General features: G+C 35.6%; 559 protein-coding genes, 3 tRNA genes, 2 rRNA genes, 1 pseudogene and 1 riboswitch (2 of these 566 running past the window's edge). Of the genes and pseudogenes, 329 read left to right on the top strand and 236 right to left on the bottom strand.

The features are described from left to right. Window positions 1-128, bottom strand: the start of a protein-coding gene (locus J0383_RS19500) for a hypothetical protein (RefSeq protein WP_207295630.1). It extends 853 nt beyond the left edge of the window; the window shows 128 of its 981 coding nt (coding positions 1-128); its start codon is at window positions 126-128; its stop codon lies beyond the left edge, outside the window. Window positions 129-840: 712 nt separating this feature from the next. Here J0383_RS19500 and J0383_RS19505 point away from each other — a divergent pair. Then, entirely contained in the window at window positions 841-1,986 is a 1,146-nt protein-coding gene (locus tag J0383_RS19505; RefSeq protein ID WP_207295631.1) for a Gfo/Idh/MocA family protein, read from the top strand. Window positions 1,987-2,366: 380 nt separating this feature from the next. Here the strand turns inward: J0383_RS19505 and J0383_RS19510 are convergent, their stop codons facing one another. The 5 genes from J0383_RS19510 to J0383_RS19530 all read right to left on the bottom strand — a co-directional run bounded on the left by J0383_RS19510 (window position 2,367) and on the right by J0383_RS19530 (window position 8,634). Beyond that, window positions 2,367-2,681, bottom strand: coding sequence for a hypothetical protein (locus tag J0383_RS19510; protein ID WP_207295632.1), 315 nt, complete (start codon window positions 2,679-2,681; stop codon window positions 2,367-2,369). A 48-nt stretch (window positions 2,682-2,729) separates the two neighbouring features. Beyond that, complete coding sequence (gene ligD, locus J0383_RS19515) at window positions 2,730-4,778, bottom strand: DNA ligase D (protein WP_207295633.1); 2,049 nt, start codon at window positions 4,776-4,778, stop codon at window positions 2,730-2,732. A 143-nt stretch (window positions 4,779-4,921) separates the two neighbouring features. After that, a complete protein-coding gene (locus J0383_RS19520) occupies window positions 4,922-5,101 on the bottom strand; it encodes a DUF3606 domain-containing protein (protein ID WP_207295634.1) in 180 nt (59 codons plus the stop codon). 33 nt (window positions 5,102-5,134) lie between these two features. Next, the gene (locus J0383_RS19525; protein WP_207295635.1) at window positions 5,135-5,434 is read right to left on the bottom strand and encodes a hypothetical protein; all 300 of its coding nucleotides are present in this window, start codon (window positions 5,432-5,434) and stop codon (window positions 5,135-5,137) included. Window positions 5,435-5,895: 461 nt separating this feature from the next. Beyond that, entirely contained in the window at window positions 5,896-8,634 is a 2,739-nt protein-coding gene (locus tag J0383_RS19530; protein WP_207295636.1) for an ATP-binding protein, read from the bottom strand. Between the two features lie 857 nt (window positions 8,635-9,491). On the opposite strand from J0383_RS19530, the gene J0383_RS19535 reads away from it, so the two are divergent. Then, window positions 9,492-10,001, top strand: coding sequence for a response regulator (locus J0383_RS19535; protein ID WP_207295637.1), 510 nt, complete (start codon window positions 9,492-9,494; stop codon window positions 9,999-10,001). An 85-nt stretch (window positions 10,002-10,086) separates the two neighbouring features. Here J0383_RS19535 and J0383_RS19540 read toward each other — a convergent pair whose 3' ends face one another. Continuing rightward, window positions 10,087-12,078, bottom strand: a complete 1,992-nt coding sequence (locus tag J0383_RS19540) for a PAS domain-containing sensor histidine kinase (RefSeq protein WP_207295638.1) — start codon at window positions 12,076-12,078, stop codon at window positions 10,087-10,089. 512 nt (window positions 12,079-12,590) lie between these two features. On the opposite strand from J0383_RS19540, the gene J0383_RS19545 reads away from it, so the two are divergent. Continuing rightward, the gene (locus J0383_RS19545) at window positions 12,591-13,061 is read left to right on the top strand and encodes a response regulator (protein WP_207295639.1); all 471 of its coding nucleotides are present in this window, start codon (window positions 12,591-12,593) and stop codon (window positions 13,059-13,061) included. Between the two features lie 165 nt (window positions 13,062-13,226). Here the strand turns inward: J0383_RS19545 and J0383_RS19550 are convergent, their stop codons facing one another. Then, window positions 13,227-13,421: a hypothetical protein gene (locus J0383_RS19550; protein WP_207295640.1), complete on the bottom strand. Its 195-nt coding sequence runs from the start codon at window positions 13,419-13,421 to the stop codon at window positions 13,227-13,229. Window positions 13,422-13,516: 95 nt separating this feature from the next. Here J0383_RS19550 and J0383_RS19555 point away from each other — a divergent pair, with 95 nt between their 5' ends. The 6 genes from J0383_RS19555 to J0383_RS19580 all read left to right on the top strand — a co-directional run bounded on the left by J0383_RS19555 (window position 13,517) and on the right by J0383_RS19580 (window position 20,733). Continuing rightward, window positions 13,517-13,894, top strand: a complete 378-nt coding sequence (locus tag J0383_RS19555; RefSeq protein WP_207295641.1) for a response regulator — start codon at window positions 13,517-13,519, stop codon at window positions 13,892-13,894. A gap of 432 nt (window positions 13,895-14,326) precedes the next feature. Continuing rightward, the gene (locus J0383_RS19560) at window positions 14,327-14,599 is read left to right on the top strand and encodes a VOC family protein (protein WP_207295642.1); all 273 of its coding nucleotides are present in this window, start codon (window positions 14,327-14,329) and stop codon (window positions 14,597-14,599) included. A gap of 1,056 nt (window positions 14,600-15,655) precedes the next feature. Then, window positions 15,656-16,111, top strand: coding sequence for a response regulator (locus J0383_RS19565; protein ID WP_207295643.1), 456 nt, complete (start codon window positions 15,656-15,658; stop codon window positions 16,109-16,111). 87 nt (window positions 16,112-16,198) lie between these two features. Further along, the gene (locus J0383_RS19570) at window positions 16,199-18,466 is read left to right on the top strand and encodes an ATP-binding protein (RefSeq protein ID WP_207295644.1); all 2,268 of its coding nucleotides are present in this window, start codon (window positions 16,199-16,201) and stop codon (window positions 18,464-18,466) included. 1,043 nt (window positions 18,467-19,509) lie between these two features. After that, the gene (locus J0383_RS19575; RefSeq protein WP_207295645.1) at window positions 19,510-19,956 is read left to right on the top strand and encodes a hypothetical protein; all 447 of its coding nucleotides are present in this window, start codon (window positions 19,510-19,512) and stop codon (window positions 19,954-19,956) included. Window positions 19,957-20,259: 303 nt separating this feature from the next. Then, window positions 20,260-20,733 (top strand): response regulator, encoded by a 474-nt coding sequence (locus J0383_RS19580; RefSeq protein ID WP_207295646.1) that lies wholly within the window; start codon window positions 20,260-20,262, stop codon window positions 20,731-20,733. Between the two features lie 346 nt (window positions 20,734-21,079). On the opposite strand, the gene J0383_RS19585 is transcribed toward J0383_RS19580, so the two are convergent. The 7 genes from J0383_RS19585 to J0383_RS19615 form a co-directional block, all read right to left on the bottom strand. Then, window positions 21,080-21,541 carry a response regulator gene (locus J0383_RS19585; protein WP_207295647.1) on the bottom strand — a complete coding sequence of 154 codons (462 nt, stop codon included), beginning with the start codon at window positions 21,539-21,541 and terminating at the stop codon, window positions 21,080-21,082. 167 nt (window positions 21,542-21,708) lie between these two features. Then, window positions 21,709-22,017 (bottom strand): DUF1214 domain-containing protein, encoded by a 309-nt coding sequence (locus tag J0383_RS23850; RefSeq protein ID WP_207298731.1) that lies wholly within the window; start codon window positions 22,015-22,017, stop codon window positions 21,709-21,711. 457 nt (window positions 22,018-22,474) lie between these two features. Then, window positions 22,475-22,723, bottom strand: a complete 249-nt coding sequence (locus J0383_RS19595; protein WP_207295648.1) for a hypothetical protein — start codon at window positions 22,721-22,723, stop codon at window positions 22,475-22,477. 35 nt (window positions 22,724-22,758) lie between these two features. Next, a complete protein-coding gene (gene lpxD, locus J0383_RS19600; protein WP_207295649.1) occupies window positions 22,759-23,742 on the bottom strand; it encodes a UDP-3-O-(3-hydroxymyristoyl)glucosamine N-acyltransferase in 984 nt (327 codons plus the stop codon). A gap of 327 nt (window positions 23,743-24,069) precedes the next feature. Beyond that, on the bottom strand, window positions 24,070-24,375 hold the full coding sequence (locus tag J0383_RS19605; RefSeq protein ID WP_207295650.1) for an RNA recognition motif domain-containing protein: 306 nt from the start codon (window positions 24,373-24,375) through the stop codon (window positions 24,070-24,072). A gap of 331 nt (window positions 24,376-24,706) precedes the next feature. Then, window positions 24,707-25,126, bottom strand: coding sequence for a response regulator (locus J0383_RS19610; protein ID WP_207295651.1), 420 nt, complete (start codon window positions 25,124-25,126; stop codon window positions 24,707-24,709). Window positions 25,127-25,600: 474 nt separating this feature from the next. Further along, on the bottom strand, window positions 25,601-25,993 hold the full coding sequence (locus tag J0383_RS19615) for a single-stranded DNA-binding protein (protein ID WP_207295652.1): 393 nt from the start codon (window positions 25,991-25,993) through the stop codon (window positions 25,601-25,603). Between the two features lie 260 nt (window positions 25,994-26,253). Between J0383_RS19615 and J0383_RS23855 the strand changes: the two genes are divergently transcribed. Genes J0383_RS23855 through xseB form a run of 3 tightly spaced genes read left to right on the top strand, consistent with a single transcriptional unit; the run spans window position 26,254 to window position 27,924 of the window. Beyond that, window positions 26,254-27,078, top strand: a complete 825-nt coding sequence (locus J0383_RS23855) for an exodeoxyribonuclease VII large subunit (RefSeq protein ID WP_394369529.1) — start codon at window positions 26,254-26,256, stop codon at window positions 27,076-27,078. Continuing rightward, window positions 27,039-27,737: an exodeoxyribonuclease VII large subunit gene (locus J0383_RS23860; RefSeq protein WP_394369555.1), complete on the top strand. Its 699-nt coding sequence runs from the start codon at window positions 27,039-27,041 to the stop codon at window positions 27,735-27,737. The genes J0383_RS23855 and J0383_RS23860 overlap by 40 nt, the downstream gene beginning before the upstream one ends. Beyond that, window positions 27,712-27,924, top strand: a complete 213-nt coding sequence (xseB, locus tag J0383_RS19625) for an exodeoxyribonuclease VII small subunit (protein ID WP_317196715.1) — start codon at window positions 27,712-27,714, stop codon at window positions 27,922-27,924. Before J0383_RS23860 ends, xseB begins: the two co-directional genes overlap by 26 nt. 12 nt (window positions 27,925-27,936) lie before the next feature. Here xseB and J0383_RS19630 read toward each other — a convergent pair whose 3' ends face one another. Further along, window positions 27,937-30,267: an ATP-dependent helicase gene (locus tag J0383_RS19630; RefSeq protein ID WP_207295653.1), complete on the bottom strand. Its 2,331-nt coding sequence runs from the start codon at window positions 30,265-30,267 to the stop codon at window positions 27,937-27,939. A gap of 219 nt (window positions 30,268-30,486) precedes the next feature. On the opposite strand from J0383_RS19630, the gene J0383_RS19635 reads away from it, so the two are divergent. Then, window positions 30,487-31,230 (top strand): transporter, encoded by a 744-nt coding sequence (locus J0383_RS19635; protein WP_207295654.1) that lies wholly within the window; start codon window positions 30,487-30,489, stop codon window positions 31,228-31,230. A 6-nt stretch (window positions 31,231-31,236) separates the two neighbouring features. Here J0383_RS19635 and J0383_RS19640 read toward each other — a convergent pair whose 3' ends face one another. Genes J0383_RS19640 through dinB form a run of 3 tightly spaced genes read right to left on the bottom strand, consistent with a single transcriptional unit; the run spans window position 31,237 to window position 36,153 of the window. After that, window positions 31,237-31,914, bottom strand: a complete 678-nt coding sequence (locus J0383_RS19640) for an alpha-ketoglutarate-dependent dioxygenase AlkB family protein (protein WP_317196716.1) — start codon at window positions 31,912-31,914, stop codon at window positions 31,237-31,239. Then, window positions 31,911-34,967: a DNA polymerase III subunit alpha gene (locus tag J0383_RS19645; RefSeq protein WP_207295655.1), complete on the bottom strand. Its 3,057-nt coding sequence runs from the start codon at window positions 34,965-34,967 to the stop codon at window positions 31,911-31,913. The genes J0383_RS19640 and J0383_RS19645 overlap by 4 nt, the downstream gene beginning before the upstream one ends. 4 nt (window positions 34,968-34,971) lie before the next feature. After that, window positions 34,972-36,153, bottom strand: a complete 1,182-nt coding sequence (gene dinB / locus J0383_RS19650; RefSeq protein ID WP_207298734.1) for a DNA polymerase IV — start codon at window positions 36,151-36,153, stop codon at window positions 34,972-34,974. A gap of 428 nt (window positions 36,154-36,581) precedes the next feature. Between dinB and J0383_RS19655 the strand changes: the two genes are divergently transcribed. Beyond that, the gene (locus J0383_RS19655) at window positions 36,582-37,031 is read left to right on the top strand and encodes a response regulator (RefSeq protein WP_207295656.1); all 450 of its coding nucleotides are present in this window, start codon (window positions 36,582-36,584) and stop codon (window positions 37,029-37,031) included. Window positions 37,032-37,515: 484 nt separating this feature from the next. On the opposite strand, the gene J0383_RS23865 is transcribed toward J0383_RS19655, so the two are convergent. The 3 genes from J0383_RS23865 to J0383_RS19665 form a co-directional block, all read right to left on the bottom strand. Beyond that, complete coding sequence (locus tag J0383_RS23865) at window positions 37,516-37,599, bottom strand: hypothetical protein (RefSeq protein WP_394369556.1); 84 nt, start codon at window positions 37,597-37,599, stop codon at window positions 37,516-37,518. A gap of 13 nt (window positions 37,600-37,612) precedes the next feature. Next, complete coding sequence (locus J0383_RS23775; protein WP_262898895.1) at window positions 37,613-37,747, bottom strand: DUF6965 family protein; 135 nt, start codon at window positions 37,745-37,747, stop codon at window positions 37,613-37,615. Between the two features lie 243 nt (window positions 37,748-37,990). Further along, window positions 37,991-38,572, bottom strand: a complete 582-nt coding sequence (locus J0383_RS19665) for a hypothetical protein (protein WP_207295657.1) — start codon at window positions 38,570-38,572, stop codon at window positions 37,991-37,993. 759 nt (window positions 38,573-39,331) lie between these two features. Here J0383_RS19665 and J0383_RS19670 point away from each other — a divergent pair. The 8 genes from J0383_RS19670 (at window position 39,332) to J0383_RS19705 (ending at window position 57,856) form a co-directional block, all read left to right on the top strand. Then, a complete protein-coding gene (locus J0383_RS19670; protein WP_207295658.1) occupies window positions 39,332-40,123 on the top strand; it encodes a hypothetical protein in 792 nt (263 codons plus the stop codon). 7 nt (window positions 40,124-40,130) lie between these two features. Further along, window positions 40,131-40,862 carry a hypothetical protein gene (locus tag J0383_RS23730; RefSeq protein WP_239023108.1) on the top strand — a complete coding sequence of 244 codons (732 nt, stop codon included), beginning with the start codon at window positions 40,131-40,133 and terminating at the stop codon, window positions 40,860-40,862. 235 nt (window positions 40,863-41,097) lie between these two features. Beyond that, window positions 41,098-43,875, top strand: coding sequence for an RHS repeat domain-containing protein (locus J0383_RS19680; protein ID WP_207295659.1), 2,778 nt, complete (start codon window positions 41,098-41,100; stop codon window positions 43,873-43,875). Between the two features lie 11 nt (window positions 43,876-43,886). Beyond that, window positions 43,887-48,170, top strand: coding sequence for a DUF6443 domain-containing protein (locus tag J0383_RS19685; RefSeq protein ID WP_207295660.1), 4,284 nt, complete (start codon window positions 43,887-43,889; stop codon window positions 48,168-48,170). 27 nt (window positions 48,171-48,197) lie between these two features. Then, complete coding sequence (locus tag J0383_RS19690) at window positions 48,198-48,632, top strand: hypothetical protein (RefSeq protein ID WP_207295661.1); 435 nt, start codon at window positions 48,198-48,200, stop codon at window positions 48,630-48,632. Between the two features lie 334 nt (window positions 48,633-48,966). After that, a complete protein-coding gene (locus J0383_RS19695; protein WP_207295662.1) occupies window positions 48,967-52,425 on the top strand; it encodes a SpvB/TcaC N-terminal domain-containing protein in 3,459 nt (1,152 codons plus the stop codon). Window positions 52,426-52,439: 14 nt separating this feature from the next. Then, the gene (locus J0383_RS19700; protein WP_239023109.1) at window positions 52,440-56,651 is read left to right on the top strand and encodes a DUF6443 domain-containing protein; all 4,212 of its coding nucleotides are present in this window, start codon (window positions 52,440-52,442) and stop codon (window positions 56,649-56,651) included. A gap of 528 nt (window positions 56,652-57,179) precedes the next feature. Further along, window positions 57,180-57,856 (top strand): IS1 family transposase gene (locus J0383_RS19705; RefSeq protein WP_449536195.1). Its coding sequence is split into 2 segments (ribosomal slippage): window positions 57,180-57,303 and window positions 57,303-57,856, totalling 678 coding nucleotides; the frame shifts between segments, so codons are not numbered across the junction. Between the two features lie 754 nt (window positions 57,857-58,610). Here J0383_RS19705 and J0383_RS19710 read toward each other — a convergent pair. From J0383_RS19710 to J0383_RS19750, 9 genes are all read right to left on the bottom strand, one after another. Continuing rightward, entirely contained in the window at window positions 58,611-58,913 is a 303-nt protein-coding gene (locus tag J0383_RS19710; protein ID WP_207295663.1) for a hypothetical protein, read from the bottom strand. 340 nt (window positions 58,914-59,253) lie between these two features. Next, window positions 59,254-60,957: a response regulator receiver domain gene (locus J0383_RS19715; protein WP_207295664.1), complete on the bottom strand. Its 1,704-nt coding sequence runs from the start codon at window positions 60,955-60,957 to the stop codon at window positions 59,254-59,256. After that, the gene (locus J0383_RS19720; protein ID WP_207295665.1) at window positions 60,950-63,910 is read right to left on the bottom strand and encodes an ATP-binding protein; all 2,961 of its coding nucleotides are present in this window, start codon (window positions 63,908-63,910) and stop codon (window positions 60,950-60,952) included. The genes J0383_RS19715 and J0383_RS19720 overlap by 8 nt, the downstream gene beginning before the upstream one ends. Next, the gene (locus J0383_RS19725) at window positions 63,888-64,991 is read right to left on the bottom strand and encodes a DNA cytosine methyltransferase (RefSeq protein ID WP_207295666.1); all 1,104 of its coding nucleotides are present in this window, start codon (window positions 64,989-64,991) and stop codon (window positions 63,888-63,890) included. The genes J0383_RS19720 and J0383_RS19725 overlap by 23 nt, the downstream gene beginning before the upstream one ends. 241 nt (window positions 64,992-65,232) lie before the next feature. After that, window positions 65,233-68,064, bottom strand: a complete 2,832-nt coding sequence (locus tag J0383_RS19730) for a PIN domain-containing protein (RefSeq protein WP_207295667.1) — start codon at window positions 68,062-68,064, stop codon at window positions 65,233-65,235. Between the two features lie 91 nt (window positions 68,065-68,155). After that, the gene (locus tag J0383_RS19735; RefSeq protein WP_207295668.1) at window positions 68,156-70,684 is read right to left on the bottom strand and encodes a UvrD-helicase domain-containing protein; all 2,529 of its coding nucleotides are present in this window, start codon (window positions 70,682-70,684) and stop codon (window positions 68,156-68,158) included. Between the two features lie 659 nt (window positions 70,685-71,343). After that, window positions 71,344-73,332 (bottom strand): conjugal transfer protein MobC, encoded by a 1,989-nt coding sequence (gene mobC, locus J0383_RS19740; protein WP_207295669.1) that lies wholly within the window; start codon window positions 73,330-73,332, stop codon window positions 71,344-71,346. Window positions 73,333-73,350: 18 nt separating this feature from the next. Continuing rightward, window positions 73,351-74,601: a relaxase/mobilization nuclease domain-containing protein gene (locus J0383_RS19745; protein ID WP_207295670.1), complete on the bottom strand. Its 1,251-nt coding sequence runs from the start codon at window positions 74,599-74,601 to the stop codon at window positions 73,351-73,353. Then, complete coding sequence (locus tag J0383_RS19750; RefSeq protein WP_207295671.1) at window positions 74,586-74,978, bottom strand: plasmid mobilization protein; 393 nt, start codon at window positions 74,976-74,978, stop codon at window positions 74,586-74,588. Before J0383_RS19750 ends, J0383_RS19745 begins: the two co-directional genes overlap by 16 nt. Before the next feature lie 400 nt (window positions 74,979-75,378). Between J0383_RS19750 and J0383_RS19755 the strand changes: the two genes are divergently transcribed. The 3 genes from J0383_RS19755 to J0383_RS19765 all read left to right on the top strand — a co-directional run bounded on the left by J0383_RS19755 (window position 75,379) and on the right by J0383_RS19765 (window position 77,753). Next, a complete protein-coding gene (locus tag J0383_RS19755; protein ID WP_207295672.1) occupies window positions 75,379-75,669 on the top strand; it encodes a hypothetical protein in 291 nt (96 codons plus the stop codon). 215 nt (window positions 75,670-75,884) lie between these two features. Next, complete coding sequence (locus J0383_RS19760; RefSeq protein ID WP_207295673.1) at window positions 75,885-77,399, top strand: MauE/DoxX family redox-associated membrane protein; 1,515 nt, start codon at window positions 75,885-75,887, stop codon at window positions 77,397-77,399. An 87-nt stretch (window positions 77,400-77,486) separates the two neighbouring features. Next, on the top strand, window positions 77,487-77,753 hold the full coding sequence (locus tag J0383_RS19765) for a DUF6520 family protein (RefSeq protein ID WP_207295674.1): 267 nt from the start codon (window positions 77,487-77,489) through the stop codon (window positions 77,751-77,753). Between the two features lie 79 nt (window positions 77,754-77,832). Here J0383_RS19765 and J0383_RS19770 read toward each other — a convergent pair whose 3' ends face one another. From J0383_RS19770 to J0383_RS19780, 3 genes are all read right to left on the bottom strand, one after another. Next, window positions 77,833-80,367, bottom strand: coding sequence for a S9 family peptidase (locus J0383_RS19770; protein ID WP_207295675.1), 2,535 nt, complete (start codon window positions 80,365-80,367; stop codon window positions 77,833-77,835). Window positions 80,368-80,431: 64 nt separating this feature from the next. Further along, complete coding sequence (locus tag J0383_RS19775) at window positions 80,432-81,826, bottom strand: RagB/SusD family nutrient uptake outer membrane protein (RefSeq protein WP_207295676.1); 1,395 nt, start codon at window positions 81,824-81,826, stop codon at window positions 80,432-80,434. A 16-nt stretch (window positions 81,827-81,842) separates the two neighbouring features. Further along, the gene (locus J0383_RS19780) at window positions 81,843-84,875 is read right to left on the bottom strand and encodes a SusC/RagA family TonB-linked outer membrane protein (protein ID WP_207295677.1); all 3,033 of its coding nucleotides are present in this window, start codon (window positions 84,873-84,875) and stop codon (window positions 81,843-81,845) included. Window positions 84,876-85,387: 512 nt separating this feature from the next. Between J0383_RS19780 and J0383_RS19785 the strand changes: the two genes are divergently transcribed. Beyond that, a complete protein-coding gene (locus tag J0383_RS19785) occupies window positions 85,388-85,717 on the top strand; it encodes a hypothetical protein (RefSeq protein ID WP_207295678.1) in 330 nt (109 codons plus the stop codon). Between the two features lie 20 nt (window positions 85,718-85,737). Here the strand turns inward: J0383_RS19785 and J0383_RS19790 are convergent, their stop codons facing one another. Beyond that, the gene (locus J0383_RS19790) at window positions 85,738-85,914 is read right to left on the bottom strand and encodes a histone H1 (protein WP_207295679.1); all 177 of its coding nucleotides are present in this window, start codon (window positions 85,912-85,914) and stop codon (window positions 85,738-85,740) included. 76 nt (window positions 85,915-85,990) lie between these two features. Next, entirely contained in the window at window positions 85,991-87,664 is a 1,674-nt protein-coding gene (locus J0383_RS19795; protein ID WP_207295680.1) for a helix-turn-helix domain-containing protein, read from the bottom strand. A 331-nt stretch (window positions 87,665-87,995) separates the two neighbouring features. Here J0383_RS19795 and J0383_RS19800 point away from each other — a divergent pair, with 331 nt between their 5' ends. From J0383_RS19800 to J0383_RS19895, 20 genes are all read left to right on the top strand, one after another. Beyond that, a complete protein-coding gene (locus J0383_RS19800; RefSeq protein ID WP_207295681.1) occupies window positions 87,996-88,601 on the top strand; it encodes a hypothetical protein in 606 nt (201 codons plus the stop codon). A gap of 142 nt (window positions 88,602-88,743) precedes the next feature. Continuing rightward, window positions 88,744-88,908 (top strand): hypothetical protein, encoded by a 165-nt coding sequence (locus tag J0383_RS19805; RefSeq protein ID WP_207295682.1) that lies wholly within the window; start codon window positions 88,744-88,746, stop codon window positions 88,906-88,908. A gap of 26 nt (window positions 88,909-88,934) precedes the next feature. Next, entirely contained in the window at window positions 88,935-89,804 is an 870-nt protein-coding gene (locus tag J0383_RS19810) for a helix-turn-helix domain-containing protein (RefSeq protein WP_207295683.1), read from the top strand. 56 nt (window positions 89,805-89,860) lie between these two features. Beyond that, on the top strand, window positions 89,861-91,054 hold the full coding sequence (locus J0383_RS19815) for a hypothetical protein (RefSeq protein WP_207295684.1): 1,194 nt from the start codon (window positions 89,861-89,863) through the stop codon (window positions 91,052-91,054). A 196-nt stretch (window positions 91,055-91,250) separates the two neighbouring features. Continuing rightward, window positions 91,251-91,712, top strand: a complete 462-nt coding sequence (locus tag J0383_RS19820; RefSeq protein WP_207295685.1) for a hypothetical protein — start codon at window positions 91,251-91,253, stop codon at window positions 91,710-91,712. Window positions 91,713-91,838: 126 nt separating this feature from the next. Further along, window positions 91,839-92,174, top strand: coding sequence for a DUF4134 domain-containing protein (locus J0383_RS19825; protein ID WP_207295686.1), 336 nt, complete (start codon window positions 91,839-91,841; stop codon window positions 92,172-92,174). 16 nt (window positions 92,175-92,190) lie between these two features. Beyond that, window positions 92,191-92,505 (top strand): DUF4133 domain-containing protein, encoded by a 315-nt coding sequence (locus J0383_RS19830; protein WP_207295687.1) that lies wholly within the window; start codon window positions 92,191-92,193, stop codon window positions 92,503-92,505. Between the two features lie 24 nt (window positions 92,506-92,529). After that, window positions 92,530-93,129, top strand: a complete 600-nt coding sequence (locus tag J0383_RS19835) for a DNA cytosine methyltransferase (protein ID WP_207295688.1) — start codon at window positions 92,530-92,532, stop codon at window positions 93,127-93,129. A gap of 46 nt (window positions 93,130-93,175) precedes the next feature. Further along, window positions 93,176-95,644, top strand: a complete 2,469-nt coding sequence (locus J0383_RS19840; RefSeq protein ID WP_449536196.1) for a TraG family conjugative transposon ATPase — start codon at window positions 93,176-93,178, stop codon at window positions 95,642-95,644. Window positions 95,645-95,659: 15 nt separating this feature from the next. Then, window positions 95,660-96,343 (top strand): conjugal transfer protein TraI, encoded by a 684-nt coding sequence (locus J0383_RS19845; RefSeq protein ID WP_207298737.1) that lies wholly within the window; start codon window positions 95,660-95,662, stop codon window positions 96,341-96,343. Window positions 96,344-96,356: 13 nt separating this feature from the next. Then, window positions 96,357-96,971, top strand: a complete 615-nt coding sequence (locus J0383_RS19850; RefSeq protein WP_207295689.1) for a hypothetical protein — start codon at window positions 96,357-96,359, stop codon at window positions 96,969-96,971. Window positions 96,972-96,982: 11 nt separating this feature from the next. After that, the gene (locus J0383_RS19855) at window positions 96,983-97,618 is read left to right on the top strand and encodes a TerB family tellurite resistance protein (RefSeq protein ID WP_207295690.1); all 636 of its coding nucleotides are present in this window, start codon (window positions 96,983-96,985) and stop codon (window positions 97,616-97,618) included. Window positions 97,619-97,621: 3 nt separating this feature from the next. Further along, window positions 97,622-98,833: a conjugative transposon protein TraJ gene (traJ, locus tag J0383_RS19860; RefSeq protein ID WP_207295691.1), complete on the top strand. Its 1,212-nt coding sequence runs from the start codon at window positions 97,622-97,624 to the stop codon at window positions 98,831-98,833. Window positions 98,834-98,856: 23 nt separating this feature from the next. Further along, the gene (gene traK / locus J0383_RS19865; protein WP_239023111.1) at window positions 98,857-99,465 is read left to right on the top strand and encodes a conjugative transposon protein TraK; all 609 of its coding nucleotides are present in this window, start codon (window positions 98,857-98,859) and stop codon (window positions 99,463-99,465) included. Window positions 99,466-99,471: 6 nt separating this feature from the next. Beyond that, on the top strand, window positions 99,472-99,723 hold the full coding sequence (locus J0383_RS19870) for a hypothetical protein (protein WP_207295693.1): 252 nt from the start codon (window positions 99,472-99,474) through the stop codon (window positions 99,721-99,723). 4 nt (window positions 99,724-99,727) lie between these two features. After that, a complete protein-coding gene (gene traM, locus J0383_RS19875) occupies window positions 99,728-101,017 on the top strand; it encodes a conjugative transposon protein TraM (protein ID WP_207295694.1) in 1,290 nt (429 codons plus the stop codon). An 11-nt stretch (window positions 101,018-101,028) separates the two neighbouring features. Further along, the gene (gene traN / locus J0383_RS19880; RefSeq protein ID WP_207295695.1) at window positions 101,029-101,868 is read left to right on the top strand and encodes a conjugative transposon protein TraN; all 840 of its coding nucleotides are present in this window, start codon (window positions 101,029-101,031) and stop codon (window positions 101,866-101,868) included. A 31-nt stretch (window positions 101,869-101,899) separates the two neighbouring features. Continuing rightward, a complete protein-coding gene (locus J0383_RS19885) occupies window positions 101,900-103,051 on the top strand; it encodes a hypothetical protein (protein WP_207295696.1) in 1,152 nt (383 codons plus the stop codon). Window positions 103,052-103,055: 4 nt separating this feature from the next. Further along, window positions 103,056-103,358 carry a hypothetical protein gene (locus J0383_RS19890; RefSeq protein WP_207295697.1) on the top strand — a complete coding sequence of 101 codons (303 nt, stop codon included), beginning with the start codon at window positions 103,056-103,058 and terminating at the stop codon, window positions 103,356-103,358. A gap of 34 nt (window positions 103,359-103,392) precedes the next feature. Continuing rightward, window positions 103,393-103,671, top strand: a complete 279-nt coding sequence (locus tag J0383_RS19895) for a DNA-binding protein (RefSeq protein ID WP_207295698.1) — start codon at window positions 103,393-103,395, stop codon at window positions 103,669-103,671. A 340-nt stretch (window positions 103,672-104,011) separates the two neighbouring features. Here the strand turns inward: J0383_RS19895 and J0383_RS19900 are convergent, their stop codons facing one another. The 6 genes and pseudogenes from J0383_RS19900 to J0383_RS19925 all read right to left on the bottom strand — a co-directional run bounded on the left by J0383_RS19900 (window position 104,012) and on the right by J0383_RS19925 (window position 108,530). Continuing rightward, window positions 104,012-105,319, bottom strand: a complete 1,308-nt coding sequence (locus J0383_RS19900; protein ID WP_207295699.1) for a site-specific integrase — start codon at window positions 105,317-105,319, stop codon at window positions 104,012-104,014. Between the two features lie 291 nt (window positions 105,320-105,610). Then, window positions 105,611-105,691, bottom strand: a tRNA-Tyr gene (locus J0383_RS19905). Between the two features lie 380 nt (window positions 105,692-106,071). Next, window positions 106,072-106,410 (bottom strand): annotated as a pseudogene (locus tag J0383_RS19910) (TlpA family protein disulfide reductase); the annotation flags it as partial. A 66-nt stretch (window positions 106,411-106,476) separates the two neighbouring features. Next, the gene (locus tag J0383_RS19915; protein ID WP_207295700.1) at window positions 106,477-107,238 is read right to left on the bottom strand and encodes a DUF4369 domain-containing protein; all 762 of its coding nucleotides are present in this window, start codon (window positions 107,236-107,238) and stop codon (window positions 106,477-106,479) included. Between the two features lie 259 nt (window positions 107,239-107,497). Beyond that, window positions 107,498-107,938: a KTSC domain-containing protein gene (locus J0383_RS19920; protein WP_207295701.1), complete on the bottom strand. Its 441-nt coding sequence runs from the start codon at window positions 107,936-107,938 to the stop codon at window positions 107,498-107,500. Window positions 107,939-108,284: 346 nt separating this feature from the next. After that, window positions 108,285-108,530: a hypothetical protein gene (locus J0383_RS19925; protein WP_207295702.1), complete on the bottom strand. Its 246-nt coding sequence runs from the start codon at window positions 108,528-108,530 to the stop codon at window positions 108,285-108,287. An 84-nt stretch (window positions 108,531-108,614) separates the two neighbouring features. Between J0383_RS19925 and J0383_RS19930 the strand changes: the two genes are divergently transcribed. The 9 genes from J0383_RS19930 (at window position 108,615) to J0383_RS19970 (ending at window position 116,864) form a co-directional block, all read left to right on the top strand. Continuing rightward, window positions 108,615-109,169 carry a hypothetical protein gene (locus tag J0383_RS19930; RefSeq protein WP_207295703.1) on the top strand — a complete coding sequence of 185 codons (555 nt, stop codon included), beginning with the start codon at window positions 108,615-108,617 and terminating at the stop codon, window positions 109,167-109,169. Beyond that, complete coding sequence (locus tag J0383_RS19935) at window positions 109,156-109,302, top strand: hypothetical protein (RefSeq protein WP_008467810.1); 147 nt, start codon at window positions 109,156-109,158, stop codon at window positions 109,300-109,302. The genes J0383_RS19930 and J0383_RS19935 overlap by 14 nt, the downstream gene beginning before the upstream one ends. Window positions 109,303-109,387: 85 nt before the next feature. Then, window positions 109,388-109,621, top strand: coding sequence for a hypothetical protein (locus J0383_RS19940; RefSeq protein WP_207295704.1), 234 nt, complete (start codon window positions 109,388-109,390; stop codon window positions 109,619-109,621). Continuing rightward, window positions 109,593-109,991 (top strand): YchJ family protein, encoded by a 399-nt coding sequence (locus J0383_RS19945; protein WP_239023112.1) that lies wholly within the window; start codon window positions 109,593-109,595, stop codon window positions 109,989-109,991. Before J0383_RS19940 ends, J0383_RS19945 begins: the two co-directional genes overlap by 29 nt. A gap of 106 nt (window positions 109,992-110,097) precedes the next feature. Beyond that, the gene (locus J0383_RS19950) at window positions 110,098-111,216 is read left to right on the top strand and encodes a vWA domain-containing protein (protein ID WP_207295705.1); all 1,119 of its coding nucleotides are present in this window, start codon (window positions 110,098-110,100) and stop codon (window positions 111,214-111,216) included. A gap of 150 nt (window positions 111,217-111,366) precedes the next feature. After that, window positions 111,367-112,830 carry a magnesium chelatase gene (locus tag J0383_RS19955; RefSeq protein WP_207295706.1) on the top strand — a complete coding sequence of 488 codons (1,464 nt, stop codon included), beginning with the start codon at window positions 111,367-111,369 and terminating at the stop codon, window positions 112,828-112,830. Window positions 112,831-112,931: 101 nt separating this feature from the next. After that, on the top strand, window positions 112,932-113,783 hold the full coding sequence (locus tag J0383_RS19960) for a DMT family transporter (RefSeq protein WP_207295707.1): 852 nt from the start codon (window positions 112,932-112,934) through the stop codon (window positions 113,781-113,783). A gap of 448 nt (window positions 113,784-114,231) precedes the next feature. Continuing rightward, window positions 114,232-115,518, top strand: a complete 1,287-nt coding sequence (locus tag J0383_RS19965) for a Glu/Leu/Phe/Val family dehydrogenase (RefSeq protein WP_239023113.1) — start codon at window positions 114,232-114,234, stop codon at window positions 115,516-115,518. Between the two features lie 122 nt (window positions 115,519-115,640). Then, window positions 115,641-116,864 (top strand): sterol desaturase family protein, encoded by a 1,224-nt coding sequence (locus J0383_RS19970; protein WP_207295708.1) that lies wholly within the window; start codon window positions 115,641-115,643, stop codon window positions 116,862-116,864. 121 nt (window positions 116,865-116,985) lie between these two features. On the opposite strand, the gene J0383_RS19975 is transcribed toward J0383_RS19970, so the two are convergent. Then, window positions 116,986-118,584 carry a DUF6377 domain-containing protein gene (locus tag J0383_RS19975; RefSeq protein ID WP_207295709.1) on the bottom strand — a complete coding sequence of 533 codons (1,599 nt, stop codon included), beginning with the start codon at window positions 118,582-118,584 and terminating at the stop codon, window positions 116,986-116,988. 473 nt (window positions 118,585-119,057) lie between these two features. On the opposite strand from J0383_RS19975, the gene J0383_RS19980 reads away from it, so the two are divergent. The 6 genes from J0383_RS19980 to J0383_RS20005 all read left to right on the top strand — a co-directional run bounded on the left by J0383_RS19980 (window position 119,058) and on the right by J0383_RS20005 (window position 128,793). Next, the gene (locus J0383_RS19980; RefSeq protein WP_207295710.1) at window positions 119,058-119,579 is read left to right on the top strand and encodes a DUF5004 domain-containing protein; all 522 of its coding nucleotides are present in this window, start codon (window positions 119,058-119,060) and stop codon (window positions 119,577-119,579) included. A gap of 7 nt (window positions 119,580-119,586) precedes the next feature. After that, window positions 119,587-120,669, top strand: a complete 1,083-nt coding sequence (locus J0383_RS19985; RefSeq protein WP_207295711.1) for a hypothetical protein — start codon at window positions 119,587-119,589, stop codon at window positions 120,667-120,669. A 28-nt stretch (window positions 120,670-120,697) separates the two neighbouring features. Then, window positions 120,698-123,697, top strand: coding sequence for a SusC/RagA family TonB-linked outer membrane protein (locus J0383_RS19990; RefSeq protein WP_207295712.1), 3,000 nt, complete (start codon window positions 120,698-120,700; stop codon window positions 123,695-123,697). A gap of 24 nt (window positions 123,698-123,721) precedes the next feature. After that, entirely contained in the window at window positions 123,722-125,227 is a 1,506-nt protein-coding gene (locus tag J0383_RS19995) for a RagB/SusD family nutrient uptake outer membrane protein (RefSeq protein WP_207295713.1), read from the top strand. 276 nt (window positions 125,228-125,503) lie between these two features. Next, a complete protein-coding gene (locus J0383_RS20000; protein ID WP_207295714.1) occupies window positions 125,504-126,748 on the top strand; it encodes a glycoside hydrolase family 71/99-like protein in 1,245 nt (414 codons plus the stop codon). A 26-nt stretch (window positions 126,749-126,774) separates the two neighbouring features. Further along, a complete protein-coding gene (locus J0383_RS20005; RefSeq protein ID WP_207295715.1) occupies window positions 126,775-128,793 on the top strand; it encodes a glycoside hydrolase family 97 protein in 2,019 nt (672 codons plus the stop codon). A gap of 383 nt (window positions 128,794-129,176) precedes the next feature. On the opposite strand, the gene J0383_RS20010 is transcribed toward J0383_RS20005, so the two are convergent. Then, entirely contained in the window at window positions 129,177-130,091 is a 915-nt protein-coding gene (locus tag J0383_RS20010) for a hypothetical protein (RefSeq protein WP_207295716.1), read from the bottom strand. 220 nt (window positions 130,092-130,311) lie between these two features. Between J0383_RS20010 and J0383_RS20015 the strand changes: the two genes are divergently transcribed. Beyond that, window positions 130,312-131,472, top strand: a complete 1,161-nt coding sequence (locus tag J0383_RS20015; protein WP_207295717.1) for a hypothetical protein — start codon at window positions 130,312-130,314, stop codon at window positions 131,470-131,472. A gap of 86 nt (window positions 131,473-131,558) precedes the next feature. Here the strand turns inward: J0383_RS20015 and J0383_RS20020 are convergent, their stop codons facing one another. Then, window positions 131,559-131,993 carry a DUF6526 family protein gene (locus J0383_RS20020; protein WP_207295718.1) on the bottom strand — a complete coding sequence of 145 codons (435 nt, stop codon included), beginning with the start codon at window positions 131,991-131,993 and terminating at the stop codon, window positions 131,559-131,561. Window positions 131,994-132,293: 300 nt separating this feature from the next. Next, the gene (locus J0383_RS20025; RefSeq protein WP_207295719.1) at window positions 132,294-132,779 is read right to left on the bottom strand and encodes a DNA-deoxyinosine glycosylase; all 486 of its coding nucleotides are present in this window, start codon (window positions 132,777-132,779) and stop codon (window positions 132,294-132,296) included. Window positions 132,780-132,965: 186 nt separating this feature from the next. Between J0383_RS20025 and J0383_RS20030 the strand changes: the two genes are divergently transcribed. Continuing rightward, a complete protein-coding gene (locus J0383_RS20030; RefSeq protein ID WP_207295720.1) occupies window positions 132,966-133,988 on the top strand; it encodes a helix-turn-helix domain-containing protein in 1,023 nt (340 codons plus the stop codon). A gap of 147 nt (window positions 133,989-134,135) precedes the next feature. Then, window positions 134,136-135,089, top strand: coding sequence for a bifunctional helix-turn-helix transcriptional regulator/GNAT family N-acetyltransferase (locus tag J0383_RS20035; RefSeq protein ID WP_207295721.1), 954 nt, complete (start codon window positions 134,136-134,138; stop codon window positions 135,087-135,089). Between the two features lie 86 nt (window positions 135,090-135,175). Here the strand turns inward: J0383_RS20035 and J0383_RS20040 are convergent, their stop codons facing one another. The 8 genes from J0383_RS20040 to J0383_RS20075 all read right to left on the bottom strand — a co-directional run bounded on the left by J0383_RS20040 (window position 135,176) and on the right by J0383_RS20075 (window position 145,730). Next, window positions 135,176-136,375, bottom strand: a complete 1,200-nt coding sequence (locus tag J0383_RS20040) for an NAD(P)/FAD-dependent oxidoreductase (RefSeq protein WP_207295722.1) — start codon at window positions 136,373-136,375, stop codon at window positions 135,176-135,178. Next, window positions 136,372-136,863 carry a low affinity iron permease family protein gene (locus J0383_RS20045; RefSeq protein WP_207295723.1) on the bottom strand — a complete coding sequence of 164 codons (492 nt, stop codon included), beginning with the start codon at window positions 136,861-136,863 and terminating at the stop codon, window positions 136,372-136,374. Before J0383_RS20045 ends, J0383_RS20040 begins: the two co-directional genes overlap by 4 nt. Before the next feature lie 11 nt (window positions 136,864-136,874). After that, complete coding sequence (locus J0383_RS20050; protein WP_207295724.1) at window positions 136,875-139,691, bottom strand: AsmA family protein; 2,817 nt, start codon at window positions 139,689-139,691, stop codon at window positions 136,875-136,877. 13 nt (window positions 139,692-139,704) lie between these two features. Then, window positions 139,705-140,565, bottom strand: a complete 861-nt coding sequence (locus J0383_RS20055; RefSeq protein ID WP_207295725.1) for an MlaD family protein — start codon at window positions 140,563-140,565, stop codon at window positions 139,705-139,707. A 29-nt stretch (window positions 140,566-140,594) separates the two neighbouring features. After that, window positions 140,595-141,371, bottom strand: a complete 777-nt coding sequence (locus tag J0383_RS20060) for an ABC transporter ATP-binding protein (RefSeq protein ID WP_207295726.1) — start codon at window positions 141,369-141,371, stop codon at window positions 140,595-140,597. Window position 141,372: 1 nt separating this feature from the next. Next, window positions 141,373-142,131 carry an MlaE family ABC transporter permease gene (locus tag J0383_RS20065; protein WP_207295727.1) on the bottom strand — a complete coding sequence of 253 codons (759 nt, stop codon included), beginning with the start codon at window positions 142,129-142,131 and terminating at the stop codon, window positions 141,373-141,375. A 265-nt stretch (window positions 142,132-142,396) separates the two neighbouring features. Next, on the bottom strand, window positions 142,397-144,667 hold the full coding sequence (locus tag J0383_RS20070) for a glycosyltransferase (RefSeq protein ID WP_207295728.1): 2,271 nt from the start codon (window positions 144,665-144,667) through the stop codon (window positions 142,397-142,399). Then, a complete protein-coding gene (locus J0383_RS20075; RefSeq protein WP_207295729.1) occupies window positions 144,648-145,730 on the bottom strand; it encodes a glycoside hydrolase family 130 protein in 1,083 nt (360 codons plus the stop codon). Before J0383_RS20075 ends, J0383_RS20070 begins: the two co-directional genes overlap by 20 nt. Window positions 145,731-146,001: 271 nt before the next feature. On the opposite strand from J0383_RS20075, the gene J0383_RS20080 reads away from it, so the two are divergent. Beyond that, window positions 146,002-146,163 (top strand): DUF1328 domain-containing protein, encoded by a 162-nt coding sequence (locus J0383_RS20080; RefSeq protein WP_071638579.1) that lies wholly within the window; start codon window positions 146,002-146,004, stop codon window positions 146,161-146,163. Between the two features lie 83 nt (window positions 146,164-146,246). Here the strand turns inward: J0383_RS20080 and J0383_RS20085 are convergent, their stop codons facing one another. From J0383_RS20085 to J0383_RS20140, 13 genes are all read right to left on the bottom strand, one after another. Continuing rightward, complete coding sequence (locus J0383_RS20085; protein ID WP_207295730.1) at window positions 146,247-146,729, bottom strand: DUF1440 domain-containing protein; 483 nt, start codon at window positions 146,727-146,729, stop codon at window positions 146,247-146,249. 6 nt (window positions 146,730-146,735) lie between these two features. Beyond that, the gene (locus J0383_RS23735; RefSeq protein ID WP_239023114.1) at window positions 146,736-146,990 is read right to left on the bottom strand and encodes a DinB family protein; all 255 of its coding nucleotides are present in this window, start codon (window positions 146,988-146,990) and stop codon (window positions 146,736-146,738) included. Between the two features lie 38 nt (window positions 146,991-147,028). Further along, a complete protein-coding gene (locus tag J0383_RS23740) occupies window positions 147,029-147,244 on the bottom strand; it encodes a hypothetical protein (RefSeq protein ID WP_239023115.1) in 216 nt (71 codons plus the stop codon). Window positions 147,245-147,263: 19 nt separating this feature from the next. Beyond that, on the bottom strand, window positions 147,264-147,638 hold the full coding sequence (locus tag J0383_RS20095; RefSeq protein WP_207295731.1) for a VOC family protein: 375 nt from the start codon (window positions 147,636-147,638) through the stop codon (window positions 147,264-147,266). 75 nt (window positions 147,639-147,713) lie between these two features. After that, window positions 147,714-147,923, bottom strand: coding sequence for a hypothetical protein (locus J0383_RS20100; protein WP_207295732.1), 210 nt, complete (start codon window positions 147,921-147,923; stop codon window positions 147,714-147,716). A 13-nt stretch (window positions 147,924-147,936) separates the two neighbouring features. Further along, a complete protein-coding gene (locus tag J0383_RS20105; protein ID WP_207295733.1) occupies window positions 147,937-148,317 on the bottom strand; it encodes a DoxX family protein in 381 nt (126 codons plus the stop codon). Between the two features lie 314 nt (window positions 148,318-148,631). After that, the gene (locus tag J0383_RS20110) at window positions 148,632-149,360 is read right to left on the bottom strand and encodes a GNAT family N-acetyltransferase (RefSeq protein ID WP_207295734.1); all 729 of its coding nucleotides are present in this window, start codon (window positions 149,358-149,360) and stop codon (window positions 148,632-148,634) included. Between the two features lie 73 nt (window positions 149,361-149,433). Next, on the bottom strand, window positions 149,434-150,039 hold the full coding sequence (locus J0383_RS20115) for a Crp/Fnr family transcriptional regulator (RefSeq protein ID WP_207295735.1): 606 nt from the start codon (window positions 150,037-150,039) through the stop codon (window positions 149,434-149,436). 385 nt (window positions 150,040-150,424) lie between these two features. After that, the gene (locus tag J0383_RS20120; protein WP_207295736.1) at window positions 150,425-151,843 is read right to left on the bottom strand and encodes a TolC family protein; all 1,419 of its coding nucleotides are present in this window, start codon (window positions 151,841-151,843) and stop codon (window positions 150,425-150,427) included. Between the two features lie 307 nt (window positions 151,844-152,150). Continuing rightward, the gene (locus tag J0383_RS20125; protein ID WP_207295737.1) at window positions 152,151-155,315 is read right to left on the bottom strand and encodes an efflux RND transporter permease subunit; all 3,165 of its coding nucleotides are present in this window, start codon (window positions 155,313-155,315) and stop codon (window positions 152,151-152,153) included. A 12-nt stretch (window positions 155,316-155,327) separates the two neighbouring features. Then, window positions 155,328-156,545 carry an efflux RND transporter periplasmic adaptor subunit gene (locus J0383_RS20130; RefSeq protein WP_207298740.1) on the bottom strand — a complete coding sequence of 406 codons (1,218 nt, stop codon included), beginning with the start codon at window positions 156,543-156,545 and terminating at the stop codon, window positions 155,328-155,330. Window positions 156,546-156,791: 246 nt separating this feature from the next. Next, on the bottom strand, window positions 156,792-157,385 hold the full coding sequence (locus J0383_RS20135; RefSeq protein WP_207295738.1) for a TetR/AcrR family transcriptional regulator: 594 nt from the start codon (window positions 157,383-157,385) through the stop codon (window positions 156,792-156,794). Window positions 157,386-157,843: 458 nt separating this feature from the next. After that, a complete protein-coding gene (locus J0383_RS20140; RefSeq protein ID WP_207295739.1) occupies window positions 157,844-158,767 on the bottom strand; it encodes an SMP-30/gluconolactonase/LRE family protein in 924 nt (307 codons plus the stop codon). A gap of 397 nt (window positions 158,768-159,164) precedes the next feature. Between J0383_RS20140 and J0383_RS20145 the strand changes: the two genes are divergently transcribed. From J0383_RS20145 to J0383_RS20155, 3 genes are read left to right on the top strand one after another with little or no spacing between them, the layout of a single operon-like run. After that, window positions 159,165-159,344, top strand: a complete 180-nt coding sequence (locus J0383_RS20145) for a type II toxin-antitoxin system HicA family toxin (RefSeq protein ID WP_207295740.1) — start codon at window positions 159,165-159,167, stop codon at window positions 159,342-159,344. An 18-nt stretch (window positions 159,345-159,362) separates the two neighbouring features. Further along, window positions 159,363-159,758 (top strand): type II toxin-antitoxin system HicB family antitoxin, encoded by a 396-nt coding sequence (locus tag J0383_RS20150; RefSeq protein ID WP_207295741.1) that lies wholly within the window; start codon window positions 159,363-159,365, stop codon window positions 159,756-159,758. Between the two features lie 59 nt (window positions 159,759-159,817). Further along, window positions 159,818-160,255, top strand: a complete 438-nt coding sequence (locus J0383_RS20155) for a cupin domain-containing protein (protein ID WP_207295742.1) — start codon at window positions 159,818-159,820, stop codon at window positions 160,253-160,255. 147 nt (window positions 160,256-160,402) lie between these two features. On the opposite strand, the gene J0383_RS20160 is transcribed toward J0383_RS20155, so the two are convergent. The 8 genes from J0383_RS20160 to J0383_RS20195 all read right to left on the bottom strand — a co-directional run bounded on the left by J0383_RS20160 (window position 160,403) and on the right by J0383_RS20195 (window position 170,250). After that, entirely contained in the window at window positions 160,403-160,747 is a 345-nt protein-coding gene (locus tag J0383_RS20160; RefSeq protein WP_207295743.1) for a cupin domain-containing protein, read from the bottom strand. Between the two features lie 178 nt (window positions 160,748-160,925). Then, entirely contained in the window at window positions 160,926-161,348 is a 423-nt protein-coding gene (locus tag J0383_RS20165; protein ID WP_207295744.1) for a DoxX family membrane protein, read from the bottom strand. Between the two features lie 249 nt (window positions 161,349-161,597). Next, a complete protein-coding gene (locus J0383_RS20170; RefSeq protein ID WP_207295745.1) occupies window positions 161,598-162,392 on the bottom strand; it encodes an AraC family transcriptional regulator in 795 nt (264 codons plus the stop codon). Window positions 162,393-162,581: 189 nt separating this feature from the next. Next, complete coding sequence (locus J0383_RS20175; RefSeq protein WP_207295746.1) at window positions 162,582-165,683, bottom strand: efflux RND transporter permease subunit; 3,102 nt, start codon at window positions 165,681-165,683, stop codon at window positions 162,582-162,584. A 33-nt stretch (window positions 165,684-165,716) separates the two neighbouring features. Next, a complete protein-coding gene (locus J0383_RS20180; RefSeq protein ID WP_207295747.1) occupies window positions 165,717-166,805 on the bottom strand; it encodes an efflux RND transporter periplasmic adaptor subunit in 1,089 nt (362 codons plus the stop codon). 32 nt (window positions 166,806-166,837) lie between these two features. Continuing rightward, window positions 166,838-168,076 carry a TolC family protein gene (locus tag J0383_RS20185; protein WP_207295748.1) on the bottom strand — a complete coding sequence of 413 codons (1,239 nt, stop codon included), beginning with the start codon at window positions 168,074-168,076 and terminating at the stop codon, window positions 166,838-166,840. 144 nt (window positions 168,077-168,220) lie between these two features. Beyond that, complete coding sequence (locus J0383_RS20190) at window positions 168,221-169,576, bottom strand: sensor histidine kinase (protein ID WP_207295749.1); 1,356 nt, start codon at window positions 169,574-169,576, stop codon at window positions 168,221-168,223. A 2-nt stretch (window positions 169,577-169,578) separates the two neighbouring features. After that, complete coding sequence (locus tag J0383_RS20195) at window positions 169,579-170,250, bottom strand: response regulator transcription factor (RefSeq protein ID WP_207295750.1); 672 nt, start codon at window positions 170,248-170,250, stop codon at window positions 169,579-169,581. Between the two features lie 734 nt (window positions 170,251-170,984). On the opposite strand from J0383_RS20195, the gene J0383_RS20200 reads away from it, so the two are divergent. Then, complete coding sequence (locus J0383_RS20200; RefSeq protein WP_207295751.1) at window positions 170,985-171,533, top strand: type 1 glutamine amidotransferase domain-containing protein; 549 nt, start codon at window positions 170,985-170,987, stop codon at window positions 171,531-171,533. A 78-nt stretch (window positions 171,534-171,611) separates the two neighbouring features. Here the strand turns inward: J0383_RS20200 and J0383_RS20205 are convergent, their stop codons facing one another. Continuing rightward, window positions 171,612-172,028 (bottom strand): hypothetical protein, encoded by a 417-nt coding sequence (locus tag J0383_RS20205; protein WP_207295752.1) that lies wholly within the window; start codon window positions 172,026-172,028, stop codon window positions 171,612-171,614. Window positions 172,029-172,182: 154 nt separating this feature from the next. Next, the gene (locus J0383_RS20210) at window positions 172,183-172,500 is read right to left on the bottom strand and encodes a GIY-YIG nuclease family protein (RefSeq protein WP_207295753.1); all 318 of its coding nucleotides are present in this window, start codon (window positions 172,498-172,500) and stop codon (window positions 172,183-172,185) included. 385 nt (window positions 172,501-172,885) lie between these two features. Between J0383_RS20210 and J0383_RS20215 the strand changes: the two genes are divergently transcribed. After that, entirely contained in the window at window positions 172,886-173,119 is a 234-nt protein-coding gene (locus J0383_RS20215; protein WP_207295754.1) for a hypothetical protein, read from the top strand. Window positions 173,120-173,215: 96 nt separating this feature from the next. Here J0383_RS20215 and J0383_RS20220 read toward each other — a convergent pair whose 3' ends face one another. The 6 genes from J0383_RS20220 to J0383_RS20245 all read right to left on the bottom strand — a co-directional run bounded on the left by J0383_RS20220 (window position 173,216) and on the right by J0383_RS20245 (window position 181,677). Then, window positions 173,216-173,635: a DUF4359 domain-containing protein gene (locus J0383_RS20220; RefSeq protein ID WP_207295755.1), complete on the bottom strand. Its 420-nt coding sequence runs from the start codon at window positions 173,633-173,635 to the stop codon at window positions 173,216-173,218. Between the two features lie 77 nt (window positions 173,636-173,712). Then, window positions 173,713-173,880 carry a hypothetical protein gene (locus tag J0383_RS20225; RefSeq protein WP_172426711.1) on the bottom strand — a complete coding sequence of 56 codons (168 nt, stop codon included), beginning with the start codon at window positions 173,878-173,880 and terminating at the stop codon, window positions 173,713-173,715. Between the two features lie 301 nt (window positions 173,881-174,181). After that, entirely contained in the window at window positions 174,182-175,444 is a 1,263-nt protein-coding gene (locus J0383_RS20230; RefSeq protein WP_207295756.1) for a DUF6161 domain-containing protein, read from the bottom strand. Window positions 175,445-175,669: 225 nt separating this feature from the next. Next, the gene (locus J0383_RS20235) at window positions 175,670-176,755 is read right to left on the bottom strand and encodes an efflux RND transporter periplasmic adaptor subunit (RefSeq protein WP_207295757.1); all 1,086 of its coding nucleotides are present in this window, start codon (window positions 176,753-176,755) and stop codon (window positions 175,670-175,672) included. Between the two features lie 233 nt (window positions 176,756-176,988). Beyond that, a complete protein-coding gene (locus tag J0383_RS20240; RefSeq protein ID WP_207295758.1) occupies window positions 176,989-180,279 on the bottom strand; it encodes an efflux RND transporter permease subunit in 3,291 nt (1,096 codons plus the stop codon). A gap of 12 nt (window positions 180,280-180,291) precedes the next feature. Then, on the bottom strand, window positions 180,292-181,677 hold the full coding sequence (locus J0383_RS20245; protein WP_207295759.1) for a TolC family protein: 1,386 nt from the start codon (window positions 181,675-181,677) through the stop codon (window positions 180,292-180,294). Between the two features lie 162 nt (window positions 181,678-181,839). On the opposite strand from J0383_RS20245, the gene J0383_RS20250 reads away from it, so the two are divergent. From J0383_RS20250 to J0383_RS20265, 4 genes are all read left to right on the top strand, one after another. Continuing rightward, the gene (locus tag J0383_RS20250) at window positions 181,840-182,886 is read left to right on the top strand and encodes a sensor histidine kinase (RefSeq protein WP_207295760.1); all 1,047 of its coding nucleotides are present in this window, start codon (window positions 181,840-181,842) and stop codon (window positions 182,884-182,886) included. Continuing rightward, complete coding sequence (locus tag J0383_RS20255) at window positions 182,873-183,574, top strand: LytR/AlgR family response regulator transcription factor (protein ID WP_207295761.1); 702 nt, start codon at window positions 182,873-182,875, stop codon at window positions 183,572-183,574. The genes J0383_RS20250 and J0383_RS20255 overlap by 14 nt, the downstream gene beginning before the upstream one ends. A gap of 91 nt (window positions 183,575-183,665) precedes the next feature. Further along, complete coding sequence (locus tag J0383_RS20260; protein WP_207295762.1) at window positions 183,666-184,124, top strand: hypothetical protein; 459 nt, start codon at window positions 183,666-183,668, stop codon at window positions 184,122-184,124. A 90-nt stretch (window positions 184,125-184,214) separates the two neighbouring features. Next, the gene (locus J0383_RS20265; RefSeq protein ID WP_207295763.1) at window positions 184,215-184,691 is read left to right on the top strand and encodes a hypothetical protein; all 477 of its coding nucleotides are present in this window, start codon (window positions 184,215-184,217) and stop codon (window positions 184,689-184,691) included. A 171-nt stretch (window positions 184,692-184,862) separates the two neighbouring features. Here J0383_RS20265 and J0383_RS20270 read toward each other — a convergent pair whose 3' ends face one another. The 6 genes from J0383_RS20270 to J0383_RS20295 form a co-directional block, all read right to left on the bottom strand. Continuing rightward, window positions 184,863-185,627, bottom strand: coding sequence for an SDR family oxidoreductase (locus J0383_RS20270; protein ID WP_207295764.1), 765 nt, complete (start codon window positions 185,625-185,627; stop codon window positions 184,863-184,865). Between the two features lie 270 nt (window positions 185,628-185,897). After that, window positions 185,898-186,620, bottom strand: a complete 723-nt coding sequence (locus tag J0383_RS20275) for an SDR family oxidoreductase (RefSeq protein ID WP_207295765.1) — start codon at window positions 186,618-186,620, stop codon at window positions 185,898-185,900. 327 nt (window positions 186,621-186,947) lie between these two features. Beyond that, window positions 186,948-187,871 carry a helix-turn-helix domain-containing protein gene (locus J0383_RS20280; RefSeq protein ID WP_207295766.1) on the bottom strand — a complete coding sequence of 308 codons (924 nt, stop codon included), beginning with the start codon at window positions 187,869-187,871 and terminating at the stop codon, window positions 186,948-186,950. Window positions 187,872-188,150: 279 nt separating this feature from the next. Continuing rightward, window positions 188,151-188,717: a 2'-5' RNA ligase family protein gene (locus tag J0383_RS20285; RefSeq protein WP_207295767.1), complete on the bottom strand. Its 567-nt coding sequence runs from the start codon at window positions 188,715-188,717 to the stop codon at window positions 188,151-188,153. Between the two features lie 21 nt (window positions 188,718-188,738). Then, the gene (locus J0383_RS20290) at window positions 188,739-189,053 is read right to left on the bottom strand and encodes a hypothetical protein (protein WP_207295768.1); all 315 of its coding nucleotides are present in this window, start codon (window positions 189,051-189,053) and stop codon (window positions 188,739-188,741) included. Between the two features lie 400 nt (window positions 189,054-189,453). Further along, a complete protein-coding gene (locus tag J0383_RS20295; RefSeq protein ID WP_207295769.1) occupies window positions 189,454-190,479 on the bottom strand; it encodes a helix-turn-helix domain-containing protein in 1,026 nt (341 codons plus the stop codon). 107 nt (window positions 190,480-190,586) lie between these two features. On the opposite strand from J0383_RS20295, the gene J0383_RS20300 reads away from it, so the two are divergent. The 3 genes from J0383_RS20300 (at window position 190,587) to J0383_RS20310 (ending at window position 195,690) form a co-directional block, all read left to right on the top strand. Further along, entirely contained in the window at window positions 190,587-192,971 is a 2,385-nt protein-coding gene (locus J0383_RS20300; protein WP_207295770.1) for a TonB-dependent receptor, read from the top strand. A 27-nt stretch (window positions 192,972-192,998) separates the two neighbouring features. Beyond that, complete coding sequence (locus J0383_RS20305; protein ID WP_207295771.1) at window positions 192,999-194,225, top strand: DUF4374 domain-containing protein; 1,227 nt, start codon at window positions 192,999-193,001, stop codon at window positions 194,223-194,225. Between the two features lie 73 nt (window positions 194,226-194,298). Continuing rightward, window positions 194,299-195,690 carry a PepSY-associated TM helix domain-containing protein gene (locus tag J0383_RS20310; protein WP_207295772.1) on the top strand — a complete coding sequence of 464 codons (1,392 nt, stop codon included), beginning with the start codon at window positions 194,299-194,301 and terminating at the stop codon, window positions 195,688-195,690. Between the two features lie 83 nt (window positions 195,691-195,773). Here the strand turns inward: J0383_RS20310 and J0383_RS20315 are convergent, their stop codons facing one another. Continuing rightward, complete coding sequence (locus tag J0383_RS20315; RefSeq protein WP_207295773.1) at window positions 195,774-196,712, bottom strand: alpha/beta hydrolase; 939 nt, start codon at window positions 196,710-196,712, stop codon at window positions 195,774-195,776. Window positions 196,713-197,119: 407 nt separating this feature from the next. On the opposite strand from J0383_RS20315, the gene J0383_RS20320 reads away from it, so the two are divergent. From J0383_RS20320 to J0383_RS20355, 8 genes are all read left to right on the top strand, one after another. Then, on the top strand, window positions 197,120-198,589 hold the full coding sequence (locus J0383_RS20320) for an MFS transporter (RefSeq protein ID WP_207295774.1): 1,470 nt from the start codon (window positions 197,120-197,122) through the stop codon (window positions 198,587-198,589). Between the two features lie 94 nt (window positions 198,590-198,683). Beyond that, on the top strand, window positions 198,684-199,523 hold the full coding sequence (kduI, locus tag J0383_RS20325) for a 5-dehydro-4-deoxy-D-glucuronate isomerase (RefSeq protein ID WP_207295775.1): 840 nt from the start codon (window positions 198,684-198,686) through the stop codon (window positions 199,521-199,523). 4 nt (window positions 199,524-199,527) lie between these two features. Continuing rightward, a complete protein-coding gene (locus J0383_RS20330; RefSeq protein WP_207295776.1) occupies window positions 199,528-200,319 on the top strand; it encodes a gluconate 5-dehydrogenase in 792 nt (263 codons plus the stop codon). A gap of 24 nt (window positions 200,320-200,343) precedes the next feature. Next, on the top strand, window positions 200,344-201,744 hold the full coding sequence (gene uxaC / locus J0383_RS20335) for a glucuronate isomerase (protein WP_207295777.1): 1,401 nt from the start codon (window positions 200,344-200,346) through the stop codon (window positions 201,742-201,744). 176 nt (window positions 201,745-201,920) lie between these two features. Then, window positions 201,921-202,943 (top strand): sugar kinase, encoded by a 1,023-nt coding sequence (locus J0383_RS20340; protein ID WP_207295778.1) that lies wholly within the window; start codon window positions 201,921-201,923, stop codon window positions 202,941-202,943. A gap of 12 nt (window positions 202,944-202,955) precedes the next feature. Further along, window positions 202,956-203,624, top strand: coding sequence for a bifunctional 4-hydroxy-2-oxoglutarate aldolase/2-dehydro-3-deoxy-phosphogluconate aldolase (locus J0383_RS20345; protein ID WP_207295779.1), 669 nt, complete (start codon window positions 202,956-202,958; stop codon window positions 203,622-203,624). 214 nt (window positions 203,625-203,838) lie between these two features. Beyond that, window positions 203,839-205,287, top strand: a complete 1,449-nt coding sequence (locus J0383_RS20350; protein WP_207295780.1) for a tagaturonate reductase — start codon at window positions 203,839-203,841, stop codon at window positions 205,285-205,287. Between the two features lie 33 nt (window positions 205,288-205,320). Beyond that, window positions 205,321-206,943, top strand: coding sequence for a UxaA family hydrolase (locus tag J0383_RS20355; RefSeq protein ID WP_207295781.1), 1,623 nt, complete (start codon window positions 205,321-205,323; stop codon window positions 206,941-206,943). Between the two features lie 376 nt (window positions 206,944-207,319). Here J0383_RS20355 and J0383_RS20360 read toward each other — a convergent pair whose 3' ends face one another. Further along, window positions 207,320-208,348, bottom strand: a complete 1,029-nt coding sequence (locus J0383_RS20360; protein ID WP_207295782.1) for a LacI family DNA-binding transcriptional regulator — start codon at window positions 208,346-208,348, stop codon at window positions 207,320-207,322. Window positions 208,349-208,638: 290 nt separating this feature from the next. Between J0383_RS20360 and J0383_RS20365 the strand changes: the two genes are divergently transcribed. The 16 genes from J0383_RS20365 (at window position 208,639) to J0383_RS20440 (ending at window position 230,494) form a co-directional block, all read left to right on the top strand. Continuing rightward, a complete protein-coding gene (locus J0383_RS20365; protein WP_207295783.1) occupies window positions 208,639-210,066 on the top strand; it encodes a glycoside hydrolase family 28 protein in 1,428 nt (475 codons plus the stop codon). 50 nt (window positions 210,067-210,116) lie between these two features. After that, complete coding sequence (locus tag J0383_RS20370) at window positions 210,117-213,218, top strand: SusC/RagA family TonB-linked outer membrane protein (RefSeq protein ID WP_207295784.1); 3,102 nt, start codon at window positions 210,117-210,119, stop codon at window positions 213,216-213,218. A 12-nt stretch (window positions 213,219-213,230) separates the two neighbouring features. Then, the gene (locus J0383_RS20375; protein WP_207295785.1) at window positions 213,231-214,904 is read left to right on the top strand and encodes a RagB/SusD family nutrient uptake outer membrane protein; all 1,674 of its coding nucleotides are present in this window, start codon (window positions 213,231-213,233) and stop codon (window positions 214,902-214,904) included. Between the two features lie 100 nt (window positions 214,905-215,004). Further along, window positions 215,005-215,940, top strand: coding sequence for an alpha/beta hydrolase (locus J0383_RS20380; protein WP_207295786.1), 936 nt, complete (start codon window positions 215,005-215,007; stop codon window positions 215,938-215,940). Window positions 215,941-215,951: 11 nt separating this feature from the next. Continuing rightward, a complete protein-coding gene (locus J0383_RS20385) occupies window positions 215,952-216,917 on the top strand; it encodes a DUF4861 family protein (RefSeq protein ID WP_207295787.1) in 966 nt (321 codons plus the stop codon). Continuing rightward, the gene (locus J0383_RS20390; protein ID WP_207295788.1) at window positions 216,917-218,143 is read left to right on the top strand and encodes a glycoside hydrolase family 88/105 protein; all 1,227 of its coding nucleotides are present in this window, start codon (window positions 216,917-216,919) and stop codon (window positions 218,141-218,143) included. Before J0383_RS20385 ends, J0383_RS20390 begins: the two co-directional genes overlap by 1 nt. Window positions 218,144-218,165: 22 nt before the next feature. Further along, on the top strand, window positions 218,166-219,386 hold the full coding sequence (locus tag J0383_RS20395) for a glycoside hydrolase family 88/105 protein (protein ID WP_207295789.1): 1,221 nt from the start codon (window positions 218,166-218,168) through the stop codon (window positions 219,384-219,386). Window positions 219,387-219,454: 68 nt separating this feature from the next. After that, a complete protein-coding gene (locus tag J0383_RS20400) occupies window positions 219,455-221,053 on the top strand; it encodes a glycoside hydrolase family 43 protein (RefSeq protein WP_207295790.1) in 1,599 nt (532 codons plus the stop codon). 160 nt (window positions 221,054-221,213) lie between these two features. Next, window positions 221,214-223,214 carry a pectate lyase gene (pelA, locus tag J0383_RS20405; RefSeq protein ID WP_207295791.1) on the top strand — a complete coding sequence of 667 codons (2,001 nt, stop codon included), beginning with the start codon at window positions 221,214-221,216 and terminating at the stop codon, window positions 223,212-223,214. Between the two features lie 8 nt (window positions 223,215-223,222). Next, window positions 223,223-224,581: a glycoside hydrolase family 28 protein gene (locus J0383_RS20410; protein ID WP_207295792.1), complete on the top strand. Its 1,359-nt coding sequence runs from the start codon at window positions 223,223-223,225 to the stop codon at window positions 224,579-224,581. Between the two features lie 30 nt (window positions 224,582-224,611). After that, window positions 224,612-225,358, top strand: a complete 747-nt coding sequence (locus J0383_RS20415; RefSeq protein ID WP_207295793.1) for a rhamnogalacturonan acetylesterase — start codon at window positions 224,612-224,614, stop codon at window positions 225,356-225,358. Window positions 225,359-226,156: 798 nt separating this feature from the next. Continuing rightward, window positions 226,157-226,402: a hypothetical protein gene (locus J0383_RS20420; protein WP_207295794.1), complete on the top strand. Its 246-nt coding sequence runs from the start codon at window positions 226,157-226,159 to the stop codon at window positions 226,400-226,402. Window positions 226,403-226,472: 70 nt separating this feature from the next. Continuing rightward, window positions 226,473-226,817, top strand: a complete 345-nt coding sequence (locus J0383_RS20425; protein ID WP_207295795.1) for a hypothetical protein — start codon at window positions 226,473-226,475, stop codon at window positions 226,815-226,817. 130 nt (window positions 226,818-226,947) lie between these two features. Next, window positions 226,948-228,240, top strand: coding sequence for a DUF4861 domain-containing protein (locus tag J0383_RS20430; RefSeq protein WP_207295796.1), 1,293 nt, complete (start codon window positions 226,948-226,950; stop codon window positions 228,238-228,240). 398 nt (window positions 228,241-228,638) lie between these two features. Then, window positions 228,639-228,815, top strand: coding sequence for a histone H1 (locus J0383_RS20435; RefSeq protein WP_012026201.1), 177 nt, complete (start codon window positions 228,639-228,641; stop codon window positions 228,813-228,815). A 182-nt stretch (window positions 228,816-228,997) separates the two neighbouring features. Continuing rightward, window positions 228,998-230,494, top strand: a complete 1,497-nt coding sequence (locus J0383_RS20440) for a serine hydrolase (protein WP_207295797.1) — start codon at window positions 228,998-229,000, stop codon at window positions 230,492-230,494. Window positions 230,495-230,510: 16 nt separating this feature from the next. On the opposite strand, the gene J0383_RS20445 is transcribed toward J0383_RS20440, so the two are convergent. The 8 genes from J0383_RS20445 to J0383_RS20480 all read right to left on the bottom strand — a co-directional run bounded on the left by J0383_RS20445 (window position 230,511) and on the right by J0383_RS20480 (window position 237,413). Then, on the bottom strand, window positions 230,511-230,951 hold the full coding sequence (locus tag J0383_RS20445) for a hypothetical protein (RefSeq protein ID WP_207295798.1): 441 nt from the start codon (window positions 230,949-230,951) through the stop codon (window positions 230,511-230,513). Between the two features lie 97 nt (window positions 230,952-231,048). Further along, complete coding sequence (locus tag J0383_RS20450; RefSeq protein ID WP_239023116.1) at window positions 231,049-231,606, bottom strand: YceI family protein; 558 nt, start codon at window positions 231,604-231,606, stop codon at window positions 231,049-231,051. A 5-nt stretch (window positions 231,607-231,611) separates the two neighbouring features. Next, complete coding sequence (locus J0383_RS20455) at window positions 231,612-232,004, bottom strand: c-type cytochrome (protein ID WP_207295800.1); 393 nt, start codon at window positions 232,002-232,004, stop codon at window positions 231,612-231,614. A gap of 22 nt (window positions 232,005-232,026) precedes the next feature. Continuing rightward, entirely contained in the window at window positions 232,027-232,869 is an 843-nt protein-coding gene (locus J0383_RS20460) for a DUF5777 family beta-barrel protein (protein WP_207295801.1), read from the bottom strand. A 6-nt stretch (window positions 232,870-232,875) separates the two neighbouring features. Then, a complete protein-coding gene (locus J0383_RS20465; RefSeq protein ID WP_207295802.1) occupies window positions 232,876-233,280 on the bottom strand; it encodes an OB-fold protein in 405 nt (134 codons plus the stop codon). A 132-nt stretch (window positions 233,281-233,412) separates the two neighbouring features. Further along, on the bottom strand, window positions 233,413-235,863 hold the full coding sequence (locus J0383_RS20470; RefSeq protein ID WP_239023117.1) for a TonB-dependent receptor: 2,451 nt from the start codon (window positions 235,861-235,863) through the stop codon (window positions 233,413-233,415). Between the two features lie 84 nt (window positions 235,864-235,947). Further along, on the bottom strand, window positions 235,948-236,847 hold the full coding sequence (locus J0383_RS20475) for a FecR family protein (protein ID WP_207295804.1): 900 nt from the start codon (window positions 236,845-236,847) through the stop codon (window positions 235,948-235,950). Window positions 236,848-236,897: 50 nt separating this feature from the next. Then, window positions 236,898-237,413 (bottom strand): RNA polymerase sigma factor, encoded by a 516-nt coding sequence (locus tag J0383_RS20480; protein WP_207295805.1) that lies wholly within the window; start codon window positions 237,411-237,413, stop codon window positions 236,898-236,900. Between the two features lie 222 nt (window positions 237,414-237,635). Here J0383_RS20480 and J0383_RS20485 point away from each other — a divergent pair, with 222 nt between their 5' ends. Beyond that, window positions 237,636-238,637: a hypothetical protein gene (locus J0383_RS20485; RefSeq protein ID WP_239023118.1), complete on the top strand. Its 1,002-nt coding sequence runs from the start codon at window positions 237,636-237,638 to the stop codon at window positions 238,635-238,637. Window positions 238,638-238,748: 111 nt separating this feature from the next. Here J0383_RS20485 and J0383_RS20490 read toward each other — a convergent pair whose 3' ends face one another. The 3 genes from J0383_RS20490 to J0383_RS20500 all read right to left on the bottom strand — a co-directional run bounded on the left by J0383_RS20490 (window position 238,749) and on the right by J0383_RS20500 (window position 243,500). Continuing rightward, window positions 238,749-239,867 carry a PepSY-associated TM helix domain-containing protein gene (locus tag J0383_RS20490; RefSeq protein ID WP_239023119.1) on the bottom strand — a complete coding sequence of 373 codons (1,119 nt, stop codon included), beginning with the start codon at window positions 239,865-239,867 and terminating at the stop codon, window positions 238,749-238,751. A 37-nt stretch (window positions 239,868-239,904) separates the two neighbouring features. Beyond that, a complete protein-coding gene (locus J0383_RS20495) occupies window positions 239,905-242,286 on the bottom strand; it encodes a TonB-dependent receptor (RefSeq protein WP_207295807.1) in 2,382 nt (793 codons plus the stop codon). A gap of 173 nt (window positions 242,287-242,459) precedes the next feature. Further along, window positions 242,460-243,500, bottom strand: coding sequence for a GntR family transcriptional regulator (locus tag J0383_RS20500; protein ID WP_207295808.1), 1,041 nt, complete (start codon window positions 243,498-243,500; stop codon window positions 242,460-242,462). Between the two features lie 396 nt (window positions 243,501-243,896). Between J0383_RS20500 and rhaT the strand changes: the two genes are divergently transcribed. The 19 genes from rhaT (at window position 243,897) to J0383_RS20595 (ending at window position 276,411) form a co-directional block, all read left to right on the top strand. Beyond that, window positions 243,897-244,946 (top strand): L-rhamnose/proton symporter RhaT, encoded by a 1,050-nt coding sequence (gene rhaT, locus J0383_RS20505; protein ID WP_207295809.1) that lies wholly within the window; start codon window positions 243,897-243,899, stop codon window positions 244,944-244,946. 48 nt (window positions 244,947-244,994) lie between these two features. Continuing rightward, complete coding sequence (locus tag J0383_RS20510) at window positions 244,995-247,112, top strand: bifunctional aldolase/short-chain dehydrogenase (RefSeq protein ID WP_239023120.1); 2,118 nt, start codon at window positions 244,995-244,997, stop codon at window positions 247,110-247,112. 198 nt (window positions 247,113-247,310) lie between these two features. Next, window positions 247,311-248,585: a TIM barrel protein gene (locus tag J0383_RS20515; protein WP_207295811.1), complete on the top strand. Its 1,275-nt coding sequence runs from the start codon at window positions 247,311-247,313 to the stop codon at window positions 248,583-248,585. 206 nt (window positions 248,586-248,791) lie between these two features. Further along, the gene (locus tag J0383_RS20520; RefSeq protein WP_207295812.1) at window positions 248,792-250,153 is read left to right on the top strand and encodes an FGGY-family carbohydrate kinase; all 1,362 of its coding nucleotides are present in this window, start codon (window positions 248,792-248,794) and stop codon (window positions 250,151-250,153) included. Between the two features lie 241 nt (window positions 250,154-250,394). Beyond that, window positions 250,395-251,135 carry a (Fe-S)-binding protein gene (locus tag J0383_RS20525; RefSeq protein WP_207295813.1) on the top strand — a complete coding sequence of 247 codons (741 nt, stop codon included), beginning with the start codon at window positions 250,395-250,397 and terminating at the stop codon, window positions 251,133-251,135. 175 nt (window positions 251,136-251,310) lie between these two features. Then, a complete protein-coding gene (locus J0383_RS20530) occupies window positions 251,311-252,714 on the top strand; it encodes a lactate utilization protein B (protein WP_207295814.1) in 1,404 nt (467 codons plus the stop codon). Then, a complete protein-coding gene (locus tag J0383_RS20535; protein WP_207295815.1) occupies window positions 252,704-253,291 on the top strand; it encodes a LutC/YkgG family protein in 588 nt (195 codons plus the stop codon). The genes J0383_RS20530 and J0383_RS20535 overlap by 11 nt, the downstream gene beginning before the upstream one ends. Before the next feature lie 393 nt (window positions 253,292-253,684). Continuing rightward, a complete protein-coding gene (locus tag J0383_RS20540; protein WP_207295816.1) occupies window positions 253,685-254,584 on the top strand; it encodes a carbohydrate kinase family protein in 900 nt (299 codons plus the stop codon). A 211-nt stretch (window positions 254,585-254,795) separates the two neighbouring features. Continuing rightward, window positions 254,796-258,839 carry a two-component regulator propeller domain-containing protein gene (locus tag J0383_RS20545; RefSeq protein WP_207295817.1) on the top strand — a complete coding sequence of 1,348 codons (4,044 nt, stop codon included), beginning with the start codon at window positions 254,796-254,798 and terminating at the stop codon, window positions 258,837-258,839. 786 nt (window positions 258,840-259,625) lie between these two features. Beyond that, window positions 259,626-261,023, top strand: coding sequence for a hypothetical protein (locus tag J0383_RS20550; RefSeq protein WP_207295818.1), 1,398 nt, complete (start codon window positions 259,626-259,628; stop codon window positions 261,021-261,023). A 44-nt stretch (window positions 261,024-261,067) separates the two neighbouring features. Then, window positions 261,068-264,100, top strand: coding sequence for a SusC/RagA family TonB-linked outer membrane protein (locus J0383_RS20555; RefSeq protein ID WP_207295819.1), 3,033 nt, complete (start codon window positions 261,068-261,070; stop codon window positions 264,098-264,100). An 11-nt stretch (window positions 264,101-264,111) separates the two neighbouring features. Next, on the top strand, window positions 264,112-265,713 hold the full coding sequence (locus J0383_RS20560; RefSeq protein WP_207295820.1) for a RagB/SusD family nutrient uptake outer membrane protein: 1,602 nt from the start codon (window positions 264,112-264,114) through the stop codon (window positions 265,711-265,713). 1 nt (window position 265,714) lies between these two features. Continuing rightward, window positions 265,715-267,349 carry a glycoside hydrolase gene (locus tag J0383_RS20565; RefSeq protein ID WP_207295821.1) on the top strand — a complete coding sequence of 545 codons (1,635 nt, stop codon included), beginning with the start codon at window positions 265,715-265,717 and terminating at the stop codon, window positions 267,347-267,349. A gap of 117 nt (window positions 267,350-267,466) precedes the next feature. Beyond that, window positions 267,467-269,053 (top strand): glycoside hydrolase, encoded by a 1,587-nt coding sequence (locus tag J0383_RS20570; protein WP_207295822.1) that lies wholly within the window; start codon window positions 267,467-267,469, stop codon window positions 269,051-269,053. 143 nt (window positions 269,054-269,196) lie between these two features. Further along, window positions 269,197-271,620, top strand: coding sequence for a sugar-binding domain-containing protein (locus tag J0383_RS20575; RefSeq protein WP_207295823.1), 2,424 nt, complete (start codon window positions 269,197-269,199; stop codon window positions 271,618-271,620). A 112-nt stretch (window positions 271,621-271,732) separates the two neighbouring features. Continuing rightward, the gene (locus tag J0383_RS20580; protein WP_207295824.1) at window positions 271,733-273,103 is read left to right on the top strand and encodes a glycoside hydrolase family 27 protein; all 1,371 of its coding nucleotides are present in this window, start codon (window positions 271,733-271,735) and stop codon (window positions 273,101-273,103) included. Beyond that, window positions 273,104-275,038 (top strand): family 43 glycosylhydrolase, encoded by a 1,935-nt coding sequence (locus J0383_RS20585; protein ID WP_207295825.1) that lies wholly within the window; start codon window positions 273,104-273,106, stop codon window positions 275,036-275,038. 346 nt (window positions 275,039-275,384) lie between these two features. Continuing rightward, window positions 275,385-275,798: a hypothetical protein gene (locus tag J0383_RS20590; protein WP_207295826.1), complete on the top strand. Its 414-nt coding sequence runs from the start codon at window positions 275,385-275,387 to the stop codon at window positions 275,796-275,798. Window positions 275,799-276,021: 223 nt separating this feature from the next. Continuing rightward, window positions 276,022-276,411 (top strand): helix-turn-helix transcriptional regulator, encoded by a 390-nt coding sequence (locus J0383_RS20595; RefSeq protein WP_207295827.1) that lies wholly within the window; start codon window positions 276,022-276,024, stop codon window positions 276,409-276,411. Between the two features lie 52 nt (window positions 276,412-276,463). On the opposite strand, the gene J0383_RS20600 is transcribed toward J0383_RS20595, so the two are convergent. Then, window positions 276,464-276,796 (bottom strand): YegP family protein, encoded by a 333-nt coding sequence (locus J0383_RS20600; protein WP_207295828.1) that lies wholly within the window; start codon window positions 276,794-276,796, stop codon window positions 276,464-276,466. Window positions 276,797-276,975: 179 nt separating this feature from the next. On the opposite strand from J0383_RS20600, the gene J0383_RS20605 reads away from it, so the two are divergent. From J0383_RS20605 to J0383_RS20615, 3 genes are all read left to right on the top strand, one after another. Then, window positions 276,976-277,437 (top strand): copper resistance protein NlpE, encoded by a 462-nt coding sequence (locus J0383_RS20605; protein WP_207295829.1) that lies wholly within the window; start codon window positions 276,976-276,978, stop codon window positions 277,435-277,437. A gap of 143 nt (window positions 277,438-277,580) precedes the next feature. Further along, on the top strand, window positions 277,581-278,705 hold the full coding sequence (locus J0383_RS20610; RefSeq protein ID WP_207295830.1) for an XdhC family protein: 1,125 nt from the start codon (window positions 277,581-277,583) through the stop codon (window positions 278,703-278,705). Then, entirely contained in the window at window positions 278,683-279,306 is a 624-nt protein-coding gene (locus J0383_RS20615) for a nucleotidyltransferase family protein (RefSeq protein WP_207295831.1), read from the top strand. Before J0383_RS20610 ends, J0383_RS20615 begins: the two co-directional genes overlap by 23 nt. A gap of 384 nt (window positions 279,307-279,690) precedes the next feature. On the opposite strand, the gene J0383_RS20620 is transcribed toward J0383_RS20615, so the two are convergent. Continuing rightward, a complete protein-coding gene (locus tag J0383_RS20620) occupies window positions 279,691-280,821 on the bottom strand; it encodes a cysteine desulfurase family protein (protein WP_207295832.1) in 1,131 nt (376 codons plus the stop codon). A 356-nt stretch (window positions 280,822-281,177) separates the two neighbouring features. On the opposite strand from J0383_RS20620, the gene J0383_RS20625 reads away from it, so the two are divergent. The 4 genes from J0383_RS20625 to J0383_RS20640 are packed head-to-tail and all read left to right on the top strand — an operon-like array spanning window position 281,178 to window position 285,662. Next, complete coding sequence (locus J0383_RS20625; protein WP_207295833.1) at window positions 281,178-281,816, top strand: 2Fe-2S iron-sulfur cluster-binding protein; 639 nt, start codon at window positions 281,178-281,180, stop codon at window positions 281,814-281,816. Continuing rightward, window positions 281,813-282,793, top strand: a complete 981-nt coding sequence (locus tag J0383_RS20630) for an FAD binding domain-containing protein (RefSeq protein ID WP_207295834.1) — start codon at window positions 281,813-281,815, stop codon at window positions 282,791-282,793. Before J0383_RS20625 ends, J0383_RS20630 begins: the two co-directional genes overlap by 4 nt. Before the next feature lie 7 nt (window positions 282,794-282,800). After that, window positions 282,801-285,005, top strand: coding sequence for a xanthine dehydrogenase family protein molybdopterin-binding subunit (locus tag J0383_RS20635; RefSeq protein ID WP_207295835.1), 2,205 nt, complete (start codon window positions 282,801-282,803; stop codon window positions 285,003-285,005). A 15-nt stretch (window positions 285,006-285,020) separates the two neighbouring features. Then, window positions 285,021-285,662, top strand: a complete 642-nt coding sequence (locus J0383_RS20640; RefSeq protein WP_207295836.1) for a hypothetical protein — start codon at window positions 285,021-285,023, stop codon at window positions 285,660-285,662. 351 nt (window positions 285,663-286,013) lie between these two features. Here the strand turns inward: J0383_RS20640 and J0383_RS20645 are convergent, their stop codons facing one another. The 12 genes from J0383_RS20645 to J0383_RS20695 all read right to left on the bottom strand — a co-directional run bounded on the left by J0383_RS20645 (window position 286,014) and on the right by J0383_RS20695 (window position 306,884). Next, window positions 286,014-286,577, bottom strand: a complete 564-nt coding sequence (locus J0383_RS20645; RefSeq protein WP_207295837.1) for a DUF2911 domain-containing protein — start codon at window positions 286,575-286,577, stop codon at window positions 286,014-286,016. Between the two features lie 189 nt (window positions 286,578-286,766). Continuing rightward, on the bottom strand, window positions 286,767-288,566 hold the full coding sequence (locus tag J0383_RS20650; protein ID WP_207295838.1) for a glycoside hydrolase family 2 protein: 1,800 nt from the start codon (window positions 288,564-288,566) through the stop codon (window positions 286,767-286,769). 180 nt (window positions 288,567-288,746) lie between these two features. Further along, on the bottom strand, window positions 288,747-291,071 hold the full coding sequence (locus J0383_RS20655; protein WP_239023121.1) for a glycoside hydrolase family 2 protein: 2,325 nt from the start codon (window positions 291,069-291,071) through the stop codon (window positions 288,747-288,749). A gap of 152 nt (window positions 291,072-291,223) precedes the next feature. Next, window positions 291,224-292,417 carry a glycoside hydrolase family 88 protein gene (locus J0383_RS20660; RefSeq protein ID WP_207295840.1) on the bottom strand — a complete coding sequence of 398 codons (1,194 nt, stop codon included), beginning with the start codon at window positions 292,415-292,417 and terminating at the stop codon, window positions 291,224-291,226. 338 nt (window positions 292,418-292,755) lie between these two features. Then, complete coding sequence (locus tag J0383_RS20665) at window positions 292,756-294,276, bottom strand: RagB/SusD family nutrient uptake outer membrane protein (RefSeq protein ID WP_207295841.1); 1,521 nt, start codon at window positions 294,274-294,276, stop codon at window positions 292,756-292,758. Between the two features lie 207 nt (window positions 294,277-294,483). After that, on the bottom strand, window positions 294,484-297,486 hold the full coding sequence (locus tag J0383_RS20670; RefSeq protein WP_207295842.1) for a SusC/RagA family TonB-linked outer membrane protein: 3,003 nt from the start codon (window positions 297,484-297,486) through the stop codon (window positions 294,484-294,486). Window positions 297,487-297,770: 284 nt separating this feature from the next. Further along, a complete protein-coding gene (locus J0383_RS20675) occupies window positions 297,771-301,865 on the bottom strand; it encodes a two-component regulator propeller domain-containing protein (protein WP_207295843.1) in 4,095 nt (1,364 codons plus the stop codon). Window positions 301,866-302,032: 167 nt separating this feature from the next. After that, window positions 302,033-303,661: a hypothetical protein gene (locus tag J0383_RS20680; protein ID WP_207295844.1), complete on the bottom strand. Its 1,629-nt coding sequence runs from the start codon at window positions 303,659-303,661 to the stop codon at window positions 302,033-302,035. Window positions 303,662-303,731: 70 nt separating this feature from the next. Next, complete coding sequence (locus J0383_RS23780) at window positions 303,732-303,866, bottom strand: hypothetical protein (protein WP_262898896.1); 135 nt, start codon at window positions 303,864-303,866, stop codon at window positions 303,732-303,734. Between the two features lie 306 nt (window positions 303,867-304,172). Next, a complete protein-coding gene (gene uxuA / locus J0383_RS20685) occupies window positions 304,173-305,357 on the bottom strand; it encodes a mannonate dehydratase (RefSeq protein WP_207295845.1) in 1,185 nt (394 codons plus the stop codon). 113 nt (window positions 305,358-305,470) lie between these two features. After that, window positions 305,471-306,283 (bottom strand): SDR family oxidoreductase, encoded by an 813-nt coding sequence (locus J0383_RS20690; RefSeq protein WP_207295846.1) that lies wholly within the window; start codon window positions 306,281-306,283, stop codon window positions 305,471-305,473. Between the two features lie 151 nt (window positions 306,284-306,434). Beyond that, window positions 306,435-306,884, bottom strand: a complete 450-nt coding sequence (locus tag J0383_RS20695; RefSeq protein ID WP_207295847.1) for a YhcH/YjgK/YiaL family protein — start codon at window positions 306,882-306,884, stop codon at window positions 306,435-306,437. A 235-nt stretch (window positions 306,885-307,119) separates the two neighbouring features. Here J0383_RS20695 and J0383_RS20700 point away from each other — a divergent pair, with 235 nt between their 5' ends. Beyond that, a complete protein-coding gene (locus J0383_RS20700; RefSeq protein WP_239023122.1) occupies window positions 307,120-308,118 on the top strand; it encodes a substrate-binding domain-containing protein in 999 nt (332 codons plus the stop codon). Between the two features lie 193 nt (window positions 308,119-308,311). On the opposite strand, the gene J0383_RS20705 is transcribed toward J0383_RS20700, so the two are convergent. After that, window positions 308,312-309,475 carry a DUF4861 family protein gene (locus J0383_RS20705; RefSeq protein WP_207295848.1) on the bottom strand — a complete coding sequence of 388 codons (1,164 nt, stop codon included), beginning with the start codon at window positions 309,473-309,475 and terminating at the stop codon, window positions 308,312-308,314. Window positions 309,476-309,648: 173 nt separating this feature from the next. Here J0383_RS20705 and J0383_RS20710 point away from each other — a divergent pair, with 173 nt between their 5' ends. Both J0383_RS20710 and J0383_RS20715 read left to right on the top strand, forming a co-directional pair. Then, window positions 309,649-310,113 (top strand): NUDIX domain-containing protein, encoded by a 465-nt coding sequence (locus tag J0383_RS20710; protein ID WP_207295849.1) that lies wholly within the window; start codon window positions 309,649-309,651, stop codon window positions 310,111-310,113. Between the two features lie 90 nt (window positions 310,114-310,203). Next, window positions 310,204-310,842: an HAD family hydrolase gene (locus J0383_RS20715; RefSeq protein ID WP_207295850.1), complete on the top strand. Its 639-nt coding sequence runs from the start codon at window positions 310,204-310,206 to the stop codon at window positions 310,840-310,842. Between the two features lie 59 nt (window positions 310,843-310,901). Here J0383_RS20715 and J0383_RS20720 read toward each other — a convergent pair whose 3' ends face one another. Beyond that, window positions 310,902-311,717 carry an alpha/beta fold hydrolase gene (locus tag J0383_RS20720; protein ID WP_207295851.1) on the bottom strand — a complete coding sequence of 272 codons (816 nt, stop codon included), beginning with the start codon at window positions 311,715-311,717 and terminating at the stop codon, window positions 310,902-310,904. Window positions 311,718-312,174: 457 nt separating this feature from the next. Here J0383_RS20720 and J0383_RS20725 point away from each other — a divergent pair, with 457 nt between their 5' ends. The 6 genes from J0383_RS20725 (at window position 312,175) to J0383_RS20750 (ending at window position 329,599) form a co-directional block, all read left to right on the top strand. Further along, a complete protein-coding gene (locus J0383_RS20725; protein WP_207295852.1) occupies window positions 312,175-315,105 on the top strand; it encodes a triple tyrosine motif-containing protein in 2,931 nt (976 codons plus the stop codon). Window positions 315,106-315,324: 219 nt separating this feature from the next. Beyond that, complete coding sequence (locus J0383_RS20730; protein ID WP_207295853.1) at window positions 315,325-319,275, top strand: family 16 glycosylhydrolase; 3,951 nt, start codon at window positions 315,325-315,327, stop codon at window positions 319,273-319,275. A gap of 171 nt (window positions 319,276-319,446) precedes the next feature. Then, entirely contained in the window at window positions 319,447-322,101 is a 2,655-nt protein-coding gene (locus J0383_RS20735) for a beta-1,3-glucanase family protein (RefSeq protein WP_207295854.1), read from the top strand. A 257-nt stretch (window positions 322,102-322,358) separates the two neighbouring features. Then, complete coding sequence (locus tag J0383_RS20740) at window positions 322,359-323,996, top strand: glycosyl hydrolase family 18 protein (protein ID WP_207295855.1); 1,638 nt, start codon at window positions 322,359-322,361, stop codon at window positions 323,994-323,996. Window positions 323,997-324,212: 216 nt separating this feature from the next. After that, the gene (locus J0383_RS23745) at window positions 324,213-327,068 is read left to right on the top strand and encodes an RICIN domain-containing protein (RefSeq protein ID WP_239023123.1); all 2,856 of its coding nucleotides are present in this window, start codon (window positions 324,213-324,215) and stop codon (window positions 327,066-327,068) included. Between the two features lie 599 nt (window positions 327,069-327,667). Beyond that, window positions 327,668-329,599 carry a metallophosphoesterase family protein gene (locus tag J0383_RS20750; RefSeq protein WP_207295856.1) on the top strand — a complete coding sequence of 644 codons (1,932 nt, stop codon included), beginning with the start codon at window positions 327,668-327,670 and terminating at the stop codon, window positions 329,597-329,599. A gap of 226 nt (window positions 329,600-329,825) precedes the next feature. On the opposite strand, the gene J0383_RS20755 is transcribed toward J0383_RS20750, so the two are convergent. Continuing rightward, entirely contained in the window at window positions 329,826-330,884 is a 1,059-nt protein-coding gene (locus J0383_RS20755) for a phosphatidylinositol-specific phospholipase C1-like protein (protein WP_207295857.1), read from the bottom strand. A gap of 265 nt (window positions 330,885-331,149) precedes the next feature. On the opposite strand from J0383_RS20755, the gene J0383_RS20760 reads away from it, so the two are divergent. The 5 genes from J0383_RS20760 (at window position 331,150) to J0383_RS20780 (ending at window position 338,447) form a co-directional block, all read left to right on the top strand. After that, window positions 331,150-331,674 (top strand): RNA polymerase sigma-70 factor, encoded by a 525-nt coding sequence (locus J0383_RS20760; RefSeq protein ID WP_207295858.1) that lies wholly within the window; start codon window positions 331,150-331,152, stop codon window positions 331,672-331,674. 83 nt (window positions 331,675-331,757) lie between these two features. Beyond that, the gene (locus J0383_RS20765; protein WP_207295859.1) at window positions 331,758-332,681 is read left to right on the top strand and encodes a FecR family protein; all 924 of its coding nucleotides are present in this window, start codon (window positions 331,758-331,760) and stop codon (window positions 332,679-332,681) included. A gap of 70 nt (window positions 332,682-332,751) precedes the next feature. After that, complete coding sequence (locus J0383_RS20770; protein ID WP_207295860.1) at window positions 332,752-336,036, top strand: SusC/RagA family TonB-linked outer membrane protein; 3,285 nt, start codon at window positions 332,752-332,754, stop codon at window positions 336,034-336,036. Window positions 336,037-336,041: 5 nt separating this feature from the next. Beyond that, the gene (locus J0383_RS20775) at window positions 336,042-337,802 is read left to right on the top strand and encodes a RagB/SusD family nutrient uptake outer membrane protein (RefSeq protein WP_207295861.1); all 1,761 of its coding nucleotides are present in this window, start codon (window positions 336,042-336,044) and stop codon (window positions 337,800-337,802) included. 270 nt (window positions 337,803-338,072) lie between these two features. Then, window positions 338,073-338,447 carry a SpoIIAA family protein gene (locus tag J0383_RS20780; protein WP_207295862.1) on the top strand — a complete coding sequence of 125 codons (375 nt, stop codon included), beginning with the start codon at window positions 338,073-338,075 and terminating at the stop codon, window positions 338,445-338,447. 187 nt (window positions 338,448-338,634) lie between these two features. Here the strand turns inward: J0383_RS20780 and J0383_RS20785 are convergent, their stop codons facing one another. Genes J0383_RS20785 through J0383_RS20795 form a run of 3 tightly spaced genes read right to left on the bottom strand, consistent with a single transcriptional unit; the run spans window position 338,635 to window position 339,807 of the window. Then, entirely contained in the window at window positions 338,635-338,856 is a 222-nt protein-coding gene (locus tag J0383_RS20785) for a PrgI family protein (RefSeq protein WP_207295863.1), read from the bottom strand. A gap of 13 nt (window positions 338,857-338,869) precedes the next feature. Then, on the bottom strand, window positions 338,870-339,292 hold the full coding sequence (locus J0383_RS20790) for a hypothetical protein (RefSeq protein WP_207295864.1): 423 nt from the start codon (window positions 339,290-339,292) through the stop codon (window positions 338,870-338,872). A 20-nt stretch (window positions 339,293-339,312) separates the two neighbouring features. Beyond that, on the bottom strand, window positions 339,313-339,807 hold the full coding sequence (locus J0383_RS20795) for a hypothetical protein (RefSeq protein ID WP_207295865.1): 495 nt from the start codon (window positions 339,805-339,807) through the stop codon (window positions 339,313-339,315). A 245-nt stretch (window positions 339,808-340,052) separates the two neighbouring features. Here J0383_RS20795 and J0383_RS20800 point away from each other — a divergent pair, with 245 nt between their 5' ends. Together J0383_RS20800 and J0383_RS20805 are read left to right on the top strand one after the other, a co-directional pair. After that, a complete protein-coding gene (locus J0383_RS20800; protein ID WP_207295866.1) occupies window positions 340,053-340,529 on the top strand; it encodes a CinA family protein in 477 nt (158 codons plus the stop codon). 371 nt (window positions 340,530-340,900) lie between these two features. Further along, a complete protein-coding gene (locus tag J0383_RS20805; RefSeq protein WP_207295867.1) occupies window positions 340,901-341,809 on the top strand; it encodes a hypothetical protein in 909 nt (302 codons plus the stop codon). A gap of 39 nt (window positions 341,810-341,848) precedes the next feature. Here J0383_RS20805 and J0383_RS20810 read toward each other — a convergent pair whose 3' ends face one another. Further along, window positions 341,849-342,766 (bottom strand): DsbA family protein, encoded by a 918-nt coding sequence (locus J0383_RS20810; RefSeq protein ID WP_207295868.1) that lies wholly within the window; start codon window positions 342,764-342,766, stop codon window positions 341,849-341,851. Window positions 342,767-342,925: 159 nt separating this feature from the next. Here J0383_RS20810 and J0383_RS20815 point away from each other — a divergent pair, with 159 nt between their 5' ends. The 7 genes from J0383_RS20815 to J0383_RS20845 all read left to right on the top strand — a co-directional run bounded on the left by J0383_RS20815 (window position 342,926) and on the right by J0383_RS20845 (window position 347,627). Continuing rightward, window positions 342,926-343,243, top strand: a complete 318-nt coding sequence (locus J0383_RS20815; RefSeq protein ID WP_207295869.1) for a winged helix-turn-helix transcriptional regulator — start codon at window positions 342,926-342,928, stop codon at window positions 343,241-343,243. A 268-nt stretch (window positions 343,244-343,511) separates the two neighbouring features. Next, window positions 343,512-344,213, top strand: a complete 702-nt coding sequence (locus J0383_RS20820) for an SMI1/KNR4 family protein (protein ID WP_207295870.1) — start codon at window positions 343,512-343,514, stop codon at window positions 344,211-344,213. 21 nt (window positions 344,214-344,234) lie between these two features. Then, entirely contained in the window at window positions 344,235-344,741 is a 507-nt protein-coding gene (locus tag J0383_RS20825; protein WP_207295871.1) for an SMI1/KNR4 family protein, read from the top strand. Window positions 344,742-344,892: 151 nt separating this feature from the next. After that, window positions 344,893-345,615 (top strand): DUF1963 domain-containing protein, encoded by a 723-nt coding sequence (locus tag J0383_RS20830; RefSeq protein WP_207295872.1) that lies wholly within the window; start codon window positions 344,893-344,895, stop codon window positions 345,613-345,615. A gap of 9 nt (window positions 345,616-345,624) precedes the next feature. Beyond that, on the top strand, window positions 345,625-346,140 hold the full coding sequence (locus J0383_RS20835; protein ID WP_207295873.1) for a hypothetical protein: 516 nt from the start codon (window positions 345,625-345,627) through the stop codon (window positions 346,138-346,140). Between the two features lie 392 nt (window positions 346,141-346,532). Then, window positions 346,533-347,009 carry a TlpA family protein disulfide reductase gene (locus J0383_RS20840; RefSeq protein ID WP_207295874.1) on the top strand — a complete coding sequence of 159 codons (477 nt, stop codon included), beginning with the start codon at window positions 346,533-346,535 and terminating at the stop codon, window positions 347,007-347,009. Between the two features lie 3 nt (window positions 347,010-347,012). Next, complete coding sequence (locus tag J0383_RS20845) at window positions 347,013-347,627, top strand: thioredoxin family protein (protein WP_207295875.1); 615 nt, start codon at window positions 347,013-347,015, stop codon at window positions 347,625-347,627. A 43-nt stretch (window positions 347,628-347,670) separates the two neighbouring features. Here the strand turns inward: J0383_RS20845 and J0383_RS20850 are convergent, their stop codons facing one another. From J0383_RS20850 to J0383_RS20860, 3 genes are read right to left on the bottom strand one after another with little or no spacing between them, the layout of a single operon-like run. Next, window positions 347,671-347,964, bottom strand: coding sequence for a DUF3861 domain-containing protein (locus tag J0383_RS20850; protein ID WP_207295876.1), 294 nt, complete (start codon window positions 347,962-347,964; stop codon window positions 347,671-347,673). 17 nt (window positions 347,965-347,981) lie between these two features. Beyond that, window positions 347,982-348,713 carry a LytR/AlgR family response regulator transcription factor gene (locus J0383_RS20855; protein ID WP_207295877.1) on the bottom strand — a complete coding sequence of 244 codons (732 nt, stop codon included), beginning with the start codon at window positions 348,711-348,713 and terminating at the stop codon, window positions 347,982-347,984. Next, window positions 348,713-349,756, bottom strand: coding sequence for a sensor histidine kinase (locus tag J0383_RS20860; RefSeq protein WP_207295878.1), 1,044 nt, complete (start codon window positions 349,754-349,756; stop codon window positions 348,713-348,715). The genes J0383_RS20855 and J0383_RS20860 overlap by 1 nt, the downstream gene beginning before the upstream one ends. Before the next feature lie 267 nt (window positions 349,757-350,023). Here J0383_RS20860 and J0383_RS20865 point away from each other — a divergent pair, with 267 nt between their 5' ends. The 4 genes from J0383_RS20865 to J0383_RS23820 all read left to right on the top strand — a co-directional run bounded on the left by J0383_RS20865 (window position 350,024) and on the right by J0383_RS23820 (window position 356,657). Further along, window positions 350,024-351,178, top strand: coding sequence for an efflux RND transporter periplasmic adaptor subunit (locus tag J0383_RS20865; protein ID WP_207295879.1), 1,155 nt, complete (start codon window positions 350,024-350,026; stop codon window positions 351,176-351,178). Between the two features lie 5 nt (window positions 351,179-351,183). Then, window positions 351,184-354,351, top strand: coding sequence for an efflux RND transporter permease subunit (locus J0383_RS20870; protein WP_207295880.1), 3,168 nt, complete (start codon window positions 351,184-351,186; stop codon window positions 354,349-354,351). 18 nt (window positions 354,352-354,369) lie between these two features. Beyond that, window positions 354,370-355,776: an efflux transporter outer membrane subunit gene (locus tag J0383_RS20875; RefSeq protein WP_207295881.1), complete on the top strand. Its 1,407-nt coding sequence runs from the start codon at window positions 354,370-354,372 to the stop codon at window positions 355,774-355,776. A 626-nt stretch (window positions 355,777-356,402) separates the two neighbouring features. Next, the gene (locus J0383_RS23820) at window positions 356,403-356,657 is read left to right on the top strand and encodes a hypothetical protein (protein ID WP_317196717.1); all 255 of its coding nucleotides are present in this window, start codon (window positions 356,403-356,405) and stop codon (window positions 356,655-356,657) included. A 113-nt stretch (window positions 356,658-356,770) separates the two neighbouring features. On the opposite strand, the gene fucP is transcribed toward J0383_RS23820, so the two are convergent. Beyond that, window positions 356,771-358,069: an L-fucose:H+ symporter permease gene (gene fucP / locus J0383_RS20885; RefSeq protein ID WP_207295882.1), complete on the bottom strand. Its 1,299-nt coding sequence runs from the start codon at window positions 358,067-358,069 to the stop codon at window positions 356,771-356,773. Window positions 358,070-358,194: 125 nt separating this feature from the next. Further along, window positions 358,195-359,262: a Gfo/Idh/MocA family protein gene (locus J0383_RS20890; protein ID WP_207295883.1), complete on the bottom strand. Its 1,068-nt coding sequence runs from the start codon at window positions 359,260-359,262 to the stop codon at window positions 358,195-358,197. Window positions 359,263-359,666: 404 nt separating this feature from the next. Between J0383_RS20890 and J0383_RS20895 the strand changes: the two genes are divergently transcribed. The 5 genes from J0383_RS20895 (at window position 359,667) to J0383_RS20915 (ending at window position 364,401) form a co-directional block, all read left to right on the top strand. Then, window positions 359,667-360,431, top strand: coding sequence for an SDR family NAD(P)-dependent oxidoreductase (locus J0383_RS20895; RefSeq protein ID WP_207295884.1), 765 nt, complete (start codon window positions 359,667-359,669; stop codon window positions 360,429-360,431). Window positions 360,432-360,610: 179 nt separating this feature from the next. Further along, entirely contained in the window at window positions 360,611-361,465 is an 855-nt protein-coding gene (locus tag J0383_RS20900) for a fumarylacetoacetate hydrolase family protein (protein ID WP_207295885.1), read from the top strand. Between the two features lie 106 nt (window positions 361,466-361,571). Continuing rightward, a complete protein-coding gene (locus tag J0383_RS20905; RefSeq protein WP_207295886.1) occupies window positions 361,572-362,585 on the top strand; it encodes a zinc-binding alcohol dehydrogenase family protein in 1,014 nt (337 codons plus the stop codon). 176 nt (window positions 362,586-362,761) lie between these two features. After that, window positions 362,762-363,559 (top strand): SDR family oxidoreductase, encoded by a 798-nt coding sequence (locus tag J0383_RS20910; RefSeq protein ID WP_207295887.1) that lies wholly within the window; start codon window positions 362,762-362,764, stop codon window positions 363,557-363,559. A 5-nt stretch (window positions 363,560-363,564) separates the two neighbouring features. Beyond that, window positions 363,565-364,401, top strand: a complete 837-nt coding sequence (locus J0383_RS20915; RefSeq protein ID WP_207295888.1) for an amidohydrolase family protein — start codon at window positions 363,565-363,567, stop codon at window positions 364,399-364,401. Between the two features lie 204 nt (window positions 364,402-364,605). Here J0383_RS20915 and pelA (J0383_RS20920) read toward each other — a convergent pair whose 3' ends face one another. Both pelA (J0383_RS20920) and J0383_RS20925 read right to left on the bottom strand, forming a co-directional pair. Beyond that, entirely contained in the window at window positions 364,606-365,790 is a 1,185-nt protein-coding gene (pelA, locus tag J0383_RS20920; protein ID WP_207295889.1) for a pectate lyase, read from the bottom strand. Window positions 365,791-365,804: 14 nt separating this feature from the next. Then, the gene (locus tag J0383_RS20925) at window positions 365,805-367,475 is read right to left on the bottom strand and encodes a glycoside hydrolase family 28 protein (RefSeq protein ID WP_207295890.1); all 1,671 of its coding nucleotides are present in this window, start codon (window positions 367,473-367,475) and stop codon (window positions 365,805-365,807) included. Between the two features lie 419 nt (window positions 367,476-367,894). On the opposite strand from J0383_RS20925, the gene J0383_RS20930 reads away from it, so the two are divergent. The 3 genes from J0383_RS20930 to J0383_RS20940 all read left to right on the top strand — a co-directional run bounded on the left by J0383_RS20930 (window position 367,895) and on the right by J0383_RS20940 (window position 373,201). Then, window positions 367,895-370,405, top strand: a complete 2,511-nt coding sequence (locus tag J0383_RS20930; protein ID WP_207295891.1) for a right-handed parallel beta-helix repeat-containing protein — start codon at window positions 367,895-367,897, stop codon at window positions 370,403-370,405. A gap of 154 nt (window positions 370,406-370,559) precedes the next feature. Then, complete coding sequence (locus tag J0383_RS20935) at window positions 370,560-371,624, top strand: Gfo/Idh/MocA family protein (RefSeq protein WP_207295892.1); 1,065 nt, start codon at window positions 370,560-370,562, stop codon at window positions 371,622-371,624. Then, complete coding sequence (locus J0383_RS20940; RefSeq protein WP_207295893.1) at window positions 371,621-373,201, top strand: sodium:solute symporter; 1,581 nt, start codon at window positions 371,621-371,623, stop codon at window positions 373,199-373,201. Before J0383_RS20935 ends, J0383_RS20940 begins: the two co-directional genes overlap by 4 nt. Before the next feature lie 474 nt (window positions 373,202-373,675). On the opposite strand, the gene J0383_RS20945 is transcribed toward J0383_RS20940, so the two are convergent. Together J0383_RS20945 and J0383_RS20950 are read right to left on the bottom strand one after the other, a co-directional pair. Next, window positions 373,676-375,046: a phosphatidylserine decarboxylase family protein gene (locus tag J0383_RS20945; protein ID WP_207295894.1), complete on the bottom strand. Its 1,371-nt coding sequence runs from the start codon at window positions 375,044-375,046 to the stop codon at window positions 373,676-373,678. Window positions 375,047-375,539: 493 nt separating this feature from the next. After that, window positions 375,540-376,754: an MFS transporter gene (locus J0383_RS20950; RefSeq protein ID WP_207295895.1), complete on the bottom strand. Its 1,215-nt coding sequence runs from the start codon at window positions 376,752-376,754 to the stop codon at window positions 375,540-375,542. A gap of 100 nt (window positions 376,755-376,854) precedes the next feature. Between J0383_RS20950 and J0383_RS20955 the strand changes: the two genes are divergently transcribed. The 26 genes from J0383_RS20955 to J0383_RS21080 all read left to right on the top strand — a co-directional run bounded on the left by J0383_RS20955 (window position 376,855) and on the right by J0383_RS21080 (window position 432,464). Beyond that, complete coding sequence (locus J0383_RS20955; protein ID WP_207295896.1) at window positions 376,855-377,673, top strand: AraC family transcriptional regulator; 819 nt, start codon at window positions 376,855-376,857, stop codon at window positions 377,671-377,673. A gap of 462 nt (window positions 377,674-378,135) precedes the next feature. After that, window positions 378,136-380,322 (top strand): alpha-L-rhamnosidase-related protein, encoded by a 2,187-nt coding sequence (locus J0383_RS20960; RefSeq protein WP_207295897.1) that lies wholly within the window; start codon window positions 378,136-378,138, stop codon window positions 380,320-380,322. Window positions 380,323-380,465: 143 nt separating this feature from the next. Continuing rightward, window positions 380,466-382,142: a glycoside hydrolase family protein gene (locus J0383_RS20965; RefSeq protein WP_207295898.1), complete on the top strand. Its 1,677-nt coding sequence runs from the start codon at window positions 380,466-380,468 to the stop codon at window positions 382,140-382,142. 217 nt (window positions 382,143-382,359) lie between these two features. Continuing rightward, window positions 382,360-383,484 carry a glycoside hydrolase family protein gene (locus J0383_RS20970; RefSeq protein WP_207295899.1) on the top strand — a complete coding sequence of 375 codons (1,125 nt, stop codon included), beginning with the start codon at window positions 382,360-382,362 and terminating at the stop codon, window positions 383,482-383,484. A gap of 125 nt (window positions 383,485-383,609) precedes the next feature. Further along, on the top strand, window positions 383,610-386,960 hold the full coding sequence (locus tag J0383_RS20975; protein ID WP_239023124.1) for a glycoside hydrolase family 2 TIM barrel-domain containing protein: 3,351 nt from the start codon (window positions 383,610-383,612) through the stop codon (window positions 386,958-386,960). A 322-nt stretch (window positions 386,961-387,282) separates the two neighbouring features. Continuing rightward, entirely contained in the window at window positions 387,283-390,669 is a 3,387-nt protein-coding gene (locus J0383_RS20980; RefSeq protein WP_207295900.1) for a glycosyl hydrolase, read from the top strand. Window positions 390,670-390,781: 112 nt separating this feature from the next. Further along, window positions 390,782-392,206 (top strand): sialate O-acetylesterase, encoded by a 1,425-nt coding sequence (locus J0383_RS20985; protein WP_207295901.1) that lies wholly within the window; start codon window positions 390,782-390,784, stop codon window positions 392,204-392,206. Window positions 392,207-392,350: 144 nt separating this feature from the next. Beyond that, window positions 392,351-394,681 carry a DUF5703 domain-containing protein gene (locus J0383_RS20990; RefSeq protein WP_239023125.1) on the top strand — a complete coding sequence of 777 codons (2,331 nt, stop codon included), beginning with the start codon at window positions 392,351-392,353 and terminating at the stop codon, window positions 394,679-394,681. After that, a complete protein-coding gene (locus J0383_RS20995; RefSeq protein ID WP_207295902.1) occupies window positions 394,678-397,128 on the top strand; it encodes a pectate lyase family protein in 2,451 nt (816 codons plus the stop codon). The genes J0383_RS20990 and J0383_RS20995 overlap by 4 nt, the downstream gene beginning before the upstream one ends. A gap of 131 nt (window positions 397,129-397,259) precedes the next feature. After that, window positions 397,260-399,281, top strand: coding sequence for an aceric acid hydrolase (locus J0383_RS21000; protein WP_207295903.1), 2,022 nt, complete (start codon window positions 397,260-397,262; stop codon window positions 399,279-399,281). 148 nt (window positions 399,282-399,429) lie between these two features. Further along, the gene (locus tag J0383_RS21005) at window positions 399,430-400,410 is read left to right on the top strand and encodes a pectinesterase family protein (RefSeq protein WP_207295904.1); all 981 of its coding nucleotides are present in this window, start codon (window positions 399,430-399,432) and stop codon (window positions 400,408-400,410) included. A 657-nt stretch (window positions 400,411-401,067) separates the two neighbouring features. Next, the gene (locus tag J0383_RS21010) at window positions 401,068-404,442 is read left to right on the top strand and encodes a SusC/RagA family TonB-linked outer membrane protein (RefSeq protein WP_207295905.1); all 3,375 of its coding nucleotides are present in this window, start codon (window positions 401,068-401,070) and stop codon (window positions 404,440-404,442) included. An 18-nt stretch (window positions 404,443-404,460) separates the two neighbouring features. Next, on the top strand, window positions 404,461-406,437 hold the full coding sequence (locus J0383_RS21015; protein WP_207295906.1) for a RagB/SusD family nutrient uptake outer membrane protein: 1,977 nt from the start codon (window positions 404,461-404,463) through the stop codon (window positions 406,435-406,437). A gap of 108 nt (window positions 406,438-406,545) precedes the next feature. Beyond that, window positions 406,546-408,258 (top strand): polysaccharide lyase, encoded by a 1,713-nt coding sequence (locus J0383_RS21020; protein WP_207295907.1) that lies wholly within the window; start codon window positions 406,546-406,548, stop codon window positions 408,256-408,258. A 170-nt stretch (window positions 408,259-408,428) separates the two neighbouring features. After that, on the top strand, window positions 408,429-409,118 hold the full coding sequence (locus J0383_RS21025) for a DUF3826 domain-containing protein (RefSeq protein ID WP_207295908.1): 690 nt from the start codon (window positions 408,429-408,431) through the stop codon (window positions 409,116-409,118). A gap of 49 nt (window positions 409,119-409,167) precedes the next feature. Next, a complete protein-coding gene (locus tag J0383_RS21030; RefSeq protein WP_207295909.1) occupies window positions 409,168-410,874 on the top strand; it encodes a polysaccharide lyase in 1,707 nt (568 codons plus the stop codon). A 124-nt stretch (window positions 410,875-410,998) separates the two neighbouring features. Then, window positions 410,999-414,151 (top strand): DUF6298 domain-containing protein, encoded by a 3,153-nt coding sequence (locus tag J0383_RS21035; protein ID WP_239023126.1) that lies wholly within the window; start codon window positions 410,999-411,001, stop codon window positions 414,149-414,151. A gap of 239 nt (window positions 414,152-414,390) precedes the next feature. Further along, window positions 414,391-415,797: a glycoside hydrolase family 140 protein gene (locus J0383_RS21040; protein WP_207295910.1), complete on the top strand. Its 1,407-nt coding sequence runs from the start codon at window positions 414,391-414,393 to the stop codon at window positions 415,795-415,797. Window positions 415,798-416,133: 336 nt separating this feature from the next. Further along, window positions 416,134-417,702 carry a glycoside hydrolase family 28 protein gene (locus tag J0383_RS21045; RefSeq protein ID WP_207295911.1) on the top strand — a complete coding sequence of 523 codons (1,569 nt, stop codon included), beginning with the start codon at window positions 416,134-416,136 and terminating at the stop codon, window positions 417,700-417,702. A 101-nt stretch (window positions 417,703-417,803) separates the two neighbouring features. Further along, window positions 417,804-418,721 (top strand): glycoside hydrolase family 43 protein, encoded by a 918-nt coding sequence (locus J0383_RS21050; protein ID WP_207295912.1) that lies wholly within the window; start codon window positions 417,804-417,806, stop codon window positions 418,719-418,721. A 72-nt stretch (window positions 418,722-418,793) separates the two neighbouring features. Next, window positions 418,794-420,659 (top strand): sialidase/neuraminidase family protein, encoded by a 1,866-nt coding sequence (locus J0383_RS21055; protein WP_207295913.1) that lies wholly within the window; start codon window positions 418,794-418,796, stop codon window positions 420,657-420,659. A gap of 185 nt (window positions 420,660-420,844) precedes the next feature. Continuing rightward, complete coding sequence (locus J0383_RS21060; protein WP_207295914.1) at window positions 420,845-423,625, top strand: glycoside hydrolase family 78 protein; 2,781 nt, start codon at window positions 420,845-420,847, stop codon at window positions 423,623-423,625. A gap of 200 nt (window positions 423,626-423,825) precedes the next feature. Next, window positions 423,826-425,244: an acetylxylan esterase gene (locus tag J0383_RS21065; protein ID WP_207295915.1), complete on the top strand. Its 1,419-nt coding sequence runs from the start codon at window positions 423,826-423,828 to the stop codon at window positions 425,242-425,244. A 189-nt stretch (window positions 425,245-425,433) separates the two neighbouring features. Then, window positions 425,434-427,884: a glycoside hydrolase family 95 protein gene (locus J0383_RS21070; RefSeq protein WP_207295916.1), complete on the top strand. Its 2,451-nt coding sequence runs from the start codon at window positions 425,434-425,436 to the stop codon at window positions 427,882-427,884. A gap of 101 nt (window positions 427,885-427,985) precedes the next feature. Then, window positions 427,986-429,551, top strand: a complete 1,566-nt coding sequence (locus J0383_RS21075; RefSeq protein ID WP_207295917.1) for an MGH1-like glycoside hydrolase domain-containing protein — start codon at window positions 427,986-427,988, stop codon at window positions 429,549-429,551. A 162-nt stretch (window positions 429,552-429,713) separates the two neighbouring features. Then, entirely contained in the window at window positions 429,714-432,464 is a 2,751-nt protein-coding gene (locus tag J0383_RS21080; RefSeq protein WP_207295918.1) for a glycoside hydrolase family 78 protein, read from the top strand. A 42-nt stretch (window positions 432,465-432,506) separates the two neighbouring features. On the opposite strand, the gene J0383_RS21085 is transcribed toward J0383_RS21080, so the two are convergent. Then, a complete protein-coding gene (locus J0383_RS21085) occupies window positions 432,507-432,983 on the bottom strand; it encodes a hypothetical protein (RefSeq protein ID WP_207295919.1) in 477 nt (158 codons plus the stop codon). Window positions 432,984-433,356: 373 nt separating this feature from the next. On the opposite strand from J0383_RS21085, the gene J0383_RS21090 reads away from it, so the two are divergent. From J0383_RS21090 to J0383_RS21115, 6 genes are all read left to right on the top strand, one after another. Then, the gene (locus tag J0383_RS21090; RefSeq protein WP_207295920.1) at window positions 433,357-434,502 is read left to right on the top strand and encodes a sialidase family protein; all 1,146 of its coding nucleotides are present in this window, start codon (window positions 433,357-433,359) and stop codon (window positions 434,500-434,502) included. 209 nt (window positions 434,503-434,711) lie between these two features. After that, a complete protein-coding gene (locus J0383_RS21095; protein WP_207295921.1) occupies window positions 434,712-435,596 on the top strand; it encodes a sugar phosphate isomerase/epimerase family protein in 885 nt (294 codons plus the stop codon). A 153-nt stretch (window positions 435,597-435,749) separates the two neighbouring features. After that, on the top strand, window positions 435,750-438,479 hold the full coding sequence (locus tag J0383_RS21100) for an alpha-d-galacturonidase (RefSeq protein WP_207295922.1): 2,730 nt from the start codon (window positions 435,750-435,752) through the stop codon (window positions 438,477-438,479). 429 nt (window positions 438,480-438,908) lie between these two features. Beyond that, on the top strand, window positions 438,909-442,424 hold the full coding sequence (locus J0383_RS21105) for a malectin domain-containing carbohydrate-binding protein (RefSeq protein WP_207295923.1): 3,516 nt from the start codon (window positions 438,909-438,911) through the stop codon (window positions 442,422-442,424). Window positions 442,425-442,697: 273 nt separating this feature from the next. Next, window positions 442,698-445,097: a sugar-binding domain-containing protein gene (locus J0383_RS21110; protein ID WP_207295924.1), complete on the top strand. Its 2,400-nt coding sequence runs from the start codon at window positions 442,698-442,700 to the stop codon at window positions 445,095-445,097. A gap of 232 nt (window positions 445,098-445,329) precedes the next feature. Further along, window positions 445,330-446,541 (top strand): DUF4272 domain-containing protein, encoded by a 1,212-nt coding sequence (locus J0383_RS21115; RefSeq protein ID WP_207295925.1) that lies wholly within the window; start codon window positions 445,330-445,332, stop codon window positions 446,539-446,541. A gap of 169 nt (window positions 446,542-446,710) precedes the next feature. Here J0383_RS21115 and J0383_RS21120 read toward each other — a convergent pair whose 3' ends face one another. The 4 genes from J0383_RS21120 to J0383_RS21135 form a co-directional block, all read right to left on the bottom strand. Continuing rightward, window positions 446,711-447,688 carry an FAD:protein FMN transferase gene (locus J0383_RS21120; protein ID WP_207295926.1) on the bottom strand — a complete coding sequence of 326 codons (978 nt, stop codon included), beginning with the start codon at window positions 447,686-447,688 and terminating at the stop codon, window positions 446,711-446,713. Between the two features lie 69 nt (window positions 447,689-447,757). Next, window positions 447,758-449,941 carry a PepSY domain-containing protein gene (locus tag J0383_RS21125; protein ID WP_207295927.1) on the bottom strand — a complete coding sequence of 728 codons (2,184 nt, stop codon included), beginning with the start codon at window positions 449,939-449,941 and terminating at the stop codon, window positions 447,758-447,760. 27 nt (window positions 449,942-449,968) lie between these two features. After that, window positions 449,969-450,454, bottom strand: a complete 486-nt coding sequence (locus tag J0383_RS21130; RefSeq protein WP_207295928.1) for a DUF2271 domain-containing protein — start codon at window positions 450,452-450,454, stop codon at window positions 449,969-449,971. A gap of 135 nt (window positions 450,455-450,589) precedes the next feature. Continuing rightward, window positions 450,590-452,080 carry an ankyrin repeat domain-containing protein gene (locus J0383_RS21135; protein WP_207295929.1) on the bottom strand — a complete coding sequence of 497 codons (1,491 nt, stop codon included), beginning with the start codon at window positions 452,078-452,080 and terminating at the stop codon, window positions 450,590-450,592. Between the two features lie 764 nt (window positions 452,081-452,844). On the opposite strand from J0383_RS21135, the gene J0383_RS21140 reads away from it, so the two are divergent. From J0383_RS21140 to J0383_RS21150, 3 genes are all read left to right on the top strand, one after another. Continuing rightward, window positions 452,845-453,819, top strand: a complete 975-nt coding sequence (locus J0383_RS21140) for a ribonucleotide-diphosphate reductase subunit beta (protein WP_207295930.1) — start codon at window positions 452,845-452,847, stop codon at window positions 453,817-453,819. A 17-nt stretch (window positions 453,820-453,836) separates the two neighbouring features. Beyond that, window positions 453,837-455,531 carry a ribonucleoside-diphosphate reductase subunit alpha gene (locus J0383_RS21145; RefSeq protein ID WP_207295931.1) on the top strand — a complete coding sequence of 565 codons (1,695 nt, stop codon included), beginning with the start codon at window positions 453,837-453,839 and terminating at the stop codon, window positions 455,529-455,531. A gap of 63 nt (window positions 455,532-455,594) precedes the next feature. Continuing rightward, window positions 455,595-455,906 carry a hypothetical protein gene (locus J0383_RS21150; protein ID WP_207295932.1) on the top strand — a complete coding sequence of 104 codons (312 nt, stop codon included), beginning with the start codon at window positions 455,595-455,597 and terminating at the stop codon, window positions 455,904-455,906. 15 nt (window positions 455,907-455,921) lie between these two features. Here the strand turns inward: J0383_RS21150 and J0383_RS21155 are convergent, their stop codons facing one another. Both J0383_RS21155 and ribB read right to left on the bottom strand, forming a co-directional pair. Continuing rightward, window positions 455,922-456,497, bottom strand: a complete 576-nt coding sequence (locus tag J0383_RS21155) for a Crp/Fnr family transcriptional regulator (protein ID WP_207295933.1) — start codon at window positions 456,495-456,497, stop codon at window positions 455,922-455,924. Beyond that, window positions 456,498-457,160 (bottom strand): 3,4-dihydroxy-2-butanone-4-phosphate synthase, encoded by a 663-nt coding sequence (gene ribB, locus J0383_RS21160; protein ID WP_207295934.1) that lies wholly within the window; start codon window positions 457,158-457,160, stop codon window positions 456,498-456,500. A gap of 188 nt (window positions 457,161-457,348) precedes the next feature. Between ribB and J0383_RS21165 the strand changes: the two genes are divergently transcribed. Beyond that, the gene (locus tag J0383_RS21165) at window positions 457,349-458,950 is read left to right on the top strand and encodes a Na+/H+ antiporter (RefSeq protein WP_207295935.1); all 1,602 of its coding nucleotides are present in this window, start codon (window positions 457,349-457,351) and stop codon (window positions 458,948-458,950) included. Between the two features lie 4 nt (window positions 458,951-458,954). On the opposite strand, the gene J0383_RS21170 is transcribed toward J0383_RS21165, so the two are convergent. Together J0383_RS21170 and J0383_RS21175 are read right to left on the bottom strand one after the other, a co-directional pair. Next, window positions 458,955-459,713, bottom strand: coding sequence for an SDR family oxidoreductase (locus tag J0383_RS21170; RefSeq protein WP_207295936.1), 759 nt, complete (start codon window positions 459,711-459,713; stop codon window positions 458,955-458,957). Between the two features lie 23 nt (window positions 459,714-459,736). Then, entirely contained in the window at window positions 459,737-461,317 is a 1,581-nt protein-coding gene (locus J0383_RS21175) for an FAD-dependent oxidoreductase (RefSeq protein ID WP_207295937.1), read from the bottom strand. Between the two features lie 195 nt (window positions 461,318-461,512). On the opposite strand from J0383_RS21175, the gene J0383_RS21180 reads away from it, so the two are divergent. Continuing rightward, the gene (locus tag J0383_RS21180; protein ID WP_207295938.1) at window positions 461,513-461,866 is read left to right on the top strand and encodes a hypothetical protein; all 354 of its coding nucleotides are present in this window, start codon (window positions 461,513-461,515) and stop codon (window positions 461,864-461,866) included. Between the two features lie 157 nt (window positions 461,867-462,023). Here the strand turns inward: J0383_RS21180 and J0383_RS21185 are convergent, their stop codons facing one another. Further along, window positions 462,024-462,680 (bottom strand): DUF6766 family protein, encoded by a 657-nt coding sequence (locus J0383_RS21185; RefSeq protein WP_207295939.1) that lies wholly within the window; start codon window positions 462,678-462,680, stop codon window positions 462,024-462,026. 230 nt (window positions 462,681-462,910) lie between these two features. Here J0383_RS21185 and J0383_RS21190 point away from each other — a divergent pair, with 230 nt between their 5' ends. Then, window positions 462,911-463,120, top strand: a complete 210-nt coding sequence (locus tag J0383_RS21190) for a hypothetical protein (protein WP_207295940.1) — start codon at window positions 462,911-462,913, stop codon at window positions 463,118-463,120. Between the two features lie 72 nt (window positions 463,121-463,192). Here J0383_RS21190 and J0383_RS21195 read toward each other — a convergent pair whose 3' ends face one another. From J0383_RS21195 to J0383_RS21235, 9 genes are all read right to left on the bottom strand, one after another. Further along, complete coding sequence (locus J0383_RS21195) at window positions 463,193-464,029, bottom strand: outer membrane beta-barrel protein (protein ID WP_207295941.1); 837 nt, start codon at window positions 464,027-464,029, stop codon at window positions 463,193-463,195. A gap of 57 nt (window positions 464,030-464,086) precedes the next feature. Next, entirely contained in the window at window positions 464,087-472,588 is an 8,502-nt protein-coding gene (locus J0383_RS21200) for a T9SS type A sorting domain-containing protein (RefSeq protein ID WP_207295942.1), read from the bottom strand. A 16-nt stretch (window positions 472,589-472,604) separates the two neighbouring features. Next, a complete protein-coding gene (locus J0383_RS21205) occupies window positions 472,605-473,543 on the bottom strand; it encodes a formyltransferase family protein (protein WP_207295943.1) in 939 nt (312 codons plus the stop codon). Further along, the gene (locus J0383_RS21210) at window positions 473,540-474,670 is read right to left on the bottom strand and encodes an ABC transporter substrate-binding protein (protein ID WP_207295944.1); all 1,131 of its coding nucleotides are present in this window, start codon (window positions 474,668-474,670) and stop codon (window positions 473,540-473,542) included. Before J0383_RS21210 ends, J0383_RS21205 begins: the two co-directional genes overlap by 4 nt. A 60-nt stretch (window positions 474,671-474,730) precedes the next feature. Beyond that, complete coding sequence (locus J0383_RS21215) at window positions 474,731-475,270, bottom strand: phage tail protein (RefSeq protein WP_207295945.1); 540 nt, start codon at window positions 475,268-475,270, stop codon at window positions 474,731-474,733. A 13-nt stretch (window positions 475,271-475,283) separates the two neighbouring features. Continuing rightward, complete coding sequence (locus J0383_RS21220) at window positions 475,284-475,823, bottom strand: phage tail protein (RefSeq protein ID WP_207295946.1); 540 nt, start codon at window positions 475,821-475,823, stop codon at window positions 475,284-475,286. Window positions 475,824-475,864: 41 nt separating this feature from the next. Further along, window positions 475,865-476,407, bottom strand: coding sequence for a phage tail protein (locus tag J0383_RS21225; RefSeq protein ID WP_207295947.1), 543 nt, complete (start codon window positions 476,405-476,407; stop codon window positions 475,865-475,867). 525 nt (window positions 476,408-476,932) lie between these two features. After that, window positions 476,933-477,178 (bottom strand): hypothetical protein, encoded by a 246-nt coding sequence (locus tag J0383_RS21230; RefSeq protein WP_207295948.1) that lies wholly within the window; start codon window positions 477,176-477,178, stop codon window positions 476,933-476,935. A 309-nt stretch (window positions 477,179-477,487) separates the two neighbouring features. Further along, a complete protein-coding gene (locus J0383_RS21235) occupies window positions 477,488-477,835 on the bottom strand; it encodes a winged helix-turn-helix transcriptional regulator (protein WP_207295949.1) in 348 nt (115 codons plus the stop codon). 166 nt (window positions 477,836-478,001) lie between these two features. On the opposite strand from J0383_RS21235, the gene J0383_RS21240 reads away from it, so the two are divergent. The 3 genes from J0383_RS21240 (at window position 478,002) to J0383_RS21250 (ending at window position 480,254) form a co-directional block, all read left to right on the top strand. Further along, entirely contained in the window at window positions 478,002-478,493 is a 492-nt protein-coding gene (locus tag J0383_RS21240; RefSeq protein ID WP_207295950.1) for a GNAT family N-acetyltransferase, read from the top strand. 2 nt (window positions 478,494-478,495) lie between these two features. Beyond that, window positions 478,496-478,978 carry a MarR family winged helix-turn-helix transcriptional regulator gene (locus tag J0383_RS21245; RefSeq protein ID WP_207295951.1) on the top strand — a complete coding sequence of 161 codons (483 nt, stop codon included), beginning with the start codon at window positions 478,496-478,498 and terminating at the stop codon, window positions 478,976-478,978. 307 nt (window positions 478,979-479,285) lie between these two features. Beyond that, window positions 479,286-480,254 carry a hydrogen peroxide-inducible genes activator gene (locus J0383_RS21250; protein ID WP_207295952.1) on the top strand — a complete coding sequence of 323 codons (969 nt, stop codon included), beginning with the start codon at window positions 479,286-479,288 and terminating at the stop codon, window positions 480,252-480,254. A 114-nt stretch (window positions 480,255-480,368) separates the two neighbouring features. Here the strand turns inward: J0383_RS21250 and J0383_RS21255 are convergent, their stop codons facing one another. Both J0383_RS21255 and J0383_RS21260 read right to left on the bottom strand, forming a co-directional pair. Beyond that, on the bottom strand, window positions 480,369-481,148 hold the full coding sequence (locus tag J0383_RS21255; protein WP_207295953.1) for an alpha/beta hydrolase: 780 nt from the start codon (window positions 481,146-481,148) through the stop codon (window positions 480,369-480,371). Window positions 481,149-481,246: 98 nt separating this feature from the next. Further along, entirely contained in the window at window positions 481,247-481,663 is a 417-nt protein-coding gene (locus J0383_RS21260) for an OsmC family protein (protein ID WP_207295954.1), read from the bottom strand. A gap of 370 nt (window positions 481,664-482,033) precedes the next feature. On the opposite strand from J0383_RS21260, the gene J0383_RS21265 reads away from it, so the two are divergent. After that, window positions 482,034-484,484 carry a hypothetical protein gene (locus J0383_RS21265; RefSeq protein ID WP_239023128.1) on the top strand — a complete coding sequence of 817 codons (2,451 nt, stop codon included), beginning with the start codon at window positions 482,034-482,036 and terminating at the stop codon, window positions 484,482-484,484. 81 nt (window positions 484,485-484,565) lie between these two features. Here the strand turns inward: J0383_RS21265 and J0383_RS21270 are convergent, their stop codons facing one another. From J0383_RS21270 to J0383_RS21285, 4 genes are all read right to left on the bottom strand, one after another. Then, a complete protein-coding gene (locus J0383_RS21270) occupies window positions 484,566-485,564 on the bottom strand; it encodes a DUF4407 domain-containing protein (protein WP_207295956.1) in 999 nt (332 codons plus the stop codon). Window positions 485,565-485,566: 2 nt separating this feature from the next. Further along, window positions 485,567-486,145, bottom strand: coding sequence for a hypothetical protein (locus J0383_RS21275; RefSeq protein ID WP_207295957.1), 579 nt, complete (start codon window positions 486,143-486,145; stop codon window positions 485,567-485,569). A gap of 11 nt (window positions 486,146-486,156) precedes the next feature. After that, window positions 486,157-486,546, bottom strand: a complete 390-nt coding sequence (locus tag J0383_RS21280; RefSeq protein WP_207295958.1) for an HNH endonuclease — start codon at window positions 486,544-486,546, stop codon at window positions 486,157-486,159. Between the two features lie 266 nt (window positions 486,547-486,812). Then, window positions 486,813-487,169 carry a hypothetical protein gene (locus J0383_RS21285; RefSeq protein WP_394369530.1) on the bottom strand — a complete coding sequence of 119 codons (357 nt, stop codon included), beginning with the start codon at window positions 487,167-487,169 and terminating at the stop codon, window positions 486,813-486,815. Window positions 487,170-487,497: 328 nt separating this feature from the next. Here J0383_RS21285 and J0383_RS21290 point away from each other — a divergent pair, with 328 nt between their 5' ends. The 7 genes from J0383_RS21290 (at window position 487,498) to J0383_RS21320 (ending at window position 493,857) form a co-directional block, all read left to right on the top strand. Further along, complete coding sequence (locus J0383_RS21290) at window positions 487,498-488,241, top strand: SDR family NAD(P)-dependent oxidoreductase (RefSeq protein WP_207295959.1); 744 nt, start codon at window positions 487,498-487,500, stop codon at window positions 488,239-488,241. A 353-nt stretch (window positions 488,242-488,594) separates the two neighbouring features. Further along, window positions 488,595-489,008 (top strand): cupin domain-containing protein, encoded by a 414-nt coding sequence (locus tag J0383_RS21295; RefSeq protein WP_207295960.1) that lies wholly within the window; start codon window positions 488,595-488,597, stop codon window positions 489,006-489,008. Between the two features lie 283 nt (window positions 489,009-489,291). Continuing rightward, the gene (locus J0383_RS21300; RefSeq protein ID WP_207295961.1) at window positions 489,292-490,311 is read left to right on the top strand and encodes an alpha/beta fold hydrolase; all 1,020 of its coding nucleotides are present in this window, start codon (window positions 489,292-489,294) and stop codon (window positions 490,309-490,311) included. A 155-nt stretch (window positions 490,312-490,466) separates the two neighbouring features. Further along, a complete protein-coding gene (locus tag J0383_RS21305; RefSeq protein ID WP_207295962.1) occupies window positions 490,467-490,877 on the top strand; it encodes an organic hydroperoxide resistance protein in 411 nt (136 codons plus the stop codon). A gap of 91 nt (window positions 490,878-490,968) precedes the next feature. Beyond that, window positions 490,969-491,703 (top strand): DUF1223 domain-containing protein, encoded by a 735-nt coding sequence (locus tag J0383_RS21310; RefSeq protein WP_207295963.1) that lies wholly within the window; start codon window positions 490,969-490,971, stop codon window positions 491,701-491,703. Between the two features lie 389 nt (window positions 491,704-492,092). Beyond that, a complete protein-coding gene (locus tag J0383_RS21315) occupies window positions 492,093-493,109 on the top strand; it encodes a sensor histidine kinase (RefSeq protein ID WP_207295964.1) in 1,017 nt (338 codons plus the stop codon). Then, the gene (locus J0383_RS21320) at window positions 493,090-493,857 is read left to right on the top strand and encodes a LytR/AlgR family response regulator transcription factor (RefSeq protein WP_207295965.1); all 768 of its coding nucleotides are present in this window, start codon (window positions 493,090-493,092) and stop codon (window positions 493,855-493,857) included. Before J0383_RS21315 ends, J0383_RS21320 begins: the two co-directional genes overlap by 20 nt. A gap of 169 nt (window positions 493,858-494,026) precedes the next feature. On the opposite strand, the gene J0383_RS21325 is transcribed toward J0383_RS21320, so the two are convergent. Further along, window positions 494,027-494,428, bottom strand: a complete 402-nt coding sequence (locus J0383_RS21325) for a DoxX family protein (RefSeq protein WP_207295966.1) — start codon at window positions 494,426-494,428, stop codon at window positions 494,027-494,029. A gap of 163 nt (window positions 494,429-494,591) precedes the next feature. Between J0383_RS21325 and J0383_RS21330 the strand changes: the two genes are divergently transcribed. The 8 genes from J0383_RS21330 (at window position 494,592) to J0383_RS21365 (ending at window position 501,694) form a co-directional block, all read left to right on the top strand. Beyond that, entirely contained in the window at window positions 494,592-495,164 is a 573-nt protein-coding gene (locus J0383_RS21330; RefSeq protein WP_207295967.1) for a Crp/Fnr family transcriptional regulator, read from the top strand. 312 nt (window positions 495,165-495,476) lie between these two features. Then, complete coding sequence (locus J0383_RS21335; RefSeq protein WP_207295968.1) at window positions 495,477-496,031, top strand: YceI family protein; 555 nt, start codon at window positions 495,477-495,479, stop codon at window positions 496,029-496,031. A gap of 4 nt (window positions 496,032-496,035) precedes the next feature. Continuing rightward, window positions 496,036-496,254 carry a tautomerase family protein gene (locus J0383_RS21340; RefSeq protein WP_207295969.1) on the top strand — a complete coding sequence of 73 codons (219 nt, stop codon included), beginning with the start codon at window positions 496,036-496,038 and terminating at the stop codon, window positions 496,252-496,254. Window positions 496,255-496,260: 6 nt separating this feature from the next. Beyond that, window positions 496,261-496,995, top strand: coding sequence for an SDR family NAD(P)-dependent oxidoreductase (locus J0383_RS21345; RefSeq protein WP_207295970.1), 735 nt, complete (start codon window positions 496,261-496,263; stop codon window positions 496,993-496,995). 71 nt (window positions 496,996-497,066) lie between these two features. After that, window positions 497,067-497,447, top strand: coding sequence for a nuclear transport factor 2 family protein (locus J0383_RS21350; protein ID WP_239023129.1), 381 nt, complete (start codon window positions 497,067-497,069; stop codon window positions 497,445-497,447). Window positions 497,448-497,459: 12 nt separating this feature from the next. Then, window positions 497,460-498,545, top strand: coding sequence for an NAD(P)H-dependent flavin oxidoreductase (locus J0383_RS21355; protein ID WP_207295972.1), 1,086 nt, complete (start codon window positions 497,460-497,462; stop codon window positions 498,543-498,545). A 287-nt stretch (window positions 498,546-498,832) separates the two neighbouring features. Then, window positions 498,833-498,933, top strand: a riboswitch (SAM riboswitch). A gap of 241 nt (window positions 498,934-499,174) precedes the next feature. Beyond that, on the top strand, window positions 499,175-500,164 hold the full coding sequence (locus J0383_RS21360) for a TlpA disulfide reductase family protein (protein WP_207295973.1): 990 nt from the start codon (window positions 499,175-499,177) through the stop codon (window positions 500,162-500,164). A gap of 57 nt (window positions 500,165-500,221) precedes the next feature. Beyond that, window positions 500,222-501,694: an aminotransferase class V-fold PLP-dependent enzyme gene (locus J0383_RS21365; RefSeq protein ID WP_207295974.1), complete on the top strand. Its 1,473-nt coding sequence runs from the start codon at window positions 500,222-500,224 to the stop codon at window positions 501,692-501,694. Window positions 501,695-501,801: 107 nt separating this feature from the next. Here J0383_RS21365 and J0383_RS21370 read toward each other — a convergent pair whose 3' ends face one another. Both J0383_RS21370 and J0383_RS21375 read right to left on the bottom strand, forming a co-directional pair. Continuing rightward, complete coding sequence (locus tag J0383_RS21370) at window positions 501,802-503,724, bottom strand: RICIN domain-containing protein (protein WP_207295975.1); 1,923 nt, start codon at window positions 503,722-503,724, stop codon at window positions 501,802-501,804. Between the two features lie 253 nt (window positions 503,725-503,977). Then, window positions 503,978-504,355, bottom strand: coding sequence for a winged helix-turn-helix transcriptional regulator (locus tag J0383_RS21375; protein WP_207295976.1), 378 nt, complete (start codon window positions 504,353-504,355; stop codon window positions 503,978-503,980). Window positions 504,356-504,447: 92 nt separating this feature from the next. Here J0383_RS21375 and J0383_RS21380 point away from each other — a divergent pair, with 92 nt between their 5' ends. The 6 genes from J0383_RS21380 to J0383_RS21405 all read left to right on the top strand — a co-directional run bounded on the left by J0383_RS21380 (window position 504,448) and on the right by J0383_RS21405 (window position 509,596). Beyond that, a complete protein-coding gene (locus J0383_RS21380; RefSeq protein ID WP_207295977.1) occupies window positions 504,448-505,446 on the top strand; it encodes an NADP-dependent oxidoreductase in 999 nt (332 codons plus the stop codon). Continuing rightward, entirely contained in the window at window positions 505,443-505,913 is a 471-nt protein-coding gene (locus J0383_RS21385) for a cupin domain-containing protein (protein WP_207295978.1), read from the top strand. The genes J0383_RS21380 and J0383_RS21385 overlap by 4 nt, the downstream gene beginning before the upstream one ends. A 276-nt stretch (window positions 505,914-506,189) precedes the next feature. After that, window positions 506,190-507,221, top strand: a complete 1,032-nt coding sequence (metN, locus tag J0383_RS21390; protein ID WP_207295979.1) for a methionine ABC transporter ATP-binding protein MetN — start codon at window positions 506,190-506,192, stop codon at window positions 507,219-507,221. Then, a complete protein-coding gene (locus tag J0383_RS21395) occupies window positions 507,214-507,867 on the top strand; it encodes a methionine ABC transporter permease MetI (RefSeq protein WP_207295980.1) in 654 nt (217 codons plus the stop codon). The genes metN and J0383_RS21395 overlap by 8 nt, the downstream gene beginning before the upstream one ends. Before the next feature lie 40 nt (window positions 507,868-507,907). After that, a complete protein-coding gene (metQ, locus tag J0383_RS21400; protein WP_207295981.1) occupies window positions 507,908-508,720 on the top strand; it encodes a methionine ABC transporter substrate-binding lipoprotein MetQ in 813 nt (270 codons plus the stop codon). A gap of 276 nt (window positions 508,721-508,996) precedes the next feature. Further along, a complete protein-coding gene (locus J0383_RS21405; RefSeq protein WP_207295982.1) occupies window positions 508,997-509,596 on the top strand; it encodes a murein L,D-transpeptidase catalytic domain-containing protein in 600 nt (199 codons plus the stop codon). A gap of 184 nt (window positions 509,597-509,780) precedes the next feature. On the opposite strand, the gene J0383_RS21410 is transcribed toward J0383_RS21405, so the two are convergent. Genes J0383_RS21410 through J0383_RS21425 form a run of 4 tightly spaced genes read right to left on the bottom strand, consistent with a single transcriptional unit; the run spans window position 509,781 to window position 511,758 of the window. After that, window positions 509,781-510,329, bottom strand: a complete 549-nt coding sequence (locus tag J0383_RS21410; RefSeq protein WP_207295983.1) for a hypothetical protein — start codon at window positions 510,327-510,329, stop codon at window positions 509,781-509,783. A 17-nt stretch (window positions 510,330-510,346) separates the two neighbouring features. Next, the gene (locus J0383_RS21415) at window positions 510,347-510,859 is read right to left on the bottom strand and encodes a hypothetical protein (protein ID WP_207295984.1); all 513 of its coding nucleotides are present in this window, start codon (window positions 510,857-510,859) and stop codon (window positions 510,347-510,349) included. Then, complete coding sequence (locus tag J0383_RS21420) at window positions 510,856-511,260, bottom strand: hypothetical protein (protein ID WP_207295985.1); 405 nt, start codon at window positions 511,258-511,260, stop codon at window positions 510,856-510,858. The genes J0383_RS21415 and J0383_RS21420 overlap by 4 nt, the downstream gene beginning before the upstream one ends. Window positions 511,261-511,302: 42 nt before the next feature. Continuing rightward, a complete protein-coding gene (locus J0383_RS21425) occupies window positions 511,303-511,758 on the bottom strand; it encodes a hypothetical protein (protein ID WP_207295986.1) in 456 nt (151 codons plus the stop codon). Window positions 511,759-512,005: 247 nt separating this feature from the next. Here J0383_RS21425 and J0383_RS21430 point away from each other — a divergent pair, with 247 nt between their 5' ends. The 8 genes from J0383_RS21430 to J0383_RS21465 all read left to right on the top strand — a co-directional run bounded on the left by J0383_RS21430 (window position 512,006) and on the right by J0383_RS21465 (window position 519,916). Next, window positions 512,006-514,018 (top strand): sensor histidine kinase, encoded by a 2,013-nt coding sequence (locus tag J0383_RS21430; protein ID WP_207295987.1) that lies wholly within the window; start codon window positions 512,006-512,008, stop codon window positions 514,016-514,018. Beyond that, window positions 514,015-514,758, top strand: coding sequence for a LytR/AlgR family response regulator transcription factor (locus tag J0383_RS21435; RefSeq protein ID WP_207295988.1), 744 nt, complete (start codon window positions 514,015-514,017; stop codon window positions 514,756-514,758). The genes J0383_RS21430 and J0383_RS21435 overlap by 4 nt, the downstream gene beginning before the upstream one ends. Window positions 514,759-514,888: 130 nt before the next feature. After that, window positions 514,889-515,218 (top strand): DUF4870 domain-containing protein, encoded by a 330-nt coding sequence (locus tag J0383_RS21440; protein WP_207295989.1) that lies wholly within the window; start codon window positions 514,889-514,891, stop codon window positions 515,216-515,218. A 415-nt stretch (window positions 515,219-515,633) separates the two neighbouring features. Then, the gene (locus tag J0383_RS21445) at window positions 515,634-516,476 is read left to right on the top strand and encodes an STAS domain-containing protein (RefSeq protein ID WP_207295990.1); all 843 of its coding nucleotides are present in this window, start codon (window positions 515,634-515,636) and stop codon (window positions 516,474-516,476) included. A gap of 13 nt (window positions 516,477-516,489) precedes the next feature. After that, entirely contained in the window at window positions 516,490-516,888 is a 399-nt protein-coding gene (locus J0383_RS21450; protein WP_207295991.1) for an STAS domain-containing protein, read from the top strand. Continuing rightward, a complete protein-coding gene (locus J0383_RS21455; RefSeq protein WP_207295992.1) occupies window positions 516,869-517,285 on the top strand; it encodes an anti-sigma regulatory factor in 417 nt (138 codons plus the stop codon). The genes J0383_RS21450 and J0383_RS21455 overlap by 20 nt, the downstream gene beginning before the upstream one ends. Further along, on the top strand, window positions 517,278-518,291 hold the full coding sequence (locus J0383_RS21460; RefSeq protein ID WP_207295993.1) for an ATP-binding protein: 1,014 nt from the start codon (window positions 517,278-517,280) through the stop codon (window positions 518,289-518,291). The genes J0383_RS21455 and J0383_RS21460 overlap by 8 nt, the downstream gene beginning before the upstream one ends. Window positions 518,292-518,296: 5 nt before the next feature. Continuing rightward, complete coding sequence (locus J0383_RS21465; protein WP_207295994.1) at window positions 518,297-519,916, top strand: PAS domain-containing sensor histidine kinase; 1,620 nt, start codon at window positions 518,297-518,299, stop codon at window positions 519,914-519,916. A gap of 52 nt (window positions 519,917-519,968) precedes the next feature. Here J0383_RS21465 and J0383_RS21470 read toward each other — a convergent pair whose 3' ends face one another. Both J0383_RS21470 and J0383_RS21475 read right to left on the bottom strand, forming a co-directional pair. Then, window positions 519,969-520,775, bottom strand: coding sequence for an SDR family NAD(P)-dependent oxidoreductase (locus J0383_RS21470; protein WP_207295995.1), 807 nt, complete (start codon window positions 520,773-520,775; stop codon window positions 519,969-519,971). A gap of 69 nt (window positions 520,776-520,844) precedes the next feature. After that, window positions 520,845-521,432, bottom strand: coding sequence for a TetR/AcrR family transcriptional regulator (locus J0383_RS21475; RefSeq protein WP_207295996.1), 588 nt, complete (start codon window positions 521,430-521,432; stop codon window positions 520,845-520,847). A 355-nt stretch (window positions 521,433-521,787) separates the two neighbouring features. Here J0383_RS21475 and J0383_RS21480 point away from each other — a divergent pair, with 355 nt between their 5' ends. Together J0383_RS21480 and J0383_RS21485 are read left to right on the top strand one after the other, a co-directional pair. Next, complete coding sequence (locus tag J0383_RS21480) at window positions 521,788-528,753, top strand: leucine-rich repeat domain-containing protein (protein WP_207295997.1); 6,966 nt, start codon at window positions 521,788-521,790, stop codon at window positions 528,751-528,753. A gap of 34 nt (window positions 528,754-528,787) precedes the next feature. Further along, window positions 528,788-537,040 carry a T9SS type A sorting domain-containing protein gene (locus J0383_RS21485; protein ID WP_239023142.1) on the top strand — a complete coding sequence of 2,751 codons (8,253 nt, stop codon included), beginning with the start codon at window positions 528,788-528,790 and terminating at the stop codon, window positions 537,038-537,040. A gap of 71 nt (window positions 537,041-537,111) precedes the next feature. Here the strand turns inward: J0383_RS21485 and J0383_RS21490 are convergent, their stop codons facing one another. From J0383_RS21490 to J0383_RS21515, 6 genes are all read right to left on the bottom strand, one after another. Continuing rightward, window positions 537,112-537,558, bottom strand: a complete 447-nt coding sequence (locus J0383_RS21490) for a CopD family protein (protein ID WP_207295999.1) — start codon at window positions 537,556-537,558, stop codon at window positions 537,112-537,114. 197 nt (window positions 537,559-537,755) lie between these two features. Beyond that, the gene (gene nadB, locus J0383_RS21495) at window positions 537,756-539,264 is read right to left on the bottom strand and encodes an L-aspartate oxidase (protein WP_207296000.1); all 1,509 of its coding nucleotides are present in this window, start codon (window positions 539,262-539,264) and stop codon (window positions 537,756-537,758) included. Between the two features lie 27 nt (window positions 539,265-539,291). Next, window positions 539,292-540,224 carry a quinolinate synthase NadA gene (gene nadA / locus J0383_RS21500; protein WP_207298747.1) on the bottom strand — a complete coding sequence of 311 codons (933 nt, stop codon included), beginning with the start codon at window positions 540,222-540,224 and terminating at the stop codon, window positions 539,292-539,294. A 303-nt stretch (window positions 540,225-540,527) separates the two neighbouring features. Further along, complete coding sequence (locus J0383_RS21505; RefSeq protein WP_207296001.1) at window positions 540,528-541,766, bottom strand: MFS transporter; 1,239 nt, start codon at window positions 541,764-541,766, stop codon at window positions 540,528-540,530. A gap of 3 nt (window positions 541,767-541,769) precedes the next feature. Then, a complete protein-coding gene (locus tag J0383_RS21510) occupies window positions 541,770-541,982 on the bottom strand; it encodes a hypothetical protein (protein WP_207296002.1) in 213 nt (70 codons plus the stop codon). Window positions 541,983-541,993: 11 nt separating this feature from the next. Next, a complete protein-coding gene (locus tag J0383_RS21515) occupies window positions 541,994-542,587 on the bottom strand; it encodes a TetR/AcrR family transcriptional regulator (protein ID WP_207296003.1) in 594 nt (197 codons plus the stop codon). A gap of 189 nt (window positions 542,588-542,776) precedes the next feature. On the opposite strand from J0383_RS21515, the gene J0383_RS21520 reads away from it, so the two are divergent. The 5 genes from J0383_RS21520 (at window position 542,777) to J0383_RS21540 (ending at window position 548,315) form a co-directional block, all read left to right on the top strand. Further along, window positions 542,777-543,178: a DoxX family protein gene (locus tag J0383_RS21520; protein ID WP_207296004.1), complete on the top strand. Its 402-nt coding sequence runs from the start codon at window positions 542,777-542,779 to the stop codon at window positions 543,176-543,178. 286 nt (window positions 543,179-543,464) lie between these two features. After that, entirely contained in the window at window positions 543,465-543,800 is a 336-nt protein-coding gene (locus tag J0383_RS21525) for a hypothetical protein (protein WP_239023144.1), read from the top strand. Window positions 543,801-543,902: 102 nt separating this feature from the next. Next, window positions 543,903-545,558, top strand: a complete 1,656-nt coding sequence (locus tag J0383_RS21530; RefSeq protein WP_207296006.1) for a peptidase domain-containing ABC transporter — start codon at window positions 543,903-543,905, stop codon at window positions 545,556-545,558. 2 nt (window positions 545,559-545,560) lie between these two features. Then, complete coding sequence (locus tag J0383_RS21535) at window positions 545,561-546,916, top strand: HlyD family secretion protein (protein WP_207296007.1); 1,356 nt, start codon at window positions 545,561-545,563, stop codon at window positions 546,914-546,916. Further along, a complete protein-coding gene (locus tag J0383_RS21540) occupies window positions 546,897-548,315 on the top strand; it encodes a TolC family protein (protein ID WP_207296008.1) in 1,419 nt (472 codons plus the stop codon). The genes J0383_RS21535 and J0383_RS21540 overlap by 20 nt, the downstream gene beginning before the upstream one ends. A 92-nt stretch (window positions 548,316-548,407) precedes the next feature. Here the strand turns inward: J0383_RS21540 and J0383_RS21545 are convergent, their stop codons facing one another. Beyond that, window positions 548,408-549,283 carry an NmrA family NAD(P)-binding protein gene (locus J0383_RS21545; RefSeq protein WP_207296009.1) on the bottom strand — a complete coding sequence of 292 codons (876 nt, stop codon included), beginning with the start codon at window positions 549,281-549,283 and terminating at the stop codon, window positions 548,408-548,410. 78 nt (window positions 549,284-549,361) lie between these two features. On the opposite strand from J0383_RS21545, the gene J0383_RS21550 reads away from it, so the two are divergent. From J0383_RS21550 to J0383_RS21565, 4 genes are all read left to right on the top strand, one after another. Next, window positions 549,362-549,724, top strand: a complete 363-nt coding sequence (locus J0383_RS21550; protein ID WP_207296010.1) for a winged helix-turn-helix transcriptional regulator — start codon at window positions 549,362-549,364, stop codon at window positions 549,722-549,724. Window positions 549,725-550,015: 291 nt separating this feature from the next. Beyond that, on the top strand, window positions 550,016-550,300 hold the full coding sequence (locus tag J0383_RS21555) for a hypothetical protein (RefSeq protein WP_207296011.1): 285 nt from the start codon (window positions 550,016-550,018) through the stop codon (window positions 550,298-550,300). 79 nt (window positions 550,301-550,379) lie between these two features. Further along, on the top strand, window positions 550,380-554,759 hold the full coding sequence (locus J0383_RS21560) for a CusA/CzcA family heavy metal efflux RND transporter (RefSeq protein WP_207296012.1): 4,380 nt from the start codon (window positions 550,380-550,382) through the stop codon (window positions 554,757-554,759). 4 nt (window positions 554,760-554,763) lie between these two features. Then, on the top strand, window positions 554,764-555,897 hold the full coding sequence (locus J0383_RS21565) for an efflux RND transporter periplasmic adaptor subunit (protein ID WP_207296013.1): 1,134 nt from the start codon (window positions 554,764-554,766) through the stop codon (window positions 555,895-555,897). Window positions 555,898-556,059: 162 nt separating this feature from the next. Here J0383_RS21565 and J0383_RS21570 read toward each other — a convergent pair whose 3' ends face one another. The 7 genes from J0383_RS21570 to J0383_RS21600 form a co-directional block, all read right to left on the bottom strand. Next, entirely contained in the window at window positions 556,060-556,833 is a 774-nt protein-coding gene (locus J0383_RS21570) for a phosphatase PAP2 family protein (protein ID WP_207296014.1), read from the bottom strand. 98 nt (window positions 556,834-556,931) lie between these two features. Then, complete coding sequence (locus J0383_RS21575) at window positions 556,932-559,358, bottom strand: TonB-dependent receptor domain-containing protein (protein ID WP_239023146.1); 2,427 nt, start codon at window positions 559,356-559,358, stop codon at window positions 556,932-556,934. 62 nt (window positions 559,359-559,420) lie between these two features. After that, window positions 559,421-560,689, bottom strand: coding sequence for a sensor histidine kinase (locus J0383_RS21580; protein ID WP_207296015.1), 1,269 nt, complete (start codon window positions 560,687-560,689; stop codon window positions 559,421-559,423). Beyond that, window positions 560,679-561,356, bottom strand: a complete 678-nt coding sequence (locus J0383_RS21585; RefSeq protein ID WP_207296016.1) for a response regulator transcription factor — start codon at window positions 561,354-561,356, stop codon at window positions 560,679-560,681. The genes J0383_RS21580 and J0383_RS21585 overlap by 11 nt, the downstream gene beginning before the upstream one ends. Before the next feature lie 116 nt (window positions 561,357-561,472). Beyond that, window positions 561,473-562,129 carry an alpha/beta hydrolase gene (locus tag J0383_RS21590; protein WP_239023148.1) on the bottom strand — a complete coding sequence of 219 codons (657 nt, stop codon included), beginning with the start codon at window positions 562,127-562,129 and terminating at the stop codon, window positions 561,473-561,475. 71 nt (window positions 562,130-562,200) lie between these two features. Further along, entirely contained in the window at window positions 562,201-563,091 is an 891-nt protein-coding gene (gene ygiD, locus J0383_RS21595; RefSeq protein WP_207296018.1) for a 4,5-DOPA-extradiol-dioxygenase, read from the bottom strand. A gap of 84 nt (window positions 563,092-563,175) precedes the next feature. After that, window positions 563,176-564,006, bottom strand: coding sequence for a helix-turn-helix domain-containing protein (locus J0383_RS21600; protein WP_207296019.1), 831 nt, complete (start codon window positions 564,004-564,006; stop codon window positions 563,176-563,178). A gap of 514 nt (window positions 564,007-564,520) precedes the next feature. On the opposite strand from J0383_RS21600, the gene J0383_RS21605 reads away from it, so the two are divergent. Then, window positions 564,521-565,612, top strand: coding sequence for a hypothetical protein (locus tag J0383_RS21605; RefSeq protein ID WP_207296020.1), 1,092 nt, complete (start codon window positions 564,521-564,523; stop codon window positions 565,610-565,612). Between the two features lie 50 nt (window positions 565,613-565,662). Further along, complete coding sequence (locus J0383_RS21610) at window positions 565,663-566,709, top strand: beta-ketoacyl-ACP synthase III (protein ID WP_207296021.1); 1,047 nt, start codon at window positions 565,663-565,665, stop codon at window positions 566,707-566,709. An 87-nt stretch (window positions 566,710-566,796) separates the two neighbouring features. Here J0383_RS21610 and J0383_RS21615 read toward each other — a convergent pair whose 3' ends face one another. The 7 genes from J0383_RS21615 to J0383_RS21645 form a co-directional block, all read right to left on the bottom strand. Beyond that, a complete protein-coding gene (locus J0383_RS21615; RefSeq protein WP_207296022.1) occupies window positions 566,797-569,079 on the bottom strand; it encodes a cation:proton antiporter domain-containing protein in 2,283 nt (760 codons plus the stop codon). A 575-nt stretch (window positions 569,080-569,654) separates the two neighbouring features. After that, entirely contained in the window at window positions 569,655-570,377 is a 723-nt protein-coding gene (locus J0383_RS21620) for a YqjF family protein (RefSeq protein ID WP_207296023.1), read from the bottom strand. Next, a complete protein-coding gene (locus J0383_RS21625) occupies window positions 570,374-570,772 on the bottom strand; it encodes a YidH family protein (protein WP_207296024.1) in 399 nt (132 codons plus the stop codon). Before J0383_RS21625 ends, J0383_RS21620 begins: the two co-directional genes overlap by 4 nt. Before the next feature lie 187 nt (window positions 570,773-570,959). After that, entirely contained in the window at window positions 570,960-573,101 is a 2,142-nt protein-coding gene (locus J0383_RS21630; RefSeq protein ID WP_207296025.1) for a catalase, read from the bottom strand. Window positions 573,102-573,274: 173 nt separating this feature from the next. Next, window positions 573,275-574,186 carry a phytanoyl-CoA dioxygenase family protein gene (locus J0383_RS21635; RefSeq protein ID WP_207296026.1) on the bottom strand — a complete coding sequence of 304 codons (912 nt, stop codon included), beginning with the start codon at window positions 574,184-574,186 and terminating at the stop codon, window positions 573,275-573,277. A gap of 133 nt (window positions 574,187-574,319) precedes the next feature. Beyond that, window positions 574,320-576,743, bottom strand: a complete 2,424-nt coding sequence (locus J0383_RS21640; RefSeq protein ID WP_207296027.1) for an ABC transporter permease — start codon at window positions 576,741-576,743, stop codon at window positions 574,320-574,322. Window positions 576,744-576,747: 4 nt separating this feature from the next. Continuing rightward, the gene (locus J0383_RS21645; RefSeq protein WP_207296028.1) at window positions 576,748-577,458 is read right to left on the bottom strand and encodes an ABC transporter ATP-binding protein; all 711 of its coding nucleotides are present in this window, start codon (window positions 577,456-577,458) and stop codon (window positions 576,748-576,750) included. 287 nt (window positions 577,459-577,745) lie between these two features. Between J0383_RS21645 and J0383_RS21650 the strand changes: the two genes are divergently transcribed. The 9 genes from J0383_RS21650 (at window position 577,746) to J0383_RS21690 (ending at window position 588,157) form a co-directional block, all read left to right on the top strand. Then, window positions 577,746-579,095, top strand: coding sequence for a sigma-54-dependent transcriptional regulator (locus J0383_RS21650; RefSeq protein WP_207296029.1), 1,350 nt, complete (start codon window positions 577,746-577,748; stop codon window positions 579,093-579,095). 1 nt (window position 579,096) lies between these two features. After that, window positions 579,097-580,431, top strand: a complete 1,335-nt coding sequence (locus J0383_RS21655; protein WP_207296030.1) for a sensor histidine kinase — start codon at window positions 579,097-579,099, stop codon at window positions 580,429-580,431. A 71-nt stretch (window positions 580,432-580,502) separates the two neighbouring features. After that, on the top strand, window positions 580,503-581,153 hold the full coding sequence (locus tag J0383_RS21660; protein WP_207296031.1) for a carbohydrate-binding protein: 651 nt from the start codon (window positions 580,503-580,505) through the stop codon (window positions 581,151-581,153). An 84-nt stretch (window positions 581,154-581,237) separates the two neighbouring features. Continuing rightward, window positions 581,238-581,831, top strand: a complete 594-nt coding sequence (locus J0383_RS21665; RefSeq protein ID WP_207296032.1) for a Crp/Fnr family transcriptional regulator — start codon at window positions 581,238-581,240, stop codon at window positions 581,829-581,831. Window positions 581,832-581,905: 74 nt separating this feature from the next. After that, entirely contained in the window at window positions 581,906-582,601 is a 696-nt protein-coding gene (locus J0383_RS21670) for a CPBP family intramembrane glutamic endopeptidase (RefSeq protein WP_207296033.1), read from the top strand. A gap of 151 nt (window positions 582,602-582,752) precedes the next feature. Further along, complete coding sequence (locus tag J0383_RS21675; RefSeq protein WP_207296034.1) at window positions 582,753-583,520, top strand: methyltransferase domain-containing protein; 768 nt, start codon at window positions 582,753-582,755, stop codon at window positions 583,518-583,520. A 181-nt stretch (window positions 583,521-583,701) separates the two neighbouring features. Next, on the top strand, window positions 583,702-584,130 hold the full coding sequence (locus tag J0383_RS21680; protein ID WP_207296035.1) for a hypothetical protein: 429 nt from the start codon (window positions 583,702-583,704) through the stop codon (window positions 584,128-584,130). Between the two features lie 176 nt (window positions 584,131-584,306). After that, complete coding sequence (locus J0383_RS21685) at window positions 584,307-586,487, top strand: HAD-IIB family hydrolase (protein ID WP_207296036.1); 2,181 nt, start codon at window positions 584,307-584,309, stop codon at window positions 586,485-586,487. A gap of 155 nt (window positions 586,488-586,642) precedes the next feature. Further along, window positions 586,643-588,157 (top strand): glycoside hydrolase family protein, encoded by a 1,515-nt coding sequence (locus tag J0383_RS21690; protein ID WP_207296037.1) that lies wholly within the window; start codon window positions 586,643-586,645, stop codon window positions 588,155-588,157. Between the two features lie 38 nt (window positions 588,158-588,195). On the opposite strand, the gene J0383_RS21695 is transcribed toward J0383_RS21690, so the two are convergent. Beyond that, window positions 588,196-589,152: an alpha/beta fold hydrolase gene (locus J0383_RS21695; RefSeq protein ID WP_207296038.1), complete on the bottom strand. Its 957-nt coding sequence runs from the start codon at window positions 589,150-589,152 to the stop codon at window positions 588,196-588,198. Between the two features lie 248 nt (window positions 589,153-589,400). On the opposite strand from J0383_RS21695, the gene J0383_RS21700 reads away from it, so the two are divergent. The 9 genes from J0383_RS21700 (at window position 589,401) to J0383_RS21740 (ending at window position 601,399) form a co-directional block, all read left to right on the top strand. Beyond that, the gene (locus tag J0383_RS21700) at window positions 589,401-589,952 is read left to right on the top strand and encodes a TetR/AcrR family transcriptional regulator (RefSeq protein WP_207296039.1); all 552 of its coding nucleotides are present in this window, start codon (window positions 589,401-589,403) and stop codon (window positions 589,950-589,952) included. Window positions 589,953-589,970: 18 nt separating this feature from the next. Continuing rightward, a complete protein-coding gene (gene fabF, locus J0383_RS21705; protein WP_207296040.1) occupies window positions 589,971-591,218 on the top strand; it encodes a beta-ketoacyl-ACP synthase II in 1,248 nt (415 codons plus the stop codon). Window positions 591,219-591,405: 187 nt separating this feature from the next. After that, a complete protein-coding gene (locus J0383_RS21710; RefSeq protein WP_207296041.1) occupies window positions 591,406-592,002 on the top strand; it encodes an RNA polymerase sigma factor in 597 nt (198 codons plus the stop codon). Between the two features lie 240 nt (window positions 592,003-592,242). Continuing rightward, window positions 592,243-593,088: a FecR family protein gene (locus J0383_RS21715; protein ID WP_207296042.1), complete on the top strand. Its 846-nt coding sequence runs from the start codon at window positions 592,243-592,245 to the stop codon at window positions 593,086-593,088. Window positions 593,089-593,171: 83 nt separating this feature from the next. Next, window positions 593,172-596,399, top strand: a complete 3,228-nt coding sequence (locus J0383_RS21720) for a TonB-dependent receptor (protein ID WP_207296043.1) — start codon at window positions 593,172-593,174, stop codon at window positions 596,397-596,399. A gap of 483 nt (window positions 596,400-596,882) precedes the next feature. After that, entirely contained in the window at window positions 596,883-598,184 is a 1,302-nt protein-coding gene (locus tag J0383_RS21725; protein ID WP_207296044.1) for a hypothetical protein, read from the top strand. A gap of 173 nt (window positions 598,185-598,357) precedes the next feature. Beyond that, complete coding sequence (locus J0383_RS21730; protein ID WP_207296045.1) at window positions 598,358-599,203, top strand: T9SS type A sorting domain-containing protein; 846 nt, start codon at window positions 598,358-598,360, stop codon at window positions 599,201-599,203. A gap of 54 nt (window positions 599,204-599,257) precedes the next feature. Then, entirely contained in the window at window positions 599,258-600,034 is a 777-nt protein-coding gene (locus J0383_RS21735) for a hypothetical protein (protein WP_207296046.1), read from the top strand. Continuing rightward, the gene (locus J0383_RS21740; RefSeq protein WP_207296047.1) at window positions 600,035-601,399 is read left to right on the top strand and encodes a S41 family peptidase; all 1,365 of its coding nucleotides are present in this window, start codon (window positions 600,035-600,037) and stop codon (window positions 601,397-601,399) included. It begins immediately after the preceding gene. An 87-nt stretch (window positions 601,400-601,486) separates the two neighbouring features. On the opposite strand, the gene J0383_RS21745 is transcribed toward J0383_RS21740, so the two are convergent. The 4 genes from J0383_RS21745 to J0383_RS21760 all read right to left on the bottom strand — a co-directional run bounded on the left by J0383_RS21745 (window position 601,487) and on the right by J0383_RS21760 (window position 607,996). Further along, complete coding sequence (locus tag J0383_RS21745) at window positions 601,487-604,702, bottom strand: TonB-dependent receptor (protein WP_207296048.1); 3,216 nt, start codon at window positions 604,700-604,702, stop codon at window positions 601,487-601,489. 311 nt (window positions 604,703-605,013) lie between these two features. Beyond that, complete coding sequence (locus J0383_RS21750; RefSeq protein ID WP_207296049.1) at window positions 605,014-606,378, bottom strand: sensor histidine kinase; 1,365 nt, start codon at window positions 606,376-606,378, stop codon at window positions 605,014-605,016. Beyond that, the gene (locus J0383_RS21755) at window positions 606,362-607,060 is read right to left on the bottom strand and encodes a response regulator transcription factor (protein WP_207296050.1); all 699 of its coding nucleotides are present in this window, start codon (window positions 607,058-607,060) and stop codon (window positions 606,362-606,364) included. Before J0383_RS21755 ends, J0383_RS21750 begins: the two co-directional genes overlap by 17 nt. A gap of 18 nt (window positions 607,061-607,078) precedes the next feature. Beyond that, window positions 607,079-607,996, bottom strand: coding sequence for a bestrophin family protein (locus J0383_RS21760; RefSeq protein WP_207296051.1), 918 nt, complete (start codon window positions 607,994-607,996; stop codon window positions 607,079-607,081). 134 nt (window positions 607,997-608,130) lie between these two features. Between J0383_RS21760 and J0383_RS21765 the strand changes: the two genes are divergently transcribed. Then, window positions 608,131-609,039: a YybH family protein gene (locus J0383_RS21765; protein WP_207296052.1), complete on the top strand. Its 909-nt coding sequence runs from the start codon at window positions 608,131-608,133 to the stop codon at window positions 609,037-609,039. A gap of 57 nt (window positions 609,040-609,096) precedes the next feature. Here the strand turns inward: J0383_RS21765 and J0383_RS21770 are convergent, their stop codons facing one another. Then, the gene (locus tag J0383_RS21770) at window positions 609,097-609,879 is read right to left on the bottom strand and encodes a polysaccharide deacetylase family protein (RefSeq protein ID WP_207296053.1); all 783 of its coding nucleotides are present in this window, start codon (window positions 609,877-609,879) and stop codon (window positions 609,097-609,099) included. Window positions 609,880-610,068: 189 nt separating this feature from the next. On the opposite strand from J0383_RS21770, the gene mprF reads away from it, so the two are divergent. The 5 genes from mprF to J0383_RS21795 all read left to right on the top strand — a co-directional run bounded on the left by mprF (window position 610,069) and on the right by J0383_RS21795 (window position 617,444). Beyond that, window positions 610,069-612,696, top strand: a complete 2,628-nt coding sequence (mprF, locus tag J0383_RS21775) for a bifunctional lysylphosphatidylglycerol flippase/synthetase MprF (RefSeq protein WP_207296054.1) — start codon at window positions 610,069-610,071, stop codon at window positions 612,694-612,696. A 39-nt stretch (window positions 612,697-612,735) separates the two neighbouring features. Next, window positions 612,736-613,359, top strand: coding sequence for a DUF998 domain-containing protein (locus J0383_RS21780; RefSeq protein ID WP_207296055.1), 624 nt, complete (start codon window positions 612,736-612,738; stop codon window positions 613,357-613,359). Window position 613,360: 1 nt separating this feature from the next. Next, on the top strand, window positions 613,361-614,791 hold the full coding sequence (locus J0383_RS21785; RefSeq protein ID WP_207296056.1) for an AcvB/VirJ family lysyl-phosphatidylglycerol hydrolase: 1,431 nt from the start codon (window positions 613,361-613,363) through the stop codon (window positions 614,789-614,791). A 25-nt stretch (window positions 614,792-614,816) separates the two neighbouring features. Next, the gene (locus J0383_RS21790) at window positions 614,817-616,007 is read left to right on the top strand and encodes a DUF4932 domain-containing protein (protein ID WP_207296057.1); all 1,191 of its coding nucleotides are present in this window, start codon (window positions 614,817-614,819) and stop codon (window positions 616,005-616,007) included. A 345-nt stretch (window positions 616,008-616,352) separates the two neighbouring features. Next, window positions 616,353-617,444: a sensor histidine kinase gene (locus tag J0383_RS21795; RefSeq protein WP_207296058.1), complete on the top strand. Its 1,092-nt coding sequence runs from the start codon at window positions 616,353-616,355 to the stop codon at window positions 617,442-617,444. On the opposite strand, the gene J0383_RS21800 is transcribed toward J0383_RS21795, so the two are convergent. The 9 genes from J0383_RS21800 to J0383_RS21840 all read right to left on the bottom strand — a co-directional run bounded on the left by J0383_RS21800 (window position 617,416) and on the right by J0383_RS21840 (window position 624,170). After that, window positions 617,416-617,934, bottom strand: a complete 519-nt coding sequence (locus J0383_RS21800; RefSeq protein WP_207296059.1) for a 4'-phosphopantetheinyl transferase superfamily protein — start codon at window positions 617,932-617,934, stop codon at window positions 617,416-617,418. The genes J0383_RS21795 and J0383_RS21800 overlap by 29 nt on opposite strands. Next, window positions 617,931-618,185 (bottom strand): acyl carrier protein, encoded by a 255-nt coding sequence (locus J0383_RS21805; RefSeq protein ID WP_207296060.1) that lies wholly within the window; start codon window positions 618,183-618,185, stop codon window positions 617,931-617,933. The genes J0383_RS21800 and J0383_RS21805 overlap by 4 nt, the downstream gene beginning before the upstream one ends. Window position 618,186: 1 nt before the next feature. Further along, window positions 618,187-619,455: a beta-ketoacyl-[acyl-carrier-protein] synthase family protein gene (locus J0383_RS21810; RefSeq protein WP_207296061.1), complete on the bottom strand. Its 1,269-nt coding sequence runs from the start codon at window positions 619,453-619,455 to the stop codon at window positions 618,187-618,189. Next, the gene (locus J0383_RS21815) at window positions 619,452-619,889 is read right to left on the bottom strand and encodes a 3-hydroxyacyl-ACP dehydratase FabZ family protein (RefSeq protein WP_207296062.1); all 438 of its coding nucleotides are present in this window, start codon (window positions 619,887-619,889) and stop codon (window positions 619,452-619,454) included. Before J0383_RS21815 ends, J0383_RS21810 begins: the two co-directional genes overlap by 4 nt. 10 nt (window positions 619,890-619,899) lie before the next feature. After that, the gene (locus J0383_RS21820; protein ID WP_207296063.1) at window positions 619,900-620,952 is read right to left on the bottom strand and encodes a type III polyketide synthase; all 1,053 of its coding nucleotides are present in this window, start codon (window positions 620,950-620,952) and stop codon (window positions 619,900-619,902) included. After that, window positions 620,949-621,662 carry a methyltransferase domain-containing protein gene (locus J0383_RS21825; protein ID WP_207296064.1) on the bottom strand — a complete coding sequence of 238 codons (714 nt, stop codon included), beginning with the start codon at window positions 621,660-621,662 and terminating at the stop codon, window positions 620,949-620,951. The genes J0383_RS21820 and J0383_RS21825 overlap by 4 nt, the downstream gene beginning before the upstream one ends. Further along, window positions 621,662-622,789 carry an NAD(P)/FAD-dependent oxidoreductase gene (locus J0383_RS21830; RefSeq protein ID WP_207296065.1) on the bottom strand — a complete coding sequence of 376 codons (1,128 nt, stop codon included), beginning with the start codon at window positions 622,787-622,789 and terminating at the stop codon, window positions 621,662-621,664. Before J0383_RS21830 ends, J0383_RS21825 begins: the two co-directional genes overlap by 1 nt. Before the next feature lie 148 nt (window positions 622,790-622,937). Continuing rightward, window positions 622,938-623,297: a hypothetical protein gene (locus J0383_RS21835; RefSeq protein ID WP_207296066.1), complete on the bottom strand. Its 360-nt coding sequence runs from the start codon at window positions 623,295-623,297 to the stop codon at window positions 622,938-622,940. A gap of 93 nt (window positions 623,298-623,390) precedes the next feature. Next, the gene (locus J0383_RS21840) at window positions 623,391-624,170 is read right to left on the bottom strand and encodes a hypothetical protein (RefSeq protein WP_207296067.1); all 780 of its coding nucleotides are present in this window, start codon (window positions 624,168-624,170) and stop codon (window positions 623,391-623,393) included. A gap of 220 nt (window positions 624,171-624,390) precedes the next feature. Here J0383_RS21840 and J0383_RS21845 point away from each other — a divergent pair, with 220 nt between their 5' ends. Both J0383_RS21845 and J0383_RS21850 read left to right on the top strand, forming a co-directional pair. Next, window positions 624,391-624,651, top strand: coding sequence for a hypothetical protein (locus J0383_RS21845; protein ID WP_207296068.1), 261 nt, complete (start codon window positions 624,391-624,393; stop codon window positions 624,649-624,651). Between the two features lie 227 nt (window positions 624,652-624,878). Next, a complete protein-coding gene (locus tag J0383_RS21850) occupies window positions 624,879-625,835 on the top strand; it encodes an aldo/keto reductase (protein ID WP_207296069.1) in 957 nt (318 codons plus the stop codon). Between the two features lie 95 nt (window positions 625,836-625,930). Here J0383_RS21850 and J0383_RS21855 read toward each other — a convergent pair whose 3' ends face one another. After that, entirely contained in the window at window positions 625,931-627,220 is a 1,290-nt protein-coding gene (locus J0383_RS21855) for a hypothetical protein (RefSeq protein WP_207296070.1), read from the bottom strand. Between the two features lie 477 nt (window positions 627,221-627,697). Here J0383_RS21855 and J0383_RS21860 point away from each other — a divergent pair, with 477 nt between their 5' ends. Continuing rightward, window positions 627,698-628,612 (top strand): glycoside hydrolase family 16 protein, encoded by a 915-nt coding sequence (locus J0383_RS21860; protein WP_207296071.1) that lies wholly within the window; start codon window positions 627,698-627,700, stop codon window positions 628,610-628,612. Between the two features lie 82 nt (window positions 628,613-628,694). Here the strand turns inward: J0383_RS21860 and J0383_RS21865 are convergent, their stop codons facing one another. The 6 genes from J0383_RS21865 to bglX all read right to left on the bottom strand — a co-directional run bounded on the left by J0383_RS21865 (window position 628,695) and on the right by bglX (window position 643,232). Continuing rightward, entirely contained in the window at window positions 628,695-630,086 is a 1,392-nt protein-coding gene (locus J0383_RS21865) for an endo-1,4-beta-xylanase (protein WP_207296072.1), read from the bottom strand. Between the two features lie 120 nt (window positions 630,087-630,206). Continuing rightward, a complete protein-coding gene (locus J0383_RS21870; protein WP_207296073.1) occupies window positions 630,207-631,310 on the bottom strand; it encodes a hypothetical protein in 1,104 nt (367 codons plus the stop codon). A 7-nt stretch (window positions 631,311-631,317) separates the two neighbouring features. Then, window positions 631,318-632,841, bottom strand: a complete 1,524-nt coding sequence (locus tag J0383_RS21875) for a RagB/SusD family nutrient uptake outer membrane protein (RefSeq protein ID WP_207296074.1) — start codon at window positions 632,839-632,841, stop codon at window positions 631,318-631,320. A 55-nt stretch (window positions 632,842-632,896) separates the two neighbouring features. Beyond that, window positions 632,897-636,001 (bottom strand): SusC/RagA family TonB-linked outer membrane protein, encoded by a 3,105-nt coding sequence (locus J0383_RS21880; RefSeq protein ID WP_207296075.1) that lies wholly within the window; start codon window positions 635,999-636,001, stop codon window positions 632,897-632,899. A gap of 450 nt (window positions 636,002-636,451) precedes the next feature. Next, window positions 636,452-640,606, bottom strand: coding sequence for a hybrid sensor histidine kinase/response regulator transcription factor (locus tag J0383_RS21885; protein ID WP_207296076.1), 4,155 nt, complete (start codon window positions 640,604-640,606; stop codon window positions 636,452-636,454). A 343-nt stretch (window positions 640,607-640,949) separates the two neighbouring features. Further along, window positions 640,950-643,232, bottom strand: coding sequence for a beta-glucosidase BglX (gene bglX, locus J0383_RS21890; protein WP_207296077.1), 2,283 nt, complete (start codon window positions 643,230-643,232; stop codon window positions 640,950-640,952). A gap of 311 nt (window positions 643,233-643,543) precedes the next feature. On the opposite strand from bglX, the gene J0383_RS21895 reads away from it, so the two are divergent. The 21 genes from J0383_RS21895 (at window position 643,544) to J0383_RS21995 (ending at window position 680,506) form a co-directional block, all read left to right on the top strand. Then, complete coding sequence (locus J0383_RS21895; protein WP_207296078.1) at window positions 643,544-643,789, top strand: hypothetical protein; 246 nt, start codon at window positions 643,544-643,546, stop codon at window positions 643,787-643,789. A gap of 227 nt (window positions 643,790-644,016) precedes the next feature. After that, window positions 644,017-644,418, top strand: a complete 402-nt coding sequence (locus J0383_RS21900; protein ID WP_207296079.1) for a hypothetical protein — start codon at window positions 644,017-644,019, stop codon at window positions 644,416-644,418. 418 nt (window positions 644,419-644,836) lie between these two features. Further along, window positions 644,837-646,972 carry an alpha-N-acetylglucosaminidase gene (locus tag J0383_RS21905; protein ID WP_239023155.1) on the top strand — a complete coding sequence of 712 codons (2,136 nt, stop codon included), beginning with the start codon at window positions 644,837-644,839 and terminating at the stop codon, window positions 646,970-646,972. Between the two features lie 274 nt (window positions 646,973-647,246). Next, window positions 647,247-650,258, top strand: coding sequence for a SusC/RagA family TonB-linked outer membrane protein (locus J0383_RS21910; protein WP_207296081.1), 3,012 nt, complete (start codon window positions 647,247-647,249; stop codon window positions 650,256-650,258). Between the two features lie 19 nt (window positions 650,259-650,277). Further along, window positions 650,278-651,891 (top strand): RagB/SusD family nutrient uptake outer membrane protein, encoded by a 1,614-nt coding sequence (locus J0383_RS21915; protein WP_207296082.1) that lies wholly within the window; start codon window positions 650,278-650,280, stop codon window positions 651,889-651,891. A gap of 327 nt (window positions 651,892-652,218) precedes the next feature. Next, a complete protein-coding gene (locus J0383_RS21920; protein ID WP_207296083.1) occupies window positions 652,219-654,531 on the top strand; it encodes a GH92 family glycosyl hydrolase in 2,313 nt (770 codons plus the stop codon). Between the two features lie 17 nt (window positions 654,532-654,548). Continuing rightward, window positions 654,549-656,822, top strand: a complete 2,274-nt coding sequence (locus J0383_RS21925; RefSeq protein WP_207296084.1) for a GH92 family glycosyl hydrolase — start codon at window positions 654,549-654,551, stop codon at window positions 656,820-656,822. Window positions 656,823-656,837: 15 nt separating this feature from the next. Continuing rightward, complete coding sequence (locus J0383_RS21930) at window positions 656,838-657,398, top strand: hypothetical protein (protein WP_207296085.1); 561 nt, start codon at window positions 656,838-656,840, stop codon at window positions 657,396-657,398. A gap of 215 nt (window positions 657,399-657,613) precedes the next feature. Continuing rightward, the gene (locus tag J0383_RS21935) at window positions 657,614-659,449 is read left to right on the top strand and encodes a metallophosphoesterase family protein (protein WP_207296086.1); all 1,836 of its coding nucleotides are present in this window, start codon (window positions 657,614-657,616) and stop codon (window positions 659,447-659,449) included. A 53-nt stretch (window positions 659,450-659,502) separates the two neighbouring features. After that, window positions 659,503-663,534, top strand: coding sequence for a hybrid sensor histidine kinase/response regulator transcription factor (locus J0383_RS21940; RefSeq protein WP_207296087.1), 4,032 nt, complete (start codon window positions 659,503-659,505; stop codon window positions 663,532-663,534). A 500-nt stretch (window positions 663,535-664,034) separates the two neighbouring features. Continuing rightward, window positions 664,035-664,916 (top strand): inositol oxygenase, encoded by an 882-nt coding sequence (locus J0383_RS21945; protein ID WP_207296088.1) that lies wholly within the window; start codon window positions 664,035-664,037, stop codon window positions 664,914-664,916. Between the two features lie 180 nt (window positions 664,917-665,096). Beyond that, a complete protein-coding gene (locus J0383_RS21950) occupies window positions 665,097-668,234 on the top strand; it encodes a glycoside hydrolase family 2 TIM barrel-domain containing protein (RefSeq protein ID WP_207296089.1) in 3,138 nt (1,045 codons plus the stop codon). Window positions 668,235-668,343: 109 nt separating this feature from the next. Further along, window positions 668,344-669,486: an acyltransferase family protein gene (locus J0383_RS21955; protein ID WP_207296090.1), complete on the top strand. Its 1,143-nt coding sequence runs from the start codon at window positions 668,344-668,346 to the stop codon at window positions 669,484-669,486. 55 nt (window positions 669,487-669,541) lie between these two features. Then, window positions 669,542-671,179 carry a sodium/sugar symporter gene (locus J0383_RS21960; RefSeq protein WP_207296091.1) on the top strand — a complete coding sequence of 546 codons (1,638 nt, stop codon included), beginning with the start codon at window positions 669,542-669,544 and terminating at the stop codon, window positions 671,177-671,179. A 199-nt stretch (window positions 671,180-671,378) separates the two neighbouring features. Next, the gene (locus J0383_RS21965; protein ID WP_207296092.1) at window positions 671,379-672,908 is read left to right on the top strand and encodes a glycoside hydrolase family 28 protein; all 1,530 of its coding nucleotides are present in this window, start codon (window positions 671,379-671,381) and stop codon (window positions 672,906-672,908) included. A gap of 179 nt (window positions 672,909-673,087) precedes the next feature. After that, window positions 673,088-674,527, top strand: coding sequence for a glycoside hydrolase family 28 protein (locus J0383_RS21970; protein ID WP_207296093.1), 1,440 nt, complete (start codon window positions 673,088-673,090; stop codon window positions 674,525-674,527). Window positions 674,528-674,542: 15 nt separating this feature from the next. Continuing rightward, window positions 674,543-676,522 carry an alpha-L-arabinofuranosidase C-terminal domain-containing protein gene (locus J0383_RS21975; protein WP_207296094.1) on the top strand — a complete coding sequence of 660 codons (1,980 nt, stop codon included), beginning with the start codon at window positions 674,543-674,545 and terminating at the stop codon, window positions 676,520-676,522. A 261-nt stretch (window positions 676,523-676,783) separates the two neighbouring features. Beyond that, on the top strand, window positions 676,784-677,392 hold the full coding sequence (locus J0383_RS21980; RefSeq protein ID WP_207296095.1) for a Crp/Fnr family transcriptional regulator: 609 nt from the start codon (window positions 676,784-676,786) through the stop codon (window positions 677,390-677,392). Between the two features lie 224 nt (window positions 677,393-677,616). Further along, window positions 677,617-677,979 (top strand): helix-turn-helix transcriptional regulator, encoded by a 363-nt coding sequence (locus J0383_RS21985; protein ID WP_207296096.1) that lies wholly within the window; start codon window positions 677,617-677,619, stop codon window positions 677,977-677,979. Window positions 677,980-678,232: 253 nt separating this feature from the next. Beyond that, entirely contained in the window at window positions 678,233-679,741 is a 1,509-nt protein-coding gene (locus tag J0383_RS21990; RefSeq protein ID WP_207296097.1) for a sensor histidine kinase, read from the top strand. Window positions 679,742-679,900: 159 nt separating this feature from the next. Then, complete coding sequence (locus tag J0383_RS21995; protein WP_207296098.1) at window positions 679,901-680,506, top strand: murein L,D-transpeptidase catalytic domain-containing protein; 606 nt, start codon at window positions 679,901-679,903, stop codon at window positions 680,504-680,506. 392 nt (window positions 680,507-680,898) lie between these two features. Here the strand turns inward: J0383_RS21995 and J0383_RS22000 are convergent, their stop codons facing one another. Both J0383_RS22000 and J0383_RS22005 read right to left on the bottom strand, forming a co-directional pair. Then, window positions 680,899-681,411, bottom strand: coding sequence for a hypothetical protein (locus J0383_RS22000; RefSeq protein ID WP_207296099.1), 513 nt, complete (start codon window positions 681,409-681,411; stop codon window positions 680,899-680,901). 174 nt (window positions 681,412-681,585) lie between these two features. After that, window positions 681,586-682,461, bottom strand: a complete 876-nt coding sequence (locus tag J0383_RS22005; RefSeq protein WP_207296100.1) for a helix-turn-helix domain-containing protein — start codon at window positions 682,459-682,461, stop codon at window positions 681,586-681,588. A 228-nt stretch (window positions 682,462-682,689) separates the two neighbouring features. Between J0383_RS22005 and J0383_RS22010 the strand changes: the two genes are divergently transcribed. Both J0383_RS22010 and J0383_RS22015 read left to right on the top strand, forming a co-directional pair. Then, on the top strand, window positions 682,690-684,339 hold the full coding sequence (locus tag J0383_RS22010) for an alpha-L-fucosidase (protein ID WP_207296101.1): 1,650 nt from the start codon (window positions 682,690-682,692) through the stop codon (window positions 684,337-684,339). Window positions 684,340-684,355: 16 nt separating this feature from the next. Further along, entirely contained in the window at window positions 684,356-684,691 is a 336-nt protein-coding gene (locus tag J0383_RS22015; protein WP_207296102.1) for an L-rhamnose mutarotase, read from the top strand. A 34-nt stretch (window positions 684,692-684,725) separates the two neighbouring features. On the opposite strand, the gene J0383_RS22020 is transcribed toward J0383_RS22015, so the two are convergent. Then, on the bottom strand, window positions 684,726-685,313 hold the full coding sequence (locus J0383_RS22020; protein WP_207296103.1) for an NAD(P)-binding domain-containing protein: 588 nt from the start codon (window positions 685,311-685,313) through the stop codon (window positions 684,726-684,728). A 344-nt stretch (window positions 685,314-685,657) separates the two neighbouring features. On the opposite strand from J0383_RS22020, the gene J0383_RS22025 reads away from it, so the two are divergent. From J0383_RS22025 to hemA, 5 genes are all read left to right on the top strand, one after another. Continuing rightward, a complete protein-coding gene (locus tag J0383_RS22025; RefSeq protein ID WP_207296104.1) occupies window positions 685,658-686,110 on the top strand; it encodes an Hsp20/alpha crystallin family protein in 453 nt (150 codons plus the stop codon). Between the two features lie 108 nt (window positions 686,111-686,218). Continuing rightward, window positions 686,219-687,328, top strand: a complete 1,110-nt coding sequence (locus tag J0383_RS22030) for a cation:proton antiporter (protein WP_239023361.1) — start codon at window positions 686,219-686,221, stop codon at window positions 687,326-687,328. A gap of 292 nt (window positions 687,329-687,620) precedes the next feature. Beyond that, window positions 687,621-688,055 (top strand): hypothetical protein, encoded by a 435-nt coding sequence (locus J0383_RS22035; protein WP_207296106.1) that lies wholly within the window; start codon window positions 687,621-687,623, stop codon window positions 688,053-688,055. Between the two features lie 17 nt (window positions 688,056-688,072). Next, window positions 688,073-688,666 carry a globin family protein gene (locus J0383_RS22040; RefSeq protein WP_207296107.1) on the top strand — a complete coding sequence of 198 codons (594 nt, stop codon included), beginning with the start codon at window positions 688,073-688,075 and terminating at the stop codon, window positions 688,664-688,666. Between the two features lie 257 nt (window positions 688,667-688,923). Then, entirely contained in the window at window positions 688,924-690,216 is a 1,293-nt protein-coding gene (gene hemA, locus J0383_RS22045; RefSeq protein WP_207296108.1) for a glutamyl-tRNA reductase, read from the top strand. A gap of 598 nt (window positions 690,217-690,814) precedes the next feature. On the opposite strand, the gene J0383_RS22050 is transcribed toward hemA, so the two are convergent. After that, window positions 690,815-691,987: a chromate transporter gene (locus tag J0383_RS22050; RefSeq protein ID WP_239023157.1), complete on the bottom strand. Its 1,173-nt coding sequence runs from the start codon at window positions 691,985-691,987 to the stop codon at window positions 690,815-690,817. 217 nt (window positions 691,988-692,204) lie between these two features. On the opposite strand from J0383_RS22050, the gene J0383_RS22055 reads away from it, so the two are divergent. The 5 genes from J0383_RS22055 to J0383_RS22075 all read left to right on the top strand — a co-directional run bounded on the left by J0383_RS22055 (window position 692,205) and on the right by J0383_RS22075 (window position 695,182). Then, window positions 692,205-693,020 carry a helix-turn-helix domain-containing protein gene (locus J0383_RS22055; RefSeq protein ID WP_207296109.1) on the top strand — a complete coding sequence of 272 codons (816 nt, stop codon included), beginning with the start codon at window positions 692,205-692,207 and terminating at the stop codon, window positions 693,018-693,020. Between the two features lie 70 nt (window positions 693,021-693,090). Beyond that, complete coding sequence (locus J0383_RS22060; RefSeq protein WP_207296110.1) at window positions 693,091-693,681, top strand: NAD(P)H-dependent oxidoreductase; 591 nt, start codon at window positions 693,091-693,093, stop codon at window positions 693,679-693,681. Then, the gene (locus J0383_RS22065) at window positions 693,678-694,283 is read left to right on the top strand and encodes a DUF2652 domain-containing protein (protein WP_207296111.1); all 606 of its coding nucleotides are present in this window, start codon (window positions 693,678-693,680) and stop codon (window positions 694,281-694,283) included. The genes J0383_RS22060 and J0383_RS22065 overlap by 4 nt, the downstream gene beginning before the upstream one ends. Before the next feature lie 150 nt (window positions 694,284-694,433). Then, a complete protein-coding gene (locus J0383_RS22070) occupies window positions 694,434-694,604 on the top strand; it encodes a hypothetical protein (RefSeq protein ID WP_207296112.1) in 171 nt (56 codons plus the stop codon). 65 nt (window positions 694,605-694,669) lie between these two features. Beyond that, complete coding sequence (locus tag J0383_RS22075; protein WP_207296113.1) at window positions 694,670-695,182, top strand: PRC-barrel domain-containing protein; 513 nt, start codon at window positions 694,670-694,672, stop codon at window positions 695,180-695,182. A 229-nt stretch (window positions 695,183-695,411) separates the two neighbouring features. On the opposite strand, the gene J0383_RS22080 is transcribed toward J0383_RS22075, so the two are convergent. The 10 genes from J0383_RS22080 to J0383_RS22125 form a co-directional block, all read right to left on the bottom strand. Next, a complete protein-coding gene (locus J0383_RS22080; RefSeq protein WP_207296114.1) occupies window positions 695,412-698,207 on the bottom strand; it encodes a M16 family metallopeptidase in 2,796 nt (931 codons plus the stop codon). Between the two features lie 230 nt (window positions 698,208-698,437). Next, window positions 698,438-701,035, bottom strand: a complete 2,598-nt coding sequence (locus tag J0383_RS22085; protein WP_207296115.1) for an alpha/beta hydrolase family protein — start codon at window positions 701,033-701,035, stop codon at window positions 698,438-698,440. A gap of 24 nt (window positions 701,036-701,059) precedes the next feature. After that, window positions 701,060-703,033 carry a TlpA family protein disulfide reductase gene (locus tag J0383_RS22090; RefSeq protein WP_207296116.1) on the bottom strand — a complete coding sequence of 658 codons (1,974 nt, stop codon included), beginning with the start codon at window positions 703,031-703,033 and terminating at the stop codon, window positions 701,060-701,062. Window positions 703,034-703,043: 10 nt separating this feature from the next. Next, window positions 703,044-704,399: a RagB/SusD family nutrient uptake outer membrane protein gene (locus J0383_RS22095; protein ID WP_207296117.1), complete on the bottom strand. Its 1,356-nt coding sequence runs from the start codon at window positions 704,397-704,399 to the stop codon at window positions 703,044-703,046. A gap of 17 nt (window positions 704,400-704,416) precedes the next feature. Beyond that, entirely contained in the window at window positions 704,417-707,977 is a 3,561-nt protein-coding gene (locus tag J0383_RS22100; RefSeq protein WP_207296118.1) for a SusC/RagA family TonB-linked outer membrane protein, read from the bottom strand. A gap of 172 nt (window positions 707,978-708,149) precedes the next feature. Beyond that, window positions 708,150-709,211 (bottom strand): FecR family protein, encoded by a 1,062-nt coding sequence (locus tag J0383_RS22105; protein ID WP_207296119.1) that lies wholly within the window; start codon window positions 709,209-709,211, stop codon window positions 708,150-708,152. Between the two features lie 78 nt (window positions 709,212-709,289). After that, complete coding sequence (locus J0383_RS22110) at window positions 709,290-709,835, bottom strand: RNA polymerase sigma factor (RefSeq protein ID WP_207296120.1); 546 nt, start codon at window positions 709,833-709,835, stop codon at window positions 709,290-709,292. Window positions 709,836-710,112: 277 nt separating this feature from the next. Next, the gene (locus tag J0383_RS22115) at window positions 710,113-711,972 is read right to left on the bottom strand and encodes a glycoside hydrolase family 97 protein (RefSeq protein ID WP_207296121.1); all 1,860 of its coding nucleotides are present in this window, start codon (window positions 711,970-711,972) and stop codon (window positions 710,113-710,115) included. A gap of 385 nt (window positions 711,973-712,357) precedes the next feature. Then, the gene (locus J0383_RS22120; RefSeq protein ID WP_207296122.1) at window positions 712,358-713,194 is read right to left on the bottom strand and encodes a T9SS sorting signal type C domain-containing protein; all 837 of its coding nucleotides are present in this window, start codon (window positions 713,192-713,194) and stop codon (window positions 712,358-712,360) included. Window positions 713,195-713,683: 489 nt separating this feature from the next. Continuing rightward, complete coding sequence (locus J0383_RS22125; RefSeq protein ID WP_207296123.1) at window positions 713,684-715,672, bottom strand: GAF domain-containing hybrid sensor histidine kinase/response regulator; 1,989 nt, start codon at window positions 715,670-715,672, stop codon at window positions 713,684-713,686. Window positions 715,673-715,787: 115 nt separating this feature from the next. Here J0383_RS22125 and J0383_RS22130 point away from each other — a divergent pair, with 115 nt between their 5' ends. Both J0383_RS22130 and J0383_RS22135 read left to right on the top strand, forming a co-directional pair. Next, the gene (locus tag J0383_RS22130) at window positions 715,788-716,495 is read left to right on the top strand and encodes a glycoside hydrolase domain-containing protein (RefSeq protein ID WP_207296124.1); all 708 of its coding nucleotides are present in this window, start codon (window positions 715,788-715,790) and stop codon (window positions 716,493-716,495) included. Between the two features lie 146 nt (window positions 716,496-716,641). Further along, complete coding sequence (locus J0383_RS22135; RefSeq protein ID WP_207296125.1) at window positions 716,642-717,322, top strand: 3-keto-disaccharide hydrolase; 681 nt, start codon at window positions 716,642-716,644, stop codon at window positions 717,320-717,322. 74 nt (window positions 717,323-717,396) lie between these two features. Here J0383_RS22135 and mnmE read toward each other — a convergent pair whose 3' ends face one another. Further along, a complete protein-coding gene (gene mnmE, locus J0383_RS22140) occupies window positions 717,397-718,797 on the bottom strand; it encodes a tRNA uridine-5-carboxymethylaminomethyl(34) synthesis GTPase MnmE (RefSeq protein ID WP_207296126.1) in 1,401 nt (466 codons plus the stop codon). A 174-nt stretch (window positions 718,798-718,971) separates the two neighbouring features. On the opposite strand from mnmE, the gene J0383_RS22145 reads away from it, so the two are divergent. The 10 genes from J0383_RS22145 to J0383_RS22190 all read left to right on the top strand — a co-directional run bounded on the left by J0383_RS22145 (window position 718,972) and on the right by J0383_RS22190 (window position 737,712). Then, a complete protein-coding gene (locus J0383_RS22145) occupies window positions 718,972-719,805 on the top strand; it encodes a universal stress protein (protein ID WP_207296127.1) in 834 nt (277 codons plus the stop codon). Window positions 719,806-719,874: 69 nt separating this feature from the next. Beyond that, a complete protein-coding gene (locus J0383_RS22150) occupies window positions 719,875-721,647 on the top strand; it encodes a MutS-related protein (RefSeq protein WP_207296128.1) in 1,773 nt (590 codons plus the stop codon). A gap of 397 nt (window positions 721,648-722,044) precedes the next feature. Beyond that, a complete protein-coding gene (locus J0383_RS22155; RefSeq protein ID WP_207296129.1) occupies window positions 722,045-723,055 on the top strand; it encodes a LacI family DNA-binding transcriptional regulator in 1,011 nt (336 codons plus the stop codon). Window positions 723,056-723,368: 313 nt separating this feature from the next. Next, window positions 723,369-726,461, top strand: coding sequence for a SusC/RagA family TonB-linked outer membrane protein (locus tag J0383_RS22160; protein ID WP_239023164.1), 3,093 nt, complete (start codon window positions 723,369-723,371; stop codon window positions 726,459-726,461). An 11-nt stretch (window positions 726,462-726,472) separates the two neighbouring features. Beyond that, the gene (locus J0383_RS22165) at window positions 726,473-727,987 is read left to right on the top strand and encodes a SusD/RagB family nutrient-binding outer membrane lipoprotein (protein WP_207296131.1); all 1,515 of its coding nucleotides are present in this window, start codon (window positions 726,473-726,475) and stop codon (window positions 727,985-727,987) included. A 499-nt stretch (window positions 727,988-728,486) separates the two neighbouring features. Then, the gene (locus tag J0383_RS22170; RefSeq protein ID WP_239023171.1) at window positions 728,487-730,412 is read left to right on the top strand and encodes a beta-mannosidase; all 1,926 of its coding nucleotides are present in this window, start codon (window positions 728,487-728,489) and stop codon (window positions 730,410-730,412) included. A gap of 231 nt (window positions 730,413-730,643) precedes the next feature. Continuing rightward, window positions 730,644-732,920, top strand: coding sequence for a GH92 family glycosyl hydrolase (locus J0383_RS22175; RefSeq protein WP_207296133.1), 2,277 nt, complete (start codon window positions 730,644-730,646; stop codon window positions 732,918-732,920). A 120-nt stretch (window positions 732,921-733,040) separates the two neighbouring features. Further along, window positions 733,041-735,320, top strand: a complete 2,280-nt coding sequence (locus J0383_RS22180; protein ID WP_207296134.1) for a GH92 family glycosyl hydrolase — start codon at window positions 733,041-733,043, stop codon at window positions 735,318-735,320. 6 nt (window positions 735,321-735,326) lie between these two features. Next, the gene (locus J0383_RS22185) at window positions 735,327-736,790 is read left to right on the top strand and encodes a glycoside hydrolase family 125 protein (protein ID WP_207296135.1); all 1,464 of its coding nucleotides are present in this window, start codon (window positions 735,327-735,329) and stop codon (window positions 736,788-736,790) included. Window positions 736,791-736,812: 22 nt separating this feature from the next. Further along, window positions 736,813-737,712, top strand: coding sequence for an ROK family protein (locus J0383_RS22190; protein ID WP_207296136.1), 900 nt, complete (start codon window positions 736,813-736,815; stop codon window positions 737,710-737,712). 54 nt (window positions 737,713-737,766) lie between these two features. Here J0383_RS22190 and J0383_RS22195 read toward each other — a convergent pair whose 3' ends face one another. From J0383_RS22195 to J0383_RS22220, 6 genes are all read right to left on the bottom strand, one after another. Next, window positions 737,767-738,396 carry a DsbA family oxidoreductase gene (locus tag J0383_RS22195; RefSeq protein ID WP_207296137.1) on the bottom strand — a complete coding sequence of 210 codons (630 nt, stop codon included), beginning with the start codon at window positions 738,394-738,396 and terminating at the stop codon, window positions 737,767-737,769. A gap of 328 nt (window positions 738,397-738,724) precedes the next feature. After that, window positions 738,725-739,843 carry a DNA polymerase III subunit beta gene (gene dnaN, locus J0383_RS22200; RefSeq protein ID WP_207296138.1) on the bottom strand — a complete coding sequence of 373 codons (1,119 nt, stop codon included), beginning with the start codon at window positions 739,841-739,843 and terminating at the stop codon, window positions 738,725-738,727. A 106-nt stretch (window positions 739,844-739,949) separates the two neighbouring features. Then, the gene (gene gldG, locus J0383_RS22205) at window positions 739,950-741,635 is read right to left on the bottom strand and encodes a gliding motility-associated ABC transporter substrate-binding protein GldG (protein ID WP_207296139.1); all 1,686 of its coding nucleotides are present in this window, start codon (window positions 741,633-741,635) and stop codon (window positions 739,950-739,952) included. Continuing rightward, window positions 741,635-742,360, bottom strand: a complete 726-nt coding sequence (gldF, locus tag J0383_RS22210) for a gliding motility-associated ABC transporter permease subunit GldF (RefSeq protein WP_207296140.1) — start codon at window positions 742,358-742,360, stop codon at window positions 741,635-741,637. Before gldF ends, gldG begins: the two co-directional genes overlap by 1 nt. A 154-nt stretch (window positions 742,361-742,514) precedes the next feature. Beyond that, entirely contained in the window at window positions 742,515-742,811 is a 297-nt protein-coding gene (locus tag J0383_RS22215) for a putative quinol monooxygenase (RefSeq protein ID WP_207296141.1), read from the bottom strand. 180 nt (window positions 742,812-742,991) lie between these two features. Further along, the gene (locus J0383_RS22220; RefSeq protein WP_207296142.1) at window positions 742,992-743,819 is read right to left on the bottom strand and encodes an SAM hydrolase/SAM-dependent halogenase family protein; all 828 of its coding nucleotides are present in this window, start codon (window positions 743,817-743,819) and stop codon (window positions 742,992-742,994) included. 297 nt (window positions 743,820-744,116) lie between these two features. On the opposite strand from J0383_RS22220, the gene J0383_RS22225 reads away from it, so the two are divergent. From J0383_RS22225 to J0383_RS22245, 5 genes are all read left to right on the top strand, one after another. Then, the gene (locus tag J0383_RS22225) at window positions 744,117-745,067 is read left to right on the top strand and encodes a PhoH family protein (protein WP_207296143.1); all 951 of its coding nucleotides are present in this window, start codon (window positions 744,117-744,119) and stop codon (window positions 745,065-745,067) included. 283 nt (window positions 745,068-745,350) lie between these two features. Continuing rightward, a complete protein-coding gene (locus tag J0383_RS22230) occupies window positions 745,351-746,181 on the top strand; it encodes a Cof-type HAD-IIB family hydrolase (protein ID WP_207296144.1) in 831 nt (276 codons plus the stop codon). Window positions 746,182-746,321: 140 nt separating this feature from the next. Then, window positions 746,322-747,275 (top strand): phosphoribosylaminoimidazolesuccinocarboxamide synthase, encoded by a 954-nt coding sequence (locus J0383_RS22235; protein ID WP_207296145.1) that lies wholly within the window; start codon window positions 746,322-746,324, stop codon window positions 747,273-747,275. A gap of 32 nt (window positions 747,276-747,307) precedes the next feature. Continuing rightward, window positions 747,308-748,441, top strand: a complete 1,134-nt coding sequence (locus J0383_RS22240; protein WP_207296146.1) for a glycoside hydrolase family 26 protein — start codon at window positions 747,308-747,310, stop codon at window positions 748,439-748,441. A 454-nt stretch (window positions 748,442-748,895) separates the two neighbouring features. Further along, entirely contained in the window at window positions 748,896-749,276 is a 381-nt protein-coding gene (locus tag J0383_RS22245) for an ankyrin repeat domain-containing protein (protein WP_207296147.1), read from the top strand. Between the two features lie 170 nt (window positions 749,277-749,446). Here J0383_RS22245 and J0383_RS22250 read toward each other — a convergent pair whose 3' ends face one another. From J0383_RS22250 to J0383_RS22275, 6 genes are all read right to left on the bottom strand, one after another. Beyond that, entirely contained in the window at window positions 749,447-752,545 is a 3,099-nt protein-coding gene (locus J0383_RS22250) for an efflux RND transporter permease subunit (protein WP_207296148.1), read from the bottom strand. Window positions 752,546-752,548: 3 nt separating this feature from the next. After that, window positions 752,549-753,637: an efflux RND transporter periplasmic adaptor subunit gene (locus tag J0383_RS22255; RefSeq protein WP_207296149.1), complete on the bottom strand. Its 1,089-nt coding sequence runs from the start codon at window positions 753,635-753,637 to the stop codon at window positions 752,549-752,551. A 12-nt stretch (window positions 753,638-753,649) separates the two neighbouring features. Further along, on the bottom strand, window positions 753,650-754,897 hold the full coding sequence (locus J0383_RS22260) for a TolC family protein (RefSeq protein ID WP_207296150.1): 1,248 nt from the start codon (window positions 754,895-754,897) through the stop codon (window positions 753,650-753,652). Window positions 754,898-754,986: 89 nt separating this feature from the next. Beyond that, the gene (locus J0383_RS22265; RefSeq protein ID WP_207296151.1) at window positions 754,987-756,345 is read right to left on the bottom strand and encodes a sensor histidine kinase; all 1,359 of its coding nucleotides are present in this window, start codon (window positions 756,343-756,345) and stop codon (window positions 754,987-754,989) included. Next, window positions 756,342-757,022 (bottom strand): response regulator transcription factor, encoded by a 681-nt coding sequence (locus J0383_RS22270; RefSeq protein WP_207296152.1) that lies wholly within the window; start codon window positions 757,020-757,022, stop codon window positions 756,342-756,344. Before J0383_RS22270 ends, J0383_RS22265 begins: the two co-directional genes overlap by 4 nt. 61 nt (window positions 757,023-757,083) lie before the next feature. Beyond that, window positions 757,084-758,172: a M42 family metallopeptidase gene (locus tag J0383_RS22275; RefSeq protein WP_207296153.1), complete on the bottom strand. Its 1,089-nt coding sequence runs from the start codon at window positions 758,170-758,172 to the stop codon at window positions 757,084-757,086. An 81-nt stretch (window positions 758,173-758,253) separates the two neighbouring features. Here J0383_RS22275 and J0383_RS22280 point away from each other — a divergent pair, with 81 nt between their 5' ends. The 5 genes from J0383_RS22280 to J0383_RS22300 all read left to right on the top strand — a co-directional run. Further along, window positions 758,254-758,937 carry a DUF4294 domain-containing protein gene (locus J0383_RS22280; protein ID WP_207296154.1) on the top strand — a complete coding sequence of 228 codons (684 nt, stop codon included), beginning with the start codon at window positions 758,254-758,256 and terminating at the stop codon, window positions 758,935-758,937. Window positions 758,938-759,902: 965 nt separating this feature from the next. Then, window positions 759,903-761,416: ribosomal RNA gene (locus J0383_RS22285) — 16S ribosomal RNA — on the top strand. A gap of 126 nt (window positions 761,417-761,542) precedes the next feature. After that, window positions 761,543-761,616, top strand: a tRNA-Ile gene (locus J0383_RS22290). A gap of 144 nt (window positions 761,617-761,760) precedes the next feature. Beyond that, window positions 761,761-761,834, top strand: a tRNA-Ala gene (locus J0383_RS22295). A 136-nt stretch (window positions 761,835-761,970) separates the two neighbouring features. After that, window positions 761,971-761,986: ribosomal RNA gene (locus tag J0383_RS22300) — 23S ribosomal RNA — on the top strand (it continues 2,869 nt past the right edge of the window). Together the 16S and 23S rRNA genes with 2 tRNA genes alongside form the textbook arrangement of a ribosomal RNA operon.

The raw sequence follows: 761,986 nt of genomic DNA on the forward strand, positions 1-761,986 counted from the left end.
TACGTCTCACAGGCAAGAGCTGCTTTTGCGCTGTAGGATTGGGTCTGGGCAGGAGCAGAAACGGAAAAAAGGAGAAATAACAATGCAGCTCTCAGATGACGAAGTGCTGTAAATGGCTGAAAAGACATAAGTTGATTCTTTGGGGGTGTTAATCTGTTTATTTCATCTGCAAATCTTATAAAGCTTCTTTAACTCTGCTTATATCATTTATCTCCAGCATTATATAATTCACACTGTAAGGCTTCTAGCTGGGAATCTGTAATTTTTGCCCATGGTTTCCAGTCCACTTCCAAGGGCGGCGGCACAGCATCAAGATTAAAGACAGTGGTAAATCAGGTTAGGAATGCTTCGTCAATCTGGTTAAAAGTTTAAAGCCGGATTTAATTGAAATTCAGTAACTAAGGTAAGAAATCATGTAACGTAATGATTGTTAAAGGTACTAATTTCAATATTCAGTTTTGCATACTGCAAATTTGATTTCCTTAAATCCTTCTGCTATGATTTCTATTACTACCCATCGCATTACTCTGCATATCAACGACAGGTACTGCTCAATATATGTTAAGCCTCCGCTGTCATTTGTGGATGTGCTTCGGGAAAAGTTGGATCCCGCCTGAACGAAAAAAGCTGCGGCCATGGACAATGAGGTGGCTGCGCTGTGCTGGCCGACGGGAAAATAATTTTGAGCTGCCCGACATTAGGTGTAATGAAAACGGGACAGCAATCACTGCCTGCAACACAACTGGGAAAAGTATTACGGATCTTTCCATTCATTTTGACAAACTGCTATAAAGAGAGTTTCATTCATAATAACAGATAAAAAGACTAATAAGCTGCCATATGGAAAAATATAAAATAGGAATAATAGGTTATGGTGGTTTTGGAAAATTCCTGCACCACTGGTGGAATCAGTTAGAGAACGTAACAGTTCAAGCCGTGGCAGATTCAGGACAGCATCACCAGCATGTTGAGAACTGCCGGGTATACCACAATTATAAAGAACTTTTGGAAGATCGGGAAATTGATATTGTCAGTATCGTACCCCCCCCGGAGCTTCATGCCGGGATGGCCTGCGAGGCAATGCTGGCGGGCAAACATGTACTGCTGGAAAAACCTGCCGCTACCAGCAGGGAAGACGCCGAACGAATTCTGGAGGTACAGAAACAGACCGGCAGAAGCATTACCGTAGATCATATGATCCGCTACAATCCGATTATCAGAGCGTTTATGAAAATTGGCGGGAGCGGCGCCCTTGGAGAGCTCCGCCATGCTGTAGTAAACAACTATGCACAGGATGAATCCCTGCCGGCAGAACACTGGTTTTGGGATGAAACTGTGTCAGGCGGCATAATGGTAGAACACGGAGTGCATTTTTTTGATATTATAAACGCTCTGGGAAGACAGCATTATAAGGACGTGAAGGGTGCTTGGCAGTTTCGAAATGATAAGCAGCGCGACCGGGTTGCCGCGCTTGTAACTTATGATCAGGGACTTACGGCAAGTTATTATCATGCTTTTTCAGGCCCCGGCTTTTTCGAGCAGACTACTATTTTACTTGCTTACGACCTGGCGCGTATTGAGATTGAAGGCTGGATGCCTATGAAAGGAAAACTTCATGCCGTAACAGAAAGTAAAAATGCAGAAGCTTTTAAAAGCATTCCTGGATGGAAAGAAACAAAAAGGGAATCCCTTGCAGACGCAGGAGATGATTCAAGACCCGAGGGGTGGGGAGAGGGTTCGGAAGGGCCGGCATCGGATCAAAATACTATAACGGCCGGAGGAACTCAATACGAAGCGGATCAGGTTATTCATGGAACTTTTGAAATACAGCAGACAAAAGGAGAGGTATATGGAAAATGCGTGCAGGAAATACTGCTTGACCTGATTGAGAACATTGAAGATAAAAACCATAAACCTTCCATTACCATCCATGACGCTGTTGAAGCCCTTGAGATAGCACTGCTGGCTTCCAGTGCGACAGCTTAAAAGGATAAAATATACGGGCTGTTCCTAATCATGGGCAGCCTCCAAGGATTCGGGGGTATTGGCTGACAGGGAACTTTATAAGCTGCAGCGGACTAATCTGTCTTTCGGGAGATCCAATCGCCGTACATTCTAATCTTTTGTATTTGATTATTTAATGCCGGCAAGGATTTCTAGTGCCGCAGCTGCCATAAAGCTGAATAAAGGGTAGTTAACTGTGAGAATGGCCTGCTGGTGGTAGAGAAAATACCAGCAGGCATCATAAAAATTATTACAGGCTTAGAATTTCTGGTCCATCCGGCATTCACATCCGTTTATAAGATATTGGGTGATAAAGTAAATCCCCGATAACATAAAAACAAATAAACGGCAGTATTGTACTGCTAATATTCAAGGTGATTCAAAATAAATCCTTCCAGTTCCTTGTCGACCATAGGATCACTCTTCTCGGAGGTGCGTATTTTGCTGTACAGGGTTATGGAGTTATCGTTTAGAAATACCTTCATATTGTCCAGGCATGTAAGAAAATCGTATCCTGAATCCTGCCACATCGGTGCTCCGCTGGCCGAGAGATCCATAAGGGAAATGCTGTATTTACGCAGCTGGCTGGTGGTTCTGCCCTCTTTTATAGTAATTTTGATTTCAAAATCATTGTCCTGGTCTTTAAATGACCCGGTAAGAAAGTATGCTGTGTTCATAATAAATGTTTTTTACAGCCTTAACAGTTGAATCAGGAAGGCCGCGGGTTAATAAAATATGCTCTGCGCTTTGGCCACCGCTTTCTTCATATTGATTCCTTTTTGCAGCGAACCCTTAAAAATATCACCCTCAGCCCTCATGCGGGCGATAGAATTCTCGATCGTAAAATCTTTTATCGCAAGACCTTTTTTTACTTCTTCCCAATGCAGGGGCATTGAAACAGTTGCGCCGCTTTTCGGACGCAGCGAATAGGGGCATGCGATGGTTGCTCCCGGTCTGTTCTGAAGGAAGTCCAGATACATCTTTCCTCCGCGGTTCTTGATCTGCCGCTCAAGACTCGTGAAATCTTCCAATTGTGAATGGACGATAGATACGATCATTTTTCCGAACATCTGGGATTGGTCGTAGCTGTATTTTGCGCCTAGGGGAATGTAGATGTGTATCCCGGTTGACCCCGATGTTTTTACATATCCGGTGATTTGCAGCGCGTCGAGCACATTTTTCACTTCGCCGGCAGCCTGGATCACCTGCTCAAATGTATTTCTGTCCGGATCAAGGTCAATCACGCAGTAATCGGGATTATCAGGATGCTGAATACGGCTGAACCAAGGGTTCATTTCGATACAGCCAAGGGATGCCATGTACAAAAGCGTTTTCTCATCCCCGCCGACAAGGAATTCCTTGCTTTCACCGTCACTGGTCGTGTATGGGAATGTCTTTGCCCACTCTGGCGCTTTCCCTTTGACGTCTTTCTGGTAAAAACTTTTTCCGTGGATGCCTCCCGGGAAGCGGTTCAGCGATAAAGGACGGTCCTTGAGGTAGGGCAGGATAAATTCGGCGGCCTGATAATAGTAGTTGAACATATCGCGTTTGGTAAACCCGTCCTCGGGCCAATAGATTTTGCTTAGGTGGCTGAAGGTAAGGTTATGCCCTTTTATTTTCTTGGTCTGTGTTTCCTCTGAGGGATTCAGCAGTGTCCGGCGTGCAGATTTCTCAGGTGGGGTAAGGGGCGGGGAAGGCGTGTTGTTATGCGCCCCTTTCTTTTCTCTGACAAGTAACTCGGAGGATTCCTCTTTCTCCAGCACTACGTCTGAAGCTTTTTTATCGGAGCGCATCCCCTCAAAGGAAGGATGGCGGAAAACCCCGTCCGAAGTGATCTCGGCGTAGGAGACCTCGCATACCAGGACAGGCTTGAGCCAGACAGCCTGCGCATGGGGCGGATCGGGGCGGAAGCGCGAGGGCTTGTTAATGTCAGGCTCATTTTCAAAAGGCACCGTTTTGGTTATAAGGGGCGTGAACTGGTCCATCATTTCGCGCTGCATCTTGTCGGTGAAGCCTGTTCCCACTTTGCCGGTGTATAGCAGCGTCCCGTTTTGATAAACGCCCAAAAGCAGTGAGCTGAACAGTTTTGAGGATGTGTCGTTCTTGGTGTAGCCGGCAATTACCACTTCCTGTCTCTTCTTTGCTTTGATTTTAAGCCACTGCTTGCTGCGGCTGTCGGGAATATACAGCGAATCTTTTCTTTTAGCCATAATTCCTTCAAGGCCCATTTTGGAGGCCGTCTCAAAAAAGTCCAGACCGCCGTCGAAGGTCTGGCTAAGACGGATCCTGTCGTCGTGAGTCGGAAGCATCTGCTTTAGAATAAGCTGGCGGTCAGAAAGCTCGAGTTCCATCAGATTGATGCCGTTGTACCATAGTATATCGAAGATGTAGAAAACCAGATGGCCATCCGCTTCGCTGCGCCAGTTCTGCAGCGCGCTGAAATCAGCTTTTCCATCTTCTTTTATGACAAGGATCTCCCCATCGAGCACTGCATTGTTTTTCCATTGCTGCAGCGCTGAGGTTAGCGGATAATATTTGTCGGTAAACGATTTGTTGTTACGTGAGGCCAGACTGACATTGCCGCTGCTGATATAAGCAATGCAGCGGTAGCCGTCCCATTTAATTTCGTAGCTCCACAGCGGGTCGTCAAAGGGCGCATTGACAAGGGAGGCCAGCATCGGTTTGATGCCTGAAGGCATGCTTCCGGTCTTACCTGTCTTCAGGAATGCCTTTGGGGTGTGCCCGCTGTTTGTCATATCTTTTTTCTTTGCCATTTCCTTTATGTATTAAATAGATAAAAATTGAAAGCGGAGGATGGGTACAGTTCAGTGTGCCGGTACAAAAGAATGTGCGGCAAAAATCCCCATTACATATTATTAATTGTTTGCTGGGGATTTAGTTTAGAATATATATTGTGCTATTTGGAGCCGAGAGCCTGTGCAACAGCATCAGCAGAATTTCCTGCCTTGTCTACTGCTTTTTGCAGCTCTTCCCTGCTGACCTTGAACTTTTCGGTCCAATATGCTACCTCGTGGTCTTCATTCATATTAATGCGTGACCTGTCCTGGACCCCTTTTTTATTTAAATCGTCGCTCATGATAATCTGCTTTAAAATTAATACGTTTTGTGATCAGCTGTTAGCAGCTGCACTGCCGGTGCTTCCTGCACCCCCTGAGTTGTCGTTTCCTGAATTTTCATTACGCTTTGGACTTGTTCCATCCTCGTCGTTTGGATCTATACCGCCCCAGCCTCCTGTATTTTCATTTTGGATCGGACGGTCATTATCCTTGCCATTCAGCATCTGGTGGTACGGGCACTTCTGAAGTTGTTCTTCACTGAAATTATTTATGTTTTCCATGATTGAAATATTTATGATTAAGCAGCTTAAAATTAAGCCGATGTCTGGAATAATACTTACAGGACTAAGCACAGAGTTTATTAAATTATCATGCGCCGGGAATCTCAAACCGTTTTTTTCCTGATGCTGCAGTGTATCCCGAATGCATGTCAGGACGGTTAGGGCGGAATATCAGCCGCTATTTAACATCTGTTCTGCTGTAACTTATAAATAATGGTTTCATTTTATAATCTGCAGCATGATTGGCTGGCATTAAAGGATATTTTGTCTGCGGAGTGTGTAATTTTATGGGAAATCTTCTATAGACTAATTAATAATCAAACTAAAACATTATGAAAGCAAAATTAAAAGGGTTATCATTTTGTGCCTCTTTTCAAGTCTGCTGTCTGCGCAGAAAGAATCCTCCAAGCGGCTTTAAAGACGATATTAAACTGGATATCTGTGATTGAAAAGGAGACTAGCGGGTATTTTTAGGAGCTAAGGCCCCGAAGGATTCACCAAATGTTTTAATTATATTGTATGATGATACTGGCTTAGCTGCCTGGTGCAGGAATGGTAAAGCAGAATTTTGCTCCCTCACCCTGCCTGCTTTCAACCCATATGCTCCCCCCATGCTGACGCACTATGCCGGCACTTATGAACAAACCAAGTCCTATTCCTGAGAAACCTGCTGCATCTGAGCTTCGGAAAAAGGGCTCAAAGAGATGGTGCTGAACCTGTTCATCTATGCCGATTCCAAAGTCCTGTACACATATCCTCACTTCTTTTGTAAGCGATGCCAGATGTACAATGACTTTTTCGGCTTCTGGTGAATATTTAACGGCATTGGTGATGAGATTGATTAAAACCTGCCTGATACGTTCCTCATCCGCAAATATTCGTATATCCGGCTCGAGTTCCATTCTTATGCTGTGGCTTCCTGCGATACGCTGTATGTTTTCTATAGTATCAATAAGTAATTGATTCAAATCAAATTCTTCTTTTTTTAACGGTAGTCTGCCTTCTGTAACCAAAGAACTGTCAAGCAGGGCATATATCAAAGAGGTAAGCCTGTCTATCTGAATGTCCATCTTCCTCATCAGGCCGGCACTCTGCAGATCACCATTTTCCACAAACTGATCTTCAAGGATTTCCGCATAGGACTTAATACTGGTCACCGGTGTCCGCAGCTCATGGCTGGCAATGCTGATAAACTGCTCCTTCTGCTGTTCTAACAGTTTACGGTGGGTGATATCAAACATCACCCCGACTATTCTTGCCGACCTGTCTTGTTCCCAGGTGACGGTTCTGCCATAGCCGCTCATCCAGCGTATCTTTCCATCAGGGCGGATTATTCGAAAGGCTTCTGCATGGTATTGTCCGGTGTACTGAAAGGCCTGCATTAATTGGTTTTTTACCATTTCCAAATCATCAGCATAGACAAATTGAAGGAAATAATCGGCAGGCTTCAGCAGCTGGTCAGGCTGCAGTCCCAAAAGTAAATAGTGCTGCTCATTCCAAAGAATTTGATCGTCTTTAACGTTCCAGTCCCAAGTGCCCATTTTAGCACTGTCCAGTGCTATTCGATATCGTTCCTCAGCAATACGCAATGATTCATCCGCCTCTGCTCTTTCTAAGGCGGCCCATGTACGTTCGGCAGCTTCTTCTACCAGCCGTATTTCGTTATTTTTCCATCTGCGGGCCTGCGAACTAACTGCGGCCATAGACCAAAGCGGCTTCTCACTGCCCCTGCGTACTGTTGCCGCTATCATGGCACGCATACCTAATTTGCCGCTGTTCTTAATTTCATCTTTTGAGAGGCCCTGCCGCTCGAGTTCATCCTCAATCACCAAAGTTTCGCCGGAAACGGCTTTAAACGCCTCTGGGTAATCAGATAAAACGAAATGATCGGGCAGCGGCGCAACGGTATCATTTCCAAGCTGATAGTTCAGGTAGGCACGGTTTTCATCAAGGCAGTAGGAAGTAATGTAACTGCGGTCCAGCTGCATATGGTCAATCAGTAATTGAAGTGCCCGGTTAGCGACCGCGCCGGCCGTTATTTCTGTCCGCAGGCTGTCTGACAGCTTTAAAAGGAACTCCTGGTCCAGTTCCCTCTGTTTCCGGTCTGTAATGTCATCATAAACCGCAGCAATGAAAGGACTGCCGCTATCCCCAACACGGGAAAGATAACAGGTATACCACCGGCCTAATTGCTGCACTTTATATTCAGTGCGGATAGGTTCGCCGGTGTAATAGACTTGTTCCAGCATTTCATGCCATGCCGGTTCAAGATCGGGCACAAGCTCGCTCATACGTCTGTTGGTGGGGTTCTTGATGCCGGTCATCCGTATAAACGATGGGTTATCATCCCTATGCCAATAATCCACGATCTTACCATCGTCGTTAAAGATCAATTCCAGCAGACTGAATCCTTCATCTATGGAATTGAAAAGCATACGGTATTTTTCTTCTGTCCGCTGCGTAATTTCATCCTTGAGCCTGAGTATTTCTGCTTCGGCATGTTTCCTCTGGGTGACGTCTGCAGCTGAAGCCACCAGACCATCTCCCAGCTTGGCTGCCAAAAGATGGAACCAATAGTTGCTGCCTTTAAGTTTTAGCTCTACTTCAGTATCGAGGCTGGCACCGGTTTCTACGACCTGGCAGTACTTTTCAAATACTAAAGAGTCTCTTATTCCAGGATATGCCTCGGAGCAGCGCTGGCCGGTCCGGTCGTCCAGTGCATGTTCACGAGCTTTCTGGTTTTCGAGCTGGAGTTCAAAATCTATAATTCTTCCTGTGCTGTCCCGCACTGCTTTGTGGTAAGAAATGGGATTGATAATGACATCAAATACGGTCTGAACCAGCTCTTTGGCAGCATTGGCCTCAGTTATGTCTTTCGTGGTTGTGGCCACACCGTCCCCCTGCTTAACCGTAGACTGGAGAAACCAGCCGTCAAACTGCTCATGAACGTAATGCCTTACGCTTTGATCGGCATCGCCTGTTTCCACTACCTTTTTAAATGTTTCGAAAATGCCTTCTTTCACGACACCGGGATTCAGAGCCAGCAGGCTTTTACCAATGACATTGCCGTAGAATTCTTCAGAAGTTTTGTTGTTCAGTATCCAGATAAAATCAATAATCTCATGCTTTTCATTACGTACGGCCTTGAATACCTGTATCATATCCAGACTGCTGTCAATAGTTGCCTGCAGCAGTTCAAGAAGCTCATTATTATTCAGATTTTGCTCGTATTTACCTCCAGCTGGGGTTTGGGAAAATGTGTTCTCTGCCATAGTATATTGTTTATAAGGCCTGCATACGAAAAAGCTTTCCAATGAAAACGTCCGCCCAGGATCATCTGCTGTACGGAGCCCTGGCTTGGCGGAAATTATGATATTGGTTTACTTGATCCTGCCTGCCCCAGCAGCATTGAACAGGAAATAATAAGGGGGCTGGTTTTAATGAATGTAATTTCGAAAGTCCAATAGGCCATCAGTATAACAGCAAAAGGTGGAAACAATTTACGCTTTTTTTTTAGAATTGTAGTATTATTATGTAATAAAAAGATTAATCTACATTTTAAAAAATGGTATCTTTTAATATACAGATAGCTATATTAGTGCCTCCCACAGACAGAATTGAATTTAAAAGCATCAAGAAAATACAGATATAAAGGATTAAAATTTAAAAATAAAGGCTTAAATATACTCTAATCTCCACTAGATAAGTATTGATTTTTATAAAGCAGCAGTTATTTAAAATTTACTGTGCCTGATTCTAACGCGAAAGTCAGTACACTGTGCTTTCTTAGAAAACTGGGCTTAAAATCTCGTTCATAATTTGCAGTGTTTATTTCGGTTAATGAAACATGGTCTGCCGCACATGCTATAGTGCAGGGAAAGGATGCAGATAGATCCTTATGGAGGTCTTGGAATTTTAGGTCTCTTTTGTGCCGGATTTTTCTACGCCATCCATAAAAGGATTTTTAAAATCTTTACAAAGAAAATGTCAGTACTGGGACTTGGAATCTGTTCTTTTATGCACAGGCACGGTCGATATAATGCAGACATTCTAATTCTTAATAAATATTGGGCATAAGCATTATTGTATTCATTTATATGCTACTTTTGAAACAGCAATACCCTTCAAGATGATGAATTCTAAAAACTCAGCAGAGTCCGCTAAAGGATTAAATGAAATCGAGCCGGTAAAAATTATATTGGCTGATGATGACAAAGATGATCAGGAATTATTCAAGGATGCCCTTGACGCAGCGGACATTCCTTCCGATGTTACTGCCGTGGACAACGGCCAGCAGCTCCTTGACAGATTAAAGGATGATGCAGAACCAAATCCTGATATGGTTTTCATTGATGTAAATATGCCGGTTAAAGGCGGCAGACAGGCGCTGAATGAGATAAGGAGTGATGAGAAGCTGAAGGATATCCCAGCGGTTATGCTTTCCACTTCAGGCCATCCGCAGGATATTGAGGATGCATTGAGCCATGGGGCAGACCTTTACATACAGAAGCCAAATTCTTTTACCGGCTTTGTTTTATTGCTGAAAAAAGTATTCTCCCTTCATTGGGCAAAAACGCTGACGAATCCACTTAAAGATTTTTTTTTCCTTTCGGAAAATAATATTTCAAAAAAGGATTAAATATCGTCACTTGCATTGGCTATGGAAGGCTGCCGGGAAACAGTACCGCATTTGTCTGCCTCTGTACTGCCTGCCCAGGAAATTGTCAATTGTGTTTTGGCAGGTACACGTTAAATACCGCGCCGTTTTCACTGCTTTGGCCTGCATCAATCTCACCGTGGTGGTTCTGCACGATTTTCCTGCACATGGCCAGTCCTATTCCTGTGCCCGCAAACTCGCTTTTGCTATGCAGCTTCTGGAATATGTTGAAAATTTTCTCTGTATCTTCAGGCTTCATGCCGATGCCGTTATCAGTGAACTGGATTTTATAGTAGGACAGCCGCTCGTTCAGATGCACGGAGCGGATCTCTTGGACAGATGCTATAGTGCAGTTTATATGGATTTTGGGCTGCAGATCGGGGCGTATGAATTTCAGGGCGTTTCCAATCAGGTTAAAAAAGAGCTGTGACATCTGCAGGGGAATGCCTTCAATGACTGGAAGCTCCTTCCACGTAACTTCCGCACCTGTGCGTTCGATCAGCACATCATAATCTTCCAGCGCCTCCCGGGCAGTATCCTCAAGGTTTACCGGCTCAAACGCTGTCCCATTTTTAGGAAGGGCGGAATAGGCGAGCAGGTCCCGGATGAGTCTGCTCATGCGTGCTGCCGCATCTGTGATTTTGTCTATATAAGCCTGTGATTTTTCGTCAAGGTTCCCTCTTATTCTGTCCTGCAGCAGTTCCATAAAGGTGCTGATTTTGCGGAGCGGTTCCTGCAGATCATGTGAGGCGATATAGGCAAACTGTCCGAGCTCCTTATTGGAATGGGTCAATTGAAGGTTGGTCTGTTCAAGTTCCTCATTTATTGCCCGTAATTCCTCCATTGCGGCCTGGATCTCCGCGGTACGCTGCTGCAGCTGGTTTTCCAGTTCCATCTGCAGTTCCATCTGGATGGTGATGTCCTGCGCTGTCCCGTTCATGCGTACCGGCCTGCCCTCGGGGTCAAAAACAGTTTTTCCCTGGGCATGCAGGATTCGTTTCTTTCCTGTGCCAGGATGAATTACCGTGTAGGTTTCGTCATATAACCCGCCGGACTCAGGGTTCAGTGCCCATGCGACCGCTTCTGCTACTCGTCCGCGGTCATCTTCGGATATGATAGGTATAACTTCATTATAGTCCCTGGCGGCAGGGTCATAACCAAACCATTCTATCAGGCGGTCGGAATAGACAAGGCCGTTTGATGCGGCATCGATGCTCCAAGTTCCCAGCTGGGCCAGCTCGACTGCGCCTCTCATACTCTGCTCGGCTTCCTGCAGTCTGCTGCGGGCTGCCACTTCTTCTGTTACATCGATTGCCGTGCATATAACGCCATAAATTTCCCCTTTGGTATCATATAATGGCTTGTAGGTATAATCATAGTAGCCGTAATAGGGAGAACCATTTTTGACAAACATGATACGCGCGGCGTTTTCGGTATGGATTTCTCCCGTTCCCAGCACATTGCTGTAGGCCTGGAACAGATACGTCTCCCGGAGCTCCGGAACAGCTTCCATTATGGGCCTTCCGATAATGGAATCGCCGCGTCCGAATATTTCAAGCATTTTCTCATTGGCTTCCTTCAATACCATTTTGGCTCCCGTATACACTAATTTTGCGACAGGTGAATTGTAAAAAACGGTACGCGCAAATTTTTCATTTTCCTCAGCCTTCCGCCTTTGTACAACCTGAAGGGTAGTGTCCATTACCCAGATGGCAACTTTTTGCACCTTCCCCGTGCTGTCTTTAAGGGGATTGTAGACAAAAGAAATGTAGATGGTTTCTTCCCTTCCGTTCTTGATCCGTCTGCGCTCGGACTCATCGGCTCGGTAGGGCAGCCCGCTGGCCACCACCTCTGCCATTGCGGATTCGTAGGAGTGCCGCACCTCAGGGAATGTATCCCAGTAAAAATTGCCAAGGATGACATCGCGGGATCTGCCTGCAAGTGCGATAAAGCTGTCATTTACGATTTCAGCCACAAGGGTCTGGGCATTCAGGACGCAGATGCCAACCGGCGCATTCATCACTAAATGGTAAAGTTCCTGTTGGTTTTCGACATTCATAAAATTATAATTGGATAAAGGCGGGCAGTTTTTCCTCTTAATAATGCCTCAGGCATTATAAGAATTTGTGCGACAGCGTCTAAATTAGTTAGATAGTGGGTTAAAGATATACATTCAGAAGCAGCTTTTGCAATAATGTATATAGAAATAAGCATATAATACAAAATTCACCAATTAGAGCAGTATGCTTTTACATAATTTTTAATTTTTATTACAAGATTTAATGACTGCATACAATTCTTGGCAAGATGTCTTTTTAATTTAATAATACCGCAGAGAAAGTTATAGTAAGGACAGCATTCAATTAGTTATCTTGCTGGATGAGCGGTGTTAAAGTATTTTTTTGTAGTACTTTTAAAAAAAAAAAAATAGCCCTATATTTGCTTTTTACCAGCCGATCCACGGATATAATTCGATCGTTTATGGATTTACAAAGGACTATATTAATTTTTTTAGTATAACTCTCTGCAGATTTACAGCGCTTGTCTTGCACTGCACTAAATTTGAAAGTTATGTTAGAAAAGCACAATTCCACTAAAATTATTTACCATGCTGATGACGATGAGGATGACAGAATGCTCTTCACCGATGCCGTCGATGAACTGGCTCTTCCGGTCAGGGTCCAGCAGGCATCCGACGGGCAGCAGCTTCTGGATATCCTTTTGCGAAATACGGAGCGGCTCCCCGATATTGTATTTCTGGATATCAATATGCCCTTCAGAAACGGCTTTGAATGCCTTGAGGAAATCAGGAGGGGAAAAGTGCCATTAAGGGAAGTAAAGGTGGTCATGCTCTCCACCAGCGGCAGCCCGGAGAATATAGCCCGCGCTTTTGAGCTCGGCGCCGACCTATATGCGGTGAAGCCCAGCAGTTATCAGGGGCTTAAAGAGCTGCTCTCTGAGATACTGGGGGTAGGGAAAAAGCAGGACCGCGAAATAAAAAGCGGCCATAAGGTCTATTCCAGCCCGACCTGGCTTTTGTGATTTTTAATGTTCTTGTGGGACGATAATGATGATTTTTCTGTAGTCTGCAGGCGGGCAGAGTTATGCAGGATCTGATTGATGCTGTGTTGTGAATTGCCGCCGTAATCTGACCTGAGTGGCCATTACCTTAAGGTGGTTTCCTGTCTGTTTTTTTAAGTTTGAAAATTATTTTAGCCTTAATTTTATATCTACGTTTATTTTTTGAGAGCTTTTTCCGCTATACGCTTCAATCTTCTGCGCCGAACCCGGCGCTGAAGGATTTCCGCTGCTATCGGGGCTAAAAAGGCCGAAATGATACTTATTGAAAACGATCCACAGTGCCGCAGTCGCTGTATAGTCTGTTTTTCTTCCTGCAGCCATTTTTTTTGGTAAGATAATTTTAACATGGCTTTTAAAATCCAGCTGCCCAATAGATTCGTATATCTGGCTGATAAGAATCTAGGAGAACAGTGGCAATGGAAATACTTTTAATTGATGATGATCAGGATGATGTGGAAATATTCATCGATGCACTTGACCAAGTGGGGGAGAACTTTATGATTTGCTCATCCGTAGATTCAATTTCAGCCCTCCACCAGCTTTCATTCTCCAATAAGCTTCCCGATGTTATTTTTTTGGATATAAATATGCCGCGAATGGACGGATATGAATTTATAAAAGAAGTAAAAAACATTGAACGTCTGAAGGATCTCGATATTATTTTGATTTCAAATCCTCCCGAGGAGCTTGTAATTCCTAAAATCAGCCATTATCAAAAGGTGCGTTATCTGGCCAAACCTGCATCCTATGACAGTTTGAAGAATTCTTTAAGCCGGCTTTTGGACCAGTCATAGAACAGTGCGGTTTTGATTTTGCTCACGAAGTGTACAAACAGCGCTTGTCAGCCGTTTATTTTATCCTTATGGTATCGCGATAGCCATTTTTCCATTCTCTAGAGCAGTTGGATTTCCTGCGGGTCGCCCGTTGGGTTCGAAAGCCCGGTTATGGTTCTTGAGTAATGGAATTTTTTGTCCTCAAATAGGCATGTGAACCGAGGCAGTTCATTATGGGAGACCAGCCAACTCCCTGTTTTTTCTTTTTTATCTCAAACTTCTTCATATCTCTTGCACTGTCAATGCTGCATTTCGTCTTTAAATTTATTCCTGTTTAAAAAACTTTAGATCCCAATGGCCTGCCTGCGCCAACATATTTGCAATAAAAGCCAATTTGTTAGTGCTCTTTGTTAATGATAGGGATATTTGCATTTTAATTCTAAATAAATTTTTATGTCAGCCAGTAATGAAAAGATTAAAAAAGTGCCGGACGGATACACATCTGTGACGCCATGGTTAATAACAAGGGATACTGAAAAGATGATATCATTTTTGCAGATGGTCTTTGATTCTTCAGAAATTCCAAACAGCAGAATCAAAAGTGAAGATGGGAAGATAATCCATGTCGTGGTAAAAACAGGGGACCGGCGGGGTTCGTCTGGAGGTTCTGTCCCAAATGATTTAGTTAATTACCATATACTTTTCAGGCAACCGCCGGCCGCCTAAGGACTCCCTTTTTTAGGGAGTTTTTTCGTTTGGTACAAGCATTCTGGATCTGCTAACTAAAATTGGAGTAAAAGTCAAGGTGTAATTTCTGCATCCATAACTTCTATAAAATTCATTATTAGTAGTAAAAAAATCTTAAAATTCCTTCTCTTTTGTGTGCGAATCTATCGTGATTCAGCAAAATTAAGAAAAAACTTCAACTAAATACAATTTCCTAATTTGGCAGAAGTGGCAGAAAACCTGAGAATAGAATTTAAGTGCCTTGTCCCGGGATAACTTTAGGGTAATTTGGTTATAGCCAACGCAGTTATCCACATTCATAAAGAGGTGGTGTGTTAGGTTATCCATAGTCTGTTCAGGTATGTACTGCTGGAATATATGTTCTTCCTTAATCCTTTAAATATTAATTCAAACTCTATTTTTCTGTGTTCTAGAATCTTGCGATAATCTTGTTCCAGCTCAGGCAAATCTTTAAAACTTTCAAGAAAGCTGATAAAGATAAACCGGTATTGAAGGCCTGTAAATATTCCAGCTGAAATTATAAAGACTGCCTTACCGCGTACAATTCTTATTTGGCAGTATATTAATTTAGCGATCTGGAGAAGTATCTAAAAAAATGATCAAAGTAATGATTAGTCATAGAAATTACAAACCATGAAGTCCAACTTAATAGTAAAAATAGATTTTTTTCTTCTGAAATTTACAAGCCGGTTTTACATTTGAGATATTTATCACTGACCGATTATTTAAATTATATAATATAAAGCATGTAATACGTAAAACAGCAGGCTTAAAAAATGTATAATTTTGTGTGTGTTTACAAATTATCTTTGGCATGCTCGTTAACATTAATTAATTAGCATTGAAAAGTGCTTTATTATAGCCATACTTGGCTTTGCTGGCTCGTAAACACACTTACTAAATAGCAAACGGATTAAATTTGTTTACTTATATACAAGTTGAAATGTAATATTTGGTATATTTTGAAAAGTAATTTGCAAATATTAATGAATCTTTTTGATCGTATGGAAAAGGTTTGGCGCAATATATATAGTTATGAATAAAAAAATAATTTTACTGGTGGACGATGACTATGATGATTTGGAATTTTTCAAGTGGGCTATGGCAGGAACAGAAGAAACTTTTTCACTTAAATTTGTTGACAGCGGTGATGCTGCACTTCGTCTGCTTTCCGGCTTGGAGCAACTGCCGGATTTAATACTGCTGGATGCGGGTATGCCGAAAATGAATGGCTGGGAATTATTAAAGCAGATCAAAATGGATCATAGATTTACCAAAGTGCCTATCATTATGATGGCAACTTCCTCTCGAAGGCAGGGGATCGAACAGGCCAAACTACTGGGCGCTAAGGCATACATAATCAAGCCTTCTGACTTTCAAGAGTTGAAATCAATAATGAATCAGCTTTGCATCGGTATACAGACTAATCTTGATAATACAATTGCGAGTCTGCGCTGTAACCTTCCAGAGAATATTTACAATTTTAATTAGTCTTTAATTAAAAATGAATATTTTATAAGACCGAGTGTAAATCTTCCTGCTTAAAAACAGCCACTCACAAAATTTTAATTCCAAATAATGAATATTAAAGATATAGTTAACCGAGATCTGGTAACATTAACCAATTGCGATCAGGAGCCCATACATATTCCCGGGAAGATACAGCCCCACGGTTTTTTGCTGGGACTCACCAATAGCTGGACAATAGACTATTGCACAGATAATATTTCCTTTTTCATTAATTTAAGCCACATCGAGGCTCTGGGTAATAAATTTGAATCTGTTTTTGGGAGCAGGGCGCAGGAACTGCTTTTCAATTATATAAATTCGGATACGGTACAAGACGTATTTCCTCTTGAAATAGAGCTGCTGGATAAAAAATTTCAGGTCAATGTCCACAAAAGTCATGATATATATGTTCTCGAAGCTGAACCTCAGTTTGACAGACAAATTCTGGGGGACGTTTATACCCAGACCATTCAGTTTGTAACCCAGATGAACAGCACCAAATCATTGAAAGATCTATGTGCTCTGGTCGCAGAAGGCACCCGTGAAATAACAGGCTATGACCGTGTTATGATTTATCGCTTTGACGAGCAGTATAACGGGGAGGTATATGCAGAAAGCTGCAGAAAAGACCTTGAGCCGTTTTTTGGACTGCATTATCCTCATACAGATATTCCGGTTCAGGCCAGGGAATTGTACATAAGGAACCAGATGAGATTAATTGTTGATATTAATTATGAGGCTGTTCCTATTTTTACTGTAGACGACAAATTAGATAAAAACCTTGATTTAAGCCTGTCCGTTTTAAGAAGTACATCTCCCATCCATGTACAGTATCTTAAAAACATGGGGGTTGGTGCCACACTTACGATTTCTCTTCTTCATCATGGCCGTCTATGGGGACTGATTGCCTGCCATCATTATTCAAAAAAAAATATCTCACCTGCAGTAAGGCTGGCGGCTAAACTGCAGGGGCAGTTTATTACTTCCCAGATAGATATAAGGGAGTCCAATGACGAAAATCTTGATGCAAGGAAAACCATTGAGGCTTTGGAGCATATAACAGCGATTGATCTGCCTTTGGCAGAGAACTCACTTGAAACTGTTATTGAGCTTCCCGAATTGCTTGCTCTCTGCAATGCTGCAGGTGTTTCGATCCTATTCAGAAATAAAATCTACAAAAATGGACTAACGCCAGAAGATCACCATATTGTTGCTTTTGCGGCGCTGGTTGAACAAAGGAAGTCCGATGATTTTTATGTAACAAGAAATGTAGGTGACCAGTTTCCTGAACTGGAAAACTCTCCTGATTTTGCAGGAGCGATTTATCATTCGCTTGGAGGGTCAAATCATATTATTTGGTATAGACCCGAAACTATCTCCGAAATCAACTGGGCAGGTGATCCCGAAAAAAGCATAGTTAAGGACCAACACGGTCTGCATCCTCGAAATTCATTTAACAGCTGGAAACAGATTGTCAAAGGCCACAGTAGTATCTGGAAAAAGTACGAACTGAATTCAGCGGCAAAATTTGCGCACTCCCTTCATAAGAATTTGATCATGATATTGTTAAGTGAAGAGGAAGAAAAATACAGGCGTCAAAGCGAGGTTTTGCGAGAGACTAATTCTGAACTGGAAAATATAAACTGGATCAGCACGCATGATCTGCAGGAGCCTCTGAGAAAAATACAGATGATTACCTCAAAGCTGCTTGCTGACAAACGATTATCATCTTCAGACCCTGAGATTGATTCGCTTGAACGCGTTTCAAAATCTGCAACAAGAATGCGAGAGCTGCTTCAGGATATTTTGAAATACACCCGTATTAAAAATACAAGGGAGGCTGCCGAAAAAATAGATCTTAATTTAATTTTTGAATCTGCAGCAGAGGAATGCAGCGAGCTGATAGAGCAAAAAAATGCCGTTATCCACTGCGAGCAGCTTCCGGAAGTCAGTGCTATAGGTTTTTTAATGAAGCAGTTATTTTTAAATATCATCCAAAATTCATTAAAGTATGCGTCGCTGGACCGCTCGCCAGTCATAACAATTACAGCTTCTCAGGAGCCTGTGATAATAAAAGATCGTTTCAATGTATATTGCCACTGGGTTAAATTTTCAGATAATGGAATAGGTTTTGACCAAATGTACTCAGAATCCATATTTAAAGTGTTCACAAGACTTCATAATCAGCAGGAATACAGCGGTTCGGGAATCGGTCTGGCATTATGTAAAAAAATAATGCAGTCACTGGGAGGCAGCATTTCGGCCGAAGGAGCAGTGGGTGAAGGCGCGTCCATTACCATTTATTTCCCATGTGATCCTGATGATACTCTAATTTAACACTTGATGGATAAACAGGGATGTGTTGATCAAAATTAATATAGAGATAAAGTTGTAAAATTCTCTCGTTGAATGATTAAATGATCTTTGAAATTAGTCTCTGGCTTTCTGGGGAAATTTTTGCAAAAATCAATTTTTAAAAGAATAAGCATTTCCAAGAGATTGCAGAATTGTCCGGAAATCAGACATGTATTGGGATAGGTCAGTTTTCAGAGGAATACAAGATAAAAAATAGAATTTTTGTTCCCATGATTGTTTGTATTAACATTTCTTATCGATTGCCGCTATGATAATTACAGTAGCGGCTCATATCTTAAATTTATGAACTTTTAAGATGTTCGGAGTATTAATGTTTCGAACTTAGATGTTTAAGAAGTTCTAATTCGGTGTTTTAGTTAATTTCTAATATTTAAGTGTGATGATTTTGCAGCCAATTCATATTACCATTAATACAAAATAATATTTTACCAACATCTGGTATACAGTTTCGAACCTAAGCTTGTACGGATTTTATTTTACTGCATTTCTGCTTTTTAAAATGCGATGTGCCACAAATCTGCCATTAAAATTGAGCAGTTTTCAAGATGATAAAATAAATTTCTAATTAATAAGTTTGTTGAAAAACTGGAATGTAAACAGGGAGTAATGTGTTGATTTTTAACTGATTAAATATTTTTTTTTTAGATCCGAAAACTTTTGAGATCTAATAGTAGACAAATCTTTAATTTAGTAGTCTTTTTACTCCTTATTTTGCAGATTTATTTGTACCTTTTTTGTGTCATTGTTTTGTAATGTACCGTTATATATAGGTTTGTTACTTTGTTTAACTGCGCAGAATAAATGCGTACTTCTTGCATAGCTTTGAATTGTTATAAGATAAATATTTTATGATCGATTTTATAAATTATAAAAACACAGTATTATGAACAGATCAATTACATTTATGGAAAAGCTATCCGCTGGATATTCACTTGCTGACCTTGGATACGTGATAAGGGAAGACAGCAGGACTATCAAATAAAAAGCGTGAGATTGGAAAAGCAATGGACGGATCAATTGACAGAAGCTTAAATGCACATAGGCTTTTTTCTGAAGGAAAAATTGATTATGATGATTATTTTATGATAAAAGAAAACTGTAAAGCTTATTTGAAAAAATATGCTTCGGAATTGCGTGAGCTGGCCTTAAATGCAGGGTCAGGGATTTATGCAAAGAATGCAGGTGATAGTATATTCCATCGCTTAGCAGAGGTCTACGAGCTGTCAGATGTATTAGTGAAACAAAGAATTGCGAGGCTGTTTTTTCCTGAAAAAGTAATTGCTGACGCAAATATTTTCAATATGCTTCCAGAATTTATAAAAAAAATATTCGGGTTAGAATCACTTAAAGATAGCCCAATGAAAGATCGGGATTTTAATGAGGAGATGATAAATAATTTTCTAAATGAGATTGCATTGTTAGCCTTTGAGCAGCAGTTGAAAACAAATTAAGAGAATGTATATAATGAGGAGAACAAAATATTTGATTTAAATTGGAAGCCGTAAAATTTGGCAGAAATGGCGTCAAATCAGTGTTTGATTCTTTTGAACGTAAATTCGTACTAGTAAATTACATAATTCCCATTTTTAGCATGGAAATTGTCAAACTATTTTACTTTTAATTTTTTCGTAATTATGATAGAACTATCTTTAAACATTATTAACCGGATAACGAATGTAATTCCATTTTTTAAAAATTTACAAAGGATTATAGAAATATAAGCGGCTGCGGATTCTTAGATTATAGTTTTATGTTTGCCTGACAAACTAAATATAATGCACGAGCCTGAAAATTCCAAAAAGGTTGTATGTATTGCTGACCATGATGAGGACGACCGAATGCTGCTCCATGAGGCATTACTTAGCCTAAATCAGCCATGTGAGATTCTAGAGATCAGCACAAGAGACCAGCTTACAGACCAGTTATCTAAATTGTCTGATATTTTTCCTGATTTTATTTTTCTTAATACCGGTATGACTGGCATAGAGATGGTTCATTGCATTGAAACGATCAGGAAGGAAACCGGATCAGGCATGAAAGCAAAGATCATTATTTATTCCACTGACAGCGATAGGTCCAGCATCGAAAAAGCATTTGAACTGGGAGCAGATTTTTATGCTGTCAAGCCGAGTAATTATAAAGATCTTAAAAAGCTTGCAGGAACTGTAATAGAAATGGAATGGGAGACTTCTGAGGAAGAAAGCAGGATATTTCACATTGGATTTTAATATTTAGGCATGCTGTCTTATTTCTATCGCACACACGCTTTTTTCAGTCTTCTAATGTTATATTATGCTTGGCTTTATAGACGATTTTGAATATCGGCAGAAAATTTGCAGGAAGATAGATGCACGGAAGAAAATTATGCGGCAACATTCTTCATAAAATTTTGACTGGCAGATTTTGCGTAAATCTGTCTTGGCTTTTGTGGCGTAAATGTTTAAAATCCATTATTATTTTGTGATGAATAAATTCGACTTTTCTTGGATTAATGAAAAAATTGGATAGCACACAGTATGATACTTGGAGTGCCTAATTAATTTTCCGCCATTTTTTAGTGACCCAAAGGAGTCTTTATATCTTGACGTGAAAATTTTCAAAAGCTGGCTGGAGATTATCGGACTGCGACACTAAAGATAATGCTTTTTTTATAAGAATAGGAAGATGGCTGTATACAACTGGTTTTGTGATAAAATAATTTGCCCCAAGGGAATACATTTTTTCGATATCCGCAGTATTGCTGCTGGTGCTGAAAACAATAATGATATGCTTTTTTAAGGCATCCGAATTTCTGATTTTTATAAGACATTCCTCTCCAGACATAATAGGCATATTAAGATCTAGGAAGACCAGCTCTGATTTAGGAGTTTGGGGATTTTCAAGAAGACTGATCAATTTGGCTCCATCATGCATAATGGAGAGTTTCATATCAGGAAATTGGTCCCTGACTGCTTCGGCAAAAAAGTCGCAGTCATCGATATCGTCGTCTGCCAGCAAAATGTGATTAAATAACCTTTGGGTCATATTTTTTTGCATTAATTCAACATAAATCAAATGTACGGCTTTTCAAGTCAATTGCAAAATACGGATTTACTGGAGCAGTGCATATTTCTAACTGCATAAAACCGTATTTCGCGGAAATGCAACAGCTATAGGAAAATAGGATTTAATTTCTTACATAATTCCCATGTTTGACATGGGAATTATGTAAGTTTTGTTAAATTATAAATTTTTGAGAGTAGTCTGCTATAAAAAAGGATAGTAATAAAAATACTTACTCCAAATATCGTTAATGACATCAGGCTTTGGACCATAAATTCGGGTAACAAACATGAATTTTTCATTTTTTGAGTGGGAAGCCAATTGCTTTCTTTATCCTTTCCCAGTGAGGTACTCTGTAGGTAGATAATCAAATCCCCGTTGGCTTCATATTTCAGCCCTTTGGTTTTATTAATGATAGAGTATCGGTCAATTGTATTTGGAACCATAAAACGTTCTGGGGGCTTATACATTGTAATGCTCCAGAAATATTTTGCTTCAGAAGGTTCTTTTTGGATATAGATCCTATTTTATGTTAAGGAGAGCTCATCTTTTTTGGCATTGCATCTTACCGTGGTATACAAGCCGGGGGTACAAGCCGGGGGCGGTCATCTTAGTAGTTTTTTATCAGTGTTTCAGCTGAAGACTTCTATATCATAGTTTATTATGCATGATTGTAAATGCTATCTAGCGGTATAATCAATACTAAAGAATTGCAGATATATTTATATCATCTTTAAGATAATAATATATTTTATTTCGGATCTTCCTTCTCTTTTGGGATGATTTTTTACATTTTTTTGATTTAATGCTGCGCTGCAGTTCAAAAACTAATATATCATTTGCAAGAATGGATATGCCCAGAGAGTTTGTAGCTCAGTGCCCCAGACATCAACTACGCCGGCAGTTCATACAGGCAGTATGCCGTATCTAGTTCTTTCCCGGAGCAGATCGTATTTTTGGTTCTTTGGGCAGTATTTTCTGGTGGCTTTCTTTGACCGTGCGGCTTTCAGAGGCCATAGATGTGAAATGCCCATGTTCATCCACGTAGATAATCATGCTCTGAAAGCCTTTGCCTTTGAGGTTGTTTGTTTTTCTTTCCAGCTTCCTGAGTGCTTTCTGCTTTTTGAGAACAGCTTTTTTCTTGTTATTTTCTTTTTTAAAAAATGAGTCGGCCATATTTGACTTCAGTATTAAATTAAACAATTGAATTACTATTTTTTTTCTTTGATCGATGCCCAGTGTTTCAAAGTAACAGTAGCTTTAAGAGCAGGATATCCTAATACGGTATCACCTGCGCAGACATCGGAGATCACTCCCGATCCTCCGCCGACGGTAGCTCCGTCTCCAATTGTGACATGGTCCTTAATGCTGCTTCCCCCTCCGATGACCACTCCTCTGCCAAGTTTCACAGAACCTGCAAGTCCGCTGTTTCCTGCGATGATGCAGTGTTCGCCTACAATGCAGTTATGCCCGATCTGTACCAGATTATCGATTTTACAGCTGTTTCCAATAACAGTTGAAGCGAATTTTGCGCGGTCTATGCAGACTGCTGCACCGATTTCTACATCATCACCGATAACAACATTTCCGATATGGGGGACCTTTACGAGTCCTTCAACAGGACACTTCACAAAACCAAACCCGTCGGCACCGATAACAGCATTGGAATGTATGATTGTCCTTAGGCCGATGCGACAGTTTTCACGTATGACAGTCCCAGGCCATATAACAGTTCCAGAACCAATAAAACAGCCGTCAAGCACGGTAACGTTAGGATAAATAGTGACATTATGTTCCAGTATGCATCCTGCGCCTACGTATACGCCGGCTCCTATTTTTGTTTGACTGCCTATTTCAGCGGACTTATGAATTACTGCAGAGTGATGGATGTTGTTTTCAAACCTAACAGCCACAGGCCTGAAAAGTTCAAGCACTCGGCACATAGCCAGCTCAACACTGTCTACTTTGATCAGTGCCCTGCCGGGGCCGGGGTCTAGTACGCTGTTCTTATCCACAACAGCAACAAGAGCTTTGGATTTCGGCCAAAGCCTTTCAAATTTTTTGTTTCCTAGAAAAGTAATCTGATATGGCTGGGCGGTTTCAGGGCTCCCCGCAGAGGATACCATTGCCGACGTTTTGCCGTCAGTTATGCCATGAAGATGTGTGCAGATCTCATGTACTGAAAATTTTTTCATGTAAATATGATTATTATGTATGGCAGTATGTTAAATTTATAATTTAGGTGGCAACCGCCATACAATTGATGATTATAAAAAAGCAGCAGCAGTTGTACCTGATGCCTTTCGCAGGTAGGTTTTCAGCTCTGATTTTAAAAAAAAGATAATTCCTGTTATAAAAAAAAGGTAAAGTTTAATTCTATGCCTGCTAGAAGCATTATGATTTATTGGTTTCAGATTAGTGTCTGAAGCAAAGAAATTTATTATAGTAATAACGAGCCATTATGCATCAGCTCTATGTAGATTTGGCCGCTGGTCTGATCAGAGCATTGCCAGAGACAGCAGCTATCTTCTTCTGTCCTTAGAGTAATTTGATGCGCCTCTGCTGGGGCTGTAGTCCAAAACATCAGGCTTAGGTCGGGCTTCGTTTACCACTACAGTCTGGCTGTCCAGTTTGGAGTTGTTCAGCCCTTTTATTGCTTTTTCAGCATCAGATTGGTCAGGCATTTCAACAAAACCGAAGCATTTTGAGCGGCCTGTAAACGGATCCATAATTATTTTTACAGAGGTTACTGTTCCATAAGATGCGAAAGCGTCGCGCACCTGATCCTCCGAGGTTGCAAACCCCAGTTTTGCTACAAAGATATTCATAATGTAAAATGTTTTAAAAATTAAGGCGGCTGTATGCCTAAACTGAAGAGTAAGGGAGGACAAATTTTACAAGATGGACAGATCTGCTTATCAGAGTGAGCATTGGCAGAATACCAATTACAGCAAAGATAGCATTATATATTTTATCGCAGGCATGTTATTAAAAAAAGTTTGGTAAAAAAAAACTGAAAATCAATAATTTAATTCTGTGATCCTAAGTTTTACGATGTATTTACTTTAATCTTTACAACTGTATTACGTTATTATCCGCTTTATGAATAAACCAATTTTTTGCCTCCGTCATTATTTTTCCATACTTATAGTGGTTGCTTTAAAAGATTATGTCTTTTTTTAGAACTGATTTTATTGCTTCCAAAAGTTCATGCTGCTTAAAAGGTTTAGGCACATAGCCGTTCATGCCGGCATCCAGGCATCGGTGCAGTTCTCCTGCCAGGGAATGTGCAGTCATGGCGATAATAGGGATAGGGTTATTCATTTCTTTTCTTATATATTTAGTCGTCTTGTAGCCATCCTGAATAGGCATCTGCAGATCCATAAGCATCAGGTCATATTCTCCGTGCGCTAGCATTTCTATGCCCTGGCTTCCGTTTTCGGCTATATCTATTTTAAATCCGAATCCTTCAATTACGTTCTGTGCCAGTTTCTGGTTGAGGTAGTTGTCCTCACAAAGCAGTATGCTGAGCCTGCCAAGATCATTGAAGAGTTTCGCTTCAGGCGGGCTGGTTTCCAAGACTGCTTTTTTATAAGATAATGTGAAGTAAAAATACGTTTGATGCCAGTTTAATCGTTAAATACAAAATTCCAATAATAACGGCACGAATCATTATCTGGTGTTTCTTATAGTCGAAGACCGAAAAATATTGATAATTGAAAATTATTACATAAAAAATGGTTAGTACAGCCAGAAAATTATTCAGTGAAAGGAGAAAATCCCTATTGTCAGTAAAGATCATAACCAATTGCATAAAAGCACTGATTGTTAAGATTCCATACAACAAAAACAAATTGAGTACTAAGTTCTCTGTAAAATTTTGTCTGCTTTTTTTAAAAAGTAAATAACTGGCTAAAGCCATAGTGGGTGATGCTTTTAAGTATTATCCCATTAAAGGCATCGCTTACACGATACCCGCTGTAATTTGATTTTTTTAAGGCTTCCATGATATAGTATTTAGGCGTGTATACAATTTTAAATGGCTTGAATGGTCTAGAACGGCAGGTCGTCAGGGTCGTTTGATGCCTGCTGTTTTTTGGGAGCTTTTGCAGGCACAGGCTTAGTATCATCAGCGCGGGCAAATACGAGTATCTTGATGTCCGAGGTATGAAAGGTCAATGAACCGTGCGCCTGCGAGTCATTTCCGATATAGACATTCATCCCGATGCGCCCGAAAAGCTGCACGAGTGTTCCTTTTTTGAGCCACTGCGCCAATCCTGCGCTGAGCCAGTAGGAGCAGTCGATATAGGTTACAATCTTTTTTACCTCCGTGCTTCCTTTGGGTCTGTAGCTGTCATTGACCGCAATGGAGAAGTTTACCACCTCACGGTTTTCCTTTACCTTAAAAATTGAGGCATCCTTTACAATTCTTCCTGTGATTTCCATGATTCTGATTTTTAGATGAATACTTGTTACCATTTCTTTTCCCATGCCCCGCACTAAAATTTTTCAAAAGAAAAAACGGGAAAAAAGAAAGCAGAAGAACAGTGTCCGATACCGAGCCGGAGTGCTATAAGTCCCGAAGGGCGGCGGAGCCGTTATGCGCATGCAGGGGAGGGCGGGCACTACTTTGGCTGCCCTTTTAACCCGTTTTGAATTGAAAAGTTCTTCCCCTGATTTTTATGCATTTGAGATTCCGATGCAGAATGGCTACCTTAGCAGTCAGCAAAAAACAGGCAGCAGGCTTTAAAAGGATGGAACCCCAGCAGTATATCAGACTCTCACAGCTCAACGACCAGATCCATGACGCGATCCATTCGCGCTTCAGGGGAGAGACGTATTGGGTGGTGGCTGATATCACCAGCCATTCCTTCAAGGCCGACAAAAAGATCCATTACTTCGAGCTGGTGGAGAAAGCGGAAAAGAACAGCGCCATAACGGCCAAGATCATGGGAAAGGCATGGGGAGAGGGAGCGGTGCACCTGTCGGACTTCGAGAAGAAGACCGGACAGCGCTTCACCAACAACCTGCATGTGCTGGTAAAGGTCAGCGTGGATTATCATCCGCTGTATGGGCTGTCAGTAAACGTGCTGGATATCGATGTGAATTTCACGCTCGGGGTCCTGGAGCAGCAGCGCAATGCCACCCTAGCACGGCTTGTGGCGGAAAACGATTTTATCATCAAAACGGCGGAAGGGTATTCCACGCTCAACAGCCGCCTGAAGCTGCCCCTTGCCATACAGCGGGTGGCTGTGATATCGGCAAGCAATTCTGCCGGGAATGAGGACTTCCGGCATACCCTTGAGCATAATAATTTCGGGTATGCTTTCCAGATTGACGACTATCATACCATAGTGCAGGGGGACAACAACGCCAGACTGTTCCTAAACAAGCTTATTGAAGTGTTCAATACAGGAATTCCCTATGACGCCGTTGTCATCACAAGGGCGGAGGCGCGCAGTCGGACTTCCTTATTTTCGACAACTATCAGATCGGACGGGCGGTTGCCAAGTTTCCCATTCCAATTATAACGGGCATCGGACACCAGAAGAATGTGAGCATCACCGATATGATGGCCCATACCCATACCAAGACCCCGACCAAGGCGGCAGAGTTCATCATTGCCCATAACCGCAGTTTTGAAACGGGTCTGCTGTCGCTGCAGCAGCATATCGTAATCAAATCCCAGCAGCTTCTGCTGCGTCATTCCAAAGCGCTTGAAGAGCAGAAGCGGACTATTTCAAGAAATGCAAGGGAGCTTCTCTCCCTCTACAGGCAGCAGCTGGCCACAGCCAATCAGAGCATTGCATCGGACGCGAAAGACATCCTGCACGGGCATCAGAAAAAGCTTTCGCTGAAAGCCCAGATGGCCACGCAGGGATCAAACAGTCTCTTGCGCCGCAAGAGAAGCGATATCGATTATCTGGCCGAAAACCTAAAGCGCTTTACGTCAGGCTATCTGAAAGGCAGGACGCTTCATCTGGAGCATATGGATAAAAGCATAAAACTGATGTCCCCGCAGCATATCCTAAAGAAGGGATATGCGATCGTAAAAGCGAATGGCAAGATTGCAGGGACTGCCGAGAATATAAAAATAGGAGAGGATATTGAGGTGATCCTCCACGATACCCTGCTTAAAAGCACCGTTAAAGAAAAAATACAATATGATGGAAGAGACACTGACGTATGAATCGGCATGGAATGAGCTTTCTGCCATTTCAAAGGAAATTGAAAACGAGACCATTTCGGTGGACGAGCTTGCCTCCAAAGTAAAAAGGGCATCGGAGCTCATTGCCTTCTGCCAGGGCAGGCTCAAGGCTGCCGAGACAGAAGTGAGCAGGATTATAGACGGTATGGAGAACCAAAAAGAAGGATAAAGATCTGTTCTTTTATTCAGGCCATTTTCCATCTATAAAATCATTTTTGCCAGAGGAATGGTCCGGGTTTTCATCTTCGAAAATATCAGAGGGCGTATTTGAATGTAGAGATTCTGCAAAAGGATCGGGAGCTGATTTCAGGCCTTCATGAATATTCAGGAATTCAGAAGGAGAGACGGAGTTTTCTTCAGAATCTGATGCGGGCTCCAGAAAGCGGAATGCAAAATCTATGGGCTTTTCCCTGTCCATTTCAAAAAAGTGCACGATGTACTGGTTTTTCTCCCTGTCCACAGCCTGGACCTTTCCTTTGTTCCATACGGGATGCATCACCAGATCGCCTGCTTTGAAAGCGGTGTCTGAACTGCCTGACAAGGATGCAGCAGTTGCCTGGGAAGCCTGAAGGATTTCAGGGGACAGCTTTCCTTTGCGCACATAAAATTCCTCCTTGATCTCAAAGAGGAACCTTGAAGGGTATTTGTTCAGGCCGGTGGTGAAGTTGAAGCCTTCCGAGTCGGTCATGTAGAACCGCTTCTCGGCGCGCGTGACCGCGACATACATTAGTCTTCTTTCCTCTTCGATGGCCCGCTTTCTCCGTTCCTTGATCGATAGCGCGCTCGGCAGCACCCCTTCGGTGAAACCGCACAGGAATACATATGGGAATTCCAGGCCTTTGGAGATGTGGATGGTCATCAGGCGCACCTTGTCCTGATTTTCGGTATCCTTGTCCATATCGGTGTAAAGCGCTATTTCCTGCAGGTATTCCACAATGTTGACCGGTCCGTTGTTCTCTTTTTCCAGAAGCATCATCGAGCTTACCAGCTCCTTGATGTTCTCAAGCCTGTCGTCATCGCCGTCCTTGCGGTAGAGTTCAGAAAGCCCGCTTTTATCGAGTATGATCTTCACCAGGTCTGAGATCGAATTGCTTTGGGCATCTATTTTCAGATCTGCCACCAGAGAAAGGAAATCAGCAGCGCCTTTTTTGTTCAGTTCTTTGTCTTCTATATTGTTCTGCAAAGCCTGAAGCAGCGAAAGATTCTGTTCATTGGCCAGAAGGCTCAGCTTTTCCAGAAACTTCTTTCCAAGCCCCCTTGCCGGATGGTTGAACATGCGCAGGAAGGAGAAGTTGTCCCCCTGCACGATAAGCCTTAGAAAAGAGAGCACATCCTTGATTTCCCTGCGCTCAAAGAAACGCACCCCTCCAAAAATGGCGTAGGGGATGTTTTCCTTGATCAGGGCCTGCTCTATATTTCTTGAGAGATGGTTGGAGCGGTATAAAATGGTAATATCCGAATAGGCGGCGTTTTCCGTTTTCAGGATTTCCTTTATTTCGGAAGCCACCCAGAGGGTCTCCTCAAAATCATTCTTGCCGTGGAAATGCACCACTTCTACGCCTTCGGGATTGTCGGTCACCATATCCTTGTCCACCCTGACGGTGTTGTTTTTGATAATGTGGTTGCCGACCTTCAGGATATTGGGCGTCGAGCGGTAGTTCTGGTTCATGATGATGGTCTTCGTACCTGGAAACATCTGGTCGAATTCTACCAGATATTCGGGTTTTGCCCCCCGCCACTCGTAGATGGTCTGGTCGGGATCGCCTACCAGAAAAAGGTTCTGGTGTACGCGTGAGAGCATTTCCACCAGATGGAACTGGTTGTCGGAGCTGTCCTGCGCCTCATCCACCTGTATGTAGTGCAGCATTTGCTGCCACTTTAAAAGCACATCGGGATTGCTGTCGAGGATGAAAGCTGTAAAATGGATCAGATCGTCAAAGTCCAGCGCATAGTTGCGCTTCTGCTTGTCGAGGTACTTTTGATATACCTGGCTGGAAAGCGAATCCTTTTGATCGGGAGTAAAACTTTTGTTCTCCAGCATATAGGCCAGATAGTCCGAGGTGCTCTTCTGTTTGGATATGAATCGCAGCACCTGTTTGAAGGTCAGGTTTTTGGAATTGATGTCCAGTTCGGTGAACACCTCCCTTAGTATGGTTTTCTGGTCCTCGGCATCCAGTATGATAAAATTCTTAGGATAGTGGATTTTGTTGATCTCCTCGCGCAGGAAGCGCACGCAGAATCCATGATAGGTGGTGATAAAACTCACATCATACAGATCCCCGATCAGCGCCTTGACGCGTTTTTTCATTTCCTGCGCGGCCTTGTTGGTGAAGGTCACGCAGAGGATATTGGAAGAGTTGATGCCCAGCCTGTCTACAATGTAGGCAAACCGGGAGGTAAGCGCCTTTGTTTTTCCGGAGCCTGCGCCGGCAATGACACGCACATAGCCTTCGGTAGTCTTGACTGCCTGAAGCTGGTTGGGATTTAGATTTTCTAATATTGGATCACTCATGTTTAAATATTTAGGGCGGAGCGCCTGGGCTGATCAGGGTTCAGGATCCCAGATCATGGACCCTATTGCAGAACAATTCTGCCTGCCGTGGCAGATGCAAATTTAGGCAATAAATCGCAAGGGAGCATTGTCTTATAATTATGTAAGGCGGCTTGCTGATGATATAAGCTCAATCGGATTTTGTTATCGAGATTTGCTGTTCAAATTTAAATGCAGTTTATGAAAAATATAGTATGTCTTTTTTTCCTGCTGCTGGCATGCTTCTGCGGCACAGCTCAGCAGAACATACAGACCGACCGTCCTGACCAGACAGAGAATACGGCGCTGGTGCCCAAAGGAAGATTCCAGTTTGAGAGCGGTGTCAAGCACGAGCAGGCTTCTTCGGATGAACTGGAGGTTGAGCTGCCGGAATTCCTGGCCAGATACGGACTCTCCAAAAGAGTCGAGCTCCGCCTGCAGGGCCAGTTTATGTATGAAAAGGCCGATCGGGAAACTTTTGGCCTGCATGAGCTTCATGCCGGTGCCAAGATTAAAATCCTTTCTGAAAAGAACGGATTTCCAGCGGTGTCCCTGATGGGCCAGCTGCAGATCCCCGGCATTGAGGCCGGCTCATTCCAGACACATCATGCTGCGCCCGAAGTGCGGGTGCTGCTGCGTAATACCCTTTCTAAAAAAGTGGACCTTGGATATAATGCAGGGGTGAGATGGGATGCCAATACAATGCAGGCATCCTACAGCTACACGTTTTCGCCCAATATCAAGCTTTCTGACCAGCTGCATGCCTTTGTGGAAAGCTTTGGTGATTTCCCGGTCTCGCGCCATGGGCACCAGTGGGCTGACGGCGGTATGGCACTGCGTCTGGGAAGCGATCTGCAGCTTGATTTTTCACTGGGAATGGAGCTTACCAAAACAGAAGGGTATCATCATTTTTTTGAATCCGTGGGCGTTTCATTCCGTATCTAATGCGTTTTATGCTCCTTTTACCTGACGGAATGTAAGATTGATCCGTGGAAGCACGGCCCTTGCAGTCTTGGGCACCTGGTGTTCCCAAAAGGTATTGGTGCTTCCCGCCATCAGCAGGAAGGTCCCGTGATGCAGGGGAATCTCTATCGGCGCAATGTGTTTCAGGGTCTTATGGCGTAGACGGAACAGGCGGGTTTCCCCGAAGGTAACCGAAGCAATGTTCATGTTCTTATTGCTCGAAGAAGTTTTATCGCTGTGCCATCCTACGCCGTCGGTGCCGTCCCTATAGAGGTTCAGCAGCACGGCATTGAAATTTATCCGCGTCTCATCCTCCACACGCTCTCTGATCTGGAGCAGTTCCAATGGCCAGCGGGGATTGGATTTCAGCTCAGGCCTGCTGCTGTCGCCATACCAGGAGATCATGCGCGGAGCGGTAACCACCTTGTCATACATCGGCATTTCATATTCCCTCCACTGCGTGCCATGGTATAGCACATTGTAATAATGGTCGGACTCGGGTTTGCTGAAAAAATTATCAATCAGCAGCAGGTCGGCATCGGGGACGTCAAAAATTCTTCTGCCGCCGCTGCCCGATGAAAAAATTTCTGTGTCATCAAAAAGCATCATCTTCTTTTTTTTTAGTTCATACTCTGGCTGGGGCGTAAAGCCGAACCAGCCTGTCAATTACTCATTTTAAGCCTTGGAATATTGATTTCATGTTCCTGGGGATAGGGCGCTCGCTGGGTCATGCTCACATCTTCGCGTATTTTCTGCTGCGCCCTGTATTTCCAGTCGTTCTCATGTTCATAGCGCGGATCAGGTATAAAAGGCATTTTAGCCATCTTTGTGACGGTGATGGTCGGGAAATGGTAATCCACCTCTACACTGCCCAGCAGCAGGTAGCAGCCTCCTCCCTGAAAAGGGTATTTCGCGAGGCTGTCGGTAAAATGTGCCGTATCAAAAAGTTCGCCCTGGGCATCTATCCAGGTGCCGAAATACATAGCTCCCATTTTTGTGGGCACATGCTTTCGGGAGATCAGATAGGCCAGCATCCGGACCTGCTTCTTATGATGGCCCAAAAGGTCTTTTGCCATTACATTTCCCCTGAAAGGGGTCTGAAGCAGATCAAAAGGGGAGCAGGAGACAGGAAAGCCCAGAAGCTCGATCTCATCAAAGGCATCCTCAAAAGCAGAGCGTTCGAGCTCAGGCAGTACAAATTCCTTGACCGGCTCCTCGAGCAGCATGGGGGCACGGTTCTGTGGCCTGAAGTCCACCAGGATAAGGCGGGCGATGACCAGCAGCTGGTTTTTTGTTTTGCCGGTGAAATGGAATGCGCCGATGAAAATCAGGATCTGTATGTCCTCTATGCCAATGGGCACCCGGTTGATAAAATCCTCAAGCGACCTGTAAAGCCCGTTTTTTTCGCGTTCCTGCTGGATCAGAAGGGCTGTTTTGGATTCCAGTCCCTGCAGGTGCATGAAACCCAGATAGACATCAGAACCATAGAGCGTGGTTTCAAATTCGCTTTTATTCACGCAGGGGGTGTGCACTGCCGCGCCTGACATCCTCGCCTCGTGCACATAGACTTCAGTACGGTAGAAACCTCCCTGATTGTTTATAACGGCCACCATAAATTCAATGGGGTAGTGCACTTTAAGATAAAGGCTCTGGTAGCTTTCCACTGCATAGGAGGCTGAGTGCGCCTTACAGAACGAATAGCCTGCAAAGGACTCTATCTGGCGGTATATTTCCGTGCTCAGCGCCAAGGGGTGCCCCTGGGCGGCACAGGACGCAAAGAAGTTGTCTTTTACCTTCTGCAGTGCCGCCTTGGAACGCCCCTTTCCCGACATGGCACGGCGCAGGATATCGCCGTCTGCCGCTGAGAGCCCTCCATAGTGCTGGGCGATTTTGATCACATCCTCCTGATAGACCATAATGCCGTAGGTATCACCGAGCTGCTGCTCGAACACCGGATGGAAATATTCAAACCTGTCGGGATGATTATGCCTGAAGATGTACTCCTTCATCATTCCGGACTGTGCCACTCCGGGGCGTATGATGGAGGAAGCGGCCACGAGGGTCTTGTAATTGTCGCATTTCAGGCGGCGCAGCAGACCGCGCATGGCGGGGCTTTCGATATAAAAACATCCTATGGTTTTTCCCATCGAGAGAAAGCTGTTGCAGCTTTCCTGATCTTTTGAAATGGCGGTATCACGGATGTTGAGCCGTATGCCGCGGTTCTTCTCAATGAGCTTTACGCTGTCATCGATATGCCCGATCCCGCGCTGGCTCAGGATGTCGAATTTTTCAAGCCCGATATCTTCGGCCGTATGCATGTCGAAAAGTACTATGGGGAATCCCTTCGGGGGCATCTCCAGCACAGAATAGTTGGTGATCGGCTCCTCAGAAATCAGTATGCCGCAGGAGTGCATGCTTCTCTGGTTGGGATATTTCTCGAGCATCATCCCATACTGCTGCACTTCGCGGACCACTTCATTGGATGGGTGCAGGGCCATAGGGTTTTTCGCCAGCGCATCGAGCTCTTCTTTTGGAAGACCGAAGACCTTGCCGACCTCGCGGAAGATAGAGCGGTATTTAAATTCCACATTGGTGCCGCAGAATGCAACATGGTCACAGCCGTAGCGTGAAAAGATATATTCCAGGATCACGTCCCTTTCCTTCCAGCTCCAGTCGATATCAAAATCAGGAGGACTTTTGCGGTTGAGGTTCAAAAAACGCTCAAAGTAGAGATCCAGCTCCAAAGGGCAGATGTCGGTGATCCCAAGGCAGTAGGCAATGATGCTGTTGGCGCCGCTGCCGCGGCCAATATGCAGAAACCCATGGGAATTGCTGAACCGTATAATATCCCATGTAATTAGAAAGTAGCCGCTGAATCCCAGCTGGTCGATTACCTTGAGCTCCCGCAGCATTCTAGATTCTGCCTCTGTATTATGGTCCCCGTAGCGCCATTCCAGTCCCTGCCGGGCCAGTGTGGTGAGAAGCTGCAAGTCGTCCTTTCTGCTGCTGGTATAGAATTTCTTATTTTTCGGCGTTTTGAAATCGAATTCAAAACGGCACTCTGTAATGATCTTTTCTGTATTGGAGATGATCTGCGGATATCCGTCATAACATTTGAGGATCCTGTCCAGACCAACCATGACTTCTGTCTGCCTGCAGTAATCCGCCTCGGATAGGCGTGAAAAAACAACATTCAGGTCTATCGCCCGCAGGATCTTGTGCAGCCTGTATTCGGTTCTGGTGCGGAAGGTTACCGGCTGGAGCACCACCATTTTGTCTATTCTGTTCTTCCAGCCCGAGCTGGCCAGCACAGGGCGCTGTTCGGGGCGTATGCCTATAAATTCATGCTCTTTCAGAACAGCCGGCACATTTTCTAAAGGATAGATGACAAAGACATTTTCAAAATCGGGGGCAGCTGAAGGAAGTTCTGTTCCTTCAAAATTATGGCGGGTCAGAAAACGGTTCATTTCGGCAAGGCCTGCTGCATTTTTGGCCAGCCCGATATAACGAAGTTTGTGCCCTGAGCGGAATTCCATTCCTGCAATGGGCTTGATCCCCGCAGCCTGGCAGCCTTTTACAAAATCGTAAATCCCTGTCACGGTGTTGATATCCGTGAGTGCCATAGCGGTGAGACCCAAAGCGGCGGCTTTGGATATCAAGTCCTCAAGCGGTATGGTGCCATAACGCAGGGAGTGGAAAGAATGGCAGTTGAGATACATGTTTTTATTTTCTGCGTTTTAAAATTTCGTCCTTGCTGTTGGGTTTAAAAGAAGCGCCGGCGCATCGCATCACTGCGTCAAACCCGTAACGGTTTTTCATGCGGTCCATAGCCTGGTAGAGCGCAAGCATTTCTTCGGTGTCATTGAAAAGGTCGATCTGGCAGGTTCCCCGCACCAGTCCGCTGAAACGCACGCCGATCAGGCGAAGCCTCATTCTGCGCTGGTAGAGCTTTTCGAAAAGATCCGCTGCAGTTTTTGCCAGTATATGGTCAGCTGAGGTATACTGGACCCTGCACTGTTTGGTTTCCGTATCAAAATTAGCATACCGGATCTTGACGGTCACTGTAGAAGTGAGCCACTGTTCGCAGCGAAGCTGGTAGGAAAGTTTCTCGACCATGCCTTGGATAACCCTTCCAAGATTGTCGATGTCGATGGTATCCTGGGAAAAGGTATGTTCGGTGGAAATCGACTTTCTTTCGGTGTAAGGCTCTACCGGACTGGTGTCAATACCATTGGCTTTTTTCCAGAGTTCGATCCCGTTCTGGCCGATCATGCGCTGCAGCGCTTCGGCAGGCATTTCAGAGAGGGTTTTGATGGTGCGGATGCCGATGCGCGAGAGCAGCTGGAAGGTCTTATCGCCCACCATAGGTATTTTGCGGACCGAGAGCGGATTTAAAAAAGACTGCACCAGATGTTCGGGGATTTCAAGGTTATGCTTCTGTTTACCTTCCCCGGTGCCGATTTTAGACACCGTTTTGTTGACCGAAAGGGCAAAGGTGAGGGGAAGGCCTGTTTCCTTTGTGATGCGCTGTGCGAGTTCATTGGTCCATTTATAGCTTCCGTAGAACTTGTCCATCCCGGTAATGTCCAGGTAAAACTCGTCTATGGATGCTTTCTCCACTACAGGCGCCTTTTCCTGGATTATTTCGGTCACCTCATGTGAGAGCCTTGAATAGAGTTCCATATCTCCCTTCATGACTTTTGCCTGGGGACAGAGCCTGAGCGCCATCTGGATCGGCATGGCCGAGCGCACCCCGAAACGCCGCGCCTCATACGAGCAGGAGGCCACAACACCTCTTTCCCCTCCGCCGATAATAAGAGGTATGCCGTCAAGCCCAGAATTGGCAAGCCTTTCGCAGGATACGAAAAACGTGTTCATGTCGATGTGTACAATAGCCCGGTTCATAATCTTAATCATTTTATACACATCAAAATTAGTACAGATGATAACATTTTTAAAAAATAAAATGTTCTAAATAGTAACAAAAATTAAACCCCCTTATTTTAAAGGGGTCTAAAAAGCGGATTTTAGTGCCAATTATCCTTTATTCAGAAATTACAGCGGCATAAGACATCCCAAAAAAAAATAGAATCTTAGTGCTGATTCCTGTTTTTTATTGCAATTTTTTCAGCGGATTATGTTAACGGCTTTCAAATTTTTAGTTAATTCTATGTTTTACAGTGTTTTATTTAAAATGAATACGTATTTTTGTATTCCAGTAACCGCTCCACGAATATAATTCGATCGTTTATCGATTCACATAGGTTTATTTATGATAAACGTCTGATTATCCTTAGATTATTGTCTTCTGTTAGTGTTCTAAACTATACGTCATGACAGCACCTAAAAGCCCTCAGAAGTTTATATATATAGCAGATGATGATGAAGACGATCGAATGCTCTTCCTCGATGCCCTGATGGAATTGGACCATCCTGCTTCCGTTAAAGAGGCTCAGGACGGGCAGGAACTTATCAATGCCCTTTATGATTCCATAAAACAGCTTCCTGAAATTATTTTTCTGGATATCAATATGCCGGGTAAGAGCGGTTTTGACTGTCTAAAAGAAATACGCACCTCCCAGCAGGATTTCAAGCATATCAGAGTGGTTATGTTCTCTACCAGCAGGAACCAGGCCAATATCGATCTGTCCTACGAACTCGGCGCTGATTTTTATGCCGTAAAGCCCAGCAGCTTCCAAGGCCTGAAGGACATGCTTAAAAGAATATTTGAAATCGACTGGAACAGCGTTCCGAAAAACCAGCATGAATTTCTGCTCTGTTAGGCAGACCATAGTATTACACCTAACTTAATGCCTGTTTTTAAACTGCCGGAAATGGTTTGTTTCGGAGAGGATATGCAATTCATGGATGTCCGGTATTTATTAATATTTTTTGAATCAATTGAAGCAGAAACAAACAGCTGTTGAGCCTGCGTTCTTATCTGAATTCTTGATATTGAAACGCCATTGGGAGAGGTCTCAATAAAATTCAAATTATGATAAAGCGGAAGATTAAACTGTAAACGTTTTTTCCGCATGGCCTGTAATTTTGCCCTAGTTTAAAAATTAAAGAGTGTTTAAATGAAAACGAAAAAAAAGAAAAAAATAAATACAATAGAGAAGGCGCAGGATTCCATAAAAATAAAAAGCATGATCATCAATGCCATGGTTTTTTCAATACTTTCTTTTATAGCGGTCCTTCTTATCACTGAAATTGCCTAAACATTTTTGCGCTGCGGGCAGTGAAACAGCATCTATAAAAAGGATCTTATGCTTCCATTTTCTGTTCCTCTGGAGCGGTGCGCTTAACAAGCAGATAAAAATCCCTGAGATGCCACCAGGCAGGGCACATTTCCAAGGGACCGTTAAAGGTCCTGATCCCTGTATAGCAGCTTTTTAAAAAAAAGCTGGGAATCTGTAATTTTTGCCCATGGTTTCCACTCCACTTCCAAGGGCGGCGGCACAGCATCAAAATATCGTTTAATTTCTTCTGGATTCATAGGACAAAATTAACCAAATAATTTATGTCTGTCAAGAGCTAAAAGCTTATGAATACTGCAATACAGGCACTTTCTGGGCTGTGGTTTCTTCACTTGGCTGAGTGTCATTGAATTGACGCTTCAGCTAATATAAAATCTTTTAAATGGCTTATTAACGGTACAGATTACAGGGGGTAAATCAGATTAAGCGTGGATATGTACAGATTTGATAAGAAAGTTCGCGGAATCAGATAAACAGGGTGTTCAGGATTTCCGGTTTATGATCTGCGTAATGATCTGCCGGATCTGGTCATAATAGCTTTTATAAACCTGCATTTTTTTAGAAACATCATTATGTTCGTTCGAATAGGCTTCATAAAGATCAGGATAATTATTGATATGTTCAAATAAGTCTGTAAAATCCTGATGTGTATGGTTAATAATTTTTTGTATGATTATTTCAAGTTCATCACAATTTTCAATGTAAAGGCTCAGCTGGTAAATGTTTTTACAATAGTCCCCGATAAGTAAACTGTATCGGGCATGCAGGGAATTACTGACTTTAATTTCCTCATGATATCTTTCCAGACTAGATTCTTGGTCTTTAACTTTAGGCTCAATATTTGACAGCTGGTAATAATATTCCATTGTTATTCCTGATTTTATATACCCTGTCTGATTTAATAAAAGCATATATGCCAGTCTGCGTTCTTCAGCTATCAGATCGAATTTTAATTTTTTTAAATCGCTCTTGTCTTTCAGCCGATTTGAAACAAACTGCGACAGAATTACAGCCCCGGCACCGGTACAGGTGGAAATGAAAGATAGTATTAAAGCTCCCGTCATAGCGTATCGTTTGTCGTTTTTTTACTGAATTTTGATTTATATGTTTATGTTATCAGCTTTAAAATGTCTACTTATTATTTTGATTATATTTTTATAAAAGTATAAAAAGTGCTGAATTTATTTTCATCCCGACCCTTTAAAACTTATTAAATTAAGTCTAATTCTAAGTTCTGCTCCCGATAACGCTCTTTTAGAATTACAGCAAATACAGCATATGCAAATTTGAGCGGCTCAGCAACAAGAAATGAATCTCCAGAAATAAAAAATACAAAATGAGGAATCCCGTAAAAAAGTGATAAAAATCTTTCGTTTATTTACCATTTAAATTATGTAATCGATTACGTCAGGCTGCTGGGAAATTATTAACCCGAGTGATAAATGTTTTTACATAACTAGATTATCATTGATGAAGCAGAGCCAAAAGATTAAGCCACATTACTTCAAGAAATAGAGGAACTACTTTTACTATGATTTAAAAAAAAGAAGTAGAATCATAAAAAAAACATTCAGCAATGAAAAAAAATAAATAGATAGCATTTCTCTTACTATTCTGGCAGAAATGAATATGCTTTTGTTAAAAAAGGCAGAGGAACTCACACTTTATCTGATCCAGCAGGAGGAAGTGAACCAAGTACAGACTAACGAAATTACTACCCTGAAAAACGAGAATGCAGCTCTGAAATTAATGCAGCAGAGAATAGCAGACTTAGAAAATCAGTTAAAAAAATAATCGTTTCACACTAAATATTTACAGCTAAAATGAATCAGATACTACTTTATGCATTCCTTTTTTTTTCTAATGTCATCTGTTATTCGCAGGATCTGTTCAGCGGCGGATCCAATAGCTGGATATTCCATACACCTGATGATGGAAGAACCACCCTGCATATTGCGCCTCTAATTGACAATGTTTACAACTTTGGTTATCAGACCATGTTTGATAATACTGGAAATGTCGTGTTCAGCGGCAGTATAGGTATTGGCAGCACTCAGCTGACTTCCCAGCTCTCAATTGGAATTAATCATGGGATTAAACTCTCGGTCGGGAATTCTGGATGGGCCAATCCAAATATAATAGTCACAGGTTATAATTATGATGTTGGGGATTATACGGACATCAAAGTTGCCGGTCATGCTGTAAATAATGCAAATATAAGAATCACGCAGTACGGTAATGTTGGAATTGGTACAATTACCCCGGCTAACAAACTAGATGTAAACGGAACGATTCACTCCAAGGAAGTGAAAGTAGACATGAACGGCTGGTCTGACTTTGTATTTAAAAAAGAATATAATCTGCCGACACTTGATCAGATTGAAAGGCATATAGCTGAAAAAGGCCATCTTGAAAATATTCCAAGTGAAGAAGAAGTTTTAAAAAACGGAATTAATGTGGGAGAAATGAATGCGAAACTGCTGCAGAAAATAGAGGAGCTGACTCTGTATATGATTGAAATGAAAAAAGAGAATGAGCAGATGAAGAAAGAAAATAAAAGGATAACAGACAAACAGACAGATTTGGAAAAACAAATTAAACACCTTACAAAATAAATATAATATGAGGAAATACTATTTACTGCTGGTGCTTTTGGCAGTACAATTAAATTTTGCGCAGAACACATTTCCCGGGACAGGGAATGTTGGTATTGGAACTTTAAGCCCCGTGAGCAGTCTCGATGTTAATGGAAACATCCAGATATCTAATTCTGTAATTCCAATGGGACTGATGACCGAATTGGGAGGTACAGCAACTCCTTTACTGAATATGAGTTTAAATTTCAGGGAGTACAATAAGAACAACATTTATATTGGAGGGGGCTTCAGGATTGATTCACGGGAAGACATGCCGCTTTTCCAATGGTTAAGAAGAAGGCCTAATATGGATAGTGAGGATGTATTTATGTCCATTGAAAAAGACGGAAATGTGGGTATCGGTGTCCTGCATTCAAACAATAAACTTGATGTGAACGGTACCATACATTCCAAAGAAGTAAAAGTAGATATGACAGGATGGTCTGATTTTGTTTTCAAAAAGGATTATAAGCTCCCGACACTTGAACAGGTTGAAAAACATATTGTGGAAAATGGGCATTTAGAGAATATCCCCAATACAGCGGAGGTGTTGGAAAACGGGATTAATCTAGGAGAAATGAATACGAAACTGCTGCAGAAAATTGAGGAGCTGACTCTTTATATTATTCAACAGAATAAAAAAATCAATGCGCTGGGGACCGAAAATAATCTTTTATCGGAAAGGCTTTCTAAAGTCGAGCTGCAGTTAAATAAATAATGTACGGGTTTTAATGTTATTGCATTATCAAGTATGAAGTGAAAACATGCAGATTTTAGTTGATGTAATGCCGCCCTATGCATAATCGTAAAATACGGGATATTTAAATTGAAAAATTTATTACACTTATCTTTTGCATATGCTTATAACTTTTAATACTTGTATCTGCGGATACAATCTTTGATTCATACGATTCTTTAACCAATAATTCTTCCTTATTAATACAAATATTTATATGAAATTTATTACCTACTGCTGGTGCTTGACGGGTTTAATTATCAATGCGCAAAATACTAACATTTTCCCCGCGAGCCCTAATGCTTCTGCACTAATGGAATATGTAAATCTACCGGTCAGTCTCGATACAGGAGTGCCTACAATCAATTATACTCTTCTGTCAATTAAGAATAATGATATTGAGGTCCCTGTAACAGTATCTTATCATGCAGCAGGCATAAAAGTCAATGAAGTGCCCAGCTGGCTGGGAACAGGCTGGACTTTAAATGCAGGTGGCAGCATTTCACGTGTTATTGCAGGGCTGGCTGACGATAGTGATAACGGTTTTATAGGGGTAAATCAAAAAGGCAGACTCGTAAACCAAGCCTGGGATGCAGTTTATATAAGGAGTGCCAATAATAAAGTTTTAGATACTGAGCCGGATATTTTCTACTTTAATTTTTTAGACTTTCAGGGTAAATTTGTATTTAATGCCGATGGTGACATAGTGCTGCTGCCTCATCAGGAATTAAAAATTTTGCCTCCTTTTGGTCCTAAAAAAATAGATAATTACTGGACAATAATTGATGGCGAAGGAAACAAATATAAATTTGGAACCACTGCAGGTTCGATTGAAAAAATCGGGACTACTACTACATTTAATACAGGAGGAAATATAGATACTGTAACTTCTGCGCCTAGAATATCTTCATGGTATCTCTGTGAAATAGAAAGCGCAGCAGGAGATAAGATTACTTTTGAATATAAAAATGGCAGTTCTTATTCATTCGAGAGTAAATCAGAATCAAGGACAATGAAGTATTTTCCGGGAACTCCCATTATAAATTCTGTCCAATTTATAACCCAGACCAATACGGTTACCAATCCGGTATATCTGGATAAAATACTTTCTGCAAATGGATCTGTAAAATTTAATTCACTGTCGCTCCGTGAGGATCTGCTTAACAGTTACAAGATTGATAATATCCAGTTAGTAAATAAAAACGGTGCTGTTGTGAGAAAAATCAATTTTAACCATAGCTACTTTTTGTCTTCAGGATGTACTCTGCCAGAATGTAAACGTCTAAAATTAGACGGGATTTCCCAGGAATCATCCCAGATAACTCAGCAGCTTTATCAGTTCCAGTATAATCAAGATGTGCTGCTGCCGAGCAGAATGTCGCCGCAGATTGATCATTGGGGGTATTACAATCAAAATGGTGAAACTATTTTTAATACTGGAAACACAACTAACAGGGCTCCAAATTTTCTTGGAACCAAAGCCAATATACTCCAGAAAATAATCTATCCTACCGGAGGAAGTGTTTCTTTTGATTTTGAATTGAATGATTTTGATGCTGCGGGGACAAACTCACCAACGGGCGGGCTGAGAATCAGCAGTATTACTGAAAATTTTAAGTATGGCACTCCATTATCCAGACAGTACATCTATAGAAAAGGAAATTCATCAGCCAGCAGCGGCACGAGTTATACAAATCCAAAATATACTTCAGAAGGGGTAGTCATCAGTGATGACGCAACCCATAACTGGAGTCTTTACAAGATGTCATCACATTCCTTACGACAGCTCTTTGATCTTAATGGTTCAAATGTAAAATACGGTGAAGTAAAAGTAAGATATCCAGATAACAGTTCTGAAAGTAATTTTTTTACCAGCTTTTCAACTAATCCCGATATACGAAACCAGGCTGATTACAGGCGTTACAGAACAGACATTAATAATCTGTATAGTGTTCTGAATATTGATCCCTTTGAAGAACCTTTTTCACCTCCTTCAGTAAATAATTTTAACGAAAGAGGCTTTCTAACCAAGAAAATTTATAAAAATAGTCTCGATAATATTGTGTATACACTTGAGAATACATACAAAAAAATAAATCCGGCCAATCAATATGTGTCTTATGGATTTTCCATTTCACAATTTGCTTCGAACAGCAGCGGTACTGAACAGGTCTTTAATATTGGGAAATATGCTTTAAAAAATGATATTTATGTACTCGATAAAACAAAAGAAGTGAAATATGATCTCAATAATTTAACAGCTGGTACTGAAATCACTACAGAATACAGCTACTCAACAGAGTTCCCAACTTTAAAAACAGCGGAAGTGATGACTAATAGTGATGGTAAAAAGCATAAAAATGTATACCAATATTCTTTTGACTTATTAACTGAAAACGGTATGGCTGTATTAAAGCAGAAAAATAATATAATACATCCTGTAACGGAAAGCAGACTGGTAGACGAAACAGAGATTTATACTAAAAAAGTTTACTTCGATACTGGCGCAGGTTATATAAACAATGGAGGAATGCCTCTAATTAAAGAAGTAAAAGAGAATAAAGCCGGAGATAAAAATAATAACTTTATTTTTGAAAAGTACGACGCTGTAGGCCGTCTGCTGCAGTTTAAGCAGGCAGACAATGTATCGGTATCTGTTATCTGGGGATATAACAATGAATATCCAATTGCAAAACTCGAGAATATTGCCTACGATGAAATTCCGGCTGATCTTATTTTACTGCTCAAGACAAAATCGAATGGTTTTATTCAAAGTGAATTAATGGATGCCTTTGTAAGTTTGAGAAACAGCAGTGCTCTGAATAAAGGGCAGATAACCACTTATACGTATGCTCCTCTGATAGGTGTCACTTCAATAACAGATCCAAAAAGCTATACTACATATTATGAGTACGATGAGTTTAACCGCTTAAAGAATTCTAAAGATGCGGCAGGCAATATCATTACAGAGACGAAATACAATTACAAACAATAAATTTTTGAGATATGAAAAAATATTTACTAATGCTGTTTTTATCTTATGTTTATTGTTTTGGTTCTGAATCCCATAGTACAAATTCAACCCATGCCAATGCGCGTAATATACCGGGGCAGTATCCGGATTATTACCAAGAGATACCGTCCCGTAATTTAGTAGCCAGTAACGACCCCGGAGACAGTGCTTATGGCTATATCGAAATTTCGAATAATTATTTAACGGTTAATTTTGAATCAGTCTGGAGCTCAAAACAATCGTATGTTACAGGTATTGTGGCATCAATTAATACTGCGCTGCCTGACATTTTTTTAGGTCCTATCTACAGCGGCGGGCAGGAAACAGGATTCTATGCTAAAATCCAAGAAAATAATTTAGTGGTATATTCACTTACTCCGAATTATTCTTATTTCAATAGATTTAACCTTGGGTTCAGCATAGATCTAAATTGCATGAAAAACTGGTATTTTGATGGTGACGGCGACGGATTTGGCAGCCCGGCTTCAAATCCTGTAACGGACTGTTATCAGCCATATTCTAATTTTGTAGCCAATAATCTGGATTGCGATGACCAAAATGCAGCTGTAAAAGGCGCAAAAAGCTGGTATCTGGATGCAGATAATGACGGGTACGGTGATCCTGCCCAGGGACCTGTGGTTCAGTGTGATAAACCTGCAGATAATTATGTGGACAATAATCTGGATCTGTGTCCTTTTGAATATGGACTTTCAGCAGATGGATGTCCAAATGGGACATTTTACATAAATGAAAATTACACACGCACCATTTCTCCGGCGATACCTGTCTCTACACTTGCGGGGCTTGCCGCTGGTAATAAAGTGGATGAGATAATATACTATGATGGTCTGGGAAGACAGATGCAGAAAATAAATGTTGGGGCCGGGGGTAATGGAGAAGATATAGTAACTCCGTTTGAATATGACCTGTATGGAAAACAGACTAAGGAGTATCTTGCGTATGGCAAGACCACAAACGGAGGGATTTACATGACGAATGCCCTTGAGAGCGTTCAGGCATTTTATAATACTGCCAAGTATGATAACGCCACGAATCCTTACAATGAAAAGCAGTTTGAAATTTCGCCATTAAACAGGGTGTTTAAACAAGCATCAGCCGGAGATCCATGGAAGTTAGGCTCTGGACATGAAATCAAATTTGACTACCAGACTAATAGTGCCTCAGAAGTTAAACTATTTTATGCGGTTTCTTCATGGAATGCCGGGCAGAACATTTATGATATTTCGTTATCCCTATCACCAAATGAGTATTACGCTGCAGGAGATTTATATAAAACAGTTACCAAAAATGAAAACTGGACTGCTGGTAAAAATAATACAACAGAAGAATTTAAAGATAAAAAGGGACGGGTGGTGCTGAAAAGGACTTATTCTGATTATAAGGATGCCGGCGGTACTATTATTTCTTCACAAAGGGTTCATGACACTTATTATGTATATGATATTTATGGGAATCTATCTTATGTAATACCCCCAAAGGCAGTAGATCTGCTGGGCAGCGGTACTTTTCTGGAAGCAGATATAACTTCTATGGCAGCCGTTGCTGCGGCAGATCCATTACATCTCAAAGCGGGCAGATCAATTACCTTGAAGGCAGATCCAAATGATCCATCTAAAGGATTTCATGCGCCGGCGGGCACCACTTTTTCAGCAGTGATTGATAACAGCACCCAGACTGTTTTAGATAATCTGTGTTACCAGTACAAACATGACTCGCGTAACCGTATAGTAGAAAAGAAGATGCCCGGAAAGCAGTGGGAGTTTATTATTTATGACAAACTTGATCGTGTGATCTTAACACAGGATGGTAATTTAAGAATTCAGAATAAATGGCTTTTTACAAAATATGATGCTTTTGAACGTATCGTGTATACAGGTGAATATACCAATTTAATCAGCAGAACTGCTTTACAGCTGCAGGCAGACAATAGTTCTGTTATATATGAAACCAGGTCGCCGAGCAATACTGTAAATAATACAATTCTATATTACAGTAACATTGCTTTTCCAAGTAACGGTATCGATCTGATGACTATAAACTACTATGATGACTATAATTTTGACATTGATGGCGGCACTGCAGAAAATGTAGGTATTGTAACGCCAAGCACTCTGGTAAAATCCTTAAATACAGGAAGTAAAATACGTGTTTTGGGGAAACCGGACTGGACTACCAATGTGCTCTATTATGATAATAAAGGAAGGGTTATTTATACTTATAGTAAGAACAATTTCCTCGGTATAGTAAATAAAGTTAAGAGCGATCTCGATTTTGTAGGGAGACCAACCCAGACCCTAACTGAGCATACTAAAGGGGGAACGACAATTACTATTGCCGATGTATTTACATATGACCCGGCTGGAAGACTTAAAAAACAAAGCCAGTCGGTAAACGGCGCGGCTGCGGAAATTATCTGTGAAAATTTTTATGATAATACAGGGCAGTTAGTTACTAAATCAGTCGGAGGAAAAAATAATCAGACACGATACCAGGATATTGACTATTCTTACAATATACGCGGATGGCTGAAAGGCATAAATGATTCTGATACAGGCAATAGTGACATCATATTTGGAACAGCAGATCTGTTTGGCTTTAAGATTAATTACAATAATCCAACTGACGTTACAAAAGCGCTTTATAATGGGAATATAAGCCAGACATTCTGGAAAGTGCAGAGTCAGAATATGGGTCTTAAAAACTATACTTACACCTATGATGCCCTAAATAGATTAACAAATGCTGTATCACAGGACAGCGGCCGGTACAACGAAAGTTTAACGTACGATGTCAACGGGAATATAATGAGTCTGGTTCGAAACGGTTATAAGGATGCTGATGCATTGCAGGGGGGAGTTATGGATAATCTAACATACAGTTATGATAACGGCAATAGACTGCTCAGTGTAAGTGATAGTTCCGGAAGTACTGAAGGTTTTAAAAACGGTATAAACAGCGGAGATGATTATACTTATGACACCAATGGAAATATAAAAACCGATGCCAATAAGGGTATTACAGCTTTTACTTATAATCATTTAAATCTTCCTGTGGACATTACTTTTTCTCAAGGAAGTATCCATTACGACTATGATGCTTTGGGAACAAAATTGAAAAAAACAGTCAATGACAACGGGATTATCACCGCAAAGGAATATGTTTTCGGTTTTCAATACGAAAAGAGGGGTAACGGAGTAAATGAATTAAAATTTTTTCCGCATAAAGAAGGTTATGTAAAGAATACGAATGGAAATTATAGTTATATTTATCAGTATAAAGATCATCTGGGTAATGTACGTCTGAGTTATGAAAATATCAGTCAGACACTTACGCCTTCACTGCATATAGTGGAAGAAAATAACTATTATCCTTTTGGTTTGAAACAAAAAATACAGGGAGAAGTAATCAACCAGACTGTTTATAAGTATAAATATAATGGAAAGGAGCTGCAGGATGAATTATATCTAAATGTTTATGATTATGGTGCGAGGAATTATGACCCTGCAATTGGACGATGGCTGAATATTGACCCGCTATCCGAGAAAATGCGAAGACACAGTCCTTATAATTATGCATTTGATAACCCTGTCCGGTATAATGATCCGGATGGAATGGAACCTAAAGATGATTACAGGCTTTTAAAAAATGGGAAGCTAGAATTAATAAAACCAACTGGAGATAATTTTGATAGAGTTTATAATCTAGATAAAAGCAAAAATATAAAGGTTGATAAAGGAGTAATTAATAAAAAATTAATAAGTTCAAATGTTTCAATTTTCATTTCTACCAATCCTGAGAAAGCAGAAAACGCATACAAATTCTTTGCAATGAACTCGGATGTAGAATGGCAGTTTAATATTTTTAAGGGTAAAAGTACTGTTGCTACAATAGCTAGTTCTCATACGGAGGGAACGGTAGAAAATAGAGCTGATCTAACTTATAGAGTTTTAAAAAATCCCAATATGAGATTATTATATAACTCTCATTCGCATCCTGGAGAATATAATTTTGATACTACGTGGCCGGCCTATCCTTCCGGATATACTAGTGATTTAAAGTACAGTCCAGAGTCAGGAGATGTAGATCATTTTTTTATTTCTAAAAATCCGTTTTATAAAGATAGAGTTCCTTCAACATTCAATATTTTTGTGCCTAAAAGACCAGACATAGAGTTGAATTTTAATGATAATGCTGTATATAGGACAATTCCTGATGTTAAACCAAGCTCTATGCAAAATGTACCTTTTAAAGGTTGATTTAAATAAACTCTAATTTTTAATAACATGAAAAATATAATTGCTTTATCTTTTATGATTTTAATATTAATTTGTTCTTGTAATAAAGTAAATAACGATTATAATATCAGCATAAAAAATACAGATCTAAAAAATAAAATTTTACAGTTTAATGAAGATGCAAAACATTACACACGAAAAAATACTAGTAATACAGTTTCTGTAGCCTTTTGGAGAGATAATGATGAAATTCGTATAGGTTTGTATTCTTCAAAAAAGCTAAAAGATCAGGATTATTTAGGAAAAACCAATTTAAATAAAATAGTTGTCTATTTTTATTCTAATGATGAATCTACTTATAAAGATATAATTGATATTGAATTTAGTGCAAAACAAATTAAAAACACGAAAGATCTTTCAGATGTGTATACTTGTTTTTATGTATTAAAGAATGGAAAGTTAGAGCTGATATCTAATAAATAATTTACCGGTAGTGTTTCAAAGTTGGTGATATGAGTCCGAAAACCATTCATCTATAAATGGTTTTTCTTTTCAGTTTTTTCAGAATTTAAAAAGAAAGCTGTATTCTAAATGTGATTAATATTACAAAATGCATGTTATTATTTTTGTTCAGCAAATGTTAATATTTAATGATGTAAACTAAAATTATTTTGCAATATTTGCTCCGCCAAAAACAAATATCTTAATAATTTAACAGCATAATTTTTATGTAAGTCTTCTCGTATTCTTTTAGTTACAAATCCTTTGTAAGGAACAGCCAAAAACCAATTCATATCACATAACCTAAATTTTTATTTTGAAAAAAACTATTCTCGCCCTTACATGGGCTGTGCTTCTTTGTATCATTACCGCAGTAAAAGCGCAGGATGCGGGTAATGACCCTAGTAAATTTTTACCAAACATCACTCCACCTTCTCCGGAAGCTTTTAAATTTTCAATGTACGGAAACACACCAATTGGTATGTTTACAGGTACTCCAAATATCAGTCTGCCATTATTTACCTATAAAACAACAAATCTGAGCGTTGCTTACAGCTTAAGTTATGCTTCAAGCGGATTAAAAGTAGATGAAATAAATACGAAAACAGGGTTAGGCTGGAATCTTATAGGCGGTGGTGTTATTACGCGTATTGTCCGTAATCTGGAAGATGATTATTTTGATGATTTTGCAATGAAACATCTTGATATAACAACGGTATCGGAAAATGAAATGAAAAATATGTACTTCTATCTTTTTGGAGAGAATCAGGGAAAAGACAGCCAGCGGGATATCTTTATTTTTAATTTTCCGGGAGGCTCTGGGAAATTTTATTTTGATGACAATAATAAAGTTATTTTTCTTGAAAAAACTGATTTAAGAGTTGAATTAATTCCTACTGCAGGAGGAGAGATTTATACTTTTGTAATTACAGCTGCAGACGGAGTTAAATATTATTTTCAGGAAACGGAGCAGACAATGCTGAATACTTATGGAGCCGGCCACAGTGATCCTTCTGTAAAAACAACTGCCTGGTATATGAATAAAATAATACATCCTAAAGGAGATGAAATTTATTTTACCTATAACAATATTACAGAAAATTACACACAGGCAGAAAGCCAGCAGGCTTCAAAGGCTTATCCAATCTGGCAGACCTGTGCATCTGGACAAGGCTATACCAAAGGAATTACTTTTGGACCGGTCTATTCGCATAATGCTAGAATTATTGGAAAAACAATAAGCGGCATAAGCAGCAATAACCCTGCTTCAGGAAGTGCCAGTTTTACTTATGAGGATAAAATACCAGCAGGTACTGATCCTGCTGATGTTATTAAAACTATTACATTAAAAAATAAAGCTCTGGCAGTAATTGAAAAAATTGATTTTGATTATTTAGTTACTACAAACAAGAGGATTTTTTTAAACGGTTTTAATTTTATTGAACCTGCCAATAAATATTCTTTTACATATATAAACCCGGCAGAGTTTCCTGTACGATTATCTAAAAGCCAGGACCACTGGGGGTATTTTAATGGTGCAAACAATATTTTACTGCTTCCTAGAATAGAAGGATCAGGCTTCGAAAACTTTGCTTTTAACGACGCTGATAGAGAAATTAATGAAGCTAAAGTGCAGACAGGTCTTTTAAATAAAATAGTATATCCAACAAAAGGTTATACTGAATTAGAGTATGCTTCAAATGACTACTATGGAACTAAAAAAGTTATGCCGGCAGCTGTAAATCCGGTAATGACATTAGAGAATAATATAGAGCAGAGACATACGACGGCAATAGTTAATTTTAAAGCAGATTTCTCTTATACGGCGAAATTTACAGGAGAAACTTATTTTGCTAACTGTGATCCTTCCAATGATACCGGAGGAAATCATCATAAAGGTACAGTGGCCGTTTTTTGTATTGAAGATAATGTGTATGTCCCTATTTATGAGTACAGTTCTGCCTATTCTCAGCAGGTTACTCCCGGGGTTACCTCATTAGTTTTAAATAATGATCCTACAATACCGTATTATTTTAACGTTGTGCAAAATAAAAATTATAGAGTCACTTTAACCAACGATTACAATTGTATACACAGCAGGGTAAATCTACAATATTACACAGGCACACCCCAGATTGTAAATGCAAATTTATTAACCGGAGGATGCAGAGTAAAATCAACTAAGGACTACTCTTTAAATAATCCAGTCCCAGTTACTAAAAAATATTATTATGCAAAATTTGATAACCTGAATATGTCTTCAGGAGATAATTTTCAGGTTCCTTATTATATAAACTATAGTGATCATGTAAGTTCAGCAGGTGTTAATAATAACAGCTGCATAGTTACGGATGCTGTTTTAAACTCAAGCAGTGTTTCCTCTTTATTTGAAATGGGATCTAATGTCTATTATAAATATGTTACTGTGAGTAATGGGGATGCTTTTGATAATGGCTTTGAAGAAAATGAATTTATGATAAATAAAGATTATCGTGAACAGATTTATTTAGGAGACAGGGAGTTTAGAAATGTTCCATGGAGTAATTTAGGGTGGAACAACGGAAAATTATTAAAAACAAAAGTTTTTGAAAAACAAGGCAGTTTTTATATTCTTAGAAAAGAAACTATAAATACATACCTAAAAGACACTAATAACCCGGCATTAATCAATTTTGCAATTTATAATCCTGCTCCAGGAGTGTTTATTAATAATGTTGGAAATGATCAATGCAATTGTTCAGCAAATAATATATCAAAATCATATCCGGTTAAATATTGTTCAGTACCGCATTTTCATCAAAAAGATGTTAATGGCAATTGCACAGCAAGCGGGGCGAATAATGTTTCCTACAATATTCCAAATCCATGTTTCGGAAAAACAGCGGGAACAACAATAGGTATTCCAACAATAGCCCATCTGGATATTATGCCTTATAAGTATATCTCTTATTTTGTTTATTTATCAAATACTACAACAAATGAATATGATAAAAACGGTGCAAATCCTTTTTCTACTGCAGTAAATTATAACTACGCCGGGACAAACCACTTTCAGTTAACATCCCAGTCGAGTACTAATTCAACCACGGGTTCAGCAGGAGAAATTACAGAAACTAAATACCTTTATGCGCCGGATGCACAATTGGCCAATCTTCCCTTTATTACCAGTCTGAAAGCTGCCAACATGGTAGGAATTCCTCTTAATACCCAAATTTATAAAGGAGCTACAAAAATTTCAGAGCAGACTACTATTTATGAAATGAGCGGCTCCACATATAATTTATTACTTCCTAAAAACATTTATGCCGCTAAGTTTCCGAATGTTTTGACCAATATTACGACTCCGCCAGTAGGTCAGTTAGAAAAGAAAATAACGTTTGACCAATATGATGCTAAGGGTAATATCATACAATATACTCAGGAAAACGGAATAAGCGTAAGTTTTATCTGGGGGTATGATAAAACACTGCCAATTGCAAAAATTGAAAATGCGACTCTGGCACAAATTGCTTCAGCCTTAGGAATTACGACTGGAACTTTAGATACGTATTCTGAAGCTAATATGACGGCGTTAAATGGTTTAAGGAGCAATGCTTCACTTGTAAATTGTATAATAACGACTTTTACACACTTACCATTAATAGGAATTAGTACCCTAACAGATTCCAAAGGAGATGTGATGACCTACAGTTATGATGCTTATAACAGATTGCAGACTGTAAAAGACAGAAATGGAAACATTTTGTCTGAAAACCAATACCACTACAAAAACTAACACCTTAAAGCAAAATGAAAAACAGATTATTATATATTATATTTCTCCAGCTGTCTGCTTTTTGGGGTTATGCACAGCAGATAGATTCTCTTAAAACCCAGCCCATCCAAACTCCCGCGGCGGCGGCAGTCGACCCGGGTGGTGAAGATCCGACAGGATATCAATGGAACCGTGATTTTGATAAAGATGGTTACGGAGATCCTGCCGTTTATGTTTTCAGCCAGACCAAACCAAATGGATATGTTTCCAATCAGCAGGATTTAGATGATACAAATCCTAATATTACATACATTCCGCCGCAGTATTTTTATAGAGATGCAGATGGCGATACGTATGGAAATCCAGGCGTAAGTGTTTATTATAGTGTTAAACCGGCGGGTTATGTTACCAATAATTCAGATTATGATGATACGACAGCCAATATAACTAATATTGCACCTCAGACTTTTTATAAGGATAACGATAATGATACCTTTGGAAATTCGGCAGGAGGAACGGTTTTCTATAGTGTAAAACCAGCAGGATATGCCAATAATAATTTGGATTGTAATGATGCTGATGCTGCATTAAATCCTAATACAAAATGGTACTTAGACAATGATCTGGATACTCTTGGCGACCCGCTTACATTTGTAACGCAATGTTTAAAACCAACAGGTAACTATGTAAGGAATAATACAGATAACTGTCCTTTGGTCTTTGGTACAAGTACAGATTGTGCAAGTTTAGCAGCTCCATCTCAGGATCAAAATTATGTTATTACTAAAACTTACAAACAGCCTTCCCAGACGGTTTATACTACTCTGGATGCTAACAAAGCCAAAGTAGATATTACTTATTTTGATGGATTAGGAAGGCCTGTTCAAAAAAATGCAAGCCAGCAGTCGAATACCGGAAAAGACATTATTACTCCTATTGAGTACGATATTTATGGAAGACAGATAAAAGAATACCTGCCGTATAAGTCAGAAGGTTATAATATGGCTTTTGAAACTGCGGCGGTTAATAATTTAACGTCATATTATGGTACTCCAAATTCTACGAAAAATGGAAACCCGGCTTTAGAAGCGACAAATTACCCGTATAGTGAAAAATCGTTAGAAAATTCTCCTTTAAGTAGAGCAGTAAAACAGGCTGCTCCCGGAAATGATTGGAGATTGGGTTTAGGTCACGAAATAAAAATGGATTATTTGACTAATGCGGCTAGTGATGTAAAAAGTTTTAATGCCATTACAACCTGGAATAGTACATTAGGATTGTATGATATATCTTTAGGAAATGCAGCAGCAAATGTTTTTTATGATGCCAGCCAGCTTACAAAAACAGTTACTTATGATGAGAATACTACTGCAGCTCCAACAGAATTAAACGGAGCAGCTGTAGAGTTTAAAAATAAATTAGGGCAGGTTATCCTAAAAAGGACATATGGAAAAGTAGGAACAGGAATAACTAATGAAAAACATGACACTTATTATGTGTATGACCAGTACGGAAACCTTACCTATGTAATTCCTCCAAAAGCTGACGCTGCACTTACTACAACAATCCTAAACGATTTATGCTATCAGTACAAATATGATTATCGTAACCGACTTGTTGAGAAAAAACTGCCGGGAAAGCAGTGGGAGTTTATCGTTTATGATAAACTAGACAGAGCAGTAGCTGCTGGACCTGCAAATTCACCATTTAGCGATTTAACCTCTACAGGATGGGCAGTAACTAAATACGATGCCTTCAATCGTGCAATTCTTACAGCATGGATGCCGGGTACAGTTACAACTGCCGATAGAAAAACGTGGCAGGATGCCCAGAATGCAGTTACGGCAAATCCTAGTGAAACTAAAATTGCTGCGGCAACAAATACGGCTGTAAATGGCGTGGCTTTTCGTTACAGTAATACTGTATGGCCAACATCTGGATATCATGTACTAACGGTTAATTATTATGACGATTATAATTTTCCTAATGCGCCAACAATTCCAGCCTCTGTGGAATCACAGCCGGTATATTACAATACAACTGTAAAACCAAAAGGACTTGCTACAGGTTCCTGGGTACGTGTTTTAGAAACCAGTACTTTGTATAAAAATGAGTCCTCATACATATTATATGACGCAAAGACGAGACCTATTCGTAACTATCTTCAAAACCATTTAGGAGGATATACCTATACAGATAGTAATCTTGATCCTTTTTCAGGAGAACTGCAGTACAGCATCACCAGACATAAACGATTAAGCACTGATGCAGAACTGACCACTAAAGATGTTTTCACCTACTCTGCCCAGGACCGTTTACTTACTCAGACCCATCAGATAAATGGAGGCACTGTTGAATTAATTGCGGCTAATACTTATGATGAATTAGGGCAGCTGGTTTCTAAAAAAGTAGGAAACACAGCCGCAGCACCAGCCCAGAAAGTGGATTACACCTATAACATCCGCGGATGGCTGGCAGCCGTAAACGATATAAACGCGCTTTCTAAAACCGGAGACCCGAAAGATTTATTTGCTTTTAAGATCAATTACAATACTACGGCTACAGCAGGAGTTAGTGCTTTATATAATGGAAATATTTCAGAAACGTATTGGACAAGCAGCAACTCTGAAACCATAATAAGAGGTTACGGATATGCATATGATAATTTAAATCGTTTAAGAACCGGTATTTTTAAACAGAATGGAACTATCAATAATTACTACGACGAAACCCTGACTTACGACAAAAACGGAAACATTATGACTCTGGTACGTAATGGAGATGCGGCATCTATCAAACAAATTGATAATTTAGTTTACAGCTACGGTTCTGGTAATAGTTTAAACCAGCTTACAAAAGTAGCCGATAACGCGACAACTTACAAAGCAGGCGGTTTTGTAGACAGTGCAGCCAATACCATAGATGATTACAGCTACGATGCTAACGGCAATGTAACCAAAGATAATAACAAGAATATCACAGCCATTGCCTACAATCATTTAAACCTGCCAGCCAAAATTACTTTTGCCACAACAGGAAACATTGTATATCTTTACAATGCAGCAGGGCAGAAAGTGCAGAAAATTGTAACGGTTACTTCGCCGGCAAGTATTACAACCACTGATTATCTGGGAGGTTACCAGTATGATAATAGTTCATTGAAATTTTTCCCAACTGCTGAGGGTTACGTTGAACCTGTTTCTGGGGCCTATAAATATATTTACCAGTACAAAGATCATCTCGGCAATGTGCGTTTAAGCTATGACAAAACACTTGCAATTAAAGAAGAAAGTAATTTCTATCCTTTCGGGCTGAAACAGGAAGGATATAATACGGTTAAAACCGGTGTTGAGAATAAGTATAAGTACAACGGAAAAGAACTCCAAGACGAGTTGGGACTTAACATGTATGACTATGGAGCACGTAATTACGATCCATCATTAGGACGATGGATGAATATAGACCCTTTAGGAGAGAAGTACTTTAAATCTAGTCCATACGTATATGTAGCAAATTCACCTATTGTGGCATTTGACCCAGATGGTCAAAAGATTCTATTTGTTAATGGTCATTATAATGGTTTGGTAGGTTGGTTAATTGGTTCTAGCTCTGGTGGTGAAAGCTACTGGGATAAAGGCTTTGCAAAAGCGGCTCAGAATTTCTTCGGAGATTATTCAAAAGTTACTGATGCCAACTATATCAATGGTTCTTCAATGTTTGGAGGTGATTCCAGCGGATCAGATAGAGAACAAGATGGATATGACTATGCAGAAAAAAATTATAGTACACTTGTTGAAGGCTTGGGTAAAGACGAAGCATTTGAGCTGGTTACTCACAGCGAAGGTGGTGCTTACGGAGCAGGAATAGCGAGATATCTTATGTTAAGAGGACATACGGTAAAAACAATTGTTCATCTTTCTACAGATGAAGCTGATGAATTTGATACACCCTTCGGGCCTGATACTTATCAGTTGAGTTACAGTGGAGATTGGGTCACAGGAAATAAAGAAATTGATAACGTTAGTGTTTTTGCTATAGTTGACAAATTTAAATCAAAATCAGATAAATTTCAATATGCACACGGTTCAACCAAAAGTTCTTCAGTTTTCAAAGAATTAAAAGCATTGCTAAAAGCCATAAAAGACCATAAAGGTATTTCTGGATTTAGAGCTTACGAAACTAAAAATGGTGTTAAATTTGAAGTGATTCGAAACTATACGGAAGAAGAGGAACAAGAAGAAAAATAAAACATATGAAAAATACCTTTTTTAAAATATCGCACGCAATTATTCTAATTTTTGGAATAATATCATTGTATTTTACTACACATTTTTGGATTGGTAGTAAAGAACAATACAATCAATTAAAAAACGAATCGTTTTTATTATTATTTCTTAATAGATTTATGCTAAATACGATAGTTGTGTGTTTCTTTTTAGTTATTTTATTTTTATTTAGTAAAGTATTGGGCAGAAATATGCGTATAGGATTGTCTCTCAAGAGAATTATGAAACTTGAAAGTATTATATTATTTTCTACATCAATAATTTTTATTTTATTTAAAATTCTATTTGAAGATAATTAAATTTCTATGAAGTAACTCGATAGTGTATAAGATTGGTACTGTATCTAATTGGGATAATGTACCAAATGTGTTGGTGTTTAATTATTGTTCTAACATTTACAGAAAATCAGATATTTATAGTAATATAGCATAAAAATCAAGACAGCCTTCGGGCTGTTTTTTTATTTTATAATTACTTAAATCGTAAAAAATGGAGTCAAACCAGATTACGTGTTACAGATGTGTTGATGCTATTCGAAAGATGATAAAATATGGAAAGACAAAGTCTGGTAATCAAAGATATATTTGCAGAGCATGCGGGAAAACTAGAGTTGAAATTATGCATATCTGTCTTATAAAGCAGATATAAATCAGCATATTATCCAATTAACTAAAGAAGGATTGGGAATAAGAAGCACGGCAAGAATATTGAAAATATCAACGACAATGTTGTTAAAGAGAATCGTTTTTATCACCCGAAATATTACTAAACCAGTTATCAGCAGAGGCAAGACTTATGAAGTCGATGAGCTGTGCACTTATATAAGATACAAGAAAAATTATATCTGGCTGGTTTATGCATTGGAAAAGAATTCTAAAACAGTTGTGAGTTTTAATGTTGGAAAACGAACCAATAAAACGCTTAACCGTGTTCTGGAAACTTTAAAATTATCAGAAACTAAAAAGATATTTACAGACAGATTAAAAAACTACAAGTATTTGATTAATGAGAAAATGCATTCTGTAAAGCGTTTTGGAACTAATCATATTGAAAGAAAGAATCTGACACTCAGAACACATCTTAAAAGATTAAATCGACGCACAATCTGCTTCAGTAAAAATTTAGTAATATTTACTGCTGTTTTGAAGATTTACTTTTGGATTTGAGATTTAATGCGCGATAATTAATTTCGTTTTTTAAATTTTACTTTTGACGGAGAAGGAAGTTAACACTTATTTATATGATTAGATACTACTAAAGTCAGTTATATATTTTTAAAAACAAGAGTTTCTAATAATATTTCGTATACAGATTCGAACCTAAAGCTGTCAAGCCTTGATTTTGCTGGTTTTTCATTTTTTGAAATGGCGATGTGCACCGATTCTGCCACAAAACTTAAAGCGTCTATTTTCAAGATAGATCTTATTTTTGGCAACTTTGTAAGGGATGAAGAGGTTCCGCTTTGAATTTTTAAAAAAGCTACTAAATACTAGGCTTAAATTATTAAGTAAGAATAGGAACAAAAAAAAAGTGTACATCAAAAATTGATGCATTTATGAGTAATAAATACAGTCGTATATATATTATAAACACGCAGGAATTCTAAAATCTATTTTCGTATTTCCTGCGTACAATCTAATTGTAAGATATGCTTATTTGGAGCATTTTGAAAGGTTCATTTTTACATTTCGAATAACTATTGACGAAATAGAGTTGTCGTCAGATTAATTAAATAAATGCTTTTATTGTGATATTTGGAGAGAATTTTTTAGAACAGTTAAGGTGTGAATACGCATGCAAAGCCTAATAAATAAAAGAGAACTTTTATCTATTCTAGCACTACGCTCCCTGTTTGCATATTCATGTATTCGTGACTTTCGGCAAGGAGAGATTAACTTCGTTTGATGATGAGTAGTTACCTTATTGATCTTTGGTTTCCTTTTGTAATGATGGCAATGGTATAATTTTGTCTATACCAGATTCTAGCAACATCTCTTCCATCATAACTTCATAAATATCGATGTCTTCCTTTTCACAGACATCAAAACATTGAGTCATAAGTTCATTTCTGAGGGCTGCATCATCGTTGCTGTACGAGGGCTTGCCGGTAGAGATGTTTATGTAATCATTGAAGTCATCATCTGGGTGAAAACTCAATCCTTCCGCTGTGAGCTGTTTTGCATACTGCTTGACATCTTCTATTGTAAGAATTTTTTCTATCACGATATTTGTATTTTAGTTTGTATAAATTTAAAAAGTAAGTCTGAAAAATCGGGCTTTATTAAATTGGAATCTTTAGCAAAATTAATGAAAAATCTAATTCGCAGATGAGATTCTGGAATTGATTTTTCCAGAATATTTTTTTATAGGTTGTCTTCATTTGTAAACGAGTAATAGGGGCTAAGCTGATAGTAAGGTGATCCAGCAGTTAGCCTTCCGGTCTATTTTTTTAGTCATGTGCCGTAGAATTACTTGTTTTAATTTACAACAAATTAAAAAGGCTTTACACAGGAATCTCTGTATAAAGCTGTATTTTTTGTGTGGCTGAGAGTGGGATTTTAAATTATTGAATTTTAGCAAAATCTACTCCAACTCTTGATGGATGCCCAAAGGCATGATTAGCTATTCTCTGTGTATAATCATCTCTTAATGTTGATACATACTCTATTTCAAAATAATTTAGATCGTGATTTCTTCCTTGGTTAGTAATTTTATTAGTTATATCCCAAATTCTTAATTTACTATCTAGGATTTTATTATCTTCAACATTATACACTTTAGGCTTAATAAAGAAAGGTTTATAAAGAAATTTTTTATATGCTTCATTTTCAATTTTAAGTAGCTCTAATTCTTTTCTGTCTTTAAAATCTTCATCAGATTCCTCTTTGTTTTGTTTGATTTTTGGCTTTTTTATAATTTCTTTATCTCCCCATAAGACAACTTTACCATTTGGTAAGAAACTTAAGAAAGCAGTATCACCTAAACGTAAAGCAGTTTCAAGATCATCAAACTCTTCACCCTTTGCAAAATAAAAATTAGAATCTATTTTATTTGGGTAGAGACAATCACATAAAGCAGTTATGCATAAATAATAATCTTTGCCACTACCTTTAAAAATATCACCAAAGTTTAAATTTGGAACATCACTAGGATGTAAGCTTTTAACTTTTACAGAATTATAAAATACATTAAGATTAAATAATGCTTCATGTGTTGGTTCCTTATTAGCTAATTCGTTTGTTCTAGAATCTAAAAAATCAGTTTTTAAAAGTGATAGTTTTGCGGTTCGAAGTTTTAAAGTTGCTTGTTCTAATAAGAGCTTTTTTATTATTGTACCAAATGCTTTATCATCCTTTAAATGATTTCGGAATTGAAATAGTGCTTCGGTAGATGATTTTAGAATAGAATTATCAATAAAACTTTCATTATCATTAAAAACAGATTGCATTTCTAATCCTAACAACTGAAAGAAACTTCCTTCGTTTTTAATGACTATTTCAGATATTCTTTTTACTAATTTTCCATAATCTGCATCATCTGTAAAATCCTTTTTCAAGGTTAGTACAAAAGTATTATTTATCATAAAGGAATTCTCGCCTGTATTTAAAACTTCATATTTATCAGATTGGTTATCAGTGATAAAAAACTTGTCTACTTCTAAAGAGATATAAATTAATCGTACTAAATATAATATCGATTTGTCTTTAAGTTCATCAATAGGAAACGTTTCACTATTAATTTCATTTTCTTCCGAAAAATTTAAAATTTCTTCTTCATTTTTATTAATTATATTTTGCAAATCTTGCGATTCAAAATGTGAATAAGCGTCTTTTATAGATTCAAATTGTTCTCTAGATAGACCTGAAAAGTATGTGTCTAAAAATAAAGGTACATCTGCAAAATTTTGTGAATTTGAATATACGCAGCAAAAATTAATATTAGGCGAACTAACTGCCTTATGCAAAAGGTTTAATGAATACTCTAGACCCGATACACCATCCAATTCCCAATCCAATAAAATTAAATCTTTCCCTTTAAATAGATATTCGATAGTTTTAGGTTCATCAATATTAGACTTTACAAATCTGTGTACAGTCAAGTTTTTCCCGTTTGTCTTAAAGGTATTATATAAATCTTTAGAAAGTTTCTCTTCTGCAAAGGCCTCCAGATCTGATGTTTCAGAATAAAATTCCTTCGCTTTTTCATCAATAAATACAGCATTATTAATTGATGCATCTAAAATTTCAAATGCTTTTTCACTATACATTATTACTAGATAATTGGTTAATAACGAAGCAAGCTCCGTTTAATGAATTTAGTTTTTTGTTGTTAGTTGCGTAAATATCGAGCCCAGCTTCATTTAAACTTTGTTTAGATAAATAAAGGCCAATTCCTCTACCATTTGGGCGTTGTGTATAAAACAAGTCAAATATTTTATCTAGTCGATAGTCTGGTATTTTCTCACCTGAATTAGCTATGATGATTTCATTTGAATCAATTAAATAATCTAACTTAATAATCCTTTCTTCTTTATTACGCATCCAATAAACAGCATTATTTATGATGTTAATAAAAATTGTGTGAATTACAGGCTCTTTTATCTTAATTATATGATTTTTAAATGAGTCAGAAACTTCAAACTTAATATTGTATTCTTCTATTTGATTTTCAAAAAACTCTAATAAATATTTAAAAACAACATTGCAAGAAATATCTTTTGTTACTGCACCAGAAATTCTGTACAAAGGAGATAGTAATGCGTATTTATCTTCTAATTGCTTAAAGTTCTTTTCTAAATAATTAAACTCTTTTATACAACTTACTATCTCGTTGTTATTTAACACATTGATCTGGTTGTTTATCTTAGCATAAAGTTGATTAAATTCATGATCAATAATTTCAACTGCTATTCCCAATTGAGCTGTATCACGAGTTTGTTCCCATTGATACTTCATTTGATCATATTGAGCTTTGTACGCACCTTGAACTTGTTCTTCATCAATATCGAATGATAAACGGTTGATATGTTCTACCAAAGGAAATAAAGTTCCTTGTGCTTGGTTTAACAATGAAGAATACAAATCTTGAATTTTATCTGTGTGTAATGAGACTTGATCTTTTGAAATAATATTATTAACTATTTCGTCTTTATTTTCTGATAAATTTTTTATGAGATTACGAGAACGTTCCTTATACTCCTTAAGTAAACTATCAGCTTTTGATTCTAAAGTCTGTCTATTGGCATTTAGTTCTTTTTCTAAAGATGATATGTAGGAATTATATTTTTTCGTAAAATCAATTTTTAAATCTCTAATCTCTAATTTATCTTGAGCTTTCCGATTAAGTAATTCTCTCTTAGGAGCAACAACCTCAAAATAATTATTTAGGCGATTTTCAAATTTATACAGTCTTTCTTTTTGAGTTTCTGTTGGTTTATATCTCTTCGGAACTTTTGGTAATATTCCCTTAAATTCAATATCTAATATTTGAAGTTCGTCAAGAATTGATTCAATCTCTGAATAGGTTACATTCAGATTATCTAATTTAGCATCAAGTTCATTTAATAAATTTTCGTACTTAGATTGATGCTCTTCCAATTTCTTTGGATACTCATTAAGTGATTTTGTAAAAGCAATTTTTTCTTTACGATCTCTTTCTTTATCAGCTTTAAGAGCTTCATGCTCATCATTTAATTGCTTCTTTTTATTCAAAAATAATGACTCTTTTGCTTCGGTAGCAAAGTAATCTTGAGCTAAAGTGACAAAAAAGCTAATTGCATCATTTGTGAAAGCACGATATTGTGCATTATTAATCAATCCTTCTCTACTGGATTTATCCTTTAAAAATTCGTTACGGTCTCTCGTTATATCTAAATAGCCATACATCCTTCTGTATGAAAAATAATACGTACCAGCTCTCCTAGAACGTCTCTCTTCAAATCTTAAAAAGTCAGCTGTTTCTCTACCGTAAGGTAGAACTCTAAATTCATCTCTAAAGATATAAAGCCCTCCAAATTCTTCCACTTTATCTTTTATTGATTTGAATTGACTTTCAGTTAGAGATGAAGATTTTTCTTCTCCTTGAGAGTATCCTAATTCAATTGGAATTTCTCCATAAAAACTTCTTTTATCTTTTTTGCGAGAGCTTGTATATACATAATCTATAACTTCATCATAGATCCTAATTTTACCATTGAATGACCCATACCCATCAAATATTCCTTTAATGTATACATCTGCTAAATCAAAATCATCTTTAGTAAAGAAATTACCCCTAGAATTCAATAAATCAAAAGTCTCATCTTTTATATTTATTAAAAAAGAGTTTTTCACTTTAGATTCTTCTCCTTTAAAGGGGTTAGTAAATCCAGTTAAACTTGATATTACAAATTTTCTATCTTCAAGACCATCTATATCTTTTTCAGATAAATCAAGAATCTGATCTATAGGGTTATATGTTAAAAAGAGCGTACCTGTTTTATATTTAGCCTTTTCGAAATGGTCGATGAAATTCTTAATTAGAATTTTATTTAAATCACACTGTAATACTGACTCAATAATTTCATCTTTTAATATCAGTTGTTGATTATCCCATTTTGAAACAAAGGCCTTATCGGAACTAGTTATATCATCTAATTCACCATTTGAATTAATGTAGTAATTTTTATATTTTTCATCAGTAAAATTTTTAAGAAACTCGCGTTTTAAAAAAATTAAATCATCCCCTAAATTTTCTAAATTTTCTACTGTTTTAGTCGGTATTACTATATCACTAATAAATAGATTGAAATTTTCAAGAAGTCTCCAATCGAAAAAAACTAATTCATAATTATAACCTATTTTTTTGCTAATCATAAACATAGGATTACCAACATAGGCAATCGAAAGACGACCAATACCTTTTTCCCCAGCTTTGATGCGTGGTTGTTTCCAAAGAGTATCTTCAGACTCGATATCTAATTCTGCTCTAGACTTAGAATCTGTGCCCAACACTAACCATTTATCTAAAATATCAGAATTTGACATGCCTTTTCCATCATCAGAGATTATAAAATAATCATTTTCTAATCCTTGATATCCCTTTTTAAATAATTCTGCTTTTAGATTATCTGCGTAAGCATCATAACCATTTTTCCATAACTCAGTTATGGCTGTCGGTAAATCTGCTATTTGACCTTTACCTAATAAATCAACAGCTCTAGCCTTGGTTCTGAATTGCATCTTTATGATTTTGGATTATAGCTTTTCCTAAAGCTGTTGCATATTTTGGAGGTACAGCATTACCAATCATTCTTGCTAAATTGGCTATACTTGTACCTTTAAATTTGTATGTTTTAGGGAATGACTGTAAAACAGCCCCTTCTCTAATTGATAATGCTCTATCTTCCTCTGGATGAACAAAACGACCATTGGATACGCTGAAAAATTTTGTTGTAATTGTTGGTGATGGTCTATTCCACCATAATCTTCCAAATGTGTCTTTGAAAGCATTATCCTTACCTTCAAAGCACTTCAATTGTAATTCTGGATCATTAGCAAATCCCAACCTATTTCCTCCGTCTTTTTCTACCTTTTTTAATCGTCGTTTATTTATATCACTTATACTAGGTACTGAATGCAAAAAATCTGAATTATCTTTATGACCATCCGAAATTTCTGGAAATCCATTTTCAGGCCCTAAAACATCTTTTACAACTGCCTTTTTTCCATCCAGCTTAAGCGGTTTAATCTCGTTTTCTGATAATCTTGTTGCAATTAAGGTAAATCGTTTACGACTTTGTGGTACACCAAAATCATTTACATTATGGATTTTAAAATGAGGATTATTATATCCATTGCATTTTAGCCATTCTATAAATTCATTTAATCCACTTTCATCTTTTCTTCTCAATACTCCTGGGACGTTTTCAACGACAACATATCCAGGTCTAAGATATTTCACAAACCTTGAGAACTCAATTAATAAATTTTTTGATTTAGAAGATTTAGTTCTGTCTGTATTGATGATACTCCAAAACTGGCAAGGACTACAACCAATAAGCACTAAATCATCATCACTTTTGTTTAACGATAACTTTTTTTGTAAATCTTCTTCTTTCAGTTCAAAAACATCTGCGTGAATGAATTTAGCATCTTTAATATTTGCTTCGTACGTATCTTGACAATTCTTATCAAAGTCAATACCAGCAAGAATTTTTATTCCCGAATCTTGCATACCAAAACTCATTCCTCCACCAGAACAAAAAAAATCAATTGCTTTTAGGTTATGTGTATTTAATTGTATGTTACTATCTTTTATCATGATTTAGTTTAATTTGATTTACATCATTTAAGACTATAATAATCATATTTTTAAATGTATCAAATTGCCTGTTTATGTTGAGCGCAAAAATATACAAAAAAATAATAGATTTTACGGGGGTTAATAGGATATTTCATTGCATTTTTTTTCATTGTATGTTTTATTGGATAAGTATATGACTCGTTGTTTTTGGCTGAAATTATCAAGTATAATTTGCTTAGTTTACTATTTAATGTAAATACTAATCCTTATTCCAAGTTTTACGGACGAAAATATTTAAATAATCGTGCTCAAGATTGGAATCGAAGTTCGTCTTAAGTAAATCTTCAAGTTTAGCCTTTACTTTATTACTTCCTGCTATTTTTCTGTAGTAAAACTTGGTTGTATATTCACCTATCCAAGAAGGATTAAAGGTATCATAATCAAATTTGTCAATATCAATTAGCCAGTTATAATAGTCCCCTAAATTTTTAATTTCAAGAAATTTTTCGTTATTTAGATCAATATCTAGTTTAAAACACATGTTCAGTAAATTTCCCACTTCTGTAAAACGAGTGTCCGCTTCTCCGGACATGGCTGCCCTGAAGGAAATCTGGGAATTTTTAGGAATTGCATCTTCTATAGCGAGATTTAGTAAATCATCAGTTAATTCAACTATATCAAAGATGACCGCCAGGTGCAGTAGTTGGAATTCAAAGTTAAGTTGTAATGACTCTTTTATCTTTTTAGTAATTATACCTTTATAATCAACGCTGTCTAATATTGAATATAGGTGTACAGCGATAATAGAAGAATGATATTCCCTACATTTTGTACATTCTTCAAAAGATATATTTATGATCTGTGAAAATTCGCCTTCAGAGAATTTAATTTTTTTCTTGTGCAGATTAATGCAATCGGCAATGGACTCAATGAAATTATAGTTGTGATATTTTGGATTTAGAAGACAATTCTTTAAGAATATTTCCAGAAGCCTTATGTCAATGTCTTTTCCACACCTGTACAGATATATGTTTACAAATTTTATATTTGTTTCGCGAAGGACTTCTTCATCCTTAAGAAAGGAGAATAATTTTTTAGCAAATGAATTGATATAGTCGAAGTCAAACTCAGAGATAGAAACTAAAGTCAGAATGTTATTGAAAATGCTGCTGTAGTGATTCCAAAAGGCGGTATTGGCTTTTTCGCCTATTTCTATGAAAGTTTCCTTTAAGTCTATGTTTTTATTGAAGAAGTTATCAATTAACTCAATGAATGAGTCATCATTATAAAAAGATGACTGACTGTATTTAATTTTCTTGATTTTATAGCGTCGGAAAAATTTATTAATCTGATCTGGCTCTCCATAAATGAGCATAAGTTTAATGGTCCAATCGTCAAATTGTTTTAGTCTGCTGGTGTTGTTAATCTTTTCATTAATTGCGTGGGAAGCAAATAATCCTTCAAGAAAGACATGGAAAATTTCCTTGTATTCATTAAACCTGTCATAAATAATACCGTTATCGCGTATAAATGAGTTAAAAATTGCAAATTCAGATAAGAGCTCGCCAATATAATTATTTGAGGAATAACCTCCATTTAATTGACTGTAATAGGTATCAACTATTTTAGAGGTTAAAGTCTGAATCTTATTTTTGGATTGAGTGTAAAAGGCAGTACTGTTTAGAAAATTAAGAATCTTACTGTTTTCTTTAGTTTCATAAAATCCGACTAAATAGGGCAGATTGATTTCTTTAAGTTCCTTGACAAGATCATGTTTCGCATTTTCTCCGTAATAAGAATTTCTAATAAAGATTGACAACTTATGTAAATTAAATTGCAGCAGAAAAGATCTCGTATTATATTTAGCAGCCTCGGACTTTTTTAAGGCAATACTGTAAAGTTCTACAGATTTTAAATAATTACCGATTTTGTACTGAAGAAAAGCTAACGTTAAGATGTCATCTAAGTCATTTGGATCATATTGTTCAATTGTGGTGAAACAATTTACGAAAAGAAACTTTTCGAAACTGCATTTTGGACAGCTACATGCTTTTTTTTCATTATAATCAATTCGGATTCCTTCCCTAGTCTGCAGATTACTGACTTTAAAAATTTCGTTCTGTGTAAGTCCGGTTAGTACTTTTTTTAATTTTGTCTCGTAATCAATTACTTTTTCAAAAAAAGTATTATCTATAATTTCAATTTCTCCGTTATCAGCTATATTAAAAGATTTCATAAAATCAAATATTGCCAAGTTTTCGGTATACAAAGTGAACACGTTATAACTAGAATAGGAATATTTACTGTTTTTAAACGGGTAGTGATTAACAAAAATCTCAATGGGGACAAACATAATTTCTTTATGAACAGCTGTAAGATAGTCGTAAAGCTGGTCTAGAATAGCTTTGGTTCGGTCTATAAATATAACGTCATTTGCAGGCTGCTCATTTTCTGTTTCCGATGACAACACCATAGGCAGGTCCTTTTTCAATTGATTAATTGCTCTTCCAATATCTGAATAGTATTCTATCTTGGCAGTTGGGTAGTGCTCAATAATATCCGAATGAATCTCTATTTCCAAATTTGACGGATTGCCAAAATCACCTTTGTTGGCTGAGATAAAAATAAATCCTTCTTCTGATCCTTCAAAATGCTTTAATGCAGAATATATTATATAAGCGTCTTTAGTGCTTTCTATTTTGTTATGAAAAGGCGCCTTACGATCTATCGTTCTGTCACTGATGTAAGCTTTAGTTTCATTGTCTACAGTTACCATTATCGCTTCGCTGATTAGTTTGTCGATAGAAGATATCTGATTTTCTACATTTTCAATTTTTGGTTTTAAATGGGGAAGGGAAATATTCTCTTTTTTACTTACCTCAATGACGTGCTTGTACTTGGTAGCCGCAGAATCAGAAAACTTCTTTCTCTGTAGTTCCTTATGCTTACTCCACTCGTCGATTATTACTTTGTTACAAATAATATTGATGTAATTATTATCTTTCCAAAACTCCAGATGAGGCAAAAGTTTGTTATCATATTCATCAAGTAAGTCTACCCAGCTGCATGTGTCAATTAAAATATTCTTCATTGGATTTCGGGTTTAAATAATTTTTTATTTAATAGAGGTTTCAATATGTATCAGAATCAATTAAAAAAAGTTTAAATTCCACTCTGGCAAATTACTGAAGATTTATGGTAGAGCTGCATTTTGGATAGTTTGTACATCCTAGAAATTCGCCAAATTTTCCGTTTCTTTTTACCATAAATCCACTCTCACATTGTGGGCATAGAAGATCATCATCAAGTATCTCCAGATTCTTATACGTTTGATTGCACTGTGGGAAATGTGAACACCCCAAGAATTGGGAACGGGTCGCAGCGTTTGTCCGAATCATCAGTTTTCCGGTTTGGCAATAGGGACAGTTTGTGGTATTGATTTTGCCATCATGGGAGGTCAGCAGATAATTATGTTCCTTTAACAGCTCCTCTCCAAATACTGAAGCTTCAGAAGGAATAAGTAGGATCGCTTCGTTTTTTGTCCGTGTCAGCGCGACATAAAAAAGTCTTCTTTCCTCGGCAAACTGGTACTCTTCCTGGTCGCTGAGAAGCAACGATACAATGGGATCATCGGTCATTTTATTGGGGAAGCCTAATAGGTTGTTTCTCAGGTTAACGATAATGACATTATCGGCTTCCATACCTTTGGATTTATGAACGGTCATGAACTGGATGTCTATGTATTCAAAACCTGTAACTTGCAGCTTTCCGCTGGCTTCAAAGTATTTTATCCTACTATGTGGGGTCAGCCTTATAAGATCGTCTATATCAAAACTGTGCCTGCCCAGTACCAGGATGGATTTGTTTCCATACCTATCGACTAAGTATTGCAGTTCTTTTATGAAAGTATCCTGAACCTTCTCGGGTGTGAAGTGAACAAATTTAACCGGATCGTTCAGATTTTCTTTTTTGGATTTGGGTTTTTTGGTAATTTGTTTTGGATTCTTCTGTACAAATTTTGAGGTGATATCTATTACAGACTGAGAATTTCTGTACGTCTGCTCGATAAGCAGCTGTTCATTTTTGCCCACATGCCTGCTGAAATTACTAAATAAGGAAATATCACTTCCTGCAAATCGATAAATGGACTGCCAGTCATCCCCAACACAGATAAGTCGTGCACCTGAGAGGTCCCTTATCTGGCTAATGAGGTTAAATCTGGAATAGGAAATATCCTGATACTCGTCTATGATAATGTATTTATAACTGTAAGCTGGTTTTTTGGTTATAACAGTATCAGCCGCTTTATTGATCATATCATTAAAATCAATCTCATTGCTGTTTTGCAAAGTCCTGTCGTATTTCTCAAGAATGGGGAGTATGAATTCTAGGAATGTAAGCTGACGCTCGTATATAAAATTGTTCTGAGTTTTGCTTCTTTCTGAAAATAACTCTGTAAGCGAGTTTGAATCAAGACGTCTTGATTTGCTGAGATTGATAAAGCTTTCAATCAACTTTACAATTTCCTTACCGAAATTTTTACCGTCCTGTGATACAATTTCATAAATTTCACTGGTATCGCGGGGTTTCAATATAACGTTGTTCTCCAATAGAATCTGTTCAAGTTTTTCGAGTAAAACATGATCACGGTTGTAATATGAGTATGTCTCAAGAAGGGTTGTTTTGTGGGTTTTGTGCCTTTCCCTTTTAAGCTTCATCTCCTCAACGTATTTCTGTTCAAAAAATGGCGTCAGCCAACCGGCCTGATTATTTTCATCCACTCCGAAATGCTCCAGATAAAGGTCATACTCACTCAGGTAGAAGTCAGGGCAGTAGAGAATTTCCCCGTGGGGATATGCCTTTTCATATTGATATTCGATCCCGTTTAGATAGAGAAAATTAGCAATGATGAGCTCTTCCACACTTTTCACCCTTTCGCCCTGCATGGAATTGAGATTTGCTTTTTCCACTTTATTTAAGGGCTCGCACTGCGCTTTCAGTGTCTGGAAATCGATACCTTTTTCTGTGTCGATCTTCTCTCCCAGCGAATTGGAAGAGTCCAGTTTATCTGGAATGTTCATATAGCAGGCTACATACTGGACATATGCTTGCATGGCTTGTGGCTGGTCAAAGATATCCTCCTGCAGATATTCTTTGATTACCCTTCCCAGCGTATTTTCATTTGTAAGTGCTGGTTTCTGGGTAAAGTGTTCTTTGATGATATCGTAACCGAGTTTGTGGAAGGTTACAGCCTCAAGGCCTGGTACGATTTTCAGCAGTCTCTCATTTAATTCTGCAACAGTTTTTTTTGTAAAAGAGAGTAATAGGATATCATTCGGAGAAATGTTTTTCTGCTCGGTCAGGTACTGCACTTTGCCCAAAATTGTCAAAGTTTTGCCCGAACCTGCACCAGCTATTATCAGATTAGAGTATTCGTCGGTTATAACAGCGGTTCTTTGTTGTTCGTCGAGTTTTTTCCCTTCTATATTGTCGAAATATTGAAGCAGTTGTTCTTTCTTTGTTTTTACATAATTCTGGTTATATCTGACAGTAAAAGAGTCAAACTCGCTGTAGAGTTCATTAAACTCCTTTACGAGATTTTCTTTTTTATAAAAAGCAGTTCTATTTTTAAAGAATTTCCCGACTGCTGAATATTCTGCTTTGATTCGATCGCGCTCTACCCAGGTCAGGTAATCATCCAAGTTTTTCATATGACTAAGAAATTCTCCAGCCAGTTTAAGATTACTTAAATAATCGGAATGCTGATATTTTTTCTTATTTAAGAAATGGTTCCAGATTAACGATGTGAGCAAAAGTATAATTAAGCTGATACTAATAGTGGAAATCATACTCGCAGCTTGCTTTTTTACCTTAAATAGGTATGTTTTACATTCAATTTTTCTTTAGCGATTTCGGTTTTGTACATGCCGAATTTTTACTGCCAAGATAAAAAAATCCTACAAAAAATAAAATTTATAATAAGGGAAAATCAGCAGTTTATTCATTATATAAAATAACTGTGTCTCATAGCAAATTTTGCAGTCGCGGATACAATGGTTCCGTTTTGAATTATTAAGAACCTATTAAATAAGGGGTTTTATATGTTATTTAAGAGCATGCGGAGAAAAAAGTGTACCTCGAAATTTTAACGAATTTCTTTGTATAAAGATAGGTTAAGTAGGACTTAAAAAGCAAATATCGACCTTAAAATTCCTGAAATTTGGAAATTCAAATTGATATTTTTCTTTTAATTGAGTTTTTGAAACTTCCTTAAAAGAACTCTTAATTGGTACTTTTTAAGTAATTATAATTGTATTGACTTCATTCTCTCGTAAGGGTTTGATTTCTTGCTTTATCAAGAATCTTAAGGTCACTTTTCTTTTTTGAGAAGCAGTGCGGAAAGCAACGGATTTTTAATTATCCTTTCCATTTCACTGTGGATTATTTCCTGAATCTCAATTTTAATCTGCAGATAATTTTTCTGGACGATGACATTATCAATTGTCCGAATGACTGGAATCTCCTTATAATTATCCGTCTCTTTTTTTATTTTTTCATGGTCGTTGATGATCTCGCAGTGAAAGGTTTTAAGCTCAATGCGGCAGTCAGGGTTATCGGCTGTCATGCCAACAAATTCCCCTGAACTCAACGTAGAAATCTTGGATGGCGGCACTGCGGATTCCAGCTGTCGAGAACGACTGATGGAGGTGTCGCTGCTGTTTATAGAGAGGCTTTCGCGGTCCTGCATTATTTTTCCGAAACGCTCTGAGAGCTGTTTTGCAGTATCACCGTTTACCTGTCCGCTGATGATATTTCCGACTATATTAATGATCACATCAGCCTGCTCGCGGCCGTAGTCTTTGCGAAGCTGGCTGAAGTCCTGGATCCCCAGACAGGTGCTCACTTTGTTGCTTCTTGCCGTTGCAATCAGACTGTCAATATTATTGAGATAGATAGTGGGGAACTCGTCAAAAATGAGACTGCTTTTAAGCTTTCCCTTCTGGTTTACCTGTTTGATAAGACGGCTGACAAAAAGGGAAAGGACTGCCCCGTATGTCTGTATTTTCTGCGGATTGTTCCCCATTGAAACAATTTTTGTATCAGATGGATTATTAATGTCAAGGGTAAAATCACTGCCCGAGAGCACGTAGTAAAGCTGGGGAGAAGAGAGTTTCGCCAGCGAGATTTTAGCCGACGCGATCTGACCCTCCAGCTGGTCGACTGCCTCATTTAGGAATGCGCTGACAAAGGGATTGATAAGCACTTCGATCTCTTTTTCAGTTCTCAAAAGCGTGAAAAGGCTTTCGTAATCTGCCTGAATCATTTCAATGACATGGGGCAGGGTGCAGAACTCGCCATCGTTGTATTTCCGCAGGTACCAGATGACGGCCGTCAGGAAATTTATAGGGGATTCCACAAAGAAATCGCCCTGTTTTTTAATCCACTCCCGGTTGAGTCCCATAAGGATTGTACGGGCAGATTCAGCAGCATCGGTAATGTCTGTCATTGCTGCAGGATCAAGAGGATTACAACGATGGGTTCTGGAGAGGTCGTCAAAATTTATGATATAAAATTTGGGTTCCACGGTATAAAGATGACGGAATTTCAGCCAGGCATTGTAGGCGATAACGGTTAGGTCGTCGAACTTGAAATCATAGATGAACATAGAAAAGCCCTTGGCAATATGCTGGGTAATTATATGGCGGATTACAAAGTATGATTTTCCCGAACCTGGCGTACCTGGAACCAGAATGCCTCGGAAGGGATTTATAATGTTAATCCAGCTGCTGCGCACTTTGTCCTTGAGGTGATAACGAGCGGGAAGGTTAACGGAATATTCGTTTTCGATAAGCCTTTCCTCCTGAGGAAAAGTTTCGTTTTCCTTATTAAAAATATCTGCCGAACTAAGCTTTCTGCGGATTATGCGGGAGAGCAGGGTGCCTCCGGAAAGTGTCGTCAGATAGCCCAAAGAACACAGTGAGATATATAGTACGGAGTACACCTCAGGATCCAAAAAGATTAGAACAGCCAGATAGGATCCAAAGTAGAGCAGAAGGCCCATTGATATATAATTAAAAGCAGTTCTAAAACGGAGTTTTTCATCTTTTCTTCCTCTGGCACCCATAAGGGAAATAACCAAGAGTCCAAGTGCAAAAAGCTTTGATTTATGAAAGCTGTCCATAAGCCCCGTACGATAAATATTCTCCATTATCCTGCAGGCAAAATCCGGAGCGAGATTCCAATGCCTGAAGGAATTAAAGCAGTAATAATAAAAATGGATGAGCAGTACTGCGATGCTCATTAGTCTAGTCATATCTAAAATTTTTCTTAGCGCTTGTTCATTTTCTCCTGTCTGCATGCTGATGATTTTTATGTGTTAATTACTATCTGACTGTCCTTTTCTCCTTCTTTTTTTCTGCTTGTTTTTAAGCTCTCTGGGAATGTAATCTGACGACGTTCCGGCGTAAAGCACTTCATCAATTATCCGCTGTACTTCCCCTGCGGAAATAAAAGAGCCGTGCTTCTGAGCGGTACCATTAGGAATTGTATACTGCTTCTCAGAATGGGACGAATTGCCCAGACGTTGCAAGAGCCCTTTGGCTGCATATTCTGAGCCAAGACTGCTTCCGTTGAAAACGCATCTGGTGTTATGATCTATATAGGTCATGCCGTATGTTAGTCCCTGTTCATTTTTTCTGACAACTGCCGTAATGCCCTGGTTCGCCAGCCGCGTTTCAAGCTGCGAGAGCGTAATGTTTGGGTATTTTAACAGCAGTAGATCCACCGCATTTCGTGTTCTTTTCATGTTTTTCATGCGAGAAGTTTTGGAGGCGGCAAAATTAATTTCGAGCTGAGAAAGGGTGGGTTTAGAATAAAAACTGCTGGCCTTTATGGGAACCCCGACGGTCTTTTTATTCTCATCCAGAATCTGGTATATCAGTCCTCTATTCTGAAACATTTTTGAATTTTCCTTTCCCCTTTCTGCTTTGACGTTATACAGATTCAATACTGCGTTGAGCTCGCCCAGCGTTGTGTATTTGTAGTGCGGGATGACTGCATTTAGTACACTGCTAATGGCTCTCTTGGAATCTATTGCCCCATATTTTATTTTTTCCGCATCTATGGCATTAATAAGCGCTGGACTCTGTTTTTTTCTCGAGTCCGCCCGAACCAGATTAAAAGAAATCTCCAATTCTTTGCGAGCAGTTTCAGACTGGTTTCTTCCAAGATTGTGCATGTTAATCCTGGATCCGTCTGCCTGCACATTTATGGATGCGATATGAAGGTGTGGATGTCCCGCATCGTGGTGCTGGTAGACCAGATAAGGCTGCGCGCCGAATCCAATTTTCTCCATATAAGAAGAGGCGATCTGCATGAGTTTTTCTTTGGATAAATCCTTGTCTGAACGGTCAAAATTCAGCGAAATGTGCACTGCGCTGCGCTTGACATTTTCATTGAGCTGGAGCTGTTTTAGAAATACACCGAGCTTAAAATATTCTGACATTTTTTCAATATCGATGGGATAATTTCCCTCGCCGATGCACACAGCTGCACCCTGGGAAACTTTATTCTCATTATAGATGAGGATACCTCTTATCGAGTGTCCTGTGTTTATGACTGCAACCATTTTTGAGCGAGATTTTCAATTTGTTTTTTTATTTCTTCAACCAGCGAAAAATATTTTTTTCTATCAGATTCAAAAGACAAGATCCAGACTCTTAAATCGGAAATTTCAAAAAGGGTATGGAGTTTTTTAACGCTCTGATTAAAATTATTTCCAAAGAAATTAAGCTGTGTTCTGAGCTGGATAAGCTCATGCAGCAGATTATCCAGCGACTCATTTCTGTACTTCAGAGCAATAGGTATTCTCAGCAGATTTCTGCGCACGAAATCACTTCGTTTGCGGCATACTGAAGCTTTAAAATTTCTGTCTATCTGCTCGAATTCTTCTTTGGTTAGCCGGATGTGCAGCCATCTGTTTCTGCCATTGTTTTTTTCTTCCATGATCTTTTCTTTTTCATTGTTTCAATTTCATTCAATCTTAAAGTTTCACTGCCAGCGAGTTCCGAGCAGAGGGGCAGCAAGATTTTTGGTTGTGATACAACCAGACATCTTGCTGACTGCTAAAAACCGCAGTCCGTAAGCTTCTAAAATGCTTTTTTCAGCTTTAGAAATCAGTCAAGTAGAAGCTGTCATCCCTATTAAATTTTAAAGAAAACCGATTCCAGAATCTATTTTAAAAATCTAAATGCACCAATTGAAGTGGTATTAGGGATTTACCTGAGAGCTAAATTAGAAAAGGCCTTCAAGCCCTGCAATCCTCCCCAAATTTTGAGTAGGGTAAAAAGGCATAATCCTTTTTAATTTTACACTGAGTGAAGTATTAATTTTTAAATGATGAAGTATGATAACAGCAAATGATGCCGCCAAGGTTTTTGATACTGTTTTGAGTATCCCTGGCATGAATGAGATGGTGAAAATGGATCTAAAAATTTCACGAAAAAATGTACTGCTTTTAAGCCATCTGATACAGGACGGACTGAAGATAAGGGAAGGGTCATCGGTACTCCTAGAGAGCATAAGCGAGCAGGGAAAGACAGAACTGGAAGGGATCTCACAAGAGTGTCTTCAGAAAGCGGGACTTATAGAACTGCATGAAAAACTTGCAGGAATCAGCGCTTCTGTAAAAGGCTGATTCCAAAAACAATTACTATGATTTAATGCCTGTGCTATTCTTACAAAGTTCAGGCATTTTTTTTATTCAATCGAATATGTAAAATTGCTTGATTTTCAAAGATTTTGGCTTGATTTTTAAAGGATTTGAATGAAAAATCTGATTTACATTTGCATGGATGAATACTGATAGTATCAAGAAAATAGAAATTATTAAAGTATTAAAACAGAAAGATCATGACCTTAAGCGACCGTACTAAATATTACATTGCAGAAACTATCTGCCTGCTCTACATCCTACTGTTCATTTATGCCTCTGCTAGCAAACTTATGGATTTCCAACACTTCAGAATCCAGCTCGGGCAGTCGCCTCTGCTTAGTGCCTTTGCTGAGCAAATCGCTGTTATTGTCCCTGTATCTGAAATTATTATCTGCGTTCTGCTTTTATTTCCTAGATATAAAGCCTCAGGTCTTTTCGCAGCTTATGGATTAATGGTCATGTTTACAGCCTATATTTTTATAATACTTAACTACACTGCTTTTGTGCCCTGCTCTTGTGGCGGCGTTCTGGAAAAACTTGGTTGGCAGTCACATCTTGTATTTAATTTATTCTTTGTTTTTCTCGCTGTTTTGGGAATCATCCTTTATAAAAACAGTGGCACGCAGAAATTTCATGCGGTAAATAATAAAAAATTAACAGCATTATTTTCAGCTATCACAATCAGCAGTATCAGTGTAGTTGTTGTGATGTTTATATTTTCTGAAAAGATTATACATTATCATAATAGATTGACGAGACGTTTTCCGCAGACCCCTATTGAAAAGGTAAATGGGAAAGATTTAAAACTGAATTCTTTTTATATAGCTGGAGCAGACAGCTTCCATATTTTTCTCGGTAATAGTACAGCACCGCTTCTGATAACAACTCTTAATACTCATCTAACTATTACTGGGCAAAAAATGATAGAATTAAACCGCAAGAATTTGCCGTTTCGGGGTATTAGACTTTCTGTTCGGTCTCCTTATTTTTTTGCTGCAGATGGCAGTGTCCCATGTGTTTTCAGAGGCAGAATTGAGAATTGGAAAGCGGAACTTGCATATAAGGGTGGAGAATATTTTACCACGACTCAAGCATTGGATTCTGTATCGGTAGCAGTGGTTGCCAACAATTCCAGAACAGGCGATAATGTGTTAGGAATTATTAACGTGGGAGAAAAGAAGAATACGATTTTAAATCCGTCGATATTACAGAAGCAGTTCGACGGCGTATTTGATACTGACGGTCATCTGCTTTACAGCAGCGGACTAGATAAAATTGTATATCTCTATTATTACAGAAACCAATTTACAATAGCCGACAAAGGTTTAAAAATTATTGGAAGAGGAACCACTATCGATACTATCAGCAGAGCCAAACTAAATATTGCAAAAGATAAAAAGCATCAGCAGCGTAAGTTTTCCACTCCGCCTCTATATGTAAATAAAAACAGTGCTGTCTATAAGAATTTGTTATTTGTAAATTCAGCAATACCAGGCAGGTTTGAAGAGGATAGGATCTGGGAGGAGGCAAGTATTATTGACGTGTATAATTTGAATGATAAGAGCTACCTGCTGAGTTTCTGCATCTATCATCTAAATGGCAGAAAAATGAAAAGTTTTATTGTACAAAATGATAACTTATATGTCCTTATTGGAACACAGATTATACGCTATAAAATAGGGACGAAAATAACATCAAAATATACGAAATAAAGAGTATTAATCTATTGGCCAAGTAGCAGGGGTTTGATCGAAAACCTGTAAAAAAGAGTAGATCATTAACCGTAAAATTATATTATTATGAAAGCAAATGTTTTTAAAATCGGTCTGCCGATGGCAGTTGTGGCTTTTGGACTTGCTAGTGCTGCAGGCACAAGCTCGACTAAGGAAAGTTCAAAAGTTTTTGCACAGAATGGGTATGAGCACATCAGCGTTAACAATGCCTGTAACATACCTAAAGCATTTTGTGATGAACAAGGTGATGAGGCATGTACTGCTCCCGACACGGGAAATCAGCTTTATTCGCAGCCATCAAATTGTGTATTACCTTTAAAGAGAAGTGAGTAGTAAGGTGCTATTCTATGAGAAGGATGCCTCCATCGTTTAAATTCGGTGGAGGCATTTTTAATTTATTTAGAAAAGAAACTTAGTTATAATATGTGCCAAACCACTCTTTTTTCTTTTCTCCTTTCAGGTAATAATCAAACCATTCCATTATACGTATATTCAAATCTTGAGCATTCTTTTTGTTTTCCAGAGTATGTTCTTCCTCGGGATAAACAAGCAGTATGTGCTCTTTATTCAGACGCCTTAGAGCCAGATAAAATTCCAAACTGTTTTGCATATTAACATGACGGTCTTCGGCTCCAGCCCAGCTTAGTAAAGGGCTATTAACGTTTGATGCTAACAGTACAGGAGAATTATTTAAATAGCTCTTCATGTCTTCAAAAAGGGATTTTCCAATTCGAATCTGGTGGTCTTCAGCACGAAAGAAATCAGGTCTTCGAAACAGAGGGCCTACATATAAATATGAACTGATCAGATCAGTCCACGCTGCGCCTGAAACTGCGGCTGCAAACCTATCGGTTTGAGTAATTATTAGATCAGTTTCATACCCGCCGAAAGAGTGGCCGATAAGCCCCACCTTAGTTGCATTCACATAACCTTTTGCCACTGCGGCATCCACGGCAGCCAGCACACTGTTGGTTACTGATTTTTTTAAATTTCCAAATTCATAATTAATATCTGGAAACAAGACAAAATAGCCATTAGCAGTATAATTATTGACGTTAAAACCAGTATTGGAAATCATTGAAGGATTTATATAATCATTCAAATAACTGAATTGTCTTTCATATATGTGTACAACCATCGGATATTTCTTGTCTGCTTTAAAATCAGCAGGATAGAAAAGAATTCCCTTTGTTTTAATGCCATCGGAAATGTACTCAATTTTCTCATTTCTGCTCCAGTAGAAATACTTCTGTTGAGGATTGCTCTGCATTATTTCAGTAGCCTTGTCTTTATAAAGCATCAGCTTAGGAGAAGATTCGAAGCTTTCAGAGACATACATGTAAATACTTTTATCCTGAGCTTTTTTAACTAGACTGATCTTATTATTGCCCCAGACCATTTCCTTAATTCCAGAATTGATGTTCCACCAGCTCAGGCCAGTAGCACCAGTTTCTTTATTCACTGTTTCCAGGAGGAAACCTACTTTTAAATCCAGTGTGTAAGTGCCCGATACAGTTTTATCAAACAACAGATTAGGATTAAAGGAATTAATCCTAAAAGTCTTTTGGATTTCTCTTCCATTGGTTAATCTCTTTTTCTTTTTTCCGTCAAGCGAGATTTTCCACAAATCGTATCTGTCATATAGTATAATTTCACCATCGCTAGTCCAACCGCCTATGCCGTAAGGCTTGTCTTCCGAGGGACTGTTATTATCCTCTGCAAAAAAGGAATTAGGCAGGTTAAGGGTAATGCAGATATGGCTGTCATTCTTAATGCTGTATATCCACCATTGTCCACTTTTAGCGTAGCATAGATAAGCACCGTCTGGAGATCCGAAAGGTTTTGCATCGGCTGTATGGTTATTCACAATTGGATTGCGAGTGCCGCTATTAAGGTCAAGAATATATAGGTCATAAGGGCAGAACTGTCTACTCTGCGGCTCGTAAGCAATTGGATCATAGATAAAGGCATAATTATAGTCACTGCTAATAAATCCAGCTGAAAATGTGCTATCTGTAATAAGCTGTACTTTGTTTTCCTGAATATTCCATAATGCCATTTTATCGGACATTTTTGGGTTGCCAAAATACTTGCGGTAGTCGAACAAAAGCTTGTCTCTTGTGTTCCAAATCTCAACATCTTTCGGATCTATACTTTTTAAAGTGTCATCGGAAAATTTAAGCCTTACAAGTACTTTTGTTCCGCTTTTCGCATGCGCTGCATTACCGAGCGGCGAATCAGTTATCTGCATGCCTTTTGGAAAACCATTACTTTTGGAATTAAGAATGCTGAGTTTATCTTTGCTAATGCTGTAATAATAAAACTTCGATCCTTGACCAATATCTCCCATAAAAGAAATTGCATCTGCCTCCCAGTAAAGCTTTTTTAACGGTGTACTTTGGTTAGCTGCTAGTATTTTTATGTCGATGGGGTCTTTAAAAAGAATCAATTCTGTACCATAATGATTGTTGTTAGAGACATTAAAAACAACGCCCTTCTGGTCCGGATCATAACAATAGCTGGTTATGTCTTTCCTTTGATAGACTACTTTGCCAGTTAAAGTTCGAATTTCAAGGAACTGCTTGTTATCATTACTATTTCTAAGTACTACACTATATCTATTATTTTTTGAAAAATCAAAACTAACGACATTAGCAATTTTATCGGCAGTTGCAGTGTGTAGATTCTGCAGATAAAGTGTATCTTGTGAAATACATCCGAATTGTAGCTCGGCATTAAATTTACCTGTTCTACAATTGGCAAATTTTTGCTTTTGGCCTCCAGCGATCTTCTGCAGGACAAGTGTATCGCTGTCTGTATATTTATAATTCAGACGGTAGCTTGCCCAGTTGCCATTGTTTGAAATCTTATCAGGATACAATTTGCTCCATTGTTTGTAATCAGCGGGTGTCAGCATTCTTTTTTGGCCAGCCTGCCCTAATAACATAGGGCAGGTTACTAACCAAAAAATGAAACAGGTAAACCTAGAAAAAGTATTGGCGGATATAAATTTAATTGCCTTCATTTTGGGGAAGCAGATTTGGATTTAACAATAATTCAGATTCTGGAATCGGGAACAATCTATCTGATGTATTCCATTGATTTTTAAATTGCTGGAGAACCTTATCGAGTCTGCCAGTTCTTTTAAGATCAAAAAAGCGGTGTCCAAATTCCGTAAATAATTCTAGTCGTCTTTCCGTGTAGACTGCTTTAAGGATGTCTTCAGAGTTTAAAGCGGAAGTGTTGCCAAGTCCTGCGAGGTTTCTGGTTTTATTAAGGTCTTCTTTTGCACCGATCAGATCTCCTGTATGCGCCCGTGCTTCAGCTCTGATAAGGTACTGTTCGGCAAGTCTTAGCACAATGGAATATTCTAAAGATGTGCTTCCCGTACTTGACTGGTTTTTATATTTATAGGGATGATACCAAGTGGAGCCGCCATTTGAAACTGCCTTGAGCCATTGTGCTTTTCGTAGATCGCCTATGGTGAAGGAATTAAAAAGATCTTGAGAAACTGCAGTTAATGCGGGAGGTCCCTGCTGAAAAATAAACGAACTTCCTTCATATGTGTTGGTACCTGCTGTTGCTGGCATGAACTGCCAGATTGTAGATTGGCTCTGCTTTTCAAAAAGCGTATTTATTGACTGCGGCCAAACATACAAATCACTCTGATTTAGAACGGCTGATGAGGCGTCTGCAGCTTCCTGCCACAATTCCATGTAAAGGCAGACACGGGAAAGAACCGCTTTTGCCGCAAATTTGTTAGGTCTTGACCTGTCACTTCCAGTATATTGCTTTGGAAGAAGATCAACAGCTTGTTCTAGATCACCCTTAATCTTTTGGTAAGCCTGGCTCTCCTGCATTCTTGAGACGGTGCTGTTATCCTTATAATCCGTTGATGTTATGTATGGAATTGGACCAAACGTATTCAGAAGGTAGAAATGAATCAAGCCCCTAACGAAAATTGCCTCTCCAAGAAGCTGATCTTTATCTGCCTTCGCAAACGTTGCTGAGGCTTTTATTCCCTCAATAACTGAATTGGCAGCGTAAATCTGGCTGTAGCTGCTATTCCATAATTCTAATAGTGCGGTATCAGTCTGCATTAATGAATTATTGTAGAAGTTTGCCTGAACTGCTGCGGCGTTCCCATAAAAACTGAGCTCGTCAGCATACAAGCCAAGCTGCACCGTTAAGCCAGTAGGGTAGCCGGTCAGGAATCCTTTATCGCGCATCTTCGAATAGATATCCACCATGGCGGCATTGGCAGTGGATTTATCCGCGAAAACTGCCGTAGATGTTAGTTGTGAAGAAGGCAAATCCACATCGGTAAATCCGGAGCATGCCGAGAATAGATTGGTTAAAGCAAGAACAAGAAGCCGTGCTTTTATACTTAATTTTATATTTTTCATAATAAGAAGCTTTTAATTAAAAAGTCAATTGTATACTGCTTGTATAAATTTTTAAAGGAGGGAGGTAGCCAGAAGTTTTAAACTCGGGGTCAATTCCCTTGTACTTGGTGAATGTCAATACATTCTGGCCTTGAAGACTTAGTCTGCAGATAATTTTCTTCGTCCAGGATCTTGGAAGCTCGTAGGTCAGGGAAATATTCTTGAGACGTATGTAGGAAGCATCTACAATTGAAGCGTCACTCTGCAGATATCTTAGATAAGCCTGCTGCTTTGCTGAGTTTGACACGCTGTAACCCTGATAGGGCCCTAAATCTCCTTCACTTTGCCAGTGCTGGGCAACTCCTGCAGACTGGTTATTCATTGTTCCCGGCATTGGCTGTCCATAGTTTTCACTGTAATTCTGCTGTTTTGAAAAATGAAAAAGAAAATCCAGTTCCAAATTGTGAAATCGTATATGGTTCTGCAGACCTCCGTAATATTTGGGATTTAGATTTTTTGTAGTCTGCCGGTCTTGATTTGCCGTAAATACACCATCTCCGTTTACATCTTCAAACTGATAAATGCCGGTAGCAGGATTAAGGCCTGTATAATGGTAAGTTTTAACTATATTTAAAGGTTCTCCGATTACATACCTGTTTTTATAAGTTGAGACCTCCAATCCTGGAAAAGAAATAAGTTCGTTTTTAATGCTGGTAAGATTAAAACTGGTGGTCCAATTGAAACTGCTGTTTGTTATATTTTGAGTTTTAAGGGTAAATTCTATTCCTTTATTTTGTACCACGGCATCCAGATTTGCCTGAATAGAACTGAAACCTGTTGTGCCTGGAAGAGGTATCCCTACCAGTTGGTTAGATGAATGGTTTTGGAACCATGCAAGACCAGTAAAAATTCTGTCTTGCAGAAATCCTGCTTCAATCGCCATTTCCATTTTTCTGTTTGTCTCCCAGCCGAAATCAGCATTAAATAATCTGCTGGGCTGCATTCCGGAAATTCCCTGATATTTGGTGCCTGAAGTGCTGTAGGTATCCATAAATTGATAATCGCCTATCTGATCATTACCTGTTGTGCCATAGCTTGCTCGTAATTTTCCATAACTTAAGAAAGGAAAATTGGCGTTCATCCATCTGCTTTCGCTGAATATCCATGCTGCTCCCACAGCCCCGAAATCTGCAAATTGCCTTCCGGGTCCAAAACGGCTTGAGCCATCTCTTCTTGCTGTGAGATTTAAAATATATTGGCCTGCCAAATTAAGATTTACTCTCGCGAACAAGGCCTGATACTTATACAGCGTTTCGTCACTGTTTAAGACAATATTGGAAGATGCGGATGCAGGGTTGCTGATTAAGTTGTTACTAGTGAATCCTCGAGACTGCGTAATGAACTGATCCCCATTCTGCTGCTGGAAAGTTGTACCTGCCAGAACATCAAATGCAATTTTATCTAGTTTTTTTGTCCATGATAATTTTGGCTCAACTATCCAAGAATTGCGGTTTACAATATTAGAAATGGCCAGTGATGATTCGGTTCCTAGCCCATACGAGGGATTGTATATAGTTGATGGCTGCAGGTTTATCTGTTTTTGATCCAGATTTGTGTAACCTAAGCTTGCGCTAGCTGAAAAGCCGGCTCCAAGTTCATAAGAAAGTATAGCATTTGAAAGCAGATCAAAAGTATTGCCCTTAGTCTGTCCATTTAAGATAGCAACAGGATTTTGAAAGGTATTGTTCTCCCAGTTGAGATTTCCTGACTGATCATACAGCGACGGCGCATTAGGGGAAAGCTGAATTGCTGTCTGTGTAAGGTCCACAAGAGGCATCGAGCTGGACTGCGCAGAGTATACCGCTGAGAAATTCAGATGAAATCTTTCGTCTTCTGATTCATGATTTATATTTGCCCTTCCGCTGGCTTTGACATAATTAAAGTTGCCGGGAAATACGGTGGTCTCTTTAGAGTAGTTTCCGCTAAGAAGAAACTGCGTGTGTTGCGATTCTCCCGAAATAGTAGTCTGCAGATTAGTATATTCGGCAGTCCCTCCAATTAGTTCTTTCTGCCAGTCAGTTTCTCGATTCTGATCCCATGTGCCGTTGATATCATATGCATTTGCAGGATATTGGGTTATTCCGTCATTGGCAAAGGCTTCTTTACGCATGGCAATATAACGTGGTGTATCAAGCACTTTTTTAAAACCTGTAACCCTGCCCAGACCATTGGAATAATCTACGGAGACAGATGTTTTGCCTGACTTGCTTTTTTTGGTTGTAATAAGCACTACGCCATTTGCTCCTCTGGAACCGTATATAGCAGTTGCATCAGCATCTTTCAGAACTTCGATTGATGCTACATCGGACGGGTTGATGCTGTTTAGAGGACTGTTTTGTGCCGGCATATTTGCGGAAGTATAGCTGCTGCCTATGCCTTGTGAAGAATATGGCACACCATCTATTATGTAAAGAGGACTGTTTCCGTCGCTTCTTAAACTGTTTAGCCCGCGTATTTCTATGTAAAATCCACTTCCAGGCATTCCTGTATTCTGCACTATATTAACACCTGCCATGCGGCCCTGCATGGTGGCTAATACATTGGTTACTGGTTGGTTTTCAATATCTTTGGAGGTAATTCGGGCAATGCTCCCCGTTCGGTCTTTTTCCTTTACGGAATAATAACCAGCATTTACCCGAACCTCCTGCAGAGTTGTGGTATCATATTCCAGCTTAATGTCAATTTTAATCTGGTTATTTACTGGAATAAATTTAGTTTTGAAACCAATAAAAGACACTATTAATGTGTCGCTAGAGGAAGCTTGAAGCGAATAATGGCCATTGTAGTCTGTGATTGCGGCCATATTGTTATTGCCTTTAAGGATGATTGCCACTCCGGGCAGAGGAGAAGCTCCATCACTTACAATCCCCTGAACCTGATGGCTCTGGTAATAAAGCGTTTTGGAATTTCGAAAGTTTCTGGAATGAACGGTGGAAAAAGACAGCAGAATGCCAGCAAAAAATAGGCAATAAAGAGCTCTTCCATCCTTAAAAAATGAAAAATAATTCATAATATTGGGATTGGTTAGTTAAATGGATATTTGATTAGCTAAGGTCCTCTGCTCTAGTTTGGTCGCTGCAGCTGAGGGCCATTTTTATGTATTAAGTAAACGGCTTAATAAGCATAATAGAATTGACTGCTCTTTTTACAAATAAAATATTTTTACATTAAGGTTTAAATTTAATGCGAGACTGAATAAAAAGCAGTGGCTAAGAAATGATGAGGTTATACTTGTGTTCCTAAAAAGGAGGCGTGGGTTTAAACTCAGCTTATCGCTCTCTGGGTACTGGTATACCGCACGCGCAATAAGTGAGCCCACGCCATTTGGCGTGAGCATTTACACTTATCTTCCTGCGCGTATTAAAATTACCAGTTTTAGAGAGCAGGTTCAAAGCGAACGCTTCATATTATATTATTTGAAGTATCGCAAATATATGTATTTGATAACAAATATAGAATATTATTTTGAATTGCACACTATAGTGTGCAGAAAAAATATAATTATTCAATTCTTTTGTCTTGATGGCTTTGAAAAATGAAAATAATAAACAGTTAATAAAACCAAAGAAAACCAAAGTTTTTCTAGTGGATCAACACGTTTGTAATTTTATAAAAGAAGAATGGATGATAGATATTGATTCATTTAGAGAATGGGCCCGACAACATAACGTCCATGAATCAATAGCCAGAAAAATTAATCAAATTGAAGGTTATAAAATTCCAGTATCAACATTAAAAATTATTTGCTTTTATAGACAAATTTCTTTGGCAGATTTTTTTACTCTTGTTGAAAGTAAATATGGGGATGCTGAAGACAAATTTTATTATATAGAAAAAAAGAAAGATATTTAAAATATCTTTCTTTTTCTATTTTATTTTTTTGATTCCTCAATAGAAACTTTTCTAAACTCTTTTAAAAGTTTTTCAATTTCTAACGATGATTTTCTTGCTCTCGCTCCAGCAGCTTTAACTCCTTTTTCAGCTACAGCTTCAGATTCTGTTTTAAACGTTTCGATTTCAGCGTTGATTTTTGCAATTAGGTCTTTCATTATACAATTTTTTAAATTAAGTAAGCAAAAGTAAAATTTTGCCTTAAATGAAAACGGTATTGGTAATAAAATATTCTCACGAATTCTCTTTCTTCAATTCCTTAAGGAAATAACTGACTGAAATTCCTGTTCTGGAGCTGAATGCATTGGTGAATCGGGGAGTGGAAGTAAAACCAGCTTCCTCCGCCAGGGAGCCAATGGAGTAATTTCTATGCAAGCTTGAGTTTCGCAGCAGCTCCACGAGATAATCAATTTTTAGGTCATTGATATAATCGGCAAAACGCTTGCCGCTGCGATGGTATATCACTTTTGAGAGGTATTTGCTGTTTGTATTAAACCGTACAGTTAAAGTGGCTAGTGTTGCCTCTTTGTGCAGGAATTTTTTATCCCTTTCAAATTTTTCAAGGTGTCTTATTATCTGCTGTACAGTCTCCTGCGAAATGTCGGTTATTTCGAATTTATCGGGTGTCTGTTTCTGTATGCTGTTTTTATCGTTTTTTTCCAGAAGCAGATCAAATTTGATCTTATTGCGCTTTTTGGTTTCAAAGTGGTTATAGGTCCCGTAAATAACAGCGGAGAACAGAACGACAACCACGCTGATCAAAATAACGTCGTAATATTTCTCTTTTACAAGCTGCTGCTGTATTTTTTCTTTTTCCAGCAGAATTTCCTTAGTATCATACTGCTTATGGATTTTTCCCACCAGATACGTATTGGAATCTGTTAATACAGAGTCAGCTTTTAAAAGCTGGTCTATGTAATAAAGCTGGGATTTCAGATTATTCTCCTTCTTGTAATATTTAAGCATTAATTCAAAAACTTCCTTTAAATCCGGGCGGATGTATCCTTTCTCAATAAAAGCCTTTTCAACCTTTTTAAAGTAGGGAATTGCTTTTGTAGGAAGCTGAAGTTTCCAATAGCTTTTTCCTATATAAAAATTTGCAATGGATATGTTGGCAAATTCTGTGATGCTGTTCAGCTGGGGTATAACCTCCTGAAGCATTTTTATGGAGGTATGATAATTATTTAGGAAGAACTGGTTGATTCCTTCCGAGTGTTTAAAAAACAATTCCATTTCCGGAATTTTCAGCCGCTCACATTCTGCAAGTCCCAACGCATTAGTCTGCGAACATCTGCTGTAATCGCCAGCTTTATTATAGCAGGCACTTAATGAATGCAGTGAATTCAAATAAGGGCGAGCCTGATTTTTTTTAAAATATTCAAGGCAGTCAGTAAAGAGTGAAATGGCCTCATCATAAAAGCCGAGATAATATTTAATCTGCGCAATATGATATTTGGTTTTGTAGATCAGATAATCATTTTCAGTTTTGGAAATGCTTTCGTTTGCCTTAATGTAATAGTCATATGCTTTCACATAATTTTTTTGGCTGTAATAGACGATCCCTTTCGATAGATTAGCTGACCCGATTAGTTCATCGCTTTTTGATTTTTCAGCTGCGATCACCATGCTGTCAGCATATTTCAAACGCAGATTCATTGGAGACTGATGCAGTATGTTTTGGTATGCATTAACGGTCTCTTCATAATTCTTTTCCTGTCTTGCTTTCTTTAAATAGGCAAATAAATAAGGAGCTGCTTTCAGGCTGTCATTTTTGTATTCATAAATCCTATCATCCAGATAAGTATATGTTTTAAATACAAGAGAATCGGGAACTGATTTTGAAATCTTCTGCGCATTTAATGACTTGACTAAAAATAAAAACAGCAATACAGGTAATGTACATTTCATAATACATGGAAACTTTAAGTTTACGCCCTGGAAAAAAGCATAAACAGATTAATATTTAAAAATGCGGAAACGATCTGTGAGAAGCATTCAAAAATACTGTAAATATTTGAAAAACAGTGTAATAATGTAGGAAAAATACTTTATCGATTTCATGGAAATCAGTAGTGGATTTTCCGAAAACCCGCACATATGTCCTTGATTAATGTTTTTTTGCGCTCTAGATTTGCTCTGAATTCAACAGCAAAGATTCAGTAAAGCACTGAGCAAAAGTTCTGCTGGCCCGGGCAAAATGGACTGAGATAATTCTCAATTAACCAAACCATTTTGCATTATGAAAAATTTATTATTAACTGGTTTAATTATTTTCTTAGGTTCATGTTCAAATGATGACTTTGACAATTCCGATTCAAGTGCGGTTTCGAAAGAAACAAATAAAAAAGAGAGAAGTTCAGATTTAAAAAAAGGAACTTCTTCAGAGGACAACTTTGGGGAAGTGCGGGCGGGAAATTATATACTTCTGATACCTGCCCGTATTAAAGGCAGAGTAATGTCAGTGCTCAGAGATCAGGTTTTCAGCGGTGCATTAAAGATTTCTGAAAAAAACAATCCTGATTTAGATACGATTTCTTCTGATGGGGATCCTGTCGGCACCTTACTCATCATCGCTGATGAAAGCGCACTTGGATCATCTTTGAAACTTGATGTCAAGGGATATATTGTCAATCTCGGAAATCTGCGTGGACAGCAGTACCACATTGTTGATGATTTTATAATCCAATACGAGATTTCCAAACGCCAAGATTCAACACTTCTAACAAATGAGAAAGAAACAATCCTGTCCATTTCTTCTATTTCGGAAGCAGTTTTATTTAGTGAAAAGGCTAGAAAGGATAGGGACTGGGAGACTTCTACAACCAGTAAGCGCAACGGAAATTGAATTTTTTAGTGAGGGCAGTGCATCTAAATAATGCACTGCTTTAGCAAAAGGCATTTAAAAAAAAATCCTATGAATTATGAAAAAGCGGGCTCTGTTTTATATTTTATTATTCTTCTTCAATCTTTTGAGCCTTTATTTTATAATGAAGCTTTTTGCCGCCGATCAGATTGTGAGCTATGTCTTAAACGAAGACTATAATACTGAGAGTCCGCGATTAACAGCGTATGTTTTATACATCTGCTGCCTGTCAAATCTGTATTTCCAGTTTCTGATGTGGATGGAATATTTCTTCAAGGATGAAATCTAAAAGCAGATCTTCATAAAAGACAAAAAATGATTAGAGAAATCTTAAATACAGAAATTAAAAGCATTGAAAATGACGGGATCGATGTCCTGCTGCTTACAGAGTACAAAGTGAAAAATGTGCTGGAGGTTCCATTTTCCATTTCGAATTTTTCAGTGCTTTTAATCAAAAATGGCAAAATGAATATCAGATTTCGTGACGAGGCCAATATATTGAAACGCAGAGATTTATTGCTGATTCCATATAATTCAATCTGCACCAAACTTGAGGTGACGCCTAACATCCAGCTTTATCTTATAAGGACAAATTTCGATTTTGCCTTTAATAACTGTTATGAGAAAGAGCTTTTGGATGCATTCAGTTTTTTAATGCTGAAATCTGACCGAAAGATTGGCCTTCAAGAAGAGGATTTTAAAGTTTTATCGGTAATTTATAAATTAATGAACGCGCTGCAATGCGGCAATGAAAGGCCGGAGATTATTAGTAAGCTGCGCCGGATATGCTTTAATCTGTTTATACACGAACTCAAGTTTATACATTCCAAATATAAACCGGAGCTTGATCTTGACTTTTCAAGAAGGGAAAGCATTGTAATCCATTTCCTGACTTTGCTTTCAATACACTTCAGAACACAGCACCACGTACAGTTTTATGCGGGTGCATTATTTATTACTCCAGGACATCTGAACAAGATGGTTAAAGAGAGCACGGGAAAAACTGCCAAATCTTTTATAATTGAAGCTCTTGTCAACGTTTCGAAAAATCTTCTTACTGATTCCAACTATACTGTGGCTGCTATTGCCGATGAACTAGAATTCAGCAGCCCTGAAAACTTTGGCGTATTTTTTAAAAGACATACCGGTTTGCTGCCAACAGAATTTCGCTCCACTAAAAAGTAAGCGGCCTTAACCGCTCCTTATTCTGCCAAAGATTGTTTAATTAAAACGATAAGACGATGATTAAAATGTATCCTTTGGAATGGTTCGATTCGCTAATTATAAATTCATTTGATGCAGGAAGTTCCTCAATAAGCGTATCAGAAAGCGAGCTGGAAATTTTGAATGAAAGAATGGTGAGTGAATCAAAAAAAATTAAAATTCATATTAAAAACTCTTTTTTTGAGCTCAAAAGCAAAAGGCAGATCAGGCTTCTTATAAGAAAGTACCATTCTTCATTGGTTTTTTTAATAGATAGGGTAATAGAGATAAGAAAGAAAGAGCAATTCAATTCGATGCAGTTAAATGAAATATTTGATTTGATTGTCACGTCCCTTGACGACCTGCTGTCATTTGTCGAGGTCAGATATTCTGCATTTATCAGTCTTGACCAAAGAGTGCCGAACAGCTATTTTTTGGTATGGAAAAAGGAAACGCTTACCGTCTTAAAGAGACTGATTAAAATAAAAGAAAATACAGAACATGAAGATGCTGGATTGGAATTTGTTGCAGATCTTCTCGCTGCGCCGCTGCATAACTCCAAAAACACAAAATGTACCTACCGCCAGATTTTGTATTACAGAGAGATAATCACTGAACTGGAAAAATTCAGGCATGCAATTTCTGAAAAAGAATGTATTTCAGATCTTGATCTTATGCTTATTAGAATGAATTTCAACTCCAGAGAATATGCTGAGAAACTGGTCGCTAAAATTGGCGGCTATTTGGAAGGCTTTGAAAATTTATCGGAAAGGCTTGAAAAACTGCTTTATATCTGCAGCAGACTGTCCAAAGTAAACCCTGACTTAAAATTAACCTTTAGTCCCTCACAGCAGAATCTGATTTCATTTTTGGAATACTGGTTTTCCAGCGAAGCCCGATATCTCGAAAAGAAGGCCGCAATTGAAATGCAGGAGCAGACGACCAATTATGCCGGCAGTGAATTTGTAGAGAAGGCAGACCATAAGCTGGAGTGCATGCTTTCGGGGGATCAGATAGCTCTGATCCTTAGAGCAACAGACGAAGCGAGAATTATAAAAGCAAAGTCGATGAATTACATTTTTAAAAGCATTGTGCCTTATCTTTCCACCCCTGTCAGAAGAAATCTTTCTTATAAATCGATAAGGGCAAAATCGTATAATCCCGAAGATCGGGATAAAGAACTTGCCATTGAAAGCCTTGAGAAAATAATCAGCAAGATAAAAACGTACTAGTCTTTATTTGAAAAGCAGTCGAAATGCCTTTAAAATCAAGCATTTTGAAAGGGAACAAAAAAGGCTCTAGAAAGTTGTGCTTGTAGAAAGTTTATACTTATCGTTCCTTTGGACTGTAGAATAAATCCCATCAGCTCTTAACTGATGGCGGTTTTCATAGAGGAGGATAAAATGTTGAACGATAAAATGAGGAGCTATGTTTACAAATATTTCATGGGGCAGTTATCTGACCGCGGCTGGTATTGCTATAATTTTCTGGTATCTAGTAATCTTATTTAAATTTCACAGCGGTGATTTAAAAAAAATCTTATCAGGTGAAAAGAAACTGCAAATACCATTTCTTAAAAAAACTTCTAAAAATATAAAGGAAATAAAATCAATATCCGATTCATTTCCCAAATCATTTGATCCGCTGCAAGATGCAGAAAAACTTTCCCAGCGGATTAAAGATGCCGCTAAAGAATGTTCTGAAAAGAATTTATCAAAACAGCAGTTTGAAAACTACTTAAGAATGCTTCTTGAAGAATATCCTTTTGTCAAAATTTCTGCTCTCAAAGAAAACATTAACCAGCTGATGGTTTCCGAGTCCCAACTACATCCCAATCTTGTTTTAAGTCTGAGCGAAGCAGACAGCCTGTGGGAAGGATCGGTATTTTAAAAATTCAGAAGAGGAATATTCCCCGTTCTCTCTGGTGCGGTATGGCTTTATGTGACAAGGAAAATAGAGTTGCAATGGCGGTATTCCTCTTTTTTTGCTAAAGAATAACTTTAAAAATGATTTGTGATGAAAAAATGCAGATGGAAATTAAAAAGTCTTCTTAGACGATTTAGAGCTATGGGATCGTCGCTGCTGATGATTTTGCTCAGTAATGTTATTTATGGTCAGGACGGTGTGGCGGGAATTAATGAAGCCAACCAGAAAGTGAGAAGCTACTTTGATGCCGGCACCGAACTGATGTACGCAGTAGGAGCGATCCTCGGGCTGATAGGTGCTGTAAAAGTCTACCAGAAATGGAATGCCGGCGATCCCGATACCGGAAAAGTCGCTGCTGCCTGGTTTGGAAGCTGTGTGTTTCTGGTGGTCGTTGCTACGGTAATTAAGTCCTTTTTCGGCGTTTAAACGATAGATACTAGAAATGAGCAGCAGTGTTTATTCGATCAATAAAGGTATCAATCAGAGCATTGAATTTAAGGGACTTAAAGCACAGTACATCTGGTATTTGAGCGGAGGTGTTGTCGGTCTTATGATTCTGTTTGCTGTTTTGTACATAATTGGAATTCCTTCCCTGATATGCATTGCCTTTATTGGAGCTGCAGGAGCTTTTCTTGTTTTTAAAGTGTACAGAATGAGCAATACTTATGGCGAGCACGGCATGATGAAAGCTTTGGCTGGCAGGAAAGTACCTAAACATGTAAAGGTGTACAGCAGAAGTATTTTTGTTAAGTTATAGCTATAGAACGTTAATTGTGGATTTGTGAAAGTTCTAAACTTATATGCTGGAATAGGAGGCAATAGGAAAGATTGGAAAGGTGTTTCAGTTACAGCCGTAGAGCTTGATCCTGTACTGGCGGCAATTTATTCGGCAAGGTTTCCAGAAGACAATGTTATCGTTGCAGATGCGCATCAGTTTCTTTTGGAAAATTACAAGGATTTCGACTTTATCTGGTCGTCTCCTCCATGCCAATCGCATTCCTCTTTCAGGCAGAACATCTGCGTGAGGTTCCGGGGCACTTCTGCTGTATATCCTGACATGAGGCTTTATCAGGAAATACTATTTCTTCATCATAATGCTTCCTGTTTTTGGACAGTTGAGAATGTGAAGCCCTATTACAAACCCTTGATTGAGCCAAATGCTGTCCTGCACCGCCATCTTTTCTGGTCGAATTTTGATATTCCTCCTGCTGATATTGCTGCTGACATTAAAATAAGGTATGCACAGATACCGGACCTTGAAGAAGCACTTGGTTTCAGCTTAAAAGAATTTAGGATAAAAAACAAAAGGCAGATTCTGCGCAACTGCGTAAATCCGAGGCTTGGCCTTCATATTCTTAGATCGGCTGGAGTCTTAAAATAAAGATGGAAAGTTTCCTAGATAGGACTTAATTAGAAAAATGTAAAGTATGAAGACGATGGAGGGAATACTGCCTATAATGGCAGTGGAGCATGATTACATATTGTCAAAACAAGGCGATGTAACTATAGTTTTTAAGACAGAACTGCCTGAGATCTTTACAATGTCGGATCAGGAATATGAAGCTTTCCACCAGTCTTGGATAAAGGCCATAAAGGTACTGCCGAAGTTCTGTGTTTTTCATAAGCAGGACTGGTTTTTGGAAAGTATGCATAAGGCAGATTTTTCAAGGGAGGACAGCAGCTTTCTGGCCAAAAGCAGTGAGCGTTTCTTCAATGAAAGACCTTTTCTGGATCACAGCTGCTATATTATGCTGACCAAGAAACCGGCGGGAAGAAGGAATTCAACCTCATTGTATTCTAATCTGCTGCGAAGCTCCATAGTTCCAGAAGAAACTTTAAGGCCGCAGCTATTGCATGATTTTGCAGATGCCTGCGGGCAGTTTAAAAGGATTTTGGAAGACAGCGGATTTATAAAACTGGTGCGCCTCAAAAATGATTCGCTTAGAAGCGGGAGCAGAAAAATTGGGCTGGTGGAAAAGTACTGTTTTTTATCAGAGAAGGAAGAATCATTTATTTTTAATGATATACAATTTGATGAAGGACTTGCAGTAGGGGATAAGTACTGCCAGCTCTTTACGCTTGGTGATGCAGCTGATCTGCCGGGACTCTGCGGATCAAGAATAAATTATGACCGCTATTCGACCGATAAGACAAAATTCAGCGTTGGTTTTGCTTCAACGCTCGGCCAGCTCTTGTCCTGCAATCATATCTACAACCAGTATATCTTCATTGAGGATGCGCAGAAAATCATCCAAAAGCTTGAAGGCAAGCGATTGAGGCTGCAGTCGCTCTCGGCATACAGCAGGCAGAATATGATTGCCAGAGATGCCACTAATGATTTCCTTAACGAAGCAGTATCACAGCAGAGGCTTCCGGTCAAAGCGCATTTTAATGTGCTGGCCTGGAGTACGGACAAGGAAGAACTGAAAGAGATTAAGAATAAGGTATCATCAGCTCTTGCCCAGATGGATGCTGCTGCGAAGCAGGAAACCGTCGGGGCTCCACAGATTTACTGGGCAGGAATTCCAGGAAATGCAGCGGACTTTCCAATGAATGACACCTTTGACACCTTTACGGAACATGCGGTATGCTTTCTGAATATGGAAACTGGCTACAGATCTTCTCTGAGTCCCTGCGGTATTAGACTTGGAGACCGATTAACTGGAAAACCGGTTCATGTGGATATCAGCGATGAGCCCGTAAAAATGGGCATCTGCACCAACCGAAATAAGTTTATACTCGGGCCATCAGGGAGCGGGAAATCATTTTTCACCAATCATATGGTAAGGAGCTATTACGAGCAGGGAACCCATATAGTGCTGGTGGACGTGGGGCACAGCTATAAGGGGCTCTGCGATATGGTCAAAGGGTATTATTTCACATACGATGAAAAAAATCCTATCCGTTTCAATCCTTTTTATATTTCTGAGGGAGACAGTCTGGATACAGAGAAAAAAGAAAGCATTAAAACGCTGCTTCTGGCACTCTGGAAAAAAGACGACGAAACCTTTAACAGGAGCGAGTATGTAGCGCTCTCCAATGCCCTGCAGATTTACTATGAGAAGTTGGATATAAATGCAGAAATTTTTCCCTGTTTTAACAGTTTCTATGATTTCCTAAAAGAAGATTTTATCTCGATTTTGGAAAGAGATAAGGTAAAGGAAAAGGACTTTGACGTGAACAATTTTCTGTATGTCCTTCGGCCTTATTACAAGGGAGGCGAATTTGATTATCTGCTGAACGCCACGGAAAATCTGGATCTTCTGAAAGAGCGTTTTATTGTCTTCGAGCTTGATAATATCAAAGACCACCCGATTCTTTTTCCTGTTGTGACCATCATCATTATGGAAGTCTTTATAAATAAGATGCGCAAGCTTAAAGGTGTCAGAAAAATGATACTTATTGAGGAAGCATGGAAAGCACTGATGAAGGAGGGTTTTGCAAATTACATAAAATATCTTTTTAAGACCGTGCGCAAGTTCTTTGGCGAAGCGATAGTGGTCACGCAGGAAGTTGAGGATATTATTTCCTCGCCTGTTGTAAAGCAGGCGATCATCAACAACAGCGACTGCAAAATTCTGCTGGACCAGAGCAAATACCAAAATAAGTTCGGCCAGATTCAGGAACTGCTGGGACTCACTGATAAAGAAAAGGCATTGGTTTTATCAGTAAACAAAGCAAATGATCCCGCTAGGAAATACAAAGAAGTGTTTATCTCTTTAGGAGGGATGCTTTCCAAGGTATATCGCACGGAAGTTTCTCTCGAGGAATATCTGGCGTATACGACGGAGGAAAGCGAGAAAGTGAAAATGAATGCCTATGCACAGAAGTTTGGCGGGGATATAAAGAAGGGTATAACCGCGATGGCTCAGGATATGAAAAATGGAATTAAATGAAAAATGAAAGGAATAATGAAAAAGAAATTAATTATCAGTCTGGTCTGCCTTCTTTTGGTAAGCACTCCAGCAAGACCTGCTGAAAAAGCAGCGGTTCTGCCAATACTCGAGATTGTAAAAACAGTAACCAAAAAAGTAATCAAAGCAATCGATCTGAGAATCCAGAGACTGCAGAACAAGACAATCTGGCTTCAGAATGCCCAGAAGCAGGTGGAAAATGTGCTGTCCAAATTAAAACTTGATGAAATATCGGACTGGACCCAGAAGCAGAAAGACCTTTACAAAGGATATTATGAAGAGCTGGCAAAAGTAAAGTCAATTATCACCTACTATCAGAGAATAAAAGAGATTATAAAAAAGCAGACACAGCTTGTTCAGGAATATGAAAGAGCCTGGAATCTTTTCAAGCAGGATACCCATTTTAAAAACAGCGAAATCCAGTATATGGAGCAGGTCTACACTGGAATACTGGAGAAAAGCGTGAAGAATATCGACCAGATTTTTTTGATCCTGGATTCTTTCGCCACACAGATGAGCGATCTCAAACGGCTTGAGATCATCAATAAGGCGGCCGATGAGATAGATGCGAACTATGATGACGTTAAGATGTTTAACCAGCAGAACATACTGTTGAGCCTGCAGAGGGCAAAAACGGAAGCAGATGTAAACCGTGTGAAACAATTTTACGGAATTCCCTAATCTACTTAAAATCATGAAAAAGATTGCTGTAATACTAATAACGCTATGTGTTTTTAACCATAGCATGAACGGGCAGGCAAAGCAGAGGAAGGAACTGATCCTTCAGATAGCGGCGCTTCAGGTCTATATCGATTATGCAAAGAAAGGATATTCGGCGGTATCAAAGGGGCTCAATTTCATCGGTGATGCCAGAAAAGGAGAACTGAACCTGCACAGTGATTATTTCACCTCGCTTTTAAAGATAAATCCAAAGGTTAGGAACTATTACAAAACAGCGGAGATTATATCCATGCAGTTTAAAATAATGAAACTCTGCCAAAAGACTGTGGCTGATCTAAAAACGGCAGATCTGTTTCATGGAAGCGAGCTTGATTATATAAACAGGTCATTTGGAAGGCTGCTGCAGAACTGCAGCCAGACTCTCGACCAGCTTTTGGCCATCACCACTGATGCAGAGCTGGAACTGAAAGATGACCAGAGGCTTGAGCGCATTAATGAACTGCACAAAACTATGCAGGAGGATTATAATTTCTGCCTTTTTTTCAGCAGCGAAGCCAGACTTCTGTCGGTTTCAAAAACCGCCGATAAGAAGGATTCTAAAGGATTAAATGAATTGTACGGATTATAAATTTTGCAATGATGAAAAAGATAGTATTGTTTTTGGCAGTTGTCTGCCTATTTCTGACCCCATATAAATCAAAAGCGCAGTCAGCAGAAATTCAGCAGCTTATTTTGAATATCGAAAAGCTCTCACAGTTCAAGAAAATTCTCAGTGATATGAAAAAGGGTTATGAGGTGCTTTCAGGCGGATATAAAACGGTTAAAGAGATGACTGAAGGAAATTTCAGTCTTCATAAAACTTTTCTGGATGCACTCATGCAGGTAAGCCCGGCTGTGAAAAATTACAAAAGGGTGGGAGATATAGTGGATTATCAGATTTCAATAGTCAAAGAAAGCCGTAGCGGAATGAACCGGTTTATAAAAAGCGAGAATTTCAGCGGAGATGAAATGCATTATTTTGAAAAAGTTTACACAAACCTGCTTAATCAAAGCCTGCGCAATCTTGACGAACTTACTATGGCTATTACTGCAGATAAGCTCAGAATGTCAGATGACGAGAGACTGGAGGCTGTAGATGAAATATACGGGCAGATGCAGGATAAACTGCTTTTTCTTAGAAACTTTAATACCACGTCAAACATTCTGGCTCTTCAGAGATTAAAAGAGAAAAATGATGTTTATGTCTCAAAGAGTTTTCAGGAATTTAAAGATTAGAGTATGAAATACCTATTAAACAAAAAAGCAATTTGTGTGATGCTTATCATATTACTGCTTCCTTGCAGAATAATAGCACAGGGACTAGGGGATGAGATGAATAGTCTTCATGGGGTCTTAGACCAGCTTTACGATGAAATGATGCCGTTGTGCAGCAACCTTATCGCAGTCGGGCAGGGAATAGCCGGTTTTGGAACTATATGGTATATCTCTTCACGTGTGTGGAGGCATATAGCAAGCGCCGAGCCGATTGATTTTTATCCGCTCTTCCGTCCCTTTGTAATAGGATTCTGCGTTATGATTTTTCCTTCGGTGCTGGCTCTTATAAATGGAGTTATGAAACCAACTGTTACAGCTACTGGTGCTATGGTAACGGGCTCTAACAATGCAGTTGCCGTACTGCTTAAAGAGAAGGAAAAAGCAATCAAAGAAACCAATCCATGGAAGATGTATGTGGGTGCAGCTGGAACGGGTGATCGTGACAGATGGTACAAGTATACGCATGACGGCGCTGATCCATCGGATGAGAGCATGCTGGCAGGCATAGGCAATGACGTGAAATTTGCCATGGAAAAAGCTTCTTACAGCTTTCGGAATTCGGTCAAGGAATGGCTGAGCGAGGTGCTGAGAGTTTTGTTTGAAGCCGCGGCCTTATGCATTGACACCCTTCGGACATTTCAGCTGGTGGTGCTTTCCATTCTAGGACCGCTGGTATTTGGAATAGCGGTCTTTGACGGTTTCCAGCACACGCTGACTGTCTGGCTTGCCCGATATATCAATATTTACCTGTGGCTTCCCGTTGCCAATATTTTCGGCAGCATAATCGGCAAAATTCAGGAGCTTATGCTTAAACTGGACCTTTCGCAGATGCAGGCAACAGGTGACACTTTTTTCAGCAGGACCGATATGTCCTATTTGATTTTTATGATAATTGGAATCATTGGATACTTTACAGTCCCATCTGTTGCAAATTATATAGTTCACGCAGGCGGAGGAGGGGCTCTGGGCCATAAAGTGACAAGCATGTTTGGCAATTCAGCCAATACTGTTGTGAGGTCTTCCTCAAATGCAGTTGGGATGGCCGCAGATGCAATGGGAGATGCGGATCGGAGAATGACCGGCAGCATGGCTGCAACTGCAGGAAGCAGTCCCTATTTCCAAGAAAAAGGAAATTATATGAATGATAGGCTTAAAGGAAATTCCAAACAGACTTAAAACAGCGTCTCATGTTTACGAAAATGAAGAACATAGATACCGCTTTCAGGTATGTAAGAGGTTTCACAATGCTTGTAATTGCAGGCTGCATCATAATAAGCTGCTATGCTGTCTATAAAAGTTTTCAGACAGTAAGCCTCATGCAGGATAAGGTATATATTCTGGCAAACGGCAAAGCGCTGGAGGCTTACGCTTCGGAAAGAAAAGACAATATTCCTGTGGAAGCCAGAGATCATGTAAAGACATTTCACAAGTTTTTCTTTACCCTTGATCCTGATGACAAGGTCATAAAAACCAATATCACAAAAGCCCTTTATCTGGCAGATGACAGTGCCAAACGCATTTACGACGATCTGAAAGAAAACAATTTTTATTCCGGCATCATATCGGGGAATATAAGCCAGACCATTCAGATTGACAGCGTGAGCATTGATATCCGTGAGTATCCCTACCGCTTTAGATGTTACGCACGGCAGAGTATTATCCGTACTACCAGCATTATGAAAAGAAGCCTTCTTACCGAAGGTTCGCTCCGCAATGTCTCAAGAAGCGACAATAATCCGCACGGTTTTCTTATTGAGCGATTCAATACTGTTGAAAATAAGGATATCTCGGCTGAAACCAGAAAATAAAAATTTATGAAAGCCTTATTTAAAAAACAGACTGAGCCTTTTGTATATAACAAGTATTATCTGCTGGTGCAGAAAAGATGGGCAGAAAGAATGAAGAGAGCCACGGATGGGCTTTCTAAAACAAAACTGATCTGGGGACTTCTTTTCTTTACGGTCGTGGCATCGGGTTATTTGATCTATAACCTGTACAGGACCTTTTATAAAGAAGCCGTGATCCCAGCAGCTTCAAAGACTAAGATATTTAACTTAAAAAACTAAAATTATGCAAGAGAAAATAGTATCTCAAAAGGAATCTAAGAAGAGAAAGATGCTTTTAATGCTGCCGCTTATAACATTTCCGTTTTTGACATTCCTATTCTATTCCTTAGGCGGAGGAAGAGTGGAAGCTAAAACAGCGGAGAGCGGTGAAAAGAAGGGATTTAATTTTAATCTGCCCCTGCCTAAATTTAAAGAAGACTCGGCACTTGACAAGATGAGCTATTATGATCAGGCAGCAGTTGATTCGATAAAACTGCAGGAGCAGATAAAAAAAGATCCCAACTATTCTGATAATAAAGCCTCGGAAGAGAAAGCAGATTTTTTTACCGCTGACGGTTTTGAGTCCCGCATGCTTCCAAAAAATAAATCGGCTTTTAATTCGCAGTCATTTCAGGACCGCAATGAACAGAAAGTTTATGAGAAGCTAAGGGCTCTTGAAAAAGTAATCAGCCAGCCTGCGGTGACGAGTTACGGTCAGGACATGAGGGAATTTGAGAATTACGGCACTTCTCGGGGTGAATCGGAAGAAATCAGAAAGCTCGAAGGGCTTATGTCAGCCATGAGCTCACCGCAGGAAGCAGATCCGGAACTTCAGCAGTTAGGCGTCATGCTCGAAAATATTTTGGATATACAGCATCCGCAGCGCGTGCAGGAAAGGCTTAAGCAGACATCTGACAGAAAAAAAGGGAAAATATATTCAGTACTAAAAAAAGCAGCAGAGAATAACATAAGCTCACTCCAGCGCAATGCCGTTTCGCAGTCCTTATTGAAAACAAATGCATTTTATTCTCTTGACGAAGCGCAGCCTGCTGAAGATATACAGAATTCTATTGAAGCAGTTGTGCATCAGACGCAGACCATTGTCAATGGGTCAGTGGTTAAATTAAGGCTTACGAACGATATTTTCCTGCAGGGAACGATTATACCCAGAAATACATTTCTATATGGGATGGCGGCTTTGAAAGGAGAGAGGCTGGAGGTAAAAATCACAAACATCCAGTACAATAATTCGATATTTCCCGTCGAACTGGCTGTATATGATATTGACGGCATCGACGGCATCTATATTCCCGGAGCGATCAGCAGGGATGTTGCAAAAGCATCAGCCGACCGATCTATTCAGACTTTGGGACTTAACGGTATATCGGATTCATGGGGAGCGCAGGCAGCAGGTATGGGGATAGAAGCTGCCAAAAGTCTTATGAGCAAAAAGGTAAAACTTATAAAAGTAGTTGTGAAAGCAGGTTATCGTGTGCTGCTGTATGATGAAAAACAAAAGAATTTAAAACCCTAAAAGAGTGAAAAATGAAAAGAGCGGATTATTTGTTTTTTTTAATAAGCTGGATGCTGATTTGCGTTTCAGTTTATCCTCAGCCAACCGGAAAAGGAAATATCTTTTACGAAGACCAGTATTCGAATCTGCAGATCGGCTTCTCCAAAACCACAAGCATTGTTTTCCCTTATGCAATCAAGAGCATTGATAAAGGGAGCACAGATGTGCTGGTGCAGAAAGCAAAAGGAGTAGAGAATATACTTCTTGTAAAGGCAGCCACGCAGAACTTTTTCCAAACTAATCTAACAGTTATAACTTCTGACTCACGATTATATGTGTTTGTGCTGAATTATGATGAGGGCTGCCCAGACTTAAATATTATGGCAGAAAACGGAACTGCTGTTAATAAAGATGTTCTGTTTTCACTTGAGAACGAGAATCAGAAAAAAATTGAGGAGGGAGCCATGCTTGCTTTATCAAAAAAGAAAAAAGTTAGCGGAGTTAAACGTTCAAAGTTTCAGATCAGTCTACAAGTCAGTGGTATTTTTATAAGTCAAGATATTTTGTATTTCAGGATAGTATTTGAGAATAAATCGAAAATAAACTATGACATCGACCAGTTGCGTTTTTTTATAAGAGACCAGAAAAAATCAAAGCGGACGGCCTCACAGGAAATTGAAATTGTGCCGCTATACACAACTTCGACTTCTCAGGTGATACCCGATAAGTCTCAGGTTGTAAAAGTATATGTCCTTGACAAATTTACCATTCCTGAGAAAAAATACTTCACAATTGAGATCATTGAAAAGAACGGCGGAAGACACTTGAATCTTGATATTAAAAATCTGACAGATAAAATGCTATCAATGTAGCTCGGGTTTAAAACATATATATAGCAGTAAAATGACAATCGACTTAAATGACAGTGAAATGATGTTGGGTTACACCCAGGAAATGGCTTATCTCGGATACACGTATGTTGCCTTTAATATTGATCATATTAATAATAGTAATACGCTTGAGTTTTTTCGTGGTTCGCAGGACGCAGAAGAATATTGTATTGCAATGACTAATGATGCAGAATACTTTGTGACACTGCCTGTAAATTCGCTGATAATTGACTTAAATGCGCTTATGAATAGCGGAATTGACCTTTCTTCTAATGAGGCGATTGAGATAACTGGTTTTGCCAGGGACGAAAGACAAAGGAAAGAATTTGTAGAAAATAATTTAAATGAAAACGCAATGAATGAGAAAAATTTAGAATACCTGAAAGACCAGTTAAAATATACTGGGTTTGGAGAAACGTTCGATGCTGAACTGCGAGAGAACATAATGAAGGGAGATAAGGATTTTAAAATCATGCACACCGGCATTATGAACAATGGTCTGCCAAATAAGGATACCTTAACTGTAGAATTAAATTTCAAAAGGTCTGAGCAGACAGATATGTACTTTTTTAATTCCTATCACGTCAATCTTCAGAAAGAAGAAAACAAACCTGGTCTGGAACAGACTTTTTACATCAACAAAGACGGCTCCAGCATTACAATGAAAGAGGCTTATAATCTGATGGAAGGCAGATCTGTCAATAAAGATCTTAAAAATAAAGAAGGAGAGAGCTATAATTGCTGGCTGAAGATCGACTTTAAACAATCTGACAATGGTAATTTTAAGCTAAACCAATACCATCATAACTACGGGTATGATTTGGAAGCAAGTCTGGCAAAACATTCAATCAAAGAGCTCAATACTCCGCAGTATAAAGAAGACCTTTTGAATTCCCTTAAAAAAGGAAATCTTCAGTCAGCGACCTTCGTAGTTAGCGGTGTCGAAAGCAAAATGTATGTGGAGGCAAATCCCCAATTTAAGACTGTCAATGTTTATGATGCAAATCTTCAGAGAATCAACCATAGAGAGAGCAAGGAAGAGAAGAAGGCTGAATCTCAAAAAGAATCAGTTTCTAAAGATCACAAACAGAGTCCAGATTCAGATGAAGGGGATTCAGGGAAGAAAGATAATAAAGTAAAGAAAAGAAAATCTCCTTCACTTTAAAATTATGGAAACTTTAAAGCCTTTATCGGATTTTTTCACCGCAATAAAGAATGATTATCGGATCAGTCCAATGCATATTGCCATTTATGCGGCTTTACTGCAGTTCAGATCCGTTAAGGGCTTTATTAATCCAATTTTTGTATTCAGCTCGGAGATTATTGTTATTGCCAAAGTTTCCTCTGCAAATACATATCATAAATGTATCCAAGAGCTTCACCAATATGGATACTTAAAATATAAACCATCCTTTAAGAAAACACGAGGGAGTGAAATATATTTTTTGTTTTCAGCCGATGCGGACATCTAAAGGTTCTGCTAGTAATAACTTTTATACTTAAAGGATGAATGAATTTGTGACCAAGGAAGACTTAAAAGAGTTTGGTCTTCTTCTGCTTGATAAAATACAAGCCGTATTTAAAGATAAGGATTCTGGAGGGAAAGAAAATTTGGAACCAGAGTGGATAAGAAGCAAGTCTGTGAGAAAACTGCTTGATATTTCAGCAGGTTCTGTACAGAATCTTAGGATAAGCCAAAAAGTCCGTTTCAAAAAAGTGTTTGGCTCGTATTACTACAATAAGGAAGATCTTCAAAAACTATTTGATGATGAAACAAAACAATAGATTAAAAGAAAGAAACATTATGGATTACATCTCATTGTATATTGATGATCCGCAACTGAACGTCTGGCATTTGTCGATCTTAATAGCAATATTAGGATTGGGGTACAGGCAGGGGCAGAGGAGAAGGATTAAAGTAAGCCGCAGCAAGATTATGGAGCTGTCACATGTGAATACGCTGCCCACTTATCATAAGTATTTTAAACAGCTCCAGGATTTAGGATACATAAAGTACACCCCATCTTATCATCCGGGCTATAAGAGCGAAGTTAAACTATATAGAAAGAGGCTATCTCAAAATTTGAGATAGCCTCTTTTCTGTTGAATATATTTAAATTATTGATCAAGAAGAAATGTTATATTTCTGTTTGATAGCTTGTATTTCTTTTTCCAGTCTTGTGAGAACCGCAAGGTCTGGTTTAGATATTTTGGACTCATTCTTGTTTAGCTTTTTATTCAGAATGGACATTTCACGTCCAATAGTCGCCTGCTCTGTGATAGCGTATGCTTCGGTCTGTTTTACTGATGCATGGCCGAGCAGTTCTTTAACTACGTTTATAGGAACGTTGTTATTGAGGGTTACTGTGCTTCCGAAAGTCCTGCGGGCCATATGTGTGTTGAGCGTAAAAGGAAAACCGCACAATACAGCAATTTCTTTCAGGTACTCATTCATTTTCTGGTTGGATGAAACAGGAAGCACGGTTCCACGCTGCATACATAGGGGGTGCTCTTTATATTTTTCAACTATTTTCAGTGCGTGGGGAAGAAGAGGAACATTAAATGATGAGTTTGTTTTCTGCCTTTCAGACATTATCCATAGATTTCCATCAATGCCTTCTTTGATATCCGTTTTCTTTAATTGGTATGCGTCGATATAAGCAAGTCCTGTGTAGCATTGGAATACAAATACATCCCTTACGACATTAAGCCTGTCGGTTGTGAAATAATGGCTCTCAAGTTCATACAATTCCTGTGCGGTGAGTGGTTTTTTTACCAGTTTTGTTTTACGTCCCTTAAAGTTCCTGAATGGATCCTTGGAAATTATTTCCCTATCGATGGCGCGGATTACAATCTTTTTGAAATTTGCAATATACTTGAGGGTGGTGTTGTTGCTGCAGTCGCGTACAGTTCTAAGGTAAAATTCAAAGTCCTTTACAAACTCAAGGTTCAAATCCGCAAATTCAACATCATCCTTTTTAAGCTTGAACTTTATAAATGCAGTCAAATGGTTTTTGGTAATGGTAAACCGGTCAAGGGTGCCTTTCGCATAGCCTTTTCCAAGAAGCGCCTCCATTTCATCATTATGCTTCTGGAATTCTTCAAGAACCTTAATCTTTGGGGCTGTCCTTCCCAGGATCTCGTCCATAATTTTCTCAGCGGTTATGGTTTTGCCGCTGTACATCATTTCGGTTTTGATTTCATTGATTTTTAAAGTCAGCGAATCCAAAAAGAAGTTCAGCGACTTAGCATCTTCCTTTGAGCCGACCGCTCTTTCGAACCTTTGATCCCATCGCGTATTATCCCATCTTCTCTTAGTTGAACTTTCCCTGCGGATGCCGTCAACTGTTATTCTGAAATACACAATCCATTCTCTGCTTTCTATTCTGGGTCTTTTTAAAAAGAATCCCAAACCAAAACTGCTTTCCAACATAATCCTACTTTTTAAATTAATAAATGTAGAATAATATCACTGCCAAATCAAGTCGTTAATCTCGTTAACCCCTGTAATATAAGGGATTCTTGCTGTTTCTGGTGCACTTTTCTGTGCGCCGGAAAGTGCACCGATTTTGCACCTTTAATTTTGTGTGGATTTATAAATATTGAAAATAGGCTTAAAACGAAAAAAACCTGCAAATCCTTGAATTTGCAGGTCTTCAGACATTTTTTTCGGCTTTTTGAAAAGATTGAAAACTTTAAATTTTCAGGTTTTTCGGCCTTTCCGTGGGGAGAGCAGGATTCGAACCTGCGAAGTTTTCACAGCAGATTTACAGTCTGCCCTCGTTGGCCGCTTGAGTATCTCCCCGAATCTCTAGCGTTGTGCTTTGTTGTTCTAAGCGGTTGCAAAGATAGGAAGGTTTTCTACATTTCCAAACAAAAAAATCACATAATTTAAAGTTATTTTAAAGTTGTTTTTTAATTGGCTGGAATTGAATAAAGTAAAAAACACATAAAAAAATATTTTTTTTAATTTATTTTAAAAGTAGGATTTTTTGTACAGCTATTTTATGGTTTTTACTTTGGATTTACCATTTAATAAAGTTGCCAGTCATTACTTTTGTTGATGTTTTACCGTAATTTGGTTAATTGAATACGCCGAATTTTGAAATTCTATTTCTAAGTCTGGGTAGTTATAAAACAAAAAAATCTCCCGAAGGAGATTTTTTACTATTTAAAGCGCTAGTATTATTTTTTAAGTAATTCTAAGATTTTTGCTCTTAGTTCTGAACCTCTTAAATCCTGAGCAACCACTTTTCCTGATGCATCAAGTATAAAAGTAGCGGGAATTGATTCAACATTATATTGCTTTGCAATTGGTTCATCCCAAAATTTTAAATTTGAAACGTGTGTCCAAGTTAAACCATCAGCTGCAATAGCTTCTTTCCAATGCTCAGCATCTTTATCTAAAGATACTCCAACAATATTTAACCCTTTAGAATGTAATTCTTTATAAAGAGCCACAACATTTGGATTTTCTTTTCTACATGGTCCGCACCATGAAGCCCAGAAATCAACGATAGTTACTTTGCCTAAACTTTCTTTAAGCGAAACAACTTTTCCTTGCGGGTTAGGAGCCGAAAAATCTGCTCTTCATTTAGCGCTGCCAACAGGAGCTGCTGACGCACCAACTGCAGGCATTTTAGCTTGACCTAATCTAGTTTTGATTTCTTTACCAGGAGTAGTGTTTTTTAAAGACTCGTCTAATGAGTTGAAAATACTCTCAGATTTTTTAATATCTGCACTTGGATCATTAATCATACCCTGAACAATTAATACAGAGATAAATGATTTTGGGTGAGTTTCAGCGTAAGCTAAATATTTCTTTTTGCTGTTAGCTTGAACTTCAGTTTGAATTTCCATATATTGTTTCATCAAGCTGTTGATAGTTGCTGTATCTTGAGCTTGTTGAGCTTGCTGCATTTTTTGAGTATTCTTTTTCTGGAAATCAATTAAACTTTTTTGAGTTTTTGTCATATCCTCATTGAATTTCACATACTCATCATTGCTGTAAGTTCCAGAAATTTTAGATTTATGAATACTGTCTTTGTCAACTTCGATATTGATTTCTCCAGTTTCAAGGATAAAAGGGATTGGTCCGTTAGCACCTTGAAGGAGTAATGTGTGGAAAGCTGGTTCTGTAACTTTTCCTTTTATTTCAAATTTTCCATTTTCAACTTTTACAGTATCAAGAGCAACTGTCATTCTTGTAGCAGGATCTTGACCTTGAAGGATAATTGTTTTTCCATTTTCAATTCCTTTTGCAGTACCTGTAATAAGGTATTCTCCGTCTTTAACTTTGCTGCATGAAATGATAGCTGCAGAAGCTGTAAGTAAAAAAAGTATTTTTTTCATTATAAAAAATTAATTAGTTAATTGATTTGTGCAACAAAAGTATCTAAAATTATATAACATAAGGAATTTTGTAACCTAAAATTTTGTTATAGTTTTTTGTGATCTAAATGTCCTAAAATCAAGGTGTTTGCTGCTTTTATTTAATTAAAAACTAGTATTTGGTTTTTGTTTACAATACTTATAAGGCGTTTTTCTAACCGTAAGACATAAAAAAAGCACTCTGTAAGAAGAGTGCTTTTTGGAATATTTTAGAACAAAATTATTCTTGATTTGTTTTCTTTCTCCATGTGAAAGAATTCAAAATGTGTCTTTTTGCAAATCTCGCAGGAGAATCAGCATTTACCATTTTTACGTAAGTTGCTTTTGGTACACTGATGTATTCGTAAACACTTCCGTTAGAAAAGTCAATAATTAAACGACCTTCTACAAATTTAAAATCTGTTATAGAACAAGTTGAGATTGTTTCTGTGTATTCAGGTAAATTAAGTTTGATGGTATCAGGGTGGATACTTACTAAAAAGTGGTAAGCTTCAATGATTGTTTTACTTTTTTCTTCTGCTTCTTTTAAACCAGCGTCATCTCCTACAAATTTATCTGGATGAGATTCTTTCATCGCATTACGATAAATTGTTTTTAAATCTTTTAATTCAGCAGTTTTGTCTACGTTTAGTAACTTGCGGTATTCAACTATTTTTTTCATAAATAAAAGGTAACTACTTGTCTATTAGTTTGAAATCGTTCTTTTTTAGTTCAAATCGACAAATTTTTTGCAAAGGTACACTTTTTTTTAACTTTTTAGTTTTGATGCAAAAAATATTAAGGAAAGTTACTTTAATTAAATGTTAACTTGTTTTTACCGCAAAGCACGCAAAGTTTTTTATCTGAGAATCATTAAAATGAAAAGTTCACAAAGCTTAATTTAGAAAGCTTTGCGAACTTAATATTTAAATATGCTTTAACTCCTGGTTAAAAAACTCAGCGTGCTTTACGGTTACAACAAACGTCTAACAAACTTGAAACAAACAAAACTTAAAACCTGAAACAAATTATTCAGGCTTATGATTTGCTTTATCAAAGTTTCTCGATTTTTTAGGATATTGTTTGAAGCTGATATCGCTTGGATTTTCGATTACAGATTTAATTGTAACCCAGTCACCAACTTGAAAATTTGCCTGCACCATTTTATAGTCTAAAAGATATTCTCCGCAGAAATAATTGTTGTTTTCATCTTTTTCTATAATACCCGTAAAAACTCCCTTTTGCGGCATTTTTTGTTCTGAATCTTTAGACATGACTTTCATTTTTAAATTAAAAGTACAAAGTTAATCATTTTAGGTTTGTTTAGTGTGTTCGCGCTAATCTGAGTATATTTGCATATGCAGAAAAATTTTAAACCACATCCTAATTCTTTTAAAAATACATTTTGTGCTTTTCATGAAGTACTTCTGGACCGAGTAGCGGGTTTAAAGAAACAATTTGAGAGTAAAGCGGGGAGTACCTATTATTATACAGACGAAGGAATGTATCGTGTTTCGAATCATTGGGGGAGATTAGCCAATAGTAAATGGCGTTTAATTGCGCTTGAGCCTGAAACCCAATCAAAAATAAAGATTGGTTTTGCAAAATGGGAAGAATTTTATCCAGATAATGCCGATGAGAAACTCTATTACATTGATGCCGATTTCGAAAAAAACACCGCCAATTATCAGCATAAAAAAAATCCAGATTATGACGGAAAAGCAATTTTAAGAACCAGTTTTGAAACCACAAAACGATTAAAACAAGTACGAAATCTGCAGCAGCTTACTTCATGGGCAAAACATTTTGATTATGATGATATTGATGATTTGCGAAAACAGATTATTAATGAATTGATTTTCACCGAAAAGAGTTTAGAAGAAATTAAAAGAGAAATATATGGGACGCAATAACGAAAAAAACATCAAAAAACACAACGATAAATTGCACAAAGCCCAGGCCAAAGCAAAACAAGCGGAAATTGCACGCAAAGAAAAATTAAAAGAAATCGTAAAGAAATTCAACGAAAGTAAAAACGAAGAGTAAATAGTAGTTTCAAGTTTCAGGTTTCACGTTCCAAGTTAACCTGAAACCTGAAACCTGAAACTTGAAACCTGAAACAAAAAAAAACATGAATAGTAAATTTGAAGAATTAAAACCAAGAGTGCAGGAAATCATTGATTTGATTGCTGCCAAAAACGACAGAGAAGCAAACAATAAACTGCTGGAAGTAAGCGAAACATTAGATGAAATGATTGATTTTGCTGAAGAAGATGAAGAAGTGAGAGAAATAAGCCGTTATCAGGTTTTGTTAAATCAGCTTCACGTTAAAATTAATGGAGAAGAGCCAGTTGATGGAGAGTAAAAAATGCTTCTGTGATACCGGATTGCTTTTTGAAGATTGCTGCGGATTATATCTTCAGAATAATCAAAAAGCCCCAACTGCTTTGGTTTTAATGCGCTCTCGATATTCAGCGTATGCGACTCATAATGGCGATTATCTTTTAGAAACCACACATATTTCTGAAAGAAAATATTATTCTAAAGCCGAGATTTTGAAATGGGCAACAGCTAATACCTGGCAGAAACTCGAAATTTTAAGTTTTACTGAAAATACAGTCGAGTTCAAAGCGTATTTTTTAGATTCAAATCAAAAACCGCAGGTTCATTATGAATTTTCTACCTTTAAATTTGAAAATGATGCATGGTATTATGTTGACGGAAAGTTTGAATAATTAATAGAGCTAACAGTGTTAGCGGCCGGTTTTGGTTAAATATTTTAACTAAAAATTAATAAACGATTCGTTTTTCATAATTCCAAAAAGATGTAATTTTAAAATTATGAAAAACGAATTTAAAAAAGGATTTTATTTTAAGTCGTACGAAGCCCCGTTTCAGTCTCCGTTTGAAAAACTATTTGGCATTTTCAAAGAGCTGATCACCCATACTTCGGGGGATTTTGATGAAGCGATCAATTGGCTTCGCGAGTTAGATAAAGAATACAAACTCACCGACGAGAACTACACAATCGATGATTTTATCGAAGATTTAAAAAAGAAAGGATACATAAAAGACGAAGTCAAACCCGATGGTTCAAACGGTTTAGGAATTACCGCTAAAACAGAACGTGCGATTCGACAACAAGCTTTAGATCAGATTTTTGGAAATTTAAAACGTTCTGGAAACGGAAATCACAAAACCAAACATGCCGGAAATGGCGACGAACATACCGGAGAATTTCGTGAATTTAATTTTGGTGATGGTTTAGAACGTATCGCTTTAACCGAAAGTTTACGAAATGCTCAGATCAATAATGGTGTTGAAAGTTTCATGCTTACCGAAAATGATTTGGTGGTTGAAGAAACGCAGCATAAAGCCCAAATGAGTACCGTTTTGATGATCGACATCAGTCATAGTATGATTTTATATGGCGAAGACCGAATTACACCAGCCAAAAAAGTAGCAATGGCTTTAGCGGAATTAATAACAACTCGTTATCCAAAAGATACACTTGATATTTTAGTCTTCGGAAACGATGCCTGGACAATTCCTATAAAAGATTTACCGTATTTGCAAGTTGGACCTTATCATACCAATACAGTTGCTGGATTACAGCTGGCAATGGATATTTTGCGTCGAAAACGTAATACCAACAAACAGATTTTTATGATTACCGATGGTAAACCAAGTTGTGTCCGTGAGCGTGATGGTTCTTATTATATGAATAGTAACGGACTTGACGAATACATTGTCGATAAATGTTACACACAGGCACAGCAGGCTAGAAAACTGCATATTCCGATTACGACATTCATGATTGCCAGAGATCCTTATTTGCAGCGATTTGTAAATCATTTTACAGAAGCCAATCAAGGAAAAGCATTTTATACAGGATTAAAAGGTCTTGGTGAAATGATTTTTGAAGATTATGAAACAAATAGGAAGAAGAGAGTTCGTTAAAGTGGTCAGTTATCAGTCGCAGTATTCAGTTTTTACTGTGCGCAATCTATATCATAGAGATGCACTGCAGTGCGTCTACACAAAGTGATGACACAAAATTGTCAATCAACATCAACATCAAAAACAATTCAAATTATATATTTCAATAAAATGGAAATAAACAATATAAAAACATTAGGGCAGTTAAAAGCTGCAGGATATAAAAGCATAAGTATAAAAGACGAATTACGAAATAATCTTCGTGAGAAAATTAAAACGGGAAAGCCTGTTTTTGAAGGCGTTCACGGTTTTGAAAATACAGTAATTCCAGAATTAGAACGTGCGATTCTTTCTCGTCACAACATTAATTTATTAGGATTGCGCGGACAAGCAAAAACTCGTTTGGCGCGTAAAATGATAGAATTATTAGATGAATACATTCCGTTTGTAACAGGTTCAGAAATTAATGATGATCCGTTGAAACCAATTTCACGTTTTGCTAAAGACATTATTGAAGAAAAAGGCGATGATACTCCAATTTCATGGTTACACAGAAGCGAACGTTTCTTCGAAAAACTGGCCACTCCAGACGTTACAGTTGCGGATTTAATTGGAGATGTTGACCCAATAAAAGCGGCGAATTTAAAATTATCGTATGCAGATGATCGTGTTATTCACTTCGGAATGATTCCACGAGCAAACAGATGTATCTTCGTAATCAACGAATTACCAGATTTACAAGCGAGAATTCAAGTAGCATTGTTTAATATTTTACAGGAAGGCGATATACAAATTCGTGGTTTTAAATTAAGAATGCCATTAGATATGCAGTTTGTTTTCACAGCAAATCCAGAAGATTATACCAACAGAGGAAGTATTGTAACACCTTTAAAAGATAGAATTGGTTCGCAAATTCTAACCCATTATCCTGAAACAGTTGCCATTGCAAGAACGATTACCGAGCAGGAAGCAAAACTAGATCAGAATCAAAGTGATGTAGTATATGTTCCAGGTTTGGCGAGAGATATTTTAGAACAAATTAGTTTTGAAGCGCGTGACAGCGAATACATTGATAATAAAAGCGGTGTAAGTGCCAGAATGAGTATTACGGCTTTTGAAAATTTAATCAGCACTGCTGAACGCCGAGCTTTAAAATCAGGAGCCGATAAAACGAATCTGCGTTTGTCTGATTTTATGGGAATTATTCCAGCCATTACCGGAAAAGTAGAATTAGTTTATGAAGGAGAACAGGAGGGAGCAGCCGTTGTGGCACAACATTTAATTGGCTCTGCCATTAGAACTTTATTCCCTAATTATTTTCCTAAAATTGAAAAATTAGAAAAACAGGGAGAGAAAACACCTTACTCAGATTTGATTGAATGGTTTTTTGCAGAAAGCGGTTTTGAATTATTAGACGATGCTTCAGATACTGAGTATCAGAGTATTTTAGACGAAGTAACACCTCTTGATGCTCTGATAAAAAAATACCAGCCTGAATTGGATAAAAAAGACCAATATTTTGTAAAAGAATTTATTTTATGGGCTTTAGTCGAATACAATAAACTAAGCAAAGATCGTTTTGCAACTGGGCACCAGTTTAAGGATATGTACGGAAGTTATATCAGCAAACTTTAAAGATTTTTCTTTAGAATTTAATCTGGTCTAGCCGGTTTTTTAAAACTGGCTGGGCCTTTTCAATTTAGAATAATTTACTTTTACCTTCCAAAATATAAATTATGTTGTTTCTTATTTTAAGTGTATTGTGCAGTGTAACTGTAGGTGTAATTTTCAAGATTACCCGTAAGTATAATTCCAATCCTATTCAAATTGTTGCGTTTAATTATGTTACTGCCATTCTACTTTGTTATTTCACATTCAAGCCTGATTTAAATGAAGTTCATGCAGATGCTCCTTGGAATATTTATATCGCAATTGGAGTTTTATTGCCCATATTATTTTTAATACTGGCCGCTTCCATCAAACATATGGGAATCGTAAAAACCGATGCTGCCCAGCGATTGTCATTATTTATTCCAATACTGGCTGCTTGGCTTGTTTTTAAAGAAGAATTCAATACTTATAAAGTAATCGGGCTGATTATAGGTTTTACAGCACTCTTATTTATTTTAAGAAAAAAGACCAGCAACGAAGAAAATAAATGGATATATCCAGCGGCAGTTTTATTGGGTTTTGGAATCATTGATATTCTTTTTAAACAAATCGCCCTTTATACCACATTGCCGTATACAACCTCTCTATTTATCGTTTTTGATATTTCACTAGCTGTTGCTCTTTTTATTGTAGTTTATGATGTGGCCTTTAAAAAAGTAAAATTAGACTATAAAAACCTGCTGTTTGGAGCTTTAGTTGGAATTTTTAATTTTGGGAATATTCTGTTTTATTTAAAAGCACACAAAGCATTTTCTGAGAATCCATCAACTGTTTTTGCAGGAATGAATATGGGAGTTATTATTTTAGGAAGCCTTGTCGGTCTTCTTTTCTTTAAAGAAAAACTCTCCAAAACTAATTTAATAGGACTTATTTTAGCACTAATTTCAATTATTTTTATTGTTAGATCACAATTTTAATGCATTTAATACATTTGTAAAACGTTAATTTACAGTTGTTTTTTGAATTAAATAAATTTTTTTGAAAATAAACTCGACTAATTCTATAGAATTTATAAATTAATTTTTATAAATTTGTCACAACAATGAAAAACTATAGTCTAAATATCATCCCGTTTATGTGCAGTTTGACGATGTGCTGCATGTCGACCCGTGCGATGAAATGGCGTTAATAGAGAAAGTACTTGTTAGTTATTTTTTTTTTTTAGCCTTTCATGCACCAATGAAAGGCTTTTTTTTAAAACCATTTTAAAATCGATATAAAAATGAGATCAAATAGAAACATACAAAGTAAGATGCAGTGCTGTCTAATGAAGATTCCGTGTTGCATGTGTTGTTGCCGTTGATTATTGAGAGAACATTTTTAGAACCCAAATCTATAAACCAAAATTTTAAAAGATAAAAAACTATGAGTGCAGAAATTATAAAGCAAAATCCGTTTCAATCTATGATTGATCGTTTTAATATAGCAGCCGATATTCTTAATTTAGAAGAATCAATCAGACAAAAGCTGCAGCGACCAGAAAAACAAATTGTGGTCAATTTTTCTATTACTTTAGATAACGGAACCGAAAAAAACTTCGAAGGATATCGTGTTATTCACAATACAGCTTTAGGACCATCAAAAGGCGGGATTCGATATGATAATTCCGTGAATCTGGATGAAGTAAAAGCTCTTGCTGCCTGGATGACCTGGAAATCAGCTGTAACCGGAATTCCGTTTGGTGGCGCAAAAGGTGGTATTATATGCGATCCGAGAACACTCTCTAAAACGGAATTAGAAAGAATTACAAGAGCCTATACAAAAGCTTTAGCTGATATTTTTGGTCCTGAAAAAGATGTTCCAGCTCCAGATATGGGAACCGGTCCAGATGAAATGGGCTGGCTGATGGATGAATTTTCATTAGTTCATGGGAAAACCATTCACGCGGTAGTGACTGGAAAACATTTGCATTCTGGAGGTTCATTGGGTAGAGTAGAAGCAACAGGAAGAGGAGTGAGCATAATCAGTCTATTAGCTTTAGAAAAATTAAAAATCAGACCGGCACGCTCTACAGCTGCCATTCAAGGATTTGGAAATGTAGGACTTCATTCGGCTTTATTTTTATATGAAAAAGGAGTGAAAATTGTAGCAGTAAGTGATGTTTCTGAAGCATTCTACAATCCTGATGGAATCAATATTCCCGAATTGATTTTGTATTACAATTTGAATAACAAAACCATTAAAGGATATCCCAATTCAGTTGCTATTAAACACGATGAGCTGCTTTTTTTAGAAGTCGATCTGCTTATTCCTGCAGCCAAGGAAGATGTGATTACACAGAAAAATGCGAATGATATTCGCGCTAGAATCATTGTAGAAGCGGCAAATGGGCCAGTTTCTTCTGATGCAGATAAAATTCTACATGAAAAGAATGTTTTAGTGGTACCAGATATTTTAGCGAATGCGGGAGGTGTAACCGTTTCGTATTTTGAATGGCTTCAGAATTCGTTGTTAGAATCTTGGAGAATTCACCAGATTAACAAACGTCTGGAAGACATTTTGGAGAAAGGTTTCGAAACCGTATTTAGAACTGCCGCGAAATACAGCGTAACGCCAAGAATTGCGGCTTACATTATTGCCCTGAAAAAAGTTTCCGAAACACAATCCGTTAAAGAAGTGGCTTTAGAAGCCGAAAAGTTTAAACAGAATTAATAATTATATATCCTCAATCAAGATGATTTTCATTGGTCATAAAAGGTGTTTATGCATTCTTTTTTGGCTGATGAAAATGTCTTTTTTAAACACTGTCAATTAATATAAAGTAATCTTTAAAAATGAAAAACATTAATTTTCTAGCCTTTGCAATGCCCGCTTTCTTTCTTTTTCTATTTCTGGAATACAAGCTGGCCCAACGAAAAAAGAGACCTGAAATTTTTAATTATGAAAGCTCTGTTTCTAATATCAGTATTGGAATAGCAGAGCGATTGATTAACTTGTTTATCGCTGCAAGTTTTTATCAATTGTATTATTTGATTTATGATGACTACCGAATTTTCGATATTCCGAGTGGTGTTTTGGTTTGGATTGCCTTGATTCTCGCCACAGATTTTGTCTGGTATTGGTATCATAGATTAGGGCATGAAGTCAATTTTTTCTGGGCGGCACATATTGTGCATCATCACAGTGAAGAATTTAATTTTACGGCCGCAGCCAGAATTACTACTTTTCAAGCCATAATCCGAACGGGATTTTGGTGTGTCTTACCTCTTGTTGGTTTTCATCCTTCAATGGTTATTACCATGCTTATTGTTCACGGTGCCTATTCGTTTTTCACTCATACACAAATCATCGGCAGAATTAAATGGCTCGAATATGTCTTTGTAACGCCTTCTGTTCATGGTGTTCATCATGCTTCTGATGAAAAATATCTCGATAAAAACTATGGAGATATGTTTACATTTTGGGATCGCCTTTTTGGAACTTTTCAAGCAGAAGAAGAAAAACCAAAATATGGATTGACACATCCGTTAAAAACGTACAGTTTCCTTTGGCAGCATTTTCATTACTATTTTGAAATTTACGAATTATGGAAACGTTCAAAAGGTTTTAAAGCCAGATGGAAAGCTGTTTTTGGAAGTCCTGCCGATATGGATCAGGATATTCGCCCCATTCTAGAAAAACGTTTCCTTCAAGATAAAAGTAATCCGCATCAAAGACTCCGTTTTCGAAATTACCTTTACATACAATTGGGAATCTCTACTTTACTGCTTACTGTTTTTACCTATTATTTTGATGCATTGAATGCGTTTGATAAAATTTTTGTACTCTGCTTAATCATTATTACATTAATTAATTGTGGCGCTATTTTAGAACAACGAAAATGGATTTATTATCTGGAATACGCACGTTTGTATATGATTGCGATTTTTTTCCTGTATGAAGAAAATCTAATTATGTTCTTCTTTATTCCGTTAGCAGTAATGATTTTTGCAGAACAATTATTCTCATTAAGTAGATATTATCAAAATATGATTTTACAATTAGAGAGATCAGAATGATATTTTAATATTCAAATCGTTTTTTTTTCTGCAAGGTTTCCAAAACATTGTAGGTCTTTCATTTAGTATTTTTACAAAAATATACCTGCAAGGTTTCCAAAACCTTGCAGGAATTGGGTAATTATATGGTTTTAATCGCCATAATTTTTTCTTCAAAAGTATCTTTATAATCGGATTTGCTTTTAATTCTCGTTTTATAGGTGTAGATGGTAGCTACAGAAAGTTCTAGAAATTCTGCCATTTGACTGCTGTCCTGAATTCCTAATCGATATAAAGCGAAAATGCGAAGTTCAGTATTTAAAAGTTCGCCTTTCTTAACTATAGATTTATGATCGTTGGGAAATAAATTATTAAAATCCGTTACAAAAGTGGGAAACAATTTAAGGAAGATCTCATCAAATTGATGGAACAGGTTTTCTCTTTCTTCTTTTACATTATAACGTTTCAAACTCGCAATCACTTCATCGGTTTTTTTGGTAATTATTTTATGAAGTGTGCTTTTCTGAATATGGTCAATTTTATTAATAAAAGCCGAAGTAGCTTTAATAAAATACGTAATATATTCTTCTTTAATCGCATTGGCTTCACTCAGACTTACATTCATTTCCTGTAACTGCGCATAAGAGGAAGCCATTATTTTTCTGGCTTTATTTCTTTCCTTCAATTGCTTGAAAATAATAATCGAGAACAAAATGATTATCAAAGTCAAGATTGTCAGTAAAATGATGATTTTTTCCAGTTTGTCATTCTTCTCTTTTACATTATTCAGCTGTGCTTTTTCGATAATCGGAAGTATGGATGAAATTTCGATTTTGCGATGTCTGGCGTTGTAAAAAGTAGCATCATCCATTGCAATATTAATGTATTCATTTGCTTTGTCGAGATAGCCCATTTTAAAAAGCTCATTTGCCAGATTACGAAGCGCTACGGTTTCTTTAGTCGCATTTTTCACATCGGCAATTGCCGCCAAAGCCAAATAATGAATCGCTTTTTTGGTGTAACCTCTTTCCGAATAAATATAACCCAGACTCGAAGTTGCGATTCCGTAATAATCAGGCGGCAGATTGTAATTGTTAATCCAATAACTAAAAGCGAATTCAGCGCCGCGCCAGTCTTGTTGTTTAAGACGTTTTAAACTTTCGGCAGCCCAATATTCATTGGTATTTGTTCCAATTAATTCTAAAGCTTTTTTTAAGAAATGATTTCCCTGCTGTACATAATGAATATTAAAACGCTGGTCACGATTGTAATCGGCTAAATCATAATAAGCGCGGGCTTTAATGTTGTAGTATTCAAATTTGTTTTTTAGATCCAGCTTTTGATCATCAATAACATCTAATGTATCAATGGCTTCTTTAAAAAGTCCGGAAGAAAGAAGCACAAAACCCTCTTTGATTCGGCTTTTAGATAAATACTTGGGATCTTTTAAAACTTTGGCTTTGATTTTCGATTGTTCTAAATAATAATAGGCCGAATCGTATTTGAAAGATTTATATTCTTCAAACAGCGACATATAAGTATGATACAATTCTTCATTATTTTGACTAACGGTATATTTTGAAACATTTTTCTTTAAAGTTTCAATTTTGCGATATTTCTGTTTTAAGTAAACTTCTTTTTTGAGCAGTACATTATCTAATTCTTCAAGAATCGGATTGGTCTCTTTCGCAGTTAGAGAAAAACCCGCAATTAAAAAATATAGAACAAATATTTTTTGCATGGTTTCGATTTGGTTTTAAGGTAAGATAGTTATGGTTTTGAGTTAATTCGTCTAAATTAAAAATTAATTTAAAAACTAATGGTCAGCAGTTTTTGAAATCAGGAATTTACTTTTGAGAATAGTAATAAAAGCATTTTATAAGGCTGTAAAAGGCTGTTATTTGTTAAAAGTACTTTAATATTTTGCAATTATACAATAAAAAGCAATTATATATATGTATACCGAAAAAATATTCACATAAAATTACCATATTGTCATATTTACCATTATTTTACAGGCTGTTTTAGTCTAAACATGACCTTGATTTTTTTAAATACAAAAATATTTTAAAATATTGATTTGTAATAATTTATGTTTTAAAACGGGTCGATTATATCTTGATTTTTCACAGACATTTTTTTTTAGAATTATTTAAGAGATAGTTTCGTATCGTCCTTTTGATAGGATGGAAAACTAACAAAAACCAAAAATTTATGAGAAGTAAAAGTTATTATTGGTTAGCTCTTTTTATGTGTTTTTTTGCAGTTAGCTGCGACAATACAGAAGATGGAAGCTACGTAGATCCCATTACAATTTATGAGAAAGTAAATGGTAACTGGGGACTAACAAATTTGAAAATGGTTGACGAATTTGCGAAGGCAAATAAGATCGAACCAAGCGAAGAAAACCTGAGTATGTATTTCAACTACGAGGATTTTAAAATCCAATTTAATGTAGATGAAAAAAACAAACCTACTAGTTATGAAGTATCAGGAAATGTACCTCCTTTATTTGCTCCAAAAGGATACTGGCAGTTAAGCTCAGATTTTCAGCAGACCAATGCAAATCCTGTAAAAATCTACTTGTACAGCGATGCACAGAAAACTCAAAAAACAGACGAACTTAGAGTAACATCAGTTCCTGGAAAGAATGGCGAAATGGAATTCCAATTATCGCATGCTTCAGGCGGAACAACGTTTGTGACTTATGTATTTAAATTAAATGCTATTAACTAAAAGTAATATGAAAAAATTTCTATATACAATTTTACTTGCCCTTTTGATGGCTCCAACTTTTACTAAGGCACAAGAGAACGCAGGAGCTGTAGGGCCAATGTCATCATTTCCGGTCGTGTACAAATATGATGAGCAGGTTACGTGGTATTTTGACCTTTCGGGAACCACCTTTTTAGAAAACGAAGATTTATACATTTGGATTTGGTCTCCATCTGAACCAGATGCAGGAAACTGGGAAAACTCTTCAAACTTTGCAAAATTAAGTTACGTGGGTAATAAAGTGTGGAGTTTTACTTTAACTCCAACCGTTTATTTTTCTAAAACTCCGGCTGAAATTGCAGCAAGTGCAGGATTTTGGTTTCGTTTGAAAAACAAAAACGGATCAAAACAAAGTGATGTGGCCAATATGCCGTACACTGATTTTACAACTTTCTACACGGCAAATGAATTAATCAGAGCCTATCCAACTAAACCAACATTAGACAAAGGGGTCAGCATTTTGTTTAATGCCAATTTAGCTCCAGGGTTTGCAGGCGCGACAAGCGTTCACATGCATAGCGGATTAAACAATTGGGATATCAAACAAGAATATCAGTCTTGGTTGCCAGATATTGTTGAAAAAACAAAACTGAAAGATTTAGGAAACGGCTTTTATAAAATGGATTTAGTTCCGAAAGATTACTACAATGCTCCAGAGGGTTACGTTATGGAAAATTTAGTTTTCCTTATGGTAAAAGATGACTGGGCAGGAACTATTCCAGATCAGGTTTTATATGCAGGCGCTTACGAACCGCCGCCAGCACCAATTTTTGGATATTTTCCTTTACAAATCAGCCAGAAAGATTTCTTGGGAATGTATAGAAAAAACAATGAGCCAGGTGTAAATAAACTAATCTACACGATCACTGCCGGTGCTAAAACTATTACTGGTGAATTCTCAGGAGGTACAGCAGAGATAAAAGGATTTGTCAATTTAGTTTCAGAACTAAAGGATTCTCCAGCTTTAAGTGAAATTCATATTGTGGTAAAAGACAACAAAGACAAAACAATTTCGGATACCACAATTCCGCTTAAAACTTTAGACAAATAATTCACTATCAAATTTAAACATCATTCTAATGAATAGTAAAAATAAAAGAATAGTCCTGCATCAAATGTGGACTACTAAATCGCTCGTATTCATGATTTTCATGCTTTTTATTTCGGCAGGAATGTTTGCGCAGGGAAAAAAGCTTGTAACAGGTACAGTTTATGACAATACTGGCACTGTACTTCCGGGAGCTTCGATTATCGAAACTGGAACGCGAAATGCTACTACAACCGATTTTGACGGTAAATTTACATTGGAGGTAGCCGTAGGAGGTACAATCGAAGTTTCATTCATCGGATCAACCACTCAAAAAATACAAATCACATCATCAACCACAAAACTAGATGTTAACCTTAAAAATGATGGATATCAATTAAATGAGGTCCAAGTGGTTTCTGTGGGATATGGAACTCAGAAAAAATCTGATTTAACAGGTTCAATTTCAACTGTTACGGCAGATAATTTAGTAAAAGGAACGATTTCTTCGACAGAACAGGTTTTACAAGGAAAAGTAGCCGGATTAAACATTATTCGCCCTTCAGGAGATCCTGCGGCGGGTGCTACTATTCGTTTACGTGGAGGAACTTCATTAACAGCAAGCAATAGTCCGCTTATTGTAGTTGACGGAATTGCGGGTGTTGATATCAATGTGGTACAACCTTCGGATATTAAATCGGTTGACGTTCTTAAAGATGCTTCTGCAACTGCAATCTACGGATCAAGAGGAGCAAACGGAGTTATCATCATTACCACAAAATCAGGAACTAAAGGCGTTTCTGTAGTATACAACGGTCAGTCAAGTGTGGGATATGTTGCTGATAATCTTGATTTATTATCGGCAAACCAATGGAGAGGATATGTTCGTCAGACAGGAAATATGGATGCAGTTGATTTTGGCGGCAACACCAACTGGCAGAAAGCAATCGAACAGACTGCAATTTCTCAGTCACATACTTTAAGTATCAATTCAGGAAAAGCAGATAGCGGTTTTAGAACTTCTATTTCATACTTAAACAATGAAGGCGTTATTAAAAAATCAGGTTTAGAAAGAATCAGCGGAAACATCAACGCTTACCAATATTTAGGCGATAATAAAGATGTAAAATTTGATATGGGATTATTTGCCAATATCGACAAATGGAATCCAATTGATTACAGAATTTTTGAACGTGCTTATAACTTAAACCCAACAATTCCGGTTTATGACGCAAACGGAAATTTCACGAACGTAAACTTTACACTTTACGAAAATCCGGTTGAAATTTTAACCAACAGAACAGTCGATAATGAAAGACACAGGCTTTTAGGTTATTTCAAAACAGAAGTTAAATTCTTAAATGATTTTCAAGCAGTGGCTAACATTTCGTTAGAACATAATGCAGTAAAAGGCGGAACTTACAAACCAACTTACGCGATTATGGAAGGACGTTCTGAGTCTGGATATGCACAAAGAACATATGCTGAATATACAAATGCACAAGGAGAACTTTACGTAAATTACAATAAAGTAATCGACAAACACAATATTAGCGCTCTTGCGGGTTATTCTTATCTTGAAAATATCTACGAAGGTTTTGGCGCACAGCGTTCTGGTTTCGTAACAGATGCTTTTGGATACAACAATTTAGGAGCGGGTTATAATTATCGTTTAGGTGACGTGTATTCATACAAAGGAAAATCAAATTTGGTTTCTTTTTATGCACGTGCTAACTACAACTACGATGGGAAATATTTGCTTACAGCTACTGTAAGAAGAGATGGTTCAAGCCGTTTTGGAGAAAACAATAAATGGGGAACTTTCCCATCTGCTTCTGTAGCTTGGAAAATTTCTAACGAAGACTTCATGAGCTCTACAAAAAACTGGTTGGGATCATTAAAATTAAGAGCAGGTTATGGAGTTACTGGTAACCAAGATGGAATTGGCGAGTACAAATCGCTTTCTATTTTAGGAGTTGGAAACGATAGTTACTACGATCCAGTTACAGGAACATGGAGTTTAGCATATTCTCCAAAACAAAACCCAAATCCTGATTTGAAATGGGAATCAACAAGACAATTAAACATTGGAGTAGATTTCAGTTTATTTGACAGAATTACAGGTTCATTCGAGTGGTACCAAAAAAACACTCACGATTTATTATACACTTACGAAGTGCCTCAGCCTCCGTACTTAGTAGGAACTATGCTGGCAAACGTTGGAGAAATGTCTAACAAAGGAGTTGAACTTACTTTAAATGCTGATATCGTAAGAGGAGATAAATTTACATGGAATGCTAATGTAACGCTTGGACACAACGTTCAGAAAATCGAGAAATTATCAAACCCAACGTATAAAACAGATGTTATTTACAGCGGTTCATTACACGGTTTAGCAGGTATGTCTGGACAATATTCTCAGATTATTGCGGAAGGATATCCAGTTGGAACATTCTGGGGATTCAGAAATGCAGGACTTGATGCCGATGGAAAAATCCAGTACTACAATGCTGCAGGAGATATTGTTGCAGAAAGCGCTTTAGTTGATGCTGATAAAACAGCTTTAGGAAACATTCAGCCAGATTTGACTTTAGGTATCGGGATGAACTTTACCTACAAAAATTTTGATCTTGGAGTTTCAGGTTATGGAATGTTCGGACAAAAAGCTTTAAATGCTACCAACATGATGCTGAACGATCCAAACAGGCTTCCAACTTACAATGTTCCAGACAGATTCCTAAACAGTGGTATTACATCGGCTCCAAAATATTCTGATTACTGGATTGAAGATGCGTCATTCTTTAGATTACAAACCGTTTCAGTTGGGTATACTTTACCATTGAATATGAAAAAATCAAAACTAAGAATGTACATCATGGGAGAAAATCTTGCCGTATTTACAAAATACAAAGGAGTAGATCCAGAGATTGGTTTAAATGCACAAGATGGTGCTGACCAAACAGGATTAGCAGCGCCAGGTATCGATAAGTACAACAATTATCCTAGACCAACTACAATTTCTGTGGGATTAAATTTCACTTTGAATAACTAAGCGATTAACTCAAAAATATAAAAAATGAAAATCAAAATATTAGGAGCATTAGTAGTAAGTATGCTTTTTACGATATCATGTACCGATCTAAGTGAAGACTTATATGATAGAGTAGAAGATGGAAATTTTGGAAATACGCCAAAAGAAGTTGATGCATTGGTAGGAGGAGCGTATTCATCTTTAAGAGGTTTCGCTGACGGAATATCAAATAACTATCCAACCTGTGAGTTTGTATTCTTTTTGAATGAAACCGTTTCTGATGAAGCTACGATTCCAACAAGAGGAACCAACTGGTACGATGGCGGACAATATCAAGATGCACAAAAACATACTTGGAAAGCAGACAACCGTTTGATTCTTTCGGCATGGCGTTATAACTATACCGGAATTGCAAAAATCAACTCTATCATTTATCAAATCGATAAATCATCGTTGACAGATGCTGCAAAAGCACCCATTTATGCTGAATTAAAAGCATTAAGAGCGTATTACTATTACAACCTGTTGGATGCTTTTGGTAACGTGCCAATTGTTGTAAATTTTGAAGATACTTCACTGCCTTCAAATTCTACAAGAAAACAAGTGTATGATTTTGTTGAAAAAGAATTATTAGATGCTATTCCGCACTTAACATCAAATGTGGTGTATTCTAAAATGACAAAAAATGTAGCGTATGCTCTTTTAGCAAGATTATATCTGAATTCAGAAGCTTTTATTGGAACAGCACGTTGGCAGGATTGTATCGATATGTGCCAGAAAATTTCTGGATATACTTTAACACCAGATTTCTTTACCAATTTTTCAACTCAAAATGAAAAATCTCCAGAGATTATTTTTGCGATTCCTTACGATTCAAAGGCAGGGACAGTTGGAAACTACATGAACTCAATGTCTTGCCATTATCTGCACAGATTAACAATGTCAGTTTCAGGAACAGATTATCCATGGAGTGCAAACGGAATGTGTGCACAGCCGGGAGTTTATTCTGCTTTTGCTGATACCGACAAAAGAAAGAAATGTATGGTAGCCGGAGATCAAATCAACATGGCAACTGGACAAGTAATTATCATGGACAACGGAGAACCACTTACCTATACAGAAGATGTAACAAGCGTTGCTAACGCAAAAGACAATGAAGGTGTACGTTTAGGAAAATACGAAATGAAGGCCGGAGAAACATGGGAGCGTGACCACGATTTAGTAGTAATTCGTTATGCTGAAATTTTAATGATGCAGGCAGAATGTTACGTGCGTTTAGGTTCTCCAGATTTGGCAAAACCTTTTGTACAGCAAATCACAACACGAGCAGGAGCAGAAATGCCAGCAGTAATCGACCTGCATTTTATCGATCAGGAGTTACTTAGAGAATTTGCTTTTGAAGGAAGAAGAAGAACAGACAACATTCGTTTTGGAACATTCTTCCAGCCATGGTGGGAAAAAGGAACAACGCCTGCTTACAGAGCAATTTTTCCAATACCAAGTACAGTTTTAACAACAAACAAAAATTTAATACAAAATCCTGGGTATTAAATTACAGAATGTCAGTCTTCCATGTTGGTTAGTCGTGGAAGGCTGACATGTTTTTAAACATATTAATTAGCAAAACAGGATTTATAAGAGATGTATTTAACACATAGAAACATAGATTTTTTATGTGCAAAATTAGGATGAAGAAAGAAGCTCATTTCTCGTACATAGCTATGTTCGCTGATGCAAAGAAATACCTTTTCCTAAGTTTCAAAAGCTATGTTTCTATGTGTTTAAATTTTTAAAGCATTAATTATAAAATAAATAGAACCCTCAATTATGAAAAGATATATCACATTATTGTTTTTTGGAATAATGAACATTTTACTCGTTTCTAGCTGCAGCAGTGATGATAAAGGTTCAGATGAACCAGTAAAACCCGAAGTGGTCGAGCCGGTTGCGATTGAAAAAACAAACAGCACCAAAATTTACGTTCATTATATGCCTTGGTTTGAAACCAACGAAAGTTCAGCCGATAAAAAATGGGGATACCACTGGACAATGGCAAATAAAAATCCAAACAATATAGGCGCAAACAATCAAAGAGAAATTGCGGCTTATTATTATCCAATGATTGGGCCTTACCATTCTGGAGATAAAAGTGTGATTGAGAATCATTTATTATTGATGAAGTATTCAGGAATTGACGGCGTTTTGATCGACTGGTACGGGACTTACGATGTCAACGACTACCGAATGGTAAAAGAAAATACAGAACAGCTTATTGCTATGCTCGATAAAGTGGGTTTAGAATATGCCATAGTTTACGAAGATCGTGTAACAACTAATGTGGTAAATGTCGGAAAAGCAATTTCAGTAACCAGCGCAGCCAAAACGGATTTAGCCTATTTAGAGAAAAATTGTTTCAGTGATGCCAATTACATCAAAGTAAATGGAAAACCATTATTGCTGAATTTTGGTCCAATTGTATTGCAAACGCCTGCCGAATGGACAAACGTTTTCAATACTTTAACCACAAAACCTACTTTTTTAACTCTTTGGGGCGAATCTTCAGACGCTGGTGTAAATGCATCAGGAGAATATGCATGGGTTTACAAAGACAATAGCTTTTTGACTAATTTTTATACCAATACCAAACCAAACCTTTCGGTTGCAATGGGAAGCGCTTATCCTGGTTTTAAAGATTTTTATGCCGAAGGTGGAGGCGGAGCAGCGATTGGATGGACAATTGATCATAAAAACGGAGCTACACTTGATGAAACACTTCAAATGGCTAAAAATGCCAATGTGAACTATTTACAATTAATCACTTGGAATGACTTTGGAGAAGGAACCATGATCGAGCCAACAGTAGAATTTGGATACACATTCATAGAAAAAATAAAAACATTTGCCGGAGTAAAAAACACCGAATCCGTTTTTCTTGAAATCAGTAAAATGTACAACCTGCGTGTTCAAAAGAAAGGCAATGCCGATACCCAGAAAAAACTGGATCAGGCTTTTAATTATTTTGTTTCAATGCAGCCTGCAAAAGCAAAACAGTTAATAAATGAAATTAAATAAGCGCTGTAATTAATACAATTTAAATAATGAGAAACATACGATATAGATACTGTTTATTGGCTTTGGCTTCGGTGATGCTATTTGCCTGCAGTACTAAAAAAACATACAAAATCAGTTCGCCTGGAAAAGTAGCCGAATTAATTTTTGAATTAACGCCGTCAGGTCAGCCTCAGTACAGTTTTTCTTCAAATGGAAAATCAGTTATAGAACCTTCTTTAATGGGATTTGAGTTTCAGGAAATCCAAAAAATGACAGACGGTTTTGAAGTGGTTTCCACCGAAGAAAAATCAGCCGATGAAACTTGGGAACAACCTTGGGGAGAATTCAAAAAAGTTCGCGACCATCACAATGAACTTATTGTACATTTGAAAGAATCGAAAGGTGAAGAGCGTCTGGTAGATATTATTTTCAGAGTTTTTGATGACGGTTTAGGATTCCGCTACGAGTTCCCAAAACAGCCTAACTTAGGAAAAGTAAAAATTTCAAATGAAGTAACACAATTCACTTTTAAAGATAATAACGATGTGTGGTGGATTCCGGTGCACCGCGAAAACAGTTATTACGAAAGTGAATATCGTAAAACACCAATCAGCAAAACCGATACGATTAACACACCAGCCACATTTGAAACAAAAAATAAACTGTATGTAGCGATTCACGAAGCCAATTTAACTGATTTTGCTTCGATGACACTTTTAAAAACAAGTGACAAACAATACAAAAGTGATCTTGTGCCGTGGGCTGATGGTGTAAAAGTATATGCAGAAACGCCATTTAAAACGCCTTGGAGAACAATTGTAGTGGGTAAAAATCCAGGAGAAGTGGCGACTTCTACGATTATGCTGAATCTAAACGAACCATCAAAAATTGAAGACCTTTCTTGGATTACACCTTCAAAATACATTGGAATCTGGTGGGGAATGCACTTAGAAAAATTCACATGGGGACAAGGGCCAAAACACGGAGCAACGACTAAAAATACCAAAGAGTACATTGACTTTGCTGCAAAAAATAATTTCGACGGCGTATTGGTAGAAGGATGGAACGAAGGCTGGGATGGTGACTGGACAGCAGATGGTTCTGCATTTAGTTTCGTAAAAGCATATCCAGATTTTAATTTGGAAGAAATCACCAAATATGCTGCTATGAAAAATGTTCGTTTAATTGGACATCACGAAACCGCTGGAGCTTCAAAACATTATGAAAGCCAGTTAGAAGATGCATTTAAATTGTACCAGAAAATGGGCGTGAATTCGGTTAAAACAGGTTATGTAAACAAATATCTGGATAAAAAAGAATGGCACGACAGCCAGTATGGAGCACGTCATTACCGAAAAGTGATCGAAACAGCTGCGAAATATCATATTATGATCGACAACCACGAACCGATGAAAGGGACAGGTTTGCAGCGTACCTACCCGAACTTTATGTCTCAAGAAGGCGGACGAGGTCAGGAATACAATGCATGGTCTGTAGATGGAGGAAATACACCAGAGCATTTAACTACTTTACCGTTTACAAGAATGCTTTCTGGGCCTTTTGATTACACGCCGGGGAATTTCAATTTTGATTACAAAACACCATCTGGAGCGAGAGTACAAACAACATTAGCAAATCAATTAGCATTGTATGTTATTATTTTCAGTCCGTTGCAAATGGCTTCCGATTTACCTGAAAATTATGAAGGTAAACCTGAATTCCAATTCATTAAGGATGTTCCTTGTACTTGGTCAGATACAAAAGTTTTGGATTCAAAAATTGGAGAATATACAACCATTGTCCGTAAAGAATGGGACGAGAAAAATTGGTACTTAGGTTCTATTACCAATAGAAATGCCAGAGATTTAAAAGTAACACTTTCTTTCCTTGACGCAGGAAAAGAATACGAAGCCGAAATCTATGCAGATGGAGCAGGGGCGAATTACAAAACCAATCCGTATCCAGTTACTATCTCTAAGCAAAAAGTAACTAACAAAAGCGAATTGAATATTAAATTGGCAGCTGGAGGAGGAACAGCCATAAAATTTACTCCAATTGAAAAATAATAGTTTGAGTTAAGTTTAAGTGTAAAACGCGACAGGTTTTAAATCTGTCGCGTTTTTTGTATCTGCCTCAGTTGTTTTTAGGGTTAGATTCTACATTTATATTTCGCTCCGCTGGAGCTTATTTTCTTTGGGTAATTGTATTCTATAAATATATCGCCCTTCTAGGGCTTTTTGTTGAATTAATGATCGTTTAAAATATTCATTAAAGTTTTTAACTTTTTAATAGATAGTAAAATACAACATCATTATAAAAACTAATGCTGCGTAGCAGTCTAATATCTATAGAAGAAATAGTATCAAACTAATAAGCTCCATAGGAGCGACACATATTTAATAACACATTTTGGAATTTGAAATTTAAAAATCTTGGAATTTCCAAAACCTTAATGTCTGTACAATTTCACATGATTCCCAAATGTATAGGCCGCACTAATGGTTGGACCATTATATCCCCATTTTAGGAAACCGTTTAAACGATCTTCAACAGCATCAATTTTAAAATTTAAACCCGTATAGCCAGCAGTCAGACTGAAATTTTCGTGCACATTGTACAGAAGAGAAAGATTGTAACTGACAATTCGGCCGTCAATGTTATCAATTTGAAGCGCCAGATAATTAGCATTGGCATACAACCCAAAACGTTTTCCTAAAACAAATTCGCCCCAAATACCAACGTCGGGTAGAGGAGCTGTAAAAGCAAAATTATCTCTCACTTCAGCTTGTGCCTGATTCGCTTCAACACGCAAACCTAAATCAGCAAAAAGTACGTGGGCTCCAATAAGCAATCCTGCTTCGTATTTTGGTTTTGAGAGAATAGCATATCCGTAAGCTACTCTCGCAATTTGCACATCGAAAAAAGCAGAAACACGTGTATTTATATTGTACGTATTATCTCCAAATGTAATTTCTTTCTGCAAAGTTTTAGATGAATTTCGATTCAATACAAAATATTCTGCACCTAGGCGTGACCTTCTGGAAATACGCCAGTCAAAAGTTCCAAGAAAAGAAGTGCTTGATTTAGAAAAACCCAAATCATCTTCCAGATCAATTTCTGTTCCTTGTTGCCCATTATTTCTACCGACTTGAATCTGAGTATTATTTACCGGAAAAAAAGCACCAGCTGTGACTTTAAATCTCCTAGCATGCCACGGCAGATCATCTGCATCATTATTCAGTAGTTTTCGATCATCATTATTTGTAGAGATTAAAGTATTTTCGGGATTAATTTCAGCGGTGGTCTGTGCTTTTGCCGAAAAGAGAGTAAGTGGAATTATCAATAAATAAACTAATTTTTTCATGAGATTGATGGTTTAGGTTATTGTTGAATAAGCAGAATAAAGTTAGTCAAAAAAATCTTTCAAATTTGTTTTGTGGATTTATTATTTTGATTATCAGTTTACTATGTTTTTTGATTTGTTTTGAAAAACGATCTAAAGTTTGTCTTTTGCCAATATCAATCACTTTTCGGATTGCTATTCATGTCTAAAATCGATATATTTGAAATAAACTCTGAAAAATATGACTAAAAATTTGAAACAATACTTCGTAAAATCATTTGTCGTTCTTGCCATAATACATTTAGCTTATTTTCTATACGGCTATTTTACATTTGAAGGAATTAAGAAAATAGATATTTATTCTGAATTTTACAGATTCAAATTTTACGATGATGTTTCGATTTCGCACTTTTTTGTAAGCGGTTTGTTTTTACTTTTCTTTTTGATTTTTTTGCTGAAAAATCATTCGAAACAACGCTATTCGTTTGCGAAAGTGCTACAAATTGGCGGTTTACTCTTGCTGGTTTCGTTTTTTACATTTACATTTTTTATTAGCTTTAGTTTTGGACAAAATGCAAAACTAAAAAGTGAACTGTCTGAAAAAGAATATAATGCCGATAAAGAACTGCTAAATACGCTTAATCCATTTTTATATGGTTCGACCTCATTCAGTTCTGAAAAACTCTTTAATTACGAGAACATCTTGTATCCAAGACCGTATCCGGTTATTAAAGAAGAAAAACAAGAATTATTGTTTCATGATCAATTTAGTACTCAAACCAGTTATTACAGCATCGATACTTTAAAAGTCCTGACTGAAACTTATAATAAAGTTTCAGAAAAAACCGATTCAATTCTGGATTTTGTGGGACTTGATAAAAATATTCTGAAAGACCGAATCATCAAAAAGAGTATTCTAAAAGACAGCACTCAGATTATCTTTAAAGGTGCTGAGGTTCATCCAGAATACGATGAAGATATTTGTATTTTTCTGATGAATAAATCGCTATATAAACCGGTTCATGGCGATTCAATTAATAAGCAGCAATTTACAGCTGCCGTACATCGATATAAACTTCTTTATAAATACAAAAAAGATTCTTTGGAACATCAGTTTCAAAAACTAGATACTTTATTGAAGAAGTTTAATATCGAAACGAATATTGTTCCGAAACAGTTGGCAGCTTCCGTTTTTCAGAATAAAAAAAATAAAGATGTTTTTTCCATTTATCTCCCTAATAGTTTTGACCGAAAAGCGTTAAATGAAAAACTCCAAACATTGGAACGTTATTTTTACGAACCCAATTTCCTTCATCCGTCTATTATGCCGATATTTTTTGCCGTAATATTCTCTGTTTGGCTGGTGTTGTTTTTACTATATATGATATTCAATAGAAAATAAAGTTTGAAAAATTTGAATATAAAAAAATCCAAATTCCAAGTTTAAAATTGGAATTTGGATTTTCTTTTTTTTGTAATTTAAAAGTTTTAAACCCTATTGTAATCAGCTCTCCAGTGCACGATTGCTTTTTTGATCGCATCGCCGCTGAGGTTGTTCTTTACCGCATCTTCAATTAACGGAAGAATCTCATTGTCTGGAGCGAAGCGAAGGGCAAAAATTTGAGCATCGGTTAATTTATGTTCAAATTCTTCTAGACGTTTTCCAGTTAACGTAAAATAACGATAACGAAGTTCTAGGCGAACAATTCGGTTTTGAAGAATTAAAGCATAATGCTGGCGAAGCATGAGTGCCAAGAAGAAAAAAAATACAAAAATAACGCTTATAAAAGACCAGATAAGCGTTTCGTCTGTTGTATAGGCAAAATAAATGCTTCCTGCTAAAAACAATGTCAGAAGCGGATAATACACAAAATGGTGCGGGGTGTAAAATCGGATATGGTTGTAATACGTTTGGATTTTCATGATTTGGAGGGAATTATAAATTTGAATTAAAGGTAAAAAAGAAAGCTACCCTAAATGAATAGAATAGCTTTTTTCTCAAAAATAAACTAACATAACCAATGTTCTCTTTATAATCTAAACTTGTCACAGTTTGTCTTAGTAATAATCAATAATGAAGAAAAAGCCTCAATTGCATCATTCATCTAAATGGCTTTGATTTCTTGATTGTAAAATTACTCAGCGATACGAAATTTCGTGTTATATTTTAAACTTCAAATGTTATATTATTTCAATATTTGTTATTTTTTTCAAGTAAACGAATTAGTACAATGAGCGAATGATTTTCCATTCTTCTAATTTTGATTGATACGTTTTGCTGGCATTTGCAGGACTTGTAGAGGGTAAAGTAATCAAATTATACTCTTTTTGTAAATGAACATATTTTTTAAAGAAAGCAGCCGCCTTTTGTCCGTTGAATAAAATCGTTTTAATATTAGGATGGTTTTTAAGGAACGTTTCAAAATCGTTGGCAATTTCATTTTTGATGGCACTGTCCAGACTTCCCACACGATCACAATATTGAAGCACATCCCATAAGGCAACATTATTTTTTAGCAGAAGTTTTTTTCTAATTTCATAATCAGTTGAAAAGTCTTCATTAAAAATGGTAAATAAAAATTTCCAGAAGTTATTCTGGCAGTGTCCATAATATTGATTGAGTTCTAATGATTTTGTTCCAGGCATTGTTCCTAAAATCAGGATATTAGAATTAGGTGAGCTGATAGGAGAAAAGGAAAAGCTTTTCATTTTATTGAATTAAGAAATAATTTGTTTGAGTTAAAATAATCATTAATTAGTAATTATAAAACAATTGCCGAAAATTATATAACATTTTTGGTCTGTCTTTGGGCGAACTTTGGAGTCAGCTTTTCAAGCCAATACAACGGCTTATTTAAGAGTTTATTTAAAATTACCAATTTAAATTTAGACGACATGAAAATAGTTACCTTACATACAGACAAAATTCAAAATCTTTTTAGAGAATTGAGTACTAACTTCGGCGGAAAAGTAACTTGTGACGTTGACGAATATACACTCGAAGTTAACAACAATTTAGTTAAAGGCTCTATTATGGGAGCTTCTTTCAACGATAATATTTCATATGTGCAGTTTGATATGACATTTTCGGCTGATATTCGAATGGATATCACAAACGGAAAATCGGCACCAATTTATTTTGCATATTGTTCAAAAGGTAATTTGTCGCATAGTTTTGGTGTTGCGGCAGAAGTCAGAAAATTAAAGACATTCCAGACTGCAATTGTAACTTCAAAATCAGCGAAGGAAAATAATTTGTTTTTTGAAAAAGATAAAAAGACAAAATTTACTTTAATTATTGTGGGAAGCCAGCCAGAAGTAAATCAGGCAAATTCACTAAACCAAATGGTAAGGGATACTTTTTTTCAAGAAAATCCTGAAGAAGAATTCTTTTATGCAGGGTCGTACAATTTGAAAATAGGAGAAAAAATAGAACAGCTTAATGCTGTAAATCAAACCGGAATTGTTAGAAATCTTTTAAAAGAAGGTATTCTAAGAATTATTCTGGCAATGGAAATCCAACAGCATTCAGATGATTTAAAAGCTTTTTCAAAAGAAACCAACTGCTTGTCTTTAAAAGAAATGGAAGAAATCAAAGAACTTTCAGAAGCTATAAAAGCAAATCCGGAAGAACCATTTACAATTAAATCATTAAGCAAAAAATCAGGTTTATCTCCAAATAAACTTCAAGAAGGTTTTAAAATGATTCATGATAGAACGGTAAATGATTACATTACCCATATGCGCGTTTTAAAAGCCGAAATCCTTATTAGAACTTCAGATTTAAATATTTCTGAAATCGTGTATTGCATTGGATTTACGAGCAGAAGTTATTTTTCTAAAATTTTCAAACAAAAATTCAACTGCAGTCCTAAAGAATACAAGTTTAATTTAAATCCGTTAGCTATTACAGCATAATATATAGTTGCAAAGGTTCAAAGATGCAAAAGTTATAGAGGTTTAACTACTTTGCATCTTTGAAGCCTTTGAACCTTTGTCTCAAAATATTTTGCAAAAAAGATTTTTTTTATACATTTGCATAACTAGTTATATAATTAATTATTTATGGAGTTTTTTGATAAAGTGGGGAAAGCGGCTTTGGGGAGCCGTTTGCGTTTGATGACAGCTGTTGTTACCGATGATGCTGCTAAAATATACGAGTTGTATGGTGTGGATTTTATGCCGAAGTGGTTTCCTGTATTTTATACGCTGGCAGAAGAAAGAGAAATTACCATTACCGAAATTGCAAACGAAATTGGACATTCGCAGCCATCTGTGAGTAAAATTATTCAAGAAATGACCGTTGCAGGATTGGTGCAGGAAAGTTTAAAAACAGATGATAAACGTAAAAATAACGTTGTTTTATCAGAAAAGGGACTTTTGATATGGAAGAATGTTCAGCTGCAATTACAAGATGTTGACAAAGCAATTGAAGGGATTATTTCGGAAGCGAAACACAATTTATGGGCGGCGCTTGAAGAATGGGATTTTTTACTGCAGCAAAAATCATTGCTAAAAAGAGTAAACGAACAGAAAAAACAGCGAGAAAGCCAGAAGGTAGAAATTGTAGAATATAAACCTGAATATCACGAAGCTTTTAGATCGTTAAATGTCGAATGGATTTCTACTTATTTTGAAATGGAAGAAGCCGACTATAAAGCGCTTGATAATCCTGATGAATACATCCTAAATAAAGGTGGAAAAATTTTTGTGGCTTTGTACCAAAATGAACCTGTTGGTGTTTGTGCCTTGATAAAAATGAACAATCCTGAATACGATTATGAAATGGCTAAAATGGCGGTTTCGCCAAAAGCACAGGGCAAAAGTATCGGCTGGCTTTTAGGACAGGCAATTGTTAATTCGGCGAGAGAATTAGGGGCCAAGAAAATTTATTTAGAAAGCAATACAATCTTAAAACCTGCTATAAACTTATATTACAAATTAGGCTTTGAGAAAGTCTATGGTTTGGAAACTCCGTACAAGAGATGTAATATTCAGATGGAGTTGGTTGTTTCTTAAAAAAGGTTCTAAGGTTCTGAGATACTAAGATTCTGAGTTTTTTTCTTAGTATCTCAGAACCTTAGAATCTTAGCATCTTTAAAAAATCACCTTCCGAAGCGGTAATATTCCAAATCCAAATTCTTTTTATTATTAATGGAATCTAAAATCGAATTGATTCCCATAACGCTGAAAGTGATTCCGTTTCCTCCAAAGCCTAGAATGTAATGTTCATTTTTCTTAGGATTTGGTTTTCCGAAATAGGGAAGTCCGTCTTTGGTTTCGCCGAAAGTTCCTGCCCAGGAATAATCCAGTTTGAAATTAAAATCAGGAAAACGTCTCTTAAACTGACGCATCAAAAAACTTTCTTTCTTCGGAATTAATTTATCTCGTTTATTAGTATCTCTAAAATCTTCGTCGCCGCCTCCCATAATAATTCGGTTGTCGGCAGTTGTGCGGTAATAAAAGTAAGGAGAAGAAGTATCCCAGATAATGGCATTTTTTAAGATTTCGGGTATTTCCTCAAGAGATTCTGAGGCAACAGCATAGGTGCTTTTTAAATCAACTACTTTTTCTTCCAGTGTTTCTGTGCTTTCGTAACCACTGCAATGTATGATATGATTTGCCGTAATTGTAAATTTATTTTCGGTGTGAGCAACAGATTTTCCTTTTTGTGTTTGAATAGAAGTCACATTTGTTCTATCAAAAATAAGCATGCCTTTTTCCTGACAGTATTTAAGGATATCATTTGCCAGTCTAAACGGATCCATAACAGCGGCCGTTTTCGATTCTATGGCAGCAATGGCTTTTAAACCTAGCTTTTCGAGATCGTACTTATTCATCCAGCTTACGTCAAAATCATGCTGTTTTCTAGCTTTAAATTCATTTTTTAAAAACGGAATATCTTTTTTATAGGAAGTAAAATAAATGCTTTTTTTAAATTCAAACCCACAATTGCTTTTTACTTCATCAATAATCTGGCGGATATCGAATATTGCTTTTTTTCCGTTTCGGAAACTGTCTACAGCACATCTTTCACCTCTCAGTTTAATTAATTCGTGCAGTGGTACATCGACTTCGTATTGAAGTAAAGCAGTACTTGCAGCAGTACTTCCGTTACATACGTCGCGACGATCAACCAGTACCACTTTTTTTCCTTCATTAATTAATTTATAGGCAGCCAAAGCCCCGGTAATACCGCCTCCGATTATTAATATTTCGGTATCGACATTAGAGTCTATAGAGGGATAGCTAATATTCATGGCGCTGATTAATGGCCAGAATGTTTCTGTAGAGCGTAGTTTCATTTTTCAGTTTTAGTTCGTGTAGTACGATGTTTAGTTCGGTTTTTATCTTTATACTCATGCTGAGAGTGTGCCTCGGCAATCGAGTGGGAGGTTCGAATACTTTCGTCTTTTTTGGCGAGTTCGCTTAAACGATGGTAATATTTCTGAATGATAATCATTTCTTCTTCAGTCATATTTTCAATATCAACCAGACTGTTGCTGGAGCGTTCATTTGAAGCGACTAATTCGTTTAATTTTAACTGAATTGCCAATGAATCTTTATTCTGTGCTTTTTGAATCAGGAAAACCATTAAAAACGTGATAATAGTGGTTCCAGTATTAATTACTAATTGCCAGGTTTCTGAATAATTGAATAAAGGACCCGAAATTGCCCATCCAACGACAAGTAAAAATGCTCCGATAAATGCCGGTGTGCTTCCGGCAGCTTTACAAACCTTTGTTGCGAATTTTTCAAATGCACTGCCCCCATTTTGTGTTTTCTTTTTCATAGCATTGTAAATTAAGATTTGCGTTTGCTCACTTTTTCCTTTTTAACTACTTTATTATTTTTTTCATCGTAAACTGAACCCATTATTTTCTGGCCGGTTTTACTGAATATTTTGATTTTTGGATCTTGATGTGTTCCCGTTACTACGATTGGAAAACCAACAATTCCGAAAGGAGGAAGTCCTAATCGAACTCTCATATCCAAAAGTCCATCAAAACTCGTGGTTCCTTTTATGGTAGGTCTAAAACTTGCTACGCTGAAGGTAAAAGGTTCAACATGAATAAGATTGTTGTCAATATTTGATTTGATTTCAATTCCTTTCATGTTAGGATCATCTAAACCTTTTTGTCCTGTTTTAGAGCTTAAACCTTCAAATAATTTTAATCCTTTGATTTTTACATCACGAAGATTAATCGTTCCGCCTCCTTCAAGCGATTCGTAGATAGGACCCATATTTCCGTTTAAATCCCCTTTGATATTATAATCGACCGAAATGATTCCTTGTGCTTTTTCGGCAGCGGTTACCATGTCATGAAACATTGGAATTTCTTTATAAGCGCGCTGTACGCTGAAATCTTTAGCGGTAAAATGTGCATCAAAATGTGCTGTTGTAGGCGATTCATCTTTATAAGAAGCATTAATTCCTAAAATACAGTCAATAATGTTTAAAGTGGTATTTTCTAAATAAAAACCGCCTTTTGCGATTCCCACTTTTCCCGAAAGTTTGTTTAGAGCAAGTCCGTTGTATTCGACTTTGTCAGCATTTGCGGTAAGCGAAACATTTAAGTTTTTTGGTATCATGACCACACCGCTCATTTTTGGATGATCTTCTTTGGCGTATTCGACTTCAATTTTTCGGTCTTTGTTTTCGCCTTTTTCCAAAGCCATAAACTCATCTACATTAATGAGTTTGGATTTCATATTGAAATTCCCGCTCAGCGTTCCGTGCGATTCGAGAAAATAATTAATGGTATTTAAAAGATATCCATTGATGTCGAAATCAGATTTTCCGTAAGTAGCATTGAATTTTTCAAACCACATTTTTTCATTTTGAAAACGGAAATTTCCCTGCTTAATGAAAAAAGGTTTCGGAAATAATTCTGATGTTGCTTTTATATTTTTGAGCAGAATTGTTCCGCGATTGTCTAATTTATTGTATTGTCCGTTTGTAGCATAGCTTTGTTTGCCTTTGAGTGAAAGATCGGCTTTGGCATACCCCGTTACATCAAGTCCTTTTTGTGAAAACACTTGATAGATTCGGCCAACATTTAATTCGCCTTTTATTTTGGCATTATAAGCTAGATCACTAAAATCAGATAAGGCTGCATTTACATATACTGGATTTCCTTCAAAAGTGAAAGAAGCTGGTGCGACAGCTACAATTAAATCTTCGTAAGTTCCGGCTTTGTTAAGCGCATTGGCTACAAAGGTGATATTGGTAATTGGGTTTGGATAATATTTGGTTTTCAGCCAGCCGTTTCGCAATGAAATACCGCCGATTGTTTTAGGAAATAGTTTCTTTGAAGTGCTGAAAAGTCCTTTTGCTTTAATATCAGTTTTTAAAATTCCTTTTACATCTACAGTATTTAAGCCTAGTGCAGCATCAACTACAGCAAGATCGAGAGCGCCTTTTACGCTGGCATCCAGATTCATTTCGCTAAGACCTTTGCTTCGTAAATAGGCATTGAAATAATCTTTTTCGCCAACTTTAAAACGGAGCGTTCTTAGGTTAATCATTAACTGCTCTGTGTCGAGTGAAGGCAGCAGGGCATTTAAATCCATTTGGAAATCGGTTAGAGGAACAGGAGCATCTTTATAATTTACGGCTCCGTCGCCAATTTTTAAATTGAAGGCTAAATTTGGTTTTAGTTTTTTGGCCACATTGTAATCTCCTCTAAAAGAAAGTACGAGATCACTTCGTCCCGAAACTTCCGTTTTATCCAGCCAGGTTAAATATTCCGGAGGCATAACGGATAATAAATCTTTTACGGTTGTGTTTTCGGAAGCGGCTTTGATATTGATTTTATAACCATCTCGTAAAATCGTAAATAAACCAGTAAAAGTTAAAGGCAGTTTGTTGATCTGTAATTCATTTTTTTGAAGAATAAACGAAAGCGCATGAGTATTAATTCGGGTAATTAAATCGGCGTGAACTTGTTTTTTTCGAAGATAAGCGGTTCTGTTGTAATAGAAATCAAGTGTGTCTATTTTTGCATCGGTATTGAGGTCAAAAATGTCTTCGCTTAAATTTCCTTTTCCGATGTAATTAAAACCTTTGGCATCGACCAAAATTTTAGCCGAACGATCATTGTATTTTACATGACAGTTTTCTAAATCGATTCTTTCCAATTTAATGGCAGTTCCTTCTTCGGGTGCATTGGGATCTTTTTTTTCTTTTCGGTCTTCTGGTGCAACATAAATGTTGTAATTGGCCTGACCTTTTTCGTTGACCATTACATTGATTAAGGCATCAGAAACATATAATTTATTGATTTTAACTTCATTGTCAAAAATCAGTCGTTTGAGGTTAATCCCAAATGCAACTTGATCTGCCCGCAGCAATGTATCGTTTCCAAAAGGTGCCGAACCTGTAAGCGATAGATCGTCAAGTGAAACGGTCAAAGAAGGAAAATGGGTAAAGAACGAAAGCTTTGATTTTGAAAATTCCATTTTCGTGTCGAGCCTCTCATTTGCTATTTTTTTTACTTCAGAAGCAATTTTTCCGGGGAATAGTAATGGAAGCACAAAAAGTAATAACAGGATTCCTGCTATTACTATTCCTGTCCATTTAAGGATTTTCAGGCTTATATTTTTAAATGAGGCTTTCATGGCGTATATCTTTTTATTGTTTCTTTTCAGACTCCTTCTGCTGTTTTTCTAGCTTCTCTTTTTCCTGCTTTTCTTTTTCTTCTTTAGCTTTCTGCTCTTTCTCAAGTCTTTCCTTTTCTTCTTTGGCTTGCTTTTCTTTTTCTTTCTCAGCCTCTTTTTGCTGTTCTTCTTTTTTCTCTTTTATTTCCTTCTGCTTTTTTGCTTTTTCCTTCTCTTTTTTCTTGAAGTACCCTCTAAGCAGGAAATTACTTTTTGCAGCTTCCATATTTTCGCTGAAACCTTTTGTACCGCTTTCTAAGTTAGTTAAGGTATTAGAAACACTGTTTGCCATTTTATCATCGCGTACCAATCTTGCCAATGCGCCGTTTCCATTGTTCATACTGTGGCTGAAAATGGCAATTTCATCAGAAATAACCCCAATATTATCCACGCTTTTCTTAACGCTTTTCATAATATCGTTCATTTCTATTCCATCAATTGAGGCTATGGCGCCATTGTCTTCAACGACTTTTGTCGATTTTACTCCCGGCGTGATTGTAAGCACTTTGTCGCCCATTAAACCATCAGATCCAATGCTGGCACGGGCATCTGTTTTAATGAATTTGCGTACTTCATCTTTTATGACCATTGAAACCACTACCGAAGAATCGTTTATCAATCGGATGGCTTCGACGGTACCAATATTGATTCCTGAAAAACGAACATTGTTTCCCACTTCCAGTCCGCTTACAGTTTTAAATTTTGAGTTAATGTGGAATGTCGAGCCAAATAGGTTTTTTTGTTTTCCGATAAAGTAAATGGCCATTATAAAAAGTAATAGCCCAACTGATACAAACATTCCTAATTTCCAGGTATATCCAGATTCTTTTTCCATGATTTCTACTATTTTATTTTGCTTTGCTTTTATTCAAAAAATGAACGAACCCATTCGTCTTCGTCTTTCTCCAGTTCTTCATAAGTTCCTTCCGCATGAATGGCTCCGTCTTTTAAAACCATAATGCGGTCAGCCGTCATTTTGGCGCAGGCCATATCGTGTGTAATGATTATAGATGATGTTTTTTGTTTGTGTTTAATGTCCAGAATCAACTGGCTGATTTCTCTTGATGTAATAGTGTCAAGTCCTGTTGTAGGCTCATCGTATAAAATAATTTCGGGTTTTAGGATTAATGTTCTCGCAAGACCAATTCGCTTACGCATTCCTCCAGAAAGTTCTGATGGCATTTTATCGATAGCTTCTTCTAAACCTACATTTTCAAGTGCTTCTTTAACTTCTTTTTCAACTTCTTCGGCATTTAAATCTCTTCTGTGGGCTTTTAGTGTAAAGGCTAGATTTTCTCGAACCGACATCGAATCATATAAGGCAGCGCTTTGAAATAAGAATCCTATTTTGACTCTGATTTTATTCAGCTCATTTTTATCAAGATTGAGTACATTTTCATCAAATACTTTTATCTCGCCTTTGTCTGGTTCTATTAAGCCAACAATACATTTTATGGTAACCGATTTTCCTGAACCTGAGCGCCCTAAAATGACTAAATCTTCGCCTCTGTTTACGGTTAGATTAACGCCTTTTAAAATAGCATTATCGCCAAAAGTTTTGTGCAGATCTTTGATTTCAATAATCGGCTTTTGATTTTTTTCTTTTGGTTTTGACTCGGTATTTTTCTTTTCCTTTATCATTTTAAAAAAATAAATCGGTTATCTGTACGGCTACCATATCAATAATAAATATGCTTAAAGAGGCTGTAACTACGGCAGAGTTTGCAGCGCGTCCAACACTTTCAGTTCCATTCGAAGCGGTAAATCCTTTATAACAGCCAATCATTCCAATGAAATAGCCAAAAAAGAAGGTTTTTATCGTAGCAGGAATTACATCTAGAAATTCCAATGACTGAATAATTTGATTGAGATATCGATAGAAGTTGACATCTCCATGAATGTTAATTCCCATATAACCGCCTACAATGCCAATTGCATCTGCGAAAAACACTAAAATGGGAACCATTAAGGTACAAGCCAGAATTCTGGTTACGACTAAATAATTATAAGGATTTATAGCCGAAACTTCCATGGCATCAATCTGTTCGGTTACTTTCATTGAACCTAATTCGGCACCAATTCCAGACGAAATTTTTCCGGCACAGATCAAAGCTGTAATTACGGGAGCAATTTCTCTAATTAATGAAAGTGCTACCATTCCAGGAAGCCAGCTTTCGGCACCAAATTTTACCAGAGTTGGTCGTGATTGTAAGGTCAAAACCAATCCCATAATAAAACCAGTTATGGCTACGAGCGGAAGGGATTTGTAACCAATGATATAACATTGTTTCAAAAACTCTTTTGCCTCATAAGGAGGAATAAAAACCTCCTTAAAAAACCGCTTTGCAAACATAGTTGCATCACCAATTTGTGTGAATGTATTTTTTAAGCTGAGAATCAAAATGTTTTTATTTTAGGTTGTGAAATAGATTTGTAATCAATACTTTAACAATTTTTTCCTGTTTTGGAATTATATATGAAAGTTACCTTAATACTTGTTAAAAAGTTTTACAAAACTTTTGAGGATGCTTATATAATTTTCATTTGAAGGCAATAATTACGAGGGATTCGCGTTATGTCACATGCAAAAACAAAAAATCCCTTTCATTGAGAAAGGGATTTTCTGGGTTGTAATAGAATTTTGGTCAGCTTTTTTTTGAATTCTATTATGAGTTTATAGCGACACCACTTCGGGTTTTAACTAAGGGAATAACTTTAGACTCTGATAAAGCGAAATTTTCCATTAATAATCTGGCGGTCAAATAACAAACTGTTGATTCTGCACCTTGATTTAAATTTACATTTTCTTTTTCAAGCCCGTCATAACCACCTCCGCTCACCGGATTGTACATAATCTGGTTTAAATGGTTTTTACCTAAAAACCAATTAAAGGCAATTTTCATTTTCTTTCTATATTCAGGAGTTTTAAATGCGTTATAGAAAGCATTTAAAGTTTGAATCGTATACGTAACATCTATTGGCTGTTCTCCATATTCTGCTGGTTGTGCATCTTTATGATACCAGCTTTGGTTTGAAATGGCTTTAAAGTTGCCATCAACAAATGTTTTTGATAGTAAGAAATCCAGTGAATCTAATGCCACTTTTTTATACACTGGTTTGTTGGTGATTAAATAAGCATAAAGCATAGATTCTGGTAAAATTCCGTTTCCATACGTTAAATAATTTTCAAACCATTGCCAGTCTTCTGTAGCAGTGTCTTCGTAGTTAGCCAATAATTTTGCGTTTAGTTTATTGATAATCGCTGCAACGTATAAATTTGGAATTGTGCTGTGGTACAAATACAGACCTTTTGTTGCAAAACCAATTGAACGCGGCGATTGAATATTTTCTGCCCATTTCAAAGAATCTAATAAGCATTTTGATGCTTTTTTCGAAATATTATCAGGAAGGATATCTGAGTTTGCAACCACAGTTCCTAAAGCCCAGATAGCTCTAGCATTTGAATCTTCTAAATTAACTTCGGCATTTTGTTCAATGTGTTCACGATTTTCCTGATCGACATAATTGATGAAATCACCTTTTGGTCTTTGACATCTTTCGATGAAATCCAGATAAATCAAAATGTATGGAAGATCGTCTTTATCACGCGTTAATTTGTAATGCATACAGAATGCAATTAAAGCACGTGCATTATCATCTAATGTGTATCCTGATTCCAGATCTGGAATTGAAATTTTGCTGAATTGAATAATTCCAAGATCAGTAGTTAATTTTTTGATGTGGCGTAATTGTATATCCGGATATGTATATTTAATTTCAGGCGTGTTTTCCATTAATTTTTTATAGGTATTCATGTGGGTTAATCCCGCATTTTCCCAAGATGAGGCTCTCATTTTAGATAAGGCGTTAATAGCCATTTCATATCGTAGATTTTCATCAGAAATTAATTGTAAAGCTGCTTCTGCAAATTGATCTACATTTCCAATATCTACTAAAATACCGCAGTCTGAAGTCAATACTTCTTTAGTGTGTGGAATTTTTGATGCTACCATCGGACAAGCACAACTCATAGCATAAGCAAAAGTGCCGCTTACTGCCTGATTTGGATCTTTTGATGTAAACATGTAGATATCAGTTGCTTTTAGGTAATCTAAAAGTTCTTCTGTTTCTAAATATTGATTAATGAAACGTACATTGTTTTGTAGATGTAACTCCTCAACAATTGCTTCTAGTTTATCACGATAAGCATCGACACCATCAATAATTAAATTTGGGTGGGTTCTGCCAATGATTAAGTATAATACATTTGGTTCTTTTTCGACAATTTTTGCCAATGCATGAAGCCCGGTTTCAATGTTTTTACCTTCGCCCAAAAGTCCGAAAGTGGATAATACAATTCGATCTTGAATACCGTATTTTGCTTTTGCATCTTCTGGTTTTTCGTAAATTACAATATGAGTTCCGTGTGGCACAGTTGTAATTACTTCATCTTGAATTTCGTAATCTCTCATCAAAATTTCTTTTGACTGATTTGTCATTACAAAAACCGAATTACTGTAGCTTAAAAGCAATTGTACAAACGTTTTTAATTCGTTATTTGGGTTTGGGATGACACTGTGGAATGTATAAGTTACCGGCTTTTTAATAGTATTTAAAAAGTCAAGCAGATGATCTCCATAATTCCCGCTAAATAAACCAAATTCATGCTGAATATGAACCAGTTTTACGTTTTCATCTTTATTGATTTCTTCCGCAACCTGTGCATATTCTTCTCGGTTTTTGGTATTTAAAATATACGCTTGTGTTTTATTTTCTTTTGGTTTGTCTACCAATTCGCAAATTTCACAAGTTATAGATTTACCAAAAACATCAGTAATACCTTTTATAGTGTCCTGCGTATAAGTTGCAATGCCGCATTGAGTTGGAGGAAAAGTAGAAAGAAAAACTATTTTCGATTTATTTGATATCGTCTTCATGGGGATTCTGTTTTATTTCAGTTAATAAGTCGTTAAGGTTCAAAGAAGCCACCGCAATCTTATCATCGGCGGCACCGTAATAAATATATAATTGGTCATCAAAAATGGCTGTTCCTGTTGGGAACACAACATAATTTACATAACCGTGTCTTTCGTAATGTTCGGCTGGAGTAATAATTGGTTTTTTTAATCTTGCAATTACTTTAGAAGGATCATTAAGATCTAATAAAGCGGCGCAGGCATGATAAACTAAACCTTTTTCACGTCGTTCTGCAGCATGATAAATAATCAGCCAGCCATCTGCAGTTTCTATTGGCGGAGCTCCAGGACCAATATGACTTGTTTCATGATCGTATTTGGGCTCCATAATGATATAATCTGGCAGATTTTTCATGTACTCTTTCCAGAAATCAACCGTTAATTCACTTTTCTTTTCAAATGAAACAATTTGAATAGAAGGGAATAGTCGATGCAGCGCTACAAATTTTCCGTTAATTTTCTTCGGAAAAAGAACTACATTTTTATCCCAGACAAATAAATTCTCTTTTATGGTTTCGGTTAGAGGATAATTTCTTTCGGTATTAAAAGCCAGAATTTTTGCAACACTCGGATTTTGCAAATGTTTACGAATCAGATTGGTAAATTCATGCAAAATAAATTTCGGAGTAATAATGCCTTTCTTTTTAAATTTTTTCAAATCTTTCGATACAGCTAAAGCACCGCACGCATTGATACCATCATACGTAACATAGGTCAAATAAAAAGTATCGTCTATTTTAGTAATCCTTGGATCTTCAACACCATGAATTTCATAAATATATTCAGGTATAAAAATTGGTTCCGGGCTGCGTTCTACTAAAGTTTTTGGTCCTTCAAATCTGCAGTATCCAATAGTTGAAAAATTTCCTCTTTTAGCGGCTCTGTAAAACATATGCACCGTATTTCCATCCTGATAAACAGCAGGATTTAGTACGCCTAATTCTTCGAAACTTCGATCTGATTTTTCTAAAATTACTCCGTGTTTTATTGCTGTAATGTTTTCCTGAGTAGTGGCTAATTCCATATGGCTTGTAAATTTTGTCTAAAATTACTTTCATAATCAAGCGAGAATTAATCCAATCGATCAAAAAATTAACTCTAAAGCTTCTGGATGGGAATTGTATAACGTTAAAATTAGAATTCTAAAAACCTTAACTAAAAAATGTTATTTGTAATTGATTGGGATAAAAAACAGTGTTTTTGAGTTAAAGTTATCTGTATACAAATTAGAACTTTGAGATACAAACAAGTCAGACTTTTAAAAAAGTCATATTTCTAACTTAAAATTTAATATTATGTTACGTTGGACAGTCACTTTTATAATTTTGGCTATAGTAGCCGGAATTTTTGGTTTTGGAGGAATTGCCGCTGGAGCCGCTAGTATCGCAAAAATCTTATTCTTTATATTTTTGGTTTTATTTATTATCTCATTAATAAGCGGAAGATCGAGAGTTTAGATTGTAGTAGTTATACAAATAAAAGAAAGCGAAATCAGTATACATCTTGATTTCGCTTTTTTATTTAGATTCAGGTTTGAAACTTAAATATTTTTGAGTTGTTCTTGTCTGATGTAAAATTTCTTGGTTATAAAAGCAATTGGAAAACCTATACAGACTATTAAAATAAAAACCGAAAGAAGTAATTGAAAATCAAATTGTTTTGGAGGAAGTTTAGGAAAAGCAATTGGCAGAACGACCAAATTCATAACAAGCCACACAAAAATGCCGTAAATGACTGCTGAAATAAATACGTGTTTTTTCAGAAAAGAGAAGTACGGATATAGTTTTAAATAAATAAAAGCAAAGATTAAAGCTATTATATAATGAAACAATAATCCGTAAAAAGCCATTTTTGGACCACCTTCATAAGCTTCTTGTCTAAAAACGGCACTTGCAATTGACTGAAGAATTTTTACTGCCGATGTTTGTTTTAATAAAACCGAATAAACCAAAACTGCTGCCAGAATATCGAGTGTTCCAGCTGTTAAACCTGATAATAAAATAGTTTCGAATTTTGATTTCATAAACGATTATAATTTGGTGATGTATTGAAAAATACTATTCAATTGATTCGTATGCCTTTGTGTATGTATGAGTGCAAAACTAATCCATTCGTAAATAGTGAATTTTTCAAATCCAGGTAATTGAAAATTAAGCGGAATCAAAGTTAGATCATATTTTTCTGCAGAATCTAATAATTCAGATTCTATTTTCAACAATTTTGAATTCAGTTTTTCTTTATCGTACTCTTTTTTTTCAGGAATCAAGAAAACAGGAGAGTCCATTTTTATGCTGAAGTTTAAAAATAAGCCTTCAATATCTTTTACTTTTCATCTGGTTTTCTAGTTGATTTTTCTGTTTCGCCTGCAAATAGTTCAGGATAGCCAGAACAGGCAAGAATAATATGCTGTGTAACCTGACCTGCAGTCCAGCTTCCATGATACGGAACTAAATTTAACTCGTTTTCAGAAAATTTAGAAAGTATGGTATGTAATTTTCGAAATGTGTCAACAATATTTTTTTGGATTTCAGCTTTCATATCATTGATTTTAAGTTTTTTATTTTACAGAAGTAATCCACCAGACATTGCCAAACGGATCTGTAACGCCGCAAGTTCTGCCATAATCTTGATCGCTTAAACCCATTAGCGAACTGGCTCCGTTTTCGATCGCTTTTTGATACGTTTCATCAGCATTGGGTACATATACAAACAAATTTGCGGTTTGTTTTGCCCAGTCGGTTATTTCATCGGTTATCATTATAGTGCTTCCATTTAAAGTAACCTCGGCATGCATGATACTTCCGTCTGTACGCAGCGATTTGGTATTAGTTTCAGTTGCGCCAAAAACCTTTTTGGTAAAATCGATAAATTTTGATGCACCTTGTAAAATCAAATAAGGCATTATGGTTTGATGTTCTGCTGGTATATTCATTTTCAGTGATTTAAAATTAGTATTCTAAAATTACAATTTTATTTTTAAAAATTTGTAAATCAATAAATTATGATTTTATAAAAGCACTTCGCAATGATAACCATGCGAATTTAAAAGCTCAATAATAGTAGTATTGCAGATGGATGAAGCATGAACACGCAGAATTTTGTCGCAGTCTTCGAGATCGAAGTTAATCGAACTATTTGGGAAATGTTCAAGAAGCATTTCAATGATCATTTTACATTGCCATTCTTCTTGAACATTTGTTTTAAAAACTTCAATCATAAAGTTTTGTTTTTTAGAGCGCTATATTTTTATAACGCTGTATTTTATGATAGGTTACATACGATACAATTAAAATGGCAAATACGATTAAAGGGAAGAAACCTTGAAAATCAATTCCGTCTACTGCAAAATGACTTATTGAAGCAAAAATAAAATCGAAAGCAAATCCGGCATAAGCCCATTCTTTAATGCGTGCAGGTACTTGTGGGATAATTAAAGCTAAAACGCCCAGAATTTTAAATACGACTAAAGCATTTCCAAAATATTCCGGATATCCCAAATGCTTGATTCCTTCTTTTGCTAATTCAGTTTGAGAAGTTAAAGCCGGCATCACGCCTTCAAATAAAAAAATAAGGATTGTAGTAGTCCAGAAAATAATTTTCGTTGTTTTCATTGGGTATTTGTTTAAAAGGTTATTAGTTAATGTATTACAAATCTAATAATGTTTTCCTTTACTGAAATACACATTTACGACTATTTTAGGGGCATTTGGGACAATTGTTGGTTGTTGGTTGGTTGGTTGGTTGGTTGGTTGTGATGAATTACCTTCTTGCTAAAGTAATCACAACAGTTTGTCTTCCTGAGCGAAGTCGAAGGAAACGTTCGGTGATGACACACTGCACTGATTCAGCATGCGATCCTTCGACTTCGCTCAGAAGGACATAAAATGAGGATAATTGGAATTTGGAATTTAAAAATTGAAATTTATTACAAAAAGTAATTCTTAATTAAAAACAAATCTTCAAAACCCAACCTTGTATAAATGTTTTTTCCTAGCGGAGAAGCTTGTAATTGTGCATAATTGCAATCAGCATCAATGGCTTCGTTGATGGCAAACTTCATGATTTCTTCGGCGAAACCTCTTTTACGCATTTCAGGAATTACACCAACGCCATGAATTCCCATAACATTTCCCGTTTGAAAAAGGTTGAGAGTTCCTATTGGTTTTTCGTCGTAATGAACCAGATAAAATTTAGTGTTTTCGTAATTATGGACGATTGTTTCTTTACTGATTACGTAGTTAAAAGATAACGGATAAATATCAGACCACGTTATGGCATCTTCTTCATTTAAAACTCTTTTAAAAGAAAGAATATTTCGAAGAACAAATCTTTCTTCCAGTTTTAAAGCCATTGCAACAAGTTGATTTCGTATTTCAAACCCATTTTTTTCAAATATTTCATTGGAATTGCTTCCAAAAATATCCCAATACGGAATTACCAAACCTGGATTTTGTTCTATAATTTCAAGAATCTGCGGCAGATTTTCTTCTGTAATATCTTCTCCGAACCATAATCTATTCGGCCAGCCTGAATTTTTTATCTGGCTGAATTGAAAAGGATCATTTTTATGATACGAAAGGAGAGGTGCAGCGGCAGTTCTCCAAAGTGTGGTGAGATTGTCAATATTGTCTTTTATAAGATCTGTATTTTTCATTTTTTCGGAATAGATTTTAAATCTAACGCAAAGATAAAATGAGCTTCCTGAAAAAACCTTTACATATGTTGATTTACAAATCTTTTTCCAAACTTTTTCTGATTCGGCTTAATTGTGTAGGAGTAATGCCTAAATGCGATGCAATATGCAGTAACGGAACACGATCTGCAATGTCTGGATGTTTCCTTAAAAGTGTGACATATCTTTCAGTTGCATTCTGCATAACCAGCGCAACTTCTCTTTGCTCTTTTTCTATAATCCAATGCCTTTCTAAATGAGCGATATAGAAGTTTTTGAGGTCGTCATTTTCGTTAATAGCTTGAATATATTTTTTGTAATTTATGTTGATTACAATAGAATCTTCTAAAGCTTCAATAGTAAAATTGGAAGGTGTCTGAAGCATTAATGAAACCTTCGAACCAGCTAAATAATTTTCGAGAAAAAGGTTTTTGTTATAGAAATTACCTTCTTCATCTGTTATAAATGCTCGTAAAACTCCTTTTGCAATAAAATGAACATTTTTAGCAATTTCTCCATTTTGTAATAATGTTTCTCCTTTTTTAAGCGTTTGAAAACTGGTGATGTTTTCGATTAGTTTCCATGAATTTTCAGAAATAGGATAATAACTTTCAATAGTTTGTTTTAGATTGCTGAGATAGGTTTCTTTATTGAAAGTCATTTGTTTTGAGGTTTTGCCACGAAGGCGCTAAGGCGCAAAGTTTTTTTCCAAAAATAAAGAAATAAGCATAAAGTTTGTCATTTCGAGCAACGAGAAATCGCACACAAAAAATTACAAAGATTTGTCCTCCTGAGCGAAGTCGAAGGACATACAAAGTAAAAAGTACTGTATGGATTTAGCATGCGATCTTTCGACTCCGCTCAGGAAGACATAAAATGAGAATGAATTTGCTTAATCTGTAATCTCGATAACTATCGGGAGCGAGAGAAATTAAAATAAACTTTGAGCCTTAGTGCCTTATTGCAAAAAAAACGCCATGAAACCAAAAGGTCTCACAGCGTTTTCATCTCAAAAAATAAATAATTAACGGGTAACGGGTATTATATTATTTCCAACCTCCGCCTAGAGCGCGGTACAAATCTGTATTGGCTGTTAGTTGCTGTCTTTTTAAGTCAGCAAGTTCTAATTCGCTTTGTAAAAGATTCGCTTGAGCAGTTAAAACTTCAAGATATTCTGCTAATCCGTTTTTGAATAACAAGTTCGAGTTTTTAATTGCTTGCTGTAATGTTTTTACTTTTTCTTTTAAGAACGTTTCTTGCTGCTGTAGTTTTTCTACTTTTACTAAAGCATCAGAAACTTCGCTTACAGCCACTAAAACAGTTTGTCTAAAAGCTAAAACCGCTTTTTCTCTTTCCGCGACAGCGATATTATACTGCGTTCTCACTCTTTTGTTGTTTAAGATTGGTTGTGTTAAACCACCTGCAACAGTTCCGAATAGAGAAGCTGGAATATTGAACCAGCTGCTCGTTTCGAAAGAGTTCAAACCGCCTTGAGCCGTAATTCTAAGAGCTGGGTATAAATCCGCTTTTGTGATACCGACATTGGCGTTGGCTACTTTAAGAGCTAATTCAGCACTTTTTACGTCTGGTCTTCTGCTTACTAATGAAGACGGAATTCCAATGGCTGGATTGCTTTTAATTTCTATTGAATTTAAAAGAACGGTTCTTTGTTTTGAATTCGGAAATGAACCGGTTAAAACACTTAAAGCATTTTCCTGAATAGCAATATTTTGTTCCAATAACGGAATCAATTGCTCTGAGTTTAATTTTTGTGCTTCAGACTGCTGAATTGCTAAAGTGGTTACCTGACCAGCATCATATTTCAATTTGATAATATTCGTTGTGCTGTCATTTAATTTTAGGTTTTGCTGTGCAATTTTCAGCTGAGCGTCCAGCATCAAAAGATTGTAATAACCTCTTGAAACATTCGCTACAATATTCGTCTGCAATGCTTTTTTAACTTCTGCAGATTGAAGATATCCTGCGTAAGCTCCTTTCTTTTGGTTTCTGATCTTTCCCCAAATATCAGCCTCCCAAGAAAGTGAAGCTCCAGCAGAATAATCATCAATATGTTTAGCACCTAAAGCCTGATTCAAGTTCATTCCTGTAAAACTATTGTCAGAAGGATTGCTTGTATTAGCATTTACAAATAAATTAACCTGAGGAACATTTCCCCATTTCGATTGTGTAAATCTGTACTGCGCAATTTCGATGTTTTTTTGTGCAATAAGCAGATCATTATTTCGGGCAACCGCGCTGTCGATTAACGTAACAATATCTTTTTCTGTAAAGAAGTTTTTCCACTCGATATCGGCAATACTGGTTGTATCACTCGAAACCGATGCATTCCTGAAATTTTCAGGAAATGCATCTTTTGGAGTTTCAATATCCTTTGAAACTTTACAGGATATTAAAGTCGTGATCAGAATGGCGAAGGTCACGAATTTGGTTATATAATTTTTCATTGTCTTTTTATTAGATTTCTGTACCCATTGACTTTGGGTGTAATTTTTTTTCAACCCATAGAAACATAGTTTTTTGAAGATTTAAAAAAGGTGTTTCACTAATTTTAATGCACATAGTTATATGTGGAAACTAGTTTCTTCTCTCTTTTTTAGGCATATGATTCTATGTCTCTATGTGTTAAAATATATTTTTAAATCTCTGTACAAATATCTTTTTTGGTTTCAAGATCCTTCGTGATTCTGTATGATATATATCCGATGCCAAATAAGATGGCAACAAGGATTGTCGTTATATAGTTTTCCATATTTATTTTTCTTCGTTGTGAATGACAGCGATTGGTTTACCACTGAATTTTTCTTGTAAATATTGGAATACGATGAACAATACAGGAATAATAAATAATCCTAAAATTACTCCTGAAATCATTCCACCCGCAGCTCCAATACTGATTGAGTGATTTCCCTGCGCCGATGGTCCTTTGGCACTCATCATGGGTACTAAACCAACGATAAAGGCTAGAGACGTCATGATAATTGGTCGCAGACGTAATTTGGCAGCATCTATTGAAGCTCTTACTAATGCCATACCTGATTTTCGTTTTTGTACCGCAAACTCCACAATCAAAATGGCATTTTTGGCCAGAAGTCCAATCAGCATGACAAGGGCAACTTGTACATAAATGTTGTTTTCGATTCCTGTGAAACCAATGGCAACAAATACTCCAAAAATACCTGCAGGGATTGATAAGATTACAGCTAAAGGCAGGATATAGCTCTCATACTGTGCAGCAAGTAAGAAATAAACAAATATTAAACACAGTAAGAAAATTGTCGCTGACTGCCCTCCAGAAGAAATCTCCTCACGAGTTTGGCCCGAGAATTCAAACCCGTAACCTGCAGGTAATTGTTGTGCTGCTACTTCTTCAATTGCTTTAATGGCATCTCCAGAACTAAATCCAGGTTTCGGAATGGCATTAATAGAAATTGAATTAAATAAATTATATCTAGAAGCGGTTTCAGAACCATAAATACGAGTTAGTTTCACTAAAGTATTTATCGGCACCATTTCGCCAGTTTTATTTTTCACGAATACACGGTCAATTGCTGTTGGATCTGCTCTGTCGGCAATATCGGCTTGAACAACCACACGATAATATTTACCAAATCGGTTGAAGTCTGATGCCTGCGCGCTACCAAAATAAGCCTGCATCGTTTGTAAAATGTCTTTTACATTTACACCTAACTGATTCGCTTTTTCGTCGTTTACTTCTAATTGTAACTGAGGATAATCAGCTTTGAAAGAAGTAAAGGCAACTGCAATTTCTGGACGTTTCATAAGCTCTCCAATGAAGTTTTGAGAAATACCACTGAATTTATCCAGTTTTCCTCCCGTTTTATCCTGAAGAACTAAATCTAAAGCCTCAACGTTACTAAATCCAGGAACAGTTGGGAAACTGAATACGAAGAAACTTCCGCCTGAAATAGAGCCTAGTTTACCACGAACCTGATTCATGATTTCGTCAATATTTTTAACTTCTCCACGTTCTTCGTTTGGTTTCAGCAATACGAAAACTACCGCAGAAGATGGACTTGTTGAATTTGTCAATAAGTTGAAACCAGAAATCGCTGTTACAAATCGTGAAGCATCTAAACCTCTTAATGTATTTTCAGCCTCAGTCATTACTTTTTGAGTTCCGTCTAGAGATGTTCCTGATGGTGTATTAACCGCAATGGCAATAAATCCTTGATCTTCTGTTGGAATAAATCCTGCAGGAGTTGTTTTTACTAATAAAACTGTTGCTACAGTAATTAAAGCCAATCCGCCTAAACTCAACCATTTTTTTCTGATTAAGAATTTTATTCCGCCAACATAACGATTTGTTAGTGATTCAAAACTGCTGTTGAAAGCGGTAAAGAATTTTTCTTTAAATCCTTTTTTCTCATGAGATGCATTTGTATCATGCGCTCCATGATTGTCTTTTAAGAACAAAGCCGCAAGAGCTGGACTCAAAGTCAAGGCATTAACAGCCGAAATTACAATTGCAATTGCCATCGTAAAGGCAAACTGACGATAGAAAACTCCCGTAGAACCTTCCATAAAACCAACCGGCAGGAATACAGCAGCCATTACCAGCGTAATCGAGATAATAGCACCCGTTATTTCGTGCATTGCTTCATGCGTGGCGATTTTTGGAGACAAATGTTTGTGCTCCATTTTCGCATGCACGGCCTCGACTACCACAATCGCGTCATCTACCACAATACCAATCGCCAGAATTAATGCGAAAAGTGTTAGAAGGTTTATCGAGAATCCGAATAACTGCATGAAGAAGAACGTTCCTAAAATTGCTACAGGTACAGCAATAGCCGGAATTAATGTTGATCTAAAATCTTGCAGGAAGATAAATACCACGATGAAAACTAATATAAAAGCTTCCAGTAAGGTATGTTCAACCTGTTCGATTGATTGGTCTAAAGATACTTTTGTACTATAGAATATATTGTGTTTAATACCTGTTGGAAAATCTTTAGAAGCTTTTTCCATCATTTTATTAATCGCAATCTGAATATCATTTGAGTTTGATCCAGCTAACTGAATTACCCCAATTACAATTCCTTTTTTACCATTTAAACGAGTTAAACTGTTGTATGAATAAGCACCCAATTCAACTCTCGCTACATCTTTTAAGCGAAGTACTGAACCATCTGCATTAGAACGTATAGCAATATTTTCATAATCTTCAGGTTTAGTAAGTTTACCTTTGTATTTAATTACGTATTCAAAAACTTCTTTACTTCTTTCACCAAATTTACCTGGTGCAGCTTCCAAACTTTTGTCCTGAATGGCAGCCATTACTTCATTTGGTGTTACTTTGTAAGTTGACATTTGTGTTGGATTCAGCCAAACACGCATAGAGTAATCTTTTACACCACCAAAAATACTGGCAGAACCCACTCCAGGAATACGTTTTAATTCTGGAATAATATTAATCTGCGCATAGTTAGCCACAAAAGTCTGATCGTATTTTGCTTCATCATCAGTGTACATACCAATCGCCATGATGAAACTGTTTTGCTGTTTCGCCGTGATAATACCTTGTTGTACAACCTCTGCTGGCAATTGACTTGTTGCTTGTGCAACTCGGTTTTGTACGTTTACTGCAGCTTGATCCGCATCTGTTCCTAGTTTGAAGAAAACAGTAATGGCCAAACTACCATCGTTACTCGCGGTAGAACTCATGTAAGTCATGTTTTCTACACCATTTATAGATTCTTCTAGAGAAGGAGCCACAGAACGTAAAACCGTTTCTGCATTCGCTCCAGGATATACCGCCGTTACCAAAACCGATGGAGGCGCAATATCAGGAAACTGTTGTAAAGGCAGTTTAGTTAAACCCAGCACACCTAGAATCACCAGCAAAATGGAGATTACAGTTGCCAGTACTGGTCTTTGTATAAATATTTTGAACATTATTTCTTTTGATTATTTTTTGTTAGTTACTTCGGCAACTTTAGTTGATTTTTCAGGCTGAATCGCTTGTCCGTCCTGAAGTTTGTCAATACCGCTTAATACGATTTGATCACCAGATTTTACGCCGTCTTTAATTAAATAATTCGTACCGCTTTTCCCTACGACAGTAATTGGCATTTTAGTTACTTTGTTGTCTTTTCCAACGGTGAAAACAAATACCTTATCTTGCATTTCAACAGTAGCAGCCTGCGGAACCAAAATGGCATCATTGTGGTTTAATCCTAAACGAATCCTTCCTGTGTTTCCAGAACGTAAAACTCCGTTTGCATTTGGGAAAGTTGCTCTAATCGTAATAGCTCCTGTAGTTTTATCAAACTGACCGTCAACCATATCGATTTTTCCTGTTTTTGGATAAGCACTGTTATCAGCCAGAATCAAAGTAACTGGAGGTAATTTTTTGATTTTATCCCCTAATGAACTTCCCGCATATTGCTCTTTAAAGTTGATGAAATCAGTTTCACCTAAAGAGAAATAAGCAAATACTTCATGTACATCAGAAAGAGTAGTAAGAGGTTCAACATCAGTTGCAGAAACTAAACTTCCTTGTTTTTTAGGTAATCTTCCAATGTAGCCACTTACTGGTGCAGTTACGTTAGTATATCCTAAATTAATTTTTGCAGAACCTACCATTGCTTTTGCCTGTTCAATATTTGCAGCAGCAATTTTTTGAGTTGCTTTAGCCGTTTTTAACTGATAATCAGAAACTACTTTGTTCTGAACTAGCGGAGTCAATTTATCAACTTCTAAGTTGGCGTTGATTAAAGCCGCTTCGGCTGCATGAAGACTTGCTAAAGCATTGTTTAACTGCTCGCGAAACGGACGCTCATTGATTTTAAATAACGTTTGTCCTTTATTTACGTAAGCACCTTCGTCAACAAAAATTCTGTCAAGGTTACCGCTTACCTGTGGTCGAATTTCAACGTCAACAGTTCCTTGTATAGAAGCAGGATATTCAGAGTCAGTGATTGTGTTTGCACTTGTAATAGCTAACACTGGTAAAACCGGTGGTGGTGGAGCAGTAGGAGCCTGATTTTTATCGGCACAGCTGCTTAACACTAGTGCCAGAATAAAACTGGTTATAATTACATTTTTCATTTTCATAGTGGTTTTAATTGGTTGAACATTTTCTCGGATTAAATTCTTTTGTATTGTGGCATTCTCGGGATTCATATTTAATTGAATTAAATTTTCTAACATTGTTAAGTAAATGAGCACAAACTTCTATACTTTTATCATTTTAAGTTCTCTTTTTAAATCGGTATTAAATTATCTAACGTTGTTAAGTAAAAGTCCAAAAAAAGAGTTTTATTACCTCATTAAATTTTCTAACAGTGTTAAGTTAAGGTTATAAAAAAAAGGATTTTATATTATCCAATTAAATAATTTTACACCGTTAAGTAAAAATTGAAAAAAATATTATTGTATTGATTTGATGATACCCCCAATGGCATCTTTTAAAATTTGAGCATTAATTGTTTCTAAAATATCACTTTTATTAATGATGTTGATGGCGATTAAACCATGAATAACAGAAAAGAAAGTGAAGTACTTTTGTTTTATGATATCTTGACTCGGATTGCTGTCTTTCATTACATCAGCAATTACCTGAGTGAATAATTTGTAAGGTCCCTCTTGAGCTGAACATCGCTGTGCGCAGCAAGTCATTTGAACACCAAACATCAACTGATACATTTCAGTATTAGTAAAAGCGAAGTCCCAATAAGTCATCCACATGGCTTCTAATTGATCTTCGGGTTTTTCAAACTTATCAATTGCAGTTTGCAATTCTTTAGTCAGCTTGATAAAACCTTTGCCAGTCAGTTCTTCCAAAATTGCTTCTTTATTCGAGAAATATTCATAAATAATAGGAGCGGTATATTCGATTCTGTCGGCAATTTTACGCATACTCAAACCATTCCAGCCTTCGTCTTTCACGATATCATAAGCAGCGCCAAGAATATTATTTCTTGTCTCTTCTTTTTGTCTTAAAATTCGATCTTTACTAGCCATTATATTCGAGTATTAAATTGTTTAACACTGTTAGGCAAATGTATGGCGGTTTTTTGAATTTCAAAATATTTTTATCATAATATTTTCTTATCGTACAATAAGTAATATTAAAAATGCTAGTGAAGTGTTGATTTTACTAGACTTTTAATTTCTAAAATATTTTTTAGGAGCAGAACATTTTTCGTTTTAAAGACGTTTTGTCCCGCTCTACACTATATCTTTTGTATTGAACCCCAACACAAAAGGATGCCGTTTCGATCGGGGCTAGGCGAGAACGAATCATTTTCATAATTTTTCTATAGAAAGACAAAAAAAATCCATGTTCAACTGGACTGAAAGTCCAGCTCTACAATATTCGTAGAGCCAGGGGCTCTTTTTTGTATCAGATGGCAAGAAAAATTCCGAAGAAATGTCTCATATTGTAGGGCTGGACTTCAGTCCAGTTAAAAATATATCGATTATTTCATTCCCCGAATGTTCATTTCTAATGTATAAACACTTTTACTGGCTGTAATAAATAATGTTTTGAATTTTTTTCCTCTAAAACAAACATTAGCGGTCCATGGCTCAGGAACATCAATGTGGGCTATTTTTTCTCCTTGCGGATTGAATATGGTAACTCCCTTTCCTGTTAAATAAATGTTTCCCGACTCGTCTATTGTCATTCCATCTGAACCTAATTCAGTAAACAGCGTTTTTTTGCCTAAAGAACCATTACTTTCGATGGTATAAGAATAGGTTTTATTTGCTTCTATATCAGCTACGTACAATGTTTTTCCATCCGAAGTTCCAATAATGCCATTAGGTTTTACAAGATCATTATCAACGTTGATAACTTTGGACTTATCTGGAGATAAATAGTAAACGCATTCTTTCTCTATTTCTTTAGAAGTATGTGTCCAGTAGTCCCTTTGGTAAAAAGGATCTGTAAAATAGATACCGCCTTTTGGGTCAACCCAAAGATCATTGGGACCATTCAGCCTTTTTCCTTCGAAATTATTTAGTATTACCGTATAATTTTTGTTTTGGTCTATTTTCCAAAGTTCGTTTTTTTCATCGGCGCAGGCCAAAAGATTGCCTTTGTGATCAAAATACAAACCGTTAGCTCTTCCTGCATTTTCCATAAAAACAGAAACTTCGCCATTAACCGACCATTTCATGATTCTATTATTAGGCTGATCCGTAAAATAAATATTTCCTTTCTTATCTGAAGCAGGTCCTTCTGTAAAACTGAATTGATCGGATAGTTTTGTGAGAAGGGCGCCTTTTGCTATTAAGTCATGACTTTTTTCTTTTGATGTCTGAGCGTATATAAAATTTGTAAAAGTTAAAGTAATAACAAATAAAAGGTGTGCTTTTATTTTAAGTTGGAATGCATTCATGATAAAAAGTTTTAAAAGTTGCTTTTGAAGCGGTTTTAAAAGTAGTTTTTATTTCTGATATTCTGCAAAGCCTGGTTCAAATTTGCTCGTAGTTGAAGTTTTTTTAGGAGAATAATTTTAAAATATTTTTCTGGAGCAGAACATTTTTTGTTTTCAAAGTATGCCGTTTTCCCGACAGCTACTGGGAGAGCTAGGTGAGAAAGTATATTTTTCAGAAGAACTTTGTCAAAGTGTTATGGCAAAAAATTTTCTAGGAACGAAATCTGAATAATATTTACTCAGCAAAAGTTTTAAAAAAATAAGTTTTTTCTTATATAATTTAAATTCGAATATTTATTTTTGTTTATTAAAAAATGTAAAAGATAGTATTTTTACTATCTTTGTAAAGTCGTTAAAAATGAAATCAAGAGAATTTATTAGAGAAGCACTAAGAAACGGCTGGGTGTTTTTGAGGCAAGGCAAAGGAAGTCATGAAATTTATGAAAAAGATGGTAAGCAAGTTGTAATTCCTAACCATGGATCAAAAGAATTAGGAAAGGGCTTAGAACAAAAATTGAGAAAACAAATGGGACTTTAATCCTCAGATATAAATATTATGAAAACAATTAGAATTGCAATTGAAAGAAACGAAGATGGATTTTGGGGATACGCTGAAAATGAAGAAGCAATTGTTGGAGGTGGGGAAACAGTGCAAGAATGTAAGCAAGATGTTTTGGATTGCATTGAAACTTTAAGAGAACTTGATTCGTCAAATAGACCATCCTTTTTGAATAGTGAATATGAACTGATTTATAAGTTTGATGTTGCAAGTTTGCTAAGCTATTACAAAGGTATATTTACAAATTCTGCGTTAGAAAGAATTACAGGAATTAATCAGAAACAAATACAACATTATGCAACTGGACATCGAACCCCTAAGGCTGAACAACGTATGAAAATAGAAAATGCATTGCATAATTTAGGGAAAGAACTTTTAGCAGTTGAGTTGTAAAAGCAAAACTAGTATAAAACAACTTGTGTTCAATTTTTTCGTAACATTACAATAAAAAAATGAACACACTAACGACCCTAAAAACCACAATCGCTCTTTTGCTTTTCCAACAAACAGCCTTCGCACAGGAAACCAAAAAAGAAGTAACATCACCACAATACACTATCGAAAACTGTGTGAATCACTTTGAAATAGACAAAGCCACCAAAACCAAAGTAGGCTATCAATATTGGTTTGCCGATAAAAACTTTACTCAAGAAAACACTTTAAAAATGAGTATTGTAGAACCAGGGAAATCGACGCACGCGCCACACCATCATCCCGAAGAAGAATTTTTTTATATTCTAGAAGGTTCGGCTTCTTTTTTTCTAGATGGTAAAACAGTTGTGGTTGGACCAAATACCAGTTTATATTGCCCGCCAAATGCAGAACACGAAATAAGCAATGCGGGAAATACTGATTTGAAATATTTGGTTATAAAGAAGGATTTGAGATAAATATGCTGTAGTAATTTTAAAGATTTCAATTATTTGAATTGCCTCCTGCTTTAGCTGGAAGTTATTAATTGGTAAAATAAAAAGGCTTTAGCCCAAAAATATATTTGGCTAAAGCCTCAAAGGAGTTTCTTGTAGACTGATTAGTTTTTACTTCAAAATCACTACCTCTTCCGGTACAACAAACAATAGCGTACAACCCGTTTTTGAAAACACGGAATGTATACTTTCAGGAGGCATGTATAAATAATCGCCTGCTTTCAGTTCGTCTTTTGCAGATCGGACTTCGCCTTCCAAGACAAAAATTTCTTCTCCGCTGGGATGGATATGATTTGGATACGAAGCGCCAGCTTCAAATTTTAATAAAAAAGTTTTAGGTCTGTTGGCGGCTTCGTCAAAGCGTAATACTTTATAAAAAATACCTTCTGTATTTACACCTTCTTCAATAAGAGGTTTCCAGTTTACTTCGCTTGTTTTTGCAATTTGTTTTTCCATTGTAATTGATTTTTAATTGTTTAATGCGTTGTGTATATTTATTTTTTACATAGAAGTATAGTTTTTCGAAGATTTAAAAAGGCGTTTCACTAATTCAAATGCACATAGTTTAGCTATGTGTGGAAACTTGTTTCTTTAGCTATCTTTTTTTAATCCGAAAAACTATGTCTTTATGTCTTTAATTTTTTAAAAGAATTTCGTCCAGACTCCATTGGTATTTTTCGACAGTTGATAAAAGAAAAGCGCCCATTGAAAAGACAAATACCGAATAATCTAAAGGATCTTTTACACCAAAAGAATAGGTCATTGCTAAGGCAAAAAATAAGGTTAAAACAGATGTGGCAATTGATGACAATCTTGTTTTGTAGCCAAAGAGAAGTAGCAAACCCAAAAGTGATTCGGATATTGTGGCTGTAATGGCTATTGCGGGAATGCAACTTTTTGGTGCGAAAGAATTGACTTTTTCGGCGTAAGCCAAGAAATTTTCCCAGCCTGAAGATTGACTTCCCCAAAATCCCAACCGACTTGAAACAGCAGAAATAAATCCGCTGGCTAATGCAATACGTAAAAGAAAAATGGCAGAATCCTGATATCTTTTCATGACTAAATGATTAGTAATTATTATGATACAAAGATCTCGCAAGAACGTTTGCTAAGAAATAGAGAATCTTGGAAAAAGCATGTAATTATAATTTTTTAAACATAAAGAAGCATAAAGTAAAAGTTTAAAAAAACGAGTTTTACTTCTTTAAGTAAACCTAGTGCTAATGTGTTGAGAAACTAGTTTCTATTTCATTAACTTTTAATAAGTTTAAAATAGAAAACTATGTCTCTATGTGTTTAAAAACATTTAGGCACTAACAATTTTCTCCCTGAAAGATTTTGGAGAAACTTGAGCGTGTTTTTTGAAGAAGTTTGAAAAATAGAAAGGATCATTAAAACCCAAAGTATAGGCAACTTCTTTTACAGATAATTTTTCATAGGTCAACAGTCGCTTTGCTTCGGAAACAATTAATCCGAAGATGATGTTTTGGGCGGTTTTATTGCAGTGCAGTTTCGAAAGTTCGTTGAGTTTGGCTTCGGTGGTACCAATCAAACCAGCAATTTCATTTACCGAAAGATTCTTTTCAAAGTTTTTTATTACCGTTTCCAGAAATTGAAGAAATAAAGCATCGGGTTTGTAGATCTCGTCTCCACGATTTATTTTGGTTCGGTTGATTTCAATTAAAATCAACTCAATTCGGCTGTGAATAGAAATTAAATATTGATACGGTTGTAGATTTATTTCGTTTGTAATTTCTTCAAGCTGACGAACCACAATTTCGGGCTGATCGACTTTGATCATTTCATTCATCGCAAAATGGCAGAATAAACCATTGTGGAAAATCAGTTCCATGTCGCTGTCGTCTTTACAGAAAAAAGCATAGGTAAATTCGAGAACAAAACCAGAAGCATTTTCAATATCTTTAAAATAATGAATCTGCCCAGAAGTAATCGTGATAACAGAATTTTCGGTTAATGTAAATTCATTTTCATCAATAGAAATCGTAGTTTTTCCCGAAGTGCAAAATACCAGAACATACTTTAGAACACGTCTTGGAATTTTTAAATCTTCTGCCTGACTAAATGCTTTTATTTCAATCATTTTGTTTTTGATTTTACCAAATGTAATATTTATTTTTTGAACCATATAAGTTCATGTAAGCTGTTGATAGTTTTTATGAATTGCCTCCAGCAAAAGCAGGAAGCAATTGTTTTTTTATAATCAAAAAAAACACCTCCAAACTTTTAAAAAGTTCAAAGGTGCTTTCAGAATAAATAATAACAATTAAAATTATGAATAGGTACTTATATCTTTTTTGCGGTAAACCAGATAGAAAACTTGCGGTAAAACTGTTAAGGAAAGAATCATACAGGTTATTAATCCTCCTACGATCATAATGGCTAGGGGTTTTTGAACTTCAGAACCCATTCCTGTTGATAAAGCCGCTGGTAATAATCCTAAAGATCCCATTAAGGCAATCATGACAATTGGACGAATACGACTGTAAATTCCGTGCGAAATGGCATCTCTTAAATGCATTCCGGCGCGCATATTTTCTTTGATCATTCCGATGAGTACAATACTGTCAATCGCGCTGACACCAAAAAGAATGATAAATCCAATTCCAGCCGAAATTCCGAAAACGGTTCCTGTTGCCCAAAGTGACAAGAATCCGCCAATAAAGGCATACGGCATTGCGCTTACAGCAATCATGGTATCTTTGAAATTACCAAAGTTGAAATACAGGAGACATAAAATAAGGATAAGTACAACAGGAACAATCATTGCCAATTGTTTGGAAGCTCTTTCTTTACTTTCAAATTCGCCCGCCCATTTCATGACATTTTCTTTAGGAAGTTTCACTTCGGCAGCTACTTTTTTCTGTGCTTCTTCGATGGTGCTTCCTAAGTCTCGTCCTTCAATACTAAATCCTACAGCAATGTAACGGCTGTTTCCTTCACGGTAAATAAATGTTGGCCCTGTTTTATATTCTACGGTTGCAATTTCTTTTAAGGGCACTTTTTTACCATTCATGGTCGGAATCAAAATTCCTTCGATTTTTTCTTTAGAATCACGATATTCTTTTTCAAAACGCAGGGTAATGTCAAATATCTTTTCGTCGTCGTAGAATTTGGTAGCAGCTTGTCCGCCAATCGTCATTCTGATAACGGCCTGAGCATCGGCAGTAGTAACGGCATAACGTGCCATTTTTTCATCGTCAAGCTGAATTCTTAATTCTGGCAATCCAATATTTTTATAGACATTGATATCTTCAATTCCTTTTACATCTTTAATCGAATTTGCGACTTTTGCGGCCATTTCTTCCATTTGGAAAAGATCGCTTCCGAAAATCTTAATCGCCAGCGGACTTTTAACTCCTGCTACATATTCTTCCACATTATCCTGTATTGGCTGGCTGAAACCAAATGCAATTCCTGGATATACATCGAGTACTTTTTTGATTTCTGCAATCAATTCTTCCTTACTGATGTCGTGTTTCCATTCGTCTTTATGTTTTAATTCTATATGGAATTCGATATTAAAAAATCCAGTTGGGTCAGTTCCGTCATTTGGTCTTCCGGTTTGCGAAAGCACAAATTTTACTTCTTCAAACTTCCTGATTTTGGCTTTCATTTCTTTTGTCAATCGCACCGATTCATCCAAATTAATACTATTCGGAAGTGTAGCTCTTACGTAAATGGCTCCTTCATTCAGCTTCGGAATAAATTCTGAGCCGTAAAATGCAAATCTTACACAACAAACGGCTAATAAAGCTAGAAAAGAATAAATCGTTATTTTTCGATGTTTGGTGCTCCATTTAAAAAGGTTGTACAAATTGGTTCTAAAGAAACGTGAAATCATGTTTTCTTTTTCGACAATATTTTTCGTAAGCATCACTTTACACATGGCAGGCACGTAAGTAAGTGATAAAATCAGTGAACCTAGTAAGGCGTACCCCAAAGTAAAGGCTAGGGGAGAGAACATCTTTCCTTCTACTTTTGTGAAAGAGAAAATTGGCATTAGCGCCACAATCAAAATAATAAGGGCAAAGAAAATATAAGTTGCCACGCTTCCTACACTTTTCTTGATTAATCCCATTTTACTCATGGCGTTAAAACGTTCCATTCCCACTTTATGGGCTTTCTTTTCGAGCGAAACAAAAACTTGTTCGACAATTACCAGCGTACCTTCGAGCAGTAATCCAAAATCTAACGCTCCCATAGAAATCAAATTCGCAGGCAGTCCCTGAATTCGCAGCATGATAATCGCAAACAAAAACGAAAGCGGGATCACAGTTGCTACAATCAGCGAAGTTCGCCAGTTGTAAAGGAAAATAAACACGATTAACGAAACCAATAAAATACCTTCAACAAGATTTTTGGTTACTGTTTTTACGGTTGTATTAACCAATTCGGTACGGTCGATAAATGGCACTATTTTAACATTGTCTGGAAGTACTCTTTCATTTAGTTCATTCAAACGTTCTTTTAATCTGCCAATTACTTCACCTGGATTTTCTCCGCGAAGCATGACTACAATTCCTTCCACAACATCGTCATTTCCGTCTAGACCAACTTGTCCTAATCTTGGTTTTGCTGAAATGGAAACTTCAGCTACATGCTTTACTAAAACAGGAGCTCCGCCTTTTGTTTCAATTAAAATATTACCAATATCTTCAACTTTATTAATTAAACCAACTCCTCGAACCACGTACGCTTGATCGCCTCGTTTGATGACATCTCCGCCTACGTTGATATTACTTTTTGAAACAGCTTCATAAACGTCTAATGCCGATAAATTGTAATTTTCGAGTTCGGTTGGATTGATTTTGATTTCGAACATTTTTTCTTCTCCACCAAAACTTACTACATCGGCAACGCCCGGAACAGCAACCAATTCTCTTTCGATAACCCAATCCTGAATGGCTTTGATTTCTTTAATTGGCAGATCACTTTTAATGACATATCTAAAAATTTCGCCCGTTGCTCCAGACGGCGGATCGATTTCAACATCGGCTCCTTCTGGAAGATCCAATCCGTTTAATCGGTTTGAAGCGTATTGCTGTGCGTAAAAATCTTCGACTCCATCATCAAATAAAACGGTTACAACGGATAATCCGAAAAGAGAAATAGAACGAACTTCTGCCTTTTTCGGAATTGTATTCATTTGTTTGGAAATAGGAAGCGTGATGAATTTTTCGACTTCTTCGGCACTTCTTCCCGGCCATTGTGTAATAATTCGGGCTCTTGTATTCGTTACATCAGGAAATGCTTCTATGGGTGTGTGAATGTAACTCACAATTCCTGCTACCAGTAAAATGGCTGTGAAAAAGAATATAATTAGTGAGTTTTTTAAGGAGAAAGCAACCAGACCTTGTACAAATTTTTTCATGTTTTGTATTGTATTTATCCGTTTTAAGGATGCTTAGTTTTTTAATCTTTCGTGAATCAGAAGCTGGTTTTTAGTAATCACCATTTCGCCTTCTTTTACGCCTTTATCAAAATAAAGCCAAGTGTTGTTTTTTAAGACTGGATTTATTTCTCTGGTTTCGATTGTACAATCGTTTTTATAGATTAAGATATAATCACGGTTATTATCGAAAATGGCGGCTTTTGCAGGAACAGCTGCCAATGCTTCACCACCTGTACTTTTATCGATTGTAATATCGGCGGTCATTCCCGGTTTTAGTTTCAGATTGCGGTTATCCATAACAATTCGTGCTTTTAGAACATGTTCGTCGGCATCAAAAACTTTTGCCATCATATTGATTTTTCCTTTGAAAATTTCTCCCGGATAAGCAGGTGTTGTAACGTCAACAGCCATATTTTCGCTGATGTTTTTCAGATTGCTTGTATAAACATTTACCAAAATCCAGATTTCTTTTAAATCAGAAATGGTAAATAGCGAATTCGTTTCATCTGTAACCTGCATTCCGGGACTGATGTTTTTATCTACGATATACCCTTCTGTTGGTGCTTTGATTTGAAAAACAGATCTGTCGCTGCTTGCGCTGAACATCGCTAAATTGGCTCTTACATTTCCTAAAGAAGCTTTTAAAACATCTAATTCGCTTTGTGCCTGCAGTAAATCTTTTTGAGAAGCAATTCCATCCTCAAACATTGATTTTGTTGATTGCAGCTGGCGCTGGGCTACCGTAATCTGCGATTGCAATGATCTGCTTTCTGACTGCATACTGTTCAATTCTGTACTTTTAATTTCTGCCAGCACTTGTCCTTTTTTTACATAATCGCCTAACGAGAATGTAGTTTTGGTAATGATACCTTGAACAAGACTGTTAAACTGAACTACATGATCGCCATTGTAAGTAATGTTTCCCGTAAGATTGATCGATTCGCTCACAGAACGTTTTTGAACAGTTTCGATTGTTATTTTTTCTTTTAATTCTTTATCGATGCAGAATTTTTCATCCTGTGCTTTTTTAACTTCTTCTTTCTTGCCACATCCGTAAACGAGCAGTAACCCAAGTATCGGGAGTAAAATAAATTTCTTCATTATGTATGTTATTATTTTTTAGATAATTTGGTTTAATTGATTTCTTCACCCGCTATGTAACGGAGTTCTTCAAGGTCATTGTTGAGGTCTTTTTTAGAGTTTAACAAAATGGTTTTGTTGTCCAGATACGCATCAACAAGATCAAGATATTCGAGCATGCTTGTGTTTTTTTGCATGAAATTTTTTCGATAAGCTTCTAATAGTTTATCCAAATCACCTTCATAACTGGCATCAACGTTATCATAAAGTTTTTTGGTAACCAGTAAATCCTGATACGCTTGTAAAACTTCTGTTTGTATGGTCAGCGTTTTTTCATCTGTAGCTAATTTACCTTGCTCAATAGCGAGTTTTGCGACTTTTATATTTCCTTTATTTCTATTAAAAAACGGCAGATCCAATGAAAAACCAATACCCACAAAATCATTCATCAAACTTGCTCCACGGTCGTAACTTAAGCCAAGCGTAACATCTGGAGTTCGTACTGCTTTTTCGTATTTGTATTTAATGTCGTTGTAGTCATTTCCAAGTTTGAGCACTTTCATATCTGGACGATTTTCTACAGCCGATGCCATTAGATTTCCAAGATTGATATCGTCGATATTTTTATTTTCGGGAACAAAACCTTCATCTGTAAGTTTGATATAATTTGTTGGCGGAAGATTCATTAAAACTTTAAGTTCTTGCTGCAACGAATTATTTGCTTTCTGCAAATCGCTGATTTCTTTTAAAAATTGAAGCTCAGATGCTTTTAGCCTAATGTATTCGGCTTTGCCAATATTACCTTGTGCAACCTGATTGCCATAGGCTTTAATCAAGGTTTGCATAGACGAAAGCTGTTTTTTATAAATGGCTTCTTGAGCTTGTGTGTATTGCAGTTCAGTCAGGTTGTTTCTAAACTCAATTTTGAGATTTCGCAAAAAAGTTTTGAAATATTCTTTGGCAATATCAACGCCCACTTTTTCCATGGCGATCATTTTTTTTCGTTTTCCCGCAGTCTGAACTAATTGTTCCAGTTCAGCATTAACTTGCTGCGTTCTTCCGTAATTTCCCCATAACGGCGGCAGTTGCTGTGCAGTGGCATTGCTCCAAAGATTGATTTCGCCAACAGTTAGCGTAGGATTCGGCCATAATTTTGCCTGAATAACCTGCGCGTCGGCAATATCAATGTTTAGTTTTTCTGAAATAATAGAAATATTTTTTTCCAGAAATATAGCTTCGGCTTTTTTTCTAGACAAGACAATTGTATCATTTAAAGTAGCATTTTGTGCCATACTTTTGAATGATACAATTAAAAATAAGGTTAAAAATATACGTTTCAAATTAAGTAGATTTAATAAGTTGCAAAGCTATTTGCTGCATATTAAGTCCTAATTTGATCTCTGTTAGAAACCAGTAAGAGTTAGATTAGAAAACGATTAGAGTTTCGGGAAAACCAGTGTTACCGTGGTTCCAGCGCCTTTTTTGGATGTAATGGTAAACTCGATATTATTTTGTTTGAAAATTACATTGGCTAAAGTCAAACCAATGCCGCTTCCTTTAATATCGCTTACATTTTTACCTCTGTAAAAGGTTTGTTTGATGAATTGAAGATCGTCTTCGCTGATGCCTTTTCCTTGATCTTCAACCACAATTTTTAACTGCTGATTTTGTTCTAATAAGCTGATTTTTATAGGATTTCCTTCTGAATATTTAACCGCATTTTCGATGATATTAAATAATGCAATTTTGATTTCGTTTGAATTTCCTTGTATCGAAAGCAATTTGTCATTGCCAACTTCTAACGCAATTTGGATTTGCCCTTTTAAATGATAACTGGCAGACAATTGATCGTTAATGTCCCAAACCAATTCGTCGACTCTAAAAATTTCGTTGAGTTCCATATTGTCGCGAAGACCCGAAAGCATCATTAAAGTATTCATCGTGTCTTCGATTTGATAAACGTTTTCTAACACTTTCTGAGACATTTCTTTATACTCGGCGCTGGTTCTGTCTTTTTGGGCAAAAACTTCAAGGTTTCCAGAAATGGCAGTTAAAGGCGTTTTGAACTCATGCGAAACATAATTGATGAAGTTTTTCTGAATGATAAAAGTATCCGAAAGTCTTTTCAGCAGATTGTTATACGTTTCAATCAATTCCTGAACATCGTCTTTGGTATTCGGAGAAACAATTTGTTTGTCTAACGACGAAGCCTGAATCTCATTAACCTGATTGATAATATTTTTGATCGGACTGTAAGCCAAATTAGAAAGTACTCGGCTGACCAAATAAATACTGACTAATCCCGAAATTAAAACCAAAATCATGATGATCAATAATCGATCGGTCATGGTTTTGAAATCGGTGTCATTTTTTTTAACGAAAACCACAAAATCTCCTTGATTGTCATGGTAATAACTTCCGAAATAAAAATGATGTTTGGATTTAAAACTTAGTTTTCTGTTTTTTCTAATATAATCCAGCCGAGTTTTATTGATATTGTTGTCTAAAGTTTTATCTCCGTAGACAATCTGGTTCTCTTTATTGTAAACGCGAGTTACAATTTCAAGTGAATTTTCACGGAATTGCTGTCCGATAATTAAATGCTGGTTTTCTGGAAGTTCGTCTTTTTCTAAATAGAAAATACCTGTCAGTAAACAGGTTTTCTGCAATTCGTTATACACGATTTTTTCGGAATAACTGTAGAAAGAAAAATACGTGATCAGCGAAGCAATGACAAACACAACACTGAATGTCAAAGAAGAAATTAAAGTAAAGCGATTACGGATTTTCATAATTATTCTTTTAGCATGTAACCGATTCCTTTTATGGTGTGAATGAACTTATGATTGTGTTCGATTTTGTTTCTTAAATACGAAATATACACATCGACAACATTAGTGTTATTGTCATAATTAATTCCCCAAACTGCTGTTAGAATCTGAGTTCGAGACATGACTTTATTTCGGTTTTCTAATAGATACAAAAGCAGTTTGTATTCTCTTGGTGAAAGATCGATCAGTTCGTTATTTTCGGTGACTTTATGCTCGTCCGGATTGATCGTTAAAGTTCCGCAGGTGTATAAAGTTTCGGGTTCGTTGTAATTGAATTTAGTTCTTCGCGTAAGTGCATTTACTCTCGAAATCAGTTCTTTAAAATGAAAAGGTTTTACAAGATAATCATCGGCACCAGAATCTAGTGCGGTAACTTTATCATCGGTATTACTCAAGGCGCTGAGCATTAAAATAGGCGTATGAATCTTTTTAAAACGCATTAATTTCGTCAGCTGAATACCATCGATTCCCGGAAGCATAATATCCATCAGGATAATATCCCAAGTGTTTTCCTGAACAAGGTCGCGCGCCATTTCGCCCGTTTCGGCAAGATGCACGGTAAAGTTGTTTTCTTCTAAACCTTTTATAATAAATTCGCTGATGCGTTTATCATCTTCAATGAGTAAAACATTCATAAATGGTAAAATATTATTGATTTTTGATTAAAATGGGGTGTTTTTAATCACAAGACGCTTTTGAAAGAGTAACAAAAATAGCATTTATTTTTTGAACCATATAAGTTCAGGTAAGTAATTGAAGGTTTTTCTTATGTCTTTTGAATTATTGCAGATTAAATGATTCGATCCTATGGATCTTTTTTTTTCGGGATTCTTAGACCCGGGATTAAAATCCCGAGTTACAAAATAAATTGAGCCAATGGCTCTTTAAAAATTCCGTTAGGAATGAAAAATATTGTAGCAACGGATTTTAATCTGTTGAGAAAATAATGGATATAAAAAATTAGTTCCGTAGGAACGATACATATTACCAAAATATATTTCAACAATTAAAAATTCCGGAGGAATGAAAATATTTATAGATTCATAAAATGCACTGTACCAAAAGATCCAGCGGAGCGACATATTGTAGATAAGATTTCACCCCGCTGGGGCTCTTTTGAAATGGGAAGATTTTTTTCTATAAATATTTCGTCCCGCTGGGACTTTTTCTTGAACTTTCTTCCTATAAAATAATAATCCCAACCAACCCCAATCTTACATAATTCTCGTTTAATTTTTAATAAAAAACTGCTATTCAATTAATTAACTTTTATTAAAGAAAGCTTTAACATCGTCTGTTTTCGCTGGCTGTTAGAAATAGCTAATTTTAGGTAAATCAAAATTAATAACGTTTAAAAAAAATTAAAATCATGAAAAAGAATATAGCCATATTAGCCACAAACGGTTTTGAAGAATCAGAATTAGCATCTCCAAAAGCCTATCTGGAAGAGCAAGGTTGGAATGCCGATATCGTTAGTTTGAAATCAGGAACGATCAAAGCTTGGAAAGACGGAAATTGGAGCAACGAATATAATGTTGACGTAGTTTTAGATGAGGCAAATGAAGCCGATTACGATGCTTTGGTTCTGCCGGGTGGAGTTATAAATCCGGATTCATTAAGAAGAGAAGAAGCAGCAGTAAATTTTGTACGTTCGTTTTTTGAAAGTAAAAAGCCAGTAGCGGCAATTTGTCACGGACCTCAAATTCTGGTAGATGCCGATGTTTTGGAAGGTCGAAAAGTAACTTCGTTTTTCTCTGTTAAAAACGATTTGAAAAACGCTGGAGCACAATGGGAAGACTCAGAAGTTGTTGTAGACAATGGATTAGTAACCAGCCGAAACCCTAATGATTTGCCTGCTTTTAATAAAAAAATGGTGGAAGAAATTAAAGAAGGTATACACGAGCGTCAGAGAGTCTAAAAGACTTTTTTAGATTTATCACTTTGCAAAAATGCAAGATCAATTTTGGTCTTGCATTTTGTTGTTGTAGAATATTGATTAATCAAAATATTCAATTAATTTCTCATCCTCAAAAACGATATGATCTGTTATATGAAATACTTCTTTTATCCAAGGGTGTTGTAGTGCATCTTTTCTATCTAAGATTTTTCCAAGTAGAGCATTCTGCCAAGGAGATTCTTCTTTGTCCATTAAACCTATTTGGTATTCGTTATTATCGTTAAGCCAAATTCTGAACGGAAAAGAAAATCTATTTTTAGGTTCTTCGTCCGTTCCCCAATCACCAATGCTGATTATTCCGAGAGCATATTTATAATCATGACCTTTTGTGAATTTTAAATAATAAATAGCAAATGCATTTTCATCCTTATAAACAAATCGAGTTAGTTTAATGGTTTCATTATTACAGCATTCACAAATTTCTACAATTGGTTCCTCGAATTCTATTCTTATCATTTGAAATATTTAATAGCTTTTTCAAAAGTATTCATTTTCAATTATGATTTGTAATTTTTAAAGTAAATAGGAATTTATATTGCGTTTTCCACAATTTTGTCATTTAGAGGAACGAGAAATCACACGCGTTAATCGACAAAGAATTGAAAAAAACTCATTCAAAATGAAAATTAAGAAATTCAAAAGTTTCATTAAAACCTCTTATCAATTCAATCTTTTTATCTCTTCGCCATTTCTTCAATTCTTTTTCTCGTGCGATTGCTTCTTGTATCCATGTGAATTTTTCATAATAAACTAAAAACTGAATATTATATTTTGCTGCAAAACTGCTAATATTTAAATCTATATTTTCTTTATGCTGTGCAAGTCTTTTTCTTAAGTTATTAGTAACTCCGATATAAAAAGAAGTGCGATGTTCATTTGTTATAATGTAGACGTAATAAGTATGATAGCCAAGTTGAGGATTTAACATTTTTATTTTTTTTGTACGAATATACATATTTTAAATCTAGTTTGTCATTTCGACCGAAGGGAGAAATCACACTCGTTGATCGACAAAGATTGGCGACATTCTTTGCGGAGTTTCTAGTGTGATTTCTCCTCCGTCGAAATGACAAAAATGCGATAAATACATCCCAAAATATAGATTTAGTATATTTGTTAAAGAACATAAAGTAGTTGTAAGAAAAAGAATATAAAATAAAGAATTTTCCTATATTTGTAGTTCTTAAATCTTCACATTAAGAACACATCAAATTTGCCCTTGTGCTATGTAGTAAAGCTCCCAAAGGACTTTGACGCCGTGAAGAAGCGTAAGACTGCTAAGGCACGAGGGTTTTTCTTAAATTCTTCACTTAATGAAAACAGAAACCCTTTCCAAAGAAGCCGAAAAAAGGCTGATTGATTTTTTTAACCATATTATCGATCCCGACGATATGGCTAAAATATTAAGACAAGTAAACTGCATTTTAGCGCTCGCCGTAATGCGACAACACGAAACTCTCCAAATTGGACTAACAAATTTCGAAGACAATTATTATTGGGTCAATGAATTGGCGGAGATTTTGAATCCTTATTTGAGTGAGGAGTAAGGTTTATAAAATGGAAAAACCTCGATTTTGAATGAATCGAGGTTTTATTTTTAGATATAATTTTGCGGGCACGGATTGCAAATCCGCGCTATCGGGTTATTCTATAGCCATTGAGTCTACACTGACAGCCATAGTATCAACTGCTTCTGAAGTATTTTTATAGCTGTTTATTTCATCATTATTAAATGCTTTATTTACTTTTTCAGAAATAAAAACATTTCCAAATAGACCATATCCAATACTTTTGCTTTTGCCTTGCCATGTAATTTTAGTAATTGAAAATAGTATATAATTGTCTCTAGCTACAGAATTCTCAATTAACTTTTCTGCCAAAGAACTTCCAAACAAAATTCCTAATTTTTCCATATCAGAGCCATTTTCTGAGATAGAATTCTGAACAACTTGATTTATTACTGATTTTACAGCTTGTTTATGTTCTTCACTACTTGGGTTAGTTAAAACTGCTGTCAAAATGATAACAGCAAAAACTATAAGTATAATATTCCATTTTTTCATAATATTTTTATTTGGTTTTTCATTTTCCAGTAAATAAGACTTCCATTTCTGGAAGTCTTAAAATAAACAATAAGCTGTTAAGCATATCGGATTAATTTCCATGTTACAGCTTTGTTGTTGTAAGGAGGAAATTGATTACCTTTAGCTAAAGGTATGGTTGTTGATGGAGACGATTGTGCCTCCCACACTCCTGATTCCGGACATGTTTCACCAGTTTTGCGAGTTGTCCCTAATGGTAGCGCCATAATTTAAAATAATTAAGGTTAATAATTAGTAAACTTAAAACCAATCATTATCTAATTATTACGGAAAACCTTCTTTTGATTATTTTTATAATATAATTTAATTATTTGTCGTTTCTGACTTCAAGTTAGGTGGCCGTGTTAGCAAGAAGAAAACAGTGACTAAAGTTTATAAATTTAAAAACCTCGATTTTTTGGAATCGAGATTTTAGTTTTTAGTGATATAATGTGTTCATTACTTTGCGTGCACGGATTACAAATCCACGCTATCGGCTTAAATCTGCCAACGTTTAAATAATAACTTTTAACTTTTAATTTTATCAAATATGCCAGGCATAGTTGGATTTCCGTCATCTTTTAACATTCCAGTATCTGCTCGGCAAAATAGAGATTGTAAAACCAAGCTTCTATCTTCCTGTGTAATTGTACTATCCTTTATTAAAGATAAATAAAAAACAGTAAGTTTTTCTCTTTCTTCAGCATCTCTAGCTAGATGAAAACTAGAAAACATTGCTTTTTTTACAGCTTGAATTCCAAAAAAGAGAAAAGAAATGAATGTTACAAAAATAATTGACCATCTTATAGCTCGAACAGGTTCTTTTGAAAAAATACTTTCTAACATATCTTCAGGTGTGAGCCATAACAAAAGGAAAAGCATAGTTGCACCTACTATCACTAGAGTAATTAGCCATCGCATAAATTTATGTCCTTCAATATTTAATTCAGTAGCTCTCTGTTTCCAATATTCAGCGGGAACTTGAAATTTCATTTGTTCACGATAAGTTTGTTCTAATTCTATTTTAGTAGCTAAAGATTTTTTTAACAGCCTTTTTGCAGCTTTTTCACTTGTACTAATTTCAGTTTTTACTTTATCAGTCCATTCAGAAAAGTTTTTTGAAAAAGTTTCATTCCATTCTATTGTAATATTTTTCAAATTCTCTATTTCATCTTCAGATTTTTGTTTTGAATTATTAAATAGCTCTTCAAAATTTTCTCTATCATCATTATTATCTTGTTGGTATTTATTCCTAATTGTCGAAAAAGATATTTCTTCACTTTCTTTCAATGAAAGGATATCTAAATCTGCAATTTCAAAATTTGTAGAGGCTATTAATCCCTTTAAATAATTTTTGTTTACTATATTGTTTGACTGAATGTTTTCAGTAAAGCCATCAAAAGCACCATTGAAAAGTTCAGGATATTTATTATTAAGATTTGTTAAAAAAATAACTTTAGGTGAGTTGGCTAGCAAAATTGTATTCTTTGCGGTATTTAAAATTTTATTTATTTCTCTATTTACTTCTATAGGATTAACAAATTTCTTTAGGACTACATTTTCTATTGTAAGTAATAATTTGGAGAAGAAATTTGTAGAATCTTTAAAATAATTATTGAAGTTGAAATTATTCCAATTTTCATTTTGTTCCTCAACAAATTTATGAAGTCCTATTAAATCGTATGTCCCTTCAAAATTTTCTTTAGGAATTTTAATAGTATAAACTTGATCACGAATTATATTGTCATCAGATAAACTTTTATATTCTTTTTTAAAATCTGAATGTTTCATTTAAAAGTAAGTATGATTTTGATTGTCAAAATATTATTTATTTTTATTATTTCAAAAATATCAATTTAGCAATCTCAACAACCACGTATTTTTACCTGAAATTATTAAACAAAAAAAAACAGTCCCTCCAAAAAAGAGGAACTGTCCTAAGGCAAATTTTAGATTTGCACTCCGAAGAATGCGTACAGTAATTGGTAATCTACTAAAAAGAAGACTAAACGCAGGTTATTCGTTTATGACATCGCCTTCCTTAGTTTCTTCGCTGGCGATTTTTACCAGTTTATCTTGAGGGTTTAAATCTCCGAAAATTTCGATTTTATCTTCGATTTCTCTTCCTTTTTTAATGTCAACTCTTGTGGCTTTGTGGTTTACTACTTTTACCACATACAAACCTTCAGCAGAATTCACCACTGCCGATTTTGGTACTACAAATGTGCTGTCTTTCGCGTTAAGCGGTAATAAAACTTCGGCAACCATTCCAGGTAATAAATTTCCTTTAGTATTGTGAACATCCATTTCGACTCTTTCAGAACGTAGTTTTAAATCTAAAGCTCCCGACATTCTGGTAATTTTAGCGGTAAAAGTTTCTGGCAATGATTTTACATTAAAACTCATTTCGTCTCCTGCATGCAAATATCCCGTGTATAATTCTGGAACAGAAACCGCCAAACGCAATTTAGATTGCTCTTGAATCGTTAACAAAGGCAAATCTGAACCTTTTCCTTGCGGGCCAACAAATGTTCCTAAATTGACATTTCTAGCTGCTACAACACCATCAAAAGGAGCACGGATTTCTAAGTATCCTCTCATGATCGAGATTTCTTTGTGAGCCGCAATGGCAGCTTGGTATTGTGCGTAATCAGAATTCTTTTTTCCGCTTGCCATTTCCAAATCGTTTTTAGAAATCGTTCCTTCAACTTTGCTGGTTTCGTACAAACGGTTGTAGGTGCTTTTGCTCGTTGCGTAAATCGCTTCCATAGATTTCAATCTAGATTCGGCAGCCGCTAATTGTGAACTGATTTCAGGCGCTTCTAAAATAATCAAAAGCTGTCCTTTTTTTACTTTAGAACCAATATCAACTTTTAAAGTTTTTACGAAACTGCTCACTTTCGCATACAAATCAACTTGTTGAAAACCGGTTAATTCAGCTGGTAAACGTAATTCTGTCGTTAGTTTTTCTTTCGATAAAAGAAAAGTTTCAACTTTAGGTTCGATTTCTGCTTTCGCAGTTTCTTCTTTTTTCTTTTCGCAGCTGCTTAATACAACTAACGCTGTAAATAATAATGCGATTGATTTTATATTATTTTTCATTTTTTGGTTTTATATAATGAATATGTTTTAAGCTTTTGGATTAATTATTTTAACACATAGAATCATAGCTCTTCTTTACGAATAAAGGCGTTTCACTTTTTTAAACAAACATAGCTATGAATGAAAACTAGTTTTTCTTTTATCTTTTTATTTAAAACAAAAATCTATGTTTCTATATGTTAAAAAAAATTACACTCAACAAGTTATGACTTTCGACTTTCGACTTTCCAACTTTATGACTTTCCAACTTTAGACTTACTTATTGATGCAATGTAATGGATGCTTTCTTCGTCTTCAGGATCTAAAGAAACTGATTGTGTCGTTGTTTTTTCTTGTGCCCATGCAAATATCTGCGGCAAGATCAATAATACGGCAAAAGTAGAAAATAATAATCCCCCGATAACCGCTCTTCCTAACGGAGAAACCTGATCGCCTCCTTCGCCGTGTCCGATTGCCATTGGCAGCATACCCATAATCATCGCAACCGAAGTCATGATAATTGGACGAAGACGCAGCGCAGCCGCTTCACGAGCCGATTCTATGGCATTTCCATTTTTTTTGCGCAACTGCTCGGCATTGGTTACCAAAAGTACGGCGTTGGCAATAGAAACCCCAACCGACATAATGATTCCCATGTATGATTGTAAGTTCAGTGTTGAACCTGTTAAAGTCAGCATTAATAATGATCCTAAAACTACGGCAGGAACTGTCGTTAAGATTACTAACGAAACTTTGAACGATTGGAAATTAGCGGCCAACATTAAGAAGATTACGAAAACGGCAACCAATAATCCTGTTTGTAAACTGCTTAATGTTTCTGTCAATACAGTACTTAGTCCAATTGGCGTGATAAACAAACCACGAGGCAACTCGCCAAGCGAACTAATGGTTTTGCTTACATCTTTTGATGCCGTACCTAAATCGGTTTGGTAGATGTTGGCAGTAACGGTAATGTATGGCATGGCCCCTAAATTGTCATTTTCACCACTTACAAAGCCCGGTGTAATTTTTGCAACGTCGCTTAAAACGGGACGAAGCGAATTTTTCAATACTGGAATTTCTCCAATATCCGTTTTGCTTTTCATTTTGTTTAAAGGTACTTGAACCTGAACAGAATACGATAATCCTGCTTTTTCATCAACCCAGTTATTTTTTTCGGTATAACGAGAAGATGAGGTAGAAGCAACCAGCGAACGAGAAATATCATTCATATCCACTCCTAATTCGGCAGCACGCGTTCTGTCGATATCAATATTCATTGCTGGATAGTGAATTGGCTGACCAATTTGTACGTCTCTGAAATAGGATATCGCTTTTAGTTTGTCAACAATCTGCGTAGCGTATAATTCATTTTTCTTTTTGTCTTTTCCAGCAACACGAATCTCGATTGGAGTAGGAGAACCTTGGCTCAACACTTTATCAGTTAATTCGATTGGCTCAAAAGAAAGTTTAGTATCTGGCAGTACTTTTTTAATTCTTGCTCTAAACTCATCTTTAAATTCATCCATATCTGCCTCATAGTCTTTCAAACTCACTTGGAAAACCGCTTCGTGAGAACCCGCCATGAATAAATAAATCGGGTTGATCGAGAATAGAGAAGGGTGTTGCCCGACATATACAGAAGAAATTCCGATATGCTCTTTTCCAACCATTTTTTCCAATTCTTTTAAAACAACTCTGGCTTGTTCTTCGGTTCTTTCCAAACGCGTTCCATCAGCTGCACGCATTCTCAACTGGAACTGACTTGAATTGGTTCTCGGGAAAACATCTTTTCCAATAAAACTAATAAACAAAACTGCTAGAATTATCGAACCTGTTAAATAAATAATAGTCGTTGCTTTTTTATGAACAAACAAACGATCTAAAAGTCGCATGAAACGATTTCTGAATTTTTCGAAACCAGATACTTTTCCATCATTGTTGAAATCTTCTCTTTCAACCATATCCTTTTTCTGGCCAATTAAATCTTGTTCAGATTCTGGTGTTAATCCGCAGGCGTTAAATTCAGCTTCGTCGTCTGTAATTTCTGGAGTGTGTTCGTGTTTGTCGTGTCCTTTCATCATCCAGTTCGCCATTACAGGTACAAAAGTCTGAGATAATAAGAATGAAATCACCATTGAGAAACCAATTGCTAAAGCCAGAGGAAGGAACAATGCTCCCGGAATACCAACCATGGTAAATGCTGGCGCAAATACGGCTAGAATACAAAGTAAGATCAATAATTTAGGCAAAGCAATTTCCTGACAGGCATCCCAAATGGCGAGTGCTTTTGGTTTTCCCATGTCGAGATGCTGGTGAATATTTTCGATGGTTACGGTACTTTCGTCCACCAAAATACCAATCGCAAGAGCCAATCCTGATAAAGACATTAAGTTGATCGTTTGTCCGAATAATTTCAGAAATAAAACCCCAGAAATAATCGAAATCGGAATTGTCATAATTACGATTAATGCTGCACGACGGTCACCTAAGAATAACAATACCATTAATCCCGTTAAAACCGCACCAATGATTCCTTCTGTAATCAAACTTTTTACGGAGTTGATTACATAAACCGACTGGTCAAATTCATAAGATAATTTTACATCTTCAGGAAGTGTGCTTTGAATTTTAGGCAATTCTGATTTTAATTTCTGAACGACATCCCAAGTCGAAGCGTCTCCCGCTTTTGCGATACTGATGTAAACCGAACGTTTTCCGTTTACTAAAGCATAACCTGCAGTGATATCGGCACCGTCTTTTACCGTTGCCACATCACCTAATTTTAAGTTTTGAACACCGCCTTTAAATAACGGAATCTGCTCAAAATCTTTAACTTCTTTAATAGTGTTATTAGTTGGTGTGATATAGTTTTTATCGCCCATACGCACGTTTCCTGACGGCGCTGTCTGGTTGTTCAAACGAATGGCTTCAACAATCTGATCTGGCGTCATATTGTGCGAACGCAATAAATCTGGATCTACGTTCACCTCAATTGTTCTTGGACTTCCTCCAAAAGGTGCTGGAGACAATAAACCCGGAATAGATGTAAAAGAAGCACGAACATACACGTTGGCTAAATCCTGTAATTCGTTGTTGGATCTGATTTTACTGCTCAAAACCAATTGTCCGATTGGAAGTGAAGAAGCATCAAAACGAATGATAAACGGTGGCTGTGTTCCTGGAGGGAAAACCGCTTGGATTCTATTTGAAAGCGCACTTAACTCGGCTGCAGCCTGAGCCATGTTGGTTCCTTCATAATAGGTTAATTTCATAATCATTAACCCCTGAATATTTTTAGTTTCTACTGATTTTATACCGTTCGAGAAAGGTAAAACGTTTATGTAGTTTTTGGCAAAATAAGCTTCCATCTGGTCTGGCGTATAACCTCCAAACGGGTGCGCGATATAGATAACCGGCAAATTCATTTTTGGTAAAATATCTACCTTAATGTCTTTGATGGCACCAATTCCGAAGAAAAATAGACCCGCAACCAATACTAAAATGGAAATGGGTTTGCGGAGTGCAAAACGTATTAAATTCATTAGGATTTATAATTAAAATTCATTTATAAATAAGTCAAAATTTCCTGTTGCAGCGACTTTCAATAAGTACGACTGCCACACATTATTATTGACAATATCGCGATCGATTTCAGCACGATTTAAAACATACATCGTTTGTGTTAAATCAGTTAAATCAGTTAAACCGTTTTTGTATAAGGTTGATTTTTGAAGATATGCTTTTTTAGCAGCTTCAACCTGAATGGGCGCTTCGGCATAGTTTTCCAAAGTAATTCTGATTTTATCTTCAGCAAAATTCAACTGTGATTTCAATTCTCTGTCTGCCTGATTGTATTCTTCCTGAATGGCTTGAGAAACAAATTTCTGAGCGCTTACTTGTTTGCTTGAACGAAATGGTGTGGTTATATTCCACGTAATTCCAACTCCAATTAAGTAATTGGTACGATTTGGATTTACGCCATCCCAATAATTTCTCGTAAAAGCATTTTGATTGGTTGCATACGACGAATCAAATCCTGAAGCTCTGGTTTGTAAAACTCCAAAAGCAGTCATCGTTGGATAATAAAATCTCTTATACAATTTAACCTGCTGGTTGCTGTAATCGATTCGGGTTTTATACAATTGTAATAAAGGGTGAAGACTGTCTGTTGCAGTTTCTTTTGTTACCAATTCTTTTGGAATCTGCGTTACAAAAAGAGTATCAGCAACAAAATCCTGAGGCGCAACTCCCATTAAATCGACTAATTTGTTGTTTTGCTCCTTAACGAAGTTTTTAGCAAGATTTAAAGCAATTTTGGCTTTAGAAACTTCTGCAGTTGCCAAAGTAGAATCGACTCCTGCCAATAATCCGTTTTTAACTCTCGCAGCAGCAGTCTTTTTGAAAACTTCTGCGCGATCTAAGTTCTTTTGCTGTGAAATCAGTAATCTTTGGCTGGCTAACAAGTTTAAATAAGCAGCCGAAATTTTGATTTCCTGCTGAAATTTTTCCTGTTGTAAATCTTTTTCTTTAGCCTGAACATCAATTTTAGATAAATTGATTTTTTCTTTCGTTTTTCCAAAAGTGAAAAAATCCCAGTTCATATTGACTAAGTAAAGCGCGCCAAAAGCCGAATTCCAGTTTTGTTCTGGAAGCGGTAACCCGGAAGAAGCAACTCCGAGACCTCCAAAACCATACAATGGCCCGTTTTGTCCGTTTACAGTTCCGTAATCCTGTTGTGCCGATAAATTAAGATTTGGCAGGTAATCACGGCGAGACTGTTTTAAAGTCTCCTTTGATGCATTGGTGTAATTGTTTTTTGCTTTGATAGAACCGTAATTCTCAAGCCCGGTTTTTATTGCTTCTTTTAAAGACAGGGTTTGAGAATAACTGGCTGAGGCAAAAATCAAGAAAAATAAAATGGTAATTTTTTTGAAGTACATAAACTCAAGTGTGAAATTATGCGACAAATTTATTTCTCTTATGCTGATTAAAGTCAGGTTTAGTGATGTACTGCACTAATAAATGACCAATTCAATTGGTCATTTATTGGAAAAAATAATTAAATATTTGTCCGTACTTTGTACTCTATTTAAGTTTTAAAAATGAGCATAAAATTCGATAACATATTGGATAACAAATGGTGGCAGGAAATTGCCGTCGTCGCGTTTTCCTTTACCATATATACCTTGAAAAACGACTGGATGTTATTTAGTTCCTTAACATCTGTGTTAATGGGGATTTTCTTTTACTGCATTCTTTACATGCACGCCCAGTTTAATCGTTTCTTCCTTTTTCCCATATTATTTAAAACCCGCCGTCCTTTTACGTACCTTCTTTTAACGCTTTTTGGTGTTCTTGTTTTCTCGATAGTTTTATATGAGATTACGATGCTGGATATGTTTAAAAATCTATATTTTTACCAAAACTCACATCAACGGAGTTATTTGTACCAGCTGGCGAGCGTTTTAGGAACTTTGGTTTGTATTCTGAGTCCGATAATTGTTTTTAAATTTTACAGAATTCACAGAAAACGTACCGAAGAAGCATTGCTGTTCAATCAAATGCAGTTGAATTCTTTGAAGGGACAATTGAACCCGCATTTTTTATTCAATACCTTTAATACACTATACGGAATAAGTCTTGAATTTCCTGATAGAACGCCGGATTTAATTATGAAAGTTTCGCAGTTAATGCGTTATCAATTAGAAAGTAACAGCAAACAATGTGTATCTTTAGAAGATGAATTAGAATTCATTAACAGTTATGTACAGCTTGAAAAAGAACGTGTTGGATATCGCTGTGATATTACATTCGATTATAGAGTAGACAACGAAAATTCATATAAGATTTCGCCCATGCTTTTAATTGCTTTTATTGAAAATGCTTTTAAACACGGAACCTGTGCTATTGAAAAATGTTTTGTCCAGATTTTTATAACGGTAGAAGATGGTCTTCTTCACCTTCATGTGGTGAATTCAATTCCGAAGAAAACAGATGTGGTTTCGACTAAAATTGGTTTGAAAAACACGATTGAAAGACTGAATTTGATTTTTGGAAAGAATTATAATCTGGATATTCAGGATAATAAAAATACTTATATTGTCGATTTGAAATTGCAATTGAAAAGATTTGCCAATGAAAGATCCTAAGAAATGCATCATTGTAGACGATGAACCTGCTGCGCATTACGTTTTAGCCAATTATATAAAACAGAATCCGCAGTTAGAATTGGTTTTTCAGGGCTATAACGGCATTGAGGCAATGAATTATCTTCGAGAAAATCCAGTCGATTTAATGTTTCTCGATATTAATATGCCAGAGATTTCGGGGATGGAATTGCTTAAAATTCTTCCAACGCATCCCAAAACAATTTTGACTACGGCATATTCTGAATTTGCTCTCGAAAGTTATGATTATGGAGTGATTGATTATCTTCTGAAACCTATTTATTTCCCGAGGTTTTTGAAAGCAATCGATCGTTTTTTTTCTACAGAACAGGTGAAGAGCCGCGAAGAAGAAGAAATTGTTGTGAATACAGTAAGCGTAAAAGTAGATGGTTATTTTATTGAAATTGAACTTAATCAGCTTTTGTTTGCACAGAGTTTTGGAAACTACGTAAAACTGCATACCACAAAACGAACTTATCTCGCATCGATCACCACAACCGAACTTGAAAAATGTCTTCCAGAGAAGAATTTTATGCGTATTCATAAATCGTACATCGTAGCTTTGGATAAAATTGAAGCCACGGAAAAAGATTTTGTGGTCATTAAAAATGAAAAATTACCTATTGGAATAACCTACAAGAGGGAATTGACCGATAGACTAAAAAAGTAATATTATTTTTATCAAAATTTATTTGGAAATTATTTTAAAAGTAATAATTTTAGTACGATGTTTTTTGGTTGTTTAATTTAATAGTCAAATCATGAAAAACGTATTTTTAGCAGTAGTTCTATTGTATACCAGCTTTTTAATTGGGCAAAATACAGAGGTTACACCACCTGAAATAGTGAAGATGAAGTTTGAGAAAGAATACCCAGGAAAGGTTCCTGTCTGGTCATTGAAATATGTAGGAGATGATGATGATGAAATTCGGTACGAGGCGAAATACAACACCGATAAGAATACAAAAGCATTGGCGGTTTATGATAATCTGGGAGTTTTAAAAGCATACGAACTTCAGATTCCATTAAGTCAATTGCCAGCTAAGGCACAGAGTTATTTAAAGAAAAACTATGCAGCAAAAGCCATAAAAGAAATTGCAGTGGTAGTAGATGATAAAAACCAAACTACTTACGAAGTAGGAGTCGAAAAAAACTCCAAATTCTATGATGTAGTTTTTGATAAAAATGGTGGTTTTGATGTTAGCATTGAGAAGGATTAACAAATTTGATTTTTCTTAAAATTAAAACTAACACTTGTAAAGTAATATTTTTATTACATATTTTTGTGGTTTACTAATTAAAACATAACCATGAAAAACGTTCTTTTATTTACACTTTTAGTATACAGTAGTTTTATAATGAGTCAGGCAGGAATTATAGTACCGCCTGAAAAAGTAAGATCGGCTTTTGAAAAAAAATATCCTAAAAAAACAGCTGTTTGGTCAATTGAATACGGCAATAAAGATGACGATGTTAGATTTGAAGCCAAATTTGATACAGATGCGCAAAAAAAAGGATATGCACAATTTGATCAAAAAGGAAATTTCAAATTTTTTAAAGAACAGATTTCAGCAGTTAAATTACCAAACAATGCTATTCTTTATTTAAATAAAAATTATCCAATAAAAGCAAAATCAAAAATTGAAACTGCGGCAAGAAATGTCTTTTTTGTAACTGATGCGCTGAAAACATTAGTTTATGAAGTTACGGTAAGAAAAGAGATGAAAAATTATAAAGTCATCTTTGATACAGAAGGGAACTATATTAATAGAGTTCAAATTAATTAAGAATACTTACTAATTCAATTATATTTAAAACGACAAACCCGATAAGTTTTTAAGCTTATCGGGTTTTGTTTTTAGTTTCAGTTCAAGCTAAAGTTAAACTAACACACATTTCTAAAGTTGTTAGGTGTAATTTGGAATTTGGAATTTAAAATTTGATTTTTTTAAAACTAATTATAAATTCATTCCACCAGAAACTTCGATTCTTTGAGCGTTTACCCATCTTGCATCTTCTGTACATAAGAAGGCAACTACACCGCCAATATCGTCAGGAAGACCCACACGGCCTAAAGCTGTAATCGATGCCAGCATTTTGTTTAATTGCTCATTATCGCGAACTACACCACCTCCAAAATCTGTCTCGATTGCGCCAGGTGCCACCACATTTGCTTTAATGCCGCGTGCTCCTAATTCTTTTGCCTGATATTTTGTTAAAGTTTCTATAGCACCTTTCATAGATGCATAAGCAACATAACCTGGAGTAGAAAATCTCGCCAAGCCTGTTGATATATTTACAATTCCGCCGCCGTCGTTCATAACGCTTAATGCTTTTTGAGTTAAGAAAAAGGGTCCTTTAAACTGAATGTTTGTCAATAGATCGAATTCTTCTTCTGTAGTTCCTTCAAATGAATTGTGAATCCCGATTCCAGCGTTGTTTACTATGAAATCGAATTTATCTGTTTTAAAAGTATTTTTTAAAACTGCTTTTACTTCTTCGAAAAAAGCATCAAAAGTTCCTGAATTTCCAACATTCAATTGTATCGAAGCTGCTTTTTGACCCAGACTTTCAATTTCTGAAACTACAGCGTCAGCTTCATCTTTTTGACTATTGTATGTAATAATTACATCAAGTCCTTTTTTTGCAATTGCAATTGCCATATTTTTTCCTAAACCTCTGCTCCCTCCAGTAACCAGAGCGATTTTTGTATTTACTGCCATATTTTTAATTTTTAATTGTGAATTTTTAATTGTGAATTGTTTGTCAGTCTGAGCGAAGTCGAAGACCCTTTACGTTACGAATATCCTTCGACTTCGCTCAGGAAGACAATCGTTGTTTTTTGTAGAAAATTTTTAACACATAGAAACATAGAATTTATTACGTTGAAAAGAGTAAAGAAATAAACTCGTTTCTAACACATAGCTATGTGTATTTAAATAAGTGAAACGCCTTTTTTAAGTTTCTAAATCTATGTTTCTATGTGTTTAAATTTATGGATGCATTGCATTAAAATGATTTCTTAAATCTTCTGCGCTTGCATTTAATCTAGTTTCGCTTGTTCCGAAAGTCAGTTCTTGTTTTCCTTCTTTCAATTGTTCGAAAATAGCTTCGATAAAACTGCTTACACTTGGATGTGCATCATGAAGTCCGATTCCTCCTAAATCAGTGTTTAAAGCCGGTGGGATAATTTCAACTACTTCAATGTTTTTTTCTTTTAATAAATGACGAAGTGAAAGCGTAAACGAACGGAAAAATGCTTTTGTAGCCGAATAAACCGGAACTTTTGCAAAAGGGGAAAATGCTAACCCAGAAGTGGTATTCATTACCGTTTTAAGTGATGGCAGCTGAATAAATAATGAAGTTAAATGCAAAGGAGCTTCAATATTGGTAGTGAGCTCATTTTTCATGTTTTCATAAAAATCAGTATCTGTTATTGTCATCCAGTTCTGAATTCCAGCATTGTTTACTAATACATTTAAATCAGGATGATTTTCTTTAATCCATTCATAAAGTGCAACGCGTTCTGCTTCTATAGACAAATCGCATGCTTTTGTAATAACCGTAGGGAATTTAGCTTTCACTTCTTCTAAAAGAGAAGCTCTTCTTCCGCAGATAATTACCGTATTGTTTTCCTGAATAAATCGTTCCGCAAGTCCAAGTCCGATACCGCTTGCACCGCCTGTTATTAAAATTTTGTTGTTTGATAAATCCATTTTTTCGATCTTTTAATTTGATGATACAAAGTTAGAGACGAAGCAGTGCTGGCGAATTGTAAATATCAAACCGATGTTTGCGAAATTCAAATCACATCAATTTAAATTGTAAAAATCAAATTCCAAATTCAAAATTCAAAAAAAGTAATAGTAAAATCCCAAATTGCAATTTCTCATTTTATGTTTTCCTGAGCGAAGTTGAAGGACACGCACTGTATGATCTAGCATGCAATCTTTCGACTTCGCTCAGGAGGACAAGCTTTGTGTGAGTTCTCTAAGAAAATCTACAATCTAAGGATCTACAATCTAAAATCTGCAATTTTAAAATTATGAACGGAAAGCAAGTGGCGTATACGAGGTTTGTTTTTTAAAGAAGTTTGAGAAATGCGCTAGTTCTTCAAAACCAAGAGAATAGGCGATTTCAGAAATATTCCAGTCAGTCTGCTTCAATAATATTTTGGCTTCGTTTGTTAAACGTGAACTAATTAATTCGGTGGTGGTTTTTCCGGTGTTTTCCTTTAAAACCTTATTTAAATGATTGACATGCACTGATAATCGTTCAGCGAAATCTTTTGCGGTTCTTAATTCTAAACGCTGACGCGGCGATTCAATTGGAAATTGTCTTTCTAATAATTCAGCAAACAAAGAAGAAACTCTTGCAGCCGAATTGTGCTTTGAATATAAAGCGGTTATAGGCTGTAATTTCTGTCCGAAGTGGATTAACTCAGCCACGTAATTTCGGATTAAATCATACTTATAAATATAATCGGAGTTGATTTCTTTTTGTATTTTATTGAAAATCAAAGCAACTTCTTCTACTTCTTCATCAGATAATTGAAAAATTGGATATCCGTCTGAAGCAAAAATAGGAAGTTCATCCAGATCGATTCCGCTTTTTGTTTTAGATAAAAATTCACTGGTAAAAACGCAGAACTGTCCGCCTTGATTAGTGTCTTGAGGCAGATAGTTATACGGAATTTTCGGCGTTGCAAATAACAATCCCTGTTTTTCGATTTCGATTACTTTATCAGCATATTCTGCTTTGTTGTGGCCTCGAATCAAACTTATTTTATAATAGGCTCTTCGGTCGTAAGGCATTCCAGGTTTGTCTTTAAGGCGTTCTAAAAGTTCTTTTATGTCAAAAACATTGAAATGTCCAATCTCTTTCTGAATGTCATTTGGAAGAAGAGAATTGGGTTCAACAGTTGAGCCTTCGGTGATGTCTTTGTAAAATGAATCTAAAGATTTCATAGTGTAGTGAATTGTAAAATTCAAATATACGAAAAAAATGAAGAATGGTTTTTGTTTGTTTAAAGTTTCAGGTTTCAAGTTGGGTTTAACCGCAAAGTTCGCTAAGAATTACGCGAAGCACGCAAAAGTTTTTATTGATGTGGATTGGCTCGCAAAGACGCGAAGTCGCTAAGTTTTTTTATTCGCATTTTTTGTCATTTCTCATTCCGAAATGATAAAAAAATCTACTAAATCTTTGCAAACTTTGCGTTACTCTTGCGTCTTTGCGGTTAAAAAAAATCAAAACAAACTTCCCTGCACAAATTCAGGTTCAGGATTGCTTCCAAATTCAATTGAATCAATTACAAAAAACTGTTTTTTAATGGGATCAAATTCTCTTATAACAATTTCGTTGCATAGAAAATCAATATTAATTGTAGTGAAAAGCTGTGATGCGATCTTTAGATTTTCTGGAGTTAATCGTCTTCCAATTGACATATGCGGATCGTCGCTTTTTTTGAGTTTTAAAGATTTCAGGGTTTCATGAATCTTTTTCATTATAGGTATTAGATTGTTTTTAGATTCTTCGTTTGGAGCAATAAAAAAAGCTCCAGCATTGTCGTAAGAACCAAAATGATCTAAATATACTTGAGAAGGCGTAAAGGTGTCGCAGATTTTAATTAGCTTTTTCTTAATAGAATCAAATTGAGAATCGTCAATTTGGAATTCACAAATCGTAATATGTGCTTCAGAATTGCAGCTGTTGTACCAATTTTTATGAACTTTACTTTTCAAAAGATCTTTCATTTCTTTGACAGTATCCACAACTGGTTTCGAATAGAATACTACAGAATAGGTTTTTTCCATTTTTAAGCTTTTAAAACAAATTTAAAGCTTTCCTTTTAAATGCAATCTGTGCAGGATTTCAGATTTTAGTAAACCGCTTCCTCCGCCAAAATGTTCGATTACTTCTACATTGGGCTGTTGTTTTAAGCAGAAAGAAGTAAATTCTTTTTCAACCTGATCTTCAATAGCTGAACTTAAAAGAACAACATCAATTTTATGGTTCAAAAAATATTCCTGAGCTTCTTTTTCGTTGCTGAAAGCGACCGCGTTCCATTCGTCATAAGCATTGACGAGGCGTAATAGAATCGCTAATATTTCCTCGTTTTTTCCAAGTAGTAAGAATTGTAACATTTCCATTTTTTAAGATTCTAAGTTTATATGAATATTAAAATTTTGAGTTTTCTGTTTTGTACAAATTTAGAAGTTAAGTTTGACTCCATAACTTAATGTAGGACAATAAAATAAAATTTCAAGAAAAAAAATCAGAAAAATTTTAGCAAAATGTGGGAAACCGTAAAGAAATGTCAAAAACAGATTTTAGATTTGTATTTAGGAAACCGGAGATCATTTACCTTTTTCGCTTGTTTTCCAAAACGTTTCTTTGTTTTACTGTTTTTTTAGAAGAAACAATTTTTTTAATTAATAAAGTTTGACATATAGATTGTGGGGATCTTTGTATAATTTGCAACTTATACAAAATGTCTAACCTTTACGGGTTTTTAGGTCTGGTTTTTTAACTATATCTAAAAACCCTTTTTTATCCAAAAACAAGCATTCCCGTAATCCATAAATGTATAATTTCCCAGTTGATCTTGAATTTCTGCGGAGATGATCCATAATAATTTTTAAAAGCCGCCGAAAAATGTGAAACATCTTTATACCCGCATTTGTACGCTACTTCACTTACCGTTGCCATTTTATCTTTGAATAATTCTTTGGCATATTCCATGCGAAGTTTAATGATATAGCTCTTGACAGTAGTTCCAAAACAACTTTTAAATCCTTTTTTTAGTTTAAATTCGTTTAAAGAAATCATTCTTGAAAGTTCGGTAAGAGTAGGGGCGTGTACATAATCTTTCTCGAGAATTAGTTTGGCCTCCTGCAGTTTGTTGTATTCATCTTCATCGACAATTTCTTTCTTTTTAGACTGCATTATAATCGCCTCGAGCTGATGAATAAGAAGTTCTCTGATTTTGGTTTCGATATACATTTTTTTTAATGCTCCTTTTCGGCTGCAGTTTTTTATTTCAGATATAATCCATTGAATTGAAGGTGTAAACGGAATGTATTTAGAAGTTAAAAAACTTGATTTTTTAAATAGAATATTTTTTGAAAATTTCTCGTGAAGTTTCCAGTCTTCATTGATAATATTGTTGTAGAATTCTTTGGAGAAAATGATTATCAGGTAATTGACTTGTTCAAATGCAGGGATTTTATAAGTGGCTTTAAATTTTGTCGAATAAAAAATATTATGTGTATTTTCTTTTAAATACTTTTCGGTTTCAAGTTCATCGATGTTGGTTTCAATGTTATTGCAGCTTACAAAATCCATCACGACACATTCTTTATTTATTTCGAATTCCTCTATCTGCGGTTTCGAAAAGTACATTTGAGTATCAATAAGAGCCATTCCGTCAGTTTTTAGAATACGAATTTTAACTTCATCTGATTCGGTAAGGTTAATATTTTCTTCTTTTAAAGCGCTTTTAGGATCATAATGATCGTTTATTTCAATATTGATAATAGGTTTTTCGTAGGCTGAAAGTGTCGATTTGATTCTCAAAATATAATCCGTTTTTACAAAATAATAATCCGTTTTTCCCTAACTTTTTTGAGTCAGTTGATGGTACTTTTGCGTCAAAGTTATTTATAATTAGTCTAATTAAACATATGTCAGCTCATAAAATTTTATTTTTTATTTTATTTTTCGCCTTTTCGTTCTTTGTAAAAGCCCAGCAAAATCAAGGTTTCACAGTAAGTGGACAAGTTTCTGAAAAATCAGGTCAAATAATTCCGTATGCTACAGTTATGGTAGAAAAAACTGACTTAAGTATGATTTCAGATGAAAATGGAAAGTTCGTTTTTAAGAATGTGAAGCCGGGAAAGTACACTTTAAAAATTACAGCGGTTGGTTTTTCAAACCTTAAAAAAAATATTGAAGTTTCATCAAAAGATGTAAACGCATCGTTTCAGTTAGAAAACGAATTAAACGAACTGCAAAGCGTTACGGTTTTAGGACGTTCTGCTACCGACAAAGTAAACAAACAAGCGTATAATGTTACAGCCATCGACGCTAAAAAGCTGCATAATTCGACTTTAGATCTTGCACATGCCCTTGATCGCGTTTCGGGAGTTCGTGTTCGTGAATCAGGAGGTGTGGGATCAAGATCGGAACTTGCGATAAATGGTTTTTCGGGAAATCAGATTAAAGTTTTTATTGATGGAGTTCCTATGGATAATTTCGGTTCTTCTTTCCAAATGAATAATATTCCAATCAATCTTGCAGATCGTGTAGAAGTTTACAAAGGTGTGGTTCCAGTTTGGCTTGGAGGTGATGCACTTGGCGGTGCCGTAAATATTGTAACGAATAGCAAACCCAGAACCTATGTAGATGCTTCTTATTCTTTTGGATCTTTTAATACGCATCGTTCGGCAGTAAATGCAGGATATACAGCCAAAAGCGGATTTACTACAGAAGTCAATCTTTTTCAAAATTACTCCGATAATAATTATTGGGTAAACGTTGAAACTGCGGATTTAAATACAGGAAAATATTTTCCGAATGCGCGCGTGAGACGATTTCATGATAAATATCGAAATGAAACAGCTATTGTAAACATTGGTGTTACAGGAAAAAAATACGCCGATAAATTATTATTTGGAATTACGGTTGGTGAAAATAAAGCTGATATTCAAACGGGTGCAAGAATGGTAACTGTGTTTGGTGATCGTTATACACGAGGAAATATAATCATGCCCACGGTTAAATATCAGGTAAAAGATTTGTTTACCAAAGGTTTGAATGTAAATATTTCTGGAAATTTTAATCTTGGAGAAGAACAGACAGTCGACACCGTTTATAGAAAATACAACTGGTTTGGCGATTACAAACAATATGAAGGTGCAGGTGCCGAAAGCAGTCGTACGCTGCAGAAACTTCGTAACAATAATGGTATTGCTATAGCCAATGTTACCTATAGTTTGGGCGAAAGACATTCTTTTATGCTGAATAATACCTTCAATACTTTTGATCGTAAAAGCAGTGATGAACTTTATCCGCAGTCTTTAGTTTACCAACAGCCTCAAAAATCACAAAATAATATAACTGCCTTAGGTTATAAATTCGATTATAATGAAAAATGGAGCACTTCACTTTTTATTAAAAATTATTATCTGATGCGAGAATATACCAGAAGTTATAATCCATCTGGAAATGCAGGAGATATTGCCTATCAAAAGTATAATGAAGATCAATCTTTGCAAGGATACGGAGGTGCAACCAGTTACTATTTAAGACCAAATTTACAAGTAAAAGCTTCTTTTGAAAAAACATTCCGACTTCCAACTCCAACGGAACTTTTTGGAAATCCAAATGATAATGTGGAAGGAAATGTAAGCCTTAACCCAGAAACCAGTAATAATATAAATGCGGGTGTAAGTTATCAAACCAGTTTTAATACTGTAAATGCTTTGGCTTTTGATTTGAATTTTATGTATCGTGATGCTTCAGATTTTATCAGAACCACTTTTAATAATAATCAAAATAAAACAGTTACGCTGAATCAGGATAGTGTAAACAATTACGGTTTTGATGGTGAAATCAGGTATTCCTATAAAAGCAGATTTACTGTGGGTTTAAATATGACGTATCAAAACTTACGCAATATGACCAAATACGAACCAGAGCAGAATTATGTCTCATATTATTATAAAGACAGAATGCCGAATATTCCTTTTTTATATGGAAATGCCGATGCCACAGTTTTTTTTAATGATGTATTTAAAAAAGGAAACAATCTATCAGTTGGTTACAATTTGTTGTATGTGCACGCTTATTATCTGTATTGGCCAAGCCAAGGAGCTAGTAAATTGGATATTCCAGAACAATTTAATCATGATTTAAACGCGGTTTACACATTTGCAGATGGTAAATATAATATTGCTCTTGAATGCAAAAACTTATTAGATAATAAGTTATACGACAACTTTTCATTGCAGAAACCAAGTCGTGCTTTCTACATAAAACTGAGATACTTCTTTACGAAATCAAAATAAATTTTTAATAATTCAAACCATAATACCATGAAAAAAAATAGCACATTAGCGTTATTTGCGGCTTTTATAGCTTTTACAACATTTTCCTGCAGCAGCGATGACAAATCCGAAGAGAACACGGGCGGAAGCGATACAGGAAAAACAAAATATATCATTACGGCTACAACTGGCGCAACCGGAGTGGCAGATTATCTATTAACGGCAGATGATGTTTCTACAGGATCAATTACGACTGTTGGAAACGGTATCGAACAAGATGGAACCTATCGTTATTATATTACAGCCGAAAATAACTTTTTCAGTTTGCTTTACGGACAAGGAAATCCAGGAGCTGTAACAACTTACAACTTAAATGCTTCAGGAAACTTAGTTAAGAAATCAAACTTTCAAGCCGAAACTGTTCACGTTTTCGCAGCTGTAAACAGTGATATTTTAACTGTTAAAGTACCAAGAAGCGGAGCTTCTATTGCTTCAATGTATAAAATTGATGCTAAAGAATCTCTTATTAAAGGTGAAGCACAGCAAGATACTAAAGTATTGGCAGGAAACGGAGAAAGAGCTTTCTTTACTTGGGCAACTCAAGTTGGTGATAAAGTATACATGCCGTACATGAGCATTAAAGGTGATGGAGTTGATAACTTCGGAACGGTAAATCCAGACAGTACTTGGGTTGCTGTTTACAATTATCCAGAGCTTAAATTACAAAAAGTAATCAAAGATAACCGTACCAGTTATTTAGGAGCTTACTTTACAAAAGGTTTGTTTCAGGATGAAAATGGAGATGCTTATGGATTTTCTGGAGCGATTGCAACAAGCAATTCAGTTTTGGTTTCTAAAAAACCTTCTGCCGTAGTGAGAATCAAAAAAGGAACTACAGAATTCGATCAATCGTATTTCTTTAATGTGGAAGAAAAATCAGGTGGATACAAAATCTCATCTACAAGCTACATTTCAAATGGTAAATTTTTATTGTTAATGTATGGAAACGCTGGAAAAAACAACGGTGCAGTTAAATTGGCTGTAGTTGATGTGTATAACCAGACATTTAAATGGGCGACAAACGTTCCTGAAACCTTGACTTCTGCGACAAGCCGTTACAATATTACGTCTGAAGATGGCAATTCTGCTATTATCGGAATCAATACTCCTGAAGGAAACTGGATTTACACGGTTAATGGTACAACTGGAGCCGCTACAAGAGGTATGAAAGTTGAAGGCGGCCAGATTACTGCTATCCAGAAATTGAAATATTAATTTTTTTTTACCGTAAGTCTCTTTCTTAGGGGAGACTTACGGTTTTTTATTGATCCTATTTATCTATCTGAATATGTTTTCTTCTTCAAAATCAAAACCAAATAATAAGAAAAAAAGTAAAAAGTCGCTTTTTAAGCGCATCATGGCCTGGCTGCATTTATGGCTGGGATTGGCATCTGGAATTATTGTAGTTATTGTCAGCCTTACAGGTTGCATTTATGTTTTTGAAAACGAAATAAAAGATTTTATTGAAGATTGGCGTTTTGTAAAACCTCAAGAAAAAGCTTTTTTGCTTCCTTCACAATTGGTTACCATCGCCGATAAGAAAATGAAAGACAAAAAAGCAGCAAGCGTAACTTTTGGTGGAAAAGACGAAGCTGCTATTGTAGGTTATTTTGTTGAGAAAAAAGAAGAAAGCGGAAAAGGTGAGGATAAAAGAGGCGAACATAAACGGGAAGAAAAGAAAAAAGATTTAGCTCAAAATGCTAAAAAAGAAAAAGGTAAAGAAAAACCGAAAAGCAGAAGAAAAGGAACTTTTATAAGCGTTTATATGAATCCGTACACAGGAGAAATCCTAAACGTTAAGTCTTTTTCAAGAGGTGAATCACCTGATTTTTTTAGATGGATATTAAACGGACACCGCGCTTTATGGCTTCCGTATGAAATTGGACGACCAATTGTAGGAGTAGCCGTTTTAATTTTCGTAGTGCTTTTAATTTCAGGTATTGTGCTGTGGTGGCCTACCAAATGGATTAAATCAATTATCGATAAAAGCTTTAAAATTAAATGGAATGCTAGTTTTAAACGTGTCAATTATGATATGCATAATGTGTTGGGCTTTTACAGCTGTATTTTCCTGTTCTTTATTGCAGTTACTGGTTTAGTATGGAGTTTTGGCTGGTGGAGTAAATCCTTATACTGGGTAACATCTGGTGGAAAACCTTTGGTTGAAAACCGTGAATCTCCAAAATCGGATACCACAAATATTAAAGCTTTTAATATTTCTACAGCTGATAAAGTGCTGCTGAAAATGCGAAAAGAAAACCCTCAGGCCTCTGGAATTTTAATTTCAATTCCAGCAAAACCGGCAGATCCTATTGGTGCTTTTGTTTACAAACAAAAAAATACCTATTACAATATGGATCGTTATAGTTTTGATCAGCAGACTTTAAAGGAAATTTCCATAAAAACACCTTTTTCAGGAAAATATATAGAAGCCAATATTCCAGACAAAATCCGAAGAATGAATTATGACATTCACGTAGGAAGCATATTAGGACTCACAGGAAAAATTATTGCTTTTTTGGCCAGTTTGATTTCGGCTAGTTTACCTATTACAGGATTTATAATTTGGTGGGGAAAGCAAAAATTTGGTAAAAAAGCACCAGCATCAAAACCAAAAATAGCAAGTAAAGCAGTTCCAGCTGCGAAACTAAAAAATACAGCAAGCGAAGTAATCGCTTAAAGAGCATGAAATTGGTTTTTTAATTTCTCTTTGTTTTTTTTGATCAAAAGGCAAAACTTATTTAAGTTTTGCCTTTTGTGTTTTTAATTCAATTGATTCGCTTTCAGCCAATTTTCAAGCTGTTTTGGCCAGAATTTACTCGTATCGTTTGTTCCTAAACCAAACCCGTGTCCGCCTTTTTCATAAATGTGCATTTCTGCTGAAACACCATTTTTCTTCAATGCCAGATAGTAATTAATACTATTTTCAGGAATAACTACTGTATCATCTGTGGCATGAATTAAAAATGCAGGAGGAGTTTTGGCATTGACTTTCTTTTCGTTCGAAAAAGAATCAATCAATTCCTGCGAAGGACTTTCTCCTAATAAATTAATCTGCGAGCCCTTATGTGTAATTTCGTTTTCCATTGAGATTACCGGATAAATCAAAACTGAAAAATCTGGACGGGCACTAACTTTAAAAGCTGATTCATAGACTTTATCATCATAATGTGTCGACAAAGTAGAAGCTAAATGTCCGCCTGCAGAAAAACCCATAATTCCAATTTTATTGGAATTGATGTTCCATTTTGCAGCATTCTGCCTTACATAACGAATTGCTTCTTGGGCATCCTGCAATGGCCCGACATTTTTATTCTTCATAATCAAATCACTTGGCAGACGATATTTTAATACAAAAGCAGGAATTCCAAGAGTATTAAACCATTCTGCTATTTTGGTTCCTTCTTTGTCAATTGCCAAATGCGAATAACCTCCGCCGGGAAGAATAACTACTGCGGTTTGATTAGGTTTGGTAACAGCTGGAAAAAAGGCCGTTAAAGTAGGAACCGAAACCAAACTCGTGCTTTGTACTTTTCCGTCTTTAGATTCTTCTTTTTCCTTGTAATTTGATGCTTTAATCTCGTCTGGAATTGTATTCCAAAGCGGAATTACCTGATTTTGGGCATGAGTATATAATACTCCTGTGAAAAGCAGAAAAAACAATGAGATTCTTCTTAACGATAATGTTGCTGTATTTTTCAATTTAATAGATAATTATTTGTTATACAATTGTTTACTGCTTTGTTGCGTAAAATGTAACCGCTTTTCTGCACAATAGGATTGAATGCAAAAAGAGTCCTTAAACGCACGGAAACAGGACGATTTTACCCCTAAAAAAGGATAAAATTCACCTATTAGCTTTTAACAAATATATTGTTTAATGTGTAATTTTGAGTTCTTTTTTTTGAGCAATATGTTTATTTAAAGACTTAAAATAATTTTTTATACAATTTATTTGGAATATAAAGATTAAAAACTATATTTGTGCAATCGATTACATTATTGTCGCTTTGTTACTATAAAATGTTGATTTTAATCTCTTTAAAATAGATTTTTTTACTGCGAATTAATTTTTCGAAACTTTATATAACTATCTAATAACCACTACTATGAATCAAACAGATGCTGCAACAGCCAATCAGACCATTAAATCTGCAGGACGATATCGCTGGAGTATATGTGCATTGTTATTTTTTGCAACCACAATTAATTATTTAGACCGACAAGTTCTTTCATTGACATGGAGTGATTTTATAGCACCTGAATTTCATTGGACAAATAATAATTATGGTAATATTACAGCTTTATTCTCAATATTTTATGCTGTTTCTTTGTTACTGGCAGGAAGATTTGTAGACTGGATGGATACAAAAAAAGGATTTCTTTGGGCAATTGGAGTTTGGTCTATAGGAGCTTGTCTACACGCATTTTGTGGAATCGCAACTTCTGGAATCATTACAGGAAACTGGTTCGTAGGTTTTCATGGTTCTAAAGAAATAATCAGTACAATAAACGATACAGCCTTGGTAATTAATGTGAGTGTCGCTCTTTTTATTTTTGCACGTTTCGTTTTAGCAGTTGGAGAAGCGGGAAACTTCCCTGCAGCAATTAAAACAACAGCCGAATATTTTCCTAAAAAAGACAGAGCTTTTGCAACCAGTATTTTTAATGCTGGAGCAACAGTTGGAGCTTTGGCGGCGCCAGTTACCATTCCGTTTATTGCTAAATCTTTTGGATGGGAAATGTCATTCATTATCATTGGAGCTTTAGGATTTATATGGATGGGATTCTGGATTTTTATGTACGACAAACCAGAAAGACATTCAAAAGTAACGGCTGAAGAATTAGCTTATATCCAACAAGATGATGCAGTTGATCCTAAAATTAGTGAACTTACTTTAGAAGCAACTTCAAAAGTGTCTTTGGTGGAATGTTTTAAATACAAACAAACTTGGGCATTTGCTTTTGGTAAATTTATGACTGATGGTGTATGGTGGTTCTTTTTATTTTGGACGCCTGCTTATTTAAGTTCAGTTTACGGAATGGACTCTACAGAAGCAGCTCTGCCGTTGTTTGTCTTATACATGATTACATTATTGTCAATTATTGGTGGATGGCTGCCAACGTATTTCGTAGAGAAAAAAGGAATGAACCCTTATGAAGGAAGAATGAGAGCTATGCTGATTTTTGCTTTTTTTCCTTTATTAGCTTTGATTGCACAACCATTAGGTTACATTAGTTACTGGGTTCCTGTAATCATTATCGGAATTGCGGGAGCGGCTCACCAGTCTTGGTCGGCAAATATTTTTACAACAGTAGGCGATATGTTTCCTAAAAAAGCAATTGCAACAATTACTGGAATTGGAGGTTTAGCAGGAGGTGTTGGATCAACTTTAATTAACAAAGGTTCAGGAGTTTTATTTGATTACGCTAAAGAAACTGAAATGGTTTTTATGGGTTTTAAAGGAATTGAAGCTGGATATTTCATTATTTTCTCTATCTGTGCGGTTTGTTATTTAACAGGCTGGATTGTAATGAAATCATTAGTTCCAAAATACAGCCCAATTACGGATCTATAGATTTGTTCTAATTAAAAGATTTTTTGAATTTAAATTATGCTATTTGAATATAAAAAATTAATTTTGTGCAATCGATTACATTAAATAAAAAATTATGACAAAATATAGTTCAAGATACGCCTCTAGCCCTGAAGCTGTAAAAAAATATGATACACAGCAGTTACGAGAAGAATTCTTAATTGATGACTTAATGCAGGAAGATGAAATCGTATTGGTTTACTCGCATTACGATCGATACATTGCGGGTTCTGCAGTTCCTGTAAAAGGCGATTTGGCTTTGGAAACTATTGATCCGCTAAAAGCACCATATTTTTTAGAAAGAAGAGAATTAGGAATTATAAATGTTGGCGGAAGTGGTTCTGTTGTTGTTGAAGGTACAACTTATGAATTAGGTTTTAAAGATGCTTTGTATATCGGAGCTGGAAATAAAGAAGTGGTTTTTAAAAGCGATGACAGTAATAACCCAGCTAAATTTTATTTGAATTCTGCACCAGCTCACACAACTTACCCAACTAAAAAAGTAAGTTTAGCTGAAGCTAATAAATTACAGTTGGGAACAATGGAAACAGCGAATCACCGAACTGTAAACCAGATGATTATTGGAAGCGTAGTGACAACCTGCCAATTGCAAATGGGAATGACAGAATTAAAACCCGGAAGTGTTTGGAATACCATGCCGGCACACGTTCACGATCGCAGAATGGAAGTTTATTTCTATTTGGATATTCCGCAAGATCAGGCAGTTTGCCACTTTATGGGGCAACCACAAGAAACAAGACATATTTGGATGAACAATCATCAAGCAGTGATTTCTCCGCCTTGGTCTATTCACTCAGGTTCAGGAACTAGTAACTATACTTTTATCTGGGGAATGGCTGGTGAAAACCTAGATTACGGAGATATGGATGTTTGTAAAATCACTGATTTAAGATAAGAAAATGACAAACTTATTCGACATAAAAGGAAAAATTGCCCTTATTACAGGAAGCACGCACGGACTAGGAATGGCAATGGCTAAAGGATTAGGTCAGGCGGGTGCAACGATTGTGGTAAACGGAAATTCTTCTCAAGAAAAAATTGATAATGCTGTAGCAGAATTAAAAAGCGAAGGTATTACTGCAGTTGGTTACAAATTTAATGTAACGGAAGAACAAGAAGTAAAAACAGCGATTCAGAAAATTGAAACCGAAGTTGGACCTATCGATATCCTAATCAATAATGCTGGAATTATCAAAAGAATTCCGCTTTTAGATATGGAAGTTTCAGATTTCAGAGAAGTAGTTGATATTGATTTAGTAAGTCCATTTATTGTTTCCAAGCATGTTGCAAAAGGAATGATCCAAAGAAGACAAGGTAAAATAATCAACATTTGTTCTATGATGAGCGAATTGGGTCGAAACACCGTTTCTGCTTATGCTGCTGCAAAAGGAGGTTTAAAAATGCTGACCAAAAACATGGCAACAGAGTGGGCAAAATACAATGTTCAGATCAACGGAATTGGACCTGGATATTTTGCAACAGAACAAACAAAACCAATTAGAGTTGACGGACATCCGTTTAACGATTTTATTATAAGCAGAACACCTGCAGCCAAATGGGGAGATCCAAATGATTTAGCAGGAGCAGCAATATTTTTATCATCAAAAGCGAGTGATTTTGTAAACGGTCACATTTTATATGTTGACGGCGGAATTCTTGCTACAATCGGAAAACCTTCAAACGAAGAATAATTTTCATATTATATTTTAAAAACTATGAGCCAGACATTTATACACGATAATTTTTTATTAGAAAATAAATATGCTGAAGAATTGTACCACAATTACTCAAAAAATCAGCCTATTATTGACTACCATAATCACTTAAATCCTCAGTTTATTGCCGAAGATAAAATCTTCGACAACATAACAAATGTCTGGATAAACGGTGACCACTACAAATGGCGTGCTATGCGTACCTTAGGGATCAACGAGCAGTTCGTAACCGGAAATGGATCGGATAAAGATAAATTCTTAAACTGGGCAAAAACGGTTCCGTATACTATGCGTAATCCTTTGTATCACTGGACTCACTTAGAATTAGCGCGTTATTTTGATATTTATGATTTACTGAATGAAAAATCAGCAGAAAAAATCTATATCGAAACCTCTGAGAAAGTAAATTCTCAAGCGTACAGCACGCAAAACCTTCTTAAAAAAGTAAATGCTGAATTAGTTTGTACTACTGAAGATCCAATTGATTCTTTAGAATTTCACCAAAAATTCGCAAACAACTCAACTGGAATCAAGATGAGTACGGCTTTCAGACCTGATAAAGCCATCTTAATTGCTAATGATGGTTATAATGCATATCTGGACACATTAGGGGATGTGTCCGGAGTTGCAATTAATACGTATGCTGATTTGCAGTCTGCTTTAAGAAAAAGAATTGAATTCTTTAATGCAAACGGTTGTAAATTAAGCGATCACGGTTTAAATCAGATTGATTTTGAAAACTTTACAGAAAGTGAAGTAAATGCTATTTTCAAAAAGAAAAGAGAAAACGGCGAATTGTCTCCAGAAGAAGTTTTAAAATTCCACAGTGCCATTTTGGTTTTCTTGTCAGAAACGTATCATGAATTTGGATGGGTACAGCAGTTTCACTTAGGTGCATTGCGTAACAATAATGCTCGTATGCACAGAATTTTAGGCCCAGATACAGGATGGGATTCTATTGGAGATTATCCACAGGCACAAAAATTATCGGCTTTCTTAAACGCTTTAGACAGTAAAGATAAATTGACTAAAACCATTATTTACAACTTAAATCCAGCCGATAACGAAGTTATGGCCACTATGATTGGAAATTTCAACGACGGAAGTGTTCGCGGAAAAGTACAATTTGGATCAGGGTGGTGGTTCTTAGATCAAAAAGACGGAATGACAAAACAATTGAATGCGCTTTCAAACATGGGATTAATCAGCTGTTTTGTGGGAATGTTGACTGATTCAAGAAGTTTCTTGTCATTTCCGAGACACGAATATTTCAGAAGAATTTTATGTAATCTTTTGGGAGACGAGATCAAAAGAGGAGAACTTCCAAACGATATGGAATGGATTGGAAAATTAGTTTCAGACATCTCATACAATAACGCAAAAGAGTATTTCAAATTCTAATTTTTTCAACCATTAAGATATTAAGAAAATTAAGTTTTTGGGTTTAAATAGTTACTTAATAATAGAAAGATAATTAAGCGGGGATGCTTAATAAACTTAACTTTTACTCACAAAGAAAACATAAAGTAAAGCTTAATTTTCTTAATGTCTTAATGGTAAAATTAAAAATAAAAAAAATGAGTAAAGTAGTTGCATTTGGAGAAATCATGCTGCGTTTATCGACAGAAAGACATTTACGTTTTTCGCAATCTACAGCATTTGGTGCTACATACGGAGGCGGAGAATTTAATGTATGCGTGTCACTGGCAAATTACGGTTTAAACGCTGAATTTGTAACAAGATTACCTCAAAACGAAATTGGTTTATCGGCATTGAAAGAAATGCGAAAAATGAATGTCGAATGTAAAAATATAGTATACGGAGGCGAGCGTTTAGGAATTTATTTTCTTGAAACCGGAGCTGGAACACGCGGCAGTAATGTAGTGTACGATCGTGCGCATAGTGCGATGGCAACTATTGAAAAAGGCCAAATTGACTGGGAAAAAGTCCTGGAAGGAGCCGAGTGGTTTCACTGGAGCGGAATTACTCCGGCAATTTCTCAAACCGCAGCTGAAGCCTGTTTGGAAGCCATTAAAGTCGCTCATAAATTAGGAATTAAAATATCATGCGATTTAAATTACAGATCAAAACTTTGGCAGTATGGTAAAACTCCAAGTGAGGTTATGCCAGAGATGTTAAAATACAGTAATGTGATTTTAGGAGATATCGATACAGCTTATTTTATGCTGGGAATCCCGAAAGTAAATCCGAATTATCAGGATGAAAAAACACTTCCGGTTTTATATGAAAAACTGTTTGAGTTAATTCCAAATTTAAAAATTGCAGCGACTACGCTTCGTTATTCAGTAAGTGCCTCTCACCAAAGAATTGGCGGCGTTTTGTTTGATGGAAAAACACTTTATCAAGCAGCGGTAAAAGAAGTTACTCCAGTAGTTGATCGAGTAGGAAGTGGAGATGCTTTTATGGGCGGATTAATTTACGGATTGTTAGAATATCAAAATAATAACCAGAGAGCTTTAGATTTTGCAGTAGCGGCTTGTTGTTTAAAACACACTATTGCAGGGGATTATAATCTGGTTACTTTAAAAGAAGTTGAAAATATGATTGATGGCGATGGTTCTGCATTGGTATCAAGATAATTTAATAAAAACATGGCAAAATATTCAAGAATAGAAGTAGCACAGACAATGAAAGATAATGGAATGGTTCCGTTGTTTTTTCATTCTGATATTGAATTAAGTAAGAAGGTTTTAAAAGCGTGCTATGACGGAGGTTCCAGATTAATGGAATTTACAAGCAGAGGTGACTTTGCACACGAAGTTTTCGCTGCTTTAAACAAATATGCTCTGGCTGAATTGCCGGGAATGATTTTAGGTGTTGGTTCTGTTACAGATGCGGCATCGGCTTCATTATACATGAGTTTAGGAGCAAATTTTATCGTAACTCCAGTTTTTAGAGAAGATATTGCAATTGCCTGCAACCGTCGTAAAGTATTGTGGTCACCAGGCTGTGGAACTTTATCTGAAATTGCAAGAGCAGAAGAATTAGGATGCGAAATTGTAAAATTATTCCCTGCTGACACTTATGGACCAGAATTTATTAAAGCCATAAAAGGACCTTGCCCGTGGACAAACATTATGCCTACTGGCGGTGTTTACCCAACAGAAGAAAGTTTAAGTTCATGGCTGAATGCTGGAGCGACCTGCGTTGGTTTGGGTTCACAGTTAATTTCAAAAGATATATTAGAAAATAAAGATTTCAATGGCCTAACTGCTAAAGTAAGTCAGGTTTTGGATATCATAAAAAATATAAGAAAATAAATAAGGAGTAATCATGCCAATTCCTTATTTAGATGCGTTTTTTTTAGATTTTAGAGATTGTAATTGAACATTACGCTTGCGGAGCAGATTTTGTCACTCCTCACAGCAAACTTTGTCCTTATACAGGTGTAATGTTTCATTTACAATGTATCCGAATTAATAAAAGATAATAAGGGAAAGAAGTGGTTATTTAAAACACTTTAATCAAGAAATAATGGAAAAAATAAACAGATCAAATTCAGAGTTTTCAAACAAACTTCCTATAAAAATTGTCCAATTTGGAGAAGGAAACTTCTTAAGAGCCTTTGTTGAATATGCCATCCAAAAATTAAATCAAAAAGCTTATTTTAATGCTGGAATTGCGGTGGTTCAGCCTATCGATAAAGGTTTGGTGAACATGATTAATGCGCAAGACGGATTGTATACTCTTTTTATGAAAGGAGTAAAAAAAGGAGAAGAAATTCAGGAAAAAGAATTAATAACGAATATTGTTAAAGCTGTTGATCCATACGCTTCTTTCCAAGAATATTTAGCTTTGGCTAAAGAAGAAGAATTAGCTTTTATTATTTCAAATACAACAGAAGCAGGTATTGAATACATTGCTTCAGATACAGTAACAATGCAGCCTCCGGTTTCATTTCCGGCAAAATTAACCGTACTTTTATACGAGAGATTTAAGCACTTTAAAGGCGCTTCAGATAAAGGATTAACCATCATTCCATGTGAATTAATCAATTATAACTCAGATACTTTAAAAGAAGTTATTTTGAAATACTGTGTAGACTGGAAATTGGAACAAGAATTTGTTTCGTGGTTGTTAAATGACTGTTCTTTCCATAATACATTGGTTGACAGAATTGTTCCTGGATATCCAAAAGATCAAATCGAAGAATACAACAGACAGTTAGAATATAAAGATGATTTAATCGTAAGTGCCGAAACGTTCTTTTTATGGGTAATTGAAGGTGATGATGAATTGAAAGCAAAACTTCCGTTTCACAAAACTGATTTAGATGTTAAAATCGTTGAAGATATGCAGCCATATCGTACACGTAAAGTAAGAATCTTAAACGGAGCACATACCGCAATGGTGCCGTTTTCATTGCTTTATGGAAACGAAACTGTAAAAGAAACTGTTGATAATCCGTTTACGGGAGAATTTATCAATAAAGCGGTTTTTGAAGAAATCAACGAAACTTTAAACATGGACAAAGAAGAACTGGCAAGTTTCTCTGAAGAAATTTTAGACCGTTTCAGAAATCCATTTATCAAACATTTATTATCATCGATCGCTTTAAATTCAATTTCTAAATTTAAAGTTCGTGTATTGCCAAGTTTAACAGGATATGTTGATGTTCATGGTAAACTTCCCGTTCACTTAACTTTCGCTTTCGCAGCCTTGATCCGTTTTTACAAAGGAACTTGGAACGGACAAGCTTTACCAGTCAACGACAGCGAAGATATTGTAACATTCTTTGATGGTTTATGGAAATCAGATGACTATGAAAAAATCGCCAGACTTACTTTGCAAAACAAAAATTTCTGGGATGAAGATTTAACGGAAATTCCTTCGTTAACAAAAGCAATTACAATTGCTTTAGAAGAAATTGATGCAAACGGTGTTGAAGCTGGTTTTGCTAAGTTTCAGGAAAGAATAAAATAAAAAAGATAAAAAAACAAAGAACAAAGGTTGATTATGGCAGCGCAGAAAAAATTAATAAAAGTACATCCAACGGATAATGTTGCGGTGGCTTTGGTAAACCTTACAGCAGGCGAGGTAATTGATTTCGAAGGAGAGTCAGTTACAATTGAGTCTGATGTAAAAATGAAACATAAGATTGCGATGGTTCCTTTTAATATAGGAGACAGAATCATTATGTATGGTGTTTTGGTTGGAAAAGCAAGCGCCAGAATTGAAAGAGGTGGACTTCTTTCTACAGAAAATGTAAAACACGAAAGTGATAAAGTTACTGGCAAAACAGAAACTATTGGCTGGACGGCTCCAAATGTAGACAAGTGGAAAGACAGAACATGGCAGGGATATCATAGAGAAGACGGACAGGTAGGAACAGAAAACGTTTGGCTATTCTTCCCATTAGTTTTCTGTGAAAACAGAAATATCGAAATCCTAAAAGATATTTTTGAGAAAGAATTAATGAAACCAAAAGAGAACGATTACCAGTTATTGCTTCGTTCTTTGGTAAAATCAGAAACTGGAGGAGCAGGAAATGAAGCAGCATCAAATGATGCTAATTTATTCAACAATATTGAAGTAAAATTCATTACACATCAAGGTGGTTGTGGAGGTATTCGTCAGGATTCTCATAGTTTGGCTAAATTATTAGCGGGTTATGTAAACAATCCAAATGTTGCGGGAGCAACTGTGTTAAGTTTAGGATGCCAAAATCTTCAAATTTCGATTTTCAAAGATGCTCTTAATGCGATTAATCCAAACAGTAAAAAGCCTGTTTTGATTTACGATCAGCAATCTATAGGAACTATCGAAACAATGCTTAGCAGTGTTGTAAAAGATACTTTTGAAGCGATTAAAAAAGCAAACGAAATTAAGAGAGAACCAGCTCCATTATCTAAATTAAGAATTGGTTTAGAGTGCGGTGGATCTGATGGATTCTCTGGTATTTCGGCAAACCCAACATTGGGAGTAACTTCAGATTTATTGGCTGCTTTAGGAGGAACAACTATTCTTTCTGAGTTCCCTGAATTATGTGGAGTAGAGCAGGAATTAGTAAACCGTTGCGTAGAAGACGAAAGCGGAAAACGTTTCTTGGATTTAATGCAATGGTATGAAAAAACAGTTGTAGACGCTGGTTCGGGATTTGATATGAATCCATCTCCGGGTAACATTAAAGACGGTTTGATTACAGATGCAATGAAATCTGCAGGAGCTGCTAAAAAAGGAGGAACATCTCCAATTACAGGAGTTTTTGATTATGGAGAATACATTACAAAACCTGGTTTAACTTTGCTTTGTACGCCAGGAAACGACGTTGAATGTACAACAGCAATGGTGGGATCAGGAGCAAATATGGTATTGTTTACAACAGGTTTAGGAACGCCAACAGGAAATCCAATTGCACCGGTAGTTAAGATTTCATCTAACACACAATTAGCGAATAAAATGTCAGATATCATCGATATTGATACTGGTGGAATTATCACTGGGGAAAAATCGATTGAAGAAATGGCAGATGAAATGCTGGAATTTATTATTGATGTAGCAAGTGGTACGATCAAAACAAAAGCAGCGCTTTTAAATCAAAACGATTTTATTCCTTGGAAAAGAGGAGTTTCACTTTAATTTTTTTAGGTTCAAAGTTGCAAAGAGACAAAGCAACAAAGGTTTATATGAAGAGACGCACATTTGTGCGTCTTTTTTTTTGAACCATATAAGTGATATAAGTTCATTTTTTAGTTATAAAGTTGCAAAGAGACAAAGGTCTATATAGAAGACGCGCTGTTTTGCGCCTCTTGTTTTTGAGAAAGCTTCGAAGAAGCGAAATATTTATAGGTTGCAGAAAAATATGTCGCTCCGCTGGAGCTTTATGTTGAACCCTAATCTTTTGCTATAAATATTTCGCTTCTCCGAAGCTTGCATAAAAAAAAAGCCCATTCTAAAATGAGCTTATATGACTTATATGGTTTAATAAAAACGGTTTTAAAATACTTTTTTTTGGCTAGAAATTGGTTCTCGATGATGATTTACGGATATGTAATTCAGGTGCAAGAACGACCTTTTTCTCTATTTTAATCGTATCTGTTTTGTCTACTTGTTCAAGGAAAACACGAGCAGACATTTTTCCCATTTCAAGCGGTGACTGGTCTACAGAAGTGATTGATAATTCCATGAATTTGGTAAAAGGCTCATTACTGAAGCCAGCGACACAAAACTCATTCGGAATGCTGATATTTCTTTCTTTCAATTCCTGAATTGCGCCTAACGCAGCAAAATCACTAGATGAAAATATAGCATCTGGCGGCGTTTCTAACTGCAGTAGTTTATCTACAGCTTCTTTTCCAGCTTCTACGCTACTTTTAGTACGAATTACATATTCTTCTTTAAATTCAATTCCGTGGTCTAAAAGAGCCTGTTTGTATCCTAAAAACCTGTTTTTGAAGATTTCCAGCGACTGGTCTCCTGAGAAATGCGCGATATGTCGGCAGCCCTCATTAATTAAATGTTTGGTTGTTAAATAACCTCCTCTAAAATCATTTATAGTTACCGAGCTTACACCATCAATGTGTTTACTTCTATCAAAGAAAATAAGCGGTACATTTTTTTGTAATACATTTTGGAATGCTCCGTCATTTTCGTCGGTTACATCGGTTACAGACATAAGAATGCCGTCAACCTGTGCATCGATTAAAGTATATAAGTTTTCATTTTCTCTTTTCTTGCTCTCATGAGTCTGACAGATAATCACCTGATAACCATGAGGATGAAGTTCTTCTTCGATTCCTCTGATGACTGAAGCAAAAAAATTGCTGTCAATACGAGGAACGATCACTCCAATATTGTTACTACGACCGCTTTTTAATGCTAAAGCAAGTTTATTCTGCTTGTAGTTCATTGAGGCAGCGGTTTTAATAACCAATTCACGAGTACTCTCTTTGATCTTCGGATTGTTATTCAACGCTCTGGAAACAGTAGCTGCAGTGATATTTAGTTTTTCCGCAATATCATAAATGGTTACTTTTTCGCTCATTAAAAACGGTTTTACAAGTTAAATTCTTTGACAAAAATACATTTTTTTAATATAATCTAACATTTAATGTTATCGATTACCATAATTAAAAACTACATCGATTTAGATTTTACAATGATAATAAATTACAATAATTTTTGCATTAAATGTAATTATAATTCTTAATAAAAATTAAAAATACAATTTATTTCTAAATAAATTTGGTTGGTTAGAACATATTTTCTACTTTCGTGTAATCGATTACATAATTATTTATGTTTTCACCATGTTAAATCAGAAATTCAATTCTAATGAATCCAGATAAGGTTACAGCGTTTAAATCTATTGTTTCTGCTTGTGTAATGGTTGTTTTAACTATATCGTGCTCAAAAAAAACTACATCTGTTTCAGAATCTGATCCGTGGCGAAGAATGGAATTCATCATAAAAAACCTTCCAAAAACAAATTTTCAGGATAAAACATACAATATAGATGATTTTGGAGCGGTCGCTGATGGGAAAACATTAAACACTCAGGCATTCCAAAAAGCAATTCAAACCTGTGCATCAAATGGCGGAGGAAAAGTACTTGTCCCAAATGGAAAATATTTAACTGGGGCTATTCATTTAGAAAGTAACGTCAATCTTCATTTAGAAGATCAGGCTGAAATTCTTTTCAGTTTAAATCCGAAAGATTATCCAATTGTTCATACTTCTTGGGAGGGCACTGAAGTCATGAATTATTCTCCTTTGATTTATGCCAAAAATAAAACCAATGTTGCCATAACCGGAAAAGGAACTTTAAACGGTCAGGCCGACAACACCAATTGGTGGATTTGGTCTGGAGGAAAAAATTATGGCTGGAAAAAAGGAATTCCTTCCCAGAATGATCCACAGAATCGTGAAGTTTTGGTAGATATGGCTGAAAGAGGGACTCCAGTAAACGAAAGAGTTTTTGGTGAAGGAAGGTATTTGCGTCCTAATTTTATTGAATTTTTTGAATGCAATACTGTTTTGGTAAAAGACATAACAGTAATTAATGCTCCGTTTTGGATTCTACATCCAATAAAAACCAATAACATGATTATTGATGAAGTTACTGTAAACAGCCACGGACCAAACAATGATGGCTGTGATCCTGAATATTCTCAAAATATTATCATTAGAAACTGCACGTTCAATACTGGTGATGATTGTATAGCTATTAAAGCAGGACGTGATGCAGACGGAAGACGAGTAGCGATTTCAAGCAAAAATATTATTGTCCAAAACTGCAAAATGATTGATGGTCATGGCGGAGTGGTAATTGGAAGCGAAATTTCGGCAGGAGTAAACAATGTTTTTGTAGAAAACTGTGTAATGGACAGTCCAAATCTAGATCGCGCCATTCGTATTAAAACCAATTCAAAAAGGGGAGGAATTATCGAGGACGTTTTTGTAAGAAACCTTGAAGTAGGAACTGTAAAAGAATGTGTACTCAAACTTAATATGTTCTACAATGTTTACGGATCTCAAACGGGAAATTTTATTCCAACTATCAGAAACATACATCTTGAAAATGTAAATGTTAAAAACGGTGGTAAATACAGTATTTGGGCAGAAGGTTACGAGCAATCGCCAGTAGAAAATATAACACTAACGAATGTAAAAATAGAAAAAGTAGACTCCATCTACTTATTGAAAAATGTAAAGAATTTAAAATTTAATAATACCTATATCAATGGAAATAAAGTAAAATAGAAACTATAACTAATAATTTAACCAAACCACTTAAACCACTTAAACCACTTATGAAGATTAAACAACAATTAAAGAAAGTAAAATACAGTCTTGTATTTTTATTTTTTCTGAATTTTCTGCTGGGCCAGACTGCGAATGCTCAGTCTACCGCAATTGAAGGGAAAATTACAGATGCTACAGGATTATCACTGCCAGGGGTAAACATTCTGGAAAAGGGAACTCAAAATGGAACTTCAACTGATTTTGAGGGAAGTTTTAAAATTAATGTAACCAATAACAAAGCTGTTTTAGTAATCAGTTATTTGGGTTTTCAGACACAAGAAATAAGCGTTGCCGGAAAAACAAAAATTAATGTAAGTCTTGCCGAACAATCCAATTCACTAAACGAAGTAGTAGTGGTAGGATATGGTTCTGTAAAGAAAACCGATCTTACAGGTTCTGTAAGTACTATTAGTGCTGCAACAATTACAGAAAGAAATACCACCAGCGCACTCGAAGCAATTCAAGGAAGCACTCCCGGGGTTCAGATTTCGGCAAGTTCTGGTCGTGCAGGAGACGGATATAAAGTAGTAATTAGAGGAAATAACTCATTAGTAGGATCATCTCCATTATATGTGGTGGATGGCGTTCCTGTTGATAATATTGACTTTCTTAATCCACAGGATATTTCAAGAATGGATGTTTTAAAAGACGCTTCTTCAGCTGCTATATACGGTTCTCGTGGAGCAAGCGGTGTTATTATCGTAACCACAAAAAGCGGTGCCAATGTAAAATCAGGAATCAATGTAACTTTTGATTCTTCTTACGGAACAAAAACGGCAGCCAGAATGCCTAAAATGATGAGCGGAGAAGAATGGTGGAAATTTCATCAAGTGGCTTATATGAGTGCTACTCCAGCCACGCAAACCCCAGCGCAGCTTGCCGCTTTAGCAGGAAATCAAAGTCCGTTATTAGTGGCAAGAGCCAACAACGGTTATAGTTTTGACTGGGCAGATGCCGTTCTTAAACCTGGTATGACGCAGAACAACTATTTAAATGTTACAGGGCGTTCAGATTCTGGATTGAGTTATAACTTAGGATTTGGTGTTCAAAGTGACGAAGGACTTATCGACAATGATTCTACGGATAAATATTCTTTCAAACTCGGATTAAACCATAAAATCAACGACAAATTTACTACAGGAGCCAATATTACTGTTGCACGTGTAAATACACAATTTGGTAGTGATTTAGCGATGCAGGATGCCTTTAGATTAAGCCCGCTTATGTCGCCTTGGGCAATTGATGCTGACGGTAATGAAAAAGTTGGAACATTATTTTTCCTTCCTGGAAAATTAACTTATCCAAATGGTGCGTGGGCGATTAATAAAACAAGTACCGTAAATCCTTTAATGGAAATCGCAAATTCATCGCAAACAGAAAAAACATGGCAGACTGTTGGAAACGTCTTCTTTCAATATCAGCCTTTAAAATGGCTTTCATTCAAAACAACATTTGCAGGAGGTATTGAAAACACCGTTACAAGTGCTTCCTATACTGCACAAACCAATGCGGGTGTTACTTTAAACGGTAAAAACTCAGCATCAATTAAAAACTTCAATAACTTTAATTATACTTGGGATAACCAAATTGATTTAAAACATACTTTTAAAGAAGTCCACGATTTCAGTGTTTTATTATTGCAGAGTTTGTATTCAAATGTTGATGAAACTTCTTATTTGTATTCTAACAATCAGCCTTTTGATGTAGGATCGAATAATATGGGATCAGGAGTTCAAACAAGTTACAACATCAGTTCAGGATATCAAAAGAATACTTTAAGCTCTTATGCCGTTCGTTTAAATTATACTTTTAAAGACAAATACTTATTAACGGCTTCAACACGTTGGGACGGTTCGTCAGTATTATCAGCAGGAAATAAATGGCAGAGTTTTCCATCTGTAGCTTTAGGCTGGAAAATCAGTAAAGAATCTTTCTTGGCAAGCAGTTCTGTAGTTTCAGACTTAAAACTTCGTGCGAGTTTGGGGTATACAGGAAACGACAACGTTGCGCCTTACACTTCTCAGGCGTTGTTAAACCAGCAGACTTTTTATGCAAACGGAGCAAATGTGGTTTCGGGCTGGCAGTCTGAAAATTTAGCCAACCAAAATTTAACATGGGAAAAAACAAGAGAGTTAAACTTTGGTCTTGATTACGGATTTTTAAATAACAGAATTACAGGTAGTGTTGATGTTTACGACAGATTATCGGATAAATTAATTTACAAACAACAGTTACCAGCAGAAACTGGTTGGAAAAATACGTATGCCAATGTAGGTTCAGTGAGCAACAAAGGAGTTGAAGTATTATTAACCACCAAAAATATTAAAGGTGAAAAAGTAAATTGGGAAACTACTTTTACCTTCACTAAAAACGTGAACCGTTTAGAGTCAATTTACAATCAAGATAAGGTAAGTGATATCGGAAATAAATTGATTTTAGGAGCCGAGTTAAACCCAAATTACAACTACGTTTATGATGGTGTTTGGCAGGAAAGTGAAGCAGCGCAGGCAGCTTCTTACGGAATGGCTCCAGGACAGGCAAGACCAAAAGATTTAAACGGAGATGGTAAATTCAATCAAGACGATAGAACTGTAATAGGAAATGCAAATCCTGATTGGCAGGGAAGTTTGTATTCTAAATTAACCGTTGGCAGCTTTGATTTTAATTTCTCAGTTCTTACCAGCCAAGGGCAGACAGTTTTGAGTACATTTCACCAAAACTTTGCCGATGTAAGCGATAGAGGACGTCAGAAATTAGCAATGGATTATTTTATTCCAACAAACGGCGCGGGGATTGCAGCCAATGCCAACAATACAAACCCAAGACCAGGACCTGTAGCAACGGGTGCAGGAGCATATTGGACTTCTTTATTTGGGTATTACAGAGACGTTTCTTACGTGAAAATTAAAAATATATCTTTAGGATACACCTTGAACTCTGAATTATTGAAAAGACTTAAAATCAGTAATTTAAGAATTTATGTAAATGTTTTAGACCCATTTGTATTTACAGATTTTGATGGATATGACCCTGAATGGGCTGGTGCTGCTTTTGGTGTAAATCGTCCGGCATCAGTAACGACGCAGTTGGGATTAAGTGTTAAATTTTAATAAAGGTATAAAATGAAAAAGTTCATTATAGTATTAGGAATCATTGTGGGAACTTTAAGTTCTTGCAGCAATTACATTGAAGAGGAAAGTTTATCAAACGTTCCTGCAGATGGAACTTACAAAACAGCATCAGGTTTTCAATTGCTTGTCAATACAAACTATGCTTGGTTAAAAGGAATTTATGGAGGAAATCCATGGCTTTTTGAAGCGGGAACCGATATGTATGCCGAAGGAAGAACTCCAGAACCTGCAGGTTTGAGTCAGTATACCCTTTTAATTCCATCTTCAACAAATGTCGAAGACTTATACAATTCGTGCTATCAGCTGATTCAATCAGTCAATAAAACCGTTTATTATTCAGCAATTACTGAGCAAACAGCTAATTTGAACACATTGGTAGGAGAGGCAAGATTTTTAAGAGCAAATGCCTATTTTCTATTAGTTCAAACATACGGTGGTGTGCCCATTGTAAACGAAAATATTACAAGCCCAGTTTTATCATTCACCAGAAATACAGCCGAAGAAGTGTATACGCAAATTATTGCAGATTTGGATTTTGCTTTAGCAAATGTGGGAACGACAGCTTACAATACTTCTGGAAAAGTAAACAAAAGAGCAGTAAATGATTTACTGGCAAAAGTATATTTAACACGTGGTTATGAAACATTTGGCAAAGCCGATGATTTTGCAAAAGCAGCCGCTTACGCAGATGCTGCAATTGGCGGACAAGGATTAAATCTTGCTTTTGACCAATTATTCAAACCTGGAAATGATTTAAATGCAGAAACGATTTTCTCAGTTCAGTATGATAAAGCTTCCACAAGTACAGATCCAACAAAGTTAGGGAATAACCAATTTTACTATTTTAGTTCTTATTTAGGAGGAGCCGAAACAGGAGCGCCTTTAAGAAGTTACAATTTATGTCCAACCGATTATGCTTTAGGCTTATATGAAAAAGGAGATAAAAGATGGGATGCCACTTTTATGACAGAAATCCTAGAAGGTCCTGAAACCACAAACGGAGTTACTAAAAATGTTTTATACTATCCGTATTACAGAAGCACAAATCCTGCTTCGTTAAAAGTGAGACATTTTTATGAGCCAAAATGGTTTACGCCAGCAGATAAAGCAGCTTGGATGACTGCAAATGCTTCAAGATTATCATCAACTTTTGTGTATCATCCTTGGGGAGAATATTCTGCAGCTCATTCGTTAATTCAAAACTTAGACTGTTATACAATTCCAGTTAAGAAATTTGACGATCCAGATCCTACAACGCCATCAAGCACAGGTCCCGTAAGCACAAGAGACATTATCATTTCAAGACTAGGAGAAACGTATTTAATCGCAGCTGAAGCGTATTTAAAAGCAGGACAGCCATCAACTGGACTTGATCGTTTAAATGAAGTAAGAAGAAGAGCCGGAGTAGTAAATGCAACAGCAAGTGAGTTCAACATTGATTATATTTTAGATGAAAGAGGAAGAGAATTATTAGGAGAATACAAAAGATGGTTTGATTTAAAACGTACCGGAACACTTGTAGCAAGAGCTTCGGCACACAATTATAAAATTAAGGCAGCCAATTTTGTTGGAGTTGGCGGTCAGTTGAAAATATTAAGACCAATACCACAAACGGCATTGGATTTAAACCAAAACAAAGATTTTCCTCAAAATCCAGGTTATTAGTAATTTGATTAAATTTTGAGAAATTGTTTTTTTGAAGCAGAAAGAAGGAGTTTGGCAAAAAGCCGAACTCCTTTCTTAACTAAAAACTAAATTGAATTTAATGCGAAAAATAGTATTGATTTTAGTATTGCTCACCAGTGTTTTACAAGCACAGGTAACTTACCGTGTAGACACTTCATATACTGTGAAAAGCACATATACGAAATTGATCAAAAAGTATCCGTTTATAACGATTCCTGTTATTACTGAAAATAAAAATGTTGAACAAATATTAAATGTTCCGTATTTCGAAGAAAAACAAAGAACCTTACATCTCGATGCATTTGTAAACAATGCAAAAAAGAAAAATCCTGTTGTGGTTATGATTCATGGCGGAGGCTGGAGATCAGGAAACAAAGACCAAATGAATGCAATGGCACAAGAAATTGCGGGAAAAGGTTTTTCATGTTTCACAATCGAATACCGATTATCGCTTGAAGCAAAATATCCGTATGGAGTTTACGATGTTAAGAATGCTATTAAGTTTATAAAAGATAATGCAAAGAAATTCAAAGTAGATCCAGACAAAATTGCGGTTTTAGGCTGTTCTTCGGGAGGTCAAATGGCAGCTTTGATTGGTACTACAAACGGAAAATCCAATTTTGAAAATCCTTCTTATAAAAGTAGTTCTTCTTCAAAAGTAAATGCGATTATTAATGTAGACGGCGTTTTGGCTTTCAGACATCCCGAATCTTCAGAAGGAGAAATGGCAGCATTCTGGTTAGGAGGTTCTTATGAAGAAAGTACTGAAAACTGGAAAAATGCTTCGGCTTTAAATAATACTGACGGCAATACACCGCCAACATTATTCATCAACAGCAGTATTCCGAGATTTCATGCAGGAAGAGACGATATGATTGCAATTTTAAATCAGCATAAAATTTACAGTGAGGTTCATACATTGGAAAATTCACCTCATTCTTTCTGGTTTTTTCAGCCTTGGTTTAGTCAAACGGTTGATTTTACAGTCAATTTTTTAAACAAGATATTCAAATAATTACCATAAAAATGAAAACAAAAATTACAGTTGCAGCCTTATTTTTAGCAGGTTTAACCTCTATAAATGCTCAGAAATACGATATTAAAACCGCAAAAACATACGCTGAAATTTCGGCAAAAACAGATGGACATTGGGAAGGAAGAAAATACAAAGGCGGAACCGTTTTTAAAAATGTAGACCGCTTAAAATTAGCACCGGAACATACGGATCATTCTTTTGATATTCGTTATGAAGGTCCGGGCTGGGAAAATAACAGAATTGGTTACCGCTTGTATTTAGATTGGAGAAATGCGATTGATATTTTTGGTAAAAAAACATCAGAAAACATTCTTCCTATAGTAGGACAAGATGGTTTTGATTCCTACCATGAAATGAGTGATTGGGGAGCCGATATTTTAAAAGCTGGAAAAGGAATTGGAATTGGTTCAATTGATCGTTATTTAAACAATGAGAAACTGCATTTCCGCGAAGTAGATTCAACTATTGCTACAGTTGCCAATAAAACAAACGAATCTATTGTAAAAGTGAATTACTATGGATGGAAAACTGCTTCTGACAAAATTGATTTTACATCGATATTGACTATTAAGCCAAATCAGCTTTACACAAAACATACTATTCAAGCTTCAAAAGAAATTAAGGGAATCTGTACGGGGATGGTAAAACAAAAAAATACTGAACTGCTTAAAAAAGAAAGCAAAAACAAAAAATGGGCTTATTTAGCAACTTACGGCGTACAGTCTTTAGTTCCAGACAAATTAGGAATGGCTATTTTCTATGAAGTAAATGCAATCGAAAGTATCGCCGACACTGATTTGGATTATCTTTTAGTTTTCAAACCTAGTACAAAAGCAAGTTCTTTTTATTTATTAGGAGCGTGGGAACAAGAGAAAAATGGAATTAAATCGCAAGAAGAATTCGTGAAATATCTGGATGCTCAATTAGAAATTTTGAACAAAAAAGGCAAAATGTAATGTTTTTAAAATCTGTTTTCATAAAAATCAATTTTTCCAAAACAGCTCTTGGTTTGTTTTTGTTTATCAGTAGTTTGTCATTGGCGCAAAATAAAGATAATGCAGAAAAAAATGCAATTCCTGCTCATGCAAAATGGTCGGAGAAAACCGCTTTAACTATTTTAAACAAATATCCAAAAGCGTGGCAGATTGACGGAACTGAGAAACCCAAATGGGATTATAAAATGAGTTTGACTTTGTCTGCTTTTGAGAAATTATATCAGCAAACCAAAGACAAAAAATACCTCAATTACATTAAAGAATATGCAGATGAATTGATCGACAGTAACGGAAACATACTAAAATACGATATCAACGAATACAATATCGATTATGTAAATCCTGGGAAACTGCTGTTCAATTTGTATGAAATAACAAAAGACAAACGTTATCAGACCGTAATTGAGCAATTAAGAAAACAGATTGCAAGTCAGCCGAGAACGCCAAGCGGTGGTTTTTGGCACAAACAAATTTATCCCAATCAAATGTGGATTGATGGTTTGTACATGGCAGAACCTTTTTATACGCAATACACAGTTACGTATGAAAATGGAAAAAGTTTAGATGATATTGCCAAACAATTTGAATTAGCACACGATCATTTAAAGGATTCCAAAACAGGTTTACTGTATCATGCTTGGGATGAGTCAAAAGAAATTGGCTGGGCAAATCGTGAAACAGGAACATCGCCAACAATCTGGAGTAGAGGAATTGGCTGGTACATGATGGCATTGGTGGAAACATTGGATTATTTTCCAAAGAATCATCCCAAACAAAAAGAACTAATAGGATTTTTGAATGAAATTGCACAGAATGCAGTTAAAGCCCAAAGTTCTTCGGGATTATGGTATCAGGTTACTGATAAACCAGAACTACAGGGAAATTTTCTAGAGTCCTCAGGATCAGCAATGATAATCTATGGATTGGCAAAAGGAGTAAACAAAGGATATCTGCCATCATCTTATAAAAAAACAGCACAAAAATCTTTTGATGCCTTTATTAAAGAATTTGTGAAAACGAATGAAAATAATGAAATTACCATTTCAAATGTTTCATCAAATGTTGGTTTAGGTGGAAAACCTTTCCGAGATGGTACAAATGAATATTATGCCAAAAGCAAAACGAAAGATAACAGTTCTCCCGCATTAGCAGCCTTTTTATTAAGTGCCATAGAATTAAAAAAATAGTAGAATTTAAATATATTTTGAAATGAAAAGTAGAAGGAAACAAAGTTTTATGTCGGTTTTATTAGTGTGCGCGCTGGCTTTATCAGGATGTAAAGCAATCTCGCAGGAACCGGCAAAAAAGGGAATCGTGATTTCTAAAGACATGAAATGGTCAGATAAAATGGCTTTGACTTTAATGAAACGCCATCCAGAAAGTTACATGCTGGATGATGCTAAAAAGCCAAAATGGGATTATGTTCATGCCTTGGTTTTACATTCAATTGAGGAATTATACAAGAAAAATCCAGATCCAAGATACAAAGCCTACATAAGAGGTTATGTAGATGAATTGGTGCAGGCTGACGGATCGATTAAAACATACGAATTCGATAAATACAACATCGACTTAGTAGTACCGGGACGTTTGTTATTTGATATTTATGCCGAAACGAAAGATGATAAATATTTAAAAGCAATGCAGTTAGTTCGCAAGCAGTTAGCAGAACAACCACGTACAGCAAGCGGAGGATTCTGGCACAAACAAATTTATCCAAACCAAATGTGGTTAGACGGTTTATATATGGGAGAACCATTCTACGCCCAATACACACTGACATTCGAAAATGGAAAAAGCTTTGATGATATCGCCAAACAGTTTGAATTAATTCAGCTTCACGCTACAGATCCCAAAACAGGATTATTGTATCATGGCTGGGATGAAAGCAAAGAAATGCCTTGGGCCAATAAAGAAACAGGAAACTCTCCAAACTTTTGGTCAAGAGCATTAGGCTGGTATGTGATGGCATTGGTTGATGTTTTAGATTATTTTCCAAAAGAGCACCCCAAAAGACCTAAACTGATTAAATACTTAAACAATGCTTCTGCCGCATTAGCTAAATATCAGGACAAAACTGGATTATGGTATCAGGTAACAGATAAAGCAGGTGGAAAAGACAACTATTTAGAAGCTTCAGGATCGGCCATGTTTGCTTATGCTTTTGCAAAAGGAGCAAATAAAGGATATCTGCCTTCTAAATATAAAAAACTAGCCAACAAAGCTTTTGATGGATTGACTAAAATTTTAATCAAAAAAGTTGATGAAGATGGCGGTATTACTCTAACAAACTGCTGTCAGGTGGCAGGTTTAGGAGGAAATCCATATCGTGACGGTTCTTACGAATATTACGTAAACGAAAGAAAAAAAGACAACGATCCTAAAGCAACGGGACCTTTTATTTTAGCCGCTTTAGAATTGAACAGATAAGATTTTATGGAGTGAAATCCTGACTCTTAAAACTTGTCAGGCTTCACTAAAATCCAAATACTTTTAAAATGAAAAATATAAAAATCATCCTTTTTCTCCTTTCCATTTTCTCAGTACAGAAAAATACCGCACAAGTCTGGACACCTGATAATGGAGACGGAACTTATACAAATCCTATCATTCACGCCGATTATTCAGATCCTGATGTGGTTAGGGTTGGTGACGATTTTTATATGACAGCATCTTCTTTTAACTGTATTCCCGGATTACCAATTTTGCATTCTAAAGACTTGGTAAACTGGAAAATTATAAGTTATGCGCTGCCAAAACAGCCTCCTTTTGAAACGTACAACAAAGTACAGCACGGAAATGGTGTTTGGGCACCAAGCATTACTTTTCATAACAATGAATATTATATTTATTATCCCGATCCTGATTTTGGAATTTATATGATTAAATCCCAAAAAGCCGAAGGACCGTGGTCAGAACCTTTATTAGTGAAATCCGGAACGGGATTAATCGATCCAAGTCCGCTTTGGGATGATGATGGAAAAGCATATCTCGCACATGCCTTTGCCGGAAGCCGTGCGCAGATTAAAAGTTTATTAGTTGTCTGCACGATGAATCCCGAAGGAACAATTGCCAACAATGATGAAGTTATGGTTATTGACGGACATGATGGCGAAGGCACTATTGAAGGACCTAAATTCTACAAACGAAATAACTACTATTACATTTTTGCTCCTGCTGGCGGCGTTTCAACAGGCTGGCAAACTATTTTAAGATCAAAAAATGTATTTGGTCCTTACGAAAAGAAAAAAGTATTAGAACAGGGGTCAACCAAAATAAACGGTCCGCACCAAGGAGCTTGGGTACAAACACAAACTGGAGAAGATTGGTTTATTCATTTTCAGGATAAAGGTGCGTACGGAAGAATTGTGCATTTACAACCAATGAAATGGGAAAAAGATTGGCCGGTAATGGGACAGGATTTTGACAAAAATGGAATTGGAGAACCTGTTACCACATTCAAAAAACCGAATGTTGGTAAAAAATACCCAATTGAAAATCCGGCAACGTCAGATGAATTTAACGAATCAAAGCTTGGACTTCAATGGCAATGGCAAGCCAATTCGCAGATTAATTGGGGATTTCCAACAAGTATGGGATATCTGAATTTATTTTGTGTAAATACGATTTCCGACAGTAAAAAAATCTTTGAAGCTCCGAACCTGCTCTTGCAGAAATTTCCAGCTGAGGAATTTACCGTTACGACTAAATTGACTTTCAATACGCGACTAAATGGAGAAAGTACAGGTTTAATAATCATGGGATTAGATTATAGTTATTTGTTTCTGAAAAATGACAACGGAAAATTATACTTAAACCAGAAAACAGGAACTTTCAATAAAACCGTTTCAGAGACAGAAACAAAACCGATTTTGATTTCAAATACTACTATTTACTTGAGGGTAAAAGTAAAAAAAGGAGGAATCTGCAGTTTCTTTTATAGTTTAGACGATAAAAATTATCAGCCAATTGGAAATGATTTTACTTCGGTTGAAGGAAAATGGATCGGCGCCAAAATGGGACTTTTCGCTTTAAGCGAAAAAGTAACCAATGACTCCGGAAATGTAGCAGTTGATTGGTTTAGAGTGACGAAATAGGTAAAAGTTATGAGTTATGAATTATGAGTTAAAAATTAAAAATTAAAAGTTATCAATGTTGAGGATTGAATAATATTATGATGAAAACATTTAATCCAAACTCATAACTCATAACTCATAACTCATAACCTCTAACCTAACTTCCAAAAAAACATTAAAAATGATTCTATTAAAAAAAGCAGCCTTAATTGTGATAGTGTTTTCGAGTACTGTACTTCAGGCTCAAAACACCTATAAAAGATGGTCAGATATTATTCGTAAAAACGATGCATCTTGGTTTGCTTCAGATGAAGCTAAAAAGATAGCTGAAAATGTACTTTTATATCAAAGAGATATTGGAGGATGGCCTAAAAACATTCCCATGCAGGATGAACTTTCTGCTTCGCAAAAAAATAAACTTCTAGCAGAAAAGAAAACCGCAGCAGAAACCACGACAGACAATGGCGCTACTACTCAGGAAATGTTATTCATGTCCAGAATGTATGCTCAAGTAAAAGACGAACGTTACAAAGATTCTTTTTTAAAAGGATTGAGTTATCTTTTAGAAGCACAATATCCAAATGGAGGATGGCCGCAGTTTTATCCGCTTAAAAAAGGCTATTATACCCATATTACTTATAATGATGATTCGATGACTCGCATTTTGAATGTATTGAAAGAAATCAGTGAAGAAACGGATTTTTATAGCATCAAACCATCAAAAGAAATTGTAGCAAAAACCAAAACGGCCTTTGATAAAGGAATCGACTGTATTTTAAAAACACAATACAAACAAAATGGAGTTTTAACAGGTTGGTGTGCTCAACACGATGAGGTTACATTGCTGCCTGCAAAAGCACGTGCATACGAACTTCCTTCGCTTAGCGGAAAAGAATCCGCAGGAATTGTGATGCTTTTAATGTCAATCGAAAAACCATCACCCGAAATTATAACGGCAGTAAAAAGTGCCTATGCTTGGTTTGAAAAAACTAAAATTACCAATATTAAAGAAGAACCCATTCTAAATGATAAAGGGAAAACCGTCGACAAAAGGATCATTACAGTACAAAATGGATCTCCGGTTTGGGCAAGGTTTATGGAACTCGACACCAACGAACCTTTTTTTTCAGATCGTGACGGAGTTAAGAAAAAATCTTTAAATGATATAGGAAGCGAACGTCGAAATGGCTACGCTTGGTATACAGATGATCCGTTGGATGTATTGAAAAAATATCCAGCTTGGGCCGTAAAAAATGGTACAAAAGTATCAGAAAGTGATAAAAAGGCTGTCGATTATATTACTGTTGCACAAGACGGTTCGGGAGATTTTACAAAAATTCAGGATGCCATATATGCTTCTCCAGCTTTTCCGTATGAAAAAGTAACCATATATGTGAAAAACGGAACTTACAACGAAAAAGTCCGAATCCCAGAATGGAATACGAATGTTATTTTATTAGGCGAAAGCAAAGAAAAAACAATCATCACTTTTGACGATAATTTCTCTAAAATCAGTTTAGGCAGAAACAGCACATTTTATACTTATACCCTTTTGGTAGAAGCAAATGATGTCACAGTCTCTAACCTGACCATTAAAAATGCTTCGGGCGATCGCGGACAGGGGATTGCTTTATCAGTTACAGCCAATCGTGTAAAAGTTGTGAATTGTAACTTGTTAGGAAACCAAGATACTTTATATCTGTCAGGACAAAATGCCAAACAATATTTCAAAGACTGTTATATTGAAGGTACAACCGATTTTATTTTTGGAGGAGCAACAGCGTTATTCGAAAATTGCGAAATTCACAGTATTAAAAGTTCATACATAACCGCAGCTTCAACACCGCAGGGAACAGAATTTGGATTTGTTTTTAAGAACTGTAAACTAACAGCAGATCCATCAGCAAATGCAGTATATTTAGGAAGACCTTGGCGTATTTATGCTAAAACAGTATTTCTAAACTGTGAAATAGGAAAACAAATAAAACTGGAAGGCTGGGAAAATTGGTCAAAACCAGAAGCTGAAAAGAATGCTTTTTACGCTGAATACAATTGCAGTGGAGAAGGATTTCAACCTACAAAAAGAGTATCATGGTCACACCAGTTAAAGAAATCCGAAGCTGAAAAATATACTGCAGAAACTATTTTAAAAGACACAATACCTAATTGGTATTCAAAATAAACTAGATTATGAATACAAAGTTTTTTCTTTTTCTATGGATGATTTCTTGTACTGCTTTTGCACAAAATTCAGAATTTCCAGTATCGAAAGTAGATTCAATTGTAAAGCGAATTCAATTGCCCGTTTTTCCTTCTTATCAAATCAATATCAGTAAACTGGGAGCAAAGGGAGATTCTGTTAGTAATAACAAAGCCATTTTTGATAAAGCAATGGCTTTGTGCAAAAAGAATAACGGCGGAACGATCATTGTTCCTAAAGGAATTTACAAAATAAACGGTCCTATTCATTTTGTGAGCAATGTAAAACTAAAACTTGAAAAAGGAGCTAGAATTAAATTTAGTGACAACCCTAAAGATTATCTTCCAATGGTTTTAACAAGTTGGGAAGGGACCATGCTTTACAATTACAGTCCCTTGATTTATGCTTATGACTGCACTAATATTGCCATTACTGGAGAAGGAACAATTGATGGAGCAGGAGGAAACATTTGGAAAAGTTTTAAAGCAAAAGAAACTGAGGGAAAAAATCGTAGCCGAGATATGAATCATAACAATGTACCTTTAAAAGACAGAAAGTTTGGGGAAGGTTATTTCCTGCGTCCACAAATGATTCAGTTTTTTAATTGTAAAAATATAGTAGTTGAAGGCGTCCGGATTGAAAATTCGCCATTCTGGTGTCTGCATCTTTTAAAATCTCAAAGCATTACAATTAAAGGTATAAGTTATAAATCTCTTAATCATAATAATGACGGAATCGATCCAGAGTATGCAAAAGATGTTTTAATCGAAAACGTAAATTTCGATAACGGAGATGATAATGTAGCCATAAAAGCAGGAAGAGATCATGAAGGAAGAGCCAATACTGCTACTCCAAGTGAAAATATTATTATTAGAAACTGCAATTTCAAAGGACTGCATGGAGTTGTGATTGGCAGCGAAATGTCGGCAGGCGTGCAGAACGTTTTTGTTGAAAACTGTAAAACAAATGGTTATTTGAAAAGAGGAATTTACCTAAAAACTAATGCAGACCGAGGCGGTTATATCAAGAATGTCTTTGTTAGAAATATTAAATTGGATGAGGTTGAAGATTGCTTATACATTACAGCCAATTATCACGGAGAAGGAAACGGATACCAATCGGACATTTCGAATATACATTTTGCATCTATAAGCTGTAACAAAGCCTCTGAATCGGGAATTGTAATTCAAGGATTTCCAGATAAAAAAATCAAAAACATTACTTTAAAAAATATTGAAATCAAGGAAGCTAAAAATGCCCTGTCAAATGAAAATGCGGATAATGTATTAATGACAGATGTTTTTATCGGTAAAAGGGCAGGAGTTCCTACAGCGGTTTCTAAGAATTAACAATGTTTAAAAGTTTAAAATAGGACAATAATGAAAAAATACATTTTACTTTTCACCCTGCTGGCATTAAACTGTTTTGCACAAAAAACAACTTTGTATTGTATTGGCGATTCAACAATGGCGAATAAAAAAGATCCTGAAAAGAATCCAGAACATGGATGGGCACAAGTTTTACAACCATTCTTTACAGATAATATAGTGGTTGTAAATAAAGCTGTAAATGGAAGAAGTACCAAAAGCTTTATAAACGAAAACCGTTGGGATTCTATTTATAAAAAACTAAAAAAAGGAGATTATGTTTTTATTGAATTCGGACATAACGATGAAAAAATCGAAGACCCTAGCCGTTATACTAATCCGCATACAGCATACCGATACAATTTAATTCGTTTTGTAAATGAAAGTAGAGAAAAAGGCGCAATTCCTATTTTGCTGACTTCTATTGCCAGACGAAATTTCAATGAAAAAGGAGTTTTGATTCCCACACATGGCGATTATCCATTAGAAACCCGTTTAGTAGCACAAGAATATAAAGTACCTTTTATTGATTTAGAATATTATACAGAACAACTGGAACAATCTTATGGTCCAGATAAATCGAAAGAATTGCATTTACACTTTAAGGCTGGAGAAAATCCGTATTACGATAAAGACAAAGCCGATGATACACATCTTTCTTTAAAAGGAGCAACAGAAATTGCACAAATTGTAATCAACCAATTGAAGAGCCTGAATGATTCTTCCTTAGATAAATTAAGAAAAAACATAAGATTTTAGTCTTAAAATACAATTTTTAAAACTTTTAGAGGCACTATCGTAGTAATACAAATAAGATCTTTGCAGAAGAAATTTTGATTTGACTATTTAATTGATTTTAAAATGGTCTTTTCGTTTTCTTGATAAAGATTTAGGTTTATTAGTAAAAGAGAGAACAATTGTTCTCTCTTTTTTTTTGACATATAATCAGAATATAAGTTTTTATGTCTTATTGTAATACTTTAATAACTTTTAGGGGATGTCTTGGTGTTTTATATATACGATTTTTGTCAATGAATCTTTATAGTAATAATGTTCGGGGCTTTATTACTGGTTTTTCAAATTCCATCAAATTTTTTTGAAACTGAAAAGAGAGAACTTAGTTCTCTCTTTTTTATTTTATAAAATTCAACTGCACATAAGATATTTTTTAAATAATTTATTAGCTGGTTCGTATTTTAATTCTTTCCAGTCTTAAATAAAAGATCCAAATTTCTCTGGATAACACCTCTAAACCCCATAATTTGTACGTATACAGATGTTTTAAATGGTAATTATTATCAATTATTAAACGGTTGCACTAATAATTTCATCAAAATCATTTTTTAAAATAATGTCTTAAGTTATTAGTTTAAAAACTTTTTAGGGCAAAAAAAATAAGATAACCGCAAGAACTTTGCACTGTGAAGTTAAGGATAAGTAAGTTGTTTTAAAAAGAGCTTTAATACATTGATTTACAATTAGAATGTATGGCTTGATTTTGTTGAAAACGAGATTTGTTTATTCTTAAAAATAACTAAATAATTAATAATAAATATTATGAAGAATAGATTACTTCCTTTATTTTTAGTTTTAGGTGCTTATTCTGCCTACTCACAGGTTGGAGTAGGGAAGTTGGATCCGAATCCATCTTCGCAATTAGAAGTTTTTGCTGAGGATAGAGGTATTTTAATTCCAAGAGTAAAGTTGAAAAATTCAACGGATAAAACTACAGTTATCAATGGAAGCAGTGGTTATGAAAACAGTTTAATGGTTTTTAATACTGAGCTTATAGCTCGACAATAAAGGCGTTTTTCTGAAAATGTTTAAAAGAAAATTTAAAAATGAATTTGAATTTTCAGAAGATTCTTTTTTGTTGAAAGATGAAGAAAAAGCAAAAGAATTTGATCATTCAATATTTGTGGTGTATGATAAATCGGAATTAATTGATTTTCTGAAATTAGATTATAAAGGACGTAATTTTTTATTATGTCTCTTTGACAAACAATTACAAGTTAAGCTTTCGATATTTGATGAAATCAAGAATTTTAATTTAATCGATGCATCAAAAACTAGAGCGGAAGTTTTTAAAGATTTAAAATTATACTTTAAGAAAAAAACAGATTCGGCAACGAAGTTTCCGGATATGAACTTTTTGAATTTTAAAAATAAAGAAATGCCAGATGATGATTTTCAAAAGGCTTTATTTTTTATGATTTGATTTAATTGATTAGTTAGAAAACGGATAATAGTATTATCCGTTTTTTTTGTTTTCTAACAAAATTTCCTGCCAGAGTTTTTCCGTTTCGATTAAATCAGTAAATTGAACTTAAAATGAAAATAATAGAATAATGAAAAGTAAAATTAGACATTATGTTCCTCTTGCAATCTCTATATTTACCTTTGCAGGCTGCTATGCACAGAAAAAATCAAATGGAAATACTATTGTTTTAAAAAATAGTTCTGCAATTGAATTATCTCAGAAATCGGTTTCTATCAAACGAAATCAGCTTTCTTTAAAAAATGATTCAGGTAAATATCCCATTTTAATCAATAAAAAAGACACAATTCCTGCTCAGGTTAACGATCTGGACGGAGATGGAAAATGGGACGAACTTTTTTTAGTAACTGATTTTGCTCCAAATGAAACTAAAACCGCGGTATTAAGCTGGTCAGATAAAGAGCCTAAATTTACAATTAGGACCAGTGTACGTTTTGGAAAAAGAGAAGGTAAAAATCTTCCTGTGCATCCTGATACGCAGGAAATACTGTTAGCGAATCAGGTTCATAAAAAATTAGGCTATCAAAAATACCAAACTGATGGACCAAGCTGGGAAAATGATAAAGTTGGCTTTAGGCATTATCTTGATGGAAGAAATTGTAAAGATGTTTTCGGGAAAAAAATACCTGGAATCACACCAGAGGATGTCGGTATAAATAGTAATGGCGCTGTAGAAGATAATTATCATGTAATGCACGAGTGGGGAAGAGATATATTTCCTGTTGGAAGTTCTGCTGGATTAGGCGGTTTTGCATTACTAACGGCAGACAATAAAATAAACAGGTTGGGAATTTTGGCTAATGATACCATAAATAATATCGAAAAAACAACTTTTAAAATTGTAAGCGAAGGTCCGGTCAATTCTGTTTTACATTATGAATATGAAAACTGGCTGGTATCGGGAAATAAATATCAGGCAAACGAAACCGCTTCTATATGGCCGGGAATGTATGGTTATAAAAATACGGTTTCGGTAAATGGTTTAAAGAATGATGATACACTCCTTATTACACTTTCAAATATTAACAATCAAAATCCATTGCAGGTAATCGATTCTGGCGATTTCGTATGTTTTATTCAGCACGATAAATTAACGTATGAACGTCAGTGGATTTTAGGTACAGCCGTAATTATTCCGAAAAAAGATTATAAAGGATATATAGAAGCTCCAAAAACCGGTCAGCTGACTGATTCTTATTTGATAAAAATGAAAGTCAAAAATAATCAAGAAGTAAACTATTATCCAATTGCTGGCTGGGAGCTAAGCGCTGATCCCGGTTTTAAAGATTCGGCTTATTTTACGACTTATGTAACAAATTTAGCAAAGCAATTATCCGCTAAAATTAAAGTTGAAGTGAAATAATACTGATTTAGAAAAACAAATATTGATAAAAGCGTAATAAATGATAGGGAATTTGGGTGCGCTGCGGGTAAATAAATAATGAATCGAGTAATTTTTCCGCACATTCTCAATAGGGTAAAAGTTTTTTTAAGCCAAAATCCTATGTTTTGATAAAAAATAAAACGTTAAAATAAAATTTTTTAGGTCACTTTTGAAGTGCTTCAATCAAAGGTTAAGAAAATATTTTGATAGTAAATGTCTGAATAATAACTTGTTGTAAAGAGGCTGTTTTTGAAATATGCTAATGTAATTTTAAAGTTAATTTTTCTCTTAAAAAACATTGACAATTTTTAACAGCAAATATGTTGTAACTACCAATCAAACTTCTATTTTTGCGCCTTAATTTAATAATTATAAGCATGAAAGATCTATTAGTAAAAATCAACGCCGAAATTGAAACATTCAAGGCAGAAGCTGAATCTTTAACTGAAAAAGGTATTAAAGCTGCAGGACCAAGAGCACGTAAAGCTACTTTAGAAATCGAAAAACTTTTAAAAGAGTTCAGAAAAGTTTCTATCGAAGAATCAAAAAAATAATACAATTAAACCTCGTCCAACTGACGAGGTTTTTTTTTGCTCTGTATTTTTGTATTTCCATCAAATTACATAAGATGAAAAACCAGCAGTAGGAGAAAATTAATAAATTAGGGATAAGGCTAATTTCGTTCAATTTTATATAAAAAGATGCGGGTAATTTTGTTCTATAAACAACATTAATTATGATAAAATTATTCTTTTTGATTGTATGGACATTTAGCAGCTTTTCGAATGTATTTGCTCAGGAAAAATCTGTCCGTATCGATAGTCTGCTCCAGTCAGCTGTTCAGCGTGGTATGTTTAACGGAGTACTATTGGCTGCTCAAGATGGCAGAATTATGTATGAAAAGGCTTTTGGTTATGCTGATTTTGGGCAAAAAAAAGCTAATACCATAGAAACTGGTTTTGAATTGGCTTCGGTTTCAAAAGTATTTACGGCAGTTGCTATTCTTCAGTTGAAAGACAAAGGAAAGTTAAAGTTTGATGATCCTTTTAGTTTGTATTATCCTGATTTTCCATACAAAACAGTTACAATACGTCAGCTGCTTTCGCATACTTCGGGCATTTCAGATCAGGATATTGAAAATCAAAAAGCAGAAATTCCTTTTAAAGATACGTACACCAATCAGGAACTGGTAACATTTTTATCCCAACACACTTTTAAATTTAAATTATCGCCAAATGAGAAATGGTGGTACAGCAACACTGGATATGCTTTATTGGCGGCACTAGTTGAAAAGTTATCAGGAAAAACGTTTGATGTTTACCTTCAAAAAGAAATCTTTAAGAAAGCGGGAATGAAACATACTTATCTTAAATCGGATTTTTTGAATACTAAACCGAATTTCCCAGAAACTTCTAATTACGATTATCCTAAACGCTATATCTCGGAACGAGAGAAAATGGAAGGCAGTAAAAGTTATTATCATACTGCCAGTTATGGCGCCAGCAATGTAGTAAGTACAGTACATGATTTATTATTATTCGATAATGCGCTATACAATACTACATTGGTGAACCAAAGTACACTGAAAGAAGCATATCAATCTACAATATTGAAGAATGGTGAAAAGAATTATGTCTGGATCAATATTGGAGGAATGGGAAAGGCATATGATGGTTTGGGCTGGTTTTTGTTTGATGATGAATCTGCTGGAAAAACAGTGTGGCATACGGGTGGAATGCCCGGTTGTGTTACGATATTACTTCGGAATGTAGTAAAGAAACAAACCGTTGTATTACTGGATAATGTAAACAGCGAAGGAGTGTATTTAACCGCTTTTAACACACTAAATATTTTAAATAATCAGCCGCTTCTGCCAGTGCGTAAATCTTTTTCAAAAGCGTATGGAAAAATACTCATGAAAGATGGGGATGAAGCTGCAGATTTATTTTTGATTGAAAATCGTACTCGTAAAAATCTGTATTCAATTTCTGAAAACGACCTGAATAATTTAGGTTATGATTTTCTTTCAGATAAATTGTATTCACAAGCTTTGAAGGTATTTAAAACCAATATTGTACTTTTTCCTGAAAGTGATAATACCTACAACAGTTATGGAGAAGCATTATATAAAATAGGAAAAAAGGACGAAGCCCTGCAAATGTTTAGGAAATCTTTGGAAATAAATCCTGAAAATGAGGACTCAATAAAGGCAATTGAAGATTTTACCAAATAAAAATATCAAGTTATTTTTAATATAAAAATTTCAAATTCCAATTGATATTGTGATTCATTGACGAAGGACGAGAATTAAAGTGCTGCAGAATTTTTTTTGGGGTAACAATAACTTCTTTTTGAATCTGGTCAAACCATTGTATTTCTTTGGTTACTTCGGCACAGCATTCATTTTTTGCATTAAAAAAAGAACTTTTGATTTTGATTTTATCATCAATTTGACAGTGCTTCATTTCAATTAAAAATGACTCGGTAAACATAAGGTTTTTATAGCAGATGAATTCATTATTTTCTTCTACAAAGCCCAAATGTAAAGCATTTAATTTCTCTTTTGAAATACCATTATTAAATAAAAAGTGGTACCATAATTTAAGCGTGTAGGAAGTATAAGCGATGGTTTCCATTACCATACTATCATTTACATCTTCGCCTGTAACGGTGTAATTTTTGCAGATCATTTTTGAATTCAGTTTAGGTTAGTAATAAAAAGAGGCCGGCTAAGTATGAAACCGGCCTCATAATAAATGTCCAATGAATTTCTTAATCAGAAGACATTTATTTAGTCAGTAAAAAGTTGTAATCGATTTTGACTTTGTCAGCAATTTTCTTTCTCACTAAACTTGGTATTTCAATACCGTAATCTTCAGGTTTTGCTTCAAATGAACCAATCATATTCACGCCTCCATTTGCAGCTTTTGAAATTTTTACCGTTACGGTTACAGGTTTTGTTTTTCCGTGAATCGTCAAGTCGCCTTTTAAGGTGAAGTTTTTTGGTGTATTTGAGATTTTAGAAATGTCAAAATCTTCAATTTTGCCTTTTAAGGTTGCTTTCGAAAACTTTTCAGATTCCATGTAATTTTCATTGAAATGCTCTTCCATCAAAGCGACTTTAAAGCGAAATCCTTTTATAAGCACCAGCGAAGCAAAATCTCCAGTTGACTGCTCTAATACGGCCGATACACTTTTGTTTTCTGCAGCCACTTCTTCATAAGAAGGCATCGAAGCCTGAAATTTAATACTGCCTGTTTTAGTTATTAGTTTTTGTGCCGAAACATTGGTATTTATACTCAAAAACACAAGCAGTATTAAATAGATGATATATGACTTTTTCATATTGATTAATTTTCTTTTAGTCCGTCTGTATTCCATTTTACAATTACGTCAATATTTGCTTGAGACATTCTCCCGCCTTGCGGCATAATACCTTGTTGTCCATTCTGCAGCTGAATTCTAGTAAGTAAACCCGCTGTTTCTACGGCTGCTTTTACTTCGGCATAAGTAGTTAAAGGTCTAAAAGCAGCTGTTCTTCCAGCTTGATGGCATGATACACAATTAGAAGTAATAATTGCTTTTACATTTTTATCATAGGTAACTGCAGTTGCTGGTTCTGAAGGATTTCCGGTTCCAGGATTTCCGGGATTAGTTGGTGTCTCGATATCTTGATACGTGTCAGAATCGCTGCAGCTTGCAAATACAGCCATTAAAATAGAAAGTGCTAATACTTTTTTCATAGTTTGTTTTTTTATTGGTTAATTAAAATACTCGATATAAGTTAAATCCGAAGAAGAAATCTCCTTTGCCCCAGTCGCCCGCTGCATTTGTTACATATCCGCTTTCGTTCATAGCCTGCGAATTGGTAAATATCAGCTGAAATACGTGTCCGCCCGTTTCAATATCAAGACCTACAGATAATGGGTTTTTGTAAAAATCTGGTTTGTCAAAATTGTGCATGTATTCTAAGTTGACAGATAATCGTTTGGTGATTTTATAGCGTCCGCCGCCTCCAAAAGAAAACTGATTATCTCTTTCAATATCAGGATTGTAAAGGTTTTTATGAATGAATGACGGCACTAACTCGAATGAAAGTTTTTCAGTGAATTTTCTAGAGATTAATAACTGTTGTACATAGGTTAAGCGATGTTTAAATTCTAAACCTGGATATTGATCTTTTTCTAAAAAAGAATTAATATCTGCAACGCTGTACCCAACAATGTCTACAGGAAAATGATCGTCCTGCCTTGCCAAACGGTATTTCAAACCAGTTTCATACATTTTATTTAGAGTATGTCGTGAAAGACTCACAGAAAGCCAGTCCGTTACACCATAAATTCCACCCAATTTTGTAGTGGCATTATCAAGACCAAAAAAACTGTCAAAACCATCTTTTACAGTTCCAAAGCGGTGTGAGACTACAAAATAAAATTCTTTTTTGGCAGCCATTTTTGTCGATTGTAAGGTTACGATTTGTAAAGCTTTAAAAGCTGTTACCGGTGTTTTTCCGTCTACCTGTGTAGAATCAAGGCTGTTTAATAAATCATCCTGCGAATAAGCCATAGAAGCCAGGAAAAGGCATAGAGGCACTAGAAATTTCTTCATAAATAGTTAATTATTTGGTTTGTTAATCGTGCATTGATCTAGTTTAATTTCTTGAAACAGTTCGTCGTAACCAATGCATTTGCCTTTAACGACTGCATTAGTGTTTAATAAATTATGTTTTAGTTTTTGATTGAAAAGACAGAAAACACTGCTTTGGAGTATGATAACAGAATCTGTTTCTTTAGTTACAGTTCCTTTTATTTCGATAGTTTTATTGAGGTACTGTAAATCTGCTTTTTTAGGATCAGAATTATAATCATCAATCAATTGTGAGGCGGTGATGCTTATCTCTGGATTTTCTGATTCTATATTACGTGCTTCCTTAAATAGAAAGCCGTAATAAAAATAAATACCACCAGCGACAATTATCAGCAGGGCTGTCATTAATAAGGCTGTTTTTTTTCTTTTCATTTCTATTCTTTTTGATAGGGTTTAATAGTAAAACAGCTTTGATGCAGATTACCCTACCAAAGAATTGTGATTTTGTAAAAAAAAAGATAAAAAAGTAAAGAAAGGATTGTTATGTCCTTTGTTATTAAGGAGTTATAATGAAACCCTAAAGCTCATATTTGGAGTTCTCTGCAGGGCAAAAGTTTCAACTTCTTCTATAGAATTCGTCAGTGAGCTAATTCGGTAGTATTCGCCGATTTCGTTTTTTCGGTTTAAAATATTCAGAATTGAGATTCCTATTTTGTATTGAATGCCTTTAACACTTTCCCATTTATAAGTCGAAGAAAGATTAACCTGTGAAAAGACATGTAAATTGGTGTTGTTTGGTTTGTGATACACTAGTACAGGATCTGAAAAATCAATTTGAGAAACGTCTGGAGAAGTTATTGGTTTACCCGAAGTCCATTTGGTTCCTAATGCAATTTTGAAATTGTTTTTCTCATACATTACCGCCCACGAAACCGTGTGGATTAATTCAAAATTGTTTGGAAATCGTTGAAATTCATAATTAGGAAAATCGTAATTATTATTGTTGAACGTATAACTAAACCAAGTTAGAAAATGATTCATTTTTTTCTGAACCAAGATTTCCGTTCCCAGAACTTCATAATCTCCTGTGGTGCGTACAAATTCCAATTGGTTTTGAAATCCCTGACTAGAAGTTGTAATTCCGTTTACTCTTTTATAAAAGTTTTCAATATCCAGCAGCCAGTCATTTTTCTTATAAAATAAACTTAAAGACAATTGTTTGCTTCTTTGAATAGGAATTGAAGTATTGTTAGCTATAATCCAGCGCCTTTTTTCAATTCCGAAATAATCTTTCTGTAAATCAATTATCTGCTGTGAATTTTGGCTTTTAAGTTCGCCTAAAAGTTCAAAATGAAGGTTTTTGTTAATACCGTAATTGAATTGAATTCGCGGCTCAATAATAAACTTTTTAAAGTTTTCGATGTAATTCAATCGTGTGCCAGCTTTGAAATAAATCCTGCTGATGGTATCATTGTATTTTCCTTCAACAATAACAGCGTGGGTTCTTAAAACATCTTTTACTTTGCGGAAAAAATCAGGATTGCTGACACGCTCTAGATTCGTAACGCCAATTTCATTAAACTGATAACCATCGTTTAAACTGAATTTAGAATTAAGAATATGCTGGTTTTCTAAATTAATTCCGTTGTTGTTAACCGTGTTTTCTTGAATAACAAGCTGGTTTCCAATGCTGGTTCTTTGATTTCCCAGTAGTTCGTATGCGGAATTGTAAATGTTGATTTTTGTGGTATTAAAACTATTCCAGTTTCTTTTCCATGATAAATTACCGCCATAATTCTGCTGGCGTAAAGTATTGTTTTCAGATCGGTATATGTCGTATGCCGTTGCACTCTGGAAAACTTCCAGATTGTCCTGAATCGTTATTAAATCAAGAATTATTTGATCTTTGTCGCCAATTTTTTGAGCGTATTTAAAAGTCGCATCATAAAAACCAAACTGTTTGTCGCTTTGATAATCGACATTTTGATTTTGTGCAAAATCAGTGATTGTAGTGTTTTGGAACACTTTATTGAAATATTCTTTATAAGTAGGAGTTTCTACAAAATCTGTAATAGATTTACGTGCCGAGATTTCGATAAAACTCTTTTTGGAAAGATTGTATTTTCCATAAACATCGGCGTTAATCATATTTATTCCGGCACCAAAACTGTTTTTTTCGGTTGTTTCTGGAGTAGAAGAAATGTCAACTACGCTCGATACGCTTTCGCCGAAAAAAGCCGAACTTCCATTTTTGTAAATTGAAATAGTATGCGCTAAATTGGGATTAAAAACCGAGATTAAACCAAAGAAATGTCCAGTTTGGAACATTCGGATTCCGTTCCATAAAAATAGATTTTGATCGTGCGTGCCTCCGCGGACATTAATGCTCGAAACACTTTCGTCAATACTGTTTACGCCGGGAATCTGCTGCATTGCCTGAAGTGCATCAGGCTCGATAAGTCCGGGAAGGATTCCGAATTTTTTCGGTTTAATTTCAAATGAACCGTCTGTGTTTTTAGAAATACCCGAAGCAAGAATAGCACTGGCTTTGATTTCTTTTAGTTCTGTAATTTCAGGTTCTAGTACAATCTGAAAACAATTTTTAGGATCAGAATTATCAGCAGAAACTCTTTTAGATAGAAATCCAATGTGGCTCACTAAAAGCGTATTTGTATTCGTTTTGATACATTCAAAATATCCATTGTAATCCGTTTTAACCTGCGCTTTGTTGTTTAAACTTATATTGGCATTTTCAATAGGTTTTTTATCTGTGGCAGAAAAAACATATCCGCAGATTTTTTGAGTTAACTCTTTATTTTTATGAATATTGATGAATTTGTTGTCAATATTTTCAAATGACAAATTGGTGCTTTGGGTGAGATACTCCAATTTCTGATCTAACGAAAGTGACCTCTTTGGCGGCATTAACTGCAATCCAGCAATGTTTTCTTCAAGATAATTAAAGCTAACCTGATGCTGCTGTTCAATATCAATTATAATTTTATTCAAAGACACAGCTTTTCCTTTGTCCTGACCCAATAAATTGAGGACATAGAAAAAGAGGCAAAACAAAAAATGATATTGTTTGGGGAGCAACATTTATTTTTCGTCAATAATTATTTTATTTTTTGAAACTTTTTGAACTTTTACGTCATATGTCGTACTGATAATCTGCAAAGCAGTTTCCAGATTTTTCGCAGGTAATTTTCCTGTAAATAATGACGTCGTATCTTTTGCATTTAATTCGATACTGATATTGTATTGTCTTTCCACTTCGTCTAAAATAGTTCTGATATTCTCTTTATAAAAAGATATTCGATTTTCTATCCATTCTGGTTTTACTGAAGTGATGGTCATTTTAAGTTCTTTTCCATTTTCAAAACTCACACCTTGACCATGAGTCAGCAGAATTTGCTGGTTTGCATAATTTACTTTTACACGTCCTTCGTAACACACAACATCAAACCTGTTTTTTCTGGCTTTTACATTAAATTGTGTTCCTAAAACGGACACCTTACCAAGTTTTGTTTGTACTTCAAAACGTCTTCCTTTGGCCACTCTAAAATACGCTTCTCCTTGAAGTTCGAGATATCGGTGAGTGTCCCAATTCCATTTTTTGTATTGTATTTCAGAACCGGAATTTAATACTACTTCTGAATGATCTGGTAATGAAAAAGAGGTTCTTTCGCCTAAAGCAGCCGTTTCTGTTTCATGTACAGTCATTTTAAAAGCAAGCGTAATTCCTAGAGCGATAACAAAAATTGCTGCCGCACGGAAAAGCCACGTTTTGTATATCGGAATTACTTTTGGAGTTTCTTTTTTCTGTTTTAGAATAGAAGAAAGCATTGCATCTTCATCTGAATCATCTATCATTAAATGATCGGTATATTTTTTTATTTTCTGATATTTTTCAAAGTCGGGACTGGCTTCAAATGCAGCTAATTCGTCCTGAGACAAATCGTTGTTAAGCCATTTGGCCAATAAGTGATTCTTTTTCATTGTACCGGTATTATGTTATTAAAACAGTCAGGATTAAATTTACCCTACTTTTATAAATCAATTTCTTTACGTAAGCTTAACAAAGCCAAATGAATGCGTTTTTCGACTGCTTTTACGCTGATATTTAAATCTGCCGCTATCTCGCTGTACTTTTTTCCATCAATACGATGCATTAAAAAAGCAATACGCTGTTTTTCGTTTAAGTTTTCTATTGCCTTTAAAAGTTTGGCTTGAAACTGCTTTTCTTCCAGAAGATATTCAGGATTCTGATTGGTTTTGTCTAAGCCAGTGAAATCTTTTTCATATTTCAAAACTACTTTTTGATGCGCAATTTCATTGAGACTGCTGTTATTGGCAATTGTGTACACGTATGATTTTGCTTTTTCAAGCGGCACAGTAGAACAGTTCTGCCAAAGTTTTAAAAAAGCTTCCTGCGCAATATCTTCCGCCTTTTCCAGATTACCAAATTTGTAAAAAAGGAAATTGCGGAGCGCTTTTATATGACCTTTAAAAAAGGACGAAAAAATAATTTCGTCGCAAGTGTTTGATTGGGGGTTATTTGGCATTTAGATTTTACAATTTGTAAGATGCAAAAGTATTTGTTTTTAGTTTAAGTAGGGTAAAAGTAATCATGATTGTTTTATTAGAACATAAAATGTTGTTTTTCATGTGATTATTAAGTAGAAAAAATGAAATCAAATCTTTTCAAACCCAATTTATTAAAAAGCAGTTTCTTGAATTTTTATTACCTTTGTAAAAATAAAAGTATGCTGTCTCTAAAAAAATATTTGTCACCAATAATTTTGCTTTTTTTATTGTCCTGCCAGAACGGAATCGACGAGCAGGATTCTAGCAATCAGAGCACAGTGACCAAAAATTCGCCTTTAACGACCTATTTGCAAAGAGTCGCAATGGTTCCAACGGTGCAGGATAATATGATAGACGGATCGACGTATTGTACTATAAAATTCCCATATACTGTAACCGTAAACAATGAAGTAATTGCCATTAATTCAGCAGCTGATTACCAAAAAGTAGTTGATAATATCAATGCGAGTAATACTGACGATGATATTGTGAAAATAACTTTTCCGGTTACAATGGTGTATTATAATTACATTCAGAAATTAATACCTAATCAGTCTGATTTTAATGATTTAATTGCCTACTGGAATCTTTATCCCGACCTTTTATCTAAAATCAACGGACTCAATATTAATTATCCTATTACAATCAACATTTACAATAGTGCTAATCAAATCGCGAGTTCGGCATCGATTATAAGTGATCAGGCTTTTTTTAATTTTATAAAAAACCTAAACGAAAGCCAATATATTTCTTTACAATACCCGATTTCAATAGTAGATTATAATTATCAAACAAAATTAATTTCGAGCAATTTAGATTTCGAAAATGCTATTAAATACGCCATTGACAATTGTCCGGAAAATAATATTGCAACTCTTAATTTTGCATCAACGATTGTAAACGGAACTTGGAAAATTCCCTATTTTTTTGACGATTCAGATAAAACATCTTTGTTTAGCGGATATTCATTTGTATTTAATAATGATATGTCTGTTGTCGCAACGAAAGACGGAACCACCGAGACAGGCCAGTGGCAGACAACAACCCAATATGGCGTACAGGAATTAAAATTAAACTTTAGTTCTGCATTACTCAGTAAATTAAATAACAACAGCTGGAAATTATTTGAATTCAATAACTCACAGATTCGATTACGAAATGTAGCCACTAATAATACTGATTATCTTTATTTTGAAAAGTAATAGTTAGAAGAATGATATAAAAAAAGGATGAACTTATGTTCATCCTTTTTTATTCTGTGAAAATTGAAAGCTTGTCTTTTGTAAATCTTCGTCAAAAAATATATTTTCATTTTACGCCTTAACCTTCTTTGGTTTTGATTTCTTTTTTCCTTTTTTCCACCAAATAATAAATCCCGTTATAGGAAGAGATGCACTAATTAAACTAACCAAACTCCAGATTATTTTTCCGGCAAGACCAAAGAAAACTCCTGTGTGCAGATCGTGGTTGCTGGCTTCATACACATCGGCAGCATTATTGTCTTTGTAAAGTTTAGTTCGAAGCATTTGCCCCGTTTTCCCGTCGAAGAAAATTGTATTTTGGTTTCTAGCCCAATTGTTAGGGTAGGTCATACGCAATCGAAGTTCGCCCGTTTTTCTAATTGAAAATGAAACCGAAGTCGCTCCGGGATATTTAGAATTCGCATTTTCATAAATAGCATTGTACCGAACAGGAATCGTAGTTGAATCGATTTTTTGATTCGAAATTACTTCATCACCTTTTCGAAGTTTACTTCCCGTTACTAAACTGACCGTTTTTTTAACCGTATCATATTTAAAATAGGTTCCTGAAAAAGCAATCAATAATAAAAAAATCGATGCATAAAAACCTAAAACCTGATGCAAATCGAAATTAACTCTTTTAAAAGAACCGCTCCATTTTATTTTCAAAGATTGTTTGATCAGTCGCCTTTGATTTGGAAACCATAAAATGAGTCCAGTAAGGAGCATGATGATAAAAATCACAACCGACCATCCTTGTATAAATTCCCCAAAATCGCCTAACAATAAATTGCGGTGTATTTCTAAAACGGTATTCAGCCAGTCGGAGCCTTGTTCTTTAATCAGAGTTCCATCGTAAGGATTAAAATAGTACGTTTTTTTCTTTTTGGTAGAAATCTCAACTGCCGCATTTGGTTCTTCACGGTTTATTTTTAGAGCCGTAATTTTCTTTTTAGGTTCAAGATGTTCGTAATTTTCAAGTATCGTTTTTAATCCTATAAAAGGCTTCTGCTGAACGGGAACGTGTAAATATTCTTGATGTGAAAAATCACGGATTTCTTCTTCAAAAACATACAGAAATCCAGTAATGCTCACTATAAAAACAATGAGGCCCGATGCTAAACCGAGCCACAAATGTATTTGTCTGATAGTATTTTTAAAACCTTTGGTCATAATTGTAATAAAGTCCAAATGTAGAGAATATCATTGGAAATGATAAACACAGATATTAGAATTTAAAAGTAATATTTCCTGTTACTCTCGTTGGATTTTGCGCTGCTAAACGATACGACCAATATTTTTCATTCGTAAGATTGTCTACTTTTAATCCTAATCTGTATTTTGGTCTGTCGTAGAAAACAGAAGCATCTAGAACAGTATATTCAGGAATACTAAATTTGAAATCAGCAGTATTGGTTTGATAGTAACGGCTTCCATAAATTCCTCCAATACCAAATCCCAGACCAGATGCAGCACCTTCCGTTAAACGGTAACTTGCCCAAAGATTGGCAGTTGTTGGTGAACCCGCAGTTGTTGGTCGTAATCCGTTTGTGCTTGGACTTGCTTTAGTAAGTCTACTGTCATTATACGTATAACCCGCTACAATGTTTAATCCGCGAATTGGGTTTGCAATAAACTCTGCTTCAAAACCTTTACTTAACTGTGTTCCATCCTGAATTTGAAAGTTTACGTGATCAGGATCTTCACGAGTAACATTCGTAACTTGAATATCATAGTAACTAAAAGTAGCACTGATTTTGCTGAAATCAAATTTTAATCCTCCTTCTAACTGATTGGCTTGGTTTGGTTTAAAAGTATTTCCGTTAAAATCAGAACCACCCACGTTATTAAATCCGTTCATGTAATTTCCAAAAACAGATACTTTTTCCTTTACGATTTGGTAAACCGCTCCAAATCGAGGAGAAAATGCTGTTTGATTGTAATTTCCAGTAGTAAGATTGGTACTTGGGTAATAAGCTCCTTTATTGATATAACGATCTGCTCTAAGACCAGCCATTACGATTAATTTTTCCGTAACATTTAATACGTCAGATACATAAGCGCTATAGGTTCTTTCGTTATTAGAAACAAAATTTGAGTAAGTAGCGGCAGCAAATAATGGTTTTATTTTCTCAAGAGTAAAGTTGTTATAAGCCGCTCCTGGTTCTCTATAATTGATAGCTGGCATGTTTACCGATGCATCGTTACGAGTTGCACGAAGACTATAGAAATCAAAACCGGCAACAACTCGGTTACGAAGATTTCCAATTTTAAAATCACCATTAAAATTCTGTTGAATATCAGTTCCGTAATAAGGATAATCTTGGTTGGTAACTTGTTGTCTTAGTGTTTCATTACTTAATGCAGTCAATTGTACTACATATCCTTCCGACGATGATCTTGTACGCGAAATAACGGTTTGCGACGTCCATTCATCTGACATTTTATATTTCAACTGAGCAAATATGTTGTATTGCTGACTCGTGTAATTCACTGTATTATTGGCAAATGAAAGTTTATAAGGAATTTGCATTTCTTCAATACTATGTGCTGTAGCATCTGCTTTTGTATACGGCGCTAATCTTGTCGGAGAAGTTCCTTTTGAAGCACTAAATTCAGCATCGATAAGTAAAGTCAATCTTTCGTTTACCTGATATGAAAAACTTGGCGCTATAAAAAAGCTTTTGTTGAATCCAGCATCTTGAAAACTTCTTTCGCTGTGTAAAGCTGTGTTGATTCTAAAAAGAGCTGTTTTTTCTTCGTTAAGCGGTGTATTGATATCAGCGGTAAAACGATTCAAATCCCAATCTCCAGCAGAATAGGAAACTTCACCTTTAAAGAAATCAAAAGGCTTTTTGGTAACTCGGTTAAACAATCCTCCAAAAGAAGAAATCGTACTTCCAAACAAAGTGGCCGATGGCCCTTTAATAACCTCAATACGTTCTAAGTTAGACGGATCGATAGTAGTATAAGTAAAACTTCCAACTCCGTTTCGTACCAATTGAGGCGTTGCAAAACCTCTAGAAATGTTGGTTGTTCTGCCTTGGTTTCGAACTTCTGCAATACCAGCTCCGGGAACGTTTTTAAAAGCACTGTTATAATCGGTGATCACTTGTTCCTTCATAAGTTCTTTACTTACAATGGTATAAACCTGAGGATTTTCCATGTTTTTTAGTTTCATTTTCGAAACCTCTTCACTTTCTTTTTTGGCAAAACGATTTCCTCCAGAACTCACAATTACTTCTTCTAATTTTTGCGAAGTATACGTTAGTTCAAAATCAAGTTTTGCATCTGTATTGTTTTGATCTACTAAAACAGTAGCAGGAGAAGCATCGTATCCGTTTAATTTAATTTCAACTAAATACGTTCCAAAAGGAATATTTCTTAGCTGGTAGGAACCATCAGAATCAGTTGTGGTAGTTTTATTTAATTCTGAAATTTTAATGGTGGCACCTTGTAAAGAATTTCCGTCTTTCAAAATAGCGTGACCCGAAATTGTTCCCACTGTTGATTGAGAAAAAGCTGTTTCTGAACCTAAGAAGATTGCCAGAAAAGCAAGAAACACATGTAGTAAAATATTGTTACTAAGTGTTTTAAAAATTGTTTTCATATAAAATCTGTAATTTATTCTTATTTAGACTGATTACAAATATATTAAATGAGACAAACTTCTAAGAGTAAGATTAAAATTTTCTTAAAAAATAATTAAAATGTTAACATAGAGATTTGTGCCAAATTTCAAAGCTGATATTTGGATAATGAATAGGGAAGTGTGTATAGATTTTAAATCGAATTTCGATCAATAAAATTAAACGGAACTTTTACCTGTCCTTTTTCTTTGTTTAAGATCATTCGGGCGGCGGTTTCTCCCATTACATTAAAATCAGTTGACATAACGGTAATGCCTAAAAGCTCTTTTAAAGGCGTATCATTATAAGAGATCACACCAATTTCTTTTCCTAAAACAAACTCTTCATCTCGAATCTGTTTCATTAAATTTACCAGATCAGATTCTTCGATTGTAATAAATAAATCACCTTTCTTCAGAATCATATCGTCATACACTTCACTCAAAATCTCAAAATTGATTTCGTGTTCAACGCAGAATTTTCTAAAACCATGTAAAATTCTTCTCGGATACGGATAAACGGCTTTATCCGGATATACCAAAATTAAACGTTTGTATTTTGTTATTTTAGAAAGTCCTTCTTTTAGAGCATTATAAATATCATTTTCGAAATCCTGATAAATTTTGATGACATCATCACCAGTTCCTAATTTGATATTGTCTAAAACAACCAGCTTTTCCTGCGGGATCTTTTTAATCGCATTTACAACTTCATCTGTAAAACTTAAATGCTTTAATTCGTCGGTTTTAAAGTGGGTTGTAATCACATAATAATCGTAAGCGCCTTCAAACTTATCTAAGATATTCAGAAATAAAGTTTCGTCGCAGTGGTAAATTTGAAGATCAGTATGAGCATTTGCGCCAAGAGTATCAATAAATGAGCTGTAGGTTTTCATTTTATACGAACTCAATTTATTGGTCAAAAACAAAATATTGACTTTCGATTCTAATTTTGTTCTCGTTATATAATAGCCTTTTCCTCTAATAGAAGAGATAATTTTTCGCTCTTTTAAAATATTATAGGCTTTTTCAACGGTATCGCGTGACATGTAAAACTCCTCACTGAAACTGTTTATAGAGGGAATTTTTTGGTTGATTTTTAAATTTCCGTTAGCAATATTCTGCAAAATCGAGTCTACAATCTGCTTGTATTTTGGAACTCTCGAATCCTCATCTATTTTAATTAACTTAATCATGCTTGTAATTTCCAAATCAGTTCCATTTTTTTTAAATGAATGCCGATTTTTTTTAATTATAATTTAATGAAAAGCAACCTAAAAAACTGCTTATGTATTGATTTTACTACTTTCCTTACAAAATGCTAAATTAAAATCAAACTTTATTTTATTTTCAAGCAGTTATCTTAATTTGAGACTTATTTGCGGATATAATAATTACGAAATCGATTGCTAAAATAGCGTATTTAAATTTATTTTTCCAATATAATCCAATTGTTCTTTATAATAAGTATGCACTTTTAACATAATTAACCGGAATTATAAAGGATAGTACAGGACAGTTTTGTTTTTAACATTACATTATTTTACAAAACCAAATTAACTATCACAATTAACCAAAAACAAAATTATTAAATGGAGTCATTATTAGGAATCATTTTTCATTCTATCGGAGGATTCTCTTCAGGTAGTTTTTATATGCCTTTCAAAAAAGTTAAAAATTGGGCATGGGAAAGTTACTGGCTCGTAGGTGGATTTTTCTCATGGTTAATTGTACCGCCCATTGCCGCTTACTTAACGATTCCTAATTTTACAGAAATTATCGCTTCAGCTTCACCTTCCATTAAAGCTTTTACATTTTCAATGGGCTTAATATGGGGAATCGGTGGATTAACATATGGTCTTGGCGTTCGTTATTTAGGAATGTCGTTAGGAAACTCCATTATTTTAGGATTCTGCTCTGCATTTGGAGCATTAGTTCCTTCTATTTACTACGATTTATATCCAACATCAGGAAAAGTATCTTTTACCGATATGCTCGGAAATTCTGGCGGACAACTGGTTTTATTAGGAGTTGCAGTTTGCTTATTGGGAATTGCCATTTCAGGAAAAGCAGGAATGCTGAAAGAAAAAGACTTTGCCGTGGGACATGAAGATAAAGACAAAGATTTCAGCCTCGTAAAAGGTTTAATCATTGCAGTTGTTTCGGGGATTTTAAGTTCATTCTTCAATTACGGAATCGAAGCAGGAAAACCAATGGCAGAACAAGCTGTAATTAACGGCTCAAATCCTTTGTTTCAGAATAATGTAACTTATATTGTGTTGCTTTGGGGAGGTTTAACAACCAACTTTATCTGGTGTATTTACCTAAACTTCAAAAACAAAACAATCGGTGATTATACCAATAAATCAACACCGATTACCAAAAATATCCTGTTTTCAGCTTTGGCCGGAACAATGTGGTTCCTGCAGTTTTTCTTCTACGGAATGGGAGAAAGCAAATTAGGAAACGGAGCCAGCTCATGGATTCTGCACATGGCCACGATTATTTTAACCGCAAACTTCTGGGGCTTTTATCTAAAAGAATGGAAAGGCGTTTCAAAGAAAACCTTCAATACTTTCCTTTTAGGAATCGGATTAATTATGCTCTCAATTGTTCTAGTCGGAATTGGAAATTCACTGTAAATATTAACCAACTATATGATAACAACGTCGAATATAAATACAAAAAATATGAATTTTAAGCATGTAAGCTATCTTTGGGATGACGATAAAGCCGAAGCATTAGCCGGAGATGAAGTAGCGCTTTTCATTTATCGTTCAAACCTTTTAGGAGCTGATTTAAGGCTTACTAACTATGGAGGAGGAAATACTTCTGTAAAAATTATTGATAAAGATCCTTTAACAGGTGAAAATTCAGAAGTAATGTGGATTAAAGGTTCTGGAGGAGACATTGGAACTTTGACAAAATCTGGTTGTGCGGCACTGTATTTAGACAGATTACGTAATCTTGAAAATGTGTATAGAGGAATTGAATTCGAAGACGAAATGGTAGAACTATTCAACCACTGTATTTTCGATTTGGCTTCAAAAGCACCTTCTATCGACACACCATTACACGGATTTTTGCCATTCAACCATATCGATCACTTACATCCAGATGCGGCAATTGCAATCGCTGCTGCGAAAGATGGAAAAAAAATCACAGATGAATTATTCGACGGAGAAATCGGTTGGGTAGGATGGCAGCGTCCTGGTTTTGACTTAGGGCTTCAATTAAGAAGCTGTTTGGAAGAAGCCGAAAAGAACGGTAAAAAACTACGCGGGATTATGTTAGGTTCTCACGGATTATTTACTTGGGGAGATACTGCATACGATAGCTACATCAATACGCTCGAAGTTATCGAGAAATGTGCAGCCTATCTTGAAGATAACTACGGTAAAAAACGTCCTGTTTTTGGAGGTAAAAAAATCGACAGCCTTCCAGAAGCTGATCGTAAATTAAAAGCAGCAAAAGTGGCTCCAATCTTAAGAGGTTTCTGTTCGTCAGAACGTCAGATGATCGGGCATTATACAGATGATGCCAGAGTTTTAGAATTTATCAACTCAAATGATCTTTCAAAACTAGCGCCGTTAGGAACTTCCTGTCCAGATCACTTTTTAAGAACTAAAATCAGCCCATTGGTTTTAGAATTAGATCCAAATGAAGATTTATCAGATGTAAATGCCGTTAAAGAAAAATTAGCTCCGGCTTTTGAAGCATATCGTGCCCTGTACAAAGACTATTACAACGCTTGTAAAAAGTCGAATTCACCTGCAATGCGTGATCCAAATCCAGTTGTGATTTTATATCCAGGAGTTGGAATGTTCACTTTTGCAAAAGATAAAACAATGGCGCGTCTGGCATCAGAATATTATATCAATGCCGTGAACGTAATGAAAGGTGCCGAAGCAGTTTCTGAATATACTTCATTACCTCACCAAGAAGCTTTTGATATTGAATATTGGTTATTGGAAGAAGCTAAATTACAGCGTATGCCAAAACCAAAAGCATTATCTGGCAGAGTAGCTGTGATTACAGGTTCTGCTGGAGGAATTGGGAAAGCAATTGCTAAGAAATTTGCTCAAGAAGGTGCGTGTGTAGTAATCAACGACATCAACGAAGAGCGTTTAGAAGGCACAACAGCAGAGTTCATCCAATTATTTGGTAAAGATGCCGTTTCAAGCACTTTGTTAAATGTTACAGATGAGGTAAGTACAGAAAAAGCATTAGACGAAGCTTGTTTAGCTTTTGGAGGTGCAGATATTATTGTAAACAATGCTGGGATCAGTATTTCTAAATCAATTGCAGAACACACTCTTGAAGAGTGGGACCGATTATACGATATTTTGGTAAAAGGACAATTTATTGTTTCGAAAGCCGGAATCGAAGTAATGCGCAAGCAAGGATTTGGAGGAGATATCGTAAACATTGTTTCTAAAAATGCAGTTGTAGCGGGGCCAAACAATCCGGGCTACGGTTCTGCAAAAGCAGCGCAGGCACACTTAACACGTTTAATGGCTGCCGAATTAGGAGCAGATAAAATCCGTGTTAATACTGTAAATCCAGATGCAGTAATCTCAGATTCAAATATTTGGTCTGGCGGATGGGCAGAAGGACGCGCAAAAGCATACGGTATTACGGTGGAAGAATTACCGGCATACTATGCAAAACGTACATTATTAAATGAAATTATTCTACCAGACGATATTGCCAATGCATGCTTCACATTTGTCGGCGGTTTCCTGAACAAATCAACAGGAAATGCCCTTAATGTAGACGGCGGAGTCGCAATGGGATTCTATAGATAATAGATAAGTTTTTTTATAAGTTTGTTTAAGCAAAAGTGGTTTTTTGTGGTCTAGCGTTCGAATTTTTTCGAACGTTAGATTTTTTTAGATGTATCACTTTTTGTAAACAAATCTACCAGTATAAATAGTAAAGTGAAACAAGAGTTTAGTTTATAGAAATTCTATATATTGTAAACTCTATTAAAAGAATAAATAACTATGTTAATCTCATCAAACCACATTGAATCTCATAACGAAGATCTATTAAAAAAACACCAGAATAAATTTGCCTTTACAACCTCAGAAATTGAAAATGCTGAAGCCATTATTCAAAAGTTAATCGATTTTCAAATTGCCATTCCATCTTGGGCTTTAGGAACAGGAGGAACAAGATTTGGACGTTTCGCCGGAGGTGGAGAACCTCGTTCATTAGAAGAAAAAATCGAAGATGTTGGATTACTTCATAAATTAAACAATGCTTCAGGAGCCATTTCACTTCATATTCCGTGGGATATTCCAACAAATTATACTGACATTAAAATACTAGCAGCACAGCACGGATTAAAGTTTGACGCCATGAACTCAAACACCTTCCAAGATCAAGCCAATGCTGAACATACTTATAAATATGGTTCTTTGCAAAACGTAAACAAAGCCGTGCGTAAACAAGCAATTGCTCACAACATAGAAGTAATTAAACACGGAATCGAATTAGGATCTGAATCTTTAACCGTTTGGTTAGCGGATGGTTCTAACTTTCCAGGACAATTAAACTTCAGAAAAGCTTATCAAAATACATTAGAAAGTTTAGAAGAAATCTACGATGCATTGCCTTCAAACTGGAAATTGTTTTTAGAATATAAATGCGCAGAACCTAATTTCTATTCGACAACAGTAGCAGATTGGGGACAATCGTATTCATATGTAAAAAAATTAGGAGACAAAGCACAAACGTTAGTCGATTTAGGACATCACCTTCCAAATGCCAATATTGAACAAATTGTTTCTTTATTATTGATGGAAAACAAATTAGGAGGATTCCACTTCAATGATTCAAAATATGGAGACGACGATTTAACTGCCGGAGCTTTAAAACCATACCAATTATTTTTGATTTTCAATGAATTGGTTGAAGGAATGGATGCCAGAGGAATGAATCATGCAAAAGATTTAGGCTGGATGATCGATGCTTCTCACAACATCAAAGATCCGTTAGAAGACTTATTGCAATCAGTTGAAGCAATTATGATTGCGTACGCCCAGGCACTTTCTGTTGATAGAAAAGCATTAGAAAAAGCACAAGAAGAAAATGATGTGGTAAAAGCACAGGAAATTCTTCAAAATGCATTCCGTACCGATGTTCGCGCTTTAGTGGCAGAAGCTCGTTTGCGTTCAGGAGCGGCTTTAAATCCAGTTGAATTATACCGCAGCCTTTCCGTTAGAAAAAATCTAATCGGAGAAAGAGGATTAAAAACATTGGCCACTGGGTTGTAATTATAAGTTATGAATTATAAATTATAAGTTATAAGTTAACCCGTTGGGTGAAATTATTTTAACGCATAGAAATCTATGTTTCTATGTGTTAAAATTAAATTTGTTCCATTTCGCCCAACAGGTTAAATTAGTGTGTACATATTTATAACTCATAATTCATAACTTATAATTCATAATTCTTGAACTCATAACTCATAATTAAAGAAATGAATGTAGTTGCAATTTTTGATATTGGCAAAACAAACAAAAAGGTTTTTTTATTTGATGAAAATTATAAAATCGTCTGGGAAAAATCAGTCAATTTTGAAGAAACAGTCGATGAAGATGGCTTTCCTTGTGAAGATATAAACCTTCTTAAAAATTGGATTTTCGAACGTTTAGAAGAAATAAAAAACCTGACGAGTTACGTTTTAAAAGCCATCAATTTCAGCACTTACGGCGCCAGTTTTGTCTACATCGATCAAGAAGGAAAAGTTTTAACTCCTCTGTATAATTATTTAAAAGAGTATCCAGAGAATTTAAAATCAGACTTTTATAAAAAATACAAAGGCGAAGAATCATTTGCCGTAAAAACAGCTTCTCCAGTTTTAGGAAGTTTAAATTCGGGAATGCAGATTTACCGCTTAAAAGAAGAAAAACCAGACGTGTTCGAAAAAGTAAAATACTGTCTGCATCTGCCTCAATTTTTAAGTTTTCTTTTAACCAATGAGGCTTACGCCGATATTACAAGTGTGGGCTGTCATACCAATTTGTGGAATTTCAAAAAAATGAAATATCATAAATGGCTTGAAAAAGAAGGCATTTCAAATAAAATTCCACCGTTTCATTACGGAAAAGATAGTATTAAAAATTCAGACGGACTGGCAGTTGGAGCCGGACTTCACGATAGTTCATCAGCGATAATTCCGTATACCATAAACTTTACAGAACCGTTTGTTTTATTATCGACCGGAACGTGGAGTATTTCCTTAAACCCGTTCAATAACAAACCTTTGACTTTTAAAGAATTGCAAAATGACTGTTTGTGTTATTTGCAGTACACCGAAAAACCCGTAAAAGCCGCAAGACTTTTTGCAGGAAACGAACACGAAGTACAAACAAAAAGGCTGGCAGAGTATTTTAATGTTCCAATTGATACGTACAAAGAAGTTTATTTTGATAAAAATATTGTTTCGAATTTAAGAGCTTTAAATTTTCAAATCCTATATCCTAAAAAATATAATTTTGATATTTTAAAAGAATGTCCTTTTCAAAAAAGAAATCTTTCGACTTTCAAAAATTACGAAACAGCCTACCATCAATTAATGCTGGATTTGGTAGAACAACAAGTTTTTTCAACTAATTTAGTCATTCATAACAGCCCTGTAAAAAAGATTTTTGTTGACGGAGGATTCAGCAAGAATTCAATTTACATGAACTTATTAGCAGAAGCTTTTCCAGATGTAGAAGTATACGCCGCATCGATGGCACAAGCAAGCGCATTAGGTGCTGCATTGGCAATTCATCAAAACTGGAATCCTAAACCAATTCAAAATGATTTAATTGATTTGAAATTTTATAAGCATTAAAGTGATCGTTGATGAATAGATTAAAAATTATGAATTAAAAATTAAAACCTTTTTGATCTGATTTAATCTGCGTGAAAATAAATAGGTAATACGTAGAAAAATAGATTTTTATGGCTAAGATTCAGAGTAAAAAATAACATATTATTACACATAACTATGTTTGTTTAAAGAAATAAAATGTCTTTTTTTGAGCTATGAAATCTATATTTCTATGTGTTTAAAAAAATAAAAATAAACTAAAATGAAAATCGGACTTTTTATACCGTGTTATGTTGATCAGTTTTACCCAAAAGTAGGAATTGCGACATACGAACTTTTGCAGAAATTAGGCTGTGAAGTTGAGTTTCCGATGGGGCAGACTTGCTGCGGCCAGCCCATGGCAAACAGCGGTTATGCACATTTAACAAAAGGCTGTGATGCTAATTTTATAGCTAATTTTTCAGGATACGATTATATTGTTTGTCCTTCCGGAAGTTGTGTTTTACATGTGAAAGATCATTTACACGACGAAAAACAGGAAGAAAAAGCCACCGCAATCCGAAATACAGTTTACGAACTGACAGAGTTTATAACTGATGTTTTAAAAATCGATCACATTGACGGAAGTTTTCCTTTTAAAGTCGGAATGCACGTAAGCTGCCACGGACAAAGAGGATTAAAGCTTTCGCAGATGTCAGAACTAAACGCACCATTTTTCTCAAAACCAGAACAATTATTGCATAGCATTAAAGGACTGGATTTGGTTTCCTTAACTAGAAAAGACGAATGCTGTGGTTTTGGAGGAACATTCTGTGTTACTGAAGAAGCGGTTTCAGTAAAAATGGGACAAGACCGAATTAAAGATCACGAAAGTCATGATGTGGATTATATTACAGGTGGAGATATGTCTTGTTTGATGCACTTAGATGGAATTCTAAAAAGACAAAAAAGCAGGATCAAAACCATTCACATTGCTGAAATATTAAATTCACTCGAAAATTAATTTTCTTTCTACCATTACGATATTAAGTTCATTTCGCTTAGTGTGGTAGATAAAGAAGAGATTTAAGGGATTTAAGTGATTTTAAATTGAGCTTAATTTTCTTTTCACTATTAAGAAATTAAGTTTAAAGTTTGGCTTAATTTACTTAATGCCTTAATGGTAAAAAACAACAAAGATGTCATCAGAAAAAGTAATATCGCACAGCGAAGCCGCAACAAAATTCAACAAAAATGTCGAGCGTGTCAATTGGCATGATGAAACACTTTGGTTTGTTCGTGCGAAAAGAGATAAATCAGCACACCAGATCGAAGATTGGGAACTGCTTCGCGAAACGGCTTCTAAAATAAAACTGAACGTTCTCTCTAATATTCACGACTATTTAGTGGAATTTGAAGCGAATGCTCAGAGAAACGGAATAATTGTACATTGGGCGGCAGATGCCAAAGAACATAATGAAATAGTACATTCGATTCTGGCAAAACACAATGTAAAGCAAATGGTAAAATCCAAATCGATGCTTACAGAAGAATGCCATTTAAATGATTATTTAGCCGAAAAAGGAATAGAAGTAATCGACTCTGATTTAGGTGAATATATCGTACAACTTCGAAAAGAACCGCCAAGCCATATTGTACTTCCGGCGATTCACTTAAAAAAAGAAGATGTAAGCGAAACTTTCCACGAACATTTAGGAACTGAAAAAGGAAATTTCAATCCGCAGTATTTAACAGAATCGGCTCGTCATAGTTTGCGAAATACATTTTTGACGAGGAAAGCAGCGTTGACTGGAGTTAATTTTGCTGTGGCAGAAACCGGAGAGTTTGTGGTTTGCACCAACGAAGGAAATGCCGATATGGGCGCACATTTAGCCGATGTTCATATTGCCTGTATGGGATTTGAAAAATTAATTCCGAAAAGAGAACATTTAGGCGTTTTCCTGAGATTATTGGCCAGAAGTGCAACAGGACAGCCTATTACAACTTTTTCGAGTCATTTTAAAAAGCCAAGAGACGGAAAAGAAATGCACATCGTAATTGTAGACAATGGCAGAAGTACACAATTAGGAAGAGAAGACTTTAGAAATTCGCTAAAATGTATTCGTTGTGGTGCGTGTATGAATACCTGCCCGGTTTACCGACGAAGCGGCGGACACAGTTATCACAATGCGGTTGCAGGACCAATTGGTTCTATTTTGGCGCCAAACCTAGATATGAGCAAAAATGCCGATCTGCCTTTTGCAAGTACACTTTGTGGTTCTTGTACCAACGTTTGTCCCGTAAAAATCGATATTCACGATCAGCTGTACAAATGGCGTCAGGTTTTGGTAAAAGAAGGACATACGCCAAAAGCAAAATCCATCGCCATGAAAACTATGGCAGCCGTTTTAGCTAATCCAACGATTTTTAATATTGCTGGAAAATCAGGACGATTTGTGATGAAGAATATTCCAGGAATGGTTAACAATAAAATGAACAAATGGTACGATCAGCGTGAAATGCCTGATGTTCCAGAACAATCCTTTAGAGAATGGTACAAGAAAAATTCTAGGGAATCTAAAAATAAAGAAAATGAGCAGTAAAGCCGAAATCCTAAAAAGAATCAAACTGAACCAGCCTAATGTTGCTGCAGACCTGCCAGATTTAACTGTTTTAGGTTCGGAACAATTTGATACAATCGAAACCTATAAAACGGTTTTAAAAGGCATTGGAGGTGATCCAGTTGAAGTTGCTGATTATACAGAGATTATCAAGTATATCAAATCCAATTACAATCTGGAAAAAAGATTGATAACCACGATTCCAGAACTTTCAGAAATAGCATCTTTAGACTGGAAAAATACTGATCCGCATTCGCTTGAAAATGTAGAACTAACTGTTATTAAAGCCTATTTTGGAGTAGCCGAAAACAGCGGACTCTGGGTAACCGATGATATTTTAGGACAGCGTGTTGCGCCTTTCATTGCACAATATCTAGCGATTATCGTTCATAAAAGCGATATTGTACGCACGATGCAGCAAGCATATGATCGAATAGGAAATCAAGAATATGGTTTTGGAACTTTTATTGCCGGGCCTTCAAAAACGGCTGATATTGAACAATCTCTGGTTCTAGGAGCACATGGCGCAAGAGGATTAATTGTCTTTTTGTTGGATTAAGATTTAGTCCCTACGGGACAATTTTTAGAGGTCTAAGAATGTTACCAATATTTAATCTCTCCGAGATATTAACAGAGCAAATACTCCGTTAAGAGTTCAATATGGGTAAAACCCCATTTAAGGGTTAAATATCGGTAGGCATAGAAAACGTCAAAAAAATACCCCGCTAGGGGTTAAATATGGGTAGAACCCCGATAGGGGTTAAATGTCGGTAGAACCCAGTTAGGGTTTAAATATTGGTTGAATTCCGTTAGGAATTAAATATCGGTAGAAATATTATTTTAAAAAAGAGGATTTATAATCCTCTTTTTTTGTTATTATAAATCAAAAATTTTAGGACGTCAGTAATTAAAAGTTTATTTTTATGTAACTGGATCATAAAAAAGAATTAGAATGAAAAACGAAAAAAATCTTAAAGCAATAGCTTTTGGCGAAGTATTGTGGGATGTTTTTGATGGTGAAAAGAAAATAGGAGGAGCACCGTTAAATGTGGCGTTGCGTATGAAATCCTTTGGTGCTGATACCGCAATGATTAGCTGTGTAGGAAATGATGAAGAGGGAAGGGAAATTATAAATAAAGTAAAAGAGTTGGGATTGGAAACGGATACTATAAGTATTTCAAATGAATATCCAACAGGTCTGGTTGAAGTAACTTTAAACGAAAGTGGTTCTGCAACTTATGAAATCAATTATCCATCGGCTTGGGATAAAATTGTATTAGATCAAAAATCCAGATCGATTGTCTCAGAAGCAGATGTTTTAATTTATGGCAGTTTGATCTCAAGAGATAAAGTTTCAAGATTAGCGCTTCAGGAATTATTGCAGGCAGATATTTACAAGGTTTTTGATGTCAATCTGAGAAAACCACATTATTCATATCCCGTTTTAGAGCAGTTAATGGAGTCTGCAGACTTTATAAAGTTTAATGACGAAGAATTACTTGAAATTACCGCTTTTTTTGGCTTTATCTCGTCTAATCTTCGTGAAAACATGAAATTTATTTCCAGTATTACAGAAGCGAAAGCAATGTGTGTGACACGCGGAAAACATGGCGCTTTGTTATATTGGAAAGGAAAACTGTACGAAAACAAAGGCTATCCAGTAAAAGTGGTTGATACGGTAGGAGCAGGCGATTCTTTTTTAGCGGCTTTAATTACGTCACTGCTTTCAGGAAAAGAACCTCAGGATTCAATTGATTTTGCCTGTGCGGTTGGAGCGTTGGTTGCCGGATCTCCAGGAGCAAATCCGCAATTGTCGGATGCTGCAATCGAGGAGTTTAAAAATAAAAATTAAAAATTATTAAGATAGAAAAGCCTTAAATGTGATTTCATTTGAGGCTTTTTAATTAATGAAAACTTATAAGTAATAATTCGTTAAAAATATTATACAAAGATAAAATCCTATAAAAACCAAAGGAAAACCATCATTTCTACATTCATTATTCTAAAATTTTATAAAATTAGCTTATAATTGTACTTTTTACAAGAATATAAAAAAGTGTGTTTTGAAGCGTTTTGTTCTCTATTTTCTGCTGATACTAAGTTTTTCTTCGATAGGATATTCACAAGATTATCCCATAAAGTTTCTTGATATTTCAGATGGTCTTTCTAATAATTCCGTTACAACCATTTTTCAAGACAGTGAAGGCTATATGTGGTTCGGAACGTATGATGGATTAAACCGTTATGACGGCTACAATTTCAAAGTTTTCAGAAATCGCATCAACGACAAAAAATCGCTTTTATTCAATACCATTTACAACATCGAAGGCGACTCTCGAAAAAACATCTGGGTTGGCGGAACAAATGGTGTCAGTATTTACAATAAATCTTCAGGGACTTTTCATTCGGTTGAATATATTTCCCAAAATAAAAAACCTCAATCGTTAAAAGATATCATTCATCAAATGCGTTCAGTATCAGAAAATCTGGTTTTGGTCGCTTCTCAAAATTTAGGTTTAATTGTTTTTGAAAATGGTTCTTTTACTGGAAAACAAATTCCGCTGACTGTTTTAGGCAACCGAATCAGCGTCAATAATTACGATGCAATTGCTATTCAAGAAAACAAACAAAAAAATGCCTGCTGGATTTACGTCCGAAATGTTGGGGTATGCAGTTATCATTACAAAACAAAAGATCTAAAAGTAGTTTTTCCGCTTTCGATGGGCGTAAAATCAATGAAATTGGCTCCCGATGGAAATCTTTGGCTGGGAACAGATGAAGGTCTTTTTTTGCTCAATACTAAAAACGGAAGCGTTTCAAATAATTACTTCTCCAGCAAATGCAGTGTTACCGATATTTTGGTAGATAAAAAAGGTGAAGTCTGGCTGACAACAGATGGATGCGGTATTTTTTACGTTAATGTAAGTCTTAAAAAAACAATTCCGTACAATATTTCAAAAGGAATAGAACTCGCCAAAAGTAATTCAGTTTGGAGTTTATACGAAGATCAATCTGGCAACAAATGGTTCGGTTCGCTTCGAGGCGGAATCAGTATGTTGAGCGATACGCCAAAATATTTCAAAAGCATTAAATACAACGCCAAAGAACCAGCGGAAAACTTTATTTTATCTTTCTGCGAAGATGAAAAAAACAACGTTTGGATTGGTACAGACGGCGCAGGTTTAAAATATTGGAACCGAAAAAATAACACTTATACCAATTACAATACAACACTTTCGAGTCATTTCATTACTGGAATTGTCCGCGACAATAATAACGATATTTGGTTGTCGACTTGGGCAGGCGGTGTCAATAGAATTAATAAAAGCAGCAATACAATTACACAGTTTTCGTGCTATAATCCGTATACAAAACAAATAGAAAAAAACATTTGGTTTGTTTATAAAGATTCAAAAGGAAATATCTGGGCAAGTGCGACCAACGAAGGTTCGCTATATCTTTTTGATCGTTCCCAAAACAACTTTGTACTTTTTGATAAAAATATAAACAACCTGCAGTCACTTACAGAAACCAGTGACGGAAAGCTTTGGGGAGGAAATTATACTTCGTTGATTTCAATTGAAAAAGAAACCAGAAAAATCCATAAAACAGTTATTGGAAACCCAATTCGCTGTATTCATGAAGACCAAGACAAAAACCTCTGGCTTGGAACACAAGAAGGCGGTTTGGTTTTATTTGACCGAAAAAAAAATACCTTTAAAAGACTAACAACAGATGACGGACTTCCGTCAAATACCGTTTTGAGATTGCTTGAAGATAAAGAAGGAAATCTCTGGATGAGTACTTACAATGGCATTTGCAAGTTTGATAAAAAACGAAAAACCTTCCGTAATTTTTCGGTAAATGATGGTTTACAAAGCAATCAGTTTAGTTTTAATGCCGGAATCAAATTATCATCGGGAGAATTTTTATTTGGCGGTATAAACGGTTTCAACATCTTTTTCCCAGAAAAAATCAAAGGATTCAATCAGAAAAATCATGTTTTGCTGACGGATTTTTATGTAAACAATCAACCAATTGAAGAAAGCAAAGCCGAAGTTGACCCCGATTCAGATAAAATAAAAGATGTTAGCCTAGCGTATGATCAAACGACTTTATCATTAGAATTTGTCGCACTCGATTATAACAATGCCGACAAAATCAATTATGCCTACTTTCTGGATGGCTGGGATGAACAATGGAGTTATGTTGGGCAGACCCGAAAAGCCAATTACTCAAAACTTCCAGAAGGAAAATACACTTTTAAAGTAAAAACGACCAATTTTCAAGGAGGCTGGAACAAAGAAGTCAGTTTGGTAACTATAGAAGTCTTGCCGCCGTGGTACAGGACCTGGTGGGCGTATACTTTGTATTTTTTGGCGACAGCCGGATTGTTATTCGTGTATTTGGATTATCATAAAAACAAAGAAAAACTAAAATACAAGGTGAAAATCGCCGAACTGGAAAGCAAAAAAGAAAAAGAGATAGCCGAAAAACAGTCGTCGATGTTTACCTATATTTCGCATGAATTTAGAACACCGCTTTCGCTGATAATTAATCCGTTGAAAAAAGCCGTTCAGAAAGAAAATGTCGAAAACGGATCATCAGGAAGCGATTTGGCAATTGCACATCGTAACGCCAGAAGACTTTTGAGTCTGGTAGATCAATTGTTATTGTTTAGAAAAGCCGAAAATGATGCCGATTCTCTGCGTTTGTCTCCAATTAACGTTAATAATCTGTGTAATGAAGTGTATCAATGTTTTGTCAATCAAGCAAAAGAAAAAAACATCAATTATAGATTTACGATTCCAGAACATGAAATCACGATTATTGGGGATTATGAAAAAATAGAAATTTCTTTATTTAATTTAATGTCGAATGCCTTCAAATACACACCAATTGGAGGTGAAATAAAACTAACACTTACCGAAAACGATGATGAAGTTTTCCTAGAAATATCGGACAATGGCGACGGAATCGACAAAAAAGATATTGATGTTATTTTTGAAAAATTCAAACAAATCAATTCTAAAGTTTCGGTTGGAACCGGTTTCGGAATTGGACTTTACATCGTCAAATACTTTGTCGACAAACATAAAGGAACCGTAAGCTGTACGAGTGAAACGGGAAAGGGAAGTACGTTTAAACTTGCCTTTTTAAAAGGAAACAGCCATTTTGAAGATATTGAAATTATAAACGACAAACCGCAGAGAAGCCAGTTATTTGACGAATTAATTCCAGATGAAATTGAAGAAATCAATTCGGTTTCAACTTCAAATACGGCTGAAAGTGATTTCCAGCAGATCATGCTTACTGAGAAACGCACCGTTTTAATTATCGATGATAATGCCGAAATAAGAGCGTATTTGATTAAGTTATTTTCGGAGAATTATATCGTGTACAGTGCCGAAAATGGAGAAGAAGGTTTAAAACTGACCAAAAAACACATGCCCGACCTTGTGATAAGTGATATTACAATGGAAGAAATGGACGGTTTGGAATTGTGCCGAAAAATTAAAGAAGATAATGCCTTATCTCATATTCCGGTTATTTTATTAACGGCATCTAAAAATCCCGAGACTCATTTGCAGGGAATCAATGAAGGAGCTGATGATTATATTACGAAACCTTTTGATGATGATATTCTCACAGCACGTGTCGAATCGTTATTAAGAAACCGGCACAATCTGCGTACGTATTTCTTAGACAGCATTACGCTGAAAGAAAACACACAGAAAGTGCCTGTAGAATATCAGGAAATCTTAAAGAAATGCATCGATATAGTCGAAGCCAATATTCACAAAAGAGATTTCACTATTAAAAACTTCGCACTCGAAATGGGTATGAGCCACAGAACACTGTATACTAAAATTAAAATCATTTCAGGACAGACTTTAAATGCTTTTATTCGTTCTGTCCGGATTAGAAGAGCGGCGATGTTAATGCTTACAGAAGACATGAATATTACACAAGCCAGTTCCGAAGTTGGATTTGAAGACCCAAAATATTTCAGACAGCAGTTTGTAAAACTTTTCGGGATGACTCCATCAGAATATATTAAAAAGTACAAGAGTTCATTTAACTCTGATTTGAATATTATCAAATAACTCCTTCAGAATTTAGATTTTTCCTTTGCTTTTTAATCAAATACAACACGCCGATTTTTTGACTCTAACGTTTGAGTTCGAAAATCGGCGTTTAAAATACTAATTGCGTATTGTGTAAAAATATGCTGTTATTTTTTCGTATTTGTTAATTTTTAACTCTAAATAATAGTTAATTGCAATTTTGACCTCCTTTTTTTTCCAATTTACCCCTCCTTAAAAGTGTGAATTAAACATTTCTTTGCAATACCGATAACCAATTTAAGGTTTGTTATGGGAATTAATTAATAAGTGTTTTTGTTTTAAAGATAAGTGTTTATCAGTTTAAAGAATTGAGCCTTCTTTAAACTAAGTAGTAAGAGTTGGTTTTACAATATTACTTATCAAACCCGCGGTTTCAGCTGCGGGTTTCAAAACAAAAAAACTAATTCTGAAAAAGGATAGATATCAAGAAGAAGAATAAAGAGGAGAGAATAAAGAGGAGAGAATAAAGAGGAGAGAATAAAGAGGAGAGAATAAAGAGGAGAGAATAAAGAGGAGAGAATAAAGAATAAAGAATAAAGAATAAAGAATAAAGAATAAAGAATAAAGAAGAAAGAATACAAAAAATAAAACAACCAAACCATTAAACAGACTTCCATACTTATGAAAACAATCCAATAACCACTTTTGCTTTCTGTTTTGCCCCACATAAATAAGAAAGCATCAAAACTCGAATAACCTACAAACGCAAACAAACTTTACGTCTTAAAAAGACAACTAACTAAACCTAACCTTAAAATTAAAGAAATGAAAAAAAATCTATTTTTATTTTTTCTTGCCCTTTTTGCCATTCTCTTTACAGGATGTCAAAGTAACGATTCAGATTTTCCTAGTTCTGATAATCCTACGGTGGTGGTATCGACAAAAGAAATTTATGGTGCCCCAAGCAGGAAATTTGAAATCAAAGCAGCTCTTGCAGATGACTTAGGATTAAAAAGTGTTCAGATTCAAATTCCCGAATTATCACTTAATAAAGTAATCACTTTTGCAACAGATCCACTTTTAAAGGCCTACGATTTAAGTTACTTTTTTGAAGTTCCGTCAAGCAGAGGAACTTCTGAAGCTTTCAAAATAAAATTAACGATTACAGATGTTTCTGGAAATGCCGTAAATGAAGAAATCAATTTACGTCTTGACGGAGAATTTGCTGCGCCAAGTATTTCGATGGTAACACCAAAAGAAGGAGCAGTAATCTTACTATCAACGAGTAATCAAATGCCGGTAAATTTTGTAGTAAACGACGATTCTGGTATCGATTATATTCAGGTAAAATGTGAAGCTTTAGGAATTGATGAAATGATTCAATTAGCTGATTCTCCACAATCATACACCTTCAATAAAACCTATACTTTGCCTGTAACTGCTGCTGATTACGTTTTAACGATTACAGCAAAAGATAAATTTGCGATTCCGAATACAGGAACGTTAAATGTAAATATTGTGGCTACAAACGAATATCCGGCAATTTACTTATGCGATCAGCCAAAGGGTACTAACCTTACAACAGATGCAGTAGGAGTTCCGATGTATTTCCACGAAAAAAGCGGACAGGATTTCGAATTCAAATATTATGCTGATAAAGACAATAAAGAAATCTTCTTCTTAGGTCAGGAATCTGATTTTGCACCGCACTGTTTCGGTTTAAATACTTCAGGAGAATTAACAGATGATGTCGCTTCGGCACCTATTATTTTACCAACAAAAGGATATTACAAAATCAAAGTAAATCCAAATACTTTAAAATACACTGTCGAAAAATACACACCAACAAGTAAAGTTTGGGCAGACGTGGCAAACGGTTTATGGCATGATGATGCTGCACAAAGAAGACCATTTGTAAGTGTGTGCGGTGGCGGAATTCAAGGAGCAACTTGGGATACTTGGGATGCGTGGACTCAAAAAAGCTTACACCTTGCAAACAATCCTAATAATCCATATCAATTAGTGGGCGAATATACGTTGACAGGAACTTTAGAAGCGACTTTTACAGGCCAGTGGTGGGATCCATCATGGAGGCTGATTAAAAACGGTATTGCCACTATGTCACCAGGTGAAAATGGAAATGCTAAATATCCAGCCGCTCCAGGAGTTTACAAAGTAGTTCTGGACACCGAATTGGAAAGAGTATTTATTACCAAAAAATAATGGGTTATGACGCTGTTATAACATTAATCAAAAAATAGCATACTATGAAATTCAAATATATAGGATTTTTTATTGCCCTTTTGTGTACTGCGGTATCCTTTGGACAAATAAAAATAAAAGGAACAGTTAAGGATAAAGCCAATGTACCAATTCCGGGAGTTAACGTGATTGTAAAAGGAACTGCATCATCGGCAGCAACTGATTTTGACGGGAATTATACGATAAGTGTTCCAAACAAAAATGCACAGCTTGAATTCTCTTTTGTAGGTTTTACAACCAAAGTACAAAACGTGGGCGAACAGACAGAAATTAATGTAATCCTTGAAGAATCCAGCCAAGCATTAGATGAGATAGTGGTGGTAGGTTACGCGGCCGTGAAAAAGAGCGACGTAACGAGTTCCATTTCTTCTATAAAAGGAAAAGAACTTCAAACGATGACCGTTGGTAACGTAACAGAATCACTTCAAGGTAAGGTAGCCGGAGTACAGGTTACAGGTCAAGGTGGTCCGGGCGCGCAGCCAAGAGTTTTAATTCGTGGTATTTCGACTTTAAACTTAAATACAGATCCGCTTTATGTGGTTGATGGAATTCCAATGGGAACCAGCATCAACTTCTTAAGCAACAATGAAATAGAATCGATGGAAGTTTTAAAAGATGCTTCAGCAAGTGCCATTTACGGTTCACGAGCTTCAAATGGAGTGATCTTAATTACAACCAAAAAAGGAAAAGTAGGTAAAACCAGATTCAATTTTGATTTGAGTTCCGGTATGCAGATCATGAACAATCCGTATAATATGGCTGATGCCGAAGGTTATGCATCAATCATGAATACAGCGTATAACAATTCGGGTTATTCAGATTATCTGCCAAATCCTTCTCAATACAGAGGAAAAACAACGGATTGGTGGAAAGCAGGAATCAGAACGGGAACACCAGTTACCAATGCCTCTTTAGGAATAACAGGAGGTTCAGAAAAACATACTTTTGGCGTAAGCTTAAATTACTACAATTCTGAATCTATATACGGCATAGGCGGATGGGAAAGAATCACCATGAGAATTGCGAATGATTTTAAATTCTCTGATAAATTCTCAGCAGGTATTACATTAAACCCTCGTTACGAAACTTGGGGACAGCCAGGAAACTGGGCTGATTTTGATAAAATTGATCCAATTACGCCAATTTACAAACCAGCCGATCAGTTAAACGGAACTGAAAACGAATACAGCATTTATGCACGATCTCCATCATATATTTGGAATCCGGTTGCAGCAGTAAAAAGATACGATGATTACACAGATCAATACAATTTAAACACAAACGGATATTTACAATACGAACCAATCAAAGGTTTGGTAATTCGTACTCAAGCATCTGTTGAAGTGGGAGATAAAGTAAGAAATTCATTTACCCCAGATTTTGTAATTGATGCAGCGCACGAAAAACAAGAAATCAATAATGTTCAAAAATGGAATACAACAAATGTTGATTGGACATGGCAGAACACCATTACGTATTCTAAAACATTTGCTCAAAAACACAATGCCTCTTTAATGGTAGGTAACACGATGGAAGAATACAACGGAAATGATCTTTGGGGATATGGTGAAGGAGTTCCAAACAATTCTGATTCCATGAGAGAGCTGAATGCAGCAACTAAAAACAAAGACAGTAAAGGAAACAGCTGGTCAAGTTCGTTGATGTCTTATATTTCGCGTTTTTCGTATAACTACGACGGTAAATACTATTTTACAGGAACATTTAGACGTGACGGTTCTTCTAAATTCATGACCAATAACAAATGGGCAAATTTCCCATCGGCATCGGTTTCTTGGAGAATTTTAAACGAAGGTTTTATGGAATCAGCTAAAGATTTTGTAAGCGATCTTAGACTAAGAGCAGGTTGGGGTAAAGTAGGAAACCAAGGATTACCAAATGCTGTGTATCAATCGAATATCGGACAAGGATATTATGTAATCAACGGACAAGTGGTAGATACTTCTTATCCTTCTTCAATGGCGAACAAAGACATTAAATGGGAAACAGTAGAAGATATGAGTTTCGGACTTGACTTCGGATTTTGGAAAAACAAAGTTTCAGGTTCATTGGAATATTATAAAAAACAAACCCACGATATGTTGTTCTTAAAACAGTTTCCAACCTACAGCGGATTCCCAGGATATTCAACGATGTGGACAAACGTTGGTTCTATGCAGTCAAGCGGTATCGATTTATTGCTTTCCTACAAAGATAAAAAAGGCGATTTCTCGTATGGTGTAGACTTGACTTTTACAACCGTAAATGTTGAAATGCTTACGCTTTCTGCAGATGGTGAGAAACTATACGGATCTGGAAATAGAACTTTAACCGTAAAAGGCGATGTACCAGGATATTTTTACGGATATGTTGCTGATGGATTATTCCAAAACCAAACCGAATTAAACTCACATACTGATGAACACGGAACCAAATTACAACCTTATGCGCAAGTTGGTGATGTTCGTTTTAAAGATTTAAACGGCGATGGAAAAATTGATGAAAAAGACAGAACAAAAATTGGTTCTCCTTGGGCAGATTACAACGTAGGTCTGAATTTAAACTTTGGTTACAAAAACTTTGATTTAGTAGCGAACTTCTATTCAAGTATTGGAAACGAAATCGTAAACCAAAACATTTCAGATTTATACAACGGAGCAAGTTTAACCAACAAAGTCAGTGGATTAGAGCAGATGGCGTGGCACGGCGAAGGAACTTCAAATTATATTCCTCGTTTGTCAAAAGATGATAACAACGAAAACTACACCAAATTCTCCTCTCTTTATGTAGAAGACGGTTCTTTCGTTCGTATGAAAAATTTACAATTAGGATATTCTTTCTACAACAAATTCGGATTGGATAAACTAAGAATTTCATTGTCAGGCCAGAATTTATGGGTATGGACAAAATACACAGGAGTTGACCCTGAAGTAGCCGGAGGAGATCCTGATAAAGGAGACAGAGTAAAAGGATCAGGTTTTGGAGGATGGAATTATCCCGTACAGCCAACAATCTTGATGGGTCTTAATGTTGCATTTTAATCAAAACGATCATGAAAAAAATTATAGTATCAATCATAGCTTTCTCTCTGTTTTCAGCTTCTTGCAGTGATTTCATTGAAAAAGAAGAAAGAGGAACCCAAACATTAGAAAACTACTTTCAAACCGCACAAGAGTGTGAAAATTATACAAACGAATTAACAAAAAGATTGTTGCTTCCAAACGACTGGTGGACATTACTAGCGCCAAGAGTAACCAACGAAATGTCAACCGATGATGCTTGGATGGGAAACACAGGACAAGACAGCGGTGCGCATAGACCTAGTTCACAATACCTGATTACTCCTGATAATATGGGAGATATGAATAGTATTTATACCGCACATTATTACACCATTCAGTCGGCTAATATTGGTTTAGAAAAAATGGCATTATCGCCAATTTCAGAAACGCTGAAAAACCAATATATGGGAGAATCACTTTTCGTTCGTGCTTATTGTTATTACGAATTAGTGAATCTTTTTGGTGGAGTGCCTTTGTACACTACATCTTTAGGAACCGCAGATTTAAAATTAGAAAGAAGCTCAGCCGCAGCAGTATATGCACAGATTGAAAGCGATCTTAAAGAATCAGCAGCAAAATTAGAAAGTGCTCCAGTAGCCAAAGATGGAAGAATCAACAAATGGGCTGCGTATGCTTTGTTAGCTCGTGTGTCTCTGTTTCAAGAAAAATGGGCAGAAGCAAAAAACTATTCAAACAAAGTAATTACAGAAGGACCTTTTGCACTTGAAGCTGATTTCCTAAACATCTGGAATGTAAACAATCATAATGGAGTAGAATCTATTCTAGAAGCACAATCTTCATCAGTTCAAAATAGAGATTTAGGTTCTGCCTTGCCAACTTTATCAGGTGCTAGAGGAGAAGACAAAAAGAACTTTCCAAGTAATGATGCCGCTGACGTTTTGGACGGATGGGGTTGGTGTATGCCGACAAGTGATTTAGAAAATGCCTATCTTTCTGAAAATGACGTAATCCGCAGAAGAAGTACGATTACAAAATGGGGAGAAGCTGCTTACGGAGATGAAGTTTTAAATCCAACTCATAAATTCAGTTTAAACGACAATAAATCAGGACGTATCTGTCGTAAATATTACATTCCTATTGCGACTCGTCGTTCTTTAGATAAAAAAGATGGACATCTTCCGCTAAACATTCCGTTGATTCGTCTGGCAGAAATGTACTTAACAAGAGCAGAAGCCAATTATCATTTAGGAGGAGATGCTTTAGCAGATATCAACATCATTAGAGCACGTGTAAAATTAGATCCAAAAACAGGAATTTCTGGACCCACTTTATTGAGACAAATCTATAAAGAACGCCGTTTAGAACTAGCTTTTGAAGGATTACGTTTGTTCGATATTCGTCGCGAAAAAGACCCAACAACCGGAAGACCAGTTATCGAATCTTTAATGGGACCAAACGGAACTTTTGTAAAATACAATCAGAGTTCAACAGACCCGTACGAAACAACCAACTTGAGAGAACCACAAGACAAAGGAATCAATTTTGATCCTTCAAAACACCTATTGTGGCCAATTCCTCAGTTAGAAATTGACTTAAGTAACGGAGTAATCAAACAAAACCCAAATTACTAAGATGAAGTTTTTTAATACAACTAAAGTAAGTCTGCTGTGTGCAGGCTTGCTTTTGGCTAACACTATAGTAGGATGTGATTCTGAATCAGATAATTCAAATTCTGAAAATGCTGCCGTAACAAGCCTCAACGTAAATCTTGATATGGGTTTACAAACGATGGAAAGTTTTGGAGCTTCAGATGCTTGGCAGTGTAATTTTATTGGGAAAAACTGGCCATCGGATAAAAGAAATAAAATAGCCGATTTATTGTTCAGCCAAGCCGTAGATGCAGATGGAAACCCAAAAGGAATTGGATTGTCATTATGGCGTTTTAACCTTGGAACCGGAAGTGCAGAACAAGGCGATGCCAGCGATATTACCGATGAATGGAGAAGAACCGAATGTTTTACGACAAATGGAGTTTCGTATGACATGAACAAACAAGCGGGTCAAGTTTGGTTTATGAAAGCCGCAAGAGAACGCGGTGTAAACAAACTTTTAGCTTTTGCCAATAGTGCTCCAGTTTACTTAACGCAAAATGGAAAAGCACATGCCGCAATCAAAGAATTTTACAATTTAAAAGATGGTAAAATGCCTGATTTAGCCGATTTCTGGACCACATCTTTAGACAAACTAAAAACAGAACACGGTTTAACAATCGATTATGTAAGTCCGTTTAACGAACCGCAATACGAGTGGGATGGTTCAGGACAAGAAGGTTCTCCGGCAACCAATGCGAATATTTACAGCTTTGTAAATATCCTTTCGCCAAAATTACAAGCAAAAGGATTAGATGCTAAAATTGTAGTGGGAGAAGCAGGATCTTATGAATCTTTATACAAAACCGTTTCAGGAAAAGAAAGCAGATCCAATCAAATTGATTATTTCTTTGCCGCCAATTCTACTAAAAAAATCAGTGGTTTAAGCAATGTAAAAAATACAATTTCGGGTCACAGTTACTGGCAGGCGTGGCCATTAAATGAAATGGTATCGTCAAGACAAGCCGCTGCTTCTAGAATCCAATCTGTTGGTGAAGTGAGTCTTTGGTCATCAGAATATTGTGTTTTAGAAAGTCCGGGAACAGCTGAATTGCCAGGTGGAGCAGGAGCAGGAAGAGACTTAGGAATGTCATTAGCACTTTGGACAGCACGTATCATCAGTACAGACATTGCCGTGGGAGGCGTTACGTCTTGGCAGTGGTGGACAGCAATCAGCCGTGGTGATTATAAAGATGGATTAATTCACGTAGATGATGGAGCAAGCAACGGAGCAGGAAACGCCGATTATTGCAAAAACGATGGATACATCAGAGATTCTAAAACGCTTTGGGCTTTAGGAAACTTCTCTTTCTTCGTAAAACCGGGAATGGTGAGAGTGCAGATTCCAACTATTGACAATTCAACTGAATTAAATAATGTTATGGTTACCGCTTACAAAGATGCGGTAAATAAAAAATTGGTAATCGTTGCGGTAAACATCAGCAAATCGGCTAAAAAGTACAATTTAAAGCTTTCAGGCGGAACAGTTACAGACAATAAATTGACTCCTTACACCACTTCTGAAACTCTAAGTTTGAAAAAAGGAACCGCGGTCGATGCAGCGAGTTTAGAAATTCCAGCAAGGTCGGTTGTGACTTATGTTGGGAATTATAAGTAGAATGTAAAATTAACCGCAAAGACACAAAGAAAAAGCGCAAAGTTCGAAAAGCCTAAAATTTACTTCGCGAACCCTGCGATAACTTGTCGTCTTTGCGGTTAAAAAACAAAAAAATAAATGAGGAAAATATATCTCACGCTTTTACTAGTAACAAGTTCGCTGTCGTTTGCACAGCGAACCGTTACTATCAGCACAGATAATGTAGTACAAACCATGGATGGTTTTGGAGGTTCTGATGCCTGGAGAACACAGTTTGTAGGCAAGAATTGGCCAGAACAGAAAAAAAATGCCATTGCAGATTTGCTGTTTAGCAAAGAAATCGATGCACAAGGAAATCCAAAAGGTATCGGACTTTCGATCTGGCGATTTAATCTTGGAGCAGGAAGTGCCGAGCAAGGCGAAAACAGTAAAGTTTCGGACGAATGGAGAAGAAGCGAATGCTTTCTAAATGCCGACGGAACGTACGATTTCTCAAAACAAGAAGGCCAAAGATGGTTTTTACAAGCGGCCAAAAAACGCGGAGTAGAAAAGTTTCTGATTTTTACCAATAGTCCGCCAGTGCATATGACGAACAACGGATTGTCTTTTGCTTCTCAAAAGAATAAACTGAATCTAAAAGATGGTGCAATTCCAAAATTTGCCGATTTCTTAGTTCAAAGTATTCAAGGATTGGAGAAAAAAGAAGGAATCAAATTCGACTATGTGAGTCCGTTAAATGAACCGCAGTGGGAATGGATGCCGAAAAACGGTGACACCAACAGCCAAGAAGGAACTCCGGCAACCAATCAAGAAATATATGAGGTGACCAAAGCACTTTCGGAAAAACTGAAAGCTAAAAAACTAAGCACCGAAATCGTAATTGCTGAAGCCGCACAAATCGATTATTTGTACGAAAATGTAAATGCCGAAAACCGAGACAATCAAATTGATTATTTCTTTGGAAAGACCAAAACCAACATTACTAAATTTTCGAATGTAAAAAATGTGATTCTAGGACACAGCTATTTTACAACTTGGCCAATTGAAAGACAGGTTTTAAGCAGAAAATTAATCGCTGCCGAAATTAAAAAAAATCCGGGACTAAAATACTGGCAGTCGGAATACTGTATTTTAGAAAATCCAGGAGAAGCTGAAATTCCGGGAGGTTCTGGCGGAGGAAGAGATTTAGGAATGCAGACCGCTTTGTTTGTAGCCCGCTTAATTCATAATGATATTGCAGTAGCCAATGCCGCATCATGGCAATGGTGGACTTCTATTACAAGAGTAGATTACAAAGACGGCTTAATTTATCTGGATGATGGAAAAAGCAACGGAGGAACAGCTCCAGATTATGTAAGGAATGATGGAGAATTTCACGATTCTAAACTGCTTTGGGCTTTAGGGAACTATTCGCTTTTTGTTCGTCCAGGAATGCTTAGATTAGATGTTCCGAACCAAAACGAATTAGACAAAGCAAACGATGTAATGCTAACCGCTTACAAAGACATTCAAAATAAAAAATTGATTGTGGTAGCTGTCAATTGCGGAAAATCGGTCCAGCAATACAAATTTGATCTATCAAAAGGAACTTTAAAAAACAACGAGTTCATACCTTACGTAACTTCTGATACATCAAACTTAAAAAGAGCCGAAGTTCAAAAAAATGGAAATCTAGAAATCCCAGCAAGGTCTGTAGTGACGTTTGTGGGAGAATTGCAATATTAAAAAATTGTTTCAAGTTTCAAGTTTCACGTTTTGGCGCGAACTTGAAACTTGAAACCTGAAACAAAAGAAACAAAAGAAACAAGTAATAAACCAAAAGAAGCTTAGAACCTCAGAATCTTAGCATCTTAGAACCTTTAGAAAAAATGTTAACTAAGAAAACTTTAATCCCCGTACTTCTCTTTTCATGCGTATCGGCATTTAGCCAGATATCGTTTGGAGATTCTAAAAAAATAAATGACAACTGGAAATTCAATCTTCAAGAAACTCCAGATGCAAAAAATAATGCTTTTGATGATAGTAAATGGCAACAGGTTAATGTGCCGCACGACTGGAGCGTAAAAGGACAGTTGAGTCCAACTCTGGCAAGCTGTACAGGTTATTTGCCTGGCGGAATTGGCTGGTATAGAAAATCAATTAATATTCCGCAAAGCAAAGCTGGTGAAAAAGTCTATTTGTATTTTGAAGGAGTTTACAACAGAAGCGAAGTTTTCATTAACGGACATTCTTTAGGAAAACGTCCAAACGGCTATATTTCATTTGCTTATGACGCCACTGAGTTCGTCAAATTTGGTGGAGAAAATATTATTTCAGTTCGTGTCGACCACAGCCAAAGTGCCGATTCAAGATGGTACACAGGTTCGGGAATTTACAGAAATGTTTGGTTGGTGTATGCAAATTCTGTTCACATTGCGCAATGGGGGGTTTACGCCTATCCAGAAGTAAATAAAGGAAACGGAATTTTGAATGTTGAGGTTGAGGTTGAAAATGCTTCAAAAGGAAAAGCAAGTCTGACAATTGTAAATGAACTTTTCTCAAAAGACGGAAAATCAGTAGCAAAATCATCTTCTAAAGTAGATGTGGCGGCGAACCAGAACGGAAAAATTTCGACAAAAATCAATGTTAAGAATCCGAAACTTTGGGATTTAGAAAATCCAAATTTATATGAATTGAAAACTACTGTTTTAAAAGACGGAAAAGAAATCGATAAAACGGTAACGCAAACTGGTTTTAGAAGTTTTACATTCGATCCTAATAATGGTTTTGCCCTTAACGGGAAATGGATGAAAATGAAAGGCGTTTGTCTGCACCATGATGCAGGAGTTTTAGGATCTGCAGTTCCGAGAGAAGTTTGGGAAACCAGATTAAAAACCTTAAAGGAAATTGGCGTAAATGCCATTCGTACCAGTCATAACCCGCAAGCACCAGATTTTTATGAACTATGCGATGAATTAGGATTGTTAGTTTTAAACGAAGCGTATGACGAATGGGAATTCCCAAAACGCAAATGGCTAGAAGGTTGGAACTATGGAACACCAGGATTTGAAGGTTCGTTTGATATTTTTGCTGATTGGGCAGAAAAAGACCTGGAAGATTTTGTACGCCGTGACCGAAACCATCTTTCTGTTTTTGGATGGAGTATTGGTAACGAAGTAGATTATCCAAACGATCCGTATTCGCACCCCGTTTTAGATCAAGGAAAAAATGGATTCGGACAAGCTGCCTACGGAGGTTACAAAAAAGATGCTCCTGATGCGATGCGTCTTGGCGCGATTGCAAAACGTTTGGTGGCTGCAGTTAAAAAATACGACAAGTCACGCCCGACAACAGCAGGTTTAGCTGGAGTTGCGATGTCTAATGAAACAGAATATCCAGGCGCTTTAGACATTACAGGTTACAATTATACAGAAAGCAAATATCAGTCAGATCACCAAAAATATCCAAAAAGAGTAATTTTTGGAAGTGAGAATGTTCATGATATGGAACCTTGGCTAGCAGTAAAAAACAACAAGCATATTTTCGGACAGTTTCTTTGGACAGGAATCGATTATTTAGGAGAATCAGGAAGATGGCCTTCAAGAGGATTTTATTCTGGTTTAGTTGATTTTGCTGGAGTTATCAAGCCAAGAGGCTATTTCCGTCAGTCATTATGGTCAGATAAACCTATGGCATATTTAGGAACATATCCGTTGACAAACGATAAAGATGTTTCTAAAGATGCATGGGCAATCTGGAATTACGAAAACGGACAAAAAATTCGCGTGGTTTGTTATACCAATGCAGCAAAAGCACGTTTGGAATTGAACGGAAAAGTAGTGGGAGAAACGAAGTTGTATGATGAAAAAACGGGAATTATCTATTGGGATATTCCGTTTGCATCAGGAAAATTAGAAGCAGTTGGTTTAGATGCAGGCGATAAAGAAGTAAGCCGTTATGCCATCAATTCTACTCAACAGCCATTTGAGTTAACCATTGCCGATAAAGATATCACCATTAGCAAAGACAAAGGCGTGGCTAAAATTATGGTTCAGGTAAAAGACCAAAACGGACTTCCAGTAATGCTTTCAGACAACGAAGTGACTTGTACCATCAATGGCGCAGCAACATTATTGGGATTGGAAGCAGGAAACAACAGCGACATGACCGATTATACTGATAATATTCAAAGAGTTTTCCACGGACATATTGCAGCGTATATTCAAGCAAATGGCGATTCGACAGCACCTATAAAAGTAAAATTTACAAGCCAGTGGTTAAAACCTGTTGAGGTTACTGTAAATGTGAAATAACAAAGCAGAAAAAGACCTAACAGGTTTTTAAAACCTGTTAGGTCTAATTTTTGTCTGTAACAATAAAATTTCATTATATTTAAAGTGTAAAAACCACACATAAAAAACCACAATGAAAATTACAAACTTACTTACAATGGCGATAGGAGCCTTTTTTCTATCAGCCGTATCTAACGCACAAACCAAAACGTTTCAAAAAGAAGAATTCAAACAATGGGCTCAGACTCCGCCAATGGGCTGGAACAGCTGGGATTGTTATGGACCAACAGTAGAAGAACACGAAGTAAAAGCCAATGCTGATTATATGGCAAAAGAGCTCAAGAAATTTGGATGGGAATATGTTGTTGTAGATATTCGATGGTTTGTCGAAAATGACAAAGCGGGAGGCTACAACCAAACAGACCCTCGTTATGTAATCGATCAATACGGAAGATATCTTCCAGCTGTTAATAGATTCCCTTCAGCAAAAGACGGACAAGGTTTTAAACCATTGGCCGATTACATCCATAAAAAAGGATTAAAATTCGGAATCCATATTATGCGTGGAATTCCTAAAAAAGCGGTTGAAGACAAATTGCCAATTAAAGGAGCAAACGGAATCACAGCAGATCAAGTGTATTCGACAGCATTGCAATGCGAATGGCTGAAAGACAATTATACCATTGTAGCAGACAAGCCTGGAGCGCAGGAATATTACGATTCTATTTTCGAATTATATGCGCAATGGGGAGTAGATTTTATTAAAATTGATGATTTATCAAGACCGTATCACGAAGGCGAAATCAATTTAATCAGAAATGCAATTGACAAATGTGGGCGTAAAATTGTTTTAAGTACATCGCCAGGAGAAACACCAATTTCAGCAGCGCCACACGTATCTACACATGCCAATATGTGGCGTATGGTAGATGATGTTTGGGACACATGGCCGCATATCACGCATTTAATGGATGTTGCTCAAAAATGGTATCCGTACATCGCGCCGGGAACATGGCCAGATTGCGATATGATTCCGTTAGGGCGCATTTCAATCAGAGGAGAAAGAGGCAATGACCGTATGACACGTTTAACAAAAGACGAGCAATATACTTTGATTACATTTTTCAATATCTTCAAGTCTCCCTTATTCTTTGGAGGTGATTTGCCTAGTAATGATGCCTTTACCTTATCATTATTAACCAATAAGGAAGTTGTAAAAATGCACAATCAAAGCACCGATGTTAAGCAGCTTTTCCAAAAAGACGGAAAAATTGCCATTACTTCAAAAAATCCAAAAGATGGAAGTGTTTATCTAGCCTTGTTTAATATTTCGGATAATGCTTCGCAAAAAGTTGTCGTAAACCTTTCTGATATAGGAATTTCAGGTTCAGCAGAAATTTTGAATATGTGGACAGGCGAAAAATCAAAATCAACTTCAAAAGAAATCGGACTGGAATTAAAACCTCACAGTTCTGTTTTATATCAATTAAAAAGTAAAAAATAAATGAAAAGAATACTTCTTTGCCTTGTATCATTACTAAGCCTTTTTGATCCTTTACAAGCCCAAAATACAGCAAAAGGAATTCCGCCCGTTATTGCCGACAAAGACTTAACAGCGTATTTGTTCGTTTATTTCATTGGAAATAAAGTCGAAGAAGAGGCCGTTAATTATGCAGTAAGCACTGACGGGTATCATTATTATGCACTCAACAATAACAAACCTATTTTAGACAGTAAAACCATCAGTTCAACTGGAGGAGTTCGTGATCCGCATATATTGCGTGGTGAAGACGGTAAGACATTTTATATGGTTTTGACCGATATGACTTCTTCAAAAGGCTGGGACAGCAATCGTGCCATGGTTTTACTAAAAAGCACCGATTTGGTAAACTGGAAAAGCAGCATTGTCAATATCCAAACTGCATTTCCTGGAAACGAAGACTTAAAACGCGTTTGGGCGCCACAGACTATTTACGATGCAAAAGCAGGTAAATACATGATTTACTTTAGCATGCAGCATGCAGGAGGACCAGATAAAATTTATTACGCTTATGCGAATAAAGATTTCACGGCTTTAGAAAGCGCTCCAAAATTGTTATTTGTTCCAAAGTCGGGAAATGCTTGTATCGACGGTGATATCATCGAAAAAAATGGAGAATACCATCTTTTTTACAAAACAGAAACCAATACGCCAGGAATCAAAGTGGCGGTTACAAAAGATTTGACTTCAGGAAATTGGATTGAAAATGATAACTACCTGCAGCAGACCAAAGATGGAGTAGAAGGTTCGAGTGTTTTCAAACTAAATAATTCAGACGAGTATATTTTGATGTACGATGTGTACACCAAAGGAAGATATCAATTTACAAAAACGAAAGATTTAGAAAACTTCAGTGTGATTGACAATGACATTTCAATGGATTTTAATCCGCGTCATGGAACGATTCTTCCGATAACTCGTTCTGAATTAAAACGAATTACAGACAAATGGGGAACGCCTGCAAAACTTCCAAAAGTAAACCATAATCCAGTTTTGGAAGGGTATTACGCCGATCCTGAAATTTTGTATTCCAACAAAACAAAGAAATATTACATCTATCCAACAAGCGACGGATTCGACGGCTGGTCGGGTTATTATTTTAAAACCTTTTCTTCAGATAATTTAGTCGATTGGAAAGATGAAGGTATCATTATCGATCTGAAAAAAGACGTGGCTTGGGCAAACAGAAATGCTTGGGCGCCTTGTATTGTAGAGAAAAAGATTAAAGGGAAATACAAATATTTTTACTATTTCACAGCAGCACAAAAAGTGGGAGTAGCCGTTTCTGATAATCCAACCGGACCATTTAAAGACAGCGGAAAAGCAATTGTGGCAACAAGACCCGAAGGCATAAAAGACGGACAAGAAATTGATCCCGATGTTTTTACAGATCCAAAAACGGGCAAAAGTTATTTGTATTGGGGAAATATGTATATGGGAGTTGCGGAGTTAAATCCTGATATGGTTTCGATAAAAGCAGGAACAACTAAAGTAATTGCAGTTAATGATACTTTCCGTGAAGGAACATACGTAATCTATAGAAACGGAAAATATTATTTCTTTTGGAGCGAAGACGACACCAGAAGTCCGAATTACAAAGTGAGATACGGAATTTCAAATTCTCCAACAGGACCGCTTGAAATTCCAAAAGATAATATCGTAATTCAAGGAAACCCAGCAGAAGGCATTTATGCAACAGGACACAATTCTGTTTTGCAACTTCCGAACAAAGACGAATGGTATATCACGTATCATAGATTCTCTTATCCAACAGGAATTAAAATGGGAGATGCGGGAGGTTTTCACCGAGAAGTCTGCATCGATAGATTAGAGTTCAATCCAGATGGAACCATAAAGCAGGTAATCCCAACACATAAAGGGATTCCAGCAGTCAAATAATATTTAATTTTAGTTTTTAATGAAGAAGCCGTTCTCTGTTTAGGGAACGGCTTTTTTTGTGAGCATAAGTTACTTTAACTATCGAATTTATTATAAGTAAAACGCTATATAGGAAAAAGAAACTATAAGTAAAAATTGATGAAAAGATTGAATTACAACCGTTGGTTATATTCTATAAGCTGCTTTGTAGGAAAAAAATAGGTTTTATCCGTAATATTGCGATATGGTGTGTTGTTCGAACATTACAGCATTTTTAAACACATTTTTTTAAGCCCCAAAAACACTTTTAGACCGTCATGTTGTATTTGACTTCTAAATGATTCTTATTTTTTAATTATTATTTATTATGTTCATTTTCCTTACCCACGATCAGGTACAATTTCACTATGGATCAAAGCGCTGGCAGTACAGTTTTAATGAAATTGTAGAATTAGGACTGCTCAAACGAAAAAAGAGTTACTTTTTTGAAAACAGTGCATTTATTACAGTTACCGCAATGGCCTATTACTGTATGATATTTACCAATTTAATGGAGCTCTATTACCTAATTCCAGCCCTGTTATGTTACACCCTCCTCATTATCCTGCGATTTCACAACAATACCGAATTCAATTATTACGTTATTGTTAGAGATACAAACCACAAAGAAATAAAAGTAAAGATAAATCCCGTAGACCGCCCCGCTATAGGAAGAGAAATCGATGACTATTTGAATTTTGAGTTTGAACGCATATTAGAGCAGACTAAGAAAACGGCCTGACAATGTATGAATTATTAAACGAAATTTCAAATTACGATTTGGTTTTTATTATCGTAGCTATTGTATATGGTTTTATCATTATTATAAGAAAAAAATAAAAATTTACGGCTTTAGAAAAACCTACAACAATAGCAGTAAAAATTATTCACCCAAAAATATAGCTGTAATTCCGTAAGTTTAGCAGCGTTCTGTTTCAGCTATACGTGCCCCCCAAATTAAACTTATGGCAACTTCAATCAAAAATAAAATTAAAAGTATAAGAGAGTTAAAAAATTATACTCAAGAATATATGGCAGATCAATTAGGTGTCACTCAAGCAGGTTATAGTAAAATTGAAAAAGGAAAAACAATTTTGTCTTACGTTAAATTAGTCGAAATAGCAAAAATCTTAGAAGTTAGCGTAGAAGATATCATTAGTTTTGATAGTCAGAGATACTTTAACAGCTTTAATACCGTCAAAGGAAATAGTAATTCTGGAAATATTTCCATCAATTCAGATAATAGTGAAGCTTTAAAATCACTTTATGAAGATAAAATAAAACTGCTCGAAAAACTTCTGGCCAAAACAGAAGAAGAACTGAATCGATACAAGAAAAAATTTGGCAGTTTATAAAATGAAAAAACGAGGTCGTATGGGCCTCGTTTTTTATTTTGTATATAAGAATTTAAGCTGTTTGATCGTCAACAGCTGCATCAGGAGCATTTTTCTTTACAGATTCAATTCCGTTTTCTCTTGCAGAAACACTTTCGTACATTTCGCTGGATCCAATGATTTGTCCGTTACTTGCTTTCAAATTAAAATAAGGTTTACCGCTGCTTGATTCTTTTCTGTCAAAACGATTATCGTCTTGAGAATTAGTTTTCACAGATTCAATTCCGTTTGAGCAAGCCGCTTTGGTGCTGTACCCTTCACTACTTAAAATTGTTTGGCCGTTACCAGCTTTCAAATTAAACTGAAATTCACCATTGGTTCTTTTAGTAATTACAAATTTTCCCATGCTAGTTTATTTTAAATTAGATATTATTTTTGATTTTGCTAATTATAAAAATACAAAACTTCATAATATAAAAAATGTTGTAAGAAAAAATAATTGTTAAGCTATTATTTCCAGTAAAATAAGTTTGGTTTAAAACTTCTGTAAGTAAGAAAAAGTTTATATTTTTGAAGCAAAAAAATATGAAGAAAACAATTATAATATGCATCGCTGCTTTTCAGCTGCTATCTTGTAATTCCAAAAAAAGCCAAGAAGAAGATAATACCGTATCTATAGATTCTGTAAGTACAAATAATGAAATAGATCCGATTAGAGTTTTTGAAGGAACATTGCCGTGTGCCGACTGCAATGGCATACAAACCGTTTTAAAAGTTAATATTGTAGATAATAACTTTGAATTAACCAGTATTTACGAAGGAAAATCACCAGAGAAAAAAATAGTCGAAAAAGGGAATTTAAATACTGAAAAAGGATTAGACAAAGACAAAGATGGTACTATTTATATTTTAAACTGGGATAAACCACAAACCGAACAAATCTACTATGGTTATTACAGCAACAACCCCGAAAAACTGTATAGGCTTGATAGAGATAAGAAAATAATCAAATCTCAGCTGCATTATTTTTTAGAATTAAATGAATAATGTTATCTGAAACAATTTAGATAAGCTTTCAAAAAAATATTACAAACTTAAACGCAGGAAAGTCATTTAAGTTTGTAATATTTTTTATTTTTAGACATTAAACTAAATCATTAGTACCTATTTTTATTGATGGATAAGAACGTATGAAAGAAATCACTGAAATCCTTAGAGCCTATACAGAAGCAAAGTCAGCAGGAAAAAAAACAGCTTTGGCAACCGTAGTAAAAGTAGAAGGATCATCATACAGACAACCCGGAGCCAGAATGCTGGTAACCGAAGATGGGATGCTGACAGGAGCCATAAGCGGCGGCTGTTTAGAAGGTGATGCCCTGCGAAAAGCACTTCTCTCCATCAACCAAAAACAAAATAAACTCGTAACCTACAATACCAGCAGCGAAGATGATGCCGAAGTTGGTTTGCAGCTTGGATGCAACGGAATCGTTCATATTCTTTTTGAATATATAGATGAAGAAGCTCAAAATAACCCCATTCAGCTTTTAGAACAATTAGAATCAGAAAGAAAAGAAGCTGTTATTGTTACAGTATTTTCCCTGAAAAGAAATGCTTCTCAAATAGGGACAACCTTATTTTTTAGAAAAGACAGTCCTGTTTTAAATCATCACAATGAAGCTTTGAATCTGATTTCTGATGTGAAAGAAGTGTTGAAAACGAAGACTTCTACAATAAAAAAACTTCAGGAAGAAAGCGATGATGAAGCATTGATTGAATATATAAAACCATCCATTTTGCTTGTAATTGCAGGAGCAGGAAACGATATTCAGCCAGTTGTTAAAATGGCAGCCATTTTAGGATGGAAAATTACTATTGGCGATGGACGTGCGACGCATGCAACAGCAAAACGTTTTCCAAAAGCCAATCAGATTTCGGTCGTGAAACCAGAACAATTTCTAGAAAATATAATCATTGACGGTCAGACCTATTTTGTTTTGATGACACACAATTACAAATATGATCTGGCTGTTTTGAAGGCATTGCTGCAAACTAATTGCTATTATGTCGGAATTCTCGGTCCAAAATCAAAATTCAACCGAATGCAGGATGATCTTTTAGCAGAAGGAATTACCATAAATGAAGAGCAGTTAAGCCGAATTCACAGCCCTGTTGGTTTAGATATTGGCGCCGAAACCTCAGAAGAAATTGCCTTGTCAATCATCTCTGAAATTAAAGCTGTGGCTTCATCCCGTGAAGGAACTTCTTTGAAATATAAACTGGGTAAAATTCACGATGAAATTCATAATGGAGAATAAATTCCGAAATAAAACAGGGATTATTATTTTGGCAGCCGGAAGTTCTTCACGATTGGGCAGCCCCAAACAACTTTTGAAATATAAAGAATCAACTCTGCTGAAAAACACCATTTCACAAGCTTCTAAAGTTTCAAGTGCCTTTATAATTGTGGTGACAGGATCAGAAGCTGAGATAATTGAAAAAGAATTTAATACAGAAGAAATACTGTTTTCTTTTAATCCAGATTGGCAAAACGGAATGTCTTCATCAATTATAAAAGGAATTGAGGAATTATTACATTTTAATCCAGATTGTGAACAATGTATTCTGGCGGTCTGCGATCAGCCATTTGTAACGAGTTTCGTCTTTGAAAATTTAATTCGAGAATCAAATAAAAATCAAAAAGGAATGGCAGCTTCTGCATATTCAGAAACATTAGGAACACCAGTTTTATTTCACAAAAAGTATTTCCAAGAATTACTAAAATTAAAAGGACAGGAGGGAGCCAAAAAACTCATTAAAAAGCATCTAGATGATGTTATCTCAGTTCCTTTTGAAAAAGGTAACATTGATATCGATACAGAAGATGATTATTCTCAGTTGATTTCTTTTGATAAGTGACAGAGGTTTAAAGAGACAGAGGTTCAAAGAGACAAAGGTTCAAAGAGACAGAGGTTCGAAGTGAAAAAGGTTCAAAGTGACATAGTGGCAAAGTTTTTTTAATATCACGCACGCGCTAAGATGCAACGCTTTTTATGAGTTGCCTCCAGTTTTAACTGGAGGTACATTAAGGAGCAAAGTAATAGGCTTTAGCCAAACATGTCGTAGTTTGGCTAAAGCCTGCGCTAGTTGTCTTTTCTCATCCAGCTAAAGATGAACGTAATTCAAGTAGTATAAAAACTTTGCACATCTGCAATCTTCGCGAGATTAAACAAACTTCACGCCTCAGCGACTTTGCGAGAGATAAAAAAACTTAGCGTCTTCGAGCCTTAGCAACAAAAAAGATCATATTCGTCTAGCCAATTCCAAAACCCGCTCTACAGCAATATCAATTTCCTCAGAAGTAGTAAATCGTCCCAAACTAAATCGAATCGAACTCAAAGCATCTTCATCAGATAATCCCATTGCTTTTAAAACATGCGAAGGTTCAGAAGTCACCGCTGAGCACGAAGCGCCATTTGAAACTGAAATATTTCCCAAACCCAAAATCAACTGTTCTGAATTTACGCCTGGAAAACAAATATTTGTGGTATTATAAATTCGGTTTTCAATATTTCCATTTACAAAAGAACCTTCAAATTGCAATAAACCTTTTTCAAGTTTGTCTCTCAAAAGAAGAATTCTATTTTGATCTTTTTCTAATTCATTAAGAGCAATTTCCGATGCTTTTCCCAAACCGATTATTCCGGGTACATTTAACGTTCCGCTTCGTAATTTTCGTTGCTGCCCGCCTCCAACAATTTGAGGAGACAATTTGATTTTGGCTTTCGCCGAAACATACAAAGCGCCAACACCTTTCGGACCATAAAATTTATGTGCTGATAAAGTCAAAAGATCAATTCCGAGTTTTTTAACATCAACCGGAATCTTTCCAATCGCTTGTGTCGCATCACACATAAAAAGTACATTTTTATCTTTCAGAATTTTAGAAATCGCACTGACATTTTGTATGACACCTGTTTCGTTATTAGGAAACATTCCAATGAAAACCAGTGTTTTATCGGTAATTATTTCTTCCAAAAGTTGAAGATTTAAAAGCCCATCAGAATCAGTTGAAAGATACGTAATGTCATAACCAATGCTTTCCATAAACCGGCAAGTTTCAAGAACGGCTTTATGTTCGGTTTGAACGGTAACAATATGTTTTCGGTTTTGATCTGCCAAACCTTTTATTGCCAAGTTGATAGCTTCAGTAGCGCCAGAAGTAAAGACGATTTCATCAGCCTCTGCATTTATCAAATCAGCCGTTTGCCATGCCGCATTTTCAACCGCTTCTTTTACTGTTAATCCAGCCAAATGAGTTCCCGTCGAATTTGCGTATAAATCAGTAAAATAAGGAAGCATCGCATTTAAAACTCGCTCGTCAACACGGGTTGTGGCATTATTATCAAGATAAATGATTTCTTGTTGTGGCATAATTTGGGCTTATTTCAGTAAAAATACAATTTTATAATCTCGCAAAGGCGCGAAGACGCAAAGTTTTTTAAACCATATAAGTGATATAAGTTCAATTAAGAAAAAACTTAAAATTCCTTATATCCCTTATATGGTTATTTTTTTGAATTAAACTTTGCGTCTCTGCGACTTTGCGAGAATTTATTTATTATGCTTTGCGAACTTTGCGAAAACATTGCGCCTTTGCGGTTAAAAAAAACGAAATTGTAATTATTCTAAATAAGAGTAATGTTTGAATTTCATAACTTTTTGTGATTTAAGTTGATTAAATTTGTTAGAATGACAAAGTGAATTTGCTAATTTAACAAATAGACTGAATGGCTTCTAAAAAAACAAATCAGAATAAAGTAACGCCCGAGGATGCTAATTCGCGCCGTGACTTTATAAAGAAATCAGGACTTTTTACCGCTCTTGCTCTAGCACCGCCTTCATTGGTAATGGCTTCAGAAAAGAAATGGGACGAAAAAATTGCGGAATATTTAGAAACAGTACCGCTTTCTATTGAAGTAAATGGCACAAAACACAATTTAAACATTGAGCCTAGAACCACACTGTTGGATTTACTTCGCGAACAATTGCAGCTTACAGGAACTAAAAAAGGCTGTGACCACGGACAATGTGGTGCGTGTACGGTTCATGTAAACGGAACTCGAATTTTGTCTTGTCTTTCTCTGGCATCGATGCAGCAAAATGCCCAAGTAACTACAATCGAAGGACTTTCAAAAGGTAAAAAACTGCATCCCATGCAGGAAGCTTTTATCAAACACGATGGTTTTCAATGCGGATATTGCACTCCGGGACAAATCATGTCGGGAATTGCCTGTATCAAAGAAGGCCACGCCAACAGCAGAGAAGAAATCAGCGAATATATGAGCGGTAACATCTGCAGATGTGGTGCTTATCACAATATCGTTGATGCTATAACTGAAGTGAAGGAAGGAGGGAAGAAAATATGAAAAACTTTCAGATCATTAAAGCTTTGTCGTCATCATCGGCAGTTATAGGAAAAGCTAAAGATAATTCTTCTATGTTTATCGCTGGAGGAACCAATCTGGTTGATTTAATGAAGAAAAACATTGTCGCTCCTGACAAACTGGTTGACATCAACGGATTAGATTTAAAGAAAATAGAATTTTTAAAAGGAAAAGTTTCAATAGGGGCTTTGGCTAAAAACAGTCAGGTTGCCGAAGATGCTTCCATCAAAGAAAAATATCCTTTGCTGGCATTGGCTTTAGCGGCTGGAGCTTCTCAGCAGATTCGTCACATGGCGACTGTCGGTGGAAATATGTTGCAGCGTACTCGTTGTTCTTATTTTTACAACACTGATATGCCTTGCAACAAACGCGCTCCAAAAAGTGGTTGTGGTGCAATTGGCGGTTCGAACAGAATGCACGCTGTATTTGGCGCTTCAGACAGTTGTATTGCGGTTCACCCTAGTGATATGTGTGTGGCTTTGGCTGCACTTGACGCGAAAGTTTTGGTAGAAGGTCCAAAAGGAAAACGAGAAATTGATTTTACCGATTTTCATCGTCTTCCGGGAAATACACCTGAAAAAGACAATACTTTAGATAGCAGAGAATTAATTACTTCGGTAGAAATTCCAGATAATAATTTCACTAAAAATGTCCATTATCTAAAAGTTCGTGACAGAACGAGTTATGCTTTTGCATTAGTGTCTGTTGCTGTGGCTTTGGAAATAAAAAATAATACCATAAATGATGTCAGGCTGGCTATGGGCGGTGTGGCACATAAACCTTGGAGATTAACGGAAACCGAAAAATTCCTGAAAGGAAAAGCAGTTTCAGAAGATCTATTTAAACAAGCAGGCGATTTGTCTATGAAAGGCGCTAGAGGATACGGCGACAATGATTTTAAATTAACGCTTGGAGGAAACGCAGTAACGGAAGCACTTACAATAGCAGCATCAAAATAATTAAATTATGAGCAAGACAAGTAATATTAATAGAGTTGACGGATTTGCTAAAGTAACGGGCTCTGCAACTTATTCAGCCGAATATAAAACACCGGGTGTGGTTTACGCCTGCCTTGTGGGAAGTACAATTGCCAAAGGTAGAATTAAAAGCATTGATACTAAAAAAGCCGAATGGGCGCCGGGAGTTTTGGCGGTGATTACGCATTTAAATGTCGACAAGCCTGCTGGTTATCAAAAAGCAAAAGACAAACGAAATTTTGGTCAGCCGCTTCAGATTTTTAAAGATGATTCGGTTTTGTATTACGATCAGCCGATTGCTTTGGTAATTGCCGATACTTTTGAACGTATGCGTTATGCGGCAAGTTTAATTAAAGCCGATTATTTCAAAGAAGAACATTCGACTGAACTTCACAAAGCAGCTAATAAAGAAAGAAAAATAGATACCGATAAAGGAAATGATTACCATCGCGGTGAACAGGATGGTTATAAGAATGCTGAGGTTGTTTTGGAAACCGAATACACGATTCCGACCGAAGTTCATAACCCGATGGAATTGGCGAATATCATTGCGAAATGGGATGGAAACAAACCCATTTTATATACCAAGAGTCAAGGTGTTGAAGGAACTAGAAAAAGTGTAGCAGGAGTTTTTGATGTTCCTGTGGAAGATGTTGAGGTTCATGCAGAATACATTGGAGGCGCTTTTGGAATGGGATTGCACACTTGGCCGTATGAAATTGCCGCTTTAATTGGAGCTAAAAAATTAAATCGTCCCGTAAAATTAGTTTTGCATCGCGAACAGATGTTTACCAATGTGGGGTTCAGACCGTATACCATTCAAAAAATGGGATTGGGCGCTACCAAAGATGGAAAACTGACTGGATTAACGCATGAAGCCGTTGCTATGACTTCGAGTTACGAAGATTTTATGGAAGGAACGGTAAACATGTCTCGATTTATTTACGATTGTCCGAATGTTTCTACGCGTTACAGAATTGTGCCTTTGGATACGTGTACGCCAATCTGGATGCGCGGTCCGGGAGAAGCGACAGGTTCTTTTGCTTTGGAAAGCGCCATGGACGAATTAGCATATAAATTAAACTTAGATCCGATTGAATTCAGAAAACGCAATTATGCTGAAAAAGATCAGGAACAAAATAAACCGTGGAGCAGCAAATTTCTTTTAGAATGTTACGAAGCAGGAATGGAACGCATTGGCTGGAACAATCGTAAAAACGAACCAGGTTCTGTTAAAGATGGGAATTGGCTCGTAGGATACGGCATGGGAACGGGAACATTTGGCTGTTATAGAAGCCCGACTTCGGTAAAAGCAAAATTCTTAGCCAATGGAGATTTAGTGCTGCAATGCAGTGTCAATGATATGGGACCTGGAACTGCAACCATGATGACGGCAATTGGAGCCGAAGCAATTGGTTTGCCTACTGAAAATGTCATTATCGAAATGGGTAAAAGCGGATTGCCAAAAGGTCCAACGCAAGGAGGATCGGCAACGACTTCTTCTGTAGGTTCTGCGGTGCATGATGCCTGCAATTTGTTGGTAAATAAAATAATCGAAATAGGAAGCAAAAATGCTGCTTTAAAAGGAATTGCCCTTACAGATCTAACTTTTGAAAATGGCGCTGTTTCTTCTAAAAAAGACAAATCAAAATCGGTTACGTTAGCCGCACTTTTGAACAGTAATAAATTAGAAGATTTTGAAGTAGAAAATCTTTCTAAAGCGGCCGAAGAAGCAAAGAAATATTCGATTTACTCATTTTCTGTTCATTTTGTAAAAGTACTTGTGAATCCGAATTTGGGTAAAATCAGGTTGGCTCATGTGGTTTCTTGTGCCGATATTGGAACGGTTATCAGTCAGAAAACTTCTGCTGGACAAATGTTTGGCGGAGCAGTAGGCGGAATCGGAATGGGATTAATGGAAGCATTGGAAATAGATCATCGTTTTGGTCGTCCGATTAATAACAATTTTGCCGATTACCATGTTCCCGTAAATGCAGATATTGAAAAGCAGGAAGTGTTTTTCGTCAATAAAAAAGACCCAATCAGTAATCCAATGGGAACAAAAGGTCTCGGAGAAACAGCTTTAGTTGGAATGGCTCCTGCAATTGCAAATGCCGTTTTTAATGCCACGGGAAAACGCGTGCGAGATTTACCAATTACGTTGGATAAGATTATAGAAACTGTTAAAGTTTAAGTACTATCTTAAATAATGAAATATTTGTACGAACATATTGATACTATAAAAATAAGACCTAGTCTATATGTTGGTTCTTCTCGAATAAGCGATTTGTATATCTATTTAAATGGTTATCAGACTGCTTTAAGAGATTTGAAATTTACTGAAAAAACTCTTTTACCATTACCATTTTGGTTTTTTCATGAATATGTGGCTCAAAAATTCGATTATTATGAATCAACTTCGGGTTGGTGCAATATGATTCTGGATCAAGTTGAACATGATGAACAAAAAGGATTCAATTTATTTTATTTATTGTTTGATGAATTCAAAAAACTAAAAATTGACAAATCCTTTCTAGCCTATATAGGAGATTCACAAAGAAAATTTCATTTTTCAGATAAAGCACCTAAAAAACTAATTGGATATGATTTGAATGCTAGAGAGCCATTATTTAAAGATCCATTGAAGGTGTATTATGTGAGATTGTCGAATTTGAAAAAATATAATGGGTATATCGCAATAGTTCAAAATTCTGACGAATATATTTTGGAACGAAAAATTTTTAGGGATGAAAAAGATGTTTTAAATTATTTCAAAAGTTATTTTGGAAATGATATATTTAATTGGCAAACCTATAATGTTGAAAATATTAATTTTGATGAATTAAATTAAGAAGAGACATTCAAAATGTCTCTTTTTTTTAGTTTCACTAATATGAAATATGTCGCTCCTCTGGAGCTTTATTTTTATGACTTAGAATTTTCTATAAATATTAAGCTCCGCAGAAGCTGCTGCATATTCTAAGAAAGTCCCAGCGGGGCGACATAAATCCTTATTAAAACAATCTATATCAAATAGCCCAAGGTTTCAACCTTGGGAACGCAATCAAAATCTCGTCGTGTTTATTCTGCATGTTTTCCATGGTTGAAACCATCGGTTATGTTCTGAAACTATTTGTCTAAACATAGAATAAAAAAAGAGGCATTTTTGATGCCTCTTTTTTGTATTTGAATATTCAATTTTTTACTTAACAGTAATAGGCAATTCAACCGTTGTTTTATCCCATCCAATAACTAAATTAGCGATATTACCTTGAGTTGTAAAAGCAATAGATAAAGCTTCAACTGGTGTAGATACTGGTTTAACAGGAACCGAAACTCTAACTACATCTTTACTTTCATCATAAGCGTATCCTCCCCATAAATCCAATTCTTTATTGATAATGATCGTCCATTTGTCTTTTTCTGGAATGGCAAATAAACTATAGTATCCAGCAGGAACTTTTTTTCCGCCAATGGTTACGTCTTTGTAGAATTTGATTTCTGTGTTTTCGTTAGCACCAACTCTCCAAACTTCACCAAATTTAACAACATCACCAAAAATGGTTCTTCCTTTTGCAGAAGGTCTTGAGTAAAGAACTTTAATAACCGGATTTGGATTATCTGTTTTTTTGAACTTAACTGATTTGTTTGGGAAGTAAGAAATATCAACCGGACTAGCATCCAGCGGAGCAAATTTCACTATATCTTGTGCCTGAACTGTAAAAGCAGCAAACAATGTAACTGCCAGTAAATAAATTTTTTTCATAGGATTACAATTTTTAGATTAACTACAAAGTAAATTAATAATGAAGAAAAATCATATAATTTAGAGCCTGTTTTTTGTTAATGAATTGATAACAGGTTTGACAATATAATTTTATTTCCTTTCCAATTTTCTGTAGAGGCGCACTGCAGTGCGTCTCTACGATATGCATTGTGTAAACCCTGTAATAATTTAATATTCGCTTTTCTTTTTAGCATACCAATCCTGCATGATATAAAACGCTTTTTTCTTTTCGCCATCATTCGAAATTAAACCTTTACGATTGTAACCATCCTGAATTCCCGGCAGCAGTCTTTTCGGTGATCTGAAATCAACCAGAATCCATGGACTTAATCCGCTTAGGTGTGGAATCTTTTCGATCATTTTTAAATTCTGAATGTATAAATATTCCTGATATTCTTCGGTCCAGCGCTCGTTTTTTTCTCCATGCAAACCTGCTTTAGCATCGCCTCCAAATTCAGAAACAATAATCGGTTTGTTGTATTTTGATTTCCAAGTGATTTTTTCGGCATCTTCTAGATTGCCGCCGTACCAGCCCAAATATTGGTTGAAAGCCACAACATCTAAAACTTCACCAATTGGATCATCAATGGTTTCTTTTTTAGTTAATAAAGCAGCGCTGATTAATCTTGTGTTATCTAAAGATCTTGTGTGTGAAGCTAAGTTTTTAATAAAAGTATTTCTAGCATCAGAAATTGGAGTTTCATTTGCCATTGACCAAATAATAATACAGGCTCTGTTTTTATCTCTAGTGATAGAAGCCGTTAATTGATCTTCGGCATTTTGATATGTATTTTTATTCGTGAATTCGACAGTCCAATACACTGGAATTTCTTCCCAAACCATGATTCCCATTTTGTCAGCTTCGCGAATGATATTTTCGTTATGCGGATAATGCGCCAAACGAACATAATTGCAGCCTAATTCTTTTGCCCAATTTAGCAAACGCAAAGCATCTTCTTGGGAATTAGCACGTCCGCCTTTAGCATTTTCTTCATGAATCGAAATACCTCTTAAGAAGATTGGTTTTCCGTTTAGCAGAATTTTATCTTCTTTAGTTTCGATAGTTCTAAAACCAATTTGATCTTTTAATTTTTTTCCGTTAAAGTCAATCGTTACGTCATATAATTTTGGATTTTCAGGTGACCAATACAAGATTTTTTTAGCAGGAATTTCGAAGTTTAAAATTCCCTTTGCATCCGCTTTTCCCTTAAAATTGATTTTCAATTCCGGAATAGAAATCGAAACAGTATTCTGAGAAGCTTCTAAATTATTGATTTTAATAAAACCAGAAATGATACCCGCATTACCTTTTTTCAGCTGAATGTTATAATCTTCTACAAATGAAGCATCTTCTTCAATCAAAGTCACATCGCGTGTGATACCGCCATAATTCCACCAATCGGTATTGACTGTTGGAACATCTTCTTTATGGCGCGTGTTATCTACTTTTATTACCAAATAATTGTCTTTTGGCTGTACGATTGAAGTTACTTCATAGTTAAATGGTGTGAATCCGCCTTCGTGAGTTCCCAGTTTTTTTCCGTTCAAATAAACATCAGCCTTGTAATTGATGGCTCCCAAATATAAAAACAGACGTTTCTTGGCTTCTAAATTATAATCGAAAGACTTTTTGAACCAAACATTTCCTTCATAATATTTCAGTTCAGGAATCTGTGAATTCCAATCGCCAGGGATATTGATTGTTGGTGATTTATCAAAATCGTATTCCACCAGTTCCTGTTTGTTTTGAGCATGATAATTGGTAAAAAATGCTCCTTTGGCTGGTTTTTCACTTTTATCGTATTGATCCAAGTGAAAACTGTAAAACCCAGTTTGATAGGGATCGACAATATAATTCCAAACTCCATTTAGTGAAGTGGTGTTTCGGTTTGGAACATTGGAAATTAAACCTTGTGACTGTCCAATTGCGAATGATGTGAGGAATAATAATGTTAGAATTTTTTTCATTTTGTAATCTTGTTTGTGTAATATATCTCGTTCCTACGGAACTTAATTGGTGTGACGTAATTAATTCCACCGGATTTCATCCGGTGCTACCGATCTTTCGTTCCTAACGGAACTTTTTTAATTCTTTAATCTGTGACAAAAAGACTTAGAATCTTAGCTCCTTAGCATCTTAGAGCCTTTTCACTCAACAGGAATCTTTAAATATTCCCCTTTAAAGCTTTGATTCAATGCCGTCATTTCGATTGGAGTATTAGAACCGTCAGGAATTACTTCGATAGAGGCTTTTCCGTTTGCCATTCTAATGGATTCGCTTCCGGTTGGTGTTCCTTGGTTTTTCAATGTTTTTCCCCCTTTTAAACATTGAAAATAAACACTAGCTTCATAATCCAAACAGCGTAAATTATTGTTGTCTATTGCAATTGCGGTTACTAAGTAATTCCCGTTTTTTAGTTTCTCTGATGACAATTGCAATGAAACCGCCGTGTCATTTTTATTGAAACGATAATTCACTTTCAAGGTATCAGAAACTGTTTTTCCTTCTTTTGTTTTTCCAACAGCGATTAAAACATTTTCACCTTTTGCAAAATTGACATCCCAAGTTAAGCCATTTGCAGGATAAAGAGCCAGATTTCGCTGTTTTTCTCCCAATGATTTTCCGTTGTGAGATAAAGTTACTTTATCACAATTGCTGAAAACGCTGATGGTTCTTGGTGTATTTTGAGGTCCTTGACGTTCTGTCCAAGTATGCGATTCGATGTACGCAAAAGGCTCTTTTGCCCAATAACTTTTGAAAACATAATACGCATCTTTTGGGACTCCGTTTCGGTCTGTAAGTCCTTTTTGATTCATATACGGAATATCATCTTCCGGACGTAAGGGCGTTGCAAAATCTTTAAATGCCCATTGAATATTTCCCACAAACGTTGGGTCATTCTCGGATATATGCAGATGCCAGTCAAACAAATCAACAATATAATTTTCGCTCCAGTCGCCAATTTGAGCTATGTTTGCGACTTTCGTCTGAACAATCGCTTCTTCCCAACCTTCGGCTTTTATGACATTTTCTCCTGTAACCGGATTTTCGCTGTGGCGGCCAACATGGCTATCTCCGCCATATTCGGCATGAATAAAATGTTTGTATTCTTTCTTGTACACGTCAATTGCTTTTTGATAACTTTTGTAACTTCCAGAATACCAGCCTGACCAAATAGAAGGCGAGAAGACATCCACGATATGCGAACCTTCATAATATTTTCTGATTGCCGTTTTTCTCGTCGGGTCTAGTTTGTGTGCAATATCATTCAATTCTGTTAAAAATGCATTTGTCTTTTCGGCATTATCTCCGTCTGGAAAATCGGGAAGCCAGTTGATCTCATTTCCTAAAGACCAGATAATAATACTTGGATGATTGTAATTTTGATTGATGATTTCTTCCAGCATATTTTTGGCATTGGTTTTCCAAACCTCATTTCCAATTCCGCCGCGGCACCACGGCAATTCATCCCAAACCAACAAACCTAATTCGTCGCAGGCTTTATACACTTCTGGATCTTGCGGATAATGTGCCAATCGCACAAAATTGGCACCCATTTCTTTTATCGATTTCATGTCAGCCCAATGCTGTTCGTTGGTCATCGCCGCGCCAACTCCGGCTTGTTCTTCATGACGATGTGTGCCACGAATTAGGAGACGTTTTCCGTTAAGGTAAAAAGGGCCATGGTCTTTAAACTCAAACCATCTGAAACCTACTTTCTCGGTAATGCTGTCTTTTAATTGATTTTTTTCAGATAAAGAAGCCGTCAGTTTATATAAATTTGGTTTTTCGGTATCCCAAAGCTCTGGGTTTTTGATGTTTTCGAAAGTAATGGTTGCAGTTTTAGCTGAAACTGGAATCGTTTTACTAGCTACTTTTTTGCCTTTCGGATTTTTTAAAGTGATCGTTAAGGATAACTCTTTTGCATTATCAGCATTTACGATAGAAGAAATAACTTGCACCGAAGCTTTTTTAGCCGAAACTTCTGGAGTTGTAATTTTTATATTGTCGATATGATTTTTGTATTTCGAAACCAACCAAACATCACGTGTAATTCCTCCATAAATAAAGAAATCGCTTTTTTGAGATGGAATAATTTCGATATCATAACTATTATCCACGCGAACAAAAATGTCGTTGTTTCCTTCTTTGATTAATTTTGTAATATCGATCGAAAAGCCAATGTAACCGCCAATATGCGATCCGGCTTCTTTTCCGTTTACATAGACTTTAGTAGTTACGTTTGATCCTTCAAAATACAAGGAATAAACCTGATTTTGATCGATTTTAGGAATATTGAGTTTCTTTTGGTACCAACTTGCATCGCGTCGGTAACCAGGCATTAAATCAGTTGCATCTTCTGCATTCCAAGTGTGAGGTAAATTTAATGAAACCCAATTGGAAGCTTTTTGTGCTTCGTTGAGGTTAGAAGTATGATTTTCTAAATAAAGCCAATTGTCGTTAATGTTCATTTTTGTCTGAGCAAAACTGCTGCTCAGACAAATCTGAAACAAAACAAAAAGCGCAAAAATTGAAAAAGTTTTATTCGGTTTATTCATAGGTACAAAGGTTCATAGTTACAAAGGTTTAAAGGTTTTTCTGGTTCAAAGGTCCAAAACCTTTGTTACTTTGAACCTTTGAGCCTTTGCATCTTTATTAAAGCTTCCAAAAAATAATAATCGGCATAGATTATTGGTTCGTCGATTTCGTCGTGTTTTGGCCAGTTTCCGGTGCTGTGATCGAATAGGAATGGTGCTTTAATTTTTGTATCCAAAATATATTGATCGGTCTGCACTGAAGCCATTAGTTTATCAGCGAAAGCCAAATAACTTTTGTTCTTGGTATAAGTATACAATTCGTATAATCCTGATGCCATAACCATTGCGGCAGAAACGTCACGAGGAGCATTTGGAATGCTTGGGTCTTTTAAATCCCAATACGGAATTCCGTCTTCTGGCAGGTTTTTATTGGTCATAAAAAACTTTGCCGTTCCTTCGGCTTGTTTTAAATATGCTGGGTCTTTTGTGTAACGATACGACATGGTAAATCCGTAAACTGCCCAAGCCTGACCGCGCGCCCAAACCGAATCGTCATTGTAACCCTGAAGTGTTGTTTTCTTTCTCACTTCACCTGTAGTCGGATTATAGTCGATTACGTGATAGCAAGAATTGTCTTCTCTAAATTGATTTTTTAAAGTAGTATTGGCATGTTGAATCGCAACATCACGGTATTTTGGATTTCCAGATATTTTAGAGGCTTCAAACAGCAATTCTAAATTCATCATATTGTCGATGATTACAGGAAAATCCCAGATCTCTTTATTGAAATCCCAAGAACGTATAGAACCCACTTTTGGATTAAACCTTGTGCATAAAGTTTCTGCGCCTTTCACAATTACCGCTTCGTATTCTTTTTTGTTTTCCACTTTTAGAGCTTCTCCAAAACTGCAAAACACTTTAAAACCTACGTCATGCGAATTGCTGTTAACGCTTTCCTTTTTGCTGAAAGGAGTCCATTTTTGAGCTTGTTCTTTGTATTTTGAATCGCCTGTTAATCGGTACAATTGCCAAAGGTTTCCAGCGAAGAAACCACTTGTCCAATCTCTAGACGGCACTTTGCGAATCTCAAGGGTTTTGGTATTCATACTTCTCGGCATCGACATTGAATCTGCTGGATAATCGAGCAGCATTTTGTAACGCGTTTCTAGTTTTTCAGCCGCTGCTGATGCGGTTTTGGTTTGAGGGTTAATCCCAGGCTTGCATGCCGTTACCAGCGATGCAAAGCCTAGAATTAAAGAAATGAAATTAACATTCGTCATATTAAAATAATATATATTATGATGTTTGGATGCTGATTGGACGTATTCGCTATAACAAAAACGCGGATTTGAACGGATTTTTTATTGCGTTGCGTATAATTGGTTTCACGCAGATTCTAAAAGATTTTAGCAGAGAACGCAGATTTAGTTTTCCCGCAGATTTGGCAGATTAAGCAGATCTAATTACAATCAATGCATAGTAAATGAAATAAAAAATCTCCAAAATCTGCGAGAGAATATTTTTAAACGCATTTTAAAAATATCTATCTAAATCTGCTTTAATCTGAAAAATCTGCGTGAAATAAAAAAACGTTTGAATCCGTGTCTTATATCCATTATTAATAACCAGGATTATTCGGTTTTAAATTCGGATTAATGGCCAATTCTGTTCCCGGTAATGGCCATAAATAATCTTTTTCAGGATTAAAATTGGCATGCGGTTCTAGACCATTCGGACCAAATACTTCAGGTCCATTTTTGAGTCTTTTGATATCGTACCATCTTATATATTCAAAAGCCAGTTCTAATCTTCTTTCGTCGATTACCATTTTTTTGAAATCGGCTTTCGACAATCCCGGAGTAACATTTGCAGGGAAAGAAACTTGTTTTCCGGCTTTGTTTCTCGCTCTAGCACGAACGCGGTTTACATAACCATCGGCTTCTGTTGTTCCCGGATTAATTTCATTTAAAGCTTCGGCAGCCGTTAATAAAACTTCTGCATAACGCATTGTGATGTAATTGTGCTGCGAAGTTCTTCCGTTTGCACCTGCTTTACCCGGAAAACGGAAGTATTTTGCAATGTGGGGACGTGGCGCTTTTTCGTTGTCACTTGAAGGATAAACCTGAAGTGATCCGCCCGGACCTGTTTTCTTTCTAATAATCGTATCAAAACTTACGGCTCTTCTGTAATCTCTTTGATCCCAAGTGTTGAATACTTTTAAAGAAGGAACGGCAACAGAAAATCCTTGTCCATAACTGTAACTGTCATCTTTTAAAGATCCTGTAAAAAATGCCGTGTAATCCTGACCGTAATTTCCTGATGTTAAGTTATTAAAATCTATTGTAAATAATGGTTCTTTTAATGAAGCCGCTTTTGTAGCATTAAATAAATCCTGAAAATCAGCATCTAAACCTAAACCAAATTTGGCTTCGTTGGTAATCACATATTTGGCTTCGTCATACGCTTTTTGATACTGGCCTAAAGTTAAATAAACCGAAGCCAAATAACCAGCTGCAGTACCTTTTCCGGGAACTGCTTTTACTTTTGGTTTGTCGTCTAACCATTGTTTTGCAAATTCTAAATCGGCAATGATTTTCGGATATACTTCTGCTTCTTTGGTTCTTTTTAAAGAGTTTACCTGAGAAACATCATTTACCACAAAATCAATGTACGGAATATCGCCAAACAAACGTACTAAATGATAATACGTAAAAGCTCTTGCAAAATAAGCCTGCGCTACAATGGCGTTTACTTTTGCGGGATCTCCCGGTGTTTTTTTAGCACCTTCGATCGCCTGATTAGCAGCTGTAATAATTACATATGACTGTGGCCAAAAGTTGGCAACAAGCGCATTTGTATCGTTCATGTTCATGTCGTTTACATCAATACGGGCTGCTTGTGTAGTTCTATCGCCAATATCGGCCATGTCGTCACGGAGCATTAAGGCGATTGTAAATTCTCTTCCCCAATAATTGTTGTGGGCAATATTAGCGAATGCTCCATTTACAGCAGCCTGTAAATCGTCTGTGTTGTTGAAAAAGTTTTCTGGACGAATAATTCCTGTTGGTTTTTCTTCCAGATCAGAACAGCTGAAAAAAGCCAGTGTTCCAAAGCAAAGAAAAGCTATATATATTTTCATAGTATTTTTATTAGAGCTAATTGGATGTAATTAATTTTAACACAGAGAAACATAGATTTAAAACTCTTAAAAAAGACGTTTCACTTATCTCTAACACACATAGAAGCTATGTGTTAGAAACCATGTTTTTCTTTATATCCTTTCTTAAGGCATAAAAAAAACTATGTTTCTATGTGTTTAATTATTAAATCCAAAAAAGTTATTAGATTAAAATTTTAAATTGAATCCTGCTGTAAACGTTCTTACGTTTGGATATCCTCCATAATCCAATCCTAAATTGGTATTACTTCTGGAGTTGGTATCGTTCAGGTAATTGGTTTCAGGATCTGTTCCCGGATAATCGGTAATGGTCCAAAGGTTTTGGGCACTGATGTAAAAACGAACTTTGCTTAATCCCATTTTCGAAACTACCTTTTCATTTAAACTATATCCTAAAGAAATGTTTTTTAAACGGATGTAACTTCCATCATACACAAATCTTGACGTGATTCTTTTCGTTCTCGCTGCGTTTGCCGGAACATTAGTGTCTGTATTCGTTGGAGTCCACGCATCTAAAACCTCAGTTGTCGCATTGTTGTTTCCAGAAGCTAATTCCATCAAAGTATAGTTCAAGATTTGACCTCCTTGTGAACCTTGGAAAAAGATATTCAAATCCAGATTTTTATACGTGAAATCATTGTTTAATCCGAAGATGAAATCCGGATTTGGATTTCCTATGATGGTTTTATCTTGAGAATCCAGTTTTCCGTCGCCATTGTAATCTCTGAATTTTTCTCCTCCCGGAGCGGTTTCAAAGTTTCCCGGTAAAACAGTTTCTCCCTGCTGAATTACGCCATCATAAATGAATCCGAAGAAAGACCCAACCGGTTGTCCCACTCGTAAAATCTGCGATTCAGTTGCCAAGAAATGTCCTGGAGCAGAATTGATTAAAAGGTCTTTGTTATCGGCTAATTTTAATACTTTGTTTTTGTTGGATGAAATATTAAAGTTGGTTGACCATGTAAAATCAGCGCCAACGAAATTTCTGGTGTTGATACCCAATTCCCATCCTTTGTTTTCTAATTCACCCACGTTTTGAAGCTGCGAAGCAATTCCCGAAACTCCCGGAAGCGGTCTGTTGAACAATAAATCTTTCGTGATGGTTTTGTAATAATCCGCTGTAATGCTGATTCGGTTATCGAATAAACCTAAATCAATTCCATAATCCTGCTGATAAGAGGTTTCCCATTTCAAGTTCGGATTGTCTAATGAAGTCAACTGCACCGCATTGGTAATGACGTCGCCGCTTACATAATAGATTTCAGAAAATCGTGAAAGGGTAGAGTAAGCGCCAATCGAAGGATTTCCTGTTGCTCCGTAACTTGCTCTTAATTTTAGGTTTGAAATGGTTTTACTGTCTTTTAAGAAATTTTCTTTTCCGATGTTCCATCCAATGGCTCCAGAAGGAAAAGTTCCGTATTTGTAGTTTTTACTAAAGCTTGAAGAACCATCTCGTCTGGCTGTAAATGTTAGTAAATATTTATCGTCGTAATCAAAATTCAACCTTCCGAAAGCTGAAATCAATTCTGTTTCAGATAATCCTGAATCTGGTTTTAAGAAAACTGTTCCTGCACCCAGATTTCGGTATGAATTGGTATTCGTTAAAAATCCTCTTGAAGCGGCGTATGAATTTTCGTTTTTGTTTTTTTGATACGAATATCCAGCCAAAACCGTCAGCATTCCTTTTGCAATTACTTCACGTTTGAAAGTCAAATAATTCTCTGTTAAGAAAGAAGAAAATCGGGTATTATTTACAGAAGCTTCTCCTTTGATGTTTTTTCCAGCAATTAAAGTAGATGGAATAAATCGTCCGGTTTGCGAATTATTATCGGTTAAACCCAAAGTGGTTTTAAAATCAAGGCCTTTTGTGATTTGATATTGTGCAAAGAAATTGTTTCGGTTTACAATAGAAACGGTTTCCAGAATATTTTCCATTGCTGTTGCGTACGGATTGTCTATGTCGTCTCCAATTGGAGCTGTTGTCGTGTACGTTCCATCTTCGTTATAAATTCCTTTATCCGGCATAAAACGATACGCTGACGCAATTACACCTGCAGCACCAGTTCCTCCAGCGCCTGTCTGGCTGATGATTCCTTCTTTGTTTTGCTTGCTTGTAAACGTGTTTAAACCGACTTTTAATTTAGGAGACAAATCGGCTTCAAGATTGGCTACAATGGTGTATCTGTCAATTCCTGAATTGATTACCACTCCGTTTTGGTTGAAATACGTTCCAGAAACATAATATTTTACATTTTCTGATCCGCCTGAAAAAGACAATTGCGAATTCGAAATCAATCCATCACGATAAATAACATCCTGCCAATCTGTATTTGCCGGGCCTTGTGTATGTGTGGTGAAACTTTTGCGATACGCCGCAAACTGATCTGCATTTAATAAATGCAATTTGTTATTAACCGTTTGTACCGAAGTCGAATTGCTGAATTCAATTACTGGTTTTCCTGCTTTTCCTTTTTTGGTCGTTACCATGATAACCCCGTTTGAACCTCTTGATCCGTAAATCGCAGTTGCCGAAGCATCTTTTAAAACTTCAATCGAAGCAATATCCTGAGGAGCCGGCATCGAAACACCTGCAAAACCATCTACTACAACCAGTGCATCACCGCTGGCATTGATAGAAGTTCCGCCGCGGACCCTGATTTTTGTTGGAGCGCCTGGTTCACCGCCGTTATTGGTCATTACCGAAACACCCGCTGCACGTCCTTGTAATGCTTGTTCTGCGCTTAATACGGGATAAGCGGTAAGCTCTTTTGCCGTTACAGATGATACAGATCCTGTAATATCGCTCTTTTTACGTGTACCATAACCGACTACAATAACTTCGTCGAGCGCTTTGGTATCTGGTTTTAAACTGACATTAATAACACTTTTAGTTCCAACTGGAACTTCAACAGTTTGAAATCCAACAAAATTAAAAACTAAAACAGCATTTTTTTCTCCTACAATTACAGTATAATTTCCGTCCATATCGGCAGAAGCACCTACAGAGGAATTTTTGATATATACATTAGCACCAGGAAGTCCGAGTAAATCTTCGCTTGACGTAATTTTCCCCGTCACTTTTCGTTCCTGTGCGTACATCACGATATTCACCAGTAAAAAAGTTACCAGTAAACACCATTTAAACGGTTTGATTTTTTGGTCTGTAAACATTCATTTTTTGGTTTTAAGGTTAATGTTAGATAAAGTAGAAAAGCAATAAACTCATTCCGATTATCATAATGACAAACAGAATCTGCAATAACAACAAGTTTGTTTTTTTGATTTTCATATCGCAAATGTATTAGCCGAAAACGATATAGAAATACAAAAAAGGGTATCTAAAAATACAGATACCCTTTTTGAAGCCTTAAAAACAAGGATTTTGAATTCTTAATTGTGAATTGTGAATTGTAAAAATTAAAAAATAGTCACATTAACAATTTACCATTAATAATTTACAATTTAATAGTTGAAGATTTATAAAATTTGTCGGCGTATTGAGATGGTGTTTCACCGTACTTTTTCTGAAAGCATTTGCTAAAGTATTTCGGATTGTTAAAACCGACTTTATAACTGATTTCAGAAACCGTTAATTTGTTTTGTTCCAATAGTTGAGCGGCACGTTTTAATCTGATTTCATGGATAAATTCATTTGGTGTACAATTCGTCCAAGCTTTGATTTTTAAAAACAACATGGTTCTGCTTACACCTAATTCTGAACAGAAAAACGGAATATCGAATTGTTCGTTTGAAATGTTTTCTTCCACAATTTTGAAAGCTTTTTTAAGAAGTTCTTCATCTAGAGAAGAAACCGTAATTTCTGACGGAATAAAACTGTCTTCGCTTGTAAACTTGATTCTTAAACGTTCTGTCGTATTCAGGAGGTTTTTAACACGGAGTCTGAATTCCATTAAATTAAAAGGTTTACTGATGTAATCATCGGCGCCGCTTTCCAATCCTTCAAATTTGTAAACCAATGAAGATCTCGAAGTGAGGAGGATAACCGGAATATGACTGGTTTTGATGTTTTCTTTGATTTTTGAACACAATTCAGTTCCAACCATTTCAGGCATAATTACATCACTGATAATCAAATTCGGAACAAATTTTAAAGCTTTTTCCAAACCAATTTTGCCATTTTCCGCTTCAATAATGTTGTAATCTTTTTTGAGAAGATTTTTCATGAACTTTCTCAATACTTTATGATCTTCAACAAGTAGAATGGTCTGTTTTTCTTCGTTTACAATTAAATCTTCAATGTCATCATTTTCTACAACTTCCGAAGGTTCCAACTGTGCAGCATATTGCGCAATATCATCACTGATTTTAAAATCAGGAATAATTTCGCTGTCCAGAAGATGTTCGCGTCCAAGCGGTAATGTTACTTTAAAAATAACCCCGCCATTCGTTTTGTTGGTAACATCGATTTTTCCTTTATGTAATTCGACAATATTTTTTACGATTGAAAGCCCAATTCCGGTTCCTTTATTGTAATTTTTCTGAACCTGATTGTGTGTCGGAACTTCAAAAAATAAATCGAAAATTTTATCAATATGTTCTTCAGAAATGCCTACACCGGAATCTTCAATCGCAATAAAAAGATTCTGCTGATCGTGATTGATTTTAACTTTAATAGAACCGCCTTTTGGAGTGTATCTAAATGCATTCGAAATCAGATTATAAAATACACGTTCGAGTTTGTAGCGGTCAAAATAGACTAAGATTTCTTCATTTTCAGTTTCAAATGTATAATCGTAACCGCCATCTTTGGCATATTCGATAAATGACAAAAAGATTTCTTTGGTGAATTTGACAATATTTCCGTTTGCCGATTCTAGTGCAACTTGATGATTTTCTAGTTTCCTGAAATCCATTAAACGGTTAATCAGACTCAACAGATGGTTGGCACTTCCTTCAATAACCAGAAGCTTTTTGTACATTTCGTTGGTTCCGTTATAATCGGCGAGAATTTGCTGTAATGGACCTAAAATCAACGTTAAAGGAGTTCTGAATTCGTGTGAAATATTGGTAAAGAAATCCAGTTTTAATTTGTTGTTTTCTTCAATTCGCTGCGTTTCCAGATATTCCAGTTCGAGTTTTTGTTTCAATCTCGCTTTCGATTTCATAATCCAGATCAAACCGTATAAACCTAAACCAATTATAATTCCGTACAACAAAAATGCCCAAATACTGCGCCACGGAGCCGGATTTACAATAACCGTTAAAGTGGTTGGGGTTTCATTCCAAACACCGTCGTTATTGGCTCCACGCACTTCAAACGTATATGTGCCTGGATTTTGAATTGCAAAGTTGGCTTCGCTGTTTTTAGTCGTCGTCCAGTTGTTTTCTAAACCTGTTAATCGATAACTGTATTGATTGTTCTTGGATCGAACGTAATTCGGGATCGCAAAGCTGATCGAGAAATTCGCTTTGTCATAATCCAACGTAATAGTTTTGGTAAAACCAATACTTTGTTCTAAAATCCCGTCTTTATCGTGCGCATGTACTGTTTCGTTTTTGATTTTCAAATCGGTAATTAAAACTTGCGGAGCATAATTGTTTAGGGAAATTTTTGTAGCATCGAAAAAAGTTGCTCCAGACGGACTTCCAAAATAAAATTGATTCGAACCTAATTTTAAAGCCGAATTATCATTGAATTCATTGCTCGCCAAACCATCTTTTTGGTCGTAAATCACAACCGATTTTTTTATCGTATTGTATTTGATAATTCCTTGGTTGGTGCTGATCCAAAGGTTTTTATCGTCATCTTCTAAAATTGAATGAATAGAAGTAATGACTGTATTTCCAAATTTTAGATTGATTCTGTTGAATTTTTTTCCGTCGAAATAGTGCAGTCCTTTTGCTTTTGTTCCCACCCAGATTTTATTTTGAGAATCTTGAAATAAAGTCAAAATATCATCGCCAGACAAAGAAGAATGATCATAAAAGAAATGCTGTATTTGGTATTTCTTCGGATTAAAATTTTGAAGCGGAATGCGATTTAGACCATTTTGTGTTCCAACCCAAAGTGAATTTTGTTTGTCAACCAAAAGTGTTCTAAGAATGTTATTGGTTAAGAAAACAGGTTTGGTGTTGTCGTTTCCAATCACATCAAAAGTTTTGGTGATAGTGTTGTAACGAATTAATCCTTTACCAAAAGTGCCAATCCATAAAATAGAACCTTCTGTTTTTAGAGCATATACACCAGTATCTTTTAGTAAAACGGTTAAATCGGATGAAATTTTCTGGTCTTCGATTCTTTTAGAAATTGTATTATATGCTGATAATCCTTTCGAAAAAGTGCCAATCCATAATGTATGATCTTCTGAAAGACACATCGCTTTGATGTCATTTTTATTCGATTGTCCCGTTTTGCTGTTGATGTAACTCACAGCTTCGGTGTTTTTATTGTAAATGGTAATTCCGCCGCCTTCAGTTCCAAAATAAATGTTCTGGTTTTTATCAGAAATAATAGAACTCACGACATCAAAACTCATGGGAATCTTTTTCGAATTTTGATTGTAGTTAGAGAAATTCACATTCGAAACATCCCAAAGATTTACGCCTTTGTAATAACAGCCAATCCAGATCGAACCTTTTTTATCCATAAAAACCGACTTCACTTTGTCGATTCCGTTGTTATTATTGGTATTATTGATTTTCTGCAGACTTTTATCTTTTCCTAAAATGTAAATTCCGTCATAAGAACCAATCCATAAAGAACCTTGATTATCAATTATTAAAGAGCGAATATCGGTATTGATTTCACGATATCTTTCGGCGGGTAAAAAAGAAACAAAAGCTTTTTCTTTCTGATCAAATTTCAGAAGTCCTTTGTTTTTTGTTCCCACCCATAAACTGCCATCTTTTTCTTCAATTACCGATTGTACGTTTAATAAATCAGTTGTGTTTAGCGGATAATTTTTAAAGCTGAATTTCCCGTTTTTTCGGTTTATCAATTGACACAAACCTTTTGTAGTTCCAATCCAGATTTCGCCTTTTTTGGTTTGTAAAATGCTCAGAATATTATTGCTGGGAAGGGTGGAAGCATCATCATCAGAATGAAAAACTGAAGTAAATAATCCTGATTTTTTATTGAAAACTGTTAATCCTTTTGAAGTTCCAAACCACATTTCGCCGCCAATTTCTCGAATGCTCCAAACCGCATTGTTGCTGATGGTATGATTGGCTTTGGTATGAAGATATCGTGTAAAACGGTTCGAAACAGGATCATAACAGTTTAAGCCATTGTAAGTTCCCACCCAGATTTTCCCTGAATTGTCTTCTTCAATAGCTAAAATATCATTGTTGCTGATGGAATATTTATTAGAAACATCATTCCTGAAAACGGTAAAGCGGCTTCCATCATATTTATTTAAACCATCGCGGGTTCCAAACCACATCTGCCCAAATTTATCCTGATGAATGGCAATGACAGAACTCTGCGAAAGTCCGTCAGTTGTTGAGAAATTTTTTAGGCGGTATTTATTTTGGGAAAATGAATTTCCGAAAACAAATACAATTGCGAGAAAAGCTATTTTATATTTCATAGCGTTTATGTTTTTTTTTCGCCACCAATTCACGAATTATTTATAATTTAAATTTGAATAATTCGTGAGTTTTTGCCATTTCAACACAAATAAAATCAAATCAAAAGATTAGAGAAATTCGTGAATTCGTGGCGAAAAACCTTGTAATCTGTGGCAAAAATTTTAGGCTATTTTAAGCGTTTTTGTAATTGATAATCGTAAAGAGACGGAATTTTTTCAATTGGAATATTCAAAAATTCAATATAAGGATCAATATCGTATTTGATTTCAAATTTCGCATTTCCGTGAACGCCAATAATTCGGGCTAAAGCGCCATCTTTCATTCCGTATAATAAAACTGGTTTTGAAGTATCTGGATTTTCAACTTGAACGTTTAGATTCCAAAACGTACTGAAAGGTCCATGAGAAGGTTTCCAATAATCGGCACCGCCGCCGCCAAATAAAGCGTAACTATTGTTTTTGTCAGCCTTTAAATGAACGGTAATATTATCAAACAAATTTTGGTGATTCGCTCCCGAATGCTGATCTAAAACCGGATCTGTAAAAATTTCACAGTTTTGATACACATTTTTTGTAGCAAAAGTGTTGAAACTTAACGGATGAACGGCTGAATTATAAATTTTCAGGTTCTTCACCAAAATGTTATGCACACCGCCTAAAGTTACGGTGTAATGTGCTAAATGCGGACCATCTGTCGTAATATCCTGAATAGTAACGTTAGAAACTTCCTCGGCTAAAATACCGCTGTCGGCATTGGTGATTTTTACATCTTTAACCCAGCTGTTGAAAAGGCGAGTCAGGAAAATACCGTTATTTCCGGGTTCGACATGATGTGCCACTCGTGGAATATCTGGAAAAGTAAAACGAAGATGCTCAATTCCGACTTCATTTAAATGTTTCCATTCCACTAATTGCGCCTGATAACTCGGTTTTATCGAAATGGTTAATGGCGTTTTTAAAGTGATTTTAGAACCAGAAATTTTAATGATTTCTACCTGTTGCCTTACAATGGGCAGTTTTGGAAATTTCCAATGATGCGAACCGGGTTTTACTTTGGAACCTTGATATAAATCTTTGATGATTTCGCCGTTTTCACCGTCTTTATTAAACAATTGCAATTCGACAACATCGCCGACTTTTAAGCCTTTTACATCAGAAACGGTTATAATATTTTCGCCCATTTTTCCCAAACTGACTTTCGCCAACGGATTTGATTCTGGCTCGTATTTATCGAGATATGATTTTACACGCTCGCCCGGAACCTGCGTCCAGATAAAACCGCCAGACCATGCATATTGCGAAAAAGGAAGATCGATATTGTTTTCGGGTTCGCGCTGTCTTTTGTCGAAAGTGGTTAAATATTCCCGAAGCTCAGCTAAAACTTCTGAATCTTTAAGATACATCATAGGTCTTGGACAATAAATTTCGGTTCCGTTCTCAGCAGAACCAGCACCTCGAAGTACAAAATTGCTTCGTTCGATATACAAAATATCGCTTAGAATAATTCGTCCCGCGGGTAATTGTAAAATTACGTTTCCTTCAATGGCATTTGCTGCTTTAAAAGCTTTTAAAAGCGCTTTCGAATCGTCTAGATTATCATTTGCTTTTACGCCAAAATCAACAGCATTAATGATTTTTCCGTTCACTTCAGGAATTTGGCTTTCGCCGAAATGATAGCCTGCATAGCTGAAATCAGGCAGATAATCGGTTTTTGAAGTAATAATTTTAGGTAATTCCTGCGAAAGCAAAGTATTCATGAAAAGACCGCAGGATGTAAGAAGGATTTGGCGAATCATGGTTTTGTGGTTTTTGTGGTTAGTTAGTTTTTTTGAGAGTTTGCTGCTAAGGCGCCAAGCACGAAGGTTTTTATAAAGCTTTGTGTTTTAATCTCGCAAAGACACAAAGTCGCAAAGCTTTTGTATCATTAAGCCAAGATTTTTCTTCTTTCTCAGATCTTGCAGATTTAGCGATTTTTTTCTCATAGCCAATGGTTTTAGCCATTGGAACGCAACGTAAATCACAATACGTTTCCCAAGGTCGAAACCTTGGGCTATGTTTGCTTTTATGTTTAAAAATTTTGTGTCATAGCGAGATTAAAAAACACAAGTTTATTATTTATTTCACGCAGATTTAAAATGATTTAAGCAGATAGCAGAGATTTATTAAATTTTAAATCGTATTAAAATCTGCTCAATCTTCCAGATCTGCGTGAAACAAAAAAACTTTGCGTTTCAGCGACTTCGCAAGACTAAAAGCACAAAGCTTTAAAAAACTTCGTGCCTTAGTGTCTTAGTGGAAAAACCCTCATTATAAAGATCGTTTTATTCCAATCTCAAGTCCGCGGAGTTCTGCAAGACCTCTTAAACGGCCGATAGCAGAATAACCCGGATTTGTTTTTTTCTTCAAATCGTCCAGCATTTGATGTCCATGATCTGGACGCATTGGCAATTTGCTGTTGTTTCTTTTTTCAACTTCTAAAATAGCTTTCACCACTTCGTACATATCAACGTCACCTTCTAAGTGGTTTGCTTCGTAGAAACTCCCTTCTTCGTCGCGTTGTGTACTTCTTAAGTGAATAAAATTCATTTTATCGCCGTGACGTCTTACGATTCCTGGCAAATCATTATCAGCACGAACACCGTAAGAACCTGTACACATAGTAAATCCGTTTGATGGAGAAGGAGCAGCGTTCATTAATTCGATCAAATCTTCTTCGGTGCTTACCACTCTTGGCAAACCTAAAATCGGGTAAGGCGGATCGTCTGGGTGAATAGCCATCAAAACTCCTTTACTTTCGGCAACAGGAATAATTTCTTTTAAAAAGTAAAAAAGATTATTCTTTAAAGCCTGTCTGTCAATATGATTGTACGCGCTTAAAGTCACTAAGAAATCTTCAACCGTATACGCTTCTTCTGCACCCGGAAGTCCAGCTAGAATGTTCTGCTGTAATTTTACCTTATCTTCGTCAGTCATGGCGTAAAAATAGCTTTTTGCTTTTTGTTTCTGCTCTTCAGAATATTCGTTTTCAGCGCCTGGTCTTTTTAAAATATGCAGTTCAAAAGCAGCAAAAGCATTTATGTCAAAACGCAACGCTTTTGAACCGTCTTCAACCGTGTAAGACAAATCAGTTCTCGACCAATCTAAAACAGGCATGAAATTATAGCACACGCATTTAATGCCACATAAAGCTAAATTGCGAATGCTTTCTTTATAGTTTTCAATATATTGAAGATAATTTCCAGTCTGTTTTTTAATGTCTTCGTGAACCGGAATACTTTCTACAACCGACCAAGTTAAGCCAGAAGCACCTTTTTTAGGATCGCCGTCTTCGTGTTCTATTTCTACTTTTCTTTTAATGATTTCGTCGATGCTCCAAACTTCTCCGTTTGGAATATGGTGTAAAGCGGTTACAATTCCGGTTGCTCCGGTTTGTTTAATATCTTGCAAAGAAACAGGATCATTTGGTCCGAACCATCTTAATGTTTGTTCCATTTTTATATTTTTTATTTCCTGCAAAGTTTTCAAAACCTTGTAGGTATAGTTGGTTATTAATTGTCTTAAATTAAACCTACAAGGTTTTGAAAACTTTGCAGGAGCGGAAAATATTAAATACTTGTAGCGGCAAAACCTCCGTCTACTTTTAGTATAGTTCCTGTTACGAATTTCGACATGTCGCTGCATAAAAATAAAAGCGCTCCGTCGATATCTTCTGGAGTTCCAAATCTTCCCATTGGGGTATGGTCGATGATTTTTTCGCCTCTTGGCGTAAGTTTTCCTTCTGGCGTAAGCAATAAAGCGCGGTTTTGTTCTCCGATAAAAAAGCCTGGAGAAATAGCATTTACACGAATTCCCTCGCCGTATTTTTGAGCCAGTTCAACCGCCATCCATTGTGTGAAATTATCAATCGCCGCTTTTGAAGCCGAATACCCAACTACTCTCGTTAAAGGTCTTTGTGCTGACGCCGAAGAAATGTTGATGATGTTTCCTGATTTCTGCTTTGCAAAAAGCTCTGAAAACACCTGAGTTGGAAGCATAGTTCCAATAATGTTCAAATCGATTACTTTTTGAAGATCATCGCTTTTCATGTCATAAACGGCCTGATCCGGCTGAATTGTTGCACCCGGCATATTTCCTCCGGCAGCATTAATCAAAATGTCAAGACGTCCGTATTTTTCAACAATAAAATCTCTTACTTTTTCTATTTCTTCTTTATTTAAAACATTGGCCTGAACAGCAAAACCTTGTCCGCCGTGTGCTTCGAGTGCTTTTACAGTGCTTTCTGCTTTTTCTAGTGACTGCGAAACGATCCCGACAATAACGCCTTGTTTGGCTAATACATTTGCAAAATTGCTTCCTAAAACTCCGGCACCTCCCGTAATCAGAGCAATCTTTCCTTTTAAATTGAATATTGAATCCATTTTTTAGTTTAAAATTTCAATACTTAAATTCCAAATTCCAATTTGGAAAATAAAGTAGGGTTATGGTTTAGTTTAATATTTAAGTTTTAATTGCGTTTTGAAATTCCAAATTTCAAATTTGGAATTTGGAATTTCAAAATTTTGGACTTTTTTAGATTCTGACTTTAAAAACCAATTTTTTCAGGAAACCTTCGCCAATCATAGCGGCATGAACATCTTCTGGAAATAAAATCGCAAACTGTTTTTCTTGAAGTTCAAAAAACATATCTGGTTTGTCGTGAAAAAAACGAACGTCTTTGTCATCGCTGTATTCACCATTTGGATGTACACATTTTTCCCTTGGTTTCCACGCAAAAGTTTCAGGACCTTGTATCGAAATCTGAATGTCAATGTTTTTATCATGACATTCAAAGCCTTTTATGCTTTCTTCTCTTGATGTTCCATCGCCGTGTATTACAATCAATTTTAAACCTTCATTTATTTCAATAACTCCAGGTTCTAGATTTGTAATATCGGTTTGATTAACATATTCAAATGCTTTTTGAAAATTGTGGTGCAGACTATAGTATTTAGCTGCATTATGTACAGAATCTATTATCATCTTGTTTGGTTTAGTTTTGATTATCAAAGCTTTATTTAAATAAATTACACAAAAAAATAAAGTTATTTTTACAAATTGTGTAATTTTACGTGTACGCACACGGTATTTTACAAATGTATGTAAATTGTGATGTAAAACAACTTATTTTTGCTAAAAAAATATAATTTTACAAAAGCGCTTTTATTATTTTAACTTAAAAAGAATCAATATCATAACAATTAAGAAAATAGCCGAATTGGCAAATATTTCAGCCGGAACAGTGGACAGAATTATTCATAAACGCGGACAAGTGGCTCAGGAAACTGTAGACAAGGTCAATGCGATAATTGAAGAGTTTGGTTATAAACGCAATATTCTTGCTAGTAATCTCGCTTTGAATAAAAAGTTCCATTTTGCAGTTTTCCTTCCTAAATCTGAAACGCTGGAATATTGGCAGAGTCAGGCAGACGGAATTGAAAAAGCCGCTTTGGAGTTTGGTAAATTCGGGATTGTGTTGGATTATTTTTTTTATGATTATAATCTGGCTTCTTTTAGAGAATCTGCTAGAAAAGTGATGGAATTTGACTGCGATGGTTTATTGTTTGCACCCATTTTTTATGAAGATTCGGTTCAGTTTTTAAAAGAATATGAGCAGAAAAATATCCCGATTGTAATGATTGATTCGAATATTTCAGAAGAAAATGAACATGCTTATGTGGGACAAAATGCTTTTCAGAGTGGTTATCTGGCAGGCAGATTAATCAGTTTTGCGGTTAAAAATGAAAGACAGGTGTTGATTTTTAAAATCACGCGCGAAATCGAAAGCACGTCAGTTTATCAGCAGCGCATAAAAGGATTCTATTCGTATTTTAAAGATCATGACGAATTGACGAATTTTAAATTTTCAGAATTTACCTTAAAAGATTCTGGAATCGATCAGCTGAATTTGGAAATGTTTTCGGGCGTAAACAGCGTTTTTGTGCCCAATTCGCGTGCCTATATTGTGGCTGAATTTTTAGAAAAAAACAATATAAAAGGGGTTCGAATTATTGGTTTCGATTTATTGAAAGAAAATATAGAATATCTAAATAGAGGTGTTATTGATTTCTTAATCAATCAAAGGCCCGAAGATCAGGGGTATATGGGAATTAATTATCTGTATAAAAAACTGGTTCTTCAGGAAGAATCCGAACGAACACATTATATTCCGCTGGAGGTTATTTTAAAAGAGAATTATTTTCCTGTTAAGCGATAGTTTTTTTTGCCTTGTGTTTTTAATCTCGCAAAATTGCTGAGACGCAAAGTTTTTAAGACATAAAAAGGCAAACCTAGCCCAAGGTTTCAACCTTGGGAAACGTATTGTGATTTGCGTTCCAATGGTTGAAACCATTGGCTATATTTAATCTAGGAAAAAATCTTCGCGTCTTCGCGCCTTCGTGGCAAAACCATTATTTCTTAACCTTCACAATCAAAGGATTATTAACCTTTTCAGCAAAAGAACTCAAATATTTTTCCCATTCTTGTTTGGTTTGAAACGGACTTCCTTTTTTCCATCCAAAACCAACATAATAAATGGCTTTGTTATTTTTAACTGCGATATTTCCGTAAAGATTGCTTAGATCTTTTTCATTGGTAACGTGATTGTCGAAACTTTTTAAAGTGTTTTTTGGAGCCACAAGTCCAATTCCGATTTCAGAATCATCGATAGGTTCCCAATAACTCAGCCAGCATTCTTTTAAATTCGTGCCGATAGTTCCCTTTTTCTCATGAAGCGTCAATCCCGCAGCAATTTGATTTGTTCCGGTAATGTTAATTTCAAAGCGGGAAAGCTGGCTTCCGTAATCTAAGCTGATTAATTTCGATTCGGTTATTTTGTTTCCTTTAGCGTCCCAATCCGCATACGTTAAAATAAAACTCGTTCTGATTGGGCCGGTTGTAATCGTTTTCCAGCTGATGAAATTTTTTGAAAAATAATATTTTCCATCCACTTTTACGGCAATTCCGCCCACGCCGCGGCTGTCACCAACATGAAAATTATCCAGACCTTCGCCTGTATCTTTGTGATATGTTCCGGTTCCGTTGGTGGCTTTTTCATACCATTTATTGATGATGGGATAATCGACTCTTTTCAGCCAAGCATCGATTCCGCTCGTTAAAGTTCCGCCTGCAATATTATCTTCCACCATTTTTTGAGCTACTGGACCGTACGTTCTAAAAGCGACTTTGTTGTTTTCCCAAGCATAGTCATCTGTACGTTCTGGAACAAAACGAGAATAACAACTGATTACTTTTGAAGCTGAAGGATTTGTCCCGATTAAAACCTCAAAATCTTGTTTGGATGAAGCTTTAATTTTAGGTTGAAACAATAAAACATCAGCCGTTCCGTCTCCGTCAGTATCTACAGTTTGGGTTTCTAAAAATGTATCGCCGTTTTTTATGGCATAATCTTCGAGTTTGGCATTTGCCGCTAATCCAAGAGATTTTTTGGTTAATTCGATGGTTTCGAATTCTCTGTCAACTTTTAAATTGTTGGTAACCGTTATGGTTTTATGCTGAGAGAAAGCAGTAAAATTCGCTGTGAGAATGGTTATGATGAAAAGATGTTTTTTCAAAGTGTCAAGTTTTTTAATTTTTTTAATCGGTTTGATAGAATGTTATAAAAGTACAAATCAAAAAGGTATTGGAAATACAAAATAGGGGTAATTCTGTACAGAATGTTGATTATGAGTTTGTTTTTAAAAATAGTTATAAATGAAAAACGTATCTTTAGTATAAATATTGAAAGATGAAACAAAGCGCTGGAATATTAGTATATAAATTTATAGATAAAACGATCTTTTTCTTTTTGGTTCATCCCGGAGGTCCCTTCTGGAAGAATAAAGATTTAGAAAGCTGGTCAATACCAAAAGGTGAATTTAATAATGAAGAAGATCCGCTTGAAGCAGCAAAACGTGAATTTCAAGAAGAAACCGGTGTTAAAGTCGAGGGAGATTTTATTGAATTGGAATATGTAAAACTTAAATCGGGTAAAATTGTGCATGCATGGGCGGTTGAATTTGATCTTGACGAAAGTTTAATAAAAAGTAATGATTTTGAAATAGAATGGCCTCCTAAATCTGGAAAACTTCAAAGTTTCCCCGAAATTGATCGTGCCGAATGGTTTCAAACTGCTGATGCTTTAAAGAAAATAAATCCTGCACAAGCTGATTTTATTATTCAGATGGTTTCTAAAATTTCGGCTTCATTGTAAACAATATACCGTTTTACGAGATAATTTTGTACTTTCAATTTAGTTTGCCAATTGAATAATATATGGCAGTTTTAAAATGAAATTTAAGTTATGGAAGTAAAATGTATAATTTTCGATTGTGACGGAGTTTTAGTCGATACAGAAAAAATAGGCAACGGAATACTGCTGGCAATGGCGCAGGAGCATGGTTTTGAGATGGAATTGGAAGATGCGTACCGTCATTTTAACGGCAGAAATCTAAAAGACTGTTTTCGTCATATTGAAGAAGCAATTGAACAAAAACTGCCTGAAAATTTTGAAACTGAGTATCGTGAAAAAAGTTTCGAAGCTTTTAAAACGCAGGTAAAACCAATGAAAGGAATCGAAGCTTTTATCGCAAAATTAAAAATTCCGTATTGCGTAGCTTCAAGCGGTCCAGTTGATAAAATCCGTTTAAATCTTGAAGTGGCAGGTTTGCTGGATAAATTTGAAAACAAAATATTTAGTTCATACCAAATTGGCAGCTGGAAACCAGAACCTGGAATTTTTCTGCATGCAGCCAAAGAAATGGGTTTTGAAGTACAAGACTGCATTGTAGTTGAAGATAGCAAGGCTGGTGTAAAAGCCGGAGTCAGCGGCGGATTTAAAGTATATGGCTTTGCCAATGGTTTTAATAACAAAGATTTGCAAGAAGAGGGAGCAATAATGTTTGATAGTTATGAAGAGTTAAGCAGGCTTCTTACTTTATGATATTTGTAAAAACACAAACTGCCCGCGAAGTTTTACGGGCAGTTTGTGTTTAAAGTATTTTATTTTATAAAAGTTAGAATATCATTATTGATGATTTCAGCATTTATAGTTGGCATTCCATGAGAGAATCCTGGATAAGAAATTAGTTTTCCGTTTTTCAACAGTTTTGCTGCTCTTGGTGCCTGAGCGTAAGGCACAATCTGATCATCTTCTCCATGTAATACAAGAACCGGAATGTCTAAACTTTTCAAATCTTCTGTAAAATCTGATTCAGAGAATGCTTTAATACCTTCATAATGAGCTAAAACTGAACCCATCATTCCTTGACGCCACCAGTTTTGCTTAATGCCTTCCTGTACAGTTTGTCCTTCGCGGTTCCAGCCGTAAAATGCAATAGGGAAATCATAAAAATACTGTGCTCTGTTAAATCCTGTTCCTTTTCTAATTTCGTCAAAAACAGATAATGGAACACCTTCTGGGTTTGATTCATTTTGAATCATTATTGGAGTTACTGCACTTATAATAACTGCTTTTGCAATACGCCCTTTTCCATATTGTGCTGCGTAACGGATTACTTCACCGCCTCCAGTTGAATGTCCAACATGAATGGCATCTTTTAAATCTAAATATTCAGTTAATTCTGCGATGTCTGATGCATAAGTTTCCATATTGTTTCCTTCAGAACTTTGACCAGAACGACCATGTCCACGGCGATCGTGAGCAATTACTCGGTATCCTTTTTGAAGGAAAAACATCATTTGTGCATCCCAGTCATCGCTTGATAATGGCCATCCGTGGTGAAAAACAATCGGCTGTCCTGTTCCCCAATCTTTGTAATAAATTTCTGTTCCGTCTTTTACTGTAAATGTGCTCATGATTTTTAGTATTAAATTGTTATTATTTGTTATTTTGATTTTAATGGTAAATTAATTTTTGTTTTTTAACGTTTACTGTATGTACTATTCAGTTTTGTTATGATTATGATGCAAATTTATTGCAGGAAGGTCTGTCTATCGATTAATCTAGATTAAGAAGTAAAAAAAATGTTCCAGAAAATATTTTTTTACTCTTAGAATAGTGTTTAGCTTTTTTATTTCAGTCTTTTTTCTTTCAATTTTACTATTCGTAATAACTAATGTAATTTGTTACATTAAAATAAATTTTTATATATTTGAATTTCGACATTCGTTTTTTTAGTTGGTTATTGGTATTGAATTATTAATAAGCTTCGGGAATAAAACGAATTTTTTTGCCTAAAAATGGCTTTCCCAAAGGGTCATTTTAAAATTGTGATTTCAAATCGCAAATAAATAACCTACAGACAGAAACAAAATGACGAAATTTATAATTAGACTTTTAGTTCTATTACTGCCGCTTATTTCTCCAGTTGTTACTTGCCAGATAAAAAAAATTGGAGTTCCTTTTATAACTAGTTATAGTCCAAAGATGTATAAAGCCGCGTCTGAAAATTGGGACGTTTTACAAAATTCCAAAGGCATGATGTTTTTTGCCAATCATTTCGGTATTCTGCAGTTCGACGGCGTGCGATGGAGTATTGTTACCCAGCCGGAAAACCGCAGTATGGTGCGTTCTCTGGCGATTGATCAAAATGATAAAATGTATGTGGGGGCTCAAGGCGATTTTGGATATGTAATCCAATTGCCAAACGGACAGTATCAATATACTTCTCTTGTAAAATTGATTCCGGTTTCTGCTCGAAATTTTGGTGATGTTACGCATACTGTAATTCAAAATAATAAAGTGATTTTCTTTTCTTCTGAAGGGATTTTTATCTACAATAACAACAAAATCAAGGTTTTACAATCAAAATCTAATTTTGATGATTTTTTTGAAGTGAATCATGAAATCTATGTTTCAGATAATGCGAAAGGACTTTTAAAACTTCAAAACAACAAACTTCTTTCAGTTCCCAATGGAGAGCAATTAATTGGAAAGAAAATTCGAAAAATCTTTAATACAAAAAACGGATTGCTATTGCTTACGCAGAAGGAAGGACTTTTTACGTATCAAAACAATAAAATAAAACCATTTTTGACGGAAGTGGATTATCTGCTGAAGCAAAATCAAATTTCAACAGGTATTGCATTTTCTGATGGATATTTTGGAATTGGAACTCGTCAAAACGGATTGATAGTTGTAGATAGTGCGGGACGTTTGATTCAGCACATCAACAAACAAATGGGACTTCAGAATGATTATGTTACGAATTTAAAAACCGATAAAGAAGGTAATTTGTGGGTAACGCTTAAGGAAGGGATTTCACTTATACAGATTTCATCTCCTTTGTCCCGAATTTTAGATAGTTCAAATTCTGAAACGAAAATATATAACAGCTTGATTTATCAGAATAAATTATACATCGCTACAGACAACGGTTTATTTTGGCTCGATTGGAATGAATATAAAAACGGGAAAAGAGAAAATGTTCATTTTCAGCATGTTTCGGGTATGTATGAAAACGTTTGGAATATTGGTGTTTTTGGCAATTCGCTTTTGGCTTTTGAAAAAAACGGAATATTTGAAGTCAGCGGTAATGCAGCAAAAACAATAGCCAAAATTGATGGCGCTTGGAAAGGGATTCTGATTCCGAATCATCCTGATTTACTGCTTGCTGGCGGTTATACGGGTTTGTATCTTTTGAAAAATACAAATGGTTCGTGGGTATATCAGCATAAAATAAAAGGTTTTGAGGAAAGCAGCCGTGTTATTGAAACCGAGAAGGACGGGAGTATCTGGATTGCACATGGTTACAAAGGGATTTTCAAACTCAAACTGAATACCACTTTTGATGCTGTTTCTGAACTTCAGTTTTACAATCAGAAGAATGGATTTCCATCGAGTTTGTTTCTGAATACATTTAAAATTGATAATCAGATTTTATTTGGTACCACTAAAGGAGTTTACAAACAAAATCCGGTTTCAAAAAAGATGGTTCCAGATCCTGTTTTTAAAAAATATCTCGGACTCGGAAGTCATATACGTTTATTAAAGCCAGATAATCAGAATAATATTTGGTATTTATCGGGAGAGAATACAGGAAAAATGATTCAGAAATCAAAAGGGAATTATCAAATCGATGAACTGCCTTTTCGAAAGCTCCGCTATTTGTATGTGCCAGGATTTGAAAATATTCAGACAACTGCCAGTGGTGATGTGTTTTTTGGAACACAAGACGGATTGATTCATTACAGTGCTGTTAAAAACAAGAAGTACCAAACGAAATACAAAGCGGTTATTTCTGAAGTAAAATGTATTTTTCCTAAAGATAGTTTGCTGTTTTCAAGCCGGTACGATGTGCTGCCAAACAAAACAGGATCTCCAAATGATACGTTTTCGGTAGAACTTCCGTATTCAAATAATGCGCTTCATTTTTCTTTTGCATCTTTGTTCTTTGATGATGCCGAAGCTACGACTTATGAATATTGGCTGGAAGGTTTTGAACCAGAATGGTCAGATTACAGCATTCAGACCGAAAAAGAATATACCAATCTGCCTGAAAACGAATATGTTTTTCATGTAAGGGCAAAAAATATTTATGGTGTAGTAAGCGAAGAAGCCGTTTTTAGGTTTGAAGTTTTACCGCCTTGGTATAGAACTATTTGGGCTTATATTTTGTATTTTATATTGTATGGCGTTGTGATTTATTCGGTAATAAAATATCAGAAGTCAGTTGCAGAACGTCAGCGTCAGCAATTAATTCTGAATCAGGAAAAAGAACTGCTTAGAAGCCGTGCAGAACTTAATGAGCAGAAACTGACACTGGAACAGGAGAATATGAATATTATGCGTGAAAACCTCGAATCAACTATTAATCTTAAAAATGCAAAAGTTGCTTCGAGTACGGTGAATTTGATTCATTTAAACGAAATCCTGCTTTCTATAAAAGATTTAATTACACAAATTGACAAGAAAAACGATCCGAATGTCAACTTTAGTTTATTGGCCAAAATCAATAAATTAATTGATCATGAGCTGCAGGGAGATAAACAATGGAATGAGTTTGAGGAAATCTTCAATCAGCTTCATGATAATTTTATGCAGCGTTTAAAATCTACTTATCCAGAATTGACTCCACGCGATATGAGATTGTGTGCGTATCTGCGGATGAACTTCAATACAAAAGAAATTGCACCGCTTTTAGGAATTTCTGTTCGAGGAGTGGAAGATACCCGATATCGTATTCGTAAAAAATTACAACTTCCATCTGATACGAACATAACTGAATTCATTCTTAATTTTTAATTTTTTATTGTGAAGTAAAATCTTAAGTGGTTCTACTGGGATTTCACGGTCTATTGCGGTAATTTTTTTCAAACACCGTAGTCAAACCGTACTCAAAAATGTAAGTCTAGCCTGATTTATTTGTTAATATTGTCCTTCAATTCGGCAAAATAATAAGCTATTATTTACAAATAGCCAATTACGATGCCAAAGCACTTTACTAACAAAAAACTAAAAAGAATGAATCAAAAAGACTCTTTTTTCGGCCGACCACCGAAAGACAATTACTATTTATTTAAAAGATTTTGTGTAGCTGCTTTGTTCCTGCTGCTGCCCTTTATCAAACTTCAGGCACAGTGTAATACACTGGTTTGGTCTGACGAATTTAACGGCACGACTGTCGATTTAACCAAATGGCAGAGCATTTCTGGAAACGGATGTCCGTCGCTTTGCGGATTTGGAAATGCTGAGGCTCAGCGTTACGATCCAAATCAAGCTACAATTGTGAAAGAAGGCACAAACAGTTACTTGAATATTGAGGCTAAATATCAGCCTAGCTCACAATTTCCAGATCAGCCGTATGCTTCTTCAAAATTAACTACAGAAGGAAAATATTCTTTAAAATACGGAAGAATTGAAGCTCGTATGAAGCTATCCAATGCGCAAGGTGCATGGCCTGCATTTTGGATGCTTCCAGTAGGAGGTGGCTGGCCATATACAGGTGAAATTGATATTATGGAAGCCAAACACAGAAACCCAAAATCAGTAGATGGAACAATTCATTACGATGGAGGCGGTTATCAGTTTACAGGCAGAAGCTATAGTTCTGCAGTAGATTTATCAGCTGATTTCCATGTGTATGCTGTAGAATGGGGGCCAAATATTATAAAATGGTTTATTGATGGAAATTTATTTCATACGGCAACTCCAAACACAACGGTAAACGGAGGATGGCCTTTTAACGATAATAACTTTTACATCATTTTAAATTTGGCTGTTGGTAGCTACGGAACGCCATATACCAGAGTAAACGGTGTTGGAGTAGAGCCAGTTCCAGCCGATTTCCCAGCGAAATTACAAGTCGATTATGTACGTGTTTATGACGGAAGTTTTAAATATGCAGTAACGGGAGATAACAAAGTATATCAAAACGAAACCAGCAAAACATATTCTATAAATGCAGTGGCAGGAGCCTCTTACAACTGGACCGTTCCTGCGGGTGCTACAATAGCTTCTGGACAAGGAACAAATGCGATCACAGTAAACTGGGGAACAGCAGGAGGAGATGTTTCCGTTGTTACAACAGTTTCTGGATGTGCTGCTAATACGTATAAATTGGCTGTAACTACAGAACCTGCTTTACCAGTAGAAAAAATACATGACGATTTTCAGACCAATAGAAATGTACTGTATCCGGTAAAAACAGGTGTTTTAACAGAAGCAGTTGCAAATCCATCTGCTACAGGAATCAACACATCTGCGCAAGTGGGAAGATATGTTCGTAATTCAACAGAATTGTATGATGTTTTAAACATTAGAAATCTTACTATTACGAATGCCAATGATTATGTTTACGGAAGAAAAAGACTTTCGTTTGATATTTATACATCGGCTCCAGTTGGGACAAAAATTTCAATGCAGTTAGAAAACAGTAACGTAACGACTGCAACTAATTATCCATCAGGAAGACATAGTGGTTTTAAAGCTACGACAACTGTTCAGAACAAATGGGAAACCATCGAATTTGAATTTGAAAAAATCATCGATCCCAATACAAGTGCTTTATCTATCAACAATGTGGTATTGCTTTTTGAATCAAATTCTAATTCAGGAGCGACTTATTATTTCGATAATCTGCTGACAAAAGCAGCGCCAGAAAAACCAATTATTGCTACAGATGTTCTTCAGAATTATGATGGAATTAATAAAATCATCAAAGGAACTACTACTGGAACGTATTCTGTTGTAGCAAATCCGGGATCAAATTCGGTGAATTCGTCTGCTAATGTGGCGAGATATGTTCGTAATGTAACGGAGCAGTACGATGTACTTTTCTTCAATACCCAAAGCACAATCGAAGATGCAGGTTTATTGAAAAATCAGACGAATAAAATCATGATCGATGTGTATACTTCGGCACCAATTGGAACCGTCGTAAGTCTGAATTTAGAAAATAGTGCTACTTCGCTTCCAGCTAATTATCCAACAGGAAGAAACAGTAATTACGTTGCCATTACAACAAAGCAAAACCAATGGGAAACATTGACGTTCTACTACAATTCAAGTCCAGATGCAGGAACTTCGAATCTGGCTGTAAACCAAATGGTTTTATTGTTTAACTCAGGTTCTTATACAAACGATACGTATTATTTTGATAACATCAGAATTGGTTCGACTAAACTTCCAGACACTTTTACACCTGGAGTAGTTTATGAAGATTACCAAAATACACACAATATTACCTTTAGAGATGCTATTGGAACATATACAGCTAATACAGCAAATCCAAGTGCTACAGGAATCAATACGTCTTCAAATGTGGGAAGATATGTTCGTAAATCAACTGAATTGTATGATAACTTTTCATTCAATACTACTTTAACTAATATTGGAGATTTCAAAGGAGGCGTTAAAAAATTCGCTATGGATGTGTATACATCGGCTCCAGTTGGATCAATCATTTCGTGGCAGGCAGAAAGCAGTGCTTCGATTCCGTCAAACTATCCAGTAGGAAGACACAGTATTTATCAGGGAGTTGTAAAACAAACGAATACTTGGCATACTGTAACTTTTACGTATGTAAGCGCGCCAGACGCGTCAACTTTAGACAGCGAAGTAAATCGTTTTGTGTTTTTGTTTGAACCAGGAACCAATTCTGGAAATACCTATTATTTTGATAATCTAAGAGCTTTAAATTTAGTTTCGACCGAAAATCCAAACACATTACCAGCACCTTGGACAAGCACAGATTTAGGTGCCGTAACTCCAGCAGGAGAAGCTGCACACTCAAATGGTATTTTTACGATTAAAGGGGCAGGAAATGATATTTGGGAAACAAGCGATCAATTTCAGTTTGTAAACCAGCCAATTACTGGAGATGCTGAAATTATTGCTAAAGTAAATTCATTAACCAATACCAATACATACGCAAAAGCAGGAGTAATGTTCCGTGAAACACTCACACCAACCTCTAAACATGCTACGACCGATGCAAGCGCCGCTGCTGGAATTGAGTTCTTAACTCGTGATACCACTTCGGGAATAACAGCTGCAGAAGTGGTAACAGGAGTTGCTCCAAAATGGGTTCGTGTCGTAAGATCAGGAAATGTATTTACCTCTTATGCTTCTGATAACGGAACAACTTGGACACAAATTGGAACGCCAAGAACCATTGCAATGGCCAACACCATTTATGCAGGAATGGCAGTTACATCTCACGCTAACGGAACTCTAACAACAGGAGTTTTCAGCGATGTAATTGTTAGGAATATTACACCAAATCCGAATGTGAATCTGGCGCTTTCGAAAACAGCAACAGCTTCTACAGAAGAAAATTCAACCTTATCTGCATCTAAAGCAACAGACGGGAATGCTGCTACTACAAGATGGGCAAGTTCTTTTGCAAATGCAACGGAATGGATTTATGTGGATTTAGGAAGTAATTACAACCTTAACCGTGTGGTTTTAAAGTGGGAAGCTGCTTATGCCACTCAATACAAAGTACAGCTTTCAACTGATAACGTTTTCACAGAAAATGAAACGATCAGCACACAAACAGCAAGTGATGGTGGAACAGATGATTTAACAGTAAGCGGAACCGGAAGATATCTTCGTGTTTTATGTACCACAAAAGCTTTGGCTCCTTACGGATATTCATTGTATGAAATCGAAGCTTACGGATCAGCATCAGCAGCTAAAAAAGCATTGACTGTTGTAGAAGAACCACAAACTGAAGAAAAAGTTTTTGCGGTATATCCAAACCCAGCAGGAAATTATATTCAAGTTTCATCTCCTGAAAAACTAGATCATAAAGTCATTTCAATTTATGATAATTCAGGAACCTTAATGCTTGAGAATAAAACTCAGGATAATGAAAGCGTAATAGACATCAGCAGACTGACAAAAGGAATTTACATTTTGAATTTCAAATCAGATCAAAAAAGCTGGACTAAAAAGCTGATTAAGAAATAATTTAAATCCGTTGGGTGTAATTAAAATTAACAATATTAAGCTGGTTTGATCAGCCACAATATAAATATAAGGATAGCACCGAAAAATTGCACCTGACGGATATTTAAAGTCATTCGTTTTCAAGATGACTTTGGTTTAAATCTATTTATGTAACCCCAAAATTATTTAGATATGAAAAAAAATAAACTTCAAAGATTTTCTTTTCTCATCACACTTTTTTTAGTGTTTTCAGCCCTAACGTACGGACAGGGGCCAGTACCGTTTACCATTACCAATAATTCAACTTTTGCCGACAGCGATTTATACGTTGCCATTGTCGGAATCGATTATACAACCGGAAACCATGTTTGGGTAAATGCCAAAACAAGTCAGGTTTTGCCAATGAACGCGTCTTACAATACAGTTACAGGACCAACTTATGGTGGAAATACTGGACCAGGGCAAAACTCCAAATATGCAGCTTGTTTTACCAAACTGAGTGAAATTCCAAACAAAACATTTACACTGCCATTAATTGCAGGATGTCGTGTTTTTATTTCTAAAGGATCCCAATTGTATTTCTATTTTTTTGGAGCCAGTGGAGCGCCTTCTGGATATGCATCGCCAAATCCGCAGAATGCAACCGATCCTAATCAGGGAATCTTATACGAAATGATCGAATTAACGAACAATCAATATGGTTTCTTCGGAAATCCAACAAGAGTTGATTCGTATAAATATCCAATGGGACTTGAATTATTTGGTGCTGGAGGTTACCAAAAGAAAGTGGGAGATTTGAAAAAACACGCTGACATTGTTGCAGCTTTTAAAGCAAATGTTCCTGCAGAATTTCAAGGTTGTGTAAATGATGCGACAGGAGAAATTACAGCACCTTCAAAAACGGCTGCTTATGCCGAAGGTTCAGGTCCGTATGCTAACTATCTGAAATCGTATATCGATGCGATCTGGAACAAATACAAAAATGAAGATTTAATCTTTTATGCCGGAGATGCTGGAGTTTTCAAAGGAAGAGTTATTGGAGAACAGTTAGAAATGGTGGGACAATCTGGGGCTTTTGTTGGAAGAACCGGACGCGTGCAAAACCGCCCAACTACTCAGGAAGCACTTGAAGGAAAAGGTGTTTTAGACAGAAGATTGGTAGATGGAGATTTGGATCTTGTAATTCAAGCTCAATTGACAGCAGCAATTAACCGTCATGTTGTAAATACTACTACACCAAATCCAGGTCAGCAAAACTGGTATGATGCCTCAAAATATTATCAAGTAAACCCAACGAATCATTATTCTAAATTCTGGCACTTACCAGGAATCAATATCGATAATTTAGCTTACGGATTTGCTTATGATGATGTTGCAGACCAGTCACCATCACTTCATACGCCACAACCCACAAAAGTTATCGCTGTTTTTGGAGGATATTATGGACTTACAACACCTTCAGTTCCTGCGACTACAGATGTGGTTACGGTGTATAAAGATTGCAACTACGCAGGATTCTCTGGCGGATTAACCATTGGTGATTACAATTTAGCTCGTTTAAATTCATTAGGCGTTTTAAATGATGATATTTCGTCATTAAAAATCACTCAAGGATATCAAGCGATTTTATACATGGATGATAATTTTACTGGAACTTCAACCGTAATTAATGCTAGTAATTCATGCTTAAACACTACTTGGAATGATAAAGTAAGTTCAATCAGAATTATTGCTAATGGAACTACTACTTTAGGAAACCAGACTTTCTTTTTACAAAACAGAAACAGCGGTTTATACATGGACGTTTGGAATTCAAGTATGTCAAACGGAGCAGGAATCAACCAAGGTGCTTTAAATTCTGGAAACAACCAGAAATTTACATTCACGCACTTAGGCGATGGAATGTATAAAATCATTGCCAACCACAGCGGTATGTCAATGGATATCAATAACTTCAATAAAGCGAATGGCGCAAGAGTAGAGCAATATCCATACAATGCAACCACTAATCAGCAGTTTATTTTAGTTTCTACAGGAGACGGTTTCTATAAGATTGTAGCCCGTCACAGCGGAAGAATTGTTGAGGTGGCCAATGCAAGTACAGCTTCTGGCGCAATTGTACAGCAATGGGACAATAATAACCAAACTTGCGGACAATGGAAATTAGTTCCAGCAACTACTTCTCAGACATCAACTTTAATTCAGGCAGAAGATTATTCAGCAATGAGTGGTATTCAAGTAGAAGCGACGACAGATACAGGAGGAGGTTCGAATGTGGGTTACACAGAAACAGGTGATTGGTTAGCATACAACAACATCAATTTCCCAACAACGGGTTCTTATTTAATTGAATATAGAGTTGCAAGTGCTTCAGGCGGTGTACTTTCTTCAGATTTGAATGCTGGTACTATTGTTTTAGGAAATGTAACTGTTCCCAATACTGGAGGATGGCAGAACTGGCAGACAGTTTCTCAAACTGTAAATGTAAATGCCGGAACGTACAATTTCGGAATCTATATTCAGAATACTGGAATGAACATCAACTGGATAAAAATTACTAAAGTAGGTAATGCGGCGGCTAAAACGGCTTCGGTACAAACAGCAGCAGAAGAGCCAGAAACAACAGTTCTAAACATATATCCAAGTCCAGTAGAAAATACATTATTTACGACAACAGATCTTTCTGGAGGAGATGTAAAAATAGTTGACGCACAGTCTGGAAGTGCAGTTTTATCGAAAAAAGCAAATGGTAATAGTATCGACGTTTCGCATTTGAAACAAGGAATCTATCTAATTGTTTTCGAGAAAGACGGCAAACAAACGATTAAGCGTTTCATCAAGAAATAATTTAAGATTGCAAATGATATTTAAGATTTAAGATTTTAGATTTCAGATTGATTTATAAATAGATACTAATAATTGGAATTTGGCGCAGCCAAATTCCAATCTAAAATCTAAAATCTAAAATCTAAAATCTAAAATCTAAAATCTAAAATCTAAAATCTAAAATCTAAAATCTAAAATCTAAAATCTAAAATCCAAAAACATAACTCAAAAAACCGTCCCAACATTTACGAGTTTATTAATCTATTAAAACAATTATTATGAAAGACAATTACAAAAGAATGTCGGCAAAATGGATTCTCATTTTAGTATTGGGTGTGTTTAACTATTCGGTAGCCCAGCAGAAAAAAGTAATCGCGTATGTTCCTAACTGGATCGATTTAAATGCTTTTGCAAGCACAATTCAGTACAGTAAATTAACGCATATCAATATTGCGTTTGAAAATCCTGATGCCAATGGTTATTTAAGTTTTAATTCTGGAAATAATGCCATTATTAATACGGCGCATGCCAATAATGTAAAAGTTTTTGTTTCATTAGGCGGAGGATCAATTTCAGAAGGAGGTGCTATTCGTGACAATTATTTCAATTTAATCACAGCAGGTAATAGAACTGCATTCGTTCAAAAAATTTATGATTATGTTGTAGCTCATAACCTTGATGGAGTCGATGTAGATTTAGAAGGACCAGCAATCAACGGTGATTACGGAGGATTTGTAACTGCTTTAGCCAACAAACTTCATGCTAATGGTAAACTAATTACGGCAGCACTTTCAGAAGGCTATGGTGGAGCAAACGTACCTTCATCTGTTTTTTCAGCTTACGACTGGATCAACATTATGGCATATGATGCAACAGGACCTTGGGCACCAAACAATCCAGGACAACACTCTCCGTATAGTATGGCTGTCAATCAGTTTAATTACTGGACAGGAAGAGGATTACCAGCAAGCAAAGCCATCATTGGTGTTCCGTTTTACGGATACGGTTTTGGAGCTTCAGCCAATCAAGGAATTTCATATGCGAATATCGTAGCGCAATATCCAGGAGCTGAAAACCAAGACCAAGTTGGAAATACAATTTACTACAACGGAATCCCAACGATCAAACAAAAAACAACTTTTGCGATTCAAAATGCTGGAGGAGTAATGATCTGGGAATTATCTCAAGATGCAACAGGTTCAAAATCATTGCTAACTGCAATCAATCAAGTAATTACTGGAAGTAACCCTCCAACGGGAACAGGAACTTTAATTCAGGCTGAAAACTACAATACTATGAGTGGTGTTCAAACTGAACCAACAACTGATACAGGAGGAGGATTAAATGTGGGATACTGCGATACAGGAGACTGGATGGCATATTACAATATCAATTTCCCAACTTCAGGATCTTATGTAATTGAATACCGCGTGGCAAGTGCTGTTACAGGTGGAAGATTATCATCTGATTTAAATGCAGGAACAATCCAGCTTGGAAATGTAAATGTACCCAATACTGGCGGATGGCAGAACTGGCAAACGATTACACAAACTGTAAATGTAAATGCTGGAACTTACAATTTCGGGATATATGTTCAAAATACAGGTTTTAATTTAAACTGGTTCAGAATCACGAAATCAGGAGCTGCTTTGGCTGCGAAATCGGCTTCAGCTGCAACACAAGATTCGATTCCAAGTTTAACAGTATATCCAAATCCAACTGAAAGCCAGCTTTTCTTCAGCGCAGAAGTTTCAGGAGGAAATGTAAATATTATTGATACTGAAGGCGGAGCAACAGTTTCTTCACAAACAGTAAACAACAACAGCATTGATGTTTCCAGCCTTAAGAAAGGGATTTACCTAATCTCAGTAGAAAAAAACGGAATAAAAACAGTAAGACGTTTTATTAAAAAATAAATTTTTCAAAAAGTATTATTCTGCTGCAGAGCAGAATAATGCTTTTTATTTCTCATTAAAATTTAATGCATAGAAGTATACATCTGAAAATCAAAAGAGTTGGTTTTCACAGATCACTATTGCTTTTTTTTAAACAAAAGAAAAGCGGTTTAAGTGTTAAAAAAATGAATGTGACTTATGCGTTACAATTCTAAGTATTCCCTAAACCCCAATTATATGAAAAACAATTACAGATTTAGTTTAAGCGTGCTTGCATTTTTGATTTTTGGAAGTTTTGCTTTTGCACAGACCTCTTTAGGATCGAGTAAAACATTTATGAATAGTTTGAAAAAAGAACTGGGAAAAAATGCCACTTCAAAAGGAACAGAAAAAAGTATTCTGCTTCAAGCTGAAAAAACAAGTTTCAATGGAAAAATTAATTACAAAGAATCAAATGAATCAAGCGAATTTTTGATTGGAGAAATTAAAAGCATTCCTGAATCTTCTTTTTACATTAAAGTAAAAGACAAATCTCTGGAAGGTCATATTCTTCTAAAAAAAACAAAAGAAGCCTACAAATATTTCTCTGATGCAAAAGGAAATGCTTTTGTAGAAAAAGTAGATATCAATACTTTGGTTTGTATTGATTATAAAAACCTACCCACAAAAGATAATACCGCGAGTAAAACAACCGCAGCGGCAGCAATCGCTCCAGCTTTACTGGATTTACAAAGTTTACCAGGTGCAGCAGGTTGTGTGATGCTGGATTTTGACGGCTATTATATGCCAGCAGGAAATCTTTGGAACAACGGAAATGCAATCAATGCAGCTCCATCAGGAATGACTGATGCAGCCGTCCAACAGCATTGGGAAGTAGTTTCAGAAGATTATCGCCCTTTTAACGTAAATGTTACCACAAACGAAGCCGTTTTCAATTCATATCCTAAAAACAGAAGAATGCGTGTTGTAATTACACCAACCAATACTGCCGCTCCGGGTGCAGGAGGTGTAGCCTATATTGGTTCTTTTAACTGGGATAATGATGTGCCATGCTGGGTATTTATTACCTCTGGAAAATCAGGTGGTGATGCATCTTCGCACGAAGTTGGACATACTTTTGATCTTGGACACGACGGACGTACAAGCCCAGCCGAAGATTATTTCTTAGGTTTAGACGGAACTTCTTGGGCGCCAATTATGGGTGCTGGATATTACAGACCAGTAGTACAATGGAGTAAAGGCGAATACAACAATGCCAACAACAAACAAGATGATGTAGCGATTATAGCCAGTGCCAAATTTGGAGTAGGATATCGCGGTGATGATTATGGAAACACTATTGCTTCAGCGGCAAATTTAGATTATAATGGAAGCGGACAAATCAATCAAAAAAACGGAATTATTTCCAGTGAAGCTGATTATGATTTTTTCACTTTTACAACAGGAGGAGGAAATGTTTCTATAAACGCAAACACAGTAAGCCGTGATGGAAATCTGCATTTATTAATCAGATTATACAATTCTTCTGGTGCAGAAATGGGAACGTATTGGAATTCTGATCCGTTTGCTTTAAATGCGTCTATGAATGTTAATCTTCCAGCAGGCAGATATTATATTGGAGTTGATGGAACTGGAGCAGGAAATGCCGGAAGCGGGGGTTATTCGGCTTATGGTTCTATTGGTAGTTATTCAATTACTGGAACAATTCCACCGGGAGGAAATGTTAGTTCATCGACAGATGTAATTACGGTTTATAAAGATTGTAACTACACAGGTTTCTCAGGCGGATTAACCATTGGAGATTACAATTTAGCTCGTTTAAATTCATTAGGCGTTTTAAATGATGATATTTCTTCTTTAAAAATCACTCAAGGATATCAAGCGATTTTATATATGGATGATAACTTTACAGGAACTTCAACTGTCATCAACTCTGATAATTCATGTTTAAACACCACTTGGAATGATAAAGTAAGTTCAATTAGAGTTATTGCTAACGGAACGGCCACTTTGGGAAACCAGACTTTCTTTTTGCAAAACCGAAACAGCGGTTTATATATGGATGTTTGGAATTCAAGTCTGTCAAACGGAGCTGGAATCAACCAAGGTGCTTTAAATTCTGGAAACAACCAGAAATTTACGTTTACGCATTTAGGAGACGGAATGTATAAAATTATTGCCAACCACAGCGGCCAGTCTATGGATGTAAATAATTTTAATAAAGCAAATGGCGCAAGAGTTGAACAATATCCGTATAACGGAACTACAAATCAGCAGTTTATTCTAGTTTCTACAGGAGACGGTTTCTATAAAATTGTAGCCCGTCACAGCGGAAGAATTGTTGAGGTTGCCAATGCAAGTACAGCTTCTGGCGCAATTGTACAGCAATGGGACAACAACAACCAAACTTGCGGACAATGGAAACTGATTGCTACAACAACATCTCAAACATCAACTTTAATTCAGGCTGAAGACTACTCTGCAATGAGCGGTATTCAGGTTGAAGCCACGACAGACACCGGCGGAGGTTCGAATGTTGGTTATACCGAAACTGGTGACTGGCTGGCTTATAATAACATTAATTTCCCAACAACAGGTTCTTATTTAATCGAATACCGAGTGGCAAGTGCCGTAACTGGAGGAAGATTATCTTCTGATTTAAATGCTGGAGCAATTATTTTAGGAAATGTTGATATTCCAAACACAGGCGGATGGCAGAACTGGCAGACGGTTACACAAACGGTAAACGTAAATGCGGGAACATACAATTTCGGAATCTATATTCAGAATACCGGAATGAACATCAACTGGATTAGAATTACGAAAATTGGAAATGCAGCACCAGCAGCAGCAATTGATGAAACAGATAACATTGCTTTAAATGTATATCCAAATCCGGTGGCAGATGTATTATCATTTACAACCAACATTATAGGAGGAAAAATCAATATTATTGACTCGCAAGGAGCAGTTATTGGATCTCAAAAAGTAAATGATAACACTTTGAACGTTTCGAATTTAAAACAAGGAATTTATTTTATTGTTTTAGAAAAAGATGGAAAACAAACCATAAAACGTTTCATTAAAAAATAATTTTAACCGAGTTGCCATACTGGTTTAATCATTACATTTTTTGGTTTTAATGTAATGAAAAGGCTGTCAGAAATGACAGCCTTTTTAAATTTGTTAGAAATAGATATAGTCCCTACGGGACAATCTATATGACGATATATTTATCTACCGATATTTAATTCCTAGCGGAATTACCTCGTTTAAACGTTGGTAGAAAACAGATTTAATTCCTAACGAAATTACCTCGCTAGAGGTTAAGAATTGGTAGAAAACAGATTTAATTCCTAACGAAATTACCTCATTAGAGGTTAAACAGTGGTAGAAAACCAATATTTAATTCCTAACAGAATTACCTCGTTAGGCTAAACGTTGGTATAAAACCGATATTTAATTCCTAAAAGAATTACCTCGTTAGAGGTTAAATATCGGTAGAATATGGAATACACCAGCAACATCATTGTCCCGTAGGGACTGCGTATTTTTCAATTATAATAAAAATTACAAAACATTATTATTCCATAACAATAGGATAAACTCATTTTAGCTATAAATCAATAAACTTGCTGCGTATTAAAAGCTTCCGTACTTTTAATAATTCCATTTTGTTAAAGTTGCTGCTTATGTATTCAAGATTTACTTTCCTAAATATTTGCATTTTTTTTATTTTTTTTAATATCAAAATTTCAGCACAGAAAACCCCGAATCTAGAAGGAGTTCAGGTTGCTTTTTTATCAGATGTACACCTTCAGGATTTGTTTGGTACGTTTTCTGATAATGATTTTAAAGGTGTTTTAAATACCAAAACCAGAAAATATACGTTAATAAGAACGATGGCCTCGCAGTTACATTCGACGAGAATTTTCAATGAAAATTATTTTGCCTTCATCGCAGCACTTGAAGATATTGCCAAAAGAAAGATAAAATATGTGGCACTTCCGGGTGATTATACAGATGACGGACAGCCGATACACGTGCGAGGATTGAAGAAAATATTAGATCAATATCAGAAAAAATATAATATTGAGTTTTTTATAACCACCGGAAATCACGATCCGGTTGGACCATTTGCTCAAGAATCGGGAAAAGAAGATTTCTTAGGTAAAGAAGGAAAGAGCCAGCCCATTTTTAGCAAAGACGGCATGTATAAGCCTAACATGAATATCGAACAGCCAGTTGTCATAACAGCCGATATTGCTAAAATGGGTTATTTAGGCATAACTGATAACCTTAAAAATTTTGGTTTTTATCCCAATAAAAAATACAAGTTCTGGGCAACTCCATTTACCACTTACAACAGCCAGAACTACAATTATAAAAAAGCAGTCGAAGGTTCTCTTTTAAAAAACAGAGTTTACGAAGTAGAACCCGGATATGAAGTTCCAGATGTAAGCTATGTGGTAGAACCTATTGACGGACTTTGGTTAATGGCTATCGACGGAAATGTATATATTCCAAAGAAAAATGCTGCCGATCCTAAAGATTCAAAAAGTTATTCTGAAGCCAGTACAGGATATAATAATGTACTTTCCAACAAAAAACATCTTATAAAATGGGTTCAGGATATTTCGGCGGAAGCCAAACTTCAAGGTAAAACTTTAGTAGCGTTCAGTCATTTTCCTATGATTGATTTTAATGATGGTGCTTCCGCAGAAATTAAAGAATTATTAGGACCGAATAAATGGCAGTTAAACCGCGTTCCCGTTGAAGAAGTAGCGCAAGTTTTTGCCGATGCCGGATTGAAAATTCACTTTGGCGGACATATGCATATCAATGATACCGGAGTTCGCACAACAGGAAAAGGAAATACATTGGTTAATGTTCAAACGCCTTCGCTTGCAGCGTATATTCCAGCCTATAAATTACTGACGATTCAAAAGGACAATCGTATAGACATTCAAACCATTACAATAAATGACGTTTCAGGATTTGACGAACTTTTTGATTTGTATAAAATGGAATATCAATTTCTGCAGAGCCAGAACGATAAAGACATTTGGAATATTGATATCTTAAAAACCAAAAGCTATCACGATTTTACCGATTTTCATTTAAAAGAATTGGTACGTCTTCGCTTTCTAAAAGACGATTGGCCTTCTGCATTTAAAGATTTTATCTTGAATGTTTCTGCCAAAGATTTATTGATTCTAGCCAACATGAATTCTGATAAAGATTTTGATTTTATACTGAAAAATAAAACACAGTTTCAAAAAGAATGGAATGAAGCTGAAGCAAAATCGGTAGAAATTTTAACACAGAACAATCTTAAAAAAGAAGATTTCAACTGGACAGGAAATGATCTTTTAATTGATTTTTACCGTTTTAGAAGCGCGGATGAATTGGCTCTTGCCGATGTTGGAACTCAAAGAGCAAAAGAATATAAAGTCCTTTCTAATTTGTTTTTAGAAGGTTCTAAATCGGATTTTTTAAAAGATACACCTCTGCAAAAACAGATAAAATTATTTTTCGTAATCTTCAATAAATTCATGCACGAAGTTCCTGCAGATCATTTTTCGGTCGATTTGAAAAATGGCGAAGTTAAGAGTGTTGAATAGTTTTTCAGTCTCGGTTTTCAGTTTTTTAAACCGTCATATGGTTATTTTTAACCGCAAATTACGCTAAGATTTACGCAAAGCACGCCAAGTTTTATATTCTTTACGACTCTGCGTCTTTGCGAGAATATTAAAAATAAGTCCGCAAAGCTTAATCAATCTAGCTTTGCGGACTTTGCGTTTATGAACCAAACTAAGCTAAAAATTTTAGCGTACTTTGGGTTAAAATTTACGGTACATTTACAGGATTTGTTCTAACATAACTTCCATCATCGTATTTAATCTGATAAGGAGAATTAAAAAAAGTACTTGGCAGATAATAATCAGTTGTAATAACCTGCGCACCTGATTTTTTAGCGGCTTCAAAACGCGAATAATCATTTGCACGCGCTTCTTTGGTATCAGAATCGGCTCTGGTTCTAATTAGATATCCTTTTTTTACCAAATCTACAATTTGTGGATCTTCTGAATTATTTCTGAAAAGCCAGGCTGCTTCCGGTTTTCCCGGTTCAGCATTTATAAAAACGGCGCGTCCTTTAAGAGACGGATGATTTAATGCGTACAAATCTCTTTTTGCGCCGTTGTTATCTAATAGAAATAAAAATTTTCCTTTGGCATTTTTCAGCGTAGGCCAGTTGTTGTTTAATACCGCTTCTTCAAGCGTTTTGTATTTGCCGCGAACCATGTCGGGAGTAATTAATTTGTCTTTTCCTAGATTTTTACGGATTACTTTATCCATTTCGTCAAAAACAGCAGCAGTGTAATCTTCAGGTTTTGTTCCGAAGAAATTCGCATCTCCGTCTTTTGGTTCGAGCGTAATAAAAACCGGAACGTGATCAGGATTAGCATCCGACCATTTTTTCAATTCCTGAAGACAAATTTCGAAAGTATAACACGAAGTTCTAAAATCAATGTCCGGCATGTGAAAAACTTTAAAACCCGGTTTTTTCATTAGTCCGTTCGGGTCGTAAGCTTCTTCAGATTTAGCAATGTCCAAACCTTTTGGATGAGCGTATTTTCCACCTTTTGCATCAGCGAAAATATCTATTTCTAAATTGCGTAATCCTTTGTTTAATTGATCTGTAATACTAATATGTGTGTATTGCAAACCTTTTAGCGAACGCGTAGTATCTCTCGCTTGAATAAGATTGTATAAATCCGTTTCAATGGCATGGCGGTAGCTGTTGTGTGAACCAATAACCTGTATTTGGTTGATTTTTAGATTGTCATTTTGTGCGTGGCCCAATTGTATCCCTGCAAAAAACAATGCAAACAAAATTTGTTTCATAATTTTAATGAAATTAGAATGAGTGAATTAAGGGACGCAGCAAAAGAAAATTGCTTTTTTTGAGTATTACTAAAGTAAAATTGTGATTTAATTTTTGTGTTAGCTAAACGAAAAGAAATCGCAAAACTATTATCATGTCGGCTTCAAAATAGTAGTATTTCTACATCAAAAACATTTATTTTTTAATCGAAAGATAACTTTGAGGCAAAAAGCATTGGTGTTACATTTTATTATTTTACATCTTATAATGTGACCAATTTTAGCAATGAAGAATCCTGAAATTTTCGAAAAAACGTATACAGAATACTGGCAGAAACTCAATGCCTTTTCCTATACCATGACTCAGGATAAAGATTTGGCGCAGAATATTGTTCAGGATGTTTTTATCGATTTATGGGAACGAAAAGACGATTTAAATATTAATGCCATCGAACCTTATTTGTTTCGTGCGGTGAAAAATCAAATTTTCAAGCATTACCAGAATAATCGTTTCGATAAGACGATTATGGAAGACAAATTCGAAGACTATATAATTGATAATTTTTCGTCTATCGATCCTGAAGTAATGGATTTATTATATTCCTTATTAGACCAGCTTCCCGAAAAAAGAAAAGAGGTTTTGCTTATGTATAAATTTCAAGATATGTCAATTGATCAGATTGCAGACGAACTTGGAATTTCAAAACAAACCGTAAAAAATCAAATTTCATCGGCTTTAAAACAATTGCGCGAAGGCTTGAAAGACCTTGCCTGGCTGGCTCCAATTATTATTTTTCGACAAAACTTTTAAGATAACGCTCTGTTAATGTTTTCATAATATTTCTGGATAGTACGATTTTAAACTTTCGGTACTTATAGATAACAATATGTATTATGATAAAACGATTAAAGCATAGTTTAGAACATTTAATAGATAAAAGTTCGAGAAATAAAACTTCACAAGCAGAAGAAAATCTTTTGATGAATTTCGCTTTAAGCGAATACCAAAAAGCAGAATGGGATGAAACTTCTATGGGAGATTCTGAAGAAATATCTAAAAATATCTATAATGGAATTCAGCTTCGAATGGAGAAGAAGAAAACCATTAAACCGTATATAAAATACATGGCCGCTGCCAGTATTCTTTTTCTTGTTGGATTAGGTTTTTTGTTAAAACCTCAAATTGCAGCTGAAAAGCAATTATCATTTAAAACGTCCTCGATTCCCAAATCTATCAAATTAAGTGACGGCTCGAAAATTTATCTGGCAGCAAACTCATCATTTCAATATCCTGAAAAATTTATAGGAGATAAAAGACAAGTTACCCTTTTAAAAGGAAATGCGTTTTTTGAAATAGCCAAGGACAAAAAACATCCTTTCATTATTACTTCGGGTGACGTAAAAACTAAAGTAGTTGGAACGTCATTTCACATTCAGATGTCGAAATCAAAATGTGAAGTTATCGTAGTTACAGGAAAAGTAAATGTGACTTCAAAAGGGAAGAGCGTTGATTTAGTTCCGAATGAAGAAGCCTTGTTCGAATCGAACAAACTAACCAAATTAATGGCCAATAAATCATTTTTGGTAAACTGGTACACGACAGATATTACTATAAATGAAACCACACTTAAACAGGTTATCACCATTTTACAATATAAATATGGAGTTTCATTTCAATATGATAATGAACAAGTATTAGCAACGCCGTTAACGGTATTTATAAAGAAAGACGCAACATTGGAGAATGTTTTAGAACAAATAAATTATATCACAAACCTAAAATTCAAAGTTTATGGCGAAATAGTAAAAGTGGATTAAAACAAAAAAGCAGCTGCGGGAACAACTGCTCATTATCATTAAGTATCGTAAAAAACCAATAACTTAAATCATGTATTTTAAACCTTCTTATTTAAATCTAAAGAGTTTATTCTTTTTAGTACTAGCGTTACTGACCATTCATAGTGGTTTTAGTAAAACTAATTCAAAGGAATCAAAAGTAAAAAATAAAATAGAAAAAGCAACTCTTGTCTCTATATTTTCAAAATTAAGTCAGCAGACGGATTATAAATTCAGTTACGGACAAGCTGTAATCAATGATAATACGACTTACACTGTAAATTACACAGGAGAATCTGTTACCGAAATTTTGAATGAGCTTTCAAAAAAAGCGAGTTTCAACTACAATATCAGCGGAAAATTAGTTTTAATTCAGAAAACAGCAGCGCCAAAAGCGGTAAATACCAAAGCTGTTGACAAAATTAAAGTAAAAGGAAAAATTGTTGACGAAAATAAAGTGCCAATTCCTGGTGCTACTATTGTTGAAACAGGAACTTCAAACTCAACTGTTACAAATTTCGATGGAGAATTTGAAATTACGGTTGGAGATGGAAAAACAATTGATATTTCATACATCGGATATAAAACAAAAACACTTCCTGTTCAAAATACTTTTATGACGATTCAGCTGGAACCAAGTACAGCAGAATTAAATGAAGTTTTGGTTGTAGGTTATGGTAAACAATCTAAAAAAGACGTAACCGGTGCGGTAACACAGCTAGATGCTTCACAATTTAAGCAAGGCGTAAGTATCTCTCCAGATAACTTAATTCAGGGAAAAGTAGCCGGTGTTCGTGTAGTAAGTACAAGTGGTGAGCCAGGAGCAGGAGTAAATGTAACGATTAGAGGAGTTGGATCTATTAGAAGCGGAAGTACACCTTTATTTGTTGTAGATGGTGTGCCGTTGTCAAATGACGATGTGAGTCCTTCTGGATCAAATGTTGGTTTTGGTAGTTCTGCTGCTAAAAATCCATTAAACTTTTTAAATAACAGCGATATCGAATCTATTACCGTTTTAAAAGATGCATCTGCATCTGCAATTTACGGAGCAAGAGGTTCGAATGGAGTTGTTTTGGTAACCACTAAAAAAGGAGCAAAAGGAGACGGAACGTTAACTTTTGATTCATCTTTAGGAATTTCGACTGTAGCACACAAATTAGATGTTTTAAGTGCTGACGAATATAGAAAAGCAATTAAAGATCCAGCTTTTGACCACGGTGGAAATACAGATTGGCAAGATGTCATTTTTAGACAAGCTGTTACAAAAAGCAATGCTTTGGCTTTTTCTAAACAAACAGAATCAGGAAACTACTATGCATCTGTATCGCAGTTAGATCAAGAAGGTATTGTTAGAAACAGCAACTTTAAACGTTTAACGGGAAGAATTAATGCAGCTGAATCATTTTTAGACAATAAACGTTTAAAATTAAAATTTAACCTTACTGCCAGCGAAACGAAAGACGACGGAGTTCCAACAAGTGATGACGGAGGTTCTAACGGACAATTATTAGTTCACACTTTAATGGCTAACCCAACGAGATCTGTTTTTGATGCTAATGGAAATTACACCAACTTTAATATGAATGCGCATTACAATCCAGCGTATTTATTAAGTATCTACGAAGATCAAACACGTACGTTAAGAGTTTTAGGAAATTTTGAAGCTTCTTTAAGAATCTTCAACGGATTAGAATACAAATTAAACCTTGGTATCGACCGTTCTTCTGCAGAAAGAAACACTACTATTTTTCCAAACTTAACCGATTTAAATCCAAAAGGAAGATACGTACAAAATAATCTTGATTCTAAAAATGCATTGGTTGAGCATTACTTAACGTACAATGTTACTTTAGACAAACACAAAATTGAAGCTCTTGGTGGATTTTCATACCAAAAATTTGAAAGATCAGGAACTAGTTTTAATATTGACGGAATTGCGAATCAAGGTGTTGGTGTAAAACCATCAATCAATCCAGGTTTTGCAGGAACACAATCAGGAACAGTTGGTTATGCTCAAGAAAATGAGCTTCAATCATACTTCGGAAGATTAAATTATACTTTTAACGACAAATACCTTTTAACAGCTTCGATGAGAGCTGACGGTTCTACTCGTTTTGGAGAAAATAATAAATACGGTTATTTCCCTTCTTTCGCTTTAGGATGGAATGTTTCTAAAGAAAGTTTCTTAGAAAATGTTGAAGCAATCAGCAACTTAAAATTAAGATTAAGCTGGGGACAAACAGGAAATCAGGAAGTACAAAACAAGCTTACTAAAGCAAGTTACTCTTTATCTGGAGCAGACGGATATTATTTATATGATGATTTGAATTTAGTAAATGGTGTTTCGGTAAACAGAACTGCAAACCCAGATTTGAAATGGGAAGTTGTTACACAATACAACGTAGGTGCTGATTTTAGTTTATGGAATGATAAATTATACGGAACTGTAGATTATTTCAATAAAACAACTACAGACGCGATCTTGAATATTCCATCTTCACCTTTAAGCCCAACTACAACGGTTTGGACCAATATTGATCAAGGTAAAATCATCAACAAAGGTTTTGAAATTATGTTAGGTTCTAAAATCGTTGATACAAAAGATTTTACATGGAGTGTTGATGCAAACGGTGCAACTTTAAATAACAAGATTGAAGATCTTCCAGTTTCAGAAATACTTACAGGTACAATTTCAGGTCCTGGACAATCTGGTGTAAATGCTAATATTTACAAGAGCGGTTATGCAGCAGGTTCATTCTATTTGTTAGAACATATTGGATTTGACAGTAAAGGAGCTAATATCTTTAAAGATCAAAATGGCGACGGTAAAATCGACAACAGCGACAGAATTATTATCGAAGGTGCTTTACCAACTTTTTACTATGGTTTAAACAGTGATATGAGATACAAAAACTTCTCATTTTCATTCTCAATCATTGGTCAGACTGGAGGTTATTTATTGAATAATACGGGTTTAAACGCATTAAACATAAACAACTTGGCATCAGACAGAAACGTTGCTACAGGATATTATGAATCAGGTGCAAACCCAACAAACTCACCAATTTTATCGACACTTTTCTTAGAAAAATCTGATTTCATTCGATTAAATACAGCTCGTATTGGTTACAATTTTGATTTAAAAGGTGTAAACTGGATCAACGGATTAACACTTTATGTAACAGGAAGCAACCTGCTTACGATCACAAATTATACAGGATACGATCCGTTAATCAATAGTCCAAAAGCAAACGGAGGAAACCAATCTATTGGTATCGATTATGCAAGTTATCCAACTTCCAGAACAATCAGTTTCGGAGCAACTTTAAAATTATAAATCACATGAAGACAAAGACATTAAGCATAAAAATTTTAACTCTATTCTCTTTTATTTTTCTCTTAAGCAGCTGTACCGATTTGGATGAAGTTGTTTTGGATGAAGTTTTAGGAAGTGATGCTTCAGATCCGGCAGGTTCGCTTGCAGCAGCATATGACAGACTTGGAGACGGAACTTTTACAGATCACGGAGCTGTTTTTGCCATGCAGGAATATACTACTGATGAGGCTATTTTACCCACTCGTGGAAGCGATTGGGGTGATGGCGGAAAATGGAGAGATATGCACGAATTTACATGGAGCTCAAGTAATGCTATTATAGTAAACAATTGGGATTTGCTGACAAACGGAATTACACGTTCGCTGACTGCAATTCAATCAGCAGAGCAGACTACTTTTGCTGAAAAGAAATTATTTCTTGCAGAAGCAAAAGCACTTTTAGCTTTTTACACCTACACTACTTTAGATTTATACGGACAAGCTCCTTACAGAGATCCTATGAATCCTAAAGCACCATTGGAAATTTTAAAAGCAGATACTCAAATTGACAAATTAATTACCGATGTAGAAGCTTTAATACCCGATTTGGCTGATATTGGTACGCAACGTACACACCACGGAAGATTTACAAAACAAGCCGCTTATGCTTTTTTAAGTAACATGTATTTGAATCGTGCAGTATTAAAAGATCGTTACAATGTGAATTCAAACTTCAATTTTAATGAACCAGCTGTATCGGGTACAGGAACAGATATGGATCGGGTGATTTATTACACATCTTTATTGATCGATTCAGAAAAATTCAGTTTAGAAAGCGATTATTTCAAAAACTTTGCGAGGGATAATAACAACGGTAAAGAACTTATTTTTGCGATTTCTCAAAAAATAGACTACATCCGTAACGGTTCAAACAGCTTTGCTTACGTTTGTATGGAGCGTAACCAAAGAACATCTGCTGCAAACAGAGGAACAAACGCGGCTTGTACCACTCCAGAATTCTATGCGACTTGGGACGGCAACCACGATGACCCAAGATTTGAACAACATTATCAATATGCTGATGGTACATGGTTTATGAACGACGGAACAGATGTAAGCGTACCTGCAACAGATATCGTACCTAAAAGCGCTAATTTACCTTGGTTCCACTTCAACAGAGGAATTCAGGCTGGACTTCAGTACGGACCAATTTTATTGGCTTCGGGATCTCTGGAAATGATTGGCAACCGTATTAAAGTTTCTCCTTTATACATGGAAAAAAGTACGACTACAAGAATGAATTTCACACCAACATTGACATTTGCAGATCCAACAAAATCTGTTTTTGCTCAAAACGAAATCAATCAAGGAGCACGTGTATTCAAATACGAATTCGATCCAGAAGGAGGAAACGGTAACAGTAACGTTGATATTCCGTTATTCCGTTTAGGAGGAATTTACGCGATGAGAGCTGAAGCACTTTTCAGAAAAGGAAGTACAGGCGCAGCAATGGACGATTTAAACAAACTGCGTACGAGCAGAAAAAGAGAATCTTTATTTGCAAATGCTCCAGGAAAAGCACTTACTTCTCTAGACGCAGCACAGTTATATAAAGAATTAGGATTTGAGTTATACTGGGAATTACAAAGAAGACCAGAAAGCATCCGTTTTGGAAAATATGATCTTGCTGGAACTGCAAAAGCGGCTTCTCAACCTTTTAGAAGAGTATTCCCAATTCCACAGACTGTTATTGACCAAAAAGTCTTTAAACAGAATCAAGGATATTAAAAGTTTGTGTTAGTTTATTTTTTATTTTTTGTAAAAAGCCTGTCTCCAAAAGAGCAGGCTTTTTCTCTTGAAAAAGTCTTTAGGCTTTTTATTCATTTTTGTCCCTTTACACCTCAGTACCTTAGCTCCTTAAAATATAATATTCAATTGGATAAATGTAAGATTTAGCTATCGTTTAGTCGTATATTTGATGTGCATTTTTAAAGTCTAAATAATTGGCTTTCAAAATGATAATAACGATTAAATTAACTCAAAAAAAAGTATGAAATTATGATACATCAAATTGACACTACCGATAATATTGTAGCATTTAGAGCCTTAGCAGAAGTAACAAAAGACGATTTTCTAGCGGTTGTAGTTCCTGCCGTAGAACATTTGGTAAAACAAACAAACGAAATCAATTTTTTGCTGGTATTAGATACAGATATTAAAAACTTTACAGCAGGAGCGTGGCTGCAGGATGCACTTTTGGGACTTAAACATTTAGGAAAATGGAACAGAGCAGCAATTGTTTCAGATTCAGATGATATTATTTCGTTTACCAACGGATTTAGCTATATCGTTCCGGGAGAATTCCACGGATTTAAAAAAGAAGCTTTCAATAAGGCACTTAACTGGGTTGAAGGAAATATTAACCTGGCTTGAATACGCAAATTAGAAAGTCTGGCACGCGGAAATATTGATTTAAAGTCATTCCTGCTTTGGGAAAAAGAAGGCAATTAATTTAAAATTTTCACGATGCTGTTTTCTAAAACTCAGCATTTATACAAAACAAAAATCCCGTTAAGAATAAACTTAACGGGATTTTTTATGATTTAATTTTAGAGACTGCTTACTTCGCTAGTTTTTTGTAAACTGCTGCAGATAATAATGGTAATGCAAGACCTCCTACAACAGCAGCTGTTTTAGCATGTCCTGCTTTTTTTAAAACGGCACCAATTAATAGTGAACCAAATCCAGCGCAAGCTAGTTGTTTTACACTAAGTTTTGATGTGCTATCTTCAATAGGTTTGATTCCGTGTAATAGAGGGTCTATGAAATTTAAATTTTCCATGATTGTTAATTATTTAGTTAAACGTATTTTTATTTGTGTTGATAGTATTCTTTTCATTGTCTGTTTCCGTCTCAATTTTTTCAATTTCGACTTTTTCTTTTTTAATTGCTTGTCGAAGAAGTGCAAAAAGGCTCATATAAATATTCGCCATAAATACCAGCGAAAATCCCGCCAAAATGTATCCGCGCCAATCGTTTAACAAAAGTTTATAATCGCAGAGTATCAAAAATGCTATTGTAACATAATGGCTGAAACAATATTCGCAGGTCAGCAGATAAAAAAACTTTCGAGACAAAATGTACTTGTCGTTTTTAGAATGTCTGACACACCATTCGTGCGGCTCTCTAAAAATCTCTTCGTGCGTTACTGTCCAGCTGATACAGGCAATTGGAACAGCCAATACAAAAAGCCAGATAATTTGAACTCCTATATCCATAAAACAATTTCTTGAAACGGTTATTCTCTCGGATGATTTTCAGGATAATGTTCGGCATCAAAATCATCAAGTTCTTCGTCATCATCCAGATCGCTGTGTTTTTCTGAGTCAGATTCACTTTTATCATCCAAATCAGGATCATAATCCTCGTTTAAATCGTCTTCGGTGTCATCATTTGTAATGGCATCGTCTTCATTTACCACTCGTTCCTGATTCGGGATATTTTCAGATCTAACATTTGTGTTGGTTTCAAAATCACCTTGCGGATGATGCGGATCTTCTATAAACTCTTCCTGATATTGATACGGATCTTCATCTCGAGCATAATTGTCGTTATCAATAATCGTATTTTGATCAATATAATCAGGATCGCTTTCGCCAAATTCCCGATTGTCATGTTTTTTTACATCTTGTTTGAATTGATCTTCATTAGAATAAGTACCATCAACAAGAGTATTTTGGTCGATATAATCAGGATCAAACTGACCATATTCATGGTTGTGCTGCTTTTCCATAATGTTTATATTTTGGGTTGATAATTATTGTCTATTCTGGAATATTCTTCCTTTAGCTTTCATTTAAAAAATTTGTATTTTACAAATTTACCAAGCCTATACAAGGAAGTCCTTACACGAATATTTAATATAGTTGCATAATTAACAGTTATTTAAAATGTAAGAGTTGTAAGAAATGATATAAGCAGTAATGAGTAGAAAGATTTTATTTTTGAATACAAAAATGCAGTTAAAATGAAATCAATATGGCATCTGAAAAAGTAACGGCCTGTTGTGAGGCTTTAATCGAAAAAAATCTGACGATAGCATTTGCAGAAAGTGCTTCAGCCGGAAAAATGTGTTATGAATTCTCGACAGTTTTTAATTCGGGAAGGATTTTAATAGGAGGAATAACCTGCTATCATATTTCAATGAAAGAAGATTTGCTTCACATTCCTTGGGGCACTATTGAACAGTATAGCGCAGAATCTGCAGAAGTCACCAAACTCATGGCGCAAAATTTTCATAAATACATCAATTCAGATATCTGCGTAGCCTTAACCGGACTTACTACTCCGGGCGGAAGCGAAAGCGAATCCAAACCCGTAGGAACCATTTTTATACACATTATTATCTCAGACAAAGAAATCGCCAAACGTTTCGAATTTGATGGAGACGCAGAAAGTATCGTAAACCAAGCAATCGATACTGTTGCAGATTTGATTTTGAAAGAGCTAAATTAATAGTTACCGCCATACAAATGGCTTATTTATCAATTTCCCTGAAAAACAAATATTTCCACGCTTAATTTAAAATGTTCCGCTAGGAACAATTCATCGGTAGAATCCGTGTAAAGTTTTTGTATTTACGTTCCATAGGAACGATTGATTAAGGACAATCAATATGCAAATCAAACGTCCCTAAGGGACGATCTGAAGAGCGGGAAAACTTTTTTACCAACGAGATGTTCCTAGCGGAACATTTTTTAATTCGCTTTAATAGAATTATTTTACTAAACAACTAATAACCTTAATTTATTGTTTTTATACTTTTTAGGGATGTTTTAAAATATTTCTATAAAATATATTTGTTTTTAATTTTTAAAATTGAATTAATGGATATTTATTTTATCAAAAGTGGATACAATTCTTATGGAGGAGGTTTTAAAGCGCCCTTTACACATCTTGGCAGAATAATTTCGGATCGATTTGAAGCCGAAAAAATTGAATTCTCTTTTCAGGAAATCGAAATTCAGCTGGCTATTTTTTCAAACAAACCTAAAGGAAATAATAAAGAAGTTTATACTAATTGGTTTAATAAATTGCCAGTTTATTATAGAGGCAAAAGTATGGTAAGAGTTACATTGCCAATATTTAAAAATGAAGAAGATTTAAATGATATTTTTAAATGGATTCATGAAGTTTTTGAAATTATAGCCAGAAAAAAGAAAAAGGATGATGTTTTGAATGTAGAAAGAATGAAAGAAGTTTTAATTCTTTTAGAAACAGAACTCAATAAAACAGATTTATGGGAATTAAATAAAAAATATGAATCTATTTTACGACAAGAAACAATAGCGAAAAGACTTAAAGAAAGAACAGAAAGACAAAACCGAGTTATAGAAAACAAAAGATTAATTTATGATTTGCGTTTTTATTATCGTTTTGAAAATATAGACAAGCTTTATTTTACGCCTTACGATCATAGACTCTGTAATAAAATATTAGAAAAACTTCGAGAGAGAAAATTTCGACTTCCAGATTATACTCATATCTACCTTAGCATTTCTAATTCTTTTGAAAATGCCTTATACGAAGCTGTAAGAGTAGAAACATGGTTTGCTTATGGAGTTGCGGTGCTGGAAAATTATACTGATTATGAAAATAAAAATGAGAAAGAAAAACAAAGAATTGTTTTTGATTTATTAAAACAAGGTCTGCATGATATAGCCAACATTGATAAACTGGATATGGATGTTTTAAATGAAGTTTTAAACGAAGTTGAACAAGGATTAATGAAATAAAAAAAGCCGTAAAAGATTTTACGGCTTTTCTATTTTAAACTATTTCAAAGAATAAAGCGAACCATTTTTAATGGTCTTTTTATCCAATTTACCCTTTTGATATAATTCTTCCAGAATATCTTTTGCTTCTGTATACGAAATATCTAGAATTACGGCATACTCTTTTGGAGCCAAGGTTGGATAAATTTCAAAAAGCGATAATGAATTTTCATTAGGAATATCTTTCTTTTTGGCTTCTGGTAAAAGAGCAGACAAAGCATTTTCATAAGAAGCATAAGGTTTAGAACCATAAACCGTTAATTGATTGTTATTTCCGTCAGAGAAAAATAAAGTAGGGAAGCCCCTAACGCCTAATGTTCTGCCCAGATTTAAATCTTCTTGGAAAAGTTTTTTAGCGTCATTTTCATAATCCGTTTTTAGTTTTGCGATGTCCAAGCCTGCTATTTCGGCACCTTCGGCTATGTTTTCCCATTTGGCAATATTCTTTTTATCCAGATATAATTTTTCACGCAGTATTCGCATAAAATAAACTGCTTTATCCTTACTCTGAATTTGCGCCGCTTTCATGGCAATGCAAGAGGGATAAGAGGAATCCAACGGATCTTCAAGCCACACATCTCCATCAATAGGCATTGCGTAATACAAACTCGCTTCGTCCCAATGATGCGCCACATCTGAAGGTTTGCTGATACCGCCGCTGTTATACGTCCAATCGGGCAATAAACCGCCCATTCGATAGTCAATTTCAATATAATTGCCATATTCCAGTTTTAATTTTCGAAGCTGAGGTTCAATTCCCCAGCAGGAGGAGCAGATTGGATCTGTATAATAAATAATTTTAATGGGTTTATTTTCGGCCGGAATAGAAGCGATTTCATTAGATTTTTCGCCAATCGGCATTTCGCACATTCCTGTTTTAGGATCACATAATAACGGATTTATTTTATTCTCGTTCATTTTAGAATTTATTTGTGATTGGCAACTTACACTGCAAATCAAGATTAAGAATAGCGAAAGTATTTTCATATAACTGTTTTTAATTTCCGCTTGGTTTAAATTTTTAACTTTACGCAAAGTTCGTTTGTAAATATTCACAAGTCAATTAGTCAAAAAAACATGACTACCGAAAATAAATCCCAAAAAGAAAATGAATGTCCTGCCGAAGGACTTCTCAAACTATTATCAGGTAAATGGAAACCGCAAATATTCTTATTGGCTGTTAACGGACCAATACGTTTCAATGGACTTTTAAGAGATCTTAAAGGAACCAATAAACAATCTATTTCGACTGCATTGCGCGAGCTGGAAGAGTTTGGACTTCTGGATAAAAATGTCATCAAATTAAAACCGCTTCACATCGAATATAATTTATCAGAAAAAGGAAAATCATTGATTCCAGTTTTCAAACAATTGGAGTTTTTCTCTGATAAATAATAATTAAGAATACATTATCAATTATAAAGTAATTGCAATCTTACAAGAATTTATGTATTTTCACGTTTGTAAAAATATATAAGCCAAAATTATGATTGAAATACACGAAAAAAAAGAGATTCTGGCTCTTGAATTCTATTAAAACTACCTCGCCAGAAAAAACAAAACTATTTCACACCATACTAGCAGTAACTTGTTTTACTGCATGTTCGCTATTTGATTAATGGAAATATTTATTTCCTCTGAAATACTTAAATAAAAACTTCACATGAATTATATACAAAAAATCAAACGTCTTTATAACTTGTCTGATAAAGAAGACTACGGATTTTCAAAAGACGAAATTTCTGCCCTAGAGAAAGAATTAAAAGTCACGCTTCCCTCAAAGCTAAAAGAATATTATCAGGAATTAGGGAAAGAAGAAAACCTTAATTATTGTTTTAACCGACTTTTAAAACCTGATGGTGAAATTGAATTTTCAGAAGATGACTATCTAGTTTTTTATGAAGAAAACCAAAACGTAGCGATCTGGGGAATTAAAAAAGAAGATTTAATAGAAGACAATCCACCCGTCTATGGAAATTACGATACCATTGAAAAATCAGATTGGGAAGTTGAAACCCAAACAACCGAAAACTTCTTTTTATTGATGGCTGTTTTTAACGGAACTTTAGGCGGACTTCAATACAACGGAAATTTCATAGGAGCAATCGAACCAGAGATCGTAAAGTTTGTAGAAGACAATTGGAAATTAGTGCCCGAAATCAGTAAAGACAATCAAAAAGTGTATACAGATCAGTTTTATGATGTAATCAGCCTTTCTTTCGATCAAAATAACAATTGCCATGGCGCGTTTATAGGAACAAGCATTCAAGATCGTTTCGATGAAATTCTTGATTGTATAGATATCGATTGGTCTTATCTTTCGTATGATGACGAAGAATTTGATGAAGATGACGACGAAGATTAACTAAATTAAAAACAAGTAATTATGTGGTTTAATAAATTTAATTTTTTCGACATACATCCGGGATTAACAGAGTCAATTCCAGACGATTTTTTTACAAAACCTTATTCAGTGAACGAATTAGAGATATTGGATAATATAAGACAATTATATCCAGAAGGAACTGCACCCGAAATTCTCCCGATTCCAAAACAAATAAAACTTCCCGAAGAATATATCAAACTATTGAATCATTCAAACGGAGGCGGAATTTTAAACGGCGATCGAGAATTTGGCTATTTCTCACTTGAAGATATTAGAGAAATGTACATTTCTTATGGTTTTCCGTTCTGGGCTCCGGCATTTCTTCCGGTAGCATTTAATGGAGGCGGAAAATTCTACGCCTACGATCTCAGAAAAGAAAACGAGTTTCCTATAATTGCTGTTTCCTCAGGAAATATTGGCTACGACGATGACTGCTGGGGATTTTTAGGAAACACAATGGAAAATGTTTTAAGCAATACTAACAATATTGAAGATGAATTGGATTAATAATAAGTATTGTTCGGGGAGAACATTTAATTATAAAGTATTTTAAATAAAATGTCATGGAAAGAATATTACAAACAAAATACAGATTTGTAATTAATTAAAATCATACGAATAATATAATTACATTTATTTAAATAAAAATAAAAGCCTAATGGAAAAAGAAATATTTGAAATCATTGAACTGCTTCCTGCCACAAAACATTATTACGGAGACAGCTTAAAAATGCCCGAAATTTTATTAAAAGATGGATTGCTGGTAAAAGCAGGAACCTTAGATATTCCTTTGGGACATTCTCGTTACGGCGGACCAATTGCTGATCTTCCCAAAGATTTTGAATATCCTAAAGACCTTCGTTTTGCAGCTCAGTTAGATCTCAAACAAATTGCTCCTCACGACACCTCTGGGCTTTTGCCAAAAACGGGACACTTGTTCTTTTTTGCCGATATTATCGAAGATAAAGGACTTGTTGCCTATGCGGATATTGAGAACAGCGAATTAGTAAGAGTAGTAAAAGATCATGACGATAATTTCTTTGAAGGAGTTTTGATAAAAGAGGCCTTTGCGGCAACCGAAAAACTTTCAGATCGTTATCGTGATCCAGAAGATGAATATGAAGAAGAAGATGCCAATGAAGACGGACTTTTATGGGACTTTTTTGAAGGAAGCGAAACATCAAAAATCTTCGGAATCTTTACACATTGTCAGACACAAGAACAACAAATATTAGAAGTAGTGAATTCAAATAAAGTGGTCTTATTGCAAATAGGAGAGAACGGATTCAACGATGAAGGTGTGTTTAGTGTTTTAATAAACAAAGACGATTTGAAAGCATTAAATTTTAGTAACTGCGAATTTCATTGGGGACAATCTTAAAAAACTACTATGATTAAGGAATTAGGATACGGTTATAAATCATTGACAACGAATACAGTTACTATATGGGAAAACGAACTAAATTATAAAAACATCATGGCAGTACATAAATTTAATGAGGTTCTAAACGATCTAATGGATTATTTCATCTTGGGCGATGTGGATTGTTTAATGCAGTATAAAATCGAAAATGATTTACCAGATGATCTTTTAACAGAATTCACAACAGAAGAAACCGGAGATCAGGTTGTCGAAGAAGGTGTAATTGTACCCATGATTGGGATAGTAAATTATCCGTATACTGTTTATTTTAATCTTTCAGATGATGTTCCCGAATTATTAAAAACTGGAAATGAATTACAGCATAAACGTGATGGATATTGTCTTACGGTTGTAAACGGCAGGATTTATTTATATACGATTCCGTATTTGAGAGATTTTACAAAAGAGAAAGTCGATTTACTAAAAAAATACAAACACGCCACAATAGAACTCCCAAATGCTTTTACAGCGTTTCGATCTTAGCAGGTTTAACAAAACAGACTTTAGAAATCAAAACAGAATCTGGAGAAATAGAACAAATAGAAGACATGGAACCTACTTTTGAATTTCTGATAAAACCTTCAAACGAGAAACCAGATTTTACAGCTGATTTTACGTATCCGTTTAGTATAGAATTTTAATCCTTCGATTTTTTTTATTTCAAATAAAAAGAAATTATAACAAAAACGCATCGAATCCACACTAGAATGGAATCCATCACAATAATATCAACCAAACCTGGGTACTCTTTAAAACCTTAGAATATTAGTAACTCAGCTTCTTTAAAAAAACTCATTAAACTTTCATTAACAAAAAGTAAGATTTCAATAGTTTATATTTGTAAGACACAAATTAATTCTAAAGCGTTGAATCTCATGAAAATCAAGTCTTTTTTCTATATCCTTTTGTTTAGTGTTTTCTCTATTTCGGCTTACAGTCAGAACGTTAAGCTCTTAAATATCGATCAGTTAAACGAAAGAATTAAAACAGGAAAAGACAGTACCTATGTTGTCAACTTTTGGGCAACTTGGTGTGCGCCTTGTATTAAAGAATTGCCACATTTTGAAAAACTAGGAGCCGAATATAAATCAGAGAAATTGGCTGTTTTATTGGTAAGTTTGGATTTTAAATCAAAACTGGCTTCCAATGTGGTTCCGTTTGTAAAAAGAAAAAATCTGAAAAATGAAGTTTTTCTGCTGAACGAAAGCAGTCCGCAGGAATTTATCGACCGTATTGATCCAAGCTGGTCAGGCAGTATTCCCGCGACACTTTTTATCAAAGGCGACAAACGAAAATTTGTTGAAAGCGAATTTACTTATGAACAATTATTAACTGAATATAAAAAACTGTAAACCATGAAAAAAATAATTTTATTACTGACATTAGCACTTTCTGCTTTTCTGGCTCAAGCACAAACGGGAACAACTCTTAAAGCAGGAGACGCCGCACCAGATTTTAAGCTGAAAAATGTAGACAATAAAGAAGTTTCTTTTGGAACTTTTAAAGACGCAAAAGGGTATATCGTAGTTTTTACTTGTAATACATGTCCGTATGCGGTAGGTTATGAGCAGAGAATTATTGATTTAGATAAAAAATTCAAACCGCAGGGTTATCCTGTAATTGCCATTAATCCAAACGATCCAGAAGCTTCTACAGCAGATACATTTGCTAAGATGCAGGATTTGGCAAAAGAGAAAAAATATCCTTTTCCATATTTATTTGATGCTGGACAAAAAATTACAGACGAATACGGAGCAAAACGCACACCTCACATTTTTATCGTTTCTAAAACTTCAAAAGGAAATGTAGTAGAATATGTTGGCGCAATCGACAACGATCCGGAAGGAAAAAATCCTCAAAAAATAAAATATGCCGAAGATGTTATTGCATCTTTAAAAAGCGGTCAAAAACCAGCTGTAACCCAAACCAAAGAAATTGGATGTACAGTAAAAAGAAAAGCGAAAGCTTAATTATTGGAATTTTAAAAAAAACTAAAAAGCTTGTAGGTAGAAACTACAAGCTTTTTAGTTTTTTCATAAAAACCGGAAATACATCATTCAATTCATCAAACAAAGGATTTTTGCGGTGTCTAAGTTTGATTTCGCTGAATAATTTCAGGCCAATGGCAAACTGAGTAGCTTCATGCGGATTTTCGAATATATTTTTGTCTTTGATTTTTTCTATAATACCAAATATTTCATCGTGATTGTCAAATTCAATTCCTAGTTCTTTTGCAGGAGTAGTGGCTCCATTTGCGTATTCTTTCAGGCTTAAAGTCAGATAATATTTGTTTGCTCTTTTTTCCATGATAATTGTATTCTATTTTATTTCAACCATTTGTCTACAATGGTTTTAAATGTTTCTTTGTATTGTTCGCCAACCGTAATTTCTGTTTTGCCAATTAAAATTGAATTTTTAGTAATTGCATTTATTTTGTCAAGCGCTACGATAAACGAGCGGTGTACTCTCATAAATTTAGCAGAAGGCAGTTTTTCTTCCAAAGCCTTTAAGGAAATCAATGACATGATTGCTTTTTGCGAATCGTCAAGATGTACTTTTACGTAATCTTTTAAACTTTCGATATACAAAATATCTTTAAGCGAAATACGAACCCATTGATATTCAACTTTTAAAAAGATAAATTCATCATCTGCCGTAACAGACTGAAATTGTGTGGAAGCTTCTGTCGTAATTTGAAGTACTTTATGGGCAGCACGCAAAAACTCTTCGTAGCTGAAAGGTTTTAAAAGATAATCGACTGCATTCACTTTATAGCCTTCAATCGCATAATGATTATAAGCGGTTGTAAAAACAATTTTGGGTACTTGTCCCGGTTGTTCCTGCAAAAGTCTGGCAAGTTCCATTCCGGTTAAATTGGGCATATTGATATCTAGAAAAACAAGATCGGGCTGTTTATCTTTAATTAAAGTCATTGCTTCAACCGCATTGTCACAACTGGCAGTTAATTCTAAAAAAGGCGTTTGTTCAATAAAAGTCTGTACCAGTTTTAATGCCAGAGGTTCGTCGTCGACTGCTATACATTTTAATGTTATCATTAGTCTAAAATTAGTTGCAGTTTTACATTATACATTCCGTTTTTGGCGATACCAGATATAAGGGTATGTTTATGCGGATAAATCAACTGAAGTCTTCGTTTCGTATTCGTTAAACCAATTCCTCCTTCATGAGGTAGAGCCGGTTTTTCGAAATAAGTATTTTCTACCTCGAAATCCAAGTGACTTCCAATTTGGCTTAATCTAATATGAATTTCGCTTTTATCCGTAGCATGAATGCCATGTTTAAATGCATTTTCTACTAAAGGTAGTAATAACATTGGAACAATTGGGTAATCGTGAATTTTTTCTGGAATGTCTGTAGTAATGGTTAGTTTTTTATTAGCACGAAGTTTCATCAACGAAATAAAATCCTTCATAAATTCGGCTTCTTTCAATAAAGTAGTTGTTTCTTCTGTGCTGTATAATAAATAACGCATCATACGGCTTAAAGTGTGAAGTGCATTTCTAGAATCTTCAATATCGGTGTACGTTAACGAATAAATACTATTTAACGAGTTAAAGAAAAAGTGCGGATTTATCTGTGCTTTCAGCATTGCCAGCTCGGCAGCTGTTTTGTCCTGTTCTAATTTTTGTTTGTATTGCGCCGCTTTCTGCCAGTGCTGTAACATCGCCCAGCTCGTGCTTATTCCTAAAACCAAAAGCGTAAGCATGAAAACATAATTGTCAAAATACGGATTTCGGTACTTTTTGAATCCTAAAATTGCTGTGATTTTATTGTGAAGATCGGTTTGCGAAGTATATACATAAGCGATAAGCTGTAACGCAAAAATGACCAGAAAAGCCCAAAATAAAAAAGGCGAAGTGTTGTCTTTAATGATGGTTTTTGGAACTATAATTTTTGCATTAGTATAAAATATAGCCATTAACAAAAACAAGATAATAATCTGCCAAAGCCAAAAAATGGACGGAAGTACTAGATTCCAAGTTAAGGGGATGTAAAACAACATGATAAATCCCAATAAAAACCAGCCAAGAATGTGTAATCCGGTAAATAAATAAGGTCTGTATAGGTTTGATGCCATTACGAATTTTACTTTTTTATTGACAATATTACACTTTATTTACATTCGATTTAGAACCAATCGCTCAACGCAGAATTATAGTCTTTAAAAACCATTTTAGAGCCGATGAGTTTAAGAATTAAACGCTTGTTTAATTTTTTTGAAACCCCGTCGTGTGTCAGCATATCTTTATCGATTGTCTTTCCGTATTCGTCTATTTGAAATTTTTCGCGTGTGATATTTTATTTCTTTTGTCTGTATATAATCGATAATTACATATTATTTCAAATGAATAAGCAATCATTTTTAAGCATCCTTGCAGCATCACTTATTATCGCTTCATGCGGTAAAAATGATAAATCGGCTCAGGCCGGAGGTGCACCGCAGATTAAGGAATATAAGACTGTGACTTTACAGTTGGAATCAGCTACGTTGAACAGCGATTTTCCAGCAAGTATTCAGGGACAGCAGAATATAGAAATCCGACCAAGAGTCGAAGGATACATCGATAAAATTTTTGTAGATGAAGGTGCTGTTGTTAAAGCAGGACAGCCATTGTTTAAAATCAGTGCTCCAGAATATGAGCAGCAAGTTCGCACCGCAACAGCAAGTATTAAAAGTGCGCAGGCTGATTTAAGTGCGGCAAAATTGGCTGTAAATAAAGTGAGACCATTGGTTGAAAAAGGAATCATCAGCAAATATGATTTAGAATCAGCACAATATACCTATGAGTCGGCTGTAGCTTCTTTAGCTCAGGCAAATGCAGCTTTGGTTAATGCTAAAACGAATTTAGGATATACAACCGTTACAAGTCCGGTAAACGGAGTGGTGGGTTCGATTCCGTTTCGTTTAGGAAGTTTGGTAAGTTCAAACACGGCAGAGCCTTTAACTACAGTTTCTAGTATTGGAAACGTATATGCTTATTTTGCAATGAATGAAAAAACATTACTGAATTTTACTAAAGATGCAGGAGCTTCATTAAACCAAAAAATAAAAAGCATGCCAGCCGTTTCTTTATTGCTTTCTGATGGTTCTGCTTATGATGAAAAAGGACATATCGAAACTGTAAACGGATTAATTAATACCGAGACAGGTACTGTAAATGTTAGAGCGCGTTTTCCAAACCCAAAAGGAATTATTAGAAGCGGAAGCAGTACTACCGTAAGAATTCCGAACGAAGTTAAAGATGCCATTATTGTTCCTCAAAGTGCCACATTTGAACTTCAGGATAAAATCTTTGCAGTAGTAGTTGGCAAAGATGGAAAAACTAAAAATGCCAATATCACAGTTCTAGACAATTCTGCAGGCAATTATTACGTCGTGACAAGCGGTTTAAATGCTGGAGATCAAATTGTATTAGAAGGAGTAGCTTCTCTAAAAGAAGGAACTGAAATTAAAGCCAACAATCAGAGCCCAGAAACAGTTTACGCCGATTTAAAATAAAAAAAATGTTTAAAAAATTTATACAAAGACCCGTACTTTCGACGGTAATATCGGTTATTATCGTCATTTTAGGTGTTCTAGGATTAATTGAGCTTCCTATATCTCAATATCCGGATATTGCACCGCCAACTGTAAACGTGGCAGCAAGTTATACTGGAGCTAATGCCGATGTGGTACTGAAAAGTATCGTAATTCCGCTGGAAGAACAAATTAATGGTGTAGAGAACATGACGTACATGACCTCTTCTGCAACCAATGATGGTAATGCTTCTATTAAAATTTTCTTTAAAGTAGGAACCAATCCAGACTTAGCGGCGGTAAACGTTCAGAACAGGGTTTCGAGAGCAACCAGTTTATTACCTGTAGAGGTAACTCAGGCTGGGGTTACTGTAACCAAAAGCCAGAGTAGTAACTTATTGATTTTCTCTTTATACAGTGAAGACAAAGCGTATGATCAGACGTTTTTACAAAACTACGCAAAAATCAACCTTGTACCGCAGATTCAGCGTGTTGTAGGGGTGGGAGATGTAACCGTTTTTGGTGCCAAAGATTACTCTATGAGAATTTGGTTAAAACCAGATGTAATGCAGCAATACAAACTGATTCCAAGTGATATTTCGGCTGCTTTAGCAGAACAGAATATCGAAGCAGCGCCGGGTAAATTTGGTGAAAATGGAAATCAGGCTTTTCAATATGTAATTAAATACAAAGGACGTTTAACAAGTGCTCAGGAATTTGAAAATATCGTTATCAAATCAGTTGGTAACGGACAAATGCTTCGTCTTAAAGATGTGGCCAAAGTGGAGCTGGGATCTTTAAGTTATGCTTCGACTATTAAAACAAACGGTGTAGAATCGGCAGCGATGGCGATCAGCCAGACTCCGGGATCGAACGCTCGTGACGTAATTAATAATTCTAAAAAGTTAATTGAAGAAGCCGCAAAGAATTTCCCAAAAGGAGTTAAATATACTACTCTTGTGGATGTTAACGAAAACCTTGATGCTTCTATCGAAAAAGTAATCCATACTTTAATTGAAGCTTTTATTCTGGTTTTCATCGTAGTATTCATTTTCCTTCAGGATTTTAGATCGACTTTAATTCCAGCAATTGCAGTTCCCGTTGCGATTGTAGGTACATTTTTCTTCCTGAATTTATTCGGATTTACAATTAACTTATTGACGCTTTTTGCGATGGTACTGGCGATTGGTATTGTGGTCGATGACGCGATTGTAGTAGTAGAAGCCGTACACGCAAAACTCGATCACGGATATAAATCAGCTAAAAAAGCGACGATTCATGCAATGGACGAAATTTCAGGAGCGATTATTTCAATTACATTGGTAATGGCGGCCGTATTTATTCCGGTAACTTTTATTGGAGGATCAACAGGAGTTTTCTATAAACAATTTGGTATTACGCTGGCTGTTGCAATTATTCTTTCCGCCATTAACGCTTTGACTTTGAGTCCGGCTTTATGTGCGCTTTTATTGAAACCACATGCTGACGATCATAAACATAAAAGCTATTTACAGCGTTTTTATACCGCATTTAACGTGGCATTTGATAATGTTACCGAAAGATACAAACGTTCTGTAAGTTTCCTTTCTGTAAAAAAATGGATTGCCTTAGCTTCAATTGTGATCGCTGGAGTGGCATTGGTTTATATGATGAAAACTACGCCGTCTGCTTTCGTACCTTCTGAAGATCAAGGAACTGTTTTTGCAAACATTAGTTTACCGCCATCTGCTTCTATGGAGCGTTCTGATGTAATTGCTAAAAGAGTAGACAGTATTGCGAAAACTATTCCCGGAGTTAAAAATACACTTCGTATTGTTGGACAGAACTTTACAGCCGGTGCGGGTAGTGCCTACAGTATGGTTATCGTAAAATTGAAACCTTGGGATGAACGTGATTTAAGTGTTGATGATGTAATTGGACAGCTATTTGCTAAAACAAGCGGTATTCGTGAAGCCAATATTTTCTTTATTTCTCCTCCAACGATTCAAGGTTTTGGACAAAGTGGTGGATTCGAATTCCAATTACAAGATAAAGGCGGACATACCACTGCCGAATTCTATAAAGTTAATAATGAATTCTTAGCTAAATTAGCCGAACGTCCTGAAATACAATATGCAACGACACCATTTAACCCTGGTTTCCCGCAATATATGATGGATATTAATCTAGCAAAAGCCAAAGATGCAGGAGTTTCGGTAAACTCGATTTTATCAACTATGCAAGGCTATTATGGTGGATTGTACGCTTCGAATTTCAACAAATTCGGAAAACAATACCGTGTTATGATTCAGGCTTCACCAGAGTTTAGAACCAATACGCAGGGATTAAATAAAATCTTTGTCCGCAACAGTGCAGGAAACATGGCGCCAATTACGGAGTTTGTAAAAATGACCAGAGTATTTGGACCAGAGTCGATTTCGAGATTTAACTTGTTTACGTCTATTGCGATTACTGGAGCGCCAAAACCAGGATTCAGTTCTGGAGATGCTATTAAAGCCATTCAGGAAGTAGCAGCAGAAAATCTTCCAGCAGGTTACGGTTATGAATTCTCAGGATTAACGCGTGAAGAGCTGGCATCGGGAAGCGAAACGATTTTTATCTTTATTCTATGTCTGGTATTCGTTTATTTCTTGTTGAGTGCTCAGTACGAAAGTTACATTCTTCCTTTTGCGGTATTGTTTTCAATTCCGTTTGGATTGGCTGGAGCGTATTTATTCTCGATTATATTTAAACTCAACAGTAATATTTACCTGCAGATTTCCTTAATCATGCTTATCGGACTTCTGGCGAAAAATGGTATTTTGATTGTCGAATTTGCTTTGGACAGAAGGAAAAAAGGACTTCCCATTTTACAAGCTGCAATTGAAGGAGCAGTAGCACGTTTACGTCCGATTTTGATGACTTCATTCGCCTTTATTTTAGGATTGGTTCCGTTAATGTTTGCAACCGGAGCAGGTGCTGTAGGTAACAGATCGATTGGAACTGGAGCAGTAGGAGGTATGTTAATCGGAACGATTTTAGGGGTATTTGTTATTCCTATTCTGTTTATCATTTTCCAATCTTTACAAGAAAGAGTGAGTGGGCCGCCAAAGGAAAATTATGACGACGATGACGACGATGAAGAAATTCATTTACTAGAAGCTCACAAAGAGTAAAATTTAATTAAAACAAAGATGACGAATAGTTCAAATAAATATATTCTTATGGTAATGACAGCCGTACTTTTAAGTGCGTGCTCCGTTACCAAAAAATACGAACGTCCGGCAACACTTTCGACAGACAACTTGTATCGTGACCAAACTTCGGCAGATACCACTACAATTGCCGATATGCCGTGGCAGAGTGTTTTTAAAGATGAGAAACTAAATGCCTTAATTCAAAAAGGATTAGATCAAAACCTTAACCTGAAAAATGCTATAGAAAACATCATTCAGGCGAGAGCTTCTTTGAGCCAGAGTAAATTAGCCTATTATCCAACTTTACAGCTGGATGCTAATGCGACACACACAAAGCAGTCAGAAGCAGGACTTAACTTTCCGGCAGGAATCAATATCAATACTTTGACTACAACGTATAAGTTAGGTTTAAGTACTTCTTGGGAAGCTGATATCTGGGGAAAACTGAGTAGTTCTAAAAGAGCGGCTTTAGCCAGCTATTTAGCAACCGATGCTGCAAAACAAGCAGTTCAGACACAATTGATTTCGGACATTGCCAATAACTATTTCTTACTTCTTGCGTATGACAAACAATTGAAAATTACGCAGGAAACTTTAGAAAGCCGTATTAAGAACGTTGAAACGATTAAAGATTTAAAAGAAGGTGCTATCGTAACCGGTGCAGCTGTCGTTCAGAGTGAAGCCAACCAGCACGCGGCAGAAGTTTTGATTCCAGATTTAAAACGCAGTATTCGTGAAACTGAAAATGCAATCAACATTTTATTGGCACAAGCGCCTGGACCAATTGACCGAGGTGAATTAGGCTCACAGATTGTTCCTGAAAATATTGCAGTTGGAGTTCCTTCTCAATTATTACAAAATCGTCCAGATGTTCGTCAGGCCGAATTTAATTTCAGAGTTGCTTTCGAATCAACCAATTTGGCAAGAACCTATTTCTATCCAAGTTTAACGCTTACAGCCAGCGGTGGATTCTCTAACTTAGAATTGAAAGATTTCTTTAGCAATTCTATATTCTATTCGATTATTGGAGGACTAACACAGCCGATTTTTAATCAAGGTAAAAACAAATTGAGATTAACAACCGCTCAGTCGCAGCAATTGCAAGCATATAATAACTTTCAGCAGAGTTTATTAACAGCAGGAAGTGAAGTTTCAGATGCTTTGTATTCATATCAAATGGCAGTTGAGAAAGAAGACTCGAGAGCGAAACAAATAGAAGCTCTTGAAAAAGCAGTTGATTATACACAGCAATTATTAGAATACAGTTCAGCTACGAATTATACTGATGTATTAACATCTGAGCAAAACCTTTTAGCAGCGCAGTTAAGCGGTATTAATGATAATCTGCAGAAATTACAAGCATTAGTAAATCTGTACAGAGCTTTAGGTGGAGGATGGAAATAATATCATAACGAACTCTTAAAACTTTACGTTTGTCGTCGAAATTATGCTCTTTGTCTAAATAATAGTACAATACCACAATATTGTATTACTTTTGAACTGTTTAGATGAATCATAATCTAAACACAAACGATAAAACTCCAAACAAGATCATAATAGTTCCTAGGATGATCGCCTTGAATTAAATAAACATGACTAAAAAACGCCCCTTTTTATGGGGCGTTTTTTGCGTTTAAGGCATTTATAAATAGGAATTGTACATCGCTTAGAAATGACTGTTCGTCGATTAATTTTCGGTTTCGGTATAATGGATATGCTAAACTTAAATATTGGCACTAATTTCGATTTATATTTACAGAAATAATATTTAAACACTAAGAAAATGAAAAAGCTAGTATTCGCCTCAATGTTATTTATGAGTGTATTTTTCGCTCAGGCGCAAGTATCAATTAATGTAAATATCGGGACTCCGCCAAGCTGGGGGCCCACAAGGATATGATGACGACAGGTATTACTATTTACCAGATATCGATGTTTATTATGACATTAACCAGAGTGTATTTATTTACGATAATGGCGGTAGATGGATTCGTGAAAAAAGACTTCCTGCCAAGTACAGACAATATGATTTGTATTCAGGTTACAAAGTAGTTTTAACAGATTATAGAGGAGATGCACCTTATACGTATCACACAAAACACAGAGCCAATTATCCAAAAGGATATCATGGAAAACCTCAAAAGAACAGAGGTGAAAAGCCAGGAAAAAACAATGGAAAACCTCAAAATAAACATAAGTCTGATAACAAAGACAAAGGAAACAAAGGCGGAAGAAATAACCATTCCGATAAAAATAATGACCATTCAAAAGGGAATCGTCACTAACTAGATTTAAACATGACCAAAGAAAAACGCCTCAGAAATGAGGCGTTTTTTATGAAAATAGTAAACGATTGATTTATAACTAGTATAGTTTTTCACTATTCACTATTCACTAATCACTGTACACCTTTCACCTTATGTCCGTATAAACCAAACGACAAAATAATCACAAAGCACAACAGCGGAATAATATATCCAGCCTGAATATCATCGTGTTTCATATCGATTAAAGTTCCCATTCCGTAGGGAAGGATAGCTCCTCCTACAATTGACATTACCAGCCATGATGAACCAGTTTCTGTATTTGATTTTAAACCGACTAATCCTAAAGAGAAAATAGTTGGGAACATGATCGACATAAAGAAACCAATTCCGCCCAAAGCATAAATTACTACGATTCCAGATCCGTAAATCGCTAATAAACAAAGTACAATACTCGCAGCACAGTAAATAGAAAGCAGCACATAATCTTTAACGAATTTTAAAAAGAAAGTACCAATAAAACGTCCGGACATGAATAAGAAACCGTAAATTCCCAGATAATATCCAGCTGTTTTTTCATCTAAACCAGCTCCTTGCTGAGCAATTCTAATGAAAAAACTAGTGATACAAACCTGTGCACCCACATAAAAAAATTGTGCTATAACTGCCCATGTTAAATGAGAAAATTTTAAAACAGAGAAAAATCCTGGTTTAACTTCAGCTTCGGTATGTTGTGGTTTCATCGATGGCAAATGCATAAAATAGAATATTACCGCTACCACAACCAATACAGTTCCTAAAATGATATAAGGTAATTTTACTGCCGCTGCTTCACCTAATAAATAAGCTGTTTTTTCAGCATCTGGCATAGCGGCCATTTGTTCTTTTGTATGATTAGTTCCTGAAAGAATGAATAACGAACCCACAATTGGTGCCACCATAGCAGCTAATCCGTTAAAAGAAGCAGCTAAATTTAATCGTTTAGAAGAAGATTCAGCAGGGCCTAAAATAGCAGCATACGGATTCGCACTTGTTTCCAAAATAGTTAATCCGCAGCCAATTACGAATAAAGCAAATAAGAACAACTCGTAGGTTCTGGAATTAGCTGCTGGGACAAATAAAAAAGCTCCCGCAGCAAATACTAATAATCCCGTTATAATACTGTTTTTGTAACCAAATCTTTTTATCAGCATTCCCGCAGGAATCGCCATTATAAAATAGGCAAAAAATACCGAGGTGTCAATTAAGGTCGATTGGCGGTTGTTTAATTCGCAGGCCTTTTTAAGATGCGGAATTAAAATAGAATCCAGATTGTGCGCCATTCCCCAAAGGAAAAACAAGCTGGTAATTAAAATAAATGGCAGAAGATAGTTGGTTTTTCCTCCTTCTGTAGGCACTTGGTGCTGATCTCCGGTTTGGTTGGTTACTTGCATTCGTTAGATAGTTTTTTGTTTCTCACGATATAAATGATACAAGATAATTTAAGCAGTGTGTTGCGTAAACGATGCGCAAAAATTATAGCAACTTATATATTTATATGGTTTTAAAAATTTAGGTTTTATAATTTTTCTATTGATATTCCGCCATTGCTACTGCTGATGTAGCAAGCTTCCACTACTTTCATGGTGTCTAAAACGTCTTGAACACTTGCCAATAATTTAGAATCTGAACCCTCTTTAAAGCGCATTAAATTTGACATTGTTCCAATGAAAGCTTCTGGAAACCAAGAACCTTCGAGTTGAACTTTTTTCCATTCATATTGTCCAGCTTCGTTTTCTACGGCATATTCAAAAATATCCGGCAGACCGTCGGGATAATTCATTAATAATCCCATTTTGGCTTTTATCGCACCTTTTGTTCCTTCCCATTTAATGTAGCTTTCTTCGTGGTTTGGACCAAAATGATGATCGTGGTTGGTATTGATTACTACATGTTTATCTTCTCCATAATCTAAAATAATCGTAGAACGGCTTGATGATAGTTTTTTAAGCGGATGTTTAGCCGTTTTTGCCATAACACCATTTGGATTTCCCAAAAATGACCTAATGCAATCGATATAGTGAACACTATGAAAAAGAATTTCCAATCTAGGATGTTCCTTAATCAGCGGAAACAATTCCCAAGGTGTATTTACAGTTACTTTAACTTCTAAATCGTATAAATCGCCAATTAAACCTTCATTGATAAGATATCGTGCTGCACTTACAAATGGTGAAAACCGAAGCTGAAAATTGATTGCAGCTACTAAATTTTTTCTTTCGCACACAGCCACAATATCTTTAGCCTGTGCTAAATCATTTCCCATTGGTTTCTGAATCAAAACAGCAGCACCATCAGGAAGCTGTTCTAAAATCTCGATATATTGATCGGGTAGAACCGTAATGTCGTACACTGTATCTGGCGGTGAGTTTTTAACTGCGTCGGCAACATTTTCAAAAACATGTTTAATGTCAAACTCTCTGGCTAAATCATGTGCTTTGGAAATCGTTCTATTCGTAATGCCAAAAACCGTAAATCCAGCCATTTTGTAAGCCGGAAGGTGCGCATCTTTTACAATTCCGCTGGCGCCAATAATCACAATTGGCTGATTTGTTTTGGGCAGTAAAGGCTTGTAAGGAATATTCATTTTTAAATATTTTAATTTAAATCAGTGTGTCAAAAACTTTGATAAGTTGACGAGACTAATTCTTAGTTCTTTAATATTCTTCTTAGTGATGTAATCGATTAAATTAATAAATGTAGAATATACAATTACAAAAGTAGAAATAAGATTCACATGAACAAGGAAATGTAACTTTTTGTAATCGTTTTTTTGAGGTATGTTATGTTCTGCATTAATTTTTTTACAAAGCATGTAAAAAATGTTATAAAATTTTAAAGAAAGATCATTTTAGGGTATAAATTATAAATTAAAATATTATTTTAGATTTAATCGATTACATTTGTAATTGTAGATTTTACATTTATGAATATTCATAAACATTTTTTACTAATAGCAAATACCCATTTTAAAATTTAATACCTAATAAAATGTTTTCATTACAGAATAAAAAAGCTGTTATAACCGGAGGAGGAAGCGGCATTGGCCGGGCAATTGCAGTCTTGTTTGCCAAACAGGGAGCGGAAGTTCACATTATCGATTTAACTTTAGAAAGCGCACAAGATGCAGTAGATGAGATAAAACAAGCAGGAGGAAAAGTATTTTCGTATGCATGTAATGTAGCTAAACAATCTGAAGTACAAGCCGCTTTTGAACAAATTGGAAACATCAATATTCTTATTAATAACGCTGGAATTGCTCATGTTGGTAAAGTAGATACAACTTCAGAAGCTGATTTTGACCGCGTAATGGAGGTAAACGTAAAAGGAGTTTACAACTGTTTACACGCCGCAATTCCACAGTTCAGGCTTTCTAACGGAGGCGTGATCTTAAACATGGCATCTATCGCGGCATGGGTGGGTATCACTGACCGTTTTGCGTATTCAACAGCAAAAGGTGCTGTAATGGCAATGACTTTATCTGTAGCGAGAGATTATTTAAGCGAAAACATTCGATGTAATTCTATTTCACCGGCAAGGGTTCATACGCCTTTTGTAGATGGTTTTATTTCTAAAAACTACGCCGGAAAGGAAGAAGAAATATTCGACAAACTTTCTAAATCACAACCAATAGGCCGCATGGGAAAACCAGATGAAGTTGCAGCTCTTGCTTTGTATTTATGCAGTGAAGAAGCAGGTTTTATCACCGGATGCGATTACCCAATCGACGGAGGATTTATTAAATTAAATAACTAAGGAAGGGGCTAAGGTTCTGAGATTCTAAGACTTTTTTAGATTTTAGAAAATAGTTAGAAGTTCAGTTCCGATGGCAATTAAATCATAAACTCAAAAAATAAAATAAATTGCAAAGTTACTGAGATTAGAAAAAAAACTTAGAACCTCAGTAACTCAGAACCTTTAAAAAAACACACACAATGAAATTAATACGTTTTGGAGAAATCGGAAAAGAAAAACCGGGAGTTATAATTGATGAAAAAAGATATGATGTTTCTTCTATAGTTTCAGACTTTAACGAAAACTTTTTTGAAGAAAATGGCTTAGAAAAATTACAAAAAGCATTAGACAGCAATCCATCTTTACCAGAAGTGGATGCCAGCGTACGTTTAGGTTCTCCGGTTGCAAGACCTTCAAAAATAATCTGTATTGGATTGAATTATGTGGATCATTGTAAAGAAACCAATGCACCAATTCCAACAGAACCAATCATTTTCTTTAAATCGACGACTTCTTTATGCGGGCCAGACGATGATTTGATCATCCCTAAAAACAGTGAAAAAACGGACTGGGAAGTAGAATTAGCATTTGTCGTGGGTAAAAAAGCAAGTTATGTTGAAGAAGCTGAGGCTTTAGATTACGTGGCCGGATATGCCTTATTAAATGATTACAGCGAAAGAGCGTTTCAATTAGAACGCGGCGGACAATGGGCGAAAGGTAAAGGAAGCGATACTTTTGCGCCTCTTGGACCATTCCTGGCTACAAAAGACGAAGTATCCGATGTGGATAATTTAAAAATGTGGCTGACAGTAAATGGTAAAAAATACCAAGACAGCAATACCTTAAATTTAGTTTTCAAAATTCCGTATTTAGTACATTATTTAAGCCAGTTTATGACTTTGCTTCCTGGTGATATTATCAGCACAGGAACGCCTCCGGGAGTTGGTTTAGGAATTAAACCAGATCCGGTTTACATTAAAGCCGGTGATGTTATCGAACTAGGAATCGAAGGTTTGGGAACAAGTAAACAAACTGCAGTTGCTTATACAAAGTAATTATTAACTCGTTTAGCATAATTATTTAAACACATAGAAACATAGTTTCGACACTTAAAAAAGTCTATGGGTTAATTGTTTTACGAATAGTTTTAAAAAATCTAAAATGAAATATATTGTTTGCGAAAAACCGCAGGAATTTCTATTAAAAGAAACCAGTATTCCAGAACCAAAAGAAGGTGAAGTACTGCTGAAAATTAAAAGAATCGGAATCTGTGGAACTGATATTCATGCCTTTGGAGGGACTCAGCCGTATTTTGAATATCCAAGGATTTTAGGACACGAACTGGCAGCAGAATATGTAAAAGGAAATGCGGCAGGCTTTAAACCCGGCGATAAAGTAACTTTTATTCCGTATTTCAACTGCGGCACTTGTGTGGCATGTCGGAACGGATTGACCAACTGCTGTGTAAATATTAAAGTTTTTGGAGTACATATCGACGGCGGAATGGCTGAATATGTTTCCATTCCAGAGCAGTATTTATTACACGGTCAGGGATTAGATTATGATGAACTGGCTTTGGTTGAACCGCTTGCTATTGCAGCTCATGGTGTGAGAAGAGCAGCAGTGAAAGCTACAGATACTGTTTTGATAATGGGAGCAGGACCAATTGGTATTGGATTAATTCAATTTGCTAAAATTGCGGGAGCAAGAGTAATTGTAATGGATATTAACGATTATCGATTGAATTTCTGCAAAACAGAATTAAATGCCGATGAAACCATTAATCCGTTAAACGACGATGTGGCGGTTAAACTGGCTGAATTAACAAACGGAGATATGGCAAATGTGGTAATTGATGCTACTGGAAATCAGAAAGTAATGAACAGTGCTTTCAATTATATTTCGCATGGAGGAAGATTTGTTTTGGTCGGACTTCAAAAAGGAGAATTGAGTTTTAGTCATCCGGATTTCCACAAAAGAGAATCGACTTTAATGAGCAGCAGAAATGCGACAATCGAAGATTTTGAATATGTAATGAAATGCCTGAAAGAAGGAAAAATTGATCCGAAAAAATACATTACTCACAGAACGAGTTTTTCTGAAATGATTAACGATTTCAGGAATTTGATTGATCCTAAGAATAATGTGATCAAAGCGTTGATTGAAATTGAGTAATTTCTTTTAACACATAGAAATATAGATTTTTTGTTTCAGAAAGAGAATTGAAAGAAACTAGTTTCTAACACATAGCTATGTGAATTGAAATTAGTGAAACGCCTTTTTCAGATTCCTATAAACTATGTTTCTATGTGTTTAAATTTAAGCGTTGCTAATTATTAATAACCACAAAAATGGATTTAAACTTAAAAAATAAAATTGTCGTTGTTTCCGGTTCGGCTGGTAAAGAAGGCAGTATTGGAGAAACAATCATTAACAGACTAGCAGATGAAGGAGCAATTCCGGTTCTAGTAGACAGAAACGCAAGAGGTTTCGCTTACGCGGAAAATCTTCAAAAAAGAGGAATTGATTCTTTATTCGTTCAAACAGATGTTACTGATCCTGTTGAAATCGAAAATGCGGTTAAAACAATTACAGCAAAATACGGAAGAATCGACGCTGTAATTAATAACGTTGGTGTGAATGACGGTGCAGGCTTAGATGCCTCATACGAAGAATTTATGGATTCTTTAAAACTGAATGTTGTAAGCTATTTTTTATTAGTAAAATATGCGCTACCATACTTAAAAGAATCAAAAGGGAATATCTTAAATATTGGTTCAAAAGTCGCTTTAACAGGGCAGGGAGGAACTTCTGGTTATGCTGCTGCAAAAGGAGGCGTTTTAGGACTTACAAGAGAATGGGCAGTCGATCTGATTCAGTTTGGAATTCGTTCGAATGCCATTATCATTGCCGAAAGTTATACTCCTGCCTATGAAGACTGGATTAAAACACTGGAAGACGGTGAAAGCGTTTTAAAGAAAATAAACAAAAGCATTCCGTTTGAAAGCAGAATGACTAAAACAGAAGAAATTGCAGATACGGCACTTTTCATTATTTCTGATCGTTCTTCGCATACTACCGGACAATTTGTTTTTGTTGACGGCGGTTATGTACATTTAGATCGTGCCTTAATTAGTGATGTAAACTAAAAAGCATGGGAAACCGAATCGATTCGCATCAGCATTTTTGGAAATTTGATCCCGTTAGAGACAGCTGGATTGATGAAACTATGGCGGTAATTCAAAGAGATTTTCTGCCTGAAGATTTACAACCGTTATTAAAAGAAAATCATTTTGAAGGCTGTGTTGCAGTTCAAGCAAGCCAATCCGAAGACGAAACGCATTTTTTATTGGATTTAGCATCTAAAAATGATTTCATAAAAGGCGTTGTCGGCTGGATAGATTTGAGAAGTGAAAATGTTGAAGAACGTTTACAATTCTTTTCCAATCAAAAAAAACTGAAAGGTTTTAGACATGTTGTGCAAGGCGAACCAGACGATTTTATGTTTGGGACGGAATTCAGAAGAGGAATTCAAGCTTTAAAAACATTCGATTACACTTACGATGTTTTGATTTTCGAACGCCAGCTGCCAGCAGCAATCAGTTTGGTGAAGGATTTTCCGAATCAGCGATTTGTAATCGATCATATTGCGAAACCAGATATCAAATCAGGAAGCATTAATTCTTGGAAAAAAGGCATCGAAGAAATCGCAAAATTCGACAATGTGTGGTGTAAAATCTCTGGAATGGTGACAGAAGCCGATTGGGAAAACTGGAAACCGCAAGATTTAAAACCATATCTAGATATCATTTTTGAAAACTTTTCTACCGATAAATTAATGTACGGATCGGATTGGCCTGTTTTAAATGTAGCTTCAGATTATAAAGAAGTGGTAAAAACTTTGGAAGATTATATTTCGAAATTTTCGATAGAAGACCAAAATAAGATTTGGTTTGAGAATGCAATTTCATTCTACAATCTGAGTGATTAATTTTTAATTTTTTGTAAGCTTCAGAGAAGCGAAATATATATAGCAAGAAATACAGTTTTACAATATAAAGCTCCAGTGGAGCGACATATCATTATAAAAAAGATGTCGCTCCGCTGGAGCTTTTTTTATTTTATCTTCTATAGATATTTTACTCCGCTGGAGATTTAAATAGTTTTACTATGACAAAACAATGTGTTGAAATTTTTACTCCTTCAAAACATCATCATCAGGCGTCCATTTCTTTTGCCATGCTGGATATTTTTTCAAAGCTTTTTCAGGTTTGTCTGTATACCACGCATAACCCGTTCTTCTTTCACGGCTTACTTCTGCCAACGAATACAAAAGTTCGCTGTCGCGATCAGAAAATAAAGGTCTGTGTGTTTTCAATTCATAATAACGCGTCCAAATTGGCGGAGCTGTTGGATCATTCACAACTCTCACATCATTTTTGATTTTCTTGTATTTAGAATCCATTTCGGGAGCTTCAAAACTTTCAATTCTTGTATTGTAAATTTTAGAATCCTGAAACCATTTTACCGCACTTTGCACCGCATTGGTAATCTTTTCATTCGGATTGTCAATATTCATTAAAAACAAAACAATATCAACACTTTCGGCATTGCAAATGCTTGGCGGTTCAAATTTACGAGCCCAAGTCGGTTGAAGTGTTATTTCGTCGTGTTGCTGGCACCATGCAGTTAGTTTTCCATTGTCTTTAATCTGCATTTCTAGAATACATTCCAATCCTTTTTCATATGACTTCGCTACTTTTTTTCTGGTTTTATCGTCTATAAAAGCATAATCTGGATCATTGTTTACAATCTTTTTAAAGAGATTCATAATCCCCATGTAAGCTCCGTCATTAAAAGTTATATGACGGCTGTATCCTTTTTCCAACGGATAATATTGTGGCCAGCCTCCGTTTGGATATTGCGCTTTTAAAGTAAAATTAATGCCACGCAGACAACCATCTTTATATTTTGGATCTTTTGTAAGTGTGTAAACCTGCGCTAAATAATGAATATGCGTATAAGTCGTTTCATTATCAAAAGTAGTATGTTCAATGTACTTTGTTTTCACAACGCTATCAATTTGCTGTGGCGTTAAGATGGCTTTCATATCATAGTTCTTCGGCCATCCGCCATTATCACGCTGGAAATACAGAATGTTATCGGCTATTTTAGCATAGTCCGTTTCTGCATATTTCGGCTGATTGGGAATTGGATTTATGATATTGGTTTTATCTTTAATATGATACCAATGATTTGTGCCGTCTGTAAAAGGTTTCGTGCTGATCTCGCTTGATTGTCCATTGCAGCATAAAAATGAAAAAGTGCAAAAAGTAACTAAAAGTAATTTGTAGGTGTTTGTGGAATTTTCGTTGAACATATAACTTTTGGTTTTTAGAATTTTACAGCCTTTTTAGGAACATCTTTTCCAATTGTAGTAGTTTTAGATAATCCACTTAAATTGATATTTTTACTTGCTCCACCATCAATTGTAAGGGCACTTGAAGAAGTAGGATTGAACTCAACATTCGTTAAAGAAAGATTCTGAGCATTGTAAATCTCAAATGCATTTTTAGCTGCGATATCTAATTTTAAATTACTGATTTTAATTCCGTTTGCATCAATTATAGAAAAGCCTTTATCTGCTTTTGCAATTAGATTTGTGATCTCGATATTTTCTAAATTCATTTCAGGAAGACCTTGTAAAAATACCGCTTGTTGAGCGCCTCTAATCGTAATATTTTTGATTGAAATGTTTTTAAACTGAGGTGTTTCTTCGTTTACAGGAACCAGTTTTGTAGTTTTCGTATTTCCGCCTTCTGCCAAAGTTTCGGCGATTGATTTTCCTCCGTAATACAAATCAAAAGAAATGGCTTGAGAAGGAATATCAGTCATAAAAACATCCGAAATAAAGATGTTTTCTACAACTCCGCCGCGTCCGCGTGTGCTTTTGAAACGTAGTCCAACATCAGTTCCCATAAAAGTACAGTTTGAAACGTGCAGATTTTTTACCCCTCCAGACATTTCGCTTCCAACTGTAACACCGCCATGACCGTGATAAACAACATTGTTTTTCACAATAATATTTTCGCAAGGAACACCTCTGTCGCGTCCGTCTTTATCTTTTCCAGATTTAATGCAGATCGCATCGTCGCCCACATCAAAACTTGAATTTTCGATTACAACGTTTTTGCAAGACTCCACATCAAGTCCGTCACCGTTTTGTGAAAACCACGGATTTCTAACCGTAACATTTCTCACAATTAAATCTTCAATTAATAGAGGATGAATATTCCAAGCAGGAGAATTTTGAAAAACAGGTCCGTCAAACAACACTCTTTTGCTGTTTTGAATGCTCACCAAAACGGGACGAAGAAAATCATGAATCGCTTCAAAATCTTCCTTTGTTTTCAAATCTGGACGCACATTTTGATCTGCACCTTTAGCACCTTTTAAATATTGTTCAGAAGGATACCAGCTGTCTTTCTTTTCATTTAAAACGCCACCAGAAGCCACAAATTTCTTCCATTGTTCATCAGTCAGTTTGCTCTTTTTCACTTGCCTCCAAGCCTCACCAGAACCATCCCAAACACCATTTCCTGTAAAAGCTACGTTTTCAAGATTTTTGCCATAAATAGGAGAGATGCATCGCCAAGTATTTAAACCTTCAAAACTGGTTTCGATAATGGGATATAAAGTTTTATCTGTAGAAAATTTGATTAAAGCACCAGTTTCTGCATGAAGTTCTATATTGCTTTTTAAAATAATCGGACCCGTGAGCCAAATCCCTGGCGGAATAATTAATTTTCCGCCTCCTTTTTTAGAAAGCGCCTCAATTGCATCAGCAAACACTTTTGTATTTAAAACATAACCACCATTTACTGCTCCAAAGTCTTTTAGATTTACTGTATTAGCAGGAATTACAGGTTCGTTAACTTTTGGCATTCTAAACTCAACATTTGCATAAGTGTCGTATAAGTTGCTTTGAGCATTCGCATTTTTCGATGCCAGACAAAGCATAATTGCGATTCCAAGAGAAAAAAGATGTAGTCGGTTGGTCTTCATTGTTAGTAATTTTTTGGTGTTATTTTTATAGATGTGGAAAATTACTTCTTACATAAATAACAATAGTTAAATGTAATCGATTACACAAATCTATTAAAAAAGTTTAAATGATAGCCACGAATTCACGAATTTTCTTTTTTTAAATCTTTGCGATTATTTTTTCGAATTAATTCGAATAATATTTTTAGATAAAGTGTTAAAAATAAAATTCGTGAATTGCTTCGCCTGTTCACTATCGCTCGAGTCGTGGCGAATAAAAATCTCAAACAGGAGGGTACAGGATGCATATAACTTTATGTTCGAGTAAATTGGACGAATTATTTGGTAATAGTGTTAAAAATAAATTTATATATGAATTATAGATGCTTAAAATTAACTGCCTAATAATTTTTTACCAAAAAAAATCAAAATATTAAATAATGCGTTTGAATTCATTTACTAAAATCCTGACTTTCTTTTTAATTATCTGCATTTCGTTTTCTATGAGTGCAGCTGAAATTTGGGTTTCCCCGAAAGGGAACGACAAAAACACAGGAACAAAAGAGAATCCGCTGGCAACAGTTCATATGGCGATGAGAAAAGCCAGAGAGCTTCGCCGTTTAAAAGATGCCTCTGTAAAAGACGGTATTCGTATTATTGTAATGAATGGAATGTATTATTTAAATGAACCTTTATTCGTAAGACCTGAAGATTCTGGAACAGCAGAAAGTCCGACTACAATTGAAGCGGATGTAAATGCAAGACCCATTATCAGCGGCGGAATTGAAATTAAAAACTGGACAAAATCGACAACAGTTATTAACCGACTTAAAAAAGGTGCTGTTTGGGTGGCAGATGCTCCTAAAAAAGCTGGAAGTATTATCGATTACAGGCAATTGTGGGTAAATGGGAAAAAAGCCGTAAGAGCTAAAAATACTGCAGGAACGACAATGGAACGTATTCTTTCATGGGATCATGAAGAGCAAACCTGTTGGATTCCGTTTAAAGATAAATCGGTTAAGTTCGAACCGGGAATGGAAATGTTTATTGTACAATGGTGGTCGAATGCCAACTTGCGTATCAAAAATATTGAAGTTCAAAAAGACAGTGCAAAACTTTCGTTTGAAGAACCAGAAAGCCGTATCCAAAGCGAACATCCGTGGCCAGCGCCGTGGATTTCTAAAAACAATGGAAATTCAGCTTATTTCTTAAACAATGCTTTTTCACTTTTAAACGAGCCTGGAGAATGGTATTTGGACAAGAAAAATGCGAAAATCTATTATATTCCGAGAGCTGGTGAAGAGATTAATTCGGTTACGGTTACTGCTCCCGTTTTAGAAAATTTAGTTGAAGTAAAAGGAACAATCGATTCTCCTGTACATCATTTTAGATTTAAAGGAATTTCGTTTCAATACAGCAATTGGCTTCGTCCTTCGTTGCAAGGTCACGTGCCGTTGCAGTCTGGTTTGTATTTGTTAGACGCTTATAAATTGAAACAGCCTGGAACTCCAAATCAGGCAAATTTAGAAAATCAGGCGTGGGTGGGAAGACCTCGCGCAGCTGTTGAAGTAAATTATTCGAATAATATTCAGTTTGAATCGTGCCGTTTTGAGCATTTGGCATCGACTGGTTTGGATTTAAATAAAGGAACAAATCACAATACCGTAAAAGGAAATTTATTTAAAGATATTGGCGGAAGTGCCATCAATGTCGGCATTTTCTCTGAAGAAGCTTTTGAAGCGCATTTACCTTTAATTATAAAAGATGAGAGAGAAATGTGTTCTGATGAAGTTATTGCCGATAATTTAATTACAAACGTAACCAATGAAGATTGGGGAACTTTGGGAATCAGTGCTGGTTTCGTGAGAAATATTACGATTGAACACAATGAAATTTCGGATGTATCGTACTCTGGAATCGCAATGGGCTGGGGTTGGACACATACGCCAAACGTAATGCAGAACAATAAAATTCTAGGAAATAAAATTCATCACTACGCGAAACATTTACACGATGTTTCTGGAATCTACACACTTTCTGCACAGCCGGGAAGCCGAATCGAAGAAAACTATATTGATAAAGTTTACAATAGTCCGTATGCGCACGATCCGTTTTTATGGTTGTATTTATATACTGATGAAGGTTCTGAAGGTTTTACGATTAAAAACAACTGGATTGCCGAAAAGAAAATCCTTAAAAACCATAACGGTCCTAAAGGAAATATCTGGGAACACAACGATCCTTATGTAAGCACTAAAATTAAAGATGCTGCCGGAATTAGAGTGCCTTACAAAGATCTAGAAAAAGAAGTGGTAATCGACGAAAAATGGGGATTGCAGGAAATGCCAAAACCGTATGCTATCGAATTAATCGGTTCTGATTTTGATATCGAAAAAATCAAATCGACTTTAGTTGGATTCAGAATCGTGGGTCAGGAATTGTACCAATGGAAAAATCATTTGGTGATTTACGGAAAAATGAATCAGCCGGAAAGAACAAAGCGAAAATTGGCAGGTGCTTTTCCTTCTTTAGAAATTAAAATCTATGAAGATCTGGTTTACGATTTCCAAAACTTCGAAAGATGTAAAGATTCTAAACCAGCATCAGATTGGGAAAATGTGGTTTTAACAGCCAATCTTCCTGCCGATGAAAAACTGCAGAAAGAATACGTAGAATATCATAAAACGCAATTCGAGAAATGGCCAGAAGTTGCAAAAGGTTTCTGTAATGCCGATTTCCAACAATTGCAAGTATTTAAAAAAGATCGTCAGTTAATCTTGATCATCAGTATTCCGAAAGGGGAGAATTTGGATAAACTAAATCCGAAAACAACACAAAATAATCCACGTGTGGATGATTGGAATTCCTTAATGAAAAAATACCAAAGCGGAATCGATGGCACAAAACCAGACGAAACTTGGATTTTCTTAAACAAAGTAGAAATGAAATAAATATTATTAGCCACGAATTCACGAATTATTTTTTTACAATCTAAACTGAATATTAATTCGAATTATTCGAAAAAATAATCGCAAAGATTTTCAAAAAATAATTCGTGAATTCGTGGCGGAAAAAATAACTATCAAAACCCTAAAATAACAACCAATGTTAAAAATAGCCATTCTGGGACTTGGAGAAGGACGAAGCACCATGTCGGCGGCTTTAGAAAGTTCAAAATTAGAACTTGTAAAAGTGTGCGACAGAAACGAAGAAATCTGTAAACAAAGAGCCAAAGAATTTGATTTTCATTCTTACACCACCAATTACGATGATTTACTAAACGACGCATCAATCGATATTATCGCGATTTACACGCCAGATCATTTGCACGCACAACATGTAAAACAAGCGTTGTTAAGTGGAAAACATGTGGTTTGTACAAAACCGTTTATCGATGACCTTTCTGATGTTAAAGAGCTTTTAGAATTAAGTAAATCAACAGGAAAAAAGGTTTTCATCGGGCAAAGTTCACGTTTCTTTGAACCAGCCAAAAGACAAAGAGCCGATTACGAAGCAGGATTAATTGGAGACTTAATTACAATTGAAGCGCAATATCACGCCGATCATAGATGGTTTTTAAAGAAAGAATGGTCTTTATTACAGTCGTTTAAATGGCTTTACGGAGGTTTGAGTCATCCTGTAGATTTCATCAGATGGTATTTGCCAAACATTCAGGAAGTAATGGGTTACGGAATGATCAGCGCTAACGGACAATCGGCGGGATTGAAAAATGAAGATACAATGCACTTTATCTTCAAAGCTACAGACGGAAGAATTGCTCGTGTAAGCGGTGTGTATACGTCACCAACTCAGCCTGCGCAACGTGACAGCGGAATGAGTACGATTTTAAGAGCAACAGAAGGAGCAAGCCAAGCCGATTATCACGAATTGCGTTATGCGGTTACCGATAAAACAGGCGAAGAAAAAGTGGTTACTTGGGGCGACAGCACTTTAAAATATTATTTCCGTTTTGAAGGACAAAGTCATCACGGCGGAGAATATCAGAACTATTTAGAATATTTTGTAGACAGTATCGAACAAGGTTTCGAAGCGTATCCAAACATGGAAGAAGGAATTGGAACCGTAGCTTTATTACAAGCAATGGACAAATCGCTGCAAACTGGAATGCCGGTTAAAATTGCCGATATTCTTAACGAATACGGACTATGAACAGTATCTACAATAAATTAACAACGCTTGATTTTGTAATTGTGGCTGGTTATTTGGTCGCATTATTAATCATTGGTTATGTGGTAAGTGTCAAGCAGCGAAAGAAAGACGAAACGCTTTTCCTGGCTGGAAATTCATTAAATTGGTACAGCATCGGGTTTAATATGTGGGGAACCAATGTGGGTCCGTCTTCTTTATTAGCCTTTGCCAGTATTGGTTATGCAACGGGAATCGTAGCAGGAAATTTTGAATGGTATGCTTTTGTTTTTTTACTGCTTTTGGCGATGGTTTTTGCACCACGTTATATTGCGAGTAAAGTAAGCACCATGCCCGAATATATGGGAAAACGCTACGGTGATAGTACCCAAAACATTTTAGCTTGGTATGCTTTGGTGAAAATCTTGGTAAGCTGGTTGTCTTTAGGATTATTCAGCGGAGGCGTTTTAGTGCGTCAGATTCTGGGAATTCCGATGTGGCAGAGCGTTACCGTTTTAGTGATTTTCTCTGGAATTTTCACTTTTGCAGGAGGATTAAAAGCGATTGCAAAAGTCAACGTTTTTCAGATGATTTTATTGATTGTTGTTTCATTAACGCTTTCCTATTTAGGATTGCAGAAGGTTGGCGGAATCGAAGCTTTAGCAGCAAAAACACCTTCTAATTTTTGGAATTTAGTTCGACCTTCTGATGATGCAAGTTATCCGTGGCCGGCTATTTTATTAGGATATCCTGTTGCTGCAGTTGCTTTTTTCTGTACCGATCAATCGATGGTGCAGAGTGTTTTAGGAGCGAAAAATCTAGAGCAAGGACAACTTGGAGTTAACTTTATTGGATGGTTGAAAGTAATGGCGCTTCCGTTATTTATTTTACCTGGAATTTTGTGCTACGCTTTATATCCAGAATTAGGAAGCAACTCTGATTTGGCTTATATGACCATGGTTACGAATCTTTTTCCAAGCGGCATGAACGGATTGGTAATCTGTGTAATGATTGCGGTTTTGGTAGGAACAATTGGTTCTTCGCTGAATGCTTTGAGTACCGTTTTCACGAATGATATTTATGTAAAGAAAATCAACCCGACAGCGACTATTAAAGATCAAATTAGAATTGGTCGCTTAACGATTGCTGCAGGTTGCGTATTTGCAATTCTGATTGCCGTTGCAATTGATAATATCAAAGGACAGAATTTATTTAACATTTTTCAGGCGGTTCTAGGATTCTTGGCGCCTTCGTTATCTGTTGTTTTCCTTTTGAGTGTTTTCTGGAAACGCACGACCAAAAAAGCTGTAAATGCAACGCTTTCTTGGGGTTCTGCTTTTAGTTTGTTTGTTGGGGTTTTATATTTATGGATTTTCCCAGCCGATAAATACCCAGTTTGGCCTCACTTTTTATTGATTTCGTTTTACATTTTTGCTGTGCTTTTAATTGCTGCAGTGGTTATTTCTTTAGTAGATAGAAATCCTGAAGTTAATGTTTCAGATGAAACTGATATTCCTAAAACTAGTAAAAAAGTGAAGTTGTTGTTTGGGCTTTTAGGATTAACAATCTTTGTTTTATATCTAATTTTTAATTTTCATTAATAATAGAAATTGCTCGCAAAGTCGCTAAGACGCAAAGTTTATTTATTTTAAGTTTTTAGAATGAATGCTTTGCGTCTTAGCGACTTTGCGAGATTAAAAAAAACTCTTTTTATCAAAGAATCTAAAACATAGCCCAAGGTTTCAACCTTGGGAAACGTATTATTGCGGATTTGCATTGCGTTCCCAAGGTTGAAACCTTGGACTATGTTCTGAAAAGGATTATAAATAAAAAACAGATAGTTTCTCTAGAATGAAAACTATCTGTTTTTTATGAATTGCTTCCAGTTTTAACTGGAGGTAAAAAGCAAGAATAGAAAAAGGCTTTAGCCAAAAAAGTATAGTTTGGCTAAAGCCTTTTAAACTTTATATTAATCTGTCATTCAGCTAAAGCTGGACGCAATTGAATTATACTATTTAAAATAGCTTTGGGGTGTCAGTATCTTAAAAATGAAACCATTTTTATTATCTAAGACTCTAAACCACTTTTGCTATTTGTGTGTTTACACGAATATTATTAGGAGCGTCCAAACCTGGATTTTCATAAGTTGTAAAATCTAAATTAACACCCGGTCTAAAAATCAAGCAATGTGTTGAACCTCCAAAATGGAACATTCCCAGTTCGTCGCCTTTCTTTACAATGTCGCCGGCTTTTACTGTTATTTGACAGCTAGAAACCTCTGCCATGCCCACAGGAATTACACACATAAGTCCAATCGCTGGATTATCTGCTTCAATAAATATAAGCGCTCTGGTTGCAACGGCTGTTAAAAAAGGCTGTGAATTGTTAGGCGCACTCGAATCAGGTCCGTCTGGATTATAGAAACCTTGATATAGATTTTCTAAATAATAAGTACCGTTTACAATTTCCGTTTTTACGATTCTGCCGTTTACAGGACTATGCCAGCGGTGGTAGCTCAAAGCACTCAAAAAAGCCTGATAAACTGTTCCACCATCAAACTGAGGCGCTAATTCATCAAAATTCATCATGTTTTCTAACGAATAAGGCTGTCCTTTCAACCAAAATTGATCAGACAAAGATACGTTAGTAGCCACTTGTAAAGGTGCCGATTCACATGCGTTTACAATAATCGAATCGTCATTAGGAGCGGTAACAGGGCGTATATTTGCACAAAATAATCTAGTGAAAAAATCGTCCCAACTTTTGAATCCGTAATAAGGATCTGAAGGATTGGACTGAAAAACATCAGAGAATGTAGCGTAGGGAGGAATTGGATTTGGTTCTAAACCTAAAGCTCCTTGGGCAACTTGCATCATTTCAGATTGTGCTAATTCGCTCAACCATGCAATTACGTTTTCTGAAGGATCATTTTCGATCAAAACATATCTTGAATCCTCCGAAACCAAAAATTTAGACCAGTAGTTTAATATCTTCTTTAATTGTTGATTTACCAATGCGTTTGAAAAAACATCATACCCAAAATTAGTTGCCATTGGCCACGCTAAAAGTGCATTGATAGGAAAACCAATCATACCTGCAGGTGTTTGATTTCCGGGAGCACCCGTTTGATAAGCTTCTGGAGCGGTTTGCATGATTCCGTTCAATAAAACAAGGAAATCTTCAAAAGTTACAGGTTCTGGTTCCCAAGGTAGAGGTGTTTGTTTTTTTAGAAAATGCGCTTCGGCAAACATTCCCTGTACATTGGCGTATAAAACAGGATCTGAGTATACCAGATTTTGGAAATCGGCAATTTCAGGAATGAGCGGTGATGGATTCTTTTTGGTAAACTCCTTTATTTTTAGTGTCCAATTTTCAATAATTTGGGGATCTTGGGGTAACCAGCTTCCCAATAATTGTTTTGCCTTGATAAATGTAGTTGTTTCCATAATTTTTTAGGTTAAATTAATAACGAAGGTATTTTAGAAAACAATTTAAAAAGATTAATTAGTTATAAAAGCTTGATTTTGTGTTATGAAGCGCTAATATTGCTGATAGGAAACTAATATTTTAGCAAAAGAAAGTTTTATTGGATTTCTTAAGATTTATTAAATCTTTTCGAAAATAAATTCAAACATAGCCCAAGGGACACGTATTGTTACGGATTTGCATTGCGTTCCAAGGTTGAAACCTTGGGCTATGTTCTGAAAAGTATTGTAAATAAAAAGCAAATAGTTTTCTAAATCTATCTGTTTTTTATGAATTGCCTCCAGTTTCAACTGGAGGTATAAAGTAAGAATAGAAAAAGGCTTTAGCCAAAAAACGTCTAGTTTGGCTAAAGCCTTTTGAGCTTTAATTAATTTTCATCCAGCTAAAGCTGGACGCAATTCAATTACAATATTTAAAGTAAACTTTGCGTCTTAGCGACTTTGCGAGATTAAATTATTTCTCAGTATTTTTTCTCCCTTCAATATTCGGCAAGAACCCTGTAATAACTCCAATCAAAGGTAAAAACGCACAAATTTTAAATACATATTCTATACTTGTGGCGTCGGCGATTTTTCCTAAAACAGCAGAACCCAATCCGCCCATTCCGAAAGCAAATCCGAAGAAAAGACCCGCTACTAAACCAACTTTTCCCGGCATTAATTCCGTTGCGTAAACTAAAATAGCAGAGAAAGCAGAAGAAAGAATCAATCCGATAATTACAGATAAAGTTCCAACCCAAAATAAAGAAACATATGGTAACATCAAAGTAAAAGGCGCAACTCCAAGAATAGAAACCCAGATTACATATTTTCTTCCAAAACGATCACCAATTGGTCCGCCAATTAAAGTTCCTGCCGCAACAGCTCCAGAGAACAAGAATAGATATACTTGCGATTGCTGAATTGAGATATGGAATTTATCAATCAAAAAGAAAGTATAATAGCTCGTAATACTGCTCATGTAGAAGTATTTTGAGAAAATCAAAACCAATAGAATAACTAACGAAACAATCACACGGTTTTTAGATAAATGATGTGTTTCAATTTTCATCGCTGCTTTATTCGCATTTCTTTCAGATAAATGTGCTGTGTACCAAATGGCAATTCTGTACAAAGTAAAAACGCCAATTAAAGCAATAATGCAAAACCAAGCTACATAACTTTGTCCGTTTGGAATGATAATAAATGCGGCTAATAAAGGTCCGATGGCGCTTCCTGCATTTCCTCCTAATTGAAAAATAGACTGCGCCAATCCTTTTTTTCCTCCCGAAGCTAAATGCGCTACACGTGAAGATTCTGGGTGAAAAATTGAAGATCCAATTCCGATTAAACTTACTGACATTAGTAAAAACGTAAAGTTAGAGGCAATTGAAACCAGAAATAATCCCGTCATTGTAAAACACATTCCGATTATTAACGAATAAGGTTTAGAATTTTTATCAGTATACATTCCAACAAATGGCTGAAGGATAGAAGCTACGATTTGGTAAGTAAACGTGATGATTCCGATTTGTGTAAAGCTCAATTCGAAATTATCTTTAATAAGCGGATAAATTGACGGAACTACAGCTTGTAAAAGATCATTGATTAAATGCGAAAAGCTGATTATAAAAAGTATCGAATACGTCGTTTTTTTTATTACTTCTGGTTGTACTTTAACGGTTTCCATGAGTTATTTTTGGATTAATTTTAATTTTAGAAATTATAGTGGCACTAATTTTTTACAAAATTGAAACAAATAAGAATGTCAAAATTGCTATATTTGGACAATGAATAGTCAATATCGGACATATAGAATGGCCACGGATTTTGGATATCAAATTGATTCCTCGATTCCTGTTATTGGTTATACCGAAATGGTAACCAACGAAATGTGTATTTCACATTCACATCCAAGAGGGCAATTAATCTATGCAACGCGTGGTGTAATGAATGTTGTGGTGGGCAATCATATCTGGGTGGTGAATCCTCTGCAGGGCTTGTGGCTTCCTGGTGGAGTAGAACATCAGGTAACGTTTCAGAAAGACGTCAATTATTATAGTGTTTTTATTGATCCGTCTGTGATGAAAGGATTGCCAGAGAACAGTTTTTCATTTGATATTCCGATGTTTTTGAAGCAATTGGTTTTTAAAATCATTTCTTTTGGAACAAGCGGCAATTTAACAGATTCGCAAAGAAGGCTAATTGCCGTTTTTCTGGATGAATTAGCTTTAATTGTTCCAAGCGCCACTTTCCTGCCAACCACAAATAACGAAAGACTTCAAAAAGTTGTTGAACTATTAATGAGTGATATTTCAAGCAAACAAACAATCGATTATTATGCTGAACTTTCGTTTATGAGCAGTCGAACGTTATCGCGTTTGTTTATAAAAGAACTAGGAATGAACTTCAGCGATTGGCGCACCCGAATGAAATTACTGGAAGCCATTAAAAGATTAGGTGAAAAGCAATCGATAAAAGAAATCGCGCTTGATTTAGGTTACGAAACGGCCAGTGCTTTTATTTATATGTTTAAAAAGCATTTGGGTACAACGCCTTCTAACTATATTTTAGAAGATGAAAATGAATCTGAAAAGCTTATTGCTTAGATTTTAAATGTGCAATTGAACGCTGATGAAACGGATTCGCTATCGCGAAAACGCGGATTGATGCGGATTTTTTATTTTTTAAACACATAGAATCATAGTCTTTCTTATGTGTGAAAAAGGCGTTTCACTTATCTAAATACACATAGCCATGTGTTAATGACTAGTCATCTTTTGATCGGCTCTAAATTCTTTAAGTATTTAAAAAATCTATGTTTCTATGTGTTTAAAAAAAAGGACAAAATAAAAAATCTGTTTTTATCAGCGTTTTTACGAAGTAAATCCGTTTTCATCTGCGTCCCATAAAAATCGTAACATCATTTTTTTTAATACTAAAAAAGTGATAACTCGTAATTTTTCCCTTAAAAAATTATCAAATAGTAGTGTTTTTTATGAAATAGCAGGATAGTACAGGGTGTCAAATGTGACGAGAACACTTATCTTTAGTCCCAAAATACACTTACTATGCTAAACCGCTTTTCCATTTTTAAACTTTTATTGGTTCTTATTATTTTCTTTCCTTCTGTTTCCTTGTCTGCTCAAGAGAAATCAAAAGAAGCGACATGGATTTGGTACCCAGGCGATTTCGAAGTTTGGTTAAGCAATAAAATGCAAGTAAGACGTACAGAACGCGAAGCAGTATTTCCGCCACTTTGGCAATATTATAGTCCTTATGCTTTGGTCACTTTTCAAACCGAAGTAGATATTCCAAAACCAGATGAAGTAAAAATCTTCTCTGAAGGACCTTTTCAATTGCTTTTAGATGGTGTTCAGGTTTACGGACAGCCAAAATCCATAAAAATTCCAGCCGGAAAACATAAAATTTCTTTTAAAGTTTACAATCAAGAAGTCTTGCCAGCGATTTATATTTCTGGTCAATATGTAAAATCTGATGCTTCTTGGAAAGTAACCAACGAAGATAAACTTTGGATTGACGAAGCTGGAAAAGCACAGCAATCGGGTACGCCATGGGTTCCTGTTGGTTCTTGGAATTTTAATTCACCAGAAAGTAAACCTTCAGGATTCAAACTAACAACAAAACCTTTAAGTGCAAAAAAAGCAGAAAAAATAGCAGGTGGTGAATTGGTCGATTTCGGAAAAGAAACTTTTGGATATATTAAAATCCACGGTTTAAAAGGAAAAGGCAAGGTCGCACTTTATTATGGTGAATCTCGTGAAGAAGCTTTGGATTCTGCTAAATGCGAAACATTAGATCATTTATCTTTTGATGGAAATCAGTCTGAAACGTATACGAATGATGGATCAAAAGCATTCCGCTATGTTCAAGTACAAGCAGATGCGGGCGTAAAATACGATTCGATTTCGATGCTTTATGAATATCTGCCATTAGACTATCGTGGCGCATTCAAATCTTCAGATCAATTATTGAACAAAATTTGGGACGTGTCGGCTTATACGATGCATTTAACTGCTCGCGAATTTTTTATCGACGGAATCAAACGTGACCGTTGGGTTTGGTCTGGTGATGCATATCAAAGTTATTTGATGAATTATTATTTGTTTTTTGATTCGCCTTCGGTAGAACGAACGATGTCAGCACTTCGCGGAAAAGATCCTGTAACGGCTCACGTAAATATCATTATGGATTATTCGCTGTATTGGTTTGTGGGTGTTTATGATTATTATTTGCACACAGGAGATACAAAATTTATTAAAACTTATTATCCAAGAATGAAATCATTGATGGATTTCTGTTTAGAGAGAAGAAATAAAAACGGATTTCTAGAACCATTAGAAGGCGATTGGGTTTTCATTGATTGGGCTGACGGGTTGCCAAAAACAGGAGAAGTTAGTTTTGAGCAAATGCTTTTGGCAAGAAGTTTAGAAGCGATGGTCGTTAGTGCTGAAATCGCTGGTAAAAATGAAGACCAAAAACACTATCAAAAATTAGCTGCTGATTTAAAAACTAATTTATTTGATGTCTTTTGGGATAAAAAAGAAAACGTGATGAAGCACCAGCGTATCGACGGTAAAATGCAGAATATTGTAACCAGATACGCTAATATGTTTGGTATTTTCTTCAATTATTTTACTGAAGAACAAAAGCAAAGTGTAAAAAATAAAGTGTTACTGAATAAAGATGTTCTTCAAATTACAACGCCATATATGCGTTTTTACGAGTTGGAAGCCTTATGCGCCATGGACGAACAAAAATTTGTACTAAATGAAATTCGTGATTATTGGGGTGGAATGCTGAATCTTGGTGCGACATCATTTTGGGAAAAATACGATCCAAAACAAAGCGGGAAAGAACATCTGGAAATGTATGGTCGCCCTTACGGGAAAAGCCTCTGTCACGCTTGGGGGGCAAGTCCGATTTATTTGCTTGGAAAATATTATTTGGGTGTAAAACCAACTGCTCCAGGATATTCGGAATATGAAATTAAACCAAATTTAGGTGGTTTAAAATGGATGGAAGGAAAAGTACCAACGCCAAATGGAGAAGTTGCTGTGTATTGCAGCACCAAAGAAATAAAAGTAAAAGCAGGTGAAGGAGAAGGAAAACTAATTTTTAAAAGTGCAAGCAAACCAAAAACAAATTCTGGAACAATTACAGAATTAGGAAAGAATAGATATCAATTGATCGTAAAACCGAATGTGGAGTATTTAGTGAGTTATAAAGCGATTTAAGTTCTAAGTTAAGTTTATCGTTACAGTATGTCATTGCGAGGAACGATGCAACCTCACTAATAATTACGCAATGTTTTATATAGCAAATGTGATTGCTTCGTTCCTCGCAATGACGCAAAAACTCAAAAAAAAAATAAAAACCAATGTTTTCAATAAGTACCAAATACAATTTCAAATTAAACACAACCATTTTCTTTGTGCTGGCATTCTGCATTCAAGCAACAACACAAAACGCATGGAAACCAGCATCATTTGAAATCGTAAAATCAAATTACAAGACTTTCAAAACCAGTCAGTATGCACACGTTTTTTCGGGAAGCAAACATAATATTGTTCGTTTAGCTCCAGAATTGCAAGGTTTGACGGGAATTGAATTGCCTTTAGATAAATATAAAAACGGAACAAATGCTCCGTTACAATTAAAGTTTAAAGAACCAGTTACGGTTTTGATTGGTGTTTTTCAGGAAAAGAGTTCAGAATATCTCCAAGCAAATCAAATTGGAAATAACAATGAGATTATTTCAAATGGAGTAACCATTACAGGTTTACCGCCTGTTGATGTCTATGCGATTCCTTATGGAAAAGGAATTCATACTGTTTTACCAAATCAAAAAGGATTGTTTGCTGTTTTGGGAGTTTTAAAAATCAATCAACAGCTGAATGCAAGAGATGCTAAATTACCAGACGGGAGGCTTTGGAATCCAACATTTATCGTAGAAGGATTTTCAGATGAAAAACCGCTTTTTGAAATTATCGGAGGAGAAAACAAACCCGTTATTGATGAAGGAATGTCAGGAACTGAAGGAATCCAAGGAGGTTTTGAAGGCGGGCGCGTGGTAAAAGTAGGAGATACCTATCATATGTTTCCAACTGAAAGGGCAGGTGAAAAAGGAGTTGATTATTATTACGATCGTGTAAAAACCAAAATCGGACATTGGACAAGTAAGGATGCCATTCATTGGAAAAGAGAATCTACTATATATCAAGCAAGCGGAACTTACGCCGTAACCGAAGATGATAACCCAATGAACGATCGTCGTGCTGCAATTTGGTCGTATATGCCAGTTTTTAATGAAAAAGCAAACAAATGGTACGGCTATTATTTGGCGTATACGGTGAGTAAAGAAATAGAACCGAATCACTCATTTGGAAGAATCTGGCGTTGCGAATCGACGGTAGAAGGAATCAACGGAATCGGAGGTCCGTACAAAGATATAGGAATCATTATGGAACCAGGATTAGATTCTCAGCCATGGGAAGGACGTCAAGGTGTAGCTTCTTTTTTTCCGTATCAAGTAGGCGACAAATATTTTGGATTTTACAGCGGTGCGTATCCGTTTAATTCTTGGGTAGATTATCCAAAGAAATCAGGAAAAGGCTGGTTTGTGGCTTTGGCCGAATCCAAAAGTTTAGAAGGGCCTTGGTTGAGAATGAACAAAGGTTTGGAGCCAATTAAAACCATGCATCCGCTTTTTGTTGAAAATCCAATTGTCAGCCAATTGCCAAATGGTTTGTACATCGCAATTTTTGACGGAGGTCCAGACGGCTGGTCACATCATTTACCAAACATGATTGCCTATTCATTATCAGCAGACGGTATTAATTGGTCAGAAGCACATTATTTGCCAATCGAAACCAAAGTAGATAAATGGTGGGATATTATGAGAACTCCGCTGTGTCTAATCCCAGAAGGAAATGACGTTTACACCATAGTTTATAATGCAATCGATTTGAAAAGAAGATTTCACCCAACAGGAATGGTAAAAGTAAAATTGAACAAAGACGTGATGGAGTCGAAATTAAAAGAATTGAAGAAGTAAGACGGGGTAGAGGAAAGAAGCAAGATGCAAGATTGTTAAGAATAGAATATAGAAAATAGAATATAGAGAAAAGAAACTTTGCGCCTTAGCGACTTTGCGAGAGCTAAAAATCTAAGCTTAAAAATAATCTCGCAAAGACACAAAGTCGCAAAGAAAAAATAAACTTAGAGTCTTAGAGCCTTTGTGGCAAAAAGCAACCAAAAACATAGCCAAGAAAATGAAAATTAAATATCTTCTTATTACTGTTTCAGCGCTTTTTATAAGCAGTTGCGCAACCAAATACAAGAAAAGAGAAATTACCGATGGCGTAATGCAGGAAATTTACGAAGAAGTAAAAACTCCCTACAAATACGGTTTGGTGATGGTGCCAACTGACAACTCTTATAAAATGGATTGTCCGAGCGTTTTTAGAAAAGACGGAAAATGGTACATGACCTATTTGATTTATGACGGAAGAGGTTATGAAACTTGGTTAGCAGAAAGTGATAATCTTTTGGACTGGAAACATCTAGGAAAAGTAATGTCGTTCTCAGAAAATGAAAAACACTGGGATGTTAACCAAAAAGCAGGATATATTTCGTTGCAAGACTTAACTTGGGGCGGAAGCTACGAATGGGAAAAATACAATGACAAATACTGGATGAGTTATTTTGGTGGAGACAGCAAAGGTTACGAAGCAGGCGTTTTATCAATCGGAATAGCTTATACGAAAGAAGCTCCGACAAAACCACACGAATTTCAAAGATTAGAAAATCCAGTTTTAACACCAAAAGATAAAGATGCTAAATGGTGGGACAATAGCACAATGTATAAAAACAGTGTGATTCGCGATAAAGATAAAGTAACAGGACACAATTTCATCATGTATTACAATGCCCGTGGTGACAGTATAAATCCTGCGAAAGGTGCAGAACGCATTGCGATGGCAGTATCAAACGATATGAAACATTGGGAGCGCTATGGCAATAAACCTTTAATCAATCATCATAAAGGAATTTCGGGTGATGCGTATATTCAGCGTATTAATGATACTTGGGTAATGTTTTATTTCGGAGCTTTCTGGACGGGTTGGAATCAAGGTGCATTTAACCGTTTTGCCGTTTCAAATGATTTAGTAAACTGGACCGATTGGAAAGGTGAGGATCTAGTGAAATCATCTGAACCTTACGACGATTTGTTTGCGCATAAATCTTTTGTGGTAAAACACGATGGCGTTGTGTATCATTTCTATTGTGCGGTTAACAAAGCAGAACAAAGAGGAATCGCAATCGCAACTTCTAAAGATTTAGGAAAAAGCAAATTGAATTTTGTGGCGCCGCCGGAGAAGAAAGTGAAAAAGTAGTTATGAGTTATGAAGAATAACTAGCACTCTTAACGAAAAATGGCTCTGATAGGAGTCTTAGGTCGGTAGCAAAAAGATTAAGCCAATGCAAGTTTGTCCTGTAGGGACAATTGAACCAAATAATAATGAAACAAAATATAAAACCAATGTTAGCGTCAAAAACAAAATACAAAAATCCATTTTTCAAATTTCGATTTGCGACGTTTGCATTTTACATTTTACTATTCACGTTTTACGTAGCGCAGGCACAATCCGTAACAGGAGAGCCTGCAGGAGTTCCAGAACTTCATAAAAAATACGAATTTGCGCCGTGGGAAGATCCAACAATAACAAGCATCAACAGACAACCGTCGAGAGCAACAGCCTATTCGTACACAAGTGTTGAAGACGCTTTAAAAGGCGACAGAACCAAAAGCAGAATCCAAATGCTAAATGGCGATTGGAAGTTTAAATACGCAGTAAACTTAAAAGAAGCATCAAAAGATTTTTATAAAAATACCGTTTCAGGTTGGGATAAAATCGAAGTGCCCTCCAACTGGGAAATGAAAGGGTATGACAACCCAATTTATAAAAGCGCCGTTTATCCGTTTAGACCCATAAATCCGCCTTATATTCCTAAAGATTATAATGGAGTTGGTTCTTACCAAAGAACTTTCACCGTTCCTGAAAACTGGAAAGATATGACAGTTACACTACATTTTGGTGCCGTAAGTTCAGGTTTTGAAGTTTGGCTGAACGGAGAATTTTTAGGATACGGAGAAGATAGTTTTTTACCTTCAGAATTTGATATTACACCTTATTTAAAAGCAGGAGAAAATATAGTTTCGGTTCGTGTAATTCGTTGGACAGATGGTTCTTACTTAGAAGATCAGGACCATTGGCGTATGAGCGGCATCCAGCGTGAAGTTTTCATTATGGCGGAGCCAAAATTACGTATTCAAGATTTCTTTGTTCAAACCAAATTGGACAAAGAATACAAAGACGCGATTTTCAAACTGAGACCAAAAGTAGAAAATCTGACAGGCGAAAAAATCAAAGATTATACGATGAATGTTCAATTGTACGATGCGAATAATACGGCAATATTCAAAGAACCGCTTCAAAGGCCTGTGATCGATTTAATCAACGAAAGTTATCCTCGTTTGGACAATGTTCGCTTCGGATTCTTCCAAGAAAATATTAAAAATCCTAAAAAATGGAGTTCAGAAGAACCGAATTTGTACACTTTGGTTATTTCGATAAAAGATAAAAACGGAAAGGTTACAGAAGCCAAAAGCTGTAAAGTCGGTTTTCGTTCGATTGAATTTTCGAAAGAAAACGGAAAAATGCTCATCAACGGAAAAGAAACGTATGTGTATGGCGTAAACCGTCACGATCACCATCCAACAAGAGGAAAAGCCGTTACGAGAGAAGACATTAAACAAGATATCACGACGATTAAGAAATTCAATTTCAACTTCATACGTACGAGCCACTATCCAAACGATCCTTATTTCTACGAATTATGCGATCAGTACGGAATCATGGTAATGGATGAAGCTAATCAAGAAACCCACGGAATTGGCGGTAAATTAAGTAACGATCCACAATGGACAAATGCTTATATGGAGCGTATGATCAGAATGGTAGAACGTGATAAAAACCATCCGTCTGTGGTAATGTGGAGTTTGGGTAACGAAGGTGGAAAAGGACCAAATCACGCAGCAATGTCGGGTTGGGTTCACGATTTCGATATTACGCGTCCCGTACATTATGAACCAGCACAAGGAAATGCAAAATTAGACGGTTACATTGACCCGCTTGATCCGAGATATCCAAAAACTATCGATCACGCTTACCGATTCGAAAATCCGCAAGATGATTCGTATGTTGATATGGTCAGCCGTTTTTATCCAGGCGTTTTCACACCGAAATTTTTAGTAGATCAAAAGAAAGATGCACGTCCTATTATTTTCGTAGAATATTCTCATGCGATGGGGAATTCAGTTGGAAATTTAAAAGAATTATGGGATGAATTTCGTTCGCTTCCAAGAGTTATTGGAGGCTGTATTTGGGAATTTAAAGACCAAGGATTGGTAAAATATGATTCTAGATCAGGTCAGAATTATTTCGCTCATGGCGGGGATTTTGGAGAAAAATTTCATGACGGAAATTTCAATACAAAAGGAATTGTTGATTCTAACGGAAAACCAAAAGGTTCGATTTTTGAAAATAAATGGGTCTATCAGCCAGCGATTTCGACTTTAAAAGGAAATCAATTAGAAATTAAAAATCGTCAGGCGGTTAAATCTTTAGAAGGATATATTCCAGTTTTGAAAGTGTTGGAAAACGGAAATGTAATCAAAACTCAGATTTTAAAACCTTTAAAAGTAGAAGCAGGACAATCGACAACATTAGATATAAGTGGATATCTTCCAAAAATGAAAAGCGATGCTGAATATCTTTTAAATATTGAATTTCAGCTTTCAGCAGATGAACTTTGGGCTTCAAAAGGATATGTGGTTGCTGAAGATCAATTTCAGTTGAAAAAGAAAGAAGCTTCAATTGATTTTAGAAATGAAAAAGATTCAGCGTATAAAACAACTGAAACAGATTTTGATTTCCAAGTTAAAGGGAAATTTTTTGAAGTAAAAATCAGCAAAGAAAATGGAGCTTTAACTTCCTATATTTTTAAAGGGGAAGAACAAGTTTTTGCTCCTTTACTTCCAAACTTTGTTAGACCTTTAACTGATAATGATAAAAGAGGATGGAAGTCCCAAAAATTATTAAAACAATGGTACAAAGCAAAACCAAAAGTTTTAAGTACAACAATGGGAATTGGAATTGATGGTACTGTAATTACAAGTGAATATGAAATTATAAAAGACAGTGCGAAAGTGAAAGTTGCTTATAAAATCAATGAGAATGGAGTTATAAAAGTAGATTACAGCTTAAAAGCTTCAGACAAACTGCCAAACCTTCCAAAAATCGGAATGCAGATGGGAGTTCAAAGAAAATTCGATCAGATTTCGTGGTACGGAAAAGGGGAGTTGGAGAATTATAGCGACAGAAGTTTCGGCTCATTTGTTGGTAAATATTCGCTTCCAATTAATGACTTTATCGAACATTATCCAAAACCGCAAGAAAACGGAAACCGATGTGATGTAAGATGGATGGCATTGACAACTCCGCAAAAAAATCAAGGTTTTATGGTAGTTAATGATGACAAAGTTTTAAGTATGAGCGCTTGGCCTTATACACAAGAAAACTTAAGTGCATCAGGTCATACGTATGATTTAAAAGATCCAGGATTTTTGACGTTGAACATCGATTTAATGCAAATGGGAGTTGGAGGAAACGACAGCTGGACGATTGTAGCACAGCCAATTGAACAATATCAAATTAAATCAGGAAATTATCAATACAGTTTTTATTTAATGCCTTTCAACGGTTCGAAGAATCAGTTGGAAAGTAGTTTGAAGAAGTTTAAGTATTAGATTAATTGGCAATTAAAAATTGAGAATTAAAAATTAAAGATATAGTTTGTCATTTCGACGTAAGGAGAAATCACACGCGGGATTCGACACAGATTGAAGACAAACGTTGAGGAGTTTCTAGTGTGATTTCTCCTTACGTCGAAATGACAAAAATGCGTAATACTAACAAATTATCAAACATAGCCCAAGGTTTCAACCTTGGGAAACGTAATGTAAAATCACGTTTCGTCCAATGGTTGAAACCATTGGCTATGTTATAAATATACCAAACCCGAAAGTTTCAAAAACCTGTTGGGTTTACAAACGAAATAAAACGATTAAAATGTTTCAAAAAAAACACCTCTTTTTTATCCTTCTTCTCGCAAGCTTCGTCTCTGCGCAGGAAGTCCATAAAAAAGAATCATTTCAGCCAACACTAGAATCCTCCAAAACTTGGGTGTATTGGTATTGGATGAAATCGGCCTATTCTAAAGCAGGAATCACAGCCGATTTAGAATCCATGAAACAAAACGGAATTGCAGGCGCTTATTTAATGACCATTAAAGGGCCAGCGAATCCGCCATTGATAGATCCGCCGGTTTTACAGCTGACGCCTGAATTTTGGGATATGATTCGTTGGGCTTTCAAAGAAGCGGATCGTTTAGGTTTGAAACTCGCTTTTCACGGAGCCGACGGATTTGCGGTTGCAGGTGGCCCATGGATTAAACCTGAAATGTCGATGCAAAAAGTAGTTTGGTCAACGACAGAAATTTTAGGAGGAAAAAAAGTCGCTTCAAAACTGCCAGTTCCAGAGCATTATAAAGATTATTATAATGACATTGCGGTTTTTGCTCTTCCGATAAAAGAATATCAAACGACTTCTCAGATTCAAATGCCAAAAGTAACGACATCAAACAATTCTGATGCTTCGTTTTTGGCTGATCCGAAGAAAGACGAAAACTTCAAATTTGCAGAGGCAGGTTGGATTCAGTACGAATTTGTACAGCCTTTTACCTGCAAATCGATTGTAATTGAAACCAAAGGAAGAGACTATCAGGCACAGCGTTTAATTGTGGAAGTGAGCGATGATGGAGTTCATTTTAAGTTCCACGAAAGATTGATCGCGCCACGTCACGGCTGGCAGGATATGGATTTTCCAAATACGCATACGATTACGCCTGTTACAGCAAAATATTTCAGATTTGTTTATGATCCAATTGGAACAGAACCAGGAGCAGAAGATTTGGATTTTGCGAAATGGAAACAAAATCTGAAAGTGAGTAAAATTACACTTTCAAATCAATCCTTAATTAATAATTACGAAGGAAAATCAGGATCAATTTGGCGTTTGACTCCAGAAACAACGGAGAAAGAAATTCCGAATTCAGATGCATTCAAAAAATCAGAAATTATCAATATTTCGAGTTTTGTGGATGCTGATGGAAATCTAAATTGGAAAGCGCCAAAAGGAAAATGGAAAATTATCCGAATGGGACATACTTCTACAGGTCATGAAAATGCAACGGGCGGGGCAGGAAAAGGGTTGGAAGTAGATAAATTTAATCTCGAATTAATTCGTTTTCAACTAGATCATTGGTTTGGAGAAGCCGTTCGTTCTGCTGGTCCTGAATTGGCTTCAAGAGTTTTGGCAATTCTTCATTTTGACAGCTGGGAATGCGGAAGCCAGAACTGGTCTTCGGTTTTTCAGGCTGAATTTAAAAAGAGACGCGGTTACGATATTGTCGAATATCTTCCTGTAATGGCTGGAATTCCAATAGAAAGTGCTGATTTCTCTGAGAAAGTTTTATACGATGTTAGAAAAACAATTGGCGATTTAGTGGCAGATAATTTCTACGGAACTGTCGCTCAAATTGCCAAAGAATATAACGTTAAGTTAAGTTCTGAAAACGTTGCGCCAACCATGATGAGCGATGCTTTATTGCATTATAAATATGTCGATTATCCGGGTGGTGAATTTTGGCTGAAAAGCCCAACACACGACAAACCTTTTGATATGGTGGATGCCATTTCGGGCGGACATATTTATGGAAAAGATATTATTCAGGCGGAATCTTTCACGGCTTTGCGAATGGATTGGGACGAACATCCAGGAAATCTAAAAACAACAGCAGACCGAAATTATGCTCTAGGAATCAACCGTTTATTTTATCACGTTTTTGTACATAATCCGTGGACGGATAGAAAACCAGGAATGACTTTAGACGATATCGGAACTTTTTTTCAAAGAGATCAAACGTGGTGGAAACCCGGAAAAGCTTGGTTTGACTATTGCCAGAGAGTACAATTTCAATTGCAGAAAGGAAAACCTGTAATTGATTTGGCGGTTTTTATTGGCGAAGATTTTCCTTCACGTTCATTTGTGCCAGATCGTTTGGTGCCGTTTATTCCGAATGTTTTTGGAAAGGAAAGATTGGAAAGCGAGAAAACCCGTTTAGAAAATGAAGGTCAGCCGACTGCAAAAATGCCGAAAGAAGTGACGTATTCTAAAAACATCACTGATTTGTCGCAATGGATTAATCCGCTTAATGGTTATCAATACGATTCCTTTAACGCTGATGTTTTAATCAATAGAGCAAAAGTCGTAAACGGAAAAGTAACTTTTGATGGCGGAATCGAATATGGAGCTTTACTGTTTCCGGGAAGTCATAAAATGGCGCCAAATAAAATTTTGTCTTTGGCTTCCGCCGAAAAAATCCTGCAATTACTAAAAGATGGAGCGACGATTTTTGTAGATGAAAAACCAACTATTCAGCCAGGAATTCAATCAGAAACAGATCAAAAGAAATGGCAGAATTTAATTGATGAAATTTGGAATAACGCCAATTCATCTTATTGGAAAATCGGAAAAGGAACGGTTGTCAAATTGCCTTATTTAGGAAACGATTTTGCTTCAATCGGAATCACACAAGATGTTTATTTTCCAAATCTAAACAGAGCTGATTCAGAAACGATTGCTTGGGCGCACCGAAAAGCAGATAACGAAGAAGTATATTTTCTTTCGAATCAAAAAGAACAAAAAAGAACATTTGAGGCTTCATTTAGAATAGCTGGAAAAATGCCACAATGGTACAATCCTGTTACGGATAAAACTTCAGCTTTAACCAATTGGGAAATAGAAAACGGAAGAACAATTGTTTCCTTAACTTTAGAGGCAAACGAATCTGGTTTTGTGATTTTTAAAGAAGAAACGAAAGAAGTTTTAGCTCAAGGAAAAATAGCCGAATTTGAAAAAGTTCAGGTTTTAGATGAAAACTGGGAACTTCAATTTGATCCAGAATTTAAAGGCCCGAAAGAAGTCGTAAAAACAAATAAACTTTTTGATTGGAGCACTTCTGAAAATGACCAAATTAAGTATTATTCAGGAACTGTAGTGTATAAAAAAGAGTTTGTTTGGAAAGGAAAAGATACCAGGAAAATCTGGCTCGATTTAGCAGAAATTGCCAATATAGCAGAAGTTTCCATCAATGGAAAAGACTGCGGTACCCTTTGGACTTTTCCATTCAAAACAGATATTTCGAATGCCTTACAAAATGGAAAAAATACAATTGTAATAAAAGTAACGAATACGTGGGCGAACCGATTAATTGGCGATCAAAAACTGCCAAAAGAAGATAGGTTGACATGGACAACAGCGCCATTTAGATTGGAAGGAAATCCATTGCTAAAAGCGGGATTATTGGGACCAGTAAGTATTGTAAAAGAAAAATAATTTTTTTTCGCCACGACCCGAGCGATAGCGAACGGACGAAGTAATTCACGAATTTTTTATTATCAGATTTGAGATTAATTTGTGAATTCGTGGCTAATAAAACACAACGAAAATGAGAAATTCAATTATTGCATTTGTGGTTGCTTTATCAAGCCTTCAAATCAATGCAAAAATCAAAATGCCAGCATTGTTTACAGACAATATGATGCTGCAACAAAAATCAAACGCACCAATTTGGGGCTGGGCAGAAAAGAATGCCAATGTCACGATCAAAACATCATGGAATTCTAAAATTTACAAAACAAAAGCCGATGTTTCTGGTAAATGGAAAACAGCATTGCAAACGCCAACAGCAGGCGGACCATTTACAATTGAAGTAACAGAAGGAACAGAAAAAGTAATCATCAAAAACATTTTAATTGGTGAAGTTTGGCTTTGTTCAGGACAATCTAATATGGAAATGCCGTTAAAAGGTTTTCAGGGACAGCCAGTTAAAAATGGAAACGAAATCATTATAAGATCAACCAATAAAAACATTCGTTTAATTACGATTCCGCGTGCAACGGTTTTGGAACCAAAAGACGATTTCGAAGGAAAATGGGAAGAAGCTTCTCCAAAATCGGCCTCCAATTTTAGTGCAACGGCTTGGTATTTCGGATCGCTTTTACAAGAAGTTTTAAATGTTCCGGTTGGATTGATTCACGTTTCATATGGAGGTTCAAGTATGGAAGCATGGATGAATGCGGAAATGCTGAAAGATTTCGCTAGCGCTAAAATTCCGACCACAAAAGAAGAATTGGCAAAAGACCCAAATCGTGTTCCAACGACTTTGTTTAACGGCATGCTTTCGCCTGTAATTGGTTACGGAATCAAAGGCTGTATTTGGTATCAGGGAGAATCAAATTACGAAAGAGCAAGTGAATATACCGCTTTAATGAAGAAAATGGTAAGCAGTTGGAGAACAATGTGGAATCAAGGAGAATTTCCTTTTTATTTCGCTCAGATTGCACCTTTTAATTATGCTTCATTTCATCCAAAAGATTATTTGGAAAAATACAATTCGGCTTATTTGAGAGAGGCGCAGTTTAAGGCTTCTAAGGAAATTCCGAATTCGGCAATGGCAGTTTTAATGGATGTTGGAGAAGAAAATAATATTCATCCAATGGACAAGGAAAAAGGAGGAAACCGTTTGGCTTTTCAAGCTTTGGCAAGAACTTACGGAATGGAAGGTTTTGAATTCGAAAGTCCGAAATACAAAAGCATGGAAATCAAAGATGGCGCTGTAACAGTTTCTTTTGATCATGTGGCCAACGGAATTACGTCTTACGATAAAGAAGTGACAGGTTTTCAAATAGCAGGAGAAGATAAAGTTTTTTATCCTGCAAAAACGGTTGTAAGGCGAAAATCGGTGGTTTTGACTTCTGATAAAGTGACTAAACCCGTTGCAGTGCGTTATTTATGGAAAGATTTCGCTAAAGCGGAATTATTTAGCGCAGGAGGTTTGCCGGTTTCTTCGTTTAGAACTGATGATTGGTAAAATTTTTAAACCATATAAGTTATATAAGTAAATGTAAGCTTTGTGTTTTTTAAGAAATATAAGTTTGTTATTTAAAGCTTGGCTTAAATTATCTTATATGACTTATATGGTTCAATAATAGTATTCTATATAAAAATTAATAAGTTGAAAAATTTAATACTTCTATTTTTTCTCTTCACGATGCTTTGCCTTAAAGCGCAAATTCCTGTACTTGACACTTACAATCAGGTCTGGACAACGCAGAGCAATAATTCATCAGAATCTATGCCTTTGGGCGGCGGTGATATTGGTGCAAATGTCTGGGTCGAGAAAGGAAATTTGTATTTCTATTTTTCGCGAAGCGGGACTTTTGACGAACATAATACTTTACTGAAATTAGGTCGAGTAAAAATTACTTTAAGTCCAAATCCGTTTGAAGGGGCAGCAGGTTTTCGTCAGGAATTAAAACTAAAAGACGGTTACGTTTTAGTTGGTCAGAATGATACGAAAATCAAACTTTGGGTGGATGTTTTTAAACCAATTATTCATGTCGATTTAGAAAGCAAAAATCCGCTGAAAATGACGGCTTCTTATGAAAGCTGGCGCCATCAGAACCGTATTTCAAAAGGAAAAGAAAATAATGCTAATTCTTATAAATGGGCACCTCAGAGTGATGTTGTCATCTTTAAAGATTCGATTGCTTTTGAGAATAACGGACTTAAATTCTATCACAGAAATCGCGAACAAACCGTTTTTGATGTTGCTGTAAAACAGCAGAAAATGGAATCGGTTAAAGATCAAATGATGAATCCGATTGCGAATTTGACTTTCGGTGGATTCATGAAAGGTGATAATTTAAAACCTGATGGAACTTATTTAGGAAAATATCAGGATACCGATTTCAAAGGTTTTAAATTAACGAGTGCAAAACCTTCAAGAAAACATTCGTTAGAAATTTATTTAAATACCAGTCAATCAGACTTTTCAAATTGGAATAATGGTTTGCAAAGTTTGATTGCTTCGAACAAAAACACAGCAAAACAAGCAGAAAAAAACACTATAAAATGGTGGAATAATTTCTGGAACCGCAGTTTTATTTTTACACAAAAAAATCAATCGATTGAGAAGGATTCGGTTTATCAAATTGGGCAGAATTATCAGTTGTTTAGATATATGTTGGGGTGCAATGCATACGGAAAATATCCAACTAAATTCAACGGCGGACTTTTTACGGTTGATCCTGTTTACACCAATAAAGACTTAAATTTCACACCCGATTTTAGAAATTGGGGCGGAGGAACGATGACAGCTCAAAACCAGCGATTGGTTTATTTTCCGATGGTAAAAAGCGGTGATTTTGACATGATGAAATCACAATTGGATTATTATGTAAGTCTTCAAAAAAATGCCGAATTGCGCAGTAAAGGCTACTGGAAACACAACGGAGCATCATTTACAGAACAATTAGAAAATTTCGGATTGCCAAATCCAGCAGAATACGAATGGAAACGTCCTGCAGATTACGATCCGGGAATGGAATACAATGCTTGGTTAGAATACGAATGGGACACCGTTTTGGAGTTCTGCCAAATGATGTTACAGCAGAAAGAATATGCTAAAGAAGAGATTCAAAAATACAATCCATTTATCATAAGCTGTCTTCGTTTTTTTGATGAACATTACCAATATTTAGCCAAACAAAGAGGCAGAAAAGCTTTGGACGGAAATGGAAAATTAGTTTTATATCCCGGTTCAGGAGCAGAAACGTATAAGATGACTAATAATTCAAACAGTACGATTTCGGCTTTACAAGTGATTACAGAACAGCTTTTAAACCTTTCTGCCAATGAATTATCCAAAGAAGATAGTGAATATTTAATAGCATTTCAAACGAGAATTCCGCCTTTGAATTTTGGGCAGATTGAAAATCATAAAGTTTTGCTTCCTGCGAAAACTTGGGAACGTGTTAATAATTCAGAAGTGCCACAATTGTATCCCGTTTATCCGTGGGGCATTTATGGCGTTGGAAAACCTGATTTAGAAACCGCTTTGAATACATGGAAATACGACACTGATGCTTTAAAATTCAGAAGCCACGTGGGGTGGAAACAAGACAATATTTTCGCTGCTCGTTTAGGATTGACCGATGAAGCTGCAAAATACAATACGTTGAAAATGGCGAATTCAGAACGACGTTTTCCAGCATTTTGGGGACCAGGTTTTGACTGGGTTCCAGATCACAATTGGGGCGGTTCGGGAATGATTGGCATGCAGGAAATGCTTTTGCAGGAAGCAGACGGAAAAATCTATCTTTTTCCAGCTTGGCCGAAAGAATGGAATGTTCATTTTAAACTACATGCGAAACAAAATACTACGATTGAAGCTGAATTGATTAATGGAGAAGTAAAGGTTTTGAAAGTAGTTCCAGAAGAAAGAAAAAAAGACATTATAAACCTGATTGGAAAATCAGAAACAGAAAAAATTACCATAAAATGATTAAAAAATTAATTGGCTCTTTTGCTTTAGCAACGCTTTTAGCAGCAAACGGTCAGGCACAAAATGCTGATAAACAAATTGTAAAAGTCGATTTTGACTTTTTCCAAAGACGATTAGAAGAAGTTCACGATCCGAGTTACGATTCGTGGATAATTAATGAAAACAAAGAAGACCAAAAAACTTTTAATGGAGTCACCTTTAAGTTAAAAGGAAATTTTACTTCAAAATGGTACAAGGTCGGAATGAGTGCTCCATATTACAATAGGTTAGGTTCTGACGGATTGGTTACATCTGAAAATTTAGAACTGAAAATTAGTGGTTTGGCAGCAGGGAAACATACACTTTTGACCTTTCACAATGCATTTGATGTCATTGCAGGTAAAACATTTTCACCGATTAAAATCTTTATAAACGGAAAACTTCAAGAAACTGTAAATGCGAGTCAGAGAGCCAATGCTAAAGTGGATGCATCAATGGCGTATATTTCATTCAATGCAGAAAAAGGAAAAGATGTAATTGTTCGTTTTGAAATTGACCCAACCAATAATCCAGATGTTGTAAAACAAATTGTAGTTAACGGTTTTGAAATCGATACACCAAACTTGATGAATCAGGCACGCACTCCAGAGCCAAAAAACAGAGATGAACATGTTGAAGTGACTAAAAATGTGATTTTAAAATGGGATGCTCCAAAAAATGTTGTAGCTCATAAATTGTATTTCGGTTTAGATCAAAATACGGTGGCAAATGCAACAGAATCATCTAAAGAATTCAAAGGAAAATTGGCTGATAAGAGTTTCTCTGTTACAGATTTATACAGCGGTTCAACGTATTATTGGAGAGTAGATGAAGTCGATACTAATGGCGAAGTTACTTTAGGAAATGTTTGGTCGTTTAAACCTGCTCAATTGGCTTTTCCGGGTGCTGAAGGTTACGGACGTTATGCTGTTGGAGGACGTGGCGGAAAAGTAATCGAAGTTACAAATTTAAACGATGACGGCCCAAGAAGTTTACGTGATGCTATTAATCAGGAAATTGGCCCTAGAACGATTGTTTTTAATGTTTCGGGAAATATTAAACTGGCTTCGAGATTGGTTGTGAATCAGCCGTATATCACGATTGCAGGTCAAACTGCTCCGGGAGAAGGAATTACCGTTACTAGAGCACCGATTGGATTAACGGGAGATGACGGCGTTATCCGCTTTTTGAAAGTGAGAATTGGTGGTGGAAAAACGTTTGACGGAATGGGATTAACGGGCGCTAATTTTAGTATTATCGACCATTGTTCCATCAGCTGGACTATTGATGAATCGTTTAGTTCCCGTGGCGCGCATCATATCACATTGCAGCGAACTTTAATTTCTGAGGCTTTAAATGTGGCAGGACACGATAAATACGAAGCAGGAAAAATGCACGGATATGCGGCAACAATTGGCGGTGATATCGGAAGTTTTCATCACAATTTGTTGGCTCACAACGAAGGCCGTAACTGGAGTATTGGCGGTGGTTTAAGCGGTGACGGATTTTATACTGGAAGATTGGATATTCGTAATAACGTAGTTTATAATTGGGGAAAAAGAGCCACAGACGGTGGTGCGAACGAAGTAAACTTTGTAAATAACTATTACAAAGCAGGAGCTTCAACTAAGATTTTTGTGGCTTTGAATGCACAACATGAAGGTGTTGGGAAAGGAATGCAGCGTTATTACTTTGATGGAAATGTTATGCCGGGTTATTTTGATGAGAAAACACAGGACAAAGGCAGAAAATTTACTGTAACCAATAAGGAGAAAGTGGAGTATGAAACTTTCGTAAACAAACCTTTTTTTGAATCTTATGTAAATACACAATCGGCTAAAGGAGCTTATAAAAATGTACTTTCAGATGTTGGTGCAAATCAGCCGTATTTTGATAAACACGATAACCGAATTATAGAGGAAACTTTAAAGGGAACATATACTTATAAAGGAAGTAAAAGCGGTTATGGCGGAATGATTGACAGTGAAGAAGATGCTGGAGGATGGCCAAATTTTCCGTCAGAAACTCGTCCTGCAGATTGGGATACCGATCATGACGGATTGCCAAACTGGTGGGAAAAAGCTTTTGGTTTAAACGAAAACTCACCAGCAGGAGATTTCTCAGATGCGAACTCAGATGTTGATAAAGACGGTTTCACACAATTGGATAATTACTTAGATTGGCTGGCTCAGCCTCATTATTTTATCAATTTAAAAGATAAAAAATCTTTAGCTGTTGCTGATTTTTTCAAAGGATACGACAACAAACCCGTTTATACTTTCCCTGAAGTTAAAAACGGTAAAGTAAGTTTAAAAGGAAAAGAAATTCAATTTACTGCTTCAGACAAAGGATTTGCATCATTCGTACTGACAGTAAAAGATGCTGATGGAGATTCAATGAGCAAAACCATTAATTTCTTCGTGAAGTAAATATTTAAACCATATAAGTCATATAAGAAATTTTAAGTTTTACTTAAATGAGCTTATATCAATCTGGTTAAATTGGAAAAGTTTTGTTTAAATGAACTTATATGACTTATATGGTTCAAAATTATAGTAGAATGAAAAATTTATTAAATGTTTCCCTTAGTTTGTTTATTGCTGGTGCAGGAGTAGTGGCGCAAAACAAAGGTTTGGTGGCGAATTCACAAAGTCCGTATTCTAAATTGCAGAGCGTTGGTTTGCAAGATGTAAAGTGGACCAACGGATTCTGGAAAGAACAATTCGATGTAGAAACCCAAAATACTTTGCCATACATGTGGGATTTGTATCATAGCGAGACTTCTCATGCGTACAAAAACTTCGAAATTGCAGCTGGTTTAAGCAAAGGAACTTTCAAAGGGCCTTCTTTTCATGATGGTGATTTCTACAAGATTTTTGAAGGAATGGCAGCAACTTATGCCGTTACAAAAGATAAAAAACTCGATGCCGAAATGGATAAAGCCATTGCGCTTTTCGCAAAAGTACAGCGCAAAGACGGTTATATTCATACGCCAGTTTTAATTGACGAACGCTGGGGAACTTTGGGCCCAGAAGAAGTGAAAAAACAATTGGGTTTCGAGAAATACAATATGGGACATTTAATGACGGCAGCCTGCATTCATTATCGTGCTACAGGAAAAATGAATTTTCTGAATATTGCCAAAGGAGTTGCCGATTTCTTATATGATTTCTACAAAAAAGCATCCCCAGAATTGGCTAGAAATGCGATTTGTCCTTCTCATTATATGGGAATTGTCGAAATGTACAGAACCGTAAAAGATCCGAAATATTTAGAATTGGCTAATAATCTGATTGACATTCGCGGAACTACAAATGATGGAACCGATGATAATCAAGATAGAATTCCGTTTAGACAGCAGACTACGGCGATGGGGCACGCTGTAAGAGCCAATTACCTTTATGCAGGAGTTGCAGATTTGTATGCGGAAACTGGAGAAAAGAAATTATTAGACAATCTAGAATCTATTTGGGATGATGTAGCGTATCGTAAAATGTATATTACAGGAGGTTGTGGTTCTCTTTATGACGGAGTTTCACCAGACGGAACTTCGTATGATCCAACTGTAGTTCAAAAGATTCATCAGGCGTACGGAAGACCTTTTCAATTGCCAAATGCCACGGCTCACACCGAAACTTGTGCGAATATTGGAAATGTGTTGTGGAACTGGAGAATGCTTCAAATTACAGGAGATGCCAAATATGCTGATATTGTAGAATTAGCGCTTTACAACAGCGTGCTTTCGGGAATGAATTTAGAAGGAGATAAATTCTTGTACAACAATCCGCTGAATGTTTCAAACGATTTGCCTTTTCACCAAAGATGGGGAAATGTGCGTGAAGGTTATATCGCCTTATCAAACTGTTGTGCGCCAAACGTAACGAGAACGGTTGCCGAAGTTGGAAATTACGCTTACAATCTTTCAAAAGAAGGTTTGTATGTCAATTTATACGGAAGTAACAATTTGAATACAAAATCGTTAAGCGGAGAAGCATTAGAAATTGAACAGCAATCGAATTATCCTTGGGACGGAAAAGTAACGTTGAAAATCGTTAAAACGCCAAAAGATTTGCAGGCTTTCTTTTTAAGAATTCCAGGATGGAGTCAGAATGCAGAAGTTTTGGTTAATAATGCGAAAGTTTCAGATCAAATCGTTTCGGGAACTTATTTGAAATTAAACCAAAAATGGAAAAAAGGTGATGTAATCGAATTGAATTTACCAATGCCAGTTGAATTGATGGAAGCCAATCCGTTGGTAGAAGAAGTTAAAAATCAAGTTGCGGTAAAAAGAGGACCTTTGGTGTACTGTTTAGAATCGGATCAGCTGCCTACAAATACAAGTGTAAATGATGTGATTTTAAATCTGAATTCTGATTTTAAAACTGATTTTACCGAATTGAAAAACAGAAAATTAGTTACAATTGAAGCGACGTCAAAAATTACCGCTGATAATTCTTGGAATAAAACACTTTATAAACCCATTTCAACAAAAGACGGAAAAACATTAACTGTAAAATTGATTCCGTATTTTGCATGGGGAAATAAAGGAGAGGGAGAAATGACGGTTTGGATGTCGCATTAAAATTATATGTAGATTCCTGTTTTTCGTAGAGACGCACTGCAGTGCGTCTACGCCATGTGTATTAAGCATTGTGGTTACGTTGCGTTAGACGCACTGCAGTGCGTCTCTACAAATTAACTTTGTTTAAAAACTTAAACTATTAAGAACGATGAAATATATTCTGGCTTTATTTTTAATAACATTTTCTGTATCAGCCCAAACGCTCGATAACAAATTGGCTTTAGCTGTGGCTCAAGATGGTTCTGGAGATTTCAAAACCATTCAGGAAGCGGTCAATAATGTAAAAGACAATTCAGAAAAACGCGTGATAATAACTATAAAGCCAGGGAAATATGTGGAGAAGTTAGAAATTCCAGTTTCTAAATCCTTCATTACTTTAAAAGGAACGGACCGGAATAAAACCATTATTTCATTTGATGATTATTCTGGCAAACCGCTTCGCGAACCAGATCCGTCAGGGAAAAAAGAATTTGGAACAGGAACTTCGTATTCTTTTATGATAAAAGGAAACGATTGTACACTTGAAAACTTAACTGTCGAAAATACGGCGGGAAGAGTAGGTCAGGCTGTGGCGCTTCATATTAAAGGAGATAGAGTTATCGTAAGGAATTGCAATCTATTAGGAAATCAAGATACGCTTTATTTGTCAGAAGGAAATACTCGAACCTATTTTGAAAACTGTTTTATCAACGGAACAACCGATTTTATTTTTGGCGCAGCGACTGCTTATTTCTATAAATGTACCATCGAAAGTTTGGTAAACTCTTACATCACAGCAGCTTCGACTCCGCAAGGGCAGGCTTATGGTTTTGTTTTTACAGATTGTAAGCTTACTGCAAAAGACAAATCGGTAGACCAAGTATTTCTGGGAAGACCTTGGAGACCTTATGCTCAAACTGTTTTTATTAATACTGATTTGGGTTCGCATATTATTCCAGAAGGATGGAACGCATGGATTGATACTAGATTTCCAGATAAAGATAAAACAGCGTATTATGCTGACTATGGAAGCAAAGGTGCGAGCGCCAAATATGTCTCTCAACGTGTTTCTTGGTCACATCAGTTAAAAAAAGAAGAGATTAAAAAATACGATAGAGATTTAGTTTTAAACGGCTGGAATCCAAAATAAGTACGATCGAGAAAACACAGAGTCTTTGTATCATTTTATGCTCAATAGCAATATTGGGCATTTTTATTTTTAAGCGTAAAGTAAATTTTTATCAGTTGAAAATCCCTTAATCAGAAATTACTTTTAAAAATTACTTTTTTTTATATTTTTTTTAAGTTTAAAGGTGTGTTATCCGGTATAGTATGCTGTAAGTTTTTTAAGGCGAAATTGTAATTATTTTTTTAAATAATCTTCTTTTTAACAATTAAAACAAATAATCTTAAACACTTATTACTCAGAATTTAGAATAATTGATTTTGCATAAAAAATAAAGATTACTTGTTTTTAGTGAATTTTTTGCTTCTTTTGCGGAAAAATAGGTTGGCATATTTTGGTTTATGCAAACATTTACTTTTATTTTTTAAGGACAGATATTTTTTCCAGCTGTTTTTTATCAATATTGTTTTTTTTGGGTTATTTTTTTTGAAATACCGCTGTCAAAACAGGATAGAGCAGGACGGTTCTAATATATCATCGTCATATTTTTGGAATATTAAATAAATGTGTTTTCGACATTTAATTCAAACGATTTAGTTACTTCAAATTGTTAAAAATTACAAAACACATTTAAACATGACTAACTAACAAGTAATAACCTAACCAAAACAAAAAACATTTATGAAACAAGCACTTTTAAAGAGATGTAGTTTTCTTTTGTTTACACTGATGACTGTGATGAGTTATGCTCAAAACTCTAATCAAGTAACAGTAACAGGAACTGTGACTGATAATGTATCAGGTCTTCTTCCAGGGGTAAACGTAACAGAGAAATCTACAAAGAATACTGTGACTACAGATTTTAATGGGCAATTTCAAATTAAAGTTAAACCAAATGCAACTTTAGTTTTTTCATTTATCGGAATGAGAAAACAAGAAGTACCAATTGGAAATAGAACAACAGTAAATGTTAAACTTACAGAAGATTCAAACGAGTTACAAAATATAGTAGTAGTTGGATATGGTGCTCAGAAAAAGGAAAAACTTACTGGTGCTATCGCAACGATTAACCCAACAGAAATTCAGGAACTTCCGGTGTCGAACTTATCAGAAGCCTTAAGAGGTCAGGTTCCTGGTTTAAGTATTATTGATGGAGGAGGACGTCCTGGAGATCAATCTTCTTTAGAAATTCGCCAGACATATGGTTTCTCTAAAGATGGTAGTTCAAAAACTCCTTTAATTATTATTGATGATATGATTCAAGTTGATCCTGTTAATGGTAGAGCTTCTATGGATGCTTTTAACAGACTTGATCCTTCTGAGATTGAAAGTATTACAGTATTAAAGGATGCTTCTGCTGCTATCTATGGTTCTAGAGCGGCTCAAGGAGCAATTGTGGTAAAAACTAAAAGAGGAAAAAGCGGTGTGCCAACATTCCAATATTTTTCTCAGTTTGCCGTAAATGATGCAGTTAGCCACAGTAAAACTATGTCGGCTTACGATTTTGGTGTTTTTTCAAACAGATTTTTCAAAGGATCGAATAACCTTGGAACGAATGGATCAAATCTTTTTTCTGATGCTGAGTTAGAGCAAATGAAAGATCTTAATTATGACTGGTTAAGAGAAGCATGGAAACCTGCAATTCAGCAAAAACATACTTTAAGTGTTAGCGGAGGTACTGAAAAAGCGACTTATTTTGCGGGTATCAATTACTTTACACAAGGAGCTAATTTAGGAAGACAAGATTATAACAAATGGAATTTCCGTACAGGTATGACAGCTAAAATCAGCAGTTCATTAGATTTTTCTGCAGCTGTTTCTGGAAATTCAGGAGATATCGAAAAATCATTTACAAAAGCTTCAGCAAATATCAGTGACAGTAGTTATGCTTCTGCTGCTGGTGGTGAGCAAGCTGATTATGGATTTTTACTTCACATGCCAAAATACATTCCATGGCAGACTACTGTAGGTGGGCAAGAATATTATGTGTCTCCATTTGCACGTACAGATCGTAATTTAGGATCTGCAAACGCTAATAATACAATTGCAGGATGGAATTATTTTGCAGCAATGAACAATGGTTCCAAACAAACGACAAATGATTTCTCATACAACGTAAACATGTCGTTAAACTATAAAGTTCCATTTATTAAAGGATTATCTATTAAAGGAACATACTCAAGAAGCCAGACTTCTGCAAGTACAGAGCAAGTTCAATTGCCGTATGATTTAGCAAGAATCAGAAATTACGAAACTCAGGATAACCACCTTTTAAGTGCTGCTAATCCAACTGTTTACAATGCATCGACTAATCCAGATGGTGATTTCTTAATCGAGACAAATGCTCGTAACTCAAGAGTTTATTACGATACAAACTTCTCTAAATCAGTTCAAGCTAACTTCTTTGCAGATTATAACAGAACTTTTGACAACCACGAAGTCGGGGCAATGTTCTCTATAGAACGTTCTGAGTCATCTTATAAAAGTACTCGTTTAGCTTTTGAAAACACAGGAAAAGATTACGGAGGATCCTACCAAACAGCAGGTACTTTAAGTACAAACTCAACTGCTTTAAAAGGTGAGCAGGGAACACTTTCTTATTTAGGACGTTTAAACTATAGCTATAAATCAAAATACATCCTTCAGTTCTTATTCAGAAGTGATGCTTCAACGAAATTCGCACCAGAGAACTACTGGGGATTCTTTCCATCACTTCAAGCAGGATGGATCGTATCTAAAGAAAAATGGTTTAACAATAATGTATCTTGGGTAGATTTCTTCAAAATCCGTTATTCTATTGGTAAAGTAGGTAATGATAACATCAACGCATGGAGATGGATGAAACTGTATGATGTAATCGCTGATAAAGGATTCCAATTTGGATCTAATGGAGGTGTATTAGGAGGTGGTGTAACACCTAGAGTAGAACCAAACAGAAATGTGGGCTGGGATACTACAATCAAAAACAACTTAGGTTTTGATTTGACAGTATTAAAAAATAGATTATCGATCACAACTGATCTTTACTATGATAAATCAAAAGAAATGTTGACAGGTATGGCTGGAGCAGTAGGAGTGCCAATCTCTGTAGGAGGTGGTTTTGCCGAAGAAAACTATGCAGCTGTAGATTCTTGGGGAGGTGAGCTTGCTGTTAATTGGAAAGACAATGTAAATAAAGATTTCAGTTATAATGTTGGAGTGAACTTTGGATTATCTGATAATAAAGTTAAAAAATATCCAGAACCAGCTTTACTGCACCCATCAAATAACTTAACAGAAGCAGGCCGTTCAATGTTTTTTCCGCAATGGGGATTCAGAACATGGAAAGAAACTTCAACAGGAGATGGTATTTTACGAACAGATGAAGATGTTGCTAACTATTGGAACTACTTAACGCAACGTGCCACTGCCGCTGGAGTAGCGCCAAATTACATGGGTATTTCAAATGTGGCAAACATGAGAAAAGGTATGTTAGCTTATGAAGATGTTGGAGGACAATTTAACAGTACAGACGGTACACAAGCAGGTCCAAACGGTCAGATTACTAAAAACGAAGATTACGTGAAATTAGTAAACAAAAACAGAACATACGGTTTTACAACTAATTTAGGAGCTAGATACAAATCAATCTTCATCAAAACACAAATCGCAACATCATGGGGTGGATACCGCGCAATTGATGTTGTAAAACAAGGAACATCATCATCACACAACATGTGGGCACGTGAAACTTTCTGGAATGATATGTACGCAGATGATAATGTAAACGGTAGATACCCTAACTTAGCAAATCAGGATTATATTGCTGTTCCTTCTGATTTCTGGCAGCTAGACACTTTCCGTTGTACAGTAAGAAATTTAACTTTAGGATTTGATATGCCAAAAGAACTTTTGGAGAAAATTAAAATTGCTAAATGGTCAGTTGGAGTTACAGGTAACAACCTTTGGGATTTATACAATCCATATCCAAATCATTATCGTAACATGTATGATAGTTCTTCTGAAAACTATCCTACGCTTAGAACTTGGGCTGTTACTTTAAACATTACATTCTAATTTTAATTCAATAAGAAGATGAAACTAAAAATTAATAAAAAATATATAGCTCTTGCACTTTTTGCAGTGTTGAGTATCTCTTGCAGCGATAACTTTTTAGAAGAAAAGAAAAATTTCGGGAGTGTTGACGATTCATTTTATGAAAGTCAAGAACGTGCAAACTGGTACATCAATAACGTTTATTTTGATTACTATTCTGCTTTTAAATCTCCCGGGCAAAGCCTTGTAGGATCTTATGCGGATACTTATTCTAAAATGACCGAAGAAATTGGAGGTATCCAGCCGCTAATCAACCCGAATATTACTTACTTTAATGCTGCAGATGCTTCAGGTTATTACGGAGGTAAATTAGAAGATAAAATTAATAACGTTCCTTACAACAGAATTAGAGATTGTAACTCTTTTATTAGAGATATCGATGTTAAAGGAGCAACTTTAGATAAAACATTCCGCGATCAAGCAAAAGGACAGTTATATTATTTACGTGCTGTTCAGTATTTTGACTTGCTACGTGTATACGGAGGTGTTCCAATCGTTACAGAAGTTCAGACGCCAAGTACTGAAGATGAAACCATTAAATTGCCTAGAGCTACTGTAACAGAAGTAGTAGACCAAATAGTAAAAGACCTAGATATGGCTGCAAGTCTATTGCCAAGAACTTGGAATTCTGCAGATTATGGCCGTGTTACCAAAGGTGCTGCAATGGCTGTAAAATCTAGAGTTTTATTAACATATGCAAGCCCATTGTTTAATAAAAACTGGGATGGTTCAAACGATCGTTGGAATGCAGCCTTAAAAGCAGGTTTAGAAGCAGAAACTGAATTAACTGCTGCTGGAATTGGATTGTATGGAAATTCAGCAAAAGACTGGCAGAATATGTTTACTTTGGGTGCATCAGGAAATGCGCCATGTCCTGAAGCTATTACAGTACAGCTTTTAGGAACTAATACAACAAATCTAGGTATGAGCAACTCGTGGGAAAAAGCGATTCGTTTAATCAGCCAAGGTGGAACTGGTGCTATGGAAGCTCCAAAAGAAATGATCGATTTATTCCCAATGGCAAATGGTTCTAGGCCAACTGCAGCAAACGGATATAATGATTTTCTTTTCTTCGTAAACCGTGACCCAAGATTCTACAGAACATTTGCTTTTTCAGGTGTAAGATGGAATTATAAAGAAAACGACAAACCAGTTGTATGGGCTTACCGTTGGTTAGACGCTTCAAAAAAAGCATATTATAGTGACTCAAACAACGAAACAAGTCCAGCATTAGTTAGAAAAATGACCGATGTTACAGCAACAAACGCAAGTAGTTTCCAATACTCAGGAACCGATATTTACGAATACAGATATGCAGAATTACTATTAAACATTGCCGAATGTTATGCGGCACTTGGACAAACAGGTAACACAATTGCTTACTTAGGAAGAATTAGAAACCGTGTTGGAATTCCATCTGCAAATAACTACGGAATTGGAACATTAAGTGATAAATACGCAGCAATCGAAGCTGTTTTATACGAACGTAGAGTTGAATTAGCTTACGAAGGAAAACGTTACTGGGATGTACAAAGATGGATGCTTTATGATAATGCAACACTTGCAGGTACTACTGGAGGAACGGTTAGTAAATTACGCTTAACACCAATTAATGGTACACAACGTACAGGAAATTATCTGCAGTACAAAAACACAGCTACAAGTGCTGATCCGTTAGCAGCAGCTCGTGCAAGTATTTCAGCTGATCCTGATGCCGCTAATTTCCAAACACAGTTAGCAGCTTTAGCAGCTTTCTACACAGACAATTTTACATTTGTAGCACCTCCAACTCCTATGGATAACGTGAATAACGTAGCCGTTAAAATTAAATTTAACCCTAACTACTACATTATGGGATTACAAAATACTGTTTTGGCACAAAATCCATGGTTGAAACAAACCATTGGCTGGAAAGATGCATCAGGCGGTGAAGGAGATTACAACTACCAAGAATAATTTTTTTTTACAATAAAAAACAGAAATAACATACAAAGCTTTTCACCTGTACTTGTCAAAAGATACAGGTGATTTGTTTAAAAAGAATTACCACAACTAGAAATTAACATGAAAAATTCCGCATTATTTATCGCATCATCTCTGCTTTTTTTAGGAAGCTCAAAATGCTTTGCCCAGTATCCAAAAATTAGTCCAGAAGTTCAAGCGCAGGAAAAAGCAATTAAAGAAGAAGCTCAAAGACTTTCTGACGAAGCTTGGGAAAAAGCTTTAGTTGTTATTGAAGAAGAAGCTAAACACGGAAAACCATATATTCCGTGGGCAGCAAGACCAACCGATTTACCTCAGGCTGAAATTCCAGCTTTCCCGGGTGCTGAAGGAGGAGGAATGTACACTTTTGGAGGTCGTGGAGGAAAAGTATACACCGTAACAAGTTTAGAAGACCGCGGACCAGGAACTTTACGTGAAGCTTGCGAACAAGGAGGAGCGAGAATAGTGGTATTTAATGTTGCTGGAATTATTCGATTAAAAAGTCCGTTAATCATTCGTGCGCCTTACATTACAATTGCAGGGCAGACTGCTCCCGGAGATGGAATTTGTATTGCAGGAGAATCAACTTGGATCGATACGCATGATGTAATTATCAGACATGTACGTTTCCGTCGTGGAGAAACTTTTGTAGGACGTCGTGATGATGCCATTGGAGGAAATCCAGTTGGAAACATCATGATCGATCACGTTTCTGCTACTTGGGGATTAGACGAAAATATGTCAATATATAGACACATGTACAACCCAGGGCCAGGGTATCCAGATATTAAAGTGGGAACAGTAAACATTACCATCCAAAACAGTTTATTCGGAGAAGCTTTAGACACTTACAATCATGCTTTCGGAAGTACTTTAGGTGGAGAAAACTGCTCTTTCATGAGAAATATGTGGGCTAATAATGCTGGTAGAAACCCTTCTATTGGATGGAATGGAATTTTCAACTTCGTTAATAATGTGGTTTTCAACTGGTACAACAGATCTACAGATGGCGGCGATTACACAGCAAACTACAACATCATCAACAACTTCTATAAACCAGGTCCTGTAACCGATCTAACTCAGCCAATCAGCTATAGAATCTTAAAACCTGAATCAGGAAGAAGCAAATTGCCATACATGGTTTTTGGTAGAGCTTTCGTAAACGGAAACGTAGTAAACGGAAATGAAAAGGTGACGAAAGACAACTGGGACGGTGGAATTCAGCTTGAAAACAAAAAAGGGGAATTAATGACTTATGAGGAAGCGTCAGCATATTTTGCTAAAATGAAAGTAGACAAACCTTTCCCAATGCCATGGTTCAATAAATTTATGACAGCTGAAGAATCGTATGAGTTTGTGCTTAAAAACGTTGGAGCAACACTGCCTATCAGAGACAAAGTCGACGAAAGAATCGTAAGAACTGTAAAAACTGGAGTTCCTGAATATGCAAAAGGATTAGAGAAAAAGACTTTCTACCAATTCGAACACAGACGCCTACCGATGGATTCTTATAAGAAAGGAATCATTACAGACATTTCTCAAGTTGGCGGATATCCAGAATATAAAGGAAAACCTTATGTAGACACAGATAAAGATGGTATGCCAGATGCATGGGAGAAAAAATACGGTTTAAACCCGAACGATCCATCTGACGCACAAGGAGACTTAAACGGAGACGGATATTCTAATATTGAAGATTACATCAACGGTGTAAATCCTGCAATAAAAGTAAACTGGAAAGATCTAGCGAATAACAAAGAAACATTGGTTAGACCTTTATTAGATTTAAAATAAGAAAAACTGAAATAATTATTTAACACATAGAAACATAGAATTTAAATCTAAAATAGAAACTAAAAGAAAATCTAGATTTTCCACACATAGCTATATGTATTAATAAAGAGTGAAACGCCTTTATGACAAAGAAAATCTATGTTTCTATGTGTTTAAAAAAAATAAAGACAATGGTACTAAATAAAATAAATGCTGGTTTATTATCGATGGTTTTCGCATTTTCAACTTTGAATGCACAGCAGCATTTAGATCCAGAATATGTAAAAGTTACTAACGAAAGAGCAGCTAAAATCGTCGTGAAATTAGATTTGAAAAACGAAGCAAAAGAAAAAGCTGTTTCAAATATAATAGCACAGCAATTCAGAGATTTGAGCGAAATCCAAGACGGTAGAGACGCTGAAATTAAAAAAGTAAAAGAAGACACTTCTTTAGCTAAAGAAAAACAAAACGAGAAAATTGACAAGCTGAAAGCAAAAGCAGACGAGTCAATTGCAAAATTGCATAAATCGTATCTTAAAAAATTAGGTAAAGAATTATCAGAAGACAAAATTACTGAAGTCAAAGACGGAATGACGTATGGCGTACTTCCAATTACGGTTGCAGGATACAACGACATGCTTCCAAACTTAACTGCAGAACAAAAAGAATATATTTATAATGCTTTGGTTGAAGCCAGAGAACATGCCATGGACGCTGGTTCATCTAAAGAAAAACACGGCTGGTTTGGTAAATATAAAGGAAGAATCAATAATTATTTATCAAAACAAGGTTACGATTTAAATAAAGAAAGTGCTGACTGGCACAAACGCATTGAAGAGAGAGAAAAGAATAAAGGAAAAGATGCTACTTCAAAAGAATAATTTCTTAAAACTTTACAGCAATAACTATTAACTACAACCACCACAATTCATGCTAAATATCTTTCCAAACCGTACTTTAAAAAGAACAGTAATGGCGTTTTCATTTTGTTCTCTAGTATCATCGGCATATGCTCAATATCCAGTAATTCCAAAAGACGTTCAGGCAAAAGCGGATGCTGTTTTAGCTGATGAAGAAAAGAGATTAAGCGAAATCTGGAATGCCAATTATCATATTATTAAAGAAGAAGCAAAACAAGGAAAACCTTATTTGCCTTGGGCTTCTTATCCAAAAGATTTTGTACAAGCCGATATTCCAGCTTTTCCAGGTGCTGAAGGCGGTGGTGCCTACACGCAAGGCGGACGTGGCGGAAAAATATTTGTGGTTACTAGTTTAGAAGACAGCGGAAAAGGAACTTTTCGTGAAGCATGCGAAGCCGTTGGAGCAAGAACAATCGTTTTTAACGTTTCGGGAATTATCCATTTAAAAAAGAGAATCAGCATGCGTGCGCCTTACGTAACCATTGCTGGACAAACTGCTCCTGGGGACGGAATTTGCATTGCGGGAGAAACTTTAGAAATTGATACGCACGACGTTATCATCAGACACATGCGTTTCAGACGTGGCGCAACCGAAGTAACAAGAAGAGATGACGCGCTTGGCGGAAATCCGATGGGAAATATCATCGTTGACCACTGTTCTGTAAGCTGGGGATTAGACGAAAATATTTCTCTTTACAGACATCAATTTGCAGCAAATGCAAAATCGAAACTAGAGAAATTGCCAGCGTGTAATATCACCATTCAAAACACCATTTCATCAGAAGGTTTAGATACTTATAATCACGCTTTCGGAAGTACAATTGGCGGATTAAATAGTACTTTTATGCGTAACTTATGGGCCGACAACATTTCTAGAAACGCTTCTATCGGAATGTATGGCGACTTTAATTTTGTGAATAATGTAGTATTTAATTGGTGGAATCGTACCTTAGATGGCGGCGATTACCGTTCGATGTTAAACATCATCAACAATTATTTTAAACCAGGTCCAATTACGCCAGCAGGTGAGCCGATTGCACATAGAATTGTGAAGCCTGAATCTGGATATATTGAGCCAAAACAATACGGAAGAGCTTATGTTTCAGGAAATTTCATTGTAGGTTCTCCTGAAGTTACAGCAGATAACTGGAATGGCGGAGTACAATTGGAAAACCTTCCAGAAGCTGAAACGGCAGCATTTTTAGCAGCAATTAAACAGCCAAAACCTTTTTCAATGCCTCAATTCAAAATTATGGGTGCTGAAGAAGCTTATGAATATGTTTTAGCAAATGTTGGAGCGACAATTCCAAAAAGAGATGCTGTTGATGAAAGAATTTTGAAACAAGTTCGTACAGGAAAAATCGAAGTAAAAGATGGTTTAGAAAACAATATTGGAAAAGAATTCATCAAAAGAAGATTGCCTGCGGATTCTTATAAAAAAGGAATTATAACACATCCAGATCAAGTTGGCGGTTATCCAACTTACAAAGGAAAAGCTTATAAAGATTCTGATAATGATGGAATTCCAGATGCTTGGGAAAAGAGATACGGTTTAAATCCAAATGATGCTTCAGATGCCAATAAAGATTCAAACGGAGACGGTTACACCAACATCGAAAAATATTTCAACGGAATCGATCCAACTAGTAAAATAGATTGGACGAAAATCGAGAATAATACTGATACTTTGGCTAAATTAAAGTCATTGTTGCAATAAGATAATAGAATAGAGAAAATAGATAATGGAGCAAAGATTGGGTAAAAGTCTATATTCTTTACTCTATTTTCTATATTCTAAAAAATCAAAATGCTAAGAAGTCTAAGAAAGTCAAAAAATAAAAATGAATTTTAATCATCTAATAAATATAGTATTTCTTCAAAAAGATAAAATGGTTTTGTCTGGTTTGGTGATGCTTTTCAGTCTTAACATCACATCCCAAAACACTTTCCCAGACATTGTAAAAACCAAAGAAGGAAAACTTTCTTTTACAGCAGATAATCAAGGAAACCAGATTCCTGATTTTTCTTTTGCAGGATATATGGCATCAGAAAAAGCAATTCCGAATCTGGAAAACAAGATTTTTGTTTCCAAACAAGAAGACGATGCAACTCAGAAAATCCAAAATGCAATCGATTATGTAAGCGCATTAAAACCAGATAAATCAGGCTTTCGCGGAGCGGTTTTGTTAGATAAAGGAATTTTCAAAGTTAGCGGAACATTATACATCAGAAAATCGGGTGTTGTTTTAAGAGGAAGCGGAAACACCGAAAACGGAACGGTACTTTTAGGAACAGGTTTAGAAAGAGAAGCTTTAATTAGAATTTTGGGTGAAAATGATAAAGTGTATAAAGATGCTTTCGAATTCAATACTGCTTACACACCACTTGGAACTCAAAAAATCCAATTTAAAAATGCTTCGAAATTAAAAGTTTCTGATGAAATTGAAATCAGCAAACCTTTGACAGATAATTTCATTAAAGAAGTAAACATGCAGGATTTCGGGGGAGAAACTTCTTGGATTGGATGGAAAAAAGGTGCTTGGGATATGACTTGGAATAGAGTTGTAACCAAAATCAACGGAAATGAAGTTACCTTAAATGCTCCAATTACAATGTCATTAGATGATGTTTTCGGTGCTTCAAAAGTGACGGTTTATTCATGGCCAGGAAGAGTTGAAAATGCTGGAGTTGAAAATATTTTGATGAAATCAACTTTCAATGCTTCAAATGCAAAAGACGAAGAGCACAGATGGCAGGCAATTAGCATTGAAAACACTAGAAATGCTTGGGTAAAACAAGTTAATTTCAAACATTTTGCAGGTGGAGCGGTTACAATTTTAAAAACGAGTCAGCAGATTACAGTTGAAGATTGTATTGCTACAGAACCCGTTTCAGAAATTGCTTCATTCAGAAGACATACCTTTTATACAGAAGGTCAGCAGACGCTTTTCCAGCGTTGTTATTCAGAATTTGGGTATCATGATTTTGCTGTGGGAGGATTTGGAACAACAGGTCCAAATGCTTTTGTGCAGTGCGAATCGCATCTTCCATTCAACAACAGCGGAGCCATCGGAAGCTGGGCAACAGGCGTTTTATTTGACGTTGCCAATATCGACGGTGCGGCACTTAGTTATAACAACAGAGAACAAGGCGGAAGAGGAGCAGGTTGGACAGCTGCAAATTCTGTTATCTGGGAATCTTCAGCTTCAAAAGTAGAATGTTATAGTCCGCCAACTGCTCAAAACTGGGCTTTTGGAGTTTGGGGGCAATTTGGAGGAAACGGACATTGGAAAGACGTAAACGGACACATCAGCCCAAGAAGTTTGTTCTACGCGCAATTAGAAGCCCGATTAGGAAAACTTCCAACGCCAGCTTTTATTTACGATTTAGGTTCCGAACCCTCTTCAAGTCCGACAATCGAAGTAGCGCAAGAATTGACGAAAGCTTCAGTTACAGCCAAACAAAGCTTGCCAGAATGGATTGCAGAAGTTTCAAAACAAACCCCGATAAACATCAACAATTCGGGCTTAAAAAATGCAAATGATTTAAAAAATGTTACTTCAAATAAATCGGAAAATAAATCAAAAGTTACTACAGAAAATGGCTGGTTAACTTTCAACGGAAAAGTAATTGCTGGAAAACAAATGAACGTAGCTTGGTGGAGAGGTGATCTTACAGATGATTTCGTAAACAAATCATTACCGCACGTAACTCGTTTTGTACCAGGAAGAACAGGCAATGGATTAACAGACAGAGTTCAAGAAACGGTAGATTATTTAAGTTCCAATAACATCATTGCTTTAGAACACAATTACGGTTTATGGTACGACCGCAGAATGGACGATCATGAACGTGTTAGAAGAATCGATGATGATGCTTGGCCGCCATTTTACGAACAGCCTTTTGCAAGAAGCGGAAAAGACTTGGCTTGGGATCATTTAAGCAAATACGATTTAACAAAATTCAACGATTGGTACTGGAGCCGTTTAGCGCAGTTTGCAACATTGGCAGAACCAAACGGACAAATGTTAATCAATCAACAATATTTTCAGCACAATATTTTAGAAGCAGGAGCACATTGGGCAAGTTCGCCTTGGCGTTCGGCAAACAATATCAATAATTCTGGATTTCCAGAGCCACCTCCTTACGCAGGAGACAAACGCATTTTTATGGCAGAGCAGTTTTATGATGCTACAAATGCCGAAAGAAGAAAGTTACACCAAGGTTTCATTAGAAAATCTTTCGAAAACTTTCAGGAAAACAGCAACGTAATTCAGCTAACAAGTGCCGAATATACAGGCCCACTTCACTTTATGGAGTTCTGGTTAGATGAAGCTCAAAAATGGAAAGATGAAACTGGTAAAAAAGGCTTGATCGGTTTAAGTGCAACCAAAGATGTTCAAGATGCGATTTTAAATGATGCCAAAAGAGTCAAAACAGTTGATGTAATTGATATTCGTTATTGGTACTATAAAGAAGATGGTTCAGCTTACGCTCCGCAAGGAGGCGTTAATTTAGCACCGAGACAGCATGCCAGAAAACTGAAAACAGGAAAAGAAACCGATAATCAAGTCTATCGTGCTGTTAGAGAATACCGAGAAAAATACCCTGAAAAAGTAATTTTATATTCAACAGACGGATCTTCTCGTTTCGGATGGCCAGCTTTGATGGCGGGAGCTTCAATGCCAAACATTCCAAAAATTGAACTGCCTCAGTTTTATGCCGCTTTAAGCGAAATGAAATTAGTTGACGGAAATACGTTCTCAGACAATCTTTGGAAATTAGAAAACAAAGGAAAAAGCTATCTTTTCTATCTGAAAAACGATCAAGATATCACAATCGATTTATCAAACGAAAAAGGAACATTTGAAGTATTTGCAATCAATGCTTCAACAGGAAATACAACTAAAAAAGCCAACATCAGCGGAGGAAAACAAGTAACCATTCCACAAGCGGAAATAAAAGAAAAAGTGCTTTTTGTAGTAAGAAAGTAAAAAGTTATTAGCCACGAATTCACGAATTAATCAGATTGAATTGAGAATAAATCTGCTTAATTTCCCAAATCTGCGAGAGAAAAAATTTCACGCAGATTTAAAAAGATTAGAGCAGATTTTTAAATTTGATCTGCGAAAATCGGCCAAAATCAGCGGAATCTGCGTGAAATAAAAACACAAAGTTGATCAAAATAAAATTCGTGAATTCGTGGCTATAAAAAAATTAAAAACAACCCAAAATGAATCTGAAAATAAAATCTTTATACGCTCTTTGTATACCCTTTATGTTTGCAGCACAAAGCGGATTTGCGCAATCTGCTAAAACAAAAGCATTACTGCCTGAAATCAAAGTATCTAAAAATCAGCATTATTTTGTAACCGAAAACGAAAAACCATTTTTCTGGTTGGGTGACACAGGCTGGCTCACATTCGGAAAATTGGATAGACCGGGAATTGAGAAATACTTTAAAGACAGAAAAGACAAAGGATTCAATGTCGTTCAGGTCATGGTTTTGCACAACATCAATGCTGTTAACGTTTATGGTGATGCGGCCTTAATAAACGAAGACGTTTCAAAACCATTGATTACAGCTGGAAATGATTTCAAAGATCCAAAACAATACGATTACTGGGATCATGTAGATTATACGTTAGACGTAGCTCAGAAAAACGGAATTTACGTTGCAATGGTTCCAGTTTGGGGAACAAACGTTTCAAAAGGAAATAAAGTAAGCAAAGAACAAGCAACAGAATATGCTCAGTTTTTGGCTAATCGATATAAAAGCAGAACCAACGTGATTTGGTTAAACGGTGGAGACACGCACGGAAACGAATTCCAAGATATCTGGAATGCTATTGGAAATACTTTAAAAACCAACAATCCAAATCAGTTAGTGACTTTTCACCCGTTTGGGAGAACCGATTCTTCAGAGAACTTCCACAACGAAAAATGGTTAGATTTCAATATGTTCCAATCAGGACACAGAAGATACGATCAGGATTCTATAAAAACCAATTTCAAAGAAGACAATTACAAATTTGTCTTAAGAGATTTCAAATTAAAGCCAACAAAACCTACACTTGACGGAGAACCTTCATACGAAGGAATTCCACACGGTTTACACGACACTTTACAGCCAAAATGGACCGCAAACGATGTACGCCGTTACGGATATTGGTCGGTTTTATCAGGAGCCGCAGGTTACACATACGGACACAACGCCGTAATGCAAATGTTCAGAAAAGGCGATAAACCAGCTTACGGAAATAAAGAATTATGGACATCAGCAATCAATGCACCTGGAGCTAAACAAATGGTTTATATCAAGAAATTAATGGAAGAATTTCCATTTTTAGAAGGGACTCCAGATGTTTCTTTAGTGGTTAACCAAGGAGAAAAATACGATTATATTCCGGCCATAAAAGGAGAAAAATATGCTTTGCTTTACACTTACAACGGAAGAATTATAGAAGTAAAACTAGGAAAAATTGCCGGTGATAAATTCGAAGCGACTTGGTACAATCCAAGAAACGGCAAGAAAACCAAAATCGGAATATTTGAAAATAAAGAAGGAACTCAAAATTTTCAGCCAGAAGGCAAAAATGAAGATGGAAATGACTGGGTTTTGATTTTGAAGTCAAAGTAAAAAAAGTCTAGTATTGTCATCCTGAGCGAAGTCGAAGGACCTCAAAGATTAGACACAATGTGTTACAATGCAAGCGCCCTTCGACTTCGCTCAGGGTGACAAAAAATGAGAATAAACATCTCTCGCAGATTTTGCAGATCAAGCAGATAAAAAATCCTTTTAATCTATGAAATCAGTGGCAAAAAAAATAATCTGCATAATCTGCCAAATCTGCGAGAGAAAAAATTCACGCAGATTTATAAAAGATTAAAGCAGATTAAACAGATTTTTAAAATTTGATCTGCGCAGATCAACTAAAATCAGCAAAATCTGCGTGAAACAAAAAACAACACAACAATGAAAAAAAATATACTATTTATACTCTGTTTCATCACCAGTCTAACAGCATTCGCACACGACGGCTGGTACAACATCTTAAACGAAGGCGGAAACAACAAAGGTCAAAAATGCACTCAAGCCATTCAGAATGCAATCGAAAAAGCATCTAAAAATGGCGGAGGAACGATTTATTTCCCAGCAGGAGAATACTTAACAGGAGCATTAACGCTAAGAAACAACATCACGATTCATTTAGATTCAGGAGCGCTTTTAAAGTTCTCAGAAAGCTTCGATGATTTTTTGCCTTATGTAGAAATGCGTTACGAAGGAATTGTAATGAAAAGCTTCCAGCCTTTATTTTATGCAAAAGACGTTGAAAACATCACCATCACAGGAAGAGGTGTAATCGACGGACAAGGAAAAGCATGGTGGAATGAAGTGTATAGAATCGAAACTGCCAAAGAACCGCTGCCTCCAACCAAATACCAAACCATGTGGGAAGAGCAAAACAAAGGACTTTACACAGAACCTTATTACAAGAGAACAGTTGACAAGAAATTCTTCAGACCTTCTTTTTTTCAGGCGTATAACTGCAAAAACATTTTAATCGAAGGCGTTACTTTCAAAAATTCACCTTTTTGGACGATTAACCCAGAATTCTGCGATAATGTAACCGTAACTGGAATTTCGATTTTTAATCCACATTCGCCGAATACTGACGGAATTAACCCATCTTCTTGCACTAATGTTCACATTTCAAACTGCCATATCAGTGTTGGAGATGACTGTATTACCATCAAATCGGGTAGAGATGGAGACGGTCGCAAATACGGAAAAGCGACAGAAAACGTGACCATTACAAACTGCACGATGTTAAGCGGTCATGGCGGAGTGGTTATTGGAAGTGAGATGTCGGGCGGAATCAAAAAAATAACGATTTCAAACTGCGTTTTCGACGGAACTGACAGAGGAATTCGTATCAAGTCGGCTCGTGGAAGAGGTGGAGTGGTTGAAGATATTCGAGTGGATAATATCGTAATGAAAAACATCAAAGAAGAAGCTTTTGTATTAAGCCTTTTTTACGACAAAGGAACTACAGTTGAGCCTGTAACAGAAAAAACGCCAATTTTTAGAAACATTCACATGAGCAACATTACCGCTTCAAACGTGAATAAAGCAGGTCAGATTTTAGGAATTACCGAAATGCCGATTCAAAACATCACTTTTTCAAACATCAACATCGACGGAAAAGAAGGTTTTACAGTAAGCACAGCAACAGATGTTGAGTTTCATGATGTAAAAGTAAACGCAACAGCGGGTTCCTCGTTTAAAATTTCAGATTCGAAAAATGTTATTTTAGACAACGTTGGATCTTCAACACCGATAAAAGGAGTTCCGGTTATCAAATTAGACAATGTTTCTAATGTTTTGATTAATAATAATTTCCCCTTTAATCCGACCGATATTTTTATTGAAGCAGATGGAAAAGAAACGAAAAATATTTTCTTGAAAAACAATGTTTTAAACAACGTAACAACGAAAATTAAAAAAGGAGTTTCTTTAGATAAAAAAGCGGTTACAGAATAATTCCACGTTCCTGCAAGGTTTTCAAAACCTTGTAGGTTTAGCTTTAGAAATTAGAAATACCTACAAGGTTTTGAAAACCTTGCAGGAGAACAGAATAAGATATGAAAAAAATAATCATCCTATTAACCTTTTCACTTTTTGCGGTATCTTACGCGCAGAAAAAGAAAGAACTCTATCTTTTTACGTCGTTTAGAGAACCCGCAACAGAAGGTTTGTATTTGGCGTACAGCGAAGACGGGTATAATTGGAAAGGTTTGGAAGGTTCATTTTTAAAACCAGAAATTGGAGCCAGTAAAATCATGCGCGATCCGTCGATTACAAAAGGAGCAGACGGAACGTATCATATGGTTTGGACAACGGATTGGAAGGGCGGAAATGGTTTTGGCTACGCAAGTTCAAAAGACTTGATGCATTGGTCGGAACAGCAATATATTCCAGTTATGAAAAACGAACCTGAAGTAGTAAACGTTTGGGCACCGGAGATTTTTTACGACGATGTGAAAAAGGAATACATTATTATTTGGGCATCGACAATTCCGTTTCGATTTCCAAAAGGCGTGGAAGAAGAGAAAAACAACCACAGAATGTATTATGTAACGACTAAAGATTTTAAAACTTTTTCGGATACAAAATTATATTACGATCCAGGTTTTAGCGTAATTGACTGTGTGATTGTCAAAAAAGGAAAGAAAGAGTATGTTTTGGTTTTAAAAGACAACACAAGACCCATGCGAAACATAAAAGTAGCTTTTGGAAAATCGCCTTTAGGTCCGTTTGAAAAGAGTTCTGAACCTTTAACCGAATATTTATCAGAAGGTCCAACAGTGGTGAAAGTAGGTAAAAATTGGTTGTTATATTATGATAATTACGGTTCAAAAAATTATAAAGCTTTAAGTACTTCAGATTTTGTTCATTTTGAAGATGTTTCATCTAAAATAAGTCTTCCAGAAGGACACAAACACGGAACGATTACAACAATTTCAAGCGAAGTTTTAAAAGGATTAATTGATAAAAAATAAAAATTATTCTCAATAGAAACCCGACAGGTTTTCAAAACCTGTCGGGTTTAATCAGGATTAAAAACTAAAAGAATGATTACTTTCCAAAACATAAAAACCAACATCATCACTACAGCTACAATTCTTTTAATTGGCACAGCTGTAAATGCCCAAAACGACACTGTTCGTTATGTTGGTAAAACACTTTCAAACATTGATTACCATCACGGAATGTTAAGTCCTGCAGTTGGAGTTCACGCTACGCAAATCATACGTGCAAGCCGTGAACATCCAGAAAAAGCAGACGGTTTTGGATGGACGTACAATCACCAGCCGATGATGGCATATTGGAATAATACCTTTTACCTGCATTATTTAAGCGATCCTTCTGGCGAACATATTCCGCCGAGTCAGACTTTAATCATGAGTTCTAAAGACGGGGTAACTTGGACAAAACCAGAAGTTATTTTCCCGATTTACAGAATTCCTGACGGATGGAAAAAAGAAGGCGTAGAAGGCGTTGCCAAAGATCTGGATGCCATTATGCACCAAAGAATGGGCTTTTATACGTCAAAAGACAAACGACTTTTTGCTTTGGCGTATTACGGAATCGCAATGGATGAAAAAGACGACCCAAATGATGGAAAAGGAATTGGACGTGTCATTCGCGAAATCAAAAAAGATGGAAGTTTTGGCGAAATCTATTTCATCAGATACAATAAAACTTGGGACAAATCAAAATCGAAGTTCCCATTTTATACCGCTTCAAAAGACAAAGGATTCAAAAAAGCCTGCGAAGAAATTTTATCCAATCCGTTACTTTTACAGCAATGGGTTGAAGAAGCCGATCGCGACGACGAATTGATTCCGTTACAGAAACCATACAAAGCATTTAGCTATTACCATTTGCCAAATGGAAATGTAGTTGGTTTATGGAAACATGCTTTAACGTCTATCAGCAGAGACGGAGGAAAATCTTGGGATTATATGCCGCTGCGTGCACCAGGTTTTGTAAACAGTAATGCTAAAATCTGGGGACAAAAAACGTCTGATAATCGGTATGCAACGCTTTACAATCCGTCAGAATACCGTTGGCCTTTGGCAATTTCTACAAGTGATGACGGATTGAATTATAAAGATTTATTGCTGGTTCATGGCGAAGTAAGTCCGATGCGTTATGGCGGAAACTACAAATCTGCAGGACCTCAATATGTACGCGGAATCACAGAAGGCGACGGAACTCCGCCAGACGGAAAAATCTGGGTGGCTTACAGCATGAACAAAGAAGACATTTGGGTAGCTTCGATTCCTGTTCCAGTGACGTCGGTGGTGACAGAAAATGTAAATGATGTTTTCAATACGCTTCCAAACGGAGAAGAATTGAAATTTTGGAATACTTATGATCTTGCTTGGGCATCCACAAAAATTGAAAAGAAAGCTGATGGCAAAAAATGGCTGACTTTGAGAGATCAGGATTATTTTGATTATTCTCGCGCTGAAAGAGTAATTCCTTTTGCAGCAAAAATGGAAGCTGTTTTTAGCGTAATGCCAGAACAAAATAATCATGGTTTATTGCAGATTGAATTCCAAAATAAACAAGGTTTACCATCAGTAAGATTAATTTTTGATTCTGATGGAGAATTAAAAGTGAAAAACGGTGCTCGTTTGAGTTCGGTTGCGAAATACGAAGCCAATAAAGCGTATAAAATTGCAGTTAAATTAGATGCTAAAAACCGTCAATACACTATAAAAGTAAACGACGAAAAAGAGTCAACAAAGATATTGTATGCGCCAACAGATGGTTTTGAACGAATTATGTTCCGCACAGGAGAACAGAGATATTCGCCAAATCCTGACACAGCGCCAGACACAGACGATTACGATGACCTGCCTCAAACCGGAAAACAAATCCCTGAAGCGGTATTCAATATCGAATCTTTGATTACTAAAAAAATATAAAAATTAAATAGCCACGAATTCACGAATTTATTTTTTCTGCAACAGATTAAAATGATTTCACAGATTAATCGAATTAATATTTCGGTATAAATTCGAAAAATCAAACACAAAGAAAATTAGAGTTAATTCGTGACTCGAGCGACAGCGAACTGGCGAAGCAATTCGTGGCGAAAAAAAATATAAAAGTGAAGTTTTTCAAAAGCATAATAATAACCACATTCCTTTTAGTAACTCTAGTTTCTAAAGGACAAATTCTGCCTGTACGCTTAACAACAGAAATGGCAGAAAATCCAGTAGCAGTTGTGGTGAATCAACCAAAATTAAGCTGGCAATTAGTTTCAAAAGAATCAGATGCATCACAAATTGCTTATTTGATTTTAGTAGCTTCTTCAGAAGAAAAACTAAACAATGACGATGGAGACATTTGGAATACTGGCAGAGTGAATACCGAAAAAAACCTGCATATTGTTTATAACGGAAAACCACTAAAAAGCGAAAGCAAATATTTCTGGAAAGTCAAAGTTTGGAATCAAGCAGGAAAAGTTTCAAAATGGAGCAGAAATGCTTCTTTTAGAACCGCTCCGTTAGAGTCAGATTTAAACCCAGTTTGGATTGGTGCAATTACTAAAGCCGATAGTCACTTGCCAGAAGGAAGAACGTATCATACTGCGACTTTCAACCGAGAAAAAAAGAATTCATTAATCAATGCTTCCGATTCTTTGGCACGCAGAAGCATTATGCTTCGCAAACCTTTCGAAGTTGAAAAAGAAGTCAAAGAAGCGATTGTTTATATTTCTGGTTTAGGACACTACGAACTGACAATCAACGGAAAGAAAGTGGGTAACAGTCAATTTGCTCCTCTGTGGACAGATTACGATAAAACAGTTAACTACAATGTTTACGAATTAAGCGCAAAAGATTTTCATAAAGGAGATAACGTAGTTGGCGTTTTGTTAGGAAACGGAATGTACAACACGCTGGCGGAGAGATATACCAAATTCTTTGTGAGTTTTGGTCCGCCGACTTTATTCTTCAAGATGAAAATCAAATACAATGATGGTTCGGAAGAAATTGTAAAGTCAGATAGAACTTGGAAATACAGTAAAAGTCCGATTACGTACAACAGCATTTTTGGAGGAGAAGATTACAATGCCAATTTAGAGCAAAAAGGGTGGGAAAGCAAAGGATTTAAAGATAGAGATTGGAAAAAAGTAGTCATTCAAGAAGCGCCAAAAGGAGTGTTAAGACCGCAGACTGCACCGCCAGTTACAATTCAAAAACAATACGAAGTTAAAAGTGCAAAAGAGCTGAAACCAAATTTCTATGTTTTTGATATGGGACAAAATCTTTCTGGATTTCCAACCATCAAAGTAAAAGGAAAAAGAGGGCAAACTGTTCGTGTTTGGGTTGCGGAAGGATTAAACGAAGAAGGAACAATTGCGCAAGGAAGATCTGGAAAACCTTATTATTACGACTACACTTTAAAAGGAGATGGAGTAGAAGAATGGACACCAAAATTTAGTTTCTACGGTTATCAATATGTTCAAATTGAAAATATTAATTATAAAGAAGGTAAAAATGCAGCCCTTCCAACTTTGATAGATTTAAAATCGAATTTCATTTACAATTCGGCTGGAGAAGCAGGGAATTTTGCATGTTCAAATGCCATTTTCAATAAAACACACGAACTGATAAACAATTCGATAAAAAGCAATTTTCAAAGTGTTTTTACCGATTGTCCGCAACGTGAAAAGTTAGGCTGGCTAGAAGAAATTCAGTTGAACGGTCCAGGTTTAATGTTCAATTATAATTTGCAGACTTTCTTTCCTGCAACCATGCAGAACATTTCAGACTCACAAAGAGACAACAGTTTAATTCCGACGATTGTTCCCGAATATGTGATTTTCGGTGGCGATTTTACCGATTCTCCAGAATGGGGCGTTACAGGCGTTATCCTGCCTTGGATGTATTACGAATATTACGGAGACGCTTCATTATTAGAAAAATATTTTCCCGTAATGAAAAAGTATGTTGATTATCTAGAAACAAAAGCGACAGATCATATCGTTTATCACGGTTTGGGCGATTGGTACGATTACGGAACTCATGCTGCTGGATATTCAAAAAACAGTCCGATTGCGCTTTCAGCAACTTCGCATTATTATTACGGAGCGTATTTGACCGCCAAAGCGGCTAAATTATTAGGCAAAACAGAAGATTTTGAAAAATACGAAAAATTGGCTTCTGAAATAAAAACAGCTTTTAACGCAACATTTTTCAATCCAGAAACCAAACAATACGGAACGAATAGTCAGTTTAGTAACTCGGTTCCAATTTTTATGAATATCGTAGAACCTCAGTACAAAGAAGCGGTTATGCAGAATTTACTGGCAGACATTGCAGCAAAAGGAGATCGTTTGACAACAGGAGATGTTGGAAATCGCTACTTATTTCAAACGCTGGCAAGAAACGGTGAGAACGAAACCATGTTCAGAATGCACAATCATTATGATGCACCGGGTTATGGTTTTCAGATTAAATTTGGCTTGACCACTCTAACCGAACAATGGGATCCAACAAAAGGAAACTCATGGAATCACTTTATGTTAGGGCAAATCGAAGAATGGTTTTATCAAAGTTTAGCCGGAATTATGTCCGATCCAGAAAAACCGGGTTTCAAACATTTCTTTATTCAGCCTGAAGTGGTTGGCGATATGACTTTCGCAAAAGCGGATTATCAATCGGTTTACGGAAAAATTGCTTCTTCTTGGGAGAAAAAAGAGGGCAAGTTTATCCTAAATGTTCAAATTCCAGTGAATACAACAGCTACAATAAAACTGCCTATTTCTAAAAAATCAGAAATAAAAATTAATGATAAAAGAGCTAAGGCAAGTTTTAATGAAAAAGATAAAAAGCAGATTTTAGAATTAGGATCTGGAATTTATATAATAGAATGTAAGTTGTAATTGGAGTTATGAGTTATGAGTTATGAATTGTAAGTAAGTTCAGAAAAAAATAAAATCAATTGCCTCCAGTTTTAACTGGAGGGTACAAAATAAAGCAAGTTAGAAGGCTTTAGCCAAATTGGTAAGTTCGGCTAAAGCCAATTGAAAATCAATTTGTTTTCCTCCAGTTAAAACTGGAGGCAATTCAAAAAAATATAATAATGAAAACAATAAAATACATCATCTTCGTTTCCATTTTCGCTTTGACATTTGCCAATGCGCAAAGTACTTCTGATACCAATTTTAGAAAACCGGTATCAGAAACCTTAAAGAAAATTGAGACTATTTTTAATGTCACAATCAACGATGACAGAGGTTTATTAAAAGGAAAAGAGCTGGATTATGCCGATTGGAGAATTGAACCAGGGAATTTAGCGCTTTCGCTGACCAATATTTTGGCTCCATTTGAATTGATGTATTTCAAACAACCCGATGGAACCTATATTATTCGTAAATATGAAAACCATAAAGTTTCTGTCGATAAAGGAAAAGAGCGTTTATTTTACCTAGAAAGCCTTTATTCGACTAAAGAAGAATGGGAAAAACGCAAAACGGAGTTAAAAGCTTGTATGATAACCTCATTTGGATTAGAAAAGGCTCCCCCAATGCCAAAATCTAAACCACTTTTAACTCCAAAAAGAATCTACAAAGACTACAGTGTTGAAAATATTGCTTTGGAAATTTTGCCAGGGGTTTATGCAACGGGATCAATTTATAAACCTTATCCGCTAAATAAAAAAGCGGCTGTTATCTTAACTCCCGACGGGCATTTTGGCGATGGAAGATATAGAAAAGACGAACAGTACAGATGTGCCATGATGGCAAAAATGGGAGCAATTGTTGTGGGTTATGACTTATTTGCTTGGGGAGAATCGCTATTACAGTTCCCTGAAGAAACACACAGAACTAGCATTGCATCGACAGTTCAGGTCTTAACAGGAATTCGTTTCTTAGATTATTTAGCGACCGTTAAAAATGCTGATATGACAAGAGTTGGCGTTACAGGAGGTTCTGGCGGAGGTTCGCACACCATGTTTCTAGCCGCGATTGATGACCGTGTAAAAGTTTCAGCTCCGGTTGTGATGGTCTCGTCTCACTTTTCAGGAGGATGCCCATGTGAAAGCGGACGAGGTATTCACTTATGCGGAAACGGAACAAACAATGCCGAAATATCAGCCATGATGGCTCCAAAACCGCAATTGATTGTTTCGGATGGAAAGGATTGGACATTGGCAGTTCCAGAATTGGAGTTTCCGTTCATTCAAAGAACTTATGAATTGTACCGCAAGAAAGATTTAGTGGAGAATGCTCATTTTGCGAAAGAAGGACATGATTTCGGGATTTCGAAACGTATGGCTTTGTATCCGTTTATGGCGAAATATTTGAATTTAGATTTGAATAAAGTGAAAAACGAAAAAGGCGAAATCGACGAGTCGACTTGTGTGATTGAACCAAAAGAAAAGTTGTTTGTTTTTGGAGATAAAGGAGAAAAACTACCCAAAAATGCGCTAAAAGACATCAACAAATTATATGAAATGTTCGGAGAAAAAAATCTGAAAGTTTACGAGGTTAAGAAATGATAGCCACGAATTGCTTCGCCAGTTCGCTATCGCTCGAGTCACGAATTATTTTTTGACGTGGATTGTGGGATGATTATCTCAAATTTAATCAAATAAAATTGCATGATAGATTTGGTAAAAATTAGAGAAATAAGACACAAAGTAGAATTAGAGAAAATTCGTGAATTCGTGGCGGAAAAAAATATAAGTATGAAGTTAAAATTAAAAATCACAGCAATCTGTTTTGGAATTTTTTCGTTTGCTGCAACGGCCCAAAACGACTTGAAATTATGGTACGATAAACCAGCAACCATATGGAATGAAGCTTTGCCATTAGGCAACGGACGTCTAGGCGCAATGGTTTTTGGTGATCCAGCAGTTGAACGTTTGCAATTGAACGAAGAAACCATTTGGGCAGGTTCTCCAAACAGTAATGCACATACAAAATCTATCGAAGCTTTGCCTAAAGTAAGACAGCTTATTTTTGACGGAAAATTTAACGAAGCACAAGATTTGGCTACGAGAGATATCATGTCGCAGACCAATGACGGAATGCCGTATCAGACTTTCGGAAGTGTTTATATTTCATTTGCAGGACATCAAAAATACACCGATTATTACAGAGATTTAGATATCAGCAATGCTACTGCAAAAGTAAAATACAAAGTAAACGGTGTTGAGTTTACAAGAGAAATTCTAACTGCATTTTCAGATCAGGTTATTGTGGTGAAACTTTCTGCGAGTAAACCAGGCCAGATTACGTGCAACGTTTTCATGAACAGTCCGATTGATAAAACGGTCGCTTCAACAGAAGGAAACCAGATTATACTTTCAGGAGTTGGAACTAATTTTGAAGGCGTAAAGGGAAAAGTAAAATTTCAAGGAAGACTTACCGCTAAAAATAAAGGCGGAGAAATTGAGTCAAGCAACGGTGTTTTAAGCATCAACAAAGCCGATGAAGTTGTGTTGTACATTTCGATTGCAACCAATTTTAAAAACTACCAAGATATTTCAGGAGATGAAGTTGCAAAAAGCAAATCGTTTTTAGAGCAGGCATTGCCAAAAAGTTTCGACGAAATCAAAAAAGCGCATGTTGATTATTACCAAAAATTCTTCAACAGAGTTTCTTTAGATTTAGGTTCGAATGATCTGATTAAGAAACCAACAAACGAAAGAATTAGAGATTTCTCTAAACAATTCGATCCGCAGTTGGCCGCTTTGTATTTCCAGTTTGGCCGTTATCTTTTAATTTCGAGTTCTCAGCCAGGCGGACAGCCAGCGAATTTACAAGGAATTTGGAACGATATGGTTACACCGCCTTGGGACAGCAAATACACGACAAACATCAATGCCGAAATGAATTACTGGCCTGCACAAGTAACTAATTTGCAGGAAATGCACGAACCGTTTGTTCAAATGGCAAAGGAATTAAGTGTAACAGGTGCAGAAACCGCCAGAATGATGTACAATGCCAGCGGATGGGTTTTGCATCACAACACTGATATTTGGCGTGTAACCGCTCCTGTAGATTCAGCTGCTTCTGGGATGTGGCCAACAGGCGGTGCTTGGGTTTGTCAGGATTTATGGGAAAAATATTTATATACAGGAGATAAAAAGTATTTGGCAGAAATTTATCCGATTATGAAAGGTGCTGCCGATTTCTTTTTGGATTTCATGATTGTAGATCCAAACACAGGATATTTGGTTGTGGTACCGTCAAGTTCTCCAGAAAACACACACGCTGGCGGAACTGGAAAAGCGACAATTGCATCTGGAACAACAATGGATAATCAGCTGATTTTTGATTTGTTTACGCATGTTATAGAAGCTTCTGCTTTGGTTTCTCCAGATGCAGCTTATACGAAAAAAGTAAGCGATGCTTTGGCGAAAATGCCACCAATGAAAATTGGAAAACACAGTCAGTTACAAGAATGGCAGGACGATTGGGATAATCCGAAAGACAATCACAGACACGTTTCGCATTTGTACGGATTGTACCCGAGCAATCAGATTTCGCCAATAAAAACACCAGAATTATTTCAAGCGGCCAAACAATCGCTGATTTACAGAACAGACGAATCTACAGGCTGGTCAATGGGATGGAAAGTGAATTTATGGGCGAGATTATTAGATGGAAATCATGCTTATAAATTGATTCAAGACCAATTGCATTTAGTAACGGCTGACCAAAGAAAGGGAGGAGGAACGTATCCAAATATGTTAGATGCGCATCAGCCTTTTCAAATTGATGGAAATTTTGGCTGTACTGCCGGTTTTGCCGAAATGCTGATGCAGAGTCAAGAAGACGCGATTCAGTTATTGCCTGCTCTGCCAACGGTTTGGAAAGACGGGAGCGTAAAAGGTTTAGTGGCAAGAGGCAGTTTTGTAATCGATATGACGTGGAAAAACAATAAAGTTTCAGCTTTAAAAATCTATTCGAAAATTGGAGGAAACTGTCGTTTGAAAGTAGAAAATACATTAAGCGGTTCTTCAATCAGAAAGGCAAAAGGAAAAAATCCAAATCCTTTGTTTTATGATGTGGAAGTGAATAAACCTATTATTTCAAATGAAGCAAAACTGGAAAAAGTAAAACTGCCAAATTACAATATTTACGATGTGAATATGAAAGCGGGACAGACGTATACTTTTACGGGAAATTAAAAATATTTTAAAACCATATAAGTGATATAAGAAAATATAAAGTAAAGCTTAATTGAACTTATATGACTTATATGGTTTAACTTTTAAAGATTGAATTTTAAATGTTGACAAATTTCAAACATAAAATAATAGCCCTTTCGATCGTAATTGCCTGCTTAAATAGCAGTTGCAAATCTGGTGCGGGACATTCACAAGGAAAATCGGCCATTTTAAACTCGAAAGATTTCAAACATTATGTGGATTATTTCAACACGATGGAAGATGAAAACTTAAAATTTGCGATTCCAAATGACAGTGCTTGGACTTGGATGGAAAAGAATATTCCGTTGTTTGAATGTCCGCAGCAAAATTTTGAAGAAATCTATTATTTCAGATGGTGGAGCGTTCGTAAGCATATTAAAAATACACCGCAAGGATTTGCAATTACGGAGTTTCTGGTAGACCGTTCGTATGCCGATAAATACAATATGATCAGCTGTGCTTTGGGGCATCATATTAATGAATTCAGATGGGTTCATGATCCGAAATACATTGAGCAAGATGTGAAACTTTGGTACCGAGGCAATGACGGAAAACCGATGAACAAATTGTATAAATTCAGCAGTTGGACAGCCGATGCTTTATACAATCGTTATTTGGTGAATAAAGATGAAAAATTCTTATTGGATTTGTACCCAGATATGGTTACCGATTATGCCGTTTGGGAAAAGGATCGCCAACGCAAGGATGGTTTGTTTTGGCAACATGATGTAAAAGACGGAATGGAAGAATCTTTAAGCGGCGGACGTAAAGTGCAAAATGCGAGACCAACGATTAACAGTTATATGTATGGAAACGCCGTAGCGATTTCTAAAATGGCTGAAATGAAAGGCGATAAGGACGTGGAAGCAAAATTCAAAGCTAAAGCTGATGATTTGAAGCAATTAGTGGAAACGAAATTATGGAATCCAAAAAGTGAGTTTTTTGAAACTTTAACGCAAAAAGATACGCTGGCACAAGTTCGTGAAGCGATTGGATTTATTCCGTGGTATTTTAATCTTCCAGAAAAAGGAAAAGGATTTGAAAAAGCCTGGGAACAGGTGAAAGATGAAAAAGGATTTTCGGCTCCGTTTGGTTTAACAACGGCAGAAAGAAGAAGTCCGCGTTTTAGAACTCATGGGACAGGAACCTGCGAATGGGACGGCGCGATTTGGCCTTTTGCAAGTTCACAGACTTTGACAGCGATGGCTAATGTTTTAAATAATTACAATCAGGATTTTGTTGGAAAACCAGATTATTTCAAACAAATGGAACTGTATGTGCAGTCACAGTATTATAGAGGAAAACCTTATCTTGGCGAATATTTAGACGAAACGACAGGTTATTGGTTAATGGGTGACAGAGAAAGAAGCCGTTATTACAACCATTCAACTTTCAATGATTTAATGATTACGGGATTGGTTGGTTTACGACCAAGAGCTGATGAAAAGATTGAAGTGAATCCGTTGATTCCACAAGAAAAATGGGATTGGTTTTGTTTGGATAAGGTTTTATATCACGGTAGTATTATTACGATTCTTTGGGACAAAACAGGAGAAAAATATAAAAAAGGAAAAGGGTTTAGGGTTTTCAAAAACGGAAAAGAGATTGCTTTTTCTGAGAAATTGGAAAGAGTGATTTCTAAGTAAATCGAATCGTTTCACGCAGATTAAAATAGATTTTAGCAGATTAAAATGGATTTTTTATCCTTAATCTTGTTTCATATCAAAGAATAAAATCTGCGAATATCTGCTTAAATCTGCCAAATCTGCGTGAAATAAAAATCATCGCAAAGACAATAAAATAATACCATGAAAAAGTTTTTTTTACATCTTACCTTAATCATTTCACTTTGCACCATTTCGGCGAAAGCCCAAAACAAAATAATAGTGAGTGATTTAAAATGCGAAATGCTGACCAATCCGGAAGGAATTGACGTTTTACAGCCAAGACTAAGCTGGAAAATAAAAGCGACTATAAACGATGTAAAACAAACGGGATATCAAATTATTGCTTCGTCAAGTTTAGAAAAACTAAATGCAGGAAATGGCGATTTATGGGACAGCGGAAAAGTGCAAAGCGATGCTTCTGTAAACGTAATCTATAACGGAAAAAAGCTTGAAAACAGACAAGATGTTTTCTGGAAAGTAATTGTTTTTACCAATAAAGGAGAAATCCAATCCAAAGAAAATGCACATTTCAGCATTGGGATTTTGACTTATGCCGACTGGAAATCTACGCGATGGATTGGTTATGAAAAAACGTCTCCGGGCGATAGTATTTCGCAGTATTCGAGATTATCGGCACGTTATCTTCGAAAAGAAATCAACCTAAAAAAGAAAGTCAAAAATGCCAAGGTATACATCATGGGAATGGGCTTGTATGAGTTGTACATTAACGGAAATAAAATTGGAGATCAGGTTTTAGCACCAGTTCCGACGGATTATACGAAGAATGTAAAATACAATGTTTTTGATGTGACTTCGCAGTTGCAAGAAGGCAAAAACATATTGGGAACGATTTTGGGAAACGGACGTTTTTTCACGATGCGTCAGGATTACAAACCGTATAAAATCAAAACTTTTGGTTACCCGAAAATGGCTTTGCAGTTGTTTGTGGAATATACCGATGGAAGCAAAGACGTAATCAGAACCGATGATACTTGGAAAATCACAACCGATGGCCCCATTTTATCCAACAACGAATACGATGGAGAAGAATATGATGCCCGCAAAGAAATGAAGGGCTGGAATACCGTTAATTTTGATGATAAAAAATGGCTTTCTGCGGAATATGTTCAAGAACCAGGTGGATTCTACGAAGGGCAGATGTCGGCTAATATGAAAGTGAAGCGCGAAGTAAAACCAATTTCGATAAAACAAACACCAAAAGGAACTTATATCTTGGATATGGGACAAAATATGGTGGGTTGGTTGCAGTTGAAAGTCAAAGGAAATAAAGGCGATAAAATTACGATGAAATTTGCTGAATCGCTTCAGCCAGACGGTTCGTTGTACATTGCCAATTTGCGCGATGCAAAAACTACGGATATTTATACTTTAAAAGGCGAAGGAGAAGAAGTTTGGGAACCTCGTTTTATTTTCCACGGATTCAGATTTGTTGAAATTTCAGGTTTTGCTACCAAACCAACGGTAGAAAATTTTGTTGGAAAAGTAGTTTATGATGACATTCAAACCACAGGAACTTTCGATTCTTCAAACCCAATCATGAATCAGATTTTTAAGAATGCTTGGTGGGGAATCAGCGGGAATTACAAAGGAATGCCAATCGATTGTCCGCAAAGAAATGAGCGTCAGCCTTGGTTGGGAGATAGAACGACTGGAGCTTATGGCGAAAGTTTCTTATTCGATAATCAGACTTTATACGCAAAATGGTTAGACGATATTAAATACTCCCAAACCATAGACGGCGGACTCCCAGATGTGGCACCTGCTTTTTGGCGTTATTACGGCGACAATGTAACATGGCCAGGAACGTATATCACAGTTGCTGATATGTTGTATCAGCAGTTTGGTGATGAAAAAGTAGTCGAAAAACAATATCCGTACATGAAAAAATGGATGGATTATATGGAAGAGAATTATCTGGTTGATGATTTAATGACAAAAGATAAATATGGCGATTGGTGTGTTCCGCCAGAATCTTTAGAATTAATCCGTTCCAAAGATCCAGCTCGTCTAACAGATGGAGAATTGATTTCTAGCGCATTCTATTATCAGCTTTTAAATATCATGAAGAAATTTGCTGTGATTGCGAATGCAGAAAAAGACATTCAGCATTATAATGATTTGGCTTCTAGAATTAAGAAAGCATTCAATGCCAAATATTTAAATACAGACAAAAACAGTTATGCCAATAATACGGTTACAGCCAATTTATTGCCTTTAACTTTCGGAATGGTTCCAGACGGACTTCAAACTAAAATCTTTGAAAATTTGGTTCACGAAGTTGAAGTGACGAAAAATGGTCATGTAAGCACAGGCGTTATCGGAACACAGTTTTTAATGCGAACGTTAACCGATTTCGGGCGTGGCGATTTGGCTTTCAAATTAGCATCCAACAAAACCTATCCGAGCTGGGGTTACATGGTAGAAAACGGTGCGACTACAATCTGGGAACTTTGGAACGGAAACACGGCAGATCCAGCCATGAATTCGCAAAACCACGTCATGCTTTTGGGCGATTTATTGATTTGGTATTACGAAAATATGGCAGGAATTAAAAGTAATCCTGAAACTCCAGGTTTCAAACAAATCATCATGAAACCCGATTTCAATGCGGGATTGACGTATGTGAATGCTTCTTACGAATCAATTTATGGAACCATTAAAAGTGACTGGAAAAAAGATAAAAAGGCTTTGGTTTGGAATATTACCATTCCCGCGAATAGTTCTGCAATTGTTTATTTACCAATTCCTAATATCTCATCAGTGACTATAAATAAACAAAAGCTGCCTCAATTTTCAGAGGCTTATAAAACCGAAACCAATAGTATAGTGCTTACCTTGTCTTCTGGTAATTATGTTTTGACTATTAAGTAGTTCTTGAGAAGTGATACCTTTTAAAACATTCACAATAAATGATCAAAAATTAATTCCTCCTCTTTCTGTAATTGTAAATGCTTGTTGATTCGTTAGAGAAGGTGCACGTTTTACAACTTGTTCATATCCAATACTGTCAAAACTTATGAAACTATCTCCAACAAGCTCTATTTTCCAATGCCAACTTTTATATCCGTTTTCATAGATTTTTTCTTCGCGGGAAATATGACTTATTTCAAGTTCCGGTAAAAAACTATTGCCAGAAGCATACTGAATTTTTAAATCCGTTACTTCTATAAAAGTCAGGGTACACGGTGCCACCCAAAAGCTATAATTTGAGGTGTTTTCAGGTAAAACCCACTTAAAAATATAATCTATATCCAACAGTAAATCACTTTTTATAAAGTCGTCATACACATCTGAATCAATTGCAAATGCATGTATGGAGCAATCGTGCCATCCCATTTCTTCAAAGTCAGCCACTGTCCAGATATTTTTCTCTAACTCAAAAGTTTTCATTTTTTATATTTCTGATTTCAAAACGTGAAGTAAAATGTGTAATGCAAAATAAAGAAATAAAGTCGTAAATTATGAGTGTTTTTTAATTTATTGTAGTAATTATCTTTCTTTTTAATTAAGGTAAGGTATTCCGAAATCGTACTTAATTGATAATTCCTTCCTATTCAATAGTGTTAAATCATGTATATGTGAAACTTTCGTCAGGAAATTTTGCGATAAGCGTTAAATAAGCTTCATTTTAATTATTTCGGGACAGTACAGGATACATTGTTAATTTTTGGGTGTTATTTTTACACTTAATAAATATTTTTCCATAAAATAATAGTAGGAATGTATTTATTATCGAAAATTTTAATTCATAATAAAATTTAGAATGAAGATAACAAAATTAGCATTTGTATTGTTTGGACTTTTCCTTTTAGGAAGTTGTAAATCGGCTTTAGAAAAAAAGACTTGGAAAGAAGGTATTTTAGTAGATCAGTTTATTTACGATAAAGCCCCATATCCGTCTTGCCACGCGGTTACAATTGTCGAAGCTACAAATGGTGATTTAGTTGCTTCTTGGTTTGGCGGAACTCACGAGAGACACCCAGACGTTTGCATTTATGTGTCGATCAAACCAAAAGGAAGCGATACTTGGAATGAAGGCGTAAAAGTGGCCGACGGAGTGATGAAAGAAGGGCCAAGATTACCAACTTGGAATCCGGTTTTATATCAAATTCCAGGTGGCGATTTAATGCTTTTCTACAAAATCGGACCAAAACCATCGGAATGGTGGGGTGTAATCAGAACTTCATCTGATGGCGGAAAAACGTGGTCTGAAGCTCAAAAGATGCCAGACGGTTTCTTAGGGCCAATCAAAAATAAACCTGTTTTATTAAGCAACGGAACTTTATTATGCCCGTCAAGTATCGAAGGCGATGGTTGGAGGCTTCGTATGGAATCTACTCCAGATTTTGGGAAAACTTGGGTAATGGGCGATACACTTCCAAGAGGAAAACAAAAAATCAATGCAATTCAGCCTAGTATTTTATTCCATAAAGATGGAAGCATTCAAGCCATTGGAAGAACCAGAAACAGAGCGATTTTCAGCACTTTCTCAAAAGACAATGGAAAAACGTGGTCGGATATTGAATTAATCGGACTTCCCAATAACAACTCTGGCACGGATGCTGTAACCTTAAAAGATGGAAGACATTTACTGGTTTACAATCACGTTCTTCCTCCAGGAAAAGAGGCGAAAGGGCCTAGAACGCCTTTGAATGTTTCGGTTTCGAAAGACGGAATTCACTGGAATGCAGCTTTGGTTTTAGAAGATTCAAAAATCAGCCAATATTCTTATCCTTCAATGATTCAAAGTTCAGACGGAATGGTGCATATTGTTTACACTTGGAGAAGAGAAAAATTGAAATACGTAAAAGTTGATCCGAGTAAGTTAGTGGCACTTCCAATCAAAAACGGTGTTTGGCCAGGTGAAGAAGGAAAAGTGGTAACAGCTGTAAAAGCGGAAGAAGAGTAAAATTAATTGAACCATTAAGAGATTAAGAAAGTTAAGTTGCTGTGTTTAATAAAAATAAACCATTAAGGCATTAAGAAAATTAAGTTGTTGCGCTTAATAGATTTTTTTTTAAAAGAACATTAAGCTTAATTCTCTTAAATCTTCTAATAGTAAAAACAGTAAGTGCTAAAGCTTAATTTTCTTAATCTCTTAATGGTAAAATCAAAAATATGAAGCTAAATAAAAACTTAATTGTTGTATTATTTGTTGCGATATCAGCAACATTTAACAGCTGTGCAACGGCTCAGTCTTCCAACAAAAAGCAAAAATATAAAGTGGCGGTTTGCGACTGGATGATTTTGAAAAGACAAAAACTTGGAGCTTTTGGTTTGGCTGCTGAATTAAAAGCAGATGGAATCGAACTAGATATGGGAGGTTTAGGGAACAGACCAACTTTTGACAGCAAACTGGGCGATCCTGTAGAAAGACAAAAATTCTTAGATAAAGCGAAAGAAACAGGAGTTGGAATCAGTTCCATTGCCATGTCTGGATTTTATGCGCAATCATTTGCAACGAGAGAAATCACACCCATGATTAACGATTGCGTTCTGGCAATGAAAAATATGAAAGTGAAAGTAGCTTATTTGCCATTAGGAACACAAACCGATTTGGTTAAAAATCCAGAATTACGTCCAGAAGTAATTAAAAGATTGCAATGGGCAGGAAAAGAAGTGGGGAAAATTGGCGGTGTAATTGCAATTGAAACTTCTTTGGATGCTACAGAAGAGAAAAAACTTTTGGATGAAGTAGGTTCAAAATACATTAAAAGCTCTTTCAATTTTGCAAATGCTTTAGACAATAAAAGAGATATTTCTTCTGAATTAAAGATTTTAGGAAAGAAATATATAGCTCAGATTCACGCTTCAAATACCGATCAATTTTGGTTAGAAAACGATCCTGCGATCGATATGCCAAAAATCAAACAAACTTTAGATGAGATGAAATGGAGCGGCTGGCTGATTGTAGAGCGTTCCAGAGACGTAACACAAGTGCATAATGTAAAAGCCAATTACGGAGCAAACGTAGCGTATTTGAAGAAAATCTTCCAGAATTAAATAAAAATATTGGTGAAAATAAGTAAAAGTTAAACAGCACATTTTTTCACTATAAATCTGCGAAATCTGCTAGATCTGCGAGAGTTAAATTTTTCCCGCAGATCTAGCAGATTAAGCAGATTGTTTTAAATAGAATACCCAAAACAGCATGCTATGAAATATTTACAATTACTTTTTTTATGCTTTTACGTCTCTTTCGCGACAGCGCAAAACGTTACTATTGTTAGTGATGCCAATTCGCCAAGAGCAAAATTTGGAGCAGAAAAATTATCAGAAACACTTTCGGCAAAAGGCTTTACCGTTGCTTCTGCCGATAAATTAAAAAGTTCAAAAGATAAAGTAATTGTTATTGGAGAAAAAGGAACTGAATTTTGGAAAAAGAATGCGAAAAGCGCTAAAATCGATGATAGCAAATTAACCAAGAAAGAAGGTTTTTTAATTCGTACTCAAAAGAATATAATTTACATTGAAGGAACAGATGCGAGTGGTACTTTGTACGGAGCTTTAGAATTGGCGGATAGAATTAAAACTTCAGGTCAGCTTCCTTCAGAAATCAATATCGAAGACAGTCCAGAAATGGTGTTGCGCGGCGCTTGCATCGGAATGCAGAAACCCGTTTATCTTCCGGGGCGCGATGTTTACGAGTATCCGTATACGCCAGCAACTTTTCCTTGGTTTTATGATAAGGCACTTTGGATAAAATACTTAGACATGCTTGTAGACAATCGCATGAACTCTTTGTATTTATGGAACGGACACCCATTTGCTTCTTTAGTAAAATTGAAAGATTATCCGTTTGCAGTTGAGGTAAGCGACGAAGATTTCAAGAAGAACGAAGAAATCTATAAATTCCTGACCGTTGAAGCCAACAAAAGAGGAATCTGGGTCATTCAGATGTTTTATAATATTCTTGTTTCCAAACCTTTTGCAGAGCATTATAACATAAAAACTCAAGATCGTTCAAGACCAATCACGCCTTTGTTATCTGATTACACTAGAAAATCTATTGCAGCTTTCATCGAAAAATATCCAAATGTTGGTTTAATGGTTTGTTTGGGCGAAGCAATCAATACGGTTGATGATGATGTAGAATGGTTTACCAAAACGATTATTCCAGGGGTTCGAGACGGTTTACAAGCATTAGGAAAAACAGAAGAACCGCCAATTATCCTTCGTTCTCACGATACAGATGGACCTTTGGTTATGGAGAAATCGCTTCCATTATACAAAAACCTTTATACAGAAAGCAAATACACAGGAGAGTCTTTAACGACTTACACACCTGGCGGACCTTGGGGAGAAACGCACAAACAATTGAGCGCTTTGAAATCTATTCATATTGAAAACGTTCACATTTTGGCAAACTTAGAACCTTTTAGATACGGTTCTCCAGATTTTATCCAAAAAACAGTAAAAGCAATGCACAGCATACACGGAGCGAATGCATTACACTTATATCCGCAAGCTTCTTACTGGGATTGGCCTTATTCTGCCGATAAAACAAAATCGGGCGAACGTTTATTAGAAATGGATCGTGACTGGATTTGGTACAAAGCTTGGGCAAGATATGCTTGGGATAGCAAAAGAGATAGAAACCAAGAAGTTAAATTTTGGGATAAAGATTTAGCTGCGAAATTTGGAACAAGCCAAGAAGCAGCAAATAATATTTTAAAAGCGTATGAAGAAACAGGAGAAATTGCTCCAAAAACGCTAAGACGTTTCGGAATCACAGAAGGAAACAGACAGACTTTATTGTTAGGAATGTTCGAAAGCCAATTGGTGAATCCATCAAAATGGAGAGTATATCCAGGTTTCCACGAATCTTGCGGACCAGCGGGCGAATTGCTTTTAGAATATGCTAAAAAAGAATGGAACAAAGAACCACATTCTGGCGAACTTCCAACGCAGATTATTGATGAAATTACAGAACACGGAAGATTGGCTGTTGAAGCCATCGACAAAGCGGAACCAAGCGTAACGAAAGAAAAAGAAGAATTTGCACGTCTTAAAAATGACATGCATGCTTACAAGGCTTTCGCCGATTTCTTTTCAGAAAAAGTAAAAGCAGCGTTGTTGGTTTTAAGATACAGCTATTCAAATGATATTGCCGATTTAGACAAAGCAATTCCTCATTTAGAAAAAAGTTTAGAATATTACGAATTATTGGTGAAGTTAACGAAAGATACCTATTACTATGCCAACAGTATGCAAACAGCACAACGTAGAATTCCAATTGGAGGAGACGACGGGAACAACAAAACCTGGGCTGAATTATTACTGCATTACGAACGTGAATTGGCTAATTTCAAAAGAAATCTAGAGAAGCTTAAATCTTCAAAAGATGGAAAAGTAGAAAGCAAAGAAGGAAAACCTTGGAAAACAGCAGAAGTAACTTTTATCGATGAAAAACCGGGAAGTTATTTAGTTAAAACAGGAACAAAAGTGTACGGAACAGATATTTCTGAATTGACAAAAATAGCTCCAGAACTTCAAAACTTAAGAGGATATTCGTTTGTAGAAAACGATCAAAATGAAAAAGGAACGCATTTGAAGTTTAGAAATGCAAAAGCCGTTAAATTAGTGGTTGGATATTTCAATTCAGATCAAAAAAGATTTTTATTGCCTCCAAGTTTAGAAACCGATGCTGCAGGAAATGCTCACGGTCAAGCCGAAGTGATTCTGGCAAGTGCGATTAATTTAAAAGATTTGCCTCGTGTAAACATTCATACCTATACTTTCCAACCAGGAGAAAATAAATTAGACCTAGGAAAAGGAAAAGTATTGATTTTAGGTTTTATTGATGCAGACCAGAACATTACACCACGCGACGTTGGATACATAGATGCAGGAGAGAAAGCAGCAGTGGATTGGTTGTTTTATTAATCTGCTCTTGCAAGGTTTTCAAAATCTTGTAGGTATAAATAAAGTTTAGAATTAAAATAATAATTTGGGCGTGTCCCTCCGGGTCGGGCTTTCGGCTATATCTTTTATTCCGCTCCGCTGCATAAAAGGATACCGCCTCAATCCCTCACGCAATTCAACATAAAGTTAAACCTGACGGGTTTTCAAAACCCGTCAGGTTTAGAAATTATATAAACACAATTTTGTCATTCTGAGGAACGAGGGATCTTCACAAGAAACTCTACATAGTTTGTCATTTCGACCGAAGGGAGAAATCACACAAGAATTTCCGTTCAGAAATTCACCAACCTTTGTCGAGCTTCTAGTGTGATTTCTCCCTTCGGTCGAAATGACAAATATGGGTAAAATAAAAACTTAAACAACCTTATATAACTTATATGGTTTAAAAATATGAACAGAATAGTTTTTTTTATTTTTTGTTTTTTCACAAGTTTTTGCTCTGTTTGGAGTCAGGGCAAAAGTTCAGTTCGCAAAGAAATTTCGCTGAATTCATCTTGGGAGACCGTAATGTTGGATAATCTTCCGCTGAAAGAAGAAGATTTTGTAGAAAATCCAAAAACTGATTCCAATTGGCAGCAGGTTAGTGTGCCTCACAATTGGGATCAGTATTATGGTTTCAGGAGAACAAAACATGGAAATTTACACGGTACGGCATGGTACAAAAGAACCTTAAAATTTGACAGAACTACTGCAGGCAAAAGGCTCTTTTTGTTTTTTGAAGGCGTTAGTTCTTACGCCACAGTTTGGGTAAACGGAAAAAAAGTGGGCGAACACAAAGGTGGACGAACCACTTTTACGATTGATATTACTAAAGCAGTTTCTTTAGAAAAAGAAAATCAGATTCTATTAAAAGCATCGCATCCTTCTTTTATTGCTGATCTTCCTTGGGTTTGCGGAGGCTGTTCTGGCGAATGGGGATTCTCAGAAGGTTCTCAGCCAATGGGGATTTTCAGGCCAGTTTCTTTAGTGATTACAAACGATGTTAGAATCGAACCTTTTGGTGTTCATATCTGGAATGACAAATCGGTTTCCAAACAAAAGGCGATTTTGCTTACGACAGCAGAAATCAAAAACTACGGAACTTCAGACCGAAATCTAACCATTGAAAATGTTCTTTTTGATGCTTCAGGAAAAAAGGTGGTAAGCTCAAAAAGTACCCTTAAAAATACTTCAGGAGAAATAAAAACAGTTGCTCAGACTTTGCCAGAAATTCAAAACCCGAAATTGTGGTCACCGTCGAATCCGTATTTATATAAATTGGTAACTTCTGTTTTTGAGAATGGAAAAATAATCGACCAGTTAACAACACCTTATGGAATTCGATGGGTGAGTTGGCCAGTAAGTCGTGATGGAAAAGACAATCGTTTTCTCATAAATGACGAACCTGTTTTTATAAATGGTGTTTGCGAATACGAACATCAAATTGGAAATAGTCACGCTTTTTCAAACGAGCAGATTCATGCTAGAATCGAACAGATCAAAGCAGGCGGATTTAATGCTTTTAGAGAAGCGCACCAGCCTCATAATTTATTGTATCAAAAAGAATTAGACGAAAACGGAATCTTATTCTGGAGTCAGTTTTCGGCGCATATTTGGTACGATACGCCAGAATTCAAAGAAAATTTCAAAACCTTACTGCGCGAATGGGTTAAAGAACGCAGAAACAGCCCATCGGTTGTCATGTGGGGCTTGCAGAACGAAAGTACAATTCCAGCAGCATTTGCCCAAGAATGCACGCAGATTATCCGAGAAATGGATCCGTTATCGGCTTCACAAAGAATTGTAACGACTTGTAATGGAGGAGAAGGAACCGATTGGAATGTCGTTCAAAATTGGTCAGGAACGTATGGTGGAGATCCATTAAAATATCATTTGGAAATGACCACTCAGTTGTTAAATGGCGAATACGGAGCATGGCGTTCTGCCGATTTGCATACGGAAGGCGAATTCGATCAAAAAGGAATTTTAAGCGAAAACCGTTTTTCTCAGCTAATGGAAATTAAAGTCAGAGAAGCAGAATCGGTAAGAGATAAAATAGCAGGACAATTCAACTGGCTTTTTGCTTCGCACGAAAATCCGGGACGCGTTCAAAATGGTGAAGGATTTAGAGATATTGACAAAGTCGGACCCGTAAATTACAAAGGACTTTTTACGATTTGGGGCGAGCCTTTAGATGCATATTACATGTACCGCGCTAATTACGCTTCAAACAAAACCAATCCGATGGTGTATATCGTTTCGCACACTTGGCCAAGCCGTTGGGAGAAAGCGGGTATCAAAAGCGGAATCGATATTTACTCCAATTGCGACGAAGTTGAATTGTTTAATGATGTAAATAAAGTTTCACTTGGAAAATTGAAGAATCCCGGAATCGGAAAGCATTTTCAGTTTAACAATGTCAATATTCAGTATAATGTTTTATATGCAGTTGGATATGTAAACGGAAAAGCGGTTGCCAAAGATTATATCGTTTTGAATACGCTTCCGAAAGCTCCAAGTTTTGAATCTTTAACTCCTGATAAAAGCGATATTTTAAAAGCAAAAAGCGGTTTAAATTACATCTACAGAGTTAATTGCGGTGGTTCAGAATTCACAGATAGTAACGGAAATACTTGGCTAGCCGACACGCACAAAAGCGGACAAAATACTTGGGGATCTTTATCTTGGACCGATAATTTTGAGAAGCTTCCTGACTTTTTTGCAAGCCAAAGAAGCAGTTTTGATCCTGTTAACGGTACAAAAGATCAAGCTTTATTTCAGAATTTCAGATACGGAGTTGATAAATTGCGTTACGAATTTCCAGCGCCAGATGGAGAATATGTAATCGAATTGTATTTCACAGAACCGTGGTACGGAACAGGCGGAGGTTTAGACTGCAAAGGCTGGCGTTTGTTTGATGTTGCCATTAATGACAATATAGTTTTAAAAGATTTTGATATTTGGGCAGAAGCTGGACATGATACTGCGTTAAAAAAGACTTTTAAAGTTAAAAGCACTGGCGGAAAAATTAAAATTTCGTTTCCAAACGTAAAAGCAGGGCAAGCCATAATTTCAGCAATTGCAATTGGTACAAAAGATTATCACGCGAGACCAGCTCAAGAATCGCCAAGAAATATTCAGAATGTAAGTTTAGAGGCTAAAGACTTTAAAATCGGTTCTTGGCTGGATATTAATTCGAAGCAATTCTTAAACTCAGAAGTTATTTTTACCGAATTGCCTTCGGAAGTTTTTGGTGGCGATTATTTACAGTTTTCTACCGATTCAAAAGTTTCAGGTTCGTTTACAGCAAAGGAAGAATCGATTATTTATGTTTTAGTTGATGATAAAATAAAGGCATTAAAAGGACTTTCAGATTATAAAAAGATAGAAGAAAAAGCGAAAAATAGCAACGGAACTTCTTTTGATGTTTTTACTAAAAAAGTAAGCAAAGGCGAGAAAGTTCTTTTTGATAATGGGGAAACAATTTCAACAATTGTCGTTGTTCCAACGTACGATATGGGCGAAAAAGACGATTCAAGACCAGTGGTAATCATCGAAGCAGAAAAAACAAAAACAACGGGAACTGGAATCGAAAAAGGAAATTTCAAAAAAGCGGATTATGTGGAGTTTACTAAAAAGACAAACAACAGCATCGAGTTTGAAGTAAAACCAGGTGTTGCAGGAATTTATTTAATGCGTTTCCGCTTTATGAATCGAAATGAAACGCCGATGAAAGTGAAATTCAAAATGGAAGATGCATACGGAATTCTAATGCGAAACGACACGATTGAATTTTTCCCTTCACCAGAAAAATGGAAAGTTTTGAACACGACATCTGGAGGTTATATCAATGCGGGAACGTATAAAATTACTTTGGAAGGAGATGATTTGAAAGGGTTGCTGTTGGATAGTTTTGAGTTTCAATAATTTGTTTTGCCACAAAGGCACAAAGGCGCAAAGTGACATAGGTTCAAAGGTTTTCATTGTAGAGACGCACTGCAGTGCGTCTAAAATGTAGTATGAACATTTAGATCTCAAGGTTAAAGAAATAAAATGATAATCTCGCAAAGACGCAGAGTCGCTAAGGAAATGAAACCATATAAGTGTATAAGTTCAATTAAGCCAAACTTAAATTTTCTTATATCACTTATATGGTTAAGAAAAAAGACTCTGCGACTTTGCGAGAGAAAAAATAAAAATATGTTAAAAAAAATTACACTTGCATTATTGTTTTCGGTATCAATTTTTGCACAAAAACAAGCTAGAATTGTCGAAGACTTCAACAAAAACTGGAACTTCAAGTTAGGAGATTATCCAGAAGCTGTAAATGCTAATTTCAACGTATCAGATTGGAGAATGCTTCAATTGCCGCATGATTGGAGCATTGAAGGCGCTTTTGATAAAGAGGCTAAGACCAAACAAGCGCAAGGATTTTTACCTGCAGGTAAAGGCTGGTATCGAAAAGTTTTTACAATTCCTGCCAATTGGAAAAGTAAAACAATTTCAATTGAATTTGATGGTGTTTTTAAAAATAGCGAAGTATTTATAAACGGGAAATCATTAGGAATGCGTCCAAATGGCTATATTTCTTTTGGTTATGATTTATCTCCATATTTAAATTATGGACAGACCAATACTATTGCAGTTAAGGTAGACAACGATGCTCAACCTAATTCAAGATGGTATACGGGTTCTGGAATTTACAGGAATGTGAGATTGGTGGCGAGCGAAAAATTGCATGTAGCGAAGTGGGGAACTTTTGTAACTACACCTGAAGTTTCTTCAGCTCAAGCGAAAGTGCATTTTGAAGTTACGATTGATAATGATAATGCTTCTGCAAAAGAATTTAAATTGGTTACTTCGATTGTAGACGATAAAAATGTAGAAGTTGCCAAGATGACTTCTACAGAAAAAATAGGAGCAAAAACATCAGAAAAAAAGATTCATGATTTAGAAGTAAAACAGCCAAGATTATGGAATACCGAAAATCCGTATTTGTATAAAGTCATTACAAAAGTGTACGAGAAATCGAAATTAGTTGACAATTACGAAACTCCGCTTGGATTTAGATATTTTAATTTTGATTCGGAAAAAGGATTTTCATTAAACGGTGTTCCGACTAAAATTAAAGGCGTTTGCCTGCATCATGATAATGGCGCGTTAGGAGCTGTAGAAAATATTCACGCCGTAAGGAGAAAACTAACGCTGATGAAAGAAATGGGAGCAAATGCAATTAGAATGTCGCACAACCCTCATTCTTTAGAAATGATGCAATTGTGTGACGAAATGGGATTTATCGTTCAGGACGAAGCTTTTGACGTGTGGAAAAAGAAAAAAGTAACCAACGATTACCATAAAGATTGGGATGCGTGGCACAAACAGGATTTAGAAGATTTTATCAAAAGAGACCGCAATCATCCGTCGGTTATGATGTGGAGTATCGGAAACGAAATTAGAGAACAGTTTGACAGCACAGGAATTGCCATTACGAGAGAGTTGGCCAAAATTGTAAAATCGTTAGATACGACTCGTCCCGTAACTTCTGCTTTGACAGAAAATGTTATTGAGAAAAACTTCATTTATCAGTCAGGAGCTTTAGATCTTTTGGGATTCAATTACAAACATGAAGATTATAAAGATTTTCCAACTAAATTTAAAGGGCAAAAAATACTAGCATCAGAAAGTGTTTCGGCATTAGAAACGCGTGGACATTATGATCAATCGGATGTTATTAAAGCTTGGCCAACCAAACACGGTGCTCCATTTGATGGAAATGCAGATTGGACAGTTTCGGCTTACGATCAGGTGAAATCGTACTGGGGCGCCACGCACGAAGAAAACTGGAAAACCATTAAAAGTCAGGATTTCATGGCGGGAACTTTTATCTGGACAGGATTTGATTATATCGGAGAACCAGATCCATATCCGTTTCCTGCAAGAAGTTCGTATTTCGGAATTGTAGATCTGGCCGGACTTCCAAAAGATGTGTATTATATGTACCAAAGCGAATGGTCGAATAAAACCGTTCTGCATATTTTACCGCATTGGAACTGGAAAAAAGATCAGGAAATCAATGTTTGGGCGTATTACAACAATACAGATGAAGTAGAATTATTCTTAAACGGAAAATCATTATGTAAAAAATCTAAGCAAAAGGATGATTTGCATATTTCATGGAAAGTGAAATTCGAACCAGGAACATTAAAAGCGGTTTCTAGAAAGAATGGAAAAGTAGTATTAGAAAAAGAAATTCGCACGGCAGGAGAAGCTGCTAAATTGGATTTAAAAGCAGATAAAACTACCATCAAAAATGATACTTACGATTTGGTTTATGTAACAGTTTCGATGCTCGATAAAGACGGAAACCTAGTTCCAAACGCAATGGATTTAGTCAACTTTGAAGTGACGGGCGGAGGAAAGTTAGTTGGAGTTGATAATGGTTATCAAGCCAATTTGGAATCGTTTAAAGCCAATTCTTGTAAGCTTTTTAACGGAAAATGTATTGCGATTATTCAATCAAATGGAAAGAAAGAAAAGATTCAGTTGAAAGCGACGGCAGGAAATTTACAAGCTTCTGTTATTGAAGTAAAAGTGCAGTAGTTTTTGCTCGCAAAGTCGCGAAGACGCAAAGTTTTTTGAACCATATAAGTTATTTAAGTAATTTTAAGTTTTGGCATAATTAAACTTAAATAACTTATATGGTTTAATTTTTATATAATCTTTGTGCCTTTGCGACTTTGCGAGATTTTTTTAATATGCTTTGAAGTATTATTTGTGTTTTTTTGTAAAATTAAACTTATATTAGCCAAAATAATATTTTAAAAGCCGTAAAATGATTTGTACCATTTATTCGCATCATTTAGGATTAGAAAAAATCAAAGAAATTTTTCTTTCGCATGTTCCTAAGGGAGTTTTTTCTTCTAATGGTGAGAACCTCGAATTTGAAGTGAAAGGCGGAATATTAAGTCCGTCTAAAAGAGTTACGATATTCTACAGAGAAAGAGCCGTTCCTTCTTATCAAATTCCACAAATAGATGATTCTGAATTAACAGCCAATTTAAAAGGTTTATATGGATTTGTTGATTCACTGCCAACTGAAAATGAAAAGGTAAAAGGGCTTTTTCTGCATAAAATACAAACACTGAATTCTGAATTTTCAATTCGTGAAGACAAAGGAGAAATTAAAGAATTAAATGTCATAATAGCTGATTTGGCAAAAGAATTTGATGCCGTTTTATTTGTGCAGCCGAATACGATTATTAGTAAATCTGAAACCCAGCATTTTCTAGATAAAGATTTGAATCTAATTATTGATACAGAAGGTAAATGTGAAATTGAAGATTTAGAAGTTCATATCAATTCGGAGTATTTTGATAATGATCAAACGGAATTAGACGAAGAGCAAATAGAAAGAAAAGCCAAGAATGAAGAAATTCTGGAAAGAGAAAATATAAAAATCAACAGACATCTGCCTTGTATTGAATCTGAAGCAGAAACTACAATTCGATCAGCAAAAGAAATTGCAGAAAGAGTAAGTGTTTTGGCTGTTACAAATTTGGTTGCTTTCAATAGTATTTCGCCTGAAGAAGCAATTGATTATTTACAGAATTATAAACTTTGGGAATTGGTAACAGAAGGCGAAAAAGAGTTTTTAACAAATCCAACGGAAGACAAAAAAATGTACGAAACTTGGAAATGCGAAGGCATTTGGACTTTAATGTGGGCTTTGAAAAAAGTCGATACGCTTGATTTCCCAAATGAATTTTGTAATCTAGAAAACATTAGTGCTGAAAATTATCCTGTTGCAAAAGATAAAGATCCTTTTGAATTTATAAATGCTGTGAATGAAGTTCGATCTAAAAAAGAAATTTTAGATGCAGCCGATTTGTATTACAGATACAATTGGGCCTGCGTAGACGAAAGAATCAAAGGGAGACAAATAGAAAACATCAATCCGGGAATTGTGTACGAAAGACAATATGCGCTCAATTGGCTCATTCATTACATGGATCAGGATTGGGATGATGTTACTTGTGATACTTAAATTTGTTGTTGGTTGTTAGTTGTTGGTTGTTAGTTGTTAGTTATTGGTTATTATTACTATCAAACTCATAATTCATAACTCATAACCCATAACTCATAACCCATAACCCATAACCCATAACCCATAACCCATAATTCATAACCCATAACTCATTAACCCATAACTTAATTTACAACTTATACGAGAAATTTTTCGATTTAATGATTTTTCCTTTATCGGTAATCATTATGCAGCTGTAATCGCGGAATTTTTGGAGTAAAAGTAATCCTTCTTTTTGTCCTAAAACCATGATAGATGTGCTTAATCCGTTAGCAGTTTCGGCATTGGGTCCGAAGACGGTAACGCTGCATAAACCAGTTGCGGGATAACCAGTTGCTGGGTTGATAATGTGTGAATATCGTTTTCCGTTAAAAACAACAAATTTCTCATAACTGCCAGAAGTCGTTACAGCACCTTCTTTTAAAGGAATAGCAGTTAAAAGTTTTTCGGGATGAAATGGATTTGTAATTCCGATTTTCCAATCTTTTCCATTAGGCTGTTTTCCCCAAGTGCTCATATCGCCTGAACCATTTATAATGCCAGCTTGTACGCCTTTTTCAATCATCATGGCGCGGCATTTATCAGTTGCATAACCTTCGCCTAAAGCACCAAATCCAATTTTCATGCCTTTTAATTTCAGGAAGATAATCGACTGTACACTATCTAGAATAATATTTTGATAACCGACTTTTTCCACTGATTTTTTTATGGCTTCCGCCGAAGGCATTTCGGTCATAGAGCCGTCAAATTTCCAGATTTTGTCCATTGCTGCAAAGCTTATGTCGAATCCGCCGTTTGTAATCTCCGAAAGTTTAATGGCTCTTTGTGTCAATTGAAAAACTTCTCGATCTACTTTGACGGGTTGAATTCCAGCATTTTGATTGACTTTTGAAACCTGAGAATCTGGTTTCCAGTCGGAGATTAGATTTTCAATTCGAGTGATTTCGGCTATGACACTATCAATGTTTTGTACTGCCGAAAGCGAATCTTTATCAACAATGCTGATATCGAAACGTCCGCCCATTAATAGCGTTGTCTTTTTTCGCAAAACCTGAGCATTTGTTACAAAACAACAGATTAAAGTAAATAGAAATAAGAATCTATTCATAACAATTAATAATCTAAATTCAATCTAAAATCAACAATCTAAAATCAACAATCTGCAATCTAAAATCTTTTAATAGCAGTCACTTAAGATCTGACCATTGTTTTTATAATCAGAAATACTTTTAAGACCATTTTCTTTGCATAAAATATCTAGAACGTTTTCAACATCTTTTTGCATGGCAAGCGAACCACAGATCATGATAACACCGTTTTTCTTTAATAAATCCATGAAAAAAGAAGTATCTCTTTTAATCAGATCCATTACATAAATCTGTTTAGCTTCACGCGATAAAGCGACGTGAAATTGATCCAGATGCTGTTTTTGTTTCATCACTTTGGCAAACTTTTTATACGCCAGAAGTGTGGGTGTTTCCATTCTGAAACCACTGTAAAGATGTATTTCCTGTTGTGCTTTATTTTGTTCGATCATTCCGAGGAAAGGAGCAATTCCTGTTCCGTTAGAAATAAAAGCAACTTTTGGAGCTTTCTTTGGCAGATAAAAAGCAGGATTTTTCAAAATTCGGGCTTTAATAACATCGCCGGGCTCAAGATTATTTAAATATCCAGAACCAAATCCGTTTGGATGTAGTTTTACAACCAATTGTACATTACCAGAATGATTTCCAATAGAGTAGAGGCGTTCTCTTGTATCGTTTGCCGGATAAATAGCTAATAAATCGCCAGAAATAAATTTAGTTCTAGAATTGGCTCTTAAAGTCAGAATAAAAGTATGTTCAGTTTCAGAAATTGGAGTTTTGTCTAAAACCATCAGTTTCTGACGGCCTTTCGGAACATGATTGTATAAAGAGGGTGTATTGGCCAGCGAAATTCCAGTTTTGGTACTCCACAATTTTACCCATTCTACAAATTCAGAAGCTGATTTGTCATTTACAGTTTGTAAATCCAAATAACGCTCTGCCCAAGGCTGTTTTTCAAGAAGCTGATCGATTTCAATGGCAAATCCGCAGAAATCAGGATACGATTTAGAACCAAAACCTACAACCGAGAAATTGATTTTCTGCTTTTGGTTTTGTTTTTCTACTAGAGTTTCAAATTTATTTCCATTAGAAGGTGCATCACCTAAACCGTGCGTCGATGTAAAAACGATGATATGTTCTGCTTTTGGATATACCGAAAAACGATTTAATTCGGTTATAAACGCTTTATGTCCTTGACTGATTAATTGCTTCTGAATTGCATTAGCAAACCTGAAAGTACTTCCGTTTTCAGAACCTGTTAAAAGAATAAAAGTACTTTCGCTGGCTTTGAATTTATTTTTAATTCGGCTAGATCTTCTTTTTAAAGTAATGGCAAAACCTGAGTAAATAAAGAATAGAATATTGAAACTGGCAATTGCCAGAATTATAGCCCAGATTCCGTTAATTCTTCCGGTATGAAGATCAAGACTCAAATCGGCAAACTGAATCGTCATAGGTGAAAGCTTTTCTGAAATTACAGCTCCAGTAACCTGATTGACTTCAATTTCACGATCTTTCAGTTCAATGATGTAATATTCTTCAGGATCGTCCGTAAAAGGGAATTCGATTTTTTTAACGTCTGATAATAAAGTAGTTTTAAATACAGAAGTTGTTTTGGCTTTCGCCGAAAGTTCTGTATTTACAGGTTTTGCTTTTTCATCACCCATAAAGAAATTAAATCTTTCCAGCGACAAATACGTTCCTGTTAAGGCAATAATAAAAATAGGAATCAAAGCAAGCCTTCCTAAAACAACATGGTAATATTGCGCAAAATATTCTTTGATTACTTTAGAAAAGAAATTTCGGATGCCGCGCTGTCTTTTTAAAACCAGTACAAAACCCGAAATTGATATTAGTAATAAACAAAATGAAATAACACCCACAAAAAAACGTCCCGTTTCGTGAAGAAATAACGAACGGTGAAGTCCTGTAACCCATTTAATGAATTCGGTTTTCTTTACTGGAGTTCCAAGTGTTTTTCCTGTTTTTGGATTGATGTACGCATTTACATCATTTCCATTAGCATCAATTGCTTTTAGCGTTACAAATTGATTATAATCAATGCTTAGTTCTGTAATTTCTGGATACGCTTTTTTTAGAATTGGCAGGGTTTCTCCCAGTGTTATTTTATCAAAATCAGGTGCTTTGTACGGAAGTGTTTTTTCCTGAACTGCATCGACCGCCAGAATAATTCCGGTTACCGAAGCCAAAAGCAAAAAAAGTGAAGAAAATAAAGCCAGAGCTAAATGTGCGTAACGCCAGAAAGAAAGAGTCATTGAGTGTATTCTAGAAATGTAATCGTATTATATTTTGTTTAATCGTACGTATTTAATGTACCCTTTTCCATCTGTTTTTTCTGCAAGACCTTCTGTAGTAAGCGGAATTTCAAGATCGCTTACATAATATTTTTGATCTTCTACCGCAGATTCAAAACGTAGTTTGTATCCTTTATTAATTTTAGAATTTTCAATTTCGATAGTCGTTACGCTGCGGTCTCCGCCAGTTACAGAAGCGCCTGTTTTAGCGCTGATATCATCTGATTTTTGAGCCGAATGAAATTTATTCCATTCTTTTAATGATTTGTACCATTTTTTATCATCGCCCATTACATACAGCGTTTTCTCGTATTCGCCATTTGCATTCACTAAAGAAACTACAATATAGGCGCCTTCTCCCATATAATTGTTCATTTGCAGCATGCATTTGTATTTGCTAGATTGTGCGTTAGTCTGGAAAGAAAGTAAAAAGATAAAAGCGCTTGCAAGAGCAATTTTTAATATTGATTTCATTGTAAATAATATATAAGTTAAGGTTTAAAGTTGTGAGATATAAAGATTACTTATGTCTCAAAACTGATTAACTTGAAGTTCCAAAAATAAGTTTGGATTTCGGAATTTCAAATATGGTTGTATTAATAATTTGTTTTATTTTAAAAACTCGACAGAGATATTGCTTTTAGTAAGCACTTCATTTTCTTTTGCTAAAGCATAAGCGCTTTCATCAAATTCTGTTGTTACGTCTTTTTTAGCACCTGCTTCAATAAGATATTTTAAAACCGAATCGTCTTTGGCAATCATAGCAGCTCTGTGCAAGGCTGTTAATCCATCTTTGTTTTTAGCGTTGATATCTACTTTTAAATCCGTGATTTTTTTAAGAAGCGAAACATCATTTTTAGTAATTGCTAAATGATACAAAGTGTTTCCGTCTTTTTGTGCTGCGGCTAAGTTTAAACCTTTGTCCTGAAGTAATTTTGCTTTTGCTTCAAAAGGATCAACAGTTTCCTTTTCTCTTCCTGCCGGACGGTAAGATTGTACTAAATAAACGCCCAAGTTGTTTCCGTCTTTGTCTTTTACATTTACATCAGCGCCTTTTGTTAAAAGTAAGTTTACAGCTTCTGGAGTTCCGTATCGTACGGCAAAGGTCAAAGCAGATTCTCCTTTTGAATTTTGAGCATTGATATTTTTTGCTGTTGGAAGAAAAAGCTCTAAGGCAGCCGTTTCTTTTGCTGATGATGCAGACATTACAGGTGTATTTCCTTCTTTATCAGCTTTATTTACATCAACACCTTTCGCTAAAAAGTATTTAATGATTTCATTCTGATTTGGTTTTCCAGCTAAAATGTGCAATACATTTTGTCCTGCTTTGTTCTGGGCAGTTGGCTTTATTTTTACTTCTTCAACCAAATATTTATACGTTTCGATTGGATTTGTTTCTCTTCGGCTTCCTTGTGCCGCGATTAAAAGAGCGGTATCGGTTGGTTTGATCCCTTTCTCGATAAGTTTCTTCAAAAGTGCAATATTTCCAGATCTTGCAGCGTATGTAAAAGCGGTGTTTCCTTCATTATCAACGTCTTTTAGAGACATTCCTTTTGTTGTAAAATATTCTGCGGCTTTTAAATCTTTATCAGAAGCAATAGCTAAAAGCAATAAGTTGGCACCGTTTGCATATTTTTTCTTTGGATCAACACCCGCTTTAAAGAAAGCATCGTACATCGCTGGATTTGACTGTCCGTTTGAAGCGGCAAAATCAGCTGGAGTAGTTCCGTGGCTGTCTTCAAAATTAACATCAGAACCTTTATTTATAAGGTATTCAACTAATTCAGTATTTCCTCTGTAAGCGGCCCAGTGCAAATAAATACGATTATCGTGTGTTAATTTAGTAATGGTATTTCCCGGCTGGTCTAATAAAAATTTGATAGTAGTAAAAGGTGCATCGTTGTTGATTGCCAGAGTGGTAACATCAAATGCATTGGGATTGGCTTCGGCTGGATTGTTTCCTTTTGCAATTTCAGCTTTTACTTTTTCTACATCAGGTGTAGTTTTCCAGAAAGACTGCTCTAAAAGTGAATTTTTCTGTTGTGCATTAACCAATGAAATAGCAGCAAATGCTAAAGAAATAAAAAGATTTTTTTTCATATTTCGGTATGTTGTTATTCGGAATCAATTCCAAAAAATTATGAATGAGAATATATCTATTTAGAATAAATCAAAATAAAGGCAAATGTAAAGATTAATCTTTTTAAAGCAAGTTTTATTGCTGGTAAAAGTTGAATTCTGATGCGATTTAATTCTATTTTAATTTAAAATATGCTTTTGCGTTTTGGATTTTATTCTATTTTGATAAAAAACAAGCGCTTAGATAATTGTTGTTGGTTTTAGTTTAACGCGTACAACTTTTTTTCTTTTTGATTTTAAGCATATTACGAAATTATAATTTATAACTATTTGTAAATTAGTGTTTTATTGTAAATTCGATTTTCCATATAATTTAAAATACATGTTTTTTTAGCTAATAGTCGAGCAGCTTTTTAAGTAGAATTTGACGTTTTAAAAAGGGTAAAATGGGTCTGAAAAAGATCAATTTTTAAATGCTGCTGTTGATAACTGTTTTTTGCTTCTTGTTTTTTTTCTTGTAATTTTTGTTGACAAATCTATTTAGATCTAGTATAAATAACTGATAATTCGACGACTACGCAAAATTATGCAGCTGTTAATAAATTGTATTTTTAATGTTTTTTGATGCTTACTTTTACTGTTGATAATTGTTCGGTTTTTTAACACCAAAAGATAGCCTGATCGAGATTGAGGGGTTAATTTTGTAGGTATAGAAATCGCAGTTATCCTTCCCCAAAATCCTGTTGTTTTCTATTTCTCATAGTCACCATTTAATACTATATATTATGTCTATATTTGATAAAAGAGTCAATTATAAACCTTTTGAGTACCCAGAGGTTTTACAATTTACAGAAGCCATAAATAAAGCGTATTGGGTTCATACCGAAGTAGATTTTACTGCTGATACTCAGGATTTTCATGCTCATCTATCGGTAGCTGAAAAAACGGCTGTTAAAAACAGTTTATTGGCGATCGCACAAATTGAAGTTGCTGTTAAGAGTTTTTGGGGAAACATTTACGAGCACTTTCCAAAACCGGAATTTAACGGATTAGGAACTACTTTTGCAGAATGTGAGTTCAGACATTCTGAAGCGTATTCGCGCCTTTTGGAAGTATTAGGTTATAATGATGAATTTGAAAAACTTCTTGACGTTCCTGTGATTCGCAGACGTGTTGATTATCTTTCAAATGTTTTAAAAGACACTCGTTCTCAGGACAATCGTAAATATATGGTTTCGCTGATTTTATTCAGTATTCTTATAGAAAACGTTTCTTTATTCAGCCAGTTTGCCATTTTATTATCTTTTACAAGATTTAAAGGCTACATGAAAAATGTGAGCAATATTATTGCGTGGACTTCAATTGATGAGCAGATTCATGCTAACGGCGGTATTTATATTATTAATAAAATCAGAGAAGAATTCCCAGAATATTTTGATGATGCTACGCTAAACCTTATCAGAGAAACGGTTAAAGATTCGATCGCAGTCGAATCAGACATATTAGACTGGATATTTGAAGAAGGTGAAATTGAAAGTATTAAAAAAGGTGATCTTGTTAATTTTATGAAATTTAGAATTGATGAGAGTTTGAAACAAATTAATATTCCAATCATTTTTGATGTTCCTGCAGAAGACTACAAAGCGCTTGCTTGGTTTGAAGAAGAAGTTTTTGCCAACAGTTTGGATGATTTCTTTGCAAAACGACCAGTAGAATATACCAAACACGATAAGAGTATAACGGCAAACGACCTTTTCTAAAAAGCAGACAATATATTATGAATACAACAGATACAAATGAAGTAAACAGTATTTCGCAGGAAAGCGGAAACAAAATGTGGTGGAAGAACTCTGAAAGTGAACAGATTTTAAATCGAGGTTATCTTTTGAAAGGTGAAACTGTTGAAGGTGCAATTGACAGAATTTGTACAGCAGCAGCCAGAAGATTATACAAACCCGAATTAAAAGAGTCATTTGTAGAAATGATCGAACGCGGATGGATGAGTATCAGTTCTCCGGTTTGGGCAAATATGGGAACCGAAAGAGGTTTGCCGATTTCTTGTTTTAACGTACACGTTCCAGATAAAATTGAAGGAATTACACATAAATTAGGTGAAGTGATTATGCAGACCAAAATTGGAGGTGGAACTTCTGGTTATTTTGGTGAATTGCGTGAACGCGGAAGCGCCGTAACCGATAATGGAAAAAGCAGCGGATCAGTAAGTTTTATGAGACTTTTTGATACGGCAATGGACACTATTTCTCAAGGCGGTGTTCGTCGTGGTGCATTTGCAGCGTATTTGGATATTGACCACCCAGATATTGAGGAATTTTTGAAAATTAAAAGCATTGGAAATCCAATCCAAAATTTGTTTACCGGAATTTGTGTACCCGATTATTGGATGCAGGAAATGATTGACGGTGATGGTGATAAAAGACAAATCTGGGCAAAAGTTCTGGAAAGCCGTCAGCAGAAAGGACTTCCTTATATCTTTTTCAGCGATAACGTAAATAAAAATAAACCTCAGGTTTACAAAGATCAAAACTTGAGAATCAATGCAAGTAACTTGTGCAGTGAGATTATGCTTCCGTCAACAAATGACGAATCGTTTATCTGCTGTCTTTCATCAATGAACCTTGAACTTTATGATGAATGGAAAGATACTGAAGCAGTAAAACTAGCAATCTTTTTCCTTGACGCTGTATTACAGGAATTTATCGAAAAAACAGAAGGGGATTATTATCTTTCTGGTGCTAATAAATTTGCTAAAAGACACCGTGCATTAGGTTTAGGAGTTTTAGGATGGCATTCGTATTTGCAGAAAAACATGATTCCATTTGAAGGAATGCAGGCTAAAATGAAAACCACCGAAATATTCAAACATATTAGTGAAAAAGCCGATAAAGCCACTCAGGAATTAGCCAGAATTTATGGCGAACCTGAATTGTTAAAAGGATACGGAAGACGTAATACAACTACAATGGCAATTGCGCCTACAACATCATCTTCGGCGATTTTAGGACAGACTTCTCCAGGAATTGAACCTTTTAGCAGTAATTATTACAAAGCGGGTTTAAGTAAAGGTAATTTCATGCGTAAGAATAAATACTTAACAAAATTACTGGAAGAAAAAGGTCTGGATAATGAAGAAGTTTGGAGAGGTATTATGTTGAACGGAGGAAGTGTACAGCACATGACCCAATTGACTCAGGAAGAAAAAGATGTTTTTAAAACGTTTAAAGAAATCAGTCAGTTAGAAATTGTACAGCAGGCCGCTATTCGTCAGAAGTTTGTAGATCAAGGACAGAGTTTAAATCTTAATATTCCGGCAGAACTTCCAATTAAAGAAGTAAACCGTTTAATGATTGAAGCGTGGCAATTGGGAGTAAAAAGTTTGTATTACCAAAGAAGCCAAAGTGTTTCGAAAGAATTGGTTACAAGTCTGGTTACTTGCAGCAGCTGTGAGTCTTAACAAAATACAATAGAAAAGGTTCAATGTAAATTGAACCTTTTTTATATTTATATAATTTTTGAAATGATGGATTTACATGAAATAGAAAATATTGAAAAATTGATTTCTGAGTATTATGAAATGACCTTTAATAATGACGAAGAAGATTATATATACAATAAACAGCTTAAAAATAAATTAAAAGCTGTTATTATTAATTCAAAAAGCAACAATGTAATTGACAAGGCACTTGATGTATTAGCTGAATCTACTGGATGTGCTGAAGATCTTCAAATTGCAGAAGATATTTTGAATGAACTATTTGAAAATAAAGTTATCGATAAAAATCAATTTGACACTTTTTATAAGAACGTAGGAACCAATAGATGGTCATAATGCATAAAATATTTTTTATGATACTTTCGATTTCAATCTACTTAAAGTTTCCTGCGAAATATTGATATAAGAGGCGACAATCTTATTGGGAAGTCGTTTTACAATGGCAGGATTTATTTTTAATAATTGATTGTAACGTTCCAAAGCATCCATTGTGGTAAACGACATTAAACGATTGGCATTGTTTACATACGCTTTTTCCAGATAATTGCTGTAAAACTCACGCCATTGCGGAATAATTTTCATTAAATGATTAAAATCTTCATGAGAAATCGCCAGTAATTCTGATTGTTCAACAACCTGAATATTTTCGGCGGCAGGCATTTTGGTAATAAAACTAACCAAAGCAGTTGCCAGCTGATTTTCGAAGGCAATATATCGGGTTACATCTTTTCCTTCTTCATTAATAAAAAAGATGCGCAGACAGCCTTTAGCAACAAAAAAAGTTTCATGACTAATTTGTCCCTGAGCCAGTAAAATATCGTTTTTATTTTTCTTAATGGGTTTGAAATAGGAGAGGATGGTTTCTAAATTTTCATCAGAAACATCAATGCTTTTTCGAATATAATGACCGAGTTGTTCGTATATCATTTACTTGTAATCTCTAACGAATCTGCGGTAATAAATAATATCTTCAATAGATAAAACCACAAGATCATGTTGTTGTGCAAAGCTAACGATTTTGTCCAGTTTTGCCATACTGCCGTCTTCGTTCATTAATTCGCATAGAACGGCTTCGGGTTGTAAACCGGCGAGTTTCATTAAATCAACGCTTCCTTCAGTATGTCCGTTTCTTTCAAGCACGCCGTTGTCTTTTGCACGCAGCGGAAAAATATGCCCGGGTCTGGCTAAATCTTCAGGTTTTGCATTTGTGGCAATAGCAGTTTTAATGGTTGTAATCCTGTCTTTTGCAGAAACTCCTGTTGTAACGCCTTTTCTAGCTTCTATTGTAATGGTAAAAGGAGTTTGAAAACTACTGGTATTTTCTTTTACCATATAAGGAAGTTCCAGTTCGCTGGCTTTTTCATTGGTTAAACACAAACATACAATTCCGCTGCATTCACGGATCATTAAAGCCATATCGGGAACATTTATGTGCTGGGCAGAAAATATAAGATCACCTTCATTTTCTCGGTTTTCGTCATCGGTTAGTATAATTCCTTTTCCGTTTTTAAGTTGTTTCAAAGCGTTTTCAACACGTTCTTTGGAAGTGATTCCAAATTTCACTAACGGATTTAATTCTGTACTTATCATGGATATTTATTTTGAACTTTTTAAAAATTATCGAGCTTCAAAAGTACAGTTGTCAAGAATGTAAAAGTTTGATATAAGTCAATAAAATCAAGAGGTATTTTTTTAATGATATTTTAATTTAATTCTCATAAAATAGTAATTTAGTGCCCGTAAATAATCTCCGAAACTTATAAATACTGAACTCATAAATGGAAAATATCACCGTAATTATCATGTTGCTTTTTGGCGTAGCTTTTTTAAGTTTAATCAGCAAACGATATAATTTTCCAATACCTATTGTTTTGGTAATGTGCGGAGTAATCATTAGTGTGGTTCCAGGACTTCCTGTTGTAGCGTTGAGTCCGGAAATTGTTTTTATCATTTTTTTACCGCCGCTTTTATATCATGCAGCGTGGCATACCAGCTGGTCTGAATTTAAGCAAACCATTCGCCCGATAACTTTAGCAGCCGTTGGTTTAGTATTTTTTACAACTGGATTAGTGGCTGTAGTTGCACATTGGCTGATAGATGATATTTCTTGGCCGTTAGCTTTTTTACTTGGTGCTATTGTTTCGCCTCCCGATGCGGTTTCGGCAACAGCTATTACAAAAGGTTTAGGGCTTCATCCACGATTAATAGCTATTTTGGAAGGCGAAAGTTTGGTAAACGATGCAAGTGGTCTTGTGGCGTATAAATATGCGCTTACAGCAATTACAGCTGGAAATTTCGTTTTATGGCAGGCCGGATTAAATTTCGTTTTGATGTCGGTTTTAGGAATCGCAGTGGGATTGGCTGTTGGTTTTATTATGTATTACATTCACAAAAGATTTGTTTGCGATGATATTATCGAAGTAACGCTTACGTTATTAACGCCTTTTGCTTCTTATTTAATTGCAGAACATTTTCACGGTTCTGGGGTTTTAGCGGTTGTGGCAACAGGACTTTTTCTGGCAGCAAGATCTGGTACTATTTTTTCTCACGAAAGCCGAATTATGACCAATACCATTTGGGATGTTTTAAATAATATTCTCAACGGTTTGATTTTTATTTTAATAGGTCTTCAGTTAAGACAGATTATTGAAGGCATCAGTAATTACTCGGGAAATTCATTGTTTATCTGGGGTTCTGTGATTAGTATTGTGGTGATTGTGGTTCGTTTTTTATGGGTGATTCCAGCGACAATTATTCCGAGAATGCTGAGCAGAAAAATCCGTGAAAAAGAAGAATTTGATTATCGCAATATGATTATTTTCGGATGGTCTGGAATGCGTGGTGTAGTTTCGATGGCCGCGGCTCTGGCACTTCCGTTAATGCTGAATAAAACCGAAGAATTTCCACTTCGTAATTTGATAATTTATCTAGTTTTCTGTGTAATTCTTTCGACTTTAGTGATTCAAGGGCTTACACTTCCGTGGATGATTAAAAAGCTAAAAGTGCAGCCGTATTCGATTTTAGCAGAAGAATATAATATTCGTAATATGATTGTTTCGGAAACCATTACGCATATTGAAGATAATTTTTCTTTGCTGGATGATGAATTGCTTCACAACATTAAAAGTAAATATGAAGTAAAATTTAATCGTTTGCAAAAGACGGAACTTCCTGCTAATTTCTTCGGAAATGGAAAAGTATTGGGCGGACAGATTTTTAATGAATTTACCAAACTGCAGATTGATCTTTTGAATGTTGAAAGAGGAAAATTGGAAGCAATGCACAAAGCGGGTTCAGTCAATGAAGAAGTCTTTCGCAAAATAGAAAAAGAACTCGACCTTGAAGAAACCCGACTTTGGATGGAAATGTATGAAGAATAACATTTTAAATCATTTGTAAGTGAGGTCTAACCTGTATGCTTACAATGTCGCAGCGTTTGTGCTGTGACAGGCAGAAAGCAACGCTCATGGCGATATCTTCTGCTTTTAACATTTCCATTTTTTTGATTTTTTCTTTTTGTACTTCTTTAGGATCCTGCTGCATGTCGCTGGTTACTGCTCCGGGTTCTATAAGAGTTACTTTTATTCCAAGTGCATTGATTCCTTTTCGAAGAGATGTGCTGAAACCTCTTGTTGCGGTTTTGGTAGCGACATAAATGGGACTTCTTTTTTCTTTTGATTCTGCGCTCATAGAACCTATATTAATGATATGTCCAGATTTTTGGATGGTCATTCTATCAACCGCTTCTCTGGCGAAAGCCATATATCCTAGCACATTTGTTTCTAAAATATATTTCCATTCATCGTAGTTTCCATCGGTAATGCTCTCGGCGCCCAATGCGGCGTTATTGATTAGAATATCAACACCTCCAAATAAATGATCAGCTCTTTCCCAAATCATACGAATATCTTCTTTGTTGGTTACATCGGCAGAAATACCGTAAATTTCTCCAGATGATGATTTGCTTTTGATGTCGTGCATAGCGTTGTTTAAATCATTTTCATTTCTTCCGAAAATAAGAACACGACCTCCTAGAGACACTAATAAATCAGCAATGGCTTTTCCAATTCCTGTTGTACCACCAGTTACGATTATGCGTTTTTGTGCAATATTTTGACTAAAGTAGTTTGATAAAATTTCCATGGCTTATTTTTTAATTAATTATTTTACTTTACTTTGATTGGTCCTAAATTGCTTTGTGCTGGTCCATTCGTTACTGTTCCGTCGGCAGCGAATCTCGAGCCGTGGCACGGACAGTCAAATGATTTTTCATCTGAATTCCATTGTACAATACAGCCCAAATGCGGACAAACGGCTGAAAAGGCTTTCAATGAATTGTCGTAATCTCGGTAAACGGCAACTTTTCGTAATCCAACATTAAGAACACCGCCGTTTCCAGCTTCTAAATCGGCAACATTATCAAGATCTGAAGCTGCAATCCAATCCAGATATTGTTTGGCCATATTTCCTGCCTCTTTCAAAAAGTCTCCTGCTGCACTAAAAGTAATTCGGGACGGATCGTATATTTCTTCCCATTTATTTTTGATTTCTTGAATCATGTCGCTTACAATCAATGCTCCAATGGTTGCATGTGTCATTCCGTTTCCTGAATCTCCGGTAATAATATAAATGTTTTTGTCTCCCGGATTTTTTCCCATAAAACCTAGAGAATCTACTGGTTCCATAACTTGGCCAGACCATTTATAAGTGATTTCATCGAGCATAGGAAAATTTTTTCGTGTCCAGACTTCGAGTTTATCATAACGTGAGATTTCAGAAAGATCTTCTTCATCTGCCTGTCCGGTTTTATGATCTTCACCACCCGAAATCAGCAAATCATAGTTTTCGTCAAAATTTTCTACACGAACATAATGGTATGGTTTTGCGACCCATTTGGCATCCATATTTCCGGTATCCCACCATAAAGAAAAGGGAAGACTGTCTTTTGGAATTTTTCCAGCGATTACATACGTTCTGTACGCATGCTGTTTGGTATGCATGGTCACGAGATCATTAATAGGGGAGTTAGTTGCCACAACAATATGATCTGCGGTAAACGTATAACCGTTTACTTTTGCACCTTTTTTAGTAATATCTTCGGCATGTGCTTCGGTATAAATTGTTCCTCCAAGTGAAACAACTGCTTCTGCAAGTCCTTTTAAATAATGTAAAATATGAAATTGTCCTTGATTTTTGAATTCGATCGATTTTTTGTTTTCGCCTCCAGCCATTGACGGAATATGATCTAACAAAGTTGTTTCTAAACCTACGTTTTGCAATGCGTTAAATTCTTTTTCGAGATTTTCTTCTTTATCCGTTTCATGAAGAAACAGATATCCGTTTACTCTCTTAAAATCACATTCAATCTGGTTTTCGGTTACTATTTTTTCGATTTCATCAATAGCAGCACTGTGGCTTTGTGCAGCAAGTGATGCTGTTTCTTTCCCGAAAGTTTTTTCAAGATAATAATAGCGATCATCAAGAGCGTTGGTTAAATGCGCTGTTGTTCTTCCTGTTTCACCACTGCCTATAAAACCATCTTCTACGAGAACTACTTTTCTTCCAGCTTTTACAAGTTTGTAAGCTGTTGTAAGTCCGGCAATACCGCCGCCAATAATTAAAATATCGGTACGGACATCTTGGTTTGGTTTTTCAAAAGCAATAATTTCTGTAGAATCAATCCAAAACGAAACATTGTCTCCAGAGGTTATACTTCCTTCATTTATATCTTTATATGAATTGTCCATGATTATTATTTTTTAATGTAATGCGTTCATTTCAAAACTAGTAACATCTATTTTGAAATGTTTACAACTTTAAGTTTTGCATTTTACAGGATTGCCAGTCGGATTTTATGTAAGAATTTTGAAAAATACTATAAGCATAACAGTTTTATTAATAGTTATTTAGTGTTTATTCTACAACCCGAAAAACAACTTATTATGAAAACAGGAATGAAATTTAAAATGATGACTCTTGCCGTGTTGGTGGCACTGTTATTTTCGTGTAAAAATAACAAAGACGGATACAGTGATGAAATTGAAACAAGTCCAGTGCCAATTGACAGCACTGAAAAAGTAGACGATTCTGCAAGTACAGGTGCGGGCAGTACTCAAAATGCTGCGAATTCTGAAACCATGGGCACGGGAACTACAGGATCAGGAAGTACAGAAGGAACTGGAATTGGTCCAGGTGAAAGTCCACAAGATGGTTCAACTTATACTGAGTCTTCTGGAGTTCAAAAAGACAGTATAAAACCTGAAATTAAAGCGAAAAAGAAGAATCAGAAAAAATAATAATTGTATATAAGAATTGAATTAAAAGTTAAAAACCTCTTTGTTTAGAAAAGCAAAGAGGTTTTTATTTTGAAGTCAGGTGTCAATTTGGTTTTCCCATTTTTATCACTGCCTATTGTGACTGAAAACTGAAAACTGCAGACTAAAATTTAAAAAATTATCCGCCAGTTTCCATATTAGGCGCATCGACTGGTTTTGATTGTGAAGAGCCTATTTGGCGTAAATAAATGGATAAAATAATGATGGCGAAAACAGATAAGAATTCGCTCTGCCAGTTCTGAAACGATTCAAACCAAAACCTCGAATGTCCAATATAGGATGCTGCGGTTTCTAAAGGTTCTCCCTTTAGAAGCAGCTGCTCGTTTTCATCTTTAAGGCTTCCGTAAAAATGAATTATAAATGAAATGAGAAATAAAAGAAATAAAGCGATGGTAAGCGAATGTTTATAAATTTTCAAAATAAAACCGCCTTTTTTTACAGCCCATGGAGCTTCTTTTTTGTTAGGATCTGGTTCGCGGTCAACATCTTCTGTTTCATTTATTTTCTTGGATTCAGATGATCCTTTCTGTTTTAAGAAAATAGTCAGCACTACATATAGTGTCATTTGAAGAAATTCGCTCTCCCAATTTTCAAAAGTAGATTGGTAAAAATGCCCTGATAATAGGTAAGAAGCAAAATTTATTGCGTTTGCTCCTTCATCTATTAATTCTTTGTTATGTTCTTCAAATCCAAATATAATCTGGCCTAAAAAAGAACTCATAAACAGCAGAAAAAAGCAGATAGATAAACCGTTATTTCTAAAAAATGTTTTCATTTTTATCGTGTTTTTCTTCAAAGTTCTCAAATACTGCGTTTAGAACTTTACACAATTTATTTTTTGATTTACAGTTTTTGCATTGGATTTGTTAAACATACTATGTGAATAGTATAAATTCTTTGATTTTTATAACTGATACAGGAAATTGTATAACAATTTTATATGTGAGAGTTCTAATTTTATCAATATTAGATTATGAATCAATTATAAATTAAAAAGATATTATTATGAAAACGCTATTAAAAACTAAAATTGCATTACTGCTTGTATTAGCAGGATTAGCATTCTCGTGTAAGAAGAACGAAACCACAAATAGTGATTCTTACGAAAATGACAGTATTAGCAATACAGTAGATACTGTTGGACCAGAAGTGGATACAACAACTGTTATTGATACTGCTGCCACAAAAATTAATACTGATTCTATTAAAAAATAGAATATAAATAATCCATAAAAAAAGAGCTGTTTAATTAAACAGCTCTTTATTTTTATGATAAACGTTTTAAGATTAACGCATGGCAAATCTTATCTTCAATCCATAAGATACTAATCTCATATTGTGTGAAGCCCCAGAATCAAAAACACTGTTGTATTTTAATTCTACCGGCAGATCTGGATTGTACTGTACAAGATTTTTAGCTTCGTTTTTATCGTAGATATTGTTTAGTCCGTAATCTAAATAAAGTCCGATGTAAATAGAATTTGTGCTTCCAATTACTTGTTTTAAACCCGTTTCAATTGTGGCAGAATACGATACATCTGTTTTTAAATCCTGTTTAGACGTTTTTAAATCATTAGTGCTGGCAAAACCGGCAAAAGCAGGACTGAATAATTCTACATTGTACTGCGGATAATAACCGCTTGTTGTAAGATTGCCCATTTTGGTTTGAAAACTGCCGCTTGAAGCAAATCCTATTTTAAAGCCTCCTGCTAGATATAATTTTGTAGTTCCTGGAGTTTCAAACTGAATTCCAATTGGTACATTGATATAAGCAAGTTTTTGCTCTTCTCTTAAGTTTGCAGCTTTATATCGAAATTGAAAAGATTCATTTTCGGCATCTACAGCATTGTATCTGCCAGAAATCGAACCAAATTTAATATCGGTATTATAAGTCTGATATTCAACTCCAACGCCAATACTTAAACCTTCATTTAAATAGTAGGAATAACGAAGACCAGCACTGACTCCATTTCCAGGAACATATTCTCCTCCTGTAGATTTAACAAATGAAAATGGACCTCCTACTGAAATTGAAAACTCCTGTTTTTTATCCTGACCATAGCTATTAAAACCCGCTGTTAAAAGCGCCGTTATCATAGCAAGTGATGTTATATATTTTTTCATCTTTTAAGATTTTATTATGCCGGTGCTGTGTTTGAAACAACACCGGCATGGTTTTATTTATTTTACAATTACTTTGAAAGACTTTTTAATATTTGGAGTTTCAAGAACTACAAGTAACGTATTGCCTGCAGCTGTTTCAGGTAATTGTATTTCAGTTTTAGCAGAAGAAGATTGAACAGTTTTTACTAACTGACCGCTTACAGAGAATAGACTGATCTGCATTTTCTCTAATTCTTCTGTTGGGAAATCAGCTTCAATAGTAATTGCTTTTCCTGTTTCGATTGGGTTAGGGTAAAGCTTAGCTTGAAGCGAATTTTTCAATGTAATCTGAGTTGGACAAGTTTGTAAAACTTTACCATCTTTAGTTGTCATTTTCACCATATATTGAGCATTTGGATCTAATAAAGATGTAATTGTCTCTCCTGCAGAATAGTATTGACCAGTTCCAATCAATTGTCCGTTTTTAAACCATTGGTAAGCTGTAAATTCGTAACCTCCGTTAGTTTGTGGATTATTGTTCACAAGAAGAACGTTGTTGAATTTTTGCTGTACAATATCAAAGAAATTAAATGGTTTTTCTACTGTAATTGTATAGGTTGCAGATAAAGTTCCGTCCTGAGAAGTAACTGTTACATCTTGAGTGTAGATTCCTGCTTTAGGAGTCTGAATCGTAAAGTTAGCAGAAGGAGTGATAACAGCACCAGATTCGTTTAGAACCGTGATATTTGGATTTGTTTCTCCACAAGCTAATACATGTGTAATTGTTTTTGCAGGATTATCGAAAACTTTATTTCCAATAGTAATTCTGGTAACGTCAACATTGTTGTTTAAGATTACCAATAATTGAGAAACATCTGCTGCTGGAAGATAATTGTTATCTCCTGCTTGGTGAGCAGTAATTAATATTTCTCCTGAGCTGGTCATTGTTACTTGACCTGAAGGCGTAACCGTTGCAGCTGGTGTTGGTGAATCGAAAGTGTATGTATATGTTACAGGCAGATTTGAATCTGAAACCGCATCTAAATTGAAAGTATTATTCAATCCAAGCGTTTTAACAGGAATTGCATTGAATGTAATTTGCTGTGGCGCTTTATTGATAACAAGATTCGCATTAAGCGTAATTGCAGAACAGTTTGGCGAAGTAGATGCTGGTGTTACAGTTGCAGTAATTGCATATGTTCCGGCATTTGTCGCTCCGTTGTTAGCAGAGTATGTTACAGTCGCTCCAGTTGGAAGATTAGCCACCTGAATTGAATGTGCAGTTCCGTCATAAGTAACTTGAGCATTGCTGAAAGTTACAGCATCAAGAGGAGAAGCATTTACTGTTACAGTTTGAAGCTGAGTAGAAACATTTCCGTTTCCGTCATCATAACTCCATGTGATAGTATATGTTCCCGCAGCAGTATAAGTTAAAGGATCTGTAGTAGTTCCGTTAATTGTTCCTGCACAATTATCTAAAGCAGTTGGAATCGCAATTTGTGATGCCAGTACTGAGCAATCTCCTGTAATTTGAGGTAGAGTTGCTAAAGTTGGAACTGGTGCAGTAGTATCTGGATTAGTTCCAATTGTTACATTTCCAGAAGTTGTACATCCGTTAGCATCTGTAATTGTTACTGTATAAGTTCCAGCAGTTAATCCTGTTGCAGTTGCAGCAGTTCCTCCAGAAGGAGACCAAGCATACGTGTAAGAGCCTGTTCCTCCAGTTACAGTAACTGTTGCAGAACCGTCATTAGAACCATTACAAGAAACGTTTGTTCCAGTTATTGATGCAGAAAGAGCACTTGGTTCAGTAATAATAGCTGATGTTGATGTTGTACATCCATTAGCATCTGTAACTGTTACTGTGTAAGTTCCAGCTGCTAATCCAGTTGCTGTTGCTGCAGTTCCGCCAGAAGGAGACCAAGCATACGTGTAAGCACCTGTTCCTCCGGTTACGGTAACTGTTGCAGAACCGTCGTTTGAACCATTACATGAAACATTTGTTTGAGAAGCTACCGCAGAAATTGCAGCTGGTTCTGTTACCACAACTGTTTCTGTTGCTGTACATCCATTAGCATCCGTTACGGTTACCGTGTAAGTTCCGGCAGATAATCCTGAAGCAGTTGCTGCAGTTCCTCCAAAAGGAGCCCAAGAATACGTATAAGCACCCGTACCACCGGTAACATTTACTGAAGCACTACCATTTGCACCTGCATTACAAGAAACATTTGTAGAAGAAGATGTGATAGAAATTGCAGTAGGTTCAGTAATTGTAACAGATTCAGAAATTGTACATCCATTGGCATCCGTTGCAATAACTGTATACGTTCCAGCAGATAATCCTGAAGCAGTTGCTGCAGTTCCACCAGAAGGAGACCATAAATAAGTGTAAGCTCCTGTTCCTCCAGTCACTACGACAGTTGCTGTTCCGTTAGTACCTCCATTACAAGAAGCATCAGTATGAGAACTTGTTGCAGCAAGAGCCGTTGGTTCAGTAATTGTATAAGATTGTGTTGCTGTACATCCGTTAGCATCTGTAACGGTTATAGTGTACGTTCCGGCAGCTAATCCTGTTGCTGTTGCAGCAGTTCCGCCGTACGGTGCCCATGAATAAGTATAAGGAGCAGTTCCTCCAGTAACACTTACTGTAGCAGAACCATTTGTTCCTCCATTACATAAAATATTGGTTTGAACTAATGCTGAAGCGCTAAGAACAGCTGGTTCAGTAATAGTGACACTTTCTGTTTTTAAACATCCATTAGCATCTGTAATAGTTACGGTATACGTTCCGGCAGCTAATCCTGTTGCTGTTGCAGCAGTTCCGCCATAAGGAGCCCAAGCATATGTATATGTCCCAGTTCCTCCTGTTACAGTTAATGTTGCTGTTCCATTTGCACCTCCATTACAAGAAACCTCAGTTTGAGATACAGTTGCTAGAATTGGGTCTGGTTGGGTTATGGTAAAACTTTGCGTTGCTGTACATCCGTTAGCATCTGTAACAGTTACCACGTAAGTTCCTGCTGCTAATCCTGTTGCTGTTGCAGCAGTTCCTCCAGAAGGAGCCCATGAATAAGTATATGATCCAGTTCCTCCTGTTACGCTAACCGTTGCAGAACCATTTGATCCTGAAGGGCAGGTAACATTTATTTGAGAAGGAGTAATGCCAATAGCGGTAGGTTCAGTTATTGTGAAGTTTTTAACGATTGAACATCCATTAGCAGCTGTAATAGTTACAGAATAATTGCCGGCAGTTAATCCAGTTGCTGTATCTGCATTTCCACCAGAAGGAGTCCAGACGTAAGTAAATGGTCCAGCAGCGCCAGAAGGTACAACTGTTGCCGAACCTGTGTTTCCGCCATTACATAATACATCAATTTGTGATGTTGATGCAACTAACGTATTAGTAGTTGTGATTGTAAAGTTTTTACCTATTATACAACCATTACTGTCTGTAATAATTACAGAATGATTTCCTGCTGTTAATCCAGTTGCAGTTGCAGTGGTTTGTCCATCTGACCATAAGTAAGAGTAAGGAGCAGTTCCTCCAGCAGGATTAACCGTTGCTTCACCTCCAACAGTACAAGTAGCATTTATCTGACTTGTAGTAGCTGTTAATACTGATGGTTCTGTGATTGTAAAGTTTTTTAAAATCGAACATCCATTGCCATCTGTAATTAAAACAGAGTAATTTCCTAAGGTAAGACCTGTTGCTGTTGCAGCGGTTCCTCCAGATGGAGACCATAAGTATGTATAAGAACCACTTCCTCCTGTTGGAGTTACTGTAGCAGTACCAGTAGCACTACCATTACAAAGTACATTTGTTTGAGATTGTGCAGCATCTAAAATGGCTGGTTGATCAATAATTACGGTTTCTTGATACGAACATCCATTTGCATCTGTAACAGTTATCGTATAAGTTCCAGCGGCTAATCCTGTTGCAGTTGCAGCAGTTCCACCAGAAGGAGACCATTGGTAAGTATAAGGTGCAGTTGCTCCTGAAGCGGTTATAGTAGCTGTTCCATTTGATCCACCATTACACGATACATCGGTTTTATTAATTGTACCTACAAATGGAGAAGGACTGTTAACTGTTACGTTTTCAGTAATTGTACATCCATTTGCATCTGTAACAGTTACCGTATAAGTTCCTGCAGATAATCCTGTTGCAGTTGCGGCAGTTCCTCCAAATGGAGCCCATGAATATGTATATGAAGGAGTTCCTCCAGATACAACTACAGTAGCAGTTCCGTTACTACCGCCATTGCAGCTTACAGGTGTAGATGAGCTGCTAGCAGATAGTGCTGCTGAAGGTTCAGTAAGAGTAAAAGATTGGGTCCCGATACATCCATTAGCATCTGTAACAGTTACTGTGTAAGTACCCGCAACTAATCCTGTTGCAGTTGCAGCAGTTCCTCCAGATGGAGCCCAAGAATAAGAATAAGCACCGGTTCCTCCAGATACAGCTACTGTTGCAGATCCAGTACTTTCACCAAAACAAGCTATATTAGTGGCGGCTACCGGATTCACGGTAAGAACTGCAGGTTCAGTAATCGTAAAACTTTGATTTATTTGACAATTATTTGCATCTGTAACAGTTACAGTATAAATTCCAGCAGTAAGTCCTGTTGCAGTTGCAGCAGTTCCTCCAGACGGAATCCAAGAATAAGAATAAGCACCAGTTCCTCCAGATACAGTTACTGAAGCAGATCCTGTAGCACCTCCATTACAAAGTATATTGGTTTGTGATGGTGTTGTAGTTAATATAGGAGGCTCGTTGATTGTAAAATTTTGAGTAGTAGTACAAGCATTTGCATCTGTAACCGTTACTGTAAATGTTCCTTGAGAAAGACCTGTTGCAGTAGCCGAAGTTCCGCCGTACGGTGCCCATGAGTAAGTATACCCTGGAGTTCCACCTGATACAATTACAGTTGCAGTACCATTGGCACCGCTGTTACAGCTTACATTGTTTATGGTTCCTTGAGAAGCTGTTAGAGCAGTTGGTTCTGTAATAGTAAAGTTTTCTGTTTTTTCACAAAGATTAGCATCTTTAATAGTTACAGTATAATTTCCTGGAGCCAGATTTGCAATAGACGCTGTTGTTTCTCCATTTGACCATAGATAAGTATAAGGAATTGATCCTCCTGATGGAGTTACGGTTAATGATCCATTGTTTGCTCCATTACAAGAAACATCAACTTGAGTTGAAGTTACTGCTATAAAAGGTACGGTTAATACAGCATTGAATGATGTTGCAGAAGGAGAACATACTCCGCTGGCAATAACTCTGTATAAATAGCCGCTTAATGCTGCAGTAGCGCCAGTAATAGAAAGTGTAGCTGTATTTACACCTGAATACGTTGCATCATTTGATAAATTCGTAAAACCAGCTCCCTGATCTACCTGCCACTGATATCCGGTTGCATTTGAAGCAGTTGCAGTAAAAGATGTATTTGAACCAATACAAGCTATAGTTGAGATTGGTTGTGATGTTATTGCAGGAGCAGAGTTTACTGTTAGTGCTGCAGTAAGAGATGTTGCAGAAGGAGAACATACTCCGCTGGCAACCACTCTATACAAATAACCGTTATACCCATTAGTAGCTCCAGTTATAGAGAGAGTAGCTGTATTTGATCCAGAATAAGTTGCATCATCGGCAATATTGGTAAAACCAGCTCCTTGATTCACCTGCCATTGGTATGCCGTTGCACTACTTGCCGTTGCACTAAAAGTAGTATTAGCACCAGCACAAATAGTACTTGCAGATGGTTGTGATGTTATTGCAGGAGCAGAATTTACCGTAAGAGCTGCATTATTTGATGTTGCATTTGGTAAACAAACCCCGTTTACAATAGCTCTGTATAAGAAACCATTCATAGCGGCAGTTGCACTGTTAATTGTAAGTGTGCCTGAAGTAGCACCAGCATAAATAGCGCTATTAGAAATATTAGTGAATCCTAAACCTTCATTCACTTGCCATTGATATCCTGTTGCATTGCTTGCAGCTACAGAGAAAGTAGTATTTGCTCCAGCACAAATTGTACTTGCAAATGGCTGACTTGTAACAGCAGGCGCCGAATTTACAGTAATAGCTACATTGTTTGAAACTGCATTTGGGGTACATGCACCAGAAGCAATTACACGGTATAAATAACCGCTTATTCCAACAGTTGCTCCAGTTATAGTAAGTGTTGCTGTAGTGGCTCCAGAATATTGTGCATTATTAGAAATATTATTAAATCCAGCTCCTTGATCTACCTGCCACTGATATCCTGTAGCGTTAGAAGCCGTTACTGAGAAACTAGTATTTGCTCCCGCACAGATGGTACTTGCAGATGGCTGAGAAGTAATAGATGGTGCCGAATTTATAGTAAGAGCTACATTACTTGAAACCGCATTTGGAGTACATGCACCAGAAGCTATTACACGGTATAAATAACCGTTTAATCCAGCAGTTGCTCCAGTTATGGTAAGCGTCGCTGTAGTTGCTCCAGAATATTGTGCGTTGTTAGTAATATTATTAAATCCAGCTCCTTCATCTACCTGCCACTGATACCCTGTTGCATTTGAAGCGGTAGTAGTAAAAGTAGTATTTGCTCCCGCACAGATAGTACTGGCAGATGGCTGAGAAGTAATTGCTGGTGCCGAATTTACAGCAAGTGCTGCATTACTTGAAACTGCATTTGGAGCACATGATCCAGAAGCCACGACACGGTATAAATAACCGCTTATTCCAGCAGTTGCTCCTGTTATAGTAAGTGTTGCTGTAGTTGCTCCAGAATATTGTGCATTATTAGAGATATTGTTGAATCCAGCGCCTTGATCTACCTGCCACTGATACCCTGTAGCATTTGAAGCTGTAGCAGTGAAAGTAGTATTAGCTCCTGCACAAATAGTACTTGCAGATGGTTGAGAAGTAATTGCTGGAGGAGCACTAACAGTTCCTGTTACAGCTACATTTTGGGTAACTGCCGTATTTGATGAAACTGTAATATTTCCTGTAGGCGTTCCTGATGCCGTGTTAGATAATCGGGCATAAATTGTTGTGGTAGCTACTGTTCCTGCAGTAGGAGTAAAAGAAATATTGCTTGAATAACTTCCCCCTGATGAAGTAGAAATTTCATAACCTATTGGGGCAGATACTAGTAAATTAGAAGTTAAACTGCCTCCGCTTACTGTAAAACTCTGTGGAGTAGAAGCTGAACCGGAACAAGAACTAAAAGCACTTAATGCACTTGTAGAAGCACTTACTCCTGCAGGTTGCGTAATAGTTACATTTTGAGTTGCAGTACAACCTCCTAAACCATTAGGAGTACTGTCGGTAATAGTCACTGTATAAGTGCCAGCTGAAAGATTAGTCGCTGTAGCCGAAGTTCCTCCCGAAGGTGCCCAAGAATAAAAATAAGGTGCAGTACCACCAGAAACAGTTATAGTAGCAGAACCATTTGTACCGTTATAAGTACTCACATTACTTTGTGATTGCACTGAAGATGATATAGCTGTTGGAACACTTAAAGTTGCAGCAGTTGAGTTTACAGAACCAGCACCAGTAACAACACAACGATATTGATATAAATTCATTGCAGATGTTGCGCCTGTTATTGTAAGAGTAGCTGTAGTAACTCCTGAATAAGGAGCTCCATTTGAAAGGTTAGCAAAACCACCTCCAGTATCTACCTGCCACTGATAACTTGTGGCTCCAGTAGCTGATACTGAAAAAGCAGTATTGCTTCCTGAGCACACTGTAACACTCGAAGGATTAGCAGTAACTACAGGAGGTGCGCTAAGAAAAGCGGCACCAGTTGGTAATGTTTGTGAAATAGCTGAGTTAGACCAGTTATTAATATTCATAACGGCAGTCCTAATGTTGGCTGTAGTGGTAAGATTACCAGAACCATTAAATTTACCTGATGTATAGGTAGTAGTACCACCTTCAGCAGAATAAAAAGCACTAAATCCTCCAATAAGTCCTGGAGGTATTATTGAACCAGCGGTTCCATTAGCACAAAGGTCTTGATCCCAATGTGCTTGTGTACTTCCTCCGCCAGTTGGACAATAGTAATAGTGTAAACCACTAACCATATTAGCCCCAACACCAGCAGGAGATCCACTACCACCTTGAAAAGCAATGACTTGATCACCAATATTTGATAAACTTAATCCCGTGGCAAGAGCCATAGTTCCTTCCGTAATAGCAATAGATCCATTTGAGGCAGTTATGCCGCTACTATAATTAAAAGTACTTACAGTATTTCCTTTGATAGTAATTTCTGTTCCTGCTGCAATAGCATTTGAAACTGTCCATGAAATAGTTCCTTCTGAAGCACCTGCGGCTCTCCAGGAACCATCTTCAAAATATCCTCTATCTGTAAAATAAATAACTGTTGTTGCTGATATAGGTACAAGAGCTACAAATGAAAAAGAATCGATATCTGATGCATTGACACTGGAATCATATCCAGTGAATATAATATCTCCTTTTGCCAAAGTTGTTTGGGAAGTACCTAAGTAACTTTGCAGAAATATCCCTAGAAATAAGGCGATATTTAAGAATTTTTTAATTCGTGAGTAAAAATGTTTCATAATTAGATTAGTTAAATTATAGAGTGGCAAATTGTTCGCCGTTTTTTATGCCAAAAGCGAGCAATTTATGCCCACTCATAAATCCTTCGTCTGTATAGACCGTATTAATTCGAAGTTGTGTGTTATTATAACATTGTATAATAAGTCCGTTATTTTCATTTATTTCTAAAATGGTACCTGGAGTTTTGGAGTTATTTGTAGCGGTATGGGTTTGAGAAACTTCTAAAATACGGATATTCAGACCATTCCATTGTGTATAAGCTCCTTTGTTCCATGGATTGCATGCATTTACTAAAGCCTGAATTGATTTTGAATCTTGATGTTCCCATTGAATAGTTACATCCGTAATCGTAGGTTTTTTGTAATAGCTTGCCAGCCTTTCATCTTGCGGTAAACCTTTATTATTATGGTGTAATAAAGTAAAAAGTTCGGGTAAGATATAGGAAGCCAGATATGATAAATTAGTACAAAGCATTCCGTAAGTTAAATCAGCATGTAACGGAAGTGTCTTTTTTAAAATTACTTTTCCTTTATCGATTTCTTTTTCAACTGCGTGAACAGAAATTCCAGTCTCGCTTTTTTGTTTTCTTATAGATTCAAAAACAGGATCAGCTCCGCGCATTTCGGGTAATAATCCATAATGAAAATTGTAAAAAATATCAGGATTTTTCTCTATAATATCTTCCGGAATTTTCCATGGAAAAGTCATTGTGAAGATATTTTTTAGATTTGGAATTCTGGTAATTTCATCTAACTGAATTTTTAGTTTAGCCTTTTCAATCCAGATTAAACTAATACCTGTTTTTGCCGCAAAAAGTGAACAAAATGCTTTTACATCTTCATTGTCTGTAGGGACTCCAATAGTATGAAGACGGCCAAGACTGTGAAGCGTTTGGATAGCTGGAAAAGCTAGTCTATTATTGCATAAAACTACTATGTCGCGTATTGGATTCATGATTCTAAACATGGATAAGAGTTAAACCAAGAATTTGTAGTTTCATTTCGAAGGGCTAAAACATGATAATGAAGTCTCTCGCGTTCTTCTTCAATATTTTCAGCTATAGAAATATGATCTAATTGACAATTTCCAGTTTCTTCATTTTTAGTAACTGTTGCATAATATATAGGTGCTTCCGAAGTTCTCGTATGCGGATTCATATATACTTTTCCTCTAGGAGAATTAATCACGATTTCATCTAATGAAAGACCATTTAATGCTTCAATAAACAAAGCAGCTTCCCATCCTAAAAGAGAAAACACATTCGCTTTTTGATCTTTAATATTTTTCATTGTAGAAACAAAATCTTCATTTTCTTCATTGGAAGTATTAGTTGACCAAGGAATTGCACAACTCCAGTTGTAGCCTGGGTAAGGAATTTTACTCATCCAAAATTCCTCAGCAGTAAAACCGCTTCCGTAGGTTTTGCGGGAAGCAATGTTTTTCAATTTAGCAGATTCTCTAAAGAAATCTTCTGCCATATCACCACAAAAAGATGTGAATACAGATACATCCTCATTATGTTCCAGAAATTCCTCTAATGGCTGAAGGTTAAAATCGGTACGCTGCAAAGCTGTAACATGATTATAACTAATCATCGCCCCATTATCTTCAACAGCAGTAGAAAACGAATAAGGAGATCGGTAACCTGCATCATAAAATGAACAAGTAAAGGCAAATTTATTTTGCCCATCTTCAATAGCTTTGCGTACAATGGCACGTGAGCATAAAGTACCTTCTAAAGAAATAAAATAAACGTTAGATAATTTTTTATCAAAGGACTGAAAATGATAACCGCTGTCTAAAACAATCAACAATTTATCAGAACTTTCAAAAAGAGGCTGTATAAATTCGGCGGCAATAGGATTTATGTAGGCAATTATAATATCTGTACCATTTAATAGCAGTTGTTCGCAACATTCGTGAATTTCCTTATTGTTGCCTCCAACTCCTATACTAGCAGTTACAATTTCATGGTTTTTATCAATACCAATTTTCTTTAAGGCAGATTTAAATCCATCCATAATATCAAAAGACATTGAAGGGTAAATGACAGATCGAGTTAGTAGTAAAGCTATTTTCATAAATTTTTCATGCATTTTTTTAACAAACTCCCCATTAACAATCGTTAATGGGGAGTTGTTTTAATTCCTAGATGGATAAATTCCTTGAATACATATAATGTAATTCAAACCTAAAGAAGGTTGTTGAATTGACATAGGCTGATTTCCTCCCGCAATCCCAACCGTTATAGAAGGATTGATACTTCTCAAATTGCCGTCGGGTGTTTGATCAGAATAAAGACCAGCAATAGAAGCCAAGTAGGCATCTTCGGGAGAACCCGTATCACCAGCATCAGCAAGCGCTTTTATTTTTATTTGGCTTAATGATGCATGGGTATGCATTGGTAAATTAGTAATAGTTGCTGTTATTGTATTAGATCCCATTTGACCTCCTAAAGGGAATTGTGTAATACCAGAAGGAACTCCAGTTCCCGCAGGAACACGACCTCTAAAATCTGGTAATGCAAAATTTGTTACTCCGTTGCCTCCATAAGTAGTGCCTAAAAGACTGAATAAAGCTTGGTTTGTTGATATAGATAAAATTTGTCCATAACAAAGTGCCCATGTTCTTGGTGCAAAATTTGCTGCAAATAGACGTATTTCTGACATTGTTCCTTCCATAATTTTTTTAGATTTAGTTTCTACTTGGAAAAATACCTTCTATGCAAATAATATAATTAGTAGAAAGATAAGGTTGAATAATAGAAAATGGTATATTGCCACCAGTAGCAGAAACTGTAAGTGTAACAGTTTGTGGTTTTAAAGCACTGTCTTGTGCGGCAGATGAATAAGCATTAGTAAGTCCAGCTAAAACACTATCAGTAGGGGCTCCAATATTTCCTGCACCTTTATACACTGGAATAGCAAGAGAACCTGTACCCACATGATTATGCGCAGGCATTTGATTTGTAGTCATTGTTGTCGATTCTGTACCTATAACTTGTCCCAGAACTATTGGACTTAATCCAGGTCCTTGTCCTGTACCAATAGGAACACGTCCTCTTAAATCAGGAATATTAAACGTAGTAACCCCATCACCTCCATATGTGGTACCAATTAGAGCATATAATGCATCATAATTAGAAATAGGTAATTGACTGCCATTACAAAAAACCCAGCCTCGTGGCGGGAAATTTCCGGCGAATATGCGTATTTCTGATAAATATCCTTCCATATCAATAATATCTTTTGGTTGTTAGTTGTAATTCATTTTTACTAATTTCTCGCTGGAAAAGATCCATACATACAAATGATATAGTTAATACCAATAGTAGGCTGCATTATTGAAAGAGGTTGACCCAAACCAGTTGGTGTTAGTGTAACAGTCAATGAAGCTGGTTTTAAATCATCTTCTCCTGGAGATGTACTATTATACATATTAGCTACACTGGCAAGAATGTTTCCATCAGGGGTATTTGCATTTCCTCCGTCTCCAATTGCAGGAATAGCTATAGAAGCCGTGCTGCCATGGGTGTGCAAAGGTAGATTTGAAGTTAATAAAGTAACATTATTTATTCCGCCGTTTTCGCCCAAGGTGTAATTGGATGTTCCTGGTCCAGTGCCAGTTCCTATTACTATACGTCCTCCGAGATCAGGCAGTCTAAAATTGCTTGTGCCATTACCGCCATAAGTAGTCCCTAGAATTGCGAATAAAGCAGTATTTGCTTGTATGGCAATGATTTGTCCGTTACAGAAAGCCCAGTTTCTAGGTGCAAACGTTGCCGCAAAATGGCGAATTTCTCCTATAGTTCCATCCATAGTTTAATTAGTTAAAAGTTAGTTATTAGGTTTTTTTCGATTTTGTCAGGCTTGGTTACAGTTTAAAAGGCCTTGACATGGTTTAAGATTTGCTAATTTACTGTATATAAGTATTTTAAAAACAGGTATTTCTACGTGATTTTAGTAAAAACAATGTACTATTTCTGCTCTTAATTACTGGTATACAGCTGTTATCAACCTTAAGCAGTGTTAAAATTAGATTTCTAATCGCTTAAAAAGGAAAAATATGTCATGAAGCGGATTTTTATTGTCACGAAATTTCCTTTGCGTTCTAAATTTAAATCTTATAGGATGGAATTATTTTAGAAATTAATTAACCTTTCTAAAGCTATCACATTCTTAAATGTTTTTGAAGAAATAACTTAGCAATAAATCGAATTAATAAAAAAACTGCTGTAAATTCTACTCTCACTTTTGATGAAAATAGAATTTACAGCAGTTTACAAGTGGTATAAAAGGTTTCGATAAAACAAACCTTTTAAAAATTAGGAATCATTATATTAATTAAGACGAATGGTCATCGATTATATTCTGAACGCTTTTAATAAATATTTCGGTGTTTTTCATTTCGTCTTCAATATAAATATCATATTGCATTAACTGAAATTGATCGATCATGTCTTTTTTGAGATACTTAATCATAGATTCGATACTTCGTGTATCATTTTCATGCTGTCTTTTTAACTCACGCTGCTTACTTTCGAGATACGCTAAAGTCTTTTTTAATCTTTGAATGTTTATTTTATCCACAATTGAATTTTTTCTATTAATAATGGAATACGCAGATCTACTGCGTATTGGTTGATTACACATACGATTAAATAAATAATTTAGTTTTTGGATGTTGCAAATCTATATCTATTTAGAACAAATACAAATAATATGATTTGAAACACAAGAAGAATTTTTCAACCTTATTGTTGATAAGTCGTAAAGCACTAATAAATAAGCCCCTTCGCCGAAAATGAGTATCATAGATGTTCATTTTTCAATTGAAAGAATACTCTGAAAAATAAATTGTATTAGTCAAAAAAGTGGCTAAAAAAATAGAATTGAAACCTAAACTTTCAGGCTCTTAATATGATTTCGATGTGCAATTCCCCATTTAATCATTTCAGAAATTATTGGGCCAAAAGATTTACAATATGGAGTCGATTCATAGAGAATAGGGATTAAAGCATCTGGATCTTCGGTTCTTTTTACAAGATTATTCAGCTCCATATCCTTTAATTCTTTAGACAACATTCGCGAAGTGATTCCGGGAATACTTTCTTTAATGTCCTTGAAACGATGGTTTCCATTACAAATTGAATTGATAATGGGCAGTTTCCATTTTCCACCCAAAACATACAATGTATCCTGAAGTGCCTGAAATTCCTCTTTCTGATTTCTTGTGTTTTTGGTCATAAAATGGTAAAATTAAGTTTAACTGTCAAAACTTTTCAATCAAGAAAAAGTTAATGTTTTGCATGTTTTTCGCAGTTCAGTAGTAATACAAAAATATAAATAAATCATAAATAATTGCATTTATGTATTTAACTACGTAGTTTTGTAATATAAAATATAATATAGAATGAAAGCAGTAATTACACCCATAGCAAACGAATACGAAAACGAAGCCGCCAATTTAATAATCAATATTCAGCAGAAAGAATTCAATGTGCCCATTACCTTAGAAGATCAGCCGGATTTATTCAATATTCAAAACTTTTATTATGCGAGTGGAGGTGGATTTTGGGGCGCTTTTATAGATGATCAATTAGTGGGAACCATTGCTTTAATAAAATTTGAAAAGCATAAAGCAGCCATTCGAAAAATGTTTGTAAAGAAAGAATTTCGTGGAAAAGAATTTTCGATTGCACAGAAATTATTAGAGACTTTAATCGAATATTGCCGAGAAAACCAAATCGATGATTTATATTTGGGAACCATTACAAAACTAGAAGCTGCGTTGCGTTTTTATGAAAAAAATAATTTTATTCGAATTGAAAAACAAACCTTGCCCAAAGATTTTCCTGTAATGGCGCCAGATAATGTTTTCTGTCATTTAAACATAAAAAATTAAAGATGAATATAATAGACGAATCAGGAATATTAGCCATTTCGACGCGATTACAACGTTTAAGCGAACAACTGCGAAAAGATGGTGCGTTGGTTTATAAATCATACGGCATTGACTTTGAGCCGAAATGGTTTCCCGTAATTTATACGCTTCATCATAAAGATACTTTAAGCGTAGTCGAAATTGCAAATGAAATTGGCTATACACATCCATCGACCATAAGTTTACTTAAGGAATTGGAAAAATTAAAACTGATTCGCTCTAAAAAAGATAAAATTGACGAACGTAAAAGACTTATTCAGTTAACTTCAAAAGGGCAGGAGTTAGTTTTGCAAATGAAACCCGTTTGGGAGGTCATGAAAAGTGCTTTAAGTGAAATCACCGATAATCAAAATAATTTATTGAAAGCGATCGAAGAAGCCGAAAACAAAATCATGCACCAAAGTTTTTTACAAAGAGCTTTACAACTCAAAAGTGAAGGCGAGTAGTAAAAAAAAGCGATCTATTAGGATCGCTTTTTTATTGTAATAGTTTAGTTTGAAAAATGATACTTGAAGAATGATAAACTCAACATGCTCCAAAAACTACTCCATTTGAATTTACAGCATTCCCAAATCTCATTTTATACATGTACGATAAGTTTTACTTTATGGATTCCATGAAAATTTAAAAATCCATTATTTAACATTACTTTCACTTTCTTTTAATTACATCAGCTTTCCGAAATATTTAGGATGAAAATAATTTTATAAGCTAAATTGATATTTATGTATCTTTATAAAATAAAATTATAAAATGACTATTCAGCAGTTAAAATATATTGTGGCACTCGACGAGGAACGTCATTTTGCAAGAGCAGCCGAAGTCTGTATGGTGACACAGCCAGGTCTTACCATTCAGTTAAAGAATCTAGAAGAAGAAATCGGAATCAAGATTTTCGACCGAAACAAAGTACCACTGACACCAACACAATTAGGAACTGAAATTATCACCAAAGCCAAAAAGATTCTGCGGGAAGTAGATGAAATTAGGGATTTTGTCGTGAACGAGAAAAATGTATTGGAAGGAGAATTGAAGCTCGGCATTATTTCAACCTTATCACCATATCTGATTCCGTTGTTTATTCAAGCCATGAAAGAAGCGGCTCCCAAAGTTCATTTCATTATCAAAGAAGGTTATACCGGGCATTTAATGAGGGATTTAGAAACTGGTGCAATTGATGTCGCTATAATGGCAACGCCAACAGGAAATCCTAATTTAATTGAACATGTTATTTTCAAAGAACCTTTTGTAGCCTATTTGAATCAATCACACCCAATGGCGAATGATGAATTTTATGAAATGCAGCCTGGAGATAAAACCGAATTATTATTACTCCATCATGAATATTGTTACAATGCACAGCTTCTGGATATTTGCGGATTAAAATCATCAGACAAGATAAAAGAACAATTTACATATGATATTAATTCCATCGAAACCTTAAAAAATCTAGTTCGCGCACATTTGGGATTTGCCATCATACCAAAGCTTTCGACAATGAATGAAGCTGTCGGGCTTTTCAAGCCTTTTAAGGAACCTGTTCCCGTAAGAGAAATAAGCCTTGTAGTTTCTGATTCGTTCTCAAAGAAATTGCTTCTCGAAAAAATGAATGAAGCTATTTGGAACTGCCTTCCCGAATCACTCAAAAAAGATTTTTCCTATAGAAAAATACGCTGGAACGATTCGCCTTATTTTATTAAAGCCGTCAGCAAGGTTTCTTAAAATTCCAATCAAAAAAAAATTCCAAATTCCAAGTTAGATACTAATTGGAATTTGGAATTTTATCTTAGAATTTTCCCTAAAATCATTTAGAGTTTGGAATTTTTGTATTGAAATTTATTTCTTTAAAACAGATGCCTCAATAATCACATTTGCGACTTTTTCCGGCTGTGAAATAAAGACTACGTGACTTCCCTTTATTTCTGTGATTTTTGTATTCGAACGTTTGTACATGGCGTGCTGAATACTCGGAACAATACTTTTATCTTCAGTTGCTACAATTCCGTAAGATGGTTTGTCTCTCCAAGCAGCTTTTGTAATAGGCGTTGTGAAACCTTTTGCATAGAAAGTACCTTGCGAAGCAAACATAAAATCAGCATCTTCCTTGCTTAAATCACCTGCAAAACCTGCATGAAATTTTGCTTTGTCATAATAAGCAATTCCCTTATCATCTGGAGCCAAAACCCCATTTTCTGGCGCAGGAGGTGCAGTTTGTAACCATTGAACAGAGTTTTCTCCATTATCAGGCTGTAACGCTGCTACATAAACCAAAGCGGCTACTTTTGGATGATTTCCAGCTTCAGTAATGACAGTCCCACCCCAAGAATGTCCCACTAAAATAGTTGGTCCATCTTGTTTGTCAAGAGCTAAATTTGTGGCTCTAACATCATCTTCCAAAGAACTTAACGGATTTTGAACGATCGTTACATTATATCTTTTTTTAGTCAAAATTTGATACAAAGCTTTCCATCCAGAACCGTCTGCAAAAGCACCGTGAACCAATACAACGTTTTTAATTTGAGGAACTGTTTTTTGAGCGTTTACATTTGATGTTGTAAATAATAAAGTAAGTATTAGTGCTCCCAATGCTAAATAGCTTTTATATAGTGTTTTCATATGTAAAAAATTTAGATTATTTGATTAAAAATTTAGATTTTGAATTCCAAATTCCAATTCCTCCAAAGATTTGGAATTTGAAATTTCCATATTGGAATTTAATTAAGTGTAACAGTTAAAGTAATTTCAGTGTTAAGCAATTTTGAAATAGGACAAATTTCCTTAGCTTTTTGAGCTGTTTTTTGAAAATCCTCTTCAGAGATTCCAGGAACTTTCCCGCTAAGTTCTAATTGGATTAAAGTAATTGTTCCATCTTCAAAAGTTACTTTAGCCGTTGTATCTAAATCTTCTGGTACAAAACCAGCTTCAGATAATAAAAAGCTTAACTGCATGGTAAAACAGCCAGAATGTGCTGCTGCGATTAATTCTTCAGGATTAGTTCCAACACCTTGTTCAAAACGAGTTTTAAATGATAATTGTGCATTATCTAAAGTTGTGCTTTGTGTACTAATGGTCCCTTTTCCTTCCATTCCTGTACCTTTCCAGTTTGCGTTTGCTCTTCTTGTAAATTTCATGATTTCTATTTTTTAAGATTAATTTTTTTAATGTTTCAAATCATTTCTTTGATTTTGATGAGACAAAGTTATGGTGATGATGTTTATTAATCAAATTAATAATTTTTAGTAGTTATAAAAATAATTTATAATCATTGATTTTATTGACGCGAACCACTATTGTGAAGGAAACATTTTTTACTTCTAAATTTCAAGGGTACAAATAATGAGTGATGAATTCCTTATTATTTGGTTTCAAGTTAGAATTTGCAACCAAGTAAATGACTGAATTTTAGATTTATATGTTCTGTGAATTTAATTTTATTCGAAACAATTTTTATAAGACAATCGGATAAATAAAATTTAAATGAATAACCTAACTTTTAGATGTATGAAAAATGCTTTTCTAATTATTATAGTTTGTTTGAGTACCGTTTTGTTCTCCTGCAAAAAAGATAAAGACCAGATAATTGCAGCAACCGAAAAATCGGACACGGTCAATTCTAAATTAATTGCCGATAATGGCTGGCCGCGCGAAGCCGAAAATAACGGTACAAAACTCGTTTATTATCAGCCTCAGATTGATGACTGGAAGGATTATAAAGAACTTACAGGCCGATTGGCTTTTTCGCTGACACCAAAAGATGGGAAACAAGTTTTAGGCGTGGCTTCTTTAAAAGCAGAAACATTGGTCGATAAAGACAACCGAAGCGCTTTTATTAAAAACCTTCAAGTAACCGATGTACGATTTCCGGCTTTGGATGAAAAGAAAATTCCCGAAATGGAAAAACTATTTAAAGAAACACTGCCGCAAAGTGGAGATCCTATTTCGGTTGACCGTATTCTGGCTGATTTAAGCCAAACCAAAAGTCCGCCAAAAGGAATTACAGCTAAAAACGATCCTCCAGCTATTTTTTACAGCACCAATCCTTCGATTTTGCTTATTGTGCAAGGAGAACCGGTTTTGGTTCCAATTGACAAATCGGATATACAATATGTGGTGAATACAAACTGGGATTTGTTTTTTGATAAAACAGCCAAAGACTATTATCTCTTGGTTGATAACATCTGGCTGACTTCAAAAAATATTGAAGGCAAATGGACAAAAACGACAAAACTTCCTTCGGGTTTAAATAATCTTCCATCGGAACAAAATTTTGATGATGTCAAAAAAATGATTCCGCCTCCCTCTTCTGGAAATGCTCCGGAGGTTTTCTACAGCAATAAACCAGCGGAATTGATTGCCGTAAACGGAAATCCGGAATTCATTACTATTAAAGGAACCAAATTGATGTACATCGACAATACCGAAAATGATGTTTTTGCCAATGAAGCCGATGGACAATATTATGTATTATTATCAGGAAGATGGTTTAAATCGAAAGAATTAACAGGACCTTGGTCGTATGCCGGAAATAATCTTCCTGCTGATTTTGCTAAAATTCCGAAAGATTCGCCGCGTGCCAATGTATTGTCGTCTGTTCCTGGAACACAAGAAGCTAATGATGCTGTAATGTTATCACAAGTTCCTACAACGGCTATTTTAAAGAAATCCGATGCTGAAGCCAAAGTAAAAGTAACATATGATGGAGGCACAGCTCAGTTTAAACCAATTGAAGGCACAAAAATGCAGTATGCGAGTAATACGCAGGAGAAAATCATCAAAGTAGGCGATTTGTATTATTTATGTTTTCAGGCGGTTTGGTTCATGTCGACAAGTCCAAACGGACCTTGGAAAACAGCCGATTCTGTTCCGAAAGAAATTTATACCATTCCGCCAAGTTCTCCCGTATATAATGTGACGTATGTAACCCAAACCACAACCGATACTACGGTAGAAAGCAGTTCAACGACTGGTTATTTGGGTGCTTTTATAATTGGTGCTACTGTTGGCGCAATATTAACGTACGGTACAGGATGGTATTATCCGCCTTATGTGTATTACGGCGGATTGTATCCAATTTATCGTCCGTGGCCGTATGCGTACGGAGGCGGAGCCGTTTACAATCCGTGGACGGGCGGTTATGCCGCCGGAAGACGTGTTTACGGACCTTATGGTGCGGCAGGAACTTCGGCTTGGTACAATCCCGCAACAGGAAGATATGGACGTTCTGCAAGTGTGCAAGGATGGTACGGCGGTCGTACGGCAGCAAGTACGTATAATCCGTGGACAGGAAATTACGCCAGAACCAATCAAGGTCATAATGCCTATGCACAATGGGGACATTCGGCAGCGACAAACGGAAACCAATGGGCACAAACGGGACATATCACAACCCGACGCGGAACTGCAGTGGCATATCAAACCTCAGGCGGAAAAGAAGGTGTAATTACACATCGCCGTGGCGGCGGAACGACTGTTCGCACCAATAACAATTTATACGCAGGCCATGACGGACATGTATATAAAAGAGATGCAAACGGAAATTGGAGTCATTACAACAACGGAAATGGTGGCTGGACGCAAGCAGGAACTTTAGGCTCAACAAAAAAATCTGGTGAAGCAATTCAAAACAGACCCAATCAAGGACTTGGTGCGAATGGAGCAGGAGAGAAGATCCAGCGTGATAACCTGCCAAAAAATCAAAATCTAGGAGGCGAAACCCGATTAGGCGACAGAACCCAAGGCAATAATTTCAACAGACCAGAACAAACCCTCGGACAACCCAACAAACCTCTCGGCGAAGCCGGCCGACCTGATATTACAAACGATCTCGACCGCTCTGCTTTTTCAAGAGACCGCGGTGAATCGCAAACCCGAAATTTTCAAAACTTCCAGCATCAAGGTGGTTTTAATGGTGGCGGATTCCGTGGCGGAGGCGGTTTTAGGGGTAGGAGATAGCTATTAAAATTGATATAATAAAAAATCAGGTTTGGTGTTTATTGCCAAACCTGATTTTTTTTCTGCATTTTATTTGTGGTTTTAGTTTTTTGCCATTTGTTCAAATAAATCAAGTTTTTTCATTTGTAATCTCATATGATGCTTAACAATTCGATCATAATCATTTTCATTTTCATTACGTTTACTGACTAAAATTAGTAGTTCAATACCAAAGAGTAATATAAACCAGATTAGCCAGATTATTAAAGCCACAGTAGATCTAGAAATTAAACTAAACATTACTTCTAATTCATCTAAAAAACCTACTTTACTGGAGATGTCTTTTTCTAGTTGCGGACGTATATTTAATAGAGCTGATTCCTTGTTGGATTTTTGTATATTTAAATCATTGATGGATTTTTGCAGAGGCACAATCATAGAAATTTTTGGATTAGGAACATTTGTACTGTTTATAATTTTAACTGGTACTGATTTTTCAGTCGTTATATTGTTTCCAGTTTCTGGATCAACTGTTACGTGTTTTTCAGTTCTGTTTGTTGAAGATGTTGAATAAACAATTGAAGTTGGATTTCTGCCAATTTCGTTAATATATTTTTGTCTTTCATTTTCTTTTTTAACAATAGCGTCTTGAAGATTTTGAATTTGACTTCTAAGTTCTTTAGTTTTCGAATCAAGAGCTTTGTTAACGCGTGATTCAATGAATGTAATTTTTTCAAGTTCAATGTCCTGTTGAAAGATAATCTGATCTATTATAACTGAACCAATGATTGCCATGGATATTGCGATTATTGCTCTAGTTACATAAAGCCATTTATTAGGATTAATAGATAATATTATTTGTCTCTCAATCTGTATTATTATAATTACGAAAATTATTGCCCCAATACTTGAAGCGATTAAATTGCCTGTAAGATATCTGTTTGTAAAAGAAAAACCTATGAAGGCCCATAATAAGCATATTATTAATAATGCAGAGGTATATCTCTTAACTGCTTTTACTGAAATTTCACTACAATTTTTTATGATTGAATAATTGTATCCTATAAGAAAGCAACTAAATTTTATAAATGGATTTTTCATAATTAAAAATTCTTTTTCATTATTGAATGATGAGAAATTGCGGCTAACCCATTATTGAAACCTCTTTTATAACTCAAAATAATTCCATAACCAATACCTTTATTTTCTTTTGCTTCATTTTCAATAACCAATATTTGACTTATGTGCTCTTCTGCCGTATCTTTTTTAACAGTTAATTCTTCAACGGTATCTACCATTCCACTTCTGCTTCTAGTCTCAATATGAAAATTTATTTCTCGAATAAAATCTTCATAAAATGTTTTTATTTTTCGAATAGTTCTTTCTAAATCATTTTTTAATGCTTCGACGTTCTGTTCTAAATGTATATTATCAGGATTTATCAAAGCATCGTCATATCCTTTTCCTTCATAATTCTTTTCAATAAAATTAAATAACAAGGATATTCCATTTTCAGAGCTTGATACGCTACGATCATTTTGAACGTTTTCTGTCGTTGGTTTTTCTTTTTCAAGAAAAACGTTTTCTGGAATTTCTACAAGTGTATTTGCAAGATTATCTTGTCTAATATCTGTATTGCTATTTGTATTTTGTTTTGCATTAAAAAAATTAAATAACCCCATATTTTTACAATTTAAATGTTTACTGTTTGTACTTTATATTTTGAATGACCTCTTTGATGGCATGACTCGCACAGTGTTATTAATAAATAATCTTCGTAATCCCAAGGAAGCTTAAATTTATTTTCACGAACTATAAAATGATATTGTCTATGATGAACTTGTAAATTGTTGGTAGAAAAACAAATTATACATTTTCCATCACGTTTTAAAATTTGAGTTCTTTTATTTTTCCATTCATTAGTAAATAATAAAGCACCATAACTCCCATGAGCAGGTATTTTTAGTGTGAGTGGTTTTAATAAATCGACATTAATATTATTATCTGTTTGTTTATAACGTCTGTACGTCTTGTCACTTTTCATTTCAGTGAAACGATATCGGCTTTTAGTAGGATCAAACATAGCTTATTAGTAATTTGTGAATCAAAAGACTTAGTTGAAAATTTTTAATTTAATTATGTGTAATCAATTTTTTTCAAAGATCAATCTTTTATAAAATTTTATTTACGGAAAACCATAATTCATTAAAATTTAATTGTTTAAGCAAGTGTAATAATAATTTAAAACCACAAAAAGAGTATTTATACGGTATTTTATAAGCTAAAAAACAAAACCTCTCCAATCTAAAAGATTAAAGAGGTTTCTAAAATTTTCAAAACAAAAACAATCTACTCCAAATCCAAATAAGGATTCAAAATCTCAGCCAATTCATTTAACCAGTAAAAACTACTTTCGAGTTTGTTGATTTCTTGGTGCAGGGTTTCGTTTTCTCGGATTAGGCCGAGGGCAAGGACAAAATTAACTTGTCGGATTGCTTTTGCCATTTGTTCGGGATCGACTGTGGTGCTGAAAAAAGTGAGTAATCTTTTTTCGGTTTCTTTGGAAATGGTGTTGGTAATCATAACTTTACTTTTAGGAAAATAAAACCCGTACGGCTTAGGTGTCCTACGCTGTAAAGTTGAGCGTTGCGGTTGTTTCCAATACTGCCACCATACCACACGGGCAAACTTTTTTTCTGATATCATAACTTTACTTTTAGGACTGTAAAGATATCGAAAAGTATTTTAAAAAATAAGAAAAATATTACTTTTAAGATATTCTTTCTAAATTGAATTTCCACAAAACTTCTAATGGAATCTATGTCCTAGCCCAGATGGAAGCGGCATCCTTTTGTGCCGTTGTTCGGCATAAAAGATATAGCGGACAGCTGGAAACAGCTCCTAAAAAACAATACGAATATATGAAATGAAAATGTAAGCTTCAATACTTAAAGCAGTATACTCGATGATACCTCTAAAAAAGCAATGTGTTTTGCGATTTAACTTTGCCATGTTAATTTAAAAACACAGAATAATGAACAATTTAAAAGATAAAGTTGCAGTAATAACAGGCGGAAACAGCGGTATTGGTTATGCTGCGGCAAAAGAATTAAAAGAACAAGGTGCTAAAGTTATTATTACCGGAAGACGAAAAGAAGCCATTGAAAAAGCGGCTCAGGAATTGAGAGTGACGTCAGTTACAGCAGATCAATCGAGTGTTTTGGATATTGAAAATCTGGTTTCGAAAGTAAAAGAAAATTTCGGTGCCGTTGATATTCTTTTTATCAATGCCGGAATTGCCGGTTTGGGAACAATTGAGCAAACTTCGGAGGAATTGTACGACAGTATTATGAATGTCAATCTGCGTGGGGCGTATTTTACTTTAAGCAAATTTATTCCGGTTTTAAAAGACGGTGCTTCGGTAGTGTTTTTGTCTTCAAATACTGCTAGTATGCCGGGGCCGGGATCTTCGGTGTATTCCGCAAGTAAAACGGCTTTGAATTCGGTTATGAAATCGGCGGCGCTGGAATTAGCGCCACGAAAAATCAGAGTGAATTCTGTTAGTCCGGGACCAACAGAAACCGAAGTGATGAAGAAAGTCGGTTTAGACGAATCTACCGTAAAAGGTATTATGGAGGTTGTAGTCGAAAAAGTCCCGCTAAAAGAAATGGGCAAAGCCGAAGATGTAGCCAAAATGGTTTCCTATTTAAGCACCGATGCCGCGAAATTCATCACTGGAGCCGATTTTATTATGGATGGAGGAATGGTGTTGGCTTAATTGTGAATTGTGAATTGTGAATTGTAAATGGTGAAATGTAAAATGTAAAATGTATACTGTGATTTAACCGCAAAGCACGCTAGGATTTACGCAAGGTTCGCAAGGTTTGTTTTTCAAAGCTTTGCGAACTTTGCGTTTTTACTAAGTCTTGTAGCAAAACATCTTAGTACCCTCTGTGGTAAAAATAATCGCATTTCAAACTCATAATTCATAACTTATAACTTATAACTTCCCTGATGTCCATTTCATCCAGAAGTTTGTCCACTTGGGCTATTTTCTCGTTTCGTAGGAAGCATTCTCGATATACTTTTGACTCAGAAATTAACTGATAACAAATTTTAAATCAAAAGAATATGGAAACTAAAAAACAAAAAACCTGGATTATTATCGCTATTATCATTTTAGGAATCATCGCCTTTTTAATTCCGAATCAAATCGCCGCACAAACGGGAATAAAACGCACTGATTTACAAAAACACGATTTAAGTATTTCGGGTCGTGAAACGGTGCAGGCGAAAATTGATTTTGAAGGACATTCGGCTTTTGGGAAACACTTTCATCCAGGCGAAGAAATTATTTATGTACTCGAAGGTTCATTAGAATACGAAGTGGAAGGACAAGCTCCAGTGACTCTTAAAGCAGGTGAAGTGTTATTTATTCCGGCTAGTGTAGTTCACTCGGCTAGAAATAATACAAGTTTAAAAGCTTCGGAACTCGCAACTTATATTGTAGAGAAAGGAAAACCTGTTTTAACTTTAGTAAAGTAGTTTCAAGTTTGAGGTTGCAAATGGTTTAACCGCAAAGTGCGCAAAGTTTTTTAAGCATATAGCTTCGCGTCCTTTGCGTTTTACAAAAGCATTAAATAAAATCTTAGCGTGCTTTGCGGTTATAACAATTTACAATTAACCATTTACAATTCACAATTAAAAGATTGTCCATTTCAACCTCGACTTTGTCCGCTTCACCTTTTTTCTACTTTAAAAACAACAATTGTCAAGATACCTTTGACGAAGAAATTAACTGATAATCAACTCATCAAAAAATAAAATTATGAAAACGCTATTAAACATTACAAATAGAATTTCAGCTAAATTGGTTTTAATCGCAGCTCTTTTTATGAATGCCGCTTTAATCAATGCACAAGCTCCAAAACAAACTATTGAAGTAAACCCTTCACTTGGAACTTTAAAACAAATCAATGCCGGATTATTAAACGTAGGCTATACAGAAGCAGGTCCTTCAAACGGAACTCCGGTTATTCTGCTTCACGGATGGCCTTATGATATTCACAGCTATAACGAAGTGGTTCCAATTTTGGTTGCAAAAGGATATCACGTTTTTACACCTTATTTAAGAGGATTCGGAACAACAACTTTTCTTTCTGAAGCTACTTTCAGAAACGGACAGCAGGCAGCTTTAGCAAGTGATATTATCGCTTTTATGGATGCGCTTAAAATCGATAAAGCCATAATTGGTGGTTTCGATTGGGGAGCGAGAACAGCGGTTGTAGTAGCTGCACTTTGGCCTGAACGTGTAAAAGGTTTAGTATCGGTAAGCGGTTATTTAGTAGTAAATCTGGAGGCAAATTTAAAACCGCTTACTCCAACAGCTGAGTTAGGATGGTGGTACCAATATTACTTCGCAACCGAAAGAGGTAAACAAGGTTACACTCAAAACACTTACGATTTCAATAAACTAATCTGGAAAATCGCTTCTCCGTTATGGAATTTTGACAAAGCAACTTACAACCAAACCGCTCAGTCTTTCAACAATCCGGATCATGTGGCAATCGTAATTCACAATTACAGATGGAGACAATCTCTGGAAGCTGGAGAATCTAAATACGACAACTTAGAAAAACGTCTTTCCGTTAAACCAGAAATTAAAGTTCCAACCATTACAATAGGAAGTGATTTTGACGGCGCTTTCGCAGATGGAAAAGTTTACGCCAATAAATTCACAGGAAAATACGAACACAGAATCTTAAAAGGAATTGGGCACAACGTTCCGCAGGAAGATCCAAAGGCATTTGCACAAGCAATTATTGACGTAGCTGGCTTTAAAAATTAAAAATTGAGAATTAAAAATTAAATTCCAAAAAGAGCGAAGCGATTTTTAAAAATCTAAAATCTAAAATCTAAAATCTAAAATCTAAAATCTAAAATCTAAAATCTAAAATCTAAAATCTAAAATCTAAAATCTAAAATCTAAAATCTAAAATTATCATGAGCACAAAAGTATTATACACAGGAAAAACGCACACCACAGGCGGTAGAGAAGGAGCTTCTCAAAGTTCAGACGAACAATTGAATATCAAATTAAGCGCGCCGGGATCATCACGTCCGGGAACAAATCCGGAGCAGTTATTTGCTGCAGGATGGTCGGCTTGTTTTATTGGAGCATTAGGAATCGCCGCTTCAAAATTGGGAGTTAAACTTCCGTCAGAAACAGCTGTAGACGCAGAAGTAGATTTATGTGTAACAGAAGGTGAATATTCATTGCAAGCACGTTTAAACATCAGTCTTCCGGGAATTGACCGCGAAACGGCAGAAGCTTTGGCAGCACAGGCACACCAAACCTGTCCGTATTCTAAAGCTACGAGAGGAAATATTTATGTAGATATTAATATCATATAAAGTTATAAGTTATAGGTTAGGGGTTATGAGTTGTTGAAACCTAATTCTTAACCTTTAACTCCTAACCAATAACCTTTGACTTCAAAATGAAATGAAAAATATAGTTCCCGCTTTTATAATGCTGTTTCTTTTAATGGGAAACACCATTTTCGCACAAAGCAATTCAGATAAAAAAGGTTTTGCCCTTTTAGAGTTATATACATCAGAAGGCTGTTCGAGCTGTCCGCCGGCTGATGAACTGTCAGGAAGAATTCAGAATGAATTAAAAGACAAGAATGTTTATGTATTGGCTTACCACGTTGATTATTGGGACAAACAAGGCTGGAAAGATATTTTCAGTAATGCCGATTATACGAAAAGACAATATGATTATGCTAAATTCATGGGAAAAGATCCTATTTACACACCTCAGGTTATCATTAACGGAAAAATTGATTATGTAGGTTCTCAGGAAACAAGTCTGCGAAACGGAATCAAATCGGCACTTGTCAAACCTGCTTCTGCTTCTTTGAGTTTAGAAACGAATCAAATTGATAATAACCTTTCAGTAAACTATAGTGTAGAAGGGACTTCAAAAAACAGTCGTTTGTTTATTGCTGTGGTTCAAAAAGAAGCCAAAAGCAATATAAAAAGAGGAGAAAATGCCAATCGTGTTTTAACGCATTATCAAATCGTTCGTCAGTTGCAATCAGTTGATTTGAATAAAGTGAAAAAAGGAACAGCAACAGTTCGTCTGCCTAAAAATTTCAATACACAGTATTTCGAAATTATTGGTTTTGTACAGGATATGAATTCAGGAGCTGTTTTAGGTGTAAAACGTGCTTAAGGTTTTGTTCTATATTGATGAAGCTTCATTAATTTTAACACATAGAGACATAGTTTTGCTTTGCGTAAAAAGAAATTTCATTTGTTTAAATAAACAATAGCTATGTGTTTTTAAGTCAGAAATAAAAAATCAGCATTTATCAGCTTTAATCTTTTTAATCTGCGTGAAATAATTTTTTCACAACAAAACATTTTTGAAAAAACAGACAACATTTGTTTGAGTAAACATAGCTATGATTGAAAACTAGTTTTTTTAATCTTACTTTTAAAGCAAAAAAATCTATGTTTCTATGTGTTTAAAAAAAATAAAAATCAGCTGAATAAGCCTGAAATATTTTTTTTCAAAATAAACCTATCTTTGACTAACAGGATAACCAAACAAATACAATTATGGAAAAAGCAAAACGCTTTCAGGTTTCGCTCAAAGTCATTTGGGGAAGCTCTATCGCACTGGCGGTAATGGCTTCAATACCCAAATTATTTGATGCCGATTCTACGCCTGGAGACCTTATTATAAACTCTTCGATTACACTGCTGTTTTCTCTTTTTATTTGGTATTACAACATTTATAGTTTACCAAAATTTTCATCACAACGAACTAATAAAAGCCTCTTTAACTGGAAATTGCTGTTGAGTGTTTTGTTGGGAATTCTGCTGATGGTGATTTTGGTAATTGCGCATCAAGAACTTTTTCAGGTTTCAAAAATGGATGCGCCCATAATGTTCGAACTCCGCGGTGTTTTGATCAACCTCATTGTATATATGTTCCTGCATCTTCTGTTTCAAAACTATCAGACACAGCAAATGGGAGTAGAGTTGGAACGCACCAAAGCTTTAAATCTGGGAGCGCAGTACGAATTGTTGAAACAACAGGTAAACCCGCACTTTTTATTTAACAGTTTAAATACACTGAAATCAATGGTCGATATGCAGGACCCGCAGAGTTCTGATTTTATCCTGAAATTATCTGATTTTTATCGTTTTACATTAGAAAGCAGAAAACTGGATTTGATTTCTTTAAAAGAAGAACTTCAGATTTTAGATTCGTATGTATATCTGCTGAAAGCCCGTTTTGAAGACGGATTTGATGTTATAAAAGAAATTGATCCAAAGCAGTACGATTCGGCAATTCCGCCTTTTTCGCTTCAGTTATTGATTGAGAACTGCATTAAACACAATGTTGTTTCGCTCGATAAACCTCTGCATATAAAATTATATACCGAAAATGAATTTCTGGTGATCGAAAATCCAATTCAGCTCAAACGAGGTACTTTGTCAACCGGAGTTGGTTTGGACAATATCAACCAGCGATTTCTGCATTTGGTTCACAAGGAAATTGAAATAGATAAAACCGAAACTCTTTTTAAAGTTAAAATACCCCTGATTTATGACTATCGTAATAATTGAAGATGAAGTAAAAACGGCCAAAGCTCTTGGCCAGCTTATAATAAGTATCAGACCCGACGCTCAGATTGTATCTTATATTCAGAGTATCGACGGCGCTGTGAGTTATCTTTTAGAAAACGATCAGCCCGATTTGATTTTTATGGATATTCAGCTTGCAGACGGATTATGCTTTGAGATTTTCAAAAATGTTGAGGTTTTATCTCCGGTTATTTTCTGCACCGCTTTTGACGATTATGCTATCGAAGCTTTTAAATCAAACGGAATTGATTATGTATTGAAACCTTTTTCAAGAGAAAGCATTTCGCAGGCAATTAAAAAGGCGGGTGAGTTGAAGAACTTCTTCCAGAGAAATAAAAAAATGATGCCTGATTTTGATTATCTCTTAACCCGAACAGGCGAAAATACAGGAAAAAGCAGTTTTCTGGTTTTCAAAAACAATAAATACCAAACGATTCAGACAGAAAACATCGCATTTTTCTTCATTAAAAATGAAACTCCGACAATCATGACTTTTGATAAGACCGAATATCAAATTACACAGTCATTAGATGAGGTTCATAAACTATTATCGCCTATTCAGTTTTTCAGACTCAACAGACAATATCTGGTCAATTTCTCAGCCATAAGAGAAGCGGAACATTACTTTTCAAGAAAACTAATCATCAAATTAACCATTCCAACCGAAGAAAAATTATTGGTAGGAAAGGAAAAAACAACGGCATTTTTAAGCTGGCTGGAGAATAGGTAATTTTTTTTTTCAATGCAGTTTTTTGACTCAGTAATCAGTATCAATTTTTCCAGATTTGTCTTTAGTTTATAATAAAACTATCTCGTAAAGACGTAAATACTTTACGAGATTTGTTTCATGTTTATTTCAAAAGATCTGATTATTTTTCATTGAAACTTTTCTAAGCTTTTTATTTCTCGTCCTTCGGATTAAGAATGTAAGTAACGCTGTATAATCTTCTAAACATAGCATACGTTACGCTAACCATAACAAAAGCAATAATAGCATCTGTTGTTGCACCAAAACCTAAAACAGCTAGTTTTGAAAAGAAAGCGAATATGATGTCAAAAAATATTCCGGCAAATACCCATTCTTTTAAGCGTAATAATCGGTTTGGAATTAAAAGCGTAATAACTCCCGAAATTTTCATTACACCCAATATGTAAATAAAATGTGCTGGATATCCTAAAAGCTGTGTAATTTCCCATACCAGTTTGTTGGTTGTCAATTCAAAAAATCCGCTGGCACCAAACCATAAAGAAGTTAAAATAATTCCTGTCCAATAAATAATTTTTGTTGTTTTTGCATTCATGATTTTAAATTTTTAAGTTGTTAAACAGGACAAAATTGCGTCAATGGCGATCGATTTCATATCATAAATTAGGTGAAACGGACAAATCGATTTCTGAAATAGACAATCTGTAAGTTCATCTGATTTAATAACTTTACAGAACTAAAACATTTTTATTTTAAGGATGGAAGCCAAAGCCATTTTAAAAGAACATATTTCGAAAACCGTATCACTCACACAAGAAGAGTTTGATTACTTTTATTCTCATTTTAAACCCTTGTCTTTCAAAAAAGGTCAGACCATTATTGGCGTGGGAGATAATGTAAACCATGAATATTTTGTAATTTCAGGCTGTTTGAAAACCTTCTTTATTAATGACGAAATCAAAATGTACATTCTTCAGTTTGCCATGCCAACCTGGTGGGCTTCTGATTACAATGCACTCTACAATCAAACTCCGGCTTCTATAAATGTAGATTGCATTACCGATGCTGAGGTTTTGTGTCTTTCCAGCGAAGACCGCGAAAAACTCTGCGCTGAGTTTCACCAGATAGAACATTTCTTTCGCTGGAGAACCAATAAAGGTTATATCGCTTCTCAAAAACGACTTTTATCCTTTATGAATAATAATGTCAAAACCCGTTACGAAGAACTTTTGGCCTTATATCCGCAATTATACAATCTCGTTCCCAAACATTTAATTGCCGCTTATTTAGGCGTTTCCAGAGAAACTTTAAGCAGACTTCATAATTCGTAGTTTTTTGCTGCAGATAACTATTTATATGGTTTTGTTTCACGCAGATTAGGCTGATTTAAGCTGATTAAACAGATTGTGATTCTCGCAAAGACTTAAAGTATGTATGCTCTCGCAGATTTTGCAGATTGAGCTGATAATTTGTATCTGTATAAATCTGCAAAATCTGCGAGAGACCAAAACAGCTGATATAAAAACCTCTGCAACTTTGTCCCTTTAAACCTTTGCCACTCAAAAAAACGAATGTGATCTACATCACGTAACCAATTTTGACAACTACCGTTCCTTTGTATTGTACTTTTAAATACAATAAAAATGGAAACAATAAATTATATCATCGTAAGCTCAGAAAGCAGCATCGATTGGATCGGAAGAAAAGTAACCGGCGCACATAATGGTACAATTGGTATCAAAAATGGAAATTTCATCTTTAGTGATGGAAAAATAAAAGGAGGAAATGTAGTAATCGATACAACCTCAATCAAAATCTTAGATATAAGTGATGCTGCAGCTAATGCACAGTTTGCCGGACATCTTGCTTCTGATGATTTTTTCTCAATAGAAAAATTCCCAACCGCATCTTTTGAAATTCTAAATGTAAAAGAACTTTTAAATGGTAATTTTTATCTGGAAGGAAATCTGACTATAAAAGATATCACGCATCCTGCTGGATTTGAAGTATCACTGCAAAACCAAGCAAACACTGCAGCTTTATCAGGAAAACTGGTAATTGACCGTACACTTTACGACATCAAATTCAGATCTGGAAACTTCTTTAAAGATCTGGGAGACACTTTAATCTACAACGACTTTGAACTTGATTTTACAATCAATGCCGAAGCTGTTTTTTCTGGACAATCTCAAAACTAAGATCATGCCTTACGTAAAACTAGAACTGACCCGCGAAGGCGTTACCCGCGAGCAGAAACAGCAGTTAATAAGCGGTATTACCAATTTGATTACCGAAGTATTAAACAAAGACCCACATTTAACCCATATTGTAATTCAGGAAATCGAACTCGACGATTGGGGTTATGCAGGCGAACAAGTATCAGTATTAAGAGAAAAAGGCATTACAGCCGATAAAAAATAAAACATCATGAAAAAACAAACTATAATCGTAACCGGAGCCGCTTCGGGAATTGGAAAAGGAATCGCAAAATATTTTTTAGAAAAAGGACATAACGTAGTTATCAATGCATTGAATGAAGATACTTTGGAGAAAGCTTTCGCCGAATTAGGAGCAGGAGATAATCTGGCTATGTCTGCAGGAGATGTAAGCCAAAAAGCAACCGGAGAAAAATTGGCAGCAATTGCAATTCAAAAATTTGGTTCTATCGATGTATTAATCAATAATGCCGGAATTTTCGAAAGCAAACCTTTTCTGGAAGTTGATGAAGCCTATCTGGATAAGTTTTTAAAAACAAATCTAAAAGGAACTTATTTTACAACTCAGTCCGTTATACCGCAAATGTTACAACAAAAAGACGGTGTGGTAATCAATATTGTAACACCACTTGTGAATCACGGTTTAGGCGGATGGCCGGCTACTGCTCCCATTGCGAGTAAAGGCGCTATCCATGCTTTAACCATTCAGTTAGCGGCCGAATTTGGAAAACAAAATATCCGTGTAAATACTGTTGCGCCGGGTGTAATTCGCACGCCAATGCATGGTGACAATGCCGATTCCAGTGCAGGACTTCATTTACTAAACCGAGTAGGGGAGATTGATGATGTTGCCGAAATGGTCTATACCGTTGCCACTAGTAATTTTATTACTGGAACAATTATCAATGTCGATGGAGGAAAAGCTGCCGGACACAATTTAAACTAAGTTGAAAACTATTAATAACAGCTTTTATGCTCTGGAGTTTTCAGGGCATAAAAGCTCAAAATACAAGTACAATGGAAAATCAGGAAGCGGTAAAAGCAATTACCAACGCAATAGAAAATTATTATTTTAAAGGAATTTATGAAGGTGATGAAATGCTCTTGGGAAGCATTTTGCAGCCCGGAACTTTCCTTTTTGGAGATGTCAAAAATCAGCCTTACTTTAAAACAGTTGATTTGTATTTAGATGGTGTTAAAAACCGACAAAGTCCTAAAGATTCAGGTAAACCTTTTAAAGGTGAAATTATTGATATACGAGTAGTCAATTCTATCGCTGTAGCGGAATTAAATGTTAAAATGTACGACTTTAATTATCGGGATTTTTTATCTTTCCATAAGATAAACGGACAATGGCTTATCGTAAATAAAATGCTCACAGACGTAAGCAATAACTAAAAATCTTCACTCATGTGGTACAATACAAAAGCATCGGAACTATTAGGAATCGATTATCCAATTCTTCAGGGACCTTTTGGCGGCAATCTATCAACAGTTGAGCTGACAGCAGCGGTTTCTAACGCTGGCGGATTGGGCGGTTACGGAGCCTACACCAATACACCGCAGGAAATTTTTGAAATTGATAAACAAATAAAAAAGGCAACCAATAAACCGTATAATATCAACCTTTGGGTTTCAGATCACGATATTCCACAGTCGGGTTTAACAGATGAAGAGTTCGATAAAACGGCGGCTTTATTCAAACCTTATTATGATGAAGCTGGAATTCCGCTGCCAGAAAAACCAGCCCCTTTTCAATCCCGATTTGAAAACCAATTACAGGTAATTTTAGACATTCGTCCAAAAGTTTTCAGTTTTATGTTTGGCGTGCCTTCAGCTGATGTTTTAGAACAATGCCGTAGATCTGGAATTGTAACAGTAGGAGCAGCAACTACCTTAGACGAAGCCATATTTTTAGACAATGCCGGAGTGGATATGATTATAGCGTCTGGTTTTGAAGCTGGCGGACATCGTCCTTCTTTTTTAACTGATGCAGAATCATCTGTAACAGGAACTTTTGTATTACTGCAGTTAATGCGCGAAAAAATAAAAACGCCAATTATTGCAGCCGGCGGTATCGCAGACGGAAAAGGAATTGCAGCAGCTTTAACACTAGGCGCAAGTGCAGCGCAGATTGGAACGGCTTTTTTAGCAACTGATGAATCAAACGCTTTGCCTATTCACAAGGAGATGTTGTTTTCTGATGCAGCTAAATATACTACTTTATCACGAGCTTATACAGGAAGACTCGGGCGTGGTTTAACCAGCCGTGTCGCCAAAGAAATGACAGGTAAAGAATTTGGATATTTACCTTTCCCGCTTCAAACTACTTTTATTGCACCGTTACGAAAAGCGGCAATCGAACAGCAGAAATGGGACATGATTTTATTTTGGGGCGGTCAGATTTCGCCAATTTTAAAACATACTAAAGCAGCTGCCTTGATGAATGCTTTGATTGAAGAAACAACAGCCTATTTTGATGGATTAAAATCATAAACTAGAATTGTAAATTTTAACAAGACAAACTCATTTCGGTTATGAAATGAGTTTTTTTTACTATCATACAAAATCAAATTGGCTCATTATATTGAGGTTGATACATGAATTTACATTATAAAATGATGAAATTCTCAAATTTATATTTTTGTATAATTGCTTTAATTATAGGTGTTTGGATTCTTTTAATCAATCTCTTTTCAATAAAAACAAAAAAAACTTATTTTAAACTTGACTAATTCGGTAGAATTAATATATATTTGTATCACAGAAAAATTATATAATGATACTTATCCAGAAAGACTGAGGGAATAGGCCCAGTGAAGTCTTAGCAACCTGTTGCCGAATAAGGTGCTAAATCCTTCCGCTGCATGCGGACAGATAAGAAAGATTTTTTCAGAAAATCTGTTTAAGATCATCGATATTAAAAATGTATTAAAATGAAAACAGAATCGACTTTGTACGCAGGATACGAACTTTTAAATTTAATTTTCGAAGAAAATAGTCTGGCGGTTTTCCGAATGCGAAAGCACTAATTTTTACTTAGATTTTCTTTTTTAATATCATACGCTGATGGCTTTTTGACATTAGCCCGAAATCCTTTTGTCTAATCTAAAACTAAAAATAAAATGAAAAAAATACTATTAGGTTTTGCTTTATTTCTTGGAGTTTTTCAAACTCAGGCTCAAGAAAACAATTTACAATTAAAAGGAACAGTTGCCGACACTTTAGTACAATATGTTTACCTGCAAAAATTTCACAATAAAATGTTTACCACGATTGATTCGGTAAAAGTAAAAGACGGAAATTTTAGTTTTAAAACAAAAGTAAAAACGCCAGAATTGTATGGATTAAGCGTCAATACAGAAAGTTCGCCATTGTATATTTTCCTTGAGAAAGACCCAATCACAGTAAAATTAAGTCCGAAGAAGTATTATACTGCTTCTGTGGTTGAAGGTTCGGCTTCTCAGGATTTGTTCGAAACCTATAAAAAGACCAAAGATGTTGAAATCAGCAAATTCATAACAGAAAATCCAAAATCTATTGTTTCGGCTTATGTGCTGTATAGAAACTGGTCGTATCGATTATCTCCAGAGCAGATTACACAAAATATTGCTCTATTAGACAAAAGCCTTCAAAACATTACTTATGTGAAAGAACTAAAAGAACTGGTTACCGTTTTAGACGGATTAGCTGTTGGTAAAAAAGCCCCTGATTTTACTGCCAATGATCCTGATGGAAAACCAGTTCGCCTTTATGACAATTTAAAAGGATATACTTTGGTCGATTTTTGGGCTTCTTGGTGCGGGCCATGCCGAAAAGAGAATCCGAATATTGTGGCAGCCTACAAAGAATTTCATGATAAAGGATTCAATATTGTGGCAATTTCATTGGATAAAAAGAAAGAAAATTGGGTTAAAGGAATTCAAGACGATAATTTAACATGGACACACGTTTCTGATTTGCTTTTCTGGAATAGCACTGTTGCTAAATTATATGGTGTGCGAGCAATTCCTGGCAATTATTTAATTGATCCTAAAGGAGTAATCGTTGCCAAAAACCTGCATGGAGAAGAATTACAATCTACATTAAAAAGTCTTTTGGAGAATAAAATCTAAAACCAATCCAAAAGAAATAACGACAATACAATTTAGTTAATTAAAAATGATAAGGATATGAATGCTATTGAGCCAACAACAAAACCAACAGAACCTGAGTGTTACTTTTCTAAGTTTAGAGAAAACACCGTAGGAATTAACCATACTTTCGAATCGGTTTACGGAGAACAAAATCTAGTGTATGCAGACTGGGTTGCCAGCGGAAGGTTATACGCCCCGATCGAAGATATAATGCTTAATAAAATTGGTCCAATGATTGCCAACACGCATTCACTTTCAAGTCAAACAGGAAAAACATCTACACATGCCTATCAGCATGCTAGAGACATTATTAAAAAATCGGTTAATGCCAGCGAATTAGATGTTCTGGTAACAACTGGAAGCGGAATGACAGCAGCGTTGTCTAAACTGCAGCGTATCATGGCTCTTCGAACAAAATCAGAAGAAGACCGGCCTGTAGTTTTTATCACGCATATGGAACATCATTCTAATCAGGTTTCGTGGTATGAAACCAATGCTGAAGTAGTCATTCTTCCTCCTGATGAAAACAATTTGGTTGATCCAAAAGTTCTTTCGGAGGAAATTAAAAAATATGCTGGAAGAAGTATAAAAATCGGTTCGTTTACGGCTTGCTCGAATGTTACGGGAATTATTACGCCGTATCATGAATTAGCTAAAATCATGCACCAAAACGGCGGACTTTGCTTTGTCGATTTTGCAGCTTCGGCTCCGTATGTTAAAATTGATATGCATCCAAAAAATCCTGAAGAACAATTAGATGCGATTTTCTTTTCACCTCACAAGTTTTTAGGCGGACCAGGAACCTGCGGTATTTTGGTTTTCAATGAAAAATTATACCAATCTGATTTTCCTGATAATCCAGGCGGAGGAAATGTAAAATGGACCAATCCGTTGGGAAAATACTGCTACAGCGATGTTATAGAAGTTAGAGAAGATGGCGGTACTCCGGGTTTTCTTCAGGTAATCAGAACCGCTTTGGCTTTAGAATTAAAAGAAAAGATGGGTGTGGAGAATATTAAAAACAGAGAAAAAGAATTACTTGATCTTTGTTTTTCTAGACTTCAACGAATACAAGGACTATCTATTTTGGGAGATTTAACTACAGAGCGTATTGGCTGTGTTTCTTTTGTAATTGAAGATATTCATTATAATTTGATTGTTAGACTTTTAAATGATCGTTTTGGAATTCAGGTTCGCGGCGGATGGTCTTGTGCAAGCACATACGCGCACTATCTCTTCAACATCAATGAAAAGAAATCTGCTGAAATTACGAATGAACTACTGCAGCGAAATCAAACCAATAAGCCAGGCTGGGTTCGTTTATCATTGCATCCAATTATGAGTAATGAAGAACTTTTTTATATCTGCGATGCGATTGAAAAAGTAGCTTTAAATTATAAAAAATGGAAAAAGGATTATGAGTATAATCCCGTTTCTAATGAGTTTGAAAATCCTCAAATAAAAGATACTATCGAAAAAGAGGTAAAAAAATGGTTTAAGTTAAGTTAGTTAGTAAAAAAGAAAACCACTATTTTAATTTTAAATAGTGGTTTTTGTATTCAACAAATAATGATGAATATGACTATAAAGTTAATCTTAAATCTATAAGTATTGTTCTATTCAATTACAATCTTTTTGGTTGTTGCGGTCGAATTTTGAGAAATCTTAGCCAAATATACTCCTTTAGGAAGTCTAGTTTTAACGGCTTGATTAGTATTCGATTTTAGATTTTTGGTTTCGTATAATAGCTCGCCGCCACTTGAATAAACGGCTAGAGAATAATTTTCATCTGATGGCGAAGGGAAATAAATATTAAATTCACCGCCTTTTGATGGATTAGGATATACTTGCACATCAGTAGAGATTTCATCAGTATTGGGTGAAATATTTTTAGTAATGGCGCTTTTTTCAGTAGTTCCAACTTTATTGAACTTAAATAATTGGCATGAAGTTCCGTAATATTCCCAGAGCTGAAGATTTGCTGTACCATCCATATTACAATTGGCAGTGTCCCAGCCTTTTGATGTATCTACTGCTGATTTTATGCTGTAATAGCCATTGCCAACATCGGTTACCAGCCATTTCTGAGCATCATTGCTATAATTATCCCAAAGTCGTATCGATTTTCCATTTGTTGCATCTGCACTTTCAAGATCGATTACACGTCCTGTGGAACTTGCATTTGATTTAAAACGCCAATAGCCGTTTCCAGCATCAATAGCAATCCATTGCTGCGCAGTTGCACCTGATCTATCCCAAGGACGGATTACAGTACCATTTGCATTAGTTCCATATTTAAGATCTAGGACTTTATTTGAGTTTGTTTTAAATTCAATTTCATAAACAGTATTGTTTATTAATGTGTTGCAGCTTTGCGATGGGATATTATTGTTTGCATATTCAGAAAACCACTGTTTAACTGGCGCAGCGCAAGATTCCCAGCTGTTGTTAAAAGCAGTTGTAACATTATATGGATCTGCATTGGTTATCAGCCCTTCTGGAGCAAGCAAATTCCAACTGCAATTTCCGGTAGCATCAATTCTGCCTTTCAAATTCAGACCAAAACCGCTTGTTGTACCCGTACCCCATGTTTGGTCGCCAGAAGGAGACCAATCTGTTTCGGTGATCATAATAGGGGCTATATTAGCAATTGGCTGCACATTGGCATTCCAGGCATTATTAAAACTGGTCGTGTTTTCTGCATTTGCTCCCCAATATCCCGGATAAACATGAACTGCATAACCGATATTACCTCCTGTAATCAAATGATTTGGATATCCTTGGTAATGAGATTGATATCCTGTTCCTGGTATCCAGCAAACATTATTTGCACCATTCGCTCTAATCTTATTTACTAAATCTTGAAAGAAATTATGTAAAGCGGCAAAATGCTCATCGCCAGTTGCACCCCAATTTCCATTTGTTCCCAGTATTTCTATTGGTTCATTGGCTAATTCAAACATCACATTATCTACATTCTTTAAATTTGGATGGTTTGATAAAAACTGCCACACAGTTCTTAAATAATTGTGGTAGTTGTCACCAAATGCAATTCGATTAGGACATACTCCTGGAGGACGAAGGACAACATACAATCCTCTGCTTCTGGCATGATTAATTAAAGGAATTATGACTTGATTTACATAAGTTACCAATCTATTATAGTCAAAACATGAAATATTATTTTCCCCTGCTGAACATCCAGGTGTATTTGTCCAATATGGATCAATATGAAGTCTTATATAATTTAATTTCCATCCGTTACTGGTATTTGTAAGCGCATCCATAACAGCATTATTATAATTCAGACAGCCTTGAACATTATAATTATCCCAACGGCATTGGTTATACGAGCAGCCATTAAACCAAGGACTCGGGGTTATGGCAACGCCATGCAGTAATACATTTTTTCCGCAGGGATCTTTTAAATTTTTGCCTTCAACATGCAGAGGAGGCAATGGCATTCCTGGCCACGCAAACAATTGCGTAAGAGGAAAAAACACTAAAAATAGAAAAAGTAATTTTTTAAATCTTTTCATAACTTAAATGGTTTTAATTAGTTAGTAAATAATACTTCCTCACTATGAGTAAGTTTTTTACTGCTAATTTAAAAATTTAAGTGATTTAAACAACCGATTGTGTTTATTATTTTTCTTGTTAAGTTTTGCTAATATCAACAAGCTTATATAATTAGAAAAATAGAGAAGAGTCTTGAGAAAGAAATTGTTTTTTACATCACGGGGATTTACAGAAGTAAAGCTGCAATTCTAAATTTGAATTAACAGCGAGATATCATTTTAGGGATTCTATAATTTTTTCTCGGTGTGCCAATCCCCAATTGACTAAGGTTTCTGTAACTGGAAGTACCGATTTGCCATATTCGGTAATAGCATAAACTACTGTTGCTGGTTTAGTATCTTGCTCTGTTCTGGAGATAAGCAAATTGGTTTCTAATTCTTTAAGTTCTTTGCTGAGCATTTTAGCCGAAATGCCGTCAATTTCGCGCTGCATTTTTTTAAAATGGATCACCTGATGCGTTCTATTGGTTAAAAACCTTAAAATCATCAATTTCCATTTTCCACCTAAAACATCAAGACTGTCACGCATTGCCATAAGTTCTTCAGAACAATTGGCTTCGCGAAGTACCCCGTTATCATTAATTTTTGCCATACTAGTTTCTCTTTGGTAACCGGTTACCTTAGGTTAACCCATAACAAAAATAGAATATTACAGCCATATTTTTGTAAACTAAAAAGATAAAAATGAAAGCAATAGTATTACAGGAAAATCGTGAGTTTAAACTGGAAACAGTAGAAATTCCATTGCCCGAAAGTCATCAGATTCAAGTAAGGATTATGGCTTCAGGTTTTAATCCGATAGATTATCAAATGACGGAAAACGGTTCAGAAAGAAAGCTCATTCATTCGCCAATTCTGGGCCGAGAATTTTCGGGAATTATAACAGAAATTGGTACAGCAGTAACCGATTTTAAAATTGGCGATGCTGTTTTCTGCGGATCGGGAAGTATGGGTTCCAACGGAACATACGCCGAATATATTTGTGTTCCAGAAAACATTGCCGTTATGAAACCTCAAAATATTTCTTTTGAAGCAGCAGCCGGAATTCCATCAGCCGGACTTACCGCTTTGCAGGCTTTTAAACGAATGAATGTTTCTGTAACCAATTCAATAGTAATTACAGGCGCGGCTGGAGGTGTAGGAAATATTTTTATTAAACTGCTTATTGCTAAAGGTTTTACCAATTTCGTGGTTACAGCCGGAAATGAGGAAAGTATTACTTCTTTACTGCATCTCTGCGTAAAGCAAGAGCAAATCATCAATTACAAAAAAGATGACATTTACGAAACAGCTCTTGCTTTAAACAAAAAGCAAAAGTTTGATATTGCTGTCGATTTCGTTGGAAATCAAGTTGCTGAAATTGCAGCAAAACTTTTAAAAATAAACGGGGTTTATGTTGATGTTACAAATTTTTCAACCCCAGAATCTCGTGGGATTCTTTTTTCAAGAGGAGCAACTATTTACAATATTTCCAATTATGCTTATGGAATTGAAAAACAATATGACTATTATAAAAACGGATTGACAGAATTGAGCCATTTATTAGAAAAAGAATTAATTAGTCCGCCAAATATTTCTATTGTCGGAGAACTGGATGCCGAAACGGTTACTAAAGCACTGACCATTTTGCGAGAGAATAAAACAGGCGGAAGAAAACTAATAATGCAGATTAACAAAAAATGAAAACAATACCAAGAAGAGTTGTAACCGGAATACGAAATGGAAAATCAATTATAGAACAGGATGAAATTGTTACCAATGTCTCAGAACATTTTCCCGGATTGATAATTTCAGATATTTGGTCAACTGACAGCACTCCAGCTAATTTTGAAGAAAAAGTTATTGAAAATACTGCTTTTCCCAGTACACCTAAAAACGGAAGTTATTTTCGGTATGTACAAATTCCGCCAGATAAACATTTAGGAATCGTTGCACCTGAAGGCCAGCCTCATCCGTTAATGCATCAAACGGATACTTTAGATTATATTATTATCATTTCGGGAGAAATTTATTTGATTGTTGAGGAAGGAGAAACTTTATTGAAGGCAGGAGATATCGTAATTCAACGCGGAACGAATCATGCGTGGAGCAATCGTTCCGATTTGCCATGTATTCAATTGGCTGTTTTACTCGACGCTAAAACAGCTTAAAAACTAGGTAATTTAGATTTTTAGTCTACCATATTGATAGGCTAATAAAAGTTTTAAGGATTTTTATATAAAAATTAAAATTAACTATTTAAATTTGCAGCAACAATGAGAAATAACAGTCTGAATATGAAGAATTATTATAACTGCGGTACCATGATGTGCTGTAATACAGTTATGTAATTCATTTAGAAGGCTTCTCTATAAAAACGATATTATTTCAAAAAGCTTTTCATGAATGTTTGAAAAGCTTTTTTGTTTCGCAAATCTGAATATAAAATGATTGAATTAAAAAATGTAACCAAAACGTTTCATCAGAAAGACCGAATTGTTTCGGCTTTGTCTGATGTTTCGCTAACCGTTCCGCCAGGAAAAATATTTGGTGTTATTGGAACTTCTGGTGCCGGAAAAAGTACTTTAATCCGTTGTGTCAATTTATTGGAAAGACCCACATCAGGAGAAATTATTGTTGATGGAAAAGCTTTAATGCAGTTATCAAACGCTGAGCTGGCTATTGAAAGAAGACAAATAGGAATGATTTTTCAGCATTTCAATCTGCTTTCTTCAAGAACTGTTTTCGATAATGTGGCTTTTCCATTAGAATTAGCAGGAACTCCTAAAAGCGAAATTAAAACACGTGTATTAGAACTACTGCAATTAGTTGGTTTGGCCGAAAAAGCAAATGATTATCCGGCAAGTCTTTCGGGCGGGCAAAAACAGAGGGTTGCAATTGCCAGAACGCTAGCCAATAATCCAAAAGTACTTTTATGCGACGAAGCTACAAGTGCACTTGATCCTGCGACTACACGATCTATTTTAAACCTTTTGAAAGACATTAATAAACGTCTGAACATTACAGTTTTGTTGATTACCCATCAAATGGAAGTTGTAAAATCGATCTGCGATGAAGTTGCTGTAATCAGCCACGGGAAATTAATAGAGCAGGGAAGTGTAGGCGAAATTTTTGCCGATCCAAAACATGAATTAACAAAAGAGTTCATTTCATCATCACTGCATTTAGAAATTCCAAGTGTTTATGAAGATAAATTACAAAAAGAAGATAATGGAAATCTGAATCCGTTATTGAAACTGGAAATGACTGGCAAATCAGTGAATGAACCTGTTATTTCTGAAGTTTCAAGACTGTTCGATACTGATTTCAAAATTATAAGCGCACAAATGGATCAGGCAGGCGAGGTAAATTTTGGCGTCATGTTAATTGAACTTTCAGGAAAACGCGAAAACTATGACGCGGCAATTCAATATTTTAATTCAAAGCATATTAAAACAGAAATTATAGGTTATGTCTGATTCTCTTATAGATTTATTGTTAAAAGGAACATGGGAAACCATTGTTATGACTTTTGTATCGGGCTTTTTTGGTTTTTTATTGGGACTTCCAACTGGAATTTTGCTTTTCCTTACCCGTAAAAATCAAATTTTAGAACAGCCTGTTTTAAACCGAACTTTATCAGTTGTGGTAAATGTATTTCGTTCGATTCCGTTTATCATTTTAATCGTTTGGATGATTCCGTTTACGCGTGCCATTGTGGGTACTTCAATTGGTGTAAGTGCTGCTTTAGTTCCGTTAAGTATTGGTGCAGCGCCCTTTATTGCCCGTTTGGTTGAAAACAGTTTGTTAAGCCTTCCATCAGGATTAATAGAAGCGGCAAGAGCTTTAGGCGCAACGCCTTTTCAAATTGTATATAAAGTTTTATTGCCAGAAGCGTTGCCTTCTTTAATTAATGCAGCCTCTATTACTTTAATTACGCTTGTAGGATATTCTGCTATGGGAGGTGCCGTTGGTGCAGGCGGATTAGGACAAGTAGGATATCAATATGGATATATTGGTTACGATGCTTTGACGATGAATTCTGTTCTAGCATTATTAGTTATTCTGGTTTTCGTGATTCAGTTTGCAGGAGACAGATTATCAAAAAGATTCGATCACAGATAAACATTCAATTAAAAATTTAGAATTAAAAATTAAAAATAGTATGAAATTAAATATTTTAAAAACGGCTGGGGTTTTGGCATTGGCACTAGTTTTATCAAACTGCGGAAATAGTAAAAAGAATGATCCGCACTTTATAAAAGTAGGAGTAGCTTCGGGACCAGAATTAAAAGTAGCTGAAGCCGCTAAAAAAGTGGCAAAAGAAAAATTCGGATTGGAAGTTGAATTGGTTTCTTTCAACGATTATGTAATTCCAAATGAAGCTTTAAGCCAAGGCGATATTGATGCAAATGCTTTTCAGCACAAACCGTATTTAGATGAACAGTCTAAACAAAGAGGTTACAAATTGGCTATTATTGGTAATACATTTGTGTATCCAATTGCAGCTTATTCTAAAAAGATAAAAACGCTTGCTGAGTTGAAAAACGAAAGCACGGTTATTATTCCAAATGATCCAACAAACGGAGGCCGTTCGTTATTGCTTTTACAGAAAAATGGTTTATTAAAATTAAAAGACGGTGTTGGTTTACTACCAAAAGTAACTGATATTGTCAGCAATCCTAAAAACTTGAAAATATTAGAATTAGAAGCGCCTCAATTACCTCGTGCCTTAGACGATGCCAATGTTTCTATTGCGATTATCAATAATACATTTGCTTCTGCAGCAGGTTTGGTTCCTTCTCGTGATGCTTTATTTGTAGAAGATAAAGATTCACCTTATGTAAATCTTGTGGTAAGCCGTGAAGACAATAAAAATGAAGAAAAAGTAAAACAGTTTTTACAGGCTTTTCAATCTCCAGAAGTTGAAAAAGCAGCTGAACGTGAATTTAAAGGTGGGGCTGTAAAAGGTTGGTAAATAGTTATGAGTTATGGGTTATGAGTTATGAGTTATAAGTTATAAGTTATGAGTTGTAAGTTATGAGTTATAAGTTATGAGTTTAACTTGAAACCTGAAACCTGAAACTTGAAACTTGACACTTGACACCTAAAACAAAAAAGACAGATGATTGTTATTATCTGTCTTTTTTTTGTTTTAAAAATAGTCTTATTTTGTTGTTAATCAGTCTTCTTAGGGTAATTTTTGTTTGGTTGAAGTTGGAACTTTGTTCTGTTAATTCTAAGAACAATTTTTATGAAAAACTTTAGCCTTATTTTGTTTTTAATGATTGGTTTTTGGGGTGTTCCAAATGAAAACAAAATAGAAACACCTCCATTATCTCCAGAAATGGAACGTTTAAGTATACAGCTTACCGATGTAAAAGCTGTTATTGCTAAAAATAAAGCGTATAATACCAAGATTGCCTTTTTTATTGATATGAGAATTAAGTCTGGAAAAAACCGGTTTTTTGTTTATGATCTAGAAAGTAACGAAATTATAGAACAAGGTCTTGTAGCAAATGGTGTGGGTTCTGAAACCAATGTAAGGGGAGAGCTTAAATTCAGCAATGAACCTAATTCTAAATGTACTTCTCTGGGAAATTATGTAGTAGGAAGTTCCTATAAAGGGATGTTTGGCAAATCCTACAAATTAGAAGGTTTAAACGAATCTAATAGCAACGCTTTAAAAAGAGCTATTGTACTTCATTCTTATTCTGCTGTTCCAAATGAAGAGCAGGAGTATTACATTTCAAATAGTCATGGCTGTCCTATGGTAAGTGAAGCTTTCTTTAAAAAATTGGAAAAAATTATTGACAATTCGAAATCGAAAATAATTTTGAATATTTATTATTGAGTTGGGGGTTGGAAGTTCGAAGTTATGAGTTATGAGTTAAGAGTTGGAAGTTCGAAGTTATGAGTTATGAGTTAAGAGTTGGAAGTTATGAGTTATGAGTTAGAAGTTATGAGTTAGAAGTTAGAAGTTTTAGATCATGGCAACCCATAACCCATAACTCCTAACTCATAACTTCTAACTAAAATTAAAACTTCTTATACTCCACGCCGTGTTTATCAGCATAAGGTAATAAAAGACTCATTACTTTTTCGTATTTTTTGTCGAGTTCCATTCCTTTTGCGTTGTCGAGTTCTTTTGCGGCATGCAGAACTTCTTCTTCGCTTTTTCCATCATCGATCATTTTAGCAATTTTAGGAAAATCATTTGTTTGTATGTTTTGGGCATATTCAAACATATCAATTGCAGCTTTGATAATCGGTTCAGTTTCTTCTGTTTTGCTTAGAGCATTTATTTTTTTAATGTCTTCTTTAAAAGTATTTCCATAATAAAAATTAACCGCATCTACACAGTTAGAATTACGCATCGATTTTTGATCCTCAGCAAGAGCTTGCAGTGTTCCGTTTTGTTTCTGCTGATAATATTCTTTAAAAACACGTTCAAAACTTTTAGGAATCTTGTTGGCATTTAAACCAATAAGTTCAAAAACTCTTTCTGGAGAATTGTCAGTAAAAAAATTACATGAAAACAATAAGGTTGATACAAATACTAAGGCGATGATTTTCTGAATTTTCATATTTAAATTAATTGATGTTACATGGTTGTAGAAGTGTCGATCATATTTTGAATTTTCACCAGAATCTGATTTTCATATTCAGCTTGTTTTCGATCGCTTTTTTTGCCCGAACTAAAGTTTTCACTAATGCTATAACTTTTTACAAATTGGCTTTTTCGTGCGCCAATACTATAATGCCAGCTTCCCATTTCGGAACTTACAAAGATAACAGCTTCTTCGAGTTTTAGTATTTTTCTCTTTTTAGAAATAGGACTTTCACGATAGATTGATTTTTCTTTAAGGTCAAATGTATATGTAATTTTTGCCCTAATCAGAATATCGTACAAACTGTGAAGAAAGAAATATCCCAGCAATATATAAACAGAATACAATACAACTGCATCAACATAACTTCGTAATAAAGGAAATAGTATGGCAACTATAAAAATTCCAATTAAAAACCACTGCGAAAGTTTTTGCAGCGGTTTAAAAGGTTGAAAAATAAGATGGTCTGACGTTTCTTGTAAATTATATTTTTCCCAGATTTTCATACGCCGTGTATAATTTCATCAATTTCGTTGGCCAGATTCTGCATAGATTTACTCGTAAATCCTTGTGCAATCATGGCAGATTTTTCTTTTCCGTTTTTTAAGTATTGGATGTTTAAAGACGTATTGGTGGTCAATAAATACTGTTTGATTCTCACTAATTCAAAATTTTGAAAATCCTCAAACGGAATTGGAAACGGTTTTCCAATCAATCCAATTTTTACGATAATTTCCTTTCGCTCTAAATCAATAATGATTTGTTTTGACCAAATGGATATTAGACTTAAAACAGACAAAATCCCGAAAATCCAAAACATCGCCATTTCCTTAATCCATATTCCCGCTCCGGCAAAAATGGCGAGCGCAATACTAATAAGCAGCGCAAAACTATAATCGCGTTTCATGATAAATTGATTTCCGGATTTTGTAAAATACTTCAATTCCATTTATTCAATTGTTACACCGTCAATAATCAAAAGGTTACAGTAAATAGAGTAGTACGAACTAGTATAATCCGCCGAAAGCTGATCGCTTAAACTATCTAGTTTTCCGCCTTTAAACTCAAATTTTCTAGTTGGAAGTTTTCCAAAAGTGTCAATCATCGTAATTTGTCCATCAAGTCCATTTTTATGGGATGCAAAAGCACGAAGCAAGTTTGTATCTTGTTTTTCAAAATCAACCGTTAGATAATAATTTCGGTTATCGGTTTTATCTAATGGATCTTGAGAGGCAATTCCTTTTGTAAAAGACACTGTAGCTGTACGTACAGGAACGGTAATCGTTTTATTTCCGTCTTTAACTGTAATCTCCACTTTAGTGCGTTTTTCTTCCAGCTGTGCGTATGTAATCTGTGTGAGGAAAAGGAAACTAATTAATAAGAATGAAAGAATTTTCTTGTTCATAATATTTCTGATTTTAAAATAATTTAGTATAACAAGATTACTTCATACCAAAAGTATTGGCAATCGCAAATTGGCATACGGATGGTTTAGGTTTTTATTTGGTTAATTCTGAAATATATCAGGAAACACAGGGCGTCTCAACTGATTTTAAGCACTTGTAAGCAAGACTTTTATACATTAAAAACAATACCAAAATGTTTGGTCAGTCTGAACGCAATTTGTACTTTGGCGGTAATTACCACTATGTATGCCACAAAATTTCACGATAAATTTCAAAAAACAAAAGCGAATTGTACTGCTGTTTTTCTTCTTTATTACAACTGTAATTCAGGCTCAGATTTCTGCCGTAGAGAAAATGGCTGAAGAAGGATTTGCCAAACGTTTTTCGGACACAACGGCGAGTATTAAAATACAAAAACAAGAACTTCGTCTGGCTAAAAAAAACAATAGCAAAGAAGATGAGGCAATTTGTTATGCTTACTTAGCGCTTACCCAGAGAAAACTACTGCATCTAAAAGAGTTTATCCATTATGCCGATATGTCGTACGATCTGGCACAAAAAGGAACTAGTAGCAGAGCCAAAGCATTTGCATCTGCAGCAATGGGTTCTTTAAAATCGTATATAGACGACAAATCTCAGGCAATAAACTATCTGCTGGAAGCATATACATTATTTTCCAAAGAAAATGCACACGATCAATGTGCTAAAATTGCTGCCGATATTTCGTATCTCTTTTATCCAGCTTCTCCAGAAAAAGAAGAAAAATACGCCAGAGAGGCATTGGCTCACGCTTCAAAATCAGGTGATCCCGAAAGTCAATTATTCGCTAGACTTGCTTTTGGAAGTTTCTTAAGTGATAAACTTGAATCTGAAGGAAAAGAGGAATGGCAAAGGGCAATGAAGTTTTTTCTGGAAACTGTTTCTTTAGCCGAAAAAAATGCCGATAAAATCGTCAGTAAAAGTACTATCGGAATCGCCTATGTAAACCTGGCCGATCTTTATACGAAAGGCCCAAAACCGATTAACGAAAAAGCCTTTTTATCGAATCTAGAAAAAGCGACCGCCATTGCCAAAAAATACAATGTGAAGATTATTTTTAGAAGCGCAATTGGTCTTGAAGGGTATTATTTTACTCAAAAAGGAGATTATCTAAGAGCCGAACTTTTGTTTATAAACGGAATAAAATACCAGCAAAGCCTTCCGTATACTGATAATTATCTCATGGCAGCTTTTTACAATTCTCTCAAAGATGTTGCGGTAAAGCGGGGAGATTTTGAAGCGTATTATGCATACGATACCTCTTTTACAAAATACAATCAATTAAAATATAAAGAATCTGCGCAATCGATGCTTCAGAATGCTGATGCGAGATACGAATCTTCCAAAAAAGCAGAAAGAATCAAACAGCTTGAACTCGAAAATGGACTCGAACAGAAAAATAAGTTATTAGGTTACGGAATAGCGGGTGTTTTATTAATTGGATTGGTTTTCATGTTTCGATCGTATCATTATCGTCAAAGATATTATCAGAATAGAGAAGACCTTCTAAAGCAGGAACAGGTTCATAACGAACTTAAAATCCAATTGATGGAGAAAGAAACCATCGAAAACCTGTCGGCAAGATTGTCATTAGAAAGAAGATTACTCCGTTCTCAAATGGACCCTCATTTTATTTTTAATGCTTTGGGAAATATCCAGAGTATGATTTTGCAAAAAGATACGCTTCCGGCAGTTTCTTATCTGAATAAATTTGCCAAACTGACGAGACAGATTTTAGAACAATCCCGAAAAGAAACCATTTCTCTTGAAGAAGAAATTAATACACTGCAAAATTACATCGAACTGCAGCAGCTTCGCTTAAACAACGGATTTGATTATAAAATTGAATGTGATGCGAATGTAGAAACAGATATCTTAATTCCACCCTTATTGATTCAGCCTTTTATAGAAAATGCGGTAGAACATGGTTTAAAACCACAAGAAAATAATGTACGCGGACTTATCGAAATTTATTTTAAAGAAGATGAAGAACAGCGCACTTTAATCTGTACCATTACAGATAACGGAATTGGATTAACCGCTTCCAGAAAAATAAAAATCAACGAAACTCATCAATCACTTTCGACTACGATTACAGATGAAAGATTGTCTATAATGCAGAAGGAAAGCCCAAACGCAGGTTTTACAGTAAGCGAAAAAGATCCTGTAACCGATACACACGGGTGTGTGGTAATTATTAATATTCCGATACTATCATGATATACAAAACCATAATTATTGAAGACGAACACCGTTTGCGAGAAGCGTTGTCGATTATGCTCGAAATGGTTTCTGGAGACAGCGTCCAGATTGTTGGATATGCAGAAACAGTGGAAGAAGCGAAAAAGATAATTGACCGATTAAAACCTGATTTGGTTTTTATGGATATTATGCTCAAAGACGGAACTGGATTTGATGTTTTGCAGCAGATTTCTTTTAATTCGTTTCATCTCATATTCACGACTGCTTACGAACAGCATGCAATCAATGCATTTAAATACAGCGCAGTCGATTATCTTCTGAAACCAATTGATCCGCAGGAATTAAAAGCCGCTATAGATCGTATTGAAATCCTGCAGGAACGAGTTTTCGAAAAGCAGCAGATTACCGAATTGCAGACCAATCTTTCTAAAACCCCTGACCGACTGGTTCTACCCACCCAAGAAGCGATGTATGTGGTAAAATTGGATCAGATTTTACGATGCGAAACCTCGGGTTCATACACGACATTTTTCTTGATTGACGGCCGAAAAATTATGGTTTCGAAACCACTTAAAAATTACGAAGACATTCTGCTGCCGCCTTTGTTTTTCCGAGTGCATCAGTCGCATTTAATTAATGTAAATGCAATTTTAAGTTATTCTCGTGAAGGAATGATTATGATGTCTGATAAATCTTCAGTGCCAATTTCGAGAGGAAAAAAAGAATCCTTTTTTAAATTGATGAAAGATGAAGTCTAATTTTGAATGCCTGTTGACAGTTTAAATAGTCAATTACTACCAATGCCAATTGGAAACTACCAATAACAAAATAATCGTTTTGGCTTACATCTCTTGTATTTATTTTTGTTCGTATAAAATACAGACAACCATGAATAATAAAACCTTATCAATCCTGAGCTATGTAACCATTATTGGCTGGATTATAGCTTTTGTAAAAAGCAAAGATGAAACGCCAAAAAGCGATCTTGTCATTTATCATTTAAAACAAGGATTTGGAATTTTCCTATTGACATTTGCTGTCAATGTTATCCTTTCAATTGTTTTGTCAATAGTACCTTCTCTTTATTTTTTAAGTTTTGTGGGTTATGCCTTTTTAATCTTATGGATTTTTGGAATTATCAATGCGGCAAATGAGCAGAAGAAACCTATTCCTGTAATCGGTAAAATGTTTGAAGACAAATTTGATTTTATAAACTAACCAATTTTACCTTTATTTAGATTTTTTAATTTTTTTGGATAGCACATTATTCTCACAAAAGCATTTTTTTGCCATGAGATAATGTTAAGAAATCATTTTAGATGCCAATTTCCTTTTAACTTGTAGTCTACTTTAAAAGAAAACTAAAATGCTTTTTTTAACCGGCATTTTTCTGCCATAAAAATTTTGAATTTGATTCATAATCAAGGAAGAGACAATTATCATTGTCTCTTTTTGCGTTTTTTAGATTTCTAGTTTTTTGCAATTTTTTTAACATTATTTTGATTATAAAATGTTAAAAAACCATATTTACGAATAAAGTGTTAATTTTTAATTTATTACGTTTTAACAAATGTTTTCCGAAAATCAATTTAAAATCATATATTTGTTAAAGAACAATCCAAACAAAATCCAAATGCAAAACAACTTACTGGGCGACTTGAAAGAGCACGAAAACAAATTATTAACGATATGGTCTCAAATTCTTTTAGATAGTGGATCTACCGATGGAGCAATGGAAGAAGAAGAGTCAAAAGAATTTGCTTCACTCTTTTTAACTGCTTTGTCAAAATCTGATGAAAAATTCGAAAATTCTAATGAACTCGAAAAAGTTCAAGATCTTATTGTGGGAATCTCTTCATCGAGAGGAAAACGTGGATTTTCACCAAGAGAAAATGCTCAATATTTAATATCTTTTAAAGAAGCTTGTTCGAAAGTCTTGTCTGAATTGATAAAAGATCCAGCGCAGCTTTATGATGCCAATTTAAAATTAAATGCGATTTTAGATAACATGATGATTATGACTTTTGAAGCCTTTATGAAAGGAAGAGAAGATGTAATTGCCAGACAAATCGATGAAATCAGCGAAATTTCAACTCCAGTTATTGCAGTTTGGGACGGCATTGTAGCCCTGCCAATTATTGGGACTTTAGACAGTTCAAGAACTCAGACTGTAATGGAAAGCCTTTTACAGCAAATTGTTGACACAGGAAGTTCAATTGCTATTTTGGATATTTCTGGTGTTCCTGCGGTAGATTCTCTAGTAGCACAGCATCTTATTAAAACTGTAAGTGCAACCCGCTTAATGGGAGCAGAATGTATCATAAGCGGTATTCGTCCAGAAATTGCACAAACAGTAGTTCACTTAGGAATCGATTTAAGCGGTATTACTACTAAAGCATCTCTTGCAAGTGCTTTACAAACTGCTTTCGAAATGTTGCAATTGAATGTTGTGAAAAGAAAGAAAATTGTAGAATAAGATTTTTAAGAATATGGAAAGAATTCCTATACTAAAAATGGGGGATTTTCTGCTGGTTACCATACAAGTCGATTTGTACGACCAGCTGGCAGAAAATTTGGAGTCAGACTTAATAAATACCATTAGTAAACATAGTTCAAAAGGCGTATTAATTGATATATCAGCAGTTTCTATTATCGATTCGTTTATGGGACGTATTTTAGGAAACATAGCTGTAATGTCAAAAATATTAGATGCACAAACAGTTGTAGTAGGAATGCAGCCAGCAGTTGCTATTACATTGGTTGAACTTGGTTTGTCCCTAAATGGAGTTATAAGTGCCCTAAATGTAGAAAAAGGTATGGATTTACTTCGCTCAAAAATGCACATAAGCGATAACGAAGAGCAGGAGTATGACGACGATAACGAATAGTAAAGAAGAAGCTCTTATTGTAAAAGAACAAGACGTTGTACCATTGCGCAACCGTGTAAAAGAGTACGGCGTTAGGGTTGGTATGAGTATTCTTAATCAAACCAAATTAATTACGGCAACCAGTGAACTCGTTCGTAATCTTCTGAAATACGGAGGAGGCGGAAAAGTCATTATAGAATCGGTTAGTAATGGCCGTGAAAATGGCGTGCGCGTAACTTTTATTGATAATGGTCCGGGTATTGCAGATATTAGTCTGGCTATGAAAGATGGTTACAGCACAGGAAAAAGCCTTGGATTAGGTTTGCCGGGAACAAAAAGACTTGTCAATGAATTTGACATTAAATCAGAACTAGGAAGCGGTACTACCGTTACTATAACAAAATGGAAAAATGGATAATACGTTTTCCACTTATAAAATAGACGATAGAAGTCTAATTGCTTTTATAAAAAGAGAAATACACAATCTTGCCCTTCAAATAGGTTTTAGCGCTCACAGGGCTGCCGAAACGGATATTATTGTTGCAGAATTAACTTCAAACTTAATTAAATACGCCAGTGGCGGAGAGCTTTTATACAGAGCTCATGTAGAAAATGATCAAAACCTTATAGAGATTTACTGTCTCGATAATGGCGTTGGATTTGACAATGTAGCCAAAATAATGAACGATGGCTATTCTTCTTCCAATACACTCGGACATGGATTAGGCTCAATTAAACGATTGAGCAATGACTTCCAAATTTATTCCATTAAAAACTGGGGCTGTGTTCAATATGTTAAAATCTGTGAAACATCAGAATTTAATCCTCCTTTACTTAAAAACGTACTTAATTACACAACAATTGCTGTTAATTATCCAGGTGAAAAATTATGCGGAGATGGGTATTATGTAAAACATTCTAGCAAAGGTTTTCAGATCTTTGTGGGAGATGGACTAGGTCATGGCGAAAGTGCAAATGAAGCCGTTGAAGCCGCAATTAAAGTTTTTAGACAAACAATTGAATGGAATCCCACAGAAGTGCTGAGAGAAATACATTCTAAAGTAAAGAAAACCAGAGGATTGGTAGCAACAATAGCTTCAGTAGATTATAAAGCTGAAGTATGGAATATTTGTGGGATTGGAAATATTAATACCCGCATTTATACCGGTTTAGAGAATAAAACCTATACAGCTTATAACGGAATTATTGGACATAATATTCCGCGTACTTTAAACAGCACCATTGTACCTTTTAAAAAACATCAGATTATTGTTATGCACAGTGATGGATTACGTACAAGATGGAATTTAAACGATTTAACTTCAATTTTTAAGCAAAGCCCGGGAATTATAGCGGCTTCTTTATTTAAAGAAAATATAAGAGGAACTGACGATGCTACAATTTTGGTTGGTAAAATAATCTAAATGCGATGAAAGAGATTATTCAAATAAACCTTGACAACGAAATGGACTTAATTCTGGCCCATAAACGGTGTATGAAAATTGCTGAAATGTGCGGGATGCCGTCTTCTTTCCAGACGAGATTTTCGACAGCTGTTTCTGAGATTGCCAGATGTTCTATTGCGAAAGGAACTGATTCTCTGCTTGTATTGGGGATTAATATTATTAAAGCAACCCAAAAAGAAATTGTAGCCGTTATTACAGATACTGTAGATTTAAAAAGCTGCAGTCCAGAAGCTTTCAATTATGCTTCTAAAATTTCGGGACATATCGAATATAGTTATGCGAATAATCAGTCGGTAACCAAAATAAGCCAGCCGGTAACAGCGCCGGGGCTTCTTTCTGAAACTAAGATAAAAAGCCTAATAGATTACTTTAAATTTGAACCGCCTTTATCTCCGTATGATGAAATTAGAAAGAAAAATATAGAACTTATTGCACTTTCTGAAAAACTGGCTGAAAGCGAGAATAAGTACAAGCGATTGGCCAATACAATTCCAGTATTAATTTGCGTAGTTAACGAGCGCAATAATGTACTGCTGGTGAATGAGTCATTGGAAAACTATCTTAGCCTGCCATTACTTATTTTTGATAAAAAAACGCTGGGAAATTTTGTTCATTCTCAAGATATAGAAGAAATTTTGGAAGGCTGGAACAAAGCCAAACAAAACAAATCAGATTATATTGGAGAAGCCAGAATTAAAAAAGGCCAAGATTATATCTGGCACTTGGTTTCCATTATTCCAAACAAAGCAGAAGACGGCAGTTTTACTAGCTGGTTAGTCTATTTTGTAGATATAAATGCGCAGAAAATGATCGTTGAAACGCTGAAAGACAATACAGAACTTAAAGCCATTCAGCGTGAACTTGAAAGTGCAAACTCCAAACTGCGTTTCAAAAATAAAGAATTAGAACAATTTGCCTATATAGCGAGCCATGATCTTCAGGAACCGCTTCGAAAAATTATGATTATGCTTTCTCGAGCGGGAGAACATTTAAGTGAAGATCAAAAGAAAAAATATTACTTTGACCGAATCACTTTGGCAGCTGGAAGATTATCCAATCTAATTACAGATGTTCTTAATTATTCTAGAATAGAAAACAAAGAACAATATTTTGAACCAGTCGATTTAAATGATGTTCTTCAGGAAGTATTGGCAGATTTAAGTATGGTAATCGAAGAAAAAAATGCGATTATAAATGTAAATCCGCTGCCAGTGGTGCCTGGACTTGATACACAGCTGCGTCAGTTATTTTACAATCTGATTAATAATGCACTTAAATTTAATACTTCACTGCCAACCGTTACCGTATCCTACGAAGATGTTCCTAAGGATGTAAACTTAGTAACTTCGGCAGAAAATTATCATGTTATATCAATTGCTGATAACGGAATTGGAATGGACAGCAAATATTCCGAAAGGATTTTCGACATGTTCCAGCGTCTGCACGAACGTGACCAATACGGTGGAAACGGGATAGGACTTGCTTTATGCCGCAGAATTATTGAAAATCACAACGGTATGATTAATTTCAGCAGTAAGCCCGGAGAAGGAACCACATTCTGGATTTACCTTCCTAAAAAATAGAAAATAAAAAAAGGCAGTTTTTAGACTGCCTTTTTTATTACATAAGTTGGAATTATCCATGAGCTTCAACAGAAACATCGTTCCATTTTTCCCAATTTGCCAATCTTTGTTCGTAGTGTTGTTTTACGAAAGGAAGTGCCACTTTTCCCAAAAGCAGTCTCAAAGGAGGATTTTCTGTTTCCACTAATTTTACAATTGCTGGAACTGTTGCCGCTACTTTTCCAAAAGAAGTTTCTCCTTCTGCAAAAGCTTTTCTTAAACCATCATAAACAGGATTGCTTTCACTGCTTATTCCAGTATGCCAAATGTTTGATTCGTAACCGTTTGGTTCTACTAAAGTAACATTGATCCCAAAGGCTTTTACTTCTGTTGCCAAAGTTTCACTTAATCCTTCAATTGCAAATTTTGAAGCGTTGTAAAGTCCCATTGTTGGCAAAGTTCCAACTCCTAAAATCGATGAAACCTGAATGATATGACCGCTTTTTTGTGCTCTCATAATGGGAAGTACCGCTTGAGTAAGCCATAAAGTTCCAAAGAAATTAGTTTCGAACTGTGCTCTGGCTTCTTGTTCGTTTGCTTCTTCAATTGCACCTGTAAGTGCATATCCAGCATTGTTAATCAAGATGTCTATAGTTCCAAAATGTTGTTTTACTTTTTCTACAACTTCAAGTGATTGTGCACGATTGTCTACATCAAGTGAAAGCGTTAAAACAGCATTTCCATATTGTTCTTTTAAATCGTTTAATGTATTCACGTTTCTTGCAGTTGCAGCTACGTTATATCCTTTTGCTAAAAAAGCTTCTGTCCAGGCTCTTCCAAATCCTTTTGATGCTCCGGTAATTAAAATTGTTTTTGACATTGTGTTTGTTTTTATAGTTATTATTAAATTTTAAATATGACTGATCGGTCATTTTTATGGTAAAAAAAATTAGATGCTGTTTTGGATAATTATTTTTTTAAGGGCCTGGGTAATGACTTTCATTTTGTCATTACTGCCTGAAACTCTAGACATTAAATGTCCGCCTTCGAGCATGGCAAATAGCATGGTGGCAAATTCAGCTGCATTCCATTCAGGTTTAAATTCTCCGTCTGCAATCCCTTTTTCAATAATAGAAGTCAAAAGTTGTTGTCCGCGTTTGATAGCATTGTTTACTTTTTCTTTTACGATTGGGTTGGTATCATCAGCTTCCGTTCCAAAGTTCAAGAGCGGACAACCACCAGTAACCGGAGAAGCTAACGGATTGCTGAAAAAGTCAATGTAAGCAAACAGTTTTTCTTGAGAAGTACTCCCTGAATTTACTTTATTTTCTAATTTACTGCTCAGTATTTTCATATTATGATCTACTGCGGCGCAGGCTAAAACTTCTTTATTTTCAAAATGAACATACATGCTTCCCTTAGACAATTTGGTCGCCTCCATAATATCGCTCATAGAAGTAGCTGCAATTCCTTTTGTATTAAAAATAGGAGCGGCTTTTTCTAAAATAAATTGTCTGGTTTCTTCACCTTTTGTCATGAGTGGTAGTATTTACGATGCAAATATATGACCGATTGGTCATATATACAAATTAAATGCAATATTTTTTAAACACTTTTTTTGTTGAAGAAAGAAGAATTATGCCTCAATCAGAGTAAAATAAGGCTTTTTGATAAGTATTTATAGATAAAATATGTGCGGTCTGTATATCTATTTACTACAGATAAATCCTACCTGTAAACAGGTAATTTTATAATTCATGTAATTGATAATCAAATATTTAAAATTTGTTAACTTTTGTTTAATCAGAAATACCGCTGTGTTTTTCCTACTTTTACGCTGCTTTTTTAAAACGAATTTACTTTCAAAATATTGTCTATCTAAAAAATTATCTATGGATAAAAAACTACTTTTTGGATTGCTATGGTTTTTTAGCAGTCTTTCTCTTTTTGCCGGCAATACTCTAAATATTCCCATTCCGGATTCAGAATATCAGGCTTTAGTAGATTTTTACAAAGCTGCGGGTGAATCAAACTGGAATAACAAATGGAATACCAGAGAAAATAACCTGCACGAAGTAGCGTGGTACGGAGTAACGGTCGAAAACGGACACGTTACTGGTATTGATCTTTCTGGAACGAGTAATATTTCTGGTACAATTCCAGCTTCTTTCGGGAATTTAAAATACCTTAAAACACTTTCTCTTTATGGCGGAAGTTATGGAAAAGATTTCAGTGCCGCAGATCTGGGTTCGCTTTCTGGATTAGAAGCTTTGGAAACTTTAGATATGAGATATTGCAAGGTGAAAGGAGCAATTCCTGCATCGTGGTCCAAGTTAAAAAAGCTGAAAACACTTTATTTAAGCAACAATGCTATTACAGCACTTCCGGCAGAATTTGGACAAATGGAAAGTCTTGTTACTGTAGATTTATCACAAAATCAGATACAAGTTCTTATCAAAGAACTTGAAAACTTAACGGCTTTACGATCGCTAAGTTTATCCAATAACAAGATTTCGACTATTGTGGGTTTGCTGGGAAATCAGGTAAGTCTTGATTTGTATTATCAAAACATCAGCCTGGCAAACATTGTGTATAAAGGAATTGATTTAAAGATAGACAATTTGCCTAATATCGTCTATTACAATAAAGCAAGCAGTGATTTTTCGATTAAAAGACAGCTTTCTCTTTACGTAAGAGGTTCTCAAATTGGAAGTTATATTACAGTTGCTCAGGATGGCAGTGTTACGATTCCTGCATCTTATTTGTCAAGTATAAAAAATGGAGATGAGGTGTATTTGTACCTTCAATATGACGGAAATGCTGCGACTGCGCATTACAGCAACGTTTATTTTACCAATATAAAAGTAAATCAGGCCGTAGTTTCAAATGTTGAATATCAGGCTTTGGTTGATTTTTACAACGCTATGGGCGGGGCAAACTGGAACAATAAATGGGACACAAACGAAAATAATCTTCACGAAGGAGCTTGGACAGGTTTAAGCATCGAAAACGGACACGTAACTGGTTTGGATCTTACATACACAAGTGGCGTAACGGGTTCTATTCCGGCTTCTTTCGGGAATTTGAAATATCTTAAAAATCTTTCACTTTACGGATATTACAATAAAAACTTAAGTAGTACTGATTTAAATGTGTACTCAGAACTGCAGTCTCTTGAAACTTTAGATTTGAGATCAAGCAATACAACAGGAGCCATTCCGTCTTCTTGGAGTAAATTAAAAAAACTAAAATCAGTTAATCTAGGAAACAACGCAATTACAGCTTTGCCAGAAACGATTGGTGAAATGGAAAGTCTCGTTTCTTTCGATGCCTCTTCAAATCAAATTAAAAGTATTCCAGCTTCAATTGGTAATCTGGCGAATCTAACCACTTTAAATTTATCGTATAACCAGATCGAAGCAGTAATAAAAGAACTGGAAAATATTGCAACGTTAAAAACTTTGAATCTTTCAACTAACCGAATATCAAATGTTGCAGCTTTGCTTAGTAATCAGGTGAACCTTGATTTGTACACGCAAAGTGTTAACGTTGAAGGTTTGGTTTATACCGGAGCCGATGTTGTGATTCTGTCGTTACCATCGATAGTAAATTACAACCGAAACCAAAATGATTTTTCTGCCAGAAGACAATTTGCCGTTTATGTAGGCGGAAATCAAATAGGAAGCAATATTACAATGGCAGCCGACGGAAGTATTACCGTTCCTGCGGCCTATCTTTCGACTTTAAAAACAGGAGATCAGTTTTTCTTGTATTTACAGTATGACTCAGGATCAGGAAATATTTCATACGATTCGAGAGTATATTTTGTAAATGTAAAAGTAGATCAGCCAAAAATCCCAGATGCAGAATATCAAGCTTTAGTAGATTTCAACAATGCCATGGGAGGGGCAAACTGGAATAATAAATGGGATGTTTCGACTAATAATTTACACGAAGGTGCTTGGTATGGTGTAAGTATCGAAAACGGTCACATTACCGGATTAGACCTTACCTATACAAGCAGTGTTTCGGGAGCAATTCCGGCTTCTTTCGGGAATTTAAAATACCTTAAAAATCTTTCGCTTTACGGATATTATGGTAAAAATTTAAGCACAACAGATTTAAATGTATTTTCAAATTTAGATGCTTTAGAAAGATTAGACTTAAGATCGACTAGTATTTCAGGAACGATTCCGTCTTCATGGAATAAATTGAAAAAATTAAAAACAGTTTATTTAAGCAACAACAGTATTACCACTTTGCCAGATACTATGGGCGAAATGGAATCTTTGGTATTTTTTGAAGCTACTTCAAACCAAATTACAGCACTGCCGGTATCAATAGGAAATCTGACGAAATTAGAAACTTTAAATCTGGCTTATAATAAAATTGAAACCCTGATTAAAGAACTTGAAAATATACCAACTTTAAAAACAGTTGGACTTTCAAGCAACCGAGTTTCTAAAATCGAAGGACTTTTGAACACTCAGATAAATCTGGATTTAAATTCTCAAAATATAAATATTGATAACATACTTTATGAAGGTACCGATGTAAAAGTCGAAAACCTGCCCAATATGCTTTCGTATAATCGAAACAAAAATGATTTCTCTTCTCTAAGAAAGTTCAATTTGGTTTTAAGAGGAAACCAGGTCGCAACTGATTTGGTAATGGCAGCAGACAATAGTATTACTATTCCAGCATCATTACTTTCTTCATTAAAAACAGGAGACGAATTGTATTTGTATCAGCAATATGACGGTGTATATGGAAATTCATACGATTCGAGAGTATTTTTTACCAATATCAAAATCAATCTTCCACAGATTCCTGACGAAGAATATCAGGCTTTAGTTGATTTTTACACCGTAATGAATGGTGCCAACTGGAATAATAAATGGGATGTTTCGACCAATAATTTACACGAAGGCGGCTGGTACGGAATCAGTATCGAGAACGGCCACATTACCGGACTTGACCTGAATAATAATTACAATGTTTCGGGAGTGATTCCAGCATCGATTGGTGATTTAAAATACTTGAAAAACCTTTCGCTTTATGGCGGAAATTATTCAAAAGATTTAAGCACAACAGATTTAGGCGTTCTTTCTGAATTGGAATCACTTGAATTTTTAGATTTAAGATACACCAAAATAAAAGGAGCACTTCCAGAATCTTGGGGAAAACTTAAAAAGCTGAAAACAGTATATCTGGATTCGAATGCTATTACAGCTCTTCCAGAAGCTTTTGGCGGGATGGAGAGTTTAGTAACCGCAAACTTATCGTACAACCAGATCAAAGCCATTCCAGTTTCTGCCGGAAATCTAACTTCTCTGGTAACTTTAAATATGTACAACAATCAAGTTGAAGTTTTAATTAAAGATTTAGCAAAAATAACCACTTTAAGAACTCTAAACCTTTCGTACAATAAAGTTTCAGATATTAAAGGATTATTGTCGAATCAGGTTTCATTAGAAATAACCTCTCAAAACATCAGTGTAGAAAACTTTTTATACGAAGGTGTAGATGTAAAAGTAAGCAACCTTCCAAATTCAATGCTTTACAACAGAGCATTAAATGATTTTTCGGCACAAAGACCGTTTCGATTATTTATTAATGGAAATCAAGTAGGAAACACACTTAGAGTAGCAGGCGACGGAACGATTACCATTCCAGCAGATTATCTGGCTTCTTTGCGAACCGGAGATGAATTGTATTTGTATCAAGATTATGATAATGCAGGACAATCATCGTACGATTCAAGAGTGTATTTTACCAATGTAAAAGTAGATCAGCCAAAAGTTTCAGATATTGAATATCAGGCTTTAGTTGATTTTTACAACGCCATGAACGGAGCCAGCTGGAACAACAAATGGAATGTTTCGACTAATAATTTGCACGAAGGCGCTTGGTACGGAGTAAGTATCCAAAACGGACACGTAACAGGATTGAACCTGAATAACAATTACAATGTTTCGGGAGCAATTCCGGCATCTTTTGGCAATTTAAAATATTTGAAAAACCTTTCACTTTATGGCGGAAATTATTCAAAAGATTTAAGCACAACAGATTTAAACGTTATTTCTGGATTAGAAGCTCTTGAAGTGCTTGATTTAAGATATACGAAATTAAAAGGCAAAATAACCTCTTCATGGAGTAAACTTCAATCGTTAAAAACACTATATCTGAATAATAACAACATTGAAGATGCTGATGAAGCGTTGGTACATTTACCACTTTTAAAAACGGTTGATTTTTCATATCAAACGATTACCATTCCAACTATCGAAGTGGGAGCAAACGAATTGGTTATCAACCTTCCGGTAATGTCGACTTTCCTATTTAATGCAAATGGTGGCGTTATCAATAACAAAAACTATTTTACACTTTACATCAATGGTGTAAACAAAACGTCGAATTATTCAAACGCCGAAGGAAAATTAGTATTCAAGGATATTGCTTTGTACGGAATTAAATTGACGGATCAAATTAGAATTGTTCAGAATGATGGAACGGCTCAGCAAACTTCAATTAATTACACGCAAGTTGTTTTTGGAAAACCGTTAACTGACGAAGAATTCGAAATTTTGAAGAAAATCTACAACAGCACAAACGGAGCACAGTGGACTCAGAAATGGGATATTTCGCAAAACAAACTCCATGAAGTTAGCTGGTATGGAGTTGGAACAAAAGAAGGACACGTAGTTTCGTTAAGTCTTGCTGCCAATAATTTATCTGGAACACTTCCAGCTGAATTATCAAACCTGACATATTTGGAAACTTTAAATCTTCAATCAAACGCTATTGAAGGATCGCTTCCAGCAGATTTAGGAAAACTGACGAATTTGAAAACATTAAACGTTCAGTCCAATAAATTCAGCGGTACCATTCCGATTTTATATGGCATTTCTGGTTTGAAAAAATTCTCTATTTCTGGAAACTTATACAAAGGAACGATTCCGGGACATTTAAATGAATTTGAAAACATCGAGCAGATTGATTTATCAAACAACGGTTTTGATTCATTAGAAAAACCATTTACCTATAATACAGCCAACGTGTATGTAAACTTAAGAGGTCAAGTAATTGCAAAAGATGAATATTTATATTTAAAAGGCGACGAAATAAATGTCGATATTCCGGCTATTGCTTCTTATAATGATGCAGCACAGGATTACAGCGGTAAATACCAGTTTGAATTACAGGCAAACAATTTTAAAATTTCTGAAGCAACAGCAGTTGACAATGCGATAACATTTCCAAATATTTCTGTTTCAAGCATTCCAGCAGGAGCAAAAATTACGATTTGGCAGAAAAACGGAACATCGCAAGGAACTTATTTACAATTTAAAGGAATTGCTGATGGTTCTGAAACACCATTAATTGCTGCAGAATATAACGCTTTAGTGGCTTTCTTTCAAAGTGCAGGAGGAACTGGATGGAAAGAACCTTGGGACATTTCATCAAACAATCTGCATGAGAAAAAATGGAAAGGTGTTACAACAAATGACGGACATGTTGTTTCAATCAACCTTCCAGATAATAATTTAACTGGAAACATTTCTTCAGAATTAGGAAAGTTTACGGAATTGCAAAACCTAAATTTAACCCGCAACAAATTAACGGGATCAATTCCTGAAAGTGTTTCGAAAATTACAAAACTTAAAACAGTTGATCTTTCAGAAAATGCATTAACAGGAATCGATGCTGCTTTTGCAGTTTCAGTAAACTTTAAAATTGATCGTCAGAAAATCAATTTAGGAGAATTGCCTTTGACACTAAATGCCGTTTTAAAAGACAATAAAATCAATCGTTACGATCATACCAATTCGCTGTTCAATACCTCTCAGTCGTACAATATGACGCTGAAAGAGTATTTCCAAACCGTAACCGTTTCTGGAGAAGGTCTAAAACTAACGAGTATTTTCAGCGAATGGAATGTGCCAAACAACCAAACATTAGAATTGAGACAAATTGCTGGTGCAGCCAGAAACAGCGTTTTAACATACACCATTACGTATAGAGAAGGAGATTCTAATTTAGACGGAATTGTAAACATTCTGGATATTCAGTCATCATTGAACTATATGTTAGGTCAGAAACCAAACTTTTTCAACTTTGGTGCGGCCAACATCAATAAAGATCAAAACCTGAATGTACTGGATATTATCGCTTTGATTAATAAAATTCAGTCGGGAACACTTGAAAAACCAGCCAATACAAAACGTCCAACATTAGAAAGTTCTTCAGATGTTGTATTGAGTATTGAAGATGATGTATTGTATATCGACAATCAGTCAGCTTCGGCATCAAGTTTTGATATTCGTTTAAAAGACGTTAGCAAATCAGAGATTAAAGAATTGCTTTCAGATATTGGTTTTACAGCTTCAGTTGGAGAGCGTAACGGAGAAGTGAGTATCGTTGGATTCTCAATGAATAATTCGCTTTTTGGAAAACAAGCTGTTGCCAAAGTGTCTTCGAAAACAAATATTGTTTCGGCTTTACTTTCAAATCAGCAAGCTCAAGAATTAAGTTATACCATAACGCAGAAAAACTTAGGAGTTGACGATAATGATCCAGCAGCGAAAATAACATCTCTTTTAAATTATCCAAATCCATTTACAGACACTACGGTAATCAAATATTATTTACCAGAAAATGCATCAAAAGCAGTCTTAAAAGTTTTTGATTCTCAGGGAAGATTAGTCCGCACACAATCGAATCTTGAAACGTCTGAAGGAAACCATGAACTTTCCTTCAAACGAAACGAAATGGCATCTGGGGTATATATCTACACGATAGAAACCCAGCTTTCATCAGGGCTTGTGACTTTTAAAGGAAAAATGTTAATACAATAAACGATTTATAATGATACCACACGAATTAAAAACAATGAAAATAAAACCTTTTCTGGTCTTTATCTTCCTATTTTTAGGGACATTTCTCTATGCACAGAATAGTTTAAAAGTATTAGACGTATCAGCAGGTCCCGGAGACAAATCGGTGATTTCAATAGATTTGGCTAATGCCGATGAAGTAGTGGGAGCCGAGTTTACATTAACCCTTCCGCAGGGATTGATCGTAAGCGAAAAAGACAGCAAAATTATCGAAAGCCGAAAAGGCGATCATGCTGTTTATGTGAACATTGAAAAGAATAATCCAAGAAACTATCACTTTATTATTCTTTCGATGACCAGCACACCTTTTAAAGGAAACAACGGAACTGTATTGCAAATTCCGATAGAAATTCCTTTAAATTATACTTCGGGACAAACCCATAATTTAGATTTGTCCGGAGTAGTTTTAAGTTCTAAAAATGCAACCGATATTGGTTCAAACCATGTAAATGGAAAATTGACAATTGCTCCGGCACAATTTCCGGATTTAACCGTTTCAGGAATTGCTGCAACCGAATCTAAAATTTCTCCAGAAGGTAAAATTTCCCTTTCATGGTCAGTTGATAATATTGGCGATCGTATCGCTTCTGGCGGATGGATTGAGCAAATCAGTATTGTTTCGGATCAAACCGGAATCGAATACAATTTGGGTACCGTTTCGTATAATGAAGATTTAGACAAAAAGAAATCTGTAAGCCGAAGCGCTGTATTTAATCTTCCAAAAGTATTAGGAATTGAAGGCAACGTAAAAGTGAGAATCAATCTAATTGCCAATACTTCTGTAAAAGAACCAGAAGAATTAAAAACCAATAATAAAGTAACAGCGACAGGAAGTATTCTATTAGAGAAAAAACTGTATTTGGTTTTAGATAAAAAAACGATTGATGAGAATTCAACAGAAGTTATCCGCGCTACTTTAACACAAAGCGGGGACAGAAGCGCAGACAAAACGTATGCACTTGCAGCTTCTCTGGCTTCGCAGTTACAATTTGATGCGAATGTAAAAATCTTAAAAGATCAGTCTTCGGTTGTTTTCTACATCAAAACAATTGATAATACGGTAAATGACGGAAACAGAACCGTAAATCTTTCGGTTTCAGGAAATGATTACACAGCAGTTTCAGAAAACATCGAAATTATAGATAACGAATTCTCGGTTATTACTTTAACACCATCAAAAATTTCAGTAACAGACGGCGAAACAATAACCGTGAATGTATCAACTGATTTTGCTAAAACAAGAGATACTAAGTTTGTTATTACAGCAGATCAAAGTTCACGTTGGACAGTTCCAACAGAAGTTATTCTTCCTTCAGGAAGCAAAACGACTTCTTTTACCATTACGGTTAAAAATAACGGAGTTCCAGAACCAACCGTTGTTGGTAAGCTGACTTTAAGAGCCGAAGGTTTTCAGGCGGGAAATACAGACATTACCATTAAAAGTTCAAACGTCCCAGCTTTTGAATTAGAAATTAGTCCGCAGACCATTTCAGAAGCTGATGGAGTTTACGCTACTTATGCCACAATTAAACGCGTAAGCAAACCAGAAATCAGCACTAATATTCGTTTAAAAGCGAGTGTGGCCAATGCTTTGATTTTGCCGGAAACTATTGATTTTCCTGCGAATGTTAATCAGAAACGATTCAATATTGGAGCAGTAAATAACGGTATTGTTGATGGAACTAAAACGGTTGGTGTTACGGCAGAAGTATATATTTCTTCTTGTAATTGTACTCTTCCAGCCGGAGCAAACGGTAGTGCTTTAAGTAAAAATATTACTGTTTTAGACAGCAATGGTCCTGCTTTAAATGTAAAAGCCAATCCGTCGACTGTCAAAGCAGGAGTAGAAAAAGCGTCTAAAATAACCATTGCCAGAAACACGGTAGACAAATCGACAGAAATTACGGTTAAGCTTTCATCTGACGCTCCTACTATTGTTTCTATTCCTGCAACCGTAAAAATTGCAATAGGACAAGAAAGTGTTGACGTAGATGTTAATACGATTATCGATGCCACAAAAACAGGAGATCAAACCGTTCGTATTCAAGCTGAAGCAGATAATTTCAGTTCTGGTTTTGCTTGGATTTTAGTAACCGATCAAAATAAACCAGATGCCATTGTTAATTCGGTAAAAACAGTAGCTCAAGCGAATGGAGATGATGTTGTTGAAGTTACGACTTCGATCACCAATCAAGGATTTGCGCTTTTGGCAAAAGGGACAAAAATCGAATATTACTTATCAAAAGATAAAACCACTAAAAATGCCACACTGATTACATCTTTTCAAATTGATAAAGATATTGAATCGGGCAAGAAACTGGATTTTGTAAAATCAATCAGACTTCCACAGCAGGCTGGTGATTATTTCTTAGTAGCCGCTGTAAATGCAGATCAGAAAGTAAGTGAATTGTCATACACCAACAATGAATCTTTTGCAGCAATCAAACTGAATTCAAGTTATTCAGCGACAGCGGCAGTTTCTAAAGCAGTATACAAATCTGGTGAAGTGGTTGCGATTACAGGATCGGCTAAATTGACAAATAATTCTCCAGCAGCTAATAAAGATGTCGAAATCATTATTATCAACGAAGGCTTTTCACGTGCTTTTAAAGTACAAACAAACGCCTCTGGAAACTTCGTTTATAACTTCGAACCGTTACAGGCAGAAAGTGGTCATTATACGGTAAGCGCAGGTTATCCCGGAACTACAAATGCAGTACAAGCACAATTTGATATTGTTGGTTTTGAATGGACTAACAAACCGGCAGATTATTTAAAATGGGATGTTGTGACACAAGTTCCTTACAAAGGTGAATTTAAGTTAAAAAACAACAGTAAAACGCCTTTAACAAATGTAAAAATAGAATTACCAGCCGATGCCGGATTTACAATTCAAACAGATCCATTAACATTGGCAGCTGGACAAGAAGCTATTTTGAATTATACAATACTAGCCGAAACACCATCTACAGAACAAAAATACTACAGCATTAATTTCAACATTGTATCAAATGAAGGAGCAAAACTAGCTGTTTTAGCGTATTATCATGCCAAAGCACAAACGCCAAAACTAGCTGTAAATCCAGTAAGCATCAATACAACGATGATTAAAGGAAGCTCTCGTTTTTATGAATTTGCAGTAACCAATACAGGAGCTATAAATGCTGAAAATGTAAAAGTTGAAGTTCCAAATATGGAATGGATGAAACTGAAAAGTGCTCTTGTAATTGAAAAAATTGCTCCAAACGAAACTATAAAAGTAATTTTAGAATTAGTTCCAACTGATAAGCAGCAATTGAATGTACCATTGACAGGTAATTTAGCTTTAAATCCACAGAACGGAGGTGGAGTAGCAGTACCTTTTAGAATTGAAACCGTTTCAGAATCAAAAGGTTCATTGCAGGTTGATGTAGTTGACGAATATACTTATAACACAGAAAAAGCGCCTCATGTTAAAGGAGCAAAAGTTGTAGTGCGTCACCCATTCTCTGGTGCGGTTATAGCTGAAGGAGTAACTGATGAAAACGGATTATTCAATACAGAACAAATTCCAGAAGGATATTACACACTTACAGTAACAGCAGACAAACACGATACGTATCAAAATAATATATTAGTTGATCCAGGAAAAGTAACGACACAAAAAGTATTCATTTCGTATCAAGCGGTTAGTTACGAATGGGTTGTTAAGCCAACTGAAATTACAGATGAATACCAGTCAGATTTAGTAGTTAAATTCGAAACTAACGTACCAAAACCAGTAATTGTTATCGATATCGATAATCCAGTACTGGACTTAAATGTCGGCGAAAGCAGAATGAGTTACGCAACCGTTACTAACCACGGATTAATTGCATTATCAAATGTGACTTTTAATGTTGATAGCCAAGGAGATTATAAGTTTAAGCTTATGATTGAAAAAATGGATGCGTTAAATGCTAAGTCAACTATCATTGTTCCAATTCTGATTACAAGAACAGCTTCAACAGGAAAAAGTATGGCCGGTGAAATTTGTAGTTATAACTTAATAACAAAAGGAACTTATGTTTGCGACAGTGAAAAAGATGCAGCAGCTTTTAAACCTTATTACAAATTGACTTGTTATACTCCAAGTACGCCAGTTGCTGGAGGAAGTCCAAACTTCAATGGAGGTGGTTTTGGAGGATTAATTCCTATTGGAACTGCAATTGGAAATATAGTTACAGCACTTCCAACTATTTGTGATTATCCATGTCTTGTTTCTGTAGCATCTGCTGCAGGAGGATGTTTTGGTGGACCTGCTGCAGCGGTAGCAAGCTGTATGATTTCACTTGCAACAGCAAACACAGGATTCTGGGTTGCAGTTGCAGCAGCTTCTTGTATACCGGGTCCTATAGGATGTACTGTTGGGGTAGCATCAGCACTTTATACTTGCTATGGTAGTATGACCGGAAAAGCAAACAGCACAGATTTTATTGATCTGATGTATAACGATATGCAGATTATTAAAGATGGGCAGGAGGCAGCTTTAAATAGAGTCAAGGCCTATTTAGGCAATGATCGATTACTGGAAAGTGCCAATTTTCATGACTTTATAAAACAAATAGCAGTAAATGTTGATACTGGAAAACCATTTTCGGCAGATGACATTGCTAAAATTAAAATAAATCTGGCCGCTTCAGATATATCAAGTCAAGAAATCGATAATTTCTGTAATAGATGGAACAAAACCCTTGAAGCATGGAATAAAAATATTAAAGTTCCGAATGCAGAATATCCAAATATCATCAATAAAAATGATCTTGATGAATATGACAGAGTAAGAGATTTATTAATTAAACGTACAAGCGATAGAGGTTTTATGTCTGCTTCAGAAATGCATGAAAAAGATTTAAAAGACCTTGATGAATATATCAAAGACAGATCTAACAAATCTTCGGTTTGCGCTACTGTTACAGTTAAATTCTCTCAAAAAATCACTATGACGAGAGAAGCGTTTGAAGGAACTTTAACATTAAACAATGGAAGTGATTCAAATACGATTAAAGATCTAAATTTAGATTTAATAGTAAAAGATGATGCAGGAAATGACATGACACATTTGTTCCAAATCAACAAAGATGCTTTCTTAAGTGGAACAGGAACAGTTGGTCCAAGTACTAGCGGATCTGGAACAGTGATTTTTATTCCAACAAAAGATGCAGCGCCAACAGTACCTAAATCATATTCTTTTGGAGGTACATTATCATATTTAGATCCAAATACAGGAGACAGAGTTAGTGTACAACTTTACCCAGTAACATTAGATGTTAATCCAAGTCCGGATTTAGTAATGCATTATTTTATGCAGCGTGATATTTTAGGAGATGATGCGCTTACAGAAAAAGTTGAACCAATGGTTCCAGCAGAAATGGCATTATTAATTAAAAACGAAGGATACGGAATAGCAAAAAATGTTCAGGTAGAATCTGTTCAGCCAGAAATTATCGAAAACAAAAAGGGTCTTTTAATTGATTTTGAAATTGTAGGAAGTAACTTAAATAATGAACCAAAACAATTAGGATTATTAAATGTTGATTTCGGAAATATTGAACCTCAAAAATCAGCTATAGGACAATGGTGGTTTACCAGTACTTTATTAGGACATTTTGTTGAATACGACCTTAAAATAAAACATTTAAGCAGTTACGGAAACAAAAACCTAAGTTTGATTAAAGCATCGTACGTTCATGAATTGATTAAGAGTGTAAGAGCTTATGGTGACGGACATGACAATGTAAATGATTTCTTAGTGAATGATCTTGTAGATATTCATGACACACCAGATGCTATTTACTATTCTAACGGAGAAAGCGACGAAGTATATAAAGTGAAAACAGGAACTGTTTCTAATGCTATTTCGCCAAGTAAACTAACGACAACCCTAACTATGGATTCGTCAAAAACAGGTTGGAATTACGGAAACATTGCAGATCCAGGTTCTGATAAATACAAATTAGAAAGAGTAGTAAGACAAAGTGATAATTTAGAATTGCCAATTGAAAACTTCTGGCAGACTTTTGTGACTTTAAGAGATGGTGCAGAACCAAGGTATGAAAACAACCTTCATTTCTTAGATAAAATATCAGGATTAGAGAAATATACTCTATACTATGCAGTAATAAATAACAATGTGCCAAGAGTTGAATCTTTTGGAGAATTGCCATCGACAACTACAAAAGCAGTAGAATCGATTCAGGTAAACTTTAATAAAGCTATTGATCCGAATACATTTACAGCTCAGAATATTAAATTGATTCATCAAGGAAATACAATTCCGTTCGATGACAGTTTTATCGGAAAAGTAAATGATTCCACTTATGTTCTAAATATTAAAACATTGTCAATTGCTTCAGGCTACTATGAATTAACCGTTCAATGTGCCGGAATCAAAGATTTAGAAGGCAATGAAGGTGTTGAAGGAAAAGCCGTTTCTTGGATTCAGATTATAGGCGAATTAGGAATTGTTCAATTCAAAAAAGACCAAATTGAAGCGCAGGCAGTAAACAGCGTTGAAATTCAGTTTAACAAACCAGTAAAACCAATTCAGTTTACAAAAGACAAGCTGACTTTAAACGGACAGCCTCTTGAAAATATCTCGATTGTTACTGAAGATAATCTGAAATATACAATCGTAGGATTAAGCGAGTACAATAAAGTAAGCGGACAATACGAACTTTCAGTTGATCTGCCAACCATAAAAGCAGAAGACAATACTTTTGGATTAATTGTACAGTCAACAAAATGGAAAGTAGATATTACCATTCCGGAGATTGATACCTTTACGCCTAAATTCCAAGGAGCAGTAAACAGTCAGAACGTGACCGACATGTTGATAACACTAAACAAACCCGTAAGCAGTTTCGACAAAAACTGGATTACGCTTTACAAAGGAAGTGTAAACCTAAATGCAAACGTAACGGTTACAAAACAAGATGATTTACATTACTTGATTTCTGGTTTAGGAGAATATACGCAGACAGAAGGTGGTTACAAACTGGTAGTCGACCAGTCAGCTTTAAAAGATCTTTCTGGTAATTTAGGAACTGGAAGTGCAAGCACAATGTGGGAAGTGAAATTTGGAAAACCAACTGCACCGCAAAACATGCGTATTACGCCAGACAGAGGAGTTTCGCAAACCGATAATATTACTTCCGGTAACGATGTATCGATTGCACTTACTACAACAGGAAATAAACAAACAGTTGAATTGTATGTGGTAACGCCAACAGGAAGAACATTAGTAAGCAAAAAGACTCAGGAAACCGCAGGACAACTTCTGATTTCGGTTAAAGATTACTCTGGTAAAAATACTTTTGAAGCTATCGCTTATGATGAATTCGGAAATGCAAGTGATGTTTCTAAAGTAGAAGCGTATATTGATATCGTAGATTTAAACTGTACAATAGTGCCGTTAAGCCTAAACAACGATTGTTCTGAAACCGACGCTTTAAAAGTTCAGTTTGATGATGAAATTGCAGCATCTGGATTTACGAAGAGCGAAGTAATCGTGAAATCAGGCGGAATTGTGGTTCCAAATGATGGTATTACATTCAAAAAAATATCAGATAAAGAGTTTGAAATTGGAAACCTTCAGTCATTTAGCGGAAGCCACTCATTTGGAGTTGACTTGACAAAACTGAATAAAAAATCAAGTGGTTTGCAAGGTAAAGGAGCAGTATGGGCAACCGTACAGCCATTTGAACATAATGCAGCGACAATTACTGGAGAATTGCTTATTACAGACTCTAATGCCATAACAACGTATACTGCAACAGATTTTATGACCGATTACAGCTGGACAGTTACCGGAGGTGAAATCGTAGAAAAAATCAATAACACAATTACCGTTAAATGGACAGAAAAAGGAGACCAGACGATTACGCTTAATTACAGCACGCCAGCTTTATGCGATAAAGCGACATCGTTAGATGTAAAAGTAGATGCCACTTTATCTGTAGACGATAATCCTGTCTTCGGTAAAAATGGTTTAGTACTTGCTCCGGTTCCAAACAACGGAACTTTCACAATGACTTTGTCAGGCGATGACGGAATTTTCAATCTAACAATTTATGATGTAAACGGAAAAACAGTTTACAAACACGATAAACTGCCAATCACAGACAGTGTTAGAAAAGAAATCCAAACCCATATAAAATCTTCAGGAATGTATTTCTTAATCCTGCAAAAAGCAGATAAGAGTTATAAAACGAAATTCTTGGTGAAGTAATAACCAAAAGAGAGGTCACATGACCTCTCTTTTTTTATAATAAATTCTGTAAATATAAACAAGGCTTGTGTTCAAATCCCACCGTAACGAAGCGTAGATCCTAAAATAAGCATAGTAATTCCAATTGCAGTGACAGATAAAATTATCGCAGCAATTTTCTTAATGTTGGTTTCATTTAGGTTTGGGATTATATAAAATTGGGCACATACAGCACAAAAGAAAGTCAGGAAAAGCAAGATTAATTTAATTGAAATTACTTTTTCAAAACCACCTGAAAAGCTGAACCAGGTTTCGAAGGTGACTCCGAAATCATAAGCCATCCAAATTCCGGTTATAATTAAAACAACCAATGACGACATACCAAGTGTTTCAAACTTTTTCTCAAAATCGAGAATAATATGCGGATCTTTCTTTTTTAAAGCTGCTGGCAGATAACAAACACTCAGCAGTAAATGTCCGCCAACCCAAATTGCTGCAGCCAAAAGATGAAAGATGAGGATAACGTGGTGTAAGCCCATAGTTAATTCGGTTTAAATTCCCAGTGTCAAAATCAAATTCAGAAAAAATAAGCCTGATTACGTTATGACTTAAAAGTATCAGGAGGACTTTTAAATCTGGCGCGTCATAATCAATTAATCGATCATGAATCAGGCTTTTTAATATTCAGATTGAAATTTTTGTATCTTTTTTACGGGATAGCAATTAAAAAATAATCTCAGCAAATTTCTTTTTGAGATGCTTTACATTGTTTAATAATAAGAAGTGCAACAGCAAGCATATTTGAAAATTCTATAAATGGAATTGTAATTTCATGAGTTTCTATAAGTGATGCAGCTGTGTTATTGAGCATTTCTATTTTTTGAATGGCCAGATCTGCATTGCGATCCTCGCTGGTATAAAAAGCGGTAACGAGAGATTGAAGTTCTTTCTTTAAAATCGTAAATGCATGATAATCATTTGATTGTTCTGCTTTAGGAAACTTCGGAATTAATATTTTGCTTGAAAAAGTAAATTCGGCAATTGTTCTATCGATATTTTCTGAAGCCTGATGTGCAAAAACCAAAGCTTCAAGAAGAGAATTTGATGCCAGACGATTTTTTCCATGAAGTCCTGTTCTGGCACATTCGCCTACAGCATATAAATTATTTATTTTAGTTGCCCCGTTTTGATCGACTTTAATCCCTCCGCATTGATAATGTGCTGCAGGAACAACCGGAATCACATCTTTTTCTGGTTTTATTCCCAATGCATTACAATGTCCCGCAATTATTGGAAAATGTGCATAAAATTCAGCCGTATTTAAATGTCTGCAATCTAAGTAAACATGATCTTTTCCAGTCAATTGAAGTTCCTTACTAATAGCATCAGATATCATATCTCGCGTAGACAATTCGCCTCGAATATCATATTTAAATAAAAATCGTTTGCCTTCTTCGTTTACAATATGAGCACCAAAACCTCTCACTGCTTCAGAAATTAGAAACAACGGATTTTCATTAGAAACCAAAGCCGTTGGATGAAACTGAATATACTGCATATCTACAATTTCTGCTCCAGCACGTGCAGCCATAGCCAATCCGTCGCCAGTGGCAATTTTAGGATTTGTCGTGTTTTCAAAAAGTTGTCCGCATCCTCCAGTACTCAGTACAATAGCTCGTGTTCTGATGTATTTTATTCGGTTATGTTTTTTTTCATAAAAAAAAGCGCCCGTACAAATAGTTTTATTCTTTTTGGTTTCGGTATTCAGATCAATCACCATATGATTTTCCAGAAGTTCAATATTGGGCAATTTCTTAATGATTTTAAGCAGCTTTTCCTCAATTTCCAATCCCGAACTGTCTTTGTGATGTAGTATTCTGTGCTGCGAATGTCCGCCTTCCAGACCTAAATCCCATCTGCCTTTTTCGTTTTTGTCAAAAATGGTCCCAATATCAATTAATTCCTGAAGCCTTTCTGGAGCTTGTTTAATCACCATATTAACAACTTCTTTATCACATAAGCCTCCTCCAGAACGAAGTGTATCGTGTATGTGTTTGTTAAAGCTGTCTTTTATAAGATCAGTTACTACTGCAATTCCACCTTGAGCGAGCTGTGTATTGGTGTTTTTTGCCTTTTCTTTAGTCATGATAACAATTGATAAATCCGGACGTTTTTTTGCGGTTTTCATAGCAAAAAATAATCCTGAAATACCAGAACCTATAATAAGTATATCCGTTTTAATCATGTTATTTGATTTAGAGTTATTGTATATTTATGATAAGGCAAGCATTTTCTCTATAGGTTTCAGCGCTTTAGTCCTAAGATCTTCTTGAATCAATATTTCAGGACTTTCATTTTTAAGGCACCAGTACAATTTTTCGAGTGTATTCATTTTCATGAAAGCACATTCGCTGCAGGCACAGCTGTTGTCTTCTGTGGAAGGAGCCGGAATCAGTGTCTTCTCAGGTACAGCTTTTGAAAGCTCATGAAGGATACCGGCTTCTGTAGCCACAATGAAAACGGCAGCAGGATCCGTTTTAATAAAATTAATAATACCCGAAGTCGAGCCAATGTAATGAGCCACTTTCAGTATATGACTTTCAGACTCCGGGTGGGCTGCAATTTTTGCAGTTGGATTTTTTGTATAAATTTCAATAAGTTTGTCCAGTGAAAAGGCCTCATGCACCACACAAGAACCTTTCCAGAGAACAAAATCACGTTTGGTTTCTTTTTGAAGGTAATTCCCCAGATTTTGATCAGGAGCAAAGATAATTTTCTGATCAGCCGGAATAGAACCGATTACTCTTTTGGCATTTGCCGAAGTACAAACTAAATCGCTCATAGCTTTTATTTCGGCAGAACAATTTATGTAAGTAACTACCACATGATCTGGATATTTTTCTTTAAATGCTTTAAAATCTTCAGGACTACAACCATCCGCAAGTGAACATCCAGCTTCCCAATCTGGTACTATTACTTTCTTGTCAGGATTTAATATTTTGGCAGTTTCAGCCATAAAATACACTCCGGCAAAAACAATAATAGCAGCGTTGGTATTCTGAGCCTTTTTAGCTAATTCAAGACTGTCTCCAATAAAATCAGCTACATACTGAATGGCATCATCTTGATAATAGTGAGCCAGAATAACCGCATTCTTTTCTTTTTTCAATCGGATTATTTCCTGTGCTAAAAAGTTCTTATCCATCTCTTCAATCATCATTTTCCACATTTCTAATACTGTGGTTTATTTTTATTTGTTTTTGGAATGTTCTTACGTGTAATTTTAATAGCGTAAATGTATTATCAACATTCTTTTTAAAATATGATTCTAATCATACTTGTTTATATTTATTTTTATATTGTTACCGTTGAAATTTTACTCAAATCTTTACTTCATTTCTAGGTCATTTTTGTAATTCATCCAAAATTTGTAAAATCACACTTTTTCCAAATAAAAAAGCTCCCAATTTTGCAATTGAGAGCTTTTGAAAAATCTGGTTAGAATGTTTTAGATTCTTGTTTTAGTATCGACAATTTTGCTTACGCGAAAAACTAAATAAATGGTAAGCAACATAATCGATGAAGCCACCATGGCTAAAATATCATAATGCTCAAGTGGTGCATAACTGTCTTTTTGTACAATAATCAATCCAGCGATTACCGCTCCAAATCCTCCAGCCATTTGCTGTAAAGACGAGTTAATACTCATAAAAGCGCCTCGATCCTGAGGATCAGGAACCGCAGAAGTTAAAGTAGTCGATGGAACCATTCGGCTCATGATTGTAACCATCATAAATACATTCGTAAGTAAGACAATTGAAAATGATGTTGGACCAAAATGCGAATAAATATTAATTAAAATCACAGCGGATACCGTAGCAAAAGCAAAGATTTTAAATTTGTTGACCTTATCACTTAGTTTTCCGATAAAAGGCATTGAAATCAATGTCGCAATTCCGGTAACCATAAATAATAAAGGCAGTTCGTCATTAGTTACTTTTAGATTATTAATTGCAAAAGCACTTCCAAAAGGCATCATCATAAAACCTCCAATAGAAAGCAGGGCAGTAGACATAAAACCAACCTGATAATTCTTTTTTGAAATAGTATGAAGTAAATGCTGCACAGCTGTTTTTTCCTGTTTCAGGTTTAGATGTTCTGCAATAGGCTGTAATCTAAAGTATAAAATAGCAATGATTATTACGGCCATTCCGGCAATCCATAAAAAAGGCACGTGCCATCCCCATGCATTAGCAATGTAAAGTCCAATTGGGATTCCAAGAACCTGGCTCACACCAAATCCCATCTGGATAAACCCCATTACTTTTCCTCTCTGCTGTAAACTAAATAAATCAGCTACAATTGCCATTGAGATCGAACCAATTACTCCGCCAAATAATCCGGTGAAAATACGTGCTCCAACCAATAAATAAAAGTTAGGAGCAAGGGCACAGAATAAAGTTCCTATTGTAAATCCAACGTAAAAGAAAAGCAAAAGCTTTTTTCGGTCGAATTTATCGGCGAAACCAGCAGTTAGTAATCCCGAAATCCCGGCACTAAAAGCATAAGCCGAAACGGCAACACCAAATTGTGATGCCGTGATTTTTAATGTTTTCATCATAATATCTCCAAGAGGAGACATAACCATAAAATCCAGTACAACCGTAAACTGGGTTATGGCTAATAGAAATATAACAAGTTTTTGGTAACCATTAAAACTTGTTGATTGAGTTTGTTTTTCGTTCATATATTATTGTAATTCTTTGCAGTCAAAATTGTGAAAATTCAACAAATCGATTATTTGACCTGCATTTAGTTTCTCGCTTATAACTCTAAGTACGCAGTCAATATCTTCTTGGTCAATGGTCCATTGCAATATTGATTTGTTCGCATTTAGAAACGTTGCGATTTTGTTTTTACTAGACTCTGTTTTTATATTAGTTGCGAATATCAATACATTCATAACATAAAAATTTAAGGTGTTAATGCTTTAATTATTAGTTCTAATGCTTCTTTTTGTACATCCTTGGTCAGCGTGAAAGGCGTTTCGCCGCCAAGTCCTTTTCCTTTTTCATGAAAACGAAGCAGATTGTATAAAGGTCCGTATGCGATACTCCAGAAAACCTCTTTAGAAATCGGAACAATCTCTTTTCTTTCGATCGCTCCAGTCAGAAACTGTGTCATGATTTCTTTAAATTCTGCCAGACTTTCATTCACTATTTCTTCGCCATAATTAGTGTTTTGAAGAATTCCCCAGCAGGCAATTTTATCGGTGTTTTCCATCATAAACTTAGAACGGTTTTCCCACTGTTTAGCAAGACCTTCTGCAAAAGGCATGTCTGGTGAAAAACCTTTTAAAGAACTTTTAAAAAAATAAGTGCCCAGTTCGGTTCCCACTTTTTTAATTAAATCTTCTTTATCAGTATAATAAATGTAAAGAGTCGCGACAGATATACCACATTCTTTTGCTAATCGGTTCATTGCAAAGCCCTCGATGCCGTGCTTTACAATCATTTCTATGGTTTTCTGTTTGACTATTTCTTCTTTATTAGTATCTCTCGTTCTCAATATAAAAGGATTTTAGTGATGCAAATATATAATAATAAATGAATGTTTGCTTATTTATGAATAATTATTTTTTAGAAATTAGAATCTTCAGTTTTATATTTTTTATTATTTTTACTACTAACAGCTATCATATGAATCTGATTTTGTATGAGATACTGATTGCATTACTAACATTTAATAACCACAAACATGAGAAAAAACAACGATTTTGGTCTGCTGATACTTCGTCTTGCAGTAGGGATATTAATGCTTTTCCACGGTATTGGAAAACTTAACGGAGGCATAGAATTCATAGGCGGCATGCTTTCAGGAAAAGGAATTCCAAGTTTTATAGCCTATGGCGCTTTAATAGGCGAAATTTTAGCACCTCTTTTAATTATAATTGGTTTTAGAACTAGAATCGGAGCTTTGTTAATGGCTATAAATTGTTTAGTCGCATTTTTACTAGTTCACACAGGCGATGTGGGCAAGCTGAGTGAAACTGGAGGCTGGGCATTAGAACTATTAGGTTTGTACTTTTTCGGTTCGCTTGCTTTGTTTTTTACAGGAGGAGGAAGTCTGGCTGCTTCAAAAAACAACAAATGGGATTAAAATTTAAATTCTAAAATTGAAGATCATAATACAGGTAATCAATAAATTGTAATAAAATTCTACAAATAAATTAAAGAGGCTGTAAAGCCTCTTTTTTGATGCATTATTTTAAGAAAAAAATAACAGCCCCAGACCCCGAAAAACCTAAATTCTAATGTTATTTTAATGTTGCGCCCAAGATTTCGTTCTAACTTGCACCCCATTAAGGATTGAAAAAATGTTGAGCCAAATTAGAAATAGTATCTTATGTAAATGCCTGCAGGCGTTGCTTATCGGCTATTTTTTAATGAGCAGTATAAATATTTCGAGCACCTTCGGACGTATCATTAAAAACAATACCGAGACGCATACTGTAAAAGGAATCACCTGTAACTTTCTTAAAAAAATCTTTAAATGTGACGGAATCCCAGAAGAACTGGATGATTACGAAACAAAAGACACTAAAACTGCTAAACTCGCAAAAGGAATTCCTTTATTAGACTATTTAGTGCCTGCGCATACTTCGTTGGCAGGTTTGTATTTCCAGATGGGAACACGCGGAAAAAAATACATCGACAATCCGATTTTTTCTTTCGGATTTCACGGTAAAATTCATCTACCGCCTCCGCGACTTATTGTATAAATACTTAATTTTGTTAGGATTAGAATAATTTCTAATTTCCTTAATACGGTTTTTACCGTATAGTAACATCTATCTATTAACGTTGTATTTATATAAAAATTCATGACACCTTTTAAACGTTTTATTAGTTTACTCAAGCTGGACAAGCGCGATGTATATCAAATTATATTTTATGCCGCTTTTGCCGGTTTAGTAAATCTTTCACTGCCTTTAGGAATTCAGGCCATTATTAATTTTATTCAAAGCGGACAACTTAGCGTATCGTGGATTGTTCTGGTTATTTTGGTAACCATTGGAGTTGGTTTTGGAGGAGTGTTAACGATTCTTCAGCTGCGAATTGTAGAAAATCTGCAGCAGCGAATTTTTGTTCGTTCTTCTTTTGAATTCGCTTACCGACTGCCTTTGATTAAATTTAAAGAAATGTATTCAGAATATGCGCCAGAAAAAGCCAACCGTTTTTTCGATACGCTTATGGTCCAGAAAGGAACCGCAAAACTGCTTTTAGATTTCTGTACCGCCTTTTTGCAAGTAGGCCTGGGGATTATTCTACTGGTTTTGTATCATTCTTTCTTTATGGTAATCGGACTTTTATTTATCGCCATTTTATACATCATTTTTAAATTCTCTTATAAAGATGGATTAGAGACAAGTTTGAACGAATCAAAATTCAAATATAAAGTAGCTGCCTGGCTTCAGGAAATTGCCCGCAACCGCGACAGCTTCCGTAAAAAAGGAGGTTTTGAATACGCGTTGGAACGCAACGATGGCTACGTATCACAATATGTAAACTACCGTGAAAAACACTTTCAGGTAATGAAAAAACAATACATTCAGCTAACTATATTTAAAGTTATTGTTACAGCTGCCTTACTATCAATCGGTGGTTTTCTGGTAATTCACCACCAAATGAATATAGGGCAGTTCGTAGCAGCTGAAATCGTAATTGTATTGTTAATCAATTCGGTAGAAAAAATCATTTTTGGTTTAGAATCTTTTTATGATGTATTAACATCTGTAGAAAAAATTGGTCAGGTAACCGATCTGGAAATTGCCTGTATTCCAGAAACCTCTGCCATCAGCGAAACTGGAATTACAATTGAAACCGAAAGTATTGCTTATAACTATCCGGATCACAATAAAAAAGCGCTTAAAAACATCAACCTGAAAATTAATCAGGGCGAAAAAATTATTTTAAGAGGAACTAACGGAGCTGGAAAAAGTACCTTATTACGACTTCTGGCAGGATTGCTTGAACCAGAAAGTGGTGCCATGTACGTAACTGACAATTTTATGAATCGTCTTAACGAAGATAGTTACAGAGCACAAGCAGGAACTCTATTGCAAGGCGACACCCTTTTTGCAGGAACCATTAAAGAAAATATTCTTTTTGGAAACGAAGCTCTTAATACAGACGATTTAAAATGGGCATTAGACAATGTAGGTCTAACGCCAGACATTAAAACCTTCCCGAACGGATTAGAACATCAGGTTCATCCGGGCGGAAATGAACTTTCGGCTTCAGATGTTCAAAAAATTCTTTTGGCCAGAAGTATTGTTCACAGACCTAATATATTGTTCCTTGAAGATCCGGTTGATAAAATGGATGAATTGACTTCGAGTAAAATTGTTGATTTTTTACTTTCTGAAGAAAATGACTGGACGGTAGTTGTAACTTCTAAAAATGATATTTGGAAGAACAAATGCAGCCGTATGATAACGATCGACGATGGGAAAATTATTAACGACATAAAGCTTTAATCATGCTTAATATATCTAAAGAAAATAATGTACTAATAACTCCGGGCAAATACAAGTCTATTACAAGTGTTGCCCGAAGACCTCATTATAGAATTTTAAACAAAGTAATAATCGGATTTTTGATATTCGCTGTAGGATGTCTTTTTCTTCCGTGGACACAAAATATATCTGGAAGCGGTTCTGTTACCACTTTAAAACCAGATCAAAGACCACAAACTGTTCACAATGCCATTGCTGGAAGAATCGAAAAATGGTACGTTCAAGAAGGTGATTATGTGAAAAAAGGAGATACTATTGTTTTTATTTCTGAGGTAAAAGAAGATTACCTTGATCCAAATTTGGTAGGCAATACAAAACAACAGGTTGATGCCAAAAAAATGGCTGTTGAATCGTATGGCGACAAAGTAAATTCACTTGAAGTTCAGGCGAAATCCCTTAATACAGAAAGAGAATTGAAATTACAGCAGGCTCAAAACAAGATTAGACAAGCGCAGCTTAAAATAAAAAGCGACAGCATGGATCTTGAAGCCGTAAAAACACAGTTAAGAATCGCCAAAACACAATTTGACCGTTCAACAGCATTAAACAAAGAAGGTTTAAAACCACTTACAGATGTTGAGCAGAAAAGATTAAAACTTCAGGAATCTGAAGCGTACATCATTACACAGCAAAATAAACTTTTGAGCAGTAAAAACGAATTGATAAATGCCAAAGTTGAAATTAGCCGTATTACCGCTGAATATGCTGAGAAAATTTCAAAATCAAGAAGTGATAAATTTACCGCTTTAAGCACACAATACGATACAGAAGTTCAGGTAAATAAATTGCAGAATCAATATGTAAATTACAGTCTGCGAAACGGTTTGTATTACATTACAGCACCTCAGAGCGGTTATGTAAACCGTGCCTTATTAGCAGGTTTGGGAGAAACTATTAAAGAAGGAACACCAATTGTAAGTATTATGCCGGCAAGCTATGATATTGCCGTAGAAACCTATGTAGATCCAATCGATTTGCCGCTGGTACATCGTGGTGCAAAAGTACGTGTTTGGTTTGATGGATGGCCTAGAATTGTATTTTCAGGATGGCCGGGCTTATCATACGGAACTTATGGCGGAAAAGTAGTAGCAATCGAAAACTTTATCAGCGCCAACGGAAAATACAGAGTCCTGATTTCTCCAGACGGACCAGATAATAAATGGCCGAAGGAACTGAGCATAGGAGCAGGGGCACAAAGTATTGCATTGCTTGAAACCGTTTCGGTATGGTATGAAATATGGCGTAACCTAAACGGATTCCCGCCAAATTATTATAAATCAGACGAAAAAGAGGCAAAAAATGGAAAAGACAAAAAATAAATTGAAATACGTTGTACAACTGTTTTCTCTTTTATTTTTATTCAGTTTTTCGACTCTTTACAGTCAGGATTTTAATAAAGAAGAATTAAGTTACAGCGAATTTTTGGGATATGTAAAAAAATACCATCCGCTTGTAAAACAAGCCAATTTAGAAATAAGCAATGCACAGGCAGCCCTTATGATGGCACGAGGCGGATTTGATCCTAAAATTGAAGTAGATTACAGTAAAAAAGAATTCAAAGGAACCGAATATTATTCGCTCTTAAACAGCAGTTTCAAAATTCCGACGTGGTATGGAATTGAAATTAAAGCTGGTTTTGATGATACAGACGGACAATATTATAACCCGCAGAATCGTACGCCTGAAGCCGGATTGACTTCTCTTGGTGTAAGCGTGGCATTAGGGCAGGGCATGTTCATAAATCAGCGTATGGCCGATGTAAGAGAAGGAAAATTACAGCTTAAATTAAGCGAGGCACAGCGAAAATTACGAGCAATAGAAGTTTTATATAAAGCAAGTGAAGCTTATTTTGAATGGAGAAAAAGCTACAACGAAGCCCAATTGTACAAACGATATTTAGGATTTGCCAGCACTCGTTTTCAAGGTGTAAAAAAACTGATTGAATTAGGAGATGCGCCTTCAATTGACAGTGTTGAAGCTGGAATTACCGTGAGAAACCGTGAATTAAACGTTGAAAACGGAAATCTGAAATTAGCCAAAGCACAATTGTATCTGTCTAATTATTTATGGATTGAAAACGTTCCGGTAGAATTGGGTGAAATGGTAAAACCAGAAGAAAACCTAAGTCTTACCGTTGAAGGAACGCTGAAAACAGATGCTATGTTAGTAGAAGTAGAAAGTCTGGAATCGCATCCTAAAATTCAAGCATTAGAAACTAAAATGGATATGCTGGAAATTGGCCGAAAATTAAAAGCCAATTCATTGCTTCCCAAATTAAATGTAGGGTACAATTATATTTCAGAACCTGCTTATTTCGATTCCTTTAATGCCGATGATTATAAGTTTAATGTCGATTTCAGTATTCCGATTTTCCTAAGAAAAGAACGTGGAAGTTTGAAAATTGCCAAACTGAAAATTCAGGATTTAAAGTACGATATCGAACAGCAGAGACTTGAACTTAAAAATAAAATAAAAGCACAGCAAACCGAAATAGCTTCTTTAAGAAGACAAAAAGGTGTGATTGATAATTTGGTTAAAGACTACACGACCATGCTGAATTCAGAAGAAAAACTGTTTTCATTTGGTGAAAGTTCCATCTTTTTAATCAATTCACGAGAAAATAATCTGGTAAGCGCGAAATTATCGCAGATCAGCATTGAGAATCAATTTTATATTTCAAACGCCGAATTGTACAAGATACTTGCAAACCCAGATTAGAAAATTTATTTTCGACTTAGTTATTATTGTTAATTAAGAAAGCAGCAAATACCATTTGCTGCTTTTTTTATTATTATATCAGAACTTAACTATTAGAATTGCGCAGCAAACTCTTTAGCAAAATCTTCTAATTTTGTTTTTCCATCAACAGAAGCATTGACAGATAAGAAATGCGAAGCAATTTTTCCGCTTCGTAAACCAGCACCCATTTCGGTATAGAGTTGAGCAATTTCTTCAGGAACTCCCGCTTCAATCATGCCTCCAAGCGATTGTTCATCAGTAAATTCAACCCAAGGTAATTCAGGTTTTCCTATTGCAGTTCCAAATACCTTTGCCACTTCGCCCAAAGTACGAATATCACTCATTACATAACGAATGTTTTTTCCCGCTGGAATTTTTTGCAATTCTTCTGCCGCAGCATCTGCAATATCATCTGGATGCACCATTGGAAGCTGTAAATCAGCAGGATAATTACCGCCAATAATTCCCGCAGCATTTATCATCGGAACATTGCTGTAAAAGTTAGTATAAAAATAACCCGCTCTTAAAAATGTGATAGAAGTATCAAGAGCATTATACAATTGTTCAATATTGTATAAACCAGCTATTGGCCCCGTTCCGTTTGGTAAATCAGCACCAAAACTACTTAACATGACCACTCTTTTTATATTCGTTTCTTGAATTGCTTTTGCGTAAGCTTTACCTGCTTCTGTAGTATTGGCAATAACGTTTTGTCCGCCTAAATTTGGCGGCGTCATCGCAAACAAAGCATCAGCTCCGTTAATGGTTTGAGTTAAAAAATCACTGTCACTTACAGAACCTACAGCTGCTTCTGCGCCTAGAGCTTCAATTGCCGTTTTTTTATCGGCACTACTTGTTATTACCGTTACGTCGTGTCCGGCTTTAACCAATTTTGTCGTTAATGGTTTTCCTATGTTTCCTAATGAACCAGAAATTATAATTTTCATAATATATTTTTTTATTTGTTGAGACAAAGGTATATTTGTACTTACTTTTATACAAGTACTTACCCTAAAGTATGTATTATGACCGCAATTAAAGAATCATCGACCATTCAGGAAAATAAGCAGTATGCCTTAGATAAATGTCCTGTAACTTTTGTTATGGATAAACTAGGAGGCTACTGGAAACCTATTATTGTATATCATTTAGGTGAAGGCGATAAACGCTACAGTGAACTAAAAAGAGCCATTCCGGCAATAACCGAGAAAATGCTGATCCAGCATCTTAAACAATTAGAAGCCGATGGACTGGTGATAAGAGAAGCAAAACCTGTTGTACCGCCTTTTGTAACATACAGACTAAGCAATGCAGGTAAAGGATTAATGCCGGTTATAGAAGCAATGGCAGCTTGGACATTTAAAGTAAAAGACGGAGTTTTTGATTAATCTGGCTTTCGCCGAAATGCTAAATTCTAATCTTAAAATCGTACAAATCTTTCAGTAAAAAATGCATTTTTTCTAAAAGATTTAGACCAATGGGATGAAATTTTGAATTAGAAACACTAAAAGAGCCATTTGATGGTAAACATTTAACAAATAAGACTTGTGCTTAAAGTCAAATGTTAATATTTTTGTGCTGTGCGAAAAATTTCCCTGTACATATTAATCCTTTTGATCAATTTTAATAACTGCTTTTTTGGGCAGCTGTCTAAAATTCCGGTGCTTGTACAGCATTTTATGGAACATCAAGAAAGGTCAAACGGACAAGGGCTTGCCTTTACTGATTTTATCGCTATGCATTACTTGGGGCAGGACATCAACGATAACGATGATGAACGCGATATGCAGCTTCCATTTAAAAAAGTCGATCCACACTCGCAGCATCTTGTTTTTATTCCAAGTCGTATTTACACTTCCACATTACATATAATTCCAGTAGATTCTGAGTTTGTAAACAATTACAAACACGATTCTCATAGCAATCCTTATTTAGGAAGTCTGTTCAGACCTCCAATATCGTAATTCTTTTTATCGGAAGTAACAATGCCGTGCTGTTTAAACCGCGCGAGTATTGCATTTTAGTATTCCCAAAAAAGAAAATATGCTTAATAAAATCATACAATTTTCAGTTAATAATAAACTGGCGATTGGTATTTTTACATTGCTGTGGATTATCTACGGCGTGTTTGAAGTAACCCGTCTGCCAATCGATGCCGTACCTGACATCACTAATAATCAGGTGCAGATTATAACCACAGCTCCATCATTGGGAGCCGAAGACGTTGAACGTCTGATTACTTTTCCAATTGAACAAGCGGTGAGTAATATTCCGCAGTTAAAAGAAAGCCGAAGTATTTCAAGATTCGGATTATCAGTTGTTTCGATTGTTTTTGATGACGATACAGATGTCTACTGGGCGCGCCAGCAAGTAACCGAACGTTTACAGAAAGTCGAAATTGACGAAAATGCGAATATGCCCGAAATGGCACCCGTAACAACAGGATTGGGCGAAATCTACCAATACGTTTTAAAACCACAGCCCGGTTATGAAAGTAAATATTCATTAGCCGATTTACGAACAATTCAAGATTGGACTGTAAGAAGGCAATTATTAGGAACTCCCGGAATTGCTGATGTTTCAACCTTTGGAGGAAAGTTAAAACAATACGAAGTTGCCGTAAATCCTGCCCGATTAAAAGCGCAGAATTTAACCATAAGTGATGTGTTTACCGCTCTAAGCCGAAGCAATCAGAACACAGGAGGCGCTTATATTGAAAAAGGTCCAACGGTATCGTACATTCGAAGTGTTGGTCTTGCCAAAAAGATCGAAGACATTGAAAATATTGTCATTAAAACCACTCAGGCTGGCACTCCGGTTTTAGTTAAAAATGTGGCAGAAGTAAAATCATCTTCGGCTATACGTTACGGCGCTTTAACGACAGATGATATTGGCGAATCGGTTGGTGGAATTGTGATGATGCTGAAAGGCGAAAATGCCAGTAATGTCATTGAAAATGTCAAAACGAAAGTTTCTGAAATCGAAAAAATCCTTCCGGAAGGTCTTAAAATAGAACCTTTTTTAGATCGTACTAAAATGGTAGACAACGCCATCGGAACGGTTGAGCATAATTTGATGGAAGGTGCTTTGATTGTAGTGCTGGTTTTGGTTTTATTTCTAGGAAATTTGCGAGCTGGACTTATTGTAGCATCGGTAATTCCGTTGGCCATGCTTTTTGCCATTATTATGATGAATACTTTTGGCGTAAGCGGAAACTTAATGAGTTTAGGAGCACTTGACTTTGGACTTATTGTAGACGGTGCCGTAATTATTGTTGAAGCTATTCTGCATCACATTCATACATCTAAAAAATACAAAACTATCGACAACATTTCTCAGGAAGAAATGGACAAAGAAGTTTCGGGCTCGGCTTCGCGAATGATGAACGCGGCTGTTTTTGGCCAAATCATCATTTTGATAGTATATCTGCCGATTTTATCGCTTCAGGGAATTGAAGGTAAAATGTTCAAACCAATGGCTCAGACAGTTGCATTTGCTATTTTGGGAGCTTTTATATTATCGTTGACGTATGTGCCAATGGTAAGTTCGCTTTTCATCAGCAAAAAAATAAGCCACAAACTTAATTTTTCTGATCGTGTCATGCTGAAGTTAGAAAATTGGTACGAAAATGCGCTTACAAAAGCGTTGGCTGTCAAAAAAAGCATTGTCATTACGGCTGTTGTTCTATTTGGTTTCGCAGTATTTTTATTTGGATTAATGGGAGGAGAATTTATTCCGCAGTTAGAAGAAGGAGATTTTGCAGTTGAAACCCGAATGCTTTTAGGAACCAATCTTTCGACTACAACAGAAACAATTGTCAAAATTTCGGCTGAATTGAAAAAACAATATCCCGAAGTCAAAAAAGTCGTTTCCCGAATAGGAAGTGCCGAAATTCCGACTGACCCAATGCCAATTGAAGGGGGCGATATGATTATTGTTTTAAAAGACAAATCAGAATGGACAAGTGCAGCATCTTTCTCTGAATTAGCCGAAAAAATGGCAAAAACGGTGCAAGATGTTGCTCCAGGTGTTACAACAGGTTTTCAGTTCCCAGTGCAAATGCGTTTCAACGAATTAATGACAGGAGCGAAGCAAGATGTTGTTTGTAAAATATTTGGTGAAGATCTAAACAAATTGGATGAATATTCAGAAAAACTTGGAGCAATCAGCAAAACCGTAAAAGGAACAGCCGATTTATACGTGGAAAAAGTTACAGGAATGCCTCAAATTGTAATTGATTATAATTGGGCAGAAATGGCAAAATATGGTTTGTATGTACAAGACATTAATAGAACTGTAAATGCCGCTTTTGCAGGAGCTGTTGCCGGAAATATATATGAAGGTGAAAAACGTTTTGATCTTGTTGTACGTGTAGAAAACAGCGGAAGACAAGGAATTGAAAATGTTAGAAATCTTTTGGTGGCAACGCCTTCTGGAACACAGATTCCGTTATATCAAGTGGCGTCGGTGCAGGAAATTGAAGGTCCAAACCAGATTCAGCGAGAAGATGCCAAACGTAGAATTATCGTTGGTTTTAATGTTCGCGGACGTGACGTACAAAGTATCGTAAACGAATTACAGCAGAAAGTCAATGCACAGATCAAAATGGATCCCGGATATTATATTACGTATGGCGGTTCTTTCGAAAACTTACAGCAAGCCAAAAGCCGACTTGGAGTTGCTGTTCCTGCGGCGTTATTGATGATTTTTGCCTTATTGTATTTTGCTTTTAAATCATTTAAAGAAGGAATTATCATTTTTACAGCCATTCCGTTATCGGCAATTGGTGGTGTTTTTGCTTTATGGATGCGCGACATGCCGTTTAGTATTTCGGCAGGAGTTGGATTTATTGCGCTTTTTGGAGTAGCAGTTTTAAATGGAATTGTTTTAATATCAGAATTCAACCGAATTCAAAAACACGGTGAAATCAGAGATCCTTTTAATATCATTATCACAGGAACTAAAAACCGACTTCGTCCGGTATTAATGACTGCGGCGGTGGCTTCTTTAGGATTTTTGCCAATGGCGTTAAGCAACGGAGCAGGAGCAGAAGTACAGCGTCCGCTAGCAACCGTAGTAATCGGAGGATTGGTGACCGCTACATTATTGACTCTTTTTGTACTTCCAGCCATTTACCTGATGACGTATAGTATGAAATCTTTTAGAAAGAAAAAGAAAATGAAAAACATCACGAGCATTATTGTTGTGCTATTTCTGCTACAGGGTTTTAACGGAGTTTACGCACAACAGACAGAAAAAATTTCGCTGCAGCAATCTATTGAAATTGCGCTAAAAAATAACAGCAGAATCAAAGCAGCAAAGTTCAACGAAGAATCAAAAACGTTTTTGAATAAATCCGCTTATGATCTTCCCAAAACACAAATCGATGCCGATTACGGACAATTCAACAGCCGATTGAACGATACACGTTTTGGTATCAGTCAGACGATTAATTTCCCAACGGTATATTCTCGCCAGAAAAAGGCGTTTACGGCAGGAGCTGAAGCTGCAAAAACACAAAGCCAGCTGACGCAGCAGGAAGTAAAATCATCGGTTCGTAAATTATATTATGAATTGGTTTGGCTCAACAGCAAACGCGATCTTTTGCATTATGCGGACAGTATTTATCGTTTGATGGAAGAAAAATCACAACTGAGATTTAAAGCTGGAGAAACCAATGTTTTAGAAAAAAGTGCTTCACAATCGGCAAGACAATTTTATACCAATCAGTTGAATATGTTAGAGTTGGATGTTGATATTGCGCTTCGTTCGTTTAATGCATTGCTGCAAGATGACAAACAATATTCGCCTCAAAAAACAAACTTAAAAATGGATTCGGGACAGCTTTCGGAAGTTAAAAATACAGACGATTTACCTATGACAAAAGTTTGGAAACAAGAAGCCGAAGCCGCAAAATGGCGTTGGAAAACAGAGAAAGCGCGTTTAATGCCCGATTTAAATTTAGGTTATAACAATTTGAGTATTTCGGGTTTTCAAACCAATGCAGCAGGTCAGGAAGTGTATTATGATTCTGGCAACCGATTCAGTTACATCACAGCAGGAGTAAGTGTGCCGTTGTTTTTCGGGAGCCAATCTGCTAAAAGCAAAGCGGCAAAAGCTGAATACCAAAATCTAGAAGCACAATCAGAAGCGGTAAAAATTGAGGTTTCGGCACAAATACAAAATGCTTCCAAAGAAGTTCAGAAATTCAAACAAAGCCTTCAATATTATGAAAATGAAGGATTGGCAAACGCGCAGACAATTATTGATGCAGCCAACAGTCAGTTACGAAACGGAGATATTGATTATCTGCAATGGGTTTTGGTCGTAAATCAAGCCATTACGATTAAAAATGAACATTTGGATACGGTAAATAATTACAACAAGGCTTTGATAACCTTGCAAACGATAACAAACTTATAATGCAATGAAAAAGAAAATCATTTTTGCGTTTACAGCCATTTTGATGCTGGCAGCATGCGGTAAAAAAGAAGAAAATAAACCAACAGAAGCTGTAAAATTAGATTCTAATATCATAACCTTATCGGCTGAACAAGCTAAAAATGCTGGAATAATTACCGGAAATCCTGAAGAAAAAGAACTTAGCGCTATTGTACAGCTTCAGGGAGAAGTTACCGTGCCGCCAAACAGTCTGGTAAATGTCACTTTTCCGTTAGGAGGTTATATCAAAAAGACCAATATTGTAGCGGGAATGCATGTTCGAAAAGGGCAGGTTCTGGCTGTAATTGAAGACATGCAATACATTCAGCTGCAACAGGATTATTTAACTGCCAAAGAGCAGTTTAAAGCAGCGAATTTAGAATTCAGCCGTCAGAAAGAATTGAATGCGAAAAAAGCAAGCAGTGATAAAGTTTTTGAACAAGTTACAGCCGAACGAGAAACACAGCGAATTGCAATGGCATCATTGGCACAAAAACTGGAATTGCTGGGACTTAACGTAAATAGATTAACGGCTTCGACCATTACCAAAGCAATTAATGTGGTTTCTCCCGTAAATGGTTTGGTTTCGAAAGTAAACATCAATAACGGTAAATATGTTGCGCCAACGGAAATGCTTTTTGAATTGACGAATATTCAAGATGTAATGCTGACTTTTAATGTTTTCGAAAAAGATGTTCAGTCGCTTAAAGAAGGACAAAAGCTGGAAGTTTACAGCAATTCAAATCCAGAAAAGAAATTCAGTGCAAAAATTCAGTTTATCAATCACAGTTTGAATCAGGATCGTGCAGCCGAAGTTATCGCAAGATTAGATCGTTATGATCCTTTATTTCTGCCGGGACTTTTCGTAAATGCCGATATTCATATCAGCAATAAAAAACAGTTAACCCTGCCTGAAAATGCGATTGCAGACTGGAAAGGTAAAAGCTATGTTTTTGAAGATAACGGAAACAATAGCTATAAATTAGTAGAAGTAAAAGCAGGAATTGCTCAAAATGGATTCAAACAATTTTCTTCGGAAGTTATTACTGCTTCTTCAAAAGTAGTGATTAAAAATGCGTATACGCTTTTGATGAAAGCAATGAATGAAAGTGCACAATAAGTGTAAGTTCAAATTTTTAAATTCCAAATTCCAATTATTGGAACCGAAAATACAATTTAGTTTATAACGAAAAAGGCAGTGATATTTATGATCACTGCCTTTTTTAATTTTATTATTTATACCATAGCGTCTTTGTGGTAAAAAAACGTTATTACTCAACTCTTAAAAAGTCTTGACAAAACTCAACCCAACGGTTTTGGAGTTCTGATCGTAACTTGGCATTACGAAAGTTGTAGGTTTACTTTCTTGGTGATCATTACCAAATAAAGTTTTTGTAATATACGGATTCAGCCAATACGCCATTTTGGTACTTAAAATACCAATTCCGGCTCCGGCTGCGACATCCGTTAACCAATGTCTGTTGTTGTAAATTCTAAAAAGTCCTGTTCCGGTTGCTACGGCATAACCCGCAATTCCGTACCATATTGACTTATCTTTGTATTCCTGCCATAACATTTCGGCTCCGGCAAAAGCAGTTGCGGTATGTCCAGAAGGAAAAGAGTTTTTAGAACTTCCGTCAGGTCTTTCTACTTTGGTTATGGACTTTAAACTCATAACCGTTGCGGTCATAATAGCATACGAAGTTGCAAAAATTACCGTTCGATCTCGTAAACTGTGTTTGGCTTTTACGCCAAAAGCATCCAATGCAAAAACCGAAGCGGCGGGCGCCCACTGACTGAAATCGTCGATCGAAATTTTCTCGTCGATATCTTCTTTTACTTCATCACGAATTTGTGAATTCCAGCTTTTCAGCTGATCGCTCTCAATACCAATTACTCCATAACCAATAAGGGCAGTAGGAATAATAAGTTGTTTGTAACTGAATTTTGAAGGCTTAATAGTATCCGTTTGAATGCTATCATTTTGAACAGTTTCTTGCGCAGAAAGCGTACAAGTACAGATCAGCCACGATAATAAAACAATGCTTTTGTTCATTTTTGAGGAAATTTAAAGTAAGCGTAGTTTTATAGCAATAAGATTTCGATTAAATTATAAAGCGAAATTCTAATATGATTTTGAATTAATTTTGAATTTTAAAATTTGTAATTGTAACCAAAACGAACGACCTGAGTTTCGTAATAATCATGGCTTGTATAACTGAAATTGGTTCCGTTGATTTCTTTTTTAATTACCAGTGAATTCAATAGATCTGTGGCATTTACAAAGAATTCCCCTTTTCCTTTTTGAACAGCTTTTTTAATACCGGCATCTATCGAAAATCTAGCCTCGATTTTTCCCTGCGGAATAATATCGGGAGCTAGATAAACAGCCGATAATTGTCCTATAAATGTCTTAGAAAAATTGAACGTATTGTTCCATTTGATATTTCCAGTGGTAATGCTTTGCTTTTCATCTGAAAAAGTAATGGGCGAGGGATATAAAATATGAACCGTAAAAGCATTAATAACATTCTGATACAAATTTGCATTCAGGTTAAAAGAATACCATGCAAAAGGCTTTTTAGAAAAAATCATTTCCATTCCCGTCATAGAACTTTTTCCGGCGTTTTGAAATACATTATAAATCAAATCACTATTGGGTTGTGTTACAGCAATGCGCGTAATGGTTCCGTTGGCGAATTTGTTATACAGTGAAGCGAAAAAATAGCCATTATTGATAGAAGCTTTATAACCCAATTCCAGCGTATTGGTAAACTGCGGACGAAGTCCTGGATTTCCAACTTTGATAATTTCGGCATCATCGTATTTCGGAAATATTCGAATGTCTACTTCATTGGGACGATCGACTCTGCGGTTGTAAAAAAGCGATAATTTATGTGTGTCATTTATTTTGTAAGCTAGACGAACGTTCGGGAAAGGCTGAAAATAATTATATCCATCGCTTTTATAAGTCGGATGATTTGGATTTACTTTATATTGCAGGTTGATGTATTCCATTCGCAATCCGGCTTCGGCTTCAATTCGGTTCGATTCGAAAATGTAATTTCCATAAACAGCCGGAATAATTTCTTCATACGTGGCTTTTCCTCCGGCATTGCTGTCGATTGGAGAATTAGTTCCCGGAAAAAACTGCATGTTGGTGGGTATGTTTCGGCTTCTAATTTTGGCACCTGTTTCAAATCGGCCGTATTTTAAAGGTTTTGTATAATCTAAATTGATATCCAAAACACTTTCATCCGAAAGTAATTTAAATGCATCTTTTCCGGTAAAATCAGGCATTATGTTATCAAAGAAATATTTTTCGTTTTCTCTGTGAAAAGTATAATTAAGTCCCGCATTCAAAACATGACCTGCTTCTTTAAATTTATGCTGATAAGAAGTCGAAGCTGTAATGGTAGTTTTTAATTCATCTTCTATAAACTTCCATAAACGTTGTCTTTCAGAATAATCAGCATTGAAAAAAGGTTCTTCTCCGTGATCCAAAATTTTTTCACTTCCATATAAAGTAGAAAACGAAAAGTTATTATTTTCATTAATTGCCCAGTCGATTCCAGTTTTAAAAGTCGTAAACTGTGTGTCGCGATTTCGTTTCGTCTGCTGGTTTATAATCGTTCCGTCGTTGTAAGTTCGGGTCACGAATTCATTTTTGTTGAGCGTTTCGGTATACAGATAATCGCCTTGAAAATAAATATTGACTTTTTCTTTTTTATAATTTAAGGAAAGAGAAGGGTTTATTTTCGGAGTAACCTTGTATTGAGGCGTAATGGTTGGCAGATTGGCTTTTCGTTCCCACAAAGAACCATAACCAGATGTAAGGCCTATTTTTCCGTTAAAACCTTCTTGTTTGTTCTTTTTGTAAATGATATTGATAATTCCGGCATTTCCGTTTGCATCGTATTTAGAAGAAGGATTATTGATGATTTCAATTTTTTCAATTGCTGATGCCGGAATATTATCCAGACCCGTTTGACCATTAAATCCGGTTAAAGCAGTCTGTTTTCCATCAATTAAAATCATGACTTTGTCATTTCCTCTTAAAAGAAGTTTTCCATCTTGAGTCGTTACACCCGGAAGATTCTGCATGGCTTGTAAAACTGAACCTCCGCTTTGCGTAATATTATCACTCATATTGAAGCTTTTTTTATCCATTTTATTGGTAACGGATTCTTGCTTGGAATTGACCACAACTTCGTTAAGAGTTTGTGCATCTTCAGATAAAGTTATATTGTCAATGTTTAAGTAATCCGACATAGAACCCACAAATAGACTTTGGGTTTTAGTCATAAAACCAACAGAACTGACTTCTAGAATATAATTTCCGGGTTTGATATTTTCGATGGTAAAGATTCCTTTTTCATTGGTAACGGTTCCGGCTGCGACTTTTTGATCTTTTGATTTTAGAATGACATTGGCGTACGGAAGTGCCGTTTTAGCAGTATTGTCTTTTATGGTTCCTGAAATCGTGACCGTTTTAGTCTGCGCGGTGCTCAAAATGCAAAACAGCACGCATACAATACTAGAGATAGTTTTTAGTGGAAGAATGGCTTTTAGAAAATTCACGATTGTATATTTTAAAATTTATACAGCGAATTTCTAATGTGATTTTGGATAAAATTTGAATTTTAGAATTTTACAGTAAAATGATGGAGATTTTCATCAAACGTATAGACCAAATCCCAGTTGTTGAGTTCAGTAATTTTTTTAACAATAGCCAATCCAAGTCCATTTCCTTGAGAAGAAGGATCGGATTTTGAAAAACGATTGAAAAGTTTTTCCGAATTTAAAGCGGCATTTTTTCCTGTATTCGAAAAAGTAAGGGCATCAGAAGTGGTTGAAATATTGATTTTTCCGCCTTTAACATTATGACGAATGGCATTTAAAAACAAATTATTAATCAAGACTTCGATTAAAACAGTATTCGAATGAATAGTAATATCGGTTTCGGTTTCAATATTTACAGATAAATGCTTGGATTCGGCTTGTTCGATAAAAAAGTCCAAATGACGATTTAGGGAAGCATCCAGAGAAATAGTCGTTTTTTCAAAATAACTGTTATTATCAATTTTAGACAATAGCAGCAGGTTTTTATTCAATCGGTTCATTCGCGAAACATCATTGTTCAGCGAACCTAAAAGTTCTGACTGTTCTTCAGATAAATCAGGAAATTGGGATAATGTATCGATTTTACTTTGAAAAAGTGCCAACGGAGTCTGCAATTCGTGGGCGGCATTTTCTATAAATTCTCTTTGGCTTTTATAAATAGCAGTATTTTTTTCGATAAGACGTTCCAAACTTTTGTTCAAACGATCAAATTCGTCAATATCAGTTTCAATAAACTGAGGTGCTTTGTTTTTATCAATTTCAAAATCCTGAATTTGTTCAAGCGTGTTATAGAAAGGTTTCCAGATTTTGGCCGCTGTAGCTTTTGAAATCCAAATAATCCCAATCATTAAAATAATAATCACACATAAAAACATGACGGCAATGCTGTAAACCATGCCCTCCATTTCGACCATATTGCTTCTTTCGATATACGTGTATTTCTTTCCGTTGATTTGAACTGGTGTGTAAAGCACGCGAAAAGGTTCTTTTTCATTGGCAATAGAATCGAACAGCATTTTGCTTACAATCGAATCTTTTTTTACGCCCATATCGGCCACGATATCAACATTTCGGTTGTATTTGTTCCAGGCTGCAATATCTGATTCGGTATAACTTTTATGGCTTTGTTTGATAAAAGAACCTTTATGAAACAGGAGTACTTCATCGGTTTCATAAATATAAAGCCATTGGCTGATCGCATAAAAAACAGGAGCACTAAGCAGTAAAATAATTACGGCATAAACCAGAAAACTACTGGTGGTTGTATTTAGTAATTTTTTATTCTTCATGCCATTTATAACCTAAACCATAAATTGTTTTAATGTAATCACCGCTTCCGGCTTTGGTTAGTTTCTTTTTTAAATTTTTGATATGTGCGTAAACAAAATCATGATTATCAAGCATATCTGCCATGTCTCCAGACAAATGTTCGGCAATTGCGCCTTTTGATAAAACTTTATTCTGATTTCCGATTAAAAATAGTAAAAGATCGATTTCTTTTTTGGTAAAATCAGCGGGTTTATTTTGTACCGAAACCGTTTTGGCAAATATATCAATACTAATTTCATTAAAGACAACATTATTACTGCCTTTGAAGTTTTTTCGTCGTACAAGTGCCTGAATACGCACCAGAAGTTCCGATAAATGAAAAGGTTTGGTCAAATAATCGTCGGCACCGAGAGTAAAACCTTCAATTCGGGTATCCAGAGTTTCTTTTGCCGAGATGATAATTACGCCGTCTGTTTTTTGTTTGTTTTTGAGTTCTTTCAAAATATCAAAACCATCTCCATCGGGAAGCATTAAGTCTAATAATATGCAGTCATAATCGTAAATGCTTATTTTTTCGAGAGCAGTTTTGTAGTTGCCAGCCATTTCACAATGCACACCATTTGGCTGAAAGTAGTTCTTAATACTTTGAGTCAATTCACGTTCGTCTTCTATTATCAGGATTTTCATAATGCAATTTAGCAAATCAATTTTGAATGAATTTTGAATTTTTTCAAATTGATGCGGTTTCGAAGTGTTTTTTAAAACAAAAAACCTGCAGATAAATCTTTCTGCAGGTTTGTATTTTACTGATTAAGCCATTTTACGAGATCTTTAAGCATTTCGTGGTTAATAGTATGATCTTCATTATACTGATGAAATTCAGGTTCGAGATTTTTTGATTTCAAATATTCCTGAGCATCCAGCGCATATTGAAATTGTAAAACGTGATCTTGGTTTCCATGTGAAATAAAAATGCGTAATGGTTTTAACTGATCTTCAGAAGCAATAATTGGTTTTATTTCCGGAAGCAGTCGGCCGCTCATTACGGCAATACCTTTTATTTTATCAGGCTGTGTAAGAGCTGCGCTGTAACTCATAATTCCACCTTGGCTGAAACCTGCCAAATACACTTTGTTTTCATCAAATGATTGTTCGGTTTTTAAATCATCAATAAATTCAAGAATGGCAATTCGGGCTGCTTCGGCTTGTTTTTCATTGATGATAGGTTTTCCAGTTGAAAAATCTACTTGAAACCAAGCAAAACTGATAGGTCCAAATGTCAGCGGACCTCTGGCAGAAACTACCAGATATTGATCTGGTAATGCATCAGCAAAGGAAAACATATTTTGTTCGTTACTGCCCACTCCGTGAAGCAGAATTACCAAAGGCGGTTTTTCAGATTTTATTTTAGGCTGCCTTACTTTGTAATACAGTTTTGGTTTTTGAGCTATTGTGTTCATTTTTACATTAAAACTAGAGATGGTTATAATCAGAATAAAGGCGGAAGAAAGGAATAAAAACTTTTTCTTCATTAGGCTTTGTCAATTTTAACCGACATCATATTTAATGATCCTGCCAGAATGCTGTCGTTAAAAATGGTTGTTTTTTCGTCTTTTTCTTGTAAAGCCAAGGTGTAAATCAAAGGCATGTAATGTTCTGGAGTAGGAACTGCCAGCAGGAATTCTTTCCCTTGTTTTTCAAAATTGATTAAAGATTGGTGATCGCCTTCTAAAATCATTTTTTTCATTTTTTCATTGGCAACAGTCGCCCAGTCATAAGCATATCCAACTTCGTTCATTTTATCCCACGCCGCCATTCTAAGGTTGTGAACCGTATTACCGCTTCCAACAATTAAAACTCCTTTATGACGAAGTGCCGCAATTTCTTTGGCTAAAGCATAATGATACGAAGCAGGTTTGGTGTAATCAATACTCATTTGGATAACAGGAATATCAGCATTTGGATATAAAAACTTCACAACTGTCCAACAACCGTGATCGAGTCCCCAATTGTGATCTAAACCAACAGGAACTGATGTAATTAGTTTTTGAGTTTCCAAAGCTAGTTCAGGACTTCCCGGAGCGGGATATTCGACATCAAATAAAGCCTGTGGAAATCCTCCAAAATCATGAATGGTTTTAGGCTGTTCCATTGCGGTTACAAATGTTCCTTTTGTTTCCCAGTGTGCCGAAATACATAAAATGGCATTTGGTTTTGGAAGGTCTTTGGCTATATTTTGAAATCCTCTTGTAAAAGTATTATCGTAAAGCGCATTCATTGGATTACCATGTCCTAGAAACAGCACAGGCATTCTAGGCGTGGCTTCAAAACTTTTTGCTGCTTTTTGCAGGTCAGTAAGTTGTAAAGCGCTTGCTCCTAAAGGCAAAATGGCCATGGCTTTTAAAAAATCTTTGCGTTCCATAAAATTTAGGTGGATGATTAGGATGCAAATTTCGGTATAATGTCAAGAAATGAGGTAACACAAATCGGAAGAATGATTGTGTTTTTAGGAAATGAGTTTCGACATATCATCTCTAAATTCGGTTGGCGTCATTCCTGATTTCTTTTTAAAAGCGTGGGTGAAATATGTTTTTTCTTTGAATCCGAGTTCGAAACCAATTTCAGAAATCGTTTTGTCAGTTGTAATTAAAAGGTTTTTGGCTTCCGTCAATTTTCGGGTTTCTATAATTTCAGAAACACTCTGCTGTAAGATATTCTGGCAGATGTTGTTTAGGTTTCGAACTGTCATGAATAATTTTTCGGCATAAAAATGAACGTCTTTGGGCTGTTTGTAATATTCTTCAAGAAGACGAAGGAAATTTCTAAAAGTTGATCCTTGTATTTTTTTAGATTCTTCGTTGTTGAGATTTAGCTTTCGTCTTTCCGATTCAATTATGGTAAATAAGGCGCTAAGTAATTGTCGGATTACGGCAAGATCGGGTCTTTCCTGCTGATATTCATCATAAATGATTTCGCAGATTGTAGCAAGTCTTCCAAAACAATTGTGTTCAGGCATTTCGACATTAGCATTTTCATGAAAAGAAGCATAGAGCTGAAATGCCGATTCTGCTACAAATTCACTTTTAAAACGCAAAACCCACATATCACATTTTCCGTCTTTTGGCAGTGGTTTTGCCCGATGCACTTTTCCGCGTGTTACAAAACTTATAAATGGAGCATCAATAAGGTGAGACTGAAAATCAATAAAATGTTCCAGCCGTCCTTCTTTTCCAATAATTAATTCTTCAAAATCATGATAATGGGGTTCGTTTACAGAACGCTGAATTTTATCGGATTCTGCAATATTAATTTTGAAAATCTTAAAGATTTCTTCCATTTTTAATTGTGTGTTAAAAAATTAAAAGTACAAATTTGTAATGGATTTGCTTGAAATACATATTGCATTTCTTCATTTAAACTTCATATTCAATTTATAATTTTAGGTAATGATTTTATAATTGTCAATTGAAAATTAGTTTTTTATGGTAATTGAATCTAGAATAAAAATAATACTGACACCCAATTTGTATTATTTGACATTTCCAAATTATTAGTGTCAAAAGCCATGTACGGCACAATGATTGCGGTACAATTGTTTTTTTTAACAATTTAATCAAACAATAGAATATGTAATGAAAATCGACTCTCATAATAAGGCCGTGATACTCAGTATACTGCCTGTATTTTTTTTAATTTCGGGTTTTTTGTCGCTCGAAAGACTGCCAATAACATTTTACAAAATCGAGACTTACGAAATTTTGACTATGTTCATTGGCTTATTTGCAGTTAGTTATTTATTTCTCAAAGACTTAGTTTCGGTCCTGATTAGTATTGGCTGTTCGCTAAATGTAATGTTTGGAGTACTTTTTTTTATCGATTTATTTGAAGTAGAGTATTCATCATTATTAACAGCGGCCATCATTTTAAGCTTAGGATTTTCGCTGCTGGTAAATACGATACTACTGTATTCTGTACATCAAAATAAAAAATCTTCAGAAACGGATGCAAAATTGGCAGTTAGACAAGCAGTGTCAGTAAATTTTTGGACAGTTGTACTTTCCTTTATCACTTTACTGCTGTTGCTTGTTTGGGGGTTCCAGATTCAGTTTGTCCCGTTTAAAGATTTTGTGTGGGTGTCAGCTGCAGGATTATCAATAGCAGTCATTAATGCTTTTATGCTTCTGCCTGTTTTAGGCAGTTTGTCATTAGGTCATATTAATGAAGAACGCCAGCAAGACGATTTGAAACTTTCTTTTTCAGAAAGAATACTTCAAAAAGCAAATGACAAGATCGAGAAAGGTATTACTGCATTGGTTAAAGCAGTAAGTGTTGTGCTGACTCATAAAATCATCAGTACTTTGACCGCCATATTGGTTACAGCCTGTCTGGTTTTAGAATTAACCATAGAAAATGCCGAAGATTACTATTTCATGATTTTGGGATTAGTGTATTTTCTCTTTATTGTAATGCGTTACAAGAGTTATATTTTGGCATCGGCGCCATTTTTATCGCTTATTTTTAGTTATTTCCTGCTTTCTTATGTTTGTAAGATATTAGTTTGGAATTCAGAGAGTTTAATGCAGATTTCTTTCTTTGGAGGTATAACTATCGCAGCAATTGCAGCTTTTCTTCAAACCGATACGGCATTCGGTTATTATAAAAATGCCTCAAAAACTCAAGATGCAGTAGTAAATGCTACGGCAAAAACATTCTTTATGGTTTTGGCTTCAGGTCTGGTAATGGTAATTTTCCTAATACTGGCAGTCCATTTTAACGATTTACATAAAGAATCTTTTCAGGATTTAATGGTTATGGGAACCTTTATTATAGGTTCTAGTGTTTTGACCTTATTTCCAGGTACAGCGCTTTTAAAAACAGCATTCAGTTGTTATGAATCGTTTAGAAAGCCCAATAAAAAAAGAATAAAAAGCGTTTATATGTAATAATCAGCAACTGATTATACAAACGCAAGCAGAAACAAAAAACAAAAACAATGAATGCAGTAATAACAGCAGTTGGAGGTTATGTACCGCCTGCTATCCTCAATAATAAAAAAATTTCAGAAACAGTTGATACTTCTGAAGAATGGATCGAAAAAAGAACAGGAATTTTAGAACGCCGTATTGCCGACGATAATGTAGCAACTTCTGATCTTGCTTGTGCCGCTATCGATAACTTGATAAAAAATTATAAAGTAGACCGCGAGGAAATCGAAGTACTTATTTTAGCAACTGCCACTCCAGACCATATTTTAGCTCCAACAGCAAGTAAGGTTTGCGAAATGAGTGGTTTAACAAATGCCTTTGGACTAGATCTTAATGCGGCTTGCAGCGGATTTTTATATGCTCTTGAAATGGGCGCGAATATGATTGAAAGCGGACGTTATGAAAAAATAATGGTCGTAGGTGCCGATAAAATGAGCTCAATTGTAGATTATGAAGACAGAAATACTTGTATTCTTTTTGGCGATGGAGCAGGAGCGGTTTTATTGGAAAAAACAGAATCTGGTTACGGATTAATGAAAAGTATTCTTCGTACTGATGGAAGCGGAACAGCATCATTGTTAGTTCCTGCTGGAGGTTCTAAAGAGCCGGCTGCTATGCAGAGTCTTTTACACAGAGATCATTATTTGAAACAAGATGGTTCTTTTGTATTTAAAAGAGCGGTTGCTTCTATGAGCCAGGTTTCTCAAGATGTTTTGGCTAAAAACAAATTAGATTCTGATGATATTGACTGGGTTGTGCCGCATCAGGCAAATTTAAGAATCATAAATGCAGTGGGCGAAAGCTTAAATATTCCTTCGGAAAAAGTAAAAGTAAATATCCAGCGTTATGGAAATACAACATCGGCAACGATTCCATTGTGTTTATGGGATTTTAAAGATGATTTTAATGAAGGACAAAAATTACTGATTACTACTTTCGGAGCAGGATTCTCTTGGGGAGCTGCGTGTTTGAAATGGGGTGTGATGCGTGAGAAAAGAGACGTTGAAACTTTTGCAAAAACTGCTGAGATAGAAAGTGTTTTAATAGAACAGTAATTTTTCATTTTAAAACAAACAAAGAGAAAAGCCTTTAGTTCATTCTAAAAGGCTTTTCTCTTTTTATTGGTGATAGAATTAAAACGATTATTTTTTATCGTCTGAAATTATTAAAGTAGAAGGAATATTAGACAGCCAAGGGCTTTTTGTATCCATTAGATGTTTCCAGCTGTCAATGCTGATTACCATAAGATTCTGGTTTTCCAAGAAATCTTTATCTATTGTTTGTTCTTTTTTAAAGGAAAGCTGATTGGGTGCTGCCTGCTCCATTAATCTAATTCTTTCTTTGGTGTCTAAATCGGCTTCGATATTTCCTTGGGCGTCTAGAATAATAATTCTGGGATCGATATTATGAATGAATTTCTGAACGTAATTTTCAATTAATTCCCAGTCTTTTGTTTCAAAAAGCGGAATGAAAATCGTTGAGATATCCGTTAAATCTTTATCAATTAAAATTCCAACTGGAATCTGCGATTTGGCGATAATCTGCCTTGTACCGTCATCAAATGGAGCAGATTCAAGGATGTTTTCTTTTCCGGTAACGGTATTCAAAATCTTTTCAGGATTAATCATCCGAGTTGTAAAACCAAGAACACGTCCCAGCAAACTTCCTTCATAAATGGACTGCCCAAGACCAATAAGCAGTAAATCATTTTTACTTTTATTCGCGACATTTACGATTTCGTTATCAATATCGGCAGAAGCTTTAAACATCGTTGTAATATTTCGGTTTAAAGCAGTTGATTCATCAATGACTTCTTTGAATTTTTCAATCTCGTAAGTATCTGTGTTGTAATGATGTATTTGTTCGATTGGAAGCAAATGCATGGCTGTAATTTCAGAACTTTCGGCTCTTTTATTCGTAAGGCCGTCGGCAACTTTAAGTAAGGCTCTTCCAGATTCTGGTCGGTCAAATGACAATAAGATTCTGTATTTGTTTTTTAAGATGATATCTTCTTCCGTATCGTCTTTACTGGATTTAAAAAACCAGTTAATCAAATCCAAGGTAGGTCCAGTCATAAATGTTGTTGCAAGTGCCATAATGACCATCATAGAGAATAATTCTGGAGTTAAAACGCCTAAATCGTAACCAATATTTAAAGCTACTAATTCAGTTAAACCTCTGGTATTCATCAATGCTCCGATTGATAAACTGTCTTTCCAGCTCTGACCCACAAATTTGGCGGCCAGCGTACTGCTCAGAAACTTACCAGCTACAGCTACCAAGAAAATCAATCCAGCGATTTTCCATAAATAAGGTTCGTTTAATAAACCTATTTGGGTTCTTAAACCTGTAAATACAAAGAATAAAGGCAGTAAAAGCACCAATGCAACGTCTTCCACTTTTTCAATGAATAAATTCCTGAATCGGATATTTTCAGGCATAATTGCTCCGGCAATAAATGCTCCAAATAAAGCGTGAATACCAATAATCTCAGTTAAATAAGAAGATACAACCAAGGTCAGGAAAAAAATTGCAACGATTGGTTTGCTTAATTTGTCAGTTGCTGCATATAAATCACCAATTCTTTTTAGGAACGGACGAACAACTTTTATCATTAAAAATACATATCCTAAAGCTAAAAGAACGGTGTAAATAGCGCTTCCAAATGAACCTGCTTTTACAATGGCAATTACAACTGCCAGAATACACCAAGCAGTAATATCGTCTGCTGCAGCGCAGGTAATTACAATAGTTCCTAATCTTGTTTTATGAATACCGCGTTCCTGCACAATTCTTGCTAAAACTGGAAAAGCTGTAATACTCATGGCAATTCCGGCAAATAATCCGAATGAAGTAAACTGAACATCGGCAGGAGCAAATTCATCGTAAATAAAATAGGCGAGACCCATTCCTAAAACGAAAGGTATAATGATACTGGCGTGGCTTATGACAACAGCGTCGTGGGCTTTGTTTCTTAAGATTTTCATATCGATCTCCATACCTACGATGTACATAAAAAGAATCAGACCAATCTGGCTTAGGAATTGAAGGTTACCAAGTGATTCTGTGGGAAAAAGTACGGCTGAAAATTCAGGGAAATACATTCCAATTAAGGAAGGCCCCATTACAATTCCCGCAATCATTTCCCCAATAACGGCAGGTTGTTTCATTTTAATGCAGATCCATCCAAAAATACGCGCCACAAAAATTATGGTAACAATCTGAGCTAGTAAAAGCGCCAGCGGGTGGTGTAAGTTTTTAATAAGAGAATCAAGAAATTCATTCCATTGGCTTTTATCTGAGGTGGGTATTTTAAGGTTTCTTCCCGTTTCTAATTTTACGCCCATTAGAATAATCCAATACATTAAAACAGAGAATCCCCCAATAATGCCGACATAAAAAATAGTGTTTCTAAACTTTTTCATTCCTTGATTAATTTGATATTCTCGACTACGGTTTTTAGTCATTAAAAGTACTCAAAAACTGTTTGGCTTATCGAGATGGGTTTATAAATTCTGCGCAATTTTATAACAAAATAGACGGACGGCAAATGCACATAATCCAATTTTGTAATAAGCTAGAAAAAAATTGTAATGAAATAAGGACGTGCAGGAAGATGCTGCTAAAACCAATTCGTATTTTGACTGAGAAAGATTGTTAAAAACTTTATTCTATACAGTAAAAAATCCCGCTTTTGGGCGGGATTTAAACATGACAATTCTAAGGCAATATTTGAACTTAATCCAAATCTGAAACTTTTAGCGAATCAACTTTATAAATATTGGCTTGTGGTGGATCTTTTCTGTAATCTTCGTCATCACAGTGCGGTGCGCAGCTGTAATTAAGAAGCGAGATTAATAGCACGAGTACGGAAATTCTTAAAGTTTGATTTTTCATGGGGATAATTTTATATTTTGTGAGATAATTATTTCAATTCGAAAATATAAATCTCATATACACCGTTTTTACATAATTATTGTCCAATGTTATAGAATTTACACTAAGGTGTTTTTTCTCTTCCCCATAAAATGACTTCCAATTTATCTGCATAATGAATAATGTCAGGATAGGTATTAGCGGTATAGTTTCCGGCTTGATAAAAAACTTCTTTTATCAAAATATCCAAACCTCGAAGATTCCATTCTTTATGATGTATATCAAAACGATACAGTTCATCATTAATCATTTCATATAAAGCATGACGTTCGGTAAGCCAGGTATCTAATATCGTTTTATTTTTTAAAGGTATATTCTGTCTCATAACCATATCAAGCTGATGGTTTAGTTCATCATTTTTAGATTGAAGATGATTTCCAGAGCGTATTATTTCTGATTTTTGATAAGGCAGACCTATAAAAATTTTTGAAAGCAGAACTTGAATCAATTTATTAGTTTCAATTGAAAAAAGATAAATACCTTGAATTCCATCTTTCTTGACATACGTTCTTAGATTTATTTCTTGAAAATTAGAGATATACGGAAAAGCTGGTAAGTTTCTCAACCGCATGTTTTTTACTTCGAATGATACAAGTGAGATCCAGGCCATATTGTTGAAAGTGTCAATCTCAAGCCCGTCTGGAATGTATTCTTCAATAAAATAGAGGGGAATTTCCCAGTGAAAAAATACAGTAGTATGCCATTCCTGATAATATTTCCATTTTTTCTGCGGAAGAGGATAATATCTGTTCGAACTATCGGATAATATGTTATCTACGGTACTCATATTGAGAAATTAAACGGATATGCCGCTATGACTAAATAGGTTATAATAATGATACTCATTACAAAAATTACTACAGTAAGTATGGTAAGTAATAAAGTTGAATATAAATACCTGCCTTCCTGAAGTAATTTATGAGCTTGTTTGTATTTCCAATAGGATAAAACAATTGTTAGTGCTCCGGTAAGTACAAGTGCAATACCAATCACAATTGTGAAACCGTTTTTTGGAATATTAGATTCTTGAAATAATGACGCTGGCAGCTGATTGACAAACAAAGAAAATTTTACAATCACAAATCCAAAAACCATGATTCCAATTCCGGTTCTTATCCAAGACAAAAATGTTCTTTCATTTGACATGTGCTCATTAATCATTTGTTTGTTATTTTTCTCCATAATGGTATTATTTTTTAATTCTTAATTTAAATTTAAAAACTCTTCATTTATTCTTTTTATACTATGAATTGCAAATTTTTATAAAATATCTACTTGATTATTAAGGTTTTATTTGAAATAAAAAAACACCTGTGCACAAACACAGATGTTTTTCAGATAAAGAATGAAAAAGTATTAAACAGGTATTTTAATTGTATAAGTTTGGTTCGCGCTGCCAGAAACGGTGCATTTTCATGGCATTTATAAATTCCTTGGCAAAACCAGCTGTTGCTATTTCGCTAGTCATTACAATTCCCGAATCAAAATTGGTAATTTCCGCAATAAAAGGCGCATTGCTTACTATTTTAGAAGCCTCACCATCAGCACCAATTACTTTGCAGTGTTTATAGGCATCGTTAAGGAATTCCTGAACTTCACCGCTGTCTGCTATTTCGCTTAAATCGGATCCGTGAGGGACATAAATGGCATCAAACAATACAGATGAAGCAGTTAAAAAACTGAAATCTGCAGTTATGGCTCCGCCGGTATCCGTAGAGATTGATCCTAAGTTTGGTGCAATGATGCTTGCCTGAGCTTTTTCTTTTAAAAGCGCATTTTTAATATTGTTAACTGCTTTTTCTGAAACGCCGTTCGTACAGATCACAGCTACTTTTCTTGTTTCAATGGTTGGAGAATTTGTTGGATTTTTAATCATACTTAAGGCAGCAGATTCTTTTACCGATTGTTTACTCGTAGTTGGTTCTTGGTTTCCACCTTCATTTTCAGGAGAAACACCTTTATTCATTGGAGTTTCTGGTGATGCTGGAACTTTCTCACCCAATCCTACAGCTACTTTTTCAGCCAGTTTTTTATCAACTTGAGATAATAATCCCAGCACTCGAACTCTTACAGCAGAAGATTTTACTTTTCCAAGTTCAAAACGCAGGGCTTTTACAATATGGCTTTTTTCTTCATCAGTCTGGCTGTTGAAAAATAATTTCGCTTGCCCAAAATGGTCGTTAAAACTTTCGCTTCTTTCACGCACTTTATGAGCATCAACACGTTCGTTAAAACTCGAAAAACCACCATCTTTAATCATTGCCTGATATGGGCAGCCGCCTCCAAGCGAATTAGGGTGGTAACTAACTTGTCCTTTATTAATTTCCTGACGCATATGACCGTCACGCTGATTATTGTGAACAGGAGCAATGCTTCTATTGATCGGAATTTCATGAAAGTTAGGGCTTCCTAATCTAGAAAGTTGTGTATCAGTATAAGAAAATAATCTTCCTTGTAATAATGGATCGTTTGTAAAATCAATTCCAGGCACAATGTGTCCGGGATGAAAAGCGATTTGTTCCGTTTCAGCAAAGAAATTTTCAGGGTTTTTGTTTAGTACCATTTTCCCAATTATGGTAACGGGAACTAGTTCTTCGGGAACGATTTTGGTAGGATCCAATAAATCAAATTCGTATTTGTGCTCATCTTCAGTAGGAATGATTTGAACACCCAATTCCCATTCTGGAAAATTCCCAGATTCGATCGCTTCCCATAAATCTTCTTTATGGAAATCTGAATTTTTTCCTGAGATTTTCTGCGCTTCGTCCCAAGCAACTCCATGTGTTCCCAGTTTAGGTTTCCAATGGAATTTTACAAAAACAGATTCATTTTTAGCATTCACCAATCGGAAAGTATGCACTCCAAATCCTTCCATCATTCGAAAGCTTCTTGGAATCGCTCGATCAGACATGACCCACATAATCATGTGCATAGATTCTGGCATGAGTGAAATAAAATCCCAAAAAGTGTCATGTGCAGAGGCTGCTTGAGGCATTTCGTTGTGAGGCTCAGGTTTTACAGCATGAATTAAATCTGGAAATTTGGCTGCATCTTGTATAAAAAATACGGGAATATTATTGGCAACTAAATCATAATTCCCTTCTTGAGTGTAAAATTTAACGGCAAATCCTCTGGCGTCTCGAGCAAGATCAGTAGATCCTTTCGATCCAGCAACAGTTGAGAATCGAACAAATACAGGTGTTTTTTGTCCCATTTCCTGAAGAAAACCTGCTTTGGTTAATTCTGGAATTGGATTGGTCACTTCGAAATAACCGTGCGCTCCTGAACCTCTTGCGTGAACAATTCTTTCTGGAATTCGCTCATGGTCAAAATGCGTAATTTTTTCTCTTAAAATAAAGTCTTCTAATAATGAAGGTCCTCTTTCGCCAGCTTTAAGCGAGTTGTTGTCATCATTGATTTTAACACCTTGATCAGTAGTCAAAAACTGGTCGGTTCCGTCAGATATATTTTTTGATAAGTCGCGCTGTTTTTCGTCTTGAAAATTTTCCATAAAATATCTTAATTAGTTAAATTTTTTTGAAGTTATTAGAATATTTTTTCAATTGTTAAATGCAGATTTATAAATAGTTACAATTGGTCTGATATTCTTCTTCAAAATTAATTCATAAGATTTTTATGATTTTATAAAATTAGAATTGTATGTTCTACAATTGCCATAAAGAATTAAATCCAGTCTCCCGAAGCATTATAATCGTCAGGAAGATAGGTAAGGTATTGCACCATTCTTGGTTTTTCTCCAGTATTTGCCGTTGCACAATGAGGCAGTCTGCTGTCCCAAATGATAAAATCTCCCGCATTGGCTGCAATAGGTCTGGCTTGTTCATTTAGTATTTTATCCCGTGGATTTTCATGCGGTTTAAGTTCGTCCAGCCATTGGTTAATTCGATTATGAAATCCTGGAACACAGTGAAAAGCACCATCATCTGATCCGCAGTCAGTAAGATAAAATAATCCCTGCAGTGAAGATATAAGAGGTTTTCTTAAGCTCATATCCCAATGAAGCGGACTTCCTAAAAAGATAAAATCATTTGTTTCCGGCGGATTGAAACTTACTTTATCTATCGTTTTGTATATTTTAGTGGTTTTGTAAAGTTGCTCATATGCTTTTTTTACTCGTGGCGAAAAACGGTTGCGGTTTAAGGTTTCATGATCCGAAAAGTTAAGCATTAATCCTTTTTGATCTTCATGTCGAATGTACCAGCTTCGCTTGTCGTTAGGATTAATTTTTAAATATTCCCAAATAGCCTTTTGTGTTTTTTCGCAGTCTTCTTTCGAAATAGCATTTTTAACTACGATATAACCATTTTGATTCCAGAATTCAAGGTCTTCTTCAGAAAGGACATTTTCGGATAAATCTTCTATGGCATAAAAAGTATCTCTTTTTCGATTGTTTATCCAATTTTTAAACGATTCAAAATCTGGCTTTTCTAAGTGTAAATAACGCAGCGTATCTTCCATACCAATTCCTAATTGATACAAAGTTTTAATTTCATTGTCCCAATTGGAATGATCGGTTTTTGCCGATTCAGGTTCTACAGCACGTTTCCATAAAGGTTCAAGCACAGTCCAAGGCATAAGTTTTGTTTTTTGGTTGATACAAAGCCAAAAATAAGGCATTTCGAATTTTGTATGAAAAGTAAAAATACCTGTTTTTTGCTTTATAAAAAAGCCTCAGGAAAACCTGAAGCTTTTATAAAATTGAAATCGTTTATTCGTATTTTAAATAACGCAGCACATCTACTTTTGTAGCTTGATAGGCTCTAGAAAGTACCACAAGCAAGGTCAGCAATAATAAAACACTAAACCCGATTATGAATGGAAGTATTGAAATTTGAATTCGGTAAGCAAAATTTTCCAGCCATTTATTCAGCAGATAATATACAGGAACTACCGCAATCACAAATCCGATAATGCTGAAAATTACATATTGTTTGCAAAGCTCTTTTAATAAAACATTCGTTTCGGCACCCAATGTTTTTCGGATGGCGATTTCTTTCATGCGTCTTTCAATCGAGTAAGAAGCCAGCGCAAATAAGCCAAAAAGAGCAATCACAATTACGATTATATTTAGCAGCGAAAAAAGATTTTTCTGTTTCACATAACTGCTGTATGATTTTTTGTATTCTTTGTCTACAAAATTATAGATAAACGGATAGTCTGAATCGACATTCTTTTTCCAATAATTTTCGATTTCAGAAAGTGTTTCATTCATCGTTTTAAGATCCACAGTTATATAAATATTATTTAGTGAACCTGCAAACCATTTTACAGTTTTAAAGTGAAAAAAGGACATTGGTTTGATGCTTTCACTAGGATTTTCAAGATTAAAATCTTTTACCACTCCAACCAAATACATTTCCTGGCCGTTCCAGACAATCTTTTTGCCAATTGGATCTTTTTCGTGTAATAATTTCAAGGCAGTTTCATTAACCAGCATGCTGTTAATCGTATCTTGAGAATATTTTGGACTAAAAGAACGACCTTGAACCATTTTGATTTTCAACATTTCTAAAGCTCCAAAATCAACGGGAATATTATCTCCGTCTACACTAATATCTTTATAATGATAAGAGATTGTTGATTTGGCTCCATTTCCCATTACAAAAGCACCTCCAGCTACTTGTTTAACACCTTTTAAGTGCAGTAATTGATTTTTAATTTGTTCATATCGGTCAATACGGGTTTGGTCTGTAATCCCGTCACCATACATATTTCGATAAGTAATGTTTATGACCTGGTCTCCGTTAAAACCTAATTCTTTCGAATTCATGTGTTCAATCTGCTGATACACAATATACGAACCAATGATAAAGAAAGAAGCCACAGCAAATTGAAAAATCAACATTCCGTTGCGGAGCCAGACACCGCTTTTGCTTCGTCCAAAATTTCCTTTTAAAACTTTTAAAGCTTCAAAATTAGCGACATAAAGTGCTGGAAATATTCCTGCGGCGATTACCGTAACGATAAATATAACCACAAGCTGTCCGTAAAACTGACTGCTTTGTAGTACTAATGTTTTTTCTAAAAACGTGTTATAATACGGCAGAGAAAGTTCGGCTATGACCAGCGCAATCAAAATTGAAAATAAGGTTATAATGGCAGTTTCAAAAATAAACTGCTGGATTATAGCTGATTTTGAAGCACCGATAATTTTTCTCACACCCACTTCTTTGGCTCTTTTTATGGCATTTGCTGTTGCAGAATTTACATAATTGACAATAGACAAAATCAGGATTAAAACCGACAATCCAATCATAATAAGGAGAAATTGGTAATTTCCTTTTGGTTCTGCCATTCCGCCAGTTTTACTGTGTAGGCGAACAGTTGATAAAGGTTCTAAATGAGGTATTACAGCGCCATACTTTTTAATAAAATCTTCCGAACTCATGCCTTCTTCTTTAGCACGTGGAGCTGTCAGATGTTCAAAATACAATTTATAAAGATTAGACTCGACACGATGCTGATCTTCAGGATTTTTTAATTTTACAAGCAGTACAAATTGAAAATTTCCCCAATATAAAATAGTGCTGCTTATATATTTATCCATAAAATTAACCACGCACGACGGGTTATAGGCTGATTTTTTGTCAAGCTTATAAACGCCTCTTACTATCAGTACTTTGTTTCTAAAAACAACCTTTTGTCCTAGTGCACTTTGGCTACCAAAAATTTGATAGGCTAGCTGGTCAGACAAACAAATGCTGTTAACATCTGGCAAAGCATTTTTAGGATTTCCTTCAATAAAAGTATAAGGAAAATAATCGAAGAAGTTTTTTTGAGCAAGTACGATTTTATCGGTTTGGACTTTTTTGTTGTTATAACGAATGATATCATTTTCATAATAACCATTTATATAACAATACGATTCGACTTCTGGAGCATTTTCTTTAATCGCAGAACCTATAGGAGCTGAACTCGAAGCCCAATATGTGGTAGGATCCATTTGATTGGCAACCAGAAAAACATTGTCTTTATTAGGATTCCATTGGTCATAACTATGTTCGTCGTTCCAGTACAAAATGGCAAAAATCAATCCCGCAATGCCAATGCTGAGACCTAATATATTCAAAGCTGTAAAAAGCTTATTGTTCTTTACATGATATGTAAATACATTTATCCAGTTTTTCAGCATGATCTTAGATTTTAGAAGTTACCAAAACATCCACATTTTTCTGATTCATTTTTTCTGAAAGAATAACACCGTCTTTCATCAAAATGGTTTTCTGCGAAAAAGAAGCGTCATAATCAGAATGCGTTACCATCAGAATTGTTGAACCGCTTGCATGAAGATCAGTCAGTAATTCCATCACTTCATTTCCGTTTCTACTGTCTAAGTTTCCTGTTGGTTCATCTGCCAGAATAATTTTCGGATTGTTGATTAAAGCTCTGGCAACTGCCACACGCTGCTGTTGTCCGCCCGAAAGTTGCTGCGGAAAATGCTTCAAGCGATGTGAAATTCCTAATATTTTGGCGATATCATTTACTCGGTTTTTTCTTTCGGAAGCAGGAACATTATTATAAATCAAAGGCAGTTCTATATTTTCAAAAACCGATATTTCATCAATTAAATTGAAGTTTTGAAAAATAAATCCAATGTTTTCTTTTCGTGCTTTTGCTTTCAATTTTTCTTTTAAGCCCACCATTTCCTGTTCCAGAAGCTGATAACTTCCAGAACTAGCGCTGTCTAAAAGACCAATAATGTTTAATAAAGTAGATTTTCCGCTTCCCGAAGGTCCCATAATCGAGATAAAATCGCCTTCGTTAATAGTTAATGAAATTTCACTTAGAGCTCTGGTTTCTAATTCATCGGTTCTAAATACTTTAGAAAGTTTTTGAATGTTAATCATAAATTGATTTTTTAATTGTTTGATTGATGTTCGTTTTTCGATTTATTATACTTTCTAAAGCAAAAGAAACAGACCTGAAAATTAAGATAATTTATGCTGATTTTTCGAGGTTTATTTTGTTATTTTTACTTTCGAAAGCTGTTAATTATTAATGATTTACCAGTTCTAAAAAGGATTTTCGTGCCAGAAATTTAAATGCTGTAACTGCCTTATTTTTAAAACATTATTTTTTGAAAGTGAACTGGACTGTCCATTAATGGACACCTTTCGTCCAAAACTGAACATAGATGAAAAAGACAAACGCTTCAATTTTAATCATAGACGATCAGGAAGACATCCTTTTTGCCTCAAAAGTGTATCTCAAAAAGTATTTTGAAAACATTTATACGCTCAATAATCCGAAAAATATTGTCGAATTGCTGGCAAAAAATACTATTGATGTGGTGTTATTGGACATGAATTACAGAATAGGTTTTGAAGATGGAAGAGAAGGTTTGTATGTTTTGAAAGAAATAAAAACGCTTTCGCCGAAAACCGTTGTGATTTTAATGACCGCTTTTGGTAAAGTAGAAACCGCTGTCGAAGGTTTAAAAAACGGCGCTTTTGATTACATTTTAAAACCATGGGAGAATAAAAAGTTGTTGGAATCAGTGAAACAAGCCGTAGACAAAAGCCGAAAAGAACAGAGAAAAAATCAAGAAACCGAAATTAAAAATGAATTTTTTATAGGCAGTTCAGAAAGTATAAAAAAAGCCTATTCTCTGGCTGATAAAGTCGCTAAAACGGATGCCAATGTTTTGATTTTAGGTGAAAACGGAACCGGAAAATTTGTGTTGGCACATCATATTTTCAGCCAGTCAGAAAGAAAAAACCAGCCTTTTGTAGCGGTTGATTTAGGATCTTTGAATTCGAATATTTTTGAAAGTGAATTGTTTGGTTATGCCAAAGGTGCTTTTACCGATGCTAAAAATGATACACCCGGACGTTTTGAAATGGCGCAGAACGGAACTATTTTCCTCGATGAAATAGGCAATGTTCCGCTTCATCTGCAATCTAAATTACTGCAGGTTATTCAAACCAAAACCATAACTCGTTTGGGAGAAACCAAAGCCAGACCTTTAAATGTCAGGATTATCACAGCAACCAATTTAAACCTGAAACAAGAAGTAGCCGAGAAAAATTTCAGGGAAGATTTGTATTACCGAATCAATACAATGGAAATTGTGCTGCCGCCGCTGCGAGAACGTTACGAAGATAAAATTCCGCTGGCTGAATATCTTCTCGATAAAATGATCGAAAAATATGAAAGAGAGGAAATTACTTTTGATAAAAAAGTTCTCGAACAAATTGAAAAACACGCTTGGAACGGTAACATCCGTGAAATGGAAAATAAAATTGAACGCGCCGTAATTCTCTGCGAAAACAATAGGATAACCGTTGCCGATTTGGATTTGGAAACCATTACACCTTATGAAGAAAACGCAGACGACAGCCAGCTTTCCTCGGTTGAAAAAGCTGCGGTTGAAAAGGCACTTCTCAAAAATAACAATAATATCAGTAAAACGGCAGAAGAACTTGGTTTGTCGAGAGGTTCTTTGTACCGACGTTTGGAGAAATATAATATCAATATAAACTAATATGTTTAAATCGTTACAAACTTATAAACTGCTTTTTCTGCGGTTAATCCTGATCGTAATTGCAATCGAGTTTTCGATGTATTTTTTTAAAATCGACTTGATTTTTACGGGAGTGTTTGGGTTTTGCGTGGTTTTTCTGCTGGTACGAGAAATGTATTTTTATATCAAGAATTTTGTACAGATTTACGATAAAACCATTTCTTCGATCTTGCAGGATGATTTTAGTTCTGATTTTTCAAAACATAAATTCAATAAAACCTACGACGATTTGTTTCATTTATACCAAACGCTGAAAGGCAGACAAAATGAACAAATTTCAAGAGATATTATTTATCGTTCTATTTTAAATAATATCGAATCGGGCGTTATTATTTTAGAAAAACAAGAAACTGATTGGACAATTTTTTTGATGAACGATTACTTTTCGAATCATTTTAAGGTACCGAAAGTTTCAAAATGGAAATACCTTAAAAATCAGGTTCCTTCTTTATGCGAAGTAATTGAAGAAGATGATTTTCACGAAATAAAAACGGCAATTGATATTAGTATCAATCAGGAAAGTAAGCAGACGTTTGTTTTACAAGCTTCACGAACTGAAATTTTTGAGAAAGAATATTGTATCGTTTTACTAGATTCGATTCAAAATGTGGTGGAGAAAAAAGAAAAAGACGCGTGGATTAATTTAATGAAAGTGATCTCGCACGAACTTTTAAATTCCATAACGCCCATTCGTTCCATCTGCCAGAATCTGCAGGATTTGGTTGAACAGGATTCGCTTTCTAACGAAGATTTGGAAGATATCAAAACCAGCGTTGAAACAATGCTGAGACGAAGCGATCATCTTCAGAAATTTGTAGAAGGCTATCGAAAACTTGCCATGCTGCCTTCACCTAAAAAACAAAAAACAGATGTAACAGATTTGATCGAAAACGCACTTCAAATTATGAATCCGCTTTTGAAAAATGAAGGAATTGAAGTTCTCAATACCATTTCAATAAAACATTCTGTTTGGGCTGATACGCAGCAGTTTGAACAAGTTTTTATTAATCTGCTTACAAATTCTTTATATGCTTTAAAAAATACATTCCAAAAACAAATTGTACTTTCGGCGGAAGCCAGAGAAAACAGGCTTTTCATAAAAATAGCCGACAACGGAATGGGAATCGAAAAAGAAATCGAAGACAAAATTTTTCTGCCTTTTTTCACTACACGTAACGAAGGCGCGGGAATTGGTTTAACTTTATCTAAAAATATTATAGAAGCGCACGGCGGTTATATTTCGCATAAAAGAGAAAACGAAAAAACGGTATTTGAAATCTGTTTGATTGAAGAGTAATTGTTTTTTTAAATTAAAGAAATATTCTGTTTCAGAGTATAGAAATTCAATAATATAAATTCTGATTAGTTATGAAAACTTGGAGTCTGTTAATCTGCGGAATTGCCGTTGGTCTGCTGTCATTTGTAAAACCAGTAAATATTGGAGAACCCTGGAAAGGAACTTTCCAGCAGATTCCGGGTAAAATCGAATGTGAATTTTACGATGAAGGAGGCGAAGGAACTGCCTATCATGATACTGATGCCGATAATAACGGAAGCGGTAAATTGAATCCGATAAATGGAAATCCGCTGCATGAATTTAGGATTAAAGAAGGCGTTGATATTTCGTATACCAAAGATGGAGATATTGATAATACTTCATTCAATAAAGTATCCAGAAGTTTAAATCAGCTTTATCTGGGCTGGACGCAGCCTTCGGAATGGATTAATTATTCGGTTGAAGTTCAAAAATCAGGAACTTACACTATTGGAGTTTTGTACACGGCAAACGGCGATGGAGCTATTTCTATTGATGTAAATGGAAAAGATGCCACAGGTTTGCTTACAATTGAATCGACACATGATGATAAAGATCCTGTAGACTGGAGACAATGGCACCATTGGAACGAATCTAAATCATTAGGAAAAATAAAACTCAAAAAAGGGAAACAGCTTTTAACCTTGCATATTGTAAAAAATGGCAATATGAATCTTGACTATCTAAATTTTATTCCGAATTAGAATAGATTATAATTTCTGTAAGAGAATATCTAAAATCTTTGTAATATTGGTAAATAGTTCCTCATACCAAAAGCTGACCTATTTATGGATAACCAAAGACCTTCCCCCGAAGAGGTAAAACAAGTTTTCGATTTGTATTTTAAAGCCGAGATCAATATCTGGAAAGGATTCTCTGAAAAAATTAAAGTAAGGGAATTTAATAAAGCCGATATTATCAAGGAATATAATACCGTAGAACGCTATCTGAATATTATTATTAAAGGATCGGCAGGATTATTTGTCTGGGACGGAAACCGCGATATCTGCATTAATCTCTTATATGAAAATAGTTTTATGAGTGATTATCTTTCTTTCTTGGGACAAAAACCAACCGTAATGAAAGCCGAAGCTCTAGAAGATATTGTACTCTGGTCGATTAACTACGAAGATTTGAATGAATTATACGGAAGATCTGAAACGGGTTTACGCATAGGAAAAGCCATTTCTGAAATGCTTTACATTCGCAAACAAGAAGAACAAATCGGACTTTTAACGCTTGCACCGCAGGAACGTTATCTCAAACTTATAGAATCACGTCCGGCCATTTTTCAGCGTACACCTTTAAAAATTATTGCCTCTTATCTTGGATTAACGGCAGAAAGCCTAAGCCGAATCCGTAAAAGAATTATGGAAAAATGATTTCTTACCCAAAGTCAATTTTGTTTTAAAAAGCAGTTACTAAGTTTGTCTCACCTAATCAAACAAAATAACTTATGACACGTAAAATTAACTTTGGAGCCATCGCAGTATATTATGTAATCGCAGTTATCTGCCGATATATAGCGGTTAAAACGGATTTATTATCTGGAATCGAAAATGGATATGCACAAATTCTTCTTCGCGGCGTAGGACCCGCTTTAGGTGCTTTTGCTGCCATCAAATTGTTTTCGCTTTCGAATCCGCTTTCTTTAAAAGGAATTTACAAAACTGCCGCTTTGCCATTTTTAGTCTATTGGATTCTTCCGGCTTTTTTAATTGCGGGAACGGATTATTTTATGACAGGTAAATTTCCCATTCTGTTAATGTTTACTGTTTTGGTTTACGGACTTTTAGAAGAAATAGGATGGAGAGGATTTCTACAAGAACAATTAAAATCGCTTCCTACTTTTACTTCAACTGTAATTATTGCCATTCTTTGGTTTATATGGCACGTAAATATTGAGATGAATACGCAGTATATGGTCTTCTTAGGAATTATCTTTTTTGGAACTTGGGGAATTGGAAAAATATACAAAAAAACAGGATCATTGCTGGCTGTTGCTGGTGTACATTCGCTAAACAACTTCTTTCGCAATGGAATTCACGATAGAGAATTTATTTTAATTGTTGTTTTATTAGCAGTTTGGATTGGTTTTGTAATTATGTACGACCGTAAAAAGAAACCATCTTTAACTCAGGAAACAGTATGATAATCACGATATTTTATATTTTAATCAGTTTATTAGAAATGCTGGCAGGGAAATAAAAGATTCTCTCCAGCTTTTTTTAAGAGAAAATTAAAAGAGGTTTACGCATAAAATTTTTAATTTTAAGGAAAGTCTAATATTAAAAAATGCTGCAATGCCTTGGAATCCTGAAATCTACAACAAGTTTAAAAATATTCGTTACCAGCCTTTTTACGATTTGATTGATTTAATCGAAGACAACGGAAAAATGAAAAGCATCGATCTGGGCTGCGGAACGGGAGAACAAACCTATATTCTTTCTGAAAAATTTGAATCGGCTTCATTTATAGGAATTGATTCGTCTGAAGAAATGCTGGCTAAATCACAGAATTTGCAAAATGACCGTTTACAATTTAAACTGGGCACGACGGAAGATATTATTGCTTCCAAACAAAAGTGGGATTTAATTTTTAGTAATGCAGCACTTCAATGGTCAGACAATCATAAAGTTCTGTTTTCTGATTTGATTAATTTAGTTGAAAAAAATGGACAATTTGCGGTGCAAATGCCGGTTCAGCCCGATAATGTACTCAATAAAATTCTGTTGGAACTCGTTCAGGAAGAACCTTATACAACCTATTTGAAAGGCTGGAAAAGAGAATCTCCCGTATTAAGCATGGACGAATACGCTCAGATTTTATTTAACGGCGGACTTCAGAATATTCAAATTATGCAGAAGGTTTATCCTATAATCGCTGATGATGCACAGCAATTACTGGATTTTATTTCTGGATCGACATTAGTTCCGTACATGGAAAGGCTTTCGGAAGAACAGCAGCAGACTTTTATAAAAGAATATAAAAAACGCATAGAAAACGCATTTCCAAAGTTTCCAGCGATTTATGCTTTTAAGAGAATATTGCTCTATGGAAAGAAAAAGTAAAATTTGGTGCGATTTTTTGTTAAAATTTTAATTTATAATTAATTGATAATCATTTGAATAGGATTTTAACAAATGGAAATAATATAACTCTTGCTGAAAATTATGTAAACCAATAGGGATTAAAAGAACAAACTTTGTATAAGTAATTTCTGAAAACAGTAACCCCCAAAAATCCCGCATCATGAACAAACAAGGACCTATAGTACTTATTGAGGAAAATAAGGAAAATCGTTTATTATTTGAACAGATTTTCACAGGAATGGAATTGGAAAACGGCCTTCTTTGTTTTGCAACATTTGCTGAAGCACAGAGACATATTATTTCAGAGAAAATAAAACCGTTTTTACTTTTTTCCAATGTTTTGCAGTTTAGCGAAGACCATAAGCAGTCCAGCCACCAAAAAAATATGTTTTTAAAATTGAAATGCCCATGTTTTTATTTTTCAATTTTGTTTACACAATGTTTTGTGGTAGACAGTTCTTCAATACCAGCAAAGAGTTATTTTACAGCTCCGTACAATGAAAACAAATTTACAGAAGTCATCAATTCAATTGTTCGATCATGGCAGGTGAAAAAAGATAAAAAAAAGCCACTTCTGAAGATAGCATAAATAGAAAAACAAAAGCCTGATGTAACTCAGGCTTTTTTTATGCCAGCCTGTTTTTTATACAATTCATTCTTAAGATTTTCAGGATTCCCATATTGGCTTTAAAATTAACATTTTAGCATTCTCAAAATACAATTAAAGTGCTCGATAATTTGTAATTTGAAATTCAAATACATTTTATGATGAAAAAATTACGAATAGCACTTATCAATATACACGGACTTTTAAAAGGTTCTGGACTCGAAATTGGACGCGATGCCGACAATGGAGGACAGACTAAATATATTTTTGAATTAGCAGAATTCTTATCACAACATGAAGATGTCGAACACGTACATCTTTTTACCCGCTTAATAGACGATCCCTCACTTTCACCAGAATATGCCGTTCCTGTTGAAATTCTTAATGACAAATTAGACATCAGACGTATTCCGTTTCTTGGGAAAAAATACAGAGCAAAAGAACAGCTCTGGGAAGGTCTTGACACTTTCGTGAATGGTGTTATGCAGCATATCAAACAATATAATATTTTTCCAGACTGGATTCATTCACATTATGCCGATGCGGGTTACGCTGCTGCGGAATTATCTTCGGTTTTAAATATTCCATTTGCACATACCGGACATTCATTAGGTTTTTATAAAAAGAAAAAATTACTCGAAGCCGGAAATCCAGAAGACGAACTCGAAAAGAAGTTCAAGTTCAAAGCCCGAATTGCAGCCGAAGAACGAACTCTTGAACTGGCTGAATTTATTGTTACTTCTACCGAGCAGGAAATTGAAACCTATAAAGCCTATAAAAATTTTGAACTCGGAAAATACCATGCGATTTCTCCAGGAATCGATACGCGAAAGTTTGTTCCCTATTATTTTCAAGAAAATGATTCGGAAAAACATATGGAAGAAGCACAGCGAAAATACTGGGTTGCCGAAACTATTTCAAAATTCCTGACCAATCCGCATAAACCTATTATTCTGGCACTTTCGAGACCTGACCGACACAAAAACTTGAATACTTTAATTGAAGTGTACGGAAAAGACAAAGAACTGCAGAGTATTGCCAATCTGGTCATTTTTGCCGGAATCCGAAAAGACATTGCTAAAATGCCGGAATCCGAAAAAAACGTTCTAACCGATTTACTTCTCTTAATGGACAAATACGATTTATACGGAAAAATGGCCATCCCGAAAAAGCATGATGTCGAAAATGAAGTTTCGATTATTTACCGTTATGCTGCCGAAAAAAGAGGTGTTTTTGTGAATTTAGCTTTGCATGAAAACTTCGGCTTGACCGTTATCGAATCTGCTAGTTCGGGACTTCCGGTTGTGGTGACGAAAAATGGAGGACCGTCGGAAATTATTCCAGTCTGCCAAAACGGAGAATTGGTAAATCCGCAGGAAGAAAGCCAGATTAAAAAAGCACTCCGCAATATTCTTACTGATGAAAATCAATGGAAATATTATTCGAATAACGGAGCAATCAATATTCAAAAACATTACAGCTGGATCAGCCATGTTAATCAATATGTTGAATTGGTTAATGAAAACCTTTCTTTATCATCTGGCGCGGGAATCAAAAAACAGCATTATCCAAATATCAATATCAGCCGTTTAAAACGAAAAATTGATAATCTATTAGTTTCAGATATTGACGGAACACTGATCGAACCTAAACTTGAAAATCCAGGTTTAATAGAATTAAAAACACATTTAATCAACCGAACCGATAAAATGGCTTTTGCCATGGCATCTGGAAGGAATTTAGCATTGGTTAAAAAAGTGATCGATGAAGAACAATTTCCGCTTCCGGATTTTATTATCTGTTCGGTTGGAACCGAAATTTATTATACCAACGGAAAAGAATATATTCTCGATAAAGGCTGGGCGAAATTCTTATCCGGCCGCTGGAAAAGAGAAGAAATTGTGAATAAACTCAATGGCGTTAAATGGATTAAACTTCAAGAAGAAGAGGCGCAAAACCCGTATAAAATCTCCTATTATTACGATAAGGAACAGTACGATCACGATGAATTAATTCGGGTTTTAGGAACGGGCTGGTACAAAGTCAACATTATTGCGAGTCACGGTCAGTATTTGGATTTTATTCCCAAGAGAGCTTCTAAGGGAAATGCGATTAAATTCTTGTGCCGAAAATGGTCGATTCCATTAGGAAATGTTATTGCTGCAGGAGATTCTGGAAATGATGTTGACATGTTTAGAGGTCCCGTAAAAGGAATTATTGTGGGAAACAGAAGTGCAGAACTAGCAGAGTACGAAACCACAAAAAGTATTTACGTAGCCAAAACCGCTGCATCAGCCGGAATTTTAGAAGGTTTGAAATATTATAAAATCATAAAGTAAAATTGGTTTACTTAAAAAATATAAGCACATAGAAACATAGCACAACGGCAACTTGTCAAAGTTTCAAACTTTGACAAGTTCATCAGATTTAAAATTTAAGCGAATTCGTGAATTCGTGGCTATAAAAAATACTAACAGATTAAATAAGTAATAAAATGTATTCAGGTTCAGGATTTAGCAACTGGGAAATTGGAGATGTTGATGTATTTATAGATGAAAAAGGAATTCATCATTTATTTCATTTAATTATTCCTAATCACGATTATATTGCGCATGCCGTTTCAAATGACGGTTTATCGTGGAAAAGAGTTAAAAATGCTCTTTTTGTGGGCGATCCCGGAGAATGGGACGACGATATGCTGTGGACGATGCACGTGAGCAAAAAATCAGAAGGAGAAGGTTATGAAATGTATTATACCGGATTAAAACGTCAGGATAAAGGAATTGAACAAAAAATTGGAAGAGCCGTTTCTACCGATTTAATTAATTGGAAAAAAGAAAACCTCTACGGACTTCCTTTTAAAAGTGAAGCACCACATTATGAAGGCCCAAACAACAATCCGCGCCAATGGATTAGTTTTCGAGATCCGTTTAAATACCAATACAAAGGCGAAGATTATTTATTAATCTGTGCCAGAAGTGCTTCTGGTCCAACTTATCGCAGAGGCTGTATTGGCGTGGCAAAAAGAGATGAAACCGGATTTGTGCTGCAGAAACCGCTTCATATTCCGTATGTGTATGATGACGTAGAATGTCCGTGTGTGTTTGAAATCAAAGGAACGCATTATTTATTGGGATCAATTCGGGAAGATATTAAAGTCCGTTATTGGTCGGCGCCGGAATTTAGAGGAGAATATTGTGCTTTTCATAACAATGTATTAATGCCGCAGGGAAATTATGCCGCCAGAGTAGTAAAAGACGGAAAGCATTTCTTGGTCTACAATTTTTATTTTGCCGATGGAAATGTCAATACACACCGCGTGATTCCGCCGCCAAAAGAATTAGGAACCGATAAAAGCGGGAGACTTTTGCTTAAAACGTATTATTACTGGGAAAAACTCTATCAGAAAACCATATTGCAGAAAGATTTACCGCATCCGCTTCCTATTTTAGGAAACCCAACAGCTGATTTTGTTTTAGAAAGTGAAAATAAATGGCGTTTTGGCTGCCGCAGCGGTTATGAAATTTATTGTTTTGAAAAACCTTCAATGGATTTTGTCTGGGAAGGAACTCTTGCAGTAGAAGGAATGGGAAAAACTGGTTTTGTTATTGAATGTGACAAAGAAGGAACGGGATATTACATTTCAATTGATTTTATGAATGGTTTTGTACAGTTTAGGGCGTGGGGATTTAATGAAAAAGACGTCAAAAACAATTTTATATTCGAGAATATCCAAACGAATCAATTTGAAATAGGAGAGGAGAAACAAATCTATTTTAAAATTATCCGATACGGAAACTATTACGAATTGTCGATTAATGACATCGTAAAACTAACGCTGCTTGATTTTAAATACTCCGAAGGAAAAGTCGGTATTTACGTCTGTTCCGCTGTAATATCGATTAGTGATTCAAAAATTCATGTGATACCAGAACCGGAAAACGAATATGCCGCTTCAGATCCTGAAAAGTATATGAAAGATTATAGCAGAATTGTTCAGATTCAATAAAACAAAATCCGTATCACTTCGATACGGATTTTTGCTTTTTATGATTTAGTATTGGGCAGAATATCATCAATAATAATTTTCTGAACTTCGGCTGCTTTTTCGGTTAATACCGAATGTCCTGCGTCTTTAAAAGTATAAATCTGTTTTTTGGGCGCTTTTAAAATAGTATAGTATTCTTTAGCAATTGTAAAGTTGGTTTGTAAATCCTTTTCTCCCAAAATGAAATATACCGGACATTTTACTTTCGGAAGCTGTACAAAGAGATTTTGTTTGATAGCGTCGTTCCAAGTAGGTAACCAATTGTCTGACCATGATTTTAAATACTGTTTCACAACCGCAGTGTCTTTGGCAGCGAAAGGTTGTCCGTCATAATCAAACATCCATTTTCTGGAATAATAAATCTGGTCGGAATTATCAAACGGAATTTTTACCGTTTTTAATTCTTTCAGCGCTTCTGTATTTTGTTTTTCCTTGGCGTTTTGTATCAATTTATCCAAAACTATCTGTTCGCTTTTAGTCTGATTTACCACAGGACTGAACGCGATATAAGCGTGAAGAAGTTCAGGATGTTTTTCGGCCATTTTAAAACCTAAAACAGTTCCCCACGATTCGCCAACAAGATAAAGTTTCTTTTTATTGAATTTTTTCAAAAGCTGGGTGATAACTTCATAAGTATCATTTTCTACCAGCTGAAGCGTATTCGGAACAGTAGATTTATTCAAAGCCATTGTTCTTCCAGCATCTCGCTGATCCCATTGAACCACCATAAAGTGTTTTTGAAGTTCATTGCTGAAAGTTTCAGCTTGATTCATTCTAGAACTTCCAGGTCCGCCGTGAAGAAACAAGATTATAGGAGCATCTTTTGTCCCTTTGTATGAAATGATTTGTTTGATTTTCCCAACAGATAAAGTATCGTATTGCGGCTGTGTCTGAGCAGATAAAAAAGTAGTAAAAAACAGAAGGTTAAATAAACTAAAGTAGATTTTGTTCTTCATAATGTAATGGATTTAATTGGCTTTTAATCAGTTTAATGGCGAGCTAATGTATTAAAAAACTTTGAAAATTGTAAGCAATATAGTATAAGAAAATAAAAAGGTTTTAAAGCTTAATTCTCTCAAATTCAATAGTAATATTTTAATGGCTTGTATTGTAAACACAGGGATTCTCAATTTTTATGAAAAGATTACCATCGAAAAATTTGTCTACCTACTAGTTAATAGTTAATTTTGTTAAAAAATAAATCATGTCTACAAAAGAGCAAATAATAGAATTAGCAGATGTATTAATCAGAGCAAAAGGATATAATGCTTTCAGCTTTTATGATATTTCTGAAAAAGTGGGAATCAAAACGGCTTCGATACATTATCATTTTCCTTCAAAATCTGATTTGGGCGTTGCCGTTATCGAAAAAAGTATTCTCAATCTGGAAAAAGTAGCCCAAACTTATGAAGACAAATCGCCTGTAGAAAAACTGGAAAGATTCTTTACGATTTATTCGGATATATTGAATGAGAAAGAGATTTGTATTGTCGGTTCGCTTTCAACTGATTTTAATACACTTGATGAAAAGGTACAGGAAAAGCTTAAAGTTTTTTCGGGTGAAATGATTCGCTGGGTAAGTTCTTTTCTGGAAGAAGGAAGAAACCAAAAGATTTTTGCTTTTGAAGACGAACCCAGAACCAGAGCGTTGCTGTTGATTACGAATATGATTTCTATTGTGCAACTTTCGAGACTTACAGGAAAAGAAGATTTTGCTATTGTAAAAGACAGCATTAAAAAACAACTTATTAGATAATTATTTAGATAAAAAAATATGAAACGAGTAGTAATTACCGGTTTAGGAGCGTTGACTCCGATTGGGAACAATGTAAATGATTTTTGGGAATCTCTGGTAAATGGTGTCAGCGGCGCTGCGCCAATTACAAAATTTGATACCACAAAATTCAAAACCAAATTTGCCTGCGAATTGAAAGACTTTAATCCGCTGGATTATATCGAAAAGTCAGAAGCCAGAAAATATGATTTGTTTACGCAGTATGCTTTAATTTCTGTAGAAGAAGCAATACAAAATGCTGAAATTAATTTCGATAACCTCAACAAAAATAGAATTGGGGTGATCTGGGGTTCTGGTAATGGCGGAATTGGAACTTTTCAGGAACAGCTTATGGAATTTGCTAAAGGCGATGGAACACCAAGATTTAACCCATACTTTATTCCGAAGATGATTGTAGATATTGCTTCGGGCGTGATTTCTATTAAATATGGTTTACGAGGAATTAATTATACAACGGTTTCGGCTTGTGCAACTTCCAATACGGCAATTATTGATGCTTTTAATTATATCCGCTGGGGAAAAGCAGATATGATTATTACAGGAGGTTCTGAAGCACCAATTAATGAAACAAGTGTTGGAGGATTTAATGCTTCAAAAGCGTTATCTACGTTAAACGATACTCCAGAAATAGCTTCACGTCCGTTTGATGTAAACAGAGACGGTTTTGTGATGGGAGAAGGAGCGGGAGCTATTATTTTAGAAAGCTACGAACATGCCATCAGCAGAAATGCACCAATTATTGCAGAAATTGTTGGAGGCGGAATGGCGGCTGATGCGTATCATCTTACCGGAACCCATCCAGAAGGCGAAGGAGCATATTTAGGAATGCTGGCTGCACTTGAAGATGCCGAGATTTCGATCGATCAAATTGATTATATCAATACACATGCTACCTCAACTCCGCAGGGAGATAACAGCGAATTAAAAGCGGTTGAAAGAGTATTTGGACGAGAAAATCATCTAAATATCAGTGCGACAAAATCAATGACAGGACATCTTCTAGGTGCTGCGGGCGCTATTGAGGCGATTGCTTGTATAAAAGCCGTTCAGAATAATATTGTACCGCCAACTATTAATTCGGTTGAAATAGAACCTGCTTTTAAGGATATTTTCAATTTAACTTTAGGAAAAGCACAGGAAAAAGAAATCAATTACGCCATGAGTAATACTTTTGGTTTTGGCGGTCATATTGCGACTACTATTTTTAAAAAGTTTTCTGAAGAATAAGCAGAAAAACGTCACATAATTTTAAGAAAGGATTTTGGACTAATAGCTTCAGAATCCTTTTTTGTATTTCAAAACGTCTTCTTTTTCTGCCAATATTAAAAAATCATTAAATGAATGTGTGAGCAAAATAATGAAACTCTGTTTGCGGTAATTTTGTAAGGATTCTTTTCCAATTTAAAATTATACTATGAGCACTGTTTTGATTACAAGATTAAGGAATGGAGACGATTCTTGCTTTAAAGAAATCTATGAATTATATCATTTTAAAGTTTTTTGTTTTGTTAAGAAATATGCCGCTCAGCAGTCAGATACCGAAGATATTACCCAAAATGTCTTTATTCATCTTTGGAAATACCGCAGTAAAATTGATCCTTCTGTAGAACTTGATTCCATTTTATTTAAAAGCTGTAAACAGGAAATTTCCAAATGGTACAAAAAGCAAAACCGTATTCTTTCCGTTGAAGATACTCAGTTAATCAAAGAACTTGACAGCAACGAAGAAGCTGAGGTAAACCTGACTTCAAAGCTTGAAAAAATTGAGCATTTGCTGCAGCAGATTCCAGAGAAAAGAAGAAAAATTTTTACCCTTCATAAGTTTGATGAAATGAGCTACAAAGAGATTGCCGACGAAATGGGAATGTCTCAAAGCGCTGTTGCCAACCAGATTTCAAAAACACTCCAGTATCTTAAAAAGAATTCTGTAAAAAGCCACGAATTGTATTGGTTTGCATTGGTTTTTATCAATCACTGCCATTCCATAAATGCTTTTACTGATTTTTCATAAAGTCCTAAAGCGGTTTTGTATAGAAATGTATCGGGATTGTAAAGGAATTGTAACGTGATTTTTGGGCTTATTTTTTAAGATGTTGAATTTTACAGGGTTAAAGAAAATATAGGTTTTTTAGTGTATTAATAAATCATTAAGAGTGAAATTGCCCGTGATTTTTTAGAGTAAAGCTGTCTAATGTAGGTTGACAGGAGATTTTGAGGATTTTCCTGGAACATTAATTTTTACTCTTATAAAATGAAATTGAACGGACTAAAAGAAGAATGGGACGAATTACCACAGAAAGGAATATTTCCCGAAGATATAAAACTACGAATGTGGGATGTCGTTGCATCGGCTACTATTAACAAGCGCAGAAATATATACCGCAGCGTAATGGCCGCCTGCGCAGTTCTTCTTATTTCGCTTGCTGGATTTCAGTTTTATTTTGGATTCCAATCTGTAAAAACTGCTGGAGTGGTTACACAAACGTATCCGCAGGACATCAGATTAATTCGCTTGTCTGATGGAACTCGTGTCTGGGTTAACGAAAACACTCAAATTGAATATCCAGAAAAGTTTGCAGACAACGAACGAATCATCAAATTAAAAGGAGAAGCTTTTTTTGAAGTGGCAAGAGATACGACACGCCCTTTTATTATCAGTTCTGGAAATATCAAAACTACCGTTTTAGGAACTTCATTTGATGTAAAAGCGTATGGAAATATTGCTGAGGTAAATGTAAGAACCGGAAAAGTAAAAGTAGAGAGCAGCCAGAATGCTGTTTTTCTCGAAAGAGGTTACGCCGCCATATTTGTTCCAAAAGAAAACATAGTTCAAAAACGTAAAGCTTTGGTTATTGATCCTGAGTGGAAAAATTCTCTTATCGATGTCGACGGTTTAAGCCTTGAAGCCGTTATCGAAAAACTTAAAACAAACCACGGATTTACGTTTAAATATGCCAGTGAGGATTTGAAAAAACTTCAAGTAAAAGGAACTCTTGATACCAGACAAGGTGTTCCAGAATTACTGCAGACGATTGCTTTTGCATTAGAAATTACCATTAAACCTGTTGGTAATGATACCTACGTTGTAAGCCGATAATCAGCCGCCGTAAAAGGTCTGCTGAACCTTATATCCTATAATCCAGAAAAAAAATATACACAACCAAAAACAAATTATTTATTATGAATGATTATTTTAGGCAGTTTCCTATTGCCATACAAATTCTGTTTTTCAGCATTTTCTTTTCAATCACAAGTGCCTATTCTCAGTCGGGTGCTGTTTCTGTTGATTTTAAAAATGTCTCTCCGCAGGAAGTTTTTGAAAACTTAGAATCCAGAACGCCGTATCGTTTTATTTATCAAAAAGATATGGATTTAAGCAAACCGCTTATTGATCTTAAAAAAGAGAATATTTCAATAGATAATCTTTTGACAGAACTTCAAACGCTGACGAATTTAAATTTCAGAAGAAATAATACCAATATTGCTGTAAATAAAAAGTCGGTTTCGAAAAAGTTAGGAAGTATTTCAGGAAAGGTAGTCGACAAAAATGGTCTGGCGCTTCCGGGAGCTTCGGTTAGAGTAATCGAAACGGCCAATGCAGCTGTTTCTGATTTCGACGGAAACTATTCTTTTAACTTAGAAGCGGGAACATATTCGATAGAAGTAAGTTATGTTTCTTTCCAAACACAGAAAATTACCGATATTAAAGTAGCAGAATCTGATGTGGTTCTAAATGTGGTTTTAAAAGATGATGCCGAATCTCTAGATGAGGTTGTCGTTACGCAGACGTTTCAAAAAGCAACGGCTTCGACAGAAGGAATGTTGTTGCAGCAAAAAAAAGCCGCACAGCTTTCTGATGGTATTTCTGCCGAACAAATTGCCAGAACACCAGACAAAGATGTAGGAAGTACTTTAAAACGTATTACTGGTGTTACGACTATTGATGATAAATATGTAGTAGTCCGCTCTATGGGTGAACGCTGGAACCAAGCGGTTATGGACGGTGTAAATCTGCCAAGTACAGATCCGAGTCAGCAGCAGTTTAATTTTGATATTATTCCAACTGCTATGGTAGAAAGTGTTGTTGTTAGTAAAAATGCAACACCCGATATGAATGCCAATTTTGCAGGAGGATTTGTTGAAGTCAAAACAAAAGATATTCCTAAGAAAAATTTTATGACTTTTTCTGTTGGAACTTCATACAACAGCAGAGCGACTTTTAAAGATCGTTTGACCAAACAAGAAGGCGAACATGATTATGTAGGTTTTGATGACGGAACGAGAACCTATCCTTCGGGTTTAACCAATATTGATGTTCCTACTACAGAAGCAGAATCAGGTCCGTTTATAGAACAATCTAAAAAGTTTACGCAGGATAACTTTACCACTTTTAAAACCTATGCCGCTCCAGGGACTTCTTTACAATTTGCTTTAGGTCAGGTTTATAAATTGAAAGACAATAACAAATTTGGTTTTGTAGGATCGGTTATTTTCAAGAATACTCAGGATCAATTAAAAATCGATCATACTGAAAGAGGAAGTTATATGCCCAATTCTGAATTTGTTCCAGAAGAAGGAAACGGATATTCTACTTTCAAAAAGTACGGATTTAAAAATTCAGGAGCTTCTTATAACTTCAATTCGACTGTGGGCGGAATGTTTAATGCCGGAATTCAATTCGGAAAACATAAAATTACGACCCGAAATACTTATATGCACATGTACGACAACCAGCTGACTCAAATTACGGGCTGGAATATGTATACAGGAAACCTTGAAGGAATTGTAAACGGTACTTTTCTTCCTTTTACCAAAGAAACAGATTATCCAGTTTACCAGACTTTTATTCAAAATAAAATTGAAGGAAACCATCGTTTTGAAAAATTTGAAATCAATTGGTTTGGTGCTTTCAGCAGTACCTCAAAAGATACCAAAGATGCTACTTTCTTAACGAGTTTACGTAGAAAAGTAGGAGAGGATACACAGCTTTATCAATTGGTGTACAATTCAGATCCAGAAAGTTTTAAAAGATCCAATTTTACCAATAGCGAAAATGATTATAATGTTGGAATAAACTTCAGCTATAATTTTGACTTTAGTGATTCTTTTACCAACACGGTAAAGGCAGGATATTTCGGAACGTATAAAAAAGCCAGAAACCAACAGGAATCATCTGCTTTAAATGTTGTTGGACAAGGAACAGATACGGCTATCATTGATTATCCGCTTTCTCAATTATTAGATGGTTCGCATTACCGCTGGGGAGGTTTCGGCTGGAAAAGAATTACGACGTATGGAAATGAATATATAGGAGATGTAAAAGTTCATTCTCCTTTTTTAATGCTCGATAATAAATTCAATCAATACGTTCGATTGGTTTGGGGACTTCGCGCAGAAAGTTATGTATATACACAAATTGCAAGTCAGTCTGATAACGCCGGTGGATTTGAAACCGTACAGAAAGACGATAAAGTATGGCAATATCTGCCTTCGGTAAACCTTACGGTAAGTCCTTCAAACAAAGTAAATCTTAGACTTGGGTATAATAAATCGGTATTAAGACCACAATTTTCAGAACGTTTAAACATGCCGTATTATGATCCGGTTCGTAATGCGATGGTATTAAATTATACGGGCGGAATTGTTTCAACAGAAGTTGATAATTATGATTTTAAAACAGAATGGTTTCCATCACAAGGTGAAATTATCTCGTTTGGTATCTACAAAAAGAACATAAAGAATCCAATTGAAGGGGTAACGCAGATTGGAAATGATGGAGGAACAAGATATATCTACAACATGAACTCTGACAGTGCCAAATTGTTTGGATTTGAATTTGAAATCTACAAGAATTTATCTTTTCTGGGAGAAGGGGATTTATTGAGAAAAATTTTCCTTTCTGGAAATGCTGCTTTCAATACTACTAAAGTAACGGGTTATGTCAATATTGACGGAACTGGAGGATTGTATGAAGCGAACCGTCCATTGTTTGGACAAGCGCCTTACAATTACAATATTGGAATGGATTATATAGGAGATCGTCTGGGTTTCAGTATCAGACACAATGCCATTGGTGACCAATACATTCTAGTAGGTTTTGATTATCAAGCCGAAGAAATCCGTATGCCGTATGGTATTACTGATGCACAGGTAAGTTATAAGTTTTTTGAAGAAAGAAATTTAGAATTAAAACTAGGAATCAAAAATTTTTTTGATACCGCTATCGAAACCTATAACAACGCAAATAGTTATTCAAAAAATGTTGATTTTGAAATTGGTGCCAACCCAAGAGATCAAAAAGCATTAGGAGCGGGAGCTTCAGACAAATACGATCCGTATATCGATAGAAAAATGTTTAAAGCTTGGACAGGCAGAAGCATCAATATTTCATTAAACTACTCATTTTAATAACATTAAATGCTTGATTTTTAATATAAGTTATGGTAAAAATTAAGAAACTGTTAAGGATGAAATTTTAGGTGATTTTTCCCTCATTTGAAATCTAATGTATATAAAGAAGCAACTCAGTACGCTCTTACTAAGATGGTTTAAAAAATTACATTCTTTTAAAGTTAAGACAAGGACACAGTAGAGACTGACACGTAAGAAACCCGCAAAAACTTCCCGGCCAAATGAGAGGCTTACAGGGTAAAATTGGTTGTCACGTAGAAAGAAACTGCCAGAGTGTTTATAAATTTTAGAGGAAATAAAGCTTTCATTCAAACCCCGAAAATGAAAGAAGAATATCAGGGATAGTTTTCCGGCGGTAAAACGGAATACTTATTACAAAGTTTACCAAAAAGGAAAAGGCCAAAGAGAAGAAATTTTGCTGCTCCTCTCAATGACCTCTGATGTAAAAATATGCAGCAATATAATCAAAATTCAATTACCATGAAAAAAGTTTTTTTGTTAGCGATTGCAATGATGTTCTTTAATTCTTGTCAAAATGATGACGCTGCTGCGGATTCTTCTTTTGCTATGAATTCTGCAGGTGCAGATTATTCAGGTGTTCCAGCGACAGTTCAGACTGTAAGTGGAAACATTACTACAAACACTACTTGGACAAACGACAGAGTTTGGGAAATCAGTGGAGTTGTTCGTGTAATTGGGGCTAAATTAACTATACAGCCAGGTACTTTTATCAAAGCGAAACCACTAACTGGTGGCGCTGCTACTGGAGTATTAGTAATCACTAAAACAGGACAGATTGATGCTCAGGGAACTGCTGCTTCTCCAGTTATCTTTACAAGTTATAACTTATTAGATGGAAACGCTTCTACTGTAGCTACTCCTGGTGATTTTGGTGGAGTTGTACTTTTAGGAGATGCTCAAGTTAATACTGGAGTTACGACTAACGTAATCGAAGGTTTAGGAGATCAGCCAAATGTATCTGATTTCTACTATGGTGGTTCAAACAATGCACACAATGCTGGTATCTTGAAATACGTTCGTATCGAATTCGCTGGTCGTATCCTTGATGCTGCAACAGGAGTTGAAATCAACGGTTTAACAGCTGGTGGTGTTGGTAGCGGAACCTCTATCGATTACGTACAAGTTTCTTATGGTAGAGATGATTCATTCGAATTCTTCGGAGGAACGGTTAATGCTTCTCACTTAGTATCTTTCGCACCAGACGATGATAACTTTGATTTTGATTTTGGTTATACAGGAACAATCACAAAAGCGATCGCTATTGCCGATAAAAATTCTACTCACAGTTTAAGTGGAGGAAACCCTGATTCAAACGGTATCGAATTAGATAACAATGCTACAGGTTCATCTACTACATTAATTACAAGACCAGTTATTTCGCAAATGTCTATCGTAGGTACTAGCTCTGCAACAGATGCTGCTCTTTACGAAAATGCTATCCACGTACGTAGATTAGGTCAAATCAGCCTTACTAACGTTACAGTTACTGGATATCTTACAGGTATCAGATGGGAAAGTCCTTCTTTACCAGCTAACTCTTCTTGGAGCCTTTTATCAGTTCACGGATTTACAAATCCTGTTCTTCCAACGGGTACTTCATTAGGATTAGGAAGCACAACATCTACAGTTAACCCTGCAACTGCTTGGAGCTTGACTCAGCCATTCTTCAATAATGGAGCTTTAAACTTCACAGGAGCTACAGGAGCATTTAAAACTGAAGCTAACTGGACTAATACTTGGACTAAGTTTACTAATTTTTAATTAGTACTCCGTATTCAATAATACGAGACTGCCTGAAGAGTGTGTTTATGTTTTTTTTCTGAAGAGTTAGAACAAGCAGGTATATTCATTTTGCTTTATCATTGCTCATCTTACTGCAAAATATATACTGCTGTTCCCGCTCTTTAGGCAGTCTCTTTTTTAAATATCAAAAAATGAAACAAAAACTACTCGCACTACTACTTTTACTTATTTCCGGAATAGCAAATGCACAATTTACAATTTGGGAAGATGATTTTGATGATGCTGAGGTGTCTGATTGGATTTTAACAGATGCTGATGGCGATGGAATGAATTGGATCGCAAGAAACAATTTGCAGATAGATGAAAACGGCGCCATAACAGGCGGCAGCTACAAAGTACTAGGTACTTACAATATTGATTTTGCTTCAGGTGCGCCTCTTGGGGTCGAACAAAAAAACTGGGCAATAATGCCAGAAATTGACTTATCATATTATGCAGGAGCTATGCAGCTGATTGTAAATGCACAAAAAGCCATATTCGACGGTCCTGATAATTTATACATATACGCTTCGACAACTGATACCAACATTGACTCTTTTACCCAGATTGGAACGCTGGAAATTACAAGAGAATCGGTAACAGATGCGGAGTTTAAAGATTATATACTAGACATCTCTCAGCTTGTAGGACAGCAGAAAGTTTATATTGCCTTTGTAACCGCACCAAACTTTGTTATTGGTTACGAAATAGATAAAATTTCGATTACCGCTGCCAGATTAGGTCTAGATGATATTGACGAAAAGAAAACGACTTTCTTACAACAAAACCCAGTAAAAGATCTTTTAAAATTAGAAATAGGAGATACGGTTGACACCGAAAACCTCAATTTAAAAATATACAATGCTTCAGGAATTTTGGTAAAAGAACCTGAATATAATGCTTCTGGAACTATGGTAAACGATTTGTCTTCTGGATTGTATTTTCTGGTTCTTGAAAATGAAGATTCCATTCAAAAAATAAAGTTTATAAAGCAATAACAAAAGCTTTATGAACTTACACTCACAAAACCATTTTTATAATATTTACACTTCATGAAGAAAATAGTCAAAGCCGCATTTATTTTTTTAATTCCAACTGTATTTTTTACCGCTTGCACCAATGATAATCTCGTTCCGCTTTATGAAGAGCAGAAAGCAGGTAAAATTGTTATTCGCGGGTACAACGCCATGCAGGATTCACTACAAATAGCTGTTGACGGTAAAATCCTTGCTGTAGATGCTAAACATGATGCTTTCGTAAAAAAGATTGAAAAAAATCACGAGTTTGTATTTTACGGAAACAGCGGCAAAACCGTAGAAGTCATCAATAAAAAAACAAAAGCGGTTATACATTCTTATCTTTTTACGTCGGTTAAACCTGTAGATACACTTTCATTTTATGCTAAAGAAGAAATCTGGGTATCGGATGTTTTGTCTTTTAAACCAGGAACCTTATCGGCAACAGGCCGTACAGGATACAAATTTATTTTTCCAGCCATTAATAAATATTCGAAAAGCGGTTATACGGGAGCTTTAGATGCTATTATTAGAAAAGTAAACGGCGAACAAGTAGGGAAATGCGAAAATATAACCACGACAAATTTTAGCACTTTTGCCGAATATCCGTTTAGTTTACCGCCCATTATCGATATTGAATTGGTAAAACACGGAACAAACGAATCGTATATAACTGGACAGAGAGTTATTTTCCGTACAGTTATGCAGAAAAATAAATCAAGTTTGATTGTTTTTGAAGAAAAGCCAAACGAGACCGGTGGATTTTCTCATGTAGAAGGATTAATTAATCTAACGGATTATTTCTCATTTTAAATGTCAGTCATTCCTAAATATCATTCTGCTTTAACGATTCTATTTGGGGCTTTTTTGATGATACTTTTTGTTTCCTGTCAAAATGATGATGCTCCTGTGGTATATGAAAAAGGAACAAATGAATATGCCAACAGCTGGATTTTAGAACAGATGAAAAGGTATTATTTATGGAATGAAAACCTGCCTGAAAATACCAGTTTGTCTTTAAAACCCAGAGATTATTTTAAAAAACTGCTTTACAAAGACGACCGTTTTTCGTATGCTCTTCATCCGTCATTACCAGAAACAGCACCGCAGAGTATCAGAAATAGTTTTGGTTTTGATATTTCCTTTATAGAATATGAAAATCAAACCTATGGAATAATTTTATACGTGCTTCCAGATTCTCCTGCAGAACGTTCGGGTTTAAAAAGAGGATTGTTTATTAAAACCATAAACAGAACTCCTTTAAACAGCCAAAATTTTGAAAATGCATACGCGGCTGCTGCTGCTTCAGCTAAATTAACATTACAAGTAATGCAATATAGCGAAGCAGATGGATTCTCAGCTGTAGAAGAAATAGAAATTACACGCAGTCTTACATTTTCGAATGCCGTTAATAGCAAAGTAATTCTGTTCAACAATCAAAAAATAGGATATATTGAAATTTCTCATTTCGATGTGGGACTGGCGGGTTCACTGCTTTCGGTTTTCAAGGAATTTCAAAATCAATCGGTAACCAAAATTATTGTGGATTTGCGTTATAATGGAGGAGGAGATGTTTCGTCGGCAGCGGCTTTAAGCAGTATCTTGGCGCCAAATATAAAATCAGATGATTTGTTTATTACGTTTAAAGGAAATAAAAACGGAGGAATAGTCCATAAAACCTTTAAAGAAGCTTTGATAATGAATGAAAACCAAATACGTTTTGAAGCATTACGAAGCGTTCATCCGCTTATTCAGGAAGTTTTTGTTTTAAGCGGAAATCACACGGCATCCGCTTCTGAAATTATTATCAATAACCTCAAGCCGTATATGAAAGTTACCGTTATCGGCGAAAAAACAGTAGGAAAAGATGCAGCAGGATTTGCTGTAGAAGACAATCGTATTTCGGGTGAGAAAGGATGGATTTTATATCCCGTAATTTATAAACTTTTTAATGCCCGTAATGAAGGCAATTATACTTTAGGAATACATCCAGATATCGAAATAAACGAACTTCAAAATATGGAAGTTTTCCCTTTGGGAGATATTCGAGAAACGGTATTAAGCAAAGCTTTAAACAACGGAATCAGTGCCAAACCACAAAAGAATACGCAGGTTAAAAAACTAATATTACGAAACACCTATGGCATTGATCCTTTTGTACAGATTAATTTTGAATGATTTCTTTTTATTGGTTAAAAAAAGAAAATCTCCCAGTTTCTAAGCATTGAAACTGGGAGACAATCAAAAAAAATAAAACACAATCTTTTAGAACGAGTATCTTACGCCAAGCTGACCTTGGAATCGTGATGCAAACTGATCTATAGTATATGGTGGTGCAGATGGTTTTTGGAACGTGTAGATAGGATCGCCTGTTGCAACTCCGCCTAAGTTTCCTGTTTTCGTTAAACCAATACTTGCTGTTGAATTGTAGGTGTTTGGAACAAAATAGCTTCTTCCCCAATCTTTATTGATAAGGTTTCCAATATTGGCCATGCTGAATGATACTTGGAAAGTTCCCACTTTCGCTACTTTAATTTCATCCATTAATTTCAAATCAGCTTGAATGTTCCATGGAGTAGTATCGCCATTTCTTTGAGTGAATGTTCCTCTACGGCTTTTTAAATAGTCATTTCCGTTCACGAAATCTTCGTAAGCTGCTACCTGCTGTGCCGCTGTTGCTGAAGGAACTCCTGCTGCATTTACTCCAATGTATTTTGCTGCTTCTGCTGCATCTTTAAATACATACGCTAAACCCGCTGCTTGTCCTGTTCCTGCTAATGTTGAGTTTACAAATCCCCAAGAGAATGGATTTCCTGATTGAGCATTGAAATACACATTTGCAGATAAAGTATTGTTTGAAGCTACTTTTACAGCATATCCTACGTTAGAAACAATTCTATGTTTAATATTAAAGTTAGATGTCGCTAACTGTGGATTATTTGGAGTCAATGACTGGTTCATCTGGAAGTTACTTTCCATAGAGTTACGAATACCGTTTGTAATATCACGAGAATCTCCGTAAGTATACGCCGCCATAAAGTTGAAACCAAAATCGTATGTTTTAGAAATCATTTCAGTAATACTGTAGCGGTATCCTTTATTGGTATTGGATAACAAGTAAGCATTTGAGAAAGCTGAATTTATGTTAGCCGAATAAATGGGCATTTCGTGCTTTGTGTCATAAGAGAAATAATATGGATTATCTGTTTTGTTTACTTGCTGGAATTCTAAATCACGAATTACTTTGGTGTAAATACCTTCAACTGTAAATTTATATCCGTTGATAGTTTTATCAAAAGCCAATGAGTTTCTTAAAACAGCCGGCATTTTAAATTTATTGTCAATTAAATCCGCTTGAACTTTTGGCGTAGCATCGTGATAACCGTTAAGTCCGTTTGCTGCTAAAGGATCACCTGCTGCTGCTACTTGAGCTGCTGTTAAGTTGTTTTTATCGTAGCTTCCGTAACCAACACCATCATTGTAATACGCATAGCCTAACCAAGCAAATGGAATTCTTCCTGTAAATACTCCAGATCCGCCTCGAATTACAAATGTTTTATCTTCATCTACATTGTATGTAAATCCAATTCTTGGAGAAACAAGTGCTGTACTGAAAAAGTTATTTTTAATTTGGCTTAAAGGAGTATAGTTATAAGTTGTACCATAATTAGGATCTGCTGGAGAATTTTGTACCTGCTGGCTTAATTTTGGTTTGTTTGGTAAATCTGTGTAATCTACACGAACTCCTGGAGTTACTTTCAATTTGTTTCCAACTCTAATTTCATCCTGAACATAAACACTATAAAGGTTTACTTTGAATTTAGCATACGGATTATCGAAAATCTCATCTCTTGTAGAACCATCAAATGGATAAGTACCACGAACACGAGAAGGAAGTTTGTTAAAGAAATCCGCTAAAGATTTATACGAAACCCTTCCGTTAAGCGCATTCACAAAACCATAATTGATATCGTAAAACTCGTTGTGAGTACCAAATAATAAAGTATGATTTCCTGTTTTGTATGTTAAGTTATCGGTAATCTCAGCCGTGTTTTGTTTCATATTAAAAACAGTAGCTTCACGATCATTTCCTAAGAAAATAGTTCCTCCATTATATCCAATTTCTGTTTGGGGAAACATGATATTGTTTGATTTTGGATCACGATAATCTTTGATAGCTGAATAGCTTGCAATAAAAGAGTTTGACCATTGATTGTTAAAGTGACTCTTAAACTCTAAAACCGTACTGATCGCTTGGTTTTTCTGCGTAAAATCCATGTTTGAAAAACGGAAGTTTGCCGCATCGCGCTCTAAATTTGTTGCCTGAGAAACCACTGTATTGTTTCGTAATGAAAGCGAATGCTTGTCGCTGATTTTCCAGTCTAACTTATTGAAAAATTTTCTGCTTAAAGAAGAATTGTTGTAAGAACCGTATGTTCCGGGATCAAATCCGTAGTTGGTTTTAACGAATTGCGAAATTTGTTCTGCTGTAGCAGGATCTAATAAAGAAGTCTGTTTTCCGTTAGCATCTTTTTGTCCGGCATTGTAAAAAATAGGATCTGTTCTTTCGGCATATTCCATATTGGTGAAGAAGAACAATTTATCTTTAATAATGGGAAGACCTAATCTGAAACCAATTTGGTAATCTCCAAAAGCGTTTGGCATTTTAGAACCGTCTCCTGCATTGTTTGGACCTGTTAAAGCTGCATTTCTTCCATAACTGTAAATAGACCCGCTTACGGTATTCGTTCCGCTTCTGGTTACAGCATTGACGCTTCCTCCTAAAAAGTTTCCTAATTTAATATCATAAGGAGCAATATAAACTTGAATATCTTGTATCGCATCAAGACTTATAGAATTAGATCGCGTACTGCTTCCCGGCATTCCAGAAGTTCCTGACTGACCTCCTAAAGAAGGGCTGAAACCAATTGCATCGTTGTTGATCGAACCGTCAATAGTAACGTTGTTGTATCTAAAGTTTGTTCCTGCAAATGAGTTGTTAGAACTCTGCGGTACCAATTTAGTAACATCCTGAATACCTCTGTTAATCAACGGAAGTGCATTTACTTGTTTTTCATTAATATTAGTACCATTATTTTTAGAAGACGGTTTAGCACTTGTAATTACTACTTCTTCCAAAATGTTGTTGTCGGCTTTAGCAACTGTGATGGCTGGTAGATCATTTTCGCCAAGGGCTAAATAAATTTGTGTATTTGAATAATCTTTGGTGTCTTTACTTTTAATTTCCAATTCGTAAGGACCTCCGGCATTTAAGTTTTCGAAACTAAACCGACCTTGTTTATCAGTTGTAGTTCTGTACACTGCATTGGTAGGCAGGTGTGTCAGCGTTACATCAGCTTCAATAACTGCCGAAGTTCCGTCGTTGACTTTAGCAGACAAAGATGAGGTTGTAATCTGGGCAAAGATACTTCCCGCTGTAAGGAGCATCAGAGCCGAAAAAAAGAGTTTTAGTTTTGTCATGTTATCTTTTAGTTTTTATTTGTGACAAAGAAAATCTCTTTACCTCGATCCGATTTAAGGGTTTTGTTAACGAAAAATCAAAAAACGAAGCTGTGTTAATTTAAGATGACGGCTGTGTTATTTTATAAAATTTGTTCTTTCTCTTTAAAATCAAGCAGTTTACGCAAAACCCCGTAAAATAAAGGATTAAAGAAAGATATAAAGTAGATTAGAGATAGATTAGAGATAGATTAGAGTGTTATGCAAATGTTATCAAATGCAAAAATCGACGTGGCAGCTTCTGTGCAAACGTGATATTTTTTGAATAAAAGTTACGGAAACAACAGCGAGAAAACAGTCCCTTTTTCCAGCTCAGAATCTACCTTTAAAGTAATGTTGTGACGCTTGAGAATCTGCATGGTTATAAAAAGTCCTAATCCTTGGCCTTGAATGTGTCGCGTACGGTCACTTCTAAAAAACAAATCAAAGATAGAAGCAAGGTCTTTTTCGGCAATTCCGGCGCCTTGATCGATTATTTTTAAAAGAAGCTTTCCTTCATCTGCGGAAGCGGAAACAGTAACCTGAGAAGGAAAAGAGAACTTTATGGCATTGTCAATAATATTGTACAAAGCAATGAATAACATATGTTTATTGGCATTTACCGAAAGTAAATCTTCATCATCAGCAATCGCATCAAGATGTACAGCCACTTTTGATCCCGGATATTCAATGGCCTTTTTTTCGAGTACATTCCATAACACTTCATCAATTCTGATGGTTTCCATTTGTTCGGGTTCCGAAAGTTCCAATCCTGAAAGAATTAATAATTCATCTAATATTGATTTTAAATGAAAAGTATCTTTTCGAAGTGTTTTTAAAACTTCTTCATATTGTTCATTCGTTCTTGGATGCTGCAGTGAAACATCAATATCACCTATAATAAAAGTAAGCGGAGTTTTGAGTTCGTGAGAAGCATTTTTAAGAAAGTTTTTCTGTATGGTAACACCGCTTTCCAATCTTTCCAGCAGATAATTAAAAGTCGTAATCAATTCTTTTATTTCATCTTTTCCGCTGGTTGGCATTTCAAGTCTTGAGTGCAGGTTTTCGGTGGTAATGGTATTTACTTTTGCAATGACATCTTCAAACGGACGAAAGGTTTGTTTGGCCAAAAAACGTCCCAAAAGATAATTAAGCGGAATTCCTGCCAGATAAAACAACACGAACATTAATCCGAGAACTTCCAGCTGACGGTTTCCCACAGAATCAATTCCTGAAACGACAATGATAAAATCACCTTGATTGTCTTTATAGTATAATCCCGTAAACTGACGGTTGTCTTTGGTAAAATACAGTATTCTGTTTTTAGCAATTGCTTTTAATTCTTTGTCACTTAACTGAATATCAATACCGTCACGCAAATACAATTGTTTCGTTTTGGCGTTGTATATTCTAATGGTTTGATTGGTGATTTTTTTATACTGAATTTCTATTCTTTGATAGCGAGAACTATCTACTTTGGTAATTTCGTCTTTTTCAAAATAAAAGAATGCGGTAATTAAGGCGCTGTCTTCTAGTCTTTCATAATACAAGTCTTTTTCGTGTTTTTTAAAAAGCAATAAAGAACCAATTAGTACAAGACCAACAATAAAAGCAAACAGCAGCGTAGAATTTATCGCTAATTTATTCTTGAGATTCATTGGTCTTTTTTTTCAGCATATATCCCGTGCCTTTTATCGTGTGTATAAGCGGAAAAGGGAAATTCTTGTCGACTTTGCTTCGTAAATAATTAATGTAAACATCTACAGTATTCGAACTCATATCCAGATCGATGCTCCACACGGCTTCGGCAATGGCAATTCTGGATAAAGCCCTTTCTCGGTTTTTCATAAAAAAGATCAAAAGCTTTAATTCTCTTGACGAAAGATTCAGTTCTTTTCCGTCTCTTGAAGCGCTTTGTTCCTTCATATTAATTTCGATTCCGGCATACGATTGAAAATCAAGTATTCCACTGCTGAATTCAGAACGGCGGAGCTGCGCATTGATTCGCGCTAAAAGTTCTTCAAACAAAAAGGGTTTTGCCAGATAATCATCGGCTCCGGCTTTTAATCCGCGAACTTTTTCCTGTGGAGTATCCAAGGCACTTAAAATAAGAATAGGAACGATTATTTTCCGATTTCGCAGGACTTCGCAGACTTCAAAACCAGTAATATCCGATAGCATAATGTCGAGAATAATAATATCATACGTATTTTCCATTACCTCATTAATGGCATCAAAACCTTTGGTAACGTTTTTTACCTGATACAATTGTTCCTCAAGTCCTCTGGTAATGAAAGAAGCTACACGCGGATCGTCTTCTACTAATAATACTTTGTTCATAAAAGTGTGAACTCAATTTTAAGTAAGGTAATATTCATTGTCACTTTTTTTAATTTCGATTTTTTCACCGTTTAATTCTAAAAGTGTATTCTCAATCATCAGCGACATCGTGTCTAAGGCAAGATCATTTGGCTGTAATCCAAATGGTTCTTCGAGTTCATCGGCAATAGCTTCAAGTGCAACGAAGGTATAGGCTATAAATACAATTACAAACGGCGTAATCCAGCCTAATGTTTCTACAAAACCAAACGGCAGTATAAAACAGTAAATGTAAACCGTTCTGTGCAATAAAACGCTATACGTATACGGAATAGGAGTGCTGGCAATTCTTTCGCAGCCGCCTACAATATCCGAAAGTTTATTTAAGTTTTCCTCAAATGCCAATTGTGCAAAACCATCGATGCGACCTTCGGCTTTGGCTTTTTTTACCCATAATCCTAATTCTTTTAAAATTGCAATAGGTTTAAAATGAATATTTTGCAGCTGTTCTTTTAAGTCAGAACTAATAAGTCTATCGAAATCTTTATCGGGATTGGTATGTCGTAATTGATGTTTTAAAGCGTAGACAAAAGCTATAAGCAGCTGAATGAATTTCTGGCTTTCGGCTTTATCATTTTCAGTATTTAAGAGCGTTATACTTTGTCGGGCAAGAGAACGAGTGTCGTTTAACAAAGCGCCCCAAAGTTTCCGGCCTTCCCAAAATCGGTCATAACTTACATTATTTCTAAAACCAAGAAATATAGCAAGAGCAATTCCAAATAAAGTAAAAATCGCAGGATTAATATGCAGATTGTATTCTAGTAAAAACGATTTGTAATATACAATGAGGAGCGAAAACAAGAATAATAAAAATAATCTTGGAAGAAGCTGGGGTAAAACGGAGCCTTTCCATTCAAAAAGCATTTTAAACCAGTTTTCTTTTTTCTTAATAATCATCGGGAGGAATAAATTAATGCATTAAAAGTACTCAAAAGTATTTATTCGCTGTATTTTTTAACGAATAATTGACTTAGGTGTAATTTGTTGAAATTCAGTATTGTATATTTGTGTGTCACTTAAAAAAATCCGTCATGAGCAGAATTACTTTTATCTTTTTTCTTTTGGCATTAGGAACATCCGCACAGGAGAAAGAAACTGACCTAAATTTTCGTAAACAGATTGAAGCGTATAATACTTCTTTTTCGACATTTTTTATGGAAGGAAATATTGATAATTTTTCCAAATTGTATACAGAACAAACCATATTTATGCCCGAACACAGCCAGGAACGTATAGGAAAAAAGAATATCGTTGATTTCTACAAACAATGGCTTTCTGAGGTTAAAATTGTTGCTTTTAAAAAGACAATTTATGAATTGCAAAACTTAGGGAATTATATTCTTGAAATTGGAAATTTTAAAGAAGATTTTGCAAAAAAAGATCATAAAATATATTCCTATTCTGGAAAATATATGATTCTCTGGAAGCTTGCAAAAAAAGGAAAACCGATGACCATCGCAGCAGAAATTTGGGGATCTGACAGTTATATTGATGATAAAGAATTTCCTGAGATAAACGATGCTAATATTCCTAATACTAAGGAATATAGTGATTCAGATAAACTCACAGTCGAAATAAAAGAAAGAAATCAAAACATTAGGAAACTGGTTCAAGAACGCAACGGCGCTGAACACTCCAAGATGTTTATGTCTGATGCTATTTATCTAACGTATTACACGCCCATGTTATCCGGCATAAAAGATATAACAGATTATTTCGTAGACCATGAAAAACCTGGAACTCTAAAGATAGAATCTATTTCGATTAAAACTTCTGCTATTATTAAAACAGAGAAAGCTGTAGTTGAATTTGGTTTTTACAGCGTTGACTGGCGTGATGGAGAAAATAATGGCAATGTAAAAGGAAAAAGTATTAATGTTTGGAAAAGAAACCAAGACAATCAGCTCTTGCTTTTCCGTCAAATGGTAAATCATGATTAAATAAAAGCCCGATAATTATCGGGCTTTTATTGTATTAAAAAATACATTTTAGTTTTTTTAAGGCTGCTCTGGAAGCAAATCATCTAGATCTGATAGTTTATAAAACTTAAGGCCATTTAGTTTCATGTATTTACAAATAAATTCCAGAGTTTCAATTTTAGTCTGATAATTTTCGGTTATTTCTTTTACCGGCTTATGACCGCATAAAATCAGGATTTTATTATGTTTTTTGGCATAATCCAGTAATTCCAGTAAATAAGGAATGCTAAAATGAATGTGGCTGTTGTCAATATCAAAAGCAAATACAATTTTTGAATTATTAAAATAACTGTCTTGTTTTTCTGGAGCTTCACCGCCAAAAGCACGTCCTCTGATAATTTTGAATTTTGGAGATAAGGCACGATCAAGTTCGTTAGATCTTTCTCCGTACGGATAAGCAAATGTGGTAGTTTTAAAAGATTTCTTTTTCAGGGAAACAATCATAGGATCAATTTCCTGCTCTAAATACTTTTTGATTCCGTTTTGTTTTACAAATTTAACCGCGTTGTAATGATGATATCCGTGCCCGGCAATCTCATGTCCGTATTTTTGCATTTCCAGCAGTTTTTTAATCTGCGGCTCTCCAATCGAATCAATTCGGCAGACATTAAAAGTGGCTTTCCAAGCGTATTTCTTTAAAGCCTGATCTGCTTCGTACCATTCATCAACATACGCATCATCAAAAGATAAAATTACTCCAGCTTTATATGGTTTCGATTTAGGCTTTTCCTTTTTCGTTTCGCAGGAAAATAAAGTCAGTAACATCAAAAATGGTAACGCTTTAGTAAAAATTATCTTCATAGATTCTGGCTGTTTACGAATAAAAAATCAGTTTAAAAACCTGCATCAAATATAAAGAAACTTCTTAATAATGCATTCGGCAAATGTTAAAAATCTTCTAAGCAAAAATTTAAGTGATAGATAATTATCGTACATTTATGTCACTCCAAGATTTGATTTTCATTACCGCGTATTCTTATCAGTTTATATATGAAAGTACAAACTATTTCTAATCGTTTTCTTGCTTTTTTTAAAGGCAGAAAAGGAATTTCTTTTCTTCGCGAAAATGATAAAATTATCAGACAGTTTATTTTTACTATTTTTTTTATCGGAATTGGAATCTGGTTTATCAAACACGAAAATTCAGAATTAAAAGAAGTAAAAAATGTCATTACAGATGCCAGCACTTTCTGGGTTGTATGCGGAATTCTATTGGCAGGAATCTACATTACGCTTCAAGCCTTAATGTATTACGCATCGTTTAAAGCCGTTCAAAGCGAAATTTCTTTTCAAGATGCTGCCGTTTTATTTCTCAAACGAAATTTTGTCAGCGTTTTTCTTCCAGCAGGCGGAATTTCTTCTCTGGCATTTTTTACCAAACCCATCGAAAAAAAAGGTGTAAAACCTACGCAGATCCATTTTGCTTCAATTGTATACGGTTTTGTCGGAATTCTGTCGGTTATAATAGTTGCCATTCCAGCCTTATTGTATTCACTTTTTGAAGGAACAACCGGATCAGGAGAATGGTATGCGTTTGGAGCCGTTGCAGGATTAAGTCTTATCCTGTATTTTATTTATGTTTCCGTCCTGAAAAAAGGATCGATATACCGATTTATCGTTAAATTCTTTCCTTCTGCCGAAGTATTTATGGAGGATTTGAGAAGCAATAAAATTATACGGGATAAGTTTATGCATGTTGTGTTTTACTCCATTCTTATTGAATTTGTGGGTATTGCGCATTTGTATATTGCTATGATTGCTTTAGGATTTACACCGTCTTTAAGCGCGGCGATAATGGGCTACATCATTTCGGTAATATTTTTGATTGTTTCGCCTTTTCTACGCGGATTGGGTGCTATAGAAATATCAATGAGTTTTATATTGATTCAATTCGGATTTAGCAATGTCAACGCCATAGCCATTACATTTTTGTACCGCTTTTTCGAATTTTGGATTCCGTTACTGGCAGGAGCGTCATTATTTCTATTCAGTGCCAATAAACTTTTAATGCGTATTGTGCCATCTTTCCTGCTTTTTACTTTGGGATTAATCAATATTATTTCGGTTTTAACACCAGCAATTTCAGAACGTCTGCATGTTTTGGAGAATATAATTCCAATTTCGGCCATTAAAGTTTCTAATTATTTTGTGATAACCGCTGGATTATTCATGCTTGTTAATGCTGCTTTTCTGCTCAAAGGATTACGAACTGCTTGGTGGTTTGCGATTTTACTCACAGGAATTTCGGTTATAGGAAATATTACCAAAGCAATTGATTATGAAGAAGCAGTAATTGCATTGGTGGTTTTGATTAGTTTAATCGTGACACGAAAAGAATACTACATTAAAAGTAGTTCGCATTTGCAGAGTGTTGGTTTAAAAACCGTTTTAATAAGCATAGCAGTCGTTTTAATCTACAGTATTTTAGGATTTTACTTTCTAGATAAAAAACACTTCAATATCGATTTTAACTGGCTTCAGTCTGTAAAATACGGACTCCAGAATTACTTTTTGGTAGGAAGTTCAGATTTAGTTCCCTTAGATCGCTTCGCCAGACGTTTTTTACTTTCGATTAATATCTGCGGATTTTTATCTTTAGGATTTTTGGTTTATGCCTTAATTCGTCCGTACACGATTAAAAAAGAAGCCGTTGAGGATGATTTTACGGCAGCAAAAGCAATACTCGAACAATACGGAGCTTCTGCTTTGGATTACTTTAAAACTTACGACGACAAAACGATTTTTATTGCCGAAAATCAAAAAGCTTTTTTGTCATATCGAATTGCCGATAATTTTGCCGTAGTACTTGAAAATCCAGTTGCAGAATCAACAGCTGAAATGAAACAATGCATAATCGAATTTGATAAATACTGTTATAACAACGGATTAAAAAGCATTTACTATCGTGTTCCCGAAGAAAACCTCGATTTGTTTACTTCCATGCATAAAAAAAGTTTGTTTATTGGGCAGGAAGGCGTTGTTGACTTATCTGTATTTACTTTGGAAGGAAGTGCCAAAAAAACACTCCGTAATGCTATAAACAAAGTAAAAGAAAAAGGTTTTAAAACCACCATTCACCACGCGCCTATAAAAGACGGATTATTGCAGAAAATAAAAGCCGTAAGCGATGAATGGCTGAACAGTACCGGAAGAAGTGAACTTGTTTTTTCGCAAGGAAAATTTGATTGGGAAGAATTAAAACAACAGACCATTATTACCGTCGAAAATGCCGAAGAAAAAATTGTCGCTTTCTTAAACGTAATTCCTGATTATGCCCAAAACGAAGGCACGTACGATTTAATCCGCAAAACCGATGATGCGCCAAATGGGATTATCGATTTTATTCTGCTGGAATTATTTACCTATTTAAAATCGCAGCAATGCACCGCTGTAAATCTGGGATTGGCTGCCATGAGCGGTCTTGAAGAAGCCAATACTTTTCCAGAAAAATCAATGAAATTTGCGTACGAACGAATTAAATATTTCTCGCACTACAAAGGATTGCGAGATTACAAAGAAAAATTCTCTCCCGTATGGTACAATAAATATTTAGTGTATTCTCATGATTACGATTTATTGCAGGCTCCTTTGGTTTTAAATAAAGTGGTAAAACCATAATTTGATATGACGTCTGCACAATTAAATGAAATAAAAATCATGGCAATAATCTGCATTGTGATTTGTATAGCTGATTTTGCGGTATTGTTTGTTTTGGGAACGTATTATCCGGCTTACAGCCAGTTAAAAAATACGATTAGTTCGTTAGGTGCAACAATTAGTCCCGTTTCTAATGTTATTTCGATTTGGTGGATAGGTATTGGAATTGTGTTTGTTTTCTTTGGAATCATCTTTAGAAAAGCATTTTATGAAAATCCGAAAAGTTCACGACTTGCCTCCATTTTAATTATACTTTACGGAATGGGAGAAGGAATTGGTTCGGGTTTGTTCAAAGCAGATAGAATCGCCGGCAAAATGACACAATCTTTTGTTTTTCATGATATTGCTGGTGCAATTGGACTTATCGCTGCTGTAGTATTGCCATTGGTTATGCCGAAAGTAATTACCAAAGAAAATAATCCTCGTTTTGGCCAGTTTTCACGCATAATATTTTTTATCGGCTTGCTTACAATAGCCTTTTTTACCATTCGGTTTCCTGCCGAAAGCGGCTGGATTTCGTACAGAGGATTGTGGCAGCGGCTTTTCATGCTCAATCTCTACATTTATTTCATTACAATTTCAATTATTATATACCAAAAATGTTCAACATTTAAAATGAAGTAAGATGCACAAAAAGATATTCCTTATGCTGTTGGTTTTTATTTTTCATAATCCAATTTTTGCTTCCGCAGAAGATACTATTCGTGTCGGAGCATTCGGAAAAGTCACGCTTTATAAACCCAAAACAACTCCTAATGCGGTCGTTTTGTTTGTTTCTGGCGATGGCGGATGGAACAGCGGTGTGATCGAAATGGCGAAAAATATTGCCGATCAAGGTGCTTTGGTTGCCGGAATTGATATTCAGCATTATTTTAAAGCCATCAAAAAACAAACCTCCAAATGTTATTATCCAGCAGGCGATTTTGAAGAATTAAGTCTGATCCTGCAAAAGAAATTGAAACTGAAACAATATCTCAAACCCATTTTAATTGGTTATTCTTCTGGAGCAACTTTGGTTTACGGAATGCTTGCGCAAGCTCCGGCGAATACCTTTAACGGTGCTCTTGCTTTAGGATTTTGTCCGGATATTGAAACCGACCGTACGTTGTGTGATGGTTCTGGATTGACTTCTCATGTTTTAAAAGTAGGAAAAGCGTATTATCTTGACAAAACCGAAAAACTCACAGCGCCTTTTATTGTCCTTCAGGGAATTACAGATCAAGTTTGCAATTATGCCGAGACCAAAAAATATATGGAAGGATTGAAACAAGGAAAACTCATTACACTTTCAAAAGTGGGTCACGGTTTTTCGGTTACTAAAAACTGGCTTCCTCAGTTGGTGGACGCTTATAAAGAAATTCTAAATACGCCGAATTATGCTAAACAGAAATCGGAACAAAACCCTTTATTGAAAGAACAGCATTTGGCGCCGCTTCCGTTTGAAATGCCTTTAACTTTAATTCCTTCCAAAAATAAAGATGAAAACCAGCCGATAGCATTTGTAATTTCAGGCGATGGCGGATGGACAAGTTTCGACCAATCTGTTGGCGAAGCTTTAGCTGAAAAAGGAATTTCTGTAATTGGTTTAGATGCCCAGAAGTATTTTTGGAATGCCAAAACGCCAACAGAAATTGCCTCAGAAATTGCTAAAGCTGTAACGCATTATTTGCAGCAATGGAACAAAAAATCTTTTATATTGGTTGGTTATTCTTTTGGAGCTTCTGTGGTTCCTTTTACAGCGGCTAATTTTCCAGAGTCTTTAAAAGAAAAATTAAAAGGCGTTTATTCGTTATCGCCAGATGTAAAAGCCGATTTTGAAATCCATATTGCTGATATGCTGAGCCTTGAAAGTTCAAATGATAATTACGATGTGATTTCAGAAATTAAAAAAATCAAAGCCTATAATCCTGTCTGCTTTTTCGGAAGCGAAGAAGATCCTGAAATCCGTAAACGCTTTGCAGCATCGGATATAAAAACCATTGAAATTCCGGGTTCACATCATTATAATAATGATTATATTAAAATTGCAGAAGACATTTTAAAAGAAATTAAGTAAATTTAGAATTGTAAAAAGATGTTATATGCCAAAATCAATTCTAACGTTTATTGCTTTTTTTCTGTCTTTGGTGATACATGCACAATACGAAAAACAGCTTTCCAAAAATATTTCTTTAAGTATCAATGAGAATTTCGAAACCTATTTTTTTGCCGAAAAATTGGCAGTAGAGCATATTGGGTATTATGTTTTTAGCAATAAAGATTCCCGTTACGATCATCAGCCATTGGTCAGTCATGCTGCGGCACATTTTATGAAATGGAAAGACAGCGACGTGATTTTGAAAATTGCAGCAGTACTGGGAAAACTTCGTCCTATTTTAAATGATAATTCCCAGATTTTGGAATATCTCTGGTATTGTAAATCATTTCCTAAAACCGGATTTAAATATTCAGTTCCCAAAGATATTGCGATAAAAGACCCCGTTAAATATCCTAATGCCGAAGTTTTGGTACAAGAATTAACGGAACTTTTAAATGATTTTTATAAACAAGCCCAAGTAGGAGAGTACATTCGCCAGAATAAAAATTATTATCAGGGTGCGATGAAAGAAGCGGCTAAAGATATTGCTGTAAAATCGATTCCGTTTGAAGAAAAATGGTATGGAAAGAAATTTCTAGGTTATATATTTATTCTAATGCCCGGAATGCCTATTACGGAAGGAGAAGATAATTACCGCGCTTTTGGAATTCAGCTCGAAACTCCAAAAGGTAAAATGCCTTCAATGGTTTTTAGTTCAAGTGTCATGATTCCCAAAAAAGAAAATCTGTCTGATTATAAACAATTTGGGTTTGATAATAAAGAAGTAACAAAATTTTTGACCGTTCATGAACTCGGACATTCATTTGTAAATCCGCTTTTACATGATTTTAAAAAAGAAATCGACAGAGATACGATTTTGTTTACACCAAAACTTAAAAAGCATTTAGAGAACTCCTATATCAATAACTGGGACAACTGTATTACAGAGCATTTGGTACGTTTAGGGGAAATCAGAACCGCAAAACTTATGAATGATAAAACGGAAGAGGAGCGTTTGCGAAAAGAACATACCGTTACTATGGGATTTGTACTGCTTCCTTTTCTGGAAAATCATATTATTCAATATGAAAGCGATCGTAAAAAATATCCAGATTTTCGCAGTTTTCTGCCTTTATTATTTAAATCACTTGACACTTTAAAGCCGGAAGACATTGACCGGATGATTGTAAATTAGAATTTTAATCTTCTTAAAAACGTATAATTTTAAGAAATCCCTTAATTAAAATACTGGGTTACAATAAAAATTTAAAATTTTAATATTATTTTTTCGTTATTCAAACGAGGATTTCTCTTAAAATACCTTTCAATCAGATTTTAATAGTAGTTTTTTTCTTCTCGCAGGGAGAAGGTTTGAATGTATAATATTACAATTGCAAAAACAGCTGTTTTTCCTATGAATAAAGGGCTTTTAGAGGCTTTAGAATTCCTTAAGAAATGCTTTATTTTGCATTAATTTGTTAGAAAAAATAAGTCCAAAGAGGAACTACAAAACTGATCCTAAGGATGAAACTTATTATTTATGTATTTAGGAAAAAATGGAGACATATCGAGAATAGAGCTTAAAAAACTAATTGATTTTTTACCTTATCCTATAATCGTTTCTGAAAATACAGATGGAGAATCTAAATATCTGTTTTTTAATAAAAACTTCACGAATAAAATTGGTTACGATTTAAGCGAAATTGAGAACAGAGACGAATTATCGAGATTGTTTTATCCTGATGAAGCTTACCGTGAAAAAATCATCAAAGAATGGAATGCTAAAGCAGAACTGGTAAAGAATAATGAAAAAGGCTTTATTAAAATGAAAGCCAAAATTACTTGTAAATCGGGCGAGAAAAAGTGGTATGAGATTAAAGCTTCACTTGTAAATGATTTAAACATCGTGACGTTTGTTAATATCAACAGCGACATGATTCTGCAGGAAAGACTGAAGAAAAAGAATCTTAATAACGACCGTATGCTTTCTATTTTAGGACATGATCTTCGCAGTCCTATTGCAAATCTTATTTCGATTTCGTCAATGGGCGAGCAGTCAGAGATTTCGCAGGAAGAATTTATTGCTTTAATGCAGATTATAAAAGAAGAATCTGTTGAAGTACTGCAATTATTAGATACGACTTTTAATTGGGCAAAACTGAATTTTAATACCATTCAGCTTAAAGAGACTTTAATCGATTTTAAAGCGCTTATTAACGACGTTTTAAAAGTCTATAAATCGACTTATGAAAATAAAGGAATTGCGGTTACGGTTGATATTGAGAAGATTGGAAGTATCGAAAATGATCTCGAAATCCTAACCATTATAGTGCGAAACCTGATTTCGAATGCCATTAAATTTACATCGAAAAATGGTTTAATTGCGATTTCGGCAGAAGAAAATGAATTGATTATTACTGACAGTGGAGTAGGAATGACCGAAGAAATGGTCGATTCTATTCTCGATCTTAATTATTCAACCCGAAGAGGAACCGATAATGAAAAAGGAGTGGGAATAGGGTTGCAATTGGCGCTAAGCCTTGCCGAAAAAATAAACTGCCGACTTGTAATTAATAGCGAAGTATCGAAAGGAACATCGGTTTCTATCCTTTTTGATTCAGAAGAGAATTAAGTAACGTTACTTTTTTTTCAAATCTTCCGTGATGACTTATAGAAATATCCTGAAGTGTTTCAGCGGTTTTTAAATACGGAATGCCATTTTTATCTTTTACAATTTCTGGATTTTCAACTTCAATCACATTGTTTATATCTTTAAAATCATTTACAGCAATGGTATGAATGCATTCATTGGTAATTACAGTTTGGGTATAATAAGCTTTCTCACCGCAGCTAACTTTTCCCTCAACTTGATCGAATTTTAAAGAATCAAAGGAACAGCAAAGTTTTTTCGGACTGAATTCGCGTATTTTGGTCTGGCGGTTGTAAATTTTATACGCCGCTTCTTTCATGCTCCATAAAAGCCAAACCATTATTTCTGGTTCGTGATACTCCTTTATAAACTGTTGTTCTTCAGTGGTAAAAAGCTTTTCTATAAACCCTTTGCGCTGCCAGTTGCTTTCTATACGTGACTGCGCAAGGTCTATAATGTCGTTACCAATCATTTTTCGGCTAGTTTGGTTTCGATGATTTCTACAGCCGTTTTTACGTCAAGCATTCGTTCCATATCTGCATTATCAATTACGATATCAAAATTTTCTTCGATGTCCAGCACAATATCTACCAGATTTGCAGAATTGATATTCAGATCATTAATAAAATCAGTTTCTTCGGTTAGGTTTTCAAATGCTTCTGTATTTGTCGTAAAAGGCTTTATAATTCCTTTTAATTTCTCTATAAGTGCTGTTTTGTCCATTTTAGTTTTCAAATTTTTTAAATAATATACAAGCATTTACATCGCCAAAACCAAAACTGGCTTTAGCAATTATTTTAGGGTTGGTTTTAATCGTTTTCATCAGCACTTTGGAAGGATCAATAAGGGCTTCTATTTCGGGATGAAGATCGGAACAATTCGTATTTCCAAACAAAAAACCTTCGTGAATCTGCAATACCGCAGCAACACTTTCTATGCTACCCGAAGCACTTAAACAATGCCCGGTAAGACTTTTCAAAGAGTTAATGTACGGAAAATCAGCACCGCTTCGTTTTAGTGCTTTTGTCCAGTTTTCGATTTCAAGACTATCTTTTGTAGTGGCAGTCAAATGCCCGTTTATGGCATCAATTTCGTTTGGATTTATTCCAGCATTTTCAACGGCAGTGGTAATACATCTTTGTACGGCCGTGCTGTTGGGAGCCGTCATTGTACCTCCATCTCGCTGTCCGCCAGAGTTTACGCTTCCGCCTAATACTTCGGCATAAATCACAGCGTTGCGTTCTAAAGCAGTTTCTAGATCTTCAATGACAAAAGCTCCGGCGCCGCTTCCGGGAACAAAACCGGCTGCAGAAACACTCATAGGTCTTGAACCTTCTTCAGGTGTATCATTAAATTTGGAAGAACATACCCGAAGCGCATCAAATCCTCCCCAAATATACGGACCGCTGTCTGAAGTACTTCCTGCAAGAATTCGTTTTGCTTGTCCAGATCGGATTCGGTCATACGCCATTAAAATGGCTTCTGCGCCTGTCGCACAGGCAGAAGAATTGGTGGTAACTTGATTACCCAATCCAATTTTACCGCCAAGATAAGCGCTGACACCGCTGTTCATGGTTTGTGCCACGACAGTACTTCCTAATCGACGGGTTTGGAGATCGTCAATTTTATAAATGCTTTCGCGGAATTTATCAATTCCAGAAGTTCCAGATCCGAAGATGGCGCCGCTGTCCCAATCCGGATGTTCGTTTAATGGCAATCCTGCATTGTTCCAAGCTTCCATACCGGCAATAACGCCATATAAGATTCCTGTACTGTTAAATCCACGAAGTTCAAGTTCTGTAAAATACTGCGCTTTCAATTCATCCGATATTTGTGGCTGTCCCGCAATCTGGCATGAAAACTGCAATTCTTCCAGCTGAGAATCATGTCGGATACCCGAAATACCGTTTTGAAGCGCATTTGTAAACGCCGAAATTCCCACACCATTTGGTGCAGCTACTCCAAGACCCGTTATTACAATTCGCTTTTTCATAATTTCTTCGTTATCATTCCCGCCAAAATGCCTTTGCAGACTTCTTGTCCGGCTTCATTTTTCATTACGGCACTGCATTTTAATTTCCCAAATCGGAAGAACATCTTTTCAGAAGTTACCGTTACTTTTTCATTGGGATAAACAGGTTTTAAAAACTCCATATCGGCAGAAGTAAAGGCAATTACGGTATTTTCTGCAAGTTCATTTCCCAATAAAAATATTCCCAAACAGACCATTCCAATCTGTGCCATGGTTTCAGTTAAAATTACACCCGGAGTTACGGGATTATCTTTGAAATGGCCTTTGTAAAAATCAAGGTTTTCGTTGTAGGTATAGGTTCCGGTTACACCGTTTTCATCGGCATGGAGCAGTTCGTCTACAAATAGAAAAGGTTCGCTGTACGGAAGTTGTTTTACAATATCAGTTAAATTCATACTTTTTTAATTACCATTGCAATAAAACTCTTTGAGCCGAAAATCCGGGACCAAAACTCAGCATTAAACCTTTTTCTCCTTTTTTTGGATTTCGGTTCATAATATTTTCCAAAACATACAAAACGGTAGCGCTTGACATATTGCCGTATTGTTTTAGAATTTCTTTCGTATCGTCTATATTCTTTTCCAATCCGGCAAAAAGAGATTCAACAGTGGTTACAATTTTTTTTCCTCCAGGATGAAAAATCATATGATCGATATCTTTAATATCCAGATTATTCTGTTTTAAAAATGGATGAATGATATCGCCAAAATGAGAAGCAATCGTATCAGGTACTTCGATATCCAAAACCATCTGCAGTCCGCTGTTGGTTAGTTTAAAACCCATCATGTGTTCGGCATCATAAAAATGATACATCTGTTCGTCGAGAATTTCAGGGCCGTAATCTTCTTCTTTTGAAGATAATAAACAGCAGGCTGAGCCATCTCCAAAAATCGCGGCGCTGACAATATTCGGCATTGAAAAATCATCCAGCTGAAAAGTAGCAGTTGGCGATTCCACGGCAATTACTGCGGCCCGTTTACCGGGATTTGATTTTAGGAAATTCTTCGCATAAATAATTCCTGATATTCCGGCGGCACAGCCCATTTCGGTTACGGGGAGACGGACAATATCTTGCCTTAATTTCATTTTATTAATTAAATAAGCGTCTAGTGAAGGAATCATAATTCCGGTGCAGCTTACTGTAATGATATAATCTAAACTCTGCGGATCCCAGCCTTTTTTTTCTAAGGCTTTTTCAAGAACTTGATGTCCTAGAACGATCATTTCACGGCTGTAAATATCATTTTTTTCTTCGAATGAAGTGGCGGTAAAAACTTCCGAAGGCTCCATTATGGAATAGCGTTTATCGACGGAAGCGCCCTCGAATATTTTTTTTACTTTTCGTATAAAACGTTCTTCCTGACCTTCGAGCCATATATCGACAAACGGAAGTATTTCTTCGGTAGTACGTGAATATTGCGGAAGCTGTTTGACAGCGGTGATTATCTTGACACTCATATTTTTGTAATTATCCACTGGTAGCGAAAAGCCCATTTCCAGTTTATGGAGTAGTTTTTTAGATTTAGTTTTTTGGAGAATTGCTCCAGTTCATTTTTTTTGAATCCTTTTAAAATAGAAATCAAACCATCGTTGCGCGACATTCTATTTAGATTGAAAACAACACTGATCAATTCAAATAATCGGTAAGCGAGTTTGCTTCTGTGCAGATCATTTATTACGATTCCTATTGAAGCATTTCGGTTTAGAATGTCCATTACTGCTGCAATTTGATTGGTTGTAAAATGATGTAATGTCAGCGTGCACAAAACAATATCATAGTGCAGCTGATGGAAATCTTCGCTAAAAATATCCATACATACGTATTCTATATTCGGATAATTTTTTGAAAGTTTCTTGGCATAATCAATTGTAAAAGCATTGGCATCAATACCTATTAATTTAAATTGAAGATTGCGTTTCTTTCCATATTTAGCGAGCATTCGCAGCATATCACCATTTCCACAGCCTATGTCGGCAATGGTAATAGTTTTCGAAGTGTCAATTTTTTTTAAAAGTTGTTTTATACCGTGCAGTGTGAGTTTATTTCCCCCCAGCAGCTGATTAATGGAGGCAATTTGATCGAGTGCGCCGATAAGTTCTTCGCTTTGAAGCGAAAAATCGTCCATTATTTCAGTTTCTTCTGTTCTATATTTGGTATTTACGCTCATTATTCAATTGTTATGGGACGACCATGCGTTTGTTTTATAATTACCGATAATATCGCCGGAATCGTTGCTGCAAGGGTAGTCAATACATGGGTAATTTTTTTATGCGTCAATGCTTTGGCTAGTATTCTTCCAAAGAAAAGTCTTCTGCTGAAATGCTTTTTCCATTCTTCAATATACTTTTGTTCGAATGCATTTCGGGATTTTATTCTGCCGTTATGAAAATCAAGTACAAGTTCAGAGGCTATTTTGGCACTATGAATGGCCATTGCCATACCGTTGCCGCACATTGGATGAATTAAACCTGCTGTATCTCCAATCATTACAATATGGTTTTCCACAGGTTCTTTTTTATCGAATGAAATCTGGCTGATGGTTAATGGTTTTTCGAATAGGGAAGTGCTGTTTTCAAAAACAAATTGTAGTTTTTTATTTTTATAAAGTACTGATTTCTGATACTCTTCGATGTTTTTGTATTTTTTAAAAGTTTCAAAATCGGCTAGGTAACAAATGTTTATAATGTCATTTTCTACTTTTGAAACACCGCAGTAACCGCCTTGAAAATTATACAAACCCACGAGACTTTCATCAAAATCTCCAGAGTAATGTGCTTTTACAGCGAGCCAAGGTGATTTTTTTGAAATGAAATCTCTTGAAAGGACTTGATCGATATTTGATCTTTTGCCATAAGCCCCGAGAACTATTTTAGTGGAAAAGATTTGTTCAGATGTGTTAACGGTAAAAACATCACTTTTAAAAGAAATATTTGTAACGGTTTCAGTAACAATCGCACAGCCGTTTTCGACTGCTTTTTGAAATAAGAAATTATCTAGCACGTAGCGGCTGATTCCGAAACCGCCTAACGGAAGTTTAGTTTTTGCTGTTTTGCCGTTTTGCGCCGTAAATTCAAAGTTGGAGATTGAAGTAGGATGAAGTTCTGAAATATTTAAACCAAGCCAAGATAAATACGGAAGAATTTCGTTTGAAATATATTCTCCACAGACTTTATGCCTGGGATATGTATTTTTTTCGATAAGAGTGACTTTCAATCCCTTTTGGGATAAATGTACGGCACCTGCCAGACCGGCAAGTCCTCCTCCTATAATTAATACATCCGAATTTGTTCTCATACTACCAATTTAGTCATAAAATCTTAAATGATCTTAATGAAAGCAGTTAAATGTTTAACAAATTATTTAACTAAATGAGATTGTGGTATGAATTATTTGGCTGGGATAATTAAATGAATAAACTTTTTTATTTGGAGAATAAGAATATTTAATTGAGCATTTCTGTAGTTTCCATTCGCAAACCGTATTCACTTCCTAAATAAAGCGGATTTCCGTGTTTTTCAGACCAAAAACCATCCAGAATATCTTTGTTGATACAGCGATAAACCGCAACACCTTTATACGTTTTATGATCGTCGCCTTTATAGCTGAAATTGATTACCAAAATATTATCCTTAAAGAAACCCGAACCTTTTTGTTTTTGTGAACCATTAATGAGCCAGTCGGCTTTAATACGATTGTTTTCATCCAGAGTTATTTTTAAAACTCCTTTGTAGCTTATTTGATTGCTTTCTTCCTGATTGCTTCCAGAAATAGAATAAGTGCCAATTAAATCTTGTACAGTCATGTATTTTTAATGCAGATTTTAAGATGACACAAATATAAATTGAATGTTTTAATGATTGAAGTAATTCTTCTGTAGAATTATTTATTAAATCAGTTATTCTGCTTCTTTATTACTTACCATTGCATTGGTTATGAGTTCATCATCTATATAAAGTCTGAATTTGTTTTCAGGCTGCAGTACTATTTTTATAGGAGCAGAAATTTTCATTCGAAGCCAGAAACACAATCCCATTCTTTTTCCGTTCTTTTCTTTCAGTAGTTTGGGATCAAAAGGAAAACTTTGAGAAAAGATGCCGTTTCTGGCAGTGGAGTAACAGCGAAAAACAATTTTATCTGTATTTTTTGGAATGTATATTTCGGATTTTCCTTTTCGATCTAATTCCAGATTGACTGAAATTCCTGAAATACTGCTGTGTAAAGCAACTTCTTGAATGGTAGTTTTTCCATCGGATATATTTACAACTTCCAAATTGTTGATACTAAATAGTTCCTGACATAATGCAGCATTCTGTATGTATTGCAATGTGGTTCGACCCATAACAAATAGTACAGTCAATGCTAATGTAGTTAATAATGCTTTTTTTGGAAAATAGGTTTTCGAAAGTATTGATATAAAGAATAATCCGATAAGGAGGAAAATAAAAATTGTTAGTGCAGGATTGATAAATTCTGATGCATCAGGGCCATTACTGCCTCCATTTGGCGTGGCATGTTTTACAGATACATACAAAAAAGACACCATGAAAGCAATTAAAGCAGTGGCAGTCAATGCAACAGACCAATTTGTAAAACGAAGTAAAAACCATTGTATGCCTCCTACTATAAATAAACAAAGGAAAAGTAAAATGCTTAATTCTTTTATATCCTGACTCATTTTATAAATTTTTAACGGATTCAAATCTACAGTGATTATTTTTTCTGTGCATCACTATTTATAATGAGATTGCGCTTCATTTTTTGTGATATACTATTTTTTTCGAGAGCAATATTCTGTAAAACAATTAATTGTGTAAGATTTAATAAAAATCATAGAACCCTTAAAGATTAGATTAGTTTAAATTTGAAATAACTTACAAATCTTAAAAACAATAATTATGAAAACGATATTAAAAATAAAACTATTGGTGCTTACACTTGTGATAGGTTTGTTTCTATCTTGTAAAACCAATTCAGCTTCAGGAGAAGGAGTCTCTTCTGACTCAGATGCCATTAAAGCTGGTGACAGTACATCATTAAATTCGGGTTCAAAAGGAACTACAAGAAATAATGAAGGAAATCAAGAAAGCGATCCGGCTACCGGAGATTTAAAACCGGGAGAATCAAAAATTGATTCGACGGCTGCGCCTAAAAATTAGATTGAATAGTTGCAAAACTTAAAACGGGTTAAAATATACTTCTATATTTTAACCCGTTTTAGTTTTTTATATAAAATGATTAATTTAAATATTTAATTAAATTAGCGAACAGTTTTACGAAATGAAGTCTTGTCATTTTTGATGAAAAAAAGATAACTATTTTTAAGAAACAGTAAAACGTAATATTTTTATTGACTACTATCAACAGCCTAAAACCACAAAAAAACATGAACTCTGAAAAACCAAAAAATGAAATAAACCGTCGCAAATTTTTACAGCATACTGTGAAATTCGCTGCGGCTGGAATGTATTTGGGTGCATTTGGAATGCCTGAATTATTCGCAAATGAAATAATAAATACAGGTAAAGGCGCTGCCGGAATTCCAGATGTGAAATTGAATAATGGTGTAAAAATGCCAATGCTTGGATTTGGAACTTACGGACTTAGCGGAGAAGTTTGCCAGCAATCTGTCAAAGAAGCTATATCTGCGGGATACCGTCTTTTGGATACTGCAAAAGTGTATGGAAATGAAGAAGCAGTAGGGAGGGGAATAAAAGAAAGTGGTATCCCTAGAAAAGAACTTTTTGTTACTTCGAAACTCTGGGTTGATGATGCAGGTTATGAAACTGCGAAAAAAGGTTTTGAAGAAACTTTGAGAAAATTACAACTGGATTATCTTGATTTGTATTTAATACACCGTCCAAGAGGTGATGTAAAAGGTTCTTGGAAAGCAATGGAAGAACTTTACCAAGCAGGAAAAATCAAGGCTATTGGTATAAGCAATTTTGATCCTGTTCAGCTGGCAGATCTTTTGTCTTATGCAAAAGTAAAACCAGTTATAAATCAAATTGAAACACATGCGTATTTTCAGCAAAACAATGATTTTAAAGTATTAAAACAGCATAATATTCATATGGAAGCATGGGCGCCTTTTGCCGAAGGCCGTAATGGTCTTTTTACAGATGAAGTATTAACCCAGATTGCTAAAAAGTACAATAAAACCACAGCGCAGGTAAGTTTAAGATGGCATTTTCAGCGTGGTATTGTTGCGATTCCAAGATCTTCACAAAAAGCTCATATTGTAGAAAACCTAGATATATTTGATTTCAAACTTGCTGATGCAGATATGAAAGCAATTGAACAGCTTGATTTGAATAAAACCCAGTTTCCAGAATGGAGCTAAGTATAGAAGGAATGGTTTGGTAAAAATTGGATTTTAATAAAAATAAAAAAGGAAACAGTTATTCTGTTTCCTTTTTTATTTTTATGTATAGAAATCTATTTTCCGCTTGAAGCAGTAATTTTTCCTAACTGAAGTCTGTAGTCAGGTCTTTTTTGATTGTATACGTCTACAAAAGTTTCTTTGTTGTCGCTTTGAGCATACACGTTAAAAAATACGCTGTTACCATACCAGTTTTCTAAATCTGCATTGTCACTTCTGTTTTCTGTAAAGATGTTACCGCTGCATTGGTTAAAAAACATTTCTTCAAATTTGATTTTCTTTAAGTTATCAGCATTGATTTCAGTTTTGCTGTCTAAAAGAACTGCAGGATTAAAACCTGAAACTACGCTTCTTTTTAATTCTAAAGAAGCATTTTCAGCAACATATACAGCTTCTTTTACTAAACCAGCTTGGATATCAGCTTTAATATTTTCGCTGTCATTCAACATTGTTATGTTTGAAGCAGAAACGAATGTACCTTTTTTAGTAAAGTCAGTTTCACTTTTCTTTTCATATGATTTTACTTCTAAACATCTAGAACCATCTTTATTACTTGATAAATAAGAAGATCTTACGGCTAAAGAGTTAAAAAGACGGCATTGGATTCCTTGAGTAAATTTAAAATCATCGTTTATTGATTTGTATGAAACTAGTTGAGAAGCATTTACATCTCCGCCATAAAAAGCAAATGAATCACCTCCTGAGTAGCTTACCATAATGTTTTCTAAAACAGTTTTGTTTCCAACACCTGCAATAGTCAGTCCATTAAAAGTATCTGCACCTTTTACTTTTTTTCCAGCAAATTCAATTCTAACAAATTTTAAAATTCCTGAGTTTCCTGCTTGATTGTTTCCTCCGTATACAGTTAGGGCAGGATCAAGATCCATAGTATAGGCACCAGCGCTGCCAAATTTATTGATTGGTGCATCTCCAAGAATTACTACACCTCCCCAGTCACCAGCTTTTTTCATGCTGCGGTTTGAGGTAAATACAATAGGATCTGTTTCTTGGCCTTCAGCCATAATTTTAGCACCTTTTGTAATTACTAAAGTTCCTTTTGTTTCAGCATCTCCAATAATCACGGTACCAGGTTCAATAGTAAGAACAGCATTATTAGTCACATACACATTACCTTGAAGAATGTATACGTTTCTTTTTAATAGTTTAGTGTTCTCGGCAATATTCCCAGCTAAAATTTGATTTGCATCTCTGATTTCAGACTTGTGAGGCTTGAATTCAGTCCAGTTGTCCAGCCAGTTGCTGTACCCAATTATTCCTTTTTCCTGTTGTGCATTTACACCCGCTGCTGCCAGCAACAGGCAAATCATTAGAGTAATTTTTTTCATAGTCTTGGGGGCTTTAGGTATTATACATTCTTATTTTCAGCAAATAAAATGCCAGAGTCTAGTACTACTAGGACTATTCACAAAATTATGCAAATTGAGCAGAGTCTTGAACACTTTACTCAAATTTAACAATTTTATCTGAGAACTTTAACAAAAATCTATTTAAATTATATAATTAAGTTAAATTAAAAAGAAAAAGACTGATTTTTACTACAGAAATTTTTTAGTTTGACGTAAACTTTCCTTATTTTTCAATATAGAAATTAGTTTATCCAATGAATATGCAGTTTAATTTAGTTTAGAATTGGGCGCTAATTTGTTTTTATAAACAATCTTCCTCTAAAAGTTATGGTGCTTTTGTATTTGTAGTAAAAATACAACATCCATTATAGTAACCGCTTCAAATGTATTATCCTATTAAATCTCATAAGGTTAATTTTAGTATTTAATTATAACTAAATATCTAAACCACAAATTATGAGAAAATTAAACAAGATTACCGTATTGCTAACATGCATTTTAGGATTTTCTTCTTGCGCTGAAAGTTCTGTAACCGAAAAATCATCAGTTGATGCGAGTACAAATGGAAGTACTAAAAAAGTCGCCGGATCTCCCTGGGTAAAACAATTTGAAGACACCTTTGATGTAGGATCTAATTTGTCACAATGGACAAAAGAACAACGAGCCGATTATAACTCGTGGTATTGTGACTATTCTAGTTCAGTGCCCAGTACACAATGGAGAGATGGAAAACAATGCTTGGAAATCAAGACTACAAAGTTAAATGCCTATAAATACCAATCTGGTTTTATAACTTCTAATTACCAATACAAGCCCGAAAATAACACAGAGTACATGCTGTCGGCGAATATTAAGTTAATAGCGATGGACGGCGGTACTTATAAATCTTTTAAAGATACGTATGGGGCGTGGCCGGCGTTTTGGTCTGTACAGGGAAATGGCTGGCCAACAAAAGGAGAAATCGATATTATGGAGGGGTATTCATTTGCGCCCAATGCAAGTCGTTTTACTTCGAATATTTTTTACGGAACTACTGTAGGTACAAACTCATTAGGAAATTCAGCCGAAAGAAATTATCCGTCTAGTTTTAATGTAGATGCAAATAACGGATGGCATTTATATGAATCTTTCTGGAAAATGAAAGACAACGTAGTGACCGTAACTATTAAGGTTGATAACAATACTGTTGCCACCTATACGAATAGCAGTGTATCCAATCTAAATTTCAATAATTTTGGGACACATTCTATTATTTTTAATTTGAATGTAGGTTCAAAAGATTCTAATTTTATCGATCCTAATAAAATAAATTTATTTACAACGGTAATGATGTGGGTAGATGATGTTACGGTTTATAAAAGACCAATTTAAATTAGTTGTTTATCCAATAAAAAAAGCCTGCGAAATATGTTTCGCAGGCTTTTCTTTTTATTAGAGTTTTAGAAGGCTACATTTAATCTAAACCTTCTAAAAATCCTGTGTGTGAACTTTTAACTGCAAAATTAGCATCGTACAATAAAGGCCAGTCATTGCCTGGATGATTCAGTTCTGTGTTGTATGGAATCCAAGATTCATTATCTCTCATTCCCCAAATGGTTAAAGCATATTTATTGGCGGCAGGAAGCGCATTGTAAATTTTCACCATCTCTTTATATTTTGCTTTTTGGGCTAGTCTTCTTTCATTTGTAAAAGTCGAGATATCATTAAATTGGTTTACTTGTATATCCAATTCTGAAACGTGGATTTTTAAACCTTTTGCCACAGCTTTGTTCAAATCAGCTTCAATTTGAGCTTTTGTTGGGCTTAAATAGGTATTATGCATTTGAAAACCAACACCATCTATTACTTTAGCAGCTTTTAAATCATCTAATAAACTAAAAACTTTATCTTGTTTAGCAGTATTAGCTGAAGTAGCATAATCATTGTAAAATAATAACAATGAAGTATCACCAGCAGCTGTTGCGGCAGCTCGTGCCCATTGAAAACAGTCTTTTACGTAATTAGGTCCCATTCGCTGCAAGAAAATAGTATTTCTCATTGTACCGCCATTATCATCTACAGCTTCATTTACAACATCCCAAGATTTTACTTTTCCAGCATAATGTGTCACTACATCGGTAATGTATTTTTTGACTTCTGCAGCAAATTCAGCATCTGTACCAGAGAAATCTTTTAACCATTGTGGTACTGAATTGTGCCACACCAAAGCATGACCATGAACATTAATGTTATTAGCATTTCCGTAGGCTACAATTTTATCGGCTACAGTCCAGTTGTAAATACCGCTTGCCGTAGAAATCTGATCCATTTTCATTTCGTATTCGGCAGAAATACTGCTGAATTCATTTTTCAAAATTATATCATATGGACTTCCATTGGTCAATTGTGAAGCTTTTATAGCCATTCCCACAAAGAATGGATTAGCCAATTTATTTACTTTTACCTTTAAAAAGGTCGGATCTTCAGGTATACCGCTCGAACCTGTGGTAACAACACTAATTACATTTGAGTAATTTGAAATCTCTGTTCCTGATTTGGCTCTAACGCGATAAAAATATTGCGTTCCGCCAGTTAATCCTACTACAACATCATTTAAATCTGTAACTTCTTTTGCATTGTAGTTTGGCACAAAAGTGGTAAAATCTTCTGTAGTCGAAACATCCAAAAGATAACTTTTAGAATAGGAAACATAATTCCATTTTGCTCTAAAACCATTATCATTTACATCTTTTGGGGCATTTGCAACTGGTGTTTCCAGAGCTTCCACGGTTTCATTATCGTCTTTCGAGCATGCATTTAAAAAAAAGACGATGCTGGCCAGCATTAATAAAAATTTACTTTTCATACTGTTTTTATTATGAAACATTCTTTTGGAGAGAATGTCATTATTTATAGTTATTTATTCGGGTTAATAAAAGAGGCCGTTTTGACCACAGCCTCTTTTTAAGTTAAAATGCGAGATTAATTATTGATAACGAATTTTAATATTATCAAATTTAATGGCACTTGGGTTAGGCGAATCTCCCTGAGCGACTCCAACTTTAATTTCATTAATTTTAGAAGGATTTAAATTGGCAGCTGTATTAGAACCAAAACCGTAATTATCTTTAAAATCAGCTATTGATATGGTTTTTGTGATCCAGTTTACATCGGTAATTTTGAAATTATAACCATAGTTTACGCCGTCAATTGTATTTAACTGAATGGCAAAATTAGCCCCAACCACATTGGCACTCACATCAATATCAATATAAGCTTTTGCTGCATCTGTATTAGAAGTACTTAAGAAACTAGCGCCGCCGCCGCCACTGCTTCCGTTGTAACCATTTGCAGTTGAACCGCCCCATACTAATGTGGTGTAATTTCCTGTTGGGCCACCCGGAGTACTGGTATTGAAGCTTTCAACATCTCCATAAGATGTCCATTCTGTTCTAGCACCATTTCCGTCAAAATCAGATACAAGAATTATGGTAGCAAAATCTATTGTCTTTTTTGCTGAACCGCCAGGAGTGGTAACAACTAATTCTGATCCTGAAACAGCATTAGCAGGTAAACCGATGATAATTGAAGTTGCGGATTTTACCGTGTAACTAACCGCTTTTCCTGCTAGGGTTATCGATGAAATATTATAAAACCACGTTCCTTCAATTTCTAATGGAAATCCTGGAGTTGCTACCGCAGGGGTTGTTTTGGTGATAGTGGGAACAGGCTGTAAAATCTCAATATTTTTGGTTACCGAGCCAGTTCCAGTTGTAAAAGTAATAGGCTGAACACCAAATCTGCTTCCCAGTTTTTCATCAAATGGAATAGTGAAAATAAACGATTTATCTGAATTATAGTTAGGATTAAAACTGATATTAATGGTATTATCGAGTGTAATCTTTTTTAATCCTTCCAAACCTTTGCCTTCAACTCTGACTTTATTCATTGGAAAGGCTTGGTTTAGTAAGTCTCCGGGTTCGGCCACCATAGCATCTATGCTGGCAGTAACTGCGTCGTCATTCTGGCAGGCTGTAAAAGAAGTGAGCGCCAGAAGAATTAAAATTCCGTGTTTTATTTTATTAATCATGATAAGGTTAGTTAAAGTTAAAAGGAACCGGAGGTTCTAATAAAGATGGATTGGTATCAATAGCAGATTGCGGCAAAGGCAGTTCGAAATAATTACTTCCTGGAGTTATTTTTCTTGAAATTAGTTCTGTTCTGGCATCATCAGAATAAAATCCAACTTCCTGCTGTGAAATAATAGCAGTTGCTTCTGTCAAGCCTCGGCGTTTTAAATCGAAGAAATATTGTCCTTCAAGGGCAAATTCAATTCTTCTTTCATTAAATAAATCATCTCTTGTCAGTACCGTTTTGGCTGGCAAACCCGCTCTTGCTCTCACTTCGTTAAATGAACTTAAAGCTGAGGCCGAAGTAGTGGAAGTTCCTCCTGCCAATATTGCTTCTGAATTCATTAATAAAATATCCGAATATCTTAGAATGATCGTGTTTTGTGATGTTCTCATAAAAAAGACATCATTTCGTTCGGCAGCAGAACCTACAATATATTTTCTAAAGTTAGCCGCTGTCGAAGAGTATATTTTTTTATAGGTAAAACCGCCCTGATTTTTTAATAATTCAGGATAAAAGTCACCATCGGTCATGATGGTGCTCTTTTTTCTGGTGTCATTTGGTTCAAATCCGTTTTGAAGGGAAATAGATGGAAGATAAACTCCCCATCCGTCGCCGCCGCCAGTTATTCCTGTACCTCCCGGAACTATATAAGCTTGATTTGTATTTTGTGTTCCCCATTCTGTCGCAATGGCTTTCCACTGCAGGGCAAACATACTTTCTGCGCTATTGTTGTTTTCTGGGCTGCTGAATAAGTTGCCGTATTCTTGAATTAAAGTGTACTGATTGCCCATGATTTTTTGGGTTAGCGCAGCACATTGAGCATATTCATTTAAAGTTAAATGAACTTTGGCAAGAATTCCCATTGCGGCATATTTGGTAACGTATCCCTTTTTGGCTGGTCTTTCAGGTAAATTTTCTACAGCATATTCCAAATCTTGTTTGATGAATTTGTACACATCCGATACTAGGTTTCTTTTTGGCTGTGCGGCTGATCCTGCTTTATTAATGATGGGTACAGCTCCAAAAGTTCTCACGAGATAGAAATAAGCGTTGGCCCTCATAAATCTTGAAATAGCAATAGCATTTTTATAAGAGGCTTCAGGCAGTTCACTTTTTCTGTCTTCGACTAAACTCATTAAATTATTCGATTGGTCGATAACCGAAAATAAGGCTACGTATCCTTCTGTAAGGATTGGGTTTTGAGATGTTACTTGAGCATCTTTAAATTGCGAATAGGCACCGTCAAAAGTAAAGGTATTTCCAGCATACATGTCGCCTACAGCAATCAGGAATTTGTCGTTAAAGGCAAACCAAGGTTTAAAGTACAAACTTTCGGCAATTCCATCAAAAGCGGTAACGCCTTCAGGCAGATCTCCTGGTGTTAATTGGTTTTCAGAAGGTGCATCTAAAAAGTCATCTGAACAGGAAAATAAAGATAGCAATGGTATCAGCATTCCCATCAAAAAAAGTTTAAAAAGTTTTTTCATAACTAAATTTTTATGTAACGATTATGAATCATTATTAAATGTGTTTTTATAAAGCTTAGAATTCTAAATTTACTCCTATAGAAGTGGTTCTTGGTACAGGATAACGTCCTAGATCGATACCGCTTAATGTTATATTCTGGTCTAGGTTTCCAAGAGCTGGGTCAAATCCGGTATATTTTGTGAACGTATATAAATTTTGAACGTTTACATACAACCTTACTTTAGATATAATAGAATTATCGAAAATCTTATTTGGTAAATCGTAGCTTAAAGAAACATTCTGAATTCTTAAATAAGAACCATCTTCAACAAATCTGTTCGAGATTCTTCCGTTACCATTTGGGTCATTAAGGGTAATTCTCGGCACATCGGTATTTTCATTAACTCCAGGTTCAAAAGCATGCATGGCCTGTGTGCTCACATTACCAAATCGGTCACCAAATCCCGGATAAATACCATCAATATAGTGACGTGTAAAGTTGTAAATCTGATTGCCCTGACTTCCGGTTAAAACCACTGATAAATTGAAGTTTTTATATCTAAAATTATTAGTAACAGCATAAGTAAAATCAGGAATGGCATCTCCAATGGCTGTCTGGTCCTTACTGTCTATTTTTCCATCGCCATTAAGATCTTTAAAACGAATATCTCCAACTCCTGTTCCTGTTTCCTGAACTGGTCCTGCTGCTAATTCAGCTGCATTTTTAAACAAACCGTCTGTTACATATCCATAAAATTGCCCTACTGGTTGTCCTTCGGTAGTTCTGGTAACGTTGTATAAATCGAACTGCACTTTTCCTAACAGCGATTTACCCTGACCTTGAAAATGGGTCAGTTCATTATTGTATTTTGAAAAAATGATCGTTGTATCCCAGTTAAAATTTTCAGTAGCAATATTTCTGGTGTTTAATGTAAGTTCAATCCCTTTGGTTACAATTTCACCTGTATTTAGATAATAATTAAGGGCACTTTGATTTGATTCGTCATTGATTTGTTTGGTTAGGAAATCAGAAGAATTTTTAATGTAATAATCAAAGTCAATTTTTACTCTGTTATTAAGCATTGCCAGTTCGAAACCAGTATTGAAAGATTTAAGAGATTCCCATTTTATATTCGGATTTCCTAAATTGTCTATAGTTGGTGAAACGCCGCCAAACGGAGATGCCAGCAGCGATAAAATAGTTTGATATCTATTTGCCGGAATATTTTGATTTCCTACAAGACCATAACCAGCTCTGAATTTTAAGTAATTGATACTGTTTGATAGTGGCTCAAAAAACTTTTCGTTACTTACTGTCCATCCTCCAGAAAATGAAGGGAAATAACCCCATTTGTTATTAGGTCCAAAGTTTGATGAAGCATCGGCTCTTAAAGAAGCAGAAAAAGAATAACGATCTGAGAAACTGTAATTCAGCCTCGAAATATAAGATGTCATAGACCAGCGTCCAGAACCATTTCCATTTAAAGCAGTAGCAATATCACCAATATTTAAATTTGTGAAATCTTTGTTTAGGAATTCACCCGTTCTGTAACCGCTTAAATATTCATAGTAACTTTCTTGTGCCTCCTGACCCAATAAAAATGTGAAATTATGTTTTTCGTTGATTGTTTTGTTGTAGGTCAAGTAGTTTTTAATGTTCCAGTAATAGCTCTGATCTTGTTGTTTGAATGATTTATTTAAAAGCTCTGATACATTTCCCAGCGTATATTTCGGTGCAAAAGCTTTGTTTTTTGAAAAATTTAAATCATAACCCAGTTCAGATCTAAAAACTAATCCTTTCATCAGGGTAAAATCAGCAAATAGATTTCCGTTGATTTTGAATCTTTCTGTGGTTGAATTATTGTATTCTGATAAAGCGATTGGGTTTGTTGCCTCATTTGCAGATGAACCTAAACCAGATGTTGGACCTGCATAAGATCCGTCAGGGCTTCTAACAGGTAATTCTGGAGATTGTCTTAAGGCGTTCATTACTAATCCGCCTCTATCATCGTTTCTTACGACTTGCTGCGATGATTTGCTTATAGATAAGCTGTTGCCGATTTTAAGCCATGATTTTACATTAGAATCGACATTTAAACGCATCGATAATCTGTTGAAATCAGAATTTAAAACGATTCCTTCCTGATCAAAATAATTTAAAGAGGTATAAAAACGTGTTCCTTCTTTTTCTCCAGAAAATGAAAGCTGATGATTATACATTGTAGCTGATCTAAAAAGTTCGTCCTGCCAATTGGTACCATTTCCTAATAAATTAGGTTTTTGGTATTGATAAGGCACAGGTTCTCCGTTTAATTTGTAAATTTTAGCTTGATAAGCTGCATACTGCGGCAGGTTTAAAACATCAACAGTGTTGGTTATTTCCTGAGTTCCTAAATAGGTTTCGTACGCAAATTTTGATTTTCCTTTTTTCCCTTTTTTGGTCGTAATCAAAACCACACCATTTGCACCATTAGAACCGTAAATAGCAGTTGCCGATGCATCTTTTAAAATGTCGATAGTTTCAATATCTGAAATATTTAAGCTGGATAAAGCTGAATTTTTAGTTTGTCCATTTCCTCCGCCTAAAGCGCTGAATGAAAATGAATCGTTGTTTCGATCTGCAAAAACCGGAGTGCCATCAATTACATATAAAGGTTCATTTCCGTTGATAGAAGTAATTCCTCTAATCTGCACCGAAATTCCTCCTCCTGGTGTTCCTGAATTTTGAGTGACATTTACACCGGCAGCTTTCCCCACAAGCGCCTGATCGATAGAAGTAAAGGGTTTGTCCTGAATTTCAGAAGCTTTTATAGACGAAACGGCACCGTTGATGTCTTTTCGTTTTGAAGTTCCGTACCCAATAACTACCACTTCATTTAATTTTTCCAGATCGCTTACTAAGTTTACCTGCATAACTGATTTTGTATCTGCCGGCAGTGTTACGTTTTTATATCCTACATAACTAAAAAGCAATAATGCTTTTGGTTCTACATTGTTTAATACAAAACTCCCGTCAAAATCGGTTACGGTTCCGTTTTTTGTTCCTTGTACTATTACACTAACACCGGGAAGACTATTTCCTCCAGATGTTACTTTACCTTTAACAGTTTGAGCGTAGAAAAAATTTCCCCACATACATACTATTAAACACAATAGTTTTTTTAATGTTCTTCTCTGCATAAAATTGGTTGTTTAGTTTACTTGAAATAATTAGTTAATCGTTAAGTTTTAGAGAAATATTCAAAAATCGAAGTGTTTTTTGAGCTGCTAATTTTGAGTTTTGGCATCAGTACTTTTTTCTTAAATATTTCTTAACGAAAGTATATTGTAGAGGTGTTGTATTGTAGAACAAATGATGCATATTGTGCAACAGATGATGCAAAAAGAACACTCAAACCCCTATAAACGGTAAAATAAATCCCCTAACGCATCAAAAGTACTGCTGAAGTATTGCTAATTTTTTTGCTTAAAAAATATTGTTTGTTTAAAATATTACACTATAATTTTTTATATGCATATTTTTATTGGAAAAATTAAAACCTTCATTTTGAAAAAAATCACTGACAAAAAAAAGAGCTTCGATTTAAATTGAAGCTCTTTTTAATGAATATTTTGAGGGTAATACTGACGTTATTCTTTTGTTCTTTTTTCTTGAGTGGGTAAATGTCCGTATTTAATTTTATAACATTTGGCAAAATAGGAGGGAGAGGTGAAACCAACTTTGTAACTGATTTCATTAATGTTATTATTGCCTTGCTCAATAAGTTGTTTTGCTTTTTCCAATCGCACATTTCTGATAAATTCGTTAACAGAAACTCCGGTCAGGGTTTTTATTTTTCGATACAGCTGGCTTCTGCTTAGATAGATTTTAGAAGAAAGGAGTTCTACAGTCAGTTCAGGTTCGCTGATATTTTCATTAATGAAATGCAGAATTTTTTGAATAAAATCATTATCCAATGTTGTTGTTTTTTCTTTACCCTGTTTGGTAATACCGCTGTAGAATTTCTTAAACATAAGTTGTCTGCTTGTAATAAGCTGTGCAAGACTTGATTTTAGAATATCCAGTTCAAATGGTTTACTCAAATACATATCTGCACCAGAATCGATGCCCTCTAAGCGGTCTTTTACCATTGCTTTGGCAGACAGCATTAAGAGCGGAATATGACTTGTTTTTAAATCTCCTTTTATGCTTTTGCACATCTGCAGCCCATCCATAACCGGCATAATAACATCAGTAATTATCAAATCGGGTAGTTTTTGTACAGCAAGCTCATAACCCTTTTTACCATTTTCGGCTGTAATAACTTTGTAGGATTTGCTGAGTTCCTGCTTTAAATAATTTCTTAATTCAGGATTGTCCTCTACAATCAGCACGGTGTATGATTTTGCAGTATCTTCTGCAGGGCTGTCGGTTGTTTCTTCTGCAAAGTCTTCTTCCTGAGTTTGATTATCCGGAATGTCAGATAAAAATTGATTTTTATTTTTTTCTATATTGAAGACTTCGTCAATAATTTCGTTCTTCTTATAAAAAGAATTGCCTAACGGAAAGAGTACTTTAAATTTTGTGCCTTCTCCTAGTTCACTTTCCACTTCAATTTTCCCTTTGTGAAGTTCAATAAATTCTTTTACAACTTCCAAACCAATTCCCGTGCTGCCGTAATAGGCTTTATTTACATTGTTGACCTGATAGAATCTGTCAAAAATTTTATTGAGATCCTTTTTGCGGATTCCAGATCCGGTATCTGCGATTGTTATTGAAAATGAAGGTACTTTTTCTCCGTGAATGACCAAATCATGATCACTGTCTGTGGTTTCAATAGAGATAGTTATCGTGCCATTATCCGGTGTAAATTTGAAGGCATTTGAAATAATATTAAAAAGTATTTTCTCGAGCATTTTAGGATCGAGCCAGTCTTCTAGATATTCTAATGAAGACTCAAAGTTTACGGCAATTTTTCGGGCCGCCGCTTCTTCATAAAAATAACCTATAACGGCTTCTGTAAAGGCGATGACTTCAATTTTCTTGGCTTGAAGCGAAATTTTATTGAATTCTAATTTATTAAAATCCATAAGCTCATTGATAAGTCTTGAAAGTCTGTCAGAGCTTTTGTGTACAATTTTTAGTTTGTTGTATATTTCAGGAGATATTTTTTTACTTTTTAAAATATCTTCTAAAGGATTTATAATCAATGTTAAAGGTGTTCTGAATTCATGTGAGATGTTGGTGAAAAACTGTAGTTTTTTATTGTTTAATTTCTCAAGCTGGATTGTTTTTTCTTTTTCGAAAAGAACTGCTTGTTTGGCTTTAAAACGATTTTGATAGATTTTGTTTAGGTATACAATCAAGAAAATTAAAATAGAAGAATAGATTAAATAAGCCCAAATGGTTTTCCACCACGGAGGGAGTATTTTTATTTTTAATTCTAACTGTTCGCTGCCCCAAGTGCCATCTGCATTGGCTGCTTTGACTTTGAAAGTATAATCACCCGGCGCCAGATTGGTATAGGTTGCGGTTCTATTATTGCCAGCATAGTTCCAGTCTTTTTCAAAACCTTCGAGATAATAGGCGTATTGATTTTTTTTGGAATAGTTATAGTTAATTCCCACATATTCAATCGTAAAAACAGATTGTGTGTAGTTAAGTGTAATTTCTTTCGTCTGCGAAATTACTTTGGTTAGAGGCGAAGCATCTTCATTTGGTTTTACAGAACGATTGAATAATTTAAAGTCACTAAAATACAGACGAGGAGCTTTTTCTGTTTTTTTGATCTCGCTGGGATTAAAATAATTTACTCCTTCGTAACCGCCAAAATAAAGTTCTCCATTTCCATCTTTAAAAACCGCATTATTATTAAAATCATTATCAATAAGACCGTCATCTTTATTAAAATTGGTGCTTTTTTTACTTTTAAAATCTAGTTTTGTTAAACCTAATCCGCCGCTGATCCATAAAGAACCGCTATTGTCTGAAATAATGGCGCGAACCGACTTTTCTTTAAAACCTGGGAAATCGTCATAATTGGAAAATTTCTGGTTCTTTTTATTGTAACTGAACAATCCCTGACCGTCAGTTCCTATCCATACAGTTTTATCGTTAGATTCGTAAATAGATAAAATACTCTGGATGCTATTGTGCTTAGAGATGCTGCTGAACATCGCATCGCGCATTTTTGTAACTTTAAAACTCGTTTCTTCTTTTAAATTTACCTGATACAATCCTAAAATTGTTCCCACCCATAATACATTATCGGAGTCTACAAAAACTTTGCGAATAAAAGAATTATTCAAATCATGATCTGTAAATGGTTTAGTATCACAATGAATAAATGTGCCTGTTTTATTGTCAAAATAATGAAGTCCTTTGATGAAAGTTCCAATCCAGATTCGGCCTTTTGAATCTTCTGAGAAACTGAAAATTCGGTTTGATTTTAAACCTGTTGTGTTGGCTGTATTGTAATTGATGAATCGAGAAGTTCCATTTTTCAAAAAGTAAATGCCGCGATCCCAGCTTCCAATCCAAATATTTTGCTTGCTGTCTATAAATATGGTCTGAATATCAACAGCATCCAAACCAGAATAATAATTTTGATTTGTTTTGTTTACATGGATGTAGCTTTTATTGGCAAGGCTGTAAATATCAAGTCCGCCGCCTTCATTGCTGATTAATAAATTTCCTTTTTTATCTTTTATAATTGAGGTTACGTAGCTGGTTTGCAGCGAGTTTTCATTGTTGACAAGAGATTCGAGCGAATTGAATTTGTTATTAGGTTTATCAAAAACGCCTAAACCTTTATTGAAATATCCCAGCCAAAGCCGTTTTTCTTTGTCTTCATATAACGACCATACAGAATTGGATTTTAAACTGAAACTATTGTATTTGCTGTGCAGGTATTTTTTAAGAATCTGTCCTTTGTAATTTACTACCAGTAATCCATCGTTTTCAGTACCGCACACTATATAACCAAGACTGCTTTGCAGTATAGATAAGATTTTATTTTTAGTAACGGTATATCTTTCGAACTGATAATTATCGGTTTCAGGTTTAATTTTTATCAGACCGTTTTCTGTAGTTCCAAGCCATATATATCCAAATTTATCGATCACCAGATTTTCTATATCATCGAGCAGAGGTTCTCTTTTAAATTTGTCTTTATAAACTTGTTTGACTTTTCCGTTTAAATCAATTTCCAAAAGACCATAACTGGTTCCTAAATAAATAATTCCCTGTTTATTTTTTACCGAAGATTTAATTAGAAAATTAGGTTTGTCAAGAACTTTTGATTGTACCAAAGAAACTTTTAAGGTCTTAGTGTTCAATTTAAATATTCCGAAACCATAAGCGCCTAAATACAAATCGCCGTTATGGTCTTCGATAATCGTTTTTACCGTAATTGGCTCGTTGTATCCTTTTGTAATGACGTCTTCAATATTGATTTTGGTAAAATTATCCAAATCTCTATTGTACAAACATAAACCCTCGTCAGTACCAATCCAGAGATTGTTTTTGGAATCGATAAAAGTGGTATAAATAAAATTACTGTTTACAGATCCTGGTTTTTTATCGTACTTATATCCGAAATAATTTACGCCATCATAACGATACAAACCAGCACCGTTTGTACCTATCCAGATAAAGCCTTTATGATCCTGAATGATCGTGGAAATAGCTCTTTTTGAAGTTGTTTCTTGTATGCTTCTAAATTGATAGCTGTCAAATTTGCCTTGTGAAAACAGACAGTTTGTAAAGCTAAAGAGGCATAAAAAAATAGAGTAAATATTTTTCATTTGGATGGAACAGTGTTATTTAACCGTTTATTTTGAAAATAAAATTTAGGAAGAGTTTCTTTTGCTGGCTTATATAAAACAATATTAATAAAACTAAATAGAACACTTAATTTTTTTTATTCAAATTTGACATATTGCCAAAATCCTGAGTCCGATTAATACCGTTTTAAGGAATTATCGTACTCAGGATGATAACATAGAGTATTTTGCTGGAATAGCTTTTTTTAACACATAGAAATATAGCTTTTGATGCTTAAAAAGAAGGTGTTTTACCTATTTTAATACAGAGAGCTAGGTGGAGAATTCTATGTTCTATGTGTTCAGTTTTTTCTCTTGAAATGTTTTATTTTAGTTCAAATTTGCCCGTAAGTCCATCATTAGAATTCCAGCCTGCCATAACATTAAATACACCCGGTTCTACTAAAAATTTACCGTTATTATCGTAAAAACCAAGTTCGTTATCAGTTAAAATAAATTGCACTGTTTTGGTTTCTCCCTTTTTTAATTCGATAAGTTCAAAACCTTTTAGTTCTTTTACAGGTCTTGCAATACTGGCAGCGGGATCATTTATATATAGCTGAACAATCTCTTTTCCGTCAAAATTTCCTGTATTGGTCACATCAACAGAAACTTCAATTTTTTCTCCTTTTTGAAACGAAGGTTTTGCTATTTTTAAATTTTTATAAGCAAAAGAAGTATAGCTTAATCCATAACCAAAAGGATATAATGGTGTTTTCTCAACATCAGAATAATGAGACCAGAACACATTTTGATCTTTATCTGTTGGTCTTCCCGTATTGTATAAATTGTAATAAATAGGGCATTGGCCTACATTTCTTGGAAAAGACATTGGAAGTTTTCCACTTGGGTTATAATCTCCATATAAAACCTGTGCTACAGCATTTCCGGATTGTGTTCCTAACTGCCATGCCTCAACAATGGCCGGAATGTGTACTGCTGCCCAAGGTAACGCAAGCGGGCGTCCATTGTTTAAAACCAAAACAATATTCGGATTGACTTTATACACTTCTTCTAATAACTGCTGCTGATTGCCTGGTAAATCCAATTGGGTTCTGCTGCGTGCTTCTCCACTTTGAAATCCAATTTCACCCAGAACCATTATTACTACTTCAGCTTCTTTTGCCGCTTTCTTTGCCGCTTCAAATCCAGAAAAATCTGTTGTATTAATTTTTACTTCGTCTACAAATGCCTGTTTGTTTAAAGCAACTTCAGTTCCTTTTTCGTAAACCAATGAATTGTCTTTGTATTGCTGCATTCCTTCGAGAACAGATACTGCGGTATTATCATCAGCAGCAATTCTCCAGCTTCCCAACGGGCTGTTTTTATCATTTGCCAAAGCACCTATTAAAGCAATTTTAACCCCTGATTTTTTTAAAGGCAGTATGTTTTTATCATTTTTCAATAAAACAATTGATTTTTTGGCCATGTCTAAAACATCGTCATTATTGGCTTTGCTGCCTATATCGGTTTTTTCACGGGCTTCATCGCAGTATTTATAAGGATTTTCAAATAAACCTAGTTCAAATTTAACTCTAAGAATTCTGCGAACTGCATCATCAATTATACTTTCTTTTACCTGTCCTTTTTTTACCAGCTGAACTAATTCGGTGATATATACATTCGATTCCATATCCATGTCAGAACCAGCAATTGCTGCTTTTTTAGCCGCATCGGCATTATCGGCAGCGTAACCGTGTGTCACCATTTCGCCTATGGAAGCCCAATCAGAAACTACGAATCCTTTAAATCCCCATGCGCCTTTTAAAATATCTCTTTGTAAAAAACTGTTTCCTGTAGCAGGAATACCATTTAAGGTATTAAATGAATTCATAAAAGTGCGGACACCTGCGTCAGACACTGCTTTAAAAGGTGGTAAAACCGTATTGTACAATTTAGAAGTACTCATGTCTACACTGTTGTATTCGCGGCCTGCTTCTACAAATCCATAGGCTGCAAAATGTTTGGCACAGGCAATAATTGAAGTGTTGTCAAAATTTTTCCCTTGAAAACCATTCACTCTCGCCACAGCAATTTTACTTCCTAAATATGGATCTTCACCGGCACCTTCCATAACTCTTCCCCATCGGGCATCATTTGATATATCAACATTAGGGGCAAACGTCCAGTTAAGCCCAGAAGCAGATGCCTCAAGAGCAGCCACACGTGCTGAATTTTTAATGGCTTCTAAATCCCAGCTGGCGGCTTCGGCCAACGGAATAGGGCTTATGGTTTTATAGCCGTGTATAACATCAAAACCAAAAAGAAGCGGAATCCCAAGACGGCTTTCTTCAACGGCAATTTTCTGTGCAGCTCTGACCTGCTTAACACCGCGGATTGTAAGCATAGAACCTACCCATCCTTTTTTTATATTATTGTACTTTTCTTCATTCGAACCAGATTCTGGTTTTGGTCCTGTTACATCCCAAGAACCATTGTATTGATTCATTTGTCCTACCTTTTCTTCTAATGTCATTTCTTTCATTAAAAGTGAAATTCGATCTTCAATTGATTTACTCGTATCCTTATATTTTTTAGATTGTGCGTAGCTGTTTATGCAAATTAGCACGATAAATAAGATGTGGTGGTTTTTCATTTGTTTTTTCATTTTTGATAGTTTCCAGCGTAAAGTTTTTGGAGGTTTGTTACATAGTTTTTGAATACCTCATTTTGATTTGCTTTTGTAAAATTGAGAAGTATTCACGGTTTGTAAATGTAGTTTTGCCCACACAATATCAATAGCACATTTGATGCATTATCTAACAGAAATGTTGCATAGACTGGCTTTTTGCATTGATAGCTGAAGAAATGTGTTAATTATAAATTTGATTCTAAACTTTAACACAGATGCACTGGTAATAGAATTAATAATTTTTTAAATTTGATTTACTTAAAAAATCCAAACACAAATCTTTTATAATGGAAAAAGCTATACAACTAAAAGTGAGAAAAGATTTGAACCCTCGCCAGCAGCTCACGGTAATCAAGCTGAAAGGCAGTCTTATCTCAAAGGGCTATACCGAAATTATTCACATTCTAGATCAGGATGAGGAGTTTCATATTAATACTTTTGAAACAGCTCCAGAACATAGAAATGAAGTGCAGCAGTATATTGCCGCTTTTATCAATGCTGAAAATCTATCGGACACAATTTCCATTCAGTAGTTTTATTTTTTTCTTTCTGGCAGGCTGCTGAATTTAATCTCTTATCGTTTTTTATAAAAGAAGTAAGCCTTAATAATTGCTTATGAATTATAACTTTAAGTTATATTCTATAATTTTAGAAAGCAAAGACAAAGATATTTGTACGTAAATTGCTCATATAATTAATGATTAAGGATAAAGATCTGTACTGTAATACAGCATCAGATCATACATAATATTTATATGAGATGAGAGAAACACAGCCGGAAGCGGAAATTTTGATTTACGATGCAGCCCAAGTTTTACTTAGATATTTAAAAAAATGGTTTCCTAATTGCAGTTTTATTAATTTTTCTGCCGAGGAAGATTATCAAATCGATCTCGAACAATTTGATTTTATTGTATATGTTGTAGAGGGAGAAATACATATTAATGAGTTTTTCAAACTTTTAAACTCTAAAATAAAAATAGTATTTATGTCATCGCTTACCGTAAATCCAGAAGAAATTACGGATTTTAAAAGTTGGTTTGATATCAAATTCATAAATATTAATAGTACAAAAAGAGAGATCAAGGAGCAGTTTAAATTTCATTTAGATCAGCATCAAAAAAGAAAAACTGCATCTCTGCATTTGTACCATGAAATATAAATGGTTTTAAGCTGTCATTAGTTCTTCTGCTAAAAACAATTTATGAGTTTCTAAATGGACTTACGTTTTTCTTGACTCGCTCAATTCCAAACACTGTGTAGAATATTCTACAATCTATATCCATCAATATATCGTATTATTAATTAAAAGACTTTTTATAATTACTCTAAAGAGTGATTGAAAAAATTGTCTATAGTTTTGATTGATATGTCCATTGACCAAGGTTTCTTACTTTCTAATTTTATCCAAATCAAATCCTTTTATTCTAAAACCTATAACAATGTTATGTCATCGATGTAACTGTTATACCGCTTTGATTTGTAAAGAAGCAAAGAATTCATTTTCGGAGGATTTATAAATGGCAATTATAATTAATATACTGAATATGAAATACACCTTTTCGAAAACTAGAAATTCTTTGCAAATAAAAATTTATCTTTCCTTTCTGTTCTTATGCGTCACTTCTATTCTCTATCCACAAAGTGCAGGAGACTTAGACGCTCCGCAAGCTCTGCTGAAAAGACTTATTGGCAATAGGTCTGCTGAGTTCCAATTAAGTGTTGTAGAAAAAAAAGACAAAATTCTGCCAGATTGGTTTGAAATCGAGACTGATAACAATCACGTAAAAATAAAAGCCTCAAACAATACAGCACTCTGTTATGCGGCTTATACTTTTCTTAAAGATATTGGTGCGGTATTAATCAGCTGGGAAGGAAACCGAATAGAACTCCCTAAAACTTGGCCAAAATATTCTAAAAAAGCAAACACACCGTTTGAGTATAGAGAATATCTCAATGCCTGTACTTTTGGCTACACAACTCCATGGTGGGATTGGAAACGCTGGGAACAAGAAATCGACTGGATGGCATTGCACGGAATTAATCTGCCAACAGCCATGGAAGGTCAGGAAGCAGTATGGCAGGCGTTATGGAAAGAATATGGATTGAGTAATGTAGAATTAGAATCTCATTTTGCAGGACCTGCTTATCTGCCTTGGCAGCGTATGGGAAATATTAATAGTCTTGAAGGACCTCTTCCGCAGGAATGGTTCGTTAAAAAAGAAGAACTTCAAAAGAAAATCTTAGAAAGAATGAAAGCATTGGATATGCATCCTGTTGTGCCTGCTTTCAGCGGTTATGTGCCAAAAGCTTTCGCAGAAAAACATCCAGAAGCAAAAATTACCGAATTAAAATCATGGTCGGGTGGTGGTTTTGCAAGTACTTTTTTGTTAGATTCCAAAGATCCTTTATTTAAAAAAATTGGAAAGCGATTTATTGAAATTTACACTCAAAAGTATGGGAAATCGAATTTCTATCTGGCCGATTCTTTTAACGAGATTGAACCTCCGGTTTCTGAACATAATAAATATGAAGAACTATCAAATTACGGAAGTGCCATTTATGAAACCATAAATGAAGCAGCTCCCGGAGCAGTTTGGGTTATGCAGGGATGGCTTTTTGGTGATAATAAGGAATTCTGGACGAAAGAAGCAACAAGCGCTTTTTTAAGTAAAGTTCCGAATGACAGACTCATGATTCAGGATTATGCCAATGACAGATATAAAGTATGGGAAAATCAGGAAGCTTTTTATGGCAAACAGTGGACATATGGATATGTACATAATTACGGAGGATCGAATCCTGTGTATGGAGATTTAAAATTTTATAAAGACGAATTGACCAGTTTGCTTAAAAATCCGCACAAAGGAAACGTAGTAGGTTATGGAGCAATGCCGGAAGGTTTAAATAATAATTCTATCGTTTACGAATACATATATGATCTTCCATGGACAAAAGGGGAACAGCCTCTAAATGACTGGATGGTTACCTATTTGAATGCGAGATACGGAGAGACTTCAAAATCTGCTCTTCAAGCTTGGCAATTATTACTGGAATCGGTTTATAACGTTAAATATTGGGAAACACGCTGGTGGAATGATTGGGCTGGAGCCTATTTGTTTTTCAAACGTCCAATGCTTAAAATTACAGAGTTTAAAGGTAATCCCGGCGACAAAGAAAAACTCAAAGAAGCTTTGGCTGTTTTGACCAAAGAAGCAAAGAAGTACAATAAAAAGAATCTTATTCAATACGATCTAATAGATGTTTCAAGACATTATTATTCACTTTCCATTGATGAAGATTTGATTGCCTGTGTAAAAGCCTATGAGCAGAAAGATATTGCCAAAGGTGACGAATTATTTAAAAAGATAGAAAAGCAAGCTCTGCATATAGATGCCATCATGTCTGGACAACCTTTAAATAGTTTAGACCAATGGGTAAAATCAGCATCTGATTATGGAAGTTCACCAGAAGTTTCTTCATTGTATGTTAAAAACGCCAAAACATTAATTACCCTTTGGGGCGGAGAAGGACACTTAAATGATTATGCTTCACGATCATGGAAAGGAATGTATAAAGGATTTTATTGGCCAAGATGGAAAATGTTTTTAGAGGCTTTAAAAAAGGCATCTATTAATAATACTTCTTTTGATGAAAATAGAGAAAGAGAATCAATTAAAAATTGGGAAATAAATTGGACAGAAAGCAATAAATAGATTCTAAGATTGCAATTACTACGTATATACGCATAATTTAACTTCATATTTATAACATAACCTAAAAACCACACGATCTCAATGAAAGAAAAAATTACGAAATCGATTTATTAGTCAGTTTTTCATTATATAATTGTATAAAAAAAACGTCGCTAAGTCTTGATTTTACTGGCCTTATAGAAATTATCCATGTTTATGAATAACTTGTCCATTTGTTAACATTTCATTAGAACTAATTTCGGCATACTATTTTAACTAATTAACCAATATCACAATGGAAAAACTTAAACTTTTATTATTAGCCTTTTGCTTTGGCTTCTCAATGAATACATGGGCACAAAAAACAGAAGTGTCTGGTGTAGTTTTAGATGACAAAGGTATTCCGCTGCCTGCTGCCAATGTACTGGAGAAAGGAACTACGAATACAGTAACTACAGATTTTGATGGAAAATTTAAAATTTTGGCATCAAACAAAAATGCCACACTTATATTTTCCTTTATGGGATTTGAAGATCAGCCTCTTAAATTAGACGGAACCAAAACAAATTATTCAATTAAATTGCAGTCAACTACAACCAGCTTAGAACAGGTAGTCGTAGTAGGTTACGGAAAAGGATCTCGTAAAAATTTAACGACTTCGGTAACTTCTGTAAAAGCAGAAGATCTAAATCGAGGAGCCATCAGTGATGTTGGACAGCTTTTACAAGGTAAAGTTTCTGGTTTGAATATTTCATCAAGCGGCGATCCTACAAAAACGGCTTCTGTGGTTTTGCGTGGAGCATCGACATTAAATAGTTCTCAGGGACCTTTTTATGTAATTGATGGTATTCCTGGAGTGGATATCTCAGTAATTTCTCCAGATGACATTGCTACGATCGACGTTTTAAAAGATGCTGCCGCAACCGCAATTTACGGTAACCGAGCTGCCAATGGAGTGATCATGGTAACTACTAAAAAAGGAAGCAAGGGCAGAACCCAGATTGCGTATAATGGATATGTTGGCTGGGAAGAAGTTTCCAATAATCTCGATATGATGAATGCAGATCAGCTTAGAGATTTTACCACTAAAAACAATTTGAATTTTACTCCGGAAAATGATAAAGGTGCTAAAACTAACTGGCAAAAAGAAATTTTAAGACCAGGACGTGCGGCATCCAGCAGCCATAACTTGTCTATGAGCGGTGGAGGCGATCACGGAAATTATACTGCCAGTATTACTTCTCTTAATAAAGAAGGAGTAATGCAGAAAAGTGATTTTTCTCGTATTATTGCTCGTTTATCTGTTGAACAATATGCTTTTGATGACAAGGTTAAATTTGGTTTAAATGTTACTAACTCTACTACCAAATATCAAAATGTGCCACAGCGTAATACCGTTCTTTTGCAAGCCTCAAGTTATCTTCCTGTTTCTCCGGTAAGAAATGCTGATGGAAGTTTTTTTGAAAATTTTACAAGTCCGGGATATTTCAACCCAGTAGCTTTAATTGCACATGGTACAGACGAAACAAAAACGGACAACCTAGTAGGTAACATTACTGCAGAAGTAAAACTTCCGTTTGGAATTACGTATAATTTGAATGTAGCGCACCAGCGATTAACAGCATCTCATGGAGAATTTTATGACAGTTATTATTCACAATACAACAGTGCCAACTTTTACAACAATCCAGATCCGCCTTTGACAAAAACATTGGTTAATTTTGGTGTAAATGGTTCTGCATTAAGAAACTCTTACGAAACTAGAAACAATATTATTGAAAGCTTCTTTACTTGGGATAAATCATTTGGCGAGCATAAAATAAAAGCCGTTTTAGGGTATTCATGGCAGGAAAATACGTTAGGAGATGGTTTTCAGGCTACAACCACAAACTTTCCTGTAGACAATGTTGGGTATAATAACTTAGCTTTAAGTAACTATACTTCGGTAAATGGTTATGTAGTAAATTTTGGTGATAGTAAAGCATACCAGCAGACACGTTTGATTTCTTACTTTGGACGTTTAAATTACAACTATAAAGACAAATACCTTTTACAAGGATCACTTAGAAGAGACGGTGGTTCTATGTTTGGAGCTAATAACCGCTGGGGATATTTCCCTTCCGTAGGTGGTGCTTGGAGATTGGATAAAGAAAATTTCATGAAAGACCAAAACTTTTTCAGTGATTTGAAACTGCGTGGAAGCTGGGGGGTAACTGGTAACTCGTCTGGATTTAATGCATACACAGCGCAATTTATTTCAGGAAGTTTAGGTACTTTTTATTACAACGGACAGCAGATTGGAGCTTACGGACCAAACCAAGCAGCAAACCCTGATTTGAAATGGGAAAAAACTGCTACAGCCAATATTGGTCTTGACTTCTCAATCTTAAAAGGAAAAGTAACAGGTTCTATTGACGTTTACGACAAGAAAACAACAGATATGATCTTCAACTACAATGTTAATCCAGTATTGGTGCCAGTAGGAACAATTGTAGCCAACGGAGGAACAATGTCGAATAAAGGTATTGAGGTAAGCTTAAGCACAACTCCAGTAAAAACAGCAGATTTCAGCTGGACGACTAACATAAATCTGGCACACAATAAAAATGAGATTGTAAAATTAACCAGTCCGTTTTTTGTGGGAGGAGATTCTATCCGCCGTGTACAGCCAGATGGAGGCGGACAAACAGGAAGTACCTTACAGATTTTTAAAGAAGGAAAACCTCTTGGGCAGTTCTTTACTCTAAAATACGCAGGAAAAAATGCTAATGGCGTTTCTCAGTATTATGATAAAAATGGTGATTTAACCACTACACCACAAATTGGAGTAGATTATCATTATGCAGGAAGTGCACAGCCAAAATTATTAGTAGGATGGGCCAATAATTTTCAATACAAAAAATTCGATTTAAGTATTTTCTTCAGAGGAGTTTTTGGTAATAAAATTTTCAATGCCACCCGTGCCGATTTATTCAGACCAAGTACTGCTATGACCAATAATATTTTAGTTGATGCAGGCAATGAGTCGCCAAATGATCTAAACGCATACAAATATTCAGATCGTTTTATAGAAGACGGCAGTTACGTACGATTGGACAATATGACCTTAGGATATAATTTTGGAAAAGTGGGAAGATACATCAGCAGCGTGCGTATCTATCAAACCATTAATAACGTATTTGTTATTACGAAATACAGAGGAATTGATCCAGAGGTAGAACAAGGAGGAACAGCTCCAGGTGTAGATTCAAATAACTTCTATCCAAAAACCAGAACTTATATGTTTGGTTTAAATGTGATCTTCTAAAAATTAAATGCTAAAAATTATGAAAAAGATATTAAAATATTTAGGTCTTCCAGTATTGATGGCTGGTTTAGTATGGTCTTGTGATGATCTTGATGTGCCTATTACAACACAATTAACTCCTGAAGTATTTCCACAGAATTCAACACAATATATTCAAACTACAGGACCCGTTTATGCAGCTTTCAGAGGTGAGTTTTCATTTGCTTGGTGGTGGTCGCAGTCTTTAACAACAGATGAAGCTATTCTTCCGGCAAGAGGAGGAAACTGGTTTGACAACAGAAACTATATTGCCATGCATTACCATGACTGGAATGCAGACAACGGTATCATAGGAAGCCTTTGGGATTGGTCATCTAAAGTGATTGGTACAAGTAATCAGGCAATCTCAATTTTAAGACAAACAATGCCTGAAGGTGCAGAGAAAAAAACTTTGATTTCGGAGTTAAAAACAATGCGTGCTATTTCCTATTTCATGCTGATGGACAGCTATGGAGATGTACCATTGGATACTTTATACGGAGATTTTAGCTCTCACACCAAAACGCCTAGAAAAGACGTGTTCAACTTTATTGAAAAAGAATTAAAAAGTGCAGTTCCAAATTTAAACCCTGCATCTGGGGTGGCAACTTACGGAAGACCAAATAAACAAACTGCTAATGCAATGTTAGCAAAACTGTATTTGAATGCAAATGTGTACACAGGAACACAGCGTTATAGTGATTGTATTGCTGCTTGTGATGAAGTCATTAATTCTGGTTTGTATGCAGTCGAACCGAGAGCGACTTATCTTCAAATGTTTTATCCAACAAATGGACCAGCAATGAAAGAATTCATTTTTGCAGTTCCTTACGATCCAGCAGCTGTTACTGTGGGGTATAACGGTCAAATGTACCACGCACGTTATGATGTGCCGCGTTCTGAAAGAGCAAAGTTTGGACTTTCTTTTACCCCAAGCGCACCTAGAAGTACACTGCCAGAATTTTATGCCAATTTTGATGATCCAAATGATATCCGTAATAAACAATGGCTTACAGGACTTCAGTATCTAAACGATGGAGTTACACCAGTAATGGTTACAACCACTAAAAAAGGATACGACCAGTTTTATACAGGATCTGATGGAGGAGCATCCTATACCTATCAGGTAAATCTAACGCCAAATATTGTACCTCGTCAAAGTGAAGCTTTATTTGATCTTGGAAATGATGAAATCGCTTGGAATATGGGATATAGAAATATTAAATTTTATCCAGATGCCACTTCAACAAATCGTAACCAAAAGAATGATGTTCCTTTCTTACGTTATTCAGATGTACTGTTAATGAAAGCAGAATCAATTCTTCGCGGCGGAACAGTAACTTTAGGACAAAGTGCAGACGCATTGGTAAACATGGTTCGTTCTAACCGTACCACATCTGCAGCCTTAACAGGTGTAACATTGGAAGATCTGTACAAAGAAAGAAGCCGAGAATTTGCATGGGAAGCGTGGCATAGAAACGACATGATCCGTTTTGGAAAATATGAAGGATCATGGGGCTACAAAACCAATACAGATCTTTACCGTCGTGTATTCCCAATTCCAACAAACGCTATGGTTTTAAATCCGGCTCTTACTCAAAATGACGGATATTAAAATAAGAATTTAGTTAAGTACGCATTGTAACCCAATTTAATTTCGAAAGGAGAAGAGCGTAAAAAATCTTCTCCTTTTTTACTAAAAAGAAAACTGGTGTTTGGTTACTCATGATAACCAGTTTAGTTTCATTTTCATTTTTGAGTGTATACTTAGCTTAATCGAATGCAATTTGTGAGATTCAATGAAAGATTAAGCTTTGTAACATTCTTTTTAAGTTTTAAAATATTCAAGTTGTTCAGTATCAATTGAATGTTGAGGTTTCCGATTTAACCGTTATAAAAATCAGTATCAGCCCAATTTTGTCCCATCAATATCAACAGCATAATGGAACTAAATAAAATCTATAAAATAGGATATATTGCCATAAGTTTGACCCTAGTTTTTTTATTGTCATGCAACGCTCAGAAAACCATTTCTTTACAAAAGAAACAAGTATCAGATAAGGTTTATCCGTTGTTGGACACCGAAAATTCAAGATGGTTTTACTTTTCATCAGCAAGCCGTCCGTTTGGTATGGTTAATTTAAGTCCCGATACAGAGATTAAAGGCGATTGGGGAGGAGGTTATAAATATACTACAGATACCGTTAAGGGTTTTAGCCACGTTCACGAATGGCAGCTGTCTGGAGTATCGGTAATGCCTGTTACAATTTCTGACACGAATAAATCCTCCGTTTTTAAAGATTTTTATTCCAAATTCAGCCATAAGACCGAAATTATAACGCCGGGTTATCATTCTTTAAAATTAGATAGATATCAGATCACAGCAGAATTAACCAGCACACCAAGAGTTGGATTTCATCAATATACTTTTCCTAAAAATGCGCAAAAAGCCATTCTTTTTAATCTCAATACCATTTTAGGACCTTGCGAAAATAGAAATGGCACATTAGAAAAAAATAATGATTACGAACTTTCCGGTTCATTAGTTTTGAGCACTAACTTCAGACGTCCAAAACCTTTGACCGTATTTTTTAAAGTTAAAACAAATCAGCCAATTGCTTCTTTAGAAAGAGATCCTGCAACGGGGAATTATTTAATCCATTTTGGTAAAGCGAAAGAACAAATACTGATGAAAGTCGGTATTTCTTATACCTCAATAGAAAACGCCGCGATTAATATGGAAACAGAATTGCCTCATTGGAATTTTAGCCAAACGGTAGCCGATTCAAGAAAAGAGTGGAGCGCTTTATTAGGAAGAATAAAAATAGAAGGAGGCACAGAAACTGATCAGAGAAGATTTTACACTGATCTATGGCATGCCTTGCAAGGAAGAAAAATGATCAGCGACGCAAATGGAGCCTATCCTGATAATACAGGAAATCAATTCAGAGTCGGACATTTACCATTGAATACTAATGGAAAACCCAAATTCAACCATTACAATTCGGATGCTTTTTGGGGCGCACAATGGACAATCAACACGCTTTGGGGATTGGTTTATCCTGAAATTATGGAAGAATTTGTGTATTCGCTCATGCAGTATTACAAAGATGGCGGTATCATTCCGCGTGGTCCTGCTGGCGGAAATGATACGTATGTAATGACAGGAGCTTCGACAACGCCGTTTATTATAAGTGCCATTCAAAAAGGAATTGTAAAAGAAAATCTGGAAGAGATTTATACAGCGCTTAAAAAAAATCACATGCCAGGCGGTATTATGGAAAAAGCGGGATATGAACACAATACCAACATTGGTGGTGGACTAAAATATTGTTTACAGAATGGATATGTGCCGTACCCGCTTCCCGATGGCAACTTTGGAAGCCATGAAGACGGAGCAAGCCAGACTTTAGAATATGCCTATCAAGATTGGACTTTGGCACAGTTGGCTAAAAAACTGAAGCATGAAGACGATTATCAATATTTCATGAAAAGGTCTCAGAACTATAAAAATATATTTGACACCTCGATTGGCTGGATGCGCCCTAAAAATGCAGAAGGGAAATGGCGCGAAAATTACGATCCGTATCAGTATGAAAACGGATTTATTGAATCCAACGGAGCACAGTCAACTTGGTTTGTGCCGCATGATATGGAAGGTTTAGCCAATTTAATGGGAGGAAAAGAAAAAGCAGCAGAAAAATTGAATCTCCAGTTTGAAACCGCTCAAAAGTTAAATTTCACTTCAGGTACCTCACATGATGCAGAATTGCATCCAGAATTTAGTAGAATTCCTGTAAATTTCGGAAATCAGCCCTCTATGCAGACGTCTAATATCTTTACCCTTTTAGGAAGACCCGATTTGACGCAGTTTTGGACTAGAAGTGTAGTCAAAAACACTTTCAGCGGATTATCTCCCGCAACAGGTTACAATGGCGACGAAGATCAGGGGTTGATGGGAAGCCTGAATGTTTTGCTTAAATTAGGTTTATTTCAAATGAATGGAGGAACTGATAAAGAAGCGGTTTACCAAATAGGAAGTCCAATTTTCAATAAAGTTACAATAGATTTAAATCCGAGATATTATTCAGGAAAAACCTTTGTGATTAAAGCTGAAAATAACAGCACAGAAAAAGTATATATAAAAGACATCAAATACAATAACAAAGCGGTAAAAGATTTTACGCTTACGCATGAAGAAATTACAAAGGGCGGCGAGCTAATCTTAGGAATGTCAGATCAGCCAAAGTCTTAATAAAGAAATAACAAAGAATGAAAAATACAAAGTTTCTCCTTTTTTTCACGGCAAGTTTTTTTCTTGCCTTCAATTGCAATGCACAGCAGAGTGTACACCAATATGTAGATCCAATGATTGGGTCAGAAGGCGTGGGCAGGGTTTTTATTGGGCCATCTTGTCCGTACGGAATGGTAAAACCAAGTCCCGACTGTACTTCGAGTCCAAACAGCGGTTGGCTTCCAATGCCTAAAGAAGTTACAGGATTTAGTCAGGTGCATGTGAGCGGAACGGGTGGCGGGCCAAAATACGGAAACATCCTGATTATGCCTTTTTCGGGTCCTTTAGACAAAATGGATCAGATTTCTTTCAGAGCTGAAGAAAATGTAAAACTGGGGTATTACGAAACTGTTTTTAAGGAAAATAACATAAAAACGGAAATTACCACTGGAGAGAAAGTTTCATTTTATAGAATTACCTATCCAAAAAATAGTTCTAAAGAATTAAAAATTGACCCAGGATTTTTTCTGGGGGAAGAAAAAATTCCAGATGCCAGAGAAGCGCAGCAGTTTGTAGGCTCGCAGATCGAGATAGTTTCAGATACAGAAGTAAGAGGTTACAGCAGAATTAGAGGCGGATGGAACAACGGAAGAGCGTATACGGTATATTTCTGCGCTGTTTTCGATCAGCCGATATCAAAATATGTAACTTTCAAAGACGGTAAATTCTACAATAATCAGAAAGCGCAGTTTGATTCAGGAAAAAAAACAGCAGCGTTTCTTTCTTTTGGAAATGTTGGAAAAGAAGAACTGAATGTTAAAATAGGAATCTCTTTTTTAAGCGAATTAAAAGCCAAAAACAATATAGAAGCTGAAATCCCGCACTGGAATTTTAATGAGGTTTTAAAGACTTTAGAAAACAAATGGGAGAATTTATTAAGCCGTATACAGCTTTCAAAAGACACTTCAGACCAATATAAAAAAATGTTTTATACCGGTTTGTATCACACCATGATTATGCCTGTAGACAGAACGGGAGAGAATCCATTATGGACCAATGACGAACCATATTATGACGATTTTTATACCATTTGGGATACCTTTCGAACCTCAAGTCCGTTAATCACTTTAATTGACAGTAAACGAAAAGTGGATATCATAAATGCCATGCTGAATATTTATAAACGCGAAGGGTATTTGCCCGAAGGCAGAAGCGGTAACGATAACGGAAGAACTCAAGGAGGATCAAATGCTGAGGTGGTTATTGCCGATGCTTTTGTAAAGAATTTAAAAGGAATTAATTACGAGCTCGCGCTGCAGGCAATGCTTAAAGACGCTACAGTTCCGCCTGGAGGAAATGAAGAAAAAGAAGGAAGAGGCGGACTTATCGATTACCTAAAACTTGGATATGTTCCTTATGGCACAGACCGTGCAGGAAATCGAACAATTGACTATTCGTACAATGATTATAATATTGCCACAGTAGCCAAAGGTTTAGGCAAAACCGAACTTTATAATCAATACATGAAACAGGCAGAAAGCTGGCAGAATTTATGGCGTCCTGATTATGAAAATAATGGTGCAAAAGGATTTATCATGCCAAAAGACAAAGACGGAAACTGGCTGGACGATGTAGTTTTTGGAGAATCTAAAATCCAGAAACCGACCTTTAAATATACGCCTGTTATTATCGAATCGCCTTGGTATGTTTGCCACTGGTGCGTATTTTTCTACGAAGGAACTTCTTGGGAATATTCATTCAGTATTCCGCATGACGTTCCAGAATTAATCAAGAAATCAGGAGGAGAAAAAGCATTTGAAAGCCGTTTGGATATTTTCTTCGATCAGAATTTGTATAATGTGGCCAATGAACCTTCATTTTTAACACCTTGCCTGTACCACTGGATCGGGAAACCTTATTTGAGCAGCGACAGAATTAGAACCATTATAAAAAGTAATTTTAATACTTCAAGAGAAGGTTTGCCTGGAAATGACGATTCTGGAGCGATGTCTTCATGGCTTGCTTTTCATATGATGGGATTGTATCCAAATGCAGGACAACCGTATTACCTGATCAATACGCCTTTGATTAAAGAAACAGCAATCCGGCTGGAAAATGGAAAAAAGTTTACCATTTCAGCTAAAAAAATGACGGATAAAAACAGATACATAAAAAGCGCGCTGTTAAATGGAAAACCATACAGCAAAGCTTGGATTACGCATGATGATATTAATAACGGTGGCGAATTGGTTTTAGAAATGGATTCAAAACCTTCAGCTTGGGGAACGACAATTTTACCTCCAACGAAATAAAAAAGGATAAACAGGATGAAAAATATATTTTTAATGCTTCTTTTCTGCATCGTTTATCAGAAAGGAATTGCACAGCAGTACATTCCGACAATAAAAAATAACAGCCAATTGCATTATGTCTGTAAGCTTCACGGACAAACCAGAAGTCTTCAGCTCACTGCCGAAACAGCGGCTGATAAACTGGCTTTTAAATTGGAAACCAGAGGTGTGAAAAGTAAAATCGTCATGCTTCCAGAAGCCGTACAGAATGGAACCGAATTAAGTTTTAATCAAGGAGAATATGCGCCTGTTTTAAACTTAAAACCTACAGAAACTTTTTTTATGATTTCAAGATCAGCTTATAAGAACTTGATAAAAAACAGTTCTTTTGTTTATAATAATACGACGTATGTTTTGGATGAAAAAAATGCAGAAAGTGTTCAAATTGACGGAAAAACAATAGACGCTCTGCATGTGAAAGCGCAGATCGACGAAACCGAAATGTGGATTGTAAAAAATCCAGATTTTCCACTAATCTGTAAAATCACCAATAATCCGTTGGGAATTAACCCAACGTTGGTAAAAGTTGTGGATTAATAAAGATGAAATAGAACAAAATTTAATTTTAACACATAGAAACATAGATTTTTTTTTTGCTTTTGTTTAAGATTACTGAAAAAGCAAGCTTTAACACATAGCTATGTGTTTTCAAATAAGTGAAACGCCTTTTTTTATTTTATAAAAGCTATGTTTCTATGTGTTAAAATTAATTTCACCGAAAGGGTTAAAGTTTCTGAGTTATAATAATAAACATGGCATATAAAAATTTCTTTTGGGTATTGATTTTTGCAGTTCTGATTTCCTGTAAAACAGAACAGCATTTGCATGACCAAAAAACAAAGATTGCTTTTATAGCCGATGCGCATTTGCAGGATATTTTTGCCAAATTTGAAGATAACGATTATCAAGGCATTCAAAACCCTGAAACTGGCCAATATGCTAATATCAGAACTATGAATGCCCAGCTGCATTCTACGCGAATTTTTAATGAAAATTACTTTGCTTTTTTAGAAGCTTTAAATGATATTGCGAAAAGAGGCATAAAACAGGTGGTGCTTCCTGGTGACTTCAGCGATGACGGACAGCCCGTACATGTTCGCGGATTGCGAAAAATTCTCGATCAATATTCCCAGAAATACGGTATCTCATTCTATGTAACCACAGGAAATCACGATGTTGTACGACCTTTTGCACAAGATGCTGTTAAGACAGATTTTTTAGGAAAAGACGGAAAAGAACAGATCATCAGCAGTTCTGAAAATATTTTGAATAAAAGTAAAAGCGAACTAGTTCCCATCATAACCGCCGATATCAAAAATTGGGGTTACAAAGAAACGATTCATGAAATGCGAGATTTTGGTTTTTTCCCAAAAAAGACCGATTTGTACTGGGAAACGCCATTTTCAAAATACACTTACTCAGAATATAATTTTGAAGAAGCTCAAAAAGAATCTCCTTTAGAAAATAGAACTTATGTAGTTAAAAACACCAATTTGTTTCTGCCCGATGCCAGTTATTTGGTAGAACCGGTTAAAGGAATCTGGCTTTTAGCAATCGATGCCAATGCCTATGTTCCAAATGAGAAATTATCTGGAAAAACAGATGATCCGCATGATTTTTCGGGAGCCAATACAGGCTACAATAACGTTTTGATCTATAAAAGCCATTTGCTAAAGTGGGTAAAAAAAGTTGCTGCAGAAGCCAAAGCCAAAGGAAAAATACTAATCGCTTTCAGCCATTACCCAATGGTAGAATTTAATGACAATGCTTCTCCCGAATTAAAGCAGCTTTTTGGTGCCGATAAAATGCAATTGCAGCGTGTTCCCGATGAAGAAGTGGCGCAACAGTTTGCAGATGCCGGGATTCAGGTTCATTTTGGCGGACACATGCACATCAACAATACCGGCGTTCGAACAACGGCAGAAGGAAATACGCTTTTCAATATTCAAACCCCATCGCTTGCCGCTTATATGCCTGCTTATAAAATATTGACCATTCATTCTGGTTCAGAACTGGAAGTGGAAACCATTGTGATAGGGAAAGTCAATAAATACAATAGTTTATTCCCTTTTTACGAAGAAGAATATGCTCATTTAAAAGAAATCAAAAGCAATGTAATCTGGGACAAAGAAATTTTAAAGGCAACTGATTATAAAGATTTTACCACTTGGCATTTGAAAGAATTGGTAAGATTACGCTTTTTGCCAGAAGATTTTCCAATCGAATTTCTAAAGTCAATTGTAAATCTTTCAGGAAGGGATTTGTTAGAAAAGAATAAAAACAGCTATAACCTTGATAAAGAGCTGAAAGAAAATTCATTGACTCGCTCTGATTTTGAATCATGGAACGGATTCGACATGATTTTCGATTTTTACCGTTTAAAAAATGCTGGAGAACTGGCTGTTCCAGAGATTGGAACCAAGAGATTAAAGCAATATGAGCTGATCTGCAAAGAATTTAAAAAATCAGATAATCCGCAACTGGTTTTATGGTCAGAGATATTCTATAAAACCATGAATGGCGAGCCTTCCAATCATTTTAAAATTGATTTAAAAAGTAACAGAATTGATAATTTATCTGTTAAATAATTTTGATATTTATTAGATCAAAAAAGACTAAATTGCATTTATAATTTATTTTCATGAGACTCAAATTCCTAATATTATTCTTGTTTTCTGTTGCCTTTTATCATTCTTATTCACAGAATATAAAATTTGCGCATTATAACGACAATAATGGGCTGTCGCATAATTCGGTGCGTCATATTGTACAGGATAAAAAAGGTTTTATGTGGTTTGGAACCTTCTCTGGACTAAACCGATTTGACGGTTATCAGTTTAAAAACTACATGAGTTCTGTTGCTGGAAAAAATAAATTGTATAATGATGATATTACCGCTTTAGAACTGGATGAAGCTTCCAATAATTTATGGATAGGCACGAGAAAAGGGTTGACGCTCTTTAAAATGGACACTCATGTGTTTACCACTTTTTTTCATAAAAAGAACGATCCAAACAGCCTTCCTGATGACGAAGTGAGATCGGTTTATGCAGATAAATTCAATCGAGTTTGGGTCGGTACCAAGAACAAAGGAGTGTATCTATTTTCTTTGCAAGATAAACGATTTGAGAAAATCCAGCTTAAAGGTTTTGATTACGTCAAAGACATTTTTGAAGACAAAAAAGGCAACGTTTGGATTGGAAGTTATGAAAAATCAGGTGTTGCCAAAATTACAATGGATGCAAAAGGAGCGATAGTTAGAATTATCACGTATACGCTTTCTGTACCCAATTCAAATATCAAAAACCCTTATCTCAATTTTATTTATGAAGATGCCAAATCGGATATTTTCATCGGAACTAGGGAAGGATTGTATAAATTGGATCAAGCCAAAAATCAGTTTATCAATCTGTACATCGACAACAAACAGGTGAGAGGTGCTTTAGGACCTTATTTTTTATCTGTTGCAAGAGCTCCTGACGGTAAATATTGGGTAGGAACTTTGGGCGGATTATTAGTTTGCAATGAGCTGGAAGATATTCAGAAAGGAAATTACAAATGGTATTATTCCATTTTATCTGATGATAGTTCGCTAGTTGATAATTTAATAGCATCGCTTTATTTTGATAAATCTGGCGTATTATGGATTGGAACCGAAGACGGTTTAGACAAGTACGATCCTTATGAAAACCAGTTTACTTTAAACAAAGACATTTCGCGTTCTATTGGCAATCAAGCGCCTAGAATTAGAGGTTTTGCTAAAACATACGATGAAAAAGTAATTGTAGCGACTTACCATAACGGACTTTTTATTTCGAATACAAAAGGTTCGGTTCCTTTGCACAATACAGGAAAAGATATTGCCAGCATTTATTCAGATGACGGAAAGATTTTTTACTGCGGTCTTTGGGATGGAAATATTTTGGTTTACAATTACCTAACAAATTCTTCTCGAGAAATACAGACAGGGTTTGAAAAATCGCCTGTTTTTGCTTTTTCCAAAATTGATAATGAGTCCATGATTGTAGGTTCGTTTGGAGAAGGAGCTGTAATTTTGAATACTAAAACACTGCAATTTCAGACTTCAAGCAAGCTTTTGCCAGACTTTCAAATCAATGCCATTGACAGAGATGCCAAAAATAATATCTGGTTTGCAACCGAAACTGGAGTCGTAAAATACAACATCAATTCTGGCAAGATAGAAACCTATTCTTCCCTTTTTATCAAAGAAAAAGGCGTTCCTCATGATGAAAATGTGAGTGATGTTTTAGTGGATGTAAAAGGTAAAATTTGGGCTTCAACACGCTCAGGACTTTGCTTATACAATCCGAAAAAGAATGAATTTGAACCCGTTAAAAAGCTGAAGGAACTTTCAGGAAAATGGATAACTGATATTCTATCCGATGCAAAGGGAAATCTGTGGCTCAATATCAATAACAACAACATTGCTTTTGTTAAAGCCGATTTAAATGATGTCAGCATTTATCACGTAAACAGCGGTAACAGATTGGATGTTTTTAGCTCAAGCGGTTTCTTTTATTTTAATAATTCGAATATTTTTCTGGGAGGCAAAAACGGAGTTATTTCTTTTTCGCCACCGGCAATGAAACGAAACAAATGGTCGCCTATGCCTGTTATTTCTGAATTTAAGATTCAGAATGAAGAAGTTTTTCCAGAAATGGAAATTAATGGCGAAATCCCGCTTTCAAAAGACCTGAACTATGGCAAAGAAATAGAGCTTACGCATAAAAATCGCAATTTTTCGATTCAGTTTTCGACTCCTTCATTCGCAAATGAAAAATTGAACAGATTTCAATATATGCTGGAAGGTTTTGATAAACATTGGATTACAGCTAACAGCACTTCGAGAATTGTGCAGTACACGAACTTGTATCCAGGAAATTATACTTTTAAAATACGATCAAGCAATAGTGACGGCTATTGGAGTAAAACGGTTTCGTATAAAATAAAAATCCTACCTCCATTCTGGCTTACGCCGACTTCATTTTTGATGTTTTTTGCGATTCTGTTTGGGGTTTTCTATTTTATCAGAAGAGAAATTAAAAACCGAATCCGCTTGAAACAAGAACTGCTTACCGAAAAAGTAAACAGAGAACACGATATAAAACTCAATAATGAAAAGCTGCGTTTCTTTACCAATATTTCGCATGAATTAAGAACGCCTTTGACTTTAATTTTAGGACCTGCAAAACAGCTTTTGGAGGAAAACAGCAACGCAACCGATTATGAGAAAAGCCGATACAATCTCATTTATCAGAATGCGAGCCGACTGTTGAATCTGGTAAATCAGGTTTTAGATTTTAGAAAAGCGCAATCGGGTGAATTAAAGCTCAAAGTGACGCAGACTGATATACTTTCTTATTCTCGAAATATTTTCGACTCGTTTAAGGAAATGGCTTTTAATAAAAAAATTAAGCTCAATTTCATCACCGAAGATCAAGAAATCAACGGATGGCTGGACAATGATAAGTATGATAAAATTCTCTACAATCTTTTATCAAATGCTTTAAAATTCACTAACAAAAACGGAAACGTAGATATGTCTGTGAGACTTAAAGAAACTGCTGCTGATATTTTGGTGATAGAAGTAACCGATAATGGAATTGGGATTCCGTTAAAAAGTCAGGAGAAGATTTTTAAGCGTTTCTATCAGGCTTCAAACAGTAAAGCAAATAACACAGGATCTGGAATTGGATTGTCACTCGTAAAATCGCTGGTATCAATTCACAAAGGAGTTATTTCTGTCGAAAGTACGCCAGGAAAAGGAAGCACATTTAGAGTTGAAATTCCGATAGACCGCGATTCGTATGAAAGTAAAGAAGTGTTTGAATATGCCATTAAAAATGACAATCTGAGTATGCTTATTCCCGAAAAAGCAGCTAAGAAAATCATTCAAAATACAGATTTAAAAGAGAAAATCTTAGTGATTGAAGACAATAGCGAACTCAGAAAATATCTGGTAGATTATTTGTCTGATTATTACAAAGTTTACGAAGCAGAAAACGGACAGGAAGGTTTAAAAATCTGCCGTCAGATTAAGCCAATCTTATGTGTGACAGATGTGATGATGCCTGTTATGGACGGATTGGAATTCTGCCGTGAACTTAAAAATGATGAATTCATTAGCCATATTCCGGTTATAATGCTGACGGCTCTTTCTGAAAATATGGATAAAGTGAAAGGTTACGATACTGGAGCAGATGGATATTTGGTGAAACCTTTTGAACCATTATTGCTCAAAACAGTAATTGAGAATATGATTAAATCGAGGTTAGAGCTCAAACAAAAATTCTCTGGAGAGGTAGAAAGCAAAGTAAGCATGCTGACGCACTCGCCAATTGATGAAGAATTTATGGAAAAAGTAACTAATCTAATCAACGATAATTTGAGTGAAGTAGATCTGTCTACCGATTTCTTATGCGATAAATTGGGAGTAAGTTCCTCAAAACTCTACCGAAAAATTAAAGAGCTTACAGATTTAGCACCAAATGAATTCATTAGAACAATCCGTTTGAAAAAATCGGCAGAACTGCTTAAGACCAAAAAATACAATGTTTCTGAAGTGACCAATCTTGTTGGTTTCAATGATCCGTTATATTTCAGCCGATGCTTTAAAAAACAGTTTGGTTTCCCGCCTAGCAAACTAATATAATTATGTTTTTTCTGCCACGAATTGCTTCGCCAGTTCGCTATCGCTCGAGTCACGAATTTTTTTTGCTCATTAGATCGGATTTTTTTCTTCTAAATTGCACGAATTTCTACAAATAAATTAGTTTTGATTATTTTATCATTCCTATGAAAGAGAATTAAAGCACGAAGTAAATCTCTGCAAGTTACTCCACAAAAATTTTAATTCAATATTTAAAAACATAGCCCAAGGTTTCAACCTTGGGTACACAATGTGTTTCCATTTTTTTTAGCCACGAATGCACGAATTCCTATTAATTTATACTTTGTAAAAATTGGTGCAATTCGAAGTAAATATTCTCTACGAGTAAATGAAAATTCGTGAATTCGTGGCTAAAAAAATAATGTTTTTAAGGCAGAAACCCTATAAAAACCAAAATTATCCATGTTTTTGATGTATTAATCCATTTTGAACGGAGTATGTAATTCTATTTTTGTCTTATAACATTATAACTATTTACCATTATGAAAAAGCATATAGACACAGATAATCCGTTGAAAAATTTAGATGAGTGGGAAGATGATTTGCTAATGCGATATCCTGATCCTTCTGAGGGAAATGCAAAAGAAAAACAGAAAGAAGAATTCCGGAATTATGTCGATTCAGAAAGAGTAGAAACAGTTAAGGAATTTTATAGAATAAACCATACGTATCAGACTTATGATTTTGTATGCAGTAAAGAACGGGAATTTCTACAGTTCAACAGAAAAGAAATGTCAATTTGGGAAGCGGTTGATTTTTTGAACACACTTGTAGACGACAGCGATCCAGATATTGACTTAGATCAGACACAGCATCTTTTGCAGACTTCAGAAGCCATTCGTGCGGACGGCCATCCAGATTGGTTTGTCTTAACAGGTTTTATTCATGATTTAGGTAAAGTTTTATGCCTTTTTGGAGAACCGCAATGGGCAGTTGTTGGCGATACATTTCCAGTTGGATGCGCGTATTCGGATAAAATTGTGTACCCAGAATTCTTTAAAGAAAACCCAGACTACACAGATCCAAGGTTCAACACCAAATTCGGAATCTACACCGAAAATTGCGGATTGGATAACGTAAAAATGAGCTGGGGACACGATGAATATCTCTATCAGATTATGAAAGACTATCTGCCAGAACCAGCCTTATACATGATTCGTTATCATTCTTTTTATTCGCAGCATAAAGAAAATGCGTATGCACACTTAATGAATGAAAAAGATATTGAAATGTTTGATTGGGTTAGAAAGTTCAATCCGTATGATTTGTACACAAAAGCTCCCGTTAAGCCAGATGTGAAAGCTTTGCTTCCTTACTACAAAGAATTAGTTGCTAAATATTTGCCAGAAAAGTTGAAGTTTTAAAAGTTTGTTTAAACACATAGGAACATAGATTTTTCTTTTGAGTATAAAAAAGTTTCATGAGAGAAACTAGTTTCCCACACATAGCTATGTTTTTGTAATAAATGAAATGTCTTTTAATACAAAGAAAAACTATGTTTCTATGTGTTAAAAAAATATTGCCAGCTATCTAAAACCAAAATAATGCAGAAAACCAAAACCAAAATATTTTTTGTAAGTCTGTTACTGCTTTTCACAGCAGGGATTTCAGCTCAAGAAAAAGACCGTAACGATTGGGAAAATCCCGAAGTGTTTCAAATAAATAGAGAACCTGCAAGAGCAGCTTTTCTTCCTTATGCAGACGAAACTTCGGCAATCATCGATAAGTATGAAAACTCCCCTTGGTATTTTTCTTTAAATGGCAAATGGAAATTTTCATGGTCGCCAACACCAGACGAACGCCCAAAGGATTTTTACAAAACAGATTTTAGCACCTTACATTGGAAAGAACTTCAGGTGCCTTCTAATTGGGAACTTAATGGATATGGAGTGCCAATTTATACAAACATTACCTATCCTTTCGAAAAAAATCCACCTTTTATCAATCATTGGGACAATCCTGTTGGGTCTTATAAAAAAGATTTTGTGCTGCCTGAAAACTGGAAAGGCCGACATGTTTTTCTTCATTTTGAAGCAGGAACCGCGGCCATGTACATTTGGGTGAATGGTGAAAAAGTCGGTTACACGGAAAACACCAAAAGTCCAGCGGAATTTGATATTTCGAAATATTTAAAACCAGGAAAAAATGATTTGGCTGTAGAAGTGTATCGATGGAGCGATGGTTCTTACTTAGAAGATCAGGACATGTGGAGGCTTTCTGGAATTGACAGAAATGTGTATTTATACAGTACAGATAAGGTTAGGATTTCAGACTTTTTTGCGAGACCTGATTTAGATGCGAAATATAAAAACGGAAGTTTGAATGTAGAGGTAAGTTTAAAAAATCTGACTTCAACTTCGGTTAACAATCAAAAATTAATTGCCAAATTAGTTGATGCTTCTGGAAAAAATGTATTTATAAAAGAACTAAATGTCAATTTAGAAGCTTCGAAAATTCAGACTTTAAATTTCTCTCAAAATATATCAAACCCAAAATTATGGAGCAGTGAGGCACCTAATTTATACACGTTGGTTCTGACTTTAAAAAATGCAAAAGGAGATAGTATAGAAACCGTTGGCACACAAATCGGATTTAGAAAAGTCGAATTAAAAGGTGGGCAATTATTGGTAAACGGTGTTCGATTAATGGTTCACGGAGTTAATATTCACGAACATAATCCTGTAACAGGACATTATCAGGATGAAGCTACGATGGTGAAAGACATCAAAATGATGAAACAGCTTAATATCAATTCCGTTCGCTGCAGTCATTATCCGAACAATGTTTTATGGGTGAAACTATGCAATAAATACGGTTTGTTTTTGGTGGATGAAGCCAATATCGAAAGCCATGGAATGGGAGTGGAAGGACAGCCTCTAAAGTGGATGAATCCAAAAACGAATCCTGGTTATCTTCCAGAATGGAGAGAAGCGCATTTGGACCGAATTTACAGTCTTGTCGAAAGAGATAAAAATATGCCATCGGTAATTATTTGGTCTTTAGGCAATGAAAGTGCGAACGGACCTGTTTTTCATGATGCCTATAAATGGATCAAAAAAAGAGATGTTAGCAGACTGGTTCAGTTTGAGCAGGCAAAAGAAAATGAAAATACCGATATCGTTTGTCCAATGTACCCAACGATAGATTACATGAAAGAATATGCGGCACGAAAAGAAGTAACCCGTCCATTCATTATGTGTGAGTATTCGCATGCGATGGGAAACAGCAGCGGAAACTTTCAGGAATATTGGGACATCATTTGCGGAAGCAAAAATATGCAAGGCGGATTTATCTGGGATTGGGTAGACCAGGGATTTCAAGGAATCGATGAGGCCGGGCGTAAATACTGGACTTACGGCGGCGATATGGGAAGCCAGAATTATCTAAACGACGAAAATTTCTGCCATAACGGATTGGTTTATCCGGATAGAACTCCGCATCAAGGAGCCTTTGAAGTGAAAAAAGTCTATCAGAATATTTTGTTCAAAGCAATTGATATCAAAAACGGAGTAATTGAAATTAATAACGATTTTGGATTTACAAATCTAAACAAGTACAATTTTAGGTATGAAGTTTTAGAAAACGGAAAAGTAATTAAGGATGGAACTTTTAATGTCGCTTTAGATCCGAAATCTAAAAAACAGTTTAAAATTGATTTGCCAAAATTAGAATCAAAAGAAGGAACAGAATATTTGCTGAATGTTTTTGCTAATACCAAAACAGGTTCAGAATTATTGCCTCAGAACTTTGAAATAGCAAAAGAGCAATTTGTGATTGAAGACGGAAAGTATTTTGCCAAATCTGAAAAGAGAAACTCGGCAAAAATTCAAGATGAAAAAGACCAATTTGTTTTGACTTCAGATAATGTTACGGTTAACATCAGTAAGAAAACCGGACTGATTTCGTATTACAGTTTAAAAGGCGAGCAATACTTTACAGAATATCCTGAACCTAATTTCTGGAGAGCGCCAACCGATAATGATATTGGAAACAAAATGCAGATTAGAACGAATGTCTGGAGAACGGCTGGGAAAAATACATCATTAGTAAGTATTGAGCAGACAGAAGAAAACGGACAGCAATATATTGTGGCGAAATTAAAATTGAACGATGTTGCTTCAGACTATACGATCAAATATGCATTATCAAATGACGGCGCTTTAGAGATTCAGGCTTTTTATAAAAAAGGAAATAATCCAGTGCCAGAACTGCCACGTTTCGGAATGATTTTCACTTTAAAAAATACATTAGAAAATTTAGATTATTACGGAAGAGGGCCTTTAGAAAATTATCCCGACAGGAAAACTTCATCCTTCAAAGGAATTTATAACAGTAAAGTTGCAGACCAATATGTGCCTTATACACGCCCGCAGGAAAATGGATATAAGACTGATATACGCTGGTTTAAATTGTCAAGCAATAAAGGAAATGGCTTGGAAGTAAAAGGTCTGCAGCCTTTGTGTATGAGTACTTTGAATAATTATCCGAGTGATTTTGATGGCGGAATTTCTAAAAAGAATCTTCATTCCAGCGATATCACGCCAAGAGATGAAGTAGTGGTTTGTGTAGACTTAACACAGCGAGGCTTAGGAGGCGACAACAGCTGGGGATTACCGCCGCACGAACAATATCGATTAACCGAAAGCGAATACAGCTACGGATTTATCATTAAGCCACTTTAATTAAAATAACCTGTTGCTTAGTTTAGTCACAGTTACAGTTTTCAGTCACAGATAGCACTGAATACTGTGACTGCGACTGAAAACTAACTGAAAATGAATATTATAAAAAATGAATAACCCTAAAAACGGAAGATTAATTTCTTTAGATGCGCTGCGCGGATTTGTGATGTTTTGGATTATGAGCGGTGAACACATTATTCATGCTCTGGCCAAAGCAGCTCCAATTCCTGTTTTTATCTGGATGTCATCGCAATTGCATCATGCGGAATGGAATGGCATTACATTCTATGATATGATTTTTCCTGTGTTTTTGTTTGTTGCAGGCGTTTCCATGCCGTTTTCTTTCGAGAAGAAAATGAGTCTGGCAGGAGTGCTAACGCCACAAGAATTGCCTGTAAGCGAAAAACGAAAAATATACCTTTCTATGCTAAGGAGAACTGGTATTTTACTGGTTCTAGGTTTTGTCGTAAATGGATTATTACGTTTTGACGGTTTTGATAATACCCGTTTTGCGAGTGTTTTAGGCAGAATCGGACTTGCTTGGTTTTTTGCTGGAATCATTTATTTGAATTTTGATCTCAAAAAACAGTTAATTTGGTTTTTAGCCATTTTGATGGGTTATTATGCAGCCATGAAATGGATTCCCGTTCCAGGATTTGGAGCAGGAGTTTTAACAAAGGAAGGATCATTAGAAAGTTATATTGACCGATTATTTTTACCGGGAAGGCTGCACAGCACTGTTTATGATCCTGAAGGAATATTTTCGACTCTTCCGGCAATTTCAACCGCTTTGCTTGGAGTTTTTACAGGAACATTTTTAAAAGCAAAAAATCAGTTTTCTATAAAAGCAAAACTGATTTTGATGACATTGACGGCTATTTTGTTAATAATTGCAGGTCTCATTTGGGATATTGATTTCCCTATTAACAAACATTTATGGACAAGTTCTTTTGTCTGTTTTGTGGGCGGATTCAGTATTTTATTTTTTGTTTTTTTCTATGTGATAATCGATTTGTCTGGTTTACACAAATGGGCATTTCCATTGATTTTAATTGGTTCAAATTCAATTCTAATTTATATCGCAGCTGAAGGCTCTGTAGATTTTAAACACACCGCAGATTACTTTTTTGGCGGACTTATTCACTATCTGCCGATGGTCTGGCAGCCAGTTTTTGTTGCTTTATCAGTCACGTTTGTACAGCTTCTTTTGCTTTATTTTCTCTATAAAAGAAAATGGTTTCTCAAGATTTGATACCAATCAAAATTTAAAATACATTTTACTAACTAACCACCAATAACCACCTATTATGAATGTATTACAAACCGCAGATTACATTGTATTCTTTATTTACTTTATCATAGTCACAGCCTATGGAATGTACATTTACAGAAGCAAAAAAACAGCTGCAACGAGTTCTAAAGAATATTTTTTAGCCGAAGGTTCGCTTACTTGGTGGGCAATCGGTGCATCGTTGATTGCGTCCAATATTTCAGCGGAACATTTTATCGGAATGAGCGGTTCTGGTTTTGCCATCGGATTGGCAATTGCTTCTTACGAATGGATGTCTGCAGCCACGCTGATTCTTGTAGCGATGTTTATTCTGCCTATTTACTTGAAAAATAAAATATTCACCATGCCGCAGTTTCTTGCCAAACGATACAGCGGTACCGTGAGTGCCATTATGGCGATTATCTGGCTTTTAATTTATGTATTTGTTAATCTTACTTCGATCATCTATTTAGGCGCTTTAGCTATTTCTTCAATTGCACCGATAAGCTTTCAGTTTTGTGTAATCGGATTGAGTTTGTTTGCTGTAATCGTGACTTTGGGCGGTATGAAAGTAATTGGATATACAGACATGTTTCAGGTAATTGTTTTAATTCTAGGAGGTCTCGTAACAACTTATCTCGCCCTGACATTATTATCAGATCAGTTTGGTTTTGGAAAAGACATCTTAAAAGGACTAGCTGTAATTGCTGATGAAGCGCCTGGACATCTGCATATGATTTTAGAAAAATCCAATCCGCATTATAATGAACTGCCAGGAATGTCGGTTTTGGTAGGCGGAATGTTAATCAATAATTTGGCGTATTGGGGATGCAATCAATACATTGTTCAGAGAGCGTTAGGAGCTGATTTGAAAACAGCGAGAAAAGGTATTTTATTTGCCGCTTTTCTAAAATTATTAGTTCCAATTATTGCCGTTTTACCGGGTATTGCCATGTTTGTAATGCACGAAAACGGAATGTTTCAGCAGGAAATGGTGGATGCAGCAGGAGTTTTAAAACCAGATCAAGCCTATCCGACTTTAATGAATTTACTTCCTGCGGGATTAAAAGGAGTCGCTTTAGCCGCTTTGACTGCAGCAATTGTTGCTTCTCTGGCAGGGAAAGCCAATAGTATTTCGACTATTTTTTCTTTAGATATTTATAAAAAATATTTCAATTCTCAGGCATCCGAAAAAAAACTGGTTCGTACCGGAAGATGGTGTGTTGTGGTTTGTATGATTATCGCGGCTTTTGTGGCGCCAGCATTAAAATCATTAGATCAGGCTTATCAATTTATACAAGAATATGTGGGATTCTTTTCACCAGGAGTTTTAGCAATTTTCTTGTTAGGAATGTTCTGGAAAAAAACGACTCCAGCGGCGGGATTGGCAGGAGCATTGCTCACAGTGCCTATTGCAGCGATTTTGAAATTTCTGCCAATGTGGACAGAAGGTGCGTTTCCTGATTATCCTTTCCTAGACAGAATGACTATTGTTTTCTTTATTATTGTATTGATAATGGTAGCAATAAGTCTAGCCAAACCAGTATCTGAACAGGAAGCTGAAATTCATAAAATAGAAGTCGATACATCAATGTATAAAGTGTCCTCAGGATTTATAGTTGGCTCTTTTATCATTAGTGGAATTTTAGTGGCTTTGTATACTGTTTTCTGGTAAGATTTTGGAATTGCTGGATAGAGTTCGAAGACATCTGTTTGCTACAGATTAAACGATTTTTGGTTTCACGCAGATCTGTCAGATTTCAGCAGATTTATTTAGATTTTTTTATAAATATCTGCGTAATCTGCTGAAATCATTTTAAATCAGCGTGAAATAAAACTTCTCAGGAAGAGTAAAAATAAGATCAAATACAAATATGAAAAAGAAATTTATAATCACGATACTTATTTTCTGTATTTCTTTAACCGTTTCGGCGCAGAAAACTTTTGATATTAAAAAGTATGGCGCTGTTGGAGATGGCAAAACCTTAAATACAAAAGAAATACAGAAAGCAATTGATGCAGCAAATAAAAACAAAGGCGGAAGAGTTGTTTTTTCTAAAGGAACATATCTCTCTGGAAGTATTGTTTTAAAAAATAATGTGGAGTTGTTTTTTGAAGAAGGCGCCACTTTATTAGGAAGCACCAATCCAGATGATTATCCAAAATATGAAGGAATAAGAGCTTTTATTATTGCGTTTGAAGCTAAAAATATGGCGGTAACAGGAAAAGGTATTATAGACGGACAAGGAAGAGAACTGGCATTAGCAATCGATTCCCTGCATCACACGGGAGTACGCATTGATCCAAAATACAATTACAAAAGAATGCGCCCAGAAGACGGAAGAGGAAAATTGATTTCGTTTGTAAAGTGCGATTCTATTACCATGAAGCAGATTACATTGAAGAACAGCCCAGGCTGGACGCAGTGTTTTAGAGAATGCAAAAATATTGTTATTGATTTTATAAAAGTGGAAAGCAGAGCGTATTGGAACAATGATGGAATTGATCTTGACGGTTGCGAAAATGCCCGAATTACCAATTGCAATATAAACACTGCCGATGACGGAATCTGTCTGAAATCAGAAGTGCCGGGACTGCACAATAATAATATTTACATCAGTAATTGCACGATACGGTCTAGTGCCAATGCAGTGAAATTTGGAACAGGTTCTTACGGCAGTTTCAAAAATGTAACCATTGAAAATATCAAGGTTTTTGACACATTCAGATCGGCAGTTGCCATTGAATCTGTTGATGGAGCGGAAATTGAAAACATCAAAGTTTCAGATATTACCGCTGTCAATACAGGAAATGCGATATTGATTCGTCTCGGGCATAGAAATGGAGATAAAGCAGGATCTATCAAAAATGTATCGATAAAAAACGTAAAAGTGCAGGTTCCGTTTGGACGCCCAGATATCGATTACGACATGAGAGGACCAGAAGTTGATTATTTCCATAATCCGTTTCCGTCTTCTATTGCTGGAATTCCGGGACATTTAATTGAAAATGTGACATTAGAAGATATTGAAATCATATATCCGGGAAGAGCTTCAAAAGGAATGGCGTACCATCCTTTAAGCCGACTGAAAGATGTCAAAGAAAATATAAACGGCTATCCTGAATTTAATATGTTTGGTGAACTGCCATCATGGGGATTTTATGTGCGCCACGTCGATGGAATTGAAATGAAGAACATAAAACTGATTTTGGATAAAGAGGATTTTCGTCCCGCTTTTGTTTTCGATGATGTCAAAAATCTGACCATGAATGCGATTGATATTCCTTCGGATAAAGTCAGTCAGATTGTTTTTAAAGATGTTATGGGAAGCAATTTGGACAGCGAAGCTGCAAAAAGAAAAATAGAACCAGAACAAAATAAATTTGAATTGCCAGCGCATTAAAAGTTAGCCACAAAGTCGCAAAGAAGTGAAGTTTTTTTGTTTCACGCAGATTTAAAAAGATTTAAGCAGATCCTGCAGATATTTAAAAAAAAAATCTAATTAAATCTGCCTAAATCTGAAAAATCTGCGTGAAAAAAACTTAGAGCCTTTGAGCCTTTGTGGCAAAAAAAATAAAAAATATGAAAAAGAAATCGATCATCACACTGCTAATTTTCTGTATTTCCATCACTATTTCAGCACAAAAGATTTACGACGTTAAAAAATACGGAGCAAAAGGAGATGGAAAAACTAACGATGCAGTAGCTATTCAAAAAGCAATTGACGCGTGCAGCAAAACAGGCGGAAGAGTTTTAATTCCTGCTCCCTTTACCTTTTTAGCAGGACCAATTGACGTCAAATCAAAAGTCGATTTGCATATTGAAGCTGGAGCTAAATTATTGGCAAGTCCAGATGAAAAATTGTACACCAAGAGTGCCTTCAGAACGAATCCGGGCGAGGGGACAATTTGGATTGGCGGAGAAAATGTTGAGGATTTTACCATTAGCGGAAGCGGAAAAATAGACGGGAACGGAATTTCTTTTATGGGAGAAGAACAAGAAGATGCGTATGTTCTAAAACCATTCAACGTTCTAGATCCAAGACCTCATGTTTTGACGATTATTGGAGGAAAAAATATTAGAATTCATGATGTTCATATAGGAAACTCAGCTTATTGGACAGTTCATTTAGTAGGATGTAATGATGTTGTGATCAGCGGCATTACTTTATTAAACAGCTTGAAAGTTCGCAATAGCGATGGAATCGATTTGGATCATTCTAAAAACGTGCGAATCAGCGATTGTTATATTGAAAGTGGTGACGATTGCATCTGCTTGAAAAACAGAAGAGAATTTGAAGAATTTGGAGCTTGTGAAAATATTACCGTTACCAACTGTACTATGACCAGCAGCAGCTGCGCCATTAAAATTGGTTCAGAAAACATGGATGCCATCAGACAAGTCGTTTTCAATAATTGCATCATCAAAAACAGCAATCGTGCTTTAGGAATTCAAAATAGAGATGAAGGAACGGTAAGCGATGTAATCTTTTCTAATATCATTATCGAAAGCAAATTAAATACCGACACGTGGTGGGGAAAAGCAGAGCCGATTTATGTAACCGCTTTTAGAAGAGCAAAAGTAAATCATAAAGATGCCAACTGGCGTTTTCCAAAAGGCGCGACAGAAGGAAAAGTTGGTGAAATTAAAAATATTTATTTCTCTAATATTCAATGTACAGGAGAAAATGGAGTTTTTGTAAGCGGAGAATCGAAAGATAAAATCAAGAATATTGTTTTTGATAATGTAAGTGTTTTTATAGATAAAAGAACTTCTTTTCCCGGCGGATTGTACGACAGACGTCCTGCCAATGTAGAAGGTTTTGTGCAGGGAAGCACCTCTGGTTTCTATTTTGATTCAGCTGAAAGCATTAAGGTTCAGAATTGTACGGTAGAATGGGGAAAAAATAAACCCGATTATTTTAAACATGCAGTTGAAAGTAAAAATGTCGATATATTAAAAGTGATTAATTTAGACGGAGAAGCCGCTTTTCCTGCTAAATTAGAGGCTGTAAAGAAATAATTAGCTTAATTCCGAATGAAAAATACGATCCTTACGAAATTTACCATTTGTGGTTTGATGTTGAGCAGTTTTTATATAAATGCTCAGAAAACGACTTTAGAAGTTGATGCTTCCAAAACGATTACTAAAATTCAGCCAACCATGTTCGGTTTGTTTTTTGAAGATATCAATTTTGCCGCAGACGGTGGATTGTACGCCGAAATGGTAAAAAACAGATCTTTTGAGTTCGAGAAACCTTTAATGGGTTGGGAGCAGCCAAATACCAAAAGGTCTTCAATGAATAAAGAATCGGGTAGTGCTGTGCCTATAAATTTAGCAGCAGACAATACCAATTTTTGTCGGGTAGAAATAAATAATGATAAAGGTTACGCTTTAATAAACGAAGGCTTCAGAGGAATGGGAGTGAAAAAAGATGCCAAATACAATCTTTCATTAAAAGCAGCCAATCCTAATGCAGCGATCAAGAAAATAATTGTTCAATTAATTGACAAAGATCAAAAAGTAATTGGAGAAACGAATATTATTCCAAATTCGGTACAGTGGGCAAATTATACGGCACAAATTATTGGTACGCAGACAGAAGCAAAAGCAAAACTTAAAATAACATTTGAAGGAACAGGAACTATCGATTTGGATATGATTTCGCTGTTTCCTGAAGATACATGGAAAGGCAGAAAAAACGGACTTCGTAAAGATCTTGTACAACTTTTATATGATGTAAAACCGGGATTTTTACGTTTCCCAGGCGGTTGTATTGTCGAAGGAAGAACATTGTCAGACCGTTATCAATGGAAAAAATCGGTTGGAAATGTAGAAGAAAGAAAAACGATGATGAACCGTTGGAATGTCGAATTCAGCCACAAACAAACGCCTGATTATTTTCAAAGTTTCGGATTAGGGTTTTACGAATATTTTCAGCTTTCTGAAGATATTGGAGCGGAACCTTTGCCAATTTTAAGCTGTGGAATGGCTTGCCAGTATAACACAGGAGAATTAGCTCCGATGGATGAATTAGATCCCTACATTCAAGATGCTTTAGATTTGATTGAATTTGCAAACGGAGAGGTTAATACAAAATGGGGAAAACTTCGGTTAGATATGGGACATCCGCAGCCGTTTAATTTAAAATATATCGGAGTTGGAAATGAGCAATGGGGAACAGATTATATTGACCGTTACAAAGTTTTTGAAAAAGCAATCAAAGCAAAATATCCAAAAATCATAATAGTATCTGGAAGCGGACCTTCACCAAAGGGTGAACATTTTGATTATGCAATGGCGGAACTTAAAAAGCTGAATGCAGAATTGATAGACGAACATTATTACGAAAGCCCGAAATGGTTTAGAAAAAACGCAGGCCGTTATGATAATTATGATCGAAAAGGGCCAAAAATATTTGCAGGAGAATATGCGGCACAAAGTGTTTCTGGAGCAAATCCAAACAATAGAAACAATTGGGAATGTGCCTTTTCTGAAGCCGCTTTTATGACGGGTTTGGAAAGAAATGCAGAAGTAGTTCAGTTATCGTCTTACGCACCATTAATGGCTCATGAAGATGCTTGGCAGTGGACACCCGATATGATTTGGTTTAATAATCTTCAATCTTATGGTTCGGCAAACTATTATGTGCAGCAATTGTTTTCTACTAATAAAGGAACAGATTTGTTAAGCATCACTCAGGACGGAAAAGCTTTAATTGGGCAGCATGATTTATACGCATCGGCAGTAAAAGACACGAATAGTAAAGAAATTATTGTGAAATTGGTAAACACTGCAGCTTCAAACCAAGACGTTAATATCAATTTGAAAGGAGCAAAATTAGGCTCAAAAGGTAGTATGATTAGATTGGTAAGCGAAAATTTACAGGATGAAAATACTTTTGCAGATCCAAAAAAAATCATGCCAAAACAGAGTGAATATAAAATTGCTAAAGGAAGCCAGCAGTTCGATCTTCCACCGTATTCGGTCACAGTTTTAAAATTTAAAATTAAGTAACGATCTATTTTTCAGTACTAGAAACTAAACTCGTTTCATTATGGTTTTTTAAAACGTGAAATTCCCTTTTTTAATAGTATTTTAGCAGAGTATAATGGTATATTCTGCTTGCTGAAATCTATAACAGCTTCATGTTTTCTAGGATATATTTGCCTGACATTTGTAAAGAGCTTCGTAAATGCAAATTTTTAATTTGTAACGTAGGTACTTCAAAACCAATATGCATACCTATTTTATCGAAATAAAAATTATAAAACCAACATGCAAGAAGACAGTGCTTTAGAAAATAATGGTGTACTGGCACTCTACGAGCTTATTACGAGTTATATTGAAATTTCAGATTCCGAATTGGAATACTGTCTCAGCATGCTCGATTATGAATCGTATAAAAAGAAAGAAATACTTTTAAAAGAAGATGAAATCTGCTCTAAAATTTATTTTGTAACCAAAGGACTGCTGCGGATCTATTTTGTAGATGACAAAGACGAGGAAAAAACATTTCATTTCTGTTTAGAAAATACTTTTGGAACAGATTATGAAAGCTTTCTTAAAGGAATCCCTGCTAGTTTTTCAATACAGGCTATGGAAGATACAGAAGTGCTCGTTATCTCATTTGAGATGCTTCAAAATATTTATAAGGTATTACAGCAGGGCGAAAAACTAGGAAGACTCATAACCGAAGATTATTTTTTTATTGTTAATGATAAAATAAAAGCTCTTTATGTCAATAGTCCAATGGTTAGGTATAAAGAAATGAATAATAGATTTCCTCGTATTCTCCAGCGCGTTCCCCAGCACTGTATTGCATCTTATCTTAATATAACACCTGTTCATTTGAGTCGTTTAAAATATATGAATGATTCGGTGTAAAAAATCCAAGTGATTCTTCAATGTATTTTGGTATTCCTAAATCGAAATGCTTAACATTTGTTATTGCTTATTGTTAGTTTAGACTTTTTATTTGTGTCTTTTTAATAATCGTGTTGTATTTACATTTGTTGTCCCTCTGTAGTATTTTAGACTTACAGCTTGGCTGATCCTTTTACGCTACGGTTTGACATTTTGTTATGCAGCATTCCAATTATGTATCAATAATGGAAGTAAAAATAAATGACAACATCAAGAGTATGAGAGAACTCAAGAATTATACTCAGGAATACATGGCACAAAGGCTTGACATTACACAGGCGGCATACAGTAAAATTGAAAAAGGAAACACCAGCATCAGCTTTGATAAACTTGAAAAAATCGCCACTGTTTTTGAAGTAGACCTAGAAGCTATTATTCGCTTTAACAGTGATTTGGGACCTGCTGGATCAAGTTACAAAATCAGTCATTCCTCTGAAACGTATTCAGGTCTAAGACTTTACAAAGATAAAATTGCACTGCTTGAAAAATTATTGCATCATACTGATTTAGAAATCAAACGGTATGAAGACAAGTTTGGATCACTCTAAGTCACTTCAAAAAGTATTTATTAAAAACATTAAATAAATTATGTAATTACTTCTGCATCAAATATTAAATGGGAAGTTATTATGTATTTGGAATATTTTAGTACAAATAGTTATAAAAAATAACTATTTGTATAATTTTATGCTATGTAAAAATTAGTCATTCACGGGATGGGAATTGTGCAATAATTAAATTTTACGATGTAATAGCAGCGAGTATACAAACCAATAGATTCGCATAAAAATTGCCTTCCTTATGGAGAGAACTTTACAGCTTCTAAAAGATATAGTTGACCAAACCCCTCTTCCGATAGGGGTTTATATCGGTACCGAATTAAGAATTGAACTTGCCAACCAATCGATGATTGAAACTTGGGGCAAAGGAGATCAAGTATTGGGTAAAACCTACTTTGAAATTCTGCCTGAAATAGGGAGACAGAATATTTTTGATCAGGCGCTGGAAGTACTTAGAACGGGAATTCCCTTCCATGCAAAAGACCGCAGGGTTGATCTTATCAAAGAAGGAGAATTAAAAAGCTACTATTTTAATTATAGTTTTATTCCGCTATTAGATTCAAAGGGAGAAATTTATGGAGTAATGAATACCGGCATGGATATAACTGATCTTCATTTGGCCAGAGAAAAGGTGCAGAGTTCAGAGGAACAACTTAGAATGGCCATAGATGCTTCGGGAATGGGTACTTATGAAATCGATCTTTTAACAAATCAAATAAAGACTTCGGGAAATTTCAAATCCATCTGGCCTGTAGAAGGTGAAATTTCCAATGAGAAAATTACTTCACGTCTGCATCCTGATGATCTGGCCGTGCGTGAAAGAGCACATCAACAAGCACATCAGTCGGGAATTATTTCGTATCAAGCCAGAATTTTAAATGAAGATAATTCGATGCGATGGGTCAGAATTAATGGCAAGATTATAAAAGATTCACAGGGGAATTCCGTTAAAATTGCGGGCGTAATAGAGGATATTGAAAAGCAGAAAGTATTTGAAGAGAAGATGAAAAAACAAGTTTCACAAAGTATGGAGGAACTTAGACGCTCTAATGAAGATCTGCAGCATTTTGCTAATCTAGTAAGTCATGATCTTAGAGAACCCGTTCGAAAAATAAAAACGTTTATGGGGCTTTTGAAAAGAGAAATCAAATTTGACACCAGCGCCGTTTTTAAAAGATATCTAAGCAGAATTGACCATTCAGCAGAACGTATGGAAAATATAATAGAAGGAATTTTAAATTATTCTGCTGCTGATAAGAAGAAACATATTGTAGAATGGATTGATTTAGGCGAAATTCTGGAAGATATAAAAATAGATTTTGAACTGGTTATAAATGATAAAAATGCACAGATTGTACATTTCGGACTTCCGAAAATTGAAGGAGCACCTATTCTTATACAGCAGCTTTTTTACAATCTGGTACAGAATGCTCTTAAATTTTCTAAACCCGGTGAGTTTCCCTATATAGAAATAAATTCTAAAATTATACAGAATAATGATAGGGCAGAAGCGCAGATTTCAATTCAGGATAACGGCATTGGTATTGAAAACCAATATGCCGAACGTATATTTAACGCTTTTGAAAGACTGCATTCTAAAGATCAATATGAAGGAAGCGGGCTTGGGTTGTCGCTATGCAGAAAAATTGTAAATCGTCATGGCGGACAAATTACTGCTGTGGGAAAAGCAGGCAAAGGAGCAGAATTTATTCTTACGCTGCCGTTAGAACAAAATAAATCTACTATTTAATAGAAATTTACAAGAATATCATACGTTAAAAATTTTAACAATTAAGATTTTTGTATTTAGATATTTTCTAATATCTTTAACATATGGGAATTATATAAAAACCGCGTATAATTTTACAGTTTATATAGTTTGCATCTTAACGTTAATCTTTTTGACTATATGAGAATATTTTTTGCTGCGCTTCTATTTTCTTTAAGTTCCTTTACTACATTATCTATAGATGATAAAAAAATATTTCTCAATGAGATCGAACTCACCCGCCTCAATGATCATGTAAATGAAATAAAAACATTTGCAGCATCTAATCATAAATTCAACAGTAAAATTGCCTTTCTGGTAGATATGAAAATCAAATCAGGAAGAAATCGTTTTTTTGTATATGATCTTGAGCATGACCAGATTCTTGACCAAGGACTTGTTGCTCATGGATCAGGTTCTGAAACCAATATAAAGGGAGATATTCTTCAGTTCAGCAATACTCCAGAATCTAATTGTACTTCTTTAGGAAAATATGCCATTGAAGGATCATATAAAGGCGTTTTTGGAAAAGCTTTTAGACTTGCAGGACTGGATCAGAGTAACTGCAATGCCATGAAAAGAGCCATCGTACTTCATCATTACAAAGAAGTTCCTTACGAAGAACAGGGCTATTATATAATTAATAGTCATGGGTGTCCAATGGTAAATGAAGTATTTTTTAAAAGACTTGAAAAAATCATAGACAGTTCTAAATCTAAAATTCTTCTTTCCGTATATTATGAATAATATATTTTAAAATATAATTACCCAAAAAGAGTCTTTAAGACTCTTTTTTTTTGGATTAAACTCTCCATATTTCGAAACGTGTTGGATGTAAATTATAACGTTATGTTATGTTTTATAAATAAAAAAAGAATTGAGACTGGGCTAAAGTTCATAATCTTGCAGCATGTTTATTTCTCTTAGCAGAGTGTTTTCTCTAAGCTTTTTAATAGATTATTGAACATTGCAGAACATAAATTGGGGATTATGTCTGTGCTGGATAACCCGTCTTATCTTTTGTAAGACGGGATTTTCCAATTATTATTTTAAATATAAGATTTCATAGTACAAGAGTATTTCCTTTTACTACTTTAATAAATGATAAAAAGTAATCTTTGCCTTTTTTTTAAATCAGCTTAACTTCTTGTGAAAACATACTCATGTCTCTTTATCCATTTATTATCGTCCGAAAAAAGGACTTCCTTACGTATAGAAAAGGATGTTTTGCCTATCGTGTAGATTTGTTTTATCAAGGCATCTTTGTTATCATTACCATCCTTTCCAGATTTCTGGGTTACAATTTGAACGCTTCCATCTGGAAGATCCTTTCTTGATTCAATTTGTTCTTTGCCTATATATTTTTCATCCTCTGAAATAATAATAGTCTGTTCTGTATTGGCACTTTTTTCTTTTGGATAGGTGTAAATAAAAAGAAATTCATTCGATGCATCTCTTCTTTTAACTTCTAGATCTGCTGACATGCTGTAGGGTTTTCCCGAAGAGTAATCTAAATACGTGAGAGTTCCTTTCCATATTCCGCATGCTTTTTCGAAATCTGCCCTAAGTGTTTGTGTTTTCTTTTGGGCATGGGTAAAATAAGTTGTAAAAATAGCTGTGCAAATCAGCGTAATAGCAAGTGATTTCTTCATTGGGATCAGTTATTAAGTTGCTTTATAGAGTTCTATTTTTTGTTTTAGAACGTTCAACACATTTTGCATTTGCTTTGTGAATGCTTATTTCAAATGCAATGATTCAAAACTAGTTATATAAAAGGAAATAAGAATTGACTTAGGATAAGTTTTGTACCAATAATTTTTCGGCGATTAATTGATATTAAAAATCTGTTTTCGGTATTCTCCTGGAGTTAGACTTACGATTTGTTTGAAAATTTTTGAAAAATGAGCCAGATTGGAAAAGCCGGTATCTATGGTAATCTCTAAAAAAGTTTTGTTTGTAGTGGCAATAAGGTACTGGGCGCGTTCAATTTTTTTTTCATGTATATATCGCAAAGGTCTCATTCCGGTATGAATTAAAAATTGTTTAGAGAAATAGTCCTGATTCTGATTAACTCTTGCAGCCAGTTCTAAAATTGTGATATTTTGATGTATATTGAGCTGTATATAGCTCATGGTATCGGCTATTTTTGAAGGTATAATCCGCTGCGGAGAAACTTTAAAACCCGCAGATAGAAATCTGGAAATTAACTGCAGTATAATGCCTTGATTTTCAAATTGAACATGAGGTTTGATTACATTATTTAAAGATCTGTATTCTTTGTAATAAGCTTCTCTTTCATAAATTTTAGGATTATCAGATCGGTTAATTCCTCTTCCGGGATTACTCTTCAACATCTTTTTTATAAGCAGTATATCAATTTGAGATGCTGTACATTTTAAAATGCGGCGATTATTACCAAATAATGAAATTCCGTCTGCAGAATCTTCAAAAAATTGGACAAAATACTGGCTTAGATAATGATCGCAGTTTAAATTACAAGTTGTAAAACTCGGTATTAAATACAGGCAGCCCGGTTCTAATTTCAATTGCTGGCTGCTGTCTGATACAAATCCGGTTCCTTCATCAATATAATACAGCCGATAATACGGACTGATCACATTGTAATAATTCCATTTATCGTCAAGCTTGACATAATCTATATGAAGCAGTGTAAATGAGTAAGAGAAAATATTGTGGGACATGAGAGAAAATGATCGGTTTTAAATAATAAATAATCGGTTTTGAATACATAAAACAAAATATTCTATTTTAATTTTACTACAATTAAAATGATTAAATATAATCAATAATAAAATTTTAAGATCGATTAAAAAATAATATATAGTAATATAGATTTATTTATTAGAAATTTATCAGTATTAGAATATTTTTTTAATCGGATATGAATAAAAACTAAGTGAATTAAAAATATGAACAGAAGAAATGCTTTAAAATTAGGCATGACAGCTTTAGCTGGATTGTATTTATCACCTTTGCTGGGAAGATCTATTCTTTTAAAATCAGAGCCCTATGAGTTAGGGCCTTTTGAGCCGTCTTGGGAATCACTTGAAAAATATAAGGTGCCAGATTGGTTTAGAGATGCTAAGTTTGGAATGTGGGCACATTGGGGACCTCAGTGCCAGCCCGAAGCAGGAGACTGGTATGGAAGAGGAATGTATGAAGAAGGATCGAGACAATATAATTTTCATCTTCAAAAATATGGCCATCCTTCTGAATTTGGTTTTAAAGATGTCATTAATACTTGGAAAGCAGATAAATGGGCTCCTGACGAACTTGTTAATCTTTATAAAGATTCTGGAGCAAAATACTTTATGGCGATGGCTAATCATCATGATAATCTCGATTTATATGACAGCCAGTATCAGCCACAGTGGAACTCCACACGCGTAGGACCACAAATAGATATAATCAAAGGATGGGAAAAAGCCGCCAGAAAAGCTGGTCTGCCCTTTGCAGTGAGTGTTCATGCGGCCCATGCATGGAACTGGTTTGACACTTCAAAAGGCGCTGATAAAAACGGACCATTTGCCGGAATATCCTATGACGGAACTTTGACTAAAGCGGATGGAAGCGGTAAATGGTGGGATGGATTGGATCCTCAGGACTTATATGCTCAGAATCATCCCATAAGCGGTAAGCCTTCTGGTGATTCGTCTGTTCACAGCCAGTGGGATTGGGCAGACGGTGCTTCAATACCTTCCTCTGAATATTGTGAAAAATTCTATAATAGAACTATTGATCTCATTGAGAAATATAATCCAGATATGTTGTATTTTGATGATACTGCTTTGCCTTTATGGCCTATCAGCGATGCGGGACTTCGTATAGCAGCACATCTTTACAACAAAAGCCTTAAAAAAAATAAAACCGTTCAAGCTGTCATTACTGGAAAAATTTTAACCGAGCAGCAGCGTAAGGCTTTAGTCTGGGATATTGAAAAAGGACAAAGCAATCAAATTGAACCTTTGCCATGGCAGACTGATACTTGTATTGGAAACTGGCATTATGACCGCGATGTGTATACTAAAAAACAGTATAAATCCGCTAAGACTGTAATTCATACCCTGATAGATGTAGTAAGCAAAAATGGAAATCTTATGCTCAATATTCCCATTCGAGGAGACGGTAGTATAGATGAACAAGAATTGCAAATCGTAAAAGAAATAGGGCAGTGGATGAAAGCCAACGGAAGAAGTATTTACGGTACCAGACCATGGAAGATTTTTGGAGAAGGACCTCAGCAGGCAAGTACAGGGAAATTAAAAGCGCAGGGATTTAACGAAGGTCAGGGTAAGCCTTACAGCGCTGAAGATTTTCGTTTTGCACAGAAAGATAATCAGCTTTTCGTTACAGTAATGGACTGGCCTGAAAAAGGTGTGGTCTATATTAAAACTCTAGGATCTGAGGCTGGATACTATACCAAAGCCATCAAAAAAATCCGATTAGTGAGCACAGGAGAGAAACTGCAGTTTGCGCAGCATAAAGAATACTTAGAAGTAAAGTTTCCTGCTGATAAACCACAAGGAAGTTTTGCCAATGTGCTGGAAATTTTTTCTTAAATAAAATATACAACCAATGAGATTATGTTATGCCTGTGATTTAATTGATGATCCAGAGAAAATCAAAGAATACATACAATATCATACTCAGGACAATACATGGCCTGAGATAACTAAAAGCATCAAGGACAGCGGAATCAAGAACATGGAAATTTACATTCTTGCTAATCGGCTGTTTATGATTATGGAAGTCGATGAAACCTTCACCATTGAGAGAAAACAGGCAATGGATGCCGCAAATCCAAAAGTGCAGCAATGGGAAGAATTGATGTGGAAGTTTCAACAGGCACCTCCGGGAGCTGCTGAAGGAGAAAAATGGCTGCCAATGAAAATGATCTACAAATTGGAGTAAATCATATTTAAAGTGAATATAAATTTATGAAAACTTAATTATCAAGTCGGCGGGCAGAGGAATGAAAAATACTATCAAGGTTTAGCCCTTTATTTTGTAAATGTATTCTCCCAGAAAGATCAACAGGAGAAAAATCCAGTTGCTTTAAGAAGTTTTTTACATAGTTTTTTGAAGCTCTGTGATCGGCTATAAAAAATATTTGTTCCTTATTTCTCACATCGTTTTTGTCTTGAAGATCAACAGGATGAAATAGTTTCACTACATGTGCTTGAGGAAGAAGTGACGCTGTAATTTTATAAGTCATCGCATTGGTGATTCCTGATAAAAGTGTCTGCGGATCAAATATTAAACCGCTAGTGTGTATAATTATTTTTCCCGATACATCTGGGAGCTGATTCAGTACATTTTCCAGATCATCTTTAGGGATAAATAATAAAATGATATCTGCTGAAGCGGCTTGCTCTAAAGTGCCAGTTGTAGCTGTAGGGCCAAATTTTTCAAGAGCATCTCTTATAAGACTATTCCCTTTCGGATTGTATACGGTAACGGTATAACCTTGCCGGGCAGAACGAAAGGCCAATTCCATAGTAAGACTGCTGATTCCTATAATTCCAATTTTCATAACGGATCAAGTTTTAATGCTGTTATTATATTATCATTTATAAAACTTTTGCACCAACAAAGGCACTCAGTTTTAAGGTCTGGTTTAGGCTTAGTTAAATGTAGTGAAATTAACTGGTTATTAATCAGGTGTTTTTACCTGTTCTTTCAATTAAAATATAAATTAATTTCATGCTGTAAATGGTTTAATTTTACTAGGTTTTAGGACAGTAGTATGACATTTTTTCAAGCTGTTTTATGAAAAAATGTCAGAGCATTTCGTTGGCATATAATTTGTTTATTGAGCTAAAGCACAACAGTGCAAGTTCAAAAATTTATTGTATAACAATTTTAAAAATTACTGTTATGAATCTTATTAAGAGAAGTGGAAACCGCTTACCGGCTTTCCAAAACCTGTTTTTTGATGATGTTTTCAGCCGAGATTTTTTCAATTGGGAAAACAACAATTTTTCAACCACAAGCACCACACTGCCTTCGGTTAATATTAAAGAGACCGCAGACAATTATGAGGTAGAAGTAGCTGCTCCAGGAATGAACAAAGATGATTTCAAAATTACTCTTGACAACGGACAGCTCGTTATTTCTTCATCGAGAGAAAACCAAATCAATGAGCAGAACGGAACCTTTACCAGAAGAGAATTTAGTTATGAATCTTTCCAGCGAAGTTTCCTGCTGCCTAAAAATGTAGTGGACGAAGATAAAATCAGCGCCCGTTACGAAAATGGACTTCTGTTATTATCGATTCCTAAAATGGAGCAGGCCAAACAAAAGACACCTAGAGTAATCGATATTTATTAAAATTCATCATTTTAATTTAAACCGAAAGCTGCCTTATGGCAGCTTTCTCTATAATTCATCCATATGTTGTCACAATTATTCTCCGGGATATCTGTGATGTCCCTAATCGTGTTGTTGCTGATTTTACTTCTTCGAAAATTAAAACAGCCTTATTTTATAGCCTATATAGCAGCCGGAATACTGCTTGGTCCTTCCGTATTTAATGTAATTCATGAACCTGAAGTAATTCTTGAACTTGGTGAAATTGGTATCATTTTATTAATGTTTAGTATTGGGAGTGAAATTGATTTGGGTTATCTTACTCATAATTTCTACAAACCTTTCTCTATAGTTCTTGTACAGATTGTACTTAGTTTTATCTGTATGTATCTTTTAGGAACATATGCAGGATGGAACATCATAACAATAATACTCACCACTTTTATAATAAGTTTAAGCAGTTCTGCTATAGTATTTCAGTACCTAGCCCGTACAGGAGAAATCAAAAGCCGTCTTGGCACGATAACCTGCGGTGTTCTTCTTATGCAGGATATTGTGGTAGTTCCCATGATGATAGGACTTAATTTATTTGCTGGAGGCGGTATTTCGAGTTTTCAGCTTTTTAAAGTCTGTTGTGGCGGTGTTTTGTTAATTCTATTTTTAAAAGCAGCAGTTCATAAAAAGATATTTAAACTTCCAATGAGTAAGGAAATTACAGCCGATCATGAACTGCAGGTTTTTATTGGCTTAGGGCTTTGTTTTGGAATGGCATGGATTAGTGGATGGTTTGGTCTCTCTACCGCTTTAGGAGCTTTTGTTTCGGGTATATTTATCGGACAGTCTAAAGCTACGCATTGGCTTGGAAAAGCACTAATTCCTTTCAGAGTGTTTTTTATGGCATTCTTTTTTCTCGCAGTAGGTCTGCAGCTGCACGTAACTTTCTTTGTGAAGAACCTTCCCATGATTCTCTTGATTTCCTTAGCAGTTTTACTGATTAACAGTCTTTTGAATGCAATTTTATTTCGAGCTGCAGAAAATTCATGGCGGGACAGTATTTATGCTGGCGCTCTTTTATCGCAGATAGGAGAATTCAGTTTTGTACTCATGAGCATGGCTTTCTCCTTAAGACTTGTCGAGGATTTTATTTATCAAATAACACTGGCTGTCATTACTACCACAATGCTTTTGACTTCAATTTGGCTTATGATCATTCAACAGCTCATTTATAGATTTAGATAAATATAGGTATTGTTAAATCAAAAATGGTTTGCATCATACTTTTTAAAGTGTACGATTTCTACTTATTAGGTTTTACTTATTATTTTTTTTATAATTCTTTCGAGGTGTAATCTTTAGAAGAAAAACCTCGTTATTCGTTGTGTTTGTGATGTTTGTGTTTAAAAAGTAGCTAAAATATTGTCATCTAACAGCTGTTAATTATTTAAAACAATTCTAAACTACTGTTAAATAAAACCAAAAAAAATACTTGCTCGTATATAGGGTAAAATCTAATCATTAAAAAAACTACCCTATGAAAATCAAAAAAAATATTAAAAAGGCCCTATGGACTCTGTTCATAATTACTGCGCTCTTTTCTGCCGTTTTACTTTTCCATATCATTACTGCTAAACCTGCTGTTTACGAAAATCCCAATCTGCAGGTGAGCCGTATCGATTTTAAATCCGATATTGATTCTGCTCAAGCAAAAGAAATCTGTTCGAATCTTAGAGCTATAAAAGGACTTACCTCAGATTCTATAATTGTCAAAAGAAATGTGGTGGTATACTTTCACAATAATAAAATTACCAATTCAAAAAAAGTATACGACCAGCTGATGGCAAAAGGGAATTATGACGCCCAGCGCTACATTCTGCCGGCAAATTTAGCCAATAAAGAAGTTTGCCCGATCAATCAAAATAGTTTTGGTTACAAATTATCGCAGAAAATAAACCAATTTTTTAATTAACCCTAAATATATATATTATGAAAATGTATTCTAAAATTACACTTAGTGTATTACTTACGGCTGCTGCAGCCCTGACTTCTTGTAGCAATGATGATGACAATACTCCAGATCCAGTGGTAAAAGCATCAATTTATGAGCGTCTTGGCGGTACTAAAATGGTTTCTGATCCTGACAATCCTGGACAGATGATCGAGCAGGGAAGACTTAGTTACCGAAAAGTAGTAAATTCAACTATTGGCCTTATTGTAGCCGATATACAATCTAATGCTTCTGGAAACCTACAGGCTCATTTTGCACCGCTGCTTGCTGAAACTGGACAAACACAAGCAACTAACATTGCTAAATTATCGGATAATTTGACGGATTTCTTTTCGTTTAATACAGGAGGAACTAATGCAGTTAACACATATTCTGGACTAAGTATGTCTGCGGCGCATGATCCTGCTAAAAACCCTCGTATGGGAACAAAATCTAGCAATGCAGATTACACAAAATTCGAAGGATATGTAGGAGCGGCTGCCAATGCTAATGGCGTTGCTTCAAATACAGAACTTTATGTTGATATCGTTGCTGTATTGGAACAATTGAGAACTCCTATAGTTCAAAAATAATTCCCTTAGAAACGCTGCCGGTTTCTGGCAGCGTTTTCTATATAGTAAGCCTCTATGATTTGGCCGCCAGGCCATTAACTGGAATCGATTTGATAAAAGATATCTTTTATTATTATATACAGTTAAGATACTATATCATTTTTACTAAAGATTAATTCTTCACATACAGGAAGCCATCAATTTAATACCGTTTTTATTAACGGCTGCTTGTTTATGCATTTACAGATTGATTATTTAAACTTTTTATCAGGTATTATATGGAAAAATTCAATAAATCGGCACCCTCATTTTATGCTCTGGGAATCAGCTATAAAAAGGCAGATGCCTCTATCAGGGGGAAATTCAGTTTGGATGCCCGAGCTCATGAGGCTCTTTTGAAACAAGCAGCAGCAGAAGGCATTGAATCCTTATTGGTTATTTCTACCTGCAATAGAACTGAATTATACGGAACAGCCAACCATCCTTATGAATTAATAAGACTGCTGTGTGAAAACAGCTCTGGTTCGGTGGAAGAATTCAGATCGGCTGCTTTTATATACAAAAATGAGCAGGCTGCAACTCATTTATTCCGTGTGGCTGCAGGTTTAGAAAGCCAGATTTTAGGAGATTTTGAAATACTTGGCCAGATAAAAAACTCGTTTAATTTAAGCAGACAACATGGATTGTCAGATACTTTTATGGACCGTTTGGTAAACGCAGTTATAAAAGCAGGCAAAAAAATAAGAACCGAGACTGGAATTTCTTCCGGTGCCGCATCTGTTTCTTTTGCTGCCGTACAATATATAATACGAAATGCCGCTACAGGCAGTAAAAATATATTGTTATTTGGAACCGGCAAAATAGGACGTAATACCTGCGAAAATCTAGTAAAGCATACTCCAAATTCCTGCATTACCCTTATAAACAGAACAAATAGCAGTGCAGAAATGCTTGGGGAAAAACTAAGTGTTACAGTTAAGGACTATGCAGATTTAACACAAGAAATACAACACGCAGATATTTTGGTTGTAGCGACAGGAGCCCGTATTCCCACTATTGACAAAACACAGCTTGGCTTACACAAACCACTGCTGATTCTTGATCTTTCTATCCCAAGAAATGTCAATACCAATGTATTGGAGATTCCTGGAGTATCTTTACTGCATCTCGATGAACTTTCGGTAATGCGTGATGATACCTTACAGAGAAGACAACAACATATCCCAGCTGCAGAAGCTGTTATTGAGGATTTAAAATCAGAATTTTATAATTGGCTAAATGAGCGTAAATATGCACCAGTAATTCAGGCTTTAAAAGCGAAACTAACTGATATAGCCGCAGCTGAAATGGCCTTGCAAAAAAAGAAAGCCATCGATTTTGATACCACAATGGCTGATGTTGTAAGTGCACGAATTGTTCAGAAAATAACCAGTCATTTTGCGCACCATCTAAAAAACGAAAACTGCTCAATTGAGCAAAGTATTGAATTTATGGAGAAAGTATTTCAAATAGGACAATACAATAAGACACCTTCTGTTGCCGAGATAAAATACAATATAAAGCTTTCCTAGCGATATAGTGAGAGATAGTTTTATATGATATTATACGCTTTTTAAACCCGTTTGAAAATTCAAGAGTAGTATGTGAATGGCTCTGCCAATTAATTTCAGAAGGCTGAAAAACAAAATTAAGCCCGCAGGACTTGGTGTTAATCAGACACACTACCTGCGGGCTTGTCCATAAACATAATCTTCCATTTTATGTTTACTATAATTTTTCACAATTATTGTATGGATTTATCTCCCTTAATATATCAGGCAGTTTGTTTAGGTTTTAGAGGCCTAATTTAAACATATTTTATAAACTAGATTGGTTTTTATAAAATTTTATAGTTTTTGATAAAGGATCTGTACATCATTTTAATCTAAATAGGCATCCAAAAAATACCATCATCCTATTAAAATTAGTTATTCCAGCCATTTTGAAATTATTAATTACAAATGAAATTACAACGGCTGTAAACAGATATCAAAAAAGATGTATACACCAATGTACACAAAATAAAGTGTGATGAAGAGATTTATATCACTTTGCGATGGTGTATTTATAAGTGATACTTAACGAAAATATGATTTAGTAAGGCAAATTCTTGAATCAGGTTCATGAATTTTATAATAATTTAATAATAAAACCCAAAATTCCAGCTGTAATAATGATGTAAGGCTCTTTAATGTTTTTATAATACACTAAAAGCAAAACGGTTATTGCAGCAATAACTATGGTAGGAATATCGATAATACTTCTTTTGGCAATAATAATTACAGATCCTACTAATGCTCCAATAACTACAGCAGTTATTCCTTCTACAAATGCTTTTACAGATTTGTTATCGGCAATTTTCTTAAAATAGGGAGCAAGAATAATCGTAAAAAGATAGCAAGGCAAAAAAGTAGCTAGAGAAGCAGTAAGTGCACCTAAAAAACCGTCGACAAGAAATCCAATAAATCCCACTGTTATAACTACAGGTCCCGGGGTTATCATGGCGACAGCAACAGAATCCAGAAACTGCTGTTCTGTTAACCAATTATTTTCCAGTACAACGCCAGAATGAAGAAACGGAACGATAGCGAGTCCGCTGCCAAAAACAAAGGCACCAGCTTTAGCAAAAAAAACAGCTAATTTTAAAAGTTTATTTCCTTCATAATCCCACAAAGCAAATTGTAAAAGAATCAGTGAATTAGTAGTTTTAAAATTCCACCATTTTGGAGGTGCGATTATCATCATATAAAATAGTCCGGCTATTATAAATAATAAAAGCTGTTCTTTTTCGGTTACATAGGTTACAGCTACTGCAAGAATGAAGAAGAGCCATAATAACCATTTTGTTTTAAAGGATTCTAAACGAAAAGATCCTATAGATTTTAGTGTAAGTTTATAAGAACTAAGTGCTATTATGCCAACAACGGCTGCACCAACACCATAAAATACAGCTTGTATCCACGACAAACCTCCATATAATTTGTAAACAATCCCAAGCAATAATACCATGATAAATGATGGTAGTATAAAAGCAAAACCAGCCAATGTGGCGCCTAAAAAACTATAATGCACAAAACCAATATAAATTCCTAACTGCGCTGCAAGCGGACCCGGGGCTAATTGTGCCAGCGCCAAACCTTGTTTGTATTCTTCCTCACTTATCCATTTTCGGTTTTCAACCAAATCTTTATGCATATAGCCCACTAAGGCAACAGGACCGCCAAAACCGGTTGTGCCCAATTTTAGAAAATATAAGGTTAATTCTAAGAGACTGTATTTTGAGTTTTTTTCCATTTGCTTCATAGTATCCCTATCGTTTGGTGCTTTAAAAACTATTTGTTCTTTTGATGGATCTAAAAACAAAACTAAAGGTCAAAATTTATATAAAATAGAATCTTATTTACCTTTTGTATCAGGATTACTTTTACAGCTGTTCAGCAGAAAGTATTGCTCGAGTTTAATGGCCTGTGTGCTTAAGCGGAATTTGATGCAATGGTTTTTTTTTATAATTTAGCTTTGTATGCAAAAAGACAAATTTTCAAGCGGGAGAATAGCGGTTTCTGATGAATTTCAGGAAGTTTTTTCGCATTTTTATTTCGCAGAAAATAATTCAGACATAACGTTTACCAAGAAACTTCTTCCTTCTTATCAAACTATCATGATTTTTAGTTTTGGTGAAAGTGCCTATATTCATTCGGAAGGCGATGAGAATATAGAAGTAGAAAAGTGTATTGTGCTGGGCCCAATAAAAAAAGCATTTGACTATTCGCAGCCGGCAGGAAATACGATTTTAGTTGCTAATTTTAAGGATGATGCTTTTTACCGTTTTTTTGGATCGGCAGCTTTAGCAGAAAATTTGCCAATTGATCCTAATGATTTAATGAGTGAAAACTGTTTTACAGCTCTCTGGCACAAACTTAATGGAATTGAAAACAAAGAAGAGCAGGTAGAGTGCATCTTAGAATTCTGCAGACCTTATCTTAGAAAACGAAATCCAGTTACCGGCCAACTGATAGAACTTAAAAATACAGCCTACAATCCCATAAAGAAAGTTGCAGATGAAACAAAACAGAGTGAACGCGCTATACAGCTAACTCATAAAAAGCAGCTGGGGTATTCTGCCAAAGAAATAAACCGTTATCTACGCTTTCTAAAAGCCATTGAAATGATGCAGGATATTGCATGCAGAACATCTAAGAATGACTGGTTTGAAATTGTTGGTGAATGCGGTTATTACGACCAAAGTCAGCTTATTAATGATTTTAAATATTATATAAATCTAACTCCTGCACGATACCTTAAACTGCAATGCAGTATATGCAATCCTGTGGGCTGATTTCGTTTTCTTCCAATTTTAAGAAATAGCTTCGGTCTAAATTTGTCCTATAAATTTAAAATATAGAACAATGAGACATTTAATTATTTACGCGCACCCTAACTCAGAAAGCCTGAATGGAAAATTTAAAAATGATCTAGCTGCGTATTTAGTGCAGCAAGACAACGAAGTTATTGTAAGAGATTTATATGAACTGAATTTTAATCCGGTGCTTTCACTTCAGGATATGGCAGGCCAGAGAAAGGGCGAGGTATCAGACGATGTAAGACTGGAACAGGATTTTATAAGCTGGGCAGAACATATCACTTTTATTCATCCTATCTGGTGGACAGGTATGCCAGCTATAATGAAAGGTTATATTGACCGCGTATTCAGCTATGGATTTGCTTACCGCTATGATCAGGGAATCCAAAAAGGACTTTTAGCAGGAAAGCAGGCCGTAATAATCAATACTCACGGAAAATCCCATCAGGAGTACCATGAAATTGGTATGGACAAAGCGTTGAGACTTACTTCTGACAAAGGCATCTACAGCTATTGCGGTTTTGAAATCAATCAGCATTTCTTTTTTGACAAAGCAGATCGTATTACTCCAGAAACTGCCGAGATTTGGGTCGACGAGATTTTATCTCTCTATAAATGTACAACTGTTGGATCATGAGTCTTGCTACTACACCACAGGAAATACTGCGCAGGTATCACAATGAAGCCAGCGCAGTAAAAGCTGAACACGGACTTATTCTAATTCCCGATGTTAGCGGTTTTACCAATTTCGTTTCAAGTATTTGCATCGAAGCAGGCAGGTATATTATGAGAGAACTTCTCACCACTATTATCGAGAGTAATATTCTCGGACTTAAAGTTTCGGAGGTGGAAGGTGATGCCGTTCTTTTTTATAAGTTCTGCTGTCCTCCAAATGCAGATTTAATTATTAATCAGTATGAGGTAATGCTTCGTAATTTTAGAGAAAAGGTACATACCATCGAATCTCTTATTGGCAGAAACATGAATTTGTCCCTCAAACTGATTGCTCATTATGGACTTTTTTCAGAATATACTGTGGGAGGTTTCAGTAAGCTTTACGGAAATACAGTAGTGCAGTCTCACTGCCTGCTAAAAAATACAATCCAGAGCAATACGTATTTATTGCTTACTGAAGATCTGTTGAATTTTGCAGGCGCGCAGAAAAACCGCAAATCGGACTCCAATTACATATACATAGATTATAAAAAAGAAATCCTGCCTAAAATTCAGGTAAATTAATTATAGAATGATATGTCTATTTTTCTAATCGTCTTTTGGTTTTTCCTCTACTGGGAATTGTATAACATCAGCCTGAAATTTAATACTTTACACTAAATTGTGCTTTGTAACTTTATAACACAGTTAAAATAATCATATAAAAATAAAGTTATGGCAGAAATTAAAATTGAAAAGAAAAAGCCCGTATGGCCTTGGATTATAGCATTGCTGTTAATTGGGGCAGTGGTATACTACGTTTTTTTAAGAGACACTGAACCGCGAAGCGAAACCACTATTGAAGTTGAAAATGCTGTGCCAGTAGATTCTACAACTGCTGAATAAGCAGAATACAAAGGTAATGTTCTGCATTTGCAGAGACTGATACAATATAATTAAATTAAAAAGACATGGAAAAGAAAGACAGAAATTTATACAGGCTCGATGAGCTTTCCGATTATAAAGTAGCTTCTAATTACTCGGATGTTAGAGGATGGAAAATAGTAGATGCAGACAACCGCACTATAGGAAAAGTTGATAATTTATGGGTTAACAAGGATATGCAGCGTGTGGTGTATCTGGATGTGAATGTCGACAAAGAGCTTATTGAAGACAGCAAACACGAGATTCATGATACGATTGCCAACGAAAATACAAGGGAATTTATGTACCGTGATGGCGACAGCCATCTAATCATTCCGATTGGTTCAGTGACAATTAATAAAGATACAAAGATTGTACAGGCTAATTCTATCGACTATGATACTTTTAGAAGAACAGGAAGATATAATACCCAGCATCATTTTGACCGCAATTATGAAAGATCGGTTTTAAAAAGCTATTATCCTGATGATGAAACTGGTTCAACTTATGACAGTGAGGACAATGCTTTTTACAGCAGAAAAGAATTTGATAATCGTTAATCCCTCTTTTAAAGTTTTAAAAGCTGGATTTATAAATACGAAGATCAGATGTTTGAAGACGTCTGATCTTTTTTGTTTTGAAACAATAGTCGATGATTTGATACGATGTATTTTTAATAATAAAGGCCGTCTTACAGACAGCCTTTAAAAACTAATTAAAATAAAAAAAATAAAAAAACGATAAGAATATTTAAAACCTTTAAATTGAAATGGGGTTCAAAATAGATTCTTATTTTGCTTTCATCAATACCTGCACGCTGTTTGATTTCTTTAAGGCATTTGTTGTAAATTCCTTTAAATCCTTTGCAGTAATCGTGCTTAGTATATTTTTAAGAAGTTCAATATCAAGAGGACTTTCATCATTACGAACATAAGAGGTCAATGTATTAAGCCAATACGTATTCTCTTTAATCTGCTCCTGATAATTCTTGATTATGGATTGTTTGATGTCTTCTAACATATTGGCAGGAATATTTTCAGTCTGCACCCTTGCAACTTCTGCATGTACAATTTTAACCAACGCATCTGCCTTGTCTGGATTGCAGTCAAAATTGATTTCTAATGAAAATAGAGGAGAAGGAAACTGAGACAAATTAGTTCCAGCATGTACGCCATAGCTGCCGCCTTCTTCTTCACGAATCGTTTCTAGGTAACGTTTTGTAAGCCATTCAGATACCATATAACTTAGTATTTTATTCTTTTTGTTATAGACAATATCTCTGTTTTCAAAATGAAGGTAAACTGTTGTTTTAGGTGTATCCATCGTTCTAAAAATTGTTTTTTCAACCTTTCCGTCTTTCATAAATATTTTGTGATCTACATAGTTCTCCGTTTTCTCTTCTGATGGAATATTTCCTAAATAAGTGTTGATTGCAGCAATGTCATTTTCTGAAATGTTTCCGACGAATAGAAACGTGAAATCACTTGCGTTTGAGAAACGTTCAGTGTAGATTTTTTTAGCCGTATTCAAATCTAAAGCACTAATAAAGTCCTGTGATAAAAGCCAGTTACGTTTGCTGTAATTCGTGTTTAAAACCGATATAGTGTCGCTTAAAGCTTTTTCATTGCTGTTTGGCGCGTTGTTCAATTTATTTTGATATTGTTCTTTTATTTTATCAAAAGTATTGCTGTCAAATCTAGGGTGCTGGAAATACAAGTAAACCAGCTGTAATAAAGTAGTGAGAGATTCTTTGTTGCTGCTTCCGTTAAAACCTTCGTATAAACCTCCAATGTATGGGCTCACATTGGCCGTTTTGCCTGTCAGTTTCTTTTTTAAATCAGTAAACTTATAATCACCTAATCCCGAATATGAAACGACAGCGGCTGCAATCTGTGCTGATGGAAGATCTTTCCAATCTGAAAGTGAATTTCCTCCCGCGCTGTAAGCCGAAAATAGAATCTGGTCTTTACTCAAAGTTGTGGGATAGATAATCACTTTGGCACCGTTTGCCAACGTATAGCGTTTCGCATTTTCGAATCCTTTAATTTCTTCTGTTTTTAGAATTGCTCTTTCTTTCAATTCTTCTTTTACTAAAGAAGCTGTCAATTCTTCTTCTTTGTAAGGTTCTAATTTTGAATTTGTAATAGTTTTGACAGCATTCCAATACTCATTTGCTTCAGGAAATTTCGTCGCGGCATCTTCAGGTGCAGAAACTGATATTACTAAATTATCTTTTGGCTGTAAAGCTTTAAATACAGCATTTACCTGATCTAAAGTAACAGTATTCAAGAAAGCATTAATCCATTCATGTTCTCCCTCAACACTAAAAACCGGATTGGATTCTAAAAAATAAAGCTGTAATTGTTCTGCCCAATAACTGTTTCTAATTTTATCTTTATTTGCTAGACGATTGTCATAGCTGGTACGCATTTTAGTTTTCAAACGGTCCAATTCCTGCTGTGTAAATCCGTTTTGCATCGCTCTTTCAAATTCTCGGTAAGCTTCGGTAAAAGCTTCGATGAACTTTCCTTTTTTTGGCGTAACATTTAATGAAAATTTACTATCTAATCTCGAAAGATTTTCATTTGAAATTCCGAATGCCAAACCTGCAGTTTCGTTATTGATAATGTATTCGTTAAATCGGTTATTCATCATTTGCAAAGCCAGATTTTCCTGCATGCTTTTGTTCATTTCGGCCTGATCTTGAACTAAAGGTTTTGGTTTGTTGTATGAAAGCGAAATTCCAGAACGCTGCAACTCTTTGTCGGTCGCCAGTACATAACGATTTTCTTTTTGGAACGGAATTTTTTCATACGTTCTCTTATTGATTTTTTTGGGTTTTGGTATCGAACCGAAAATCTCTTTAACACGTTTTTCGATTACAGTTACATCGATGTTACCTACAATTACGACAGCTTGATTTTGAGGCTGATACCATTTCTTGTAATACTCTCGTAATACTTGATACTTGAAATTATTGATGACATTTAAATCTCCAATAACATTTCGTTTTGCATATTTTGAACCTTCAAAAACTACTTTGTTGATTTTTTCGCCTGTTCTGTAATCTGCATTTCTTCTGGTACGCCATTCTTCACGTATTACGCCTCTTTCGGCATCAATTTCATTATTGGCAAGCAGGAGAGAGCCAGACCAGTCGTGCAGTACATACATACAAGAATCCAATAAAGTTTTGTTTTGCGAGGGAACATTGCTGATGTTGTAAACAGTTTCGTCGTAAGCCGTATAAGCATTAATATCTTTTCCGAAAGAAACACCTTGTTTTTCCAGCATGTTGATGATTCCTTTTCCTTTAAAATGCTCTGTTCCATTAAAAGCCATATGTTCCAAAAAATGCGCTAAGCCGTCCTGATCATCATTTTCTAAAATGGCTCCAACGTTTTGCACGAAATAGAAATCGGCTCTGTCTTTTGGCCATTCGTTGTGCATGATAAAATACTGCATTCCATTTGGAAGCGTTCCGTGTGCGACTTCTTTGGGCAGCGGAAAAGTAGTTTTAAACTGCGCAGAAACTTGAGATAAACCCAGAAGCAGGAAATGCGCTAGAATTAATTTTGTTTTCATTTTTGATAGTTATTGTTCTTTTTTTGATTGAAATTGATATAAGAAGTCCCTGCTGTTTATTGAAAGCTTCAAATAACAGTTTTATGGAACGCGGATAAAACGGATTCGCTATCGCGAAAACGCGGATTAAAACGGATTTTCTTTTTTTCTTTTTATCTGTGTTTATCCGCGTTTTCGCAAAGCGAATCAGTAAAATCCGCGTCTAAGTTATTAAGCATTTTTAGAAATTATTACATCCAGTCAGGGCGTGAAGCACCTTTTAAATAGAAGTCAAAATACTGCTGCATTTTGAGCGTCCAGTCTTTTCTATTGGCAGCATCATCTAAAGTATGTCCTTCTTTTTTGTAATTCACTAATAAAGCAGGTTTGCCTAAACGTCGAAGTGCAAAAAACAAAGATTGTCCTTCTTGATAAGGCACTGCGCGGTCATTATCATTATGAAAAATAAGGATTGGCGTTTGGATGTTTTTAGCCGAAAATATAGGCGAATTTTTGATGTATCCGTCCAGATTATCGTGCATAGAACTTCCCATACGATATTGATCGGCTTCGTATTTAAACATTGTCGAAATACCATTGGATCGCATTACAGGATAATTGGCAGTAAAATTACTTACCCCAGAACCCACAATTGCACAGCTGAAAAGATCTGTTTTTGTAGTTAAGAAAGAAGTTTCGTAACCGCCAAAACTATGTCCTTGAATTCCAATTTTGCCTTTCTCGGTAATGCCTTTTGAAATTAAATATTCAACGCCGCTGATGACATCATTGTACACGCTGTTTCCAACGTCACCATACGTATAATGTACATCTGGCTGAAAAACAATATAACCCTGGCTTACAAAAGTTGGAATATTAATATTGGAAGTGCTGACTTCAGGCTGATGGTACTGATTAAAATCTTCGGTATGCTTTTCGTAAAAATGAACAATTACCGGATATGTTTTTTTGCTATCATAGTTGTCTGGAAGATATAGATTTCCCTGATTTTCTTTGCCACTAAAACTTTTCCACGTTAGCAATTTTGCTGTTCCCCAAGCATACTCTTTCTGCTGTGGATTGATGTTGGTAATTCTTTGCTGTGATTTAAAATTTTCAGTTCCCCACCATAAATCTGGAAAAATAGTATAGCTTTCTTTAGAAAACAAAACACTCGAATTATCTCCAGAAACTTCTTCAATGCGTATGTTATATTCTGAAGGAGCGAATACTTTTGTAATAGAATTGGCATCGACTAGTTTATAAACACCTTTCGATTTATGTTCTATATCGAAACCATTTAATGGAATGGTTTTTATGTTGTCTAAATTTCCAAAATAACCTTGTTCTCCATATCGAAATTCCGTTTTGTTTTTTCTTCCATACTGCTGTGTGAGCGAATACGCCTTTTTTTGATTGGTAAGGTCAATCGCCCACAAATCAAACTGATCGTATAAAACGACTGTGTTTCCGTTATGTAACCAGCCCGCGATTCCGTAAGCGGTATTTACCGATTTCATATCTACATTATCATCTGAAATTGGAAAAGGAATTTGTAAACTGATATTCTTGAATTGCATAGAACTGCTGTCAAAAACGGTCCACACTTTTGCCTTTTCATCATAAAAAACAGCAAAACTTCCTTGCGGATTCCAAGTTGGGCTGCCAAAAACGCCTGTCAATACTTTTGTAGATTTTCCTGTTTCGGCATCGATCCAGTAAACATCATTACGTTCGTTAAAAGTCCAATCTACTTCTACAGCATACGGTTTTTTATCTAAACCAAAAACGCCTTTAAAGTTGCCAGATTCTGGCATTAAAACCAGATCAAATTCACCAGTTGAAGCAATTTTGATTACTTTTTTATTCTGGATATCATAAAGAAATTTCTGCTCGCTTGGAAGTGTTTTTGAACTTCTCAGCAATTCCTGTCTGCGTTCCATAGTTCCCTGATTTGATCTCCAGATTTCAACACCCGATTTTGGAATCTGAGTATTTTCTGGACGCTTATTCGAATTTACTAATAAAGTGATATAGCGAGTATTTTCATTTAATCCATAAGCTGTTTTTGAAATTGAATAACCCGACGCGCTTAATTTGATATCATCATAATTGAATACGGCTTTTGTTGCATTAGTATTGAGATTAAAATAATAAACCATATTAAAATCGGAGCTGTTATTTCCTTTTAAAGTAAAAGTACCGCCGTTTTCTTTATCGTTTAATTGAAAATCTCCAAAATCAGAAGCTTTCCCACTATAGATAGTTTCTTGTTTACCGCCTGGATTTCCGTGTTTTAGAAACACTTTGTCTTTTTCGATCTGTGCGTATACAATGGATTTGTTTTTTAAAAAACGAGATGATTTGATGTTGTTTACAGCAATACTGTCATTACTTTCTAAATTATAACAAACCAAACGCTGGAGAAAAAAGGAACTTTTTTCAGCCTCTGGACGTGTGTAGTATAGAAAATCAGTTCCTGCAAGAGCATTGGTATAATGTTTTGTTTTCCAAAGTCTTTTTGCTCCCGTTTTTAAATTTTGGAGAATGGTACTGTCTTTCTTAGTGTACTGAATCCAGTCTTTTTTTCCAATGAATTTCAGATCACTGATATTCTCAAAAACCAGACGTTTTCCTTTTGGAGCTTCCTGAACAATAATCTGCTTTTTGTTTTCTTTTTCTTCATCTTGAAATACAGTGCTGTACGACATCCATTTACCAGTGTAGGATAAAGACTTGCTATTAATTCTCTCCCACGACTGATAAGCCGATTCGTCAACTGTTTTTTTCTGGGCTGATAAACTATGTACACCCAAAGCGAGTGTACATAGTAAGACTATTTTTTTCATATAATTAGATTTTCAGAAAGCGAATTATTCGTTCTTTAAAGCGTTGATAACGCCTGTAAGTTCATCAACCAATTGTCCGGGATTTCCAGAATAACCTTCAGAAGTAAAACGAATTTTTCCGTTTTTGATTACTACTTTTCTCGGTATACCGCTAGATTTGAAAATTGCTGCATACTTTGAGAAAGATTCATTGTTTGTAGAACCGCCTTTTTTTACTAAATCAAAATAAGTATCTAGTTTTAGTCCTTTTTCTTTTAGATAAGCGACGGCTGCTTTTTTGTAACCTTCATGATTTTCCTGAGTGCTGATGAAGTACACTTCAACTTGTTGGTCTTCTTTGAAGTTGGTCACTAATTGCTGCATCGCTGGAAAAGCCTTTTTACAAGGTCCGCACCAAGTTGCCCAAAAATCGATTACGATAATTTTACCGTTGTTTAAATCCAATTGCTTTGTTTTTCCATCGGTTCCCTGAACTTTAATGGCAGGAGCGGCGATATCGATTAAAGCGATTTTTTCTTCAGACTTGTTTTCCTTTTTCAGCTGCTCTAAATAGGCAGGAAAATCACTTTCTTTTTTGCCTTCTTTTAAATACGCTTCTTTCAATTTAGCCGTCATTCCTTCTGATAAAGTATTTCTTCTTGCTGCATTTTTCAATACCTCGATAATAGGTTTGTTTAATGCTTCTAAAGCTCTTACGTGTATGTCGTTAATGCTTGCTTTTTCGTAACGTTTTTCTAATGGAAGCGCATCAAAAGTTTCCAGAACTTCTTTGTACTTTTTCAGCATATCGAACATACGAATCTGAATTACTAATTCATTGTTCAATTGATTTTTAGCATTTTCTGTTGCCTGATTGGGCGACCAGTAAATTCCCTGCATATAAGACAGATCATTTACTTTTGCCTTCATTTCTTTTATCATTGGCACAGCCATTGTCTCGATCACGGCCGGATCTACCGATTTTAGGTATAAAGCTTTAGAAATATACTGGTGGTAACCGTCATTGATTGAGGCAAAATTCATTGTTGGAATCAGAGCCAGAATACTTTTGTAATCTTTAGTTTCGAAATAATAGCCAAATTTTATTTTTACAATATTATCATACAAATAATTTTGTGATGCAGGCACTTCTTTACTGTATGGAAAATCAGTTAAAAATTGATTTGCAGCTTTAAACTTCTCAGCTGCATCAGCAATTTTGTTGATTTTTTGATAGGCTTTAAACCTTGAATGAGCACCATTTGGAAATTGCTTTTCAATAACTGTTTCTAATGAATCTGCTTTTTTCTGATCTTTTAAATCAAACAGATAAATATTGCGGAGTTTTACAAAAACTTCTTCGGGCATTCCTTTTGTGTTTTTTGAAAATTGCGTTAAAATTTTAGGCGCAATCTCCTCAAATTTTTCAGGTTTTTGTTTTTTTAGGATTTTGATGTAGGTATCAAAAAATTCAGGAAATCGGTCTGGATGGTCTTGCACTTCTTTTTTTAACCAATATTCGGTTGCATCTCCATCAATAGAAAAATCTTTAAAATACCCGCTAAATTCTCCGTTAAAGTTTTTGTTTCTAAAAGTTGCCCAAGCCAAATCGGCTCCGGGCATTTTTACTTTTGGTTCTTTAAAAGCGACCAGCATATAACCTTTATCCTGATTAGTGTCTGTAACTAATCCATTTTCGGTATTACCATAGAATTTGAAAGCCATAAAAGCACAGTTTTTCGGAACCGTAAAATCAGCATTCCAAGTACTGCCATTTTTTTTCATTTTAATATCTTCAATTTCCCATCTGTAATCATTGAAAACATACGCATAACCGTTGATTTCTTGTATGTTTTCTAATGGACCACCTTTTGGATCATACGTCATATGTATAGTCGTTCCAGGAATAGGAATGTCTGCCATTCCTTGTAATCTGGATGTAACTTCTTGAGCCGAAACTTTTATGGTAAGGGCGCAAAATGCCAATACCAAAAGTTTGATATTTAATTTTTTTAACATTGTAATGAATTTATTTGCCCAGTTCCGGGTTTAAATCGATGTAATTTTGATTGATTGGGAATACATATCCATCGCTGTTAGGAGCAAGGGTAAAGGTATTTCCTTTAAAAATTCGTGTGTATGTTTTCTGAAAAGCCGGATCAAGATTTAATCTTCGCTGATCGAACCAGCGGAAACCTCTTCCTATAAATTCTTTTTGTCTTTCTGTTAAAACAAGATTTAGAGCTTCAGTACTTGTTGTGGCACTTACTTGATACGCGGCATTGGCTCTGAATCTTTTTGCTCTAAGAATATTAAGATAATCCACGGCTTTTTGACTTTGCCCTGTTCTGGCATAACACTCAGCAGCGATTAAATACATTTCGGGAACCGAAACGCCAACGTTAATTCCGTTTGTATTGCTGTAGGTAGCAATTCCAAAACCTCTTCCGGTGTAAGTTGGAGAAATAGCAACGTTACCAGCAATTGTGTAGTAATCATATCGCAAATCATTGGTTCCAAAACTACTTAGCAAATCATTAGAAAGAGGTGCTCTGTTATACGTTAACAGCAAAGTTTTAGAAAATATAACCTCCGGATTCTGAATTAAAACGGGATAACTGTAACCAGTTGCAAATGTTTTTAAATCAATCAATCCATTTTGCATTTGCAGAGCTTTCTCCGCATTTTCAAGACTCAATTGATATTGACCCATATAAAGATACGTTCTTGCTAATAATGCATAAACTGCTTTTTTGGATGGAAGCACATTAAAAGGAGGGGTATCCTGAATATCATTTGCCAAAGCACTTTTTAAATCAGAAATAATCTGATCGTAAATCTGGCCCACTGTACTTCTTTCTAATGACGAAAACAGTTCTGGTTTCAACAATAATGGAACCGCTTTTTCTGAATTAGCAGAAGCTGGATCAAATTGAGGACCGTAAGTATTTACTAACTGAAGGTACGCAAATGCTCTATGAACAAATGCTTCGGCATAGATTTCTTTTTTCTCGGCATCTGTTCCTTTTTCACTGCTCATAACACCATCCAGAAGAACGTTGCTGTAATAAATGGCTTTGTATAACCCGATATAGTCTGAGTCGCCCTGAGACGGATCGTAGATTCTATCCTGCCATGTATAGCTGTTTGCCCAAATGGTACTTACACTATTTTGATAAGTCGTAGGAAATTCTACATCGGCATTGGCCAATAAATAAATACCTCCAGAACCGCTAATGTCATTATAGGCATTAGCAATAGCTCTGTAATCTGAAGTATATTTTAAAATTCTGTTGTTTCCAACTTGCTCTACTTCAACATAATCTCTACAAGAGTTTAGCAAAAGTGCAGGCAGAATATATAGTGTGAATTTAAGAAATTTCATAAATCTGTTTTTTAAAATTAAAAACCGCAGTTAAATTGTAAAGAGTAGGTACGCTGTGGAGGAAGGGTGTTGTAGTTGTTGTTTGACAAATACTGAGGGTCGATTCCTAAATCGTTTTTAACCCATAACAATCCTAAATTCCTTGCTGCAAAATTAAAACTCAATGATTTTATAAAAGTTTTTTCCAACCATTGGCTTGGCACATTATAACCTAATGAAACCTGCTGTAATCTAATGTTATCTGCTGGAAGTACATTAATGTCTGCCATTTGGTAACGGTTTAAACTATTAAAGCTGATGTTTGCCAGACCAGGAACATTAGTATTGGCTTCGTCTCCGGCTTGTCTCCAACGATCTGCAACAAGGGCATCTTTTGCAACAGCACCGTATTGCACTCCTGTGTAAGAAGGGTAATTCTGTAAAACCGTATTTCTGAATACATGTCCTCCATAATAGGTGATCTGCACTCCCAATCTGAAGTTTTTAAACGAGAAATCATTCATAAAACCTCCAGAATAAGGAGCAAATGTGGTTCCCATATATTTTAAATCGTCTTTATCTACTGCTGCAATTCCTTGACTTGAATTTACAATTGTACCGTCTTTTTTGCGTATGGTAGATTGTCCGTTGCTGTCTAATCCCGCCCAGTCGTAGGCATACACATATCCAATCTTTTTACCTTCTGTGGTTACACCAGACAGATATTGGTTGGTAGTGGTCGCTTTAAAACGAGAGTCGGTAACTTCATTGGTATTGTAACCAAGATTTACAGTACTGTTCCATTTAAAATCGCCATTAAAAATAGCTCCTGAAATGCTAAAGTCTACTCCATGTCCTTTTAAAGTTCCGGTGTTATAATTTACAAATGACCAGCCGTAAGTTGGGTTAAATGGCAGATTTACTAAAATATCATTTGTTTTTTTATAATATAAATCAACACTTCCTCGTAAACGATTGTTGAAAAAGCCATAATCTAAACCGTAATTTGTTGTTATGGTTGTTTCCCATCTAATCTCTGGATTTTCGGGAACACTGATAGATCCAATTGGCAATTGCGTATTAAAATCGACAGATCCAATGCTGATTACAGGGCTTTGGCTTCCAAAACCACCAGCAGGAGAGATTGCCGCTTTACCATAAGTAGCTCTAAAAGCTAAAGTACTCAGCCAGCTAACATCTCTTAAGAAAAACTCTTTATTAACATCCCATTTTGCTCCTGCAGACCATAGCGGTACCGCTCTATTTTTTTTGGAAGCTCCTAATAGGTTGGTGTCATCAAAACGAATACTTCCTGAAATATGGTAGCGGTTCATGAAATCATACGAGCCTAATCCATAGTACGATAAATAGCGGTTTCTTGATTTATTAATACTAGTATCTGAGCTTCCAATTATACTCTGCCATCCGTAAACGGTAGTGTAATAAACTGTTGGATTTACAGCTTGTCCCGAGTTAGTGTCCACGTTATAACCATAGTATCTTTGGCTGGAACCTTCTCTGCGTTCTTCTCTTATTTCTGTACCTGCTAAAAAGTGTAAGCTGTTATCTTCATTAAAATTCTTATTGATATTCATCTGAAAACGCATGCTCTGAGTATCGTTGTTGGTGTTAGTGTTATATAGATAAGATCCAAGCGGTATACCATACACTAATTTTCCAGCGGAGTTAACAGATGTCGCCTGATTGATCATATTTCGGGTATAATAACTATCTAATTCACTCAAAGATTTGGTTTTATTTGTGATAGAAGTATACATTCCCGATGCTTCAAAATTTAACCAATTGGTAACTGTTGCGGTTAAACTGGCATTTAATCTTAAATTAGCTCCTTTTGTTATTACATTAGAATAATTCAGTTCATCTAAATAATTGTAAGACCATGGTAAATATCCTTTTGCCTCAAATCCTTGTGAAACTTCTGGCCTAAAAAGAAAATAACGATCAATTCCATTTCCATTTTCATCGGCAATCATATCGTACGGACGCAAAGCTGTAGCCGATACATTTGATAAAGCTTCATTTGCAACAGTATTGGTTTGGTATGTTGTTGGAACATAATTGATTCCTGTATTCAGTTTTAAGAAACTTTTGAGCTGAAAAGAGTTGTTTAACGTGATGTTATACGATTTAGAATCATTTGCCTGCATTGCCGCATTATCTTTGTTATAACCTAAAGACAAATAGTAAGTGCTTTTTTCGGTTCCGCCATTTATAGATAAATCATATTGCGTGGTAAAGGAATTTCTAAGTAAGTATCGGTCTATTTGATTCAAATTATTATTTTGTGATAACTGGTTTAGCAGAAGATCTCTTTGTGCCTCAGAAATTTCACCTCTTTTTTGTCTAAACATAATTTCCTGCGCCGCGCTTGGGTTAAGAGCCTGCCAGTTGGAAATATTATCAGCAGCGAAACCGCCATTTACAAGGTCTTTTTCGTAATCAATATATTGCGCCGAATTCATGACACGCAGTTTTCCCAAATCAATTTTTTCTCCTACAGTTGTTGTGGTGTTAAAATTTATAATTGGTTCGCCTTTTTTACCTTTTTTGGTGGTGATTACAATTACCCCGTTGGCAGCCGCAGATCCCCAGATCGAACTTGCAGCAGCATCTTTTAAAACCGAAATGCTTTCTACATCATCTGGATTAAGATAACTTAAAATAGAAGATCCCGGCACACCTCTTTTAGAAAAAGCAAAATCTTCTCTTGATTGCGGAAAACCATCGATTACGATTAGCGGCTGTCCAGTTCCTCCATAATTATTAGTTCCTCTCACGCTGATAGAACCTGTTCTTGGATCTACATTTACACCGGCAATTTTTCCTTCCAGTCTTGATTGAATATCTACTGTAGGCACTTCTGCCAATTCTTTTGCGCTAATTATGCCAATAGATCCGGTTACTCTTTCTTTTGGAATTTCGGTATATCCGTTAGAAACAGAAATCTCTACGCTGTGAAGTTCCATTACGTCTGGAACAAGCACGGCATCAATTATTCTCTTATTGTTTACAGGAATGGTTACGGTTTTAAAACCCAAAGAACTAAAAACGATAGTATCATTTGGAGCAACTCTCATGCGATAATCACCTTCCTTTCGGGTAATGTCCCAGGTTTGTTTTCCTTTTAAGATAACATTTACGCCAATAAGCGGCGCCCCTTTTTTGTCGGTCACTTTCCCTGTTAATTCATATTCCAGCTGTTCGGGTCTTTTTTTAGCTCTCTTTACAATAACTTGTTTATCGATAATATCATACGTAAGATTATTGTTTTTGAAAGCATTGTTTAAAATTTCCTCTAAAGTTGCCTCTTTGTCCAATGTAATTGTAGTGGCAGAATTAAGTACATCATCATTATAGAAAAAGACATAATTCGCCTGTTTTTCTAAAGTAGAAAATACCTCCGTGAGCGGTGCGTTCTTGAAACGAACATGTATTTTATTTTGCCCTGAAGAAGGGTTCGCATATAAACTACACATACTTATCCAGATAAATGCAGTAAGAGATCTCATAAGCAGCAGATATAGGTAATAGTGGTATCGTTCAGAAAATAATTTTTCTGAATTATGTTTTTTATTCATAATTTTGTTTTGGATTAAGATGCAGTCAATTAGGATTGGCCGCTGTTCTACAACTGCCAAAAGATGCGCCAACATCTTTTGGTTTTTTTTTGGTTAGTTTATAAATAAGGTTGATATGTGTATCTCTGGTCTTATATCATAGGCTTTGGTGGTTTTAGAATTGATTTTTTATTTATTTGATTGTAATAGTTCTTTGGTTGGCGTTAACAGTACAGCTGTTATTGGTAATACTGGATAATGTGCTTGCCAGCGAATTAAGGTTTTCATTTAAAGCTAATGATCCCGAATAATTAGCGTCAAGGTTTAAATGGGCACTTTTTATAAATTCTATTTTATAATATTTTGAAAGTTTGTTTAAAATAGTTCCTAAAGATTGGCTTTTGAAGGTAAAATAACCATCTCTCCACGACAATATTGAGGCAACATCTTTTCGTTCAACTTTGAGCTGTTTTGTATCTTTATCAATTGTAGCAATCATTCCAGGCGTTAAGTCTTGCTGAAGTTCCTGATTGCTCATGAATCCTTTTTTATTGTAGGTAATTCGAACTTTTCCTTGCAATAATGCTGTTTGAATAGTTTGGTCTTCTGCATATGAACTCACATTGAAAACCGTTCCCAAAACGCGTACATTACATTCTTTTGTTTTTACAAAAAATGGTTTTGCTTTGTTATGACTTACATCAAACGCTGCTTCACCGTTTAAATATACTTCACGGATTGATCCATCAAATTGGGTTGGATAAATTAAGGATGAACCTGAATTGAGCCATACTGTTGTTCCATCGCTCAACACGATCTGTGTTCTTTTGCCGTACGGAACTCTAACGGTATTAAAAGAAGAACTAGTAGGGCTTGTATTAATGGTTTGTGTTCCAACAGTTAGTTTTGTGCCATTTTTTCCATAACTGATAACAGAACTGTCCTGTACTGCTATAGTTTTCTGGTCTTGCAAAATAAGCGAGACATTATCTAAATTGCTATTTGAATCTATCGATGGCTGTGTTTCAGCAAAACGTTCCAAATCTGATTGTGGACTACTTTTAGAATCGGATGTATTGTAGAACACAAAAAATGTCACCAACAAAAGACAAGCTGCTGAGGAAAGTACTGTGAAAAGTTTTTTGTTTCTATTGCGGCGGACTTCTTTTCTTTGGAGTTCAATTAATCCATGATGAATCTTTTCCTTTGTGGATTTTTTTTCTTCATCTGATAATTGTCTAAAATTAATTTGCATCCTGATTATTTTTTTTGGGGTGTATATTTATATAGAGAACGTTTCTCTAAAAACATAGACAAAAAAAATAACCTTTTTTTAAAGTTTTTTTCGCAATTCTTTTAAACATCTGTAAATCAATGTTCTGCATGATTCGACAGATATATCTAAGATGTAAGCAATTTCTTCGTATGGTTTGTTTTCATTGAATCGGTAAAACAAAGCTTTGCGCTGTTTTTCGGTAAGGTCCTGCATTGCAAAAGCCAATTTTGAATTTAATTCTAAAATTTTTTCCTCTTCGATTAAGGTTTGTTCAAATGAAGTTTCTTCTAAAGCTTTCTGCTGATGGTCTTCATCATATATAAATAACTTTTCTCTGCTTTTGTTCTTACGCAAAATATTTCTCTGGGTAATTTTTAAAAGATAAGATTTTACATTTACAGGATCAGAAAGATTGTTTTTATAGCGGTAGAGATCTAAAAAAACATCATGTACAGCATCTTGAGCTTCTGATGCTTCATTTGTATATTGAAGTGCAAAAGTTAATAAAACATCAGCATAACTATCATACAGATTTTCAAAGGCGGTAATGTCACCTTTTTTAATCTGCTGCCATAAAGAAATATCTGTGGTGGTATTTTCCATTAAAGGAATAGAATTGCTTGTGTTTTTATAGCAAATCTATAACTTTTATCAGTTAATTGGATAATTTTTCAAATATTACGCATGATTTTGAAGATTTTGGTCAAAATAATGGCTATTATTTTGTTAAAATAAAAGAAAGCATCATTAGAAATTAGTTAATACTTACACATGAGCCGTAAAAAGGTACTAATGCATGTAAAAATTAATTTCACTTTTGGGTAGTTACTATTCTATTTACAAGGTTTAGTTTCGAAATATACTTTTTCAAATAAACCGTTTACTTTTTCAAGGACAATTTTTCTTTTTGTAATAAAATACAAGCTCCTCCACCTGGCGCAAGTGTAACATCAATAAAGTCATGGCTGGTCACTTCTTTGGAAATGGTTTCATGACTCACTTTGTTGCTTCTGAAATCGGCGTCTTTTCCATCTTGAATAATCATTGCTTTGTAAGTGCCTTTTCCTAATACTGTTAGAGGAATACGGAGCGAACGGCCATCTTCATTTGTGGCTGCGGCTATCAGCCAGTTTCCATCTACAGCCTGACGTGCCATCACAATATACTGTCCAATTTCCCCGCTGATTGTTTTGCTTTCCTGCCAAGGTTGTTTTTGTGCACGTATAAAAGTTAATAATTCAGGGTATTTATTGTAGTTTTCAGGAATATCAGGAATAATGGTTGCGCCAGAAAAGGTTATAAGTGTGCGTGCCGCTTCTGCTGTAATGGTAGAAGGTACCGGCATTGGATTGTCGACTCTTCCTTTCTGTTCCATATCGAAGGTACCATTGTTCATATCAATAGGTCCCGCTACCATGTTGACAAAGACAGAGGTTACAAATGTTTTGGGCTCAAATACCCTGCGTGCATCGGATTGCGCCTGACAAAACTCTCGCGTAACTGCATTAGGCCAAGTTCTCATTTGTCCATAAGGGTGAACCGGATCATCATGAAAATCAACCATTAAATGGTTTTCCGCACAAAGTTTTGTGATAAGTTGTGTATGTATGTTTTTTTGCTCTGGCGTTCCCTGCATAAAACCATATTTTACACCGGCCGCTCCCCAGTCTCCATATTGTTTCAATGTTTTTTCTAAAGGATAATTTTTTCCTCCAACATCATTTAAATACAGCCAGACACCTACATTTTTTTGTTTTCCATACGCAATGATTTGATGTACCTGCTGTACTTTACCACCTTTTAAAGGATCGGACTCTTTGTTAAATTCTTCCCCATACCAGTTGGCGTCTAATACTAACGATTTCATTTCATTTGCAGATGCCAGATCGATCATGCGTTTCCACGATTCTAGTGACATTTCATATTTAAAGCCATCAGCTTGCGCACCATCAATACGCCAGTCCCATACAGCTACACCGGGTTTTACCCATGAAAAATCTGCTCCTTTAGAGGGTTCGGGATTAAGTAATTCAATTAAATGAGAATCCGTTAATTCTCCTGGACTCCTTCCATACATCACTACTCTCCATGCTTTAGCATTTTTAGAAGGCACGGAAAATAAAGTAGTTCCTTTTTGCGGCTGCAAAAGTAAAGGCTCACCGCTTTCGAGATCAGCTTCATGCACGGCCATATAACTATTTTCTGCTGCTTTGATAACCATAACAGGCTTTCGAATATCAGCTGCTTCATTTAATTTTTCAGGACCTATATTATGTCTTTCCCCATTATAATACCAAGCTGAATAGTTGGCCGCAAAATTGAATTCTGTTAGTTCTTTTTCTGAAGCTAATCCTTCATATCTAAAAGCCATTCCATCATTGTATACTCTTACTTTAATTTGATAGAGTGTAAGATCTATTATAATTTGATTGTAATTATCGGGAACATTTTTTCTTTTACCCCAAATTGGTTTCCAAACACTTTTTACAGACGAACTGCTGACTTTATTCCAATGGATGGTATTTGCAGATTCGAGTCCAAGTTTGCTTTGTTTTATCAGTACCTGATTATCAGCCCTAAAATTATATTCTATGGTATTTGCGCTGGTTTGTTGAATTTGAACTTCAAGCTTTTTATCTGGAGAAGTGACTGTAACCAGATGTTGTTTTGATTGTGCAGATAAAATAGCCGGCAATTGAACGGCTATTACAAATACGATTAATTTCGTTTTAAACTTCATTTTTTAGTTTTTTATGTCGGCAAATACTCAATCTAATTTCCAATAGTAGAATAAATAGGTTCTCTCATTTTCTGGAATTAACAAATCTAACAAATCTATGTAATAAATCATTATGGGATTTACAGATCAGATAGGGACAACGAGGAACAACTGTTTTTTTATTCATAAAAAAATAGAGCACAAGGTTTAAGAAGAAGTAAACCTTGTGCTCTATAGAAGTTTCATTTTATGGTTACATTCAGATATTTCCCAAATTATAAGCGGTACAAAATGAACTATAATTTGTTGGCATACAAAAATAAGTTTCCTGTTAGTTTAGTTTACTGTTTTAACACAGTAGAACAGAAACTTTAATCGGTATGCGTAATTTTTAGGATCATAAAAGCTAGAATAGCACTTTCCTAGTCATTACAAGACCATTTTCTAAAGTGGTCTTAACCAATAGAATCTGGCTTCCTGAGTCAATGGAATTGATTTCGAGCTGCGGAGCTCCGATCTTTTGGCTGCTGAAAAGAATTTTTCCCGAAATATCATAAACAGCAACTTCCTGTAAAGGTGCACTTTCAGATTTTAGACTGATCACTTTATCTTTTGAAGTGACAAAAAGAGGCTGTAAATTATTTTTCACATCATCGTTCATTCCTAATTTGATATCTGGATCATAAAACAGTACAAAACGATCTTGAAAAACCCCTGCGAGAGTAGAGAAGGTATAAGAACCCTTTTTCAGATTGTGCAGTTTTCCTGTTACTTTATCCTTTAGAAATATATCCCGTGTTTCTAAAATACCATCTGCATGGTCAATAGAAATGGTAAGGTTTCCTATTATGGATGATCGGTAGCCAAGCGGAACAATATCTGATGGATCAAAGGGCACGGCACGGCCTTGAATTACCAGCTTTCTATCTTCATTAATACTGTAAAAATCGGCATATACATTACCGTCGATAGTAGGGGCATCATATTGATGGTCCCATCCATTGGTTGCTCCTGTAATATATCCTATGAGCAGCTGTTTAAATAGGCCTTCGGGATTGGTCAGATTAAGCCATACACGGTGTCTTTCCACTTCTAATGCACTTTTAAATTCGGGAGCTGGGTCTTTAAATTTTAAGAATGCGTTTTCCTTTAGTAAGGGCTTAGATAAAAATGGATTTGAGTTTAATGAAATAACATACTGAGCAGCTAAAAGCAGTATGAATGAAAAGAAAAGCTTTTTCATAATTTGATAATTAAAATTTAAAAAATAGGCTGAGTGCCACTATTTGCTTCTCAAATTTTAGATAACAGATGTAGAAAACCGGAGACACTGTAAAGTGCCTCTGCAATAAATAAAAAATTAAAATTTATTAAAGTAGTTTTTTTCTATAGCTGCAATTTAAATATTGAGATTAATTCGAAAGACAGAAGAAAAAACATGATAATGGTTAGCTGCAGTCTAAACAAAACTTAAAAGTTGTAGTGCCCTTTTAAGCAGTATATCGGTGTTTTTTGCTTTTGGTCGATCAAATATTACATTAAGGTATGAAATTTTACACGAAAAAAGAAAATTTAAATGTTAATTTAACACTATTGTTTAATTTTTTATTATTTGTCATAATTGTGTTAAAATTGAGAATTTGAACTTTAAAAAAATTTAATTAGAGTATTGTAATAAAAGGTAGCAGTTTTTACAGAAAAATGATTTCAATTTACAGAAAAGACTGTCTTTTTACTTCCCTTTGAGATCTTTTATAATTTCAAGAATACAGCAGTGCAGTATATCGAGATGATCGGCTGTTTCGGCTGTAAATTTTCTTCCGATAGCTTCTCTTTCAACAGCACGCAGATTTTCGCTGAGACTTTCCAGAAGAAAGAGATGAAGCCATAGTTGGAGCTGTTCTGCGGTTTGCAGCACTGTTTCGAAATCATTTCGTTTTACAGCGCTCTGCAATTCTTTAAGCTCTATGGGTGCCTTTTCGATAAACTGGCTTGTCACTTCTTTTTTCCAGCCTGGTTTAATTCGATCCGTTTCTTCTATTTGGGATAAATCTGCCTTTGGACGCTGTAAATTGCGGCTCTCTTTTTTCACGGCAGTTTTAATAGCTTGAAGCAGTTCATGCTGTTTAAACGGTTTTGGCACATAACCGTCCATTCCGGCTTTGTAGCAGCGGTCTTGTTCGCCAGCAAGCGAATGCGCCGTCATCGCAATAATGGGAATAGGATTATTCATCTCACGGCGGATATATTCTGTGGTTTGGTAACCGTCTTTTACCGGCATCTGAAGATCCATCAGCACCAAATCATATTTCTTGTGCGATAGTAATTCTATTCCTTGTTCGCCATTTTCAGCAGTATCAATTTCAAATCCGAAACTTTCAATAACATTCTGTGCGAGTTTCTGATTCAGTCTATTGTCCTCACAGAGCAGAATACTGAGTCTTCCCAAGTCGTTTACGGGTTTGCTTTCTCGCTGCTCTTCCTCAAACGAGGCTTTTTTATAAGAAGCTGTAAAGAAAAATTCCGAGCCGTATCCCTCGCGGCTTTTAACTTGTATCTGGGAATCATGCAGTTCTACAAGCTGTTTAACAATATTAAGACCAAGTCCAGTGCCTCCAAATTTTCGTGTGGTGCTTTCCTCGGCCTGAGTAAAACGTTCAAAAACCGTATCAAGGTATTCTTGGGGAATACCTATCCCTGTATCTTTTACCGAAAAACGGAGCTGATAAGCGTCGTGTGTTTCTCCAGTTTTTTTGACCGAAATCGTCACTTCGCCTTCACTGGTAAACTTCAGTGCATTTCCTGCCAGATTGACCAGTATTTGGTTGAGTCTTCCTTGATCTCCAGAAACCATTTCAGGAAGTTCTGCATCGAGATATAGGTTGAATTCTACCTCAGGAACGGCTTTGACCTTGAGTAAATCATAAACATGACGAAGTGCTTTTTTGAGATTAAAAGGCTGTATATCAAGTGTAAGTCCTCCTGATTCAATTTTAGAAAGATCGAGTATATCATTAACAATCAACAGCAGGTTTTCTCCAGCCGTCTGCACATCTTGCACAAATATGCGCTGCTGCTGGTCGAGTTTGGTGCCAGCCAGAAGTTCCGTAAATCCGATAACAGCATTCAGCGGTGTTCTGATTTCGTGGCTCATATTGGCTAGAAAATTTTCTTTAGCTGCCACGGCGCGTTCGGCTATTTTTTTTTGACTGGCAAGTTCATTGTTTTTGGTTTCGAGTTCCAGAGTGTTGATTACGTGGCGAGCCACAATCTTAAGCGCACTGCGCTGCCTCGCATTAAGTTTTTTAGGTACATGATCTGCTGCGCAAAGCACGCCAATATGATAGCCATCAGGAGTGGTAAGAGGAACTCCTGCGTAAAAACGTATTTTAAAACCGCCTGTTACATTGGGATCATCTTTGAAACGTTCGCTGAGGAGAGTATCGGGAATTTCAACCAATTTGGAATCCATGATTGTATACCGGCAGAAGGTGATTTCTCTTGGCACTTGAGAGACGCCCAGTCCAGTTTCAGATTTAAACCATTGACGGTTCTCATCGATAAAGGATATATAAGCAATCGGAACTCCGCAAATGTAGGACACAAGGGCTGTAGCATCATCAAAGGCGTTATCGGGAAGCGTATCCAGAATGTTATAACGTTTTAAGGCGTCAAGACGCTGCGCTTCATTACGAGGTATGGGCATTTTGGTAGCTTTCATGACCTATAAAATTAATATGTAAGTTACAAAAGACTGTTTATTAATGTTTTATATATTTTTTGAAGGCTGATTATATAATTTACAGCTTTTCATTTAACTGTTATTTAATGACCTGATGAAACGTTCAAAAAACTATGCAAATGTTTTTGATACATCAACAGCCTTTATGCGTGGCAGACTCGAAAATGGCAATTGGATTACTCCTTTTAATCCTGAATTTCCGTATTATGAATATATGTACCGCGAAGCCAATGCATGGCAGGTTTCGTTTTTTGCGCCTCATGATATGAAAGGACTTGTTGATTTGTATGGAGGAGCAGAAGCTTTTGAAAAAAAATTGGACGAGTTTTTTACCAAACCGTGGAATCCAGATTATATTGCTTGGAATCTTTCAGGTTTTATTGGCCAATACTGTCATGGAAACCAGCCAGATCACGAAGCGCCATTTTCGTATTATTTTGTAGATAAACCTGAAAAATCACAAAAAAGGATTGACGAAATTTTGAAAACCATGTACGGAATAGGGCCTGAAAAATTAGCCATGTCCGGAATGGATGATGCTGGTGAAATGTCTTCTTGGTATGTATTTGGTGCGTTAGGACTATATCCGCTGTCACCAGCTGATCCAGAATACCTTGTTACCGTTCCAATTTTTAAGGAGGTGGTTTGGATCATGCCATCTTGGAAAAAGCTCAGAATTAGAAATAACTCAGAAAGAAGAAATCTGAAAGCTATCAAGATCAATGGAAAGTTAAACAATAGCTATTTTATTTCGCATGACCTTTTTAAAAATGGAGGTGAAGTAGAACTCGATACACACTAGCAGATTTTTGTGTTATGTAAAAGTATGTATTACCAATGTTTTTTAGGATCTTTATAATAGAAAAGCAGTTTTAAATATAGGAGCTGTATCAAAAGAAACTTTTAAGAAATAATTAAATAGTTAGTAATAAATAAAGAATTATAAAAATGAAGAAAAAGTTAGCAGTCCTAATAAGTTTAATATGTATAGGAACAATTGAGGCACAAAAAGATTTTAAAGCTCTTTTTGATGGAAAATCAACAGCTGGCTGGCATTCCTACGGAAAAAATACTGCAGGATCAGGCTGGAAAGCACAAGATGGCATACTTTATTTTGATCCTCAAGCGGCAGTTAATGGGCAGGGCGGAGATTTGGTAACGGATGCTGAATTTCAAAATTTCCATTTAAAATTAGATTGGAAAACAGAAAAAGGCAGTAACAGCGGAATTATTTTTTATATCAACGAAGATGCGCAAAAATATCAAAATACATATAGTACCGGTTTGGAAATGCAGATCCTTGATAATGAAACCCATCCTGATGGTAAAATTAAAAAACACCGCGCAGGAGATTTGTACGATTTAATCCAGAGCAGATCAGAACCAGTGAGAGAAACCGGTAAATGGAATACAGCTGAAATTATCAGCAAGAATGGAAACTTAACTTTTATCCTAAATGGAGTTATTGTAGTAGAAACAGTGCTTTGGGACGCGGCTTTTCAAAAGCGCATTGCAGATAGTAAATTTGCAGGATGGCCTGAATTTGGAACCTTTAAAAAAGGAAGGATAGCGCTACAAGATCACGGAGACAAAGTATACTTTCGCAATATTCTAATCAAAGAACTATAGCTAAAGTTACTGTTACTATGACAAAAAGCAAAAAAATAGAACTTGATTTAGGTAAGCATTCTAAATTTACGATTCTATTTTCCGATGCAGAAATTAGCGAAGATATTTCCCAGTAATTCGTCATTAGAAACCTGACCAGTAATCAAGCCAAATTGGTATAAAGCTTCTTTAATATCCAATGCAATTAAATCACTTGAAAGGTTTGTTTCAAGACCAAATTTTACTTTTTGAATTTCATCAAGCGCTTTAAGTAAAGAATCATAATGTCTTGTATTCGTAACGATTGTTTCGTTATTTCGAAGCGCTCCTGTATTTACAAATGAAAGCAGCTGGTTTTTCAAATCTTCAACACCAATTTTTTGTTTTGCCGAAATTAAAAGCAGTATTGCATTTAAATCAGCAAGCTGACTGGTAATGTTCGAAACTTCTTCTTCGGATAAAATATCCTTTTTGTTGACTACAATAATCAGGGGTTTCAACGGATACTTATTTTTAATCTGTTCAATTTCCGAAACAAATTCTGAGCTTGAAGTTTTGAATTTCAAACCGTCAAAAAGATAAATGACCACTTGTGCCTGATCTATTTTTTCAAATGTTTTTTTAATTCCAATGCTTTCTACAACGTCTTTAGTTTCGCGAATACCAGCCGTATCAATAAATCTGAAACCAACACCACCAATTACAAGTTCGTCTTCAATTGTATCACGCGTTGTTCCTGCAATGTCAGAAACAATAGCACGCTCTTCATTAAGCAAAGCATTCAATAAAGTAGATTTACCTACATTCGGCTCGCCAACAATAGCGACTGGAATTCCGTTTTTAATAACATTCCCAACCGCAAAAGAATCAATCAGACGTTTTAAAACAAATTCAATTCGGTTTAATAATTCATGAAACTGAGTGCGGTCTGCAAATTCTACATCTTCTTCGGCAAAATCCAGTTCAAGCTCTATAAGAGAAGCGAAATTCAGAAGTTCTTCGCGTAATTTGGCAATTTCATTACTAAATCCGCCGCGCATTTGTTGCATGGCGATTTGGTGAGAAGCCTCGTTATCTGAAGAAATTAAATCAGCAACAGCTTCTGCCTGCGATAAATCTAGTTTTCCGTTCAAAAAGGCTCTTAGTGTAAATTCTCCTGCATCAGCCATTCTACAACCTTTTCTCAATAACAATTGAATAATCTGCTGTTGAATGTAAGTAGATCCGTGGCAGGAAATTTCAATCGTATCTTCACCAGTATAGGAGTTAGGCCCCTTAAAAACCGAAACGAGAACTTCATCCAGAATTTTAGCATCATCAACAATATGACCTAAATGCAGTGTATGCGTTTTTTGTTTGGTTAAATCCTTGTTTTTGATGGATTTAAAAACCGAATTTCCAATAGAAATTGCTTCAGCTCCCGAGATACGGATGATAGCAATAGCTCCCGCTCCAGACGGTGTGGCCAATGCAACTATAGAATCTTGATTTATCATGCTGCAAAGGTATGAAAAAGGAATAACGTGATAAAGCCCTTGAATCTGGTTAAATTTCAGAATTATCCGTAACTTTATTAAGAAATCATTAAGTGTTAAAATCCTGATAATTGTCAGTTTCTTTTGCATTTAGAATGATTAAATTTGAGTAAGAAACCTATAATCTGAAATAAAATGAAAAAGATATTATTCCCTACAGACTTTTCTGAAGCCGCTACAAATGCCTTTGTACATGCTTTAGAATTTGCAAAAATTGTCAAAGCCGAACTGGTTTTACTTCATACATTTGAGATTCCGGTTTATGACAGTCAGTTTTTTCCAGAAAATTACGCTTCAATTTACAGTTCAATCGAACTCGCGAAATTTGAAATGTTTAAAGACGAAATTCCGAAACTCCGAACTATTGCTGCCGAAAGAAAGCTTGATGATATTGTAATAAAACACCGTTTAATGGATGGCGACCTCATTTATAACCTTCGAAATGCAGTGGAAGAAGACCAGATTGATTTTGTTATCATGGGTACCACAGGTGCCTCAGACTGGACGAAGTTTTTCACAGGATCTAATACAAATTCGGTGATTTCAGAAGTAAAAGTGCCTGTATTGTGTGTACCAGTTGACGCTAAATTTAAGAAAATCAAAACGATTGGTTTTACAACACGTTACCGTGAAAAAGACAAAGAAGTTCTTCGCAGAATCTTGAAAATTGCTAAAAAAACGGATGCCAAAGTCAAAAGTTTATACGTAAGATCTTCTGGAACTGATGTTTCTGACGCAACCATTAAAGAATGGGAAAGAGAATTTTCTGCTGATAATGTAGAATTTTTAGTTCTTCCAAGTGATGAAGTTAAAGAAACTATTCTTGATTTTATTCTCTATAAAGACATTGATATTTTAACAACGATTACGCATAAAAGATCATTCTTTGAATCCATTTTTGATACAAGTTTCAGTAAAAAGATTGCCAAAGAAGTTTCGATTCCAGTTTTGGTAATGCATGAAAGTTAGAAATCGGATAGAAGTAATTCTTATTTTGAAAGTGTAAAACTTATATTTGCGATTCATTAAAAATTTAAAATGGATATCTACCAAAGTAAAGTCGAACATTTTTCGAAAACATATACAGAAATCAGTAAAAGATACAACAGCATTAGTATTTTAAGGCTTTTAAGCATATTTCTTTGTTTGTCAATGTTGTTTTATTACATCAAGACTAATGAAATAAGCTACGCCGGATTTGCTTTTCTATCTTTTGCTGGTTTTCTTTTTTTAATGAGAGTACATTCCAGACTTTCATTTAAGAGAGAATTGACAAAAGCAATCTTGAAAATAAACGAAGACGAAATCGCTTATCTGAAAAGAGAAAAATTGTCATTTGAAAACGGAATCGAGTTTAACGATTTCCATCATCCCTACGCTTATGATCTCGATATTTTTGGAGAACATTCTTTATTTCAAAATCTAAATCGAACCGCAACTTTTATTGGAAAAAAGACGTTAGCTCATACATTATTGCATCAATTTGCAAACGGCGAAATTTTAAAAAATCAAAAAGCCATTGCTGAACTAGCAAATAAAATTGATTGGCGCCAGGATTTTCAATCCCTTGCCATTGTCAGTTCTGACACAAAAAATGCTTATGATTCTATAGTACATTGGAAATCATTTCAAAACAATTCTTTACCTAAAGTTTTAACTGCACTATCTATTATTCTTCCAACCGCTTTTTTTGGTGTTTTAGCAGCTTATTTCATTACTTCAAAAGCCATTTTTTTATCGTATTTAACGTATATTTTTATTGCTAATCTTGCTGTTTTAGGAAGAGCTTTAAAACGAATTCAATCTGAAATTGCAAAAGCAGATAATGTCGACAAAATCATTAAACAGTATAGTTTATTAGTTCAGAAAATAGAATCTGAAAACTTTGAATCAGAAAAATTAATTACACTTCAAAAACAGCTTGTTTTTAAAAACGAGTCGGCAAGTTCACATTTAAAACAATTATCAGAATTATTTTCAAGAATGGATACCATAAGCAATTTTGTAACTGCAATTGTTTTTAACGGTTCATTCTTGTTCAATCTGCATGTTCTTAGAGCACTTTTAAAATGGAAAAAGGACTATTCTGATCAACTTGAAAACTGGATTAATATTTTAGGTGAATTTGAAGCCTTGAACAGTCTTGCCAATTTAGCCTATAATAATCCTGATTTTGTTTTCCCAGAAATCAATTCAGACTTTAAAATCGGATTTAAAAACTTGAGTCATCCGTTATTAAACCCGAATGGCAGGGTAGGGAATACTGTTGGTTTTTACCCGCAATCTTATATGATTTTAACAGGTTCGAATATGTCTGGAAAAAGTACTTTTTTAAGAAGTCTTGGAATTAATATGGTTTTAGGCGGAATTGGCTCAGTTGTTTGTGCTTCAGAAGCTAAAATACATCCACTTCCAGTTTTAGTTTCAATGCGATTATCGGATTCTTTGGCCGACAGCGAGTCGTATTTCTTTGCTGAAATTAAACGTTTAAAACAAATTATGGATGTTTTGGAAGAACGTCCCGCTTTTGTTCTTCTGGATGAAATTTTGAGAGGAACAAATTCTGATGACAAACGAAACGGAACTATTGAAGTCGTGAAAAAAATCATTGCAAAAAAGGCAGTTGGTGCGATTGCTACACACGATATTGAAGTTTGTCTAACCACTAATGAGTATCCAGATATTTTAACCAATCAGTGTTTTGAAGTCGAAATTCAAAATAATGAATTATACTTTGATTACAAACTTCGAAACGGTATTTGTAAAAATAAAAGTGCCACTTTCTTAATGCAGAAAATGGGCGTAATTTAAACTTTATTTCAACGCATAAGCATATAAAAAAGCTTCAGGATTTTTTAAAACCTGAAGCTTTTTTATTGGTCAGCAGGCATATAAAATTATGATTATTTAGATGTCATTAGTATGTCAAGAAATATAATTTTTTGGCATTTTTTTTTAAAATGAATATTGCTGAATATGCAAACTTCCACATCAAAAACCCATCAAATCTGCATAAAACCAATAGAAACGCTGTAAAAAGTCAAAATGACAATAAGAGCGTAAAAACCTGTATTTATTGATAATTTCACTTTATTTTGGCATAAAAATAACATTTAATTAAAAATAAATTTTACTAAAACGATTTTGTAAGTTTGGTTTGCATATATTTGCGATGTAATAAAATATCCACTTATAGTTTATATACCCGATGAAAAAGATTACAATTAAAGATATTGCTACAAAAGCGCAGGTTTCGATATCGACCGTATCTTTTGTAATCAATGGAAAGGGCGAAAAAATGGCAATCAGTCCTGCGGTTATTAAAAAAGTTCAGGATGTTGCCCAAAAATTACAATACAAACCCAGTATGATTGCAAGTAGTCTGCGAACTGGAAAAACCAGATCTATTGGGCTAATTGTTGAAGATATTTCAAATCAGTTCTTTGCTGACTTGGCACGGGTAATTGAAGATGAAGCGAAAAGTATTGATTATCGAGTTTTTTATTGTAGTACAGGTGATGATAATAACCGTTCAGAAGAATTAGTGCAGAGTCTTTTACAAGCCAATGTTGAAGGTTTTATTATTACACCCACTAAAAATTTAGAGAAAACAATAAGCCATCTTTTAAAAATACAAAAACCGGTGGTACTGATCGACCGTTATTTTGCCAACCAAAAAGTAAGCCACGTCGTGATGGATAATTACGAAGGGTCGTATGCGGCAGTGAAATTTTTACTTGAGAAAGGATATAAAAACATTGCAGTGGTAAATAATAAATCTGGAATGATTCAGATGAAATTACGTGAAAAAGGTTACGTCGAAGCATTGAAGGAGGAAGGAAAGTATAACGAAAATTATACACTGCTGTTGGATTATCACAGTAATGAAAAAAACAGAATCGATTCGATCATACGTTTTTTTGAGGAAAGACCAGAAATTGATGCCGTATTATTTCTGGCAAATTATTTAGGTCTTGCAGGTCTTCAAGCTTTTAAAAGTTTGAAATATAAAATTCCCGATGATATAGCCGTGATTAGTTTTGACGATCACGATAGTTTTAAAATGTATACACCGACCATTTCAGTTGTTGCCCAGCCCATAGAAGAAATAGCTGTTAAATCGATTCAGCTGTTAATGAGTCAAATGACAAGTCTGGAAGATTTTAAAGTCGAAAAAGTGCTCAAAAAAGGATCTTTAATTGTGAGAGAGTCGGTTTAAGTTTACAGATCATTTAGCAGAAAAAAAATAAAGAAATGAGAAAAGAAGTTACGGCTTTTTTTTGCTCATTTTACTAAAACGTTTTAGTAAAACAAAGCCTTGATTTTAGTGGATTTACACTTCTAAATTTCAAAGCTTATAAAAATAATAAAGCCCATATACAGTAGTGTTTTTTAGAGAATCATTCACACTTTAGAAAAGGTTTTTATTGAGAATCAAGTTCAAATTTTATTAATTATTTAAAGCAGAAAAAAAACAAACACAAACACAAACACAAACACAAATCAAAAACAAATAACCAAAAAGAATGCTTATGAAACGAATATTAGCAGTGTTAGGACTGGTATTGCTGAGCAGCTTAAGTGCTGTAGCGCAAAATCGATTGATAACCGGTATAGTAGCTGATGCAGAAAACAAGGGAATTGTTGCCGCAACGGTAGAAGTTCAGGGAAAACCATTTAGTGCTATTACAGATGCCGAAGGGCGATTTAGAATGAATGTTCCCGAAGGTAAAGTTACTCTGAATGTATCTTCTATTGGATTTGATTCCAAATCAGTAGTGCTTCAGGAGAATGAAACAAGAGTTTCTGTTGTATTAATTGAAAACAGACAGGAATTAAAAGACGTAGTGGTAACTTCGTTTGGAGTAAAAAAACAAAAGAAAAGTCTGGGATACGCCGTTGGAGAATTAAAAGGCGAGGAACTGACTAAAAATAAAGAAATCAACTTAGGAAATGCTTTGCAGGGCAAAATTGCCGGTGTTAACGTTTCTGCGCCAGTAACTGGACCATCAGGTTCAAGCCGTGTTGTAATTCGTGGAGCTACTTCGGCATCTGGACTGAACCAGCCGTTGTATGTTGTAGACGGAATCCCTATTGACAATACACAGCAAGGAAATGCCGGAATGTGGGGAGGTGCCGATAAAGGTGATGGTATGTCATCTTTCAACCCAGACGATATTGCTTCGATTTCAGTTTTAAAGGGTAGTGCTGCTTCTGCTCTTTATGGATACAGAGGATCAAATGGTGTTATCTTGATTACAACTAAAAAGGGGAAAAACGGAACAGGAATTGGAGTAGATTTCAGTACAAACTCAACTTTTAATACACCAGCAAGTTTATTAAACTGGCAGGATCAGTACGGTGCTGGAGCGCCAGATGCAAACGGTGTACCTAAAAGATTTACGAACTTACAAGAATTAAGAGATTCGTATTATTTTGCTTGGGGTGATAAATATGACGGAACAAGTTCATTATCACTTGATGGTGCTACAAGACCATACAAACCTTATGGAAAAGACAATGTTGAAAATTTCTACAGAACTGGATATTCTTTCAGCAATACATTGGCAATTTCTGGTGGAAATGAAACAACAAACTTCAGATTGTCTTTCGGAAATACTAAAGATGAATCGATTATGCCGGGAACGACTTTCGGAAGAAATAACGTGGCTTTGAGTTTGAATTCGGCTCCAAATAAAAGAATCAGTATTGAGAGCAATGCCCAATATATTTCAGAGAAAAGTCATAACAGACCTTATCTAAACGATTCTCCAAGAAACCCTTCTTTCCCAACTACTTTCATGACACCAGGAAGTGATATTCGATGGTTGAGCAACCCGTATGATTCAAACGGAGGTGAAGAAGATTTCTTAGGTGCAAATGTATACCACACAAATCCATATTTCGCTACAAAATCACCCTTAAATGATGATCTTAGAAAGCGCTTTATTGGTTCTGCAAAAGTAAACTACAACATTACAGATAAGATTTATGCAAAAGCTGTGCTTGGAATTGATGATATTAATTATGAATATACTGAAATAGAACCTACAGGAATTAATTACAGTCCGGGTGGATCTATCGAAAACAGAATCGAAACTCGTTCTGAGGTAAATGCTTCAGGATTTTTAGGGTACAAAGGCGATATTGTAAAAAATCTTTCACTTGATGCTTTCATTGGTGCCAACCGTCAGCACAACCGTTACAGCGGTATCAAAATGAAAGGAAACAACTTTATTGTTCCCTTCAAATATTTCTATGCCAACACACAGCCCGATAAAACAGAAAAATTATTCTCAGAAAGCGAAGTAAACTCTCTTTTTTATTCTGCTGATATTGGATACAAAGATTTCTTGTATGTAAGTTTAACTGGACGTCAGGATTGGTTCTCAACATTAGATCCATCCAATAATACAACTTTTTATCCTTCTGTAAGTTCAAGTTTAATTTACTCTGAAATTATCAAATTACCAGAATGGATTACTTACGGTAAATTAAGAGCAGGCTGGGGTAACGTAGGAGGAGCACTTCCTGAAGCGTATGCATTAGCATTGACGTATACAATTCCTGACGGACAAACAGATTCTTTAGGACAGCCAATTTTAGGGGTTAACGGAGAAACAATTCCAAATAGAACTTTAAAACCGTACAACGTAAGCACTATTGAGTTTGGTTTTGAAAACACGTTCTTCAATAACCGATTAAGTACAGATTTGACTTTTTACTACAAGAAAACAACAAACGATATTACCGATGCTGACGTTTCTCAGGCTTCTGGTTATAGAACAACAAAAATCAATGTGGGTGAAATCTTAAACAAAGGGGTGGAGTTTGCTATTAATTATAAAGCCATTAAAACACCAAACTTTTCTTGGAGCGTAGGATATAATTTTGCGTATAATGACAGTGAAGTTTTAAACCTTTCGGATAAAATCACCACAAAATCTCTTGAAGGAAATAGAGATGGAAGAGCTAACGTAGTTTTAGAAAAAGGACAGCCATTTGGAGTAATTAAAGCTTACGATTATTTAAGAGATGCGCAAGGAAATATTATTTTAGATTCGAGCGGAAGATTCTTAAGAGGAAATCTAATCATTGCAGGACAAGGTGTTGCGCCAACTTCAATGGGACTTTCAAATGATTTCTCATATAAAAACTTTACACTTTCAGTATTTGTTGATGCCAAATTTGGAGGTGAAATCTATTCAGCAACCAATCAGTTAGGAACTCGTTACGGATTATCAGAAATTACACTTCCGGGTCGTGAAGGCGGTATTGCTGTTTCAGGAAAAGATGCAAATGGAAATGCTGTTAATCAAACAGTTTCGGCATACAACTACTGGAGAAGTTATAGTGATGTTACGTCAAACTTTGTTTACGATGCTGACTTTGTGAAACTAAGAGCAATTTCTTTCGCTTACAATTTCCCGAAAATGTATTTAGAGAAAACACCATTTCAATCGATCAGTTTAGCATTTTCTGCTCATAATTTATGGACGATTTATGATAAAGTTCCTAATATCGATCCTGAATCAAATTATTCAAATAGTAATGCACAAGGTATGGAAAGAGCTTCTATGCCATTGACCAGAAACTATGGTTTAACACTTAATGTTAAATTCTAATACTAGTAAAGATGAAAAATAGATATATAAAAATATTTTGTATTGCAGTAGTTGGTGCTTTGACATTGGCTTCATGCGACAAAGGATTCGAAGAAATGAATAAGAATCCAAATGCATTAACAGATCCAGCTTTAAAATCAATGTTTACATTAGCAGAGATTTATGTAGACGGGCAGGATTTCTCTAACACCAGAGGAAATAATTTATACGCAGCACAAATCGTACAGCACTTTTCTTCATTAGGAGGACCAGGTTCAAAATACACCTATTCTTCTGAATATTCAGCGGCACTTTTTGGAGAAACCTACGGAAAAGGTTTAAATCAAATTTTCCAATTAATGTCGGTTATACCAGAAGGTCCTGAAAATTCAAACATGATTCAGGCGTGTCGTATTATGAAAGTTTTTCTTTTCCAGAAGTTAACCGATACGTATGGTGAAGTTCCTTATTTTGAAGCTGTAAAAGGATATAACGGAAATATTTTCAACCCGAAATATGATACTCAGGAAGCGATTTACAATGACCTTTTAAAAGAACTTGATGAAGCGGGTACAGCTTTAGATGCCGGAAAAGGTTTTGTAGGCAGTGCCGATTTATATTACCAAGGAGACGTGGCAAGATGGAAAAAATTAGCAAACTCGCTGATGTTAAGAGTAGCTATGCGTTTGTCGAAAGTAAATCCTGCGAAAGCAAAAGAATATGTAGAAAAAGCGTATTCAAAAGGTGTATTTACTTCAAACGATGATAGTCTTGTTTTAAAACACGATGCAGGTCCAGCGGGAGTTAAAACCAATCCAATTACTTCTTCATGGGTACGAAATGATTTGAACGGAGGAGAATCTAACATAAAATTCAGTAAAACTTTTATTGATTTATTGAAAAATACAAACGATCCACGTTTAAGAATTTATGCCAAAATTGAAGCGACAGGCGATAACAATCCTGCAAATCAGCAAGGACTTGCAAATGATGCTAAAGAATTTCCAGGAGGAGATAAAAAAGTTTTCTCAGATCCAAATACCTCTACAGTACTACGTTTAGATGCTCCAACTTTGATTATGTCATTTGCAGAAGTTCAGTTTATATTGGCAGAAGCATCTGTAAAAGGATGGAACGTTGGCGGATCGGCACAAACGTATTATGAAAACGGAGTAAGAGCAGCGATGAACATTTTAACGATTTTTGGCGATAAAGTGCCTGCAGTTACACCAGCAGAATATAACACTTACATTACAACATATCCATTTAAATCTGCTGGAACAGAAGCTCAAAAAATTGAACAAATCATTACTCAAAAATGGATTGTATTGTTATTCAATGGTTTCGAAGCATTTTCAGAATACAGAAGAACAGGTTACCCAGTTTTAGTTCCTGTAAATGATCCAACTGGAGAAACAAACGGTACAATTCCAAGAAGATTAATTTACGATCAGTCAGAATTGATTACCAATGCGGCTAATTTTAAAGAAGCCATTCAACGTCAAGGTTTAGATTTAATGACCACTAGAATCTGGTGGGATAAATAATTTTTAAATTAGGTTGGTTAGTTAGAATAAGTCGGGTAACCTGATACCCGGCTTATTTTTAAATCTTTTATCAATTAAAAAAACATTTAGGAAAAGGATTTAGAATATTGAATGTCTTTTTTTTCGCAGTGACAAAGAGTGGCAGTGCTGAAAAAGAAGGGATTTCATAAAGGAAACACAAATCCAAATTATCGGAATGTTTTATTGTATTGATAATTCGGTTTAAAAAAGAAACAAATTAAACCAAAATAGAAATAAAGGATATGGCAGATTAAGGAAAAATATTACTGAAGATTTTTTGAGTTATTAACAGTCAATACAATCCAACAAAGAGAAGGAATAATTGTACGTCCGTTCCTTCTCTTAACTGCCAAATTAGTAAATTGCTCTTTCTTTTGTACTTAAGAAAAAGCTTTAACTGTTATACAATACAATGATTTACAACAAAAAACTCTATCTTTTAATTGGCATTTTTTTGGCTGGCTTTTCATCAAAAGTTATGGCTCAGAATGTTGATTTAAAAAATAACTGGAGTTACCGAGAAGAAAAAACTCAAAAATGGTATCCGGCCAGCGTTCCCGGAGAAATTCATACTGATTTATTAAAGAACAAATTAATACCAGATCCATTTTATAGGGACAATGAAAAAAAACTGCAATGGATTGAACGAAAAAATTGGGAATACAAAACAACTTTTCAGGCAACAGCTTCCATACTAAAAAAGAAAAACACAGAATTAGTTTTTGACGGATTAGATACTTATGCCTCAATATATGTAAACAATCAGCTGGTTTTAAAAGCCAATAATATGTTTCGTCAATGGCGTGTTGATGTTAAAAAAGTTTTGAAATCAGGAAATAACGATTTACGGATCGTATTTCAATCGGCACAAAATGTTGTCGATTCATTGGCCAAAAAAGAGTATCCATTTGTCATTCCAGACAATCCACGTGCTTATGTACGCAAAGCCCAATATCATTTTGGCTGGGATTGGGGACCAAAATTTACAACCTGCGGCATTACCAAAATTCCTCGATTAGAAGCTTATAACGAAAAAACTCCTGAAGAACCATACGTTCTAAATCGCAAAATTGAACTAATACAAGAACCTGATAGTTTAGGTCGCTCTTTTTATTTTAAGATTAATGGAAAACCAGTTTATATGAAAGGAGCGAATTATATTCCGTCAGATGCCTTTCTTTCGCGTGTAACCAAAAAAGAATATGAAAAAGTAATTGCCTTAGCCAAAGAGGCCAATATGAATATGCTTCGTGTTTGGGGCGGTGGTATTTATGAAGATGATTATTTCTATAATTTATGCGACAAATACGGAATAAACGTCTGGCAGGATTTTATGTTTGCAGGAACAATGGTTCCTGGAGACGATGCTTTTTTTGATAATGTAAAAAAAGAAGTTCAATATCAAGTAAAACGTCTGCGTCATCATCCAAGTATTGTTTTGTGGTGTGGCAATAACGAATCAGATGAAGCTTTTAAAAACTGGGGCTGGATGAAAAGCTTCAAAATCTCAAAGCAGGATTCTATTCGTTTATGGAAAGATTATACGCGTTTGTTTCACGATAGTATTCCGAAATGGGTGAAAGAAGTTGATGATAAACGCCCTTATTTAAGTTCATCGCCTTTGTATCATTGGTCTAAAGAAAAAAGTTTTACAAATGGTGACAGTCATTATTGGGGAATTTGGTGGGGATTGAAGGATATTGAAGAAACCAATACGAAAACCGGACGTTTTGTAAGCGAATATGGAATGTTGTCTTTCCCAAATTATGCTTCAGTCGAAAGTTTCACTTCAGAAGAAGACCGTCGTTTATATTCAGATGTATTAAAAGTACACTTAAAAGCAGGGAAAGGTTTTGAAAAATTAGACTCTTATCTCGGTAGATATTTCATTGATGCCTCTAAAATAAAAAAGATGAATTTGGAGGATTATGCCTATTTGAGCCAGTGTATGCATTATTATTCCATAAAAAATATTGTAGGTATTCACCGTTCAAAAGCACCTTACAATATGGGAACTTTAGTCTGGCAGTTAAACGACTGCTGGCCGGTTGCAAGCTGGAGTATTTCGGATTATGAGAACCGACAACCGAAAGCTGCTTGGTATGCCATAAAAGAAGCGTACAGAGATGATATAAAACCAGAAATTGATTTGACGCGTCCGATAAATTTAAAACTAGAAAATCCAAAAATAAGCTGGCAGATAAAAGGAAATAAAATTGTCTTAAAAGCAGAAAAAGCGGCTAAATATATTTGCATTTCAGCCAAAGGATATACAGGAAAATGGAGCGACAATTATTTTGATTTAGTTGCTGGAGAAGAAAAAACAATTTCATTTGAAGGAAAAATAACGAAATCTGAAATTAAGATTTATTCTTTGTTTGACGTTTTAGAAAGAAATAAATAAGAGGTTCAAAGGGGCAAATGTGCAGAGGAACAAAGGTTTTCTGTAGAGCGCTCCGCAGTGCGTCTCCTTATGAAAATTGGATTTTATTGTTTATTGAGAGGTTCTTACAATTGACAAAGGTTTTCTGTAGAGGCGCACCGCAGTGCGTCTCGGCAAGGTGATTAAAAAATACGTAAATCGTTTAAATCTTTTTGATTATTGATTTACATTGAAATTATAAAAACAAACAAAATGGTTAAAAAATACAATAGAATTGTTCTTGGCGGCATTTTAGCTTTAAACCTGATTTTTGTGAATCCTATAAATTCACAGAAGAAAAAAGACAAACAAATACAGACAAATTACACACAATACGTCGATCCCGTTATCGGATCTGCTGGTCACGGTCACGTGTTCGTTGGGGCGAATGTTCCTTTTGGAGCGGTGCAGTTAGGACCCGTGAATATTTTTGAAGGCTGGGATTGGTGCAGCGGTTATAACTACGCCAGTAATACCATTTTAGGTTTTACACACACGCATTTAAGCGGAACCGGAATTGGCGATTTAAATGATATTCTTGTACTTCCTGTCAGCGGAAAAGTCGGTTTGATTAAGGGAACAAAAGAAGACATGGTAAACGGTTACGGTTCGTTTTTCTCTCATAAAAATGAAGTAACTAAACCTGGATATTACAGTGTTTTATTAGATAAATATAAAATCAAAGCCGAATTAACGGCCAGCGAAAGAGTTGGTTTTCATAAATACACTTTCGAAAACACAAACGATTCACATATTTTAATTGATCTTGCTGACGGAATTGGCTGGGACAGACCTGTAAAAACGTTCATTAAAAAAATCAGCGAAACCAAAATTGAAGGATATCGTTATTCGACAGGCTGGGCTTCAGATCAGCGTGTTTATTTTGCAATGGAATTTTCGGAACCTATTACCAACATGGCGGTTTATGACAGTACTGCTATGGTGAAAGGAACGGAAGGAGAAGGCTTAAAAATAAAAGCGGTTTTAGATTTTAAAACCTTAAAAAACAAACAGGTTCTAGTAAAGGTTGGAATTTCTCCAGTAAGTACCGAAAATGCATCTGCCAATATAAAAGGAGAAATTCCAGATTGGAATTTTGATGCCGTTGTAAAATTAGCAGATTCAAAATGGAACAAAGAACTCAATAAAGTTCAGATCAAAGCAGATGAAAAAACAATGAAAGTTTTCTATACTTCGTTGTACCACACCATGTTTGCACCTTCCATTTTTAATGATGCCAACGGAGATTACAGAGGAACAGATAAAAAAGTTTACGAAAAAGCCAATTTTACCAATTACACCACTTTTTCACTTTGGGATACTTATCGCGGCTTGCATCCATTATATACGATTACGCAGCCAGAAAAAATCAATGATATTGTAAAATCGTTTCTGGCGATTTACGAACAGCAAGGCAGATTACCCGTTTGGCATTTAATGGGCAACGAAACCAATACCATGAACGGAAACCATTCTATAGCCGTTATTGTTGACGCTTACTTAAAAGGATATCGTGATTACGATACGAATTTAGCCTACGAAGCCATCAAAAAAACAGCAATGCAAACCCGAGACGGAATGGATTATGTTCAAAAACTCGAATATATTCCTGCCGATAAATTATTAGAATCGGTTGGAAATGCTTTAGAATATGCAATCGATGATTATTGTATTGCTTTGATGGCGAAATCTTTAAACAAAACAGACGATTATAATTACTTTACCAAAAGAGCCAATTTATACAAACAGTATTTTGATAAAGAAACCACTTTTATGCGTGGCAAATTAACCAACGGAAATTGGAGAACGCCATTTAATCCGCTTTCGTCAGCGCACCGTAAAGACGATTATGTCGAAGGAAATGCGTGGCAGTACACTTGGTTGGTGCCTCAGGATCCGTACGGTTTAATTGAATTATTTGGAAGCGAAGAAAAATTTATCGCCAAACTAGATTCACTTTTCTTATTGACGGATAAAGTAGAAGGTGAGGATGTTTCACCAGATATCAGCGGTTTGATTGGTCAGTACGCACACGGAAACGAACCCAATCATCATATTCCGTATTTGTATGCATATGTGGGCCAGCCTTGGAAAACAGCAAAATTAATTCGTGAAATCGATGATAAATTTTATTCTGTAAAACCAGACGGATTATGCGGAAATGAAGATTTAGGGCAAATGTCGGCTTGGTATATTTTATCATCTATGGGATTTTATTCGGTTAATCCAGCAAACGGAATTTATGTTTTGGGAAGTCCGCTAGTAAACACAGCCGTAATTCATCATACAAAAGAGGTTTCTTTTACGATAAATGCAGTTAATAACAGTGCTTCAAATATCTATATCCAAAAAGCGGAATACAACGGAAAACCCTATACAAAATCGTACATCACACATGAGATGATTGTAAAAGGCGGAGAATTAAAATTGTATATGGGAGACAAACCTTCAACAACTTGGGGAGTAAAGAAAGAGGATAGGCCTCAATAATTTTAGATTTCTGATTTTAGATTTCTGATTTTAGATTTTAGATTTTTCAGCAACGCTCCTGCAAGGTTTTCAAAACCTTGTAGGTATTTAGACAAAGCTTAAAGCATAAAGCAAAAAAAAATGAAAATAAAGAGTTTAATTTTTTTAGGAATATTGCAGTCCTGTTTTTTCCTAAATGCACAGAATTTAGATCCTGTAGAATATGTAAATCCTTTAATGGGAACACAATCGCTGCATAATCTTTCAAACGGAAATACGTATCCTGCAATCTGCAGACCTTGGGGTATGAATTTTTGGACGCCTCAAACGGGAAAAATGGGCGATGGCTGGGCTTACACCTATACAGCCGAAAAAATCAGAGGATTTAAACAGACGCATCAGCCTTCACCGTGGATGAACGATTACGGACAGTTTTCGATTATGCCGGTTACAGGAAAATTGGCTTTCGCCGAAGACGATCGAGCAAGTTGGTTTAGTCATAAAGCAGAAGTTTCAAAGCCTTATTATTACAGCGTTTATCTTGCCGATCATGATGTTACAACCGAAATTACAACAACCGAAAGAGCAGCACATTTTCAAATTACTTTTCCTGAAAATGAGCAATCTTCTATCGTAATCGATGCTTTTGATAAAGGTTCATATATCAAAATAATTCCTTCGGAAAATAAAGTAATTGGTTATACAACGCGAAACAGCGGCGGAGTGCCACAAAACTTCAAAAACTATTTTGTTTTACAATTTGATAAATCGTTTTTAACCCATTCAACATGGACAGATAAAATCCTGACCAAAGATAAATTAGAAGCATCAGGACTGCATACAGGAGCTGTAATTGGTTTTAAAACGAAAAAAGGAGAAAAAGTCAATGTGAGAATAGCTTCTTCTTTCATAAGTCCAGAACAAGCTGAATTGAATTTAAAAAACGAATTAGGCACATCGACTTTTGAAGAAACTGTAGCAAAATCAAAAGAGGAATGGAATAAAGTTTTAGGAAGAATTAATGTAGAAGATACGAACCAAGAGCAATTAAAAACATTTTATTCTTGTTTGTACAGAACCGTTTGTTTTCCTCAAAAACAATATGAAATCAATAAAGATGGCGATATAGTACATTATAGTCCGTATAACGGAAAAGTTCTTTCAGGTTATATGTATGCTGGAACTGGTTTTTGGGACACGTTCCGTGCTTTATATCCTTTGTTAAACCTAGTTTATCCTTCGGTAAACAAAGAAATGCAGGAAGGTTTGATAAACGATTATAAAGAAGGCGGATTTTTACCAGAATGGTCAAGTCCTGGTTTTAGAGACGTAATGGTAGGAAATAATTCTGCTTCTGTCGTTTCAGATGCATATATGAAAGGTTTACGCGGTTATGACATCAATACTTTATATGAAGCTTTACTGCACGGAGCTAACAATGAAGGACCTTTGGAAGCAGTTGGTAGAAAAGGAGTTCAATATTACAATACGTTAGGATATGTTCCGTATGATGTAAATATCAACGAAAATGCGGCACGAACTTTAGAATACGCTTATGATGATTTTACGATTTGGAAACTGGCAAAAGCATTAAATCGTCCGAAAAAAGAAATCAATCTGCTGGAAAAACGGATGCTGAATTACAAAAAACTCTATAATCCGTCAGTAGGATTAATGAGCGGACGAAATAAAGACGGCAGTTTTCCTGTGAATTTTAATCCGTTTAAATGGGGAGATGCTTTTACCGAAGGAAACAGCTGGCATTACAGCTGGAGCGTTTTTCACGATATTCAAGGTTTGATTGATTTAATGGGAGGCGAGAAAAATTTCACAGCAAAATTAGACGCTGTATTTACAACACCGCCAATTTTTGATGATAGTTATTATGGAGCCGTTATTCATGAAATCCGCGAAATGCAGATTATGAATATGGGACAATATGCTCACGGAAACCAGCCCATTCAGCACATGATTTATTTGTACAATTATGCTGGCGAACCTTGGAAAACACAATATTGGTCACGAGAAGTTATGAACCGCTTGTACAAACCAACTCCAGACGGTTATTGCGGAGATGAAGATAACGGACAGACTTCTGCATGGTATATTTTCTCGGCTTTGGGATTTTATCCCGTCTGCCCAGGAACAGAAGAATATGTTTTGGGAGCACCATTATTTAAGAAAACAACTTTACAGTTCGAAGATGGAAAACAACTTATCATCAACGCACCTAACAATTCTGATGTCAGCCGATATGTAAATGAATTAAAATGGCAAGATTCAGCTTATCCTAAAAACTATCTCAATCATTTTGAGCTTTTAAAAGGTGGTGAATTATACTTTGATATGGTTAGTTCACCAAATTTACAAAGAGGTACGACAAAAGATTCGTACCCATATTCTTATTCAATTTCAAAATAAAAAGATATGCAGTCACGTAGAAAATTTATAAAAAACGCTGGCATTTTTTCAGCAGGATTATTAGCACTTCAAACAGAAGCTTTTGGGTTCAATTCAGATACTTTTCAGTTTCCTTTAAAAGATTTTGTTTCGAAAAGACCTCCAGTTGCCGAAAGAAAATTTACGAGTAAAGCAATTGAAGCTGCCATTGTCCGCATTAAAAAACAAATTGCTAATCCTGAATTGGCTTGGATATTCGAAAACTGTTTTCCAAATACATTAGATACAACAGTCGATTTCGAAATTATCGACGGAAAACCAGATACCTATGTAATTACAGGAGATATCGATGCCATGTGGCTGAGAGACAGTACAGCACAGATTTGGCCGTATATTCCGTTTGTAAAAGAAGATCCAAAATTGGCTGAATTAGTAAAAGGTGTAATCAATCGTCAAGCGAAATGTATTCTGCTGGATCCGTATGCAAATGCTTTTTATAAAGATTTTACCAAAGAAAGTGAATGGAAAAATGACCTTACCAAAATGCAGCCTGGAATTCATGAAAGAAAATGGGAAATCGACAGTTTGTGTTATCCAGTTCGATTAGCGCACGGCTATTGGAAAGAAACAGGAGACATCAGCTTATTTGATGCAAAATGGAAAGAAGCCATGCTTTTAATTCTTCAGACTTTTAAAGAGCAGCAAAGATTAGACGGAAAAGGCGGACCATATAGTTTTCAGCGTCAGACAGCTTGGGCAACAGACGGAGTTCCGTTGGGCGGTTATGGTTATCCTGTAAAACCTTGCGGGTTAATTGTTTCGACTTTCAGACCAAGCGACGATTCTACTTTGTTTGGTTATTTGATTCCGAGTAATATGTTTGCGATTGAAATCTTAGGTTATTTAATTGAAATTTTCTCTCTTCCAGCTTTAAAAGACAATGATTTGGTGGCAAAAGCGACAGAACTAAGAGATCAGGTTCAAAAAGGTTTAAACGAACACGGAATCATCAATCATCCTAAATTCGGGAAAATTATTGCTTTTGAAGTCAACGGATACGGCAGCTTTCACATGATGGACGATGCGAATGTTCCTTCATTATTATCATTGCCTTATTTAGGCGCTATTGCTCCAAATGATCCTTTATATTTAAATACCAGAAAAGTAGTTTTATCAGAAAATAATCCGTTTTTCTACAAAGGAAAAGCAGGAGAAGGTATTGGAGGTCCACACACAGGAGTCGATACCATCTGGCCTATGAGTATAGTTTTAAGAGCCATTACCAGTGTTGATGAAAAAGAAATAAAGGCCTGCATCAGCAATTTAATTAAAACCAATGCCGATACTGGATTTATGCACGAATCATTTCATAAAGACGATGTAAATAAGTTTACCCGTAAATGGTTTGCGTGGGCCAATACCTTATTTGGTGAAATGATTGTACACACAAGTATTCATTATCCTCAAATTTTAAAAGACAAAAATATCTAGTACTAAAGCTAAAAAAGTAAAAATGAATACATCATATGCCATTGGGCTGGATATAGGAGGAACGCACATTACTGCGGCGGTTATCAATAAAACAGATATGAAAGTTTTGGATTTTTCGGTCTGTAAAGAATCTTTTGATTCGAATTTACCCGCAGATCAGGTTATGAATATTTGGAAGAAAGTAATCTGTACAGCAATAGAAAATTCTAAAATAAAAAATATTACCGGAATTGCCGTTTGTATGCCGGGACCGTTTGATTATAAAAATGGAATCTGCTGGATAAAAGATCAATCTAAATACGAACATTTTTACGGATTAAACATAAGGGAATTGCTTTTGGAAACTCTTGGTTTTTCTACAGATTTTCCAGTTCTTTTTGAAAATGACGCTGTTTGTTTTGGAAAAGGGGAAGTTTTTAAACAACAGAAAAATCTTTCTAAAAAAGTAATGGCTGTCACATTAGGCACAGGATTAGGAGCATGTTTTATTGACAAAGGAGTTTCAATAAGTTCTGGAGATTCTGTTCCTGTTGATGGGGAAATTTATAATTTACCTTATCAAGATGGTATGGCAGAAGATTATATTTCAGTTAGAGGTCTTTTATCACATTACAAATCTTTAAGTGGTACTGTGCTAAATAATGGTTTAGAATTGTATAATCTGGCGAAAAGCGGAGATCAGTCCGCTATTAAAGTATTTGGAAAAATGGGGGAGGATTTAGCGGCAGTTGTGATTCCGTGGATTAAAAACTTCAAAGCTGATCATATTATTATTGGCGGAAAAATTGCCAATGCAAGCGATTTGTTTTTATCTTCATTCAATAAAACAATTCAGGAATCTAGTTTGAAAATCGAGGTTTCTATTTCAAATGACAATGAAATTGCGGCCTTGTTGGGAGCAGTTAGTTTTCTTTGTGATTAAATAAAAACGGATGAGTTATAAGCTCATCCGTTTTTATTTTCTGTGTGTTAAAAATTATTTCAAACCTTCTTTTATTGTCTGTACAAAAGCTTCAACCGGCTGTGCGCCTGATACGGCATATTTTCGGTCAAAAACAAAGAAAGGAACACCTTGAACACCAATTTGCTGCGCTTCGTTAATATCGTGTTCTACTTCTTTAATAAAAAGAGTATCGCTTTGCAATACGTCCAGAACCTCTTCTTTATTTAATCCTGCTTTTTCAGCAAGTTCAATTAAAGTTGGGCCATCGTTTAAATCTCTTCCTTCTGTAAAATAAGCTTTAAAGAAAATCTCTTCGATTTCATCGCCTAATTTTTTAGTTTTAGCAAGCTGAATAATTCTGTGAGCTTCTAATGAATTTGAAATAACAGCCTTATCAAAGTTATAATCCAAACCAACACTTTTAGCACGTTCTGCGACACCTTTGTGCATTTCTTTTGATTGTTCAAGCGTCATGCCTTTTCGTTCCGCTAAATACGTATAAACGTCTTTTCCGGGTTGTGGTGTAATAGATGGATCAAGCTGGAAACTTTTCCACTCGATTTCAAATTCATTTTCGGGAAACTGTTTTAAAGCCGTTTCCAATTGTCTTTTTCCGATATAACAAAACGGACACATGATATCCGACCAAATTTCTATTTTCATTTTACAAAAATACGGAAAATTTGTTTCAGGTTATTTTGTTTCAAATGATTTCACCTCAAAGGACGCAAAGAATTAATCATTATGAAACTAAATAAAACGCAGAGTTCGCAAAGGCTTTGAAAAAAACTTTGCGAACTCTGCGTAAACCTTAGCGTTCTTTGCGGTTAAATAAAAAACAACTAAAACTAAAAAACCGCAACTCTCAAAAAAGAATTGCGGTTTCTAGGTATAAAAAATGGTTGGTTAATAGCGATATTATTTTTTTTACAATGATATGTCTTTAATTTTAAACTAAAAAAAATCCCTGTAACAAAAAGAAACTTTGATGTTAACTATTTAACATCACTGGCATTACCAACATCGTTACGGTTTCACCTTCTTCAAGACCATCAACCGGAGTTAAGATTCCAGCTCTATTTGGCAATGACATTTCTAACATAATCATGTCTGATTGCAAATTGGTAAGCATTTCGATTAAGAAACGTGAATTGAATCCAATTTGTAAATCATCACCTTGATAATCACAAGTTAATCTTTCTTCGGCTTTGTTTGAGTAATCAATATCTTCAGCAGAAACGTTTAATTCAGCACCAGCAATTTTTAAACGAATTTGGTGTGTTGTTTTGTTTGAGAAAATCGCAACACGACGAACAGAACTTAAAAATAAAGAACGATCGATCATTAATTTGTTTGGATTTTCTTTTGGAATTACCGCTTCGTAATTAGGGTATTTTCCGTCGATTAAACGACACATTAAGATATAATTGTCAAATGAGAAAGTCGCATTTGAATCGTTGTATTCAATTTTTACTTCAGCATCAGAAGAACCTAAAATTCCTTTTAAAATGTTCAAAGGTTTTTTCGGCATAATAAAATCAGCAACCTGAGATGCTTTTACATCTGCACGAGCATATTTTACCAGTTTGTGAGCGTCTGTAGCCACAAAAGTCAAACCTTCAGGAGAGAATTGGAAGAAAACACCAGACATTACCGGACGTAAATCGTCGTTTCCGGCAGCAAAAATAGTTTTACTTACAGCGGTTGCCAAAACATCAGCAGGAACTAAAGTAACAGACGGTTCTTCAAGATTTACAGCTTTAGGAAATTCTTCTCCAGCAGCATATGCTAATGCATATTTACCTGAGTTAGAACTGATTTCTACTGTGTTGTTATCTTCAACAGTAAAAGTTAAAGGCTGTTCTGGAAATGTTTTTAAAATTTCAAGTAAAAGTTTTGCAGGTACCGCAACGCTGCCTTTACTTTTAGAATCGATTGATAATGTAGCAGACATTGTGGTTTCAAGATCTGAAGCCGAAACAGTCAACTCACTATTGTCTAGTTCAAATAAAAAGTTATCTAAAATAGGAAGTGTATTGCTGCTATTAATAACACTACCTAATACTTGTAATTGTTTTAATAAGTACGAACTCGATACTATAAATTTCATCGTCTTTTGTTTTATTTTTTGCTTTTTCTCTCAATTTTTTGAGAACAGGTATGGTTTTACAAATATATCGTAAACATTCTTAGTTTCGTAATTTTTTTATTAACATCTATCGGCTGTACTTCTTTTTTCTGATAAATGTAAATAGTAATCCAAAAATCAATAAAATTAGAATTGGAAGTCCGATAGTTATGAATTGGGTAAAGGTGTACTTTTCGTAAACCTTTTCTTTATCCAGTAATGGCAGTTCTACATCTTTACTTCTAATGTTAATAAGTCCTGTATCGTCCAATAAATAATTAACACAGTTCATCATGAAATCCTTGTTGTCATAAAGGTTTCCAGTTCTTTGATCGTAGCCAAGTTCAACCGGAAGCATGTTTTTGTCTAATTGGTTTCGGGCAATATCACCATCAGCAATTACAATCATTTTGGTTGGTTTTCCTTTTGGCTGGAAAGAATTGTCCTTGAAAGGCAATACACGATTTTCAAACACAGAATGGAAATTCCCTTCTAACAAAACCGAAAGCACCAGATTTCCTTTATTGGCATAATCCTGAGGAGTAGTCTGTTCTGTCACCATATTCAGATTGATCTCGGCTGGTGTTCCTATTTTTTTAGAATATAGAGAAGATTGTAATAAAACCGTTTTTTTGATTCCGTTTTTTAAAGTGTCAATCGGACTGGTAAAATCGAATTTAATGCCGCCTAAATTTTTTACAATTGGATGCTGGCTTTCAGGAACAACAATTGGAGCAAATTTCCATTTAAATTCTTGATATTGAGTTGCACTTCCTTGTTCGCCAGTTGCCAGTTTTATTGGACTGCCGTATTCATCTTTCACCAAATCAGGATTAATTCTGATTCCGTATTTGAAGAACATATCGTTTAAATTCAAATCTCTCGGATAAGCAAGTGTGGCACCAGCGTCGTTGTAAAGACTGTCCATATCGGCAGCAACTTGATCGATCATCCACAACGTTTTTCCGCCATTCATGATAAACTGATCTAGAACTTCTTTTTCTTCGTCGGTAAAAGTTTCTGTCGGTTTTGAAATAATTGCTAAATCGTATTTCTTAAGCGCATCTAAAGTTCCGTTTGGATCTTTAGCAACAGAATCTAAAGTAAACGGCCCGATATAATAACTTTCTTTGATTTGTCGTAATAACTTACCAATGTGAATTTCAGATAATTCGCCGTTTCCTTTAATGATAGCGACTTTTTTCTGTCTGTCTTTCGTTACTTTATTAATCGCATCAGCAATTGAATATTCTAAGTGTTGTATAGAACCAATAACTTTTCGGGTAGTCGAAGCCCCCATAATGTTTTTCAATAAAGGAATATTAACTTCTTTATTGTTATAAACAGCAATTGCCCAAGGAAAAACCATTGCCTGAGATTGTTTTCCTTTATCATCAACCGTAATGTTAACTGGAGTAAGTCCTTTTTGATAAAGTGATTTTATCATTTCCATACTTTCGTCTTCGTTTTCCAGCGGATTTACGAATTCGAAAACTACGTTGTTGTTATAAGCCTGAAATTCTTCCAGTAACTGTTTAGTTTCCTGTTGTAAACGTCTAAAATCGGCAGGAAGTTCACCCTGCATATAAATCTTAATCGAAAGCGGGTTTTTTACCTGTTTTAAGATTTGTAATGAAGTAGGAGATAAGGTATATCGTTTGTCTTTGGTTAAATCAAAACGGTGGAAAAATAAGCTTCCTAATACATTTAAAACAATTAAAATGAAAATTGTAATGCCTAATGTCTTTAAATTTAATTTATTAGATGCTTTCATTACGCTTTAAAAGATTTTAATTGATAAACAGTAAAAGATAAAAATAACACGCTGATACTTAAAAAGTAAATAACGTCACGAGTGTCTATAACACCTCGACTCATACTTTTAAAATGATCCTGCATTCCAAAAGCAGAAATAATGCCTGATTGTGCTGGAATTACTGATGCTATACCTTCAAAACCAAAATAGAAAATGAAGCATACAAACACGGCAATTATAAACGCAACGATTTGATTTTCTGAAAGGGTAGAAGTAAAAATCCCAATCGCCGAATAAGACGCAATTAAAAACAACAATCCAAAATAAGAACCGATTGTGCTTCCCATATCGATATTGCCTTCAGGAGAACCTAATCCGTAAATTACATACACATAAATCAAGGTTGGAATTATAGCCAGAATAATCAGTAAAAATGCTCCGAAAAATTTTCCGTTTACAATTTCCCAAACCGATAATGGTTTGGTTAAAAGAAGTTCTAGAGTTCCTTGTTTTCTTTCGTCAGAGAAACTTCTCATGGTTACGGCAGGGATTAAGAAAATTAAAATCCAAGGTGCCAATGTGAAAAACGGAGTCAGATCGGCATAACCAGTATTTAATATGTTGTAATCTCCTTCAAATATCCATAAAAAAAGTCCGTTAATGATTAAGAAAACTGCAATGACCAAATAGCCAATTGGTGAGCCAAAAAAGGATTTTATTTCTCTTAAAATGATTGATTTCATTTGTTTTTATTTTGTTTCAAGTTTTTCTTGTTTCAGGTTTCAAGTTGTTTTCTTTGTGTTTTTTAACCGCAAAGATCCCAAAGTTTTTCGCAAAGTTTGCAAAGTTTTTATTCAAAAGCTTTACGTTTTTTGCGGTTAAATTAGTTTTCAAATATTAATTTAAACTAACCAATTTATCAACGCTCCAAGCTTCTGGTTTTGCATTGAATAATTTCTTTGTGAAATCCCAAACCGTATTAAAAAGTTCTGATTGTCTGTACTTTTCCAAATCCTCTTCGGTTTCCCAGTAGCTGTAAGTAAAGAAAATGCATTTGTTATTTTTATCTTGATATAATTCTAAAAAACGATTTCCTTCTGCATTTCGTATTTTGTGTTTTACAGATTCAAAATTCTCCAGAAAATCAGAAATTTTATCTTCATGAAAACTCATTTTTACTATTCTTACGAACATAGTGTTATTCTTAGATTGTTGATTTTGGACTTTAGATTTTTCTAAAGTCTTACAGGTGCGCAAAAATACCAAATTTGATTGTTGTTTTTATAAAAAAGTAAAAATCCAATAAAGAAATTCCAAATTTCAAATTTTAAAGTTTTCAAATCTAAAATCTGATATCTAAAATCTAAAATTTTTCTAAGAAAATTTAATAGTAATCACATCACGATAGTTCAATCCTAATAAACTATTGGCAGAACCTACTTTTGAAGGATTGCTTCTGAAAATAGCGATTTCAAGAAATCCTGCTTCGTTAAAAATAGCCAGTTTTTCACCTTCATAAGTTTTAATCGGATATTTATCTGAAGTGGCAATAGCCGAATAATTTGGCAGAATGGTTTTGATGCTTTTTGGTTTCATGACAATTTCATATGGACGGCCACGAGAAATTTCCAGAAATTGCTTTTTCGAAATATTCGTTACTACGTTTCCAAAATGATCAATATAAATAACATATCCTTTTATCGAATTTCCATCATCGGCTACAACAGACTGTAATTCTGTTGCTTCTTTTACAGATGGGATTTCTTTTCCAATAACATTCAATAAACCGCCCTTTGCCAAATGACAAGCTACTTGAATAAAAATATCCAAATCAGTTGATTCTATTGGGAAACGATCGTGAATATTTATGGCAACAATTTTCTGCGGAACTATCTTCTGCGTAAGCATACTCAAAATTCCGTTATCGGCACAAATAAAGTAGTGGTCATTCCACTGCATGGCGATATGCTGGTTCTCTTTATTGCGTTCAATATCGACTCCAATTAGATGCACTGTTCCTTTTGGAAAACTTAAATAAGAAGCACCAATTACATAACTGGCTTCTGCTGTATTAAACGGATCAATATCGTGAGAAATGTCAATGATTTGAGCCTCTGAATATTCAGATAAAATTTTACCCTTTAGCGAACCCACAAAGTGATCCTTCAAGCCGTAGTCTGTAGTAAGGGTAATTATTGACATAATTTTGTTTATAACTATTGATAGTATTTAAATCTAATTTTCATTAAATTTGAGAAATGCAAAGCTAATAATAGTAAACACAAATTGAAAGAAAGAAAAGACAATTTGTGTTTTTTAGGGCTAAGCAGCTCATATAGCAGTTTCTGTTGTTGTTTTGAATCATAAGTCTCTGTTTTCGGTTTACAAAATGTAGAGAAAACGACAATGCTGTGACAAAAACACTGAATACTGCGATTAAAAAGTACCCGACAGTCAATTATATAATAACTGAATTAATTTAATTTAAAACTACTTCATTTGAACGAAAGAATAATCGAGCTAATAGACATCGCTCCTAAAGAGTTTTGGGGCGCTCAAGACAGCCATTTAGAAATTATTAAAAAGTATTACCCAAAGCTTAAAATCGTAGCGCGAGGGACCACTTTGAAAGCATTTGGCGAAAAAGAAGTCTTAGACGAATTCGAAAAAAGATTTCAAAGATTAATGCTCCATTTTACCCGATATAACAATATTGATGATAATGTAATTGAACGAGTAATAATGAGTGATGGTCAGGATGAAAAAAGAGCATACGATCATGACAAAATATTAGTTCACGGGGTTGGCGGTAAAATTGTAAAAGCGATGACGCCAAACCAGCAGTTACTGGTTGACACAATCAAAAAGAATGATATGGTTTTTGCGGTAGGACCAGCTGGAACTGGAAAAACGTACACGGGTGTCGCAATGGCTGTAAAAATGCTGAAGGATAAAGAAGTAAAACGAATCATATTAACACGTCCGGCTGTTGAAGCAGGAGAAAATCTTGGATTTTTACCGGGTGATATGAAAGAAAAACTAGATCCTTATATGCAGCCGCTTTATGATGCATTACGCGATATGATCCCGAATGAAAAACTAGAAGATTACATCCTGAAAGGAATTATTCAGATTGCTCCTTTGGCTTTTATGCGCGGACGTACACTTGACAATGCATTTGTAATTCTTGACGAGGCTCAAAATACCACGCATTCACAGATGAAAATGTTCCTTACTCGTATGGGAAAAAATGCCAAATTTATGATTACTGGTGATCCAGGACAGGTCGATTTACCACGCCGAACGATTTCTGGTCTTAAAGAAGCTCTTTTGGTTCTAAAAGACATTGAAGGAATTGGAATTATTTATCTTGATGATAAAGATATTGTACGCCACAGATTGGTTAAAAAGGTAATCGATGCGTATAAGCAGATAGAAAATCACGATTAATAATATTTAGTCAAATGTTAAATGTAAATCGTGAATTGTGTTTTAACATTTATTAATATTCGTTTTATTTAGTTTCTTTTTGGAAATAAATAAAACGAATATTTTTTTGATAGAATTCAAAGTGAAGAATTGCAAAATGAGAATTAAAAAAATTGTATTGTTGTTTAATCAAATAGTTAAATAAATAATAAACTTACAATATTTCGACTTTCCGAAGATTGTAATCTTTGGTCTTCCGAGCTTAAAACCGTAAATTTGCAATCATACCAATTTGATTATTAATATGACAAAACTTAAAAATATGAAAGTGGTGGTAAGTGATCTTGACGGAACCTTACTCAACCCTTCGCACAGAATATCCGATTATACTAAATCCGTATTTCAAGAACTTCACAACCAAAATTATCTTATTGTTGTAGCAACAGGACGTCATCATCTTGATGCGGCGGCAATTATAGAAACGCTTGAAGTTCCGGTTTACTTAGTCAGTTCAAACGGTGCAAGAATTCATTCACCAGAAAAAGAAGAACTTTTCGCTTTCAACTTAAACAGCGACATAGTAAAAGCGGCTTTAAATGTTGAAATTGATCCCGAAATTACAGTCGTTTTATTTAAAGAAAACGTTTGGCAGACCAACAGAATTAACGAAAGATTAAATGCTTTTCAGCATGAATTAAAATACAAACCAGAATTAGTTGATTATAAAACGTTAGAAGATTTTGGTGCGATTAAAATTTTCTTTTCATGCGAAGATCATGAAAAATTAGTAAAACTAAAAGATGCTATTTTGGCAAATTCTTCAGAACATTTACATCATGCTTTCAGTCTTCCAACTTGCTTGGAATTTATGGATAAATCTATCGATAAAGCTGTTGCAATTGAAAGAGTTTTAGAAAGAGAAGGTTTTACATTGTCTGAAGCCGTTTCTTTTGGAGACGGATTTAATGACGTACAAATGTTATCGGCGTCAGGAAAAGGTTTAATTATGGGAAATGCTCCTGCGATTTTAAAAGAAACGCTGCCTGACTTAGAAGTAATTAAAACCAATGCAGAAGATGGTGTTGCGAAATATATTGCTTCAAAAATTTTAGACAAAGAATTAGCTGCGGGCTGATTTCCGATTTATAATTCAAAAAAATAGAAATCCCTGAATAATTGTTTGGGGATTTTTTATTTAGGATTCTTAAAAATTTCATGGTGTAACTCTCTGAAATAATTTTAAATTTGCATTCATAAAAAACAACACAACTAAAAATGAGCAATACAATCACAACCACAAATTTTAATTTCCCGAATCAGAAATCAGTTTACCGCGGAAAAGTGAGAGAAGTTTATAACATTAACGATGAACTTTTGGTAATGGTAGCAACTGACAGACTTTCGGCATTTGATGTGGTTTTACCAAAAGGAATTCCATACAAAGGACAAATCTTAAATCAGATTGCGACTAAATTCATGGAATTAACGGAGGATATTGTTCCGAATTGGCTGATTGCAACTCCAGATCCAAATGTTGCTGTTGGACATTTATGCGAGCCTTTTAAAGTAGAAATGGTAATTCGTGGTTATGTTTCTGGACACGCTGCTCGTGAATATGCAGCCGGAAAAAGACAACTTTGCGGAGTTACTATGGCTGAAGGTTTAAAAGAAAACGATAAATTTCCAGAACCAATTATTACACCAACAACAAAAGCAGATAATGGATCTCATGACGAAGATATTTCTCGTGAAGATATTTTAGCAAAAGGAATTGTTTCTGAAGAAGATTATTTAATTCTTGAGAAATATACTCGTGCTTTATTCCAAAGAGGAACTGAAATCGCTGCTGAACGTGGTTTAATTTTAGTAGATACTAAATATGAATTTGGAAAAACAAAAGACGGTGTTATTGTTTTAATTGATGAAATTCATACTCCTGATTCTTCTCGTTATTTTTATGCTGAAGGATATGCCGAAAGACAAGCAAAAGGTGAGGAGCAAAAACAATTATCGAAAGAATTTGTTCGCCGCTGGTTAATCGAAAATGGTTTTCAAGGAAAAGAAGGACAGCAGATTCCAGAAATGACTGATGAATATATTGAATCAGTTTCTGAAAGATATATCGAATTATATGAAAATATCATTGGCGAAAAATTTGTAAAGGCTGATATTGATAATATTGACCAACGTATTGATAAAAACGTATTAGAATACCTTTCATCAAAATAGTACTTTTCGGGTTTAAACTAACTATTTAAACCATGAATTTTATAACAACTAAAAAAAGTGCCCTGCTATTGTGTATCACAGCAGGGCATTTTCTTTTGGCGCAAATTGATAAAAAAGCGACAAAAGAAACCCAGAATCTATATCATAATCTTAAAATCGTTTCAAAAAAACACATTTTGTTTGGACATCAGCATGCTTTGGAATACGGGCATGGTTGGTCTAATGAACCTAATAAATCAGATGTAAAATTAGTGACCGGTTCGCATCCTGCAGTTGTGGGAATTGATTTCAGTGATTTTTCTGGACGTTCAAAAGAAGAAATTGAAAAAGCCCAAAAAACTTTAAAACAAAATGTTATAGATACGTATGAACGCGGCGGCATAATTACGGTTTCATGGCATTTTAATAATCCTGCTTCTGGAGGCGGATTTTACTGGAAAGATTCGATTTCGGTGGCAGCCATGTCATTGATTAAAAAAGGTGGTTCTCATCATGAGCAATACAAAGAAATTTTGAAAACAATTGCCGATTTTGCTCATTCTGTAAAAGCCAAAGACGGAAAATTAGCCCCGATGATTTTTAGACCATTTCACGAATTTGATGGAGATTGGTTTTGGTGGGGAAAAAAATATACGTCACGTGAGGATTTTATAGAAGTCTGGCGATTTACAGTTTCCTATTTAAAAAACGAATTAGGGGTTCATAATTTCATTTATGCCTTTTCTCCTGATAATAGATTTAATTCAGAAGAAGAATATCTAGAACGTTATCCCGGAGATGATTATGTCGATTTGTTTGGGATAGATAATTATGGCGATTTTGGACGCGACGGAAATTACAATTTAGAAGCAGGTGTAAAGAAACTTACAATTATTTCTGATGTAGCTGTCAAAAAGAACAAACTGGCTGCATTTACCGAAACTGGTTTAGAATCAATACCAAATCCAGAATGGTGGACAGAAGTTCTTTTAAAATCTCTTAAACAAGATAAAATAAAATTATGTTACGTTTTAGTCTGGAGAAATGATAAAACGAGTTCAACACATTATTATGCACCATTTCCTGGACAAATAAGTGCTCCAAATTTTATCAAATTTTATAATGACGACTATACATTGTTTGAAGCAGACTTAAAGAATGTTTATCAAAAGAAATTGAAATATTAAATCATCATTAATGTTAAAATAATTCAACTACCACGTTTTTGTTTCGTATTTTTCTTACTATTTTTAAATTTATCAAAATAATTTATTTTAATGATAAATTCACATTTTGGAGGCTAAAATTTTAACATTAATGAAAATTTTCTGCCTTTTTTATATATCATAATGTTATGACGTTAAAACATTACAAGATTAGCCGTTATTTTTTCTAAAAAATAAAGATCAAAAAATGAAAAAATATTCTGTTTCGTGTAACATTTCTACATTTGTGGCGTCTTTTATATAGAATCACGATTTTTTGACATCAATATTTTTAATCCATTAATATAACGTTAAGAATTAGTTAAAACATGGTAGCTTGTAATGCATAATACCAAATTTTAATTTACATTTGTCAGGAATTTAAAATTCAAAATCAATCAAAATAAGTATCAATCAATTAAACAACCCAATCATTATGAAAAAGTCAGTTATTTTTTTAGGAGCAGCTTTATTAGCATTCGCAAATGTTTCTATCGCTTCAAACAGCACAGCTGTTAAAAATCAAGTTGCAGTATCAGCTGTATACGATGAAGGAACACCACTTGTAGTTGCAGTAAGTAAAGGTGATATCGAAGTAGTAAAAAAATTCATTGAGTACGGAGCTAACGTAAATGAGAGATCTGATGATATGTCTCCATTAATGACAGCTGCTCGTTACAACAAAGTAGAAATCATTAAAGTTTTATTGGCAGCAGGTGCTCGTCCAAACGATAAAAACGAAAAAGGATATACAGCTTTAAAATATGCACAATTATCAAATGCTACAGAAGCAATTGCTATTCTGAAAAATTTGTAAAAAACAGTTTTTAAAAGTTTGAGTTAGTACAAACGGCCTTCTTTGAGCGGATGGCCGTTTTTTTATGCACTTATTTTTGATCAATATTTTATAAATCAAAAAAGCACCATTTATATAAATGATGCTTTTCCTTCTTAAACCAAATTAATCTAACCAAAATTAATTTACTTTTATTCGATTGTTTCATGCTTTTTACGGTTAAATACCCAGAACAAAATTGGGAAAACCAATAAAGTTAAAATAGTAGCAGTAACCAGTCCGCCGATAATTACAATGGCAAGCGGTTTTTGAGATTCAGAACCAATACCGGTTGAAATAGCAGCTGGCATTAAACCAATTGAAGCCATTAATGCGGTCATAACTACTGCTCTTGTTCGGGCTTTTACACCTCGCAAAACTGATTCCTGTAGACTGAGTTTTGCCTTGAGATTATGATGGAATTCTGATATTAGGATAACTCCATTTTGAATACAAATTCCAAGTAAGGCGATAAAACCAACTCCGGCAGAAATTCCGAAGTTCATTCCGGTTAAGTGTAGAGCAATAATTCCTCCAATTACTGCAAAAGGCACATTCGCTAAAACAAGCAGTGAATCTTTGAAATTTCCAAATAATATAAAGAGCAAGACAAATATTCCAATTAAACTGATAGGCACAACCTGAGCCAGACGGGCACTTGCACGAACTTGATTTTCAAATTCTCCAGTCCATCCCGTGGTATACCCTGGCGGCATTTTAACTTCCGCTACTTTTGATTGTGCTTCTGCGATGGTACTTCCTAAATCTCGGTCACGAACAGAAAATTTTACTCCAATAAAACGTTTGGTATTGTCTCTGTAAATAAATGCCGGACCTGTTATAGTTTTGATATCACATATTTCTTTCAATGGAATTTTAGCTCCGCTGATTGTGGGAACTTTTAATTCAGCCAGATCTTCTTCGTCTTTACGATATTCTTTAGAAAAACGAACTCTAACATCGAATTTCTTTTCGTCTTCATATTTCTGAGTTGCCGTTTTTCCTCCAAAAGCCAATTCTAAAACGGCTTGTGCATCGCTTAAGGTTACACCATACGCTGCCATTTTTTCTCGATCCAGAATAACACTGATTTCTGGTTGTCCCACATTTCGCAGAATCCCCACATCTTTTATACCTGGAATATTTCTGATTTTCGCTAAAACTTCATTCGATAATTCGTCTAATTTATCCAAATCATCACCATAAATTTTAACGGCATTGGAAGCTTTAAATCCCGCTACAGATTCGGCAACGTTATCAATTACAGGCTGAGAATAATTATAAGTTATTCCTTGATGCACTTTCAGCTTTTCATCCATTTCATTTATAAGATCGTCCATAGAAATTTTTCGTTTCCAATCGGCTTTTGGTTTTAAATCAACTTGCAGCTGAATAAATCCAAAACCATTTGGATCTGTTCCATCGTTACTTCGCCCTGTCTGCGATAACACATTTTTTACTTCAGGAAAAGCTTCAAGATCTTTTCGAATCATTGCGGCTGTTTTAACACTTTCTGGCAATGACGTACTCATGGGTAATTCGGCGGTAACCCACAAAGCTCCTTCGTTTAATTGTGGTAAAAATTCGGTTCCTAAAAAAGTTGCCGAAAAGAATACAGCAGCAATTAATGCCGTAGAAGCAATTAGTGTTTTTACCTTATGTTTGAATGTCCAGGCAAAACCTTTTGCTACAATTCTATCCCAAAAATTCACGAAAGGATTGTTCTTTTCTTTTACATTTTTATTCAATAAAATATGAGATAAAACCGGTACTAGAGTTAAAGTAAAAAGTAAAGCTCCCATTAAGGCAAATCCTAAAGTGTAAGCAAGAGGCGAAAACATTTTTCCTTCTACTTTTTGGAATGAAAATATTGGGAGTAAAGCGGTAATAATGATCAGTTTCGAGAAAAAGATCGCTTTACCCATTTCAGTTCCTGTTTTTTTAATGATGCTTCCTTTGGCAATTTTATTGTAAGCTGTCATTCCTAGTTGATGTGCCCTATGATCGAGAACTACAAATAATCCTTCAACCATAACCACGGCGCCATCTATAATAATCCCAAAATCGACTGCACCTAAACTCAGTAAATTGGCACTCATTCCCATCATTTTTAAGCATAAGAATGCAAATAATAAGGAAAGCGGAATTACAATTGAAACCGTAAAAGTTGTTCGCCAATCGGCCATAAATAAGAATACTACACAAGTAACCAGAATGATTCCTTCAAATAAGTTATGCATTACGGTTTCGGTTGTGAAATTCATCAGATTATCACGATCGTAAAAAGTTTCAATTTTGATGTCTTTTGGTAAAACATTTTCATTTAAATCTTTGATTTTATCTTTGATTAAAGCCAAAGTTTCTTTTGCATTTTCGCCTTTACGCATTACGACGATTCCTTCTACAGCATCATCATTTTTGCCAATCCCTGTTTGTCCCACGCGAGGCATAGAACTTTCGTAAACATCGGCAACGTTTTTAACTAAAATAGGATTTCCACCAGCATCGTCTACAATAATGTTTTCTATGTCTTTTCTAGATTTTAAAAGTCCAACACCGCGAACAACAAAAGCCTGCCCGTTTTTCTCAATAATATCACCACCCACGTTTAAGTTTCCTGCATCAATGGCGTTATAAACCTGCAAAGGAGTAATATTATATTTCGCTAATTTAATTGGATCGACACCCACTTCATATGTTTTGGTTTGGCCTCCAAAAACATTTAAATCAGCAACTCCGGGAACGGCACGTAGTTGTTTGTCGATAACCCAGTTTTGATAAGTCAATAATTCACGGCTGTCTCTGCTGTCACTTTTAACAATATACCTGAAAATTTCGCCCGTTGGGCCGTAGGGAGGCTGAACATCTGGTTCAACATCATCAGGAAGAGTTACGTTTTTTAATAAATTATTGACTTGAAAGCGGGCAAAAGTATCGTCGACACCATCATCAAAAATGATTTTAATTACTGATAAACCAAACATGGTGATGCTTCGTACACTTGTTTTTTTCTGTACGGAGTTCATCGAAATTTCGATTGGTGTTGTTACAAAACGTTCTACTTCCTCGGCACTTTTACCATTCCATTGTGTAATAATAATGATTTGTGTATTGGTTACATCTGGAAAGGCATCAATGGGCATATTTTTGAATGAAATAAAACCTGCAACAGCCAGCATTCCAACCCAAAAGAAGGTAAATGCTTTATTCTTAAGCGAAAAAGCAATTATATTACGTATGAATTTGTTCATATCTTAATCGTTTAAAGCGCGATAAATAAATAATTGGTTGTTGGTAATGACTTTTTCATTTTCTTTTAAACCTCCCGAGATATAAGTGGTTTCTCCAACAACTCTGTAAACATCAACTTGTCTGGTTTCGATATTGTGACGGTCTTTAAAGATCATGACGAAGTTTTTGCTTTTATCAAATACAATGGCTTTACTTGGTATCGCAATCATGGATTGATTTTGTTCGTTGTATGACAATTTAATATTGGCATTCATATCAGGTTTTAATAAAAATCCTGGATTTTGAAGTTTTATTCGCGCCTGCATGGCTTTGGTTTCAGGATCTATGACGTTGAAAATTTTATCGACTTTTCCTTTAAAAATTTTGTCAGGATAACTTAAAGTAGTAACATCGGCATCAATTCCCAATTTTATTTTATTGATATCAATTTCGTTGATGTTTGCCATTGCCCAAACTTCGCTGATTTCCGCAATATCAAAAATGTTATCAGAACGATCTGAACGTAATAACATATCTTGATTGATACTTTTTTGAATGATAAAACCGCTGATTGGTGCAGTTACTTCATAAATAGAACCTGCTCTAATGTTGTAGATTTTATATGTTTCCTGAGTTTTGCTTAATTGCGACTGCGCTTTGTTTACTTCTGATTTTGCCTGCAGCACATCGCTTTCAGAATTTAATTTTCCATCAAATAGTTCCTGGGCTACTTTTAGTTGGTTTTTGGCAACAAGTAAATCATTTTTAGCATCGATAGATTGTTTTTCAAAATCGGCAATATCCGTACTTTTTATCGTAGCCAGAACTTGTCCTTTTTTTACATAATCTCCTAATTCGACATTTACTTTAACGACACTTCCGCCCACAAGAGGGTAAACGTCAATCATTTTATTATTGTCGGCAGTAATTTTTCCGTAAAAACTTAATTCATTTTTTACAGGTTCCGTTTTTGCTTCGGCGGTACTGGTTGTTTTCAGCATATTATCGCTAAGCGAAAATGTACTTTTTGTTTCAGGATTTTCAACTTCCTTTTTGCAGCTTGCAATTGATAAACTTACCAACGCAATTCCTATAAGTAATGTATGTCTCATTATTATTTAGTTTTAAAATAAATCCTTGTTGATGGTGCTGTTTAATTCTTCTGCAGATAAAGCCAGTTTTTTCTTTAATTCGTTAACTTGAACATTGGCTTGGTTGTAACTTTCCATAAAATCTGTAAATTCCAGTAAACTGATATTTCGTTTTTGGAAATTGGTTAAGATTCCGTTGTAAACAGCTTCAAAATCGGCATTTACAGTCGGTTTTATTACAGCATAATTTTTACGGGATTCTTCCCATTTATTCCATGCTGATGTAATTTCGGTTTCTAACTGCAGGTCAAAATTCTGTTTTTCTACTTTAGACTGTGCCAAAATGGTTTGAGCATATTTGATATTTCCTTTGTTCTTGTTCCAAAGCGGCAATGGAATTCCAACGGTAAGATTGGCTTCACGGTTAAAAGCACCGCTTCGCTGGTCATAATTGGCACCAAGCGTAATATCTGGAACAGAAAGTGATTTCTGCCACTTTATATTTAGTTCATTGGCTTCAATTTCTTTTTGCTTTGCCAAATAATCTGGTCGGTTAGCAATTGCATCACTTTCTAAAGCTTTTATATCAAAAGGGATTTCTTTTAAATATTTACTAAATTCATTTTCATAAACTTTTGGAACTATCATCTCTTTAGAATTCAAAAGAAGTCTCAAATTGGCTTGTTGTTCAATATTATCATTGACAACTTCCATTCGTTCATTTTTAAAGTTTAGATACAAGGTTTGCAGACGCACAACATCTCTTAAGGGGATATTTCCTTTTTGTGCCTGAATGGAGTAGGAGTTGATCAAATCTTCAATATGAGCGATTTGTTTATCGGTAGTTTCCAGACTTTTAGTATTGTAATAAACCGTATAAAAACTCTGGCGTAACTGAAGCTTTAAATTCCTCAGAAGATCATTAAACTGAAGCTCTGCCAATTGCTCGTTGGTTTTGGCCAGCTTTATTTCATTTCGTTTTTTGCCTCCCAAATAAATAAGTTGTTCGATACCAAATGCTTTTTGTCCTTCTTTTCCAATATCAAAATATTGGTTTCTTTCTGGATTGTAAGCATTCAATTCGGCAGTAAGATTGGGATTGTCCCAAATTCGAGCCTGAATAGTTAAGGCTTTTGCTGCATCAATATTATAATGCGAAGCCAGTAAAAAAAGATTGTTTTTAAGAAACTGGCTCTCGCAATCCTCAAGCGTGACTGCATTTTGAGCCGTTACTACTTGATTGAGAAATACAAGTAATAATAATGCATAGAGTTTTCTCATTGTATCAAAAATTTATTTTATACAAATATGCTATCGGCAGACTTTAATAGGGCTTAAAATCTAGCTTAAAATTAGCTTAAAATAAATTATCAATGAAAAAATAATTGAAATAAATTACTGTTAATATCTGGAATACTGTAAGTTATAGTTGATTTATGTAGGTTTAAAATGCGTTGGACAATTCGTAAACCAAGTCCAAATCCAGTTGTTCCTTTCGAATTTTTGCCGCGCATAAAGGGCTGGAAAAGATTCTTCTGTTCCTTTTCGCTTAAGGTTTTTCCGGTATTTAATATCGAAATTATAAGCTGATTTTCGTTTCTGCTTATTTTTACTTCTGCCTGATTGTTGTCAGAATATAAACAGGCATTTTTCAAAACATTAATCAATGCAATTTCAAGAAGGTTTTTATTGCCTTTTACTTCCAATAAAGTATCGAGATTATCACTTTCTTCAATTTCAAATAAAATAGAAAATTCAGGAAAGCTCTTTTTGAGGTTTTCCATGGCAGAAAATAGAATCTCATCCATACGATGAATTTCATTGTTTTCAGCTTCATTAGTATCAATTTTAGATAAAATCAATAATGAATTTATTAGTTCTGTAAGATGATTAACATCAGATAAAATAGCCTTTAAGAAAGTTTTTCCTTTAATAGAAGTTGCCGGATCTGCAATCGTGTTTTCGATCTGCGCCGTTATTCTAGATAAAGGAGTTCTTAATTCATGAGAAGCGTGAGCCGTAAATTCTTTTTGCTTTTGATAGGAAATCTCAATGCGATCCATCATGTAATTGAATTCATTAGCCAGAAGATCAATTTCATCTTTCTTGCTTTTGGAAACGATACGCGAATCAAGATTGTTTTCGTTAATGTTTTTTATTTTCTGATGAAATAATCCAAGCGGATTCAGTGCCTTTCTTACCATGAAAGAAGTCAGAATCCAGCAGATGCAAGTAAAAAATATGTATGAAACCACCAAAGTATATCTAAGGAAAAGAAGTTTTCGTTTTCCATAATCATCTGTAGCAGATATTAAAGCATAGAAATCTTTGTCTTTTGTGTCGTAAAAAACGCCATAAACTTCATAATCGCCCTGCTGTTTAAAAAAGGTTTTGTTCTTTTTAAGGTATTTTAAATCTTCTTCAGACCATTTTATTTTAGCGTCGTCAATACTGCTGTAAATTAATTTGAAATTCGAATCAAAAACCAATGTTTTTTCATCATATAATTTATTGATTGAATTTTGGTCAATCATTTTCAGCAGCTGTTCATCGACTTCTTTTACATCAACTAAAAGTTTAATATTGGAAAGTGCTTTAATTTCGAGACGTTCACGGAATTCTTCTTTTCTAAAATTAGAATACAAAACAAATATCACAGTTGACGCCAATCCAAAAAGGATTGTAAACAATAAACTTACCAATAGTGATATTCTGTTTTTTAAAGTCATTCCTGATTGTTTAAGTAATATCCATAACCAATTTTAGTGCGGATAAGTTTTGTTTCTTGGTCTTTATCTATTTTCTTGCGAAGAAAGTTGATGTAAACTTCAATAGTATTCTGATTGGTTTCGATGTGATAATCCCAAAGTTTCTCTGCAATAAACTGCTTAGAAAGCACTTTTCCTTTGGCATGGGCCAGAATAAGAATAAGTTTGAATTCTTTTGGAGTTAATTTAATTTCTTCACCTGAACGAAAAACTTTCATTTCTTCTTCCAGAATTTCTAAATCTTCAATGATGATTTTGTGTTCTATCTGCTGTGGTATTTCTTTTCGTCTTAATAAAGAAGAAATTCGAGCATATAATTCTTCAAAATGAAAAGGTTTTACCAAATAATCATCAGCACCATTGTTAAATGAATCTAGTTTGTCTTCAATTTCACTAAAAGCGGTTAACATTATAATAGGTGTTTTTTTGTCGATTTCTCGGATACCTTTGCAAACCTCTATACCATTTGTGCCTGGAACATTAATATCCAGAATGATTAAATCATATTCGTATGGAAAGTATTTTTTTAATAGTAACGAACCATCATAATAAGGAATACACTCGAATTGTTTAGTGGTAAAAAAAGCCGAGATTTCCTTAGACAATGTAAAATCGTCTTCGAGCAGCAGTATTTTCATTCTTGGGGGAATTTATAAATTCGGCCATTCAAAAACAGCCGAATTTAATATGAAATAGTTTTTATTTGAAATAAGAGAAAGTCTCGTTATTCTCAATTTTCAATAATGACTCATAAATCAATTGAATAACATTTTCAACATCTTCCTTATGAACCATTTCTACAGTGGTATGCATATAACGTAATGGTAATGAAATTAATGCAGAAGGAACACCGCCGTTACTGTAAGCAAAAGCATCTGTATCTGTTCCTGTGGCACGAGAAGTTGCATGGCGCTGAAATGGTATTTTATTTTCTTCAGCGGTTTCTACAATTAAATCACGTAGTTTATTTTGAATCGCAGGAGAATACCCAATAACAGGGCCTCTTCCCATTTTAAGATCACCTTCTACTTTTTTGTCAATCATTGGAGTAGTTGTATCGTGGCAAACATCTGTCACAATAGCAACATTTGGTTTTATTCTGTGGGCAATCATTTCAGCTCCGCGTAAACCAATTTCTTCTTGAACTGAATTCACAATATAAAGTCCGAATGGAAGTTCTTTTTTGTTTTCCTTTAATAAACGAGCTACTTCAGCAATCATAAAACCACCCATTCTATTATCGATAGCACGACAAACAAATTTATTTTCGTTTAAAATCATAAATTCATCCGGATAAGTGATTACACAACCAACATGAACCCCTAAAGCTTCAACCTGTTCTTTGGTTTCGCAACCAAGATCTATAAATATGTTGCTTAATTTAGGTATTTCTTCTTTGTCACGTAAACGGGTATGAATAGCCGGCCATCCAAAAACACCTTTTACAATTCCATTTTTAGTATGAATGTTTACTCTTTTAGAAGGAGCAATCTGATGATCAGATCCACCATTTCGGATTACATATAATAAACCATCTTCAGTAATGTAGTTTACATACCATGAAATTTCATCAGCATGACCTTCAATTACTACCTTATATGGAGTATCTGGATTAATAACTCCAACTGCTGTACCATAAGTATCCGTAATAAAAGTATCAACATAAGGTTGCAGGTAATTCATCCAAAGTTTTTGCCCTTCGCTTTCATAACCTGTCGGCGAAGCGTTATTTAGATAGCTTTCTAGGAAAGCAATAGAAGAATCATTTAAGATTGATTTTGTGCTCATAAAAATATTTTTGCGCTAATTTATAAATTTGGTATTAGAGTTGTGTATAAATATATAATTTTACATTTAAATTAAGACTCTATGAGATATACCATCTGTATTCTGTTTTTTACATTTATTTCGTTTACAAGCCAAGCTCAGGTTACTCCAAAAGAAAACCAGGAAATGGGTTATATATTAACTGAGAAAGATTCTATTCTAAACGATACAATCCAGTTGCCGGAAATTATTATTTCGAAAGGAGAGAAGATGAGTCCAGAAGAATTAAAGCAGTTTCAGATTCTTCAGATGAGAGTATATAAGGTATATCCTTATGCGCGATTGGCTTCTGATCGTTTAACTGCTTTGAATGCTGGTATGGCACGTTTAAAAACAAATCGTGAAAAGAAAAAATACTTTAAAATTGTAGAAGACTACCTTAATAATGAGTTTGAAGACCGATTAAAGAAACTTTCTAGAAAACAAGGACAAATTTTGGTAAAGCTGATTCATCGTCAAACAGGAAACACCGCCTATGATTTAATTAAAACTTTAAAAAGTGGATTCAAAGCTTTTGTATCAAACACCACAGCCAATTTATTTGATATAAGTCTAAAGACAGAATACAAACCCTATGAAGTAAATGAAGACTATTTAATAGAAAGTATATTAGTTCGTGCATTCGAATCAGGTCGCTTGGTTAACCAAAAATCTGCAAATCCAGTTAACTACGATGATCTCATGAATCATTGGGAAGTAAAAGCTAAAGAAGTCAACAAAAAATAATACACCTATATATTATAGTAAACCCGACAGGTTTTTTAAACCTGTCGGGTTTACTATTTATATAATAGTGCAGATTATAAGCTGAGCGCAGCGAAGCAATACAGTTTTTGGAATCTGGAATTTAAAAATTGGAATTTAAGCATGAGCTTATTCCCGCTGTCCGCTGCGATCTTTTTATGGTCCCGTTAAAAGGAACGGGATCATAAAAAGGATTTCCGCTCCTATCGGGGCTAGGGCACCGGTTTTCAGAATAGGCTATAGGGAGAAACTTTGCGCCTTTGCGCCTCTGCGAGAGCAAAAGGGGCAGAAGGGAGGCTTTCGGATCTTAAATTCTTTCCATAGAGCGGGCATAAAATCTGAAAATTCCGCAAAACTGCCAATCTAAACGATGGGTAAAATAAGAAAAACACGTCTGAATTCAGAAAAACCCCACAGGAAATTAAAAATAATCAAAATGTAAAAGCACTTCTGCCAGCGGGTTAAGAAAAACATCGAAAAAAGATGGAAAAAATGTAAAAAAAAGTCTTGTAAATGTAAATAAAGGTTCTACTTTTGCACCCGCATCAGCGAAACGCTCTTAGAAATACCGGCAGGCATTTGAATTGGAAGGAAAAGAGATTTTCTTAAAAAAAGATTCGAAAAAGCTTGCGGGAATTGAAAAAGCTTTTTACATTTGCACCCCGCAAAACACGGAAAGTTCATTGAAATACCGGCAGAGAATTTAGGAATAAGGGACGAAAAAAAAGTTTCAAAATTTTTTTAAATTTTTCTTGCAGGTTTTAAAAAGAAGTTTTAGTTTTGCACCCGCTTTGAGAGACAAGCGGAAAAGAAAAGAAAAACGTTCGTAGACATATTGAATTGACAGCCGTTCTGATGAAAATCAGAACAGATAAAATAAGGGTAATAGAATCGGTAAGATTCGAAAAGAACCGATAGTAAGCATCGAATTATAATATAAAAAATATACGATGAAGAGTTTGATCCTGGCTCAGGATGAACGCTAGCGGCAGGCTTAACACATGCAAGTCGAGGGGTAGGGGCTTTCGGGCCTTGAGACCGGCGCACGGGTGCGTAACGCGTATGCAATCTGCCTTCCACAGAGGGATAGCCCAGAGAAATTTGGATTAATACCTCATAGTATTACAGGATGGCATCATCCGGTAATTAAAGTCACAACGGTGGAAGATGAGCATGCGTCCCATTAGCTTGTTGGTAAGGTAACGGCTTACCAAGGCGACGATGGGTAGGGGTCCTGAGAGGGAGATCCCCCACACTGGTACTGAGACACGGACCAGACTCCTACGGGAGGCAGCAGTGAGGAATATTGGTCAATGGGCGCAAGCCTGAACCAGCCATGCCGCGTGCAGGATGACGGTCCTATGGATTGTAAACTGCTTTTGTACGGGAAGAAACACTGATTCGTGAATCAGCCTGACGGTACCGTAAGAATAAGGATCGGCTAACTCCGTGCCAGCAGCCGCGGTAATACGGAGGATCCAAGCGTTATCCGGAATCATTGGGTTTAAAGGGTCTGTAGGCGGTCTTGTAAGTCAGTGGTGAAAGCCCATCGCTCAACGGTGGAACGGCCATTGATACTGCAGGACTTGAATTACCGGGAAGTAACTAGAATATGTAGTGTAGCGGTGAAATGCTTAGATATTACATGGAATACCAATTGCGAAGGCAGGTTACTACCGGTGGATTGACGCTGATGGACGAAAGCGTGGGGAGCGAACAGGATTAGATACCCTGGTAGTCCACGCCGTAAACGATGGATACTAGCTGCTGGGGGCGACTTCAGTGGCTAAGCGAAAGTGATAAGTATCCCACCTGGGGAGTACGAACGCAAGTTTGAAACTCAAAGGAATTGACGGGGGCCCGCACAAGCGGTGGAGCATGTGGTTTAATTCGATGATACGCGAGGAACCTTACCAAGGCTTAAATGCAGACTGACCGGTTTGGAAACAGATCTTTCGCAAGACAGTCTACAAGGTGCTGCATGGTTGTCGTCAGCTCGTGCCGTGAGGTGTCAGGTTAAGTCCTATAACGAGCGCAACCCCTGTTGTTAGTTGCCAGCGAGTCAGGTCGGGAACTCTAACAAGACTGCCAGTGCAAACTGTGAGGAAGGTGGGGATGACGTCAAATCATCACGGCCCTTACGCCTTGGGCTACACACGTGCTACAATGGCCGGTACAGAGAGCAGCCACTGGGCGACCAGGAGCGAATCTATAAAGCCGGTCACAGTTCGGATCGGAGTCTGCAACTCGACTCCGTGAAGCTGGAATCGCTAGTAATCGGATATCAGCCATGATCCGGTGAATACGTTCCCGGGCCTTGTACACACCGCCCGTCAAGCCATGGAAGCTGGGGGTGCCTGAAGTCGGTGACCGCAAGGAGCTGCCTAGGGTAAAACTGGTAACTAGGGCTAAGTCGTAACAAGGTAGCCGTACCGGAAGGTGCGGCTGGAACACCTCCTTTCTAGAGCCTGGGTGTTAGTCAGAGACACGCCCAGGAAATAAGATGCCCGCTTAAGGTTCTGGATCTTAAGATTGTATTACTCTTGCTGTTAATTTAAAAAAATGATAAAAGAATTAAGTAAAACAGAGTCTCGTAGCTCAGCTGGTTAGAGTACTACACTGATAATGTAGGGGTCGGCAGTTCGAGTCTGCCCGGGACTACTTTTTAAGAATTTCCGGTTAAAAAAACCGGGGATTAAGAATTAAAAAGACTGTTGAATGCTTAAGGAAAAGGAAATTTTAGAGGTTGAGGCCTTATGAGAAATAATTCATAACTCATAACTAATAACTCATCACTAAAGAAATGGGGGATTAGCTCAGCTGGCTAGAGCGCCTGCCTTGCACGCAGGAGGCCAACGGTTCGACTCCGTTATTCTCCACGAAACTATCATGAAATGATAGATTAAAGTTCATTGACATATTGGGATAAGAAAATAATAAGAAAGTAGAAAGCGTTTTTTACAGTTTTATTGTAAAAAACAAAAAAAAACGGATCATATTAAATTATGATTTGGTGCAATAAGCAAAATAA

This window comes from Flavobacterium endoglycinae (assembly GCF_017352115.1).
Lineage (GTDB): Bacteria > Bacteroidota > Bacteroidia > Flavobacteriales > Flavobacteriaceae > Flavobacterium > Flavobacterium endoglycinae.

Excerpts from the sequence above, each read along its gene's own strand:
- J0383_RS19615 (WP_207295652.1), bottom strand. The coding sequence starts at position 25,993 with ATGGAAATCACAGGAAGAATTGTAAAGGATGCCTCAATTTTTAAGGTA.
- J0383_RS20170 (WP_207295745.1), bottom strand. The coding sequence starts at position 162,392 with ATGATTGAAATAAAAGCATTTAGTCAGGCAGAAGATTTAAAAATTCCA.
- J0383_RS20875 (WP_207295881.1), top strand. The coding sequence starts at position 354,370 with ATGACGAATAGTTCAAATAAATATATTCTTATGGTAATGACAGCCGTA.
- J0383_RS22255 (WP_207296149.1), bottom strand. The coding sequence starts at position 753,637 with ATGAGACATACATTACTTATAGGAATTGCGTTGGTAAGTTTATCAATT.
- mprF (WP_207296054.1), top strand. The coding sequence starts at position 610,069 with ATGAAAGTACAAACTATTTCTAATCGTTTTCTTGCTTTTTTTAAAGGC.
- J0383_RS22025 (WP_207296104.1), top strand. The coding sequence starts at position 685,658 with ATGAATCTTATTAAGAGAAGTGGAAACCGCTTACCGGCTTTCCAAAAC.
- J0383_RS20105 (WP_207295733.1), bottom strand. The coding sequence starts at position 148,317 with ATGAAAACAACGAAAATTATTTTCTGGACTACTACAATCCTTATTTTT.
- J0383_RS21185 (WP_207295939.1), bottom strand. The coding sequence starts at position 462,680 with ATGAAAACATTTTTTAGAAATAACGGTTTATCTATCTGCTTTTTTCTG.
- J0383_RS20155 (WP_207295742.1), top strand. The coding sequence starts at position 159,818 with ATGAACACACTAACGACCCTAAAAACCACAATCGCTCTTTTGCTTTTC.
- J0383_RS21740 (WP_207296047.1), top strand. The coding sequence starts at position 600,035 with ATGTCAGTCATTCCTAAATATCATTCTGCTTTAACGATTCTATTTGGG.
- J0383_RS21275 (WP_207295957.1), bottom strand. The coding sequence starts at position 486,145 with ATGGGGTTATTTAATTTTTTTAATGCAAAACAAAATACAAATAGCAAT.
- J0383_RS19775 (WP_207295676.1), bottom strand. The coding sequence starts at position 81,826 with ATGAAAAATATAAAATTAAGTATAAAAGCACGGCTTCTTGTTCTTGCT.
- J0383_RS20260 (WP_207295762.1), top strand. The coding sequence starts at position 183,666 with ATGAAAAACGTATTTTTAGCAGTAGTTCTATTGTATACCAGCTTTTTA.
- J0383_RS20060 (WP_207295726.1), bottom strand. The coding sequence starts at position 141,371 with ATGATAAAGGAAAAGAAAAATACCGAGTCAAAACCAAAAGAAAAAAAT.
- J0383_RS20630 (WP_207295834.1), top strand. The coding sequence starts at position 281,813 with ATGAAAAACTTTCAGATCATTAAAGCTTTGTCGTCATCATCGGCAGTT.
- J0383_RS21345 (WP_207295970.1), top strand. The coding sequence starts at position 496,261 with ATGAAAAAACAAACTATAATCGTAACCGGAGCCGCTTCGGGAATTGGA.
- J0383_RS20185 (WP_207295748.1), bottom strand. The coding sequence starts at position 168,076 with ATGGCACAAAATGCTACTTTAAATGATACAATTGTCTTGTCTAGAAAA.
- J0383_RS20590 (WP_207295826.1), top strand. The coding sequence starts at position 275,385 with ATGTTCATTTTCCTTACCCACGATCAGGTACAATTTCACTATGGATCA.
- J0383_RS19720 (WP_207295665.1), bottom strand. The coding sequence starts at position 63,910 with ATGCAATTCAGAACCAAGGCTAGAGCTGTTGATTTATTAGGTAAAGGT.
- J0383_RS22185 (WP_207296135.1), top strand. The coding sequence starts at position 735,327 with ATGCAGTCACGTAGAAAATTTATAAAAAACGCTGGCATTTTTTCAGCA.
- J0383_RS21885 (WP_207296076.1), bottom strand. The coding sequence starts at position 640,606 with ATGAAAAATATTTACTCTATTTTTTTATGCCTCTTTAGCTTTACAAAC.
- J0383_RS22075 (WP_207296113.1), top strand. The coding sequence starts at position 694,670 with ATGGAAAAGAAAGACAGAAATTTATACAGGCTCGATGAGCTTTCCGAT.
- J0383_RS21965 (WP_207296092.1), top strand. The coding sequence starts at position 671,379 with ATGAAAAAGAAATTTATAATCACGATACTTATTTTCTGTATTTCTTTA.
- J0383_RS23740 (WP_239023115.1), bottom strand. The coding sequence starts at position 147,244 with ATGAAAGCTGAAATCCAAAAAAATATTGTTGACACATTTCGAAAATTA.
- J0383_RS21165 (WP_207295935.1), top strand. The coding sequence starts at position 457,349 with ATGGAAAATATCACCGTAATTATCATGTTGCTTTTTGGCGTAGCTTTT.
- J0383_RS22145 (WP_207296127.1), top strand. The coding sequence starts at position 718,972 with ATGAAAAAGATATTATTCCCTACAGACTTTTCTGAAGCCGCTACAAAT.
- J0383_RS21650 (WP_207296029.1), top strand. The coding sequence starts at position 577,746 with ATGAAAAAGACAAACGCTTCAATTTTAATCATAGACGATCAGGAAGAC.
- J0383_RS20210 (WP_207295753.1), bottom strand. The coding sequence starts at position 172,500 with ATGTTAAATCCTCAACTTGGCTATCATACTTATTACGTCTACATTATA.
- J0383_RS20375 (WP_207295785.1), top strand. The coding sequence starts at position 213,231 with ATGAAAAAGTTCATTATAGTATTAGGAATCATTGTGGGAACTTTAAGT.
- J0383_RS19560 (WP_207295642.1), top strand. The coding sequence starts at position 14,327 with ATGTCAGCCAGTAATGAAAAGATTAAAAAAGTGCCGGACGGATACACA.
- J0383_RS19870 (WP_207295693.1), top strand. The coding sequence starts at position 99,472 with ATGAAAGCCTTATTTAAAAAACAGACTGAGCCTTTTGTATATAACAAG.
- J0383_RS20815 (WP_207295869.1), top strand. The coding sequence starts at position 342,926 with ATGACTACCGAAAATAAATCCCAAAAAGAAAATGAATGTCCTGCCGAA.
- J0383_RS20825 (WP_207295871.1), top strand. The coding sequence starts at position 344,235 with ATGTGGTTTAATAAATTTAATTTTTTCGACATACATCCGGGATTAACA.
- J0383_RS20930 (WP_207295891.1), top strand. The coding sequence starts at position 367,895 with ATGCGTTTGAATTCATTTACTAAAATCCTGACTTTCTTTTTAATTATC.
- J0383_RS22250 (WP_207296148.1), bottom strand. The coding sequence starts at position 752,545 with ATGAACAAATTCATACGTAATATAATTGCTTTTTCGCTTAAGAATAAA.
- J0383_RS20120 (WP_207295736.1), bottom strand. The coding sequence starts at position 151,843 with ATGAAAAATTATATAACCAAATTCGTGACCTTCGCCATTCTGATCACG.
- J0383_RS19630 (WP_207295653.1), bottom strand. The coding sequence starts at position 30,267 with ATGAGTGATCCAATATTAGAAAATCTAAATCCCAACCAGCTTCAGGCA.
- J0383_RS20235 (WP_207295757.1), bottom strand. The coding sequence starts at position 176,755 with ATGAAAAATAATATAAAATCAATCGCATTATTATTTACAGCGTTAGTT.
- J0383_RS19975 (WP_207295709.1), bottom strand. The coding sequence starts at position 118,584 with ATGCAAAAAATATTTGTTCTATATTTTTTAATTGCGGGTTTTTCTCTA.
- J0383_RS20465 (WP_207295802.1), bottom strand. The coding sequence starts at position 233,280 with ATGAAAAGAAAAAAAACAGCCTTATTAATGACAGCCCTGCTGATAATT.
- J0383_RS20715 (WP_207295850.1), top strand. The coding sequence starts at position 310,204 with ATGGAAGTAAAATGTATAATTTTCGATTGTGACGGAGTTTTAGTCGAT.
- traM (WP_207295694.1), top strand. The coding sequence starts at position 99,728 with ATGCAAGAGAAAATAGTATCTCAAAAGGAATCTAAGAAGAGAAAGATG.
- J0383_RS20675 (WP_207295843.1), bottom strand. The coding sequence starts at position 301,865 with ATGAAATATAAAATAGCTTTTCTCGCAATTGTATTTGTTTTCGGAAAT.
- fucP (WP_207295882.1), bottom strand. The coding sequence starts at position 358,069 with ATGCAAGTAACCAACCAAACCGGAGATCAGCACCAAGTGCCTACAGAA.
- J0383_RS22155 (WP_207296129.1), top strand. The coding sequence starts at position 722,045 with ATGAAAAAGATTACAATTAAAGATATTGCTACAAAAGCGCAGGTTTCG.
- J0383_RS19925 (WP_207295702.1), bottom strand. The coding sequence starts at position 108,530 with ATGTCTAAAGATTCAGAACAAAAAATGCCGCAAAAGGGAGTTTTTACG.
- J0383_RS21900 (WP_207296079.1), top strand. The coding sequence starts at position 644,017 with ATGAGAGAAACACAGCCGGAAGCGGAAATTTTGATTTACGATGCAGCC.
- J0383_RS20390 (WP_207295788.1), top strand. The coding sequence starts at position 216,917 with ATGTTTTTAAAATCTGTTTTCATAAAAATCAATTTTTCCAAAACAGCT.
- J0383_RS20795 (WP_207295865.1), bottom strand. The coding sequence starts at position 339,807 with ATGGAAAAGCAGCACAACCATGAATATGGTCAGTTTGATCCTGATTAT.
- J0383_RS19960 (WP_207295707.1), top strand. The coding sequence starts at position 112,932 with ATGTTGTTTCTTATTTTAAGTGTATTGTGCAGTGTAACTGTAGGTGTA.
- J0383_RS21070 (WP_207295916.1), top strand. The coding sequence starts at position 425,434 with ATGAAGTTAAAATTAAAAATCACAGCAATCTGTTTTGGAATTTTTTCG.
- J0383_RS20615 (WP_207295831.1), top strand. The coding sequence starts at position 278,683 with ATGAAATTCATAATGGAGAATAAATTCCGAAATAAAACAGGGATTATT.
- J0383_RS20725 (WP_207295852.1), top strand. The coding sequence starts at position 312,175 with ATGACGAAATTTATAATTAGACTTTTAGTTCTATTACTGCCGCTTATT.
- J0383_RS21640 (WP_207296027.1), bottom strand. The coding sequence starts at position 576,743 with ATGCTGAAAAACTGGATAAATGTATTTACATATCATGTAAAGAACAAT.
- J0383_RS22040 (WP_207296107.1), top strand. The coding sequence starts at position 688,073 with ATGAAAATGTATTCTAAAATTACACTTAGTGTATTACTTACGGCTGCT.
- J0383_RS21050 (WP_207295912.1), top strand. The coding sequence starts at position 417,804 with ATGAAAAAAATAATCATCCTATTAACCTTTTCACTTTTTGCGGTATCT.
- J0383_RS21925 (WP_207296084.1), top strand. The coding sequence starts at position 654,549 with ATGAAAAATACAAAGTTTCTCCTTTTTTTCACGGCAAGTTTTTTTCTT.
- J0383_RS22230 (WP_207296144.1), top strand. The coding sequence starts at position 745,351 with ATGACAAAACTTAAAAATATGAAAGTGGTGGTAAGTGATCTTGACGGA.
- J0383_RS21910 (WP_207296081.1), top strand. The coding sequence starts at position 647,247 with ATGGAAAAACTTAAACTTTTATTATTAGCCTTTTGCTTTGGCTTCTCA.
- J0383_RS20830 (WP_207295872.1), top strand. The coding sequence starts at position 344,893 with ATGGAAAAAGAAATATTTGAAATCATTGAACTGCTTCCTGCCACAAAA.
- J0383_RS21590 (WP_239023148.1), bottom strand. The coding sequence starts at position 562,129 with ATGAACACAATAGCTCAAAAACCAAAACTGTATTACAAAGTAAGGCAG.
- J0383_RS21045 (WP_207295911.1), top strand. The coding sequence starts at position 416,134 with ATGAAAAAAAATATACTATTTATACTCTGTTTCATCACCAGTCTAACA.
- J0383_RS23855 (WP_394369529.1), top strand. The coding sequence starts at position 26,254 with ATGGCTACCTTAGCAGTCAGCAAAAAACAGGCAGCAGGCTTTAAAAGG.
- J0383_RS19595 (WP_207295648.1), bottom strand. The coding sequence starts at position 22,723 with ATGGCCGACTCATTTTTTAAAAAAGAAAATAACAAGAAAAAAGCTGTT.
- J0383_RS21110 (WP_207295924.1), top strand. The coding sequence starts at position 442,698 with ATGTTAAAAAAAATTACACTTGCATTATTGTTTTCGGTATCAATTTTT.
- J0383_RS22190 (WP_207296136.1), top strand. The coding sequence starts at position 736,813 with ATGAATACATCATATGCCATTGGGCTGGATATAGGAGGAACGCACATT.
- J0383_RS21460 (WP_207295993.1), top strand. The coding sequence starts at position 517,278 with ATGGATAATACGTTTTCCACTTATAAAATAGACGATAGAAGTCTAATT.
- J0383_RS20680 (WP_207295844.1), bottom strand. The coding sequence starts at position 303,661 with ATGATTCGCCAAATCCTTCTTACATCCTGCGGTCTTTTCATGAATACT.
- J0383_RS20070 (WP_207295728.1), bottom strand. The coding sequence starts at position 144,667 with ATGAAGACGATATCAAATAAATCGAAAATAGTTTTTCTTTCTACTTTT.
- J0383_RS21620 (WP_207296023.1), bottom strand. The coding sequence starts at position 570,377 with ATGAGTACCGTAGATAACATATTATCCGATAGTTCGAACAGATATTAT.
- J0383_RS22130 (WP_207296124.1), top strand. The coding sequence starts at position 715,788 with ATGAAACGTTCAAAAAACTATGCAAATGTTTTTGATACATCAACAGCC.
- J0383_RS21690 (WP_207296037.1), top strand. The coding sequence starts at position 586,643 with ATGTATTCAGGTTCAGGATTTAGCAACTGGGAAATTGGAGATGTTGAT.
- J0383_RS19555 (WP_207295641.1), top strand. The coding sequence starts at position 13,517 with ATGGAAATACTTTTAATTGATGATGATCAGGATGATGTGGAAATATTC.
- J0383_RS19805 (WP_207295682.1), top strand. The coding sequence starts at position 88,744 with ATGAAGCTTTTTGCCGCCGATCAGATTGTGAGCTATGTCTTAAACGAA.
- J0383_RS22270 (WP_207296152.1), bottom strand. The coding sequence starts at position 757,022 with ATGAAAATACTGCTGCTCGAAGACGATTTTACATTGTCTAAGGAAATC.
- dinB (WP_207298734.1), bottom strand. The coding sequence starts at position 36,153 with ATGAACCGGGCTATTGTACACATCGACATGAACACGTTTTTCGTATCC.
- J0383_RS19535 (WP_207295637.1), top strand. The coding sequence starts at position 9,492 with ATGATGAATTCTAAAAACTCAGCAGAGTCCGCTAAAGGATTAAATGAA.
- J0383_RS20925 (WP_207295890.1), bottom strand. The coding sequence starts at position 367,475 with ATGAAGACCAACCGACTACATCTTTTTTCTCTTGGAATCGCAATTATG.
- J0383_RS20350 (WP_207295780.1), top strand. The coding sequence starts at position 203,839 with ATGGAAAAAATAAACAGATCAAATTCAGAGTTTTCAAACAAACTTCCT.
- J0383_RS20900 (WP_207295885.1), top strand. The coding sequence starts at position 360,611 with ATGAAATTAATACGTTTTGGAGAAATCGGAAAAGAAAAACCGGGAGTT.
- J0383_RS20595 (WP_207295827.1), top strand. The coding sequence starts at position 276,022 with ATGGCAACTTCAATCAAAAATAAAATTAAAAGTATAAGAGAGTTAAAA.
- J0383_RS20245 (WP_207295759.1), bottom strand. The coding sequence starts at position 181,677 with ATGTACTTCAAAAAAATTACCATTTTATTTTTCTTGATTTTTGCCTCA.
- J0383_RS19795 (WP_207295680.1), bottom strand. The coding sequence starts at position 87,664 with ATGAAATGTACATTACCTGTATTGCTGTTTTTATTTTTAGTCAAGTCA.
- J0383_RS21465 (WP_207295994.1), top strand. The coding sequence starts at position 518,297 with ATGAAAGAGATTATTCAAATAAACCTTGACAACGAAATGGACTTAATT.
- J0383_RS22100 (WP_207296118.1), bottom strand. The coding sequence starts at position 707,977 with ATGAATAAAAAACATAATTCAGAAAAATTATTTTCTGAACGATACCAC.
- J0383_RS20975 (WP_239023124.1), top strand. The coding sequence starts at position 383,610 with ATGAAACAAAATATAAAACCAATGTTAGCGTCAAAAACAAAATACAAA.
- J0383_RS21605 (WP_207296020.1), top strand. The coding sequence starts at position 564,521 with ATGTTTGGAGTACTTTTTTTTATCGATTTATTTGAAGTAGAGTATTCA.
- J0383_RS21795 (WP_207296058.1), top strand. The coding sequence starts at position 616,353 with ATGTATTTAGGAAAAAATGGAGACATATCGAGAATAGAGCTTAAAAAA.
- J0383_RS20780 (WP_207295862.1), top strand. The coding sequence starts at position 338,073 with ATGATACATCAAATTGACACTACCGATAATATTGTAGCATTTAGAGCC.
- J0383_RS21100 (WP_207295922.1), top strand. The coding sequence starts at position 435,750 with ATGAAATATTTACAATTACTTTTTTTATGCTTTTACGTCTCTTTCGCG.
- J0383_RS21025 (WP_207295908.1), top strand. The coding sequence starts at position 408,429 with ATGGTACTAAATAAAATAAATGCTGGTTTATTATCGATGGTTTTCGCA.
- J0383_RS21780 (WP_207296055.1), top strand. The coding sequence starts at position 612,736 with ATGGCAATAATCTGCATTGTGATTTGTATAGCTGATTTTGCGGTATTG.
- J0383_RS19800 (WP_207295681.1), top strand. The coding sequence starts at position 87,996 with ATGAAAAATTTATTATTAACTGGTTTAATTATTTTCTTAGGTTCATGT.
- J0383_RS20190 (WP_207295749.1), bottom strand. The coding sequence starts at position 169,576 with ATGAAAATCCGTAATCGCTTTACTTTAATTTCTTCTTTGACATTCAGT.
- J0383_RS21225 (WP_207295947.1), bottom strand. The coding sequence starts at position 476,407 with ATGGATGGAACTATAGGAGAAATTCGCCATTTTGCGGCAACGTTTGCA.
- J0383_RS20175 (WP_207295746.1), bottom strand. The coding sequence starts at position 165,683 with ATGAAAAAATTTGTACAAGGTCTGGTTGCTTTCTCCTTAAAAAACTCA.
- J0383_RS20565 (WP_207295821.1), top strand. The coding sequence starts at position 265,715 with ATGAAGTTTTTTAATACAACTAAAGTAAGTCTGCTGTGTGCAGGCTTG.
- J0383_RS22195 (WP_207296137.1), bottom strand. The coding sequence starts at position 738,396 with ATGAAAATAGAAATTTGGTCGGATATCATGTGTCCGTTTTGTTATATC.
- J0383_RS21725 (WP_207296044.1), top strand. The coding sequence starts at position 596,883 with ATGAAAAAAGTTTTTTTGTTAGCGATTGCAATGATGTTCTTTAATTCT.
- J0383_RS21200 (WP_207295942.1), bottom strand. The coding sequence starts at position 472,588 with ATGAAACATTTTTACTCACGAATTAAAAAATTCTTAAATATCGCCTTA.
- J0383_RS20150 (WP_207295741.1), top strand. The coding sequence starts at position 159,363 with ATGAAAACAATTAGAATTGCAATTGAAAGAAACGAAGATGGATTTTGG.
- J0383_RS20460 (WP_207295801.1), bottom strand. The coding sequence starts at position 232,869 with ATGAAGAAATTTCTAGTGCCTCTATGCCTTTTCCTGGCTTCTATGGCT.
- J0383_RS21335 (WP_207295968.1), top strand. The coding sequence starts at position 495,477 with ATGGAAACAATAAATTATATCATCGTAAGCTCAGAAAGCAGCATCGAT.
- J0383_RS19565 (WP_207295643.1), top strand. The coding sequence starts at position 15,656 with ATGAATAAAAAAATAATTTTACTGGTGGACGATGACTATGATGATTTG.
- J0383_RS20205 (WP_207295752.1), bottom strand. The coding sequence starts at position 172,028 with ATGATAAGAATAGAATTCGAGGAACCAATTGTAGAAATTTGTGAATGC.
- J0383_RS21805 (WP_207296060.1), bottom strand. The coding sequence starts at position 618,185 with ATGGACAAAACAGCACTTATAGAGAAATTAAAAGGAATTATAAAGCCT.
- gldG (WP_207296139.1), bottom strand. The coding sequence starts at position 741,635 with ATGAAAGCATCTAATAAATTAAATTTAAAGACATTAGGCATTACAATT.
- J0383_RS21675 (WP_207296034.1), top strand. The coding sequence starts at position 582,753 with ATGCCTTGGAATCCTGAAATCTACAACAAGTTTAAAAATATTCGTTAC.
- J0383_RS20755 (WP_207295857.1), bottom strand. The coding sequence starts at position 330,884 with ATGAAACAAATTTTGTTTGCATTGTTTTTTGCAGGGATACAATTGGGC.
- J0383_RS20240 (WP_207295758.1), bottom strand. The coding sequence starts at position 180,279 with ATGAATTTAATACGTTTTGCACTCCGCAAACCCATTTCCATTTTAGTA.
- J0383_RS19670 (WP_207295658.1), top strand. The coding sequence starts at position 39,332 with ATGAATCAGATACTACTTTATGCATTCCTTTTTTTTTCTAATGTCATC.
- J0383_RS20970 (WP_207295899.1), top strand. The coding sequence starts at position 382,360 with ATGAAAATTAAATATCTTCTTATTACTGTTTCAGCGCTTTTTATAAGC.
- J0383_RS20585 (WP_207295825.1), top strand. The coding sequence starts at position 273,104 with ATGAAAAGAATACTTCTTTGCCTTGTATCATTACTAAGCCTTTTTGAT.
- J0383_RS20290 (WP_207295768.1), bottom strand. The coding sequence starts at position 189,053 with ATGGAAATGTTACAATTCTTACTACTTGGAAAAAACGAGGAAATATTA.
- J0383_RS22050 (WP_239023157.1), bottom strand. The coding sequence starts at position 691,987 with ATGAAGCAAATGGAAAAAAACTCAAAATACAGTCTCTTAGAATTAACC.
- J0383_RS21920 (WP_207296083.1), top strand. The coding sequence starts at position 652,219 with ATGGAACTAAATAAAATCTATAAAATAGGATATATTGCCATAAGTTTG.
- J0383_RS20640 (WP_207295836.1), top strand. The coding sequence starts at position 285,021 with ATGAAATATTTGTACGAACATATTGATACTATAAAAATAAGACCTAGT.
- J0383_RS21975 (WP_207296094.1), top strand. The coding sequence starts at position 674,543 with ATGAAAAATACGATCCTTACGAAATTTACCATTTGTGGTTTGATGTTG.
- J0383_RS22105 (WP_207296119.1), bottom strand. The coding sequence starts at position 709,211 with ATGCAAATTAATTTTAGACAATTATCAGATGAAGAAAAAAAATCCACA.
- J0383_RS20050 (WP_207295724.1), bottom strand. The coding sequence starts at position 139,691 with ATGAAAGCCTCATTTAAAAATATAAGCCTGAAAATCCTTAAATGGACA.
- J0383_RS21765 (WP_207296052.1), top strand. The coding sequence starts at position 608,131 with ATGAGCAGAATTACTTTTATCTTTTTTCTTTTGGCATTAGGAACATCC.
- J0383_RS19725 (WP_207295666.1), bottom strand. The coding sequence starts at position 64,991 with ATGATAAAAGATAGTAACATACAATTAAATACACATAACCTAAAAGCA.
- J0383_RS21250 (WP_207295952.1), top strand. The coding sequence starts at position 479,286 with ATGACTATTCAGCAGTTAAAATATATTGTGGCACTCGACGAGGAACGT.
- J0383_RS22020 (WP_207296103.1), bottom strand. The coding sequence starts at position 685,313 with ATGAAAATTGGAATTATAGGAATCAGCAGTCTTACTATGGAATTGGCC.
- J0383_RS21770 (WP_207296053.1), bottom strand. The coding sequence starts at position 609,879 with ATGAAGATAATTTTTACTAAAGCGTTACCATTTTTGATGTTACTGACT.
- J0383_RS21280 (WP_207295958.1), bottom strand. The coding sequence starts at position 486,546 with ATGTTTGATCCTACTAAAAGCCGATATCGTTTCACTGAAATGAAAAGT.
- J0383_RS20645 (WP_207295837.1), bottom strand. The coding sequence starts at position 286,577 with ATGAAAAAAATTTATTTACTGGCAGTTACATTGTTTGCTGCTTTTACA.
- J0383_RS21395 (WP_207295980.1), top strand. The coding sequence starts at position 507,214 with ATGTCTGATTCTCTTATAGATTTATTGTTAAAAGGAACATGGGAAACC.
- J0383_RS20220 (WP_207295755.1), bottom strand. The coding sequence starts at position 173,635 with ATGAAAAAATGGAATATTATACTTATAGTTTTTGCTGTTATCATTTTG.
- gldF (WP_207296140.1), bottom strand. The coding sequence starts at position 742,360 with ATGAAATCAATCATTTTAAGAGAAATAAAATCCTTTTTTGGCTCACCA.
- J0383_RS20625 (WP_207295833.1), top strand. The coding sequence starts at position 281,178 with ATGGCTTCTAAAAAAACAAATCAGAATAAAGTAACGCCCGAGGATGCT.
- J0383_RS19700 (WP_239023109.1), top strand. The coding sequence starts at position 52,440 with ATGAAAAACAGATTATTATATATTATATTTCTCCAGCTGTCTGCTTTT.
- J0383_RS21180 (WP_207295938.1), top strand. The coding sequence starts at position 461,513 with ATGAAAACAGGAATGAAATTTAAAATGATGACTCTTGCCGTGTTGGTG.
- J0383_RS19585 (WP_207295647.1), bottom strand. The coding sequence starts at position 21,541 with ATGCAAAAAAATATGACCCAAAGGTTATTTAATCACATTTTGCTGGCA.
- J0383_RS20215 (WP_207295754.1), top strand. The coding sequence starts at position 172,886 with ATGAAAACAGAAACCCTTTCCAAAGAAGCCGAAAAAAGGCTGATTGAT.
- J0383_RS19900 (WP_207295699.1), bottom strand. The coding sequence starts at position 105,319 with ATGTTGGAAAGCAGTTTTGGTTTGGGATTCTTTTTAAAAAGACCCAGA.
- J0383_RS20790 (WP_207295864.1), bottom strand. The coding sequence starts at position 339,292 with ATGGATATAGGAGTTCAAATTATCTGGCTTTTTGTATTGGCTGTTCCA.
- J0383_RS20435 (WP_012026201.1), top strand. The coding sequence starts at position 228,639 with ATGAAAGATCTATTAGTAAAAATCAACGCCGAAATTGAAACATTCAAG.
- J0383_RS22125 (WP_207296123.1), bottom strand. The coding sequence starts at position 715,672 with ATGAAAGCTACCAAAATGCCCATACCTCGTAATGAAGCGCAGCGTCTT.
- J0383_RS21220 (WP_207295946.1), bottom strand. The coding sequence starts at position 475,823 with ATGGAAGGATATTTATCAGAAATACGCATATTCGCCGGAAATTTCCCG.
- J0383_RS21270 (WP_207295956.1), bottom strand. The coding sequence starts at position 485,564 with ATGAAAAATCCATTTATAAAATTTAGTTGCTTTCTTATAGGATACAAT.
- J0383_RS21755 (WP_207296050.1), bottom strand. The coding sequence starts at position 607,060 with ATGAACAAAGTATTATTAGTAGAAGACGATCCGCGTGTAGCTTCTTTC.
- J0383_RS21470 (WP_207295995.1), bottom strand. The coding sequence starts at position 520,775 with ATGTCAAAAACAATTTTAATTACCGGAGCATCAAAAGGATTTGGAAGA.
- J0383_RS23730 (WP_239023108.1), top strand. The coding sequence starts at position 40,131 with ATGAGGAAATACTATTTACTGCTGGTGCTTTTGGCAGTACAATTAAAT.
- J0383_RS22150 (WP_207296128.1), top strand. The coding sequence starts at position 719,875 with ATGGATATCTACCAAAGTAAAGTCGAACATTTTTCGAAAACATATACA.
- J0383_RS20865 (WP_207295879.1), top strand. The coding sequence starts at position 350,024 with ATGAATAAGCAATCATTTTTAAGCATCCTTGCAGCATCACTTATTATC.
- J0383_RS21385 (WP_207295978.1), top strand. The coding sequence starts at position 505,443 with ATGAAAACAATACCAAGAAGAGTTGTAACCGGAATACGAAATGGAAAA.
- J0383_RS21785 (WP_207296056.1), top strand. The coding sequence starts at position 613,361 with ATGCACAAAAAGATATTCCTTATGCTGTTGGTTTTTATTTTTCATAAT.
- J0383_RS20275 (WP_207295765.1), bottom strand. The coding sequence starts at position 186,620 with ATGGATTTATCAAACAACAAAATTTTAATAACAGGCGGTGCAAGCGGT.
- J0383_RS19825 (WP_207295686.1), top strand. The coding sequence starts at position 91,839 with ATGAAAAAATGCAGATGGAAATTAAAAAGTCTTCTTAGACGATTTAGA.
- J0383_RS20225 (WP_172426711.1), bottom strand. The coding sequence starts at position 173,880 with ATGGCGCTACCATTAGGGACAACTCGCAAAACTGGTGAAACATGTCCG.
- J0383_RS20670 (WP_207295842.1), bottom strand. The coding sequence starts at position 297,486 with ATGTTTACAGACCAAAAAATCAAACCGTTTAAATGGTGTTTACTGGTA.
- J0383_RS21080 (WP_207295918.1), top strand. The coding sequence starts at position 429,714 with ATGAAAAAGTTTTTTTTACATCTTACCTTAATCATTTCACTTTGCACC.
- J0383_RS19680 (WP_207295659.1), top strand. The coding sequence starts at position 41,098 with ATGAAATTTATTACCTACTGCTGGTGCTTGACGGGTTTAATTATCAAT.
- J0383_RS21310 (WP_207295963.1), top strand. The coding sequence starts at position 490,969 with ATGAAAAATATAGTTCCCGCTTTTATAATGCTGTTTCTTTTAATGGGA.
- J0383_RS21990 (WP_207296097.1), top strand. The coding sequence starts at position 678,233 with ATGGAGAGAACTTTACAGCTTCTAAAAGATATAGTTGACCAAACCCCT.
- J0383_RS20305 (WP_207295771.1), top strand. The coding sequence starts at position 192,999 with ATGAAAAAAAATAGCACATTAGCGTTATTTGCGGCTTTTATAGCTTTT.
- J0383_RS21545 (WP_207296009.1), bottom strand. The coding sequence starts at position 549,283 with ATGAAAATTATAATTTCTGGTTCATTAGGAAACATAGGAAAACCATTA.
- mnmE (WP_207296126.1), bottom strand. The coding sequence starts at position 718,797 with ATGATAAATCAAGATTCTATAGTTGCATTGGCCACACCGTCTGGAGCG.
- J0383_RS21970 (WP_207296093.1), top strand. The coding sequence starts at position 673,088 with ATGAAAAAGAAATCGATCATCACACTGCTAATTTTCTGTATTTCCATC.
- J0383_RS21115 (WP_207295925.1), top strand. The coding sequence starts at position 445,330 with ATGATTTGTACCATTTATTCGCATCATTTAGGATTAGAAAAAATCAAA.
- J0383_RS22215 (WP_207296141.1), bottom strand. The coding sequence starts at position 742,811 with ATGTTCGTAAGAATAGTAAAAATGAGTTTTCATGAAGATAAAATTTCT.
- J0383_RS21665 (WP_207296032.1), top strand. The coding sequence starts at position 581,238 with ATGGATAACCAAAGACCTTCCCCCGAAGAGGTAAAACAAGTTTTCGAT.
- J0383_RS21935 (WP_207296086.1), top strand. The coding sequence starts at position 657,614 with ATGGCATATAAAAATTTCTTTTGGGTATTGATTTTTGCAGTTCTGATT.
- J0383_RS20300 (WP_207295770.1), top strand. The coding sequence starts at position 190,587 with ATGTCAGCTCATAAAATTTTATTTTTTATTTTATTTTTCGCCTTTTCG.
- J0383_RS20365 (WP_207295783.1), top strand. The coding sequence starts at position 208,639 with ATGAATCCAGATAAGGTTACAGCGTTTAAATCTATTGTTTCTGCTTGT.
- J0383_RS22085 (WP_207296115.1), bottom strand. The coding sequence starts at position 701,035 with ATGAAAAAAATAGTCTTACTATGTACACTCGCTTTGGGTGTACATAGT.
- J0383_RS21135 (WP_207295929.1), bottom strand. The coding sequence starts at position 452,080 with ATGAAAAAAAATCTTTTTATTTCTTTAGCATTTGCTGCTATTTCATTG.
- J0383_RS20760 (WP_207295858.1), top strand. The coding sequence starts at position 331,150 with ATGAAGAATCCTGAAATTTTCGAAAAAACGTATACAGAATACTGGCAG.
- J0383_RS20935 (WP_207295892.1), top strand. The coding sequence starts at position 370,560 with ATGTTAAAAATAGCCATTCTGGGACTTGGAGAAGGACGAAGCACCATG.
- J0383_RS20045 (WP_207295723.1), bottom strand. The coding sequence starts at position 136,863 with ATGAAAAAGAAAACACAAAATGGGGGCAGTGCATTTGAAAAATTCGCA.
- J0383_RS19730 (WP_207295667.1), bottom strand. The coding sequence starts at position 68,064 with ATGAAGAATATTTTAATTGACACATGCAGCTGGGTAGACTTACTTGAT.
- J0383_RS20855 (WP_207295877.1), bottom strand. The coding sequence starts at position 348,713 with ATGATAACATTAAAATGTATAGCAGTCGACGACGAACCTCTGGCATTA.
- J0383_RS20230 (WP_207295756.1), bottom strand. The coding sequence starts at position 175,444 with ATGAAACATTCAGATTTTAAAAAAGAATATAAAAGTTTATCTGATGAC.
- J0383_RS21710 (WP_207296041.1), top strand. The coding sequence starts at position 591,406 with ATGAGCACTGTTTTGATTACAAGATTAAGGAATGGAGACGATTCTTGC.
- J0383_RS21535 (WP_207296007.1), top strand. The coding sequence starts at position 545,561 with ATGCTTAATATATCTAAAGAAAATAATGTACTAATAACTCCGGGCAAA.
- J0383_RS21955 (WP_207296090.1), top strand. The coding sequence starts at position 668,344 with ATGAATAACCCTAAAAACGGAAGATTAATTTCTTTAGATGCGCTGCGC.
- J0383_RS20415 (WP_207295793.1), top strand. The coding sequence starts at position 224,612 with ATGAAAAAATACATTTTACTTTTCACCCTGCTGGCATTAAACTGTTTT.
- J0383_RS20800 (WP_207295866.1), top strand. The coding sequence starts at position 340,053 with ATGGCATCTGAAAAAGTAACGGCCTGTTGTGAGGCTTTAATCGAAAAA.
- J0383_RS22260 (WP_207296150.1), bottom strand. The coding sequence starts at position 754,897 with ATGAGAAAACTCTATGCATTATTATTACTTGTATTTCTCAATCAAGTA.
- J0383_RS21700 (WP_207296039.1), top strand. The coding sequence starts at position 589,401 with ATGTCTACAAAAGAGCAAATAATAGAATTAGCAGATGTATTAATCAGA.
- J0383_RS21750 (WP_207296049.1), bottom strand. The coding sequence starts at position 606,378 with ATGAATCTCAAGAATAAATTAGCGATAAATTCTACGCTGCTGTTTGCT.
- J0383_RS20410 (WP_207295792.1), top strand. The coding sequence starts at position 223,223 with ATGAATACAAAGTTTTTTCTTTTTCTATGGATGATTTCTTGTACTGCT.
- J0383_RS19965 (WP_239023113.1), top strand. The coding sequence starts at position 114,232 with ATGAGTGCAGAAATTATAAAGCAAAATCCGTTTCAATCTATGATTGAT.
- J0383_RS20845 (WP_207295875.1), top strand. The coding sequence starts at position 347,013 with ATGAAAAAAATAATTTTATTACTGACATTAGCACTTTCTGCTTTTCTG.
- J0383_RS21150 (WP_207295932.1), top strand. The coding sequence starts at position 455,595 with ATGATGGATTTACATGAAATAGAAAATATTGAAAAATTGATTTCTGAG.
- J0383_RS23865 (WP_394369556.1), bottom strand. The coding sequence starts at position 37,599 with ATGTGCCCTGCCTGGTGGCATCTCAGGGATTTTTATCTGCTTGTTAAG.
- J0383_RS20890 (WP_207295883.1), bottom strand. The coding sequence starts at position 359,262 with ATGAATATTCCTTACAAGCCTTTACTGCCCAAAACAAATCAGCCAATT.
- J0383_RS21565 (WP_207296013.1), top strand. The coding sequence starts at position 554,764 with ATGAAAAAGAAAATCATTTTTGCGTTTACAGCCATTTTGATGCTGGCA.
- J0383_RS21320 (WP_207295965.1), top strand. The coding sequence starts at position 493,090 with ATGACTATCGTAATAATTGAAGATGAAGTAAAAACGGCCAAAGCTCTT.
- J0383_RS20950 (WP_207295895.1), bottom strand. The coding sequence starts at position 376,754 with ATGGAAACCGTTAAAGTACAACCAGAAGTAATAAAAAAAACGACGTAT.
- J0383_RS19940 (WP_207295704.1), top strand. The coding sequence starts at position 109,388 with ATGAATAGTAAATTTGAAGAATTAAAACCAAGAGTGCAGGAAATCATT.
- J0383_RS21215 (WP_207295945.1), bottom strand. The coding sequence starts at position 475,270 with ATGGAAGGAACAATGTCAGAAATACGTCTATTTGCAGCAAATTTTGCA.
- J0383_RS21635 (WP_207296026.1), bottom strand. The coding sequence starts at position 574,186 with ATGCCTTGGACTGTGCTTGAACCTTTATGGAAACGTGCTGTAGAACCT.
- J0383_RS21880 (WP_207296075.1), bottom strand. The coding sequence starts at position 636,001 with ATGCAGAGAAGAACATTAAAAAAACTATTGTGTTTAATAGTATGTATG.
- J0383_RS20280 (WP_207295766.1), bottom strand. The coding sequence starts at position 187,871 with ATGAAATCTTTAGATTCATTTTACAAAGACATCACCGAAGGCTCAACT.
- J0383_RS20020 (WP_207295718.1), bottom strand. The coding sequence starts at position 131,993 with ATGAAAATCCAAACGTATTACAACCATATCCGATTTTACACCCCGCAC.
- J0383_RS20145 (WP_207295740.1), top strand. The coding sequence starts at position 159,165 with ATGAAATCAAGAGAATTTATTAGAGAAGCACTAAGAAACGGCTGGGTG.
- J0383_RS20910 (WP_207295887.1), top strand. The coding sequence starts at position 362,762 with ATGGATTTAAACTTAAAAAATAAAATTGTCGTTGTTTCCGGTTCGGCT.
- J0383_RS22060 (WP_207296110.1), top strand. The coding sequence starts at position 693,091 with ATGAGACATTTAATTATTTACGCGCACCCTAACTCAGAAAGCCTGAAT.
- J0383_RS21305 (WP_207295962.1), top strand. The coding sequence starts at position 490,467 with ATGAGCACAAAAGTATTATACACAGGAAAAACGCACACCACAGGCGGT.
- J0383_RS21930 (WP_207296085.1), top strand. The coding sequence starts at position 656,838 with ATGAAAAATATATTTTTAATGCTTCTTTTCTGCATCGTTTATCAGAAA.
- J0383_RS21570 (WP_207296014.1), bottom strand. The coding sequence starts at position 556,833 with ATGAACAAAAGCATTGTTTTATTATCGTGGCTGATCTGTACTTGTACG.
- J0383_RS20200 (WP_207295751.1), top strand. The coding sequence starts at position 170,985 with ATGAAAAAGAATATAGCCATATTAGCCACAAACGGTTTTGAAGAATCA.
- J0383_RS21190 (WP_207295940.1), top strand. The coding sequence starts at position 462,911 with ATGAAAACGCTATTAAAAACTAAAATTGCATTACTGCTTGTATTAGCA.
- J0383_RS20620 (WP_207295832.1), bottom strand. The coding sequence starts at position 280,821 with ATGCCACAACAAGAAATCATTTATCTTGATAATAATGCCACAACCCGT.
- J0383_RS19895 (WP_207295698.1), top strand. The coding sequence starts at position 103,393 with ATGAATGAATTTGTGACCAAGGAAGACTTAAAAGAGTTTGGTCTTCTT.
- J0383_RS20015 (WP_207295717.1), top strand. The coding sequence starts at position 130,312 with ATGACTAAAAATTTGAAACAATACTTCGTAAAATCATTTGTCGTTCTT.
- J0383_RS21960 (WP_207296091.1), top strand. The coding sequence starts at position 669,542 with ATGAATGTATTACAAACCGCAGATTACATTGTATTCTTTATTTACTTT.
- J0383_RS21380 (WP_207295977.1), top strand. The coding sequence starts at position 504,448 with ATGAAAGCAATAGTATTACAGGAAAATCGTGAGTTTAAACTGGAAACA.
- bglX (WP_207296077.1), bottom strand. The coding sequence starts at position 643,232 with ATGAAAAAACAAATGAAAAACCACCACATCTTATTTATCGTGCTAATT.
- J0383_RS21540 (WP_207296008.1), top strand. The coding sequence starts at position 546,897 with ATGGAAAAGACAAAAAATAAATTGAAATACGTTGTACAACTGTTTTCT.
- J0383_RS20345 (WP_207295779.1), top strand. The coding sequence starts at position 202,956 with ATGGCAAAATATTCAAGAATAGAAGTAGCACAGACAATGAAAGATAAT.
- pelA (WP_207295889.1), bottom strand. The coding sequence starts at position 365,790 with ATGTTCAACGAAAATTCCACAAACACCTACAAATTACTTTTAGTTACT.
- J0383_RS20610 (WP_207295830.1), top strand. The coding sequence starts at position 277,581 with ATGAAAGAAATCACTGAAATCCTTAGAGCCTATACAGAAGCAAAGTCA.
- J0383_RS19945 (WP_239023112.1), top strand. The coding sequence starts at position 109,593 with ATGGAGAAGAGCCAGTTGATGGAGAGTAAAAAATGCTTCTGTGATACC.
- J0383_RS20905 (WP_207295886.1), top strand. The coding sequence starts at position 361,572 with ATGAAATATATTGTTTGCGAAAAACCGCAGGAATTTCTATTAAAAGAA.
- J0383_RS21375 (WP_207295976.1), bottom strand. The coding sequence starts at position 504,355 with ATGGCAAAAATTAATGATAACGGGGTACTTCGCGAAGCCAATTGTTCT.
- J0383_RS21075 (WP_207295917.1), top strand. The coding sequence starts at position 427,986 with ATGTTGACAAATTTCAAACATAAAATAATAGCCCTTTCGATCGTAATT.
- J0383_RS21845 (WP_207296068.1), top strand. The coding sequence starts at position 624,391 with ATGAAAACGATATTAAAAATAAAACTATTGGTGCTTACACTTGTGATA.
- J0383_RS21370 (WP_207295975.1), bottom strand. The coding sequence starts at position 503,724 with ATGAAAAGATTTAAAAAATTACTTTTTCTATTTTTAGTGTTTTTTCCT.
- J0383_RS21455 (WP_207295992.1), top strand. The coding sequence starts at position 516,869 with ATGACGACGATAACGAATAGTAAAGAAGAAGCTCTTATTGTAAAAGAA.
- J0383_RS20960 (WP_207295897.1), top strand. The coding sequence starts at position 378,136 with ATGCTAAACCGCTTTTCCATTTTTAAACTTTTATTGGTTCTTATTATT.
- J0383_RS21210 (WP_207295944.1), bottom strand. The coding sequence starts at position 474,670 with ATGAAAATAGCTTTACTACTAACTCGATCTGTCATTTACCCTTCAATG.
- J0383_RS20740 (WP_207295855.1), top strand. The coding sequence starts at position 322,359 with ATGAAAGACAATTACAAAAGAATGTCGGCAAAATGGATTCTCATTTTA.
- J0383_RS22170 (WP_239023171.1), top strand. The coding sequence starts at position 728,487 with ATGGCTCAGAATGTTGATTTAAAAAATAACTGGAGTTACCGAGAAGAA.
- J0383_RS20265 (WP_207295763.1), top strand. The coding sequence starts at position 184,215 with ATGAAAAACGTTCTTTTATTTACACTTTTAGTATACAGTAGTTTTATA.
- J0383_RS20040 (WP_207295722.1), bottom strand. The coding sequence starts at position 136,375 with ATGAAACTACGCTCTACAGAAACATTCTGGCCATTAATCAGCGCCATG.
- J0383_RS21520 (WP_207296004.1), top strand. The coding sequence starts at position 542,777 with ATGAGAAAAAACAACGATTTTGGTCTGCTGATACTTCGTCTTGCAGTA.
- metQ (WP_207295981.1), top strand. The coding sequence starts at position 507,908 with ATGAAATTAAATATTTTAAAAACGGCTGGGGTTTTGGCATTGGCACTA.
- J0383_RS20330 (WP_207295776.1), top strand. The coding sequence starts at position 199,528 with ATGACAAACTTATTCGACATAAAAGGAAAAATTGCCCTTATTACAGGA.
- J0383_RS22220 (WP_207296142.1), bottom strand. The coding sequence starts at position 743,819 with ATGTCAATAATTACCCTTACTACAGACTACGGCTTGAAGGATCACTTT.
- J0383_RS21085 (WP_207295919.1), bottom strand. The coding sequence starts at position 432,983 with ATGAAAACTTTTGAGTTAGAGAAAAATATCTGGACAGTGGCTGACTTT.
- J0383_RS20080 (WP_071638579.1), top strand. The coding sequence starts at position 146,002 with ATGTTACGTTGGACAGTCACTTTTATAATTTTGGCTATAGTAGCCGGA.
- J0383_RS20655 (WP_239023121.1), bottom strand. The coding sequence starts at position 291,071 with ATGAACATTAACGACAATTGGCTTTATTTAGAAAATCATACTTCTAAC.
- J0383_RS21580 (WP_207296015.1), bottom strand. The coding sequence starts at position 560,689 with ATGAAGAATAAAAAATTACTAAATACAACCACCAGTAGTTTTCTGGTT.
- J0383_RS19550 (WP_207295640.1), bottom strand. The coding sequence starts at position 13,421 with ATGGCTGCAGGAAGAAAAACAGACTATACAGCGACTGCGGCACTGTGG.
- J0383_RS21850 (WP_207296069.1), top strand. The coding sequence starts at position 624,879 with ATGAACTCTGAAAAACCAAAAAATGAAATAAACCGTCGCAAATTTTTA.
- J0383_RS20515 (WP_207295811.1), top strand. The coding sequence starts at position 247,311 with ATGTTAATCTCATCAAACCACATTGAATCTCATAACGAAGATCTATTA.
- J0383_RS19545 (WP_207295639.1), top strand. The coding sequence starts at position 12,591 with ATGTTAGAAAAGCACAATTCCACTAAAATTATTTACCATGCTGATGAC.
- J0383_RS19510 (WP_207295632.1), bottom strand. The coding sequence starts at position 2,681 with ATGAACACAGCATACTTTCTTACCGGGTCATTTAAAGACCAGGACAAT.
- J0383_RS22015 (WP_207296102.1), top strand. The coding sequence starts at position 684,356 with ATGAGATTATGTTATGCCTGTGATTTAATTGATGATCCAGAGAAAATC.
- J0383_RS21995 (WP_207296098.1), top strand. The coding sequence starts at position 679,901 with ATGAGAATATTTTTTGCTGCGCTTCTATTTTCTTTAAGTTCCTTTACT.
- J0383_RS21290 (WP_207295959.1), top strand. The coding sequence starts at position 487,498 with ATGAACAATTTAAAAGATAAAGTTGCAGTAATAACAGGCGGAAACAGC.
- J0383_RS21035 (WP_239023126.1), top strand. The coding sequence starts at position 410,999 with ATGAATTTTAATCATCTAATAAATATAGTATTTCTTCAAAAAGATAAA.
- J0383_RS22035 (WP_207296106.1), top strand. The coding sequence starts at position 687,621 with ATGAAAATCAAAAAAAATATTAAAAAGGCCCTATGGACTCTGTTCATA.
- J0383_RS19935 (WP_008467810.1), top strand. The coding sequence starts at position 109,156 with ATGGGACGCAATAACGAAAAAAACATCAAAAAACACAACGATAAATTG.
- J0383_RS20550 (WP_207295818.1), top strand. The coding sequence starts at position 259,626 with ATGAAAAAAAATCTATTTTTATTTTTTCTTGCCCTTTTTGCCATTCTC.
- J0383_RS20025 (WP_207295719.1), bottom strand. The coding sequence starts at position 132,779 with ATGAAAAGCTTTTCCTTTTCTCCTATCAGCTCACCTAATTCTAATATC.
- J0383_RS21550 (WP_207296010.1), top strand. The coding sequence starts at position 549,362 with ATGACCGCAATTAAAGAATCATCGACCATTCAGGAAAATAAGCAGTAT.
- J0383_RS21420 (WP_207295985.1), bottom strand. The coding sequence starts at position 511,260 with ATGAAACGCGATTATAGTTTTGCGCTGCTTATTAGTATTGCGCTCGCC.
- J0383_RS20385 (WP_207295787.1), top strand. The coding sequence starts at position 215,952 with ATGAAAACAAAAATTACAGTTGCAGCCTTATTTTTAGCAGGTTTAACC.
- J0383_RS20580 (WP_207295824.1), top strand. The coding sequence starts at position 271,733 with ATGAAAATTACAAACTTACTTACAATGGCGATAGGAGCCTTTTTTCTA.
- J0383_RS22095 (WP_207296117.1), bottom strand. The coding sequence starts at position 704,399 with ATGAAATTTCTTAAATTCACACTATATATTCTGCCTGCACTTTTGCTA.
- J0383_RS21585 (WP_207296016.1), bottom strand. The coding sequence starts at position 561,356 with ATGAAAATCCTGATAATAGAAGACGAACGTGAATTGACTCAAAGTATT.
- J0383_RS21175 (WP_207295937.1), bottom strand. The coding sequence starts at position 461,317 with ATGGACAATTCATATAAAGATATAAATGAAGGAAGTATAACCTCTGGA.
- J0383_RS20600 (WP_207295828.1), bottom strand. The coding sequence starts at position 276,796 with ATGGGAAAATTTGTAATTACTAAAAGAACCAATGGTGAATTTCAGTTT.
- J0383_RS20525 (WP_207295813.1), top strand. The coding sequence starts at position 250,395 with ATGAAAATCGGACTTTTTATACCGTGTTATGTTGATCAGTTTTACCCA.
- J0383_RS21630 (WP_207296025.1), bottom strand. The coding sequence starts at position 573,101 with ATGGAAAATTTTCAAGACGAAAAACAGCGCGACTTATCAAAAAATATA.
- J0383_RS20360 (WP_207295782.1), bottom strand. The coding sequence starts at position 208,348 with ATGAGCGAAAAAGTAACCATTTATGATATTGCGGAAAAACTAAATATC.
- J0383_RS20735 (WP_207295854.1), top strand. The coding sequence starts at position 319,447 with ATGAAAAAAAATAAACTTCAAAGATTTTCTTTTCTCATCACACTTTTT.
- J0383_RS21950 (WP_207296089.1), top strand. The coding sequence starts at position 665,097 with ATGCAGAAAACCAAAACCAAAATATTTTTTGTAAGTCTGTTACTGCTT.
- J0383_RS21145 (WP_207295931.1), top strand. The coding sequence starts at position 453,837 with ATGAATACAACAGATACAAATGAAGTAAACAGTATTTCGCAGGAAAGC.
- J0383_RS20530 (WP_207295814.1), top strand. The coding sequence starts at position 251,311 with ATGTCATCAGAAAAAGTAATATCGCACAGCGAAGCCGCAACAAAATTC.
- J0383_RS21365 (WP_207295974.1), top strand. The coding sequence starts at position 500,222 with ATGAATGCTATTGAGCCAACAACAAAACCAACAGAACCTGAGTGTTAC.
- J0383_RS22280 (WP_207296154.1), top strand. The coding sequence starts at position 758,254 with ATGAGATATACCATCTGTATTCTGTTTTTTACATTTATTTCGTTTACA.
- J0383_RS20870 (WP_207295880.1), top strand. The coding sequence starts at position 351,184 with ATGTTTAAAAAATTTATACAAAGACCCGTACTTTCGACGGTAATATCG.
- J0383_RS20665 (WP_207295841.1), bottom strand. The coding sequence starts at position 294,276 with ATGAAAATATATATAGCTTTTCTTTGCTTTGGAACACTGGCTTTTTTC.
- J0383_RS19690 (WP_207295661.1), top strand. The coding sequence starts at position 48,198 with ATGAAAAATATAATTGCTTTATCTTTTATGATTTTAATATTAATTTGT.
- J0383_RS19735 (WP_207295668.1), bottom strand. The coding sequence starts at position 70,684 with ATGAAAAACTTGGATGATTACCTGACCTGGGTAGAGCGCGATCGAATC.
- J0383_RS21120 (WP_207295926.1), bottom strand. The coding sequence starts at position 447,688 with ATGAATAGATTCTTATTTCTATTTACTTTAATCTGTTGTTTTGTAACA.
- J0383_RS21825 (WP_207296064.1), bottom strand. The coding sequence starts at position 621,662 with ATGAGCGTAAATACCAAATATAGAACAGAAGAAACTGAAATAATGGAC.
- J0383_RS21670 (WP_207296033.1), top strand. The coding sequence starts at position 581,906 with ATGACACGTAAAATTAACTTTGGAGCCATCGCAGTATATTATGTAATC.
- J0383_RS21735 (WP_207296046.1), top strand. The coding sequence starts at position 599,258 with ATGAAGAAAATAGTCAAAGCCGCATTTATTTTTTTAATTCCAACTGTA.
- J0383_RS21430 (WP_207295987.1), top strand. The coding sequence starts at position 512,006 with ATGCCACAAAATTTCACGATAAATTTCAAAAAACAAAAGCGAATTGTA.
- J0383_RS20125 (WP_207295737.1), bottom strand. The coding sequence starts at position 155,315 with ATGTTCAAAATATTTATACAAAGACCAGTACTGGCAACTGTAATCTCC.
- J0383_RS22235 (WP_207296145.1), top strand. The coding sequence starts at position 746,322 with ATGAGCAATACAATCACAACCACAAATTTTAATTTCCCGAATCAGAAA.
- J0383_RS20775 (WP_207295861.1), top strand. The coding sequence starts at position 336,042 with ATGAAGACAAAGACATTAAGCATAAAAATTTTAACTCTATTCTCTTTT.
- J0383_RS20400 (WP_207295790.1), top strand. The coding sequence starts at position 219,455 with ATGAAAAATATAAAAATCATCCTTTTTCTCCTTTCCATTTTCTCAGTA.
- J0383_RS20560 (WP_207295820.1), top strand. The coding sequence starts at position 264,112 with ATGAAAAAAATTATAGTATCAATCATAGCTTTCTCTCTGTTTTCAGCT.
- J0383_RS20980 (WP_207295900.1), top strand. The coding sequence starts at position 387,283 with ATGTTTCAAAAAAAACACCTCTTTTTTATCCTTCTTCTCGCAAGCTTC.
- J0383_RS20095 (WP_207295731.1), bottom strand. The coding sequence starts at position 147,638 with ATGAATATACCAGCAGAACATCAAACCATAATGCCTTATTTGATTTTA.
- J0383_RS21490 (WP_207295999.1), bottom strand. The coding sequence starts at position 537,558 with ATGGGCTTACACCACGTTATCCTCATCTTTCATCTTTTGGCTGCAGCA.
- J0383_RS20495 (WP_207295807.1), bottom strand. The coding sequence starts at position 242,286 with ATGAAAACAATTTTTAAAACACTTAGTAACAATATTTTACTACATGTG.
- J0383_RS21450 (WP_207295991.1), top strand. The coding sequence starts at position 516,490 with ATGGAAAGAATTCCTATACTAAAAATGGGGGATTTTCTGCTGGTTACC.
- J0383_RS21140 (WP_207295930.1), top strand. The coding sequence starts at position 452,845 with ATGTCTATATTTGATAAAAGAGTCAATTATAAACCTTTTGAGTACCCA.
- J0383_RS21315 (WP_207295964.1), top strand. The coding sequence starts at position 492,093 with ATGGAAAAAGCAAAACGCTTTCAGGTTTCGCTCAAAGTCATTTGGGGA.
- J0383_RS20860 (WP_207295878.1), bottom strand. The coding sequence starts at position 349,756 with ATGGCATCAAACCTATACAGACCTTATTTATTTACCGGATTACACATT.
- J0383_RS21560 (WP_207296012.1), top strand. The coding sequence starts at position 550,380 with ATGCTTAATAAAATCATACAATTTTCAGTTAATAATAAACTGGCGATT.
- J0383_RS21440 (WP_207295989.1), top strand. The coding sequence starts at position 514,889 with ATGAATAATAAAACCTTATCAATCCTGAGCTATGTAACCATTATTGGC.
- J0383_RS22010 (WP_207296101.1), top strand. The coding sequence starts at position 682,690 with ATGAACAGAAGAAATGCTTTAAAATTAGGCATGACAGCTTTAGCTGGA.
- J0383_RS20940 (WP_207295893.1), top strand. The coding sequence starts at position 371,621 with ATGAACAGTATCTACAATAAATTAACAACGCTTGATTTTGTAATTGTG.
- J0383_RS20785 (WP_207295863.1), bottom strand. The coding sequence starts at position 338,856 with ATGGAAAATTTAAATTTCATAGACCCTCTATTACACGGAATCAAACCT.
- J0383_RS22165 (WP_207296131.1), top strand. The coding sequence starts at position 726,473 with ATGAAAAATAGATATATAAAAATATTTTGTATTGCAGTAGTTGGTGCT.
- J0383_RS21125 (WP_207295927.1), bottom strand. The coding sequence starts at position 449,941 with ATGACTCTTTCTTTCTGGCGTTACGCACATTTAGCTCTGGCTTTATTT.
- J0383_RS20895 (WP_207295884.1), top strand. The coding sequence starts at position 359,667 with ATGTTTTCATTACAGAATAAAAAAGCTGTTATAACCGGAGGAGGAAGC.
- fabF (WP_207296040.1), top strand. The coding sequence starts at position 589,971 with ATGAAACGAGTAGTAATTACCGGTTTAGGAGCGTTGACTCCGATTGGG.
- J0383_RS20805 (WP_207295867.1), top strand. The coding sequence starts at position 340,901 with ATGGATATTTATTTTATCAAAAGTGGATACAATTCTTATGGAGGAGGT.
- J0383_RS20195 (WP_207295750.1), bottom strand. The coding sequence starts at position 170,250 with ATGAATGTTTTACTCATTGAAGATGATAAACGCATCAGCGAATTTATT.
- J0383_RS22265 (WP_207296151.1), bottom strand. The coding sequence starts at position 756,345 with ATGACTTTAAAAAACAGAATATCACTATTGGTAAGTTTATTGTTTACA.
- J0383_RS21555 (WP_207296011.1), top strand. The coding sequence starts at position 550,016 with ATGGAACATCAAGAAAGGTCAAACGGACAAGGGCTTGCCTTTACTGAT.
- J0383_RS20450 (WP_239023116.1), bottom strand. The coding sequence starts at position 231,606 with ATGAAAAAGTCATATATCATCTATTTAATACTGCTTGTGTTTTTGAGT.
- J0383_RS20430 (WP_207295796.1), top strand. The coding sequence starts at position 226,948 with ATGAAAAGTAAAATTAGACATTATGTTCCTCTTGCAATCTCTATATTT.
- J0383_RS21090 (WP_207295920.1), top strand. The coding sequence starts at position 433,357 with ATGAAGATAACAAAATTAGCATTTGTATTGTTTGGACTTTTCCTTTTA.
- J0383_RS22055 (WP_207296109.1), top strand. The coding sequence starts at position 692,205 with ATGCAAAAAGACAAATTTTCAAGCGGGAGAATAGCGGTTTCTGATGAA.
- J0383_RS20285 (WP_207295767.1), bottom strand. The coding sequence starts at position 188,717 with ATGGAAAAAACCTATTCTGTAGTATTCTATTCGAAACCAGTTGTGGAT.
- J0383_RS22080 (WP_207296114.1), bottom strand. The coding sequence starts at position 698,207 with ATGAAAACAAAATTAATTCTAGCGCATTTCCTGCTTCTGGGTTTATCT.
- J0383_RS20695 (WP_207295847.1), bottom strand. The coding sequence starts at position 306,884 with ATGATAATAGATTCTGTACATAATGCAGCTAAATACTATAGTCTGCAC.
- J0383_RS19950 (WP_207295705.1), top strand. The coding sequence starts at position 110,098 with ATGAAAAACGAATTTAAAAAAGGATTTTATTTTAAGTCGTACGAAGCC.
- J0383_RS19685 (WP_207295660.1), top strand. The coding sequence starts at position 43,887 with ATGAAAAAATATTTACTAATGCTGTTTTTATCTTATGTTTATTGTTTT.
- J0383_RS21245 (WP_207295951.1), top strand. The coding sequence starts at position 478,496 with ATGAATATAATAGACGAATCAGGAATATTAGCCATTTCGACGCGATTA.
- J0383_RS21355 (WP_207295972.1), top strand. The coding sequence starts at position 497,460 with ATGTGGTACAATACAAAAGCATCGGAACTATTAGGAATCGATTATCCA.
- J0383_RS20250 (WP_207295760.1), top strand. The coding sequence starts at position 181,840 with ATGAGCATAAAATTCGATAACATATTGGATAACAAATGGTGGCAGGAA.
- J0383_RS22070 (WP_207296112.1), top strand. The coding sequence starts at position 694,434 with ATGGCAGAAATTAAAATTGAAAAGAAAAAGCCCGTATGGCCTTGGATT.
- J0383_RS19920 (WP_207295701.1), bottom strand. The coding sequence starts at position 107,938 with ATGAAAAAAATAGTTGAATACCGCAAGTTACTAAACGTAGACAAAACT.
- J0383_RS21295 (WP_207295960.1), top strand. The coding sequence starts at position 488,595 with ATGGAAACTAAAAAACAAAAAACCTGGATTATTATCGCTATTATCATT.
- J0383_RS20765 (WP_207295859.1), top strand. The coding sequence starts at position 331,758 with ATGATAAAACGATTAAAGCATAGTTTAGAACATTTAATAGATAAAAGT.
- J0383_RS20840 (WP_207295874.1), top strand. The coding sequence starts at position 346,533 with ATGAAAATCAAGTCTTTTTTCTATATCCTTTTGTTTAGTGTTTTCTCT.
- J0383_RS19915 (WP_207295700.1), bottom strand. The coding sequence starts at position 107,238 with ATGAAAAAAATACTTTTTTTACTTACAGCTTCTGCAGCTATCATTTCA.
- J0383_RS22090 (WP_207296116.1), bottom strand. The coding sequence starts at position 703,033 with ATGTTAAAAAAATTAAATATCAAACTTTTGGTATTGGCATTTTGCGCC.
- J0383_RS21255 (WP_207295953.1), bottom strand. The coding sequence starts at position 481,148 with ATGAAAACACTATATAAAAGCTATTTAGCATTGGGAGCACTAATACTT.
- traN (WP_207295695.1), top strand. The coding sequence starts at position 101,029 with ATGAAAAGAGCGGATTATTTGTTTTTTTTAATAAGCTGGATGCTGATT.
- J0383_RS20995 (WP_207295902.1), top strand. The coding sequence starts at position 394,678 with ATGATTAAAAAATTAATTGGCTCTTTTGCTTTAGCAACGCTTTTAGCA.
- J0383_RS20310 (WP_207295772.1), top strand. The coding sequence starts at position 194,299 with ATGTTTTCTTCTTCAAAATCAAAACCAAATAATAAGAAAAAAAGTAAA.
- J0383_RS21745 (WP_207296048.1), bottom strand. The coding sequence starts at position 604,702 with ATGACAAAACTAAAACTCTTTTTTTCGGCTCTGATGCTCCTTACAGCG.
- J0383_RS20985 (WP_207295901.1), top strand. The coding sequence starts at position 390,782 with ATGAGAAATTCAATTATTGCATTTGTGGTTGCTTTATCAAGCCTTCAA.
- J0383_RS21530 (WP_207296006.1), top strand. The coding sequence starts at position 543,903 with ATGACACCTTTTAAACGTTTTATTAGTTTACTCAAGCTGGACAAGCGC.
- J0383_RS20030 (WP_207295720.1), top strand. The coding sequence starts at position 132,966 with ATGAAAATAGTTACCTTACATACAGACAAAATTCAAAATCTTTTTAGA.
- J0383_RS21095 (WP_207295921.1), top strand. The coding sequence starts at position 434,712 with ATGAAGCTAAATAAAAACTTAATTGTTGTATTATTTGTTGCGATATCA.
- J0383_RS19765 (WP_207295674.1), top strand. The coding sequence starts at position 77,487 with ATGAAAGCAAATGTTTTTAAAATCGGTCTGCCGATGGCAGTTGTGGCT.
- J0383_RS21810 (WP_207296061.1), bottom strand. The coding sequence starts at position 619,455 with ATGAAAAAGCGAATTGTAATAACGGGTCTTGGAGTAGCTGCACCAAAT.
- J0383_RS21870 (WP_207296073.1), bottom strand. The coding sequence starts at position 631,310 with ATGATTAATAAAATAAAACACGGAATTTTAATTCTTCTGGCGCTCACT.
- J0383_RS20110 (WP_207295734.1), bottom strand. The coding sequence starts at position 149,360 with ATGAAAAATACAGATCTTATAAAAGACAATATTGACAATCTCACCACA.
- J0383_RS21300 (WP_207295961.1), top strand. The coding sequence starts at position 489,292 with ATGAAAACGCTATTAAACATTACAAATAGAATTTCAGCTAAATTGGTT.
- J0383_RS21265 (WP_239023128.1), top strand. The coding sequence starts at position 482,034 with ATGAAAAATGCTTTTCTAATTATTATAGTTTGTTTGAGTACCGTTTTG.
- kduI (WP_207295775.1), top strand. The coding sequence starts at position 198,684 with ATGACAAAATATAGTTCAAGATACGCCTCTAGCCCTGAAGCTGTAAAA.
- J0383_RS19840 (WP_449536196.1), top strand. The coding sequence starts at position 93,176 with ATGAAGACGATGGAGGGAATACTGCCTATAATGGCAGTGGAGCATGAT.
- lpxD (WP_207295649.1), bottom strand. The coding sequence starts at position 23,742 with ATGAAAAAATTTTCAGTACATGAGATCTGCACACATCTTCATGGCATA.
- J0383_RS23780 (WP_262898896.1), bottom strand. The coding sequence starts at position 303,866 with ATGGCTAAAACCATTGGCTATGAGAAAAAAATCGCTAAATCTGCAAGA.
- hemA (WP_207296108.1), top strand. The coding sequence starts at position 688,924 with ATGGAAAAATTCAATAAATCGGCACCCTCATTTTATGCTCTGGGAATC.
- J0383_RS21485 (WP_239023142.1), top strand. The coding sequence starts at position 528,788 with ATGAAAATAAAACCTTTTCTGGTCTTTATCTTCCTATTTTTAGGGACA.
- J0383_RS21875 (WP_207296074.1), bottom strand. The coding sequence starts at position 632,841 with ATGAAAAAACTTTTTAAACTTTTTTTGATGGGAATGCTGATACCATTG.
- J0383_RS21615 (WP_207296022.1), bottom strand. The coding sequence starts at position 569,079 with ATGAAAAAGTTTAGAAACACTATTTTTTATGTCGGCATTATTGGGGGA.
- J0383_RS21645 (WP_207296028.1), bottom strand. The coding sequence starts at position 577,458 with ATGATTAACATTCAAAAACTTTCTAAAGTATTTAGAACCGATGAATTA.
- J0383_RS22120 (WP_207296122.1), bottom strand. The coding sequence starts at position 713,194 with ATGAAAAAGCTTTTCTTTTCATTCATACTGCTTTTAGCTGCTCAGTAT.
- J0383_RS21360 (WP_207295973.1), top strand. The coding sequence starts at position 499,175 with ATGAAAAAAATACTATTAGGTTTTGCTTTATTTCTTGGAGTTTTTCAA.
- J0383_RS21865 (WP_207296072.1), bottom strand. The coding sequence starts at position 630,086 with ATGAAAAGTAAATTTTTATTAATGCTGGCCAGCATCGTCTTTTTTTTA.
- J0383_RS21820 (WP_207296063.1), bottom strand. The coding sequence starts at position 620,952 with ATGAGTGTCAAGATAATCACCGCTGTCAAACAGCTTCCGCAATATTCA.
- J0383_RS20965 (WP_207295898.1), top strand. The coding sequence starts at position 380,466 with ATGTTTTCAATAAGTACCAAATACAATTTCAAATTAAACACAACCATT.
- J0383_RS23735 (WP_239023114.1), bottom strand. The coding sequence starts at position 146,990 with ATGGACTCTCCTGTTTTCTTGATTCCTGAAAAAAAAGAGTACGATAAA.
- J0383_RS20130 (WP_207298740.1), bottom strand. The coding sequence starts at position 156,545 with ATGAATCCCGAGAATGCCACAATACAAAAGAATTTAATCCGAGAAAAT.
- J0383_RS21860 (WP_207296071.1), top strand. The coding sequence starts at position 627,698 with ATGAGAAAATTAAACAAGATTACCGTATTGCTAACATGCATTTTAGGA.
- J0383_RS20180 (WP_207295747.1), bottom strand. The coding sequence starts at position 166,805 with ATGAAGAAATTTATTTTACTCCCGATACTTGGGTTACTGCTCGTTTAC.
- J0383_RS21170 (WP_207295936.1), bottom strand. The coding sequence starts at position 459,713 with ATGGAAATTTTATCAAACTACTTTAGTCAAAATATTGCACAAAAACGC.
- J0383_RS20100 (WP_207295732.1), bottom strand. The coding sequence starts at position 147,923 with ATGATTGAAGTTTTTAAAACAAATGTTCAAGAAGAATGGCAATGTAAA.
- J0383_RS20650 (WP_207295838.1), bottom strand. The coding sequence starts at position 288,566 with ATGAAAAAAATTCTAACATTATTATTCCTCACATCATTCGCAATTGGA.
- J0383_RS21505 (WP_207296001.1), bottom strand. The coding sequence starts at position 541,766 with ATGAACGAAAAACAAACTCAATCAACAAGTTTTAATGGTTACCAAAAA.
- J0383_RS20720 (WP_207295851.1), bottom strand. The coding sequence starts at position 311,717 with ATGAGCACATTTACAGTAAAAGACGGAACAGAAATTTATTACAAAGAT.
- J0383_RS21340 (WP_207295969.1), top strand. The coding sequence starts at position 496,036 with ATGCCTTACGTAAAACTAGAACTGACCCGCGAAGGCGTTACCCGCGAG.
- J0383_RS21405 (WP_207295982.1), top strand. The coding sequence starts at position 508,997 with ATGAAAAACTTTAGCCTTATTTTGTTTTTAATGATTGGTTTTTGGGGT.
- mobC (WP_207295669.1), bottom strand. The coding sequence starts at position 73,332 with ATGCAGACAGGAGAAAATGAACAAGCGCTAAGAAAAATTTTAGATATG.
- pelA (WP_207295791.1), top strand. The coding sequence starts at position 221,214 with ATGATTCTATTAAAAAAAGCAGCCTTAATTGTGATAGTGTTTTCGAGT.
- J0383_RS20535 (WP_207295815.1), top strand. The coding sequence starts at position 252,704 with ATGAGCAGTAAAGCCGAAATCCTAAAAAGAATCAAACTGAACCAGCCT.
- J0383_RS20820 (WP_207295870.1), top strand. The coding sequence starts at position 343,512 with ATGAATTATATACAAAAAATCAAACGTCTTTATAACTTGTCTGATAAA.
- J0383_RS21600 (WP_207296019.1), bottom strand. The coding sequence starts at position 564,006 with ATGGAAGAAATCTTTAAGATTTTCAAAATTAATATTGCAGAATCCGAT.
- J0383_RS20635 (WP_207295835.1), top strand. The coding sequence starts at position 282,801 with ATGAGCAAGACAAGTAATATTAATAGAGTTGACGGATTTGCTAAAGTA.
- J0383_RS19930 (WP_207295703.1), top strand. The coding sequence starts at position 108,615 with ATGCAGAAAAATTTTAAACCACATCCTAATTCTTTTAAAAATACATTT.
- J0383_RS21835 (WP_207296066.1), bottom strand. The coding sequence starts at position 623,297 with ATGACTGTACAAGATTTAATTGGCACTTATTCTATTTCTGGAAGCAAT.
- J0383_RS20605 (WP_207295829.1), top strand. The coding sequence starts at position 276,976 with ATGAAGAAAACAATTATAATATGCATCGCTGCTTTTCAGCTGCTATCT.
- J0383_RS21915 (WP_207296082.1), top strand. The coding sequence starts at position 650,278 with ATGAAAAAGATATTAAAATATTTAGGTCTTCCAGTATTGATGGCTGGT.
- J0383_RS19955 (WP_207295706.1), top strand. The coding sequence starts at position 111,367 with ATGGAAATAAACAATATAAAAACATTAGGGCAGTTAAAAGCTGCAGGA.
- J0383_RS21525 (WP_239023144.1), top strand. The coding sequence starts at position 543,465 with ATGAGCAGTATAAATATTTCGAGCACCTTCGGACGTATCATTAAAAAC.
- J0383_RS21030 (WP_207295909.1), top strand. The coding sequence starts at position 409,168 with ATGCTAAATATCTTTCCAAACCGTACTTTAAAAAGAACAGTAATGGCG.
- J0383_RS21055 (WP_207295913.1), top strand. The coding sequence starts at position 418,794 with ATGATTACTTTCCAAAACATAAAAACCAACATCATCACTACAGCTACA.
- J0383_RS20270 (WP_207295764.1), bottom strand. The coding sequence starts at position 185,627 with ATGGCAGTAAATACAAAAATCGCTCTGGTTACTGGAGGGAGCAGAGGT.
- J0383_RS20140 (WP_207295739.1), bottom strand. The coding sequence starts at position 158,767 with ATGAATGCATTCCAACTTAAAATAAAAGCACACCTTTTATTTGTTATT.
- J0383_RS20710 (WP_207295849.1), top strand. The coding sequence starts at position 309,649 with ATGAAACAAAGCGCTGGAATATTAGTATATAAATTTATAGATAAAACG.
- J0383_RS19780 (WP_207295677.1), bottom strand. The coding sequence starts at position 84,875 with ATGAATTATTTTTCATTTTTTAAGGATGGAAGAGCTCTTTATTGCCTA.
- J0383_RS22110 (WP_207296120.1), bottom strand. The coding sequence starts at position 709,835 with ATGGAAAATACCACCACAGATATTTCTTTATGGCAGCAGATTAAAAAA.
- J0383_RS21625 (WP_207296024.1), bottom strand. The coding sequence starts at position 570,772 with ATGGAGAAAAATAACAAACAAATGATTAATGAGCACATGTCAAATGAA.
- J0383_RS19845 (WP_207298737.1), top strand. The coding sequence starts at position 95,660 with ATGAAAAAGAAATTAATTATCAGTCTGGTCTGCCTTCTTTTGGTAAGC.
- J0383_RS23775 (WP_262898895.1), bottom strand. The coding sequence starts at position 37,747 with ATGAATCCAGAAGAAATTAAACGATATTTTGATGCTGTGCCGCCGCCC.
- J0383_RS19970 (WP_207295708.1), top strand. The coding sequence starts at position 115,641 with ATGAAAAACATTAATTTTCTAGCCTTTGCAATGCCCGCTTTCTTTCTT.
- J0383_RS20810 (WP_207295868.1), bottom strand. The coding sequence starts at position 342,766 with ATGAACGAGAATAAAATAAATCCGTTATTATGTGATCCTAAAACAGGA.
- J0383_RS20850 (WP_207295876.1), bottom strand. The coding sequence starts at position 347,964 with ATGGAAAAAAGAGCAAACAAATATTATCTGACTTTAAGCCTGAAAGAA.
- J0383_RS20420 (WP_207295794.1), top strand. The coding sequence starts at position 226,157 with ATGAAGAATAGATTACTTCCTTTATTTTTAGTTTTAGGTGCTTATTCT.
- dnaN (WP_207296138.1), bottom strand. The coding sequence starts at position 739,843 with ATGAAATTTATAGTATCGAGTTCGTACTTATTAAAACAATTACAAGTA.
- J0383_RS21475 (WP_207295996.1), bottom strand. The coding sequence starts at position 521,432 with ATGACAAAAGGTGAAGAAACCAGACAATTTATTTTAGAAAAAGCCGCT.
- J0383_RS19810 (WP_207295683.1), top strand. The coding sequence starts at position 88,935 with ATGATTAGAGAAATCTTAAATACAGAAATTAAAAGCATTGAAAATGAC.
- J0383_RS19815 (WP_207295684.1), top strand. The coding sequence starts at position 89,861 with ATGATTAAAATGTATCCTTTGGAATGGTTCGATTCGCTAATTATAAAT.
- J0383_RS20475 (WP_207295804.1), bottom strand. The coding sequence starts at position 236,847 with ATGAAAAAGAATCACTTATTGGCCAAATGGCTTAACAACGATTTGTCT.
- J0383_RS19890 (WP_207295697.1), top strand. The coding sequence starts at position 103,056 with ATGGAAACTTTAAAGCCTTTATCGGATTTTTTCACCGCAATAAAGAAT.
- J0383_RS20690 (WP_207295846.1), bottom strand. The coding sequence starts at position 306,283 with ATGGATTCAATATTCAATTTAAAAGGAAAGATTGCTCTGATTACGGGA.
- J0383_RS19990 (WP_207295712.1), top strand. The coding sequence starts at position 120,698 with ATGAATAGTAAAAATAAAAGAATAGTCCTGCATCAAATGTGGACTACT.
- J0383_RS21800 (WP_207296059.1), bottom strand. The coding sequence starts at position 617,934 with ATGATTGGTAACGACATTATAGACCTTGCGCAGTCACGTATAGAAAGC.
- J0383_RS21285 (WP_394369530.1), bottom strand. The coding sequence starts at position 487,169 with ATGATATCAGAAAAAAAGTTTGCCCGTGTGGTATGGTGGCAGTATTGG.
- J0383_RS20500 (WP_207295808.1), bottom strand. The coding sequence starts at position 243,500 with ATGATTAAGTTAATTAAAATAGATGAGGATTCGAGAGTTCCAAAATAC.
- J0383_RS19995 (WP_207295713.1), top strand. The coding sequence starts at position 123,722 with ATGAAAATCAAAATATTAGGAGCATTAGTAGTAAGTATGCTTTTTACG.
- J0383_RS22275 (WP_207296153.1), bottom strand. The coding sequence starts at position 758,172 with ATGAGCACAAAATCAATCTTAAATGATTCTTCTATTGCTTTCCTAGAA.
- J0383_RS21815 (WP_207296062.1), bottom strand. The coding sequence starts at position 619,889 with ATGAATTTAACTGATATTGTAAAACAACTTCCGTACAGCGAACCTTTT.
- J0383_RS21415 (WP_207295984.1), bottom strand. The coding sequence starts at position 510,859 with ATGAAAATCTGGGAAAAATATAATTTACAAGAAACGTCAGACCATCTT.
- J0383_RS21325 (WP_207295966.1), bottom strand. The coding sequence starts at position 494,428 with ATGAATGCAAAAACAACAAAAATTATTTATTGGACAGGAATTATTTTA.
- J0383_RS22135 (WP_207296125.1), top strand. The coding sequence starts at position 716,642 with ATGAAGAAAAAGTTAGCAGTCCTAATAAGTTTAATATGTATAGGAACA.
- J0383_RS21445 (WP_207295990.1), top strand. The coding sequence starts at position 515,634 with ATGCAAAACAACTTACTGGGCGACTTGAAAGAGCACGAAAACAAATTA.
- traK (WP_239023111.1), top strand. The coding sequence starts at position 98,857 with ATGAAGAACATAGATACCGCTTTCAGGTATGTAAGAGGTTTCACAATG.
- J0383_RS21065 (WP_207295915.1), top strand. The coding sequence starts at position 423,826 with ATGAAAACAATAAAATACATCATCTTCGTTTCCATTTTCGCTTTGACA.
- J0383_RS21685 (WP_207296036.1), top strand. The coding sequence starts at position 584,307 with ATGATGAAAAAATTACGAATAGCACTTATCAATATACACGGACTTTTA.
- J0383_RS20380 (WP_207295786.1), top strand. The coding sequence starts at position 215,005 with ATGCGAAAAATAGTATTGATTTTAGTATTGCTCACCAGTGTTTTACAA.
- J0383_RS20320 (WP_207295774.1), top strand. The coding sequence starts at position 197,120 with ATGAATCAAACAGATGCTGCAACAGCCAATCAGACCATTAAATCTGCA.
- J0383_RS19715 (WP_207295664.1), bottom strand. The coding sequence starts at position 60,957 with ATGTATAGTGAAAAAGCATTTGAAATTTTAGATGCATCAATTAATAAT.
- J0383_RS22005 (WP_207296100.1), bottom strand. The coding sequence starts at position 682,461 with ATGTCCCACAATATTTTCTCTTACTCATTTACACTGCTTCATATAGAT.
- J0383_RS21655 (WP_207296030.1), top strand. The coding sequence starts at position 579,097 with ATGTTTAAATCGTTACAAACTTATAAACTGCTTTTTCTGCGGTTAATC.
- uxaC (WP_207295777.1), top strand. The coding sequence starts at position 200,344 with ATGAGCCAGACATTTATACACGATAATTTTTTATTAGAAAATAAATAT.
- J0383_RS19645 (WP_207295655.1), bottom strand. The coding sequence starts at position 34,967 with ATGTATCTCAACTGCCATTCTTTCCACTCCCTGCGTTATGGCACCATA.
- J0383_RS20255 (WP_207295761.1), top strand. The coding sequence starts at position 182,873 with ATGAAAGATCCTAAGAAATGCATCATTGTAGACGATGAACCTGCTGCG.
- J0383_RS19505 (WP_207295631.1), top strand. The coding sequence starts at position 841 with ATGGAAAAATATAAAATAGGAATAATAGGTTATGGTGGTTTTGGAAAA.
- J0383_RS20440 (WP_207295797.1), top strand. The coding sequence starts at position 228,998 with ATGATAAAATTATTCTTTTTGATTGTATGGACATTTAGCAGCTTTTCG.
- J0383_RS20055 (WP_207295725.1), bottom strand. The coding sequence starts at position 140,565 with ATGGAAAAAGAATCTGGATATACCTGGAAATTAGGAATGTTTGTATCA.
- J0383_RS19605 (WP_207295650.1), bottom strand. The coding sequence starts at position 24,375 with ATGAATATCTTTGTAGCAAAACTGGGGTTTGCAACCTCGGAGGATCAG.
- J0383_RS21945 (WP_207296088.1), top strand. The coding sequence starts at position 664,035 with ATGAAAAAGCATATAGACACAGATAATCCGTTGAAAAATTTAGATGAG.
- J0383_RS20570 (WP_207295822.1), top strand. The coding sequence starts at position 267,467 with ATGAGGAAAATATATCTCACGCTTTTACTAGTAACAAGTTCGCTGTCG.
- J0383_RS19855 (WP_207295690.1), top strand. The coding sequence starts at position 96,983 with ATGAAAAAGATAGTATTGTTTTTGGCAGTTGTCTGCCTATTTCTGACC.
- J0383_RS22000 (WP_207296099.1), bottom strand. The coding sequence starts at position 681,411 with ATGAAGAAATCACTTGCTATTACGCTGATTTGCACAGCTATTTTTACA.
- J0383_RS19760 (WP_207295673.1), top strand. The coding sequence starts at position 75,885 with ATGACCTTAAGCGACCGTACTAAATATTACATTGCAGAAACTATCTGC.
- J0383_RS20035 (WP_207295721.1), top strand. The coding sequence starts at position 134,136 with ATGGAGTTTTTTGATAAAGTGGGGAAAGCGGCTTTGGGGAGCCGTTTG.
- J0383_RS20750 (WP_207295856.1), top strand. The coding sequence starts at position 327,668 with ATGTATTCAAGATTTACTTTCCTAAATATTTGCATTTTTTTTATTTTT.
- nadB (WP_207296000.1), bottom strand. The coding sequence starts at position 539,264 with ATGATTAAAACGGATATACTTATTATAGGTTCTGGTATTTCAGGATTA.
- J0383_RS23745 (WP_239023123.1), top strand. The coding sequence starts at position 324,213 with ATGAAAAACAATTACAGATTTAGTTTAAGCGTGCTTGCATTTTTGATT.
- J0383_RS20540 (WP_207295816.1), top strand. The coding sequence starts at position 253,685 with ATGAAAAACGAAAAAAATCTTAAAGCAATAGCTTTTGGCGAAGTATTG.
- J0383_RS19770 (WP_207295675.1), bottom strand. The coding sequence starts at position 80,367 with ATGTTATTAGGGCAGGCTGGCCAAAAAAGAATGCTGACACCCGCTGAT.
- J0383_RS21040 (WP_207295910.1), top strand. The coding sequence starts at position 414,391 with ATGAATCTGAAAATAAAATCTTTATACGCTCTTTGTATACCCTTTATG.
- J0383_RS21980 (WP_207296095.1), top strand. The coding sequence starts at position 676,784 with ATGCAAGAAGACAGTGCTTTAGAAAATAATGGTGTACTGGCACTCTAC.
- J0383_RS20555 (WP_207295819.1), top strand. The coding sequence starts at position 261,068 with ATGAAATTCAAATATATAGGATTTTTTATTGCCCTTTTGTGTACTGCG.
- J0383_RS20770 (WP_207295860.1), top strand. The coding sequence starts at position 332,752 with ATGTATTTTAAACCTTCTTATTTAAATCTAAAGAGTTTATTCTTTTTA.
- J0383_RS20575 (WP_207295823.1), top strand. The coding sequence starts at position 269,197 with ATGTTAACTAAGAAAACTTTAATCCCCGTACTTCTCTTTTCATGCGTA.
- J0383_RS21260 (WP_207295954.1), bottom strand. The coding sequence starts at position 481,663 with ATGAAATTTACAAGAAGAGCAAACGCAAACTGGAAAGGTACAGGAATG.
- J0383_RS21855 (WP_207296070.1), bottom strand. The coding sequence starts at position 627,220 with ATGAAAAAAATTACTCTAATGATTTGCCTGTTGCTGGCAGCAGCGGGT.
- J0383_RS20520 (WP_207295812.1), top strand. The coding sequence starts at position 248,792 with ATGAATGTAGTTGCAATTTTTGATATTGGCAAAACAAACAAAAAGGTT.
- J0383_RS21015 (WP_207295906.1), top strand. The coding sequence starts at position 404,461 with ATGAAACTAAAAATTAATAAAAAATATATAGCTCTTGCACTTTTTGCA.
- J0383_RS21130 (WP_207295928.1), bottom strand. The coding sequence starts at position 450,454 with ATGAAATCAATATTAAAAATTGCTCTTGCAAGCGCTTTTATCTTTTTA.
- J0383_RS20010 (WP_207295716.1), bottom strand. The coding sequence starts at position 130,091 with ATGAAAAAATTAGTTTATTTATTGATAATTCCACTTACTCTCTTTTCG.
- J0383_RS21480 (WP_207295997.1), top strand. The coding sequence starts at position 521,788 with ATGGATAAAAAACTACTTTTTGGATTGCTATGGTTTTTTAGCAGTCTT.
- J0383_RS20455 (WP_207295800.1), bottom strand. The coding sequence starts at position 232,004 with ATGAAAAAAGTATTAGCACTTTCTATTTTAATGGCTGTATTTGCAAGC.
- J0383_RS19750 (WP_207295671.1), bottom strand. The coding sequence starts at position 74,978 with ATGGAAGAAAAAAACAATGGCAGAAACAGATGGCTGCACATCCGGCTA.
- J0383_RS19655 (WP_207295656.1), top strand. The coding sequence starts at position 36,582 with ATGACAGCACCTAAAAGCCCTCAGAAGTTTATATATATAGCAGATGAT.
- J0383_RS19790 (WP_207295679.1), bottom strand. The coding sequence starts at position 85,914 with ATGAAAGACCTAATTGCAAAAATCAACGCTGAAATCGAAACGTTTAAA.
- J0383_RS21105 (WP_207295923.1), top strand. The coding sequence starts at position 438,909 with ATGAACAGAATAGTTTTTTTTATTTTTTGTTTTTTCACAAGTTTTTGC.
- J0383_RS21720 (WP_207296043.1), top strand. The coding sequence starts at position 593,172 with ATGAATGATTATTTTAGGCAGTTTCCTATTGCCATACAAATTCTGTTT.
- J0383_RS21510 (WP_207296002.1), bottom strand. The coding sequence starts at position 541,982 with ATGAATGTATTGATATTCGCAACTAATATAAAAACAGAGTCTAGTAAA.
- J0383_RS19540 (WP_207295638.1), bottom strand. The coding sequence starts at position 12,078 with ATGAATGTCGAAAACCAACAGGAACTTTACCATTTAGTGATGAATGCG.
- J0383_RS21790 (WP_207296057.1), top strand. The coding sequence starts at position 614,817 with ATGCCAAAATCAATTCTAACGTTTATTGCTTTTTTTCTGTCTTTGGTG.
- J0383_RS20370 (WP_207295784.1), top strand. The coding sequence starts at position 210,117 with ATGAAGATTAAACAACAATTAAAGAAAGTAAAATACAGTCTTGTATTT.
- J0383_RS19885 (WP_207295696.1), top strand. The coding sequence starts at position 101,900 with ATGACAATCGACTTAAATGACAGTGAAATGATGTTGGGTTACACCCAG.
- J0383_RS23850 (WP_207298731.1), bottom strand. The coding sequence starts at position 22,017 with ATGTATAAGCCCCCAGAACGTTTTATGGTTCCAAATACAATTGACCGA.
- J0383_RS20660 (WP_207295840.1), bottom strand. The coding sequence starts at position 292,417 with ATGACGAATGTTAATTTCATTTCTTTAATTCTAGGCTTTGCATCGCTG.
- J0383_RS20395 (WP_207295789.1), top strand. The coding sequence starts at position 218,166 with ATGAAAAGTAGAAGGAAACAAAGTTTTATGTCGGTTTTATTAGTGTGC.
- J0383_RS21610 (WP_207296021.1), top strand. The coding sequence starts at position 565,663 with ATGAATGCAGTAATAACAGCAGTTGGAGGTTATGTACCGCCTGCTATC.
- J0383_RS22065 (WP_207296111.1), top strand. The coding sequence starts at position 693,678 with ATGAGTCTTGCTACTACACCACAGGAAATACTGCGCAGGTATCACAAT.
- J0383_RS20005 (WP_207295715.1), top strand. The coding sequence starts at position 126,775 with ATGAGAAACATACGATATAGATACTGTTTATTGGCTTTGGCTTCGGTG.
- J0383_RS19985 (WP_207295711.1), top strand. The coding sequence starts at position 119,587 with ATGAAAAAATTTCTATATACAATTTTACTTGCCCTTTTGATGGCTCCA.
- J0383_RS21205 (WP_207295943.1), bottom strand. The coding sequence starts at position 473,543 with ATGAATCCAATACGCGACATAGTAGTTTTATGCAATAATAGACTAGCT.
- J0383_RS21010 (WP_207295905.1), top strand. The coding sequence starts at position 401,068 with ATGAAACAAGCACTTTTAAAGAGATGTAGTTTTCTTTTGTTTACACTG.
- J0383_RS19980 (WP_207295710.1), top strand. The coding sequence starts at position 119,058 with ATGAGAAGTAAAAGTTATTATTGGTTAGCTCTTTTTATGTGTTTTTTT.
- J0383_RS21715 (WP_207296042.1), top strand. The coding sequence starts at position 592,243 with ATGAAATTGAACGGACTAAAAGAAGAATGGGACGAATTACCACAGAAA.
- J0383_RS22115 (WP_207296121.1), bottom strand. The coding sequence starts at position 711,972 with ATGAAGTTTAAAACGAAATTAATCGTATTTGTAATAGCCGTTCAATTG.
- J0383_RS19745 (WP_207295670.1), bottom strand. The coding sequence starts at position 74,601 with ATGGTTGCAGTCATAAACACAGGACACTCGATAAGAGGTATCCTCATC.
- ygiD (WP_207296018.1), bottom strand. The coding sequence starts at position 563,091 with ATGGAACGCAAAGATTTTTTAAAAGCCATGGCCATTTTGCCTTTAGGA.
- J0383_RS19530 (WP_207295636.1), bottom strand. The coding sequence starts at position 8,634 with ATGGCAGAGAACACATTTTCCCAAACCCCAGCTGGAGGTAAATACGAG.
- J0383_RS21410 (WP_207295983.1), bottom strand. The coding sequence starts at position 510,329 with ATGAAAATTCAGAAAATCATCGCCTTAGTATTTGTATCAACCTTATTG.
- nadA (WP_207298747.1), bottom strand. The coding sequence starts at position 540,224 with ATGGATAAGAACTTTTTAGCACAGGAAATAATCCGATTGAAAAAAGAA.
- J0383_RS19635 (WP_207295654.1), top strand. The coding sequence starts at position 30,487 with ATGAAAAATATAGTATGTCTTTTTTTCCTGCTGCTGGCATGCTTCTGC.
- ligD (WP_207295633.1), bottom strand. The coding sequence starts at position 4,778 with ATGGCAAAGAAAAAAGATATGACAAACAGCGGGCACACCCCAAAGGCA.
- J0383_RS21330 (WP_207295967.1), top strand. The coding sequence starts at position 494,592 with ATGGAAGCCAAAGCCATTTTAAAAGAACATATTTCGAAAACCGTATCA.
- J0383_RS19570 (WP_207295644.1), top strand. The coding sequence starts at position 16,199 with ATGAATATTAAAGATATAGTTAACCGAGATCTGGTAACATTAACCAAT.
- J0383_RS21940 (WP_207296087.1), top strand. The coding sequence starts at position 659,503 with ATGAGACTCAAATTCCTAATATTATTCTTGTTTTCTGTTGCCTTTTAT.
- xseB (WP_317196715.1), top strand. The coding sequence starts at position 27,712 with ATGATGGAAGAGACACTGACGTATGAATCGGCATGGAATGAGCTTTCT.
- J0383_RS20115 (WP_207295735.1), bottom strand. The coding sequence starts at position 150,039 with ATGACTTTCAATAAAGAAACCTATCTCAGCAATCTAAAACAAACTATT.
- J0383_RS21840 (WP_207296067.1), bottom strand. The coding sequence starts at position 624,170 with ATGAGTCAGGATATAAAAGAATTAAGCATTTTACTTTTCCTTTGTTTA.
- J0383_RS21155 (WP_207295933.1), bottom strand. The coding sequence starts at position 456,497 with ATGATATACGAACAACTCGGTCATTATATTCGAAAAAGCATTGATGTT.
- J0383_RS20915 (WP_207295888.1), top strand. The coding sequence starts at position 363,565 with ATGGGAAACCGAATCGATTCGCATCAGCATTTTTGGAAATTTGATCCC.
- J0383_RS20135 (WP_207295738.1), bottom strand. The coding sequence starts at position 157,385 with ATGGCTAGTAAAGATCGAATTTTAAGACAAAAAGAAGAGACAAGAAAT.
- J0383_RS21680 (WP_207296035.1), top strand. The coding sequence starts at position 583,702 with ATGAACAAACAAGGACCTATAGTACTTATTGAGGAAAATAAGGAAAAT.
- J0383_RS21020 (WP_207295907.1), top strand. The coding sequence starts at position 406,546 with ATGAAAAATTCCGCATTATTTATCGCATCATCTCTGCTTTTTTTAGGA.
- J0383_RS20510 (WP_239023120.1), top strand. The coding sequence starts at position 244,995 with ATGAATTTTAAGCATGTAAGCTATCTTTGGGATGACGATAAAGCCGAA.
- J0383_RS21760 (WP_207296051.1), bottom strand. The coding sequence starts at position 607,996 with ATGATTATTAAGAAAAAAGAAAACTGGTTTAAAATGCTTTTTGAATGG.
- ribB (WP_207295934.1), bottom strand. The coding sequence starts at position 457,160 with ATGATAAGTACAGAATTAAATCCGTTAGTGAAATTTGGAATCACTTCC.
- J0383_RS20945 (WP_207295894.1), bottom strand. The coding sequence starts at position 375,046 with ATGGAAACAACTACATTTATCAAGGCAAAACAATTATTGGGAAGCTGG.
- J0383_RS20480 (WP_207295805.1), bottom strand. The coding sequence starts at position 237,413 with ATGCCAAATAACCCCCAATCAAACACTTGCGACGAAATTATTTTTTCG.
- J0383_RS20835 (WP_207295873.1), top strand. The coding sequence starts at position 345,625 with ATGATTAAGGAATTAGGATACGGTTATAAATCATTGACAACGAATACA.
- J0383_RS21350 (WP_239023129.1), top strand. The coding sequence starts at position 497,067 with ATGGAAAATCAGGAAGCGGTAAAAGCAATTACCAACGCAATAGAAAAT.
- J0383_RS21730 (WP_207296045.1), top strand. The coding sequence starts at position 598,358 with ATGAAACAAAAACTACTCGCACTACTACTTTTACTTATTTCCGGAATA.
- J0383_RS22160 (WP_239023164.1), top strand. The coding sequence starts at position 723,369 with ATGAAACGAATATTAGCAGTGTTAGGACTGGTATTGCTGAGCAGCTTA.
- J0383_RS21005 (WP_207295904.1), top strand. The coding sequence starts at position 399,430 with ATGAAATATATTCTGGCTTTATTTTTAATAACATTTTCTGTATCAGCC.
- J0383_RS22175 (WP_207296133.1), top strand. The coding sequence starts at position 730,644 with ATGGTTAAAAAATACAATAGAATTGTTCTTGGCGGCATTTTAGCTTTA.
- J0383_RS21895 (WP_207296078.1), top strand. The coding sequence starts at position 643,544 with ATGGAAAAAGCTATACAACTAAAAGTGAGAAAAGATTTGAACCCTCGC.
- metN (WP_207295979.1), top strand. The coding sequence starts at position 506,190 with ATGATTGAATTAAAAAATGTAACCAAAACGTTTCATCAGAAAGACCGA.
- J0383_RS19665 (WP_207295657.1), bottom strand. The coding sequence starts at position 38,572 with ATGACGGGAGCTTTAATACTATCTTTCATTTCCACCTGTACCGGTGCC.
- J0383_RS22180 (WP_207296134.1), top strand. The coding sequence starts at position 733,041 with ATGAAAATAAAGAGTTTAATTTTTTTAGGAATATTGCAGTCCTGTTTT.
- J0383_RS19785 (WP_207295678.1), top strand. The coding sequence starts at position 85,388 with ATGGCTTTGAAAAATGAAAATAATAAACAGTTAATAAAACCAAAGAAA.
- J0383_RS21195 (WP_207295941.1), bottom strand. The coding sequence starts at position 464,029 with ATGAAAAAATATATAACATCACTTGCTATGATAACGGCGCTTTTAACA.
- J0383_RS20955 (WP_207295896.1), top strand. The coding sequence starts at position 376,855 with ATGAATAGTCAATATCGGACATATAGAATGGCCACGGATTTTGGATAT.
- J0383_RS21000 (WP_207295903.1), top strand. The coding sequence starts at position 397,260 with ATGAAAAATTTATTAAATGTTTCCCTTAGTTTGTTTATTGCTGGTGCA.
- J0383_RS20160 (WP_207295743.1), bottom strand. The coding sequence starts at position 160,747 with ATGGAAAAACAAATTGCAAAAACAAGCGAAGTAAACTGGAAACCTCTT.
- J0383_RS21985 (WP_207296096.1), top strand. The coding sequence starts at position 677,617 with ATGGAAGTAAAAATAAATGACAACATCAAGAGTATGAGAGAACTCAAG.
- J0383_RS19755 (WP_207295672.1), top strand. The coding sequence starts at position 75,379 with ATGATAACAGCAAATGATGCCGCCAAGGTTTTTGATACTGTTTTGAGT.
- J0383_RS20730 (WP_207295853.1), top strand. The coding sequence starts at position 315,325 with ATGAATCAAAAAGACTCTTTTTTCGGCCGACCACCGAAAGACAATTAC.
- J0383_RS22245 (WP_207296147.1), top strand. The coding sequence starts at position 748,896 with ATGAAAAAGTCAGTTATTTTTTTAGGAGCAGCTTTATTAGCATTCGCA.
- J0383_RS21695 (WP_207296038.1), bottom strand. The coding sequence starts at position 589,152 with ATGAAGAACAAAATCTACTTTAGTTTATTTAACCTTCTGTTTTTTACT.
- J0383_RS21830 (WP_207296065.1), bottom strand. The coding sequence starts at position 622,789 with ATGAGAACAAATTCGGATGTATTAATTATAGGAGGAGGACTTGCCGGT.
- J0383_RS21425 (WP_207295986.1), bottom strand. The coding sequence starts at position 511,758 with ATGAACAAGAAAATTCTTTCATTCTTATTAATTAGTTTCCTTTTCCTC.
- J0383_RS21235 (WP_207295949.1), bottom strand. The coding sequence starts at position 477,835 with ATGACCAAAAACACAAGAAATCAGAAAGAGGAATTTCAGGCACTTCAG.
- J0383_RS20445 (WP_207295798.1), bottom strand. The coding sequence starts at position 230,951 with ATGATCTGCAAAAATTACACCGTTACAGGCGAAGATGTAAATGATAGT.
- J0383_RS19520 (WP_207295634.1), bottom strand. The coding sequence starts at position 5,101 with ATGAGCGACGATTTAAATAAAAAAGGGGTCCAGGACAGGTCACGCATT.
- J0383_RS20000 (WP_207295714.1), top strand. The coding sequence starts at position 125,504 with ATGAAAAGATATATCACATTATTGTTTTTTGGAATAATGAACATTTTA.
- J0383_RS20355 (WP_207295781.1), top strand. The coding sequence starts at position 205,321 with ATGGCAGCGCAGAAAAAATTAATAAAAGTACATCCAACGGATAATGTT.
- J0383_RS19820 (WP_207295685.1), top strand. The coding sequence starts at position 91,251 with ATGTTTACAAATATTTCATGGGGCAGTTATCTGACCGCGGCTGGTATT.
- traJ (WP_207295691.1), top strand. The coding sequence starts at position 97,622 with ATGAAATACCTATTAAACAAAAAAGCAATTTGTGTGATGCTTATCATA.
- J0383_RS20085 (WP_207295730.1), bottom strand. The coding sequence starts at position 146,729 with ATGAAATCAAAATTCGAAACTATTTTATTATCAGGTTTAACAGCTGGA.
- J0383_RS20340 (WP_207295778.1), top strand. The coding sequence starts at position 201,921 with ATGAGTAAAGTAGTTGCATTTGGAGAAATCATGCTGCGTTTATCGACA.
- uxuA (WP_207295845.1), bottom strand. The coding sequence starts at position 305,357 with ATGGAACAAACATTAAGATGGTTCGGACCAAATGATCCTGTTTCTTTG.
- J0383_RS21240 (WP_207295950.1), top strand. The coding sequence starts at position 478,002 with ATGAAAGCAGTAATTACACCCATAGCAAACGAATACGAAAACGAAGCC.
- J0383_RS22240 (WP_207296146.1), top strand. The coding sequence starts at position 747,308 with ATGAATTTTATAACAACTAAAAAAAGTGCCCTGCTATTGTGTATCACA.
- J0383_RS20165 (WP_207295744.1), bottom strand. The coding sequence starts at position 161,348 with ATGAAAAGATATCAGGATTCTGCCATTTTTCTTTTACGTATTGCATTA.
- J0383_RS19830 (WP_207295687.1), top strand. The coding sequence starts at position 92,191 with ATGAGCAGCAGTGTTTATTCGATCAATAAAGGTATCAATCAGAGCATT.
- J0383_RS19850 (WP_207295689.1), top strand. The coding sequence starts at position 96,357 with ATGAAAAAGATTGCTGTAATACTAATAACGCTATGTGTTTTTAACCAT.
- J0383_RS21660 (WP_207296031.1), top strand. The coding sequence starts at position 580,503 with ATGAAAACTTGGAGTCTGTTAATCTGCGGAATTGCCGTTGGTCTGCTG.
- rhaT (WP_207295809.1), top strand. The coding sequence starts at position 243,897 with ATGGAGTCATTATTAGGAATCATTTTTCATTCTATCGGAGGATTCTCT.
- J0383_RS20075 (WP_207295729.1), bottom strand. The coding sequence starts at position 145,730 with ATGGAATTAGCCACTACTCAGGAAAACATTACAGCAATAAAACACGGA.
- J0383_RS21435 (WP_207295988.1), top strand. The coding sequence starts at position 514,015 with ATGATATACAAAACCATAATTATTGAAGACGAACACCGTTTGCGAGAA.
- J0383_RS19575 (WP_207295645.1), top strand. The coding sequence starts at position 19,510 with ATGGACGGATCAATTGACAGAAGCTTAAATGCACATAGGCTTTTTTCT.